Annotated in this window: 835 protein-coding genes, 5 tRNA genes, 2 other RNA genes, 10 pseudogenes, 2 riboswitches and 3 other annotated features (2 of these 857 running past the window's edge); of the genes and pseudogenes, 709 read left to right on the forward strand and 143 right to left on the reverse strand. The window is 41.1% G+C overall.

The genetic code is table 11. From position 1 onward, the window contains the following. The 8 genes from RBB56_RS12965 to RBB56_RS13000 all read left to right on the forward strand — a co-directional run. Positions 1–142, forward strand: the final stretch of a protein-coding gene (locus RBB56_RS12965; RefSeq protein ID WP_306719393.1) for an undecaprenyl-phosphate glucose phosphotransferase. The gene continues 1,268 nt to the left of window position 1, outside the view; only the last 142 of its 1,410 coding nucleotides appear in the window; its start codon lies beyond the left edge, outside the window; the stop codon is at positions 140–142. A gap of 27 nt (positions 143–169) precedes the next feature. After that, the gene (locus RBB56_RS12970; protein ID WP_306719394.1) at positions 170–1,291 is read left to right on the forward strand and encodes an LCP family protein; all 1,122 of its coding nucleotides are present in this window, start codon (positions 170–172) and stop codon (positions 1,289–1,291) included. Between the two features lie 387 nt (positions 1,292–1,678). Further along, entirely contained in the window at positions 1,679–2,632 is a 954-nt protein-coding gene (locus tag RBB56_RS12975) for a glycosyltransferase family 2 protein (protein ID WP_306719395.1), read from the forward strand. Between the two features lie 334 nt (positions 2,633–2,966). Further along, complete coding sequence (locus tag RBB56_RS12980; RefSeq protein WP_306719396.1) at positions 2,967–4,511, forward strand: S1C family serine protease; 1,545 nt, start codon at positions 2,967–2,969, stop codon at positions 4,509–4,511. Positions 4,512–4,722: 211 nt separating this feature from the next. Further along, the gene (clpX, locus tag RBB56_RS12985; protein ID WP_331525752.1) at positions 4,723–6,318 is read left to right on the forward strand and encodes an ATP-dependent Clp protease ATP-binding subunit ClpX; all 1,596 of its coding nucleotides are present in this window, start codon (positions 4,723–4,725) and stop codon (positions 6,316–6,318) included. A 27-nt stretch (positions 6,319–6,345) separates the two neighbouring features. Continuing rightward, positions 6,346–8,082 (forward strand): S8 family peptidase, encoded by a 1,737-nt coding sequence (locus tag RBB56_RS12990; RefSeq protein ID WP_306719397.1) that lies wholly within the window; start codon positions 6,346–6,348, stop codon positions 8,080–8,082. Positions 8,083–8,085: 3 nt separating this feature from the next. Further along, entirely contained in the window at positions 8,086–8,538 is a 453-nt protein-coding gene (locus RBB56_RS12995; protein WP_306719398.1) for a signal peptidase II, read from the forward strand. A 504-nt stretch (positions 8,539–9,042) separates the two neighbouring features. Then, a complete protein-coding gene (locus RBB56_RS13000) occupies positions 9,043–11,178 on the forward strand; it encodes a methyl-accepting chemotaxis protein (RefSeq protein WP_306719399.1) in 2,136 nt (711 codons plus the stop codon). 11 nt (positions 11,179–11,189) lie between these two features. On the opposite strand, the gene RBB56_RS13005 is transcribed toward RBB56_RS13000, so the two are convergent. The 9 genes from RBB56_RS13005 to RBB56_RS13045 all read right to left on the reverse strand — a co-directional run bounded on the left by RBB56_RS13005 (position 11,190) and on the right by RBB56_RS13045 (position 18,106). Next, positions 11,190–11,378 (reverse strand): Arc family DNA-binding protein, encoded by a 189-nt coding sequence (locus RBB56_RS13005; protein WP_306722152.1) that lies wholly within the window; start codon positions 11,376–11,378, stop codon positions 11,190–11,192. A 75-nt stretch (positions 11,379–11,453) separates the two neighbouring features. Further along, entirely contained in the window at positions 11,454–12,461 is a 1,008-nt protein-coding gene (locus RBB56_RS13010; RefSeq protein WP_331525757.1) for an SPFH domain-containing protein, read from the reverse strand. A gap of 148 nt (positions 12,462–12,609) precedes the next feature. After that, positions 12,610–13,179, reverse strand: a complete 570-nt coding sequence (locus RBB56_RS13015) for a TIGR03943 family putative permease subunit (protein ID WP_306719400.1) — start codon at positions 13,177–13,179, stop codon at positions 12,610–12,612. Continuing rightward, a complete protein-coding gene (locus tag RBB56_RS13020; RefSeq protein ID WP_306719401.1) occupies positions 13,176–14,003 on the reverse strand; it encodes a metal ABC transporter permease in 828 nt (275 codons plus the stop codon). Before RBB56_RS13020 ends, RBB56_RS13015 begins: the two co-directional genes overlap by 4 nt. Beyond that, positions 14,000–14,707, reverse strand: coding sequence for a metal ABC transporter ATP-binding protein (locus tag RBB56_RS13025; protein ID WP_306722154.1), 708 nt, complete (start codon positions 14,705–14,707; stop codon positions 14,000–14,002). Before RBB56_RS13025 ends, RBB56_RS13020 begins: the two co-directional genes overlap by 4 nt. After that, complete coding sequence (locus RBB56_RS13030; RefSeq protein WP_306719402.1) at positions 14,707–15,771, reverse strand: metal ABC transporter substrate-binding protein; 1,065 nt, start codon at positions 15,769–15,771, stop codon at positions 14,707–14,709. The genes RBB56_RS13025 and RBB56_RS13030 overlap by 1 nt, the downstream gene beginning before the upstream one ends. 120 nt (positions 15,772–15,891) lie before the next feature. Next, positions 15,892–16,209 carry a hypothetical protein gene (locus RBB56_RS13035; RefSeq protein WP_306719403.1) on the reverse strand — a complete coding sequence of 106 codons (318 nt, stop codon included), beginning with the start codon at positions 16,207–16,209 and terminating at the stop codon, positions 15,892–15,894. Positions 16,210–16,236: 27 nt separating this feature from the next. Then, the gene (arcC, locus tag RBB56_RS13040) at positions 16,237–17,190 is read right to left on the reverse strand and encodes a carbamate kinase (RefSeq protein WP_306719404.1); all 954 of its coding nucleotides are present in this window, start codon (positions 17,188–17,190) and stop codon (positions 16,237–16,239) included. A 121-nt stretch (positions 17,191–17,311) separates the two neighbouring features. Then, a complete protein-coding gene (locus RBB56_RS13045) occupies positions 17,312–18,106 on the reverse strand; it encodes a sugar phosphate isomerase/epimerase family protein (RefSeq protein ID WP_306719405.1) in 795 nt (264 codons plus the stop codon). Between the two features lie 203 nt (positions 18,107–18,309). Here RBB56_RS13045 and cysK point away from each other — a divergent pair, with 203 nt between their 5' ends. The 8 genes from cysK to RBB56_RS13085 all read left to right on the forward strand — a co-directional run bounded on the left by cysK (position 18,310) and on the right by RBB56_RS13085 (position 26,852). Beyond that, positions 18,310–19,248 (forward strand): cysteine synthase A, encoded by a 939-nt coding sequence (gene cysK / locus RBB56_RS13050; RefSeq protein ID WP_306719406.1) that lies wholly within the window; start codon positions 18,310–18,312, stop codon positions 19,246–19,248. Between the two features lie 136 nt (positions 19,249–19,384). Then, entirely contained in the window at positions 19,385–20,395 is a 1,011-nt protein-coding gene (locus RBB56_RS13055) for a methionine ABC transporter ATP-binding protein (protein ID WP_306719407.1), read from the forward strand. After that, positions 20,385–21,050, forward strand: a complete 666-nt coding sequence (locus RBB56_RS13060) for a methionine ABC transporter permease (protein WP_306719408.1) — start codon at positions 20,385–20,387, stop codon at positions 21,048–21,050. The genes RBB56_RS13055 and RBB56_RS13060 overlap by 11 nt, the downstream gene beginning before the upstream one ends. Positions 21,051–21,158: 108 nt before the next feature. Further along, positions 21,159–22,070, forward strand: coding sequence for a MetQ/NlpA family ABC transporter substrate-binding protein (locus tag RBB56_RS13065; protein ID WP_306719409.1), 912 nt, complete (start codon positions 21,159–21,161; stop codon positions 22,068–22,070). Between the two features lie 84 nt (positions 22,071–22,154). Next, positions 22,155–22,967, forward strand: coding sequence for a Cof-type HAD-IIB family hydrolase (locus RBB56_RS13070; RefSeq protein WP_306719410.1), 813 nt, complete (start codon positions 22,155–22,157; stop codon positions 22,965–22,967). A gap of 69 nt (positions 22,968–23,036) precedes the next feature. Next, on the forward strand, positions 23,037–23,477 hold the full coding sequence (locus RBB56_RS13075; protein WP_306719411.1) for an RrF2 family transcriptional regulator: 441 nt from the start codon (positions 23,037–23,039) through the stop codon (positions 23,475–23,477). Between the two features lie 280 nt (positions 23,478–23,757). After that, positions 23,758–25,371, forward strand: a complete 1,614-nt coding sequence (ptsP, locus tag RBB56_RS13080) for a phosphoenolpyruvate--protein phosphotransferase (RefSeq protein WP_306719412.1) — start codon at positions 23,758–23,760, stop codon at positions 25,369–25,371. 116 nt (positions 25,372–25,487) lie between these two features. After that, positions 25,488–26,852, forward strand: coding sequence for an MATE family efflux transporter (locus RBB56_RS13085; RefSeq protein WP_306719413.1), 1,365 nt, complete (start codon positions 25,488–25,490; stop codon positions 26,850–26,852). On the opposite strand, the gene RBB56_RS13090 is transcribed toward RBB56_RS13085, so the two are convergent. Then, positions 26,847–28,013, reverse strand: a complete 1,167-nt coding sequence (locus tag RBB56_RS13090; RefSeq protein WP_306719414.1) for an MFS transporter — start codon at positions 28,011–28,013, stop codon at positions 26,847–26,849. The genes RBB56_RS13085 and RBB56_RS13090 overlap by 6 nt on opposite strands. Positions 28,014–28,127: 114 nt before the next feature. Here RBB56_RS13090 and RBB56_RS13095 point away from each other — a divergent pair, with 114 nt between their 5' ends. Next, entirely contained in the window at positions 28,128–29,033 is a 906-nt protein-coding gene (locus tag RBB56_RS13095; RefSeq protein WP_306719415.1) for an AraC family transcriptional regulator, read from the forward strand. 600 nt (positions 29,034–29,633) lie between these two features. Here RBB56_RS13095 and RBB56_RS13100 read toward each other — a convergent pair. From RBB56_RS13100 to RBB56_RS13110, 3 genes are read right to left on the reverse strand one after another with little or no spacing between them, the layout of a single operon-like run. Then, entirely contained in the window at positions 29,634–29,789 is a 156-nt protein-coding gene (locus RBB56_RS13100; RefSeq protein ID WP_306719416.1) for a hypothetical protein, read from the reverse strand. Between the two features lie 14 nt (positions 29,790–29,803). After that, positions 29,804–30,943, reverse strand: coding sequence for a sodium ion-translocating decarboxylase subunit beta (locus RBB56_RS13105; RefSeq protein ID WP_306719417.1), 1,140 nt, complete (start codon positions 30,941–30,943; stop codon positions 29,804–29,806). After that, positions 30,940–32,274, reverse strand: coding sequence for a hemolysin family protein (locus tag RBB56_RS13110; RefSeq protein WP_306719418.1), 1,335 nt, complete (start codon positions 32,272–32,274; stop codon positions 30,940–30,942). The genes RBB56_RS13105 and RBB56_RS13110 overlap by 4 nt, the downstream gene beginning before the upstream one ends. A 279-nt stretch (positions 32,275–32,553) precedes the next feature. Between RBB56_RS13110 and RBB56_RS13115 the strand changes: the two genes are divergently transcribed. The 15 genes from RBB56_RS13115 to RBB56_RS13185 all read left to right on the forward strand — a co-directional run bounded on the left by RBB56_RS13115 (position 32,554) and on the right by RBB56_RS13185 (position 52,634). Beyond that, positions 32,554–34,008, forward strand: a complete 1,455-nt coding sequence (locus RBB56_RS13115) for a methyl-accepting chemotaxis protein (RefSeq protein WP_306719419.1) — start codon at positions 32,554–32,556, stop codon at positions 34,006–34,008. 288 nt (positions 34,009–34,296) lie between these two features. Next, positions 34,297–35,535, forward strand: a complete 1,239-nt coding sequence (gene pepT, locus RBB56_RS13120) for a peptidase T (protein ID WP_306719420.1) — start codon at positions 34,297–34,299, stop codon at positions 35,533–35,535. Positions 35,536–35,614: 79 nt separating this feature from the next. Beyond that, positions 35,615–36,466 (forward strand): polysaccharide deacetylase family protein, encoded by an 852-nt coding sequence (locus tag RBB56_RS13125; RefSeq protein WP_306719421.1) that lies wholly within the window; start codon positions 35,615–35,617, stop codon positions 36,464–36,466. A gap of 274 nt (positions 36,467–36,740) precedes the next feature. Next, positions 36,741–39,011: a bifunctional diguanylate cyclase/phosphodiesterase gene (locus RBB56_RS13130; RefSeq protein WP_306719422.1), complete on the forward strand. Its 2,271-nt coding sequence runs from the start codon at positions 36,741–36,743 to the stop codon at positions 39,009–39,011. A gap of 70 nt (positions 39,012–39,081) precedes the next feature. Continuing rightward, positions 39,082–41,103 (forward strand): hypothetical protein, encoded by a 2,022-nt coding sequence (locus tag RBB56_RS13135; protein ID WP_306719423.1) that lies wholly within the window; start codon positions 39,082–39,084, stop codon positions 41,101–41,103. Between the two features lie 503 nt (positions 41,104–41,606). Then, a complete protein-coding gene (locus RBB56_RS13140) occupies positions 41,607–43,934 on the forward strand; it encodes a hypothetical protein (protein WP_306719424.1) in 2,328 nt (775 codons plus the stop codon). A 117-nt stretch (positions 43,935–44,051) separates the two neighbouring features. Beyond that, on the forward strand, positions 44,052–44,915 hold the full coding sequence (locus RBB56_RS13145) for a basic amino acid ABC transporter substrate-binding protein (RefSeq protein WP_306719425.1): 864 nt from the start codon (positions 44,052–44,054) through the stop codon (positions 44,913–44,915). Between the two features lie 10 nt (positions 44,916–44,925). Next, positions 44,926–45,081, forward strand: coding sequence for a hypothetical protein (locus RBB56_RS13150; RefSeq protein ID WP_306719426.1), 156 nt, complete (start codon positions 44,926–44,928; stop codon positions 45,079–45,081). An 82-nt stretch (positions 45,082–45,163) separates the two neighbouring features. Then, on the forward strand, positions 45,164–45,862 hold the full coding sequence (locus tag RBB56_RS13155) for an amino acid ABC transporter permease (protein ID WP_306719427.1): 699 nt from the start codon (positions 45,164–45,166) through the stop codon (positions 45,860–45,862). Further along, a complete protein-coding gene (locus RBB56_RS13160; RefSeq protein WP_306719428.1) occupies positions 45,849–46,571 on the forward strand; it encodes an amino acid ABC transporter ATP-binding protein in 723 nt (240 codons plus the stop codon). The genes RBB56_RS13155 and RBB56_RS13160 overlap by 14 nt, the downstream gene beginning before the upstream one ends. A gap of 227 nt (positions 46,572–46,798) precedes the next feature. Then, positions 46,799–47,806, forward strand: a complete 1,008-nt coding sequence (locus tag RBB56_RS13165) for a glycosyltransferase family 2 protein (RefSeq protein WP_306719429.1) — start codon at positions 46,799–46,801, stop codon at positions 47,804–47,806. A 6-nt stretch (positions 47,807–47,812) separates the two neighbouring features. Beyond that, entirely contained in the window at positions 47,813–48,931 is a 1,119-nt protein-coding gene (locus tag RBB56_RS13170; protein ID WP_306719430.1) for a pyridoxal phosphate-dependent aminotransferase, read from the forward strand. 61 nt (positions 48,932–48,992) lie between these two features. Next, a complete protein-coding gene (locus RBB56_RS13175) occupies positions 48,993–49,802 on the forward strand; it encodes a class I SAM-dependent DNA methyltransferase (RefSeq protein WP_306719431.1) in 810 nt (269 codons plus the stop codon). 1 nt (position 49,803) lies between these two features. Continuing rightward, the gene (hslO, locus tag RBB56_RS13180; RefSeq protein ID WP_306722155.1) at positions 49,804–50,676 is read left to right on the forward strand and encodes an Hsp33 family molecular chaperone HslO; all 873 of its coding nucleotides are present in this window, start codon (positions 49,804–49,806) and stop codon (positions 50,674–50,676) included. Positions 50,677–50,711: 35 nt separating this feature from the next. Further along, entirely contained in the window at positions 50,712–52,634 is a 1,923-nt protein-coding gene (locus RBB56_RS13185) for an NAD(+) synthase (protein WP_306719432.1), read from the forward strand. Positions 52,635–52,744: 110 nt separating this feature from the next. Here the strand turns inward: RBB56_RS13185 and RBB56_RS13190 are convergent, their stop codons facing one another. Then, complete coding sequence (locus tag RBB56_RS13190; protein ID WP_306719433.1) at positions 52,745–53,212, reverse strand: hypothetical protein; 468 nt, start codon at positions 53,210–53,212, stop codon at positions 52,745–52,747. Positions 53,213–53,528: 316 nt separating this feature from the next. Between RBB56_RS13190 and dapF the strand changes: the two genes are divergently transcribed. Both dapF and RBB56_RS13200 read left to right on the forward strand, forming a co-directional pair. After that, positions 53,529–54,368: a diaminopimelate epimerase gene (dapF, locus tag RBB56_RS13195; RefSeq protein WP_306719434.1), complete on the forward strand. Its 840-nt coding sequence runs from the start codon at positions 53,529–53,531 to the stop codon at positions 54,366–54,368. A gap of 24 nt (positions 54,369–54,392) precedes the next feature. Continuing rightward, complete coding sequence (locus RBB56_RS13200) at positions 54,393–55,607, forward strand: LL-diaminopimelate aminotransferase (RefSeq protein WP_306719435.1); 1,215 nt, start codon at positions 54,393–54,395, stop codon at positions 55,605–55,607. A 170-nt stretch (positions 55,608–55,777) separates the two neighbouring features. Here RBB56_RS13200 and RBB56_RS13205 read toward each other — a convergent pair whose 3' ends face one another. Continuing rightward, positions 55,778–56,170 carry a DUF5684 domain-containing protein gene (locus tag RBB56_RS13205; RefSeq protein ID WP_306719436.1) on the reverse strand — a complete coding sequence of 131 codons (393 nt, stop codon included), beginning with the start codon at positions 56,168–56,170 and terminating at the stop codon, positions 55,778–55,780. 190 nt (positions 56,171–56,360) lie between these two features. Between RBB56_RS13205 and RBB56_RS13210 the strand changes: the two genes are divergently transcribed. The 13 genes and pseudogenes from RBB56_RS13210 (at position 56,361) to xylB (ending at position 69,774) form a co-directional block, all read left to right on the forward strand. Further along, positions 56,361–56,894, forward strand: a complete 534-nt coding sequence (locus tag RBB56_RS13210) for a GNAT family N-acetyltransferase (RefSeq protein WP_306719437.1) — start codon at positions 56,361–56,363, stop codon at positions 56,892–56,894. Between the two features lie 638 nt (positions 56,895–57,532). Beyond that, the gene (gene aspS / locus RBB56_RS13215; protein WP_306719438.1) at positions 57,533–59,284 is read left to right on the forward strand and encodes an aspartate--tRNA ligase; all 1,752 of its coding nucleotides are present in this window, start codon (positions 57,533–57,535) and stop codon (positions 59,282–59,284) included. 22 nt (positions 59,285–59,306) lie between these two features. Further along, the gene (gene gatC / locus RBB56_RS13220; protein ID WP_306719439.1) at positions 59,307–59,600 is read left to right on the forward strand and encodes an Asp-tRNA(Asn)/Glu-tRNA(Gln) amidotransferase subunit GatC; all 294 of its coding nucleotides are present in this window, start codon (positions 59,307–59,309) and stop codon (positions 59,598–59,600) included. 11 nt (positions 59,601–59,611) lie between these two features. Beyond that, positions 59,612–61,075: an Asp-tRNA(Asn)/Glu-tRNA(Gln) amidotransferase subunit GatA gene (gatA, locus tag RBB56_RS13225; RefSeq protein ID WP_306719440.1), complete on the forward strand. Its 1,464-nt coding sequence runs from the start codon at positions 59,612–59,614 to the stop codon at positions 61,073–61,075. Positions 61,076–61,077: 2 nt separating this feature from the next. After that, positions 61,078–62,520, forward strand: coding sequence for an Asp-tRNA(Asn)/Glu-tRNA(Gln) amidotransferase subunit GatB (gatB, locus tag RBB56_RS13230; protein WP_306719441.1), 1,443 nt, complete (start codon positions 61,078–61,080; stop codon positions 62,518–62,520). 90 nt (positions 62,521–62,610) lie between these two features. After that, the gene (locus RBB56_RS13235; RefSeq protein WP_306719442.1) at positions 62,611–62,964 is read left to right on the forward strand and encodes an acyltransferase family protein; all 354 of its coding nucleotides are present in this window, start codon (positions 62,611–62,613) and stop codon (positions 62,962–62,964) included. Continuing rightward, positions 62,915–63,568: a hypothetical protein gene (locus tag RBB56_RS13240; RefSeq protein WP_306719443.1), complete on the forward strand. Its 654-nt coding sequence runs from the start codon at positions 62,915–62,917 to the stop codon at positions 63,566–63,568. Before RBB56_RS13235 ends, RBB56_RS13240 begins: the two co-directional genes overlap by 50 nt. A gap of 89 nt (positions 63,569–63,657) precedes the next feature. Next, a pseudogene (locus RBB56_RS13245) lies at positions 63,658–63,855 on the forward strand (IS607 family transposase); the annotation flags it as partial. Next, a complete protein-coding gene (locus tag RBB56_RS13250; protein ID WP_306719444.1) occupies positions 63,785–64,960 on the forward strand; it encodes an RNA-guided endonuclease InsQ/TnpB family protein in 1,176 nt (391 codons plus the stop codon). The pseudogene RBB56_RS13245 and the gene RBB56_RS13250, both read left to right, overlap by 71 nt. Before the next feature lie 171 nt (positions 64,961–65,131). Further along, complete coding sequence (locus RBB56_RS13255; protein ID WP_306719445.1) at positions 65,132–65,983, forward strand: AraC family transcriptional regulator; 852 nt, start codon at positions 65,132–65,134, stop codon at positions 65,981–65,983. A gap of 93 nt (positions 65,984–66,076) precedes the next feature. Beyond that, positions 66,077–66,694, forward strand: coding sequence for a DUF4867 family protein (locus RBB56_RS13260; RefSeq protein WP_306719446.1), 618 nt, complete (start codon positions 66,077–66,079; stop codon positions 66,692–66,694). A gap of 63 nt (positions 66,695–66,757) precedes the next feature. After that, positions 66,758–68,245 carry an L-fucose/L-arabinose isomerase family protein gene (locus RBB56_RS13265; protein ID WP_306719447.1) on the forward strand — a complete coding sequence of 496 codons (1,488 nt, stop codon included), beginning with the start codon at positions 66,758–66,760 and terminating at the stop codon, positions 68,243–68,245. A gap of 62 nt (positions 68,246–68,307) precedes the next feature. Then, positions 68,308–69,774 (forward strand): xylulokinase, encoded by a 1,467-nt coding sequence (xylB, locus tag RBB56_RS13270; RefSeq protein WP_306719448.1) that lies wholly within the window; start codon positions 68,308–68,310, stop codon positions 69,772–69,774. Between the two features lie 65 nt (positions 69,775–69,839). On the opposite strand, the gene aroC is transcribed toward xylB, so the two are convergent. After that, a complete protein-coding gene (gene aroC / locus RBB56_RS13275; protein ID WP_306719449.1) occupies positions 69,840–70,946 on the reverse strand; it encodes a chorismate synthase in 1,107 nt (368 codons plus the stop codon). Positions 70,947–71,478: 532 nt separating this feature from the next. Here aroC and RBB56_RS13280 point away from each other — a divergent pair. The 6 genes from RBB56_RS13280 (at position 71,479) to RBB56_RS13305 (ending at position 78,926) form a co-directional block, all read left to right on the forward strand. Further along, a complete protein-coding gene (locus RBB56_RS13280; protein ID WP_306719450.1) occupies positions 71,479–72,690 on the forward strand; it encodes an FprA family A-type flavoprotein in 1,212 nt (403 codons plus the stop codon). A gap of 47 nt (positions 72,691–72,737) precedes the next feature. After that, positions 72,738–74,312 carry a ClC family H(+)/Cl(-) exchange transporter gene (locus tag RBB56_RS13285; protein WP_306719451.1) on the forward strand — a complete coding sequence of 525 codons (1,575 nt, stop codon included), beginning with the start codon at positions 72,738–72,740 and terminating at the stop codon, positions 74,310–74,312. A gap of 232 nt (positions 74,313–74,544) precedes the next feature. Beyond that, entirely contained in the window at positions 74,545–74,988 is a 444-nt protein-coding gene (locus RBB56_RS13290; RefSeq protein ID WP_306719452.1) for an ACT domain-containing protein, read from the forward strand. A gap of 33 nt (positions 74,989–75,021) precedes the next feature. Further along, positions 75,022–76,227: a homoserine dehydrogenase gene (locus tag RBB56_RS13295; RefSeq protein ID WP_306719453.1), complete on the forward strand. Its 1,206-nt coding sequence runs from the start codon at positions 75,022–75,024 to the stop codon at positions 76,225–76,227. Between the two features lie 130 nt (positions 76,228–76,357). Then, positions 76,358–77,560 (forward strand): cofactor-independent phosphoglycerate mutase, encoded by a 1,203-nt coding sequence (locus RBB56_RS13300; protein WP_306719454.1) that lies wholly within the window; start codon positions 76,358–76,360, stop codon positions 77,558–77,560. Positions 77,561–77,606: 46 nt separating this feature from the next. After that, entirely contained in the window at positions 77,607–78,926 is a 1,320-nt protein-coding gene (locus tag RBB56_RS13305) for an aspartate kinase (protein WP_306719455.1), read from the forward strand. A gap of 211 nt (positions 78,927–79,137) precedes the next feature. Here the strand turns inward: RBB56_RS13305 and RBB56_RS13310 are convergent, their stop codons facing one another. Together RBB56_RS13310 and RBB56_RS13315 are read right to left on the reverse strand one after the other, a co-directional pair. Then, positions 79,138–79,587 (reverse strand): GNAT family N-acetyltransferase, encoded by a 450-nt coding sequence (locus RBB56_RS13310; protein ID WP_306719456.1) that lies wholly within the window; start codon positions 79,585–79,587, stop codon positions 79,138–79,140. A 438-nt stretch (positions 79,588–80,025) separates the two neighbouring features. Then, positions 80,026–80,796, reverse strand: a complete 771-nt coding sequence (locus tag RBB56_RS13315; protein WP_306719457.1) for a hypothetical protein — start codon at positions 80,794–80,796, stop codon at positions 80,026–80,028. A gap of 272 nt (positions 80,797–81,068) precedes the next feature. Between RBB56_RS13315 and RBB56_RS13320 the strand changes: the two genes are divergently transcribed. The 14 genes from RBB56_RS13320 (at position 81,069) to RBB56_RS13385 (ending at position 102,120) form a co-directional block, all read left to right on the forward strand. Continuing rightward, positions 81,069–82,820, forward strand: a complete 1,752-nt coding sequence (locus RBB56_RS13320; RefSeq protein WP_306719458.1) for an LIC_10190 family membrane protein — start codon at positions 81,069–81,071, stop codon at positions 82,818–82,820. Positions 82,821–83,242: 422 nt separating this feature from the next. Continuing rightward, positions 83,243–83,740, forward strand: a complete 498-nt coding sequence (locus RBB56_RS13325) for a DUF6106 family protein (RefSeq protein ID WP_306719459.1) — start codon at positions 83,243–83,245, stop codon at positions 83,738–83,740. Between the two features lie 76 nt (positions 83,741–83,816). Then, positions 83,817–85,271: an IMP dehydrogenase gene (gene guaB / locus RBB56_RS13330; RefSeq protein WP_306719460.1), complete on the forward strand. Its 1,455-nt coding sequence runs from the start codon at positions 83,817–83,819 to the stop codon at positions 85,269–85,271. 34 nt (positions 85,272–85,305) lie between these two features. Beyond that, positions 85,306–87,945: a sensor domain-containing phosphodiesterase gene (locus RBB56_RS13335; RefSeq protein WP_306719461.1), complete on the forward strand. Its 2,640-nt coding sequence runs from the start codon at positions 85,306–85,308 to the stop codon at positions 87,943–87,945. Positions 87,946–87,956: 11 nt separating this feature from the next. After that, complete coding sequence (gene purH, locus RBB56_RS13340) at positions 87,957–89,510, forward strand: bifunctional phosphoribosylaminoimidazolecarboxamide formyltransferase/IMP cyclohydrolase (protein ID WP_306719462.1); 1,554 nt, start codon at positions 87,957–87,959, stop codon at positions 89,508–89,510. A gap of 351 nt (positions 89,511–89,861) precedes the next feature. Then, complete coding sequence (locus RBB56_RS13345) at positions 89,862–91,565, forward strand: glutamine--tRNA ligase/YqeY domain fusion protein (protein WP_306719463.1); 1,704 nt, start codon at positions 89,862–89,864, stop codon at positions 91,563–91,565. A 129-nt stretch (positions 91,566–91,694) separates the two neighbouring features. Beyond that, positions 91,695–92,549, forward strand: coding sequence for a DUF2225 domain-containing protein (locus tag RBB56_RS13350; RefSeq protein WP_306719464.1), 855 nt, complete (start codon positions 91,695–91,697; stop codon positions 92,547–92,549). 5 nt (positions 92,550–92,554) lie between these two features. After that, complete coding sequence (gene pdxR / locus RBB56_RS13355; RefSeq protein WP_306719465.1) at positions 92,555–93,985, forward strand: MocR-like pyridoxine biosynthesis transcription factor PdxR; 1,431 nt, start codon at positions 92,555–92,557, stop codon at positions 93,983–93,985. Between the two features lie 249 nt (positions 93,986–94,234). After that, entirely contained in the window at positions 94,235–95,500 is a 1,266-nt protein-coding gene (locus RBB56_RS13360) for an extracellular solute-binding protein (protein ID WP_306719466.1), read from the forward strand. A 79-nt stretch (positions 95,501–95,579) separates the two neighbouring features. Beyond that, positions 95,580–97,010, forward strand: a complete 1,431-nt coding sequence (locus RBB56_RS13365) for a carbohydrate ABC transporter permease (RefSeq protein WP_306719467.1) — start codon at positions 95,580–95,582, stop codon at positions 97,008–97,010. Next, on the forward strand, positions 97,007–97,852 hold the full coding sequence (locus RBB56_RS13370) for a sugar ABC transporter permease (protein WP_306719468.1): 846 nt from the start codon (positions 97,007–97,009) through the stop codon (positions 97,850–97,852). The genes RBB56_RS13365 and RBB56_RS13370 overlap by 4 nt, the downstream gene beginning before the upstream one ends. Before the next feature lie 17 nt (positions 97,853–97,869). Continuing rightward, entirely contained in the window at positions 97,870–99,471 is a 1,602-nt protein-coding gene (locus RBB56_RS13375; RefSeq protein WP_306719469.1) for an alpha-amylase family glycosyl hydrolase, read from the forward strand. 43 nt (positions 99,472–99,514) lie between these two features. Continuing rightward, positions 99,515–101,086 (forward strand): alpha-amylase family glycosyl hydrolase, encoded by a 1,572-nt coding sequence (locus RBB56_RS13380; protein ID WP_306719470.1) that lies wholly within the window; start codon positions 99,515–99,517, stop codon positions 101,084–101,086. 2 nt (positions 101,087–101,088) lie between these two features. Continuing rightward, a complete protein-coding gene (locus tag RBB56_RS13385; RefSeq protein WP_306719471.1) occupies positions 101,089–102,120 on the forward strand; it encodes a LacI family DNA-binding transcriptional regulator in 1,032 nt (343 codons plus the stop codon). A gap of 166 nt (positions 102,121–102,286) precedes the next feature. On the opposite strand, the gene RBB56_RS13390 is transcribed toward RBB56_RS13385, so the two are convergent. Continuing rightward, complete coding sequence (locus RBB56_RS13390; protein ID WP_306719472.1) at positions 102,287–102,685, reverse strand: hypothetical protein; 399 nt, start codon at positions 102,683–102,685, stop codon at positions 102,287–102,289. Between the two features lie 234 nt (positions 102,686–102,919). Here RBB56_RS13390 and RBB56_RS13395 point away from each other — a divergent pair, with 234 nt between their 5' ends. After that, complete coding sequence (locus RBB56_RS13395) at positions 102,920–103,525, forward strand: TetR/AcrR family transcriptional regulator (RefSeq protein ID WP_306719473.1); 606 nt, start codon at positions 102,920–102,922, stop codon at positions 103,523–103,525. A 3-nt stretch (positions 103,526–103,528) separates the two neighbouring features. On the opposite strand, the gene RBB56_RS13400 is transcribed toward RBB56_RS13395, so the two are convergent. After that, a complete protein-coding gene (locus RBB56_RS13400) occupies positions 103,529–104,290 on the reverse strand; it encodes a DUF6062 family protein (RefSeq protein ID WP_306719474.1) in 762 nt (253 codons plus the stop codon). Positions 104,291–104,782: 492 nt separating this feature from the next. Between RBB56_RS13400 and RBB56_RS13405 the strand changes: the two genes are divergently transcribed. The 32 genes from RBB56_RS13405 to RBB56_RS13560 all read left to right on the forward strand — a co-directional run bounded on the left by RBB56_RS13405 (position 104,783) and on the right by RBB56_RS13560 (position 148,082). Further along, complete coding sequence (locus RBB56_RS13405; RefSeq protein ID WP_306719475.1) at positions 104,783–105,700, forward strand: carbohydrate kinase family protein; 918 nt, start codon at positions 104,783–104,785, stop codon at positions 105,698–105,700. A gap of 9 nt (positions 105,701–105,709) precedes the next feature. Then, positions 105,710–106,726 (forward strand): dipeptidase, encoded by a 1,017-nt coding sequence (locus RBB56_RS13410; protein WP_306719476.1) that lies wholly within the window; start codon positions 105,710–105,712, stop codon positions 106,724–106,726. Between the two features lie 173 nt (positions 106,727–106,899). Further along, positions 106,900–109,290 carry a GH36-type glycosyl hydrolase domain-containing protein gene (locus RBB56_RS13415; protein WP_306719477.1) on the forward strand — a complete coding sequence of 797 codons (2,391 nt, stop codon included), beginning with the start codon at positions 106,900–106,902 and terminating at the stop codon, positions 109,288–109,290. 21 nt (positions 109,291–109,311) lie between these two features. Next, positions 109,312–110,730, forward strand: coding sequence for a phosphoglucomutase/phosphomannomutase family protein (locus RBB56_RS13420; protein WP_306719478.1), 1,419 nt, complete (start codon positions 109,312–109,314; stop codon positions 110,728–110,730). A gap of 57 nt (positions 110,731–110,787) precedes the next feature. Further along, positions 110,788–111,003: a hypothetical protein gene (locus RBB56_RS13425; RefSeq protein WP_306719479.1), complete on the forward strand. Its 216-nt coding sequence runs from the start codon at positions 110,788–110,790 to the stop codon at positions 111,001–111,003. After that, positions 110,963–112,690: a sensor histidine kinase gene (locus RBB56_RS13430; protein ID WP_306719480.1), complete on the forward strand. Its 1,728-nt coding sequence runs from the start codon at positions 110,963–110,965 to the stop codon at positions 112,688–112,690. The genes RBB56_RS13425 and RBB56_RS13430 overlap by 41 nt, the downstream gene beginning before the upstream one ends. Before the next feature lie 132 nt (positions 112,691–112,822). Continuing rightward, a complete protein-coding gene (locus RBB56_RS13435) occupies positions 112,823–114,142 on the forward strand; it encodes an ABC transporter substrate-binding protein (protein ID WP_306719481.1) in 1,320 nt (439 codons plus the stop codon). A 24-nt stretch (positions 114,143–114,166) separates the two neighbouring features. Next, positions 114,167–115,054, forward strand: coding sequence for a carbohydrate ABC transporter permease (locus RBB56_RS13440; RefSeq protein ID WP_306719482.1), 888 nt, complete (start codon positions 114,167–114,169; stop codon positions 115,052–115,054). Positions 115,055–115,087: 33 nt separating this feature from the next. Next, on the forward strand, positions 115,088–115,933 hold the full coding sequence (locus RBB56_RS13445) for a carbohydrate ABC transporter permease (protein WP_306719483.1): 846 nt from the start codon (positions 115,088–115,090) through the stop codon (positions 115,931–115,933). Between the two features lie 62 nt (positions 115,934–115,995). Further along, complete coding sequence (locus RBB56_RS13450; protein ID WP_306719484.1) at positions 115,996–116,790, forward strand: response regulator transcription factor; 795 nt, start codon at positions 115,996–115,998, stop codon at positions 116,788–116,790. A gap of 63 nt (positions 116,791–116,853) precedes the next feature. After that, positions 116,854–119,040 carry a methyl-accepting chemotaxis protein gene (locus tag RBB56_RS13455; protein ID WP_306719485.1) on the forward strand — a complete coding sequence of 729 codons (2,187 nt, stop codon included), beginning with the start codon at positions 116,854–116,856 and terminating at the stop codon, positions 119,038–119,040. A 32-nt stretch (positions 119,041–119,072) separates the two neighbouring features. Further along, positions 119,073–119,765 (forward strand): MBL fold metallo-hydrolase, encoded by a 693-nt coding sequence (locus RBB56_RS13460; protein ID WP_306719486.1) that lies wholly within the window; start codon positions 119,073–119,075, stop codon positions 119,763–119,765. Between the two features lie 315 nt (positions 119,766–120,080). After that, on the forward strand, positions 120,081–120,908 hold the full coding sequence (locus RBB56_RS13465) for an HAD-IIA family hydrolase (RefSeq protein WP_306719487.1): 828 nt from the start codon (positions 120,081–120,083) through the stop codon (positions 120,906–120,908). 652 nt (positions 120,909–121,560) lie between these two features. Beyond that, positions 121,561–124,965: a helicase-exonuclease AddAB subunit AddB gene (addB, locus tag RBB56_RS13470; RefSeq protein ID WP_306719488.1), complete on the forward strand. Its 3,405-nt coding sequence runs from the start codon at positions 121,561–121,563 to the stop codon at positions 124,963–124,965. A gap of 60 nt (positions 124,966–125,025) precedes the next feature. Next, entirely contained in the window at positions 125,026–128,787 is a 3,762-nt protein-coding gene (gene addA, locus RBB56_RS13475; protein ID WP_306719489.1) for a helicase-exonuclease AddAB subunit AddA, read from the forward strand. Between the two features lie 76 nt (positions 128,788–128,863). Continuing rightward, positions 128,864–129,415, forward strand: coding sequence for an ECF-type riboflavin transporter substrate-binding protein (locus RBB56_RS13480; RefSeq protein WP_306719490.1), 552 nt, complete (start codon positions 128,864–128,866; stop codon positions 129,413–129,415). A gap of 7 nt (positions 129,416–129,422) precedes the next feature. Beyond that, the gene (locus RBB56_RS13485) at positions 129,423–131,135 is read left to right on the forward strand and encodes an ABC transporter ATP-binding protein (protein WP_306719491.1); all 1,713 of its coding nucleotides are present in this window, start codon (positions 129,423–129,425) and stop codon (positions 131,133–131,135) included. Positions 131,136–131,137: 2 nt separating this feature from the next. Then, positions 131,138–131,971 carry an energy-coupling factor transporter transmembrane component T family protein gene (locus RBB56_RS13490; RefSeq protein WP_306719492.1) on the forward strand — a complete coding sequence of 278 codons (834 nt, stop codon included), beginning with the start codon at positions 131,138–131,140 and terminating at the stop codon, positions 131,969–131,971. Between the two features lie 84 nt (positions 131,972–132,055). Continuing rightward, positions 132,056–132,907, forward strand: a complete 852-nt coding sequence (locus RBB56_RS13495) for a patatin-like phospholipase family protein (RefSeq protein ID WP_306719493.1) — start codon at positions 132,056–132,058, stop codon at positions 132,905–132,907. A gap of 80 nt (positions 132,908–132,987) precedes the next feature. Further along, positions 132,988–133,099: riboswitch (TPP riboswitch) on the forward strand. A gap of 80 nt (positions 133,100–133,179) precedes the next feature. Next, positions 133,180–133,866 (forward strand): energy-coupled thiamine transporter ThiT, encoded by a 687-nt coding sequence (locus tag RBB56_RS13500; protein WP_306719494.1) that lies wholly within the window; start codon positions 133,180–133,182, stop codon positions 133,864–133,866. A gap of 349 nt (positions 133,867–134,215) precedes the next feature. Further along, entirely contained in the window at positions 134,216–135,940 is a 1,725-nt protein-coding gene (locus RBB56_RS13505; protein ID WP_306719495.1) for an ABC transporter ATP-binding protein, read from the forward strand. Then, positions 135,940–137,799 (forward strand): ABC transporter ATP-binding protein, encoded by a 1,860-nt coding sequence (locus tag RBB56_RS13510; RefSeq protein ID WP_306719496.1) that lies wholly within the window; start codon positions 135,940–135,942, stop codon positions 137,797–137,799. Before RBB56_RS13505 ends, RBB56_RS13510 begins: the two co-directional genes overlap by 1 nt. A 90-nt stretch (positions 137,800–137,889) precedes the next feature. Further along, positions 137,890–138,318 (forward strand): MarR family winged helix-turn-helix transcriptional regulator, encoded by a 429-nt coding sequence (locus RBB56_RS13515; RefSeq protein WP_306719497.1) that lies wholly within the window; start codon positions 137,890–137,892, stop codon positions 138,316–138,318. Between the two features lie 80 nt (positions 138,319–138,398). Continuing rightward, positions 138,399–139,769 carry an MATE family efflux transporter gene (locus RBB56_RS13520; protein ID WP_306719498.1) on the forward strand — a complete coding sequence of 457 codons (1,371 nt, stop codon included), beginning with the start codon at positions 138,399–138,401 and terminating at the stop codon, positions 139,767–139,769. Positions 139,770–139,823: 54 nt separating this feature from the next. Beyond that, a complete protein-coding gene (locus RBB56_RS13525) occupies positions 139,824–140,549 on the forward strand; it encodes an AzlC family ABC transporter permease (RefSeq protein ID WP_306719499.1) in 726 nt (241 codons plus the stop codon). Next, positions 140,539–140,850, forward strand: coding sequence for an AzlD domain-containing protein (locus tag RBB56_RS13530; protein WP_306719500.1), 312 nt, complete (start codon positions 140,539–140,541; stop codon positions 140,848–140,850). Before RBB56_RS13525 ends, RBB56_RS13530 begins: the two co-directional genes overlap by 11 nt. A gap of 261 nt (positions 140,851–141,111) precedes the next feature. Beyond that, on the forward strand, positions 141,112–141,942 hold the full coding sequence (licT, locus tag RBB56_RS13535; RefSeq protein ID WP_306719501.1) for a BglG family transcription antiterminator LicT: 831 nt from the start codon (positions 141,112–141,114) through the stop codon (positions 141,940–141,942). A 182-nt stretch (positions 141,943–142,124) separates the two neighbouring features. Beyond that, positions 142,125–144,035: a beta-glucoside-specific PTS transporter subunit IIABC gene (locus tag RBB56_RS13540; RefSeq protein ID WP_306719502.1), complete on the forward strand. Its 1,911-nt coding sequence runs from the start codon at positions 142,125–142,127 to the stop codon at positions 144,033–144,035. Positions 144,036–144,061: 26 nt separating this feature from the next. Continuing rightward, on the forward strand, positions 144,062–145,474 hold the full coding sequence (locus RBB56_RS13545; protein ID WP_306719503.1) for a glycoside hydrolase family 1 protein: 1,413 nt from the start codon (positions 144,062–144,064) through the stop codon (positions 145,472–145,474). 184 nt (positions 145,475–145,658) lie between these two features. Then, the gene (gene tnpA / locus RBB56_RS13550; protein ID WP_306719504.1) at positions 145,659–146,129 is read left to right on the forward strand and encodes an IS200/IS605 family transposase; all 471 of its coding nucleotides are present in this window, start codon (positions 145,659–145,661) and stop codon (positions 146,127–146,129) included. Positions 146,130–146,284: 155 nt separating this feature from the next. Beyond that, positions 146,285–147,190: a carbohydrate ABC transporter permease gene (locus RBB56_RS13555; RefSeq protein WP_306719505.1), complete on the forward strand. Its 906-nt coding sequence runs from the start codon at positions 146,285–146,287 to the stop codon at positions 147,188–147,190. Between the two features lie 10 nt (positions 147,191–147,200). Further along, entirely contained in the window at positions 147,201–148,082 is an 882-nt protein-coding gene (locus RBB56_RS13560) for a carbohydrate ABC transporter permease (RefSeq protein WP_306719506.1), read from the forward strand. A gap of 62 nt (positions 148,083–148,144) precedes the next feature. Here the strand turns inward: RBB56_RS13560 and RBB56_RS13565 are convergent, their stop codons facing one another. The 3 genes from RBB56_RS13565 to RBB56_RS13575 are packed head-to-tail and all read right to left on the reverse strand — an operon-like array spanning position 148,145 to position 150,532. Beyond that, a complete protein-coding gene (locus RBB56_RS13565) occupies positions 148,145–148,918 on the reverse strand; it encodes an ABC transporter permease (protein WP_306719507.1) in 774 nt (257 codons plus the stop codon). A gap of 6 nt (positions 148,919–148,924) precedes the next feature. Beyond that, positions 148,925–149,728, reverse strand: coding sequence for an ABC transporter permease (locus tag RBB56_RS13570; protein ID WP_306719508.1), 804 nt, complete (start codon positions 149,726–149,728; stop codon positions 148,925–148,927). Positions 149,729–149,743: 15 nt separating this feature from the next. Next, the gene (locus RBB56_RS13575; protein ID WP_306719509.1) at positions 149,744–150,532 is read right to left on the reverse strand and encodes an ABC transporter ATP-binding protein; all 789 of its coding nucleotides are present in this window, start codon (positions 150,530–150,532) and stop codon (positions 149,744–149,746) included. 386 nt (positions 150,533–150,918) lie between these two features. Here RBB56_RS13575 and RBB56_RS13580 point away from each other — a divergent pair, with 386 nt between their 5' ends. After that, entirely contained in the window at positions 150,919–151,623 is a 705-nt protein-coding gene (locus RBB56_RS13580; RefSeq protein WP_306719510.1) for an HAD family hydrolase, read from the forward strand. Continuing rightward, positions 151,620–152,483 carry a CPBP family intramembrane glutamic endopeptidase gene (locus RBB56_RS13585; RefSeq protein ID WP_306719511.1) on the forward strand — a complete coding sequence of 288 codons (864 nt, stop codon included), beginning with the start codon at positions 151,620–151,622 and terminating at the stop codon, positions 152,481–152,483. Before RBB56_RS13580 ends, RBB56_RS13585 begins: the two co-directional genes overlap by 4 nt. A gap of 273 nt (positions 152,484–152,756) precedes the next feature. On the opposite strand, the gene RBB56_RS13590 is transcribed toward RBB56_RS13585, so the two are convergent. Beyond that, on the reverse strand, positions 152,757–152,993 hold the full coding sequence (locus RBB56_RS13590) for a helix-turn-helix transcriptional regulator (RefSeq protein WP_306719512.1): 237 nt from the start codon (positions 152,991–152,993) through the stop codon (positions 152,757–152,759). Positions 152,994–153,079: 86 nt separating this feature from the next. Between RBB56_RS13590 and RBB56_RS13595 the strand changes: the two genes are divergently transcribed. From RBB56_RS13595 to RBB56_RS13650, 12 genes are all read left to right on the forward strand, one after another. Next, positions 153,080–153,664, forward strand: coding sequence for an extracellular solute-binding protein (locus RBB56_RS13595; protein ID WP_306719513.1), 585 nt, complete (start codon positions 153,080–153,082; stop codon positions 153,662–153,664). 109 nt (positions 153,665–153,773) lie between these two features. Further along, positions 153,774–154,658 carry a carbohydrate ABC transporter permease gene (locus RBB56_RS13600; protein WP_306719514.1) on the forward strand — a complete coding sequence of 295 codons (885 nt, stop codon included), beginning with the start codon at positions 153,774–153,776 and terminating at the stop codon, positions 154,656–154,658. Between the two features lie 17 nt (positions 154,659–154,675). Then, positions 154,676–155,518, forward strand: a complete 843-nt coding sequence (locus tag RBB56_RS13605) for a carbohydrate ABC transporter permease (protein ID WP_306719515.1) — start codon at positions 154,676–154,678, stop codon at positions 155,516–155,518. 114 nt (positions 155,519–155,632) lie between these two features. Next, positions 155,633–156,253, forward strand: coding sequence for a sulfatase-like hydrolase/transferase (locus RBB56_RS13610; protein ID WP_306719516.1), 621 nt, complete (start codon positions 155,633–155,635; stop codon positions 156,251–156,253). A 4-nt stretch (positions 156,254–156,257) separates the two neighbouring features. Beyond that, positions 156,258–157,067: a sulfatase-like hydrolase/transferase gene (locus RBB56_RS13615; protein WP_306719517.1), complete on the forward strand. Its 810-nt coding sequence runs from the start codon at positions 156,258–156,260 to the stop codon at positions 157,065–157,067. 20 nt (positions 157,068–157,087) lie between these two features. Then, the gene (gene yicI / locus RBB56_RS13620) at positions 157,088–159,388 is read left to right on the forward strand and encodes an alpha-xylosidase (RefSeq protein ID WP_306719518.1); all 2,301 of its coding nucleotides are present in this window, start codon (positions 157,088–157,090) and stop codon (positions 159,386–159,388) included. Between the two features lie 3 nt (positions 159,389–159,391). After that, positions 159,392–160,723, forward strand: a complete 1,332-nt coding sequence (locus RBB56_RS13625; protein WP_306719519.1) for a glycoside hydrolase family 5 protein — start codon at positions 159,392–159,394, stop codon at positions 160,721–160,723. A 321-nt stretch (positions 160,724–161,044) separates the two neighbouring features. Further along, positions 161,045–162,187: a ComEC/Rec2 family competence protein gene (locus tag RBB56_RS13630; protein WP_306719520.1), complete on the forward strand. Its 1,143-nt coding sequence runs from the start codon at positions 161,045–161,047 to the stop codon at positions 162,185–162,187. Between the two features lie 104 nt (positions 162,188–162,291). Next, entirely contained in the window at positions 162,292–163,647 is a 1,356-nt protein-coding gene (locus tag RBB56_RS13635; protein WP_306719521.1) for an MATE family efflux transporter, read from the forward strand. 197 nt (positions 163,648–163,844) lie between these two features. Next, positions 163,845–164,543, forward strand: a complete 699-nt coding sequence (locus RBB56_RS13640) for an N-acetylmannosamine-6-phosphate 2-epimerase (RefSeq protein WP_306719522.1) — start codon at positions 163,845–163,847, stop codon at positions 164,541–164,543. Positions 164,544–164,567: 24 nt separating this feature from the next. Continuing rightward, entirely contained in the window at positions 164,568–166,073 is a 1,506-nt protein-coding gene (locus tag RBB56_RS13645; protein ID WP_306719523.1) for a PTS transporter subunit EIIC, read from the forward strand. Between the two features lie 158 nt (positions 166,074–166,231). Further along, complete coding sequence (locus RBB56_RS13650) at positions 166,232–167,050, forward strand: MurR/RpiR family transcriptional regulator (protein WP_306719524.1); 819 nt, start codon at positions 166,232–166,234, stop codon at positions 167,048–167,050. A 34-nt stretch (positions 167,051–167,084) separates the two neighbouring features. Here the strand turns inward: RBB56_RS13650 and RBB56_RS13655 are convergent, their stop codons facing one another. Further along, on the reverse strand, positions 167,085–167,867 hold the full coding sequence (locus tag RBB56_RS13655) for a LytR/AlgR family response regulator transcription factor (protein ID WP_306719525.1): 783 nt from the start codon (positions 167,865–167,867) through the stop codon (positions 167,085–167,087). A 206-nt stretch (positions 167,868–168,073) separates the two neighbouring features. Here RBB56_RS13655 and RBB56_RS13660 point away from each other — a divergent pair, with 206 nt between their 5' ends. Then, positions 168,074–168,649 carry an accessory gene regulator ArgB-like protein gene (locus RBB56_RS13660; protein WP_306719526.1) on the forward strand — a complete coding sequence of 192 codons (576 nt, stop codon included), beginning with the start codon at positions 168,074–168,076 and terminating at the stop codon, positions 168,647–168,649. Positions 168,650–169,087: 438 nt separating this feature from the next. Here the strand turns inward: RBB56_RS13660 and asnA are convergent, their stop codons facing one another. Both asnA and RBB56_RS13670 read right to left on the reverse strand, forming a co-directional pair. Continuing rightward, entirely contained in the window at positions 169,088–170,098 is a 1,011-nt protein-coding gene (gene asnA, locus RBB56_RS13665; protein WP_306719527.1) for an aspartate--ammonia ligase, read from the reverse strand. A gap of 142 nt (positions 170,099–170,240) precedes the next feature. After that, positions 170,241–170,729, reverse strand: a complete 489-nt coding sequence (locus tag RBB56_RS13670) for a pyridoxamine 5'-phosphate oxidase family protein (protein ID WP_306719528.1) — start codon at positions 170,727–170,729, stop codon at positions 170,241–170,243. 215 nt (positions 170,730–170,944) lie between these two features. Between RBB56_RS13670 and RBB56_RS13675 the strand changes: the two genes are divergently transcribed. The 4 genes from RBB56_RS13675 (at position 170,945) to RBB56_RS13690 (ending at position 176,258) form a co-directional block, all read left to right on the forward strand. After that, positions 170,945–172,300 carry a putative DNA modification/repair radical SAM protein gene (locus RBB56_RS13675; RefSeq protein WP_306719529.1) on the forward strand — a complete coding sequence of 452 codons (1,356 nt, stop codon included), beginning with the start codon at positions 170,945–170,947 and terminating at the stop codon, positions 172,298–172,300. 50 nt (positions 172,301–172,350) lie between these two features. Next, a complete protein-coding gene (locus RBB56_RS13680) occupies positions 172,351–173,121 on the forward strand; it encodes a TIGR03915 family putative DNA repair protein (RefSeq protein WP_306719530.1) in 771 nt (256 codons plus the stop codon). Positions 173,122–173,362: 241 nt separating this feature from the next. Further along, positions 173,363–173,590, forward strand: a complete 228-nt coding sequence (locus RBB56_RS13685; RefSeq protein WP_306719531.1) for an HPr family phosphocarrier protein — start codon at positions 173,363–173,365, stop codon at positions 173,588–173,590. Positions 173,591–173,816: 226 nt separating this feature from the next. After that, positions 173,817–176,258 (forward strand): ATP-dependent DNA helicase, encoded by a 2,442-nt coding sequence (locus RBB56_RS13690; protein ID WP_306722156.1) that lies wholly within the window; start codon positions 173,817–173,819, stop codon positions 176,256–176,258. Here the strand turns inward: RBB56_RS13690 and RBB56_RS13695 are convergent. Next, positions 176,253–177,131: a deoxyribonuclease IV gene (locus tag RBB56_RS13695; protein WP_306722157.1), complete on the reverse strand. Its 879-nt coding sequence runs from the start codon at positions 177,129–177,131 to the stop codon at positions 176,253–176,255. The genes RBB56_RS13690 and RBB56_RS13695 overlap by 6 nt on opposite strands. Before the next feature lie 425 nt (positions 177,132–177,556). On the opposite strand from RBB56_RS13695, the gene RBB56_RS13700 reads away from it, so the two are divergent. Further along, positions 177,557–178,870 carry an alpha-amylase family glycosyl hydrolase gene (locus RBB56_RS13700; RefSeq protein ID WP_306719532.1) on the forward strand — a complete coding sequence of 438 codons (1,314 nt, stop codon included), beginning with the start codon at positions 177,557–177,559 and terminating at the stop codon, positions 178,868–178,870. Between the two features lie 167 nt (positions 178,871–179,037). Here RBB56_RS13700 and RBB56_RS13705 read toward each other — a convergent pair whose 3' ends face one another. Continuing rightward, a complete protein-coding gene (locus RBB56_RS13705; RefSeq protein WP_306719533.1) occupies positions 179,038–179,334 on the reverse strand; it encodes a hypothetical protein in 297 nt (98 codons plus the stop codon). A gap of 418 nt (positions 179,335–179,752) precedes the next feature. On the opposite strand from RBB56_RS13705, the gene RBB56_RS13710 reads away from it, so the two are divergent. The 3 genes from RBB56_RS13710 to RBB56_RS13720 are packed head-to-tail and all read left to right on the forward strand — an operon-like array spanning position 179,753 to position 181,676. Next, the gene (locus tag RBB56_RS13710; RefSeq protein ID WP_306722158.1) at positions 179,753–180,163 is read left to right on the forward strand and encodes a GntR family transcriptional regulator; all 411 of its coding nucleotides are present in this window, start codon (positions 179,753–179,755) and stop codon (positions 180,161–180,163) included. 8 nt (positions 180,164–180,171) lie between these two features. Then, the gene (locus tag RBB56_RS13715; protein WP_306719534.1) at positions 180,172–181,020 is read left to right on the forward strand and encodes an ABC transporter ATP-binding protein; all 849 of its coding nucleotides are present in this window, start codon (positions 180,172–180,174) and stop codon (positions 181,018–181,020) included. Continuing rightward, complete coding sequence (locus RBB56_RS13720) at positions 181,017–181,676, forward strand: ABC-2 transporter permease (protein WP_306719535.1); 660 nt, start codon at positions 181,017–181,019, stop codon at positions 181,674–181,676. Before RBB56_RS13715 ends, RBB56_RS13720 begins: the two co-directional genes overlap by 4 nt. A gap of 21 nt (positions 181,677–181,697) precedes the next feature. On the opposite strand, the gene RBB56_RS13725 is transcribed toward RBB56_RS13720, so the two are convergent. Further along, on the reverse strand, positions 181,698–182,471 hold the full coding sequence (locus RBB56_RS13725) for a copper homeostasis protein CutC (RefSeq protein WP_306719536.1): 774 nt from the start codon (positions 182,469–182,471) through the stop codon (positions 181,698–181,700). Positions 182,472–182,512: 41 nt separating this feature from the next. Then, positions 182,513–182,809 carry a hypothetical protein gene (locus tag RBB56_RS13730; RefSeq protein WP_306719537.1) on the reverse strand — a complete coding sequence of 99 codons (297 nt, stop codon included), beginning with the start codon at positions 182,807–182,809 and terminating at the stop codon, positions 182,513–182,515. Between the two features lie 314 nt (positions 182,810–183,123). Here RBB56_RS13730 and RBB56_RS13735 point away from each other — a divergent pair, with 314 nt between their 5' ends. From RBB56_RS13735 to RBB56_RS13750, 4 genes are read left to right on the forward strand one after another with little or no spacing between them, the layout of a single operon-like run. After that, positions 183,124–183,450, forward strand: a complete 327-nt coding sequence (locus tag RBB56_RS13735; protein WP_306719538.1) for a PadR family transcriptional regulator — start codon at positions 183,124–183,126, stop codon at positions 183,448–183,450. Next, positions 183,443–184,108: a DUF1700 domain-containing protein gene (locus RBB56_RS13740; protein WP_306719539.1), complete on the forward strand. Its 666-nt coding sequence runs from the start codon at positions 183,443–183,445 to the stop codon at positions 184,106–184,108. The genes RBB56_RS13735 and RBB56_RS13740 overlap by 8 nt, the downstream gene beginning before the upstream one ends. After that, positions 184,105–185,055, forward strand: coding sequence for a DUF4097 family beta strand repeat-containing protein (locus tag RBB56_RS13745; protein ID WP_306719540.1), 951 nt, complete (start codon positions 184,105–184,107; stop codon positions 185,053–185,055). Before RBB56_RS13740 ends, RBB56_RS13745 begins: the two co-directional genes overlap by 4 nt. A 33-nt stretch (positions 185,056–185,088) precedes the next feature. After that, positions 185,089–185,289: a PspC domain-containing protein gene (locus RBB56_RS13750; protein ID WP_306719541.1), complete on the forward strand. Its 201-nt coding sequence runs from the start codon at positions 185,089–185,091 to the stop codon at positions 185,287–185,289. A 50-nt stretch (positions 185,290–185,339) separates the two neighbouring features. Here RBB56_RS13750 and RBB56_RS13755 read toward each other — a convergent pair whose 3' ends face one another. Further along, the gene (locus RBB56_RS13755) at positions 185,340–185,933 is read right to left on the reverse strand and encodes an ECF transporter S component (RefSeq protein WP_306719542.1); all 594 of its coding nucleotides are present in this window, start codon (positions 185,931–185,933) and stop codon (positions 185,340–185,342) included. 12 nt (positions 185,934–185,945) lie between these two features. Next, positions 185,946–186,821 (reverse strand): pyridoxal 5'-phosphate synthase lyase subunit PdxS, encoded by an 876-nt coding sequence (gene pdxS, locus RBB56_RS13760; RefSeq protein WP_306719543.1) that lies wholly within the window; start codon positions 186,819–186,821, stop codon positions 185,946–185,948. Positions 186,822–187,104: 283 nt separating this feature from the next. On the opposite strand from pdxS, the gene RBB56_RS13765 reads away from it, so the two are divergent. From RBB56_RS13765 to RBB56_RS13805, 9 genes are all read left to right on the forward strand, one after another. Beyond that, the gene (locus RBB56_RS13765; protein ID WP_306719544.1) at positions 187,105–188,949 is read left to right on the forward strand and encodes a cache domain-containing sensor histidine kinase; all 1,845 of its coding nucleotides are present in this window, start codon (positions 187,105–187,107) and stop codon (positions 188,947–188,949) included. Beyond that, positions 188,924–190,459 (forward strand): response regulator, encoded by a 1,536-nt coding sequence (locus RBB56_RS13770; RefSeq protein ID WP_306719545.1) that lies wholly within the window; start codon positions 188,924–188,926, stop codon positions 190,457–190,459. The genes RBB56_RS13765 and RBB56_RS13770 overlap by 26 nt, the downstream gene beginning before the upstream one ends. A 123-nt stretch (positions 190,460–190,582) precedes the next feature. Continuing rightward, positions 190,583–191,863: a sugar ABC transporter substrate-binding protein gene (locus RBB56_RS13775; RefSeq protein WP_306719546.1), complete on the forward strand. Its 1,281-nt coding sequence runs from the start codon at positions 190,583–190,585 to the stop codon at positions 191,861–191,863. A 72-nt stretch (positions 191,864–191,935) separates the two neighbouring features. Further along, entirely contained in the window at positions 191,936–192,838 is a 903-nt protein-coding gene (locus tag RBB56_RS13780; RefSeq protein ID WP_306719547.1) for a carbohydrate ABC transporter permease, read from the forward strand. Beyond that, complete coding sequence (locus tag RBB56_RS13785; protein WP_306719548.1) at positions 192,838–193,686, forward strand: carbohydrate ABC transporter permease; 849 nt, start codon at positions 192,838–192,840, stop codon at positions 193,684–193,686. The genes RBB56_RS13780 and RBB56_RS13785 overlap by 1 nt, the downstream gene beginning before the upstream one ends. Before the next feature lie 84 nt (positions 193,687–193,770). Next, positions 193,771–195,747, forward strand: a complete 1,977-nt coding sequence (locus RBB56_RS13790) for a glycoside hydrolase family 31 protein (protein ID WP_306719549.1) — start codon at positions 193,771–193,773, stop codon at positions 195,745–195,747. Positions 195,748–195,937: 190 nt separating this feature from the next. Beyond that, positions 195,938–196,225 (forward strand): hypothetical protein, encoded by a 288-nt coding sequence (locus RBB56_RS13795; protein ID WP_306719550.1) that lies wholly within the window; start codon positions 195,938–195,940, stop codon positions 196,223–196,225. A 4-nt stretch (positions 196,226–196,229) separates the two neighbouring features. Next, entirely contained in the window at positions 196,230–196,610 is a 381-nt protein-coding gene (gene gloA2 / locus RBB56_RS13800) for an SMU1112c/YaeR family gloxylase I-like metalloprotein (protein WP_306719551.1), read from the forward strand. Positions 196,611–196,781: 171 nt separating this feature from the next. Then, the gene (locus RBB56_RS13805) at positions 196,782–198,446 is read left to right on the forward strand and encodes a glycoside hydrolase family 43 protein (RefSeq protein ID WP_306719552.1); all 1,665 of its coding nucleotides are present in this window, start codon (positions 196,782–196,784) and stop codon (positions 198,444–198,446) included. On the opposite strand, the gene RBB56_RS13810 is transcribed toward RBB56_RS13805, so the two are convergent. Further along, on the reverse strand, positions 198,371–199,222 hold the full coding sequence (locus RBB56_RS13810; protein ID WP_306719553.1) for a helix-turn-helix transcriptional regulator: 852 nt from the start codon (positions 199,220–199,222) through the stop codon (positions 198,371–198,373). The genes RBB56_RS13805 and RBB56_RS13810 overlap by 76 nt on opposite strands. Positions 199,223–199,436: 214 nt before the next feature. Here RBB56_RS13810 and RBB56_RS13815 point away from each other — a divergent pair, with 214 nt between their 5' ends. The 6 genes from RBB56_RS13815 to RBB56_RS13840 all read left to right on the forward strand — a co-directional run bounded on the left by RBB56_RS13815 (position 199,437) and on the right by RBB56_RS13840 (position 207,524). After that, a complete protein-coding gene (locus RBB56_RS13815) occupies positions 199,437–200,591 on the forward strand; it encodes a glycoside hydrolase family 88 protein (protein ID WP_306719554.1) in 1,155 nt (384 codons plus the stop codon). Between the two features lie 182 nt (positions 200,592–200,773). Then, positions 200,774–202,183, forward strand: a complete 1,410-nt coding sequence (locus tag RBB56_RS13820; protein ID WP_306719555.1) for an ABC transporter substrate-binding protein — start codon at positions 200,774–200,776, stop codon at positions 202,181–202,183. A 164-nt stretch (positions 202,184–202,347) separates the two neighbouring features. Further along, positions 202,348–203,238, forward strand: a complete 891-nt coding sequence (locus RBB56_RS13825) for a carbohydrate ABC transporter permease (RefSeq protein ID WP_306719556.1) — start codon at positions 202,348–202,350, stop codon at positions 203,236–203,238. Further along, positions 203,238–204,068, forward strand: a complete 831-nt coding sequence (locus RBB56_RS13830) for a carbohydrate ABC transporter permease (RefSeq protein WP_306719557.1) — start codon at positions 203,238–203,240, stop codon at positions 204,066–204,068. The genes RBB56_RS13825 and RBB56_RS13830 overlap by 1 nt, the downstream gene beginning before the upstream one ends. A 65-nt stretch (positions 204,069–204,133) precedes the next feature. After that, complete coding sequence (locus RBB56_RS13835) at positions 204,134–206,020, forward strand: sensor histidine kinase (RefSeq protein WP_306719558.1); 1,887 nt, start codon at positions 204,134–204,136, stop codon at positions 206,018–206,020. Continuing rightward, the gene (locus RBB56_RS13840; RefSeq protein ID WP_306719559.1) at positions 206,013–207,524 is read left to right on the forward strand and encodes a response regulator transcription factor; all 1,512 of its coding nucleotides are present in this window, start codon (positions 206,013–206,015) and stop codon (positions 207,522–207,524) included. The genes RBB56_RS13835 and RBB56_RS13840 overlap by 8 nt, the downstream gene beginning before the upstream one ends. A gap of 99 nt (positions 207,525–207,623) precedes the next feature. On the opposite strand, the gene RBB56_RS13845 is transcribed toward RBB56_RS13840, so the two are convergent. The 3 genes from RBB56_RS13845 to RBB56_RS13855 are packed head-to-tail and all read right to left on the reverse strand — an operon-like array spanning position 207,624 to position 211,082. Continuing rightward, positions 207,624–209,201 (reverse strand): extracellular solute-binding protein, encoded by a 1,578-nt coding sequence (locus RBB56_RS13845; protein WP_306719560.1) that lies wholly within the window; start codon positions 209,199–209,201, stop codon positions 207,624–207,626. Positions 209,202–209,246: 45 nt separating this feature from the next. Then, a complete protein-coding gene (locus tag RBB56_RS13850; RefSeq protein WP_306719561.1) occupies positions 209,247–210,134 on the reverse strand; it encodes a carbohydrate ABC transporter permease in 888 nt (295 codons plus the stop codon). 15 nt (positions 210,135–210,149) lie between these two features. Further along, positions 210,150–211,082 carry an ABC transporter permease gene (locus RBB56_RS13855; RefSeq protein ID WP_306719562.1) on the reverse strand — a complete coding sequence of 311 codons (933 nt, stop codon included), beginning with the start codon at positions 211,080–211,082 and terminating at the stop codon, positions 210,150–210,152. Between the two features lie 236 nt (positions 211,083–211,318). On the opposite strand from RBB56_RS13855, the gene RBB56_RS13860 reads away from it, so the two are divergent. From RBB56_RS13860 to RBB56_RS13940, 17 genes are all read left to right on the forward strand, one after another. Beyond that, complete coding sequence (locus RBB56_RS13860) at positions 211,319–213,562, forward strand: helix-turn-helix domain-containing protein (RefSeq protein WP_306719563.1); 2,244 nt, start codon at positions 211,319–211,321, stop codon at positions 213,560–213,562. Positions 213,563–213,585: 23 nt separating this feature from the next. After that, positions 213,586–214,683: an alpha/beta hydrolase family protein gene (locus RBB56_RS13865; RefSeq protein WP_306719564.1), complete on the forward strand. Its 1,098-nt coding sequence runs from the start codon at positions 213,586–213,588 to the stop codon at positions 214,681–214,683. 137 nt (positions 214,684–214,820) lie between these two features. After that, on the forward strand, positions 214,821–216,989 hold the full coding sequence (locus RBB56_RS13870; protein ID WP_306719565.1) for a glycoside hydrolase family 36 protein: 2,169 nt from the start codon (positions 214,821–214,823) through the stop codon (positions 216,987–216,989). Between the two features lie 15 nt (positions 216,990–217,004). Further along, positions 217,005–218,369, forward strand: coding sequence for a glycoside hydrolase family 28 protein (locus RBB56_RS13875; RefSeq protein WP_306719566.1), 1,365 nt, complete (start codon positions 217,005–217,007; stop codon positions 218,367–218,369). A gap of 82 nt (positions 218,370–218,451) precedes the next feature. Beyond that, positions 218,452–219,123, forward strand: a complete 672-nt coding sequence (locus RBB56_RS13880) for a D-lyxose/D-mannose family sugar isomerase (protein ID WP_306719567.1) — start codon at positions 218,452–218,454, stop codon at positions 219,121–219,123. 149 nt (positions 219,124–219,272) lie between these two features. Continuing rightward, positions 219,273–219,887: a putative ABC transporter permease gene (locus tag RBB56_RS13885; protein ID WP_306719568.1), complete on the forward strand. Its 615-nt coding sequence runs from the start codon at positions 219,273–219,275 to the stop codon at positions 219,885–219,887. A 54-nt stretch (positions 219,888–219,941) separates the two neighbouring features. Then, positions 219,942–220,221: a binding site (T-box leader), on the forward strand. A 73-nt stretch (positions 220,222–220,294) separates the two neighbouring features. Beyond that, on the forward strand, positions 220,295–222,958 hold the full coding sequence (locus RBB56_RS13890; protein WP_306719569.1) for a valine--tRNA ligase: 2,664 nt from the start codon (positions 220,295–220,297) through the stop codon (positions 222,956–222,958). Positions 222,959–222,972: 14 nt separating this feature from the next. Further along, positions 222,973–224,277: a bifunctional folylpolyglutamate synthase/dihydrofolate synthase gene (locus tag RBB56_RS13895; RefSeq protein ID WP_306719570.1), complete on the forward strand. Its 1,305-nt coding sequence runs from the start codon at positions 222,973–222,975 to the stop codon at positions 224,275–224,277. Continuing rightward, the gene (locus RBB56_RS13900; RefSeq protein ID WP_306719571.1) at positions 224,270–224,449 is read left to right on the forward strand and encodes a hypothetical protein; all 180 of its coding nucleotides are present in this window, start codon (positions 224,270–224,272) and stop codon (positions 224,447–224,449) included. The genes RBB56_RS13895 and RBB56_RS13900 overlap by 8 nt, the downstream gene beginning before the upstream one ends. 96 nt (positions 224,450–224,545) lie before the next feature. Beyond that, entirely contained in the window at positions 224,546–225,871 is a 1,326-nt protein-coding gene (locus RBB56_RS13905) for a tetratricopeptide repeat protein (protein ID WP_306719572.1), read from the forward strand. Between the two features lie 131 nt (positions 225,872–226,002). After that, a complete protein-coding gene (locus tag RBB56_RS13910) occupies positions 226,003–226,311 on the forward strand; it encodes an STAS domain-containing protein (RefSeq protein WP_306719573.1) in 309 nt (102 codons plus the stop codon). Between the two features lie 21 nt (positions 226,312–226,332). Next, positions 226,333–226,779, forward strand: coding sequence for an anti-sigma F factor (gene spoIIAB, locus RBB56_RS13915; protein WP_306722159.1), 447 nt, complete (start codon positions 226,333–226,335; stop codon positions 226,777–226,779). Between the two features lie 2 nt (positions 226,780–226,781). After that, positions 226,782–227,498, forward strand: a complete 717-nt coding sequence (locus RBB56_RS13920; RefSeq protein WP_306719574.1) for a SigF/SigG family RNA polymerase sporulation sigma factor — start codon at positions 226,782–226,784, stop codon at positions 227,496–227,498. Positions 227,499–227,756: 258 nt separating this feature from the next. Next, positions 227,757–227,927 carry a chorismate--pyruvate lyase gene (locus RBB56_RS13925; protein WP_306719575.1) on the forward strand — a complete coding sequence of 57 codons (171 nt, stop codon included), beginning with the start codon at positions 227,757–227,759 and terminating at the stop codon, positions 227,925–227,927. 158 nt (positions 227,928–228,085) lie between these two features. Beyond that, positions 228,086–228,715 carry a stage V sporulation protein AA gene (locus RBB56_RS13930; RefSeq protein ID WP_306719576.1) on the forward strand — a complete coding sequence of 210 codons (630 nt, stop codon included), beginning with the start codon at positions 228,086–228,088 and terminating at the stop codon, positions 228,713–228,715. Next, complete coding sequence (locus tag RBB56_RS13935; RefSeq protein ID WP_306722160.1) at positions 228,705–229,205, forward strand: stage V sporulation protein AB; 501 nt, start codon at positions 228,705–228,707, stop codon at positions 229,203–229,205. Before RBB56_RS13930 ends, RBB56_RS13935 begins: the two co-directional genes overlap by 11 nt. 129 nt (positions 229,206–229,334) lie before the next feature. After that, complete coding sequence (locus tag RBB56_RS13940) at positions 229,335–229,793, forward strand: SpoVA/SpoVAEb family sporulation membrane protein (RefSeq protein ID WP_306719577.1); 459 nt, start codon at positions 229,335–229,337, stop codon at positions 229,791–229,793. A 12-nt stretch (positions 229,794–229,805) separates the two neighbouring features. Here the strand turns inward: RBB56_RS13940 and RBB56_RS13945 are convergent, their stop codons facing one another. Further along, positions 229,806–231,167: an MATE family efflux transporter gene (locus tag RBB56_RS13945; protein ID WP_306719578.1), complete on the reverse strand. Its 1,362-nt coding sequence runs from the start codon at positions 231,165–231,167 to the stop codon at positions 229,806–229,808. A 331-nt stretch (positions 231,168–231,498) separates the two neighbouring features. Here RBB56_RS13945 and RBB56_RS13950 point away from each other — a divergent pair, with 331 nt between their 5' ends. From RBB56_RS13950 to trxA, 5 genes are all read left to right on the forward strand, one after another. Continuing rightward, on the forward strand, positions 231,499–232,848 hold the full coding sequence (locus RBB56_RS13950) for an MBOAT family O-acyltransferase (RefSeq protein WP_306722161.1): 1,350 nt from the start codon (positions 231,499–231,501) through the stop codon (positions 232,846–232,848). Positions 232,849–232,868: 20 nt separating this feature from the next. Continuing rightward, entirely contained in the window at positions 232,869–233,849 is a 981-nt protein-coding gene (locus tag RBB56_RS13955; protein ID WP_306719579.1) for a GDSL-type esterase/lipase family protein, read from the forward strand. A 59-nt stretch (positions 233,850–233,908) separates the two neighbouring features. After that, a complete protein-coding gene (locus RBB56_RS13960; protein WP_306719580.1) occupies positions 233,909–234,949 on the forward strand; it encodes a stage V sporulation protein AD in 1,041 nt (346 codons plus the stop codon). A gap of 141 nt (positions 234,950–235,090) precedes the next feature. Further along, on the forward strand, positions 235,091–237,631 hold the full coding sequence (locus tag RBB56_RS13965) for a CoA-disulfide reductase (RefSeq protein WP_334307476.1): 2,541 nt from the start codon (positions 235,091–235,093) through the stop codon (positions 237,629–237,631). A gap of 106 nt (positions 237,632–237,737) precedes the next feature. Next, positions 237,738–238,046 carry a thioredoxin gene (gene trxA, locus RBB56_RS13970; protein ID WP_306719582.1) on the forward strand — a complete coding sequence of 103 codons (309 nt, stop codon included), beginning with the start codon at positions 237,738–237,740 and terminating at the stop codon, positions 238,044–238,046. A 21-nt stretch (positions 238,047–238,067) separates the two neighbouring features. Here the strand turns inward: trxA and RBB56_RS13975 are convergent, their stop codons facing one another. Further along, a complete protein-coding gene (locus RBB56_RS13975; RefSeq protein WP_306719583.1) occupies positions 238,068–238,742 on the reverse strand; it encodes a Crp/Fnr family transcriptional regulator in 675 nt (224 codons plus the stop codon). A 98-nt stretch (positions 238,743–238,840) separates the two neighbouring features. Between RBB56_RS13975 and RBB56_RS13980 the strand changes: the two are divergent. The 4 genes and pseudogenes from RBB56_RS13980 to RBB56_RS13995 form a co-directional block, all read left to right on the forward strand. Then, positions 238,841–239,809: pseudogene (locus RBB56_RS13980) on the forward strand (glycoside hydrolase family 30 protein); the annotation flags it as partial. Between the two features lie 9 nt (positions 239,810–239,818). Beyond that, complete coding sequence (locus tag RBB56_RS13985; RefSeq protein ID WP_306722162.1) at positions 239,819–240,028, forward strand: glycoside hydrolase family 30 beta sandwich domain-containing protein; 210 nt, start codon at positions 239,819–239,821, stop codon at positions 240,026–240,028. A gap of 106 nt (positions 240,029–240,134) precedes the next feature. Further along, the gene (locus RBB56_RS13990) at positions 240,135–240,365 is read left to right on the forward strand and encodes a hypothetical protein (protein WP_306719584.1); all 231 of its coding nucleotides are present in this window, start codon (positions 240,135–240,137) and stop codon (positions 240,363–240,365) included. 62 nt (positions 240,366–240,427) lie between these two features. Further along, a complete protein-coding gene (locus RBB56_RS13995) occupies positions 240,428–240,805 on the forward strand; it encodes a RidA family protein (RefSeq protein WP_306719585.1) in 378 nt (125 codons plus the stop codon). Between the two features lie 109 nt (positions 240,806–240,914). Here RBB56_RS13995 and RBB56_RS14000 read toward each other — a convergent pair whose 3' ends face one another. Next, complete coding sequence (locus tag RBB56_RS14000; protein ID WP_306719586.1) at positions 240,915–241,844, reverse strand: AraC family transcriptional regulator; 930 nt, start codon at positions 241,842–241,844, stop codon at positions 240,915–240,917. A gap of 333 nt (positions 241,845–242,177) precedes the next feature. Between RBB56_RS14000 and RBB56_RS14005 the strand changes: the two genes are divergently transcribed. The 7 genes from RBB56_RS14005 to RBB56_RS14035 all read left to right on the forward strand — a co-directional run bounded on the left by RBB56_RS14005 (position 242,178) and on the right by RBB56_RS14035 (position 248,584). Next, positions 242,178–243,554 (forward strand): PTS transporter subunit EIIC, encoded by a 1,377-nt coding sequence (locus RBB56_RS14005; RefSeq protein ID WP_306719587.1) that lies wholly within the window; start codon positions 242,178–242,180, stop codon positions 243,552–243,554. Between the two features lie 81 nt (positions 243,555–243,635). After that, positions 243,636–244,346: a glucosamine-6-phosphate deaminase gene (locus RBB56_RS14010; protein WP_306719588.1), complete on the forward strand. Its 711-nt coding sequence runs from the start codon at positions 243,636–243,638 to the stop codon at positions 244,344–244,346. Between the two features lie 235 nt (positions 244,347–244,581). Further along, the gene (locus tag RBB56_RS14015) at positions 244,582–246,468 is read left to right on the forward strand and encodes a P-loop NTPase fold protein (protein ID WP_306719589.1); all 1,887 of its coding nucleotides are present in this window, start codon (positions 244,582–244,584) and stop codon (positions 246,466–246,468) included. A gap of 93 nt (positions 246,469–246,561) precedes the next feature. After that, entirely contained in the window at positions 246,562–246,837 is a 276-nt protein-coding gene (locus tag RBB56_RS14020) for a hypothetical protein (RefSeq protein WP_306719590.1), read from the forward strand. A gap of 12 nt (positions 246,838–246,849) precedes the next feature. Continuing rightward, the gene (locus tag RBB56_RS14025) at positions 246,850–247,077 is read left to right on the forward strand and encodes a hypothetical protein (RefSeq protein WP_306719591.1); all 228 of its coding nucleotides are present in this window, start codon (positions 246,850–246,852) and stop codon (positions 247,075–247,077) included. A gap of 23 nt (positions 247,078–247,100) precedes the next feature. Then, positions 247,101–247,994, forward strand: a complete 894-nt coding sequence (locus RBB56_RS14030; RefSeq protein WP_306719592.1) for a Fic family protein — start codon at positions 247,101–247,103, stop codon at positions 247,992–247,994. A gap of 104 nt (positions 247,995–248,098) precedes the next feature. Continuing rightward, positions 248,099–248,584 (forward strand): low molecular weight protein-tyrosine-phosphatase, encoded by a 486-nt coding sequence (locus RBB56_RS14035; protein ID WP_306719593.1) that lies wholly within the window; start codon positions 248,099–248,101, stop codon positions 248,582–248,584. A gap of 43 nt (positions 248,585–248,627) precedes the next feature. On the opposite strand, the gene RBB56_RS14040 is transcribed toward RBB56_RS14035, so the two are convergent. From RBB56_RS14040 to RBB56_RS14050, 3 genes and pseudogenes are all read right to left on the reverse strand, one after another. Beyond that, complete coding sequence (locus tag RBB56_RS14040; protein ID WP_306719594.1) at positions 248,628–249,806, reverse strand: HAMP domain-containing sensor histidine kinase; 1,179 nt, start codon at positions 249,804–249,806, stop codon at positions 248,628–248,630. Next, positions 249,794–250,467, reverse strand: a pseudogene (locus RBB56_RS14045) (response regulator transcription factor). The gene RBB56_RS14040 and the pseudogene RBB56_RS14045 overlap by 13 nt, the downstream one beginning before the upstream one ends. Positions 250,468–250,512: 45 nt before the next feature. Then, positions 250,513–250,695 (reverse strand): DNA-binding protein, encoded by a 183-nt coding sequence (locus RBB56_RS14050; protein ID WP_306719595.1) that lies wholly within the window; start codon positions 250,693–250,695, stop codon positions 250,513–250,515. A 285-nt stretch (positions 250,696–250,980) separates the two neighbouring features. Here RBB56_RS14050 and RBB56_RS14055 point away from each other — a divergent pair, with 285 nt between their 5' ends. From RBB56_RS14055 to RBB56_RS14135, 17 genes are all read left to right on the forward strand, one after another. Continuing rightward, positions 250,981–251,856, forward strand: a complete 876-nt coding sequence (locus RBB56_RS14055; RefSeq protein ID WP_306719596.1) for an ABC transporter ATP-binding protein — start codon at positions 250,981–250,983, stop codon at positions 251,854–251,856. Then, positions 251,853–252,929 (forward strand): ABC transporter permease, encoded by a 1,077-nt coding sequence (locus tag RBB56_RS14060; RefSeq protein ID WP_306719597.1) that lies wholly within the window; start codon positions 251,853–251,855, stop codon positions 252,927–252,929. The genes RBB56_RS14055 and RBB56_RS14060 overlap by 4 nt, the downstream gene beginning before the upstream one ends. Before the next feature lie 186 nt (positions 252,930–253,115). Further along, entirely contained in the window at positions 253,116–253,625 is a 510-nt protein-coding gene (locus tag RBB56_RS14065) for a shikimate kinase (protein ID WP_306719598.1), read from the forward strand. Continuing rightward, positions 253,622–254,539: a DMT family transporter gene (locus RBB56_RS14070; protein WP_306719599.1), complete on the forward strand. Its 918-nt coding sequence runs from the start codon at positions 253,622–253,624 to the stop codon at positions 254,537–254,539. Before RBB56_RS14065 ends, RBB56_RS14070 begins: the two co-directional genes overlap by 4 nt. Positions 254,540–254,915: 376 nt before the next feature. Further along, positions 254,916–256,271, forward strand: a complete 1,356-nt coding sequence (locus RBB56_RS14075) for an ABC transporter substrate-binding protein (RefSeq protein WP_306719600.1) — start codon at positions 254,916–254,918, stop codon at positions 256,269–256,271. An 18-nt stretch (positions 256,272–256,289) separates the two neighbouring features. Further along, positions 256,290–257,132 carry a carbohydrate ABC transporter permease gene (locus RBB56_RS14080; RefSeq protein ID WP_306719601.1) on the forward strand — a complete coding sequence of 281 codons (843 nt, stop codon included), beginning with the start codon at positions 256,290–256,292 and terminating at the stop codon, positions 257,130–257,132. Continuing rightward, on the forward strand, positions 257,132–258,007 hold the full coding sequence (locus RBB56_RS14085) for a carbohydrate ABC transporter permease (RefSeq protein WP_306719602.1): 876 nt from the start codon (positions 257,132–257,134) through the stop codon (positions 258,005–258,007). The genes RBB56_RS14080 and RBB56_RS14085 overlap by 1 nt, the downstream gene beginning before the upstream one ends. Positions 258,008–258,082: 75 nt before the next feature. Then, positions 258,083–259,117, forward strand: coding sequence for a LacI family DNA-binding transcriptional regulator (locus RBB56_RS14090; protein WP_306719603.1), 1,035 nt, complete (start codon positions 258,083–258,085; stop codon positions 259,115–259,117). 31 nt (positions 259,118–259,148) lie between these two features. After that, complete coding sequence (yicI, locus tag RBB56_RS14095; protein ID WP_306719604.1) at positions 259,149–261,428, forward strand: alpha-xylosidase; 2,280 nt, start codon at positions 259,149–259,151, stop codon at positions 261,426–261,428. A gap of 536 nt (positions 261,429–261,964) precedes the next feature. Next, complete coding sequence (trpE, locus tag RBB56_RS14100; RefSeq protein ID WP_306719605.1) at positions 261,965–263,428, forward strand: anthranilate synthase component I; 1,464 nt, start codon at positions 261,965–261,967, stop codon at positions 263,426–263,428. A gap of 1 nt (position 263,429) precedes the next feature. Next, complete coding sequence (locus RBB56_RS14105) at positions 263,430–263,993, forward strand: anthranilate synthase component II (RefSeq protein ID WP_306719606.1); 564 nt, start codon at positions 263,430–263,432, stop codon at positions 263,991–263,993. Positions 263,994–264,052: 59 nt separating this feature from the next. Further along, positions 264,053–265,063: an anthranilate phosphoribosyltransferase gene (trpD, locus tag RBB56_RS14110; RefSeq protein ID WP_306719607.1), complete on the forward strand. Its 1,011-nt coding sequence runs from the start codon at positions 264,053–264,055 to the stop codon at positions 265,061–265,063. A 23-nt stretch (positions 265,064–265,086) separates the two neighbouring features. Continuing rightward, complete coding sequence (trpC, locus tag RBB56_RS14115) at positions 265,087–265,872, forward strand: indole-3-glycerol phosphate synthase TrpC (protein WP_306719608.1); 786 nt, start codon at positions 265,087–265,089, stop codon at positions 265,870–265,872. Continuing rightward, the gene (locus tag RBB56_RS14120) at positions 265,869–266,504 is read left to right on the forward strand and encodes a phosphoribosylanthranilate isomerase (RefSeq protein ID WP_306719609.1); all 636 of its coding nucleotides are present in this window, start codon (positions 265,869–265,871) and stop codon (positions 266,502–266,504) included. Before trpC ends, RBB56_RS14120 begins: the two co-directional genes overlap by 4 nt. Then, positions 266,497–267,681, forward strand: a complete 1,185-nt coding sequence (gene trpB / locus RBB56_RS14125) for a tryptophan synthase subunit beta (protein ID WP_306719610.1) — start codon at positions 266,497–266,499, stop codon at positions 267,679–267,681. Before RBB56_RS14120 ends, trpB begins: the two co-directional genes overlap by 8 nt. Continuing rightward, the gene (gene trpA / locus RBB56_RS14130) at positions 267,674–268,462 is read left to right on the forward strand and encodes a tryptophan synthase subunit alpha (RefSeq protein ID WP_306719611.1); all 789 of its coding nucleotides are present in this window, start codon (positions 267,674–267,676) and stop codon (positions 268,460–268,462) included. Before trpB ends, trpA begins: the two co-directional genes overlap by 8 nt. Positions 268,463–268,624: 162 nt before the next feature. Then, on the forward strand, positions 268,625–268,981 hold the full coding sequence (locus RBB56_RS14135; protein ID WP_306719612.1) for a SpoVA/SpoVAEb family sporulation membrane protein: 357 nt from the start codon (positions 268,625–268,627) through the stop codon (positions 268,979–268,981). Positions 268,982–268,987: 6 nt separating this feature from the next. On the opposite strand, the gene RBB56_RS14140 is transcribed toward RBB56_RS14135, so the two are convergent. Further along, positions 268,988–269,491: a DUF5721 family protein gene (locus RBB56_RS14140; protein WP_306719613.1), complete on the reverse strand. Its 504-nt coding sequence runs from the start codon at positions 269,489–269,491 to the stop codon at positions 268,988–268,990. A 225-nt stretch (positions 269,492–269,716) separates the two neighbouring features. Here RBB56_RS14140 and RBB56_RS14145 point away from each other — a divergent pair, with 225 nt between their 5' ends. Next, positions 269,717–270,553 carry a DegV family protein gene (locus RBB56_RS14145; protein WP_306722163.1) on the forward strand — a complete coding sequence of 279 codons (837 nt, stop codon included), beginning with the start codon at positions 269,717–269,719 and terminating at the stop codon, positions 270,551–270,553. A 32-nt stretch (positions 270,554–270,585) separates the two neighbouring features. Here RBB56_RS14145 and RBB56_RS14150 read toward each other — a convergent pair whose 3' ends face one another. From RBB56_RS14150 to RBB56_RS14160, 3 genes are all read right to left on the reverse strand, one after another. Then, the gene (locus RBB56_RS14150) at positions 270,586–271,323 is read right to left on the reverse strand and encodes a LytR/AlgR family response regulator transcription factor (protein ID WP_306719614.1); all 738 of its coding nucleotides are present in this window, start codon (positions 271,321–271,323) and stop codon (positions 270,586–270,588) included. Positions 271,324–271,339: 16 nt separating this feature from the next. Beyond that, on the reverse strand, positions 271,340–271,633 hold the full coding sequence (locus RBB56_RS14155) for a DUF1294 domain-containing protein (protein ID WP_306719615.1): 294 nt from the start codon (positions 271,631–271,633) through the stop codon (positions 271,340–271,342). A gap of 215 nt (positions 271,634–271,848) precedes the next feature. Next, a complete protein-coding gene (locus RBB56_RS14160) occupies positions 271,849–273,069 on the reverse strand; it encodes an argininosuccinate synthase (protein ID WP_306719616.1) in 1,221 nt (406 codons plus the stop codon). A gap of 404 nt (positions 273,070–273,473) precedes the next feature. On the opposite strand from RBB56_RS14160, the gene argC reads away from it, so the two are divergent. The 19 genes from argC to RBB56_RS14255 all read left to right on the forward strand — a co-directional run bounded on the left by argC (position 273,474) and on the right by RBB56_RS14255 (position 295,578). Beyond that, positions 273,474–274,421: an N-acetyl-gamma-glutamyl-phosphate reductase gene (gene argC, locus RBB56_RS14165; RefSeq protein ID WP_306719617.1), complete on the forward strand. Its 948-nt coding sequence runs from the start codon at positions 273,474–273,476 to the stop codon at positions 274,419–274,421. A gap of 42 nt (positions 274,422–274,463) precedes the next feature. Beyond that, on the forward strand, positions 274,464–274,910 hold the full coding sequence (locus RBB56_RS14170; RefSeq protein WP_306719618.1) for a GNAT family N-acetyltransferase: 447 nt from the start codon (positions 274,464–274,466) through the stop codon (positions 274,908–274,910). 202 nt (positions 274,911–275,112) lie between these two features. Further along, on the forward strand, positions 275,113–276,336 hold the full coding sequence (gene argJ, locus RBB56_RS14175) for a bifunctional glutamate N-acetyltransferase/amino-acid acetyltransferase ArgJ (RefSeq protein WP_306719619.1): 1,224 nt from the start codon (positions 275,113–275,115) through the stop codon (positions 276,334–276,336). Positions 276,337–276,668: 332 nt separating this feature from the next. Continuing rightward, a complete protein-coding gene (gene argB, locus RBB56_RS14180; RefSeq protein WP_306719620.1) occupies positions 276,669–277,571 on the forward strand; it encodes an acetylglutamate kinase in 903 nt (300 codons plus the stop codon). 40 nt (positions 277,572–277,611) lie between these two features. Beyond that, complete coding sequence (locus tag RBB56_RS14185; RefSeq protein WP_306719621.1) at positions 277,612–278,820, forward strand: aspartate aminotransferase family protein; 1,209 nt, start codon at positions 277,612–277,614, stop codon at positions 278,818–278,820. Positions 278,821–278,977: 157 nt separating this feature from the next. Continuing rightward, positions 278,978–280,567 (forward strand): sugar ABC transporter substrate-binding protein, encoded by a 1,590-nt coding sequence (locus RBB56_RS14190; protein WP_306719622.1) that lies wholly within the window; start codon positions 278,978–278,980, stop codon positions 280,565–280,567. A 133-nt stretch (positions 280,568–280,700) separates the two neighbouring features. Continuing rightward, the gene (locus tag RBB56_RS14195; RefSeq protein ID WP_306719623.1) at positions 280,701–281,132 is read left to right on the forward strand and encodes a DMT family transporter; all 432 of its coding nucleotides are present in this window, start codon (positions 280,701–280,703) and stop codon (positions 281,130–281,132) included. 106 nt (positions 281,133–281,238) lie between these two features. Next, the gene (locus RBB56_RS14200) at positions 281,239–281,976 is read left to right on the forward strand and encodes a helix-hairpin-helix domain-containing protein (protein WP_306719624.1); all 738 of its coding nucleotides are present in this window, start codon (positions 281,239–281,241) and stop codon (positions 281,974–281,976) included. 47 nt (positions 281,977–282,023) lie between these two features. After that, positions 282,024–282,710, forward strand: a complete 687-nt coding sequence (locus RBB56_RS14205) for a response regulator transcription factor (protein WP_306719625.1) — start codon at positions 282,024–282,026, stop codon at positions 282,708–282,710. 17 nt (positions 282,711–282,727) lie between these two features. Then, positions 282,728–284,209 carry a sensor histidine kinase gene (locus tag RBB56_RS14210; protein WP_306719626.1) on the forward strand — a complete coding sequence of 494 codons (1,482 nt, stop codon included), beginning with the start codon at positions 282,728–282,730 and terminating at the stop codon, positions 284,207–284,209. A gap of 12 nt (positions 284,210–284,221) precedes the next feature. Further along, on the forward strand, positions 284,222–285,157 hold the full coding sequence (locus RBB56_RS14215; RefSeq protein ID WP_306719627.1) for a GerMN domain-containing protein: 936 nt from the start codon (positions 284,222–284,224) through the stop codon (positions 285,155–285,157). A 33-nt stretch (positions 285,158–285,190) separates the two neighbouring features. Further along, the gene (locus RBB56_RS14220; protein WP_306719628.1) at positions 285,191–287,485 is read left to right on the forward strand and encodes a DNA internalization-related competence protein ComEC/Rec2; all 2,295 of its coding nucleotides are present in this window, start codon (positions 285,191–285,193) and stop codon (positions 287,483–287,485) included. A 228-nt stretch (positions 287,486–287,713) separates the two neighbouring features. After that, positions 287,714–288,277 carry an alkyl hydroperoxide reductase subunit C gene (gene ahpC, locus RBB56_RS14225; protein ID WP_306719629.1) on the forward strand — a complete coding sequence of 188 codons (564 nt, stop codon included), beginning with the start codon at positions 287,714–287,716 and terminating at the stop codon, positions 288,275–288,277. A 12-nt stretch (positions 288,278–288,289) separates the two neighbouring features. Next, positions 288,290–289,819: an alkyl hydroperoxide reductase subunit F gene (gene ahpF / locus RBB56_RS14230; protein WP_306719630.1), complete on the forward strand. Its 1,530-nt coding sequence runs from the start codon at positions 288,290–288,292 to the stop codon at positions 289,817–289,819. Positions 289,820–290,183: 364 nt separating this feature from the next. Beyond that, positions 290,184–290,996 carry an alpha/beta hydrolase gene (locus RBB56_RS14235; RefSeq protein WP_306719631.1) on the forward strand — a complete coding sequence of 271 codons (813 nt, stop codon included), beginning with the start codon at positions 290,184–290,186 and terminating at the stop codon, positions 290,994–290,996. A gap of 25 nt (positions 290,997–291,021) precedes the next feature. Beyond that, on the forward strand, positions 291,022–292,002 hold the full coding sequence (holA, locus tag RBB56_RS14240) for a DNA polymerase III subunit delta (RefSeq protein WP_306719632.1): 981 nt from the start codon (positions 291,022–291,024) through the stop codon (positions 292,000–292,002). Positions 292,003–292,084: 82 nt separating this feature from the next. After that, positions 292,085–292,678 carry a DUF1653 domain-containing protein gene (locus RBB56_RS14245; protein WP_306719633.1) on the forward strand — a complete coding sequence of 198 codons (594 nt, stop codon included), beginning with the start codon at positions 292,085–292,087 and terminating at the stop codon, positions 292,676–292,678. Positions 292,679–292,701: 23 nt separating this feature from the next. Next, positions 292,702–294,453, forward strand: coding sequence for an A/G-specific adenine glycosylase (gene mutY, locus RBB56_RS14250; protein WP_306719634.1), 1,752 nt, complete (start codon positions 292,702–292,704; stop codon positions 294,451–294,453). Between the two features lie 99 nt (positions 294,454–294,552). Continuing rightward, on the forward strand, positions 294,553–295,578 hold the full coding sequence (locus RBB56_RS14255; RefSeq protein ID WP_306719635.1) for a glycosyltransferase family 2 protein: 1,026 nt from the start codon (positions 294,553–294,555) through the stop codon (positions 295,576–295,578). A 26-nt stretch (positions 295,579–295,604) separates the two neighbouring features. Here the strand turns inward: RBB56_RS14255 and RBB56_RS14260 are convergent, their stop codons facing one another. Both RBB56_RS14260 and RBB56_RS14265 read right to left on the reverse strand, forming a co-directional pair. Next, positions 295,605–296,282: a phosphatase PAP2 family protein gene (locus RBB56_RS14260; RefSeq protein WP_306719636.1), complete on the reverse strand. Its 678-nt coding sequence runs from the start codon at positions 296,280–296,282 to the stop codon at positions 295,605–295,607. A 37-nt stretch (positions 296,283–296,319) separates the two neighbouring features. Beyond that, positions 296,320–297,297 (reverse strand): diacylglycerol/lipid kinase family protein, encoded by a 978-nt coding sequence (locus RBB56_RS14265; RefSeq protein WP_306719637.1) that lies wholly within the window; start codon positions 297,295–297,297, stop codon positions 296,320–296,322. A 361-nt stretch (positions 297,298–297,658) separates the two neighbouring features. On the opposite strand from RBB56_RS14265, the gene glyA reads away from it, so the two are divergent. Further along, positions 297,659–298,897: a serine hydroxymethyltransferase gene (gene glyA, locus RBB56_RS14270; RefSeq protein WP_306719638.1), complete on the forward strand. Its 1,239-nt coding sequence runs from the start codon at positions 297,659–297,661 to the stop codon at positions 298,895–298,897. Between the two features lie 181 nt (positions 298,898–299,078). Here glyA and RBB56_RS14275 read toward each other — a convergent pair whose 3' ends face one another. Beyond that, a complete protein-coding gene (locus RBB56_RS14275; protein WP_306722164.1) occupies positions 299,079–299,393 on the reverse strand; it encodes a helix-turn-helix domain-containing protein in 315 nt (104 codons plus the stop codon). A 296-nt stretch (positions 299,394–299,689) separates the two neighbouring features. Between RBB56_RS14275 and RBB56_RS14280 the strand changes: the two genes are divergently transcribed. From RBB56_RS14280 to RBB56_RS14290, 3 genes are all read left to right on the forward strand, one after another. After that, positions 299,690–300,430, forward strand: a complete 741-nt coding sequence (locus tag RBB56_RS14280; RefSeq protein ID WP_306719639.1) for a LytR/AlgR family response regulator transcription factor — start codon at positions 299,690–299,692, stop codon at positions 300,428–300,430. Positions 300,431–300,444: 14 nt separating this feature from the next. Then, on the forward strand, positions 300,445–301,782 hold the full coding sequence (locus tag RBB56_RS14285; protein ID WP_306719640.1) for a sensor histidine kinase: 1,338 nt from the start codon (positions 300,445–300,447) through the stop codon (positions 301,780–301,782). Positions 301,783–302,062: 280 nt separating this feature from the next. Continuing rightward, the gene (locus RBB56_RS14290; RefSeq protein ID WP_306719641.1) at positions 302,063–304,165 is read left to right on the forward strand and encodes a methyl-accepting chemotaxis protein; all 2,103 of its coding nucleotides are present in this window, start codon (positions 302,063–302,065) and stop codon (positions 304,163–304,165) included. Positions 304,166–304,182: 17 nt separating this feature from the next. Here the strand turns inward: RBB56_RS14290 and RBB56_RS14295 are convergent, their stop codons facing one another. Together RBB56_RS14295 and RBB56_RS14300 are read right to left on the reverse strand one after the other, a co-directional pair. Then, a complete protein-coding gene (locus RBB56_RS14295; RefSeq protein ID WP_306719642.1) occupies positions 304,183–304,818 on the reverse strand; it encodes a lactate utilization protein in 636 nt (211 codons plus the stop codon). A gap of 5 nt (positions 304,819–304,823) precedes the next feature. Continuing rightward, entirely contained in the window at positions 304,824–305,897 is a 1,074-nt protein-coding gene (locus RBB56_RS14300; RefSeq protein WP_306719643.1) for a hypothetical protein, read from the reverse strand. A gap of 816 nt (positions 305,898–306,713) precedes the next feature. Between RBB56_RS14300 and RBB56_RS14305 the strand changes: the two genes are divergently transcribed. Together RBB56_RS14305 and RBB56_RS14310 are read left to right on the forward strand one after the other, a co-directional pair. Beyond that, complete coding sequence (locus tag RBB56_RS14305) at positions 306,714–308,087, forward strand: glycoside hydrolase family 3 protein (protein ID WP_306719644.1); 1,374 nt, start codon at positions 306,714–306,716, stop codon at positions 308,085–308,087. A 26-nt stretch (positions 308,088–308,113) separates the two neighbouring features. After that, on the forward strand, positions 308,114–308,275 hold the full coding sequence (locus RBB56_RS14310; protein WP_306719645.1) for a hypothetical protein: 162 nt from the start codon (positions 308,114–308,116) through the stop codon (positions 308,273–308,275). Between the two features lie 94 nt (positions 308,276–308,369). On the opposite strand, the gene RBB56_RS14315 is transcribed toward RBB56_RS14310, so the two are convergent. Further along, entirely contained in the window at positions 308,370–308,837 is a 468-nt protein-coding gene (locus RBB56_RS14315) for a cupin domain-containing protein (protein ID WP_306719646.1), read from the reverse strand. A gap of 253 nt (positions 308,838–309,090) precedes the next feature. Continuing rightward, positions 309,091–309,163: transfer RNA gene (locus tag RBB56_RS14320), tRNA-Gly, on the reverse strand. Between the two features lie 374 nt (positions 309,164–309,537). Between RBB56_RS14320 and RBB56_RS14325 the strand changes: the two genes are divergently transcribed. The 17 genes from RBB56_RS14325 (at position 309,538) to RBB56_RS14405 (ending at position 332,613) form a co-directional block, all read left to right on the forward strand. Then, positions 309,538–312,210: a cation-translocating P-type ATPase gene (locus RBB56_RS14325; RefSeq protein WP_306719647.1), complete on the forward strand. Its 2,673-nt coding sequence runs from the start codon at positions 309,538–309,540 to the stop codon at positions 312,208–312,210. A gap of 43 nt (positions 312,211–312,253) precedes the next feature. Beyond that, a complete protein-coding gene (locus RBB56_RS14330) occupies positions 312,254–314,014 on the forward strand; it encodes an ABC transporter ATP-binding protein (protein ID WP_306719648.1) in 1,761 nt (586 codons plus the stop codon). A 126-nt stretch (positions 314,015–314,140) separates the two neighbouring features. Then, positions 314,141–314,494 (forward strand): SDR family NAD(P)-dependent oxidoreductase, encoded by a 354-nt coding sequence (locus tag RBB56_RS14335; protein WP_306719649.1) that lies wholly within the window; start codon positions 314,141–314,143, stop codon positions 314,492–314,494. Between the two features lie 38 nt (positions 314,495–314,532). Then, entirely contained in the window at positions 314,533–316,131 is a 1,599-nt protein-coding gene (locus RBB56_RS14340; protein WP_306719650.1) for an MBL fold metallo-hydrolase RNA specificity domain-containing protein, read from the forward strand. A gap of 61 nt (positions 316,132–316,192) precedes the next feature. Next, on the forward strand, positions 316,193–317,041 hold the full coding sequence (thyA, locus tag RBB56_RS14345) for a thymidylate synthase (protein ID WP_306719651.1): 849 nt from the start codon (positions 316,193–316,195) through the stop codon (positions 317,039–317,041). 44 nt (positions 317,042–317,085) lie between these two features. Continuing rightward, positions 317,086–317,577: a dihydrofolate reductase gene (locus tag RBB56_RS14350; protein WP_306722165.1), complete on the forward strand. Its 492-nt coding sequence runs from the start codon at positions 317,086–317,088 to the stop codon at positions 317,575–317,577. Positions 317,578–317,776: 199 nt separating this feature from the next. Next, positions 317,777–318,838, forward strand: a complete 1,062-nt coding sequence (locus RBB56_RS14355) for a branched-chain amino acid aminotransferase (protein ID WP_306722166.1) — start codon at positions 317,777–317,779, stop codon at positions 318,836–318,838. Positions 318,839–318,850: 12 nt separating this feature from the next. Continuing rightward, positions 318,851–319,150 carry a hypothetical protein gene (locus RBB56_RS14360; protein WP_306719652.1) on the forward strand — a complete coding sequence of 100 codons (300 nt, stop codon included), beginning with the start codon at positions 318,851–318,853 and terminating at the stop codon, positions 319,148–319,150. A gap of 309 nt (positions 319,151–319,459) precedes the next feature. Further along, positions 319,460–320,254 (forward strand): PHP-associated domain-containing protein, encoded by a 795-nt coding sequence (locus tag RBB56_RS14365; RefSeq protein ID WP_306719653.1) that lies wholly within the window; start codon positions 319,460–319,462, stop codon positions 320,252–320,254. Beyond that, on the forward strand, positions 320,254–321,384 hold the full coding sequence (locus RBB56_RS14370; protein WP_306719654.1) for an exonuclease SbcCD subunit D: 1,131 nt from the start codon (positions 320,254–320,256) through the stop codon (positions 321,382–321,384). The genes RBB56_RS14365 and RBB56_RS14370 overlap by 1 nt, the downstream gene beginning before the upstream one ends. Beyond that, complete coding sequence (locus RBB56_RS14375; protein WP_306719655.1) at positions 321,381–324,002, forward strand: AAA family ATPase; 2,622 nt, start codon at positions 321,381–321,383, stop codon at positions 324,000–324,002. Before RBB56_RS14370 ends, RBB56_RS14375 begins: the two co-directional genes overlap by 4 nt. A gap of 54 nt (positions 324,003–324,056) precedes the next feature. Next, positions 324,057–325,460, forward strand: a complete 1,404-nt coding sequence (locus RBB56_RS14380) for an NAD(P)/FAD-dependent oxidoreductase (protein WP_306719656.1) — start codon at positions 324,057–324,059, stop codon at positions 325,458–325,460. Between the two features lie 3 nt (positions 325,461–325,463). Next, positions 325,464–326,573, forward strand: coding sequence for a peptidylprolyl isomerase (locus RBB56_RS14385; RefSeq protein ID WP_306719657.1), 1,110 nt, complete (start codon positions 325,464–325,466; stop codon positions 326,571–326,573). Between the two features lie 195 nt (positions 326,574–326,768). Continuing rightward, a complete protein-coding gene (htpG, locus tag RBB56_RS14390) occupies positions 326,769–328,826 on the forward strand; it encodes a molecular chaperone HtpG (protein WP_306719658.1) in 2,058 nt (685 codons plus the stop codon). Between the two features lie 538 nt (positions 328,827–329,364). Further along, complete coding sequence (locus tag RBB56_RS14395; RefSeq protein ID WP_306719659.1) at positions 329,365–329,505, forward strand: hypothetical protein; 141 nt, start codon at positions 329,365–329,367, stop codon at positions 329,503–329,505. 160 nt (positions 329,506–329,665) lie between these two features. Beyond that, positions 329,666–330,970, forward strand: a complete 1,305-nt coding sequence (locus tag RBB56_RS14400) for an MFS transporter (RefSeq protein WP_306719660.1) — start codon at positions 329,666–329,668, stop codon at positions 330,968–330,970. Positions 330,971–331,134: 164 nt separating this feature from the next. Next, positions 331,135–332,613 (forward strand): protein adenylyltransferase SelO, encoded by a 1,479-nt coding sequence (locus tag RBB56_RS14405; RefSeq protein WP_331525868.1) that lies wholly within the window; start codon positions 331,135–331,137, stop codon positions 332,611–332,613. A 63-nt stretch (positions 332,614–332,676) separates the two neighbouring features. Here the strand turns inward: RBB56_RS14405 and RBB56_RS14410 are convergent, their stop codons facing one another. After that, positions 332,677–333,420, reverse strand: coding sequence for a MerR family transcriptional regulator (locus tag RBB56_RS14410; protein WP_306719661.1), 744 nt, complete (start codon positions 333,418–333,420; stop codon positions 332,677–332,679). Positions 333,421–333,686: 266 nt separating this feature from the next. On the opposite strand from RBB56_RS14410, the gene RBB56_RS14415 reads away from it, so the two are divergent. Then, positions 333,687–333,902: a helix-turn-helix transcriptional regulator gene (locus RBB56_RS14415; RefSeq protein WP_306722168.1), complete on the forward strand. Its 216-nt coding sequence runs from the start codon at positions 333,687–333,689 to the stop codon at positions 333,900–333,902. Beyond that, positions 333,889–334,332, forward strand: coding sequence for a hypothetical protein (locus RBB56_RS14420; RefSeq protein WP_306719662.1), 444 nt, complete (start codon positions 333,889–333,891; stop codon positions 334,330–334,332). Before RBB56_RS14415 ends, RBB56_RS14420 begins: the two co-directional genes overlap by 14 nt. Positions 334,333–334,480: 148 nt before the next feature. On the opposite strand, the gene RBB56_RS14425 is transcribed toward RBB56_RS14420, so the two are convergent. Next, on the reverse strand, positions 334,481–335,746 hold the full coding sequence (locus RBB56_RS14425) for a peptidoglycan-binding protein (protein ID WP_306719663.1): 1,266 nt from the start codon (positions 335,744–335,746) through the stop codon (positions 334,481–334,483). 256 nt (positions 335,747–336,002) lie between these two features. Between RBB56_RS14425 and RBB56_RS14430 the strand changes: the two genes are divergently transcribed. Next, entirely contained in the window at positions 336,003–336,239 is a 237-nt protein-coding gene (locus tag RBB56_RS14430) for a hypothetical protein (protein WP_306719664.1), read from the forward strand. 79 nt (positions 336,240–336,318) lie between these two features. On the opposite strand, the gene RBB56_RS14435 is transcribed toward RBB56_RS14430, so the two are convergent. The 3 genes from RBB56_RS14435 to RBB56_RS14445 are packed head-to-tail and all read right to left on the reverse strand — an operon-like array spanning position 336,319 to position 338,224. Then, positions 336,319–337,161, reverse strand: a complete 843-nt coding sequence (locus RBB56_RS14435; protein WP_306719665.1) for a hypothetical protein — start codon at positions 337,159–337,161, stop codon at positions 336,319–336,321. Beyond that, entirely contained in the window at positions 337,155–337,853 is a 699-nt protein-coding gene (locus RBB56_RS14440; RefSeq protein WP_306719666.1) for an ABC transporter ATP-binding protein, read from the reverse strand. The genes RBB56_RS14435 and RBB56_RS14440 overlap by 7 nt, the downstream gene beginning before the upstream one ends. 2 nt (positions 337,854–337,855) lie before the next feature. Continuing rightward, complete coding sequence (locus RBB56_RS14445; RefSeq protein WP_306722169.1) at positions 337,856–338,224, reverse strand: GntR family transcriptional regulator; 369 nt, start codon at positions 338,222–338,224, stop codon at positions 337,856–337,858. Between the two features lie 257 nt (positions 338,225–338,481). On the opposite strand from RBB56_RS14445, the gene RBB56_RS14450 reads away from it, so the two are divergent. The 10 genes from RBB56_RS14450 to RBB56_RS14495 all read left to right on the forward strand — a co-directional run bounded on the left by RBB56_RS14450 (position 338,482) and on the right by RBB56_RS14495 (position 352,148). Then, the gene (locus RBB56_RS14450; RefSeq protein WP_306719667.1) at positions 338,482–342,081 is read left to right on the forward strand and encodes a DUF5717 family protein; all 3,600 of its coding nucleotides are present in this window, start codon (positions 338,482–338,484) and stop codon (positions 342,079–342,081) included. A gap of 27 nt (positions 342,082–342,108) precedes the next feature. Beyond that, on the forward strand, positions 342,109–343,422 hold the full coding sequence (locus tag RBB56_RS14455) for a DUF5716 family protein (RefSeq protein ID WP_306719668.1): 1,314 nt from the start codon (positions 342,109–342,111) through the stop codon (positions 343,420–343,422). A gap of 15 nt (positions 343,423–343,437) precedes the next feature. Further along, positions 343,438–344,271, forward strand: coding sequence for a hypothetical protein (locus RBB56_RS14460; protein ID WP_306719669.1), 834 nt, complete (start codon positions 343,438–343,440; stop codon positions 344,269–344,271). 47 nt (positions 344,272–344,318) lie between these two features. Continuing rightward, a complete protein-coding gene (locus RBB56_RS14465; RefSeq protein ID WP_306719670.1) occupies positions 344,319–345,533 on the forward strand; it encodes a hypothetical protein in 1,215 nt (404 codons plus the stop codon). Between the two features lie 373 nt (positions 345,534–345,906). Further along, positions 345,907–346,689, forward strand: a complete 783-nt coding sequence (locus RBB56_RS14470) for an amino acid ABC transporter substrate-binding protein (protein ID WP_306719671.1) — start codon at positions 345,907–345,909, stop codon at positions 346,687–346,689. A 113-nt stretch (positions 346,690–346,802) separates the two neighbouring features. Continuing rightward, complete coding sequence (locus RBB56_RS14475; RefSeq protein ID WP_306719672.1) at positions 346,803–347,453, forward strand: amino acid ABC transporter permease; 651 nt, start codon at positions 346,803–346,805, stop codon at positions 347,451–347,453. A 15-nt stretch (positions 347,454–347,468) separates the two neighbouring features. After that, the gene (locus RBB56_RS14480; protein ID WP_306719673.1) at positions 347,469–348,224 is read left to right on the forward strand and encodes an amino acid ABC transporter ATP-binding protein; all 756 of its coding nucleotides are present in this window, start codon (positions 347,469–347,471) and stop codon (positions 348,222–348,224) included. Positions 348,225–348,459: 235 nt separating this feature from the next. Then, the gene (gene purC, locus RBB56_RS14485; RefSeq protein ID WP_306722170.1) at positions 348,460–349,164 is read left to right on the forward strand and encodes a phosphoribosylaminoimidazolesuccinocarboxamide synthase; all 705 of its coding nucleotides are present in this window, start codon (positions 348,460–348,462) and stop codon (positions 349,162–349,164) included. 53 nt (positions 349,165–349,217) lie between these two features. After that, entirely contained in the window at positions 349,218–350,651 is a 1,434-nt protein-coding gene (gene purB, locus RBB56_RS14490; RefSeq protein WP_306719674.1) for an adenylosuccinate lyase, read from the forward strand. A 93-nt stretch (positions 350,652–350,744) separates the two neighbouring features. Next, the gene (locus tag RBB56_RS14495; protein ID WP_306719675.1) at positions 350,745–352,148 is read left to right on the forward strand and encodes an amidophosphoribosyltransferase; all 1,404 of its coding nucleotides are present in this window, start codon (positions 350,745–350,747) and stop codon (positions 352,146–352,148) included. A gap of 86 nt (positions 352,149–352,234) precedes the next feature. Here RBB56_RS14495 and uraA read toward each other — a convergent pair whose 3' ends face one another. Then, complete coding sequence (uraA, locus tag RBB56_RS14500) at positions 352,235–353,509, reverse strand: uracil permease (RefSeq protein ID WP_306719676.1); 1,275 nt, start codon at positions 353,507–353,509, stop codon at positions 352,235–352,237. 480 nt (positions 353,510–353,989) lie between these two features. Here uraA and msrB point away from each other — a divergent pair, with 480 nt between their 5' ends. Next, a complete protein-coding gene (gene msrB / locus RBB56_RS14505) occupies positions 353,990–354,943 on the forward strand; it encodes a peptide-methionine (R)-S-oxide reductase MsrB (RefSeq protein WP_306719677.1) in 954 nt (317 codons plus the stop codon). A 65-nt stretch (positions 354,944–355,008) separates the two neighbouring features. Here the strand turns inward: msrB and RBB56_RS14510 are convergent, their stop codons facing one another. The 3 genes from RBB56_RS14510 to RBB56_RS14520 form a co-directional block, all read right to left on the reverse strand. Further along, entirely contained in the window at positions 355,009–356,034 is a 1,026-nt protein-coding gene (locus RBB56_RS14510) for a zinc-dependent alcohol dehydrogenase (protein ID WP_306719678.1), read from the reverse strand. A gap of 199 nt (positions 356,035–356,233) precedes the next feature. Then, positions 356,234–357,349, reverse strand: coding sequence for an ROK family protein (locus tag RBB56_RS14515; RefSeq protein ID WP_306719679.1), 1,116 nt, complete (start codon positions 357,347–357,349; stop codon positions 356,234–356,236). 21 nt (positions 357,350–357,370) lie between these two features. Further along, complete coding sequence (locus tag RBB56_RS14520; protein ID WP_306719680.1) at positions 357,371–358,354, reverse strand: aldose 1-epimerase family protein; 984 nt, start codon at positions 358,352–358,354, stop codon at positions 357,371–357,373. 297 nt (positions 358,355–358,651) lie between these two features. On the opposite strand from RBB56_RS14520, the gene RBB56_RS14525 reads away from it, so the two are divergent. Further along, positions 358,652–359,491 carry a MurR/RpiR family transcriptional regulator gene (locus RBB56_RS14525; protein ID WP_306719681.1) on the forward strand — a complete coding sequence of 280 codons (840 nt, stop codon included), beginning with the start codon at positions 358,652–358,654 and terminating at the stop codon, positions 359,489–359,491. Between the two features lie 198 nt (positions 359,492–359,689). Here the strand turns inward: RBB56_RS14525 and RBB56_RS14530 are convergent, their stop codons facing one another. Further along, the gene (locus RBB56_RS14530) at positions 359,690–360,109 is read right to left on the reverse strand and encodes a winged helix-turn-helix transcriptional regulator (RefSeq protein WP_306719682.1); all 420 of its coding nucleotides are present in this window, start codon (positions 360,107–360,109) and stop codon (positions 359,690–359,692) included. Between the two features lie 427 nt (positions 360,110–360,536). Here RBB56_RS14530 and RBB56_RS14535 point away from each other — a divergent pair, with 427 nt between their 5' ends. From RBB56_RS14535 to RBB56_RS14580, 10 genes are all read left to right on the forward strand, one after another. Further along, on the forward strand, positions 360,537–362,654 hold the full coding sequence (locus RBB56_RS14535) for an NAD(P)/FAD-dependent oxidoreductase (RefSeq protein WP_306719683.1): 2,118 nt from the start codon (positions 360,537–360,539) through the stop codon (positions 362,652–362,654). Between the two features lie 19 nt (positions 362,655–362,673). Then, a complete protein-coding gene (locus tag RBB56_RS14540; protein WP_306719684.1) occupies positions 362,674–363,630 on the forward strand; it encodes a polyprenyl synthetase family protein in 957 nt (318 codons plus the stop codon). 29 nt (positions 363,631–363,659) lie between these two features. Further along, complete coding sequence (locus tag RBB56_RS14545) at positions 363,660–364,556, forward strand: UbiA family prenyltransferase (RefSeq protein ID WP_306719685.1); 897 nt, start codon at positions 363,660–363,662, stop codon at positions 364,554–364,556. A gap of 78 nt (positions 364,557–364,634) precedes the next feature. Beyond that, the gene (locus RBB56_RS14550) at positions 364,635–365,741 is read left to right on the forward strand and encodes a hypothetical protein (RefSeq protein WP_306719686.1); all 1,107 of its coding nucleotides are present in this window, start codon (positions 364,635–364,637) and stop codon (positions 365,739–365,741) included. Between the two features lie 85 nt (positions 365,742–365,826). Further along, positions 365,827–366,891: an FAD:protein FMN transferase gene (locus RBB56_RS14555; protein ID WP_306719687.1), complete on the forward strand. Its 1,065-nt coding sequence runs from the start codon at positions 365,827–365,829 to the stop codon at positions 366,889–366,891. A gap of 13 nt (positions 366,892–366,904) precedes the next feature. Next, the gene (locus RBB56_RS14560; protein ID WP_306719688.1) at positions 366,905–367,273 is read left to right on the forward strand and encodes a NusG domain II-containing protein; all 369 of its coding nucleotides are present in this window, start codon (positions 366,905–366,907) and stop codon (positions 367,271–367,273) included. A gap of 12 nt (positions 367,274–367,285) precedes the next feature. After that, positions 367,286–367,789, forward strand: a complete 504-nt coding sequence (locus tag RBB56_RS14565; protein ID WP_306719689.1) for a Gx transporter family protein — start codon at positions 367,286–367,288, stop codon at positions 367,787–367,789. A gap of 210 nt (positions 367,790–367,999) precedes the next feature. Next, entirely contained in the window at positions 368,000–368,335 is a 336-nt protein-coding gene (locus tag RBB56_RS14570; RefSeq protein WP_306719690.1) for an NADPH-dependent FMN reductase, read from the forward strand. A gap of 77 nt (positions 368,336–368,412) precedes the next feature. Further along, on the forward strand, positions 368,413–368,559 hold the full coding sequence (locus RBB56_RS14575) for a hypothetical protein (RefSeq protein ID WP_306719691.1): 147 nt from the start codon (positions 368,413–368,415) through the stop codon (positions 368,557–368,559). Positions 368,560–368,601: 42 nt separating this feature from the next. After that, positions 368,602–369,444, forward strand: a complete 843-nt coding sequence (locus RBB56_RS14580; protein WP_306719692.1) for a pirin family protein — start codon at positions 368,602–368,604, stop codon at positions 369,442–369,444. 1 nt (position 369,445) lies between these two features. Here RBB56_RS14580 and RBB56_RS14585 read toward each other — a convergent pair whose 3' ends face one another. Next, positions 369,446–369,988: a rubrerythrin family protein gene (locus RBB56_RS14585; protein ID WP_306719693.1), complete on the reverse strand. Its 543-nt coding sequence runs from the start codon at positions 369,986–369,988 to the stop codon at positions 369,446–369,448. A gap of 115 nt (positions 369,989–370,103) precedes the next feature. On the opposite strand from RBB56_RS14585, the gene RBB56_RS14590 reads away from it, so the two are divergent. Further along, positions 370,104–370,715 carry a DNA-3-methyladenine glycosylase gene (locus RBB56_RS14590; RefSeq protein WP_306719694.1) on the forward strand — a complete coding sequence of 204 codons (612 nt, stop codon included), beginning with the start codon at positions 370,104–370,106 and terminating at the stop codon, positions 370,713–370,715. Between the two features lie 249 nt (positions 370,716–370,964). Here RBB56_RS14590 and RBB56_RS14595 read toward each other — a convergent pair whose 3' ends face one another. Further along, positions 370,965–371,765, reverse strand: a complete 801-nt coding sequence (locus tag RBB56_RS14595) for a hypothetical protein (protein ID WP_306719695.1) — start codon at positions 371,763–371,765, stop codon at positions 370,965–370,967. 142 nt (positions 371,766–371,907) lie between these two features. On the opposite strand from RBB56_RS14595, the gene RBB56_RS14600 reads away from it, so the two are divergent. The 17 genes from RBB56_RS14600 (at position 371,908) to RBB56_RS14680 (ending at position 391,824) form a co-directional block, all read left to right on the forward strand. Further along, a complete protein-coding gene (locus RBB56_RS14600) occupies positions 371,908–372,933 on the forward strand; it encodes a glycosyltransferase family 2 protein (protein WP_306719696.1) in 1,026 nt (341 codons plus the stop codon). Positions 372,934–373,015: 82 nt separating this feature from the next. Further along, positions 373,016–374,194 (forward strand): iron-containing alcohol dehydrogenase, encoded by a 1,179-nt coding sequence (locus RBB56_RS14605; RefSeq protein WP_306719697.1) that lies wholly within the window; start codon positions 373,016–373,018, stop codon positions 374,192–374,194. Positions 374,195–374,310: 116 nt separating this feature from the next. Then, positions 374,311–376,152: a DNA helicase RecQ gene (recQ, locus tag RBB56_RS14610; RefSeq protein ID WP_306719698.1), complete on the forward strand. Its 1,842-nt coding sequence runs from the start codon at positions 374,311–374,313 to the stop codon at positions 376,150–376,152. 16 nt (positions 376,153–376,168) lie between these two features. After that, positions 376,169–376,843, forward strand: a complete 675-nt coding sequence (sdaAB, locus tag RBB56_RS14615) for an L-serine ammonia-lyase, iron-sulfur-dependent subunit beta (protein WP_306719699.1) — start codon at positions 376,169–376,171, stop codon at positions 376,841–376,843. A 34-nt stretch (positions 376,844–376,877) separates the two neighbouring features. Next, entirely contained in the window at positions 376,878–377,747 is an 870-nt protein-coding gene (gene sdaAA / locus RBB56_RS14620) for an L-serine ammonia-lyase, iron-sulfur-dependent, subunit alpha (protein ID WP_306719700.1), read from the forward strand. A gap of 277 nt (positions 377,748–378,024) precedes the next feature. Further along, on the forward strand, positions 378,025–379,740 hold the full coding sequence (locus tag RBB56_RS14625; protein WP_306719701.1) for a methyl-accepting chemotaxis protein: 1,716 nt from the start codon (positions 378,025–378,027) through the stop codon (positions 379,738–379,740). A 206-nt stretch (positions 379,741–379,946) separates the two neighbouring features. Continuing rightward, positions 379,947–380,471, forward strand: a complete 525-nt coding sequence (locus tag RBB56_RS14630; protein ID WP_306719702.1) for a helix-turn-helix domain-containing protein — start codon at positions 379,947–379,949, stop codon at positions 380,469–380,471. Positions 380,472–380,658: 187 nt separating this feature from the next. Next, positions 380,659–381,552, forward strand: coding sequence for a DUF2156 domain-containing protein (locus RBB56_RS14635; RefSeq protein WP_306722171.1), 894 nt, complete (start codon positions 380,659–380,661; stop codon positions 381,550–381,552). A 215-nt stretch (positions 381,553–381,767) separates the two neighbouring features. Next, entirely contained in the window at positions 381,768–383,063 is a 1,296-nt protein-coding gene (locus RBB56_RS14640; RefSeq protein WP_306719703.1) for a M18 family aminopeptidase, read from the forward strand. Positions 383,064–383,372: 309 nt separating this feature from the next. After that, entirely contained in the window at positions 383,373–384,299 is a 927-nt protein-coding gene (locus RBB56_RS14645) for a phosphate ABC transporter substrate-binding protein (protein ID WP_306719704.1), read from the forward strand. A 19-nt stretch (positions 384,300–384,318) separates the two neighbouring features. Beyond that, on the forward strand, positions 384,319–385,257 hold the full coding sequence (gene pstC, locus RBB56_RS14650) for a phosphate ABC transporter permease subunit PstC (RefSeq protein WP_306719705.1): 939 nt from the start codon (positions 384,319–384,321) through the stop codon (positions 385,255–385,257). Next, the gene (gene pstA, locus RBB56_RS14655; RefSeq protein WP_306719706.1) at positions 385,250–386,128 is read left to right on the forward strand and encodes a phosphate ABC transporter permease PstA; all 879 of its coding nucleotides are present in this window, start codon (positions 385,250–385,252) and stop codon (positions 386,126–386,128) included. The genes pstC and pstA overlap by 8 nt, the downstream gene beginning before the upstream one ends. Positions 386,129–386,195: 67 nt before the next feature. Continuing rightward, positions 386,196–386,954, forward strand: a complete 759-nt coding sequence (pstB, locus tag RBB56_RS14660; RefSeq protein ID WP_306722172.1) for a phosphate ABC transporter ATP-binding protein PstB — start codon at positions 386,196–386,198, stop codon at positions 386,952–386,954. A gap of 61 nt (positions 386,955–387,015) precedes the next feature. Continuing rightward, positions 387,016–387,678, forward strand: coding sequence for a phosphate signaling complex protein PhoU (gene phoU, locus RBB56_RS14665; protein ID WP_306719707.1), 663 nt, complete (start codon positions 387,016–387,018; stop codon positions 387,676–387,678). Positions 387,679–387,802: 124 nt separating this feature from the next. Next, a complete protein-coding gene (locus tag RBB56_RS14670) occupies positions 387,803–389,575 on the forward strand; it encodes a Na/Pi cotransporter family protein (protein ID WP_306719708.1) in 1,773 nt (590 codons plus the stop codon). Between the two features lie 55 nt (positions 389,576–389,630). Beyond that, complete coding sequence (locus tag RBB56_RS14675) at positions 389,631–390,302, forward strand: response regulator transcription factor (protein WP_306722173.1); 672 nt, start codon at positions 389,631–389,633, stop codon at positions 390,300–390,302. Positions 390,303–390,507: 205 nt separating this feature from the next. Then, positions 390,508–391,824 (forward strand): sensor histidine kinase, encoded by a 1,317-nt coding sequence (locus RBB56_RS14680; protein ID WP_306719709.1) that lies wholly within the window; start codon positions 390,508–390,510, stop codon positions 391,822–391,824. A 44-nt stretch (positions 391,825–391,868) separates the two neighbouring features. Here the strand turns inward: RBB56_RS14680 and RBB56_RS14685 are convergent, their stop codons facing one another. Further along, complete coding sequence (locus tag RBB56_RS14685) at positions 391,869–393,119, reverse strand: alanine/glycine:cation symporter family protein (protein WP_306719710.1); 1,251 nt, start codon at positions 393,117–393,119, stop codon at positions 391,869–391,871. Positions 393,120–393,336: 217 nt separating this feature from the next. Between RBB56_RS14685 and RBB56_RS14690 the strand changes: the two genes are divergently transcribed. Genes RBB56_RS14690 through RBB56_RS14710 form a run of 5 tightly spaced genes read left to right on the forward strand, consistent with a single transcriptional unit; the run spans position 393,337 to position 399,815 of the window. Continuing rightward, positions 393,337–394,599 (forward strand): HD domain-containing protein, encoded by a 1,263-nt coding sequence (locus RBB56_RS14690; protein WP_306719711.1) that lies wholly within the window; start codon positions 393,337–393,339, stop codon positions 394,597–394,599. A 15-nt stretch (positions 394,600–394,614) separates the two neighbouring features. After that, positions 394,615–395,976, forward strand: a complete 1,362-nt coding sequence (gene trkA / locus RBB56_RS14695) for a Trk system potassium transporter TrkA (protein ID WP_306719712.1) — start codon at positions 394,615–394,617, stop codon at positions 395,974–395,976. 30 nt (positions 395,977–396,006) lie between these two features. Continuing rightward, positions 396,007–397,443 (forward strand): TrkH family potassium uptake protein, encoded by a 1,437-nt coding sequence (locus RBB56_RS14700; RefSeq protein ID WP_306719713.1) that lies wholly within the window; start codon positions 396,007–396,009, stop codon positions 397,441–397,443. Positions 397,444–397,470: 27 nt separating this feature from the next. Beyond that, on the forward strand, positions 397,471–398,550 hold the full coding sequence (locus RBB56_RS14705; protein ID WP_306719714.1) for a nucleoid-associated protein: 1,080 nt from the start codon (positions 397,471–397,473) through the stop codon (positions 398,548–398,550). Between the two features lie 11 nt (positions 398,551–398,561). Next, positions 398,562–399,815, forward strand: coding sequence for a DUF2974 domain-containing protein (locus RBB56_RS14710; RefSeq protein ID WP_306719715.1), 1,254 nt, complete (start codon positions 398,562–398,564; stop codon positions 399,813–399,815). On the opposite strand, the gene RBB56_RS14715 is transcribed toward RBB56_RS14710, so the two are convergent. The 3 genes from RBB56_RS14715 to RBB56_RS14725 all read right to left on the reverse strand — a co-directional run bounded on the left by RBB56_RS14715 (position 399,779) and on the right by RBB56_RS14725 (position 401,657). After that, on the reverse strand, positions 399,779–400,468 hold the full coding sequence (locus RBB56_RS14715; RefSeq protein ID WP_306719716.1) for a gamma-glutamyl-gamma-aminobutyrate hydrolase family protein: 690 nt from the start codon (positions 400,466–400,468) through the stop codon (positions 399,779–399,781). The genes RBB56_RS14710 and RBB56_RS14715 overlap by 37 nt on opposite strands. A gap of 211 nt (positions 400,469–400,679) precedes the next feature. Continuing rightward, positions 400,680–400,763, reverse strand: a tRNA-Leu gene (locus RBB56_RS14720). Between the two features lie 120 nt (positions 400,764–400,883). After that, on the reverse strand, positions 400,884–401,657 hold the full coding sequence (locus tag RBB56_RS14725; protein WP_306719717.1) for a hypothetical protein: 774 nt from the start codon (positions 401,655–401,657) through the stop codon (positions 400,884–400,886). Between the two features lie 386 nt (positions 401,658–402,043). Here RBB56_RS14725 and tnpA (RBB56_RS14730) point away from each other — a divergent pair, with 386 nt between their 5' ends. Continuing rightward, positions 402,044–402,514, forward strand: a complete 471-nt coding sequence (gene tnpA, locus RBB56_RS14730) for an IS200/IS605 family transposase (protein ID WP_306719504.1) — start codon at positions 402,044–402,046, stop codon at positions 402,512–402,514. Positions 402,515–402,646: 132 nt separating this feature from the next. Here the strand turns inward: tnpA (RBB56_RS14730) and RBB56_RS14735 are convergent. Together RBB56_RS14735 and mscL are read right to left on the reverse strand one after the other, a co-directional pair. Continuing rightward, positions 402,647–402,730: transfer RNA gene (locus RBB56_RS14735), tRNA-Leu, on the reverse strand. A gap of 148 nt (positions 402,731–402,878) precedes the next feature. Further along, positions 402,879–403,286, reverse strand: coding sequence for a large conductance mechanosensitive channel protein MscL (gene mscL / locus RBB56_RS14740; RefSeq protein ID WP_306719718.1), 408 nt, complete (start codon positions 403,284–403,286; stop codon positions 402,879–402,881). A gap of 272 nt (positions 403,287–403,558) precedes the next feature. Between mscL and RBB56_RS14745 the strand changes: the two genes are divergently transcribed. From RBB56_RS14745 to RBB56_RS14755, 3 genes are all read left to right on the forward strand, one after another. Next, entirely contained in the window at positions 403,559–403,996 is a 438-nt protein-coding gene (locus RBB56_RS14745) for a GNAT family N-acetyltransferase (protein WP_306719719.1), read from the forward strand. Between the two features lie 306 nt (positions 403,997–404,302). After that, complete coding sequence (locus RBB56_RS14750; protein WP_306719720.1) at positions 404,303–405,031, forward strand: GerMN domain-containing protein; 729 nt, start codon at positions 404,303–404,305, stop codon at positions 405,029–405,031. 18 nt (positions 405,032–405,049) lie between these two features. Continuing rightward, entirely contained in the window at positions 405,050–405,682 is a 633-nt protein-coding gene (locus RBB56_RS14755) for a DUF4125 family protein (RefSeq protein ID WP_306719721.1), read from the forward strand. Between the two features lie 80 nt (positions 405,683–405,762). On the opposite strand, the gene RBB56_RS14760 is transcribed toward RBB56_RS14755, so the two are convergent. Continuing rightward, complete coding sequence (locus RBB56_RS14760; protein ID WP_306719722.1) at positions 405,763–406,467, reverse strand: DUF6320 domain-containing protein; 705 nt, start codon at positions 406,465–406,467, stop codon at positions 405,763–405,765. A gap of 11 nt (positions 406,468–406,478) precedes the next feature. Further along, a complete protein-coding gene (locus RBB56_RS14765) occupies positions 406,479–407,795 on the reverse strand; it encodes an alcohol acetyltransferase (protein ID WP_306719723.1) in 1,317 nt (438 codons plus the stop codon). Between the two features lie 133 nt (positions 407,796–407,928). On the opposite strand from RBB56_RS14765, the gene RBB56_RS14770 reads away from it, so the two are divergent. The 11 genes from RBB56_RS14770 (at position 407,929) to RBB56_RS14820 (ending at position 419,107) form a co-directional block, all read left to right on the forward strand. Further along, positions 407,929–408,825, forward strand: a complete 897-nt coding sequence (locus tag RBB56_RS14770) for an alpha/beta hydrolase (RefSeq protein ID WP_306719724.1) — start codon at positions 407,929–407,931, stop codon at positions 408,823–408,825. Positions 408,826–408,938: 113 nt separating this feature from the next. Continuing rightward, complete coding sequence (locus tag RBB56_RS14775; protein ID WP_306722174.1) at positions 408,939–409,946, forward strand: deoxyguanosinetriphosphate triphosphohydrolase; 1,008 nt, start codon at positions 408,939–408,941, stop codon at positions 409,944–409,946. A 96-nt stretch (positions 409,947–410,042) separates the two neighbouring features. Further along, the gene (gene dnaG, locus RBB56_RS14780; protein ID WP_306719725.1) at positions 410,043–411,818 is read left to right on the forward strand and encodes a DNA primase; all 1,776 of its coding nucleotides are present in this window, start codon (positions 410,043–410,045) and stop codon (positions 411,816–411,818) included. Positions 411,819–411,858: 40 nt separating this feature from the next. Further along, positions 411,859–412,971, forward strand: coding sequence for an RNA polymerase sigma factor RpoD (gene rpoD, locus RBB56_RS14785; RefSeq protein WP_306722175.1), 1,113 nt, complete (start codon positions 411,859–411,861; stop codon positions 412,969–412,971). Positions 412,972–412,985: 14 nt separating this feature from the next. Further along, positions 412,986–413,762 (forward strand): tRNA (adenine(22)-N(1))-methyltransferase, encoded by a 777-nt coding sequence (locus RBB56_RS14790; RefSeq protein WP_306719726.1) that lies wholly within the window; start codon positions 412,986–412,988, stop codon positions 413,760–413,762. Between the two features lie 16 nt (positions 413,763–413,778). After that, positions 413,779–414,561 (forward strand): Nif3-like dinuclear metal center hexameric protein, encoded by a 783-nt coding sequence (locus RBB56_RS14795; RefSeq protein WP_306719727.1) that lies wholly within the window; start codon positions 413,779–413,781, stop codon positions 414,559–414,561. Between the two features lie 87 nt (positions 414,562–414,648). After that, the gene (locus RBB56_RS14800) at positions 414,649–416,304 is read left to right on the forward strand and encodes a nucleoside kinase (protein WP_306719728.1); all 1,656 of its coding nucleotides are present in this window, start codon (positions 414,649–414,651) and stop codon (positions 416,302–416,304) included. A 63-nt stretch (positions 416,305–416,367) separates the two neighbouring features. Continuing rightward, an RNA gene (gene rnpB, locus RBB56_RS14805) (RNase P RNA component class A) lies at positions 416,368–416,716 on the forward strand. A 319-nt stretch (positions 416,717–417,035) separates the two neighbouring features. Then, on the forward strand, positions 417,036–417,827 hold the full coding sequence (locus tag RBB56_RS14810; RefSeq protein ID WP_306719729.1) for a S1 family peptidase: 792 nt from the start codon (positions 417,036–417,038) through the stop codon (positions 417,825–417,827). Between the two features lie 71 nt (positions 417,828–417,898). Beyond that, positions 417,899–418,678 (forward strand): ZIP family metal transporter, encoded by a 780-nt coding sequence (locus RBB56_RS14815; RefSeq protein WP_306719730.1) that lies wholly within the window; start codon positions 417,899–417,901, stop codon positions 418,676–418,678. Positions 418,679–418,717: 39 nt separating this feature from the next. After that, complete coding sequence (locus RBB56_RS14820; protein WP_306719731.1) at positions 418,718–419,107, forward strand: bacteriohemerythrin; 390 nt, start codon at positions 418,718–418,720, stop codon at positions 419,105–419,107. Between the two features lie 78 nt (positions 419,108–419,185). Here the strand turns inward: RBB56_RS14820 and RBB56_RS14825 are convergent, their stop codons facing one another. Further along, on the reverse strand, positions 419,186–420,364 hold the full coding sequence (locus tag RBB56_RS14825; RefSeq protein WP_306719732.1) for an alanyl-tRNA editing protein: 1,179 nt from the start codon (positions 420,362–420,364) through the stop codon (positions 419,186–419,188). 290 nt (positions 420,365–420,654) lie between these two features. Here RBB56_RS14825 and RBB56_RS14830 point away from each other — a divergent pair, with 290 nt between their 5' ends. The 5 genes from RBB56_RS14830 to RBB56_RS14850 all read left to right on the forward strand — a co-directional run bounded on the left by RBB56_RS14830 (position 420,655) and on the right by RBB56_RS14850 (position 424,834). Beyond that, the gene (locus RBB56_RS14830; RefSeq protein ID WP_306719733.1) at positions 420,655–421,836 is read left to right on the forward strand and encodes a CobW family GTP-binding protein; all 1,182 of its coding nucleotides are present in this window, start codon (positions 420,655–420,657) and stop codon (positions 421,834–421,836) included. A 57-nt stretch (positions 421,837–421,893) separates the two neighbouring features. Continuing rightward, the gene (locus RBB56_RS14835; RefSeq protein WP_306719734.1) at positions 421,894–422,823 is read left to right on the forward strand and encodes a TIGR03943 family putative permease subunit; all 930 of its coding nucleotides are present in this window, start codon (positions 421,894–421,896) and stop codon (positions 422,821–422,823) included. Then, entirely contained in the window at positions 422,816–423,583 is a 768-nt protein-coding gene (locus RBB56_RS14840) for a YlmH/Sll1252 family protein (protein ID WP_306719735.1), read from the forward strand. Before RBB56_RS14835 ends, RBB56_RS14840 begins: the two co-directional genes overlap by 8 nt. A 50-nt stretch (positions 423,584–423,633) precedes the next feature. After that, positions 423,634–424,548: a putative ABC transporter permease gene (locus RBB56_RS14845; protein WP_306719736.1), complete on the forward strand. Its 915-nt coding sequence runs from the start codon at positions 423,634–423,636 to the stop codon at positions 424,546–424,548. A 130-nt stretch (positions 424,549–424,678) separates the two neighbouring features. Next, a complete protein-coding gene (locus tag RBB56_RS14850) occupies positions 424,679–424,834 on the forward strand; it encodes a hypothetical protein (protein ID WP_306719737.1) in 156 nt (51 codons plus the stop codon). Between the two features lie 49 nt (positions 424,835–424,883). On the opposite strand, the gene RBB56_RS14855 is transcribed toward RBB56_RS14850, so the two are convergent. Together RBB56_RS14855 and RBB56_RS14860 are read right to left on the reverse strand one after the other, a co-directional pair. Then, on the reverse strand, positions 424,884–425,708 hold the full coding sequence (locus tag RBB56_RS14855) for a PHP domain-containing protein (RefSeq protein WP_306719738.1): 825 nt from the start codon (positions 425,706–425,708) through the stop codon (positions 424,884–424,886). 147 nt (positions 425,709–425,855) lie between these two features. Further along, entirely contained in the window at positions 425,856–426,638 is a 783-nt protein-coding gene (locus tag RBB56_RS14860; RefSeq protein WP_306719739.1) for an IclR family transcriptional regulator, read from the reverse strand. 230 nt (positions 426,639–426,868) lie between these two features. Between RBB56_RS14860 and RBB56_RS14865 the strand changes: the two genes are divergently transcribed. The 18 genes from RBB56_RS14865 (at position 426,869) to RBB56_RS14950 (ending at position 443,158) form a co-directional block, all read left to right on the forward strand. Further along, on the forward strand, positions 426,869–427,534 hold the full coding sequence (locus tag RBB56_RS14865; RefSeq protein WP_306719740.1) for a bifunctional 4-hydroxy-2-oxoglutarate aldolase/2-dehydro-3-deoxy-phosphogluconate aldolase: 666 nt from the start codon (positions 426,869–426,871) through the stop codon (positions 427,532–427,534). Positions 427,535–427,583: 49 nt separating this feature from the next. Next, positions 427,584–428,606: a sugar kinase gene (locus tag RBB56_RS14870; RefSeq protein WP_306719741.1), complete on the forward strand. Its 1,023-nt coding sequence runs from the start codon at positions 427,584–427,586 to the stop codon at positions 428,604–428,606. A gap of 78 nt (positions 428,607–428,684) precedes the next feature. Beyond that, on the forward strand, positions 428,685–429,317 hold the full coding sequence (locus RBB56_RS14875) for a GntR family transcriptional regulator (protein ID WP_306719742.1): 633 nt from the start codon (positions 428,685–428,687) through the stop codon (positions 429,315–429,317). 91 nt (positions 429,318–429,408) lie between these two features. Beyond that, positions 429,409–430,476, forward strand: a complete 1,068-nt coding sequence (locus tag RBB56_RS14880) for a C4-dicarboxylate TRAP transporter substrate-binding protein (RefSeq protein WP_306719743.1) — start codon at positions 429,409–429,411, stop codon at positions 430,474–430,476. 58 nt (positions 430,477–430,534) lie between these two features. Beyond that, the gene (locus RBB56_RS14885) at positions 430,535–431,038 is read left to right on the forward strand and encodes a TRAP transporter small permease (protein ID WP_306719744.1); all 504 of its coding nucleotides are present in this window, start codon (positions 430,535–430,537) and stop codon (positions 431,036–431,038) included. Next, entirely contained in the window at positions 431,038–432,327 is a 1,290-nt protein-coding gene (locus RBB56_RS14890; RefSeq protein ID WP_306719745.1) for a TRAP transporter large permease, read from the forward strand. Before RBB56_RS14885 ends, RBB56_RS14890 begins: the two co-directional genes overlap by 1 nt. Before the next feature lie 16 nt (positions 432,328–432,343). Next, positions 432,344–432,619: a UxaA family hydrolase gene (locus RBB56_RS14895; RefSeq protein WP_306719746.1), complete on the forward strand. Its 276-nt coding sequence runs from the start codon at positions 432,344–432,346 to the stop codon at positions 432,617–432,619. Positions 432,620–432,640: 21 nt separating this feature from the next. After that, complete coding sequence (locus RBB56_RS14900; RefSeq protein ID WP_306722176.1) at positions 432,641–433,801, forward strand: UxaA family hydrolase; 1,161 nt, start codon at positions 432,641–432,643, stop codon at positions 433,799–433,801. Between the two features lie 316 nt (positions 433,802–434,117). Then, positions 434,118–434,648: a MarR family winged helix-turn-helix transcriptional regulator gene (locus RBB56_RS14905; protein ID WP_306719747.1), complete on the forward strand. Its 531-nt coding sequence runs from the start codon at positions 434,118–434,120 to the stop codon at positions 434,646–434,648. Next, entirely contained in the window at positions 434,602–435,354 is a 753-nt protein-coding gene (gene sufC / locus RBB56_RS14910) for a Fe-S cluster assembly ATPase SufC (protein ID WP_306719748.1), read from the forward strand. Before RBB56_RS14905 ends, sufC begins: the two co-directional genes overlap by 47 nt. Before the next feature lie 11 nt (positions 435,355–435,365). Further along, complete coding sequence (sufB, locus tag RBB56_RS14915; protein WP_306719749.1) at positions 435,366–436,772, forward strand: Fe-S cluster assembly protein SufB; 1,407 nt, start codon at positions 435,366–435,368, stop codon at positions 436,770–436,772. A gap of 12 nt (positions 436,773–436,784) precedes the next feature. Beyond that, complete coding sequence (locus RBB56_RS14920) at positions 436,785–437,873, forward strand: SufD family Fe-S cluster assembly protein (RefSeq protein ID WP_306719750.1); 1,089 nt, start codon at positions 436,785–436,787, stop codon at positions 437,871–437,873. After that, a complete protein-coding gene (locus tag RBB56_RS14925; protein WP_306719751.1) occupies positions 437,857–439,098 on the forward strand; it encodes an aminotransferase class V-fold PLP-dependent enzyme in 1,242 nt (413 codons plus the stop codon). The genes RBB56_RS14920 and RBB56_RS14925 overlap by 17 nt, the downstream gene beginning before the upstream one ends. Then, entirely contained in the window at positions 439,088–439,516 is a 429-nt protein-coding gene (gene sufU, locus RBB56_RS14930; protein ID WP_306719752.1) for a Fe-S cluster assembly sulfur transfer protein SufU, read from the forward strand. Before RBB56_RS14925 ends, sufU begins: the two co-directional genes overlap by 11 nt. Positions 439,517–439,619: 103 nt before the next feature. Then, positions 439,620–439,874, forward strand: a binding site (T-box leader). A gap of 190 nt (positions 439,875–440,064) precedes the next feature. After that, on the forward strand, positions 440,065–441,063 hold the full coding sequence (locus tag RBB56_RS14935; RefSeq protein ID WP_306719753.1) for an ABC transporter substrate-binding protein: 999 nt from the start codon (positions 440,065–440,067) through the stop codon (positions 441,061–441,063). A 22-nt stretch (positions 441,064–441,085) separates the two neighbouring features. After that, a complete protein-coding gene (locus tag RBB56_RS14940) occupies positions 441,086–441,979 on the forward strand; it encodes an ABC transporter permease (protein WP_306722177.1) in 894 nt (297 codons plus the stop codon). Then, a complete protein-coding gene (locus RBB56_RS14945; RefSeq protein ID WP_306719754.1) occupies positions 441,963–442,736 on the forward strand; it encodes an ABC transporter ATP-binding protein in 774 nt (257 codons plus the stop codon). The genes RBB56_RS14940 and RBB56_RS14945 overlap by 17 nt, the downstream gene beginning before the upstream one ends. Continuing rightward, positions 442,733–443,158 (forward strand): HPr family phosphocarrier protein, encoded by a 426-nt coding sequence (locus RBB56_RS14950; RefSeq protein WP_306719755.1) that lies wholly within the window; start codon positions 442,733–442,735, stop codon positions 443,156–443,158. The genes RBB56_RS14945 and RBB56_RS14950 overlap by 4 nt, the downstream gene beginning before the upstream one ends. A gap of 77 nt (positions 443,159–443,235) precedes the next feature. Here the strand turns inward: RBB56_RS14950 and RBB56_RS14955 are convergent, their stop codons facing one another. Next, on the reverse strand, positions 443,236–445,167 hold the full coding sequence (locus RBB56_RS14955) for a BglG family transcription antiterminator (protein WP_306719756.1): 1,932 nt from the start codon (positions 445,165–445,167) through the stop codon (positions 443,236–443,238). A gap of 188 nt (positions 445,168–445,355) precedes the next feature. Between RBB56_RS14955 and RBB56_RS14960 the strand changes: the two genes are divergently transcribed. The 4 genes from RBB56_RS14960 (at position 445,356) to RBB56_RS14975 (ending at position 448,887) form a co-directional block, all read left to right on the forward strand. Further along, on the forward strand, positions 445,356–445,661 hold the full coding sequence (locus RBB56_RS14960) for a PTS sugar transporter subunit IIB (RefSeq protein ID WP_306719757.1): 306 nt from the start codon (positions 445,356–445,358) through the stop codon (positions 445,659–445,661). A 22-nt stretch (positions 445,662–445,683) separates the two neighbouring features. Further along, positions 445,684–446,958, forward strand: coding sequence for a PTS sugar transporter subunit IIC (locus tag RBB56_RS14965; protein WP_306719758.1), 1,275 nt, complete (start codon positions 445,684–445,686; stop codon positions 446,956–446,958). Between the two features lie 49 nt (positions 446,959–447,007). Next, positions 447,008–447,331, forward strand: a complete 324-nt coding sequence (locus RBB56_RS14970; RefSeq protein WP_306719759.1) for a PTS lactose/cellobiose transporter subunit IIA — start codon at positions 447,008–447,010, stop codon at positions 447,329–447,331. 140 nt (positions 447,332–447,471) lie between these two features. Continuing rightward, complete coding sequence (locus RBB56_RS14975; protein ID WP_306719760.1) at positions 447,472–448,887, forward strand: glycoside hydrolase family 1 protein; 1,416 nt, start codon at positions 447,472–447,474, stop codon at positions 448,885–448,887. A gap of 96 nt (positions 448,888–448,983) precedes the next feature. Here RBB56_RS14975 and RBB56_RS14980 read toward each other — a convergent pair whose 3' ends face one another. From RBB56_RS14980 to RBB56_RS14990, 3 genes are all read right to left on the reverse strand, one after another. After that, entirely contained in the window at positions 448,984–449,418 is a 435-nt protein-coding gene (locus RBB56_RS14980; protein WP_306719761.1) for an aspartate carbamoyltransferase regulatory subunit, read from the reverse strand. Positions 449,419–449,442: 24 nt separating this feature from the next. Beyond that, complete coding sequence (pyrB, locus tag RBB56_RS14985) at positions 449,443–450,360, reverse strand: aspartate carbamoyltransferase (protein ID WP_306719762.1); 918 nt, start codon at positions 450,358–450,360, stop codon at positions 449,443–449,445. Between the two features lie 300 nt (positions 450,361–450,660). Continuing rightward, on the reverse strand, positions 450,661–451,548 hold the full coding sequence (locus tag RBB56_RS14990) for a LysR family transcriptional regulator (protein ID WP_306719763.1): 888 nt from the start codon (positions 451,546–451,548) through the stop codon (positions 450,661–450,663). Positions 451,549–451,682: 134 nt separating this feature from the next. On the opposite strand from RBB56_RS14990, the gene RBB56_RS14995 reads away from it, so the two are divergent. The 3 genes from RBB56_RS14995 to RBB56_RS15005 all read left to right on the forward strand — a co-directional run bounded on the left by RBB56_RS14995 (position 451,683) and on the right by RBB56_RS15005 (position 454,753). Continuing rightward, positions 451,683–452,741 carry a YeiH family protein gene (locus RBB56_RS14995; RefSeq protein ID WP_306722178.1) on the forward strand — a complete coding sequence of 353 codons (1,059 nt, stop codon included), beginning with the start codon at positions 451,683–451,685 and terminating at the stop codon, positions 452,739–452,741. A 79-nt stretch (positions 452,742–452,820) separates the two neighbouring features. After that, the gene (locus RBB56_RS15000) at positions 452,821–453,261 is read left to right on the forward strand and encodes a PH domain-containing protein (protein ID WP_331525922.1); all 441 of its coding nucleotides are present in this window, start codon (positions 452,821–452,823) and stop codon (positions 453,259–453,261) included. A 133-nt stretch (positions 453,262–453,394) separates the two neighbouring features. Next, the gene (locus RBB56_RS15005) at positions 453,395–454,753 is read left to right on the forward strand and encodes an MATE family efflux transporter (protein ID WP_306719764.1); all 1,359 of its coding nucleotides are present in this window, start codon (positions 453,395–453,397) and stop codon (positions 454,751–454,753) included. Here RBB56_RS15005 and RBB56_RS18525 read toward each other — a convergent pair. Further along, positions 454,750–455,157, reverse strand: a complete 408-nt coding sequence (locus tag RBB56_RS18525; protein WP_306719765.1) for a putative ABC transporter permease — start codon at positions 455,155–455,157, stop codon at positions 454,750–454,752. The genes RBB56_RS15005 and RBB56_RS18525 overlap by 4 nt on opposite strands. A 94-nt stretch (positions 455,158–455,251) precedes the next feature. Here RBB56_RS18525 and RBB56_RS15015 point away from each other — a divergent pair, with 94 nt between their 5' ends. The 5 genes from RBB56_RS15015 to folK all read left to right on the forward strand — a co-directional run bounded on the left by RBB56_RS15015 (position 455,252) and on the right by folK (position 459,988). Next, the gene (locus RBB56_RS15015; protein WP_306719766.1) at positions 455,252–456,607 is read left to right on the forward strand and encodes a bifunctional folylpolyglutamate synthase/dihydrofolate synthase; all 1,356 of its coding nucleotides are present in this window, start codon (positions 455,252–455,254) and stop codon (positions 456,605–456,607) included. A 94-nt stretch (positions 456,608–456,701) separates the two neighbouring features. Continuing rightward, a complete protein-coding gene (gene folE, locus RBB56_RS15020) occupies positions 456,702–457,256 on the forward strand; it encodes a GTP cyclohydrolase I FolE (protein WP_306719767.1) in 555 nt (184 codons plus the stop codon). Between the two features lie 131 nt (positions 457,257–457,387). Beyond that, positions 457,388–457,879 (forward strand): HD domain-containing protein, encoded by a 492-nt coding sequence (locus RBB56_RS15025; protein ID WP_306719768.1) that lies wholly within the window; start codon positions 457,388–457,390, stop codon positions 457,877–457,879. 67 nt (positions 457,880–457,946) lie between these two features. Beyond that, positions 457,947–458,753 carry a dihydropteroate synthase gene (folP, locus tag RBB56_RS15030; protein ID WP_306722180.1) on the forward strand — a complete coding sequence of 269 codons (807 nt, stop codon included), beginning with the start codon at positions 457,947–457,949 and terminating at the stop codon, positions 458,751–458,753. Positions 458,754–459,136: 383 nt separating this feature from the next. Beyond that, a complete protein-coding gene (folK, locus tag RBB56_RS15035) occupies positions 459,137–459,988 on the forward strand; it encodes a 2-amino-4-hydroxy-6-hydroxymethyldihydropteridine diphosphokinase (protein ID WP_306719769.1) in 852 nt (283 codons plus the stop codon). A gap of 2 nt (positions 459,989–459,990) precedes the next feature. Here folK and RBB56_RS15040 read toward each other — a convergent pair whose 3' ends face one another. Then, the gene (locus RBB56_RS15040; RefSeq protein WP_306719770.1) at positions 459,991–461,031 is read right to left on the reverse strand and encodes a DUF5050 domain-containing protein; all 1,041 of its coding nucleotides are present in this window, start codon (positions 461,029–461,031) and stop codon (positions 459,991–459,993) included. A gap of 220 nt (positions 461,032–461,251) precedes the next feature. Between RBB56_RS15040 and pheA the strand changes: the two genes are divergently transcribed. The 7 genes from pheA (at position 461,252) to RBB56_RS15075 (ending at position 469,687) form a co-directional block, all read left to right on the forward strand. Further along, positions 461,252–462,379, forward strand: coding sequence for a prephenate dehydratase (gene pheA / locus RBB56_RS15045; RefSeq protein WP_306719771.1), 1,128 nt, complete (start codon positions 461,252–461,254; stop codon positions 462,377–462,379). 235 nt (positions 462,380–462,614) lie between these two features. Then, a complete protein-coding gene (locus RBB56_RS15050; RefSeq protein ID WP_306722181.1) occupies positions 462,615–463,907 on the forward strand; it encodes an ATP-binding protein in 1,293 nt (430 codons plus the stop codon). 58 nt (positions 463,908–463,965) lie between these two features. Continuing rightward, entirely contained in the window at positions 463,966–465,504 is a 1,539-nt protein-coding gene (locus RBB56_RS15055) for a Ppx/GppA phosphatase family protein (RefSeq protein WP_306719772.1), read from the forward strand. 197 nt (positions 465,505–465,701) lie between these two features. Beyond that, entirely contained in the window at positions 465,702–467,846 is a 2,145-nt protein-coding gene (locus RBB56_RS15060; protein WP_306719773.1) for an RNA degradosome polyphosphate kinase, read from the forward strand. Beyond that, on the forward strand, positions 467,839–468,522 hold the full coding sequence (locus RBB56_RS15065) for a Maf family protein (RefSeq protein WP_306719774.1): 684 nt from the start codon (positions 467,839–467,841) through the stop codon (positions 468,520–468,522). The genes RBB56_RS15060 and RBB56_RS15065 overlap by 8 nt, the downstream gene beginning before the upstream one ends. A 49-nt stretch (positions 468,523–468,571) precedes the next feature. After that, positions 468,572–469,369 carry an HAD family hydrolase gene (locus RBB56_RS15070; protein WP_306719775.1) on the forward strand — a complete coding sequence of 266 codons (798 nt, stop codon included), beginning with the start codon at positions 468,572–468,574 and terminating at the stop codon, positions 469,367–469,369. A 54-nt stretch (positions 469,370–469,423) separates the two neighbouring features. Then, positions 469,424–469,687, forward strand: coding sequence for a glyoxalase (locus RBB56_RS15075; RefSeq protein ID WP_306719776.1), 264 nt, complete (start codon positions 469,424–469,426; stop codon positions 469,685–469,687). Positions 469,688–469,722: 35 nt separating this feature from the next. Here RBB56_RS15075 and RBB56_RS15080 read toward each other — a convergent pair whose 3' ends face one another. The 3 genes from RBB56_RS15080 to RBB56_RS15090 all read right to left on the reverse strand — a co-directional run bounded on the left by RBB56_RS15080 (position 469,723) and on the right by RBB56_RS15090 (position 473,127). Beyond that, the gene (locus tag RBB56_RS15080) at positions 469,723–470,544 is read right to left on the reverse strand and encodes a Cof-type HAD-IIB family hydrolase (RefSeq protein ID WP_306719777.1); all 822 of its coding nucleotides are present in this window, start codon (positions 470,542–470,544) and stop codon (positions 469,723–469,725) included. A gap of 1 nt (position 470,545) precedes the next feature. Continuing rightward, positions 470,546–471,403, reverse strand: a complete 858-nt coding sequence (locus RBB56_RS15085) for a PHP domain-containing protein (RefSeq protein WP_306719778.1) — start codon at positions 471,401–471,403, stop codon at positions 470,546–470,548. An 86-nt stretch (positions 471,404–471,489) separates the two neighbouring features. Continuing rightward, on the reverse strand, positions 471,490–473,127 hold the full coding sequence (locus RBB56_RS15090; protein ID WP_306719779.1) for an ABC-F family ATP-binding cassette domain-containing protein: 1,638 nt from the start codon (positions 473,125–473,127) through the stop codon (positions 471,490–471,492). A 254-nt stretch (positions 473,128–473,381) separates the two neighbouring features. Between RBB56_RS15090 and RBB56_RS15095 the strand changes: the two genes are divergently transcribed. The 16 genes from RBB56_RS15095 to RBB56_RS15170 all read left to right on the forward strand — a co-directional run bounded on the left by RBB56_RS15095 (position 473,382) and on the right by RBB56_RS15170 (position 489,932). Further along, entirely contained in the window at positions 473,382–474,689 is a 1,308-nt protein-coding gene (locus RBB56_RS15095; protein WP_306719780.1) for an MFS transporter, read from the forward strand. A gap of 39 nt (positions 474,690–474,728) precedes the next feature. After that, positions 474,729–475,553 (forward strand): glycerophosphodiester phosphodiesterase family protein, encoded by an 825-nt coding sequence (locus tag RBB56_RS15100; protein WP_306719781.1) that lies wholly within the window; start codon positions 474,729–474,731, stop codon positions 475,551–475,553. Between the two features lie 6 nt (positions 475,554–475,559). After that, complete coding sequence (locus RBB56_RS15105) at positions 475,560–476,339, forward strand: DUF3298 and DUF4163 domain-containing protein (protein ID WP_306719782.1); 780 nt, start codon at positions 475,560–475,562, stop codon at positions 476,337–476,339. 54 nt (positions 476,340–476,393) lie between these two features. Next, positions 476,394–477,596, forward strand: a complete 1,203-nt coding sequence (locus RBB56_RS15110) for an MFS transporter (protein WP_306719783.1) — start codon at positions 476,394–476,396, stop codon at positions 477,594–477,596. Positions 477,597–477,733: 137 nt separating this feature from the next. Further along, positions 477,734–478,948, forward strand: coding sequence for an MFS transporter (locus tag RBB56_RS15115; RefSeq protein WP_306719784.1), 1,215 nt, complete (start codon positions 477,734–477,736; stop codon positions 478,946–478,948). A gap of 191 nt (positions 478,949–479,139) precedes the next feature. Then, the gene (locus RBB56_RS15120) at positions 479,140–480,087 is read left to right on the forward strand and encodes a hypothetical protein (protein WP_306719785.1); all 948 of its coding nucleotides are present in this window, start codon (positions 479,140–479,142) and stop codon (positions 480,085–480,087) included. 44 nt (positions 480,088–480,131) lie between these two features. Beyond that, entirely contained in the window at positions 480,132–480,710 is a 579-nt protein-coding gene (locus RBB56_RS15125; RefSeq protein ID WP_306719786.1) for a hypothetical protein, read from the forward strand. Positions 480,711–480,776: 66 nt separating this feature from the next. Continuing rightward, the gene (locus RBB56_RS15130) at positions 480,777–481,712 is read left to right on the forward strand and encodes a GGDEF domain-containing protein (RefSeq protein WP_306719787.1); all 936 of its coding nucleotides are present in this window, start codon (positions 480,777–480,779) and stop codon (positions 481,710–481,712) included. A gap of 267 nt (positions 481,713–481,979) precedes the next feature. Continuing rightward, positions 481,980–482,264 carry a co-chaperone GroES gene (locus tag RBB56_RS15135; protein WP_306719788.1) on the forward strand — a complete coding sequence of 95 codons (285 nt, stop codon included), beginning with the start codon at positions 481,980–481,982 and terminating at the stop codon, positions 482,262–482,264. A gap of 34 nt (positions 482,265–482,298) precedes the next feature. Then, positions 482,299–483,918, forward strand: coding sequence for a chaperonin GroEL (gene groL / locus RBB56_RS15140; RefSeq protein WP_306719789.1), 1,620 nt, complete (start codon positions 482,299–482,301; stop codon positions 483,916–483,918). Between the two features lie 184 nt (positions 483,919–484,102). Beyond that, positions 484,103–484,474, forward strand: coding sequence for a VOC family protein (locus RBB56_RS15145; RefSeq protein WP_306719790.1), 372 nt, complete (start codon positions 484,103–484,105; stop codon positions 484,472–484,474). Between the two features lie 80 nt (positions 484,475–484,554). Beyond that, a complete protein-coding gene (locus RBB56_RS15150) occupies positions 484,555–485,079 on the forward strand; it encodes an adenine phosphoribosyltransferase (RefSeq protein WP_306722182.1) in 525 nt (174 codons plus the stop codon). Positions 485,080–485,189: 110 nt separating this feature from the next. Next, entirely contained in the window at positions 485,190–487,514 is a 2,325-nt protein-coding gene (locus RBB56_RS15155) for a RelA/SpoT family protein (protein ID WP_306719791.1), read from the forward strand. Positions 487,515–487,559: 45 nt separating this feature from the next. Then, a complete protein-coding gene (locus tag RBB56_RS15160; protein ID WP_306719792.1) occupies positions 487,560–488,189 on the forward strand; it encodes an MBL fold metallo-hydrolase in 630 nt (209 codons plus the stop codon). Between the two features lie 332 nt (positions 488,190–488,521). Next, on the forward strand, positions 488,522–488,863 hold the full coding sequence (locus RBB56_RS15165; RefSeq protein ID WP_306719793.1) for a PadR family transcriptional regulator: 342 nt from the start codon (positions 488,522–488,524) through the stop codon (positions 488,861–488,863). 19 nt (positions 488,864–488,882) lie between these two features. Beyond that, positions 488,883–489,932, forward strand: a complete 1,050-nt coding sequence (locus tag RBB56_RS15170) for a permease prefix domain 1-containing protein (protein ID WP_306719794.1) — start codon at positions 488,883–488,885, stop codon at positions 489,930–489,932. 6 nt (positions 489,933–489,938) lie between these two features. Here the strand turns inward: RBB56_RS15170 and RBB56_RS15175 are convergent, their stop codons facing one another. Beyond that, the gene (locus tag RBB56_RS15175) at positions 489,939–490,841 is read right to left on the reverse strand and encodes an ECF transporter S component (RefSeq protein ID WP_306719795.1); all 903 of its coding nucleotides are present in this window, start codon (positions 490,839–490,841) and stop codon (positions 489,939–489,941) included. Positions 490,842–491,207: 366 nt separating this feature from the next. Between RBB56_RS15175 and hemZ the strand changes: the two genes are divergently transcribed. From hemZ to RBB56_RS15205, 6 genes are all read left to right on the forward strand, one after another. Then, positions 491,208–492,680: a coproporphyrinogen dehydrogenase HemZ gene (hemZ, locus tag RBB56_RS15180; protein ID WP_306719796.1), complete on the forward strand. Its 1,473-nt coding sequence runs from the start codon at positions 491,208–491,210 to the stop codon at positions 492,678–492,680. A gap of 126 nt (positions 492,681–492,806) precedes the next feature. After that, positions 492,807–494,069, forward strand: coding sequence for a histidine--tRNA ligase (hisS, locus tag RBB56_RS15185; protein WP_306719797.1), 1,263 nt, complete (start codon positions 492,807–492,809; stop codon positions 494,067–494,069). A 62-nt stretch (positions 494,070–494,131) separates the two neighbouring features. Beyond that, on the forward strand, positions 494,132–495,940 hold the full coding sequence (aspS, locus tag RBB56_RS15190) for an aspartate--tRNA ligase (RefSeq protein WP_306719798.1): 1,809 nt from the start codon (positions 494,132–494,134) through the stop codon (positions 495,938–495,940). Next, positions 495,941–496,771 carry a 4'-phosphopantetheinyl transferase family protein gene (locus tag RBB56_RS15195; RefSeq protein ID WP_306719799.1) on the forward strand — a complete coding sequence of 277 codons (831 nt, stop codon included), beginning with the start codon at positions 495,941–495,943 and terminating at the stop codon, positions 496,769–496,771. Positions 496,772–496,807: 36 nt separating this feature from the next. Continuing rightward, positions 496,808–497,197, forward strand: coding sequence for a DUF6709 family protein (locus RBB56_RS15200; protein ID WP_306719800.1), 390 nt, complete (start codon positions 496,808–496,810; stop codon positions 497,195–497,197). After that, a complete protein-coding gene (locus tag RBB56_RS15205; protein ID WP_306719801.1) occupies positions 497,194–497,901 on the forward strand; it encodes a hypothetical protein in 708 nt (235 codons plus the stop codon). Before RBB56_RS15200 ends, RBB56_RS15205 begins: the two co-directional genes overlap by 4 nt. Before the next feature lie 230 nt (positions 497,902–498,131). Here RBB56_RS15205 and RBB56_RS15210 read toward each other — a convergent pair whose 3' ends face one another. Next, positions 498,132–498,671 (reverse strand): N-acetylmuramoyl-L-alanine amidase family protein, encoded by a 540-nt coding sequence (locus tag RBB56_RS15210; protein WP_306719802.1) that lies wholly within the window; start codon positions 498,669–498,671, stop codon positions 498,132–498,134. A gap of 273 nt (positions 498,672–498,944) precedes the next feature. Next, positions 498,945–499,121 carry a hypothetical protein gene (locus tag RBB56_RS15215; RefSeq protein WP_306719803.1) on the reverse strand — a complete coding sequence of 59 codons (177 nt, stop codon included), beginning with the start codon at positions 499,119–499,121 and terminating at the stop codon, positions 498,945–498,947. 51 nt (positions 499,122–499,172) lie between these two features. On the opposite strand from RBB56_RS15215, the gene RBB56_RS15220 reads away from it, so the two are divergent. Further along, positions 499,173–499,454 carry a hypothetical protein gene (locus RBB56_RS15220; protein ID WP_306719804.1) on the forward strand — a complete coding sequence of 94 codons (282 nt, stop codon included), beginning with the start codon at positions 499,173–499,175 and terminating at the stop codon, positions 499,452–499,454. 76 nt (positions 499,455–499,530) lie between these two features. Here RBB56_RS15220 and RBB56_RS15225 read toward each other — a convergent pair whose 3' ends face one another. Next, on the reverse strand, positions 499,531–499,824 hold the full coding sequence (locus tag RBB56_RS15225; protein WP_306719805.1) for a hypothetical protein: 294 nt from the start codon (positions 499,822–499,824) through the stop codon (positions 499,531–499,533). A 616-nt stretch (positions 499,825–500,440) separates the two neighbouring features. Between RBB56_RS15225 and RBB56_RS15230 the strand changes: the two genes are divergently transcribed. The 3 genes and pseudogenes from RBB56_RS15230 to istB all read left to right on the forward strand — a co-directional run bounded on the left by RBB56_RS15230 (position 500,441) and on the right by istB (position 503,598). Then, positions 500,441–500,821 carry a hypothetical protein gene (locus tag RBB56_RS15230; protein ID WP_306719806.1) on the forward strand — a complete coding sequence of 127 codons (381 nt, stop codon included), beginning with the start codon at positions 500,441–500,443 and terminating at the stop codon, positions 500,819–500,821. Positions 500,822–501,282: 461 nt separating this feature from the next. Further along, positions 501,283–502,829: pseudogene (istA, locus tag RBB56_RS15235) on the forward strand (IS21 family transposase). Then, positions 502,822–503,598, forward strand: coding sequence for an IS21-like element helper ATPase IstB (gene istB / locus RBB56_RS15240; RefSeq protein ID WP_306719807.1), 777 nt, complete (start codon positions 502,822–502,824; stop codon positions 503,596–503,598). Before istA (RBB56_RS15235) ends, istB begins: the two are co-directional and overlap by 8 nt. Before the next feature lie 224 nt (positions 503,599–503,822). Here istB and RBB56_RS15245 read toward each other — a convergent pair whose 3' ends face one another. From RBB56_RS15245 to RBB56_RS15255, 3 genes are read right to left on the reverse strand one after another with little or no spacing between them, the layout of a single operon-like run. Then, complete coding sequence (locus RBB56_RS15245; RefSeq protein WP_306719808.1) at positions 503,823–504,068, reverse strand: hypothetical protein; 246 nt, start codon at positions 504,066–504,068, stop codon at positions 503,823–503,825. Positions 504,069–504,081: 13 nt separating this feature from the next. Beyond that, positions 504,082–505,215 carry a M56 family metallopeptidase gene (locus tag RBB56_RS15250; protein WP_306719809.1) on the reverse strand — a complete coding sequence of 378 codons (1,134 nt, stop codon included), beginning with the start codon at positions 505,213–505,215 and terminating at the stop codon, positions 504,082–504,084. 33 nt (positions 505,216–505,248) lie between these two features. Continuing rightward, a complete protein-coding gene (locus RBB56_RS15255; RefSeq protein ID WP_306719810.1) occupies positions 505,249–505,632 on the reverse strand; it encodes a BlaI/MecI/CopY family transcriptional regulator in 384 nt (127 codons plus the stop codon). A gap of 341 nt (positions 505,633–505,973) precedes the next feature. On the opposite strand from RBB56_RS15255, the gene RBB56_RS15260 reads away from it, so the two are divergent. From RBB56_RS15260 to RBB56_RS15275, 4 genes are all read left to right on the forward strand, one after another. Continuing rightward, a complete protein-coding gene (locus tag RBB56_RS15260) occupies positions 505,974–507,251 on the forward strand; it encodes an IS110 family transposase (protein WP_306719811.1) in 1,278 nt (425 codons plus the stop codon). Between the two features lie 416 nt (positions 507,252–507,667). After that, positions 507,668–508,222, forward strand: coding sequence for a hypothetical protein (locus tag RBB56_RS15265; RefSeq protein WP_306719812.1), 555 nt, complete (start codon positions 507,668–507,670; stop codon positions 508,220–508,222). Positions 508,223–508,353: 131 nt separating this feature from the next. Continuing rightward, positions 508,354–508,566, forward strand: a complete 213-nt coding sequence (locus RBB56_RS15270; RefSeq protein ID WP_306719813.1) for a putative PEP-binding protein — start codon at positions 508,354–508,356, stop codon at positions 508,564–508,566. A gap of 450 nt (positions 508,567–509,016) precedes the next feature. Continuing rightward, positions 509,017–510,663 (forward strand): methyl-accepting chemotaxis protein, encoded by a 1,647-nt coding sequence (locus tag RBB56_RS15275; RefSeq protein ID WP_306719814.1) that lies wholly within the window; start codon positions 509,017–509,019, stop codon positions 510,661–510,663. A 219-nt stretch (positions 510,664–510,882) separates the two neighbouring features. Here RBB56_RS15275 and RBB56_RS15280 read toward each other — a convergent pair whose 3' ends face one another. Together RBB56_RS15280 and RBB56_RS15285 are read right to left on the reverse strand one after the other, a co-directional pair. Beyond that, positions 510,883–512,508: a response regulator transcription factor gene (locus RBB56_RS15280; RefSeq protein WP_306719815.1), complete on the reverse strand. Its 1,626-nt coding sequence runs from the start codon at positions 512,506–512,508 to the stop codon at positions 510,883–510,885. Further along, complete coding sequence (locus RBB56_RS15285) at positions 512,505–514,265, reverse strand: sensor histidine kinase (RefSeq protein ID WP_306719816.1); 1,761 nt, start codon at positions 514,263–514,265, stop codon at positions 512,505–512,507. The genes RBB56_RS15280 and RBB56_RS15285 overlap by 4 nt, the downstream gene beginning before the upstream one ends. Positions 514,266–514,844: 579 nt before the next feature. On the opposite strand from RBB56_RS15285, the gene RBB56_RS15290 reads away from it, so the two are divergent. From RBB56_RS15290 to RBB56_RS15315, 6 genes are all read left to right on the forward strand, one after another. Beyond that, positions 514,845–516,218, forward strand: coding sequence for an ABC transporter substrate-binding protein (locus tag RBB56_RS15290; RefSeq protein ID WP_306719817.1), 1,374 nt, complete (start codon positions 514,845–514,847; stop codon positions 516,216–516,218). A gap of 174 nt (positions 516,219–516,392) precedes the next feature. Continuing rightward, positions 516,393–517,271, forward strand: coding sequence for a carbohydrate ABC transporter permease (locus RBB56_RS15295; RefSeq protein WP_306722183.1), 879 nt, complete (start codon positions 516,393–516,395; stop codon positions 517,269–517,271). Positions 517,272–517,284: 13 nt separating this feature from the next. Then, positions 517,285–518,115: a carbohydrate ABC transporter permease gene (locus tag RBB56_RS15300; protein WP_306719818.1), complete on the forward strand. Its 831-nt coding sequence runs from the start codon at positions 517,285–517,287 to the stop codon at positions 518,113–518,115. A gap of 23 nt (positions 518,116–518,138) precedes the next feature. After that, positions 518,139–519,278 (forward strand): glycoside hydrolase family 88 protein, encoded by a 1,140-nt coding sequence (locus tag RBB56_RS15305; RefSeq protein WP_306719819.1) that lies wholly within the window; start codon positions 518,139–518,141, stop codon positions 519,276–519,278. 27 nt (positions 519,279–519,305) lie between these two features. Then, positions 519,306–521,282, forward strand: a complete 1,977-nt coding sequence (locus tag RBB56_RS15310) for an alginate lyase family protein (protein WP_306719820.1) — start codon at positions 519,306–519,308, stop codon at positions 521,280–521,282. Between the two features lie 25 nt (positions 521,283–521,307). After that, positions 521,308–523,173 (forward strand): heparinase II/III domain-containing protein, encoded by a 1,866-nt coding sequence (locus tag RBB56_RS15315; protein ID WP_306719821.1) that lies wholly within the window; start codon positions 521,308–521,310, stop codon positions 523,171–523,173. A gap of 45 nt (positions 523,174–523,218) precedes the next feature. On the opposite strand, the gene RBB56_RS15320 is transcribed toward RBB56_RS15315, so the two are convergent. Beyond that, positions 523,219–523,746, reverse strand: coding sequence for a hypothetical protein (locus RBB56_RS15320; RefSeq protein ID WP_306719822.1), 528 nt, complete (start codon positions 523,744–523,746; stop codon positions 523,219–523,221). A gap of 173 nt (positions 523,747–523,919) precedes the next feature. On the opposite strand from RBB56_RS15320, the gene RBB56_RS15325 reads away from it, so the two are divergent. Further along, a complete protein-coding gene (locus RBB56_RS15325) occupies positions 523,920–524,576 on the forward strand; it encodes an HAD family hydrolase (protein ID WP_306719823.1) in 657 nt (218 codons plus the stop codon). On the opposite strand, the gene RBB56_RS15330 is transcribed toward RBB56_RS15325, so the two are convergent. Next, entirely contained in the window at positions 524,577–525,929 is a 1,353-nt protein-coding gene (locus RBB56_RS15330; protein WP_306719825.1) for an HlyC/CorC family transporter, read from the reverse strand. It abuts the gene before it with no gap. A gap of 257 nt (positions 525,930–526,186) precedes the next feature. Between RBB56_RS15330 and RBB56_RS15335 the strand changes: the two genes are divergently transcribed. The 29 genes from RBB56_RS15335 (at position 526,187) to sigE (ending at position 562,453) form a co-directional block, all read left to right on the forward strand. Continuing rightward, positions 526,187–526,636 carry a TIGR04086 family membrane protein gene (locus RBB56_RS15335; protein ID WP_306719826.1) on the forward strand — a complete coding sequence of 150 codons (450 nt, stop codon included), beginning with the start codon at positions 526,187–526,189 and terminating at the stop codon, positions 526,634–526,636. Positions 526,637–526,710: 74 nt separating this feature from the next. Continuing rightward, positions 526,711–526,854 carry a six-cysteine ranthipeptide SCIFF gene (gene scfA, locus RBB56_RS15340; protein WP_016291479.1) on the forward strand — a complete coding sequence of 48 codons (144 nt, stop codon included), beginning with the start codon at positions 526,711–526,713 and terminating at the stop codon, positions 526,852–526,854. 88 nt (positions 526,855–526,942) lie between these two features. Then, positions 526,943–528,328 carry a thioether cross-link-forming SCIFF peptide maturase gene (scfB, locus tag RBB56_RS15345; protein ID WP_306719828.1) on the forward strand — a complete coding sequence of 462 codons (1,386 nt, stop codon included), beginning with the start codon at positions 526,943–526,945 and terminating at the stop codon, positions 528,326–528,328. 17 nt (positions 528,329–528,345) lie between these two features. Further along, positions 528,346–530,496 (forward strand): protein translocase subunit SecD, encoded by a 2,151-nt coding sequence (secD, locus tag RBB56_RS15350; RefSeq protein WP_306719829.1) that lies wholly within the window; start codon positions 528,346–528,348, stop codon positions 530,494–530,496. 106 nt (positions 530,497–530,602) lie between these two features. Continuing rightward, the gene (gene recJ, locus RBB56_RS15355; RefSeq protein ID WP_306719830.1) at positions 530,603–532,384 is read left to right on the forward strand and encodes a single-stranded-DNA-specific exonuclease RecJ; all 1,782 of its coding nucleotides are present in this window, start codon (positions 530,603–530,605) and stop codon (positions 532,382–532,384) included. Between the two features lie 1,132 nt (positions 532,385–533,516). Continuing rightward, positions 533,517–535,019, forward strand: a complete 1,503-nt coding sequence (locus RBB56_RS15360; protein ID WP_306719832.1) for a UDP-N-acetylmuramoyl-L-alanyl-D-glutamate--2,6-diaminopimelate ligase — start codon at positions 533,517–533,519, stop codon at positions 535,017–535,019. Next, entirely contained in the window at positions 534,992–537,268 is a 2,277-nt protein-coding gene (gene priA, locus RBB56_RS15365) for a replication restart helicase PriA (protein ID WP_306719833.1), read from the forward strand. Before RBB56_RS15360 ends, priA begins: the two co-directional genes overlap by 28 nt. Positions 537,269–537,297: 29 nt before the next feature. Then, positions 537,298–537,777, forward strand: coding sequence for a peptide deformylase (gene def / locus RBB56_RS15370; RefSeq protein WP_306719834.1), 480 nt, complete (start codon positions 537,298–537,300; stop codon positions 537,775–537,777). Continuing rightward, the gene (gene fmt, locus RBB56_RS15375) at positions 537,774–538,733 is read left to right on the forward strand and encodes a methionyl-tRNA formyltransferase (RefSeq protein WP_306719835.1); all 960 of its coding nucleotides are present in this window, start codon (positions 537,774–537,776) and stop codon (positions 538,731–538,733) included. The genes def and fmt overlap by 4 nt, the downstream gene beginning before the upstream one ends. A gap of 4 nt (positions 538,734–538,737) precedes the next feature. Further along, positions 538,738–539,445, forward strand: coding sequence for a zinc metallopeptidase (locus RBB56_RS15380; protein ID WP_306719837.1), 708 nt, complete (start codon positions 538,738–538,740; stop codon positions 539,443–539,445). Beyond that, positions 539,438–540,748 carry a 16S rRNA (cytosine(967)-C(5))-methyltransferase RsmB gene (rsmB, locus tag RBB56_RS15385; RefSeq protein WP_306719838.1) on the forward strand — a complete coding sequence of 437 codons (1,311 nt, stop codon included), beginning with the start codon at positions 539,438–539,440 and terminating at the stop codon, positions 540,746–540,748. The genes RBB56_RS15380 and rsmB overlap by 8 nt, the downstream gene beginning before the upstream one ends. Before the next feature lie 8 nt (positions 540,749–540,756). Continuing rightward, on the forward strand, positions 540,757–541,797 hold the full coding sequence (gene rlmN, locus RBB56_RS15390) for a 23S rRNA (adenine(2503)-C(2))-methyltransferase RlmN (RefSeq protein WP_306719839.1): 1,041 nt from the start codon (positions 540,757–540,759) through the stop codon (positions 541,795–541,797). 92 nt (positions 541,798–541,889) lie between these two features. Further along, a complete protein-coding gene (locus RBB56_RS15395) occupies positions 541,890–542,642 on the forward strand; it encodes a Stp1/IreP family PP2C-type Ser/Thr phosphatase (protein ID WP_306719840.1) in 753 nt (250 codons plus the stop codon). Continuing rightward, positions 542,635–544,773, forward strand: coding sequence for a Stk1 family PASTA domain-containing Ser/Thr kinase (gene pknB / locus RBB56_RS15400; protein WP_306719841.1), 2,139 nt, complete (start codon positions 542,635–542,637; stop codon positions 544,771–544,773). Before RBB56_RS15395 ends, pknB begins: the two co-directional genes overlap by 8 nt. Positions 544,774–544,790: 17 nt before the next feature. After that, the gene (gene rsgA, locus RBB56_RS15405; protein ID WP_306719842.1) at positions 544,791–545,684 is read left to right on the forward strand and encodes a ribosome small subunit-dependent GTPase A; all 894 of its coding nucleotides are present in this window, start codon (positions 544,791–544,793) and stop codon (positions 545,682–545,684) included. Positions 545,685–545,749: 65 nt separating this feature from the next. Then, the gene (ychF, locus tag RBB56_RS15410) at positions 545,750–546,847 is read left to right on the forward strand and encodes a redox-regulated ATPase YchF (protein WP_306719844.1); all 1,098 of its coding nucleotides are present in this window, start codon (positions 545,750–545,752) and stop codon (positions 546,845–546,847) included. Positions 546,848–547,171: 324 nt separating this feature from the next. Then, positions 547,172–547,603: a division/cell wall cluster transcriptional repressor MraZ gene (gene mraZ, locus RBB56_RS15415; RefSeq protein ID WP_306719845.1), complete on the forward strand. Its 432-nt coding sequence runs from the start codon at positions 547,172–547,174 to the stop codon at positions 547,601–547,603. A gap of 64 nt (positions 547,604–547,667) precedes the next feature. Further along, the gene (gene rsmH, locus RBB56_RS15420; protein WP_306722184.1) at positions 547,668–548,603 is read left to right on the forward strand and encodes a 16S rRNA (cytosine(1402)-N(4))-methyltransferase RsmH; all 936 of its coding nucleotides are present in this window, start codon (positions 547,668–547,670) and stop codon (positions 548,601–548,603) included. 54 nt (positions 548,604–548,657) lie between these two features. Next, positions 548,658–549,158: a cell division protein FtsL gene (locus RBB56_RS15425; RefSeq protein ID WP_306719846.1), complete on the forward strand. Its 501-nt coding sequence runs from the start codon at positions 548,658–548,660 to the stop codon at positions 549,156–549,158. 58 nt (positions 549,159–549,216) lie between these two features. Beyond that, positions 549,217–551,451: a penicillin-binding transpeptidase domain-containing protein gene (locus RBB56_RS15430; protein WP_306719848.1), complete on the forward strand. Its 2,235-nt coding sequence runs from the start codon at positions 549,217–549,219 to the stop codon at positions 551,449–551,451. A gap of 88 nt (positions 551,452–551,539) precedes the next feature. Next, a complete protein-coding gene (locus tag RBB56_RS15435) occupies positions 551,540–553,279 on the forward strand; it encodes a peptidoglycan D,D-transpeptidase FtsI family protein (protein ID WP_306719850.1) in 1,740 nt (579 codons plus the stop codon). Between the two features lie 25 nt (positions 553,280–553,304). Continuing rightward, positions 553,305–554,261 (forward strand): phospho-N-acetylmuramoyl-pentapeptide-transferase, encoded by a 957-nt coding sequence (mraY, locus tag RBB56_RS15440; RefSeq protein ID WP_306719851.1) that lies wholly within the window; start codon positions 553,305–553,307, stop codon positions 554,259–554,261. A 37-nt stretch (positions 554,262–554,298) separates the two neighbouring features. Beyond that, entirely contained in the window at positions 554,299–555,669 is a 1,371-nt protein-coding gene (gene murD, locus RBB56_RS15445; RefSeq protein ID WP_306719852.1) for a UDP-N-acetylmuramoyl-L-alanine--D-glutamate ligase, read from the forward strand. Between the two features lie 29 nt (positions 555,670–555,698). Beyond that, positions 555,699–556,865, forward strand: coding sequence for an FtsW/RodA/SpoVE family cell cycle protein (locus RBB56_RS15450; protein ID WP_306719853.1), 1,167 nt, complete (start codon positions 555,699–555,701; stop codon positions 556,863–556,865). A 94-nt stretch (positions 556,866–556,959) separates the two neighbouring features. Next, positions 556,960–558,210 carry a UDP-N-acetylglucosamine 1-carboxyvinyltransferase gene (gene murA, locus RBB56_RS15455; RefSeq protein WP_306719854.1) on the forward strand — a complete coding sequence of 417 codons (1,251 nt, stop codon included), beginning with the start codon at positions 556,960–556,962 and terminating at the stop codon, positions 558,208–558,210. 5 nt (positions 558,211–558,215) lie between these two features. Further along, positions 558,216–559,256: a cell division protein FtsQ/DivIB gene (locus RBB56_RS15460; RefSeq protein WP_306719855.1), complete on the forward strand. Its 1,041-nt coding sequence runs from the start codon at positions 558,216–558,218 to the stop codon at positions 559,254–559,256. A 112-nt stretch (positions 559,257–559,368) separates the two neighbouring features. Then, positions 559,369–560,574, forward strand: a complete 1,206-nt coding sequence (gene ftsZ / locus RBB56_RS15465) for a cell division protein FtsZ (RefSeq protein ID WP_306719856.1) — start codon at positions 559,369–559,371, stop codon at positions 560,572–560,574. 256 nt (positions 560,575–560,830) lie between these two features. Continuing rightward, positions 560,831–561,712, forward strand: a complete 882-nt coding sequence (locus RBB56_RS15470) for a sigma-E processing peptidase SpoIIGA (RefSeq protein WP_306719858.1) — start codon at positions 560,831–560,833, stop codon at positions 561,710–561,712. Next, on the forward strand, positions 561,713–562,453 hold the full coding sequence (gene sigE / locus RBB56_RS15475) for an RNA polymerase sporulation sigma factor SigE (RefSeq protein WP_306719860.1): 741 nt from the start codon (positions 561,713–561,715) through the stop codon (positions 562,451–562,453). Positions 562,454–562,479: 26 nt separating this feature from the next. On the opposite strand, the gene RBB56_RS15480 is transcribed toward sigE, so the two are convergent. After that, positions 562,480–562,713 (reverse strand): PRC-barrel domain-containing protein, encoded by a 234-nt coding sequence (locus RBB56_RS15480; RefSeq protein WP_306719861.1) that lies wholly within the window; start codon positions 562,711–562,713, stop codon positions 562,480–562,482. A gap of 165 nt (positions 562,714–562,878) precedes the next feature. Between RBB56_RS15480 and sigG the strand changes: the two genes are divergently transcribed. From sigG to RBB56_RS15495, 3 genes are all read left to right on the forward strand, one after another. Further along, complete coding sequence (gene sigG, locus RBB56_RS15485) at positions 562,879–563,658, forward strand: RNA polymerase sporulation sigma factor SigG (RefSeq protein ID WP_306719862.1); 780 nt, start codon at positions 562,879–562,881, stop codon at positions 563,656–563,658. 221 nt (positions 563,659–563,879) lie between these two features. Then, positions 563,880–564,407 (forward strand): ECF transporter S component, encoded by a 528-nt coding sequence (locus tag RBB56_RS15490; protein ID WP_306719864.1) that lies wholly within the window; start codon positions 563,880–563,882, stop codon positions 564,405–564,407. Positions 564,408–564,414: 7 nt separating this feature from the next. Continuing rightward, positions 564,415–565,011 carry a uridine kinase family protein gene (locus RBB56_RS15495; RefSeq protein ID WP_306719865.1) on the forward strand — a complete coding sequence of 199 codons (597 nt, stop codon included), beginning with the start codon at positions 564,415–564,417 and terminating at the stop codon, positions 565,009–565,011. A 103-nt stretch (positions 565,012–565,114) separates the two neighbouring features. Here the strand turns inward: RBB56_RS15495 and RBB56_RS15500 are convergent, their stop codons facing one another. Next, positions 565,115–565,501: a helix-turn-helix domain-containing protein gene (locus RBB56_RS15500; protein ID WP_306719866.1), complete on the reverse strand. Its 387-nt coding sequence runs from the start codon at positions 565,499–565,501 to the stop codon at positions 565,115–565,117. 261 nt (positions 565,502–565,762) lie between these two features. Between RBB56_RS15500 and RBB56_RS15505 the strand changes: the two genes are divergently transcribed. The 11 genes from RBB56_RS15505 (at position 565,763) to RBB56_RS15555 (ending at position 576,006) form a co-directional block, all read left to right on the forward strand. Then, positions 565,763–566,512, forward strand: coding sequence for a CpsB/CapC family capsule biosynthesis tyrosine phosphatase (locus RBB56_RS15505; protein ID WP_306719867.1), 750 nt, complete (start codon positions 565,763–565,765; stop codon positions 566,510–566,512). A gap of 21 nt (positions 566,513–566,533) precedes the next feature. Further along, positions 566,534–567,262: a YveK family protein gene (locus RBB56_RS15510; RefSeq protein WP_306719868.1), complete on the forward strand. Its 729-nt coding sequence runs from the start codon at positions 566,534–566,536 to the stop codon at positions 567,260–567,262. Then, complete coding sequence (locus tag RBB56_RS15515) at positions 567,259–568,032, forward strand: polysaccharide biosynthesis tyrosine autokinase (protein ID WP_306719870.1); 774 nt, start codon at positions 567,259–567,261, stop codon at positions 568,030–568,032. Before RBB56_RS15510 ends, RBB56_RS15515 begins: the two co-directional genes overlap by 4 nt. A 38-nt stretch (positions 568,033–568,070) precedes the next feature. Next, the gene (locus RBB56_RS15520; RefSeq protein ID WP_306719871.1) at positions 568,071–568,907 is read left to right on the forward strand and encodes a hypothetical protein; all 837 of its coding nucleotides are present in this window, start codon (positions 568,071–568,073) and stop codon (positions 568,905–568,907) included. A gap of 33 nt (positions 568,908–568,940) precedes the next feature. Beyond that, complete coding sequence (locus RBB56_RS15525) at positions 568,941–570,083, forward strand: LCP family protein (RefSeq protein WP_306719872.1); 1,143 nt, start codon at positions 568,941–568,943, stop codon at positions 570,081–570,083. A gap of 64 nt (positions 570,084–570,147) precedes the next feature. Continuing rightward, positions 570,148–570,909, forward strand: coding sequence for a class B sortase (locus tag RBB56_RS15530; protein WP_306719874.1), 762 nt, complete (start codon positions 570,148–570,150; stop codon positions 570,907–570,909). A 205-nt stretch (positions 570,910–571,114) separates the two neighbouring features. Further along, positions 571,115–571,714, forward strand: coding sequence for a hypothetical protein (locus RBB56_RS15535; RefSeq protein ID WP_306719875.1), 600 nt, complete (start codon positions 571,115–571,117; stop codon positions 571,712–571,714). Between the two features lie 263 nt (positions 571,715–571,977). Next, positions 571,978–573,300 carry a beta 1-4 rhamnosyltransferase Cps2T gene (cps2T, locus tag RBB56_RS15540; protein WP_306719877.1) on the forward strand — a complete coding sequence of 441 codons (1,323 nt, stop codon included), beginning with the start codon at positions 571,978–571,980 and terminating at the stop codon, positions 573,298–573,300. A 288-nt stretch (positions 573,301–573,588) separates the two neighbouring features. After that, on the forward strand, positions 573,589–573,711 hold the full coding sequence (locus RBB56_RS15545) for a hypothetical protein (protein WP_306719878.1): 123 nt from the start codon (positions 573,589–573,591) through the stop codon (positions 573,709–573,711). Between the two features lie 409 nt (positions 573,712–574,120). Continuing rightward, positions 574,121–575,368, forward strand: a complete 1,248-nt coding sequence (locus RBB56_RS15550) for a nucleotide sugar dehydrogenase (protein WP_306722185.1) — start codon at positions 574,121–574,123, stop codon at positions 575,366–575,368. 53 nt (positions 575,369–575,421) lie between these two features. Continuing rightward, positions 575,422–576,006 carry a DUF1972 domain-containing protein gene (locus RBB56_RS15555; protein WP_306719879.1) on the forward strand — a complete coding sequence of 195 codons (585 nt, stop codon included), beginning with the start codon at positions 575,422–575,424 and terminating at the stop codon, positions 576,004–576,006. Positions 576,007–576,051: 45 nt separating this feature from the next. On the opposite strand, the pseudogene RBB56_RS18530 reads toward RBB56_RS15555, so the two are convergent. Together RBB56_RS18530 and RBB56_RS15565 are read right to left on the reverse strand one after the other, a co-directional pair. Continuing rightward, a pseudogene (locus tag RBB56_RS18530) lies at positions 576,052–576,959 on the reverse strand (IS3 family transposase). Beyond that, a complete protein-coding gene (locus RBB56_RS15565; RefSeq protein WP_236875328.1) occupies positions 576,956–577,297 on the reverse strand; it encodes a transposase in 342 nt (113 codons plus the stop codon). Before RBB56_RS15565 ends, RBB56_RS18530 begins: the two are co-directional and overlap by 4 nt. Positions 577,298–577,443: 146 nt before the next feature. Here RBB56_RS15565 and RBB56_RS15570 point away from each other — a divergent pair, with 146 nt between their 5' ends. The 19 genes from RBB56_RS15570 to RBB56_RS15660 all read left to right on the forward strand — a co-directional run bounded on the left by RBB56_RS15570 (position 577,444) and on the right by RBB56_RS15660 (position 592,760). Further along, positions 577,444–578,010: a hypothetical protein gene (locus RBB56_RS15570; RefSeq protein ID WP_331525975.1), complete on the forward strand. Its 567-nt coding sequence runs from the start codon at positions 577,444–577,446 to the stop codon at positions 578,008–578,010. Beyond that, positions 578,007–578,141, forward strand: coding sequence for a hypothetical protein (locus tag RBB56_RS15575; RefSeq protein WP_306719881.1), 135 nt, complete (start codon positions 578,007–578,009; stop codon positions 578,139–578,141). Before RBB56_RS15570 ends, RBB56_RS15575 begins: the two co-directional genes overlap by 4 nt. A gap of 19 nt (positions 578,142–578,160) precedes the next feature. Then, positions 578,161–579,030, forward strand: a complete 870-nt coding sequence (locus RBB56_RS15580) for an acyltransferase family protein (protein ID WP_306719882.1) — start codon at positions 578,161–578,163, stop codon at positions 579,028–579,030. Between the two features lie 4 nt (positions 579,031–579,034). Continuing rightward, positions 579,035–579,610, forward strand: a complete 576-nt coding sequence (gene rfbC / locus RBB56_RS15585) for a dTDP-4-dehydrorhamnose 3,5-epimerase (protein WP_306719883.1) — start codon at positions 579,035–579,037, stop codon at positions 579,608–579,610. 4 nt (positions 579,611–579,614) lie between these two features. After that, positions 579,615–580,868 (forward strand): glycosyltransferase family 4 protein, encoded by a 1,254-nt coding sequence (locus RBB56_RS15590; protein WP_306719884.1) that lies wholly within the window; start codon positions 579,615–579,617, stop codon positions 580,866–580,868. Between the two features lie 5 nt (positions 580,869–580,873). Further along, positions 580,874–581,338, forward strand: a complete 465-nt coding sequence (locus RBB56_RS15595; RefSeq protein ID WP_306719885.1) for an acyltransferase — start codon at positions 580,874–580,876, stop codon at positions 581,336–581,338. A gap of 18 nt (positions 581,339–581,356) precedes the next feature. Next, positions 581,357–582,316, forward strand: a complete 960-nt coding sequence (locus RBB56_RS15600) for a glycosyltransferase family 2 protein (protein WP_306719886.1) — start codon at positions 581,357–581,359, stop codon at positions 582,314–582,316. Between the two features lie 2 nt (positions 582,317–582,318). Further along, positions 582,319–582,861, forward strand: a complete 543-nt coding sequence (locus tag RBB56_RS15605) for a serine acetyltransferase (protein WP_306719887.1) — start codon at positions 582,319–582,321, stop codon at positions 582,859–582,861. A gap of 34 nt (positions 582,862–582,895) precedes the next feature. Then, a complete protein-coding gene (locus RBB56_RS15610; RefSeq protein WP_306719888.1) occupies positions 582,896–584,068 on the forward strand; it encodes an EpsG family protein in 1,173 nt (390 codons plus the stop codon). A gap of 1 nt (position 584,069) precedes the next feature. Next, on the forward strand, positions 584,070–585,065 hold the full coding sequence (locus RBB56_RS15615) for a glycosyltransferase family 2 protein (protein ID WP_306719889.1): 996 nt from the start codon (positions 584,070–584,072) through the stop codon (positions 585,063–585,065). Between the two features lie 5 nt (positions 585,066–585,070). Then, on the forward strand, positions 585,071–586,297 hold the full coding sequence (locus RBB56_RS15620; protein ID WP_306719890.1) for a polysaccharide pyruvyl transferase family protein: 1,227 nt from the start codon (positions 585,071–585,073) through the stop codon (positions 586,295–586,297). Beyond that, a complete protein-coding gene (locus RBB56_RS15625; protein WP_306719891.1) occupies positions 586,297–587,691 on the forward strand; it encodes a lipopolysaccharide biosynthesis protein in 1,395 nt (464 codons plus the stop codon). The genes RBB56_RS15620 and RBB56_RS15625 overlap by 1 nt, the downstream gene beginning before the upstream one ends. A 21-nt stretch (positions 587,692–587,712) precedes the next feature. Further along, entirely contained in the window at positions 587,713–588,684 is a 972-nt protein-coding gene (locus RBB56_RS15630) for a nitroreductase family protein (RefSeq protein WP_306719892.1), read from the forward strand. Positions 588,685–588,705: 21 nt separating this feature from the next. Beyond that, positions 588,706–589,788, forward strand: a complete 1,083-nt coding sequence (locus RBB56_RS15635) for an acyltransferase family protein (RefSeq protein WP_306719893.1) — start codon at positions 588,706–588,708, stop codon at positions 589,786–589,788. A 261-nt stretch (positions 589,789–590,049) separates the two neighbouring features. After that, positions 590,050–590,895, forward strand: a complete 846-nt coding sequence (locus RBB56_RS15640; protein WP_306719894.1) for a hypothetical protein — start codon at positions 590,050–590,052, stop codon at positions 590,893–590,895. 2 nt (positions 590,896–590,897) lie between these two features. Further along, the gene (locus RBB56_RS15645) at positions 590,898–591,320 is read left to right on the forward strand and encodes a hypothetical protein (protein ID WP_306719895.1); all 423 of its coding nucleotides are present in this window, start codon (positions 590,898–590,900) and stop codon (positions 591,318–591,320) included. A gap of 34 nt (positions 591,321–591,354) precedes the next feature. Then, a complete protein-coding gene (locus tag RBB56_RS15650) occupies positions 591,355–591,675 on the forward strand; it encodes a hypothetical protein (RefSeq protein ID WP_306719896.1) in 321 nt (106 codons plus the stop codon). A 52-nt stretch (positions 591,676–591,727) separates the two neighbouring features. Continuing rightward, on the forward strand, positions 591,728–592,486 hold the full coding sequence (locus RBB56_RS15655) for a hypothetical protein (RefSeq protein WP_306719898.1): 759 nt from the start codon (positions 591,728–591,730) through the stop codon (positions 592,484–592,486). A gap of 79 nt (positions 592,487–592,565) precedes the next feature. Then, the gene (locus RBB56_RS15660) at positions 592,566–592,760 is read left to right on the forward strand and encodes a hypothetical protein (RefSeq protein ID WP_306719900.1); all 195 of its coding nucleotides are present in this window, start codon (positions 592,566–592,568) and stop codon (positions 592,758–592,760) included. Positions 592,761–592,797: 37 nt separating this feature from the next. Here RBB56_RS15660 and RBB56_RS15665 read toward each other — a convergent pair whose 3' ends face one another. Both RBB56_RS15665 and RBB56_RS15670 read right to left on the reverse strand, forming a co-directional pair. Next, entirely contained in the window at positions 592,798–593,352 is a 555-nt protein-coding gene (locus RBB56_RS15665) for an ImmA/IrrE family metallo-endopeptidase (RefSeq protein WP_306719901.1), read from the reverse strand. Positions 593,353–593,397: 45 nt separating this feature from the next. Next, on the reverse strand, positions 593,398–593,799 hold the full coding sequence (locus RBB56_RS15670) for a helix-turn-helix transcriptional regulator (RefSeq protein ID WP_306719902.1): 402 nt from the start codon (positions 593,797–593,799) through the stop codon (positions 593,398–593,400). Positions 593,800–594,078: 279 nt separating this feature from the next. Between RBB56_RS15670 and RBB56_RS15675 the strand changes: the two genes are divergently transcribed. From RBB56_RS15675 to RBB56_RS15700, 6 genes are all read left to right on the forward strand, one after another. Beyond that, entirely contained in the window at positions 594,079–594,285 is a 207-nt protein-coding gene (locus RBB56_RS15675) for a hypothetical protein (RefSeq protein ID WP_306719903.1), read from the forward strand. A 295-nt stretch (positions 594,286–594,580) separates the two neighbouring features. Then, positions 594,581–595,453 (forward strand): oligosaccharide flippase family protein, encoded by an 873-nt coding sequence (locus tag RBB56_RS15680; RefSeq protein ID WP_306722186.1) that lies wholly within the window; start codon positions 594,581–594,583, stop codon positions 595,451–595,453. A 308-nt stretch (positions 595,454–595,761) separates the two neighbouring features. Beyond that, on the forward strand, positions 595,762–596,088 hold the full coding sequence (locus RBB56_RS15685) for an ATP-grasp fold amidoligase family protein (RefSeq protein ID WP_306719904.1): 327 nt from the start codon (positions 595,762–595,764) through the stop codon (positions 596,086–596,088). 305 nt (positions 596,089–596,393) lie between these two features. Then, positions 596,394–596,636, forward strand: coding sequence for an AbrB/MazE/SpoVT family DNA-binding domain-containing protein (locus RBB56_RS15690; RefSeq protein WP_306719906.1), 243 nt, complete (start codon positions 596,394–596,396; stop codon positions 596,634–596,636). Between the two features lie 3 nt (positions 596,637–596,639). Next, entirely contained in the window at positions 596,640–596,957 is a 318-nt protein-coding gene (locus RBB56_RS15695) for a type II toxin-antitoxin system PemK/MazF family toxin (protein ID WP_306719907.1), read from the forward strand. 117 nt (positions 596,958–597,074) lie between these two features. Further along, positions 597,075–597,908, forward strand: coding sequence for an Rpn family recombination-promoting nuclease/putative transposase (locus RBB56_RS15700; protein WP_306719908.1), 834 nt, complete (start codon positions 597,075–597,077; stop codon positions 597,906–597,908). A 251-nt stretch (positions 597,909–598,159) separates the two neighbouring features. On the opposite strand, the gene adhE is transcribed toward RBB56_RS15700, so the two are convergent. Both adhE and mgtA read right to left on the reverse strand, forming a co-directional pair. Then, positions 598,160–600,781 (reverse strand): bifunctional acetaldehyde-CoA/alcohol dehydrogenase, encoded by a 2,622-nt coding sequence (adhE, locus tag RBB56_RS15705; RefSeq protein ID WP_306719909.1) that lies wholly within the window; start codon positions 600,779–600,781, stop codon positions 598,160–598,162. A 388-nt stretch (positions 600,782–601,169) separates the two neighbouring features. After that, complete coding sequence (mgtA, locus tag RBB56_RS15710; RefSeq protein WP_306719911.1) at positions 601,170–603,890, reverse strand: magnesium-translocating P-type ATPase; 2,721 nt, start codon at positions 603,888–603,890, stop codon at positions 601,170–601,172. Between the two features lie 535 nt (positions 603,891–604,425). Continuing rightward, positions 604,426–604,584: riboswitch (M-box (ykoK) riboswitch) on the reverse strand. Positions 604,585–604,988: 404 nt separating this feature from the next. Between mgtA and nth the strand changes: the two genes are divergently transcribed. The 28 genes from nth to RBB56_RS15850 all read left to right on the forward strand — a co-directional run bounded on the left by nth (position 604,989) and on the right by RBB56_RS15850 (position 631,130). Further along, the gene (gene nth, locus RBB56_RS15715) at positions 604,989–605,633 is read left to right on the forward strand and encodes an endonuclease III (protein WP_306719912.1); all 645 of its coding nucleotides are present in this window, start codon (positions 604,989–604,991) and stop codon (positions 605,631–605,633) included. Between the two features lie 174 nt (positions 605,634–605,807). Further along, positions 605,808–606,260: a transcriptional regulator NrdR gene (nrdR, locus tag RBB56_RS15720; RefSeq protein ID WP_306719913.1), complete on the forward strand. Its 453-nt coding sequence runs from the start codon at positions 605,808–605,810 to the stop codon at positions 606,258–606,260. 362 nt (positions 606,261–606,622) lie between these two features. Continuing rightward, entirely contained in the window at positions 606,623–608,113 is a 1,491-nt protein-coding gene (locus tag RBB56_RS15725) for an ABC transporter substrate-binding protein (protein WP_306719914.1), read from the forward strand. 88 nt (positions 608,114–608,201) lie between these two features. Continuing rightward, positions 608,202–609,146, forward strand: coding sequence for an ABC transporter permease (locus RBB56_RS15730; RefSeq protein ID WP_306719915.1), 945 nt, complete (start codon positions 608,202–608,204; stop codon positions 609,144–609,146). A 79-nt stretch (positions 609,147–609,225) separates the two neighbouring features. Further along, positions 609,226–610,026, forward strand: a complete 801-nt coding sequence (locus tag RBB56_RS15735) for an ABC transporter permease (RefSeq protein ID WP_306719916.1) — start codon at positions 609,226–609,228, stop codon at positions 610,024–610,026. After that, positions 610,023–610,856 (forward strand): ABC transporter ATP-binding protein, encoded by an 834-nt coding sequence (locus RBB56_RS15740; protein ID WP_306719918.1) that lies wholly within the window; start codon positions 610,023–610,025, stop codon positions 610,854–610,856. Before RBB56_RS15735 ends, RBB56_RS15740 begins: the two co-directional genes overlap by 4 nt. A gap of 19 nt (positions 610,857–610,875) precedes the next feature. Next, positions 610,876–611,619: an ABC transporter ATP-binding protein gene (locus tag RBB56_RS15745; protein WP_306719919.1), complete on the forward strand. Its 744-nt coding sequence runs from the start codon at positions 610,876–610,878 to the stop codon at positions 611,617–611,619. A gap of 228 nt (positions 611,620–611,847) precedes the next feature. Further along, a complete protein-coding gene (locus RBB56_RS15750; RefSeq protein ID WP_306719920.1) occupies positions 611,848–612,246 on the forward strand; it encodes a hypothetical protein in 399 nt (132 codons plus the stop codon). 422 nt (positions 612,247–612,668) lie between these two features. Next, positions 612,669–613,166 (forward strand): YqeG family HAD IIIA-type phosphatase, encoded by a 498-nt coding sequence (locus RBB56_RS15755; protein WP_306722187.1) that lies wholly within the window; start codon positions 612,669–612,671, stop codon positions 613,164–613,166. A gap of 16 nt (positions 613,167–613,182) precedes the next feature. Further along, on the forward strand, positions 613,183–614,061 hold the full coding sequence (gene aroE, locus RBB56_RS15760; RefSeq protein WP_306719921.1) for a shikimate dehydrogenase: 879 nt from the start codon (positions 613,183–613,185) through the stop codon (positions 614,059–614,061). Continuing rightward, positions 614,058–614,594: a shikimate kinase gene (locus RBB56_RS15765; protein WP_306719922.1), complete on the forward strand. Its 537-nt coding sequence runs from the start codon at positions 614,058–614,060 to the stop codon at positions 614,592–614,594. The genes aroE and RBB56_RS15765 overlap by 4 nt, the downstream gene beginning before the upstream one ends. Continuing rightward, positions 614,575–615,018: a type II 3-dehydroquinate dehydratase gene (gene aroQ, locus RBB56_RS15770; RefSeq protein WP_306719923.1), complete on the forward strand. Its 444-nt coding sequence runs from the start codon at positions 614,575–614,577 to the stop codon at positions 615,016–615,018. The genes RBB56_RS15765 and aroQ overlap by 20 nt, the downstream gene beginning before the upstream one ends. 59 nt (positions 615,019–615,077) lie before the next feature. Continuing rightward, positions 615,078–615,635: an elongation factor P gene (gene efp / locus RBB56_RS15775; protein WP_306719924.1), complete on the forward strand. Its 558-nt coding sequence runs from the start codon at positions 615,078–615,080 to the stop codon at positions 615,633–615,635. 285 nt (positions 615,636–615,920) lie between these two features. Continuing rightward, the gene (locus tag RBB56_RS15780; protein ID WP_306719925.1) at positions 615,921–616,904 is read left to right on the forward strand and encodes a DUF5688 family protein; all 984 of its coding nucleotides are present in this window, start codon (positions 615,921–615,923) and stop codon (positions 616,902–616,904) included. Positions 616,905–617,035: 131 nt separating this feature from the next. Further along, a tRNA-Arg gene (locus RBB56_RS15785) sits at positions 617,036–617,107 on the forward strand. A 104-nt stretch (positions 617,108–617,211) separates the two neighbouring features. After that, positions 617,212–618,552: an SH3 domain-containing protein gene (locus tag RBB56_RS15790; RefSeq protein ID WP_306719926.1), complete on the forward strand. Its 1,341-nt coding sequence runs from the start codon at positions 617,212–617,214 to the stop codon at positions 618,550–618,552. A gap of 32 nt (positions 618,553–618,584) precedes the next feature. Continuing rightward, entirely contained in the window at positions 618,585–619,565 is a 981-nt protein-coding gene (locus RBB56_RS15795; RefSeq protein ID WP_442905460.1) for a Gfo/Idh/MocA family protein, read from the forward strand. 248 nt (positions 619,566–619,813) lie between these two features. After that, positions 619,814–620,245, forward strand: a complete 432-nt coding sequence (locus tag RBB56_RS15800; protein ID WP_306719927.1) for a hypothetical protein — start codon at positions 619,814–619,816, stop codon at positions 620,243–620,245. Positions 620,246–620,514: 269 nt separating this feature from the next. Beyond that, a complete protein-coding gene (gene gdhA / locus RBB56_RS15805) occupies positions 620,515–621,849 on the forward strand; it encodes an NADP-specific glutamate dehydrogenase (RefSeq protein ID WP_306719928.1) in 1,335 nt (444 codons plus the stop codon). A 274-nt stretch (positions 621,850–622,123) separates the two neighbouring features. Beyond that, positions 622,124–622,834 (forward strand): AzlC family ABC transporter permease, encoded by a 711-nt coding sequence (locus tag RBB56_RS15810; protein WP_306719929.1) that lies wholly within the window; start codon positions 622,124–622,126, stop codon positions 622,832–622,834. 1 nt (position 622,835) lies between these two features. Continuing rightward, on the forward strand, positions 622,836–623,162 hold the full coding sequence (locus RBB56_RS15815; protein WP_306719930.1) for a branched-chain amino acid transporter permease: 327 nt from the start codon (positions 622,836–622,838) through the stop codon (positions 623,160–623,162). A 435-nt stretch (positions 623,163–623,597) separates the two neighbouring features. After that, a complete protein-coding gene (locus tag RBB56_RS15820) occupies positions 623,598–625,103 on the forward strand; it encodes a methyl-accepting chemotaxis protein (protein WP_306719931.1) in 1,506 nt (501 codons plus the stop codon). 63 nt (positions 625,104–625,166) lie between these two features. Continuing rightward, entirely contained in the window at positions 625,167–625,925 is a 759-nt protein-coding gene (locus RBB56_RS15825; RefSeq protein ID WP_306719932.1) for a pseudouridine synthase, read from the forward strand. Positions 625,926–626,195: 270 nt separating this feature from the next. Beyond that, positions 626,196–628,181: an NAD-dependent DNA ligase LigA gene (gene ligA, locus RBB56_RS15830; protein ID WP_306719933.1), complete on the forward strand. Its 1,986-nt coding sequence runs from the start codon at positions 626,196–626,198 to the stop codon at positions 628,179–628,181. Next, positions 628,171–629,076 (forward strand): homoserine O-acetyltransferase MetA, encoded by a 906-nt coding sequence (metA, locus tag RBB56_RS15835; RefSeq protein ID WP_306719934.1) that lies wholly within the window; start codon positions 628,171–628,173, stop codon positions 629,074–629,076. Before ligA (RBB56_RS15830) ends, metA begins: the two co-directional genes overlap by 11 nt. Positions 629,077–629,533: 457 nt before the next feature. Then, on the forward strand, positions 629,534–629,734 hold the full coding sequence (locus RBB56_RS15840) for a hypothetical protein (RefSeq protein WP_306719935.1): 201 nt from the start codon (positions 629,534–629,536) through the stop codon (positions 629,732–629,734). Positions 629,735–629,920: 186 nt separating this feature from the next. Beyond that, the gene (locus RBB56_RS15845) at positions 629,921–630,835 is read left to right on the forward strand and encodes an IS481 family transposase (protein WP_306722087.1); all 915 of its coding nucleotides are present in this window, start codon (positions 629,921–629,923) and stop codon (positions 630,833–630,835) included. 52 nt (positions 630,836–630,887) lie between these two features. Then, entirely contained in the window at positions 630,888–631,130 is a 243-nt protein-coding gene (locus RBB56_RS15850; protein WP_306719936.1) for a hypothetical protein, read from the forward strand. 46 nt (positions 631,131–631,176) lie between these two features. Here the strand turns inward: RBB56_RS15850 and RBB56_RS15855 are convergent, their stop codons facing one another. The 8 genes from RBB56_RS15855 to RBB56_RS15890 form a co-directional block, all read right to left on the reverse strand. Beyond that, a complete protein-coding gene (locus tag RBB56_RS15855) occupies positions 631,177–631,443 on the reverse strand; it encodes a hypothetical protein (RefSeq protein ID WP_306719937.1) in 267 nt (88 codons plus the stop codon). Between the two features lie 11 nt (positions 631,444–631,454). After that, positions 631,455–631,814: a hypothetical protein gene (locus RBB56_RS15860; RefSeq protein ID WP_306719938.1), complete on the reverse strand. Its 360-nt coding sequence runs from the start codon at positions 631,812–631,814 to the stop codon at positions 631,455–631,457. Between the two features lie 17 nt (positions 631,815–631,831). Continuing rightward, on the reverse strand, positions 631,832–632,419 hold the full coding sequence (locus RBB56_RS15865; protein WP_306719939.1) for an SH3 domain-containing protein: 588 nt from the start codon (positions 632,417–632,419) through the stop codon (positions 631,832–631,834). 46 nt (positions 632,420–632,465) lie between these two features. Then, positions 632,466–632,852: a GH25 family lysozyme gene (locus RBB56_RS15870; protein ID WP_306719940.1), complete on the reverse strand. Its 387-nt coding sequence runs from the start codon at positions 632,850–632,852 to the stop codon at positions 632,466–632,468. Beyond that, a complete protein-coding gene (locus RBB56_RS15875; RefSeq protein WP_306719941.1) occupies positions 632,783–633,415 on the reverse strand; it encodes a hypothetical protein in 633 nt (210 codons plus the stop codon). The genes RBB56_RS15870 and RBB56_RS15875 overlap by 70 nt, the downstream gene beginning before the upstream one ends. A gap of 148 nt (positions 633,416–633,563) precedes the next feature. Further along, the gene (locus tag RBB56_RS15880) at positions 633,564–634,631 is read right to left on the reverse strand and encodes a hypothetical protein (protein WP_306719942.1); all 1,068 of its coding nucleotides are present in this window, start codon (positions 634,629–634,631) and stop codon (positions 633,564–633,566) included. Positions 634,632–634,641: 10 nt separating this feature from the next. Further along, positions 634,642–636,090 carry an MBOAT family O-acyltransferase gene (locus tag RBB56_RS15885; RefSeq protein WP_306719943.1) on the reverse strand — a complete coding sequence of 483 codons (1,449 nt, stop codon included), beginning with the start codon at positions 636,088–636,090 and terminating at the stop codon, positions 634,642–634,644. A gap of 90 nt (positions 636,091–636,180) precedes the next feature. Continuing rightward, the gene (locus RBB56_RS15890) at positions 636,181–636,654 is read right to left on the reverse strand and encodes a hypothetical protein (RefSeq protein ID WP_306719944.1); all 474 of its coding nucleotides are present in this window, start codon (positions 636,652–636,654) and stop codon (positions 636,181–636,183) included. Positions 636,655–636,844: 190 nt separating this feature from the next. Between RBB56_RS15890 and RBB56_RS15895 the strand changes: the two genes are divergently transcribed. The 10 genes from RBB56_RS15895 (at position 636,845) to RBB56_RS15940 (ending at position 645,490) form a co-directional block, all read left to right on the forward strand. Further along, the gene (locus RBB56_RS15895) at positions 636,845–639,217 is read left to right on the forward strand and encodes a hypothetical protein (RefSeq protein ID WP_306719945.1); all 2,373 of its coding nucleotides are present in this window, start codon (positions 636,845–636,847) and stop codon (positions 639,215–639,217) included. Further along, complete coding sequence (locus RBB56_RS15900) at positions 639,217–640,809, forward strand: AAA family ATPase (protein WP_306719946.1); 1,593 nt, start codon at positions 639,217–639,219, stop codon at positions 640,807–640,809. Before RBB56_RS15895 ends, RBB56_RS15900 begins: the two co-directional genes overlap by 1 nt. Positions 640,810–640,840: 31 nt before the next feature. Further along, positions 640,841–641,539: an ATP-binding domain-containing protein gene (locus RBB56_RS15905; protein ID WP_306719947.1), complete on the forward strand. Its 699-nt coding sequence runs from the start codon at positions 640,841–640,843 to the stop codon at positions 641,537–641,539. A 12-nt stretch (positions 641,540–641,551) separates the two neighbouring features. Beyond that, a complete protein-coding gene (locus RBB56_RS15910) occupies positions 641,552–642,076 on the forward strand; it encodes a siphovirus Gp157 family protein (RefSeq protein WP_306719948.1) in 525 nt (174 codons plus the stop codon). A gap of 11 nt (positions 642,077–642,087) precedes the next feature. Then, positions 642,088–642,399: a hypothetical protein gene (locus RBB56_RS15915; RefSeq protein ID WP_306719949.1), complete on the forward strand. Its 312-nt coding sequence runs from the start codon at positions 642,088–642,090 to the stop codon at positions 642,397–642,399. A 54-nt stretch (positions 642,400–642,453) separates the two neighbouring features. Next, the gene (locus RBB56_RS15920; protein ID WP_306719950.1) at positions 642,454–642,813 is read left to right on the forward strand and encodes a hypothetical protein; all 360 of its coding nucleotides are present in this window, start codon (positions 642,454–642,456) and stop codon (positions 642,811–642,813) included. A 382-nt stretch (positions 642,814–643,195) separates the two neighbouring features. Further along, positions 643,196–643,393 carry a hypothetical protein gene (locus RBB56_RS15925; protein ID WP_306719951.1) on the forward strand — a complete coding sequence of 66 codons (198 nt, stop codon included), beginning with the start codon at positions 643,196–643,198 and terminating at the stop codon, positions 643,391–643,393. A gap of 41 nt (positions 643,394–643,434) precedes the next feature. Beyond that, positions 643,435–643,749 carry a hypothetical protein gene (locus tag RBB56_RS15930; protein ID WP_306719952.1) on the forward strand — a complete coding sequence of 105 codons (315 nt, stop codon included), beginning with the start codon at positions 643,435–643,437 and terminating at the stop codon, positions 643,747–643,749. 35 nt (positions 643,750–643,784) lie between these two features. After that, positions 643,785–644,555 (forward strand): non-homologous end joining protein Ku, encoded by a 771-nt coding sequence (gene ku / locus RBB56_RS15935; protein WP_306719953.1) that lies wholly within the window; start codon positions 643,785–643,787, stop codon positions 644,553–644,555. Continuing rightward, on the forward strand, positions 644,555–645,490 hold the full coding sequence (locus tag RBB56_RS15940) for an ATP-dependent DNA ligase (protein WP_331525999.1): 936 nt from the start codon (positions 644,555–644,557) through the stop codon (positions 645,488–645,490). Before ku ends, RBB56_RS15940 begins: the two co-directional genes overlap by 1 nt. Before the next feature lie 573 nt (positions 645,491–646,063). On the opposite strand, the pseudogene RBB56_RS15950 reads toward RBB56_RS15940, so the two are convergent. Both RBB56_RS15950 and RBB56_RS15955 read right to left on the reverse strand, forming a co-directional pair. Then, positions 646,064–646,537: pseudogene (locus tag RBB56_RS15950) on the reverse strand (IS3 family transposase); the annotation flags it as partial. Next, positions 646,534–646,875 (reverse strand): transposase, encoded by a 342-nt coding sequence (locus RBB56_RS15955; RefSeq protein WP_236875328.1) that lies wholly within the window; start codon positions 646,873–646,875, stop codon positions 646,534–646,536. The gene RBB56_RS15955 and the pseudogene RBB56_RS15950, both read right to left, overlap by 4 nt. 131 nt (positions 646,876–647,006) lie before the next feature. On the opposite strand from RBB56_RS15955, the gene ligA (RBB56_RS15960) reads away from it, so the two are divergent. The 6 genes from ligA (RBB56_RS15960) (at position 647,007) to RBB56_RS15985 (ending at position 653,848) form a co-directional block, all read left to right on the forward strand. Further along, the gene (ligA, locus tag RBB56_RS15960) at positions 647,007–648,518 is read left to right on the forward strand and encodes an NAD-dependent DNA ligase LigA (protein WP_306722190.1); all 1,512 of its coding nucleotides are present in this window, start codon (positions 647,007–647,009) and stop codon (positions 648,516–648,518) included. A gap of 42 nt (positions 648,519–648,560) precedes the next feature. Next, positions 648,561–648,809 carry a DUF6061 family protein gene (locus tag RBB56_RS15965; protein WP_306719954.1) on the forward strand — a complete coding sequence of 83 codons (249 nt, stop codon included), beginning with the start codon at positions 648,561–648,563 and terminating at the stop codon, positions 648,807–648,809. A 917-nt stretch (positions 648,810–649,726) separates the two neighbouring features. After that, a complete protein-coding gene (locus RBB56_RS15970; protein WP_306719955.1) occupies positions 649,727–650,734 on the forward strand; it encodes a Fic family protein in 1,008 nt (335 codons plus the stop codon). Between the two features lie 239 nt (positions 650,735–650,973). Then, positions 650,974–651,465, forward strand: a complete 492-nt coding sequence (locus RBB56_RS15975) for an HD domain-containing protein (RefSeq protein WP_306719956.1) — start codon at positions 650,974–650,976, stop codon at positions 651,463–651,465. A 35-nt stretch (positions 651,466–651,500) separates the two neighbouring features. Further along, positions 651,501–652,553, forward strand: coding sequence for an ATP-binding protein (locus RBB56_RS15980; RefSeq protein WP_442905409.1), 1,053 nt, complete (start codon positions 651,501–651,503; stop codon positions 652,551–652,553). Between the two features lie 77 nt (positions 652,554–652,630). Next, positions 652,631–653,848, forward strand: a complete 1,218-nt coding sequence (locus RBB56_RS15985; protein WP_306719958.1) for a hypothetical protein — start codon at positions 652,631–652,633, stop codon at positions 653,846–653,848. A gap of 6 nt (positions 653,849–653,854) precedes the next feature. Here the strand turns inward: RBB56_RS15985 and RBB56_RS15990 are convergent, their stop codons facing one another. Beyond that, positions 653,855–654,622, reverse strand: a complete 768-nt coding sequence (locus RBB56_RS15990) for an ATP-binding protein (RefSeq protein ID WP_306719959.1) — start codon at positions 654,620–654,622, stop codon at positions 653,855–653,857. Between the two features lie 10 nt (positions 654,623–654,632). Continuing rightward, positions 654,633–656,180 (reverse strand): IS21 family transposase, encoded by a 1,548-nt coding sequence (gene istA / locus RBB56_RS15995; protein ID WP_306719960.1) that lies wholly within the window; start codon positions 656,178–656,180, stop codon positions 654,633–654,635. A 668-nt stretch (positions 656,181–656,848) separates the two neighbouring features. Between istA (RBB56_RS15995) and RBB56_RS16000 the strand changes: the two genes are divergently transcribed. From RBB56_RS16000 to RBB56_RS16060, 13 genes are all read left to right on the forward strand, one after another. Further along, the gene (locus RBB56_RS16000; protein WP_306719961.1) at positions 656,849–657,157 is read left to right on the forward strand and encodes a PadR family transcriptional regulator; all 309 of its coding nucleotides are present in this window, start codon (positions 656,849–656,851) and stop codon (positions 657,155–657,157) included. Positions 657,158–657,193: 36 nt separating this feature from the next. Then, positions 657,194–657,559 carry an ATP-binding cassette domain-containing protein gene (locus RBB56_RS16005; protein WP_306719962.1) on the forward strand — a complete coding sequence of 122 codons (366 nt, stop codon included), beginning with the start codon at positions 657,194–657,196 and terminating at the stop codon, positions 657,557–657,559. 24 nt (positions 657,560–657,583) lie between these two features. Continuing rightward, complete coding sequence (chrA, locus tag RBB56_RS16010) at positions 657,584–658,756, forward strand: chromate efflux transporter (protein WP_306719963.1); 1,173 nt, start codon at positions 657,584–657,586, stop codon at positions 658,754–658,756. A 354-nt stretch (positions 658,757–659,110) separates the two neighbouring features. After that, positions 659,111–659,431 (forward strand): multidrug transporter, encoded by a 321-nt coding sequence (locus RBB56_RS16015; protein ID WP_306719964.1) that lies wholly within the window; start codon positions 659,111–659,113, stop codon positions 659,429–659,431. Between the two features lie 95 nt (positions 659,432–659,526). Next, positions 659,527–660,594 (forward strand): HNH endonuclease signature motif containing protein, encoded by a 1,068-nt coding sequence (locus tag RBB56_RS16020; RefSeq protein ID WP_306719965.1) that lies wholly within the window; start codon positions 659,527–659,529, stop codon positions 660,592–660,594. Continuing rightward, positions 660,578–661,111: a nucleoside triphosphate pyrophosphohydrolase gene (locus RBB56_RS16025; RefSeq protein ID WP_306719966.1), complete on the forward strand. Its 534-nt coding sequence runs from the start codon at positions 660,578–660,580 to the stop codon at positions 661,109–661,111. The genes RBB56_RS16020 and RBB56_RS16025 overlap by 17 nt, the downstream gene beginning before the upstream one ends. A 164-nt stretch (positions 661,112–661,275) precedes the next feature. Beyond that, complete coding sequence (locus RBB56_RS16030) at positions 661,276–661,875, forward strand: type IV toxin-antitoxin system AbiEi family antitoxin domain-containing protein (RefSeq protein WP_306719967.1); 600 nt, start codon at positions 661,276–661,278, stop codon at positions 661,873–661,875. Positions 661,876–662,010: 135 nt separating this feature from the next. Further along, entirely contained in the window at positions 662,011–662,199 is a 189-nt protein-coding gene (locus RBB56_RS16035; RefSeq protein ID WP_306719968.1) for a helix-turn-helix domain-containing protein, read from the forward strand. A 199-nt stretch (positions 662,200–662,398) separates the two neighbouring features. After that, entirely contained in the window at positions 662,399–663,676 is a 1,278-nt protein-coding gene (locus RBB56_RS16040) for a tyrosine-type recombinase/integrase (RefSeq protein WP_306719969.1), read from the forward strand. 636 nt (positions 663,677–664,312) lie between these two features. Then, the gene (locus RBB56_RS16045; RefSeq protein WP_306719970.1) at positions 664,313–664,762 is read left to right on the forward strand and encodes a LytTR family DNA-binding domain-containing protein; all 450 of its coding nucleotides are present in this window, start codon (positions 664,313–664,315) and stop codon (positions 664,760–664,762) included. Continuing rightward, positions 664,759–665,166 carry a hypothetical protein gene (locus RBB56_RS16050; protein ID WP_306719971.1) on the forward strand — a complete coding sequence of 136 codons (408 nt, stop codon included), beginning with the start codon at positions 664,759–664,761 and terminating at the stop codon, positions 665,164–665,166. Before RBB56_RS16045 ends, RBB56_RS16050 begins: the two co-directional genes overlap by 4 nt. A 2-nt stretch (positions 665,167–665,168) precedes the next feature. Beyond that, positions 665,169–665,864 (forward strand): ABC transporter ATP-binding protein, encoded by a 696-nt coding sequence (locus tag RBB56_RS16055; protein WP_306719972.1) that lies wholly within the window; start codon positions 665,169–665,171, stop codon positions 665,862–665,864. Between the two features lie 139 nt (positions 665,865–666,003). Continuing rightward, positions 666,004–667,581, forward strand: a complete 1,578-nt coding sequence (locus RBB56_RS16060; RefSeq protein ID WP_306719973.1) for an FtsX-like permease family protein — start codon at positions 666,004–666,006, stop codon at positions 667,579–667,581. A gap of 135 nt (positions 667,582–667,716) precedes the next feature. Here RBB56_RS16060 and RBB56_RS16065 read toward each other — a convergent pair whose 3' ends face one another. Next, positions 667,717–668,682 (reverse strand): PocR ligand-binding domain-containing protein, encoded by a 966-nt coding sequence (locus tag RBB56_RS16065; protein ID WP_306719974.1) that lies wholly within the window; start codon positions 668,680–668,682, stop codon positions 667,717–667,719. 383 nt (positions 668,683–669,065) lie between these two features. On the opposite strand from RBB56_RS16065, the gene RBB56_RS16070 reads away from it, so the two are divergent. The 17 genes and pseudogenes from RBB56_RS16070 (at position 669,066) to RBB56_RS16150 (ending at position 683,812) form a co-directional block, all read left to right on the forward strand. After that, positions 669,066–670,193 (forward strand): glycerol dehydrogenase, encoded by a 1,128-nt coding sequence (locus tag RBB56_RS16070; protein ID WP_306719975.1) that lies wholly within the window; start codon positions 669,066–669,068, stop codon positions 670,191–670,193. Then, positions 670,162–671,973: a dihydroxyacetone kinase subunit DhaK gene (gene dhaK / locus RBB56_RS16075; RefSeq protein WP_331526012.1), complete on the forward strand. Its 1,812-nt coding sequence runs from the start codon at positions 670,162–670,164 to the stop codon at positions 671,971–671,973. The genes RBB56_RS16070 and dhaK overlap by 32 nt, the downstream gene beginning before the upstream one ends. A gap of 51 nt (positions 671,974–672,024) precedes the next feature. Continuing rightward, positions 672,025–672,951 carry an alpha/beta hydrolase gene (locus tag RBB56_RS16080; RefSeq protein WP_306719976.1) on the forward strand — a complete coding sequence of 309 codons (927 nt, stop codon included), beginning with the start codon at positions 672,025–672,027 and terminating at the stop codon, positions 672,949–672,951. Positions 672,952–673,058: 107 nt separating this feature from the next. Further along, on the forward strand, positions 673,059–674,117 hold the full coding sequence (locus tag RBB56_RS16085) for an endonuclease/exonuclease/phosphatase family protein (protein ID WP_306719977.1): 1,059 nt from the start codon (positions 673,059–673,061) through the stop codon (positions 674,115–674,117). A gap of 355 nt (positions 674,118–674,472) precedes the next feature. After that, the gene (locus RBB56_RS16090; RefSeq protein WP_306719978.1) at positions 674,473–674,844 is read left to right on the forward strand and encodes a DUF134 domain-containing protein; all 372 of its coding nucleotides are present in this window, start codon (positions 674,473–674,475) and stop codon (positions 674,842–674,844) included. A 69-nt stretch (positions 674,845–674,913) separates the two neighbouring features. Beyond that, a complete protein-coding gene (locus RBB56_RS16095; RefSeq protein ID WP_306719979.1) occupies positions 674,914–675,762 on the forward strand; it encodes an Mrp/NBP35 family ATP-binding protein in 849 nt (282 codons plus the stop codon). Beyond that, positions 675,759–676,226 carry a C-GCAxxG-C-C family protein gene (locus RBB56_RS16100; RefSeq protein ID WP_306719980.1) on the forward strand — a complete coding sequence of 156 codons (468 nt, stop codon included), beginning with the start codon at positions 675,759–675,761 and terminating at the stop codon, positions 676,224–676,226. The genes RBB56_RS16095 and RBB56_RS16100 overlap by 4 nt, the downstream gene beginning before the upstream one ends. After that, positions 676,223–676,582, forward strand: coding sequence for a NifB/NifX family molybdenum-iron cluster-binding protein (locus tag RBB56_RS16105; RefSeq protein WP_306719981.1), 360 nt, complete (start codon positions 676,223–676,225; stop codon positions 676,580–676,582). Before RBB56_RS16100 ends, RBB56_RS16105 begins: the two co-directional genes overlap by 4 nt. A gap of 98 nt (positions 676,583–676,680) precedes the next feature. After that, complete coding sequence (locus tag RBB56_RS16110) at positions 676,681–677,007, forward strand: ArsR/SmtB family transcription factor (RefSeq protein ID WP_306719982.1); 327 nt, start codon at positions 676,681–676,683, stop codon at positions 677,005–677,007. Continuing rightward, positions 676,994–678,043, forward strand: coding sequence for an ACR3 family arsenite efflux transporter (gene arsB, locus RBB56_RS16115; RefSeq protein WP_306719983.1), 1,050 nt, complete (start codon positions 676,994–676,996; stop codon positions 678,041–678,043). The genes RBB56_RS16110 and arsB overlap by 14 nt, the downstream gene beginning before the upstream one ends. Beyond that, a pseudogene (locus RBB56_RS16120) lies at positions 678,040–678,624 on the forward strand (C-GCAxxG-C-C family (seleno)protein); the annotation flags it as partial. The gene arsB and the pseudogene RBB56_RS16120, both read left to right, overlap by 4 nt. 48 nt (positions 678,625–678,672) lie before the next feature. Continuing rightward, positions 678,673–679,158 carry an arsenite efflux transporter metallochaperone ArsD gene (gene arsD / locus RBB56_RS16125; protein ID WP_334307477.1) on the forward strand — a complete coding sequence of 162 codons (486 nt, stop codon included), beginning with the start codon at positions 678,673–678,675 and terminating at the stop codon, positions 679,156–679,158. Further along, the gene (arsA, locus tag RBB56_RS16130; protein WP_306719984.1) at positions 679,158–680,906 is read left to right on the forward strand and encodes an arsenical pump-driving ATPase; all 1,749 of its coding nucleotides are present in this window, start codon (positions 679,158–679,160) and stop codon (positions 680,904–680,906) included. Before arsD ends, arsA begins: the two co-directional genes overlap by 1 nt. A gap of 2 nt (positions 680,907–680,908) precedes the next feature. Next, a complete protein-coding gene (locus RBB56_RS16135; RefSeq protein ID WP_306719985.1) occupies positions 680,909–681,301 on the forward strand; it encodes an arsenate reductase ArsC in 393 nt (130 codons plus the stop codon). Positions 681,302–681,942: 641 nt separating this feature from the next. Next, complete coding sequence (locus RBB56_RS16140) at positions 681,943–682,689, forward strand: Fic family protein (protein WP_306719986.1); 747 nt, start codon at positions 681,943–681,945, stop codon at positions 682,687–682,689. 51 nt (positions 682,690–682,740) lie between these two features. Continuing rightward, entirely contained in the window at positions 682,741–683,370 is a 630-nt protein-coding gene (locus tag RBB56_RS16145; protein WP_306719987.1) for a Shedu anti-phage system protein SduA domain-containing protein, read from the forward strand. Between the two features lie 94 nt (positions 683,371–683,464). Further along, positions 683,465–683,812 (forward strand): hypothetical protein, encoded by a 348-nt coding sequence (locus tag RBB56_RS16150; RefSeq protein ID WP_306719988.1) that lies wholly within the window; start codon positions 683,465–683,467, stop codon positions 683,810–683,812. A gap of 79 nt (positions 683,813–683,891) precedes the next feature. Here RBB56_RS16150 and RBB56_RS16155 read toward each other — a convergent pair whose 3' ends face one another. After that, entirely contained in the window at positions 683,892–684,536 is a 645-nt protein-coding gene (locus RBB56_RS16155; protein WP_306719989.1) for a flavodoxin family protein, read from the reverse strand. Between the two features lie 133 nt (positions 684,537–684,669). On the opposite strand from RBB56_RS16155, the gene RBB56_RS16160 reads away from it, so the two are divergent. The 19 genes from RBB56_RS16160 (at position 684,670) to RBB56_RS16250 (ending at position 707,026) form a co-directional block, all read left to right on the forward strand. Beyond that, complete coding sequence (locus RBB56_RS16160) at positions 684,670–685,023, forward strand: winged helix-turn-helix transcriptional regulator (protein ID WP_306719990.1); 354 nt, start codon at positions 684,670–684,672, stop codon at positions 685,021–685,023. Positions 685,024–685,747: 724 nt separating this feature from the next. Then, complete coding sequence (locus tag RBB56_RS16165) at positions 685,748–687,046, forward strand: alpha/beta hydrolase family protein (RefSeq protein WP_306719991.1); 1,299 nt, start codon at positions 685,748–685,750, stop codon at positions 687,044–687,046. Positions 687,047–687,048: 2 nt separating this feature from the next. Continuing rightward, the gene (locus RBB56_RS16170; protein ID WP_306719992.1) at positions 687,049–687,492 is read left to right on the forward strand and encodes a LytTR family DNA-binding domain-containing protein; all 444 of its coding nucleotides are present in this window, start codon (positions 687,049–687,051) and stop codon (positions 687,490–687,492) included. 1 nt (position 687,493) lies between these two features. Next, complete coding sequence (locus RBB56_RS16175) at positions 687,494–687,937, forward strand: hypothetical protein (RefSeq protein ID WP_306719993.1); 444 nt, start codon at positions 687,494–687,496, stop codon at positions 687,935–687,937. A 113-nt stretch (positions 687,938–688,050) separates the two neighbouring features. Further along, positions 688,051–688,233 (forward strand): hypothetical protein, encoded by a 183-nt coding sequence (locus RBB56_RS16180; protein ID WP_306719994.1) that lies wholly within the window; start codon positions 688,051–688,053, stop codon positions 688,231–688,233. Between the two features lie 27 nt (positions 688,234–688,260). Beyond that, a complete protein-coding gene (locus RBB56_RS16185) occupies positions 688,261–690,012 on the forward strand; it encodes an ATP-binding cassette domain-containing protein (protein ID WP_306719995.1) in 1,752 nt (583 codons plus the stop codon). Between the two features lie 314 nt (positions 690,013–690,326). Further along, positions 690,327–690,827 (forward strand): prolyl-tRNA synthetase associated domain-containing protein, encoded by a 501-nt coding sequence (locus RBB56_RS16190; RefSeq protein ID WP_306719996.1) that lies wholly within the window; start codon positions 690,327–690,329, stop codon positions 690,825–690,827. 320 nt (positions 690,828–691,147) lie between these two features. Then, a complete protein-coding gene (locus tag RBB56_RS16195; RefSeq protein WP_306719997.1) occupies positions 691,148–692,866 on the forward strand; it encodes a cache domain-containing sensor histidine kinase in 1,719 nt (572 codons plus the stop codon). Further along, the gene (locus RBB56_RS16200) at positions 692,835–694,436 is read left to right on the forward strand and encodes a response regulator transcription factor (protein WP_306719998.1); all 1,602 of its coding nucleotides are present in this window, start codon (positions 692,835–692,837) and stop codon (positions 694,434–694,436) included. Before RBB56_RS16195 ends, RBB56_RS16200 begins: the two co-directional genes overlap by 32 nt. A gap of 162 nt (positions 694,437–694,598) precedes the next feature. Then, positions 694,599–695,996, forward strand: coding sequence for an ABC transporter substrate-binding protein (locus RBB56_RS16205; protein WP_306719999.1), 1,398 nt, complete (start codon positions 694,599–694,601; stop codon positions 695,994–695,996). Between the two features lie 61 nt (positions 695,997–696,057). Beyond that, on the forward strand, positions 696,058–696,954 hold the full coding sequence (locus RBB56_RS16210; protein WP_306720000.1) for a carbohydrate ABC transporter permease: 897 nt from the start codon (positions 696,058–696,060) through the stop codon (positions 696,952–696,954). A gap of 9 nt (positions 696,955–696,963) precedes the next feature. After that, positions 696,964–697,821: a carbohydrate ABC transporter permease gene (locus tag RBB56_RS16215; RefSeq protein WP_306720001.1), complete on the forward strand. Its 858-nt coding sequence runs from the start codon at positions 696,964–696,966 to the stop codon at positions 697,819–697,821. Positions 697,822–697,853: 32 nt separating this feature from the next. Next, positions 697,854–699,635 (forward strand): FAD-dependent oxidoreductase, encoded by a 1,782-nt coding sequence (locus RBB56_RS16220; protein ID WP_306720002.1) that lies wholly within the window; start codon positions 697,854–697,856, stop codon positions 699,633–699,635. A 39-nt stretch (positions 699,636–699,674) separates the two neighbouring features. Next, positions 699,675–700,976 carry an FAD-dependent oxidoreductase gene (locus tag RBB56_RS16225; protein WP_306720003.1) on the forward strand — a complete coding sequence of 434 codons (1,302 nt, stop codon included), beginning with the start codon at positions 699,675–699,677 and terminating at the stop codon, positions 700,974–700,976. Between the two features lie 609 nt (positions 700,977–701,585). Continuing rightward, positions 701,586–701,939: a response regulator gene (locus RBB56_RS16230; RefSeq protein ID WP_306720004.1), complete on the forward strand. Its 354-nt coding sequence runs from the start codon at positions 701,586–701,588 to the stop codon at positions 701,937–701,939. A 144-nt stretch (positions 701,940–702,083) separates the two neighbouring features. Then, entirely contained in the window at positions 702,084–702,857 is a 774-nt protein-coding gene (locus RBB56_RS16235) for a tRNA threonylcarbamoyladenosine dehydratase (RefSeq protein WP_306722193.1), read from the forward strand. Further along, positions 702,854–704,023 (forward strand): ATP-binding protein, encoded by a 1,170-nt coding sequence (locus RBB56_RS16240; protein ID WP_306720005.1) that lies wholly within the window; start codon positions 702,854–702,856, stop codon positions 704,021–704,023. The genes RBB56_RS16235 and RBB56_RS16240 overlap by 4 nt, the downstream gene beginning before the upstream one ends. Before the next feature lie 293 nt (positions 704,024–704,316). Then, entirely contained in the window at positions 704,317–706,179 is a 1,863-nt protein-coding gene (locus tag RBB56_RS16245) for an urease accessory protein UreH domain-containing protein (protein WP_306720006.1), read from the forward strand. A gap of 235 nt (positions 706,180–706,414) precedes the next feature. Continuing rightward, positions 706,415–707,026, forward strand: a complete 612-nt coding sequence (locus tag RBB56_RS16250) for a DUF2318 domain-containing protein (protein ID WP_306720007.1) — start codon at positions 706,415–706,417, stop codon at positions 707,024–707,026. A gap of 6 nt (positions 707,027–707,032) precedes the next feature. Here RBB56_RS16250 and RBB56_RS16255 read toward each other — a convergent pair whose 3' ends face one another. After that, entirely contained in the window at positions 707,033–707,377 is a 345-nt protein-coding gene (locus RBB56_RS16255; protein ID WP_306720008.1) for a winged helix-turn-helix transcriptional regulator, read from the reverse strand. Positions 707,378–707,884: 507 nt separating this feature from the next. Here RBB56_RS16255 and RBB56_RS16260 point away from each other — a divergent pair. The 5 genes from RBB56_RS16260 to RBB56_RS16280 are packed head-to-tail and all read left to right on the forward strand — an operon-like array spanning position 707,885 to position 713,487. Continuing rightward, entirely contained in the window at positions 707,885–710,368 is a 2,484-nt protein-coding gene (locus RBB56_RS16260; RefSeq protein WP_306720009.1) for a heavy metal translocating P-type ATPase, read from the forward strand. Positions 710,369–710,370: 2 nt separating this feature from the next. Next, entirely contained in the window at positions 710,371–711,114 is a 744-nt protein-coding gene (locus tag RBB56_RS16265) for a hypothetical protein (protein ID WP_306720010.1), read from the forward strand. A 29-nt stretch (positions 711,115–711,143) separates the two neighbouring features. Then, the gene (gene copZ, locus RBB56_RS16270) at positions 711,144–711,353 is read left to right on the forward strand and encodes a copper chaperone CopZ (protein WP_306720011.1); all 210 of its coding nucleotides are present in this window, start codon (positions 711,144–711,146) and stop codon (positions 711,351–711,353) included. A 21-nt stretch (positions 711,354–711,374) separates the two neighbouring features. Then, positions 711,375–712,076, forward strand: coding sequence for a response regulator transcription factor (locus tag RBB56_RS16275; protein ID WP_306720012.1), 702 nt, complete (start codon positions 711,375–711,377; stop codon positions 712,074–712,076). 25 nt (positions 712,077–712,101) lie between these two features. After that, positions 712,102–713,487 carry a sensor histidine kinase gene (locus RBB56_RS16280; protein WP_306720013.1) on the forward strand — a complete coding sequence of 462 codons (1,386 nt, stop codon included), beginning with the start codon at positions 712,102–712,104 and terminating at the stop codon, positions 713,485–713,487. A gap of 52 nt (positions 713,488–713,539) precedes the next feature. Here RBB56_RS16280 and RBB56_RS16285 read toward each other — a convergent pair whose 3' ends face one another. Then, complete coding sequence (locus RBB56_RS16285; RefSeq protein WP_306720014.1) at positions 713,540–713,902, reverse strand: RidA family protein; 363 nt, start codon at positions 713,900–713,902, stop codon at positions 713,540–713,542. Between the two features lie 226 nt (positions 713,903–714,128). Between RBB56_RS16285 and RBB56_RS16290 the strand changes: the two genes are divergently transcribed. From RBB56_RS16290 to RBB56_RS16320, 7 genes are all read left to right on the forward strand, one after another. Further along, the gene (locus RBB56_RS16290) at positions 714,129–714,806 is read left to right on the forward strand and encodes an amino acid ABC transporter permease (protein WP_306720015.1); all 678 of its coding nucleotides are present in this window, start codon (positions 714,129–714,131) and stop codon (positions 714,804–714,806) included. Further along, the gene (locus tag RBB56_RS16295) at positions 714,769–715,446 is read left to right on the forward strand and encodes an amino acid ABC transporter permease (protein ID WP_306720016.1); all 678 of its coding nucleotides are present in this window, start codon (positions 714,769–714,771) and stop codon (positions 715,444–715,446) included. The genes RBB56_RS16290 and RBB56_RS16295 overlap by 38 nt, the downstream gene beginning before the upstream one ends. Positions 715,447–715,473: 27 nt before the next feature. Next, positions 715,474–716,226, forward strand: coding sequence for an amino acid ABC transporter ATP-binding protein (locus tag RBB56_RS16300; RefSeq protein ID WP_306720017.1), 753 nt, complete (start codon positions 715,474–715,476; stop codon positions 716,224–716,226). A 37-nt stretch (positions 716,227–716,263) separates the two neighbouring features. Then, a complete protein-coding gene (locus RBB56_RS16305) occupies positions 716,264–717,196 on the forward strand; it encodes a cysteine ABC transporter substrate-binding protein (protein ID WP_306720018.1) in 933 nt (310 codons plus the stop codon). 479 nt (positions 717,197–717,675) lie between these two features. Then, positions 717,676–718,497 carry a PRD domain-containing protein gene (locus RBB56_RS16310; RefSeq protein ID WP_306720019.1) on the forward strand — a complete coding sequence of 274 codons (822 nt, stop codon included), beginning with the start codon at positions 717,676–717,678 and terminating at the stop codon, positions 718,495–718,497. Positions 718,498–718,575: 78 nt separating this feature from the next. Next, positions 718,576–719,970 (forward strand): PTS transporter subunit EIIC, encoded by a 1,395-nt coding sequence (locus RBB56_RS16315; RefSeq protein ID WP_306720020.1) that lies wholly within the window; start codon positions 718,576–718,578, stop codon positions 719,968–719,970. Between the two features lie 13 nt (positions 719,971–719,983). Further along, positions 719,984–721,432, forward strand: coding sequence for a glycoside hydrolase family 1 protein (locus RBB56_RS16320; RefSeq protein ID WP_306720021.1), 1,449 nt, complete (start codon positions 719,984–719,986; stop codon positions 721,430–721,432). Between the two features lie 126 nt (positions 721,433–721,558). Here RBB56_RS16320 and RBB56_RS16325 read toward each other — a convergent pair whose 3' ends face one another. From RBB56_RS16325 to RBB56_RS16335, 3 genes are all read right to left on the reverse strand, one after another. After that, positions 721,559–722,554 (reverse strand): serine hydrolase domain-containing protein, encoded by a 996-nt coding sequence (locus tag RBB56_RS16325; protein ID WP_306720022.1) that lies wholly within the window; start codon positions 722,552–722,554, stop codon positions 721,559–721,561. A gap of 15 nt (positions 722,555–722,569) precedes the next feature. Beyond that, positions 722,570–723,448, reverse strand: coding sequence for a MerR family transcriptional regulator (locus RBB56_RS16330; RefSeq protein ID WP_306720023.1), 879 nt, complete (start codon positions 723,446–723,448; stop codon positions 722,570–722,572). Positions 723,449–723,763: 315 nt separating this feature from the next. Beyond that, complete coding sequence (locus tag RBB56_RS16335) at positions 723,764–727,999, reverse strand: 2-hydroxyacyl-CoA dehydratase (protein WP_306720024.1); 4,236 nt, start codon at positions 727,997–727,999, stop codon at positions 723,764–723,766. Positions 728,000–728,327: 328 nt separating this feature from the next. Between RBB56_RS16335 and RBB56_RS16340 the strand changes: the two genes are divergently transcribed. From RBB56_RS16340 to RBB56_RS16485, 30 genes are all read left to right on the forward strand, one after another. Continuing rightward, positions 728,328–729,194 carry a hypothetical protein gene (locus RBB56_RS16340; RefSeq protein ID WP_306720025.1) on the forward strand — a complete coding sequence of 289 codons (867 nt, stop codon included), beginning with the start codon at positions 728,328–728,330 and terminating at the stop codon, positions 729,192–729,194. Between the two features lie 51 nt (positions 729,195–729,245). Continuing rightward, positions 729,246–730,067, forward strand: coding sequence for a sigma-70 domain-containing protein (locus RBB56_RS16345; protein ID WP_306720026.1), 822 nt, complete (start codon positions 729,246–729,248; stop codon positions 730,065–730,067). Next, a complete protein-coding gene (locus tag RBB56_RS16350; RefSeq protein WP_306720027.1) occupies positions 730,057–730,473 on the forward strand; it encodes a hypothetical protein in 417 nt (138 codons plus the stop codon). The genes RBB56_RS16345 and RBB56_RS16350 overlap by 11 nt, the downstream gene beginning before the upstream one ends. Before the next feature lie 38 nt (positions 730,474–730,511). After that, a complete protein-coding gene (locus RBB56_RS16355) occupies positions 730,512–733,472 on the forward strand; it encodes an insulinase family protein (protein WP_306720028.1) in 2,961 nt (986 codons plus the stop codon). A gap of 67 nt (positions 733,473–733,539) precedes the next feature. Continuing rightward, entirely contained in the window at positions 733,540–734,679 is a 1,140-nt protein-coding gene (locus tag RBB56_RS16360) for a DUF4349 domain-containing protein (protein ID WP_306720029.1), read from the forward strand. 3 nt (positions 734,680–734,682) lie between these two features. Next, positions 734,683–735,597 carry a GTPase Era gene (era, locus tag RBB56_RS16365; RefSeq protein ID WP_306720030.1) on the forward strand — a complete coding sequence of 305 codons (915 nt, stop codon included), beginning with the start codon at positions 734,683–734,685 and terminating at the stop codon, positions 735,595–735,597. Positions 735,598–735,684: 87 nt separating this feature from the next. Beyond that, entirely contained in the window at positions 735,685–735,909 is a 225-nt protein-coding gene (locus tag RBB56_RS16370; RefSeq protein ID WP_306720031.1) for a hypothetical protein, read from the forward strand. Then, the gene (gene recO / locus RBB56_RS16375; protein WP_306720032.1) at positions 735,848–736,501 is read left to right on the forward strand and encodes a DNA repair protein RecO; all 654 of its coding nucleotides are present in this window, start codon (positions 735,848–735,850) and stop codon (positions 736,499–736,501) included. The genes RBB56_RS16370 and recO overlap by 62 nt, the downstream gene beginning before the upstream one ends. 78 nt (positions 736,502–736,579) lie before the next feature. Next, positions 736,580–737,224 (forward strand): hypothetical protein, encoded by a 645-nt coding sequence (locus RBB56_RS16380; protein WP_306720033.1) that lies wholly within the window; start codon positions 736,580–736,582, stop codon positions 737,222–737,224. 37 nt (positions 737,225–737,261) lie between these two features. After that, a complete protein-coding gene (locus RBB56_RS16385; protein ID WP_306720034.1) occupies positions 737,262–738,650 on the forward strand; it encodes a glycine--tRNA ligase in 1,389 nt (462 codons plus the stop codon). 44 nt (positions 738,651–738,694) lie between these two features. Continuing rightward, positions 738,695–741,346, forward strand: coding sequence for an alanine--tRNA ligase (gene alaS / locus RBB56_RS16390; protein WP_306722194.1), 2,652 nt, complete (start codon positions 738,695–738,697; stop codon positions 741,344–741,346). Positions 741,347–741,517: 171 nt separating this feature from the next. Further along, positions 741,518–741,694 carry a 30S ribosomal protein S21 gene (rpsU, locus tag RBB56_RS16395; RefSeq protein ID WP_016290398.1) on the forward strand — a complete coding sequence of 59 codons (177 nt, stop codon included), beginning with the start codon at positions 741,518–741,520 and terminating at the stop codon, positions 741,692–741,694. Positions 741,695–741,781: 87 nt separating this feature from the next. Further along, positions 741,782–742,366 (forward strand): putative ABC transporter permease, encoded by a 585-nt coding sequence (locus RBB56_RS16400; RefSeq protein ID WP_306720035.1) that lies wholly within the window; start codon positions 741,782–741,784, stop codon positions 742,364–742,366. Then, complete coding sequence (locus RBB56_RS16405; RefSeq protein WP_306720036.1) at positions 742,338–743,618, forward strand: D-alanyl-D-alanine carboxypeptidase family protein; 1,281 nt, start codon at positions 742,338–742,340, stop codon at positions 743,616–743,618. The genes RBB56_RS16400 and RBB56_RS16405 overlap by 29 nt, the downstream gene beginning before the upstream one ends. 212 nt (positions 743,619–743,830) lie before the next feature. Then, positions 743,831–744,685: a metallophosphoesterase gene (locus RBB56_RS16410; RefSeq protein ID WP_306720037.1), complete on the forward strand. Its 855-nt coding sequence runs from the start codon at positions 743,831–743,833 to the stop codon at positions 744,683–744,685. Positions 744,686–744,793: 108 nt separating this feature from the next. Then, positions 744,794–745,564: a segregation and condensation protein A gene (locus RBB56_RS16415; protein WP_306720038.1), complete on the forward strand. Its 771-nt coding sequence runs from the start codon at positions 744,794–744,796 to the stop codon at positions 745,562–745,564. A gap of 55 nt (positions 745,565–745,619) precedes the next feature. Beyond that, positions 745,620–746,189, forward strand: a complete 570-nt coding sequence (gene scpB, locus RBB56_RS16420) for an SMC-Scp complex subunit ScpB (RefSeq protein ID WP_306720039.1) — start codon at positions 745,620–745,622, stop codon at positions 746,187–746,189. Positions 746,190–746,268: 79 nt separating this feature from the next. Further along, positions 746,269–747,564, forward strand: coding sequence for a D-alanyl-D-alanine carboxypeptidase family protein (locus RBB56_RS16425; protein ID WP_306720040.1), 1,296 nt, complete (start codon positions 746,269–746,271; stop codon positions 747,562–747,564). 133 nt (positions 747,565–747,697) lie between these two features. Then, positions 747,698–749,128 (forward strand): acyl-CoA carboxylase subunit beta, encoded by a 1,431-nt coding sequence (locus RBB56_RS16430; protein ID WP_306720041.1) that lies wholly within the window; start codon positions 747,698–747,700, stop codon positions 749,126–749,128. Between the two features lie 17 nt (positions 749,129–749,145). Next, positions 749,146–749,889, forward strand: a complete 744-nt coding sequence (locus RBB56_RS16435) for an OadG family protein (RefSeq protein WP_306720042.1) — start codon at positions 749,146–749,148, stop codon at positions 749,887–749,889. A gap of 37 nt (positions 749,890–749,926) precedes the next feature. Then, a complete protein-coding gene (locus RBB56_RS16440) occupies positions 749,927–750,331 on the forward strand; it encodes a biotin/lipoyl-containing protein (RefSeq protein ID WP_306720043.1) in 405 nt (134 codons plus the stop codon). A gap of 38 nt (positions 750,332–750,369) precedes the next feature. Then, on the forward strand, positions 750,370–751,521 hold the full coding sequence (locus RBB56_RS16445; RefSeq protein ID WP_306720044.1) for a sodium ion-translocating decarboxylase subunit beta: 1,152 nt from the start codon (positions 750,370–750,372) through the stop codon (positions 751,519–751,521). A gap of 38 nt (positions 751,522–751,559) precedes the next feature. After that, a complete protein-coding gene (locus RBB56_RS16450) occupies positions 751,560–752,987 on the forward strand; it encodes an oxaloacetate decarboxylase subunit alpha (RefSeq protein ID WP_306720045.1) in 1,428 nt (475 codons plus the stop codon). Positions 752,988–753,279: 292 nt separating this feature from the next. Continuing rightward, positions 753,280–753,828, forward strand: coding sequence for a TetR/AcrR family transcriptional regulator (locus RBB56_RS16455; RefSeq protein WP_306720046.1), 549 nt, complete (start codon positions 753,280–753,282; stop codon positions 753,826–753,828). A 66-nt stretch (positions 753,829–753,894) separates the two neighbouring features. Continuing rightward, complete coding sequence (locus RBB56_RS16460) at positions 753,895–754,854, forward strand: MurR/RpiR family transcriptional regulator (protein ID WP_306720047.1); 960 nt, start codon at positions 753,895–753,897, stop codon at positions 754,852–754,854. Between the two features lie 30 nt (positions 754,855–754,884). After that, the gene (locus RBB56_RS16465) at positions 754,885–756,144 is read left to right on the forward strand and encodes an NAD(P)/FAD-dependent oxidoreductase (RefSeq protein ID WP_306720048.1); all 1,260 of its coding nucleotides are present in this window, start codon (positions 754,885–754,887) and stop codon (positions 756,142–756,144) included. A gap of 37 nt (positions 756,145–756,181) precedes the next feature. Next, a complete protein-coding gene (cmk, locus tag RBB56_RS16470) occupies positions 756,182–756,838 on the forward strand; it encodes a (d)CMP kinase (protein WP_306722195.1) in 657 nt (218 codons plus the stop codon). 23 nt (positions 756,839–756,861) lie between these two features. Continuing rightward, complete coding sequence (gene ispH, locus RBB56_RS16475) at positions 756,862–757,728, forward strand: 4-hydroxy-3-methylbut-2-enyl diphosphate reductase (RefSeq protein ID WP_306720049.1); 867 nt, start codon at positions 756,862–756,864, stop codon at positions 757,726–757,728. Continuing rightward, positions 757,709–758,860: a 30S ribosomal protein S1 gene (gene rpsA, locus RBB56_RS16480; protein ID WP_306720050.1), complete on the forward strand. Its 1,152-nt coding sequence runs from the start codon at positions 757,709–757,711 to the stop codon at positions 758,858–758,860. Before ispH ends, rpsA begins: the two co-directional genes overlap by 20 nt. Before the next feature lie 32 nt (positions 758,861–758,892). Continuing rightward, positions 758,893–759,669, forward strand: coding sequence for a CheR family methyltransferase (locus RBB56_RS16485; RefSeq protein ID WP_306720051.1), 777 nt, complete (start codon positions 758,893–758,895; stop codon positions 759,667–759,669). A 62-nt stretch (positions 759,670–759,731) separates the two neighbouring features. Here RBB56_RS16485 and RBB56_RS16490 read toward each other — a convergent pair whose 3' ends face one another. Further along, positions 759,732–760,832 (reverse strand): ribonuclease H-like domain-containing protein, encoded by a 1,101-nt coding sequence (locus RBB56_RS16490; protein WP_306720052.1) that lies wholly within the window; start codon positions 760,830–760,832, stop codon positions 759,732–759,734. 189 nt (positions 760,833–761,021) lie between these two features. Between RBB56_RS16490 and rsxC the strand changes: the two genes are divergently transcribed. The 7 genes from rsxC (at position 761,022) to RBB56_RS16525 (ending at position 767,312) form a co-directional block, all read left to right on the forward strand. Next, entirely contained in the window at positions 761,022–762,374 is a 1,353-nt protein-coding gene (gene rsxC, locus RBB56_RS16495; RefSeq protein ID WP_306720053.1) for an electron transport complex subunit RsxC, read from the forward strand. Between the two features lie 66 nt (positions 762,375–762,440). Further along, positions 762,441–763,313 (forward strand): RnfABCDGE type electron transport complex subunit D, encoded by an 873-nt coding sequence (locus RBB56_RS16500; protein ID WP_442905462.1) that lies wholly within the window; start codon positions 762,441–762,443, stop codon positions 763,311–763,313. Continuing rightward, a complete protein-coding gene (locus RBB56_RS16505; RefSeq protein ID WP_306720055.1) occupies positions 763,306–763,938 on the forward strand; it encodes an RnfABCDGE type electron transport complex subunit G in 633 nt (210 codons plus the stop codon). The genes RBB56_RS16500 and RBB56_RS16505 overlap by 8 nt, the downstream gene beginning before the upstream one ends. Further along, positions 763,931–764,650 carry an electron transport complex subunit RsxE gene (gene rsxE, locus RBB56_RS16510; protein WP_306720056.1) on the forward strand — a complete coding sequence of 240 codons (720 nt, stop codon included), beginning with the start codon at positions 763,931–763,933 and terminating at the stop codon, positions 764,648–764,650. The genes RBB56_RS16505 and rsxE overlap by 8 nt, the downstream gene beginning before the upstream one ends. Further along, on the forward strand, positions 764,646–765,221 hold the full coding sequence (gene rsxA / locus RBB56_RS16515) for an electron transport complex subunit RsxA (RefSeq protein WP_306722196.1): 576 nt from the start codon (positions 764,646–764,648) through the stop codon (positions 765,219–765,221). The genes rsxE and rsxA overlap by 5 nt, the downstream gene beginning before the upstream one ends. 10 nt (positions 765,222–765,231) lie before the next feature. Continuing rightward, positions 765,232–766,032, forward strand: coding sequence for an RnfABCDGE type electron transport complex subunit B (locus RBB56_RS16520; RefSeq protein WP_306720057.1), 801 nt, complete (start codon positions 765,232–765,234; stop codon positions 766,030–766,032). A gap of 44 nt (positions 766,033–766,076) precedes the next feature. Beyond that, complete coding sequence (locus RBB56_RS16525) at positions 766,077–767,312, forward strand: glycoside hydrolase family 25 protein (protein WP_306720058.1); 1,236 nt, start codon at positions 766,077–766,079, stop codon at positions 767,310–767,312. On the opposite strand, the gene RBB56_RS16530 is transcribed toward RBB56_RS16525, so the two are convergent. After that, positions 767,290–768,099, reverse strand: a complete 810-nt coding sequence (locus tag RBB56_RS16530) for a hypothetical protein (RefSeq protein WP_306720059.1) — start codon at positions 768,097–768,099, stop codon at positions 767,290–767,292. The two genes, RBB56_RS16525 and RBB56_RS16530, sit on opposite strands and share 23 nt — an antisense overlap. 245 nt (positions 768,100–768,344) lie before the next feature. Here RBB56_RS16530 and RBB56_RS16535 point away from each other — a divergent pair, with 245 nt between their 5' ends. The 3 genes from RBB56_RS16535 (at position 768,345) to RBB56_RS16545 (ending at position 770,970) form a co-directional block, all read left to right on the forward strand. Continuing rightward, complete coding sequence (locus tag RBB56_RS16535; RefSeq protein WP_306720060.1) at positions 768,345–768,971, forward strand: cell wall hydrolase; 627 nt, start codon at positions 768,345–768,347, stop codon at positions 768,969–768,971. Positions 768,972–769,084: 113 nt separating this feature from the next. Further along, positions 769,085–770,575, forward strand: a complete 1,491-nt coding sequence (thrC, locus tag RBB56_RS16540) for a threonine synthase (protein WP_306720061.1) — start codon at positions 769,085–769,087, stop codon at positions 770,573–770,575. 50 nt (positions 770,576–770,625) lie between these two features. After that, positions 770,626–770,970, forward strand: a complete 345-nt coding sequence (locus tag RBB56_RS16545) for a hypothetical protein (RefSeq protein WP_306720062.1) — start codon at positions 770,626–770,628, stop codon at positions 770,968–770,970. Positions 770,971–771,226: 256 nt separating this feature from the next. On the opposite strand, the gene RBB56_RS16550 is transcribed toward RBB56_RS16545, so the two are convergent. Beyond that, positions 771,227–772,600, reverse strand: coding sequence for a citrate/2-methylcitrate synthase (locus tag RBB56_RS16550; protein WP_331526044.1), 1,374 nt, complete (start codon positions 772,598–772,600; stop codon positions 771,227–771,229). Positions 772,601–772,855: 255 nt separating this feature from the next. Between RBB56_RS16550 and deoC the strand changes: the two genes are divergently transcribed. The 11 genes from deoC to RBB56_RS16605 all read left to right on the forward strand — a co-directional run bounded on the left by deoC (position 772,856) and on the right by RBB56_RS16605 (position 788,403). After that, the gene (gene deoC, locus RBB56_RS16555) at positions 772,856–773,521 is read left to right on the forward strand and encodes a deoxyribose-phosphate aldolase (RefSeq protein ID WP_306720063.1); all 666 of its coding nucleotides are present in this window, start codon (positions 772,856–772,858) and stop codon (positions 773,519–773,521) included. Next, positions 773,521–775,323, forward strand: coding sequence for an aminopeptidase P family protein (locus RBB56_RS16560; protein ID WP_306720064.1), 1,803 nt, complete (start codon positions 773,521–773,523; stop codon positions 775,321–775,323). The genes deoC and RBB56_RS16560 overlap by 1 nt, the downstream gene beginning before the upstream one ends. Positions 775,324–775,405: 82 nt before the next feature. Next, a non-coding RNA gene (gene ssrS, locus RBB56_RS16565) (6S RNA) lies at positions 775,406–775,597 on the forward strand. A 245-nt stretch (positions 775,598–775,842) separates the two neighbouring features. Beyond that, the gene (locus RBB56_RS16570) at positions 775,843–778,218 is read left to right on the forward strand and encodes a SpoIID/LytB domain-containing protein (protein ID WP_306720065.1); all 2,376 of its coding nucleotides are present in this window, start codon (positions 775,843–775,845) and stop codon (positions 778,216–778,218) included. A gap of 135 nt (positions 778,219–778,353) precedes the next feature. Further along, the gene (locus tag RBB56_RS16575; protein WP_306720066.1) at positions 778,354–779,208 is read left to right on the forward strand and encodes a YihY/virulence factor BrkB family protein; all 855 of its coding nucleotides are present in this window, start codon (positions 778,354–778,356) and stop codon (positions 779,206–779,208) included. 55 nt (positions 779,209–779,263) lie between these two features. After that, positions 779,264–779,509, forward strand: a binding site (T-box leader). Positions 779,510–779,656: 147 nt separating this feature from the next. Beyond that, complete coding sequence (pheS, locus tag RBB56_RS16580; RefSeq protein WP_306720067.1) at positions 779,657–780,676, forward strand: phenylalanine--tRNA ligase subunit alpha; 1,020 nt, start codon at positions 779,657–779,659, stop codon at positions 780,674–780,676. A 246-nt stretch (positions 780,677–780,922) separates the two neighbouring features. Further along, a complete protein-coding gene (gene pheT, locus RBB56_RS16585) occupies positions 780,923–783,343 on the forward strand; it encodes a phenylalanine--tRNA ligase subunit beta (RefSeq protein ID WP_306720068.1) in 2,421 nt (806 codons plus the stop codon). A 138-nt stretch (positions 783,344–783,481) separates the two neighbouring features. Beyond that, complete coding sequence (locus RBB56_RS16590) at positions 783,482–784,903, forward strand: aminopeptidase (RefSeq protein WP_306722198.1); 1,422 nt, start codon at positions 783,482–783,484, stop codon at positions 784,901–784,903. 27 nt (positions 784,904–784,930) lie between these two features. Then, positions 784,931–785,965, forward strand: a complete 1,035-nt coding sequence (gene queA / locus RBB56_RS16595) for a tRNA preQ1(34) S-adenosylmethionine ribosyltransferase-isomerase QueA (RefSeq protein ID WP_306720069.1) — start codon at positions 784,931–784,933, stop codon at positions 785,963–785,965. 132 nt (positions 785,966–786,097) lie between these two features. Next, positions 786,098–787,903: a GGDEF domain-containing protein gene (locus RBB56_RS16600; protein WP_306720070.1), complete on the forward strand. Its 1,806-nt coding sequence runs from the start codon at positions 786,098–786,100 to the stop codon at positions 787,901–787,903. Positions 787,904–788,043: 140 nt separating this feature from the next. After that, positions 788,044–788,403, forward strand: a complete 360-nt coding sequence (locus RBB56_RS16605) for a PilZ domain-containing protein (protein ID WP_306720071.1) — start codon at positions 788,044–788,046, stop codon at positions 788,401–788,403. Between the two features lie 92 nt (positions 788,404–788,495). Here RBB56_RS16605 and RBB56_RS16610 read toward each other — a convergent pair whose 3' ends face one another. From RBB56_RS16610 to aroF, 4 genes are all read right to left on the reverse strand, one after another. Next, positions 788,496–790,664 (reverse strand): methyl-accepting chemotaxis protein, encoded by a 2,169-nt coding sequence (locus tag RBB56_RS16610; protein ID WP_306720072.1) that lies wholly within the window; start codon positions 790,662–790,664, stop codon positions 788,496–788,498. Positions 790,665–790,853: 189 nt separating this feature from the next. Further along, complete coding sequence (gene aroA / locus RBB56_RS16615; RefSeq protein ID WP_306720073.1) at positions 790,854–792,152, reverse strand: 3-phosphoshikimate 1-carboxyvinyltransferase; 1,299 nt, start codon at positions 792,150–792,152, stop codon at positions 790,854–790,856. A 14-nt stretch (positions 792,153–792,166) separates the two neighbouring features. Continuing rightward, positions 792,167–793,267 (reverse strand): prephenate dehydrogenase, encoded by a 1,101-nt coding sequence (locus tag RBB56_RS16620; protein WP_306720074.1) that lies wholly within the window; start codon positions 793,265–793,267, stop codon positions 792,167–792,169. Beyond that, complete coding sequence (aroF, locus tag RBB56_RS16625; RefSeq protein WP_306720075.1) at positions 793,264–794,292, reverse strand: 3-deoxy-7-phosphoheptulonate synthase; 1,029 nt, start codon at positions 794,290–794,292, stop codon at positions 793,264–793,266. The genes RBB56_RS16620 and aroF overlap by 4 nt, the downstream gene beginning before the upstream one ends. Positions 794,293–794,587: 295 nt before the next feature. Between aroF and RBB56_RS16630 the strand changes: the two genes are divergently transcribed. Beyond that, positions 794,588–796,675: an elongation factor G gene (locus RBB56_RS16630; protein WP_306720076.1), complete on the forward strand. Its 2,088-nt coding sequence runs from the start codon at positions 794,588–794,590 to the stop codon at positions 796,673–796,675. A gap of 261 nt (positions 796,676–796,936) precedes the next feature. Beyond that, on the forward strand, positions 796,937–799,357 hold the full coding sequence (gene leuS, locus RBB56_RS16635) for a leucine--tRNA ligase (RefSeq protein WP_306720077.1): 2,421 nt from the start codon (positions 796,937–796,939) through the stop codon (positions 799,355–799,357). Between the two features lie 76 nt (positions 799,358–799,433). Here leuS and RBB56_RS16640 read toward each other — a convergent pair whose 3' ends face one another. The 3 genes from RBB56_RS16640 to RBB56_RS16650 form a co-directional block, all read right to left on the reverse strand. After that, the gene (locus RBB56_RS16640) at positions 799,434–799,706 is read right to left on the reverse strand and encodes a hypothetical protein (protein ID WP_306720078.1); all 273 of its coding nucleotides are present in this window, start codon (positions 799,704–799,706) and stop codon (positions 799,434–799,436) included. A gap of 22 nt (positions 799,707–799,728) precedes the next feature. Beyond that, positions 799,729–800,199: a hypothetical protein gene (locus tag RBB56_RS16645; protein ID WP_306720079.1), complete on the reverse strand. Its 471-nt coding sequence runs from the start codon at positions 800,197–800,199 to the stop codon at positions 799,729–799,731. A gap of 161 nt (positions 800,200–800,360) precedes the next feature. After that, positions 800,361–800,591 carry a chorion class high-cysteine HCB protein 13 gene (locus RBB56_RS16650; RefSeq protein ID WP_306720080.1) on the reverse strand — a complete coding sequence of 77 codons (231 nt, stop codon included), beginning with the start codon at positions 800,589–800,591 and terminating at the stop codon, positions 800,361–800,363. Positions 800,592–801,003: 412 nt separating this feature from the next. Between RBB56_RS16650 and srtB the strand changes: the two genes are divergently transcribed. From srtB to RBB56_RS16690, 8 genes are all read left to right on the forward strand, one after another. Beyond that, positions 801,004–802,185: a class B sortase gene (gene srtB / locus RBB56_RS16655; protein WP_306720081.1), complete on the forward strand. Its 1,182-nt coding sequence runs from the start codon at positions 801,004–801,006 to the stop codon at positions 802,183–802,185. A gap of 31 nt (positions 802,186–802,216) precedes the next feature. After that, positions 802,217–807,259: a leucine-rich repeat protein gene (locus tag RBB56_RS16660; protein ID WP_306720082.1), complete on the forward strand. Its 5,043-nt coding sequence runs from the start codon at positions 802,217–802,219 to the stop codon at positions 807,257–807,259. 15 nt (positions 807,260–807,274) lie between these two features. Beyond that, positions 807,275–809,866 (forward strand): leucine-rich repeat domain-containing protein, encoded by a 2,592-nt coding sequence (locus RBB56_RS16665; RefSeq protein ID WP_306720083.1) that lies wholly within the window; start codon positions 807,275–807,277, stop codon positions 809,864–809,866. A gap of 68 nt (positions 809,867–809,934) precedes the next feature. Next, positions 809,935–810,501: a DUF4256 domain-containing protein gene (locus tag RBB56_RS16670; protein WP_306720084.1), complete on the forward strand. Its 567-nt coding sequence runs from the start codon at positions 809,935–809,937 to the stop codon at positions 810,499–810,501. Positions 810,502–810,656: 155 nt separating this feature from the next. Next, positions 810,657–811,583 (forward strand): S8 family peptidase, encoded by a 927-nt coding sequence (locus RBB56_RS16675; RefSeq protein ID WP_306720085.1) that lies wholly within the window; start codon positions 810,657–810,659, stop codon positions 811,581–811,583. A 124-nt stretch (positions 811,584–811,707) separates the two neighbouring features. Beyond that, complete coding sequence (locus tag RBB56_RS16680; protein WP_306720086.1) at positions 811,708–813,120, forward strand: 2-isopropylmalate synthase; 1,413 nt, start codon at positions 811,708–811,710, stop codon at positions 813,118–813,120. A gap of 38 nt (positions 813,121–813,158) precedes the next feature. After that, complete coding sequence (locus RBB56_RS16685; protein WP_306720087.1) at positions 813,159–813,860, forward strand: GntR family transcriptional regulator; 702 nt, start codon at positions 813,159–813,161, stop codon at positions 813,858–813,860. 260 nt (positions 813,861–814,120) lie between these two features. Further along, positions 814,121–815,326 (forward strand): NADP-dependent isocitrate dehydrogenase, encoded by a 1,206-nt coding sequence (locus RBB56_RS16690; protein ID WP_306720088.1) that lies wholly within the window; start codon positions 814,121–814,123, stop codon positions 815,324–815,326. Between the two features lie 90 nt (positions 815,327–815,416). Here RBB56_RS16690 and RBB56_RS16695 read toward each other — a convergent pair whose 3' ends face one another. After that, positions 815,417–817,333, reverse strand: a complete 1,917-nt coding sequence (locus tag RBB56_RS16695; protein WP_306720089.1) for an ABC-F family ATP-binding cassette domain-containing protein — start codon at positions 817,331–817,333, stop codon at positions 815,417–815,419. Between the two features lie 223 nt (positions 817,334–817,556). On the opposite strand from RBB56_RS16695, the gene RBB56_RS16700 reads away from it, so the two are divergent. The 35 genes from RBB56_RS16700 (at position 817,557) to RBB56_RS16870 (ending at position 855,450) form a co-directional block, all read left to right on the forward strand. Further along, positions 817,557–818,213 (forward strand): redox-sensing transcriptional repressor Rex, encoded by a 657-nt coding sequence (locus tag RBB56_RS16700; RefSeq protein ID WP_306720090.1) that lies wholly within the window; start codon positions 817,557–817,559, stop codon positions 818,211–818,213. Positions 818,214–818,277: 64 nt separating this feature from the next. Further along, on the forward strand, positions 818,278–818,970 hold the full coding sequence (locus tag RBB56_RS16705) for a hypothetical protein (protein ID WP_306720091.1): 693 nt from the start codon (positions 818,278–818,280) through the stop codon (positions 818,968–818,970). Between the two features lie 80 nt (positions 818,971–819,050). After that, complete coding sequence (locus RBB56_RS16710) at positions 819,051–820,619, forward strand: NAD(P)H-hydrate dehydratase (protein ID WP_306720092.1); 1,569 nt, start codon at positions 819,051–819,053, stop codon at positions 820,617–820,619. A 22-nt stretch (positions 820,620–820,641) separates the two neighbouring features. Then, complete coding sequence (gene alr, locus RBB56_RS16715; protein ID WP_306722199.1) at positions 820,642–821,817, forward strand: alanine racemase; 1,176 nt, start codon at positions 820,642–820,644, stop codon at positions 821,815–821,817. An 84-nt stretch (positions 821,818–821,901) separates the two neighbouring features. Further along, positions 821,902–822,243 (forward strand): type II toxin-antitoxin system PemK/MazF family toxin, encoded by a 342-nt coding sequence (locus tag RBB56_RS16720; protein WP_306720093.1) that lies wholly within the window; start codon positions 821,902–821,904, stop codon positions 822,241–822,243. Between the two features lie 101 nt (positions 822,244–822,344). Beyond that, a complete protein-coding gene (locus RBB56_RS16725) occupies positions 822,345–823,661 on the forward strand; it encodes a hemolysin family protein (RefSeq protein WP_306720094.1) in 1,317 nt (438 codons plus the stop codon). Then, the gene (locus RBB56_RS16730; protein ID WP_306720095.1) at positions 823,662–824,390 is read left to right on the forward strand and encodes a YebC/PmpR family DNA-binding transcriptional regulator; all 729 of its coding nucleotides are present in this window, start codon (positions 823,662–823,664) and stop codon (positions 824,388–824,390) included. A 55-nt stretch (positions 824,391–824,445) separates the two neighbouring features. Next, positions 824,446–825,204, forward strand: coding sequence for a CFI-box-CTERM domain-containing protein (locus tag RBB56_RS16735; RefSeq protein WP_306720096.1), 759 nt, complete (start codon positions 824,446–824,448; stop codon positions 825,202–825,204). A 57-nt stretch (positions 825,205–825,261) separates the two neighbouring features. Beyond that, entirely contained in the window at positions 825,262–826,545 is a 1,284-nt protein-coding gene (locus RBB56_RS16740; RefSeq protein WP_306720097.1) for an O-acetylhomoserine aminocarboxypropyltransferase/cysteine synthase family protein, read from the forward strand. Positions 826,546–826,603: 58 nt separating this feature from the next. Continuing rightward, complete coding sequence (locus RBB56_RS16745; protein WP_306720098.1) at positions 826,604–828,322, forward strand: ArnT family glycosyltransferase; 1,719 nt, start codon at positions 826,604–826,606, stop codon at positions 828,320–828,322. A 305-nt stretch (positions 828,323–828,627) separates the two neighbouring features. Then, positions 828,628–829,470: a ClpP family protease gene (locus tag RBB56_RS16750; protein ID WP_306722200.1), complete on the forward strand. Its 843-nt coding sequence runs from the start codon at positions 828,628–828,630 to the stop codon at positions 829,468–829,470. Between the two features lie 74 nt (positions 829,471–829,544). After that, positions 829,545–832,190 (forward strand): FtsK/SpoIIIE family DNA translocase, encoded by a 2,646-nt coding sequence (locus RBB56_RS16755; RefSeq protein ID WP_306720099.1) that lies wholly within the window; start codon positions 829,545–829,547, stop codon positions 832,188–832,190. Positions 832,191–832,260: 70 nt separating this feature from the next. Beyond that, entirely contained in the window at positions 832,261–833,931 is a 1,671-nt protein-coding gene (locus tag RBB56_RS16760; RefSeq protein WP_306720100.1) for a formate--tetrahydrofolate ligase, read from the forward strand. A 23-nt stretch (positions 833,932–833,954) separates the two neighbouring features. Beyond that, a complete protein-coding gene (gene folD / locus RBB56_RS16765) occupies positions 833,955–834,803 on the forward strand; it encodes a bifunctional methylenetetrahydrofolate dehydrogenase/methenyltetrahydrofolate cyclohydrolase FolD (RefSeq protein WP_306720101.1) in 849 nt (282 codons plus the stop codon). Between the two features lie 14 nt (positions 834,804–834,817). Further along, positions 834,818–836,281: a chitobiase/beta-hexosaminidase C-terminal domain-containing protein gene (locus RBB56_RS16770; protein ID WP_306720102.1), complete on the forward strand. Its 1,464-nt coding sequence runs from the start codon at positions 834,818–834,820 to the stop codon at positions 836,279–836,281. Positions 836,282–836,363: 82 nt separating this feature from the next. Next, positions 836,364–837,245 carry a sulfide/dihydroorotate dehydrogenase-like FAD/NAD-binding protein gene (locus RBB56_RS16775; RefSeq protein WP_306720103.1) on the forward strand — a complete coding sequence of 294 codons (882 nt, stop codon included), beginning with the start codon at positions 836,364–836,366 and terminating at the stop codon, positions 837,243–837,245. A gap of 26 nt (positions 837,246–837,271) precedes the next feature. After that, entirely contained in the window at positions 837,272–838,657 is a 1,386-nt protein-coding gene (gene gltA / locus RBB56_RS16780; RefSeq protein WP_306720104.1) for an NADPH-dependent glutamate synthase, read from the forward strand. 204 nt (positions 838,658–838,861) lie between these two features. Next, positions 838,862–839,161 (forward strand): Dabb family protein, encoded by a 300-nt coding sequence (locus tag RBB56_RS16785; RefSeq protein WP_306720105.1) that lies wholly within the window; start codon positions 838,862–838,864, stop codon positions 839,159–839,161. Between the two features lie 54 nt (positions 839,162–839,215). Further along, complete coding sequence (locus RBB56_RS16790) at positions 839,216–840,295, forward strand: hypothetical protein (protein ID WP_306720106.1); 1,080 nt, start codon at positions 839,216–839,218, stop codon at positions 840,293–840,295. 35 nt (positions 840,296–840,330) lie between these two features. Next, positions 840,331–841,152: a hypothetical protein gene (locus RBB56_RS16795; protein WP_306720107.1), complete on the forward strand. Its 822-nt coding sequence runs from the start codon at positions 840,331–840,333 to the stop codon at positions 841,150–841,152. A 14-nt stretch (positions 841,153–841,166) separates the two neighbouring features. After that, positions 841,167–841,646: a 23S rRNA (pseudouridine(1915)-N(3))-methyltransferase RlmH gene (gene rlmH, locus RBB56_RS16800; RefSeq protein ID WP_306720108.1), complete on the forward strand. Its 480-nt coding sequence runs from the start codon at positions 841,167–841,169 to the stop codon at positions 841,644–841,646. 22 nt (positions 841,647–841,668) lie between these two features. Next, entirely contained in the window at positions 841,669–842,223 is a 555-nt protein-coding gene (locus RBB56_RS16805) for a phosphatase PAP2 family protein (RefSeq protein ID WP_306720109.1), read from the forward strand. Next, complete coding sequence (locus tag RBB56_RS16810; RefSeq protein WP_306720110.1) at positions 842,210–843,514, forward strand: pyrimidine-nucleoside phosphorylase; 1,305 nt, start codon at positions 842,210–842,212, stop codon at positions 843,512–843,514. Before RBB56_RS16805 ends, RBB56_RS16810 begins: the two co-directional genes overlap by 14 nt. Before the next feature lie 23 nt (positions 843,515–843,537). Next, the gene (locus RBB56_RS16815; protein ID WP_306720111.1) at positions 843,538–843,849 is read left to right on the forward strand and encodes a YabP/YqfC family sporulation protein; all 312 of its coding nucleotides are present in this window, start codon (positions 843,538–843,540) and stop codon (positions 843,847–843,849) included. 117 nt (positions 843,850–843,966) lie between these two features. After that, on the forward strand, positions 843,967–845,223 hold the full coding sequence (locus tag RBB56_RS16820) for a sporulation protein YqfD (protein WP_306720112.1): 1,257 nt from the start codon (positions 843,967–843,969) through the stop codon (positions 845,221–845,223). A gap of 55 nt (positions 845,224–845,278) precedes the next feature. Beyond that, positions 845,279–846,310, forward strand: coding sequence for a PhoH family protein (locus tag RBB56_RS16825; RefSeq protein ID WP_306720113.1), 1,032 nt, complete (start codon positions 845,279–845,281; stop codon positions 846,308–846,310). After that, positions 846,297–847,484: a hypothetical protein gene (locus RBB56_RS16830; RefSeq protein ID WP_306720114.1), complete on the forward strand. Its 1,188-nt coding sequence runs from the start codon at positions 846,297–846,299 to the stop codon at positions 847,482–847,484. Before RBB56_RS16825 ends, RBB56_RS16830 begins: the two co-directional genes overlap by 14 nt. Continuing rightward, the gene (ybeY, locus tag RBB56_RS16835) at positions 847,468–847,971 is read left to right on the forward strand and encodes an rRNA maturation RNase YbeY (RefSeq protein WP_306720115.1); all 504 of its coding nucleotides are present in this window, start codon (positions 847,468–847,470) and stop codon (positions 847,969–847,971) included. The genes RBB56_RS16830 and ybeY overlap by 17 nt, the downstream gene beginning before the upstream one ends. An 81-nt stretch (positions 847,972–848,052) precedes the next feature. Further along, entirely contained in the window at positions 848,053–849,726 is a 1,674-nt protein-coding gene (locus RBB56_RS16840) for an oligosaccharide flippase family protein (protein ID WP_306720116.1), read from the forward strand. Between the two features lie 80 nt (positions 849,727–849,806). Further along, positions 849,807–850,439, forward strand: a complete 633-nt coding sequence (locus RBB56_RS16845) for a hypothetical protein (RefSeq protein WP_306720117.1) — start codon at positions 849,807–849,809, stop codon at positions 850,437–850,439. Between the two features lie 260 nt (positions 850,440–850,699). Further along, on the forward strand, positions 850,700–851,920 hold the full coding sequence (locus RBB56_RS16850) for an NAD(P)/FAD-dependent oxidoreductase (RefSeq protein ID WP_306720118.1): 1,221 nt from the start codon (positions 850,700–850,702) through the stop codon (positions 851,918–851,920). 82 nt (positions 851,921–852,002) lie between these two features. Further along, positions 852,003–853,637: an NAD(P)/FAD-dependent oxidoreductase gene (locus RBB56_RS16855; RefSeq protein ID WP_334307478.1), complete on the forward strand. Its 1,635-nt coding sequence runs from the start codon at positions 852,003–852,005 to the stop codon at positions 853,635–853,637. An 82-nt stretch (positions 853,638–853,719) separates the two neighbouring features. Then, positions 853,720–854,643: a glutamate 5-kinase gene (proB, locus tag RBB56_RS16860; protein WP_306720120.1), complete on the forward strand. Its 924-nt coding sequence runs from the start codon at positions 853,720–853,722 to the stop codon at positions 854,641–854,643. Positions 854,644–854,666: 23 nt separating this feature from the next. Continuing rightward, the gene (locus RBB56_RS16865) at positions 854,667–854,906 is read left to right on the forward strand and encodes a DUF896 domain-containing protein (protein ID WP_331526071.1); all 240 of its coding nucleotides are present in this window, start codon (positions 854,667–854,669) and stop codon (positions 854,904–854,906) included. Continuing rightward, positions 854,884–855,450 (forward strand): 5-formyltetrahydrofolate cyclo-ligase, encoded by a 567-nt coding sequence (locus RBB56_RS16870; protein ID WP_306720121.1) that lies wholly within the window; start codon positions 854,884–854,886, stop codon positions 855,448–855,450. Before RBB56_RS16865 ends, RBB56_RS16870 begins: the two co-directional genes overlap by 23 nt. A 15-nt stretch (positions 855,451–855,465) precedes the next feature. Here the strand turns inward: RBB56_RS16870 and RBB56_RS16875 are convergent, their stop codons facing one another. After that, positions 855,466–855,858, reverse strand: a complete 393-nt coding sequence (locus RBB56_RS16875) for a helix-turn-helix domain-containing protein (protein WP_306720122.1) — start codon at positions 855,856–855,858, stop codon at positions 855,466–855,468. Between the two features lie 171 nt (positions 855,859–856,029). Here RBB56_RS16875 and RBB56_RS16880 point away from each other — a divergent pair, with 171 nt between their 5' ends. The 3 genes from RBB56_RS16880 to RBB56_RS16890 all read left to right on the forward strand — a co-directional run bounded on the left by RBB56_RS16880 (position 856,030) and on the right by RBB56_RS16890 (position 859,609). Continuing rightward, positions 856,030–857,277 (forward strand): glutamate-5-semialdehyde dehydrogenase, encoded by a 1,248-nt coding sequence (locus RBB56_RS16880; RefSeq protein WP_306720123.1) that lies wholly within the window; start codon positions 856,030–856,032, stop codon positions 857,275–857,277. Positions 857,278–857,465: 188 nt separating this feature from the next. Continuing rightward, on the forward strand, positions 857,466–858,023 hold the full coding sequence (locus RBB56_RS16885) for a PadR family transcriptional regulator (RefSeq protein ID WP_306720124.1): 558 nt from the start codon (positions 857,466–857,468) through the stop codon (positions 858,021–858,023). Beyond that, the gene (locus RBB56_RS16890) at positions 858,023–859,609 is read left to right on the forward strand and encodes an NAD(P)H-dependent oxidoreductase (RefSeq protein ID WP_306720125.1); all 1,587 of its coding nucleotides are present in this window, start codon (positions 858,023–858,025) and stop codon (positions 859,607–859,609) included. The genes RBB56_RS16885 and RBB56_RS16890 overlap by 1 nt, the downstream gene beginning before the upstream one ends. 155 nt (positions 859,610–859,764) lie before the next feature. Here RBB56_RS16890 and RBB56_RS18540 read toward each other — a convergent pair. The 4 genes and pseudogenes from RBB56_RS18540 to RBB56_RS16910 all read right to left on the reverse strand — a co-directional run bounded on the left by RBB56_RS18540 (position 859,765) and on the right by RBB56_RS16910 (position 864,115). Then, positions 859,765–861,623 (reverse strand): annotated as a pseudogene (locus tag RBB56_RS18540) (extracellular solute-binding protein). Next, complete coding sequence (locus tag RBB56_RS16900; RefSeq protein WP_306720126.1) at positions 861,620–862,447, reverse strand: ABC transporter permease; 828 nt, start codon at positions 862,445–862,447, stop codon at positions 861,620–861,622. The pseudogene RBB56_RS18540 and the gene RBB56_RS16900 overlap by 4 nt, the downstream one beginning before the upstream one ends. Further along, entirely contained in the window at positions 862,437–863,510 is a 1,074-nt protein-coding gene (locus RBB56_RS16905; RefSeq protein ID WP_306720127.1) for an ABC transporter ATP-binding protein, read from the reverse strand. Before RBB56_RS16905 ends, RBB56_RS16900 begins: the two co-directional genes overlap by 11 nt. A 62-nt stretch (positions 863,511–863,572) precedes the next feature. Next, positions 863,573–864,115 carry a helix-turn-helix domain-containing protein gene (locus RBB56_RS16910; protein ID WP_306720128.1) on the reverse strand — a complete coding sequence of 181 codons (543 nt, stop codon included), beginning with the start codon at positions 864,113–864,115 and terminating at the stop codon, positions 863,573–863,575. A gap of 244 nt (positions 864,116–864,359) precedes the next feature. Between RBB56_RS16910 and RBB56_RS16915 the strand changes: the two genes are divergently transcribed. The 10 genes from RBB56_RS16915 to RBB56_RS16960 all read left to right on the forward strand — a co-directional run bounded on the left by RBB56_RS16915 (position 864,360) and on the right by RBB56_RS16960 (position 877,000). Further along, positions 864,360–865,430: a lactonase family protein gene (locus tag RBB56_RS16915; RefSeq protein ID WP_306720129.1), complete on the forward strand. Its 1,071-nt coding sequence runs from the start codon at positions 864,360–864,362 to the stop codon at positions 865,428–865,430. A 222-nt stretch (positions 865,431–865,652) separates the two neighbouring features. After that, positions 865,653–866,651: a M15 family metallopeptidase gene (locus RBB56_RS16920; protein WP_306720130.1), complete on the forward strand. Its 999-nt coding sequence runs from the start codon at positions 865,653–865,655 to the stop codon at positions 866,649–866,651. 24 nt (positions 866,652–866,675) lie between these two features. Further along, positions 866,676–867,803 (forward strand): tRNA guanosine(34) transglycosylase Tgt, encoded by a 1,128-nt coding sequence (tgt, locus tag RBB56_RS16925; protein ID WP_306720131.1) that lies wholly within the window; start codon positions 866,676–866,678, stop codon positions 867,801–867,803. Positions 867,804–867,986: 183 nt separating this feature from the next. Next, a complete protein-coding gene (gene yajC / locus RBB56_RS16930) occupies positions 867,987–868,286 on the forward strand; it encodes a preprotein translocase subunit YajC (RefSeq protein WP_442905464.1) in 300 nt (99 codons plus the stop codon). A 265-nt stretch (positions 868,287–868,551) separates the two neighbouring features. Continuing rightward, positions 868,552–869,637, forward strand: coding sequence for a 3-isopropylmalate dehydrogenase (gene leuB, locus RBB56_RS16935; RefSeq protein WP_306720133.1), 1,086 nt, complete (start codon positions 868,552–868,554; stop codon positions 869,635–869,637). Between the two features lie 89 nt (positions 869,638–869,726). Further along, positions 869,727–871,397, forward strand: a complete 1,671-nt coding sequence (gene ilvD / locus RBB56_RS16940) for a dihydroxy-acid dehydratase (protein WP_306722202.1) — start codon at positions 869,727–869,729, stop codon at positions 871,395–871,397. 28 nt (positions 871,398–871,425) lie between these two features. Beyond that, positions 871,426–873,120, forward strand: a complete 1,695-nt coding sequence (gene ilvB / locus RBB56_RS16945) for a biosynthetic-type acetolactate synthase large subunit (protein ID WP_306720134.1) — start codon at positions 871,426–871,428, stop codon at positions 873,118–873,120. Beyond that, positions 873,117–874,523, forward strand: a complete 1,407-nt coding sequence (locus RBB56_RS16950; protein ID WP_306720135.1) for a L,D-transpeptidase family protein — start codon at positions 873,117–873,119, stop codon at positions 874,521–874,523. Before ilvB ends, RBB56_RS16950 begins: the two co-directional genes overlap by 4 nt. A gap of 130 nt (positions 874,524–874,653) precedes the next feature. After that, positions 874,654–875,736: a 3-phosphoserine/phosphohydroxythreonine transaminase gene (gene serC, locus RBB56_RS16955; RefSeq protein ID WP_306720136.1), complete on the forward strand. Its 1,083-nt coding sequence runs from the start codon at positions 874,654–874,656 to the stop codon at positions 875,734–875,736. Positions 875,737–875,836: 100 nt separating this feature from the next. Next, on the forward strand, positions 875,837–877,000 hold the full coding sequence (locus tag RBB56_RS16960) for a phosphoglycerate dehydrogenase (RefSeq protein ID WP_306722203.1): 1,164 nt from the start codon (positions 875,837–875,839) through the stop codon (positions 876,998–877,000). Between the two features lie 66 nt (positions 877,001–877,066). Here the strand turns inward: RBB56_RS16960 and RBB56_RS16965 are convergent, their stop codons facing one another. Further along, positions 877,067–877,312, reverse strand: a complete 246-nt coding sequence (locus RBB56_RS16965) for a hypothetical protein (protein WP_306720137.1) — start codon at positions 877,310–877,312, stop codon at positions 877,067–877,069. A 166-nt stretch (positions 877,313–877,478) separates the two neighbouring features. Here RBB56_RS16965 and RBB56_RS16970 point away from each other — a divergent pair, with 166 nt between their 5' ends. The 14 genes from RBB56_RS16970 to RBB56_RS17035 all read left to right on the forward strand — a co-directional run bounded on the left by RBB56_RS16970 (position 877,479) and on the right by RBB56_RS17035 (position 893,154). Continuing rightward, positions 877,479–878,711, forward strand: a complete 1,233-nt coding sequence (locus RBB56_RS16970) for a DUF1015 domain-containing protein (RefSeq protein WP_306720138.1) — start codon at positions 877,479–877,481, stop codon at positions 878,709–878,711. 75 nt (positions 878,712–878,786) lie between these two features. Beyond that, positions 878,787–881,249, forward strand: coding sequence for a 1,4-alpha-glucan branching protein GlgB (gene glgB / locus RBB56_RS16975; protein WP_306722204.1), 2,463 nt, complete (start codon positions 878,787–878,789; stop codon positions 881,247–881,249). Between the two features lie 48 nt (positions 881,250–881,297). Next, positions 881,298–882,176 (forward strand): mechanosensitive ion channel family protein, encoded by an 879-nt coding sequence (locus RBB56_RS16980; protein WP_306720139.1) that lies wholly within the window; start codon positions 881,298–881,300, stop codon positions 882,174–882,176. A 94-nt stretch (positions 882,177–882,270) separates the two neighbouring features. Beyond that, positions 882,271–882,343: transfer RNA gene (locus RBB56_RS16985), tRNA-Thr, on the forward strand. Between the two features lie 143 nt (positions 882,344–882,486). Beyond that, positions 882,487–883,251 carry a nucleoside phosphorylase gene (locus tag RBB56_RS16990; RefSeq protein ID WP_306720140.1) on the forward strand — a complete coding sequence of 255 codons (765 nt, stop codon included), beginning with the start codon at positions 882,487–882,489 and terminating at the stop codon, positions 883,249–883,251. Between the two features lie 218 nt (positions 883,252–883,469). Next, positions 883,470–884,954 (forward strand): effector binding domain-containing protein, encoded by a 1,485-nt coding sequence (locus RBB56_RS16995; protein WP_306720141.1) that lies wholly within the window; start codon positions 883,470–883,472, stop codon positions 884,952–884,954. Positions 884,955–885,034: 80 nt separating this feature from the next. Beyond that, positions 885,035–885,820: a CPBP family intramembrane glutamic endopeptidase gene (locus RBB56_RS17000; RefSeq protein WP_306720142.1), complete on the forward strand. Its 786-nt coding sequence runs from the start codon at positions 885,035–885,037 to the stop codon at positions 885,818–885,820. Positions 885,821–885,980: 160 nt separating this feature from the next. After that, on the forward strand, positions 885,981–886,472 hold the full coding sequence (locus RBB56_RS17005) for a hypothetical protein (RefSeq protein ID WP_306720143.1): 492 nt from the start codon (positions 885,981–885,983) through the stop codon (positions 886,470–886,472). Positions 886,473–886,911: 439 nt separating this feature from the next. Next, the gene (locus RBB56_RS17010; RefSeq protein ID WP_306720144.1) at positions 886,912–887,592 is read left to right on the forward strand and encodes a response regulator transcription factor; all 681 of its coding nucleotides are present in this window, start codon (positions 886,912–886,914) and stop codon (positions 887,590–887,592) included. A 2-nt stretch (positions 887,593–887,594) separates the two neighbouring features. Further along, positions 887,595–888,740 carry a HAMP domain-containing sensor histidine kinase gene (locus RBB56_RS17015; RefSeq protein WP_306720145.1) on the forward strand — a complete coding sequence of 382 codons (1,146 nt, stop codon included), beginning with the start codon at positions 887,595–887,597 and terminating at the stop codon, positions 888,738–888,740. Further along, positions 888,730–891,066 (forward strand): ABC transporter permease, encoded by a 2,337-nt coding sequence (locus RBB56_RS17020; RefSeq protein ID WP_306720146.1) that lies wholly within the window; start codon positions 888,730–888,732, stop codon positions 891,064–891,066. Before RBB56_RS17015 ends, RBB56_RS17020 begins: the two co-directional genes overlap by 11 nt. Before the next feature lie 3 nt (positions 891,067–891,069). Further along, positions 891,070–891,828 (forward strand): ABC transporter ATP-binding protein, encoded by a 759-nt coding sequence (locus RBB56_RS17025; protein WP_306720147.1) that lies wholly within the window; start codon positions 891,070–891,072, stop codon positions 891,826–891,828. A 279-nt stretch (positions 891,829–892,107) separates the two neighbouring features. Further along, positions 892,108–892,473, forward strand: a complete 366-nt coding sequence (locus RBB56_RS17030) for a hypothetical protein (protein ID WP_306720149.1) — start codon at positions 892,108–892,110, stop codon at positions 892,471–892,473. A 291-nt stretch (positions 892,474–892,764) separates the two neighbouring features. Further along, a complete protein-coding gene (locus RBB56_RS17035; RefSeq protein WP_306720150.1) occupies positions 892,765–893,154 on the forward strand; it encodes an arsenate reductase ArsC in 390 nt (129 codons plus the stop codon). A 30-nt stretch (positions 893,155–893,184) separates the two neighbouring features. Here RBB56_RS17035 and RBB56_RS17040 read toward each other — a convergent pair whose 3' ends face one another. After that, the gene (locus RBB56_RS17040; RefSeq protein ID WP_306720151.1) at positions 893,185–893,802 is read right to left on the reverse strand and encodes an HDIG domain-containing metalloprotein; all 618 of its coding nucleotides are present in this window, start codon (positions 893,800–893,802) and stop codon (positions 893,185–893,187) included. A gap of 352 nt (positions 893,803–894,154) precedes the next feature. Here RBB56_RS17040 and RBB56_RS17045 point away from each other — a divergent pair, with 352 nt between their 5' ends. The 10 genes and pseudogenes from RBB56_RS17045 (at position 894,155) to RBB56_RS17090 (ending at position 903,163) form a co-directional block, all read left to right on the forward strand. Further along, complete coding sequence (locus RBB56_RS17045) at positions 894,155–895,489, forward strand: MATE family efflux transporter (protein WP_306720152.1); 1,335 nt, start codon at positions 894,155–894,157, stop codon at positions 895,487–895,489. Between the two features lie 16 nt (positions 895,490–895,505). Next, positions 895,506–896,141: a cytidylate kinase-like family protein gene (locus RBB56_RS17050; RefSeq protein WP_306720153.1), complete on the forward strand. Its 636-nt coding sequence runs from the start codon at positions 895,506–895,508 to the stop codon at positions 896,139–896,141. Positions 896,142–896,362: 221 nt separating this feature from the next. Further along, positions 896,363–896,971: a sugar O-acetyltransferase gene (locus RBB56_RS17055; protein ID WP_306720154.1), complete on the forward strand. Its 609-nt coding sequence runs from the start codon at positions 896,363–896,365 to the stop codon at positions 896,969–896,971. 93 nt (positions 896,972–897,064) lie between these two features. After that, positions 897,065–898,558 carry a carboxypeptidase M32 gene (locus RBB56_RS17060; protein ID WP_306720155.1) on the forward strand — a complete coding sequence of 498 codons (1,494 nt, stop codon included), beginning with the start codon at positions 897,065–897,067 and terminating at the stop codon, positions 898,556–898,558. 19 nt (positions 898,559–898,577) lie between these two features. Further along, positions 898,578–898,703, forward strand: a pseudogene (locus tag RBB56_RS18630) (family 1 glycosylhydrolase); the annotation flags it as partial. 99 nt (positions 898,704–898,802) lie between these two features. Then, positions 898,803–899,423, forward strand: coding sequence for a superoxide dismutase (locus tag RBB56_RS17070; protein ID WP_306720156.1), 621 nt, complete (start codon positions 898,803–898,805; stop codon positions 899,421–899,423). 209 nt (positions 899,424–899,632) lie between these two features. Continuing rightward, the gene (locus RBB56_RS17075) at positions 899,633–900,886 is read left to right on the forward strand and encodes an ABC transporter substrate-binding protein (protein ID WP_306720157.1); all 1,254 of its coding nucleotides are present in this window, start codon (positions 899,633–899,635) and stop codon (positions 900,884–900,886) included. Beyond that, complete coding sequence (locus tag RBB56_RS17080; protein WP_306720158.1) at positions 900,883–901,584, forward strand: GTP-binding protein; 702 nt, start codon at positions 900,883–900,885, stop codon at positions 901,582–901,584. Before RBB56_RS17075 ends, RBB56_RS17080 begins: the two co-directional genes overlap by 4 nt. Beyond that, a complete protein-coding gene (locus RBB56_RS17085; RefSeq protein WP_306720159.1) occupies positions 901,581–902,585 on the forward strand; it encodes an ATP-binding cassette domain-containing protein in 1,005 nt (334 codons plus the stop codon). Before RBB56_RS17080 ends, RBB56_RS17085 begins: the two co-directional genes overlap by 4 nt. Positions 902,586–902,731: 146 nt before the next feature. After that, positions 902,732–903,163: a GNAT family N-acetyltransferase gene (locus RBB56_RS17090; protein ID WP_306720160.1), complete on the forward strand. Its 432-nt coding sequence runs from the start codon at positions 902,732–902,734 to the stop codon at positions 903,161–903,163. Positions 903,164–903,171: 8 nt separating this feature from the next. Here the strand turns inward: RBB56_RS17090 and RBB56_RS17095 are convergent, their stop codons facing one another. Continuing rightward, positions 903,172–903,681 carry a cysteine hydrolase family protein gene (locus RBB56_RS17095; RefSeq protein WP_306720161.1) on the reverse strand — a complete coding sequence of 170 codons (510 nt, stop codon included), beginning with the start codon at positions 903,679–903,681 and terminating at the stop codon, positions 903,172–903,174. Positions 903,682–903,929: 248 nt separating this feature from the next. Here RBB56_RS17095 and tnpA (RBB56_RS17100) point away from each other — a divergent pair, with 248 nt between their 5' ends. From tnpA (RBB56_RS17100) to acnA, 26 genes and pseudogenes are all read left to right on the forward strand, one after another. Beyond that, on the forward strand, positions 903,930–904,400 hold the full coding sequence (tnpA, locus tag RBB56_RS17100; protein WP_306720162.1) for an IS200/IS605 family transposase: 471 nt from the start codon (positions 903,930–903,932) through the stop codon (positions 904,398–904,400). Positions 904,401–904,567: 167 nt separating this feature from the next. Beyond that, positions 904,568–905,497 carry a helix-turn-helix transcriptional regulator gene (locus tag RBB56_RS17105; protein ID WP_306720163.1) on the forward strand — a complete coding sequence of 310 codons (930 nt, stop codon included), beginning with the start codon at positions 904,568–904,570 and terminating at the stop codon, positions 905,495–905,497. Between the two features lie 67 nt (positions 905,498–905,564). Beyond that, positions 905,565–906,530 (forward strand): alpha/beta hydrolase, encoded by a 966-nt coding sequence (locus tag RBB56_RS17110; RefSeq protein ID WP_306720164.1) that lies wholly within the window; start codon positions 905,565–905,567, stop codon positions 906,528–906,530. A 496-nt stretch (positions 906,531–907,026) separates the two neighbouring features. Beyond that, positions 907,027–907,260 (forward strand): penicillin-binding transpeptidase domain-containing protein, encoded by a 234-nt coding sequence (locus RBB56_RS17115; RefSeq protein ID WP_306720165.1) that lies wholly within the window; start codon positions 907,027–907,029, stop codon positions 907,258–907,260. A gap of 41 nt (positions 907,261–907,301) precedes the next feature. After that, complete coding sequence (locus tag RBB56_RS17120; RefSeq protein WP_306720166.1) at positions 907,302–908,126, forward strand: helix-turn-helix transcriptional regulator; 825 nt, start codon at positions 907,302–907,304, stop codon at positions 908,124–908,126. Between the two features lie 47 nt (positions 908,127–908,173). Further along, the gene (locus RBB56_RS17125; RefSeq protein ID WP_306720167.1) at positions 908,174–908,545 is read left to right on the forward strand and encodes a VOC family protein; all 372 of its coding nucleotides are present in this window, start codon (positions 908,174–908,176) and stop codon (positions 908,543–908,545) included. Between the two features lie 278 nt (positions 908,546–908,823). Next, entirely contained in the window at positions 908,824–909,291 is a 468-nt protein-coding gene (locus tag RBB56_RS17130; RefSeq protein WP_306720168.1) for a flavodoxin family protein, read from the forward strand. Continuing rightward, entirely contained in the window at positions 909,288–909,905 is a 618-nt protein-coding gene (locus tag RBB56_RS17135) for a hypothetical protein (protein WP_306720169.1), read from the forward strand. The genes RBB56_RS17130 and RBB56_RS17135 overlap by 4 nt, the downstream gene beginning before the upstream one ends. A gap of 103 nt (positions 909,906–910,008) precedes the next feature. Further along, positions 910,009–910,434 (forward strand): VOC family protein, encoded by a 426-nt coding sequence (locus RBB56_RS17140; protein ID WP_306720170.1) that lies wholly within the window; start codon positions 910,009–910,011, stop codon positions 910,432–910,434. Positions 910,435–910,495: 61 nt separating this feature from the next. After that, positions 910,496–911,074 (forward strand): hypothetical protein, encoded by a 579-nt coding sequence (locus RBB56_RS17145; protein WP_306720171.1) that lies wholly within the window; start codon positions 910,496–910,498, stop codon positions 911,072–911,074. 109 nt (positions 911,075–911,183) lie between these two features. Further along, positions 911,184–911,600: a pyridoxamine 5'-phosphate oxidase family protein gene (locus tag RBB56_RS17150; protein ID WP_306720172.1), complete on the forward strand. Its 417-nt coding sequence runs from the start codon at positions 911,184–911,186 to the stop codon at positions 911,598–911,600. Between the two features lie 76 nt (positions 911,601–911,676). Further along, positions 911,677–912,483, forward strand: a complete 807-nt coding sequence (locus RBB56_RS17155; protein ID WP_306720173.1) for a GNAT family N-acetyltransferase — start codon at positions 911,677–911,679, stop codon at positions 912,481–912,483. A 127-nt stretch (positions 912,484–912,610) separates the two neighbouring features. Then, complete coding sequence (locus tag RBB56_RS17160) at positions 912,611–913,177, forward strand: histidine phosphatase family protein (RefSeq protein ID WP_306720174.1); 567 nt, start codon at positions 912,611–912,613, stop codon at positions 913,175–913,177. A 144-nt stretch (positions 913,178–913,321) separates the two neighbouring features. Continuing rightward, entirely contained in the window at positions 913,322–913,669 is a 348-nt protein-coding gene (locus RBB56_RS17165) for a cupin domain-containing protein (protein ID WP_306720175.1), read from the forward strand. Between the two features lie 238 nt (positions 913,670–913,907). Continuing rightward, a complete protein-coding gene (locus RBB56_RS17170) occupies positions 913,908–915,359 on the forward strand; it encodes a serine hydrolase domain-containing protein (protein ID WP_306720176.1) in 1,452 nt (483 codons plus the stop codon). A gap of 108 nt (positions 915,360–915,467) precedes the next feature. After that, positions 915,468–916,103 carry a DUF998 domain-containing protein gene (locus tag RBB56_RS17175; protein WP_306720177.1) on the forward strand — a complete coding sequence of 212 codons (636 nt, stop codon included), beginning with the start codon at positions 915,468–915,470 and terminating at the stop codon, positions 916,101–916,103. Positions 916,104–916,111: 8 nt separating this feature from the next. Beyond that, positions 916,112–917,281, forward strand: a complete 1,170-nt coding sequence (locus RBB56_RS17180; protein WP_306720178.1) for a class-III pyridoxal-phosphate-dependent aminotransferase — start codon at positions 916,112–916,114, stop codon at positions 917,279–917,281. Between the two features lie 78 nt (positions 917,282–917,359). Next, the gene (locus RBB56_RS17185) at positions 917,360–917,866 is read left to right on the forward strand and encodes a GNAT family N-acetyltransferase (protein WP_306720179.1); all 507 of its coding nucleotides are present in this window, start codon (positions 917,360–917,362) and stop codon (positions 917,864–917,866) included. Positions 917,867–917,960: 94 nt separating this feature from the next. Further along, the gene (locus RBB56_RS17190) at positions 917,961–918,170 is read left to right on the forward strand and encodes a hypothetical protein (RefSeq protein WP_306720180.1); all 210 of its coding nucleotides are present in this window, start codon (positions 917,961–917,963) and stop codon (positions 918,168–918,170) included. A 31-nt stretch (positions 918,171–918,201) separates the two neighbouring features. Further along, complete coding sequence (locus RBB56_RS17195) at positions 918,202–918,888, forward strand: flavodoxin family protein (protein WP_306720181.1); 687 nt, start codon at positions 918,202–918,204, stop codon at positions 918,886–918,888. A 105-nt stretch (positions 918,889–918,993) separates the two neighbouring features. Further along, positions 918,994–919,521 (forward strand): hypothetical protein, encoded by a 528-nt coding sequence (locus RBB56_RS17200; RefSeq protein WP_306720182.1) that lies wholly within the window; start codon positions 918,994–918,996, stop codon positions 919,519–919,521. Between the two features lie 102 nt (positions 919,522–919,623). After that, the gene (locus RBB56_RS17205) at positions 919,624–920,241 is read left to right on the forward strand and encodes a class I SAM-dependent methyltransferase (RefSeq protein ID WP_306720183.1); all 618 of its coding nucleotides are present in this window, start codon (positions 919,624–919,626) and stop codon (positions 920,239–920,241) included. Positions 920,242–920,287: 46 nt separating this feature from the next. Next, positions 920,288–921,169: pseudogene (locus RBB56_RS18545) on the forward strand (NAD(P)-dependent oxidoreductase); the annotation flags it as partial. 52 nt (positions 921,170–921,221) lie between these two features. After that, a complete protein-coding gene (locus RBB56_RS17215) occupies positions 921,222–921,419 on the forward strand; it encodes a DUF4177 domain-containing protein (protein ID WP_306720184.1) in 198 nt (65 codons plus the stop codon). 51 nt (positions 921,420–921,470) lie between these two features. After that, positions 921,471–922,121, forward strand: a complete 651-nt coding sequence (locus tag RBB56_RS17220) for an HAD family hydrolase (RefSeq protein ID WP_306720185.1) — start codon at positions 921,471–921,473, stop codon at positions 922,119–922,121. Between the two features lie 53 nt (positions 922,122–922,174). Continuing rightward, positions 922,175–922,746: the start of an aconitate hydratase AcnA gene (gene acnA, locus RBB56_RS17225; RefSeq protein ID WP_306720186.1), read on the forward strand. The gene runs 2,116 nt beyond the window's last position; the window shows 572 of its 2,688 coding nt (coding positions 1–572); its start codon is at positions 922,175–922,177; its stop codon lies beyond the right edge, outside the window.

The raw sequence follows: 922,746 nt of genomic DNA on the forward strand, positions 1-922,746 counted from the left end.
TAATGGGTATAGAGGCGATACCTCTATAAGAAAACGTATTGAATATGATATATTTTATATAGAAAATTGGACGATGGGGCTGGACATTAAAATCATGTTTTTGACGATTTTCAAAGGCTTCATCAATAAGAATGCTTATTAAATTTGCAAAAAGATAAGGGAGATGGAAATGGCTACAAATTCTAAAAAAAGTGGAAGAAGCGAAGATACTAAGATGAATAGCAAAAGCAAGAAAATGTCGGCAAAAGAAAAAGAGAGGAGAAAAAGAAAAAAGATTGTTCTCTTTATTGTAGAAATTTTCATATTGCTCATTATGGTAGGTGTGTTGTACTTTGTTCTTAAAGGTGAAAAAGTAGGTAAAGTTGAGTTAAATGCAGATAAGCTCGTGATTAACGAAGAAGTAAAACAAAGAGAAGAGACAACGAATATGAAGGGCTATCGCAATATCGCTTTATTCGGTGTGGATTCCACTACAGGAGCTTTAACGAAGAACACACGAAGTGATACCATTATGATTGCTTCCATTAACTTGGACACAGGAAATTGTAAGCTCGTTTCCGTATATCGTGATACCTATTTGAATTTAAGTAATGATACTTATAATAAGTGTAATTCTGCTTATGCCAAGGGCGGTCCGGAGATGGCGATTAACATGTTGAATATGAACATGGATATGAACATCACAGACTTTATCACCGTAGGATTCGCAGGACTTACAGATACGATCGATGCGCTTGGCGGTATTATGGTAGACGTGGATAGTGCGGAGATTCATCATTTGAATAGTTATCAGTTCACGATGGCAGAGGATTTGAAGCGCCCTTATAAAGAAGTAACAGAAACAGGCTATCAGCTTTTGAGCGGTCTTCAGGCAACAGCATACTGCCGGATTCGTTACACGGCAGGAGATGACTTTAAGCGTGCAGAACGTCAGAGAGAAGTGCTGATGGCAGTAGCGGATAAGGCGAAGACGGCATCCCCGGCCACTTTGAATCAGATTGCTAACGATGTATTCAGCGAGATTTATACATCTCTCGATTTGACAGAAATCCTTGAGCTGTTAGGTGGTATCAGCAAATATAATATCGTGGATCAGGCCGGATTCCCCTACGAGCAGTATAGAACGACAGGGACGATTGGCTCTAAGGGAAGCTGCGTTATTCCGGTTGATCTGAAAGAGAATGTGGAATGGCTCCATAAGTTCTTATTCGATGAAGAATACACCGTATCTTCGGATGTACAGTCATACAGCGATAAAATAAAGAGTGACACCGCTTCCTATATCAGATAAGAACATAAGAAGAGATTGATATAAATAAAGATAAAATAAAAGGACCTTCCAAGGGTCCTTTTATTGTAACAGTTCAGCTCTTAACGCCGCGAGGTGTTTTTTGTGAGCGAAGATCACAGAAAACCCGAGTTTGGCAAGCGCGAAATACTGCTATGCAGTATTTCTGTGCATAAATTGTTGCTAGGAAGCCGTAGGCTGAATAGTAACCTTTTATTGTAACTATTCAGTAGGTCTGCGCATTTACTGCGCTGACCGTACGATAACGTTGAATAACAAGTAAAAATCCCATCACCGAAGGTGATTTGAAATGGATTTTTGCTCGTAACTGTGAAGGTACTGAACAGTTACCTTTTATTAAATAATGAGGGAAAGGGGCAGGATAAGTTGATGAAGGAAATAGATGTGATTATCCCTGTATATAAACCGGACAAGGCTTTTTTGATGTTAATAGACAGCTTGCAGAATCAGACAGTTTCCATAGGGAAGATTATTATTATCAATACGGAGCAGAAATATTTCGACCGCCTGGTATATGGGACTCCATTTTTTGAGAAGAACAAGAATGTAGTTATTACCCATATTGGGAAGAAGGAGTTCAATCATGGCGCATCCAGAAACCTGGGGGTGAGTAAGTCGCAGGCTCCTATTTTCGTTATGATGACACAGGATGCACTTCCGGGAGATGAGCATCTAATTGAGAATCTGGTGCGGCCGCTGGGGAAAGAGGAGGCCGCCGTCTCCTATGCAAGGCAGCTTCCGGCAGATGATTGTAATGAAATGGAACGATTTATGCGGGCCTTCAACTATCCTGCGAAAAGTGTGGAAAAGTCAGCGCGGGATATACAGCGGCTGGGGATAAAAACTTATTTCTGTTCCAATGTGTGTGCGGCATATAAACGAGAGGTATTCGATGCCCTCGGAGGTTTTGTGAAATGTACAATTTTCAATGAGGATATGATCTATGCGGCGGGAGCGATAAAGGCAGGATATCTGATTGCTTATGCGGCAGATGCTAAAGTGATTCATTCTCACAACTATACTTGCAGGCAGCAGTTTCATCGTAACTTTGACTTGGGGGTATCTCAGGCGGATCATCCTGAGATTTTTGAGGGGGTTCCTTCGGAGAAGGAGGGTATCGCTCTTTTGAAAAGTTTGACAAGGCATTTGTGGAAGAATAGAAAGAGAGGAAAGATTCCGGTATTTTATATAAATAGTGCTTTCCGCTACGCGGGATTTTTACTCGGAAAGAAGTATAAGAGGCTACCTATGGCTCTCGTTATGAAATGTACATCGAATAAGGACTATTGGGGACAGATACGAAGAATAAAGGTAACTATCTGATAGGTCGGCGCATTTACTGCGCTGACCGTACGATAACGTTGAATAACAAGTAAAAATCCCATCACCGAAGGTGATTTTAAATGGATTTTTGCAACTGTGAGGGTACTGAACAGTTGCGAATAAAGGTAACTATCTGATAGGTCGGCGCATTTGCGGCGCCAACCGTAAAAACACGTGGAAAACAGTTAACAAAAAACGCATATTTTTATCACAAAAAGAACACAATTCCTCGATATACTGATAGCAAATATAAGGAAAGGAAGAATGAGTGCGAACCACTCATAATGAGTAAAGAATACTCATAATGAGTAAAAAACACTCATAGGGAATTGTTATGTATGAAAATAATTATCCAAACGATTATGAAAAGAAAAATTCGTTGCCTGGTTCAGCAGAAGGAAAACCGGAAGAAACTGGATTAAATGGACAAAGTACCGGCGAATACGGTACGGGCTACTATAATACAAACACTTCCGCTTATGGCAATGGCAGTTACCGTTACGGAAATAACTATAATTATATTGAGAATGCTTATCGAGCAGGCAATGGCTATGGCACCGGAGAAAGTGCAAATAAGCCTCCTGTCAGAGAGAAAAAGGAGAAAAAATCAGGCGGATATTTTAAGAAAGCGTTAGTCGCGGTAAGCCTGGGGTTATTCTTCGGAATTTGCGCCGGAGCCGGATTCGTTGCGGTAGAATCGGCAACAGGCGCCTTCAGAAGTAATATAATGACAGCCACATCGGAGGCAACACAGAATGTGAAAGACATCTCGGACGGTGTGAAAACAACGGCGGAGACAATTGCAGAAACCGCTCAGAATATAGATGCAGTACCGGGTGGGGAGACTACAGCGGTAGTTACAGATGTTAGCAATGTAGTGACAGCAGTAATGCCGGCTATCGTTTCTATTAATAATATTTACACAGAGACAACTTCTTTCTTCGGACAGTCCATGCAAAGTGAAGGAACGGCGGCTGGTTCAGGCATTATTGTGGGGGAAAGTGATACAGAGCTTTTAATTGTATCCAATTATCACGTGGTAGAAGGAGCCGATAAATTAATGGTACAATTCGCTGATGGTTCAGAGGTGCAGGCCCAGATGAAAGGATCTGATCCTGATATGGACTTGGCAGTTATCGCGGTAGACTTGGAACAGGTGGAAGCCTCTACAAGAAATGCGATTGCAGTTGCGACCCTTGGAGACAGCGATGCTTTGACCGTAGGAGAACCTGCCATCGCCATCGGTAATTCCTTAGGATATGGGCAGTCTGTAACGGTAGGTGTTATCAGTGCGCTTGACCGAGTTATCAATTTATCCGGTGGGAATGGTAGGGTAACGGATTCCGATGCTTCTTTTATACAGACGGATGCAGCTATTAATCCGGGTAATTCAGGCGGTGCCCTTCTCAATCTGCGCGGTGAGGTAGTTGGTATTAATTCCAATAAGATTGGCGGTTCTGTAGTGGAAGGAATGGGGTATGCAATTCCCATTTCCGCAGCGAAACCAATTATTCAAGATTTGATGTTAAAAGAAACGAGAGCAAAAGTAGCACAGGAAAATAAAGGTTATCTTGGTATTTCTCCTCTTACCGTAGTGGATGAGATGGCGGAGACCTACGGAATGCCTAAGGGGGTATATGTGTCACAAGTATACGAAGGTACAGCCGCAGAGACAGCCGGAATTAAGAAAGGCAATATCATTACGGAATTCGATGGTAATAAAGTGACGAGTGCTGAGGATTTATTAAGCATGATGGAATATTATGCGGCAGGAGATACGGTTAACGTTACAATTATGCAAGGAAGTCCTAACGGTTGGGACAGCCAGGCTGTTACTGTTACTCTTGGCGGAAGAGCGGATATAGATGTCAATAATTAATGAGAATTAATAAAGATATGATAGAAACGGTTATTCGGCTATTTCTCAAGGTGGAAAGGCGGGTAACCGTTTTTCTAATAAATTTATAAATTATAAGAACAGTAATTTAGAAAATGTTAACTTGTACAACATTTGTGAATACCGTATAATAAAAATCGGTACATTGGCTTACGATAAAGAATAAATTTAATGTAAGGATAAGGAGCGGACTATGAGCGATTTTAATAATAATGGAGACAATAATAACGAAGAGAACAATAATAGGAATAAAAATAATAATGAAGATATTCAAAATAAGGATCATAAAGAATATGAGAATGATGAAGTGAAATCTGATGGAGGGGAAAAAGAAGACGATCGCGGAAGCATGAAGGATTTTAGCAATTCGGGAAAAGAAACTGATTACGAAGATGTTTGTTTTATATGCCGCAGACCGGAGAGAAGGACGGGGAAGATGTTCAAGCTTCCCAATAACATATCTGTATGTAATGACTGTATGCATAAGACGATGGATACGGTCAGCCAATTCGATTACCAAGGGATGTTGAATAATCCTAGTCTGAATGAAGAGTTGAATAAGCTAAATGGCGGTAAGGGAATGCCTAATATCAGCTTCGTGAATCTGGCAGATTTACAAGGGGACGGCGGTATCCCGAATAAGCAGAAAATAAAGAAGAAAAAACAACAAACGAGCGAAGCGCCGGTGCTGGATATTAAGAATATTCCTGCCCCTCATAAAATAAAGGCACAGCTCGATGAGTATGTGGTAGGGCAGGAGAAGGCAAAAAAGATTATTTCCGTAGCAGTTTACAATCACTATAAGCGTGTGGCTACCGGTACGATGGATGAAATCGAGATTGAAAAATCTAATATTTTGATGTTGGGGCCTACAGGAAGCGGAAAGACCTATTTGGTAAAGACTTTGGCAAGGCTGCTGGATGTTCCTCTTGCCATAACGGATGCCACTTCACTAACGGAGGCAGGTTATATCGGAGATGATATTGAAAGTGTGGTATCTAAGCTCCTTGCCGCCGCAGATAATGATGTGGAGAAAGCTGAGAAAGGAATTATTTTTATCGATGAAATCGATAAGATTGCTAAGAAGAAAAATACAACATCCAGAGATGTCAGCGGAGAGTCTGTACAGCAAGGAATGCTTAAGCTGTTGGAAGGTGCGGAAGTAGAAGTTCCTGTGGGTGCTAATAGCAAAAATGCCATGGTACCTCTTACTACGATCAATACGAAGAACATTCTTTTTATCTGCGGCGGAGCGTTTCCTGACCTGGAGGAAATTATTAAGCAGCGTCTGAATAAGAGAACCTCCATAGGCTATACTGCAGAACTGAAAGATAAATATGATAAAGATAAGAATATATTAAGCAAGGTGGCTGTGGAAGATATTAAGAAGTTCGGTATGATTCCTGAATTCATCGGACGTCTGCCGATTATCTGTACGCTGGAAGGCTTGTCGAAGGAAATGTTTATTAAGATACTGAAAGAGCCCAGAAATGCTATTTTAAAACAGTATCAGAAGCTGTTGGAGCTGGATGAGGTACAGCTTATGTTCGATGATGGCGCTTTGGAGGCGATTGCTGAGAAGGCTATGAATAAAGAAACCGGGGCAAGGGCGCTCCGCGCTATTATTGAAGAATTTATGCTGGATATTATGTACGAAATCCCTAAGGATGATAATATAGGAAGGGTAACTATTACGAGGGAATATATTGAAAATACAGGAGGGCCTGTAATTGACATTCGCAGTAATTCTGTAGAATTGCCGGAGAATCTTAACGTAATCGAGCAATAAGTCATATAGTAATAATAAAGATAAAGAGTGAATAATATTATGGCTTGCAGAGAACAAATGCTGTCAAATGATTACATGGAGATTACGCTGGATTATATTGCGCCTGTTGGCCTAGTGACAGCGCCGGGCTCTTGTTATGAAGTGATTGACGAACAATTTGTTGTGTTGTTAGTTGATAGGAATCTTGTTTCTACTATCAGCATTAGCGAACTTACTTATACTGCTGTTCCGAAGTTATATGGGTTAATGCAAGTGGAAGCTTCTCCCGGAGAAGCTGTTTTCGATCCGCTAAGTTTAATAAGATCAGGGATTCTTCAAGTGCAAAGGGCTCCTTTATCCTTAACAGGAAGAGGGGTGGTCCTGGGCTTTGTGGATACGGGCATTCGTTATGATTTGGATGTATTTAGGCGGCCGGACGGTACTTCCAGGATTCTGGCTATATGGGATCAGACCATTCAGGATGGGGAACCTCCTGAAGGATTCTCTTATGGCACTCTTTATACGAATGAACAAATTAATGAAGCGTTGCAAAGTGATGATCCTTTATCTATCGTCCCATCTACGGACACAGATGGGCATGGAACGGCCATGGCTAGCGTAGCGGCAGGGAGCACCGTAAATTTTGGTCTTTCCTTTATCGGCGCAGCACCGGATGCGGATATTGTTATGGTAAAATGCCGAGAGGCGAAGCCGTATTTACGCGACTATTATTTTATTCCGGAAGGAGTTCCGGCCTATTCCGGAACGGATATTGGAATGGCGGTCAAGTATTTGGAGAACTTTACTGAAATAGGAAGCAGGCCAGTGGTTATAAGTATCGGCATGGGGAGTAACATGGGAGATCATGCCGGGAATTCAATTTTGTCTAGATATTTGAATCGTGTAGCGGAGAAACGAAATCGTACAGTGATTATATGCGGAGGTAATGAGGGCAATGCCGGACATCATTTCAGCAGTTTGATTACAATGAGTGCCAGACTTGTAGTGGAAACGGTAGAAATGAGAGTTGATGCCGGAGAAGTTGGATTCTTAGTGGAGCTGTGGGGGGCTCCCCCTAACGTATTGAGTGTTGCTATCCGCTCCCCGGGGGGAGAAGTGATTCCTGCTATCGATTACCGAAGTAAGACAACAAGAAATTTCTCGTTTATCTATGAGAGAACGAGGGTAACCGTAGACCATCTTTTGGTGGAGGAACGAACAGGGGAACAGGTCGTTGTGTTCCGCTTCGAAGATCCGACACCGGGAGTATGGACATTTAACATAGTGGTTGAGGGGGATAGTGATTACTCTGAAATTAATATGTGGCTCCCCATCACAGATTTCTTAGTTGGTGATACTCGCTTTTTGCGTTCTACGCCCTATACCACACTGACAGAACCGTCTTTGGCTCGATTCACTATTACCCCATCCACTTACGATGACACTAACGATAGTTTTTTTATAGAATCGGGAAGGGGATTTTCCAGAGCGGCGGAAACGAAGCCGGACTTTGCGGCTCCGGGTGTTAATGTATCGACGGCGCTTGGAGATAGAACCGGTGCGAGCATATCGGCAGCCATTACAGCGGGAGCAGCAGCTCAATTCATGCAATGGGCGGTAGTGCAGAACAATGTACCGTTGGCTAATACGAATCAAGTGAAAAGTTATTTTATACGTGGTGCGAGAAGAGATGTGGAGGTAGTCTATCCGAATCGGTCCTGGGGATATGGACAACTGGATATTGAACGTACTTTCAGGATAATTGCAGGAACGATAGGAGGATAAGGATTGAGTTATATTGCGATGATAGCGGCGATTTTCGGTATGGATTTCTTTTTGAAAGATCATATGGAGAAGACGTTGGAAGAAGGGCGGGATAAGAAAAAGGCGAAGGGATGGATTATACTTCGCAAACATCACAATAAGGGAGCCTTCCTGAATACCGGAGAGAAGAAGCAGAAGGTGGTAGCGTGGATTTCCTTATTACTTACCCTCGTACTGACCGTATTTTTCGTTATAACTCTGGGAGCGAAGGGAAAAGGGGCTTTGAAGGCAGGGCTTACCCTTTTGCTGGGCGGGGCTTTCAGCAATACCTATGATCGGCTTAAGCGGGGATATGTGGTGGATTATGTAAGCTTTGGTGTGAAGTGGAAGTGGTTTGCAAATATTATTTTTAATGTTTCTGACTTTTTTATTATAATAGGCGCCTTTGTTACTGCGCTGTCCCTGGGAAATAATTAATATATCGTAACTGTTCCGTACCCTCACAGTCACATGTAAAAATCCATTAAAATCACCTTCGGTGATGGGATTTTTACTTGTTATTCGACGTTATCTTACGGTCAGCGCAGTAAATGCGCAGACCTACTGAATAGTTACAATATACCATTCTAAAAATCTCGGTAATGTGAAGAGTGATTCATCTTCGCATTACCGATTTTTTTATTCTATAAGGAAAGACCTTGGGGTGGAGTATATCTTTGTTCTATCGAGATAGAGAGTTTGCTAGACTTATAAAAAATTGAGATTTGTCAAGAAGGTACACCTTTTTAGCCTATCATTTATTAACAAAATAACTTATTTATCATATAACAATATTCGTTAAATTGCAATTAAAAATATGTTTTTTACGATACATAGAGGAAATAAACCTTATTTTTTGTGAAACATTACCCGGTCTGGAAATTTTAGGAAGGTGTACCTTCTAAACAGCCAAATAATACCGGAGATAAGGAGAATATGATTATGGATTTCAAGAAAATGAAACTATCGACGAAAGCGTCGCTGATTACGACGAGTGTATTGGTGCTTTCTTTTATCGTACTGATTGGTGTATCCGTTATGACAGTGAGTCGTGCAATGACGGCAACAATCAATGGAGAGGTGTCAGGAATATCTGCACAGAACGGACTTATTGTGCAGGGTATTATGGACGATGCGCAAACAGTTGCGGAAAGTCTGCAAGATTATTTGGGAAGTACCTATGTGAAATATGAGGATATGCTGGCGACGCAAGCAGTAGATGCACAAGGGCAGAAGATTCCCTTTCCTACGAAAAAAAGTGCTATTTATAATGTGAATTTGATGGAATTAAATTATGACGTTGAGAATTACATTTTAAACAATGCATGGTCCACAGTGAACCATAATGAGAATATCACCGGTATCGGTGCTTTTTTTGAACCTTTTGCTTATGATGATGCGATTAAAGATTATACAATTTATGTAAGTGATGATGAGGCGAAAAAGAAAACCTCACGCTCCTACGGCTCTTATGAAGAATATAGCAAAAATGATTATTATGAACGTGCGGCAACAACGCAGGAGCCGTATTTTACTAACCCTTTTGTAGATTCAGGAATTACTATGGTAACGGCTTCGTTTCCCGTTGTTTTCAATGGTGAAACACAGGGAGTAATTATGTCAGATATCAATGTGGATAACTTTGCACAGATGAAATCGACAGATGAAAAATATCCTTCCTTATTTGTAGAAATTATCACACAGGATGGTACGATTGTGTATAACACACAAGATAAAGAGCTGATTGGAGAATCATTTAGTGAGCTTCTGGGCGGGCAATACGATAAAATTAACGAAAAGATGCAGGCGGGTGCAGCGTTTTATATGGATATCAAATGGGAAGGTTCCAAGGTGGTAGAATATTATCATCCCATTAAAGCAGGTAATGAAACTTGGTGGGCCGTTACCAGTCTCGATAAAAAGGATCTTAATAAGGATACGATTAACTTAAGTCTTCTTATGGTTATCCTTTCTCTTTGTGCATTGGCCGCTATCGCAATCTCCACTACGGCACTTCTGCGGAAGATGTTATACCCCATTAACAATGTGGTAGATGCGGCAAAGAAAATTGTAGAAGGAAATCTGGACGTTCAATTGGATGTAAAAACGGAGGATGAAATTGGCCTGCTTTCAAAAGAATTCGCTGAAATGACAGGTGGATTAAAGCTGATTATTTCTGATGTGAACTATTTACTCGGAGAAATGTCCAGAGGAAACTTCCGCCTGCAGACGGAAATAGAAGAAAAGTATGTAGGGGAGTATAGGGATATTTTACTTGCAATGCGAGGAATTAACCGAAGTCTTAGCAGTACACTTTGGGATATCGATACGGCGGCGGATCAGGTATCTTTGGGATCGGAGCAAATTGCAGGCGGCGCTCAGGCACTCAGTGAAGGGGCTGCAGAACAGGCGAGCTCGGTGGAAGAACTATCAGTCACGATTTCGGATATCTCGCAGCGCATTGAGGAAAATGCGGAGAATGCGGCGACAGCAGGAAAGTTATCCATAGAGGCAGGTGCCGAAGTTGCTAACAGTAATCGGCATATGGAAGATCTGGTGGCAGCGATGGATGAGATTACGGATTTCTCCAATAAGATCGATGTAATTATCCATACTATTGGGGACATTGCTTCTCAAACTAATCTTCTTTCGTTGAATGCAGCGATTGAAGCGGCTCGTGCAGGTGAAAATGGAAAAGGTTTTTCCGTGGTTGCCAATGAAGTTCGCAACCTTGCTGAAAAGTGTGCGGAAGCGGCACAAAGTACGACCTTGCTAATTGAAAGTACAGTGAATGCGATCGGAAATGGTACAAGACACGCGAATGAGACCGCAAAATCGCTACAGGATGTGATAAAAGAGGTAGATTTGGTAAGTGAAACTGTCCAACAAATTGCCGGAGCATCTGAGGAGCAATCACAGGCCATTTCTCAGGTTGCCGCGGCAATCGAACAAATCTCAGCGGTTGTACAGAATAATTCGGCGACAGCCGAAGAAAGTGCTGCCGCCAGCCAAGAGTTGAGCAGCCAGGCACAAACGTTGAGGAATTTGGTAGGACAGTTCCTGTTACGGGAGGAATAATCCTCCCATCCTTATTTTTTTCTTTTTTTGACACAGTCCGCGAGCAGATATTCGATTTGTCCGTTAATGGATCGGAAATCATCCTCTGCCCAGGCGGCTAATTCATTCCATAGACTGGGAGAGAGTCTGAGAAGCACTTGCTTTTTCGCTTTCTCCTTTTCTTTTACCGCCTTTTCACTTTTTAAAATAGCAGCTTCCATTTCTTGAATTTTCTCGAGCCTTGCTTTAAGGGCTTCTTCTTTTTGCATTAATTTATCTTCCATAATAAATCCTTATTAATAAATAGTGCCCGTATTTACGATGGGTTGAGCATCTCTATTACCACAGAGGATTACGAGTAGGTTGCTCACCATAGCAGCCTTGCGTTCTTCGTCGAGAACCATAATCTCTTCTTCGCTAAGTTGATCGATAGCCATTTTAACCATGCTGACAGCACCTTCTACGATCTTCTGGCGAGCTGCTATAATCGCTACAGCCTGTTGTCTTTGCAGCATTGCAGCGGCAATTTCCTCAGAATAGGATAGGTGAGTAATGCGTACTTCTTTGATTTCGAGTCCCGCTTCTAATACTCGCTCCTGCAATTCACGTTTCATGGAATCCGCAATTTCCTGGCTGCTGCCTCTTAAAGTCTTCTCATCTGCATCGTCTTCCATAGTATCATAAGGATAGAGCCTTGCAATGTTACGGATGGTAGAATCGCATTGAATGGATAGGAAAGACTTGTAATTTTCTACATTGAATACCGCTTTGGTAGGATCAGTAACCTTCCAGATAACGATGGCTCCGATAATAACCGGATTGCCTAGGATATCATTTACCTTCTGTTTGTCATTATTCAAAGTCATCGTCTTCGTGGATATCTGCTTTCTGCGCGGTGCGGCAGCGGATACTTCGGTCGCTCCGGTGGCAATGATGAAATTAGCGGAAGTAGGTGTGCTTGTAGGATTGAGACCTGTAGCAAAAGGATTGGTGAAATAGAAGCCTTCCTTCTTAATAGTACCATAATATTTACCGAATAAAGTCATGACTAATGCTTCATTGGGATTTATGACGTGTAAGCCTGCCAACGAAATGCATAGAGCGAGAAGTAATATCATTCCCAAAATGAATAAAAATCCGCCAAGTATCGGCATCGGCATGGAAAGCAAAATGCATCCGGCAACGATAATAAGTACAGAGAGAGCCAATCCGCATAGTATGGATATAAGGGCAACGGCTCCATTTTTTAGAACAATTTCTTTTTCTTCGATCATGTTAATGCTGTTATTATTCTGCATACTCATAAGAAAATCCTCCAAATTAATTATTATAATGATATCGTTTTGATATCATTATAATAATTGAAAATCGGGAAAATGTCAAGACAAATTAGGATAATGCCACAGCGTGTTGCCGGTCACGGAGTGAACAGTATAAACTATTATGTGCAGATTATTGAGATACGTATTCCGCGCCTCTTGTAGGGAGAACTGTCAAGTCAGATAGCTGGAGCCGTAAGTATTCATATCCATTTTCCTCATATAATTCTAATGTTCCGACGACCTCTACCCAATCATTCTTATTAGGATAATCGCCATCCCACATGATTTCAAATCCCGCATTTCCATCCGTACCACAGCAGCCCGGGCCGTAGCGAATGACATATGCATATGTTTCGCCGGTTTCTTCCCATGTAAACTGATCGAAAATTCCTTCATATTTAATGGTTTTTCCTAAGTAGTCATCCACATTTAAGTAAATATCATTTGTCTGTGCGATGAACATCTTTTCTTTTATTTCGATAGTATCGGAGTTCTTGCTATCGATAGTAAGCGTCCCGTGTGCGGGTGCCGAGCTGCCGGAGTCCGGCTCAGGCTCAGCGGGCGGTGTACTTTCTTTTTCAACGGAAAGGACAGCTTGTGTACCTCCGTTATTGGCAGGTGGAGCCTGGGAAGTTTCTATGCGGCAGCCGGATAAGATGAGTATGCCGGCAATTAAGACTATGATTTGACGTTTTTTCATGAGCTTATCCTCCCCTTGAGTAGATTTATCAGCCAAAAAAGAAGCAAGGCAATAATATTGATAATAACAACGCTGGCTCCTGTAGGTGTTTCATATACATAGGAAGCGACCACACCGATAAAGAAACAAGTGATTGATACGATTGCCGAGCAAATAGTTACGGTCTTAAACCGCTTGCAAATGCGCATGGAAGTGAGTGCAGGAAAGATAATAAGGCTTGAAATAAGCATAGCTCCCATCATTCTCATACCGAGCACAATGGTAATTGCTGTTAGAAAAGCGATTACCATATTATAAAGGCCTGCGTTCGTTCCGGTCGCCTTAGCAAAGGTCTCATCAAAGGTTACTGCAAAGATCTTATTGTAAAAGAGAACGAATAGAATCAATACCATAATGGCCAGAATAATACTTAATTTCACATCATCCTTGCTCATAGCGAGAATGCTGCCGAATAGGTAGTTGCAAACATCGGTATTCATTCCGGTCGTCATGGAGATAACGACTGCACCTATGGCGAGTGAACCTGTTGAGATTAAAGCGATAGCAGCATCGCCTTTGATCTTACTGCTTTCGCTGATCCGCAGAAGCAGGAAGGCGGCTAAGACTACAATCGGTATGGAAACCGTCAGGGGAGCTACATTTAAAGCGGTGGCAATGGCCAATGTTCCGAAGCCTACATGAGATAATCCATCGCCGATCATGGAATACCTCTTAAGTACAAGGCTTACACCGAGCAGGGCAGCGCATAGGGCAACTAACAGTCCTACAATCACAGCACGGACGAGGAATGTATAAGAAAACATTTCAAGTAGTATATTGATCATTTTTGTGTACCTCCCAGAAAATCGACTCCCGCATTAGACTGTATATATTCTTCGGTTGTGCCGAAAAACACCTGTTCATTTTTCAAGTGTAAGATATTCCCGGCGTATTTAACGGCGCTGTGAATGTCATGAGATACCATAATGATGGTTATTCCGAGTTCTTCATTTATTTTTGCAATAAGGGTGTATAGCTCCTGTGTCACAATGGGGTCGAGCCCCGACACAGGCTCATCCAGAAGAAGAATCTTTTGTGTAGCGCAGAGCGCTCTGGCCAGAAGAGTCCGCTGCTGTTGGCCGCCGGATAGCTCCCGGTAGCATTTATTACGTAAGTTCTGTATACCGAGCCGGTTTAAATTTTCTTCGGCAGCCTCTTTATCCTTCTTTGTATAGAAGGGAAGAATACCACGCATACTGAGGCGGCCGGATAAAACCACTTCATATACACTGGCAGGAAAATCCTTCTGGGCAGCGGTCTGTTGGGGTAAATAGCCGATTTCGTTTGCCTTTAATTCCTCGTTCAAAGATAATTCTCCTTTGTAGGGCTGCTTTAATTGCAGCAGCCCCTTAATCAACGTACTTTTGCCGGAACCGTTCTCTCCGACAATACACAAATAATCTCCGCTATTCACCGTGAAATTCAATCCTTCAACGACGATATTGCCATCGTAGGCGAATGCAGCGTTTTGACATGTAATTAGTGCCATCATTGTAATGCCTCCTTCAAAGTATCCACATTGCATGTCATTAATTCCAGATAAGTAATGCCGTTTTCAAAGTCATCCTTTGTAATGTTATGGCAGGAATGTAAGAGAAGTTTTTCTGCGCCTGTGGCTTCAGAAATGGTGTTGGCCATTTTCTCATTGGAAAACTCAATATGAAATACAGCAGGGATATTTTCCTCCTTTACTTTGTCGATAAGGAAGGCAACCGTAGAAGCGCTTGCTTCGGTTTCTGTAGAACAACCGGGAAAAGCCGCAAAATAATCAAGGCCATACGCATCTGCGAAGTAACGGAATGGGAAACGATCGCCAAATACAAGAGTTTTTCGACTGCCTGCCGACACTGCTTCCTTGAATGTATTATCCAGATTTTCCAGCTCTTCAAGATAAGAAGCAGTGTTTTGCTCATATATAGAAGCATTTGCAGGATCCAGTACACAGAGCATATCGGATAAAGACTGTACGATTATCATTGCATTTCGAGGGGAAGTCCAGACGTGTTCGTCATATTCAACTTCGTGCTCGCTATCGTCATGCCCACTGTCGTCGTGCTGTTCAGCGGCTTCTTCATGTTCGCCGTCATCATCATGTTCATGGTCATCGCCATCGCTGTGCTCGCTGTCATCATCATGTTCATGACCATGTTCATCCTCCATGCCTTCGACGATTTCCTCTTCGACGATATCGACAAGATTCATGAGAGATACAATTTCCATATTACTTGTATCCATGGAGCTTAAAATATCGTCGATCCAGGAATCAGATTCACCGCCTACGTAAATGAACATATCACTGTTCTGTATTCTGATGATGTCCTGGGGTGTGGGGTCAAAGGAATGGCTTTCGGCGCCGGGAGGCAGGAGCATGGATAATTCTACGTTGTCCCCTGCGATCTGCCTGATAAAATCATATTGCGGGAAAATAGTGGCAACAACACTAATTTTTTTACTCTCATTTTCACTGATAGTGGCTGTATTGCGGCCGGAACAAGCGGTGAAAAACATTGCTGCCGCCGTAAGGATTGAAATAATTGTTAAAATGCGCTTCATGATATGAACCTCCATATATTCTTAAATTTGCACACAAAAAGAAAGGCAATAGCATATGCCGCAAAAATAGATCAAAAATGGACATAGTTATCCCTTTGCTTGAGAATCATTCGTTACTATTCAATTATCTAATCGGACTTTAAGTGAAACGAGAGTACGGAATGCCATGATATCGATGCTTCGATATACAATGGATATAATGATAAGAAATAAGCTCAATGCCGCTGCCGGGATTAAAACGACCGCAAAAATATTTTTCAGCAGATATCTGGCGCTATCGAGCTGTATACAGACGGCACAGGCATCCTCAGGACCGTTATGGTCATGCACGTGCTCAGTATGTGTAAACAGAAATGCAGCAGAAAAGGAGGTGGCAAACAAAAAAGCAACAAGCAGTAATGTAGCAAGAGCTCTTTTTTTCGTATGATGTTGAAGCATGCCTGACTCCTCCTTTTCAAGATGGTTTTATTGAGATATTGATGTAATTATAGTTCCGGCCTTCCCTTTTATTGCATCACTAACGTGTTCCAGGGATGTAATGAGAGCACTTCCTTTAGGGCATGCGCTCAGATAAGCAATAGCAGCCTCTATTTTGGGGAGCATATTTCCTTCTCCGAATTGATTTTCCTCGATGTATGTTTTTGCTTCCGCAATGGAAAGAGAAGAGATGGCCTGCTGGCGGTCTGTACCGAAATCCTTATAGATACAAGGAACGGTCGTAAGAATAATCAATTGGTCAGCATGCAAGTCTTCCGCAAGCTTTCCTGCGATAGAGTCTTTCTCAATAACTGCAGATGCGCCCTGAAGTGCGTGGTTTTGTTCGATTACGGGAATTCCGCCTCCTCCGCATGCGATTACGGTCTGTCCTGCCTGTGCAAGAAGACGGATGGCTTCGATTTCTACGATATCAATAGGCTTCGGTGCTGCTACTACGCGGCGAAAGCCTTTTCCTTCTTCCCAAGCGACATAATTGCCTTTCTCCAATTCGAGATCGGCATCCTCTTTGGACATATAGCGGCCAATACGTTTCGTAGGCTCATAGAATGCTTCATCATAAGGATCTACAGTGACCTGAGTCAAAATAGTGCTGACAGTCTGTGGAATACCACGGCTTAAAAGCTCAGCGCGCAGAGCATTCTGAATATCGAAGCCCACATATCCCTGGCTCATGGCGGAGCATACGCACATAGGAGCCGGCGTATAGTCTGTGGATACCCGGCGAAGTTCTGTCATCGCCTTATGGATCATGCTGACCTGAGGTCCATTGCTGTGTGTGATGGTGAGCTGATACCCTTCCTCCACCAAGTCAGCGAGTGCTTTTGCCGTTACCTTTACGGCATCCCACTGTTGTAACGTTGTATAACCCAGTGCTTGATGACCGAGAGATACCACAACTTTTTTCTTCATATTAATAACCATACCTTTCTCATAGCATTGTGTGAAAAATTATTTTCTCCCAATACATTTATTTCTATATTTCACTCTTTTTATTTATTGAAAGATAATAAAATTATATCAAAATGCCGGGTATTGGACAACCTTAATTTATAAGAAGAGATTTTATTATATGTATGGAGCGTTCTGCATAATCATCCATCAGGGAATCCTCTGTATCCAGGCGGACAGCAGCATAAGGGTCGGCGGTGGGAGGGAGAAATTCCATAGTTAAGCTTCCGGAGTAGTTAATTTCTTTTAAAGTATCTAGAATCTCTCGGAAATCAGTATTTCCCATTCCGGCAGCCTCTCTCGTATTATCAGCAATATGAAAATGCCAGAGATAAGGAGCGATCACCCTAAGCTTCTGCAGAAAATTTCGTTCTTCAAACCCGGCATGGAAGCAATCCGCCATAAGTCCTACGGTAGGATGGGATAAGTCTTTTACGAAGGAGTGAGCCAATGAAAGATTAGAAAGAAGGCAAGTTTCATAACGATTAATAGCTTCAATAACGAATTTGATATTTCTTTCTTGCGCGTAATCTGCAGCGGAACGTATGCTTTCAAGCGCCCTGCTTAAATCTCTTTCCTCTGTAAAGATTCCGCAAATCGATGTGCATTTTAATCCATATTTCGTAAGAAGGGGGGAAAGTTCCTCGGCGTTAATGCTATCCGGTTCTCCTGCGAGTTCAATACCATCATAGCCGAAACGGGAAAGCCTTTGCAGGCTTTGTATGATCGGTTCATTTCCAAAGATCCATTGAGTTGCGCTAAATGTATAGAATAAAAGCACTCCGTGCAGGATGCGCAGCTCGCAGAAATGAAGATTGCCGTAAACGGCACTGCTCGCGCGCGGAACAAAAGCTGTGCTGCCAAAGTTTTCAACCGTGAGAGTAGGCAAAGCACACTTTTGCTCGGTATCAGAGGCAAAAAGAATAAAAAAACTTAAAATAATGGTTGACAGAGGTAAAATGAGGTGGTATTATTCAAATCATAATAAACCTACTGAATTAGTATGAATTAACAAAAGAATAAAAAATTAAAATTGATTTGAGACTTGTGGCAGGCACAAAGTCTCCGGACGGTGAAAGGAGCGGGTATTAAATGGCGAATATTAAAAACAGCGCAACAGAATTAATCGGAGGGACGCCCTTACTGAATGTGAAGGGGTTCGCTAAGTTCGCAGGAGTAGAGAATGCGACTCTTTTAGCGAAGTTAGAATATCTTAATCCAGCAGGAAGCGTGAAGGATAGAATTGCACTTGCTATGATTGAAGATGCGGAAAAAGCAGGAACTTTAAAGGAAGGTGCAACGATCATTGAGCCTACCTCCGGCAATACAGGAATCGGCCTCGCATCCGTAGCGGCAGCAAGAGGATATAGAGCGATTCTTACACTTCCCGATACGATGAGCGTGGAGAGAAGAAACTTATTAAAAGCATACGGTGCAGAGCTCGTTCTTACAGAAGGCGCAAAAGGAATGAAAGGTGCGATTGCGAAAGCGGAAGAGTTGAGAGATTCTATTCCCGGTTCCATTATTCTCGGACAGTTCGATAATCTGGCGAATCCGGCAGTGCACGAAGCGACAACAGGACCTGAGATTTGGAATGATACGGACGGTCAGGTAGATATTTTCATCGCCGGAGTAGGAACAGGCGGAACCATTACGGGTGCAGGCAAATATTTAAAATCCAAGAAGGCTGATATACAGATTATTGCGGTAGAGCCGGAAGCATCTCCGGTACTTTCCGGAGGTAACCCTGGTCCTCATAAGATTCAAGGTATCGGAGCAGGATTCGTCCCATCTATATTAAATACAGAAATCTATGACGAAGTAATTCAGGTGAAAAATGAAGACTCTTTTGCGGCAGGCAAGGCAATCGCATTAAAAGAAGGAATCCTTGTAGGAATCTCTTCCGGTGCGGTACTTCACGCAGCGGCTCAGGTAGCAAAGAGACCGGAAAATGCTGGAAAGAATATCGTGGTATTGCTTCCGGACTCCGGAGACCGTTACCTTTCCACACCGTTATTTACGGAAGAATGAAGGAAAGTTTCCTTTGCAAGATTGTGCAAGGAACGTTAAAAAATAAAGAACCGGAAGAGTACGCACATTGAAAAAAAAGACAGCTTATGGTATGATACGGTCTGTACTATTATATTTTGGATAGATGGGAGCAATTATGGAGACTATCATACGGGTAAAAGATGTTGGTAAGACATTTGTCGGTAAAGATAATACGGTAGAAGCGCTGAAGGGTATCAATCTCGATATCAATAAAGGCGATATTTACGGAATTATCGGCATGAGCGGTGCGGGAAAAAGTACTTTAGTACGTTGTCTTAATTTTTTGGAGAAACCGACCACCGGTACGGTTATGATAGAAGATAAGGATTTGGCGTCCTTGTCGGAAAAGGATCTCCGTAAAGAGCGCACGCAGATATCTATGATTTTTCAGCATTTTAATTTGCTGATGCAAAGGACTGTGCTCGATAATATCTGCTTTCCTCTGGAAATTACAGGAAAAAAGAAAAAGGAAGCGAGAGAACGTGCGAAGGAATTGCTTGAGATTGTAGGACTTTCCCAGAAGGAAAAGGCTTACCCGGCTCAGTTATCCGGTGGTCAGAAGCAAAGAGTGGCGATTGCCAGAGCTCTTGCGACCAATCCGAAGATTCTTCTTTGCGATGAAGCGACCAGTGCTCTCGACCCGACGACGACGAAAGCGATTCTCGCACTTCTAAAAGATATTAACAAAAAGTATGGTATTACGATTGTCATTATTACCCATGAGATGGCAGTGGTACAGGAAATTTGTACACATGTAGCCATTATCGATGGCGGCGGGCTTGCGGAATCGGGAACGGTGGAGGAAGTATTCACCAGGCCGAAGACGGCAGCGGCCAAGGCGCTTGTATTCCAAAACGGCGGTAAGTACACCGAGATGAACGGCAAGCGTTGTATACGCATTGTATTCAAGGATCAGTCCTCCTTTGAGCCTGTGATTTCCAATATGGTATTGGAATGTAAAGCTCCGGCAAATATATTGCTGGCCGATACGAAAGATATCGGTGGGGTGGCACACGGACAGATGATATTACAGCTTCCAGAGGATGAAATCGTAGCAGGCAAGATGATTCATTATCTGAAGGAAAGAAAACTGGAAGTGGAGGAACTTGATAATTATGTGGGATAATGCAACAGTTATGATGCTTGTGAAAGAAACAGGAATTACCTTATATATGACGCTTACTTCGACCTTATTTGCCTATGTAATAGGACTCCCTATGGGGATATTCCTTGTTGTTACGGCAAAAGACGGACTTAGACCGAATAAACTCGTTTATAAAACTTTAGATATTATAGCTAACGTAGTACGAAGCGTTCCTTTTTTGATCTTGCTTATGCTTCTGATTCCCTTTACCAGATTCGTCGTAGGGAAGAGTTATGGGGCGACAGCGACGATTGTGCCTCTTACTGTGGCAGCAGCTCCATTTATCGCCAGACTGGTGGAATCCTCTTTATTGGAGGTGGATAAAGGAGTAGTCGAAGCAGCTCAAAGTATGGGAGCGAGTACGGCTTATATCGTATGGAAAGTACTCTTGGGGGAAGCGAGAACGTCGTTGATTGCAGGAGCGACTATCGCTCTTGGAACGATTTTAGGATATTCCGCTATGGCAGGAGCTGTCGGCGGCGGCGGTCTTGGTGATGTGGCAATTCGTTATGGATACTATCGTTACCAGGCAGATATTATGATAGTTACTGTTATTTTGCTTGTTATACTTGTTCAGATTCTGCAGTTTATCGGAACGAAACTATCCAGGAAGCTGGATAAGCGAATTAGCGGATAATTGCGGATTCATGATAAAAGTGAGTAGAATACACTCACAATAAGTAGAGTACACTCGTAAGTGGAGCATACTCATAAATGAAATGCAGTCATAAGGAGGAGAAATATTATGAAAAAGAAAGTTTTAGCGGCAGTGCTTGCAACTGTGCTTGCGGTCGGAACATTGACAGCTTGCGGTTCGGGCAGTGAGGCCACACAGGCGGCGGCAGAGCCGGCAACAGAAGAGGCGGTAGCAGAAGAAGCACCGGCTGAGGAAGCAGCAGAAGAAACTTCTGCCGAAGTAGTAGAAAAAGGTGTCATTAAGGTGGCGGCAACGGAAGTTCCTCATTCAGAAATCCTTGAAGCAGTAAAACCGATTTTGGCAGAACAGGGATGGGATCTTCAAGTTACAGTATTCAATGATTATGTACAGCCAAACGAAGTGGTGGAAGCGGGAGATTTCGATGCGAATTATTTCCAGCACACTCCTTATCTTGACAGTTTCAATGTAGAAAAAGGTACACACCTTGTAAATGTAGGCGAGATTCACTATGAACCGCTTGGAATCTATGGCGGAACAGAATCTGATCTGGCAAACATTTCAGATGGTGCAACGATTGCAGTTCCTAACGATACGACGAACGAAGCGAGAGCGCTTTTGCTATTGCAGGATAACGGTATCATCACATTAAAAGAAGGCGCTGGAATGGAAGCGACAAAGAATGATATCGCAGAAAATCCTTACAATGTGGAAATCGTAGAATTGGAAGCAGCGCAGGTAGCCAGAGTAATCGGAGAGACTTCTTTCGTTGTATTAAATGGTAACTACGCGTTACAGGCAGGCTTAAATGCACAGACAGATGCTCTTGCATATGAAACTTCCGATTCAGAAGCAGCAAAGACATATGTAAATATTATCGTAGTGAAGGAAGGCAATGAAGGAAACGAAGGAGTAGCAGCACTTGTTGACGTACTCAAGTCTGATGATATCAAAGCTTTTATCAATGAGAAATATCAAGGTTCTGTAGTACCGTTTGAATAAAAAAATAGCAGCTATGAGAGGGCGTGTATGACGCTCTCTTTTGGCATGATTGGTGGATAAAGGAAGAAAGGAACAGGAGTGGAAATGAAATATATTTTTTTGGATATTGATGGTACCTTGCTCGATCACGATACTTTTAGTATTCCGGAAAGTGCCAAACAGGCAATAACGTCTGCTAAAAGTAAAGGGAATAAAGTGTTTATTTCCACAGGACGTACTTGTTGTATGCTGGATGTGGTAGAGGATATAGAGTACGACGGAGTGATTTCGGCCTCGGGGGCACGCGTGACAGTAGGGGACGAAGTCCTCTATGAAGAGAAAATAGAAGCAGATGCTCTTAAGAACATATTGGATTGCTGCAACGACCAGGAAGTAGCATATATTCTGGAAGGACAAAATGGTGTATATATGGATGATAAGGTCAATCTATATTTCAACCAAAGAAGTGGCAAGAAAGATGAGCCGCATGAATTTTTCACACAGGCAATATTTCATAAGGCGGCAGAGTATAGAGAAGACGAGGAATTGATTTACAAATTATCGTTATATGCTTTGGAAGAAGAAAAATTGTTCAAAATAAAAGAACTGCTGGAAGAAAAATACCATGTAGTGTTTGGGCGAGTGAATGAAAAATATCCGTATGGAGCGGAGCTTACTCTGAAAACGACCAATAAGGCCAGCGGAGTGAAAAGAATATTGAGGCACTTAAAGGCGAGTATGGTAGATACTATCGCTATAGGAGATAGCTTAAACGATTTGGAAATGATTAAAGAATGTGGAGTAGGGATTGCCATGGGAAATGCCGATGAGAGATTAATGGCACATGCAGATTTCGTGACAGATAAGATCGGAAGTCATGGAATATACAAAGCCTTTGAGCAATACCGATTGATATAGTATAAAAGATTGTAACTGTGAGGGTACGGAACACTTACAAAAGCTTTAAGGGAAGGAAGGGATGTATTTATGAAGATTTCAACCAAGGGGCGCTACGCGGTTCGGGTAATGATAGATCTGGCCTTGAACAATACGGGAGAATATGTGAAGGTAAAGCAGATAGCAGAAAGGCAGGGCATATCTGAAAAGTACCTGGAGCAGATTATCGCGGTTCTAAATAAAGCGGGTTATGTGAAAAGTGCCAGAGGAGCGCAGGGCGGATATCGTATTGCGGGGGATCCCGGAAACTACACGATAGGAATGATACTTCGCCTTACAGAAGGAAGTCTCTGTCCGGTGGCTTGTCTGGAGGATGAAGTGAATGAATGTGAACGTTGTGATACTTGTGAAACATTAAGCGTATGGAAAGAATTAAATGATGCCATCGATAAAGTGGTGGATGGAGTTACCATTGCAGACCTTGTGGAACGTCAGATGATTCGGGAGGATGCTATCGACTATTCCATCTAAATAACAAACCATACTCATGTAGTTTTGTAACTTATTCATCTTCATCAGGTCTGCGCATTTACTGCGCTGACCGTAAGACAATGTGGAATGGCAAGTGAAAATCCCATCACCGCAGGTGATTTTAATGGATTTTCACATGTAACTGTGGGGGTGCGGAACAGTTACATAGTTTTATATATTTACTTATCCGTAGTTATGCTTTAAACTATAAGTACAAAATTAGATAAGCCACAGGAATAAGTGATAAGACGGAAGATGTTGGTTTGGAAAGGTAGAGGATATGATAACATTCGTAGGAAAGCCTGTTTTTTCAGGAATTGCAATTGGGAGGATTGCTATTCTTAAAAAGGACAATCAGAGTGTAAAAAGAACGCATGTAGAGGATACAGGCAAGGAACTTGAGCGCCTGAATGTCGCTAAGAAGAAGACGATTGAACAATTGAAGGAATTATATGATAAGGCTGTATTGGAGGTTGGAGAATCAGGAGCAATGATCTTCGAAGTACATCAGATGATGGTGGAGGATGAGGATTATCAAAGTTCCATCATCAATATGATTAAAGCACAGGATATCAATGCGGAATATGCAGTAGCATCTACAGGAGATAACTTCGCCCAGATGTTCGCGTCCATGGATGATGATTACATGAAAGCGAGAGCAGCGGATGTAAAGGATATCTCTGAACGGTTAATCAGCGCACTGCAGGGCAAAGCCGGTGCTTCCCTGGATGCAGATGAGCCGGTGATTGTGGTAGCGGAAGATTTGGCTCCGAGTGAGACGGTGCAGTTGGATAAGAGTAAAGTGCTGGCCTTTGTGACCAGATTCGGTTCCTCGAACTCCCATACGGCAATTTTAGCCAGAACCATGAATATTCCCGCGTTGATCAGTGTAGATTATCCCGCAGATGTCAATGGTAAAATGGCAGTTGTGGATGGATTTTCCGGTAAAATAATTGTGGACCCGGAGGAAGCTGTATTAAAGGAATATGAAGACAAGCTTCGTCGGGAGCTTGAGAAAAAGCAGCTTCTCTTAGAATTAAAAGGAAAAGAGAACGTTACGAAGAGCGGGAAGAAAATTAATATTTACGCTAATATCGGGAATGTATCCGATGTGGCGAGTGCTCTGCAGAACGATGCCTGTGGAATTGGGCTGTTTCGCAGTGAGTTCCTTTACCTGGAGAAGGATACATTCCCTACGGAAGAGGAACAGTTCCAAGTGTATAAAACAGTAGCTGAGAATATGGCGGGTAAGAAGGTAATTATCCGTACGCTTGATATTGGTGCTGACAAGCAGGTGGATTATTTTGGTTTAGAACATGAAGAAAATCCTGCGATGGGATACCGGGCTATCCGTATTTGCCTGGATCAGCCGGATATCTTCAGAACACAGCTTCGTGCGTTATTCCGCGCCAGCGTATTTGGAACGATTTCTATTATGTATCCGATGATTATTTCAGTGAGCGAAGTGAAACAAATTAAAGCGATCGTACAAGAAGTGAAGGAAGAACTTACAAGAGAGGGTATTCCTTTTGCTGAAGTTGAACAGGGAATTATGATAGAAACACCTGCAGCGGCTATTATTAGTGATTTGTTGGCAAAAGAAGTGGACTTCTTCAGCATCGGTACGAACGATTTGACACAATATACCCTTGCCATAGATAGGCAGAATGCAAAGCTGGATCCTATTTATGACTCCCATCATGAAGCACTTTTACGATTGATTAAGATGGTAGTGGATAATGCTCATAAGGAAGGCATTTGGGCAGGAATTTGCGGAGAGTTAGGGGCTGATACAACTCTTACGGAAGAGTTTGTGAATATGGGAGTAGATGAACTTTCGGTAACTCCCACCTTTGTATTACCGGTTAGAAAAGTAGTAAGAGATATGGAGTAAATCTTTTGTAACTATTATAGAAAGATACTCGGCACAAAGAATCTGCATTGCAGATTCTTTGTGCCGTAATGGGAAAGTATAGTTATAAGTTTTCTTATACTAGGAGATTACATACTATGGAAAAGAGTTCAACAAAGGATATGACAAGCGGTTCTCCGATGAAGTTGATATTAGGTTTCTCCATTCCGCTTTTATTCGGATTTTTATTTCAGCAGCTTTACAATATTGTTAATATGGTTATTGTAGGAAGGTTTCTCGGTGTGAATGCCCTGGCAGGGGTAGGAAGTACGGGCTCTGTTAACTTTCTGATTATCGGTTTTTGCATGGGCGTCTGTAACGGATTCGCAATTCCGTTGGCTCATAAGTTCGGTGCGAAGGATTTCGCCGGTATGCGTCGGTTTATCGCCAATAGCGTCTGGCTGTCAGCGTTGTTCGCGGTAGCTATGACAGCGTTGACCGCCATTTTCTGTCGTCCCCTTCTTATTCTTATGAAGACGCCGGAAAATATTTTTGCGGATGCTTATATTTATATTTTTATTATTTTCTTAGGGATTCCGGCCACTTATCTTTACAATCTGTTGTCCGGAATTATCCGTGCTATGGGGGACTCTAAGACACCTCTAGTTTTCCTTACGATATCCTCTGTATTAAATATTGTTTTGGATCTGATATTTATTCTGGTATTCGGTATGGGAGTTGCAGGAGCGGCAATAGGAACAGTTGTATCTCAGACAGTATCTGGGATTATGTGCCTGCTCTTTATTAGAAGGTTCCCGATGTTGAGAATCGAGAAGGAAGAGTGGAAAATAGACTTACATCATATGGTGACGCTGTGCAATATGGGAATCCCTATGGGGCTTCAATATTCTATTACGGCAATTGGAAGCGTTATCCTTCAGTCAGCAGTTAACAGCCTTGGTTCAGGTGTGGTAGCAACGGTTACTGCTGCCAGCAGAGTAAGCCTCTTCTTTTGCTGCCCTTTTGACGCTCTCGGTGCAGGAATGGCAACTTACAGCGGGCAGAATGTAGGAGCCAGGAAGTTAGATCGTCTCAGTGCAGGAGTGAAGGCTAGCTCTGTACTCGGAATTATTTATTCCATCCTCGCATTCTTTTTCCTGTTTTTCTTCGGTGGGCATCTATCAGCCTTATTCCTCGATGCAGGGGAGACACATTTGCTTGCGGATGCGAGATTATTTTTAATAATAAGCAGCGCGTTCTATATACCTTTAGTCTTTGTAAATATTCTACGTTTTACGATTCAGGGGATGGGATTTAGTACATTTGCCATTCTTGCCGGCGTGTGTGAGATGGCAGCAAGAACCTTAGCGGGAATCCTACTCGTTCCCGCCTTTGGCTTCGTGGCTGCGTGCTTTGCCGGTCCGTTAGCTTGGATATTTGCAGATGTCTTTTTGTTTCCTGCCTATATCCATGTGAAGAAGAAGCTGGAACGGATGATAAATAGTGAACAGATTACTTCATAAATTTTTATCATGGACTTTATTCATCCTTTCAACCATTAAGAACATAAGTACAACGAAGATGATTAAGTATATTGGGTACAGGCGGATGGTGATATGTTGTGCGATTAAGCCGAATAAAGGTGGGATAAGGGTACTGCCCACATAAGCACAGGCCATCTGCATGCCCATAATAGCCTGCGACTTGTCAGCTCCGAAGTTATCAGGAGTCTCATGCAGGAGGCTCGGATAAATGGGGGCACAGCCAAGTCCGATAAGGATTAGTCCGACAAGGGTCATAGAAGTGCCGAGAGGAAGAAGCAGAAGAAGGGTACCAATTCCTGCAATAGCCTGTCCGAGGCGTACCATGTTCCGATCCCCCAGACGATCCGTAATAAATCCGCAGACAAATCTTCCTATTGTAATTCCCAAGTAGAAAAGAGAAGCCCATTTAGCAGCAGTCTGTGTACCGATACCTTTATGGAGTACCATATAGCTGCTGGCCCATAATCCGGTAGTTGATTCCAGAGCACAGTAGCAGAAGAAAGCCACAAGAATGGCTTTTGCTCCGGGAAGTTTTATTGTATCGGTCAGACTGAGTGCTTTAGGTTCATGTACCTGCATCTCTTCTGGCTTTTTTCCATTTTTCCATAGGGGCAATGAGGCGATTAAAAGGATAACGAGTACGGATTGCACGATACCGATTACCGTATAACCGGAATTCCATTGTAAACCGTTAGTAAGACAAAGTCCCATCACATAAGGACCGGCGGTGGCTCCTACACCCCAGAAGCAGTGAAGCCAGCTCATATGGCGGGATTTATAGTGAAGCGCAACGAAATTGTTAAGGGCAGCATCGACGCTTCCTGCTCCGAGCCCATAAGGGATACCCCAGAGGCATAAGTGCCAGAAGGAACTGGAGAAAGAGAAACCAAATAATGCGATTGCTGTCATAGCGACGCTGATAAGGGTTACTGTTCCGGTACCGAAGCGTCGAATCATTTTATCGCTCAGAAGGCTGGAGATAATAGTGCCTCCTGCGATAATCATACTAATGATTCCGGCATAGGATATGGATACTCCGAATTCTTTGTATATGGCTGGCCAGGCTGAGCCTAATAAGGCATCCGGTAACCCCAGACTGATGAATGCTACATAGATAATTACTAATAAAATAGATGTCATGATAGTTCTCCCTTAGCATAGATTATACTGTAATGTAATAATACCGCCTTCTATCTCTTGAAACAATACTTATATGGACATATAATATAAGAAAAACGACTGAAAGGAGAAGCCATGGCTCTTCAACAATGTATGCTTAATTTGGATAGTACCGGAAGGGAGCTAAGCCCTCATGGAACGATAGATTTCCCTTGTGCGGCTTACTCCCATCATTGCATAAGCCCGTGGGATGAAATCCCCTGGCACTATCATGAAGAAATCGAGATTATTTATATTGCAGAAGGAACAATGAAGGTTCAGATTCCGGGGAAGGCTTTTAAGGTGAGGGAAGGAGAGGCGGCTTTTATCAATTCCGGTATATTACACCGTGCGGTGGCTGATCCCAGATGTGAATACCGATCTCTCGTTTTTTCAGATATGCTCATTACGGGAAGTAAGAACTCTATATTTGCTCAAAAATATATAGAACCTATTCTCCATTATTCTCATCTGGACGGCAGTCAACTTGTGAAAGAGGGGAATTGGCAGGAAGAACTTATTGAACACGTTACGGAAGCATTTGGGGCGATGGCGAAGGGGGAATTCGGCTATGAATTCCGGGTAAGAGAGAGATTATCCATGTTCTGTGCTTTACTTTATAGACGATACGAAGAGGAAATTAACAGAAACAATCCTGAAACGAATCAGGATGCAATCCGCATCCGCAAGATGTTAGATTTCATCCATGAACATTATGCAGAGAACTTGCAGCTCGGCCAGATTGCGCAGACAGCGGATATTGGAGAACGGGAGTGTCTGCGGTGTTTTCAACGAGTGATACAAGTTTCGCCTATACAGTATTTATTAAAATACAGAGTGAGGCAGGGAGCATCCATGTTACAGTATTCTTCTCATCTTGGGATTGCAGAGATTTCCATATTGTGTGGGTTTGACAGCCCGAGTAATTTTTCCAAGGTATTTAAGCGTTTTTTCTCATGTACACCTAAGGAGTATCGAAGTAATATGGTAGAAGAAAAATAAAACCCCGCATTTTCATGCGGGGAAAGATTAAAAGACTTATATGTAATTAAGCCGCCAGATGTCGGAATCCGATGAGCGTTGATTTTCATAAGCAAGTAATTCTAGGAAATGGTCATGAAAATGAGAGTATAAGTTCCAGTTATCGTTTGTTGAGATAATATCTGTCATGGATAGCCTCTTCGGTGTCTGTTCTTTTTGGTTATGCAATTGGCATCTACCTCCTTTTGGTAATTATAGTATATGGGATAAATATGAACGTGATGTGTTTATTTTCTTAAACAAAAATGATGTTTATTAGAAAAGAATAAGAAAATTATGAACTAAAAATAAAGAGGTATAATGAATAATATGAGTAATATGTGAGAATTGTGCGAAATATTGTGCGAAGCGGTTGAGAATCGACAATCTTCATGTTAAAATGAAACAGTAGTAAAAATAAAGTTAGTTTATTATCATATGAGTTTTTGTCGTAACTTCCTTTGTGGCAGAATCTCGTTTGTTAATAATAGGTGTTTTGTTTGGGAAAAGCGGCTCAAGAACTATTTGTTCTTGAGCCGCTTTGTCTCTTTACTGATTATATGATGTTAGTTTTTTGATATTTTAATTTTCTTCACTATTGTCTTTCTTGCCCGAAGTGAACTTAGAAAGAAGTGTAGCAATAGCAATAATCAAAATGGTAGAAATAAAAATACCTGCCATTCCCTTCCACATAATCTCCAGGGAGATAAGCACATTGTTCCAATCAACATTTAACATTTAAAACTTCCTCCTTATTTCAGATAGTTGGTTACGAGGTTAATAACGAGACCTCCGGCGATAACAGAAGCAATCTGTCCGGATACGTTAGCACCTGCTGCCTGCATGATAAGAACGTTGCCCGGGTCTTCCTTCATAGCCATCTTCTGTACGACACGAGAGGACATCGGGAATGCCGAAATACCTGCTGCACCAACCATAGGATTGATCTTGCTGCGCAAAAAGAGGTTGATGAATTTGGCAAAGAGTACACCGCCGATCGTATCGAATACGAATGCGAAGAGACCGATTAACATAACCATCAGGGTCTTCCAGTTAACGAATGCATCTGCCTGCATGCTAAAGGAGATGGTAATGCCGAGTAAGAGCGTAATTAAGTTAGCAAGTGAGGTCTGAGCCGTATCAGACATAGTTCCGAGCACACCGCATTCGCGAAGGAGGTTACCGAACATTAAGAAACCAACGAGCGAAACGGAAGAAGGTGCAATAAAGCCGACGATAAATGTAACGATAATAGGGAAGGCGATACGCATGGATTTGGATACCTGAGAAGGTCTGTAATCCATACGAATACAACGCTCCTTCTTCGTTGTAACAAGTTTGATAGCGAAAGGCTGTACGATAGGTACAAGTGCCATATAGGAGTAAGCGGCTACCGCAATCGCTCCGATATATTGGGAGCGAAGTATCTGTGATACTAAGATGGAAGTCGGGCCGTCAGCCGCACCGATAATACCGATGGAAGCTGCATCTTTTAAATCGAAGCCGAATAAGGTTGCTAATAAAATTGCGGCGAAGATACCGAACTGTGCAGCAGCACCGAATAAGAACATAACCGGTTTGGAAAGAAGAGGGCCGAAGTCAATCATAGCGCCAATACCGATAAAGAGAAGGATTGGAAGAGCTTCAGAAGCCTCGATTCCGACCTCGAACAACCATTGGATAATTCCGTGTGTTTCTCCTACACCGTCCAATACCTGATTAATTACGCCGGAGGCGGGCAGGTTGACAAGGATGGCACCGAAGCCCATCGGCAATAGCAGAGATGGCTCATATTCCTTCTTAATAGCGAGCCAGATCAGCAGGATGCCAATACCGTACATCACGATTTGCTGCCATGTGACAGACATAATACCTTCAATAATAAAACTCATGATTCGTTCTCCTTTTGTTTATTTATTATTTCTGCCGTAGCAGAAGTAATGACGCGGTCTTTTAACTGTGTAACGCTGAAAATGGCTTCCGGCGTCTTGATGGTAAGGGGGAGATGCATCTCCTCAGGAATATAGCCCAGTAATTCAATCAGATAACCGGATAACGTATCACAGTTACTTACAATGTGAAGGTGGAGTTCCTCGTTTAAGTCATATAGAAGTGTATTGCCGGGGATATGATAAGTATCGGAAGAAAGCTCCACGATTCCGGTATCGGCTTCTTCGTACTCTTCCCAGATATCTCCTACAATTTCCTCAATCAGATCCTCTAAGGTGACAAGACCTGATACTCCTCCGTATTCATCGACTAAAACGGCCATGTGTATCTTACTTTTCTGCATTTCCTGAAAAAGCTTGTCTATCTTTTGATTTTCAGGGACAAAATAAGGTTTCTGCAACAGCTCCCTTATATTGACATTAGTAAAAGACTGTTCCTTTGCTTTAATCATAAAGTCTTTTACTGAGAGTATTCCGATGATAGTATCCATATTTTTATCGTAAACAGGAATTCTGGAACGCTTACTTTGTAAAATAGTATCCAGATATTCGTCTCGGAATTTAGAAATATCGATAGCGACCATATCTTGTCTCGGCGTCATTACCTCCTTCGCCTTTTTATCATCAAAGGAGAAGATAGAAGTAATCATTTCCTTCTCAATATCGTTGAAAACACCGGTTTCCTGACCCGTTTCAAGCAAGGATTTAATCTCTTCTTCGGATACTTCCTCTTCGAGAGAGGCGGAGCTCATGCCAATCAGGTGAAGAAACCCGTTGGTGGAGAGAGATAGGAGCTTGATAAAAGGTGACATAACGATAGATACATAGTAGATGGGGGTTACACAAAAGAGACTAAAACCTTCTGCTTTCTGCAGGGCGACTCTCTTAGGAACCAATTCGCCGAAAACTAATGTAAAATAGGACAAGATAAGTGTAACAATTACCACAGCAAGCGTCCCGCTATAAGGAATTGCCATTTCAGCCATTCTGCCGGCAAGTACCTGTGAAATACCGGTTGCAGCAGATGCACTGGAAAAGAATCCTGCGAACGTAATCGCTACCTGGATGGTGGAGAGAAAGCTGGTGGAATTCTCGGAAAGATGAAGAATTAAGGCAGCCTTTTTATTACCGGCAGATGCCAGACGCTTAATCTTATTCTTGTTTACGGAGACCACCGCCATTTCCGCTCCGGCGAAAAACGCATTCACCAAGGTTAGAAAGACGAGAAATAGAAGCTGAGAAATAATTGTTCGGGCGACAGGGTCACTGTCCATAAAATAATACCTCCTTAAATATGTTGGTTATGATAAGGGATAAACTATATTTTGTTAATCCCTATCGATTTGCATATACATTATATATGAAAAAAATATATTTGTATATAAAAAAGTTGTTAAGAATTACGCACTTTTGGAAAGATAATAATGAGATAATAGGAGAAATATGACATAAAAAATAAAAAAAGGGAGAATTTGTCTTTAACTTTTTTCTATGTAGTGATATATTAATAAATAAGGATTAAAACTATGTAAGATTGGTTGGAGGATGAAGAGATGACAAGGGAACAATACGCACGAATCGATAGGAAGGTCTTGATTTTTATTATATTCATATTGATATTCAGCGCTATTTCAATGCTCAGGGAGGTAACAGGGGAGAACATACGACCAGCAACGTATATAGGATTGATAACCCCTGCTCTAATGCTTATTATCAGTATTGTGGGCTTTTTTATTTTTAATGGACGAAGAATATGCGGGTCTATATTAACGGGCTGCGGGGCTCTTACTTTTTTGGTGCTTATGTGCGTAAGCAGTGCGGAAATGTCCTATGTATATGCATTTCCGATTATGACAGCTTCCATGATGTATTTGAAGAAGCGCTTTGCGGCTGTTGGCAGTGTTTTTATTATTGTAGGTAATGTGATTTTTACGGTTAGGGAGATGTCACTTGGTACAATTAAGCTCGATTCCGCCTTGGTTCGATGGGGAATATCGATTCTTGCATGTGTGATCGCTTATGTAGCGATGAATCTCATAGAGAAGTTTAACGAAGAGAAAGTAGAAAGCATCCAGGAAGGGGCGAGACAGCAGCAGACTTCTTCCGGGAAGATGGTTCTGGTTGCGGAGAACATAGGAAAAGACTTTGAGAGAGCGAATGAGATGCTGATCCTTTTACAGGAGAGTGTAGATGCTAATAGTGCCACGATGTCAGATATTGCAGAAAGTACGGAAAGCACAGCTCATGCGATTCAAGAGCAGGCACTGATGTGTACGAACATTCAGGAAAGTGCTCATAAGGCAGGAGAGGAAACCGCTAAGATTATAGAGGTATCCATTACAGCATCTGAAAATGTAGCGGATGGAGTAGAATTTGTAAATCGTTTGATGCAGCAGGCGAGCGGTGTGGAAGAGTCCAGTAAAATGACGGTGGATGCCACCACCAGGCTGACGGAACGAGTGGATGAAGTTAGGAATATAGTAGGAGATATTATGAATATTTCTGCACAGACGAATCTGCTTGCCCTGAATGCTTCTATTGAAGCTGCCAGAGCAGGAGAGGCCGGCAGAGGATTTGCAGTGGTTGCCGAGGAAATCAGACAGCTCTCCGACCAGACGAAGGGGGCGACGGAACGAATTGGAGGAATTATTTCCGATTTAATTGAGAATGCTAAGGAGGCCGCAGAGAATCTGAACCATTCGGTAGATGTAATTGACGAACAGGCTAAGATGATCGATGTTACGAAGGAGAAATTCGAAACGATCAATGATGAGGTCATGGAACTTGCGGGCAGTATCGCAAGTTTGGAAGAGACAATAGATAATATTATGCAGGCGACCGGAGTGATATCGGAGAATATCTCTCAATTGTCAGCGACTGGTGAAGAGGTGGCCGCGGCTTCGGAAGAAGGCGTGAAATCTGCAGAAAGTTCAGTGGAGCAAATGGCAGAATGCAGAAAGATACTCGGTTCCATCCACGAGCTGGCACAGGGATTGAAAGAAGTATAATATTGCTACAATATTATAATATTTTAGCGATATTATACTGCGCCGAGCAAAGCGAGTGTGCAAAAAAATATACCGTGGCCGCTTGCGGACAAGGTATAATATTTTAGCGATATTATACTGCGCCGAGCAAAGCGAGTGTGCAAAAAAATATACCGTGGCCGCTTGCGGACAAGGTATAATATTTTAGCGATATTATACTGCGCCGAGCAAAGCGAGTGTGCAAAAAAATATACCGTGGCCGCTTGCGGACAAGGTATAAGATATCTCCGGCAGGAAAGGAAAAGGAGTATGTCGAAAGTAATAGAGAATTTCATGGAATATGTGAAGATAGATACGGAATCGCAGGATGGGAGTATATCTACTCCAAGTACGGCGAAGCAGTATGACTTGGCCAATGTTCTGGTGAGGCAGTTAGAGGAGATGGGGGCGGAGGAAATTGTTCTGGATAAGGAACATTGTTACGTGTATGCTTCCGTTCCGGCATCCAAGGGGTGTGAAAATGCACCCGTTATCGGTTTTATTGCTCATATGGATACTTCTCCGGCCGTTACAGGCAGGAATGTGAATCCCCGTATTGTGGAAAATTATGATGGAAATGATATTGTATTAAATGTTCAGGAAAATGTCGTGATGAAGACCAGGGACTTCCCGGAGATGCTTTCTTATATAGGGAAAAGCTTAATCGTAACAGATGGTACTACATTGCTCGGTGCGGATGACAAAGCAGGAATTGCTGAAATTATGGCGATGGCGGAATATCTTCTGACACATCCTGAGATTATTCATGGCAAAATAAGAATTGGATTTACTCCGGATGAGGAAATAGGAGCGGGTGCTGATTATTTCGATGTCAAGCTGTTCGGTGCGGATTATGCCTATACGGTGGACGGCGGCAGGCTGGGTGAACTGGAGTATGAGAATTTCAACGCGGCAGGAGCGAAGGTTGCGATTCGAGGTCGCAGCGTGCATCCCGGAGATGCAAAGAATAAGATGAAAAATGCCTTGCTTCTCGCTCAGGAGTTCCAATCGATGCTCCCGGTATGGGAAAATCCGATGTATACGGAGGAGTATGAGGGATTCTATCATCTGGACGCCTTGCATGGAACGGTGGAAGAAGCGACAGCCGAATATATTATAAGAGACCACGACAGGGAAAAATTTGAACAGAAAAAAGAATTGTTTCTTAGCATAGGAAGTTTCTTAAACGAGAAATATGGTGAGGGAACCTTTACCATTGATCTTAAGGATTCTTATTACAATATGCGTGAGATTATCGAGAAGGATATGCATCTTGTGGATAATGCGAAGGCAGTCATGGAGGAGCTTGGAGTTCTCCCGATCGTGATACCGATTCGAGGAGGAACAGATGGTGCGAGGTTATCCTATATGGGACTTCCTTGTCCGAATATTTGTACGGGAGGACACAATTTCCACGGAAGGTATGAGTATATCTGCGTGGAATCCATGGAGAAGATTGTGGAACTGCTCGTTCGTATTACAGAGAAATATGCTAAGAAGTGCGTTTAGTATTCTGAACAGTTACGAAACATATGACAACCTATGCCCGGCATATACTGTAACAACAGTTATGCCGGGTGTTTTGTCTATGAATCGATATATTGAAAAGGTGAGAAAGAAAATAGGTGAGATTTTTCCGAAGAGAGAAGAAGAACAATCGGAAGAGGAGTATAGAAAAGTGCTAATGATAAGAGGAGTGGAAGCTATTGTATTCTTGTTTGCCGCCTTGGCGATCGTAAGGGGAGCGATATCCGTTCTGCCGGCTTCTGTTACCGTCAGCAGTAGTGTAAATGGAAGGGCGCTTCCTATTTACTCTGTGGAAACTGAGAAAAAACAGATAGCTCTTTCCTTTGATGCGGCTTGGGGGAATGGGGACACAGCGCGTATATTAGAAATCCTCAAAAAAAATAATATTTATTCCACTTTCTTCATGACAGGTGGATGGGTGGAAGCTTATCCTGAGGATGTGAAAGCTATTTTGGCAGCAGGTCACGATTTGGGAAACCACAGCGATAACCATAAAAACATGTCTCAACTATCGGAACAGCAGTGTAAGGAAGAGATTCTGGAGGTACATAGAAAAGTACAGGAATTAACAGGGTATGAAATGTTCCTGTTCAGACCTCCATACGGTGACTATAATAATCGTGTCATAAATGCGGCATCGGAATGTGGTTATTATGCGATCCAGTGGAATTTGGATTCATTAGATTGGAAGGATTATGGTGTGAACGCTATTTTAGATAGGGTGCTGAATAGTGAACAGTTGGAAAACGGATCCATTGTGCTGTGTCATAATGGTGCTAAGTTTACAGCAGATGCACTGGAGAGCCTTATAAAAGGGCTGCAAGATAAGGGATTCGAGATTGTTCCTGTATCGGAGTTGATTTATAGAAATGCTTATCATATGGATGCTGAAGGCAGACAGATAAGGAACTGATAGAAGCTATAATAAATAAGAAAGCAATCTTCTTTTTATAAAAGGAGGGGCTTTCTTATTTTTATTATAGGAGATATAACGCTTCCATCAGTGTGCAAGCGTTATTACATTTTATAGGAAATGCCTTGTTCATTAAAGTGTAAAGGTGTTAATCCTATTGAAATATTTTGTTATTTGTTTTATTGTGTCATATTATGATATATGATAAAATTAAATCGGATATTCGCCAAAAATTGAAGAAATAAACGCAGAATCTGCGGAGGAAATATAAGCTATGTGGATAAAAAATAAAGTGTGGAAACCATTGTTGATAGTGGGCATCTTCTGCTGTGCATTGGCAGTGACTTTGGTAATTTATGTGGACAGGCTGGAGCAAGAGTTAAACGAAGAGATTGTAAGTGTATTGAAGGAGACTTCAGAGCAGAACGTCGTGATTCTAAATAAAGAAGTAGAAGGGAAATTTATCCTTTTAGAGGCGGTAGCCAACCGATTAGCCGATTGTGAAGTGTTTGAACCGGAGAGGGAGCTGAAAGAACTACAAAAGGAAGTGAAGCAGCATTCCTTGAAACGAATTGGGATTATTATGGCCGATGGAACGACTTATACGACGGATCAGAAGCAATTGGAATTAGGTGACAAAGAAAATATATTAGGAAGCATGAAAGGAAAAAGGGTGATATCGAGACGGATTAGGTCTCAAACTAATGGGGAGGACATTATCGTATTTAGTGTACCTATTTATAAAAATAATGAAGTTCATGCGGTGGTATTTAGCACTCATGGGATTGATGAAATACAACAAATGCTTTCTGTCTCTATTTTTGATGGGGCGGGATATTCATATATCGTAGAGACAAATGGAAATATAGTAATTAATACGGCTGCTCATGGCGGATTTGCTGAATATGAAAATATATATACAGCCTTGGAGAATAGTTCTGCAAGTAATTCCAAAGTTGTTCGTAATATGCGGGAGGATTTGCAATATAATAAGAGCGGATATATATATTTCCACAATAAAGTAGATAAATACATGTACTATTCCCCCCTTCCGATTAGAGACTGGTATGTCTTGAGCGTGGTTCCGGCCGACATTATGGATTCCACCAAAAATAATATTATGATACTTACCTATGTACTTTGCGGTATATTGGCTATTGCATATGGGATTCTTATCTCCTATATCATCCAAACGGAGAAGAAGAAACAAAAGGAGCTTACTGATATTTTATATGTGGATACGGTAACAGGAGGATATTCCTATGCGAGATTTTGTGCGGAAGCAGCGCAGCGGTTGAAGAAAACATCGTTAAGTGCGGCTTATATCGTGATGGATATCGATCAGTTTAAAATTGTGAATGAGCTATTTGGATATGAAGCGGGGGATGCAACGCTGCGTTATATATGGAGAATCTGGAGGATATGCAGCCGGGCAGATGAGGTTTACGCAAGACGCATCGCGGATCAATATGTGGTACTTTGGTTTTTCGATAGCAGGGAAGAGTTGCATGAGAGGGTGGAAGATTTTCTTGAAATCTTACAGAAAAGTTATTCTAATAATATCAGTGAATATATGTTGAAAGCCACACTCGGCATTTATCTTGTAAAGGATAAGAGCGAAGAGATACAAAATATGATGAATTATGCAACTATGGCTCATTCTGCTGTAAAGGGGAAAGAAGATACCACATATACATTTTATGATGATGATTTTAAGCACAAACTGCTGAATGATAAGTTATTGGCGGACCAGATGAAACGGGCACTGAGACACCGGGAATTTATTGTATATTATCAGCCTAAATATAATGTTATGACGAAGAAACTTGTAGGGGCAGAAGCGTTGGTACGCTGGAAAAGGCGCGATGGTTCCATAATGATGCCGGGGCGCTTTATTCCGCTCGCGGAAAAGAGTGGATTTATTAATTATCTGGATAAATATGTATTTGCAGAAGTATGTAGGAAGCAGAAGGAATGGCTGAAAGCGGGCGGACATACAGTACCGATATCCGTCAATCTCTCTCGAAGACATTTATATAGCGATAATTTTATGGAAGAGTATAAAGAGATGGTGGAGCAAGCCGAAGTGCCGGCAAGATACTTGCAGCTCGAATTGACAGAAAGTGCTATCTTTGAGAACAAAGAAGAATTATGCCAGATTATTGACACCCTTCATGCTATGGGATTTAGTATACAGATGGATGACTTTGGTACAGGATATTCTTCCCTTATGATGTTAAAATCCGTTCCAATCGATGTGTTGAAGCTGGATAAAAGTTTTGTGGATGATTTCGATGATCCGAAAGGGCAGAAGATTATAACCAGTGTTATCAATCTGGCACAAGAACTTCATATTGAAGTTACGGCAGAGGGAGTTGAGACAAAAGAACAATATGAATTTCTAAGAAATCTGGGATGTAATACCATACAAGGATTTTATTTTTCACGGCCAATGCCGGAGGAAGAATTTGAAAAGCTGCTATCAATGTCCGCGATAGAGCCGGATGGGAAGTTGGAAAATGAAACTGTGCCATCCTATACATAAGATATGGAATGGTCACTGTGAATTGCAACGGCATAAAATACGAATGATAAAAGGATAGGGAGAGTAAGGAATGACGCTGGGAGGAAAAAAGGTCATGCCCGTTATATGGCTAATCATAGGAGCGTTGATGGCAGAAGTATTTCTCTGTAATTTTTCTTCATGGAAAAGCCTGTATTATAGAGAGGAAATTATCTTTTCGAGTGAAGAAATGGTGGTAGAAGGAGGAGAACTGTTAGAGAAAGGAATAGGGGAATATATTGTCCGGGAAGGTGTATTACAGATGCGGCTTCCTCAGATTGACCGAGAGCTTTATAATCTGTCTATTGCGGCAGAATTTTCTGAAGATGCAGCGATTCCTTATACGTTATGGCTGACAGATGAAGGAAACCACTATTTTTATAGCTTACCTGAGAACTATTTGGTTCCCGGAATCTCTAGAACTTCTTTTACCAATTTATATCCTTCGGGGAAGGTAAGAGAGATTATTGTGCAGTTGGATGTGGTACCGGGAAGTGTAGTGAAGGTGGGGGAGATTCGGGCGAATACTTACATACCTTTTTCTTTTCACCCGGAGAGACTTTTATTTTTCTTTGGAATATCCCTTCTATTTTATTTGTTGAGGAATACTTCGATAAAAATAGAAGGAAAGGTGAAGCAAGTCGTTATGGTTTCGATCGTCGTATTGTTAATAGGTATGGCTTTTCGTCTTACCAATGTGAATCCGGTTGCCCGTATTTCTCCATGGCCGCATCACAAACAATACCAGGAATTGGCGGAGGCAATGGCAAAGGGACAGCTATTTCTGGATATAGAGCCTTCCGAAGAACTTAGGAATGTATCTAACCCTTACGATACTATCTATCTACAGGCAAATAGGATTGATTACAGAGCGGATTATGCTTATTATGAGGGAAAATATTACGTGTATTTCGGAGTAGTGCCTGAGCTTATGTTTTACCTGCCTTTTTACCTGCTGACCGGACATCATCTTCCGAATTATTTTGTTGTCTTTCTTTATTATAGTGGCTTCATTGCTTCAGTATTTGTCTTGTATGGAGAGGTGATAAAAAGATGGTTTTCGAAAATTCCTTTTGCTATCTACCTGCTTCTTAGTACAATGACAGTGATGTGCGGTACTTATTTAACGGTTATTATCCGTCCTGATTTGTATCATGCACCGATTATAGCTGCGACCATGTTTACAGTGGGTGGACTTTGGTTGTGGATCAAAGGAAAATATGCGGAAGAAAAGCGGAAGAAGATTTATTTTCTTCTCGGTTCCCTGAGTATGGCGTTGGTGGCGGGCTGCAGGCCGCAAATGCTGCTGTTTTCTATTCTGGCAGTTCCTCTTTTCTGGGAAGAGGTGATAAAGAAACGTGAACTATTTTCCAGGCGTTCGTTATGGAACACCGTATGTATCTGCATACCTTACGTGGTGATAGCAATAGGGATTATGTATTATAATGGAGCCAGGTTTTCTTCGCCGTTCGACTTCGGTGCAACTTATAGCCTGACCAGCAACGATATGACAAGAAGAAGCTTTCAGTTACAGCAGACTTTTCTCGGCCTATGGCATTATTTCCTGCAGCCGCCGTTTATAGGAAGCGATTTTCCCTACTTATTAGGTAATCAGATTACCTCTGCTTCTTATATGGGGAAACTGAATGCGGAGTATACTTATGGAGGTTTGTTAGCATGCAATGTATTCACTTGGGTACTTTTTGTTCTGTTTACAAAGAAGGGAAGAATGGAACTTAAGCGGAAGGGAATCTATGGGATTGTACTGACCAGTATAGCAATTTCTCTTATGATCGGTATTGTGGATGTGACCGGAGCGGGCATATTACAGCGATATATGGTGGATATGATATGGGGCATGTGGTTTGCGGCGGTGCTGGTGATGCTTCTTTTTATTGAGAAGGCAGAAGGCGGTGCATACTACCGTATGTTAATGGGAGTAATTGTTGTTGTATTTCTTCTTCAGGCAGCTTACGGATTCGGAGTGGTCTTCGGAGGAGGAGATTTGAGTGTAAATGTGAGAAGAACGAATCCTGAACTGTATTATCGGGTAAAAGAGTTATTTGTATTTTAATGGACAAATGGAATTATACATGTTATAGTTGATATAGAACTGTGGAGCGAAAATGAATATAAATTGTGAACCTGTCTATTGGAAAGTAAAATCCGTTAGATGGGTTTTTTGTGTTTGCCCTGGTTTTTATGGTTCCATTAAGAAGATCTGCACTGCTTTATAAAAAGAAAGTGTACTCACACAGTAGAAGACAATAGATGGTAGTATCGTGAAGAACGTAGATATGTAGGTATAATATTTTAATAGTATTATACTGCGCCGAGCAAAGCGAGTGTGCAAAAAAACATACCGTGGCCGCTTGCGGACAAGGTATAATATTTTAACTATATTATACTGCGCCGAGCAAAGCGAGTGTGCAAAAAACATACCATGGCCGCTTGCGGACAAGGTATAATATTTTAACTATATTATACTGCGCCGAGCAAAGCGAGTGTGCAAAAAACATACCATGGCCGCTTGCGGACAAGGTATATGATTGGATGAATTTGTATGGAGGGATGTTTATGAGGAATTGGAAGAATGTGAAGTTAGGGGAATTTAGAAGGATAGGGAGATGTGAAAGAACTGCCGTTATCGCATTGGTGTTGATACTTACTTTGTCAGGACAGCGTCCGGTATTGGTAAGAGCAGAAGAAGAAAGTTCCCGGAAGGTTGTAACACAGGAGATTTATCACCACCATATAGGAAGTGAGCAGGAAGGAAGCGGATGTTATCAGGAGGCGGTGCGGCATCACCACGAAGGCAGTGCCAGTGTGGAAGGTGGATGTTACCGTATGCCGATTTATCATCTTCATACGGGAAATGCTGTTGCCGGAGGAGGCTGTTTTGCCGAAAAGGTGTATCACACCCATAGCGGTTCTTCCGTATCAGGAGGTGGCTGTTATCAGACTCCGGTGAAGCATGTTCATAGGGGCTCGGCTTCGGCGGGTGGCGGCTGCTATAGCGTTCCCGTATATCATGTGCATACAGAGGTTGGAGGAGGATGCTATGAGCCGGTGTATCACACACATACGAGCGATTGTTACAAAACGGAAAGGTGCAATATGGAATACAAGGGCGCTTTGCAGGTACTGCGGACAGAGAATAATTATTGTTCCCATCACGGGAATACACAGCATGCAGAAATAAAGGGAAGTTATTGGCATACGTCCTGTGGGGCCGGAATGACAGATGCGACACATTATATGTGCTGGACATGTCAGCGTTTTAACAAGAATCATGATTATCAGAGTCTGATATGCACGAAAGGAGAGGCAACAATAGAAGAGTGGCGGCTTGTCTGTGCCAAAGGCAGCGAGGCGGTGGAAACCTGGCAGTTAGGATGCGGGAGTACGGCAGAAACGGTAGAATCTTATAAAAATAGCTGTGGAAAAACGGAAAAGACCATTGATTCTTATAAAAGAAACTGCGGGAAGAATGAACAAAGTATAGATGCTTATGCGATAAACTGCGGCAATACGGAAGAAACGATAGAGTTTTATAAGAGGAGCTGCAAAAGGGAGGAAGAAACACCTTATGCCAGAATCTCAATTATCAATCATAACAACAGTTGGACTGCGGGTGCTCAGAGATTAGAAGCGTCCTATGAGGAATTGAATTCTATAGAAACCGAAGGGAACTTTCTGAAGTTAGGAGAGCAGGACATTTACTGGGAAAAGATAGGTGAAGGTAATCGGATAGAGGTGACGGAAAACGGAACTTATACAGCGGTACTGCAAGCAACAAATGAGGATATTCATAAAGAACAATTGCATCTGTCGATAACGGTAAATACCATTGATAAAAACGCTCCTGTCATTGAAATGGTGTCTTACGATAAGAAGGAGAAAATGATAAACATAAAGGCTAAAGATCTGCAGCCGGATGGAAGCCAAGGGAGTGGGCTGGCTGAGAAGGCTTATTCCTATGATGGTGGAAAGACTTGGAGTGAAGAGAATCAAAGCAGAATAGAAGGCGTGGGAACCTTCCACATTCTTGTGAGAGATCGATGCGATAATACAGCGAAGAAGGAACTTTTCGTTGAGAAGGAGGAAGTGAAGGAAGAAGTGGAGGATGAGGTGAAGGAGGAAGTGAAGGAAGAAGAGCCACGGGAAGAAGAATCTGACGAGGAAGAGGAGGAAGAAGTACCGGATACCGATTCGGAAGAAGATAGTTCCAAGAAGGCAGGGGGAGGAAATGGAAATAAAGGCAATGGTGAAGGGAGTGGAAATAATCGAGAGTCCGATGGTGAGAATACCGAGGCAACTCCTATAATAGATGAGAAGAAAGAAGAAAAAGAGCTTCCCATATTATCGGTAAAGAAGCCGGCGGTAAAAAAGAAGAGCGGTGCAAAAGAAGTGAAGGGAAAATCCCGAAAGACGCCGGGAATGGTGCTAAGAGAAGAAGAACAGAATTATGAGGTGAAAAGGGAAACGAAGAAACAAGAGCCATTGTCGGCGCCCCCTGAAAGAGAAGAGATCCCTGTGCAAAGTATAAAGCGTGAGAATGGAAGTGCGAATATAATGAAAGCGGCTGCCTTTACCATGGGGGGTGTTGTAGGAGCAGCAGGAATTCTATGGTTGATTTACCTGCTGTTTGGAACGGTAAGAATCTATCATAACGATGGAGAGGGAAAGTATCATTATGCGGGAAGTGGTATTGTGAAAAGGAAGGGGGGAATCTTCGAATTGAATCTTCCGCTTATGATATTGGAGCAATCCGTTACCGGACAGTATTGCTTGAAACCGGGACAGTTGTTCGTAGGAAGGAATAAGGGCAAGGAGCTCGTGGTGACAGCAGGGGACAGAAGATTGTCTGTATGGATTGATGAAGAAATACCGCTCAGATTATAAGTGGATGTATAAAAATGCAATAAAATCAAAAAACATGCATATACATTATTGATTTTAAAGTATGAACATGATATGCTGACCTATATTAAAGAGAAATAGAAAGATGAGGTTATTATTATGAAAAAATTAGTGGTAGCGATGATGGCAGCGATTTTGTCCATGTCCTTGTTAACGGCATGCGGCAATACAGCAGGAGAAGCAGCTCCCGCGGATACAGCGTCAGAAGTTGAAACGACGACAGAAGATGCGGCAACGGAGGAAGAAGTTCCTGCAGGAGAAGGAGAGGTATCGGAAGATTCCTCCGCATTAGCAGATGGTGTGCTGAATGTAGGAACGAATGCAGAATTCCCTCCTTTTGAATATATGAATGACAACGGAGAGGCAGATGGCTTCGACATCGCTTTAATCCGTGCAATTGGCGAAAAACTGGGTGTTGAGGTGCAGGTAGATAATATGGAATTTGCATCCTTAGTTTCTTCTATCGGAAGTAAAATCGACGTTGCGATTGCAGGTATGACAGTAACTGACGAGAGAAAAGCGGCGGTTGATTTCTCCAATTCCTATTACAATGCTGTTCAGTATGTGATTTTGCCGGAAGGTTCTGACATTGCAACGGCAGATGACCTGAAAGGAAAAGCAATTGGTGTACAGCTTGGCACTACGGGAGATTTTATTGCAGAAGAGATTGAAGATGCGACAACTTCGCAGTATAATAAAGCAGTAGATGCAGTGAACGATTTGGTTAACGGAAGACTTGACTGCGTGATCATTGATAAAAATCCCGCCCTTGTATTCGAATCTAAATTCGAAGGTCAGGTAACAGCAGTAGATGGCGCTCAGTTTGATTTTGAGGCTGAGGAGTATGCAATTGCAATGCCGAAGGGCGATACCGTACTTGCGGATAAAATCAATACCGCGTTACAAGAGCTGATTGATGATGGCACTTTTGATTCTCTGGTGAGTGAGTACATAGAGAATTAGAATGAAATAAATGAATGAAAGTAACGGTTCAGCAGGTCTGGGCATTTACTGCGCTGACCGTAAGAGTGCTGAACAGTTACGAATTGACAGATTAGTAAGAGGATGGCAGGGAACTGCTATCCTCCTTATCCTCGTTATGGAGCAGGAAGAGAAAAGGCACTATTAAGAGATCGGTGCATTTACTACGCGGGCCGTAAGAATACGCAGAACAGCAAATGAAAATTTAGTAAGAGAGGCTGGAAAAAGATATGCAAGTAATGGATAGAGTGGAGAAGATGTTTGAAGCCGCATTTATCTCGGGGGACCGGTGGAAGTTATATTTGAATGGATTGGGAGTTACCCTGCAAGTTGCACTTTTTGCAGCGATAATCGGTATGGTGATAGGTACGCTTCTCGCTTTTATGAAGCTATCTGTAAGGAGAAATGGGAAGAAAACAATATGGGCAATAATTGCTGATATTTATATAGATGTGATTCGTGGAACGCCGGCGGTGCTCCAATTAATGATTATGTGGTTTATTATATTTGCCAATAGTAAAAATGGTATTATGGTGGCTGTTTTATCTTTCGGTATTAACAGTGGTGCCTATGTAGCGGAAATTGTACGTGCAGGTATTTTGGCAGTAGATAAAGGTCAGATGGAGGCAGGACGCTCTCTTGGCCTTTCCAAAACACAGACGATGATAAATATTATTATACCACAGGCGATAAAGAACGTACTGCCTCCTATTGGAAACGAGTTTATCGTATTGTTGAAAGAAACTGCAATTGTAGGTTATGTGAGTCTGACGGACTTGACGCGCGTTGCTAATCAAATCGCTTCCAGAACGTATGAAGCATTTATGCCTTTAATCGGTGCAGCAGTTATTTATTTCACAGTAATTAAACTATTGACCATTCTGCTTGAAAGATTCGAAAGGAGACTGCGTAAGAGTGATAATCGTTAAAGATTTGCATAAAAAATTTGAAAATAATCATGTACTTCGAGGTGTAAATTATCATGTGAAGCAGGGGGAGAAGGTTGTAGTAATCGGGCCCTCCGGTTCAGGAAAGAGTACGTTTTTGCGTTGTATGAATCTGCTTGAGATTCCGACGAGCGGAGAGATATGGTTTGATGGGGTGAATATTACAGACCCGAAGACGAATATCGATAAAGTCAGAGAGCACATGGGAATGGTATTTCAGAATTTCAATTTATTTAACAATCTGACTATTATGGATAACATCACCCTCGCGCCTGTTAAGTTGAAGCTTATGAGTAAAGAAGAGGCTTCTGAGAGTGCGATTAAGCTTTTGGAGAGGGTAGGATTACTGGAAAAAGCGGATTCTTATCCGGCCCAACTATCCGGCGGACAGAAGCAAAGAGTGGCGATTGTGCGTTCTCTGGCGATGAACCCTAAGGTTATGCTGTTCGATGAGCCTACTTCAGCACTCGACCCGGAGATGGTAGGGGAAGTTCTGGACGTTATGAAGGGACTGGCTGAGAGCGGAATGACAATGGTCGTGGTAACCCATGAAATGGGATTTGCCAGGGAAGTGGGAACCAAAGTACTGTTTATGGATGAAGGAGTTATCATGGAAGAAAATTCGCCGAAAGATTTCTTCTCCAATCCTAAAAGTCCAAGGTTGCAAGAATTCTTGTCGAAGGTTTTATAATTAGATTATTGATGGATGATAACTATTCAGCAGATTTGCGCCCGAAAGGTGGAGAAGATTTTTTCTCATCGTTCGGGCGTGAATTTTATGGATATTTATGGAAGTTTATAAAGAAAATAGGCATAAAATGAAAAAGGGGTTCTTGATTTCCGAATGATACTGCGTTAGTATAAAGTGATACTATTTAGCAGGTCTGCGCATTGGGGGTTAAAAGGTATGGGTGGAATATGATAACGATAAGCCTTTGTATGATAGTGAAGAATGAGGAAAAGATTCTGGAACGTTGTTTATCCTGCGTGGCGGACTTGATGGATGAGATTATTATCGTAGATACGGGGTCTTCGGATAGAACGAAGGAAATCGCGCGTAAGTATACGGATAAAATCTATGATTTCGAATGGGTAAATGATTTTGCGGCAGCGAGAAATTATGCGTTTTCCAAAGCGACGAAGGGATACATATATTCTGCGGATGCGGATGAGGTGCTCGATAAAGTGAACAGGGAACGATTTCATTTGTTAAAGCAGAATTTGCTGCCGGAAATCGAAATCGTGCAGATGTATTATAGCAACCAGCTTCAGTTCGGATCTGTCTATAATTATGATAGGGAGTACCGCCCGAAGCTGTTTAAGAGAATAAGAAACTTCACATGGATCGATCCGATTCATGAAACGGTGCGGACGAAAGCCTTAGTTTTTGACAGCGAGATAGAGATTATTCACGAACAAGAGGAAAGCCATGCAGCGAGGGACTTGGAAGCATTTCGCAGGGCTTGCGGAGAAGAAAGATTGTCACAGCGTCTGCATAATCTCTATGCCAGAGAACTTTTTATTGCAGGAGAGAAGGAGGATTTTCTGGAAGCAGAAGAATTCTTTGAAGCCTCTTGCAATGATACGCAGCGGTCGGCGGAGGAAGTAAAGGAGGCGGCTTGCGTGACAGCGAAGGCGGCAAGACTTAGGGGAGATAAGCTAAAGTTTCATAAGTATGCCATGAAGGTAATTGCCAGTGAAGGATGTTCTGAAATCTGTATGGAACTCGGGAATTTCTATAAGAAGGAAAAGGACTATGCAGAGGCAGCGGTATGGTTCTACAATGCGGCCTTTGAAACAGAAAGCTTGTTGGATATCCGAAGCAAAGGAGATAAACCGCTTCTTGGATTAGCGGAATGCTATCGATGTCTTGGGATGGAAGAACAGGCGAAAGAATATCAAAAAATGGCAGGAGAGTGGAGGTAATATTATATGCACAAAGAGTTGGAAAACACTCATAAAGAGTTAGAGAACACTCATAAAGAGTTAGATTCTATTCGTTGGGAAGGGAATGTCAGAAGGGTAGAGCCCTATGTGCCGGGAGAACAGCCGAAGAAACCGGGAATCATTAAGTTAAATACGAATGAGTGCCCTTATCCGCCGGCTCCGGGAGTGCGAGAGAAGTTGTCACAGATGGATGCAGATCAGTTTCGTCTATATCCGGACACTTCGGCGGGAGCATTGGCAGAAGCTCTTTGTGAATATTATCATATAAGTCAGGATCAGCTTTTTATCGGGGTGGGAAGCGATGATGTACTGGCGATGGCATTTTTAACATTTTTTAATTCGGAGAAACCAATTTATTTCCCGGATATTACTTATTCCTTCTATGATGTATGGGCGCAGCTTTATCGGATACCCTATGAGACGAAGACGCTTACGGGAGATTTTAAGATTAGAAAAGAAGATTATTTGGAAGAAAACGGTGGAATTATCATTCCTAATCCGAATGCGCCTACCGGTATCTTGGAGGAGTTAGAGGTACTTGAAGAAATTATCGGGGCTAATCCGGGAAGTGTTGTTATTATCGATGAAGCCTATGTGGACTTCGGCGGCAGAAGCTGCCTGGAGCTTATCGGGAAGTATGACAATCTCCTTGTAGTGCAGACTTTCTCTAAGTCACGTTCCATGGCAGGAATGCGCATTGGATTTGCTATGGGGAACCCTAAGTTGATTTCCTACTTAAATGATGCGAAGTTTTCCTTTAATTCTTATACGATGAATATGCCCTCGATTGTGTTAGGGGCGGAGGCAGTGAAGGATACTGCTTATTTTCAGGAGACAGTGGGGAAAATAATTGCGACGAGAGAACGGGTAAAGATGGAATTAAAGAAACTTGGATTTTCTTTTCCCGATTCCAAAGGTAATTTCATTTTTGCCTCTCATGAGAAGGTGGCTGCAAAAGAGATATTTGCTGCATTGAAGGAAAAAGGGATATTCGTCCGTTTCTGGGACAGGCAAAGAATTGATAATCATTTGCGGATTACGGTAGGTACGGAAGAAGAAATGGATATTATGCTCGCTCATTTGAAAGAAATTGTAGAGGCTTAAAGGGCGGGATGTGAATAGTAAGAGGGTACTGAACTGTTACGAATTAAGAAAGGTATGAAATATGGAAACGTATACGGACTTTGCAAGCGTATATGATACTTTTATGGATGATACGCCCTATGAAGAGTGGGCGGAATATATCGATGCCCTATTGAAAAAATACACAATGGTGCAAAAGGCGGAACATGAGGATGTCTTGGCAGCAGAACAGCGCATTGTAGTGGATCTGGGTTGCGGAACAGGAACGTTGACGGAACTTCTGGCGGATGCTGGATACGATATGATAGGAATTGATAATTCTCAGGAAATGCTGAATATTGCTTTTGCGAAAAGGGAAAAATCGGGTAAGGGAATTCTTTATCTGTTGCAGGATATGCGGGAATTCGAATTATATGGAGCGGTAGGAGCTGTCGTGAGCGTATGCGATTCCTTGAATTATCTGTTAAAAGAGGAAGATGTATATGAGACCTTCCGGTTGGTGAATAACTACCTATATCCGGGCGGGGTATTTATTTTCGATTTTAATACTGTGTATAAATACGAGATGGTAATTGGAGATGCAACGATTGCTGAGAATAGGGAAGATTGCAGTTTTATATGGCAAAACTATTATCATCCTCAGGAAGAGGTCAATGAATATGACCTTACAGTGTTTGTAAAGATGGATAAGCCGGGCGAAGATGGCAGGAGTTTCCGGCGCTTTATAGAGACGCATTATCAGAGAGGTTACCGGCTGAAAACGATGCGTGACCTGGTAGAAAAAGCAGGAATGCATTTTATTACAGCCATCGATGCGGATACTCATGGTGAAGTAAGAGAAGAGAGCGAGCGCATTTATGTGATTGCCCGCGAACATGGAAAGGGAAAATAACGTGATTGATTATATGGTAAGAGCAACGGCAGCCGACGCACAGATTCGTGCATTTGCTGCGACCACAAGAGGAATTGTGGAGGAAATGAGGCAAATACATAATACTAGCCCGGTCGTGTCGGCGGCGTTAGGACGTCTGTTAACGGCTGGTATTATGATGGGAAGTATGTTAAAGGGCGATGATGATATTCTGACGTTACAGGTAAACGGTGATGGCCCTATGAAGGGGATGACTGTGACAGCGGATGCCCAGGGAAGAGTGAAAGGTTACGCTAATGAACCGCAGGTATTTCTTCCTGCCAATGCCCGTGGTAAATTAGATGTGGGCGGAGCAGTAGGAAACGGTTATCTGAGCGTAATTAAGGATATGGGGTTAAAAGAGCCTTATATTGGACAGACAGTGCTTCAGACAGGGGAGATTGCAGAGGATTTGACTTATTATTTCGCGACCTCCGAACAAGTACCTTCTTCCGTAGGGCTTGGTGTCTTAATGGAGAAGGATAATACAGTAAAACAGGCAGGAGGATTTATTATTCAGCTTATGCCTTTTGCCTCTGATGAAACGATTCTCGCTTTGGAGGAGAACCTGTTGCAATTCAGCTCAGTAACTTCCGTTTTGGATGCGGGAAATACTCCGGAACAAATGTTGGAGCTGCTGCTTGGGAATATGGGAGTGCAGATTACGGATACGATGGAGGTTGGCTATGCCTGCAACTGCTCCAAGGAGAGAGTGGAGAAGGCAATTGTGAGTATCGGTAAAAAAGACATTCAGGAAATGATCGATGATGGAAAAGAAATAGAGGTAAATTGCCATTTTTGTAATGAATCCTATACTTTTTCTGTAGACGAGTTAAAGAAGATGGTAAAGGAATAATCTTTGATATCATTAGGTAAGAACGGAGGTGCAGCATGAAGCACGGATTTATAAAGACGGCGGCCATTACGCCAAAAGTCAGGGTGGCAGATCCTGTTTTCAATGCGGAGCAGATTTGCATGGAAGTGGATAATGCGGTGGAAAGCGGAGCAAAAATCATTGTTTTCCCGGAACTTTGCATTACCGGATATACATGCGGAGATTTATTTTTGCAGGAAGTGCTTCTGAAAGAAGCAAAGGAACAGCTTATAAAGATCACAGCTCATACGGCGGATAAGGATGCTCTTATTTTTGTAGGATTGCCGATGATGTGGAAAAATAAGCTGTATAATGTGGCAGCAGCTCTGCACTCGGGAGAAGTTATCGGGATTATTCCCAAGGTCAATATTCCCAATTATGCGGAATTCTACGAGGGACGATATTTTGTGAAAGGAAATGAAGTGCCGGTTTCTTATACGTGGAGAACGGAGGGGGGGGCCAGGAAAATCCCTTTTGGAGCCAATCTTTTGTTCGAAATTGACGCTATTGAAGGACTTGTAGTGGGCTGTGAGATCTGCGAAGATATATGGGTACCGGATACTCCGGCAGTTACACATGCTATGGCAGGAGCAACTATAGTCGTGAACTTGTCTGCTTCTAATGAAACCGCCGGTAAGGAAGATTATCGCAAGATGATTGTGAAGTCTGCCAGCGCACGTATGATTGCAGGGTATATCTATGCCAGTGCGGGCGAAGGAGAATCTACACAAGATGTTGTATTCGGCGGCCATAATATGATTGCAGAGAATGGAAGCATTCTGGCAGAAGCGAAACGATTTGCAAATGGTATTATTTATGGAGATATCGATGTCCATAAGATCATCCATGAAAGACGACGGATGAATACTTATATGGCGGAAGAAAAAGAGGAGTATACTACCGTATCTGTCAATATGACAGAGAAAGAAGTCTCACTTGCGAGAACTTTCCCAAGTACGCCCTTTATACCTGCGGATAAGAGGAAAAGGGAAAAGCGTTGTGATGAAATATTGTCTATTCAGGCGTTGGGGTTAAAGAAGCGTTATGAGCATACCGGATGTAAAAAGGCAGTAATCGGTGTTTCGGGGGGCTTAGATTCCACTCTTGCTCTTCTCGTAACCGTACGGACTTTTGACAGCTTATCTCTTCCCAGAGAAAATATATTGGCGGTGACGATGCCCTGTTTCGGGACGACAGACCGGACGTATGAAAATGCCTGCCAGCTTGCCCGTACTCTCGGCACTTCTTTGGAAGAAATTAATATTAAGGAATCGGTAACCCTTCATTTTAGAGATATCGGTCAGGATATAGGTAACCACGATGTGACTTATGAGAATAGCCAGGCAAGAGAGAGAACACAGGTGCTGATGGACATTGCCAATCGGGAGAATGCTCTTGTAATAGGAACGGGAGATATGTCGGAACTGGCGCTGGGATGGGCCACGTATAACGGCGATCATATGTCTATGTATGGTGTGAATGCGGGGGTGCCGAAGACGTTAGTCAGACATCTGGTACAATACTATGCGGATACATGTAATAGTGAAGTGTTGTATAAAATATTAGCAGATGTATTGGACACTCCGGTAAGCCCGGAACTGCTGCCGCCGGTAGATGGTGTTATCGCCCAGAAGACGGAGGACTTAGTAGGCCCTTACGAGCTTCATGACTTCTTCCTGTATTATATGCTGCGATGCGGCTTCGAGCCGGAGAAGATATACCGTATTGCCAGATGTTCTTTTGCAGGGCAGTATAACGATGAGGTGATTTTGAAGTGGCTGAAAATTTTCTATAGAAGATTTTTCTCACAGCAGTTTAAAAGATCTTGCCTGCCGGACGGACCGAAGGTGGGAAGCGTGGCAGTGTCACCCAGAGGTGATTTGCGCATGCCCTCGGATGCCTGTGCACGAATATGGCTTGAAGAACTGGAGAAAATCTAAAAGATCTAGTTTTACAAAATTAAGAAGAAGGTGTTCGAAAGGACACCTTCTTGTTGTATAATTATTGGTAACTGCGAGGGTATTGAACAGTTATGATCACTGGTAACTGTTCAGCGGGTCTGCGAGTTTGCAGCTCCGGTCGCCTCAGCTTTTTGTAAAGAAGCTTTGATGGCATCCAGTAAAACCATGGAAGTATATTTGTTATCGTCCGAATATGTAATTCCATTCAAAGACTGGTTGTCACATATCTGTGACGCCAGGTCTTCGAAAGCAGGCTCAATAAGAGGATACATAGCGGATACTGCCTCATCCAGGTTAACAATACGAATACTGTTGATGTTCGTTTCATCCACCGTAACCTCAATGTCTACCACATTATCATTCAGCACGAGAGAAGTCGTATAAACGCCGGGCATATAAGAGTTCGCCGGCTGTACGATATTGGAGTCCTTATCTTTGTTCTTGGGGAGAAACATAATGATTAAAAGGACGATAAAGAGAATCCCCAGAACGGCAAAGATGCCGGTGTATATTAGTTCTTTCAAATGGAGCACAACTATTTTTGTTTTGGAACTCATAACAATATCCCCGTTAAAATTCTTTTTACTATCTTATTATTTTTGTGCGTGTTTTATACCACTTGTTCCAATATATATATTAAAATGCGATAGAACTGCATTTTGGCGCTTGCAGCACTCGTAAAATTGTATGAGATACAATCTTGACTTCGCGGAATAGTAGCTGTGAATAGTAATGAAAAGCAGTTTTTGCATAATTTTACGCATTGATTACAATATATATGGCAAAAGATATATGTTATACTAAAAAAAGATTTTGAGCCTGAAAATATGGAAATGGAAAGCGGTGAATCTACCGGCTGGAAGGGAGCAGGAAATGGAATTTACAAAAATGCACGGATGCGGCAACGATTACATTTATGTGAATGGATTTATAGAGGAAATAGCGGCGGCTAAAAAGCCGGAGCTAGTAAGAAGATTAAGCGACAGACATTTTGGGATTGGTGCGGATGGTGTTATCTTTATTAACCGATCATCGGAAGCTGATTTTGAAATGGAGATGTATAATGCGGATGGCTCCAGAGGAGAGATGTGTGGAAACGGTATCCGTTGTGTAGCCAAATTTGTTTATGATAAAAGTATGACGGATAAGAAATCAGTAAGCGTAGTGAGTGCCGGACATATTAAATATCTGGATATGACCGTAAAGAACGGAGATGTGGATACGGTGAAGGTGAACATGGGGACACCGATATTAAAAGCCACGGACATACCTGTCATTTCTGATAATGAAGAAGTAATCGATGAGGAGATAGAAGTAGACGGCACTATTTATAAAATGACATGTGTGTCAATGGGGAATCCTCATGCCATTATTTTCATGGATGATGTTGCCTCCCTGAATATTGAAGAGATAGGTCCTCGTTTCGAGAACCATCTCCGTTTTCCGAACCGGATCAATACAGAATTCGTAAAGGTGATTGACAGGCATACGGTGGAGATGCGTGTATGGGAAAGAGGATCGGGAGAAACGCTCGCTTGCGGAACAGGAGCCTGCGGAGTCGTCGTAGCCTGTGTTCTAAATGGTTTGACGGAAGCGGAAGTTACTGTTAAACTATTAGGTGGCGAACTTCACATTGTATGGGATAGGGCAGAAAATCTCGTCTATATGACAGGACCTGCCGAGACCGTTTTCGAAGGTGAAATCCATATATAGAACATGCACGAGAGGAGAAACAGAATGTTTAAGATCAACGACAATTATTTAAAGCTGCCGGGAAGCTACCTCTTTTCCACAATAGGTAAGAAGGTAACCGCTTACACACAAGCTAATCCGGATAAAAAAATAATACGCCTCGGTATCGGAGATGTGACACAGCCCCTTGCGCCGGCAGTGATTGAGGCGATGCATCATGCGGTAGATGAGATGGGCGATGCTGCTACGTTTAGAGGATATGCTCCTGATTTGGGTTATGAGTTTTTAAGAAATGCCATCGCAGATAACGATTATAAGGCGAGAGGCTGTGAAATAGCGGCGGATGAAATCTTCGTTTCTGATGGTGCTAAATGCGATTCCGGTAATATTCAGGAAATCTTCAGTTTGGATAATAAAATTGCAGTATGCGATCCGGTTTATCCGGTTTATGTTGATACGAATGTTATGGCAGGAAGAACAGGTACTTACGATGCGGCGAAGGAAACATGGAGCGATGTCATTTACATGCCTTGTTTGGCCGAGAATAATTTCGCACCCCAACTTCCGAAAGAAACGCCGGATCTTATCTATCTTTGTTTTCCGAATAACCCTACCGGTTCCACCATTACGAAGGCACAGCTTCAGGAATGGGTAGATTATGCGAATAAAGTGGGTGCCGTTATTATCTATGATGCGGCATATGAAGCTTATATTTCTGAAGAGGATGTAGCTCATAGCATTTACGAATGCGAAGGAGCGAGAACTTGCGCCATCGAGCTTCGTTCTTTTTCCAAGAATGCAGGATTTACAGGAGTGCGCCTTGGCTTTACCGTAATTCCCAAAGACTTAAAGTGCGGCGATGTAACGCTTCATTCCCTTTGGGCAAGACGCCACGGTACGAAGTATAACGGAGCGCCTTATATTATACAACGTGCGGGTGAAGCTGTTTATTCACAGGCAGGCAAAGAGCAACTTAAGAATCAGGTGGCATATTATATGAACAATGCCAAGTACATTTTGAACGGGTTGAAGGATGCAGGCTATACCGTATCGGGCGGTGTCAATGCACCTTATATCTGGTTGAAAGCGCCGAATCAGATGACGAGCTGGGAATTCTTCGATTATCTGCTCGAAAATGCGAATGTAGTGGGAACTCCCGGATCTGGTTTTGGACCGAGCGGAGAGACTTATTTCCGACTGACTGCATTCGGAAGTTATGAGAATACAGTTGCTGCAGTGGATCGAATCAAAGCCTTATAGGCCTTGATTCTTCAAGGAGTGCTTTTATTCTATAGAATTAATACTTTTATACTTTAATGTAACAAGGTCTTTCCTATAGAATAAAAAACAGCGTATCGAGAAATCACCTCGATACGCTGCCTTATTTTATGAATAAAAATAGTTATTTGTAATAATACTTATCAGTTATTTTAAACCGGTCCTATATACTCTGAATCACCGAAACCGAGAATTAACATGAAAATAGGATTAAGGAATATCAAACCAATAGCAAAAGCGCCTCCCTGGCCGAAAGCCTTAGCCAACTTGAAATAAAGCATAAAAAAGATAACGACATTTACACAAGGAACGAAGGATAACAAGAAAAACCATCCGTTGCCAAAGGAAATCTGGAACAGGCAATATGTACTATAGAACGGGACGATTGATGCCCATCCCGGCTTACCTGCCTTAACGAATAATTTCCATGTTGCTACAATGACTAATACTGCAATTGCCATAGCGATAATGAAATAAACGCCGAAGAATGCAAGAGCCATTGCATCGCGCACATCATAAGTGCCGTAGTAAAGATCAGTGTCCATTTTTATAATCCCCTCTCAGAATATTTATACTATAATTATAGTAAGTTAATACATAAGTAAAGTCAATAAAAAGCTGGAAAATATATGAAAAGGGCTTACTGTTCAGATCGGTAAAAAATATTTGATAATTTTCTGCGGAGCGCTATAATAAAAAGGTGAAAAAGAAGAAAAACGATAGGAGCAAAAGATAATGATTCGTGGAATAAAGGAAGAAGATGCAGAGCAGTTGCTTGACATCTATGCGCCTTACGTAGCCGATACGGCAATCACCTTTGAGTACGAGGTGCCGTCTTTGGATGAATTCAAGGATAGAATGACGAAAATAATGGAAAGATATCCTTATCTCGTATTGGAACAAGAGGGAGAGATCCTTGGCTATGCTTATGCCTCGCAGTTCAAAGGGCGCCCGGCATATGACTGGGCGGTCGAAACATCTATTTATGTAAAAAACGGTGCTCACGGAAGAGGTATAGGTAAGAAATTGTATGCCGCTCTGGAGGAAATTTTAAGAAGACAGCATATTATAAATGTGAACGCCTGCATCGCTTATCCGAACCCTGAAAGCATAACCTTTCACGAGAAAAACGGATACCGGACGGTGGCCCACTTTACCAAGTGCGGATATAAACTGGGAAAATGGTATGATATGATTTGGATGGAGAAGATGCTGGGAGATCATCCGAAAGAACCAAGGACGGTTCTTCCGGCGATAGAGGTAATGTGATAAAAGTTAAATACTGAACTGAAATTTTCAAAAAGTATTGCAATTGAAAAAGAGTTGTGCTAGTATGTGGCTATTAAAAATTATAGAAATGCGTTGAAAGAGACTCTTGTTATGAAAAGCGACAGGAATACGGCGTCACCGACTGAGAGCGCTGTTTGTGGGAAGTAACAAAGGGAACACTCCGGAGCAGATTTTCCGAACCGCCCAGGCGGGCGTCAGGGAAATACGTTAACATGCGTTAAATGTAAGAGAGGACAAAGCGGTCAAACATCTTGCTAGAGGTGTCGGTTTGTCAATGCGGGTGGTACCGCGGATCATTATAAAATTAATTATCCGTCCCGGAATGCAGGAAACTGTGTTCCGGGACTTCTTTGCGCGTATAAGCAGAGTAAGGTTGACGGAAAATGGATGTACTGCTTGCAGTAGCAGACATTTTTCCGTCAATCTTACGAGCAACGCGAACTTGGAATTTCCCTGCAAGGGAAATTTCAAGTCTGCTTAGGAATCTATCAAATGCAAGAATTAGATAAAAGAAAAAGCTAAGCAAATGGAATGTTCGCATTCCAAATGCCTTTAATTGATGAGATGAGCAAATAGGAAGTCCCGGAGCCGCAAAATTAAGGAAGAAGGAGAAAGATATGATGACGAAAAACAGTTACAGAAACATCACAGTAAAAGAAATCGACGAATCCTACATCGGAAAAACAGTAAAAGCGGCGGGATGGATAGAAAATATCCGGGATCATGGCGGTGTATCCTTTATAGACCTCAGGGATATGTACGGCGTATTGCAAGTTGTAATACGCACTCCTGAGCTTTTGCAGGAGGTGACAAAGGAGGCTTCCGTATCGGTAGAAGGGATAATCGAGAAGCGTGAAGAAGAGACTTATAATCCGAAGATTCCAACAGGAACGATAGAGCTGGAAGCTCAGACTGTAAGGGTGCTCGGCAAAGTATATAAACAACTTCCCTTTGAAGTAGCTGTTTCAAAAGAAACGAGAGAAGATATCCGCTTAAAATACCGTTATTTAGATCTTAGGAATCCCAAAGTAAAAGACAATATTATTTTCCGATCCAAGGTCATCTCTTATTTGCGAGAGAAGATGACTGAGATGGGATTCTTGGAGATACAGACACCGATTTTAAGTGCTTCTTCTCCGGAAGGGGCAAGGGACTATATCGTTCCTTCCAGAAAATATAAAGGTAAGTTTTATGCGCTTCCGCAGGCGCCCCAACAATATAAACAGCTTCTCATGGTATCAGGATTTGATAAATATTTTCAAATTGCGCCGTGCTTTCGCGATGAAGATGCCAGGTCTGACCGTTCTCCCGGCGAATTTTACCAGCTCGACTTCGAAATGAGCTTTGCAGAGCAGGAAGATGTTTTCCGGGCGGGAGAAGAGATTTTAAGTGCTGTTTTTGAGAAGTTCGCGCCGGAAGGCTTCGCCGTAACGAAGGCACCATATCCGGTTATCAGCTATAAGCAAGCGATGCTCGAATTCGGAACGGATAAACCGGACTTGAGGAATCCATTGCGGATTATGGATGTGACAGAATTTTTCCAAAGATGCACCTTCAAGCCCTTCCTCGGCAAGACCGTGAGAGCCATTAAGGTACATGGAGAGATGTCCAAGGGCTTTCATGAAAAACTGCTCGGTTTCGCAACATCACTGGGCATGGGCGGCCTCGGTTATTTGGAGGTGGAAGAGGATCTGAGTTATAAAGGACCGATCGATAAATTCATTCCGGAAGATATGAAGAAAGAGTTGATGGATAAGGTCGAGTTAAAAGAAAAAGATACGATTTTCTTTATTGCGGATAAGGAAGAACGGGCGAATTATTACGCAGGTAAGCTTCGTATCGAACTTGGCAATAAGTTGGATTTATGTGAAAAAGATGCCTATCGTTTCTGTTATGTCAATGATTTCCCGATGTATGAACGAAATGCGGAGACAAAGAAAATAGAATTTACTCATAACCCATTTTCCATGCCTCAGGGAGGATTGAAGGCTCTTGAAGAGAAGAATCCGCTCGATATATTGGCTTATCAGTATGATATTGTATGTAATGGGGTGGAATTATCCTCAGGGGCAGTCAGAAATCACGACATGCAGATTATGGTGAAGGCTTTCGAAATCGCAGGCTATGAGGAAGAGACTTTGAAAAAGAAATTCGGGGCACTCTATCAGGCATTTCAATTCGGAGCACCTCCCCATGCGGGAATGGCACCCGGCATAGACCGCATGATTATGCTTCTGTGCGGTGAAGAAAATATCAGAGAGGTAATCGCCTTTCCCATGAGCGGATCGGCCCAGGATCTTATGTGCGCAGCGCCGGGAGAAGTGACAGAGCAGCAGCTTAGAGAAGTTCACATAAAAATCAGAGAGTAAGAAACAGGAGGGAGTGGTCGAAATGGCAAATAAAATCAGCGATGAGACGATGGAATATGTGGGGATTCTCGCGAAACTCGAACTTTCCGGTGAAGAGAGGGAGCAGGCGAAGAAGGATATGGAGAAGATGCTCGATTATATCGATAAGTTGCAAGAGTTGGATACAGCGGATGTAGAGCCCCTATCACATGTTTTCGCCGTACAAAATGTATTTCGTGAGGATGTGGTGACAAATGGTGATATGAGGGAAGCGATTCTGCAAAATGCACCGGGGGAAAAGGACGGTATGTTTATGGCACCCCGTACCTTCGAATAGGAGGCGTATAGATGGATATTTTAAAATGGACGGCAGTGGAACTGGCGGAGAAGATAAGAACCGGAGAGGTTACTGTGCAGGAAGCTGCACAAGCGGTACTGAAGAACATTGAAGAAAGAGACGAAGGATATAACTGCTATATTACAGTGGATAAAGAAGGTTTGCTCGAAAAGGCGGTGGATATCCAAAGAAAAATAGATGGCGGAGAACTTACCGGAAAACTGGCGGGTGTACCGATGGCGATAAAGGATAACTTATGCACGAAGGATATGCTGACAACCTGTGCTTCCCGAATGCTCGGTAATTTCATTCCGTTTTATTCGGCAGAGGCCGTTTTAAATCTGGAACGAGAGGGAGCTCTTATTATTGGCAAGACGAATATGGATGAATTTGCCATGGGTTCGACTACGGAAACTTCTGCTTATGGGATTACAAGAAATCCTTGCGATGATACGAGAGTACCCGGTGGGTCCTCCGGCGGTTCTGCGGCGGCAGTGGCAGCAGAGGAATGTTTCTTCGCCTTAGGATCGGATACCGGGGGATCTATTCGCCAGCCGGCAGCCTATTGCGGAGTAGTAGGTATGAAGCCTACCTATGGGACGGTGTCACGTTATGGGTTGATTGCCTATGGTTCTTCCCTCGATCAGATCGGGCCGATCAGCAAAGATGTAAGAGATTGTGCCACTGTTTTAGAGGTGATAGCCTCTCACGATGCTAAGGACTCCACCTCGATAGCCAGAAGCGACACGGATTTTACAACGGCACTTGTGGAAGATGTGGCAGGGATGCGAATCGGACTTCCGAGGGGTTACTTCGGGAAAGGATTGGATGCGGAGGTGAAGAAAGCAGTGTTAGCGGCAGCCAAAGTTTTGGAAGAAAAAGGGGCGGTCGTGGAGGAGTTCGATTTAAACCTTGTGGAATATGCCATTCCTGCTTATTATACGATTGCTTCCGCAGAGGCCAGTTCCAACCTGGAACGCTTCGACGGTATCAAGTATGGTTATCGCACACCGGAGTATGAAGGGCTGCACAGCATGTATAAGAAATCCCGTTCCGAAGGTTTTGGCGCCGAGGTGAAAAGACGGATTATGCTTGGATCCTTCATCTTGAGTTCCGGATATTACGATGCCTATTATCTGAAGGCACTGAAGGCGAAGGCTCTGATTAAGAAATCCTTTGATGAGGCATTCTCACGCTACGATTTGCTATTAGGGCCTGTAGCACCCACAACGGCTCCGAAGCTGGGTGAATGCCTGAAAGACCCGCTGCAAATGTATCTCGGAGATATTTATACGATAGCAGTGAACCTTGCAGGGCTTCCGGCTATGAGCCTTCCTTGCGGAAAGGATTCGAATGGGCTTCCCATAGGGCTTCAGTTGATCGGGGATTGTTTCCAGGAGAAAAAAGTTATTCGGGCGGCTTATACTTACGAAAGAACGGTCAAGTGTAGCAAAGAGGAAAGGGAAGGGTTATAAATATGGTAAAACAATATGAAACAATTATTGGGCTGGAGGTACATGTAGAGCTTGCCACTAAGACCAAGATCTTCTGCGGCTGTTCTACTGCCTTCGGTGGTGCTGCAAACACTCATACCTGTCCGGTCTGTGCAGGAATGCCCGGTTCTTTACCTGTTTTAAATAAGAAGGTATTAGAATATGCGATTGCAGTAGGGCTTGCAGCTAATTGCACCATTACCCAGCACTGCAAATTTGACAGGAAGAATTATTTCTATCCGGATAATCCGCAGAACTATCAGATTTCTCAGCTTTATCTTCCCATTTGCCGAGATGGAAGAATAGAAATTGAGGTGGAAGGGCAGAAGAAGGCAATCGGTATTCATGAAATTCATATGGAAGAGGATGCGGGCAAATTAATTCACGATGAATGGGAGGACTGTTCGCTGGTAGATTATAACCGTTCCGGCGTACCTTTGATAGAGATTGTATCGAAGCCGGATATGCGCAGTGCTGATGAGGTAATCGCTTACCTGGAAAATCTCCGCCAAATACTGCAATATCTGGGAACTTCGGATTGTAAGTTGCAGGAAGGCTCCATGCGGGCAGATGTCAACCTATCGGTTAGAGAAGCAGGGGAAGAAAGGTTCGGAACGAGAACGGAGATGAAGAACCTGAATTCATTTCGTTCGATAAGAAGAGCTATTGAGGGAGAGCGGGAAAGGCAGATAGATCTTCTGGAGTCAGGGGAAGAAGTGATCCAGGAAACGAGACGATGGGATGATAATAAAGGGGAATCTTATGCCATGAGAAGTAAAGAGGACGCCCAGGATTATCGTTACTTCCCGGACCCTGATCTGACACCAGTAATGGTGAGCGATGAATGGATTGCCCAAATAAAGGAGAGGCAGCCGGAGATGCGCGCGGATAAGATTGCCCGTTATAAAAGAGACTATGATATTCCCGACTATGACATTGAAATAATTACCGGCTCCAAACGCATGGCGGATATTTTCGAACAGACGGCATTTCTTAGCGGACAACCGAAAAAGTCGGCAAACTGGCTTATGGTAGAAACACTCCGGCTTTTAAAGGAGAAGAATAAAGAACCGGAAGATATTCTTTTCTCACCGGAGAATCTTGCAAAGCTAATTGCACTCGTGGAAGAGAAGGTAATCAACGGTTCTGTGGCAAAAGAAGTTTTTGAAGTCTTATTCGAAGAAGATATAGATCCTTGCACTTATATAGAAGAAAAGGGATTGAAAACAGTGAATGATGAAGATACTCTCAGAAAAATCGCAGAGGAAATCATCGCCGGTAATCCAAAATCTGTAGAGGATTACCGTGGGGGAAAAGAAAAAGCAATTGGGTTCTTGGTCGGTCAGACGATGAAGGCTATGAAAGGTAAAGCTGACCCGGGAAAGGTGAATGAAATACTAAAAGAGCTGTTATTTATTGTTTCTTGAATGGGAATCTAAGTTATGATAAAATTACATGTGACTGTGAGGGTACTGAACAGTTACAAAATAAGTAAGTTGAGGGAATAGGGGAGAACGATGAGACAAGCAAAAGAAAATGAGGTATTCCGCATCCTGTTAGCAATAGGAATTATTCTGGTAGTTGCGGGGCATGCAGACTTCCATGTGTTTGATTTTGGAGGTTTGTTTCCTTACTATTCTTTTCATGTGGCAATATTTTTGTTTGTATCAGGATATTTTTATAATGAAGATGATGAGGCACATATTGGCAAGTACATAAAGCGTAAAGCGCTTCACTTGCTTGTGCCTTATTTTTTGTGGAATATGTTCTATGGATTCGTCGCTTTTGTTCTTCGGTTCTTCGGCTTTTTTATAGGTGGGGATGCTCACAGTTTGGTTTGCTATCGGCGGTCATGTTTGGGGATATTATAAATTTCCCGGCAGGATACTTTTCATGTTGCCCGCATTTGAGATGAGGTATTTATATAAGAAAAAGATAGAAGAAAAGGATACTCTGCCAAATGGTATTTATTTTGGGATTTTGCTTACAATACAGCTATGCATTGTCTTAACTTGTGCAGGACTGGCTTATAGTACCGTGTGGTGCGCGAGCTTTGCCAATGGACCTGTCGTACCTTATCTGACTACTATTACGGGGATAGCCTTCTGGCTTCGTATATCTAAGATTCTATCCCCATTATTTAGCCATATGAGAATATTAAGGCAGATTGGGAAGAATACATATTCAATAATGATGCATCATATTTTAGCGTTCATGCTTGTGAAAGATATAGTTTTTATTGTTTCTGTACGAACACCGTTGTGCGCAGACTTTAATAAAGAGGCATTCTTTACGGATGTTAATTATATGTATCTCATAAATGGGTTGGATGCGAGTAAGTGGATTTATTTGGCTGCCGGGCTTATCATTCCTTTATTGATAGGCAGGGTGACGGCAAGTTACGGATGGAAGGTGATCGGAGTCGGGAAGCTGCTTTTGTCAGGGGGCAGAAGGAAAGGAGCATTAAATCATTAACAAATAAGTAGGTAAATATAGACAAGCATGATAGAATGTATATATCAAATATATGGCGGTATATACATGAATAATTACAAGCCAAACGAATTATTGTAGTAAATAATGAAACTACTTCACCGGAACAAGAATTAGTAAATGATTTAATCTCTATTATTCACGTATTTAGTTGCAGAATTTATGGATTACGGAAGTACAAGAAACAGATAAAGGAGGATGCCGATATTGCTAAAGAGTTACAAGACGGAAATAAAACCAACATTGGAACAGATGCAAATCATAAATAAAACGATTGGCACTTGTCGCTTTGTCTACAATTTCTATCTTGCTCATAATAAAGAAATATATGAAAAAGAAAAGAAGTTTGTGTCTGGCATGGATTTTTCTAAATGGCTAAACAATGTGTATCTGAAAGAAAATCCTGAATATTCCTGGATAAAAGATGTAAGCAGCAAGTCTGTAAAACAAAGTATTATGAATGCAGACAGAGCCTTTAAAAGATTTTTCAAAGGACAAAGTAAATTTCCCAATTTCAAGAAAAAGGGCAAACCGGATGTAAAAATGTATTTTGTAAAAACAGATACAAAAATAATCATTCCATGCGAAAGACACCGTATTAAAATTCCTACTCTTGGATGGGTAAGAATAAAAGAAAAAGGATATATTCCTATTAATTCAAGTACACACATAATAAAAAGCGGTACTGTTTCTTGTAAAGCCGGGAGATATTATGTATCAGTATTAATAGAAGAACAAGAAAAACCTCAATCAAAATTAAACGATTTTGGTATTGGAATAGATCTTGGAGTAAAAGATTTCGCTATTACCAGTAATAGAATAACAAAGAAAAACATAAACAAATCATCAAGATTAAAGAAGCTGGAAAAACAATTAAAAAGAGCGCAGCGCTGTCTATCGAGGAAATACGAGGACTATAAAAAGCGTAAAAAGAAAGGAGAAGCTACTAGACAAAATATCCAGAAACAAATAGTCAAAGTACAAAAACTTCATCACAGAATAGATAATATTCGTGCGGATTATATCAACAAGAGTATAAATGAGATAGTAAAAACCAAACCATCTTATATCACTATTGAAGATTTAAACGTGTTAGGAATGATGAAGAATAAGCATCTTTCTAAAGCAGTTGCTTCGCAAAAGTTCTATGAATTTAGAACAAGGTTAGAAGTAAAGTGTAAAGAAATAGGAATTGAATTAAGAGTTGTAGACAGGTGGTATCCGTCAAGTAAACTTTGTCATGAGTGCGGTTGTATTAAGAGAGATTTAAAATTATCAGACAGAGAATATATTTGTGAATGTGGTTATCATGCAGACAGAGATTTTAATGCAAGTCTTAATTTAAGAGATGCAATCACTTACAAAATTGCATAATAAAAGCAAATGTAAGTATGTACGGTTGGCTAGACCGGAATTTACGACTGTGGACTATACAAGAACTTGTGAGTAGATACTGATTTGTTAGATTGAAAGCATATAGGATGAAGCGGTAAGGTTCTCGATATGGGTATATCTGTCCATATTTTGAGTAGCAGCAGGGAAGCTATGGACTTGAAACTGGAGCTTGTATTGCCCAATGATGATCTTCCCTTTAAGATGTTCATATTTGAGGGAAGAAACGGTAATTACCGTGTGACGAAGCATTGGCATGACAGCGTGGAAATCTTCCTCGTATTTGAGGGGGAGATCGATTTCTATATTAATACTTCACACTATGGACTTTCCCGCGGAATGTTCATTATTGTGAATTCCAATGAAGTACATTCTATCGATGTACCGAAGGAGAATTTCACGGTTGTATTACAGATCCCCCAAGAGGAATTCGACAAATATAAGGATGAGGAATATTTGTTATTCCGCCATACTTCCGAAGGTTATAAGGAAGAGGATGCCCAGTTTGTGCGTTTGATCCGCCGCATGTATACCGCCTATGCGGAAAAACGATACGGTTATGAACTGGAAGTGTTAAGCGATTATTATAAAATGCTGCATGTCCTTATGACAAGATATCGCGAGAGGGATGTGGATAAGGAGCGTGTGAAACAAAGCCGGCAAATAGAGAAGCTGTTTAAGATTACCTCTTATATTCAGGAGCATTTCAGAGAAGATATGACACTGGAGCATGTGGCGGAGACATTCGGGTTCTCGCCCACGTATTTGTCGAGGATATTTAAAAAATATGCAAATGTAAATTATAAAACATATGTCTTAAATGTGCGGGTGGAGCATGGATTCAAGGAACTTTTAAATACCGATATATCGGTGAATAAAATTGCCGAAAACAATGGATTTCCTGATTCCCGAAGTTTTTCCAAAGCATTTGCTGCACGCTTTGGTATCTCGCCGGATAAATATAGGAGAGAAATGAGAAAAAGGCAAGAAAGTGATATGAAATAGACAAGTTTTTGGTAGAAGAGAGCAAAAAAAGCGCCTATAATAAGAGCCATAATCATCACATTATTTATGGAAGAATAGGAGGCGTGATAAAAGGTGAAGATTCAATCAGTAATGGACGAGGCGTATAAAGCCTACGGACGGGTTTTTGATGGATTTGATGTTACGCAGTTGGTGAAGGCCATGGAAGAAACGCAGGCCCCGGCAGATGCGGTGGTATACTATCCTTCAATTGAGGAATTGGAGAAATTACCTGTAGCTCTCGATATTAAGAATAGTCTTTTTGGAGAACTTGAGATACAGGTGGGATATTGCAATGGTACGAACAATAAGCTGAATGCGGTGGAATATCATCGGAGTTCAGAGATTGGAGTCGCGGCATCCGACCTTATTTTGTTGCTCGGAAAGCAGCAGGATATCGAAGAAGATTTCTCGTATGATTCTGCTAAAATAGAGGCATTTTTCGTTCCAAAGGGAACCGTGTATGAAATGTATGCGACGACGCTTCATTATGCACCGTGCAGTGTGGAGGGCAAGCCGTTCCGCAATGTAGTGATTCTGCCGGTAGGAACTAATACAGAGGTGGAGGCATCCTTCGATATACAGCCGGAAGATAAGCTCCTTACAGCTAAGAATAAATGGCTGATCGCTCATGAAGAAGCCGGTATTGCAGGTGCAGTCAATGGCATAAAGGGTGAAAATATAGCATTGTAATAAGGTGACACAAAAATAATTTTAAAAATAAAACATTAAATATATAACATGGAGGATAAGAATATGTTTGAAAATTTACCAAAAGCGAAAATAGGTATTGTTGCAGTAAGCCGTGATTGTTTCCCGGAAAGTCTCTCCGTTGAGAGAAGAAAAGCGCTTGTAAAAGCGTATGAAGAAAAATACGGAAAAAATGATATTTATGAATGTCCTATTTGCATCGTAGAAAGCGAAATTCATATGGTTCAGGCTTTGGAAGATGTGAAAAAAGCAGGATGTAACGCTCTTGTTGTATACCTCGGCAACTTCGGACCGGAAATCTCAGAAACCTTACTCGCAAAGCATTTCGATGGCCCTGCAATGTTCGTAGCGGCAGCAGAAGAAACAGGCGATGACTTGATTGGCGGCAGAGGTGATGCTTACTGTGGTATGTTAAATGCCAGCTATAATTTAAAGCTTCGCAATATCAAAGCTTATATCCCGGAATATCCGGTAGGAACAGCAGAAGAGTGCGCAGATATGATTCGTGAGTTCGTTCCGGTTGCCAGAGCGATTGTCGGTCTGTCTGACCTGAAGATCATTAGCTTTGGACCGAGACCGCTTAACTTCCTCGCATGTAATGCACCGATTAAGCAGCTTTATAACTTAGGCGTGGAAATCGAAGAGAACTCTGAGCTCGACTTATTCGAAGCGTTCAACAAACACGCAAATGACCCTCGTATCCCAGATGTAGTGAAAGAAATGGAAGCAGAACTCGGTGAAGGCAATCAGAAGCCCGAAATCCTGCCCAAATTGGCACAGTATGAACTTACACTTCTCGATTGGGTCACAGAACATAAAGGTTATAGAAAATACGTAGCAATTGCCGGAAAATGCTGGCCTGCATTCCAGACACAGTTTGGATTCGTTCCCTGCTATGTAAACAGCCGTTTGACAGGAATGGGTATTCCGGTATCCTGTGAAGTAGATATTTATGGTGCGCTCAGCGAATACATCGGCACATGCATCAGTGAAGATGCAGTCACCCTTCTCGATATTAATAATACAGTACCTGCAGATATGTATGAAGAAGGAATCAAGGGCAAATTCGATTATACACAGCACGATACGTTCATGGGCTTCCACTGCGGAAATACAAACTCCAAGAAGTTATCATCCTGCGCAATGAAGTATCAGATGATCATGGCAAGAAACCTGCCTGAAGAAGTAACACAAGGAACATTAGAAGGGGATATCGCTCCCGGAGAAATTACATTCTATCGTTTACAGAGTACCGCAGATTCTAAGCTTCGCGCTTATATCGCACAGGGAGAGGTTCTTCCGGTAGCTACGAGATCATTCGGTTCCATCGGTATCTTCGCAATCTCTGAAATGGGACGTTTCTACCGTCACGTATTGATCGAAGGTAATTATCCTCACCACGGTGCGGTTGCTTTCGGACACTTTGGAAAGGCATTATACGAAGTATTTAAATATATCGGTGTACCTGTAGAAGAAATTGGCTATAATCAGCCTAAGGGTGTAAGATATCCTACAGAAAATCCATTTGCGTAGGTATCAGGAGTCAAAATACTGTCCATGTACGTTTTGGAAGAAGGATTGGAGGAATAAACGGTATGCTTTATATAGGTGTAGATTTGGGAACCTCCGCGGTTAAGCTCTTGCTTATGTCAGCGGATGGGAAAATAGAAAATGTGGTATCCAAAGAATATCCTCTTTTTTTCCCTCATCCCGGTTGGTCGGAACAAAATCCGCAAGACTGGTGGTCTGCGGTTGTTGAAGGACTGAAAGAACTGACTGCTGCCTGTGATAAATCACAGATAGCCGGAATCAGCTTCGGCGGTCAGATGCACGGTCTTGTCATTTTAGATGAAGAGGATGAAGTGATTCGTCCCGCTATTCTTTGGAATGATGGAAGAACGACGAAAGAGACCGACTATTTGAATCAGGTAATCGGTAAGGATAAACTTTCTAAGTACACTGCGAATATTGCATTCGCAGGATTTACTGCTCCGAAGGTTCTCTGGGTAAAGGAAAACGAGCCGGATAACTTCGCAAGAATTCATAAAATCATGCTGCCGAAAGATTACATCGCTTATAAGCTTTCGGGGACGTTCTGTACGGATGTGTCCGATGCTTCCGGCATGCTTCTTTTCGATGTAGAGAATAAATGCTGGTCGGAAGAAATGATGGAAATCTGCGGTGTGAAAAGAGAACAGCTTGCGGGTATTTATGAAAGTGCGCAGGTTGTCGGTACTTTGACGCCGGAAGTAGCAAAGGAATTATCCCTTCCGGAGACCGTAAAAGTAATAGCCGGAGCCGGAGACAATGCGGCAGCGGCGGTAGGAACGGGAACCGTTGGAGATGGTATGTGTAACATTTCCCTTGGGACCTCGGGTACTATATTCATTTCCAGCAAACAGTTCGGTGTGGATAACAACAATGGACTGCATGCGTTTGCTCACGCGGATGGCTATTATCATCTGATGGGATGTATGCTCAGCGCGGCATCATGCAATAAATGGTGGATGGATGATATTATCGGCGATAGCGATTATGCCAAAGAACAGGCTAAAATTACAAAGCTGGGAGAAAATAATGTGTATTTCCTGCCGTATCTGATGGGTGAGCGCTCTCCGCTCAATGATCCTTATGCGAGGGGAACCTTTATTGGTCTTACGATGGATACGACAAGAGCAGATATGACGCAAGCGGTACTTGAGGGAGTTGCATTCGCGATTCGTGATTCCTTAGAGGTAGCTCGTTCTCTCGGAATTAATATCGAACGTTCGAAGATCTGCGGCGGCGGAGCAAAAAGCCCGCTCTGGCGTAAGATGATCGCTAATGTGCTCAATATTAAAATAGACCGGATAGAAAGTGAAGAAGGTCCGGGATATGGCGGAGCGATGCTGGCAGCAGTAGGCTGCGGAGAATATGCTTCCGTAGAAGAAGCGGCGGCGAAGCTTGTGAAAATTATAGATACGATCGAACCGGAACCGGAACTTGCGGCGAAGTATGAAGAGAAATATCGTAAGTTTGCCAAGATATACCCCACGGTGAAGGAATTGTTCCCGCAATTATAAGATAAATTAACAGGAGTTCGGAAAGTATTAATTTCCGAACTCCTTTCTATTCCTGCCTATTCAGGCTATTTATTGTTAAAGAATGTTTCGATATCGGCCATTTGTGCCGTCATGCTTAAGAAAAGCATATCGAGAACGGTAAGGGCTGCCATGGCTTCCACTACGACGACCGCTCTTGGAACGATAACGGGATCGTGACGCCCTTTGATATTAATGGAAATATCCTCTCCGCTTTTATTCACGGTTTGCTGGCTTGCTGCAATGGAAGGAGTCGGTTTGATAGCCGCACGGAAGATAATATCGCATCCATCGCTCATTCCGCCGGTAATTCCCCCGGAATGGTTAGTAGCCTTATGAATAGAGCCTTCCGAATCCATCAAATATCGGTCATTGTTGGTGAGTCCGGTGGCCTGCGAAACTAAGAAACCATCTCCGATTTCGAAGCCCTTTACAGCGCCGATGGAGAGAATTGCTTTTCCTAAATTAGCACTTAGCTTCTCGAAGACAGGACTGCCGATACCCGCCGGCATACCTTGGATCACACATTCGATAACTCCGCCGGAGGAATTCATCTCCTTCATGCATTGTTCCAGATAATTGCCGGCTTTCTCGGCGGCATTACTATCCGGCATATAAAAAGGATTCTGCATAATGGCATCTTTGTCGAAAGCACTTTTATCGATAGAAACAGGACCGATGGAGAGGGTATAAGCCGATAGGGTAATGCCAAGCTGCTTCAGAATCTTACCGGCGATGGCTCCGGCAGCTACGCGCCCGATTGTTTCACGTCCGGAGGAGCGTCCGCCGCCCCGATAATCACGAAAACCGTATTTGATATCATAATTTAAATCCGCGTGTCCCGGACGGTAATATTGTGCAATTTCGCTGTAATCCGCGGAGTGTTGATCTTTGTTATGAACGATAAGAGAAATCGGTGTACCTGTTGTCTTCCCTTCGAAAATACCCGATAGAATTTCTACGCTGTCGGACTCTCCGCGTTTTGTCGTGTAGCGGGATTGTCCCGGCTTTCTCCTGTCCAGGTAGAGTTGAATGTCTTCCTCTGTAAGAGACAGACCGGCAGGGCAGCCATCGATGACAACTCCAAGGCCTTTGCCGTGGGATTCTCCCCAGGTGGTGATTTTAAATATATTTCCAAACGATGAACCAGACATAACATACCTCCCGTTGTGTTTTATAACAGTCCGGTGCAGTAAATGCGCAGACCTGCTGAACTGTTACTGTGTTTCTTTCATATTATGATTCCATGATACCTACGGATTGCTACGCACTTTGTGCTCTCACAATCCCAACCCTAACTTAAGTTAGGGTACAACATTCGCAATCCGCCCTATTCGGGCTGCTTCCTCATGTTTTGCGGGTCTCAAAGTCATGTTTTTTCATGCAAGCATGAAACCCATGACCTTTTGACCCTGGTATCATATTATGTCAAAATTTAAAATCTTTCAATAAAAACATACTGAGCTTATTGGAAATGTTGTAAATTGTATATCATGGCCGCAAGCGGCCATGGTATGTTTTTTGCACACTCGCTTTGCTCGGCGCAGTATAATATAGTTAAAATATTATACCTTGTCCGCTTGCGGACAAGGTATACGAAGTTGAACTTGCACTGCGTGCGAAGAATGTTATAATAGAGAACGGAGTTACAAAATATCAGGACTTGGAAAGGAGTATGGATAGAAAATGGAAGTGATAAGAAATATTACGCCGGATATTGTTTGGGTAGGGGGCAGTGATGTTCGTCTGGCGTTATTTGAAAATATGTTCCCGCTGGACAATGGGGTGAGTTATAATTCTTTTTTGATTTCAGATGAAAAAACAGCAGTGATCGATACAGTGGATGAGGCGGTAGGAAGACGGTTTGTCGAGAATATTAAGGCATCCTTAAATGGCCGTTCTCTGGACTATCTCATTATTAATCATATGGAGCCGGATCATTGTGCGAATATTGATGAGATATGCCGCTTATTTCCGGAAGTTAAAATCGTAGGGAATAAGAAGACATTTCAGATGATCGAGCAGTTTTATGATATCGATATTTCCGGCCGTACGCTGGAAGTAAAAGATGGAGGCAGCCTTAGCCTGGGAAAACACGAGCTGCGATTTGTTTTCACGCCTATGGTTCATTGGCCGGAGGTCATGTTCACATACGATGTACATGATAAGGTATTGTTTTCAGCGGATGCATTCGGTACCTTTGGTACATATAAGGGGAATATCTTCAGTGATGAAGCTGATTATGAGGAACTTTATCTGAAGGAAACGAGAAGATATTATGCCAATATCGTAGGGAAGTACGGTATGCAAGTACAGGCGGCGATGAAGAAAGTGGCGGATATGGATATTCAGATGATTTGTCCATTGCACGGTCCGGTTCTCCGCGGGGATGATAAGGATATGCTGTTGGATAAGTATAAGCTTTGGAGTGCTTATCTGCCGGAGGAAAAGGGTGTGATGATCGCTTACGCGTCCATGTATGGTAATACGGAGAATGCAGTACAGCTTTTGTCCAACCTTCTGGCGCAGAGCGGCGTTAAGAATATAAGGATGTATGATGTATCCAAGACACATTTTTCTGAGATAGTAGCGGATTCCTTTCGTTTCAGCCATTTAGTGTTCGCATCTCCTACCTATAATCTGAAGCTCTATGGCGGTATGGAGGCAGTGATTCGCGACTTGGCAGCTTTGAATGTACAAAATAGGACATTTAGCGTGATTGGAAATGGCTCATGGTCACCGGCAGCCGGTAAGATTATGTCAGGGATGTTGGCAGAGATGAAGAATATGACTCCTATTGGAGAGACCTTGGAGATTAAATCAGCCTTGAAAAAGGAACAATATCCTGAGCTCGAGAAGTTGGCTCTGGCCATCGCGGATTCGGTATCTAACGGATAAGGCATCAGTTCAATAAAAATGTAATAGAATGTTTCGAAAATGAGTGGGTGAAGCGGTTGGAAAACAACAATAAATCTAGAATTTATAAAATACTGTCTGAATTAAATCAGATGAAGTGGCATCTTGTGCTAAAGGGTATTTTGACGGGTGTGTTTGTTGGCCTTTTGGTAGTTCTGTATCGGCTGGGAATTGAATACGGAACGGAGGAAGCGGTAAAAATATATGCTTTTCTTAAAATGAATCCGCTTATGATTTTGCCATGGGCTTTTCTGGCCGTTGGAGCAGGATTGCTTATCGCATGGTTGATTAAGCTTGAACCTATGGCATCAGGAAGCGGGATTCCACAGGTAGAAGGACAGCTAATCTATGGATTCAGAATTAAATGGTATACAGTTCTTTTCGTTAGGTTCACTGCGGGAATGATAGCATCTGTATTCGGCCTTTCTCTCGGTAGGGAGGGCCCTTCCATACAAATAGGAGCGTCGGGCGGTCAGGCTTTGGCGAAGAAGATAACCAAAAATAAGCTGGAAGAAAACTATCTTATGACAGGAGGGGCGGCAGCCGGCTTATCCGCAGCTTTTAATGCGCCGCTTTCAGGTATTGTTTTTGCGCTTGAAGAAGTACATAGAAGTTTTTCGGGATTAGTGCTCATCGCTGCTACAGTGGCGGCGTTAACAGCCGATGTCGTATCTAAATCTTTTTTTGGACTGAAACCGGTTTTTGATTTTGCAGAGGCCCCGCCGTTACCCATTGGTCATTATGCCTGGCTTTTGCCATTGGGAATTGTTTCCGGTATCATTGGCGCATTAATGAATAAAGCCTTACTCGGCTTTCAAACGGCATATAGTAAGCTTCCTTGGTTCGTACGCCCGGTTATTGCATTGGTCATTGCATTGCCATGCGGACTTTTTCTGCCTCAGATTCTGGGCGGAGGCGCCAATTTAGTGGAATTGGCAGGAACGGCAGATAGCGGTGTGTCCATATTGCTTGGTTATCTTGTAGTAAAGTTATTATTTACGTGCATATGCTTCGGCAGTGGTGCGCCCGGCGGAATATTTATGCCGATTTTGTCTGTGGGCGCATTGTCAGGTGGCTTGGTCGGGTTGATTGCCATGAGTTTTGGACTTCCGTCGGTATATATACCTGAATTTGTCATATGCGGTATGGTGGGAGTGCTGTCGGGTGCGGTAAAAGCTCCCGTGACAAGTATTCTGTTGGCGACTGAGATGACAGGAGCCCTTACGCACTTGTTGCCTGTGGCGGCTTGTTCCTTTATCGCGTTATTTTTGTCTGATAGCGTGAAGGTAACTCCGATCTATGAAGCGCTGCTTCGGCGCCTTGAAAAAGCCCATGGAGAAATCATAAAAAATGATAAAGCCGGCAGCCTTGTTGAGATTCCCGTTGAAATAGGAAGTATGGTTGCGGGAAAACACATCAATGCAGTCGAGTGGCCGCGAGGGATATTAATCGTTGGTATACATAGAGGAGATATAGACATTATACCTAATGGCAATACGGAAATTAAACCTGGCGATTATCTTGTGGTTGTATCCTCTGAATGTACTTACGATACGGTAAGTGCCGGTATGAGGGGATTGTGCTATAATAATAGCTGTGAGTGATTTTTCTGAATGAATTTGATAATTTGATATTTTTAATTTGCCGTAGGATTTGGAACCTATGGCTTTTTTATGTAATAGAAAATACCTTGTTACAGTAAAGTGAAAAAGTATTTTAAGAAAAGTTTACATTTTTTGTTGCCACGTTTTGTATATTATGCTACAATATCTTTCATCGACACACAAGTGTCCGTAGTGGGTGAACAGTTAACGACGAAGGATGAAAGGTGTTTGCATGGATACAGCGAATGGATATTTTGTTGTAAAGAAGAAGGCGATTCCAGAAGTGCTGTTAAAGGTCGTAGAAGCGAAGCGCCTTTTAGAGACTGGAAAGGTGCAGAGTGTGCATGAAGCCACGGAACGGGTAGGCATCAGCAGAAGCTCTTTTTATAAATATAAGGATGATATCTTTCAGTTTCACGATAATGCACAGGGAACGACGATTACACTTACCTTTCAGATGGATGACGAACCGGGACTTTTGTCGGATGTACTGAAGGTAATTGCAGATTTTAAGGCCAATATACTTACGATTCATCAGAGTATTCCTATCAATGGGGTGGCTTCGCTAAGCATCAGCGTACAGGTGCTCCCGACGACAGAGGATGTGTCGGAGATGCTCGAATCACTCGAGAAAAAGCAGGGAGTTCATTACGTCAAAATATTGGCGAAAGAATAAAAGTCCAAAGGCGGACGGAGCGGAGGAGATCAAATGATAAATGTAGCAGTTTTGGGATATGGTACGGTAGGCAGCGGTGTGGTGGAAGTTATTGAGAAGAATAAGGAAGAGATCAGTAAAAAGGCAGGAGAAAAGCTGAATATCAAGTATATTCTCGATTTAAGGGACTTTCCGGGAGATCCTTATGAGAATAAGGTCGTACACGATGTAGATATTATTTTAAATGATCCGGAAGTAAATGTTATTTGCGAAACGATGGGCGGAATTGAACCGGCCTATACCTTTTCCAAAAGAGCACTGACAAGCGGTAAAAGTGTCTGTACCTCGAATAAAGAACTGGTGGCTAACCATGGGCCTGAATTGATCCGTCTGGCGAAGGAGAATAATTGCAACTATTTATTTGAGGCCAGTGTGGGTGGAGGTATTCCGATTATCCGTCCTATGAATTATTCGCTGACGGCAGAGAAGATCGATGCGATTACCGGTATCTTAAATGGTACGACGAACTATATTTTATCCAAGATGGCGGCAGAGGGTGCGGACTTTGAAGATGTATTAAAAGAAGCACAGGAAAAGGGGTATGCGGAGCGCAATCCGGAAGCCGATGTAGAGGGATATGATGCATGTCGTAAGATTGCAATTTTATCGTCTCTCATGACAGGGAAGAATGTCAGATATGAGGAAATATATACAGAAGGTATCACGAAAATAACCGCTACGGATTTCATATATGCCAAGGCGATGGGGCGTTCTATTAAGCTGCTCGCTCTCAGCCGGGAAACGGAAGGCGAATTCTATGCGATGGTAGCTCCGTTTATGATTTCTGTAGATCATCCGTTATATAGTGTAAATGATGTGTTCAATGCGGTATTCGTACATGGAAATATGCTGGGAGATTCTATGTATTATGGCAGAGGCGCCGGAAAGCTTCCTACAGCCAGTGCGGTAGTATCCGATGTAGTGGATTGTGCGAGACATGTGGGCAGAACGATTATGTGCTTCTGGGATACGGAGAGCATAGAATTCACCGATATCGATCAGGTTAAGCATCGCTTCTTCGTCCGTACAAAAGCAGAGTTTGAAGGAAAAGCGCTTGAAGTGTTCTCATCCATGGAAGTGGTGGAAGCGGATGTGGCAGGGGAATATGCTTTTGTTACCGATGAAATGACAGAAGGAGAATTCAAGGAGAAAGCGCAGCAGTTAGGTTGTGTATTGAATCGAATTCGTATTGAACGTTAGAATAATTTAAGTAACTATTCAGCAGGTCTGCGCATTTACTGCGCTGATCGTAAGAATACATGGGAAAGCAATCTTTGCTTTTGTAATTGTGAAGGTACTGAACAGTTACCAAGAAAAGAGGAAGCGGGATATGAAATATATTATCGTACTAGGCGATGGTATGGCGGATGAACCGATAGAGGCATTAGGGAATGAGACACCCCTTGCTCACGCTAAGACACCTGTTATGGATAGCCTCAGCAAGCGGTCAGAAATAGGAATGGTGCATACAATACCAGAGGGAATGAGTCCGGGTTCCGATACAGCTAATCTATCTGTGTTAGGTTATGATCCGCAAGTGTATTACTCAGGACGTTCGCCGCTGGAAGCTCTTAGTATCGGCGTGCCTATGAAGGATACGGATATCGCCCTTCGCTGTAATATTGTGACGATATCGGAAGAGGATGTTCCCTTTGAAGAACGGACGATTATCGACCATAGTTCCAGTGAGATCAGTACACAAGACTGTGCGGTCTTATTGGAAGCAGTAAGAAAAGAATTGGAAACAGAACCGTATCGATTCTATGTAGGAACGAGTTATCGTCATTGCCTCATCTGGGATAAAGGAGACGTGGTGGAACTAACACCCCCTCACGATGTACTGACACAAGTTATCGGGCAATATTTGCCGAAGGATAAGGCACTGCGGGATATGATGGAGAAAAGTTATGAGGTTCTTGTCAATCATCCTATCAATATAGAGAGAAAGAAGCAAGGATTGAATCCGGCTAACTGCTGTTGGTTCTGGGGAGCCGGAACGAAACCCATGCTATCTTCTTTTGAAGAAAAGACTGGGAAAAAAGGAATGATGGTCTCAGCGGTAGACTTGTTAAAAGGAATTGCGGTAGGTGCGAAGATGGGAGTCAGCGTTGTAGAGGGAGCAAACGGAGGTTTGCATACGAACTACGAAGGGAAGACACAGGCCGCACTAAAATCCATTTTAGAGGACGGATATGATTTCGTTTATATACATATCGAAGCGCCGGACGAAATGGGACATCAGGGAAGCGTGGAGCGAAAGGTTCAAGCGATTGAATATCTGGATGAGAGAGTGTTACGGCCTCTGACGAAGACATTGGATGAAGAAGGAAGCGATTACCGACTTCTTATATTGCCGGATCATCCGACGCCGATTCGCATCAGAACCCATACATCTGAGAGCGTCCCCTATCTTCTGTATGACAGTACGGCACCGCGCAGTGAGGGATGGGGTTATAACGAAGCAGAAGCGAAAAAGAGTGGTAATTATGTTGCAAAAGGGCATGAATTGATCGATTACCTTTTTAGACGATAAGAGAAAGATACGCTTTACGAAAAACATAGAACGAGGAGACAAAGAAATGAAAAAAGTAGTGAAGTTTGGCGGAAGTTCTTTAGCGAGTGCTGAGCAGTTTATGAAGGTAGGAAAGATCATCCATTCGGATAGTGAGAGAAAGTATGTGATACCTTCAGCACCCGGCAAACGCGATTCGAAGGATACGAAGGTAACGGATATGCTCTATGCCTGCTATGCGGCATCGGAAGCAGGGGCAGATTTTAAACCTCTTATCAAAGCGATACAGGCGCGCTATGATGAAATTATCGATGGGCTTAATCTGGATTTATCCTTAGATGAAGAGTTCAAGACGATTGAGAAGAACTTCAAAGAAAAAGCAGGCGATAATTATGCAGCCTCCAGAGGTGAATATTTAAATGGTATTATTATGGCTGCTTATCTCGGTTATGAATTCGTAGACGCGGCAACGGTCATTTTCTTCAATGGCAATGGTGAGTTCGACGCGGAGAAAACGAACACAGTGCTTTCAGAGCGTTTAAGTAAGATAGAAAGAGCAGTAATTCCGGGATTTTACGGAGCTTATGAGGATGGAAGCGTTAAAACTTTCTCCAGAGGCGGTTCTGATATCACAGGATCGATTGTTGCAAGAGCGGTAAAGGCATCGGCCTATGAAAATTGGACGGACGTATCAGGATTCCTAGTAGCTGATCCGAGAATTATCGATAAACCTATGGGCATCGATACGATTACTTACCGTGAGTTGAGAGAACTTTCCTATATGGGTGCTACGGTACTACACGAGGAAGCGATCTTCCCGGTAAGAAGGGAAGGAATTCCCATTAATATTCGCAATACCAATGCGCCTGAGGATGAGGGAACCTGGATTGTGGAGAGCACCTGTCAGAAATCGAAATATGTCATTACGGGAATCGCCGGTAAGAAAGGTTTCTGCGCGGTGAATATCGAAAAAGATATGATGAATGCAGAAATTGGATTTGGGAGAAAAGTTCTTCAGGCATTTGAGGACTATGGAATTTCTTTCGAACACGTACCCTCCGGTATCGATACGATGACAGTATTCGTTCATCAGGATGAATTCATCGATAAAGAACAAAAGGTAGTATCGGCAATCCATCGCATGGCGAATCCGGACATTATCGATATCGAGTCGGATTTGGCAATGATTGCAGTAGTAGGACGTGGAATGAAGTCCACTCGCGGAACTGCGGGAAGAATCTTCTCGGCGTTGGCACATGCGAATGTAAACGTGAAGATGATCGACCAGGGATCCAGTGAGCTTAATATTATCATTGGCGTTTCCGATGATGATTTTGAGAGTGCGATTCGGGCGATTTACAATATTTTTGTGGAAGTTCAGTTGTAATAAGAGGGGGACGAAAACCAGCAGGTCCCGTGCATAAAATAATACCCCGCACACCGGAAAAAGACAAAATAAAGGGTGTCCGTATAAGTCAGACTTTGCAAGTCTGTCTTCTGTACGGACACTTTTTTATTTTGTCTTTTTAACGGTGCACTGTGGGTATTGTTTTATGCCTGTGACCTGTTGGTTTTCTGATTGTGAAAAAGGAAGAACCCTAGGTGTGGCTGGTTGGTATATATTCGTGGGACAGGAGGCTGTAGATGGAGGCGTCCACGATGCCTTGGTTACTGAAGTCGGCTTGGCGCAAGGTTCCTTCGTATGTTAGACCGCATTTTAGCATAACTTTACCGGAGTTAGGATTATTGGGGTCGTGTTGGGACTCGATGCGGTTTACTTTTATGTCGTTGAAAAGGAAAGGAATGATCCCTGTGAAGGCCTCGCTCACGATACCCTGATGCCACCATTTGCTTCCAATGCAGTAACATATCCATCCTTTTAAAATTTCTTCACTCGTCTTGACAGATTTATGCGTAGGCCATCTTAGAAATTTCGTAACTTTTTCATCGCTCGTCCAATTCCGAAAGGCGGCTTCAATATCCGCTTCTTCAAACCTACGGAGCAATAACCTATCCGTCTCAATCATAACTGTTCCCTTATGCTCCATCAACCTTCCCCCCTAATAAAAAATTATTATCCATTATATTAAAAAGCATTATAGCACACCAATCCATGAATACAAGGCAAAAATAAAAATTTCTCCGTATTCCAATCCGTTCATCATCCTCCCATACATAAACGCACCAGTGCAGTCGCGCCCTTCCTACCGCAGCCATAATACAGCCGCCCATCGAAGCAACAGAAATACCCACAGTGCACCGTTAAAAAAACAAAATAAAGAAGAGTGTCCGCAAAGAAGACAGACTTGCAAAGTCTGACTTCCGCGGACACCCTTCATTTTGTCTTTTTTCCGGTGTGCGGGGTACTTCTGTTGCTACGACGGGCAGCGTCCCATGGCGGCAACTACTTCTGTTGCTACGACGGGCAGCGTCCCATGGCGGCAACTACTTCTGTTGCTACGACGGGCAGCGTCCCATGTCCAACACTATTCCATCAAATACTCCAGGAACAAATGTCCTTTTTCCTTCTGTCCCGAGGAAAAAACAAAACCAAAAATCGGTGATTCCTCAAATCCTTCATAACAATGCCATTCCTTCAGTTTGGCGGAATCGGTAAGATAGATTCCGACAGGCATCGGGTCAGCCATAGTGGAAGGGTCGGAGTGGTCGATGCTTTCATCGACAATGACAGGCATACCTTCTTCATCGTATACAAGCTCTTTCTCAACACCTATAAGGGCGGCATCGATATAATAGAAGTAAGGCTCGTACTTTTCGTATTCTGCCGTACTTAATTCCTCTCTCAAATCGACAAACATCATGCCGGAAGAGAAGTTAGCAAAGGGAGCATTGTCACTTACCATAACATCAATACCTTCAGTTTGTGACATAGCCGTAATTTTCTGAGAGACTGCCATATCCATCTGTGACATAGATTCATAAGAAAGAGTGGAAGAAGTATCAATCACACAGTCGTAAACGTTCAAATCAATATCTGCATATTCCGCAAAGTCATTTTGGAACATTTCCTGATACTCATGGCCGTAGGAGTTAAGCATAATGGCAGAGAAGGCCTGCTCTTTGGCATTTAGAGCATCGCGGATAAAGATGCTGCCAACGATAACTACCAGAATAGTAACAATGGTATGCACTTTATAATAATCCCAGAAATAACTTAATTTTTCCCGAAAAGTCCTATCCTTCAATTTCTTCTGCTGTTCCCTGATCTCCTCATGAATATTTTCATGCTTAGACATAATACAATCCTCATTTCTTCGTATTTCAGTATTTATAAATAAATTACTGACTTTTTAATGATAGCCTTTCATAAAAGGAGTGTCAATGTGACTTAGATAATATTATTATGAAAAAAGAATAAATAATTTCTAAAAGGAAAACGGGGAGCTCAAACATACATTTTTATTGTGGCATGAATGGGGTGATGCTATAATTTGTTAAAAGAAGGAATGATACGATGTAACTATAACTTTAAGAGAGAACAAATAAAAATATGAGGGGAATAAATAATATGATTATGGTACTAATGAATTGGTTTTATATTACCTGCATCATTTATTTGGCGGGAAGCGCTTGTATGAATCTATTGATAAAGGCGTTTGGGTCGAAAAAGGAACCGAATCTGTTTTCTGTTCTGTTTACCGGAATTACAGTAACCACGCTTTATGCCCAGATTTTCAGCGTGTTCTCAGGTGTGAATATGTGGGCAAATATCCTGCCGATAATCTTTTGCCTGCTCTATCTTCTGCTTGCCAAAAGAAGTCTGGCAGAAAGAATAAGAGTGTTTGGAATTAAGACAATGGAATGTTTGGAACGGCGTGGAAAAGTATTTCTGTCGGTACTCGTCATAGGCGGGGTAATGATTGCCGCATTACTATCGGCAGGGCAGACCAAAATGTTAGACACCGGCTGGTATCATGCACAGACAATCAGATGGATTGAAGAGTATGGGAGTGTGAAAGGGGTGGCTAATCTCTTCATTCCTCTTGGGTTTAATAGTGCGCAACATTATTTCGATGCATTGTTTAGTATGAGGTTTATCTTTGGACAATCTATGCATGCGACCGGGGGCTACTTTGCTTGTCTGCTTATGCTCCATAGTCTCTGCCGGCTTGCAGGATGGAAGAAACATAGGTATCATACTGCAGATGCTCTTGCGATTGCCGAAATGGTGTATGCGATTATTATAACTGCTTTTTATGCAGATCCTTATACTGATACACTGCCAAATTGTTTAGTGCTCTTTATTTTTGCTGAATGGATTGGACTTTTGGAAGAGCAAAGAGAGCATGGTCAAAAACCCGGAAAAGAGGATATATTTTCTTATGGTTTTTTATGTTTACTAGGTGTTTATGCAACCGTAATAAAAACTTCGGTTGTATTTGTCATGTTATTGACTCTGTATCCTGCCTATCTGCTTATTAAAGAGAAAGAATGGAAGAAAATTGCGGGCTATCTTATAACAGGCATTGCAATAATAGTTCCTTTTTTTCTTACTAATATTCGAACTTCCGGTTACTTGGTCTTTTTAGCGGGTAAAATAGATTTATTTCCGGTGAAATGGAAGGTCGAAAAAGATATTCTCATACATGCGGTAGATAGTATGATCTATGATGTGCGAAATATTGATGCACCTATGGGAGAAGTAATAGGCGATGGAATCGCATGGATTCCAAGATGGTTTTTAAATGGGTCTATCAGTCATCAGATTTTATATATCGGTGTGTTAATACTTATTATGTTTGATCTGTTTTATTTGTTCATAAGATTGATAAAGAGAAGTAAAATTGATATTTGTATGCTCCTCACAAGGTTCACAGTTTATCTTGGACTAATATATTGGTTGTTCACCTTGCCGCAGGTAAGGTATTGTTGGGCTTTTTTACTGTTTGTCTTAGCGGTAATTCCGGTATGGTATGTGGAAGAAATCGGAGGAGGAAAACTAAAGAGCGCGGGGATCATGATAAAGGGAGCCGTAATTTTATCATCCGTCATTCTGGGGATGTTCACAGGGTTTTATGGTTTACGTACCTTGGGCTATCTGAAACAGAATGTTCCTTTTTATTTGATTCGGCAGGCAGATTATGAAAAATATGAAATGGTACCGGTAGAAAAAGACGGAATCACTTTTTACATACGGGAAGAAGGCGGAGCTATCGTGTGCGGATATTATGTCTTTCCTTACTTGAACGATGAAAGTATGCTGGAAGATATTGTAGTGGGTGACGAGTTGAGAGATGGCTTTTATCTATCGGATGAATAATAAGTGTGCAAATTGATGAAATATATTGATTGAGAAGTCTTATGACACCCGAAGCTTATCATTATATGAAGCTGTGGATAAAAATATGGAAATTCAAGAAGTACATCCCTTGAAACTTTATAGTTTTTGTAATATGATTAAAGTCAAAAGAATTATATTTTTCCAAATGAGGATAAGTATTACACATGAGGTATCTAAGTTCAGGAAGAAATATGGTTATAAAGGTAACAGTTCAGACAGGTCTGCGCATTTGCTGCGCTGACCGTAAGAAAACGTAAATGCTGCTGGCAAAAATCCCATCGCCGTAGGCGATTCTCATGGATTTTTGCATGTAACAGTGAAGGTATCTGAACTGTTTACTATAAATGAACAATATATGAGTTCATGAACAGCTCATAATATATGAAGAGGATGGTAATAATATGATTAGTGAAACATATGTGGAATGTCTTGTGAAGAAAAAGGCCGGTACGGCTATGATACTTCTTAAAACTGTGTCGATTATGCTTGCGGTTGTTTTTCTATTGGCAGGGCTTGTTCTTTGGCCTGCACTCATTATCGGTGCATTAGTAGGCGTGGCTGCTTACTTCATTTATTTGAATTCGGATTTGGAATATGAATATCTGTATTTGGATAAAGAAATTACCGTGGACAAGGTAATGGCTAAGACCCGTAGAAAGAGAGTTGCCAAATATGATGTACAACGCCTGGAGATTTTTGCACCTATGAATTCCTATCATCTTGGCGATTATAAGAATCGTACGGTGAAGACCTACGATTATAGTTCCGGTGAAGTGAAGCAGCCGGAACAAAGATATGTGATGTACTATGAAGGGGGACAGAAAATTATTTTAGAGCCGAGCGCAGAGATGGTAAAAGCGCTTAAAAATGTCGCACCGAGAAAAATATTTACCGATTGACATAATGATGTAAGTTTGATAAACTTTTTCAAACTTACATCATTCATTATATAGATAACGAACAGGAGGAAGAAAGATGGGTCAGATCATTGGAGAAGGAATTACGTTTGATGACGTTCTGCTTGTGCCGAGTTATTCTCAAGTAATTCCCAATCAAATCGACTTAACAACATGGCTTACAAAAAAAATTAGACTTAACATTCCGATGATGAGTGCTGGAATGGATACGGTTACTGAGCATCGCATGGCAATTGCCATGGCAAGACAGGGTGGTATCGGTATTATTCACAAAAACATGTCCATCGAAGAACAGGCAGAAGAAGTAGATAAGGTAAAGCGTTCTGAGAACGGCGTTATCACGGATCCTTTTTCATTAACTCCAGATCATACATTGGCAGATGCAGATGCATTGATGGCCAAGTTCAGAATATCGGGTGTGCCGATTACCGAAGGAAAACGGTTAGTAGGTATCATCACGAATCGTGACTTAAAATTCGAAACAGATTTCACAAAGAAAATTAAAGAATCTATGACTTCTCAAGAGTTGATCACAGCACGGGAAGGCATAACGTTAGAAGAAGCGAAGCAGATTCTTGCAAAAGCGAGAAAAGAAAAGCTTCCTATTGTAGATGATAATTATAATTTAGTCGGTCTTATTACAATAAAGGATATTGAAAAAACGATTAAATATCCACTTTCTGCCAAAGATGAGCAGGGAAGGCTCTTATGTGGTGCGGGTGTAGGAATTACTGCTAATGTGTTGGATCGTGTCGGTGCCCTTGCGGATGCAAAGGTAGACGTTATCGTTCTTGATTCCGCCCATGGACATTCCGAGAATGTACTTCATAGCTTACGAATGATCAAAGAAAAGTATCCCGAACTGCAGGTTATTGCCGGTAACGTAGCAACAGGAGAGGGTACGAGAGCACTGATTGAAGCTGGAGCGGATGGCGTGAAGGTCGGTATCGGCCCCGGTTCTATCTGTACGACCCGAGTGGTGGCAGGTATCGGCGTACCCCAGATTACAGCGATCATGGATTCCTATGCGGTGGCAAGAGAGTATGGCATTCCGATTATTGCGGATGGCGGTATCAAATACTCGGGAGATATGACAAAAGCGATTGCAGCGGGTGGTAGTGTCTGTATGATGGGAAGTATTTTTGCAGGTTGTGATGAGAGTCCCGGAACTTTTGAATTGTTCCAGGGAAGAAAATATAAGGTATATCGCGGCATGGGCTCCATTGCGGCTATGGAAAATGGAAGCAAAGACCGTTATTTCCAGGCGGATGCCAAGAAGCTTGTTCCGGAAGGAGTAGAGGGAAGGGTTGCTTATAAAGGGACAGTGGAAGATACGGTATTCCAATTGTTGGGCGGTCTTCGTTCCGGTATGGGATATTGTGGAGCTCCCGGTATAGAAGATTTGAGACAGAACGGAAGATTTATTAAAATTTCTGCGGCATCATTAAAGGAAAGCCATCCACACGATATTCACATTACGAAAGAAGCACCCAATTATAGCGTGAACGAATAGAGGAGAGAACGTATAAGGGTTTGGGAGGTAACATGTGCAGAACCTAATGGATAAGGCTGCCTTGAAAAAGTGGCAGGACAAGTTTTGCGATGCAACGAATGTATATGCTTATTGCCTTGACGCAGACGGTAAACCGCTTACAGAAATGTCCGGGAAAGATGTGGAGACGGAACAGATTAGGCAAGCAATTTCTAAAGAAATGTTCCGAAGTATTTATAAGAGGGTAACGGTGGACGGGTTGGAGGAACAGGCGGTGGAGAGGACTGCCGTTCCCAATCTGTGCCTTGCAGCTCTTTCGATTTCGCTTCGGGGTAAGGCAGTTGCAGTTTGGATAGTTTGCGGTATTTTTACGGATGCAGATGAAGAAGATGGGGAATATCAAAATCCGTCATTTGAGAACTTTTCCTATGAAGTGACGGAAAAGGAATTTTATCATGTGCTGGATTTACTAAGAGATACTGTGTATACTCTTTTGGAAAATCGCAATTTAATGCTGGATGCAGAGGCGGAATCGAGAAGAAGCCGTTATTCGGAGTATGAGATGAGCGCTTCGTTAAAGCGCAACGAGGCGATTGCTGATGTGGTGCAGCTTTTGGAAAGCGATGATGCTATTGAGACTATTATGACAGACGTACTTCGTATATTGGGAAGCTATCTCAATGTGAGCACGGCTGTCCTTTGTCGTATCCATAAGGATGGCAAGTTGATGGATATTGCAGCAGAATGGTGCAATCAAGGGGTTGTATCGAAGTTCGATAAAACGAAAGATTTACCATGTACAGAGGCGCTTAGAACGGACAAAGTAATCGTGCTTTCTTCCGATGCCATGCTGGATGAAATACAAAGGGAGAGACTGCAGATATTCGAGGCGAAGGCTTTGGTTATTATACCGTTGATCATTAATGGAGCAGTGAATCTATATGGCTGTTTTGGAGAATGTGAGAAGGACAGACAGTGGATGATTGAGGAAGTAAAGTTTCTCAACGATACGACCAAGATTCTGCAAAGTATCATCACGAAGCGTATCCAGAAGAATTCGCTGGCGAGTTCCTATGCATCACTGGAAACGATTTTGGATAATGTAGGAAGTGCCATTTATGTGAGGGATATGCAGACAGGAGAGGTACTTTTTGCGAATCGAAGCCTGCGCAATAACTTGTCAAAGGAAGTGAAGAATAAAACACTTGGTAACTTATTTGAACGAGATTTAATTGACGGGAATCGAAGAGGTAAGCAAGAGATTTACCACGAGGAGCGGGAACGCTGGTATGACCTGTACTATACTTATATCACATGGGTGGATGGAAGACCCGTTACCCTTTTTGCTATCTATGATATTACGGAGAAAAAGGTTTATCAAAAGAAGATAGAGCAGCAAGCGTACACAGATTTCCTGACAGGCCTTTACAATCGCCTTTGTTGCGAGAGGGATTTGGCAAGATATATTGATGAGGCGAAGAAGGAAGGAACGAGAGGAGCGCTGCTTTACCTCGACTTGGATGACTTTAAGCATATTAACGATGGTTTAGGGCATCAGTATGGAGATACTTTGCTTAAATCGATTTCTCATAGTTTGCAGCGTGTGGAGGAAATCGAGAATTCCTGCTACCGGGTGGGTGGGGACGAATTCATCATTATCATTCCTCCTCAGCACTATGAACGTTTCGAACAGATTATTACCGACATCAAGCAGATATTTGCTAAACCGTGGTTTCTGAAGGATGCAGACTACTATTGTACGATGAGTATGGGAATCGTGGACTTTCCCGATGAGAGGGAAAGCGTTCATGAACTCATTAAGAAAGCCGATATCTCTATGTATGAGGCTAAGAAACTGGGGAAGAATTGTACTGCTGTTTATTCTGATAAGATAGACTCATCTTCGAACAGGCGCCTCGATATGGAGAAGAGCATGCGAGATGCGGCCACATCGGGATATAAGGAGTTCGAAGTTTATTTTCAGCCGATTATCGATATTCAATTGCCGGGAACGCCATGTACGGGAGCAGAAGCGCTGATTCGATGGAACAGCGCGGAGCTGGGCTTCGTTACGCCGGCTGAGTTCATCCCTCTTGCGGAATATCTGGGGCTTATTAATCCCATTGGCAATCATGTGTTGAAAGAAGCTTGTATTTACTGCAAGCAATGGAACGATAACGGTTATCCCAATTATAAGGTGAATGTAAACTTGTCAGTGGTACAGCTTCTGCAGGCTGATATTGTGGATATTGTGTCCCACACATTGAAAAGTACCGGAATTAATCCGAGAAATTTAACGTTAGAGGTGACAGAAAGCCTTGCTATTAATGATATGGAGCGCATGAAATCGATTCTTGCTAAGATTAAGACACTCGGTGTGCGAATTGCCCTCGATGATTTTGGAACAGGTTATTCCTCCTTAAGCCATATTAGAGAGATTCCTTTCGATGTGATTAAGGTGGATCAGAGCTTTGTCAAGGATTTGGCCGGGGATGCCTATTCCCAATCATTTATTCGAATGGTGGCGGAGCTTGCAGATGCAATCGATGTGGCTATTTGTGTAGAGGGAATCGAGACGAAGGAACAGTATAAGGTATTGGAAGGAATGAAGGTACGTCTTGTACAAGGATATTATTTCGACAAGCCGATGGAAAAAGCGGAATTTGAGAAAAAGTATATAAAAGTGACTGAGTAGGAGGAGAAGTGATGAGAGCATTAATCAGTGTTTCAGACAAGACGGGGATTGTGGAATTCGCCAAGGAACTCGCAGGTATGGGGGTTCAGATTATTTCTACAGGAGGAACTTATTCCAAATTGAAGGAAGAGGGAGTGCCTGCAGTAGAGATCTCTGAAATTACCGGTTTCCCGGAATGTTTAGACGGAAGGGTGAAGACACTTCATCCGGCAGTACATGCAGGGCTTTTGGCTATGCGTTCTAATCCGGAACATATGAAGCAGCTTGAGGAGCTTAAGGTGGAGACGATCGATATTGTTGTAGTGAATCTTTATCCTTTTAAGGCGACGATATTAAAGGATGGAGTAACGAGGGCGGAAGCGGTAGAAAATATCGATATCGGTGGGCCTACTATGCTTCGGAGCGCAGCTAAGAATTATCAGGATGTAGCAGTAATCACCGATCCCGACGATTATGGAGCAGTGCTTTTAGAACTGAAGGAAAATGGACAGGTATCTCTTGATACGAAGTTCCGTTTAATGCAAAAAGTGTTTATGCATACGTCCAATTATGACACGATGATTGCCGATTATCTGAAAAAGGAGAGGAATGATCATGAATTCCCGGATACACTCACTATGACCTTTGAAAAGGTACAGGAGATGCGCTATGGAGAAAATCCTCACCAGAAAGCAGCTTTTTATCGTGAGATCGGTAAAAAGAAAGGTTCTCTTGTGGATGCAAAGCAATATAACGGGAAGGAGCTTTCCTTTAATAATATTAACGATACCAATGGGGCTCTTGAACTTTTAAAGGAATTCACAGAACCTACTGTAGTGGGCTGTAAGCATGGTAACCCTTGCGGAGTGTCAAGCCGGGACAATATTTATGATGCTTGGGTCGCTGCTTATCATTCGGATAAGACCTCCATTTACGGAGGCATTGTTGTATGTAACAGAGAAGTGACGAAGAAGATGGCAGAAGAAATGAACGGGATTTTTCTGGAGGTAGTAGTAGCTCCCTCTTACGAAAAGGAAGCGCTTGAAGTACTCTGTTCCAAGAAAAATATAAGGGTGTTGGAATTGGAAGACATCGAAGTGCCTCAGAATGCGAATGCGTACGATATGAAGAAGGTGAATGGAGGCCTTATCATTCAGACGATCGACTCCGAGCTTTACAGAGAAGAAGACTTTAAAGTTGTGACAAAGACACAGCCGACGGAAAGCCAGTTAGAAGATATGAAGTTTGGAATGAAGGTAGTGAAGTTTGTAAAATCCAATGGTATTGCAGTAGTGAAGGATAAGCAGAGCATTGGCATTGGGCCGGGTCAGGTGAATCGTATATGGCCGACTAAGCAGAGCATCGAGCATGCAGAGGAGCTGATCGGGCCGGAAGCGACGAAGGGAGCAGTTTTAGCTTCCGATGCGTTCTTTCCCTTTGATGATATTGTAGAGGCTGCCTACCAGGCTGGCATTACAGCGATCATTCAGCCGGGCGGTGCGATGAGGGATCAACTGTCCATCGACAAATGTGATGAATATGGAATTGCCATGGTATTTACGGGCATGAGACACTTCAAACATTAAATATAACTTATAAAAAGAGGAATAATAAGCCTTACAAGGCGGAGCAATTGAAGAATTGCTTTATTATTTCTCTTTTTTGTGATAATATAGGGATGTTAGAATTTTTTATATCTAAATTAAAATTTTATAATGTAGGGGCCAAAAGGTATTTTGTCCCCATGATACCTACGGATTGCTACGCACTTTGTGCTCTCACAATCCTAAAACATTCGAAATCCGCCCTATTTGGGCTACTTTCTCATGTTTTGCGGGTCCCAAAGTCATGTTTTTTCATGCAAGCATGAAACACATGACCTTTTGACCTTGGTATCATTTTATTAAAATAATATGATGATAGGCAGAGAATAGAAGATGAGTGAGACGATAAGAACTGAAAATGCGCCGGAAGAGGCTAAGGAGATTATCTCCAGAAATTTTATTGAGCAGATTATTGACAAAGATCTTGCAGAAGGGGTATATGATACGGTACACACGAGATTTCCGCCCGAACCGAACGGATATCTTCATATCGGACATGCGAAAAGTATTCTTTTGAATTATGGTCTGGCACAGCAGTACGGTGGCAAGTTCAATATGCGCTTTGACGATACGAATCCTACGAAGGAAAAGATAGAGTTCGTAGAATCCATCAAAGAGGATATCACATGGCTGGGAGCAGATTGGGAGGATCGTTTGTACTTCGCTTCCGATTATTTCGAGCATATGTATGAAGGTGCTGTGAAGCTGATTAAAAAAGGCAAGGCATATGTGTCCGATTTAACGGCAGAGGAGATGCGTGAGTACAGGGGAACCTTAACGGAGTCAGGAAAAGAAGACCCTAAAAGGGACAGAAGTGTGGAAGAGAACCTGAAACTGTTCGAAGAAATGAGAAATGGTGTATATAAAGATGGGGAAAAGGTGCTTCGTGCGAAAATCGATATGAAATCACCCAATATCAACATGAGAGACCCTATTATTTATCGTGTGGCTCATATGACCCATCATAATACCGGCGATCAGTGGTGTATTTATCCGATGTATGACTATGCGCATCCGATTGAAGATGCGATTGAGGGTATTACCCATTCCATTTGTACGCTTGAGTTCGAGGACCACAGACCTCTTTATGATTGGGTGGTGCGTGAATTGGAATATGAGAATCCACCGAAACAAATCGAATTCGCTAAGATGTATCTTACCAATGTGGTAACGGGTAAACGTTATATTAAGAAGTTAGTGGAAGATGGAATTGTAGACGGATGGGATGATCCGAGGCTTGTGTCTATTGCGGCACTTCGAAGAAGAGGATTTACACCGGAATCCATCAAGATGTTTGTAGACTTGTGCGGTGTTTCTAAGAGTAATTCCTCTGCGGATTATGCGATGCTCGAATATTGCATCAGAGAAGATTTGAAGATGAAGAGGCCGAGAATGATGGCAGCGCTCGATCCGGTGAAGCTGATTATCGATAATTATCCGGAAGATTTAGAAGAGACGATGACTATTGCAAATAATCTCGAGAATGAAGCGATGGGAACGCGTGAGGTTCCGTTTGGAAAGGAACTTTATATTGATAGAGAAGATTTCATGGAAGAACCTCCAAAGAAATACTTCCGTTTATATCCGGGCAATGAAGTACGTCTGATGAATGCTTATTTTGTAACTTGCACGGGATTCGTGAAGGATGAAAGTGGTAAAGTGACGGAGGTTCATTGTACCTATGATCCTGAGACGAGAAGTGGCCTTGGTTTTACCGGAAGGAAGGTAAAGGGAACGATTCACTGGGTACCGGCCAAGCAGGCAGTAAAGGCACAGGTTAGATTATACGAAAATATTATCGATGAAGAAAAGGGCGTATATAATGAAGACGGCAGTCTGAATCTGAATCCGAATTCATTGACGGTATTAGAGGAATGTTATTTAGAACCGGCGCTGGCGTCTGCAAAAGGGCTCGATAGTTTTCAATTTGTGCGTCAGGGGTATTTCTGCGCGGATGTGAAGGATTCGAAGCCGGATAGTCTTGTGTTTAACAGAATTGTGTCTTTAAAGAGTTCTTATACATTACCTAAAAACTAATTAACTAAGAACCAAGGAAAAAGAATACGTAGTAACAGTGAGGGGATTATACTGCACCGAGCAAAGCGAGTGTGCAAAAAACATACCGTGGCCGCTTGCGGACAAGGTATAAATAATTGGAGGTCTAGTATGTCTGGATTATTATCAGGGTTAGAACAATTTGGTCTAAGCGGCCTGGAAAATATGGATTTGTATGAAAAGCCGAAAAGGGAAGCGGCAGCGAAGACGGCAGAAGAGCAGGTTATTCAGGAACAGGACTTTTTATTCGACAAAACATTTACCTGCCCTATTTGTGATAAAGAATTCAAATCCAGAACTGTAAAGATTGGTAAAGCGAAGCTAATCGGTACGGATATGGATTTACGTCCTAAGTATGAGCATGTGGACCTGTTGAAATATGATATTATTATGTGTCCGAGCTGCGGATATGCGGCGCTCAGCAGATATTTTAAATTTATCACATCACCGCAGGCTAAGAGAATTAAGGAAATCATTTCCAGTAAATTCAAGCCGATTACGGTACAGAAGGATATATATACTTATGACGAAGCGTTGGAGCGTTATAAGCTGACACTTGCCAATGCGATTGTAAAGATGGCAAAGCCGAGCGAAAAGGCCTATATTTGTTTGAAAACTGCATGGCTTTTAAGAGGAAAGGGCGAAGCTCTGGATAAAAAGGCTCCTAATTATGAAGAAGAGAAGAAAAAGGTAAATGCTCAGGAAAAGGAATTCTTGAAAAATGCTTTGGATGGCTTCCTGGCGGCAAGACAATCGGAGAACTTCCCGATGTGCGGTATGGATGAGCCTACGGTGGATTATCTTATATCGGTGATTGCCACCAGATTCGAACAGTATGACGTGGCATCGAAGCTCATTTCCCAAGTAATCGCTTCTCCTAGTGTGAATCCGCGTATGAAAGATAAGGCGCGCGATTTAAAGGAACAGATCATCAAGGAAATCAGAGTGAAGAATGCGGCGAAATAGAGACGATGAACGATTTAACTATTGAACTGAATCAGGAGAGCACTAAGCATCTCTATGAACAGATTTATGAACATATTAAGCGTGAGATAAGGAAAGGGAAGCTTCTGAAAGGTGAGAGGCTTCCCTCTACACGTTCTTTGGCTGAATTTCTAACCGTATCGAGAAATACGGTCGACCTGGCCTATGAACAACTTGTTTCCGAAGGCTATATCGAGTCGAGACCTTATCGCGGCTATTTCGTATGTGAGATCGAAGGGCTGCTTGATCTGGAGGAAGAAAGAGACAGAAAGAAGGCAGAGGAGAAGGAGGCACAGGAAAATCATAGAAACAGATTTGAAAAAAGCCGGTTTTCTATTGATTTTTCTCCGAATGCTATCGATATGACGGCTTTTCCTTTTGCTACATGGAAAAGGATAACAAAAAATATTCTCGTGGATGCCAATAGTGAAATGTTCGCCTCCGGTTCTGTGAAGGGCGATTTGAAGCTGCGCGAAATTATCAGCCGTTACTTGCATTCCTCCAGAGGTGTGAACTGTCTGCCGGAGCAGATTATTGTAGGTGCCGGCAACGACTATCTGCTAATGCTCTTAGAGAAAATATTGGGAAGACATGTGAAAATTGCTATGGAAAACCCTACCTATAAAAGGGCTTACCGTATCTTCGATTCCTTTGCTTATCAAATTAACCCTGTGGAGTTGGATACTTATGGTATGAGTGTAGATGGATTGAAAAGAAGTGGGGCGGATGTGGCTTATGTAATGCCTTCCCATCAATATCCCACAGGAATCGTTATGCCGATAGGAAGGCGAATGGAGCTTCTCAAATGGGCAGAGGAGAAAGAAAATCGATATCTTATTGAGGATGATTACGATAGTGAGTTTCGGTTCAAAGGAAAACCGGTGCCCTCCTTACAGGCTTCGGACTGGGCCGGAAAGGTAATTTATATCGGAACCTTTTCCAAGTCCATTGCGCCAGCCATTCGTATCAGCTATATGGTACTCCCCCTGCCATTGTTAGAAATATATGAAAAGCAGTGCTATTTCTATTCCTCCACAGTATCTCGCATCGATCAGCATATACTAGGAGAATTCATTGAAAAGGGGCATTTCGAACGGCACCTGAATAAAATGAGGAAGATATACAGGGAAAAGCATGATTTGCTTTTAAATGAGTTGAGAGATATGGAAGAAGAGTTCGAACTATCGGGAGAGGGAGCGGGCCTTCACATCCTGCTTAGAAGTAAAAGAGGATGGAGTGAGAAACAGCTGTTGGAGGCAGCGGCATCCGTAAATATTAAGGTATATGGGTTATCGGAGGCTTATGTGGGATCGGGGGATGCGGAAGATAAACACAATACGGTGATTTTAGGATATGCAGCCTTAAATAAAGATCAGATTATAGATGGAATAAAAACATTAAGAACAGCCTGGAAGTGATTCCGGGCTGTTTTGATGTATAGAAAAGATCTTTCTATACTAAAATGTAAAATCGTTCATTCTATAGAATGAAAATTCAAATTATTTGTGGAAATGTACAAATATAAAATATAGAATTAGGTTAAAACATATATTGAATTAGTTAGTGTTACGTGTTACCATACAATTATTAAAAATAAAATTGTAAATGTTACCCAACACATATTGAATATAATATGAAACAGGGATAGCAGAAGGAGGAAAATGAATATGAAAAAGGTAATACCGGTAATGCTGACATTGTGTATGTGTATTACACTGTTGGCGGGATGCTCTCAGACTACACAGGAAAACAAACCGACGGCTGGGGTAAGTGAAACGCAGGGGATAGAAGGAACAGCCGATGAAGGCACACCGGCGGCAGGCGGTACGGTTAAGCTGCGTGTATGGGCAGGTCAGGATGACCAGGAGCTGATTCAGGATATGTGCCAGTCATTTGCGGCTGAACATCCTGAGACTACATATGAATTTGAATTCGGTGTGGTTGGCGAAAGCGATGCCCGCGCAAGATACAGCGAAGATCCTGCTGCGGCTGCTGACGTATTCAGCATTGCCAACGACCAATTAAGAGACTTGGTGAATTCATCGGCCTTGTATGAGATTACCAGAAATAAAGAAGAAATCATTGCCAACAATGTACCCGGATCGGTAGAGTCAGCGAGTATGGACGGTATCTTATATGCATATCCCATGACGGCAGACAATGGCTATTTTATGTACTATGATAAGAGTATATTCAGTGAAGATGATGTAAAATCGCTGAATAAGATGATGGAAGTTGCGAATGAAAAAGGCAAAAAGGTATTCATGGACGTATCGAACGGATGGTATATCGCATCGTTCTTCCTTGGAAACGGCGGTAAGCTGTGGATAGAGGATGGCAAACAAAGATGTGATTTCAACAATGCGAATGGACTTGAGGTAGCGGAAGCAATCAAAGAGTTTACGGCAAATGATGCATTTATTACAGGTGATGATTCCATTTTACAGGGTGGAATGGGAACTTCCATTGCGGCAGGAGTTTCCGGAACATGGAATGCAAGTGCAATGCAGGAAACTCTGGGAGAAAACTATGCGGCGACAAAACTGCCTGAATTCACATGCGGTGATAAACAGGTACAGATGGCGTCCTTCGGCGGATATAAGCTGATTGGCATCAACAGCCTTACCGCATATCCGGTAGAAGCGATGGATCTTGCAGAGTATCTGACAAATGAAGAAAATCAGATCAAACGTTTTGAAGTAAGAGGTCTTGGACCTTCTAATATTAAAGCAGGAGAAAGCCAGAGTATAAAAGAAGATATTGCGATTTCTGCCCTTGCACTGCAAAGCCAGTTTGCTTTTCCTCAAAACGATGTTTTAGGTGGTTTCTGGACGCCAACGGAAGCATTCGGTGCTACGATGGAGGCTAAGGATTATTCTGTATCCTTGCAGGAGCTGCTCGATAACATGGTATCACAGATAGAGATGAATTAAGGAAGGAATAAACACAGGCCCTGGAAGCTTGCCTCTCTGGCTTGCTTCTCAGGGTTTCTATTATTAGAGGAGAACTCTTATGTCAAGTACACAGCAAAAAAACAAAGGTATTACTTCCAAAGTGGCAGAAAGATTGCGCAGTTCAGGAAGAACAATAGCAGGAGGATTTTCCAATCTGCGTAATGCACTGGTAAAGGGCAGTTGGAAGACTAAGCTGACCTTTCTGATCATGGGCTTTGGAAATATTGCTCACGGACAGATTATAAAAGGACTATTGTTTTTAGCGGCACAAATAAGCTTCTTTTACTATTTTTTTGGTTTTGGATATCAATATATCCAACATATCGATACCCTTGGGGAAAATCAATTTTATAGGGTGTGGGATGAAGCCAGCCAGATTTATCGCAATACACCGGGAGATAATTCGCTGGCAATCCTGCTTTACAGTATTCTCACCATTTTTCTAGTAATCCTGCTCATTGTTCTTTACATATCCAGCATAAATTCAGCATACCAAACGGAGCAGCGTGTTAAAAGCGGAAGAGAGGCCTTGTCATTTAAAGAAGAATTAAAAAGTTTTCTGAATCAAAGACTGCACATTACCATGCTTTTTTTACCGGCGCTGGGAGTCATGGCATTTACTGTGATTCCAGTGGTATTCATGATCTGTCTTGCCTTTACCAATTTTGACCGGTTTCATCAGTCGCCAGGTAACTTATTTACCTGGATAGGGTTGGAGAACTTTAAGGACATATTCTGGCAGAGTCCGGTGAAATCCCGCACATTTTCCGGCATACTTGGCTGGACACTGATATGGGCGGTGTGTTCCACTTTTTTAAATTATATCTTTGGTATGATTGTTGCACTGATGATCAATAAAAAAGGGATTAGGTTTAAGTCTGTATTCCGTACATGTTTTGTTATTTCTATCGCTGTGCCGGGTTTTGTTACATTGTTGTTCATGCGGCAGATTTTGGCAGATCAGGGTGTGTTAAATGTTATTCTTATGGATGTCCTTAATCTGACCAACACCCCGATAAAATTCTTAAGCACGCCTACGCTTGCGAGAATCAGCGTAATTGTGGTGAACCTTTGGGTAGGAATTCCTCATACGATGTTAATCACTTCCGGCATCTTAATGAATATACCCCGGGATTTATATGAGTCTGCCGAAATCGATGGAGCAGGACCTGTAAAGCAGTTTATAAAAATAACACTGCCTTATATGTTGTTCATTACAACCCCGTATTTAATCACCCAATTTATTGGAAATATTAATAATTTTAATGCTATTTTTTTCCTGACAAGGGGAGAGCCGCTATCGCTTAATTATTATCAGGCGGGGAGTACGGATCTGCTGATTACATGGCTATATAAGCTTACAGTAGATTTTCAGGATTATAACCTGGCATCTACCATAGGAATTTTCGCATTTGCCATTTGCGCGGGGATATCACTGATTACTTTTAACATCACATCATCAGCAAAGAAGGAGGACGTTTTCCAATGAAAAGCAAACAGAAAATCAGCAATGGAATTATCTATGCTATCTTGTCCTTTTTATCCGTGGTGTGGATTCTTCCGATTTTATATCTTGTGTTGATGTCATTTCGGGGAGAAAAAGGAGCGTGGCTTGACGGATATATATTTCCGAAAGAGCTGACATTTTCTAATTACACCCGTTTATTTACAGAGACCAATCTGTTCAATTATCCACGATGGTTTAATAATACATTGCTGGTAGCGGCATGCTCCTGTTTGATCTCCACCATATTCGTGCTATTCACGGCATATGTATTTTCAAGAATGAGGTTTAAGTTAAGGCGTCCCCTGATGAATATTGTGCTAATTTTGGGTATGTTTCCCGGATTTATGAGCATGATAGCTATTTATCATCTTTTGAAGATCATAGGTTTGGATAAGAGCTTGATCGGTTTGATTCTCGTGTATTCGGGCGGGGCAGGTCTGACCTATTACATAGCCAAGGGTTTCTTTGATACGATACCCAAGGCGCTCGATGAAGCGGCAAAGCTTGACGGGGCTAGTAATTGGCAGATATTCAGGCGGATTACGCTGCCTATGTCAAGACCGATCCTGACCTATATTACGCTGACAACATTTATGGCGCCGTGGCTTGATTTCATTATGGCCAGTGTTATCATGAAGGATGATTATAAAAACTTTACCATTGCTCTTGGGCTGTTCCGGTTCCTTGAGCGGGAGAATATATACGAATATTACACCAGATTCTGTGCAGGTGCGGTGCTTGTCTCCATTCCTATAGCCATATTGTTTATCATTATGCAGAAGAATTATGTGGAAGGGGTTACGGGAGGATCGGTGAAAGGTTAAAGACAGGAGGAAAGCCATTGATAGATAAATTATCGGCAAGCCGGGGAGTGGCGGTTTTGCTTTGTGTAGTATGTTTGCTTTCGGGGTGTGGGAAGAATATTGCTTATGGGTATGAGGAGACAGCTTCCTGGAAGAATAATGTTCATGAACTTATTTCCGATACGGAGACGGTGCAGACGGTGGATGAAAACCGTACATGGTATGAAGTATTTGTCTATTCATTTTATGATTCGGACGGGGACGGTATTGGGGATATCAACGGAATAACGCAGATGCTCGATTATATATCCTATATGGGCTTTGATGGGATATGGCTGATGCCGATTCATCCGTCGCCTACCTATCACAAATATGATGTTACGGACTATTATGCTATTGATCCGGCTTATGGTACGATTGAGGATTTCGATCGATTCATGGAGGCATGCGATGAACGGGGGATAGCGGTCATGATGGATTTTGTTATCAATCACACGTCCTCAGAGCATGATTGGTTTATTCAGGCCAAGGAGGCGTTAGCTGCCGGAGAAGAAGATAATCCTTATGTTTCCTATTATCATTTCTCCAAGATGAAGGGGAACGGCAGGTGGGAGAAGGCTACGGGGGAGTGGTATTATGAATGCCAATTCTGGAGCGGTATGCCTGATCTGAATCTTGATGATCCGGAACTTAAAAAAGAACTTGAAAAGGTAATGGAATTTTGGTTAAATAAAGGAGTATCAGGACTTCGCCTGGATGCGGTCAGGGAATATGAAACGGGTAATCAGGATAAAAATATGGAGATTATGAGATGGGTCAATGAAACAGCAAAATCCATCCGCCCGGACACCTACGTTGTCGGTGAAGCATGGGATACTAGTATAGCTCTTTATCAGTTATACGACAGCGGTTTGGACAGCTTTTTTAATTTTCCTTTTGCCATGGCGGAAGGAAAGCTGGCAAAGTCTTTATTGTTAAAGTCCCAGAAGGCTTCTGATTATGCCGATGCACTAGTGGTGATGGAAGAGGAAATTCACGCCCATAATCCCAATGGGGTGGATGCTCCGTTTTTTACCAATCATGATACGGCTCGGGCGGTAGGCATTATGCGTCAGCAGCCGGAACTGATCAAAACAGCATGGGGCATGAATCTTATGCAGGCCGGGAATGTCTTTGTTTATTATGGCGAGGAGATCGGCATGAGTGGATCGGGAATTGATGAAAACAAGAGACAACCGATGAGGTGGACAGATGGACGGAGTGAAGGAACGCCTTATCCCCCGCCAAACAGCGAAAGTGTTGAACATAAATTTCCGCCGCTGAATGAGCAGATTCAGGATGATCAATCGATACTGCAATATGTAAGAAGTGCGATTCACATTAGGAAAAAATATCCTGAAATCGCAGGAGGAAGAGCATCAGTGCTTGCGATAGAAGGCGGGGATAAGGTCAGCCTGCTCATGCGCACATTGGGAGAGGAAAAGGTCTATCTTGTATATAATCTTGGAAGCGAAACAGAGCAGATTTCTCTGGATCTGGAAGCTGAGATTTGTGATGGATTATACACCGCACAAGAAGAGGCAGTATATAACGAGGGGATGCTTACACTCCCGCCGTACTCCATTGTAATTATGAGATAAAGGTAACTGAACAGTTACAGATAAAGAAAGGTAACGCAAAGGTATGTGTGAATGGCTTGAGCAAGCTTGCTTTTATGAGATATATCCCCAAAGCTTTTATGATACGGATGGGGACGGAATAGGAGATTTGAACGGGATTATAGAGAAACTGGATTATATTGCCAGGTTGGGCTGCAATGCGCTCTGGATCAATCCGTGCTTTGTTTCTCCATTTTATGATGCGGGGTATGACGTTGCGGATTACTGTAAAATAGCGCCCAGATATGGAACCAATGAGGATGCCAGGCGCCTGTTTAAGAAGGCTCATGAAAAAGGTATACGGGTACTGTTCGATCTGGTGCCCGGCCATACATCCATCGATCATGAATGGTTCATCAGGTCTATGGAAAAAAAGAAAAATGAATATTCAGGAAGATATATCTGGACAGAAAATCCATGGGAACACTTTGCCGGCATGAAGAATATTACCGGTTATTTAAATGGTATATGCGAGCGGGGAACCTGTGCGGTAAACTTTTACACCACGCAGCCTGCTCTCAATTATGGTTTTGCGGAGCCTGATCCGGATAAGCCATGGCAAATTTCCCCTGAGCATCCTGATGCTCGTGCTACCAAAGAGGCTATGTGGGATATTATGGAATTCTGGCTTTCTATGGGCTGTGATGGATTCAGAATTGATATGGCTCATTCGATGATTAAGAATGATGAGGATGGTAAAGAAACCATTAAGTTCTGGCAGGAGATCAGAAGAAGACTCGATACTAAATTTCCGGAAGCGGTAATCATCTCCGAATGGGGTGAGCCTGATCGATCGATTGAAGCAGGATTTCATATGGATTTTCTTCTGCATTTCGGCCCTTCTCATTATAATGACCTGTTCCGTGACCATCCTTATTTTGCAGGCAAGGGAGACCTGTCGGAATTTATCCCCTATTATAAGATGGTCAGCAAAAAGGCCGGGGATAGGGGACTTATCTGTATCCCGTCAAGCAATCATGATATGGCACGCATATCCAGGCATTTGAGTGAAAGAGAACTTAAGCTGGCTTTTGCATTTCTTCTATCCATGCCCGGTGCGCCATTTATTTATTATGGGGATGAGATCGGCATGCGTTATATGGAAGAACTTCCGTCCGTGGAGGGAGGATATGAACGAACAGGGTCACGTACGCCCATGCAATGGGATAGAACCTTAAATGCCGGTTTTTCCAGCGCCAGAACACAGGATTTATATCTGCCGGTAGACCCGGAGGAAGATTATCCTGATGTGGCGACTCAGATGTCAGATCCGGATTCCCTGTATCACACGGTGAAAGAGCAAATCAGACTGCGCAAAGAGTATAAGAGTCTGCACAATTATGCTTCTGTTACCTTTATTCAGGATGGGACGGACGGCAAATCGCTGGTCTACTTAAGAGAAGGCAGAAGCGGGCGAAAAGATGACTCCGTTAAGATTCTGGTGGCAATTAACCCTTCGAAGGAAGAGCGCATAATTCCTCTTGAAGGATTAAGAACGGATCAATTGATTTACCAGTGCGGACAGGTGAGCGCCGGACAGGATCGGATTGAGATGGAAGGGGAAAGTGCAGCATATTTTACGGTCAGGGAGGACTGATAATGCCTACGATAAAAGAGATTGCCGAGATTGCTGGAGTGAGCCCCAGTACAGTATCCAACGTCATCAATGGTCATACGAATAAAATGAGGCCTGATACACTTGCAAAGGTACAGAAAATCTTAAAACAGGAAAACTATGTATCCAATATGGGTGGACGGTTGCTGGCTAAAAATGGCTCAAGATTGATTGTGCTGATTATGACTTATACCAGACGGGAAGAGAAAAATGCTGTGCAGGATCCATTTTTCAGTGAGTTGATTGGTGCACTTGAACAGGAAATCCGGGAATTAGGTTATTTCATGATATTATATACCAGTTCTTCTGCGGAAGAGAGCTTGAGAATGGTGGACGCATGGAACGTTGAAGGGATAATACTGCAGGGCTGTGCGCCCTGGGATTGCTCCACCTATATGAAAAATACGCATATTCCTTTGGTATTTATCGATACTTACTTTGAAGAAGGCGGCGAAAAATTCATCAACATAGGGCTTGAGGATAAACGGGGCGGCGAGCTAGTCGCTGAACATTTGATTGAGCAGGGACACAAGCGTATTGCCTTCCTGCTCGATGAACAATATCCTTTTGGTGTAGATGCTGAAAGACTGAAAGGGTTCATGAATATCATGAAGAAACATGAAATACAATTTTCCAGTAAAGATGATTTTTATGTATTCAGCTATCGTAAAAAGGAGAGAGAAGCGTATTTCAAGGAGTTTGCCAAGACTCATCTTCATAAATATACGGCATTGTGCTTCGCATCGGATTTTTATGCGGCTGATGTTGTCAATACGTTTCGGGATATCGGTGTCGACGTACCGGAGCAGGTTTCCATCTGCGGATTTGATGATAATATTTTTGCTTCTACCTGCCGTCCCATGCTGACCACAGTCAGGCAGGATGTAACGGAGAAAGCGAAGCTTGCGGTGAACCGCCTGATGCAGATGATTAGAAATGAACCCATTGAGGAAAAGGATACGAAGCTTCCGGTGGAGCTGGTGGTGAGGGATAGCATTAAGAGGATGAAACAATGATATGTGAATCGGGAAAACGAAGAATATAGTATCGTAAGAATTTCAAAAGCGATATAAAGTATACACAAAAGCTCTATTGATGTCACATCATAAAGTGTGACTCAATAAAGCTTTTATTGTTGTATAGAACTAGAGTGTTAAATTACATAATGAAATCCTTACTACATTACAGTGCGCTATCGCTGTCATCGAAAAACTCCTCTACCTTCGATTCAGCTGTTTTGGCTGCTTCATTTACAGCCTCTACTGCCGCATGAGCAGTATCTTTTGCGGTATCCGCCGCAGTCTGTGCCGCATCACCCAGAGTATCTGCTGCAGTCTGCGCTGCTTCGCCTATAGCATCGGCGGCATCCGTAGCCTTCTCTGCTCCCAAATCTACATAATTGCGCATGCTATCCTTTATGTCGCTACCGCCGTCGAGGTCGTCACCAAAGTCATCAAAGTCATCGTCATCCAAGTCGTCACAACAGGAAGCATCCTTATTCTGAAAATAGTAATAAGCGCCGGCTGCAACAGCGCCTGCGACAGCAGTAAACATTAATAACTTACCAAATTTTTTTGCCATATATTGACTCCTTTCAATTTCGCGGTTATAGCACTATATTAATACTATTCTCTCAAAATGAAAAGAGAATATGTATAAAAAAACCATTATTTTTTTCTTAAAATAAAAAGAGGCAGTTTTATTGAAGTAAAAAGGGGAATATGCTATATTAAAGTATGACTAATAAAGTCAATGGCAAAATATTTTTTGCCCGACATCATAACATATGCATAGGAAAAGGATTTGGAAAATACGGTGAATGAGAAATTTTTCGACATAAAAAAAGAAAAACAGGATAGAATCATCAATGCAGCCCTAAAAGTGTTTGCTCGGAACGGTTATAAACATGCCAGCACCGATGATATTGTGTCGGAGGCTGGTATTAGTAAGGGGCTGTTATTCCATTATTTTATAAGTAAACTTGGGTTGTATGAGTTTCTCCATGACTATAGTGTACGTTTTATGCATTTGGAGCTCTCTACGCGTGTCAGTAAGAAGGGGAATGATTTTTTCCTCTTGAGAGAGCAGATAGAAGGGGCGAAGCTGCAAGTGATGAAGAATTATCCTTATATGCAGCAATTTATCGATAGTATTCCCTATGAGAATGTGAAAGAGGCACTGCTTGCCACAGAGGAGAAGAAGTATGTGTTAAAGGAGACGATAGAAGGTATTTTGGCACAGGCCGACCTGTCACGCTTTCGTGAGGAGGCCGACCCGGCAATGATATCGCTATCCATAGATTATACGATTCAAGGTATGATGAAGAAGAGCTTTTTAGAGGATTCCTTTCATCCAGATATGATGGCGGAAGAGATAAATGGATATTTACATATGGTAAGGAATTTGTCCTATCATCCGTAAAGCTTATTTATTCATTTTGTAGGGAGCATCGGCCGGATAACCGCCCTTTAGCTTCTGCATTCCCCTCTGGACGGCATCCTTGGAATTCTTCCAATCGGCATCCTGATTGCGATAATCGAATTTTTCGACGAGCCATGAGACGTCCTGAGCCATTCGGTTCATGTTTTCTTCCATCAGGGAGAACATTTCCGGATAGAAGGACGTCTTTTCTTTATCGCTGAGTTTGCTTTCAGCGGCCTCACATAAATCTCCAAAGTGAGAAAGGCAGAAACCTTTGCTTTTTTTAATTTTTTCCCGAAATTCACTATCTTTTTGATACATAATGAAAAAGGTATCCACATATCTTTCATAAGTATCCTGGAACTGTTTGCAAATATAACAGGAAGCCTCCTTTTCGGCAGCCCAAATGCCGATAGGATTCTGACGTCCTTCGTTCTTTTTAAGCTTGCTTCTAAAGGAAGATTTTTTATAAGTAAAAGCCTTGAATTGCTCCTCCATTTCCTGAGTCATCTGCTGATAATGAGTTTTCAGAATCCAACCGTTTCCCAAGGTGTTACCGTAATCGAACATTTTTTTGAAATGAGTTCTGCAAAAGCCTGCTTTATCCGTAGCGCTTCGTATATCGCTTTCCATATAGGAAGATCCGGATCCGAGTACGAAATCGAGCAGATCCTGTTCCACATTACGTTCCACAAGGCAAAATGGACATTCATCCCCCTCGTTTACCGCATCGTTTAAAGGGATAGTATATAATTTTTCTTTCATCGTTCAAAGCCTCCAAATCCAAGGTGTATATAATAACCAACAATTGTAACAGTTCAGATACCTTCACTGTTACATGCAAAAATCCATGAGAATCGCCTACGGCGATGGGATTTTTGCCAGCAGCATTTACGTTTTCTTACGGTCAGCGCAGCAAATGCGCAGACCTGTCTGAACTGTTACCAATAACTCCTTTATTATACATGAAAAAATCAATAATTGTCGCTTATTATAAAAAAATATGATAAAATTGTATTAACTATTATTACTGTTCACAGCCACTATTCCGCGAAGTCAAAATCGCGATGCCAAATGCTTTATCTTGGCATTTTTATGCGATTTTGCAAGTGCTTCGGGCGCCAAATTGCATGTTCTTTGTGCAATTTGTGTGATATTGTTGCTGTGAACACCATAGGTGTGAACAGTAACTAACTATTCAGTAGATTTACGCATTTACAAAACATAAAAGAAGAAGATAGGTTGGGAGGGGTATGTATGAGCAAGTTTTTAGTGGCGGGAATTGTACAGAAGGAAACGATAGTAAAGGTAGATAAAATCCCCATCGAATACTCAGGAGTAACGAATAAGCCGAATACAATCTTTATCAATACGGGAGGAGATGCATATAACGAATCCCTGGCTCTTAAGTGGCTCGGTAATTCCGTGGACTTGATGTCTATGATAGGAATTTCGGATAGTATGGAGCTTATTAATCCCAAAGACAGTGAAGTAAAGCTTGAGACCGATTACATATTGCCGAGACTCTATCATACACCTACGGCTGTTGTATTTTATGATGATAATCGGAATCAGCAGGTTTTCGAAGATATTAAGGATTTAAGAGATATAGAATATGATTTGCATTTATTCAAGGAGAGGGCGGCGCGCGCGGAGATGCTCATACTTTCCAACGCTAATTTCTGTCGTCCGCTGATTGAGATAGGGAAAGAGCTTCGCAAACCGATCGCAGTTAATATAAGAGAGTATAATGAGAATAAAATTCATTATAACGAAGATTATCTGAAAGCGGCTGATATCTTATATGTAAGTGATGATCATCTTATAGAAGAGCCATATGAATTCGTGAAGTCTCTGGCAGCGAAATATCGTCCGGAAATTATTATTTTAGGTCAGGGTGCGGAGGGACTCATATTATATGATAAGAATAAGAATATTATTGCCCACTATAATACCGTGAGAACACATGGCGTTGTGAATACGGTAGGTGCCGGTAATGCACTGTTTTCCTGTTTCCTTCATTTCTATAATAAGACGAAGGACTCCGTGTTCGCGGTGAAGAATGCCCTTCTTTTCGCCTCTTATAAGATAGGATTCATGGGGACGTCCAATGGATTCATGACGGAGGAGCAGATTGTGCAGTGGCGCAACTTGATTTGGCGGGACGGAAGGTAGGATGGAAGAGTGAAAGCTGTAGATATGCATTGTGATACAATTTCTAAGCTATATGAAATGGCCAAAGAAAAAAGAGAGGAAGATCTTCTGAGAAATCATTGTCATATCGATTTACAGAAGTTAAAAAAGGGGGATGCTTTGCTTCAGAACTTCGCTATTTTTATTGACAAGGGGAAAGTGGATAACCCCTTTGAAGAGTTTGTACGCATGGCAGATTACTATTATATGGAGCTTAAAAAAAACGGGGACATCATTGCCCCTGTTTTTTGTTGGAATGACATTGAACAAAATAAGAGAGACGGGAAGATATCGGCTCTTCTTACGGTAGAGGAAGGGGCAGTCTGTAAAGGAGATACTGCCTATGTAAGAAGTTTGTACCGTCTGGGAGTACGGATGATGACACTTACCTGGAACTATGTGAATGAAATCGGCCATCCCAATATAAATAAGAGATCCTATGAGGGAGAAAAGAAGGAGAATACGAAGATTCCCTTTTATAAAATTGCCGATATGAAAAACGGGCTTACCGAGGTGGGTAAGGAAGTTGTAGAGGAAATGGAACGGATCGGGATGATTATCGATGTCTCTCACCTGTCAGATAAAGGATTTTACGATGTACTTTCCGTTACAAATAAGCCCTTTGTAGCAAGTCATTCCAATGCGAGAACGATATGCTCCTGGGTGAGGAATCTAACGGACGATATGATAAGGAAATTGGCGCTTCGGGGAGGTGTAATAGGGCTTAATTTCTGTCCTGATTTTCTGACGGATGTGTCAGAAAGCGAAACTGACCCGGGTACCATTGCGAGTATTGTGGAACATGCGAAATATATCACGAATGTCGGCGGCATTGACTGCCTTGGTCTGGGGAGTGATTTCGATGGTATAGAGGGCCATGGAGAATTGCCGGATTATTCGTATCTTCCCATGCTTTCAGATGCCTTGATGAAAGCAGGTTTTCGGGAAAGCGATGTGGAAAAGATCTTTCATGGCAATGTACTGAGCATTTATAAAGAACTATTATAAAGTAATTTCTATATTTTACCATATGAAAGGAAACGAACAACAAAATACAAATATTAACATACTTAGCAATGTGCCCGTTTCATTTCGCGATATATAATCTAAGATATAGAAAGCTACGGGTGTATCCTCCGTCATCAGTCGGGGATATGCGATGAGACTAGGAGGATGAGTGGATGCAGTACGGACATTTTGACAACGAGAAGCGAGAATATGTAATTGATAGAGTGGATATTCCCACTTCGTGGACCAATTACCTCGGCGTACAGGATATGTGCGCAGTAGTGAACCATACCGCGGGCGGTTATATGTTCTATAAGACGCCGGAATATCACAGAGTAACTAGATTTCGGGGAAACAGTATTCCCATGGACCGGCCGGGACACTATGTGTACATAAGAGATAATGATAGTGAGGACTACTGGAGCGTTTCATGGCAGCCGGTAGCCAAGTCTTTGGACGAGGCGAAATATACATGCCGTCATGGTATGTCTTATTCGGTGTATGAATGTGATTACAGCAAGATTAAAGCGACGCAGACTTTGGTGGTTCCGCTGAATGATGCGGTAGAATTATGGGATGTGACGATTAAGAATGAGGATGATAAGCCGAGAAACTTAAGTCTCTTTTCTTATTGTGAATTCTCCTTCCATCATATTATGATCGATAATCAGAACTTCCAGATGAGTTTATATTGTGCGGGTTCTTCCTATGAAGATGGAATTATTCAGCACGACCTTTTCTATGAAGAGTTCGGTTACCAGTATTTTGCATCCAACTTCGACCCCGATGGCTATGATTGCCTGAGAGATAAGTTCATAGGGCTGTACCATACGGAAGATAATCCGATAGCAGTGGAGAAGGGACAGTGCAGCGGTTCTTATGAACTCGGTAACAATCACTGTGGTTCCTTGCAGAAAAATATAGTATTACAGCCGGGTGAGGAAGTCCGGGTTGTATTTATGCTGGGAGAGGGTACGAGAGAAGAAGGCAAAGAAATCAAAGCAAAATACAGCGACCTTTCCGTTATGGATAAAGTATATGAAGATTTGAGGGCATATTGGAATAATAAATTCGAGAAACTGCAGATTCATACACCTAACGAAGGTATGAACACATTAATCAATACATGGACCTTATATCAGGCAGAAATTAACGTAATGTTCTCACGGTTTGCTTCTTTTATCGAAGTAGGCGGACGTGTGGGGCTGGGATACCGGGATACCGCACAGGATGCGATGACAGTTCCTCATTCCAATCCGGAGAAATGCAGACAGCGTATTGTAGAGTTGTTGCGCGGTCTTGTGTCAGAAGGATATGGACTGCATCTGTTCCAGCCGGAATGGTTTGAGCCGGATGTGGAAGTGAAGCCTTTTAATTCGCCGACCGTTATTCCATCGCCGGACAAGGATAATATTGTACATGGTCTTAAGGATGCATGTTCTGACGATGCTTTATGGCTTGTTTCTTCTATTGTAGAGTTCATAAAAGAAACCGGAGAGAAGGATTTTGTGGATGAAGTCATCACTTATGCGGATGGCGGCGAAGGTACCGTATACGAGCATATGATGAAGATTCTGGATTTTTCCGCGAAACAGGTAGGAGCAACAGGCGTTTGTAAAGGGCTTCGTGCGGATTGGAATGACTGCTTGAATCTTGGAGGCGGTGAAAGTGCGATGGTCTCATTCCTTCACTACTGGGCAATCGAGAACTTTCTTGAGCTTGCTAAATATTTGGGCAGGGACGAAGAAGTTAAGAAATATACAGAAATGGCAGAAACGGTAAAGACGGTGTGCAATGATGTGTTATGGGATGGAGATTGGTTTATCCGCGGTATCACTAAAAATGGCAAAAAGATCGGCACGCATTTAGATATAGAAGGAAAGGTACATCTGGAATCTAACTCATGGGCAGTGTTGTCAGGAGCTGCGGATAGGGAAAAGGGAATTCGTGCTATGGACAGCGTGGATGAATATCTCTATACACCGTGGGGAATTATGTTAAATGCACCCTCCTATACGGTACCGGATGATGACATCGGTTTTGTAACGAGAGTATATCCGGGTGTGAAAGAAAACGGAGCGGTATTCTCTCATCCGAATCCGTGGGCATGGGCGGCTGAATGTAAATTAGGACGCGGTGACCGTGCGATGAAATTCTACGATGCATTATGTCCTTATTATCAGAATGATAAGATAGAAGTCAGGGAGGCAGAACCTTATTCCTATTGCCAGTTCATTATGGGACGCGACCATACGGCACATGGTAGGGCGAGACATCCATTTATGACAGGAACGGGCGGCTGGGCTTATTTCTCCGCAACGAGATATATCCTCGGTATGAGACCTCAGTTCGATTATCTGGAAATCGATCCTTGTGTACCGGCAGATTGGAAAGAATTCTCCATGGTGAGACAGTGGAGAGGTACCGATTATCAGATCGAAGTAGTAAATCCTGACGGTGTGATGAAGGGAGTAAAGGAGCTCTATCTGAATGGGGAAAAGGTAGAGCGCATTCCGCTTATGGATAGAGGAACGACCAATCGCGTAAAAGTAGTGATGGGCTAACAAAAGAAGGGAGAGGAAGAAATGATTAAGTTCGGAACAGGCGGATGGCGTGCTGTAATAGGGGATGAATTTACAAGGGCCAATATTCAATTGATGGCAAAGGCTCTCAGCGATAAAATGAAAGCGGAACAGGTAGCAGATAAGGGGATTGTAATAGGATACGACAGAAGGTTCCTTGCAAAAGAGGCGATGCAGTGGGCAGGACGTGTATTCGCTGCCGAAGGGATTACGGCATATTTAATCAATAAATCATCACCGACCCCCCTTATTATGTTCTACACGATGCAGCATGATTTTCCTTATGGAATGATGGTCACTGCCAGTCACAACCCGGCAATCTATAATGGAATAAAGGTATTCACGGCCGGAGGCAGGGACGCGAATGAGGAACAGACGAAGGACATCGAGGAATACATTGAAAAGATTTCCGCGGATGACGTGAAAGAAATAGAATATGAAGATGCTCTTGAAAAGGGGTTGATCAAAGAGATTTACCCTTTGAATGAATATCTGGATAATATTATTTCTGCGATCAATATGGAAGCGATAAGAGAGCGTGGTCTGAAAGTAGTGCTTGACCCGTTATACGGCGTGAGTGAGACCTCTCTTTCTACCATACTCCATACGGCGAGGTGCGAAGTAATTACCATTCACGATAGGCACGATACTCTGTTCGGTGGCAAACTCCCGTCTCCTTCGGTATCTACACTTCGCCCTTTGCAGAACGCAGTGCTCGATTACCGGGCGGATATTGGAATTGCTACGGATGGAGATGCTGACCGCATCGGTGTTATTGATGATACCGGACGTTTCTTACATCCTAACGATATCCTTGTACTTTTATATTACTACTTAGTAAAATATAAAGGCTGGGAGGGACCGGTCGTACGTAATATCGCGACTACCCACATGTTGGATAAGGTAGCTGAGCGGTTCGGGCAGAAATGCTATGAAGTTCCTGTAGGCTTCAAGCATATTTCCTCGAAAATGAATGCTACAGGTGCGATTATAGGAGGGGAGTCCTCCGGCGGTCTTACGGTGCGTGGTCATATTCATGGTAAGGATGGTATTTACGCAGCAGCACTTTTAGCGGAAATGATCGCGGTAACAGGCAAGAAGTTATCCGATATTTATAGAGAGATCGAGTTGGAATGCGGTTATATCTTTATGGATGAGAGGGATTATAAGTTCACGCAGGAGAAGAAGGAGCAGATGCATAAACTTCTCATGGAGGATAAGCAGCTTCCCGAACTTCCCTTTGAAGTGGAAAAAGTATCTTATCTGGATGGAAGCAAAGTATATTTCAAAAACGGTGGATGGGTAGTCGGACGGTTCTCAGGAACGGAACCTCTTATTCGGGTATTCTGTGAGATGCCTACATTGGAAGAGGCGAAAGCAGTTTGTGATATCTATGAGAAATTCCTGGGATTAGAACAATAGACTTATATGGAATAAAATGAGAAAGGATTGCCTGTAGGGCAGTCTTTTCTTGATTCTATGAGAATACCTTGTTACACTAGAGAAGGAAGCTATTATGGTACGGATATAGATGAAACAGGAACGAAGCAGAAGTGGGGGCTATCGGATGGATGTGTTAGCGGAGAAAATAATCGAAAAAAAAGCGAGCCGGAGAGCGAAGAGAGAAGAGAAGAAGCAGCCGCTGAAATGGAGCATGATAATTGTTCTTATTTTATGCTGGGCGCTGCCCCTTAGTATTATCGCTTATGCGATGTTGTATGTGACGACAAGTAAGATAAATAAGCAGATGGAGAGGACGATCGTCACTTCTGCGGATAACGCGGTGAAGATATGTGAAATGCAGATGAGTGCAGCTATTACTGCGTCGCGTAATGCATCCTATCTTCCGACGATTAAGGAAAGTTGGCAGCAGTATATGAAGGATGGGAACAAGACTGCTCTTTATGGAGAAGTGATTCGCTTTCTGGAACAACACTATCGTTATGATGATCACTTTTTGTATACGACTTTGCTTTTTACCGAACATCCTGACGAGCCGTATTATACCTCGCAGTCAGGAAGCGCAAATAACCTGGCATATAGGAATAATCTTTACTTTATGGCGAAGGTACATCCTCTGGTGATGGAAATCTATCCGCAGTTAGATACGGATATAAAGCTGCTGAATGTGGAGGGTCATATTTATATGATAAGAAATATGATGGATTCCTCTTACCATCCATTTGCAGTGATCGTAATGGAATTGGATCAGGAAAGTTTATTCGGAAGCCTGGAGAGCACATGGGGATATACGGACAGTCAGATTTACGTGGATGGAGAGCTTCTGGTGGAGTCGCTGGATAGTGAAATGCAGGTGAATATGGAGAACTTCAAGACAAGAAGCCGTAATGCCAGACTGATTCAAGAAGGCGGGGAGTATTATGCCTATGCCATAAGAAAGCCTGATATTCATTATATGGGGTATGTAATTAGTCTGGATAGACAATTGATTATCGACGAAACGGCGGCGATAACATATGTATTTGCTTTTTTTGTATCCTTTATGATTCCGCTTTTTGCTATCGTCTCTATTTTCTTCCACAGAAAGGTTACCAAGCCGATAGAAGGCCTGATTAAGGCATCTCATATTATTGAGGAAGGCGAGTTTGGATATCAGATAGAGGGGGCGGGTAATAGCCAGGAATTTCAATATCTTACAGATGCATTTAACAGCATGTCGGAGAAGCTGAAGCATCAGTTCGAGACAATCTACTCCGAGGAGCTGGCGCTGAAGGATGCCAGGATTATGGCGCTACAGTCACAGATCAATCCGCATTTTCTTAATAATACGTTAGAGATTATCAATTGGGAAGCACGAATTAATGAAGATTACAAGGTAAGCCAGATGATAGAGAACTTGTCCATTATGCTGGAGGCGACGATGGATAGAAGACATCGGCGCTTTGTTACGTTGGTAGAGGAGCTGTCCTATGTAGATGCGTATCTCTTCATTATTTCCCAGCGTCTGGGAGAGCGTATGAACGTGGAGCGGAATGTGGATAATAGTCTATTCAACGTGAAGATTCCACGTCTGATCATACAACCCATCATTGAAAATGCGGTGGAACATGGTATTATAGGACAGCCGCGGGCGCGGGTAACATTAAATGTGTTTGCGCAGGAAGATAAACTGATCATCGAGGTGCGCAATACGGGAACGTTGTCTAAGGAAAGCGAGGAGAAGATCGTTGCGTTGTTAGACACTGAGTCTGAGCCGAATGAAATTAGTTCTGCCAGTCTGGGAGTGCGTAACGTGAATCGAAGAATTAAGATTATTTACGGAGATGAGTGCGGACTTACTGTTAAAAATGACGAAAATAACGAAACAGTAAGTAAAATTATTGTCAAAATGGATACAACAACAATAAAAGACAATAAATAGCAAATCTGACAATTTTCCGACACCAGTATCTTTTGTAGAATATAGATGGTGGGAAAAATAGAATATTTTGAAACATATATTAGGGGAAATCGTTTTATCTATTTGTTTATGTAAAACAAGGGAGGTTTCAAAATGAAAAAAATGTTATTGGTGTTACTTGCAGGTGTGGCGGCTTTTTCGCTGGCAGCATGTAAAGGTGCTACGGCTGAGACAACACAGACGCCGGATGGCATGCCGATAGGACCGGTTACCTTGAATGTAACTACTACCTTTGCAGGTGAAGACACAAATGCTCAGCATTATCAGGAGGCGATTGCCGAATGGCAGGCAGAGACGGGTAATATCATTAATGACGCTTCCGGTACTGTGGTAGAGACTTTTAAGGCAAGAATTATCTCTGATTTTGAGATGGGTTCTGAGCCGGACATACTTTTTTATTTTAACGGCGTGGATTCCAATCCCTTTGTAGAGGGAGGGAAGGTTGTTTCTATCGATGAGATTCGATCCGTATATCCTGATTATGCGTCTAATATGCAAGATAGCATGATGGGGGCGTCGATGGTGGATGGTAAGAATTATTCGGTGCCAATGAATGGCTATTGGGAAGGTTTATTCGTAAATAAGCAAGTTTGTGAAGCGGCAGGAGTGGAAATACCCGGACCGAATACTACTTGGGATGAATTTATGGAGATTTGCCAGAAAGTAAAAGATGCGGGGTATATTCCTATTGCGGCATCTTTTGCAGAGGTTCCCCATTACTGGTTTGAATTCTGCATTTATAACTATCTGGAGTCTTCCTCGCATAAAATACTTCCGAAAGCCATTGATGATGAGCAAGGAATGGCATGGCTGAACGGAATAACAGATATGAAGATGCTATATGAAAGTGGGTATCTGCCTGAGAATACGTTGTCAGCTACTGACGGGGAGACGTTCCAGCTTTTTGTGGACAGCAAGGCAGCTTTTTTGATCGATGGTACATGGAAGGTAGGAGGTATTGAGGAATCTACCGATAATGTTGATAATTTCACCGTGACCTATGTTCCTGCTAAGGACAATCGTAAATCCACAGATATTATCGGGGGTCTGTCTTCCGGATGGTATATTACGAAGAAAGCATGGAAAGACCCGGAGAAGCAGAAAGCGTGTGTGGACTTTATCACCTATATGACGACGGACGATATGGTAACGAAGTTCGCATCCATATCGACCACTGCATTAAAGAACGGCACACAGGTGGACAGAAGTGATTTATCTTCTTTAGCTATGGCAGGACTTAAGATGGTAGAAGGGGCAACAGGGATGTCTTCCGCTGTTCAGGATCAAGTTACCCAAGGACAGAGAGTTCCGATATTCAATGCAATGCCTGATATTGTGACGGGCAAGGTGGAAGTAGTGGATGCAGTCGCTCAGTTTATCGACTTGATTTCGACAGGACAGGAGGAAGAGTAATTAGCAGTATAAGAGGATGAAGTCATGAATTCTAATATCTATCGAAATAAGAAATCCATTATTTTTTTTCTCGTTCCGGCGTTTGCCATTTTATCCGTTTTTCTTTATTACCCCTTTATTCAAAACATCATAAACAGTTTTAAAGAAATGAATCATCTCGGTGCTGTGCCAGGTGGATGGAATGATCCTTGGTATACAAATTATATAGAATTGATGCGGGATGGTAATGTAAAGGTTGCCCTAATTAATACATTGAAAATAATTATAATGACATTATTAGGGCAACTGGTCATTGCTATTTGTCTTGCATTGCTGGCAGACAATGTGAAAAGAGGGCAGAATGTTTTTGGAGCTGTGTATTTTTTCCCTATTGTGATATCTGCTACTGCATTAGGGCTGTTGTTCAATTTGATTTTTCTCTACGACAAAGGAATGTTAAATCAGTTCCTTCAAATACTCGGAGTAGAGAAGCTTATCGATTTTAAGGATGTACGGCATGCGATGCTTACAATGATGATTCCTATTACTTGGCAATATGTAGGCTTTTACTTCATTATACTGACGACGGGACTCCGCAATATTTCAACGGAGTTGTATGAGGCGGCACTTATAGATGGTGCGGACAAGCTTCAGAGAGTACGTTATATTTCCCTTCCTCTACTGCATAATGTCATCTGTACCTGCTGTGTGCTGGCAGTAACAGGGGCACTTAAGGTCTTCGATTTGCCGTGGGTGATGTTTCCCAAAGGAATGCCGGGCAACAGTACATGGTTGACTGGGACATATATGTATTATCATGCCTTTGAATCCCATAACGTAGACTATAGCTCCACTCTTTCCGTTCTCATTGTATTGTTAGGCGTACTTGCGGCTAAAGTAGTGAACATTATTTTTCGCGAAAAAGATTACTAGAAGGGAGGGATAAGAATAAGAAATAAATCATATATGTCTTTTGTCGGGAAAATAGGCAGCTATTTCGTGCTGGTTTTATGGGGAGTACCGACCGTATATCCGTTATTTTGGATTGTCATGAATTCATTCAAGGATAAAAGGACTATTCACTCAGATTCCTTTTCCCTTCCTATCGGTGAAAGTTTTACTCTCGAGAACTATATCACCGCTTTTCAGCGAATTAATCTCTTGGGGGCCTATAGAAACAGTCTTATTATTTCTACCACCGTTGCTGTTGCTGTTATTTTGTTGGCAAGTCTTGCAGCTTATGTGCTCGTACGATATGATTTCAGGCTGAAGGGGTTTTTGAATAATATGATAATTGCAGGAATGATGTTTCCTGCTTTTGCCACAATATTGCCGGTTCTACGTATGATGAATGTCATGGGTCTTACTAACACCGATCAGCTTTCTAAATCGTTACTTGCGGTCATTCTACCGCAGATTGCAGGGAATTTATCTTTTGCCATCGTAATATTGAAAGGCTATATAGGAACGTTACCTCTGGAATTGGAAGAAGCAGCTTATATGGAGGGGAGCAATATTTTTCAACTTTTTTTTCAAGTAATTATGCCCTTGAGTAAACCGTCTCTGGCAACGGTAGGAATTTTTTCTTTTGTCTGGAGTTATAATGATTTATTTACGCAATCCTTTTTCCTGAAAAGAAAGCCGGAGTATTCGGTTACAGTGCTGCTTAGCCTGCTCACTTCTCAGGAAGGAACGAATTATGGACTGATGGCATCCTCAGTGTCATTGATTATAATGCCCCTCCTTATTACCTATCTTCTGTTACAAAAATATATCATCAAAGGGATGACGGTAGGAGCATTGAAGGGATGAGTTGATGCTTTTATTACCTTACAGTTTATGGTAGAATCCATATAGGACGGAGGTATTACATAGTGTATAAAGTGGTAATTATTGATGATGAACCAATTATTGTTCGAGGCCTGGAGAAGACGGTGAAATGGGAAAGTCTTGGATGTGTGGTGGCAGGAACGGCCGGAGATGGGCTGGAAGGACTCGAAGTGATTCGCAGGGAGAAACCGGATATTTTGATATCGGATATTTCCATGCCGAATATGGATGGGCTCAGTATGATCGCTGCATTGAAATCAGAATTTCCGGACATGGAAGTAACGATTCTTACAGGATTTCGGGACTTCGATTATGCCAGGGAGGCCATTCGATTAGGGGTATGCCGCTTCTTATTGAAGCCTTCTAAGATGGAAGAGCTGGATGAGGCTCTAGCGGCAATGCTTTCGAATCTGAAAAGCAATCCTGCGGTGATAAAACATCTGTTAGAGGATGAGGCAGCAGAAAAGGAAGAAGAGAATACTGAAGAAGTATTGGACAGTGCAGCGAGCAGCTTTATTGTGAAGAATGCGCTGGCCTACATAGAAGAAAATTATAAAGAAAGATTAAAGCTTGCAGATGTGGCAGATAACGTGTATGTGAGTCAGTGGCATTTGAGCAAGTTGCTCAATAAATATACCGGTCAGAATTTCTCTGAGATACTGAATAATGTCCGGATGGAGCAGGCGAAGACACTTCTTAGGAATCCATCCTTGCGAATTGGGGATATTGCAGAAGAAGTAGGTTTTTTGGATATGGCTCATTTTTCCAGAGTGTTCAAGAAACAGGTGGGAATTTCAGCTAATGAGTACAGAAATACAGTGCTTGGCAGTGACAAATAAATAAAAACAACGTCCATAACTAGTTTTTATGGCACTCAGGATTTTAACATTGGAGGAAACGAAATGCGTAAAATTTCTACATCAATTATTGTTTCTATTGTTGCTTGTGTGATTATAGCTTCCATTGCAGTAGGTTCTATCAGTACGAGTGTGGCAGTAGATGAGATTAATAAGGAGGCGAGGGAGAAATTGAGTGCTATGTCGCTGCAGTATTCCAGCGACATCAATATGAAATATCAGAATCTGGAAAGCTTGGCAGAGAGTATTTCTTCTTATATCACAGGTACCTATGAGCCGATACGCTTAAGCGATAAGGCGTATAATAAAGCGTATATGAAGAAGCTTGGCGGATATTTGCAGCGTATTACGGAGCTTCATCCGGAGGTGGAGAGTATGTATGCCTATAGTAATCCGAAGGAACAAGCTGGAATCACCGGAACCTGGTATAGCAATGGGAAGATGGTGGAGATAGATGCAGCCGCAGAATATAACGATTACCTAAGCGGTTCTGAGAATTGGCAATGGTACTATCAGACAGAAGAAGCCGATGAGGCAATCTGGCTGGATCCTTATATGAAAGAAGCATTTGGTAAGATATGTGTGAGCCGTTGTGAACCGGTATATGCGGATAAAAAGTTCGTGGGAATTATAGGTGTAGATGTTGACTTCGCTCAAATATCCGATATGATTCATGGAATTACTATCTATGATACGGGAAGAGCCTTTTTATTAAATGGTAAGCAGCAGTTCCTCGTAGACGAAAGCTATACGGTGGCGGATACTTTGGAGAGTGTAGGCTATAACGGCTTGAAGGAAGCGATTGGAAGTGCGGATACCGGAGTGATAGAAATGAATCTCGACGGTGTGGAATCATTAATAAGCTATGTAACGTTGAATAACGGTTATACATTGGTACTGTGCGCGCCTATCGCTGAGCTGGAGAGCGGAATTGCATCCATGCAAAGAGTTGCATTCCTTGTTATATTGTGCGTGATTATTTTTGTGAGTATCTTCGCCCTTATGATAGGAAATACGATTTCCAATCCTTTGAAGAAAATGGTATTCGACTTAAAGAAGATGCAGGAGAAAGACTTTACCGGCAGAGAATATGTGAAATATCTGAATAAGAAAAATGAAATCGGTAAAATTGCCCATGCTATCGATAAAGTACAAAAGTCCATGGGACTTGTGATTAAAGCGATGGCAGAAGAGGGTGACGGTATTCAGGGGGCATCGGACAACCTAAACAGCATTATTGATGATTATAACAATATGGTGGTAAGCATATCCGCAGTAGCGGAAGAGTTATCCGCAGGAATGCAGGAAACTTCTAACATGGCAGACTACTTGGGGGATACTTCCAAACGCATGGAAGAGTATGTTGCCGTTATGGGGGAGAAGAATGAAGAAGGAATCGAGAATATCGCAGCGATTTACGATCGTGCCAAGAGGCTGAATATGGAATCTGAGAGCGCGGAGAAGGAAAATGAAGTGCTTATCGATTCGGCGAAGAAGCAGCTCGGTGAGGCGATTGAGAATTCCAATCAGGTGGAACAGATTAACGAGCTGACAAAGGCGATACTTAGTATTTCCGATTCTACTAACCTTCTTGCCCTCAACGCATCCATCGAAGCAGCAAGAGCAGGCCAAGCAGGCAAGGGATTTGCAGTAGTAGCCGAAGAAATTAGAAATCTGGCGGAAAATTCCAAGAACACAGCCGGAGAGATTCAAAAAATTACTTTTAAGGTAACAGAAAGTGTGAAGCATTTATGCGATTGTGCGACACAAGTGCTTTCTTATATGGATACGAGTGTACGAAAAACATATCAGCACCAGGTGGAAATCAGTGAGCAGTACCACAAAGATGCAGAAAATATTGATGAAATCCTGAAGCAGTTCTCCGATGTGGCAAGACAAATCAATAAGGAGAACGAAGTAATCATGGATATTATTTCAAACCTGCAGAGAGCAACTTCCGATGGCGCGGTCGGTACCGAAGAAGTAGCAAACAGCGCCGAGAGCATGATGCACGGCACACAGGGCCTTCAGGAAGCGGGAATCAAATTGCAGCAGATTGTGCATGAAATGGAAACAACGATCGCAGACTTCCATGTTCCTGAAATGGAAGCGGCAAATGCGGATTATCATGTGCCCGAAGTAGAAATGGCGGCTATAGACTCCAATGCCTCCGAAATGGAAGTGACGATTGACGAGTTCAATGCTCCTGAAACAGAGGAAAGCGGGGATTAAATTTATATTTAAGAAGGAATAGGGAAATTGAAATGCATAGGGTAATCGTTCTGGATATAACCTTTGAATTTAGTGGTGTAGAAGATGTTATCCATCCTGTTGTATTGCAGGATGAAAATGACACCGTTCTGATCGACTGTGGATATATCGGTTTTCTGCCGAAGATTGAGGCTTCTTTATTAGAAGGAGGTATAGTGCCTTCAACCCTCACCAAGGTAGTGATTACGCATCATGACCATGATCATATGGGTGCTTTGGCAGATTTAAAACAAAAATATCCTTATATACAGGTTTTGTCCGGTGAAGGAGAAGCCTCCTATATAAACGGAAGTGCGAAATCTTTAAGACTGGAGCAGGCAGAGACCATGCAAGAACTGCTAAGCGAGGAACAAAAGCCGTTCGGAGAGGCGTTTTGCGAGTTGCTTCGAAGTGTGAAAAATGTTAAAGTCGATGAGCTTGTATCTGACGGTGGCAGAATGGAGTGGTGCGGAGGGTGTGAAATAATAAGCACACCGGGCCATACGCCTGGTCATATCTCCCTGTATTTACCGAAGCATAGAACAATAATTGCAGGAGATGCCATAGTGTTGGAAGATGGAAGACCGGTTATTGCCAATCCTGAATATGCTATCAATAAGGAGCAGGCAGAGCTATCCCTTGAGAAATTGTTAGGATATGATGCAGATCGCATTATTTGCTATCATGGTGGAATATATACCCGGTAAACTCTTTAGAATGTAGAAAGGCCGCTTTGCTGATCGTTGTATCGGCAAGGCGGTTTTTATAAATGTTGTCTTTTAGGACGGGGGAACTTATAATAAGATATAATGTAATTCTATGATACCTACGGATTGTTACGCACTTTGTGCTCTCACAATCCCAACCCTAACTTAAGTTAGGGTACAACATTCGAAATCCGCCCTATTCGGGCTACTTTCTCATGTTTTGCGAGTCCCAAGGTCATGTTTTTTCATGCAAGCATGAAACCCATGACCTTTTGACCCTGGTATCATTTTATAAGCAAATAGGAGAAAATAGAAATGAATCGATTAGGAAAACTCCCTGAGATAAATAAAGATGATGAGAAAATTCTTTCACAAGTAGAATGTTTTGCGTTGGATATGGATGGGACAATCTACCTGGGGGAGCAGTGGATAGACGGAGCGAGAGAATTCCTTGCTAAGATAGAGGAATCGGGAAGAAGCTACGTATTTTTAACGAATAATTCTTCCAAAAATGCTATGGTATATGTGGAAAAACTTCGGCGCATGGGTCTTGCAGTAACAGAGGATAAGGTAGTTACATCCGGACAGGCCACCATCTACTATTTGAAAAAGAACTTCACCGGGAAGAGAGTGTTTTTGCTTGGGAATAGGATGTTAGCGGACGAGTTCCAAAGGGAAGGAATCCTGCTCGATGAAGAGAATGCCGAGGTGGTAGTGACGGCCTATGACACCACCCTTACCTATGAGAAAATGTGCAAGGTATGTGAGCTGGTAAGGCAGGGCCTTCCTTATATAGCGACACATCCGGACTACAACTGCCCTACCGAGACAGGGTTTATTCCGGATATCGGAGCGATTCATGCATTTATCCATGCCTCCGCATCCCGTTATCCTGACCGCATTATCGGTAAACCTAACGCGGATATGATGGACTATCTCATGCAGCGCATCGGAAATATTGACAGATCAAAAGTAGCTATGGTCGGTGACAGACTATATACAGATATTGCAGCAGGCAGAAACAATGGACTGCAAAGCGTTCTCGTATTAAGCGGAGAAGCGACACTGGCAGATACACAACAATCAGAAGTTAAGCCCCATCTGATTTTCGATTCAGTAGCCCATATGATCCCGTATTTATAAATGAGTAATTAAAAAATGATATTTTAGTAAGATTTGAGCTTTGTTTATTAGGGCTACGAAGGGATTTCGCGTAGCAGCTTTCATTTTACTTCCGGGCGCGCGATTGTATTTTCTAAATGAAACGGATTAAGTTTGAACTATGGCCGGATCGGAAGCAAGGTACTTCCATGTACCGTGCTTCCTAAATACCGCCTCCATGCGGTATTTACCCTGGATTAATGAGCGTTTCATTAGGAAAATAGAAATCGCTTGCTGACGGAAGTAAAACGAAACCGCCAAGCGAAATCCTGCAAAATTCTATGAAATAATATCTAAAAATACATTAAGACAGTTACATACATAACTTTCTTAATATCTGTGACTTTTAAAATCTTATAAATATTTATATATGTTGAAAAGAACAGGTATCGACGCTGCTTATTTTGATTCCTTTAAGCGAGATGTTCGCATTTTCTTAATGGAATCTAAGTAATCCAGGGCAAATGCCACAAGGATGTGGCATTTAGGCAGGCTGGTACAGGGATGTACCTGCTGCCGCCCCGGTCGTTATTTACTGTGCAGCGATTTCATTTAGAAAATGGACAGCTTGCGCCAGGAAGCAAAATAAACAGAATCGATACCGTCCCTCTCATAACAGAAAGGCAGGATTACGATGGGATTACAATTCTATTTTGGCAGCTCAGGAGCCGGTAAAAGCAGTCGGCTGCATGAAGAGATTGTCAGACGTTCGATGGAAGAGCCGGAGACGAACTTTTTCGTTATTGTGCCGGATCAGTTCAGCATGCAGACGCAGATGGACTTGGTGAAGGCACATCCGAGGAAGGGAATTATGAATATCGATGTGCTCAGCTTTGGCCGATTGTCTCATAGAATCTTGGAGGAAGTGGGAGCGGATGGGCGTATGGTTCTGGATGATACCGGTAAGAGCCTTGTTCTTAGGAAGGTGGCGGAGAATATTCAGGAGGAAATGCCTGTTATAGGAAGCAATCTGAGAAAAATAGGCTATATTCATGAAGTAAAGTCCGTGATTTCCGAATTCATGCAATATGGAATTGGAGAGAAGGAACTCGTTCAGATTGCGGAATATGCCCAAAAAAGAGGGGCTCTTTATCATAAGCTGAAAGACTTGGAGATTTTATATAAAAGCTTCCTGACCTATATTCATGAGAAATATATTACGACGGAGGAAACCCTGGATTTGCTCTGCGATGTACTTCCCAAATCGAAATTGATACGTGGAAGTGTCATCGCTTTCGACGGCTTTACAGGATTTACCCCGATACAAAACAGGCTGATTCAACGGTTGATGGCATTGTCCAAGGAAGTGATCGTTACGGTTACTATGGATGCGGCGCAGAATCCTTATGTATTGGACGGCGAGCAGAAGCTTTTTTATCTCAGTAAAAAGACGGTGGCAGATTTACGAAAACTGGCGGTGGAAGCTGAGGTGAAATTAGCGAAAGATATCTTTTTAAAAGAAGATATTTTACCGAGATTCAAAGAAAACGAAGAAATGAGACATCTGGAAAAGTATTTGTTCCGATATCCGGCGAAGGTCTATAAGAAGGAAAATACAGCGCTGCATCTTCTGGAAACTTCCTCTCCGGGGGAAGAGGTACGTCAGGTTTGTATTAAAATACGTCAGCTTATCAGGCAGCAAGGTTATTGTTATCGGGATTTTGCCATTGTAACGGGCAATTTGGAGGCCTATGCCGGTCATATGGAGACGGAAGCTTCCAAGTTCGAGATTCCTGTTTTTATGGACAAGACAAGAGGAATTTTACTCAATCCGTTTATTGAATATATCAGAAGCTCCTTGAAAATCGTAATGGAGAATTTCTCCTATCAATCCGTCTTTCATTATTTGCGCAGCGGACTTGCCGGTTTTGACAGAGAGGAAACAGACCGTTTGGAGAATTATGTGATTGCCTGTGGAATCAAGGGAAAGACCCGGTGGATGAATCTTTTTACAAGAAAGGATGAAAGAGAAGGTGCAGAGGAAGAATTGGCCCGGTTCAACGCTATGCGTGAGAAATTTATCGGACAGATAGGGCCTCTCATTGGCAAGGCGAATACTGCGGGAGAGAGGGTACGGGCACTGTATCAATTCATTACAGATAATAAGGTACAAGAGAAACTGGCCGCCTATGAAAAGATGTTCGAGCGAAGAAATGAAGCTGCAAGGGCGAAGGAATACGGGCAGATATATCGTTTGGTCATGGATTTATTGGATCAGATAGAGAGTCTTCTTTCCCAGGAAAAAATGACGATAAAGGAGTTTGCAGATATTTTGGATGCAGGCTTTGGCGAGATAGAGGTAGGTACGATTCCCCAAAATGTAGATCGCGTAGTGGTAGGAGATATCGAGAGAACTCGTTTGAAAGAGATTAAGGTGCTGTTCTTTATCGGGATTAACGATGGTAATATACCGAAGAATGCGGGTATGGGTGGAATTATCTCGGATATTGACCGGGAATTCTTACAGGAGTCGCCTTATGCTCTGGCGCCCACACCCAGACAACAGATGTATATTCAAAGGCTTTATCTGTATATGAATATGACGAAACCTTCGGAACAGCTATATCTTTCGTATTGTAAGGTAAACAGCGAAGGAAAGAGCATACGTCCTGCATATTTAATCGATACTGTGAGCAAGCTTTTTCCTTGTCTGCACATTGAGAAACCGGAACTCTCCGGTATGGAAAGAAGGATGGAAACAAGACGGGCAGGGTTGGATTATCTGACCGATATGTTGAGGGAATATGCGGCAGGCAGGCTTACGGAAGAGGAAAAGAAACAGTTTATTACGGTATATCGTACTTATCGTGAGGATGAGGCATATAGAGAGCGGATTGATACTTTGGCAGAAGCAGCCTTTACCTATTATCGAGAGAAAGTATTGGGTAAGAACATAGCCAATGCCCTATATGGGAATCTTCTCCTTAGCAGTGTGAGCCGGTTGGAAACCTATGCCGCTTGTGCTTATGCGCATTTTCTGCAATATGGGCTTTCTCTGGATGAGCGGGAAGAATATAGCTTTGAAGCGGTGGATATGGGAAATGTATTCCACGGTGTCTTGGAGTTATTTTCAGGAACCTTACAAGAAAAAGGGTATACATGGTTTGATTTCGGTGAGGAAGCGGCGGAGGAAATGCTTTTGCAGGCGATGGAAGGTTACGCAGCCTCTTATGGCAATACAGTGCTTTATAGCACGGCAAGGAATGAATATGCCATCGAGCGGATGCACCGCATCTTGAAACGTACGGTAATGACCTTACAATATCAACTGAAAAAAGGAAGCTTTTTGCCGGAAAACTTTGAAATGTCCTTTATGATGGCAGAAAATCTGGAAGCGGTTAATATTGCTTTATCGGAAAAGGAAAAGATAAAGCTGCGAGGACGAATCGACCGTATCGATACTTATGAGGATGAAGAGCATGTCTATGTGAAAGTCATCGATTATAAGTCTGGAAACAGGAAATTTAATCTGGCGGCCCTTTATTACGGTCTGCAGCTACAGCTCGTAGTCTATATGAATGCAGCGGTGGAAATGGAAAAGAAGAAGCATCCGGAGAAGGAAGTAGTTCCGGCGGCCCTTTTATACTATCATGTGGCAGACCCTATGGTGAAAGCGGAGGAGGAAGTGACTCCTGAGCAGATTAATGGTAAGCTTCTGAAAGAACTTAGGATGACCGGAGTAGTCACTGAAAATGACAAGATTGTCAGTTTGTTGGATGGTGAATTTGCGGATAAGTCGGATGTTGTGCCTGTTGAACGCAAAAAAGATGGAAGCTACAGTGCGAAATCGAGTGTCATAAAGGCGGAAGACATGAAGGAAATCTCCGATTACGTCAATAAGAAGATTAAGCAGATCGGAACCGATATTTTACGGGGAAAAATAGAAATCAATCCTTGCGAACAAAGCGGAGGGACTTCTTGTGATTATTGCGTATATAAGAATGTATGTGGATTCGAAGAAGGAATCGGCGGATATCACTACCGGAGGCTGGAGAATCTGGAGGATGAGGAAGTGATGGAAAGGATACGAGGGGAATAAGAAAAATAACGATATACGGCAACTTTTAATCACCGGATATATAGAACGGAGGAAATGTGTATGGGGATTTCTTATACGCCGGAGCAGCAGGAAGTAATAGATACACATGGATGTAATATATTGGTATCCGCCGCAGCAGGTTCGGGGAAGACGGCGGTGCTTGTAGAACGCATTGTAAAGATGATAAGCGATGAGGAGAAGCCGGTGGATATCGACCGGCTTTTGGTAGTGACCTTTACCAATGCGGCGGCGGCGGAGATGAGAGAAAGAATCGGAGCAGCCATAGAAAAAAGACTGGAGGAAATGCCGGAGAGCGAACATTTGCAAAAGCAGGCAGCCCTCGTTCATAATGCGCAAATAACCACAATCGACAGCTTCTGTATGTTTGTTATCCGGAATAACTTTAATGATATCGGCTTGGATCCGGGGTTTCGAGTGGCGGATGAAGGAGAGCTGAAGCTGCTGAAAAAAGATGTGATGGAAGAACTGCTGGAGGAGAGATTTAAAGAACGGGAAGCGAGCTTTTTACACTGTGTGGAGTATTTCAGTACGGGAAACCACGATAAGGCGATAGAAGAGCATATAACTAAGCTGTATCAATTCGCAGAAAGTTATCCATGGCCGGAGGAGTGGTTGGAAGAGCGGGCGGGCGATTACGAAATTGACTCTTTAGAAGCAATGGAAGAAACCTTCTGGGTATCCTTTTGTATGGAGCAGGCAAAGCGGGTGGCGCAGGATTGCATAAGAAAGATAGAAGAATGCATTGCGATTAGCGAACAGCCGGACGGTCCCTATATGTATGGGGAAGTGCTGGAACGGGAAAAGGAACGAATGGAAAAGATAATGGCGGTTTCTCAGTATGGAGAGGGGTATTCTCTTTTCCAGAGCATGACTTTCGATCGGCTTCCCTCCAAAAAGGATGACAGCGTATTGAAGATAAAAAGGGAAATTGTGCAGGGAATCCGAAAAGAAATTAAGGATATATGGAAAAGCTTATGCAGTAAATATTTTCCCATGCCCCCGGAAATCATGTTAGAACATATGAAGGGCAGTAACCGTGCAGTTGCTTCCCTGGTAGAACTCACCTTGGCTTATAAAGAGGCCTTGGATAAGAAAAAGCGTGAGAATAATATGATAGACTTTGGGGATATGGAGCATTTAGCCCTGTCCATATTGGTGAAGCGGACGAAAGGAGGTTGTGAGCCGACGAAAACAGCCCTTGATTACCGTGCTTTTTTCACAGAAATATTGATCGATGAGTATCAGGATAGTAATTTGGTGCAGGAATTCTTGTTAAAGAGTGTATCGGGAGAGGATCAGGGAGATTTTAACCGCTTTATGGTAGGAGACGTGAAGCAAAGTATCTATAAATTCCGTCTGGCAAGACCGGAAATATTCATGGAAAAGTATGATACTTATGTGACCGGATCCCGGACGGAGAGAAGAATCGACCTGCATAAGAACTTCAGAAGCCGCAGGGAAGTGCTGGATGGTACGAACTATATTTTTGCTCAGATAATGGGCAAGCAGTTGGGCGGCGTGGAATATGACGAGAAAGCGGCCCTATATCCGGGGGCTGTCTATCCGGAGCAGGAAGTAGAAGGTGGAATTTCGCCCAACTGCATGGAACTCTTACTGATTAAGAAGGAAGAGATAACTGATAAGGATGAAGATGGTGAAGAGCAGGAAGGAAAAGGTAAGAAGAAAAAGGATAAAAAAGAGCCGGCGGAAACAAGAAAAATGACGCCCAGACAACGGGAAGCCTACGGTGTGGCAAAGCGGATCAAGGAGCTGGTAGGTCATTTTCAGGTAACCGATAAACAAAGCGGGGCATTGCGTCCCGCCAGGTATAAAGATATTGTAATACTACTTCGTACCAATGCGGGTTGGGATGAAGATTTTAAAAGCATTTTAAAAGAGGAAGGGATTCCTTCTCATGTGGCGTCAAAGACCGGATATTTTGCTGCCAAAGAAATACAGACACTACTGCAACTTCTTCGCATTCTGGATAATCCGCAACAGGATATCCCTCTATTTGGAGTGATGAAATCGTATTTTGGCAATTTCGATGAGGAAGAGATTGCTATGATACGAGCAGCATTCGAAGATAAAAAAAAGAAGCTGTATTTCTGTTTGAAAGAATTTCAGCCCGGGGAAGAAGCACTCCGAACCGCAGAAAAAACACTGCGGGAAAAGAAAGAACGTTTTTTGATTTTCCTGAAGGAATACAGAGATAAGACAGTATATATGCCCATTCATGAGTTGATGCGGGATCTTGTGATCGAGACAGGCTATATGAACTATGTAGCAGCTTTGCCGGGAGGCGAACAGCGAAAAGCAAATGTGGAAATGTTACTGGAACGATCGGCTGCCTTTGAGAAGACGAGTTATTACGGTCTGTTTCATTTCATTCGCTATATGGAGCAGCTTGAGAAATACGATGTGGACTATGGAGAAGCCAATATTCTGGATGAAAATGCAGATGTGGTGAGGATTATGAGTATTCACAAGAGCAAGGGGCTGGAGTTTCCTATCTGCATTGTTTCCGGTCTGGCGAAGCGGTTCAACATGATGGATACGAGCGGAAAGATGATTGCGGATGTGGACATGGGAATCGGCGCGGACTTCGTGGATACTACACATAGATTGCAGACGAAGACATTGAGAAAAAATGCGATAGCGGAAAAGATGCGTCTGGATAATTTGGGAGAGGAGTTAAGGGTTCTCTATGTTGCGCTGACGCGTGCAAAGGAAAAACTGATCATGACTGGAATGGTCGATAAGTTGGAGAACAAGCTAAATGCTCTTGTTCCCATGCGTATGTCCACACAGCCTCAGCTTTTTTACAGTGATTTGACGGGAGCAGGAAGCTTTCTCGATTTCATTCTTCCGGCCCTTGCAAGGCATCCTTCCTTCGACCATATATGGGAAGCTTATGGGTATGACAAGATAACGTCTGAAACGAGTCTGTATTCGAAAGATGCTCAGATCTTGGTGAGGATAGTGGATGATGAGGAACTGGCGGCAGCAGAGATTAAGGAGCAGGTACAGGCGGAGAATGTAAGAAGGAAATTATATCTTATGGAGAAGCAGCTTCCTGTAGATGAAGGGTTAATGACATACATGTCAGAAGTGTTCGGTTATACTTATGAACATGAGAATTTAAAGGATCTATATACGAAAACAACCGTATCTGAATTGAAAAAGTCCGGCCAGCAAGAAGAAACTGATTTTTCCTTCAGGATTTATGAGGAAGAGCAGGTCATCCCCTATATTCCGAAGTTTATGCAAAAGGAAGAGGCTTTAGGAGGAGCAGGAAGAGGAAGTGCTTTCCATAAAGTAATGGAGCTTATTGACTTCAGTTCTCTTCCGGAGAAGCGGACAGATATTGGAAAGCAGATAGAGGAAATGACGGAAAGCGGATTCCTAAGCAAAGAGTATGCAGGTGCTGTATCTGTGTCATCTATTGAGGCATTTTTACATACTGATTTAGCGGAAAGAATGTGCCATGCGGCACAAAATGGGCAGTTGCATAAGGAGCAGCCTTTCGTGTTGGGAATTCCCTCCAATGAATTGAGTGAAAATTTCCCGGAGGAGGAGCTGGTATTGATTCAGGGAATTATCGACGTTTACTTCGAGGAAGAGGACGGTCTTGTGGTAGCCGACTACAAAACGGACAAGGTGAAAAGACCGGATGAACTCGTGAAAAAGTATGAAAAACAATTGGACTATTATGCACGCGCTCTGGAGCAGATGACTGGCAAAAGGGTAAAGGAAAAAATAATATATTCATTTGGACTTAAAAAAGAAATTATGATATGATTACACGTAACAGTTAAGTTCTTCACTGTTACATTTGAACGTTTTTGACTAAACAACGAATGAGGAGGAAGAGATCATGAAAGTGAAGTTCGGAGTAAGAGAAGTAGTGGCAATCGGTATTGGTGCAGCATTATTTGTGGCGTTAACACAGGTGCAGATTCCGCTCGGTATCCCCAATACTTATTTGCAGCCAAGAGCAGCGCTGTTGGCATTCTTAGCGGCCGTATTCGGACCGGTAGTAGGAGCGGCAGTGGGGCTTATCGGACATGCGGTGGGAGATATGTTCTTCTATGGAAGCGCATGGTGGAGCTGGGTATTCCCTGAAGCGGTATTCGGAATTATCTTGGGTGCATTCGCCGGAAAATATGCGATTAAAGAAGGCGGCTTCGGTAAAAAAGAAATCATCCATTTCAATGTGGTGCAGATAATCGCTAATGCAGCAGCATGGATTGTGGTAGCGCCTGTTTTGGACATTCTTATTTATAGCGAGCCGGTGAACAAAGTATTTTTACAGGGTGTGGCGGCATGGCTTGGCAATGTAGTGATCATTGCTATTCTCGGCACACTTTTGGCAATAGGATATTCTAAGGTTGGTGCGAAATCCTCCAGCTTAACGAAAGAGGACTAAAAGAAATATGACGCCGATTATCGAGTTTAAGAATTATACTTTTAAATATCGAACGCAGGTAGAACCGACGCTCCGGGATATTAATTTAAAGATATATCCCGGAGAAAAGGTTTTGATTGTGGGACCATCCGGTTCGGGCAAATCGACGATTGTCCATTGTATTAACGGCTTGGTCCCATTTTCATTTGCCGGAGAGGTGACAGGAACGCTGAGTGTCAAGGGTGAAGATCCTATGAATCTCGGCGTATTCGGCATGTCTAAAATAGCCGGAACTGTGTTACAGGATACGAATGGACAGTTTATCGGATTAACAGTGGCAGAAGATATTGCCTTCGCTATGGAGAACGACCTAATCGCCCAGGATGAAATGTTCCGGAGAGTGGAGCAGGTAGCTGAGATGGTGGACGTGGAGAATCTACTCCCCCATGCACCCTGGGAACTATCGGGCGGACAGAAACAGAGAGTATCCATGGCGGGTGTTATGGTGGACGATGTGGATATCCTTCTATTCGACGAGCCTCTCGCTAATTTGGACCCTGCAACGGGAAAACGTGCGATTGATTTAATTGATAGAATCAGTAAGGAAAAAAAGACTACCGTTTTAATTATTGAACACCGATTGGAGGATGTGCTCTATCGGGATGTGGACAGGATTATCGTAGTAGGTGAGGGGCGTATTGTAGCGGACGTAACGCCCGATGAGCTCTTAGCAAGAAATATTTTGACGGAACAGGGAATCAGGGAACCGCTTTATGTAGCGGCACTTCGGCACGCAGGATGCGTGGTGACGGAGGAAAGCCGGCCACAACATATCGAAACTATGAACTTGGACTCCTATAAGGAGCAGGTGAGGACATGGTTTCATGGGGCCGGATATGAGAAGGGAAAACAAGCGGAAGAAAGTGTGCTTGCCGTGAAGGATTTATATTTTTCCTACGTAGAAGGGAAACAAGTTCTGCAGCACATACATTTCGATATTCATAAAGGAGAAATGGTGAGCATTGTCGGCAAGAATGGAGCCGGCAAATCCACTTTGGCAGGAATTATCTGTGGTTTTATGAAGCCTTCCGGAGGAAGCATTTTTCTAAATGGCGAAGATATTGCGGGGTTGTCGGTGAAAGAGCGGGGGGAGAGAATAGGATTGGTAATGCAAAGTCCCTCCCAGATGATATCCAAGCCGATGATCTACGACGAAGTAGCTCTTGGGCTTTTGGTACGAGGTGTTCCCGAGGAGGAAATAAAAACACGGGTGTACGACACGCTGAAGATTTGCGGACTGTATCCGTTTCGTAATTGGCCAATTTCTGCTCTTAGCTATGGACAGAAAAAGAGGGTAACTATCGCTTCCATTCTCGTAATGAATCCGGAAGTGATCATTTTGGATGAGCCGACGGCAGGACAGGATTACAGGCATTATACGGAAATCATGGAATTTCTGAAGGAAATCAATAACCAATATGGAATTACCATTCTTATGATTACGCATGATATGCATTTGATGCTGGAATACACGCAGCGGGCGATTGTTATTGCGGATGGACATTTATTGGCGGATGATACACCGGCCAATGTTCTGACCAATGAAGGGATTGCGGATAAGGCGTATCTAAAGAAGACATCTTTATATGATCTTGCGGTAAAGTGCGGCATTGAAAGCCCGTCGGAGTTCGCGGAGCGTTTCATCCATTATGAGAGAACTTTGCGGGAAGGGGAGAAATAACTATGCCTAAAATGTTGACCTATGAAGAAAAAGGCACGTGGATCCATAAGCTTTCCGGCGTTACGAAACTTATTTTCTTCCTTCTTTGGACACTTGCCAGCATGCTATCCTACGATACGCGGGTGCTTCTTGCGATGGTGGCAGGCAGCTTGATTATTTATAAGGCGTCGAAGATTCAGTGGAGCCAGGTAGGAACAGTGCTTACGTTCATTCTTATATTTCTTGTAATTAACCTGATTGCTATTTTCATATTTTCACCTTATGAAGGGGTGAATATTTACGGCAGCAGAACGGATATCGTGCATTTATTCGGCAATTACTGGCTGACAAAGGAACAGCTTTTCTATGAATTTAATGTGATGATTAAATATGTAACGATTGTGCCGGCTGTATTTATGTTCATCGTTACGACCAATCCGAGCGAGTTCGCGGCTTCCTTGAACCGTATCGGAGTGAACTATAATATCGGTTATGCAGTAGCTATTACACTGCGTTATATTCCTGATGTGCAGGATGACTTTGTGAAGATTAAGCATGCCCAGGAAGCCAGAGGAATCGAGATGTCGGGAAAGGCATCCTTGTTTAGCCGTATTAAAAATATGTCTTCCATTATATTCCCGCTTATTTTTACGAGCATGGACCGCATCGATGTGGTAAGCAACGCTATGGAGCTTCGGGGATTTGGAAAATATAAAAAAAGAACGTGGTATGCAGGAAAGAAATTGAAAAGAGCGGATTATATCGTTATCGTTTTTTCCGTTCTTATAACATTGGCAGCCCTTATCATTACTTTTTATGATGGCAATCGGTTTTATAATCCATTTTTAAAAGGTTGATAGGAAGAAGTGTGTATGAGCCATAAAATTTCTGGGGTTTCGCAAATGTTTAGTAAAATGATATAAGAGACAGGAGATGAAGTTGTGGAAAATGTAGGTATTATATTGGAAGGAGGGGCCATGCGCAGTGTATTTTCTGCGGGTGTGCTGGATTTTTTCCTGGACAATGATATACAGATTCCCAATGTAATGGCAGTATCCGCCGGTGCTTATGCCGGCATGAATTATGTATCAGGGCAAAGAGGACGTGTATTGAAGGCTATTATAGAACCGATGGAAAAAGAAAAGTATTTCGGATTTTCTACGTTTTTAAGGAAGGGTACCTTTTTCGATATGGATTTGTTGTTCAATGAAATTCCAAAAACAAGGGCACCTTTCGATTTTGAAGCTTTCTCTGCCTCTGCCAAAAGATTTATAACGAGCACTGTGAATTGCATTACAGGGGAAGCAGTTTACCATCAGAGTTTTGAGGATGAAGATAACTTTCTGGAAATATGCAGAGCGGCTAATTCCCTCCCTTTTATCGGGAAAGTAACGGATATAGATGGTATTCCTATGCTGGATGGCGGGATGGCGGATGCGATTCCGATTGAAAAGGCGTTGGAAGAAGGATGGGATAAGGTAGTTGTCGTAGTAACGAGAAATGCGAAGTACAGGAAAAAGAAAAGATATCTTTATCTTACCATGATAAGACTTTTATACCATAAGTATCCGAAATTTGCCAGGCTGGTAGAAGGCAGAGCTGACAGATATAACCATTCGCTCGATTTATTGGAACGTATGGAAGAGGAAGGAAAGGCTTTTGTGCTTCGGCCTTCCGATGATGTTTATCTGGTGAATCATGAAGCGAACGTAGATACACTGCGGGATTATTACCATCGTGGATATGAGATGGCCAAAGAAAAGATGGATGAACTTAAGGAATTTTTAAAGTAACAGTTCAGTATCTTCACTGTTATGTGTGTAAAGCAAGGCTTGACAACGAAAGAAATAAAAGGTATATTGTTAAAAATTGAATAGATCGCTAGGGGAGCAATTGCTGAGACTGAAGCCGCTCTGTAAAGACGGACTCTAACCCTCATACCTGAACCGGATAATACCGGCGTAGGAAAGCATTTTTTTCGTATATAGAAATCTTACATACGTATAATTACGAAAGAAATATTTGAGCCCCTCCATGTGATTTAAATTACAAGGGAGGTTTTTTTATGTCATTTTTTGCAACAGAAGTTATTGATGAAGAGTGGGGGAATTATTTTGAACTCACAGGAGCCGGTTATGGGGCAATCATCGCCCTTATGCTCATAATCCTACTTGCAGCATGTTTTATCTCGGGAAAGGGTGAGAACAAAAGATTCAGTACGAAACAGCTTGTATTCTCATCTATGGCTATGGCTCTTGCCATGGTAACCTCGATGATTAAAGTAGTGGATATGCCTATGGGAGGTTCCGTTACATTTTTCAGTATGTTGTTTATTTGCCTGACGGGATATTGGTTCGGACTTAGGGGCGGTCTTCTGACGGCTATTGCCTATGGATTCTTACAGCTTATTGTAGATCCGTATATTATCAGCATCCCTCAGATGCTGACTGATTACATCTTTGCCTTTGGTGCATTGGGACTTTCAGGAGTCTTTTCCAATGCGAAGCACGGGTTGCTTAAGGGATATTTGCTCGGAGTATTGGGACGTTATTTCTTCGTCTTTTTGTCAGGAATGATATTCTTCGGGAGCTATGCTTCCGCCTACAATATGGCAGCTCCGGTTTACTCACTTGCATATAATGGGGCTTATCTCGGAATGGAAACATTAATTACACTTATACTTATTTCGCTTCCTCCGGTTAATAAAGGGCTTGCAAGAGTGAAGACGATGGCTGTCGGAGAGAGTGCATAAGGAGTTACTATTCACGGCTTCGCTATGAACAGTAATATAAGAAACATATAAACTTTATAGTCAATAAAGAAAAAATCTACTGTATTTTATAATGCAGTAGATTTTTTTGTGAGTTTTTCAATTACGAAGAGCTTTGTTTTTATCAGTTAGAGATCATATCTATACAATTCTATAAACACTCGTCAAAATATTCTTAAGATTTGCATTTCTAACATTCATTATATCACTCTTATCCCTACCCAATATTCCTGATTCCGCTTGACGTTCTATCCGCATAGGATTATAATAATTGCTGTTACAATTGATGTATATGCAACAATTGTGTTGACAACTATTAGGAGAGTCTACTATGAAGAAATTTTTAGTCTATGCCAAAGATTATAAGAAGGAACTGATATTGGCAATTATTTGTATTGAAACGGAGACAGTATTCGAGCTTATTATTCCGATGATTATGGCGGATATTATCGATATTGGAATTGTGAACCAGGATAGAAACTTTATTCTGTGGAAGGGCCTTCAGATGCTGATCTGCGCAGCGATTTCCCTATGGCTGGGAATCCTATGTGCCAAGTTTGTTGCGGCAGGCGGTAATGGAATAGGAGCAGCGATTCGCGCGGCAGAGTTTAAAAAGATGCAGACTTATTCTTTTCCAAATACGGATAAATTCAGTGTTCCATCTCTTGTTACAAGGCTTACCAGCGATGTTACAACGATACAGAACTCTATTACAAACGGTTTGCGTCCAGGCTTTCGTTCACCGATAATGCTGTTTGTTTCGGTTTTTCTATCTTTTAAGATCAATGCAATGTTGGCAGTCGTCTTTTTGATTGCGGCTCCTGCTCTCGGAATCAGTTTGTTCATTATTGTTAAAAATGTCCGCCCTCTGTATACGAGGATGCAGGTAGCGGTCGATTATGTAAATAGAATTGTCAGGGAGAACCTGGCAGCCGTACGGGTCGTAAAGGCTTATGTCAGAGAGGATCATGAAATCGAGAAGTTCGAGGAAGTGAATCAGAACCTCAGAAACACTTCGGAAAAGGCATTTTTGCTCGCAGTTCTCAATATGCCGGTATTTCAATTTATAATGTATACAACGATTATAAGCATTCTCTGGTTTGGGGGAAACCTGGTAGCGATTGGCGGAATGAAGGTAGGAAGTCTTACCAGTTTCCTCAGTTATGTTTTACAGGTGTTGAACTCCCTGATGATGTTTTCTAATGTATTCCTGATGTTTACCCGTTCGCTGACTTCATGGAAACGAATTGAGGAGGTGCTTGATGAAGAACCTACTATTCGGGACGACCGGGCAAAAGATATCGAGATGAAAAGTGGCAGCATTTGCTTTGACCATGTTTATTTCAAATATAAGGAATCCGCGAAGGAATATGTATTATCTGATATTTCCTTACAGATTGAATCGGGGCAGACAATCGGTATTATCGGTCCCACCGGTTCCTCCAAAAGTACGCTGGTTCAGTTAATTCCGCGTCTTTACGATGTGACTTCAGGCAATATTTTCATCGATGGACATCCGATTTATGAATTCACTCAGAGAAAGTTGCGGCATTCTATTGCTATGGTACTTCAAAAGAATATTCTGTTTTCCGGTACCGTGAGGGAGAATCTCTTATGGGGAAAAGAGGATGCTAACCCGGAGGAAATAGAGCGTGCCTGCCGTATCGCCTGTGTGGATGAATTCATCGACCGTCTGGAACATGGGTATGATACGGAGCTGGGACAGGGAGGGGTGAATGTATCGGGCGGACAGAAACAGCGCCTGTGTATTGCCCGGGCGATACTGAAAGAGCCCCAGGTGTTGATTCTCGACGATTCCACCAGTGCCGTGGATACGGTAACGGAAGCTAAGATTAAAGAAGGGCTTCAGAGGGAACTGCCCGGTATGACCAAAATCATCGTCGCTCAGCGGATTAGTTCCATTATGGATGCAGATCAAATTGTAATTTTAGAAGACGGTAAAATAAATGCGATAGGAACTCATGAAACCCTTCTGCAACACAATGAAATCTATAGGGATATTTATGATTCTCAGCAGCAAGGAGGTAATTTATAATGCCAAAAGCTACATCTCATGCAAAACCCCAAAATGCTAAAAAGGCCCTGCTGCAATTACTTCGTTATCTGGAACGGCATAAAATGTCTTTATTTTTGATTGCAATATTGGTCTGTATAAGTTCTGCTTCCGGTATTGCGGGAACCTATCTGTTAAAAACGATAGTCAATGATTATATTATGACAGGTGATATCCCGGGACTGGTAAAAATGATTGTTATTATGGGAGTGATTTATGGAGCCGGTGTTCTCACTTGTTACTTTTATAATAAGCTTATGGTCCATATTTCCCAAAGTGTGGTATCAGAAATAAGAAGTGATTTATTCGGGCATACGCAGAAGCTTCCGCTTCGCTATTTTGATTCTCATACTCATGGTGACTTGATGAGTCATTTTACCAATGATGTGGATACTATATCGGAAGCCCTGAATAATAGCTTTACACTGCTTATTCAGAGCTTTATTACCTCTGTCGGAACGGTAGCTATGCTCATCATTCTGAACTGGCGGCTGTCGATAATTGTTATTGCATTTTTAATCTTAATGCTCTTATTTATTCAATACAACGGGAAAATGAGCAAAAGATACTTCTCAGACCAACAGAAGAATCTGGGGGCAATTAACGGTTATGTGGAAGAAATGGTAGCGGGACAGAAGGTGGAGAAAATATTCAATCACGAAGCACAGGACTTCCAAAAGTTCAGCGAATTGAATGAAAAATTACGTAAGTCCTCTACAAGGGCTTTTACTTATACAGGAAAAACCATTCCCACCATTGTAGCATTATCCTATGTCAATTATGCGGTTTCGGCCTGTGCGGGAGGATTATTTACCCTGGCCGGGCTTACGGACATAGGAACGCTTGCGTCGTATCTCGTATATGTGCGTCAAAGTGCTATGCCGATGAATCAGTTTACGATGCAGGTTAACTTTCTGATGGTAGCCTTAGCCAGTGTGGAGAAGATATTTATTATGATGGAGGAAGAACCGGAAATCGATAAGGGAAAAATCACCTTAAAGAGAGTAAGGAGAGAAGAAGACGGAACAATTTGTGAAAGTGATAGCTATACAGGAGCTTTCGCATGGAAAGTTCCTGAGAAGGACGGAAGTTTTGCTTATGTGCCGTTAAAAGGAGATGTACGCTTCCACGATGTTATCTTCGGATATACGAAGGAACATACTATTTTAAACGGGATTAACCTGTATGCGAAGCCCGGGCAGAAAATAGCCTTTGTAGGATCTACCGGTGCAGGAAAAACTACCATTATCAATTTGATTAATCGTTTTTATGAGATAAATGGAGGGCAGATTACCTATGATGGAATTGACATTAGAAATATTAAAAAGGCAGATTTAAGGCGTTCCATTTCCCTTATTATACAGGATACTCATTTATTCACAGGAACGATTGCCGACAATATTCGATATGGAAGACTCCAGGCGAGCGAGGAGGATGTAGTTATGGCTGCCAAGTTAGCCAATGCACATTCCTTTATCCAAAGGCTGCCGGGAGGCTACAATACCTTATTGGAAAGCGATGGTTCAAACTTATCCCAAGGACAAAGACAGCTCCTGGCGATTGCAAGGGCTGCCATTTCCCAGCCGCCTGTACTTGTAATGGATGAAGCGACCAGTTCTATCGATACTCATACGGAGAAGTTGATTGAAAAGGGCATGGATGCCTTAATGGAGGATCGTACGGTATTCGTAATCGCCCACAGGCTTTCCACTGTGCGTAATTCCAAGGCAATCCTTGTTTTGGAAGAGGGCAAGGTCATAGAACGCGGCGACCATGAAGAGCTTCTGTCGCAACAAGGGCGTTATTATCAACTTTATACGGGACAGTTTGAATTGAGCTGACAGTAACTAAGAATACCTGAAAAAAGTAAGTGAACTGATACAGGAGTTTCATATATAATAAATGCAGTATTGGAAGGGTAAGGAGATAGGATGAGTAGTATAAGAGAACTTTTTATACGAGAAGAAAAAGCGAGGAAACAGTTAATTTCTCCGGTGCTTATAGATAATGGACTGACGCCGGGCCAAGGGCAGGCAGGAATTCTGAATAACCTTTTAAAAGAGGATCAGATAAGCCAGAAAGAACTGGCTCTGCGCTGCCATATGGATACGACCACCATGTCGAGAAATATCGATAATCTAGAAAAACTGGGGCTTTTGAGGCGGGAGGCCAATCCTGAAAGCAGACGTTCTATTCTTATTTGTTTGACGGAAATGGGAAGAGAAAAGGCCTTGCGTATCAGGACCGCTTTCGAACAATTAGAAAGTATCCTGGGAAAGGATATTCCAGAGGAGGATATGGAAGTTTTCCGGAGAGTTTTCACGAAGATTTGTGAGAATCTGGAGAAGAACAGCCTTTGATAGAGCCATTAGAGGTAACTATTCAGTAGGTCAGCACATTGGCTGCGCTGGCTGTAAGAATACGTGGGGGGAAAATATCCATGAAAAACAAAGCGAAGAAAATAATCATTAAAGATATGACGATTGGAACTCCGTGGATATTATTAGTAAAGTTTGCTTTTCCGCTGATGGTTGGAAATATATTACAACAGGTGTATACATTTATAGATACATTAGTTGTGGGGCAGGTGCTCGGTATCAATGCCCTGGCCGCTATTGGCGTGACGGAGTGGATGATATTTTTTATGTTTGCATCGATACAAGGTATTGTGCAAGGGTTTTCTATTATAATGGCTCAAGCCTTTGGGGCGAAGGATTATAAAAAATTAAACGCTGCTGTTTATAATGGTTCATATTTGATTTTTATAATGATGATAGGTTTTACTATAGCAGGTCAGCTAATGGTTAATCCTGTTTTGAGACTTCTGCATACTCCTGACGAAATTATGGGACTTGCATCCGATTATTTGCGATTGTTGTATATGGGTATACCGCTCACATTTATTTATAATTTTTTGGCCGCTATTTTCCGGTCTATTGGAAATAGTAAAATACCTTTGCAGGCGATAGCCATTTCTTCTGTTGAAAATATAGTATTAGACATACTGTTTGTATATAAATTCGGCTGGGGAATTGAAGGAGCTGCTATAGGTACCATATTAGCCATGCTCACATCGGCAATATATTGTTTCATTAAATTAAGAAAATTTGAAATATTGAACATTCGAAAAAATAAAAAGATAGAATATAGCATTATGGCAGAGCAATTGAAACTAGGGTTACTGATGGGTATGCAAAATGTCATTACATCGGTGGGAGGGCTGGTTGTTCAGTCTGTTATAAATGGTTTTGGAATAATTTTTATTGCGGGGTATACGGCAGCCAATAAACTATATGGATTGTTGGAAACCGCAGCAGGTTCCTATGGGTATGCTATGAATACTTTTGTAGGACAGAATAAAGGGGCCGGGAGAGGGGACAGACTGAAGACCGGTCTGATATCAGGAAATATATTGGGTATGATAACGGCTTATGGAATGTCTGCAATTATGCTTTTATTTGGAAGGCAGATATTAAGATGTTTTATTTCCGGCAGCCCTGACGTTGTAGATGCAGCAATTCAAAATGGGTATCAGTTTCTACAGATATTATCTGTTTTTTTCCCTTGTTTGTATGTATTATACATAGTGCGGGCTTGGGTTCAGGGGATGGGAGACTCTATTTGGCCCATGATTTCCAGTATTGTGCAGCTGGTGATGCGAGTTGGATTTGCACTGATTTTATCGAAATATATTGGGCAAGGTGCAGTTTATTGGGGAGAAATATCGGCTTGGATAGGTGCTGATATCCTTTTGTATTTTGTTTATCGTACATATATTAAAAATACAGTTTTGAAAAATAGTTCTTTATAAACAAAAGGAAACAGTTATGATTGGGGAGTATGATGGAACAGAGGAGAAATAGTGATGAATAATTCAATGGCTTTTCGAGAGGGAATGCGGGATGGGACGCCCATTGCGCTCGGTTATTTTGCGGTATCCTTTACACTTGGAATTGCTGCACGTAATGCCGGGTTAACGGCTTTTCAGGGCTTGCTCGCCAGCGTTCTCAATAATGCGTCTGCAGGAGAATACGCGGGTTTTTTATTGATTGCAGCGGGGGCAGGTTATTGGGAGATCGCTCTTGTAACATTAATTACGAATGCCAGGTATTTGTTGATGAGCTGTGCTCTCAGTCAGAAATTTGTGCCGGGGACCTCTCTTATTCCCAGACTTTTCGTAGGTTATGCCGTGACTGACGAGTTATTTGGAATTGCCGTTGCACGCCCCGGATATTTAAATCCTTTTTATTCTTACGGAGCGATAGCGGTTGCGGTTCCGGCATGGGGAATCGGTACCTTTATAGGGGTGGTTGCCGGTAATGTGCTTCCCTTTCGGGTGGTCAGTGCTCTTAGTGTGGCGCTTTATGGAATGTTTCTGGCGATTATCGTTCCTCCGGGGAGAAAGAATCCGGTAGTGGCATGGCTTGTGATCATCAGCTTTATACTCAGCTTTGCAGCCGTATATCTGCCTTTCGCATCCATGTTTTCGGATGGTACGCGCACCATCATTTTAACGGTGGTGATCGCTGCGGCAGCGGCAATTCTATTCCCTGTACCGGAGGCGGATGAGGAGGCAGTCGATGAAGAATAATGTTTATATTTATCTGGCGATTATGGCAACCGTTACTTATGCGATTCGCGTGTTACCTCTGACACTCATACGAAAGCAGATTAAGAATCGTTTCCTTCGTTCTTTTCTCTATTATGTTCCTTATGTGACGCTTGCTGTTATGACCTTTCCGGCGATTATAGAAGCCACCCAGACTCCGGCAGCGGGGGTACTTGCGTTACTTGCCGGTATTTTGCTGGCTTGGTTCGGAGCGAGTCTCTTTAGTGTATCGGTTACCTGTTGTATTATCGTATTTCTTGTAGAGCTTTTTGTCTGCAGATAAAAAAGACAGAAAAAGATTATATTTGTGAAAAGTATATAAAAATATAGTGAATTTTTTAGTAGGATAAGCCAATGGACAAAAAATAGAAAAACAAGTAACATATTATTGTACAAAGAAGTGGAAGATAGTTTGTTACTGTTAAATCAGGCAAGACTAACATGTATGTATTATATATGTGTGTCTTGTTTTTTTGTATTTGTAAAACAGTTGGATGAGCCGATGGTGGCCTAGCAAAGTATCTGAAATGTATGGAGTGCCGGAATGAAAATCATAAGGATTCTGAATAATAATTCTGTGGTTGCCACAGATGAGAAAAACAGGGAGGTCGTTTTGTTCGGTGCCGGACTTGGCTATATGAAGGCAAGGGGGCAACCGGTAGAGGATGAAAAAATTGAAAAGCGTTTTTATATGGAGGAAAAAAAGAAACTGAATCGCTTTGCGGAGTTGATTAACAGCATTCCGATGGAGTACATTCTTTTTTCTCAACAGATTATAGATGAAGCAAAGATAAAATATGGTAAGCAACTGGAAGATAATATCTACATATCTTTGCCCGATCATATCGCCAATGCCGTGGACGGTGCAAAGCAAGGAATACACACGAAAAATCCTATGCTCTGGGATATCAAGCGTTTCTATAAGGATGAGTTTGAAATAGGTGAATATGCTCTTACGGTCATTGCAGAAAAGACGGGAATTGAGCTTGAAATGGATGAAGCAGCCTATATTGCCCTTCATTTTGTGAATGCTGAAATCGGTGGAAGTAAAGATACCGCACTCGATATTACAAGAATGATGCAGGAGATATCGGAACTTGTGAAGCAGAAGTTCCAAATAGATTTCGATGAGGAATCATTGGCATATTATCGTTATATTACGCATCTTAAGTTTTTTGCGCAGAGGGTACTGAATCAGTCTTACTACACCGACGAGGACGAAGATTTGTTTCGGATGGTTATCCGAAAATATCCTGAGGAATACGGTTGTGTGAAGCAAATTTGTGAATTTTTGGAGAAGGATTTCAGTTATCGGGTAGGTATTGACGAAAAGACCTATCTGACCGTTCATATCGCGAGAGTGGTGAAACGATAATCGATGTAACTATGTAGCAAAACTAAATATAAAAAATACGAGTGTGTTATGATTCGGTTCAGCAAGACTCGGAGGTCTCAAAGCCTGTTGCTTTGGGTACCTTCGGGTCTTTTTATTTATAAATATAAGAACATACGGAATACACAAGGCAATTGAAAAGCAAAAAGAAGGGAGAAAGAAAAATGAATTACAATCAATTAGCAGCCGATATTCTGGAATTAGTCGGCGGAGAAAGAAATGTGTTAAGTGTCACCAACTGCATGACGCGCCTTCGTTTCCAATTGAGGGACACGAAGCTTGCCAACGTGGAGGCAATTAAGAATCTAAAAGGGGTTCAGGGAATTGTAACCAAAAACGGACAGTTTCAAATTATTATCGGAACCGATGTATCTAATGTTTGCGACGAATTGAAGAAAATGGGAAGTTTTCCGGAAAGCACGACCGGAAATGAAGAGGAGAAGAAAGGTATTCTGGCGGCATTCTTCGGCACGTTAACAGCAATTTTTACTCCTGTCATTCCGGCCCTTGCAGGCTCCGGTATGATAAAAGCACTGTTGGCATTGTTGGTAGCCTTCAAGGTAGTGGAGGCTGGTTCCGGCACCTATCAGCTTTTTACAGCCTTTGGCGATGCGTTATTTTACTTCTTGCCGTTTATTCTCGCAGTATCGGCAGCCAAACAGTTCAAGTGTTCCCCGTACATAGCGGCGGTATTGGCCGGTGTACTTATGCACGCCTCTGTAGGCAGCCTTGAGCCTGCTACGGCAGCTTTAAGTATCTTCAATGGAAATGTGATAAACTTCAACTATGTAACAATGTTCGGATTTCTGCCTATGCTTAAGGTTTCCTATGGCGGCAGCGTTATCCCGATTTTGTTAATCGTATGGGTGCAGTCCAAAATTGAGCCATGGGCGAATAAGATTTCCCCTAATGCACTGAAAATTTTCCTTGCACCTATGATTACTATTATTGGAACTGGAATTATCGGCCTGTTTGTAGCTGGCCCTCTGGGCAATCTGGTAGGTAATATATTGGCCATTGTATTTAACTTCTTCAATGACTATGCGGGGTGGGTGATTCCGCTTTTGATGGGAACTTTCTGCCCGTTCTTCGTTATGACGGGTATGCACTATTGCTTTGCACCCATTCAGACGATCCAATATGCAACACTGGGGTACGGAACTATCTTGGGCCCAGGTATGTTAGCATCGAATATCGCGCAGGGTACGGCGTCCCTGACGGTAGGACTTAGAACAAAAAATAAAGATATGAAGCAGATTGCGTATTCTGCCGGATTCACTGGTTTAATGGGCATTACAGAGCCGGCGTTGTACGGTGTTAACCTGAAATTGAAGCGCCCGCTCTATGCAGCTATGATTGGCGGCGGTGTGGCCGGACTTTATGCGGGAATTACGGGAATTCATACCTTTTCATCCACTACTGCGGGCTTATTGGCACTTCCGGTATATATCGGCGGGGACAGCATTATGAACGTAGTAAATGCAATAATCACAATTATAATTTCCATTGTTGTGACAGCCATAGCTACTTTGATACTCGGATTTGTGGATCCGATAGAGGAAAAAACAACGAAGGAGACCGGCGGAAACAGCGGTAAAGGAAAAGCGGACAGACTTAGTGTGAAGGAAACGATAGGATCTCCGCTAAAGGGAAAAGTAGTTTCTTTGGAGCAGATACCGGATGAAGTATTTTCCAAGGGAATCTTAGGACAGGGAATTGCGGTGATTCCTTCGGAAGGAAAAGTAACAGCGCCTTGTGATGCTACGGTAGTATCTGTTATTGATTCCAAACATGCGGTAGGTCTGCAGGATGTAAACGGAACTGAGATTCTTATTCATGTAGGATTGGATACGGTGGGTTTAAAAGGAGAGCATTTTGAATGCCTTGTAACAGAGGGTCAACAGGTGAGAAAAGGCCAAACAATTCTTATTTTCGATATGGATGAGATTAAAAAAGCAGGCTATCAGTTAATAACACCAATAATCATCAGCAACACGGATGATTACCTGGAAGTAATTGCAGCGGATACAAAACAGGTAAATTATGGGGATGGAATTATAACAATAATTCGTTAATTTGTAGGGAAAGGAGCGGTTTCGATATGAGATTTCCGGAGAACTTTTTATGGGGAGGTGCGATTGCAGCAAACCAATGCGAAGGGGCTTACGATGTGGATGGCAAGGGACTGTCGATTCAGGATGTAATGCCAAAGGGTGTTCTTGGAGAGGTGGAAGAGGAACCGACGGCAGATAATTTGAAACTAATGGGTATCGACTTTTACCATCGATACGAGGACGATATCCGTCTGTTTAGCGAGATGGGGTTTCGGATGCTTCGTCTGTCAATTGCATGGAGCCGCATCTACCCAAACGGAGATGATAAGGAGCCGAATGAAAAAGGACTTGTCTTTTACGATAAGGTGTTTGACTGTTGCTTAAAATACGGTATTGAGCCTATTGTGACCCTGTCTCACTATGAGACACCGCTTCATCTGGCAAAGGAATATGACGGATGGAGAAACCGGAGCTTAATTGAATTTTTCCTGCGCTACTGTCGAACCGTATTCGGAAGATATGGTAAGAAGGTTAAATACTGGATGACTTTTAATGAAATCAATGCAGTTCGTCATTTCCCACTGATGGGTGCGGGTATATGGACACCGAAGGAGAAGCTGACTAAGGCGGATATCTACCAGGCAGCACACCATGAGTTTGTGGCAAGTGCGCTTGCTACCAAGCTTCTTCGGGAGATGGTTCCCGGTGCAAAAATGGGCTGCATGGTGTTGGGAGCGTTAAGCTATCCGATGACTCCTCATCCTGACGATATGCTTTCTATGATGGAGAGAGACAGGGATTGTATGTTTTTTGCTGATGTGCAAGCCAGAGGCTATTACCCATCCTATATCCGCAGAGAATGGGAGCGGGAGGGAATTGAGCTTCAGATGGAGCCTGGAGATGAAGATGTCTTAAGATATACGGTAGATTATATATCCTTTAGCTATTATATGAGCAAATGTACGGCTGCCGACTGCTCTAAGTATCAGAAAGGGCGGGGTAATTTAACTACAGGTGTGGCCAATCCTTATCTGAAGGAGAGTGAATGGGGGTGGCAGATTGACCCAAAAGGTCTTAGGTACACGTTGAATTACTTTTATGACCGTTATCAAAAGCCCCTCTTCGTGGCAGAAAATGGGTTGGGAGCCAACGACGTGCTGATTATTGGTGCTGACAGAGAGCCGACGGTGGAAGATGATTACCGTATCAATTACATGAAAGAGCATCTGGCTCAGATAAAAAAAGCGATAGTACAGGACGGCGTGGAGGTAATAGGATATGCGGCATGGGGATGCATCGATCTGGTCAGTGCATCAAGTGCACAATTGAAAAAGAGATATGGCTTCATATATGTGGATCGTAACGAGGACGGAAGCGGAACATTGGAACGCTTCCGTAAGAAAAGCTTCTATTGGTACCGTGATATAATAAGTACAAATGGAGAAGCGCTGGAAGAATGAGAATATAAGCCGCAAGGGAATGTAAGAAAGTTCCCTTGCGGCTTTTCTTTGTATAGTCAACAAAAATAAACCACCTGCTATGCAGGTGTGTTCCCAGTCAGCTTTAGCTTCAAGAATAAAAACCTCCATGGTACAATAAATGCAGGTTCGCCAACCGCATAAATATAACCAAGGAGGTATCCAAATGGATAAGAACAGTTTAGCACACACAAGGTGGGAGTGTAAATATCATCTGGTTTTTGCCCCCAAATATAGAAGGCAAATAATATATGGAAGGATCAAGGCAGATGTTGCACGAATATTAAGTGAATTGTGCAAAAGAAAAGGAATCGAGATAATAGAGGCAGAATGTTGTAGAGATCATGTACACATGCTGGTAAGAATACCACCGAAGTATAGTGTAGCAGAAATCATGGGATATCTAAAAGGAAAAAGTTCCTTAATGATATTTGAAAGGCACTCGAATTTAAAGTACCGGTATGGAAACCGTCATTTCTGGTGTAGAGGTTATTATGTAGACACAGTAGGTAAAAATGCAAAGAAAATCGAAGAATATATAAAGAACCAACTACAGGAAGATCAGACATACGATCAAATGACACTAAAAGAGTATATCGACCCGTTTACGGGTGAGCCGGTACAAAAAGGCAAATAAAAAGGCTCTTTAGAGCCAGCCCGAGACCGCAGTGCGGAAGGCGAACTTTTCAGAGCCTCTTTAGAGGCAAGCGGGAGCAGCGACTTATAGTCGCAGAGCAAACTACCGGCTAAGCCGGTAGTCATGATTATCAAGATTCCAAGGAGGTAGTTGATTTGAAGAAAAGTAAGACAATGATCGTATGTTTTTTACTACCTGCGCTCATATTCTTTATTCTAATCTTTTTGTATCCCATATGCAGAACTATTTTTATGAGTTTTTTTAAGATTGAGGGAGTGACGGATGCCATATCAAAATGGTCATTTGTCGGACTTGGTAATTTTAATAAGCTGTTCCATACCAGCCTTTTTGTGAACTCACTATGGAATATTTTTCGTATATGGTTTGTGGGGGGCATGGCGGTAATGGCACTTGCCTTACTATTTGCAGTTATATTAACGAGCGGCATACGATTTAAAGGTTTTTTCAAGGCGGCGATCTATATGCCCAATGTAGTGAGTGCGGTGGCCCTCGCGACCATGTGGCTGCAATATGTTTATAACCCAAGATTCGGTTTGTTCAAGCGCTTCTTTGAGATGATCCGCATGGATAAAATAGCAGCGATTCAATGGACGGACAATGAGCATAAGTTCTGGGCGCTTTTGATTGCTTATTGTTTTGGCATGGTAGGGTATCATATGCTAATCTTTGCAAGCGGCATAGAACGTATCAGTGCGGAATATTTTGAAGCGGCAACGCTTGATGGGGCAGGGAAGATAAAGCAGTTCATACATATAACATTGCCGCTGATCAAGGGCGTATTTAAAACGAATATTACCATGTGGAGTGTAACAAGTGCGGGCTTTTTTGTCTGGTCACAGTTGTTTTCAACAGTCACTGCGGATACGCAGACTATTACTCCAATGGTATATATGTATATGCAGGTATTTGGTGCTGGTAACAGTGTAACGGAGCACAATGCAGGACTGGGTGCGGCAGTTGGTATCATTCTTAGCATATGTGTAGTTCTTGTCTTCACCCTGTGCAATAAGTTGATCAGGGATGATGATTTGGAATTTTAGGAGGCAACCTATGAGTAGAAAAGAAAATGAAGTGAGAAAGTTTAATTGGAAGCATGAATTAAGGCTTGCACCCGGTTACCTGATCTTGTCCCTTTGGATTCTGTTTACCTTTGTACTGCTAGGCTGGGTATTTGCGGCAAGCCTATCAACGACCAAGGATATATTTGCCGGTGATGCGTTAAAATTTCCTACGGGTTTCCATTTTGAAAACTATATCAAGGCCTGGACCTCTCAAAATGTATCGGTTATCTTTGGAAATTCTTTGTTTTATTCTATTATCGCTTGCGTGGCATTAATCTTCATATGTGCGCCGGCTGCTTATGTATTATCTCGCTTTAAATTTATTGCCAACCGGTTTATCCAAACGAGTTTCGTATCGGCCATGGGTGTTCCTGCGGTCATGATTGTATTGCCCTTATTCAGTATGATAGCAGGAATGAATATTCTTAACAATATAATGGCCAACCGGTTTACACTGATTTTCCTCTATATAGGTATAAACGTACCTTATACAACGATTTTTTTGCTATCCTTCTTTAGTAACCTATCCAGCGCTTATGAGCAGGCGGCGGCAATTGATGGATGTACCCCGATGAAGACTTTCTGGCTAATTATGTTCCCTATGGCACAGTCAGGGCTTATTACAGTTACCATCTTCAATTTTATTAATGTATGGAATGAGTATTTTATGTCCTTGATCTTTGCAAATTCCGACCGGCTAAGGCCGGTTGCAGTAGGGTTATACTCAATGATTAACGCAATGAGATATACAGGGGATTGGGCAGGAATGTTTGCCTCTGTGGTTATTGTGTTCCTGCCAACCTTCATATTATACCTGTTCTTATCAAGGAGAATTATCGCTGGAATCACGGGAGGCGGACTGAAAGGGTGAATGATATCCTAAAGGTAATCTGTCGAGACATATATGCCCCGACAAAAGAGATATTGGCTACGTTACGATCCACATGAAGTATAATGTTTCACCCCCATCCTCCATAGAAGATAACAGGGAATCAGGAAGAGGCAGGCCAAAAGAGGAAGTAGGCTATAGTATGGCTTTCCTCTGTCCAGCAGGTTCAACAACGGATAATATTGAACGAGAGAATAGGGAACGATAAAGGTACAGAACTGTAGCATTCTTTTCCCATAGATACTCACTGGGTATTTCCCATATTCTCTGGCACCATAGGTCAGTACATTCATGAATTCCAGTCCTTCTGTAGTGAAGAAGCATAGAGAGGCATAGATCAGAAAAATGCCGGAAAAAAGGACAGTACCTCCTACTAACATAAAAAGGACCGTAATAATCTTGCCTAGATCCCATGTGATATTGTTTGCTGCAATTCCATAGGCGAACATAATAAGGGCTTGTATTATCCTTCCTAAACGGGTAAATTCGATATAGTTGCCGAGTACCTGGAAGATTTCATTGCGCGGCCTAACCATAATTCTATCGAATTCCCCTTTTTTTATCATAATAGAGAACATGTCGAAGCCTCTGGCAAAGCATTCTGCCAGAGAAAATTCCAATAGAGTCATACCGAAACAAAGAAGCACTTCGCTGTAAGTGAATCCTTCCACAATAGGGAAACGCTGAAACATGAAGTAAATACCGAGAAAAATGTTGAAGGATATGAAAAACTGTCCAATCGTTGTAAGGAAAAAGGAAGCCTTATATTCCATCACGCTTCTGAATTGTATCGCAAAATACTTTATATATAATCTCATGCAGATTCATCCTCCTTGTATCCTAATTCGTTTCATCGCCAGAAAGTTCAAAACTTTTCCCATAAGGACCAGAATAAGCAGCCATAACAATTGAAGTAAAACAGCCTTCCACATAGCCGGGCCGGACAGATCCCCGCTGTAGATTCTCAGAGGTACATTTTGCATAGATGCAAACGGAAGAAGCTCTAAAATATGCTTGATATGCTCCGGGAAAAAGGGAAGGGGAATTACAGCGCCGGAAAAGAAGTCCACCATGGAAACCGCCACCATTCGGATGCCGGCAGGAGAGATGGTGAAAAATGATACAATATATACGAGCATACAAAAGGCTACAGTTACGGAAAGGCCGGTGACCAAAGTGAGTAAAAAGAAGAAAAATGAGATGAAGTCAACGGGTGGTATCAGTCCATAAGGTGCGGGGAGAAACGCTGCAAAAATGAGGATTGGCATGCAGCGAAGCACTGCCTTGGAAAGTCTGTTGGCAAGACTTCTGGAAAACCACATATTATAAATGTCGATGGGGCGGCAGAGCTCATAGGCAATATTGCCGTTTACGATATCATCAAAAATCTCATTTTCCATCATCCATGCCATGAACAGCGCTAAAAAGGCCTGCTGCATCCATACATAGGCGGAGACTGCCGAGAAAGTCATAGGAAAAGAGCCGGGATCGGTATGGTAAAAAGCCCGAAACAGGGCGATTTCCATGGCACCCCATGCGAATTGTGTAACGATTCCTGCCAGTGCAGCCGCACGGTATTGGAGCCCCATAGAGAAGCGCAAGCGAAAAAAAACCAAATATTTTCTCATAGTATTCCCCTATTCCTATATGCCGTTGGCGAGATAGAAGCCGGCCAGTGCCTCTTCCGTGGTTTCATAGTTTCGACGAATATCCCGTAAGCTTCCGTCCAAAAGAATACGGCCTTTTCCTATGAGTATGACCCGATTGGTCAATGCTTCGATATCGGACATATCATGAGTTGTTAAAATGACAGTGGTGTTATTTTCTTTGTTCAGTTGAAGGATGAATTCCCGAACGGCCAGCTTGGATACCGCATCCAGACCGATAGTAGGTTCATCGAGGAAAAGAATATGGGGATTGTGTAAAAGGGAAGCCGCAATTTCACAGCGCATTCTCTGACCTAAGGAAAGCTGTCTTGCAGGAGTGCGAAGAAGTTGGGAAAGATTCAGCAATTCGGTGAGCTGATTCAAGTTGCGGCGATAGGATTGGCTGTCTATTTTGTAGATTTCCTTCAATAGCTCATAGGAATCTATAACGGGCACATCCCACCAAAGTTGGGAACGCTGACCGAATACGACACCGATATCCTTCACATGTTCGATACGGTTCTTCCATGGGACGCGTCCGTTGACGAGACAAGTGCCGCTGTCCGGAGTGAGGATACCGCTTAGAATTTTAATGGTAGAGCTTTTGCCGGCACCGTTAGGACCGATGTAACCGACCATTTCTCCCTCTTCGATCGAGAAGGAGACATCATCGAGCGCATAAATATGCTCGTAATCTCTGCGAAACAGAGCTTTGCATGCGGATATAAATCCGGCATCGCGTTTAGAGACCTTATAGGTCTTGCTTACATGTTCCATCATAATCATGTTTGCTTCCTCCTGGTAGTAATATAAATTATATCTTGCCAAGTCGGTCTGCTTTCCTTGGATTTTGCCAAAGAATACCGCAGGTAAAAAATATTGAGTTGTCCGATAGCTCGGAAGGAGTTTAAGGATACCACGGGCAGGCTTGCACGTCAAGGAGAAAGCAGTTATACTTTGAAGATGGATAGTTTCGAAGTAACAGTTCAGACAGGTCTGCGCATTTGCTGCGCTGACCGTAAGAAAACGTAAATGCTGTTGGCAAAAATCCCATCGCCGTAGGTGATTCTCATGGATTTTTGCAAAGCAATCTTTGCTTTTGTAACAGTGAAGGCATCTGAACTGTTACGTTTCGAAATAAGTAGGCGATAAGAAAGGAATGGTTATATAGGATGAAATACCGATATTTGTTATTCGATTTGGATGGAACATTGACCGATCCCAAGGAAGGAATTACCACCTCAGTACAGTATGCGCTGCGGGCATTCGGTATTGATGAGCCGGATTTAGATAAGTTAGAGCCTTTTATAGGACCGCCCTTGAAAGAAAGCTTTATGGAATTCTATGGCTTCGATGAGAAGAAGGCGGAGGAAGCGGTGGCGAAATATAGGGAATGGTTTGCGCCGACGGGAATCTTCCAGAATCGGTTATTTCCGGGAATTGCGGAAATGTTACATGAATTAAAGGAAAAAGGGAAGATATTGGCGGTAGCATCCAGTAAGCCTACCGTTTTTGTGGAAAAGGTATTGCGTCATTTCGATATTGAGAAATATTTTGATGTTGTAGTGGGGAGCGAGCTAAGCGGAGAAAGAGGGACGAAGGAAGAAGTCGTGGAGGAAGCCTTATATCGCCTCTCTCAGATAAACGAGGGAGAGGACAGAAAGGGAACGACGGTTGATGAGCCGGACAAGAAGTTAGATAAACAGCACACGGTTATGATCGGCGACCGGAAGTTCGATATTATCGGAGGAAAGGAACACGGCTTACGGACGGTTGGCGTGACCTTCGGCTATGCGGGAGAAGGGGAACTGGAAGCGGCGGGCGCGGATGATATCGTAAGCTCCGTGGAGGAACTTGGGGGACTGTTGGCACAATGAGAGCAGGAGCAGAGTCTTCATTAAGAAAAATATGGGATATCTTAATGCCCTTTGTCGTTTACTTTATTGCACATGATATGGCGCAGGTGCTGCTGGCATTTCTTGTCGGCCTAAGTCTTGGTATGGGCGAAGATTATGCGGCATATGTAACGGCCCATGCACAGACAGTGAGTGGGATTATGAATGCACTTTCTCTCGTTATCGGTATGGCCTTTGTATGGCCGATGGCAAAAAGGGAGTTCTGCTATGCCGAAACAAGGAAGGAAGCGTCACCGAGCCAAAACGTAGAATATAAAAGGAAAATGATAACCGCGTATGGACTTCTTGCACTTTTTGCTATTACGCTGGCTCTTGGAAGCAATCTTCTTTTGCTGTTGACGGGAGTTACTGGAAGCTCCACCGCTTACAGCGATGTGGCCGCAAGGCAATATGGGGTAAGCTTTGTGGTGGGAGCTGTTATTTATGGAATTATATCGCCGGTTGCGGAGGAGATTGTATTCAGAGGGTTGATCTATAACCGGATGAAACGTTATTTCGGCCGTATATTATCCATTATCGTATGCGGCATTTTATTCGGCGTCTATCATGGTAATTTAGTGCAGGGAATTTATGGTACGATTCTTGGAATCGCCATCACCTTCGCCTATGAATGGTACGCCAGCTTTACCGCGCCGGTACTATTCCATGGACTTGCCAATGTAAGCGTATTTTCCATCAGCTACCGTCAGGAATGGATGAGCGCCATGGCGACAGCACCGAATTGTGCCATCCTTTTGATTATTTCCCTTATCAGCCTCTTCTTCATCATAAGAATAAGAAAGCAGGAAGGCCTTAACCCTTTTTCCCTTTATAATAATTAAGATTCGGGCGTCAAAAGCATCTCGTACAATAGGGATTCGTCCATTTGCACCCATATCCTTTCTGCCTAAGGGATACCTCATATTGTTTGATGAGCAACTGTATGAAGCCGTTGGTACTTAGATCCACGTATTCTGTGGTCTTACGTACCACTACGAGCTTCATCCAAGCGAGAGCGCGTTGCGAGCAAATTATATGAGGTATCACTTTTTGTTGACATAGATTGTGCAAATGGACGAAAGCTATTTAATAAGAAGGCTTTTGATGTCCGAATCCTATTTATGATAGTAATTATGAAGAATGGTTTCGAGAAGATTTTTATCCGATTCCGTCGTAATAATATCTGCCACATTGCGTTTTTTGAATTTCTTCAGAATGCTGTGGACTTGAGACTTTACGGTGCTCATTTCCACGCAGCGCATCTGGCAGATTTCTTTTTTCGTATGGCCGTTAATAAGAAGATGAAGGGTATCCAGCTCCCTCGGTGTCAGGGTGGACAATATATTTAACATAAATAAAAAGCTGCTTTCATAAGTTTTAACCCTTTTGAATTCATTGCGATGATGATATTTCTAATGAAAAAGTAGGTCTTGAAATATTGAACCGTCTGTTCAATGAAGACAAGTCTCACGTACCGCTTGCGGAGATAAAAGCGAATGACAGCCAGTATCTGTCCGATTTCGAAAATGGAAGAGTAGCGATGATTCCTCAGGGCGAATGGCTTTTCGATATGCTGATGAAAGATGCACAAGCCGGTAAGACAGATGTGAATTGGGATGTAGCACCTCTTCCGGTACCGGAAGGCGTGGAAGCCGGAACCACATGGGGAGCAACACAGTTTGCGGCAATTCCCGGGGACAGTAAGCACGTAGAAGAAGCTTATGAATTCTTAGAGTATCTTTGCGGAGACGGCGGAGCGTCCGTACTTCCTAAGTTCGGTATTCTCCCGTCTTATTCCAGCGAAGCCGGCGAAGATGCTTTCAAAGAAGCAATCGGAAAAGACAGCGCAGTAGAAGTAGTATTTAATGCGAAGAGATTACCGGAGGCGCCAGCATATGATAAATATAACGATTTAATTGATGCTTTTACTGAAAATGCAGAATTATATCTGTATGGCGAAAAGGGAATCGATGAAACAATGGCAAACTTTGAAGCTCAGCGTGAGCAGATTATGAGTAAATAGTGTTCATAGGTAGCAGGGAAGCGGTTCTTAGAACATAAGCTTCCCTGTTATTATGAAATAACAAGTTTCGTAATGGCTTAATAAGAAGATTTCTCGGAAAGGAAATATTATGATAAAGAATAAAAGAGTGGCCAGATATTTAAAAGGATATTTGTTCATCCTCCCCAATTTCATCGGTTTTTTTGTATTTATGGCACTCCCGATCATTATGGGATTTGTGATTTCTTTTACCGATTATAATGGATTTTCACAGTTTAACTTCGTGGGTCTTAAGAATTATATCAATATGTTTCAGGATGAATATTTCAGAGTGTCCCTTAGGAATAATGTCGTCTATACATTGGTTACCGTACCGGGTACTATTGTTTTTGCCTTGCTTCTTGCGATGGCAGTCAATCAGGGAATTAAAGGGAGTGGATTATTCAAAACGATGTTCTTTCTCCCCAATATCAGTTCGATGGTAGCGGTAGGTATTGTATGGTCGATGATATTCAATCCTACAGTAGGTCCGCTGAACCAGCTTCTGCGGGCTGTCGGAATGGAAAATCCTCCGATGTGGATTTCTTCCACAAGTACAGCACTGGGCTCTATTATGCTGGTGGCAATCTGGAAGCAGGCAGGATACTACATGATTATATTACTGGCGGGGCTGCAGTCAATTCCTTCTCAGCTCTATGAAGCTTCCGCCATCGATGGTGCAGGACCGGTACAGAAGTTCTTCAAGGTAACGCTGCCCATGCTGTCCCCTACGATGTTCATGGTGACAATTCTGTGCATTATCAACTCCTTCCAAGTGTTCGACCTTGTAAATATTATGACGGCAGGCGGACCGGGAAGGTCCACGAATGTGCTCGTATTCCGTATTTACCAGGAGGGCTTCCAGAAGCTTCAGTTCGGTTATGCATCGTCTATGGCCTATTTTCTCTTCCTGCTCGTTATGATTATTACAATCATTCAATTCAGAGGACAGAAAAAATGGGTTAACTATATGTAGAAGAGGAGGATGAAAAAATGGTAAAAAATACGAGGACTCTCAATGGGAAAATCTCTCGCAGCGCACTGTTTATCGGTATGCTCATATTAGGATGTTGCATGATCATCCCTTTTTTGTGGACGCTTTCCGCCTCCTTCAAAAACAATAATGAGATATTTTCTTACCCTATCAGATGGATACCTGAAATATTCCGCTGGTCGAATTACAAAGAAGTAGGGGAAAAGATTCCTTTTCTTACTTATTACTTCAATACGCTCAAAATCTCCGTTATCGTAACGTTGGGACAGGTCCTTACCTGTTCGCTGGCAGCGTATTCTTTTAGCAAGATGCAATATCCGGGACGGGATAAAATATTCCTTTGCTATCTGGCAACACTGATGGTACCTTGGCATGCGATTATGATTCCTCAGTTTCTGGTGATTAAAAGTCTTGGGTTAAATGATTCCCACTGGTCGTTGATATTGATTAATTTATTCAGTGCCTTCGGTGTATTTTTGCTCCGTCAGTTTATGCTCGGTATTCCGGATGAATTATCAGAAGCGGCACGTATTGATGGTTGCGGAGAATTTAAGATATATTCAACCATCGTATTTCCTATGTGCAAACCGGGCATTGCTACGCTCGTTGTGTTTACGTTCAACTTTATGTGGAATGACTACATGGCACCTATGATTTATCTTACTTCGGAGCGGCTGAGAACGATTCAAATAGGCCTTGCTTCTTTCCGTACACAGTATGGATCGGAATATGGGCTGATTATGGCAGGTACGGTATGCGCGCTTATTCCCATGCTTCTTATTTTTGCAGCCGGACAGAAATATTTGGTGGAAGGTATTGCTTTTTCCGGATTGAAAGGCTAATAATCTTATAGGGAGAAAATCCGTATTATGTTGGGAAATTGTGAAACAGATAAAATTATGGAGTTAATAAGTTCCGCAATTGTTCCCTCATTATTTTAAGAAAAGGAGAAAGTTATGGCTAGAACAATCCTCATATTAATGGATACTTTAAACAGACATTTTTTGAAAGCTTACGATGCAGCAGCGAGGGGAATTACCCCGAACATCGATGCATTTTCTAAGGATAGTGTGCAGTTTCAGCATCATTACATCGGCTCAGCCCCTTGTATGCCGGCAAGAAGAGATATCTTAACCGGAAGGCTGCAGTTTCTGGAAAAAGGGTGGGGAGGAATGGAGCCTTTCGATCGTTCCCTCCCTTCGGTACTTCGGGAAAAAGGAGTGTTCACTCATATTACGACGGATCATTCTCATTATTTTGAAATCGGCGGGGAGAATTACTGTCAGTTGTTCGATACTTGGGACTTCCACAGAGGACAGGAAGTGGACCCATGGGTATCGAGAGTCAATCGTCCTATGGTGGCCCCGGAGGTCTATGGAAGAAAACATGCTCAGGAAATTTTAAATCGCAGTGTATATGAAAAGGAGGAAGCTTCCTATCCGACGCCGTCCACATTTCGTTCGGCATGCCGATGGGCGCAAGAGAATAAGGGGGGCGATGATTTCTTCCTTATGGTGGAGAGTTTCGACCCTCATGAACCTTTCGTAACACCGGAGGAATACCTGGCCCTCTTATGAATCTGTGACAGAGCCCTCCGAGGCGGTAGAGCATTTAAGGAAGAGCTATCTTGCCACCTTGACGATGGCAGACCGTTGGCTCGGCAAATTCCTGGATTCCCTCAAGGAAAACGACATGTATGAAGACAGCCTTATAATATTGACCACCGATCATGGGCATATGCTTGGAGAACACGGGTATACCGGAAAGAATTTTATGCATGCCTATGATGAGATGGTTCGAATCCCTCTTTTCGTCAAAATGCCGGGTGGAACGTATGCCGGGGAGAAACGGGAACAGCTAACGCAGAATATCGATTTGATGCCTACGATACTGGCACATCATGGCTGTGAGGCACCGGAGAGAGTGAAGGGAAAGAATCTGTTTTCCTATGCGTTGGAAGATCCGGGAAACGAAGGCAGGAAACAGGTGATATATGGCTGGTTCGGAAGAGCGGTCAATGTCAGCGACGGAAGATATACTTATTTCAAAGCGCCGAAGGATAAGGCGAATAAGCCTTGCTATCAATATACGGCAATGCCCGCTACCTTAGGGCGCTATTATGGTGAAGAATATGCGGATGTAATGGAAATGGGCAGGTATTTATCCTATACCAATTATCCGGTCTATCGGATTCCTCCGATTCAAGAGGCCGATTATATGGGAAGGCTGGACGATATTATGGATACCGTGCTATTCGACACGAAAGAAGATCCCCGGCAGAACCATCCTGTGAAAAATAAGGAATTGGAGAAGCGGATGTGCGAGATGCTCATAGAGGGTATGAAGGAAGCAGAAGCACCGGGGGAGCAGTATGAACGACTTGGATTATAAGTAGAGAAAGGAGCCGCGGAATGCAGTTTTCGAATGGTTGTTGGTTGATGAAGAAGGGATATGGGTGTTATTCGCCGAAAGAGGTATATTTTATAAAGCGGGAAGAGGAGAAAGTTGTGCTCACGGCACCTACCGCTAAGATTATAAATAGAGGAGACACCCTTGGAGGGGTGAATCTTACCATTATGATTACGGCTCCGATGCCGGAGATCATAAGGGTACAAGTATACCATCACAAGGGAATACAGAAGAAGGGACCTGAGTTTGAATTATATATGCCGGAGCGAACGGACTTTTCCGTGGAAGAGGATGAAGAATTTCTCGCTATTTTCAGTGGTTCCTTGTTGCTTCGTATAAAAAAAGAGGACTGTACGATGGCATTTATAAGGAACGGAGAAACCGTTTCTAAAATAGGACCGAAGGATCTTGCCTATGTAAGAAGCGAGGATTTCGGGGCAGCTTATGCGGAGGAAGGACAGGAAGTGTATATGCGCCAACAGCTTTCTCTCGGTGTAGGTGAGCTGATCTATGGAATGGGAGAGCATTTCACCGCCTTTGTGAAAAATGGACAGACTCTCGACATATGGAATGAAGATGGCGGAACGTCCACCCAACAGGCGTATAAAAACATTCCCTTTTATATTTCTAATAAGGGGTATGGTGTGTTCATCAATCATCCGGAGAGAGTTTCCTTCGAAATAGCAACGGAGCACGTGGCGCGTGTGGAATTCTCAGTTCCGGGAGAGTCACTGGATTATTTCTTTATCAATGGGCCGGGGATGAAAGAAGTGCTGGAAAGATATACTTCGCTTACCGGCAAGCCGTCACTCCCACCGGCATGGAGTTTCGGGCTATGGCTCTCTACCTCGTTCACAACGAATTATGATGAAAAGACAGTGATGAGTTTTATCGATGGGATGCAGGAGAGGGAGATTCCCCTTAGAGTGTTTCATTTCGATTGTTTTTGGATGAAAGATTTCCACTGGTCGAACTTCATCTGGGATGAGCGTGTATTTCCCGATCCGGAAGGAATGCTTAGGCGCATTAAGGAAAAGGGACTGAATATCTGTGTATGGATTAATCCATATATCGCTCAGGAGTCTGAGTTATTTGATGAAGGAATGGAATATGGATATTTTGTGAAAAAGAAAAATGGGGATGTTTGGCAGTGGGATATGTGGCAGCCGGGAATGGCGCTTGTAGACTTCACCAATCCTCAGGCATGTGAATGGTTCACAGGGAAGCTGGAGATGCTTCTCGATATGGGAGTGGATTGTTTTAAAACTGATTTCGGCGAAAGAATTCCGGTGGAAGTGGAATACTATGATCGCTCGGATAGCATGAAAATGCATAATTATTATACTTATTTATATAATCAGGCAGTTTATGACCTGTTAGTAAGAAAAAGAGGGAAAAATGATGCCGTACTGTTCGCTCGCTCGGCAACCGCCGGGGGACAGAAGTTCCCGGTGCATTGGGGCGGAGACTGCTGGTCGGATTATGAGTCCATGGAGCAGAGCCTAAGAGGAGGGCTATCACTTTTGTTGTCTGGATTTGGTTATTGGAGCCACGATATCGGCGGTTTCGAGGAAACTTCCACGGCAGATGTCTATAAACGATGGGCAGCCTTTGGCCTGATGTCCACTCATAGCAGACTTCATGGAAGCAAATCTTACCGGGTACCATGGGCTTATGATGATGAGGCGACAGAAGTATTGCGTTTCTTCACCAGGTTAAAGAATGAGCTTATGCCTTATTTGTTTGCGCAGGCGGTGAACACATCGAGAACGGGTATACCGATGGTGCGTGCTATGGTATTAGAGTTTCCCCTGGATAAGAACTGTTCTTATTTGGATAAGCAATATATGATGGGTGATTCCCTGCTCATAGCGCCGGTATTTCGAGAGGATGGAATTGGTGAGTATTATTTGCCGGAGGGAAACTGGACGAACTTGCTGACCGGCGAGAGAGAAGTCGGTGGGAAGTGGTATCAAAAGGAGATGGGTTATACTCAAATGCCCCTCTTCGTGCGGGAACACACAATTTTAGTAATGGGAAGCTGCACTGCCCGTCCTGATTATTCTTATTTGGAGAATGCTGAAATTAGAATCTATGGGTTGGAAGAGAATCACCAGGTGAAGACAACGGTATATTTGCAAGAAAACCTTCATGAAGTGGAGATTACCGCTCGCCGGGATGGCGATGCAGTGACGATTAAAGCGTCGGAAACAATTCATGCCAAAGTGCGCCTGATTCATACAGGAAAGAACGAAATAGTGGATATGATACAAGGAAATTTAGTAGAAATTTCAATGAGGTAGAAAATGGATTTTGTAAAAATAAGAGGTGAAAAATTTTATTTTAGAGGTAAAGAGATTACATTTGGCGGGCTTGGTATAGGAAGCTGGCTGAATATGGAACATTTTATGTTAGGAATACCCACACCGGAAAAGCAGATAATAGAAGCTTTCGAAGAGGTATTCGGAAAAGAAAAGAGTAATCATTTTTTCGATGACTTCATTGCTTACTTCGTACAGGAGGAAGACTTCCGATTTTTAAAGGAAACAGGGGTAAATATCATACGGGTACCCTTTAATTATCATCTATTCTTTGATGATACCGATCTTACCGTTAAGAAGGAAAAGGGATTTCGCTATTTTGACAGATTACTTGCATTATGTAGAAAATATGAGATATTTCTCCTTCCCGATCTTCATGCGGTGCCGGGAGGGCAGAACCCCGACTGGCATTCCGATAACCAGACCGGTATGCCTCAGTTTTGGCATTTTGAAGTATTCCAGAATCAGATGGTGGAGCTTTGGAGAGAGATTGCCGAGCGTTATGCGCAGGAAACATGGATTCTCGGATATGATATTATAAATGAACCTTTTCTTATTCCTGCCGAGGATGGAAGGCTGCGGAAGTTCTATGATAAGGTAACGGCGGCAATCAGAGAGGTGGATGAAAATCATATTATCTTTTTGGAAGGCGATTTCTTTGCTATGGACTGTTCCGCGATCAAGGAATTAAAGGATGAGCAGTCAGCGATTACTTTCCACTTCTATCCGACAGTGTGGGAAGCGGATTTGTGCGATCCTGACTATCCGAGAGAGAAGAGAAGAGCGATATTCGAAGACCGCTTTGTGAAGATGATAGAGAAAATGAAGAAATTCGGCCGGCCTTTATTATGCGGAGAAGCGGGATATGATATTGCAGGACATAGTCTTGCTCATGTAATGGATATGGTAGAGGATACCTTGGATTTATTCAAAAAGTACGATATCTCCTATACGCTATGGTGTTATAAGGACGCGAATTTCATGGGAATTGTATATCCGAAGAAAGAGTCTCTTTGGATGGAGTTCGCGCAGGAGATGCGTACGAAGTGGACCCATTATGGAGAAATGAAGATGGGAAGGGAACTGGTGAATAAGATGTGCGGCTATTTCCCCGGGGAAGTGGAGGAAAAGATTAGATATCATCTTCAGTTCAGGCAAAGGGCCCTCCTTTATACGCTGCAAAAGGAACAAATTTTAAAACCACAGCTTACAGCTTATGGATGGGAGAAGGTATCATGGATGCCTCAGTCTTTCGCCATGGAAAATTGCGGATATTATAAAGAGTATCAGGAATTACTGCAAAGATATATGAAATAGAAAATATAAAAGCCCTTGTTACATTAAAGTATGAAAGTATCGATTCTATAGAATAAAAGCACTCCGTGCAGGATGCGCAGCTGCGCGCGCGGAACAAAAGCTGTGCTGCTAAAAGTTTAAATCGCGAGAGTGAGCGAAGCACACTTTTATTCTATGATAGGATTCGGGTGTCAAAAGACTGTGCTATCTATTATATCTGTTATATCTAAAATGGCGTTATAAAGAAGAAAAGTGAGCTGAATTTTGTTAATATATGTTGAAAATTTGTTTGGGTGATTGTAGAATGAAGAAAAAGAGATAAAGAGATTAGGAGATTGTGCGGTGAAACGATTTTTAACTATATTTTCCTCGCTTTTGATTGTGTTGGCGTTGGGCGGTTCTGTTGCTGAGGCGAACGGTAAGACAAAGGTTGCGGATACGGCAATTGATAAAATGGAAGTCCACTATATCGATGTAGGGCAAGGAGATGCGACGCTGATTAAGTGCGGCGATGCGGCGATGCTCATCGATGCGGGGGAGAATGATAAAGGCACATTAGTACAGAATTACATAAGGAAACAAGGGGTGAAGAGCCTCGATTATTTGATTGTGACTCATCCGGATTCAGATCATTGCGGCGGTGCGGATGTTATTATTACGAAATATGATATCGATACGATTATCATGCCGGATTATGCGAAAGACACGGCTTCTTACCGGGATGTCATTAAGGCAATGGATTATAAGAAATATAAGGTGACAGAGCCGGTAGTCGGAGAAAGCTATAAGCTGGGGGATGCGGAGTTCACCATTATTGCGCCTAATGCTGAGTATGAAGAAGCGAATAATTATTCCGTCAGCATTGTGCTGGAGCATGGCAGTAAGAAGTTCGTGTTCACCGGAGATGCGGAGGAAGAAGCGGAAGAGGACATTCTCGATAATGGTATCGATATATCGGCAGATGTATTGAAGGTGGGACATCATGGAAGTAAGACCTCTTCGATAGAAGATTTTGTGGATGCGGTTGACCCGGAATACGCGCTGATTAGCTGCGGAGAGAATAATGATTACGGACATCCTCATGCACAGACCATGAATACATTAAGAACACGCGGGATTAAGCTATTTCGTACCGATGAGCAAGGTTCTTTGATTGCTTCCTCCGATGGAAAGAAAATCAAATGGAATGCGGCGCCCACCGGTTCATGGAAAGCCGGTGAACCGCAGAAGGCGGCGAATAATACTACGAAGGCTGAGAGTGCTCCCGCAGCGAGTCAGCAAGAGAGTACCCCGGCAGTAGAAGAACCGAAGGTGGAGTCAGCTCAGGATACAAATGCCCTTACCTACATCTTGAATGTGAAGACGAAGAAGTTCCATCTGGCGAGTTGCAGCTATCTTCCCACGACGAATAGGAGCGACTCCAGCTTAAGCCGGGATGAAGTCATAGCACAGGGGTATGACCCATGTAAAAAATGTAATCCTTAATGGAATAGAGAGGTAACTATCCACCGGGTCTGCGTATTTATTGCGCTGACCGTAAAAATATATAGAGCGGCAATATAAAAATGAATATATGAACGAGGTTCGTTATGTCTGATAATAGAATAACAGAAGGAGTAATCTGGAAACAGTTGCTCCTCTTCTTTTTCCCCATTTTATGGGGTACTTTTTTTCAGCAGTTATACAATGCAGCGGATGCTATTATCGTAGGAAGGGTGGTTGGCAAGGAAGCCCTTTCGGCAGTAGGGGGAAGCACGAGCACGGTAATTCAGGTTATTGTCGGATTCTTCGTTGGGCTTTCCAGCGGCGCGACCGTTATTATTTCACAGTATTATGGTGCAAAGAAGAAAGAAATGGTAGAGTACGCGGTGCATACAGCGATTGCGTTTAGTTTGATTGCCGGAATTGTTATGATGGTAGTCGGTATATGGACAGCCCCGGTTATATTGAGAGCCATGGATACCCCCGAAGATGTGTTTCACCCGTCTCTTACTTACCTTCGTATTTATTATTTGGGAATGATAGGTAATCTTATTTATAACGTAGGAGCCGGTATCTTAAGGGCGGTAGGAGATTCCAAACGGCCTCTCTACTTCTTAATTGTGAGTTGTATGACCAATATTGTGTTCGATCTTTTATTCGTAGCGGGATTTGGTATGGGAGTAGCCGGCGCTGCATGGGCGACGATCCTTTCTCAGACGCTTAGCGCTATACTTGTGCTTCGGCTGTTAGCAAGGACAAATGATATGCATCACTTGGAATATAGTAGGATATATCTGGATAGGCGGATGCTCGGAAGGATTATCCGAATAGGACTTCCGGCTGGTCTGCAATCGATTATGTATAGTTCGTCCAATGTACTGATACAGGCATCCATTAATTCTTTGGGGACGGATACGGTAGCCGCTTGGACAGCTTACAGTAAGATAGATAGTCTGTTTTGGATGATAGTGAGTGCCTTTGGTATATTGATTACAACTTTTGTCGGACAAAATTACGGTGCAGGCAAGACACAACGGCTGCGAAAGGGTGTGAGAATATGTACGGGTATGACTTTTGCAACCACACTTGTCCTATCTTTTATGTTGTATTTTTGGGGCATTTACGGATATCATCTGTTTACTAACGATGCGGAGGTCATCGTGATCGGCGTGTCGATGATGCGCTATATGGTGCCGGTATATTTCACCTATGTGACAATAGAGATCCTCTCAGGAGCGCTTAGAGGAGCGGGAGACTCATGGATACCAATGGTCATTTGTCTGATCGGAATCTGTGCACTGCGCGTGTCCTGGCTTATGTTTGTCGTACCGACGCGCAAGAATATCTATACGATCATGTTTAGTTATCCGTTAACATGGGTGGTCACAACTACACTTTTTATTATTTATTATTTGTTTTTTAGTAAAATCGGTAAGGGAGAGAAGAATATAAAATTTATATGAAAATACTTTCAAAAGTATAAAAAAATAATAAAAATAAATCCTTAAATATTTCTAAAATTGTATTTTTTAGTGCAAATAGTGAAAAAGTATGAAAGTAGATTCAATTAAAAAAATATTATTGAAATTAAAATCAAAAATGCTATAGTGAAATTGTAAATCAAGTCAAGGCCTTGAGATGATACGGAGGATAATAGAATATGGATGATGCGTTAAAAAACAGGATGAAAAGTTTGCGCGGAAAACTGATAGTATCCTGTCAGGCACTGCCGGAGGAGCCGTTGCACTCGTCCTTCATTATGGGGCGCATGGCATTGGCGGCATCCCGGGGAGGAGCAAAAGGGATACGCGCGAATACTGTTGAAGATATCCGAGAAATCAAGAAGAATGTTGATCTCCCCATTATTGGAATCGTGAAAAGAAATTATCCGGAAAGCGATGTATTTATAACACCTACGATGAAGGAAGTGAGTGAACTTGCGAAGGAGGGGGTAGATATCATAGCGGTGGATGCTACGAATAGGATTCGCCCGGATGGAAAGCAGTTGGAGGAATTTTTCGAAGAAATAAAGAAGGCATACCCTACGCAGCTTTTCATGGCAGATTGCTCTACGGTGGAAGAGGCTGTTTATGCGGACCGCTTAGGATTTGATTTCATAGGGACCACATTGGTGGGATACACCAAGCAGAGCAAAGATACTCATATCGAAGATGATGATTTTAAAATTATACGCGAGATACAAAGTCAGGTGAAAAGTCCGATAATTGCAGAAGGAAATATCGATACCTGTGAAAAGGGAAGAAGGGTGATAGAATTAGGATGCTTTTGTGTTGTTGTCGGTTCTATCATTACAAGACCTCAGAAGATTACGGAGAGATTTGCTAAAGCACTTGATTAAATTTCATAGTGAGGAGGATTTTTTATGTTTAAGCAATTACAGAAAATAGGGAAAGCTTTTATGCTTCCTATAGCGATTCTTCCGGCAGCCGGTTTGCTGCTCGGTATCGGTGGTTCTTTTACAAATGCAACAACAGTAGCTACTTATCCGATATTAGACCAGGTATGGCTGCAGGCAATTTTCCAGATTATGAATGCGGCAGGAAGTATTGTTTTTGGCAATTTATACTTACTTCTTTGTATAGGTCTTTGTATTGGCCTTGCTAATAAGGAAAAAGGAACGGCAGCTCTTGCAGGCGTAGTAGGATATCTGGTTATGACAGCTACGATTGCTACTATGGTCGTTATTCGGAACCCTGAGGGAAATTCCATTGATACAGGAGCAATCGGTGCAATTGTGATTGGATGTGTTACAGTATTTTTACATAACAGATATAGAAACATTCAGTTACCTCAGGCTTTGGGATTCTTTGGCGGTTCTCGGTTTGTTCCCATTGTAACAGCATTTACATCGATATTTATAGGAATGATTTTTTCCTTTATCTGGCCTCCTTTTCAGAATCTTCTTGTGGCCAGCGGAGGTTATATAGCAAGTGCCGGAGTAGTCGGTACCTTTTTCTACGGATTTTTAATGAGACTTTGTGGTGCAGTAGGTCTGCATCATATGATTTATCCGATGTTCTGGTATACGGAACTTGGCGGTGTCGAAACCGTACTCGGAGAAACGGTAGCCGGTGCGCAGAAGATTTTCTTTGCACAGTTGGCTGATCCTACACATACCGGTTTGTTCACCTCAGGAACGAGATTCTTTGCCGGACGTTTTGCAACTATGATGTTCGGACTGCCGGGAGCAACATTAGCGATGTATCACTGCATTCCTCGTGAAAGAAGAAAAGCATTTGCCGGCCTTTTGTTCGGTGTGGCTTTGACATCATTCATTACAGGAATTACCGAACCTATTGAGTTTATGTTCTTGTTTGTATCTCCATTATTGTATGTATGGCATGCTTTCCTTGATGGAGTTTCCTTCTTTATCGCAGATATGCTTAATGTTTCCATAGGAAATACATTCTCAGGCGGTGTGATAGACTTTTTACTGTTCGGTGTTCTGCCCGGCAACAGCAAAACGAATTGGATGCTCGTTCCCATTGTAGGTATTATATGGTTTGCTCTTTATTATTTCTCCTTCCGTTTCTTCATTACGAAGTTCAACATTATGACACCGGGAAGAAATATGGATGAAACAGCGGATGATGCCAAGAGCGGAATTACTACGAAAGAATCGATTAAAGAAAATGCTGTTTTAATTATCAAGGCTCTCGGAACAGAAGAGAATATAGAAGATGTAGATGCATGTATTACGAGGCTTAGAGTATCCGTTAAGGATAAATCGAAAGTGGATAAGGCAGAGCTGAAAAGAATCGGTGCTATTGATGTATTGGAAGTAGGCGGAGGTATTCAGGCTATTTACGGAGCGAAAGCTATTCTATACAAAAATGTAATCAATGACATGATGAATGTGGATGATTGATGAAGATTTTTCTAAGTATTCTTACGGTCAGCGCATCAAATGCGCAGACCTGCTGAATAGTTGTAATATTTCATATCATAAAATAGAAGGTGCTTCGAAGCCATCAGGGTGGAGGGGCATCTTTTACCGTAACTATTACAAAGATGAGGAGATATAGTATGAAGTATGAAAGAAGTATTATACCTATCATTGAAGCTCACTATCAGAATTTTACAGCGAGTGAAAAGATAATAGCCGATTTTTTTATGAATAATAAGGAGGTTTCGGACTTTTCAGCACAAAAAGTTGCAGGGCATTTATACACCTCGGAAGCATCTTTATCCAGATTTTCTAGAAAATGTGGTTTTAAGGGGTATCGGGAATTCATATACAGATATCAGGAGGGATTCAAAGAGGAGAGAAAGGATGCTTCGGAGGATACGAGAAATATTCTTGATACCTACCAGGAGCTGTTGACCAAGGCGTATTCACTCATCGATGAGGCTCAGATTATAAGAATTGCTAACATTATTTCAAGGGCCAATCAGAGGGTATTCGTATACGGAAAGGGTTCCTCGGGAATAGCCGCTGAGGAATTTAAGAATCGGCTTATGCGTTTCGGTGTTGACATTGAGTGTATTGTAGATACACATATTATGAAGATGAATACAGCCGTAATACGCAGTCGGGATTTGCTGATTGGGATATCGGTAAGCGGACAGGCTGAAGAGGTGTTGCAGGCGCTGGAAAGCGGAAAGAGAAAAGGTGCTGTTACTGTACTGATTAGTGCGGCAAAACGGTCAGAATGGGCGCAGTGGTGTGACGAGGTCGTATTGATTGCCAGTAAAGAGAACCTGGACTTGGGCAAATTGATCTCACCGCAGTTCCCGGTGTTGGTGATCTGTGATGTTCTGTATGCCAATGTGATGAAGCATAATAGAAATGATAGGGAAGCGCTTCATCGTGAGACGTTGATTGAACTCGGAAGGATTAAATGATTGTTACTGTGAAGCTGAAGGCTGAACTGTAACCTTAAGAGAGCTGAATCGGTAACTTCGAAGCGAGAGCTTTTATAATTCGCGTAGCTACAGGGCAGACTTTGCCGTTATCCAATAAGACGAGGCAATTTTTTATATTTACTTCTTTTACATGGGTGAGGTTAATAATGCAGGATTTATGGCACTTGAAAAAAGAATCATCCAGGAGTTTTTCTATTTTCTTCAGGGAATAAAATAATTCCGTATATCCATTGCGTTTGTAGATACGGATCTTATGCGCTTCGTATGAGGTCTGAATACAATAGATATCATCGAGCTGTAGAGAAATGATACGTCCGTCAATTTTTAAGGCGATAGCCTTTTGCACGGTATTAGTAGGTAGAGTATATAGTTCCAGGGATCTTCTGATACAGCCGCGAATTCGGGAAATGAGTTCGTCCGGTTCATCCTTGAGAATATAGTCCATCGCTTCTACACGATAGTGGAAGGAGAGATAAGAAAGTTCACTATGAGTGGTAATAAAAACAATAAAACCACGAGGATCTTGTTTTCTGATTTCCTGAGCCAATAGGAAACCATCCATAGAAGTATTAAGTTTGATATCGAGAAAATATAGGGATGGAGTCGGATGCTCACATAAATAGGAAAGCAGATGATAAGGAGAAGAAACGGCACAAACAATGGAAGCATCCATATCCTCGATCATGATAGTATCGGATATCAGCTTTTTAAAATGTGTTAATTGAATTTCGTCATCTTCACAAATATATATCGGTAACATAGCCATCTCCTCAATTCTATCATATGTTGGTATCATACGATATAATAGTATATTTTTCTACTTTTTACAACAAATAGTAGTAAGGGTAGAAAATGAAAAAAAGCAAAAAAACATCAGAAAACACGGGCTTTCTGCAATAAGAAATCGTTTAGGAAAAATAATAGGGCGTTTGGGAAATTATTGGAAATATTCTGTCAGATATGGTATAAATAGTACACAAGATGAAATGAGGTGTGAAAAGCATGCAGCACATGTTGGCAAGCAAGATTACCGATTGGTGTTCCAGGCACAATGAGATGTCGGAGACGCAGGCAATAGCGGTTACTTACGGAATAGAATTGATATTCAATTCTCTATTTAAAGTAATAGGGTTGGTTTTGCTCGGCGCTATCTCTGGTCGTATGTGGGATGTGATTATTTCTCTTGTATGTTTTTCTTCCTTGCGTTATTGTGCCGGCGGACTGCATATGAAATCGAATCTGGGTTGCTTTCTTTCCATGGTATTCGTGTGTGTTTCATCAATTGCAGGAGCAGAATATATTCATTACCTGCCGGTTGGTATAATGGTAGGGTTATCGATAGGAATTATTATTGTAAATAAGTTATTCGCACCTTTTTTTACCGAGAATAATCCGATTGAAGATAAAAAGATTCTCAGGCAGAAGAATATAGGGGCGGTAGTGATTGCAGCAGTGTGGTTAATCATTATATGGGTTTTACCCGATTGGTATATGAAGATGCTGATGTTGACAGCGATTACACTGGAGACACTGTCCATATTACCATTATGGCATGAACGTAAGAAGGCAGATGCCTGATACGGATGTAAATGACAGACCTGTTTTAAGTTAGATAATAAGAATTAAGAAGTTATTTCATTTCAGAAATTAAGATAGATGCCTGATGGCACATGAAAATTGTATAATAGCAAGTATATTAAGCGCGTGGTGTAAAAGGGGAATTTTTAAAATAGCTTAGTATACTTGCTCTTATTATATCTTGTCCGCAAGCGGCCAAAGTATATTTTTGCACACTCGCTTTGCTCGGCGCAGTAAACAGAATGCACAAAAAATGCAATAAAAATGTCGAGATAAAACACTTTTATAGTAACAGTTCAGCTATCAATATCGCGAGGTGTTTTTGTGTGCAAAGCACACAGAAAACCCGAGTTTAGCAAGCACGAAATACTGCATAGCAGTATTTCTGTGCATAAAGTGTTGCTAGGAAGCCGAAGGCTGAATAGTAACCTTTTATGATTAAAGTAATTGTAATCCGTGTTTCTGTGCTTCTTCCATCGTATCATCCGGCCAGAGAGAGCATTGAACCTCACCGATATGCGCTTTTCGCAAGAAGAACATACAAATACGGGATTGACCGATACCTCCGCCAATCGTATAGGGGAGTACTTCATCAGCAATAGCCTTCTGGAACGGAAGATTCACGCGTTCCGGGCACCCTGCTTTCTCTAATTGGGAAAGGAGGGAATTCTTATCTACACGAATACCCATAGAGGACAATTCCAGCGCAATATCGAGAACCGGATAATATACGACGATATCTGCATTTAAAGCCCAATCATCGTAGTCAGGAGCTCGCCCATCGTGCTTTTCACCGGATCTTAACAAATCTCCGATTTGCATAATACATACAGCGCCCTTTTCTTTGCTGATGTAATATTCGCGCTCTTTCGGAGTATTGTCAGGATATTTATCTTCTAATTCCTGTGTTGTAATAAAGAAGATATCGTGAGGGAGTATCTCTTCTATGTAATCGTATTTAATTGCCATAAACTTTTCTGTCTTGCGCAGTACCTTATATACGGTGCGGACGATGTCCTGTAAGGTCTCTAGATTACGCTCTTCCTTAGCAATAATCTTCTCCCAGTCCCACTGATCCACATAGATGGAATGGATGTTATCCGTATCCTCATCCCTTCGGATGGCGCTCATATCGGTATAAAGTCCTTCTCCCATGGAAAATCCATATTTCTGCAAAGCAGAGCGCTTCCATTTGGCGAGAGAGTGAACAATTTCCGCTTCCGCATCGTTTTGTTCCTTGATACCGAAAGAAACAGGGCGTTCCACGCCATTTAAGTTATCGTTGAGACCGGAAGCCGGGGTAACGAACAATGGGGCAGATACGCGCAGCAGATTTAGGCGTTCCGCAAGGAGATTTTGGAAAAAGTCCTTGACTGTTTTGATGGCTACTTGTGTATCATGTAAATTAAGTGCAGATTGATAATCTTTAGGAATAACCGAATTACTCATAAGTGCATCCTCGCTTTATTCTTATTTAAAATACAACTACTATTTAACCGCTTTTTTCCCGATAATGCAAGCATATCTTGAAAAATCCCCGGAAAGTATGAATGATGTTACTGTTCACACAGTGACCGGCAATGAAAGATTCCTATGAATTTTTTGCACGGACAAGCTCAATCGCTTCCTTACCGGTCATGTAATGGATGGATAATTCTATCATACATAACTGTGGAAGGGACTTGTCTATTTCTTGTGAACATTCTTCTTCCTGGTCCGGCGAATATTTAACGGCCAAAAGCATAATTGCTTTTCTTTTTTCCTCTTCTTCTAAAATACGGGCGTTTCCAAAGGCGATAACGCTTCGAAAATAGGAGGTGAATTCCTCCGGTACGATCTGATCTTGATCGATCACACAAAATGAGGCTTTGCTGTTTTTCGCAATGGCATCGATCTTATGACCGGCTTTAGCACAGTGAAAATAGATTTTAGAATCGTTATAGACATAGCTTAAGGGAACTGCATAAGGGTAATTATCATCGCCGGAGACTGCCAAGACCCCGGAAGTTCCTTTTTGAAGAATTTCGACACACTCCTCGAAAGACAATATTTGCTTTTTACGTCTCATTTCTCGAAACATATGACACCTCTTTCCTTTTCTAAGATTTATACTAGAGTTTGAAAGAAATGTCAAATAAAAGTAATGGATTTTCACACGTAACAGTGAGGGCGCTGAACTGTTAGGAGAAAAATTCCAACAAAAAACTAAACAAATGTTCGATAATCTATTGTAAATGTGTAAATAATATGATATCATAAAACAAACAAATGTTCGTGGCGATGGAGTGTGTTGATATGCATTATAAAGTTGCAGAAGAAATGTCCATAATGGAAAAGTTGGGAGTCTTAACGGATGCGGCCAAATACGATGTAGCATGCACTTCCAGCGGTGTAGATAGAAAAGGCGATGGTAAAGGAATCGGCAATACGGTAGCGGGTGGAATCTGCCATAGTTTCAGTGCGGATGGAAGATGTATTTCCTTATTAAAGATACTTTTTACCAATGAATGTATCTATGACTGTAAGTATTGTGTTAACAGACGGTCTAACGATGTAGTGCGGACTTCTTTTACACCGGATGAGGTATGTGAACTTACTATGGGATTCTATAAGAGGAACTATATCGAAGGACTTTTTTTGAGTTCCGGGATTTTATATAATCCGAATTTTACGATGGAGCTGATCTATCAAACGCTGTATAAGCTGCGTACGGAGCATCGTTTTCAAGGTTATATTCATGTGAAGGCAATACCGGGAGCAGATCCTTTTCTCATTCAGAAGATAGGATTCCTTGCAGATCGTATGAGTGTGAATTTGGAACTTCCTACTGCGGAGGGGTTAAGCCGCTTGGCTCCCAATAAACATAGGAAGAATATTTTGGCACCCATGCGGCAGATTCAAAACGGTATTACAGAGAATAAGAATGAAATTGTACTATATAAGAATGCACCTCGTTTCGTTTCTGCAGGACAATCCACCCAGATGATTATAGGAGCGACTCCGGAGAATGACTATCAGTTAATGACGGTAGCGGAGAATCTTTATGAGAAGTTTGCTTTAAAAAGAGTTTTCTACTCCGCTTTTGTGAATGTGAATGAAGACAAAGAGCTGCCGGCCCTTCCGGGCGGACCTCCGCTTTTGCGGGAACACAGACTGTATCAGGCCGACTGGCTGCTTCGTTTCTACGGATTCAAAGCGGGGGAACTGCTAAATGAGCAGCGGCCTAACTTCAATATTCTGCTCGACCCCAAGGCTGATTGGGCGTTACGGCATCTGGAATTATTCCCGGTGGAAATCAATAGAGCGGACTATCAGATACTTCTTAGAATTCCCGGAGTGGGAGTTAAGAGCGCACAGAGAATTGTGAGAGCGAGAAGAAACGGGGCTCTTCGCTTTGATGATTTGAAGAAGATTGGAGTCGTGTTAAAGCGTGCCCTCTATTTTATTACGTGCAGCGGTAAAATGATGTATAACACTAAAATAGAAGAAGACTATATTACAAGGAATTTACTTTCCGTGAAGGAGAAGCTGCCTTTTGATAAAGACGGTATCACATATAAGCAACTGTCTCTTTTCGACGATATAGGAATAGGATTCGCAGCACAGCCGGATGCTTCCGATATCAGAAAAGCTGTACTCGGACAGTTGTAAGACGGAGTTACTGTAACGAATTACTATTCACAGCAACAAGGGGGATAGTTATGGAAGAGAAATATTTAATATGTGAAGACTCGCTGGAGGGGATTTTCACAGGAATTTATGAAGCGTATGCACTGAGAGAAGAACATGAGCGTCTGCATATACAGATAGGGGAAGAAGAGAATATACGGTTGTTTGCACAGTACATTCCGATTGTTACCGATGCGAACAAGGCAGTGAAGGTATCCCGTACCATTGGCAGAGAATTTGGCGAAGAGACATATATGGAGATATGCAGAGCCCTCGCTTCGGAGAATAAGGAAAAGGGTGAGGCTGTATATAAAACTGTGGTATGGGGACTTGCAAAGAAAGCAGGAGGACGGCTCATGGGTAATCTGGCCAATCCTTATGTGCATAAGGTATTTGAATTAAGTCGGGCCACTAATAATGAAGTGTTGCATTTACAAGGATTTCTTCGCTTTCAGGAGTTGGAAAATAATATTTTATTTTCTAAGATAGGACCTAAGAACAATATCGTGACTTTCTTAGCGCCTCATTTTGCGGATAGACTTCCTACCTATAATTTCGTTATATATGATGAAAAGCGGGGAATCTTCGCAGTACACCCGGCATCGAAACAATGGTATCTTGTAACGGATATGCAGTTTGATGAAAATATGGCATTAAATTATTCCGGTGAGGAAGAAGAATATCAGGAACTGTTTGCTTATTTTTGCCATAAGATAGCCATAAAAGAGAGGAAAAACCTGAAATTACAAAGAAATATGCTGCCGCTTAGATTCCAAGAATATATGGTAGAATTTCAAAAATAATGGATAATATGCGGTTTAGCAGAGTAAAGAACTGAAATAAAAATTGTGCAATTTTATGTTATTTTGCAATCGATGAGGTTTTTAAGTGGTTATTTATGAAAAAACATGGAAAAAACAGCTATTTTAGAGATTTTTGTTTATAAAAATTTCACTTTACATTTCGTTTATATAGGATATAATACAGGTGTAATCAAGAAAAAATATTTTTTCACGAAGAAGCGTTCTAAGAAAGGGTGATAGTATGGTACGGCGCAGAATCAGATTGAGACCCGATGAAGTGAAGGAATTCGTGGCAGCGGCATCGAAATGCGACTTTGATATTGACATTGCTTATAATAGATATGTAGTTGACGCGAAATCCATCGTCGGCGTGTTGGGCCTGGATTTCAATCAGGAATTGACAGTTTCCTATGACGGATATGATTTTGACTTTGAACAATTTATGAAACATTTTGCTGTTGCATGCTAATGCAGGAAGTGAAGGTGTTTGACTCCCTATTGGAGATAGAGTAGACTATTTCCATAGGGAGTTTTTTATATATTAGGAAATTCCTTTAGAATTTCCTAATATATAAAGCACTCCGTGCAGGATGCGCAGCTACGCGTGCCAAGCAAAAGTTGTGCGGGCAAAGGTCCTGGCTGTGAGAGTGTACCAAGCAAAATCGGTATTGCCAAAATATTTGGGGGAGTTAAAGATGGAATTGGAAGAAAAAGAAAAGGCACAAATACGTATTTCTGTTCGCAATTTAGTGGAATTTGTGATGCGTAGCGGTGATATTGACAACAGAAGGTCACAGGCGCCGGATCAGGCGATGCAGGAAGGCGGCAGGATTCATCGAATGATACAGCGGAGAATGGGGGCTGATTATCATGCGGAGGTGGCTCTTCGACATAGGTATGAGACGGAAGAATATGTAGTAATCATAGAAGGAAGGGCGGATGGAATCATAGATGGTACGGAGACATCGCCTGCGACTGTGGATGAGATAAAGGGAACATATCAAGAGCTAAAGAAGATAAAAGGGGCATATGCAGTTCATTTGGCACAGGCCAAATGCTATGCCTATATCTATGCGGCAAAGAATGAATTGAAGGAAATGAATGTCCGTATGACATACTGCAATATGGATACGGAAGAATTGAAATATTTTCATTCGGAGTATACGTTTCCAGAATTAAAGGAGTGGTTTGATGATCTGCTGATTCAATATAGAAAATGGACTGATTTCGAATTCCACTGGAAGAAGGAAAGGCAGCAGTCCATTAAGTCACTTTCTTTTCCATTTCCCTATCGGGAGGGGCAGAAAGATTTAGTAACTTATGTATACCAGAGTATCTATCACAAGAAAAAACTTTTCATAGAAGCACCCACCGGAGTCGGTAAGACGATATCCACAGTATTCCCGGCGGTAAAAGCCATGGGAGAGGGGATGGGAGATAGAATCTTCTATCTGACAGCCAAAACGATTACAAGAACGGTGGCAGATGATACATTTCAGCTCTTGCGTGAAAAAGGGTTGCAGATGAAGAGTGTAATATTAACGGCGAAAGATAAAATCTGCTTTATGGAAGAAACAGAATGCAATCCGGAATATTGTCCTTATGCAAAAGGGCATTATGACCGTATCAATGAAGCGATTTATGACTTGTTGACCAAATCGGACAATTTTGGGAGGACAGTTATTGAACAGTATGCGATGGCTCATCGTGTATGTCCTTTTGAGTTATGTCTGGATATGAGCCTGTTTTCCGATGCCGTCATTTGTGATTATAATTATGTATTCGATCCGCATGTATACTTGAAACGTTTTTTTTCGGATGGAGTGAGCGGTGAATATATCTTTCTCATAGATGAGGCCCACAATCTGGTGGAGCGAGGGCGGGAAATGTATAGCGCGGTCCTATGTAAGGAAGATTTCCTGCGATTGAAAAAGAGCGTAGCAGCTATCGATAGCAAAATAGAACATTATTTGGAAAAGTGCAATAAGGAATTACTCTTATTAAAAAGAGAATGCACAGATTACAAAATAGAAGAGTATATTTCTCCCTTTGTATTGGACCTGCAGAAATTAGGCGGAGCTATGGAGACTTATTTGGAGGAACACGATGGCCATGGTGAGGTGCATAATGGAGAGGTAAGAGAAGAAATTCTTGAATTTTATTTTGCCGTTTCCCACTTTCTGGATATTTATGAAAGAGTGGATGATAATTATGTTGTTTATTCTCAGTTATGTGAGGATGGCAGCTTTCTTTTGAAACTCTTTTGCGTAAATCCTTCGTTGAACCTTAAGGAGTGTATGAAGAAGGGAAGAAGCACTGTTTTATTTTCCGCTACCTTACTTCCGATTCAATATTATAAAAGCCTGTTAGGCGGGGATGCGGAAGATTATGAGGTATATGCGAAGTCCGTCTTCGATCCGGAGAGGAAGGCATTATTTATCGGAAGTGACGTGACGAGCAGATATGCGAGAAGGACGGAAGATGAATATTATAATATTGCGTCTTATATTTATGAAATCGTGAAGAACCGTCACGGAAATTATATGATATTTTTTCCCTCCCACGCATTTTTACAGAAAGTGTATGGGATATTCGAAGCGGAGTTCATGGATAAGGGGCCGATTGAGTGCATTCTGCAAGAAGACCGTATGGATGAGCAGGAGAGAGAGGAATTCCTTAATCGTTTTTCGTGGAATGATAACTGTGATTTCTCGGAAGCAATTCAAATGGATATTGAAATGGAGGAGGATAAAAGCCTTCTTGGTTTTTGTGTGCTTGGGGGTATTTTCAGCGAGGGAATTGATCTTAAGAATGACAGCTTAATCGGAGCAATGATTGTTGGGACAGGGCTGCCCCTCGTTTGCAACGAACGGGAGATTCTTAAAGATTACTTCGATGAAAGGGGCGGCAGCGGATTCGACTATGCTTATCGGTATCCGGGCATGAATAAAGTGCTGCAGGCAGCGGGGAGAGTCATAAGGACCGCAGAAGATGTGGGAATTGTGGCTTTACTGGATGATCGATTCCTGGGCCGTGTCTACCAGAAGATGTTCCCGAGGGAATGGGAACATTTCGAGGTAGTAACAGAAAAAAATGTCGCAAGACGGGTAGAACGATTTTGGGATGGTTGGCTATAGCGATTCGGTAAAGATTCCGCTTCTTAACATAAGAATCTCTTCCTTGTAAGGCGGCACGAGTTTTGCGGCATCTTCAGAGGAAGGGCGATATGGTGTTTCCAGAATCTTAGGAACATCCGCGAAATCGGGATGGTGGACGATGCGATGCAGGGCATCGAATCCAATATATCCATGCCCAATATTGGTATGGCGATCCTTAGAAGCGCCACAAGGATTCTTACTGTCATTAATATGGAGTACAGCTACCTTGTCCTTGCCGATCAGGCGATCCAGCTGTTCGATACAGCCATCGAAGTCATGAATAATGTCGTAACCGGCATCGTGCATGTGGCAGGTGTCCAGACAGACACTAAGTTTATCGTTATGAATAACCTTGTCGAAGATAGCGGCAAGCTCTTCGAAGGAGCGGCCGATTTCGGAACCTTTTCCGGCCATCGTCTCCAAAGCGATGGTACAATTTGTATTCTTATCTAATATTTCATTCAGCCCTTTGGCTATCTGGTCGATCCCTACATCCGCTCCTGCTCCTACATGAGCGCCGGGATGCAGGACGAGAACCTTGCTCTTAAGGGCTTCTGTACGCTGAATATCCATGGACAGGAAATCTATGGCGAGAGAAAAGGTCTCGTTATTTATGCTGTTTCCCAGATTAATAATGTAGGGGGCATGGACGATAGCTTCTAAAATATCATTCTCTTCCATATATGCCAGTCCCTGTTCAATATTCAATTCTTCTATTGGCTTGCGCTTTGTATTCTGCGGAGCGCCGGTAAATATCATAAAGGCATTAGCGCTATAGGATGCTGCCTCTTTGGCAGAACCTAAGAACATATCTTTGCCTTTCATTCCTACGTGTGAACCTATTTTCAACATATAAATAACCATACCTTTCACATAGCAAGTCAAGTTCAATTGTCTGAAAATAGTATAGCATCGTAGAAGAGAAAGGTAAATGAAAAGCGGGAAATGGGTATTGATAGAAAAATGAAGGAAGATTTTTTAATGACGTCATATTTCTAAAAAAATGAGACGTGGGTCATGATATATGACATAAGTGTCATATGTGGATAACTCTGTGGAAATTGGGGATTTCTTTTAGAAATATATCAAAAAGCATTGGAAAATGGGCACTTCCATTTTGCAAGTGAAACTTGAAAAAGAGAAAAAATACTGAGTTGGTCAAAAATATATCAGGTACAAAAAGGGCGGAAGAAATATAAAGAAGAAGTAATCTAGTATTAAAAATAAGCACTTTATGATAAAATTAGAGGATACATAAGAAAGTAGAGGATAAATATATGTGGGCTTATGAAAGTGTATTTTATCAAATATATCCGCTTGGGTTTTGCGGTGCACCATTTGAAAATGATGGAATAGTGGTATCCAGAATAGAGAAAGTGAATGAGTGGATTCCTCATATGAAGAAGTTGGGAACAGATGCGGTTTATTTTTCCCCGGTTTTTGAGTCGGATACGCATGGGTATAACACGAGAGATTTCAGAAAGGTCGATAGCAGACTCGGTACGAACGAGGATTTTAAGCATGTATGTGCATCCCTTCATGCAAATGGCATCAAGGTAGTGCTGGATGGAGTTTTCAATCATGTGGGGAGAGGATTCTATCAATTTCAGGATGTGATACGAAATAGAGAGAGCTCTCCTTATCTGCATTGGTTCCATATTAATCTGGATGGGAACTCCAATTATAACGATGGTCTTTGGTATGAAGGATGGGAAGGCCATTATGACTTGGTGAAGCTGAACCTTAGGAATGAAGAAGTAGTGGAGCATATTTTGGAAAGTGTAGGTCATTGGATCGATGAATTTGCTATCGATGGCTTGCGCTTGGATGTAGCGTATTCTTTGGATCATGACTTTGTGCGTAGACTTAGAAGCTTCACGGATAACAAGAAAGAGGAATTTTTCCTGCTGGGTGAGATGCTGCATGGAGATTATAATCAAATGGTGAATGAGAACATGCTGCATTCCGCTACGAACTATGAATGCTATAAGGGGTTATATTCTAGCTTTAACAGCATGAATATGTTTGAAATCAACCATTCTTTGCTGCGGCAGTTCGGTCCGGAAGGCTGGACCCTCTATAAAGGCAAGCACTTACTTTCCTTTGTGGACAACCATGATGTGACAAGAATTGCAAGTATTCTTGCAAATGAGAAACACCTTCCTCTCATCCATGCGCTTTGTTTTGGAATGCCTGGAATCCCTTGTATTTATTATGGAAGTGAATGGGGAGTCAGAGGGAATAAGAGTGAGGGGGATACGGCGCTGCGTGTCGGCTATGAGAAGCCGGTCTTTAATGAATTGTCAGAATTTATCGCGAAGCTCGCTGAAGCGAAGAAGAATTCAGAAGCGTTGAACTATGGAGACTTCCAATCTTTTGTGCTTACGAATAAACAATGCATATTCGAGCGGAAATCACAAAATGAAAGAGTGTTAGTGGCAATCAATGCGGATAGTGAAACGTTTACAGCCCATTTTAACGCAGGCTGTGGAAGAGCCGTGGATTTGATTACCGGTAAGGAGCATGACTTTGGAGGCGGAAGTGAGCTTCCGCCGTATAGTGCATTCTTTTGGAAAGCGGAATCTAATTAATTTTGTGAATATATTAAGAAGTAAAATAGCGGAGCTGTTGTAAAGTAGATGTATCTATGGAACAATAGCTCCGCTATAAATTTAAATCTATCGTTTCTTCTTTGCCACAAGCAAGAATCTATGAATTCTACCTTCTATGCATCCATTTTGCTCCAATGTCTTCTTTGTTATTGACAGATATTGGTTTGGAAATGGAAACTCCAAAATTTCAGGGAGAAGTAATTTAACCAATTCCCTGTCATTTTCTGCACCAACTTAATCAGTAATAAAAATTCTGCCCCTCCTGTATCGATATCCAATAATCTTTTATTAGGGGATAAGTATTGCATAATTATTTTGTAATAGTCCCACGGTAAATCATTTTCTTCTTCATATCTGCCTCGGATATGCGAGAAATCCCAGCCGTGTATGTGTGCAGCTTTTTCTTCTTCTAACCAAGTTCTTAATAAATCTTCTTTACTCATCAATAACTACTCCTTTTCGTATTTTTATATTGCTTCAACGATGCAGTGCAGTTACCTGATAACATAATATTATAAAAATCCTCGATACAATCTGTTATCAGATTTTAAAACTGCACCGAGTAGTTACCTCGAACGAGTTGCATTTCATATCATCCCTTTCAAATTGTCACCTATTGAAGTATTTTCTAACTTTTATTATAGCTTATTTGGATGTTTCTTTCACCACTTTTGAGCATTTATATATTTAAATGTGGGAATGGGATCAAGTGAACCTATAAGATATTATAAATTACTTTTTGTTTATTTGATTAATAAGAGTAGTATTGACATATAGAAATCAACTGTATATACTGAATATATACAGTATGAACGGTGAAATATGGATTGAATACAAAAAAGGTGAAATGAGGTGAAAGGACTGGATATTTTAATAAGCAGCGTAAGCACCCAGCCAATTTATGAGCAAATATATACACAGATTAAGAATCATATTATTGCAGGTGTAATAAAAGAAGGAGAGGCGCTTCCTTCCATCCGTTCCCTTGCAAAGGATTTGCGTATCAGTGTCATTACGACGAAACGTGCTTATGATGAATTGGAGAAAGACGGTTTTATATATACAATAGCCGGAAAAGGATGCTTTGTCGCAAAGACGGATATTGAGTTTATCAAAGAAGAGAATTTGAAAGAGATAAAGGAACATATGCAGAAGATTTCTGAATTGGCAGCAGTATCTCAATTAACAGGTGAAGATCTGGCGAGGATGCTTCTGCTATTTCATGAGAATAGGCAGCAAGGCAAAGAAAAACAAGAGGACAAGAGGAGGTAAGCATAAGCATGAACGCACTGGAAATAACAAACTTGACGAAAGAATATGAGGGGTTTAAGCTGGATAATATAAGCCTGACACTGCCCTCCGGTTGCATTATGGGGCTGATTGGTGAAAACGGGGCGGGGAAAAGCACTACGATTAAGCTTATTATGAATGCTATAAAGCGCGATAGCGGAGAAATTATAGTTCTTGGTAAGGATAATAGAAGTGATTTTAAGCTGACGAAAGAGGATATCGGAATTGTGCTGGATGAAACGGGATTTCCGGATACTTTTACAGTGAAGCAGATGAATACTGTTATGAAGATGAGTTATCAAAATTGGGATGAACAGATCTATAGGCAATATATCGAGAAGTTCGACCTTCCCGAGAAGAAGGCTTTTAAAAATTATTCCAAGGGAATGAAAATGAAGCTGGCAATAGCAGTAGCGATGTCGCATCACGCCAAACTCTTGATTTTGGATGAGGCAACAAGCGGGCTGGATCCGATTGCCCGAGATGAGATTCTTACTATTTTCTTTGAGTTTACAAGGAAAGAGGATCATTCTATCTTGATTTCTTCACATATTGTCAGCGATCTGGAAAAGTTATGCGACTATATTGCTTTTCTACACAAAGGGAAGATGGTGTTTTGTGAGGAAAAAGATAGGATTCTGGAAAGGTATGGAATGATTCACTGCAAAAAGTCAGCACTGGAGGTGCTGGATAAAACTGCAATAAAAGGCAAGAGGGAAACGGCGTATGGAATCGATGCACTTGTAGAACGCAGTAGAATGCCAAAGGGAACTTATGTGGAAAAAGCAACGATGGAAGATATTATTTTATTTATGGTGAAGGGAAGGGATGAATCATGAAAGGATTACTCATAAAAGACTTGTATTTGATTTGGCAGCAGGCGAAGATATTTCTATTGTTAGTTGTCGTTTACGTTGTCATGGGCGTGTTTGTCAATAATTCATTCTGGATTGTATTCGCTGTACTATTTGTCTCTATACTTCCGATAACAGCCCTGGGGCTCGATGAGAGGAGTAAGTGGGTGAGCTATGAAGCGATGCTGCCCTATTCCAGAAGGGACATTGTGATAAGTAAATATGTGTTCGGAATTATTGGGGGCGGTATTATTATTGTGATATATATTATGCTCACTGTACTGGCTCAGATTGCCAAGGGGCAAGAGATTCAATCTGCAGAAATTCTATCTATGGTGATTTCCATGATTGCCGTTTCCTGCTTCCTTGTAGGAACTAATTTACCCATTATGTTTAAGTATGGGGTGGAAAAGGGCAGGATGTGGTACCTGTTATCGATAGCGCTTATCATAGGCGGGGCAACATTCGTAACAGGGATTATAAACGGAGTATGGAAGGTAGAAAAAGACCCCCGTCTTATGCTGATAAAAGATGCGCTGGAGGGGCCTATGCAAGGAGTTATTATTTTAGTGGGAAGTATTTTATTACTCCTTTTCTCAATCATCTTATCCATAAGAATCTATGAAAAAAGAGATATATAGCAATTGAGAATACTAGTATGGTCAATATGGAGCGGCGGTCTGAGCCTGATTGAGCAGATGCTTGACCGCAGCAATTTCCTCTGCATCGGTTTGCCATATCTCATATTCACTCATACCGGGAATACCCATGGAAACATGGGGATTGCGGAATTGCATTCGACTTTCTACTATTTTCTTCCCCGACATATGGAAAGAAGAGATGGAAGTTTCTGCAAGCAAAGTACGTACCGCAGTTTCGTTAACTCCGGCGCCGGCTATGATAGAGATATTATCTCCGGCTTCTTCGCTCAATTGTCCAAGTAAGTCAATGCCTTTTGCACAGGAAGAACTTTGTCCGGAGGTGAGTATATTGTGTATCCCCAGTGCTTTAGCCTCTTCCAATGTCTTAAAAGGATCTTTACACATATCAAAAGCACGGTGGAGGGTGAGCCTCATATCACCGGCATGTTCGATCAGCATTTTCATTTCAGCAACAGCGAGATCACCGTCCTCCTTCAGGCAGCCGATAACGATGCCATCGGCCCCGGAACTACGGAATATACTGATTTCTTTTTGTATGATAGAAAGCTCATGACTACTATATAAGAAATCGCCAAAGCGAGGGCGTATTAATATATGAATGGGAATATCCACCGTTTCTCGTATTTGTTCATACAAAGCAAGGGTAGGAGTGGTACCGCCGATGATGAGATTGGAACAAAGCTCTAAGCGGTCAGCTCCTCCCTTTTTTGCCATAATGGCTGATTCCACACTGTCAACACAGCATTCTAAAAAATAAGACTTTGCGTGATTCATACGCACCCTCCCCGCGATTCTTACATATTTAAAAGCTTTATTTATTCGTCGATCGGTTTATAACGGTTGAAGAACTTGTCTTTTCCGCATACATGGCGTTCATTGTCATTTTCCGTAATAATGTAATCGCCTTCACGAATGAAGATGATTCCCCGCCTGTTCTGAATGAAAGGACATACGATAGTACCGTCCGGACGGGTAATTTGAATCAAATTCTCAGAACTGAGCCAGCCGTTAGTAATAATCTTCATATACAGCTCAAATCCATCTTCCATCCCCTTGTTCAATTCATATGGTTCTGCACTTACAATCAAAGATTCACGTTCATATTTCTTCATGCTTTGCCCTCCCTTATCTCGATTGATGTTATTGTTACTTCCCTCTAATACGCATAAATGAGCAAACCTACTGAATAGTTATATTTTAGCCTACCTTAAAAAAATTTACAATGCTTATTGACAACATAATATTATATAGTGTATAGTATGGATTAAGAAACGATAGTATATACCATATAATATTATATTTATAAATGACATTAGAGAACTATTGATCGATTATGGTAACTGTGAGTAACAGTGAAGGTATCTGAACTGTTACAACTGTAACGGTACTGAACAGTTACCAATTACGTAGGAAAGGAGCAAGGCAAATGGTATTTAATACGGGAGCAGCGCTGCTCGATGCGATTGTTTTGGCCGTTGTGTCCAAGGACCCGGAAGGAACATATGGATATAAGATTACTCAAGAGGTAAGGCAGGTAATTGAGCTATCGGAATCCACTTTATATCCGGTTCTGCGAAGGCTGCAAAAGGACGAATGTTTGGAAGTGTATGACATGGAATGTGCCGGAAGAAACCGACGATATTATAAAGTGACGGAGAAAGGCAGGGTGCAGTTAGCGCTGTATAAAAGCGAATGGAAGAAGTATTCGCACAAAATAAGCGGAATGTTCGAGGGAGGAATCATATATGAATAGGTTGGAATTTATGCAAGAATTGGAAGCGCTTCTCTCCGATATCTCGCAGAGTGAAAAAGAAGAAGCGCTGCAATATTATAATGATTATTTAAATGATGCAGGTGTTGAGAATGAAGAAGAAGTTCTTGAATCCCTCGGCACTCCGGAAAGGTTGGCAAAGGTTATTAAAGAAGGTCTGAGCGACAATGCATCCAATGGAGAATTTACCGAAACAGGATACAGGGACCATTACACACAAGAAGAAAAACAAGAGGTAGTAAAGGCGGGCGATAAGAAATCGTTATCAACGGGTATGATCGTATTGATTATTATTTTATGCATCCTGGCATCACCTTTAATTATTTCCATTGCAACCGGTGTCCTGGGAGCCGGAGCAGGAATCCTTATTGGAATTGTAGGGATATTTTTCGGGATAGCGGTGACAGGATTTGCGTTGTTTATTACAGCAATTGTATTGGTCGCAGTCGGAATCGGCAGTTTGTTCTCCATTCCGTTAGCGGGTATATGCCTCATAGGAGCAGGACTTTTGATTGGGGGACTTTCTTTAATCTTTATCTGGCTTACTGTGTGGATGTGCGGAACAGCTATTCCATGGGTTATAAGAACACTGGCAGATTTAATCGGTAAAATATTTCACGGGAAAGGAGAAAAAGCATGAAGAAATTCACGAAAGTATGCCTCTTTACATCGCTTATTCTGATTTTGTTCGGCGGTGTCATATTTGTGATAGGAGCGGCTTCCGGCGGTTGGAGGCAGGCGCAGGAAACAAGCCGGAACGACGCGTGGTGGAAGGTTCTGGATAGAGTATCCTATGCTTACGGCAGGGATTATTTTGACGACTTTGATAATTTCTACGATGATGATTTTGATGATAACGATGACGGCTATAACACGAGGAATGTATCGGATAGCGACAGGAAACAGGCAGGAGGCTCTGTTAATAAAGAGAATGTTGATAAGCTCGAGATTTCTATTGGAGCTGCAGCCCTTTATATCGAGGAATCGAAGAGCGGAAATTTCGAGATGGTAAAAGATGGAGTCGGTAAATATCAATATTATGAGTCTAGCGGAGTGTTATATTTGAAAGGAAACCAGAAAAATATCGTTCGAAACAACGAAAAAGTTTATCTCTATATACCAGCAGGTATGACATTCGAAGAGATATCGATAGAGCTGGGAGCCGGACTGATAGAAGTAGGAGAGCTGAATGCGGATGAGGTAGAAATAAGTGTGGGGGCCGGACTTCTGGAGGCAGACAAAGTAATAAGCCGTAATCTCTCAGTGGATGTTGGAGCCGGAAAAGTAACGCTCCAGGAAGTGGATACGGAGGAGTTGGATATTGAGACCGGACTCGGTTATGTTTATGCAGCAGGAAGTGTAACGAAAGAAATAGATGTGGAATGTGCTATGGGCTCTGTGGAACTTGAACTTGCAGGCTCAGAAACAGACTATAATTATGAAGTGAAAAGTGAAGTCGGAACGATTGCGATAGGAAAAAATTCCTATAGTACTTTATCTAAAAAAACCCATATCAATAACAATGCAACAGCAAAATGCTCTGTGGAATGTGCTATGGGAAATATAGAAATATCATTTTTACAATAATAAAAACAACAAAAAAGAAAGGAAATCATGAGCATGGAAGATAATTATAAGAAATTAAAAAGGACAAATCGGAGCAATAAGATGATATGCGGAGTATGCGGTGGAATCGGCCAATATCTGGGAATGGATCCCACGGTCGTAAGACTTCTATGGTTAATTTTCAGTATAGCCAGCTTCGGAACGGGGCTTTTGGTATACCTGATTGCCGCCATCATCATTCCCGAAGAAGATTAATAAAAAAGGTGCTGCACCGTGAAGGTGAAGCACCTTTTTTAGTTCGTCTTCTATTTCTTTTTCGCTCCTATGGTAAAGAACATCCCGGATTTCTTCAATGCCGGACGAAGTGCCATATATACGGATACCGATAGGATAGTGGAGGTCACAGCGTTAATAGAGGTCGCGGCGATGTTCCATGCCAGTGTGATGTCCGCAGCAGGCTTTCCGAGAATGAGCAGTTTGTAATAATAACCTACAAGGGGATCGAAGATCACATTGAAGAGCAAACCGCCTATGGCTGCAAGCAGCGTCCATTTGAAAACTTTTTTCGACTCGGTTTCTGTAGAAACATGACCTAATTTATGGGCGATGATTCCTGTGATGATACCGATGCCGAGCTTTAGAATAAAGGTCTTAGGGGCATAAACTACATAGATGGGATCGAGCAAGTCTCCGATGGTCATGCCGAGGGCTCCGCCGAGACCGCCATATACGCCGCCAAGAAGCAAGGCGCCGAGAACACATACGGCATTGCCCAGATGTATGGAAGTAGCATCCCCGCCGGGCAAGGTAATTTTAATTTGTAAAAATGTGAATACAACATAAGATAAAGCGGCTATCAGCCCTATAAATACAATTTTCTGAACTTTTTCATTTCTCATGATTTTTCTCCTTTATTTTCCTCTTTCAGCCATAAGTAATTCTATTTCACTTTCGTTTATACCGATCATAGCTTCCCCTAAATCTTCCGATAATCGTGCGATCTCATCCCAATCGTTATAATTTTTAACAGCTTTTACAATTGCTTCCGCTCTTCTTTGCGGGTTCCCGGATTTAAATATTCCTGAGCCTACAAATACGCCTTCTGCACCTAATTGCATCATTAAGGCAGCATCCGCCGGTATTGCCACTCCTCCTGCGGCAAAGTTCACGACAGGAAGTCTTTTATTATTGTATACATCTAGAATTAAGTCATAAGGAACTTGCAATTCCTTTGCGGCTTCATATAGCTCATCAAATCGCTTTGAGATGATGTCTGCGATTTGTCTATTCATTTTGCGCATATGGCGTACCGCCTGTATAATATCACCGGTACCGGGTTCGCCTTTTGTTCTGATCATGGTTGCACCCTCATTAATTCTCCTTAATGCTTCTCCTAAATCTTTGGCTCCGCAAACAAATGGAACTTTAAATTGAGTTTTGTCGATATGATATACATCATCAGCGGGAGAAAGAACTTCGCTTTCATCGATGTAATCTATCTTAATAGCCTCCAGAATCTGTGCTTCTACAAAATGTCCTATTCTGCATTTAGCCATAACAGGAATTGTGACAGCTTGTTGGATTCCTTGAATCATTTTGGGATCGCTCATACGGGAAACACCGCCGGCGGCACGAATATCTGCCGGTATTCTTTCCAGAGCCATGACGGCACAAGCTCCGGCAGCTTCAGCAATTTTAGCTTGCTCGGGAGTTGTTACATCCATAATAACGCCGCCCTTTAGTGTTTGTGTCAGCTCTTGATTTAATTCTCTTCTTTCCTTATTCATTAATGATTCCTCCTTATGAGAGTCTTTTATGTAATGATGTTAAAACATATTATACATAAAAATGGAGCTATAGAAAGTACCATTTTAAAACTTTTTGACGAGGCCAGTTTGAGTTTGATAAAAACCTACTTGCTCGGATTTCAGTATATTGATATAATAAAATCGTTGCTATTCACAGCTTCGCCATGAACGGCAACATGAAATCATCTTTTCGCTTGTTTCGGTAAACGTAACTGTTTAGAAACTTCACAGTTATCGATAAACAGTATGAAAGGACAGATTTATGAAAATCGATAAAAAATCAATTGGTAACAAGACAAGCTTACAGACGAAACTGATATGCTTGTTTCTTGTGACGTCTGTCATTCCGCTTTTTATTTTAAGCGTTTATTCTTATTACAATACTTCCAACACCTTAAAAAAGAATATGGAAGAGCTAACGCTAGGCAATCTGGAACAAACCGGTAATAGTCTGGAGATATGGCTTGAATCCTATGAAGATTTACTGTATCAAATCTATACGAACGATGATGTGGTAAAGTTAATCGATAAACTCAATAACGGAGAAGATGACTCTGTGACGAGAAATCAGCTTAGGAGAATGATAAGCGGGCTTATCAATACGAAGGATTATATTCGTGCGATTACAATCATTACATCAGAAAATAAGATTGTCACTTATAACCAGTTAACCCCATATACGAATGAAAGCTCGTGGATAAATAATTTCAGCATGGGCCAAAAAGAGTTGTACGATGAGATATCATCGGATAATAAGACGCATATTTTTTCCACAGAATATGCCGTAAGCTTTGCGAACGAGGATTACTACCTGTTTCATATTTCACATAGAATTATTGATTACAAAGATTTGGAGAAACGCAATGGAGTAGTTATTATCAGCATAGATGAAGAATTATTAAAAAGGGTCTGTTTGGCGAAAGATGAAGACAAACTGAGTTCTAACAACTTTAATTTTATCGTGGATAAAAAGGGAAATGTTATATCATATCCGGATAGTACCCGGTTGATGACAAAGATTACGGATGGTGAAAGCTCCTCTCAGGAAAAAAAGAAAGATTATCTGAATTTCATATATGACGAAAATCTATTCCCGAATAAATATACTTCTTTGTATGTATATGAAAATAAAGGTCTGGAATGGGATGTTGTTAATGTAGTAAATCAAAAGGAGACTATGATAGGGATAGCGAACCAGCAGAGAATTAATATTGCAGCATGTCTGCTATGTTTTGGAATGGTCATAATTCTAACGCTGCCGTTATCGAGACAATTGGCGGAATCGGTACAAAAAGTTGTCAGGTCTATGGAAACAGTTAGTTCGGGTAATCTGGAAACGAGAGTGACAGTGGATAAGCAGATGCCCCTTGAGGTGGAGTTCATTGCCATTCAGTTCAATGATATGTTGGAAAAGCTGGATGCGGCATTGAAGAAGGAAAAGGAAGCAGGAGAACGTCAGCGTTTAGCGGAGATTACGGCTTTGGAGGCTCAGATTAATCCTCATTTTCTATATAATACACTGGATACTATTAATTGGATGGCAATTGATAAAGATGAATTCGAGATAAGCAATGCGATCAATACCCTTGCCTCTATATTGAGATATGCTATAAAAAATAGCAATGCCACGGTGACGGTGCGGGAAGAGGTCAGTTGGCTGAAAAATTATATTTATCTGCAGCAGACAAGATTGAAAAACACTTTTCGTTGCAATATAGATATCGATAAGCAGATTGCAGACTGCAAGATACATAAGCTTTTGCTGCAACCATTTATTGAGAATTCTATCATTCATGGGTTTGAGCGGAGAACCGGTGAGAATATTTTGACCATTCGAATGGAAAAGAAAGAAGAATATTTACAAATTATGATAGGCGACAACGGCAATGGGATAGAGCCTGCATTCGTAGAAAGGTTGAATGAGAGAGCCTTTCATATGATGGAAGAGAGTGAAAATATCGGTATAGCCAACGCCTTTACGAGATTGTTCATGTATTACGGAGAAGATGTTCATGTAGAGATAAGAAGTGTATTGGAGGAAGGGACAGAAATTATAATTCTGATTCCATGGAGATTGACCTATGAAAGTGATAATAGTGGAAGATGAAATAAGGATTCGGGAAGGTATCTATAAATTATTTGGAAAGATGTTTCCTGAGTATGAGGTAGTGGGCATGGCGTTAAACGGTGAGGAAGGGCTTAAGATGATTCTTGAGAAAAACCCCGAATTAGTTGTGACTGACGTAAAGATGCCGATAATGGACGGCCTGGAGATGGTTTCCAAGATGTATGAAAATAAAGTGAAGAGCAAGGTTATCGTATTGAGTGCATATTCGGAATTCAGTTATGCACAGCAAGCCATTCGATACGGGGTTAGCGAATACTTGGTAAAGCCTCTTGTTTTTATGGATTTTGTTCAAGCGGTAAAAAATGTGGAGGCGCAGTTAAAAGAAGTGGAAAGGTCTAACCCCGAAATATTGAGAAATCTGGAACATGTATTATTCGGACTTATTTTCGGAGGCATGAGTCTGGATGAAAAGTTATCTTCTTTTCTTGAGAGTAAATATGGGATTGAAGAAAGCTGTGGATTCAGCGAAGTATCAATATACCTTGGAAGTCAATACAAAGATAAGGTGAAAAGAATTCGGCGCATTGTTGAAGACTGTTTAGGCAGAGGAGAGGCAAAATATTGCATTTTAGAAATGCCCAAGGAAAAATTGCTTCTTATTATATTTTATTGTGTTCAAAATCCGGATGCTTTGGAAAGATGGTTTCGTTATGAAGTAGTTGAGCAGCTTTTTGCCATGGGAAATACGGATATAGGTTTGGGATGGATCAATGCTGTTAATGCGGGGGCTTTGAGGGAAAGCTTTCAGAGATTACAGCAATACATGGAATGGAATATATCTTTTGGGGATAAGGTAATGATTTCATATCCTAAGATTTTACAGGTACAAACCGCGGTGTGCATATATCCGGTGGAAATAGAGAATGATTTGAAAGCCTCGATTTGTGCGTTGGATAAAGAAAGAATAAACAAAAATATCAGAAGATTCAACCTATATTTCGGAAGGGATTACATATATGAGCCGAAGGAAATAAAAGAAAGTTATGTGAGGTTCCTATGGGTGCTGATGAACGTGTCGAAAGAAATCGGAATTTTGGATCATGAGAAACTGGAACAGAAAAAGATTCTGGAGAGAATTATGGGCTCCGTCAATAAAGAGGAGTTAAAAGAAGTTTCGGAGGAGATATTTTCTTATCTTCGCAGCGATATTCAGGGACGAGACAGCAATATCGGTTTAAACGTAAAAAAGGCAGAGAGTATGTTTCTGGAATATTATCAACAGGGAATTACATTGGAAGAAATCGCTGCCAGGTTAAATTTGACACCGGAATACTTAGGTATGCTATTCCATAAGGAAAAGGGTGTGAAGTTCAGCACTTATGCGAGAGATTATCGTATTGCGAAGGCCAAGGCAGTTCTGATAAGCAGCCAGATGAAGCTTACAGAAGTGGCGGAGAGGGTAGGATACTCCGATGCGAAATATTTCAGTAAGGTATTTAAGGAATGTACAGGGCTGCTTCCGGCTGAGTACAGAAGAACACATAAATAAATAATCTTAGGAAAGTCCTCCTTTTAAAGTTTTGTTGAGTTTCGGCAATGCAGATGCCTGTTTATAATGAAGTTACCGAAACAAGTGAATAACCTCATATGAGGTAGGAGGAAAGGTGAAATTATGAAGAAGGTATTAGCAACAATTATGACGACGGTGATGACAACGGTACTTTTGGCTGGTTGTGGTTCCGCACCGGCACAGGAAACCGGAAAAGAAACGTCAGTAGAGACTACAGAAACAGTTCAGGAACAGGATGTGCAAGAGCAAGCGCAAGGGGAAGCGTCAGGCAATGTAACGATTTGGTATTATTGGGAGAACATCTCTCACCAGAAAGCGTTGAATCATTTAATCGAGGAATATAATAATTCTCAGGATGCGGTAACGGTAGAAGCGAAATATGTTCCTTTTGCAGATTTTAAAAAGCAGTTATCCATAGGAGCATCTGCAGATGTACTTCCCGATATCGTTCTTTTGGATAATCCAGACCATGCGTCCTATGCGGCAATGGGAATCTTTGCGGATATCACCGATAAGTTCGATGTTAGTACTTATTATGACGGACCGGTCAATTCCTGTACATTGGATGAAAGATTATATGGAGTTCCGTTCGGAAGCAACTGTTTACTCCTTTATTACAATGAAGATATGCTTAGTGCGGCGAATCGTGAGGTTCCGACCACATGGGATGAACTTCTGGACACGGCAAAGGCTTGCAGTAAAGATAATGTATCAGGTTTTGCACACTGTAGCTTACAGAATGAAGAGGGAACCTTCAATTTCCTTACATGGGTGTGGTCAACGGGAGCAACTTCGTATGAGATAAATTCTCCGCAAGGTATTAAGGCTTTGACTGCTGTTCAGAAAATGGTAGAAGAAGGTGCTATGACAAAAGAAGCGATTAACTGGACACAGGGAGATACGATGAATCAATTTATCTCCGGTAACCTTGCAATGATGATTAACGGAACATGGCAGGTAGAGACGATGAGAACAGAGGTACCTGACTTAAATTGGGGTGTGGCGCCCATACCGATGGATGTGCAGCAAGCCTCAGGACTTGGAGGAGAGAACTATGCTGTTATCGCCGGAGGCAATGAGGCTGCAGCGGTCGATTTCCTGAAATTTGCTACAGAAGAAGAAAACTGCTTATATATGATGAACGCTATGGGATATATTTCTTCCGACTCTAAGATTGCAGAAAAGCAATTCAAAGGAGATGAAGTATATGAAGCATTTGTAGAGGAGATGAATTATGCACATGCGAGAGGACCTATGCCTGAGTGGCCGGATGTATCAGATGCGATTTCCTTGGCATTTAATGAAGTTATGACTGGTGCGAGTACACCTGAAGATGCGGCGGCAAAAGCACAGGCAACCATTGATGGGATATTAACTCAGTAGAAGGTTGTAAGGGCAGGAAATACAGCAAAATGTAATTCCCTGCCCTTTTTTTGCCCAAATGGAGGAAATATAATGAAAAATATAAGAAATTTTTTTAAGTATGATAACGTAGGCCTTTTTTTCGTACTTCCAGCTTTAGTATATATGCTCGCTTTCGTAGGTTATCCTATTATATACAATTTTGTTCTGAGTTTTCAGGATGTAACAGCCAGAAGTCTTAAGAGTGAAATAAGAGATTTTATAGGAATTAGCAATTATATTGATCTGTTTACGCAAGATAACGTGATGAGCACATCTCTTTGGAATACGTTTATATTCACTGTTTCATGCTTAATATTCCAGTTTATTATCGGATTTGCGCTGGCGGTCTTCTTTAATAAAAATTTTGCTTTTTCCAAACCGGTACGCGGACTTTTGATGATGCCATGGATGATACCAATTACGATTACGGGTCTTATTTTCAAATTTATGTTTGGAACCGATGTAGGAATTATCAACTATTTTCTAAAAAGCTTAGGAATCATAGGAGAAAATATAGAATGGCTGACAAGTACGACGACAGCGATGCCAGCCGTAATTTTTTCTAATATCTGGATAGGAATTCCTTTCAATATGATTCTGATTGCAACGGGGCTTACTACGATTCCTACGGAATTGTATGAAAGTGCTTCGATCGATGGTGCCAATAAGCTGCAAGCATTCTGGAGGATTACCGTGCCTTTGTTGAAGCCGACAATTGAGTCCGTACTCATACTCGGATTCATTTATACCTTTAAAGTCTATGACCTTATATATGTTATGACGAGCGGCGGGCCGGTCAATTCCACACAAGTATTGTCCACCTATTCCTATAAACTTTCATTTGAGATGTTCAAATATAGTAAGGGGGCAGCGGTGGCCAACGTACTGTTCGTTATCTTATTTATAGTTAGTCTCATATATTTAAGATATGTGTATACAGAGGAGGAAGCATAATGGGAGCAGAAATGAAATTATCGAAGAGCAAAAATGTCATATATTGTATAGTATCTGTGCTTGTTTTATGTACTCTTTTATTTCCGTTGTATTGGATATTCGTTACATCCCTGAAAACCGAAAAAGAAATCTTCCAGATTCCTCCAACTTTTTGGCCTGAGATATTAAACCTGAATTCTTATATGGTACAGTTCGACAGCGGAGATTTTAATATGTTCCAATCCTTTGGAAACAGCTTAATTATTTCCTTATCGGCAATGGTGATAGCAGTGGTTCTTGCAGTCCCGGCATCTTATGGTATTGCCCGGTATGCCTTTGTAGGAAAAAAGGGGGTTATCCTCGTGTTCCTTATCACACAGATGCTCCCGGTATCGGTACTTCTTACGCCGCTGTTCATTATGTTTAAGAATTTACATTTATATAATACACTTTTTTCTACTATTTTAGCGGATGCGACAATAGGAATTCCCTTTTCGGTGTTGATTCTTAAGAATTATTTCGCATCAATTCCTAAGGAGTTAGAGGAGGCTGCATATATCGATGGCTGTAACCGATTTACGGCATTTCTCAGAGTGTTGATTCCAATCACGAAGCCAGGAGTTGTGGTGTGTGGTGTTTTTTCTTTTCTGTATGCTTGGGGAGATCTCGCTTACGGAATGACCTTCATTCTGGAACAGGAGAAACGGCCGATTACAGCAGGAATTTTTAACTTTATGGGTCAGTATGGAACGAAATGGAGTTACTTGACCGCATTTGCTGTAGTAACGATTATTCCGGTTGCTCTTATCTTTATTCTGATGCAGAAATATATTATCAGCGGTATGACAAGCGGAGCGGTCAAAGGATAAAGAGTGAAAATATGAAAAGAGAAAAACACGAGGGAAAGAAAATTATCAAGATAGAGAAAAGCACGAAAATGGAGGTATACTGCTATGATTGAAAAAAGAGATGGGAAACTGGTATTTTACTACGATGGTGAAGAAGTATGGCTGGAAGCGTGGGGAGCTAATGCCCTGAGGATTCGGGCCATCAAAAGTGACAGCATGCCTCAAGCTGATTGGGCATTGCAAAAGCCGGAAAAAACAGAATGTCAGATAGAAGTACATGATAATGTCGGGACAATTACCAATGGTGGAATCCGGGCAGAAATTACAAGGTTTGGAAAGATAAAGATATATAATGGAAATAATAAGCTTATTCTGGAGGAATACAGCAGAAATAGAAAGGATATCTGTGGAGAGAAATGCAGCGCCCTTGAAGTGGAGGCGAGAGAATTCAAAGCGATTCCCGGTGGAGATTATCATCTGACACAGCGTTTCGAGTCCTTAGATAGAAATGAGAAGTTATATGGAATGGGGCAATATCAGCAGCCATATTTGGACTTAAAGGGGCTCGATTTAGAACTTGCACATAGAAATTCGCAGGCCAGCGTTCCTTTTGTACTTTCTTCTTTGGGATACGGACTTCTTTGGAACAATCCGGGAGTAGGCAGAGCGGTACTCGGCAGAAATATTATGAGTTTTGAAGCCTTTTCTACGAAAACTTTGGATTATTGGGTAGTGGCAGGGGATACTCCGGCTCAAATAGAAGAAGCTTATGCGGATGTTACGGGAAAAGTACCTATGATGCCTGAATACGGTCTTGGGTTCTGGCAGTGTAAATTGCGCTATCAAACACAGGAAGAGCTGCTTGAAGTTGCCAGAGAGTATAAGAGAAGAAACTTGCCTATCGATGTGATTGTTGTAGATTTCTTCCATTGGCCGAAGCAGGGAGAATGGAAATTCGATCCGGTGTATTGGCCGGATCCGAAGGCAATGGTAGCAGAATTGAAAGAGATGGGAATAGAGCTTATGGTTTCCATCTGGCCGACGGTGGAAAGAGAAAGCGAGAACTATGAAGAAATGTTGGAAAAGGGTTATCTGATACGTACCGATAGGGGAGTGAGAGTAGGGCTTGATTTTCAGGCAGCTACCATCCACTATGATGCGACTAATCCGGGAGCGAGAGATTATCTATGGAACAAAGCGAAAGAGAATTATTATGAGTATGGAATAAAGATATTCTGGCTGGATGAAGCGGAGCCTGAATACTCAGTGTATGATTTCGATAACTATAGGTATCATATGGGAAGTAATTTACAGATAGGAAATATATATCCGAGAGAATATGCCAAAACATTTTATAACGGAATGGAAGCACAGGGACAGGAGAATATTGTGAATCTTCTTCGTTGTGCGTGGGCGGGAAGCCAAAAATACGGAGCTCTTGTATGGTCAGGGGATATCGCCTCCAGCTTTGACAGTATGCGTAATCAGCTTGCGGCAGGACTGAATATGGGAATTGCCGGAATCCCATGGTGGACAACCGATATTGGAGGATTCCATGGAGGAAACCCTGATGATCCTGAATTCAGGGAACTGTTTGTGCGATGGTTCCAATGGGGGGCATTTTGTCCGGTTATGAGGTTACATGGAGACAGAGAGCCGAGACAACCCCAACAAGGAACGACAGGTGGAAGCACATGCTGTTCAGGGGCTGCGAATGAAGTGTGGAGCTATGGTGAAGAGGTCTATGAAATCTGCAAGAAGTATATTGGAGTAAGGGAAGACTTGCGGGATTATGTTCGTGAACAGATGATGCAGGCCCACGAAAAAGGAACTCCTGTAATGAGGCCGCTGTTCTATGAATTCCCGGAAGATAGAATCTGTTGGGATAACGAAGAGGAGTATATGTTTGGTGAAAAGTATCTGGTAGCTCCTATTCTCGTGCCCGGACAACGCAGAAAAGAGGTATACCTGCCGAAAGGTTCTAACTGGGAGGCTATGGATGATGGAACCGTATATTCGGGCGGAGAGAATATTACAGTCGATGCGCCGATTGATTATATGCCGGTATTCAAACGAATATAAAATTAAAATAGGCAGGTTAATATAATAAAAAACAGATATCCTCTTATTAGAGCCAAAGAAATAGGTGATAATAAGAGGATTTTTGTAGTAATAATATAAGTGTTTATATGATGAAGAAAAAGAAGTACAATAGTATATAAGTTTATTTGGGGAAAAGTCTGCGGGGAGAAGAGAAAGGAAGGATTTATTTATGAAAATAAGAATTTTGTTAGGATTGAATATAATTTTATGTATGGTATGTTTATTTATATCTTGTAGAATTTTCTGGAATATGGGTATATTTGTGGATGAATATAATCTGAGCCCTAATATCATAGTGGGTGGTGATATTTGGCTTATGATGGATTGGTTAAGACTATTTCTTCTCTTCATGATACTTATATTTTCTGCAATTATATTTTTCTTTCTAAAAAGAATAGAAAAAATAGAAATAACTAAAAATAATATACAAAACAATAAAGAAAAAAGGAGTACATAACATTATGAAATTAACACAGATACACCATGTAGCTATTATCGCTTCCAATTATGAGAAATCCAGACACTTTTATGTGGACCTGCTCGGATTCGAGGTAATTCGCGAGAATTACAGAAAAGAACGTAATGATTATAAATTAGATTTGAAGTTAGGAGATGTGGAGCTTGAATTGTTCGGTATACCGGTCAGCCCTAAGCGTCTCAGCTATCCGGAAGCTTGCGGACTACGTCACTTAGCGTTCAAGGTAGATGATATTGGGGAAGTGATAGAAGAATTGCATGAGCTTGGAATTGAAACAGAGCCGGTTCGAATTGATGAGTTTACAGGAAAGAAAATGACATTTTTCGCTGATCCGGATGGACTGCCGTTGGAATTACATGAATAAAGAAAGATGTATGCCGCCGCCGCTTAAAGGTATTTTATACCTGCAATGGCGGCGGCATAGTTAATATAAAAGCAGGAAAGGTCAGTATAAAGCCGGATATTATATTGCTGAAATGCTAACAAAAATGATATAAAGGAGATAAATAAGAGTATAAAAAGAAAGGAAAATAAAATGAAAAAGATGATCGACAACCCCATTTTAAAAGGTTTTCATCCGGATCCTTCTATTATCAGGGTAGGAGAGGATTTCTATCTGGCAACCTCTACCTTTGAATGGTGGCCGGGTATAAGGCTGCATCATTCAAAAGATTTAATTCATTGGGAGTTGATTGAATATCCTTTAAACAGAGTATCTCAGCTTGACCTGAGAGGAGTAGGAGCTTCCCAGGGCATATGGGCTCCTTGTCTTACTTATGATAAAGGTGTTTTTTATTTGGTGTATACGGTTGTAAAATCTTTTTACTGTAATATGTATGATACTATGAATTATCTCGTGACGTCAGATAACATTCATGGTCCATGGTCGGAACCTGTACCTCTTAATAATTTTGGTTTTGATCCTTCTTTGTTCCATGATGAAGACGGAAGAAAATATATGGTAAGTATGGTAACAGACCACAGGGTTCCGAAGAAATATATTGGGCGATTGACTTTACAGGAGTACGACCCCATAGAACAGAAAATGATAGGTCCGGTGAAGGATATTTATACTGCGGATAAAATTTTTCTTGAGGGTCCCCATATTTTCAAGAGAAAAGATTGGTATTATCTGTTCAGTGCGGACACCGGAACGGGAGAAGGACACGGTCAGACGATTCAGCGATCGAAAGATATATGGGGACCGTATGAAATGTATCAGGCAGACTTTATGAATAGAGAATCGGAAGATGAGGCATATTCTATTTTGACCTCAAGGCATAGAGAAAGTATTGCTATTCAGAAAGCCGGACATGCGGATTTAGTGGAAACAGGCAAAGGAGAATGGTATATAGTTCACCTTTGCGCAAGGGCATCGGATAAACGAAATCCATTAGATGCTAAAAAATTCCCGGGAGAAAGAAGATATATGTTGGGTCGGGAAACGGCTATTCAAAAGGTGAAGTGGACAGAGAATGACTGGTTGGTGCTCGATTATCAGGAAGAAGCGCAAGACAATATGCCTAAGGAAAGGGTATCGGTACCGGACTTGCCGGAATGCAAATATAAAGGATTCCCGCAACGGGATGATTTTAATGAAAAAATGCTTTTAGCAGATTATCAATCATTGAGAGTACCTATGGATGAAACCTATTTGTCCTTGGAAGAAAGACCGGGATATTTGCGGATGTACGGCAGAAGCGGTTTGTCCTCCAAGTTCAGTCAGAGCCTGATTGCCAGACGTATGACAGAATATAATATGGAGGTCAGTACAAAAATAGATTTCGAGCCGGATGTGTTCAAACAGATGGCAGGATTAGTATTTTTATATGATACAGATAATTACTTCTATCTGCATATTTCTCATGATGAGGATGTGGGGAAGTGTGTTACGGTATTGAAAGCAGAAAATAAAAAATATGAATATTTAACAGATTATATTCCTATAGAAAGAAACCGAGAGATTATTCTAAAAGCGGTTCTGAAAGGAACTACTTTGCAATTCATGTATCGGATAGAAGGAGGAGAAGAACAATGGATCGGCGATGAATATGATGCCAGTTTTCTTTCGGATGAAGCTTGTGCAGAAGGTTGGTTCACGGGAGCCATGTGGGGAATCTGCTGTCAGGATTTAACAGGATTTGGTAAACCGGCAGATTTTGATTGGTTTGAGGTGAAAGATACTTCCTGCTGTTTATAATGGGCACGATACATGGTGGGCGTCATATTCATATATTTTTTAAATTGCCTCATAAAATGGAGTTCGTTTTCATAACCGCAAAAGGATGCCAGTGATTGAATAGACATATCCGTAGTACGCAGATAAAAGCAGGCATTTTTCAGCCGTGCCTGAATAACCTCTTGCATACAGGAGGTGGCGAACAGTTTCTTATATAAATGCTGGAAATAGGAAGGGCTCATGTGTATACTTTTCGCCATTTCGTCTATGGACCATTTTTTGTGAGGGGCATTGGCAATAGCAATACGAATGGAATTCATTTCATTATAATATTTGTGGGTAGTAATTTCATTGGGTGTTTCATGAATCTGGGAGGATAAGGAATATAAAAGGGCTCTCATCAATGAGTCGATGATTTGCTCTTTAAAAGGATGTGCGGTGTGCGTTTCCAAGACTACCAGTCTTGCATAGTCGGATAGCTGTCCTACATAAGAAAGCGGACAGGGAGTATCCAAGGGAATATTAAGCTCCTCAAAAAAGGATAGATCCTCTTTTGAAAAGTCAAAATGAATCCAGTCATCATTATAGTTCGGGTTATGGCAGCCATAATGAACATAGCTTTCTTTATTATATAAAATAGCGGTATTGGCAGGTATAGTTATGAATTCTTTATTTTGTTCAAAAAAGGCTTCTGTTTTAATAATCAACAGCGTATAATCGGGGGTTCCGTTGGGGCGGTACATATCCAGAACGGTGCGGTGCTTGGAATCGTAACCACAGTTAAATACGGTTATCATGAGGAAATCCTTTCGATTTTAAGTGAAATAATGTAACTATTCAGTAGGTCTGCACATTTAGGAAATAATTATAAGTAGTGCAGCCATTCAACAGGTGTGCATATCTACGCGCGCGGAACAAAGCACACTTTTGTTCTATTATAAGATTAAATAATACGGATGTAAATATCGGTTACGAAACGACGAAATGAAGCAAAGTGAAAGGAGCATAAAAATGATTAGAGAACAGGATAAAAGTTGGGTAGAGGAAACGGTAAATAAAATAGTTGAAAAAATGGATTGGGTCAGTGACAAATCGAAGGATAAGATTCCTTATACGACGGTAAACGGTGTTCATGATGACAGAAGTGATATTACAAAGACCTTTGGAATCGATGACGGAATCAATTGGTGGACTAATGGATTCTGGGGCGGTATGCTGTGGCTTATGTATCATGAAACAGGAGATGTGAAATATGCGGATATTGCCAGAGGAACGGAAGAGAAGTTGGATAAATGTTTCACCGATTATTATGGTCTGCATCATGACGTAGGCTTTATGTATCTGCCTACTGCGGTAGCGGATTACCGTTTAACAGGTAATCAGGAATCTCGTAAAAGAGGACTTCATGCTGCCAATATATTGGCAGGGCGTTTTAATCCGGTAGGGAAATTCCTTCGGGCATGGAATGACGGGGCGACAGATGACACAAGAGGATGGGCGATTATAGATTGCCTGTTTAACATTCCTTTATTATATTGGGCAAGTGAAGAAACGAATGATCCAAGATTCAAGCAGATAGCTATGATGCATGCTGATACTGTTATGGAAAACTTCGTGCGTGGGGATGGTTCGGTGTGTCACATTGTAGAGTTCGATCCCAATACGGGAGAAAGGGTAAGGGATTATGGAGGACAGGGCTATGGAGACGGTTCATCCTGGACAAGAGGGCAAACATGGGGATTATATGGATTTGTAATCAGTTATCAGCATACGGGAAAACAAGAGTATCTGGATACTGCCAAAAAAATTGCCCATTACTTCATTGCGAACATTCCGGAGGATGGTATTATTCCGGTAGACTTCAGACAGCCAAAGGAGCCTGCGTGGTGTGATGATACAGCGGCAGCCATTGCAGCCGGAGGTCTGATTGAAATCGCAAGGCAGGTGGAAGAGTTGGAAAAGGAGGTGTATCTGAACGCGGCTATTAGGCTGTTAAAGGCGTTGGATAAGAATCATTGTGATTATGGCAGGGAAAACGATTGCTTCTTACAAAAAGCAACAGCAGCTTATCATAGTCAGGAGCATGAATTTAATATTATTTACGGAGATTATTATTACATAGAAGCAATGCTTAAGCTGAAAAGGCATGATATATGTATCTGGTAACAGACGGCGAATTAATCACCGTCTATATAAAATAAAAGTATATTAAAAAAATGCACTTGAAGCTTTAAAAAGTGCATTTTTTATTGTAATAAAACTGGTATATTATAAGTATGAAAACGGAAGGCCAACCGATAGAAATGATTTCTGACATATAAAGCGAAAAAACTTGGAGGGTGAAGAAAATGAAAAAGAAAATAGTAGCAGGCTTGTTGACTTCGGCAATGATACTTACCGTGCTGGCAGGCTGTGGAAGCGGCGCAGAAGTACCGGCAGCGGATACCGGGACAGCAGTAGAAGAAACAAAGGATACAGAAGATACAGCAGGTGCTGAGGAAACAGCAGATGTAACCGCTGATACGGAGGCAATTGTTACAGAACCTACAGCACTTACTTTTATATTTGCAGACGGTGATGAAGGCGCAAAGATTTCTATGAATGAAATCGTAGATAATTTTAATGCAGCTTATCCAGATATAACAGTAACCATTGAACCGGGTAACGGTGGTGCTTACAGTGAATTTATAAAAACGAAAGACAGCGTAGGAGAATTTCCTGATGTAATGGAAATGAGAGATACCGCTCTTTACGTTCGGGCAGGGAAGCTGGAACCTTTATCCGATGAAATCGTTTCATTATTTAAGACAACAACAGACTTTGACGGTAAAGTTTATACGGCGCCGTTAGCGGGTGAGAATACCCAAGGTATTATTTATAACAAGGCATATTTCGATGAAAACGGTTGGACAGAGCCTGCGACCTACGATGAGTTTATTGAGCTTTGCCAGGCAATCAAGGACAAGGGTGATATGGCGCCGCTTGTAGTGGGCGGTCAGGATATCTGGCATATGGGATTTCTATTCCATAAGGCATATAATGACCAGGTATTAAGTAAGGATGCTGATTTTGTTAAGCATTGTTATGAAGGTACAAAGGACTTTTCAGATGATACTTTTAAGGCGACCTTTATGGAGTTACAGGAAATTATGCAGTATGCACAAGATGGATGGGTGTCTACGCCGGATGCACAGATTACCACCTTCCTTGTAAATGATATGGCGGCTATGATGTATTCAGGTACTCATATGTTCTCGCAGATATCCACAGCAGATCCGGAATTTGAAATGGGTTGGTTCGCTGTACCCAGCCCTGACGGAAAAACACGTTTAGTAGGCGGCGGTGGAATCGGCGGTCTTGCAATTTCCGCAGAAGCGGCACAGGACTCGAATAAAAAGGCAGCAGCAGAAGCGTTTATCACTTATTTCTACCAGCCGGATAATTATAAGATTTTATGTGAAAGAATGAGCGCAATTCCGTCAACAATAGAAGAGCCTCAGCTTGATGTATCGGATGTGTTCCAAGAGGTTATTGATGCCAACTCCACGGCAGATGATCTTGCACCTATGTGGAACGGCCGTTCAGGGGACAATGAATTACCTCCTGATTTCAGAAACTTTACATATAAAACCTTAATCGAAGTACTGCAGGGAACGAGAGATATTGATTCTGCCTGCGATGAATTAAACAAGACCTGGCAGGTCGGTATTCAGAGCTTTAATCCGATAACAGGTGTTGGTATAGAAGCCGCAGAATAAATCCCATCACAAATAACAGTAATATATAGACGGCAATTTTTAATCACCGGATATATAGAAACGGAATCTCTCCCTAAAAAGGAGAGATTCCTTAAATAAAAGGTGTTTGGTAACTGTGAGGGAAACGAACTGTTACATTGTTTTTATAAGAAGGGAGCTATATTATGAATACGACAAAGAAAAAGGGCTTTGATACAGTTGCATTTACCTTCATTGCTCCTGCATTTATCTTTTTTACATTATTTATCATTATACCTACCGTATCCAGTGTGTATTACAGCTTTACCTCTTGGGACGGTGTCAGCCCTGTCGTGAATTTTGTGGGGGCTGCTAATTATAAAGAAATTTTCACCAGTACGAGATTCAGTAATGCACTTAGGAATACGGTGATTCTTACTTTTTTTATTTCTATTGTGGAAAATGCTATGGCGCTTGGTCTGGCATTAATAGTTGACAACGTAAAATGGGGGAAAAACTTTTTCAGAAGTGCTTTTTATATTCCTGTTTTAATCAGCGGTATCGTTTCGGGTTTCATCTGGAAAATTATGTATAACTACAATTTTGGTATCTTTAATGCAGTGTTGGAAAATCTGAGACTTTCTAATTTGAAACAGGATTGGCTGGGAAATGCGAGCTTAACTTTGCTGATGATAGGATTGGTACTTATCTGGAAGGGCGTGGGATATTATATGATTATTTACCTGGCTTCCCTGCAAAGTGTTTCTCCTGATTTAATTGAGGCGGCACAGATTGACGGGGCAAGTCCCGTACAGAGGTTTAAAGCAATTACGATTCCTCTGATATCCGGTGCTTTTACTATCAACTTCACATTGTCTTTGATCAATGGGTTAAAGGTATTTGATCAAATTAATGTTATGACAGACGGAGGACCGGGATTTACATCCGAAACATTGGTCTATCTGCTTTATAAGGTAGGATTTAATGAAGGCAGACAGGGGTTTGGTACAGCAGTGGGAATTATGCTGTTATTTATTATCATAATCCTTAACACCGTTCAGCAGAAATTTCTGAAAAGCAGGGAGGTGCAGATGTAATGGGAAGAAAAGTAAAACCGGGAAGTATTATACTGCTTGTTGTAACAATTTTACTGGCATTTTTATTTATTTATCCTGTATTATTCGCATTAATGTCAGCCTTTAAGAGCAATGGTGATATTTTAAAAAGTCCGATAGCATTTCCCACCTCTTTGTACATACAGAATTTTAGAGATTTGTTCGCGCAGTCAGATTTTGCAAGGGCCATATTAAATTCCGTATTCCTTACGGTAGTATCGGAAATTTTGATCGTATGTATCGTTCCGATGGCAGCATATGGAATTGAAAGAAGAAAAAGCAGAACCACTGCTTTCATCTATATTTACTTTTTGGCGGGAATGATGATACCTTTTCATTTATACATGTTTCCCTTGTTTAAAGAAATGAAGATGCTTCATTTATTCGGTAATATGGCAGGACCGATCTTATGCTATATTTCCGGCTCTATCGCTTTCGGAAGTCTGCTGTATTGCAGCTTTTTAAAAGGGGTACCATTGGAAATAGAAGAAGCGGCTATGATAGATGGATGTACTCCTTTTCAAACCTTCTGGAAAGTAACCTTCCCTTTGTTAGGACCTTGTACGGGTTCCATGGTTATTCTCAATGGACTGGGGATATGGAATGATTATTTAATGCCTTATTTAGTGTTGCCAAGCGGAAAAGCAAAGACCATTACTGTTGAAATTGCAGGATTTGTAGGGCAGTATACGGCAAGGTGGGATATTGTATTTGCAGGGACTGTGATTTCCATTGTACCGGCGCTCATTATCTTTTGTATGTTCCAGAAGTATTTTGTGAAGGGAATTACAGCCGGAGCGGCGAAAGGATAGGGAACGTTTGCCTTTTCTGTTGTGGTTTGGTATGATTTTGCTAGAAATAGCAGGGTAGGGGGGAAATGATAATCGGGAAGGGACTTTTGCTTATGATTAAGGAGAAGGTAAGGGGAAAATTCAAGATCAAGAGAAACGGGTGGAATCTATATCAGAAATTTACAGTTACGATCATCCTGCTTGGGTTGGTTCCTATGATTATTATTTCGACTTTTATCGCGAATCGGATGATTAAGGATTATACCAATGCGCTGAGTACACAGTATGAGCAGGCAGCAGGATATGTGTCTTCCAGTATGGCGTCTATGCTGGATTCATACAATACGATTTCCAAAATGCCTTATTACTATAATTTCGGAACGGCGGGGGAGTGGGATAGCTACTTGTCCTTTGATAAGTTCCGCCAGATCATTTACGGAGATGGGTATGAAGCGGAAACGATTGAAGAAGAACGAAAAAAGGATATGGGGAATTTTCTTCAATATGTGCAGAGTGTAGATCCGTATATTAATGGGGTGCACATCATTGCACAGGATGAGAAGGAGAATAAATTATCCTTTCATTACAGTAACTATAATACTTTTTTTGCAGATGAAGATCTGTTCGAAGAAATGGTCAGTTATGAGGAAATCGACAGGCAATATAATAAGCTGATGCTGATACCTACTCATGCAACTTCTTATTTTTATGGAACACCCGATATGGTATTTACCGTAGCGAGGAATTATTTCGATTTGCGGGGAACTGTTGGACACACTCCTTATGTAGGCACGATTTTTATTGATGTCGATTTAAAAAAGATGGAACGGATATTCAGCAGTGTGGAGTTCACGGGTAATGAAGTATTTTATGTAATAAACGAGGAAAATGATTGTTTCTATAGTAATGAAGAGGAAAGAATAGGAAATAATATTACTTATGTGCTCGAAAACTTAAGACAATCGGACAAGCAGCTTGTAATAACAACAAAGGATAATGGTTACGGATTGCAGGTTGTTGTCGTCATGAATACAGAAATTGCTTATGGTGCGATCAAAAATATGCAGCATATGATGTATTTTTTTATCGGAGCATCTGTGATTGCCCTGTTTGCAGGTTCGGTATTTTTCTCTAAGCGATTGACAAGGCCAATGCACGAGATGATGGATCAGATGTCATTAGTGGAAACCGGTAATTTTGATATTGAGCTGCCTGTTCGCTCCGGAGATGAAATTGGCATATTGGCAGAGCGGTTCAATCAGATGAGCAGTGCCCTGAAAAAATACATCAACCAATCTTATGTGTCACAAATCAAGCAGAGTGAAGCAGAGCTGACTGCTTTGAAATCACAGATTTATCCTCACTTTTTGTATAATACTCTTGAGATTATACGGATGACCGCTTTGGAAGAAAAAGGGCATGAAAAAGTGCCTGAAATGATAGAATCTTTATCAGAGCAGATTCGCTATTTGATTGGTCCTATGCAGGATGTTGTACCGTTGGAACAGGAAATTGATATTGTGAGAAAATATGTGTATCTTTTAAATTGCAGAATCGAAGGAAAGGTACAGATTACGGTAGCGGCTCAGGGAGCGTCCAGGATACTGGTACCCAAGCTGATTTTACAGCCTATCATAGAAAATGCCTATGTTCATGGGATCAAACCTAAAAACGGAAATGGCAGTATTATGATTGAAATCGCAAAGCAGGGGAATATGCTGGAAATTTTGATTATGGACAATGGGGTAGGTATGGATGATGTTGCAATTGACAAGATAAACAGTCTTTTAGAAGGAAATGAGCCGGGAATTAAGAATGAATACAATTGGCAAAGCATCGGACTTAAAAATGTACATGACAGAATTCGCTATCTTTACGGAGACGAGTATGGTATCAGAATCACAAGTACCTTGGCAGTAGGAACGATGGTACGGCTGATTTTGCCCTTAAGGGAGGCGGATACAAATGATTAAAATGCTATTAGCGGATGATGAGCCTATTATTACAAGAGGAATTGGGAAGCTGGTGGATTGGGAGAAGCTGGGAATAGAAATTATAGGAGCATATGAAGACGGAAGAAAAGCGCTGGAAGCTATTGTGCATCAAGAACCTGATATTGCTCTTCTTGATATTTCTATGCCGGGAATGACCGGAGTAGAAGTATTAAAAGAATGTAAGGCTATGAAGGTAAGCACTCGGATAGTCTTTATCAGTGGTTTTCAGGATTTTGAATATGCGAAAGCAGCTCTTCAACATGGTGCGGTCGATTATCTGTTAAAGCCGATAATCAAGGAGGAATTGTTAAAGGCAGTAGAAAAATGTATTGTTTTAAATCAAGGGGAATATCAGGTAAAGCAGGAAAACAAGGAGCAGCCTCTGCAAGAAAATGAGATAGACTATAGACCGTTGGTGGAAGCAGAGGATACTATATATGTACCAATCTATGCAGAGGTGGTATATAAAAAAGAGGAAAGCGGTCAGATGAAAAAGCTCATACATTTTTCTTTTAAGAGCTTTTTGGAAGAATATCTGAGAGAAACACAAAAAGGAATTACTTTCTTAAAAGAAGAAAAGATCGTGATAGTATTAAAAGGTGTAAGTAAAGGGCAGACAAGGGAGATAATAGAAGGAATATGGACGGAAGCCTTGAGAGTAACAGGACATAGAACCTTCTTTGTCATAGGAGAGGAAATCCATTCTATGGGGGAAATTCCGGGAATGTTTGCCAGGTGTCTGGAAAGAGAGGGGTATCTTTTCTTTGCAGACCAGATGCAGGTACCGATTATTACATTGGGAGAAAAGGTATTTGCAGGGAAGGCAGATTCGGATATTTTAAGCGAAACCAGACAGAAACTATGGGACGCAGTTATTGCACAGAATACGGAATTGGCGGAAAGTACTTATAAACAGTATGGGAAGCAAGTTTGCCGTATGGCAGAAGGGAAAAAAGAGGATGCTTGCTTTTATTTATGTACTGCAGTACGTCTCATAGAAGAAAAATGCGTATCACTTGGTCTGGCAGGAAGAAATCCTGAAATGAAGGAGTTATTGGAAACAGGAAGAAGCTGCAATAGTTTCAATGAAATGCTCGTATATTTCGAAGGGGAGTTTAAGGAATATTTGGCTGCCGTGAAATCAGTTGCGGTCAACAATGAGAAAAGGGAAATTATAAAAGCAAAGGAATATATTGAAAATCACTACAAAGAAAATCTTTCTTTGGGTGTACTGGCAGAAGAAATGCATATGAATCCCTATTACTTCAGCAGCTTTTTTAAGAAGAATGCAGGTGAGAATTTCAAGGATTATGTGAATCGTATAAGGATTAATCATGCAGTTTCTTTATTATTATCCACAGATAGGAAGGTATATGAAATTGCGTCAGAGGTGGGGTTTGGAGATATAAGAGCTTTTAATGAAGCCTTTCAAAGAATATATAAGGAAACCCCAAGCAATTATAGAAAAAGAGTTAGTAAATAAGTATAATTTTTGCATATATTTAAAGAGTAAAGGGGCGGTTTGAGAAAACAGCCCCTTTCGTCATATTGAATTGATTGAAATAGTATGAAACGATGTATATTAATTTCCGGTATAAAGGTCGGATTGTGTTTGCATAAATGCTGTGATTTTATCGATTCCGGCTGCGGTTTGTTTATCGATGTATTTCCGGATGGCGGTATCTACATCATCACCGCCTGTAATACCTGCTAACAGCAGCTTGCCTTGTTCATCATATAATTGATCGCGCTGAGCCAGTTCTGTTTTGATTTCGCTTGTATCAGGGTTGAAGCCTGTTAAAGGAGACATTACAAAGTTATCCTTTTGTAACCATTTCAACTCATTATCTAAGGCTTCCTGTGTAATAATGCCGGAGGGTTTATTGAATTGTTCTCTTACAAAAGGCCAGTTAAACCATCCGAGATAAGTAGAAGTAGAAGCATCCTGTCCTTCAGGATATTGAATGGAACCGTCTTCGCCTTTTACATAGGTCATACCTTCTATACCATACATAAACATATCATATGCTTCTTCGTCTGTATTTAATAATTCTAAGAGCATTAAGAGTCTTTCGGGATTAGCTGCATTTTTATTGATTGCAAAAGCATTATTTAAAGGGGAATCGAGGCGGTGTTTTCCGTCAGGATAAATTTCTGCCCATCCATACTCCGCACCAGCGATGTTGAACGCAACTCCCTGTTGGGCATTCTCCATTAACCCTATCTTGGCAAAGGTTTTTCCGTTTTCGAACATTTTAGTATCTGTCTCAGATAACTCATTTTTTGAAACAATTCCTCCGTCATACCATTTTTTCATCCAGGTAACGGCTTCTTTAAACATTTCTGTTTGCTCAATGGGCTGTAAGGTAATGGATTCTGCATTGTAATCGTAGGTATACATATGGTAATTTAAAGAATCCATTTCGTATTTACAATGCAAGATAGAAAGCACATCACTATAGGTATTCCCCCTTGGAAAACCGGATTCAAAGGTAATGATATTTGAAATTTTTTCGTTTGCGTCTGTAAGGAAAGCATCCAAATCTTCAATGGTTTCTAACTTGGAGGTGTCTACACCATATTGTTCGGCGAGGTCTTTCCTATAGAAAAGGATAGGCTTTGAACTTTTTTGACGAACCCAGGGGAGCGCTACCATTTCACCTCCAATACTACAGGAAACCGTACTGCCGTTATCGAGATAGGTCTGGTATAAAGTAGGAGCATATTGCTCCATTAAGCTGTTTAAAGGAAGAAAAGCCCCTTTGTTTGCCATTTTAGTGTAAAGCATCCAGTCTGAAACATAGAATCCGTCAAAATCGTCACCGCCGGCAACAAGAGAAGTCATTTTGTCTTCATAATCGCCAAAGGAAACGAAATTATATTCAATTTTATCGATATTTAACTGGTCTTTATATTTTTCGCAAAAAGCAGCGAGTACTTCATCCTGAGCAGAATATTTATCGGAACAGGACCAGAGCGTTAATGTAACAGGTTCCAATTGAGACTGTGTGCTGTCAGTTTCTGCGGCGGGGACATTAGATGCCTCTGTTTGAGTGCTGTCTGTGGAAGTCGATGTTCCTCCGCAGCCTGCAAGCATTGTGAGCATCATTGCAGCAGCGAGGAAAGCGGTGAAGATTCGCTTGAGTAAATTTTTTTTCATAACTATTACCTCTCTTTTTTATTATATGATTTTTTGAAGTTGATGTCAGCCTTTTACCGCACCAACCATGATACCTTTTACAAAATATTTCTGAACAAACGGATAGACTAAAATAATGGGTCCGATGGTTGCCATGCAGGTCGCCATTTTGATTCCTTCAGAGGGAATGGTACTCGATGCCTGTGCAATTGCATTCACATTTCCGGCTGAACTTAAAAATTGGATATTGGAAGTAATGGTTCTTAATAAAAGCTGCAACGGCTGCATATCCACATTATCGATGAGCATGATTCCCAGCCACCAGTCATTCCAGTAATTTAAACAGATGAATAATGAAATGGTGGCAATGACCGGTTTGGCAAGTGGAAACATGATTCGGAAAAATATCCGATATTCCCCGGCACCGTCAATTTTGGCAGCCTCTACAAGTTCTATTGGTATGCCTCTGTAATAATTTCTGGTTAAGAAGATAAACCAGGCATTCGCTAAGTAAGGAAGTATTAATGCCCATATGCTGTCAGTTAAATGAAGGATATTTCGGCAGACGATGAACCAGGGAACCATTCCGCCCGTAAATAACATGGTGAACAGGACAAAGAAATTCAAAAATTTATGATATTTTACCCGCTCCTGTGATAACGGATAGGCTGCCAGCGCAATAACAAAAACACTTAAAATAGTACCTCCCACTGTTACAATAAGGGAAATTTTATATCCGCTTAAGATACGGCTCATATCGTTTGCCAAAATTTTGTAAGCAGTGAAATCCAGATTTCGTGGAAATAATCCATATCCATATGCCATAATATCTTCTTCGGCGGTTAAGGAGCCGGACAGCACCAGCCAGAAGGGAAGGATGCAAACGAGGGCAAATAATAATAGAATGGCAGCAATAGGAAGGTTTGATAAATCTTGTTTGGCTTTGTTAAACATATTGTATAGCCTCCTTTAGAATAATGAGCCGTCAGGACTGTATTTACGAGCCAGCTTATTCATAATAAGTAAAATAGCGGTAGAAATAATTGATTGATAAAATCCGGCTGCTGATGCCATACCTACATCACCGTTAAGACGCAGGTTTCGGTAAATAAATGTATCTAATACATCGGTAGTACTATAAAGCTGCGCATTATTTCCTATCATGGAATAGAACATACCGAAGTCGGCGTTCATGATTTTTCCACAGTTCAGAAGAAGTAATGTAATTGCGGTCGGTGCTACCAGAGGAAGACTGATATAACGAATTTGTTGCCATCTGCTTGCGCCGTCAATTTTAGCGGCTTCATAATAGGAAGTATCGATTCCGCCCAGAGCGGCTATATACATAATCATCCCGTAGCCGGTCATTTTCCATAATCTGAAAATTACCAGGATAATAATCCACAGCGTGGGATTCTCATACCAATTGACAGGCGTAGCACCAAAAAGTTTTAACAATGTATTTAAACTGCCGTGTTCGTAGTTAAACAGGTTGTATGAAAATAATCCGACAACAATCCAGGAAATAAAATATGGAAGGAAAATGCCAAATTGAACAACGGACTTGAACTTTTTCTTATGTAATTCCTGAAACATCAGCGCACAGCCTAATTCAAAAACCAAGCCGAACAGGATGAATAAAAGGTTTAAAAATATGGTATTAAAGGTTGCTTTCGCAGCAGAGCCGGAAGCGAATAAATATTCGAAATTCTTAGTGATAGGATGAATCCAGGGACTTCCGAAAATGCCGTCTCCAAAATTAAAATCCTTAAATGCAGTTACCAGACCGAACATAGGAAGATAATTAAATAAGATAAGTATTATGGCGGCAGGTAGGAACATGGAATAAAGAGCTTTATTTTTATTTATCTCTTTACCGAAGGACATGAATTTGTTTTTCATGGGTAATACCCCTTTCTTTTCATATGGATTGCTTTCAGTATAGAGTTGGAATGATTCTTACGAAACTGCGAGAACTTGCGAAAGAGTATAAAGTGAATGGAAATAGAAAATGAGACGGACTATAAATATTAACTATTTACTATAAAATGTATTCTGAAAAAGCTACAAACCCTGTAAAAACGCCATTTGTTAAAATGAGGTCATTTGCAGAGCAAAAACAATTACTATATAATTTTATGGAAGGCTATAAGAAAGGTATGGTTATTATTATGGGAGAAAAGAAAGGCGGTAGATATTTTTATAAAGTGACACTTTTGTTGTTTGCAACGGTGTTTATCATAGCTGCTGTGTTGACTTCTTTTTCATATAAACAGTTTTCCGATGCGCTAAAGGGAAAAACTTATGCGGATTATCAGGCCGGCTTACGGAAGAATGCCCAATCATGGGAAGACTTGGTAAGTCAGATCGGGCAGTTGAACTCAGCAATAACAATTGATTCCCAGACGGCAGCTTATTATAGCCTGAAAGAGTTCGATCCGGAACAGCATTATTACACCTATTTAAAAGTAAAAAAGATATTTAACATTCATCCCTATCTTATTTCTATAGGTATTTATAATAGTAAAATCAGTGAACCGTTGTATTGCGGAACAGATGAGATAGATATGGATACTTTTTGGGTAGAAATGCAGCAAAAAAACGGAAAGTTTATTATTGATTCGAAAACAACAGGAGCAAGTGAGGCTGACTTGCTGGTATTTGGTTATCCCATTTATACCGATTCTTTCGATGAACCTCAAAGTGCAGTTTTTATCTGTCTTGATGCGCGAAAAGTAAAGAATCATGTATTGGGAGAAGCGGATTATGGGCAGATATTGATTAATGAAAACAGACAATGTCTGACAGCCTTCGCAAGGAATGAAACAGACGATGAAATTGTTGAGTGGGTCAAGGGAAAAAAAGCAGTAGAAATAAACGAAATAGTAAGGTTGCAGGGGGGAAAATATCTTTGCTCTGCTTATAGTGAAGACGATAATTGCTTTATTAGTTATGTAAACTACAATGAGGTGATGGGGCAGTTGAACAGGCAGAAAAATATTTTCTTATTTGTCTGTCTTATAGTAATGGCAGTGAGTATGGGAATGGAATTTCTCGTTGCAAGAAAAATATATCAGCCTATTAAAAGCATGAAACAGGAATTTGAAAAATCTAAATTTGCAGACGGACAGACATTGGGAGAGTTTGAATTAATCAAATATGTGTACGAAAGTGCTTTGACAGAGATTGCGGAATTAGAAGAGCAGAATGCATTATACCTGCCTAGAATCAAAGCAGATATTCTGCGAGATTTATTGTTCGGAACAATCAGGCCGGAGGCGGCGATCGAAAAGTTAAAAGAGTATCAATGGGAAATACCCTTTCGAGGAATGTTTTTGGTCGATGTTAAAATAGATAAAAAATTAGAAAATGAACTTTTAATGAGTGTAGTGCAGGCAAAAATACAGCAGCTCTTTGTGGATGTTTTGGGGAATGACTTTTTTATAGAGAGTATATCGGTAGATAACGATGAAGTGATCGTTATGCTGAATACTCTTGCGGGGAAACCTGTCACTTTTGAAGAATTGGTAAAGGAACTGGAAGGGATAAGAGATTCCATTATAAAGGAATATCGAGTACTGCTAACGATCGGACTGGATGGGATGATCGACGAAATACAGGATTGTCATGCGGTTTATGAAAAGGTTAAGGGACTTCAGAAAAATCGGTTTGCATTAGGCGAAAATCAGGTAATATATCAGGCGAGAATTATGGAACTGTTGCCGGAAGCGTTGAATTATCCCGATAAATTGATCAATGAAATATTAGTTCATTTGGGGAATAATGAGAGAGCCAAATTCGAAGAAAAGATAGAGGACTTTTTACAAACAATCTGTCAATATGTATATCCTTCTGCTTCTATTCTTTTTGCCAGATTGTATTTGGAAATGGCAGCGAGAATTCAAAAATACGGAGTACCTGAAAAGAGTAGAATCGCAGCGGTGGATATGAAAATGAATCCGGGCACCCTAGAGGAAGCGAGAGGCTTGCTGTTAAAAGCATATGATGCTTGTGAAAGCAGAATGGATGAGGCAGAGCATGCAAAAGAAAACAAACATTATAAAAAGATTGTTGCCAGCCAGGAATTTATTATGGAAACATTTTCTGATTGTAATTTAAGTGCGGATTCTATTGCGGAAAGATTAGGATATTCAACGAATTATTTTGCCAGAATATTTAAGACCATTACTGGTTTTTATATTAATGATTATATCAGGCAGATTAGGATAATGAAGGCACAGGAATTTTTGCAGAATACAAATATGACAGTAAATGAAATAGCAAAAGAAACAGGATTTACTACTCCGAATTATTTCTATGCCATTTTTAAAAAGGAAACAGGAATGACGCCTGCAGCCTATAGGGAGGCTGTGGAGGAATAAGTTCAGGAAAGGGAAGATAAGAAATGGAGATTAATTATTCATATAAAGAATTTTTTCAACATTTATATAACAGTGAAAGACCATTTTTTGAGTTGAACGCGGAAACCGAGGAAACATATAGAGAGTGGAAAAAAGAATTTAGAGAAGTATTGCGGGATAAACTGGGGCTTAATCTGTTAGCGGATATTGTGAGGCGTCAGAATGGAGGCAGGAAGGAAATAGGACTGATTGAGGGAGAAGTAACAAAGGAAAAGGGATATATAAGAAAAAAATATATGATGGAAACATTGCCTTCTGTTTGGATGCCCTTTTATATGCTTGTGCCGGATGGAATTGACAAGGAGCATCCCGGAAAAGCGATGATTGCCATACCCGCTCATGGAGCAAATAAAAATACCATTGCGGGAGTAGGTGAAACAAAAGAAGAAAAAGAAAAAATACAAAAGTTTCCTAAAGAAGCATATGGACTTTCTTTTGTAAAGAAAGGATATGTAGTGTTTTGCCCTGATCCTCCGGGATATGGAGAACGGGTAGAGCCAATGCCCAGTGAGGATAAAACATTTTTACCAGAAAAAGAAAGAACATCATTGGATTGCTCCTGTAAGGATCTTGCACAAACGGCGGAAGCCTTTGGACTGAGTCTGACGGCATTGGAAATTTGGGATTTGATAAAATTACTGGATTTTATGTGCCGGGCGGAAGAAGTAGATAAGGAACATATCGGTTGCGGCGGTTTTTCTGGAGGAGGTCAATATACTATGTGGCTGGCTGCGTTAGATAACAGAATCAGGCTTGCAGTAGTTAGCGGATATGTTCATGGTTACTATGACAGCATATTGGAATGTCATTTATGTCCTTGTAATTATGCCCCCGGATTATGGAAGCTTGGAGATATAAGTGATATATGTGCTTTAATTGCTCCCAGACCTCTTTTTATAGAAAATGGGATATCGGATGTGGAAAATGGACCCATTGGTATTGAAGGACCGAAAAGGCAAGTAGAGAAAATACGAAAAGCATATCGGTTATTTCATGCGGAAAAGCAGCTAGAGCACGTAACGCCTCAAGGTCCGCATCAATGGTATGGGGAGTGCTATGAATTTGTGAGTAAATATTTATAAGGGGAATTCACAATACAGATAAAAAGCAGGAAAGGTAAGTAGAAGACCGTAATGTATATTGCTATCTTATAGATCGGAAGCTATAAGTAATATAAGAGAATGTAGCAGAAAGAGAAAGGTAAATACAGGAGGTGGAAATGAAGGAATTAATCGGTAAATACATATTAGGGGATACGACAATCTTTTATGTGTTGGAGTTGGGCACGCAGACAGCAGGAATTATAATGCTGCCGAATGTATTAACGGATAAATTTACATTGACAGGAATGTGGCAGGTTGACAGCCTGGTACAGATCAAAGCAATAGGGGACAATAATCCTATCGGATTTTCTCACGGGCATTCCATGCGAAACAGCGGAACGACACAGGCATTGAAATATCAACAGCAAAAGGTGGAAAAAGAAGAGGAAAGAACAAAAATTATTACGGTACTGGCAAGCGATAAATTAGAAGCAGTACATACGTTAGAATATAAAAGAGGAACAGAGTATTTTAAAATATTAACCGAAATTAGAAATATATCGAAAAAGGAGCTTACAATTGAAATGCTTTCGTCCTATTCCGTATGTGGATTTTCACCGATAGAGGAAGCGGAACGGATGGAGGATTTTAACCTTTACCGTTTACAAAGTAAATGGAGTGCAGAGGGCAGACTGCAGAAGCAGAACTTTACAGAGCTACAATTAGAACCGAGTTGGCAAAAATACGGAGTACAGTCCGTTCGTTTCGGACAGGTAGGAAGTATGCCGGTACGCAGGTATTTTCCATGGATTGGAATCGAAGATAAAAAATACGGATACTTCTTAGGGGCACAGCTATATTATGCCGGTTCCTGGCAAATGGAATTGTATACAAAAGATGACAGGGCGGCTATGTCCGGTGGACTGGCTGACAGAGAGTTCGGACATTGGATGAAAATACTGAAACCGGGAGAGGAATTAAAGGCACCTAAGGCAGTGCTGGCGTCATGTACGGGAAATGTAGATGATTTAGCCTATAGGCTTACCCGGGCACAACAGGAGGGCTTAGATGATTTGCCGGAAAGCGAGAAGGATTTACCTGTATTGTTCAATGAATTCTGTACTACGTGGGGGAATCCGACCAAGGACAATCTGTTGAAAATTGTAGAGGCAGTCAAAGGGAAAGGTTTCCGTTACTGTGTCATCGATGCAGGATGGTATTCCATTGGGGCCGATGATTGGAACGGAGATATGGGGGACTGGAAGATCAATCAGGACAGATTTCCGGGAGGCTTTACCGAAACAGTGGAAGCGATTAAGAGAGCGGGTATGATTCCGGGACTTTGGTTTGAAATGGAATGTGTAGGCTGTAATACACAGGGATTTCATAAGGAGGAATGGCAGCTGAAAAGAGACGGCTTTATCATTCAAACGGGAATGAGACGTTTTTGGGATATGAGAAATCCACAGGTAATAGAATTCCTTGCAGAAAAGGTTATTGGCATTTTGAAGCAATATCACTTCGGTTATCTGAAGGTAGATTACAATGATAATATAGGAATTGGCTGTGACGGAGCCGAGTCTATGGGAGAAGGTTTAAGGCAATATGTGGAGGGCAGTCAGATTTTCTTCCAAAAAATCAGAGAAGAATTACCTGATATTGTAATAGAAAATTGTTCTTCAGGAGGGCATAGATTAGAGCCCTCTATGATGGCACTGTCTCAAATGGCTTCTTTTTCGGATGCTCATGAATGTATCAGTATCCCTATCATCGCGGCTAACGTGCAGCGCGCCATTTTGCCGCGGCAAAGCCAGATATGGGCAGTGCTACGTGCAACTGACTCGGATAAAAGGCTGTTTTATTCCATGATAAGCACACTGCTTGGCAGAATGTGCCTGTCGGGAGATATTTATGATTTAAATAAGGAACAATGGAAAATTGTAGAGGATGGAATTGATATTTATGAGAAGAGTAAGGATATTATCAGGGAAGGAATTTCTTACCGCTTCGGAGACGATGTAGGAAACTATAATCGTCCGAAGGGATGGCAGGCGGTAATGCGACACAAGATTGCTTCACAAGACGATGAAAAAGAAGGCAGGATTTTGGTAATAATTCATAACTTTATGGGGGAAAAGAAACAGAGTGAACCATGTAAAGTAGATTTTGAAAACAGATTATCTGAAGCTGCCAGAAAGATCACAATGAAAATACCGAAAGGAAGCTGGAAGGTAGAAAACTGTTATGCAAGAAAAACTATAGATATTTCCATAGAAGGAGAGCGTTTAATTTTGGAAGGATTCGAAGATTTCGAGGCAGCAGCGGTTCTATTGACAATGGAATAAAATAGGGTGAACATTATGATTATAAAGGTTAAAGAATATGGTGCGGCAGGCAACGGAAAAAGTGATGACACTTTATCGATTCAAAAAGCTATAGACGACTGTGAAACTGCAGGCGGAGGAAGAGTCGTTTTGTCAGACGGCAATTTTATCAGTGGAACAATTATTCTGAAAAGTCATGTATATCTGGAAATTACAGAGGGAGCAGTACTTACTGCCAGTAAAGATATTGAAGACTATAAGGAGAACACTCATTACAACAGGTATCGTAACGAACCTGAATTGGACAGATGTTTTATTTATGCACAGGATGCTTGTGATATTGGAATATGCGGCAATGGTATGATTTACGGCAGTGCAGAGTCCTTTCCGAATAAAAATAGCATATATCGCCCTATGATGATACGGTTTTTACGATGCAGTGATATACATATCAGTGATATAAAACTATATCATGCAGCGGCATGGACTACTGCATTCTTGGACTGTTCCTTGATATGGGTTCGGTGCGTTGATATTTTCAATGATAAAAGATATAACGGAGACGGTCTTGATTTTGACGGATGCAGCCATGTTTATGTTTCGGATTGCCGTATACAGGGAACTGATGATAATCTGTGTCTGCAATCCAGTTCTAAGGAGTATCCTGTTTCCGATGTGCATGTAACAAATTGTACGTTTACTTCACTTTGTGCGGGAATACGAATTGGTTTAAAATCCATAGGAAAGATAAGTGATGTGGTAATTTCAAATTGTACTATGTACAATGTATGGCGGGAAGGCATTAAAATAGAATGCAGCGAAGGCGGCTATATCGGAAATATCAGTATTAATAATATCCAGATGCGCAATGTAACAAGACCCATATTTATTCTTTTAAATAATCGTTTTGAGCCGGAGGATTTAGGGTCATCCATAGAACTTACAGAAATGCCGGAAATCGGTACACTTGAAAATATCAGTATTTCCAATGTAAGCGTGGTAGATGAAGAGGAAATGAAAAATATCCATTATCGTTTTCAGAATGATATTATGGGACGGCCGCAATTTGCAGGAATCCGTATGGATGCTAATGAAAAACATCCTATTAACAACGTTCGTATGACGCATTTGTTCTATCGCTTTATAGGCGGCGTAAAAAAACATGAAATACCGAATTGCTATCCGGAAGTTGTTGACAAGCTGGAAGATAAGGATAAAAAAGGATCGGAAAATTACTACCCAGATTGGAGCAGAGCAGCATTTATGGATATCAGAAATGTGAAAAACCTTGTTTTAGATAATATTTATCTTGAAAAAAGTGAACAGGATGAGAGGCCCGATGTATTGTTAGACGGCTGTTTGATAATAAAAAAGGATATTGTAATAAGCTGTGAAAAGTAACAAAAGTAATCAAGAGTTATAGCGGGTTTATTTATAAGGCAGAAAATGAGAAAAGAAGAGAAAAGGAACGGTGTGATAAGTTATGAAAAGATCAGAAATTAATAGAGCAATTCGTAAAATGGAGGAACTGATTCAAAAACATGGAGTAGAGACTCCTCCGTTTTGTAAATGGACTCCGGAAGAATGGAAGGATAAAAACGAAGAATATCAGGAAATTCGTGATAACATGCTTGGATGGGATATCACAGATTATGGATTGGGAAGATTCGATGAAGTAGGTTTTGCGTTAATTACAATCCGTAATGGAAACATAAAAAATAACCGTTATCAAAAACCTTATGCGGAAAAACTCCTTATGGTAAAAGAGGGGCAGATGGCGCCTATGCATTTTCATTGGAATAAGATGGAAGACATAATCAATCGGGGTGGCGGAAATGTTTTAATTACAGTTTATAATTCTACAGAAGATGGAGAATTTGCAGATACGGATGTCACCGTTAATTGTGATGGAAGAGAATATAAGGTGCCTGCGGGTACGAAAGTGAAATTGGAGCCGGGAGAGAGCATTACTATCTATCCGTATATGTATCATGACTTCCATGTGGAAGAAGGCCATGGAGATGTACTTCTGGGAGAAGTGTCCATGTGTAATGACGATGAAAATGATAACCGTTTTTATGAACCGATCGGACGTTTTCCGGAGATAGAAGAGGATGAAGCTCCGTATCGTCTGTTATGCAACGAATATCTGTAACTGTTCAGTATTCTTACGGTTAGCGCAGCAAATGAGCAGACTTATTGAATAGTTATGAATATGCTTCAATTTAGGAAATACTATTAGAAAAACAGTAGATAATAATAGAGATACATTACTGATTAAAATAGACAGGCGGTATTTCCTTTATGAATGAGAATCCTACGTATGCAGATATCATTAAGCAAAAGAAAAGCCAGACTTATGGCTTTTTCTTCTATACACCTCTGTTTTTTATAATTTCCTTAGTTGGATGGATATGGGAAGTACTCATTTATTTCATACAAGACGGTGAATTTATTAATAGAGGTGTGTTGTTTGGCCCATGGCTTCCGTTGTATGGATGTGGCGGAATTTTCCTTTCCTTTATTTTGGGGAAGTATGAATATAAGCCTGTAAGGGTATTTTTTCTTTCGATGCTTATTTGCTCCTTGCTGGAGTATTTCTCCAGCTTTTTTCTGGAATGGATGTGGGGCATAAGGTGGTGGGATTATAGCGGAGATTTTCTGAATATCAATGGACGGATCTGTCTGTGGGGCAGTTTAATGTTCGGCCTTGCCGGCTGGATGTTCATCTGTTACATTATGCCATACCTGCGCTTTCTATATAGGCGGATATGGAAGGAGGAAAGGACGAGAAAGCTGCTTCAGCTTCTGTGCCTTGCCTTGATTCTTCTATTCACTGCCGATGCGGCATTCGCTGCCGATCTTCCTAATATGGGAAAAGGAATTACCTATCAGGCGGCAATATTGCTGCGGGATTAACAAGTAATTCTTGACAAAACATCCTGTATTTACTATATTTAATGTATTATAAAAATAAAGGTAATGAAAAAGAGGAGTACGCATATCCCCTTAAAAGAGAAGATGACTCATCGGCTGAAAGGTCATCGTAAGAAAGGAATGCGGAAGGTAGCTTTGGAACCGGAAGGCCAAACAGCGCCGTTGCGCTCAGTAGGTTTTCACGATTGATCCCCGTTACAGGATAGGACTTAGTGTGAAAATAAATTTTCACATGTCATGAGATAGGCATAGTTATCAAAATGAGAAGTCCATGAGAGAAAAATGAAGGTGGTACCGCGTAATTTACGCCCTTCGTCTGCTGTTTGCAGGCGAAGGGCTTTTTATGTATTCATAAAATTTATTCACAAAATTAAAATGAGGAGATAACGATGAGCAAAGAGTTAGCAAAGACCTATGATCCCAATGGAATTGAAGACAGATTATATGAGAAGTGGATGGAGAAGAAGTATTTCCATGCCGAGGTGGACAGAAGCAAGAAACCGTTTACGATAGTGATTCCACCCCCAAATATTACAGGACAGCTTCATATGGGGCATGCGCTGGATAATACGATGCAGGATATTTTGATTCGTTTTAAGAGGATGCAGGGATATAATGCACTTTGGCAGCCGGGAACGGATCATGCGTCCATTGCGACAGAAGTGAAGATTATTGAGAAGATGAAAGAAGAGGGAATCAGTAAGGAAGACCTTGGACGTGATGGCTTTTTAGAGCGTGCATGGGAGTGGAAGAAGGAGTATGGCGGAAGAATTATCGGTCAGCTCAAGAAACTCGGCTCCTCCTGTGATTGGGACAGAGAGCGTTTCACTATGGATGAAGGTTGTAATAAAGCTGTTACAGAAGTATTCTGTAAACTGCATGAAAAAGGATGGATTTATAAAGGCAGCAGAATTATTAACTGGTGTCCGGTATGTAATACGTCCATTTCCGATGCAGAAGTGGAATATGAAGAACAGGATGGCCACTTCTGGCATATTAAATATTCACTTCTAGAAGAGAATGGAGAAGTAAGCCGTACAGAATTCTTAGAATTTGCTACGACTCGTCCGGAGACGATGCTCGGAGATACAGCAGTTGCGGTGAATCCTGAGGATGATAGGTACAAACATTTAATAGGAAGAAAGGTACGCCTTCCTTTCGTAGAAAGAGAGATTCCTATTGTAGGAGACTCTTATGTAGATATGGAGTTCGGTACGGGAGTGGTGAAGATTACGCCGGCTCACGACCCCAATGACTTCGAGGTAGGAAGAAGACATGGCCTGCCGGAAGTTAACATTATGAATGACGATGCTACCATCAATGAAAACGGTGGAAAGTTCCAGGGAATGGATCGTTATGAAGCGAGAAAGGCTATTGTAAAAGAGCTGGAAGAAATGGGACTTTTGGTAAAGGTGGAGGCTCATTCTCATAATGTAGGTACTCATGACAGATGTAAAACGACAATCGAACCTATGATTAAAAAGCAGTGGTTCGTTAAGATGGATGAACTGATTAAGCCTGCGGTAGAAGCCGTTAAGTCTGGAGATATCCAGCTCGTTCCTGAGCGTATGGAGAAGACCTATTTCAATTGGACGGATAATATCCGCGATTGGTGCATCAGCCGTCAATTGTGGTGGGGACATAGAATTCCGGCTTATTACTGCGATGATTGTCAGGAGACAATCGTAGCGAAGGAAGCGCCGGGTGTATGCCCGAAATGTGGAAGTACACATCTTACGCAGGATGAGGATACGTTGGATACATGGTTTTCCTCTGCGTTATGGCCCTTCTCTACATTAGGCTGGCCGGAAAAAACGGAAGATTTGGACTATTTTTATCCAACGGATGTTCTCGTAACAGGATATGATATTATTTTCTTCTGGGTAATCCGCATGATTTTCTCTGGATTTGAGCAGATGGGTGAGAAACCGTTTAAGACGGTATTGTTCCACGGATTGATCAGGGATTCTCAGGGACGCAAGATGAGCAAGTCTCTCGGAAACGGTATTGATCCCTTGGAAATCATAGAGAAATACGGTGCGGATGCGCTGCGTTTGACCTTGGTTACGGGAAATGCGCCGGGCAATGATATGCGTTTCTATTATGAAAGAGTGGAATCCAGCCGTAACTTCGCCAATAAGGTATGGAATGCTTCCCGTTTTATTATGATGAATATGGAAGGGAAGAACATTGGAAATGTAACTGCGGATATGCTGGAACCGGTGGATAAGTGGATATTATCGAAGCTTAACCTGTTGATAAAGGAAGCCACCGATAACATGGAGCATTTCGAGTTAGGAATAGCGGTACAGAAGGTATATGATTTCATATGGGATGAGTTCTGCGATTGGTACATCGAGATGGTGAAACCGAGACTCTATAATTCGGATAACGAGTCGAGCCAGAACGCGGCACTTTGGACTTTGAAGACCGCACTTCTAAGTGCGTTGAAGTTGCTCCATCCTTATATGCCATTTTTGACAGAAGAAATCTTCTGTTCTCTGCAAACTGAAGAAGAATCGATTATGATCTCCTCTTGGCCGGCATACCGGGAAGCGTGGAATTTCGCGAAAGAAGAAAAAGACATAGAGATTATTAAGGAAGCGGTACGTGGAATAAGGAATGTCAGAACGCAGATGAATGTGGCTCCCAGCAGAAAGGCTAAGGTATATGTAGTAAGCGAGAAAGACGATATTCTCTCCGCATTTACGGAAGGAAAACTCTTTTTCTCTTCCTTAGCTTATGCTTCGGAAGTAGGAATTCAGAAGGATAAAGAGGGAATTGAAGACGATGCGGTATCCGTGATGATTCCGGGAGCGGCGTTATATATTCCTTTTGCTGAGCTGGTAGATATTAAACAGGAGATAGAGCGCCTTGAAAAAGAAGAAAAACGTCTGCAGGGAGAGCTTGCCAGAGTAAATGGAATGTTAAGCAATGAGAGATTCATTTCTAAGGCGCCTGAGGCAAAGATTCAGGAAGAAAAAGAAAAATTAGAAAAATATGCACAGATGCTGGAGCAAGTATCTCTTCGTTTACAGCAGCTTGGGAAATAGGCAAGGGTACTGAGATGAAGACCTATTTGGAAGCAGAAGAATATCTTTTGGATGTACCGAGATTTACTAAAAAGAATACACTTGAGGATACGAGTCGATTCCTGGAGTCTTTAGGCAATCCGGGAATCGGGAGAAAGGTAATTCATGTGGCAGGCACAAACGGAAAAGGTTCCGTTTGTGCTTACTTGTGCTCGATTCTTTCTAAGGCAGGTTACCGTGTAGGAATGTTTTCCTCCCCTCATCTTGTAGAAATGAGAGAGCGTTTCCGAATTGATGGAACTGTGGTGGGAGAGGAAGCGTTTGTTCATGCATTTACGAAGGTATCGGAACATATTGGCGCAATGAGAACCTCTAAGGGTGATTGTTATCATCCGACCTTTTTCGAGTTTCTATTTTTTATGGGGATGCTTCTTTTTGAGGAAGAAGAGGTGGATTATATCCTGTTGGAAACAGGGCTCGGCGGCAGGCTGGATGCCACTAATGTAGTACCAAAGCCTGTGCTGACGGTAATTACCGAGATTGGAATGGATCATATGGAATACCTGGGTGAGACGATACCCGAGATTGCCATGGAAAAGGCAGGAATTCTTAAGCCCGGTGTCCCCGTCGTTTTTTGCGATAAAAGAACGGAGGCATCGAAGGTAATCATAAAAAGGGCCAAAAGCCTTGGAATACAGGCATTCTCAGTGAGTGCGGAGGACTATCTTAATGTTAATTTAACAAATAAAAGCATTGATTTTTCCTTCCGTTCTCGTTATTATGATTATATTAGACTTATGGTAAGAACAAAAGCGCTGTATCAGGTGGAGAATGCAGCTATTGCAGCCAGGTGTATCGAAGTACTTAACAACGAAACTGTTACTTTGGAGCATCTGAGGACAGGCATTGAAAGCATGGTATGGGAAGGCAGAATGGAAGAAGTGATGCCGGGGATATTCTTAGAAGGAGCCCATAATGAGGATGGCATCTATGCTTTTTTAGAGACAGTGAAGGTCGATTCGTGTGAAGGGAAGCGATATCTTCTGTTTTCTGCGGTCTCTGATAAGGATTATGCATCCATGGTACGTATGTTATCCAAGGAGCGTCTCTTTCATTTTACGGCGGTGACGAAGCTGGGCAGCGGCCGGGCAGCACCCCTTGATAAATTATGTGAGGCGTTTGCACATAGCAGTAGTGAATATGAATTTTTCGAAAGTACAAAAGATGCATTTACTTTTTTATTAGAGAAGAAAAAAGAGCAGGATTCTATATATATAGCCGGTTCCCTGTATCTGGTAGGAGAAATCAAGGAACTGTTAAGGAGGAGAACGGATGATTAATTTTGAAGAAGAATTGAAAAAGTTTCATCTTAGTTTGGAAGTAGAAGATGTGGAGGATGCAATTTATAATCAGGATTTGACAGATATGGCAGATGTTTTTGTCAAGATGGTAAAAGATATGGAAAATGAAACGACAGTTCGCAAAGAAACAAAGCGTCATATAGAAGAATAGGGGTGCGGCATGATATGTTATAATTGTGGCGGCCGCTTATCTGAGCACGATTTTTGCACCGGTTGCGGAGCTGATGTATCAACATATAAGAAGATTATGTCTATATCCAATCGGTTTTACAACGATGGATTAGAAAAAGCAGGAGTGAGGGATCTGTCGGGCGCGATTATCAGCCTGCGTCAGAGCCTTAAGTTCAACAAACATAATATCGAAGCGAGAAATCTGTTAGGTCTTGTTTATTTCGAGATGGGTGAAGTGGTATCGGCGCTCGGTGAGTGGGTCATCAGCAAGAATCTTCGTCCTAAGAAGAATATTGCAGACGATTATATAGATATGATTCAGAGCAATCAGGCAAGACTCGATTCTATCAATCAGACGATTAAGAAGTATAATCAGGCCCTCGTATATTGCAGGCAGAATAGTTTGGATCTTGCGACTATTCAATTGAAAAAGGTACTTTCTTTGAACCCGAAGCTGGTCAAGGCACATCAGCTTTTAGCGCTTTTGTATATTAACGGCGAGGAATGGGATAAGGCTAGAAAAGAGCTGAATAAATGCATTCAAATCGATACCAATAATACGATGACATTGCGCTACTTGAAAGAAGTAGAACATATGCTCGCTCCGGAAGAGGGGGCTAAAGCCGCTTCGAAGAAGAAAAGTCAGACGAAGGATGCAGTGGTCTATCAAAGCGGTAATGAGACGATTATTCAGCCTGTGAATGTCAAGGAATCAAGAGGAGTATCTTCCCTTATCAATATGGGAATCGGAATTATTATCGGTATTGCTATTGCAGGCTTTCTTATCCTGCCTGCGCGGATACAATCAGCGAAGGCAACGGTGAACGATGAGCTGAGAGTGGTGAGCGAACAATTGGATGCCAAGACAGCAACAATCGATGAGATGGAGCAACAGGTGAGTACCTTGACAGAAGAAAATGCCAAGCTGAAAGGGGATCTGGAGGGATATATTGGAACAGACGGCGCTTTGCAGGCGACGGATCAGCTTCTTCTTGCAGCCGGCGCTTACTTGCAGGATGCTTCGGATATTATGGCAGTATCGGGTTATCTCGATGATATCGATGTGGAAAGTTTAGGAGATGCAGCTTCCGAAGCATTTACCGGGTTATATGGAACGCTTACCGGATTAATCGGGCCGGAACTCGCGAAGACCTATTATAACGACGGCTATAAAGATTATCAACAGGAGAAGTATGCCAGCGCGATTCCGAAATTGGCGAGGGCTTATCAATACGATGAAACTAACGGAGATGCTCTGTTCTACCTGGCTAACTCATATAGGAAAAATGGAAATGAAGATAAGGCGAAGGAAGCATATACCAAATTCATCGAATCCTTCCCCGGAACAGAGCGGGCGAACCGTTCAAAAGCGTATCTGGCGGAAATGAATAACGGCGATTAAGAAATGACGAGTACAGGCAAACTTACAAAAGAGGACATAAGTAATTATGTTCTCTTTTATTTTGCATAAAATCGACAAAAGCAGACATACTATAAGGGATGGAAGGGAAAAGAGAGAGGAAGGAGAAGCGCATGGAAGAGAATTTCAAAGTAATCGACAATTATCTTATGGTGAGGATGCCGGAGGAGATCGATCATCACCAATCGTCGTACATAAGCGAAAATGCAGACCGTTTTATTATGCATAATAGTGTGAGCAATGTAGTATTCGATTTTGAGGATACGAAGTTTATGGATAGTTCCGGAATAGGAATTATTATGGGAAGATATAAGAAGATTTCTTGCTTTGGCGGTAAGGTGTTTGCAGTTAATATGGACAGGCGGATCAGACATCTTTTGATGATATCAGGCTTACATAAAATAGTGGAAATCATGGACTAGGAGAAAGGCATGGGCAGTGAGATGAAAAATGAAATGAAGATGAAATTTGATGCGGTGTCGGAAAATGAATCTTTTGCAAGGATATCCGTAGCAGCTTTTATATCATTCTTAAACCCTACTCTGGAGGAAATGTCGGATGTAAAGACGGCGGTATCGGAGGCGGTGACGAATGCAATTATTCACGGATATGATGGAAAAAAAGATGGCAAGGTGGAAATTAATTGTTCCATTGAGAAAGATGTATTACATATTGAAATTATCGATAAAGGGAATGGCATCGAAAATATAGAAAAGGCCATGGAGCCATTGTTTACAACGAAGCCGGAGTTAAATAGATCCGGAATGGGTTTCCCCTTTATGGAAGCATTTATGGATGACTTAGAAGTGGTATCTGAAGTGGGAAAGGGAACGACGGTACAGATGAAGAAGAAAATAGGCTGTACCCCGTGGATAGAGGATGAGGAGTAGCTATGGAGGAAGTAACAGCCCTGATTGCCAAATCACAAGCTGGTGATAAAGAAGCAAGAGAGATACTGATAGAGAAAAATCTGGGGCTGGTTCATCATATTGTAAAGCGCTTTTTAGGAAGAGGCTATGAAGCGGAGGATTTATTCCAGATAGGGAGCATCGGATTGATCAAAGCCATCGATAAATTCGATTTATCCTTTGATGTGAAGTTCTCCACTTATGCGGTCCCTATGATCAGCGGAGAAATCAAACGTTTTCTGCGGGATGATGGAATGGTGAAGGTGAGCAGAACGTTAAAGGAGAATGGCTGGAAGGTGAAGCAGGCGGCAGAAAGAATCATAAGAGAACAAGGCAGAGAAGCGACTCTCGAAGAAATTGCGGCCCTTACAGAACTGACGGTGGAAGATATCGTAATGGCTATGGAGGCGAATGTGGAGGTGGAATCCATTTACAAATCGGTATATCAGTCCGAGGGAAATGAAATCTATCTGGTAGATAAGCTGCCTGAGAAAAAGGATGCCAACGAAAAGTTGTTAAACCATATGCTATTGGAGCAATTAATGGGTGAACTGAAAGAGGAGGAGAGGAAGCTTATTATTTTAAGATATTTTCAGGACAAGACTCAGGTAGAAGTGGCGAAAAGGCTGGGAATCAGTCAGGTACAGGTAAGCCGTATGGAAAAAAGGATTTTAGTCCGTATGAGAGAAAGTCTCATATAGTTGGTTACAGTTCAGCCTTGCTTCACAGTAACAATTAATGCACACAAAATGCTAAAAATACCAAGATAAAGCATTTGGCATGGCATTTTGGCGCTTGCAGTACTCGCAAAATTGCATAGAGAAACAATTTTGACTTCGCGGTATTGAAGGCTGAACTGTTACTATAGTTGTACTTTTTTCTGTGCAGCGCTATACTATTTGTAAGGGAACAAAATACCTTTTATATCGAAAGATGGCGATGGATAGGAGGAAGAACGAATGAATGTATTCGATTACGTGGTGGTTAATATAGAAGGGGACTATGCTAATTTAAGGCGCATAGATAATGTGGATGAGGAGCTTAAGCTTGTTGCGAGGGCTCTTTTGCCGGAGGAGATTACAGAGGGAACGAAGCTTCATTACGAATACATGGAATATACGATTATCTAGAATTATAATGATGTAACAGTTCGGTTTTCTCACTGTTACTGATATTTACCGTTTGCTTTCGTATAATTTTGAGACGATACGCAATAATAAAGAGGAATGTAACTGTGAGAGTACTGAACAGTTACGAGGAATGAATTAATGGAGGCGGCAGTGAGAAAATGGCGTCAGAAACTCTTTATTTAAAAGCGAGGCGGAACGTAGAGGTTACTACGGAAGATGTATTTTTTAAGGATGTGGCTCAGGTATATTGTGCGGATTCCCATATTACGGCGAAAGTGAAATCGATAAAGATTCACCGTTTCGGCGAAAAGGGACAGACGCGCCAAGTGTTTGGCGTGCTGAAATTAATAGAAATGATAGAACAAGCTTGTCCGAATGTGGATGTGGAGAATATCGGAGAGACGGATATTCTCGTTAAGCGTGTGAAGGCGGATAAGAAAAAAGGATTTTTAGTATTTCTTAAAATATTTTTTGTGGCGGGGATTAGTTTCTTCGGTACCGCATTTACAATTATGGCCTTCCATAACGATGTAGGGATTCACCAAGTATTCAGCAAGGTATATGAACTTGTGATGGGAGAGGCCGCGGGAGGTTATACGATTTTAGAACTGTCTTATTCTATCGGGCTTTCCGTCGGGATTATCGTATTTTTTAACCACATCGGCGGACGGAGAATTACCAAGGATCCTACGCCAATAGAGGTAGAAATGCGCATCTACGAACAAGATGTGGATAACGCCTTGGTGGAAACTGCAGACAGGGAGGGAAAGACCATTGATGTTTCTTAAACAGCTTTTGCTGGGTGCTATGGGACTGAGTTTCGGTTTTTTTGCCTCAGGCGGTGTCTTTACTGTTCTGGTATCCGTCGGTCTAATCCCCAGATTCGCAGGGAAGTTACACGTTGGCCGGAAAGTTATCCTCTTTGAAGAGGCGGTAATCGCGGGAACTATATTTGGTTGTTTTTTAAGTATTTTCAGCCGCTATGGAAGGATTGGCGACTTCGTTATTGAGAAGCATTTATTTGGAGAGGTGTATACGGAGGCGGTCTGGCATGTGGCAGGTACAGGAATTCTTATGGTATCCGGCTCGCTGGCGGGAATCTTTATAGGCTGTCTGGCTTTGGCTATTGCAGAAATGCTTAACTCCATTCCTATTTTCTCGAGAAGAATTGGTTTCCGGCACGGACTCGGCATCGCAGTGCTTGCGATGGCCTTGGGTAAGGTCGCCGGAAGCCTTATATATTTTATAAAGGCCATTTATCTACATGGGGGAATGTAAAGGGAATGTAAAAAAGAAAGATCTTGCATAAAATCATATGAAAATCCGCATACTGAGAGAAGATAAAAGTAATGTAACTGTGAGGGTAGTGAACAGTTACAAAGTAAATTTCTCAGAGAGGTTATAGCGATGGAAGAGCAGATAAAGCAGGAATATCAAGAATATGTCAAAGAGGTCACCCCGACTCATAACTTGTGGGTGCAGATGTTGAAGGCATTTCTGGTAGGAGGAATCATATGTGTCATCGGTCAGTTTATCTTGAACTACTGCACACAGACACTGGGACTAGATAAAGAGACGGCAGGCAGTTGGAATTCCCTCCTTCTTATATTGATGAGTATTTTGCTCACCGGTATCAATGTTTATCCCAGTATTGTAAAGTTTGGAGGGGCAGGGGCCCTTGTTCCGATTACAGGATTTGCCAACTCTGTGGCAGCCCCTGCCATTGAATTCAAAAAAGAGGGACAAGTATTCGGTATCGGATGCAAAATATTTACGATAGCCGGACCTGTGATTTTATATGGTATTGTTACGAGCTGGGTTCTTGGTTTATTGTATTGGCTGGGAAAAAGCTTCGGATGGTTCTAAAAGAGGATGCCTTTAGGCATCCTCAAATAAATTATCTCGTGTAATATTCTTTAACCATTTTCCGCTCTTGTAATGTTTTATGACCCATGGCCATTTGACGAACTCATCGGTGCAGAGCAAAAAGTATACCCATAGGACGGGGAGACGCAAGACAAAGGCGGCGATGAAACCTAACGGTACGGCATAGCACCACATGTCGATGGTATCGCAGATAAAGCCGAAACGACTGTCGCCACCGGCTCGGAAAACTCCGGCAATCAACGTTGTGTTGACAGCGGCTCCCATAACATAATATGTATTGATAAAGAGCATATATTTTAAATAATGAAGAGCCGTATCGGTTAGCGCTGCATATTTCAGGACAAAGGGAATAGCGATTAAAACGAGAAGTCCTCCCAACAGCCCGCTGAGAACCGTAAGTCTCATTAATTTTTTTGCATTGGTGCGGGCGTCATCCAGACGGTTCTCGCCAATTTCTTTGCCTAATAAAATACCTCCTGCACTGGCAACCCCGAAACAGAAGATCGTGCCGAAATTACGAATGACAGAAACGAAGGAGTTGGCAGCGACGGCATCTGCCCCGAGATGACCGATGATAACCGAATACATGGAAAATGCAACGCCCCAGGAAACATCGTTGGCAAGAGCCGGTAAGGATAAGCGGAAAAAATCCTTAAGCAGCAATTTATTGTGGATGAACATAAGTTTCAAGTTAAGTTTAATATCCTTGCTGTAATAGGATATGACGAAACATGCAATCAATTCCAGCACACGAGAAATAGAAGTGGAGAGTGCAACACCGATGATGCCGAGCTTAGGGGCGCCGAACAAACCGAAAATAAATACAGCATTCAGAAAGATGTCGAAGCTGATCGTAACGGAATTGAGTACCGTGCCGATAACGACCCTCCCGATACTTCTTAGGATGGAAAGGTAGATTTCAATTAAGCCCCAGCATAAATAGCTGACGCTCATATAACGCAAAAAGAGAGCTCCTAATGCGATCAATTCAACATCGTTAGTGAAAATTCTCATCATAAGGTGCGGAATGCTAAAGGCGCAAACCGCGAATAGAATGGAGATGACCAGAGAGAAGCGAAGTGCGATTCCTTCCACCGCTTCGATTGCACGCATATCTCCCTTTCCATAATATTGCGCGCACAACATAGTTGCACCCGTTCCCAGACCATAATAAACCATGAATAAAATACTGGAATATTGGGCTGCGAGAGATGCTGCTGCAATAGAGCTCTGTCCTACCGAATTAAGCATAATAACATCCGCGGAGCTTACCGCAGCACTTAGTAAGTTCTGTATAACGATGGGAATTACCAGTTTAAATGTCTGTTGATAAAATCTACTTTTAGTCTTCATTGTTGTATTATAAAACTCCATATGTTATTTTTTACGCTTGGCTCCCATCTGCATGCTTTAGCATGTATACAAATCAGGGGGTGAAAGTTTTTCACCCTGTTCATCTTACTACAAAGGGAAGACGTTTGTACATATGAAAAATTTTGCGTTACAGAGAACGGAGTGAATAGGTAACAATTGCTAAATAAAATTAAGATTATTTTAAGGGTTGTCTATTGAGATTAGAAACCTGCGGTGTTACAATATAATTATTCTTAATACGTAACTGTGAGGGTACCGAACAGTTACCTTGACACAATGTAAATTCAGAAGAATGTAAGGATTGAGAAAAATGGTATTGTTTTCCGGGATGGAATTCCTGTTTCGTTTTTTGCCGATTTTCTTAGCCATTTATTATATAACATCGCAAAAATACAGAAATACGGCGTTATTGTTCGGGAGCGTCGTATTTTATGCCGTAGGAGAGCCGTATTTCATACTGCTTCTTTTGGTATCCGTATGGATGAATTATATTCTGGCGAAAAAAATAAGCTTATATGGAAAAAAGAGAGAGTATTGGTTAGCAGCAGCCCTATTATTAGATGTAGGGCTATTAGTTATATTTAAAATGCTCGGTGCATTTGTTGGAAATGAAATACTGCCTTTAGGGCTTAGCTTTTATACGTTCAAAATGATTTCCTTTCAGATGGATATCTATAAAAGGACAATTAAGGAACTGCCAACATTTAAACGTACCGCTGTTTATTTTATGATGTTTCCTCAGATTGTATCTGGGCCGGTTATGCGTTTCTCGGAGGGCGGATTCACACTTGAGAAGCGTATTTACTCTTGGGAACAATTTGAAAAGGGGCTTTATTTCTTTATTTTGGGAATGGGAACAAAGGTGCTCCTTGCGGATCGTCTGGCGATTCTTTGGAAGGATATCCATACCATAGGTTATGAGAGCATATCCACCTTGCTCGCATGGCTGGGGGCTTTTTCTTATTCTATGCAGCTATATTTTGACTTCTGGGGATATTCTCTTATGGCGGCGGGGCTCGGTATGATGCTGGGTTTTCCTTTTATTATGAATTTCGATCATCCATACGCTTCGCGCAGCGTTAGTGAGTTCTGGCGGCGGTGGCACGTGACGCTTGGAAGATTTTTCAGGGATTATGTCTATATTCCTCTGGGAGGCAGCCGGGAAGGAATGGGTAAGACGGTGCGCAATCTGCTGATTGTATGGATTCTGACCGGATTTTGGCATGGTGTCAGCCCTAACTTTATTTTGTGGGGACTTATTCTCTTTTTGATTATTATGATGGAGAAGCTTTGGCTGGGAAAATGGCTGCAGAAATATTCGATTCTGGGCAGGTGTTATATGCTTGTTTTGCTCCCTGTCACATGGATGCTGTTTGCCATCACGGATATGGGTCAGCTTCTCGTATATTTAGGCAGGATGTTTCCATTGATCGGGGGAGAGGGAATTGCAGTTAATTCACAGGATATCGTGAAATACTTGAGTATGTATGGTCCGTATCTGGCGGCTGGCATCCTCTGGTGTATTCCATCTGTCTATCGTTTTCTAGGCAAGCATAGGAAGCATCCGATAGTGATCGCAGGTCTGGTCTGCATCTTCTGGCTCTCCGTTTATATTACGGTCAGCATGGGGAATAATCCCTTCGCATATTTGAAATTTTAGGCAGGAAATAAGGTGAGATAATGAAATGGATAAGGAAGTGTCCGTTATTTTATGGCCTTGTAATAAGCGGTATGCTTTTTACTTCGCTTGGAATAATCGGAAAAAATTCCATATATAAAGATTATGAATATCAATGGGGGAAGACTCCCTTTGCGGCTCTGGTGATGGAAGGGATCAGCAAGGGGGAATATCCATTGGAACATATGAACTTCAGCACTTCTTCCGTAATAGAGGCAGTATCCGGAGCGTTGAATCTTCCGATGGGAAATAAAGATGGGGAAGGATCTCCCGATAAGGCCGTGGATGGAACAACCGGCTCTCCTCTGAAAGTGGAAGCGATCCCTGATGAAAGTGGGAAAGAGATCCTCGTTCAGGGAGAGCATACACAAGAGGATAGAATTCGAGAGTTCCAAGTAGTAGGAGAGGATTACTTCGATGATGCCGCTTTTATAGGCGATTCCAGAACGGTAGGTCTCTTTGAATACGGAGGCTTGGGAGAACGAAGCGATTTCTTTGCCAAGACGTCGTTGACCATATACGATGTGCTGACCAAGGAAGTAATGAAAGACGAGGAAACAGGGGAAAAGATTACGATAGAAGATGCCCTGCAGAAGAAGCAGTATGGGAAAGTGTATCTTATGCTCGGTATTAACGAGCTGGGGACCGGAACGACGCAGACCTTTATGAAGGAATATGAAAAGGTAGTGGAGCGGATCAGGCAGTTACAGCCGGAGGCGGTCATCTTCGTGGAAGGCATTATGCGAGTGGCACAAGAGAAGGACGCAACCGATCCTATTTTCAATAACACGAATATTAATGAAAGAAATAATGCGATTGCGCAGCTTGCGGACAATCGACAAATATTTTATATCGATGTCAATGAAGTAGTGTGCGATAAGAATGGCAATCTGGAGAAGGATTATACGACGGATGAGATTCATTTGAAGGCACAATACTATGAAATATGGAAGCAATTTCTGATGAACAAAGGAATTGAATAAATTTCGTTTTTTTTCAAATAATACTATACATAAAATATATTGGGAAAGCGTGGTATAGTATGAGCAAGGAAAAAAGTGGATACGCCATCGGAAAACAGAGCATAGAAATGAAAGAGCCTGTCTATATCAGGGAAAGTGCCAGTGTTGTCGGTACGAAGGAGGGGCAAGGTCCCTTGGCAGAATTATTTGATATGATAGGTCAGGATGATATGTTTGGCTGTGCTTCCTGGGAGGAAGCGGAGAGTAGCCTGCAAAAAGACGCCGTGTATCTGGCGCTGGGTAAGGCAGGCATGAAGAAAGAAGAAATACGTTATATTTTTGCCGGTGATTTACTGGGGCAGTCGATAGCCAGCAGTTTCGGCTTGGCATCCTATGAGATGCCTCTTATCGGAATGTACGGTGCCTGTTCTACCTGCGGACTGACGCTTAGTATGGGAGCGATAACGGTTGCAGGGGGATTTGCAGAACATGTAGTATGTGTGACATCCAGCCATTTTGCCAGCGCGGAGAAGGAGTTTCGTTTTCCCTTAGGATATGGCAATCAACGCCCTCTTTCCGCTTCGTGGACAGTGACAGGAAGCGGCGCCTTCGTTCTAAGCGGTGATAAAGGAGCGAAGTCCAGGGCGGCGATTACCGGAATTACAACAGGGAAAATCATGGACTACGGATTAAAAGATTCCATGAATATGGGAGCCTGCATGGCACCGTCAGCCTGCGATACCATCTATCAGAACTTAATGGATTTCAATCGAAGACCTTCGGATTATGATAAGATTATTACGGGAGACTTGGGGACTGTGGGGCAGCATGCACTTATCGATTTGCTGAATAAGAAGGGAATCGATATATCCGGGCAGCATATGGACTGCGGAATTGAGATTTATGATGCGAAGGAGCAGGATACCCATGCAGGGGGAAGCGGCTGTGGATGCAGCGCGGTCACGTTGTCGGCCTACATTCTGAAAAAGTTAGAAGAAGGTGTGTGGAAACGAGTATTGTTCGTACCTACCGGAGCCCTCCTTTCGAAAACGAGTTTCAATGAAGGACAGACAGTGCCGGGCATTGCTCATGGCGTTGTGCTTGAGACCATAACAGGTTAATAAGAACTTTTATACTGTAATGTAATAAGTTCTTTCCTATAGAATAGGAGATCTTTTCCAAAAGAGTGTGATTAAGTCACGGAAGACTTCCGGCTTTTATGTTATGTTGTAACTATGAAAAGCGAAAGCCTGATAGGAGTGATGGATATGGAAAAGAAAAAGTATGGAAAAACCGTAATTATAGGAGGTGTCGCAGGAGGAGCTACTGCTGCGGCACGTCTTAGAAGAATGGATGAACATATGGAGATTATCATATTAGAGCGGGGAGATTATATTTCGTACGCTAACTGTGGTCTTCCATATTATATTGGCGGTGCGATCAAAGAGCGTGATGACCTTCTATTGCAGACGCCGCAAGCAATGAAAAGGCGATTCAATATTGAAGTTCGAGTGCGTAATGAAGTGACGGCGATTCATACGGAGGAGAAAACGGTATCGGTAAAGAATCTGCAGACGGGAGAAACTTACGATGAGAGCTACGATGCGCTCATTATTGCGACTGGTTCTTCTCCTTTGAAGCCCCCGATTCCGGGAATTGATGCTCCGAATATTTTCACGCTCTGGACCGTCCCCGATACGGATCGCATCAAGGAATATATATCTGTAAATAAGCCGAAAAGAGCGGCAGTAATCGGCGGCGGTTTTATTGGTCTGGAGATGGCGGAGAACCTCCATGAAGCCGGAGTGAATGTGAGCATTATCGAAATGCAAAATCAGGTGATGGCTCCCATAGACTATGAGATGGCGCAGCTTCTTCATGAGAATCTGGAGATGAATGGGGTGGAGCTGGTCTTGGGAGATGGTGTTGCCGCCTTTGAAAATGATGGGCAAGGAACTCAGATTCACCTTTCCAGCGGGAAAATAATAGAAGCGGATATGGTGATTCTCTCCATCGGTATTCGCCCAAACAGTACATTAGCAAAAGAGGCCGGCATCGAATTGAATGCCAGGGGCGGTATTATCGCGGATGAACATATGAGAACCTCTGTGCCGGATATTTATGCGGTGGGAGATGTAATAGAGACTGAGAATTATACGTTAAAAGATAGAACCATGGTACCCCTCGCAGGGCCGGCGAATAAACAGGCTCGTGTTCTGGCGGATGTTATGACGGGAACGGATAGAAGTTATAAAGGAGTACAGGGGACTTCCGTGGCGAAAGTATTCGATTTGACGGCGGCTGCCGTAGGTGTGAACGAGAAGACATTGAAGGCGAGAGGTCTTATAAAAGAGAAGGACTATCACTCCGTTATCATCGATCAGAAATCTCACGCTGGCTATTATCCCGGGGCAGCAATGCTCACATTGAAGCTGTTATTCGATAAAGATGGGAAAATATTAGGTGCCCAGGTAATCGGAGAAGATGGTGCGGATAAACGAATCGATATTCTCGCTACGACAATGCGTTTGAATGGAAGCGTATACGATCTGGCAGAATTGGAGTTGGCATATGCCCCTCCTTACGGATCAGCCAAGGATGCGGTAAATATGTTGGGCTTCGTGGCACAGAATGTGCTGGAAGGTTTGGTGAGTTTCACCTCCTATGATGAGATGGATCAGATGTTGGAAGAAGAAAGAAAAGACGTTACCATCTTGGATGTAACAGAGGCGGTAGAACGGGAAATATACGCGGTGAAGGATTCTTACCATATTCCTCTTGGCGAATTAAGGGAACGTATGATAGAATTACCTAAAGACCAGTTGATTATCGTTTATTGTGCAATCGGTGTTCGGGCATACAACGGTGCCAGAATATTGATGCAGAATGGATTCTCCAATGTAAAAGTTCTTTCAGGCGGAATGACTTTTTATAAATCCATGCATTACAAGGATAGGATGAGTACATTATCTCATAAAGAGCAAGATGGCAGCTCCGCCGGAACCTCGGAAGAAAGCGAGGGTGATAGGCTTGCCGGAGAGATAGCGAATAAGAAAATCAAAGTGGTGGATTGTTGTGGAATGCAGTGTCCCGGACCGATTATGAAAGTGAATGAAGCTCTGTGTGAAATGAAGGAAGGAGAAGTCCTCCAAGTCTGCTCCACCGATATGGGATTCGCAAGGGATGTGGAGGCATGGTGCAGAAGGACGGGGAATGAACTCCTTAAGTCCGAGCGCAAGGAGAGACAATACACTGTTCTTATCGAAAAGGGAAGCGATAAATGCCGGGTAAATAATATAGATACGTGTAGTACAGGAATGATCAGTCAGGATAAGCAAGGAAAGACAATGGTTGTATTCAGCGGGGATTTGGATAAGGTACTCGCATCCTTTATCATTGCCAATGGAGCGGCTGCTATGGGACGTCCGGTTACGATGTTCTTCACCTTCTGGGGATTGAATGCCCTTAGGAAACCGGAGAAGCAATTCATAGAAAAATCCCTGATCGAGAAAATGTTCGGCGCTATGATGCCCAGAGGAACGAGGAAGCTGAAGCTATCGAAGATGAATATGGCCGGTATGGGAACTGCTATGATGAAGAAGGTAATGAAAGATAAAAATGTAGATTCCCTGGAAGCGTTAATGAAGCAGGCCATGGCAAATGGTGTGAAGCTTGTAGCCTGTACGATGTCTATGGATGTTATGGGTATCACCAAGGAAGAACTAATAGAAGGTGTAGAGCTTGCCGGAGTGGCTTCCTATCTGGGAGATGCGGAAGAGGCGAATGTGAATCTATTCATATAAAAGGGTGGAATCAAATAATATGAGATATGGCCCGAAGGATAAAAACAGTAAACAGTAACATGAAATATCAAGTAAAAGCAAAAGAAGTAGAAAGTGAGGAAATGATATGAGCGCAATTAACTTAACGAAGGAAACATTTGATCAAGAGGTTTTGAATTCCGATAAGCCTGTATTAGTAGATTTTTGGGCATCCTGGTGCGGCCCTTGCCGTATGGTCCTGCCCATCGTGGAAGAATTGGCGGAAGAACTTACCGATGTGAAAGTATGCAAAGTAAACGTAGACGAAGAGGGAGATTTGGCAGCACGTTATCGTGTAATGACCATTCCTACTCTGATGGTATTCAAAGACGGTAATGCAGTGAATACAACGATCGGTGCAAAATCAAAAGCAGAAATCATGCAAATGCTGCAGTAGGTAATCAGAGAGAAGATGAAATTAAATAAGAGTCATTAATTTTTTACGGTCAGTGATAAGGATTTCGCCGCGGGAGAGCTGCACGAGTCCTTCGGATGAGAAGTATTTTAACATCCGGCTGACCACTTCTCTTGCACTTCCCATATATTTAGCAATTTCTTCATGTGTCATCTTAAGGTGATAAGAACCTGTCTTGGCTGTTTCATCTAACAGAAAAATCGCAAGTCTTTTATCAAAACTCATAAATAATATTTGCTGCATTGCCCACATGGCATCGGAGAAGCGTTCTGTCGCCATCTTGTAGGCGTAGGCTTCCACATAGACATTTTCCTGCATAAGGGTGGAGAAAGTAGAGGAGCCCACTTGAAGTAGCTCACAATCTGTGATGGCGTCTATGGATACATCGAAAGTAATTGCCTGGAGAACACAAGCAGCGGATAAAATACAGACGTTACCTTGTAAAATACGATAAAGAGTGGCTTCTCTGCCTTCCTCAGAAAGGATATATACTCGAAGAGAACCGCTTTTGGGAAGAAGCAGACCGACGCAGTCCAGGTCGGCAGTGTGAATAGAGCTGTCTTTCTTATAACAGGTGACGGTAGTATGATTGATAAACATATCTTTCTGCCTATCGGTCAGTTTATCCCAAAAGGTCAGATGTTTCTCTAATAGCCGTATCTCATTTTGATCGAGCATAGTCTTACCACCTCTCCAAGTTTCAAATAATTAATTATAAGTATATCATAAGTTTCCGTTTTTTTCATCCTGCCAAATTATAAAGAAGATTCGGCGGAGCGGTGACGGATTCTGCGGGTTATGTTTATTCCCGGATGAAGGAAGCGGATAAAGAGAAGCTGCTAGAAGCCTATTTTGGCAAAGAAGGAATGGGCTATTGCACGGTACGCGTTCCTATCGATAGCTGCGACTTTTCCACAGAGCAATTTCAGGCAATTGTGGAGGGGGATGAGAAATTCGCCACTTTTTCTCTTGAAAGGGAGAAAAAGTATATCTATCCACTCTGGCAAGATATACAAAAGATGTATGGAAAGGATATCGAAGTAATGCTTTCCCCATGGTCCCCTCCGGCTTTTATGAAAACTAACGGAAAAAGAATAGGGGGAGGCAGCCTTAAGCCTGAATACCGGAGACTGTATGCGGAATATCTCTGCCACTATATTAAGGAACTTCAAAAGGAAGGATTTCTCGTTAAGAAATTAAGCATCCAGAACGAGCCCAAAGCGGTGCAGACTTGGGATTCCTGTATCTATACGGCGGAGGAAGAGAAGATATTTTTGAGAGATTATCTGTATCCGGCTTTGATAGAGAACGGTCTGGCGGAAATAGAGATATTTATCTGGGACCATAACAAGGAGAGAGTATATGAAAGGGCTTGTACTATTATCGATGAGACTACCGATCATATAGTAGCGGGAATCGCCTTTCACTGGTATAGCGGTGACCACTTCGAGGCGGTGGAATTGGTACATAAGAGATTCCCCGATAAAAAGCTGATTCTCTCGGAGGCCTGCATCGAATATAGCAAATACGGTGCGGAAGGAGAACTCGAAAATGTGAAAAAATATGCCCATGATATTATCGGAAATCTTAACGCTGGAATGACAGGGGTCTATGATTGGAATATCCTGCTAGACGAAAAGGGAGGCCCGAACCATGCGGAGAATTTCTGTGATGCACCCTATCTTTTTCAGACAAAGGAAGGCGTGCTGACCGAACGCTTCACCAAATCGGCCATTGAGCATTTCAGCCGTTATTTGACACCTGGGTCGACGCGCATCGCTTTTTCCAGATATACGGAGGAGTTGGAGGTAACAGCCTTTAAGAACCCCGACGGCAGACTAGTATTCGTTGTCTTCAATAAGACGGAAAAGGCTCTCCCGGTAACGGTGAGGGTGGGAGATGAGACGGCTTCTTTTACGGCAGCGCATTTTTCTATTACCACGGGAATCATTGCGCAAAAATAAATAAAGAAATCAGTTGAAGAAGTTAGAAAAGCCTTGTACAATAATATATTGAATACCAAAATCGAATGATATACATTGTTTTGTTGTGAAAGGGAGGAGCATGTCTATGCGGGAAATGGAATTTAAGATGGAACGTCAGGGGCTGCTGAAAGAAGGGGATGCCATAACAGTGACGGAAGGTGTTCTGCCCAGCAACTATTATTACACGATAGATCCGTCGCTTGCCATGTCGGGGAACGTTCCCTTTTCGGAGCGGATGCTCGCCAGGGAAGGGGTAGTGACGAAGATTGTGGAAAACGATAGAGGCTTTTATGTAATGGCACGATTCGAAGAATGATTTTCGGCTTTTGATTTTGAATCCGCCGAGGCGGACATAGGATATGAAAAGGAGAAAAAAGTATGTTAAAAAAAGTAGCTACGGATAAGGCACCTGCGGCGATAGGGCCGTATTCACAAGGAATTGTTGTGGGCGATATGTTATTTTCGTCAGGACAGATTCCACTCGATCCGGCGACCGGAGAGGTTCGCGGAGAGAACATTACGGAACAGGCGAAGTTGGTAATGGAAAATGTCGGAGCGATCTTGGAAGCTGCCGGTACCGATTATGCGAAGGTAGTAAAGACAACTTGCTTCCTGGCTGATATGTCTGATTTCGCAGCCTTTAATAGTGTATATGGAGCTTATTTCACGGAGAATCCGGCGAGAAGCTGTGTGGCAGTGAAGGAACTTCCGAAGAACGTTCTTTGCGAGGTAGAAGTGATTGCTTATTTGGGATAGTCCGGGAAAGAGTGCTTTCTATGAATAATACTATTCTGACTGGTATGCCGGGGGCAGGGAAAAGTACGATAGGAGTCGTACTTTTCCCTGCCCCCGGCATATCATTTTGTTAACTCTGATTTCTTCTGGCCTTATTTCGATATTCGCTCGGAGTAATATCGAAGAGTTCCTTGAACTTCTCATAGAAAAAGGTACGGTTTTTACATCCGACTTCTTCGGAGATATCTAAGATAGGTAAATCTGTAGTCTTCAAAAGTAGCGCAGCCATGTCCATTTGCTGCTTGATTTTAAGTTGAGAAAAGCTGGAGTTTGTACTTTTTCGGATGAGTTTGTATAAGTGGCTCTGTGAAAAATGCAATTCTCTGGCAATATTTTCAAGACGGCATTCCTCTTTGGAATAGTTTTCTTCGATATATTTAAGGATTTTAATAATAGCGCTGTCATCCTTGCGGTTTTCAAAATAATTTCCCCCATCTATCGCAGCAGCATTGATCAGTAGAAGGAATATAGCGGAAAGATAGTGCTCCATTAAATCTCCTTTATATAAGGAAGGATGATAATATTCTTGAATTAAAAGATTGAAAAACCCCTTTAGTTGTGAACTGACTAGTTGGTCTTGTTCCAGGTGGTTGGTGTGGAAGATTAAATATTTATCATGCCGTTGGCTTTGATTTATAGAAGAAAGGATGAAGTCTCCAAGGATTCCTTTATCACCGATCCAATTCACAAATTTATCTTTAAAAAACTTTTTTTGAAATACAATATTAAAAACAATATCCTCTTCTCCTTTGTAAAAAGCGTTATGTATCACATCAGCATCTACAATACAGAGGTCTCCTTGTTTTAACGTAACCTCCTTACCATTGATAACAAACCGGTAGCTGCCCGAATAAACATAGTTCAATTCCATATCGGTATGATAATGAAAAGGTATATCGGTAAAACGAGTCTCTTTTAAAACACCAACAGTATATCCATTCAAAGTATTAGGAAAATTAAATCGATAACATTCTTTATCTTGGATTAATTCAGTCTTCATGTTTTCGTAAACCGGGCTCGGTTTCCCGGGGTTTTGCAAATGCCATTGTTCGCTTGAGGTTAAGCGGAAGATTTTTTCATAGATTTCTTTTACGTTCACTATTATCTCCTAGTCAGTATTGAATATGATAAAATAATAAAATAATATGTTATAGAATATTACGAAGATGATTGTTAATATATGAAGTATATTAAAACAATTTATGCATAAATACAATAATATTCTCAAGTTTTATATATAATTTATATAAAAAGTAATTTATATAAAGAAGATTTATATAAAATGAAAATAAGGAATATGTTATTTCTTACAAATTTTAAAGGAGGTATAAAAATGACAAATAAAGAATTAGCGAAGCAGATATTAGATTATGTGGGCAAGGACAATGTAAGTGCTGTAACGCATTGTATTACACGTCTGCGCTTTACTTTGCTGGATGAAACCAAGGTTGATACGGAAAAGATAAAAGCCTTGGATGGGGTGTTAGGCGTACAGAATAAAGCAGGGCAATATCAGGTTATTTTAGGAAACAAGGTAGGAAAAGTTTTCAATGATCTGCAAGAAATTCTTCCGCCAGATTTAACTGTAGCTTCGGCGGGCGAAGGTAAGCCTGCGGATAAGCAAAATAAGAATTGGTTTGCAAAACTGATGGAGACACTTTCCTCCATTTTGATTCCGAGTCTTCCGCCTATTATCGGTGGAGGTATGATTAAAGGGTTTCTTTTTACTTTCTGGTATTTTGGATGGATAGAATGGGGTAGCAACGGATTTGAGATTTTGAATTTAATCTCTGACTGTATGTTTTATTTTTATCCGTTCTTGCTGGCAGTAAGTGCAGCTAAGCGGTTCAAAACCAATGAATATATGGCTCTCGCGTTAGCGGGTGCGTTAATGTATCCTACAATTATAAATGGATTGGGAGGAGAAAGTGCCGGACTTTCCCTGTTCGGAATAATTTCTCTTCCATTCATTGATTATTCTTCTTCTGTTATTCCGATTATTTTTTCCGTATGGATATTGAGTTATGTATATCGTTTTTTTGTACAGAAGATACCCGATCTGCTCAGTACTATTTTTACACCAATGCTCACTCTTTTTATTATGGTACCGATACAGCTTGCTATTTTAGCTCCCCTGGGATTCTATGCGGGAGAATATGTGGCAGCCGGTATTAATTGGTTGTTGCAGCTTTCACCGGCGATTGCTGGCTTCATTATTGGAGCAACTCGTCCTTTCCTCGTTTTCACGGGAACACACCACGCAATGCGCGTCATTGTACAGCAGCAGATATCTAGTTTTGGAGGAACGACGATTGGCGCTATGAATTACATGAGTGTATTTGCACAGGCGACAGCTCCGCTGGCAGTATATTTTGTAAGTAGAAGCCGCAAGATGAAGGATTTATCTTTGTCAGCAGCAGTATCCGGTTATTTGGGAGTTACAGAACCTGCTTTATACAGTGTAATTTTGAAGTATAAGATCGTACTCATAGCTACAGCAGTCGGCGGAGGTGTGGGAGGTATGATTACTTCTATCTTTGGTGCTGCTGAATATGCGATGGTAATGTCTAGTATTTTGACGATTCCTGCTACCATAGGTGAAGGCTTTATAGGTATCGTAATAGGTATTCCAGTGACGATTGCTGTCACTTTCCTCATTGTATTCTTCGGAAGAAAAAGTATACAAGCACAGGATGCACAAGAGAACTAAATGAATAATAGGTAACTGTAAAGGTATGGAACAGTTATATTAGAAAAGGCGTGAAGACGCCGGAATGGAGGATTTGATTATATGAAGGTCATTATAACAGATACGTTGGAAGAGATGAGTATGATTGCGGCACAACAATTATTGGGATATATGTACAAGCCGTATCGTGTTAATTTAAGCATTACAGGAGGCACGACTCCTAGTCGTATGTATGAGATTTTAACCCCCCAGGTGAAAGGAAAGACATACTTTGGAAATGCACATTTCTATAACTTTGATGAGATTCCATATCGTGCAGAAGACAGAGAAGGAGTTACGATATCGGGTCTGAGAGATGCATTCCTTACTCCTGCCGGTATAGCCGAGGAAAATATACATAAGCTGGATCAGTACAATTATGAAACGCAAGATGAGAGAATAGCAGCCGACGGGGGACTTGACTTAATAGTACTCGGTATTGGAAGTGATGGTCATTTTTGCGGAAATCTTCCCGGAACGACCAAATTCGAAGACTGGACCGTGAAGGTGGATTGTGAGGATTGGGTAAAAGAGCGTTTGGTGGATGAATTTAACGGAGAGAGAAAACATATTCCTGATTACTACATCACTATGGGACCGCGCAGCATTATGGCAGCCAAAAATCTTTTGCTCATTGCAACAGGCAGCAAAAAGGCAGAAGCTATCAGTCGATTGGTAAACGGCAAATTAGATCCCAAATACCCGTCTACCCTTCTTTCCTTTCATCCCAGCCTTACCGTAGTGGTAGATAAGGAAGCAGCAGCTAAGCTGTGAGAAATAAATGAATAAATAACTGATATCGCGATATTCGAGATATCCTTCAAAGGTCATAAAAGTCCACCTTCCTATTGTTTAGGAAGGTGGACTTCGTTTGATTTTAACCAAACATAATTCAACAAATCCTAGTTGATTAAGATAAAATTGAGTGGTATGCTTCACTTATATTAACCTCGGCTATAGAGGCTTAGGTGTCGGCAGAAAGGCAAAGGATGATTTGAGGGGAACATATATGGAAAAAAATATTTGGATAAAAATAATTGAAGAAATTTTTCTGAAAACAAAAAGACTGATAGATTTTCTGGGTATTATTAGTGTTTTTTGCATCTTATTATATCGAATTGAAGCATTGCGAAAAATATGCAAAGCTATTTGTCAGTATTTTGTTAATTGGTATGTAGATATTGAATTGGTGACCATTAAAAATATATACTTTTGGTTTGAAAATATTTTCAGAATGATAATTGTTGCATTTTTCATATTTGCAGTTTTAATGTGGATAATTCAACTGATTTGGGATTGGCGGCTAAAAAAACAGAGAGGAAAAGATAGATTCGAAGAAAGTGTTTTCAGGTATTTGCATGATTCAAATATTCCAAGGTGTTTCCTTATTACAGGTAAATGGGGATCCGGAAAAACATATGAAGTGAGAAAATTTTTTGATAAATATTATAGACATTCTAAAGTGAAAGTATTTAGGATTTCTTGTTTTGGACTTAGTTCTCGAAAAGATTTGGTAAAAGAAATCAGCCGTACCATTGAGCAAGAAGATAATTCATTTTATGCACTTACGATAAAGGTATTGCAATTTCTGCCGGTTATCGGAGAACCAATAGCAAAGCTTCTCAAAAAATCATATGGTTACGATTCAGTTGAAAAGGAATCTATTTTCATTTTCGATGATTTCGAACGAATTACTTCAAGAACAATTACAAATGAATACTCATCACATTTATATAGAAAATCATCTTTTTTACTTAGTGATGTTACAAAGGGACGAAATGCATTAAATGAATTTAAAGAGATTAAGAAAGAATTTGACTCTGTACAAAAAGCATTTTCAAAAGTAGAGGATTTTGTAAATAAAAATTCCGAACGAGAGGATTTTGATAAATATATTGCGATTGTTGGACTGATAAATGAGATTATTGAAGTATATGGTATGAAAGTAATCATAGTATGTAATTCTGAAATATTGGGTGAAAAATTTGTTCATGATATTTTGAGGAGCAAATTAAATTGCATAGAATACAGAAAGACTATTTCTTCTGAGGCACGAATATCGATCGTACATGATATCTTAAATAATAAAACATTTGACGATAAAGAAAAACAGGCGGCGGTAACAGAATATCTGGATTCCATTAAAGATGATATAGAAGAAATTATAGTAGATACAAAGTTATATGATTTAAGGTTGTTTAGTGGTTTGTTGGAATCTTTTATTACTACGGTAGTATTATTCGATAAAAATATGCTTACAAGAGCATTTATGAATTCCTTATTTAATAGTATCGTAATTACCCATCAGGCATTCTATAGCAATTCTATAGGAGAATTGGATATGTTTGTAACGGGAGCGAATATAGAAATGTTGATGCGTCTGTTTGGCGGAAAAGATAATTATCCCAAGTTAATTCGATTAAATTACAGTGCTGAAGAAGTTAAATGGATTGATGTATCAATTTCCGGCTACTGGATTCTAAATTTATCATTACCGAATAATATTGTTGCGATAAGTGATGCTTGGAAAAGTTATAAGTATTATAAAATGGAAGAAAAAATGTGCGAAGATTATCATAGTTTTATGTCTGCGCAGGATTATGATTTATTACATATATTATTTTATCAAAAAGAATTAAATGCTAAAAGAAATGAAGCTTGGGATTGTAAATCATATATTGATAAATCATTAAATTCATATGATTTGGCCAAAATTGAAGATGTGCAAAATATTTTAGATATTGTTGGCCAAGCTTTTAGCGGAAGATTATTTCAAGAGTTTCTTGAAACTCTATTTGAAAAATTAGCAGAAGGTCATGCGGAAGGAAAAATAGTTGGACATACGTATGTGCATGAGGATTATATAGAGTTTCTTCAAAAGAAATCCCTTTTTTAGTATTTATATTGATTTATAATAAGAGGCGGCGATAATAAAGAAAAGCCTACAATCAAAAGAGTTTCTTTAGTTAGTGCTAAAGAAGCAAAGTAAATGGTAGAATCAATTAAGATAGAAGGCACTGGATACATACAAACAGCAGATGAAATACATAATGGAGCTAACATAGAAGATATTGATTATTTATCAAAAAAGAATCTTACTGAAACTATGAATGAAATATACGATACTAAAGATATAATAGATATAGTTAATGGGAATCCAAATCTACATTTCTCTATCATTTGGTCGGGAACAGAAGAAGAATATGAAAAGATGAATCGCAGTGAAATGCCACCATATATAACAGCATATATATCCGGAGAATAAAGGCATAGCAATATGGAAATTGTTATATTCAGTATTAAAAGGAATGACATGAAGGTAGAAGGACAAAGATATAATGTATTAGTATGTTATGAAAAGGCTCTCTTCATGAATGGAGAGGTGATTGTGCGCGGGTCGGTTCGGAAGGATGTAAAAATTGCTCTTAGATTTTTGTATTATTCCGATGTGGATGAAATGTTGTTCCGATGTCATTGCTATTGTTCCGATTATGGGATATACTAATTTTTGAAACGAGGTGCAGAATTATGTATATGACAGTGAAGCAGGCTGCAGGGAAATGGGGCATTTCAGATAGAAGAGTTCGAATCTTATGTTCGGAAGGTAAAATTCCGGGTGTTATCCGTGAGGGACGCAGTTGGATGATTCCAGTCGATGCAAGGAAGCCGGAGGACGGGCGGTTTAAAACTGCTGAAAGTTTGCTGAAAATCATTGATAGAAAGAAGAAGGCGTTGGATTCCAGACGTCCTTTGACGGCGGGCGAAGCAGAACGGCTGACAGAGGAGTTTGTTGTAGAATACACCTATAATTCCAATGCGATTGAAGGAAATACCTTGACCCTGCGTGAAACGGATATGGTGTTGCGAGGCTTGACAATTGACCAAAAGCCGCTGAAAGACCATATGGAAGCGGTTGGGCATAAAGAGGCGTTTGATTTTGTGCGGGAACTGGTAAAAGATCGGGTGCCTTTATCGGAGAATGTCATCAAGCAGATTCATTATCTGGTATTGGCAGATAAAAGAGATGACCGCGGTGTCTACAGAAGAGTTCCGGTAAGAATCATGGGTGCAAAGCATGAGCCGGTGCAGCCATATTTGATTCAGCCGAAGATGGAACAGTTGTTGGAAGCTTATCGAAATAGTTCGGAGCATATCATTCCCCGGCTTGCGCGGTTTCATATTGAGTTTGAGGGTATCCACCCCTTCATTGATGGTAATGGTAGGGCCGGACGACTACTTGTGAACCTGGAATTGATGAAAGCAGGGTACCCGCCGATTGATATTAAATTTGCAGATAGGATTGCTTATTATAATGCCTTTGATGAATATCATGTGAAGCATAAGTTGGATACGATGGAGAAGTTGTTTGCGGGGTATGTGAATGTGAGACTGGATAGTTATCTGGCTATGTTGGATGTGTAATAATTTAACACTTCCTTTGCGAAACAGAACAACGAATCTTTCCACGGTCTGTCTGGCCGCAGCAAAACACGGCATATTACGGTATTTAAGGAGGATTTTTATATATGATAAAGGTATTATTCGTCTGCCACGGCAATATTTGCAGAAGCCCAATGGCTGAGTTTGTTTTAAAAGAGAAAGTCAAGGGATTAGGCGTGGAGGATCAGTTCTATATTGCGTCCGCAGCCACCAGTACGGAAGAAATATGGAATGGTGTAGGCAATCCGGTTTATCCGCCGGCAAAGGCCGAACTCGCAAAGCATGGGATATCCTGTGAGGGAAAACGTGCCGTACAGCTTAAGAAATCTGATTATGACGACTATGATTATTTGATTGGAATGGATGATATGAATATTCGTAATATGGAACGTATGACGGGACACAAAGGTGGAAAAATCGCTTTGTTACTTTCATATGCCGGTAGGAATTCGAATATTAGAGATCCTTGGTATAGCTCATGCTTCGATGAGACTTATCGGGATGTGGTAGAAGGATGTGATGCATTTTTGAAATATCTCCGGGAAGAGGGGCTGCTTCAGATTGAAAAATGATTTGTAACTGTGAGGGTACCGAACAGTTATAAATCATTTTTATCTACAAAGATGGAGTTTTGAAAAAGGCAGATACCTTTGCACCAATCGAAAGATTTTCAAGTTTAAGATAACCTCCATGATGTTCGCAAAACACCTTACAGATATATAATCCCAATCCAAAGTGTTCAAGATGATTTTCTTCCTCGGTAAAATAAGGGGTTGCTGCCTTTTTCAAAATGTCTTTAGAAAAGCCTTTGCCATCATCAGATACCGACAGCAGCAATCCATTATCCTTTTCCTCAATAGTCAATGTAATAATTGAAACGGCATAACGGAGAGCATTTGAAATCAAGTTATTGATTACCTGCGAAATAAACGATTTATCAAGGACTAAGTATTTTGAGGTCGTATTGTTTTGCAGGGATAGTTTTTTGTTTCTCTGTGTGCATAGCATATCTGCACTTTCAATTAAATAAGATAAAAGTTTCTGCAACGATATTTCTGTATACTCTGGCTGTGCGTCCTCCAATCGCCGCAAGCTGCTCATGCTGTCAATATAACACTCTAGACGAAAAATATGTTTTCCCATTGTAAGGGCGATTTCCCTCGTCATATCGTCATTACTTACCTGTAACATTTCGTCATAGCCCTTTAATACGGTAAGGGGGGTACGCAAATCATGAGCAAAAGCAGCATTAAGCTGTTTGCGTTCTTCAACTTGATGCCACATTTCAGAAAAATTATTTGCAAGAGTAGAGCGCATGACCTCAAAAGAAGTACAAAGCTGTCCTAATTCGTCTTTACTGTTATAGGTGATAGAAAAATCTAAGTCGCTATTTGAAATTTTTTCCGAAGCCGCCTTTAGTTCTGCAAGCGGTTTTTTTAGCTTGTTCCTGTAAAACAATAAAGCTGCGGCAATAATACATAGTGCAGAATACAACGGTGTTGCTATAATCGGCACAATTCCATATAAAGATATAAGCTGCTCGTCTTTGGGAGATAAAGCTGCGGGGGCAGTACCAATATAACTTCCTTCGCCTAAGTGTTCCCCATTTTCATTTGTCAGATAATATTTTTCACCTGTTATTGGATATGAATTTTTAATATTTTCAGCCGCATTATTACAGAATAGGGCTGTTGCCATACTTGAAATAAGAGCAATGACGACAAACACAAAAACATAAAGTACAATGCTCTTTCTCAAAGATAAATTACGCCAAAGGTGCTTCATTTTCTCCATTTATAACCGCACCCCAAACCGTTTCAATATAGGACTTGTCTGTATATGCTGCAATTTTAGCTCGTATTCTGCGTACATGCTCTGCTATTACGCTGCAGTCACCCTCGCAGTCATATCCCCAAACTCTTTCATAAATCCGTTCCTTGTCAAAAATCTGCCCTGAATTTTGAGAGAGAAGTTCTACAATATCAAACTCCTTTTTCACAAGCATAACCCTTTCGCCTTTACAGAATAAGCTACGCTCCGAAAAATCTATTGTGAGTTCTCCGGCAAATCTTAATTGCTTTTCAAAAGTATGGCGGCTTTCCCGGCGTAAATGGGCGTGTACTCTTGCTTCCAATTCCACGAGCGAGAAGGGCTTGACAATATAATCATCACCACCGACAGAAAAGCCCTTTACTTTATCTGTATCCTCAATCCTTGCGGTAAGAAAAAGAATAGGGCATGATACATAATTACGAATACGCTCGCAAACCTCCAATCCGTCCAATCCCGGCATATTGATGTCAAGTAAAATAATATCGGGATTATATTCAACTTGCTTTAATGTTTCAAGTCCATTTGTAGCTTTGAGAACATAATAGCCCTTACTTTCAAAGAACCTGCTAAGCATTATTACAATGTCAGCTTCATCATCAGCAATTAAAATTTTGCTTTTCATTTTTCGCACCTCCTTAACCATTTAAATATATCGGATAATATTCAACTATTTATCTACTTCTATATTTTTTCTGCGTCCATCAGCGGGCTTTTCAGCGTCCTTTGGTATCAGCCACATACGGCTGAATCGTACAACGTCCGATATTCGATTTTCTTCGCAAAGTTTTTGTACTCGCCGCTCTGAAATACCCCACTTTTTCGCGGCTTCCGGGGCAGAAATATATTCCATATTTACGTCCTTTCATTAGCATTATAATTCTATATTATATACGGCTGACCGAATAATAACAAATAAATATTATGATTTATTTCAGTCATGTATATGCTATGTATAATCATATCTAAATGAAAGGGTGAGCAGTAGAATGTAGTAGGGTGATAATGTGCCGATAAATCAAGGGTTTTTTCGAGATAATCAAGAATTGTAGATAAAAAGTTGAATATTGTATTTTATACTCTCTATGTAAACACATGGGGAGTATTTTTTGCTCCCCATGATGAAAGGAGCTTTTATATGGAACTTAGAACAAACGAGCTAACAAAAAAATATGGCTCAAAGACCGCCATAGACCATTTGAATATTACTCTATCAAATGGAGTTTATGGTCTACTTGGTGCAAACGGCGCAGGAAAAACCACTCTTATGCGGCTGTTTTGTGATATTCAAAAACCCACCTCTGGAAAAATCACTTTGGACGGAAAGGACATCTTAGGATTGGGTGAGAAATACCGGGCGTTGTTGGGATATCTCCCACAGCACTTTGGATATTATCCCGATTTTACCGCAATGGATTATCTAATGTATGTTGCCGCATTAAAGGGATTGAACGAGAAGAAAGCTAAGAAAAAGGCAGCGGAATTGTTAGAGTCGGTTGATTTGACAAAGAAAAGCCGCCACAAAATCAAAACCTTTTCGGGTGGTATGAAGCAGCGTTTAGGGATTGCACAGGCAATGCTGAACAATCCTCACATTTTAATATTAGATGAACCAACTGCGGGGCTTGATCCAAAGGAGCGTGTTCGTTTTCGTAATTTAATAAGCGCATTTTCCAAAGACAGGATTGTTATCCTGTCTACTCATATCGTGTCTGATGTTGAGTTTATCGCTGAAGAAATTATTATGATGAAATCTGGACGGGTGCTTCAATTCGGAAAACCGCAGGAAATTACCGCAGAAATTGACGGTTATGTGTGGGAATGTATTGTTCCGTCCAATCGTGCTGAACGGTACACAGAAATGCTTAATATAAGCAATTTGCGAAACGTCGAAAATAATAATACGGTGCTGCGGTTGATTGCAGACCGTCAACCTATGGAAAATGCAATACAGGTGCAGCCTACATTAGAAGATTTGTACCTTTTCTATTTCAAAGGAGTGGGTAAGGAATGAAGAATTTAATTAAATTTGAACTGAAAAAAATATTGACAAAACGACTTACGATAATTTCTACTGCCGCCGTACTGTTACTGTCCTTTGTCCTTTCTTTTGCTACATTCCATAATATGTACGCTTTTGATGGCAAGAACAACGAAGGCAGCGGCAGAACTGCGGTTGAGATTGATAAATCTATTACAGAAAAATACGAGGGTATTTTGACAGATGAAAAAATGCAACAAATAATGGCTGATTTTAGGCCTACTCACGACTTGCATGGAATGAACGCTCAATATCTTTATCAAAATGCTATGCAATCTGCCGTTTTTGCTCGATTTTCGGATATGAACGGGAATTGGAATGGGTCAAGTGTTTCTGATGTGTTTGGTGGCGAAGAAATCAAAATCGGATATGTGAACGGTTGGCTTAATACAAGTCGAAATATAGCAAAGGTTTTGCTTGCTCTTTCTTTCGTCATTATTCTAATGATTGCCCCTGTTTTCTCAGGGGAATACAGCGGTGTTGATAACATCATTTTAACAAGCAAATATGGAAAAACAAAGTGTGCTACCGCAAAAATAATTGCAAGTCTTCTTTCTGCATTGTTTGTAACTATTTTGATTGTTGCCTTTCATTTGATGTTAGCAGTTACTTTATATGGCACAGAGGGCTTGGATTGCAGTATTCTATTCGCTCCTCAAGAGTTTGTAGAGGGATATATCCCATTTAATATTGCTTGTGGGACGGTGCTTAAATATCAGCTTATTTTGGCATTAAGCGGTGCAATCAGCATAACAGGTATTACTTTAATCTTATCTGCTATTTGCAAAAGTCAAATGGTTGCCTTTGCGGTTTCTGGAACTATACATGTAATGCCGATAATGCTGCCCATACCCGAAACAAGCCCACTATATCGGATTATTGTACTCATGCCCCTTTATCACTTACAGTACATTTCGATAATGTCCGTTGAGCAAATGAAAAACAGTATGCTTTATGCGATATGGGCTATTCCTACGGCAATTATTTTAATCACATTCAGCATGGTTGTTTCGCGTAGGATTTTTGCGAAACATCAAGTTTCTTAGATTTGCACAAAGCCGCCGTGTCTATTTTGTGTTTGTATAAAAGTTTATAGAAATCAGTTGAAGAAGTTTCAAAAGCCTTGTACAATAATGTATTGAATGTGGAATTAGAATGAGTAAATGTTAATCTATAATGACTTCCAAATACATGATTATTTATTTGGAATCGTTCGGGAAAGGATTGTTTGTATGAATAATATTATTTTGACCGGTATGCCGGGGGCAGGGAAAAGTACGATAGGAGTCGTACTTGCCAAGCGTCTGGGATACCATTTTATTGATTCTGATTTGGTTATCCAAGAGCGCACAGGGAAGTTGCTTCATCAGATTATAGAGGAAAATGGAATTGATGGATTTGTTGCTGTGGAAAATGAAGTAAATGCCTCCCTCAAAATGGAAAAAACCATTCTTGCCACAGGCGGAAGCGCCGTTTATGGTAAGGAGGCTATGGAGCATCTAAAATCCATAGGAACGGTAATCTACTTAAAGCTTTCCTATGAATCCATCGCTGATAGATTAGGCGATTTAAATGAAAGGGGAGTAGCCGTGCGGGATGGACAGACACTTAAGGATCTGTATGAGGAAAGAATTCCTTATTATGAAAAATATGCGGATATTGTCATTGACTGCGAAGATAAAATGATTAGGGATATTGTAAGCGAGATTGCGCTTACAATAAGAGGTGGAGAGACATTATGAAAAAAACAGCAATAGGGAGCAGTCTGCTCTTATTTTTGGCAGCCTGTATCTGGGGCTTCGCATTTGTAGCACAAAGCGTTGGGATGGACCACATGGGGCCCCTTACCTTCAATGGTGTTCGCTTTCTCATAGGCGGTATCGTACTTTTACCGGTGATAGCGATGCGGCAGAGGAAGGAGAGGATGGTGTCGAAGCCCTCCTTTCCCTTTTTTCTTAAAGGCGGGATATGCTGCGGAATAGTGATTTGTTCAGCGTCTATTTTCCAGCAGATGGGAATTCGTCACACAACTGTAGGGAAATCAGGGTTTATAACCACATTATATATTATTATAGTGCCTATTTTGGGCTTGTTTTTCCATAAGAAAGTAGCAGGAAAAGTTTGGGGCGCTGCTATCATCGCCTTGGTGGGACTCTATATGCTCTGTGCAGGCGAGAGTTTTTCAATTGGAAAAGGAGAGGCCCTCACGTTCGTATGTGCCATTTTATTTTCCGTACATATCCTGCTTATAGACTATTTTTCACCTAAAATGGACGGAATCGTATTATCCTGCATTCAATTCCTGACGGCAGGAAGTATTTGTATTATGGGTAGCTTCCTTTTGGAACAGCCTACATGGAGCCAGCTTCTTTCCGGCATCTGGCCTCTTCTCTATGCAGGTGTAATATCCTGCGGTATTGCATATACCCTTCAAGTGGTGGCCCAGAAACATGTAGAACCTGCGATTGCTTCCCTTATTCTCAGTATGGAATCCTCGGTAGCTCTTTTGGGAGGCTGGCTTATCTTGGGACAGGCGCTATCACCTAAGGAACTCTTCGGCTGTGCCCTCGTGTTCGGTGCAGTGATTCTCGTACAGTTGCCGTCAAGGGGAAAAGGCGAGGTGAGAAAATGGCTAGAGGTAAGAGGGGAAGGGTGATGTCCCGAGAATATTGGGAACAACAAAATCTAATCAACTTTACAAAAAGTAAGCTAATCCTTTAAATAAATAGAAGAATATGTCTTTTAAAGCCCGGCCTTAGGCAGGGCTTATTAAAATACGTTAATAAAATTATAAAAAGAATTGCCCTTTTGTTTTTGAATCCTAAACTTTGTAATAATCACTAAAAGTTTTCATACTAAAGAGTAAAAGCCGTATAAAATATGTTTAATTTCACGAAAAGGAAAAAAAGATTGAATTATTTTTTGCAATATGTTATCTTTTATTCATAAATGGTAACGTTAACGTTAACGTTAACATAAGCTTAAAAACAAGCAAAGATACTGTTATATTAATCAGAGAAAGGAAATTTATTATGAGAAGGATGAAGATTAGTTTGTTATTAACGTCGGCATTAACTGCGGCAATGATATTGATCGGATGTAGTAACAACAGCGAAACGGCAGCAGTAGGAAATGGTGAAGGTAAAGTATATTATCTGAATTTTAAGCCAGAAGTTTCAGAAGTTTGGGAAGAAATTGCTCAGGCTTATGAGGAGGAAACAGGAATAAGCGTTAAGGTGCAGACCGCAGCTTCAGGCACTTATGAACAGACCTTAAAATCCGAGATGGCAAAGAGTGGTGCGCCGACATTATTCCAGATTAATGGACCGATTGGATATCAGAATTGGAAAGAATATACGATGGATTTAAGTGAAATAGACCTTTATAATACACTGCTTGATAAAAGCCTGGCAATAACGGGAGTGGATGAAGAAGGTGTTTACGGACTTCCATATGTAGTAGAAGGATATGGAATAATATATAACGATGAAATTATGCAGAGATATTTTGCGCTTTCAGGAAAAGGAACGAATATTTCTTCTATGGAAGAAATTAATAGTTTCGCTGTTCTTAAAGAAGTAGTAGAAGATATGACAGCTAATAAGGAAGCCCTTGAAATTGATGGGGTCTTTGCATCCACGTCGTTAAGCCCTGGGGAAGATTGGAGATGGCAGACACATTTAATGAATGTTTCTGTTTACTATGAATATCAAAGGGATAATGTACAAGATAAGGCAGAACTTGATTTTGGATATAATCAAAATATGAAGAATATATTTGACTTATACATAAATAACTCCTGCACGGAACCTTCTATGCTTGGGGCAAAGTCGGTGGATGATTCCATGTCGGAATTTGCACTCGGCCGTGTAGCGATGGTTCAGAATGGTAATTGGGCATGGAACCAGATCAAGGGAGTAGAAGGTAATATAGTATCGGAAGAAAATATTAAGTTCTTACCCATTTATACGGGTGTAGAAGGTGAAGAAAAACAGGGACTTTGTGTTGGGACAGAAGGGTTCCTCTGTATCAACAGTAAGGCGAGCGAGGCTGATAGAGCGGCAACAATTAACTTCCTTACATGGGTATTCCAGTCTGAAAAAGGAAAAGACTATGTCACAAACCAGTTGGGATTTATTGCTCCGTTTAATACATTTGAAGAAAATGAAACACCAAGTGACCCATTAGCGCAAGAGGTAATAAGAAGTATGTCTGATGAGAATTTATATGGGGTCCCATGGGTATATACTACTTTTCCCAGTCAGACATTTAAGGATGATTTAGGGGCAGACATTTCAGAATATACTTCTGGACAGAAAGATTGGGATACATTAGTAGAGGAAACGATTTCTGAATGGAAAACTGAAAAAGCGGCATTGTCAGAGTAAAGAAAGGAACCGGGCAGTATGCAAAAGACATATAAAAAGTTTTTCCCAATATTTGTACTTCCCACTCTAGTTCTATTTATGATTTTTTTTATCCTGCCATTTGGTGAAGGGATATATTTATCATTCTGTAAGTTTACTACAGTTGCAGATGCGAGATTTATAGGTATTGAGAATTACAAAAAGGCATTTATAAATGAAGATTTTCTAAATGCACTTATTTTTACAACAAAATTTACTATTGTAACAGTATTATCAATTAATATATTAGGTTTTTCACTTGCCTATATGTTAACAAGAGGAATTAAGATAACAAATGTAAGTAGAACGGTATTTTTCATGCCGAATCTTATAGGTGGAATTGTTTTGGGATATATTTGGCAGCTAATTATTAACGGTGCACTTGCTCACTTTCAGGTGACTATTACAACAGACCCCAAATATGGTTTTTGGGGTCTGGTAATACTGATGAACTGGCAGTTAATAGGCTATATGATGATTATATACATTGCAGGCATACAGAATATTCCAGGTGAACTAATTGAAGCGGCCAAAATAGATGGAGCGACAAAGTTCCAGACACTTCGAAAGATTATTATTCCGATGGTTATGCCGTCAGTAACAATCTGCCTGTTTCTGACATTGACGAACTCGTTTAAGCTATTTGATCAGAACCTCGCACTTACTGCCGGTAACCCTGCCAGAAAGACGGCAATGCTTGCACTGGATATTTATAATACTTTTTATGGAAGAAATGGCTGGGAAGGAGTAGCACAAGCCAAAGCGGTAGTATTCTTTGTTTTAGTTGCTATGATATCTTTAACCCAATTATTTTTTACAAGGAGTAAGGAGGTGGAAAGCTAATGTTAAAAAGCAGAAAACAAAAGTTGAAGGGAGCGGAAGTAATTGAAGTATCAAAGAAAACGGAAATAGTTTTGACTATATTCCTTGTGATATTGATGTTACTTTTTTTAATACCTATATTCCTTATATTTATGAATTCTTTTAAGAGTAAGCTGTATATTAGTGATATCCCTTTTGCAATGCCTACCACGGAGACTTTTGTAGGATTGAGTAATTATATTTCAGGAATAGGAAAAACAGGTTTTATCAATGCATTTTTAAACACGGCAATTATCACTGTGTTATCAGTAAGTGCAATTATTTTATTTACATCCATGACGGCATGGTGGCTGACGAGAGTGAAAGGAATTTATTCATCTATACTATATTATTTATTTGTATTCGCTATGATAGTCCCTTTTCAAATGGTTATGTTTCCGTTAGCTAAGATAACGGATACTTTACACTTTAATACGCCTATAAAAATTATATTTGTTTATGTAGGGTTTGGAGCAGGATTGTCGGTTTTTATGTTTGCCGGTTTTGTAAAATCGATTCCTATTTCTTTGGAGGAAGCAGCATTGATTGATGGATGCAATCCGATTCAGACATTTTTTAGGATAATCTGTCCGGTACTAAAACCTACGATTATAACAGTAGCTATACTGAATGCTATGTGGGTATGGAATGACTACCTGCTCCCTGTCCTTGTTCTAAGGAGCGACTATCAGACAATCCCCATTGCTGTGCAATATCTAAGAGGAGGGTATGGATCGATTGATATGGGGGCTATGATGGCTATGCTTGTATTGGCAATAGTTCCGGTAATAGTATTTTACTTATTTTGTCAAAAATATATTATAAAAGGTGTTGCGGCAGGAGCAGTAAAAGGATGAATAAGGGTAAGTTGCAATTTATACATGTAGTTGATATACTTTTACCATAAGTCGTTACTAAAGTGAGGCAGATATATGGAGAATGTAACAATTACTGATATTGCACGTATATGTGGAGTCAGTGCGACAACCGTGTCCAGAGTAATCAATAATAGCCCCGGAATCAGCAAAGATACTAGGATAAAAATCTTAAATGTTATAAAGGAAAATAACTATGTTCCGAATAACAGTGCAAGGAATCTAAAAAGAGTGGAATCAGATGCAATTGCAATTCTGGCTAAAGGTCTGAGCAATCCTTTTGTGGCTCAAATTATTGCCATTGGCGAAAAGGAATGTGATAAGAGAAAGTATTCTTTCGTATTTCAGATAGTAGACGATGCGGAAGATGAAATGGATGTTGCTATTGAACTGATGAAAGAAAAGAGGCTGAAAGGTATCGTTTTTTTTGGCGGTTTGTTCAGTCAGGATGCGAATAAAATCAATCAGATTACAATACCTATAGTAGCGTGTACTATCGATATAAAAAATTCTCTCGGAGAGGATTGCTGTTCTTCTGTATTTGTTGATGATATTGTGGAAAGCATGAAAATAGTTGATTATCTGTGCCGATTAGGGCACGAAGATATAGCTATGATTGCTGGATTTGAGAACGATGAAAGTATTGGAAAAAGACGGTATGAGGGCTATAAAATGGCTCTTTTAAAGAATGGCATTAAGGTGAATCCGGCATTGGTGCGTAAGATGAAAAGCAATCTAAATGGCTATTCCCTGAAAAATGGGTATGAGGTAACGAAAGAACTCCTCCAGTCAGGGGAGAAAGTTACAGCAATTTTTGCTCCGAGTGATTATATGGCAATCGGAGCCTGTAAAGCTATTTTTGATAGCGGAAAAAAGGTGCCGGAAGATATCTCGGTAGCAGGATATGATGGACTGGAAATTGCAGATTATTATCAACCATCTCTTACTACCATTCGCCAACCTATTGGAGATATGATAGATAAGGCTTTAGACCTTCTCTTCGATACTATGGAAAAAGAAGCAAAGGTGAAGCATATTATTTTCGAAGGAACTCTAATCAAAGGTGCATCGACGGCGTATCGTTCTGTATAAATAGCAACTCCACGGAAAGTTGGAGGAAAAGATGAAGTTTACAAATGGTTATTGGTTAACTAGAAAAAATATAAAACCGATTTATGCGGTAGAATATGCCTATCACAAAATTATAGATGATAAGCTGATTATATATGCAGCGAGTGTGCATACACCGGGACGTGCAGAGAGTATAAACGTGGCTATGCTTACGATTACGTTAGAAAGTCCTATGGATAATATAATAAATGTGAAGGTTGAGCATTTTAGGGGACGCAAAGACAGGGGACCCCATTATCAAATTAATGATGAAAGAAACGGAAAAGTAACAATATGGGAAGATGAAGAGAAACTCTATTATTCCTCAGGTAGTCTTAAGGCAATAATTAATAAGGCCAAGAAAAACTGGAAAATAGAATTTGTTGATAGCGGCAAAATGCTAACGGAAACAAGCTACCGAAATATGGCATATATGATAGACAGTGATGCAGAAAAGGCATATATGGTAGAGCAGCTTTCTCTAGATGTAGGTGAATATATTTATGGACTTGGAGAACGTTTTACTTCGTTTGTAAAAAATGGACAAGTTATCGATATGTGGAATGAAGACGGTGGTACGGCAAGTGAACTTAGCTATAAAAACGTTCCTTTCTATCTAACAAATAAAGGCTATGGCGTTCTTGTAGATAATTCCGGAGATGTTTCCTATGAGATAGGAAGTGAAAAAGTAGAGAGAGTGCAGTTTTCTGTAGAGGGGGAATCCTTAAGTTACTATGTCATTAGTGGAGGTACACCGAAAAAGTCTCTTGAATTGTATACAGATTTAACAGGTAAAGCACCTCTGATTCCGGCATGGAGCTTTGGCTTGTGGCTAACGACATCATTTTCTACTGATTATAATGAAAATGTAGTTATGAAAATGATAGAGGGAATGAAACAACGAAATATTCCTCTGCATGTATTTCATTTTGATTGTTTTTGGATGCATGCTTATGAGTGGTGCGGATTCGAATGGGATAAGGAAATATTTCCTGAACCCGAGAATATGCTGCAGCGGTATCACGAACAGAATCTTAAGGTATGTGTTTGGATTAATCCTTATATCTCACAGAATACGGAAGCATTTGATGAATGCATGCAAAAAGGATATTTTATTCATAAGCAAAATGGAGATGCATGGCAGACTGACTTATGGCAAACAGGCATGGCGGTTATTGATTTTACTAATCCAGATGCAGTGGAATGGTACAAAAATAAGTTACGTACATTGTTAAAGATGGGCATAGACTGTTTTAAGACAGACTTTGGAGAAAGAATTCCGGTAAAGGATATCACGTATTTTGATGACTCTGATCCAGTAAAAATGCATAATTATTATTCGATTTTATATAATAAGGTTGTTTTTGAGGCAATAGAAGAAATTAAAGGACGGGGTAAAGCAGTTGTTTTTGCAAGAACTTCCAATGTAGGTGGACAGCAGTATCCGGTGCATTGGGGAGGAGACTGTAGTGCAACATATCCTTCGATGGCAGAGACTCTTCGAGGTGGATTGTCTCTGGCTTCCTGCGGATTTGCTTTTTGGAGTCATGATATTAGTGGTTTTGAGCAGACGGCAACCCCTGACATTTATAAAAGGTGGTGCGCTTTTGGATTACTATCCTCTCATAGCAGACTTCACGGAGGGGTAAGCTATCGTGTACCATGGTTATTTGATGAAGAATCCAGCGATGTATTGGCACATTTTGTGAAGTTGAAATGTACGCTTATGCCTTATATTTACAGACAAGCTGTGCTGGCACATGAAATTGGGGTTCCAATGCTTCGACCAATGTTTATGGAATTCTTTGGTGACAGAGTATGTGAAACTTTGGACAGACAATATATGTTCGGCGATTCCTTATTGATTGCGCCTATATTCAACGATGCAGGGGAAGTGGAATACTATCTTCCGGAAGGAAAGTGGGTACATTTGCTCAGCGGTGAGATTGTGCAGGGTGGAAGTTATCGCAAGGAAGTGTACAATTATTTCTCACTCCCTCTGTGGGTGAGAGAAAACAGTATACTGCCAATTGGTAAAAATAGTGAAGAGGTAGAATATGATTATGCAGAAGGGGTTACTTTGTACATCAGTGAGATGACACTGGGGGCTTCATCGTCAGCACAGATTGTAGATACCAGTGGAGAAGTTATAATGTCTGTTTCCGCAGTTTGTGAGAAGAGTCGTATTGTTGTGGAGGTAGACAGCTTCTATGATGATTATAAGGTTATAAAGATTGGTCATCCGGCTACAAGAATATATAAAGAAGAAAATGTAACCATTATAGAAATATAATTTATATCTTTTTATTTATAAAGATTTATAATTTTATTTGTATTCATCTCTTGACAGAGTTTATATTCGATGATAAGATACATAAAATTAAATAAATCCATGAAACCGTTGAAGTGGAGATAAAAACAGATGTTGCACTCACAGAGAGTCGGGAATGCTGAGAACCGACAGAAAGCAGTTTGTTAAATGGACCACTGAGGGCGCAGTGAAAAGCCTATCCTCATTATAGAAGATAAGCTGAGTATTCAGCGACGTGAAGCATACGTTAGTTGCAGGGAATATGTTAGTATTCCTCAGAGAGCAGGAGACGCTATACCTATATCTCCTGAATCAAGGTGGCACCGCGGATAAACAAAACTATTCATCCGCCCTTGACGATAAATTATTATTGTCAAGGGCGGATTTCTTTGCGTGTATAAGCAGAGCCAAAGCATCTCGAATCTGCTTATCATCGAGCAGCCGATACCCCAAAAGTTATCAAAGCCCGCATTCAGCAGGTGAAATAATCAATATCATCATAAAAAGGAGGAACCCCTATGTACACACCGAGTTTGGAAGAAGTAAAATCTTACGCCCCCGATTACAAAACAGTTCCCATCAGTCGGGTCATCTATTCCGATATGTGCACACCGATCCAGGTGCTGCAAATATTAAAGTCAGTAAGCTGTCATTGTTATATGCTGGAAAGCCTTGAGGATACGGATAAATGGGGAAGATACACCTTCCTGGGCTATGATCCGAAGTTGGAGATCACCTGTACGGATTCCGTAGTGCGCATCCGCACAGGTACGGAACTCGTTATAAAGGACGCGAGCCCTGCGCAGTATATTCGCCAAATCATAGAGGAGAATAAAAGTCCGAGAATTGAGGAACTTCCGACTTTTACCGGTGGTCTTGTGGGATATTTCTCTTACGACTACATTAAATACAGCGAACCTACCTTAAGCCTAGATGCTAAGGATGAGGAAAATTTCAAAGATGTGGACCTTATGTTGTTCGATAAAGTAATTGCCTTCGATAATTTGAAGCAGAAGATTATCCTGATAGTGAATATGAAGACGGATGCGCCGGATGAAAACTATAAGAAAGCGATACGGGAATTGGACGATATGGTATCTCTTATCACCAATGGAACGCCTGCGGATATAAAGCCGCTTCACATTAAATCGGACTTCCGTCCGCTTTTTCAGGAAAAGGAATATTGCCGGATGGTAGAGAAGGCGAAGCATTATATTCACGAAGGGGATATTTTTCAAGTAGTATTGTCGAATCGCCTGGAAGTGGATGTAGAAGGCAGCCTGTTCGATACCTACCGAGTGCTTCGAACGACGAATCCGTCCCCCTATATGTTCTATTTCAGCAGTGATGATATAGAAATTGCAGGCGCTTCGCCGGAGACTTTGGTGAAATTGGATAATGGCAATCTGTATACCTTTCCGTTGGCGGGAACAAGGCCGAGGGGGAAGACGAAACAGGAAGATGAAGCTTTTGAGAAGGAATTACTCGCGGACCCTAAGGAACTTGCGGAACATAATATGTTGGTAGACCTTGGAAGGAACGATATCGGGAAGATAAGCAAATTTGGCACCGTACAAGTGGAAAGATATATGTCTATTGAGCGCTTTTCTCATGTAATGCACATCGGTTCTACGGTAAAAGGAGAAATCAGAGATGATAAAACGGCGCTTAATGCGATAGGGGCAGTACTTCCCGCAGGAACACTTTCGGGAGCGCCGAAGATTCGTGCATGTGAAATTATCAATGAATTGGAGAACAACAAAAGAGGTATTTATGGGGGTGCCATAGGATATATCGATTTTACCGGAAATATGGATACGTGCATTGCCATACGAATTGCTTTTAAGAAAAATGGAAAGGTATTTATCCGGTCAGGAGCCGGAATTGTGGCGGATAGTGTACCGGAAAAAGAATATCAGGAATGTATCAATAAAGCAAAGGCAGTGGTGAATGCATTAAAAGCAGCGGAAGGAGGAATGTAAGATGATATTATTGATCGATAATTATGATAGTTTTTCCTATAATTTATATCAGCTCATCGGTTCCATCCATCCGGGAATTAAGGTTATCCGAAATGATGAAATGACAATTTCCGAAATAGAGATGTTGGATATCAGCCATATTATCTTATCGCCGGGGCCGGGCAGACCTGCGGATGCCGGAATCTGTGAAGAAGTAATCGGACACTTCCAAGGAAAACTTCCTATATTCGGCGTTTGCCTTGGACATCAGGCAATCTGTGAAGTATATGGTGCACAGGTATCTTATGCTAAGGAATTGATGCATGGGAAGCAATCGGAAGTACACATAGATGGAGAGTGCAGGATATTCCAAGGACTTCCGGGTAAGATCAAAGCGGCGAGATATCATTCCCTGGCGGCGGTAGAGAAGACGATGCCGGAAGAACTGGAGGTTATCGCGCGGACAGAGGATGGGGAGATTATGGCGGTAAAGCATAAGAACTTTGAAATATATGGTGTACAGTTCCACCCGGAATCTATTTTAACGCCGGATGGGGAGACGATACTTCGCAACTTTTTAAATTAATAGAGCGCACACCGTTCGATTCAAATAAATAATGCAATGAAAACAGAAGGAGAGAGGATATGATTAAAGAAGCAATTCAAAAAGTAGTGGTGAAACAGAATTTAAGCTTTCAGGAAGCGGAAGAAGTGATGGATGAAATCATGAGCGGAACGGCTTCCCAGATTCAGATGTCAGCCTATCTGACCGCACTGGCATTAAAGGGTGAGAATATCGAAGAGATTACCGCATCGGCAGCAGGTATGAGAAAGCATTGCATTCGCCTTCTGCACGATATGGATGTGCTGGAGATTGTCGGAACGGGAGGAGATAAGTCTAATTCCTTCAATATATCCACGACTTCTGCAATTGTCGTGTCGGCGTCAGGAATTCCTATTGCAAAGCACGGCAACCGTGCAGCCAGCAGTAAGAGCGGGGCCGCCGACGTATTAGAGGCATTAGGGGTGAATATCAATCTCTCTCCGGAAAAGAGTAAAGCTCTTTTAGAAGAAATCGGCATCTGCTTCTTATTCGCTCAGAACTATCATATCGCTATGAAATATGTGGCTCCCGTAAGAAAAGAGTTAGGAATCCGTACCGTATTCAATATTTTAGGGCCGCTTTCCAATCCGGCAGGTGCCAATATGCAGCTTCTTGGCGTATACGATGAAGAGTTGGTGGAGCCTATGGCGAAGGTACTTGATAATCTGGGTGTGAGAAATGCGATGGTCGTATTCGGACAGGATGGGTTGGATGAGATATCCATGAGTGCTCCCACATCTGTGTGTGAAGTGAGAAATAATGAGTTTAGAAAATATATCATAGAGCCGGAACAGTTCGGTATGGTAAGATGTAGGAAGGAAGATCTGACAGGAGGGACGCCTCAGGAGAATGCGGAGATTACTCTTTCGATTCTAAGAGGAGAGACCGGGCCGAAAAGAGATGCGGTAGTGCTTAATTCGGCAGCAGCCCTTTACGTAGCGGACTCCTCACTCACTTTGCAGGATGCAATAAATAAAGTGCAGGAAACGATAGATAGCGGAAAAGCGCTTAAGCAGCTCGAGAGATTTGTTGCTTTGTCTAATTCAAGATGATAGATAATAAAGGAGGTATAGCCATGATATTAGAGGAAATTGCAGCGCGCACTTATGTGCGGGTGGAAGAACTGAAAAAGAAGCACGATATCTATTCTCTGCGAAGAGATGCGGAAGGAATGGGAAAAGGCGGTGATTTTCCTTTTCAACAGGCGCTGGCGGCAGAAGGGATGTCATTTATCTGCGAGGTGAAGAAGGCTTCCCCATCAAAAGGAGTGATTGCAGAGGATTTTCCTTATCTGGATATTGCGAGGGAGTATGAAGAAGCCGGAGCGGCAGCAATCTCTGTATTGACGGAGCCTTATTATTTTATGGGAAGCGATGATTACCTGCGTTCCATTGCACAGACCGTAACAATTCCTACACTTCGTAAGGATTTTACGATCGACGCTTATCAAATATTCGAAGCGAAGCTTATGGGAGCCTCAGCTATTCTGCTTATCTGTGCTCTGTTGGAGAAGGAACGGATGAAGGACTATCTGGAAATAGCACATAGTCTCGGTCTATCCGCCCTTGTGGAAGCCCATACGGAGGAAGAAGCGGAAGCGGCCCTTTATGCGAATGCCGGTATTATCGGCGTGAACAATCGGAACTTGAAAACATTTGAAGTGGATATTACGACGAGCAGCCGGCTGCGGAAGATGATACCGGAAGATATCTTATTCGTATCGGAGAGCGGCATTCGTACGGCACAGGACATAGAAATCTTGAGACAGAACAAAACGGACGCCGTTTTAATCGGGGAGACTTTCATGAGGAGTACCGATAAGAAAAGGCAGCTTGCCCTATTGCGAGGAGAAGAAGTGTGAGACCGAAGATAAAGATATGCGGATTGACAAGAGAGTGTGATATCGATTACATCAATGAAGCCCAACCGGAATACATCGGCTTTGTATTTGCGAAGAGCAGGCGGCAGATTAGCGAAGAATATGCGTCAGCTTTGAAGGCGAGGACAAGGAAAGAGATAAATGTTGTCGGAGTATTCGTAGATGCGCCTCAGGAACAGATAATCCGTCTGATGGAAAATAAAATCATAGATATCGCCCAGTTTCATGGAAGTGAATCCCCTTCCTATATGGAAGGAGTGAAAAAGCGAGTAGATGGATATCTTATCAAGGCAGTGCGTATGGGAGAGGATGGATATTCGACATCCTTTTTCGAAGATTATAAAGAGGCAGGAGCCGATTACTTTCTGTTCGACAGTGCATCTGCCAGTCATCCAACAAATTACGGTGGAACGGGTATTACCTTTGATTGGAGCAAGATTCCGGCGGTTCCCCTTCCCTTTTTCCTTGCAGGAGGGCTACATGCCGATAATGCGGAGGCAGCAGCATCTATAGTAAAGCCTTATGCCATAGATTTGAGCAGCGGTGTGGAAGTAAATGGAGTAAAGGATAAGGATAAAATATTAGAAATTATAAGGAGGGTTAGAAATGTCTAAGGGAAGATATGGTTCGCACGGCGGACAATATATACCGGAAACCTTAATGAACGAGGTTCTGAAGCTGGAAGAGAGCTATGAATTTTATAAAAACGATGAGGAATTCAATAGAGAACTTAACGACTTATTGAATCACTACGCAGGAAGGCCTTCTCTCTTATATTATGCCGAGAAGATGACGAAGGATATCGGAGGGGCTAAAATCTATTTAAAGCGTGAGGACTTGAACCATACCGGTTCCCATAAAATCAATAACGTGTTGGGGCAAGTGTTGCTTGCGAAGAAAATGGGGAAAACAAGAGTGATAGCAGAAACCGGAGCAGGGCAACACGGTGTGGCAACGGCAACGGCAGCAGCTCTCCTCGGCATGGAATGTGAGATTTTCATGGGAAAAGAGGATACGGACAGACAGGCGCTTAACGTATATCGTATGGAGCTTCTGGGTGCAAAGGTGCATCCGGTCACGAGTGGGACGATGACTCTTAAGGATGCGGTAAATGAGACGATGCGTGAATGGACGAATCGGGTATATGATACCCATTATGTACTGGGCTCGGTGATGGGACCTCATCCGTTTCCGATGATTGTCAGGGATTTCCAAAGTGTAATCAGCAAGGAAGCGCGAGAGCAGATCCTCGAATGCGAAGGAAAGCTTCCGAGCGCAGTAATCGCCTGTGTGGGAGGCGGAAGCAATGCGATGGGAATGTTTTATCATTTCATTGAAGATAAAGAGGTGTCTCTTATCGGATGTGAAGCGGCGGGGCGCGGACTGGACACGGAAGAACATGCGGCAACGATTGCGAAAGGAACCTTGGGCGTATTCCACGGAATGAAATCGTATTTTTGTCAGAATGAATACGGACAGATTGCGCCGGTTTATTCTATATCGGCAGGACTGGATTATCCGGGAATCGGGCCGGAGCATGCGAATTTGTATGATAGCGGGAGGGCGAGCTATGTTCCCGTTACCGATGATGAAGCGGTGGAAGCGTTCGAATATTTGGCAAGAACGGAAGGAATTATATGTGCGATTGAAAGTGCCCATGCAGTAGCTCATGTGAGAAAGATTGCTTCATCCATGAATAAAGACGATGTTATTATCGTTTGTCTCTCCGGAAGAGGAGATAAGGACGTAGCGGCAATTGCCAGATACAAGGGGGTGAACATTAATGAGTAAGATTAAGATTAGGGATGCATTTGCTCATGGAAAGGCTTTTATCGGCTTTTTGACAGGGGGCGACCCATCCATAGAAAAAAGTGAAGAGTTCATTTTAAAAATGGTGGAAGCGGGCTGTGATTTAATTGAAATCGGAATACCGTTTTCCGATCCGGTAGCGGAAGGACCTGTGATTCAGGAAGCCAATCTGCGTGCCTTAGCGGCGGATACGACGACGGATAAAATCTTTGAGCTTGCGCAAAATGTACGAAAGAAGACGGATGTCCCACTTGTATTTCTGACCTATCTCAATCCGGTATATAAATACGGCTATGAGCGATTCTGTCAAAGGTGCGAAGAAATAGGAGTAAACGGCCTTATTATTCCCGACATGCCATATGAGGAAAAAGAAGAGCTGCTGGAAATAGGCAGGAAATATGATGTGGATATTATTTCCTTAATTGCTCCGACCTCAGAGGAGAGAGTTAGAATGATTGCCAAAGATGCGAAAGGATTTCTCTATATTGTATCTTCCATGGGAGTGACGGGAATGAGAAGCGAGATTAAGACGGACCTAGAAGCCATTCTTACTTCTGTGAAGGAAGTGACCGATACACCCGCAGCCGTAGGATTCGGTGTCAATACTCCCGAGCAGGCGAAGAAAATTGCCCGAATTGCGGATGGAGTCATCGTAGGGAGCGCTATCGTAAAAATTATTGAAAAATACGGAGAAGAAGCGGGCGAACATATTTATGATTATGTGAAAAGCATGAAAGATGCGATTCAAAAAATCGAATTATAAATTAGAGAAAAAATGTACATAATAATCCATAAATAAATAAGTAATTGCGAAACGTGCAAACTATGAAAATTTCATACACAATAAATGCAAGTTTTAAAGAAAGATTGTATGAAATCATGAAATATGATGAGTTTCGCGATCTCTTATCATTAGGAGGTTATTATGGACTATATTAATGCTTTCTGGGTAGGCGGGCTGATTTGTGCTCTCGTTCAGATTTTAATGGAAAAGACTAAGATGATGCCGGGGCGCATCATGGTGCTTCTCGTGTGCCTGGGAGCGGTCATTAGCGTGTTTGGAATATATGAACCCTTTCAGGAATATGCGGGAGCTGGAGCTTCGGTGCCCCTTCTTGGCTTCGGCAATGTACTCATGAAGGGTGTGAAGGAGGCAGTGGACTCAGATGGTTTCATCGGCATTTTCCAGGGCGGATTTAAAGCGGGGGCAGTTGGGACGAGTGCTGCTTTGATCTTCGGGTATTTGGCGAGCCTTGCGTTCAATCCGAAGATGAAGAAATAATGTAACTCAAAGCTCTTCCCAGATGATTTGCTGCTTATCCATAAATTTCTGGAAGGCCTGATCCCATAGATGCTCCGGCGTCTTATCCATCAGAAAAGTATTGGTAGAAGTGCCGGTTATGATAGTGGCAGCAGTGCCGTCATATTTTACCGTCAGGAGGAAAGACTTGACTTGATGTGCTTGTTCCTCATATCCTCCGGTGGACAATATTTTGTTCCGGTGACCGGGTAGGAGCAGAAGGACGAATTTGAAGCTGATAGGAGTCCTCTTGCCTTTGATTAATTGGAAACAAAGCGGGCGCATATCCTTCCATAGGGAGAAATCGTAAGGGCAGAGGGAAGAATCCTCCTGCTCTTCTTTTGTGTAAAAGTCTTTGCGGATATGCCCGTCTATATGAAACGTATTGTAAGTGACAATTGTGCCCTCTTCGAGCAAAAAGAAGTCGAAGCTCTCGGAAAGGAGCAGTTTATTCATAAAGTTTTTTAAATCGTTGATTTGATATGCTTTCATAAGTACCTCCACGGTTGCTGGTCACAGAGTGAACAGTGACCTTCCACGGTCTATATTATAGTTGAAAATAGAAAGTTAATCTATAGATTTATAAAAAATGTAGAAAGTCTCTTTACAAGAAAAAGTCAGGCGTGTTATTATAAGTAGTAATCAATACTACGTGGAATGGTGGGTCATGTTTTTGGCTTGGCATTCAAGACTGCGGAGAAAGGCATGGTTATTCATATGAGTTATAAAATTGTTGTGGACAGTTGCTGTGAACTGCCGGAAAAATATAAAAAGGATAGTAGATTTGAAATTATTCCTCTTGGGTTGGAAGTGGGAGATTATCAGATTATGGATGATGAGAACTTCGACCAGAAGGAATTTTTGGCGAAGGTGGCTGCATATTCAGGATGTCCCAAGTCTTCTTGTCCTTCCCCTGAGAGATATCGTGAGTCCTATCACTGCGATGCAGATAACATATATGTAGTAACTCTTTCTTCCAAACTTAGTGGGAGTCATAATAGTGCGGTGCTGGGTAAGAGTCTGTATCATGAAAAATATGGCGACAAGAATATCTATATATGTGATTCTGAATCAGCGAGCTGCGGAGAAACACAAATTGCGCTGCGTGCTATGGAACTGGAAGAGTCAGGGCATTCTTTCGATGAAATAGTGAAGATACTGGAAGTATTCCGTGATGAGATGAGTACTTATTTTGTGTTGGATAACCTAGAGACTCTTCGCAAGAATGGACGTCTTACCGGAGTAAAGGCGCTGGTTGCTTCTACATTGAGCATTAAGCCTGTTATGGGAGCGGATAAAGGAACTATCGTTCAGAGAGGGCAGGCGATCGGCATTAAGAAAGGGCTCGCTAAGCTGGCAGAGCTCGCGGCGAAAGAGGTAGTGAAGCCGGAAGAAAAGGTTCTTATGATCACTCACTGCAATTGTCCGGAACGGGCAGAGCAGATAAAAAATATGATATTGGAAAAGATTAAGGTAAAAGATGTTGTCGTTATGGATACAGCCGGAATAAGCAGTATGTATGCCAATGACGGAGGAATCATCGTTACGATTTAAGATTAAATAATAAACAAAATCAGCTCTTCGGCTTATCGTCGAAGGGCTCTTTTAATTCCCATAGAATAAATGGGAGAGGTGTGGAGAATAGTACCGTCAAGAAGAGTCAAACGGGTCAGAGAAGCCTTTTTGACATGGACAATATTTACCATGGAAGTGAGGGACGCAGAATGATAATGTGTATAGGCTTCCAGATGAGAGTAAAAGTTTTCTAATGTGCTGCGGACATTGATACAACTTCCGTCTTTGAGATAAACATCGATATAATTGCCGTTTGTCTTCGCATAGATAATATCGTCTTCTTTCACATAGCGGGTAACTGTTTCTCCGCGCAATTCTATTGCAGAGGGGATTTGAGATTTCAAAGAGGTGATATGATTGAGTAAATCGGATAATTCCGTTTTTTTGATCGGTTTATCCAAAAAAAGTATGTTATTCTTTTCATCTTCGCCGGGTAGAGAAGAGAAAACGGCTCGATAATCGATAGATGAGACACAAAGAATAATGGGCGCACTTACCCCCATTTCACGCAGACGAAGAGCTAGCTTGTCTCCGGTGATGTCGCCGGAAATCATATCGATAAAAAAAGCGTCATAAATCATCGGTGAACGAGTAGCCGCATAGATGCTGCCATAGGAATCAACATATATGACTCCTGTACTGTCCGCACGTTTATCAGATTCTCGCTGTAACAATCGTTCTAACTGTTTGCGGTCGCCTACGTTATCATCACAGATTGCTATATGGAGTGAAAAGCTTTCAGTTTTCATAACATGACCTTTCCATTTACATAATCTTAATTTGAATTGGTGAATGTAGAATCATTATAATAAGCGCTATTTGAAGAAATAAGATAGCAGGCATACCATATACGAAATACCATTTTCTTGTTTTGTGGCGGAAAGCATACATGCCGAGAATACAGCCGATGCTTCCGCCGATAATTGCCGTAATAAAAAGAGTGGATTCGGGAATCCGAAAGGCCTGCTTTTTGGCCTTGTATTTATCAAGCCCCATCATACATAAGCCTGCAATATTCACTGATATAAAATAAATAAGTAATAAGGTTATGACATCCATGGGAACTCCTTTTGTGAATTAATAATTATGATGTTGGGGTCAAAAAATATTTTGCCCCATGATACCTACGGATTGCTGCGTACTTTGTGCTCTCGCACTCCTAAAACATTCGAAATCCGCCCTATTTGGGCTACCTTCTCATGTTTTGTGGGTCCCAAAGTCATGTTTTTTTATGCAAACATAAAACACATGACCTTTTGACCCTGGTATCATAATTATTTGGATTTGTTCGCTTCCTGCATTTTCATCGCCCGAACCTTGCTGGAAAGTCCAAATAAGTTAATGAAGCCTTCCGCATCATGATGGTCATACAAATCACCGGTAGTAAAAGATGCGATGCTTTCATTGTAAAGAGAATAGGGGGAAGTTGTTCCTGCCTTTGTAATATTGCCCTTGTAAAGCTTAAGCTTCACTTCACCGGTCACGTATTGTTGTGTGGATTCGATAAAGGCCTGTACCGCCTCGCGAAGAGGTGTGAACCATTTTCCTTCGTAAACGATCTGAGCCAGCTTATTACCCATGTCTGCTTTCAATGCATAAGTATCCCGATCGAGAATTAACTCTTCCAACTGCTGATGTGCTTCATAGAGAATGGTTCCCCCCGGAGTCTCGTATACGCCGCGGGACTTCATTCCTACTACGCGGTTTTCCACGATATCGATAATGCCGACACCATGTTTGCCGCCGAGTTCGTTCAGTTCGCGGATAATATCGGATACTTTCATTTTCTTGCCGTTTACAGAGACAGGAATACCCTTTTCGAAAGTCATCGTTATATATTCCCCTTCATCGGGCGCTTTTTCCGGTGTTGTTCCAAGAACGAGCAGATGCTCGAAGTTAGGTTCGTTGGCAGGGTCTTCCAGTTCCAGACCTTCGTGGCTGATATGCCATAAGTTACGGTCGCGGCTATAGGAGGAATCCGCAGAGAAAGGAAGATCGATACCGTGTGCCTTACAGTATTCAATTTCGGATTCGCGGGAATCCATCGTCCATTTTTCATTTCTCCAAGCTGCAATAATCTTCAGGTCAGGAGCAAGGGCCTTAATACCGAGTTCAAAACGAATCTGGTCATTACCTTTGCCGGTAGCGCCGTGACAAATGGCGGTAGCACCTTCTTTGCGGGCAATTTCCACCAATCTCTTAGCAATAACAGGCCTTGCCATGGAGGTACCGAGCAGATACTTGTTCTCGTATACGGCGTGAGCCTGTACGCAAGGTACTACATACTCATCACAGAACTCGTCTGTCACATCTTCGATGTATAATTTTTCAGCGCCGCAGAGCTTCGCTCTCTCTTCCAGGCCGTCCAATTCTTCCCCTTGCCCGCAATCCACACATACGCAGATTACTTCGTAGTCAAAATTCTCCTTCAGCCAGGGAATAATAGCAGTAGTGTCAAGACCGCCGGAATAAGCCAGAATAACTTTCTCTTTCATATGATTACCTCCAAATGTAAGTTTAAATAGAATGAATATATATAACTATTCAGCAGGTCTGCGCATTTACTGCGCTGACCGTAAGAATACATGGAAAGATAAGTGAAAATCCCATCACCGAAGGTGATTTTAATGAATTTTCACAAAGCAATCTTTGCTTTTGTAATTAGTGAGGATACTGAACTGTTATGAATATATTAAGCTATGAAATTATGATTCATAGTAACGCTATGGAAACAATATACAACATTATTTTATGAAATGCAAGTGTAAATTTATGCATAAATAGTCATGTATTAATTAATAAAATGCATAAAATAAAAAATACTTGAATAATAATTAGAAAAGATGTATACTTATGCGTATCATACATGAAATGAGAAAAAACAGAAGAGGTGAAGCGGATGAAAACAAAAATTTTTATTGATGGAAGCGAAGGAACTACAGGACTGCGTATCCATGAACGTTTCGCAGGACGTGATGATATTGAATTATTGCCTATTTCCCCAGAACTTAGAAAAGATGAAAAAGAAAGAAAGAGATTGATCAACTCTTCGGACATATCGATTCTCTGCCTGCCGGATGCGGCAGCAAGGGAGTCAGTCAGTTTAATTGAAAATGAGAACGTGCGCATTATCGATACCTCCACTGCTCATCGGCTAAACGAGGGTTGGGCGTATGGATTCGCAGAGCTTTCGGATGAACATAGACAGGCGATACGGAAAGGAAAGAGAATTGCAGTACCGGGGTGTCATGCGACCGGATTCATTTCCTTATTATATCCGCTCGTAGTACAGCACATTCTTCCTGCCGATTATCCGGTTGCCAGCTTCTCCCTGACGGGATATAGCGGAGGCGGAAAGTCCATGATTGCAGAGTATGAGAAAAAAGAGCGGTCGGGTAGATTGGATGCGCCAAGAGAATATGCCCTTAGCCAACAGCACAAGCATTTAAAGGAAATGAAGAAGATAACGGGACTGTCACGAGAGCCTTTGTTTTCTCCGATTGTAGCCCCCTATTACAGCGGAATGGTAGTATCGGTGCCGATATATACGGAATTATTGCAAGATGTGAAGACGCCGGGGGCGCTGAGAGAATTCTTGAAAGAATATTATAAAGGACAACAACTAATAGAAGTGATGACGGAAGGAGCGGAAGAAGAGATGCAGGGAATGCTCTCGGGCAATGAATGCTCCGGCTGGGACGGTTTGAAAATATATGTCACAGGAAATGAGGAGAGAGTCGTACTCTCGGCCCAATTCGATAACTTGGGAAAAGGAGCTTCCGGAGCGGCGATTCAATGTCTGAACCTTATGATTGGATGCCAAGAGGGCGCGGGCCTTAGCCTGTAAGAGGAAGTAAGGTAACTATTGCGAAGTGAGAGGAAACAGGAAATGATTCGGACGATGACAATAGAGGATTATGAAGGCGTATATGCGCTCTGGAAGAGTATTAAGGGCTTTTCTCTGCGTAGTATCGATGATTCGAAGGAGAGCATAGAGCGGTTTTTAAGAAGGAATCCGTGTACCAGTGTTGTGGCGGTGGAAGATGGGGAGATAGTAGGTTCGATTCTATGCGGAAATGACGGAAGACGAGGATGCATGTATCATGTATGTGTACACCGGTTGTACCGCCGAAGAAGTATCGGAGAATCTATGGTAGCAGCCTGCATCAAGGCATTGAGAGAAGAAGGAATCAACAAAGTGTCCTTAATTGCTTTTACGAAGAATGAAGCAGGGAATGCCTTTTGGAATCGTATCGGATGGACGAAGAGAGAAGACCTGAATTACTACGATCTCGTATTGAACGAAGAGAATATAGAACAGATTGTAACTATGTAGTAGGTCTGCGCATTTACTGAGCTGACCGTAAGAATACGAAGAAGAGCAAGTGAAAATCCCATCACCAAAGGTGATTTTAACGGATTTTCACAAAGCGATCTTTGCGGTTGTAACTGTGAGGATACTGAACAGTTACAACAGATTGTAACTATGTAATTAGAGAAGGAACCGAACAGTTATAAAGAGAGGAGTGTGGATGTGTATGAAGATTATTGATGGCGGTGTGACGGCGGCAATCGGATTTGAGGCGGCCGGGGTAGAAGCGAATGTAAAATATAAAAATAGGAAGGATATGGCTCTTGTGTATAGCCAAGTGCCTTGTAAGGTGGCCGGAGTTTTTACAAGCAATGTGGTGAAGGCTGCTCCGGTGATTTGGGATAAAAATGTGGTGTCGAATGCTTCCTATGCACGAGCAGTTGTTGTCAATTCAGGCATTGCCAATGCATGTACCGGCGTAAAAGGATATGAGTATTGTAAGGAAACGGCCAAGAAGGTAGCGGATGAACTGCAAATCCCCATGGACAGCGTATTAGTGGCATCCACGGGAGTGATCGGAATGCAGCTTCCTATGGAGAAAATTACAGCGGGTATCCATAAGCTGACACAGGAAAAAGAGAGTAGTGAACAGGCGGGAACGCAGGCTGCAGAAGCGATTATGACGACGGATACGGTATCCAAACAGGCAGCGGTTACTATTGAAATTGACGGGAAGGCAGTGACGATAGGGGGTATGTGTAAAGGTTCCGGGATGATACACCCTAATATGTGTACGATGCTCGGTTTTATTACTACAGATATCGCTATTTCAAAAGAATTATTGCAGGAAGCTCTGAGTGAGGACGTACAGGATACCTTCAATATGATATCGGTAGACGGGGATACTTCCACCAACGATACACTTTTACTATTGGCTAACGGAATGGCAGGCAATACAGAAATCGTAAGCAAGGATGAGAATTATTATAAATTTATGGAAGCTCTTCATTATATCGACGAAACCTTGGCAAAGAAAATGGCGGGGGATGGAGAAGGGGCTACCGCTCTTTTCGAGACGAAGGTCATTCATGCGGCAACGAAGGAGGATGCGAAACTTCTTAGTAAGTCGGTGATTTGCTCCAGCCTGACAAAAGCAGCTATCTTCGGACATGATGCTAATTGGGGAAGAATTCTCTGTGCACTCGGCTATTCCGGCGCCAACTTCGATCCGGAGAAAATAGAACTTTACTTCGAAGGAAAATCAGGACGCATTCAAATATATAAGGATGGTGCAGCTACTGATTACAGCGAAGAAGAAGCGACTAAGATACTATCCGAGCCGGAAGTAAGGGTGCTCGTGGATATGAAGATGGGGGAAGCCGAGGCTTCCGCCTGGGGTTGCGACCTGACTTATGACTATGTGAAAATAAATGCCGACTACCGTTCATAGAAACAGTATAGCAATAAAACTTTGCAAATAGGTAATTGCGAAACAGATAAGTTGTGAAAATTTTATACACAATAAATACAGATTGTGAAGAAAGATGGTATGAAAGTTTTCCATGCTCTGGTTATGCCAAGCACTACGCTGAGCCAGAGAAAGAATCCTTTTCAGCAAGGGCTTCAAGGATTCTTATGTCTCTGCTCCGTGGCCTAAAATCGCTTGGAAAATCTTTCATGCCATTCTTTCAGATTTAAGTTATGCTAATTGTGTATGAAATTATAACAGTTGATGAGTTTCGCAATCATCTAAACTTTGCAAAAATTAAGAGGAGATAAAAGATGGATAAGGATATGACAGAAGTATTAAAGAAGGCGGAAATATTAATTGAGGCCCTTCCCTATATACAAAGGTTCAATCGGAAAATTATTGTGGTAAAATATGGCGGCAGTGCCATGAGCAATGAAGAACTTCAGAAAAATGTAATCAAGGATGTTACGTTGCTTAAGTTGGTAGGGTTCAAACCGATTATAGTACACGGTGGCGGAAAGGAAATCAGTCGCTGGGTCGGAAAGGTAGGAAAGGAAGCGGAATTTGTGAACGGCCTTCGGGTTACCGATGAAGAGACGATGGAAATTGCGGAAATGGTATTGTCCAAAGTGAATAAGAGCCTCGTCGCAATGGTTCAGGAACTCGGTGTGAAGGCGGTTGGTATCAGTGGAAAGGACGGGGGGCTCTTGTCAGTTGACAGAAAGTATGCCGATGGAAAGGATATCGGTTTCGTTGGAGATATCAAGCAGGTGAATCCGGAATTGTTATATGATTTGCTGGAGAAGGATTTTATCCCGATTGTGGCACCGATTGGGTTTGATGATAAGTTCCAGACTTATAATATTAATGCGGACGATGCGGCCTGTGCCGTTGCGAAGGCAATGGGTGCTGAGAAGTTGGCATTTCTTACGGATATAGAAGGCATTTATAAGGATATGGACGATAAGTCTTCTTTCATTTCCCGCATGAAGGCTTCTGAGGCGGATCAGTTGATTGCAGATGGAGTTATTGGAGGCGGTATGCTCCCTAAGTTATCCAATTGTACATCTGCAATTCGTGGTGGAGTGAACCGGGTGCATATTTTAGATGGGCGGATTCCTCATTGCTTGTTGCTTGAGATATTCACCTATCATGGTGTGGGAACAGCTATTTTGCATGATGATGACAGTGTGAATGACGAGCCGACGGTATAGATCATGATATCCGGGCGTAAGGGAAAGGATGGGATGACGGATGAGTCAGAGTTTGATGCAGGAATATATAGAAGAAGCGGAGAAGGCTCTTTTACATACATATAATCGATATCAGATTGTTCTCGATAAAGGAGAAGGAATACATCTATATGATATCGAGGGGAAGAAGTACTTAGATTTTGTATCAGGGATAGGTGTATTTGCGCTGGGATATCATAATACTGCGTATAACGATGCGTTAAAGGAACAGATTGAGAATGTAATACATACTTCTAATTATTTTTACAATGTACCTGCTATTGAGGCCGCTAAGAAGATAAAGAAGATATCCGGAATGGATAGGGTGTTTTTCACGAATAGCGGTGCAGAGGCAGTGGAAGGTGCGATTAAGGCAGCGCGAAAGTATGCCTTTTTAAGGGATGGAAATGCAGATCATGAAATTATAGCGATGGAACACTCTTTTCATGGAAGAACGATGGGAGCGCTGTCGGTAACGGGCAACCCTAAGTATAGAGAAGCCTTTGAGCCTATGATTGGGAATATTAAATTCGCGTACATGAATGATTTTGACAGTGTGAAGAACCTGGTGACGGAGAAAACCTGCGCAGTGATTTTTGAGACGGTGCAAGGAGAAGGTGGTATTTATCCGGCGACCGGAGAATTTATGGAACAGGTGAAAAATCTCTGTGAGGAAAAAGACATTTTGCTGATTTTGGATGAAATTCAGTGCGGAATGGGTCGTACAGGGACTATGTACACATGGCAGAAATATGGAGTGAAGCCCGATATTATGGTAACTGCGAAGGCTCTTGGCGGCGGTTTTCCGGTAGGTGCTTTCTTAATGACGGAGCATGTGGCAGCCCATTCCCTTACGAGCGGAGATCATGGTACAACCTATGGCGGCAACCCGTTAGCGGCGTCTGCTATTAATAAAGTGCTTGATTTATTTGAGGAGAACCATATAATAGAAAATGTAAATTCAGTTTCTCCTTACTTGGAAGAGAAGCTGGAAGAGTTAAAAGAAAAATACGATTTTATCAAAGAACGGCGTGGTATTGGTCTGCTTCAGGGCTTGGAATGTACGAAGCCTGTGGGAGATATTATAGGGAGAGCCTTAGAGAAAGGCTTAATCTTAATTAACGCCGGAACACATGTCATCCGTTTTGTACCTCCTCTCATTATTACGAAAGGAGATATCGATGAGATGATTTCCATTCTGGAGTCAAGCCTTTATGGAGAAGAATCGTAAGAAGTAACTATATTCAGTAGATCTGCGCACTTGCTGCGCTGATCGTGAGAACACATAGAAAGATAAGTGAAAATCTCATCACCGAAGGTGATTTTAATGGATTTTCACACGTAACGGTGAGTGTGGCGAACAGTTATCGTAAGAAAGGACTAACGGGATGAGTCTTAAGAAAAGACTTTTTGGGGCTGCAGCGCTTCTTCTGGCAGCAGCAGCTATAATTGGGATTGGTTTTTCAGGGAAAACAATAAGCAAAGAGATGGAGGAATCCATATTTACAAGGCGTAGTGAAACGCTTTATTTTTGGTATACGGATGAAGCGCTGACGGATTATTTGCATAGCGCGGCGGTTGCTTATAATAAAGAACATAACGTGCGTGTTATGCCGGTGCTCGCTTCGGGATTGGAATATTTAGAACAAATTAATAAAGAATCCATTCAGTCGGATCATATTCCGGACCTGTATATTACGAGTAATGACTCTTTGGAAAAGGCTTTCTTAGCGGGACTTGCTGCTCCTGTAGATGAGGGAAAATGGGATAAAATTAAGGAAGGCTATCCCGATGCTGCAAGGCTTGCAGTTACTTATAAGGGAAGAGTCATCGGTTATCCTTTTTACTTCGAGACAAGCTCTCTCCTATATAATAAGACATATTTAGAGGAGTTTGCTAAGTTACAGATAGAAGCGGAAAAGGATGCGTTAGAAGCCCAGGAAGCTATGGCCGATCTGGAAGAGAATGGGCCGGAAGATGAGGCGCAAGAAACGGAACTTTCCGAAGGGGATATGCCGGATCTTACGGAGGAAATATCCGGGACAGAAGAGGTGGATCAGGAAACGCAGACGAAGATCGATGAGAGAGTAAAGGAGAACCTCCCTAGAACAATCGATGATATCTTGAGCTTTGCTAATGAATACGATGCTCCTGAGCAAGTGGAGGCGGTATTTAAATGGGATGTAACAGACATTTTTTATAACTACTTTTTTGCCGGAAATTATATGATAGTAGGCGGATCGTCGGGCGATAGCGTAGAGAATATGAATATTTACAATCAGGACGCCATCGATTGTTTGAAGGTCTATCAGGATCTGAATCAGTTTTTCTCTATCGATACGCAGGAAATCAGTTATGAAGGTATTATTAATGATTTTATTGAAGGGAAAATAGTTTATACAGTGGCAACCACCGATGCGGTGGCGAAGCTGGAAGAGGCGAAGAAAAACGGCAGCTTCCAATATGATTACAGCATAGCTCCTGTACCGGATATTAATGAAAGTCTGCTAACCAGATCCCTTTCCGTAACGAACTGTGTAGTAGTGAACGGTTATTCCGATAAGCGGGAAATCGCGGCGGACTTTGCCAGGTTTCTGACCTATGAATATACCGATACCTTGTATAGCAGGACCGGAAAGGTGGCTTCGCGCTATGGTGTTGATTACGGTAATATTAACCTGCAGGAATTTGTCAACGAATACGAAGTGTCCGTTCCTATGCCTAAGATGATAGAGACGAGTAATTTCTGGGTGGAGCTTGAGATTGCATTTGCACAGATTTGGGATGGTGCAGATGTGAATGACAGGTTGCGGGAACTCTCGGAACAGATTATGACACAGGTTACCGGAAGTCCTTACTCCGAAACTATCATAGAGGAAGAGGAAGAAGAGGTAGAAGAAGTGGAGTATTTGGATGAGGAGGCGTTGAAACAGGAGGCGCAGGGCAGCAACGGCGAAAACGGGGAGAATTTAAATTAATATTATGATTAAATTATTTAGGTCATATTTTGGATAGTTTTCCAATCATATGGGGAAGAATAACATTATAAAAAACTTTTGTAACTGTGAAGGTACTGAACAGTTATAAACTTTTTAATGTTGGAGGCCCTATATGATTGGATTTTTTATTGCTCTTATTTCCGGCGCCCTAATGAGTATACAGGGCGTTTTTAATACTCAAGTGACCAAAAGCTCGGGGATTTGGGTGGCGAATGCCTTTGTGCAGTTCACTGCACTTCTCGTCTGCCTTGCGGCATGGCTCATAACAGACCGTTCCTCCTTCGCCTCGTTGCTTAAGGTAGAACCGAAGTATATGTTATTAGGTGGAGCCATTGGAGCCTTCATCACCTATACTGTTATTAAAAGTATGGATATGCTTGGACCTGCCAGAGCGGTAATGCTTATTGTCGTGGCTCAGCTTATTGTGGCATATGCAATAGAGTTGCTCGGCTGGTTCGGTGTGGATAAGCAGCCTCTTGAAATGCGCAAGGTGATAGGAATGCTTATCACAATTGCCGGAATTATTACTTTTAAGTGGAAATAGGAAGAAAAGGCACTTGTCAATGCCGGATAATTACTTTACAATGAAAATACAGTCGCATAGAGGGGTCTTCCAAATGGTGTGCAAAGCGCGAAAGGAAACTATGCGAATGGAAGATAAAGCCTTATATGTAAATAAAAAAGTGAAATCACGTAAAAAGAATAAGCTGGGGAATATCCGGACGTTTATCATTCTATCTCTATTTTTACTCAGCTTATGTTCTTGCGGCAGTACGGAAGCGGTTCTTCTCGAATCGGATGAATTGGTCTATGAGAAAGCGGATGAGAATGAGCCGGAATCGGAGCTATTACAGGAAGTGACGGAACAGACGGAAGTTATCAGTCTGTTCGTACATATATGCGGAGCGGTTCAAAGTCCTGGTGTCTATGAGCTTACGGAAGGAAGCCGTATCTTCGATGCGGTGGAAGCTGCCGGGGGCTTTCGGCAAGATGCTTATGAGAACTATGTGAATATGGCACTGCCGCTTAAGGATGGATGGAAGATTGTGATTCCTACCATAGAAGAAAGCGAAGCTTTATTAAATGAAGGGGCGGTGGGCGGTGCGGAACCAAAGCCCGTTATTACTTCGGAAAAAGAAGGGATTTATGAAGGCGAAACGGCAGCAGGTACAGTAACAGACGATGGTCGCGTCGGCCTTGTGAATATTAATACGGCTTCTAAGGAAGAGTTATGTACGCTCCCCGGAATTGGAATGAGCAGAGCTGACAGTATCTTGTCCTATAGGGAAAGTCATAACGGATTCACAAGTCTTGAAGACATTATGCAAGTGGAAGGAATCAAAGAAGGAATGTTCTCGAAGCTAAAGGATAAAATCTGCATCGAGTAAGACAGATAGGAAAGAATGTTTTAAATAGGGGATAAAAGAGGTGTGAAATGAGTAAAAGGGTATTAGTTGTAGACGATGAGAAATTAATAGTGAAGGGTATCCGGTTTAGTCTGGAACAGGACGGTATGGAGGTAGACTGCGCCTATGATGGAGAAGAAGCGCTTTCCTTTGCGAAGGGTAGGGAATATGATATTATCCTTCTGGATGTAATGCTTCCTAAGCTCACCGGTTTCGAAGTGTGCCAGCAGATTCGGGAATTTTCCAGTGTTCCTATCGTTATGCTCACGGCAAAGGGTGATGATATGGATAAGATTCTGGGGTTGGAATACGGTGCTGACGATTACATTACCAAGCCCTTTAATATTCTGGAAGTTAAGGCTAGAATCCGGGCGATTATGCGACGGACAGTGAAAAAAGAGAAGACAGCCGAGGCTTCTAAGATGATAGAGAGCAAGGATGTGAAGCTGGATTGTGAGGGAAGAAGAGTATATATCTCCGGGAAAGAAATTAACCTGACAGCAAAAGAGTTCGAGGTATTAGAGCTTCTTATGACCAATCCCAATAAGGTATACAGTAGGGAAGGACTTCTTAAAATTGTGTGGGGAGCAGATTATCCCGGTGATGTCCGTACAGTAGATGTTCATATCCGAAGACTTCGCGAAAAGATAGAGGTAAATCCGAGTGAGCCTAAATATGTGCATACCAAGTGGGGAGTAGGGTATTATTATGCGTGATTGGGCGGGGTTCTACCATGGAAATTAGAGTTGAAAATATGTTGAAGCAATTTAAAATTCTTAAGAGTCTTAAGGCACGGATCTTTATTATCGTTTTCCTGATCGGTATGATTCCGAGTATGATTATTCGGTATGCCATATTAGAGAACTATGAAGACCGTGCTGTCAATTTGCGTATGTCCGATGTGCAGAATCAGTTGAAGATTATTGCGAATCATCTGATTACATACAATTATCTGCACGATACCTCTTCTGAAGTAATTAACGCGGAGTTAGAGCAATTATCCAATCTTTACGATGGCCGTGTTATCATTATTAATTCCAATCTGAAAGTTATTAAAGATACTTATGCCATAGGTGAGGGCAAAACAATTATTACCGAGGAGGTAATAAAGTGCCTGAAAGAAGGAAAAGGTGTATCCAACTATGATAAGGAGAATGGCTATATAGAAATGACTACTCCGATTATAGAGGCTAAGGCGGATGAGCAGTCAGAGGAAGGAAATAAGAAAAAAGATACGGTAAGGGGCGTTATGTTGACGGGAGTATCCACGGATAACATTATGACGACGATAGATATTCTGAGCCGTAAGGCAATGATTATGGAAATTCTCATGTTGTTTATTATCTTCGTCATCGCTTTTATGCTTTCCAAGGTGCTTATCAGGCCCTTCGACAGGGTAACGAAGGCCATTAGCGAAGTGAAGGAAGGGTTTACGGACGAGCCGGTTTCTGTCTCTGATTACTTGGAAACAGAGCATATCGTAGATGCATTTAATCAGTTGGTCAATCGGATGAAAGTATTAGACAATTCTAGGCAAGAGTTCGTATCCAACGTCTCCCATGAGTTAAAAACACCGATTACCTCCATGAAAGTATTGGCGGACGCCCTGTTGTCGCAGGAAAATGTACCGGAGGAGCTGTATCGGGAATTCCTGGTGGATATTGCGGAAGAAATCGATAGAGAGGATAAGATCATTAACGATCTGCTCGCTCTTGTGAAAATGGATAAAAAGGTATCGGCATTAAATATAAGTGTAGTGGATATCAATGCGTTAACGGAGATTATCTTGAAGCGCTTGCGCCCGATTGCGAGAAAGCGCGATATCGAGGTTATCTTCGAAAGCAAACGCCCGGTAGTGGCGGAAGTGGATGAGGTGAAGTTGACGCTCGTTATTACCAACCTGGTGGAAAATGCGATTAAATATAATCATGAGCAAGGCTGGGTTAAGGTTATTTTAGATGCGGATTATCAATTCTTTACCTTGGAAATTATGGATTCAGGTATTGGTATTCCGGAAGATTCCCTGGAACAGATTTATGAGCGTTTCTATCGGGTGGATAAATCTCATTCGAGGGAAATCGGCGGAACCGGGCTTGGACTTTCCATTGCCAGGAATGCGGTATTGATGCATAGAGGATCGATTAAAGCATTCAGTGTGGAGGGGGAAGGTACTACTTTTACGGTGAAGCTGCCGCTTAATTACGTCACAGCTTAAAGGAGAGTGTTAATGAAGAAAAAGTTCATATTTTTGCTTATGATGTTTTGTCTGCTCTTCGTAATGACGTCCTGCGGAGGGGAAGAAGTGGTGGATAAAAGTAGGATTTATAAGCTATATGGGGTTAACAAGGATGAGACAAAGATTATTTCCAAGGAATATATTGTAAATACTACGGAGCAAAGTGGTTTGATTGAGGAGTTGTTGGCGAAACTTTCCGATACTCCGGAAAAGCTGGAATATAAGCCGCCATTGGCAGGAGAATATAAGCTGCTTAACTATTCGGTAGAAGAAGGACAGCTTATTCTTAATCTCGATGAACATTACAAAGAGTTGCCCGTTACGACAGAAGTTCTAGTACGTGCGGCAATTGTACGGACGATGACTCAGGTGAAAGGAATCGATTATGTTTCCTTTTATGTTAACGATGTTCCTCTTACGGATAATGACGGCAATGTGCTCTTAACAATGTCGGCGGATATGTTCATCGATAATGCGGGCAGCGAGATCAACTCTCATGAAAAGGCTACCCTTCGGCTTTATTTCGCGAATAAGGAGGGGAATAAACTGATCGGGGCAAGCAGAAAGCTCGTTTATAACACTAATATTTCTATGGAAAAACTCATTGTAGAGCAGTTGATTTCCGGTCCCAGTGAACAGATGAAGAATGAAATTTATCCTACTATAAATCCGGATACGAAAGTAATAAGCGCTACGATTAAAGACGGTATTTGTTATGTGAATCTAAGCGAACAATTTCTAACTACTACGAGCAATGTAACATCGGAGGTTACCATATATTCGTTAGCTAATTCTCTTGTGGAGCTGCCCAATGTCAATAAGGTACAGATTGCAGTGGATGGAGAGACGAATCTTATGTTTCGGGAAAATATAAGTCTTGTTATGCCGTTTGAACGAAATCTGGATATTGTAACGACAGCCGAGTAAGGCTAGGGAGATTATGATAAGAGGGGGAAGTAAATGAAAAGACCATTGTGTCTGCTTTGCCTGATTTTCACTGCCGTGCTCGTCTGGTGTATGCGATTAATGCCGATGCCTGTCCCTGATTATGGAAGGTGGGATGGGCAGAGGCTGACAGTGGAAGGTCAGGTGTACCAAAAAGAATATCGAAGTTTTACAAAGCGAAATAATACAATCTATCATTTTTCAAAAAATGATTCTTCGGGGGAAACTTCAGGAGAATCTTCAACAGAGGCGCTTGTCCTCTATCTGACATCAATTCATATTTCAAACGATTCTATCAATATTCCTCAAAATCAATTACAAAATATTATGTGTTATATGGAAGCCGGAACGGAGCCGCCCATTGGAAGCAGAGTACGAGTGGAGGGTGTCATTCAATGTTTTTCAGAAGCGACTAATCCGGGAGAATTCGATATGAGAAGATATCATCATATTATGAAGCTGGACTTTAAATTGAATAAGGCGAGTGTAGAAGCCAGAAGTGTGGAGTACAGCAAATGGAGAGAAGGCCTTTATCTTGTGAAGAAGAAATTCACACATACGCTGGAACGCTGCTTCTCTGAAAGAGATGCCTCAATTATGAAAGCAATGCTGCTGGGCGATACAGGAAATCTGGATAAAGAAATTAAGCAGCTTTATCAGCAGAGTGGAATCATACATATTTTATCCATATCAGGACTTCATATTTCTATGATAGGAATGGGGATATATAGGCTGTTCACCCTATGCCGGATACCCGGAAAAGTTAGTGCTGTTTTTTGTATTATTGTCATATGCGGTTATGGAATTATGACCGGGATGGGAGCCTCCGCGGTACGAGCCATTATAATGTTCGGATTGCATTTGTCGGCCAAATTAGTCGGGCGTACTTATGATATGCTCACTGCTCTTATGTTGGCAGCGGTACTTTTGCTGGTAGAGCAGCCAAGATATGTGGAGCACAGCGGCTTTCTATTCTCCTTTAGTGCGATAGCAGCTCTCGGCTTACTAGTCCCTGTTTTTCGGAGGAAAGAGAAAAGGGGGAGATGCAAGAATCTGACGAAGGTCCTTCATCAATTTTATGAAGCTCTTTTATCCGGAATTGTAGTCGCTCTTATTCAGCTCCCGGTTCATCTCTTTTTCTATTATCAGTTCCCTCTTTATTCTATCTTTCTCAATCTTCTCATCATTCCCCTTGCGACCATTGTGATGTATAACGGTATGTTCTGTATGCTGGCAGGTGGCCTGCTTCCCTGGATAGGGAAGAAGGCAGCCTACCTTAATGCGGCAATTCTCTGGATCTATGAGGAAAGCTGTATCTTATGTCAAAAGGCATCTTATGGAAACTACATTGTCGGAAAGCCACAATTATGGCAGGTGGAAGCCTACATACTCCTTATGGCGGTACTGGCTATAATCGGGAAAAAGATGTCCGGATGGTGGAAGCTGCAATGGGTACTGTTATCTCTATCTCTTCTCGTATTCCGGGGAGGGAGCGGGCTTTCCGTAACAGCGATCGATGTAGGGCAGGGAGACAGTATACATATAAGAAGCGATATGGGAAAGAATTATCTTATAGATGGAGGGAGTACGAGTAAAACTGATGTGGGAAGCTATCAGATTCTTCCTTATTTGAAATCCCAGGGAGTGGGAAGTTTGGATGCTGTATTCGTAACCCATGCGGACGAAGACCATTGTAATGGTATTGCAACTTTGATAGAGGGGGCAGGAGAAGGAGGAATTGATATACGATGCCTAATCCTTCCCGATGTGGAGGAAGGATCGAGAAATGAACGGTATCGAAGTTTGAAGGAGGAAGCGGAGGAAAAAGGGATTATTGTGAAGTATATGAGCAGGGGACAGCAGTTCACAGATGGCAGTATGAAAATACTCTGTATGCACCCTGAGGAAGATTATCATACAAAAGAGGCGAACGAATATTCTCTCGTTCTCTACCTTACCTATGGCAGCTTCCAGGCTCTTTTTACAGGAGACGTAGAAGGGGCAGGGGAAGAGAAGGTAAAAGGAAGCATAAGAGCCATAAGAGAAGAAGCGGATTGGGAAAAGGGAATTACACTTTTGAAGGTAGCCCATCATGGCTCGAAGTATTCTACCGATGAAGAGATACTTGAATTACTGCAACCGAAAATAGCACTTATCTCTTGTGGGGAGAACAATCGGTATGGGCATCCGCATGAGGAACTGTTGGAACGTTTGGAAAAGGAAGAGTGTGATATATATATGACAAAAGAGGGAGGTGCGATTACAGTATGGACCGATGGGACGAGAATGAGGGTGGAGACATTTCGCTGATGAGAAGATACAATTTAATTTTATATAAAAATTTTTATAAAATCACTTGACAATTGAAAACTCTTACTATATATTGGAATTATAATTATAGTAATGATTACTATTATTAAATAAATAATATTAATAACAATTTTTAAATAATTAAAAATCTAAAGTTATTAAAATTGTTAAACTAATTAAAAACTTTTTAACTAATCAAAAATATAAAATAACAGGAGGTAAATGATTATGTCATTAGTAGGAAAAGAGGTATTACCATTTAAGGCGCAGGCTTATCACAACGGGGAATTTGTAGAGGTATCGGATGCGAATTTTAAAGGACAGTGGAGTATTGTTTGCTTTTATCCCGCTGACTTTACGTTTGTGTGCCCGACAGAGTTAGAAGATTTACAAGATAATTATGAGGAGTTTAAGAAGCTTGGAGCTGAGGTTTATTCTGTTTCTACAGATACGCATTTTACTCACAAGGCATGGCATGACCACTCGGAAGCAATCGGCAAGCTGACTTATGTTATGATTGGAGATCCTTCCCATGAAATCAGCCGTAATTTCGATGTGTTAATCGAAGCTGACGGTTTGGCAGATAGAGGAACGTTCCTCATCGATCCGGATGGAGTAATTCAGTCAGTAGAGATTAATGCGGGAAATATTGGCCGTGATGCAAGCATTCTGATCAATAAGCTGAAGGCTGCCCAGTATGTAAGGAAGAATCCCAATGAAGTATGCCCGGCGAAATGGAAAGAGGGCGGAGCAACATTGAAACCAAGTCTTGATTTAGTAGGAAAGATCTAAGGAGCAAGTATTATGATGCTAGATGACGAAATTAGAGGACAATTAGCAGAATATTTGAAGCTTTTGGAAAATGATGTGCTGATTAAAGTCAGCGCGGGGTCCGATAATGCATCGGGGGATATGATATCCTTAATCGATGAGTTGGCTGACATGTCTCCAAGAATTAAGAAGGAGCAGACAACGCTGCCAAGAACCCCGAGCTTCAGCATTAACCGGGTAGAAGCGGATAGCGGAGTTTCTTTTGCAGGAATTCCCCTGGGCCACGAGTTTACCTCGTTGGTCCTGGCCCTTTTACAGGTGGGCGGAAGAGCGCCGAAGGTGGATGAGAAGTTAATTGACCGGGTGAAGAAACTCGAAGGTGAATACCATTTTGAAACGTATATCAGCTTAAGCTGCCATAACTGTCCGGAGGTAGTACAGGCTCTGAATGTGATGAGCGTCTTAAATCCCGGAATTAGCCATACTATGGTGGATGGTGCGATATTTAAGGAAGAGGTGGAGAGCAAGGATATTATGGCTGTACCGACCGTTTACTTAAATGGGGAAGAGTTCGGTGGCGGTCGGATGACGTTGGAAGAAATTCTGGAGAAATTAGGTAGTGCGTCTGATACTTCCGAGTTCGAGAAAAAGGAACCTTTTGATGTGCTTGTAGTCGGAAGCGGTCCGGCAGGAGCCAGCGCAGCCATTTATGCGGCGCGCAAAGGTATCCGTACAGGAATTGTTGCTGAACGCTTCGGCGGGCAGGTGAGAGAGACTTTAGGAATAGAGAACTTAATCAGCGTGGAATATACGGAAGGCCCTGAGTTCGGTGACACCTTAGAACGCCATGTGAGAAAATACGATATAGATATTATGAGTTCTAAACGCGTGAAGCGTCTGGAAAGAAAAGAACTCTTGGAAGTCGAATTGGAAAACGGTGCTGTTTTAAAAAGTAAGACGGTAATTCTTTCCACAGGTGCCCGATGGAGAAATGTAGGAGTACCGGGAGAAGAGAAATTCAAGAACAAAGGAGTTGCTTATTGTCCTCATTGCGATGGTCCTCTTTTTAAAGATAAGAGGGTAGCGGTAATCGGAGGCGGTAATTCAGGTATTGAAGCAGCCATCGATTTGGCAGGTATTGCCTCTCATGTAACGGTTCTCGAATTTATGCCGGAGCTGAAAGCAGATGCTATTCTTCAGGAACGCCTTTACAGTCTGCCCAATGTAACGGTTGTGAAAAATGTTCAGACCAAGGAAATTACGGGAGATCAGAAGGTGAATGGGATTACTTACGCAGACCGCGATACAGGGGAAAACCATCACGTGGAACTGGAAGGAGTATTCGTTCAGATTGGTCTTGTGGCTAATACAGAGTGGTTAGGTGATACGGTGGAACGGAATCGAATCGGAGAGATTGTTGTGGATAATCACAATGCTACAAGCCTCCCGGGAGTGTTTGCGGCAGGAGATTGTACTGATAGTGTGTACAAACAGATTATTATTGCTATGGGTTCCGGAGCGACTGCGGCCCTGGGCGCATTTGACTATTTAATAAGAAGTTGATTTTAGATGCTGTTTACCGCAGGATATTCTGTGGTAGGCAGCATTTTGTTCTATAAATAGGAAAGTGCTCCTATTAAAGAACCGATTGATGCGCAGCTACGCGCGCGGAACAAAAGCTGTGCTGCCAAAAGTTTAAATCGTGAGAGTGTGCGAAGCACACTTTTGTTCTTTAATAGAAAAGTGCTCCTATTAAAGAACCGATTGATGCGCAGCTACGCGCGCGGAACAAAAGCTGTGCTGCCAAAAGTTTGAATCGCGAGAGTGTGCGAAGCACACTTTTGTTCTATGGTTGAATTAATAATGCGATAGTATTAGAATAGTATTATTATTAGGAAGGGAAGGCTGCAGAGGCAGCGATGAGATTATGAGATATGGAGTTATTTCTGTAGTGACAAAAAAGCATTCGGAGGCGAAGTTATATACCTATTTTCAAGATAATTCACAGGAAATGGACAGTAATCGTAAAAGACCGGTAGTTTTAATTTGCCCGGGAGGCGGTTATGAATTCACTTCCGACAGAGAGGCAGAACCGATTGCTTTGCAATTCCTGGCAATGGGATTCCATGCTTGCGTGCTTCGTTACAGTGTAGCGCCGGTTGAGTTCCCCCAAGCATTGTGTGAATTGGCATGGAGTGTGAATTATCTGCGGGAGCATGCGGAAGAATATGGAATTCAAAGTGATAAAGTGGTGATAGCGGGTTTTTCTGCAGGAGGGCATCTTGCTGCAAGCCTGGGGACTTATTGGCAGGAAGAGTGGCTGGAAAGGGAAACGGGATTGGCGGCGGATGATATAAGGCCTAGCGGTCTGATCTTAGCTTATCCTGTAATTACATCGGGAGATTTTGCACATCGCGGTAGCTTTGAGCATTTGATGGGGAGCAAGAATACTCCAGAGTTAAATGAATATTTGAGCCTTGAAAAACGGGTGACGAAAGATATGCCGCCGGTGTTCGTATGGCATACGAATGCCGATGATGTGGTTCCGGTGGAAAATACATTGCTTTTGGCAGAAGCAATGAGAAAACAAGGTATTTCCATGGAAGTACATATCTTTCCGGAGGGGGCACACGGATTGGCACTGGCAAATGAAGAAACCATGGTGAAAAGTGATGGCTTTGGAATAGAACCTCGTTGTCAGAAATGGATTACCATGGCAGGAGAGTGGATGAGGGGATAACCTATTTGACAGTGAAGGAGAGTTTATGCAGCGTATTAATGAGGATATAAAAGAGGGTCAATTTAAGAATATATATCTTTTGTATGGAGAAGAGTCGTATCTTCGCAAACAGTATCGGGACAGGCTTAAAAATGCCCTGATGAGTGAGGAAGATACGATGAATTATAATTATTTTGAAGGGAAGGATATTTCTGCGGGATCAGTAATCGATCTTGCGGAGACGATGCCCTTTTTCGCGGACAGACGCGTTATTATTATTGAAAACAGCGGACTTTTCAAGCATGGAGGCGAGCAGATCGCGGAATATTTGAATGAGCCGGCACAGACAGCTTATATCGTTTTTGTAGAGGCAGAAGTGGATAAAAGGAGTAAACTTTTCAAGACAGTTTCCTCCAAGGGAACAGCGGTGGAGTTCCCGGCACAGACAGAAGCCACACTTCAAAAATGGATTCTCGGCATGATTAAGAAGGAAGATAAGAAGATATCCGAGCCTGCACTTCGCTATTTTATGGAGAAAACAGGGACGGATATGGAGAATATCCGTAAAGAGCTGGAGAAATTAATGTGTTACTGCATGGAGAAAGAGGCAGTGACAGAACAGGATATTGAAGATATTTGTACCCATAGAGTGAGCAATCATATCTTCGATATGGTGAATGCTATTGCGGATAAGAAGCAGAGAGAAGCGCTGAATCTGTATTACGACTTGCTCGCTTTAAAGGAGCCGCCGATGCGCATTCTCTTCTTAATAGCCAGACAGTATAATATGCTCCTTCAGGTGAAAGAAATGAAGGGAAAGGGTTATGATAATAAGAAAATCGGTGGGAAGGCAGGGCTTTTGCCTTTTATTGCCGGGAAATACGTCACACAGTCCGCAAAGTTTCGTCTTTCTGATTTGCGCAGCGCCCTTGAAGCCTGTGTAGAGGCAGAAGAAGCTGTGAAGACTGGGAAGATAAACGATATGATGAGCGTGGAACTTCTTATTGTGAAGTACAGCGCTTCATAAAAGTTTTTTTATAACGGTGAGGTTACTGAACCGTTACGCTTTGCCAATATTCATTAAACATATGAAAAAGTGAGGAAATAATATGCAGCATATACCGCAGGCACATGAAATATATAAGCACTTTAAAGGGAATCATTATCAGATCATTACCATAGCCAAGCATTCGGAGACAGGGGAAATGCTGGTTATCTATCAGGCGATGTATGGAGATTATGGGGTCTATGCGAGGCCCATGGATATGTTCTTGGAAAAGGTAGATAAGGAGAAGTATCCCCAAGCATCGCAGGAATATCGGTTCGAGGTAGTTTCTTCGGATGTGAAAGACGGAGAGTGTTTCAAGGCTGTAGATTTGGAAATTGTAGAGAAGAAAGTGGATGAGAGAGATGTTTTCGGACAGGAGATGAAAGCAAACGATGCCGGCAGCTCACAGGTTGAAGCTAATGAAGAATCGTTGAATATAGACCCTATGGTAATCGAGTTCCTCGATGCGGATAATTATGAAGAGCGATTGAATATTTTGACAGGGCTTAGGCATCGCATTACAGATGATATGATCAATGTGATGGCGATTGCTACGGATGTGGAAGTGAAGCCCGGGCCGGTGGAGGAAAGATATGAGGAGTTGAGAAATTGTCTGCTTACCTTCGAAAGATTTGAGGGAAAACGGTTAAGATAATAATAGAAAGCATGGTTATTTATATGAAATATAGGAATATTGTGGAAGGGAGATTTTTATCCCGTCCGAACCGGTTTATCGCTTATGTGGAGATAGAGGGTAAACAAGAGCGGGTCCATGTAAAGAATACAGGACGATGTAAAGAATTGCTGCGAGAGAATGCGGTAGTTTATTTGGAGAAGAGCGATAAGCAGGAGCGTTCCACTGCGTATGATTTGGTGGCGGTGAAAAAGGGGGACCGTATGATAAATATGGACTCCTCCGCACCGAATAAAGCGGTGCACGAATGGTTGACAAAGAAGAAGCTGTTTCCGAAATTAGTAGATATATACCCGGAAAAGACTTATAGAAAATCCCGGTTTGATTTTTATGTGGAGACCGAATCGGAGAAGATTTTTCTGGAAGTGAAGGGTGTAACGCTGGAGAAGGACAATGCCGTATATTTTCCCGATGCGCCGTCACAGCGCGCATTAAAGCACGTGGAAGAGCTGATGGAAGCGGTGAAAGAAGGATATGAGGCTTACATTATATTAGTAGTGCAGATGAAGGCTGTGGAATTTTTTGCTCCGAATAGGGAGACACAGCCTGAATTTGCCGAAGCACTTATAAGGGCGAGAGAGGCGGGCGTGAAGATTCTTGCCTATGACTGTGAGGTAACGCCGGAGGGAATGGAAATTGTAGATGAAGTGCCGGTAATGCTTTCTAAGATGGATGCCATCGCGAAGCCTTTGCTCGCATGGTATGACAGAGGAAGGAGAATCCTTCCGTGGAGAGAGAATCCGATACCTTATTATGTCTGGCTTTCGGAGATTATGCTGCAGCAGACGAGGGTAGAGGCAGTGAAGCCTTATTTTGATCGATTTATTCAGGAAGTGCCGGATGTCGCGAGTTTAGCGGAACTTGAGGAAGATCGGTTGGTGAAATTATGGGAAGGACTCGGTTATTATAACCGTGTCCGTAATTTAAAGCGCGCGGCGCAGATGATTATGGAGAAATACGATGGTGTGATGCCGACGGAATATGAAGAGTTGGTATCTCTTCCCGGAATTGGCAGCTATACAGCGGGTGCGGTGGCATCGATCGCTTATCAGAAGGCAGTGCCTGCAGTAGATGGGAATGTACTTCGCATCCTTTCCAGGCTGCGATTGGACGGGGAGGATATTTTATCCCAGAAGACGAAGAGCCGGGTGGAAAAGGAACTTGCTGCGGTAATCCCCTCCGATAGACCGGGCGATTTCAATCAGGCGCTTATGGAACTTGGAGCCATGGTATGTATACCCAATGGAACGCCAAAATGTGAAGAATGTCCATGGGAGTCGCTTTGTGAGGCTCACTTGCAAGAGAGGACATCGGAATTCCCCAAGAAGAAATCGAAGAAGGAAAGACTCATTGAGGAAAAGACTGTGCTCGTTATCAGGGATGAGGATAAGGCGGCATTTCAGAGAAGGCCGGATAAAGGGCTTCTTGCAGGGATGTATGGTTTCCCGATGTTGGAAGGATATCGCCACGAGGAAGAGGTGCTGGAGGCTCTGAAAGCTATGGGATTGAAGGTTCTTCGCATTCAGCCGATTGGAGAGGCGAAGCATATTTTTTCTCATAGGGAATGGCATATGAAAGGATATGCGGTACGAGTGGATGAGCTGGAAAGTTCTTCTTCTGCTGCCGGAAAGGCGGGCTGGATATTTATCGATAAAAAGGAAGCGCAGGAAAATTATCCAATTCCTGCCGCTTATGCTGTTTATGCAAAATATCTGGATATTAAGTTGGGAGTTTAGATATACTTAAGTTGTATTGTCTGTTTTAGCATTGTATAATTAAAGTGTTATTTCGAATAAAATCAATCGGCATGATGACGGTTGGTGCGGAGGAAGAATATGAAGTTATTAACGATTGCGATCCCCTGCTATAATTCTGAGGGATACATGAGAAAGTGTGTGGAATCACTGTTAACCGGTGGTGAAGATGTGGAGATCATCATTGTAAATGATGGTTCTAAGGATGGAACAGCACAAATTGCGGAGGAATATGAGAAGAGATACCCATCTATCGTACGTGCGGTACACAAGGAAAACGGCGGCCATGGCTCTGCTGTAAATACGGGTATCGAACATGCTTCCGGCCTTTTTTTCAAGGTGGTAGACAGCGATGATTGGGTGAAAGAGGATGCTTATCGGGAGATTCTGGATACTCTACGTGAACTTGCCGGAGGTGAAAAGTCGCTGGATATGCTTATCAGCAACTTTGTTTATGAAAAAGAGGGTGAGAAGAGAAATAAAGTGATGCGTTATCGCCACGCACTCCCGCACAATGAGATGTTTACATGGAGCGATATCCGATATTTCCGTAAAGGACAGTATATCCTAATGCATTCGGTCATCTTCAGGACGAAGCTGCTCAAAGACTGTGGACTGAAGCTTCCTGAACATACCTTCTATGTGGATAACCTATTTGTGTTCGAGCCTCTTCCCTTTGTGAAGAATATGTTTTATCTGGATGTAAATTTCTATCGTTATTATATAGGTAGGGATGGACAGTCAGTCAATGAGACGATTATGATATCCAGAATCGACCAACAGATTAAAGTGAATAAGATCATGGTCGATTATATGGCGGAGCATAAAGCGAAGATTAAAGCGAACCGCAAGATGAAGAATTATATGATTAACTATTTGGAAATTATAACGACTGTTTCTTCCATACTTCTTATCCGGGGCGGCAGCGAGGAACATCTATCGAAGAAAAAAGAGTTATGGGATTATATTCACCAGAAAGATAAATGGTTGTATCGTAAACTACGATATGGTATTTTAGGAAATTCTATGCATCTTCCGGGAAAAGGCGGAAGAAAGATATCGGTAGAAGGATACCGCATCTGTCAGCGTTTTTTCAAATTTAATTAGAAATCGAAATAAAAACAGCACCGGACCTAATTGGCCTGAGGTGCTGTCTTTTTTCGCGCAAGTGCTCTTTCTTTATAAGCAGTAACAATGTCATATTTATATACGACGCCGTACATGACAGCGGCGAGAATAAATGCGGTAACCACATCGAACACGGAATGCTGCTTGATAAGCATAGTGGAAAGTATAATCGAAGTACATATAACCAAGGAGCTGCGTACCACCCATTTCTTATTGGAAAGATAGGGATTCTTCGCAATGGCAAAGTGTGCGCCCAGGGAGTTATATACATGAATGCTGGGCCACAAATTGGTAGAGGTATCCGTGCTATATAGATATGCCGTTAAATGAGTGAAAATATTATCTCTGGGCATAACAGTCGGGCGCAGATGATGGCCGTTAGGAAAGAGCGCGGATATAATAAGGAAAATAGTCATACCTGTAAAGTAGAACACACATACTCTGGCGTAATCTTCTTTGTTTTTGAAAAAGAAGAGAAGTACCACGAAGGATGCATATAGGAACCAGATAAAGTAAGGGATGACAAATAATTCACAAAAAGGAATATAATCATCCAAAGACACATGAATCACCCGATAGTTCTTGGTGATCGTTCGCTCCAGATATATAAACCATGACATATAAAAAATTCCGTAAAGGAGAAGAGGTATTGCGTGTTTGTATTTTAAATAAAAGTTTTTCATAAATGATAACCAGCCTTTCGTAGAGATAGTCCCTATATTACATCATCATATTAACTTTCTGTGAGGTACAAGTAATGGTAAGGCTATCGGCTTTCGCATATACTTCGCCGTCCGTATGTACCCATAACGGGGAGGATGTGATAATCCTTGCCTTGGTTGCTCTATAGTGCTTAAGCTGCGGGAAGATATAATGTTTTCCATAATAAGCTGTAGGAAGAGCGAAGGGAATCAGCCATTTTGGAATATTGCCAATAACACATAAATCGAGCATTCCGTCGGTAGCATCGGCCGTCGGGCAGAATTTAAAACCGCCGCCCTCATACTTATGAATCATAAAGGAAGTAAATAGGAATCGGTCAAAATGAATCGGTTCCGTGGAATTGTCCAGATAGATATCACAAGGATTATACTGAGCATTAATCAGTTGTTTTAAAGCGATGCTCAAGTAGATCAGCTTTCCGAGTCCGAATTTATTTAAGGTACTTTTGAAACTGGAGGAAAGCGCATTCTCGCATACGGCAGCATCGAAACCGATACCGCTGCTTACACAGAAGTGGCGTGTATCTGCGACCGGCTCAGTGGAAAGTGCGGAACGTTCTCCCGGTCCGTTATCGTAGATAAGAGTCCCGAAGTCCATAGTGCGAACAATCTTTCCTTCTAAAATAGAAGAAAGAATGGTTTCCGGTTCCTTGGGGAGTTGTAAATCCCTGGCCAGGTCGTTGCTTGAACCGGTAGGGATATAACCGAGCCATATGCGGTCGAAATCATGTATGCCCTGCAGCGCCTCATTCATCGTACCGTCACCCCCGAGTATAATTAGCTTAATGGGGGCAGCGTCCGGATCTTCGGCAAGAGGGGCAGTCAGTTTTGACACAACTCGTTCAACATGTCCTGCTTCTTTGGAAAAAACAACTTTGTATGGGATATTGTTATCCTCAAATATCCGCTCCAACTTTATCCATATCTGACGTCCGCGTCCGGATTTGGAGGCGGGATTCACAATTACATAGTACATAGTTCACCTTTATCTTATCAATATGTAGCCATATCTTAATCAATCCCCATTTTATCAGTATTTGGTAGGGAAGTAAATAAGACATTACTCATAAAATTCTTAATTTTCCTTAAGGTAATTTTCCTTAATAGAATATTCGGTGATTGTAGTTTTCATTCTGAAAAATGTATGATATACTTCAATGTGAACTTTAGGTTAACTATTCAACAGGTCTGTGCATTTACTGCACTGACCGTAAGAATATGTGGAACAGCAAGTGAAAATCCCATCACCGAAGGTGATTTCAATGGATTTTCTAATGTAATAGTGAGGGAACCGAACTATTGCCTTTAGCGTAATAAAGAGGACGGAGGAAGAGGATATGTATTCATTGGAAGAAGTAAAAAAAGTTGATCCTGAAATCGCTCAGGCGATTGTGGACGAGCAGAACAGACAGAATACCCATATTGAGCTGATTGCATCGGAGAACTGGGTGAGCGAAGCGGTTATGGCAGCAATGGGAAGCCCCCTTACCAATAAATATGCGGAAGGATATCCGGGAAAGAGATATTACGGCGGTTGTGATTGTGTGGACGTGGTAGAGAATCTGGCGATCGAAAGAGCAAAAGAGTTGTTTGGCTGCGACTATGCCAACGTACAGCCTCACTCAGGTGCTCAGGCGAATCTTGCGGTTCAGTTTGCGATCTGTGAGCCGGGAGATACGATTATGGGTATGAACCTTGCCCATGGCGGCCACCTGACACACGGAAGCCCGGTAAATATTTCCGGTAAATATTTCAATATTGTTCCGTACGGAGTAAATGACGAAGGTTTTATCGATTATGATAAATTAAGAGAAATCGCATTGGAGGCAAAACCTAAGATGATTATAGCAGGTGCTTCCGCTTATGCGAGATCCATCGATTTTAAGAAATTCAGAGAAGTAGCGGATGAAGTGGGTGCTGTATTCATGGTAGATATGGCGCATATCGCCGGACTTGTTGCAGCGGGACTGCATCCGGACCCTATGCCCTATGCCGATGTAGTAACGACGACCACACATAAGACACTGAGAGGTCCCAGAGGCGGTTTGATTCTTGCGAATCAAGAAGCGGCCGATAAATACAATTTCAACAAAGCGATATTCCCGGGAATCCAGGGCGGACCTTTGATGCATGTGATTGCAGCTAAGGCAGTCTGCTTCAAGGAAGCGCTTACCGAAGAGTTTAAGATCTATCAGAAAGGTGTTATAGATAATGCACAAGCACTCTGCAAAGGTCTGTTGGACAGAGGAATCCAGATTGTGTCGGGCGGTACGGACAATCATTTGATGTTGGTAGATCTTACGAATTTCGATTTGACAGGAAAAGCGGTGGAGAAGTTGCTTGATGAAGCACATATTACTGCCAATAAGAACACAATTCCCAACGATCCTAAGTCTCCCTTCGTAACAAGCGGTATTAGGCTGGGAACGCCGGCGATAACATCACGCGGTATGAATGCTGACGATATGGATGAGATTGCAGAAGCGATCGCACTGGTAATTAAGGGTGGTGAGGAGAAGATTCCGGAAGCGAGAACGATTGTTCAGAAGTTGACGGAAAAATATCCTTTAATCTAGGACTGTTTTAATATGCATATCTTCAACAGCTTTTCATAGAAAAAGGCAAAAACAAAGAACTGCAAAGCAAATTTTCTGCTTTGCGGTTTTTTGTTGCCTTATTCGGCAAGTGCGCAGATATGCTGAATAGTTACCTTATTCGTCACTTCTGTGTGTGCAAGGTTCTTCATGTTTCCATATTTTATTTTTTGTTATTGATTTCATCTATAATCCCGGTGATATGCTCCAGCGCCTTATCACTCAACATTTTCGCCCGTTCCATGAGTTCGTTTAATCGTCCTGGGTAACGGTTATCCATCTCAAAAAACTCTTGTGGCGTTACCTTCAGATATTCACATATGTAAAAAAACGCTTTCATGGATGGAAAGGACTTTTTGTTTTCAATGTTGTTAATATAATTATCGGCCTGTCCCAGTGATAAAGACATATCACGTGCTGACACGCCCTTTTGTGTGCGTAGCTGTGCCAATCTTTCCGGGACAAAATCTTCGTACATCATACAAATACCCCCTTTATAATAGATTTTACATCGTATATGATTTATATCACGAATTATAAGAAGGTAATTGTATTGCCGCAATAGTTAAAAACTACTATTATTAAGAAAATGATAGTTTTGGAAGTGTTTTTTGTTTCTGCACCAAAATTTACATAATTTACATCATGGATAAGAATCAATGTGGTCCTTTTTTTATACTGGAAGATAGGAAGCTGTAGCGCATGGATACGAGGAAGAAATCATAAAAACAGAGCGTTTCATTCTCTTCCAGGCGGCGGAGGAGGTAACGATATATGCTGCAAGTTGTTTTGTGTGATGATAATCCGATGGACATAAAAGCATGTGCTGGGAAGATCAGGGCATGTGCTAAGAAAAATCAAATGGAAATTCAATTGTCCTGTTTTACCAGCGCAGAGGCGCTTCTTTGTGAAATATGCGAATTCAAGCGACATGTGGACATCCTGTATCTGGATATTATCATGGATAAAACCAACGGAATGGAGGCAGCCCAGGCTTTGCGGGACTCCGGGTCTTATGCTCAAATTGTTTTTTTAACGAATTGTCCGGATTATATGGCGCAAGCATTCGATGTACATGCTGTCCAATACCTGCTCAAAGGGAGAATAACGGATTCGCAATTTGAACAGGTATTTCTCCGGGCAGTGAAGCAGGTCAATCGACAAAAGGAGGAACTTTTTATATGCGAATTCAATAGTGTAATGACAAGCATACCTTTCCGGTGCATTACATTCTTTGAAGTAATGAACCGGGAAATTCTGCTTCATCATATGGAGAGCAAAGATCCCATTCGCTTTTACGGTATTATGGGGCAGTTGGAGGCTGATTTAGCATCCAAAGACTTTCTTCGAATTCATCGCTCTTACCTTGTTCACCTTCCTTATATTGCAAAGTTTGGAAAACGAATGCTTGTGCTGAAAAATAAAACAGAGCTGCCAATAGGCGGTATATACATGGACAAGGTAAAAAGAGCCTTTTCAGACTATATATCCCGCAACTATATTTATTATCCATAAGGAGGCATCGTTATATGAGCATCTCTGCTGCGATTTCTATTATCCTGTATTACCTGGTATTTTTATTGTACTATCGGTGGCTTTTATCAAGTGACCGCAAGCGACTCTGTATGGTTGTCCCGGCCCTGATTCTGATTGTAGGTTCTTACTATGTGGTGCAGCTGCTGGGACTTTTGTGGCTGAATCTCCCTGTTTTGATGTTGGCAATGACGGTGGGAATTCGTTTATCCTCCGACTTGTCCTTTCTTCAGGCGTTATATGGTGCGGGAGTATGCTCGTTAAGCCTGTATTGTTTTCGGGGCGTTACCACAGCCATTGGATCGTGGATTGTGCAGGATACGATACCGGGTTTTGCTCTTGACTCACAGTCCTACTATACCCTGACTACCTTTTCCGTGATTATTGCCTTAGTATTCTTTCAGATTATGAGAAGAACAATCATCCCGGATCACGACCTTCGTATGTTTATGGATAATCCTGCATCTCTGAAAAATGTGATTGTGTATGAAATAGCAGCCCTTCCGTCCTTTATCATCCTCAACCAAGGACGCTACTACGGCCCGGACGCATTGTGGTTCACAGGCATTACTTTATCCGGGAGTGCTTTTATAATCATTATGCTCATCTATTCTATCTACCACTCGATAAAAGAAACAAGGCTTTTGCAACATAAGCTGAATAGTCAGTTCTTGGCAGAACAGTTGGAAATCCAACGGCGTTATTATAATTCGTATCATAAGAGCACCGAGAAATTCCGCAGGCTACGCCATGACTATTTTTCTGTCATGCGTACACTCGGAACGTTACTGAAGGCAGGAGAAAAAGAACAAGCATTGTTGGTGGTTCAGGAAGCGTATAGAACGATGGAAGAAACAAAAACTGTAAAAAGAGAATACTCGGACAGTGCAACCCTCAATGCGGTGCTCCAGGATTTGGCCTTTAAATGTGAAGAGCACGGAATTCGACTTTCTTGCCAGATGGTGGCTCCCAGGCATACGGAATTGACTCTGCTGGAATCGCTGCGCATTATCACCAATGTTACGGCGAACGCTGTGGAAGCTTGCAAAAAAGTGCCAAAAGAAGAACGGTTTATTCAAATAACTGCACAAAATGAAAAGGGCTGGGCCATGCTGGACGTGGTGAATGCTTTTGATGGAAACATTCTTTTGGAAAAGGGCATGCTAAAAAGCACAAAAGAGCAAAAGGAAGAGCATGGGATGGGACTTTCCATTGTAAAAGAGATTGCCGAGAGTAAGGGAGGATTGGTCGTGTTTGATGTCGATCTGGGGCGAAAGACCTTTGAAGCCAGAGTCTGTGTTCCTCAATGCTTACCACAGAAAGATGGGGAATAGACCTAACAAATTAAAAGAACCCAAGGGATATTTCATGGAATCATATAGCTCCGTGAAATATCTTTTTTTGTCATTTCCGGAACTCAATTGTAGAGAATAGTTGACAAAATAAACTTGTTTACAACAAAATTCGAGCAATTTACAACAGGGGCAAGAATTGGAATATAGTTCCTTTAATATAGGAGTCATGCAATTCAGAGTAATGAATTGCTTCAGGCGAATGATTCCTTACAAGTAACCATTCAGCAGAAAACGTGTAATTACATGATGGAGGTTATTTATGAAAAACAGAAGCATTAAAACATCCATATTGGTCCCTGCGTTAGCGGTATTGGCCGCAGGAATCATGATTATGGCAGGCGTAATCGGAACTATTTCCTGGTTCTCCACACAAAACATGACATCCCGGCTGATGGAGGCCAGAGTAAACGAATACAGCAATAAGTTCGAGGCTATTTCCATGTCCTCTTACGGTACTCTTATATCAGTGGCACCCATTGTTCAAGACCTTGCCAAAACCTCGCAAACTCCTCGGGAGGACATTGTAACTGTGCTGGAGAAAGCGCTCAGCGGAAATGATATGCTGACTAGCATTTGGACATGCTGGGAGCCTAATGCCCTGGATGGGAAGGATGCTAAGTATGCGGGAACAGCGTACCATGATTCTACCGGCAGATTTATCCCGCTCCTGACCGATGACGGAAGGGGAGGTTCCAGTATTAGCGCCATGACGGATTATAACAGCTCTGATCCTGATGATAACGATTTTTATCGGGGGGCAATAAACAGCGGGAAAATACATATCTGTGACCCGTATGAAGAAATTGTCAATGGCAAAACGATGCTGATGACCAGTATTGCCATTCCAATTATGCAGAATGGGCGTGCTGTCGGGGCGGTGGGCGTTGATCTCAACATGGAGTATGTCATTGACATGATGAATGCAGGCTCCATTCTCGATGATGGCTATCTTTACACCCTGTCCCCCGGAGGGCTGATATCAACACATCCCGATGCCGGCCTTGTTTTGCAGCGATACGATACCACATGGATGGGGAATTACAAAGCAGAGATTGAACGAGTGACCCAAAATGGCGGGACCTTTGCCGTTAACGCCTATTCCGATATTACCAATACCAATATGACCTTTTTAGGCTCCGGCGTAAAAATCGGCGATACAGACAGCTACTGGATTGTCTGCGGTATTGTGCCGGAAAAAACGGTGAATGCTACGTCGAACTCCTTGTTCTTCTCTGTGATTGTCATCGGCGTCCTGCTGATCGCGGTAATCGGTGCCACGATTCTCGTCATTGTCCGCAAGCGCCTGCAAGACCTCCCTATCCTGACCAAGGTGGCAAGCGATATGGCGATTGGTAATATTGCGGTGGCGGATGGGCGGCAGATTGATAGAACAACGGATACGTCCAATGAAATTATTCTATTGATCCGTGCTTTTGCGGATATGGCCGATGGCGTGAAACAGCAGGCTGATATTTTGGAACAAATCGCCGGTGGGGATTATTCCGTAGCGATCCCAATTCGTTCGGACGCTGATGTGATGAACAAGGCCCTCAACAAAATGATTGAAAATATGAATGAAGCGATGTCGGTCATCAACAGCACCGCCGACCAGGTCGCAATGGGTTCTGATCAAGTCTCCAGCGGCGCACAGGCTCTGGCATTAGGTGCCACCGAACAGGCAGCTGCCATAGAGGAGCTGACTGCTTCCATTAACGAAATCTCCATACAAGCGGAGGAAAACATGCGGAATGTCCAAACTGCGACGGAATATGTGAAACAGGCAGGGGCCGGGGTCTCCTCTAGCAATGAGCAGATGAGGCTTCTCACCGAGTCAATGAACGACATTGGTTCCGCATCGGATCAGATTGCGGGCATCACCAAGGTCATTGAGGATATTGTGTTCCAGACCAACATTCTCTCGCTCAATGCAGCCATTGAAGCCGCCCGTGCGGGAACCGCCGGAAAAGGCTTTGCGGTGGTGGCGGATGAGGTTCGCGATCTGGCTGGAAAATCGGCCGAAGCCGCAAAACAGATTGCAGAGCTCATTGAAACTGCTATCTGCACGGTTGAAAGAGGTACAGAAATCACCTCGCAGACCGCGGAACTTCTGCAATCCGTGGAGATAAGCGCACAATCTGTGACAGAGAGCATTGAAAGGGTGGCACACGCATCTGCGCAGCAGACCAGCGCCATCGGACAGATTAATGAAGGACTGAATCAAGTTTCCGCTGTGGTGCAGACCAATGCGGCCACTGCCGAGGAAAACTCCGCCACCAGCGAGGAGATGTCCGCGCAGGCGGCCATGCTGCGTCAGGAGGTGCAGAGGTTTACACTGAGAGACGAAAGAGGTTTCCCATTATAAAATATAAAGAACTGGGCTTAAAAGCCCAGTTCTTCTGCAATCAGAAATACTTTGATACGTCCTTTAATACCGCTTCTGCGGGTGATGACGATTTGACTGCACATGCAGTCGGGAGACATACAGTCACCACAATGGCCTGTTGCATTACAAGGTGTCTTCTTATCGAGGCGTTTTGCATTGGCAGGAGCAGCGATATTGCGCGTCCGGTTAATTCCCTCATGTATATCGGTAACGAGTTTGTTCATCCCGGCAATAACGATTACATTTTCAGGACCATGAATTAAGAAGGCTACTCGATTTCCTCTTCCATCGATGTTAACTAATTCTCCTTGAAGAGTGATGGCATTGGTACTCATTAAATAATAATCAGCAAGTACAGTTTGTGCATATATTTTACGTTTTTCTTCCCCTGAAGATACGCTGTCTCTGTCGATGAGAGTGTAGTTTCCATTTCTGATTTCATCCATAAGCCCTGTTTCTATTACCGTTTCACTGCCGCCCCAGGAAATACTGCTATTGTCCGGTATAGAAGAAATAATTGCATCAACGCAGGATGCGGAGTCCTCGAAGAAATAGCCTTCCATTCCTCTGATTTCCAGATTCTTAATAATTCCTTGCGCTGCCGAAGCGAACGCAGCTTGTTTATGAGTCATATGTACTACCTCCTATTTGTTGCATTAATATAACAATTTGATTGCTTTGAAGGGAAACCGACGCCGAAGGCAGTGCCAAGAGAAAGACAAACTGCTTTTTCATAGCTGGAATAACCAGCAGCCATAGCGGTACCGTCGTGTATTAAAGTGAAGCGATAATCTTTTCTGAGAGTTTCCTTTAGATAATTAGCAAGATAATCCGCGTAGTTGGGAGCGATTAGACGCAGCTTGCCATAGCCGCCCCGGTTGGCAATAACACCGTCCTTGACATAATTAGCGATACTTAAGATAATGTGCGGATGAATGGTAAGCCCCTTGCTTTCTACCTCTCTTATCGTTTTTGAAATCGTCGCAAGAAAATGATCATTGAGTAAAAACGCTTCGTTTTTTTCGACAAGAGGGTCTTCGATGTCCCACTGCACATGCTGCGATAATGTTTTTTCCAGGATGATGATATCCTTAATATGTCCCTGTTCCATCGTAACATAGCTTCGTTTGATAAAACTTTGGCCATAATCGAAAATTATGTTCACCTGAACAGCAAGATCACTTTTCAGATAGGCGGCACATCCGCGGAGTCCGGCGTAAGTGGATGATTTTCCCAGCGAAATATCATATGGCTTTTTGCCGGAAAGGAAGAATACCTCTTCCATATAAGTTTTTAGCTTTTCTCCCAGTGGGGGGCTGGCAAGACCGCCGACTAAAATAATCTGTTCCAGATAATTCCAATAGGACCAATGGGAGTCGTTCCAGTCCGCACGGGCGGCACGATTTTCCGCAGAGCCTTCTTTTAGACAGAGTAAGATGACTGCCAGCCGTTCACCGAACAGCTTAAGGATTCGATGAGCTTCTCCGGAAACCCCGGCACATTTATCTTCAAGGCAGGTTTCCAGATATAATGGTAATGATTTTTCCTGTAAGGAATCAATATTTATTTGTAATTTACCGGCAGAATCCTTGATTTCTTTTATCAATAGGTCAGTAGAAAAGATATCTTGCGCGGTTTTACCGGTAAGATTTTGGGCAACGGAACAAATCGGCATTTTAGCGATGAATAGCTTATTGATGGAGGCATTCAAGGTAAGGACGCCTTCTGTTAAAAAAGGATTATGAATGGTATTTTCCTCCTTTTGAATTATTATTATAATTATATTATACTAGAATTTAGAGAGGTTGCAAGAGGTGTGGATAGTTTGTGGAATAAGGAGAAAATGGACAAAGATGTGAGAAATGATTGTGAAAAAATGGACAAAGTGAGATAGTATAATAAAAACGGACAAAGAGATTGTGAATTTAGACATTTATTAACTAAATTGTAATAATTTGGTGTAAAAATTCAAATAATGAAAAAATATAATATATTTTGAAATAATGTGTTGACAAATAAGAGGTTGTATCTTATAATGTAGTCATAACAAAAGAAATTCATATAGATAAAATACAAAAGAAAGCGAGGTATAGACCACCGAAAACGTTAATTTGAGAAGTACAAAAGAATGAAGAAACAAAAGAAAAAGTAGTCGAGTACATAAGAAAAGGTAACGCAGGACAAAAGATGAAGTTGTTGGATGCAGTTATCCGATAAAAATTTATCGACCGTTACAGTACGGTAGTACAAAAGAGAAATGGAAAGAGTACAAAAGATAACAAAATAAAGAATTAAGAAAATAGTAAGAAAAAATAAGCAGTAAAAAAGAAATAAACGGTAAGAAAAGGAAATAAGAAAGAAGAGGTATAGACCATTGGATAGCATAGTTTAGAAGAGGGTATTGATTGTAAAAGTCAATATCCTCTTCTACGTTATGTTTTGATTTCTATAGGGAAAACAAAAAATCTGTGGAAAAATGTGAATAAATGGGTTATGATAGCTATAAATATATAGGTTGGAGTGAACTATGGAAGATAATAGAGATTTTAATGAACGGCGTGAATATAGAAGAAAACGTAGAGTCCGCAATCAGGCGATAGCTTATATTTGTGTTATTATATTTTTGGGAGCAGCTATTACAGGAGCGACGATTGGTATTACGACTCTTATGAAAAATATATCCGAGAAGAAGCAGGCGGAAGAATTAGCGGCACAGCTTGAGGAGATTTCTAATCAGGAGGAAGTGGTGGTGGAACCGCCGGTGACCGTGGAACAAGAGCCTGTGGAAGAAGTGGACTGGCTGGAAGAAATGGTGGAGACTTGCATTGCGGAGATGCCTCTGGAGGATAAGGTAGCCGGCCTGTTCATGATTACGCCGGAAGCGCTTACCGGAGTGGATAAGGCGATTAAGGCAGGTGACGGTACGAAGGATGCTTTGAATGAATATGCCATAGGCGGACTTGTGTATTTTAGCCAGAATATTCAGAGTAAGGAGCAACTGACGGAGATGCTTTCCAATACGGCAAGTATGAGCAAATATCCTTTATTCCTCGCAGTAGATGAGGAGGGAGGCTCGGTAAGAAGAGTTGGCAGCAGTTCCATAGAAGTGGATGAAATAGGAGATATGGCAGATATCGGAGCTTCGGGCGATACAACATCAGCTTATAATACAGGTATGGCACTCGCTTCTTATCTTTATGAATTGGGATTCAATGTAAACTTCGCACCTGTGGCGGATGTGGTAACGGATGCAGAACATTCGGCGATTGGGAAACGGTCGTTTGGCGGCGATCCGGCAACAGTAGGAGATATGGTATCTTCAGTTGTAAGCGGTCTGCAGGATACGGGAGTCAGTGCTACCTTGAAACATTTCCCGGGAATAGGAGCGGCAACGGACGACACCCATGAAGGAATGTCTGTTATTGAGAAGAGTCTGGATGAACTGAAAGAGACAGATTTCCTTCCTTTTCGGGCCGGCATCGAGGCGGGAACACATTTTATTATGGTAGGTCATGTATCCCTGCCGAATGTAATAGGCGATAATACTCCGGCTTCTCTGTCCGATAAAGTAATAACGGAAGCACTGCGCGGAGAACTTGGTTATAATGGGATAGTAATAACGGATGCGATGAATATGTCCGCAGTTAAAGAATATTATGCCGCGGATGAGGCGGCAATTATGGCGATAAAAGCCGGAGCGGATATGATACTTATGCCGGAAGACTTCCCGCTGGCATACGAAGGTGTGTTGAATGCAGTAAAGGAAGGCGTTATTGCACAGGAACGAATCGATGAATCCCTTAAGAGAATTTACAGGGTAAAATATAGGGATAGAGTGGAACAGACGACAGAGATGTCGGAGGAAGCAGAAGATACATCGGAAACAGCGGAAGAACCGTAATGCTAAATATTGAATAGGTTGAAGAAATGATTACATTATCGATATTTCTAATTGTAACATTACCGTTAGGCTTCATTGGAATTATACAACAGTTCTTAGGAACAATGTTCGAAAAGAGTATTATGAGTGTGGTCACAATTATTGGATTTTGTTCCGATACAAGAATTGCCTTTGAAAAAAGATGGTAAAATATTTACGGTATATAGATTTAGAGCGGAGACAAAAAACTACTAACTATTGAGTTAGTAGTTTTTTATTTTGAGAATCCTTAAGACGCTCATGCTATTCTGGAAACCGAGCATTATGCCCCTCATAATATTCAAACCATTCTTGTGATGTTCTAAAAACAGTATTATAAGTATGCATAGCGGGTGTAAAGATGCTGAACATTTTTAAATCAATGCCACCAATATTCACGACATTGTGCCATACACCAGCCGGAATGATTATAGAATAACCTTCGAATACATGATGCTGGATGTTAATGCAGTCATAGCAAGAACCCATGAAAATAAATGCTTCTCCCTGTTCGATATAAAAAAACTGGTCCGAATTATAGTGGACATCCAAACCGGTTTCTGTATTGACGGGTACAGACATAAGAGCAAATTGCATATTCTTACTGGTCCACCTGGTCGTATAGAAAAGAGTGTTGTCAATGGTTTCCTGCCTTAAGTCGGTAATATAAGCAACGGAGCCTTGGCTTGACTCGTTTTGATTATTGGGCGATCTGCTAGTGTTGATATCCATATTGATAACTCCCCTTGAAACTTTTACAGTATTATATGGAACTTAATAAGAAAATGATTATATCTCTTAAATCTAAAAGGCTGCACTTTGGAGGACATTCCAAGCGCCGCCGTTACCACTATTAGTAAAACGAGTATGACCGTTAGATTCTGTTCAATGATTAATAACAACTTTACGAGTGCGTCTTTTATTTTGTAAATGCAACACGATATGCAACACAAAAAAGAGCCTAGTATTTACTAGACTCTTAGAGAGCGCGAGACGGGACTCGAACCCGCGACCCCGACCTTGGCAAGGTCGTGCTCCACCAACTGAGCCACTCGCGCAAATATAAAATATAGCTTATCAACATTAGTTATTTTACATATAACTGGTTCATCTGTCAACTATTAATTTGTTTTATAAGATGAATTAATTTGTTTCATTTAATGGATTGGACAAAAAGTTGGACTGTTAAGAATCTGCATAAAAAAAGATAAAAAAAAGTCAAAAAAAATTGAAAAAGGTATGGACATTTTAGAATCTGTATGTTACAATCATTTCAGAACGAAAGTTCAAATGTAAAATTCCCCTTTTACATGGAAAGGACATCCATCTTTGGTGGATGTCCTTTTTTCGTGTCTTGAGAAATCTCTCATACATATTTTCCCTCGTACAAGCATATAAAAGCATAGGACAAAGTACAAGCGGAGGCGTATTTATGTATGAGAATAAGTCGATTCGGGAAACCGAACAGATGCTGAGAAGCGATACGGAGAGGGGATTAGACAATGCGGAGGCACTAAGCCGGCTTTCGCAGTATGGAAAGAACCGATTAAAGGAAAAAAAGGAAAAAACAAAGATAGCTCTATTTCTGGAGCAGTTAAACGATCCTCTCATATTTATTTTGTTCGTTGCCACAGCAGTTTCTATGCTGCTTGGGGAAGTGGGAGATGCAGCGATTATCGTTACAGTTATCATGGTGAATGCTTTCGTTGGCGTGGTACAAGAGGGGAAGGCTATTAAGGCGATTGAGGCGCTGAAAAAGCTGACAAGTCCTCATGCTATTGTGAAGAGAAATGGCAGGCAGAAGGAAATTGCGGCAGAAGATCTGGTGCCGGGTGATATCGTATGCCTGGAGGCGGGCAGACAAGTGCCGGCCGATCTGAGGCTTCTCAAGACGATGAGCCTGAAAATCGAAGAAGCAGCGCTTACAGGAGAATCGGTACCTGTGGATAAGGATGCCGCTTATCTGGCGGGCGGAAAAATGAATATTGGAGAATGTAAGAATATGGCTTATATGTCCACTAATGTGTCCTATGGACGCGGCGAGGGCATGGTGGTCGCTACGGGTATGAGCACGCAAATAGGCCATATTGCGGATATGATCAGCGAGACGAAGGAGGAAATGACGCCGCTGCAAAAGCGTCTGGCAGATTTGGGAAAGGTATTGAGTGTAGTGGCGGTATTTATTTGCGCCTTTTTATTTCTGGTAGCAGTTCTTCAGAAAAGAGACGTAGGGGAAATGTTACTGACAGCGATTTCACTGGCAGTAGCGGCTGTTCCGGAAGGATTGGCAGCTATTGTTACGATTGTTCTCGCACTTAGTGTTTCGCGTATGGTTAAGGTGCACACGATTATCAGAAAGTTGCCTTCGGTAGAGACGCTTGGAGCAGTCAATGTGGTTTGCTCGGATAAAACAGGAACTTTGACTCAGAATAAGATGACAGTAAGAAAGTGCTATGTGGATTCGCAGGTTCTGGATGTAGAGCATTTGGAATCGGATAGATATCGGGAATTGTTATACGGTTGCGTACTTTGCAACGACGCCTATCTTATAGGAAGTGATAGAATCGGAGATCCTACGGAACTAGCGCTGTTAGACTTGGCGAAGAGATATGGAATTACCAGAGAGGAGATACAGAAGCGTTATCCCAGAATCGACGAGAAAGCCTTCGATTCCGACCGAAAGAGAATGACGACCCTTCATCAGGGAAGTGGCGGAAGGGTATCCTATACGAAGGGAAGTACGGAAGGTGTATTGGCATGCAGTAAATATATGATGTCCCATGGCAGAAAAATCGGGATAACAAGTTCGGCAAAGCAGGATATCCTGCAGGCGGCGGAACAGATGGCGGGCCAGGCTCTTCGCGTGCTGGCAGTAGCTATGCGGGAAGGGGCCCCGGATGCATCGGAGAGGGAACTTACTTTTCTGGGATTGATAGGAATGATGGATCCGGCAAGGCCGGAGGCAGCGGAAGCAGTGCGGGCTTTTCGGGGAGCCGGAGTGGATACGGTAATGATTACGGGAGATCATATCGATACGGCATTTGCTATTGCGAAGGAGCTTGGAATTGCGAGAGAACGCGGCGAATGTTTAAGCGGCAGTGAACTCGAGTCATTAATGGAAGAGGAATTCGATGAAAAATCGGAACGTATCCGGGTATATGCCCGTGTGTCGCCGGAACATAAGGTGAGAATCGTCAATGCTCTGAAAAAGAAAGGCAAGATAGTAGCGATGACGGGTGATGGAGTGAATGATGCTCCTTCGTTAAAGTCGGCGGACATTGGAATTGCCATGGGCATGTGCGGTACAGATGTGGCCAAAAATGCTTCGGATATGATATTAACGGATGATAACTTCGCTACGATTAGGAAGGCGATTGAAGAAGGACGCGGTATCTACGAAAATATAAGAAAGTCTATTCTCTTTTTGTTATCCTCCAACTTCGGAGAAATTATTACAATGATGGCTGCAATTCTTGTAGGACTTCCATCTCCGCTGAAAGCGAGCCATATTCTATGGATCAACTTAATTACGGACTCCCTTCCGGCTCTCGCCCTTGGAGTGGATGAGAACGACGGGGTAGAGCTAATGAAGCAAAAACCACGTAAAAAAGAGGAAAATTTATTCGCTCACGGCGGGCTGGCTTGTACCCTGTGTTATGGGGCAGTAATTGCATCGATCAGTATTGCTGCATTTTTGCAAGTACCCTATGGAGAACTTATGAGGCAGGGGTTACCGGTAAGTCTTGCGAATATGGATGCGGTTTTGAATCTGCCCAACCTGCTGAATAAGGCACAGACCCATGCTTTTACGGTACTGGGAATGAGTCAGTTATTCCATGCTATTGGTATGAGAGATGTAAATAAATCGATATTCAGGATGAACCATCTTTCGAACCGATATATGCTGTACGCTTGGGCGATCGGTGTAGGGCTTCAGGTGCTTGTGACGGAGATTCCTTATTTCGTAGAGCTATTCGGAACAACGAGGCTTTCCATTGTTGAGTGGGTTTGCCTGGCGGCCTTATCGGCAACTCCGCTGCTGGTGCATGAGCTGTTCGTGATCGGTGGAAGTGAGAAACAGCCGGAGCCTGAATTTGATTTATAATGTGAAGTTATGATATAATAAATGACAAATGAGGAGAGAAAAAATGAATAACAGACAGTATAAGACAAAAGAACTTTTAAATCGATTTGCACCTTATTTTAAGCCGTATAGAAAAACATTGTACATGGATTTGTTCTGTGCGGCTCTTACGACGGTGTGTGAACTGGTGCTTCCTCTGATTATGAGGTATATCACGAATGAGGGGCTTAACGACCTGGCTGCCTTATCCATTGGAACGATAGGTAAGCTGGGTCTGCTATATCTGGTGCTTAGGATTATCGATAGTATTGCAAGTTATTATATGGCGAATATGGGCCATGTGATGGGTGCGAAAATAGAGACGGATATGCGCAGGGATGCTTATTTTCATTTGCATAAGTTATCGGATACCTACTATAATAATACAAAAGTCGGACAGATTATGGGTAGGATTACTAACGACCTTTTTGATGTAACGGAATTCGCTCACCATTGTCCGGAAGAATTCTTTATTGCGGCAATTAAGATTGGTATTTCCTTTATCATCTTGTCAGGAATTAACCTTCCGCTTACACTTATTATCTTTATTGTAGTACCGATTATGATTCTGGTATGTATGTCTTTGAACTTCAGAATGCGCGGTGCATTTAGCAAGCAGAGAAACCAGATTGGTGAATTGAATGCGAGAATTGAAGACAGCCTGCTTGGACAGCGAGTGGTGAAGGCATTTACAGGGGAAGAAACAGAAAACCATAAATTCGATAAGGACAATATGGAGTTTCTGGATATTAAGAAAGAAACCTATCGTTATATGGCGGCTTTTCAGACGTCTACGAAATTATTTGATGGTATTATGTATCTTGCGGTAGTCGTTGCTGGCGGCGGTTTTATGATAAAAGGTATGATAGCTCCGGGTGATTTGGTTGCCTATATGTTATACGTAACAACGATGATAGCGACGATTCGCCGCATTATCGAATTCGCAGAGCAGTTCCAGAGAGGAATGACAGGAATTGAACGTTTTCTGCAGATTATGGATGCGGATATTGAGATATTCGATGAACCGGATGCGAAAGATATGGACTATAAGGGTGGAGATATTGTATTTGATAATGTAAGCTTCCAATATCCGGATGATCATAATGTGGTATTCGAGAATTTGAACCTTCGCATAAGACATGGAGAAAAGGTGGCGATTGTGGGACCTTCAGGAGGCGGCAAGACGACGCTGTGCAACTTGATTCCCCGATTTTATGATGTTACTTCGGGAAGAATTACGATAGATAACCAAGATGTGAAAAGCTTTACTTTAAAAAGCCTGCGTCAGAATGTAGGAATCGTACAGCAGGATGTATATCTTTTCTCAGGTACAATTTACGATAATATTATATATGGAAGGCAGGGTGCATCGAGAGAAGAAGTAATGGAGGCGGCCAAACGGGCAGGTGCTCATGAATTTATTATGGATCTCAAGGATGGATACGATACTTATGTGGGAGAAAGAGGAGTTAAGCTTTCCGGCGGACAGAAGCAGAGAATCAGTATAGCCCGCGTATTTTTGAAAAATCCTTCCATTATTATATTGGATGAGGCGACTTCGGCGCTGGATAATGAGAGTGAATTCGCGGTGGCGAAGTCCCTTGCAAGACTGTCGGAAGGAAGAACTACACTCACGATTGCGCATAGACTTTCCAGCATCCGCAGCTCGGATCGGATTCTTGTGCTGACGGATGAAGGCATTGTAGAGGAGGGAAAACACGAGGATTTACTTGAGATAAAAGGGATTTATCATCAGTTCTATACGATGGCAAATGAATTAAAATAGTGTAAAGCATCGCGCGATACTCTTTATTTCTTGATTAGGCAAGTCGATTTTTGTATAATGATAATAGTTCAAAGCGCGCTGAACGATACTAAAAGAATAATCCAACAAGCAGGGGAGAAATAAAACATGCTTCAAGGGAAAACATGTATAGTCGTGGGCGGAGCCAAAGGGACAGGCAGTCATCTGGTGGAGCAATACGCAAAAAAAGGATATACCGTTGCCTTTATGGATATTGATAAAGAATCATCATGTTCACTAAAAGATAAGGTTGAGACGGAGTACGGAGGAAATATATTTTTCTTCCATGGAGATGCAAACAGCGAGGAAGACATAGAATTGTTTGCAGGAGCTATTATAGGACAGTATAAGAAGATAGACTGTCTGTATTACCGTACAGATATTGCAGAAAGTGCGAATCTGATAGCGGAATTGCTGTACGGGTATTTGAAAAGGGACGGAATGATAATGTCCTACAGCTAAGTAATACTGGTCTGCAAAGCGGACGGAAAGGCGTTTATATGAAGCTAACATTTATCGGAGCAGCTCATGAAGTAACGGGAAGTACCCATTTCCTTGAGGTAAACGGAACTTATATGTTGATTGACTGCGGAATGGAGCAGGGAACATCCTTTTATGAGAATGCGAAACTGCCCGCGGAAGAGGCGATGATTGATTATGTGTTTCTGACGCATGCTCATGTAGACCATTCGGGAATGCTTCCCGGCTTATATGCGAAAGGCTTTCGGGGAAAGGTATTTGCAACAGAAGCAACAGCGGATTTATGCAGCATTATGCTGCGTGACTGTGCCCATATTCAGATGCAGGAGGCGGAGTGGAAGAACCGCAAGGCCAAGAGACATTCGGGGATAGAGCCGCATGAGCCTATCTATACGATGGAGGACGCAGACGGAGTGATCAAACGTCTCGTACCATGTGAATATGGACGAATTATCGATATATGTGAAGGCGTGCGCATTCGGTTCACGGATGTAGGACATCTTCTCGGTTCAGCGAGTATTGAAGTGTGGCTTACTGAGAACGGTGTTACCAAAAAGATTGTATTTTCCGGAGATTTGGGGAATAAGAATCAACCGATTATCAAGGATCCGATGAAAACGGAGGAGGCGGACTATGTAGTAGTGGAGTCCACCTATGGAGATAGAATACATTCTGATACAAGACCTGATTACGTAGCGGAACTGACGGAGGTTATGCAAAAGACTTTCGATGCCGGCGGCAATGTGGTCATCCCCTCCTTTGCAGTGGGGAGAACACAGGAAATGCTGTATTTTCTGAGACAGATTAAGGCGGAACAGCGAGTAAAGGGACATGGGAATTTCCCGGTCTATGTGGACAGTCCTTTGGCAGTAGATGCTACGGATATTTTTCAGAGAAATGTAAGCAGTTGTTTTGATGAAGAGGCTATGGGGCTCATCCGGCAGGGAATTAATCCGCTACGCTTTCCGGGGCTGCGTCTGTCGATTACGAGTAGTGAATCTAAGGCGATTAATTTCGATCATACGCCGAAGGTGATTATTTCTGCATCGGGAATGTGCGAGGCGGGAAGAATCAGACATCACTTAAAGCATAATCTCTGGCGCGCAGAATCTACGGTATTATTTGTAGGCTACCAGGCCAATGGAACTCTTGGGCGTATGCTTGTGGATGGCGCGAGGGAAGTTCGGTTATTTGGGGAAACCATCGAGGTACGCTCGAAGATTCATACATTAAAGGGAATCAGCGGACATGCGGATAAAGACGGGCTGATTGACTGGCTGCAAGGTTTCAAGAAGAAACCGGATAGAGTATTTGTGGTGCATGGAGAGAGTAGCGTATGCGACGCTTTTGCAGAATACTTACAAAAGGAGCAGGGGATGAGTACCTTTGCTCCTTATAGTGGTGCCTGTATAGATTTATTGACGGGTGAGGTAGTTTATGAGGCTTCCCCGGTACCTGTGAAAAGGAAAGTCAGGACAACGCCGGATGTATTTTCCAGGCTTATGGCAGCAGGGCAACGCCTGCTGGCAGTTATTAAGAAAAATGAGGGAGCGGCAAATAAGGATTTGGCACGTTTTGCAGATCAAATCAACTCCCTTTGTGATAAATGGGATAGATGAGGTAACTGAACTATTACCAGATGTGGTGCAGTAAACAGAAGAAAAGGAGTGAAAGGTAATTATGAGTCTGGCGGATAAGATATTTATTGATATGTGTAAGGATATATTAGAGAACGGAACGAGTACTGAGGGAGAGAAGGTCCGGCCGAGATGGGAGGATGGTACCCCTGCGTATACGATTAAAAAGTTCGGTGTGGTGAATCGGTATGATTTATCGAAAGAATTCCCTATTCTTACGCTTAGAAGAACGGCGCTTAAGAGCGCTACCGATGAACTTCTTTGGATATGGCAGAAGAAGTCTAATAATGTAAATGACTTGCATAGTCATATTTGGGATGAGTGGTCGGATAAGGATGGTTCCATAGGGAAGGCATATGGTTATCAGATGGGAATTAAACATCAGTATAAGGAAGGAATGATGGATCAGATCGATCGTGTTATTTTCGATTTGAAGAACAATCCGTTCAGCCGCCGTATTATGACGAATATCTACGTACATCAAGATTTGCATGAGATGAATCTTTATCCTTGTGCCTATAGCATGACATTCAATGTAACGCAGAAAGAAGGGGAAGAGAAGCTGACTTTGAATGCGATTCTCAATCAGCGTTCCCAAGATGTATTGGCGGCGAACAATTGGAATGTAGTGCAGTATGCGGTACTTGTTCATATGCTGGCGCAGGTATGTGATATGAAGGTGGGAGAGCTTGTACATGTCATTGCGGATGCGCATATCTATGACAGGCATATTCCGATTATTAAGGAGTTAATCAGCAGAACGCCCTATGATGCTCCCACATTTTGGCTGAATCCTGAAATCAAAGATTTCTATGAATTTACAAGGGATGATGTGAAGGTTGAGAATTATGTGACCGGAGAACAAGTGGCTGATATCCCGATTGCGATTTAGTATAGTGAATAGTTTACAGGCTATGGAAAGGTATGGTTATTGATATGAATTTGATTGTAGCGGTAGATCGTAATTGGGGAATTGGAAATGGTGGAGAACTGCTCGTTCGTATACCAAATGATCATAAGTTCTTTCGGGAAGAGACGACAGGAAAGGTAGTAGTTCTCGGGAGAAAGACGTTGGATACATTTCCGCAAGGAATGCCTTTGAAGAATAGGACAAATATTATCTTATCCTCCAACCCGGACTATAAAGTAAAAGATGCGATAGTAGTTCATAATATTGAAGAGCTTTTAGAAGAGTTGAAGAAGTATAAAAGCGAAGATGTCTATGTTATCGGAGGCGATAGTGTTTACCGCCAGATGCTCCCTTATTGCAATGTGGCACACGTGACGCGAATCGATCACGCTTATGCGGCAGATGCTTATTTCCCTAATCTGGATGAGACGGGAGATTGGAAAATGACAGCGAGCAGCGATGAACAGACCTATTTCGACATTACCTATCATTTTATTAAATACGAAAAAATTCGGTAATTATTCAGTAGGTCTGCGCATTTACTGCGCTGACCGTAAGAAAACGTGGATAGATAAGTGAAAATAGATAAATGCAGGGATGAATTATTGACTTTTATAAGAAAAAGTATAATAATGGATAGAAAATAAGTAACTATTTATCGGGTCTGCGTATTTACGAAAATAAAATGATGTTATATGGTGGATTTGAGGGTGCTGAATAGTTACGTCAGACGAGCGAAAGAGGGAGCGGAATATGGAAAAGAAAAATCTGGATTGGGCAAATATTGGCTTTGGTTATGTGGAGACAGATAAAAGATATGTCTCCAATTATAAAAATGGTGCTTGGGATGACGGTGCCCTGACAGAAGATTCCATGATAACTATGAGCGAGTGTGCAGGAGTATTACAATACGCACAGACAATCTTTGAAGGAATGAAAGCATATACAACAGAAGACGGACGTATTGTTACTTTCCGCCCTGATTTAAATGGAGAGCGTATGGAGGATTCAGCCAGAAGGCTGGAAATGCCGGTTTTCCCGAAGGAACGTTTTGTAGATGCGGTAATTCAGACTGTGGCTGCTAATAAAGCATATGTTCCTCCCTTCGGTTCCGGAGCGACTTTATATTTAAGACCTTATATGTTCGGTATTAGTCCGGTCATTGGAGTGAAGCCGGCGGATGAATATCAGTTTCGTGTATTTGCTACTCCGGTAGGTCCTTATTTCAAAGGAGGAGTGAAGCCCCTTACGATTTGTGTGAGTGATTTCGACCGTGCGGCGCCAAACGGTACGGGACATATTAAAGCGGGGCTTAACTATGCGATGAGCCTTCATCCGATTGTAAGTGCGCATAAAGCAGGATTCGATGAAAATATGTATTTGGACGCAGCAACGAAAACGAAGGTGGAAGAGACTGGCGGAGCTAATTTCTTATTTATTACGAAAGATAATAAAGTAGTGACACCTAAATCCGGCAGCATACTTCCTTCTATCACAAGGCGCTCATTGATGCACGTGGCGAAGGAATATTTGGGACTTGAAGTGGAAGAAAGAGAAGTTCACATAGATGAATTGAAGGAATTTGCAGAATGCGGTCTTTGCGGTACGGCGGCGGTTATTTCGCCGGTAGGAAAGATTGTAGACCATGGAAAAGAAATTTACCTTCCCAGTGGTATGACGGATATGGGACCTGTGACGAAGAAACTGTTCGATACATTGACAGGAATTCAGATGGGACGGATAGAAGCTCCGGAGGGATGGATTGTGGAAGTGGGTTAACGAGGACTTTCTTTGGGAAGGGGTAGTTTTCGTTCCGGGTTTGCGACTGTATTTTCTAATATGGAACGGGAGCTTGTGGAGAGCGGTCGGGTCGGCAACAAGGTACATCCCTGTACCGTGTTGCCTAAATACCGCATCCTTGCGGTATTTTCCCTGGTATTGTCGAGGTTCCATATAAGAAAATATGGCGCCGCATGCCGACGGAATGAAAACTATCCCTTTCCACGAAAGTCTGCGTTAGGCTGTGATATGGGGCGGCAAGGCGGTAGGCGGTCGATGAGTGATTGGTATAAAGAGAATTGGTCGGATTGAGGATATGATAGGAATGAGGGGGCTGTATGCTTGTGTAATATGAGCATATGGTCCTTTTTGAGATAATGTTCAGGATGGTGTAATAGGGAATATTGGTGAGAGGAATCGTGGAATAGGGTGTGCGGGAAAGGGAAAAATATGGTATGCTTATAAGGAACTGTGAGAGTACCGGACAGTTATGAACCGTGTATAAAAGCAGGGAATAAGGGATAATGAGTAGGTATATGTAATAATGGGAATGAAGTATAGAGGAGTAAAAAATAGAATGTATGCGGGATAAAAGATAGAATGGAGAAACAGGAGGAGAAAATGAAAATGAATGATAAGAAGATAGATAAGAAGATAGATAAAAAGCTAGAGCTGAAGAAGGAGTATCCCTATCTTTACGAGACGCATTTGCATACGTCTCAAAGCAGTGCTTGTGCCCGCAGTTCAGGGGCGGAGATGGCGAAGGCTTGTAAAGAGGCCGGCTATACGGGTATTATCGTGACGGATCATAACTGGGGAGGTAATTCGGCGATTGGCCGGGGTAAGCCGTGGAAGGAATGGGTAAATGAATTTGCCAAGGGATATGAGGATGCGAAGCGCGTTGGAGATCAGATAGGTCTGGATGTTTTCTTCGGATATGAGGCAGGATTTGATGGGACTGAGTTCTTAATTTACGGACTGGATAAAGAGTACATGATTGGCCATCCGCAGTTGCGTGATGCATCGGTGGAGGAGCAGTATGCTCTTGTGCAAGAGGCGAAAGGAATGGTAATTCATGCTCATCCATTTCGCGAAGAATTCTATATTCCGCAGATAAGGCTATATCCTGAATATGTGGATGCTGTGGAGGGAATTAATGCTACCCATTCCAATAAGAGAAGTATGTCGCATAGAAATCCGGCCTTCGATGAAAGCGCGATTGCCTATGCCAGGAAGCATAATCTTCCTATCAGTGCCGGTTCGGATATTCATACGACGACGTTACTTGGAGCGGGTGTGGCTTTCAAACGCCGGTTGACAGATATTTATGATTTTATAGAAGCGATGCGTTCGGGAGAGGATTATATTCTTACGAATGGGGATACATGGTTTAAGAAAAATGGGGAGCTATATTGATGAAATTTCTTCATACGGGCGATTTGCATATTGGGAAGACGGTGAATGATTTTTCCATGTTGGAGGAACAGCGGTCTATATTGCAGCAAATCATTGAGATTTGTAGTAAAGAGAAGGTGGATGCGGCGGTGCTTGCCGGGGATATTTACGATAGGGCGATTCCGCCGTCAGAGGCAGTAACACTTCTGGATGAATTTCTTACACAGATGGTAAAGCTTAAGATTCCGGTGCTTCTCATCAGTGGCAATCACGATTCTCCCGAGAGGGTGGGATTTGCAGAAGAAATCCTGCAGGAAAAAGGAATCCATATAGCGGGTGTCTATAAAGGGGAACTGAAAAAGGTAGTTTTGACCGATGAATACGGCGAAGTTACCTTTGCTTTATTACCCTTTATTAAGCCGGCACTTGTAGGAGTTAAGACGAGTGGAGAGGCAGTGGAAAGAATTTTGGAGAAAGAAAAGTATGGAGAGGACGCCAGACGTGTGCTTGTCACTCATTTTTTCGTGACGAACGGAGGCAAAGAGCCGGAGACTTCCGAGGGGGAGACGATGATACATGTGGGAGGTCTCGATAATGTAGAGGCTACCCTTTTCGACGATTTCGATTACGTAGCCCTCGGTCATATTCATAAAAGGCAGAGAATAGGAGAAAAGCAAGTCTATTATGCAGGTGCGCCTCTTGCTTACTCCTTTTCAGAGGCTGGCAAGAGTAAAAGTGTGAACTTGGTGGAATTGGGGCGAAAGGGACAGGTGACAGTGACGGAAGTTCCCCTACATCCAATACATGAAATGCGTAAGATAAAAGGGAAACTGGAAGAGCTTATGGCAAAGGAAGTTGTGGAAGCAGCGGATCGCTTTGATTATATCCAGGCTCAGCTTACCGATGAGGAAGAGTTAATCGACCCTATCGGAACATTGCGAAGCGTTTATCCGAATATTATGCAGATTGTGCTTATGAAAAATGAAGCGATAGGGAATATAGAATATGAAAGCAAGGCGGCGGAAAAAAGAAAGAGCATCCCGGAGCTTTTCACCGGATTTTATGAGGTGATTCGCGGAGAAGGGCCGGATGAGGAACGTATGGAAATCATCGAGGCTACTGCCAGGGAAGTAAGGGAGGTGGAATTGTGAAGCCCAAGATTTTGATACTTTCCGGATGGGGACCGTATAAAGATAAAGTAGAAGTAGATTTCACCCGATTGGATGAAAGAGGTCTTTTTCTTATTGCCGGCCCTACCGGTGCGGGAAAAACTACCTTATTCGACGCGATCACTTATGCGTTGTATGGTGCGATGAGCGGAGAACTAAGAGAAAAGAGCAGTGTACGCAGTGATTTTGCAGATGCGGATACGGCAACTTTCGTAGAGCTGATCATGCAGCACGGCGGTAAAGAATATCGTATCGTGCGTAATCCTGAGTATTTAAGGCCGAAGAAAAGGCAGAGCAAAACGGGGGATTATACGAAAGAGAAAGAAAATGCGGTATTGTATCTGCCGGATGGAAGTATAATCCAGGGAAGCAGTGAAGTGAACCGTAAGATACAGGATGTTCTTGTACTAGATTATAGGCAATATAAACAAATTTCCATGATAGCTCAGGGGGAATTCGCAAGGCTATTAGCGGCATCTCCTGCGGAAAAAACGAAGATTTTCAGAGAGATATTTTCCACCGCTATCTATGACAGATTTGCGGGAATTCTACGGACGCGTTCCGGAGAATTGTACAAGCAGGTGATGGAATACAAGCATCGAATGGAAGAGGATATCCATATGCTGCGTGTCGGGGAAGCCAAGGAGAATGAAGCGCTTTCCCAGCTTATAGCAGGTGAAGATTATTTCTACGAGAAGATATTGGAGCAGTTGAAGGAATCGGAGCATGAACATAAGAAATCGCTGACAGTAGCACAGAAGCAATACGGGAAGCTGGAGGAAGCCGCGGTAAAGCTGACGGAAGAGATCAGTGCTTCGGAACAAGTGAATGATAAGTTACATAGGCTCACGAGGGAAATGGAAGTCGCTCGCCTGTTAAGGGAACGGAAACCGGAAATAGAAGCGAAGAAGGTGCAGCTGAAAGGAATAAAAGCAGCAGCATCCCTTAGCGGTGATTATGTACAGAGTGAAAATGAAAAGAAGCAGCTCCGGCTTTTGGTGCAGAGGCAAAAGGAGGCGGAAGAAGAGCTAAAAGTGCTGGAAGCAAGAAGGCACGAGCTTTTACCTGTTTATAAAAGCCGTGAAAAGATAATAGCAGCTTATGAATGCCGGAAACTTTGCATTGAGAAAGAAAGGTTTCTGAAGGAAATCGGTCAACAGCGGATTCAAAAGGAAGAAGAGCTTCGCAAGCTGCAAAAAGAATACTTGGAAAAAGAAGAGTTAACTTCAAAGGCAAAGGAAGTTTACGAGATGGCAGATCTGGCTTACAAACGAGCTGCGGTGGGCATCGCTGCCAGATTATTACAGGAAGGTGAACCATGTCCTGTCTGTGGTTCTTGTGAGCATCCGAAGGTGGCACAGGTATCCGATGATGTTCCGGAAGAAGAGAAACTGAATCGACTAAGGGATAATTACCATGTGGCGAACAGAGTATTGATGGAGATACACGGAAAGGCATCCGCATGTAAAGGGGAGCTGCAAGGAAGGATCGATCGGGAAAAAGAGGCGAGAAATCAACTGGAAGATCATAACCGGGCATTACAAGCGTTCGGGGAAGAAATTCATTCTGTAATGAACCATATGGTGCAGACAGAATATGAAAATCTGGTAATGATGTATGAGAAACTGCAGACAAGAGAAGAGGAGAAGAAAGAAGTGCTGAAACGGACATCCGGAGAAATCCTCTTGCAGGAAAGCAGCAAAGAGGAAGCGGAAGCTCTGTTTGAACAGAAGTATCGGGAAGCAGGTTTCTCCGATATCGACATGTTTGAAGAAAGTCTGTCGAATAAGGGACGGATAGAACCTTTGGAAAAAGAAATAGAGGATTATGATAGAAAGATTCATGCTTCCGAGAATCTGATTGAGCATCTGAAAGAAGAAACAAAGGGACAATCGGAAATTGATATTTCAAAGCTTAAGGAACAATGGGAGTTAAAGAGACAGGAACGACAAGAAATGATTGTGATGCAGAATAAGTGGAATCACCGTCTGCATGAGGTGGAAAAGATAAGAAAATCTTTAACAGACAAATTATCACATCTGCAAAAGTTGAATAAGGAATACGGTATCGTTAAAGATCTAGATAACATGGCATCCGGCAACAATCCGAAGCGTCTCGTATTCGAGCAGTATGTGCTTGCCGGATATTTCGAAGAGATATTACGGGCCGCGAATATCAGGCTTGCCAAGATGACAAATGGGCGGTTCGAGCTTTCCCGCGTGGAGGAAGTGAGCGACGGCAGAACGAAGGATAATCTGGAAATTCAAGTCCTCGATTACTATACAGGGAAACACCGTTCGGTGAAGACCTTGTCCGGAGGTGAGTCTTTCAAAGCTTCTTTGGCTCTTGCTCTTGGTATGAGCGATGTGATTCAAAGCTATAGCGGCGGCATCCGGGTGGAAACACTGTTTATCGATGAGGGCTTCGGTTCTTTGGATAGTGAATCTTTAGATCAGGCATGTCAGACGCTTATGTCATTGGTGGAAAAGGATCGCCTGATCGGGATTATTTCTCATGTTCCGGAGCTGGCGGAGAAAATAGAAAAGCAAATAATTATCACAAAAACAAACATAGGCAGTAGCATAAAGAGTGTGGTATAATGTCAAAGGATATTTTTCAAGAATAACTGATGATAGAAAGAGAGAGGTATGCAAATGGAAAAAAACTACGATGTGATCATCATAGGGGCAGGTCCGGGGGGAATCTTCTGCGCTTATGAACTAATGGATAAAAATAAGAATTTGAAAGTATTAATGGTAGAAAAAGGACGCTCTATCGAGAAACGCAATTGTCCGAAGCGTGTTACGAAACAGTGCGTTGGCTGTAAACCCTGCTCTATTACGACGGGATTTGCAGGGGCGGGAGCATTTTCTGATGGAAAACTTTCCTTGTCTCCCGATGTAGGCGGAAATCTTCCTGCTATTTTGGGTTATGAAGAAACACTTCATCTGATTGAAGAATCGGATAAGGTGTATTTGAAGTTCGGTGCGGATGAGAACGTATATGGTGTGGATAAGGAAAAGGAAATCCGTGAAATCAGAAGAAAAGCGATCAATGCGAATTTGAAATTGGTGGAATGTCCGATTCGTCATCTGGGAACGGAGGAAGGCTATAAGATTTATGGCAAGTTGCAGCATCACCTGGAAGCCGAGGGAGTCGATTTGATGTTCAATACGATGGTAGAGCAGATATTGCTTGAAGACGGCAAGGCAGCCGGAATCGTAACGAGCAAGGGTGATACCTTCTATGCGAAGGAAATCGTCTCTGCAGTAGGCCGTGAGGGTGCGGACTGGTTCAAGGATAAATGTGATGAAATCGGAATCGAGACAACTCCTGGGACGGTAGATATCGGTGTTCGTGTAGAGGTTCGTGATGAGGTAATGCAATTTTTGAATGAAAACCTATACGAAGCCAAGCTCGTTTTATTTACACCGACCTTCGATGATAAGGTAAGAACCTTCTGTACAAATCCTTCGGGCGAAGTAGCGACAGAGTATTATGAAGGCGGACTGGCAGTAGTAAACGGCCATGCATATAAATCGAAGGAATATAAGACCAACAACACGAACTTTGCAATTCTGGTATCGAAGAATTTTACAAAGCCGTTTAAAACTCCCATTGAATATGGAAAACAGATTGCGCAGCTTTCTAACATGCTCTGCGGCGGCAGAATTATGGTACAGACCTTTGGCGATTTTAAAAGGGGCAGAAGAACGACGGAAGAAAGACTTTGCAGAAATAACTTGATTCCAACACTTAAGGATGCTGTTCCGGGCGATTTATCCCTCGTATTCCCTCACAGAATTATGGTGGATATTCAGGAGATGCTGGAAGCGCTCGATAAGGTAACGCCGGGAATTGCTTCGGATGAAACCCTGCTTTACGGCGTAGAAGTGAAGTTCTACTCCAACAAGGTCGTAGTGGACAAGGACTTTGAGACGAGCGTAAAAGGACTTCGCGCCATTGGCGACGGAGCAGGTGTAACGAGAGGTCTGCAACAGGCTTCCGCAAACGGAATTAGTGTAGCGAGAAGCATATTGAAGGGAATGGAACGATAAGGCGTGTTGAAAAGCAGTAAAAAAGATTGGAAAAGCTGTGGAAACGGCGGAACGATTGAAAAATTTAAGAGATTGGCAGCGAGCCTGCTTCTTATCGGTCTTATGGGATTTCTTGCGGCATGCGGAAATAAGGATGAGAATGGCACGAAGGTGGTGCTGACCACCGGCTTTGGGAAAGATGAAATATTCCGAATAGAGACAATATCCTGTAAGCTGCCGGAGATTATGATATATTTGACTAATTCGCAGAATCAGTACGAAGGAGTATTTGGCGAACAGATATGGGATGCTGATATCGAAGGTATTACACTGGAACAAAATGTGAAAGATACTGCCCTTGCACGCATTGCTCAGATTAAGACGATGAATTTATTGGCGCAGCAGTACGGCGTGGAGTTGTCGGAGCAGGAGATGGAACTTGCGAAGGAAGCAGCAGGTACTTATTACAATTCTTTAAATGAAGCGGAAAAGGAACAACTCGGAGTTGCCGAGGAAACGATTCTCTCCTTATATAGTGAATATAGGCTGGCAAATAAGGTGTATAGCTATATTATTAAGGATATCAATCCGGAAATCAGTGACGATGAAGCGAGGACCATTACCGTACAGCATGTTTTGATTAAGACATATACGCTGGATGGTACAGGAGCGAAGGTGGAATATAGCGAGAATGCCAGGGCGAATGCCTATGAACAGGCTCGTAAGGTTCTTTCTCTTGCCAAGGATGGAGATGATTTCGAAGAACTCATTGAAAAGTACAGCGAGGATAATAAGGGGACTTATTCCTTCGGTAAGGGAGATATGGAGAAGAATTTCGAGGATGCGGCATTTAATCTGGAAAAAGGAGAAATCAGCGGCATTGTAGAAACGGAATACGGATACCATATTATTAAATGTATTAACACCTTCAACCGGGAAGAGACCGACGCCAATAAGGTGAAAATTGTAGAAGAGCGGAAAAAAGAGGTATTCGGTCAAGAGTATGATACTTTTGTGAGTACCTTAACAAGAAATTTGAACGAAAACCTATGGGATAGTGTCACTTTTATTCACGATCCTGAAGTGAAAACCTCCGATTTCTTCGACATATACGGCCAGTATTTTAAAGAATAATTAAAAATATTCTAATTTATAAAAATTTTAGAAATGCTGAAGAACGCATAAATACGGAAGAAAAGCGAAGTTATTAGCACTCATTTTGAATGAGTGCTAATTTGCTCTTGACTTTTCTCTATAGGGGAATTAAAATTTCATTATGTGAGGGTACTGAACATATACGAACAAAATTAGAAAAGGAAGTGAATTTTTATGGCAGCAAAACACGGTAGTTTATCAATTAACAGCGATAATATTTTCCCTATTATTAAGAAGTGGCTGTATTCGGATCATGATATTTTTATAAGGGAATTGATTTCTAACGGATGTGACGCGATTACGAAGCTTAAGAAGTTGGAAATGATGGGAGAATGTACTTTACCTGCAGATTATAAGGCGAAGATACAAGTTTTGGTAAACCCGGAAGAAAAGACATTAAAATTTATTGACAACGGTATAGGAATGACAGCGGATGAAGTGGAAGAATATATTAATCAAATCGCTTTTTCCGGTGCTACGGACTTTTTTGAAAAATACAAGGATAAGACGAATGAAGATCAGATTATCGGTCATTTTGGTCTTGGTTTTTATTCCGCTTTCATGGTAGCGGATAAAGTTCATATCGATACTCTTTCCTATAAAGAGGGAGCAAAGCCTGTTCATTGGGAATGTGATGGCGGTACGGAATTCGATATGACAGAGTATGATTCCGGGGAGAGAACGAGAACAGAGGTAGGTACGGAGATTACCCTCTATATGAATGAAGACTGTCTGGAGTTTAGCAACGAATATAGGGTAAGGGAAGTTATCAAGAAATATTGTTCTTTCATGCCCACTGAAATTTACTTATCCAAGGAAAATACCACGGAAACTCAGACGATTAATGAAGATGAAAAGCTGGATACGGACACCGTTGTAGAAGAAGTTGCCAAGGAAAAAGAAGAGGATAAGCAGCAGCTTAAGATTATAAAAAGACCGGAGCTCTTAAATGAAACGAGACCTCTATGGACGAAACATCCGAATGAGTGTACGAAAGAAGAATATTTAGAGTTTTACCGAAAGGTATTCCAGGATTATAAAGAGCCTCTTTTCTGGATACATTTGAATATGGACTATCCATTTAATTTGAAGGGTATTCTTTATTTCCCTCAAATCAATACGGAATATGAGACGATGGAAGGTACTATTAAGCTATATAACAATCAGGTATTTATTGCCGATAATATCAAGGAGGTAATTCCTGAGTTCCTTCTATTGTTAAAAGGTGTAATCGATTCTCCGGATCTGCCGCTCAACGTATCCAGAAGTGCGCTGCAGAATGACGGCTTCGTTAAGAAGATTTCTGATTACATTACGAAGAAGGTTGCGGATAAGCTCTCAGGAATGTGTAAGACGGAGAAGGAAGAATACGAGAAATATTGGGATGATATTAGCCCGTTCATTAAGTTCGGCTGTCTGAAGGATGATAAGTTCTGTGAGAAAATGACCGATTATATTCTTTTCAAGGATCTGGATGGTAAATATTTGACTTTACCGGAATGCCTGGAAGTGAATAAAATTGATACAGAAAATGCTGTCGATGAGGAAGGCAATAAGGTAGAAGCTGATATCGTGGATGAATCTTCCTCAGAAGATGAATCCTCAGAGGAAGAGAAGAAAGAAAAGATTATTTATTATGTAACAAATGAAAAACAGCAAGGCCAATATATCAATATGTTCAAAGCCGCGAAAATGGATGCTGTTATTCTGACACATAATATCGATCAACCGTTTATTTCTCAATTAGAGTCCAAGAATGAAGGAATTCGTTTCCAGCGCATCGATGCGGATATTACGGATACACTTCGTGCCAAAACTTCCAAGAAGGTAGAAAAGGAAATGGAAGAGCAGGCGGAAGAAATCTCCAAGATGATGAAAAAAGCATTGAAGAAGGAATCTTTGGCTGTAAAAATTGAAAAATTAAAGAATAAAAAGGTTTCTTCTATAGTTACAATATCGGAAGAAAGCAGACGTATGCAGGATATGATGAAGATGTATTCTATGCCCGGAATGGATATGGGAATGTTCGGTCAAGAAGGAGAAACGCTTATCTTGAATGCGAACCACCCTTTGGTACAGTATGTATTGGAGAATAAAGAGGGTGATAATGTAACGATGATTTGTGAACAGCTCTATGATTTGGCGTTGCTTCAGAATGCACCGCTCGAGCCGGAAGCAATGGCGAAGTTCGTAGTAAGAAGCAATGATATTATGATGTTGCTTACAAAATAAAAAGCAGAGACAATATAATAGTAAGTACTATCTTAAAGTTTATGCAAACCTTCAAGCTGATGTAAATACATTACTCAGTTTGAAGGTTTTATTTTATGGTAAAGAGAATGGACAAGTATCTTTATATTTTGGTGTTGATTGTTTCTTGTAGTCCTTTTAAGAATTTTTTTACAACGGAGGAAACTCCGCAATCGGATACGCAGGAACAACCCACTCTTATATTACGAATTAGAATTTGTTAAAGGGACAAAGTTGCAAAGAATTGGTCACACGGTATTCTGGCGAAAAATATTATTGCTAAAAAGGATAATGTTGACAATGCTGATTATTATATCTAAACTAATAATTAGTTGAAATTAATTAAATGTTGGAATAAGAAGGACTTATGGTGGTATATTTTACAGGGAAAAGGACATTTGCAGCGGCATTCTTTCATGTGTTCGTATTATTTTTGGTAGTAAATTTGTACGACTTAATTGTCCTCGATTTAATTATTTTTTGTCATAGTAAAAAGCTAGTGATTCCAGGTGCCGAAGATATGAAAGAAGAATATCGAAATCCTATGCACCACATAATAGGCGCGTTAAAAGGCTATTCTACCGAATATATAAACTTTGCAATACATGAATTAAAGGACAGAAAAGAATTAATGTATTCATTTGAAACTGAAAGAAATTAAGTGAGCAGTGAGGGGGGTTTTTATGATTCTTGCTATTGCAGAAGCTCCATGCAAAGTCTGATATTGGACGGAAATTGTATGGAGCGGTAGTATAAAGATTGCCGTCCAAGTCAGGCTTTGCATTTTCAAACTAATAATAAAGATTTGAAGGAGCAAAGCTATGAAAAAAACAAATATATTTTCTGACCTCCGAATTTTTTTAATTCTGTGGGGTTCACAAACTGTATCCACATTGGGTACTGCTATGACTAATTTTGCACTCATTGTATGGGTGTATGGACAAAAAGAAACGGCTTCCAGTATAACATTGTTGTCCGTGTTCTCCTTTTTACCCTCGATACTATTTTGTTTTATCGCCGGTACAATTGCTGACAGATGGGATAAAAAGCGTATCATGTTGGTATGTGATTTGATTGCAGCTATTGGCACAGTAACCGTTTTGGTGCTTTATTTGACATCAACATTGCAAATATGGCATTTGTATATTATCAACTTTCTGCTTAGCTTCATGAACGCATTTCAAAGCCCTGCGTCCTATGTAGCAACAAGCTTGTTAGTGCCAAAGGAGCACTATGTGAGAGTGAGCGGACTGCATGCCCTTTCTGGTTCCATCATCACGATACTTGCTCCGGCGTTGGGGAGTGCGGTACTAGCCGTTGGTGGATTGGAAGCAGTTCTAATGATTGACCTCGCCACTTTTTCGGTTGCTTTTCTAACGCTATTATTTTTTATTAGAATCCCGGTAATCGAGAGCATGGCAAGGGAAGTAAAAGAATCATTCACCAGAAGCTGTATGGCTGGAATTAATTTTCTGCGGAACCATTCGGCTTTGCTGCGAATTATCTTGTTTTTCGCTTTTATTAATCTGATTGCAAAAATGGGCGGTTATGGTATGCTGCCTGCATTGGTGCTTGGGCGCACAGGAAACGACCAAGTTGCGCTTGGTATAGTCGAGGCTGCTGTGGGGATAGGAACGCTTGTAGGGAGTGTTTTTGTTACCTTAATGAAACCGGTGCGGAATCGGGTTCGGGTTATCTTTTTCTCCTGTGGTATATCGTTTCTTTTAGGCGATGTTGGGCAGAGCCTAACCCATACTTTACCATTGTGGATAGCGGCGGCGTTTACATCCAATGTTCCTATGGCATTTTTAAATGCTAACCTAACAGCTGTCATGCGTACCAATGTGCCAATAGAAATGCAGGGGCGCGTTTTTTCGGCAAGGGATACCATCCAGTACAGTACAATCCCAATTGGGCTGTTACTGGGCGGGATTTTAGCAGATAACATGTTTGAGCCATTTATGACAGGCGATTCACAATTGCAGCAAGTGTTATCAATCCCTTTCGGCACTGGAAAAGGCTCTGGGATAGCGGTAATCTTCTTCATCGTTGGGATGATCGGGTTTATTACAAGCTTTGTTGCTTTGAAAAATCCATTGTATCAGGGTTTAAATGAGGAATCATAAAGTGTAAGACGAGATAGCGGAACGGGCACCTTATTGTGGAGGTGTCCGTTTTCTTTAGCTGTTCTTGTCGATAATAAACTAAAAGAAATACAAATATTGAGGATAAGGTTAATTTTACCTTGATTTTTTTTGTCTTCTATGAGGATACTAAATGGAAGGATAAATTGAAAAAGGAATGGATTGAAATGAAAAAAATAAATATTGGATGGAATTTTGATAACAGTTACATTCATTTGCCGGAAAAGTTTTATTCAAAACAAGGGCCAACCCCTGTGTCCTCCCCGGAGTTGGTTATTCTGAATAAATCCCTTTCTAAATCTCTTGGATTGGACATAGATATACTGCAAAATAGCGGAATAGGGATATTAGCAGGAAATGAGGTGCCGGAAGGGACCACACCCATAGCACAAGCATATGCAGGCCATCAGTTTGGTCATTTTACGATGCTTGGAGATGGGAGAGCCTTATTGCTTGGAGAGCAGATTACATCAGATGGCAGGCGTTTTGACATCCAGCTTAAAGGGGCGGGGAGAACGCCATACTCCAGGGGAGGAGATGGAAGGGCTGCTTTAGGCCCCATGCTTCGAGAATATATTATTAGTGAAGCCCTTCATTACCTTAACATCCCCACGACCCGAAGTCTGGCAGTGATTACAACAGGGCAAAGGGTAATAAGGGAAAGGGCGCTTCCTGGTGCGATATTAACCCGTGTCGCATCCAGCCATATTCGAGTGGGCACCTTTCAATACGCTGCCGCCTATGGCAGTATGAAAGACGTGCAGCTTTTAGCCGAATATACCTTACAACGGCATTTTCCGGATATTGCATTCCATGAAAAACGATTCACCCTGTTACTAAGAGAAGTCATTAAAAAACAGGCACAATTGATTGCAAAATGGCAATTGGTTGGGTTTATTCATGGCGTAATGAATACAGATAATATGACAATAAGTGGAGAATCTATCGATTTTGGTCCCTGTGCATTTATGGATGCATATTATCCGGGAACGGTTTTTAGCTCAATTGATACGGCCGGCCGATATGCTTATGGGAATCAGCCGCAAATTGCAGCATGGAACCTCGCAAGATTTGCGGAGACCTTGTTGCCGCTTCTTCATGAGAATGAAGATAAGGCTTTAAATATAGCAAATGAGGAGATCTCGAATTTTAAAACGATTTACGCTTATCACTGGCTCAACGGTATGCGGGCAAAATTAGGATTTTTTAATGAAGAGGAAGAAGATGAGTCTATAGTAACCGAATTGCTGAATATTATGGAAAAATACAAGGCAGATTATACCAATACCTTCAGGAACTTAACCCTTGGTAAATTAGAAGGTATGGATATTTTTTCTACTGCTGAATTTTTAGATTGGAAAGAGAAGTGGGATATAAGGCGGAAGAAAGAGAACAAATCAAAAGAGGAATCCAATCAGTTGATGAGGGAAAATAATCCTGCCATAATACCACGCAATCACAGAGTTGAAGAGGCATTGGAGGCCGCTGAAAAGGGGAATTTCAGTATAATGGAAAAGCTGCTCGATGTACTTGATCATCCTTATGAGTATTCTCCACAGCAAGAAGAATTCTCCATGTTGCCCCCTGCATCTGCGTGTTCCTATAGGACGTTCTGCGGAACATAAACTAAAAACGGATTCTCATATAGAAAACCCCGCTTCTCATGAAACGGGGTTTTGAACGGTATATTATTTTTTATTCTCCGTATAGATAGCCATAGCTTCTGCCAGGAATTTAGAAAGACCTTCGCCGTATTTGTCAATATTTTTGGTAAATCGTTCGTCAGTGATGTAGAGCTGGCCTACTCCTGAGAAGGCTTCCAGAGAATATTGATAGCCAAAGTTGGCATTAAAATGATGGTACATCTCTGCTATAGCCTTTTGGGCGATAGCAGAGCCGGGCGATTCCATCCGTACCTTCGATAGGTTCATGAATAAATCGTCCATGCCTTTAGCAATAGCCTTTTGCTCCTCGTTGGATAAACCGGCTATATAGGCATTGTTTTGATCTATTTTTTCGTCACCCCACAGTCGGCGAGCCTCTTCTTCATAAGGATTGCTGGTAAAATCAAATCCGTTAAATTTTTCTTTTTCACTCATTTCAAGTTCTCCTTTCATGTTTTGAATGGACTTTTCAAGAGTTTTCAGCATGGAATCGATGCGCTTCTTTTCATGAAGCAGATATTTCTTTTGTATATCAAATGCCTTTGCTCTGTCAAAATCCGGTCTGTTCAGCAGTTCTTTGATTTTTGCAAGGGGAAAGCCGCATTCCTTGAAAAACAGTATTTGCTGCAATTTATCGATATCCTCCGCCGCATATTCGCGATAGCCGTTTTCCGGATTACGGCCCGGGCAGAGGAGCCCCATCGCATCATAATGGTGCAGTGTACGAACGCTGATTCCTGTAATTTCTGATACTTCATTGGATTTCATTGGGCATATCCCCCTTCTTGTTCAATCTATCTTTTCCTGAGGACCTCATATGTATATCATAAAGTATGACGTTGCGTAGGAGTCAATCTTTTTTTGAACTTTTTTGTAAATTTTTTTAAAAATAAAAAACTGAATTCTTTTATCGAAGAAAAAACATGGGGTGGGAAGCGGAAAAGGAAAAGGTATGTAAAGGAACCTTGACAAAAGTAAATACAATACATATAATGTATGTAAAGGTAACTTGTCAAAAGGAAGGTGATCGGATTGTGAAAAATAGAGTGGAAGAATTGAGAAAGGAACGCAAATTGAGCCAAGATGAGTTTGCAAAGGCAATAAGAGTATCAAGGCAAACTGTTAGTTCGATTGAAACGGGAAAATATAATCCGTCTTTAGAGTTAGCGTTTACCATATCTGATTTTTTTGGTAAAACAATAGAGGAGATATTTATATTTGAAAGGAGCGGGAAAAATGAAAAAAAATAATCTTTTTACTGGAATTGCCTATATGTCAATTGGTGCTTTATTCGCCATAGCCGCAGGCTTTTCGGGAACAAAATTTCAAAGTCTGCTTTGGGGATTTGCAGGGGGAGGATTTGGCGGCGGTGCTTTATTATTGTGGAAATATTTTTATTGGACTCACCCAAACAATAAAAGCAGATATAAAGAACATTTGGAGAATATATCCATTGAATTACATGATGAACGAAAAGAAAAGTTCAGGAATCAATCGGGAAGATATGCCTATATATTAGGTCTAATTACTGTCTGTATTTCAATTATGATTTTTTCAGTGTTAGATTCCTTAGGGATGGTTCAACATACGAGAGTCTTGATTTTATATTTAGGTGGATATGTGATTTTCCAATATATTGCAGGGATACTCATATTTAAGTATCTCAACAAGAAATATTAAGTCAAAGCCTATGAAAAAATTGAGCAAATCTTATCGAAATTATTTCTGTCTTTGCTCTATGGCAGCTAAGAGGGCGTAAGTAGAAAATCGCCTACGCCCTCTTAATAATTATGAGATATGGAACAGACTATAGGCACAACACACTGTTTTATGATAATTCTGCCATTCGTGTTACACCTACATAAATATTTGATATCTGATACCATGTCGGATAATCGACGATGCCCGATGGAGGTATATTGAAAATTCCCTGGAAGATTCGTACCGCATCTGCCGTCTCAGGACCATAGATTCCATCAGTAGCCACTGTTGGAAGCGCGGGATAATTTTGTGCGATGCGATTCAGTTGCTGTTGAATTTGTAGCACACTTTCACCGCTGGAGCCTACTGTCAGATTATATCCCGGCCATGAGGAGGGAACACCCGCGATGCTTTCTGCCGTATTGATATACATATCGTTGCCGAAATAGTTACGGATTATTTCAATTGCAGAATACCCTTCGTCTCCAAGATATTTGGAACCCCATTGACTCAAGCCTGCGCATTGTACTCTGGTGCCATCACAAAATGAAGTGAAAATCGGCTGTCTAACGCCAGGACGTGATAAATAATTCGCAAATACGTTGTCCACGAGATAGTCGATATTCTCGAAGATATTTCTTCCCTTCATCCATTTCTGATCGTAAGCGGTGGAAGAGGTAATCGTAAAGTTATAACCTTGATTCCGATACCATTCGGTATAAACTCTGTTAAGTGTTACCGACATAATTGCCAGAATATTCGCATAGAGCGAACTCTCAGGCCATGTGGCATAGACTTCGGAGGAAGCCACATTCTTAATATAGTCTTTGTAGCGGACATAGTAGTTAGGAGCCGAGGCATCAGAAGGCACTCCATCGTGTACGACAATGAATTCGGGGATCACCACTCTGCTAAGTACAATTTCTCCCGTTTCATCCATTGGTTTGATTTCATCTTCGGGTATTTTGGGTGGATAATCCCCGTATAAAGTATGATCAGGAATGACGATCACTTCTTCAGGTTCTCCTTCCAAAGGAACCATCTCAATTGGCTGCAGAGCCAATGTATCGGGAAGTATTTGTGTTCCTGATATTAAGATGGGTTCGTATCCTGGAGCTTCCACCTGGATATTATACTCGGAATAAGGGCGACTGCTTTCCGGCTCCAAGCTATATTCCAGTGGTGGAGCTGGTAATTCTATTTCTTCGGTTTGTCCGGACTCATTTGTATTCAATCTCTCTATAGTAGCATTTTCTGCTCCTGTATATGAAATTGAAACCGTAGCATCCCTTATCGGAACCGGACCCAGTATGGATGTCACACTGATTTTCAATCCTCCGGCATACGAACTGTCAACCCCCATCTGTGCTGAATGAAGAATATTTACAGGCATAAAAACCTCTGTACATTTGTTTATCACATTATATGCCTTTTTCTTGATTCTTGTGAATTATGGCAATGTATTTCTATCCGGCAGCCGATATTTTAATGACTCCGATACCGTGCAGCGAAGTGCATGACACAGTCTGAACAGTAACTTGACATGAAACAGTGCCCTATGGTATTGTGCCTATAGATGGATTGTTGTTCAATCCGTAGGTATCATGGGGCAAAAGTTTGCAGGCTATAGGAAAGGCATGATCATTAAGATGAAAAGAAATAAAGGAAAAGTAATGTGGATAAATAGTCTGGATAAAAGCCTAAATCAGGTGATAAAAAAGCAGCAGAAAATATGGAATGCAAAACAAAAAATCCATAAGAAAGCAGTTATAGCCCGACAAAAAAAGGTGGAGAAGAACATCGACAGGACATTAATGGCAGCTGGTACCATTGCTTGTTTTGCTGTCGTATTAATAGAAGCTATGGAAGCAAAAAAACAAAGTTAGAGTGCGGCTATGTTAAATTCTACGATAATAAAGTAAAGGATATTTAACCGATGTACCGGCTAAATATCCTTTATTTATTTTACTCCAGATTCAATTTCTTTTTCAGCATATATTCTGTGATAAAGAATAGGGCGACGCTGACAATTGCGGAGAGAACGATAGAACTGCCAAGAACAGCCTTAATGAAAGTTCCGAATGTTCCATCAGGGAAGAACACATCCACATTCGTGCTGGAGAAGACTCCGATTAGTGGGATGTTCATAATGATAGAGGTACCAAATTGTAAAATTGTATACTGTGCAATATACCAAACCACTGCGCCGGCAACCTTATGCTTGGTAAAAAGCTGTCCGAGAGAAACGGATGAATATAGCATAAGGATGGAAAGAAAGGTACCGACAATCATAGATACGATAGTCAATAACAGAAATATACCGATACTCATACCAAGCTCATTTCTGAAGAAAGGAAGAACCTGAGTACGGAAGACTTGATAGATTTCTGCCCATTCGGCAGCATCTCCAAAGCTCATAGCAGCGCAAATTAAAAGGATAATGACGCTGAAAAAAATCACAACGCTTGTAATGATAGTCCATATAGCACCCACAAACATCTTTGATAAAATAATTTCCCGCGGGGTGACAGGAAGTGTGTTGGTCAAATACCCTTCATCGCTATAGACATTCTTATAATAACGAACTGCAATATAAACAAAAATTGCAATAGAGCCTGCGAAAAGAGCGAGATAGTAAAATAAAATGGAGAGAACGAGGAGCACATTTATAAGGTCATAATCCAATTTCCATAAAGGAGATGCCATAGAAATTGCTCCGATTGCAGTTATAATAAGAAGAAAGATATTAATGGCGGCAGGAACTTTCCAGAAGGATTTCCAGTCGTATTTGAATAATTTTCCTAGCATGCAAACACCTCCCTGAAATAAGCATCTACGGAACGCCCGTATTGTTCTCTGATCTGATCTACGCTCATATGTGACAGTACCTGACCGTCTCGTATGAGGATGACTTCATCCAGAACGTTTTCGATATCCGAGATTAGATGGGTGGATAGTAAAATGCTGGCATTCTCATTGTAATTGCTTATAATTGTTTTTAAAATATAGTCTCTGGCTGCAGGGTCAACACCGGCAATCGGCTCATCCAGAATATATAGATCAGCATTTCGGCTCATAACGAGGATAAGCTGTACTTTCTCCTTTGTTCCCTTCGATAACGTTTTTAATCTTGCAGTAAATGAGATGTTCAGGGAATGCAGCATATTAAATGCGGTATCCCGATTGAAATCCGCATAGAAATCTGAGAAATACTCTACGATATCGCATACTCTCATATTCTCTTGAAGATAAGTCCTTTCCGGCAGATAGGCGATGATAGCCTTCGTTTCGATACCGGGAGCATATCCGTTAATTGATATACTTCCTGCGGTCGGTGTCAACAGTCCATTCATCATCTTAATAAGAGTAGTCTTACCGCTCCCGTTAGGTCCCAGAAGCCCTATTATCTTCCCTCTTGGTATGACGAGGCTCATATTATTCACACCGAGCGTTTTACCATAGGCCTTAGTCAAGCCTCTGATTTCAGCTAAAGTTTCCATAATTATTCCTCCCCTTGTGCTGCTTTTTCAATAAGCGTTATAATCTCTTGTCTTGAATATCCGATATCCTTCATAACTTGAAAAAAGTTCTTGATATATTCTTCGGCCAAGTAGCCCTGCGTCTGATTAATCAATTCGATATCCTCCGTTACCGTTCGTCCGCTCGTTCTCTGAGTTACGATTAAGCCATTTCGTTCTAATTCTACAAAGGCCTTCTGCATTGTATTGGGATTGACACTCGCTTCCGCCGCTAATTCTCTGACGCTTGGAAGCCTGTCGCCGGGTTGATAGCGTCCGGAGATAATCTGTGTCTGTATAATTTCGACAAGCTGTGTATAAATAGGTTTATCCGCATCTAAATTCCACGCCATGAGTTCCTTCCTTTCTTCGAGATTTGCTATATTCATTTGTACTACTGTATTACTTAATTAATACAATAGGGCAAAAGTTTCTATTTGTCAACACTTAAATTGATATTTAGTGCAGTTGCTAAAAAAGGATGCTTAATGGTATAATATTTAATCATATTATACCGCGCCGAGCAAAGCGAGTGTGCAAAAAACATACTATGGCCGCTTGTGGACAAAGTATAATTTAAAAATGGAAATACGGCATGGGGTGAAGTCATTTGAGAAAAGTAATGGATGATTTATTGGAGGGCAGGTTTAACTATGAGAAGGCGAGGGAAGCTTGGGAAATACAGGAGGGCGTCTTAGAATTTTCATCGTTAGGTCTGGAGCTTTTCTTACAAAAAGGGGAAACGCTGCAAGGGTCTTTTATCATAACGGGACCGGAAGATGGTTTTGCGGAGGGATATATCTATTCCTCCGAATTTAGAATGGAATGTTTTCAGAAAGAATTTATAGGTAAGAAAGAAGAGATTATATACCGCTTTTCCTCCGAAGGAATGGAAGAGGGAGATGTGCTGGAAGGGCAGTTCTCCATTATATCTAATTATGGTGAGTACGAGCTTCCTTACCGTGTAGAAGTTACAAGAAGCATAGTTTCTTCCAGCATGGGGGAAATTAAGAATATGTTCCATTTTGCCAACCTGGCTAAGGCGAATTGGGAAGAGGCGGTAACGGTATTTTACTCGAAGGAGTTTGAGAATATATTTATAAATGGAAATGACAGGCAGTATTACGGTGCGTATAAAGGGCTTTCGGCAGTATACGGGAACCCTCAGAATATGGAAGAATTCCTCCTTGAAATCAATAAAAAACAAGGGGTTGAATATATTCCTGAGGCGACAGAGGTCTGTATCGAGGATCCTTATGATGTGGCAGAGCACAGCTTGACGCTTGTAAGGAACGGATGGGGATATACTTCGCTTCGCATAGAGTCGGAAGGCGAATTCCTAAGAGCAGAGAAGGAGCGTATATCGGATGACGATTTCTTAGGTAATTCTTTCCGGTTGAATTATTATATCGATAGTGAGAAATTGCATGCAGGACGTAATTACGGGAGAATACATATTTTCAATTCGCATACGAGCATAGAAGTGCCGGTCACGGTAATTCACAATACAGAGCAGAAGAGAACCCTCGGACTGCGTAGAGAAAAGAAAAACATTTTACTGCAGTTGATGTACCGCTATGATGCGTTTCGCATGAAACGGATCAACTCGCGCACATGGATAAAAGAGACGGAGGACTTGGTGGACCGATTGGCATCTTTGGATGAGAAGGATTTGCAGACAAGTCTCTTTCGCATACAACTCTTGATTACTCAGGAACGCTTCAATGAAGCGGAATGGCAGTTGGAGAGAATCAAATCTATGATAGATGAAGCGGAATGTCCGCCAGAAATTTATTGTTATTATTTATATCTGACTACACTGAATGCTAAGGAGGCAGCCTATGTGGATCAGGTATCGCAGCGGGTGGAACGGATATTTTACGGCAATAGGAATAATTGGCGGATTGCATGGCTTATGCTGTATCTGTCCGAGGAATATGAGAAAAGCCCGTCCAGACGCTTTGTGATGTTGGAGGATCAATATCATAGAGGAGCAAGAAGCCCGGTATTATATGTAGAGGCCTGGCATTTGATCGAGCGCAATCCGACTCTTTTGATGAAGCTTGGGGATTTTGAGATACAGGTATTGAATTATGCGGCTAAAAGAGGAGTATTGTCGCAGGATTTAATGATACAGGTACGTTATTTAGCCCTTAAATTGAAGATATATTCGAGGACTGTCTTCTATATTCTAAGTACATGTTATGAGAAATATCCCGATAAAGAAACGCTGCAGGTCATTTGTACGCTTCTGATTAAGGGAGGTAAGACCGCACATTCCTACTTTAAATGGTATCGTCTCGGTGTGGAACAGGAACTGCGTATTACAAAGTTGTACGAGCATTACATGATGTCTTTACCGAAGGATTATGATGAGACACTCCCTAAAATAATCCTTATGTATTTCTCTTATCAAAGTGAGTTGGATTATAGGAAAAATGCTTTTTTATATGCTTATATTTATAAGCGCAGACAGGAGCAGCCGGAGCTTTATATCAGCTACTGTGAGCGGATTGAGAGATTTGTCCTCGACCAGATTCGCAATGGGCGGATCAATGAGGATTTGGCATATTTATATAAGAATACCATTTCAGCCAGAATGGTGAAAGCGGACATTGCAAAAGAGCTGGCGAAGCTTCTTTTTGTTCATCAGTTCACAATAGAGAGTAGAGATATTCGTCATGTGATTGTTCGTTATTCCATTCATAAGACGGAATACTGCTATCCGGTGAATGATAAAACCGCGTGGGTTCCCTTATATGGCAGGGATTATACTATCTTATTGGAGGACGGAGAAGGAAACCGTTATTGTAAGAGCATACCTTTTCAGATAAAGCAGATGATGTCACCCGATGGGCTGCTTCCTCTCATTACGCCCTATGTGCAGGAACACATGGGTCTTGCCATTCATATATGCGAAGGAAACGGAACCGGTATTAAAATTACGAAGGATAATGAGAAAAGGCTTCGTTATTTAGCCTCCGAGGAGAATATCGATGATCGGATGAAGAGTGAGCTCAGATTGCTATTAGTGCATCATTATTATGAAGAGGATGATATGCATATGCTGGATAGTTATTTGGAGGAACTTACGACGGATGATATGAATAAGAAGGCGCGTGGAGAAATTCTTCGGATTATGGTTGTCCGTGGGATGTATGACAGGGCATTTGCTTGGATAAGAAGCTTTGGAGTGGATGGAGTTGAGATTAAAACAATTGTCCGGCTGTGCAGCCGCCTTATCGCAAGGGATGGTCTTATGGAAGAAGAAGGGATGACATTTGCCGTTTATTATGCATTCAGTAAGGGGAAATATGATGGCAATCTACTCACTTATCTTGTGCATTTTTATAGCGATGCTATGAAACGGATGCTGGAGGTATGGAAGGCAGCTACAGCCTTTGAGGCGGAAACTTATCCGTTATGTGAGAGGATTCTTGTGCAGATGCTTTTTTCAGGTGCATATGTCGCGGACAGGATGGATATTTTCAAGGCATATGTATCCGGTGGGGCCAGAATGCCGGTGGAAAGTGCTTTTCTTTTTTACTGTGCTTACAATTATTTTGTCAGGGATAAAGAAGTGGATGAATTTATTTTTACCGATATCGTTCGTGTTTACGACAGAGGGGAAGAGTTACATAAAGTTTGTAAGCTCGCATTTTTGAAATATTATGCCGTGGACGGACGAAAGAGTAGAAATGTCTCGAAGATAAGTGCTGTTATAAAAAAATTTTTAGGCGATATGTTGGAGGAGAACATTTATTTTCCTTTTTTTCGGGAATATACGAAGGAAATGCTGATTATGCAGCAGTTTGCGGATAAGACGATGATAGAGTACAAGGTCCGGGCAGGTCATAAAGCGGTAATTCATTATATGCTGGAAAGAGGAGATCTTACGGAAAAGGAATACCGGAGAGAAGAAATGCGGGACATGTACGGTGGTATATGTGTGAAAGCTTTTGTCTTATTTTTCGGAGAAAAGCTGCAATATTATATTACAGAAGAAGGGGACGGCGAAGAGCGGCTTACGCAGCGTACTTCGATTAGTAAGAGCGATATTTTACAAGGGGAAGAGGAAGATAAGTTCGGCTTGCTTAACGATATCGTAATTGCCAGGACCCTACAGGATTATCATACTGTGGACAGTCTGTTAGAGGAGTATTATAGGAAGGAATATATGGCTTTGCAACTATTTGGTCTGCGCCGATAGAAAGGCTTTACAGGGGTTGAAACAGATATGCTTTTGGAGAAAAAAGAGGGGATTACGAAAAGAAACAGCGGGAAGATTGTGGTAGGCTATGATGTGAGCGATGATTATGCACAGATCAGTTACTGTACCTTAGATGACAGAGAACCGGAGACTCTCGCTCAGGTCACAGGAAGTGAACAGTATAATATTCCGGCACTATTATGTAAAAAACACGGAGTGAATCAGTGGTTCTATGGTAAGGAAGCTTTGAAGGCGGCCGAAGCAGGAGAAGGGATACCCGTAAGAAATCTCCTCACTCTTGCCAGAAAAGATGAGACTGTCGATGTGGGTGGAGAGAGCTTTGACGCGGTAGCATTGCTGACGTTGTTTATTAGAAGAAGCATGTCCATGCTAAATATAGTTGTATCCCCGGATTATCTGGAAGGGGTGATGTTTACCGTGGATGATTTGGATCAGCGGACGGTGGAAATCTTCCTGCAGGTGGCGGCGAATCTTTATTTGAAAACGGACAAGATTTTCTTCCAAAGTCATGCGGAAAGCTTCTATTATTATACCTTGTACCAGCCGAGGGAATTATGGACGCATGAAGTCCTTTTATGTGATTATGATAACCGTCGTATGAAGATATATGCCCTTAATAGCAATCGCAAGACTACACCGGTTGTTATGTATATGGATATCAGCGAATATCCTGAGATGGCGAGGGCGGATATAGAAAGTACAGCGGATATGGATGAGGATATGAAGGCGAGACTGGATATGCTTTTTCTGGACATTGCCAAAGAACAGTGCAGAGAGAAAGTGATTTCTTGTATCTATTTAATCGGAGATGGATACAGAGAGGAGTGGACGTTAGAATCGTTAAAGTATCTTTGTATGGGGCGCCGGGTCTTCAAAGGGAATAATCTTTATAGTAAAGGCGCTTGTTATGGCATAAAGGAGAAACTGGGGATTGGCAGCGAAGGAAAGGAATATGCCTTCCTCGGTTCCGATAAGCTGAAGGCGAACGTAGGTATGAGAGTGCTGCGAAGGGGATTGGACTCCTACTTCGCCGCTATGGATGCCGGGGTAAATTGGTTCGAGGCGAAGAAAGAATACGATGTAATATTGGAGGAAGGGAATGAGATATCCATTTTTCTTACACCTTTAAATGGAAAGGAAGCGAGAGAAATCCATATGGAGCTTCAAGGGATAGAAGACCGGCCAAGGAGGACGACAAGACTCCGTATTACGATGGGGATGACTTCGGAGAGTCAGCTTAGCATCCATGTGAAAGATATGGGATTCGGGGAACTATTCCCGGCTTCAGGGAGTGAATGGACGAAGACATTCGATATTTAATAAAGGAGAGATACATTGGGGAAAGTATTATTGTGCGTCGGAAAATATGCCAAAACGCCGTACTTTGTGGAAAAGTCATATCATAATGTATATTCTGCAGAGGAATTGTGTTACTGCCTGATGCAGAATGTTTATTTGGTAGATAGAGAAATCATGGATAGCAGACTGGCGGATTGGCTGGAACAGGAATGTGAGTTAAAGGAACTCGCGGAAGAGCTTAGAACACTGTTAAAAGAGGAATGCCGGATTAGCGATTTCGTAGGAGCTATTTTAGACTATGTCGGCTATGCCGGAAGGGAAGAGGCAGAGCAGGTTAAGTTAGGCCTGCAAAACGGTACGAACCTTAGCATATATGAGAAAAAGAAGGTAAGAGCGGATTATTTTGCAGAGAATGGGAAATATGTATTGTCTCTTAGAAGTTATGATGCGCTCTTGGAGGAGCTCCCGGAATCGGAAACGGTATTAAGAGCAAAGATATACCATAACAAAGGAACTGCGTATGCTCGCATTTTTCGGTTTGCAGAGGCGGCAGAAAGCTTTAAACTGGCTTTTGACTGTGATGGGACTGAGGAATCTTATATCGGATATCTTGCGTCAAGCCGTATGAGAATGAGCGAAACGGAATATGTGGATTTTATTGCGAGGAGCACACAAGACTATGAAATATCGTTAAAGGTGGAAAAGCAGTTTGAAGAAATAAACCGTCAGTTTGACGATACGGATGAGAGTAGGGTGTTGGCCGGGTTAAGGGTATATAAGGAAGAAAAGGATATGGTATCCTATTGCACACAGATAGAGAGCATCGTCGGTACGCTGAAGGAGCGGTACAGAGAAGATGTTTTGGAGTAACTGAGAGGGGATCGAACAGTTACGCTTTGGAATAACGAAGGAGAATCATGGGACTGATTAAAAATAACAGATTATTTCAGAAGTTTGCAGAATGGAAAGCAAAAAGGGAAGTTTTTCCGATCGATTATGAAGATGAGAACTGGATGGAAATCGAGTACGATAGAAAATCTCTTCAAGTTCATGATAGTGAACAGAGAGAAGAGTATATCAAGGGATTTTTGGGGCAAATATCGGAAGCAGCTCAAGAGCTCGAACGTCTGAATCTGGAATACAGCACGGTAACCTCCTATCTGAAGGATATGGAGGAAATTGAAGCGCTTCCGGAAGAAGAGATGCAGGAGCTTAAAGCGAGTGCGGAGAAAATAGATAAGTTGGAGAGCCAAAGAGGTTCTTATTTGCAGAAGAAAAATCGGATGAGCGATGAAAAGTTCCATCAGATGGAACGGATGGAGGAAGAAGCGGAAGATGCTTGCCGTAAGCTGAATGCTGCGGAGGCGGATCAGAACCGTATTCGTCAGGATTTGTCTCGATTAGAAGGTGAAAAGCATGCATATCAGTACCGCAAGGAAGAATTAAAGGCGGTGATTGCCGATTCCAAGGGGATGGTTATTATTTGCGGAGTTGCTTTTGTTGTATGTTTTATTACACTGCTCATCCTTCAATATGGTATGAGGATGAATACCCAGTTAGGATTCCTGGTGACGGCAGGACTTGCGGCCCTCGTGATTACGTTGCTCTATTTACGCCATACAGAAGCGCGCAGGGAGTTGAAAGGGGTGGAAGCTGGTATTAATCGGATTATTCTTCTCCAAAATAGAGTAAAGATCCGTTATGTGAATAATACCAATCTATTGGATTATCTTTATTTGAAATATCAAGTATCCAGCGCGAAGGAGATGAGTGGTCTCTGGGAAAAATATAAGGTGGAAAAAGAAGAGAGAAGAAGCTACCGGAGGGCAGAACTCGAATTGGATGAGTGCCAACAGGAGCTGCTTAGTATTTTAAAATGTTATCAGATCAAGGATCCTCTCGTCTGGCTGCATCAGACGGCAGCGATTCTGGATAATAAAGAGATGGTGGAAATCAGACATAATCTCATTATCCGCAGACAGTCCTTACGACGCCGTATTGATTATAATAGGGAAGTAATTATTACAGGGGCAAGAAATGCGATTAAAGATATGGTAGATAGCTATCCGCAGTATGCCAAGGAAATCACAGATATGGTAAGTAGATATGAGACGGAAATGCAGCAAGAGTAGCTACTTGGCAGGTCTGCGCATGAATTGTTGCCAGGAGGCCGTAGGCCGAATAGTGTTACTATTCACAGCTTCGCTGTACCCAGCAACAGAATGCACACAAAATGCAGTTCAACTGCATTTTTGCGCCTGAAGCACTCGTAAAATCGTATAAAATGCCAAGATAAAGCATTTGGCATCGCGATTTTGACTTCGCGGTATAGTGGCTGTGAACAGTAACCGAATAGTAACACTATACATGGTTTGCTCTTGACAGTGAAAGCACGGCGTGTTACGATGACAGCGTGCTAATGATTTAGCGAGATGAAGCGTGACTATGGTAAAGCAACGGAAAGACACGCACATTCTTTATAAAAAGAAAAGAGGAGAGAGCAACATGAAAAAGTTGATAGCGTTATTATGTGTAGCGGTGATGGCGGCAGGTGTGCTTACAGCATGTGGCAGCAGTGAAGAGAAAACATTTACAGTGGGATTTGATGCAGAATTTCCTCCCTACGGTTATATGGATGAAAAGGGAGAATACATAGGTTTTGATTTGGATTTGGCGAAGGAAGTATGCGAACGTAACGGTTGGACTTTCGTGGCGCAGCCGATCGATTGGGATTCCAAGGATATGGAATTATCCTCCGGTTCCATCGACTGCATTTGGAACGGCTTTACAATACAAGGCAGAGAGGACGCATATACATGGAGCGTACCTTATGTGGATAATAGTCAGGTATTCGTAGTTGCTACAGATTCCGGCATTAGCTCCTTTGCAGATCTTGCAGGGAAAGCAGTGGGCGTACAGAAAGACTCCTCCGCTCTTGCGGCTTTGATGGGAGATGCCTCTGATTTAGCCGATACATTTGCCAACTTGCAGCAGTATGGGGACTATAATGTGGCATTTATGGATTTGGAGCAGAATGCTATCGATGCTCTTGCTATCGATATCGGAGTTGCTAATTATCAGATACAATCGAGAGGGGAAGGTTTTGTACTTCTCGATGAGCGCTTGGCGTCAGAGCAGTATGGCATCGGATTTAAGTTAGGAAATGACGAATTGAAAGACCAAGTGGAAAAGACTTTGCTTGAAATGGCAGATGACGGAACTTTTATGCAGATTGCTGAGAAATATTCCGATTTCGGATTGAGCGAAAGTGTATGTATCGGAAAGTAATGAATTAAAAACTTATAACTAAGAACTGAAATACCGCTGCAAAACAATCGAATGGGCAGCGGTTTTCAGTTTTTATAGATATTATCTAATATAGGAAATGTAGGAGGCACGGTATGAGTTTAGCAACGATATTATCACAACTTTTGAAAGGGATGGGAATTACTGTAGAAATCTTTTTTCTGACGCTGTTATTCTCGCTGCCGCTCGGTCTGATACTTTCCTTTGGCCGGATGACGAAATATAAGCCGTTAAGAATTATCAGTAAATTTTACATATCAATTATGCGCGGTACTCCCTTAATGTTACAATTAATTGTTGTATATTTCGCTCCTTTTTATGTTTTTGGAATCAAGATAAGTTCCGGATATCGGTTTATGGCGGTGATCATCGCCTTCGTATTAAATTATGCGGCTTATTTCGCAGAAATTTATCGTTCCGGCATTGAATCGATGCCGGTAGGGCAATACGAGGCGGCGAAGGTACTGGGTTATACGCGAACCCAGACATTTTTCAAAATCATACTTCCGCAGGTGATGAAACGGATACTGCCTCCGGTTACGAATGAAACGATAACTCTCGTTAAGGATACGTCTCTTGCATTTGTTCTTGCAGAAACGGAGATGTTCACGATTGCGAAGCAGATTGCGGCGAAGGAAACGAGTATTATGCCGTTGATGGTGGCGGGTGTTTTCTATTACATATTTAACTTTGCCGTAGCTGGTTTTATGGAGTATTTGGAGAAAAAGATGAATTATTACAGATAAGGAGTGAGGTGAAAGATGAATCTGCTGGAAATTAATCATATGAAAAAAGGCTTCGACGGTATGGAGGTGCTGAAGGATATATCTCTGTCCGTGAAAGAAGGGGAGGTGGTCTCCATCATTGGGCCCTCGGGTTCAGGGAAATCCACCTTACTCCGATGTGCTACCATGCTTGAGAAGATGGATGGCGGCGAACTGAAATATATGGGAGAAAGTGCAGCATGGGAAGAGAGCGGAAGATGTATTTATGCGGGGAAACAGAAGTTAAAGGAAATCCATAAGAAATTTGGACTCGTATTTCAGAACTTCAACCTATTTCCCCATTATAACGTGATGAAAAATATTACGGATGCACCCATGAGTGTAGACAAGATATCTAAAAAGGAAGCGGAAGAACGTGCGGTGAAGCTGCTCAGACAATTGGGACTGGAAGAAAAGAGAGATGCTTATCCATATCAGCTTTCCGGCGGGCAGCAACAGCGTGTTTCGATTGCACGTGCACTTGCTCTGCAACCGAAAATCCTGTTTTTCGATGAGCCAACCTCCGCGCTTGATCCGGAGCTTACCGGAGAGGTGCTTAAGGTAATTAAGCAGTTGGCGAAGGAGCATATGACGATGATTATCGTTACTCATGAGATGCAATTTGCCAAGGAACTGTCCGACCGGATTATCTTCATGGAGCAAGGAGTGATACAGCAGGAGGGGACACCGGAAGAACTCTTTGGTACTCCGAACGAACGTGTTAGGGAATTTATCGGAAAATTCACTTCATAAACCTTCTTTTTTCAGCACAATGGAAAAAATTAAGGTTCGAGGGAAGGGCAGTATTGATTTATAAAATCAGGTAGTATATACTTCATGGTGTGATTTTGTATTGTGATATAATATGTTAACAATATTATACTGCGCCGAGCAAAGCGAGTGTGCAAAAAATATACCATGGCCGCTTGCGGACAAGGTATAACTACAGAGTTAATTCTTTATGCCTAAGGGCAGAACGGAGGAAAAGATGAAAAAACTGGAACAGCTTTATGAAGGAAAGGCAAAGAAAGTATATGCAACCGATGACCCGGATATCGTAATCGTAGATTATAAAGACGATGCGACCGCTTTTAACGGCGAGAAGAAGGGTACGATTGTAGGAAAAGGCGTTATCAATAACAAAATGACGAATCATGTGTTCAAGATTCTGGAACAAGAAGGCGTTCCGACACATCTTGTGGAGGAATTAAGCGATAGAGAAACAGCGGTGAAAAAGGTGGAAATCGTACCTTTAGAGGTGATTATCCGTAATGTAGCGGCAGGAAGCTTCTCTAAGAGACTTGGTGTTCCCGAAGGCACTCCGTTCAAAGAGCCTACCATTGAATTCAGCTATAAAAATGATGATTTGGGAGATCCCTTAATTAACAGCCACTTCGCTGTGGCGATGGAGCTGGCTACATGGGAAGAAATCGCGATTATAGAAAAGTACGCATTCAAAGTGAATGAGGTGCTGAAAGCATATTTCTTACAGGCAGGCATTAAATTAATCGACTTTAAGATAGAATTCGGACGTTTTCACGACCAGATTATTCTTGCAGATGAAACATCTCCGGATACATGCAGGCTTTGGGATGTTCGCACCAATGAGAAGTTGGATAAAGACCGTTTCCGCAGAGATATGGGCAATGTAGAGGAAGCCTATAACGAAGTATTCAAACGTTTGGGATTATAAGACAAAAAGAATGGAAAGCACTTGAGAAAGTGCAGGGAAAAAGGAGAAACGGTATGAGTACAGACAGGTATCAAAGCCCTCTTTCGGAGCGCTATGCGAGTAAGGAGATGCAGTACATTTTCTCTCCCGACATGAAGTTCAGGACATGGAGAAAGCTGTGGATAGCACTTGCTGAGACGGAAAAAGAGCTGGGGCTTAATATCTCTCAGGAACAAATCGATGAGCTGAAAGCTCACGCAGAGGATATCAATTATGAAGTAGCTAGAGAGAGGGAAAAAGAAGTGCGCCATGATGTTATGAGCCACGTCTATGCCTATGGTATACAGTGCCCCAAAGCAAAAGGCATTATCCACCTGGGAGCGACCTCTTGTTATGTGGGAGATAATACGGATATTATCGTTATGACACAGGCACTTAAGCTGGTAAAAAAGAAACTGATAAACGTGATGAAAGAGCTTGCGGACTTCGCAGATCAATATAAATCCCTGCCTACCCTCGCATTCACTCATTTTCAGCCGGCACAGCCGACTACTGTAGGGAAAAGAGCAAGCCTTTGGTTGCAGGAATTCTGCCTGGACTTAGAGGACTTGGAGCACGTGATTTCGCATATGAAGTTGCTTGGTTCCAAGGGAACTACAGGGACACAGGCTTCCTTTCTTGAACTATTCGACGGCAATCAAGAGACGATCGATCGGATAGACCCGATGATTGCGAAGAAAATGGGCTTTGAAGAATGTTATCCCGTATCGGGACAGACTTATTCCAGAAAAGTGGATACGAGAGTATTGAACGTGCTTTCAGGTATTGCAGCAAGTGCTCATAAGATGTCCAATGACATCCGTCTGTTACAGAACTTGAAAGAAATAGAAGAGCCTTTTGAAAAGGGACAGATTGGCTCTTCAGCCATGGCTTATAAAAGGAATCCGATGAGGAGTGAGAGAATCGCTTCTCTTGCCAGATACGTAATGATTGATGCGCTTAATCCGGCTATCACTTCTGCGACGCAATGGTTCGAACGGACGCTGGACGATTCCGCGAATAAGAGACTTTCCATACCGGAAGGCTTCCTTGCGATAGACGGAATTCTGGATCTGTGCCTGAACGTGGTAGATGGACTAGTCGTATATCCGAAGGTAATTGAGAAAAGGTTAATGAGCGAGCTTCCCTTTATGGCAACGGAAAATATTATGATGGATGCCGTGAAGGCAGGCGGAGACAGACAGGAATTGCATGAAAGAATCCGCACACTTTCCATGGAAGCGGGGAGAAACGTGAAAGAAGAGGGTAAGGACAACAATCTGCTCGAACTAATTGCGGCCGATCCGGCATTCAATATGACGATTGAGGACTTGCAAAAGACGATGGACCCGTCCAAGTATGTAGGACGTTCCGCAGAGCAGACAGAAGCCTTCTTAAAAGATGTAATCGGTCCCATTATAGAGGAGAATAAAGAGCTGCTCGGTATCACAGCTCAGATTAATGTATAATATTATACCGCAAGGCGTATTTTTAAAGCTGGAAAGTTTTAAAGATACGCTTTTCATACGGAAATATATTTAAAAATGATAGGGAGAGAGTTTATGGGTGGATTTTTTGGAGTAGCGTCGAAAAATGATTGCATGTTCGATTTATTTTTTGGAACGGATTATCATTCACATTTGGGAACAAGACGCGCCGGTATGGCGGTATATGGCAAAAAAGGATTTGATCGTTCAATCCACAACATCGAAAATGCACCATTTCGTACGAAATTCGATAAAGATGTCAATGAGATGAGCGGCTGTATCGGCATCGGCTGTATCTCTGATTATGAGCCTCAACCGTTAATCGTGCGTTCTCACCATGGAACCTATGCGATTGAGACAGTCGGGAAAATCAATAATCTGGACAGTATTGTAAATCATCTTTTTTCAAACGGACATTCCCATTTCCTGGAGATGAGTGGTGGAGATATCAATGCGACAGAATTAGTCGCTGCGATTATCAATGAGAAGGATAATCTGGTAGAGGGAATAAAATATGCGCAGGAAATCATCGATGGCTCTATGACCATACTGATTATGACACCGAAGGGAATCTATGCGGCGAGAGACCGTCTGGGAAGAACGCCGGTTTCTATCGGGAAGAAGGAAGATGCTTACTGTATCTCTTTTGAAAGTTTCGCCTATCTGAACCTCGGATATATGGAGGAAAGAGAATTAGGACCCGGTGAAATCGTTATTGTTACACCCGAGGGAATGCATACCCTGTCGGAGCCGGGTACTGATATGAAAATATGTACTTTTTTATGGGTATATTACGGTTATCCCTCCTCTTCCTATGAAGGAATCAGTGTGGAAGGGATGCGCTATAACTGCGGTGCGCTCTTAGCAAAGCGTGATGATGCCAATCCGGATATTGTAGCGGGGGTACCGGATTCCGGGACGGCTCATGCCATTGGTTACTCCAATGCGTCGGGACTGCCTTTTTCCAGACCTTTTATTAAATATACGCCCACATGGCCGCGTTCTTTCACGCCGACGATTCAGAGTCAGCGCAATTTAATTGCTAAGATGAAGCTCATCCCGGTACATGATTTGATTCAGGACAAGAGCCTTCTTCTTATCGATGATTCCATTGTTCGCGGTACTCAGCTTAGAGAGACAACGGAATTTCTCTATCAAAGCGGCGCTAAGGAAGTGCATATCCGTCCGGCATGTCCGCCTCTTTTATACGGATGTAAATATTTGAATTTCTCACGTTCTACCTCGGAAATGGATTTGATTACAAGGCGGGTTATTAAGGAATTAGAAAGAGAAGGAAAATTTACGCATCTTAGTGCCTATGCTGATCCGGAAACAGAAGAGTATAAAGAAATGATAGGACGTATCAGTAAAGAGCTTAATTTCACTTCCCTGCGGTATCATAGATTGGATGATATGATAGAGTCAGTGGGAATCGATAGATGTAAATTGTGTACCTATTGCTGGGACGGAAAAGAATAAGGATTGAAAAAGCCGCCTCATAAGATGAATTCATCTTGTGAGACGGCTTTTTTATTCTATAGGAAAGACCTTGTTACATTAAATATTTAATTCTTATCGTTTGTCCAGCCAAACTTATCGAAGATGTAGAATAAAAGGGAGAGAATCATACCAACGATAGCAGCCAGAACCATACCGGAAAGAGTCACGTTGAAGATACTGAGCGCAACTCCGGAAAGTCCGACAACGAATACCACTGAGGTAAGCGTTAAGTTACGGCTTCCGCTGTAATCCACTTTGCCGTCAACGATGATGCGAATGCCGGAGGTACCGATCATACCGTATAACAAGAAGGAGATACCGCCGATAACAGGACCGGGGATGGTCTGAATCAATGCGGCAATCGGTCCGACGAAGGAAGCGATAATGGAAAGAATGGCAGCGCCTGCAATTACCTGTATGGAATATACTTTGGTCATAGCCATAACACCGATGTTCTCGCCGTAAGTAGTGGTAGGAACGGCTCCTACAAATCCTGAAATAACGGTTGAGAAACCGTCTGCAAATAAAGAACGGTGAAGTCCGGGGTCCTTCAACAAGTCTCTTTCAACAATCTTACTCGTTACGATCTGATGACCGATATGCTCGGAAGTTACTACGAGAATAACCGGGAGAATCATAATAATGGATTCGAGATGAAAGCGGGGAAGCTGGAAATTCGGCATAACAAGGATGCTTGTACCCAATGCTTCTAAGACAGTGGACGATGATACTGCTCCGGTAATAATGGCGGTGACATACCCTGCAATAATTGCGATTAGAATAGGAATAACAGCAAAAAATTTTCTAAAGAGTACGTTACCGAACACTGCAAATCCCAAAGTAACGGCAAAAATAAGAAAGTTTCTTGGATCGACAGCTCCGTCTGCTCCGGGAAGGATTCCTGCGGTAGAAGCGGCAGTTCCGGCGAGTTCCAGACCAATAAGTGCAACAACAGGTCCCATAGCAGCAGATGGAAGAACGATGTCTATCCATTTAATGCCGAATTTATAAACGACAAAGGATATGGCACAGAGCGCCAGACCGACTACAATGAAGCCTCCCAGTGCTTCCTGATAGCCCCATTTCGACATAACAAGGCCTGCCGGCGCAAGAAAAGCAAAGCTGGAACCGAGGTATGCGGGTGCTTTGCCTTTGGTAATAAGAAAGAATAATAATGTGCCAATACCGTTCATTAACAGTACGACGGATGGATTGATTTGGAAGATAATGGGTACTAATACGGATGCTCCGAACATTGCGAACATATGTTGCAATGACAACGGTATCAATAGACTTACCGGTACCTTATCTTCCACCTGAATAATTTTTTTGCTTTCCACGAAGAGACCTCCCTCTATATTTTTCAAAAAAGTATATCACATGCTTTGCTATATTTCTACAATAAATTGACAAATTATTAAATTAAGAGCACAATGGAAGAAATATTTTTGTCTCGCAGTGGTTAAAATGGTAGGAAGGATCAGATTATTCGATAGCGTAGGAATAAATTTACAGTAGATGATTGCGAAATTCATCAACTGTTATAATTTCATACACAACTAGCATAACTTAAATCTGAAAGAATGGTATGAAAGATTTTTCAAGCGATTTTAGGCCACGGAGCGGAGACATAAGAATCCTTGAAGCCCTTGCTGAAAAGGATTCTTTCTCTGGCTCAGCGTAGTGTTTGGCATAACCAGAGCATGGAAAACTTTCATACCATCTTTCTTCACAATCTGTATTTATTGTGTATGAAATTTTCACAACCTATCTGTTTCGCAATTACCTAATAAATTTATAGATATGAAAGGAGTTCTTTTATGAGAAAAGAAATTTATCTGGCAGGAGGCTGTTTCTGGGGGACGGAGAAATATTTACAGGGTGTGAATGGAATTCTGGAAACAGAGGTGGGATATGCCAATGGAAATACGGAGAATCCGACGTATGAGGAGGTATGTCATTATAATACCGGGCATGCGGAAGCGGTAAAGGTGGTATATGAAAACACGGTAATCGGACTTCCTTTTCTGTTAGAGTTATATTATGATGTCATTAATCCGGTAAGCATTAATAAACAGGGAAATGATATAGGTTCTCAATATAGAACGGGAATCTATTTTGTGCAAGATGAGGATGAAGCTATTATTCGTGAATCCATAGATAAACTTCAATTAAAATATGAGCAAAAGATTGCAATTGAAGTAAAGCGCCTTGAAAATTATTACAGGGCGGAAGATTATCATCAGAAATACTTAGATAAGAATCCTCAGGGTTATTGTCATATCGGGGTGGATAAGTTTGAAAAAGCAAAGAAAGCTGTGGATACAAGCAAGAAATATACGAAGAAGTCCGGACAAGAACTGAGAGAGAGCCTCACAGAGCTTCAATTTGAAGTGACACAAAATAGTGCGACGGAACAGCCTTTTCATAATGAATATTTCGATGAATTCAGAGAAGGGATTTATGTGGATATTACGACTGGTGAACCTCTTTTCTTATCGGATGATAAGTTTGAGTCGGGCTGCGGATGGCCCAGCTTCTCAAGACCGATTGATGCGAGCCTTATTAAGGATGTTATGGATACGAGTTTTGGAAGGATAAGAACTGAGGTAAGAAGTAAAACGGGAGATGCGCATCTTGGACATGTATTCGAAGATGGACCGACGGAGCTTGGAGGGCTTAGATACTGTATTAACAGCGCTTCTTTAAGATTCATACCGAAAGAAAGCATGGAACAGGAAGGATATGGAGAATATTTGAAGTCATTAAAGTAAGAATGCCCCGAATCATATGAATGAATTGATTCGGGGTTTTTATATGGTATTCTTATCTGGAAAAATTATTCCTGCACGTTAATGATAACTTTCATAGTAGTTTCCTGATTGGCGTCTATGTAACGATAGGCGTCATTAAATTCCTGAAATGCAAAATGCTTGGAAATGAGGGCAGGAAGATTAACCTTTTTCTCGTTAGTCAATCGGATGGCATCTATATAATCTTCATTGCGGTACATCATTGTACTTTTAATATCGAGTTCGTGATCGTTAGCAACGGCGAGGTCGATCGTTGCCATTCCGGCAAAAACAGCGACGAGAATAATAGTGCTTCCTTTGCGGGCGTACTGAATCGCCTGACCCATTGTGACGTTGTTGCCTGCACAATCGTAAATGATATCCGCTTTATCCGGTCCGAAGGCATTCAAGATAGCTTCTCCTAAGTTAGTGTCCTTCGTATTGATACAGTGGTCAACGCCGCATTCTGCCGCCTTATTCAGACGATATTCACTAATATCTGTAATCATAACACTCTTGGCACCGAAGCCTTTGGCCGTCTGAGCGACCAGGTTGCCGATAGGACCTGCCCCTAAGACAACAATATTGAGATCTTTCACGTCTCCTGCCTGCTTTACTGCATGAACGGCAACGGCAAGGGGCTCGATCATAGCACCTTCATCGAAGGACATATCTTCAGGAAGAAGAGTGACCTTAGAAGCGTCTACAGCAAAATAATGGGAAGCAGTACCTGTAGTCTGGAAGCCCATAACCTTTAATTCTTCGCACAGATTATACTTTCCATGAGTACAAGGATAGCATTTTCCGCATACAACCTGGGGCTGGATGGTTACTTTCTGTCCGACCTGAAAAGAAGTTACATTGGCACCTAAAGCAGCCACTTCTCCGGATACTTCATGTCCTTGTGTGACCGGATAGGAGGTAAACGGGTGCTTGCCGTGATAAACGTGGATGTCGGATCCGCAGATTCCGATTTTCATAATTTTAATGAGAACATCATTATCTCCGGGCACCGGAACAGGAACTTCCTGAAATTCGATGATGCCTGGGTTTGTCATTACTTGTTGTAACATAAAACACCTCTTTCTTGGGAGAAAATACTTAATTAAAATACTTTACTAAAGTAATTTAATTATCAAACAAGAAAGAGGTTTTGTCAAGAGCATAGTGTGAGAAATAAATTTCTCACACGCAAATTTGTGCCTGAAGCCCAAAGTTTGCAGGTTATGAGAAAGGCATGGTTATGTATATGAAAAATATAAGCGATAATTATTATAATTTGGAGAAAAACTGATTGATAAAGTACATAGCAATGCCGACGCCGGCTGCATTTTGTTGGAAGCGGCATGCATGGAGAAAACAGCCGTCTTGTTCGAACAGAAGGTGTTCTTGCATATCATCCCATAGTCGGGGTATATATGGCTCGATATAACTGCCTACATAGCCTCCCAGGATAATATCACAGTCGAAAGTGAGATGAAGATTGGAAATAATAATAGTGAGATATTTCGTATAATTTTTCCATAGAGAGAGTGCTCCGGCATCTTCTTCTGAAAGTTTTTTAAAAAAGGACGCCAAGTTACCCTTTGTGTAATCCGCAAGGATTCGGGCAGAGCAATAGGCATCGGAGCAGCCGCATTTGCCGCAGTAGCATTGTTTACCTTCCGGTTCGATTATCATATGGCCGAATTCTCCGCTTCGAAAATGATTGCCGTAATAAAGCTCGTTATTTAAGAAGATAGCACCGCCCACGGAGTTGCTTAAAGACAGATACAGCGCGTTGTGGTGTAAATATTTTAATTCTGCCATGGCAGCACATACCGCATCGTTTTCAAAACGCACGGGAAAAGGAATGTGCTTAGCGAGGGAATTCAGGTCGATATCCTTTAAAGATAGCACATGGGAGATAACCAGACGATTTTCGGAGCTGATAACGATACCTGGGATGGAAATGCCCACGCCGAGAACTTTATTTTCAGGAATATGGGAATCCTGAATAAATTGCAGTAGTTTTTTCGATAAAGAAGAATAATAGTGTTCCGTATGATGGAAGGTAAGACGCAGCCGCAAGGAAGCGATAATATTCGCTTTCATATCGATCATGACAAAAGAAATATGATTCGATGTTATTTCAAGACCTACGGAATATTGTAATGTTTCGATAACAGACAGCGCCTTTGCTTTGCGTCCGCCGGTGGATTCATATTCGCCAACTTCATGTATGATACCTTGAGTCATTAAGTCTTTTACGCATTGGAGGGCGGTGGGCATACTGAGATTAAGAGCTGAGGCAATGTCGTTTTTAGAAGTAATCCCTTGTTCCAATATATATTTGGCAACGCGCACAACATTGCTTTCCATTTTATCTTTTTTGTACGACTGTTTCATAAATAGAGCCTGCTTTCCCATTTATTTTGTCCGGAATAAACGGAGTTGTGCTCCGTAGGTTTTGGATTCTCCCGGTACGAGGTATTGGAGCATTCCTTTTTCCCGGATGCTGTTTCTGCCTTCCAATGTATTGGTGCACGGTTCGATTCCGAGGACATAATCATATTCACCCATCATTTTCCATTCGGTAAATTCCGGGAAGACATTAGTGTCAAAGGAAAGTTCCAGGCCCTTTCCGATAGATTCGTTGGTAAGGCATACCCTTGCAGAAGTATCATTGAACTTATGATAATAACATTGTTCTACGAAGTTTGGGGTAGGCGGCAGTATCTGATTCCATGTTTCGAGGTCTTCAGCGGCTCTGGCATCGCGGGGGATTACTTCGGCGGAATTGGATTCTAATTTGGAATTCTCATCCAGAAGCGGATATCCCACATTTAAATGATAAAGAAGCATAACGGCCTCGTCACAAGAGCCTTCGTTTTGTACGGTGTCCTCAATGGAAATAATATTATCGGTCAATCCCACGGTAATCGTACGGTTAAGAGTGAGTTTTGCACCGAATATAATATGATCGCGTATTGTAGCGTGGAGCGAAATGGCATCATCAGAAGTTATATAATAGACATGCTCTGCAGGAGTATTGCTTATAGTACCATGGAGGCCATGAAATTTGCCTTGGTCTTCATTGGGGATAGCGATATTCTGCAATCCACAGGTCGTAAGCATCCCGCAACTAAAAGATTTCAGGAATCCGAAGCCATCCCGGCCTTCCTGATAATACTGTGGACTTACATGTCCGGTGGGAGAGATATAGTTCATACGAACGCCATCGAAATAAAGATCTGCGATATCAAAGCACCGGTCTACCGATATGGTCATATCGATTCCCTTTCCGTTCCTCACCCGGAGAAAACGCATTCCATCTCCTTTTCCTCCAAGAAGTCTATACTCCTCCACGCCCGATAATTGAAGAGGATGTCCAATATACTTATTTACAGCCATAAAAAATCTCCTTTCGCATCATTCTTTTATTTATTGTAGTATTAAATAAGGGAAAAAACAAGAAAGAAAGCATCCTTTCAATAATGAAAAATAAGAGGTAGAAGAAAGAACTTGATTCAAAGGAATAAAGGTCGTACAAAGCGTATGAAATAAAATTTCACGTTATATTGACAGAACGATAAAACGAAGGTATGCTTTTGGCAAGATAAGGAAGTCAAGATAAGGAAGTAAAGTAGAAGGTATTTCATATAGGAAGAACATTATCCGTTGTTTCAGGCATTAAAGGGGGAAATAAGAATGTTAGACAGACCGGTATTAGAAGTGGTAAGAGAAAATTATGATAAGATTTTTTCTGCGGAAAGAAAGGTGGCGGATTATATTCTGGAAAATCCGCAGGAAACAGTCAATACAACTGTTTCTGAGCTGGCGAAGGTGAGCGGAGTCAGCGATGCTACAGTCGTAAGGATGTGTTCTCACTTGGGATATAAGGGATATTACCAGTTTCGCCTGCTTCTTGCCAAGGATGTCGGTAGAGAAAATAATAGAAATGATGTGCAGTTGGAAAAGGAAGGGAATGTGCTGAGGCGAATTTTCCGGGATTATAGTTCTACCATGTTAGCTATTGGAGAAAATATCGATGAGGCCGAGATGCAAAAAGGCGTAGATTTTATAAGTAATTGTGGATATGCGCATATCGTAGCGGTGGGAAATACAGTTCCCCTTGCTCTTTACATGGGCTTTCGCCTGGGACGGCTGGGTGTGAGATGCAGCCATGGAGTTGCGCCGGAGTATTTCTTGAATCAGGTTAACCTTGCGGAGAAAAATGATATTATTATAGCCGTTTCCCAATCGGGGAGATCCAGACAGGTGATACAAAGTGTGGAAATGGCAAAGGAAAAAGGGCTTAAGGTAATAGCCATTACCGATTACAGGCAGTCTCCTATCGCTCAACTGGCAGACTGTTCGCTGATTGCCAATGGGAAGAAGGAGACCTTTGATTTCTACAAGAATTATTCGCACTTAAGGGGAATGGCGGCCATCGATGCCTTGCTTGAATGCGTGACGAACCGGGAGAGAATACAGGAAATGAATGCGGATAAGCCGGAGATCATCTTGTCAGAGTATAAGGACGGATAAAAACATACCTCGGCCGCTTGCGGACAAGGTATATTATTTTAATAATATTATACTGCGCCGAGCAAAGCGAGTGTGCAAAAACATACCTCGGCCGCTTGCGGACAAGGTATAATATTTTAATAATATTATACTGCGCCGAGCAAAGCGAGTGTGCAAAAAACATACTGTGTCCGCTTGCGGACAAGGTATATATTGCCGTTAGTGATTGCAGATATCCGGATTATCCTCCGCTTTTTTTCGTTCGTTTAGTTCATCGCGGAATGTTTCTATATAGGAAGCGCCGAACTGATGCATTAATTCCAAGAGCGGAATGATTTTTTTTCCAATTTCTGTAATTTCGTATTCCACTTTGGGTGGGACTGTAGGATATACGTGTCTGGTAATCAGATGATCGGCTTCCAGACTTCTAAGCTGTTTCGTGAGCATTTTCTGTGTAACATCGGGCATACGTTTTAAAATCTCATTAAAACGGAGCACTTTATTACTTAGAAACCATAAAATCATGACCTTGCGCTTTCCCGAAAGCAGATTATAAGCTAAGACCATAGGACATAAATCGTCTTTCAGGCAAGTTTCCCTCATATAACAGTTTTCGTGTTTTTTTTCATTTGTTTCCATCGATTTATTCATGCCTTTCTACTTTTCAGATGTCGAAATATAATGTTGAAATATGCGGTATAATAAAAAATAAAAATTCAAAAGATAAAGACGTATAATCTTTAGTTAAATAACGGTATACTAAATGACACTAAGGGACTTTAAAGTACCTACTTGTGAATCAGGTCCTCATCTATTAATATATATAAGTAATGCCTTTTTTATGCGGTGTAGTGCAATTCTATGAAGGGTAATACTAAGAATTAAGATACCAATTCTGTACGATGTATTGCAATTCCGTGAGGTGCATTGCTATGCTAATTATACAGTGAAGTAAGATGTTTTGCAAATAATTTAATTGTTAAAAATTTGACAGTAAACTCACATGGATAATGAATAAAAAGGCATACCGGACGATGATTTACGGGAAACCCAAGGAGAAGAAGCGATGAAAAAAGTAGTGATTATAGGAGCGGGCTATGCCGGTATCCTCACAGCAAAAAAGATTGCTAAGAAAGTTAAAAAACAGGGAGATGTAGAGATTACAATTATCGACAGGAATCCCTTTCACACGATGCTTACGGAACTTCATGAAGTTGCGGCAGGCAGGGTGGATGAAGATAGCATTAAGATCAGCTTAAAGAAAGTATTCGCGGGCAGAAAAGTCAACGTGAAGTTGGATACCGTGAAGGAAGTAGATTTTGAAGCCAAGATTGTAAAAGGTGAAGGGGCTTCCTATGAATATGACTATCTTGTAATTGCAGCCGGTTCAAGACCAACTTTTTATGGTGTTCCCGGAGCAGAAGAATTAACATTCAAGCTTTGGTCTTATGAAGATGCGATTAAGCTAAAAGACCATATTTTAAATACATTCCGCAAGGCAGCTCAGGAAAGAGATGCCAAAGAACGTAAAAGGCTGCTCACTTTCTATGTGATTGGTGCAGGTTTTACCGGTGTGGAAATGGTTGGCGAGCTCGCGGAATATGTTCCTATTCTTTGTGAAAAATTTGAAATCGACAGAAGCGAAGTAACCTTAGTGAACGTGGACGGTTTAAGCAGACCGATTCCTAATCTTCCTGAGAAGTTATCAGCTAAAGTTGCTAAACGATTAAATAAAATGGGCGTAGAGCTTTGCATGGAAGCGAACGTGACCCGTGTCAGCGAAACGACAATTGAACTCACCTGCAAAGGAAAAAGCGAAACAAGAAGTGTAGGAACGGTAATCTGGGGTGCAGGAATCCAGAGTTGCGAAATCACGGCAGCGGCGGCGGATGCACTTGAGAAGCAAAGAGGCGGTCGTATTCCTGTAGATAAATATCTTCGTTCCACAAAGGATGAATCCGTATATGTAGTTGGTGATAATATGTATTATGTTCCGGAAGGAGAAGAAATGCCTGTTCCCCAGATGGTGGAGAATGCGGAGCAGAGTTCTCATACAGCGGCTCATAATATTGTGAATGCATTGACAGGAAAAGGTGAAATGGAAGAATATAAGCCGTCATTCCACGGAGTAATGGTATGCGTAGGCGGACGTTACGGTACGGCGCACGTAGGCCTTCCCGGACATTTCTTCAGCCTTCCTTCTTTCTTGGCGATGTTTGCGAAGCACTTTATCAACGTTATTTATTTTATACAAGTACTTGGATGGAATAAAGTATTCAGTTATATTAAGCATGAATTTTTTACAATCCGCGACTGCAGAAGCTTTGTGGGAGGACATTTTTCTAACAGAACACCTAGCTTTTTACTGGTTCCTCTTCGTTTCTGGCTCGGTGCGGTATGGTTATTCGAAGGTATTATGAAGATTATGGAAGGTTGGCTCAATGAGCCCAAGCTTCAGGGATTCTTCGGTGGAGCGAATGCTTGGTATCAAAGTATTATCAATCCGGGTGCAGCCGGGGATGCGGTGAGCGCAGCGACAGGAGCGGCAGCTGCAGCAGCAGATACAGTGAGCGCAGCCACAGGAGCAGCAACGGCTGCGGCAGATGTAGTAAGTGCGGCGACAGGCGCGGCAACGGCAGCGGCAGACGTAGTAAGTGCGGCAACAGGAGCAGCAGTGGCAGCAGCAGATGCGGTAAGCGCAGCCACAGGAGCAGCTACAGCAGCAGTTTCTTCCGGCACAGTAATCTTTAACTTTAATATTTTAGGACTTTTCAGAACTATTTTTGTAAGTGGAACAGATCTCGCCGCTTCCAAGCTTTCTGATTTAGCTTTTAAGTTGGATGTACCGCTTATGAATTGGTTCGTGGATACTTTTATCCTTCCTTCCGATGGAATACAGCTTGCGATGCAGATATTTATTGTAGTGGCAGAGATTCTTATTGGACTCGCATTGATGGGCGGTCTCTTTACAACTCCTGCAGCGGCTGTGTCGTTAATATTACAGTTTATGTTCGTATGTACGACAGGTTTATATCTTGGAACGTTCTGGATGGTATTTGCAGGTATCGCTGTTTTGATTGGTGCAGGAAGAACAATTGGTCTCGATTACTATGTGATGCCGGCGTTAAAGAAAGCATGGAAGAAGCTTCCGATTATTCGCAAATCATATCTGTACCATGACTAGAAAAGATAAGGGTGAAATAATGGAGAAATTAACATATGAAGAAGCTTATGAGCTTGTAAAAAAAGAGATTCATAAGGCTTTGACCAAATCACCCCGCATAATTAACGAATATTTAACTCATTTATCTGCCTCTCAGGGGAAAATGATTCGGGCAGTTTCCGTGCTGATCTCTGCAGGGGACGGTGAAGGGAAGATTAATCCCGGCGCCGTACAGGCTGCAGCGGCAATTGAAATCATTCATCTGGCGTCGCTCGTTCACGATGACGTTATCGACAACGCAGACTTAAGAAGAGGACAGGAGACGCTCCAGAAGAAATATGGAAAGCGTACTGCGGTTATTTGCGGGGACTACTTGCTTAGCCTGGCGCTTAAGATGGTATCTGCAATTCCTGAAGGAAAGAAATACTTGGATATGCGTCTGTCTGACTATATAAGCAGATTGTGCCTTGGGGAGTTACTGCAGCATATCAATAATAAGAATTTGGATTTAACAGTATTTGATTATATAAAAATTATATCGGGGAAGACGGCTGCTCTTTTCGAAGCCTCTTTCTTGGCCGGTGCTCTGTTAGGAGACTATTCTCCGGAAGAAGTGAAGAAATACAAAAAGATTGGGAATTACATCGGTTTGATTTTCCAGCTTCAGGATGATTGCCTCGATTTCGATAAGACCGTTGAGACAGCAAGGAAGCCTGTTCAGTCAGATTATGAGCAAGGAGTTATTACCCTTCCTTTAATCCATGCCTTAGAGAGATTGCCGGAATTCCGAAAGAAGGCATCTAATAACGCCATTGTCAGAGACGATATCAATCAAGCGGTGGAAGAAGCCGGCGGTCTGGGATATACGAGGCAAATAATAGATAGATATTATGAGAAGGCAGAACGTTATATCAACAAGCTTGACACAACCTGGGAAAAGCGTATGCGCATCGCTTCTATCGTGCGTATGGCAGCTGGGATAAAGGAAGAAGCATAAGGAAGGAAAAGACATTGTTTGGACGATTTTTGAGCTATGTAGAAATCAGAACAAAGATTACAAGTACCCTTACCTTTTTACTGACGATAGGATTTCTTCTATATCAGGGACAAAAGATGCAGTGGGGAAAGACCTTTTTATTCTTTGCGGGGATGTTCTGTTTTGATCTGACAACTACTGCTATTAATAATTACATCGACTCAAAGGGCAATGGGCAGGCGCTTAATTTCGGAAGAAAACAGTCGCTGATTATCATTTATGTATTGTTTGGTATTAGTGTGGCGTTCGGGCTTTCTCTCGCTTTTGTGACAGATTTGGTAATTCTTTTTATTGGAGGTCTTTGCTTTTTATGCGGAGTATTCTATACCTATGGCCCCTTGCCTATCTCGAGAATGCCTTTGGGAGAAATAATGTCCGGTCTATTCTACGGAGCGATGATTCCTTTTATCTTGATGTATATTAATTCTCCGGATGGTACCTTTTTGAGTTATGCCATCAGTGTAGAGACCGTATCGTTGTCTATACAGGTCATTCCGATGCTTAAACTGTTGCTTTTCTCCATGATTCCTTTTGCAGTAACGGCTAATATTATGTTAGCCAATAATACCTGTGATTTGGAGAAGGATATAGCGGTAAAAAGGCATACTTTGCCCTATTACATCGGAAAAAAGGCAGCACTTATCCTTTTTTCAGGTCTTTATTATATGACCTATTTGGCACTTGTTTTGTTAGTAATATGTAAGATATTCTCTCCGGTGGTTCTTATTTCTCTTATAACAATAATTCCGGTACAGAGAAATATTAATAAATTTTCAGAGAAACAGGAGAAGTCCACCACCTTTAGCGTTAGTATTAAGAACTTCGTACTTATTATGGGGGCGGATATTTTGACCATGTTTCTGGCAGTGATTCTTAATAGAATCTGAAACTATGTTATTCATTCGGTCAATTAAGGCCGGGTTGAAATAAAAAAGAGCCGCGAGACGGCACAAAAGGAGGAAAATATGAAAAAAGCAATAGCATTATTATTGTGCGCAACTTTAGTAGTTGGAACACTTACCGCTTGTGGCGGCGGAACAGCACAGCCGGAAGGAACTGAAACAACAGAAGCAGTAGAGGAAACAACAGAAGAAGCAGAAGTTGTTGAAGAAGAAGTAGAAACAGAGGAAACAGCAGAAGTAGCCGGAGACGCAGCAAAGACCGGTCTTGCAGTAATTACATCCATTGGAAAGTCAGCACCGGCTGGTGAAGAAGATGGATTGGCACAGGTAGATTCCACAGTTGCAGCGGTACTCGTTGGAGCAGACGGAACAATCCTTGACTGCAGCATTGATGCAGCTCAGACTAAGATTAATTTCTCAGCAGAAGGTAAGGTGGTAACAGATCTTGCTACTACATTTGCATCCAAGCAGGATCTCGGTGCTGACTATGGTATGGCAGTAGCTTCCGCTATCGGTAAAGAGTGGAATGAGCAGGCAAATGCTTTCGCTGAATATGTAATTGGTAAGACAATTGATGAAGTAAAAGGTATCGCACTGAGCGAAGGTGTACCTACGGATGCTGACTTAACATCATCTGTAACAGTTCATGTAACTGATTTTATCGCTGTAATTGAAAAAGCAGTAGCTAATGCAAAAGAATTAGGCGCAGGCAGCACAGATAAGCTTGGTCTTGCTGTAACAACAGAGATTTCCAAATCTAAAGATGCAGCTGCTGATGCAGAAGGTCTTGCACAGGCTTATTCCACATATGCAGCAGTAACAACCGATGCTGATGGAAAAGTTACAAGCAGCTATATCGATGCTTCTCAGGGTAATGTAAACTTCGATGCAACAGGAGCAATTACATCTGACTTAGCATCAGCACCAGCTACAAAGCAGGAGCTTGGTGAAGGTTATGGTATGAAAGCAGCTTCCACTATCGGTAAAGAATGGAATGAGCAGGCAGATGCTTTCTCCGCATATGTAGTTGGAAAGACTGCATCTGAAGTGAGCGGAATCGCTATTGATGATCAGGGCCTTGCAGCAGATGCTGATTTAATCAGTTCTGTAACTGTACATGTAGGACCTTTCGTTTCAATCGTTGAAAAGGCTGCAGCAAACGCAAAATAATATTAAGTAAGTATATATTTACGGGGGGTGCATTATTTTCAAGAAATAGTGCACCCTTTATTTTTTATAATTTAAGTTTTCAGAGGTGAATAATTTGAAAAGGAAAATAACAGCATTTCTTTTGGGAATAATGGCATTGTTAACAATGTCGGCTTGTTCCATAAATAGTGAAAAGCGGTATGAGGCGAGGTTTCTGGAGTTATTTGATACGGCTAGCATAATTGTCGGTTATGCCGGAAATGAAGAGGAGTTTGGCAGATATAGCCAGATGGCCTATGATGAGTTGGAGATATACAATAATCTTTTCGATATTTACAGCGATTATGAAGGTGTCAATAATATAAAGACAATTAACGATAATGCGGGGATTGCTCCGGTTGAGGTGGACAAGAAGATTATCGAGCTTCTTTTGTTTTCGAAAGATATGTATGACTTGACAGAAGGAAAAGTGAATGTGGCTTTCGGATCCGTTCTCTCCCTCTGGCATGATCATAGAAGTGATGGCCTAGATAATCCGGAAAGGGCAACGATTCCCGATTTCGAGGAGCTGAAAGAGAGAAATCAATATGTCGATATCGATGATATGATCATAGATACAGAAGCTTCTACTGTTTATTTGAAGGACCCCAATATGCGTCTGGATGTGGGGGCTATCGCCAAAGGATATGCGGTAGAACAGGTAGCACTTTTTATGGAAGAAGCGGGCTTTGTTGACGGGATGATCTCTGTTGGAGGGAATGTAAGAACTCTGGGGAGTAAACATGATGAAAACGGGAATAAAGTTCCATGGAGTGTAGGGATCCAAAATCCCGATTTATCCAGCGAAGAAAAGAATCTTTATATTTTGAATCTGAGCGAAAGCTCTCTTGTAACGAGCGGTGTCTATGAACGCTATTATGTGGTGGATGGAAAGCCATATCATCATATTATCGATCCTGTGACGCTCATGCCGGCAGAATACTTTGCATCCGTTTCTATTATATGTCGAGATTCCGGTGAGGCGGATGCTCTTTCAACAGCGGCATTCAATATGGGATATGAAGAAGGCTCCAAGTTGATAGAAGAACTTGATGGCGTGGAAGCATTGTGGGTATATGCGGATGGTACGATGGAATATAGCAGTGGATTTCAGGAATTGGTGAAAAAGTAAGAATGGTGGTAATATGTTAAAAAAGAATGATGTAATACTCGTCGGCGGATTATTAATTATCGCTTTGGCAGCTATGTTATTCGTTTTCCTTACGAAAGAGGAGGGCGGTAAAGTAGTAGTGACGGTAGACGGGGAAATATATGAAACGTTATCGTTAAATGAAGATATTACCTTATCTATTGGTGAGGAAGATGAGCGTTATAATGTCCTTGAAATTAAAGATGGGAAAGTGTCTATGGCAGAGGCGAACTGCCCGGATAAGCTTTGCGTGCGTCATGCTCCCATTCATTACAATCACGAATCTATCATATGTCTGCCCCACAAGGTAACGATAGCAATTCAAAATGGAGAAGAACAGGATATCGATATTATAGCGCAATAGTTAGGAGAACATATGAAAACTAGGAACGTGGCGATGTACGGGATGCTTATCGCACTCGCTTTTATTTTGAGTTATATAGAGAGTATTATACCGATACCGGTGCCGATACCGGGAATTAAAATAGGGCTCGCTAATCTTGTAGTAATTACAGCTTTATATACGATGGGGGCCAAACAGGCCTTTGTGCTGTCCATGATTCGAATTATTCTGGTAGGCTTCACATTCGGAAGTCCGTCTACTATGATGTTCAGTTTTGCCGGTGGAGTATTGAGCTGGTTATTAATGGTACTCGCAAAGAGATGGAAGGCTTTTTCCATGACGGGAGTGAGCATTCTCGGTGGAATGGGACATAATATAGGACAGATTATAGTAGCAATTATTATATTAAAGACGAGTGTACTTATTTACTACCTGCCATTTCTCATTATCTCCGGTCTTGTAACAGGCGCGGCAATTGGAATGGTAGGAGCACTTATTACTTCTAAAATTGAGAAAGTTAATGTTAGGAAAGTATAATATTTTAATAAATATTGCGCCGAGCAAAGCGAGTGTGCAAAAAACATACTGTGTCCGCTTGCGGACAAAGTATAATATTTTAACAGTTCAGACAGTTCAAACTTTGTGGATATTTTGTCTGAACTTTGCTATAATAAATATAATTTAGAATGAGAACTTCAATCTAGTTCTTATTTTAATTTACAATAAAAAGATTGGAGTGAATGGAAGATGAATAAACCTAAAATTGTAGCGATCGTTGGCTCGCTAAGAAAGAACTCTTATAATTTACAGTTAGCCAAGCTGACAAAAGAAATCATTGGTGAAAGAGCAGAATTAGAGATTTTGGATTATACGGATGTTCCTTATATGAACGAAGATATTGAATATCCCGCGCCGAAGTCTGTTGCACGAGTTCGTGAAGTTATAAAAGCGGCGGATGCTGTATGGTTTTTTACCCCGGAATATAATCATTCTTACCCAGGAGTATTGAAGAATCTTATCGATTGGCTTTCAAGACCTATAAGTGATACCGGCCTCAGGTGCTCGCTGGTAAACCTGCTATAATTAGCGGTGTTGGTCTGGGAATAACAGGAACTGCGATAGCACAGGATTATCTTGTGTCTCTCCTTAGTTTCATTAATATGAGAATGATGAACCAGCCCCGTTTGACCGTTCCTAATGCATGGCAGCTTGTGGATGAGGAAGGGAAGCTGGAATTGAAAGATGGAGAAGCCTTTTTGAAGGCTCAGGTAGATGCCTTTATGGTGTTCTTAGAAGAGAAAAGATAAGTACAGACGTTTCCACTCGAATACGAAAAGGAGGAAATAAAAATGGATAATGTGAGAGCTGTAAAGAAGATATCAAAAGGAATGCGTGCCACAGATGGAGCAGGGGTGCGTTTGGTTCGGGTGTTTGGTTATCATGATACGCAGGACTACGATCCATTTCTTATGTTCGATGCCTTCGACTCCGTGGATCCGGAAGATTACATTAAAGGATTCCCATGGCACCCTCATAGGGGAATTGAGACGATTACTTACCTGATAGAGGGAGAGATGGAGCATGGAGATAGCCTTGGCAATCGAGGTGTTATTAAAGATGGAGATTGTCAGTGGATGACGGCTGGTTCAGGAATCATCCATCAGGAGATGCCTAAGGCATCCAAGCGCATGTTGGGTGCTCAGCTCTGGTTGAATCTTCCGGCGAAGGATAAGATGACCCCTCCTAAGTATGGAGATATTAAGGCGGAGAGTGTTCCGGTGATAGAAGAAGAGAACAGTAAGATACACGTCATTGCAGGCGAGTATCTTGGAACTCAGGGTGCATTTGAAGGAAGTTATGTGAAAGCTACCTATCTGGATGTGGAAGTGAAGGCAGGAGGCCGCTGGCATTATGACAGCGAGGAAACTTCCACCTTATTTATCTATATAGTGGAGGGAGAAGGAAGGTTTTCGCCGGACAGTGAGGAAACTATCACAGAAAGACAAGCGGTCTTGTTCGGTGAAGGCCGAAGATTCTTTGTAGAAGCCAAAACAAATATTAGATTTTTCCTTTTATCGGGAAGTCCGCTAAAGGAGCCGATAGCATGGGGAGGCCCGATCGTTATGAACACAAAGGAAGAACTGGACCGGGCCTTTGCTGAGTTGGAAGAAGGTACCTTTATTAAGGGTTGATTTAGTAGGGACAACTATTGAGTGGTCTGTAAAAGCCTTGAGGAAAACCGCATACAGGGCAGATTTCCGGGGCACACAGGCCGGACATAATATTTCCGCATTCCATACAGATCCAGAAGGTTTCTTCGGGCTTGCAGAATACCTGATTTGTAATTACGTTGTCGTATTGTTGTTGGAACTGTGCGCCGTGGTAATAGTCGATATTGGCTATCCCCGCAAATAAAGCAGCGATATGTTCATAGCCTTCTTCTCTTGCCACTTCTACAAATTGCTGATACTCGTTTCCGGCAATGGCATTTTCGGCATTGGCAGATTGACTGAGATTCGTAGCTGTATCGGGCAGCACTCCTTCGTTAATCTGTCGAAGCCATATACGGGCATGCTCCAAGTCCTGACCGGCTACGGTCTGATAGAGCCTTGAGATGGCGATATAACCATCGACCTGAGCTATAGCTCCATATAGATTGAATCTGGCACTAAGCATCAGTTCATCTTCATATGCTTTTAATAGATTTCTATAAGTACGACTTTCCCTGAATTCCATGTGTCCTCCGCAGATTATTTCTCGCGATGTAATTATTCAGTACTTTCACAGTCACATCGCGTTTCATTACATCATATGCGCGTTTGTATAAAAATAGAAAGGCATCGATAGTAAAATGGCAAAATTAGATAAAGAGTTTTACAATAGGGATTCGTTAGTTGTGGCTAGGGAACTTCTGGGCAAAGTGCTTGTCCATGAAGTGGAAGGAAGGCGGCTCGCTGCCAAGATCGTGGAGACAGAGGCATATATGGGAGTTATCGATAAAGCAGCACATTCTTATGGAGGAAAACGGACGAAGAGAGTGGAAGTGATGTATGGAGAGCCAGGATATTCCTATGTATATTTGATTTACGGCATGTACCACTGTTTCAATATTGTTACAAGAGAAGCGGGAGTTCCACAGGCGGTACTCATAAGAGCGTTGGAACCTGTAGAGGGACATGAGGTTATGGCTCTCAATCGGTTTCAGAAGGAATATGGGCAGCTTAGTAAAAGTCAAAATAAAGGATTAACGAACGGTCCGGGAAAGTTATGTCGTGCTTTAGCCATCGACCGCAAGCAAAACGGAGAAGACTTGCGCGGTGCAAGCCTATATGTGGAGGAAGGTGTGCAAGAAGATTTCGCCGTTGTATCCGCCAAGCGGGTAGGCATTGACTATGCCCAGGAAGCGGCAGATTACCTGTGGCGATTCTATATAGAAGGTAACCCTTATGTTTCGCGCACGTAGCTGCGCATTGTTTGCCCGAAGGGCTCTTACACCGTCAAAATGTCGCGATTACGCGACATTTTTTTACGTTCGTATGGATATCCCTTTGGAATCTTAGCGTACGTTGTATGAAAACCGGAGAAATCACGGACAATTGGCTCCTAACGCTCGAAGGAGGCAAAGTTAATAAGAAACGCGTAATATAGTAAGCTATTGTCCGGATTCCGGTTGTCATGTGGTGTTGACGATAGGTCTTAACAAAGAATAGACCTATCTCCCACATCCCGTCGCTATCTCAGTGATATTCACAAACCCTTCATCCACCTCAAGGGAACAAGGTTGGAATAAGACAAGTGAAAGTTTCGTATCTTTACATTCGTTGAGTGCAAATACCTCGATCGGGCCACCTGATATGGTAACAGGGAAGCCAACAGCAGTAATTGGCATATGGAACATAAATACAGTTTTCTTTCTCTGACCATCGTCCGACTGTAAGGCGATGGAAATCATTCCATTACATCTTTTCAGAGGGCGCACATTCAAAGTGAAGTTTACAAGGAAGTGTCCTCTTCCTTTTAAAACAATTGCTTTCCCATCTCTGGAGAGTTCGATATTACGGCAGCCTATGGGAGTATGGGTGCAGGCAAGAGATAGTGCCTGCTCCCTGCGCCAGCAGGAATCTTCTGCGGCATCGAAGGAAGCAACACATATTCCTCCGGATCTGCCGGGAGGGCCGGGTGGTCCTGCAGGACCGCGACGACAAGAACCCTTATCGGCATTTAATACTTTCTCCATTTTGTCCTTTAGAAATATTTGATTCTGCATAATACTGTCGAGAAGGCTTTTGATACTGGCATTGACTTCCAAAATATCTTCAACGGAAGGACAAGGACCATAACAGCCACCGTTTTGGTTCTCCAAGGTACCTAAGATATATTGGAGTTTTTCCCCTTCAGCATTAATGATGTGGCTAAGCCCCAGCTCTTCCATAGCGATGGAGGCTAGAATCATATTGAGAGCCTTTTCACGAGTTATTTCGGGACTGACAACTGGAAATGTTGGTTGTGACATTTTCTTTTCCCCTTTCTCCTAAATGTGTACATTTTGTTATTACCTGCTATATTTTATGTAGAAAACTGTCGAATGGTTACAACTTTCCTTCTCTTTGCATAAAATAACTATCAGAAGGCAGGGAAGAGGAGAAGGAAGAACAATGGCTTCGATTAGTTTATGTATGATTGTACGAAATGAGGAAAAGCACATAGAGGAGTGTTTACAAAGTGCGATAGAGTATGTGGATGAGATTATTGTTGTAGATACCGGGTCAGAAGATGGAACGAAGGATATCTGCAGTAAATACGAGGTAAAGATTTTTGATTTCCAGTGGGAGCAGAACTTTGCGTCAGCCCGTAATTTCTGTATTGAGCAGGCTTCCGGAGACTGGATCTTATGGATGGATGCGGATGAACGGCTTGTAGTGAATGACCATGAAGCTCTTTTGCAATGCTTAAGCAAGAAGGAGAAACAAGAAGAGAATTTTATATCCGTCGGTATGAAGCACTTCTATGGGGAAATACCCGCTGATGAAAAACGTGTACATGTAAGTCACGTATATCGTCTGTTTCGAAATGGAAAAGGCATTCATTTTGTAGGAAGGATTCACGAAAGGCCTGTTTCGGATGACCGAAAAGAGGAGCAAAAAGCGGAAGAAAATAAGTTTATAGAGATATTGCATTATGGTTATATGGACGAAGCTGTTTCATTAAAAAGCGGAAGAAATAAGAAGATGCTTCTAAGGGAATGGGAGGATAATCAGGAGGATGGCTGGATTTGTTATCATCTTGCTGTCGAATATTATCATGAGCAGAATTATACGACAGCCTATGATTTCACTAATCTGGCAATCTTGCTATTTATAAAAAAAGGGCTTTTACCGCCCTCTCTTTTCTATAAATTAAAATATGATATTTTAATCACTCTGGAAGACTATACGACTGTTGCTGAGAGTATTGAAAAAGCGATTATGTTATATCCGGATTATGTGGATCTTCATTTTTACAAAGGAATGGCAGAGTTTTCTATCGGAGAATTTCATACGGCGAGAGAGACATTTTTGTACTGCATAGTGCTTGGAGAATCGAATCCGGAGTATCTGATTCTTCGCGGTATGGGAAGTTTTATGGCCGAGGATTATATCGAGAAATGCAATAATATTTTGGAAGGAGAAGGGCCGGAATAAGTATTGTTATTTTTTTAACTTTTTGATATACTGGCATCAAGGGCTGTTCCATGGCCTAAATTGATTAAGGAGGAAATGGGAAATGAACAGATTTACGTTACCGAGAGACATCTATTACGGAAGAGACTCTTTAGAAGTATTAAAGACATTAAAGGGTAAAAAAGCAATTATTGTTGTGGGCGGAAGTTCCATGAAGCGTTTTGGTTTTCTTGATAAAGCGGTTGCTTATTTAGAAGAAGCGGGAATAGAAACTCTATTATTCGAAGGCGTTGAGCCAGACCCTTCCGTTGAAACGGTCATGAAGGGTGCAGAGGCTATGAGAGAATTCGAACCGGATTTGATTGTTTCCATGGGTGGAGGATCCCCTATTGATGCAGCCAAGGCTATGTGGGCATTTTATGAATACCCCGAGATAACGTTTGAAGAACTGATTATTCCGTTTAATTTTCCATCCTTAAGGACGAAAGCGAAGTTCGTAGCAATTCCTTCCACTTCCGGAACCGCTACGGAAGTAACTGCGTTCTCAGTTATCACAGATTATGCGAAGGGAATTAAATACCCCCTTGCAGACTTTAATATAACTCCTGATATTGCCATTGTCGACCCGGTTTTGGCGGAGACGATGCCGCCGAGCTTAGTTGCTTATACAGGAATGGATGCTTTGACACATGCAGTAGAAGCATATGTTTCGACGCTTCATACTCCCTTTACAGATCCTCTTGCGATTAAGGCGATTCAGATTGTTGACAGCGACTTAACGAAGAGCTATGATGGAGACAACGATGCGAAGGAAATGATGCATTATGGACAGTGCCTTGCAGGAATGGCATTCTCCAACGCACTTCTTGGCATTGTACATTCTATGGCACATAAAACAGGAGCAGCATTCTCCACCGGACATATTACACACGGACTTGCGAACGCGATGTATCTTCCCTATGTTATTAAATACAATGCGAAGAATGAAGAAGCAGCAAAGAGATATGTGGAAATTGCAGAATCGATTGGAATTACGGGAACCGCAGAGGAAGCGATAAACGGCTTGTGTGCGAGAATTGTGGCGTTGAACAATAGGATGCAGATACCGAATACCCTCAAGGAATTCGGTATTGTAGAAGAGGAATTCAAAGAAAAGATTGCTCAGATTGCAGCGAATGCGGTAGGTGATGCGTGTACGGGTTCTAATCCGAGATCGATTGATCCTGAGGCGATGGAGAAGCTTTTCACTTGTATTTATTATGGCAATGAAGTTAATTTCTAAATTAGAATAAGTAAGACGAAGACCTCCGAACGGATGCGTGCCGATTCGGAGGTTTTTAATGAAAAATTGATGTAACAGTGTGGTATTGGACAGTTACAAATAGATAAAGGAACAATATGGAGAAAGCGGAAAAAGTTTTAAAGCAGTATTTCGGATATGATACGTTCAGAGAGGGACAAAAAGAGCTGGTAGAAAGCATAATAGAGAGGAAAGATACCTTCGGAGTGATGCCGACAGGGGCAGGTAAGTCGATATGCTTTCAAGTGCCGGCTCTTATGCTCGAAGGGATTACCTTAGTGGTATCGCCACTGATTTCTTTAATGAAAGACCAGGTGGAAGGGCTGAATCAGGCAGGAGTCCATGCGGCATTTTTGAATAGTTCTCTTACGACAAGGCAGTATTTCAAGGCATTGGAATACGCAAAGGGTGGCAGATATAAGATTATTTATATAGCACCGGAACGCCTTTTGACCGATAGCTTTTTGGACTTCGCTTTCTCCGTGAAGATATCTATGGTAGTTGTGGACGAGGCTCATTGCGTATCTCAGTGGGGGCAGGACTTCAGACCCAGTTATTTAAAAGTGACAGAGTTTGTCGATAAGCTTAAGTATCGTCCGGTTATCAGCGCCTTTACGGCTACGGCGACGAAGGAAGTACGGGAGGATATTGTAAAGCTTCTCTGTCTGGAGGCACCAACTGTGGTATCTACCGGTTTCGATCGCCCGAACCTTTATTTTGCAGTACAGTCTCCGAGAGATAAATACGCGACCATGAAGAATTATCTGGAGATGCATCCGGGGCAGAGCGGCATTATTTATTGCCTTACGAGGAAATGCGTAGAAGAAATTGCAGAAAGGCTAGATGTGGAAGGCTTTCCGGTGACCAAATATCATGCAGGGCTTTCGGATGTAGAAAGAAGGGGAAACCAGGAGGATTTTATCTACGGCAGAAAAGAAATTATGGTGGCGACTAACGCCTTTGGCATGGGAATTGATAAATCGGACGTGCGCTATGTGGTACATTATAATATGCCCAAGAATATGGAGAGCTATTATCAGGAGGCCGGAAGGGCTGGCAGGGACGGAGAACCGGCGGAGTGTATCTTGCTATATGGCGGACAGGATGTAGTGACGAATCAGTTTTTCATCGATAACAATCAGGATAACGAGTCACTGGATGAAGAGGCCCGCAAGATTGTAATGGAGAGGGACAGGCAGAGATTGAAGAAAATGACATTCTATTGCTTTAGCAATGAATGTCTGAGAGATTATATTTTACGTTATTTTGGGGAGTATAGAAGTAATTACTGTGGGAACTGTGTGAACTGTCTGAGCCAGTTCGAAGAGACAGATGTGACAATAGTTGCCAAAGGTATTATCGGCTGCGTGGAAAGTAGCGGACAAAGATATGGCACCAATGTAATTCTGGATACTGTCCATGGAGCTAATACGGCGAAGATACGAAATTATTGGATGGATAGAAATCCATATTACGGAGATTTGGCGAAGGTACAGACTTATAAACTTCGTCAGGTTATGAACTATCTTCTGTTGCATGAATATCTGGTGGTAACGGATGATGAGTATGCTGTGGTGAAATTGACAGAAAAGTCCGAATTCGTATTATATGATGGTGAGACCCTTGTAATGAAGATGGCTAAGGAAGCGGAACATCCGGCGAAGGACAAAGATACAAGGAGAACGAAGCGAAAAGTAGAAGCGGGAATGGGAATGAGCGGCGCTAATGTATCCTTGTTCGAACGTCTTCGCTCGCTTCGTTCAGAAATTGCCAGGGAGGAAAAAGTTCCTCCTTATGTGGTATTTTCGGATAAGACGCTCAGCCATATGTGTGTGGTGCGGCCTTTGACGGAAGCAGAAATGCTGACAGTATCCGGAGTCGGTGAGTTTAAATATAAAAAGTATGGGCAACGTTTTCTGGAGGTAATCCGGAATGCATAAGGTAAGGAGCAGGTAGATGACAGGAATTAGTTTGTTCGAGGTGATAGGGCCGAATATGGTAGGGCCTTCCAGTTCTCATACGGCAGGAGCGGTATCTATGGCACTTTTGGCAAGAAGAATGTTTCAAGGAACGATAGAGAAGGTAGATTTTACCTTGTATGGTTCCTTTGCGAAGACATATCGGGGTCATGGAACCGATAAGGCGCTGCTGGGAGGAATTCTTGGTTATGAGACCGATGATTTAAGGATAAGGGACTCTTTTACTCATGCGGAGGAAGCAGGAATTGCTTATTCATATACTGTTTCCGATCTGGATACCAATGATGCGCATCCGAATACGGCGGATATCAATATTATAGGAACCGATGGAAGAACGCTATTCGTCAGAGGGGTTTCCATCGGAGGCGGAAAGGTAAAAATTGTGCGCCTGAATCGTGTGGAAGTGGAGTTTACAGGGGAATACAGCACCCTTATCGTAAGTCAGACAGACAGGCAAGGCGTTGCCGCTCACATTACGAAATGTCTAAGCGACCAAGATGTGAATATTGCATTTATGAGACTGTTCCGTGAAGAGAAAGGTGCCAATGCTTATACGGTGGTGGAATCTGACGGAGAGATACCCCAAGAGGTACTCGTACGTATCCGGGAGAACTCGTATGTGACAGATGTGATGCTTGTGCAAGGATTGTAAAAACAGTGTTTTATAAGAAGTGTAAGGAGTAAGGATGGATTTTCGAAGTGGACAAGAGTTATTGGAAGTATGTAAGAAGACAGGTTATCCTATTTCCAAGGTGATGAAGCTGAGAGAAATGGAGCTTATGGAAGTGAGTGAAAAGGAAGTGGAGCGCAGGATAGAGAAAGCGCTTACCATTATGCGGGATGCCGCTTATGGGCCGGTGAATCATGAAGTGAAATCTATGGGTGGCCTTATAGGCGGTGAAGCGAAGAAGCTGAAAACTTTTCGGGAGATGGGGAAATCTCTCTGTGGTGCGACCGTGTCGAGAGCGATATCTTATGCCATGGCAGTACTTGAGGTGAATGCTTCCATGGGGGTTATTGTGGCAGCTCCGACTGCCGGAGCTTCCGGTGTTCTGCCCGGGGTTGTGCTGGCACTTGAGAAGGAACAAGAGTTATCGAAGGAGCGAGTGCTGGACGGGCTCTATACAGCAGGTGCGATCGGATACTTGTTGATGAGGAATGCTTCTGTATCGGGTGCACAGGCAGGATGTCAGGCAGAAGTGGGCTCAGCGGCGGCGATGGCAGCGGCCGCAGCGGTAGAAATGATGGGCGGTACGCCGGAGCAGGCACTGAGTGCGGCTACAGGGGCCATTTCGAATCTTCTGGGGCTGGTCTGTGACCCGGTAGGCGGACTGGTTGAGAATCCATGTCAGAACCGTAATGCAGTAGGAGCTGCTAATGCCTTGGTCAATGCAGAACAGGCACTGGCAGGAATCAGACAGCTCATTCCTTTCGATGAGATGGTTCAGGCGATGTATCATGTGGGAAGAAGTCTTCCCTTTGAATTGAGAGAAAGTGCCCTGGGAGGTTGTGCGGCAACGCCTACAGCATGTAAAACCTGCGTACCTTGTTCGTAACTTCGGCAGCCGTGAAGTCTGTTCTGCATAAATAGTATACCTTAGCCGCAAGCGGCCATGGTATGTTGTTTGCACACTCGCTTTGCTCGGCGCGGTATAATATCGTTAAAATATTATACCATGGCCGCTTGCGGACAAGATATAATTCCGTAGATTACTTACGATAATTTCCTCAATAGTTATAGACAGAAAAAGGAAATTGATGGTATAATTATAGCTTCTAATGCCTTAGGCATAACACAATTGACAGAAAAGATAGAGGACAAAGGAGAGCAGTATGGTAAAGTTACTAAGGAGTGTTTCTATTAAGGTGAAGCTCGGAGGTGGATTTCTATTTATCGCTTTATTTGCTGTAGTAATCGGCGTATTCGGTTCTACGAATATGGAGGAAATTGCCCATAGAGGCGAAGCGATGTACAGCTCCAACTTGGAGAGCATTAATGAACTTCATATGATTAAGGAAAATTTATTAGAGAGTGGCGAAGAACTGCAGACAGCGGTGTTAAGCGGGTATCCGGCGGATACGAGAGACAGCGTAGGGAAGATACAAGAACTGGAAGAAGCGAATTCAGCTGTTATTGAAGACTATGGAAACAGCAATCTTACAGAAGATGAAAGAGAGACATGGAATGCTTTTCTGACAGATAGGGATATTTACCGGACACAGAGGCAGGAAGCGATCGATCTCGCTCTATCAGGGGCATATAGCACGGCAAGAACCAGTATGAATCAAGTTATGCTAACAAGGAAGGCTATGTTCAGCAAACTGAACACCTTAATTGAAGATAATCAGAAAACGGCAGCGCAGGTGAATGCTGATAATCAGGCACTGGCAAACACGAGTACAACGATGATGTATACTTTGCTGATCGCCGGCGTTATTTTTTCCATACTCATTGGCTTATGGCTTGCCATTGATATATCGAGAGCAGTACATAAAGGACTTATATTTGCCAGAGCCCTTGGAGAAGGCGATTTAACGGTTCAGCTCAATCATAAGGGGAGAGATGAGATTGGCAAATTGATTCAGGCATTGAATCAGGCTAGGGAAAATATGAAGGAAATTGTTTCCGGCATCATTGAACAGACGGGAGAGGTGGCAGCCTCCAGCGAGGAGCTGTCAGCGACTATAGAAGAATTAGCAGGAAGATTCGAAGCAATTAATGGAAGTACAACGGTTATCGCTGATGGAACAGTAGAAATCAGGTCTGCTACAGAGGAAATGACTGCCACAGTAGAGCAGGTGAATGACGGTGTGGCAAGATTGGCGGAGAATTCCTCCGAAGGCAGTGACCAATCTGCTCAGATTAAGAGCCGTGCTACTGCAATTAAAGAGCAAGGTAATGCTTCTAAGCGGTTGGCGGATAAACTTTATGAGGAAAAACAGAAAAATATATTGGCAGCTATTGAAATGGGTAAGGTAGTGGAGGAGATTTCCAATATTGCCAGCTTGATTCATGGCATTGCAGATCAGACCAATCTGCTTGCACTTAACGCTTCCATTGAAGCGGCAAGAGCGGGTGAACATGGCCGTGGTTTCGCAGTGGTTGCAAGCGAAATCGGTACCCTTGCGAATCAGTCTACGGAATATGTAGGGGATATTACAGCGGTCGTTAATAATGTAAGAAGCGCCTTTGATAATCTGGCGGATAATTCGAGAGAAGTGCTGAGTTTTATCGACGGACAGGTAAGAAAAGATTATAATCTGCTCGTAGATACTGGTGTAAATTATGAGAAGGATGCGGTTTATGTGAGTGAGTTGTCGGAGGAGACGGCTGCAATGGCACAGGAGTTGAGCGCATCCACAGAAGAAATTAGTGCGGTAATATATAATATCTCTGCTAATATCGGAGAAACAGCTAACAGCTTTGACGAAATACGGGATAATATGCAAGAGACTTCCGGAGCAATGGAATCTATTACAAGGATGGCTGAGGGTGCAGCTTCTATTGCAGAAACATTGAATGCTTTAACTTCTAAATTTAAGATTTAATACGATAAATAATTAAATAGGAAAACTGCCCGCATGAGAAATCTGTGGGCAGTTTTTTTGTCCGACTCACTTTGCTTCCTCTTGACAAATGGAAGAATGGGAAGTAATATGTTAGGGAAACATTATCAATAGTGATAATAATATTAAATATGCTAATAATATTAAATATGGTAATAAATAATAAATAAAGGAGTGTGGCAGCAAACATGGATCAAGAAATAACTAAAATCGTTATGAATCCAATTAGACTCAGAATTATTCAGTATTTGCTTCTTCACGGAGTAGGAACTTCTTCTCAGATAAAAGAAGAGTTAAGCGATATTCCGCCGGCAAGCTTGTATCGCCACATTAAGATGCTATATGAAGCCAATTGTATTATGGTGGTAGAAGAGAAGAAGATACGGGGAACGGTGGAACGAACTTATGCCCTTAGAGGGAATAAACCTTGTGCGTTCAGTAAGGTCAGTGTGGAGCAGTTAATCAATTCCTCTCTTATGTCGTTAATGACTTCGTTCGGAAAATATTTCTCCAGAGAAGATGCGGATCCGATGAAAGATTTGCTCTCGCTTTCCACTTCTACCCTCTTGTTAACGGATGAGGAGTTTACGGAGGTAATGGAGAAAATAGGGGAAGCAATAACCCCTTATCTTGGAAATCAGGAGAAGGAAGGGCGGAATATAAGGAAACTTACCTTTATTTCATCGCCCGGTGAAGAGGAGGAGAAAGAGTGAGTATATTCCTTTCCCCTTTATTGGTACGTGCGCAGATAGGAGCTAAGAATAGTGTGAGAAAGGCATGGTTATTAAGATGATTCAGAAATCTAATATTAAATATGAAAATATTAACGGTATCGGTATACGGTCAGGAAAAAATGCAAAGATAATTACAATGGATAAAGAGCTAGTGAAAGAGGATAACATGGTAGAAATTAATTGGAAGAAGATAGAAAAGGAAGATGAGGAAATTATTCAGCATTATTACGATATGGAGCCTGTAAGAGTCTGTGAGTTTACTTTCGCTAACAACATCTTATGGTCGCCCTTCTATAAAATACGTTATGCAGTAGTGGAGGATATGCTCGTATTCCTTTCGAACGCAGAGGAAACATCGATAAGTTTTCCTCTTGGCAATGGAGATTTGGAAAAAGCCATCGATACGATTACAGAATATTTTAAGGGTGCAGGGAAGAAATTTAAAATGCACCTTGTATCCCCTTCACAGTTCGATCGCCTGCAGGAGTTTTATCCTGGAAGATTTCAGGTGGAATATAATAGGGATTCTGCAGATTATGTCTATGAATCCGAGCGCCTGATCAGCCTTGCAGGGAAGAAGCTCCACGGGAAACGCAATCATATTAACCGCTTCAAAGAGGCACATCCTGATTGGACTTATGAGAAAATTACAGATGAAAATACACAGGAATGCCTGGATATGGCAGAGGAGTGGAGAATTCAAAACGGCTGTGAAGAAAAAGGACCGAAACACGATGAGTTTTGTGTAACCCTGCATGCATTAAAAGAAAGAGAAGCACTTAAGTTAACGGGCGGATTGATCCGCGCAGACGGCCGTGTGGTAGCGTTTACATTAGGGGAGCCTCTGGGAGAAGATATGTTCGTAGTTCATATTGAAAAAGCATTTGCTGATATTCAGGGAGCCTATCCGATGATCAATCAGCAGTTTATAACGAACGAGGCATCTGGATATCGTTATATTAACAGAGAAGAAGATACCGGAGAAGAAGGTTTAAGGAAGGCGAAGTTATCCTATGATCCTGCGTTCCTAATGGAGAAGGGAATTGTTACAGAAATATAATATGATACCAGGGTCAAAAGGTCATGCGTTTCATGCCAGCATGAAAAAACATGGCTTTGGGACCCGCAAAACATGAGAAAGTAGCCCAAATAGGGCGGATTTCGAATGTTTTAGGATTGTGAAAGCACAAAGTGCGTAGCAATCCGTAGGTATCATGGGGCAAAAGACCTTTTAACCCGCAACATCATAATAAAAAATTAAAAGGAAAGTCTAATATGTCTGAAAATAATAGGAATTCAAATATTGTCCGAAATATGCTCACATTTATTGAAGATAGTCCAAGTTGTTATCATGCGGTAGAAAATATAGAGCATGCGTGTAAGGACAAAGGCTATGTATCTTTGAAGGAGAATGAAGAGTGGCATCTTGTGCCCGGTGGGAAGTATTATGTCAATAGAAATGGATCTTCTGTCATTGCTTTTCATATTCCGGATATAGAAAAAGAGCGGTTAAAAGGCTTTCATATGGTTGCTTCTCATAGTGATTCTCCCGGATTCAAGATAAAGGAAGAACCGGAAATGATAGTGGAAGACCAATATGTGAAGCTGAATGTGGAGCCTTACGGCGGAATGATTATGTCCACCTGGCTGGATCGTCCGCTTTCCGTTGCGGGAAGAGTTATAATATCGGAGAATGGTAAGCTGCGTTGTAAGGCAGTGGCACTTAAAGAAGATATTCTAATAATTCCTAATGTGGCGATTCATATGAACCGGGATGTGAATAAGGGGATGGAATATAATGCTCAGATAGACATGCTTCCTCTTTATGGAGGTAAGGAAAGCAAAGGCTCTTTTTCTCACTTGATTGCTGAGGCAGCCGGAGTGGATAAGGAACAGGTGATAAGCAGCGATTTATTCTTATGTAATAGGGCACCCGGGCATCTGCTGGGAGCAAAGGGTGAATTCGTCTGTGCGCCAAGATTAGATGATCTGGAGTGTGCATATGCATCCATGGAGGCGATGCTACGGACGCAGCCGAAAGAGTATGTGAATCTTATGGTTGTCTTCGATAACGAAGAAGTGGGAAGTATGACGAAGCAAGGCGCAGCTTCTACCTTTTTACAGGATACTCTATATCGGATCTGCGAGTCTTACTCTTTATCGAGAGGTGATTATCTGCGTCTGATTGCGGATAGCTTTATGATATCGGCGGATAACGCTCACGCTGTCCATCCCAATCATCCGGAGAAAGCAGACCCTACGAATCGGCCTTATGTCAATGGAGGAATTGTCATCAAATATCATGGAGGCCAAAAGTATACGACAGATGCTGTTTCAGCAGCGATAATGAAGGATATTTGCAAGCGTTCAGGTGTTACTTTCCAAACCTATGCGAACCGTTCCGATATTGCAGGAGGTTCCACTCTCGGTAATGTTTCTACCGCGCAGGTGTCCGTGAACACGGTAGATATCGGTTTACCACAACTTGCGATGCATTCTTCCTACGAGACGGCTGGCTGTAAAGATATGGAAGATATGGTAAAAGTAATAAGCTGTTTTTACGAGGAATAATTTCTTATAAGGTAAGAAGTTCAATATAAAAAATTAAGCATTAAGTATGAGGAAAACTCCTTTCGCAAACAAAAGTTTTTATGAAAATTTTTGTTTGCGAAAGGAGTTTTTCTTAATTTTTATAGATCTTTTCATAAAAATTGATGGATGAAGGAAGAGATAATTTTACAAAAAACTTACATACAAATTACTAAAACATGATATTTGATATTTTTTTTATATGTTAAACTCTGTTACAGAGATGAGGAAATAGGGATAAACATCCTGAAAGTGTCTCAAACTAATAGTGACAAAGAGGAGAATAAGAAAATGAAAAAAAGGACATTAAAGGCTTTTGCGCTTATCGGCGCAGTAGTATTAACGGTAGGATCCCTCACTGCATGTGGAAATAAGGAAGTGGAGTCCACTGCACCTGAGACAGAAGTACAAGAGGACGCAGCGCAGGCGGAAGAAGCAACAACGACAGAAGACGCGGCAGTAACGGAAGAAACAGTAGATGTAAGCGGTACGATTTCTATGTCAGGAAGCACTTCTATGGAAAAGCTTGCCAATGCAATAGCGGAAAGCTTTATGGAGAAGTATCCCAAAGTAACAGTAACCCCTGAATTCACGGGATCTTCTGCGGGAATTGAAGCAGTAACAGCAGGAAGCGTAGATATCGGTAATTCCTCCAGAGCATTGAAGGATAGCGAGAAGGAAGCCGGAGCGGTAGAAAATATTGTTGCTATCGATGGTATCGCGGTAGTTGTGGATCCCGCGAATGCGACGGCAGGCCTTACAAAAGATCAGCTCATAGGTATTTATAAGGGTGAGGTAAGAAATTGGAGTGAAGTCGGAGGAAATGATTCCCCGATCGTTGTAATCGGACGTGAAGCCGGTTCCGGTACAAGAGGAGCTTTTGAAGAAATTCTTGAGGTTGTAGATGAGTGTGTATATGCGAGTGAGCTTGACAGCACAGGAGCGGTTATGGCGAAAGTAGCATCGACGCCGGGTGCGATTGGATATGTTTCTCTCGACGTAATAAATGATACCGTAGTAGCGCTGGCACTCGATAGTGTAGAAGCTACAGCAGAAAATATTAAGGCGGGCAGCTATTTCTTAAGCAGACCTTTTGTAATGGCTACGAAAGGTGAGATTGCTGAACAAAATGAAACAGTAAAAGCATTATTTGATTTCTTAGGCTCCGATGAGGGTAGAGAAGTGATTTCAGGTGTAGGACTTATTTTACCTAACTAATGATAAATAGGGAGAAGTTATGAGCAATCAGCAAGCTTTCACAATTGTAGGCAATAATAAGAATAAATCAGCAGTAGAGAAGATGGCACAGGCGATTTTCACAATAAGTGCATTCATGGCGGTAATGGCAGTTTTGTCCATTACCGCATACATGATTTTTAACGGAACCCCTGCCTTATTTAAAGTAGGAGCTATCGATATTTTATTTGGGAGTGTTTGGAAGCCTACGGCAGCGAACCCTTCTTTTGGAATCTTATATATTATCCTTACCTCTATTCTCGGTACGGCGATGGCAGTAGTTATCGGTGTACCAATAGGAGTATTCACGGCAATCTTTCTGGCGGAAATAGCGCCTAAAAGTCTGGTAGCAGTCGTAAAGCCGGCAGTAGAGCTTTTGGCAGGTATTCCTTCAGTGATTTACGGACTTTTAGGTTTAATGATATTAAATCCTTTTATGTATCAGTTGGAATTGAAGATATTCGCAGGTTCGCAGACTCATCAGTTCACCGGGGGATCCAATATGATTTCGGCAGTCATCGTACTTGCTATTATGATTCTGCCGACAGTTATCAATATTAGTGAATCGGCAATTAAGGCGGTGCCAAGTTACTTGAAAGCGGCATCCCTTGCGGTAGGAGCTTCCCAGATACAGACGATTTTTAAAGTGATACTGCCGGCGGCGAAATCAGGCATTATCACGGCGGTTGTCCTCGGCGTAGGCAGGGCAATCGGCGAAGCGATGGCAATCAGCCTCGTATCGGGAAGTGCAGTGAACCTGCCTTTACCGTTTAACTCAGTACGTTTTCTTACTACGGCAATCGTAAGTGAGATGGGATATGCAGCAGATTTACACAGACAGGTTCTATTTACTATAGGGCTCGTACTCTTCCTGTTTATTATGCTGATTAATGTAACCCTGACAAGAATCTTGAAAAAAGGGGATAAAAATAATGAATAGTCCTATTACTCTTACAATAAAAAGAAAAAGAATATCGGATATGGTCCTTCGTGTACTTATTTATATTTCCGCACTGTTCGCGGTACTTCTTCTTGCCATAATTATCGGATATGTTTTTTTCAAAGGTATTAAAATAGTCAATCTGGAATTTCTAACTACGGTAACCAGCAGTTTGAAAGGGACGGTTGGAATTGCAGGAAACATTGTAAATACGTTATATATTATTGTCATTACCCTTCTTATTGCAACGCCCATAGGAATTGGTTCTGCAATTTATCTGAATGAATATGCAAAACCGGGCAGACTTGTAAGAATGATAGAATTTACAACTGAGACTCTTGCCGGTATTCCTTCTATTATATTTGGTCTGTTCGGTATGGTTTTCTTCGGTAACGCGTTGGGACTTGGTTATTCTATTTTAACGGGTGCTCTTACGCTCACAATTATGATACTTCCGTTGATTACGAGAAATACACAGGAAGCTTTGAAGACGGTGCCTGATAGTTATCGAAGCGGTGCTCTTGCGATGGGAGCAGCCAAATGGTATATGATAAGGACGATCTTACTGCCATCTGCCATGCCCGGAATTATCACCGGCATTATATTGGCAATCGGAAGAATTGTAGGAGAGTCTGCTGCTTTGCTCTTTACGGCGGGAAGCGGATATTTGCTGCCCAAGACCGGCATGGGATTGCTGGAGAAAGTTCTGCAATCCGGCGGGACATTAACGATCCAGTTGTATTTAAGTATGTCCAAAGCGGAGTACAATGTGGCTTTTGGAATCGCGGCAGTGCTTCTGATTATTGTGCTCGGCATCAATCTCCTTACCAAATATCTGGCGAAGAAACTCGATGTAAATGCCGCGCGTTAGCATAAAAAGCAGTAAAGTCTTAAAGGTAAGAGGAGAGAAAGGTATGGTTATTAGAGTGGAAAAAGAAATGGGAAATAGTAAAATCAGTACGAGAGGCCTGAACTTATATTATGGAGATAATCACGCGCTCCAAGATGTAGATATGGATATTAGGGCAAATGCAGTAACTGCATTTATCGGTCCTTCCGGCTGTGGTAAATCTACGTTTTTAAAAAGCCTCAACCGAATGAACGATTTGGTGGAAGGCGTCCGCATAGAGGGAATGGTTACTTTAGATGGAGAGAATATCTATGATTCTAAGGTAGACACGACGCTGCTTCGCAAGAAGATAGGTATGGTATTCCAACAGCCTAATCCTTTTCCCATGAGTATTTATGATAATATAGCTTATGGGCCTAGAGTACACGGCATTAAAAGCAAGGCGAAACTGGATGATATCGTGGAAAGAAGTTTGCGCGGTGCGGCCATTTTCGATGAAGTGAAGGATCGGCTGAAAAAGTCGGCACTCGGACTTTCCGGAGGGCAGCAGCAGAGACTTTGCATCGCAAGGGCACTTGCGGTGGAGCCGGAAGTGCTTCTGATGGATGAACCGACTTCCGCTTTAGACCCTATTTCCACCTTGAAAGTGGAAGAGCTTATGGTAGAGCTTAAAGAGAAATATACGGTGGTAGTAGTGACGCACAATATGCAGCAGGCAGCGAGAGTGTCGGATTATACCGCATTCTTTCTTGTGGGAAAGGTTGTGGAATTCGATACTACGGATAATATTTTCTCACGTCCGGCCGATAAAAGGACAGAAGATTATATTACAGGAAGATTTGGGTGAGATGCGGAAAGCGGTATAAATGGTATAATGGTCAAAAGGTTTGGAAAGAGAGGAAGTTTGTATGTCGCCTAGGACAATATTTGAACATGAATTAAAGAAATTAAAGGATGATGTGGCTGCCATGGGACTTCGGGTGGAGGAAACCTATGAGGAACTGTTTCTCGCCCTGGAGAACAGAAATAAGGAAGAAATCGTCGAAATTCTGGAAAGCGACCGAATCGTCAATGAGATGCAGAGGAATATTGAATCGAGATGCTTGTCCCTTATAGCGAAGCAGCAGCCGGTGGCACGTGACCTTCGAATGATTACGGCGAGCCTTAAAGTAGTAACGGATATTGAGAGAGTAGGGGATCATGTATCGGATATGGCGGAATTAATGCTGCGCCTTGATTTAAGTCCTCTTTCCTCCTATTCGAATCATTTGGAACCGATGATGAGGGCAGCGAAAGAGATGCTTCGCTCGGCAGTAAATGTATTCGTGGAGAGAAATGAAGAAGCGGCCAAGTCGGTAATTGAAAGTGATGATGTGGTGGATGAGCTTTTCAATAAGGTGAAGCAAGATTTAATTGAGTACTTGAAGAAAGAGACAAAGAATGCAGATGAATGTATCGATGTGCTTATGATGGCTAAGTATTTGGAGAAAATCGGAGACCATGCAGTGAATATCGCGGAATGGGAGCTGTTCCAGGAGACCGGGGAGATTGGAGATATAAGACTCTTATAATGTCAAAATCGATTGTAAAAGAAAAATTTACATAGATTTTACTCGAAATTCTTTTCTATTTTACATGGGTATTGTAAAATACAGATATGTAAAAACTAAAGAATAGGAAATTAGAGGGTGGACTATGGATTTTTTTGGAATATTGACAATGATAGGAGGGCTTGCTCTTTTTCTGTATGGAATGCAGGTTATGGGAGAAGGGCTGTCGAAGGTTTCAGGAGGAAAGCTGGAGCAGTTATTGGAGAAATTAACTTCCAGCAAGCTAAAGGCAGTTTTACTTGGAATGGGTGTTACTGTGGTGATTCAGTCTTCATCAGCAACTACCGTTATGGTGGTGGGCTTTGTTAACTCGGGTATTATGAAGCTCTCTCAGGCTATCGGAATCATCATGGGTGCTAATATCGGAACGACAGTTACGTCATGGATTCTCAGCTTGTCAGGGATAGAAAGCAGCAGCTTTTTCATACAATTGCTGAAGCCAACTTCATTTTCACCGGTGCTTGCGATTGTGGGTGTGACATTTTTAATGTTTTCCAAAAGGGATATGCTTAAGGATGTGGCGGCCATTTTAATAGGCTTTGCCGTGCTGATGTTCGGGATGGATACTATGTCGGCGGCGGTGAAGCCGCTCGCTGACGTTCCGGAATTCACCGGTATTTTAACTGCGTTTTCCAATCCTCTGCTGGGGCTTGTTGCAGGCTTAATACTGACAGCCGTGATTCAAAGCTCTTCGGCATCGGTCGGTATCCTGCAGGCACTTTGCATGACGGGCTCCGTTACGTATGGGGCGGTAATACCCATCATTATGGGACAGAATATAGGAACCTGTGTAACAGCCATGTTATCGGGAATCGGAGCGAGTAAGAACGCGAGACGGGCGGCTCTTGTCCACCTTTATTTTAATATTATAGGTACCATTATTTTTATGATACTATTTTATACAATACATGTATTCGTGCCGTTTTTATTTATGGATGATTCTGCAACAGCGGCAGGAGTTGCGGTTGTCCACACCATATTTAATATGTTTGCAACGATAATCCTTCTTCCGTTTTCCAAGGGACTCGAGAAGCTGGCTTATCTTACCATTAGGGATGATGAAAATGAACAGGCAGGACAGCCGCTGCAAAAGGAAGCTATTCAGATTCTCGATTCAAGATTTCTTAATACCCCCGGTTTTGCTCTGGAACAATGCAGAACTGCAGCTATCGATATGGCATCTTATGCGAAGGAAGCGCTGTTTCTATCTATGGGCTTAATCAAGGAATATGATAAAAAAGCAGCGAAGCGAGTAATGGAACTGGAAAATAGAGTGGACAGGTATGAGGATGAGTTGGGTTCCTATCTTGTTAAACTAAGCAGTAAAAAGCTGTCTGAAAAAGATAGCTATACAGTCTCCTTCTTATTGCATAATATCGGTGATTTTGAGCGTATTTCGGATCATGCGGTGAATATAAAGGAAGCTGCCGAGGAGATGAAAGACAAGAGCTTGAGCTTTTCGAACAAGGCTTCCGAAGAATTGGAAGTGTTTGCAGAAGCAGTGAAGGATATCGTGAACACCTCCTTCCTCGTATTCCAGGAAGAGGATATGAATCTGGTAAAGATGATCGAACCCCTTGAGGAAGTGATCGATTATCTGAATGCGGAATTGAAGAAGCGTCATATCAAGCGCCTCAGAAAAGGAAAGTGTACGATAGAAATGGGATTTATTCTGTCTGATATAATCACCAGTTATGAACGAGTTTCAGACCACTGCTCGAATATAGGGTTAAGCTTGTTAGAAATCAGCGAAGACGGCTTTGAAGCGCATAGATATATAGATGAGATAAGGGAAAAGAATGATCCGGAATTTAAAGATAATATAAAGCGTTTTCAAAAGAGATATGAATTGCCGTAGAATATAGAGACGGGAGAAGGGTATTACATTAAAAGAGGTAGAGCAGGTGGATAAGATGGCACTTATTTATGTGGTGGAGGATGACAAAAATATAAGGGAAATCGAAGTGTTCGCACTGAAAAATGCAGGATATGAAATCAAAGATTTCGAGTATGCAAGAGATTTCTACGAAGAAATGGAATGTAAGAAGCCGGATATTGTCCTTCTGGACATTATGCTTCCGGATGAAGATGGCTTGGAAATCGTTAGAAAGCTGCGCTCTAACAAAGAGACGAAGGATATTTCTATTATTCTTGTGACAGCTAAGACCTCGGAAATCGATAAGGTAAGAGGGTTGGATATAGGTGCGGACGATTATATGGTGAAGCCTTTTGGTGTGATGGAGCTGATTTCCAGAGTAAAGGCACTTCTTAGAAGAAGTAATAAAAATGAGGAAAAAGTTCTGCGTATAGGAGCCGTCTGTCTGGACGAAGAAAGACATATGGTAACCGTAGATGACGTTCCTTGTGAATTGACCTATAAGGAGTACGAACTTCTTAAGCTGCTGATGAGTAATGCAGGAATTGTTACCCCCAGAGATATGATACTCGATAAGATATGGGGGACGGATTTCGAAGGAGAATCCAGAACGCTGGATATGCATATTAAGACATTGCGCCAGAAGTTAAGAGATAGCAGCAGCATGATAAAGACAGTACGGAATGTGGGATATATATTTGCCAATTAAGTATAATATTTAACGATATTATACTGCACCGAGCAAAGCGAGTGTGCAAAAAACATACTGTGTCCGCTTGCGGACAAAGTATAATATTTAACGATATTATACTGCGCCGAGCAAAGCGAGTGTGCAAAAAGCATACCGCGGCTGCTTGCGGCTAAGGTATACCTGAGTCAGGCCTGTACAGGCAATAGGAAAGATATGGTTCAATATGAAAAAGAAGATAAAGTTTCAGTTGCTGCTGCTCGCCTTAATTGGAATTTTCACTACGATGTTTCTCGTGCTCGGTATCTGCTATGATTTATTTCGCAAACAGGTTATCGAAGATTTGAAGACATATGCACATTTGCTGGAGGACACAAATGCCTTGTCCGACCTGATGGAGAGAAGGTATGATTCGAAAAAGGATAAAGTACGAATCACAGTGGTGGATGAGAGCGGTGATGTCTTGTATGAAAGTGATGCCGATGCGGATAAAATGGGTAACCATGGGGATCGGCCTGAGATTATACAGACTTTTGCCACCGGAGAAGGTTATGCGGTGAGGAAATCTTCCACCATGGGAAAAAATACGTTCTATTATGCCATCCGGATCGAGGAAGGGAATGTAATACGCGTGGCAAAGGATGCGGACAGCATATGGAGTATCTTCGCGGGGGCGTTGCCGGCGATAGGAGGAGTTACTGCGTTTATTATTCTTCTTTGTACGGTAGTGGCTCATGTGTTGACGAAGGCTCTCATTGCGCCGATAGAAAAGGTTGCCAATAACGCAGACCGTCTGGAGGAATTAGAGATATATGAAGAATTGGCTCCTTTTGTGGCAACGATAAATGAACAGCATGAAAATATCTTGAAAAATGCCGGAATGCGGCAGGAATTTACAGCCAATGTATCCCATGAATTAAAGACGCCTCTTACTTCTATCTCCGGTTATTCAGAGCTGATAGAGAGCGGCATGGCATCGGATAAGGATGTTGTGAGGTTCGCCAGGGAGATTCACCGTAATTCCGACAGGCTTCTGATCTTAATTAACGATGTTATACGCTTGTCCGAATTGGATGTGGTGGATATGGAGGAGCATTTTGAGTGGCTGAATCTGTCGGAAATTGCAGAAACATGTGTCGATATGTTACAAATTAACGCAGAGAACCATGGAGTGGCTTTGACCTTCCGAGGGGAAACCTGCATGGTGCGCTCCGAGAAGCAGATGTTGGAGGAACTGGTCTATAATCTATGCGACAACGCAATTCGTTACAATAATAAAGGCGGCCTAGTGGCAGTTCTTGTGAAAAAGGCAGAGGATAAAACTGTGCTTATTGTGGAAGATACAGGAATCGGAATCCCCAAGGCACATCAGGAAAGAATCTTTGAACGATTCTACCGGGTGGATAAGAGCAGATCTAAGTCTACCGGGGGCACAGGTCTGGGACTCGCCATTGTAAAACATATTGTCGCTAAAAACGAGGCAAAGATTGAACTGGAGAGTGAGGAAGGAAAAGGAACTAAGATATCAGTATTTTTTTCCTGAGAAATTATCTCTTTGCTCATATCCGATCGCTATTTATCCGATCGCTATTTATCCGATATTCTATCCTTTAGAAGGAAAAGTGCCAGTACATTTGGAAAAATCATAAGGGCATTAATCAAATCGGTACATTCCCACACTACATTAAGCGGGATGACTGCGCCGATATAAATCATAACAATATAGATAATCTTATAGAATGAAATGCTTTTCATTCCCCATAGATATTCCGTAGCTTTTTCACCGAAGTAGGACCAACCGATTAAGGTCGTAACGGCGAAAGCGGCAAGGGATAGGGAAAGAAAGGCATTTCCGCCCATTGGGAGATAAGAAAATGCAGCATCTGCAAGCCCTGCCTCATTAACACCTGCCAGGGAATGCGGATATTTTATCATATTGGCAACAATAACGAGCCCGGTCAGAAGACACATAACGACGGTGTCCCAGAAAACAGCAGTCATGGATACATATGCCTGTCTGGAAGGATCTGTTAGTGAGGAGGAAGAGGCAGCGATAGCAGAGGTGCCGATACCAGCCTCATTGGTGAACAGACCTCGTGCGATTCCATACCTGGCCGCTTGTTTGAGCGAGTATCCGGCGATACCGCCCATCATGGCATTTGGTTTGAACGCATAGGTGATAATAAGTGTCAGAGCATCTCCCAAAGCATCGCGATTAAGAAAGAGCAGGATAAAACAACTTCCGATATAGAGAAGCCCTAAGGTAGGGACGAGTTTTATACAAAGGTTCCCGATGGATTTGATTCCGCCGATAATGACAAAGCCGACAACGATCGCTGCTGTGATACCGGTAATATGAGGAGAAACTCCAAAGGTAGAGGAAAGGGTCTGAGTCAGGGAATTAGCTTGGGTAGTACAGCCAATGCCGAAAGCGGCGCATATAGTACATAGAGCATAGAATTTGGCCAGAAATTTATTGTTAAGGCCATTTTTTAATATGTACATCGGACCGCCCACATAAGCCTGGAGTACATTTTTTTCGCGGAAAAGCATGCTCAGATAACATTCGGCATACGAAGTCGCCATGCCGAGAAGGCCGGTCAGCCAGCACCAGAAAACGGCGCCGGGACCGCCCAGAGCAACGGCGGTGGAAACTCCTATAATATTGCCGGTGCCGAGAGTGGCTGCCAGTGTTGTGGCGAGGGCCCCGAAGGCAGAGAGATTATGGGTAGATTTTTCTTCATGGGTATCCACGGAAGATATGGAAAACTTCAAAGCTTTTATGATATGACGCTGAGGAAAACGAAGCTTTATTGTAAAGAATAAATGTGTTCCCATAAGGAGGAAAAGGAGAGGAAAGCTCCATAGGAAAGTGTTGATAGTCGATATTATTTTCAAGAGAGGGTACCTGGTTCATATACTTAATTCTAATATATAAGTGTATCTTGTAATATATGTTGCCTTTTGTTATTATGTAAAGATAATGATATCATCAATTGATGGTAAAATAGGCGTAAGCATAGAAAGCGGGCGAGAAGCCTTGAGGGACAATGTAATGAATATTATAAGTGGGCAGAATGTTATAGCGATTATCCGTAAGACATTGAGCATTCTGAATCCCAATATTATGAAGCATAGCGAAATTGTGGGATATATTTTCTATAAGATGTTGGAATATGAACAGGAATATTCCGAACAAGAAATGCTTGAATATACTTGGATTGCCATATTACATGATATCGGATTATATCGGGTGGATGGCTTGGATAATGTAGCGGATTTTGAAGTAAATAATACCGAGTCTCATTCTATTTATGGATTTTTATTTTTAAAATATCTATCTCCACTTGCAGAAAAGGCAGAAATCGTGCTATACCATCATTTAGACTATGAGCGGTATGGATTGGTCAAGAATAAATATGAACGTATCACGGAGTGTCTGGCATTTGCAGACAAAATGGATACTTTTATGCGCCGGGATAAGATACAGATGGAGGCTGATTATTTTACGAGATATGTGGATATTAAATTTTCAGCGAGAGCCAGAAATTTATTTTTGGAGGCAGAGAAGAAGTTTGGGATTACCGCCAAGCTCGTAAGCGGCGAATATAGGGAAGAATTAAATGAACTGTTCTCACACATTGAAATGTCGGAAATGGATAAGAAGAGTTTTCTTGGAATGCTCGTATACACCATCGATTTCAGAAGTGAATATACAGTAATTCATACGATGGCTACCGTGAATTTCGCCCAGCAGTTGGGAGTGTTGATGAATCTTGGTGCAGCAGAATTAAGACAGTTGTACTATGGGGCACTGTTGCATGACTTGGGCAAGATTGCTATTCCGATCAATATTCTGGAGTCTCCCGGAAAGCTTTCAGCAGAGGAGATGCGCATAATGAAGGCTCATGTGCGGATTACAGAGATGATTTTGTCGGGGCTGGTAGCACCGGAAGTGATTGATATTGCAGCAAGGCATCATGAGAAACTGGATGGATCGGGATACCATAACGGATTAAGCGATAAAGATTTGACGCTTCCCCAGAAGATTGTGGCAGTAGCTGATATGTTAAGTGCCTTATACGGACAAAGAAGCTATAAAAAGTCATTTGAAAGCAATATCATTAAGACGATATTGAGCGAAGAGGCTGCCGATTATAAAATAAGTAAGCCGGTAGTGGATTGTTTGCTTGAAAATTATGATAATATCATTCGAGGATTTGAGGATGAGCAGGAAGGTCATACGATAGGTCTATATCTGACGATTAAAGAACAGTACGAAGAAATATGGAAGAAATTCGAAGGAATTATGAGATAACATCAGGAGGAAGTTATGCAGATTATCGTTGTAGGATGTGGGAATGTAGGAACCACATTGGCGGAGCAGCTTAGCAGGGAAGGACACGATATCACGGTAATTGATGTGAAAAGTGAAGCCGTAAGCAATGTCTATAATAATTTTGATATTATGGGGATGGTAGGAAATGGCGCCAGCCATTCCATACAAAAAGAGGCCGGAATTGAAGAGGCGGATCTGTTAATTGCCGTCACGGGGTCGGATGAACTCAATTTATTATGTTGTCTGATCGCAAAGAAAGCAGGTGACTGTCATACGATAGCAAGAGTGCGCAATCCGGTATATAGCAGGGAAATAGGCTTTATTAAGGAAGAACTCGGTTTATCCATGGTTATTAATCCTGAAGATGCAGCAGCCATGGAAATGGTGCGGGTTCTTAAGTTCCCTTCTGCTATCAAGATTGACACTTTCTCTAAGGGAAAAGTGGAAATGGTAAAATATAAAATAGAGGATGGCTCAGATTTATGCAATCACTCTTTGAAGAGTATATCGGAAAAGATGAAATGCAATGTCCTTATATGTGTGGTGGAGCGGGGAGATGAGGTATTCATCCCTGATGGTAATTTTATTCTGCGCGCAAAAGATGAGATTTCGGTCGTGGGCTCTACCAAGAATACAATGTTATTTTTTAAAAAGCTGGGAGTGCCTACAACAAGAGCAAAAGATGTTTTTATTGTGGGAGGGGGAGAGACCTCTTATTATTTGATGAGCCAGCTTATCGCTATGGGAATCGATGTAAAAATTGTGGAAAAAGACAAACAGAGGTGCGCTATGCTGAGCGAGTTATTCCCTCAGGCAATGATTATATGGGGAGATGGTACAGATCGCGACCTTTTGTTAGAGGAGGGGATGCCTCAGGCAGGGGCATTTGTAGCTCTTACTAATTTCGATGAAGAGAATATTATGCTTTCGCTATTTGCAAGAAGTGTATCAAAAGCGAAGTTAATTACGCGAGTGCATAGGATTAAATACGATGAAATTATAGAAGAATTAAACCTTGGAACAGTAATTTATCCCAAATATATTACATCGGAGATGATTATTCAATATGTAAGGGGAATGCAGAATTCTATCGGAAGTAATGTTGAGACTTTATACAGATTAGATAATAATCAGGTGGAGGTGCTGGAATTCAAGGTGAGAGAAATATCTCCGGTGGTGGGAACAACATTGCATGACTTGAAGCTGAAACCCAATATACTGTTATGCTGTATTAATCATATGGGAAATATTATAACACCCAGCGGGCAGACTCGTATTATGGTAGGCGACACAGTAATACTCGCTACAACAATAACGGGACTCCAGGATATTAAAGATATATTAGCAATGCATTAGTAATGCATTAAGAAAGGCAAAATGATTCAAATGAATTATTCAATGATACGTTATATACTATGCAGAGTGCTTGAGTTTGAAGCACTGTTTATGTCATTGCCTTGTTTGGTGGGCATCATTTATCGTGAAAAAAGCACTATTTTTTTTGCGCCTATCATGGCAGTGTGCTTTGTTATCAGCTTGATAGGAAGACACTTCAAACCGAAGAATAAGGTTTTTTATGCAAAAGAAGGATTTGTAAGTGTATCTCTTAGTTGGATCATATTAAGTTTAGTAGGAGCTCTCCCTTTTTATTTAAGTGGGGAGATTCCTTCGTATACGGATGCTTTATTTGAAACGGTATCAGGATTTACAACAACGGGTGCAACTATTCTAACAGATGTGGAAGCATTATCGAGGAGTATGCAGTTCTGGCGATGCTTTACCCATTGGATAGGAGGGATGGGAGTTCTCGTATTGATTTTAGCGGTTTTACCCTTATCGGGTAGCTATAATATGCATCTTATGCGAGCGGAAAGTCCGGGCCCCAGCGTCGGGAAGCTGGTGCCGCGCGTGAAGACAACGGCGATGATACTTTATGGTATTTATATTGCTATTACAGTGCTGGGAACCATAGCGTTGCTGATAGCCGGACTTCCTCTTTACGATGCACTCACATTGACCTTTTCGGCAGTGGGGACAGGAGGGTTTGGCCTTTTGAATTCCAGTCTGGGGAGTTATTCGTTTGCGGTACGGAATATTCTTACTGCATTAATGTTTATGTGCGGAATTAACTTTCAGATTTTTTATCTGTTGCTTATCAGGAAACCGAAGGAAGCGCTTGCGAGCGAGGAGCTTCGTTATTATGTCGGTATTGTAATAATTGCCACCTTATTGATCATGTATGACACGAGGGGATTCTTCGAAAGTATTTCCCAGAGTTTTCATCATTCGCTGCTTCAAGTTACCTCAATCATAACTACGACAGGTTTTGCATCGGTGAACTATGATGCATGGCCGGAGTTTTCCAAGACAATTTTAATTATGTTATCTCTGCTCGGAGCTTGTGCGGGCAGTACGAGCGGAGGCTTTAAAGTTTCCCGCCTCATTATTATGTTCCGGTCGATTAAAAATGAAATTTCTTACGTGATACATCCGAGAGGTATCAGAAAGGTACATATGGACGGACACGTATTGGAAAACAGTGTAACGAAGTCGGTACAGGTGTATGCAATGCTCTATGTTCTAATTTTCATAGGATCAATACTGCTGATTTCCCTGAATGAATTTGATTTCATGACGAATGTAACAGCTGTAGCAGCTTGCTTCAATAACGTGGGTGCAGGATTTAGCAAAGTAGGGCCTTCGGGAAGTTTTTCAGTTCTTTCAGCGCTTTCCAAATATGTGCTGATATTTGATATGCTTGTAGGAAGATTGGAACTGCTTCCAATTATTGTATTACTGTCTCCGAGAACATGGAAGAAGTAGGAATGTATATGAACTGTATGATAGAGAATGATATTACCGCATAATGGGATGATAGGTGCAAGTGGAAGGAAAGTACAAAAGATGATGGTGAAAGAAGATATACGCATAAAGAAAGTGATTTTACATATTTTAGATTCTACGATAGGCATGCCGGTCTTATCGGATGAGGAGATAGAATTCGGGTCCGAATTTGCGGACTTTTTGAAGGAGCATATCGCGAAGATCTCTTCGGGAGATGATAGTAAGAAGTCTCAGTTTTATAAAGCCGAGTCGGAAGTCTATAAGATGCTCCAGCAGTATTCGGATGATTTCTTTGTGGATATAAGCAAGGATGCGGCAGAGCTTTTGTATAGTATTATGAATAGCAATATTGATATTCCTCCTGCTGATTTGCTCGTGGTAAGATTCCGGTACGGGGAAGGGGAATATTTGAGCTTTCTTAAGATGAATTATAAATCTCTATATACGCACCGGACATTAGCATCCGGGGAAGGCGGAAATACGAATGAGATTATCAGGCATAAATCGATATTGCCTTCGGAGTCTCAAAGATTGAGCGAGGCGGCGATTATCGGATTGACTGATCTTTCAGTACAGGTCATAGAGAAGAAATATGATGTGAACGGTGAGAAGACGAATTATTTCTCTTATTTGTTCTTAAAGTGCAGCAGCCATATGTCGGATAAGTCCAAGTTATCCATTGTGACGAAAGCGGTGGAAGCGGTGCAGAAGGATGCCTATGATGAACTGTCCCAATATGAAGTACATATGAAGGCGAAGAGCATTATACAGGAGGAACTTCAAGAAAAAGGCGGATTCGTGGTAGAGGAGATCGCAGATAAAATATTTGAAGAAAAACCGGAATTAAAAGTTGCATTTCAGGACAAAATGGAAAAATATGATTTGGTGAAAGAGGAGATATTGCCGCAGAGTGAATCGACTACAAGAAAATACCAAAAACAGCACCTGTATACGGATACGGGAATCGAAATAAAGATTCCGATGGATCAATACAAAAATCCCGGCAGTGTGGAATTTATTACGAATCCGGATGGAACAGTATCGGTGCTTATTAAAAATATAGGACATTTGGAGGCGCGTTTTTAGAGGGGATTGCCATGGGAACGATTATTGACTATTTGAAAGAATATGGAGATTATACGTTTATAGAAAGGCCGATGAATGAGGTGGACAGTTTAGTTTTATGTCAGTTCAGTTATTTGAAATTTGATGGCATTGTCCCCGAACTTTCATCGGACCGGCCCTTTGTCACAATCGAATATTTAGCAGGGCATCAGGAGAAAGATAAGCTTTTCGCGGATGAAAGATACCTGGAGAGTAATATGGCGCTGTTTGACGGAATGTTGAACAGCGTTCGTTATCGTGGACTGAAAATGAATTATTATATTAACAGAATTGAGCCTGAGAAAGAAATGCAGTTTTCGGCCATTACCTACCTTCTGGAGGATGGGGTGATCTATTTGGCGTATCGTGGGACGGATGAAACGATTATCGGTTGGAAAGAAGACTTCAACTTGGCCTTCTCCGAGCCAATTCCGGGGCAGCTCTATAGTGTGGAATATATGAATGGGGTGGCGGGCAGATGTAAGGGAAGTTTTTATACGGGTGGCCATTCCAAAGGCGGTAACTTTGCCGTATACGCATCGATGAACTGTGAGCCCCAGGTGCAGGAACGGATTGTAAAAATATTTTCTCATGATGGACCGGGATTTCGCCCGGAGATAAGAGAGCAGGGACACTATGAGAGAATTGCGGATAGGATAGTGAAAATTATTCCTCATTCCTCGCTCGTTGGTATGTTGTTCAAATCTCATGGGGATGATTATATCGTAGTGGAGAGCAATACGTTCGGTCTCCTACAACACGATCCGTATACATGGCTGGTTAAGGAAGATGGATTTCAGAAGGCGAAGGATATCTACAAAGGCAGAAAATTTATGGATGATTCGTTGAATGAGTGGATTCTTTCCCTGGATCAAGAGCATATCCGGGCTTTTGTGGATGCCTTGTACGAGATAGTTTCCGCTTCGGAAGCGGCTACACTGATAGATTTCACCTCCGATTGGAAAAAGAACATGACGGCGGTGGCAGCGGCAGCGAAAGAGCTGGACTCAGAGACGGCGGAAATGATAAAAAGAATAGTTGCTTCCTTATTTGAGGTAATCGGTGAACGGGCAAAGGAAGAACTTCAGGCACGTGCCGGAGAAGGTATGAGAAAGCTGGAGGAGAATAAAAAGAGGCTGGAAGAGGGCATCAAAAAGCTGGAAGGAAATAAAAAGGGACAAGAAGAAAAAAGCCGGAGAAAGAGAGGAACTCAAACTCCGGCATCACCGCACAATGATAAAAAGTAAGAAAAGAGTAGGCGCCCATCTACGGCCTGCGGGGAGACAGAACGATCGAAAAGCCTTTCGGGGTGCCATTGGACGCCGATAAGAGGAACGACATAGTGTACAATGCCTTCAACAACATCATCCTCTGAGGTTTGAATGATACGCAATCCATGGCCCAGATTTCCAAGACCTTGATGATGGGCGCTGTTTACGATACATTGATCACCATAAAGGCGTGATAATATAGAGCCGGGAACACAAGAGGTGGAATGGAATTTATCGCCATCGTCCCATGCGTGAATAGGGGCCTGCGGTAAATCTTGAATGACGGTTCCTTGGAAGTAGACATTGATAATCTGCAGCCCTTTGCAGATACCGAGTACCGGACGGCCTTGCCTTACAAAAAGATCCAGAGCTTGAAGTTGTATAATATCCAGTTCGGTATCTATATTTCTTGAGCCTTGATTTTTTTGACCGAAAAAAGCAGGGGTGATATCCCCTCCTCCCGGAAGAACTAAAGCATCGTATCCTAGAAGCGGCCCCAAATCCATAATAGTTTGTGATGTAATCCCCATATCTGTCAGAGCCTTTTCGTAATTAACCGTATCTTTTACCCGACCTACTATAGCAACCCTTAAATCATGGCGATAAGGCAGTAAATTACTTTGAGTCATATCTTATCCTTTTGGATGTTATATCCCTTTTATTCTTTTTAATGTATGTTTGCCGGGGGAAAAGTATACGAAATTCCTAAGGAGGAATATTGAGAAATGTAAACACTTGCCCGAAGGGCTTTTATTCTATAGGCGCAGTGCCTTTACACTTTAGTGTAGGAAGATCTTTCCTATAGAATAAAAAAAACCCGATAAAATGGGCATAAGTAAGTGCAGGAAAAGGGACTTGAACCCTCATGATATTGCTATCACACGGACCTGAACCGTGCGCGTCTGCCAATTCCGCCATTCCTGCATCGAAGACTATTTTATCCTTTTTTAGACAATCTGTCAACTACTAAATTTAATAATAATGGACCGGCAGTATTTGCCGGCCCGCTATTATTCGATTGAACTATAATATTTATTCAGTTGTCTAGAACAGGCTGTTTATTAAATTGCCTGTGGAATAATTGTTTCCATAAGAACCCGTCTGATTATATGTATTTGCCTTCAGAGCTTCGCGTCCTGCCGCATAGTCGATATAAGAGGACTGTGTAGAAATACTGTGCGTAAAGGAAGGGGAAGTGTTAAATACGGACTTCAAAGTGGAGATATCAGCTGCTTCCAATGCATTCTTATCGAGGGAGAGTTTGCCCTCTTCTCCGCCGGTAATGCCAACCTTTTCCAATGTCTTGGAATACAAACTTGTAATATTCGTCATATTGGCAGTAGCTTTTGTGATAGAGGAAAAATCCGACTTTGCAGCCGCACCGACTAACGAATTATAATTAGTAACGAATTCGGATACCGCTTTATAAATGGCTTCCGTATCGTATTCTTTTGTAGTAGTGGTAGTTCCGTCTTCATTTTTTATTTTTACTTCTTTTTCCTGAAATAAGGAATCCTTACCTTTATTAAGTAAAGAATCGGCAGATTTTTTCAGCTTATCGGCAGCGCTGTCGATGGCAGTCAAAGTCTTGGCAGAATCCGGCGATAAAGAAGAAGGCTTCGGAAGTTTGCTCGTAGAAGAATCCGAAACGTCATTATCCTCCTTAGCATAGTATGCTTTTAAAAGCTTCCCGTAACTTCCATTCTTAATACTGGCATAATCGGATAAAAAATTAAGATTACCCATACTTGAATTCGAACGGGAAGAAGACATGTTGGAAAACAAATAAGAAACATCTGGTTTCATATTAATATTCATTAAAATCACTCCTTTGAAAAATAGAATGAGCCCTCCGTGCCCGCATTGTTTATGTGAAAATTGTTTGTTTAAAGTAAGTAAATGGGTATGATACCCCTATGATTGTTTTCATTATAACAGGGAGCGTGTAGGAATTCAATGGAAAATGGGAATTTTTGCACATTCTTATCGACTTGGAACCAGTGATATCAAAATATATAAAATAAAAAAGTGAAAGAACATTGATTTTATCATGTTCTTTCACCTTTTATTGTATAGTCAACAAAAATAAACCACCTGCTATGCAGGTGTGTTCCCAGTCAGCTTTAGCTTCAAGAATAAAAACCTCCATGGTACAATAAATGCAGGTTCGCCAACCGCATAAATATAACCAAGGAGGTATCCAAATGGATAAGAACAGTTTAGCACACACAAGGTGGGAGTGTAAATATCATCTGGTTTTTGCCCCCAAATATAGAAGGCAAATAATATATGGAAGGATCAAGGCAGATGTTGCACGAATATTAAGTGAATTGTGCAAAAGAAAAGGAATCGAGATAATAGAGGCAGAATGTTGTAGAGATCATGTACACATGCTGGTAAGAATACCACCGAAGTATAGTGTAGCAGAAATCATGGGATATCTAAAAGGAAAAAGTTCCTTAATGATATTTGAAAGGCACTCGAATTTAAAGTACCGGTATGGAAACCGTCATTTCTGGTGTAGAGGTTATTATGTAGACACAGTAGGTAAAAATGCAAAGAAAATCGAAGAATATATAAAGAACCAACTACAGGAAGATCAGACATACGATCAAATGACACTAAAAGAGTATATCGACCCGTTTACGGGTGAGCCGGTACAAAAAGGCAAATAAAAAGGCTCTTTAGAGCCAGCCCGAGACCGCAGTGCGGAAGGCGAACTTTTCAGAGCCTCTTTAGAGGCAAGCGGGAGCAGCGACTTATAGTCGCAGAGCAAACTACCGGCTAAGCCGGTAGTCATGATTTACTGCGGAAGAAGGGACTTGAACCCTCACGATGTAACCATCACAAGATCCTTAGTCTTGCTCGTCTGCCAATTCCGACACTTCCGCATAGCGTAATTACTCACGCCGCAAGTAGGATAATATCATTTTGAAATACAAAAGTCAATATATTTTTACAAATTTACTTTAATATTTTTTTGTAATCTTTTTGTCGATATATCTGCTTATGAATTTTTCCATACTTATACGCCTCCCCTCATTCGGAAAGTTGGGAAGTACAATGAGGACATCTCGTTGCCTCTATAGAGATAGCACTGCAGCAATAGGGGCATTTTTTTGTTGTAGGTACCTCTCCTGCCGGTGCTTTACCTGATATGAGAACCTTATTCATCAGCTTCACAATAAGGAATATTACAAAGGCCATTATGACAAAATTCACTATGCTTGTTAAGAATGCGCCATAAGCAATCGTAACGCCGAAGATGTCCAGCTTCAACGAATCAAAATTCTGCCCGGCAAAAAGGCCGATAATAGGTGAAAGTATATTGTCGGTCAAGGAGGATACTACTCCTTGGAAAGCAGCGCCGATAATAACGCCGACCGCCAAGTCCATAACATTTCCTTTGGAAATAAAACTTTTAAATTCATTTAGAAATTTTTTCATCGCTGATAATTTCTCCCTTCGATTTTCTCTTTTTCATTTGCTTTAGTTGATTGAGTATAACATAATTCATGATTTTTAAACACTATAACTTTGTGCCAAAGATGTACAAGTACATCCGGCTCAAAGTTCACAGGCTGTGAGAAAGGCATGGTTACTAAAATGAGAGGAAGAAAAAGTTGTTCGAGAGAGAACGGATGTGATATTATGGATGAAGAATTTTACAAAATACAGATAAAAAAATACAGATAAAATAAGAAACTGGAGATAAATATATGGACTTGGTCATAAAAAGATTTGAAGAACTATCCGTTATGGAACTATATGAAATATTGGGAGTTAGGGTTGCGGTATTTGTTGTGGAGCAGAATTGTGCATATCCGGAAATCGATGGAAAAGATCAGCATTCATACCATGTATTCTTAAAAGATAATAAAGGAATTAAGGCTTATCTAAGAGTTGTAGATAAAGGCGTATCTTTCGAAGAGGTATCCATTGGAAGAGTACTGACGGTTGAAAGAGGCTGTGGATTAGGAGATAGGATTCTCGCTGAGGGAATAAAGGTTGCCAAGGAGAGAGTGCAGGCGGATAGGGTAAGAATAGGGGCTCAATGCTATGCCAAAAAATTCTATGAAAGAGCCGGATTTAAACAGGTGTCAGAGGAATTTTTGGAAGATGGAATTCCACATATCCAGATGCTTTTAGAGTTTTAGAAAGAGTGAGGAACTCCTGATATCATATTATTTCATCAGAAAGTTGTAATAGTTACTGTTCACAGGTAATATTCCGCGAAGTCAAAATCGCTCTCTATGCGATTTTGCGCGATATTGTTGCTGTGAACACCATAGGTGTGAACAGTAACTTGTAATATTTAGGGTAACCAATTTGTCGAATAGTATTTTTGCGTTTTCAGCTATCCTATGTTAAAATAAATCAAGAAAATGGCTGTGTAATTGCTATACGGCCCGGGAGGAGAGCTTGCGGGAGGCAATGCTCAAATATAAGGAGTGGAGTGAATTATGAAAAAGAGAAATTGGACGATACTTGCTATGCTGCTTATCGTTGTAGTAATGGCAGCATGTGGAAGTTCCGGTAATTTGGCGGCTAATGAATTGACAGCGATACCCGTAAAGGATTCTTCTATGGTAGAGACAGAAACAGTAGGGGCTGTTAATGGGATGGACGAAATTGTGGATGAAGTTATAAATAATCGACAGGGGGATACGATAGAGGGCGAAGATGCTATAAGAGATGAGATACCGGAAGAGGAAGTGGCGGAAACGCAGAGCATACAGAAGCCGGAAGAAGAGCTTGTTGTGAAGGAAGAAATGGAAGAGCTGACTGTATATTTTAGCAATAAAAGAGCGGATGGTCTGGAAACTGAGGTCATATCCGTAGAGAAGATTACGCCTGAAATAATTATCGATCATCTGGCGATACATAATATCGTTTCTATCGATACGAAGGTGAATGAATTCGAAGAGACTGCGGAGGAAGGCCGGAATCTCCTTAAACTGGATCTTTCTAAGGCATTTGGAGAATATTTAAAGACGATGGGAACCAGCGGAGAAATTATGATTATGGCGGCGTTGACGGATACCTTTCTACAGGCATATGAGGCAGACGCACTGCAGCTTACGGTAGAAGGTGCTGTGATTGAGACCGGTCATGAAATATATGAGGAGCCACTCACTTTTACAGATATGGAGACTACTGTGGATTCGCAAGAAGAAGTGGATAGAGGATAGGAAACTGAGGAGAAAGCCATGGAAGAGATTACAGTAAGGGAACAATTGATTTTCGATATCGTACGAATAGAATGGGATATGTTCCAGCACGTTTATAATACAGGAGGCAGGGCATCCTGTCAGGAGGATCCGGATACCTTTTTCCGTATGAGAATGAGCCAATGGATGGCCTATGGAGATCAAATTCTTACGAGTTACATGGAAGACTTAAAACAGGCTCATGAAGAGGGAAGGAATCTTCTGTTTGAGAAATATGGACGGATGATGGAAGTTACTTATCCTGACGAATATGAGCGAATTCGGGAATATCTTCCGGAAGTATCGCCGGCTAAGATCGAGATAGTGGAGAAAATAGTTGCCATGCATTTAGAATGGGATAACTATATGATATCTCATTATCCTAATATCAGGCAGATGGGAAGAGTGGTCAAAACCGAGGAAGACTCTGCGGCAAATGGCTCTTCTATGGAAAGTTATCTTCGCGGAGAGCTTTTGACTTATTCCGAGCGTACAATTGAACTTATGTTGTTACAGACTGTAGATGCTTACGAAAGAGGAGAGAATATCGTAAAACAAATTATTGAAAACGAAACGAAATTCTACGGATATCACAGTCTGGAAGAGGCGGAGAAAAAGCATGGAAGCATCTAGATTCCAGAACCACATAAAAAATACCCCGGCAGTAGGAGGAGAAGATCCATCCATACTTGCCGGGGTATTTGATTATAAACTTAGAAATGTAATCGGCGTCTTACCTCATCCCGTAGTCTTCTTTTAGACAGCAGGGTGATAAGGGCGATAACGATAACGCCGCAGGCAGTCAGTACGACTGCGGACCAAGACAGACCGAGGGATCTGTAAAGAAAGCGATCGATCAGAAGCTCAATTCCCACGCATAAGACGGCGGTTTCTGCAAAGATATAAAGGGCTGTCGTAACAAAGGAAACGGGAAAGGCACGTATTAACAGCGTGAAAAGTTCCACGAGTAGTGTAATAAGGGCGATAATCGGCAGGGCGAGCCGCCAAAACCATTCATCGGAGGGAGTGAGGTAAGCGATCATATATAGATAGACACCTACTGCAATACCATCAAAGAGAAGGGACAGGTAAATCGGGAGCTTCGTGTAGATGACGGCCGGAATGGCAAGGACGAATAGAATGATACATATACCGATAATAAGCAAAGACCACATGCTATGGTTGAAAACAAGAAGATTAAGAAGCGCACAGCTTGCAGCGGTAGCACCGAGAACTACCGATAAGAAGATACCGAGATCCTTTCTTTTTACGACTTCGACCTGGCCCTTTTCCTTAGGGTAGGAAGAAGCGCGCTCCATTTGAACGAGTTCATTCGGATTAATAACAGGTGTATGGCAGAGCGGGCACTTTTCCGAACTGGATTCGAGTTCCACGCCGCAATTAACGCAATATGACATATATATACCTCCTATCGGTTGCTTTCTATTTTCACATGGATGCCATCCTGAACCAGCTTGCGGAAGAAGTATCTCTCCACGTCTGCTTCCACAATGCTGCTTGCAAAGTTGATGGTGAGTGTATCCTCGAAACTTGAGATAGCGCAGTTGGTGCGGGACGAAAAGGGTTGTCCCATATAAATATCGAATCTTTCAATATGGGGCTTCATATCCTCAGGTACTTTCAGAGCCCCCATATTAGTCAATCCTGCGGAAGAATTCCTGTCCTGTATTTTCGTATAGAAGAGCCGTACGATGAAATCCTTAATAAAAAGAGGGACAACGCGGATTGCCGGGTTTCTTTGTGTGGCGGCATTGGTGGTAATATCACCTCTTAGATATTTCTCGTTGATATAATAGCGCATGTAATTGTGTACATGGACAACGATCTCCTCAAAAGTATACTCTCCAAGCCTGGGATCGATGGAAGGATAAATCATGGTAATGAAGTTGCGCAGCGTTTTAGAGGGGAAGAAACGCCGCAGATTGACAGGCATGGCTATTTTAACGGGACGAAGCCTGACATGCCGTTCACCTGCCTGTTTTTGTAAAAGAGCATAGAGAAGAACTGAATTTAAATATTCCGTAATTGTAGCATTGTATTTGGATGCGACGGCAATTACTTCTTTCACGGAGAGAATGCCGTCAATGATATTAAGTGTATAAAAAGGTTCTTTCGTACCTCGAACCCGATAAGCCTTTTCACCGAGCCGTGGCGGGCGTACCTGGGCGTTGGCATAGCGCATATAGGCATCCTCCAGTTCCTCGGGATGCGGTTCCTTTTCCACATCAAGAACAAAACCGCCATTTGAAATCGTATGGCCGAGAAGCCGGAGATAGACGGCAGTAATTGTCTGGAGTACACACATGCCGCCACTGCCGTCCCCCAGGCTATGATGAGCCTCTAAGGCAATCCGGCATTCATGATAATAAATCCGGATAAGATAACGGTTATTGGCTCTAAAGGGCATGGGCATACATGGATTTTTGATGTCGGGCTGAACGAAAGGTCCCGGCCTGTTATTTGGCTCCATGTACCTCCAGAACAGACCTGTTCGAATAGAGACCTTATAGGTAGGAAAACGGTTAAGGGCGATATCCACTGCCTGCTGTAATATCTCTGGCCGAATGTTCTCCTTCAACACGACAGAGAGCCGATAAACAGAGGAAAAGTCCTTGCGCTGCAGGGTGGGATAGACGATAGCGGATAGGTCCAGCTTGTACCATGTTTTCCGTTCGTTTCGTTTATTTACAGTTTTTCTATTGGCAATTCTTTTGTTTGCGGCCATAAATAATCCTCGGAATAAAAAGATTTTGGAAAGATTTTATCTTATTGATAGAGTATACCACAAAATGCAAATTATGTGATAAAATTGACTTAAAAATGATGTTATTGTTATTGAGAAAGGCAAAGGTACTGCAATGGCATTGTCCGATAAAAGAAATCAGAATCTTATGAACCTTATTAAGAGAGTACATAATGTAGTGGAAAATTCAGATATTGAAAAGCACAGGCAGTCTCAGGACTATTTCGGTGCATTGCTCGGAAACAGTAAGGAGACGACAGTTAGGGCGGTCTCAATAGGAGATATGTACGGAGAATGGATATCTGTGAACCGCGCTCACATGAAGAAACATGTGATACTTTATTGCCACGGAGGAGGATATACGACAGGAAGCAGCCAGTATGCGAGAACACTGACAACTAAGCTGGCGATGTCCACCTCTATGGATGTGTTGAGCTTCGATTATAGGCTGGCACCTGAACATCCTTATCCTGCAGCGTTAGAAGATGCGATGGAAGCGTGGAATTATCTTATGCTTCTCGGATATGGAGCGAGGGATGTTGTCATAGCAGGGGATTCTGCCGGAGGGAATCTGGCCCTTGTCCTCACCCATAAATTAAAGGAAGAGGGAAGGCTTCTTCCCAAAGGTCTTGTGTTGATGTCGCCGTGGACGGACCTTACCTTATCGGGCAAATCCCATGAGACGAAACAGGACGTGGATCCTGTTCTTAGTGAAGAATATATCGGTCAGATGATCGATAATTATGCGAAAGGGCAGGAGCTTCAAGAACCGCTCATTTCTCCGTTATTCGGCGATTTCGAAGGATTCCCTGCTACTTATATTCAGGTGGGAGACAACGAAGTGCTGTTAAATGATGCGACTATGCTTCATAAAAAGATGCAAAAGGCGAATGTGGCCGTTCAGATAGAAGTGTTTAAGGGAATGTGGCATGTATTTCAGATGTCCCCTTTCAAGACGGCTTATGAAGCAATGGAGAAAAATGCGGAATTTATTTATCATATTTATCGTTAAAATAAAGGAATTTTGAAATCTTCCTAGAATATTTAATAAAGGGAATGTCTATTAATCCTAATAGCCCGTTCCCTTTGTGATAATAAATAGTGACGGGAGCAGTCAAGGTGAGTATGTTGATTCGAAAGAAACTGGAACAGTGGGAAAAAGAATATTTAAGCCCTTATGCTTCCCTTAGTATGAACTCCAAAGGAAGGCTTAGAGAAGAGGAACAATGCGATATTCGCCCGGTTTATCAAAGGGATAGAGACCGTATATTGCATAGCAAGGCATTCAGGCGTTTGAAGGATAAAACGCAGGTTTTCCTGACACCGGAAGGAGATCATTACCGGACAAGGTTGACGCATACGCTTGAGGTATCTCAGAATGCACGTACTATTGCTAAGGCACTTAGGCTGAATGAAGATTTGGTAGAAGCGATTGCTCTTGGTCATGATTTGGGGCATACGCCGTTTGGTCATGCGGGAGAACGCGCTCTCAACAGAGTATGCCCTTATGGTTTCTGCCATAGTGACCAAAGTGTCCGGACCGTGGATATTCTGGAGAAGAGTGGACAAGGGCTGAATCTGACGGAAGAAGTCAGAGATGGGATACGGAATCATCAGACGAAAGGAATGCCCTCCACGCTGGAAGGGAAGATTGTTCGATTTTCGGATAAAATCGCCTATATTCATCACGATATGGATGATGCCGTCAGAGGAGGTATCTTGCAGGAAGCCGATGTGCCAAAGGAGATTACGGAGGTAATCGGAGTGACAACGGGTGAGCGGTTAGATCATTTCATTCATGATCTGGTGACAACAAGCTATGAAAGAGACGATATTATGATGTCTCCCCCGGTAGCGGAAGCTATGGGAAAACTGAGAAAGTTCATGTTCGAACGAGTATATCAGAATGATGAAGCTAAGAGCGAGGAGCGAAAGGCAGAAACGTTAATGGAATCTCTGTATGAATATTATCTGCGGCATCTGGAACTGCTGCCTCAGTATCTGCTGGTTCGCATGGAGCAGGAAGAGGAAGCAGCGGAGATTATCGTATGTGATTTTATAGGAGCGATGACGGACCGGTTCGCAATCGCAAAATATGAAGAATTATTTATTCCTAAATCATGGCACTATTAAGATGTGACAATAATGAAAAGACTATATTAGTGAGGGAACCGAACTATTATATTTGTAACTGTGAGAGAAGCGAACTGTTGCAGAAGGGAAATAAGCGTGTACTATCCGGACGAGTTAGTAGAAGAAGTACGATTGAAAAATGATATAATAGATGTGATTTCTGGTTATGTACGTTTACAGAAGAAGGGAAGCAGCCATTTTGGTTTATGTCCCTTCCACAATGAAAAGTCTCCTTCCTTTTCCGTATCAGGCGGTAAGCAGATGTATTACTGCTTTGGTTGCGGTGCAGGGGGCAATGTATTCACCTTTGTTATGGAATATGAGAATTACACCTTTCCGGAGGCGATTAAGATGCTTGCGGATAGAGCGAAGGTGGATTTGCCCGAGATAGAATACTCGGAGGAAGTGAAGAAGAAGGAAAGCAAAAGAAATAAGCTCCTGGAAGTGAATAAGGAAGCCGCTAAATATTTTTATTATCAGCTTCGTTCACAGAGAGGGAATCTCGGCTATCGTTACTTGGCAGAGAGACAGCTTACCGATGAGACAATGAAAAAGTTTGGTCTTGGTTTTGCCAGCGTATCCAGCGGTGATCTTGTACAGTATCTGCGTTCCAAAGGCTATGCAGATGGATTGATACAGGAGGCGGGGCTTGCCAGCTTCGATGAAAAGTACGGATTGCATGATAAATTCTGGAATCGCGTCATGTTTCCGATTCAGGATATCAATCATCGGGTGGTTGGCTTCGGAGGCCGCGTTATGGGCGATGCCAAACCGAAATATTTGAATTCACCAGAAACGATGATCTTTGATAAAAGCCGTAATTTATATGGTTTGAACTTCGCAAGAACTTCGCGCCAGAATAATGTGATTCTATGCGAAGGGTATATGGATGTTATTGCCATGCATCAGGCTGGTTTTACGCAGGCAGTGGCCTCCTTGGGAACAGCATTTACTGCAGGACAGGCGAATCTTCTGCGCCGTTATACACAAGAGGTATTTCTCGCATATGACGGGGACGCAGCAGGGACAGGTGCGGCCCTTCGGGCGATTTCCATATTAAAAGAGGTGGAACTGAGCGGTAAAGTAATTAACTTAGAGCCTTATAAGGACCCGGATGACTTTATTAAGAATCTGGGAACAGATGCTTTCACCGAGAGGATGGAGGAGGCGGAGAACAGCTTTTTCTTCGAGCTGCGCATTATGGAAAAGGATTATAATTTGAAAGATCCGGAGTCGAAAACGAAATTTCACAGAGAGATAGCGAGAAAACTCTGTGGATTTCGGGAAGAAGTGGAGCGGGAAAACTACATAGAGGCAGTAGCCGATAAGTACGGAATAGGTTTTGATAATCTGCGTAAATTGGTAGTCGCTTATGCGGCACAGACCGGTCTGGTAAGTCCGGTGGTTCGGCCGAAATCGGGCATTGCTGAGAAAAAGAATACGCCGGAGGAGAACATCAAGAAGGCACAGCGCCTTCTAATTACATGGATTACTGAGGAACCGAAAGTATTTCCCCAAATTATCAAATATATTACGCCTCAGGACTTTACAGAAGAGTTGTATCAGAAGGTGGCGGACAAGTTATTTGAGGAGATGAAAGAGGGAAAGTTGAATCCTGCTTATATTGTCAGCATGTTTACAGATGAAGAGGATCAGCGAGAGGTAGCGTCCTTGTTTAATACGAAGTTAGAGGAACTTGAAACGAAACAGGAACGGGAGAAGGCGCTGCATGATATCTTATATACAGTGAAAAAGAATAGCTATGAATATTATTCCGCCCGCCTTGGCGCGGATGTGAATAGCTTATCACAGGTAATTGCAGGAAAAAAAGCGTTGGAAGAACTTAACAAAACGCATATTTCTTTGGATTAACGATAATACTATGACTACATGAGGAAGGATGGAACCCAAAATGGATGAAAACACACAAGCAAAGTTTGAGGAGCATTTGAAGGAGCTTCTAAGCGCTGCTAAAAAGAAAAAGAATGTTCTGGAATATCAGGAGATTAATGACTTCTTCGCCGGCATGGCACTTGAAGAGGAGCACTTCGATAAAATAATGGAAACTTTGGAGCAGAATAATGTGGATGTACTTCGCATCACCGAAGAAGATGAGGTGGACGATGAGGAAATTATCCTCACGGAAGAAGATGAGGTCGATGTAGAGAATATCGATCTTTCTGTTCCGGACGGCATCAGCATCGAGGACCCTGTCAGAATGTATTTGAAAGAGATTGGTAAGGTACCTCTTCTTACTGCAGAGGAAGAGATAGAACTTGCCAAGAAACTCGAGTTGGGGGAAGAGGAAGCGAAGAAACGTCTTGCAGAAGCGAACTTACGTCTCGTTGTCAGCATTGCGAAGCGATATGTGGGCCGCGGTATGCTTTTCCTTGATTTAATTCAGGAAGGTAACCTTGGTCTTATTAAAGCTGTGGAAAAATTCGACTATAGAAAAGGCTTTAAATTCTCCACCTATGCTACATGGTGGATTCGTCAGGCGATTACAAGAGCGATTGCCGATCAGGCGAGAACAATTCGTATTCCTGTTCATATGGTAGAGACTATCAATAAGCTGATTCGCGTGAGCAGACAGCTTTTACAGGAGTTGGGACGTGAGCCTTCTCCGGAAGAGATTGCAGAAGAAATGAATATGCCGGTAGACCGGGTACGGGAAATCCTTAAGATTTCTCAGGAGCCGGTTTCTTTGGAAACCCCAATTGGTGAAGAGGAAGATAGCCACTTAGGTGACTTTATACAAGATGATAATGTGCCTGTTCCGGCAGATGCTGCGGCCTTTACTTTGTTAAAAGAGCAGTTAGTAGAGGTACTTGGTACTTTGACGGAGAGAGAGCAGAAGGTTCTTCGTTTGCGTTTTGGACTGGATGACGGGCGTGCGAGAACTTTGGAAGAGGTAGGAAAGGAGTTCAATGTAACTCGCGAACGTATCCGCCAGATTGAAGCGAAAGCACTTCGTAAACTGCGCCATCCCAGCAGAAGCCGTAAGTTAAAAGATTACCTGGACTAATCGGATGAAATAAAATGAGCGTAGAGAGGAAAGAAGATAAAAAGCAAGAAATCCCATTGTCCAATAGAATGCTCCGCGTAGCAAATATGGTGACAAAGGGAAATGTAGCGTGCGATGTAGGCTGTGACCATGGTTTTGTATCCATTTATCTTGTGAAAACAGGAATCAGTCCGAAGGCGATTGCCATGGATGTAAGAAAAGGCCCGTTAGCATCGGCGAGAGCGAATATTGAAGAATATGAACTGACGCAGTACATAGAGACTAGGTTATCCGATGGAGTGACATCGTTGTTGCCCGGAGAGGCAGATACGCTGATTTGTGCGGGTATGGGCGGCAAACTGATGAAGAGAATTCTGGAAGACGGCAAAGAAAAGGTTCGTCGTATGAAGGAATTGATTCTACAGCCCCAATCGGAATTACAAGGATTAAGAGAATACTTAAGACAGCAGGAATATTTGATTGTGAAGGAAGATATGCTAAAGGAGGACGGCAAATACTATCCCATTATAAAAGCAGTTCCTTCTGAAAAAAAGGAGTTTGAGAAAGAAATTTCCAAGATGCCTTTAAAGATACAGGATAGATACGGACCTCTTTTATTAGAGGAAAGGAATCCTGTTTTAAAGGAATTCCTGCTGAAAGAACGCCAGGTGTACGAAGATATTCTTATACATCTGGAAAAGGTTCCGAATGATTCCTCAGCCCTTAATACCAGACAGAAATGCCGCAGGGAAGAAATTATCGAGAAAATTGATATGATTACAGCCGCACTTTCTGGTTTTAGCGAAGAATAAGGAAAGGAGACCGCACATGACATGTGATGAGATCATAAAGAGTTTGGAGCAGCTTTCACCCCCTTCTTATGCGGAAGAATGGGATAATGTAGGACTTCTTGCCGGCCGTAGAGATAAGGAAGTGAACCGGCTCTATATTGCTCTGGATGCTACGGATGAAGTTGTTGAAGAAGCCGTGCGGGTAGGGGCAGATATGCTTCTGACCCATCATCCACTCATTTTTTCACCTATGAAGCGGATCACTGAGGATGATTTTATCGGCCGTAGGGTTCTGAAGCTTTTGCAAAATGATATTAGTTATTATGCTATGCATACGAATTTCGATGTGATGGGTATGGCAGATGCGGCAGCGGATGAGCTTAGGTTAAAGGATAGGGAAGTTCTTTTCATTACTTATGAAGACGAAATTGCCAAAGAAGGGATCGGCAGATACGGAAGGCTCGTTCAGGTCATGACACTGGAAGAGTGCGCCTTGTTTGTCAAGGAAGTTTTTCATTTGGAACATGTGAGAATATATGGTGAGCCGGATACGCCGATCGAATGGGCGGCAGTATCGCCGGGTTCCGGAAAGTCTATGATAAAGCCTGCGGTGGCAGCAGGAGCAGAGGTGCTTATTACCGGAGATATTGAGCATCATGAAGGTCTGGATGCCTTGGCACAGGGACTTACGATTATCGATGCGGGACATTATGGCCTGGAGAAGATATTTATTCCCTATATGAAGGAATATATTAAGAGAGAGCTGCCGCAGCTTAGCGTATTCGCAGCCAAAGACAAGAATCCGTTTCGGATATTATAGCCAAACAATTTTTGGTAAGGAAACAATTTGTGTGCATTCTGTTGCTGGGTGCAGCGGAGCTGTGAACAGTAACGATAGGAGGGTATCGTGGTTACAGTTACTATAGACGGTGAAACGAGACAGTATGAAGAGGGAACGAGATATGAGGAAATAGCCAAAGAATATCAAAGCAGGTATCCGTATAGGATAGGATTGATAACCGCCGATGGTAAGATTAGGGAGTTAATGAAGCGTGTTAAGAAAGACTGCGAACTGACTTTTATTACTCTGGATGATCCGGTAGGGCATAAGACCTATATGCGTACGGCAGTTATGCTGCTGATTAAGGCTCTTCATGATGTGGCAGGCGATAAGCTTTTGCGGAAGGTAAAAGTAGAATTTGCCATTGGCCCGGGATATTATTGTAGTATTGACGGTGACTTTAAACTGGATTCTGAATTCATCGACAGGCTTAATAAGAGGATGAGGGAGATCGCGGAGGCGGATGTGCCGATTACTAAGAAGGCATATCCTATCAATGAAGCGATGGAAATCTTCCGCAGACAGAATATGAAGGATAAGGAGAAGCTCTTTCGTTATAGGAGGAGTTCTTATGTGAATGTGTACTGTCTGGATGGTTATTATGATTATTACTATGGATATATGCTTCCGAGTACCGGCTATGTGAAATATTTTGAGGTATTTTCTTATGAAGATGGGCTAATGCTTCTTATCCCGGATAGAGAAATGCCGGATAAACTTCCCATGATGGAGCCGCGAGAAAAATTATTTGAGACCTTGAAAAAATCCGACGAATGGGGTAATATGGTTGGAGTTGATACAGTAGGTGACTTGAATGACCATATTTGCAGCGGAGACATTAATGATCTGATTCTTGTTCAGGAAGCATTACAGGAGCGTAGAATCGGTGAGATTGCCCAGGATATCGTACAACGTGGGGGCGTCAAGTTCGTAATGATCGCAGGTCCTTCCTCGTCGGGGAAGACCACGTTCTCACATAGATTATCTATTCAACTCCGGACGTATGGTCTCACCCCGCATCCGATTGCTCTCGATAATTATTTCGTTAACCGGGATAAAACTCCTTTGGATGAAAATGGCGATTATAATTTCGAATGTCTGGAAGCCATCGACGTGGAACAATTTAATCAGGATATGACCGATCTTCTTAATGGGAAGACTGTGGATCTGCCGAGCTTTAATTTCAAGTCGGGTCTTCGGGAATACAGTGGTAATTATAAGACCTTAGGGGAAGAAGATATTCTTGTTATAGAAGGAATCCATGGGCTAAATGATGCGACTTCCTATTCCCTGCCGAATGAAAGTAAGTATAAGATATATATCAGCGCATTGACGAGCATCAATATCGATGAACACAATAGAATTCCGACAACGGATGGAAGGCTGTTGCGACGTATGGTAAGAGATGCCAGAACGAGAGGCGCATCGGCGAAGCGCACCATTGAGATGTGGAATTCTGTCAGAAAGGGCGAAGAAGAATATATTTTCCCTTTTCAGGAAAGTGCAGATGCTATGTTCAATTCCGCATTGATTTATGAACTTGCAATCTTAAAGCAGTATGCGGAGCCTCTTTTATTCGGCATAGAAAAAGGAGAGCCGGAGTATTATGAAGCGAAGCGGCTGTTAAAATTTCTGGAATATTTCATCGGAATAAGTGGTGATAATCTTCCTAAGAACTCCATCTGCCGTGAATTTGTAGGTGGGAGTTGTTTCCATGTATAGTATAGGAAGAATAATAGTAACTGAAAAGGTACTGAACAGTTACGAATAATAAGTAAATCATGCTAAGTAGAATAAATGATCGCGGCTGCAATTCCGAAAGGAAGCAGGTGAGGAAAGTCCGGGCTTCGTAGGGCAGGATGCCGGATAACGTCCGGTGGAGGTGACTCCAAGGATAGTGCAACAGAAATGAACCGCCCCGCATTGCGGGGTAAGGGTGGAAGGGCAGTGTAAGAGACTACCGTCCGTCTGGTAACAGACGGAGCCATGTAAACCCCATCCGAAGCAAGACCGAATAGAAAGCAATAGGCCGGCCCGGCCTGCTTTCAGGTGGGTCGCTCGAGGTTATCGGCAACGATAATCCTAGATAGATGATCATTCACGACATAACCCGGCTTATCGTTCTGCTTAGCAAGAACATATAACAAAGACTTTATAATATAATATATAAGGTCTTTTTCTTTTGGATTATTATTGTGTAGTTGAGAGTAACTATTCAGTAGGTCTGCGCATCTGCTGCGCTGACCGTAAAATACGTGGAAAAGCAAGTGAAAATCCCATCATCGCAGATGATTTTAATGGATTTTCACATGTGACTGTGAGGGAACTGAACAGTTATAGTTGAGATTATGAAAGAGGGGAGAAGGTATAATATTTTAACAATATTATACTGCGCCGAGCAAAGCGAGTGTGCAAAAAACATACCGTGGACGCTTGCGGCTAAGGTATAACTTATGAAGCTTCATCTGAAAATTTTTGCAGGGATTGTGTTCTGCCTTATTTTGTACGGTATTACCCCTCTTGTTATGGTTTCGGCAAGGCAGGATAATATTCGCCGTCCTCTCATTCAGACGACGACCTTCAGGGATGAATATGAAGGGATGGTATCTTATGGCGGAACTTATATACGTGCTCTGGACTATGCAGATATTGAAGAGGCATATGAAAGAGTAAAGTCAGGAATTGTCAAAATAAATACAAGTAGATTACATGGAAGCGGTGTGATATGGGAGCTGAATGAGGCGGAGATCGTAATCGCATCGAGTGCTCATCTTCTGACAGATTGGGATACTGACAGTTACATAATGTTTGGAAACGGGACAATAGTGAGCGGGGAGATTATTTTGCTTTCTGAGAGCTATGATCTGGGATTTTTGAAAATTGGAATCGATGAATTGACTTATGAAGAATTGGTAGGCTGCAGACAGGTAGGAAGAGAAGTGATAGCTTATGAGACGTTGCAGGATGGTGATGCTGTTTTTTCTGTGGGGTCATCGGACGGTGTTGCTTTGGATAGATACGAAGCGACAGTAGCTTCCGCTCACTGGTATATTCAAGAGTTTGACTCGTATATGCTATACTGCTTCGGTTATGCGAAACCCGGAATGTCCGGGGGAGGTACCTTCGATACTTATGGGAACTTTCTCGGAATGTTGAGCGGAGGGACAGGGGGAGGCGAGACAGTCAGCCTGCCGGTTACGGTGATGAAGAAAGAATATGAAGATATGAAGAAAAATGATATGTAAGTTGGCGCGAAGAATAAGTTATGATATAATTACATTGGTATAAAGTATAAATAAATGAGGAGCTTAGAGAAATGAACTATATAGTATTAATAGCGATATTAATCCCCTTTCTGGGGACTTCGCTCGGTGCGGCATGTGTATTTCTGCTGAAGAAGGAAATGAATATAACAGTGCAGAAGACAATGCTCGGATTTGCTGCCGGTGTGATGGTCGCAGCATCGGTATGGTCGCTTTTGATTCCCGCTATGAATATGTCGGAAGGTATGGGGAAATTTGCTTTCTTCCCGGCAGCTACGGGATTTTTACTCGGTATTATGTTTCTTCTTATTCTGGATAAGGTAGTACCCCATCTCCATATAGATAGCGGAGAACAGGAAGGCCCTAAGAGCAATTGGAAGAAGTCTACAATGCTGATGCTGGCAGTAACGATACATAATATACCCGAGGGTGCTTCAGTCGGGATTGTACTGGCCGGAGCCATGACCGGAAACAATATGATTACGATGGCTGGGGCGATTGCCCTTTCGATAGGAATTGCGATTCAGAACTTTCCGGAAGGAGCCATTATCTCTCTTCCGTTGAAGGAGGAGGTGGGAAAAAGAAAGGCCTTTTACATGGGAGTGCTTTCAGGTGTTGTAGAGCCGATAGCGGCGGTGATTGCATTGCTTTTGGCGACTTATATTACACCATTCATTCCTTATACGCTTGCTTTTGCGGCGGGTGCCATGATTTATGTAGTAGTGGAGGAGTTGATTCCTGAATCGGCAGAGGGAGAACACTCCAACATGGGAACGATTGGGTTTGCGCTTGGATTCGTCGTTATGATGATACTTGACGTAGCCCTTGGATAAGACACAACAATAGAATGCGAAAGGTGAAGGTGAGAGATTATGTACGAAATGAAAGATGAATATCTGACGGGAATCCAGCAGATAGACGAGGAACATAAGGTGCTTTTTGAGATCGCAGAAGAAATATATCAGTTATGCGTGAATGATTTTGTGCCGGATAAGTATGATCATATTACTGAATTAATTCGGCGGTTAAGAGATTATGCAGCATTTCATTTCAAGAGTGAAGAAGACTATATGGAAAGCATTCAATATAAAAAGATGTTTACCCAGAAAGTTCAGCATGATTCATTTATACGTAAGCTGGATAGCATGGATCTGGATATTGTGGATGCAAATCAAACGGAAACAATAGAAAGTCTGTTGAAATTCATTACCGATTGGTTGATAGAACATATCTTAGAGACCGATAAACAAATTGCAGAATAATACAATATATCCCCTGACAGTATCGAAAGTAGGATGCGGGCAGGGGATAATTTTTATTATGGAATAGGAAAGATTCTATTATAATTGGAACCGAGAGAGGATTTCATTCTTTGTACTGTTTACAGAGCCTTGCACCATTTCTTTGCTCCCGCCGCCTTTGGCTTGTAGTTGTTGTCTCAACATTTCATTTACAGGACGTACATCCTCCGTTTTAGAAGCAATAATATAGCGGTAGCCGGAAGCATCATCGCCGGAAAAAATACTGCAGATCCCGGAACATTTTTCAATGAGTAAGTTCACATATTTCCTATGGGTGGATGCCTCCATATCCGATTCAAACAAGCAGATATCTTTCGTATCTTCCGTAATCTGAGCTACTTTTAATTCGGTAAGGGTATCTTGTAAATCCATTATCTGCCCCCTTAGCGAGAAGTTTTCCTCTTTTAAGCGTTCTACTGCCTGTGCGATCAGTTCCGGTTTGGCGGATAGAAGTGCAGAGATGGTATCAGTCTGCTTCTGCTTATTTCTATAGTCCATAAGCGCACGGCTGCCGCAAAGAATGCTGATGCGGATGCCTCCCCGATGTCTGAAGGAATCAATTATCTTGATAATACCTATTTCTCCTGTTCTTTTTATATGAGGAGCACAGCATGCACATACGTCATATCCCGGAAATGTAACGATGCGAACCGGTTCATTGAGTTCGATTTTACTGCGATAGTTCAGGGCGGATAATACTTCTGTGGAAGGATATTCGGCTATCGTCTCTATGTTACGGTAGATTACATCGTTGGCAAGAATCTCTATCATATCGAGCTGTTCTTTTTCCAGAAATCCATTGAAGTCCAGGGTAACTGCCTGGGAACCAAGGTGAAAACCCACATTATCATAACCGAAATGGGAATGAATCAGCCCAGACATAATATGTTCGCCGGAGTGCTGTTGCATATTGGAATAACGAGAGGCCCAATCGATCTTTCCTAAAACGGATAGACCCGGATGAAAAGGGGAATCGGTAATATGCGTAATAATACCGTCTTTAATCTGTACATCTATTACCTTGGCCTCATTCAATATTCCGGTATCCGCATCTTGTCCCCCTTCTTCAGGGAAAAATAATGTCCGATCTAAAATAACCTTATAAAGAACTTCTGATGAACTCTTATCCTCACCTGAAACGGGATGGCAAGAGAGTACCGTGGCTGTAAATTCTGTCTGATAAGCATCTGTATCATAAAGTTTGATTGTTTTTTCCATAATAAAAGTAACTCTGCCTTTCTTTATTAAAATTATAAACAAGGTTATCATACCTTGTTATACTTTGGTATGCAAGATATAAAATGAGATTAGAAGAGACTGTGGGTGAAGAACTTGACATTATTGCAAAATAAGAGCAAAATACAAAGGTATACCATGGCCGCTTGCGGACAAGGTATAATATTTAAACAGTATTATACTGCGCCGAGCAAAGCGAGTGTGCAAAAGGCATACCGCAGCCGCTTGCGGCTAAGGTATATGATAAGAGAGAAGAAGGAGAATATTTGATAATGACTAAAATAGATATTGTATCCGGTTTTCTTGGTGCCGGTAAGACAACGTTGATAAAGAAGCTGTTAAAAGAGGCTTTGGCGAATACAAAGGTAGTACTGATTGAAAATGAGTTCGGAGAGATTGGCATTGATGGCGGTTTCTTAAAAGAAGCGGGAATTGAAATTAAAGAAATGAACTCCGGCTGTATCTGCTGTTCTTTGGTCGGTGACTTTGGAACTTCTTTAAAAGAGGTATTAAAGACTTATGAACCGGAACGGATTCTTATCGAACCGTCAGGCGTTGGTAAGCTTTCCGATGTTATGAAGGCGGTACAGGAGGTAGTGGCAGAAAATGAAGTGGAATTAAACAGTGCAGTAGCTGTAGTGGATGCCACGAAATGCAGAATGTATATTAAGAATTTCGGTGAATTCTTCGTTAATCAAATAGAACATGCGGGAACAATAATCTTGAGCCGTACGGGGAAACTCAGTGAAGAGAAGCTGGCGGCTAATGTAGCCCTTATCAGAGAATATAATGAGAAGGCAGTGATTGTGACGACTCCCTGGGAGGAGCTCGAAGGTGCGGATATTCTTGCGACAATAGAAGGTGCGAAGAATCTTGAAGCAGAATTGATGGAAGAAGTGCGGAGAGGATATGAGAGCCATAATCATCATGAGCATGATGAGAACTGTGGCTGCCATGAACATCATGGACACTCCCATAATCATGAGGAGCATCATCATGAGCATGATAAGAACTGTGGTTGTCATGAACATCATGAACACTCTCATAATCAAGAGGGAAGCTGCGGTTGTCACGGTGACCATCACGACCATCATCATCATGACCACGGTGAAAATTGTGGTTGCGGCTGTCATGATCATGAACATGCCCATAGCCACGAAGGGCATCATCATGCTGATGATGTCTTCGTAAGCTGGGGAATGGAAACAGCAGCGGCATATGATAAAGCTAAGATAGAAGGGGTACTTGAAAGCTTGGAAGAGGAAGAGCAATATGGAATCGTTCTTCGTGCCAAAGGTATGGTGCCTGCCGGAGATGGAACATGGATTTATTTTGATTATGTGCCCGGTGAGTTCGATATACGGACAGGCCGTCCTGATGTGACCGGTAAAATTTGTGTGATCGGATCAGGGCTGAATGAGGATAATTTAAAAAGGCTGTTTGAGAAGGCTTAGAAATAACTGTGAGGGTAGTGAACAGTTACAATAATAGAAAAGATGGAGACATATGAAATGAAACCAGTCTATATCATAAATGGATTTTTGGAAAGCGGCAAGACAGAATTTATTATTTATACACTGGAGCAGCCGTACTTTCAGGCGAAGGGCAGAACGTTACTTCTTTTGTGTGAAGAGGGAGAAAATGAATACGATGAGCTTCTGCTTAAGATGAGCAGAACAGACTTGGAATTGATAGAGAATGAAGAAGATTTCAATCCCTCATATTTGCTCGAGCTGGAAAAAAGATATAAGCCGGAGCGTATTATTGTGGAATATAATGGTATGTGGAATTATAAAGATATGAAACTGCCGTGGCATTGGTCTATTGAACAGCAGGTAACAACTATCGATGCATCTACTTTTCCTATGTATTTCAACAATATGAAATCGCTGTTAGCGGAGATGGTACGGAAATCAGAACTGATTATTTTCAACCGCTGTGATGATGTGGAAGATTTAAACAGCTACAAGAGAAATATTAAGGCGATCAATCAGAAGGCGGAAATTGTATTCGAAGATTCCGAGGGTGAGATTGATGAAATTATGGAAGACGATTTGCCCTATAATCTAAATGATGAAATTATCGAACTGGATAACAACGGTTATGGTATCTGGTATCTGGACTCTTTGGATCATTTAGAACGTTACATTGGGAAAAAAGTGCGGTTTACGGCTATGGTACTGAAACCGGAGCAATTCCCCAAGGGATATTTTGTGCCCGGACGCATGGCGATGACTTGCTGTGCGGACGATATGGCTTTTCTCGGCTTTGCTTGCGAATATGATAAAGTAGGCAGCCTGACGGATAAACAGTGGGTCAAGGTGACGGCACTCGTTAAGAAAGAGTATTTTGCAGATTATAAAGGAGAAGGGCCGGTGCTTTCTGCTCTTAGAGTGGAGTTGACGAAGGCGCCGAAAGAAGAAGTGATTAGTTTTGTGTAACGATAATAAAGAATTACAGCAATTTAAAAAGAGAGTATTAGAGCTTGCAAGAAAATCCTATGAACACAATGTTTATATGTACATAGGATTTTTAAGCATGGCCGAGCAGGATGTCCTTTATGAAATGCAGCAAGAACTGAAAGGTATCCCTTATACGCTGTTTGGCGGTATGGAAGACTGCGAGCGGCGTATTTTACGTTTCGGCAGTGAAGAAAGCCTGGGGTATGCGGAAGAATTCCCTATCATCTGTTTGTTGGTTAAGCCTATGATTGAGAAGTTCGCAGATGATCTAACTCATAGGGATTTTCTTGGAGCGCTTATGAATCTTGGAATCGATAGAAGCACGATCGGAGATATCCTTATTCAAGGGAAAAATGCCTATATATTCTGTATGGATAAAATTGCGCCCTTCCTTATGGAGAACCTGGATAAGGTCAAGCATACTAATGTAAGATGTGAATCGGTAGAGGCGCAGACGAGCTTCCCGATGAAAGAACCGGAGTCCATTTCCTTTACGGTTTCATCGGAGAGGGCAGACGGTATTGTTGCGAAGGTATATAAATTATCGAGAAATCAGAGCTTATTGCTTTTTCGGGAGAAAAAGATATTTATAAACGGAAGAATAAATGAAAACAATAGCCATATACTGAAAAGCACAGATATGATTTCTGTACGTGGATATGGAAGGTTCGTTTATTACGGATGTGATTATGAAACAAAAAAAGGGAAATTGAGTGTATCGGCAGGGGTATATCGATAAAAGAGTTACATAATTACCTATAAACTTTACTTAGGAAGGGAGGAGTGACTATGTTTTCATATACTATGGCACAGTGGCTATTTTTCTTTTATTTTTATTGCTTTTTCGGATGGTGTTTCGAGTCAACGGTCGTTTCGGTTAAGGCGAAGCGGCTGGTAAATAGAGGATTCATGCGAGGGCCTTTTTTGCCCTTGTATGGCAGTGGTGCCATTATGATGCTTGTTGTATCCATGCCCTTTTCCCATAATCTGGGACTTACTTATGTGGCAGGGTGTATCGGTGCTACGGTACTGGAATATATTACAGGAATTATAATGGAGGCTCTGTTTAAAGTACGGTATTGGGACTATTCGGTCAAAAGGTTTAATTTTCGAGGATATATTTGCTTAACCTCCACGCTGGCATGGGGGGGATTAACTATTTTGATGACAAGGGTAGTACATAAGCCGATTGAGCAGTTAGTTCTTGATATTCCACATAATGTTCTTCTGCCTATAGTCTTCTTGCTAACGATATATATTGTAGCAGATTTCACCCTGTCCTTTAAAGCGGCAATCGATCTTCGCGAGATTCTTGTTAAATTGGATGCGGTTAAGGAAGAGTTGGAGCGAGTACAGAGACGTCTGGATATTATTATTGCTCTCGCCAGTGAAGGGCGTGAAGATAAGAAGCAGGAAAGAGGCAGTCGGCTGGATGAACTCATATCCAATATTGAAGAGCGCCTGAGCGGGCTTAGAGAGAGAGTTAAGAGCGGCGTTGTCGTATATCCTGAAAGTATGAGGGAAGAGATTATAGAATTATGGACGAAATATAAGGTCAGCCTGGAGAATAGCAGACAGATTAAAAACTTAATGGACATTTATAAAAGAGGTATCATTCGGGGCAATCCGACAATGGCTTCGAATAAGTTCAAGCATACGCTTCAGGAAATAAAAGAAGCAGTCAATGATAAATTGAAGAAATAAAATAGATATGAAAATACAAAAATTAATTATCTAGTACTAAAGTAATGGAATAATGAGACCGATATATAATTTGTAGTACCAAGGTACTATCGTAACATATGAAACGCATATCTCGAGAGGAGGTAATAGCATGAATTATGAAACATGGACGGTACAATCGGTAGTTGTTATTCCTCGGCCCAGGGATTATAAATCCGGGAAAGCAGTAAACGAAGGAAAAAAGGAAAAAAAGGTAACCGAAGAAAATAAAAGTTTCAGCGCGATACTGAAACAAGTAATGAGATAAAAATACACCTCCAATGTTAGTTATTTTCCAGCATTGGAGGTGTGTCTTATTATGCGCCTTTTCTATAAGTTCTTTCCATATTGTCTGAAGTATACTCATATAAATGATTTTTCAAAAGTTCCACATTACGTTTATGTCTCCTGAAAAGAGCAAGGAACTTATTATAGAACCAGAATGAATAAACTAAGACATGATTCATTTTACCGATTTTTTGTTTGGTAGTGAACATATACTGCTCTCCGCCGGCGGTGATGGTAACATCGCTTAAAAGGGCGTGTATTAAATCAGTTTCATTAGTTATCTGGGCATCGATCATGGCATAGCCCATACCTACGCTTTCTTCCCTATGGGAATCGCTGCCGCCTATGCCCGGCTTTCCGAATCGTTTGGCAAGTTCCTGCGCTGCTTTATTCGACAGGGGAGATTCACAAGCATTGTATGTTTCTACGAAATCGAATTTTGTCATAAGGTCACGGGACTTTTTGCCTCGTCTCGTATTCATCAGACTTAAATATTTCTCGCCGCAAGGATGAGCAGGGCCGAGAATTCCGCCGAAATGGTGGACGATATCGATGAGAAGATTCACGGGGAGGCCCCGAAGTTCCAAGAGAGGGAGATTGACTCCGGTTGGCATAATGATAATAATATGTCCGGCATCAATTGTATCGTATTCAATACCCTTCAATACAACGAAATCGTTGAAAGCGCTGTCTTTGCTGTGCTTTTTATAATAGCGGTATGCCTTATAGGAGTTGTGATCGGTAATGAGCATACCGTGATATCCTTTTTCACGAAGCTTACAGGCCGCATCGCGTAAGGGGATTTTACCATCCAAAGAACCTTCTTTTGTATGGCAGTGCATATCTAATTTCAAAAATGTACCTTCCTTCCATAACCGAAAAAATAGATTTTAACAGTAAAATAAATAGTAAGTCTTTAACACCTACCTTCACATTGTACCCTAAATTAACGATATGTAAATATGTTTTTGAATTTTTATTTTTTATTTCAAAAGGTCTTATTAGATTAAATAAGAATTATCGTTAATATTCAATTGTTGCATAGAATGCTCGACCACTTCCTTATATTCATCGAGTAAAAGCTTAATTTCCTGAAGTTTCTCAGGTGTTGCCCGGTAGATAGGGAGAGCAATACTAGTTGATGCAATGATAGAATCTCCATTACAAAGAGGTACAGCTACACATTGGATTCCCTCAGTCAGTTCAGAATATTCGTAGGCATAGCCGCTTCGTTTCACTTCTTCCAATTCCTTACATAAACAGTCGAAGGAGGTTATGGTAGTAGGAGTATAGGCAGTCAGTCCATTGGGATATAGCTGTTGTAGTTCATTCTTACTGAGCGGATAAATGAGAGCTTTTCCAATGCCGGTACAGTATGCAGGAAGACGCTGACCGATATGGGAACGAAGCATGATAGCATTTTCGGATGCTATTTTGGCAATATAGAGTACGCTGTCGCCGGAAAGAATGCCGAGGTGGCACGTTTCATGGCAGGAATCCACGAGTTTTTGCATATTGCTTTTAATAATATCATAAATCGGACGGTCGCTTTTATAAGCACTCCCGGTCAGATATGCCTGGGGACCTATCCGGTATTTGCCAGAAGTTGTTTCCAATTGAATGAAACCTCTGTTTTGCATGGTATGTATAATAGGAAAGAGGCTGCTTTTGGGAGCAGTCAGTAAGGTGGATATTTCCGTAAGGGAGTATCCGCTGCTGTTTTGTGATAACAATTTAAGTATATCTAGTACCCGCTCGGTTGAACGGTGTCCGTTATTGCTCATTTGAAAGTCCTCCATATGTGTTTCTGTATTATAGCAAAAGATAATAGTTTGTACAATAAGTAATATATGCGTTCATTATAAAATGAAATTAAAAATTAGGTAAAAATCACTAAAAAAAATAGAAGGATATTATTGACTTTATATGTTTTGCGTGATATAAATAAAATATGGTTCGGTAATATAAACTAGTCCTTATATACGAACGGAAAGTGGGTGGATGGAAAAGTAAAATGGAAAGAGAAGAAGTAAGACAAATCAAGCAAAATGTAATGGAGAAGAAAATTATTGCTATTGTAAGAGGACTGAAGAGAGAAGATTGTATGAAGCTTGCAGAAGCATTGTATGAAGGCGGTATTAATATGATAGAAGTGACTTTTGATCAGACTTGTCAAGATAACAACTATCAGAATACTGTGGAATCCATTCATGCGATTGCGCAGGAATACGAAGGGCGGATCTATGTAGGAGCAGGTACTGTGTTGAATCGAAGTCAAGTAGATTTGGCTAAGAGTGCCGGTGCAAAGTACATTATCACGCCATCTACAGATGTAGATGTGATTCGATATGCAAAGGAGCAAGGGCTGGTAGCTATGCCCGGTGCGATGACCCCCTCGGAGGTAGTGACGGCTTATGCTGCGGGTGCGGATTTCGTGAAGATATTCCCTTCGGATAATTTAGGCGCATCGTATATTAAGGCGTTGAAAGCACCTTTGAAGCATATACCGATGCTTGCGGTAGGTGGAGTAAATGAAAAGAATGTAGCAGAATTTATGAAAGCAGGGGCAGTAGGAGCAGGAGTCGGCGGCAACCTGGTAAATGCGGAATGGATAAAGCACGGTGAATTTTCAAAGATCACTGAGCTTGCAAAGGAAATGATGAAAAATGCATGTCAGTAGCTGCTAACATATGAAGCAACTATCAATATCGTTAAAAAGGAGTAAAAAAATGGCAAGAGTTGTATGTTTCGGAGAAGTTATGCTTAGATTGAATCCGCAGGGATATTTGCGTTTTGTGCAGGCGGATAAATTCGAAGCATCCTATGCAGGAGGAGAAGCCAATGTTGCTGTCTCTTTAGCTAATTATGGGCATGAAGCATCTTTTGTATCCAAGTTTCCAGCTAATGAAATTGGACAGAGTGGGATCAATGAGCTTAGAAGATACGGAGTGGATACTAAAGATATTGTAATAGGAGGACCTCGCCTGGGAATCTATTTTGTAGAAAAAGGGGCTTCCCAAAGACCATCAAAAGTAATTTATGACCGTGCCGGATCTTCCATTGCACTTGCGCGGAAAGAGGACTTTGATTGGGATAAAATATTCGAAGGAGCACAGTGGCTTCATTTTACAGGAATCACACCTGCTCTGGGCGGTGAAAATCCTGAAATCTGTCTGGAAGCATGTAAGGCAGCAAAGGCAAAAGGATTAAAGGTGAGCTGTGATTTGAACTATAGAAAGAAGCTTTGGACCAATGAGAAGGCCGGAGAAGTAATGGCTAAGCTGATGGAATATGTAGATGTCTGCATCGCAAATGAAGAAGATGCTGCGGATGTATTTGGAATACACGCAGAAGGTACGGACATCAATACCGGAAAGATTTCTAAAGAGGGATATATCAGTGTAGCAAAGAAACTTCAGGAGAAGTTCGGTCTCGAATATGTAGCGATTACACTTAGGGGAAGTCTGTCAGCAACAGACAATAAGTGGGCGGCTATGCTTTACCATGAAGATAAAGCTTACTTCTCTAAAGAATATTTGGTACATATTGTTGACAGGGTAGGGGGAGGAGATTCCTTTGGCGGAGGTTTGATTCACTCACTGCTGAAAGGGAAAGAGTCTCAGGAAGCAATTGAATTCGCAGTTGCAGCTTCGTGTCTGAAACATTCGATCGAACACGACTTCAATTTGGTGGCAGAGGCGGAGGTTGAATCCCTCGCAAAAGGAAATGCATCCGGTAGAGTACAAAGATAAAATTTCATAATCCCCTTGTAATTTGAGCGTCAATATGATTTAATAACGATGCATTGACAAAAAATATAGGGGGACTTTATGAGAGATAAAGCACAAATTGCTTATAACATAATAAAAGACAAGATTCTGAAAGGAGAACTTCCTCCGCTGAGCGATATATCGGAAGAAAGTCTTCAGGATGAATTGGATATCAGCAGAACTCCTGTGAGAGAAGCGATCCAAAAGCTGAAAAAAGAAGGTTTTGTATATATATATTCAAGAAAGGGGACTATCGTATCAGATATTACGGTAGACCTGACAAAATCTATTTATGAAGTACGTGCCTTAAATGAACCTTATGCGGCGAGGGGTGCATGCGGTAAGATACCGAGAGAAAGATTGCTTCGTATGAGGGAAGCCTGGATGGTACCACCGGCGGATTCGGTCATGGAGGAGCAGAGGGACTATTTTATTAACTTGGATCGGGATCTGCACAATATGATTCTTGAATATACGGATAATAAATTTCTAAAGGATATGCTGCAAGTGGTGAATGACCATAGTCATAGAATCCGGTTAAGGATATCTAAAAGAAATAGACAGTACGGCAGTTCCATAAAGGATCATATCGAAATTATAGAAGCTTTTTTGGAGGAGGATGCCGACAGGATAGAGCAAAGGGTCAGACATCATATAGAACATGCAATTAATGAGGCATTTGAATATTTGTAATGGATTAAAAATTTTTAGCATCACTGATATATCAGAAGTACACAACAAGAATATATAGGAAATTAATATAACAAAATAAAGGAGAGATAGAATGAAAAAGAAAATACTTGCATTAACATTATCATTGACAATGCTCGCAGCAGTTATGACAGGATGCGGTCAGTCAGCAGCCGGTGGAACAACAGCGGCAAATGAGGAGCAGAAAACAGAGACAGAAGCAGCGGATATGGCAGCAGAGGTAGAAGTTGTTATTCAATTCGGACATGATAATAACGAGGGAGATCCGGTTCAGGAAGCCGCAAAATATTGGGCGGAAAGATTGAGTGAAGTATCCGGTGGAACGATGAAGTTGGAAGTATTCCCTTCCGGTCAGCTCGGATCCAAGAGCGATTTGATCGATCAGATTCTCGCAGGCGATTCTGTAGTTTGTATCGGCAATGGCCCGTTCCTGGCGGACAGAGGAGCTCCGGATCTTGGAATTATGCAGGCGCCTTACCTGTTTGAGACATGGGAAGAACTGGATACATTAGTTGCCAGCGACTGGTGGGCAGAGCAGATGACACAGTTGGAAGGTGCCGGCTTAAAAGTAATCGCAGGAAACTGGAGATATGGGGTAAGACATACGATCACCACTAAGCCCGTAACAAGCCCGGAAGATATAAAAGGTATGAAGATACGTACGCAGGGATCTACGGTACACGTAAAAGGATTTGAAGTATTAGGCGCAGCACCCACACCCATGCCGTTAACAGAGGTATATACATCCTTATCTCAGGGAACCATAGATGGATTAGAGAATCCCTTGTCCGTAATCTACAGCGGCAAGTTCCAGGAAGTAGCTAAGAACCTGATGTTAGACGGACATATCAGAGATTTATCCCAGATTGTTATTTCCAATGATTTCTTCAATTCTTTGACAGAAGAGCAGCAGGGATGGTTGTTGCAGACAGCACAGGAAGCCGGAGAGCGTCAGAATGAACTGGCAGCGATAGCGGACGAAGAGAGCTTGCAGAAATTAAAAGACGAAGGCGTTACCGTGACAGAAGTTGATTTCGGTGCGTTTAGAACAGCGGCAGAACCTTTTTATGAAGATACTACACTTACTGGTGCATGGTCAGATGGATTGGTTGACAGAGTAAAAGAAATTATCGGTCAGTAAGCAGGAGGGCTCCGTAAGGAAGCGGGTTACGGAGCCCTATTCGAAAGGATGTGAAACTATGGGGCAAAATAAGAAATTAGACAGGATATTGGGAATTGATTATTGTATTTCGGGTGTCTGCCTTATTTTATTAGTTTGTGTTACCTTTTTTGGCGTAATATGGCGCTACTTTTTAAATTCTCCCTTTATATGGCAGGAGGAAGTACAGCTCGGTTTAATTACATGGGTTATTTATTTCGGAGCGAGCGCAGCATTTAGAAACGGAAGTCATATTGCTATCGATATGATAGTGGATATGTTCCCGGAAAAGATGCAGAAAGTAATGGATGTTATTATCTATATCGTTTCTATGGGCGTGCTTGGATTTATATTTATCAATGGAATATCTTTGGTGCAACAGTTTATCAGAACCTCCCGGGTGACTAATATCTTAAGAATACCCACGCAGTATATTTATATGGCTATTCCGATCGGTTGTGTGCTGATGGCGGTAAGCTATACGATTTATCTTATAAGAGATTTTAAAGGATTAAATATCGAAGAGGAAGAGGAGGACAAGTGATGGAATTGAATGTTGTAGTATTAGCGGTCATCGTATTATTAGTATGCTTGTTCCTGAAGGTTCCGGTGTTCGTATCTATTCTGGCAGGCTGCGTTACTTATTTTGCCATTGCCTCGAATGTTTCCAGTCTCATTATCGTTCAGAGAATTGTTGCGGGTACGGAAAGTATTCCTCTTTTAGCAGTCCCCTTCTTCGTTTGTGCGGGTGTGCTGATGAATTACTCCGGGGTGACGTCGAGAATTATGGACTTTTGTTCTGTAATAACAGGACGTATGACAGGAGGACTGGCACAAGTAAACGTACTCCTTTCCACATTGATGGGAGGGTTGTCCGGCTCTAATCTTGCCGATGCGGCTATGCAATCGAAAATGCTCGTGCCGGAAATGGAGAAAAAAGGATTTTCCAAGGAATTTTCTTCTGTAGTAACAGCGACTTCTTCCATGATTACCCCCCTGATTCCGCCCGGAATCGGAATGATCATTTACGCTTCCGTAACCAATTTATCGGTCGGAAAGCTGTTTATATCCGGTATCGGAGTGGGAGCTACCTTATGTATTTCATTAATGATATTGGTACGTTTCATTTCGAAAAAGAGAGGATATGTGCCGATTCGTACAGAGAGAGCATCTTTTCAGGAACTTTGGAAAGCATTAAAAGGAGCTTTTTTACCGCTTTGCTTACCTATCGTCATTATCGGCGGTATCAGAATCGGCGTGTTCACCCCTACGGAGGCAGGAGCGGTTGCTATCGTGTACTCCATGGTACTAGGTTTCGTATATAAAAATCTGAATGTGAAGAATCTCGTTTCAGCGGTAAAAGAAACGGTATTAACAACGGCTTCTATTATGCTTATTGTAGGTGCTGCATCTGCGTTGAGCTGGATATTTACAAAAGAAATGATTCCTCAAACACTGACCAATTATATCGTAAATAGTATTTCTAATAAATATGTATTTATGATTATCGTGAACTTCTTCCTTATTATTGTAGGAATGTTTATCGAAGGTAATGCGATCAATATTATACTCGGTCCTTTGCTTGCACCGATAGCGGCAGCCTATGGAATTGACCCGATTCAGTTCGCAATGGTATTTATTTTCAATATTTCCATAGGTTCTCTTTCTCCTCCGATGGGTACCTTGATGTTCGTTACTTGCGGTATCACAAAATGTAAGATTAAGAACTTTATTAAAGAGGCAGTGCCTTTCTATTTGCTTCTTTTACTCGTTTTGTTACTGTTAACCTTTATCCCGGTCCTTACAACGGGACTCGTTACTCTGTTCTATTAAGATGGGAGGCAGTATATTGATTAAAGGATTGATGATTCATGAGAAGGATAATGTAATTGTTGCCATTGAACCGATAAAAGCCGGAGAAGAAATCCAATATAAAAGAAAAGATAATAGTGTGGGAGCTTTAAAGGTAAATGAAGATATTACTATTTATCATAAGCTTGCCCTTACGGATATTCCCGAAGGAGCCAGGCTGATTAAATACGGTCAGGTAATTGGGGTAGCCACACAGCCAATAGGAAGTGGCATGCATGTACATACCCATAACGTGAAAAGTGAAAAAGATTGATGGAAGGAGGGTGATGTGAAAATGAATTTTTATGGATACGAAAGAAGTGATGGTAAAGTAGGAGTGAGAAACCATGTTTTGATTCTGCCTGCGAGCGTTTGCGCTTCCGATACGGCAGAAATGATTGCCAGACAGGTGAGCGGAGCGGTATCCTTCCACAATCAAAATGGATGTTCCCAGGTGCCGTCTGACCAAATCCATACCATGAATATGATGGCAGGATATGCGGCGAACCCTAATGTATATGGAACCGTAGTTATATCTCTTGGCTGTGAGAACTGCCAGATGGATCTTGTGGTGGCGGAGATTAAGAAGCTGACCGATAAGCCGATAAAGACCCTGATTATTCAGGAAGAAGGCGGTACGATCAGAACCATGGAAAAGGGAGTGCGTTATGCAATGGAGATGGTGCAGGAAGCTTCTCTTTTACAAAAGAAGGAATTCCCTATCAGTAAGCTGATTGTAGGAACCGAATGCGGAGGCTCCGATCCCACCTCAGGGCTGGCAGCCAATCCGATGGTAGGTGAGATGTGCGACTTGCTCGTAGGAGAAGGCGGAACAGCAGTATTAAGCGAAACCACCGAATTCATCGGGGCGGAACATATCCTGGCTAAAAGAGCGGCGAATCCTGAGTTGGAAAAAGAAATATACCATATTATTAGCAGATATGAAGAAAGCTTGGAAATGGCGGGAGAAAAGGTACGTGCAGGCAATCCTTCCCCGGGGAATAAGGCGGGTGGAATTACTACGCTGGAAGAAAAATCCTTAGGCTGTATCCATAAGGGAGGCAGCACGCCGGTACAAGATGTGGTGGATTATGCGATGCCTATCGAGAGCAAAGGGCTTGTCATTATGGATACGCCGGGCAACGATCCTTCTTCCATCGCAGGCATGATAGCAGGGGGAGCACAGATTGTCGTATTCACCTCAGGACGGGGAACGCCTACGGGCAATCCGCTGGCACCTGTAATAAAAGTAACGGGTAACAGAGAGACCTATGCTATGATGCAGGATAATATTGATGTAGATGCCAGCCATGTGATTTATGGTCCGGAAAGCTTGGAAGAGCTTGGAGCCATGTTATTAGAAGAAGTAGTAGAAGTAGCGAAGGGAAAACTGACGAAAGCAGAAGTTCTCGGCTTTGTAGAAACATCGGTGCAAAGAGTTTGCAATTATGCGTAAGCGATAGATATTTATAGTGTGGATAAAATATCAGGATAATGGAATGTCTCAGATTATAATTTAGTCTGAGACATTTTTTATTCTATAGGAAACACATTGTTACATTAAAATATAAAAATATTGTTTAACTACTAAACAATATTGACTTATTAAAATATTTGTCCTATACTAAGTTAAGGAAACGTAGAAAAGCAAGTGAAAATCTCATCACCAAAAGTGATTTTAATAGATTTTCATAAAGCAATCTTTGCTTTTGTAACAGTGAGGGTACTGAACTGTTATAGTGGATTTATGAAAGGAATATGAGGCATAGATCATGAATTGTAGAGTAACAGAGAAAATATTTGAGGTCATGAGTATGATTACGGAAGAGCAAAAGAAACCGAGGGAATATGGCGGACAGCTTCTATATCATTCGGAAGTTGCTTTTCTGGACGTAGTTCAGCGTTTTCCTGAATTGAACGTCAGCGATATGTCGGATCTTCTGCGGATTACAAAAGGAGCCGTTACACAGGTTTCTGTCAAGCTATCCAAGAAAGGATTGCTGGAGATATACACGAAGGTTGGAAATAAGAAAGAAAAGTACTTTCGGCTGACGAGAGAGGGAGAGGAAGTCAGAAAGGAACATTTGAGCTTTCATGAAGAGTCCAATAGAAACCTGTGCGGCTATTTAAAGACCTTAAGTGAGGGTGAGATAGAGACAATCTTTGAATTTTTGAATCATTTAAAAAGTTGTGTTCCGTTTTGCGAATTTGATTGTATACACAAGCAACAAGATGAAAAAGAAGGAGAAAATGAACATGAGTCAGACATTGCTACACATAGACAATTTACATGCGACGCTTGAATCGGAGAAAGTAATTATTAATGGATTAGAGCTGAAGATAGATAAGGGAGAAATCCATGTGATTATGGGACCTAACGGTGCCGGGAAGTCCACACTTGCTAATGTGATTATGGGACATCCCGATTATTTAGTAAAAGGTGGAAGTATCTGCTGGAAAGGTGAAGATATTACGGATTTAGCGACCAACGAACGGGCGAAGAGGGGAGTCTTTTTATCTTTTCAGACACCGGAGGAAATCGATGGAATCACGATGAGAGATTTCCTGAAGTCTGCGAAAGCGGCTGTAGAAGGTAAACCCACATCTTTGTTCGCTTTCAGGAGACAGTTGGATGAGACACTGGATTTGCTTAAGATGGATAAGGCCTATGCGGACAGGTATGTAAACTTTGGGTTTTCAGGAGGGGAAAAGAAAAAAAGCGAGATTCTTCAACTTCTGATGATGAATCCTGAACTGGCTATTTTGGATGAAACCGATTCCGGTCTGGATGTGGATGCAGTGAAAACAGTGAGAGAGGGTATTGCCCATTATAAGAATCTGGATGAGGAACACTCTCTTTTGATTATTTCCCACAGTACGAAACTGTTGAAGGATTTGCCGGTGGATTATGTTCATGTTTTGGTAAACGGAAAAATAGTTTTTACCGGTGGAAAAGAGTTGATACAGAAAATTGACCGGGAAGGATTTGCAAGTTTCCTTTCGGAGTGAGGTGAATGTAAGTGGAAAAGAAAAGGACACAAATAGATGAGTTCGAGCGAAACATTTATGATATTTATGACACGGATAATATAGAATATCAGGTGAAGCACGGACTTACTGAAGATATCGTGACTGAGATTTCGATGAATAAGAACGATCCGCTATGGATGCGGGAACGTCGTTTGGAGTCGTTAAAAATATATAATGAAAAGGAACTTCCTAAGTGGGGGCCGTCTCTGCATGAACTCAATATGGATGAAATTGTAACCTATGTGAGGCCTAAGGCAGCGATGACGGATGATTGGAAAGAATTGCCGGATGATATTAGAGAGACCTTCGAACGTCTCGGTATTCCCGAGGCAGAATGGAAAGCGCTGGATGGTGTCGGTGCTCAGTATGATTCCGAAGTGGTTTATCACAGTATGCGGGAGGAACTGCTGAAACAAGGTGTTATTTATACGGATATGGAAACGGCGCTGCAGGAATATGGAGATATTGTAAAAGAGTATTTTATGAAGCTTCTGCCGGCAACGGAGCATAAGTTCCTGGCTCTTCATGGAGCAGTTTGGTCGGGCGGTTCCTTCGTGTATGTGCCCGAAGGAGTGAAAGTAAGTATGCCGCTGCAATCCTATTTTCGTTTGAATGCGCCGGGAGCAGGACAGTTTGAACATACATTGATCATTTGTGAGAAGAATTCCAGCCTTCATTTTATCGAAGGATGTTCTGCGCCGAAACACAACACAATAAACCTGCATGCAGGAGCGGTGGAACTATATGTGAAAGAAGGGGCCTCTCTTCGGTATTCCACAATAGAAAACTGGTCCAAGAATATGCTCAATTTGAATACCAAGAGAGCAGTCGTTGAGAAAAACGGGAAAATTGAATGGGTTTCAGGAACATTTGGCTCCCATATTACGATGTTGTATCCTATGAGTATATTGAAGGGTGAAAATGCCAAGAGCGAATTCACCGGAATCACTTTTGCGGGGGAAAATCAGGATCTCGATACGGGATCTAAAGTAGTACACGCAGCTCCTAACACCTCCTCTACGGTCGCTTCCAAGTCCATTTCCAAAAACGGAGGAAAGGCCACGTACCGCAGTTCGGTGGTTATCATGCCGCAGGCGGTAAACAGTAAATGCAGCGTTGTTTGTGAATCGCTTATGTTAGACAGCGAATCGCGGTCGGATACCGTTCCGGTCATGGATGTGCGAAATGATAAGGCGGATATCGGTCACGAAGCGAAAATTGGAAGAATCAGTGAGAAGTCCATTTATTATCTTATGACTCGCGGACTGAGCGAGGAAGAGGCGAAAGCGTTGATTGTAAGGGGATTTGTGGAGCCGGTAACGAAAGAACTGCCGTTGGAATATGCGGTTGAAATGAACCGTCTCATCGGCCTTGAATTAGAAGGAAGTATTGGATAAGGAGGAAGGACGTTGGCAATTACATTAGAAAATATGAATCCATTGCAGGTTCCTACATGGAGCTGGTTAAGAATAAACAGCCTTTCTCTTGAGTTTATGGAGGATGGCCCTTCCGCTTACCGGAAGGAAGCAAAAATAACTTTGCCGGAAGGAGTGCAGATTGACAACATTTTTATCGGAGCAGAGACAAAGGCAATTCCCGACTCTGTGAAAAGAAACTATGAATTTATTTCGGATAATTATAATAGCGCATTGGCCCTTACCATTCCGGAAGGCGCTTTGCCGGATACTCCGATTATTATAGAATATTCTTTGGATGAAGAGAACCGCTTACTAAAGGATTATATTCACATCAAGGCGGAAAAGGACAGCGATGCGACAGTAATTATAAAATACAGCGGAAATACAAAAGAAGAAGCATTTCACTTCGGCTTTACACTTTTGGAAGCAGAGAAAAACGCAAAAATTAAAATAATCAAATTACAGATGTTGCCGGAAACAGCCACTCACGTGGATGCAGTAGCGGTGCAGGCCCGGGAAAAGGCTTTTGTAAATATTCTTTTGAATGAGTTGGGAAGCGGTAAAACAGCAGGCGCTTGCGATGTTCTTTTAAATAGTGAACAAAGCAGCGCGCATTTGGATGGAATCTATATAGGAAAAAACAAAAAAGAAATGGATTTAAATTATCGGATTGCATTTGGCGCAAAGGAAACCGAAGGTAAAATTACCGTACGCGGTGCTTTGGCAGATTCTTCGAAGAAAACGCTGAAAAGTACTTTGGATTTCATTACGGGAGCTACGGGAGCCAAAGGAAGTGAAGAGGAAACAGTACTTGCCTTGAGCGATAAAGCGGTTAATCTTTCCGCACCGCTTTTACTTTGCGGAGAAGATAATGTGGAAGGACAGCACGCTACCTCTACGGGCCGACCGGATTCGGATAAGTTGCATTATCTTATGTGCAGAGGTTTTGGCAGAAGAGAAGCCGAACAGTTATTGGTGGAAGCATCTTTCACACCTCTTCTTAACAAAATCGAGATACCGGAAATCAGAGAGGAAATCACACAATATATTGGAGCGAGTATTTATGGAAAATCAATTTAAAAACCAATTTAAGAAAGATTTTCCCCTGTTGCTCACACGTAAAGAAATAGGGAAAACACTTGTCTATTTGGACAGTGCGGCTACGAGTCAAAAGCCGTTTTCCGTTGTGAAAGCAATAGAGGATTATTATAAAAACTATGCGGCAAATCCCCATAGGGGAGCCTATGCTTTGAGTGAGGATGCCACTGCACTCTATGAAAAAGTGAGAAAAAGGACTGCTGATTTTATCGGGTGTGATAATCCGGAGGAAATCGTATTTACGGCAGGAACAACGGAGGCAATCAACATGGTTGCGTTATCTTATGGCAGAGCGAATATAGAAGCGGGCGATGAGATACTGATTACCGTTGCCGAGCATCACAGCAATCTCCTGCCGTGGCAGCGGCTCGCAAAAGAAAAAGGTGCTGTTTTACGGTATGTGTACGGAGATGAAGAGGGACAGATCACGCTTCAGGAATGGGAAGAGAAAATAAGCAGCCGGACCAAAATAGTGGCTCTTAATTATGTATCGAATGTGCTGGGAGGAATTGCTCCGGTAAAGGAGATCGCCGGTATGGCCCATAAGCATGGAGCAGTTGTTGTTCTCGACGGAGCTCAGAGTGTTCCCCATATTAAAACCGATGTGAAGGAATTGGATGTGGATTTTCTGGCTTTCTCCGGTCATAAGATGATGGCACCTGCGGGAATAGGGGTGCTGTATGGACGAAAAAGTATTTTGGATACGATGGAGCCACTCATGTTGGGCGGAGGAATTGTAGAAGAGGTATCGGAACAATCGGCAGCTTATATGGATGCTCCATGGAGACTGGAAGCCGGGACGCCTAATGTAGAAGGTGCAGTAGGTCTTATGGCGGCTATGGATTATTTAAGCGATGCAGGCTGGGAGAATATCCATCATATAGAAACTACACTGCTTCAATATGCGCTTTATAAGCTTAGCAAGTTGGAAGAGGTAGAAATCTACGGTTCGAAAAGTCCTGAAAACAGAGCGGGGATACTTTCTTTCAATGTAAAGGATGTGCATCCTCATGATGTTGCCAGCATTTTGAATAGTTACGGAGTAGCTATCCGTGCGGGCCATCATTGTGCGCAGCCCTTGATGAAGCATCTTGGTGCTTCTTCCACCTGCAGAGCGAGCTTTTATCTTTATAACACATTGGAGGATGTGGATATCTTTGTAGATGCGTTATCAAATGTCAGGAAGGTGCTTGGATATGAATCTTAATGAATTATATTCTGAAGTAATAAAAGAACACAGTATTTCCGGTCATAATAAAAAGCATTTGCGGCTTCCTACGGCCGTGATGCCCGGCAGGAATCCGAGCTGCGGAGATGAAATAGAACTGGAGCTGCAGGTAGAGAATGGTGTGATCGCGGACGGTTCTTTTACCGGAGTGGGATGCGCCATATCTCAGGCTTCTGTTTCAATTATGATTGATTTGGTGCGGGAGAAGACAGTAGAAGAGGGCAGGCGGCTGGCGGAAATATTTTTGAAAATGGCGACCAGACAGCCGCTTTCCGACGATGAGTTAGATGAGTTAGAGGATGCTGCAGCTTTGAAGAATATTTCGGATATGCCGGCACGTGTGAAATGTGCAACGATGCCATGGCATACCTTGGTAAAGGTATTGGACAATCTATGATTTGTGCATGGAAATGCTTTAAAAATAAGAGACATATGTTTGTTGAAAATTAGAACTTGACAATTATAAAAAATTAGATTAAGGTATATTAAAAGAAATAGACAATAAACCTGTGAGAAAGAGTAGTAAGTATCAGGAACTGTTACAGAGAGCTGTCGGTGGTGGAAGGCAGTACAGGAAATTTTACTGAATGGACTTTCGAGGCCGGACTGAACTTATAGTAGGTTCCGGCGGGATTCGGCCCCGTTATCCTCCCGACATGTATGACAGTACATGGTAGAGTGGTCATGTTTTAGGCATGGCAATTTGAGTGGTACCGCGATAATAATACTATTTTAAGATTATTACCGTCTCAAGCGATTATTAGCTTGAGGCGGTTTTTATGTTATAGGAAATTGCGTCTTATAACATAAAAAGCACTACGTGCAGGATGTGCACCTCGCGGAGAGGAGGTATATTGCTTCGCAATCCGCTAGGGTGCCAAGAATGTACCAAGGCACATTCTTTGTTCGTTCCATAGGTATAAAATAATAAAGGAGAAGAAAATTATGAAAAAGAAAATTTTAGCAATGGTGTTATCGATGACAGTTATAGCAGCGGCGTTTGCGGGCTGCGGACAGAAAGGTACGGGGAGCTATGTCGTAGGTATTTCTCAGTTTGCCGAGCACGGTTCCTTGGATAACTGTAAGAATGGTTTTCTTGCAGGTCTTGAGGAAGAGGGAATAAAGGAAGGGGAGAATCTGATGGTTCTTTTCGATAATGCACAGGCGGATACGGGTACGGCGAGCACAATAGTTGATAATTATGTATCTCAGAAGGTAGATATGATTTGCGCCATTGCAACACCGAGTGCTATGAGTGCTTATAACTCTACTATGAATACAGAGATTCCTGTTATCTATACGGCGGTTTCCGATCCTGTGGAGGCTGGTCTTGCGGATGATGATGGTTTACCTACCGGCAATATTACGGGAACTTCAGATGCACTTGCAGTATCGGCACAGCTTGAGATGATTCGCAGCGTCTTACCGGGGGCGAAAACAATAGGTATTCTTTATACGACCAGTGAGGTGAATTCTATCAGTGCGATAGAAGAATATAAGAAATATGCAGGCGATTATGGATTTGAAATTGTGGAAAGCGGAATCAACACTATCGCCGATGTGGGAATTGCGGCAGCAGATATTGTAACAAAGGTTGACTGTCTTACGAATTTGACGGATAATACAGTAGTATCCGCTCTTCAAACAGTAATTGATTCGGCGAATACTGCAGGTATTCCTGTATTCGGTTCGGAAGTGGAGCAGGTAAAAGCAGGTTGTGTAGCTTCCATGGGACTTGAATATTTCGAACTCGGCAAACAGACCGGAAGAATGGCAGCTAAGGTTTTAAAAGGGGAAGCAAAGGCTTCCGATATGAAGTTTGAAGTAATTTCGGAACCCAGTTTATATGTGAACACAGCAGCGGCGGAGAAAATCAATCTTGCCCTTGACAGTGCATTTGTAGACAGTGCTTATGAGAAATTCGAGGAAATTATAGTAGAATAAGTTTTTAAGTGGAGGAATGACAGTGACTTTATTGCTCAGCGTGTTGGAACAAGGTATGATATATGCGATTATGGCTCTTGGAGTGTATATTACCTATAAAATATTGGATTTTCCCGATTTGACGGTGGACGGAAGCTTCCCGATGGGAGCAGCCGCGACTTGTATGTTAATCGCTTCGGGAGTAAATCCTCTTATAACGCTCCCTATTACCTTTATAGGGGGAGCTTTCATAGGAGTATGTACCGGGCTGATTCATGTGAAATTAAAGGTAAGGGATTTATTGTCGGGAATTATTATGATGACGGCACTCTATACGGTTAATCTCCGGATTGCAGGAAGGGCCAACCTGCCTATTTATAACATGGACACCATCTTTGATAACGGTTTTGTTAACACCTTGTTCCCTGCGGGCATGACAGCGTATAAAAAGGTAATTATTATCTTAATTATTACATTTCTTACGAAATATTTATTGGATGCCTATATGAGTACGAAGTCAGGATTCTTACTTCGTGCGGTAGGAGATAACGATACGATTGTTACATCCTTAGGTGTGGATAAAGGCTTTGTAAAAATTGTCGGTCTTGCTATCGCCAATGGGTTGGTAGCGCTCAGCGGTTGTATTTTTGCACAGCAGCAAAGATATTTCGATATTTCCATGGGAACCGGAACGGTAGTTATCGGTCTTGCCAGTGTTATTATCGGAACGAGTTTTTTTAAAAAAATTACATTTTTCAATATTACTTCCAGCGTGGTTCTGGGTTCAGTGTTGTATAAGGGCTGTGTGGCTCTTGCAATCAGAATCGGGCTTCCGTCAACGGATCTTAAGTTGATTACCGCAGTGCTGTTCCTTATCATACTCGTGATCGGTATGGATCGGAAGAAGACAGGAGGAAAACATGCTAGAACTAATTAATATCAATAAAAATTATAATCCCGGTTCTATCAATGAACTTTGTCTTTTCCAGGATTTTAATCTTACGATACAGGATGGACAGTTCGTGTCTGTAGTGGGAAGTAATGGTTCCGGTAAAACTTCTATGTTAAACATTATCTGCGGAAGTATCGATATCGACAGCGGTAAGATTGTGGTAAACGGAGAGGATATATCCGGAAAGAAGGATTTCTTAAGACAGCGCAAAATCGGCCGCGTTTATCAGGACCCGTCAAAAGGGACGTGTCCGAGCATGAATATTCTCGAAAACATGTCCATTGCGGATAATAAAGGAAAAAGGTACGGCTTAGGACGTGGAGTGAATAAGGCGAGAACAGAGTATTACAGAGACTTATTAAGACCCTTGAATCTGGGGCTGGAAGATAAGCTGCATACTCAGGTAGGTTCTTTATCCGGCGGTCAGCGTCAGGCATTGGCTCTTCTTATGTCTACGATGTCTCCTATTGAGTTCCTCATATTGGATGAGCATACAGCGGCACTCGACCCGAAAACGGCAGAAATCATTATGGAATTGACCGATAAAATTGTCAGAGAGAAAAAAGTGACGACAATTATGGTGACTCATAATCTCCGATATGCGGTGGAATATGGGGATAGAATTCTAATGATGCACGAAGGAAATGCCATTCTGGATAAGGCCGGAGAAGAAAAAGGTAGTCTGGAAACAGAGGAAATCATGGGAATCTTCAATCGTATTAGCGTCGAATGCGGTAATTGAGAATTGTACAAAGAAAAAGAGATATTTTATTTGGAATAGTAGAAGGTAAGAAAACTTTTCATAGAATATATAGTAGAAAAGCGGGAATTATAGAAATAGGAACGGTTGAAAATTATGTAAAAGAAGCCGTTACCAAATCTATAAGGAAGGCGGAACTTAAAAAAATGAAAAGTTTCCGATATAAGATAACTGATTATCCTGAGAAATTCGAGCATCCGGCCGGGCAGCTTGTAAGAAAAGCTCTAAAGTATGCGTCAGCAATTTCTGTCAGTGTGAATGACAGCTTGGGAGATGCGAAACGGATTCTCAGCATTATGTCTCTTAGGCTTATGGAAGGAGACGAGGTTCTTGTGGAAGCGGAAGGGCCGGACGAAGCGAAGGCCGTGGTAGAATTGGCAGAGTTTTTTAAAGATAATTTATAGAGCGTCCTTGTTTATGAAAGATTAAAGTCCATAAATAAGGGCGTTTTTATGTATTAAGATATATTTATGAAATAAATTTAGAAATGCTCTTTATACATATCCTCTAATATAATTTTTATTGTATCGATAACTTCATCGTATATTTTGCATTTGCTGACGGAAAGTACATGAGCTTCATTGGTAAAAATATGAATGAGCTGATTGAAAACAGAGCGGAACATTTTGCGCTCATGATAAGCAATCCCGATTAAAATTACAAGCTTTACTGTTTCGTCATTCCATGTTTGACCTTTGTCATAACAGGTGAAAGAAATAAAACTCTTCTTAATTTGATGGCTGATAGAATGCGGAATAGCGATACCGTTATGAAAGCAAGTGGAAGAAAGCCTTTCGCGTTTAATTACATCATCGGGAAAAGAAGGCATAAAATAGTCCAGAGGCTCCATTTTATTTAGAATCTTATTAATAACCTGGAACTCGTCGTTACCTGTAATATTTGTGAAAAATAATTTCTCACTGAACATATATTTGAAGGCAGATTCGAATTGATCGTATTTCTGCTTGTGAATGAGCGCGTTGGTGTGTGATCGGATTATGGCAATTTCTCCTTCCGTAATGAAAGGCGAAATGACAATAATATCTTTATTTCGAATCCCCACTTCACTGATAACAATATCTTCTTTAATATCTGAAGATGCATAATTATCAGCAGAAATACTGAATTTGATATTCAGACGGTCGTTAAATAATTTTTGAATCTTTTCAATATTATAACGATAAAATTCATGATAATTAGAATAAACATAAATTGCAGCGAGCTTATCCTTATTCATTTGGTTGCTTTCAAAAAAGCTGCCGATATGCAGGGCGATAAAAGAAATTTCATCCTGATTTATCATGTGCTTTGTTTCGGTATAAATGATATCCGCTACAAAAACTGCAATATCATATATCAAAGGATAGGTTGACATAATCTCTTTTGAAAGAGGAGAATGAACGGAAAAGTTTGTATTGATCCGTTTAAGCAGGTTGTCCATATGCAACATAAACCTTGTTACAAATATCTCATCAAAATCATCTAAAGCATAATATTCTTTGATTTTCAACAGTATAAGCTGTGTTAAATATTCGCTTTCATCAGTGATGTAATTGCTTATATTTTTTGCATTAGCAAAATTGTAGTCAACGGTGACAAGATTGCAGGATAAAAACATCGTTAAATTCTGCTTTTCTGATGCAGAAAAAACGATATCATAACTTTTTTCTAGAAAAGAAATAATATTTTCGGCGACTTCTTTTTCCGTATTTGTTATAGAGATAGACGGCAAAAAATCGGTAATTTCGCATTGCTGTCTCAATCTGTCAATTGTGATAACGAGATGAAGTGCAATATTATTAAGAGAATAGTCATTAAAAAAGATATGAGACTCATTGAACATCTTCTTCAGATTTTGCTTAAGAAAATCTATCTGATAGCTTTCATTCAAATACTTTGTTTTATCGCTGCTTATAAAATTTGCATAATAATCAGAGGTAATCAAAGTGCTTGTAAGTCGGCGCTTATCTTTCTCTGTTCCAACAAGTGAAACTTGATCATCCCTAATTAATAATTTTAAATTGAAGGCAGAAATATTTCGCCTGACTCTTATAAGGTCGCGGTCAATAGTAGGTCTGCTGACATAGAGTTCATCTGCCAAATCAAAAATATCCAAAGGTTCGGCAGATAAAAGTAACTTTGACAAAATGCTGGACCTTCTGTCTTTGGGCAGATAATCCGTATCTTCGAATAGATGCATATATGAGTTATAATTATCACATAGCCGATATTCGTTAGAATTCATTTGAATAATAATTGTATTAGGAGAAGTAGTTTCGTTAAGCTGCTTTATATAATTCTTTATTTGTTTTTGAGAAATTCCAAATTTGTCAGAAATCCTTTTTAGAGAGAGATTTATTGACGAATGTTTGATGAAATAATCTAAAATATCTCTCGATTTATTTTGACGCATACACTCCTCCTTTACTACTTTATATTTACTCTTATAATAATACCTCATACTTTAAAAAGCAAAAAATATTAGCATCTTTTAAATACCTGAAAGCGGTAATTAAAAAATTTGAAAAGCTAAGAGAATAACTATAAAATTTAAGAAAATAGTAACGTTGCAGAAAATAAAACAATAAGGAGAAAGTATATATGGAAATTCTTTTCGTATGCGGCGGAGGTGCCTCTAGCAGCTTTATAGCTCAAAACGTAAGAAAAGCAGGAAAAAGTACAGGGGTAGATGTTAATGTGGAGGCTATCGGTGAGACAGAATTAGAGGATTATATAGAAGGCAAAGATATTATTTTAATCGGGCCGCATCTTAAATATCTGGAAGATGACCTTGCTGAAATTATTAACGAATATAATGTCCCATATGCATTTATAAGCGAGCAGGATTACGCCAAAATGAATGGGGAATCGATCTTGGAGCAAGCATTTAAACTAACAGAAGAATAAAGAGGAAAGAAGGGATAACATTATGAATAAGTTTATTGATTGGATGACAAATTCATTCGGACCGAAAGCGGGAAAAGTTGCAAAGAACCCTTGGGTAGCATCGGTACAGGAAACAATGGTTGCTATTATGCCCGTTATGTTGATTAGTTCATTCATAACGATTTTATCGATTCTAAATGAATATATTGAGAATTTTCCTGATTTCTCCTATATCAGTACTTTTACGTTTGGATTGAGCAGTATTTTTGTTGCATTCTTAATACCGACCTTTGTTTTGGAAAAATATAAATTACCGAAGTATAAAAGACAAGCAGGGCTTATGGGCGTTGCACTTATGCTTATGATGAGCCAGAGTGTTTTTGATGCAGATGGAAATTTTGTAGTAGCGGCAGATCGGATCGGTTCAGGCGGAGTGTTCGTGGCAATTGTTGCCGGAATCTTTACAGCCTTAGTAATGAAGTTTTTCAGTAAAAGGAGTCTGTTTAAGAAAGATACACAGCTTCCTAAGTTTTTGGTAGATAGCTTCGATAGTATTGCCCCTATTGTTGTCATTATGGTAGTCTCATTTATATTGTGTAATATTCTGGGATTAGACCTTTATGCTTATGTAAATGTTGCGGTATCACCATTAATTAACATTGCACAGAGTTTTGGCGGATTCGTTCTCATCATGTTTTTAATGTGCTTCTTCTATTCCTTTGGTTTAAGTCCTTGGATTTTAACACCTGTTTATTATACGGTTGGTGTGCAGGCCATAGCAGAGAATGCTAAAATGGTAGCAGAAGGCGGCGCGGCTACATTAATCACAACTAATGAAGTGTTTGGCGGCTGGGTATGGTTAGGCGGAACCGGATGTACATTGATGTTATGTGTGATCTTTGCCTTCTTTACCAAATCGGGAAGATTGAAAGGTTTGGGCAGGACGTGCCTTATCCCGGGAATCTTTAATATCAATGAACCGGTAGTTTATGGCTCGATCGTATTTAATCCATTATTGATGATCCCTATGTGGATATGCGGAATTATAGTGCCGGCACTGACATACATCACATTTAAGCTGGGGATGGTAACAGTTCCTTCTGATAGTTTCCTCCTTTGGTATATGCCGGTAGGCTTGCAGACATATATGACAAATCATGATTTTAGAGGTCTGATTTTATTAGCGGTATTGCTTGCATTGACATTTATCATTTATTACCCATTTGTAAAGGTATATGATAAACAGTGTTTAAAGGAAGAAATGGAAGAAAGAGCTAAGAAAGAGGAAGCAGAAGCTAGAAAAGCAAAAGCGCTGTAACTGCTAAGCAATAGATTAAATAAGATAAGAATTGAAAGTGAGGATAAAGATGACAACGGAAGAGATGAATGAGCAGGCAATGGAAATTATAGTGAATGCGGGGAACGGGAGAACATTGTTAAATAAAGCATTGGAGGCTTTGTATGAAGGAGATGAAGAGCTTTATAGTTCCCATATGGAGGACGCCAGAAAAGAAATGGTAGCGGCCCATGCAGCACAGACTAAAGTTCTCCAAAGTACGATTGAAGACGAAGAAGTAAGACCTAATATTTTATTTACACATGCACAAGATACATTAATGACAATTATGAGTGAGATGAATATTGCAAAACACTTGGAAAAAATAGTAAGAATGATTGTAACTATTCAGTAGGTCTGCGCATTTACTGCGCTGACCGTACGATAACATCGAATAACAAGTAAAAATCCTATCACCGAAGGTGATTTGAAATGGATTTTTGCTCGTAACTGGGCAAGTACTGAACAGTTACGAATGATTAAGGAGAGCAAATAATGGCCATAAGCAAAAAGATGCTTTGGGGCGGAAGTATCGCGGCGCATCAATGCGAAGGTGCTTACAAAACAGACGGAAAAGGCCTTGGAATAATGGATGTCGTTACTGCGGGAAGTGCATCTGCCCCGAGAATTTTCCATGGGGAAGTGGAAGAAGGTCAAGTATATCCATCACATTATGGAATTGATTTTTACCATAGATATAAAGAAGATATAGCATTATTTGCAGAGGCTGGCTTTACAGCCCTACGCATCTCCATAGATTGGGCAAGAATATATCCGAATGGTGATGATGCGGCACCTAATCAGGCAGGAATCGAGCATTACAGAGATGTCATTATGGAACTGAGAAGAAGAGATATTGAGCCGATTGTAACCTTATTCCATTTTGAGATGCCGTTAAACCTCGTAAAGAAATATGGTTCATGGGCAAACAGGGAGACGATTCAGTTATACCTTCGTTACTGTGAAACGATGTTTACAGAATTCAAGGACATAGTGACTTATTGGTCAACATTTAATGAAATGAACCATTTGGATGCAGACCTGTTGCTTTCTGATTTCTTTACCTATATGAATACAGGGTTGTGTTATTCAAAAGTCGAAAATCCGGCTAAGGTAATGGCTGAATGCGCTTACAATATGACATTGGCAAGTGTGAAGGCGATAAATTGCGGACACAGAATAAATCCGGATTTTCAGATAGGATGTGTATTTGGCATAACCCCCTCTTATGCGAAGACCTGTAATCCGGATGACTCGATTCTGGCCTATAAAAATATGGAAAGAGATTGGTATCAGATCGATGCTATGTGCAAGGGTGCTTTTCCCGAATATAAGTTAAATGAATACAGAAAACGAGGAATTGAAACAAAGATTTCGGAAGAAGATAAAAAAGAGTATGCAGATTCTAAGCTTGATTTTATAGGAGTGAACTATTATGCAAGTTCTGTGAGTTCAGCTCAGGAATCTGATGATGACGGAGAAAATTTCTTCGGTGCTTCCAATAATCCGTATCTGAGGCAAAGCGACTGGGGATGGACGATTGATCCGCAAGGGCTTAGATACTTATTAATGATGCTGGACAGAAGATATAATATTCCAATGATTATTACAGAAAACGGGCTGGGTGCTTTTGACCAAAAAGAGCAAGACGGTTCTGTACACGACCAGTATAGAATTGATTACTTAAAGAATCATCTCGATGAATTGAAAAAGAGTATAAATGAAGATTGTGTTAACTGTTTCGGATATCTGATGTGGGGGCCTATCGACTTAATAAGCGCTACAACAGGAGAAATGAAGAAACGATACGGATTTATATATGTAGATCAGGATGATGAAGGAAACGGAACCCTTGAAAGAAGTAAAAAGGATTCATTTTATTGGTTCAGAGATTATACGAAAAATTGGTAAGTAAGCAAATATCGGTTATAGGCTGTGGTTCTACTTACAAAATATGTTTTTATAAAGAAAGGGCTGTTACAGCCCTTTCTGAAATTATATACGGAATCATTTCCCGGTATCTTCGTATTTCTCTTCACAATATTTGCAGCGGTATATTTCCTTTTTTTCATCGGTAAGGATAAATACATGAGGAAGACCTTGTTCGATAGATGTAATACAGCGAGGATTCTTGCATTTGATAATATTCTTGATTTCTTTTGGGAGTACCAGTTCTTTTTTATCGACGATTTCTCCGTCTTTAATTACATTCACCGTAATGCAGTGGTCAATAAAAGCGAGGACATCCAGATCCAGCGTATCGATATCACATTCCACTTTAAGGATATCTTTTTTACCCATTTTATTGCTTTTTGCATTTTTAATAATAGCGACGGGACAGTCCAATTTATCTAATTGCAGATGATGATAGAGGGAAAGGCTTTTTCCCGCCTCGATATGATCGAGAACGAAACCTTCTTCAATTCTTCCGACATTTAACATAATATATTCTCCTTCCTTTTGCGATTAAACAACTTCAATTTCCAATAAGGTAAGAATAAGGGCCATTCTGACATAAACTCCGTATTGTACCTGTTTAAAATAAGCGGCGCGGGGATCGTCGTCGACTTCTACCGAGATTTCGTTGACACGCGGGAGTGGATGGAGTACGAGCATATCGCTTTTAGCTAGATACATCTTTGTCTTATCTAAGATGTAGAAATCCTTTAACCTAACATAATCTTCCTCGTTAAAGAAACGCTCCTTCTGTACGCGGGTCATGTATAGGAAGTCGAGTCTGGGCATGATTTCTTCCAGGCGGATGACCTCCTCATAGGGTATGTTATTTTCCTTGAGTAAATCAGTGAGATAGTCCGGCACTTTAAGCTCTTCCGGGGATATGAAAATAAAATGGATATTAGGATAACGCATTAAGGCATGGATGAGGGAATGAACGGTTCGGCCGAATTTCAAGTCTCCGCATAAGCCGACGGTGAAGTTCTTCAAATGACCTTTCAATGAGCGTATGGTAAGTAAATCGGTAAGCGTTTGAGTCGGATGCTGATGTCCGCCGTCCCCGGCATTGATAACCGGAATGGAGGATTTGCTCGCAGCTACCATAGGGGCTCCTTCTTTTGGATGACGCATGGCACAAATGTCCGCAAAACAGGAAATAACGCGTATGGTATCGGATACGCTTTCGCCCTTAGAAGCGGAAGAAGAACCGGCATCGGAGAAACCGATAACGCTTCCGCCAAGATTCAACATAGCTGCTTCAAAGCTAAGTCTTGTACGGGTACTCGGTTCGTAGAAGCAGGTTGCTAATTTTTTACCGTCACAGGCATGTGCATATTTTGGCAGGTTGTGTTCGATGTCGGTTGCAAGGTTGAAGAGCTTGTCGAGTTCTTCAACGGTGAAGTCAAGAGGACCCATTAAATGTCTCATATTACATCCTTCCTTTCATGTCATTGGTTTAACGAGTGTACATACAAAATCGAAGAGAAAAGGCTTCTCTTCGATTCATTAAATAGGAATAATTCAATTAAAAATAAAAATAGAGGTGATAGCTGGCAATGGAAAAAGCATCTGCAAAAAACATGAGAAGTATGGAAATGTTTGCTGTACTTTCTGATTGCCATGAAAAGACCTCCTAAATGGTATAACACGTCGGTATTCAGAAACCGCCGTAAAATTTATTTAATGATACCATAACAGCGGACGGCTTTCAATAACAAAACAAAGTAACTACATCAAATATTTTTTAAACTCATAAAGCCATGCCAGGAAAGCGGAAGCATGTTGGCTGTTTCTGGGAAAGACGAAATTGAGCTCATGATAAGTATCCGGATTTATGATATTCAATTGATTCATTTCACCCTGCATCAGCTCATTTTTCACGGCTGCCTTGTATAAAAAGGTAATGCCCAAACCGGCTTTCACTAACTGCTTGATCACCTCCATATTGCCTACTTCCGTGACTTTTGAGAAGCTGGTCACGGATAAATTGTGTTTTGCAAAGAGATGCTCGAAAATCTCGCGAGTGCCTGAGCCTTGTTCCCTTATAATCAGATTATTTTGAGTGAGTTCCCGAAAGGAGAGGGGACGATTCACAAGCGGTGAATTGCCGGAACATACTGCAATAAATGGTTCTGTAGCAAATAATTCAGAATGGTATGCAGTCTTATCGAAAAGTCCTTCAATCAGTGCGAATTGAATCTCTCCCCGATTCAGTTTATCCAGCAAATGATGGGTATTTTCTACCAGCATGGAAACCTGTGTGTCAGGTCTGTGCAGCAGAATCTGTTCCAAAATATGTGGCATAATGTATTGACCGATGCTCAGAGTCGCTCCGAATCGTAAAGGTGGATTTGATAAGGTTTTTCTTCGCAGTAATTCTGTCATAGTGTCGCTATCCGAAGCGACGGTAGAGGCAAATCGATATAAAAGTTCTCCATGCTTTGTAAGCGTAAGCTTTTTGTCAGCGTACGTAAATAAGCGATTGCCATAATGTGCTTCTAATGCTTTGATATGCTGTGTCACTGCGGGCTGAGTCAGATGCAGTGCTTCTGCAGTCTTGGTGTAGCTTCCGATTCGACAGAGAGCCAGAAATGTTTCATGCCTAAAGTCAAGCATAATAACCTCCTTATAAAATTAAATAATACAAACATAAAGAATTATAATTTGATTTTATATCGGGTTGTAACTATAATCAAGTGTGATTCTAATAGAATAAATAAGAAGCTTATGAGAAAGGCATGGTTATCAAGATGAATTTTTTTAAGAAGAATGGGAAAGGCCTTCTATTATGTTCTGCAATAGCGGCCCCGGCATGGATTGCTGTAAAATCTATTCACAGCCTGGAGATAATTGGAGCGCCCATTATAGCTATTTTAATCGGTATGATACTCGGAGGCATGATAAAGGACAAGTCTGCCTTTCGAGACGGCATTGCCTTTACATCGAAGAAAATACTCCAATCTGCGGTTATATTATTAGGATTTGGATTGAATCTGAGAACAGTTGGGAGTGTTGGAATTGCCTCCTTACCAATTATATTATCAACGATTACAACCTCTCTGGCAGTGGCTTTTATTCTATATAGAATATTAAGAGTACCGCCAAAGACGTCCATACTGATCGGTGTAGGTTCTTCTATCTGCGGTGGTTCTGCAATAGCAGCCACAGCTCCCATCATTTATGCGGACGATGAAGAAATTGCCAGCTCCATCTCAGTGATATTTCTTTTCAATGTAATAGCAGCTCTCACTTTTCCGACGTTGGGTGCAGCCCTTGGCTTATCGAATGAAGGATTTGGCTTGTTCGCAGGAACAGCGGTCAATGATATGTCTTCAGTTACCTCTGCGGCTTCCACATGGGATACGATTCATGGCACCGAGGGAGCCGTGTTGGCCTATGCGACAATCGTAAAATTAACAAGAACCTTAGCCATTATACCGATTACACTAGGGATATCTTTTCTTCAATTCAGGAAGTACCGGCGTGAAAGTTCCGAGATAAAAGGAACAGTTTCTGTTAAAAAAGTCTTTCCGATGTTTTTGTTATATTTTGTTCTGGCCTCCATTCTTACCACACTTATCACCGGCTTGTGTTCCGGCAATGTACAAGGTATTGCAATGACTGCATTTTATTATCTTAATCAATTGAGCAAATTCTTTATTGTGATGTCGATGAGTGCGATTGGGTTCAATACGGATATTATAAAGCTTGTAAAAAGCGGAGGGAAGCCTATTATCATGGGATTTTGCTGTTGGGTATCCATTTTATCGGTAAGCCTTCTCTTACAAAATCTGCTGCATCTTTTTTGATCCTTATAAGTCTCCGCATATTAGTGTTGCAATTTGATGGAAAATAATCTAAAATAAAAACAATATTATACATTTTTATATGGAGCCAAAGCCAGAGAAATCGAGATATAAAATTTGTAGTGAAGAGAAAGGTTCGGTCATTATTATGGAATATGTAGAAAGAAAAAGATTATTATTTTTTGGACTTCCATGGACGTTTACAAAATATACGATTGGAGAAGAATATATTGTAGTGAATACCGGTCTTTTTAAAACCTATGAGAATGATTGCTACATGTATAAGATACAGGATGTAGAACTTCAGGTTTCTTTATGGGAGCGGATACTCGGCCTTGGAACGGTAGTATGCCATACCGGAGATACGACCCATCCTACGTTACAGTTAATACATATTAAACGGGCGAAAGAGATTAAGGACTATATTTTACGCAATTCGGAGGAAGAAAGAAGGAAAAGAAGAACCCTTAACACCCTCGATATAGGATCCGGAACGTACGGCAGTGCAGACTTAGATATTTAATGGTAAAAGCATTACTTGCACGTGAAATCTGATCTTTGTTGTAACGAGATATTTTTATAGAAGAAACGGCGGCGGTATGGAGTGAATTTCCTACCGCCTTTTAAAGACGTATGACAGAAAGGTTTGAAGGCATATGGAATTAGATATGACAAAGGGGAGCCCGTTGAAATTAATCGGAAAATTTATTATTCCTGTTATTTTGGGGAATATTTTTCAACAGCTATATAATATGGCCGACACGATTATCGTTGGCCGTTTTCTAGGCGTAAAGGCGCTCGCGGCAGTAGGTGCCACAGGGACAATTATGTTTCTGATTTTAGGATTTATGATGGGAATCACAACAGGATTTACCGTATTGACGGCACAAAGATTCGGTGCAGGGGATATAGAAGGAGTTAAGAAGAGTGTAGGGAATGGTGCAATGTTAGCTATTGTTATTACTGCGATATTGACCGTTGTGAGTGTTTGGGGAATGGATATGATTCTATCCATTATGAATACACCGGATGATATTTTCGTAATGTCGAAGCAATATATCGTTATTATCTGCCTTGGAATGCCGTGTACTATTTTCTATAATTTGCTGGCAAGCTATCTTCGTGCGGTAGGAAATAGTAAGTCACCGCTTTATTTTCTTATTATAGCGGCTGTACTTAATATAGTTTTGGATTTGTTCCTCATTCTCGTCATACCGATGGGAGTGGCAGGGGCTGCGGCTGCGACTGTTATTTCCCAAGGAGTAGCAGGAGTGTGCTGTCTTATTTATATTATCAAGAAGGTGCCTCTGTTATGTATTAGGAAAGAGCATTGGAAATTAGACTATCATTGTTGTATGAATCAATTAAGCATAGGTATTCCCATGGCATTTCAATTCTCAATTACAGCGGTGGGAACTATGTTGATTCAGGCGGCTCTTAATATGTTCGGTTCTACTGTTGTGGCAGCCTATACGGCGGCCGGCAAGGTGGAACAAATCGTAACACAACCTCTGGCGGCCATGGGTATTACAATGGCGACCTATTGTGCACAAAATAGGGGAGTCAATGATATTGGAAGAATTCGAAAAGGAGTCCGGATTGCCAATGTGATGAATGCTATATATTCTGTAGCAGTGTTTGCCATCGTAATAAATATTCTGCCTCATGCGATTCGCTTGTTTGTCAGCGGTGACATTACGCAAGTATTGGAATATGCAGAAACTTATATAAAAATATGCGGAATCTTCTTCACGCCGCTGGGCATGATCTTCATCTTCCGAAATGTACTGCAAGGTTGTGGTTTTTCCTTTATGCCAATGATGGGGGGCGTTGTGGAGCTGGCATGCCGGGTGGTGGCGGCGTTTATTGCTGTCCACTATTATAGTTATGTGGGGGTATGCCTCGGTAATGCCAGTGCTTGGTTGATAACGGGTACTTTTCTGGGAGTTGCTTACCTGTTTGTTATGCGTAAGTTGACGAGAAGGTTGGGTGAGGAAGAGACGGCGGCTGCTTAGTCTTCATTTTCTCTTATGAGCCGCTCGAAGAGAAGGCCGGCGAAAACCCAGCATGGAAGGTAATCGAGCCTTACCACCTTTTGTATGTTCCATTTGGAACGATGATAATTCCAAGGGCATAAGTCCTTTCGCATTAGAAAGGAGCCGGTGGCAAATTCGCCCGCGAAGATAAGAAGGGCATAAATAATCCCCCGGATAAGGAAATGCTGTTTTTTTATGAGTCTATATATGGGAGCCAGAAATGCGGCCATGCCATATATGGGGAACATCCATATGGAAGTATTCCCCGTTAGAGTAAATTCTCTGCGTCTAAAGGAGCTTAGCGCGGTAAATGTAATTTCCAGGCACCAGCCAAGGATGCCGCAATGAATGAAGTTGTGAATTAGTTTTTTCATAAGATGCATTATTACCGAATGTAGGAATATTATTCGGGCAGTATAAGATTTTATAAGAAAACAGAGTGAAGTTATTGTTTTATTAATGAATGGAGTGAAGCCTATGAAATATCAGGAAGCCATGGAATACATGAAGGATGTGGGGCAATATGGAAGCGTGCTCGGACTCGATAATATGAAAGAGCTCTGCGCACGGTTAGGGAATCCTCAGGATGAACTTACATTTATCCATATTGCAGGCACTAATGGGAAGGGTTCTGTGCTCGCCTATCTTTCCACAATTTTTAAAACCGCCGGATATCGAACAGGGCGATACATATCACCTGTTATTTTTGAGTATAGAGAACATATTCAGGTGAATAACAGACCGATTACGAAGGTTGCTTTCTGTGATTGCCTCGAAGAAATCGCGGATGCGATTGAAGGGATAAAGAGGGATAGTCTGCCTCATCCGACACCCTTTGAAATCGAAACAGCGATGGCTTTTTTATATTTTAAAAAGGTGAAGTGTGATATTGTCATACTGGAAACCGGGCTTGGAGGGCTGACGGATGCGACTAATATCATATCTACAGCAGCCGCATGTGTCTTTACGTCAATCAGTATGGATCACATGCAATACCTTGGCGGTACGCTAGAAGAAATTGCAGAAAAAAAGGCAGGAATTATAAAAAACGACTGTTATGTAATTAGTGTGCCACAAGAACCGATTGTCTTGGATGTGATAAGAAAAAGGGCAGAGGAGAAAAACAATCCCTTTTTCCCGGTGGACGAGGAAAAGATATCCCGTGTAAAGTACGGTGTGGAGAAACAGAGATTTTCTTATGGACAATATAGAGACTTGGAGATTACTCTGGCAGGAAAGCATCAGATTTCTAATGCGGCACTTGCGGTGGAAGTGGTAGAGAGATTAAAAAAACGTTATCCAATAGAAGAAAAGGTGCTGAGGAAAGGGCTGTTGCATACTTTGTGGAGGGGACGTTTTAGTGTCATAGGGAAGAAACCGCTATTTATCGTGGATGGAGCTCATAATGAGGATGCGGCGAAGAAGCTTGCGGAATCTATCCGCTTTTATTTTACAAATAAAAAGATTATCTATATAATGGGGGTTCTAAGAGATAAGGAATATGATAAGATTATTCGGGAAACTTATGAGCTTGCACAGGATATCATTACAATAACGCCTCCGAAGAATGAAAGGGCTTTACACGCCTATGATTTGGCGAAGGAGGTACAAGAATACCATCCGCGGGTGACGGTGGCGGATAGTTTGGAGGAAGCGGTTGAACTTAGTTACTTGCTTTCGGATAAGAATAGCGTTATTATTGCTTTCGGCTCGTTATCGTACCTGGGAGACTTGATTCATATTGTAGAAAACAGAGATAAAATCGCAACAGTTCAGCCATCAACATCGCGAGGTGTTCTTTGTGAGCGAGGATCACAGAAAACCCGAGTTTAGCAAGCGCGAAATACTGCGTAGCAGTATTTCTGTGCATGAATTGTTGATGGGAAGCCGTAGGCTGAATAGTAATATAAAATCAGGAGAGATATACATGGTAAATCGAGAGAAAATTGAGCAGGGTGTCAAGCTGATTCTGGAAGGAATTGGTGAGGATGTGACACGCGAGGGTTTGATAGAGACTCCGGATAGAATTGTAAGAATGTATGAGGAAATCTTCGGTGGCATGGCAGAGAATGCGGATGCACATTTGACAAGAACTTTTACGGCAGAGAATAACGAAATGGTTCTGGAGAAAGATATCGTTTTCTATTCTACTTGCGAGCACCATATGATGCCTTTCTACGGAAAGGTGCATGTTGCTTATATTCCTGATGGAAAGGTAGTCGGTATCTCTAAGCTTGCAAGGACAGTAGAAGTATATGCCAGACGCTTACAAATACAGGAACAGATGACAGCACAGATTGCGGATGCAATTATGAATCATCTGCAGCCGAAGGGTGTTATGGTTATGATTGAGGCGGAGCATATGTGCATGACGATGCGGGGGGTGAAAAAGCCCGGGAGCCAGACTGTTACCTTTGTGACAAAAGGAATCTTTGAGGAAAATGAAAAGCTGCAGGATAAGTTTTTTCATTTGGTAAAGTAGTACGGCATTGCGATGTGATACATCACTTTAGATAGAAGGAGTATATGTGCAAATTGATGAAAGCAAGTTGTGTGAGAGGCTTTTGGCACTCTAATCCGATATAACGGAGCATCGGTCGAAGGGGAGGATATATGGAAAGGTTTCTTAGGGTAAATAGGATACGGCAGCACGATTCTTATAAAGAATACTTGTATTTGAATGAGGAAGCAGAAAAAGAGCGGGAATTTTGTCGTCATGATATGGCACATTTCCTTGATGTAGCAAGAATTGCTCAAATACTGAACTTGAAAGAAGGACAGCAAGTGGAAGAGGAACTCATCTATGCATCAGCGCTTCTCCACGATATTGGCAGGCATATGCAGTACGCGGACGGAACACCTCATGAAAAGGCCAGTGCTATGCTAGCGCCTTCCATACTTAAAGACTGTGGATTTCACGAAGAAGAGATTACTGCTATCATAGGCGCAATTGAAAGTCACAGAAGGAAAGAATCGGCAGAGGTTCCGGGTCTTGCTGGGCTGTTGTATCGTGCCGATAAGCAGAGCAGGGCTTGTTTTGCTTGCAAGGCAGAGGCGAAATGTGATTGGAAAGCGGATAAGAAGAATACTTACATTACATGGTAAACAGATAGGCAGAAAATACTTCGGAGAGAAAGGCAAGGTTATCAGTATGAGGGAAGAAACGAAAGCAATGAAAATAGGAAGTCAAAATTTCGAGATAAATAAGCATACCTATGTCATGGGAATCCTGAATGTAACGCCGGATTCCTTTTCTGATGGAGGAAAATTCAACCGGATTGACCATGCGCTTCGCCGTGTGGAAGAGATGATTGCAGAGGGAGCGTCTATTATAGATGTAGGCGGTGAATCCACAAGACCCGGCTATACTATGCTTTCTGAGGAAGAAGAAATACAGAGGGTGATTCCTGTAATAGAAGCGATAAAAGACCGTTTTGATATTCCGGTTTCTTTGGATACTTATAAAAGCAAGGTGGCTGCTGCGGGGATTGATGCAGGAGCAGATTTAATCAATGATATCTGGGGACTGAAATACGATAAGGGTATGGCCTCCTTGATTGCCAAAAGCGGATTGCCTTGCTGTCTGATGCATAACAGAGAGACGGCTGATTACAGTAACTATATGCAGGATGTGGCTGCTGATCTTGCAGAGACGATTCATATCGCAGCGAAGGCAGGGATTGCAGATGAGAAGATTATTCTGGATCCAGGCGTAGGGTTCGGCAAGACTTATGAGAATAATTTGGAGATTATCCGTTGTCTGGAAGAACTGAAAATTTTCAATTATCCCCTCCTCCTCGGTGCCAGCAGAAAGTCTGTAGTGGGGCTCACCTTGGGACTGCCTGCGGACCAGAGAGTAGAGGGAACCCTTGTGACCACTGTTTTTGCTGTTATGAAAGGATGTTCCTTTGTAAGAGTGCATGATATTAAGGAAAATGTAAGAGCTATCCGCATGGCAGAGGCCATACTTTCCCAATAAAGCAGGGATAATTGTGACGCTATAATATGTCAGGCTTGTGAAGGATTTCCCTTGGCAGTTTCTCTTCCGGGCGCGCGATTGTATTTTCCTGGATGAAACGGGGAGATTTGGAATACGACCGGGTCGGAAGCAAGGTACTTCCTTGTACCGTGCTTCCTAAACACCGCCTCCATGCGTTGTTTGCCCCGGAAACAATCCGTGACATATTGATTCCATTTAGAAAATACAGCCAATCGCGCCAGAAAGCAAAACCATTAGGAACAACCCCAGGCCTGCCAACACCCCAATAAACAATTCGAAAATAAATCAACTGCTAACTCAAAAGCGGAACACCATAAACACATATAAGAAATAAATACAAGAAAGGATAAGGTAAGAGAATCATGACCAACCCATCTTTGGATGAAATCAGGATAGAGAATCTGGAGGTATATGCCCACCACGGAGTGTATCCGGAAGAGACAGCAGCAGGGCAAAACTTCTATATTAATGCAGTGCTGCACGTGAATACCATGGAGGCAGGATGGACGGATGATTTAACAAAATCAGTGCATTATGGGGAAGTCTGCCATTTTATGAGCAGCTATATGAAGAACCATACATTCAAGCTTATCGAAGCGGTGACAGAACATTTGGCACAAGAGGTACTTCTTGCCTTTCCTCTCATAGAACGTATAGCTTTGGAGGTCCGTAAACCACATGCCCCTATAGGGCTGCCTTTTGAGTCGGTATCTGTGAAAGTGATAAGGGGGTGGCACACGGCATATATAGCCTTCGGCTCCAGTATGGGAGACAGACAGGAATATATAGACGGGGCAATAGAAGCGATGAGAAAAGAACAGAAAGTGCGCGTAGAGAAGGTATCGGATATTATTCGCACAGCTCCATATGGGGATGCGGCAAAGGAAGAATTTCTCAATGGTGCGCTAAAGATAAAAACCTTATTTATGCCTATGGAATTACTTTCCTATTTACATTCTCTGGAACAAGCGGCCGGAAGAACCCGTGAGATTCGGTGGGGAGACCGTACCCTGGATCTGGATATCATTTTTTATGACGACTGGATTGTGGCGACGGAAGAACTTACCATACCGCACCGGGATATGGAGAATCGGGACTTTGTGCTTGCACCTCTTGCACAGATAGAACCTTATCTTATTCACCCGGTACGGCATATAACAGTAAATGAACTACTTCATAAATTGACAAAAGAAAAGACGATTTTTTCTTCCTGACTTTATTTGTTCTCTTCAACGGCAGCGCGCATAGCACTGTCGAAGGTGGAGACGAGAATCGCACCCGTAGTCGGCGTACGATACATAGGAATATCGGACTCGAAAGAAGAAAAGTATACATAATTCGAGGTGATATTAATGTTCTTATATACGCCCTCAGCGATTATTTCCACATTGCTTCCATCCGTAAGCATTCGTTTTAAGGAAGGCTCCGTTTGGGAGCTTTTCTGGTAGTAGATATAGTTGCCATATACGTTGAAGAAATCGATGCGATCCTCGGTTAGGACCTCTGAAGTACCTTCTGACAAAGAATAACGGCAGAGACGGTAGTTATTCGATACATCCATGTAGTATATGTAGCCGTTCTCATAAACCGGATTCCATAGATTTCCCTCCCATAAAAGGGAAATGGAATCATCGGCGGTGTTGAGGGTATATAGATGATGGTCGTTCTTCGTGCCGTTAAAATAAATCAGACCATCGATACAGCTCGCGGGGTTGATATTATAATCTGCAATTCTCATATCTTCTGACTTGTCTATCTTTAGTTTATAAAGTTCTGTTCCATTCGTATTATTATTATCGAAGTTTTGATAATACAGATAATTTCCGCTTAATTGTATCGTAATTGCATAATTTCTTTTCAGGCATTCGGAGTCGTTACCATTATGCTTGCTGCGGTAGATACCGTGAAATCCCTGCATGTAGCCAAGACCAACGCCGCTTTGGGAACTGTCCATATAATAATAGAGATAGTTTTCGTCCGCGTTAATAGAGGATGCCTTACCGGAACTAAGCCGCTTTATTTCCGTTTCGTCTGCATTCATGGAATACAGACGGCCGCCGTCATAGGGATTAGAAAAATATACAACACCGTTCAATTCACAGAAGAGACCGCCGTTGTTTAAATTACCGGCAGTATTTCCTGTTACATTTCCGCTGTTCATTTTTACTCGCTGTGATAGTAAAGCGATGGTGCTTCCGCCGATAAAAATTAAGAAGATCACCATAATAATAATGACATTTCTATTCCTTATATTCATAGACATCACCCCGTATATTTGCTTTCTTTTAATAAAATTATAGCCCTTAATCTACTTGCTATCAAGTAGGATTTGTTATAAGATTAAATTCAATGATGTATAATATTGTACTGCGCCGAGCAAAGCGAGTGTGCAAAAAACATACTGTGTCCGCTTGCGGACAAAGTATAATTTGCGGTTTTATAAACAAAAGGGAAAATGAGTCAGGAAGGAAAACCTTATGGATTTAATGGAATTAAGAGAGCAGATAGACGATATCGACAAACAAATAGTGGAACTCTACGAGCGGAGAATGGATATATCGAAGCGGGTAGCGGAGTATAAGATAGAAAATGGAAAAAAGGTATTCGACAAAGAACGGGAAAAGCAGAAGCTTCAGAGTGTGAAATCTATGACCCATAATGAATTCAATCGTTATGGTATTGAAGAACTATTCGAACAGATTATGGCCATGAGCCGTAAGCTGCAATATCAGATGCTGACTGAGAAAGGGAGCTTGGGAAGGCTGCCTTTTATTGGAGTGGACAGTCTGGAAAAAAAGGATGCGCGCATAGTATTTCCCGGAGCTGAAGGTGCCTATACACAGGAAGCGATGCGGCAATATTTCGGTAAGGATGTTAATAACTTCCATGTGGAGACTTTTCGGGATGCGATGATAGCCATTGATGAAGGCAGCGCGGATTATGCGGTACTGCCCATTGAGAACTCCACGGCGGGTATCGTAAGTGAGATTTATGATATGTTGGTAGAGTTCGAGAATTATATTGTAGGTGAGCAGATCATTAAGATCGAACATTGTCTGATGGCAGCTCCGGGAACGGAAATTGAAGATATCAAGACGATATATTCTCATCCCCAGTCACTGATGCAAAGTGCGAAATACTTACAGGAGCATGTGTCCTGGAAACAGATTAGTATGAATAATAATGCATTCGCAGCTAAGAAGGTGGCAGAGGATAACGATAAGACACAGGCAGCCATTGCCAGCGCTTATGCGGCAGAGGCTTACGGACTCGAGATTCTGGAGCGGGGGGTGAACCACTCCAACAGCAATTCTACGCGATTTATTATTGTTGCTAATCAGAAAATATTTTTACAGAATGCGAAAAAAGTCAGTATTTGTTTTGAAGTCCCTCATGAGAGTGGCTCCCTTTACCAGATGCTATCGCATTTTATTTATAACAATCTCAATATGAATAAGATAGAAAGCCGTCCGATTGTAGGCAGGAATTGGGAGTACCGTTTTTTCATTGACTTTGATGGGAACCTGGCAGACAGTGCGGTGAAGAACGCGCTGCGAGGCCTTAGAGATGAAGCTAGGAACATGAAGGTATTAGGGAACTATTGAGTAGGTCTGAGCACTTGCTGCGCAGACCGTAAGAATACATGAAAATAGCAGTGAAAATCTCATCACCGAAGGTGATTACAATGGATTTTCACAAAGCAATCTTTGCTTTTGTAACGGTGAGGGTACCGAACAGTTACGGTATTAGGGAACTATTGAGTAGGTCTGAGCACTTGCTGTGCAGACCGTAAGAATACATAGAAAAAAAGATGCCGGGAAGTTATTAGAGGTGGAAACAATGCGGGAAAATGAATTCATTGTATACAAAGAGTTTGGTGATGAAACGCTTTTATATGATATGGCGTGGTTAATGACCAATTATAATGATGAATATTATAATCAAGAGGACAAACGGTCTTTGCTGTTTGACAGTATGCATCGCCTTTTGGAGATAGCAGGGAACCATGGGTTTTACGGAAACCTCTGGCACTGCTATCTTGCCAATTTACTCGTAAACAACGAGAATAGTTACAGTATGGCTTGTGAGATTAAAGGAGAGGTGCAAGGGACGATTAATCAAGTCGCTCTTAATGATATTGTAATTTTCAAAGAGTTTTTCGATTATGATTTTACAGCGATGATGAAGGCACTCGATACAGATGTGTTTTCTCTTGTGCTCTCCTATGACAGCAGTGAGCGGGAGAGTAAGGTATATAACGCACGTATATGCAAAAGAATTTGCGATCTGGCAGTGAGGCTTGCAAAGAGTCATTCGCCGGAGGAGATGAAAAGTACGCTGACTGAATTCTATAAAGAATACGGCGTTGGAAAGTTCGGTTTACATAAGTCTTTCCGCGTAGTTCGCGATGAGGACGGGGTACATATCGTTCCTATTCTGAATATTGCCCATGTACATTTAGACGACCTGGTCGGATATGAGATGGCCAAGAAGAAACTGATAGATAATACGGAGGCTTTTGTAGGGGGAAGAAAGGCGAATAACTGTCTGTTGTTCGGAGATGCAGGTACCGGGAAATCTTCCAGCATCAAAGCTATTGCTAATGAATATTATGGCAAGGGACTTCGTATTATTGAAGTGTATAAGCATCAGTTTCAGGATCTGCATGATGTGATTGCTCAAGTGAAAAACCGCAATTACAAGTTTATTATCTATATGGATGATCTAAGTTTTGAGGAATTCGAAATTGAATATAAATATTTGAAAGCGGTCATCGAAGGAGGGTTGGAGAAGAAGCCTGAGAATGTACTCATTTACGCAACCTCCAATAGAAGGCACTTGATTAAGGAGACCTTTGCCGATAAAGAAGGGCGCAGGGATCAGCTTCATGCCAGCGATACAGTGCAGGAGAAGCTTTCACTCGTATACCGCTTCGGTGTGACTATTTTCTTCTGTTCTCCGGATAAAAAGGAATTTCAGGAAATTGTCCGCACTTTGGCAAAGCGCCATAAGATCGAGATGCCGGAAGAGGAATTGTTGTTAGAGGCCAATAGATGGGAACTGTCTCATGGAGGACTTTCAGGGCGTACGGCGCAGCAGTTTGTTGATTATTTGCTCGGCAAGGCAATGTAATCAAGGGTGTAACGTTGATGGTTACCATTCACAGTTATAAGAAAGGTATGATGAAGGAATGAAGACGTTTGCAGCAATCGATGTGGGTTCCTTTGAACTTTCCATGAAGATATTTGAAATATCGACGCAGAAAGGTATGCGCGAAATCGACCATATCAGACACCGCATCGATCTTGGGACACAAACTTATGCCGTGGGAAAGATTTCCTATGATAAAGTAGACGAGCTGTGTCATTATCTGAATGAATATACAGAAATTATGAAATCCTATAAAGTATCGGAATATAAAGCTTATGGCACAAGCGCGATTCGGGAAACCGATAATACGATGATTATTTTAGATCGAATTCGTCAAAGAACCGGTATTGAGATAGAAGTGTTAAGCAATTCGGAACAAAGATTTCTGGATTATAAATCAATTGCCTTTATGGGGGAGGACTTTAATAAATTTATTGAGAAAGGAACCGCCATCGCGGATATCGGCGGCGGCAGTATCCAGATTTCCCTTTTTGACAAGGATGTCCTTGTCGCGACTCAGAACCTCAGACTCGGTGTGCTGAGGCTGCGGGATAATATGAACCAGTTGGAAACCGGCGGCGGACGCCAAGAAGCCTTAATTGAGGAAATGGTGAATGCGCAGCTTGCAGTCTTCAAGAAATTATATCTAAAAGATCGGGAAATCCATAATATGATTGTTGTGGATGATTATCTGTCCTCTTTGGTACAAAAGAGGATTGTCGCAGAAAATGTAGGAAAGTATATAGATGTGAAAACCTTCGAACGGTTTTTAGTTGTGTTTCGCGAGAAGAATGCACAGGAGTTGACAAAGCTTTTCGATATGCCTGAGGAGAATATAGAACTGCTTCATATTTCATGTATTTTGTTGAAACGAATGATAGAAGTGATGAACGTACAGCTTCTTTGGGTGCCGGGAGTGACTCTGTGCGATGGTATTGCTTATGAATATGCACAAAGTAACAAGCTTGTTCTTCCGAAGCATGATTTTGAGCACGATATTATCGCCTGTGCGAGAAATATCAGTAAGCGGTATATGGGAAGTAAGAAACGAGGGGAAACGTTAGAAAAGATAGCGCTTACCATCTTCGATAGTATGAAAAAGGTTCATGGGCTGGGAAAGAGAGAACGGCTGCTTCTAAGGCTGGCCACACTTTTACATGACTGCGGAAAATATATTAGTATGGTAAATCTGGGGGAATGCTCCTATAGTATTATTATGGCAACGGAGATTATTGGACTTTCTCATATGGAGAGAGAAATTGTAGCCAATGTAGTGAAATATAATCATATGGAATTCTCTTATTATGATGAAATGCATGGGGAGGCTACGCTAAGCAGAGCGGCATATTTGAAAACGGCCAAGCTGACAGCGATACTTCGCGTGGCTAACGGATTGGATAGGAGCCATAAGCAGAAGTTTAAGGATGTGAAAACCATTCTTAAGGAAAATGAGCTTCTGATTACCGTGGATACGAATGAAGATATTACTTTGGAAAAAGGAATGTTCGGACACGGTGCAGAATTTTTCGAAGAGGTATACAGTGTCAAACCCATTATCAGGCAAAGAAAAAGCTTGTAAATAGAAAGACTTAGTAACTATTCAGCAGGTCTGCGCATTTATTGCGCTGACCGTAAGAAAACGTGGAATGGCAAGTAAAAATCCCATCACCGAAGGTGATTTTAATGGATTTTTACAAAGCAATCTTGCAAAGATTGCTTTTGTAACAGTAAGGGTACTGAACAGTTACAAGACTTGGCAGTAAAGCGGAGGAATTTATGGACGAAAAAGAGAGCGGGAAGAGAAATAATACACGTTATACGAACAGAGAGTTAAGCTGGCTGCTTTTTAACAAACGAGTGCTCGGTGAAGCGAGAGATAAACAGATACCGCTGTTTGAACGGCTGAAGTTTTTAAGCATTACGGCTTCTAATATGGATGAATTCTTTATGGTAAGGGTCGCTTCACTTAAGGATATTGTCAATGCCGGGTATACGAAACCTGATATTTCAGGGATGAAGCCACAGGAGCAGTTAAGGCGTGTAAATGAAGCTACGCATGAGCTTGTGAATCTTCAATATTCTACATACAAGCGCTCATTGGTACCGCTGCTGTTACAAAATGGGCTGCGTATCGTAGAGAATCATGAAGATTTGACGGCGAAAGAGGCGGCTTACGTGGACCGGTATTTTATGGAGAATGTATACCCGGTACTTACACCTATGGCGGTAGATTCTTCAAGACCTTTTCCTCTTATTAGGAATAAATCTCTGAATTTGGGAGCTCTCGTTAGGAAGAAGGAAGGCGAAGATGAAGAGGATGAGTTGGAATTCGCTACCGTTCAGGTGCCTAGCGTGCTTCCGCGAATTGTTCCGCTTAAAGTAGAAAATGTAACAGAACGATCGGTCATTTTATTAGAAGAGATTATCGAAAGAAATATTAGAAAATTATTTTTAAATTATAATATTGTATGTGTTCATCCATTTCGAATTATGAGAAACGCGGATTTGACGATAGATGAGGATGAAGCGGAAGATTTACTAAAAGAAATTGAAAAGCAGTTAAAGAAAAGACAATGGGGGCAGGCCATTCGTTTGGAAGTGGAAAGCGGTATCGATAAGAGGTTGTTATCGTTGCTTAGCGAAGAGCTTTCCATCGAGGCGGAAGATATCTATCATATTGACGGCCCTTTGGATTTGACGTTTTTAATGAAAATGTATGGGATGGATGGATTCGATCATTTAAAGGAGTCCGGTTATGCTTCCCCTCAGCCGATACCGGAACTTGCGGCAGACTGTGATATCTTTGAGAAAATAAGAGAAGGTGATATTCTGCTTCACCATCCTTATCACACCTTTTTGCCGGTAATCGATTTTATCAAGCAGTCGGCAAAGGATCCGGCAGTGCTTGCTATCAAGCAGACTCTCTACCGGGTCAGCGGCAATTCGCCGATTATCGCAGCATTGGCACAGGCAGCGGAGAATGGGAAGCAAGTGTCTGTGTTAGTGGAATTAAAGGCACGCTTTGATGAGGAGAATAATATCGTATGGGCGAAAATGCTGGAAAAAGCCGGATGCCATGTCATCTATGGATTAGTGGGGCTAAAGACTCATAGCAAGATAACACTTGTTGTAAGGCAGGAAGAGGACGGGATTCGCCGATATGTACATCTTGGAACCGGTAATTATAACGATGCTACAGCCAAGCTTTATACGGATATAGGTCTATTCACTTGCCGTGAGAAAATCGGTGAGGATGCGACCGCGGTATTTAATATGTTATCCGGATATTCTGAACCAAGGACATGGAATAAACTGTCATTGGCGCCCCTATGGCTAAAGGACCGATTCTTATATTTGATTGCCAGAGAGATGAGATATGCTAAGGAAGGGCGTCCGGCCCGGATCATGGCGAAGATGAACTCTCTGTGTGACAAAGATATTATCGATGCGTTATATGAAGCAGGCGAGGCGGGCGTGCAGATAGAATTGCTGATTCGCGGAATCTGCAGCCTGAAGGCAAGGGTTCCCGGTATGAGTGAAAATATCGGTGTGCGCTCCATCGTAGGTAACTTTCTGGAGCATAGTCGTATCTTCTACTTTGAAAACGGCGGAGATTATGAAGTTTACTGCGGAAGCGCAGATTGGATGCCGCGTAATCTGGAGCGCAGGGTGGAGATACTTTTCCCGGTGGAGAGACCGCAGCTTAAAGAAAGACTGCTTCATATCCTGGAGGGAGGATTCAAGGACACGGTCAAGGCTCATGTAATGCAAGCCGATGGAAGCTATGAGAAAGTGGATAAAAGGGGGAAAATAATATATAATTCCCAAATGGAGTTCACGCTGGAAGCGGTACGGGACTTGGAAGAAGTAAAAAAAGCGGCGGATGACCGCGTATTTATACCGGAGACACATCATGAATAAAATTATATTAGCATCGGCATCGCCGAGAAGAAGAGAGTTACTTTCCCAAATAGGAGTGACGTATGAAGTGATTCCCAGTACAAAAGAGGAAAAAACGACGAAAGTGCTGCCTCAGGAAATTGTACAGGAGCTGTCTTTGCAAAAGGCGGAGGATATCGCCGGGCAGTTATTGGATAAAGAGAACGAAGACTTTATTGTAATTGGTGCGGATACCGTCGTGGCTTTTCAGAATGTGATTATGGGTAAGCCCAAAAGCGAAGAGGACGCAAAAGATATGCTCAGACAACTTCAAGGCAACGTTCATCAAGTATATACCGGAGTTACCATCGCTGAGCGAAACCAAGGTGAGCAGCCTGCATTTTATACCTTGTCCGTAAGCGGCCGCGGTATGTTTTCTGCACACTCGCTTTGCTCGGCGCAGTATAATATTGTTAAATATTATACCTTTTTTGAACGGACGGATGTTACCATGTATCCGATGACTGAAGATGAAATCTCCGCTTATGTGGCGACGGGAGAGCCGATGGATAAAGCAGGAAGTTATGGTATTCAAGGCATCTGTGCTGCATATATTCAAAGTATATGCGGAGATTATAATAATGTGGTAGGATTGCCGGTTGGCAGGTTATATCAAGAGATGAAGCAAAGAAATATAGTAACTATTCATCAGGTCTGAACATTTACCTGCGCTGACAGTAAGAATACGGAAAAGGTAGGATACATCAATGATAAAATTAGTAGCAACAGATATAGACGGAACGTTAATTAAAGATTCGACCCCGGATCTATACCCGGAGATGGTAAAAATCGTAAGGGAATTAATCGCTCAGGGAATCGTGTTCTGTGCAGCCAGCGGCAGACAGTATGACAGCATTAAGAATGTCTTTCGCGCGATAGAAGAGGATATTGTCGTTATTGCAGAAAATGGGGCACAGATTCGTTATCAGGGCAAGGATATCAGCGTAACGCCTATGAAGAGAGAATATGTGGAAGCTATTATAAAACAGCTTCGGGAATATAATAGAAACTGCGATATCGTAGTTTCCACTCCCAATGGCTGTCTGCTTGAAAGTACGAACAAAGAGTTTATCGATTTGATGGCTTTCGGGTACCGGAATCGATTTACCCTTGTGGAGGATGTGCTTGCTGAGGATGCGCAGATCATTAAGGTTTCTATTTATCAGAAGGAAAGTATAAGGGAATTGGGAGAGAATGTATTGATTCCTGCCTGGGAAGATAAGGTGAAGGCTTGTATGGCAGGGGATGAATGGGTGGATTTCATGGATTCTTCTGTGGATAAGGGACATGCGCTCGCTTTTGTACAGGAGTACTTCGGGATAAAGAAGGAGGAAACCATGGCATTTGGCGACAATCATAACGACATAGGAATGATGCATCAGGCAGGAGAAAGTTATGCAGTTGAGAACGCCAGAAAAGAGGTAAAGCAGGCTGCAAAATATATTTGCCCTTCTTACTTAGAAAAAGGTGTATATCAAGTTGTAAAAAGCTTGATAAATTCATAATGACAGTATATATTGATAATGTAGAATTTATTGCAAGAAGTAGGAGGATGTTAAATGCACGAATATGATGATGCGGTATTAGCAAGTTTTTTGAGAAATCAAAGGCAGCTATTTCCTGAAAAGGTGGCAGAAACCCCGGAAGAGGCGGAAGCATTTCTGGAAGACTGTATGGCGGTTGTCGTGGATTCCGTAAGAGCAGTGTGGGAATATTTCGATGAAGAAGGCGTTGACATGGAAGGCGCGAGTGAAGAAGAGATACTAAGTGCAGGGGAAGTATTCGATGTAGGCGATGGAAGATATTTAATTGTGGAGGGATAACCCCTCCACTTTTTTATTCTATAGGAAAGACCTTATTACATATGTGATAAAAGAATAGGGGCGAGGCCATCGTGATCGTTGTCGGTCTCAGTGATAATATTAGCGACCGCTTTCACTTCATCCCGGGCATTTAACATAGCGATACCGACGCCTGCTGCCTTTATCATAGCAGTATCATTCAGTTCATCGCCGGCCGCCAAGGTATCTTGTATGGGAATGGATAATAGCTCACATAGTTTATGTACAGCAACTTCTTTGCCTGAGGACGCAGGGAAAATTTCCAGATATCGGTCGTTGGAAAATAACACATTCAGCTCCCCGTTAACGAGAGAAAGTAAAGTTTGGCGAAATTCCTCCAGACGTTCTCTGCCATGAAGATCGATCAGAAGACATTTACAAGGAGGCTGCTCCAAAGGTGTCAGGATATCTTCGCTAATAAGGAAGGGTGTGTGAATTGCTCTGCAATAGAACCGCAATTCTGCATTGTCCGCAGGACTGATAATATGGGTATCTGTATAAGTTTGACAATGAAGACCATGCTCTTTAGCGATTTTAGCTACAAGAGCAGTTTGCTCCATAGTAAGAGAAATGCGAAATATTGTTTCATCCTTCTCACAATCATAGATTTCGCCTCCGTTATAACCAATTAAATACATACCGGGAAAGGTAAGTCCCAGTGCTCCTTTCACATCTTTTACACTGTCTATGGCTCTGCCTGAGGAAAGCACCAGCTTATGGCCGGCATCGGTCCATTGTTTTAAGGCAGCCATGGTAGCTTGGGAGATTTTCTTCTCTTTTGTAAGCAAGGTACCGTCCAAGTCAGTGAAAAATATCTTTTGTTTCTGATGATTCATCATTTTATATCCCTTTTCTTTTTTTCAAGTTTATTAATATATCTTCTGGAATTACCAGCTTTCCGTAACCGGTGGCAAGCTCTAATGAAGGTTTGGCAGCACCATGGAAATCGGAGCCTCCGCTTAGACACAGATTGTATTTATCGGCTAATTTACGTATCTTCCATTCTTCCACGTTGCTATAAGTGCTGTAAATGGCTTCAAGTCCTATAAGTCCTGCCTCAGCAAGCTTCGCTGTCAAAGCATCCAATCTTTCATCGCTCATATGGTATAGAATCGGATGAGCAAGAATCGGAATGCCATTTGCCTTAAGGATAAACGCTACCGCCTGTTGCGGCGTGAGCTTTTCCCGTGGAACGAAGTATTCGGAATGGTCTCCCAGATAGCGCTCGAAGGCTTCTTGCATACTTTTGACATAGCCATGATTCAGCAGGTATCTGGCATAATGTGCTCTGGTAATTACTGATTCGGGAAAGGCTTCTATCAGTTTCTCATAGGAGATATCGATACCGGCTCTTTGCAAATTGGCACACATTTTCCTGTTCCTATTAAGGCGTGAATCTGTAAAAGACTTAATCTGCTCCTTAAAATAAGGGGTATCGTATTGGATATATAATCCCAGAATGTGAATATCCTTTCCTTCATATTCTGTGGAAAGTTCGATGCCCGGAATCACTTCCAGATGGATATCCTCGGGTAGGTTTTTCGCGGCATCCACTGCTTCAGCAATACCATCCGTAGTGTCGTGGTCGGTCAAAGCGAAGGCTGATAAGCCTTTTTCTACAGCAAGATGTACCAATTGGGAAGGTGTCAGGCTGCCATCTGATTTATTGGAATGAACATGTAAATCTACGATATTCATGAAAAAGCTCCTTTATTATAATAGGTGGATAAAGACAAAGGAGCTGAAACCAGCCCCTTGCCATATCGAAATATAAATTTCCGAAATTAATTGTCATCCTCTTCGTTCTTATTCGTATATACAGTACGTTTTCTTGCCATTTCATCGCTCGCAAGATATTCATCATAAGTAGTAATTTTATCGATAAGCTGTCCGCCCGGAAGGATTTCCATAATACGGTTTGCTGTCGTTTGTACGAATTGATGATCGTGACAAGCGAATAATTCCACGCCGGGGAATTTAATCAGGCCGTTGTTTAATGCGGTGATAGATTCCATATCCAAGTGGTTGGTAGGCTCATCCAGAATGAGGCAGTTGGCTCCGCTGATCATCATTTTGGAGAGAAGACACCTTACCTTTTCACCTCCGGAGAGGATTTTGACCTTTTTCACACCGTCTTCACCGGCGAAGAGCATACGTCCCAGGAAACCGCGCACGTAAGTAACATCTTTAATGGGAGAGTAGCCCGTGAGCCAATCTACAATTGTATAATCATTGTCGAATTCTTTCGTGCTATCTTTAGGGAAGTATGCCTGCGAAGTGGTAACACCCCAGCGATAGGAACCTTCATCCGGTTCAAGTTCGCCCATAAGGATTTGGAACAATATAGTCTTAGCTAATTCATTGCCGCCTACAAAGGCAATTTTATCGTTATGTCCTACGATAAAGGAAATATTATCGAGAACCTTCACTCCGTCGATTGTCTTGGAAATACCTTCCACGGAGAGCACCTCGTTACCGATTTCACGTTCCGGGCGGAAGTCTATATAAGGATATTTTCTGCTGGAAGGTTTGATATCATCCAACTCAATTTTTTCCAATGCACGTTTTCTACTCGTTGCCTGTTTGGATTTGGAAGCATTTGCGGAGAAACGAGAGATAAAGTCCTGAAGCTCTTTGATCTTTTCTTCCTTTTTCTTGTTGGCTTCCTTCATTTGCTTCATAAGAAGTTGGCTGGATTCATACCAGAAATCATAGTTACCGGCATAAAGCTGAATCTTACAGTAATCGATATCCGCCGTATGAGTACATACCTTGTTCAGGAAGTAACGGTCATGGGATACTACGATAACTGTATTTTCAAAATCGATAAGGAAATCCTCAAGCCACGCGATAGCATCCAAATCCAAGTGGTTGGTAGGCTCGTCGAGAAGAAGGATATCCGGATTACCGAACAGTGCTTTTGCAAGAAGTATTTTCACCTTTTCGCTACCGTTTAAAGTTCCCATAATGGAATAATGAAGGCTTGTGTCGATACCTAGTCCGTTAAGAAGCATAGCCGCATTTGACTCGGCTTCCCAACCGTCCATTTCAGCGAATTCGCCCTCCAGCTCGCTGGCGCGGATTCCGTCCTCATCGGAGAAGTCTTCCTTGGCATAAATCGCATCCTTCTCTTTCATAATCTGATAGAGACGTTCATTACCCATAATCACTACATCCATAACAGAATATTCATCATATTTAAAGTGATCCTGTTCCAGCACGGAGAGACGTTGTCCGGGAGTGATGACAATATCTCCATTGGTAGTCTCTAACTTGCCGGATAATATTTTGAGAAAAGTGGATTTGCCGGCACCATTGGCTCCGATTAATCCATAGCAGTTCCCTTCTGTAAATTTAATATTAACATCTTCGAATAACGCTTTTTTTCCGATACGCAATGTTACATTATTTGCACTAATCATTATTATAATAACCTCTCTTTTACAATACTATTTCTTAAAATTCCATCCTTCCTTATTGTACAGAAAATTAGGGATTTTGCAAGGGTTTCTTGGGAAACGGAGTATTTCTGTGTTACAGTTCAGTCGGATTTCACATAAATTTTACGTGGATTTATGGATAAGTGCGTGTTATGATATGAGGAGTTGTAATTACTGTCCACAGCCATCATTTTGCGAGTGCTGCATAGCGACAGGAAGAAGGGGGTATTCTTCATATGAAATTAAGTTATAAGAGAACGGTGCTTATTGGGCTTGCATTTTTATCCATCGCAGGATTCTGGCAGATTTATGATAGTATTATCCCATTGATGCTTCAAAACAGCTTCCATCTGGGAGAAACGGCAACAGGAGCTTTGATGGCTATGGACAATGTGCTGGCAATTTTTCTGTTGCCTTTGTTCGGTCTCTTGTCCGATAAGATGGATACGAGAATTGGAAAAAGAATGCCGTTTATTCTGGGCGGGACGTTTCTGGCAGTGATATTTTTAATGATTCTTCCGGCGGCGGACAAGGCTCAGAATCTGCTGTTATTTATTATTATCCTATTCGCCCTTTTATTAGCGATGGGGCTCTATCGCTCCCCTGCGGTAGCTCTGATGCCGGATCTGACACCGAATCACTTAAGGAGCAAAGCTAATGCAGTGATTAACTTGATGGGTGCGGTAGGTGGTGTCTATGCGCTTATTATGATAAAGTTCCTGGTCGGCCCCGGGGAACGTCCCGATTACTTTCCGTTATTTGCAAGCGTAGGCGGATTGATGGTGGTGGCCGTTCTTGTGCTTTTTCTGACAATTAAAGAGAGGAAAGTATCCGTGCAGGTGGAAGCGGAAGTGAAAGCCTATGAGTCAGTGAGCGGAGAGAAGGTAAAGGCAGCAGTTATTGAGACGGTAGAGAGAGGAAAGGCAGAACCTCTTCCCGGGGATGTGAAAAAGAGCATGATATTCTTGCTTCTTTCCATCTTTTTGTGGTTTGCGGCTTACAATGCGGTGACAACTGCATTTTCCAGATATACGAGAGTGGTGTGGCATATGGAAGGCGGAGGGTTTGCAGACAGCCTGATGGTGGCGACGATAGCTGCTATTATAAGCTATATCCCGATAGGAAGCCTTGCCAGCAAGATTGGACGCAAGAAAACGATTATGGCTGGAATAGTGCTGATGAGCATCTGTTATTTTGCGGCAATATTCGCGGGAACGTATCATTCTCTCATTAATGTGGCATTCGCATTGATCGGTATTGGATGGGCGGCTATCAATGTGAACTCTTATCCCATGATTGTAGAGATGGCCAAAGGAAGTGATATCGGTAAATTCACAGGAACTTACTATACCTTTTCTATGGCGGCTCAAATAGTGACACCTATTTTATCGGGATTCTTATTGGAGAAGGTTTCTTATCGGACACTATTTCCTTATGCGTTCGCATTTTCGGCGGCGGCTTTTCTTACGATGCTGAACGTAAGGCATGGGGATTCCAGACCGGAAAAGAAAGAAGGGCTTGAGAATTTTGATATAGAAGATTAAGATTAAAAGAATAGTAATTAAGTACAAAGGTGAAGTGAAATGGTAGTGATAATAGTAGCAATAGTAATTGCTTTCGTAATATTATATTTGTTGGCAGTGATGCCTCGCATGGTGAATCGGCCGGACCGATCCCCTTTTATGGGAGTCTTATATGCGCATAGAGGACTGCATGATAATGAAGGGGATGCACCGGAGAATTCGATCAAAGCGTTGGAAAACGCAGTAGAGGCTGGATATGGAGTAGAGCTGGATGTGCAGCTTAGTAAGGATAAGATCCCTGTTGTATTTCATGATTTTACCTTGAAAAGGGTATGCGGAGTGGAAGGCAAGGTATCCGATTACACCTATGATCAATTACAGCAGTTTCGGTTATTTCATTCCAAGGAGAGAATTCCCAGCCTGGAAGAGTTCCTTAAGTTGGTAGACGGCAAGGTCCCTCTCATTGTAGAATTGAAAATTGAGTGGACGGATGCATCGGTCTGTGAGAGGGTAGATGAGCTGTTAAGAAGATATCATGGTGTCTATTGTATCGAGTCTTTTAATCCCTTAGGTCTTATATGGTATCGGAAACACCGCAACGACGTGATGCGGGGACAGCTCTCCGATGTTTTCTGGAGAGAGGAAGGACTAAAAGGATCTCTTTATTTTGCACTGGAACATTTGCTGTTAAACTTTGTGACAAAACCTGACTTTATCGCATATAATCATAAATATCACCGTATGCTGTCCAGACAGATATGTAAGAAGCTGTACCGGAGTATGGCGGTAGCATGGACGATTAAGACACAGCAGCAATTGGATGCCAGAAGGAATGATTTCGACCTGTTCATCTTCGACAGCTTTATACCGGAAAATGAGGAATAAGAAGAAATGAATGACAGAAATAAGGCAGTGCTAAGTGTAGTGATTTTGTGCGCGTTGTGTCTTGCAGGATGCGGGAAAAAGGAAGATCAAAAGGGGGAAATTATCACGGAAAATCAAGCGGTGCAGGTAGACTTTGAGACATACTCCAAGGATTATTATGCAGAGGATAAAACGCTTCTCCTTACCGTTAAGAAGACGATACCGATCGTTCGTATTGCTGAAAATAGTGAAGCATCGGCAGAAGTGAACAGGCAGGTGAAGGATTTCGATATACAGGGCATGTCCGTAGATGAGGCCGTGAAATGGGCTCAAGAGGATTATCTTAGAAGAGGGAAGGATAATTGGTACGGTTACTCGATGGAAACGACCTATTCCGCACAACGGGAAGATAATGTAGTAATCAGCTTCGTGACGGATGCGTATTCTTATATGGGCGGTGCTCATGGTAATATGATGGAGGCGGCCCTTAACTTCGATACTCAGACTGGAAAGCGCCTGATGCTGACGGATGTGACGATAGATGAAAGGAAGGCAACGGAGGAAATCGTTGCGGATATATTGGCACAGACAAAACAGGAAAAATATAAAGATATGTTTTTTGAAGGCTATGAAAGCAGCGTCGGAGATTTGCTGAGTGAGGATACATGGTATTTGGGGAAGGACGGTTTTCATGTGATAGGGAACGAGTATATCATCTCCCCACATGTGGTTGGGATTCTGGATTTTGTGATTCCATATGAGACGGCAGATTTTTTGAAGGAAGAATACAGAACTATTACAAAATAAAAATATTGATATAACTGTGAGAGTACTGAACAGTTACAAATGAGGAACTACTTTATGAAAAATGGATATAAGAAAACAGTAAATGCCTGCTTTATCGCATATATTGTACAGGCGATTGTCAATAATTTTGTTCCGCTTTTATTTTTGACATTTCATGATAGCTATCGGATACCTTTATCACAAATCACTATGTTGATTACGATTAATTTTGCAGTTCAGCTTCTGGTAGATATGCTGGCCTTGGGATTTGTAGATAAAATAGGCTACCGGGCATCTATGGTGATTGCACATATCTGTGCGGCGATAGGATTGATTTCTCTGACGATACTTCCGGATCTATTAGCTGATCCTTTTATCGGGTTGCTCGCCGCGGTTACCATATATGCAATAGGAGGAGGTATTCTCGAGGTGCTGGTAAGCCCTGTGATGGAGGCCTGTCCCACGGATAATAAAGAAAAGGCGATGAGCCTTCTTCATTCTTTCTACTGTTGGGGACATGTAGGGGTCGTACTGTTTACCACCGCCTTTTTCGGAATATTCGGTATCTCCAATTGGAAGGTATTAGCGATAATTTGGGCGATAATTCCTATTATAAATACTTTCATATTTGCGAAGGTGCCCATCGCTTCTTTAATAGAAGAAGGAGAGACAGGGCTTACGCTTAAGGAACTGTTTACTAAGAAGATATTCTGGGTTCTCATGTTGATGATGGTATGTGCCGGTGCCAGTGAACAGGCAGTCAGCCAATGGGCATCTACCTTCGCGGAGTTAGGGCTTGGCGTGAGTAAGGCCGTAGGAGATTTGGCAGGTCCGATGTCCTTTGCTATTATGATGGGAATTTCGAGGGTATTTTATGGAAAATACGGAGATAAGATAAATCTGGATCGATTTATGGCATATAGTATTCTCTTATGTATCGTATCCTATTTGTGCATTGTCTTCGTACCGGTGCCGGCACTCGGCCTGGTAGGCTGTGCCCTTTGTGGTCTTTCGGTGGGAATCTTATGGCCGGGAACTTTCAGTAAGGCAGCGGTTGCGATAAAAGGCGGAGGAACCGCGATGTTCGCTCTTCTTGCATTGGCAGGAGATTTAGGCTGTTCCGGCGGCCCGACCGTAGTGGGTATTATTTCCGGCTATTTCGGCGATAATTTAAAGATAGGTATTTTAGCTGCAATTATCTTCCCGATTCTCCTTTTGCTCGGGATTGCGGGTACTAAGAAGCTAAGAGGAACCGATGTGAGCCCACAAGAGATGTAGGAGAAAAATATGTAACAGTGAGGAATGTTGAATTGTTACAAATACATTGATATTTCATACACATTTACTTGATTTCCCATAGCGTTAACTGGTATGATATATCTTAAGAACGAAGGAAATGTTAAGGGAGAATACCTATGTCAATGGATAAAAAATATACGATAAAATACGGAGCTGTCCAAGTGTTCTATTGGGCAGCTTTTTGCTCTTTACTTGGCTTTGTTGCCGTCTTTTTGTTGGACAAGGGATATACCAACTCGGAGATAGGGATTATTATTGCTCTTTCCAATGTACTGGCTGTTTTTTTGCAGCCGCTTATTGCGAGTCTGGCAGATAAATATGAGAATGTGACAATAAAGACAATTATCTGGATATGGACGGCTGTTATCTTCATTACTGCCCTGGGACTTACTCTGTTAAAAGAAGCCTCTTTTTTGGTAAGTACTTGTATTACTTTGGCTATTGTGGGCGTTATGGTACTTCAGCCCTTTATCAACACGATATCGGTACAGTTGGAAGAAAGGGGAATCTTCGTTAATTTTGGCGTATGCAGGGCATGCGGCTCTTTTTCCTATGCTGTAATATCCACTGTGATAGGTGTTTTATTAAGGTATTATACGGTATCTTTGATTCCCTTTTCCACGGTTATTCTCGCTGTAGGAATATTTGGCAGTGTAAGTATTTTGCTGAGGCAAAAGAAGGACTTAAAAGAAGGAGAACAGTGGGAGAAAAAAGGTCATGACTCTGTGGACAAGAAGAGAAAGGAAGAGACGAAAGAGGCGCAAGATTTAGTTACATTTCTCAGATTACATATGAAGTTTTTTATCTTTTTGGTAGGAGTTACTTTCATTTTCTATTATCATGTATTAAGCTGTAATTATCTGTTTCAGATTATCGAAAGCGTAGGCGGTGACAGTGCCAGCATGGGGGTGGCAAGTGCCATTTCTGCGGTGGTGGAGCTGCCGGCGATGATACTGTTCATTAAAATCGTGCAGAAAGTGGGATGCAGAAAATTGCTTCGCATTTCAGGTTTTTTCTTCGTAGTGAAAAGCATTCTCTTTTTTATGGCAACCTCGGTGGAAATGATTTATGTGGCTCAACTTTTCCAGTCAGGCGGCTATGCACTGTTTATACCGGCTTCTGTCTATTATGTAGGAAAACTTCTCAATCGGGCGGATATGGTTAAAGGACAGTCGTTGGTTACGACGGCAATTACCTTAGGCGGCGTATTCGCCAGCGTAGTTGGTGGACGTATGTTGGATAACTATGGTGCAAGTACCACTCTACTCGTGGGAGCCATTGTGGCTGTGATCGGCGTAATTAGCATGAGCCTTTCTGTGGAAGAGGTCTGAGGAGGAGAACCAGGCAGAAGGAAATAAACGTTCGCCCTATCTCTTCTTAACTATTTTTCGTTACGTACCGATATATAATAATAGAATATGCATTGTGGAATCAATAAGGAATACATAGGGGAAGAAAGCTGAAAGAAAAGCATTTTCAGCTTTTGATTTTGAATCCGCCGGGGCGGACGCGAGGTATAAAAATGAAAGCGGTAAGAATCAATTCGCTAACAGAACTGAATATGAGCACATCTAAAATCGGTCGGAAAGAAGAAAGGAAAGGACAGATTAGTAACGGTGCCATTTTTGCCGGGAATATAGACGGTATGATGACGGACCGTGCGGAAAGTAAGCGGTTACAGGCAAGAAAGCAGGTCGCAAAGATGATGAGAGACCAATTTGCCAGTGATCAGAAGATTACGGACAGACTAAACGAAATGCGCGACGGCCTGGAAGAGTTGAGAGAGAAGAGAAATAGCCTTGTTAACAATAGCCGTTACAGAAATGACGGGATAGAAGAGATGAGGCGCTTACAAGAAACGTATGGCGTCTTGGATGATAGCCGGGAACAGAAGGATTTGGAGTTGATCCGGAAGGCATATGCAGCCATAAAAGATGGTACATTGGACGGCTTGAATGAGGAGGAGATAGAAAAGCTTGCAGAAATGGGGCCTTTGACCGAATATCAAAGAGAAGCGTTAGCGCTTGATCGTGCTGTTTCCGCATTCAATGAATCCGTTTCACAATTGGATAATGCGATTGAAAGCGGTGTCCGTGCTCTTGCTCAGGCTAATATTGATCTTGCCAAAAACACCGGGATGATTAAAGTGACTAAGGCTGTAGAAGAGCTCTTGAAAATAACTTCGGATTCTATTATTAATATGTTGCGTACAGAAGCGAAGTCGCATCTGGATGAGGACATGCAGGAACTTGTGGATGCGGCGAAGGAAGCAGCGAAGAAAAAGAAAGAAGAACAAGAACGCCTGCAGGAAGTAAAGGATGAGAAGAAAGAGCAGGAGGAATTGGTAGAGGAAATTAGTAAAAATGCCTTGGATCAGAAGGAGCTGCAGCAGCAGATTGATAAGATATTGCGGGACGCAGAGTTGCTGGGAGAGGATATCAAGGGGCTTATGGTAGATGGACAGTTATAGAGATATAAGAAAATAGGGAAGGGGACAAAGATCAATAAATGATAATGAATTGGAAGCTAAGCGGGAATGCTGAAATAAATATGGCTGCTGAATCAGGGAATGCAAGAGCAGCATTCGGACAGCAGGTTTTAGATTATGTATTTTGTAAGGAGACAGGTAAAAGCGAAGAGGATAAAGCGAAGTATGCACAGAGAATTTATGCGAAGATACGGGCAGGGAAGAAGCTTACGCCTGCGGAATTGGACTTTTTATCCAGAACTGATCCAATCATGTATGCCAAAGCGTTACGAGCTCAAATGATGCGTCAGGCACTGGAGAACAGACTGAAAGCGTGCCGTTCGAAGCAGGAAGCGGAAGCGGCCTATCAGTTGGCGATGAGCAGTATCAGTGAAAAAGACCCCGATAGAGAAATGCTGACAGCCGCACTTACCGATGCTTATAAAGAATTCAAAGAAAGCGGTGAATATGAACGTCTTCCGGAAAAGACAGAAAAAGAAGAAAATAGAAATAGTAACGGAATAGAAATGCCTATAGGTGAAGTACAATATATCGTTAATGGAAATGGTTATCAAGAGACTTACAAAGAGACGGAAAAAGAAAGTTCCTTTTTCGCCCAGACATAGAAAATAGAAGCGTGGGAATGAAAAAGAGAATATAAACTTTGAATAAAGAAAAGAGAGGTAGGGATTATGGGTTATCATGTGGTTTCTTTTGAAGAGAGAATCAAAGAAAATATCAGAAGTTATGCTATTAAGAATCTGTATTCCATAAAAGATCTGGAGAAATATCTTGGAGCGATTGTGGATGAGTATGGTGTGGAACTGCTTTTGACCGATCGCCATGGAGAAAGAGCAATTACCCTTGGTAACTTTGATGGTTTTGTGCCGGATGTGGTGAATCAGCCGGGAGAGAAGTTAAGAATCTGTAATCGTACGGTAGGACATTTGTATGTGAAATACGATAAGGTTTTGGAGGAAAGAAAAGAGAACGCCCAAAAGTTCGTAGATTTATCTCTTTCCTTACTTGCCCGCCTTGGCAATGAAGTCTACATGCATAGGGAATCCATCTCTTATATGGAAGAGCTGGAGCTGAAACTGAACAAGGAACATTACCAAAATAAATATGGTGAAAAGGAAGATATTCTCACAGGAGTATATAGTAAGAACTATATGGAGATCCGGATGAATGTGTTGGATCGTGCAGAGATGGTCCCGGTTGCCGTTTTGAATATCAATATTAACGATTGGAAGTTCGTCTATGATAAGTTCGGTGTGGATGAAAGCGATAGCCTTATACAGCTTGTTGCTTCCATTGTAATGAACGAAGCGAAGTCGGAATACATAATAGGCAGAATTGATGGGGATGTTTTCCTTGTACTTATTCCGATGGCAGAGGAGAATGAGGCAGAGGATTATGCCGAGAGAATACAAAAGGCTTGCCTTGCCTATAATGAGAATACTGTGTTAGCACCATCGGTTGCTATAGGAATTGTTTATAAAACGAATGTGGAGGAACCGCTTAAGGATAAAATATCGGATGCAGAATATGAAATGTTCAATAATAAGCTGGAAATTAAAAGCGCGCCCGGATACAAGGAACGCCTTGAACGCGGTCTGCAGAAGTAAAATCCTGCGGATTGTTCCGCACTTTGTGCCTCACGATCCTAAATATAAAATAATTATTAAATAGTAAAATATAAAAGAAAGTAAGAAAACAAAAGAAAAAAAGAGATAACGTAAGATAAGTGAAGATAACGGGCATTTGTTTTCTGTGATTACAGTTGCAAATACTTGCATATAAATCTAATATATGTTTTAGCAATTAGCACTCGATGAAAAAGAGTGCTAGCAATTTAAAAAGAAAATTGAATTTGATATAAGGAGGTTTCGAAAATGAAGTTAGTACCATTAGGTGACAGAGTAGTATTAAAGCAACTGGTAGCAGAAGAAACGACCAAGTCAGGAATTGTACTTCCCGGACAGAATAAGGAAAAACCGCAGCAGGCGGAAGTTATCGCAGTAGGTCCCGGTGGAATGGTGGACGGCAAAGAAGTGAAAATGGAAGTAAAAGTAGGAGATAATGTTATTTATTCTAAATATGCCGGTACAGATGTTAAAGTTGATGAAGAAGAGTTCATCATCGTGAAACAAAGCGATATCTTAGCAGTAATTCAGTAAATGATAGAAACAATTATTCAGGAGGTTTAATGACATGGCAAAGGAATTAAAAAATGGCGCAGAAGCCCGCGCAGCATTAGAGGCAGGCGTTAATCAGTTAGCGGATACGGTAAGAGTAACTTTGGGACCTAAGGGAAGAAACGTAGTGCTGGATAAATCTTTCGGCGCACCCCTTATTACCAATGATGGTGTTACGATTGCAAAAGAAATCGAACTCGAAGATGCCTTTGAAAATATGGGAGCACAGCTTGTAAAAGAAGTGGCGACGAAGACAAATGACGTGGCTGGTGATGGTACAACAACCGCTACCGTACTCGCACAGGCGATGATTAACGAAGGAATTAAGAATCTTGCAGCAGGAGCTAACCCGATCATCTTAAGAAAAGGTATGAAGAAGGCTACGGAATGTGCAGTGGAAGCGATCGAGAAGATGAGCTCTAAGGTAAATGGAAAAGAACAGTTTGCCAGAGTAGCAGCAGTTTCTTCCGGCGATGATGAAGTAGGCCAGATGGTAGCCGACGCTATGGAGAAGGTATCCGGCGATGGCGTTATCACAATTGAAGAATCTAAGACAATGCAGACAGAACTTGACCTCGTAGAAGGTATGCAGTTCGATAGAGGATATATTTCCGCATACATGGCAACAGATATGGATAAGATGGAAGCAGTTCTTGATAATCCTTATATCCTGATTACAGATAAAAAGCTTTCCAGCATTCAGGAGATCTTGCCTCTTTTAGAGCAGATCGTACAGTCCGGTGCGAAGTTACTTATCGTAGCTGAAGACGTAGAGGGAGAGGCTCTCACTACATTAATCGTAAATAAACTTCGTGGAACATTCAACGTAGTTGCAGTAAAGGCTCCGGGCTATGGCGACAGAAGAAAAGCTATGCTCGAAGATATCGCAATTCTCACAGGTGGTCAGGTTATTAGTGAAGAACTCGGCCTTGATCTGAAAGAAGCTACGATGGAACAGCTCGGCCGTGCGAAATCCGTGAAAGTACAGAAGGAAAACACGGTAATCGTTGACGGAGAAGGCGATAAAGAAGCGATTCAGGCAAGAATTGCACAGATTAAGAAACAAATTGAAGAGACTACTTCAGATTTCGATAAAGAAAAACTCCAGGAGCGTCTTGCAAAATTGGCAGGAGGAGTTGCAGTTATTCGTGTAGGTGCTGCTACAGAGACCGAGATGAAAGAAGCGAAGCTTCGTATGGAAGATGCTTTGAATGCAACAAGAGCAGCAGCGGAAGAAGGAATTATCGCAGGTGGTGGTTCCGCGTATATCCATGCGTCCAAGGAAGTTGCGAAATTAGCAGAGGTATTGGAAGGCGATGAGAAGACAGGAGCGAAGATTGTTCTGAAGGCATTAGAATCTCCGCTGTATCATATCGCGGCTAATGCAGGTCTTGAAGGTTCTGTAATTATCAATAATGTAAAAGAAGCTGAGGTAGGCATAGGATTCGATGCATTAAAAGAAGAATATGTAGACATGGTTGCAGAAGGTATTCTTGATCCCGCCAAGGTAACAAGAAGTGCTCTTCAGAATGCAACGAGTGTAGCTTCTACACTTCTTACAACGGAATCCGTTGTAGCGAACATCAAAGAAGATGCCCCGGCAATGCCTGCCGGAGGAATGGGCGGAATGATGTAATTTCTGTCACCATTTGTAAAATATCGGAATATAGTGAAAAGTATGAGGCTGCAAGACCGGAAGGGTTGCAGCCTCAATCTATTAGATTGACTTAATAAATAATTAATAATATAATGGGATTCGATAGACTTATCGCAGAAAAGAGCAGCGAGCTGCTGACTATGAGGAAGGTGAGATTATTCATATGAAATTTACATTTGCGCATAATAATTTTAATGTAGTTGATTTAGAGAAGTCTGTGAGCTTTTATAAGGAAGCGCTGGGGCTTAAAGAGATTAGAAGACATAAGGCTTCGGACGGCAGCTTTGAGCTCGCTTTTTTAGGTGATGAAAGGACAAATCATCAATTAGAGTTGACATGGCTACGCGATTGGGAAAAGGATTCCTACAATTTAGGCGATAATGAATTTCATCTTGCCTTTGTGGTAGATGATATGGAAGCTGCTTATAATAAACATAAGGAAATGGGATGTATTTGTTTTGAAAATAAAGAGATGGGTATTTATTTCATCAATGACCCTGATAATTACTGGATAGAGATTGTGCCTAATAAGTAGGTATAAGTGAGGGTAGTGAACTGTTACAGAGATTGTGCCGGCGAAATGAGAATGGATAAATGGAAATGGAGAAGCAGACGATGAAGAAATTGGAAGAATATGTAAGGAGTATTCCGGATTTTCCAGAGGAAGGTATTATTTTTAGAGATGTGACGAGTGTGTTGCAGGATGCGGATGGTTTACAGCTCGCGGTGGATACCATGCAGGAGTTGGTGAAGGATTTGGAATTCGATGTAGTGGCAGGCCCTGAGTCAAGAGGATTTATTTTCGGGACACCTATTGCATATAATTTGAAGAAGCCTTTTGTGCTCATTCGTAAAAAGGGAAAGCTTCCCTGTGAAACGGTAGCCATCGATTATGATCTGGAGTATGGTAAGGCGACGATTGAAATGCATAAGGATTCCATCAAGCCGGGGCAAAAGGTACTAATTGTAGATGATTTAGTCGCGACAGGCGGAACGACGCAAGCTATGATACGCCTTATAGAAACTCTTGGCGGAGAGGTGGTAGGTATTGTTGTATTGATCGAGTTGGCAGGTTTGAAGGGACGCGATAAATTAGAGGACTATAGACTGGAATCAGCGATTTGTTATGAGGGGAAATAGGGTAACTGTGAGGGCACTGAACAGTTATGAAATAGGAGATAGGGGAATTAGATAAGACTATTATATAAGCTATTAATAAAATCAATAAGAATATATGGCCGGTGATAAGTATGACAGAAGAAAAGAAAGAGAAAAAAACAGAAATGAAAGAAGTGGTCTTCGATGACGGAAAAATTGAAGACATTCAGGAATTCCAGAGTCCGGAACAATTGTTTCAGGACCTTATTTCCCGTGTGCGGAAATATCACCCGTCAGATGATATCTCATTGATTGAAAAAGCGTATAAGATAGCCTATGAAGCTCACAAGGATCAAGTGAGAAAGTCGGGAGAGCCGTATATCATTCATCCTTTATATGTAGCGATTGTTCTGGCGGATTTAGAGTTGGATAAAGAGACTATCGCTGCGGGACTAATGCACGATGTGGTAGAAGATACCATTATGACGGAAGAAGAAATTGAGAAAGAATTCGGTTCGGATGTGGCGTTGCTGGTGGATGGCGTTACGAAGCTCCAACAGTTGCAGCTTTCCGGCGATAACGAAGGAAAGACTTCCGATAAGCTGGAATTGCAGGCGGAGAATCTTCGTAAAATGTTTCTTGCCATGGCCAAGGACATTCGGGTCATCTTAATTAAGCTTGCGGACAGATTGCATAATATGCGTACGTTAAAGCATATGCCTCCCGAGAAGCAGCAAAGGATTGCGAGGGAGACCTTGGATATTTATGCGCCTATTGCGCAGCGGCTCGGTATTTCTAAGATTAAAGTAGAGCTCGATGACCTATCATTAAAATATTTGGAGCCGGAGATTTATTATGATCTGGTGAATAAAATTGCGATTCGCAGAAGTGAGCGTGAAGATTATATTCAGGGAATTGTAAATGAATTGAGCACACATATTGAGAATGCGGATATTAAAGCGCAGATCGATGGCCGTATTAAGCACTTTTTCAGTATCTATAAGAAGATGGTGAATCAGGATAAGAGTATCGATCAGATTTATGACTTGTTCGCTGTTCGAATTATTGTGGACTCGGTTAAGGATTGCTATGCGGCACTCGGTGTGATACACGAGATGTATAAGCCAATTCCGGGTCGTTTTAAGGATTATATCGCTATGCCAAAGCCCAATATGTATCGTTCGCTTCATACGACGCTTATCGGTACGAATGGGCAGCCCTTTGAAATTCAAATCCGAACCTATGAGATGCATAAGGCGGCGGAATATGGTATTGCGGCCCATTGGAAATATAAAGAAGCCTCTGACGGAAAGAAAGCGCAGGAGCAGGAGGAAGAAAAACTCGTCTGGCTGCGTCAGATTCTGGAATGGCAGAGGGATATGTCCGATAATAAGGAATTCCTGAATCTGTTGAAGAGCGATCTGGATCTGTTCTCAGACAGCGTATACTGTTTTACTCCTACGGGGGATGTGAAGAATCTTCCGGCCGGTTCTACACCGATTGATTTCGCCTACAGTATCCATAGTGCAGTAGGTAACAAGATGATCGGTGCCAGGGTAAATGGCAGACTGGTAACTATCGATTATGAGATTAAAAACGGTGACCGTATTGAGATTATGACTTCTCAAAACTCCAAGGGTCCCAGCCGTGATTGGCTGAGCGTGGTGAAAAGTACCCAGGCTAAGAGTAAAATTAATCAGTGGTTTAAGAATGAGTTAAAAGAAGATAATATTATTAAAGGCAAGGAACTTCTTGCAGCTTATTGCAAAGCAAAAGCAATCAATACTCTCGATATTATGAAGCCGGAGTATATGAATGCGATTATGCAAAAATACGGCTTTAAGGATTGGGATTCTGTTCATGCGGCAGTGGGGCATGGCGGCTTAAAAGAAGGCCAGATCATCAACAAGATGCAGGAATTGTATGATAAGGCTCATAAAAAGGAGATGACGGATGAGGAGGTTCTCGCCTCTGTAGCCGAAGGAGCCAGCCACAGAAAGGTAGTCGCCAAGTCAAAGGGCGGTATTACGGTGAAGGGGATTCACGATGTAGCGGTACGTTTCTCCAAATGTTGCAGTCCGGTTCCGGGAGATGAGATCGTCGGCTTCGTAACGAGGGGAAGAGGAGTATCTATCCATCGGACAGATTGTATCAATGTAATAAATATGCCGGAAATGGAACGGATAAGGCTTATCGATGCAGAATGGCAGCAGTCGTCGGAGGAAATGGCGAGTGAGAAATATATTGCCGAAATCATGATATATGCCAATAACCGCAGTGGTCTTCTGGCAGATATATCGCGTAGTCTGACGGAGAAAAATGTGGATATTTTATCGATGAATACGAGAACGAGTAAACAGGGACTGGTAACGATGTCCATGTCATTCGAAATTAGAAGCCGGGAAGAATTAAATAGAATTATTGATAAGATTCGTTCGGTGGAAAGTATTATCGATATTGAGAGAACGACGGGATAAGAATGGGTACGCAATAGCGAAGATGTAATGAAGAAAGAGGTAAGCATGGCAAAGTTGAAAATCGGACGCATGGTGCTTGGAATTTGTCAAACAAACTGCTATTTTCTCTATCGAGAGGGAAGCAGCGATGCAATAGTGATCGATCCGGCAGATTCCGGAGATTATATTTATGAAACTTTAAATGAGAATGGTCTTGTAGTCAAAGGAATTCTTTTAACGCATGGACATTTCGATCACATATGGGGAAGCGAAGATCTTCGCCGGTTAAGCGGTGCGAAGATATATGCTTCTAAAGAAGAAAAGGTGCTGTGCGAGGATGCAGAGAATAATGTGTCAAGGCAGGCGGGCCGGGCTTACACGGTAGTGCCGGACGTATATTTGGAAGATGGGGAAGAAGTAACGATCGCAGGAATTACATGTAAGCTGATCGCTACCCCCGGACATACGATCGGAAGCTGTTGCTTTTATATTGAAGAAGAGGGCATTCTTATAAGCGGCGATACACTGTTCCAGGAATCGGTGGGAAGAACTGATTTCCCAACGGGAAGTATGAGTGCACTTACAAGAGCAATTAAGGAAAAGTTGTTCGTTCTTCCCGATGGAGTAAAGGTATATCCGGGGCATGGAGATGCGACGGAAATCGGATGGGAGAAGCAGCACAATCCCTTTTTGTAGGAGTGGCGGACAGAATATAAAGAGCGTAGTAGTATAGAAGGGACATCGGCAGCTTTTACTACGTTATAGTGAATAAATAAAAGTACCGGGAAACAATACCATGTGTTGTTTTCCGGTACTTTTATTTATATTTATCAGATTGATTATAAAAGCAAAAATATAAATGATAAAAATGTTTTATTAATATGCCTTTCAGTATATCTGCTGTAATGATTTTCGCGATGTTTTTATACATTTAAAATCCATATATTTTGTTATTGACAATAGTGTGTGGTATACACTATAATGTAACACACAGGGAAAGAAAAAATGGAAAGGGGCATAGTTATCAAATGGAAGAACTGAACGAAATATTATCATCTCTAACTTTGGAACTTCGAAGAGGGACTATTGTCCTCAGCGTTCTTAGCCAGTTAAGCAAACCGCAGTACGGATATACCTTAGTCAAGGCTATGGAAGATAAAGGAGTCCCTATAGATACCAATACTCTCTATCCGCTGCTTCGCCGATTGGAGAAACAGGGACTTCTTATCAGTGAATGGGAGACGGATGGAAGTAAACCAAGAAAATATTATAGGAGAACTATTCTGGGTGATGCGGTTTATGACAGGTTGGTAAAGCAATGGCGGGAAATGACAGAAAGTATGAATCACCTGCTGGAACAAGGTGTATAAGAGGAGGGAGCAGCTCAATATGAAAAATCATACATCTCACGAATTTGTAGAACGATATTTATATGATGTAGTAAGACATCTGCCTGAGAAACAAAGAGAAGATATAAAAAGGGAACTGCGTACTTTGATAGAGGATATGATAGAGGAGCGGGAAGAAAGTGGTGAGTATAGCCGTGAAGAATGTGAGAAGCTAGTACTGAACGAATTAGGGAATCCTTCCAGGATGGCAAGAAGCTATCGGGGAGACCATGATGCTTTAATCAGTGGAGAGTATTATGACAGCTACCGCTATTTATTGAAAATTATTCTTATTTGCGTTGGAGCAGGTCTCCTTATCTCCAACATTATTTCAGCGATGGTAACGGTAATAGATGCTGAATCGATTACGAGCGGATTGTGGATGGAGTTATTAGGTATAGGAGTTACAATTCCTTCCGCCTTGCTTGAAGTGTTTGGAGTTATTACTCTGATTTTTGCACTGTTACAAAGATACCATGTGAAGCTCGACACGGAATCCGAAGCTTGGTCCGTAGAAAAGTTACCGCCCATTCCTTATAAAAAAGCGCTCATTAGCAGAGGGGAAAGTATAGTGGGTATTGTGTTTGGTATCCTGATCCTCGTTCTTTTTGCTTATAAGCCGCAATTGATGGGCGTATGGGTCACATTGGGAGAATCGATAGTATCCATTCCTATATTTGACTTCTCCGCTTGGAATAGAGCATTCCCATTTATCGCTATTAGCATCATGACGGGAATTATCAGTGACCTTGTGAAGCTTATTGCCGGACGTTATAATTATCAGGTAATGATAACAACTATTGTAATGGATGTTATAGGATTTGTTATGGCTGCTATTTTCTTAAAAGGATTTCCCCTGTGGAACGCAGACTTTGTGACGAAGCTGCGGGAAGTAACAGGGAAGGCGATCACAGGGAAAAACGATATACTGACCTATTTTAATACGGATGTTTTCACAAATGGATTATTAACATTAATTTTATTTTGCTTTTTGATAGACGCAGGAGTTTCTGTTTATTATACCCTAAGGTATGGAAATAATAAGGACTGAGCGGATTCAGTATCCCTTGGTAGATGTGGGCGTCGTAATTAGTTCCTGAAGCCCCCGTTGCCTTCTGAGGACACCGAGGAGCATAGCCATAAAATATGTATAAATCGTGTTGCTCGAGATTTCTTCAATAAGCCGGGGAATCCATATCACGCTGAATGGAAGGAGTTTCCATGAAGAGAAAACTTCTCGCAGCACAAAAGTATTGAGAGTAGTGACAATCAGGCCGGAAACCAGCAGAACAATAAGAAGCTGGGGAACTTGGCCTTTTTGTGTATCTTTCAGAAACTTCTTGGATATAAAGAAATCGGCAAAAAGGAGAACTATTCCAAGAATGGCACTGCCCATCACTCCTGTTGTCATAAAGAGAATATACGTGGCAAGATTCCCGGAAGGATCCTTGGTGTCAATCGTTCTGGAAATCAGCATCTTACTGACAAGGTGCATATTCTCCGTATTAATTTCTTCTTTCGGTACTGTTTCGTAGAAACCGGCGTGAATGCCATCCGAAGATAGGAAGGTAATATTAGAGATACCGACTAACAATAAGAGTATAGAACAGGTTATTACGATAACTCTCATTTTCTTGCTGCTTCTATGACCTAAGAGAGACCACAAAGCACCTCTGATAAAGCCGCCGCAGACAGCAGTTATGGTCATAAGCGGAATAAACGGACCGGTGGGTTTGATGATAAAGCCCAGAATATCATAAATTCCCGAGACAATCATTCCATATATGGGACCGAATAAAATGGCAGGCATAAAAGAAAAGATATCCGCAATCCCGATACGCATACCATTTTGCCCGAACAGAGGGACTTCAAAGGTAAACATCGTTCTAAGAACGATGGCAATACTAAGAAATGCCGCAGAGATTGTAATGCGGCGGACATATAAAGATGATTTTTTCAATATAATATCTCCCTTCACGATTATCTATATTTATGTAAGAAACCTTTTCAGATTACAGAAGCTGTATCTGCTTGGATATCGCCTTATACATAAAATACTGGAAAATGAAGATTCTGGCAAGATAAATTATTACAGTGCATATCCTACAGGTGTGCACTGTAACAACATCCTGCCCATTTAAGTCGCCTGCGGCGAGGGGCTGGATGTGCTGAAGCGCCGATATTTAATGACTCCGATGCCGTGCAGCGAAGTGCACGACACGGTCTTAACAGTAACTAAATTCATTCCTAAATAAAAAGTCTTTGTTTAAAGTGCAGTAAATGATATAATGTAATAATTATTCAACGCATAGAGGAGAAATAATAAATGCTTGTAATTTACATTAATAAACCGCAATTCGAATACGATATCCATTCTCTCGTGAAAGCTTTTTATCCGGAAGAGGAAATAAAGGTATCGTGTGAAGAAGAGCTGAAAGAAGCACATAATATATCGATTCAATTTGAAGAAACTCATATACAGATGACCCTCATAACAGTACAAGGGCCTCGGAGCACATTTGGAATTAAGGAAGTATCTCACAGTAAGGATGCTGACCGCCAGACGGTGAGAGATCTGTTAAAACAATTGATTTACAAAGGGCTATCGGAACATCTCGGAAAAGAGCTGCCCTGGGGAACGTTGACGGGAATAAGGCCTACGAAAATTCCTATGGCTATGCTGGAGGAAGGGAAAGGTGAGGGAGAGATCCTTCGCCATATGAAAGAGACATACTTAATCAGTGAGGAAAAAGGTACCCTTAGTATTGATATTGCGAGACGTGAGAAAGAGCTTCTTTCTACCTTGCATTATCAGGATGGATACAGCTTATATATCGGAATTCCTTTTTGTCCTACTACTTGCCTTTATTGTTCTTTCACCTCCTATCCGATTGGGGCATGGAGGAAGAGGGTATCGGATTATCTGGAAGCACTGGAGAAGGAGATGGTCTTCGTTGCAGAAGCGTTCCGGGATAAAATATTGGATACGGTTTATATTGGCGGCGGCACACCCACAACGCTGGAGCCGGAGGAGCTGGACAGGCTGCTTACCGCATTGAAGACCCATTTTGATCTGAGCCGCTTGCAGGAATTCACGGTGGAGGCCGGACGGGCTGACAGCATTACGAGAGAGAAGCTAAAGGTGTTGAAAAGGCACGGTATTACCCGTATTTCGGTAAACCCGCAGACGATGAAAGAAGAGACTTTGAAGCTAATCGGAAGACAACATAGTGTTTCACAGGTAAAAGAAGCATTCGAGGCAGCCAGGGAAGAAGGCTTTGATAATATTAATATGGATATTATCCTGGGGCTCCCTGAGGAGTCGAAGGAAGATGTAATTCATACGATGGAAGCTATTAAAGAGCTGTATCCTGACAGTCTGACCGTTCATTCTCTGGCAATTAAGCGGGCTTCGAAGATGAACGAATGGATTGAAGAGAAGGGAATTGCTACGCTTCATAATACGGATGTTACTATGCAAATAGCAGCAGATGCAGCCCTGGATATGGGAATGGATGCGTACTATTTATACCGTCAGAAGAACATGTCCGGCAATTTCGAGAATGTAGGATATGCGACTCCCGGTAAATACGGAATCTATAATATCCTCATTATGGAAGAGAAGCAGACGATAGCAGCCCTCGGAGCTGGGAGCATATCCAAGGCAGTATTTCCGGACGGGAGAATTGAACGGACGGACAATGTAAAGGATGTAGCCTTATATATCGAACGGATCGATGAGATGATCGAACGGAAGCGGAAGTTGTTTGCCTGGGATTTTTCTGTTGAAAAACAGTAAGAAACAGTGTAAAATCGACTAAGTGACAGATGTAATAGAGAAAGTAGCTATTCAGCAGGTCTGCACATTTACTGCGAAGGTACTGAACAGCTACTGGAGAAATGTAATTGGAATAGGAGCAAAATTATGGCACTGAGTAAGAAGCCGGTTACCGGCATGAAGGATATTATGCCTGCAGAGATGCAGCTTCGGGATTATGTGATTGGCGTAATTAAAGAGACCTACGGAAAGTTCGGCTTTTCTTCCATCGAGACTCCCTGTGTGGAAAATATCGCTAATTTGAGCAATAAACAGGGTGGAGAGAATGAAAAGCTGATCTTTAAGATTCTAAAAAGAGGAGAGAAGTTGAATCTCGATACAGCGCAGAGTGAGGAAGACTTGGTAGACGGAGGGCTCCGTTATGATTTGACCGTTCCCCTTGTGCGGTATTATTCGAATCATGCGAATGAACTACCTTCTCCTTTTAAAGCGTTGCAGATGGGGAATGTATGGAGAGCGGACAGGCCTCAGAAGGGACGTTACCGCCAGTTTATGCAGTGCGATATCGATATTCTCGGTGAACCATCTAATTTAGCGGAAATAGAATTGATACTTGCGACGACGACGACCCTCGGTAAGCTGGGATTTCGGAACTTTCAGATTCGGATTAATGAGAGACGTATCTTAAAGGCTATGGCAGCTTATAGTGGATTCGAGGAAGCTTCTTACGATACCGTATTTATTATTTTGGATAAAATGGATAAAATAGGGAGAGATGGTGTATCTCGTGAACTGAAAGAAAGTGGTTTTTCAGAGGAAAGTATCACGAAATATCTGGAACTATTCCGCGGGATGGAAGATGCGGAGGATGGTCTTTCCTATTTAGCCCGGAAACTGCAGGGTGTTATGGAACCTGAAGTAGAAGAAAGCCTGCAGGAGATTATTGCGAGCGTGAAGGCGACAAAGGCTTCGGAGTTTGAAATCGTCTTCGATCCTACTCTTGTTCGGGGAATGTCTTACTATACAGGTACTATCTTTGAAGTTGCAATGCCGGAATTCGGCGGAAGCTGCGGTGGCGGCGGCCGTTATGATAAGATGATCGGTAAGTTCACAGGAAACGATGTTCCGGCTTGTGGGTTTTCCATAGGTTTTGAGCGTATCATTCTTATTATGATGGAAAAAGGATTCGAAATCCCGGGAGAAAGCAAAAAAGTAGCATACTTGATAGAAAAGGGCATCGGGACGAAGGAACTGTGCGATATTATTGCAAAAGCGCAGGAAGAGCGCCAGAAAGGCATGCAGGTTCTTGTGGCGCGTATGAATAAGAATAAGAAGTTCCAAAAAGAGCAGTTAAATGCGGAAGGCTATATGGAATTTGAAGAGTTCTATAAAGATCCGTTGCAGAAATAATAAAGTAACTGTGAAGGTAGTGAACAGTTACGAGATAAAATAGAATGTGAGGAAATGGCAGAATGGCAGAATCGATGAAAGGTTTAAAAAGAACGCATCGCTGCGGCGAGTTGTCTGGGAGTAATGTAGGCGAAACAGTAACCGTTATGGGTTGGGTTCAGAAGCAGAGAAATAAAGGCGGTATTATTTTTGTAGATTTACGAGATCGTTCGGGTCTTCTCCAAATGATATTTGAAGAGAGCGATTGTGGTGCGGATAATTTTGCGAAAGCGGAAAAAATAAGAAGTGAATTCGTAGTGGCAGTTGTAGGAACCGTGGAAAAAAGAGCCGGTGCTGTTAATGAGAACCTGGCAACCGGCGATATCGAAATCCGTGCAAAGGAAATTCGTATTTTATCGGAAGCGGATACACCGCCCTTTCCAATTGAAGCGGATTCTAAGACGAAGGAAGAGCTTCGGTTGAAATATCGTTATTTGGATTTGCGCAGGCCGGATCTGCAAGGAAACTTGATTTTAAGAAGTAATATTACCGCTTCGATTCGTAGATTTCTGACGGAAGAAGGATTCCTGGAAATTGAAACTCCGATTCTCGGAAAGTCCACACCGGAAGGTGCGAGGGATTATCTTGTGCCGAGCCGTGTACATCCGGGCAACTTCTATGGTCTTCCTCAGTCTCCTCAGCTCTTTAAGCAGCTTTTGATGTGCTCCGGTTATGATCGTTACTTTCAGATTGCGAAATGTTTCCGCGACGAAGACTTACGTGCCGACAGACAGCCGGAATTCACTCAGGTGGATATGGAATTATCCTTCGTGGATGTGGAGGATGTAATCGATGTCAACGAAAGATTGCTCAAATTTGTTTGCAAGGAAGCGATTGGCTTGGAAGTAAGCCTTCCTATCCCTCGTATTAAATGGATAGATGCTATGAATCGTTATGGCTCGGATAAACCGGATACCCGTTTTGAAATGGAGCTTACCGATGTATCGGATGTTGTTTCAGATTGCGGATTTGGTGTATTCACTTCGGCTTTGGAGAATGAAGGTTCTGTCAGAGGTATCAATGCCAAGGGACAGGGCGCGATGCCGCGTAAGAAAATCGATGCCTTGATTGATTATGCCAAAGGATATGGCGCTAAAGGATTGGCATATCTTTGTATCGAAGAGGATGGCAGTTATAAGTCTTCTTTTGCTAAGTTTATGACGGAGGAACAGCTCGACACATTGGTAAAGGCGATGGGTGGAGAAAAAGGAGATCTTCTTTTATTCGCTGCGGATAAAAATAATATCGTTTGGAGTGTACTCGGTGCGCTTCGTATAGAACTTGCTAAGCAGATGGGCTTGATTGATGAGAATCAGTTTAACTTCGTATGGGTAACAGAGTTCCCTCTCCTTGAATGGGATGAAGAGGATAAGCGTTTTGCGGCTGTACATCATCCTTTCACTATGCCTATGGACGAAGACCTGTCATATTTGGACAGCGACCCGGGAAGAGTGCGTGCTAAAGCTTATGATATTGTATTAAACGGTGTGGAACTGGGTGGCGGCTCAGTCCGTATTTTCCAAAATGACATTCAGGAGAAGATGTTCGAGGTGTTAGGCTTTGAGAAAGAGGATGCGTATAATCGGTTCGGATTTTTATTGAATGCTTTTAAATATGGAGTACCTCCTCATGCCGGACTTGCTTATGGTCTTGACCGCCTCGTTATGCTATTGGTGAAAGCGGACAGTATTCGTGATGTAATGGCATTCCCGAAGGTGAAGGACGCTTCTTGTCTGCTTACGAATGCACCGGATGTGGTGGATGAAGTACAGCTAGAGGAACTTGGAATCGCAATTAGCCAAAAGGAAGAACCTGTAGATGTAGAAGCGTAAATGCCGGAGAAATGGTTGAAAGAAAAAATCTTTCAACTCCCTGATTTGAGTGTCCGCAGAAGCGGGCAGATGGGAGCAAAAGTGATTGATTTATATATTGCAAATATTAAGGCATTGTCAGATCCGAAACTTTTTCTGAAGTACTATAAGAAAATTGATGTAGTAAGACAGGAAAAGGTAAGGCAGTGTAAGCAGGAAATGGATAAAAAAAGAAGCATTCTTGCAGGATATTTGATTCAAGAGGGAGTGCGGGAAATACAATTCCGGGAAAGCGGTTTGCAGGCGGATGCAAAGCCGCTTTCTTTAACATATACATTTGGTGACAATGGTAAGCCTTATTTGAAGGAATATCCTAAAATCCATTTTAATCTCTCTCATTCAGGAGAATATGTGCTCTGTGCTTTGTCGGGAGAAGAGGTCGGAACCGATATTCAAAAGTACAAGCCGGGAATGAGAAAGGTGGCGGAACGTTTCTTTGCGGAAGAGGAGAAGCGAATGATCGATTTGGCGGCTAAGAGGGGAGCCAGGAACGTAGATGAGTTATTTTGCCGGATGTGGTCCATTAAAGAAGCTTATGTAAAGCTGACAGGAAGTGGGCTTAGTCAGGGAATGGATGGCTTTCATTTGCAGTTCGAAGAAAATAGTCCTGAGGGAGACCACTTAGAGGGAGGTCATTATGGACAGGGAATTATCTTTGATATGGAAAAGCAGGGGAAGAGTTCCTATTTCCGAAGCAGCAGCTTTTCATATGGGGAAGAAAAATACAGTATTGCAGTATGCAGTTATGGGGAAATAGCCGATATAAAGATAAAGGAAGTGATCTTGGCTTGATGTAAGGATTGCGGGAGTGAATAGGGGTATAAAAAGATGAAGGAACGAGTAAGGTTTGCAGTAGTATCCGGGCCGGAGTACGATGAGCGTATGGTGCGGATGGATTACAATACTGCGAAGACAGAGGGGAATGTCCGCTATGGGAGATACTTTATTTTTTATGAGGGAGTCTACCAGTGGTTATATGTATATTATAAAGATATTGTATGGGCTTATCACCGGCTGGAAGATGCAGGCGGAAGGCTTAGCCGAGAGTTGGCGGGGAATGGAACTCATAGCATGATGCTTGTTACAAAGGAACGGAAAAGAATCGGAATACCGGTAGGAAGTGATGAGGATGCTGTGAAAGGGCTAAACATCATTCAAAGACATAATAGATTTGTAGATATTGGTTTCACAAGAGAAAAAGAGGGGAAATATTTATGATTGAAAGAAGCAGCAATGTAAATAGGGCATATCAAAGCCAATCTTACCAAAATCAATCTCGTCAAAACCAACCTTATCAGATGCAGTCTTACGATAACGGAGGTCGTGAGGCAACTGATAATAAGCATGAGGAATTAGCCAAAGATGTGATCTGGGAACGAGAAGAAAATCTGTCTTTTCCTACTTTGGAAACGACAAAAGAGGAAGTGACAAAAGAACAGGTTTCTTTTTCTTTTAAGAATATCTTTACGAGTGGGTTAAGGGGTGTAATTGCGAAGGCAGTAGGATTCTGGAATGATGATGGCGGTAATGATAAAAATAACCTGCATGAAAAGGAGCAAGCGAGCGAAGCATCGTCGGCAATCTCAACGGCATTGTTAGAACAGGAAAAGACAAACGTCGAAGAGAATTTACCGGAAGAGCATGTGGAAAAGGTAAGTGATGTCGAAGGCATCGTAAGCGGAGAGCTGAAAACGGAACCGGGCAACGGTAAGCGGTTGCTCCAACGTTTGGGTGAACTTATTTATAGTGTTACCAGTAATTGGAGAGAACCGGAGAAACCGAGGACTTCTTTGCCTGCAAATGTGAAAGGTACTGAGCGGGGAACCCGCAACTATCTTCTCGATTCTTATAATAAGTCGGGACAGTACAGCACCCTTGCGAAAGATAGCAGTGCAGAAGGAAAGTTTAAGGCGAAGGTATAATATTGTTAAATATTATAGTATTCATCATATATGAAAGGAAAGCGAAGGCTATCTCATTTGGGAAAGAGTCCTTCGCTTTTATAATGGGTGTATTTAATTGTATAATATTTTAACAGTATTATACTGCGCCGAGCAAAGCGAGTGTGCAAAAAGCATACCGCAGCCGCTTGCGGCTAAGGTATAATATTTTAACAATATTATAAGCTCTTGGTTATCACAAAGGCAGATTGTCAACCCTGTGTATTTAATGTATCGATAATTCCATCCGCAATAGCCTGAGCAATTTCCTGGAAACGGCTATCGAAGAGAGCATTATCCCTGTCGTTGTTAATAAATCCGACCTCTACTAAAAGAGAGGGCATCTGGGTCTGATTCAAAACGATAAGATTCGTACGCTCGTTCACTCCGTGATTGACGAAGCCGAGAGCTTGCAAATTCTCATTGATATTCTCTGCCATAATGGCGGCAGGCCCATAGAGACTATAAACGAGTGTCTCAATACCTGTATATTGGTTCGGATACACGCTGGAATTGCGGTGGATTGAGACAAAATAGTCCGCGCCCGCTTGGTTTGCCTCAGCAGCCTTCTGGGATGGACTTTCATAAACATCAGTAGTACGCGTATAAACAACATTGATGCCTGCGTTTTCCAAAAGCTGGCCGACAGCGAGTGTAAGGCGCAGTACATCGTCCTTTTCCTGCCTTCCATTATAGGTCGCACCGGGATTGGCACCACCATGGCCTGCATCAAGCACAACTGTATATGCCATATAATCACCATAAAATCATTTTATTTACTATATGTTAGGCGATGGAAAATGGTACCCTTCCCGGTATCTGTAATTATGTAGAGGGGAGTTGTTGCTATTCAGACCGTGCCGTGCACTTCGCTGCACGGCACCGGAGTCATTAAGGTATCGGCCTCAGGGGAGATTAATTGTTATTGTTTACATCTCCCGGCCAACGCGAAGTCAAAATTGCGTTTCTATGCAATTTGTGTGCATCGTCCAACGTGTTGTTGGTCACAGCGTGAACAGCAACGTTTAATCCCCTCCAGGTCCATCTTTGCGCGGTCTTGACGATTCAGGAAGCGGTTCTACGGTATAGTCAGACTCGGTAGAACTCTTATGCTGCGGTAAATCGATACTAGGAATATTATCGTCATCATAAGCGTTAGAAGATTTTGTATTACAATTTGTATGATTATTTTTAGGTTTCATATCGCACCATCCTTTCAGGAATAGGGTGCGTAGGATGGGAAATGTTTATGTATGAAAAATGTAAATATTTTATTTTATAAGAATAAGGTGCTGTATCGATTTCTTTCAACAGCTTATGGATCAAGAGATGGAAAAATAAGTATTGGAATGTGTAAGGAAGAAGCAGAAAGATATTTAGGAGAACCAGTAGAAGAGGAAGCAAGTACTGAGAATAATGTATATGTAAATGCGATTTATCAAAGAGGAAATTCTATTTTTGAGATTGGATATGAGCATGTGAGAATATTACATATATATGAAGAAAAATTTGAACAGATAGCATCCAATATTTAATAAGTGTTGTTATATAGTTCCTGTAAGTGTTCCCTCGAAAGTCGCATACAAAGTTGTCCCTAGTCTTTCTGTTTTTTCAAAAAAGAGTTCCTTTCATCCAGGTGTTGTAGGTACTGTTAAATTCTTCATAAGATATTGAAGAAGGAACAGAATCGAAGTTCGGGTATGTTTTAGTAACTTGCTTTGATACGGAAACGACAATATGTGGAGAAACTGAGCCGTTTGTTGTCGTTTGAGAAATACCAGCTTCAGAATAAACCGCTTGATAAACATCACCAACTTTTTCTAAAGATTCAAGATACATAGTGAGATCTGTTTCTGACTGAACAGTTTCAGGTATGTCCGAGTAGTTTTGATATTCGCGTGTCATACTTGAACTTTCGATTTTCTCACCTGCATGTACTTCGGAATTAAAGCTATTACTAAATACAAAAGAGATATATAAAGCAGAAGCGAAATTAAAATTTTTTATGACGCATTTTTTCTCCTTTCAAAGATATATTATGTAATTAAATTATATTTCATAATAAAAAAATTTAAAACATTATTATGTGATTTATGTGGAATGCAGAAAAGCCTTTGACTGCGGCTGAGGTCGTTAGGGCTCAGGAGGATTTAAATATTCATACGGTTCAGGTCTCATTAAAAAAATTACTGAATATGAAACAAGAAAATATATTCATGCAATTAAAAACATTGGCGATGAAGATTTATCAGTATCTCAGTTTGTTACCACTTTTTTAGAACACGAAGATGAAAAAAAGACTTTGGAAGAATTGGAAAAACTTGAATAACTCATACAAGAACGAAAACAGCAGATTATTAATGCTATAAAAAATGAAAACAAATGATTAAAGAATGGATCTAATCAGTCTATGGAACACCCATATAATATTTATGCTTTATACTTGACTACGTACTGATGATATACTATTATAGAGTATAACTTAATACATTGTATAAAATATAAAATGGAGGGATTGTAAATGAAAAAAGTTATTGTTTCAGGTATAGTAGCATTACTATTGATTTGTATACTGTGTATACTGTTTTTTTATGATAATTCGAAATCTATGATACAAAGAGTAACTAATACAAATAAAGTCCAAAGCGAGTATATTGAAAAGATACTTGCTGATCAACTTTCATTTGAATGTAAATATATTGAAGAATTTGATTTAAATAATTCTTTATTAGAAAATAGTGGTGACGATTTTGAGTTCTATAAAATTTCAGACAAAAATGAAAGAGATTATATGTTAATCTTAAGAAAAGATAATAAAGATGTTATTGGTGTGTTAGATGAAAATAATAAATTAGTTTTTGGACTGATTGATAATGTTGTTCTACCTAAGTATTTTAATTGAAAAAACTAAACCACCACTTTATATTAGGGGAATAGAGTAAGTGGAAAGGGCAAGGATATTAATAAAATCAGCCTATTTTATATTGAGAAGAGGGCGCAAGCCAAACTCAAACATATACAAGGCGGCCCTAGTGGGCAACAAAAGCATATCACATACTCGATAGAAATGCCAAAAACATATCGTATTTATTCTGAAACTTAAAATACTTGTGTTACCGCTTTTGGGGCGAGTAGCAACACAGCCCTTTGGAGGGCATGAGTATTCCGGCTCCTTTTGAGCCATCTGTCCGGACTTAGGGAGCCACCCTTCCGGTGTAACAGAGCCACTATTCCGGTCATTAGGAAACCATCATTCCGGTCGTGGAAATCACAATACCGGATTCATAGCAACCATTACATAGATTCCTTTATACTGTAGATATGCACCCGTTGGTGTAAATACAGATGAAGGAGGTCATAATCATGACCAAATACCGCGAAATCATCAGACTAAAAAGTCTGAACTTCAGTGAACGAAACATTGCTCTTAGCTGCAGTGTTTCCAGAAATACTGTGTCAAAGATTCTTAAAAGGGCTGATGAGTTGAACATCTCATGGCCGCTTGGTGAACCAATGACAGATGAATCCTTAGAGGATTTGATGTTTCCCAAGGACAAATCAGTTATGAACAAACGCATGCCTGACTATGCCTATATCCGAAAAGAGTTATTGCGCAATGGCGTAAGCAAAAAACTCTTGTGGAGTGAATACTGTGAGGATTGCCGTATGGCAGGTGAAGAGCCTCTTATGTATTCTCAGTTCTGCTATTACATCCAGCTGGATGAGCAAAAACGCCGGGCTACCATGCATATTCCACGAAATCCTGGTGAACAGGTTGAAGTTGACTGGGCAGGTGATCCTGCTCACATCATTGATCCTGACACTGGTGAAATCACAGATGTATGGATTTTTGTAGGTGTCATGACTTACAGCATGTACGCCTACGTGGAAGCATTCATCAATCAAAAACAGAAAGCATGGATTACTGCTCATGTCCATATGTATGAATACTTCGGTGGTGTTGCGAAGATTCTTGTGCCAGATAATTGTACCACGGCTGTAAATCATCAACGAAGTGACTGGTACACACAAGCACTGAACACTACATATCATGAGATGGCGGAATACTATGGAACTGCCATTATACCAGCAAGGGTTCGTAAACCCAAAGATAAACCGACTGCGGAAGGAACGGTTAATAATGTATCCACATGGATAACAGCCGCTCTGCGCAATGAACAGTTCTTCTCACTGACAGAATTAAATGCTGCAATAAAGGAGAAGCTTGAACAGTTCAACACGAATGCCTTCCAGAAAAAGAAGGTAGCAGACGTAGTTTATTTCTTGGGGAAGAAATGCCATTACTGGCGCCATTGCCTGCTACCCGCTTTGAACTGTGTGACTGGAAAACAGCCACCGTTCAGTTCAATTATCACATCGCAGTAGACAAGATGTACTACTCTGTGCCCTTTCAGTATATCAGAAACAAGGTCGATGTGCGTATAACAGAAACAACGGTAGAAATATTTATAAAGCACCATCGAATTGCCTCACACAGACATCTTTATGGACGTCCTGGACAATACTCAACGGTTGCAGAACACATGCCAGAAGAACATCAGAAGTATCTGGAGTGGAATGGCGACCGCTTCCGTAAATGGTCTGATCAGATTGGACCATACACAAATAAAGTTGTAAATAGCCTACTTACCTCGGGTAGAGTGGAACAACAATCCTACAGAAGCTGTATGGGATTGTTGAAACTGGCTGAAAAATATTCAACAGTTAAGTTAGAGACCGCATGCAAAAAGGCTCTCAGCTATTCCAGTTCACCCAGTTACAAAAGTATCAAAAATCTATTGGTCACGCTGAAGGATGAAGGACTTCAAAAACCAGAAGCCGAAGGGGAAAATAATCCATACGGCATCACCCGCGGAGCCAGATACTATGGAGGTAAGCACAATGATTAATCAAAGTACAACCGATAAACTGATCGAAATGCGTCTTACTGCAATGGCAGATGCATTTCGGATCCAGATGGATGACAAATCAATGAAGGATGTCCCATTTGAAGATCGATTTGGCATGCTGGTGGATGTCGAATACACAAACCGAAAAAATAATCGATTAAAACGCCTTATTCATCATGCTGAGCTAGAACAATCTGATGTCTGTATTTCTGGAATTGACTACACATCAGGACGAAAGCTGAACAAATCACTTATCAACCGTCTGGCCACTTGTGAATATATCGCCGAATACCGGAACATTTTCATTACCGGTGCAACCGGAAGCGGCAAGACCTACATGGCCTGTGCTTTTGGTATGGAAGCCTGTAAACAGTATTTTACCGTTAAGTATGTGAGGCTTCCTGATTTACTGCTTGAACTTGAAACGGCCAGAAACGAAGGTTGCTTTGCAAAGGTGCTTAGCAAATATATAAAGCCGCTTCTTCTCATCATAGATGAATGGCTTTTGTTGAAACTAAACGAATCAGAATCAAAAAATCTATTTGAGTTGATTCATAAACGCAGGAAAAAAGCCTCTACCATCTTTTGTTCCCAATTCCGAGAAGAAGGTTGGTACGAACGCCTTGGAGGTAATGATAACCCTCTGGCAGATGCAATCATGGACAGAATTGTCTATGATGCATACAAAATCAATATCGAAAGCGTTGACCCGTCAAAAGATATCTCGATGAGAGAGGTCTTTGGCATGGATATGGATCAAGCACAGTAACTCTTAATATTAAGTGGCTCCGTTAGTCCGGATTGGTGGCTCTCGCCACACCGGACAGGCGGCTCCGCCGCAACGTAATATTCAGGGCAAACATCAAACCACCATTTGGAATGGTGGTTTGTGACTTAGCTAAAATCAAATCCTCTATTCCGTGCCATTATATTAATTTAAGATTAATGTACAGAGCAGAGAATTTATTTTGTCATTTATTTTTAAAATATCTTTTAGGCAACGGTCCAATAAGGCTCCTCCCACCGGGAGTAGGTATAAGACCATAAGCGTTTATATTTTATCCCGTCTATTTCCATGTACTTATATCCAGTTACATTCGCATAGGGGGAGATTTCACTATTTGCAGAATAGGATATAGGAGAAGCAGTAAAATAAGTATTATTAACATATACTAGGTTAAATGAAAAAGCAATTTGTGCAATAAAACTAAAAACAAATAATAATTTTTTTTTCCTCATAATTTACCTCTTTCTATGGATTTTCTAGTATTTTTAAATTAGAAAATGATTCGTTCATTGTTTCTAAATAAATATAAGGTTCATTGTTGTAATAGACAATGAAATGTGATCCCTCCTTTATTATATAAGAGTTATCGATTGTAAATTCAGGTACTTGCACTTCAGAACTAGGTACTTCGCAATATGGCAACGGCATAAAAAAGAAAGATAGAAAAAATAAACTCAATGTTGATAAAACACAAAATAAAGATAGTATCATAGATCTGTCAGATTTTGAAGTGATAAATTTAAAACGATTTGCCAATGTTCTGCCATTAATATGTGAAAACGGAATTGCTACATCTAGTTTTTGGCTTTGTTGATACTTAGTTTCATTTATGAGACAACTTAAATATTTGGCTTTTAATCTATTGTCAAATTTCTTTATTATATGCTCATCACAATTTATTTCCATAATAGTAATCATAGAAGTATTCATAAAAGGAGTAAGTGGATGCCACCATAAAATACTGGCTAAAATATTATTTAAAAGTTTAAACCAATTAGACATATTCTTAAAATGATAAATTTCATGGGATAAAATAAAATAGAGTTCCTCTTCTGTGTAATTCTTGCTTGGTAAACATATTGTCTGTTCGAAAAAACCAAATTCGAATGGAGCATCAATAAGATTACATTTTACAACTTTTATTTTAAATTTAAAATGAATTTGGCTTCTTAAAATATCTATAATATGAAGTATTTTTTCATCTTGAGAAGGTAAAAAATACTCCATACACTTATGTAATTTATAATATGTCATTCCCAGCTTAAAGCATTTTTGCATAGATATTAAAAAAATACATAAGATGGTCAAATCAAAAATGGTAAAAGAAATAGAATAAGCTTTTAGTTCAATGTTAAATAATAAAGTATTAAAGAAACGAACAATAATAGGAAGTAAATAATCAAATTGAATATAGTGAGTATTATTAATTATTTCCAAGGGAAATAATAGTCTTAAAATGATTAATGAAAAAATAAAAAAGAAAATTTTATTAGATATTTTCCCTTTTATTATAAGTTTTTCTAATAATAAACAACATGTAATAAAAAAGGAAGAAGCAATTAAACTATTAATTACAGAAAAGATATTTATTTCAAACATTTAATATTCTCCATAGAAAATCTAAAAAATATATCAATTATTTTTTATCCATTCTTCAATTTCTTTAATTAATTCATCTGAATTATCATAGGTATTACTGAAATAAGACAAGAAATTGCCTATATCCATTCTTTTATTTTGATTACCAAAAACTGATTGTATTTGCATATTCGAATAATCCAATATAGTAATTTTCGATTTAAATATTCGAGCAGGAGCTTTAGTGCTACGAATATTACCAATGACTTCGATAAACTGTTTTTTTAACAATTTATTAAGGAGTGGATACAATGAATTAAGAGACCAAGTTTTTGTACTTGATAAAGTAATAATTTCTGACGCAGTGAGTGGTTTATCATATTGCCAAAAAATTTTCATTATTTCAAATTCTTTAGAAGTTAAGTTCGAATATTTCATAAGTACCTCCATAAATAAATTATATATTATATAATAATATAAATCTTTAAAACTGTCAATATAACAGGAAAACATTGTATTTATTAACAAAAGATATAGCATTAATTTATTGACAAAAAATGTAATTGATAATAATATACATTATATAAAAATACAATGTATAAAATAAATGATAAGGAGGGCACAAAAACTAATTAACTTAAAAATTCAAAGTTTAATAGTAAAAGGAGCATTCCTGTTAAGTAACAAATGACGGGTTTGCAAAAAATGAGTGTCACCCATAGAATAATGATTGTTAACTGGCCGGTTAAATAATCATCGTTCAAAGGAGACACCCACAAATGAATTGTAAACAAAATCAAAAAATCAATCAAGTAAAAGAATCAACTTTGGTAGTTGGAATTGATATCGGAAGTACGACACAGTACGCCAGGGCGTTTGACTGGAGAGGCATCGAACTTGGGAAGGTCTTTAAATTTAGCAACAGCAGAGAAGGTTTTGACAACCTTAAAAACTGGATGCAGTGGATACAGGACAAGAACAAAAAGTCTGATGTTATCGTAGGTATCGAACCAACAGGTCATTACTGGTTTGATCTTGGCGCTTATCTTGAGGATGAGGGCATCCTTCTGGTTATGGTTAACCCCTATGCGGTAAAGCAGACCAAGGAACTGGATGACAACAGCCAGAGCAAGAATGATAACAAGGATCCTAAAGTAATTGCAAAACTTGTTATCGAGGGAAGATATTCCGTACCATATACACCGGACGGTGTGTATGCAGATTTAAGGATTATGGCAGCCAATCGGAAGAGACTTGTGAAGGAACTTACCCAGATCAAAAACAGACTTGCCAGATGGTTTACCATATACTTTCCTGAATACAGCGATGTATTTGGAGATTATGAAGCACAAAGCAGTATGCTGCTGTTAAAGGCAGCGTGCACTCCGGAAGCAATCATAGAACTCGGAGCTGAGAAGATAAATCAAATCTGGCGAAATGCAAAGCTGCGAGCGGTTGGAATGAAAAGGGCAACGACCCTGTGTGAAACAGCAAAGCGAAGCATAGGCTTAAAGAAAGGATCTTCGGCTGCTGAGTATGAAATGAAACTATTGCTTCAGGATTATGACTATAAAAAGGCACAGCTTGAATCGGTTATGGAAGAAATAGAAAGCTTGTGTAAAAAGATACCCGAAAGCGAGCAGATGCTTGCCATCAAAGGTATCGGTTTAATTACTGTTGCCGGATTTCTGGCTGAGGTAGGTGATGCGAGACGTTTCGAATCACCAAGACAGATACAAAAGTTAGCAGGACTCTCATTAAGGGAAAATAGTTCGGGAAAACATAAGGGACAGACGACCATCAGTAAAAGAGGTCGAAGTAAGCTGCGAGCTGTACTGTTCAATGCGGCAATCCCGCTGATAGCTAAGAACCCGGAGTTCCATGCCCTGCATGAGTATTACACGACCAGAGCGAATAATCCGCTTAAAAAGAAACAGTCAGTGATAGCCATCAGCTGTAAGCTGATCAGAATCTTCTACGCTATTTTAACCAAGGGTGTAGCCTATGATGCTCAGAAAATGATGTCTGACATACACAGGCATCCAGCGGTAGCGTAAGAAAAACTTTGAAGTTCAGGAAGACGTCCACCATAAGGTGCTGAATGAAAAAAGGGAATAGAAATAACATAGAGAGCCAAAGTCAGATTTTTACCATCAGAGCACAGACTCAGTCTAGGAGCATCATGACGCCCCTTTATGGATAAGCAGAACGAAGGAATTAAGGACCCTGAAGAAAAGGTGATCCCGTATGACATGGGAGGTTAGGCTGCCGTAAGGAGTTGGGGAAAAGAAAGGCCGATCATAGCGGAAATAAGACGATGTCTTATTGAGTGTACCCAAAACATCCATATATCCATGATTTTAGGCCATGGGGAATGCCATAGACTATGAAAGCTTAGCTATGAAAAAAGAAAGAATAAGAAAAACCGAGTTAACAAGAGAAAAACAAAGATTAATATGGGAGGAAATAATTTATGAAGTTAAAAGCTTTTTCAGTATTATTAAGTGGAGTTTTATTATTATCAAGTAGCATATGTGCATTTGCCCAAACGGAAACATCTGAAGATGTAAATGGAAAGGTAATAGAAAGTGTTGTAGAAAGTACGACTGAATCAGTAATCGAAGAGACTGGAGAAAAACCGGCAGGTATGGGGAATATTGGTCTTACACCAGTATTAGCAAGAGGTACCAGTGCACCGACTAGTGCATACGATTGGTCAAAAGGAAGTTATCCAATATCCGGTGATACCTCTATGGACACTTGGCTGTATACAAACTATTATTTTACCAATTTTACCGATGCAACACTAAAAATTACTGCATACTCGTATTCTGGCTCAAATCCGAGAGGCGATGTTAATGTATATATATATCGAAAAGAACTTTTGGGCGATACAGTAGTTCATGCGAGTACCGTATCAGCAGGCACAACTAAAACATTTACTATGAGTAATTATGATAGTAGCAAAAAGTATTACATAAAATTTAGTGGCGTTATGAACATTAGCGGTTCCTTAACCAAAAATTAAAAGTCCGAATGCAAAGGGCTAATATAATTTATAATAAGGGAACCAGTTGGTTCATTTAGATATAATGTTTAAAAACAGCTCTCGGAATCATGAAATTGATTCCAGGGCTGTTTTTTAATGGTATATCTATTATGATAGAAACACCAGCGGTAGATATGATAAGCGATCTTCTAGCGAAAGAAGAGGACTTTTTCAGTATTGGTATCAATGATCTGACACAATATACATTTGCCTTTGATAGGAAAAATGCAAAGGATATGACCCTTACAGAGGAATTTGTAGGAATGGGGATGAATGAGCTTTCTGCAACTCCTACCTTTGTGCTTCCGATAGAAAAATCGTGAGAGAAATGGACTAAGTAAGATTCACATATTATTTAACTATTTATGTGGAGATTTTTTGAGCATTAACAGACTATCTGTCTGTGGATAAGTTTGATTTTGCCTTACAAATTGGATACCTATTTACTTAAAATAAACTACAATTGGAATATAGAAGAACGAATTAAAATTTATGAGTCATATTAGTAAAAAAATGATGGAATTGTTACTCGCTATAGATTATAATTAGAAAAATCTGTTGAATGTAAAAGGGAGATTATTCATTTAATATAGTACATAAGGAATAGTCGATGTAATGCGCACAAGAATACTGGTGGACTGTATAGTGTTTACGACACCCTATTACTTGTGTCGGCAAATAAATCGATAGAGAAGGAGTTGAGGAACACATTTTTAGTAAGACACGACAAGTTGTAAGGGGATAAACTGTTTTAGAGAGGTGGTTGAGTTAATATGAAGATAAAAAATAAGTTAATATTATCTTTTGGAATTATGATAATTTTATCGTTTACTATCGTAGGCATCAATTTTGTGACATATCAGGCGATGGCCAGCGATGCAAATTTTGTAAATCATGCCGGAAAGCTGCGTGCTTCAAGTTATCGAATGGCGCAACTGGCAAATATAATTTCTGTTAATGGGGATGCAGAGGCATCAAAGGGGCTGGAAGAAGCAGTTGTGCTGTTCGATCAGATTTTGAAGGATATTTCGGAAGGTAATTCGGAAATGGGACTTTCCAAGCTGACGCATACGGAGACAGAATCAAAACTGAAGGCAATTAATGACAAATGGAATGGAGAATATAGAAATGCCTATCTTGCGATTCTTGAGTCGGGAGACGTAGCTTCTCTGGCGATTATCAATGCGGAAGTGGCAGACTATGTGAATTCCATAAATGATATGGTTACAGGTTACTCGACGTATTCGAGTTCGAAGGTGGTTAAGGCAAAGGCTACCAATGGTATTTTAGTTGTAATCGCTTTTGTTGCGGCGCTCGTTTCTTTTATCCTCTTAAATCAAGGAATAAGAAAACCGATTTATTCTCTCACAAGAGATTTAAAAGCCTTTTCTGAAGGAAATGGAGACCTGACAAAAAGAATAGAAGTGAAAAGCAAGGATGAAGTTGGTGATATGACTCATTATTTTAATAATTTTGTCAGCAACATCCATGAAATAGTAAAAGAAATATCGAAAATATCCAATGTATTATCAAGTAATATGAACGCCATTGCAAATACCACAGAGGAACTTACGAAATCTACGGAAATGATAGCGGCTTCTTCTATGGATGTTGCGGAAGGATCGGTACTCCAAAATAATAAATTAGATAAATTAAATGATTTGGTAGATAAGATTAACGAAGGTATAGCACAGGTATCCGATAAAGCTCTTCAAACTCTTCAGGCATCGGAGAAATCTCAAGATTCAGTTTTGAATGGAGATAAGCAGGTTACCGTGCAGTCGAATGAACTTACGGAATTTGTCCATTCTATAAAAACAGCTTCCCATACAGTAGAGGATCTCAATCAGTCGTCGGAAGAAATTAAAGCAATTGTAGATATTATTCACAGTATTTCTTCCCAAACTAACCTGTTAGCGTTGAATGCCTCTATTGAAGCGGCAAGGGCAGGAGAAGCCGGTCGCGGCTTTGCGGTAGTAGCAGAAGAGATAAGGAAATTAGCGGAAGAAACATCGGCTTCTGCGAAGGAAATCAGCGATATTGTATTAAGTATCGGTGATAAAACAATTCATGTTAAGGAATCGATGGATGAGCTTGTTGGTAAGACAAAGGTTCAAGAGCAGTCTATGGAAACTTTGAAGGTTGAGTTAAAAGAAATTCTTGACCGTACATCAATGACGTTAAAAGAGTCTCAAGAAATTATGGGTATATCGAAGAGTGTAACGAACGGATTTAGCGATATCACTCTTTCGGCAAAAGAGATTCAAGGCGTTGCCGTTCAGAATTCAGCCAACACACAGGAAGTTGCATCTGCTGTGGAGGAACAGACGGCATCCTTTGAAGAGGTTTCTGCCAATATAAGTTCTATCAGCGAGATGGCAGAGAACCTTACAGGAATAGTGGGAAGGTTTAGAATTTAGCCTGCTACAGCTAAGAATAGGAAGAGGCTCCGAATTACGGATTAATTTCGTGATTCGGAGCTTTTTATTCTATAGGAAAGACCTTATTACGTTAAAGTGAAAAGGCGTTAATCCTATAGAATAAAAGCACTCCGTGCGGGATGCGCAGTACGCGCGCGGAACAAAAACTGTGCTGATAAAAGTTTAAATCACGAGTGTGTGTGAAGCACACTTTTGTTCCTAATCATGAGCTGCGGGGCGAACTTTACGCTGATATTCGGTGGGAGTGAGTCCCGTATACTTTTTAAAGACTTTAGTAAAATAATAGGCGTTGTCAAAGCCCAGCATATAAGAAATCTCATACATACGGTATTTATCTTCGCGAATCAGGGTACATGCCCATTCCATTTTAGTCTCGTTAATAAATTCTATAAAGCTCTGATGATACTCCTTTTTAAATAATGCAGATAGGTAGTTGGGAGACAGGCCTACATAATCAGCCACATCCTGAAGCATAATGCGTTTTCCTACATTTTTAATTACATAATTACGTGCCTTTTCTGCTAAATCAGATTTACTGTCATTTAGCTGCTCCAACTGCTTTTGCACTTGTACGCTAAATTGAGATAGCCATGCCTTAACGGCGTTTCTCGAAGAAAGGCAGGATATCTGATGGATTATGGCGGTATTGTTCGTAAAGTAATCGTTTGTTTGGTGCTTGGGAAGCATAGGCACTAGAATGGAAGAGACTGTAGTATAAAGGGAGGTACATTCTTTGATTACAGTTTCCCTTCGATGGTGTAGATTCGATACTATACAGGAAGCACGTTCAATTAAGTCATGACATTGTTCCACATTCTTAACTCTAAGGGAAGGAATCAGTTTATTTATAATTTCAGTGAAAGTCAAATCTACCAGTTCTAAGTCCGGCAATTGGGAAAAGAGAGTATAGTCATGCTGAAAATTATAATAGTACTCGGATAGCTTGTGAAATTGAGCAATGGCACTTGCAATATGCTCTGGTCCGTTAAATTGTTCTGTGGCCGTTAAGGAAAGATGTACCTGGGTAATATTTCCGGAAGCATTGCAAAGCTTTGAATAGAACTGCTCGATAAGCATGCTCGCATTGTCAGGAAGTCCGAAGCAAAACAATAACAGGCTTTGTTTATTTCCCTCCAAGTCAAAAACCGCATAATGAGGGAAAACATTCCCGGCTAATTTCTCCACCACTTCCTGCTGCCAAGCAAAAAGTTGCGCGGCTTCCTTTTCTGATAGGGAAGCGGAGGAAGGAAGAGTGGTGAAATCCATAAGGATATGTATAAAACAGTAATTATCGAAAGTATTTTCCTCTTCTAAAAGCTTAATATAATGTTCGGACAAAGAGCTTTTTGTGTTTATCAATTGTGTTAGGTTCTGAGCGATAATTTGGGATTTGTTAATATGGATATAGGCGTTGGCGATATTTACCTTTTCCAGTCCGCCGCGATTTTCATATTCTTGTTTGGCGAGGGTTAAGCTTTTTTCCAAGGCTTCAGCCTCTAGCTGTGACTTGAGAAGATAATCCACTGCCCGATAGCGCAGCGCTTCTCTTGCCAGGTCGAATTCTCCATAGTTAGTCAACATAATAAATACGGGAAGAGAAGATTTATTTGAGGTTTCCCGTAGAATATCGATGCCGGACATAACAGGCATATTAATATCGCATATTACAATATGGGGTTTTAGTGTTTCGATAGCTTCGATTGCCTGTTGCCCATTGCGGGCTGTTCCGATAATATTACAGTTATTTTTTTCCCAGTCGATAAGGAATTTTATTCCGGAAAGGATGATGGGTTCATCATCCACCAGAAGTATTTGATATATCATAAGGTGTTCCCCTCTTTCTTGATACGTACACTAATGCAAGTGCCAATATCTTGTGCGCTTTCGATAGTCAGCCCGCATGGATGTCCATATACGAGCTGCAGACGTTTGTGTACATTACCGATACCTATTCCATTCATGGAATTCCTTGTTTTACTTGTTGAAGTATCGAGTATGCGCTCCAACTCCTCGGAAGTCATTCCTACCCCGGTATCTGTGACTGAAATAATCAGGTAATCTTCTTCCTCTCTCGCATCCAATGTAATAGTACCATAGACTCCGGAAGGTTCTATCCCATGAAAAATAGCATTTTCTACAAGAGGCTGCAAGGTGAGTTTGATAATACGGTAATGATAGAACTTTTTATCAATATGATTAATGAGCTCGAAGGTCTCCATATATCGGATGGATTGAATGGTAATGTAGTCCTCCAATAGGCTCAATTCTTCCTCTAATGTAATTTTCTGTGAGAATCCCTTGGACATATTCTTCAATAAGTTGGAAAGAGATCTTGTAATATTGGAAATTCCCGTATTCTTCTGTATTACGGCCATCCAGTGAATAGAATCTAATGTATTATAAAGAAAATGCGGATTCACCTGGGATTGCAGCAAATCGATTTCTATATTTTTCTTTTGTTCGTTTTGTTCTACATTTTCTTTAATAAGCCGGTCTATGGATGAGCTCATTTCGTTTACTATTTTGAATACCTGACCGATTTCATCGTTGCTCGTTTCTGATTTGGGATCGATGGAAAAGTCGCCCTCTGATATCCTTTTTATTCTGGCAATCATTTTCTGCAGAGGTTTTGTAATATGATTTGAGATAATTGCTGTGATACCAAAGGAGGTAAGGAGAACACTTATGATAACCACAGTAACGGCATAAGTCTTTCGCCTGCTGTCGATGGAGATTGAGGATAGATCGGTGCAGCTATAAATAGAAAGGCCGCTCTTGCTTAAAGGCCGGATATCCACGCGATACGTTTTCCCATCGGCGATAAACGTATCTCCGGTCGTGATCTCATGAAGATTGACCCCTTCCGGATTCATGAATATAAAGGCGGACGGAAGGATAGGAGAACCTGAGGCTGGGACGACAAAAATAGGATTCAGTGACGTATAGGGAGCCAGAACATCAGTGATAAGGGAAGGGTCCACTTCCATATATAAATATCCGTTGCCGGAAGGAGAAATATAATTGGAAATAGGAAAAAGGGCTACAATTCCCTCTCCTTTGTAAAAGGAGGAAACGGATTCCATTACCGTGCCAAAAGGTGCATCTCCGGCCTGATAGTTCCGGTAGAAGTCGGATGCCAGCAGGTTGGACAGGTCATCCATAGTCGCATATGTCGTTTTAGCACTGGCTTGTACCGTGAGGTTTTTTTCATTGAATATGAAAAGCTTATTAATATAGGAACTTATCGTGGATGAATGCAGGTAATCGTTTAAAAGGGTCTGAGCGGCAAAAATCTCTTTTTTCGCAATAGAGGTATTTAAAGAACTATGGCGCATAGCGGTAGAAACCTCGTAACTGCTGGAGCAGAGGATTCCGAGATTGATAATTTCTGCGAAATAAGTGTCCAGATGCTTCTGGATGCCGTCAAGGTAAAGAACATCGATGTCATGTGCCTTTTCGAAGATGATATTATTCATATAGGTATAGAGATATAGATTGCTGACAATACCGATAATAGCGATGCATGAGGTGGAGAAAAATACAATTTTAGATTTTATGTTCTTTATATTATGAAAATACATAATTTTTCCCTTCGTATTTAGCCTGCTTCGTAATATATTATGAAAGCCTATATTAATAAGAAATTATAGTAACAGTTCAGACAGGTCTGCGCATTTGCTGCGCTGACCGTAGGAAAACGTAAATGCTGCTGGCAAAAATCCCATCGCCGTAGGCGATTCTCATTGATTTTTGCATGTAACAGTGAAGGTATCTGAACTGTTACAAATTATAACATAAAAGGCGGTGTTGTGTTACCGTTCAGACCGTGTCGTGAACCCTGCGGTACGGCATTATATAATGAGCACAAACGATATGGATAAAATAATAGTTACATATATATATTGCACGAATAAAATAATTTCACTATTCTGTTGATAATATAAATTGTAATAAAAATAATAGAAATATTCAATGAAATCATAGATAATTAGTAAAATATAACAAGATAATAAAAAAGTAATATATTTTTAAAGGTGAGTGGTAAAATAGTATTATTCTTTGAGAAAAAACTACATTTTCATATGCAGGCTTCAAATGTAAAATAAAATCAACAAAAACTTATATAAGACGTTGCAAACGCGACGGAAATGGAGGGAATTATGAAACTGAAAAAATTGTTGGCACTTACTTTGGCAACAACAATGTCTATCACCGCTTTGGCGGCATGCGGAAGCAAACCGGCAGCACCTGAGGTGAAAGAAGAAGCAGTAGCGGAAACGACGACGGAGGTAGCAGAGACAGAAGAACCTGTTGCTGAGGGCGAAGAAGCAGGAGATTCTATAGCAGATCTTGGGGAAGTGACCCTTAAAGTTGCGATATGGGATTTGGACTCCGCTCCTTATATCAATCCGATCGTAGAGGCTTTTGAGGCGAAATATCCGAATATAACGGTTGAAATCAGCGATACGCCTTCTGCAGATTATACGAATAAGCTTAGCATTATGTTAAACGGCGGCAGTGATGTGGATGCTTTCTGGGTTAAAGATGCAGATACGATCAAGGCATTGAATGACAAAGGACAGCTTGCGGATTTGACAGAGTACATAAACAGGGATGGCGTAGACCTTTCCGCATATAACGGACTGGCAGAGAACTTTATTTTCGATAATAAAGTAGTTGGATTACCTGCTCGTACAGATTATTATGTACTTTACTATAATAAAGATATTTTCGATGCAGCAGGGGTGGAATATCCTTCTAATGATATGACATGGGAAGAATTTGAAGCGACAGCGAAACAGATTACTTCCGGCAGCGATGCCAGCAAAACTTATGGCGCATTGATTCATACATGGCAGGCATGTGTTGAAAACTGGGGCGTACAGGATGGAAAGCACACAATCATGGATACCGATTACAGCTTCTTCAAACCTTACTATGAAATGGCGCTTCGCATGCAGAATGATGATAAATCTATTCAGGATTATGCAACATTGAAGAGCAATAACATTCACTACTCCAGCCCGTTCCTCTTAGGGCAGGTAGGTATGATGCCTATGGGAACATGGTTTATGAGTACGATTATCAGCAAGATCAATGATGGTGAAAGTACAATAAATTGGGGAGTGGCAACGATTCCTCACGCAGCAGATATAGAAGCCGGCTATACGGTTGGTTCGACAACACCTATGTGTGTAAATAATGCTTCTGAGAATAAAGAAGCGGCATGGGAATTCGCAAAATTCGTAAGCGGTTCTGAAGGCGCTTCTCACTACGCGGCAACCGGAGCGATTCCGGCTATGACAAACGATGAAATGCTCGCGCAGATCGCGGTTGCACCCGGCATGCCCGAAGGCGTTTTGGAAGCATTGGCAGTAAAGAATATTACTCTTGACCGCCCTATCGTAGATAAGGTTGGAGAGGTTAACCAGATGCTTGCTGAAGAACATGATCTGATTATGCTCGGTGAACTTACGGTTGATGAAGGTCTGGCAGAAATGGGAGAACGTTCTGCAGAAATTCAGGGACAATAATGTTACTGTTCACATATGGTGCTCACAGTAACATACAATTAGCACGAAACGAAAGATAGCTTTGAAAGGCGGGCTTTAAAAAGCCTGCCTTTTTAAAAGAAATGATTATAATAGGAGGTAGAAATCATGGCAAAGCAGATGTCCGTTTATAAGCCTTTGCATAAGAAGAGGGGAATGTCATTAAATACGAGAAATACATTGATCGGCCTATCCTTCATATTGCCAAACTTTATCGGATTCTTTTTATTCATCATGCTTCCGGTAGCCTTTTCCTTTGTACTAAGCTTTGCAAAGTGGGATGGTTATAATGAAATGGAATTTGCCGGTTTATCTAATTTCACGGCGATATTTGGAGACAGGGTGTTTAAAGCGGCTCTGTCACAGACTTTTATCTATGTAATATTTACTGTTTTATTCAGTTTTGTATTCGCTCTCGGAATAGCGGTAGCTCTTAATAAAAAGCTAAGAGGCGTTAATTTTTTCAGAAGTGCAGTATTCTTTCCCTATGTGGCATCGGTAGTTGCGGTAGCAGCGGTATGGAATGCTATGTTCATGCCGATAGGCGGTCCGGTGAATACATTTCTGGGTGCGATCGGTGTGCAGAACCTTCCGGGTTGGTTCACATCTACGGATTGGGCGCTTGTAGGAGTTATCATTGTAAGTATTTGGAAGAACATCGGTTATTTCATGATTATCTATCTGGCTGCTTTACAGGATATTCCCTTGTCCTTGTACGAAGCATCTACAGTAGACGGAGCGTCAGGGATACAGAAATTCCGTTACATTACATTTCCTATGTTGACACCCGCACACTTTTTCGTTGTGATGATGCTTACGATTAACAGCTTTAAAGTATTCGACTTAATCTTTGCCCTCACTAACGGAGGGCCAGGAACATCGACTAAGGTAATTGCTAATTATATCTATGATCAATCTTTCATTTCATGGAACTATGGGAAATCCAGTGCTGCATCTATGATTTTATTTATAATCGTATGTGTGATAACTGTGGTTCAGTTCCGATTTGAAAAGAAATTCAACGATTTTATGTAGAGGAGGACAAATAATGATAGAACGTAAAAATCCATTCAGCCGGGCTGCGCTGTATGTTTTTCTTATCATAGTGGTAATCGTAATGCTTGTACCTTTGGCATGGATGTTCTCCGCTTCCCTGAAAACTGCAGATACCGTATTTAGTACAACGATTAAATGGATACCGGATGCCCCACAGTGGGGAAATTATGTAATGATATGGAAGAAGATACCGTTTGCATTATTTACTTATAACAGCGCCAAGCTTACGGTAGTTATTACGGTGATTCAGCTTATTACAAGTTCGTTCGCAGCATATGGCTTTGCAAAATGTAAATTTAAAGGGCGTGATTTTCTTTTCCTTTGCTATGTTGCCACCATTGCGATTCCCTGGCAGGTATACATGCTGCCTCAGTACATTATGATGCAGAAAATGAATTTGGTAAACACGCACTTATCTATTATTTTATTACAAAGTTTTACTGCTTTCGGTGTATTTTTGCTGCGTCAGTTCTACCTATCCATACCTGATGAACTCTTGGAAGCGGCGAGAATCGATGGACTCTCAGAATATGGCATTTATGCACGTATTGTTTTACCTCTTTCCAAGCCGTCCATGGCAACGCTGACAATATTCAGTTTTGTAACGGTGTGGAACGATTTCATGGGGCCGATGATTTATTTTGACTCTACGAAATTAAAGACGATTCAGCTCGGTATCCGTTTATTTGTAGGGCAATATTCGGCACATTATGAATATATTATGGCAGCTTCGGTGATAGCCCTTGTCCCTGTGTTCGTATTATATCTGGCATTCCAGAGATTCTTTGTACAAGGGATAGCGACCAGCGGTCTTAAGGGGTAGTATGAAAGGATAAGGTTATCGGTATGAAAGAAAAAGCGAGCAGAGCGATGGAAGCCGCGTTGTCCGTACTTAGGGAAAATAGCGGGATATTCAAGGATAAGTTTCAGGCATCCAATAGCGAACATAATTTTTACCCGGTAAGTGAAAATGTAGAGTGGACCACAGGCTTTTGCACAGGGCAGTATTGGCTGGCATATGAAATGACAGGGGAAGACGTGTTTAGGAAGACTGCCCTTTTACATGTGGATAGCTTTTTAGAAAGAATTGATAAGAAGATCGATGTGAATCATCACGATATGGGTTTCCTGTATACTCCCTCCTGTGTAGCGGCATACAAGCTGATAGGAAGTGAAAAGGGGAAGGAAGCCGCATTAAAGGCAGCGGATCATCTGATGTCCCGCTTTCAGGAAAAAGGTCAGTTCCTTCAGGCGTGGGGAGAACTGGGAGCCGTAGAAAACTACAGGCTGATTATAGACTGCCTATTGAACTTGCCTCTATTATATTGGGCGGGTGAAGTGACGGGAGACGATAGATATGGGGACGTTGCCTTAAGACATACGCGAACGAGCCTTAAGAATCTGATTAGAGAGGACAATTCCACTTATCATACTTTTTTCTTCGATAAGGAGACGGGTGAACCCACATATGGAGTTACTCATCAAGGGTATAGAGACGGGTCGGCATGGGCGAGAGGTCAGGCATGGGGAATCTACGGAACGGCATTATCTTATCGGTATACAACGGATAAGGAGTGTATAGATTTGTTTTGCAAGGTGACGGATTTCTTTATCGACAAGCTTCCTCAGGATATGATTCCTTATTGGGATTTGGAATTTACAGAGAAAGATAACGAACCGAAAGACTCTTCTGCAGCGGCGATTGCAGTATGCGGTATGTTGGAGATGTGTTATTATATGGAAGAAGACAAAGCGGCTTATTATCGCTCGGTGGCAGAGAAGATATTGGTGTCTCTAATAGAAAATTATAGTGTAAAGGATACGAAAATATCCAACGGATTGCTGCTTCACGGAGTATATGCAAAGAATTCTCCTTACAATCCGATACCGGAGGACAGAGGAGTGGATGAGTGTAATACATGGGGAGATTACTTTTATATAGAAGCACTGGTGAGAGTGCTGAAAGATTGGAACATTTATTGGTAAAGCGTAACTATTCGGCAGAGGAAAGGCATGGTTATTGAGATGAGATTTTGGTGTGATGATCCGAGCAAGGCAGCGAGGCTGTGCAAAAAAATGTTTCCTGAAGATATGAAGCGGGCGGTTTCGCAGGCAGAGGCTGTCTGCGATAACCGCTTCTTATTTTCTGATCATTGGGAAATGGAAAGAACTCATGAGGCAGTTTCCTTTATAGGTGAAATAGACTGGTCTCATATTCCCGGAGACGACCCGGAATGGCTTTACGCTATGAACAGGCACACCTCTTTCTTGAATCTTGCCAAAGCATGGCAATATACAGGAGATGGGAGATTTGCGAAGAAGGCAGCAGTCCTCATATCCGATTGGATAGATAGAGTGAAGCTCACGGAAGAAAGTAAGGGAAATACATGGAGAAGCTTAGAAGCTGGCCTGCGGTGTGAAAATTGGATACGCAGTATACAATTGTTAAAAGACAGCAATGTGCTGACGGAATCCGTTTTGGATAAATTGGAAAAAAGTATGGAGGAGCATGGGGAATATTTGCAGGAAACCTCTTTTGACTTTCATAGATTGAGTAATTGGGGAGTTCTTCAGGATCATGGATTGTTTCTGCTAGGGCTTTATCTGGGCAGGGAAGATTACGTGCAGATTGCGGCAAAGAGACTCGATAAAGGAATTCAAATGCAGATTATGGGGGATGGAACTCAGTGGGAGCAAAGTCCGATGTATCACTGTGAGGTGCTGCACGGTGTTCTGGATACTATACATATAGCGAAGCGAAATGGGATTCTCCTTCCGGAAAGACTGCTGGTAAATGGTCATAAAATGTGTAAGGCATTGGCAGCTTGGGTAAAGCCGGATGGGAAGTTGTTCTGCCAATCGGATAGCGATGATACACTGGCACGGGATTTATTGGCGCAAGGGGCTCTGTTGTTTGCTGATGGAGAGCTAAAGGCAGCGGCAAGAGGAGAGCTTTTGGAAGAAAATATATGGGATTTCGGAGAGGAAGTTCTTATGCTGTACGATGAGATCGCTGAGATTATACCTGGAGAGGCCAGTACAGTTCTTGCCGATAGCGGCAATTATATACTTCGAGGAGATCATTCCGAAGATGCGGCTTACCTGCATATGCACTGTGGATGTTTGGGAAGCGGGCATGGACATGGCGACTTACTCCATATCGATGCCGGAATGTATGGAGAAGATATCTTGATCGATTCCGGACGTTATACTTATGTTAATACGGAGCTGAGACGGAAGTTGAAGGAGCCGGGGGCGCATAATACCACAAGGGTGGATGGGCAGGACTTCAGCGTCTGCCTGGATAGCTGGGGATATGGTAAGCTTGCAGTTCCTATAAAGGGAGAGTATCGATTAACGAATAGGGCGGACTATATAAGCGGTCTTCATATGGGGTATTTTTATTTACCTGATAATGTGCTCACAGAGCGCAGAATCATCTTTATTAAGCCCGACATTTTCCTGATTTTTGACCAATTTTATGCCAAGGGGGAGCATGCCTATGAGCAGAATTTCCATTTTGGCGATGGGAAGCTTGCCAAAGAGGATGGCAATAGCTATCTATGGCAAGGAGAGAAGGCTTCGGCAAGGCTTATGGTGATGACAGAAGGAAGCGCCAGCTCTTTAAGCAGATATCCTTATTCCAGAGAATATAATCTATTGGCGGAAGGGGATAGAGTAAGTGTTACCAAGAGCGGATCTGGTTTCCAAAGTATGGTTACTCTGCTGGCAATGGGAAAAGCGAAGGAAATTCCTTCGGTAAGTGCGAGGCTTGTGCCGGTAGAAATGGTAAGAAGCGGCAAAGTTCTATCCCCGGCAGAAGCTCAGGGCGTAGAGGTGATAAAAGACGGAGAAAAATATACGGCTATGGTCGTATTTGAAGAGATTGTTTCTGAAGTAGACTTTTTCCGTGTAGGAAGCTATGAAGCTTATGGGAAGGTGGCAGTATTTGTACCTGAAGAAGAGGAAGGAATTGTCCTTTCATGGTAAGAAGCCGGGCAGATAGGAGTTTATTATGTTTCATAAAATTATGAGTGGATTACATATTGATTTATCGAAATTCGCTCCTTATGCGGATATTACGGATACTAAGGCATGGGATGCATTGGATGCGGAATGGAAAGAAAAGATGTTACGCTTGGGCGAAGGCTATCTCGGATATGAATATCCATCCTTGCCGGCTGTCCTTTATATGGAGTTTTGCCGTACAGGGAACAGGAGAAATTATGAAAAGGTCGTTTTCGAAAGGCGGACTGTTCTAAATACGCTGGTACTTGCGGAATGTGTAGAAAGGCAGGGGCGCTTTCTGGACGATATTATCAATGGAATTATCGCTACCTGTGAAGAAAGTGCATGGTGGCTGCCGGCACATAATATGTATAACAGAGATGTGCAGCAATTTATATTGCCGGATACATCAGCACCTGTTTTAGACTTGTTTGCTTGTGAGACGGCAGCTACGCTGGCAGTAATTTATTATCTTCTTAAATCAGTATTGGATGATGTTTCACCGTTTCTTGCAAAAAGAATCAGAGCGGAGCTGGATACAAGAATTTTTAAGCCTTATTTGAATACCCATTTTTGGTGGATGGGAGATGGCAAGGAGAGGATGAACAACTGGACGATATGGTGTACCCAGAATATACTCCTTAGTGTATTTCTGACCGATCAGGAAGAAGAGATGAAGAAGAAAATCATGGATAAAGCTTGTATTAGTGCTGATTACTTTCTTGCAGAATACGGAGAGGATGGCTGCTGTGAAGAAGGGGCGCAATATTACCGGCATTCCGGGTTATGTCTGTTCAATACGATAGAAGTGTTGAATGCAGTTACAGGCAATGCCTTTCTTCCGCTTTATGAATCAGACAAGATTAAAAATATGGCTGCTTATATTTTCAGAGTTCATATCGATGATAAATATTATATTAATTTTGCAGATTGCGCGGCTATTGCAGGACGTGCAGGTGTCCGGGAATTCCTCTTTGGAAAGAGGACGTGCAACGAGCAACTGATGTTGTTTGCAGCGAAGGATTTCAAGACGGCGATCACAGAGGCTGAAGGGTTCGAGGAACTTGTAAAATTTCTTTTGCTAAGCGAGGAACATAGTCTTTATTACCGGCTGCAGAATGCCTTTACTATTGCGGAAATTAAGGAATATGGGGAAAAAGAATTATCTTTTGATTCGAAAAAGAAGGGTGATATACATCCGGATACATATTATCCGAGTACAGGATTATTGATTGTAAGAGATAAACGCAGAACTCTTGCAGTGAAAGCAGGAGGAAACGGAGACAGCCACAACCACAACGATGTAGGAAGCTTTACTGTCTACAAGGATGGAAAACCGATGTTTATCGATATAGGAGTAGAAACTTATACCCGAAAGACCTTTTCTTCCAGGCGTTACGAGATATGGACAATGCAATCCGCATATCACAATCTTCCGACCATCCGTCAAGTGATGCAAAGGGATGGGGAAGAATTCGCGGCATCGGCTGTCTCTTGGTATATAAAAGACAACGAGGGCGGTATAACGATGGATATCGCCGGAGCCTATCCGAAGGAAGCGGCAATCGAATCTTATAAACGTCATGCCGTATTGAAGAAAGAAAAAGAAATTATAATTACCGATGAATTTTCCACATTGCCGGAGCATGTGGTGCTTAGCCTGATGACCCATGAAAAGCCGAACCCGACAGGAGACGAGCCCACAACTATGGAAATAGGAACTTTAGGAAATATAGTCATAATAGGCGGCTATATTAAAGAAATAGAAGAAATACAAGTTAAGGATGAACGCTTACAGCTCGTTTGGGGGGATATGCTATACCGTATCCTGATTCAGGCTAAGGAGCAGAAAGTAGAATTTAAGATAGAATAAATGTAATGATATCCCCAAGCTTTGTCCTTTATAACGATTAAGTAATTATGGATTGCAGTTCGTACAAGGGGCATACCCTGCATTCAATACTTGGGCCCGGGTAGTAGTCATTTCCGAACGGTCACCCTCCGCCAGATTCTCTGCATAAGGACAATCCTTTGTATGGAATATGTTGGAATCCATGTCCATAATATAAACGCGTTCTATATTATCATCTGCATTAGGCTCAGAGGTCTCCCCGGATAACGGTGTGGGATCTTGTGAGCCTTCGTTATTTTCCCCATCGGAAGGTAGCCCGTTCATACCATCACTTGTATCGGAAGAGGAAGAAACCTCAGATTCAAAAGATGGAGCGGTGCTTTCAGAAGAAGTGTTGGGAAGCTCTCCAACATTGCCATCTTCGTCATAAACAAGACGTGAGTCTTCCGGGTCTAATCCGGCCATCTTTTGTATGGAACCGGGAGAGAAACGTCTGCCGCTGTATTCAGCAAATAAAATGACGCCGACAAGAACGACTGCGCTCGCTAACATTAATCCGAGCAATGTATAAATGATTCTTTTCATTAGTTTCATAGTTTTTTATCCTCAGTGTTTATTTTGCTTTTTATTTTATCATTATAAAGAATATTTTTCAATCAATAAAACGCGTTCCTTTACAAAAATGTACATATATCATATAATTCGGTTGTGCAGTCTATAGGAAAGGTGTGTTTATTAAAATGATGAGAACAGAAAATATAAATACTATGAATAAGGAAAAGAAATATACTACAGTTATTTTCGATTTGGATGGTACTTTGCTCAATACATTGGAGGATTTGCATGATAGTGTGAACTTCGCATTGGAAGAAGCAGATATGCCGCTCCGGACTTTGGAGGAAGTAAGGCGTTTCGTTGGAAATGGTGTTATGCGTCTTATGGAGCTTGCGATACCGGAAGGTAGGGATAATCCCCGGTTTGAGGAAGTGTTCGAAGCATTTAAGAAGCATTATTCCCTCCACTGCAATGATAAGACAGGGCTTTATCCCCATGTGAAGGAGTTGTTGCAGGGGTTGAAGGAGAGAGGGTATCGGATGGCGATCGTCTCCAACAAATATTATGATGCAGTACAAGACTTAAAAGATCAGTACTTCGCAGAATATATCCGGACAGCAATTGGTGAGAGGGAGAATCTTGCCAGAAAACCTGCGCCGGATACGGTAATTGAAGCGCTGCGTCTCTTAGGAAGTATGAAAGAAGAATCTGTCTATGTTGGCGATTCAGAAGTGGATATCGCTACGGCGCGTAATGTGGGAATGGATTGTATTGCGGTGACTTGGGGATTTCGTACGAAGAAGGAACAAGAAGAGGCCGGCGGCAAAGTGTTTGCCGACGACCCGCTTGAGATTCTCGATTTAGTATAATTATAGTGAATTGTTATCCTCATTTTCGATGGAGGTAATATCTTCGGAGACATTATCTTCATGGCTGCATGCTTCAGTTTCTGTTTCAGGCTCATTTACTTTTTCAGGCAATGTCATTAGTACCTTCCGAATACGGTTCTGACCGATTCCTTTAACTTGCAGGCGAATGCCGGAGTCGGTCATAATGGACTCTTCATCGATAGGAAGCCGGTCGAGTGACTCGATAATCAGGCCGCCGATGGAATCATAATCTTCCGATTCCAAGGAAGTGTCCAACGCATTATTAATATCATCCAGCTTCATTCCCCCCATAACCAGATAGGAATTTTCATCTATCTGCTGAATGAATTCTTCTTCGTCTTCATCATATTCGTCTCTGATTTCACCCACGATTTCCTCCAGAAGATCCTCTAAAGTAATCATACCTATAGTAGCACCGTATTCGTTTAAAACAAAGGCGGCATTGACAGCAAGATCTTTCATTTCCACAAGCAAATCGGCTGTTTTTTTATATTCGTAAGTATAATAACCTTCTCTTATCATATTTTTTATATGGAAGTTTTCTTTATCAGTCAGAAGAATGAAATCCTTAATATTAATAAGGCCGATAATGTTGTCTTTCTGTTCGGCGTAGACAGGAAGCCTTGTATACATATACTCTTTGAAAATAGCCAGCACTTCATCATAGTTCATATTTATATCGACGCTTACCATATCGATGCGGGGAATCATTACGTCTCTTACTACCGTATCGCTGAAATCAAATATGTTATAAATGATTTCGCGTTCTTCCGACTCGATAATGCCGTCTTCATGACTGACATCTACATAAGTCTTTAATTCGTTTTCTGTCATCAATGTATTCTGCTTACTGATATCGATATGAAAAAGCATGGAAACACCGAAAGATATCTTATCTACGATGTACACCACAGGTGTAAAAAGATACATTAAGCAGAAAATAGGACCGGCATATAATAAGGAAAGTTTTTCTGAGTAAATCATCGCAGTATTTTTGGGAACGATTTCTCCGAAGAGGAGAATAACGAAAGTCAAGACACCGGTAGCAATTCCCACCGCATAGCTGCCTAAAGTGGCCAGAGCTAGCGTTGTGGCCAGAGAAGATGCGGTCAGATTGACAATATTGTTTCCGATAAGAATGGTACTTAGCATTTTGCTGTAATGATCCAAAATGTTCAAAACAGTAGCAGCACTTTTGCTGCCTTCATCGGCTAATGCTTTCATGCGTACTCGATTCAGGGTTGTGAAGGCTGTTTCGGCAGAAGAAAAGAAGGCAGATAAGCCGACTAAGATAAAAATAGTAATTAATCGTATGACACCTGGGGTATCCAAAATATTTTCACTCCTTATATAGTTATGTAGCTCCTAAAAGGGAAGCTTATGGTAACTGAATTGTTACAATTTATGGCAGTTATTATGTATGAAATATTACATGATAGCATATCATGTGTCAAGCCGGAATAACCTTAAGTAATAAGTAACGAATCTGGGTAACAGCTCGGTTATCAACATCGCGAGGTGTTTTTGTGAGCGAAGATCACAGAAAACCCGAGTTTAGCAAGCGCGAAATACTGCATAGCAGTATTTCTGTGCACAAATTGTTGCTGGGAAGCCGTAGGCTGAATAGCAACGAATCTGGGGAAGGGGATTGCATGAAGAATCTGGGATTGAGAAATGGAAAAAGTACATATGATAATATCTTTCTATTAAAGTGTTTGCTGTTTTCCTATGTCTTGACCGCTGGTCTGTTGCTTTTGCTAGCCTTTATGCTGTATCGATTCAGCTTGCAGGAGAAGGTAGTGAATATCTGTATCATTTTAATTTACATAGCAGTGACCTTTTTGGCGGGCTTTATAGCGGGGAAACGGATGGGCAGCAGAAAATTTTTATGGGGACTTTTAATAGGAGTTCTCTATTTTGTCGTGCTGGCGCTTGTTTCTCTAATTGTTAACAGAAGTCTTCAAGATGTAGGTGCGAATGCGGTGACTGTATTGCTTCTATGTGCGGGCGGAGGAATGTTGGGCGGCATGGTAAGTTAGTAAAAAAATGCTTTTACTTAAAGATAATCTATGTTATACTACAAGAAGTTTATGAAACATAAGGAGGCTTTGTGATGAAACATATCAAAACATTAAGCACGAGAGATTATAAAGAGTCTATGAAAAAAGGCGGATGCGGAGAATGCCAGACATCTTGCCAATCAGCTTGTAAGACATCTTGTACTGTAGGCAATCAGAGTTGTGAAAAGGTGAAATAAGCGAAAAAACGGTCTTGTAAGCAGCGATTCATTTCGCTGCTTATTATACGTTCATGTGAGATACCGGAGTAGAAAGGAAGTAGTAGCATTGATACATCAATATAGAAACAATGGGTATAATATTGTGCTGGACGTAAATAGCGGTGTGGTGCATGTGGTGGATGACATTGTTTATGATTTAATGAAAAAAGTAGAGGGGCTGTTGGAAAGTGGCGTGGCAGCAGAAAGCAGTGCTCTGTTAGCAGCTCTTTCACATATGAATAAACCGAATGCTGCGGATGAAGAGATCGCAGAGGCTTTGGAGGAAATCCTTTATTTAAAAGAAAATGAACTTCTATATGTTCCCGATATTTATGAGCAGTATATTGGGGATTTCAAAAAGAGGGAGACGGTAGTAAAGGCACTTTGTCTACATATTGCTCATGACTGTAATCTGGCATGTAAGTATTGCTTTGCAGAAGAGGGCGAATATCATGGCAGAAGGGCTTTGATGAGCTTTGAGACAGGAAAAAAGGCACTCGATTTTCTTGTGGCAAATTCAGGGAACCGCATCAATTTGGAGGTTGACTTTTTCGGTGGAGAGCCTCTTATGAACTGGAAAGTGGTAAAAGAATTGGTTGCGTATGGAAGAAGCCTGGAGGAACCGAATCATAAGAAGTTCCGGTTTACCTTAACGACCAATGGGGTTCTGCTAAATGATGAAATTATGGAATTCGCGAATAAAGAAATGAGTAATGTGGTGCTTAGTATCGATGGAAGAAAGAGTACAAACGATAAGATGCGCCCCCATAGAGGCGGACAAGGAAGCTATGAGGAGATTGTTCCGAAGTTCAAGAAACTGGCGGAAAGCCGCGAGCAGATGAATTATTATGTGCGCGGTACCTTTACAAGACATAATCAGGACTTCGCAGCAGATGTAGCACATTTGGCGGATTTAGGATTCGAACAGATATCGGTGGAACCGGTAGTGGCAAAGCCGGAGGAAGACTATGCGCTAAGAGAAGAGGATTTGGAGAAGCTTTGTGCGGAATATGATAAGCTGGCACTTGAACTGCTGGAAAGAAGAAAGAAGGGAAAGCCGGTGAATTTCTTCCACTTTATGGTAGACTTAGAAGGCGGCCCCTGCGTGGCAAAGCGTTTATCCGGATGCGGGTCCGGAACAGAGTATCTGGCTGTGACCCCGTGGGGGGACCTTTATCCTTGTCATCAATTCGTTGGACAGGAAGAGTTCCTAATGGGAAATGTGGACGAGGGTGTTCTTCGTACAGACATTAGAGATGAATTTAAGACATGCAGTGTGTATTCCAAGGATAAATGTAAGGAATGTTTTGCTAAGTTCTATTGTAGCGGTGGATGTGCGGCAAATTCCTATAATTTTAAAGGTGATATCAATGACGTTTATGATTTAGGCTGTGAACTGCAGAGAAAGCGCGTGGAATGCGCTATTATGATAAAAGCAGCATTAGCTGAATAAAAGGAGATAATGGGAAGATGAAGAAGAACAGAGCGATTATTGTCTTACTTGTAATGGTATTGGCACTAGGCGGACTTGTGTTCACCGCGACAGTGGGAATTGGAACGGAAAAAGCGGGATCTGCTTCGGGCATTAAGCTTGGGCTTGATCTTGCAGGCGGTGTGAGTATTACCTATCAGGCAGTGGGTGAGGAAGATCCGACAGATGAAGACATGGCGGATACCATTTACAAGCTGCAAAAACGTGTGGAGAACTACAGTACAGAGGCGCAGGTGTATAAGGAAGGAAGCAACAGAATTAACATTGAGATTCCGGGTGTTTCCGATGAAAATGAAGTTCTTCAAGAGTTAGGTAAACCGGGTTCGTTGGTATTTATGAATTCTTCCAATGAAGAAGTGCTTACCGGTACGGATGTTGCTAACGCACAAGCAGGCACTCAGCAGGATAGTATGGGCAATAGCCAGTTCGTAGTACAACTTACAATGACCGATGAAGGTCGAGTTAAGTTCGCAGAGGCGACGAGGGCGGCTTATCCTACCAACGATATTATTTATATTATTTATGATAATGCAGTTATCAGCGCACCGGCTGTACAAGCTGAGATTACAGATGGACAGGCAGTTATCACCGGAATGGCTTCTTATGAAGAAGCGGAAGCCTTAGCTTCCACTATTCGCATCGGTGGTTTGAAACTTCAATTGGAGGAGCTTCGTTCGAATGTGGTAGGGGCACAGCTTGGATCTGAAGCAATCAGTACGAGTTTGAAAGCAGGAGCGGCAGGCTTTGTTCTGGTCGTTATATTTATGCTTGTAACGTACTATGTTATGGGAGCAGCAGCCAGCTTAGCACTCGCCATTTATACGGCACTTATCATTGTACTTCTGAATGCGTTTGAAATTACATTAACACTGCCCGGAATTGCAGGTATTATCCTGTCTATCGGTATGGCAGTGGATGCGAATGTTATTATCTTCGCCAGAGTCAGAGAAGAGTTGGCAACCGGTAAAACGATACCCTCAGCAGTGAAGATTGGATTTGAAAAGGCTATGTCAGCAATTATCGATAGTAATATTACTACATTGATTGCGGCTCTCGTTCTCGGGCTGAAAGGTTCCGGCACGGTAAAAGGCTTTGCACAGACCTTGGCGCTCGGTATTATTTTATCCATGTTCACCGCACTTTTTGTTACCAGGATGATTATGAAGGCATTCTATGCGGTAGGGCTTAAGAACATGAAACTTTACGGTATAGGAAAAGAGAGAAAGACCATCGATTTTCTCGCTAAAAGAAAGATTTTCTTTGCAGTGTCCTTAGTATTAATTATTGCAGGATTTATTGTGATGGGGATCAACGCAAATACAAAGGGAAGTATATTGAATTACAGCCTTGAGTTCGTAGGCGGAACATCTACTAAGGTTGTGTTTAATGAGGACTTATCCATTGCAGATATCGATAGCAAGGTAGTACCTGAAATTGAAGCGATTACAGGAAGCGGAGATGTTCAGACGCAGAAGGTGGCGGGGACGAATGAGGTTATCTTCAAGACGAGAACTTTAACTGTTTCAGAACGAGAAGAGATGAAAGAAGCTCTTGTAGAAAGCTTCACTGTAGATGAGGAAAAGATTACCTCGGAAACTATCAGCTCGGCGATCAGTAAAGAAATGCAGTCCGATGCTGCAATTGCTGTGATTATTGCAGTTGTATGCATGCTCATTTATATATGGTTCCGTTTCAAGGATATCCGGTTCGGTACGAGCTCTGTAATCGCATTGATCAATGATGTTGCGATTGTATTCGTATTCTATGGCATATCTAGAATATCGGTGGGAGGCACTTTTATCGCGTGTATGCTGACGATTGTCGGTTACTCTATTAACTCGACCATTGTTATCTTCGATAGAATCAGGGAGAAGGTTGCAGCGGCGGCTAAGAATGTAGATTTGAAGGAACTTGTGAACGAAAGTATCACTCAGACATTGTCAAGAAGTATCTTTACATCCTTGACAACCTTCCTGATGGTTCTTGCATTATATATTTTCGGAGTGACGAGCATACGTGAATTCGCGCTTCCGCTCATGGTCGGTATTATATGTGGAACCTATTCCTCTATTTGCCTGTCCGGAGCATTATGGTATGTGTTCCGCACTAAAATTGTAAAGAAGAACTAATCTAATAAAGTAAATATCAGGGCGGTATAACTTTTGGGTTATGCCGCCTATCGTATTTTTTATACAATAGGGAAGAGCTTCTATTACTATAGATTGTGAGAAAGGTATGGTTGTTGGTATGGCGAAGTGGTTTGTTGCGGCAAAAAAAGCCGATTTTAATAGAATAGCGAAGGAGTATGGAATTGATCCGGTACTTGCAAGGATAATACGTAATAGAGATGTAATAGAAGAAGATGAGATTCGCAGATATTTAAAGGGCGGCAGAGAGGATTTCTATGCTCCTGAGTTATTGAAAGATATGGATAAGGCTGTATCCCTTTTATGCAGAAAGATTAAAGAAGGCTCGAAGATACGGGTAATAGGAGATTACGATGCGGATGGGATTTGTTCTTCTTATATACTCTTAAAAGGGCTGAGCACCTGTTTGGCTAATGTGGATACCGTTATTCCACATAGGGTCAGGGATGGGTATGGATTAAATGATTCTTTAATTGAAGAAGCCCACGGCGAGGGTGTGGATACGATCGTTACGTGTGACAACGGTATCGCTGCAGCATCCCAGATTTCTCATGCGAAGGAACTTGGAATGACTGTTATCGTTACCGACCATCATGAAATTCCTTATGAAGAAGATACACAGGGCAGACGTGCTTATCTAATTCCTGGAGCGGATGCCGTAGTGAATCCTAAGCAGGAGGAATGTACTTATCCTTATAAAAACATATGCGGCGGCGTAGTTGCCTATAAGGTAATCCAGGAACTATTCTCCCGTTTATCTCCCGAAAATGGAGAAGAAGTACAGGAGGAGTTGTTGGAAATAGCTGCATTTGCCACTGTGTGCGATGTTATGGAGCTTCGGGATGAGAATCGTATTCTCGTGAAATGTGGGTTGGAAAATATGAGGCATACGAGGAATGAAGGCTTGAGGGCATTGATAGATGTATGTGGCCTGACCGGGAAGCCTCTGTCCTCTTATCATATTGGTTTTATGCTGGGGCCTTGCATGAATGCGACAGGGCGCCTGGATACGGCCAAAAGAGCTCTTCTTTTGCTTAGCAGTAAGGAGAGGAGTGAGGCGGTGAAGATTGCCGAGGAGTTGAAGAATTTAAATGACAGCAGAAAAGAATTGACGTTGGAAGGAACGGAGCAGGCAATTGCCTATATCGAGTCCGAAAACAGGAAAGAGGATAAGGTACTTGTTATCTATTTGCCGGAATGCCACGAGAGTCTTGCCGGAATTATCGCCGGAAGAATTCGTGAAAAATATGGAAAACCTGCCTTCGTATTGACTAAGGGGGAAGAAGGGGTAAAAGGCTCGGGCCGTTCCATAGAGAGTTATCATATGTATGAACAGATGAGCGTTTGTAAAGAGTATTTCACCAGATATGGCGGCCATAAAATGGCAGCGGGACTTTCGATGGAAGAAAGTGATATTGAAAGCTTCCGTAAGAAGATAAATGAATCCTGCCTTTTAACAGAGGAAGATTTCGAAGAAAAAGTACATATCGATGTCGCCATGCCCTTTTCCTATTTGACAAAAGAATTCATTAAGGAACTGGACCTGCTGGAGCCCTTCGGTGTGGGCAATCCAAAACCTGTATTTGCCCAGAAAAATGTTCGAATCATAAGTGAACGTATTATGGGAAAGAATAAAAACGTAGGGAAATATAGTGTATGCGACGAGGCCGGACAATCCTATGAGATGATATATTTCGGAGACCTGGAAAAGTTCCATGACTTCCTGATGCAGCGCGTGGAAGGCGAAACGTTCTCGCGCCTGCAAAGAGGACAGACGGTGAACATCCCGATTCATATTACCTACTACCCATCTCTGAATACCTATGCCGGTAAAGAGACGATACAAATCGTAATGCAGAATTATATGTAGGTTTAGATGATTGTAAGGGTTTTGCACATAATTTAGTTGGTCGCAAGGGATTTTGTATGGCAATTATAGTTTTATTTCCGGTGCTCGCGGCTGCATTTTCTAAATGGAACGGCGAATTTGTTGGAAGTGGACGGGGCGTAAGCAAGGCACATCCGTGTGCCGTGCTTCCTAAACACCGCATCCGTGCGGTGTTTTCCCTGGGCTTGGTATCGTTCCCTTAAGAAAATGTGAGCCGCATGCTCCAAGGAAATAAAACTATAATTGCCGTACAAAATCCTATTCCATGTCCTGAATTTGTAAGAAAAATAGCCTTGTAATCCTCTCACTACATGTAGGAAAGTAGGAGAGTAAGTACAAAGCCAGGCGATTATCTTGAGGTTCTAATATGATTGAGTGTTGTGGAGGGATGGGGGCGGCTGTGTTAGTTTTAATTTCATTAAGCAAAGGGCTAGCATTTTCTTAATGGAATATAGGACACCCAGGGCAAATGCCACAAGGATGTGGCATTTAGGCAGGCCGGTACAGGGATGTACCTGCTGCCGGCCCGGACGCATTCACAATATCATCCATTCCATTTAGAAAATACAGCCGTTTGCGCCTGGAACCCAAACTAATACAGACGCCCACATCCCCTTTAATAACTCCCCTTTAATAACTCACAATCAAAAGGAACTGGAATATCCTACAGCGCATAAACTAACAGGGATAAAGGGTATTCGGGTCTGAAGGGTAGAAATGCAAAAAAGCCCGGGAATACCGGACCTTTTCACATTTTCTTATGAGGGGGGAGATAGTGAGTTCTTCAACTATCTTATGTATACTATAAAACTTAGATGTGAAGAAAGTGTGTTCAAATTATTTAAAAAGAATAAAGAATATATAAACCTTTTTAAAAGTGTATAAAATAAAAATTACTATTCAGCCTTAGGCCCGCGAGGTGTTTTTGTGAACGAAGGTCACATAAAACCCGAGTTTAGCAAGCGCGAAATACTGCATCGCAGTATTTCTGTGCATAAATTGTTGCTAGGCAGCCGTAGGCTGAATAGTATAAAATAAGAAAGTGACAAAAGGGTAAACGTTGAAAAAAGTAAATATCCGTGCTATTCTTTTAAAAGAAAAGAGGTAAGAAATAATGAGGAAACTAAGCGATTTGCTGGAAAAGCTGGAATATGAATGCGTGATGGGAACGACCGATATACATGTGGATGCGGTAATATATGATTCGCGTAAGGTGATGGAAAATAGCCTTTTTATTTGTATTACAGGTGCAAAATCGGATGGCCATGATTTCGCAGAGGATGTTGTGGAAAAAGGTGCAAAAGTACTTGTTGTAGAAAAGGATATCGTTTTGTCGAAAGAGGCACAGGAAAAAGGTGTGACAGTGATCAAAGTAGCGGATACCCGTTATGCGATGGCGTTTATTTCAGCAGCATGGTTCGATCATCCGGCAAGACAGATGAAAATTATCGGTATCACAGGAACGAAAGGCAAATCCACTACTTCTTATTTTGTGAAGTCGATTCTGGAACATGCAGGACATAAAGTAGGACTTATCGGAACGATTGAGGTAATAATCGGAGGGAAAAGCAGCCATGTAGTCAATACAACGCCTGAATCTTACCTATTACAGGAATATTTCAGGCAGATGGCGGATGTGGGATGTGATACGGTGGTGATGGAAGTATCGTCACAAGGATTGAAGCTCCATAGGACCCAGGGATTTATATTCGATATTGGAATTTTCACAAATATTCAGCCCGACCATATCGGTCCCGATGAACATGCTGATTTTGAAGAATATATGGCTTGTAAGAGCCTTCTTTTCAGGCAATGTAAAATTGGTATTGTAAATAGAGATGATGAGCATTGGGAAACTGTGACAAAGGAACATACCTGTGAGCTGGAAACCTATGGATTCCGTGAGGGAGCGGACCTTCGTGCACAAAACGTACAGTTGATTAAAAAGCCCGGAGAACTGGGTGTTGTGTTTGATGTGACAGGGTTAATGAATTTCACAACAGAAGTAACCACACCGGGACGTTTCAGCGTATATAATGCGCTTGCGGCTATTGCGATTTGCAGACATTTCGATGTAGAGATAGAGAAGATAAAAGAGGCCTTTATGGAAGTGAAGGTAAAGGGTCGAATTGAAATGGTGAAAGTATCCGATGAATTCACTTTGATGATAGACTATGCTCACAATGCAATGAGTCTGGAAAGTCTTCTTAGCACGTTGAAAGAGTATGAACCGGAGAGGCTTGTTTGTTTGTTCGGTTGCGGAGGCAACCGGTCTAAGTATCGTAGATATGAGATGGGAGAGGTCAGCGGAAGGCTGGCGGACCTGACTATTATTACTTCGGATAATCCGAGATTTGAAAAGCCTCAGGATATTATTGAGGATATTAAGATAGGAATCGGTAAAACGGACGGAACCTATGTGGAGATATGTGACAGGAAAGAAGCAATCGCCTATGCGATAGACCATGGAAGACCGGGGGACATTATTGTGCTTGCGGGAAAAGGACACGAGGACTATCAGGAGATTGAAGGGATAAAGTATCCGATGGACGAAAGAGATATTATTCGGGATATCCTGAAGGAGCGTGAATGGAAGGAAACTATGCAAACGTCATAATCGACATTTCCCATGAAAAGGTGGATCGCCCTTTTCAATATAAGATACCCGATGAGCTGAGAGGAATTCTTAGAGTAGGCGCTTGTGTGACGGTACCTTTTGGGGCGGGCAACCATTTAAGAAAAGGATATGTGATTGAGATAACAGACCGGGCAGAATTTGCGCCGGATAAACTAAAATATATTGCTTTCGTACAGGAGAAGGACTTAACGGCAGAGGACTATTATATCCGCCTTGCGGCGTGGATGAAGGAACAATATGGTTCGACCATGATAGCTGCTCTTAAAACAGTGCTTCCGGTCAAGCAAAAAATTAAAAAGCTGGAAAAGAAAAGCTGTAAGCTCCTACTCTCCCCCGAGGAGGCGAAAGTGCTGTATGAAGACTGCCTGAAAAAGCATCAGGTAGCGAAAGCAAGGGTGCTGGCAAGCCTTATGGAGGAGGAAGAACTTCCGGTATCTCTTCTTACCGGGAAGCTCCATGTATCGATGCCCACACTAAATAGTCTGGAAAAGCAAGGTGCTATTCAGATCATGACAGAAAATAACTACCGTAACCCTATGGAATTCGTGGAGGATAGCAAGGATGCCCGAAGTGAGAGTTATGGTGAGAAAAAGTGTTTAAGTGATGAGCAAAGCGTTATATTGAACGATATCATATCCGGATATGATGAAGGAGAACGAAGAACCTGTCTGATTCACGGTATCACAGGAAGCGGTAAGACGGAAGTATACCTTTCTCTTATTGAAGAAATTGTAAAAAGGGGAAAGCAAGCGATTGTGCTTATTCCTGAAATTGCACTTACTTATCAGACGGTGCTTCGATTTTATCGGTGCTTCGGCAGCCGTGTATCGGTAATCAATTCGACGCTTTCCAAAGGAGAGAAGTACGACCAGTGCGAGCGGGCCAAAAAGGGAGATATCGATGTTATTATCGGTCCCAGATCCGCCCTTTTCACTCCTTTTCCTAATCTGGGATTGATTATTATAGATGAAGAGCATGAGAATACATACAAAAGTGAATCCATGCCGAAATACCATGCCAGAGAGACTGCGATTGAGATCGCTTCCATGCATGATGGATTCGTAGTGCTGGGTTCGGCGACGCCCTCGTTGGAGTCCTATAGCCGGGCTAAGAGCGGCGAGTATCGGTTATATGAGTTGACAAAACGTCAGGCAGGTGGTGAGCTTCCTACTGTTTATACGGTGGATTTGCGGGAAGAATTAAAGGAAGGGAACCGTTCCATCTTCAGCAGACAGCTCTATGGATTGATGGAAAAGCGTTTGCGCGCGGGAGAGCAGATTATTCTCTTTTTAAATAGAAGGGGCTATGCCGGTTTCATTTCCTGTCGTGCTTGCGGACATGTGATGAAATGTCCCCACTGCGATGTTTCCCTATCGGAGCATAAAAACGGCAAGCTGGTATGTCATTATTGCGGACATGAAGAAATATCTGTAAAAAGCTGTCCCACGTGCGGTTCTAAGTATATGCTCGGATTCCGTGCGGGAACCCAACAGATAGAAGAAGCGCTCCATAAGGAATTCCCGGAAGCAAAAGTACTTCGGATGGATGCCGATACGACGCGGACGAAAGACAGTTATGAAGAGATATTGAATCACTTTGCCAATGGAGAAGCCGACATCTTAGTCGGGACCCAGATGATTGTAAAAGGGCATGATTTTCCCAATGTGACCTTAGTGGGGATTCTGGCGGCGGACTTATCCCTTCATATTAATGATTATCGTGCGGGGGAGCGGACGTTCCAGTTACTGACACAAGCGGCAGGAAGGGCAGGAAGAAGTAATAAACCCGGAGAAGTGGTCATTCAAACCTATGATCCGGAGCATTATAGCATCGTACATGCCTCGAAGCAAGACTACCAAGCTTTCTATGAGGAAGAAATGCTTTACAGAGAACTCCTTCTCTATCCGCCAGCTGCCCATATGCTGGCCATCTTAGTTGCTTCTCCACAGGAGGAAGCAGGAAGTGAACTCGCTCATATCATAGGAAATCTTATAAAAGAAAACGCAAATGATGTAGGACATGGTACTTACCTCATCGGTCCGGCGCCTGCCAGCGTAAGCCGGGTGAATGACATTTACCGTTTTATGTTATATATTAAAAACAAAGAATATAGTAAACTCGTAGATATAAAGAATATACTGGAATTGTATATCGAAGAAAGAAGACAGCAGGAAGAATGGAGGAAAGAAGTGGTGCAATTCGACTTCGATCCGATGAATTCTTATTAAGACAGGACTCAATGAAAGGATGATTGAAAATGGCAATTAGAAACATAAGAGAAATTGGGGATGAGGTATTACTGAAAAAATGTAAAGAAGTAAAAGAAATGACCCCCCGTATCAGGGAGTTGATTGACGATATGATCGACACAATGTATGATGCCTATGGTGTAGGACTTGCGGCTCCTCAGGTCGGCATTTTGAAACGTATTGTAGTGATTGATGTGACGGGTGATGATCCCCACGTTCTGATTAATCCCAGGATAGTAGAAACGAGCGGGGAACAGACAGGAAACGAAGCTTGTCTTAGCGTTCCCGGTAAATCAGGAATTGTAACAAGGCCAAACTATGCAAAAGTAGCAGCATTAAATGAAAATATGGAGCCTTATGAATTAGAAGGAACTGAGCTTCTGGCCAGAGCTATCTGCCATGAACTCGATCATCTGGACGGTCAGCTCTATGTGGATCGAGTGGAAGGGGAACTGACGGACGTATCCGATTGGGAGGAAGAAGAATGAAATTAGTTTTCATGGGAACCCCTGATTTTGCGGTAGGCGCGTTGGAAGCTATCGTAGAAGCAGGGCATCAGGTAAGCGCAGTTGTGACTCAGCCTGATAAACCAAAAGGAAGAGGTAAGGAAGTACAGATGCCTCCGGTAAAGCAATGTGCCTTAAAATATGGTATTCCTGTATTACAACCGATAAAAATCAAAGCCCCGGAGGCGGTGGAGGAGCTTCGGAAATATGAGGCAGATGTCTTCGTAGTAGCAGCTTTTGGGCAGTTATTATCCGAAGAGATCCTTACGATGCCCCCATATGGATGTATTAATATCCATGCATCGCTGCTTCCGAAGTACCGGGGAGCTGCTCCCATTCAATGGGTCATTTTGAATGGAGAGAAGGAAACCGGCATTACGATCATGCAGATGGATAAAGGGATCGATACAGGCGATATGCTGATGAAATGCGTTGTGCCTATCGGGGAGAAAGAAACAGGAGAATCCCTGCATGATAAATTAGGAGAAGCAGGTGCGAAGCTTATTGTGGAAGCCCTTCCCCTGATTGAGAAAAGAGAGCTTATTCCTGAGAAGCAAAAGGAGGAAGAAGCTACTCATATAACGATGTTGAAAAAATCTCTGGGACATATCAATTGGACGAAAAGTGCGGCGGAAATCGACTGTCTGATCAGAGGACTGAATTCATGGCCCAGCGCGTATACTTATTATGAGAAGAAAACACTGAAGATCTGGGAGGCTAAGCCGATGCCTTCGACAGAGGAAGGTGAATGTGAAGCAGGAACGGTGACGAAGGTGGAAAAGGATGCCTTTTATGTATGTACAGGCGACGGAGTTCTGCAAGTTACAGAGGTACAGCTTGAAGGAAAGAAGAGAATGAGGGTGAGGGACTTTCTGCTCGGATATGAAGTTGCGCCGGGTATGACACTGGATAAACAAATAGAATCTTACGGAGGTTAAATCGATGTTTGGATATTATGGTTATTATATGGATCCCACTTATATTCTTGTTTTTATCGGAGCGATAATATGCATTGCTGCCAGCAGCAAGCTAAATAGTACTTATAGTAAATATGAAAAAGTAAGAAGTGCAAGGGGAATCACAGGAGCCGAGGCTGCTGCGAAAATTCTGACTTACTCGGGTATTCATGATGTAAGAATTGAGCGCGTGCAGGGGAACCTGACCGATCACTATGATCCGAGAAATAAAGTGCTGAGACTTTCAGATCGTACCTATCAATCCACCTCTATTGCAGCCATTGGTGTGGCAGCCCATGAGTGCGGACATGCAGTGCAGCATCAGGAAGAATACCTACCGTTGAAGTTCCGGGGTGTACTTGCTCCCATCGCGAGCATTAGTTCCACCATCAGTGTTCCTCTGATTATATTAGGTGTTGTTCTCGGCATGTATTCCAGTCTTGTGCAAATAGGAATTTGGGTGTTCGCTCTGGCGGTGTTATTTCAGATTGTGACGCTTCCTGTAGAATATAACGCATCATCAAGAGCGCTTGCGATGCTTACCGATTATGGTATTACTGCAGGAGAAGAAGTAGAGGGATGCAAGAGGGTGCTGAATGCGGCAGCACTTACTTATGTGGCAGCAGTTGCTTCGTCGATTCTGCAGCTTCTGCGTCTGCTGCTTCTGTTCGGAGGAAGAAGGCGCGATGACTAAAGCGAAGGTCGATATAAGAGAACTGATTCTGGATATGTTGCTTGAGATAGAAAAGGAGAAGACATACAGCCATATTTTAATGCGTAATGTGTTGGATAAGTACGATTATCTGACTGCACAGGAAAAGGCATTTATGAAAAGGGTGACAGAGGGGACATTGGAACGAAAAATTCAGATAGATTATATTCTGGATAGCTATTCAAAGACCCCTGTTAAAAAGATGAAGCCCTTAATTCGTAACCTTCTTCGCATGAGCGTATACCAAATCTTTTTCATGGATGGGGTTCCGGATTCGGCGGTGTGCAATGAGGCGGTAAAGTTAGCGGCGAAACGCAGCTTTCAGTCGCTAAAAGGATTTATCAATGGCGTTCTACGGACGATTGTAAGACAGAAGGGACAGATTGCCTATCCGGATAAAGAGAAAGATTCCGTAAAGTACTTATCCGTTTTTTATTCCATGCCGGAACATCTGATTGTTATGTGGAAAGAGGTTTATGGTAAGGAGCGGACAGAAGCGATGTTAAAAGCTATGCTGGAGATACGGCCCGTTACCATTCGCTTAAAGGAAGAAATCGGTGCGAAAGCAAGGAAAGAGCTTTTTGATAAGCTGGATGCGTTGGGAGTGGCGGTGAAAAAACACCCTCTTCTTTCTTATGCTTATGAATTGGAGCATGTGGATGGAGTGCGTGCTCTTCCGGGCTTTGCGGAAGGGTTGTTCACCGTACAGGATGTAAGCTCCATGCTGTGTGTAGAGTGGGCGGGCATTAAGGAAGGCGATTTTGTTATCGATGTCTGTGCTGCTCCCGGCGGAAAGGCAACCCATGCGGCGGAGAAGTTAAATGGCAGCGGCAAGGTTCTTGCCAGGGATTTAACTGAGGATAAAGTAGCTCTGATTGAAGAGAATATTTTGCGTCAGAGGCTTTCTAATATAGAAGCAGAAGCTTACGACGCTTCTTTCTTCGATGATTCTTTAAAAGAAATGGCAGATGTAGTGATTGCCGATTTGCCCTGCTCAGGACTTGGAATTATAGGGAAGAAGCGAGATATCAAATATAATATAACGAAAGAAGCGCTTGTAGAGCTTCCGCTCCTGCAAAAGAAGATACTAAGCACTATATGGCAGTATGTGAAGCCGGGTGGCACCTTGATGTATAGTACTTGTACGATTCATCAGGAAGAAAATGAGAAGATAGTGAATTGGTTTTCGAAAGAATACCCCTTTGAATTGATAAGAATGCAGCAGCTTTTACCGGGTGAAGATGCGACCGATGGCTTTTTTATTGCCGAGTTTAAGAGGAGATAGAACGTAGGATGCAAAGGTTGAAAAAAGATATTAAATCGATGACGCTTGCTCAGTTAAAGGAAGATATGGAAGGCATCGGAGAGAAGTCCTTTCGTGCGAGTCAGATTTATGAATGGCTGCATGTGAAGTTGGCACGAAGCTTTGATGAGATGACGAATATATCGGGAGATTTGAAAGAAAGATGTAAGGAACGCTACTTTCTTACGGCACTTCAGGCGATAGAGGTACAAGAGTCAGCCATCGACGGTACGAAGAAATTTCTCTTTGCATTGGAAGATGGCAATATGGTAGAAAGTGTCTGGATGAAATATAAACATGGCAATTCTGTTTGCATTTCCTCACAGGTGGGCTGTCGGATGGGATGTCTCTTCTGTGCTTCTACTTTGGACGGGCTGGAGCGTTCCCTTCTGCCTTCGGAGATGCTGGATCAAATATATGCCATCACTCGTTTGACAGGAGAGAAGGTGTCTAACGTAGTCGTTATGGGAACAGGGGAGCCTATGGATAATTATGACAATGTGCTGCGCTTCCTGCATCTTTTAACGAATGAGAATGGCCTTCATATCAGCCAGAGAAATATTACGGTTTCCACCTGTGGAATTGTTCCTAAGATGCGCCAATTGGCGCAGGAGAAGCTGCAGATCACGTTGGCCCTTTCTCTTCATGCGACCACAGATGAAAAGCGCAGAAAACTTATGCCTATCGCCAATCGGTACGGATTGGATGAACTGATAGAGGCTTGTGCATACTATTTTAAGGAGACGGGACGAAGAATTACTTTTGAATATAGCTTAGTAGGAGGAGTCAACGACACACCGGAGGATGCGGCAGAGCTTTCTAAGCTTGTAAAATCGTTAAATTGCCATGTCAATCTCATTCCGGTCAATCCGATTAAAGAGCGGGATTTCGTAGCCAGTACTCATGAGAAGGCGCTTGCGTTTAAAAATAAACTTGAAAAAAGTGGAATAAATGTTACTATAAGAAGGGAAATGGGAAGAGATATTGATGGGGCTTGCGGGCAGCTTCGCCGTAAAGTGATTCACCAATAGAAAGATGTATAGCTATAAAGAGTGATAAATAGTAACTGTGAGGGTACTGAACAGTTACGATAAATAACAGTAACAGATGTGGAGGTTTTAGTGTGTTAAAGACATTTTCCGTTACGGATATTGGAAAAAAGAGAAAATTGAATCAGGATTATGTATTTGTATCGGACAAACCTGTAGGAAATCTCCCGAATATATTCATAGTTGCAGATGGAATGGGAGGGCATAATGCAGGTGACTATGCCTCCAAGTATACCGTGGAAACGATGCGGGGAGAAATCGAGCAATCTTTCGAGAAGAGTCCCGTGAAAATACTAAAGAAGGCAATCGAAGCTGCCAATGCCCATATTAGAAAAAAAGCCGAGGAGGATGAGAACCTTGCGGGTATGGGTACTACGGTAGTGGCTGCCACGTGCTTAAACGGCAAATATTTAGAGGTTGCCAATGTAGGAGACAGCAGGCTGTATGTAGTAAACGATAGAAGAATTGAACAAATTACAAGGGATCACTCATTGGTTGAAGAGATGGTCCGCATGGGCGGCATCGACAGAGAATCTGCAAGATGTCATCCGGATAAAAATATTATCACCAGAGCGATTGGTGCCAAAGATACGGTAGATGTAGACTTTTTCAATGTAGAGCTTGTTCCCGGCGATATTGTGCTTATGTGTTCAGATGGCCTGACCAATATGCTGGAGGACGGTGAGATACGCAGGATTCTGGGCTCCCGGAAAGATGTGGAGGAAAAGGCGGAGGAATTGGTTGAGGCAGCCAATAATAACGGCGGAAAAGATAATATTGCAGTAATTATTATCGAACCGTTTGCAGACGAGGTGGAAAATGATTAAAATTGGAATGATAATCGGAGACCGGTATGAAATATTAGAGAAAATAGGCACTGGCGGAATGTCGGATGTATATAAGGCGAAATGCCATAAACTGAACCGTTATGTAGCGGTGAAGGTGCTGAAGCAGGAATTCTCGGAAAATGCGAACTTTGTTTCCAAGTTCCGGGTGGAAGCCCAGGCGGCAGCAGGTCTTATGCATCCTAATATAGTAAATGTATATGATGTAGGTGAAGAAAACGGCATTTACTATATTGTGATGGAGTTAGTGGAAGGTATTACGCTGAAGCAGTACATTGAAAAGAAGGCACGTCTTTCCGTAAAGGAAGCTGTCAGCATTGCCATACAGATTTCCATGGGAATTGAAGCCGCACATAATAATCATATTATTCATAGGGATATTAAGCCCCAGAATATTATTATTTCGAAAGAAGGCAAGGTAAAGGTAACGGACTTTGGTATCGCGAAGGCGGCCACGAGTAATACCATTACCTCTAATGTGATGGGATCTGTCCATTATACATCGCCGGAACAGGCAAGGGGTGGATACAGCGATGAAAAAAGTGATATTTATTCGCTCGGTATCACTCTGTTTGAGATGTTGACCGGACGGGTGCCTTTTAACGGAGAGACAACGGTGGCAATAGCCATTAAGCATATTCAGGAGCCGATTTCCTCTCCCAGAGAATATATTTCCGAGATACCTGTCAGCGTGGAACAGATTGTGTTCAAATGTTGTCAGAAGAGTCCTGATCGCAGATATCAGTCTATGGGAAAACTGATTGCAGATTTGAAACAGTCCTTAATCAGTCCCGATGAAGACTTTGTGAAAATTGTGAATCCCAGCGAAGAAGCGTCTACACGTATGATTACGGATAAGGATATGGTTCAGATTAAGAAACAGTCCGACCGAAGAGATTCCATGGAAGAGGAACTTCGGCTGAATAAAAAGTCCCACCGTGTTTACAAAGAGGAAGAAGACGAAGAAGTAGAAGAAGAGGAAGATATCGATGATGTGGAAGAAGACGATGAAGAAGAGGATGGGGATGAAGATTCTAAGGTAGAGCGTATCACTACGATACTCGCTGTCGTTGCCGCTGTTCTTATAGGGTGTATCGTTCTGTTCCTGGTAGGAAAGACTCTCGGCATCTTGCCTTTTGGAGGTTCTGATAAGCAAGGGGAGACTGTGGATGCAGGCAAAGTAGAAATGCCTAAGGTAGTAGGCAGACAGATTGAAGAGGTGAAAACAGAACTATTAGGGCTCGGTCTATCCCCCGAAATTACTTACAAAGAAGCAACGGAATACGATGCAGGCCTTGTGCTCGAATGTAATATAGGTGTGGGCCAGATGGTGGATACATCAACAGAGATTATCCTGACAGTCAATTCAGGAACAAGTGGTGTGGAAGTTCCTAATATTGTAGGAAAGTCCACCGCAGAGGCAGTTGCGAATCTGGAAGGGAAAGGCTTTAGTGTTAACAGGACAGAGAGCTATGATGCGCAGGTGCCCAAGGGAAATATTATTTCTCAGACACCGGAAGGCGGAACGAAGGCGCCCAGCGGTTCAGCAGTAACGATACGCATCAGCCAGGGTGCTGAGGATAATAAAATCAGGGTACCTAATTTAATCGGTGTATCGGAAATGGATGCTATGGCAACGTTGACAGAGGCAGGATTAAAGGTTGGAAGCGTATCCGAGGTAAATAATGAAGATGCTGCTTTAACCGGACTCGTGTGCTATCAAAGCTATTCGGTAGGTTCCTATGTGGATAGCCAAACGGCAATCGATCTGCGGGTAAGCATTGGACCGAAGCTGGCAACTTACAGCTATAACGGAAGTATACAAGCTCCCACACCGGAAGAGGATCCTCAGTATAAGGATGGATTAAATGTAACAGTTACCGTGGATACGGCAGACGGTATCCAGCTTTTGAATACAAATACGGCTTCTTTTCCTATTTCAGTGAACTATACAGGAATTAAGGCAGCTACAGGTACGATTACTTTCACCTATACCGTGACTACCGATGCACAGACGGTGACGGATCCGGATACAGGGGAGACAACGACGATAGAAGGTGTTTCTGAACAGAGGACGATATCGAGAGAAATACAGTTTACACCGGAATCTTAATCCGGGGGAAGAGGAGCATGAAGGGAAAGATTATCAAAGGCATTGCCGGGTTTTATTACATCTATGCAGGAGAAGCGGAGAATACTCATGGCAGAATCTATGAATGTAAGGCCAAGGGAATATTCCGTAAGGATAATATAAAACCGCTTGTAGGTGATGATGTGATGATGGAAGTATTGGATGAAGAGAAACTGCTTGGAAATATTACGGCTATCTTACCTCGTGAAAATGAGTTGATACGCCCTGCTGTAGCTAACATCGATCAGGCACTTGTGATTTTCGCCATTGTGAAGCCGGAACCTAACTTTAATCTGTTGGACCGTTTCCTTATTATGATGGAAAGGCAGGGGCTTTCCAGTATTATTTGTTTCAATAAACAGGATATCGCAACGCGGGAAGAAAAGGAAGAATTAAAGCAAGCATATGAAAGCTGTGGATATCGGGTGCTATTTGTCAGTGCGAAGGAAAACGAAGGTATGGAAGAACTTCACCGATTACTCCTCGGAAAGACAACAGCGGTAGCCGGGCCAAGCGGGGTGGGAAAGTCTTCGATTATCAACCGGCTGAATCCGGAAGCTAATATGGAAATCGGAGATATCAGTAGAAAGATTGAGAGAGGCAAGCATACCACCAGACATTCAGAAATTATTGCCCTTTCCGGAAATACCTATATTATGGATACGCCCGGATTCACCTCACTTCGCCTTTTTGATATGGAAAAAGAGGAATTGCGGGAATACTATCCGGAGTTTGCCGCCTATGAAAAATATTGCAGGTTTGCAGGCTGTGCTCATATGAGTGAGCCGGGCTGCGGTGTGAAGGAAGCGTTGGCAGATGGAAAAGTCAGCTCTGTCAGATACCGCAATTATATACTTTTATATGGTGAACTTCGCGAGCAGAAGAAATATTAAGGGTAACTGAACCGTTACTATTAAGAATAAAACAGAGGATAAGTTGAAAGGAGCAAAATAACAATATGAAGCTAGGAATTGTAGGTCTGCCTAATGTAGGAAAAAGTACCTTATTTAATTCGTTAACGAAGGCGGGGGCAGAGTCAGCCAACTATCCTTTTTGTACGATTGACCCTAATGTAGGGATTGTGCCGGTGCCGGATGAAAGGCTTAAGCAGTTGGGTGATATGTATCATTCCAAGAAAGTAACTCCGGCAGTCATAGAGTTTGTAGATATTGCAGGGCTGGTGAAGGGAGCTTCCAAGGGAGAAGGACTCGGAAACCAATTCTTAAGCAATATTAGGGAAGTGGATGCTATTGTACATGTGGTGAGATGCTTTGAAGATTCCAATGTTGTGCATGTAGACGGAACTGTGGACCCTCTCAGGGATATCGAGACCATTAACCTGGAGCTTATCTTCTCTGATTTGGAGATTCTGGAGCGAAGAATTGCCAAGACGAGCAAAGGTGCAAAGATGGACAAGGTTCTTGCAAAAGAACTTGCCCTACTGGAAAAAGTTAAAATTCATTTGGAAGATGGTAATCTGGCTTCCACTTTCGAAGCACAAGATGACGAGGAGCTTGCACTTCTGTCTTCCTATAATCTTCTCACCTATAAGCCTGTGATTTTTGCGACCAATGTAGCAGAGGAAGATCTGGCAAATGACGGTGCGGATAATGCGGGTGTTAAGGCCGTTCGTGAATTTGCAGCAGGCAGTGGCAGTGAAGTTTTCGTTATCTGTGCGCAGATCGAACAGGAAATAGCGGAGTTGGACGAGGAAGAGAAATCTATGTTCTTAGAGGACTTAGGATTATCGGAATCGGGACTTGAGAAGTTGATTAGGGCGAGTTATCATATTCTTGGACTTCATAGCTTCCTGACCGCAGGAGAGGACGAGACGAGAGCCTGGACGATTAAGCTTGGAACAAAGGCGCCTCAGGCTGCCGGTAAGATTCATACAGACTTTGAAAGAGGATTTATTAAGGCAGAAGTTGTAAATTATAAGGACCTTTTGACATATGGCTCCCTTGCGGCAGCAAGAGAAAAGGGGCTGGTCGGAATGGAAGGCAAGGAATATGTAGTAAAAGACGGAGATGTAATTGTGTTCCGTTTCAACGTATAAGCGGAATAGCAAGAAAACTAAAAAACTATATGTAGTATTAAAAACATATGTTCGCACAACATGTTGGAAATGCTGAAAAAACGCACTTTTTGGGAAACCAGAAAGTGCGTTTTTTATAAAGAAAATGTTAAATTTGGCTTGTCAAATAAGGCCAATTAGTATAAAATCAGATTAAAAGTGGTAGAAAGTGGTGTGAAGTGGAACGAAGTGGTAGAAATCGTTTATATTTTAAATCTATCCTTCCTTCTGTGGCAGACTCACACACGATAAGAAGTGGCAGACCACTTTTTATAAGTTCTTAAGGTGAAGTGGCGGGTGAGCTTTATGTTTATGGGAGAATACAACCATTCGATCGACGCGAAGAACCGGCTTATCGTTCCCTCCAAATTCCGTGAAGCTCTCGGCGAAGAGTTTGTGATTACGAAGGGGCTGGATGGCTGTTTGTTTGTGTACGATAACAAAGAATGGGCAGTATTCGAAGCAAAGTTAAGGAGCTTACCGTTATCGAACAAAGAAGCTAGAACATTTGCCCGTTTTTTTCTTGCAGGCGCAGCTAGTGTAGAAGTGGATAAGCAAGGAAGAATTCTTGTTCCATCGGTACTCAAGGAGTTCGCTGAACTTACGAAGGATGTTGTTTTGATCGGAGTGGCGAGCCGTATCGAGATATGGAGCAAAGAAAGATGGGAAGATGAGTCTGCATATGAAGATATGGAGAGTATTGCAGAACATATGTCAGAGCTTGGACTCGGCATTTAAGAGTGAAAAAACAGAGAGGGTCTGAACTGTTACAAAACAGACGAAGAAAGGTATGGTTGATAAGATGGAATTTAAGCATGCCTCCGTATTATTACAAGAAACTATTGATAACTTAAATATAAAAGGTACAGGAATCTATGTGGATGGGACGCTGGGCGGAGGCGGGCATTCCCTGGAGATAGCCAAAAGACTGGCAGAAGGTGGAAGACTTATCGGCATTGACCAGGATGAGGCAGCGATTGCCGCAGCAGGAGAACGGCTTGCTCCTTATAAGGATAAGGTTACTATCATAAGAAGTAACTATTGCAATGCACCGGAGGTCCTTAAGGAGCTTGAAATAGAAAAGGTAGATGGCATACTGCTCGACTTGGGTGTTTCATCTCATCAGCTCGATGAGTTGGAAAGAGGGTTTTCCTATAAGTACGACACGGCATTGGATATGAGAATGGATAGGCGGCAAATGCTGAGCGCAAAGGATATCGTCAATAACTATTCTGAAATGGAATTATTCCGTATGATTAGGGATTACGGCGAAGACAAGTTCGCGAAGAATATAGCCAAGCATATCGTAAGGGCGAGGCAGGACAAGCCCATTGAGACGACGGGAGAGCTGAATGAAATTATAAAAGCAGCAATTCCGGCCAAGATGAGGCAGACAGGAGGCCATCCGTCGAAGAAAACATTCCAGGCAATTCGCATTGCATGTAATAGGGAATTGGAGGTCTTACAGGATTCGATAGACGCATTTATCGAACTTTTGAACCCGGGAGGAAGGCTCTGTATTATTACCTTCCATTCGTTGGAGGATAGAATTGTAAAGTCTTTCTTTAAAAGAAATGAGAATCCATGTACATGTCCACCGGACTTTCCGGTATGTGTATGCGGGAACAAGCCAAAAGGAAAAGCAGTGACGAGGAAGCCAATCTTACCTGGGGAGGATGAATTGGCGGAAAATAAACGTTCGAAAAGTGCAAAGCTTCGTGTATTTGAAAGAAGCTGAATGCTTATAACGAAAAAGTTACAAATAAAATCAAGAGGGTAAGGGTAAACTGCTATGGCACAATATAAGGGTAGAACGCAGGCGACGGATAGAAGGCGGCAAACTACACAGGGGAGAAATGTATATGTACAGGGCAGCGTAGTAAGAAAGCTGGATGAAAGGATACCGGATAGGCGGCCGGGGGAACCGAGAAAGGACATTAGCCATACCGCGCGCAAGAATCGGGACAAGGCTTATCATATGAGTCTGGGGTATGTATTTTTCTTGGCATGTGCAATTGTAGCCGTTGGATTCATTCTGACGGGTTATCTGGGTTTGCAATCGGATATTACGAATAGTATAAAAAATGTTTCCAGACTGGAAAGAGAATTAAATAACTTAAAGCTCGCAAATGACGAAGAATATAATCGAATTACGAGTAGCATTGATATAGAGGAAGTAAAGAGGATCGCCATTCAGGAATTGGGGATGAGATACGCCGAGGAGGGGCAAATTATAGTGTTTTCTGGTGAGGGGAGCGATTTCGTAAGACAAATCGCGGATATTCCAGAATAAGAGGTGTATAAGATTGAGTAGAGACGGACGAATAAGGGCAAATAAATTTACAACAAAGATGCAAAAAAAGCTAGTGGTACTATTTACGATAGTATTACTGGCTTTTGTAGGATTGACAGCGAGATTGATTCTAATTAATGAGGAAAGCGGTGAGCAATATAAAAAGCAAGTATTATCACAGCAGGCTTACGACAGTAAGACAATTCCGTTCAGGCGGGGAGATATTTTAGACAGCAAAGGAACGAAGCTGGCAGTAAGTGAGAAGGTGTATAATGTTATTTTAGATGCGAAGATTATGCTTTCTGATGAAAAGGCTGTAGAGCCTACGATTGCGGCAGTACAGTCAGAACTCGGCATTGATGGATCTGCAATACGTTCCCGTATTGCTTCTCATCCGGAATCTTCCTATTATGTTTTGAAGAAACAGATGACCTATGAAGAAATCAGCGGATTCAAAGAGCTTCAAGCGGATAAGGAACAGGGTACGAATATCAAAGGAATCTGGTTCGAAGAAGAATATAAAAGAAGATATCCTAACTCTACGATGGCCGCTGATGTAATAGGATTCACAAGAAGCGATAATCAAGGCTTATACGGTCTGGAGGAATATTACAACGATGTACTTAGCGGAACGCCGGGAAGAGAATACGGTTACCTGAACGGGGATGCTGCCTTAGAGCGTACGACCATTGCGGCAGTGGACGGCAACTCCATCGTAACGACAATCGATGTTAATATTCAGAGCATCGTAGAAAAGTATTTGAAGAAATTCAACGATGAATATAAGGATAATTTCGAGGAAAGAAACGGAAGTAATAATACAGGAGCCATTATTATGGATGTCAATACCGGGGAGATTCTGGCGATGGCCAGTTATCCGGGCTTTGATTTAAATAAGACGAAGGATCCTGAGAGCCTAATTGGTATGCCCATGGTGGACGAATTGGGAAATAAAACAGGGGAATATATAACGGCAGAGAATCTTGCAGCTATGGAGGGAACGGACAAGCTGGAGCAGAATTTCAATGCTCTTTGGAGAAACTTTACCATTCATGATACGTATGAACCCGGATCGGTTGCCAAGCCTTTCACCGTGGCAGCAGGCATTGATTCCGGCAAGATTACGGGCAATGAATTCTATACATGTAACGGCTTTCTTGAAGTAGGTGACCACAAAATAAAATGCCATAATATATATGGTGATGGTACCATTAATGTGGCGGAAGGCATCGAGCGGTCTTGTAACGTAGTAATGATGCACGTGAATATGGCGACGGGAAAGAATACTTTTATCGATTATCAGCATATCTTTAATTTTGGGTTAAAAACAAATATAGATTTAGTCGGAGAATCGAGAACAGCAAGTCTTATTTACAATGAAAACACGATGGGGCCTACAGACCTTGCAACTAACTCTTTCGGTCAGGGATTTAACGTGACGATGATACAGATGATTGCAGGATTCAGTTCTTTGATTAACGGCGGTAACTATTATGAACCCCATGTGGTGAAGAAAATTATAAGTCCCAGTGGTGCGACTGTGCAGAATATCGAGCCGCGTATCCTGAAACAGACCATATCGCCGACTACATCTGAAATTATAAAAGAAGATTGTAATCTTGTTGTATCCGGGGAGAAGGGGACCGGTAAGACAGCCCGCCCTGCCGGATATATGATTGGCGGAAAGACGGGAACTGCGGAGACTCTTCCTCGTGGAAATAATGAATATGTAGTATCTTTTATGGGATATGCGCCGGCAGATAATCCGCAGATTGCTATTTATGTCGTAGTAGACAGACCGAACGTACGCTATCAGGATGATGCGAAATTCGCCACAAGAATCGTAAGGAATATTTTAACGGAAGTGCTTCCTTATAAAGGCATCTTTATGACCGAAGAATTGACCGATGCGGAAAGAAAGGAATTAGAAGAATTACAGATAGAAATTATGACACCGATCGCTCCGGAAGAGACCCAAGGAGATACGGAAGAAGGGATCGAAGGGGAATCCTCTGAAAATGGTCAGAATAGCATTGATAATACCGAAAACGAAGGAAATACGGAAGGAACCGGGGGAGATGGGGAGAACCAGACAGATACTACTCCGGAAGTGTGGAAGACATTTCCTATCGATCCTGAGACGGGATATGCGGTAGATCCTAATACCGGTGAGTTGGTAGATCCTGAGACGGGACACAGCGTATCAGGAGAAGCGGCCTCGCCTTCGGGGATTGGCGGTGCACTCGGAGTTCCTCAAGGTGACAGTACACAAGATGACAACAGTCCTTTTTAAATATGGATGAAGAATACGAAAAGTAGAATAACCTCATAAAAGGGATAATAGATTGTAGTAACACCTTTTTATGAGGTTATTGATACATATGCTATTAAAGAATAAGACCTATATACGCAAAAAGATCGTGGTTACTTTTTTCCTTTGTGCGGCAATATTCTTTCTTCTGGGAGGGCGTCTTGTATATCTGATGGTTTTTCAGTCGGAATACTATACGGAACAGGCAAAGGACCTTCATGAGAGAGAAAGAAAGATTAAAGCAGCCAGAGGAAGAATTATCGAATCTACCGGAACCGTGCTGGCAGATAACCGCACAGTGTGTACTATCTCCGTAATTCACAATCAGATTACTTCACCCGATAAGGTAGTGGAAATGCTGGTAAAAGAGTTAGGACTTACGGAAAGCTATGTGAGAAAACGGGTGGAAAAGTATTCTGCTATCGAGAAAATAAAAAGCAACGTGGATAAGGAAACAGGAGATCGGATAAGAGAGTACGATTTGGACGGTGTAAAGGTGGATGAAGACTATAAGCGCTATTATCCTTATGATTCGCTTGCTTCCAAGGTACTGGGGTTCACGGGTGGGGATAATCAGGGAATTATCGGCCTGGAGGTTATTTATGAAGAATATTTAAAGGGGAAAGAGGGAACGATTCTAACCGTGACGGATGCTAAAGGTGTGGAGATTGCAGAGGCCGGGGAAGAAAGAGTGGAGCCGGTTAATGGAAACGATCTACATGTAAGTCTGGATGTGAATATTCAAAGCTATGCTACCCAGCTAGCCTATCAGGCGATGGAAACGAAGGAAGCGGATAGTGTCTCCATTCTTGTTATGAATCCGCAAAATGGGGAAATTATGGCGATGGTCAATGTACCGGAATTCAACCTGAATGACCCTTATACTTTACCAGAGGGAAGTATAGAACCGATAGGAGAGAAGGAAAAGCAAAATGCCTTGAATGGAATGTGGAGAAATGGTTGTATTAACGATACTTACGAGCCTGGCTCCACATTTAAAATCGTTACCGCGGCAGCAGGATTGGAATCAGGAGCAGTAACGGTGAATGACCGATTCAGTTGTCCCGGATTTGTAGTGGTAGAGGACAGAAAGATAAGATGTCATAAGGTGACAGGACATGGAGCGGAGGATTTTGTGCAGGGAACGATGAATTCTTGCAACCCTGTATTTGTTACGGTAGGCCTTCGGGTTGGTGTGGATAAATTTTATGACTATTTCAAGAAATTCGGGTTGCTTTCAAAGACCGGTGTGGATTTGCCGGGAGAAGCAGCGACCATTATGCACAAAAAAGAAAATATCGGTGAAGTAGAACTAGCTACGATGTCATTTGGCCAATCCTTTCAGATTACACCGATACAGCTTGCGGTCACCGCATCTTCCATTGTAAATGGAGGCAAGAGAGTTACACCGCATTTTGGTGTAAAAGTAGTGAATCCGCAAGGGGAAGCAGTGGAAGAATTAAGTTATCCTGTAAAGCAAAATATCGTATCGGCAGAGACCTCTGAGACTATGCGTTATATTTTAGAGCAAGTGGTTGAGAATGGAAGCGGAAAGAATGGATATGTAGAAGGATATCGGGTAGGCGGTAAAACAGCTACCAGTCAGACGCTTCCCAGAGGAACAGGAAGGTATATTTCCTCCTTCTTAGGATTTGCTCCGGCGGATAATCCGCAGGTGATGGCAGTAGCGATTATTAATAATCCGAAGGGCGTTTATTATGGCGGACAGATTGCAGCGCCGATCGTCCGGCAGCTTTTTGAAAATATTCTTCCTTATTTAGAAAGAATAGATTATAATGACAAAGGATGACTTCAGGAAAGGATAGGAAACAGCAATGAATCATACAGTGATTATATCGGTAGTAATTTCTTTTATTATCAGTGTGATATTAGGCCCCTTTATCATACCTTTTTTAAGGAAGTTGAAGGCTGGGCAGACAGTCAGAGACGATGGACCGAAATCCCACCTGAAAAAAACAGGGACGCCTACCATGGGAGGTATTCTCATTTTACTTAGCGTAACGCTGACCTCCGTGATATATATGAAAGATTATCCGAAGATTATGCCGATTCTTTTTTCTACCCTTGGATTTGGTCTGATCGGTTTTCTGGACGATTATATTAAGGTTGTCCTAAAGCGCTCCATGGGACTTCGCCCATGGCAGAAAATGTTGGGACAGCTTCTTGTGACAGGCATATTTGCTTACTATCTTACCCAATATGCAGGGGTTTCGCTCGTGATGAAGATTCCTTTTGTATCGGGGAAATTTCTGGATATGGGAATTTTAAATATACCGCTTTTGTTCTTTATTGTAATTGCTACGGTAAACGGTGCGAACTTTACCGATGGCCTGGACGGCTTGGCGAGTAGCGTGACTGTGATGATTGCCACCTTTTTTACTGTGATAGCGGTAGGAACTGCCAGCGGCATTGAACCTATTACCTGCGCGGTAGTAGGCGCGTTGCTTGGATTTTTGCTGTTCAATGTATACCCTGCCAGTGTATTTATGGGAGATATGGGTTCCCTTGCCCTCGGAGGCTTTGTAGCCGCAGCGGCCTATATGTTACAGATGCCTTTGTTCATACCGATAGTAGCCCTTGTCTATGCGGTAGAAGTAACTTCCGTTATTATCCAAGTGGGTTATTTTAAGATGACCGGTGGTAAGCGTTTCTTCAAGATGGCACCCATTCATCATCATTTTGAACTGTGTGGATGGTCGGAGACAAGAGTGGTTGCAGTATTTACGATAATAACTGCGGTTTTATGCTTGATTGCTTTGCTTGGAGTGTAAAGATTTAATTAGTAGTTGTGGAAAGAGGAAAATTTGGATGGACTTACGAAATAGAAAAGTTCTGATAATCGGAACGGGACTCAGTGGTATTGGAGCAGCGAAGTTGCTGATACGTCTTGGGGCAGTTCCGGTCTTATATGATGAGAACCTGGAGGTTAAGAAGACGGCAGTGCTTTCAAAGCTGCCAAAGGATAGCAAAGGTGAAGTCGTAATCGGTAGCCTGCCGGAGGATTTAGTCGGAGAAATCGCACTTGTAGTTCCTAGTCCGGGAGTTTCGGTAGAGGCGGAGATTATTAAGAGATTCCAGCAAAAAGAAGTTCCTGTATGGGGAGAAATTGAATTGGCTTACCGTTATGCCAAAGGCAGGCTGATTGGAATCACAGGGACAAACGGGAAGACAACAACGACTTCCTTGATCGGGCAGATTATGGAGGAGTATTACAGGTCCGTATATGTGGTGGGGAATATTGGAAATCCTTATACAGAGATAGCATTAGAAACGAAAGACGATACGGTTGTAGTAGCAGAAATCAGCAGTTTTCAGTTGGAGACAACGGAGAACTTCCGCCCTCAAGTATCCGCGATTCTGAATATCACTCCGGATCATTTAGACAGACATCACAGCATGGAAAATTATGCGGCTGTGAAAGAGCGGATAGCTGAGAACCAGACGGATAAAGAGGTATGTGTACTCAACTATGAAAATGAGTATACGAAAGCATTTGCCGAGAGATGTTCGGCAGATGTTCTATTCTTTTCTTCGGTGAGGAGACTGGGGCGTGGTATCTATCTAGAGGGAGAAGATATCTATCTGGCAGGTATCGGACCGGCGGCAGGCAGCGATAGAAAGAAAATTATGACCATTCACGATATGAATCTGGTAGGAATCTGCAACGTGGAAAATGTAATGGCTGCCATCGCTGTTGCACTTAGTGCAGAAGTTCCGCTGGCACATATTTTGGATACGATAAAGCGCTTTCAGGCAGTGGAACATAGGATTGAATTCGTCGCCACGAAAAGCGGGGTGGATTATTATAATGATTCTAAAGGGACGAATCCGGATGCCGCCATCCACGGAATCCGGGCGATGTCAAAGCCTACCGTATTAATTGGCGGGGGATATGATAAGCAAAGTGAGTATGATGAATGGATTGAGGCCTTTGACGGGAAGGTGAAGGCCTTCGTGTTAATAGGTCAGACGGCAGATAAGATAGAAAATTGTGCCAGAAGGCACGGTATTGAGAATATTTTCCGTGCGGATAGCTTTGAAGAAGCTCTGAAGATTTGTACACGAGAAGCAGTATCCGGGGATGCGGTACTCTTATCTCCTGCTTGTGCGAGTTGGGGAATGTTCCCTAATTATGAGGTGAGAGGGAAGGTATTCAAGGATTATGTGAATGCCTTGTAAAGAGTAACAAGGGAAGGAGTATGGTATTTGTGGCGCAAGGAAGAACAATAAGACAACGGAAGAAACAATCGGAAAATTTTTTCGACTATAGCCTCTTATTTATCGTACTGTTTTTGCTTGGCTTTGGTCTGGTTATGATTTATTCGACTAGCTCTTACGAGTCGAATCTTCATTTTGATGATTCGACCTTTTATTTGAAGAAACAAGTAGTTGCAACAATAATCGGGCTAGCGGCAATGATTGTTATAGCCAATATTCCTTATCACTTCTGGGAACGGTTCGCTACCCTCGGTTACATAGGTTCTGCAGTATTGATCATGCTCGTTCTTGTACCCGGTATTCAATATTCGGCCAACGGTGCTACCAGATGGATTCGAATTGCCGGATTTACCTTGCAGCCTGCGGAGGTTGCGAAGGTAGGTATGATTCTATTTCTGGCAAGTCTCGTTTGCCGCATGGGAAGAGGGATACGAACTACAAAGGGATTTTTCACTATTCTGGCAGTGCCTTTGCCGATTTGTCTGATGATCTGGCAGATTACCAATAACCTGAGTTCAGCCATTATTATCTTTGGAATTGCGGCGCTCATGCTGTTTGTGGCCAGCCCGGAATATAAGAAGTTCATTCTAATCGGCATTGGCGGTGCTGTGGCAGTTGCGCTTCTTATCTTCGCAATTGTCAATTCCGCATCTTCCGAAGGACTTAATTTCCGTGGTGAGCGTATCTTGGCTTGGCTGGATCCGGAGGCTTATGCCAGCGGAAAAGGATTTCAGACCTTGCAGGCCTTATATGCAATCGGCTCCGGAGGGATTCTTGGAAAAGGATTGGGGCAGAGTATGCAGAAGCTTGGCTTTTTGCCGGAGGCTCAAAATGATATGATATTCTCCATTATTTGTGAGGAATTAGGATTGTTTGGAGCTATCGCCATCATTATTATGTTCCTCCTTCTTATTTGGAGATTCATGGTGATTGCAAATAATGCACCGGACTTATTCGGAGCGCTCCTTGTAGTGGGAGTTCTTGGGCATATCGCGATACAGGTAATTCTGAATATCGCGGTTGTAACGAATACAATACCCAATACGGGTATTTCCCTGCCGTTTATCAGTTATGGAGGTTCCTCCGTATTGTTCTTGATGACGGAAATTGGTTTGGTCCTAAGTGTCGCCAAAGGAATTAGGCTGAAAGATTTATAAAAAGAGTTAGAAACGTACAAGATACATTTTTGCAGAAGTACCATATATATAGAATAGGTCTTATTTTATAAAATTTGGTTTGGAAGGTGAATCATTGGATTCTATTCATATGTATGGCGGAAACTTTTTACGAGGAGAGACGAAGATACAAGGCTCTAAGAATGCGGTTCTTCCAATCTTGGCCGCTTCGCTTTTAATTAAGGGAACTTGTGTTATTGAAAATTGTCCGCGAATTGCGGATGTATACCATATGCAGAATTTGCTGCAGGAGCTCGGCTGTACGGTAACCTGGTCAGGGAATCAGATTACTGTGGATGCCTCTTATGTGAATGAGAATTCCATGGGAGGAGAATCCGTAAGGAGGATGCGCTCATCGGTTATGCTCCTTGGCGCGTTGCTGGGCAGGATTGGAGAAGTGGCTATGACTTATCCGGGAGGATGTGTCATAGGAAAACGCCCCATCGATCTTCATCTCACTTCCTTGTCTCAAATGGGCGTGGAGATAGTGGAAGAGGAATATCATTTCACTGCAAAAGTAAAAAAGCTTAAGGGTGTTGATTATACGATGCCTTTTCCCAGTGTAGGAGCTACGGAGAATATGATTCTGGCTGCCGCTTTGGCAGAGGGGACAACAGTAATCCGTAATGCGGCGAAGGAACCTGAGATAACGGCACTTTGCGAGTTCTTAAAGGCGGCAGGGGCGAATATAGAAGGGGTGGAAACCAAGGTCCTTACCATAACGGGAGTAAAGGAACTTCATGAAGTAAAATATAAAGTTCCCAATGACCGCATCGTTGCGGGTACTTATCTAATTGCTGCACTCGCCTGTTCGGGCAGCATCTTTCTGGAACAGGCGCCGATAGAGCATCTGCATGCCCTCATTGAGACGGCGAAGCATATGGGTGGTAATATTACCGTAAATGGGGATGGACTCGGTATCGACGTAATTCGAAGAATAAAGGCTATTCCCTGTTTGAAGACGGAAGTCTATGATGGATTCCCTACGGATCTGCAATCGCAGATCATGGCGGCAATGGCAGTGGCAAAAGGGGAAAGTATAATAGAAGAAACTATTTTCGAAAACCGTTTCCGTATCGTAGATGAGTTAAGGAAGATGGGTGCGGATATCCGTACAGAGAAAAATAGAGCTTATATCATAGGCAGAAAGCGGCTGGAGGGAGCAGTGGTGGAAGCTGAGGAACTAAGGGGGGGAGCAGCACTCGTAGTAGCAGGGCTCAGTGCGAAAGGAAAGACAGTTGTTAATAACAGACACTTCATTGAAAGAGGGTATGAAGATATCTGCAGAGACTTCAGGAATCTGGGAGCGGATATAAATATTGGGTAGAGATAATGGGTCAGGATAAGAAAAGCAATAAAAAAAATGAAACGGTTAAAAAGAAAATAAAATCAGGCAGCGGAGGAGGAAAGATAAAGAAGGGCGAAAGCCACAAATCCTCCTCTAAGAAAAATGCTGCCGGGAATATGAAATCTAAAAAAGGAAGCCCTAAAAAGAGCAATCCTAACCTTCGTTTGATTAAAAATGGGGATATTATTACAGAGGAAAAAAATAAGAAAGCCTCTCCTGCGAAAAGTTCAGCCGTTAAAAAGGCACCGATGCCAAAATCCTATGATTTCTATGAGGACAAGCCGGCATTGGGAGAATGGTTCATTCAACATAAGAGCTTGGTAATTATTGGGATTAGCTTGTTTGTTGTGATTGCTTTTCTGGCGGCGGGATATTATTATATCACCACTACATATACGGTGACGACCGCTTATGTGGACGGCAACATACATTATACGAATGAAGAAGTAATGGAAATGGTAATGGAAGGAAGGTATGGCAATAATTCCCTCTACCTTGCAATGAAATATAAGGACAAAGGGGTAGAGAATGTTCCTTTTGTAGAAAAGATGGATGTTAACATCCTGTCCCCGGACACAATAAGAATCAATGTATATGAAAAGGCACTCGCAGGGTATGTAGAATACCTCGGGCAGTACATGTACTTCGATAAAGATGGGATCGTAGTGGAATCATCAGGGATAAGAACTGCGGGAGTATCTCAGGTAACGGGGCTGAGTTTCGGGTATGTAGTGCTAAATGAGCCCCTCCCTGTGGAAAATAATACAATATTTAAACAGATACTTACGATTACTCAGTTGCTGGAGAAATACCAGCTGGCGGCGGACAAGATATTCTTCGATTCTGCTTATCATCTTACACTGTATTTTGGCGGTGTGAAGGTTACTCTCGGTTCCGGTGAGGACCTGGATGAGAAAATTATGAAGCTTCAGTATATTCTGCCTAAGCTGGAAGGGAAAAGCGGCACGCTTCCTATGGAAAACTATACGGAGGACACAAAGAATATAAGTTTCAATCCAGATTAGAGTAATGAGACCATGAAAAGTAAAAAAAACGAAAAATAGGTTGATAATTTAGTGAAATAATTATATGATAACATGTAGGAGTTTAATAGGTAATGATGAAGGAGGAACCACCTTGCTTGAGATTAAGACAAACGATGCTGAGGCTGCAGCAAAGATTATAGTAGTAGGGGTCGGCGGTGCAGGCAATAATGCTGTAAATAGAATGATTGATGAGAATATTGACGGTGTAGAATTCATAGGAGTGAATACGGACAAGCAGGCTTTACAATTATGTAAGGCGCCGAAGCTTCTTCAAATCGGTGAGAAGCTGACAAAGGGGTTGGGAGCAGGAGCGAAGCCTGAAATCGGTGAAAAAGCGGCACAGGAGAGTGAAGAGGAAGTGACGGCGGCATTAAAAGGTGCCGACATGGTCTTTGTTACCTGTGGTATGGGAGGCGGTACCGGAACAGGGGCAGCGCCTGTTGTTGCTAAGATTGCGAAGGATATGGGTATCCTTACTGTCGGAGTAGTAACGAAGCCTTTCCGCTTTGAAGCGAAGGCCCGTATGGTGAACGCACTTAACGGCATCGAGAAGATTAAAGACAATGTGGACACGCTTATCGTTATCCCTAATGATAAATTATTAGAAATCGTGGACAGACGGACAACCATGCCGGATGCCCTTAGGAAAGCGGATGAAGTATTGCAACAGGCAGTACAGGGAATTACGGATCTTATTAATGTTCCGGCAGTAATTAATTTGGATTTCGCAGACGTACAGACGGTTATGAAGGAGAAAGGAATTGCTCATATCGGTATCGGTTATGGAAAAGGAGATGACAAAGCCAGCGAAGCAGTTAAGATGGCAGTGGAAAGTCCCCTTCTTGAAACGACGATTTCAGGAGCGACTCATGTTATTATCAACGTTTCCGGCGACATCACGCTTGCGGATGCTTCTGATGCGGCGAGCTATGTACAAGAACTTGCGGGCGACGAGGTTAACATTATCTTCGGTGCGATGTATGATGCAGACAAGGGGGATTCCTGCACGATTACTGTAATTGCGACCGGTCTTGAGGATGCGGGAACGAAGGCAGCAGCAGCTTTTGGTAATGCTTATAAGCCGGGATATATCACCCCTTCTTCTTTACAGCCTAAAAATACACATAATGCAGGAGTAATGAACACTGGCGGGATGAATCAAGGAGTGAGTATACCTAATGTTACAACACAGGCTGCTACCTTGAAGCCAATTTCCGGCATTAATAAGCCTGCGGATATTAGAAGTTCGGTAGAAGAAAAGACGCTTAAGATTCCGGATTTTCTTCAGAGAAAATAAGAATAACAAATGTAAGCATCACGAGAAAATCGTGGTGCTTTTTTTATTATGGGTCGTGCCCCATAAATAAAAGCACTTCGTGCAGGATGCGTAGCTGCGCGCCCCAAGCAAAGGCTGTGCTGGAGCCTAAAATGTCGGTATGCGCGGTAAATACGATGAATAAAAGGTGTGCTTTTGACAAAAAAAGTACAGGATACTTTATATAATGATGACAGCCGAGAGGACAAAGAACGGCTTTTATTTTTTGTAAAGGGAGGTGGCGCGATCCGTTAAGGATATGTATGTGTATGAGATAAATATTGACAGCTTATTTCTTATAAACTTTGTGATGAATCTCTATCTTTACTCGCTTATATCCAGAACCTTGGGACGTACTGCCACGCGTACCAGGATATGGGGTATAAGTATTGGAGGAACTGCAGTTTTTTGTTTGATGCTCCTTTTGCCGGGAATTCCGGTGTTTATCAAAAGATTTATAGGACCTGTTCTGATCAATATGATAATGACTGCAGTAATCTTTAAGGTAAGGCAGATTGGGGAAGTAGTCCGCTGCACCGGTTATCTATTTGTATATGCCTTTTTCCTGGGCGGCCTTATGAAGTTCCTATTTGCGAATGTTACATTTTTACATAATAAAACAGAAAGTATCTGGTATATCTTAGGGGCCGGTTGGTTCGGATATGCGATACTGTCTTGGTGGAATGAGCAGATAAGGAAAAGAAAGGCTTGCCACGTTTACCCGGTCACATTAAGCGGATATGGGAAAACAGTTACATTAAAGGCGCTTTCTGATACAGGTAACAGCTTAAGGGAGCCGATTAGCGGCAAGCCGGTGTCCGTCATAGAAGAGGGGGCGCTTGGGGAACTCGCCCTCATCAAGATGCCGGAAAAGCTGAAAATAATACCATATCATAGCGTAGGAAAGGAAAATGGCATTCTGGAAGGATATGAAGTACCGGAACTGATGATAGAAAGAGAGGAAGGAACGATACGATGGCAGAAAGTAATTGTGGGTATCAGCACAAATAAAATATCCGCAAATGGAGCATATCAAATGATATTGCATCCGGATTTATGCAGCGAAGCACCTGATAAAGCAAAGGGGCATCGGTTAATCAGAAGACTAGGAGGAGAATAAATGATTTTTAAAGTGGCAATACCAGGGAAGGTTCAATTTAAGATTGTTAAGAAGGAACCTAACTTCTTCATGACAAAGCAGGGGGATATTCATTACATAGGTGGGACAGAGGTACTGCCGCCGCCCCTCGAGGTAGAGAAGGAAAATGAGATTATAGGCGATTTGGGAACGGAATATGAAGATGAGGCGAAATCGATTCTTATAGAGCACAATTTAAGGCTCGTAGTGTATATTGCAAAGAAATTTGATAATACAGGTGTCGGTGTAGAAGACTTGATTTCCATAGGAACAATAGGCTTAATAAAATCCATTAATACCTTTAATCCGGAAAAGAATATTAAGCTGGCAACCTATGCCTCAAGATGTATTGAAAATGAAATTTTAATGTATTTGAGAAGGAATAATAAGACGAAGCTTGAAGTGTCCATCGATGAACCTCTCAATGTGGATTGGGACGGGAATGAGCTGCTGTTATCGGATATTTTGGGCACAGATGAGGATGTCATATATCGTGACATTGAGAATGAAGTGGAAAGAAAGCTTTTGATGAAAGCTATCAATAAATTATCGGACAGGGAAAGAACGATTATTAATCTCAGGTTCGGGCTGGGAACGCCGGACGGTCAGGAAATGACACAGAAAGAAGTGGCCGTATTGCTCGGCATATCCCAGTCGTATATATCAAGGCTCGAAAAAAAGATAATGAAGCGCCTAAAAAAGGAGTTGATAAGAGAAGAGTAGTGAGGGTACTGAACTGTTACAAATTATCAGCGGCCAATATCTACAATAATAATATCGGGGCCAATTTTCTTAATATCTTTAAAGCAGATAATATATTCAGGTTCATTATTAAACCAGCAAGCGAATCGGTTGCCGTTTGAGACGATAATTTTGCATATTTGTCCGCTGCATTCGTCGAATTCCAGGTCGTTTACCCGTCCAAGACATTTGCAGTCTTTAAGGTTGATAACTTGTTTGCATCTTAATTCGGAAAAGAGCATAGAAACACATCCTGTTTATACTTACTCTATTATATGCAGATTAAAAAGACCGGTTCCTGTAAAACGACTTTGATACAATTTTTTGGATTCCTGTTTTTCCCATGTATATTTTTACCTCTTTTTGTAAATCATCTAAGTAAAATGATCAATGCAGGAGGCGTAAAAATGGTACAGGGAAAAGTGGAAATATGCGGAGTAAATACGTCGAAGCTGCCGCTTCTTAAAAATGCGGAAAAAGAAGCTCTATTTTCCAGAATTGAAGAGGGGGATAAAGAGGCTAGGCAACAATACATCGAGGGAAATCTACGGCTTGTGCTTAGCGTTATTAAAAGGTTTTCTTCCAGCAATGAGAATGTGGATGATTTATTTCAAATCGGCTGCATCGGACTTATTAAGGCAATCGATAACTTCGACTCTTCGTTGAATGTGAAGTTTTCCACTTATGCGGTGCCCATGATTATCGGAGAAATCAGGCGTTTTCTTCGGGATAATAATGCTATTCGGGTGAGCCGTTCCTTAAAGGATACTGCATATAAGGCGATTTATGCCAAGGAAAATCTGATGAAACGGAATCTAAAGGAGCCTACCATCAATGAAATTGCTACAGAAATAGGGATCGCAAAAGAGGATATCGTGTATGCATTAGATGCCATACAAAATCCTATGAGTCTGTACGACCCTGTTTTCACGGATGGAGGAGATACGCTTTATGTGATGGATCAAATCAGTGATAAGAAGAATAAGGAAGAGACATGGGTGGAGCATCTTTCGCTCAGTGAAGCTATGAAGCGATTGGGAGAGAGAGAACATGAGATTATCAGCTTGCGATTCTTCGAAGGAAAAACGCAAATGGAAGTTGCTGATATGATAGGAATCTCTCAGGCACAGGTATCCAGATTGGAGAAGAATGCACTGCGCGTTATGAAAAACTATTTGACGGCTTAGAGAGAGCTTGTTATACTATTGATTAATTGAGTAGCAGAAGCTGCTCTTCGTACAGAAGTACGAATGTTTGAACGTATCACTATATATTTAGTGATTAAAAATCACTGAATATATAATATTTAATTTATGTAGAAAGCGAAGTACCAGAAGGTATGGACAATCGAAGGGTTGTCATCTTTTGGTACTTTTTTGTTCTTTTTACAAGAAAACGAGGAAAACAAATGAACAGATCAAAAACGTATAAACTTGTGTGGTCGGGATTACTTATTGCGCTCGGAGTGGTACTTCCCTTTTTGACGGGTCAGATTCAAAGTATAGGAAATATGCTGCTCCCCATGCATTTACCGGTACTCATTGGAGGATTTATTTGCGGCGGACCATATGGGGCAGCAATCGGCTTTATCGTTCCGCTCCTTCGAAGCATGATGTTCGGTATGCCTCCGATGTTCCCCGTAGCGGTATCCATGGCATGTGAGCTGGCAGTATATGGCTTCGTAACCGGCTTCTTATATCGCAGACTGCCGAAGAAGAACAGTATGATTTATGTCGCTCTGATTGCGGCGATGATTGCCGGACGCATTGTGGCGGGTGCTGCCAACGTAGTATTGTATGGAATCGGAGGAAATGGATATTCCATGCAGATGTTCATGGCAGGGATGTTCCTTAATGCAATACCGGGAATTATTTTGCAGCTTGTACTTATCCCGGTTCTGATAATGATCTTCAAAAAATCTAAGGTTATGGAATAGAAAGTCGATGTTAACAGAAATTAAAGAGAAAATTATTCGGATTAAAGAAGAGAAAAGTAAGAAGCCGAATCAGCCAATCTTGATTGCGATCGATGGAAAGAGCGGAAGTGGTAAGAGTACGCTCGGCGAGCGGCTTAAAGAAGAGCTTGGCGGCAATCTCTTTCATATGGATGATTTCTTCCTAAGACCCTCTCAGAGAACAGAGGAAAGGCTGGAAGAGATAGGCGGTAATGTGGATTATGAACGCTTTTATCCGATTCTTCGGCAGATACAGCAAGGAGAAACTGCAATTTACCAGCCTTATAGCTGTAAACTGCAGGTCCTTGAAGAGGAGATGACAATTACCCCGCAAGTAATCAACATTGTAGAAGGTTCCTATAGCATGCATCCCTACTTCGGAGAAATTTATGATTTGACAGTTGCTCTTAATATCGGAAAAGAGGAGCAACGGGAGCGGATCTTAAAAAGGAACGGTGAGGAAATGTTCCAGCGATTCGAAACGGAATGGATTCCGAAAGAAAATGCATATCTGGAGAAGTTTAGAATCTATGAAAAGAGTCATCTGGTATTCAATGTAAGTCAATATAAAAGTTTTTACAGTTAGTAGTAGGGGAATTAGAGGGAAGTATGTGCTAAGGTCTGCGAAACGATGGGGGTCGTTTCGTGGGCTTTTTTGATTGCTTTTGATCAGAGGAAAAGAGATGTTATCATATGTTAGTGTTACTATCGAATCCGGTGTCCTGTTCGCTATTACTACAAGCAATCAGAAAAATCTTTAGCATTCTCAATGCATAGCGGCGCGTTCTTTCGTCACAATTGTTTAGCAGGCTAATGACGGCCAGACTTTCGTCTGTGTGATTTGCACTGTCAGTGTTGTTTGTGCCTAGAATAATATAGTCCAAAGACATATTTAGTGTTTCTGACAGGGCTAGGAGAGTTTCAATTGACATCCCACAATTTCCGCGTTCGATATCCGCATAATATTTAGTAGCACGTCCTATTTTCTCCGCCATTTCATCCTGAGTCATCTCAAGAAGGGTACGCTTGAGGCGTAGCCTGTCCCCGGCCGCGAGCCGGTCATAAGTTTTCTTCATAAACAAATCCTCCATAATAAGTTTACTATTAGTTGTAAAATGTCAATTCATTGGAAATTTTGTTAATTTAGTGAAAAAAATAACGATTTCAAGAAATAAACAAATAATTTTCGGCATAATTACCAAATAGTTCCAAATCACTATCTATTATCTTGTTATAGTGAGGTTGACAATACCAGTTTTAAACATATATAATAATGATGTTTAAAACTGGTATTCTATATGCGTTTAAAACGTAGAAATAAAAAAAGATGATGTGGTGTGGATGAAGATATGAGAGAAATGATAGGGGAATTTGTGGACATCCATTCTCATATTCTCCCCGGTATAGATGATGGGGCACAGGATATAGAGATGAGTATGAGGATGCTGCAAATTGCATGTGATAACGGAATTAAGCATATTGTTTTGACTCCGCATTATAAACCGATGCATCATAATGCGGACAAGGAAAAGATACGGATGCTTACGGATAAACTCCGTGGGAAGGTTGAAGAGGAAGGTCTGGAGATAAAACTTTATGATGGTAATGAAGTGTATTATCACAGTGAAGCACTAATGGGACTGGAGAATGATAAAGTATTTCGCATGGCAGATTCCTCCTATGTATTGGTGGAATTTGGTCCAATGGACGAGTTCGACTATATACGAAACGGGTTATACCAATTATTGTCCGGAGGATATCGCCCGATAGTGGCTCATGCAGAACGATATGAAAAATTATTTTCAAGGCAAGAAGGTATCGAAGATATTATTGAGATGGGTTGTTATATACAAGTAAATGCAGGAAGTATCATGGGAGGAATGGGGTATCGGACAAAAAGCTATACCAAATATCTTCTCAAAAATGAATTAGTACATTTTGTGGCAACGGATGCCCATAACACAGATAAGAGAGGTCCCTTCTTAAAGGACTGCGCCAAATATATAAGCAGGAAGTATGGAAAAGATTATATGAGGAGACTTTTGTGTGAAAACCCGGCAAAAGTACTCGGTAATGAATATATATAAGTTACCCTAGGAGAACGTGAAATGGAAAATCAAAAAGATAACGATATGATAGAGATAGATTTGCTGGAGATGTGGGGCGTTTTATGGAGACATCTTGGAATGATAATGAGTGTAGGACTTTTTACGGCCCTGCTTTGTTTTCTATTCAGCAGATTTATTATGGATCCTACTTATGAATCTATGACAAAGATATATATTCTTAATAAATCTGAAAGTGCGTCAGTCACGTATAGCGATGTACAATTAGGAACTCAGCTCACAAAAGATTATGCAGAGTTGATTACTAGCAGATATGTATTAGAAGAAGTGATACAAAAGCTATCCTTGGATGTAAGCTATGACGGTATGCTGAATATGGTAACTGTTACAACGCCTAGTGATACGCGTATTGTAGCTATTACGGTAAAAAACATTGATCCGATTGTGGCGATGAATATAGCTAACTGTATTCGGGAAGTTGCTAGCGAGCATATACAAAATGTAATGGATATTGAGGCGGTAAATATAGTGGAAACAGCTAATATGCCAACCGAAAAAGCAGGTCCTAACAGTATTAAGTGGACTTTGGTCGGTGGAGTCATTGGCTTTTTTATTATGTGTGCGATTATTCTTATTAAATATTTGATGGATGATACTGTTAAATCTTCTGAGGATGTGGAAAGATACCTGGGGCTTAGTACTTTGGCATTAATTCCTCTTACTACGGATGGAGCAGGGAAAAAGAAAAAACAGAAAAGGAAAATACAATGATGCAAGAGGTAAGGTTACAATTCAGTCAGACTGATAATTACAGAAAAAGAGAAGCATTCAAGACACTGCGCAGCAATATAGAGTTTTGTGGCGAAGATATGAAAGTAATAACCGTAACTAGTTGTACTCCCAATGAAGGTAAGTCCAGTGTGGCGATGGAAATAGCAAAAGCCTTTGCAGAGGCAGGAAATAAAACAATGTTAATCGATGCAGATATGCGAAAGTCCGTGTTAGTAGGAAGATATAAGACGGGAGCAATAAAAATGGGTCTAACCCATTGTTTGATAGGAAAAGCCACCTATCTCGATGTGGCTTGTAATACCAACATACCCAATTTATTCATTACTTTTTCAGGACCTGTTCCGCCCAATCCAAGCGAGTTGCTGGGCGGTTCGAGATTTGCTTCTATTTTAAGCGGTCTTAGGAAGACGTTTGATTATGTAATTATAGATACACCGCCTCTTGGAAGTGTCATTGATGCCGCAGTGTGCGCTAAGCAATGCGATGGTACTGTTCTGGTCGTGGAAAGCAACGCGGTAAGCTATAAGTTCGTACAAAAAGTCAAGGAACAATTGGATATGGCTGGCAGTAGAATACTTGGCGTAGTACTGAACAAGGTAGATATGGACGGAAAGGGCCATTATGGGCAGTATGGAAAATACTATGGCAAGTATTATGGTAAATATGGGGAAGAAAATGGGGGAATTATGAATTCTGTAATAGATAAAGAGGAAATAGACAAAATTGATGATATTGAAGAGATAGAGTAGTAATGGAAAACGAAGAGAAAAGTCGAAAGAGGTAGGGGATGAAACATAGTAAATGGATTGCCATTATTTTTACTATTTTTAATTTAATTTTAGTAATTATATGCGGGGTTGTTTGGTTTCGAACGGATAGAATAAGTCCGGAGTTCAAGTTTCGTCTTAGTGAATTAGTATATGAAGAGGATACAACGGAGTATGAGCTTTTGGAAGGAATTACTGCAATAGATAATAGAGATGGAGACATAACAGATCGTATTGTAATTGAAAAGGTCATTAAAAGCGAGAAAGAAAACTCTGTTGTTGTATTTTATGCGGTAAGCGATGCGGCAGGAAATGTGGTAAAGACTTCGAGGATATTTCCGGCAGTCTTTGTTAATGAAGAGAAAGAAGAACAGATACTCTCAGAACTGAATGATGCGGAGACAGAAGCTGCACCGGAAATAGAGACAGAAAATATGGATGAGATTCCTGTTGAAGAAAATGAGGACATAGAAGACCAACAAGAAGATGAAGTAGAGCAGGAAGAGGATATTCTGGAGGAACAGGATAGTGATGCGGAAACAGAAGTGACGAATCAGGGAGATTCTGTTTCTCAGTCGGTGGAAAATGAGAATGCCGAACAGACGAGGATAGGAGCTGCACCTGTTATAACGTTAAAGGCATCAGAAGTAACAACGAAACAAGGGATACCGCCGGCATGGGTCGATGTAATTGGCTCTTTGACGGATGATATCGATGATTACGAGACTTTGTTTAGCAACTTGAATGTCAGCAAGTATGATATCAATACGGTGGGCGATTATAAAGTGTCCTTGACTGTAATGGATTCAAATAAGAACACATCAAAACCAGTGACATTAACAGTACATGTTAAATAATTCCAGAATAATATGGGGGCTGAGAGTGCGCCAATGAATAAGAAAAAAATAAGGGATAAAGAGGCTAATCTTGAAAAGGAGATGCTTTTAAATCCTGAAAATATAGTAAAGCGTAAGAGGGACCAAAGAAAAAGAGTACTTATTGCTGTAGGGATTGGTTTCATTATTTTTATAGGAGTAATACTTATTTCTTTTCAAATGGTAAAAGCAATAGGTAAAGCCAATTTACAGGGGAAGGCCATAACAGAAGTACCTGAGCTGCTGACGGAAGAACTGGAATCTGCAATGGAAGAGCAGCAATGGCAGGAAGGTTGGGTCAGATATAAGGATACAACATATGCTTACAATACGGATATCATGACCTTTCTTGTTATGGGTATCGACAAAAATGATGATGTGGAAGAAGTGGCAGGAGGAACAAACGGAGGACAGGCTGATGCTTTGTTTCTATTGGTACTTAACCCTCATGATAAATCTATCAAGGTAATCGGTATCAACCGCAATACGATGACCGATGTAAATTTGTACACTGAAGATGGTGCTTATATGACTACGGTCACGGCGCAAATTGCAGTACAGCATGGATTTGGCAATGGAATGGAGGAAAGCTGTGAATATCAGTTGGATGCAGTAAAAAAGTTGTTCTATAACTTGCCGATACATGGATATTGCGCAATAAATATGAGCGCAGTAATACCTTTAACAGATATGGTGGGCGGAATCGAACTGACGGCTCTTGAGGATGTAAAGTCATCTTTTAAGGAAGAAAAGGGAGCTTATGTAGTAAAGTCAGGAGAAACAATTCTTCTTGATGGCAGGAGCGGATATTCCTATGTACGCTATCGCGATATCAACATAGCAGGCTCCTCGGATATGAGGCTTAAGAGACAGAAACAGTATTTGGAGGAAGCCATAAGTAGTATAAAAACGGAAACGAAGAAAGATATTTCACTTCCTATTAAGCTATATAATGCCGTTGAATCACAGATGGTAACTAATATTACAGTAGATGAGGTGACTTATCTGGTATCCACTGCTATAGACTATAATTTTGATTCAAAGCAGTTTTATTTTCTGAAGGGAGAGACTGTACAGGGAGAAAAATTTGAAGAATATTACATCGATGAGGATGCTCTATATGAGATGATATTGCATATTTTCTATGAGCCTATCTAAGGAGGCTGGTATAGAAAATGATGGAAGATATATTCTCGGGAGATTTAGGAAGGGGAAGATGAAAATGAGAAAATATACATATGCGTTAATAGGAGTCCTTTTGATATGCTTATCCGGTTGTGGTAAGCAAGGGACACAAATAAATGAGCCGGAGTCCAAAGAAACAGAGGCTGTGATAGAAGAAGGTGTCGGTCTTTCAGGAGAATCAGCAAAGGATGGTCATATTAATTTCGAAGTGCTCCAAAAAGAGAATCCTGAAATTTTCGCATGGCTGTATGTGCCGGGAACGGATATTGATTATCCGGTTTTACAAAGTGCTGTGTCTGATGAGTATTATAAGACCCATACACAGGAAGGGAAAGAGGGGCAGGCAGGTGCGCTTTATACAGAGATGCCCAATATGATGAATATGTGTGACTTCAATACAATCATACATGGTAAAGATATGGAGGATGATAGCCTATTTGCAAGCTTGCATCAATTTGAAGATAGCGAATTTTTTGATAAAAATGATAAGTTCTATATTTATCTCCCGGGTAATGTACTTACCTACGAAATCTTCGCAGCTTATTATGATGAAGGCAGCGATATTTTAAGAAGATATGATTATACCACTTATGAAGGCTGTATAGATTATTTGCAGCAGATATATGGTTTGAGAGAAATGGGAAAGAACCTAAGAGAAGGATGGGAGGATTTGACACCATATCATTTTCTTGTGACGCTTAACGGTGATATCCGGGAGGAAGCAAAGCAGTACGTTGTGCTGGGAGTGCTGATAGAGGATGCCGCAGGCAATATAGACAGAGTAATTCTGGAAGATTAGGTATTACAGTTCAGCCAAAGGCTGAACTGTAATGAAGGATGTACACAAAATGCAATATAATTGCATTTTGGCGCTTGCAACCCTCGCGAAATTGCATAGGGACGCAATTTTGGCTTCGCGATCCCGATGGCTGAACTGTTTCGATTAGGTATTAACATTAAGGTGTTAATATAGACCACACTTAGGAATTAAGAAAGGAGGATATATGCCAATGAAAAAGATTATTGCTTTATTATGTGCTACAACACTTCTTATCTCTATGCCAGTGTTGGCAGCACCGAGCCCAGACGCAGGAAGTGTATCAGGTAATTCAACATCCGCATCTCAGGCTTCCGCTTCTACAGCAGTAGTAGCAGGATTTGCTAAGGCACTCGATGCTCAGTTCGCTGCAGCACGTGGAATGAGCGCTGTTGAGTATTATAACAATACAGTTATCTCGACGCCGGGAGTAGAAAATGCTATGCCTGTTGGTCAGGGCGGTAAAATCATAATCAATGGTGTTGTTACTAATTTAACAGCAACATTGTCCAAAGTAACAAGTACTGTAGCTGCCGATGCGAAAGCTCAAGCTACAACTCTTGGAGGAAGCCTTTTAAACGCAGTAAAAGTAGATTTCCCTGGAGCAAATTACAACGTAGCTACCATTAATTTCTATTTGAAAGGCCTTGAAGCCGGAACAAATGTTGTTGTGAAACAATATGTAGACGGTGCATGGATCGATGTAGAAATCGTAGAAGTAAGAGCTGATCATGTAGTTCTTAATCTTACAAAATCAGGAGCGGTAGCATTTATTACACTGCCCTAATAGGTAAAACAGAATATGTTTTGTAAATGACCGAGTGTGGGGAATGGCTGCTGCCGCAGGTTTGCGGCAGCGGTTCAAAAATAATTATTAAGTGAATGCAAATTTTAAAAGGGGAAGCTTCAAAGAAATAGGACACATGTATTGTCTACACAGCTTTGCGTTTCGTAGTATAAATTATGCTATTTACTTATTTTGAAAAGGGAATAAGAGGAATGAGGGAAATATCATATTGAAATACTTTTATAAAAAGGTGAGTGGTAAACATGTTAAATAAGGAAACAACGGAAATCAATGGTAAAGAAGTAAAGCTGTTAGAAACGCATAAAACTAATGTAAATTATACAACTGAAAAGCAGCAAGTATTTATTATTGGAAGTAAAGGAATACCTTCTAATTATGGTGGATTTGAATCCTTTGTTGAGAAACTGACAGAATACCGGACGAATGACAAGATTCGCTATCATGTTGCTCGAATTAGTCATGATAATCTACGTTATGAATATAATGGGGCTAAATGTTTTAATGTAAATGTTCCGAACATCGGACCTGCGAAGGCAATTTACTATGATATGGCGGCTTTGCACTATTGTATTCAATATTGTAAAGAAAGACCAGCTATTAAAGTTCCGATTTTCTACGTATTGGCTTGTAGAATTGGACCCTTTATTAAATATTTCAAGAGAGAGATAAGGAAATTAGGCGGGGTCTTATATGTTAATCCTGATGGACATGAGTGGAAACGCAGGAAGTGGAGTGCTCCTGTTCGTATGTATTGGAAAGTATCTGAAAGACTGATGGTAAAGCACGCGGACCTTTTGATCTGCGATAGTAAAAATATTGAGAAATACATAAAAGAGGATTATAAAAAATATCATCCCACCACGAAATATATCGCATATGGATCGGATACTAAACCCTCCATATTAGCGAGTTCTGATAAAACATATATACAATGGATGAAAGATAGGAGTTTGGAGTTAAAAGATTATTACCTGATGGTTGGCCGTTTTGTACCGGAGAATAATTATGAGACAATAATTCGCGAATTCATGAACTCTGATACAGAGAAATTTCTAGTGATAATAACCACTATTAATAATAAATTTTTCGAAGAATTGAAGATAAGAACCTATTTTGACAAAGATCCCCGCATCAAATTTGTAGGAACGGTTTATGATCAAAATCTGCTTAGAAAAATAAGGGAAAATGCTTATGGATATATTCATGGACATGAAGTCGGGGGAACGAATCCAAGTCTGCTGGAAGCATTAAGTAGTACAAGTTTAAACTTATTGTTAAGCGTGGAGTTTAATCGTGAAGTCGGTAAAGACGCTGCAATATATTGGGATAAAGAAGAAGGGAACCTTGCTGATCTGATTAATAAGTGTGATGAATTGCCGTCAAGTGAAATTGCACAGCTGGCGACAAAAGCAAAAAATCGCATTGTTGAGGCTTATAGTTGGGAAAGTATTGTAAATAGTTATGAAACAACCTTTTTAACACAACCTAGCGTAGTAGTAGAAGCCTTTCCTCAGCTGGAAAGGGCAAATAAAAAGATTCATGCAACAATAATGTATAGGGAATAGATGTTTTTTATGGCTGGAGAGCAGATTATACTTCAAAAGTATTCCAGAATCAAATTTGTTAGAACCGCATACCATTAGGAACTGCTGAGGAATTTGAGAGAACGTATGTGGTTTTTTCATAGGCATGCGGTTGGTAGGGTGAATTTTTCATTATTAGAGGTGCTGTACTCGATAGGTCTCAATTTAATGCTGAATGTTGGATTTAATAGTGAAGTTGCCGAGGATAATGCACTATATAGGACGAAAAAGGAAGGCGGTCTGGTAAAACTGATATAAAAGGCTGATAAGATGAAGAAATCCGAGATTTCTGAGTATGACATAAAAGTGAAAAAGAGAATTACAGGGGCTTATATTGGGGGATTAATTGCTGAAAGATATGAAAATGTGTTTCTTCTGCGTGACATGAAGTAAAGGGGCGTGAGAGCCATTGAAAAATATGCAAATGAAACGGTTATAACATAATGAAGCAACAAATATAAGAATTGAGTGATAAAGAAAATGTACAAATACAAAAATACCATTGTCGGGACTGGGGCTAGAGATATAATAGGGTCAACCAAGAAATACCACGATAACTAAAGGGTTTTGACGGCTCGACTCGTTCAACAAAAGTGTTTATTTGCTGATAGGCAGCGGAGAAGCTGGAATCCAGAGGCTATATGTGGGAGGTTTTGTCGCAGCTCTGTTTTGACCCACAAAGTGAGCAGCAAGTAAAAAATAAGGAGAACGAATCGAGCCTACGGTGGATTGCCATGAGTAATCCGCCGTGGGCTTGTTTGCTGTTTTGTCAAATAAAAAATTAGTGAGGGAGAACAGAACTATGAAAAATTATAAAATCGCTGTGGCTGGCACGGGATACGTCGGGCTTTCGCTGGGAGTGCTGTTCGCGCAGCACCATCAGGTGGTTGCAGTCGATATTGTGCAGGCTAAGGTCGATATGATCAACAATAAGAAATCTCCGATTCAGGATGATTATATCGAAAAATACTTGGCAGAAAAGAACTTGAATTTGACCGCAACGCTGGATGCAAGGGCAGCATATAGCGATGCGGATTTTGTTGTAATCGCGGCCCCGACCAACTACGATAGCCACACGCAACACTTTGACACGTCTGCGGTTGAGGCTGTAATCAAGTTGGTCATGGAGTATAACCCTAATGCCATTATGGTTATCAAGTCTACGATTCCTGTGGGCTATACGGCAAGTGTAAGAGAAAAGTTCAACAGCAAGAATATCATTTTCAGCCCGGAATTCTTGCGTGAATCGAAGGCTCTTTATGATAACCTGTATCCTTCCCGCATTATCGTCGGAACGGACCTAAACGATGAGCGTTTGGTAGAGGCAGCACATGAGTTTGCTGGTCTGCTTCAGGAAGGCGCAATCAAGGAGAACATTGACACGTTGTTCATGGGCTTTACGGAGGCTGAGGCGGTCAAGCTGTTCGCCAATACCTATCTGGCACTGCGCGTTGCTTACTTCAATGAACTGGACACCTATGCAGAAAGCAAGGGACTGAACACCCAGCAGATCATTGATGGTGTCTGCCTTGATCCTCGTATTGGTAGCCATTACAACAATCCGTCCTTCGGCTACGGTGGATATTGCCTACCGAAAGACACCAAGCAACTTTTGGCAAACTATGCCGATGTGCCGGAAAACCTGATTGAAGCAATCGTGGAATCCAATCGTACCCGTAAAGACTTTATCGCAGACCGCGTTTTGAAGTTGGCTGGTTATTATGGCTACGATGCAGAGAATGAGTTCGATGAGGATAAGGAGAAAGCCGTTACAATCGGAGTTTATCGTCTGACAATGAAGTCTAACTCCGACAACTTTCGCCAGAGTTCTATTCAGGGCGTTATGAAGCGTGTAAAGGCAAAAGGTGCAACTGTCATTATTTATGAGCCGACCTTGAAGGATGGAGAAACTTTCTTCGGTTCTGTGGTGGTAAATGACTTGGCTAAGTTTAAGGAAATGAGCCATGCCATCATCGCAAACCGTTACGACAAGTGTCTGGATGATGTGAAAGAGAAAGTTTACACGAGAGATTTGTTCGGAAGAGACTAAAGAGTTGCGGGGAAAGCAAATGAAAGAGAAGACAGAAATTCAGCATATACCTTGTGGGTGCAAAATCATTGGGAGCATATGGTGGCTATGAGACCTTTGTATATAAGCTCACGGAGCATCACCAGAACAAGGAAAACATTAAATATCACGTTGCCTGCAAAGCCAACGGTGACGGCTGCATGGATGAAACCAAATTTAATGGTGTGACAAAAATCAACGATCATGAATTTGAGCTTCACAATGCACACTGCTTTAAAATTGAGGTTCCACAGATTGGTCCCGCTCAAGCGATTTACTATGATGTGGCTGCACTGAAGGCTTGCTGTGAGCATATCAAGAAGAATCACATTCCTCACCCAATTGTTTATATAATGGCTTGCCGCATTGGACCATTTGCAGGTCATTTCTATCAGGAAGTCCATAAACTTGGCGGCACGGTTTACTTGAATCCAGATGGTCATGAATGGATGAGAGCCAAGTGGTCGGCTCCGATTCGTAAATACTGGAAGATTTCTGAGCAGATGATGGTCAAATATTGTGATCTTGCTATCTGCGATTCTGTGAATATCGAAAAGTATATCCACGAGTGTTATAACGGGAAAGGGATCAAGGGCAGAAATCCCAAAACAACATTCTGATATTGTCAATATTGGTTTACACTTTTTTCTCAAGAATGTTCGACCTTATGCTGCCTCCTGCAATGAATCATAGTACTGCTGTCGCTTAACCATCGGAGGTAAGCCACCGTTAGCTGAACAGATTCGCCGGTTATTCCAATAGCCGATGAAGTATCTCCAAATAAGAGTTTTTAACTGTTCTACTGTCATTGAGCTGGTATCGTAACGTCCATAAAGTAATTCCTCTTTGAATCTTGCCCACATACTTTCACATCTGGCATTGTCATGGCATCTGCCACCGGCACTGTTCATGCTTTGAAGAATGCCATATTTGTTGATTGCCTTACGATATAACCCGCTGGTATACTGCGTACCTCTGTCACTGTGAAGAATAGCTCCCCTAAGCATAGGATAGGCTCTATAAGCGTTATCTAAGGTTTGTTCACAAAGGGGAGCTTTCATATTTGTATCCATGGCAAGACCCAATACCGCTAAATCGTAGCAGTCAAAGATGGCTGAAACATACAGTTTTCCATCAGAAGCTTTTATTTCAGTCATATCAGTAATACATTTTTTAGAGGTTTTTCAGCAGTGAAGTCACGTTTTATTAAATCATCTGATTTCCGGGCTTCTTTGTCAGCTTTAGTAATACCATTAGGCTTGCGTTTTGGTTTGTGATTAAGACCAATTTCGTCCATGACACGATAAACAGTTCTCTCGCCGGGAATGTGTATACCCTCCGGCTGTTTGAGTTGTAATGCCTGATACATACGGATTCTTCCATAAGTGTCATTACATTCATCCTCACTACAAATATCAAGCATTGCATCTGCCAATTCCTGATATTTCCATGGAGCATCCTTTGCTTTTAGGTATTTATTGAATGCTTGTCTGGAAACATGAAGCACTCTGCAATAAAAAGAAATTTTGCCCTTAATCTCGCCGTCATCAGTTTTGGTTGCAATAAACATCAGTCTCTGTTTTTTGCTGACTTCCGACGGCTGGCTGCGAAAAAAGCACTGGCTTCTTCGAGAAATTCATTTTCTTCTTTTAAACGACGGATTTCCTTATCCTGCTCTTTAATGCGCTTTTTGAGTTCGATAAGCTCATCGTTAAGAGATAAGGCATTCTTAGGCGTATGAACCGCGTCATTTGCGCTGAGACGACCTTCTTTGAAGGCTTTTATCCAGGTGTACATAGTACCCTTGGGAATCCCTAATTCGTTAGCTGCTTTATGCCCACCAATTTCCTGAGCAAGTTTTACAGCTTGTGCTTTAAATTCATTGTCATAAGATTTTTGATTTTGTGCCATAGGTTGTTTCTCCTGTTCTCGTATTGATTATGATTATATATCAAAGTCCTTGAGAATAGGGTGTCAACTTTTATGATACAACATCATTCATTGCTTATGGTGCAGATTTGACACTCAGCAAGCTGGCTGATGATGACGAAAAGTTGGTGAATTGGTATAAGGAAAAAGGTCTGACAAAAAAAGATTATTACCTTGTTGTTGGCCGCTTTGTGCCGGAGAACTCGTTTGAGGTTATGATTCGTGAGTTCATGAAGAGCGGAAGCAAAAAAGATTTTGCGCTTATCACGTATGTAAACGATAAATTTCTGAATGAATTGGAAGAAAAACTTCATTTCAAAAGCGACAAGAGAATCAAGTTCGTTGGTACAGTGTATGACCAAGAACTCTTGAAAAAGATTCGGGAAAATGCCTACGCATATTTCCATGGTCACACCGTTGGAGGCACAAATCCGTCACTGATTGAGGCTCTTGGTAGCACAGACCTAAACTTACTGGTTGATGTTGGCTTTAACAAAGAAGTTGCAGAGGATTGCGCTTTGTACTGGAGCCGCAAACCGGGTAGCCTTGCAAGATTGATTGATCGAGCAGACAAGATGAGCACCGAAGAAATCGCGGAAATGGGTCGAAGAGCCAAGAAACGTGTTGCTGAAGAGTATACATGGGATAAAATCTGTGGACAGTATGAAGAAGTATTTGTGAGAAAACAACTATGAATGAAGTAAAGAAATATCGGAATATTGATGCACTCAGAACATTTGGATGTTTGGCAATTATTGCGTGGCATGTTGAGGCTAACATGAATTTTAATGGGGGGGGTACTGCAAAAGATAATACCTTCTTTTGACTACTTGGTATATCTCTTTATGATAATTAGCGGATTTGGAATGTGCAATGGATATTATCACAAACTCAAAAATGGAACGTATGATTTGAACACGTTTTATGCGAATAGATATAAACGTACAGTCCCTTTTTTTGCGATATTAATATTCCTGGATTGTGTGATTGAATTCAGCCCAGAAGCATTATATGAAGGGCTAATGGAAGTAACGATGTTGTTTGGCTTTTTACCAAATAACTCGTTAAAAGTAATTGGAGTAGCATGGACGCTTGGAGCTATTTTTGCATTTTATATTATTTTTCCGTTTACTGTGTTTTTACTCTATAGTAGAAGAAGAGCGATAATGTCCTTCGCGGTGTCTATACTGATTACGTTTATGTGTCAAAACTATTTTATGACAAAGAAATTTGTTTCGGATAGCTTTGTTATGAGACATTCATTCTTATATTGTTTGCCTTTTTTCCTTATGGGAGGATTGATATTTTTATATAAAAATGAAATTTCATCAGTGGTAAATAAATTCAAATGGATATGTCTTTTCGTCTTGCTGGCTCTAACCGTAGGCTATTATATTACGCCGAACATATGGGCATCAGTAGATATTGTTGCAATAAAAACTTTAATGCTTTATGCTGGATGGCTATGCATTGCGCTAGGCGATGAAAATATACTATTAAGTAATAGAGTCACAAAACATATCAGTAATATAAGCATGGAAATGTATTTGTCTCATATGGTAGTGTTTAGAATTATTGAGAAGACTGGCGTAGCAGATAAAATTTCCAATTCGTTTTTGAGGTATTTGATAGTATATATAGTACTTGTGATTTTACTAGTGACAGTATTAACACTTTATAAAAAAATAACAAGCGGGTTGTTTAAATTGAGGTGAGAACATGGATGAACATTTGTCGATTGAGAAAACAGATATAGAGGGTTTGTATATTATAAATCCACCGACATATAAACAAAGCGATGATTTTGTTTTTGAGGTGTATAATCGCCGAGAAATGCTGAGAAATGGCCTGAACATGACTTTTGTTCAAGAAAATCAATCGATGAGTGTTAATGGTGTTCTTAGAGGCTTGCACGTTCAAAAGAACTTTCCACAAGGAAAACTGGTTAGAGTCATAAAGGGAACGATATACGACGTTGCCGTTGATACGCGAATTAATTCCTCTACATATGGAAGTTGGTATGGTGTAGAGCTTTCAGCAGAAAATAGAAAACAGTTTTATATACCAGAGGGATTTGCTCATGGATTTTATGTGATCTCTGATGTGGCAGAGGTATGCTTTAAGGTATCAAATTACTGGCATCCCAATGATGAAATAGGCATTCCGTGGAACGACCCGGATTTAAAGATAGATTGGCCTATAGAGAAATTCGGAAATCCAACGATTGCAGAAAAAGATTTGCATTATGATCCGTTTTCGCTGCTAAAAGACAAACTAATCCAAAGAGGAGAATAATGACATGAAAATTTTATTAATACATAAATTCCACTATATGTTAGGTGGCACAGAAACATTTCACTATAATTTGGCAGAGGCATTAACGGCAGCGGGTCATGAAGTTGTTTTTTTCTCTATGTATGATGAAAGAAATATACCGTGCGCTCAAGATAAGTATTTCGTTTCAAATGTAAATTATAATGATCCCAATTTAAGCGTATTTAAAAAGGTTAAAATAGGAATTAAGTTGATTTATTCTTTTGAATCGAAGCATAATATTGAAAAATTGATTCAAGAGGAAAAACCTGATATTGCCCATATCGGATTATTGCATCGCCAAATTACATTTTCGGTGGTTGATGTGTTAAAAAAATACAATATTCCTGTTGTCATGCATCTGCATGAATTGACAGCAGTGTGCCCTTGTTATACAATGCTGCGACAGGATGGAACCATATGTAGTGACTGTGCAACGAAAGGCTATTGGAATTGTGTGAAAAATAAGTGCATGAAGGGATCACTTTCTAAGAGTCTCTTAGCGTATGCAGAAGCGCAATTCCTCAAGCATGGGCACTATTATGATAAGATTGATCTGTACATTGCCGAGTGTGATTTCTACAAAAATTTGGTAGAAAAAGCGCATTTTACCAACTCGCCTATAGTAAAAATGAATAATTTCTTGCCAATAAATCAAGAATACAAAGCTTATTATGAACATGATAATTATATCCTGTATTTTGGAAGATATGCGAGAGAAAAAGGTGTTCTTACGATTTTAAAGGCTTATGCAGAGATGAACTGCGCTGAAAAACTGGTGTTAGTTGGAAAAGGGTCGGAAGAAGAGAAAATAAAAGAATATGTAACAGAACATAACCTGCAAGATAGAGTTCAGGTTAATGGGGCAATCTTTGGCACGGAGATGGATCGAATAATTGAACGTGCAAAGGTAGTTCTTGTTCCGTCGGAGTGGTACGAAAATGGAGCATTTGTTGCATTACAAGCATTAGCAAAGGGGAAAATTGTTGTTGCAAGTAATATTGCGGGATTGGCAGAAATAATTCAAGATGGGGATACAGGCTTTTTGGCAGAAGCAGGAAATCCAGATAGTTTTGCAGCAGCAATTCAGAAGGTGCTGGATATGCCGGATGAACAATACAAAAAAATGAGTGAGCACATTGTTGAATATGCAAAGATGAGATGTGATGCTAAGAAGTATGTAGACAAATTGATTTCAATGTACTCAGAATTGATTTCAGTGAAGAAAGGATACAAATAAGTGCCATGAAGAAAATAATTGCGAAGCTGGGCTGCTTCTTTATACATAATGGATTTGATAAAGCTAAGTTTCTTAAGAAAGCTAGTATATTCGGGAGCTTCGGAGAAAACTGCTTTTGGCATCCTAGAATTCTCCCCAGTGAAGCGGAAAAAGTTTTTATTGGAAATAATGTTGCAGTGGCGACAGATGTGTACTTCTGTACACACGACATTAACCATATTGTACTTAATAATTGTGATTTCCTTAAAATGAGCGGGGGGGGGTACAAGTGGAAAACAGGAGATATTATTATCAAAGATAACGTCTTTATTGGCGCTCATACACAAATTAAATATGGCGTGACAATTGGGCCAAATGCGATAGTGGCGATGGGAAGTGTGGTTGTAAAGGATGTTCCAGAAGGAACAATTGTTGGAGGAAATCCGGCTAGAGTAATCGGTAGCTTTGAAGATTATGCCAATAAAGCTTAAAATTGTGGGAGAAAGTAAATGGATGAATTGATTAGTGTCATTGTACCAATATATAATGTAGAAAAATATCTTGATAACTGCGTGAGCTCAATTCGCAAGCAAACGTATTCAAATTTAGAAATTATTCTTGTCGATGATGGATCACCAGATAAATGCCCCGAAATGTGTGATGCATATGAGAGAAAAGATTCAAGAATTCGTGTAATTCACAAAGATAATGGCGGCTTGTCAGATGCAAGAAACTGCGGAATTAGAGAAGCAAAAGGAACATTAATTACTTGCATCGATAGCGATGATTATATAGCTGATGATTTTATTGAGTATCTGTACAATCTGCTGACAAACGCGAAGGCGGACATATCAATTTGTAATTTTGTTAAAACGCAAAGCCTAAATGAAAATAAAATTGATAGCAGTGATGATAGAATTGAGTTCACATCTGAACAGGCAATCCAGGAGATGCTTTACGCCAGAACGTTCACCACTTCAGCATGGGGAAAATTATATAGAAAGTTTTTGTTTGATAAAGTAGAGTATCCGATTGGAAAGTATTCGGAGGATATGTTTACTACATATCGGTTAATTGAGAAAGCAAACAAAGTGGTATACGGAAATAAAGTATGCTATTATTATGTACATCGACCCAACAGCATATTAACGGGGTTTTTTTCAGATAAACACTTGGATGTTTTTGAAGCACTGCATATAATGATGGATTCAGGAATATTAAAATCCAAGGAAGCAAATAAAGCGTATAAAAGCCAGATGGTTTCATCAATGGCAGAACTAATTGAAAAAAAACCTCCTAAAAATGAAAAAGTGCAAGAACTCTGGGAAGAAACAAAAAAATATCGTTTTGAAGTTTTATGCGATTCAAAAGCATCAAAGAGAGTTAGAGCTCAGGCGTGCCTTATGCTGCTGGGCTATAAGTTTACTGAAAAAATAATTGTGGCTTACTACAAGAACAAGTGGAGATAAAAATGATAACGAACAAGCAAGAACTGAAAGAATGGCTTGAATATGAAAGAGGAGTGTATATTTGTGGTGGAGCATTAACTGAGATTAAGCTGTGGCTCTTGCATGACTCAGAATATTTATTGTGGCATTATGTAAAAATGCTTCGTATGACAGAATATCATTGCAATTCAAATCATCGCTTTAGATATTTTTTATATCAACGAAGAAAAAATATAGAAGGTGCAAAGCTCGGTATATCAATTTTTCATAATACAATTGATAAGGGACTCAGAATTTATCATTATGGAACGATAATTGTAAATTCACATGCAAAAATAGGGAAAGACTGTAAATTGCATGGAAATAATTGCATAGGAAATAAAGGGGAGCACGATCGTTATGAGGCTCCTATACTTGGAGATAATGTGGATATTGGTATCGGAGCAAAGATTATTGGTGGAATAGAAATTGCAAGCAATGTGAAAATTGGCGCAAATGCCGTTGTGGTAAAAAATGAATTAAGAGAGGGCAAAACGCTTGTCGGAATTCCAGCACATATGGTTTGATTTCTGACAAAAAGCAAGGAGGAAATCAATCAAAATGGAATTATATATATTGCTTTATTTGGTAAGTGCAGTGGGCGGATTTTTAGTGATCAACAAGGCGCAGATAAAAGAGCTAGGCAATAGTACTGGAAAGTATGAGTATCATATGCGCGCAGGCAGTCATCTTGGCTACATTGTTTTTTGCGGGATACTTGTTTTCTTATCGTGTAGTCGTTATGGGATAGGAACCGACTATTTCCTATATAAAAAAGGATATGACGGAACAGCAGGTTGGTGGGAAATAGTCGATATGAGAGGTGTGTTCGGCTGGCTTGTAAAAGTTTTTACTGGTTTGAACCTGCCGTACCAAGTTTTCATTGCTTTTTTTTCTGTCGTTTCATTAGGAATAATATTTAAAATTATTTTAAGGTGCAGTTGGAATCCGTGGCTATCAATAACTGCTTTTTTAGGACTAAGTTATTATAGCTTTAGTCTGAGTGGATTTAGACAGTTTTGCGCCATGATGTTACTAGTGCTTGCAATATACATAAATACAGAAAATAAAAAAATTAAGCACTTGAAGTTATCGACAGTTTTGGTTTTAATCATCGCGGCAGCTATACATGAGACATCCGTAGTGGCATCAATTATTATAATAGCAATATTCTATTGGAAGCCTCAGAAAAAAACAATTTATCGATTCAGCATAATCGGAGTAGGCGTGTTTGCGCTTACTAGAATATCATTGACCTATATTAACAAACTGATTGCATTAATTGTTTCGTATTCTGGTTATTATTCAAATTATTTGAATTATACAGGAAGCCAATATTATCGTTTGTATTCGCAAGGAACATCGCTGTATGCAACTGTTTTGCTGATTCCTAGCATGTACTTGGTTTATAAAATAATTGAATCATATAACGCAGGCAAATTTCAACTGACAGATTTTTCTTATATGATGCTCAAGATATATTTCTTCTATGAAATGTTCTTGTGCCTTAATATGAGTTCTGAAATGATTGATCGATTTGCTTTCTATTTTGCCATTTCGGTTGTTTTCATTTACCCAATGTTCACAAAGTATGTTCAGTGGAAATCCGGGAAGAAAGCGGCGATGCAAGTCTTTCTGTTTTTGATTGCCGCGATGCTATATATGTTTACTCGATACCTTGGGACAAATGCCTATGGCATTGTACCCTATAGTTGGATTTTTAGTGGAGTGTAAAATGAGTGAGATAGTTAGTGTTATAATTACAACATATAAAGGCACGAATAAACTGCGAAGAGCGATTTTAAGTGCATTGAAGCAAACTTATGAAAATGTTGAAGTGATTGTTGTAGATGATAATAATCCGGAAACAAAAGATCGCGCAAACACAGAAAAAATCATGTCGGAATTCGAGAATATTAATAATGTTCGTTATATAAAACATGACCACAATAGAAATGGTGCGGTTGCGAGAAATACAGGGATCAAGGCATCAAAAGGCCAATATGTTGCTTTTCTAGACGATGATGATTTCTTTTTGCCGAATCGTATACAAATTTGTGTGGATGCAATAGAGAATACAGAGTATATTGCTTGTTACACGAAATCGGTTCTGATAACAAACGGAAAAATCAAACGTGTTAACGATGTCAAAATCGATCCATCCTATAAGGACGTTTTACTAAATCAGAATTTGCTAGGAACTGGGAGCAATATCTTCGTAAGTAAGAAATGTCTCAGAGCCCTACAGGGATTTGATGAACGGTTCCTAAGGTATCAAGATGTGGAATTTATTCTGAGAGTGCTTGAATATGGAAAAATGAAAGCAGTTGATACAATAACTGTAGTAAAAGATGTCGAAGACATTCGGTTTATGCCAAAGTTTATGCGTCTAAAGGATATGCAACTACTTTTTCAATCAACATTTGGACAGCAAATTGAAGAATTAAACAACGATGAAAAATGGGCATACTACTCTGTGAAATATTACGACTTGCTTTTATCAGCATTTGAATCAAAGCGAGTTGGTAATATTTGTGCGGCCTTTTCTATGTTTCATAAGCATTGTGGTGTGCATATTGGATTTGAAATTAAAATTGTTATTAAGGGAATTATTTTATGCGTTTTTCCAGAATGGTACAAGGATAAATTTGTACAGAAGGATTCTGATGAAGCAATCGTTTTGCCAAGTGACCAAGAACGCATGATAGAGTCTATGTATAAAGAGGAATAGTGGTAATGGAAAATTTTAGAGTGCTTGTTGTAGGGGCTAATTTTAATAATAAGGGAGCCCAATCAATGCTGTTTATAACGACAGATGAGATAAAGAAAAGAAATCCAAAGAGTGAAATTTATTATGCAGGCTGCGAGGTCTTTGATGAAAATAAATACGCCTTTCATGAGGTGTTTTATTCTGAGCCAGCAAAGAGTATTGCATTAGGCAATAATGCAATGATGCTGGAAACAAAATGCTTCATTAAAGACTGCGTTAAGTTTGTTGTTCGAAAGCAAAATAATTTGTTTCGATTCAATGAGATTAAGAACCTGATTAAAGAAATCAATCTTATTATAGATGTCAGTGGATTTAATATTGGAAAAAAGTGGAGTGTAGAGATTCAAGAATCCTATTTGAATAATATTAGATTGGCCCGGAAATATAATATCCCGATTATTATGATGCCTCAATCTTTTGGAAGTTTTGATTATCCAGAAGATAAAAAATTCTTGCTTAAAGAGATTAGCGAATTGCTAAAATATCCTAAAATTATTTTTGCAAGAGAAAGAGAAGGCTATCAAATGCTCACCGAACAGTTCGGGTTAAAGAATGTACAACATTCAACGGACTTGGTATTGCAAAACGATGGTGTGGATGTTTCCAATATTTATAAAAAACCATTAAAGAATATGAGCCTTCCTCATGTGGGAAAAAATTCTGTTGCATTGATTCCTAATACACAGTGCTTTAACCATGGAGACAAAGATAGGAATATACAAATGTATAAGGAAATCATATCTTATCTCCTTAAAGCTGGAAAAACGGTGTACATATTTAGACATTCAAGAGAAGATTTTCCGATTTGCAAATTGGTTGCAGAGCAATTTCAAGGAAATAAGAATGTTGTACTTTTGGACAATGAGTTCTCTTGCCTTGAATATGATGAGTTCGTGAAAAAATTTGATTTCGTTATATGCTCTCGTTTCCATGGAGTGGTTCATGCGTACCGCAATTACATTCCATGTATTCTCCTTGGTTGGGCAATTAAGTATAAGGAACTGGCTGCAAATGTAGGTCAAGAGCAGTTTGCGTTCGATATAACAGAACCAAATTTCAATTCTGATCAGGTTAAAAATGTGATTGATCAGCTTTTAATTAATAAGGATAAGGAATCTGCAATTATTAAAGCACATGTGACTGAGATCAGAAAAAATAATTGCTTTGATCAGATTGCGGGGTATTTGCAGTAATGAATAGAGAAAAAGCTCTTGCAAAAAACACATTCATAATAGCAATCGGAACTTTCTTGCCTAAGTTTTCAAGCATTATTACGCTTCCAATTATTACTGGTGGTCTTACTAAGGCAGAAATGGGTACGTATGACCTTATCAGTACCCTTGTTTCTCTGTTTTTACCGGTTGCAACATTGCAGATCCAGTCGGCTGCATTTCGTTTCTTGATTGATGTCAGAGAAGATGAAAAAGAGACGAAGAAAATTATAACGAACATTATTTCCTTTATTTTACCAACATCGCTTATTGCCCTTACAATTCTTTATTTGTGCTTGGGGAATGTAAGTCCGGTAATCCGTTGGTTGATTTGTCTTTATTTCTTTTCGGATATTTTAATGCTTTCAACGCAGCAAATTGTTCGTGGATTATCTAATAATAAATTATATTCGGCCAGTTCAGTTACAATCTCTTTTTCCAATATGCTTTTGATTGTACTGACTATTTCTGTTGGAAAACAGGGTCTAGTAGGCGTTTTGGCTTCTATTACTATTGCAACAACGATTGGCTTAATCTTACTGTTAGCAAAAGGACACATCTTATCTAGAATTGATTTGTCACTGCTTTCTAAGAAAACTCTATTGGAAATGTTAAGCTATTCGTGGCCGATGATTCCGAATAGTTTGTCCAATTGGGTTCTTAGTTTCTCGGATCGAGCTGTATTAACGGCATTTATGGGACTGGAAGCTAATGCGATATACTCTGTTGCCAATAAGATTCCAGCGCTGTTTACGACTGTGCAGGGAACATTTGTCTTTGCTTGGCAAGAGAATGCATCTTTGGCATCTAAGGATTCAGATGCAGATACTTACTATGCGGAAATGTTTGACAGCATTTTCGGTATTCTTGTTGGAATAATGGCATTGCTTATTGCAGCAACACCAATTCTGTTTTGGCTCCTTATTAGAGGAGACTATAAAGAAGCGTACTATCAGATGCCTATTTTGTTTATGGGTATGCTTTTTTCGTCGATGGCTTCCTTTATAGGTGGAATTTATGTTGCACACAAGAAAACACGAAGTGTGGGAGTCACAACTATTCTCGCAGCGGCTTGCAACCTTGTGATTGATCTGGTCTTTGTTCATAAAATTGGAATTTTTGCGGCATCCATTTCAACATTAGTCAGCTATGTTTTTCTGACAATTTACAGAATGGTTGATGTGCAGAAATTTCAAAAGGTTAAATTCAACACAGGACGTTTTTGCTTGCTGATTGCGCTGCTTGTCTTAATGTGTGCTATTTGCTGGATTGATACGGTGGCGTTGAATGTACTCAATATTATTTTGGGATGTATAATTGCGGTTGTGGTTAACAGGAAAATAATGAAAAGCATCCTTTTGACCTTAAAAAAATGAAAAAGTAAAGAGGGCAGAATGATGAGCATTGTAAAAAAAGCAAAGAATAAAATAAAAAAGTTATTGGGAAAAACGCCAGAAAAAACGCTGTATGAGAATTATTACAACAAATACCAGAGATTTTCTTTTGTTGATGGTTCCTGCACAGATGAAAAGCAATTTGAAGCAAGTATAACGCGCCTCTACCATACCGTAGAAAAAGGTTTGTCTTACCTGAATTATAGACCGGGTTTTGGAAAAGAAAACGTAGAAGCTTTGGTAAGATCATTGGAGCGGTATTCAAAGCAGTACAGCGTGGATAAGTTCTTCTACCAAACAGCTCTCTCAGTTTTAGATGAATATGTAAGAAAAAATGCGGAACATGGCGTTGAAAATAAAGACCTTTCTAAACGTATCTCTGCATTGCCTGGTAAGAAAAATGAAGCTGGTGGAGCAATCAAGTTTGTTCCATTATCATCAGAAGAACTTAGTAAGGCCAATTACAAAGAGCTTGTGGAAACACGGCATAGTATTCGCCATTTCTCTGATAAGCCGGTTGAGTTGGAAAGAGTTGAAAATGCAGTAAAACTTGCGCAGTATACTCCGTCCGCTTGCAATAGGCAGGGATGGAAAACTTATATTGTAAATGACAAGGCCGTATTAAGGGAAGTGTTGAAAAATCAAAATGGAAATCGAGGATTTGGACAGGAATTTGATAAACTTCTTGTTGTTGTCGGAGATTTGAGATGTTTCAATAGAGACAGGGAAGTATTCCAAGTATATATTGACAGCGGTATGTATGCAATGCGTGTACTGGATAGTTTGTACTATGAAAGAATTGCAAGCGTACCGTTGAGTGCATCTTTAACGAAAGAACAGGAAGAAAATGTCAGAGAACTCTTAAAACTTGATCCGGCAGAAGTTCTTATCATGTTTATTGGTATTGGAAACTACCCGGATGAGTGCCAGACAACACGTTCCGAAAGGAAGCCGGCGGAATATACGGTTATATGATTAAAGCTAAAGGATACTTAAATGGAAGCAAGGGCAAAAAGAAATTCAAACATTGAGATTATTAAACTTGTTGCAGTATTTTTGATTATACTGTCTTCTGCGCTTCCCTATGGCGCTACATACCGGGGGGGGGTACACGATACCGTCTATGTGAATTTAAATAATACAGGGTGGTCTATTGACCATATTATTTTTACGCTATTTAGATGGTGTGGTCAAATAGGAGATACATTATTCATTGCAGTGTCGGCGTGGTTCTTATGTGATAGCAAACAGATAAAAGCGAATAAGCCGATTAGGATGATCTTGGATTCATGGATTCTTTCGATTATCGGGTTAATTGCGGCTTTTTGCTGTATGAAGCCACTGTTTTCTGAAATAGTAAAAGCGTTCTTCCCGGTTAGATTCAATCTAAACTGGTTTGTTGGCTGCTATATTATATATTATCTTATACACCCCCTCTTAAATAAAGCGATTGAGGGAATGAATAAGAAAGAAACAAAGAAACTCGTCAAGATTTTATTTTTTGTGTATTCCGTTGCAGGGATTTTAGGACAAGCCTATTACTACACGAATCTGGTTGGCTTCATCTGCATTCATTATTTTGTTTTATATTACAAAAGATATATGAATGCCAAGGCAAATAGGAGCAGAGATATAAGAATCATAGTAGCCGCATTCATTGGAATTATCATTTGGATTTGTGGAATAAATATTTTAAGCACGGTTACTGGGAAATTCTCAGGAATGAACTTGTTTGGATGTACTTTTATGAATCCATTGATAATACTTATGGGAATGGCAATACTGAATCTTGCAGTTACGAGTAGTCCAAGAAACAACAATCAGATTAATGAATTGTCAAAATTTTCGCTACTAATTTATCTTTTTCATGCGAATTACTTTTGGCTTACATACGGAAAGTATGCTTGGATTGAATTCCTGTGCAATAATGGTTTGTCGCTGCTTGCAGCAGTGGGAGTTACCGTTGTGTGCTATATTTTGATTACGCCGTGTTTATCGTGGATATACAGTAAGATGCTTGATAGAGTCCTTAATTTGACCACTGAGCGATTAAATGGACTTATTGAAAGAATCTTATAAGAATTATATGGGGACTTGTTGCGGAGCAACGACGCCTGGTATGGTATGACCTACCATGAGGATGTCGCAGCAGTAAAGGACAGCTTCAAGAAAATGTTAGAAAAAGGTCTGTACAAGGCTGACTTATTCTCTGATCTGTGATATACTGGGGCAAACGGGCCCTGATTCTGGGGCCACGGGAGACTGTGGCTCTTGCTACTCTAATAGTCACACACCTCTACGCGGTGAGCAGCAGGCAACAATCTTATGATTGGCTGAGATGTGAAGAAAGAGCAACATATAAAGGTTGAATTATTGCATTTATGGAAGGGGAAAATTGAGATGTTTGCAACATTCAAAATGAATTTGCCTGAGTTTTCTGGGAGTGTGGCTGAAGACTATTATTCAAAAGGCATACAGATATATAAAAATTACAAAAAGAATATAGAGACATCCTTAGACAAATATCTTTCCCCAAATGGAGAATTAAGAGCAACAGAAATTGAAAAAGATTGGTTTCCGGAGTTTAGAGCGAACATATTCCTGTCACATTCACATAAAGACGAAAGAAAAGCGATTACCCTTGCGGGTTTTTTGAGCGATTTGGGGTTGGCTACATTCATTGATTCATGCGTTTGGGGATATGCTGATAATTTGTTAAAACAAATTGATAATGAATACTGCGTTTCAAAGAGAAAAGATGATGGATCAATTGACTCATACAGTTATGAAAAACGTAATCAATCTACGGCGCATGTTCATATGTTGCTAAATGGTGCCTTAATGAAAATGATGGACAAAACAGAATGTTTGATTTTTCTTGATACACCGAATTCATTAAAAGCAAATGACATTCCAAATGGTACAACTGATTCTGGTTGGATTTATAGTGAATTACTGATGTCAAAATGCCTTCAAAGAAATTCTCCCGTCAGAAAAAGCATGAACTTCGCGTTAAATGAATCATTTGAACATAGTGCTCTTTCGGTAGAGTATGATGCAGATATTTCGCATTTGATTCTCATATCAAAAGAGGATATTATTAATGCTGCAAAAGCGAGCTGTCATGCAGGAGTGGAGGTACTAGATCAACTCTACGTATTGAAAAAAATATATAAAGGAAAATGAGTATGCCAGAAAAGAAAATCAAGCATCTTGAAATGATTGAAGCCATTATTGAACGAATGGCTAAAAATTCATTTCAGTTAAAAGGATGGTCGATGACATTGATTGCCCTTGTTGGAGCGATTTCATCACAAGGGTCTGATAAAAGGTTCATTTTGCTTGCGTTTATTCCGATTTTGGGATTTTGGGCATTAGATTCTTTTTATTTGCAGCAGGAACGAAAATATAAGCAATTGTATAAAAATGTTGCAGAGAAGGATGAGCCTCAAATAGATTTCAATTTGGATACAAGTAAAGCGACTGGAACGACAGAAGAAATGAAACGTCTTTGTATATGTAGTTGTTTTTTCTCAATAACAGAATTGTGCTTTTATCCAATAATTGCTGCGGCACTTATTATTCTAGTGATTGTGCTAAAGGTATTTTAACATTCGAAAGCTAAAGAAAAGAGGTCTACATATTTTGCCCAGAACCAAAGGAAGCAAGAACCGTCCCAAATCTGATATCGTATCTCAGATTGCAGAGAAGCAGACCCTCGTCACAACCCTGACCACCGAAATTGAAACCATCCAAAAAGAAATCAACGACCTAAAAGCCAACCTAAAAACCAAGAAATCCGAACTGAAGTCCGCCGAGAAAGAAGTAGGCAAGCTCGAAGCAAAAAAAGCTAAAGCGGATCAGAAAGCCGCGGAAGAAGCGAAAAAGTCGGAAGCCGAGGCTGTGGTCAAGAAACTGCTGGCCGGTGGCATGAGTGCTGATGAGATTCTTGAGAAGCTGAAGTAATATAAGCAGGGAAAAACAATTCTGAGGGAATGAGCTGTGTGAGGAGAAACGGATGTCAGAAGAAATCCCAAAAGCGAAGCGCGGCCGACCAAGGAAAAAGCCTGACTACGACAGAAATGAACAAATCGATGTCCTGTTGGAGAATGCGGTAGATCTGTTTGGCGAACCGTTTGATGACAGGAAAGAATGTTCAAAAGATGCTCCAAGTATCCGAGATGTGGCGAATGCTATGGATACGACACTGCTAAAGATTCGGAAGATTTTAATCACCACAGGGCATTATAGTACTAACCTCAGCCGGAAAGTACAATCCTTACGGGAACAGGGATGCAGTATCCAGCAGATTATGAAACAGACAGGTCTAAAGAGGGCATCTGTTCATGCGTACTTGCCTTATTCCAGAGGAAGTTACAATCTGTCTGAATCGTCATTGAATGCGGAACGCAAGAGAATTTGCCGAAAAAGGAAAATCGTTTGTGAAAGGCTTTGTCAGAATATAAATTCGACAGACGTAGAAGAACACCTTTGGGATGTAATCGTAGCGTTTGCAGACTATCCGTTTAAGACGGAAACTGGACTGCCCATGAAGTACACAGTGGAAGGTGGAGAAGTATTCTTCAACCGGAAAGAGAAAAGTGTAACGCGGGCAACAGTGATGAGAGCGTTTATGAAAGCACGACAAATTCAGAAGGCAGAGGGCTATGTAAGTGGCCCAAAGAGGCGGGGAACGTTTGGTGCAAGCTATCTGTATCCGATTTTTCTTTGGATTGGCGTGTGCTCAAGCACGCCATCGTCTAAAGGCGAAAATTAAGAGCCGTGTGAACTCCAAAAGTTCACATAGTTATTTTTAGGGGTAAAGGTTAGCTGGAACTAATCAAAGAGCATAATAATTGCCCCATCGTGAAGTGGGGCAGTCGATTAGTCATTATCCTCGGCTCGTATTCGGAGTAGCTCTATTTTCTCGTTTTCCGTTGCTGGCCGGACAGCCGGTCTATCGTTGTGTTCCACCGCCCCGCAGTCCGGGCAGCGGTCGGAAAGGGACTGCTTTCAAAGCGGTAATGGCAGGCATCGCAGAAATAGTATGATATTGACAATGAAATAGTATGATATTGACAATATCATTCATCCGGCGGCAACATCAAACTGAAAATGTGCCGGTAGATTGAACTGCTTGATAAACGCATGGTGCTGGGCGTGATAGTGCCGTAGATCGTATCCCAGATGATGCAGCTCAAGAAGTTTTACCATCACCAGATTGAGGTGAATCCGCTTCGTTGCAGAAATCTGCGCAGCGTCCAGCCCACGCTTCGTCATTTGATAGACTTCATCACTGTCCAGCATCAGGTGGGATGTAAAAGCGTTATGCTCGTATAGAAGGATGTGTTTGTCCTTAATGGTCAGAAACTTGTTTAGGGTATGCAAGTCCATAAGAAGCTGATGCTCAAGATAATGTCCGAGGGCATAACCGCACACCATCTGCTTTGTCTGTTTGTCCAGCTGGCGATTGATAAGAATCAAAGGCTTATCAAAATAGAGCGAAAGTAAACCTAACATATCTTTAATGCGAGAAGTTTCACTGATATCCAGACTGCAACTGCGCGCGATCTCTTTGATGTTGCGAGTTCCGACATTTTGGACAAGTTCATTAGCAACTTGGTGAATAAATGCAGAATCCATAATGTAATCTCCTTCCGGGGATGGCATAGTGAATGGAACAGTGGTTTACAGGTTCATTATTCGTTCCTTTTCTCGTTTTTGTTCTCGGTACTTAAAATAGGCTTTGTGCATTTCATACATGATGCCGTCCATATCCTGCGGGGTCAAATCTCCACTGGCAAATAGCTCAGTAAGCTCAAATGCGAGATGCTGGGCTTCTATTTTGCCCTTTTTTCCGTAGGCTTCGGCGGCACGTTCGATAAATAAAGACTGATCCGGCTGTAAATAGGTCAAAGGTACATGGAATATATCGGCCATCTTTTCGAGCATTTCAACACTGCGAGGGTAGCGACCATCCCGCTCCCACCCGATGATCGTTCTCTTGCTGACTCCGAGGCATTTTGCTAATTCGTCTTGTGTTAGATTGTTCTTTTTGCGCAGATCACGAACTTTTGCTCCAAATTTCATGTTTACAACCTTTCTATGGAGTAGTTATCGTGCGTTACTAATGTGAAACAAGATTTGTAATTATTCATTTTGAAATATGCAACAAACTTTCACAATTCCTACTTGACACAGCGACGCTCTGTGTATATAATAGTGCCATATTCTTTCAACTTTTGGATTATTATACTTGAAAATGAGTAAATATGCAAGTGGAAAAAAGTGAAAAGTGAACGAAAGTTCAAAGGTTGAGGGCAATAGAAACCGAAATAACCGAAACCAACACAAAGGAGGCCGTGAAAGATGAACAATGGAGATCATGAAATCCGCACTCCGAAAGGGCTGCGGATCGGAAATCGTAGTGTCGTAGATGGAAAGAATATGCTTCAGATAAAGCGTGGTGGCTGTGAAGATTATATCTCTGCTGAATCTCTGGTGGAGTACATTCACGGTCTGCCTGTAAAGAGTATTGAATTTGTCACCCCGGAAGATCGCCGGAAAGATGCCTGACGGAAGAAAGGCTTCATCGGACACTGAAAGGAAAGAGATGGAATCTTAGGCGGCACCTGGTTAAAGCAAATATTATATGAAAATTGTGTTAGTACACAATGTATTTTAATAGTTAAGAAGGCTTTCAATAAAATTAGATTTGACAGTTCAGTAAAGAAATATCAAGATTGGGATTTCGCAATTAGAGCATCGTATTCACTGAAGATGGGGTACTTAAAAAGGCCTTTAGTTATTGCTGAAGTACAGGAAAACAGTATTTCCCGAAGGACATCAAGATATACCTCTTAAGAAATACGTGACCATTGTATGTCCTTCCCTATCAGAAGTAAAATTGCATTTGAAGCCACTGCTTATACTGTTTATTCCAACTATTGCGGTAAGTCTTTATAAATATATGGACAAGATTATGATAGGGGCTTTGTTCAATAAAGCAGAATTAGGAATCTATGAGAATGCGGAGAAAGTTATTAACATTCCGCTAACGGTAATTACATCGTTCGGCGTTGTGATGCTTCCTAAAATGTCAAACCTTGCTATTTCGAATAACAAGAATAAAACATTAAGATATATAGATATTTCGATGGAATTTATAATGTATCTTGCATTTGGCCTGGCGTTCGGTCTCGCTGCTTTAGGTGATACATTTGCTCCAGTTTTTTGGGGGGAAGAATTTTCCAGATCAGGTGGGATTATAATGGGATTAGCTTCTACCATCCCTTTTATAGCTTTTGCTAATATTATTAGAACACAATATTTAATACCGAATTTCAGAGACCATGAATTTATAATTTCAATTATTATTGGAGCGGTTATAAATTTAATTGTAAACGGACTTCTTATTCCACAACTTGGAGCAATAGGAGCTATGGTTGGAACCATTGTTGCAGAAGTTACTGTTTGCCTAATTCAATCCATAACTGTGAAAAATCAACTTAATATATTTTCTTATTTTAAATGGTGTTTGATTTATTTGATGATGGGTGGTGTGACCTTTTTACCCGTATTTTGGATTGGGAAAATACTTGGAAACCATGTATTTACAATTTTAATACAAGTTATTATAGGCGCTGTTGTATACATAGATATGGGCATTTTGTTTTTTGTTTTCACAAGAAATCGGATTGTACTAAATTTGTTAAGGAACCTATTTGGTAGAATGAAATTATAGTAAATTTAAATATAAGATGACAAACTATAAATATTCAATAGTTTTGTGATACTTTAATCATTAAAAAGGTAACTTTAATAAACCGCTTGAAAATATCGTATTTCAGATAGGGGTAGAATCTTCTGAAAAGAAAATAGTTAGCTAAACTTTTACTCCGACAAGTTCGCTATATGTGTTATAGTTGCTTGGTGAGATTCGCTTTTCTCTGTTTCTTGGTATAATAGGTGGAAATGTCATATTAGAACGAATCAAAGGGAAGAGATTTACTTGATTACAAGTTTCTATGTTTTGATGGAATACCTCGTTTTGTGTGGGTAGATGTAGATCGTTTTAATAAACATAAGAGAAATGTATACAACATGAACTGGGAATTGCAAAATTGGAATCAGAGAGGTTATGGAAATACTAAATTTACAATAAAGCGTCCTGAAAACTTTGAACAGATGATAGATATTGCTAGAAGATTAGCAGGAGGTTTTTCGCATGTAAGGGTTGATTTATACAATGTTGAAGGAAAAATCTATTTTGGTGAAATGACATTTACAAATGGAAGTGGATTTGAGGAGATTGTACCTGCTTCTGCAGATTTAATGCTTGGACATCTTTGGAAGTTAAATATGACACTGTCAAATTAGAATAGTTATAAGTTTTGCATAAAATGAGGTTGCTATAACGATTTTTTGTTACATACTAGCCCGGTAATGTTTTTCTTTTTTAGAAATTGCCCACTCTTGTAACCCCTTCATCTTACACCACAGTCGTTGATGTGATGTATTTGAGTTATAATTTAAATGACTTTATATGGATAAGGATTATTTGAAGACTAAATATAATAATATATTCTAAGGTAAATTGGAATTGTGTGTACAAAGATCTGTAAATTAATTGATATTTCGCCCCCTTTCGTATATACTATGTATATACGGAAGGAGGCGAAATTATGATAACACAGGTAAAAGCTTGGGGAAATGGGCAAGGTGTGAGATTTTCAAAAGAATTGCTAGATACAATAGGAGTTCGTGTCGATGAGTTTCTTGATGTTCAGATTAAGGATGGAAGTATAATTCTATCTAAGACATTCAAGCATAAGACATTAGAGGAGAGAACTGCAGAATTCCAGGGGAAAATAGGTTCTTATGAAGAATTTTCATGGGGAGAGCTGGAAGGAAGGGAACAATGGTAAAATATGACGACTGAGATTGCACAAGGGGATATTCTTTCAGTTGAAAGAATCAATACTCCGATATTGGTTGTGAGTAAAACATTTTTTAATCGAACAGAGCAGGTTATTGCATGCCCCGTTTTGAGAAGTGCATCTGAAGATCCATTACACATACCGATTATTGCAATGGATATGCAAGGGATTGCTTTATGTGAACAGATGAAATTACTGGATTTACGGATTCGAGGATATAAAAAGTTAACCGAATTGAAAATGGAAGACGTTATGAATATAACAGATGCTATACAGGGTATTTTTGATTATTATCCATTCGGAAAATAATGTGTATATATGGAATAACGTTAATAATAGAGAAGCTATTGTTATTTCTTAATAGTCTGATTATAATGAGTTTATAGGCAAAATGGATGCAACGTCATACATCTCGAAGGAGGATATATGACGAAGAATTTTCAGGAACTAGATTTGAGCAATGCCTTTTTATTTGCAGTGACGATGCAGGATGCGGAGACCTGCCGCATGATATTGGAGATTATTTTACAACAGCCTATTTCTAAGGTTAAGGTTCAGGTAGAACATAGTATTTTATATAGTACAGACTTTCGGAGTGTACGTTTGGATGTGTATGCCAGTGATGAGGTACAAGTGGACTATAACTTAGAGATGCAGAATGAAAAGGAAGACAACCTCGTCAAGAGAAGCCGGTATTATCAGGCGCAGATGGATGTTGCTTCTTTGAAGCCGGGTGAGCGTATTGATGACTTAAAACCCAATTACATTATTTTTATCTGCGCATTCGATCCGTTCAACAAAGGACTTTATCGTTATACCTTTGAGAATCGTTGTAGAGAACGTGACTTTCCGTTGGAGGATGGTGCCATTAAGATTTTCCTTAATACGAAGGGGAAAAATGTGGAGGAGGTTCCAGAGGTATTAAAGAACTTCCTGCAATATCTGGAAAATAGTACGGATAAATGCGCAGCAGATTTGCAGGACCAAACAATCGATCAACTGCATGCTAAGGTTACCGCGATTAAAAGGAATAGAGAATGGGAGGGACGTTATATGACATTTGAAGAGTTACTCCAAAAGAGAGAAAAGACAGGCCGTGAAGAAGGCCGAACAGAGGGATTTGAACAAAAGCAGGAGGAAATGCTGCGATTGATCCGCTGTATGACGGATGATGGAAAGTCAGATCAGATATCCAGACTCGCAAGTGATCCCGCTTTCTTCCAGAAAATGTACGAAAAATATATTACTTTAAAATCTTAAATAATTCTAATTATTCTATGATTGGCTGCATAATTGCAGCCAATATCATTCATTCAAACTTACCCAATTGATTAAATAATGTATGATGTTTTCATTTTGCCTATGCATAAGGAACAAACAGTCTATGTTCTATGAAGGGACTGGGAGAAGAAGGTATACCGTGGCCGCTTGCGAACAAGGAAAAGAAAGCGCATAGTTATGGAAAGCGCTCTCTTTGTTTGTTTTATGCTATTATATAGATAAGGCGTATCTTATTTATCTTTTTCCGGAATATTGCCTTTGCCATAGTATGCCAAGAGGTAAATATCCTCTAATTCAGACACAAGAGGAAGCCTGGGGTTCGCTGTTGTGCATTGGTCACCGAAGGCCAGATCGGCAAGTCCCGGGAGTTTGAAGAGGAAGTCTTTTTCATCGATGCCGTATTCCTTTAAGTTATTAGGAATTTCCAAATGCTTATTGAGATCTTCCACTTCTTTTGCCAGCATTTCTACGGCTTCAGCATTATTTTTCGGATTCCTTCCTAATTTCTTCATCAATTCAAAAATCTTATCACCTACAATATAACTTTCATATTTCGGGAAGGATGTAACCTTAGTGGGACAATCAACACCATTGTATCGTATTACATGGGGCAATAGAATTGCATTTGCACAACCGTGAGGAATATGATATTCGCCGCCCAGTTTATGAGCCAGGGAATGGTTAATTCCGAGGAAAGCATTGGTAAATGCCATACCTGCAATCGTTGAAGCATTATGCATCTTCTCGCGTGCGATAGGACTCTGTGCACCCTTGTCATAAGACTCTTTTAAATACTTGAAGACTAAATCAATTGCATGAATGGCCAGTGCATCGGTATAATCGGATGCTACCACTGAGATATATGCCTCAATTGCATGAGTCAGAACATCCATACCGGTCCAAGCGGTTGATTTCTTGGGAACTGTCATAACAAAATCAGGATCTATAATTGCAATGTCAGGTGTCAATTCGTAATCCGCCAGAGGATATTTCTTATTTTCTTGTTTATCAGAAATAACGGCAAAGGAGGTGACCTCCGAGCCTGTTCCGGAAGTAGTTGGAATTGCTACGAACTGTGCCTTTTTACCCAAGGTAGGGAATTTATAGGTACGCTTACGGATATCCAAAAACTTCAAGGACATATTCTTGAAATCTGCAGTCGGATTTTCATAGAATAACCACATACCCTTAGCTGCATCAATAGCGGAACCTCCGCCCAATGCAATAATTACGTCGGGTTTGAACTTATTCATTTCTTCTACGCCCTTTAGGATAGTTTCAAGGCTCGGGTCAGGCTCAACTTGATCGAAAATCTCACTGTGTACATAATCAGGACGCTTTCTTAATTGATATAATACCTTGCTGACATAGCCTAATTGTGTCATAGATGGGTCAGTTACAATAAATGCCTTTGTGATGTTAGGCATTTTTGATAAATATGCGGTTGAACCGGACTCAAAATAAATCTTACTGGGTACCTTGAACCATTGCATATTATTCCTCCTCTTTGCTACACGCTTATAGTTTACCAGATCGACAGCGGATACGTTATGGGTAGTAGAATTACCGCCGTAAGAGCCGCAGCCTAAGGTAAGAGAGGGCATGTTTGTATTATATAAATCACCGATTGCACCATGCGTGGAAGGTGAGTTTACAAGGATACGGCCGGTTCTCATTCGAGCCGAGAAGGTCTTAATGACATCATCATCATTGGAATGGATGACAGAGGAATGGCCCAGACCGCCAAGCTCAATCATCTTCTCGCAAAGCTGGAGACCCTTCTCCAGATTTTGAGCCTTAAGAACTGCGAGTACGGGGGAAAGCTTCTCTTTGGACAGAGGGTACTGCGGACCAACTCCATCTAACTCCGTACATAAAATCTTGGTGTTTACAGGAATACTAATTCCGGCCAGTGCCGCAATATCGAACGGTGACTTTCCAACGACGGCAGGATTAACAGCACCGGTTTCTTTATTAATTACCACAGGCTCCAGGAGCTTAATCTCTTCTTTGGTTGCGAAGTAGCAGCCATCCTTCTTCATCAGCTCCACAACTTCAGCATATACGGGAGCCTCGATAATTACGGCCTGCTCGGAAGCACAGATCATACCGTGATCAAAGGATTTGGATAATATCAGATCATTTACGGCACGCTTTAAGTTTGAGGTTTTTTCAATAAAGCAGGGAACATTACCGGGTCCTACACCAAGGGCAGGCTTTCCGCAGGAATAGGCCTGCTTAACCATTCCTGATCCGCCGGTAGCCAGAATCATAGATACATCGGGATGATTCATTAGTTCTCGGGTAGCATCGATGGAAGGATATTCAATCCATTGTATACAGTTTTTGGGAGCACCGGCCTTGATAGCTGCCTCATATAAGGTTTTTGCAGCTTCCTTGGAGCATTGCTGGGAACTGGGATGGAAACCAAAAATAATCGGGTTTCTGGTCTTTATACAAGTTAAGCATTTGAACATGGTAGTGGAGGTGGGATTTGTAACAGGAGTAACACCGGCAACGATACCTACTGGCTCAGCCACGATCATGTAATCTTCTTCTTCATTATCTTCAATAATACCAACTGTTTTCTGATATTTGATGGAATGCCATACATATTCTGTTGCAAAAATATTTTTTGTAATCTTATCTTCGTAGATTCCTTTTCCGGTTTCTTCTATTGCCATTTTAGCAAGTACTTGCTGCTTTGCGAGTCCTGCAAGGACCATCTCATGAACTATATTATTAACTGTCTCTTGATCCAGGGATAAAAAGTCATTTAGTGCACCTAGTGCGTTTTTCACTAATTGATCAACATGTTCCTTTGGTGTGGGTTGTTGTAATTTATTAGACATAGATATCCTCCTTTTTAATTGTTAAAAAATTAACATAATGGTTATGTGATGAATATAACAGAAAAAAAAGTATTTGTAAATACATTTGTTAAAAAAATAACAATTAAAATTCTATAAATTTTTTGATTTATAGAATATATAATAACCTTCATCATATAAAAAATTTATGTTAGTCGTTAAAATCTGATTTCAACGGTGTCAGTGATTGTGGCAAAGACAAAGGGAAAATCAGATTAAAAGTGTAAACAATTCTTATTATTCTTACCATTGGCTGCAATTATGCAGCCAATGTCATTCATTCAAACTCACCCAATTGATGAAATAGTGTATGAGGTTTTCCATTTTGCCTTTCTCGGTAACTTTATTCATATTCAAGTTGTCTTTTTATTTACAATAATTCTCCATACTTATGGACAAATATTTTTTTAAATATGGTAGCAAGGGCCATATATAGGAATATGGTCAATACGAGCCATGCAAAGTAAACAGCAGGCAAGGGAGACAGACCGATTGCGGTTCCGAATCCGGTGAAAGGGATAATGCTTAATATAGCAATACCGGCGAAGGTAAGCAGTGTTACAGGAGCAGAAGCGCGGCTCTGAATAAAAGGGATTTGAGGTGTGCGAAGCATGTGAATAACAAGTGTCTGTGTCCACATAGATTCCACGAACCATCCGGCCTGAAATACTGCAATAAATAGTGCTTTTGTGGATGGATCAGTAATTTGATGGAAATATAGCCCGCCGCATACTGCGGGACAAATAATAAAATACATGAGTAAATAGGTGGTGATATCAAATACAGAGCTTGTAGGGCCGATCCAAAGCATAAATTTTCCGATGTTAGATGCGTCCCATTTGCGGGGTATTTTTAGATAATCTGCATCCACATTGTCCCATGGGATTGCGGTACAGGATAAATCATAAATAAGGTTGAGTAGAATCAGGTGAATACTCATCATGGGCATAAATGGCAGGAATATGCTGGCAATGAGTATGCTGAATATATTGCCGAAGTTGGAACTGGCGGTCATTTTAATATACTTAATCATATTGGCGTAGGTTTTACGTCCGTTAATAATACCTTTTTCTAATACCATCAGATCTTTTTCTAATAAAACGATATCAGCACTTTCTTTAGCAATATCAACGGCTGTATCTACGCTGATACCTACATCAGATGCTTTCATTGCAGCCGCATCATTGATACCGTCACCCATGTAACCAACACTGTGACCATTTTCCCGAAGAGAAGTAATTACACGAGCTTTTTGTTGCGGGGACAGCTTAGCGAATACATTGATTGTTTCGGCTTCTTCACGCAATCTAGTATCGCTCATATTATCCAAGTCTGAACCGAGCAAAATGCGGTCAACAGGGATACCTACTTGGCGGCAGATACACTTGGTTACTTTTTCATTATCACCGGTGAGAATTTTCACTTCCACACCGTGTTCATTGAGCGCCTGAATTGCAGCGGAGGCTGTTTTTTTCGGCGGATCAAGGAAGGCGAGATAGCCTATCAGAACCATATCGGATTCATCCGCTACACTAAAGGTGCCTACAGGAGAGGGATTGGACTTTTTGGCTACGGCGATAACGCGCATTCCATCTTCGTTCAAAGCATCCACTTTTTGTAGAATATATTTCTTAATACTATCGGTTAATGGATGGATAGTTCTATTATCTTCGATATAGGAGCAAATAGATAATATTTCTTCAACGGCTCCTTTGGTAATCATGAGTAGTTCGCCGTTTTGAACGACAACGCTCATACGGCGGCGCTCGAAGTCAAAAGGGATTTCATCCACCTTGATAAACTTATCAGTAAGGCCTTTTAATTCCTCAACCGTTTCCTGTTCTGCCTGTGCCCGTTCGATAATGGCAATGTCCATAAGATTCTTCAACCCCGTCTGATAATAGCTGTTGAGGAATGCATAACGAAGTACACGCTTATCCTCCCTGGCATGGATATCGAGATGGTATTGTAATACGACTTTATCCATAGTCAGTGTTCCGGTTTTGTCGGTACACAGGATATCCATAGAACCAAGGTTTTGGATGGAGTTTAAGTTCTTAATTATAGTCTTTTCCTTCGACATGGCAACAGCGCCTTTAGCAAGGCAGGTGGTAATAATCATAGGCAGCATTTCTGGGGTCAGTCCTACAGCGATGGAAATAGCGAATAGAACAGCTTCCATCCAATTGCCCTTCGTGAAACCATTAATGAATAGAACGATTGGAACCATCACCAGCATGAATCGGATGAGAAGCCACGAAATGGAGTTCACTCCTTTCTCGAATCCGGTCTGTATCGGTTTTTCGCTCACATTTTTTGTCATATCTCCGAATAAAGTATCATCACCTGTAGCAACGATAACGCCTTTGGCAGTACCGCTGATAACGTTACTTCCCATGAAGGCAAGGTTAGGGGATTCGGTTATTGTGTCATAGTTTTCGGTATATGCATCGTAAGTTTTCTCTATGGCGGTGCTTTCACCGGTTAAGGCTGATTGGCTGATGAATAAGTCTTTGGCATAAAGAATACGCATATCGGCAGGAATGATATCACCCGCAGCAAGATGCACGATATCGCCCACCACAATATCCTCGAGAGGAATTTCGGCGGTGCCGGTTTCCGGGCGTTCTACGTTAGTTGTAGTTTTTATCATTTTCAGTAGCTTTTCAGTGGCATTACCACTTTTGGTTTCCTGTATGAAGCGTAGAAAGCCTGAACTTATTACCATCGTCATAATGATAATAACTGTTGTAGGTGTTTCGGCCCCGGATTCAGCTAAGATGATATCAGTGAAAAGTGATACCAGAGCCAGTATGAATAGGATAGCGGTAAACGGATTGATAAAAGCTTCTCCAAGTCTTCGAATAAGAGATGCCTTTTTTCCATGGCTAATATTGTTATCACCATATTTGATACGAGATTCCTCTACAAGGGTTTGGTTTAATCCGTTCATCGTAGTTCCCAGCTTTTGAAGTAAAGCATCGCTGTCTTTCGTGACTGCAAGATGTAATCTATGATTGATTTCATTACGATATGCGGTATCGACAGTCGTCTTACGGTTTGTTACTTTATTGTTTTTCATTTTCTGCATTGGTTTGTACCTCCATTTTGATATTTTTAATTACTTAGAAGTACAGCCCATGTCATAACGGGGTATTATATTGCCTTCATAAGACAGAATGGGACCGACGGCCATTCTGCTTCTTTATTTGGTGCCACCCGTTAGGATCAGGGCTGCATTTACCTTCAGGTTCCATTCTGTCCTCACCTCCTTTATTAGGAAAATTTTACTTATGCTCTGTACGCGTAGTTGCGCATCCACTTTTATGTAATAGGAGCACTTTCCTATTACATAAAAAAAGCCACCGTATGGAAAGAACAATCCAAACGATGGCATAAAAATGCATACAATGACTTTATATCAACAGTTTATACGCATGTTGCGGTGGGAATGAATGCATAGCAACAGCACACCTGATGATATAGGCGCATTTTTACAATATCCATCATTTGATCGATATTTTTGACTATGACTACTATCCATTTCCTCACCTCCCTATAGAATAAAAAAAAGCCAACGCATAAACGATGGCAAAGAATAAAGTTCCAAATATATAGGAAACAGTTCTATACGTCATCGTTCAAGCTTTAACTTCGCAGGGCAATGTTATTGCACTATTCTATGCCTTAAGTTCGACATAGACTGTTGGCCTTCTCATGGTGTCTCCACCACTTCGCGGCAGCAATCCGTATCCCTGCGGTAGCCTCACCTACCGAAACGGTTATGTATTAAGCATATACATATATTTTCTGATTGTCAAGTGTGCAGCATTTTTGTATGTATATTTCAGAACAGTGCCGTTTACTGCAATTTTCATTTTAGCGAACTGTGCATCCTGCACGGAGTGCTTTTATTCTATAGGAGCAATACTTTTATATTTTAATGTAGCAAGGTCTTTCCTAATAAAACGAGACAGTGACTGAAGCCTAAGCACTCAGTCACTGTCTCTTCCCCTTTTACAAGAATTATTATATCTCGACACAATATTGCTGTAAAGTGTAAGGCATCGCGTGAAATTATTAAAAATTATGATTTTATCCCGATCCGGTTTCATTTTTCTTATTGCAATGCTATAATCAATGATATTCTTGATAGTTTTATTTATAAGGAAGAGGTATGGGAACTTAGATGACCAAACAAAAGACAAAGCAAATATTAGAAGTATTGGATAAAGAATATGGAGTAACCAAAGACGGGTTTTTTCATGAGAAGGATTGGCAGCTTCTGATTGCAATTATGCTTAGCGCACAAAGTACGGATAAGCAGGTAGAGGAAACGCTTCCGGAGTTGTGGAGAACATTTCCGGGAATAGAGGCGATAGCTGAGGCACCGTTAGAAATGATTGAGCAGTCAATCAAAAGTGTCGGACTTTATAAAGTAAAGGCGAAAAATATGCAGAAGTGTTGTCGTCAGTTGATAGAGCAGCATGGGGGCAAGGTACCTGTAACGATAGAAGAATTGACTCATTTAGCAGGAGTGGGGAGGAAGACTGCCACTCTGTTTCTGGCAGATTTCTATGAGATACCGGGAGTGACGGTGGATACACATGTATTTCGCATTGCGAAACGTCTGGGATGGGCGGTAGGAAAGAATCCGCTGGAAGTGGAGAAGGAGTTGATGAAAGCTCTGCCCAAGGAGCATTGGAATCGTATTAACTTCCAGCTAATCTACCTCGGAAGAAGTATATGTACGGCGCGAAAAAGCCATTGTGAAGATTGTATCTTGGAGCAATGGTGTGAGATGCATATAGAATCTCCAAGCAAGAGGAAATAGGTATTAAGTATGTTACTGTTCAGACCGCGTCGTGTACCCTTTTTCACGGCATCGGACTCATAAGTATTGCTCAGTTGACATAAATTGTTATTTTGAATATAATGATATCATTGATGTTGGGGTCAAAAGGTATTTTGTCCCCATGATATAGATAGAAAGCGGAGGGGTTTATTTATGAAATGTCCTTTTTGTGGTCATGAAAATACGCGGGTTATCGACTCAAGACCGGCGGAAGATAATAATTCCATAAGACGCCGTCGTGTATGCGATGAGTGTGGCAAGCGTTTTACCACTTATGAGAAGATTGAGACGATTCCGCTTATTATTATTAAGAAAGATAACAACAGAGAGACCTATGATCGTTCTAAGATAGAAGCTGGTGTGCTTCGGGCATGTCATAAGCGTCCTGTTAGTGCGAATGAAATCAACCAATTGGTAGATGGAGTCGAGACGGATATTTTCAATATGGAAGAGAAGGAAATTCCCAGCCAGGTTGTCGGAGAGCTGGTTATGAATAAGCTGAAAAATCTGGATGCAGTTGCTTATGTGAGATTTGCCTCGGTGTACAGAGAATTTAAGGATATTAATACTTTTATGGATGAACTGAAAAAGGTTCTTGATAAATAACAGTGGTTTTGATGATGAGATGAAAATTATCTGCATTGGAATGATATTCTGATGCAGATATTTTTTATTCTATAGGAAAAGTCTTGTTACATTAAAGTATAAAAGTGTTAATCCTATAGAATAAAAGCACTCTGTGCAGGATGCGCAGCTACGCGCGCGGAACAAAAGCTGTGCGGCCAAAGCTTTCAGCTGCGGGAGTGGGTAAGCACACTTTTGTTCTTTTATAGGATTGTACGATATTTAATACTTGCATTTTGAAAAAAAATTTTATACAATAAAACGACAATTAAATATAGACGAAGAAAAGGAAGGAACCGAAACACATGAAAAGTAAAGGAATAACAAAGTTTTTTTCAGTGTTTATGTTAACAACACTGACTATTGCACTGAGCGGATGTTCAGGTGATAAGGCAGGCGAGAATTCTTCTAAGATTACGATTGGAATACTTCAGGACATTGAGGATAGTCTTGACCCCCATAAGGCAGTGGCGGCAGGAACTAAAGAGGTATTTTTCAATATGTTTGAAGGTCTGGTGAAACCAGATGAGAACGGTAATATTATTCCCGCTGTAGCTAGTGATTATCACCCCTCGGATGATGGTAAAGTGTACACATTTACTCTGAGAAAAGGAATTAAATTTCACGATGGAAGCCCGGTTACGGTGGAGGATATTAAGTATTCGATTGATAAATGCGCCGATACCAGTAACGGAGAACCACTGATAGCGGCGTTTTCTAATATAGAGAGCGTGAACATTCTGGATGAAGAAACGGTAGAAATCGTATTGAAGGAAGCTGATACAGAGTTTGCGGTATTTTTGGCAAATGTGACGGCAGCAATTATTCCGGCATCCAATGAAAGTCCCGATACGAATCCAATAGGAACGGGGCCATACAAATACGTTTCCAGATCTCCTCAAGAGAACTTTATTATGGAACAATATGATGAGTATTGGGGTGAAGGTGCACATATTAAGAATGTAATTTTAAAAGTACGTTCTAGTGCGGATTCTTATGTTATGGATTTGGAGGGGGGATCTGTAGATATGATTGCCCGCATAACAGCGACGCAGGCGGCAGAACTGTCGGATGAGTTCAATGTATTAGAAGGAACGATGAACCTGGTACAAGCTCTGTATTTGAATAATGCAGCGGAACCTTTTCAAGATGTGAGGGTAAGACAGGCTCTTTGTTATGCTGTTGATCCGCAGGAAATTATGGACTTTGTATCGGATGGAAAAGGAACAGAAATCGGAAGCAGTATGTTTCCGACTTTTGAGAAGTATTATGTGGAAGAATTGAAGGATACTTATTCTAAAGATGTTGAAAAGGCGAAAGCACTTCTTGCCGAAGCAGGATATCCGGATGGTTTTTCCTTTACGATTACAGTACCATCCAATTATCAGCAGCATGTGGACACAGCCCAGGTTCTTGTGGAAGAATTCAAGGCGATTGGAGTCAATGCAGAGATTCAGTTAATCGAGTGGGATAGCTGGTTAAGCGATGTATATGCAGGAAGAAATTACGAATCAACAGTGATAGGTGTAGATGCCTCCAGCTTAACGGCACGAGCGCTATTAGAGCGTTTCGACTCCTCTGCGTCCAATAACTTTATCAACTTCGGCAATGCGGAATATGATGCTGCTTTGCAGGCAGCGATGGACAGCGTTGATGATGAGGAAAAGACACAGTATTATAAAGAGTGCCAACGTATACTGGCGCAAGAGGCGGCGAATGTTTATATTCAGGATTTGCCGGAGTTTGTAGCCATTAATAAGAAGTTCGCAGGCTACACCTTCTATCCGCTTTATGTGCAGGATTTCTCTAAGCTATATATTGTGGAAGATAAGTAATGTTACTGCTCACAGATGATATTCCGCCAGGTGTTCCCGGCACGATGCGCCGGGAATCCCGAGTTTGAAGGATAGGAGGAAGAAAGGAATGAAATATATCGGGAAAAAGCTCATTATGATGGCAGCTACCTTGATTGCCGTTTCCTTTTTTGTTTTCCTATCCTTTTTTATTATGTCGGGTGACCCGGTTACTTCCATGCTTGGAACGGAAGCCACCCCTGAAAAGGTGGAGGCGCTTCGGGAAGAGTTGGGATTAAATGCTCCGTTTTTTACCCAATATTTCAGATGGGCGACTTCATTCTTAAAAGGAGATATGGGAATTTCCTATAGTTATCATATACCTGTGACTGCCATGGTTGCAGATAAGATACCGGTCACACTCGCTTTGAGCGGATTGGCATTTCTTATGATGTTATTGCTTGCAGTACCGCTTGGGATATACACGGCGAAGCATGAAGGCGGTTTGGCAGATAGGGTTATTTATATATTGAACCAAGTGATGATGGCGATTCCTCCTTTTTTTGCCGGAATCCTTATTACTTTTTTATTTGGACGAGTTTTCAGATGGTTTACCCCGGGCGGTTATGTGTCCTATAAGGATGACTTTGGACAATTTATCGGCTATATGTTCTTCCCCGCACTTGCGATTGCCCTGCCGAAGATGGCGATGGCAGTTAAGCTTCTTAGAAGCTCTGTAATCGGAGAAGTGAAAAAGGATTATGTAAGAACAGCTTTCAGCAGGGGAAACAGGAGTAATCAAGTATTCTATAGCCATATTTTAAAAAATGCAGTTATTCCGGTTATTACATTTTTAGGGATGGCGCTTGCGGATATGGTGGCAGGAAGTATTATTATCGAGCAGGTATTCAGTATTCCCGGCTTAGGAAGGATTCTGCTGACGTCTATTTCCAATCGGGATTATCCGGTGGTGGAAGCGATTATTATCTGTATTGCATTTATTGTAGTTGTCATCAATCTACTGGTAGATATTGTTTATCGATTGATAGATCCGAGAATATCTGCGGAGGAATAAGAGTAACAGTTCAATCATCAACACCGCGAAGCAGAAGGCTGAGCGGTAACGGATAGGATAAAGGTTCGAAACGACAATTATGAGGAGAAAAAAGAAGAATTACAACTTGATAGCCGGAAGTACTCTGACTGGAATGATGCTTTTTTTTATTGTCATCGGCTTTTTTTATACACCTTATGATCCCAACGCTATGGATGCAACGGCAAAGTTTGCAGGGATTTCGTGGAAACATTGGATGGGGGCGGATAATTTCGGAAGAGATGTATTTAGCCGCGTGCTGCAAGGCAGTGCCACTACATTTTTCGTCGCATTATGGACTGTTCTTATCGGTACGGTCTGCGGCGTGCTTTTAGGGACTGTTACAGGATATTATGGGGGTATTTTGGATGATATCCTTATGAGGATCAACGATGCTATTTTCGCTTTTCCCAGCTTATTGCTTGCTCTTGTCTTCATCAGTATTCTGGGACCGGGGAAAAATAATGTGATTGCAGCACTTGGCATTGCGTTTATTCCCAGCTTCGCCCGTATTGTGCGGGGAGAGTTCCTGAAGCACCGGAATATGGATTATGTGAAAAGTGCGAAGCTGCAAGGAGCAGGGGATTTGCGGATTATGTTCGTGCATATCTTGCCTAATGTTATGCCGGTATTGCTTTCGGCCGTTATGATTGGATTTAACAATGCGGTGCTTGCAGAGGCGGGTATGAGTTATCTGGGAATCGGCGTGCAGCCCCCGGAAGCGAGTCTTGGGCGTATGTTGTCGGAGGCTCAGTCCTACTTATTTACAGCGCCTGCATATGCGGTATTTCCCGGGCTTGTGATTATACTTATGGTGCTTGGTTTTAGCTTGCTTGGCGAAGGAATCGGAGAGAAGGAATGACGGAAAGAAGAGCTCCACTACTGGAAGTAAAAGATTTGCATATAGAATTTCACGACCATCTCATTCCCGAGACTGTTGTATATGACTTCAACTTGACCGTAGAGGAAGGGGAGATTGTCGGTATTGTAGGAGAGTCCGGCTCCGGGAAGTCTATGACCGCCCTGGCGATTGCCGGACTTTTAAGCCGCCATGATATGGAGAAGCGAGGGCAAATTTTATATGGAGGCATCGATTTACTTCACTGTCCGCGAGTGCAGCTTCGCAGACTTCAGGGCAATGAGATTGGTATGGTATTTCAAGAGCCTATGACCTCTTTGAATCCTGTAAAGAGAATTGGCTGGCAAGTAGAGGAAAGTCTGCATATTCATACGAAACTTACAAAAGAGGAACGAAGGAAAGCAGCCATAGATATTCTTACACAGGTGGAAATTGCTGAGCCGGAGAAAGTATATCGTATGTATCCTCACGAACTTTCAGGGGGAATGCGGCAAAGAGTAATGCTTGCCTGCGCAGTTATCTGTGAGCCGAGCTTGTTAGTAGCGGATGAACCGACTACGGCTTTGGATGTAACGATACAGGCACAGATCGTAAAGCTGCTCAAAAAGATAAATAAAGAGAAAAAGATGGCAATCTTATTTATTTCGCATGATTTAAGTTTGGTGAGTCAACTGTGTGAAAGAGTAGTGGTAATGCAAGGCGGGTATATTGTGGAGATGGGAAGTGCGGAAGAAATTTTTCATAATCCCAAAGAAGAATATACGAGAAGACTGATAGCGGCAATCCCAAAATGTGAGAAGAAACATAACAGTGATGGTGCTGAACTGTTATGAAGAAACAGGAGTAAAGAAGATGCAGACTGAAAATATTCTTGCCGTTAGCGATGTAAACGTATCTTATAAAAAGAAGGCAGAGGTACTAAAAAATATTTCCTTTGAAATGAAACGGGGAGAGATTCTGGGTCTCGTAGGCGAGAGCGGTTGCGGGAAATCCACATTAGCCAAAGCAATTCTTAATATTTTAAAGCCTGAGAGTGGGGAAATTGTATATCACTCTGTTTATCCCGAACGGATATTCCGTCCTCAGATGGTATTTCAGGACCCTTATAGTTCCTTGAATCCGGCTAAAAAGGTTGGATGGATACTAGAGGAGCCTCTGCGGCTAAAAGGTGGGATTCCTAAGGAGAAACGCCGGCAAATGGTATACGAAATGTTGAGAAAAACAGGACTTGATGAAAGTTTTGCTGAGCGTTATCCGAGTCAGTTATCCGGAGGGCAGAGACAACGAATTGCTATTGCGGGAGCGCTTATGCTAGAGCCGGAACTTCTGATTGCGGACGAGCCCGTATCGGCACTTGATGTGACCATACAGGCACAGGTGGTAGAACTCTTAATGAAGCTTCACCGAGATATGAATCTATCTGTACTTTTTATTTCTCATGATTTACGCATTGTTTATCAGATATGTGATCGTGTAATTATTATGAACCACGGAGAAATTGTGGAGAGTGGAACCGTGGACGAAGTATACTTCTCACCACAGCACGAATATACGAAAACACTGCTATATGCGGCGGGAATTCGACAAGAATCTTAGATTTTACTTAATTTGCTATTGAAAAAATGTAAAAATAATAGTAAAATAGTACTACGAAGACTAAAGGAAATTAGTATTATGTACGATAATTATAGTAAGAATATATGCGGAAACATGATACATCAGATAGTAACTGTTCGCAGGTCTACGCATTTGCTGCGCTCACCGTAAGAACGCATATAACTGCGGGGGGTACTGAACAGTTGCATAAGATATAGAAAAGGAAAGGTGGTGAGAGTTGTGAGGATGACAGAAATTGTCGGAATGCCAAGATCCTATGATGTAGGAACGATGCAGCCGAAGAAAGTTATAGAAGATATTAGCGTACAGCCCGATAATAAAACTCCTGATTCCCCCGACTACTCTCCGAATGAACTTACACTTGATAAGTCCAGGGATTTAAGACGTACGATTACTGATTTCGATAACATATCGCTTACCTTTAATAAAGAAGAAACCTTTGATTATATAGGAAGTGAAAGCAGTTTGGCTAATTTGGATATGCAGAAGGCGATATCGGATATGCGCAGAGATAAGATATTTGAAGAATACCAATATTTCGTGGGCAGTAAGCCCGATTTAGAAATTGGCGGCGAAGTGGACGGAACGGTTGTTTTGAAAAAGTAAAGATATTGGCTACCATGTTGATTTTATTCAGCATGGTAGCCTTTTTTCTTTAATAGAAAAGTGCTTCTATTAAAGAACCGATTAATGCGCAGCTACGCGCGCGGAACAAAAGCTGTGCTGTAAAATGTTTAAACCGCGAGAGTGGGCGCAGCACACTTTTGTTCTTGATTCGGGCGGATTCCTTTGTTAAGATAGAAGAGACAATAAAGGGTTACCATGAAGCTGACAGGCTGAAGCAGTAATCGATAAAAAAAGAAAGGGTAACTATTCAGCAGGTCTGCGCATTTACTGCGCTGACCGTAAGAATACTTGGGAAAGCAAGTGAAAAACCCATCACCAAAGGTGATTTAATGGATTTTCACAAAGCAATCTTTGCTTTTGTAAATGTGAGGGTACTGAACAGTTACGAGGACGGAACAAATATGTTAAAGAGATTCTACCCTGATGAGTATGTGGCGTCTGCCTATGAGATTGATTTTAAGAAACTATACGATAACGGCTGTCGGGGAATTATCTTTGATATTGATAATACGCTCGTACCTCACGGGGCTCCTGCAGATGAAAAAAGCAAGGAGTTCATTGCGTATCTGAGAGCAATTGGTTATCGTGTGATGCTTTTATCCAATAATAAGGAACCCAGAGTAAAATCATTTAATGATGTAGTGGGTGCAGAATATATTTATAAGGCGGGCAAGCCGTCCGTGGGTAATTACAAAAAAGCGATGGAGCGGATGAATACGAAGAAAGAGAATACACTTTTTGTAGGAGATCAGATTTTCACGGATATCTGGGGGGCAAATAGAGTGGGACTAAGAACTTATCTGGTAAAGCCGATTCATCCGAAAGAGGAGATACAAATTGTTTTAAAACGTTATTTGGAGAAGATTGTTTTATTTTTCTATAACAGATATAGGAAGTAAGGAGAAAGTAACGGCGATGAGACAAATAGATGGATATACAAAGACTTGCGGATTGATCGGTAATCCGGTGGAACATACGATGTCACCCGTGATTCATAATACCTTAGCGCAGAGGGAAGGGAGGAATCTGGTATATGTCCCTTTGCGTGTGGAAAAAGGAGGTTTAAAGGCCGCGGTGGAAGGAGCCTATGCACTTAATATGTTCGGATTGAATGTGACGGTGCCTTATAAGAGTGAGGTAATTGATTCTCTTACCGGCATAGATGAGATGGCACAGAAGATTGGTGCAGTGAATACTTTGGTGCGGACGGAGACAGGATTCCGGGGTTATAATACTGATATGATGGGGCTTTACCGGGCCATGTGCAGTGAAAATATTGTGATAGAAGGAGAAGATATCATAATTCTCGGAGCAGGTGGGGCTGCTCGGGCTGTGGCATATATGTGTGCCATAAAGGGAGCAGGAAGTGTTTACTTATTGAACCGTACACTTCATAAGGCAGAGCTTGTGGCCTCGGAAGTGAATCAGGTGCTTGGAGTCGATATTATAAAGCCCATGAAAATAGCAGATTATGATAAACTGCCAGGTGAAAAGAAGTATCTTGCTATTCAGGCGACCAGTGTGGGGTTGTATCCTGATGTGGAAGATGCAGTAATTACGGATAAGGATTTTTATGAAAAAATACATACCGGCTTTGATTTGATTTATAAGCCGGCCAATACAAAGTTCATGATGCTTGTAAAAGAAGCTGGCGGACAGGCTTTTCATGGACTGAAAATGTTGTTGTATCAGGGTGTAATTGCATATGAACTGTGGAATAATATTACGGTGGAAGAAGAGGATGCATTGTTAGTGTACGGGAAGATGAAAGAGGCAATGGGAATTGAAGAATGAGAAATAATATAATTTTAATTGGTTTTATGGGTTGTGGTAAGACGAGCGTAGGTGTCCGCCTATCCTATCTTTTGAAAAAGGCGATGACAGACACGGATAAGATGATTGAACGCCTGAATGAGCAAACAGTGGCGGAGATATTTGAAAGATATGGAGAGGGAACCTTTCGTCAGATGGAGACTGAATGTCTGCAGAAACTTCTACAGGAGCCGGAGGGGCAGATTATATCGGTAGGAGGTGGCCTTCCGATAAGGAGTGAGAATCAGGAACTTCTTAAACAATTGGGCTTGGTCATTTATCTTAGGGTAACAGCTAAGACCGTATGTGAGAGGCTGTCCGGAGATATGAGCCGCCCTCTTTTGCAAGGGGAGAATCCTGAACAAAGGGTACAAGAGCTTCTGGAAAAGAGAACACCGATATATGAAAGCATTGCGGATATTGTTATCGATGTGGATGAGAAGAGCTTTGATGTTATTTTATCGGAAGTTGTGGAGAAAATGGAGGAAAGAAGCGATGAACCTGCTTGTAATTAATGGGCCGAATATTAATTTTCTCGGTATCAGGGAAAAAAGTGTTTATGGAACGAAGGACTATAATGGTCTTTTGGAGATGATTGCGAAGAAGGGGGAAGAGACCGGATGTAGGATAGAAGTATTCCAAAGCAATCATGAAGGGGCGATTATTGACCGTATTCAAGACTCTTATTTCGATGAAACGGAGGGAATTATTATTAATCCCGGTGCCTATACTCACTATAGTTATGCGATAAGAGATGCCTTGGCAAGTATAACTGTACCAAAAGTGGAAATACATATTTCTGATATTACAAAAAGAGAAGAGTTTCGGAAAGTATCCGTAACAGCTCCTGTTTGTGACAAACAGATATATGGACATGGGTTGGACGGTTATTTGGAGGCGATTGATTTCTGTCTTTTGGAAAAAACAGTTGAAAAATGATGGCTTTTAGTATAAACTGTTATAGAATTATAACGTGAAAATTTTAGGAGGAATATTTTATGATTTCTGCAGGTGATTTCAGAAATGGTATTACTATTGAGTTAGATAATAATATTTACCAGATTATTGAGTTCCAGCATGTAAAACCGGGTAAAGGAGCGGCGTTCGTAAGAACTAAGCTGAGAAATATTAGAAGTGGAGGTGTAATCGAAAAGACCTTCAGACCTACAGAGAAATTCCCGCAGGCACGTATCGATAGAAAAGATATGCAGTATTTATATTCAGATGGAGATTTATTCCACTTTATGGACGTTGCAACCTATGAGCAGATTGCCCTCAATGAGGAGGCGATTGGAGACGCTCTTAAGTTCGTAAAAGAGAATGAAATGGTAAAAGTATGTTCCCACAATGGAAACGTATTTGATGTGGAACCCCCTCTGTTTGTAGAACTGGAGATTACAGAAACTGAACCCGGATTCAAGGGAGATACCGCAACGGGAGCAACGAAACCAGCTATCGTGGAGACCGGAGCAACCGTATACGTTCCTCTATTCGTAGAACAGAACGATGTAATCAAAATCGATACCAGAACAGGAGATTACCTCTCCAGAGTATAGGTATTGCTATCATTTAAGCTTATAAGACAATGAGAAGATGAATTCTCGTTGTCTTTTTTTATTCTATAGGAAAGACCTTGGTACATTAAGGTGCAGAGGTGCTAATCCCATAGAATAAAAGCACTCCGTGCAGTATGCGCAGCTCATAAAAATGAAAATTGCCGTGAATGACACTGCTCGCACGAAATACGAAATAAGAGTAAAAAATAGTAGTTGACGATACCGGGTAAAATTAGTGTCCGGTTAAAAGCACAATCTAAAAATTGGGAAGAAAGAGGGTTACATATGGAAATGATAGAATTTTGTAAAGGTGTGAAAAAGGAATTAGAGGTTTCTCTGGGAGAGGCAGCAGCTATTAGTATCAACCAGATTACTAAGAATAATGGAGTCGTTTTAAATAGTGTAGTAATAGCGAGAGAAGATAGGAATATTTCTCCGAATATTTATCTGGATGAATTCTATAAAGATTATAAGGAGGGAAGAGAATTTAAAGACATTATAGAAGAAATTCATCTCATTTATAAAGAAAGCCGGTTTCAAGGTAATCTGGATATGAGCTTTTTTCTGGACTATGGAAAGATGAAAAGCATGGTAGCATATAAAGTAATAGGATATGAAAGAAATAGGAAGATTTTAGAAGAAGTTCCGCATATTCGATTTCTTGATATGGCAATTGTATTTTATTGTAATATATCGGAGAAAGAACTGAATAATGCAACAATTTTAATTTATAATAATCATCTTGGAATATGGGGAATAACGCAAGAAGTATTATATAAGGATGCAAAGAGAAATACTAAAAAACTACTTCCTCCTCGTATTATTCCTATAGAACGAATGATGAGGGAAATCTTTTCAGAGGATTTAAAAAAAGAGTTTTCTACGGGTAAGATTGTGGAAGAGAACCTTATGCCGGATGAAGAATGGTTCGAAAATGCGGCGGAACAATTATTTTCTTCAGTAACGGAATACGATAGCAGTGGCAAAATGTTCGTTATGGGTAATGAGAGTAAGCTTTTTGGAGCAATTGCTATGATATATGATAGTACGCTGAAAGACTTTTCCGCACAGATTTCCAGCGATTTATTCATTCTGCCGAGTTCTATTCATGAAGTGATCTTAATACCGGATGACGGGAAACAGATAGCATACGAGCTGTGGCGGATGGTTTGTGAGATTAATGATACGCAGGTAGAACCGGAAGATGTGTTGACCGATGCCTTATATTATTACTCAAGAAAGAACAATAATATAAAAAAATTATATTAAAATCCAATTTTTTCCTATTCAATGTGTTCATAAAAAGTACACTAGACAATACGAAGCTGTTATGATATTATATCAGAGTGATGTAACAAATTTGTAATATATTATCAGTTTCATACGTAATCTCACTTTATGCACCCGTAGTCTAATGGATAGAACGGAGGCCTCCGACGCCTTTAATGCAGGTTCGATTCCTGCCGGGTGCATTACATCACTCTGAAATAATTGATAAAATTATATAACAAATGATAAAGTGATAGAGAGGAAAGAAAAACGGGGAAAAGAAAAGGCAGAAAGGATCATTTATTTTATGAGTAGGCATAGAAAGTCATCTATGAACAACAGCATAAAAGACAAATTGGAAGATATAAAAGATTGGATATCGGAGAATAACAAGATTGTAATGCCGGTTATTCTATTAGTATGTGTGTTATTTACGGTTGCAATTGCAATCAATGCCAATAGAAAGGCAGCCGCTGAAGAGGAAGCTCAGCTTACAGAGAGCACAGAGGTGGCGAATACGGTAGGAATAGCTGAGGAAAGTGAAGAGACGATTCCGGAACTTCTATTGGAGGAAAATGCATATCCGGCGGTAAATGAGCTTATAAGCCGTTATTATGGGGCATTGGCAGAAGGAGATACTGACACGATTTCTTCTATCAATTCATTTGTGGATGATACAGAGAAAATAAGAATTCAAGAAATGAGTAAATATATTGATTCTTATCCGGAGCTCGATGTATATACGAAGCTTGGCCCTGTGGAGGGTTCTTATTTGGCATATGTATATTCGAAGGTAAAGTTCACCGAATATGACCAACTCGTGCCGGGGATGCAGGCATTCTATATCTGTACCGATGAGAATGGCAATAGCTATGTGAATGCAGGAGAAGATAATTCTGTTATTACCAATTATATACGTGACATTTCTTTGCAAGATGATGTGGTGGATCTGAACAACAAGGTAGCTGTTGAATACAATGAACTTTTGGAAAGCGATGAAGAATTGAATGCTTTTCTTGCTGATTTAGCAAAGAGAATCGATGTTTCTGTAGGAGAAGCTTTGGCAAGGGCGGAAGCGGCTGCAGCAGAAAGTGAAGCAGCAGAAGAAAGTGAAGCGGCAGGAGAAGGCGGAGAATCTGAGGCGGCAGAGGAAACGGAACAAGTGCAGGCAGAGGAAACAGAATCGAACGTGGTCAAGAAGGTACGTGCCAAGGAAGTGGTTAATGTTCGTAGTTCCGACAGTGAGACTGCGGATAAGCTTGGAAAGGCAGAATCCGGAGAAGAATTTACTTTGCTTGAAGAAAGAGGAAATGGTTGGAGCAAGATAACCTTCGAGGGAAAAGATGCTTTCATTAAGAGTGAATATCTTGAGACGGTGTCGGAGGAAGTGGTAGAAGATACGACTGATTCCGAGGCGGAAACGAGCAATGAAGAGACTCCTTCCCAGACAACTCCGGCTGGTGACGGCAAAACAGTAACAGTAATTGAGAATGTTAATGTCAGAAAATCGGCCAGTGAGACCGGTGAGAAGTTGGGACTTGTATATGTTGGTGAAAAGTTGGAGCTCATTATGAAGCAGGCCGACGGTTGGACTAAGGTGAAATATAAGGATCAGACAGCTTATGTGAAATCCGATTATGTAGAATAGACATATTGAGGGAAAGGGTGGTGCTGAAAATGATGAACAGTAAGATAAATGTAGCGATTATGGGTGCTGGTAACATCGGTGGAGTGATGGCAAATACGCTGAATAAAATGAAAGGCGTGAAATGCTATGCAGTTGCCTCCAGAAATAAAGAAAAGGCGGATGAATTCGCCAAAAAATATGGATGTAAGAAGGCTTACGGCTCCTATGAAGAACTGGTTCAGGATAAGAAGGTAGATTTAATCTATATTGCAACACCTCATTCCGAGCATTATGAAAATGCCAGATTATGTATTGAGAACGGAAAAGCGGTACTTTGTGAGAAGGCATTCACTGCCAATGCAGCACAGGCAGAAGCGTTGATTTCTTTTGCAAGGGAAAAGAATGTTCTGATTGCAGAGGCTATGTGGACAAGATATATGCCGATGCTTCAGACGATAAAGGATGTATTAAGCAGTGGAGTTATCGGAGTGCCGACCATGCTGACTGCTAATCTTGGTTATGTGATTAACGGGGTATCCCGTCTTACCGATCCTGCTCTTGCAGGCGGTGCACTATTGGATGTTGGCGTATATACCATTAATTTTGCATCTATGATATTCGGAACGGAAGTTAAGAAAGTATCTTCTGTCTGCACCTACACGAAAAGCGGTGTGGATGAACAAAATAGCATTACGATGCTGTTTGAAGACGGAAAAATGGCAGTACTGAACAGTTCTATGTTATCCTTAAGCGATAGAAAAGGTATTATTCATGGAACAAAAGGCTTCTTGGTTGTTGAGAATATTAATAATTTTGAGAGTGTAACTGTCTATAATACTAATTATGAGAAAGTGGAAAAATATAATCGTCCGAAACAAATATCGGGTTATGAATATGAAGTGGAAGCATGCATAAAGGCATTACAAAATGGGGAGATTGAGTGTCTTCAGATGCCTCACGAAGAAACGATTCGTATTATGAAACTAATGGATAACCTTAGATATGAATGGGGCATTAAATTTCCATTTGAGTAAAAGTCAAATTATGAATCAAGTTCGATTGATGAATAAAATGTGAGAAAAAGTAAATACTTTCTATGAAGAGAAAGATAAGGTGTGAGTATAGAAAACTATGCTTACACCTTTTTATGTAATAGAAAAGTGCTTCTATTACATGAAATAGATGCGCAGCTGCGCGCGCCAAGCAAAAGCTGTGCAGCTAAAGTTTAGGTTGCGAGAGTGGGCGAAGCACACTTTTGTTTTATTAGAGGAGGTGGATCACAATGAAAAAGGATGATGCGGAAATTTTACGGGGAGTGCAGAAGAATACGGAAATGGCGATAAAAGCCATTGACACGATGAGCAGCAAGGTGACAGATGATGATCTTGCCCTGCAACTATCCAAACAAGCTCTCAAGTACTCTGAAATTCATAATAAAGCATTGGATAAAATTCTGGAAGGAAAAGCGGAACCTTACCGTACGAACAATATTAGTCAGATGATGCTCGTAGGCGGAATTCATTCCAATACATTGCTTAATACGAGCACCAGCCATATTGCAGAAATGATGATTCAGGGAAGTAATAGAGGGATTACGGATATGTATAAACATTTGAACCATCATGAGCATGCGGAGAATGTTTCCTTGGAAATTGCGAAGGAATTAATGGATTTTGAAGAGAAGAATATCGAGAGATTAAAGAAGTATTTATAATGTATACAAGTATTATTGTACAAAGTGTATAAAAAAAGATGTATCAAACTCTAAAAACTTTTACAGTTTAATTCTCTAAAGTGGGTTGTGAAATCAGAAATGACATTATATAATAATACGTGGACAAAGGTGTCTCAGCACATAAGATTGTTCTTATGTGCTTTTTATGTATTAGGAAATTACTAATACATAAAGCCCTACGGACAAAGGATGCGCAGTTACGTGCGCGGAACAAAAGCTATACATTCAAACTAAAGGAGGACATGGATATGTCATATGTTGATGAGGTATTTGACTTGGTGGTTGCGAAGAACCCGGCACAACCGGAGTTCATTCAGGCAGTAAAAGAGGTGTTGGAATCTCTTCGTGTAGTGATCGAAGCGAATGAAGAGGTATATAAGAAGAACGCGTTATTGGAGCGTCTCGTTACTCCTGAAAGAATTGTGATGTTCCGTATTCCATGGGTAGATGACAAAGGACAGGTTCAGGTGAATAATGGCTTCCGTGTACAGTTTAACAGCTCTATCGGCCCATATAAGGGTGGTCTTCGCTTTCATCCTTCTGTAAATCTTGGTATTATTAAATTTTTGGGATTCGAACAAATATTTAAGAACTCTTTGACAGGACTTCCAATTGGCGGCGGTAAAGGCGGTACGGATTTCGACCCCAAAGGAAAATCAGACAGAGAAGTTATGGCATTTTGCCAAAGCTTCATGACAGAACTTTATAGACACATCGGTGCAGATACGGACGTACCGGCAGGTGATATCGGTGTAGGCGCAAGAGAAATCGGCTATATGTATGGACAATATAAGCGAATTCGTAATGTTTATGAAGGAGTTCTTACCGGAAAAGGTCTTACTTATGGAGGTTCCCTAGGAAGAATGCAGGCAACTGGGTACGGTTTATTATATTTAACAGAAGAAATGTTAAAATGCAACGGTAAAGATATCAAAGATAAAATAATTGCAGTCTCAGGTGCGGGTAACGTAGCTATTTATGCTATTGAAAAAGCACAGCAGCTTGGCGGCAAGCCTGTGACCTGTTCCGACTCCAACGGTTGGATCTATGATTCAGAAGGAATCGACATTGCGCTCTTAAAAGAGATAAAGGAAGTAAAACGCGCCAGACTTACAGAATATGCGGCAGCAAGACCTAGTGCTCAGTACCATGAAGGAACAGGAGTATGGAGTGTAAAATGCGATATTGCCCTTCCTTGTGCAACACAAAACGAGCTTGATCTCGATGATGCGAAAGCACTTGTGGCTAATGGCTGCTTTGCAGTAGCAGAAGGTGCTAATATGCCTACTACTTTGGAAGCGACTGAATATCTTCAAGAGAATAAGGTGTTGTTCTGCCCGGGTAAGGCATCTAACGCAGGCGGTGTAGCGACTTCGGCACTTGAAATGAGCCAGAACAGCGAAAGACTTAGCTGGACTTTCGAAGAGGTGGATGAAAGGTTAAAGCGCATTATGGTAAATATCTTCCATAACCTAGATACAGCATCCAAGAAATATGGAATGGAAGGCAACTATGTTGCAGGTGCGAACATTGCAGGTTTCTTGAAAGTTGCAGAGGCAATGACTGCGCAAGGCATTGTTTAATAATATAAAATGAGAGCCTTGCAAATAAGTGGAAATCCGCTTATTTGCAAGGTTTTTAAACAGATTAAGAAAAAAGGAAAATAAATAAAGTTTTCAAACTACACCCCAAGTGTTGGACATGGCAGGAAATTCATGTATAATATTTGGGGTGTAGTTTAACCGGATTTTCCTCAATACAGCTCAATATAAGAGGTTGTAATATAAAAATAAGTCTGATGTAATACAAATTATAGATGAGGCAGCACGGACTGATAAGAAAGGTGTAATAATTAAAATGACACGAGAAAATAAGATAAGGCAAGCATTTATAGTAGCTTTTCCTTATACGGTACCTATTTTGGCAGGATTTGTTTTCCTCGGTATAGCCTATGGAATTTATATGAATGCGTCGGGATTCCCTGCAATATATCCTATTCTTATGGGAGCTACGATTTTTGCAGGTTCTATGGAATTTGTGACGGTTAATTTATTACTTGGTATGTTTGACCCTCTCGGAGCTTTCCTTTTAACATTAATGGTGAATGCGCGCCATTTATTCTATGGTATTTCTATGCTGGACAAGTATAACGGGACAGGACGCAAAAAGTATTACTTAATCTTTGGTATGTGTGATGAGTCATTTTCCATTAATTGCACGACCAATATACCGGAAGGTGTGGATAAGGGATGGTTTATGTTCTTTGTGACGCTGTTAAATCATATTTATTGGGTTTGCGGAGCTGCGTTGGGCGCTTTCTTAGGGCCGTTCGTACGGTTTAGTACTGAGGGGATCAGTTTTGTGATGACAGCTCTTTTTGTTGTGATATTCCTGGAACAATGGATGAAAGAAACCGTTCATTACAGTGCGCTTATCGGCCTTGGTATTACAGTGCTGAGCCTTGTGATATTTGGCAGGGAGAATTTTATTATTCCGGCAATGCTTATGATTTTGTTCTGCCTTACCATTATGAGAAAACCCTTGGAGAGAATGGGAGGTGGCGAATAGTATGACGTTAACACAGCAGATAATTACAATAGGAGCGGTTATTTTAGGAACAGTGATAACACGTTTTCTTCCATTTATATTATTTCCGGCAGATAAGCCGACTCCGGCATATATTAAATATTTGGGTAAGATGCTTCCCTCAGCAGCACTAGGACTTCTGGTTATTTACTGTTTCAAAGATACTAGCTTTTTAACAGGAAGCAGGGGAATTCCGGAGTTAATCAGTACGGCCCTTGTTATTATTCTACATATATGGAAGCGCCAGATGCTGCTTTCGATTGCAGGAGGGACGATTGCCTATATGTTGTTGATACAGTTCGTATTTTGAAAGATATGAGGAAACTGAGCGGGAATTGACGAATATTGATTATGTTGGGTATTTACTATTATGTGGATATTATGGTAATATGTTAATTATAAAAAATAGATATATAGACGGCGATTAATTCGCCGTCTGCACCGAGCACGGTCGCTTTGCGGCAAAATACCACTTCGTGTGAGTGTGCATCCGCCGGAGGCATCTATATTCGGTGATTTTTAATCATCGAATATAGAGATAAGAAAATAAAGACAGGGACAAAACAAAGAAGTTTGGATGAGGTATGATATCTCACCCAAACTTTTTTTATTCTATAGGAGAGACCTTGCTGCATTAAGGTATAAAAGTATTGATCCTATAGAATAAAAGCGCTCCGCGCAGGAGGCGCAGCTACGCGCGCGGAACAAAGAAAACTATTCTTAAATGTAGAAAAGGAGAAAAGTCATGATGGGCAGAAAAAGTATGTACAGGCAATTGGAGAAAGATTGTGAGACGATCAGGAAACAAACGAATCGCCTTGTAAAAGGGAATCTGGATATCGATAAGATCGAAGCAGGAGAAGAGCATCTCCAAAGAATAAGCGAAGATATTAATGAAATTGCCAATGTTCTAAACGAATACATAGCGGAAATATCAGGAGTTCTTTCCCATTTATCAGTAGGGGATTTGCTTGTTCGTGTGTCGGGTGAGACAAAGTTTTATGGAGACTTTATTCCAATAAAAACGGCACTTACAAAAATAACTGTATCTTTATCCGAGACGTTTATTCAAATTAATGATATAATGAATCAAATTAATAATATAGGAAAGAAGGCCAATCATACCGCCGGACTTTTTGCAGAAAACGAAGCGCAGATAGCGGGAGAAATGAAGTTGGTAACAATAAAGGCGGACAGTGTATATGAAGAAACTGAAAGAAATCATAACAATATAAATAAAATAAGCTACGGTATGATGGAACTGATGGAACACGCCAGGGAGGGCTATGAAGATGCTATATTGATGGTGGATGCGATGGAGGAGGTGAATATCGCTTCCGGTAATATATCAAAGATAGCGGATATGATATATTCTATTTCATCTCAGACAAAGCTTCTGTCTTTGAATGCTTCTATCGAGGCAGCGCGTGCCGGTGAGCACGGAAAGGGATTTGCTGTGGTAGCGCAGGAAATAGGAGAACTGGCTCATCAAACGACAAAAGCGGTGGAACAGACTGGAAAACTCTTGAAAGAAAGCGTATCGAAGGTGGGAGAATGTCAGACAGTCGTAAATCTAACGGCAGAACGATTTGAACAAATGAAAGATTCTCTTGGAGAGATAAATGAGGATAGCCGCAAGATTGTAGATAATACGGCATTACAAAAGGAAAACATTAAAGAAATGGTCGATACGATTGCGAGAATATCTTCTACGATTCAAAATAATGTTACATTGGCCCAGGAGAATGCGAAAATGAATGCCTGCCTCTATGAAGAGACGGCTAAGCTGAAGAAAATTTTGGATACCTTTATCGTAGACCCTTCTAAAAGGCTTGTATTAGAAAAAAAGCTTATTGATGGAGAGGCAAGGAACTTTATGCAGAGAACCTTGAAGGTGCTCGAAAGTTGTATAGAAGATAGAATGGATGAGATGCTGAAGGGGTGTCTGAAAGGGGAAGAACATATTGAATGTGTTTATGTGATAGGAAGCGATGGAAAGCAGGTAAGCCATACAGTAATGGGGGGATCTGTTGAAGTAAGAACGGTAAGCGGTTTTAAGCCGGCAGAACCGGGAGATGATCATAGGTCGAAACGATATTTTAGTCAGGCTGCGAATCAGATGGATGAAATATATGTATCTCATGAATATATATCAGGAGCTACGGGAAACTTATGCTCCACCTACTCCAAGGCATATAAGACGAGCTGGGGAAAAATGTATGTATTATGTGTAGATATGAAATATATGTGACAAAATAAAAGTTATGGAGTATCAGAATCTCAGAAAAATAGAAGAAAATGAAGGCTGATAAAGATGGATAAAAGTAAAAAGGAACGTTTGAATAAATATTTGGCGGCGTGTGGTATCTGTTCCAGACGGGATGCTGATAAGCTGATTGAGGAAGGGCGCGTAACAATAAACGGGATGCCAGCCGCCATTGGAAGCGTAGTAAGTGATATGGATACGATCACTGTGAATGGAAAAACGATAGAAGGAAAGAATAAAAAGGTAATTCTGGCTTATTATAAGCAGATAGGAGTCACTTGTACGGAACGAGACAGGCATGCGGAGAAGAAGATAAGTGATCAATTACAGTTTCCCGTCAGGTTGACTTATGCAGGTAGACTGGATAAAGATTCAGAGGGCCTGTTGGTAATGACAAATGATGGGATGCTGATTAATGCTATGATGAAGGCGGCTAATAGGCATGAAAAAGAATATGTGGTAAAAGTAGATAAAGAAATTACACAGGGATTTCTGAAGGCTATGGCAGGCGGCGTATATCTGGAGGAGTTGAATATCACGACGAGACCATGCCACATTGAGAAACAAGGAAAGTATACCTTCCGCATAATCTTGACTCAAGGAGTCAATAGACAAATACGCAGAATGGCAAAAACCTTAGGATACGAGGTGAAGGGAATAAAGAGAACACGCGTTGTGAATATTGAACTTGCAAATTTAAAACCAGGGGAATACCGTATAATTCAAGGAGAAGAATTACAACAGTTATACGAAGCTTGTGGGATACATGATGAAGAAGTAGGAAAATTAGGATTTGAAAGTATCTGAGTAGAATGATAATATTATAAGAAGTGACGTAACTATTCAGCAGGTCTGCGCATTTACTGCGCTGACCGTAAGAAAACGTGGAATGGCAAGTAAAAATCCCATCACCGAAGGTGATTTTAATGGATTTTTACAAAGCAATCTTGCAAAGATGCTTTGTAACTGTGAGGGTACTGAACAGTTACGAAGTAACTATTAAATAGGTCTGCGCACCTGCTGCGTTGACCGAACAGTTACAGTAAGAAACAGATTGAGGGAAGAGTAGAGTTAGATATGGATATAAGAGCTGATAAAACGACTAGAATAAGAGAACTGACAGAATTGTTAAACCGGGCTTCGAAAGCGTATTATGCGGAAGATACGGAAATTATAAGTAATTTTGAATATGATAAACTCTACGATGAATTGGTAGCGCTGGAAGAAGAGACCGGTCTTGTTCTTGCAGGAAGCCCCACTATGAATGTGGGTTATGAGGCGGTAGAAGAGCTGCCGAAGGAACGTCATGAAGGACAGATGTTATCATTAGGAAAAACAAAGAGCCGGGAAGATATTAGGGATTGGGTGCAAGACCAGGTCGCGTTATTATCTTGGAAATTAGATGGTTTAACCATTGTTTTGACATATTCTGAAGGAAAACTTGCAAAAGCTGTCACTCGAGGAAACGGAGAAATTGGCGAAGTCGTTACGAATAATGCCAGAACTTTTCGTAATCTGCCTCTGTCTATCTCTTATAAAGGAGAATTGATTCTAAGAGGAGAGGCCGTTATCACATATTCGGATTTTGAGAAGATCAATATGGGAATTGAGGATGTGGCCGCAAAGTATAAAAACCCAAGGAATCTTTGCAGCGGTTCGGTCCGGCAGTTGAATAATGGAATTACAGCGAGACGGAATGTTAACTTTTTTGCTTTTTCCCTTATGAAAGCGGAGGGAGTGGAATTTCATAATTCCAGAGAAGAGCAGATATTATTCTTGCAGGAACAGGGATTTCAAACGGTCGAATACGAAAAGGTAGATAAGAATACAGTAGTCGATGCTATCGATGCCTTCGAGCAGAAGGTTGAAAACTATGATATTCCCTCAGATGGTCTTGTGCTTATATATAACGATATAGCCTATGGAAGGTCGCTTGGAATGACTGCGAAATTTCCGAGGGATTCCATCGCTTTTAAATGGGAAGATGAAGTGCGGGAGACTGTTTTAAGAGAAATCGAATGGAGCCCCAGCAGAACCGGTCTTATCAATCCGGTGGCCATTTTTGAACCGGTGGAGTTAGAGGGAACGACAGTCAGTCGTGCATCGGTGCATAATATCAGTATTCTGCGAGGATTAAAGCTGGGAATCGGAGATCACATCACGGTATATAAGGCCAATATGATTATTCCGCAGATTGCAGAGAATCTTACCGGCAGTGATAATATGGAGATTCCGGAAGCCTGCCCTGTATGCGGTGGAGAGACCGAGATACGGAAGGTAAATGAAGTACAGTCTTTGTATTGTACGAACGCCTCCTGCGATGCCAAAAAAATTAAATCCTTTACTTTATTTGTGAGCCGGGATGGTATGAATATCGATGGCCTTTCGGAGGCGACGTTGGAAAAGTTCATTGCCAAAGGATATATTCACGAATATGCCGATATTTTTCATTTGGACAGGTACAAAGAAGAAATTGTTCAGATGGAAGGTTTGGGAGAAAAGTCATATCGCAATCTGATGGCCAGCATTGAGACTGCAAGAAAGACGACGCTGCCTCGTTTAATATATAGCTTTGGAATCTCCGGAATAGGGTTGGCGAACGCTAAAGTCTTGTGTCGGAAGTATCGTTACCGTTTGGAAGATATGTTGGCAGCGGATGTGGAAAGTTTAAGTATGGTAGATGGGATCGGTGAAGTGATTGCCACGGCCTTTTTTCAATATTTTCAAAAAGAAGATAATAAAAAGAATTTGGAGAATCTTTTGAAAGAAATTGAAATTGAGGCAGAAGAGATAGAAGAAGGCAGTGAAACGTTGGAAGGAAAAGTATTTGTAGTGACCGGAAGTTTGAACCATTACCCCAGCCGGAATGAACTCAAGGAAGAGATTGAGAAAAAAGGCGGCAAGGTAACGGGCAGCGTAACGAAGAAAACGAATTGCCTGATTAATAATGACAGCACATCTTCGTCTTCGAAAAACAAAAAGGCGAAGGAACTTGGAGTACCGATTCTTACGGAGGAGCAGTTTATAAAACACTTTTTAGGAGGAGAAAATAATGCCGATTAAGACACAGAATGATTTGCCTGCAAAAGGAATATTGGAAAACGAAAACATATTCGTAGTGGATGAAAACAGAGCGTTACATCAAGATATTCGACCTCTGCAAATTTGTATTCTGAATCTGATGCCGGTCAAACAAGACACCGAACTTCAATTGCTGCGGGCATTATCCAATACGCCATTGCAGGTCGATGTGACATTTATGAAAATGAATGGCCATAAATCGTTAAATACTTCGATGAATCACCTGAATAAGTTTTATAATACCTTCGATGAATTGAAGATGAATAAATACGATGGTCTGATTATCACCGGAGCTCCGGTAGAACAAATCTCCTTCGACGAAGTGGATTATTGGGACGAACTATGCGAAATTATGGCTTGGTCTAAGCAAAATGTGACATCTACCTTACATATTTGCTGGGGAGCACAAGCCGGTCTGTATTATCATTTTGGATTAAATAAGGAGCTTCTGCCGGAAAAATTGTTCGGTATTTACAATCATAAGGTGATGAATCGTAAAGTTCCCCTTGTGAGAGGATTCGATGACTCTTTCCTAATACCACATAGCCGCTATACCACAGTAGCTGCAGAGGCAATTCATGATTGCAAGGAGCTGATAGTGTTGGCAGAGTCGCCGGAGGCTGGTGTAACGCTTTGTATTGCCGAAGAAGGAAAACAAATATACGTGATGGGGCATCCTGAATATGACCGTATGACCCTCCATAATGAATACGTACGCGATAGGGAAAAGGGCATCTCCATAGAAGTACCCTGCAATTATTATCCTGATAATAATCCCATGGAAAAACCGGGACTGCAATGGCGCGCGCATTGTAATAACTTGTATGCGAATTGGTTGAATTATTATGTATATCAGGTGACCCCTTACGAATTGTAGGAAACATGATAAATACGGCATATTTACAATATATTCAATAATAGTGAAATAGTAATAAAGTGTTATAAATTCTTATTAATTATTAGCCAATTGGCGTAAATTGGCGTAAAGTAAATGGGTTTGTGGCGTAAAAAGATTTCTATATTGATATTTAAAAATGAATATATTTATAATGAAAAACTGTATTAATTTTTAAGGATGAATGTATAAATGAAACTAACGATAATTAGAATTGAAAACAGAATAATAACATGCTCTATAGACGATGATACGGGTTCTTTAATAGACATTGCCCGCAGATGGTTTACAGATGATATCCAAGTCGGAGATGTGATAGAATTCGAATACAAAGCTAAATAATTAAATAACAATTTATCTTCGTTTTCCTATTTACAAACAGAACAAATGTTTGTATAATTATATATTATATGATTAAAGGAGAAATGGAGAAAAAAATATGATAATATATAAAGAACTTTATTTTGAAAATAAGAAGACTTATTTAATTTTCAAACAGCTATCGGAGAACAATAAAAATATCCATTTACATTTAGCGAATGAAAAATTAATCAAAGAATCAGATGTAATGGAGCTATGGAATTTAATTAATAAAGATAAAATTCTACTACCTGTATACAATATAAAAATGCTTGATTAGAATATTTTCTTATTCTTGTCCATATACTATACCATTAAATATTTTTGGAGGTTGTAGGATTACAATACATGTGTTACAAAACTAAATAATTAAAAGCGAGAATACCTTTTTGTGTTATATTTAAGTCACCACAACAAAAACCTACACAAAGGAGAGTACTCTCGCATGGCTAGTATAACACAGGATATGAGGTATCGTCTATCGCTCATTCATTACGCCGATAAGTATGGCGTCTCCAAGGCTGCTGTCAGATATAAGACCAACAGACAGTATATTTACCGTTGGAAACGTCGTTTTGATGGTTCCCTGGAATCCCTTAGGGATCGTTCCAGAAAACCTCACCATCACCCCAACCAGCATACCGATGCCGAAAGGAAGCTCATCTCGGATATGCGTAAACGCAATCCAGATGCCGGACTGGTTGTCTTCTGGGTCAAGCTCATGCAGCGGGGATACTCCCGCTCCATCCCCGGACTCTATCGCTTCCTGAGAAAACAGGGCATTCTGGCACAAAGACCTCAGAATCCCAAGTATATCCCTAAGCCTTACGAAGCCATGAGCTATCCCGGACAGCGCATCCAGATCGACGTCAAATTTGTCCCTTCTGTCTGCCTGACAGGTGATGCCAAAGGGAAGCGTTTTTATCAATACACAGCCATCGATGAATTCTCCCGATGGCGTTTCGTGGAGGCCTTTGAGGAACACAGTTCTTATTCTTCTTCACAGTTTTTGGAACACCTGATCAAAGCGTTTCCCTTACCCATCGAGTGTGTGCAGACCGATAATGGACAGGAATTCACCAAGCGGTTCGCTTCCTATGGTGGTTCCGATAAACCGACTCTTTTTCAGGTAAATCTCCAGCAGCATGGCATCCGTCATAAGTTGATCCGTCCCTTCACTCCAAGACATAATGGAAAGGTAGAGCGCAGCCACAGAAAAGACAATGAACGCTTTTATGCCACCCATCGGTTCTACTCATTGGAGGACTTTGGCAGACAGTTAAAGATCTATAACACAAGGGATTATAACCGCTTTCCCATGAGACCCCTTGGATGGAAATCTCCAGCAGAGGTATTAAAGAATTATTTACGGTCACTGTAACATATGTTTGACAAACCTACACTATACCATTAAATATTTTTGGAGGTAAAATATGGCAGGGAGAAAACCGAAAAAGTCTATTGAAGACAGAATTGTTGAGAAGGAAGATTTGATTTCAAAATTGCAAACCAGAATCAAATCGGAGCAGAACGAGCTAGAAGCCTTATACAGTGAGAAGAAAATAAAAGACCTAGAATGTGTTAACGACATAATTGTAACGTCTGGATTAAGTCCAAACGAGGTCACAGAGGCATTAGAATCTTATGCTAGAATGAAAGAACAAAGAGTATCGTAAAAAATAGCCAGAAAGGATTATTAAGTCCTATCTGGCTATAATTATTTCAAGGTTCTATTTCTTCAGTTTCATTATCATTTGGTAGTGAAAATAACACATCTACTTCATATGTTTTATCTGCAACAACGCTAAAGTCATTAATAGAACGCGTCAGTAATAATTCTCTCACTCTATCTCTTAGAGTATCTTCATTTTCAAATTCTTCTACCACTTCCATAGTATTATTTGTTTCCGTATTTATTACTAATTTTGTAGAATATTCATATAAACTTTTTACCCCACGTTCAGAACGTTTCAAAAGAATTTTATACATATCAGCACCCCCTACCACTTCATGTTAGGAAGTATTTGTGTTAGTAAATATGCAGTAACCCCTCCAATGAGTATCCAAGACACCTTATCTTTAATAACATCAACTTTCTTGTATGTATCATTAGCAGGTTTGTTTTCGAGTATATTAACTTTTTCTTTTACACCGCCAATATCTTTTTTTACATCTGTTATATCTGTTTTCATTAATCCCATGGTCTGTGTCATGAGTTGAATATTTGTATTAATGTCGTATATTGCTTTTTGTTCAGACCTTATATCTGAAATGTCATTTTTCAGCTCATCTATTTGATGCGTGTTTGATTTACATCTAGCATCTAGCTCGGCTATCTTTACTTTATCATCATCTGCCATAGCATCCTCCAATCCATTTATAATATCCTTATGTATTTCTTTGATACCCAACCAATCGTACCGTCATTCAGCTTTGCGTTATACCACCCGTTTTCTTCCTTTAAAAGCATCATTTCGTCCGCTGGCTTCATAGTTTTAATCACAGTAGCACCGGGATCTGGCGATGTTCTAAAGTTCAATCCACCACAGTTATAAACTTGTCCTGTTACGGTACTAACATAACTACCAGAAATGTACCCCCTATCAGTACGATACCAACCATTCGATGTTTTCGCTGTTAGTTGAACAATAGAAGCTTTAGTGTAATAACCTAAGCTTGAAGATGTTGTATTTGGTTGTGAACGAATAGTTAAATTGGATGAAGTAGTGGTGATTTTACCAAGAAGTGTAATAGAGGTTTCTGTAAAGGAGCTAGATGTGGAAGAGTTTGTGTTTGGAATATCACTGTTTGTATTGGAGCTTGAAACGTTGTAGAGTATATTGATATCTACATTTCCAATGATTCCGGGAACCTGTCCGCTAGAAGTATATTGCCAGGCATAGATTTCTCTTGCAATAGTATTTTTGGGATTATACTGCTCATTGGGATTAATCGACAGATCCATTTTATTATAGCTGTTGTAATACCTGGCAATCCACCAATCATTACATTTAATTTGACTTATATATAATATATGAAGTGTAAAAACTCATTCCCGTATATACTCCGAAATCGTATCCGGCAGACTCAATTACCTCCTGATAAGCGTTGATGATGTCTTTTAAGGTAGCGCCAAGCCCTTGTTGACACTTATCCTCTACATCTAACCATACTTTTATTTTTCTGCCATTTAATACGGCCAGGACTTTCTGAGCATCTATTTTTGCTTTTGCAGCAGTAGTCGCATAGCTATAATTGTAAACACCAATAACGTCAATATTAGTTTCTTTACAGCCCAGATAATATTCTTCGAATTTTTTATCAGGAGTTAAGTTAAGTCTTTGCGAATAATTTTTAAGATAGCCTTGTTCATGCCTGCTGATTTGACTTTTTTCCAATCGACATTTCCCTGGTATGAGCTGACATCGATACATTTGGAGGTAGGAGCAGTTAAAGAGGAAGAAGTATTAGAAATACCAGTAGAAGAGTAGTCGATCCATGTGGGAATACCGTACCATTTCCATCCATTTCCATCCAATGTAGCCTTCACACAATTGTCTTTACTGGATTTCATTTCGATGACATGTCCATTTCCACAATAAAATCCCACATGATTAATTGCAGAAGTTGAAGAACCTTTGAATACCAGACATGCTTTATTGCGCGGTAAAGATGAGATAATCCCTTTCTCATAGCATTTGCTGTAATAATTTTGTGCCGTTGTATCAAAGCCGCTTACCGGGAACAAGGCCCCGGAACAATCAGCACCGATTCTCCCGAGACCTTCCTTTAATTTATTATCGTAATAGGTTTTATTGTATGTAGAATTACCGTAGGTTTTGTAAAGCTTATCGCAAAGTGAGGGGGTGATGATTTCAGCGTTTGCACCCCATAGGTAGATTGCTTTATTTTTATATAGTGATTCAAAATAGGCAAGTATTTCTGTGACTGATTTAGACATACATATTTCCTTTCAAAAAGTTTGTAAGAGTTTGAATTCCTAGCTATATTTAGCTATAGAAAAACCGACCTCCAATCGTTAGCTTTTAGTCTAACTTTTGGGTGCCGGTTTATGTGTAAACGGTTTTATTTAATAATCGCTGTCATTTTTATTCAAATAAGCTATCATAATTATAATTACTGTAAAACTCCGTAATATCAGACAGATAATTTAAATAATTATCTTTTGTTAATTCATATTTTCCGTTCTGCAACCAAGAAAGAATTTTACTATTAACTTCTTCTTTATAGTGTATCTCATCAATATAATTATTCATATTGCACGTGAGTTCATAATTATTAGAGAATGAAAATAAGCGTACATTATTATATTTTAATAGTTCCTCAATCACATACTTTTCCATACTTATTCTACGTTCTAAAACGGATACGCCATACTGATTAATGCTATCCCACCAACATATACTGTACGGTGGAATAAAAATATAAAAGGTAATATCTGGGTTTGCTTCAATTGTAGAGAAAACATTTTCGCCCATATTCTGCTTTAGCAGGCGAAAAAATTCATCCGTTTCAGATTGCTCAATTATTTTTTCTTCTTTAGGAGGTCGAGTATAACGCTGTAAAGCATCTCCTTCATTATCATCAGAGGTATAAATTACTGTCATATTTTTTTTATTCGACGTATCGTCTTTTAAGCTTAATGTCCTACATACCACAGATATTACATCATTTATTAAGATATCCTTATTAAAAATGTAATTTACATCGTTCCAAAGTACATTGTCATATAAATAATCGGGGTATTCCGAGTATCCTGTATAGTTTGTATCTGTTACGAACCATATGGGATCTACTCCGCGAATTACAAAACTCAGTTCATTATTATAAGCTATCGCTTTTTGTAGTGCTAGATTGATGCGTTTAAATCCTTCCCCCAAATAAGTAATTCTTACAAATTCTTTACCAAATAACTTACCGGCTTCTTCTGCATTAAAACCAAAAGTTGTAGAAGTCCCAATAATCATAGCATTATAATCAAAGTTTTTTATAACTCCATCATTCTGGTACATGGTATTGTTTAATTCATGTGACAGTCCCCTTATGGGTGCATGATAATGAAAATAGGGGTCTACTACAAACACCAGTACTCCAATCCCTATCATTATAAATAAGTATGTAAATAAAACAGCAATACACCATTTCTTTGCCTTCATAATAACCTCCTTAGAAACGAGAATATACAAATGTACTTATACCAGAAAAAGAAAGTATACTTATTAGTGCCACAACAATTGTCCAAAGTATCGAAACCGTTGAATACTTTAACATAGTAGCTTTTTCCATCACATTTTTACATCTAAATATTATAATAAATACTGCTACAAAAGCTAGAATTGCCCATATCCAATATGGTACTTCTATATTAATTAGGTTTTCAAACAAAACTGGCTGGAAATAACCACACATTGTTTCATTCAAACGACCCCATTGATTTTGCAAAATTGCTCTTATCATTTGCTTAAAGATATTGAATGATTCTGAACGAAACAGTATCCATGTGAAATTTACAAACAACAATGTTGCTAATTTATTGATAATTTTAGGCACCTTATTGATAAAACTTGTAAAGCGTTTAGTAAATATCATGAAACAACCATGCAGGATTCCCCATATAATGAATGTCCAACTAGCTCCATGCCACAGTCCACTACATAAAAAAACAATGAAAATATTAAGATATGTTCGTAAACTCCCTTTACGATTTCCTCCGATAGGGATATAGAGATATTTGGTCAAAAATCTGGTCAAGGTTATGTGCCATCTATCCCAAAAATCCAATATAGTATTTGCTTTATAAGGAGAATTAAAATTGACAGGTAAATCAATCTGCAACATTCTGCTAATTCCTATCGCCATATCACTATAGCCACTAAAATCAAAGTAAATTTGTATGCTGTATGCGATACTAATAAATAAAGCACTTGGAGTATTTAACTCCCCTATATTAGAATATCCCCAATTTACCGATTTAGCAAACATATCAGCGATAATGACCTTTTTCCCAAGCCCCATAACGAACAAGTATAGTCCTGATGCAAAAAAATCCCAATTCATTTTTCTTTTATTTTCAGATAGTTGAGAAAAAAAATCATTGTGTAGTATAATTGGGCCCGAAATAACACGAGGGAAATAAGAGATAAAAAGGGTATAGTCTAATAAATTATAGTCTGGCACTTCTTTATGATAGGTATCAACAAGAAAAGCAATTTGCTGAAAAGTTATAAAGCTAATTCCCAAAGGTAGCAAAATACTTCGAAATGATAATCTTGTTTCAAACATCATATTTACATTGTCTATAAAAAAGTTGTAATATTTAAAATATAAAAGCATTCCGATATTTGAAACAATTCCAATTACTAGAAATATCGGTGTTAATCTTATTAAATTTTTACTGTAACATGTCTTTATGCTTTTATAAAAAAGATAATTAACTAAAATACTAAGAAATAATAAAACAAGTGATAGTGGGTTCTTATATCCATAAAAAAAGAGTGAGGTAACAATCAAATAAAAAGTTACCATTTGATATTTTTTTAAATAAATAAAAAAATAATATCCTATAATTACTATTGGAAAAAATAATAAAACAAAAATATATGAATTGAATATCATAATTTTTCCTTCTTTCAAGTTTTGTTAATATTATACACTAAAATTATAAGATATAAAACTCACATTTTTAAAGTTGATTTTTTACTTTTTTTATATACGATATAAGGCAATTCTATATGCTTTAGCAGTGCTGCCGAGAATAATATATAACTTTCCTGTTGAAGGAACATATCTTGCAAAGGTATCGCGCCACTGATATTCTGTACCACTAGGCATCCAAACTTCAATATCTCTAATGCCATTAAAATCTGTAATTTTAACAGAGTTATAGTTAAATTCATTTATATTAAATTGGTCTTCTTTGGAAATCCATGTATTATATGATAAAATTTGTGAACTGTTTAACATTGAAATTTCAACGATTAAATTTTCTCCCAATTTTAACGACTGATAGTTTGGTAATCTAGTCAAATCAAATTCTGATACATGTCCATAATAATTAGTACCGTTTTCGTTTACTCCAATATTTTTATATCTAGTTAATCTGCCGCAGTAAGACCATCTACGGTATAACCGCCTCTGTATCCTTCCAGTAGCACACACTCTGTCCTGCAAACATCCCAAGGTTCACTAGGTAATTTTCTTTTCTATATAATCCCCTTCTTCTCAGATAAAACCAAGATTTCCTAGTCTTTTCTATCATTTACCAACCACATCATAAAGTTATATAACGATTCCCTTTTACGAAGCTCACAAAAAAGCTATTTATGTTGGATATAACAGTAGGTATTATGATCAGTTTATTTTTAAAGGTTTGTTAGATGGGATGAATCCATCATATATAAATGACCAATTAATATTATATGACAAAAAAGGTTTTCAAGTCGTTACTAATTCAAAACAATACCATTTGAATAATTATGATGTAATACTAAAAGATAAATCATTAAAGCAGTTAGAAGCTTTTATGGGAGATGTAATTAAAGAAACAGAAGTACCATTTGATATAGAAAGACTACTTGCCGAAGAGGAAGAAAAAGAAATTATCTCTTATAACATTCATGACGTAAGAGAAACTTTAAAGGTTTTAGATGCTACGATGGGTGATTTTGAAGCTCAGTTGGATATGATTTCAATGTTTGATTTAGATATGGAGATGTTTAATAAAACTAAAGCACAGTTAGCATCAACAATTCTTGGAGCAGTGCAACAGCATACATTAGATGATGAGTTTGACATTACAATACCGGCTAATTTGAGAATGCCTGAAAAGTACCAATATATAGTTGATTGGTATAAAAAACCTGAGAATAAGAGTTATAAACTACCTTTAAAAACTGACGTGAATAGTAATAGCACACGACAGTTAGTAACAACAGTTGGTGGAGTCCCTTGTGTGTACGGATATGGTGGACTTCATGGTAGTAAAGATAATGAAATATTTGAAGGAATTTTAGTTGCAGCCGACGTTGCGAGTCTGTATCCCTCATTAATGATAAACGAAGGCTTTGCTAGTAGAAAATTAAAGAATTCAAAAGACTTTGAAAATATGAGAGATAGGCGTTTAGAACTGAAGAAGATTAAAGATAAGCGTCAACAACCTTTAAAAATCGTTATAAATAGTGCTTATGGAATACTTAAAGATAGAAATTCGGCTTGTTTTGATCCAGTTCAAAGTAACAACGTGTGTATTGCTGGACAATTATATCTGACAGAGTTAGCTGCAAAACTTGAAGACATATGTGAACTTTTACAGTTGAATACTGATGGTATTTATCTAAGAGTAAAAGAATTAGCAGACGTTGATAAAGTCAAAGCAATTGCAAAAGAGTGGGAAATTAGAACAAATCTTGAATTAGAATTTGATGTATATGAACACGGACGCTTAGTACAGAAAGATGTAAACAATTATCTCCTAATTGATTTAGATTCAGGACATTATAAGTGCAAAGGAGCATATGTAAAAAAATTATCAACAATAGATTATGACTTACCAATTTTGAATAAAGCATTAGTAAATTATTTCGTTCATGATATTCCAGTGGAGAATACTATTAATGAAGCAAAAGAACTAATTGAGTTTCAAAAAGTAATCAAGTTGACCACATTATTTAAAGGTGTTGTGTATGGAACTGGTAAAAACGTAAAGGTTGATGGAAAAGACAAAACGATTGTAGAAGATGGTATTCCTTTGAAAGAGAAGGTGCATAGAGTATTCGCATCAACCAGGCCTGAGGATAAAGGTATTTATAAAATTAAAGTTGAAAAGGGACAACAGAGTTATGAAAAAATTGCTTTAACACCTGATAGATGTTTTATAAATAACGATGATATTAATGGTGTGTTAGTTCCGGAATACTTAGATAGACAATATTATATTGATGCGGCTAATGAAAGAATCAAGCAATTTACAGAAAAAACAGAAGAAAAAGTGGATGAAACTCCAAATATACTGTTTGATTGTATGTGTAAAAGTGAAACGTTCTACGATTTCCTAGAGAAATGCCAAGAAAATCATATTACAAATAAGGTATTGGAGGGATATTTAATTGCAGATTGTTGTAGTAATTACGGCAAAACAAATAAATTATTGACATTCAGAGATTACTTCAATCAGTTGTATGGGAAAAATAAAATGACTGTATCAACATTGGACAAAAAGATTACAAATGAAAAAGTAAAAAGCATTGTAATTAATAACAGTGTTCTATCTAAGACTGGTAAAACTTATGGTGAACTGGATAGTAAAAAATCCTTACAAGAGATTTTTGATTATCTTGAAAATGATGATATAGAACCATATAAAATAATGGAAATGCAAGTTTCTAAATTCAATACTGTCAGATACAAAAATGAAGAATTAAATGATAATAGATGGTTTGTATTAAACACGAGAGATATTATATCACCAAATATTATTATATATAATATGAAAACTGGTGAAACAAGATATTCAAAGGTTAATAAACATGTCTATAAAATTCTTCCATTACAAGATGGAGATATTATTGATGTAATAAGAACAGAAAAGGAATTCGGTAAAAAGATTATTGGTAAGAATGATGATGGTATTAACATCGTAGCTGCTGATATTAATAACGAATATGATGTAATTACTCAGTATGATCTCGTGTATAGAAACTATGGAAAAGGAAAATCGCTTCTAACTGATTGTGAGGTGTGTTAGTGGAAGAGGAAAAAATAATTAAAGTAGAAGTGATTTTGGATAGGATTTTTTATCCAAAATATGTGAAAAAAGTAGAATCTGGGGAATATGCTATTTTTAGCACTATCGTAACAAAAGGACTAGAAAATTGTGATATTGATATTCAAAGTCTAAAACTAAAGGGAAATGTTTGTACGTTAGAATATGGAACAACATATAAAGTGTTCTGCAAGTTGGCTGAAACTCATGAGATATATGGTAATACATATGAATTGGTTTATATAAGCAAATGTGTGGATATATCAAGTAAAGATAAACAAAAAGAGTTTTTAAAGAACGTCCTTAATGAAAATTTAGTGGATAAATTATTTGATGAATACGATGATGTAATCAAATTATTGGAAGACAGAGATGTTAAATCTCTTATGAAAATTAAAGGTATTGGTAATCAAGTGGCACTGAAAATGATTGATGAATATGAAGAGTCAAAAGATTACAGTTCTATCTATATGGAATTAGGACAACTTGGATTGACACATACTTTCATCAAAAAGTTAGTGGACTTTTATCATTCACCAGATACGGTTATTGATATTGTCAGAAATAATCCATATGACTTAGTAAGAGTAGATGGAGTTGGATTCAAAAAAGCTGACGAGGTTGCTTGTAAAGTAGGTGTGGGGCAATACGATATTAGAAGAATTAAAGGATTTTTATTACATCATTTGAATGAGCAAGGTGAGGCTGGTAAGAGTTATCTGAATTATCAAGAATTAATGAAATCCCTATATGATACTCTTGGTTTTGTTCCAGAGGAGGTAGTGAATGCAACGGCTAAGTTAATGATTAAAAATGATGATGTTGTTGTATTAGAAAATGGAAGTAAAATTGCATTAAAAAGGTTTTACGATTTAGAGAATAATATAATGACAGAACTTTTGAGATTACAAATTGGACTAATCAAGGTATATGAAAAAGAGGAAGACTTAGAATTAGAACTACATAAAGATTATGTTCCTAAATCATTCAATATTAGCAATTGGGAAAGCATTATATCAAGAGTAGAAGAACAACAAGGTTTCTCGTTTACAGATGAACAGAAATCAGCAATTAAGTTGAGTCTTGATAATCATGTTATGACACTCACAGGTTTAGCCGGTGCAGGTAAGACAAGTACAGCTAACGGTATTTGTTCATTATATGATAATTACAATATTCTTGCGTGTGCATTGTCAGGTAAAGCAAGTGTACGAATCACCGAAGCAACGGGACTACCAGCAAGTACAATTCATAGAGCGTTAGGATATCAAAATGGACGGTTTATGTTCAATAAGGAGAATAAATTAGCAGTAGATATCGTTCTCATTGATGAAGCTACTATGATAAACGGAACATTATTTTTATCACTGTTAGAGGCAATCCCGACTGGTGCAAAAGTAATCATCATGGGAGATGTTCAACAATTAACCCCTATTGGTAATTGTCAGGTGTTCGCAGATATTTTAGATAGTAATGTGTTGCCAGTAGTGAAACTTACCAAACCGCACAGACAAGCTCTTATGAGTGGTATCATTCCAACATCAATTAAGGTGGCAAATCAAGAACAGCTTTGAAGGAAATGACATTCTTGGTGACTTAAAGGATATGGAATTAGATATTACAAACTCTAAGGAGTCCATGACTTCAAATATAATGAATCATTTTCAGACTGAGATGCAGAAATATAATGACATTATGGAAGTGCAAGTTTGTGTACCTATGAGGTTAAGAGGTGAATTATCTTGCTACAATATCAATTCAAAAATACAAGAAATTTACAACCCGAAATTTAACGATGGTAATGAGATTGAAATATTACTTGAAAAGAAAAGTGAAGATAGTAAAAGATATATGATTCGTATTGGTGATAAGGTTCTTAATACAAAAAATAACTATAAATGTACTAACACTGAAGGTGATACAACACCAGTATTCAATGGAAACATTGGTATTGTAAAGGAAATAGAAAGTGACGGTTATTGTACGATTGATTTTGTGGGTATAGGAGAAGTAGTATTTAGTAAGACAGATTCTAAGAATCTTGAATTGGCGTATGCTTGTACAGTCCATAAGATGCAAGGTAGTGGTTTTACATCAACAATAGTTGGCATGGACACAGGAAGTTTTATTATGAATAACTCTGAATTACTGTATACAGCTATTACAAGAGCAAAGAAGTACTGTGTTTTAGTTGGTAATAATTACGCTATTTCTAAAGCAATACAGACAAAAGAAGTAAAGACGAAACAGACATTTTTAAGAGAAATGTTATTAGAAAATAGACACAGATTAAAAGTAGCATAGGAGGATTTTTATTTGAGTAAGCTATATGAATTAACTGGAGAATTTTTAGAATTGATGAATATGTTGGAAGATGAAGAGTGTGATGAACAAACTATCATGGATACACTCGAAGGAATTGATTATGAGATAGAAATGAAAGCTGATGGTTATGCAAAGATTATTAAATCAATAGAATCTAATATTGATGGTTTGGAAAAAGAAACGAATAGGTTATCTAGTAGGAAGAAAACGTTTGAGAATAGAATTAAATGGTTGAAACAGAATCTTGAAATGTGCATGAGAGTGACTGGTAAAAAGAAATTTACAACGGATTTGTTCTCATTCAACATTCAGAAAAATGGTGGTAAAAGAAAATTAATAATTGACGTAGATGTGGAAAAAGTTCCCAAAGAATATAGGATTGCACAGCCCGATGCAATTGACGGAGATTCTATTAGAGAATATTTAAAAGAGAATGGGCTTGAAGGACAGGACGGTTCTATTAATTGCGAATTTGCTCACTTAGATCCACAGGGTGAAAGCTTACGAATTAGATAGGAGAGTGTAAAATGAAATCTAATTTTTTAGAAACTTTAGAACAGTATTATTTTGATAGAGATGATTTTGTTCAAGCGTTTAAGAAGGTATTTACTACTGATGAAATAATTGATATTGAAGTAGAATGTGGTTGTAATAAAAATTATGATAATTTTCTTCTTCATCGTTATGATGATGAATTTTATATAATTCATCGAGATAGTGGAACTGTAATTAATTGGTATAAACATTTGGGGCGTACTAACACTTGTAACAAAAATGGATTAACTTTAGTTGATTTACATGAGTTCCTTAGTCTTCTAAAAGATGATATGACAGAATGATTTTACAATGAATCTTATTTTTCATTAGATATTAATGCGAGGGAAGGTGAATAAATGTATCAAAACTGCTGTAAAAAGTGCGAAAGTATATCGTTGCATACAGAAGTAAAAGGAAATAATACTGGTTTATATTGTGATGATTGTGGCTCGTGGATCACATGGTTAGGCAAAGATGAGTTAAGAGCATTCGAGTATAGTAGAAAAGATAAAGAGAAGAGCGGGGCTGGGTTATGTGGTAATGATATTCTAAATAAAGAAAATATTGATTATTCTATTAAGTTCATAAAACAGAGAATAAAGCTTGTAGATAGCGAAGAAAGAAAACTAATGCATGGGGAACGACAAGCATTAAATATTGCTTTAATTGCTTTAGAGAATGTTAATATAAGTAGAGAAAATGATAATTATAATTAAAAAAGAGACGGTTACTTCCCGTCTCTATATGTATCGTGTTTGGTTATTTCTATATCAAAAAACTTTGTTTTTATTTTTATGTCATGTGTCTTGTCCTTGATACATATATACAATATGGCTTTAATGCCATATATGATTATAGTCAAAATAAAAACAACTCCTAAAATAGTCTCCATAGGAACCACCTTTCCAGAAATAGACAAATTAATAGTTTCAAAAAATAAATAACTTTCATTAACTATTAAATTTTCTGGTTAAAGATTTTATTTTAGTAAGTTGGTCATCAAATTAATAGATATTTAATTAATTTAAATTATATACAAAGAGAGAAAGTTTGTCAAGCAAAATGACGATTTTAAAGGAGTTGTAGAAAGGTAATAAAATGAAAGAAAAGAAAGTAAATGTTGTTACGGTTAGATGGAATGATGGCTATAAGGAAGATTTTAATGCAACTGAGGTGAGGTTTGGCAGTGATTTATTATGGATGCGTTTGGAAGATGGGAATAACAGACACATACCTTTAAGGCAGGTTCGATGGTTTGGCGCATCTATTGAAAGTCATCAAATTACGGGGATGTAAACGATTGAAAGAGAGGATTCCTAAGGGGAGTGTTTAAACCAATGAATGCTAGGGATTTTGATAAGATGATTGATGAACTAAAGGAGTCATGTGTTGAGATTTGCACAGGAAATTATTATTGCGACAAGTGCTTAGAGTTTGATGATGTATTAGAAATACTACGGAGATATATCATACCGGATAAAGATGAGGAATTAACAACGAATCCATCTTATAAAGAATGGTCGCAAGAAGATTTTCTAAAACAAAGAGACAAGTATAAGAAGGACTATCAAGACTTTTGTGAAAGATACGAAAAAGAGAGAAATGAGATACGATTTAGAACATTAGATAGGGATACTGATAATTTCTCATAATCTACACATACTAATCAAAAAACGAGGTGGCTAGTATGGCAGTTGCTCATAAAAGTGCTATAAGTGTTGGGATGTTGTATATACCGGTAAGTTTGTATAAAACTACAAGAGATATATCCGTATCTTTTAATCAGCTTTGCAAGGATACCCATGAACGAGTTAGATATAAAAAGATATGTCCATCATGTAACAAAGAGGTAACAAGTGACGGCATAATTAAAGGTTATGAGTTTGAAAAGGATAACTATGTCACATTTACTGAGGATGAGTTAGAAAAAATAAAGACAAATAAAGACAAAACTATTCATATTATGCATTTCACGAAGTTATCTGATGTAGATCATATATTTTATGAGAAGAATTATTATGTTGTCCCAAACGCTGGAGCCGAGAAAGCTTGTGAGTTATTAAGGCAAGCTATGTTATCTAAAAAAGAGGTTGCCATTGCAAAGACAGTAATAGGAACAACTGAAAATTTGATTGTGTTGTATCCGACTAAGGATAATATAATTGCTAAAACACTCTATTATCAAGCAGAGATACAAGCAATCCCAGTTTCTACGGTGAAACCAACTATTGATAAAGCTGAATTAGATATGGCAAAAACCATGATAGATGCAATGACATCTGTTTTTGAACCGGAGAAGTATCATGATGAATACCAGGAGAGATTGCGGACAGCAATTGAAACCAAGATAGCTGGAAGGGAAATCCAGACGGCAGATACTGCAAGACCTGATAATATTATTGACCTAATGGAAGCCATGAAAAAGACTGTGGAAATGTCGAAGAAGGGTACTGCATAGTGGATATATTTGATGAAAAAAATGTTAAACCTATGCTTATAAGTGAAATGAAGGATGCTTTCAACTCTCCTGAATATATTTATGAAATAAAATGGGACGGGATTAGGTGTATCTCATTTCTTGATAATAAAAGTGTCGATATGCGGAATAAAAGAAATAAAATAATGATTCCTTTCTTCCCGGAACTGACAGACTTAAATAAGCAAGCAAAGATAAAATGTATTTTAGATCATGAGTTGGTTGTTCTTAAAAACGGTGTACCCGATTTTTATGAAGTTCAATCAAGAGCATTAAAAAGTAATCCATTTAAAATTGAATTGGCTGCAAAAAAGTATCCGGCAAGCATTATTGCATATGATATATTGTATTACAAAGATAAGGACATTACTTCACTACCACTGATAGAAAGAAAAAAGTATCTTAGTGAAGCCGTAGTCGAGAATAATCTTTTGGCAGTGTCAAGGTATGTTGAAGATAATGGCATTGAATTGTTCGAAGCTGTAAAAGTAAAGGAACTAGAGGGAATCGTAGCAAAAAGAAAGTCTAGTTTATATTGGCAAGGCAAAAGAACTAAGGACTGGATAAAGTGCAAAGTTATGGCGAATGACGATTGTGTTGTATGTGGATATATTCAGAAAGCAAATAATATGACAAGCCTTATCTTGGGACAGTACGACAATGATGTGCTGGTATATAGAGGACATGTAACGCTCGGTGTGAGTCTAAGGATTATGAATCAGTATAAGTATCAAATTATTGATTATTCACCGTTTGGATATATACCTCCCGGCAACGATGAAGCTATATGGGTTAGACCTGAATTAGTGTGCATAGTGGAGTCTATGCCGACTGAAAAGGATTCATTTCGGCAGCCTGTTTTTAAGGGCTTTAGGGACGATAAATTAGCAAGAGAGTGTGTAGTCAAGGCAGAGTGATTTCTGCCTTACATAAAAACCAATAAGTTAATATAACCGAAACAAAGGAATGGTATTAAAGAGTTTCCATTCAGAAATCAAATAGTTAACCGTAGTATTTATACCAACTAATTGATATACATTATCGATGCTCTTAAAAATATGTATAACACCCATACTATCATTAGTAGTCTTTTGGTAGCATGAGTTAACAAAATTAAAATAAATACACTTGAAAATATATAACTGTAAAAGGTGGTTTAGCCATTTGTTATTGATTGTAGTAAGTGAGATATTCATTCGCTTGTCCTCCATTAAATACTATGTATAGATCAAAAGATTTATTACAAATGGAGAATTATTATATAAGCAATACAAGAAACGGGGATTTCAAAGGAGGATGTTATTGAATAAAGTAGATAGAATTAAAGAATTAGTAGAAGAACTAAACAAAGCCGCAAATGCCTATTATAAGTACGATAATCTAACCATGACAGATAAGCAGTACGACGACTTGTACGATGAGTTGTTCGCTCTTGAAAATGAAACAGGATACATATTAACTGGATCTCCTACACAGAAAGTTCAGGGAGAGCAGTCAAAGATGGCTGAAACATACAGTTTTCCATCAGAAGCTTTTATTTCAGTCATATCAGTAATACATTTTTTTAGAGGTTTTTCAGCAGTGAAGTCACGTTTTATTAAATCATCTGATTTCCGGGCTTCTTTGTCAGCTTTAGTAATACCATTAGGCTTGCGTTTTGGTTTGTGATTAAGACCAATTTCGTCCATGACACGATAAACAGTTCTCTCGCCGGGAATGTGTATACCCTCCGGCTGTTTGAGTTGTAATGCCTGATACATACGGATTCTTCCATAAGTGTCATTACATTCATCCTCACTACAAATATCAAGCATTGCATCTGCCAATTCCTGATATTTCCATGGAGCATCCTTTGCTTTTAGGTATTTATTGAATGCTTGTCTGGAAACATGAAGCACTCTGCAATAAAAAGAAATTTTGCCCTTAATCTCGCCGTCATCAGTTTTGGTTGCAATAAACATCAGTCTCTGTTTTTTGCTGACTTCCGACGGCTGGCTGCGAAAAAAGCACTGGCTTCTTCGAGAAATTCATTTTCTTCTTTTAAACGACGGATTTCCTTATCCTGCTCTTTAATGCGCTTTTTGAGTTCGATAAGCTCATCGTTAAGAGATAAGGCATTCTTAGGCGTATGAACCGCGTCATTTGCGCTGAGACGACCTTCTTTGAAGGCTTTTATCCAGGTGTACATAGTACCCTTGGGAATCCCTAATTCGTTAGCTGCTTTATGCCCACCAATTTCCTGAGCAAGTTTTACAGCTTGTGCTTTAAATTCATTGTCATAAGATTTTTGATTTTGTGCCATAGGTTGTTTCTCCTGTTCTCGTATTGATTATGATTATATATCAAAGTCCTTGAGAATAGGGTGTCAACTTTTATGATACAACATCAAACGGTATAGTCGGAGAGGATGTTACTCATACATTTAGGCACTGCATTAATCTTCCAGTTAAACTAAGAGAGCCAGCAAACATTACGTTTAGAGGAGAATGTGTAATACCGTGGGACACATTTGAGGAAATTAATTCCGAGTTAGAAGAAACGTATTCTCACCCACGTAATCTTGCAGCTGGGACGCTGAGACAGTTAGACGCTAATATCGCTATTGAACGAAAGTTAGAATACTACGTGTTTGATATAGTAGATGGATTTGAATCTGGAAATCTAATAGGGAATTATGCCTATGTAGCAGATTTGGACATGCCGGTTGTGGAACATTGTATGGTTAGAGGAAATTTAAAAGAGTGTTTTAGTAAATTTAATCCAGAGAATTTTAGATTACCTGTTGACGGACTTATTTACCGCTATGATGATACAGGGTATGGGAAATCCCTTGGAGCCACTTCACATCACCCTCTTGATATGTTGGCTTTAAAATGGCAGGATCAATTATATGAGACGAAGTTAACAGATATTGAATGGAACACATCTAAGACAGGCTTAATAAATCCGGTAGCAATTTTTGAACCAGTAGATCTTGATGGAGCTATTACTACAAGAGCCACACTACACAATGTATCTTATATAGAAGATTTAGAATTAGGAATTGGCGACACGATACAAATTTACAGAAGCAACATGGTAATACCTAAGGTACATGCAAATCTTACAAAGAGTAATACATGGATGATTCCGGATAAATGTCCGTGCTGTGGAGGTATGGTAGAAATCCATAACGAGAATGGTAGTAAGACACTTCACTGCTGTAATAATGGTTGTGGTGCAAAGTTGTTATCGAGGATAGTACATTTCTGTTCAAAAAACGCCATTAATATAGAAGAAATGAGCGAAGCTACAGTTGAGTTTCTTATAAATAAAGGATGGGTTTCTAATTTTAAGGACATCTATGATTTAAAACAGTACACCGGTGAGTGGATTAGATGTAGCGGATTCGGTAAGAAGTCTGTATATAAATTGCTTGATAATATAGAGAAGAGTAAAAATACGACTCTTGATAGATTTATTTATTCACTTTCAGTACCTCTTATTGGAAGAACTGCAAGCAAAACTATATCAAAGTATTTAAGTGGTGATTTTGAAGACTTTTATGATAAGTGGATAAATAATTACAACTGGGCATTGCTTGATGATTTCGGTGCGATTATGAATGATAGTATGAATAATTTTGTCCGGCACAATTTCTTGTGGGTAAAGGAATTGGCAGACGAGTTCACGTTTGAAAGGCAAAAGGAGAATAATAAAAATAGTAATGTTGATTTATCGGGGAAAACATTTGTAATTACTGGTTCATTAAATACTTTTGGTAATAGAGATGAATTAAAAGAGCTTATTGAGAGTTTTAGTGGAAAAGTGTCTGGAAGTGTAAGTGCTAAGACCAATTATCTTATTAATAATGATAATTTAAGCAGCTCATCAAAAAACAAAAAGGCAAATGAACTGAAAGTCACTATTATCAGTGAAGAAGAATTTCTGCATATGATTAAATAACCTATTTTGATATTGGCGTGTCGAAGTAGAGAATAATAATATATGGCAATTGCATATAACATAAATTCAAAAATCACAAATTATAATTACTGTGGACGCGCAGTGAAAGAGGCTGGATATATATTACGGCTAGATTGTGGGAAGTGGGAAGATGGAATTAAGACCACTATGAATTCACAGGGCAGATTGGATGCATTGGCAATTGATGATCCACTGGAATATGTGATGTTAGCAATGGATAAGGAAATGCAGGTGTGGGTGGATGCTATGGATGATGATAGTGTTTGGTAGTTAGAAGCTTATAAAATTGATGTTGTATTAGAATGTTCCCATGGAATTTCCATGGGGAAACGAACTTTTGATGGGAAATTTCCAATGAAAAACTTAAATCTATGGGGAATTTCCGGGGGGATAAAAAATAGAGATTTTAAGTGTATATTTTACCGGATTTTTTCCATGAGGAAAATCCATAGGGTAATGAACTTTCCATGGGGGATTTCCAATGAGAAATGCTAATTCATGGGGAATTTCCATGGGGAATATAAAATATTAGGGGTTTTAGGGGAGTTACTCCACTAACAGGTGGTAAAAAGCCAGAGATGGCTTAGTTGCGTATCCTGCCATGTCGGTGGGGAGTGTTTTGTTTGCAAGGCAATGAGACATGGATAAAAAAATGACGGATACAGATAATAAAAAGTGTATATTGGAAATGTATTAGGCAATGAGATGAGTGTTGTTATTGGAACTAATTTTGCAGTTAGTATTAAACAAAGTCCTTGGGGGTCTGTTGCTAGATACGCATAAGAGACGGCTCCGGTCTCTTATGCATCTAGTTAGGGAAAATCCCCTAAAACCCCTGAAATATTGTAGTGATAGCACTATTTGCTATCATTTTAGAAAGTGAGTTCACAAAATGATATCATAGGCAAAATTTGAGTGCATAAAATGCTATCACTTTTTTGAGGGAATTATACCGGTCTGGTTAATGCAGTTGAAGTGAGTGCACTTTTTGCTATCATTTTGAAAAGTGAGTACATAATTTGCTATCACAGAGTGATTTTGATGGCATTTTATGCTATCACATATTTTGCAAATTATTTGTAAAAGTAGTAGTATTATGAAAGCTTGTACGGTATAATATTGTACAAGTAATAAAACAATGAAGTTTAATCATGCAAGTGTAAATTCGAGCACGCAGAGAGGTAAATATGAGCGAAAAAGGTTATGTTCCACCATATACAATAACAGATAAAACAGTAAATTTAATTTCTGCTATTACTGAAATAATAACCAAAATCACAATAAATGATGATATGAGTAATAATCCAAGACTTAGACGAGATAATCGTATTCGTACTATTCATGCTTCGTTAGCAATTGAAAATAATTCCTTATCTTTGGATCAGGTAACTGATATTATCAATGGAAAAAGAATTCTTGGTGCACCAGATGAAATATGCGAAGTAAAGAATGCTTTTGAAGCATACAATAGGCTGTTGGAAATGAATCCATATTCCATTAAGGATATGCTTCAAGCACATAAAGTGTTGATGAATGAATTGACAAAAGAGGCAGGAACATTTCGTAGTGGTGGTGTAGGAGTTTTTGCTGGAGAACAGTTAGTCCATATGGCTCCACCAGCAAATCAAGTTCCACATCTGATTAAAGAATTGGTAGATTGGGCAAAAAAAGCAGAAGTGCATCCACTCATAAAAAGTTGTGTATTTCATTATGAATTTGAATTTATTCATCCTTTTGCAGATGGCAATGGACGAATGGGACGGATGTGGCAGACATTATTGCTGTATAAATGGAAATCGTTGTTTGGTTGGCTTCCAATAGAAACATTGATCAGAGAGCGGCAAGATGAATATTACAAAGTGCTTGGCGAATGTGACCAAAGTGCTGATTCAGGAAAATTTGTAGAGTTTCTATTAAAAACCATCTATGATGCATTATGTGAAATTGCAGATACCGAACAAGTAGGAGAACAAGTAACCGAACAAGTTGAAAGATTATTAGAGGTTATTGACGATAAAGAATATTCAACGAAAGAACTTATAGAATTGCTGGGGTTAAAACATAGACCAACTTTTAGAGATAACTATTTGTTGCCAGCTTTGGAACTTGGGTTGATTGAAATGACGGTGCCTGATAAGCCAAATAGTAGTAAGCAGAAATATAGAAAAGCTAAAATATTTTTAAATAATGGATAAAATATGGATTTTGTTTTTAAGATAGTTCAAGTAGATGGAGAAGCTTAAATAAGATTGAACGCAAATATTCGAAAAAAAAGCTATAGTTTAGACTGTAGCAGACAAATAAAAGGGAATATATAACAAAGAAATATTGAAACGTGTTTTTAATTAAGGTACTAAGGATTTAGAGTACTTTGTCTAATATTTTAAAACATATGATTAAATTATTTTTATTTACACATATAGGAGGGTATATTTTGAATACACTAGAAAATTGTGAGTTGTTTAAGTTGTTGACGGAAAAAAGTAGTGAGAATAAAGAACAATATATTTCTATACTTAGATTGATTGAGAAACCTGTTGGAGATTTGTTAGAGTTTACAAAAACAAATTTTCCAAATTATACTGACCACACGATTCAACACTCATATAGAATACTACGGTATTTATCTAAAATACTTAGTAGAAAAATGAAAGATAACTTGAATGCAACAGAAATTTTTAGTTTGATTCTCGCTGCAATGCTTCATGATATAGGTATGAGTAATTCAACTGAAAAAGATATTGAGAAGTTGCGTAATGAGCATGGCAGATTTGCCGAGGAACCTATAAATAAGTTATTAGAACAATTAAAAATAGTAAGTAATATAAAAAGAATTTCAAACTGCGTAATATATGTTTGTGAATCGCATACTAAAGAATTACAGAAATTATACGCTGAACCAAAACTAAAAAAACTGATACTATAAATGGAGAGAAAGTAAGATATGGATATCTGACGATTTTGCTTCGAGTAGGGGATTTATTAGATATGGAAGAGGATAGAACCTCATATATAGTTAATGTGATTTTTCCAAACTACTATTTAAAGGACGATTCTTTGAAACATCATAGGCGTTGTGAAGAATTAGTTCAGTTTGACTATTCTTATGAAAAAATTGTGGCAGTCGTAGAAACCGTTGATAGAGAAAATTATAAATTATGGACAGGCTGGTTTATGTATCTAAAGGATGAAATTGTTCAGGCTAATACATATTATTTTCGTGAATTTGTTGAAGGTGAGAGTATACCACAATTTGAATATGAAATAAAACCCGCGGAAGGTGCAAATTTTTGTACTGAAGAGATTAGGTTTGAAATAGATGATAAGGGAGCACTTTGGGAAATAATATCAAATTCTGTATATACCGCAGAGTTTGATTTTATTCGAGAGTTGGTACAAAATGCAGTAGATGCATGCTTAATGGAGTGTTTCTTGAATAAAGATAATAAATTGGAATGTGCTTTTCAAAGGACATGGCCTACAAAAGATTACTGTGTGGAAATAATGTATTCTGAAATACGAAATGAGTTAGTAATACATGATAATGGTGTTGGAATGGCGATGGAAACACTAAAGAGATATTTATTTAAGACCGCTGATTCGGGTTATAGACATTTGGATGTAGACAGGGATTTTTCATTTCCAGCGATAGCTCGATTTGGTATAGGATTTGTAGCATGCTTAACAAAGGCTAAAACAATTAAATTATATACCCAAGAAGTTAATGCGAAAGAGGAAATCGGTGTTGAAATAGAAGAAAAAAGTAATTTGGCTTTTATTGAGCGCCGTGAAAAAACAGAATTTCATGGTACAATAATAACTTTAAAACTTAAAGAGCACTATTCACATGCACGTATCGAGAAATATCTTAAATCATATTTTCGAGAAACAGCTGTTAGAATAGAGCTACTTAATTTAGATATCTTAAATAAGATTATTGGGGATAGTGAATTTTTGATGCCAGAGAATTTAAACGATTTTACTAGTGTTTTGAAAAAAAGAGAGCGTTTATAAATGAATCAAAAATATATCATGAAAAAAATAATCAAATTAGGGAGACTATTAATCAATGTGATACACTACGGCAAATTATGATAAATATTAGTAGTGATGATATTTTTCCCTTAAAGAAAATAGTACCAGAGCATGCTAAATTAATAGAATTGCTGAATTCACAAAAAACGATTATCGACAAAGAAATAATAAGCAAAATAGGGAAGTATACGGAGACTTCTATAGACACTGATCATAATGAATATGAAAGATTGTTAACGGAAATTATTAAAATATTGAATAATCATCAAAATGATAATTTAAATAAAACAATCAACGATTATGATGGTTTGATGACTGAAATTAGCATTAACCGATGTGATCATATCTTTGATAAAGATGTTTGTATTATATACCTGAATAATAATTTTTACATAGAGGATGTAAGTTACAAAATTGAATTAGAAAAAATCAAGAGTGGCAGGGGAATTATTATTATAAGAACTGAATGTGAAATCTCAAAATATGGAATAGAATTTGAAATAGCAAATGCATTTCTATTTCAAGAAGGTGTGTTAACAAATAGCTTGTTAAAAGTTCGAAGTAATAATTATCAAATTACAGATGATGGTGGAGATGCGTTTGTTGCACTTGATGAAATTTATGATATTCAATACCAATTAGAATTGGAATTTCAAGAGGAGGAAGAGGTTGATAAATACAATAAAATGGTTAAGGATTTACAAGAAGAGAAATACTCATATAGAGTGGATATTTTATATGGGGATAGAGACATTAAGTTATTAAGAGATATAAGTGCAGAGAAAATAAATGAACAGAAATTAAGTGAAGGAGTGAAATTTCTAGATACTGACATTTATAGTAGTATAGAAAAAATTGGTATGGTACCACATTTTGAGAATTCTTTATTTTGTCAAGATGGAATAAAAATTAATATTGATATAAGTGGATTAATACCATTTAAAACAGGCAATTATAAATGCAATTTATTTGGAGAGTCTAGATTTGAGTTAAACATCACAAGGCATGACATAAATAGGGATAGTACTTTACTTAACAAATGGATGGAGAAGTATGGAGTAGAAATACAGAAGAAAGTAATTAAAAATGTTAAGAAGATATTAAAGAATTGTGGAATGGAAAATGTAAATCTTAATGAATATATTAAGAACAAAAACGATGATATTTTTGATAAATCTGCTTTTGAACAATTTTCGAAATTGCATATTCCAGCCAAACAGCATAACCGTCCCGAAGGGACGGCATGCTATTCCGCTTCAAACTGCACGTTGTAGATTTTGTTACTTTCTCATGTCTCTTCCATTGCACTCAAGGCGGTACGCCTTAGATGTCATCCTGCTTAAGCAGGCATCCGCATAGGTGTTATCTTTGAAGAGGTCCCACCACTTGATGACGGGAAGCTGAGATACAATCATTGTTGCCTTTTTACAATCTCTTGTTTCAATGATTTCAAAGAGGTCACGGCACTTATCCATGCTTAGTTCCATAAGACCGAAATCATCAATTACCAGCAAGTCATAAGCTGCCATCTGATTTGTATAATCGTAGGCATGACCAAGTTGACGTGCCTTTTCACTTTCTAGAAGAAGTGCATTGGCTCTGATATATTTTACTGTTCGTAGCTGTTGTAAAGCGGTAATGCATAGTGCATTCGCGATATAAGTTTTGCCTGCCCCAGCGCTACCAGTAATCAATAGATTTTTAGGTTCGTCAATCCATTCACATTTTTGTAGTAACTCAATGGTGTGAGTATCCAGCATACGATCTGATTCGTAAAGACCAGAATCAAAGTCTGCAGTCGGATATTTCAAGGACGCTTTCTTAAGTAGCTTGTTGAACTTTGTGTTCTGACGCTGATCCCATTCATAGTGAATAATCTCAGATATACGGGTATGAAAGTCCTCGAGTGCCGTGTTGGGGTTAAGGAACTGCTTCTCCAATGCCTCCGACATGTGGGACAGGCGGAGTTTAAATAGTTTGTTCAATAACAGATTTTCATCAGTGCTTAGCTTGTCATTGTATGTATAGTTTTTTTGTGTATAAGCCATAATTCTCACCTTACTTATAGAAGCCCTTTCCTCGGATGTTTTCGTGTTCAGGAAGATCTCCTGGACTAATCGGATTGCTTTGCATTCGACTTAATACCTGCTTAAATGTTTTGTAACGGCAGGAGTTCATTTGAATACACTGACGTGCTGTTTCTTCTACGATTCCATGCGGCATTTCTTTTACCGTATGAAGAAGCCCAGCACACGCATTATAGGCTTGTTCCTCGTGTTTAGAAGCTTTCAGTAGCCTATCAATGCATTCTTCCATGTTAGGTCCGAATACTGAAGCCCAGCGCCTATAGTAAGCACCATCCTTTTCATTGACTTCCTTGTAGTAAAGGTGTTCCGGTCTCATATGACTATCTTCTGTGATGTATTTGGGAAAGTCCTTGTAAGACCGTTTGTGTTTGCAGATCAATCTGTTGTATCCATCGCAGATACGGATTTCTGATGCTGTTGCCTTTATAATTGCAGGTTTTCCACAATGGGTATACACTACTGAATAGTAGTGATCGTCATACTCGATGTGGTAATTATCAGGAATTCTTGTGACTGTTTTGTAATCGCATACCGTGAAGCATCCGCCTGGCAGTGGTTTCATACACGGTTTGTCGTACTTTACAAATGCGTCGGCTCTTGAGTAATTCTTGTTTTGAAATTTCCTAGAGTTGAGGGTCGCTACTATTTTTTGTATGTCAGCGTTCAACTCTTCCAAAGAGATATAAATGTTCTCTTTGAGTTTTTCTACAAGATGGGTTTCAAGATAGCGCACGTGATTCTCCACGGTAGGTTTCCCTTTCGGTTTTCGAGGCGGTGGAGGGAGTACGATCGTATCGTAGAAATCTTCCAGATCAGAATAAGCAGACTGTAAAATCAGCTCATCCTTGGTATGCTTTGTAACAGCAGCTTTTAAATTGTCAGGAACAAGATACTTAGGTATCCCTTCATAGAATTGAAGTGCATGAACCGTTCCTGTCGAGAAGCTTTGCAACTTTTCATCTAAGAATGCTTCCGCATAGATATAGCTGCTAAGTCCCATCGTGGTTACGAATAAATGTACCTTCCGTATTTCGCCGGTTTCTGGATCCATTAATAGCTCTGGTTGGTCACCGACCCAATCGATGTACATTTTTTCTCCGGGAACGCGTTCCACTGCCATCTTGACATCACGCTTTCCAAAGTTTTGTTCTACGAAGCGGTTATAAAGTTCGTAGAACTGGGATTGTTCGTATCCATCAGGATGTTCCTGTTTGTATTCCATCCAACAGTAAGATACATTCACCTTACTTCCTTTGGAATGAATACGATTGAAATAGTGCTGGAATTCTGGTAGTTGGATGTCTTTGCGTTGTAGGTTCTCGGGTGGATAAAACAGCATCTCAACCTCAGGTGGTTCCATGGATTTTAGTTGCTCCAGGGCGAAACCCGAAGCATTGTAACGTTTTAGAATAAGCTGCACCGTTCCGGAGCCGATATGATATCGGTCTTGGATCACACTGATTGAGCACTTATTCTGGCGCATTTGAATCACGCCAATAATAGTGTTGTAGTCTTGCATTTGCATGCCTCCTTTCGTAGTTTGTTTTATGACTACGAAAGAACTATAACACGTTGAAAATATTTATGCAGTTAAAGCGGAAAGGCGTGCAGAACCGGTCGGAAGTGCCATGCAGTTGCTATCGGAATCGGCATGCAGATTGACCGGAAAATGCAATTTTCGAAATTATTAGAGTTAATGTAAAATTCATTCAAAAATAAATAACATTGTATTGATTTGCTGTTCTTTCTTGATTCTAAAAATCATTTACGTTACAAGAAAGATTAAATAGTACACGAAACTCAGAACCATAAAAATATTAAACAGAAACAAATGCATCTATATAAGACTCTAGGTGCCGTGTTTGATTGTAAATATTATCTACATGTGTGGATTTGTTCCTACACTCCCCACACGTTGAGTGCGTGACATTGATGTTGAGGGCTGAAATATAAACCCTGTTGGTGCGTGTTGAGATAAATGCATAAATATATATAATGACCAGAAAGTCAATTAAGGGTCGCGCTATTGAGTGGATATTGTCTTGTTATAAATGTACAAATGATTTTATCAAATATCTAAGGTATTGCATCCAGTAAGAAGGCGTGCTATATTATAATCGAATCACGATAACGAATCACGATAACGAATAACAAAATCGAAATCATGTATCAATAAGGAGAATATCTATGTCTGAAAAAGTATTAAGAAAGTTGTTTTTAGGATTTATCAGCATACACATTCTACATCATGCAAAAAAAGAACCAATTTATGGGCTTTGGATGATCGAGGAGCTTAAACATCATGGATACAATATTAGCGCAGGTACACTTTATCCGATTCTAAACGGTATGGAGAGGGATGGACTTCTTGTTTCTTCAGAAGAAAATGTTGAAGGAAAGATAAGGAAATACTATAGGACATCTGTTCATGGAGATGATGTTTTAGAAGAAGCAAGAGCAAAAGCCTATGAATTGTTCAAGGAAATGAAAGAGTAGGTGAGGATATGAGCAAATTTGGTCCTCCTTCAGGGAATGGAATACGGGATTGATACTGTCATCGGTGAGGGAGAATCGCAGCTATCTTTTGGCCAAATGCAGCTATTATCATTACCTAGAGCCATAGTAACCAATCCTCCAATATTATTGTTAGATGAATTAACTTCAGGTCTAGATGGGGTAACTGAGAGAACGTTACTAAGTGCCATTCGTCAAGTCAGTTCAAATCGGACAATTATTACTATCAGTCATAGAATATTCGGCATTATTGATGCGGATACAGTAAACATCATGGATGCAGGTAAAATTGTAGAAAGTGGTTCGCCAGAAGAACTTTCAAGTAAAGAAGGCTGGTTTGCTATTTATAAACGTCTTGAAGAGCATGGTCGGAAAGTCGGTTAAAATAATAAATAAGGAGAAAATAAAATGAAAAATATTAAATGGAGTACTTTTCTTAAAGATGTATTCATTTGTTCTTTGGGGTCATATGGAGGACCTGAGGCACATTATGGTGTGTTTTCATCGATTTTGGTAGAAAAAAGGAAATATTTAACTGAAGAAGAACTCACAGAGATGATAGGGCTTTTCGCACTAGTACCAGGTCCAGCTAGTACACAAACGATTACTGCCATCGGTTACTATGCTGGTGGTCCGATATTGGCTTTATTAACATTTTTAGTTTGGGTATTACCAGCGATTGTTACTATGGGTTTGATTGGTGTGTTTTTTACTCAAATCGATTCGAATGATAGTTGGAAACCAATCATTACTTATTTACCAGCTGTTGCTGTAGCCTTCATAATATACGCAGCTTTAACACTTTCTAAAAAAGTTCTTAAGGAAACTAAAGATTGGATTCTGTTCACCATCATGTTAATCCTTAGTCTACTCTTAGTTGGCTACTCAATGTGGGTGGTACCGATTTTATTGGTGCTCGGTGGGTTAGTCATTTTGATACCACATTTGAAAGAAAAAAGTGAAAACAGAGTTACTTATAAGCCAAGATGGTTAATCTTAGTGGTTGTGATTGGCTTAGCCGTTTTGAATGAAGGTTTAAGAACGTGGATTACAGCCCCATGGGTAACCTTATACACCTCATTTTATCGTTATGGCTATTCGGTCATTGGTGGGGGCCAAATTGTCATCCCTTTGATGATACAAGATCTTGTACAGTCACAATCCCTTATTTCACTCAGGGATTTCCTCTCAGGTTATGCTATAGACCAGGCCATTCCTGGACCACTGTTTAGTTTTGCAGCATTCGTATCTTCAAGATCCTTTGCTGGTACTGGATTTTCATTTTTAGCAGGCTTAATAGGTGGTTTTAGCATATTCATGCCAGGTACACTTTTAGTGTTTTTTATATTCCCATTATGGAGGTCTATGCGTAAAATTATACATATTAAATATTTTTTAAATGGTGTTACTGTTACAGCTGCAAGTTTAATCACAATGACAGCAATAACACAATCCTTTGAATTACCAGTTGATATCTCAGTTTATGGAGTTGTAATAGTTAGTACATTATTGTTATTATCAAAGAAAGTACCAGCACCATTAATCGTTGTTATTGCAGCGGTATTAGGTTTTCTTATTTAGTTAGTCGATATATTCCCGCATACCATGAAAGCGCAAAAAACGATTGACCTGTTCCCCCATACCACGACATCAATAATAGCAACTCAGGCCAGAGGGCTAAGCAATGAACACTTTGATTGATATATTCCCACAAACGAGAGTCAATATTGGATATGTTCCCATCTTCGAGTGTGGATATAATCCCCATAACCATAGGGGTTGAAAAAGCAGTATTGATAGCTATCAATTCAACTCAAGGCACGTGGAGAGTGTGGTTTTGGAGAAAGGATAAAGATTTTTGATGCAATAATGTGTGGGAGTTAAGGGGAACTTGATAAACAATTTTTATGATGAGCACTAAGAAAGGTAAAATTGATGATGGAGCCTACGAAAAAAGACTGGAAGCTTTTTAAAGATAAGATTGGTATTTGGCAGGAAACTTATATAGAGAAAATTAATAAGGAATACATATTACTTTTAAGTGGGGAATTACCTGAGTCAACCAAATTCTGGGAGTTGGAAAAAAGACTTAAGATTGATAAGAAAAGACCAGGTGTTTGTATTGAGTTAACTAAGTCCAATATGATATTTGACATAGTTTCGCTAATGAATGATGGCGTGATTAGTTTAGAAAATCTTGATGAGTTTAGTGATGAACTGAAAGAATTCGTAAAGTTTTTGTTGGAAAGGCTATAAATGTTGTTTAGGTTGTAAGGTGAGTTGTATTTTATAGTAAGTAATAGGCACTAGTGCTAGATGCTTCGAAGGCAGATACAAAACAGATTTTTGATATGATAAATAATTGGTTAGATACATTTATAGACGTTGAAAGGAACCCACTTATGGCCGGTTATGATTTAAAAGAAGAATCCTACATACAAAAGCAACTTACCGAAGATGACCTTTGGTCTATTTTCAGTGGAATGTTTTCAAGCAAAGTTTCTCACGATACAAGTTATAAGTACGGTTTCTTCAAATCAATATTAGATAGTCTTTACAATGCAGATGAAAATCTTGTCCTTACTTTTGATCAGCTATTTTACAAATTTACAGAGATTTATTGGAATCTGGTTTTAAAATATAATCTTAGGCAAAAAGCAAAAACTAAGGATGGAAGAGAAACTTCGCTGGAACGTGTATTAAAAGAAGCTTTAAACAAACAGGAGATTATCGCTGATGTTAGTTTTGAAGCAATTTCCGATGAAATGAAAATCAAGATTTCCCATAAAGTGAAGATGAAGTGTAAGGAAAATGTAGTGGGTGCTTTGTTCGGGGATTCAAAACATACTTTATATTCATTTTCTAAGAAAAGCGAATACATACAGTTAAATCCACTTGTTTATGCGTTTATGACAAAGCATAAGATAATTCTGGAGAAAATGAATTACTTTGAATGGGCTAAATATTTGGAGAAAGTCAATGAAAAATCCTCAACCAGAAACTTGCTTAACAATTTGGATACCATTACGTTCCGAAGTGATTTGTCTGTTTATCGGAGAATATTGTTTGAAGAATTTGAAGAGCGTTCCTGCTTCTATTGTGGTAAGGAATTAAAGTATGGTGATATTCATGTAGACCACTTTATTCCATGGTCATTTATCAAAGATGACAGTCTATGGAATTTGGTGCTTTCCTGCCCACAATGTAATAGAAAGAAGTCAGATAAGTTGACGCCAGAACTATTTGTGAATCATTTAATCAAAAGAAACCATATCATTCTAGAAAAAGATGCTGACCAGATTTCAAAGTCATATCAAGACCAAAAGCTTCGATTAATTTATTATTGGGCAAAATGCAATGGATATCATGAAATCTGGACACCAGGAAGGAAGGTACGTACACTTGAAAAAATACAATAAACTTATTAGAGATAGAATTCCTGAAGTAATTGAAAAAGATGGACACAAGGCAAAATTTAAAACACTTTCAGAGAAAGCGTACCTCGGAGCTTTGGATAAAAAGCTTATGGAAGAAGTGAAAGAATATCAAGCAGATAAGAGTATCGAAGAAATGGCAGATGTACTGGAAGTCTTATATGCTATTTGTAAGGCTCGTGGATATACACTAGACGAGTTGGAAGCAAAACGTAAGGAGAAACATATAGAACGAGGTGGCTTTGAGAAAAGGTTATTCTTAGAATATGTGGAAGATGATGAACAGAGTCAGACCGGTACTATTTCCGATATGATTGCTTTAAAAAAGTGGAGTAGCTTTCCAGATGATTTAAAAGAGGCACTTTTAAACAATGTGTTTTGCGCCAATTGTGGAGTAAGCTCAATTGTTGATTATGCAATTGTTCGTGACAAATATGGAATTGTACTTCAAGGGAAATGTGCCAAGTGTGGTGATTCTGTTGCTAGATATGTAGAGGATTAAGTTATTAAATTTCGATGAGCCCTGAACTTTTGAGCTCGTTTTTGGTTTTTATACATTTTTATGGATAGTGAGAATATAGAATTGTATTTACAATCGTACTTTAAATTTATATAATAAAAAGTATAACATGAACAATTAATAGTAGGAAGGAGATTGAATAAACTGTGAATCTAGAAGTTCAAACCATTCGACAGATAGCAGAAAATTCAGATGGCATTATTACCACAAAACAAGTGGAAGAAGCCGGGTTAAGTAGAACTATTCTTAAATCATTAGTCGAAGAAGGCATTCTTGATAAAGAATCAAAAGGTATTTATTTCTTAGCTGATTATTTTGTAGATGAATATAAAGTAATACAAATTAGAAGTCAGAAAGCTATATTTTCTTACGGTACAGCTCTTTATTTGCTTGGATTATCGGATAGAACGCCACATTTTTTTGATGTTTCAGTTCCACAGGGATGCAATGTATCCAGGATTAAGAAGGACAATCCCACTCTTCATTTTCATTATGTAAAAAAGGAGTGGTGGAATATTGGAATCACCAGTATCCGAACACCCTTTGGAGGAATTGTGAACATATACAATAAAGAGCGATGTATTTGTGATCTTATCCGTAATAAGAATGATGTTGATATTCAACTATTTACACAAGCACTGAAAGATTATTTTAAGCAGAAATGTGATATCAGACTTTTAAGTGAATATGGAAAAGTATTTGGAATAAACAATAAAGTTCGAACCTATGTTGAGGTTCTGTATTAGAGTGTAGAATTGCCAGTCACTGACTGGTAAATTAGAAATTTCAATAGAAATAGCATTTAGGCTAAGCCTGGATGCTTTTTTTGCGAGTAAAAGAATAATTTATGTATAGAACAAAATCATAAAAGGAGGTCACACATGAACCAACAACCCGAAAAAGCCCTACTCAACCTAGAAGAGTTCTGCTCATATCTAGGAATCGGTAAAACCAAAGCAAGAGAATTACTGAAAGACCCATCAAGCACATTTACTTTCAAGATTGGCAATCGCTATTACGCCAACAAGAAGAAGTTGGATCAATGGCTTGACCGGAACAGCGGGAACTAGCCTATGATGAACATAGAGAGAATACCTGAAATGATAATACAACAGACAGTGTCTGTTAAATTAAGCAAGCACATCACAATTACAAAATTAAATAATATAATCCAAATAGCCTGTTTTATAGTATAATAAGTCCATACATTGCTATGTACTTACGATTCCTGTAATGCAGGTTGTTTTCGTTTATGAAAGGAGCCTGTATATGGGAAAAGATTTAAACGGAAAAGAGCTGGGCACAGGAATTATGCAGAGAAAAGATGGAAGATACGTTGGTCGGTTTACCAATCGTTTTGGACAGCGGCAGGAAGTAAAAAGCCGTGATCTAAAGGAATTAAAGACGTTATTAAATACAGCAATCTATGAAGATACCAATCATATGAATTTGTGTAAAACGTCAATTACCTTAGATAAATGGTTCAAGACATGGATGGAGCACTACAAAGAAAATACCATTTGTGCGAATACCAAGCGACGTTATATGGAAATCTATCGGATGCATATTTCACCAGTTCTGGGAAAAATGAAACTGCTGGACATTACACAATTACAGATTTTGCAGCTTTTAAAGAAAATGGATGCAAAGGGCTTACAGTTTGAGAGCCGAAACAAAGTTCGGATTTTGCTTCAGGATATGTTTGATAAAGCAATGATTAATGACATGCTTTACAAGAATCCGGCAAAAGGAATCAAATTGGGCGCACACGATAAGAAAGAGCCTAGGGTACTTAACCCCGAAGAACAGGCAAGTTTTTTCGAGTGTTCCAAGGGCACATTTTATGACAATCTTTTTGTGGTTGCCGTATCTACAGGTCTAAGACCTGGTGAAGTATGTGCGTTAACACTAAAGGATGTTGATTTCAAAGATTCTCTTGTCCGTGTGAACAAAACCCTTGTCTATCAGACCTTTGAAGGGGATGAGAAAAAGACCTTTCATTTTGATGATCCTAAGACCAAATCAAGCAAAAGAGAAATTCCTATGAATCATCAGTGTGCACTGGCACTAAAAAAACAGTTCATGCAGCGAAATGTTGTTATGGGAAGAGCTACCGCCAAACCCATTGCAGGATTTGAGGAACTTATCTTTACCACCAAATTTGGAACACCAATCAATACCCAGACTTATTCGGATGCAATTAAGGCAGTATTAGAAAACGTAAACCTATGCAGGGATGAACTGGAGAAAATTGAATATTTCAGTCCCCATTGTTTTCGACATACCTTTGCAACCAGATGCTTTGAGGCAGGCATCAAAACAAAGACTGTACAACAGTATTTGGGACATGCCACCTTACAGATGACCATGGACTTATACACTCATGTGCTAAAGGAACATTCACAGGAAGAAATGACAAAACTGGAAAAAGTTCTGGACAATACATTGGATGTTTCAGATGCCACAATTCATGAAAGATTTAATAAATTCCAAGAGTCAGATAAAGAGAAAGATAACATCGTTTATCTGAGTTCCGTAGGTACCTGAGAGAGCCAAAAACTCTTAAAGAAATGCTCAAAATTCTTCAGGTGCCAAAAATGGTGTCATATTCCATGAAATTGGTGTTGGTGCCTAAGAAACCAATATTCTATACGACTTCGCAAATCAAAACAAACACACGTTTGCACGTCTTATTATGTATATCAAGTCCCACCTTATGAATTATAAGGTGGGAGTTGGAAGTTATCAGAGTGACGCCGTACGAGTTATAAAAAATGCCTTGAAAACCTTAGAGTTTAAGTGGATTGCGGCGATTTGGAAGTGGTTTTCCATCGTAAGGTATCAATTGCATAAATTTGGTGAAAAAATATAATGGGATAATTTTAAGGCAAAAAGTGAGCTGAAGAAGCTATTTTTTGCCTTTTAAAATAGGAAAAAATATAGATGACATAGTAAACAATTTTTGTGGTGTATCAGAAATTAGTGGTATTATTTTAAATAGAAACCTGTAAAATTTGGCAGTACAAAAAGAATATTTTGTCGAAAATATCAAAGGGGAAGGTAGCTCATATACCTTTGCCTATATTTGGAGTAAATTGCATTTCAGTATATCGTTTCTGTATCTTAGTAGTAATCCCATTGAGATACAGAATATTTTTCTATACAATAAAAGCAGGTGATGTGATGATTATAAAATTGGAACAGGATTTATCAAGAAATGACATTGAAATACTAATTAAGTATGCAACAATGAATAAAGATGTAGAACGGATTGCTGCTATATTGCAATCCGCAGATACCCGGATAAAGTGTAAGTTGGACGATAGGGACAAACTTGTAAACGCTTCCGATATTTATTACTTTGAAAGTGTGGATAAAAGGACATTTGTTTATTGTGAGCAAAGCGTTTATAGGACAGAATCCCGCCTTTATCAATTGGCCGAAGATTTGGCTCATTTAGGGTTTGTTCAAATAAACAAAGCCTGTATCTTGAACATAAATGTGCTTGATTCCATTAAACCGCTGCTAAACAGTCGGATGGAAGCAACACTAAGAAATGGCGAACGGCTTTATATAACGCGTAAATACCTTGATAACATAAAACAGGCATTACAGGAGGGGGCACGGTTATGAGAAGAATAATCTTAAATATAACGTCAACAACAGGTATTACGCTTGTCATACTTGCAATTATCGGAACGCTTTCCGGTGCAAAATTTATTTTTATCAATAGTGTTTTCCAATCTCTTGCTGCAAATATCATAATCCATTTGGGGTATTTGCTGACCGGCCAATTTGAAAGTGAATACGTCATATTAGAAGCCACCCTTGATCTTGGATATACTATAATCGTTCTTATTACTTTTGGATATACTTTTCATTGGTTTACCAGTACGCCAATATGGATGCTCGTTATCATGGCCATGGTGATTTATTTTGTAGGATTGCTTTTGAACATATTCCGCATTCAGGAAGAAATTGACATAATCAATGGATTATTGCAAAGCCGCAATAAAAATCAAAATAAGGGGATATGACAATGAAAGTGATTTTAAAATCGAAAAATATTACTAAAAAATATGGAAAAGAAAGTATTATCGATGGTATTTCACTTGATATTTACGAAAATACATTTACGACAATTCTAGGACCAAGTGGTTCTGGAAAATCTACTTTGTTAAATATCCTTTCGGGACTGACACGGCCCACTTCTGGAGATGTATGGTATGGGGAGAATGTTATTTCTGATTATTCAGAGCCTCAGCTTGCAGACTGGAAACGTTGGGAGGTAGGTAATGTGTTTCAAAACTATATGCTTTTAAACAACCTTACAGCAGAAGAAAATATTAAAATCGGTATTGCTCCCGGCAAAACACCGCTTGCATTTGACAGATTGATCCGTATGCTTGAAATCGATGATATTTTAGAGAAGTTTCCTGCACAGCTTTCCGGCGGCCAGCAACAGCGGGTTGCCATAGCACGAGCGGTCATCAAAGCACCACGCCTGCTGTTCTGCGATGAAGCAACGGGGGCATTGGATGAAACGAACAGTAAAAAAGTGGTTGAACTTCTTCATAGCCTAAAGTCTGCTTTTGGGGTGACAATTCTTTTTACCACGCATAACGCCCAAATTGCCGAAACGGCTGATCGTGTAGTTACGATTAAAAACGGTGTGCTCCATAAAGATGTAACGAACAAAAATCCAATATCAGCCAAAGATATGGCATGGGGTTAAAAATATGGTGCTTGTGTATAAACAACTAGCAAAACAGATGATACATAATAAAATTTTTATGCTCCTTTTACTTTTTCTGACAGTGCTTACGTCACTTTCATTCCACTTTGTTATTTTTTCTATTGATGGTAACATAGCTATGTTAAATGCACTGGCCACTCTTACAGAAAATCAGCAGTTATATAAAAATGCGTTGAGTGCCAATACTTCACTTGCTTATACATTTTTTATCTCTACCGTTGGGCTCACTTCTTTTGTGGTTGTGATGTATTTTTACAGATTCTATCGTGCAAATAAAAAACAGATAGGTTGTATAAAGTCATTGGGATTTAAGGACCGTAGTTTGTGTGCTTGCTTTGTTATTTTTATTGCTGTACTTTCTGAAGTCGGAGCGATATTGGGGTTAATCGCCGGCTATTTTCTATCTGATATTCTGATTCGTGCGAACGCAAATACATATGCAGTAACGGGACTTGTGAAGAATATAAGCTTATCAAGCCTTTTTGTTGGTCTTGCAGTTTCAACTGCTGTTTTTTGCTTAGTCACTTTTTTGTGCTACTTCTTTGTAAGAGGGAAGGAGCCTGCTGCTTTAATTGCAGGAAATGAGAGCCATGTCAGGTTTTCATTTTCGCTGAGGGCTGCCAATTGTATTAGTAACATGTTTCCTGTAAAGAATAAATTGGCCATTCGCATTGCTTTACGCAAGCCGCTGTCCATATTTTTAATTATAGTGGGGGTAATGTCTTTCAGCGTTTGTATGATTTTAGGGAGGTCACTGAATATCAGCAGCCAAAAAGTCTTTGACTCCCAAAAGATAGGACATAATTACGACTATGATACAAGATATTCTGAATATCAGACAGCCCCTACACCGGAAAATGTAATTTTATATCTTGACGATACAGTACAGTTTTCAATCAACGGCCGCGAGATAGAACAGGTTGTGACCGGATTGTACACCTTGAACAACGTATACGAATTGCAAAATTTCAAAGGAGATGTTTTACCTGTACCAAAAGCAGGAACAGTTTATATCAATCCCGGCCTTCATCAAACTTATGGCGTAAATATTGGAGATAGGTTTGTTGTGGACGTTGCAGGAGTTAACCTTGAAGTTACCGTTGCTGATATTGCCGCTAATGCAAAATCAGCGAACATCTATGTAAATGCCGATGAATTGTCCGAAACTTTGAGTATTCCGGTCGGTGCTTACAATGGCGTGTTGAGTAAGGAAAAAATGAATAATGGCGTTGCAACTACAAAAGAGCAGAGAATAGATACTCTGAACAGGGAAGCCGTCTCTAGTAATATCAGTGCCGTTATAAATCAATCCATAGGCGGTCTTATCGGGATGATACTGATTTTTCTCGCATTGTATGCAAGCTTTGGGGACAATACCCGTGATATGCTGATATTGCATATGATGGGGTATCGGACAAAGTATATCCGCAAAATGTTGATAGATGTTTATATGCCGATTGTATGGACAGCATTTTTTCTGACACTTGCGCCGAGCATTTTGTTGGCGAGGTCAATTCAAAAATCGTTATCTGTTTCGACAAACGACTATATGCCTTTTGGAACAAATATTTTGGTTATTATTCTTGTGTTTGCCGGTTTGAATCTTATTTACTGGTCAGTACAAACGTTGTTCGGTCTTGGAATTAAACGAATTATTATAAAAGAGGAAATTTCAGAGTTTATATATGCTGAATAGAGATTTATAAAGGTTTGGCTTTTTAAATGAAATAGAAATCAATGTTAAAAATCCCCCGTAAGAACTAAGATAAATGTACCGACCCTCAAAATTACCGGTTCTTAAAGGGGGATTTTTATTCTAGTATCTAAGTTATCAGATGGAGTTTTCTTTGTCGTTACGGTATTCAAGCGGTGTTTTATTCGTAAGTTTCTTGAATATTTTAATGAAATATCCGCTGTCATCGTAGCCTATATGTGCTGCAATAGTCCGTATGTTCCAGTCGGAATTAAGAAGCAGTTCTTTTGCAAGTTCTACTCTGATTTTATTGACATAATCAGATAGATTTCCCATATTTTCTTTTGCGAATAATTTGCTGAAATAACTTGGGGAAATATTACATAAGGCGGCCATTTTTTCAAGGGTGATTTTTTCTTCCGGGTGCTTTTTTATATAAACCAAAGCGGGATGAATCAATTGACTAGTTTCTTTTTTGGGATGCCTTCTAATAGTATTGAGCTTTAAGCAGCCATCCTTTCCGGATTCAGCGTAGGTACGGTTCAAAGATTCTTCCGAGTGGGCGATCAAAGCTTTTAATTCAGCCTCTTCAACGCAATAATTAACGATATGAAGCAGCATATTGGCCAGAGCGGTAATTTTATCAAGGGGCATAACAGGTAAGGCATCAAAATCTTCTTTCAGGTCATCTCCAATAGATTCCCATTTACTTTGAACACCCGGGAGAATAGGTTCCGGTGCATCTTTCAGGTCTTGCGGAGACAATAATACCTGACCAGCCATAAAAGCTCCTATGTACAGATCATTTACTATGATGGGAATTGCCAGATCAATCAGACCGAAATGACAGATATAGATATGGGGCTTTCTAAGCCTTGCAGCTTCTAACCCACCGTGTGAATCGCATTTTTCACAGTAAATCCCATAACTTGAGGAACGGACCTTTTGACAAAAATCACTGCAGTTACTGTGCCTTGTTAAGGGTGTTCCCTTATAATCAACTGTAATCAAAGCAAGATCCGTAGCAGAGGCTATGTCATCCTGGATTTTTTGAAACTTAATGGGATCGACAATTTGATCAATTTTACTAAAATTTGCCCGCATAGAAGCCCTCCGTTTTGGATTTTTTGTGAATGGGTATGATGGAAAAATATTGCACTAAATGCTGCATAACACCATTATATATTGCCTGAAGATAACAGTCAACAGTATTAAAAGCCTTAATAATAGGAGGTTCTTTTAATGAAGTATAATAGTTAAATTAATAACAGCTTAGAAAAATCATATGAAAAACCGGATATTTCTATCTTTTATTCTTATAGTTGTATTATATAGTTTAATGCTATTTCGAGAGGCCTTTATTATAATAATTGATGAAAGCATAATTAATTCACATGTGAAAATGAAAACAGTATTTCGAATGAGTATGGGATATGTATAGAACTTAAAAGCTGAAGTCGATAGTCAAGGTATGAAAGGAGTTATTTATGAGAAAAGCATTTATTTGTCCGTCAAAATATGTACAGGGAGAAGATGAGTTATTAAATCTTGGTTACTTTGTTAAAGAATTCGGAAAGTCGGCTCTTTTGATTGCACATCCGGAGGATGTTTTAAGAGTGAAGAGTAAACTGGAAGCTACGGCAGAAAAATTTGAGATTACTTTTGTAGAGAGCGGATTTTGTGGGGAATGCTCCAGTGTGGAAGTAGAGCGCTTGCAAATGTTGGCAAAAGACAACGGCTGTGCATGTACGGTCGGCTTAGGTGGTGGTAAAGCTATCGATACGGCAAAATGTGTAGCAAAAGGAGATAACCTTATTATCGTCCCCACCATTGCGGCAACGGATGCACCGACCAGCCACTCTGCGGTACTTTACACCCTGGACGGTTCCTTTGATGATTATGCTTACTTCAAGCAGAGTCCCAATGTAGTACTCATTGATACGGCGGTAATTGCAAAAGCCCCGGTTCGTTTTCTGGTATCCGGCATGGGAGATGCGCTTTCGACCTATTTTGAGGCGAGAGCAACTGCAAAAGCCTATGCGAATGTGAATGCCGGCTTGCCTTGCGGTTTCCGGGAGGGAGCGTGCAAAGAAGCCAAGGGAACGAATACCGCATTGGCTCTGGCAACCCTATGTTATCAAAGCTTGTTGGCAGATGGTTACAAAGCAAAGATTGCCTGTGACAATAACATGGTAACGGATGCGTTGGAAAATATTATTGAAACCAATATACTTTTGTCCGGCTTGGGATTCGAAAGCGGCGGCCTTGCTGCAGCGCATGCAATTCACAATGGATTAACAATCTTGGAAGGCACTCATAAGTATTTTCATGGTGAAAAAGTTGCGTTTGGTACCATTGCACAGTTAGTTTTGGAAAATGCACCGGAAGAAGAATTGAATGAAGTAATGGATTTTTGTGAGAAGGTAGGACTGCCGATCTGCCTGGCGGATATCGGTGTTGATTCCATTTCCCGGGAAGAACTGCTGCTGGTGGCAAAAAAATCCTGTGCGGAGGGTGAGTCTATCTATTCCATGCCTTTCCCTGTTACGGAAGAAGCGGTAGCTGCAGCTATTATTACGACTGATGCTTTGGGTAAGGCTTATAGAAGGCGATAGGGGTGATCATATGAAGAAGATTATCAACAGACCGGAAACCTTTGTAAAGGAAATGTGTAATGGTATTGTATCTGCACATCCGGAATTCGAATTTATTGAAAAATATAAAATTATCAAAAAGAAAAATATAGATAAAAATAAAGTTAGTCTCATCAGCGGCGGCGGCAGCGGGCATGAACCTGCCCATGCAGGTTTTGTCGGAAGAGGTATGCTGGATGCCGCAGTATGCGGAGATGTATTCGCGTCTCCTTCGCAGATCCAAGTATATCAGGCGATAAAGGAAACGGCAACGGATAAGGGGACTCTGCTGATTATTAAAAATTACAGCGGCGATATGATGAACTTTAAAAATGCGGCATATCTGGCCGGTGAAGACGGTATTTTGGTAGATTATATCAAGGTTGATGATGATATTGCGGTTCAGGATAGCTTATATACGGTAGGCCGCCGGGGTGTTGCAGGTACGGTGCTGGTACATAAAATAGCAGGTGCCTGTGCGGAGCAGGGTAAGAGCCTTGATGAAGTAAAAAAGACGGCTTTAAAAGCAGCACAGAATGTGAGAAGCATTGGTTTTGCCTTCAGCTCCTGTACGGTTCCGGCAAAAGGAACCCCAACCTTTGATATAGGTGAAGTGGAGATGGAATATGGAGTGGGAATCCACGGAGAACCCGGCATCAAACGGGAACCTATTGCAACTGCTGATGAATTGGCTTTACGAATGGTATCTGCTTTATTGGAGGATTTGAAAGTGGATGATTCCTCTGAGGAAGAGGTCGCATTATTAGTGAACGGATTCGGAAGCACTCCGTTGCAGGAATTATATTTACTTAACAATGCGGTAACCCGGGAGTTAACGAAAAAAAGCGTAAAGATTAATAGAACCTTCGTGGGAAATTACATGACCAGTATTGATATGCTGGGAGCTTCGGTTTCTATTATGAGGCTGGATGAGGAACTTGCGGATTTACTTTCGCAAAAAAGTGACGCCCCCGGTTTTAAAGTAGATGGCCCCGTTAAAAAAGCAGTATATTCAGATATGGTTGCAGCCGGTGACGCGGCAAAGGATGTTTCTTACCAATGTGAAACGGATGATTCCTATTCCGTTATACGGGATGGCAGACTATCCATACAAAATTTCATCTATATTCTCGATAAAATGAGCGAATGTATTATAAAAAATGAAGTGCCTTTTTGTGAACTGGATTCTCATGCCGGAGATGGCGATTTTGGCATGAGTGTGGCAAAGGGCTTCAAGCAGTTGAAAAAAGAATGGAAGGAAATCCTTCATACAAAAGCGGATACCATCGGAAGCTTCTTAGATGCTTGTTCTATGGTCATTATGGAACATTGCGGCGGTGCTTCGGGACCCATTTGGGGTTCTGCTTTCCGGGGGGCCGGAAAAAGTGCAGGAGAGAAGACAGATCTGTCAATTATTGATTTTGCTGAAATAATGCAGGCAGCTGTGAAGGGAATTCAAAATACGGGAGAGCGTTCTTTTGGCAGAGGTGCAGTTGTTGGTGACAAAACATTAATTGATGCGTTGGCTCCCTGTGCCGATTCCTGGATAGAAAGTGCCATGCAGAGTCTTGATTTTAAAGCTGCCTTTGAAAGGTCTGCAAAAGCTGCCGTAGCAGGAGCAAAAGCAACAGAGAATATCGTGGCGAGAATGGGACGTGCGGGAACTGTCGGAGAAAGAAGTTTAGGGTATCCTGACGCCGGCGCTCATGCCCTTGGCATAATATTTACAGAAATAGCAGAGTGTGTGAGCATAATAAAATAGTTTGTCCTACTCTTAGGGATTACTATAGTAAATATAAGGAGAGGGTATCATATGTTATCAGAAAATTTTAGTTTTCAATCCGGTGACGGAACAAATGTTTTTGTCTATAAGTGGAGTCCTGATTCCGGTACGGAAATCAAGGGTGCTGTTCAAATCGCCCATGGAATGGCTGAGACTGCATTTAGATACGAACGGTTCGCTGATCTGTTGACGCAGAATGGATATGCTGTCTATGCCAATGATCACCGGGGACATGGAAGGACAGCAGGAAGTCTTGAAAACGTTGGATATCTGGCGGAAGCAGATGGCTTTGATTGGTTAGTGGAAGACATGCATCAGTTAACGACCATAATAAAAAAGGAACATTCTAATTTACCGATATTTTTATTCGGTCATAGCATGGGTTCCTTCGCTACTCAGAGATATATTATGTTATTTGGCAAGGAATTAAAAGGGGTAATTCTTTCCGGGTCTAGTGGAAGAGCGGTATTTTTACATAACTTTGGATTTCTTGCTGCCAGCAGAGAAGTGAAAAAGAACGGCAGAAGAGAAAAAAGTGAGAATATGAACCGGCTTTCCTTCGGAAGTTTTAACAATGCCTTTAAACCGAATCGTACTGAATTCGATTGGTTAAGCGCAGATAAGGACGAAGTTGATAAATATATAAAGGATCCATACTGTGGAGGAGTCTTTTCAGCGGGATTTTTCTATGATTTTATGAAAGGCCTAAGAGAAACTGATAGGGCAAAAGATATTGTCTTGATACCTAAAAAGCTGCCCATCTATATATTTTCAGGAGATAAGGACCCTGTCGGCGATGCCGGAAAAGGTGTCAGGAAGCTTTATAATACCTATAAGAAAGCAGGTATACGAGACGTTACTTTGAAGTTATATCCTGGCGGCAGGCATGAGATGCTGAACGAAATTAACAAAGATGAAGTTATGAAGGATGTAATAGAGTGGCTTAAGTCAAAATAAAGGAAGTATAAGGATTCACCACAATCCATCTGATGATGTTCAATACCGCATAATTATTGTAGATTCCACAGCATTTTCAGATTAATGACAATAAGGAGAAACAGATTATGAAAAGAATCAAGCAAATTGCAAAATGTTGTGCTGTAATCATTGTTATACTTTTGGGGATATTCTCAGGCGGTATTGCATTTCTTACGATACGTGAATATCGTCCTTCTGCCGTGGAGGTGCTTCCAGCATCAAAAGGAGATAAAAAAGTAAATCGAGATACGGAATTGACGGTTATTACATATAATATAGGTTACTCTGCTTTAGGCAGCACAGAGGACTTTTTCATGGATGGAGGGACAAAAGTAAGGCCGGACAATAAGGCGGTAGTAGAAGCAAATTTATTAGGAAATGCGAATGTCATGGAGAGTAATCCTGCGGATATTTATTTCCTTCAAGAAGTTGATATAGATTCCAAGCGATCTTATCATATAGATCAAATGCGACATTTGGAAGAAACCTTACAAATGCCGGGCATGTTTTCTTATAACTTTAAGTGTGATTATATACCGTATCCTATTCCGACAATGGGACATGTAGAAGCGGGATTAGTTACTTTAACAGATTTAGAAGTAAATTCAGCTTCACGAATTGCGCTTCCTGAATCTTTCCGCTGGCCGCTTAAGATATGTAATCTAAAACGTGCTCTTCTTGAGACTAGAATTCCAATAGAGGGTACTAAGAAAGAGCTTGTATTATTTAATTTACATCTGGAAGCTTATGACAGCGGAGAGGGAAAGATTGCACAAAGTAAAATGCTGGCGGATATCCTTGAAAATGAATATGAAAAAGGCAATTATGTTATTGCAGGCGGAGATTTTAATCAGATGTTTGAAGGATATAAGCAATATCCAATATTAGAGCAGGGAAATTGGATGCCAGGAATTATTGGAAAGAAAGATATACCGGATACTTTTTCATTTGTAGTAGATGATAGTATTCCTACCTGCCGTCTGTTAAATGAACCATATACGGGCGCTTATGAAAATTCACAGATGTATATCATTGATGGATTTATTGTATCTGATAATATACAAATACAAAGTGTAAATGTCATACCTACAGAATTTCAATATTCAGATCATCAGCCGGTAAAGTTGACCTTTACATTCAATTAAAATATTGTAAAAAGAAATCTTTTGAGGGCAGGATTTAAAGAGATAGAAAACATGAATCTTAAAGTATAGAACGGAAAATAGGAAGGAAAGGGATAACCCTACCTTCCTATTTTTTAAGCGTGCCAGGCATGGCACTAAAGTAAAAGCTTAAGTAATATCTAAAGAGGGATAAAGCAGCCGCAAGGCCATTCGCAGTTACCATGAAACGAGTAAATAAAATCATAAGAGGTTGAATAATACAAGCTATTATTTCTCTGCTCTATTAATAACAAAAAGATTATTGACATATGTCATAATTGGACTATAATAAAAATGAAAGCGACATATGTCATAAACTATAAGGAGGTGATAGATTATGCCAAGGCCAATGAAATGGAGGAAAGTGTGCTGCCTACCAGAAAGTAATAAATTTGGCCCTCTTGATTTAACGTTGGACGATCAGGATTATGTAAATATGACAGTTGATGAATATGAAACGATAAGACTTATCGATTTAGAGGGATTTACTCAAGAAGAGTGTGCAAAACAAATGAATATTGCCCGTACTACCGTTCAGGGAATATATATAGAAGCCAGAAGAAAGTTAGCTGGATCGTTAGTGAATGGTAAAGCACTGATAATTGAAGGCGGCGAATATCGACTTTGTGACGGTTTAGGAAAAGGATGTGGTCGCGGCTGTCATAGATATGGCAGACGCTTCGCAGATAATGAGAATAGAGGTGGCTGATTATGAACATGGCCTTAGCCTATATCTAATGTATTGAAATTAAAATCTAAATATAAGGAGTTAATATTTATGAGTGAAAATTGTAACCAAAGCTGCAGCAGTTGCTCGGAGGACTGTGCAGAAAGAAAAGAACAAAAAACTGATTTCTCGGAGAATCCTCATGAGATGAGCAGCATTAAAAGGGTCATAGGCGTTGTCAGTGGCAAAGGGGGAGTGGGCAAGTCACTTGTTACCTCAATGCTTGCAGTTACTATGAATAGAATGGGTTATCACACTGCAATCCTTGACGCTGATGTAACCGGTCCTTCTATTCCAAAAGCATTCGGTATTCGGGAACGAGCCAAAAGCAATGATTTTGGACTGTTGCCTGTTAAAAGCAAGACAGGTATTGATATCATATCTGTTAATCTGCTTTTAGAAAATGATACCGATCCGGTCGTTTGGCGGGGACCAATTATTGCCGGAACTGTCAAGCGGTTCTGGACGGATGTTATCTGGAGCGATGTGGATTTCATGTTTATTGATATGCCTCCGGGCACTGGTGATGTTCCTCTTACCGTATTTCAATCTATAGCCGTTGATGGGATTATAATAGTAACATCTCCGCAGGAACTTGTATCGATGATTGTATCTAAAGCGGTCAAGATGGCTGAGATGATGAATATTCCTGTTATTGGCTTGGTGGAAAATATGTCATATTTTAAATGTCCTGATAATGGCAAGGATTATCGGATATTCGGAGAAAGTCACATAGAAAAGATTGCCGATAAACATGACTTAAAGGTTCTTGCAAAATTACCGATTGATCCGGAGATTTCAGCGGCTTGTGATAAGGGTATGATAGAAGTTTTCGACGGCAATTGGCTTGATGGTGTATCCAAAATACTAGAAGAAAGGCTTGGGGAGAATAAAAAGTGAGCGAGCATTCAGTATTAGCAAAAGAGCTATTTAAAAAGGGGTACAGTTGTTCGCAATCTATAGTCCTGGCTTTTAATGATGAGACGGGACTGGATTCAGAAACAGCATTGAAAGTTTCTTCATCTTTTGGAGGAGGAATGGGGAGACTGCGAGAGGTATGTGGAGCTGTTAGCGGAATGTTCGTAGTTGTAGGTATATTATATGGATATTCTGATCCTTCAGATAGAATTGCCAAAGCGAAACATTATAAGCTGGTTCAGGCTCTGGCAATGAAATTTAAGGATAAAAACAATTCGATCATTTGCAGAGAGCTTTTAGGTCTCTCTACAGAAAAAGAAAGTCCCATACCTGAGAAAAGAAATGAAGGTTATTATAAAAAACGTCCGTGCACAGAACTTGTCGAGCATGCAGCTGAAATACTGGATACATATATTCAAAATAAGAAAGCGGAGGAAAAGAAATGATCAAAATTGCGGTAGCAAGTGAAAATGAAATGGTAACGGAGCATTTTGGGCATTGTGTTAACTTCAATATATTTGAAGCCGAAAACAATCAAATTATTAAGAGTGAGTCTATACCGAATCCCGGGCATAAACCGGGCTTCCTTCCAAACTTCCTGAATGACATGGGGGTAAATGTGATTATTTCAGGTGGAATGGGAAGCGGGGCTATTGAAATCTTTAGTGAAAAGAATATTGAGGTTATTGTTGGAGCAAGCGGTAGTGCAAAAATAGTGGTAAAAGAGTATTTGCAAGGAACTTTGAAATCAACCGGTTCTGTTTGCCATGAGCATCAGCATCATGATGAATGCGGAGAATAGTTGAGGATTTTCAAAATAAATCCAAAATACATTGACGCTTATCTATATAATGGCATATAATAACATATAGATAAATATCTATGTGAGGTGATTTTAAGATGAATGACAAGTATACTGAAAAGGTAGGATTGTTCAAAGCCCTTGCGGACGCAAACCGATTGATGATTGTGGATATGCTGTCCTGTGGGGAGCTTTGTGCCTGCAAGATTTTAGAAAAATTCCATATTACACAGCCGACCTTATCCCACCACATGAAAATCCTCAGCGATTGCGGTCTGGTGAATGGACGGAAAGAGGGCAAGTGGATGTATTATTCGCTGAACAATGAAAAGGTGCTGGAGTTCAAAAACTTCTTATGTGCCATCACGATTGACAAAAAAGAGTGCATTTGCAAAGAGGGAGAGTGTAACTGTGGAAAAAAATAAGCAAAACCAAGGGATTGGTTTCTTTGAAAAGTATTTGACGGTGTGGGTATTACTCTGTATGGCGGCAGGTATTTTAATCGGTAAATTCCTTCCTGCTGTTCCCGATTTTTTGGGACGCTTTGAGTATGCACAAATATCCATACCCATTGCCGTGTTGATATGGATTATGATTTATCCTATGATGATGAAGGTGGATTTTCAATCTATCAAAAATGTACGAAAAAATCCTCAGGGCTTACTTATCTCAAGTGGAACGAGCTGGCTGATTAAACCATTTTTGATGTTCGGGTTGGCAACTTTCTTTTTTTATGTGGTATTCAAGAATTTAATTCCCGCAGATATCGCTAAGAACTATGTTGCGGGAGCAGTTTTGCTGGGAGCAGCTCCCTGTACGGCAATGGTATTTGTTTGGAGCAACCTCACAAAGGGAGACCCGGCACATACGCTTGTGCAAGTAGCGGTCAATGACCTCATTATCCTTGTAGCATTTGTACCCATTGTATCCTTTTTACTTGGTGTAAATGATATGTTTGTGCCTTGGGATACGTTGTTTTTATCCATTGTATTGTTTGTTGTAATTCCCCTCATCGGTGGTGCTTTGACGAGAAATATTGTGATAAAGAAAAAAGGCATTCAACACTTTAATGAAAACTTTGTTTCTAAGTTTGACGGGATTACCACTTTAGGGTTACTTCTTACCCTGATTATTATCTTTACCTTTCAAGGTGATGCTATTTTAAGCAATCCGATTCATGTACTGCTTATAGCAGTGCCGTTAATCCTGCAAAATGTTATCACAGCCGCTTTTGCTTATGTCATGTGCAAAGTGTGTAAGCAACCGCACAGCATAGCAGCTCCCGCCGCTTTGATTGGTGCGTCGGACTTTTTTGAATTGTCGGTAGCGGTAGCGATTGCCCTATATGGACCGACCTCGCCCGTTGTGCTTGTCTGTACCGTCGGTGTACTGACCGAAGTACCTGTTATGCTGATTCTTGTCAATATCGTGAACCGTACAAAAGGATGGTTTGATAAATGAAAAGTAAAGTAGAGGAAGCGTTAGCGTGCTTTAACAGTGGATTTGATTGCTCCCAGGCAATCCTGTCTACTTATTGTGAAGAATTTGGATTGGAGAAAGAAACAGCATTGAAACTATCCTGTGGTTTTGCGGCAGGAATGAGAAGGCTGGGTGAGACCTGTGGTGCTGCAACAGCAGCATATATGCTAATCGGATTGAAATACGGGAAGTATCTGCCGAATGATAATCCATCCAAAGAAAGAACATTTGAATTGGTGCAGGAGTTTGAACGCCGATTTGCCGCGCAAAATCAATCCACAAACTGCCGTGAGCTTTTGGGATTTGATTTGAAAAACTGTGAACGCTGTATGGCAACCGATGATACATTGGAGGAAGCCCTAAGTGCTTTATCTCCTGTATTTCAGGCATTGGATAGTGAGGTAACAGTCAATAAGGTCAACATTACAACAAGAGAATTGGCCGAGCAGCATCATTTTATTAGTTCCCCCACCATTCGGATAAACGGCGTAGATATATGAACGGAACTGAAAGAAAGCGGCTGTAAGGACTGCGGAGACTTATGCGGTGACAGCGTAGACTGCCGTCTATTTGTCTATGACGGCAAAGAATATGAACAACCGCCTGTGGCTATGATTATAAACGGTATTCTACATGTTCTCTATGGTCAGCCGCAAGACGTGAAGATGCCTTATGTGTTACCCGAAAACCTAAATAATTATTTTTTAAGGAGAGAAGCTATGATGAAAACTCTATGTATCTATGAACCAGCTATGTGTTGTGAAACTGGTATTTGCGGCGTTGGTGTTGACCCCGAACTGCTCCATATTTCTACTGTGTTCAATAACTTACAAAAAAACGGTGTTACTGCTGTTCGCTTTAATCTCAACAGCGCGCCGCAAGCATTTGTCAATAATACGGATATCAATAAGCTGATTAACAGTGAGGGGGTGGAAGCACTTCCGGCTACTGTCATTGATGGTAAAATTGTAAAGACAAAGGCATATCCTACCAATGGAGAGATTGCAGAATGGCTTGAAATTCCTGTTTCTTATCTTGAAGGGACTGAAACCAAAAAGACGGAGGGCGGGTGCTGCTGTTCAGAGGGGTGTTGCTGATGAAAGATTTTGATTTGCAAGGTATTCACCTTACGAAATACTTATTTTTTACCGGCAAGGGTGGTGTTGGGAAAACTTCTATTGCCTGTGCGACTGCTGTGACCCTTGCTGACAATGGAAAAAAAGTGCTGCTCGTCAGCACCGATCCCGCATCCAATTTGCAGGATGTTTTTAATATGGAGCTTACAAACAAGGGAACGCCCATTGCCGATGTATCGGGGCTTATAGTAGCGAACCTCGACCCCATACAGGCGGCGGCAGAATACAGGGAAAGTGTTGTCGCAGCTTATCGCGGCAAGCTACCCGAATCGGTCATCACGAATATGGAGGAACAGCTTTCCGGCTCCTGTACGGTAGAAATTGCTGCATTCAATGAGTTCTCCACTTTTATCACTGACGAAAAGGCACAAGCAGAATATGACCATATCATTTTTGACACTGCCCCTACCGGTCATACGCTGCGGATGCTTCAACTGCCGAGTGCATGGAGCAATTTTATCAGCGAAAATACACATGGAGCTTCCTGCTTAGGTCAGCTTTCCGGCTTAGAGGATAAAAAGGAAATCTATAAAAATGCGGTCAAGACATTATCGGATGGGAGTATGACAACGCTTGTCCTTGTGTCCCGCCCGGAGCATTCCCCGCTCAAAGAAGCGGAGAGAGCTTCAAAAGAACTTGCCGACTTAGGGGTACACAACCAGCTTTTGATTATCAATGGTGTGCTTTCTTCCTTTGACGATGACATATCCGAAAGTCTGTATGTCAAACAGCAAAAGGCACTTACCGATATGCCAACCGGATTAAAAGACATCACCACTTATTTTATACCGCTCCGTTCCTACAATATCACAGGTTTGAACAATGTCCGCAATCTACTTGTGAAAGACAGCCTTTCCATGAGCAGCGAAGAATTGTATACCGCAGACATTCCGGCACTCCGTAAGGTGATTGACGATTTGGATGTAAGCGGTAAAAAGGTCATTTTTACGATGGGCAAGGGTGGTGTTGGGAAAACAACAATCGCTGCCGCTATTGCATTGGGACTATCGGAGAAAGGAAAAAAGGTACATTTGACCACCACCGACCCCGCCGCCCATCTAAAGTTTGTGATGAACGAAACAAGTAGCATTACTATAAGTCATATCGATGAAAAAGAAGAACTCCAGCGTTATCAGAAAGAAGTATTGAAAAAAGCAAGGGAAACCATGTCGGAAGAAGATGTTGCCTATGTGGAAGAAGATTTACGCTCTCCCTGTACACAGGAAATTGCTGTATTCCGCGCTTTTGCCGAGATTGTGGAACGAGCGGAAAACGAGGTGGTTGTGATTGATACCGCCCCTACCGGTCATACGTTACTGTTACTCGATTCTACACAGAGCTATCATCGTGAGGTAAAACGCACACAGGGAGATGTCCCGGAATCGGTCAAAAAACTGTTGCCCCGGCTTCGGAATACCGAAGAAACGGCAGTTATCATTGTGACACTTGCCGAAACCACACCGGTCTTTGAAGCCATGCGATTAGAAGAGGATTTAGAACGTGCCGGAATTGCGACAAAATGGTGGGTCATCAATTCATCCCTGTATGCTGCCGAGACAACGAACCAGCTTCTAATGGCGAAAGCAAACCATGAAATTGGATGGATTCATAAAGTTGACGAACTGTCTTACGGCAATTTTGCCGTTATCAAATGGAGTGCGGAAGATGTCAAGGGCGGTCGTTTACTTTCACTTTTAGGAGGAAAATAGATATGAAGAAAGTTGCATTTATTTGTGTGCATAATTCCTGCCGCTCACAGATTGCAGAAGCCCTTTGTAAGCATCTTGCAGGGGATGTGTTGGAAAGCTATTCAGCAGGAACGGAAACAAAGCCGCAAATCAATCAAGATGCTGTGAGGCTTATGAAAGAACTCTATGAGATTGATATGGAAAAGACTCAGTATTCTAAGCTGTTGTCTGACATCCCGCCCGTAGATATTGTTGTTACAATGGGCTGCAATGTGGAATGTCCTTTCCTGCCTTGCAAGCACCGTGAGGATTGGGGGCTTGATGACCCGACAGGCAAGAGTGACGAGGAATTTATTCGGGTCATAAAGACGATTGAGGCAAAGGTAAAAGAATTGGAAAGGATTACTTTACATTAGTTACCGATTTAAAAGTAGAATTGATAAAAGCGAAAGATTTATGCGGTCAGAACGTTTTTCCAGCCTTTTAAACGAAGGAAAGCTACTTAGTTTATCTGTTTGGGAAAGAGAGAAAACGGTAAGTAAAAATGGTGCAATCAAACATAATATCTATTAGTTAGTAACAAGGACGTGACTTGATATTTGATACTTATACCATTATGATTATTTAAAAATCCGTAGTTACAGTAATAGAAAGAACAGAAGCACCGAAAGACTCTAACCATATCTTTTTCTTGTAAATATGGGACAGTGCTATTTGATAATGAATAAATTTAGAAAAGAATATAATTACAAAATGAGCAGATACGGAATGTTGTACACCGCATATCTGCTTTTTTGTATGTATTAGTTATATATTTAGAGAATTGCAGAGAATTTATTAATCATTATAAGAGAGGTATCACATACAAAATCGTAATGTTGTGAAGATTAAATTATATAGGAAGGATCGATTTACAAACCACTCATAAGTCATCCGATAATATTTAATACAAATAAAGTTAACTCCAAAATATGATACGAAATAGTATATGGTATTACTACACAAATACAATAATCTCGGTTATAATATAAATACTAGTATGATAGGGAGGAATTCGATGAAAGAAAGATTACTGCATTTACTACTGGAAGAAAAACAGATGCATTTAAAAGGTGGATTATATCATAAAACACAGGTGAATCTGGCATATAATTCTAACCGGATCGAAGGAAGCCGACTGTCAGAAGAACAGACCAGATATATTTATGAAACCAACACGATTTTAAGTGAGGGAGAAGAACCGCTTAAGGTAGACGATATATTGGAAACAATCAATCACTTCCATTGTTTTGACTATATGTTAGAGCATGCGGAGGAAGACTTGTCGGAAGATATGATAAAGGAATTCCACCGTTTGCTTAAGACAAATACTTCCGATGCGAAACGGGAGTGGTTCCGGGTAGGGGATTACAAGCTGCGGCCAAATGAGGTGGGAGATATGGCAACAACCCTTCCGACCAATGTACCACAGGAAATGAAAAAATTGCTTGCTGAGTACCTGAGTAAACAAGAAATTGAATTTGAGGATATCATAGATTTTCATCAGTGGTTTGAATCCATCCACCCCTTTCAGGACGGCAATGGCCGGGTAGGACGTATTATTATGTTTAAAGAATGCCTGAAGCATAATATCACCCCCTTCATTATTGATGAGTTGCACAAGTGGTATTACTACAGAGGATTGAAAGAGTATAAGGCAGAGAAAGGATATCTACTGGAAACTTGCAATTCGGCACAGGATACCTATGAAAAAATGATAGAATATTTCTTTCCAGAGCAGGAAAATGGACAAGCATTGACTTGAGAAACTGCCAGGAAAGGACAATTGACAAATAGAAGCTTTAGAGGTGCGCTAATGGATTATATTGTACCAGATAATTTTTATAAATTTAAGTCAGACTGGTATCAAAATATTGATTTTGATTATGAATCTGAGTTATTGCTTGATGTTCTTAATCAAGCGAGTAAGGAAAATGATATTCAAAGTTATATAAAGGAAAACGAAAAATGGTTTATTCCGGCTTCTATATTTGAAGATTATGATCTTGGACATCACGAAGCCTGCATTATACCGGAACAACGTCTTGGGGCAGAATATCGTGCTGATTATATGTTACTTGGAAGAAATTCGATTGGACATCATATTGTGCTTATAGAATTTGAGAATGTCAATGTCGATTATAAGGTTCGTACATCGAATATGGAATCGGAATCAGTCAGAAAAGGAATTGTACAGATAAAAGACTGGAAGCGCTGGATGGACGATAATCGAAAATATTTTATGGAAAGTTGTGGTCTTACAAATATCAGCGGGAATATTCCCATATGGGGAATCCACTATTGCTTGGTCGTAAGTCGTAGAGACAGGATGGATAATACTGCAAATCAAATGCGAGGACAAACTCAGTATGAAACACCAGCCTTACATATTGTTACTTATGACCGACTTGTTGATAATGTAAAGAAGTTGTCGAATGGTTTTTAAATTATAAACGGAGGAAGTACAGGATTATAAATTTGAATTTGTCGAGCAGTTTTGAACCAAAAGCTATTTATGTTTTATGATGGAGGTAAAATTAATGTTTAATGAAATTTGCATATATGAGGCAAAAATTGAAAAACAAGATGAAATCGAGCAACTTATGAAGGAGGTCGCCGACTTTTATATGGAACAGGACGGCGTGATGGAGGTTCGATATATTAAACGTACTCATCGACAAAAAGATTTTAATGCTGTGAAAGAAGGCGATTTACCTGCTCGTCTAACTCGTCATATAGGTAAAATAACCTATGTTTTACACTGGACAGTTAGAGATGAGGAAACTCATGCTCGTGTTTCTAAACTTGGTCTGGAGCATTTTTATAAACGCTGGAATCGTTGTTTGACTACTATGCCTAAAATTATTTTAGGAGAAAATATCGTTTAGATAATAAGTATAACAAGTAGGTGTCTTATGAGAGCACTGTCAAAAGCGTGAGATTACCTCACGCTTTTGTTTATCTACATTATACTTTTGCCATAGATTTTCCCAAGTCATAGGCTTTTTGACAGTCCGTTGGAAAAACTTTTTCCCTACGCTCTTTCCGTTCTGCTTCATTAAAACTAGCCATATGATATTTGCTATAATCATTTACCTGTAGAGTTTCGGTTGATACAATGGTTTGCTCGTATCCAAAATGGCTTAACATCATTTTATATTTTTCAAACAAGGCATTGTACCCGATCTGTTCAGTCATACTCTCCGGGACATTCATTGTATAAATAAATGCGGATTTCTTTATGTTTCCATCAAAAAAGGTCTGAGAATAATCATCATAGGAGAGGTATTGGAACAGGAAGCGTTCCAAGAACCCCTTTGTCATGGCGTTCACATCACTAAAATATATCGGTGAACCGAGAATCAGACCATCACAACTATGTATTGTTTCAAGTACCGGTTTCAGCCCATCGTTTACGGCACAACGCCCCAGACTTTTGCCATTTTTGACCTTACAGGACATGCAGCTAATACAGCCTTGATAGGTTAAATCATAAAGATTAACAAGTTCCGTCTGTGCGCCTTCACTTTGTGCGCCTTCCAGCGCTTTGTTCAATAGGGTATGCGTATTCCAGTTTTTGCGAGGACTTCCGTTTACAGCTATAATTTTCATTGAATAACCACCTTTACGAGAGATTTTACAGTAAAAACAGATTGCTTTTCTGCATGGGCTTATTATATAATACAAAGAAACAAAACAACAAGTACGCACATTTTTGTTCCTTGAAATGTGTAATGGAGGACTTATGAAAAATATAACATGCTCAGAGGGATTGGCCAAAGAAAAGAGTGGAGAATGCCCCATTATTTATGCGATAAAGTTGATCGGTCAAAAGTGGAAGCTCCCGATTTTATGGGAGCTTGTGAATTATGATGTACTGCACTACAATGAACTGAAGCGTCATATTCCTGAGATTACAAATACGGCGTTGACAAGATGCTTGCGAGAACTTGAAGAATATGGTCTGGTCAATCGGTTTGAATATAGTACCATTCCTCCATCTGTAGAATATAGCTTAACAGAACGAGGAAAAGCGTTGCTACCAACATTAATTGAGTTATATCGCTGGAGCGAGGAGCAAATGAAATTTAATACTTAGTTAGTTGTGTCCCGGAATTCTTGATTTATAGGTATATTTAATTGATATGAGGAGCGAAAAATCGTATATCTAGCTAAATCAACAAATTTCAATTTGTAAGGAATGTCTCAATATATAATGTGATTTGAGAATTGCAGAACTGAAAAATTAGGTGAGTAGATTAAAACCTCTAAATCATTTATAAAGGAAACTTATATCATAATTTATGGGTCTATGGTAGAATAATCAAGATGAAGTTTTACCATAGAGAAATGAGTAGAAAGCAAATCTATTGGAATAGTCAATGTTCCATCTTTCAAACGAATCTTATTTTTCTATGCCAGTAATGTGCCATCTACAAGCTGCACTTTAGAGCGGTTTGCATCATTTTTTAGTCCCGATTTACGACGTGTAGTCAGAAGCGTGCATCTAAATAGCACACACAAGGCACGTTGAAGGTAAAATATAGATGACATAGGGTAATTTAAGTTATGACAAGGGAAAAATGGAGTTGATAAATTGGTGGATAAATTTTATTATATATTGTAGAAAAGTAGAGTATTGAAACATGAATTATTTATAAGCAATTAGACAAACAGGAATTTATCTGAAAGTTATATAATATGTAATTTAATGCGGATTTACACAACTTATCCTCCCAAAACGCATCTTATCCAGAATCGCTTGTTCCCAAGGTAAATTGCATTTATACTTGGGGCACAAATTGAATTCGGAGGATGTAATTATGGGAATTATTATACTGGCTTCTTTACTCACGCTGGAAACGTTTTTTCTTGTTTGGTCAATTATGACGAAGAACAATCACAGAGAAGAAAAAGGAATTATCAGCATTGCTTTACTGGTGATTTTCGGACTGTTGCTTGTCACCGGTGATTTTGAATGGAGTTTCCGTTATATGGTGATTTTGCCCGTGCTAGTTATACAGGCTCTTGCCAGCACGGTTATGCTCATCAGAAAAAAGGGGAAAGAATATAGAATAAGAAATAATATCCTTCGTTTCGTAAGAAACTGCTTTATTTTTACCTTTGCGCTGTCTCCAGCCATTCTTTTTCCGCAGTATGAACAGCCGGAACCAACAGGTGGGTATGAAGTGGCAACAGCAAAATATACCTGGACGGATAACAGCAGGGCGGATGAATTTTCTGAGTCTGGTGGAAACAGGGCCTTGACGGTAGAATTCTGGTATCCGGAAAATGCTGATAAGACATATCCGCTTGTTGTTTTTTCGCATGGTGCATTTGGTTTCAGCGGAAGCAATTATTCCACGTTTTTAGAGCTTGCCTCAAACGGGTATATCGTCGCAAGCATCGGACATACCTATCACGCATTTTATACGATGGATACAACCGGAAAGATTACAACCGTAGATACCGGTTTTATCAATAAGGTGTCTGAAATCAACGCTGTTCATGATACACAGCATGAAGAAGAGATTTACAATACGACAAGCGGGTGGCTGAAGCTTCGTACGGATGATGAAAATTTTGTTATTGATACAATACTTAGACAGTGTAAAAACAATAATACCGATACGCTCTTTTCTATTATCAATACGGAAAGAATCGGTCTAATGGGACATTCTCTCGGGGGAGCGTCATCCGCACAAATTGGTAGAGAACATGACGATATCGATGCCGTAATCATCCTTGACGGAACGATGTTAGGCGAAGAAGTGGCGTTCGAAAACAATGCAGTTGTTCTCAACGACACGCCTTATCCCATTCCTCTCTTAAATATTTATGCTGAGGATCATTACACAAATTCAAAGGAACTCGTTGGAGATGCTTACAATAATTTTTATACAACGAAAAACGCTGTTTGTGCATATGAAACAGTATTTAAAAATGCGGGACATCTGAACTTTACCGATCTGCCGCTGTTTTCCCCCACGCTTGCCGGAATGCTCGGTGTGGGAACGATTGATGAACGATATTGTATTGAAACCATGAACAAGGTTGTTTTGGAGTTTTTAAATAGTTATTTAAAGGATGCGGGAGTACCAAAAATCGAAAAGGAATATTAATCATGAAAGTACGAATTAGGCAAATCAGTGACAAAGCCGACGAATGCCTTATTATAGAATGTGTTGAGGTTACGCCCGATATTGAGAGCATAAGATCGTATGCACTCGCCAAAGGCATGACCTTAATAGGAAGCATAGACGAACGCATTTATCAGTTTAATCTCTCCGATGTTTTCTATTTTGAGGCAGTTGATGAGCGTGTATTTGCTTATACAAAAGGCAAGTCGTATGAACTTAAAATTCGACTTTATGAGCTTGAAAACGCCTATGCGGATAAACATTTTATTCGTTGTTCCAAATCTTTTATTATCAATCTTATGAAGCTGGAAAGTATAAGTCCGGCACTAAACGGGCGATTTATGGCTCATATGAAGAATGGCGAAAAAATAATCATCTCAAGGCAATATGTACCCCAAATAAAACACGCTGTGTTGGGAGGGAAGTAAAATGGATTATAAAACTTTCTTTGTAAAAAAGATTATGATGAGCTTTTTTGTATCAGTAACCTGCATTTGTGCAGTTATGGCTTTGATCGGAATGATATTTGAAAGCGATATTCGTTTTGGTTATGAAGCATTTTTATCGCCGCTTATTTTTGGCGCGATTGCGTCACTTCCGTTGCTTGTAAAATATTCAAGGAGCGAGTTATCCCTAAAACAAACGGTTGTCAGAAATGTGATTCATTTTGTTTTGCTTGAAGCGGTTATATTGTCGGTTCTCTATTTTGGTGAAATACTCACAAGTATGTCTATGGCAATATCGCTTGGGATCTCCATATTCGTGGTCGATTTAACCGTAAATTTGGTGCTGTGGATAAATGATAAAAGGATTGCAAATGAATTCAATAGCGCATTGAAAATACTGCAAAACGATTGCAGTGCCAGCAAATAGCTCTATTCGTCATTACAATAAATATTTTAACAATTAGAAACAGAGATCAAATAGCTAATTCCAATTTATAGAGGAGATGGTACATCTTAAATAGTTGCCATACGGGAGGATTTATGAAACCTTTGATTATTTATTATTTACACACAGGCAACAATGAGAGATTAGGTATTGAATTAAAAGACCGTATAGGGTGCCGAATTATAAAGCTCAATGAAAAGAAGAAAAAAACAACAGCTACAAGGTGTATGGAAACTGTTGTGTTACTAGAGAGTATATTTTTCTATATTAAATTATAATGGAAGTAAAAACCATAGGAGGTAATTATGATCAGGGTCCAAAATTTGTCCTATTCGTATCCGCAAAAGGACTTATATAAAAAGGTTTCATTTACGATAGAAGATGATGTGCATTGCGCATTGATCGGTACCAATGGTACAGGGAAAAGTACGTTGCTCGAGTTGTTGAAGCATCCCGAAGAGTATTTATATGATGGGAAAATTGTAATTGACAATATAGGAAGAATCGGATATGTCAGTCAATTTTCACAATTAGATTCAAAAGAAGATATGACTGTATTTCAGTATATCAGCGGTGAGTTTGTGAAGCATGAGCAGAAGTTATCTGATTTCTATAAGAAAATGGAGACTACCGTAGACCTGGATGAGATATTCGAGGAGTATCAAAAAGAATTAGATGAATGGAATGCGATCGATGGAGAGTCCTACGAAGTCAATATTAAGAAGCGATTAAAACTGGCTAATCTGCAAAAGTTAGAGGGACAGAAAATCAGTAATCTGAGCGGTGGAGAATTTAAGCTGGTGCAAGTAATCAGGGAGATGATGTTGAGTCCGAAGTTTCTTATTATGGATGAACCTGATGTGTTTTTGGATTTTGAATATCTGAATGCGTTAAGAAATCTGATCAATGCCCACAAGGGGACGCTTCTTGTTATCACGCATAATCGATACTTGTTAAACCATTGCTTTAACAAGATACTCCATATGGAAAATATGGATGTTCAGGAATTTGACGGAACTTATATAGAATATAATTATGAACTTCTTGCTACGAAGATTGATTTAGAAGAAGCCGCTGCAGCAGATCAGGAAGAGATCGATCGTCAGAGTAAGATATTAGAAAAAGCCAGAGCGAAAGCGACAGCGATGGACAACGCATCCCTTGGAAGAGCAGTGCATGCAAGGCAGACTTTGGTGGATCGGCTGAAAGCCAGAAAGACAAAAGCTCCTTTTGTAGATATCAAACAGCCGGAGATTTATTTTGATTTGGATACCCCAGTAACAGATGGAAATATTCTGGAATTGACGGATTACAGCGTTGCATTTGATGAACAGCTTTTAGAACATGTGAACTTCGAAATGAAATCTACAGAGCATGTAGCAATTGTAGGGGGCAATGGAACCGGAAAGACGACAATGCTGCGTGAAATCTTTGAAAATAAGAAGGATACAATCAGGATGAGTGAAGATGCGAAGGTTAGCATGTTTTCTCAGATTACGGGCTCCTTATATGATGATACGAAAACATTACTTGAAATTTTCGAAGAAAAAGGGGTTGGTACAAGCAGTGATATAGGGATTTATCTGAAAAAATATGGTTTTGAAGGAGAGACGCTCAGTCAGAAAGTGAGAGAATTATCCGGCGGAGAAAAAGACTTATTTCAATTAGCGGTGCTCTCATTAGAAAAAGCCAACTTCCTGCTTTTGGATGAACCGACGGGGCATTTGGATGTTTATGCGCAGATTGCATTAGAGCAGGCGATTTCTGAGTATAAAGGTGCAATTCTTATGGTGTCTCATGATTATTATACGGTGGCCAATTGCATGGACTATGTATTTTTGGTAGAAAATAACACGGTGCGCAGAATGAGCAGCCGTAAATTCCGACAGATGATTTACGCCAATCATTTCGCCAAAGATTATCTGCTGCTAGAGCAAAAGAAAAAAGAGATAGAAACGAGAATTCAACAGTTGCTCCGAACGAATGAATTTGAAAAGGCAAAGGTACTGATGGAGTCATTAGAAGAAACTATTAAAAAGATGGAGTTGCTTCGATAAAACAAGCTGCCTAATTACCCTGATCTTTCTTTGAAATGGTGTCCATGCGAACTGAACCCACAGTTAGAACCAAGGGTATCAGGATGGAAGGAACCTGCTGATTGGCTTGTTGAGTTGATGCCACGTTTAGAAAAGACGATTGGAATCAAATAAATACGGATGGGAAGAAAATGCCTTAGATTCGGTGCCTTCTTTCCGGTTAGGTGATGCACGACTGGATGCTGTATACGGCGTTGGTGTTTTGCTGCAGCAGATCATAGAGTTTTTAGAAAAATATATATAAAGAAATGGAAATCGAAGAGAGGTATTAAGATATGTGTAAGAAACAATTAGTATATGATAAGTTAACTGCTTTGGATATTCCCTTCCAAACGATGGAGCATCCGGCCGTCTTTACAATAGAAGAAATGCATGCATTGGAATTTCCTCCAAACGCAAGGATAGCAAAAAATTTATTCCTGCGCGATGCGAAAGGAAAGCGCCATTTTCTTCTCGTCGTTGACTCCGAACAAAGCGTAAACTTGAAGCAGTTGGAAAATGTATTGAATTGTACAAAACTTTCTTTTGCCTCAGAGGAACGTCTTCAAAAGTATTTAGGGCTTACGAAAGGTTCCGTTACCCCCTTTGGTTTATTAAACGATACCGATAACCATGTGGAGGTATTTTTTGATAAAAAACTACAGGAAAGTGATTCAGTTGGAGTCCACCCTAATGATAACACGGCTACTGTACTTATCACTTTTGATTATTTATTAAAATTTATTGAGACAAGCGGGCATCAGGTACAAATTATTGATTTAGCATGTCTGGCTTAATAGAAGCAAGGAGAAAAGGCAATGTGTACCTAAATTAATTATCGAAGGCTGAATCCTGTATGAATCAGGATTTAGCCTTTTTACGTTATGGCTTAAGTTGCTTTTCTTTGCATATGGAATTTCATTATGCTATTCTATAAAGGGTTATGCAAATGTATTTTACACCAATGACACTGATAAAAGAAATAATTAAAAAGGAATAGAAAGCTATGAATAATAGATCAATATATCTAAATAGTTTTTCTGTACGTATTTTTCTAGTCGTTTTATTATTTACAGTTATTCCGCTTTTTACAATGAATATAATAACGAAATATAGAATGGAAAGATTACTTCAAGAGGAATTGAGCAGCCAGACAATACAGAACATTTCCAAGAATGAGAGTTATATTTATGAGAAACTTCAAAGTATGGCATATTATTCGTCTCTATTCGTAAATGATGAAAAGTTGAGGGAGCGTTTGACAAACGAGAGCTATTCAGAATATGAAAATATGAATTATTTTAATAATCTCATAGATAAAAATAGTATTTTAGATTTGAAATCGACTTTTCCGATGACTAAAGTTGTATTATTCGATAATTTTGGAAGAGTTTATTCAAATTGGAGCATGAATTATCGAAACTATGATTTTCTCTTGGAAGAGGAATGGGTGAAGAAGAGCAGGGAAGAAAAAGGACATGTTACATGGTCGTTGTTTCAGCCCAGTTATATCGAAGGGGAAGATGATGAAATCCATATTTCTTTGGCCCGAACTATTTTAAGTGAAGGAACAGCAGGTTCGCCGATAGGAACTATCATTGTCAGTATTAATAAAAAGGAATTCAGTGAAGCTCTTATGGAGTATTCTAATGAAGGCGATTTTGTATATATCTGCATCGATAAAGGCGAAGTGTTAATGGATAATGATATAGAAAACTTTTTGGATAAGGATGAAATTTTGCGTATTTATGAGGAAACGGAAAGGAATAAGAAAGGGAAAATACAAATAAAAGAAGGTGGAAATGAATATTTAATTAGCTATTATTCACTTCCAAAACCATGGGAATTCAATGGTCAAATAATGAAAGTATTTCATTTTACCGATTATAATAAAATCAAGGATAGTATATCGTCTATTACAAGAAGTATTAATATGATAACCGTAATAATCTTAATTATTATCGTTTTTGTTCTATTTATTACCAGCAGATATTTAGTGCGTCCAATCAAAGTATTAACGAGTAAGATGGATCAATTCTCTCTTAAGACTCCGATTGAAGGAATCGATTTGAATAGAAAAGATGAGATAGGTAAGATAAATCGCTCATTCATTCATATGGGAGAAAATATAAATACACTTTTCGAACAGTTAGAAGAAGAGCATAAAATAAGAGAGCAGTATCAATATGAATCGTTACGAGCGCAGTTTAATCCTCATTTTATCTTTAATACGTTGTTAAATATAAGATGGATGGCTCAGATAAGAGGTGCTAATAATATTGTGGAATGTATTGAAGCTCTCGGAAATTTATTATCATACAGTATGATGCGGGAAAAAGAGGTAGTAACGCTCGATGATGAGATAAAAAATATTCAAAGTTTTATTTATATCCATAATTGTCGATATCCGGAATTTGTAACATTAACTACTCATATTGACGAAGAATTATTAAATTTGAAAACAGTGAAATTTATACTGCAGCCAATTGTTGAAAATGCGGTAATTCACGGATATAACAACAAGGAAGGGGAAATTAATGTTACGATAAGGGCTAAAGCTGATGATGAGAAATTATATATATATGTAGAAGACGATGGGGTTGGGATATCAGCCCGGGCAACCAGAGAGTTCGAGAGAACCAAAGAACAGGTAACGTTGACTAAGATGACCGGCATTGGGTTAGCGAATGTAGATGCTTTTATAAGAATGAAATTCGGAAAAGAGTATGGATTAGTGATTGAGAGAGGGGAAATACAAGGAACTGTTGTTAAATACATATTACCTATAATAAGCGGAGGCAATGATGAAGTTAAAGAAGGTATTGATAGTAGATGATGAACAGCTAATCCGAATCGGCTTATTGTCATTATTGGAGTGGGAGAGTTATGGTTATGTAATTATTGGAGACGCTTCTAACGGAGAAGAGGCGCTTGATAAGATTGAAAAACTAAAACCGGACATCGTTCTTGTGGATTTAAAGATGGATCCAATTGACGGTTTCGAGGTAATAAAAAGAGGGATAGAAAGGAATAGTAATACTAAGTTTATTGCTTTGAGTAACTATAATGATTTTGACAGCGCAAGGAAAGCTATGAAATTAGGCGCATCTGACTATATATTTAAATTCACATTGAAAGCGGAAGATCTTATAAAAGTATTAAATGAAGTATCGGCAGAAATTATAGTGTCCGAAGAACAAGGGACTTATCAGGCAGAATGTGAACAAATATGGAGCGTAAAAGAAAATATATTGAAACACATTTTAGATTATGGTGAGGAAGCCTCTAAAGTTTTATCGGATATTCCCTTAGAAATTTCTCTTGAGAAAGAATATAGAGTTCTATTTTTGAAAATCAATGATTTTATTGCTCTTAGAAAAGCCGGAAATTATCCTAATTTATTGTTAGTAAAAAATACTTTGGAGAAAGTAATATTAGAATTGCTGGAAAGACAGTTCTTTGTCGATACATTCAGATACCGGGATTCTGAATTTGTAGTAGTACTAAACAGTAGATTTCAGGATAGCTTTGATCATATAAAAAGAGCTTTTATAATGCTTAATAATTATTCCAAGCAGTACTATGGGTTTACTTTATGCGGAGGTGTGAGCAATATTTGTAAGGGAAAAGAAAGTTTTAATAGGGCATTGCAGGAATCCCGTCAATTTATGCAGCGATGTTTTTTGTCTGACGAGCAATTAATACAGGAAAATGATATGGAAGAAAAATTGGCGGAAGAAATAGAAGAGACATATAGAATACATAAATTTGAAGAATTTATAAAAATGGGTGATTTGTCTATGGCATTTAAAAACCTCCTTCAGTTTATGGATGATATGGATGAAAACAAAAAATGTAGAGGAATTATAATTAAGCAGCACATGATTAAGATAATTCAGGTAATTCTTTTTGGGATGATTAAATATCGAATAGAAATCGGCAGAGTAGTGGATAAGAATGGGGTTTGCTTAGACCATGTGATGAGTGAATATGATACGTTTGAGTCAGCGAGACAGTCGATTGTTGATATTTCTGCAGTTATAAAATCAGAATTTTCACAGGTGGGAGAGACGAGAAAGAGAAAAGAAATAGCAGCAGCAGAGATTTACATGGAAGAGTATTTAAATGAGGATATCACAGTTTCGAAAATGGCCAAGTTAGTAAGTATGAGTGAAAGCCGTTTTGCCCACGTTTTTAAAGAAGAGGTGGGTGTGAGTTTCATAGAATATGTAAATCAGCTAAGAATCGATAAAGCAATCGGTTACTTACTTCATAGTGATATGCAGATTAATGAGATTGCAATTGCAGTTGGCATTAACAATTCTAATTATTTCAGCACTTTATTCCGGAAAAGAACAGGAAAGACCCCTTTGGAGTTTAGAAAAAGTAAAATAGCAGAAAAGTGAAGAAATCGTAGCAGGATTTTAATGGTTCAATTATAAATTTAATATGAGATATAAGTTGTTTGAATTACGACAGAAATGAAAACATATAAGACAGGTTAGAAGATTTACACTTCTGGCCTGTTTTCATATAATCGAGATATAAAAATACAGGAGGAAAGTAAAATGAAAAAGAAGGTTTTATCAGTAATACTGGCGACAGTCATTATGACATCAACGTTGGCGGCCTGTGGATCAGATGTGAATACAAATACTGTTCCAAAGGCAGACAGTGAAGAAGCAAAAGAAAACACACCTGACCCGGAGATATCAGAGGATGGAAACGGAAATGTAGAAACAGTGACTTTGAGACTATGGGGAGGAGTTCCTCCGGAAGCGGGACCGCAAGCTTCCTGTGATTTATTTAATGAACAATATAAGGATAAAGGTATTCAAGTAGAATATGAGAGATTTGTAAATGATGATACAGGCAATATGAAATTAGAAACGAATTTATTGTCAGGGACAGGTGTTGATCTCTATATGTCTTATACTCCCGACCACTTGGCTAAAAGAGCATCCGGAGATATGGCATTAGATTTGACTGAACTAATGGAAAAGGATGGGTTTGATTTAGAATCTTACGTGGGAGATATGGCAGAAGCGTATTATGTGGATGGAAAGCCTTATTCCCTCCCTACAAAATCAGATAAGTATGGAATCGTAATTAATAAAGATATGTTCGATGAAGCCGGCATCGCAATACCTACAGAGTGGACATATGAAGAGTTCAGAGAAATTGCCAGACAGTTGACACATGGAGAAGGCCAGGATAGGGTATATGGAATGTTTTGGAATTCACAGCAAGATTTAACCTATGCGTTACAGTATTTGTCAACACAGACATTAGGTGGAGATCCTATGTATAAGACTGAAAATGAAACAAGATTTTCCGATCCTGTAAATATAGCGAGTGTAGGGTTGATAAGGGATATGATGCTGGAGGATAAGACATCCCCTACTCATACGGATTCTGTAACACAGAAGCTTTCCCAGGAAGGAATGTTCTTAACGGGAAAAGCGGCTATGACGATAGGACCTTGGATGGTGCGCAGTATTAAAGATATGGAAAATTATCCTCATGATTTTGTCACAGCATTTGCACCTTATCCTGTTGTTGAAAAAGGGCAGAGAAATTATACACAAGGAGGATATGGAGACCATCTGTGTATTAACCCTAAATCACAGAATGTTGAAGCGGCTTGGGAATTCGCTAAATGGTATGCCACACAAGGGATGCTGCCTGTAGCAGAAGGGGGAAGAGTACCATCGTTTAAGACCTATGATCCACAAGAAGTAACAAATGCTTTTTTAAAGGGCGGAGAAGAACTTTTGGATGCGGAAACTACAAAGAAAGTATTAATTGAGCCGGCCAATAATTATGCGGTTCCGACTATTACGAATCATATACCGGAAATCAAGAAGATATTCACAGAAGAAATGGAAAAGCTGCTCCTTGGAAATGTGACAGTGGAGGAAGCGATGGGAAATGCGGACGAAAGAAGTCATGAAATATTAAATTAGGATAGAAAGGGTAGGGGAAGCACCCTACCCTTTTCATCTTTATGATAGAGAGGATGAATCTGTGAAGAAATTAGAGTTATCAAAAACGACAAAAGAAAATCTGACAGGATATGCATTTATTTTACCTAATGTAGTCGGAGTTTGTGCATTCACTCTGCTCCCCATGATCTTCTCATTGGTTACAAGTTTTACAGATTGGGATTATACAAGGGGCTTTGGAAAATGGAATTTTATAGGAGTAAAAAACTATTTAGATATGTGGAAGGACGGTTGGTTTACCAGCGCATTGACAAACACTATATTTTTTGCCTTTATAGTGGTGCCTGCGACCATTGTTATTTCCTTAATTTTATCAGTGATAATCGATAAATATTGCTATGGGAAGGTAGCTCTTCGATTAGCTATGTTCATGCCATACATTTCCAATATAGTAGCCGTTTCAATTGTATGGGTCATGATGTATTCTCCATGGGGGCCGTTTACACAATTAATGGAGACCCTCGGTATAGAAAATCCCCCTCAATGGCTCGGTAACGAACGTTGGGCATTGCCGGCTATTATGATTATGACCGTGTGGGGTGGTGTCGGATATGCCATTATGATATATACCTCGTCAATTCAGGGATTACCGGCAGACGTCTATGAAGCGGCAGATATTGATGGTGCAAATGAAGTACAGAAATTTTTTAAACTTACCATTCACTTTTTGTCGCCAACCACCTTCTTTTTAGTAATTACCACATTTATTACCTGTTTTCAGGTGTTTGCGCAAGTACAGATCATGACAAAAGGCGGGCCGGGAAGCTCTTCGAATGTATTAGTTTATTATATTTATACGTCCGCCTTCAGTTTTTATAAAATGGGATACGCATCTGCCATGTCTTGGATTCTATTTATAATCCTGTTTATTATAACAATTATCCAATGGCGCGGACAAAAGAAATGGGTGAATTATTAAGGAGGAAATATGCGGAAAGCAAAAGTAAAAAAATTAGTTTTTAATATGGTTTTAACGATTCTCGTCGGAGCGTTTGCCCTAACGATGATAACTCCTTTCTTATGGATGCTGTCGGCATCTATGAAATTACCTTTAGATGTAATGGAGTTGCCCATTAAATGGATTCCTGAGTATTTTTATCCAAATAATTATAAAAAAGTATGGAATATAGGTAATTCGGCGGTACGTGATTATCACTTTTCATTGGCTTATTTTAATTCAATTAAAATTGCCGGTATCAATCTGGTCGGTTCTGTTATTACGAGTACATTAGCAGGATATGCTTTTGCAAAGTTGAAATTTAAGGGTAGGGACGCACTATTTCTAATATACCTTTCTACAATGATGATACCTAGCCAGGTAACATTAATCCCTAAGTTTGCAATTTTTAGCAAGTTGGGAATGATTAATACACATTTACCATTAATCTTACCGGGATTGATTACGATAACCGGAACTTTCTTAATGCGCCAATATTTTATGATGATTCCCGATGAATTAAGAGAATCTGCAAGGATCGATGGTGCAGGCGAGTTTACGACCTGGGCACGCATCATGGTTCCGATAGCGAAGCCCAGTATGGCGTCTCTGGGGATGGTCGTATTCTTATGGAATTGGAATGCATATTTGGAGCCGTTGGTTTTTCTGAATGATTGGAGATTGTACACGATTCCATTGGCGCTGACTAACTTTATAGAAGAGAGTGTGACAGAATATAATTTAATTATGGCAGCAGCTTCTTCGGCGTTGATTCCTGCTTTTATCGTATTTTTATGCGGGCAGAAGTTTTTGGTAAAAGGATTGACGGCCGGAGCGGTGAAAGGATAATTTCAAGTTTTATCTAATTGGAGAGGAAGGCTATGGAGAAAAATATAATAAATAAATCATTCGATTTCGTAGTGGTAGGCGGTGGGATGTCCGGTGTCTGTGCTGCTATTGCTGCGGCGCGTAAAGGTGTAAGAACTGCACTTATTCACGACCGTCCGGTTCTGGGAGGAAATGCGAGCTCTGAAATAAGAATGCATATATGCGGCGCTGATAATCATATGGAAAGAGAAGATGCAAGAGAGACAGGGATATTAGAAGAAATTTTGTTGGAGAATAAAAGAAGAAATCCCAATATGGTTTATCCGATTTTTGACATGGTAATGTGGGAAAAGGTAAACTTCCAAGAAAATCTGACTGCTTTTCTGAATTGCCATATGCTCGATGTATACTGTAAAGAAAATAAAATCACATCGATTAAAGCCGTGCAAATGACTACGGAAAAGGAATTCCTCATAGAAGCGGAAATATTTATGGATGCTACAGGGGACGGAACTTTAGGGGCTAAGGCCGGAGCAGATTTTGTGATAGGACGTGAGGCGGAAAGAGAATACGGGGAAACGTTAGCCCCTGCCGAGGGGGATACTAAGGTGATGGGAAGCTCATTGATGTTCTCGGCAAGAGATATAGGGAGAGAGGTACTTTTTCATAGACCTGAGTGGGCACAAAGATACACAGAGGAAGATTTGAAGTATCGCGATCATGAAGAGATTTCTTCCGGATATTGGTGGAATGAGTTGGGCGGAGTTGAGTTCGATACAATATCTGATGCCGAATTAATCAAAGATGAGCTGTTAAAATCATTAGTCGGTATATGGGACCATATTAAAAACGGGGGAACTCATAATGCGGAATGTATGGAGCTCGATTGGATGGGATTTCTCCCGGCAAAAAGAGAAAGCCGCAGGTTGATTGGCGATTATATGCTATGCCAAAAAGATATAGAGGAAGGAAGAATCTTCTCGGATGCGGTAGCTTATGGTGGTTGGTCTATGGATTTACATACTTCGGACGGAATCCGTAATTCGGAAGAAGTCCCGACTGTATGGAATAAAGTTGAAAATATATATACGATTCCTTATCGTTCATTATATTCCCGTAATATAAATAATTTATTTTTGGGAGGCCGAGCCATTAGCTGCACGCATGTGGCCTTTTCTTCCACTCGTGTTATGGGAACATGTGCAGTGGCGGGGCAGGCAATAGGAACGGCGGCAGCATATGCTGTTAAGTATCATTTGCCGCTGAGAGAAGTAGGGGAATCGATACATGTGATACAACAGCAATTAATAAAAGATGATTGCTATATTCCGGGATTTGTGAATGAAGATAGTGAGGATTTGGCGAAGCGTGCAACGGTATTTGCCAATAGCAGTGAAGAAAAGTACATACCTGAGAATATTATCAATGGATATACAAGGAAAATAGGAGAAGAAAAAAATTGCTGGAGAGCTAAAGTTTGCCGGGAAGAAAAACCGATTATCACTTTAAAATTAGAAGAGAAAGTGAATATCGGAGAAATAAGATTGATTTTTGATTCAAATCTATCTAGAGAAATTACGCCTTCCATTAATACAAAGGTGCTAGAGAGACAAGTGGTGGGAGCTCCCCCGGAATTAGTAAAGGAGTTCGAAATAACTTTATTCAGTGACAATGAAGTATGTGACAGAACAAAATATAGTACAAAAGGACAGAGATTAAATATAGTAAAATATGATAATGAGAATATTTATGCAGATTCTGTTGCTATAAAAATAATTGATACCTTTGGAAGTGAATATGCGAATGTATTTGAGGTCCGCATTTATAATAAGTGACCTGAAAATGATTTATAGTTGAAGAAGGAGAAAAGTGAGATGTTTGTCGAAAAATCGAGAGAAATACCAATAGCCGATTATGTGGATGTACTTGTCCTTGGAGCAGGACCTGCGGGAGTTGCCGCAGCGATAACGGCAGGGAGACAAGGCGCTAAAACAATGCTTGTAGAGCAATTAGGGAATGTGGGTGGAATGTCTACCACAGGATTAATGAGCCATTGGACAGGGAATACGGAAGGTGGAATCTATGAAGAGATCTTAACCAAATCGGCTGATTTATCAGAAGATATCAAGGATGGAATCAATGGCTCGAAAAGACAGATTATCAATCCGGAGCGTTTGAAAACAGTATATCTGGAAATGTTAACAGAAGCGAATGTATTACTGCGCTTATACACTCTTGCCAGCGATGTAATTAAAGAAGAGGATCAAGTGAAAGGAGTAATTCTAGAGAGTAAATCGGGACGAGAAGCGGTATTTGCTAAAGTAGTCATTGACTGTACCGGCGATGGCGATATCGCGGAAAAATCAGGGGCAGAGTTTATAAAAGGAAGAGAATCCGATGGGCTCATGCAACCGGTGACAATTATGTTTAAAATCGGAGGTGTGGATTACGAAAGAGCGGTTTTTCCGGGGTGTTTTGAAGATAATATTGAAATCCCAAAAGGTGAGATTCAAGAGCTGGGAAAAAGCAATTTGCCTTATCCGAGCGGACATGTACTTTTGTATAAGACATCTTTGCCGGGAATAGTGACGTGTAATATGACAAACGTTATAGGGATCGATGGAACGGATGTGAGGGATTTGACAAGGGCGACTGTGATTTGCCGAAACCAGATGACATCTATTGTAGAATTTTTAAGAGAATTTGTACCCGGATATGAAAAGAGCTATATTATTTCTTCGGCGGATCTAATTGGAGTACGTGAAACGAGACATTTTAAAGGGGTGAGTACTATAACAGAAAACGATATAGAAAATGGGCGGATATTTGATGATTGGGTAGTGACAAGGGCTCATTTTAATTTTGACGTACATAATATTTCAGGAAGCGGGCTTGATGCCACGGGTGCCCAGAACGAATTTAAACAGACAAAAGGGTATACAATACCATATGGTTGCTTTGTTCCTAAGGCTGTTGACGGATTATTGTTAGCGGGAAGAAATATATCAGGAACTCATATGGCACATTCTAATTTTAGAGCAATGCCAATTTGTGCTAATATGGGGCAGGCAGTAGGAGTGGCAGCAGTCCTGGCTGTAAATAAGGAAATTCAGGTAAGAGATGTAGATGTAAAGGAAATACAGCAGATTTTAATAGAACAGGGGGTAGAGGTTTAATATATCACTTGTCAGTGAGTGGCAGTACTAAGTTTGTATAGAGACTTGGTACTGCCTTTTTAATAAACAATTTTTAATGATAAATTTGGAAGAGCGAAAAACTATAAAATGGGAAACAATATTTTTGATGAATCAATTTATCATTTACAGAAAAGGAGAACTTTAGGGGGCGATTATAGCGAAAATAGCGAAGGAAGCATTCACTGATACTTTATTAGTTTTACTCTTTAGTATTCTTTGGAGCATATGCCTTATAATGGGAGAAGTTTGTGTTATAAAGAATAGGATTTGTGTGAATAAGAAAGTGTATTAATAAAAATAATATCAAATTAAAATGAAGCAATTGTAAGAGGATAACAAAAAGAATGTTAAAAAATTTAACAAAAGAATGTTAAATTATTAATTTAATTGATTTATGGAATTAATTGAATTATAATTATTATATAAATAAAAAATATTTTTTCATACAAATCTATAAAACGAGGGTCGGTGAAATATTTATTTCCCGACTTTTACATATATTTGTGCGAAGGATGCCTTTGTTGTATTTTGCACTCATGTGCAAAGCAGTAGAGAAGATTGAGTGAATACCACGAAAGGAGGGCACGGATGAAACGAGTATTAATAGCAGATGATACTATGTTTATGAGATATATATTGAAAGACATGTTAGTGGAAAATGGTTTTGAAGTAGTGGGAGAAGCAGTAGATGGAGAAGATGCTATATTTAAATATAAGGAATTAAAGCCGGATATTGTTACTATGGATATTACAATGCCGAATGTGAGCGGGATTAAGGCATTACAGGAAATTGTGAATTTTGATAATAGGGCGAAAGTTGTTATGATATCATCGATGGGACAGAAGGAGTTAGTAAGTCAGGCAATTATAAGCGGAGCGAAGTCATTTATCATTAAGCCCTTTAAGGTAGAGCATGTTGTAAAAATATTGAATCAGTTGTAATAATAAGTATAAATACAATAAAAGTCTTATAATTCGACATTAGTTTGTTTTATGAGGAACTACCCACTTGACAAAACAAGTGGGTTTGTTTTAATCTTAAAGCCGACTAAGAATATCGTAATAATAGAGAAAGTAGAAAGTACAATGTTAAATCAATTTTCAAGAACACAATTATTGATGGGCGAAGAAGCGATGAACAGGCTGCAGGCGGCCAGGGTCGCAGTGTTTGGAATCGGCGGAGTAGGCGGCAATGCAGTGGAAGCATTAGTTAGAAGCGGAGTAAAGCGCTTTGACCTGATAGATGATGATAAAGTATGCCTTACCAATTTGAACAGGCAGTTGATCGCAACGTATAAAACAATAGGAAAATATAAAGTGGATGTAATGAAGGAGAGAATATTGGAGATTAATCCGAAAGCAGAGGTCAACGTACACCCATGCTTTTACCTCCCCTCAAATGCATCCGATTTTGACTTTTCATCCTATTCTTATGTTATCGATGCTATCGATACGGTAACGGCTAAGCTGGACTTGGTAGAACGAGCCAGAGAAGCAGGTGTACCGATTATTAGTGCTATGGGAGCCGGTAATAAACTGGACCCGACTAAATTCGAAGTGGATGATATTTACCATACATCAATATGCCCTCTCGCCAGAGTGATGCGAAGAGAGTTGAAAAAGAGAGGAATCGATCGGTTAAAAGTGGTATACTCGAAAGAAAAACCGATAAGGCCGATAGAGGATATGTCTATTAGTTGTAGGACACAATGTATCTGCCCTCCCGGAGCTACACATAAGTGTACGGAGAGAAGGGACATTCCGGGAAGTGTTGCCTTTGTGCCGTCGGTGGTCGGACTGATTATTGCCGGAGAGGTAATTAAAGATATAGGGATGCCTATGGAGAACAAAGAAGCATGAAACAGAGTATAGATATTGCAATAGAAGAATTAGAAGAGTTAAATCCTCAGGATTATGTGCTTGTAGACGTCAGGGATGAGGTAGCCTTCGGACATGGATACATTCCCGGAGCACTTAATATTATTATGAGTAGAATTGAGGCAGGGGATTATGAACTGCCAAAGGATAGAAAAATTATTCTTTATTGTGCTAAAGGTCTGATTAGCGCGGATGCTGCGGGTCTGTTAAATGCCAGAGGATTCGAGGCATATAATCTGAAAAGTGGTTATGGTGCGTGGCTTCTATCTGCCTTCGAGAAAGAGGAAGGCGGGGAGGCTTCGAAAATATCCCGATGTGAAGAGATTGAAAAAAGTATTCGGAAGAAATTTCACAAAGCATTATTTTCCCGTTTTGCCAAAGCGATTACGACTTATGAGCTCGTGCAGGAAGGTGATAAAATTGCAGTCTGTATATCCGGCGGAAAAGATTCCATCTTGATGGCGAAGCTTTTTCAAGAATTACAACGCCATAATAAGTTTCCTTTTGAACTCGTATTTTTGGTTATGGATCCGGGATACAACGAAACAAATCGCAAGGTAATTGAGAATAACGCGAAGCTTTTGAATATACCGATAACAGTTTTCGAGTCGAATATTTTTGAGGCTGTCTATGAAGTTGAGAAATCTCCTTGCTACCTTTGCGCCAGAATGCGCAGAGGGTATTTGTATAGCAAAGCGAAGGAGCTTGGCTGTAATAAAATCGCATTGGGGCATCACTATGATGATGTGATAGAGACGATACTTATGGGAATGCTGTATGGCGCTCAGGTACAGACAATGATGCCTAAGCTTCACAGCACTAATTTCGAAGGGATGGAACTGATACGTCCGATGTATTTGATTCGGGAAGATGATATCAAGCATTGGCGCGATTATAATCAGCTGCATTTTATCCAGTGTGCATGCCGTTTTACGGACGATTGCACAACGTGCCGAAGCGATGGAAGTATGGTTTCCAAGCGAATGGAGATTAAGGAGTTGATCAGCCAGCTTAAAAAGGTGAATCCTTATGTGGAAGGAAATATTTTCAAAAGTGTGGAGAATGTGAATTTAAGCACAGTAATTGCGTACAAAGAAAATGGTGTTGTGCATAATTTTCTGGAAAATTACAATGAGATAAAAGAATAAGAACTTAAAAATAGAAAATTGATATAGTGATATAAAGGTAACCATTCAGTAGTGAACAGTTACGATATAAGAAGGTCGGTTCAGGTGTTTGAGCTGTTTCCTAAAGGTTAGATTTTGGTCTGACTTTAGGGGACGGGTTTGCCTGAACCGATCTTTTTTAAAATAATTTTTTTATCTACACAACTTCTACAAATTTATTCTTTATACTCGCCTCATGAGAACAAAAGCAGGATGTTATGTGAGGTCTGCAGCTTGAGACCGCAAACAGTCGTTTGCAGGTTAATAAGAAAGGAATGGTTATTAAGATGAAATCAGGTACAAGATCCAAAGTGCTGCGGATTGGCGGCATGACTTGTGTGAGTTGCCAGAACAAAATTGAAAAAAAATTACGAAATACTGCCGGTGTACAGTCTGCGTCCGTAAGTTATAACGCGGGAACTGCCGATGTCACATACGACACGGATATTATTTCTTTAAGAGACATTATTTCGGTTATTGAAAGGCTTGATTATGATGTATTGCCGGAGGTAGAGAAGAAATCATCAGGCCATAGCCGGACGGTAGGGCTTATTCTCGTTATTTTTTCCCTTTATATTTTCCTACAGCAATTCGGTCTGTTGAACCTACTCGTTCCCAGTCAGTTGGCGGAGGCAAATATGGGATATGGGATGATTTTTGTTATAGGTCTTATCACATCGGTACATTGTGTGGCAATGTGCGGCGGCATCAATCTGTCCCAATGTATTCCGCAGAGAGAGGAAGAGGAAGAAGGCGGTCGTTTTGCATTCTTAAGGCCGGCGTTTTTATATAATTTCGGACGCGTACTTTCTTATACTGTGGTAGGTTTTATCGTTGGAGCCTTAGGCTCGGTATTTACTTTTTCCAATACGATGCAAGGTGCTTTGAAATTGGCAGCGGGTGTTTTCATGGTAATTATGGGAATAAACATGCTCGGTATATTTCCATGGCTTCGCAGATTCAATCCTCGTATGCCCAAGGTATTCGCCGGTAAGATCAATGCGAAAAAGGGAAAAAGCAATAGTCCTCTTATTGTAGGTCTTTTGAACGGTTTAATGCCTTGCGGCCCCTTACAGGCTATGCAGATTTACGCACTTTCCACAGGGAATGCCTTCGCAGGAGCGATGTCTATGTTCCTGTTCAGTATGGGTACTGTACCTTTAATGTTCGGTTTAGGCGCAGTGGGAACAGCACTTGGTAAAAAGTTTACGAATAAAATCATGACTGCAGGAGCGGTATTGGTAGTAGTGCTCGGTCTATCTATGTTTTCACAGGGTGTGAGTCTGGCGGGACTTTATCAACCTCTATCCTTTGCAGGGGGAATTCGCGCAGGAGCATCAGATGTGGTAAGTGAGACGACGGCAGATGGAATCCAGACAGTAAACAGCACGCTTGCGCCCGGCAGATATCCCGATATTACGGTACAGGTAGGAATGCCGGTAAAATGGACGATCGATGCGCCGCAAGGCAGTATCAATGGATGTAATAATGAGATATTTATTAGAGAATACGATATTAACCATAAATTTACAGACGGAGAAAACATAATAGAATTCACCCCTGAAAAAACAGGAACCTTCCAATATAGCTGTTGGATGGGTATGATTCGAGGTTCTATTACTGTAGTGGAAGGCGATGCTTCGTCTTCAGAGCCAATTGCTGCCGACACGACGCCTCCGGCGCCTGAGCCAATCCCCTCGGGTTATATAATTCCTGTGGAAAATATAGAGATAGCAGAATTGGTGACGGATGAGTACGGCAATGAGGTGCAGGAGATTAATATTACCTTAACGGATGAAGGATTCACTCCGGCAGTTGCTGTTATTCAGTCAGGTATGAATGTGAAATGGAACATCGATAATCAGTTGACAGATGAGCTAGGGACAGATGGAGTTATCGTTCCCACATATTATGCGCAGCTTGCTTTAGAAAAGGGGGAGAATTCCCTATATTTTGCTCCATTGTCAGATTTCCAATTTTATGATGGAAGCGATCGTTTCTTCGGATATATGAAAGTGGTAGATAGTTTGGAAACGATAGACTTGGAGGCAGTAAAGACAGAAGTTTCCTCTCATGAGACGTTAATATATCCGCCGGAATACTTTACACAGACGGCGGGAGGCTCTTGTTGCCAGTAAGATAGGTAGTGCATATAAGAGGACGAGAAGCGGTAAGTAGATTTGACTTATCTGCAGGAAGGAGTTGACGATATGAATTTGCTATTGAGTCATTGGCATTGTATTTTACCGGCAGCGGCAATTATCGTTGGGATAGTTCTTATGGGCCGTAATAAAGGAAAAACAGAAGATAAGATGGATTAATAGTTAAGAGAAAATAGAAAGAGCATAAGGTAAAGAGCAGAAGGAGATAAAGATGGTTTGGTTAAATAGAAAAATAGATATGGATTCTGGTGTAAGAGGTGAAAATAGCAATAATGGGAATAAGAAAGCAGGAAATAGACGAAGGAAAGGTGTAGCGGGAATAGTTTTTGTTCTGTTGACTACACTTATGTTAACAGCATGTGGACAGAAAAATGCAGAGTCTTCTGCACCTGAAGGGGATGCCAAACAGTTGGAAACAGATGAAGGTTCATTACAAGGTACAGCAAATGCTGCAGCTTCCGGAGAGGATCTCGTTATTCCACTGGCAGAGGTTACAGAGGATGCTTCCTTTTACCCGATTGAAGTGGATGGAATCAGCATGGAAGTCATTGCAGTGAAGACACAGGACGGAAATATTCGTACGGCGTTCAATACTTGTCAGATATGTTACAGCTCCGGCAGAGGATATTATGAGCAGGATGGCGATAACTTAGTATGCCAGAACTGCGGCAATCGTTTCTCTATGGATCGTGTCGAAGTTGAAGCAGGCGGATGTAATCCATGGCCGATCTTCGCCGAAAATAAATCGGTAACGGAAGAATCTATTACAATCCCCTATAGCTTCTTACAGGAATCCGAGCAGATATTCGCTAATTGGAAATAATAAGAATTATTGTTTGATGTGCATGGAGCAATTTACCTCTACGCCATTGTTAGTGAGGTAATCTGAGCCCCAGCCATACATGGCCGTTAAAATAGGGCGAATGCTTTTTCCGAGTTCGGTGAGGGAATATTCAACCTTCGGCGGCACTACAGGATATACCATTCGCGCGATTAGATTATCCTCCTCCAACTCCCTAAGCTGTTGGGTAAGCATCTTGGGAGTTGCTTGGGGGATAAGCTTTCGCAGCTCCCCGAAACGGAGAGTGGAGTCGATCAAGTGCCATAGAATAAGAGATTTATATTTACCGCCAATCATTTTAAGAGTGATTTCTACGGGACAATTATAAGTCATAAATAGCCTCCTTACAGATAATAATCAGTTTAAGTAATTGCGAAACAGGTAGATTGTAAAAATTTTATACACAATAAAAGCAGTGTTTCATAAGAAAGATTGTATAAAAGTTTTCCATGCTCCGGTTATGCAGAACACTATGCTGAGCCAAAGCAGAAATCCTTTTCAGCAAAGGCTTCAAGGATTCCTATATCTCAGCGCCGTAGCAAAAAATCGCTTGAAAAATCTTTTATACAATTCTTTCTGATTCCAATTTCGTGAATCGTGTATAAAATTATAAAATTTAACGAGTTTCTCAATTACCTAAATAATTAATTAGATGCTCGCATAAGACTATGGTCTTGTAAGCGGTTGCAGATTCTATGATAGTATGGGAATGTGGCAGGGTCAAGGGGGAAATGCATAACAGTACCTTTTTAGGTACTATTGCACAAAAAAGTGCATAGTTGCAAAAAGAATTATTTTGGTTAAAATGGAATTATGGTAAGGAAAGGAGTTGTATAATAGATGAAAAGTCAAGTATTGAGTATACAAGGTATGACTTGCGCGGCTTGTGCGCAACGAATTGAGAAGAGTGTACGGAAGCTTGAAGGTATTGGCCAGGCGAATGTGAATCTGGCTAGTGAAAAGCTATTCGTAGAATATGATGATGCGACGGTAGGACTCGATGTTATTAAGGAAAGAATAACAAAGATCGGTTATCAGGTAGAGGAGAAGTCGGATAGCCAGAATGTGACTATCCCTATTGGCGGCATGACCTGTGCAGCTTGTGCTAATAGGGTGCAGAAGGCGATCGGGAAGTTGGAAGGAGTGGAGGAGGTTTCGGTGAACTTCGCTACTGAGAAGGCTACCGTATCTTATCTTCCGCAAAGTGTAAGGCTTTCAACGATTAAAGCGACAATAGAGAAGGCAGGATATCAAGCTCTTGAGGTAAACAAAGAGGATGCAGCAGACGAGGATAGAATTCGCAAACAGAAGGAAGTCCGTACTCTTTGGACTAAGTTTATCATTTCAGCTATTTTTTCCGTTCCGCTATTATATATAGCGATGGCTCCTATGATTCAGATAATACGGCTGCCGTTCCCGGAAGGATTAGATCCTATGCAGTTTCCTCTTCGTTTTGCGGTAACACAGATTTTATTGGTAGCCCCTGTTGTCGGAGTCGGATATAAGTTCTATACGATCGGTTTTAAGGCTCTTTGGCAAAGAAGTCCCAATATGGATTCATTGATTGCAATTGGAACGACGGCGGCGGGAATCTATAGTGCCTATAATGTGTTCCTGATCGCAAAAGGAAATTTCCATGCGGGAGAAGCACTGTATTTTGAGACTGCCGGCGTTATTATTACGTTAATCCTTTTAGGAAAGTCTCTGGAAGCAGTTTCCAAGGGACGTACCAGCGAAGCGATTAAAAAATTGATGGGGCTCGCACCCAAAACAGCGATTGTCATTCAAAATGGGGAAGAGAAGGAAATTCCTATTGGAGAAGTGGAAGTTGGCGATATTATTGTAGTGAGGCCGGGGGCTAAGATTCCGGTAGACGGTACGGTGGTAGAAGGGAATACATCCATTGATGAATCTATGTTGACCGGGGAGAGTATGCCGGTAGATAAGAAGTCTGGCGATGCTGTCTATGCTGCTTCCATCAATACAACGGGAACTGTTCGTTTCCGGGCGGAAAAAGTTGGCGGTAATACTGTACTTGCACAGATTATCAAATTGGTGGAGGATGCACAGGGATCCAAAGCACCCATTGCTCAGATGGCAGACATCGTATCCGGTTACTTCGTGCCTGTAGTTTGTGTGATTGCATTATTGGCCGGTATTGCATGGTTTATTGGAACTGGAGGAGATTTGAAGTTTGCACTGACTATCTTCATATCGGTCCTTGTTATTGCCTGTCCTTGTGCTCTTGGTCTGGCAACTCCTACAGCGATTATGGTAGGTACGGGTAAGGGCGCCGAGAATGGAATCCTTATTAAAGGCGGCGAAGCTTTAGAAGTTACGCATAAGATCAATACGATTGTTTTCGATAAAACAGGTACCATTACAGAAGGAAAGCCAACGGTAACGGATGTGCTTGCCGTGGGAGGAATTGATGCCGATAAACTTCTGCAGATTACAGCTTCAGCGGAAAACGGCTCGGAACATCCTCTTGGTCAGGCAATTGTTGTAGGTGCGAAAGAGAAGGGAATGGATCTTCTTAAAGTGGATGATTTTATTTCTATCACAGGACGAGGAATCGAAGCACAGATCAATGGTCAGACAGTGCTGGCAGGTAATCGGAAGTTGATGGAAGAAAGAAAGATAGGAATGGAAGAGTTGGAAGAGGCTTCAGATCGTCTGGCAGAAGAAGGAAAGACCCCTATGTATATTGCTATAGATGGTGGATTGTCCGGTATTATCGCGGTGGCAGACGTGGTGAAGCAAAGCAGTAAAATGGCCATCGAAAGCCTTCATAAAATGGGTATCGAGGTGGCGATGATCACAGGTGATAACAAGAAGACAGCATCAGCTATTGCCCGTCAAGTGGGTATTGACCGCGTACTTGCCGAGGTACTCCCGCAGGATAAATCTAATGAGGTAAAGAAACTTCAGGATATGGGAAAGAAAGTAGCTATGGTAGGAGACGGTATCAATGATGCACCTGCCTTGGCACAGGCAGATATCGGTATTGCGATTGGATCGGGTACGGATGTGGCGATGGAGAGTGCGGATATTGTTCTGATGCGCTCCGACTTGATGGATGTTCCTACGGCGATTCATTTGAGCAAGAAGACGATATTGAATATTAAAGAGAATCTCTTCTGGGCTTTTGGTTACAATGTAATCGGGATTCCTATAGCAGCAGGCTTGCTTTATCTGTTCGATGGGCCACTGCTTAACCCGATGTTTGCGGCAGCGGCAATGAGCTTAAGCTCCGTATCCGTACTGACGAATGCGCTTCGTTTGAAGCGGTTTAAGCCTGTTACAGTGAAAACGGAGGTATAGTTATGAATGAAAAAATAAAAGAAACCTTGAAAGAAGATAAAAAAGTTATAATAGGAGCAGGTGTGGCAACGCTTGTCGTTGTCGTGTTCCTCCTTATTCTGTTACAAATGACAGGCGGCAATCTGGATGTAATAGGAACGGGCTCGATCACTTCCTTTGATACCATTTTACAAACAGCTTCCGAGCATGTTACTATGGACGAAGAAAATGCCGGATGGAGCCTGGAAGCGCCGGATGGTACTGTGGACTTCGTATGGAGTAGTCTGGAAGGGGAAGCTCCTGTCTATGATATGATGCTTGCATTTGATGCGCGACCTTTTATCGATGCGGGCATGGATATAGGGATGCTGCCTGACGATTACATTGTAAAAGATGGAAAAATATTGATTGGTACCGCATTTGAGAAAGGGACAGCTGGAAAAAACGCTTTGACTCCGCGCTCATCTTATGAATGGATTGTGGAAAATCATAGAAGTGTTGTTAATTATCATTCCTCCCTCGATCACTACGGTGTGAAGCTGGGACATGGTAATATGTTCGAATGGGCAAAGGATATGGAAAAAAATACGGTGAACGGAGAAGCTCAGGATAAGGATATCGTCTTTGTTTTGAATCCTGAACCGCTCATAGAAGCCGGTGTTTCGCCCGAAAGCATAGAAGGATGGCTGTATGCGCCTGTGTTGATGGAAGGACACGGAAAAACGGTGGAAGAATACAAGCTGCTGAAGCCGTTCAATATCAATTAATTATATAAAGAATAAAGGAGAAGAAAAAGATGGAAAAAGTGGTATTAAATGTAGAAGGTATGTCATGTGAACATTGTGTGAAGGCTGTAAATAATTCAGTGGGTATTCTTCCCGGTGTAGCTAATGTAGCTGTGGATTTGGCTGGTAAGACAGTAACAGTGGAATTTGATTCTGCCAAGGTGTCTGTGGATAAGATCAAGGAAGAGATAGAAGACCAGGGATATGACGTAGTTGCATAATAACGCATTGGAGTAAAGAACATGCCTAACGTAAGTAAAAATATATTGGCAGTGGACGATGAACCTAAGATTCAGGAGGTAGTTTCTGCCCTTTTGGAAAGCAAAGGTTTCCGTGTGTTCACTGCCGAGAGCGGGCAAAAGGCACTCGAAATATTTCGGGTGGAGAATATTTCTTTGGTGATACTGGACTTAATGCTCCCGGATATTTCAGGAGAAGAAGTCTGCAGAGAAATTCGTAAAAAATCCAGAGTGCCGATTCTGATGCTCACAGCCAAATCAGAAGAAAATGATTTGCTCTATGGGCTTGGAATCGGTGCAGATGATTATATTATTAAGCCCTTCAGTTTAAAAGAGTTATATGCCCGCATAGAAGCGATTCTTCGCAGAACACAAAATGATCTTGTTCCCCTCAATGTTCGTAATTCTTTTGGGGGCGGGGATCTTGTTGTGGATTTTGAGCAGAATTTTTTCCAGAAGACAGGTCAGCCGGTTAGTTTGACCCCTAATGAGATTAAGATTTTATCCGCTCTTATTAAATATCCGGGAAAAGTGTTTACAAGGGAAGAATTGATAACAATTGCTCTTGGAAGTGAATTTGAGGGCTATGACCGGGCTATCGACAGTCATGTGAAGAATCTGCGGCAGAAGATAGAAGATGACCCGAAGAAGCCGGTATACATTCTGACGGTTCATGGAATCGGTTATAAATTCAATGGCAAATAGGTCTATAAGAAAGGTATGGTTGTGCATGAGGCGAAGCTTAAGAACGCAGTTGACTTTGTCCATACTTTTGATAGTGTTCGTTACGGTGGCGTTAAGCAGTATTCTCTCTAATTGGTTCATCAATCGCGGGTTTGAGGATTATGTGGAACGGCAGGAACAGATACGGAGTGAGAAGATTGTAGATGATTTGAGCGAACAGTACAATTCGTTCACAAGAAGCTGGAATCAGGATTTCCTCCATACCATCGGAATGTATGCTTTGTATGACAGTTATATTTTAAAAGTATACGATGTGGATGGTGTTATGATATGGGATGCTGAGAACCATGATATGACCAAATGTTGGCAGGTTATGGATGAGATTTCAGCCCGTATGGAAAAACTGAAACGAGATGGTGGTTTTGTATCTCATGTCTATGATATCGAACAGTCAGGAGTAAAGGTGGGAAGTGTATCCATCACATATTATGGGCCTTATTTTTTCAATGAAAATGACTTTCGTTTTATCAAAACATTGAATACGGTACTTTTGGTAGTCGGCGCGGCTGCGGGTGGGATATCCGTTGTTGTAGGCGGCTTATTGGCGCGCAGAATAGCAAGACCGGTGACGAAGACTGCTTACATTGCCAAGCAAATATCAGAGGGAAATTATAATATTCGTTTTGAAAGCGAGACCAATACAAGGGAATTAAATGATTTGGTTTCCGCTATCAATGATTTGGCAGGTGCGTTAAGTGAGCAAGAGAATCTCCGTAAGCAATTGACAACCAATATGGCTCATGAATTGCGGACGCCATTGACTGCAGTCAGTTCTCATCTGGAAGCGATGATTGAAGGTGTGTGGGAGATTACGCCTGAACGTATTGCAAGCTGTCATGAAGAGGTGCTGCGCCTAGGGAATTTAGTGGCAGATTTGGAACGCCTTGCAAAAGTGGAAGCTGATAATCTGAATCTTAATTTGGCGGAAAATGATTTGATGGAAGTTGCCCGCATAGCTTATGATTCTTTGGAAGCGGAAGCGGTCAAAAAGAACCTGTCGATGCAGATAACAGGAGAACATTCTTATTTAAAGATCGATAGAGAACGGATGATACAAGTAGCTATTAATCTGGTGTCTAACGCTGTTAAATATACGCCGGAAGGCGGAATTATTCATATAGAAGTAAAGGATGATGATAAGCGCAGCCTTCTTCTTATAAAAGATAGCGGAATCGGAATTCCGGAGAAGGAACTTCCCCTTATCTTCGAACGTTTTTACAGAACGGATAAATCCAGGAACCGCAAGACCGGTGGTGCCGGAATCGGTCTTACCATTGTAAAGTCCATTGTTTCTGCCCATAGTGGAAATATAGAGGTAGAGAGTGAAACGGACAAGGGAAGCCTTTTCACAGTATCTATTCCTAAAAGCTAATTGAAGACCTGTCCGCAGAATTCGCGGGCAGGTCTTTCATATATTAGAAATTTCAAATACAATTAGGCTTATATGCAATTCCGTCCATTTGGCACAGGCAAGTTTCCCCGATGAATTCGGTCACCACTGTCATTCTGGCAGGCGCACCATTTTTAAAGTATTCCCTGAAGACATCAGCCCCCTTACGAAAATCAGCAACATTTTTGATATAGAAATTTAATTGAACAACATCGTCAAGCGTGGCTCCTGCTGTCTCCAATGTATGGGCCATACTTTCTATGGTGGATCTCGTCTGATATACGATATCATCGACCTCTTGTCCGCCGCCGTGATGTGCCAGAAAAATATAATCCCCTGCAATAACGCAAGATGAACAGGTGTCGTCGCCACAGTGCGTTGGCATTTTGATTGTCATTATCCTTCCCCCCTTAAAATATAAATCAGTATATATCTAACGTCTATTTATGATAAAAATCTTTTAATAAGAAAATTGTAACATACACGTAAAGATGTTTCTATGAAAATTGTAAATTTTTTAGAATAAGATTAATAGAATTAAAAAAATGATTGACAATATAAAATATCAATATTATACTATTCCTATAGAATTGATAGGAAATAAAACAAAAGGAGAACACTTAATGGATTGGGAATTTATAAACACCCATTTGCCCTTTTATGTGGAGGCTGCTTGGCTGACGATAAGAATTGCGGCAGTGGGTATTGTTTTGTCCTTTCTAATCGGACTTATCGTAAGCATTATAAAATATCTGAAGCTTCCGATACTGATACAGATTGCTGATTTTTATGTGGAGCTGTCCAGAAATACCCCTTTGCTTGTGCAACTCTTTTTCCTATATTTTGGCTTACCGAAAATAGGAATCGTCTTAAGTTCGGAAAGCTGTGCGATTATTGGTCTGGCGTTCTTAGGAGGCAGTTATATGGCAGAAGCCTTTCGCTCAGGACTTGAAAATGTGGAAAAAATACAAACGTTATCCGGCTTAAGCCTTGGATTTACGAAAAGTCAGATATTTCGCCATATCGTGCTTCCTCAGGCAGTGTCCACATCAGTTCCGCTATTTCTGGCTAATGTGATTTTCTTAATAAAAGAAACTTCGGTATTCAGTGTAGTAGCATTGGCGGATTTAATGTTCGTTGCAAAAGATTTAATCGGTATTTATTATAAAACGGATGAAGCTCTGTTGATGTTGGTATTGGCTTACCTTGTAATTTTACTTCCAATATCCATTGTCGCTTCTTATCTGGAAAGGAGAGTACGTTATGCAGGATTTGGGGATACAGGTACTATTTCAGGGTAGGAATTTCATTCGCCTTTGGGAGGGACTGTGGGTAACACTTCAAATTGCATTAATCGCGATGGTGTTTTCCGTACTGCTTGGACTTTTACTGGGAATCCTTATGACGACTCCAAGCAGAGTAATTCGTTTCGTAACGAGAACTTACTTAGAGATTGTTAGAATCATGCCGCAGCTCGTCTTACTCTTTCTCGCTTATTTCGGTGCGGCAAAGCATCTTGGAATTAATATATCAGGGGAAACTGCAGCCATTATCGTATTTACTTTTTGGGGAACTGCGGAAATGGGGGATTTGGTGCGTGGCGCCCTTTTAGCAACGCCGAAGCATCAATACGAGAGTTCCGGTGCTTTGGGGATGAATAAACGACAGATTTATCGGCATGTCATTCTGCCCCAGACGGTAAGACGCTTGCTTCCGCCGGCAGTAAATCTTTTGACCAGAATGATAAAGACAACATCTCTTGTAGTGCTTATCGGTGTGGTAGAGGTAGTAAAGGTTGGAAAGCAGATTATCGATGCTTCCCGATATGAAAGACCCGATGCGGCACTTTGGATTTATGGAGTCATATTCATTATGTACTTTATTGTTTGCTTCCCTTTTTCAAAACTGTCCTTATGGCTTGAGAAAAAATATAATAACTAATGGGAAGAAGAAAGGTATCGTAAAAATATGAATGAAGTTTTACAAGTAACACATTTAAAAAAATCATATGAAAAAAATGAGCCGGTATTAAAGGATATTAACTTCAAACTGCATAAGGGGGAAGTGGTTGTTATCGTAGGGCCTTCCGGCTGCGGAAAAAGTACCTTTTTAAGGTGTCTTAATTTATTAGAACCGATTGAAGAGGGCAGTATTGTATTGAACGGGATGCCGATTGACCGAAAGGATAAAAACGTTCATGAACATAGACAGAAAATAGGCATGGTATTTCAAAGCTACGAGTTATTCCCGCATTTAAGCATTATGGATAATATATTACTGGCTCCTACAAAAGTACAGAAAAGAGATCGAAAAGAGTCGCAAAAGGAGGCGGAAGAGCTGTTGGAACGAGTTGGGCTTTTGGATAAGAAGGACGCTTATCCAAGACAATTATCCGGCGGACAGAAACAGCGTGTTGCTATCGTACGCGCTCTCATTATGCATCCGGAGGTGCTCTTGCTGGATGAGATTACGGCAGCACTGGATCCGGAGATGGTCAGAGAAGTGCTTCAAGTTGTACTTAAGTTAGCCAAAGACGGAATGACGATGGCGATTGTCACTCATGAAATGGAATTTGCTAAAGCAGTAGCAGACCGAGTTATCTTTATGGATGAAGGAGTTATCGTGGAAGAAGAAACCACGAAGGAGTTTTTCTCCTATCCGAAATCGGAGCGAGCAAAACAGTTTCTAAATACGTTTCATTATGAAGCATTGGAAATCTAATGAACGTTGGAAATATAAAAAAATGGAGGAGAGAATTATGAAGAAAAAATTATTAACAGCATTACTGGCAACCGGTTTACTTGTAGGAGTTTTAGCTGGCTGCGGACAAAAACAGGTAGAATCTACAGTCGCAGAGACGGAAACTACACAGGAAGCAGAGACGACAGATACCGCAGCAGAGGATGAAAAAGCAGCATCTGCGACAGCACAGGCAAGGACTCTCGAGGACATTAAAGCGGATGGAAAATTGGTAATCGGTGTATTCAGCGATAAGAACCCCTTCGGCTATGTAGATGCTAACGGAGATGTACAGGGCTATGACGTATATTTCGCAAAACGTCTGGCACAAGACTTATTGGGAAGTGAAGATGCGGTAGAATTCGTATTTGTGGAAGCTGCCAGCCGCGTGGAATACTTAAAGTCCGCAAAGGTGGATATTATTCTGGCTAACTTTACAGTGACTGAGGAACGCAGTGAGCAGGTAGATTTCGCACTGCCTTATATGAAGGTAGCTCTTGGTGTTGTTTCTCCTGAAAGTGCCCTGATTACTGATGTGGAAGGGTTAAATGGAAAGACTCTTATCGTGGTAAAGGGAACGACGGCAGAAACTTATTTCCAGGATAATCATCCGGAAGTTACATTGCTTAAGTTCGACGAATACCAGGAAGCATATGATGCGTTGGCAGATGGAAGAGGAGATGCATTCTCTACGGATAATACAGAAGTATTGGCTTGGGCAATACAGAACAAAGGATTTGCAGTAGGTATTGAGTCCATCGGTAACCTGGACACAATTGCGCCAGCAGTACAAAAAGGAAATACAGAACTTCTCGATTGGATTAATGAGGAAATTAAGGCTCTGGGAGAAGAACAGTTCTTCCATGCTAATTTTGAAGAGACATTAAAACCTGTTTACGGGGATAATGTGGAGGCGGATAACCTTGTAGTAGAAGGCGGAATTGTAGAGTAGTTAAAGGAATTGTATAGTGTCCTTTTAGGTTAGTGGTGTTTATCACGTTGTAAGTTGTGAAGAAATAGTAGGTGATTATAATTCTAACAGCAGCATGTGTTAGGTATAAATTGAAACTATTGACTCTTTGTATATATTTATTGTTTTTCTGAATAAAAAGTTGTGCAATTTTAATTTGTTTTATATTTTCCTATCATATTTTATTTATAAAATGCTTTTTATAATGATGGATTTTCAATATTTTTGATATTTTTCTACAAAAACTATTGACAATTGTAAGATCAATCATTATTATGAATGTAAATTAGGTTTGTTACTCAAGGTTCTTCGAGGCTTGTCCTAAAACGATTGCAGTTTTGCAATGTTTTGGCTTGCTTTGGAGGACTTTTTTTATTTGAAAATATTATATTTAACTTTTTAATGATGTTAGGCGGAATGGTTTTGCGATAAAGATTTATATAAGAAAGGGTCATTACTATATGAAGATAATTAAAAATATAAATAATAATATCTCTCTATGTCTAGATAGTAATGGCAGAGAGGTCATCGCATTCGGAAAAGGGATTGGATTCATTAAGCCTCCATGTGAAGTACCATTGAACAAAATTGAGAGAACCTTTTATAACATTAAAGAATTTGGTTATGATGCTATAAAAGATATTCCATCCTCCGTTATTAAAGCTGCAATGCGTATTGTAGACGGGGTAGAAAGGGAACTGAATGTAACCTTAATGTCAACAGCAACTCTAGCTCTGGCTGATCACATTAATTTCGCGATTCAGAGAATGAATGAGCATATTGTATTGGATTTACCTATACAAGAAGACATTAAGCAAATCTATCCCGATGAAATGAAACAAGCCTATAAAGCATTGACAATTATTGAAGAGGAAACCGGAGTCACTCTTGACAGAAACGAAGTAGGAACCATAGCACTCCATTTTATTAACAATCAAATTGATGGTAAGGAAAATAACAAGGTTATTAGTAAAGACATTCTTAAAGAAAGCATTGCCCTCATTGAAAAGGAATTTGATATCTCAATTAATGTGGAAAGTTTTAATTACTCTCGCTTTGCGACACATGTGGATTATTTATTAACAAGACTCTTAAAGAATAATCAAATTAAAAGTGTAAATATAAGTATGTATGAAACACTTAAACTACAGTATCCTAACACGTATTGCTGTGTAGCAGACATAAACACTTTATTTAAAGAGAAATTAAATATAGCGTTAAGTGATGAAGAAAAATTATATCTTATCTTACATATAAATCGTCTGTGCTCGAGAGAGAAATAGTACCAAAGTCAGGGAATTCAGTGTAATAGGTGGCCAATATTATGCTATCCAAATAAAAATCTATAGAGGGAGAAATCGATGAAAAAAAATTATGAGATTCTTGCAAGCCAAATATTAGAAAGAATCGGTGGAAGTGATAACGTCGTGAATGTGATGCACTGTTATACTCGATTAAGAATTAATTTTAAGGATAGCGGACTTGCGAAATTAGAAGAGTTAAAAAAACTGGACGTAATTGGAGCACAATTTGCCGGTGAACAATTACAAATCATCATTGGTAACGATGTTAAAGAGTTATATGATGAGTTTATCAAAATATCGGGAATAAAAGGAGAAAGCATTATTGAAGAAAGATTAGATAAGAATCCTTCAAAGAAAAAGTATACCGTTAAAAGTGTGTTAGCCGCTGTTGTAGATGGTATTGTCAGTTGTATGGTTCCTATTTTACCAATGCTTATTGCTTCAGGTATTCTCAAAGCAATTGTCCTACTCATGCAACAATTTGGTTTAATAGGCATTGATTCACCAACAGCCATTACATTATCTTTTGTTGCTGATGCGGCATTCTACTTTATGCCTGTTATTATTGGTATTTTTGCAGCACGAAAATTTGGGGCTAATATGGCACTCGGAGGTATGATGGGGGCTGCATTAATTTCCCCGACATTTGTCTCATTAGTAGGTGAAGGAACTGAACTCAGTATCTTTGGTTTGCCGATTTACTCTACAGGTTATAGCAGTTCAGTAGTTCCAATTATCTTATCGGTCTGGGTGATGAGTTATGTAGAAAAATTCATTTCAAAGCACTCACCTAAATCTTTACGTACATTACTTGAACCGGTATTGACAGTTTTAATTATGACACCATTGACATTGGTATTGCTAGCTCCGCTAGGTGCCATGTTCTCGGTCGGATTTGCAAATGTATTATCTTGGTTCTATGCTACCTTTGGTGTTATTGCAATCGCGGTATTCTGTGCTATTATTCCTTGGGTTGTTATGTTTGGGATGCACGTGGCTACTGTTCCAATTTCAATTGCTTCAATTGCCGCCACAGGTACGGATAAATTAATGATGCCGGCATTCTTGATTTCTAACTTTACTCAAGGTGCTGCTTGTTTAGCGGTAGGCATTAAAACGAAAACTGTTGATTTGAAATCATTGGCCTTCTCTAGTGCTTTCTCCAATATTGTTCCTGGTATTTCTGAGCCGGGCATGTATGGAGTTACGCTAAGGTACAAGACTCCAATGTGGGGTGCTATGATTGGAGCAGCCGCCGGTGGTTTATATTTTGGAATTACGGGTGTGAGTGCGTTCGCATTTTTGCCGCCCAATATCTTTGCTTTGGCAGGTTATGTTGGGACAGGAGCACAATCTAACAACTTACTCAATACTATTATTGGTATCTTAATAGGAATGGTTGTAGCTTTTATAGCGACAATGATTTTATACAAACCAAATGATAATGAATAGAAGGGAGAATATTATGTCAGAATTTCAAAAAGATTTTTTGTGGGGTGGAGCAACTTCATCTTCTCAATTCGAAGGCGGATATAATGAAGGGGGGCGTGGATTATCCCATATGGATTATATTCGGCGTGTCGAGAAATCCGATAAAGAAAAAGTCTTTCCCATCAATGTGACTCCGGAAATGTTTGAAGAACACAAACAAAAAGAAGATGAGTATAACTTTGCATTTAGGAGAGGCAGCGATTTCTATCATCACTACAAGGAAGATATTGCTCTATTGGGAGAAATGGGATTTAAAACATTTCGAATGAGTATTGCATGGAGCCGGTTATTCCCAACAGGGTTAGAAGAGGAACCATGTGAGGACGGTGTTAAGTTCTATCACAATGTATTTAAAGAATGTCATAAGTACGGAATTGAACCACTTGTAACAATGATTCACTACGATATTCCGGTTTACTTGACTGAAACGCTTAATGGATGGGAAAGTCCAAAAGTAATCGACTATTTTGTTCATTATACTAAATTCCTGATTGATGAGTATAAAGATGAAGTTAAATACTGGATCACATTCAATGAAATTAATATGATTATGAACTCTTCATATTTAGGAGGAGGCTTATTCGTTGAGAAATCTGATAAACCAGAAGAAACGTGTATTCATCAAGCATTGCATCATCAACTGATTGCCAGTGCTTTAACGGTAAATTACTTCCGTGAGAAAGCACCAAAATGTCAAGTTGGAAATATGATTGCGAGATTACAAAACTATCCATATACATGTAAACCTGCAGATGTCTTGGCTACCCAGCAGCAGAACCAATTTAATTATTTTCCGACGGATATTCAAGTAAAGGGCTATTATCCTAATTCAATTCTAAATTACTATCGTAAAAAAGGAATTGAGATTGAATGGTATACAAATTATGAAGAGATTTTGAAAGAAGGAACGGTTGACTTTGCAGCTATTAGTTACTATCATACCGCCGCTATTAGTGCAGATCCTGACAAAGCCGAACCAATTGGAGCCTTTATCCGTAACTTAGAAAATCCATATATTGACATTACCGGTTGGGGATGGGGAATTGATCCTACGGGATTGAGAATTTCATTAAACGATATGAATGATCGTTATGGTATTCCGATTTTTATCGTAGAGAATGGCTTAGCTGCCCGCGATATCTTAACTGAAAACTTGGAAGTTCATGATACTTATCGAATAGACTATATGCGTGCTCACCTACAAGCAATCAAAGAAGCAATTGGTGATGGGTGTAGTGTTATGGGTTATACCTCTTGGGGATGCATTGATTTGGTAAGCTGTGGTGATTGTCAGATGACTAAACGTTATGGATTTATTTATGTTGATGCTGATGACGAAGGAAACGGTACATATAAACGTTATCGTAAAGATAGCTTCCATTGGTATAAGAAAGTTATCGAAACTAATGGACAAGAACTGTAAATAAGTGAAATATCTATAATCGATAAAGCCATGTAAGGGAATAAAGAATCTCTTACATGGCTTATATCATCTTATATCATAAACTAATGTTAATTTCTCATTGAGCTGAAGTTCTCCCATATATTATTAGGAATCACAATTATCGAATATCGGCTCAATATATTCTTTAATAAAGTCTATCCTATCCGTGACCCGTGGTGCAAAAAGTGAGGTGATAGAAACTACCATTTTTTTCTTTGTATTAAAATAAATTACATTTCCCCCATCTCCCATAGCAGCACAGGCATGTTCTTTATCATCAATAATCCACCATAAGTAACCAAATGAAAGATTGGCTTCTTCCCATCGGCTATGTACCATTGTACTCTCATCGATCCATTGAGTTGACACAAGTTGTTTTCCATTCCACATTCCGCCATCTAAGTATAATTGACCGATCTTTGCCATATCGGTAGGAGAAAGGGTAAGCCCCCAACCGCCTGCATTTACTCCTTTTGGATCAACGACCCAGCCGCTGATATTTTTAGCTTTATTAAATTCACGCTGTTCCTTCGCACTATGAAGAACCACATTACTTTCCACAGTAATTCCCAACGGTGAAAATAAGTTCTCTGTTGCGAAATCAAGTACGGATTGCCCGGTTGCTTTTATGAGAATACCGGACAAAATATCCGGTCCTATGAGAGGAGTGTACCTAAAATCCCCTATCTTCCCGTTACCGCCCAATAAATTGAGTGTAAAATTTACCCAATCATTATTCGTGAAATACTTTATGTAAGCGTAGGGTGCAAACTTATATTTATACGGAGCTGTCATTGTCAGCAAATCTTTAAGTGTGATATTCTGTATTGTTTTTTCCTTTCTTTTCACTTTGTAAGTAGGAAAAAAGTCCAACACTTTCTGATTAATATTTTTGATGTACCCTTTGTCTATAGCGATTCCGATCAATATAGAAAGGATACTTTTTGATACGGAGTAAACGTGGATATGGCTAGTAGAAGAGCATTCATTAAAATAATTTTCATATAACTCTTTACCGTCCTTTAGGATCATGATACCTGCAATATTGCTGTAATCATTTTGTATTTTCTTTTCTAATTCCGCTATTTTTTCTTTATTCATATATTTCTCTCCACATCATTTATTGTTTTTCGGATAAACATTTGACAATTTCTTTTTAACAGGATAATAAATTTCGGTTATAAGTTCACTTTCTTTTGAAACTTGAGAAGGATCGGTTACATATACTTCATAAAGGGCATTATTACTTTCATAGCCCTCCTTTTCCGCCCACTCACGCTGTTTCGTGTAGACGGAAGATAGGGCAGAATAAGAACCGTATAGAATTGTTTTTAAGCATAAACCCGGATGAAAATCTCTTGTACCTTTGGCATATTCCATTATCGGAATCGCGAATTCAGTATCTAAACCAAACGGACTAAATTCTGCGCTGTGGAAAAGTACCATCGGCGGAGCGAGCATAGTTAATTTATCATCTGTAATTTTCCTGAATAATTTATGAAAGCAGTTACTGTACTCGTCAGCAAAATCGCATTCATGAACCATCTTCCGGATAGATAGAATACACATCGCCGGTACGTCCGCAAGTCGAACGTCGATGCTTTCCATATATGACATAATTGTCTTGCCTCGCTTTAAATTAGATATATCATTACTTAGCTGCTCTAAGGTTTTTTCAAATTCCTGTACTTGTTGTTCCATCTCCCTTTTCTTCTTGATAAGAGATAAATAAAGTTTTTCATCCTGTGAATCTTTTAAATCAAGTATTGCTTTAATTTCTTCCAAAGAGAAACTGTAAGCTTTTAGCCGGTTGATAAATAACATCGTCTCCAATTGCTGGATAGAATAATATCTATAACCACTTTCCGGGTTGACTTCACTAGGAAATATCAATCCGATTTCCTCATAATATCTAAGTGTTTTTGTGGATACGGCACATATTTTTGAAAACTCTCCAATAGATAACAAAAGAGCACCTCCGTTCTTTCTTTTCATTATGTATAATTCGTAACTGTTCGGTACCTTCACAATTACTTTAACTCTACTATACACTTTACCCTAAGGGCAAAGTCAACGACAATATGCTCATTTACAATGAAAATGAACTACTGTCGAAAAAGATAATAAAACAGATACCTTTAAAGGAAAAGTCAAAAGATGGATTTGTATTTATGGAAATATAAGCCGGGTAAGGAAATTTACTAGACTTCCCTGCCCGGCTTACATTATTTTTATAAAATACGGCCCTTTGCGCCCGGAATAAAAACTAATTCAGACACCACCAGCCCCCCTCAATGCAGTCTCACACTTTTATACTTCCACAGTAAGGTTCTTCTGTGCAGTAGATAACATCAACTTAATTCGATTCAACTGATTCACCTCGCTGGCTCCCGGATCGTAGTCGATGGCAACGATGTTAGAAAGAGGATATTGCTTTCTGAGTTCTTTAATAACACCTTTACCTACTACGTGGTTAGGGAGGCAGCCGAAGGGCTGTGTACATACGATGTTATTCACGCCGCTTTGAATCAGTTCTACCATTTCACCGGTCAGGAACCAACCTTCACCGGTCTGATTGCCGATGGATACGATTGGTTTCGCATAGTCCACAAGTTTGTAGATGCTGACCGGAGGATGGAAATGTTTACTCTTTTGCAGAGCGTGTCTTGCGGCAGAGCGCAGAAGCTCAATGCCGTCAATGCCGAGCCGTGAGACAAAAGCCGTTTTCTTGCTCATGCCGAGTTCTTGTGCCTTATATATCTGGTTGTAGAAACAGTAGAGCATGAAGTCCATCAAATCAGGAACTACAGCCTCGGCACCTTCGGATTCCAGAAGTTCGACGAGATGATTGTTAGCTGCCGGAGCGAATTTAACGAGAATCTCACCGACAATGCCAACCTTAGGTTTTGTCTCTTCTGTGATTGGAATTGCGTCGAAATCAGCCACGATCAGGCGGCACATTTTTCGGAACTTGAAATAGCTTAAATGTTTAGCGGATACGAACTCCTGACATTTTTTTAACCATTTACTATGTACCTCTTCTACAGAGCCGGGTGTCTTCTCATAAGGTCTCATACGGTAGATACAGCGCATGAAGATATCGCCGAAGATGGCACCATAGGCAGCACGCATAAGTAAATTCGCATTTAGCCGGAAGCCCGGATTGTGTTCGATTCCTCCCATGTTAAGAGAGATGACCGGGATTTGCTGCATGCCGGCTTTCTCCAAAGCGCGTCGGATGAAGCCCACATAGTTAGTGGCACGGCAACCGCCGCCGGTTTGGGACATTACGACTGCGACTTTGTTTAAATCGTATTTACCGGACTGGAGGGCATCCATAATCTGTCCCACTACGAGAAGCGAAGGGTAGCAGGCGTCGTTATTTACATATTTCAGACCTACATCGACTGCACGTTTATTATCGTTCGCTAATACTTCAAAGCGATAACCACAGGCGTTAAATGCAGATTCCAGGATTTCAAAATGAATCGGTGACATCTGTGGACAAAGAATGGTATAATCTTTGCGCATTTCTTCTGTGAATTCCACTTTATGTATCGCGGAGGACTGCACCTTTCGCGTTTGATTTTTGTTTTCTCTGACACGGATGGCGGAAAGCAGGGAGCGGATACGAATCCTGGCTGCTCCTAAGTTGTTAACCTCATCGATCTTTAAACAAGTATATATTTTTCCGGAGCCTGTCAGAATGTCATTTACCTGATCGGTAGTAACGGCATCCAGACCACAGCCGAAAGAATTAAGCTGAATTAAATCCAAATCATCCCTTGTTTTCACATAGCTTGCAGCAGCGTACAATCTGGAATGATACATCCACTGATCGGAAACGATAAGAGGGCGTTCAGGACTTTTCAAATGGGAAATGGAGTCCTCGGTAAGAACAGCAATACCATAAGAGGTAATCAGTTCCGGAATACCGTGATTAATTTCCGGGTCGATATGGTAAGGGCGCCCAGCCAAAACAATTCCATGTGTTCCGGTTTCCTCCAGATACTGAAGGGTTTCCTCTCCCTTTTTCATCATATCCAGCCTTGCCTGATCAAGTTCTTCCCATGCCTCTTGTGCAGCGATCAGAATTTCCTCTGCGGGAATTTCGGTGAATTCTTTAATTAATGACTCGGATATCGTCTTAATATCGCGGAAGGACATGAAAGGGTTACGCAAAATAGCTTCTTCGCGTCCGATTTCTTCCATATTATTTTTTATATTCTCCGGATAAGAGGTGACGATCGGACAGTTGTAATGATTGTTTGCCTCTTCGAATTCGTTGCGTTCATAAAACAGGGAAGGATAGAAGATAAAGTCCACACCCTTTTGAATGAGCCAGCTCACATGACCGTGTACGAGCTTGGCGGGATAGCATTCGGATTCGCTCGGAATGGATTCGATACCGAGAGAGTAAATATTATGGTTGGACAGGGGAGATAATACCACCTGATACCCAAGCTTTGTAAAAAAGGTGTGCCAGAACGGATAGTTCTCATACATGTTGAGTACGCGGGGAATTCCTACCCGGCCTCTTTTCGCTTCATCGGCAGGAAGAGGTTCATATCCGAAGATTCTTTTCAACTTATAATCGAAAAGATTTGGGATTCCATTTTCATTTTTTGCTTTTCCCAGTCCCCGTTCACATCGGTTGCCGGAAATATATTGTCTGCCTCCGCTGAATTTATTAACGGTGAGGCGGCAGTTATTCGTACAGCCCTTGCATTTTGCCATATTAGTCTGGAATTGAAGCGCATTGATCTGATCGATGGAGAGCATTGTGGAGTCATACTCCTCGCTGTAACGTTCGCGCGCGATAAGAGCAGCTCCGAATGCCCCCATAATTCCGGCAATATCCGGACGAATGGCTTCGCAGTCCGCAATTTTCTCAAAGCTTCTTAAGACAGCATCGTTATAGAAAGTACCGCCTTGTACGACAATATGCTTACCGAGCTCAGAGGCGTCGGATACTTTGATTACTTTAAACAGAGCATTTTTCACAACGGAATAAGCAAGGCCGGCAGAGATATCGGAGACCTTCGCTCCTTCCTTCTGGGCCTGTTTTACCTTGGAATTCATAAATACCGTACAGCGGGTACCCAAGTCGATCGGATGCTCAGCGAATAAGGCGGCCTTGGCGAAATCCTCCACGCTATAATTTAGAGATTTGGCGAAGGTCTCAATAAAGGAGCCGCAACCTGCTGAACAAGCTTCATTTAACTGTACGCTGTCAACGGTTTGATTTTTGATCTTAATGCATTTCATATCCTGCCCGCCGATATCGAGGATACAATCCACGGAAGGATCGAAGAAGGCGGCGGCATAATAGTGAGCCACTGTCTCCACCTCACCGTCATCCAGTAAAAAGGCAGCTTTCATTAAGGCTTCTCCGTAACCTGTGGAACAGGAACGAACGATATGTACATCTTCCGGGAGAAGAGAATAAATTTCCTTAATGGAACGTATGGCTGTATTTAGAGGGCTTCCATCGTTGCTGCTATAGAAAGAATAAAGCAGGGAGCCGTCTTCAGCCACCAAAGCGACTTTTGTAGTGGTACTTCCGGCATCGACACCAAGGAAGCAGTTGCCGCGATAGGAAGCCAGATCCGCAGTACCCACATGGTGTGTGGAGTGACGTTTGCTGAATGCGGCATAATCCTCTTCATCGGTAAATAATGGTTCCATACGTTCCACTTCAAAATCCATCTTAATATCGGAAGAGAGTTTTTCCACCATGACTGCCATGGAATAGGATACGTCTTGCTTCGCATTTAAAGCGGAGCCTATCGCTGCGAAAAGATGAGAATGTTCCGTATCGATAATATGTTCATCATCCAGCTTTAAAGTGCGGATAAAAGCCTCTTTTAATTCGGATAGGAAGTACAGCGGACCGCCCAGAAAGGCCACGTGCCCACGAATCGGCTTGCCGCAGGCAAGACCGGAAATTGTCTGATTTACCACCGCCTGGAAGATGGAGGCGGAAAGGTCTTCCTTCGTTGCCCCTTCATTGATAAGTGGCTGAATGTCGGACTTGGCGAAGACACCGCATCTTGCTGCAATCGTATATAGGGAGTTGTAATTCTTTGCATATTCGTTAAGACCGGAGGCGTCTGTCTGAAGGAGGGAGGCCATCTGATCGATAAAGGAGCCAGTTCCCCCGGCGCAGATACCGTTCATGCGCTGTTCTACGTTACCGCCTTCAAAATAAATAATTTTCGCGTCCTCACCGCCAAGTTCTATGGCAACATCCGTCCTGGGAGCCAGTTCCTGTAATGTGGTGGAGACTGCGATAACTTCCTGGACGAAGGGGACTTTCAAATGGTTAGCAAGAGTGAGTCCGCCTGAGCCTGTAATCATTGGATGAAGCTCTATATTGCCGAGTTTATCGTAAGCTTTCTGTAAAAGGCCTGCTAAAGATTCTTTAATATTAGCAAAATGCCGTTCATAGTCAGAAAATAAAATTTCATGTGTATCGTTCAAGATGGCAATTTTGACCGTAGTGGAACCGATGTCTATGCCAAGCGTATATTGTAATTTGCTCATAATATCGCCCTTTCTATGACTTGTATTACTGGTTCATAATTTATACTGCATATAAAATTTATACTGCATATTAATAGGAAATAACTCCCGAATACGTCAAACCATTATACGACAGACAATCATAAAATGCAATTAGCATGAACTAACATTTTGCTAAGAAAGTATTTTTGCTTAAAAAGTTAATAATGAATATAGAAATGTAAAATTTTTATTAATACAATGAAACCTTCCGTACTTTATTTACTTTTAAATGAGGGAATGTTAGAATGTATTCGTATGTTTGATAATATAATCTTTAAATCTGGGAAAACAAAGGAGTCTTTGAAACATGAGTAATTTTGAGAAAAAATTTGGAAAATATGCGATTAGAAATATATCTCTGATGCTGATTATGTGCTATGCGGTAGGGTATTTGATCAATCTGGTCAACCCTATGTTTTTATCCTATTTAACGCTTAATCCGTATGAAATTTTACACGGACAGATATGGCGTGTGATCACATGGATTATTGTTCCGCCGGATACTTCCAATTTCTTCTTTGTATTGATTATGCTTTATTTTTATTATTCTATCGGTACAACACTTGAGAGAACATGGGGAACTTACCGATATAATATTTACTTATTGTCAGGAATGCTCTTTACAGTCATCGGCAGCTTTTTATTGATGACTTATTGCTATATATTCAATGGTGATATGATAGCGGCATATGGTGCCCGGGATTTTTTTAGAATTATTTCCATGTTTTTTAGCACTTATTTTGTTAATATGTCTATTTTCCTCGCTTTTGCAGCTACTTTTCCCGATGCTCAGGTACTTCTTATGTTCATCATCCCGGTTCGCATTAAATGGCTGGGGATTATATATGGGGTTATATTAGGTATTCAATTTTTATCGGGGAACGTTTATACCCGGTTTGCGATGGGAGCTTCCTTACTAAACTTCTTCTTATTCTGGTTCACATCGAGAAATCGCATCCATATGTCGCCCAGACAGATGAAGCGGCGCCAGGAGTTTAAGAAAGAAGTGAAAAGAACTACAGCAATTACTAAGCATAAATGCGCGATTTGCGGCAGAACAGAGATGGACAGCCCGGAGCTGGAATTCCGATTTTGCTCGAAATGCGATGGGAATTATGAATATTGTCAGGAGCATTTATTTACCCATGAGCATGTGAAGATTTATGATAATTAGAATAGATAAGTAATGATAACTGTTAGTTATAGGAAATGTGAGGGCTTGAATTTGGATAGAAATTTTGAAGAAGATTTTAATAAATCAGATCGATCAGAGCAGACGGAGGAAGCGGATAGGAATAAAGAAATTTTATTTGCACGGGCTCTGGAGGATGTGAAGAGAATCGGGAAGGAGCAAGGAAATTATATTTCGAAAGAGCAGTTAGATGAGGCGTTTGGAGATCTGGATTTGTCTTCAGAGCACATGGAGCTTGTAACCGATTATTTGAAGAAGCAAAAAATTGGAATTGGTGAACCGATAGACGTTGATGACTATTTGACGAGGGAAGAAGCCGATTATCTAAGGGAGTATTTAGAAGAATTAACTCTTTTGGGCGAGGTATCACGGGGAGAGCGCGAAGCGATTATTCTTTCGGCGATGGCTGGTGATGCGACGGCGCAGATGAGGTTGACGGAGATTTTTTTATTGGAAGTTGTGGAAATTGCTAAGCTTTACAGCGGCCAGGGTGTATATTTGGAGGATTTAATCGGGGAAGGTAATCTGGCGATCGCCTCAGGAGTGTCTATGCTCGGCTGTGTGGAACATGTGACAGAAGCCGAAGGTTTTCTGGGTAAGATGATTATGGATGCCATGGAAGAGTATATCGCGGACAGCTTAAGGGATAGGCAGACCGACGAGAAGATGGCAGAACAGGTGAACAAGGTGGCTGAGCAGGCGAAGCAGCTTGCAGAAGCTTTACAAAAGAAGGTAACACCGCAAGAGCTCGCACAGGAGACGAAGTTGTCGGTAGACGATATACTGGAAGCGGTGCGTATAAGCGGAGATAATATCGAATATATCGAAAAAGGACGAGATGAGGATGCAGAATAAAGACTTTAAATATATTCTACAGGATACAGGATCCATCTATATAGGAGCACGCTATAGCTACGAGGAACTGATGCATCAGGAACTGCTCCCATTCAAATTGAAAACGATTTTAATGCAGTATATCTTAAAGGAAGCAGATGCATCGATTATTTTGGAGGATCATTTTACATCTATGACATCGGATAGTTTCGCATATGGTGTCTATAAGGAGTTAAAAGTGAAGATAAAGGTGAGTATGCCGGAGGAAAAAAAGAGCTTTACCGGAAAAATAAAATACCGTTATGTGGATAAAATATATCCTTTAGAGGGATTTGCACAGATAGATTCTAAGGAGAAGGCAGAAATGGGAATGATCGTAAGAGAAATCATATATTCCAAGATCGGCCTCCTGTCGTTTGCCGTATAAATAAGAAAAAAATATAAAGTAAAGGAAGAGGATGCAGAATGGAAAGTAAAGAAGCGTTGAAAACAAGTATAGAAGGTTTGAAAAATTATGAAGTAATAGAAGCCAGAAAGGTAAATGATTTAAATTCCGTCGGTATGATTCTGCGTCATAGGAAGACGGGAGCGAAAATCACACTTTTATCCAATGATGATGATAACAAAGTGTTTTACATTGGATTTCGCACCCCGCCCGCAGACAGCACCGGAGTGGCGCATATTATCGAGCATAGTGTTCTGTGCGGTTCGAAAAACTTCCCGGCAAAAGACCCCTTCGTAGAACTGGTAAAAGGGTCGCTTAATACCTTCTTAAATGCGATGACTTATCCTGATAAGACAGTGTATCCGGTAGCGAGTTGTAATGATAAGGATTTCCAGAATCTGATTCATGTGTATTTGGATGCAGTATTTTATCCGAATATTTACAAAGAAGAGAAGATATTCAGGCAGGAAGGCTGGCATTACGAACTTCAAAATGCAGAGGATGAGCTTACTTTAAATGGTGTTGTTTATAATGAGATGAAAGGTGCATTTTCTTCTCCGGATGATGTGCTGGATAGAGAAGTATTGAATTCCCTTTTTCCGGATACGGCTTATGGCACGGAATCAGGCGGTGACCCGGATGTAATCCCGAGCCTTACTTATGAAGAGTTTCTTGATTTCCACAGAAGATATTATCATCCTTCCAATAGCTATATTTATTTATATGGCAATATGAATATGGCGGAAAAATTACAATTTATCGATGAACAATATCTTTCTTCTTTTGATGCCCTTTCTATTAATTCGGAGGTTGAGAAGCAGGAAGCTTTCGATGCCCCCAAGGAGATTTATAGGGAATATTCCATTATGGAAGGGGAGGCGGAGGAAGAGAATACCTACCTCACTTATAATACAGCAATCGGGGATAATCTTGACCGTAAGCTTTATGTGGCTTTTCAGGTGCTCGACTATGCGCTATGTTCTGCACCGGGCGCCCCCCTTAAGCAAGCGCTGACGGATAAGGGAATTGGAAAAGAGATTTACAGCAGCTATGATAATGGTATTATGCAGCCTTATTTCTCCATTGTTTCGAAAAGTACGGATATTTCCAAAAAGGAAGAGTTCGTTCGCACGATAGAGGAAGTGCTTGCAAGACAGGCGGAAGAAGGAATCGATAAAAAGGCTCTGGCAGCCGGACTCAATTATTTTGAGTTCAAATATCGGGAATCCGATTTCGGTTCCTATCCGAAGGGCCTGATCCTCGGTCTGCAGGTACTCGATAGCTGGCTCTACGATGAAGGGAAACCATTTATTCATGTGGAAGCAAACGATACCTTTGCAGCACTGAAAAAAGATGCGGAAGGAAGATATTATGAAGAATTGATTAAAAAATATCTGTTAAGCAATTCTCATAAGAGTATCGTTGTACTTTCTCCGGCAAAAGGCTTAACGTCACAGAAGGATGCTGCATTGCATAAAGAATTGCAGGAATATAAGGCTACCTTAACCGAGGAAGAAATTGAAGCCATCGTTCGGGAAACGAAGGAGCTAGAGCTTTATCAAGAGGAAGCCAGCTCCAAAGAGGATTTGGAGAAGATTCCGCTTTTAACGAGAGAGGATATGAAGAAAGAGGCGGAGAATTTCGTGAACGAAGAGCGTCATGTGGATCATACATTAGTCCTGTTCCACGATATTTTCACTAATGGTATTGGATATACGAGGTTTGTTTTTGATATTAGCACAGTACCCTCTGAACTCTTCCCATATATTGGTATCTTAAAGCAAGTGCTCGGTATGGTGGATACTGAGAGTTATGGATATGGGGATCTATACCATGAGACGAATATAAAGACAGGCGGCATCGATATGGTAGTGAACACCTATATGAATGCACTGAATATGGAGGAGTATAAAGCAACTTTTGAAATTAAAGTAAAAGTATTATACGAGAATTTGAAGGAAGCCTTCCGTTTGGTGGAGGAAATTGCTCTTCATTCGAAATTTGAAGATACGAAACGTTTGTACGAAATTGTTGCTGAAATGAAGTCCAGGATGCAGGCTACTATGACATCTTCCGGTCATTCGCTGGCAGCGGTGAGAGCATTGTCCTATATTTCTAAAACAGCAGCGATAGCCGAGCAGATAAGCGGTATTCCCCAATATCGCCTGTTAGAAAGACTGGAGGCCGATTTTGAAGGTGAGAAGGATGATTTAGTAAAGAAACTGCAAAAGTTGACCACCTATATTTTCCGGCCGGAGAATCTTATGGTAGATTATACCGCATCCGAGAAGGAATACCCGGGTCTGGAAGATATGGTGAGGGAATTTAGAGATCATTTGTATACGTCACCTGTGGATATGCCGATATCCGGCGCGGTGAAATACGAGCCGGAGCTAAGAAAGAAGAATGAAGGATATCAGACTTCTTCTCAGATACAGTATGTATGCCGTGCCGGGAACTTTATTCACAAAGGGCTTCCGTATACCGGTTCCTTAAAGGTGCTTAAGGTAATGATGGGATATGATTACCTCTGGAATAGAGTTCGGGTTAAGGGTGGTGCTTATGGATGTATGTGTAACTTTGGCAAATCGGGGGACAGCTATTTCGTATCCTACCGTGATCCCAATCTGGAGAAGACTATTGAGATATATGAGAAAGCGGCAGATTATCTGAGTGCTTTTGATGCTGATGAAAGAACCATTACACAGTTTATTATAGGAGCTATCAGCGACCTGGATGTGCCTATGACTCCGGCCACAAAGGGAGCTTATTCCTTAAGCGGATACATGACTAACTTATCGTTTGAAAAAGTGCAGCAGGAAAGAGATGAACTGCTCGCAACGACGGTTGAGACGATCAGAGAACTGGCAGGTCATGTTAGGGCATTTATGGAGGAAGATTGCCTCTGCGTCGTCGGCAATGAAGAGAAGATAAAAGAGAACGAAGCGATGTTCATGAGCATTGAGCCGCTTTTTCATTAATAGGAAAACCCTTCTATTAATGAATCGTGGATGCGCAGCTACGCGCGCCAAGCAAAGGAGGATGCGTATGATAACCTTTAAAAAGAAAAAATGGAAACATAAGTTAGGGATGGCTCTCGTTGGAGTAGCTTTGCTCGGTTTTGCGGGCTGCGGGGGATCAAAGTCCATGACGGAAGGGGCGGTGGCACCTCAGGAGATGGCTTCGAGCTCTTATGGGGGTTATGCTTCGGATGATCTCTATATGCAGGGGCAGGAGAGCTACCAGGTGGAAGCGGAGGTAACGGCGGAAGAAGCGGGAACGGTAGAAGAGGCAGTAGTTCCATCAGGCCGCAAGCTGATTAAGACGGTAAATCTGGGTGTGGAGACCGAGGTCTTCGATGAACTGCTTCCCAAGGTGGAAAATAAGGTCACTGAGCTCGGCGGTTATGTGGAGAATCTTAATGTATATAACGGAAGCCTTAGATATGGACAAAATAGTAGAAGTGCAAGCCTTACGATTCGGATTCCGAAGGAAAAATTGGATAGTTTTGTGACGGCAGTTTCGGATATTTCCAATGTGATCAGCCGCTCGGAAAATGTTCAGGATATCACTCTGCAGTATGTGGATGTGGAGAGCCATAAAAAAGCCCTTGAAGTAGAACAGGAGCGATTGTTGGAATTGCTCGGAAGAGCTGAGACTATGGAAGATATTGTAGCCCTGGAAGCGAGACTTTCCGAAGTGCGTTATCAGCTTCAAAGTATGGAATCTCAGCTTCGTACCTATGATAATCAGATCGATTATTCCACAGTCTATTTAAATATTGAAGAGGTAGAGGTGCTGACACCGCCGCTTGCGGTATCTACATGGGAAAAAATATCTACGGGATTCATTAACTCTATAAGTAATGTGGGAAGCGGTATTAAGAATTTCTTCATCTACTTCATTATCTGGCTGCCCTATCTTATTGTTTGGGCGATTGTTATACTTCTGATTATTGTACTTATTCGATTTCTTATCAAGAAGACGAAGAAAAAGAATACATCTGTTATACAAGGGAACAAAGGCAGACCGGGATACCAAGGCGGGCCGGTACATCAAGTCAGATCAGAATATCCGGGACACCAGGAACATCGGCAAGGATATAAAGGTGAAGATAAAAGAGAAATGAAAAAGGAAACGAATGGGGAAAGCAAGGAAACTAACAGCGAAAACAAAAGTGAGGAATAAAATGTGAATGAACATTATAAGTCAGGGTTTGTTACTTTAATAGGGCGGCCCAATGTAGGTAAATCAACTCTTATGAATCATCTGATTGGGCAGAAAATAGCAATTACAAGTAATAAACCCCAGACGACAAGGAATCGGATACAGACTGTCTATACTTCTGAGGAGGGGCAGATTGTCTTCGTGGATACGCCGGGAATTCATAAGGCCAAGAATAAGCTGGGCGATTATATGGTAAAAGTGGCGGAGCGAACTATGTCGGAGGTGGATGTGATTCTCTGGCTGGTAGAACCCACAGATTACATCGGAGCAGGAGAAAAGCATATTATCGAGCAGTTGCGAAACACATGCACGCCGGTTATTCTCGTTATCAATAAGACAGATACGGTAAAAAAACCTGAAATATTGACATTTATCGATGTTTATAGGAAAGAGATGGAGTTTGCGGAAATCGTTCCGGTATCGGCATTAAAGGGAGACAATACGGATGCACTCATAAAATGCATTATGAAATACTTGCCCTATGGACCGGCATTCTACGATGAGGATACGGTGACGGATCAGCCGGAGCGCCAGATTGTGGCTGAACTTATTAGGGAGAAGGCGCTTCGGAGTCTGGAAGATGAGATTCCTCATGGAGTCGCAGTATCTATAGAAAGTATTAAATATCGTAAAAGCAAGAAGGAAACGATTGCCGATATTGAGGCAACTATCGTCTGTGAAAGGGATTCCCACAAAGGCATTATTATAGGAAAACAAGGTGCTATGCTTAAGAAAATAGGAAGCAAAGCGAGGCCGGAAATAGAAGATATGCTGGAGTGCAAAGTGAATCTGCAGCTTTGGGTCAAGGTGAAAAAGGATTGGCGCGATAGTGATTTCTTAATGAAAAATTTTGGTTACAATCCGAAAGAACCCGAATAGGAAATGAGAAAAAAGTAAACCCTAATATCAATACCTGAGTATTACAAATGTATTACTCTTCAAGTATCGTACATTAGGGGGAGCAAGATGAAAGAACGAAATTACTGGCAACAATTTATAAGTACAGGAAGAATTGAGGATTACTTAAGCTTTAAGAATGCACAGGAGAATACATCTGCTTTCAGGCAAAGCGGCCGGGAAAGAACAGGAAGTGAGCCGGATAAAAGCAGGGTCATGGGAGACAATCCATATGCAGGAATTCGTGAAACTAACAGGAATGGTTTTGAAGACGGTGCCTATCGGGGAATATGATAGGCGCGTCGTTATTTTAACGAAAGAGAGAGGGAAGGTACCGGCATTTGCCAAAGGGGCGAGAAAGCCCAACAGCAGACTGGTAGCCGCTGCCGCTCCTTTTTCTTTTGGAGAATTCAAGATGTATGAAGGCCGCTCGTCTTATAATATTATGGAAGCTGATATATCCAATTATTTTGAATCCTTGCGGGAAGACTTTGAAGCGGCATGCTATGGAATGTATTTTCTGGAAGTGATGGATTATTATACGAGAGAAAATAACGATGAAAAGGAAATGCTGAAGCTACTGTATCAGTCCCTTCGTGCACTGCAGCTTCCTTCTTTGCATAAGAATCTGGTCAGATATATCTTCGAGATAAAAGCCCTTATATTAAGCGGAGAATATCCGGGAATTCCGGGAAAGGAAAACCTGAAGGAATCCACGGTATATACAATGAGTTACATAGAACATAGTTCGGTGGAGAAGCTGTATACTTTTACCGTGACCGAGGAGGTTTTAAAGGAACTTAGGAGCATTGCGGATAACTTTCGAAGAAAATATATGGATAAAGAGTTTAAAAGTCTGACAATACTTGCAGATATGAGTTTGTGAAATAGTTGTTGAAAAACAAACTTAGGTCAGATATAATATTGTGAATGTAATGAATGGAAGAAAAGCCGGAGGGCGGGAATGCGTAAACGTAAAATAGGAATGATAGCAGGAGTACTTTTAAGCGGCTTGCTTTTAAGTGGATGTATAGGCAGTGATGCCGAAAGTAAGGCAGAAGCGGCGGAATCATCCCATACAATAATTGAAGTTCAGAAAGATGGAAATATCATAGAGACAATTACGGAGGATTTTTCTGCTGATTATTATGAAGAAGAAGACTTAAGGAATATGATACTTTCAGAGGTAGCGGAATTCAACAGAGATGCCGAAGGAGATATATCGGTGGACAAATTGGAAGCGAAAAGCGGAACAATTACAGTGCGTATGAAATATCCGTCAGCGGATGCTTATACGCAGTATAATTCGACACCATTCGATAACAGAAGTCTTTTTTGCGGAACCGTAGCACAAGCTTATGATGCAGGGTATTCTCTGGATGTGGCGTTAAAGAAGGTAGGAGATGAAGAAGAGACCATTGGAAAGGAAGAGATTCTCGGTATGGGCGAGCGCCATATGCTCATCAGCGAAGTTCCTTTTCGGGTGAATACCTTTGATAAGATACTGTATGTCAGCGATAATGTAACGCTTCTTGGAAAAAGTCAGGCGGATATGATGGCGGACGAAAACGGTGAAAGTTTAGGAAAGTATTATATAATTTTCAAATAAAATATTCGTCCGCGAGAGCGGACAGGAGGGTGTAATCATGGAAAAGACAATGGAAAAAATCGTAGCACTGGCCAAAGCGAGGGGATTTGTATATCCCGGATCTGAGATTTACGGCGGGCTTGCCAATACATGGGACTATGGTAACCTTGGTGTGGAATTGAAGAACAATGTAAAAAGAGCATGGTGGCAGAAATTCATTATGGAGAACCCCTATAACGTAGGTGTGGACTGTGCTATTTTGATGAATCCCCAGACATGGGTAGCTTCCGGTCACTTAGGCGGATTCTCAGATCCTCTCATGGACTGCAGAGAGTGCCATGAACGTTTCCGTGCGGACAAAATTGTTGAGGATTATGCGGCAGAACATGCTGTTGAATTAGACGGTTCTGTAGATGGCTGGTCACAGGAGAAGATGAAGCAGTTTATCGAAGATAATAATATTCCCTGTCCTACTTGCGGTAAACATAATTTCACCGATATCCGTCAATTTAACCTAATGTTCAAAACTTTTCAGGGTGTTACGGACGATGCGAAGAATACAGTATACTTAAGACCTGAGACCGCACAGGGTATTTTTGTTAACTTCAAGAATGTACAGAGAACTTCCAGAAAGAAGATTCCTTTCGGCATCGGACAGGTTGGAAAGTCCTTCCGTAATGAAATTACACCGGGTAACTTCACCTTCCGTACAAGAGAGTTCGAACAGATGGAATTAGAATTCTTCTGTGAACCGGATACGGACTTAGAATGGTTCGCTTATTGGAAGCAGTTTTGTATCGATTGGCTTCAGACTCTTGGCATCAAGGAAGAAGAGATGCGCGTCAGGGACCATGATAAAGAAGAGCTTTCCTTCTATTCGAAGGCAACAACAGATATAGAATTCCTCTTCCCCTTCGGTTGGGGTGAATTATGGGGAATTGCCGATAGAACCGATTACGATTTAACACAGCACCAGAATGTATCCGGTCAGGATATGACATATTTCGATGATCAGAAGAATATCAGATATGTTCCCTATGTAGTTGAACCTTCCCTCGGTGCCGATCGTGTCGTATTAGCTTTCCTTTGTGCAGCTTACGATGAAGAAGAAATCGGAGAAGGAGATGTGCGTACTGTGCTTCATTTCCATCCGGCTCTTGCACCGGTGAAAATTGGCGTACTTCCGTTATCCAAGAAGTTAAACGAAGGTGCAGAGAAGATATTTGGAGAATTATCTAAGAAATATAACTGTGAATTCGATGATAGAGGAAATATTGGCAAGAGATACCGCAGACAGGATGAAATCGGAACGCCGTTTTGCATTACCTATGATTTCGATTCAGAGACCGATCAGTGCGTAACCGTGCGTTTTCGTGATTCCATGGAACAGGAACGCGTTGCAATTGCCGATTTAGATGCATATTTTGCGGATAAATTTACGTTTTAGTACGAAAGAGGTAGGAAGCTACATAACAGGAAAGGATAATGAAAATGAAACAATATGGAGTAAACGAGCTTAGAAGGATGTTCCTCGAATTTTTCGAAGGAAAGGATCATCTGGCAATGAAGAGTTTTTCTCTGGTGCCTCATAATGACAACAGCTTATTGTTAATTAACTCCGGCATGGCACCGTTAAAACCGTATTTTACGGGACAGGAGATTCCTCCGAGGAAACGAGTGACTACCTGTCAGAAATGTATCCGTACAGGTGATATCGAGAATATAGGAAAGACGGCACGCCACGGAACATTTTTTGAAATGCTTGGGAACTTCTCTTTTGGAGATTACTTTAAGCACGAGGCGATTGCATGGAGCTGGGAATTTCTGACCGAGGTAGTAGGTCTGGAGGCGGATAGATTATATCCTTCCGTATATGAAGATGATGACGAAGCTTTTGATATTTGGAATAAAGAAATCGGAATTGCACCGGAATCTATTTTCCGTTTTGGTAAAGAGGATAATTTCTGGGAGCATGGCTCAGGTCCTTGCGGCCCCTGTTCAGAAATCTATTATGACAGAGGGGAAAAATATGGCTGCGGTAAGCCTGAGTGTACAGTAGGTTGTGAGTGTGACCGTTATATCGAGGTATGGAATAATGTGTTCACACAGTTTGAAAGTGACGGAAAGGGAAACTATACAGAGCTGGAGCAGAAGAATATCGATACGGGAATGGGACTGGAACGCCTGGCGACGGTCGTTCAGGATGTGGACTCCATTTTCGATGTGGATACGATTCGTGAACTTAGAAGCAAGGTGTGTGAGATTTCAGGCAAGGAGTATAAGGAAAAATACGAATGGGATGTATCAATTCGTATTGTGACCGATCATATCCGCTCTGCTACTTTCATGATTTCTGATGGTATTATGCCCACCAACGAAGGAAGAGGCTATGTGCTTCGGCGTATTATCCGCCGTGCGGCAAGACATGGAAGACTGCTTGGAATCGAAGGACAGTTCCTTACAGATTTGAGCAATACAGTAATTAAAGGCAGCAAAGATGGTTATCCGGAGTTGGAAGAGAAGAAAGACTTTATTTTCAATGTACTCACTCAGGAAGAAAGTAAATTCAATAAGACAATCGATCAGGGACTCGGTATTCTGGCTGAGATGGAAGCGGCGATGGAGCAGAATGGACAAAAAGAGCTCGCTGGTGAGGATGCCTTTAAATTATATGATACTTACGGATTTCCTCTCGATTTAACGAAGGAGATTCTCGAGGAGAAAGGCTTTAGCGTAGATGAAAAAAGCTTTGCGGATTCCATGCAGGAGCAGAAAGTAAAGGCTCGTGCAGCGCGTAAGGTGACGAACTATATGGGAGCTGATGTTACCGTATACGAATCTATTGATCCGAGTGTTACGACAGAGTTTGTCGGTTATGATAAGCTGGAGCATAATTCTTCTATTACTGTCCTTACGACAGAAACAGAACTTGTAGAAGCTTTGACGGATGATGAGATGGGGACCATCTTTGTGGAGGAGACTCCTTTCTATGCGACAATGGGCGGTCAGAGCGCAGATATTGGAACGATTGTTACAAAGGATGCGGAATTTGAAGTAATTGATACCGTGAAGCTGCTTGGCGGCAAGGTAGGGCATATCGGTAAAGTGAAAAAAGGCATGTTCAAAGTAGGCGACCGCGTTACCTTATTGGTGGATGAAAAGAGACGTATCGATACTTGTAAGAACCACAGTGCTACTCACCTATTGCATAAAGCATTAAGAGCCGTGCTCGGTACACACGTAGAACAGGCAGGTTCTTTTGTGGATGGAGACAGACTTCGTTTCGATTTCAGTCATTTCTCCGCGATGACCGCAGAAGAAATTGCCGAGGTGGAACAAATGGTAAATGAACAAATCGCTCAATCTCTTCCGGTTGTAACGAGTGTTATGACGATCGATGAAGCGAAAAAGGCCGGAGCGATGGCGTTATTCGGTGAGAAGTATGGAGATACCGTACGTGTGGTGAAGATGGGAGATTTCTCTACGGAGCTGTGCGGTGGTACCCATGTTGGAAATACCGGTGTGATAGCTGCTTTTAAGATTCTCTCTGAGAACGGTGTGGCAGCAGGTGTAAGAAGAATAGAGGCTCTCACCGGGAATGGAGTATTCAGCTATTATGCCCAGTTGGAGCGAAGTCTTGAAGATGCTGCTAAAACGGTGAAAGCGACACCCCAGAACTTGATAGAGCGTCTGGAACATCTGATGGCAGAAGTGAAAGCGCTGCAGAGTGAGAATGAATCTTTAAAGAGTAAGGCAGCGAAGGAAGCGCTCGGCGATGTTATGGATAAAGTACAGGAAGTAGAAGGCGTGAAGCTTCTTGCAGCTAAGCTTGCAGGCGTGGACATGAACGGATTGAGAGATCTGGGAGACCAGTTGAAAGCGAAGCTCGGTGAAGGTGTGATCGTTCTGATTGCGGAAGAAGCGGGTAAGGTAAATCTAGTCGTTATGGCGACCGATGAGGCAATTGAGAAGGGAGCTCATGCGGGCAACTTGATCAAGGGAATCGCTTCCCTCGTAGGCGGTGGCGGCGGCGGACGTCCGAATATGGCTCAGGCAGGCGGAAAGAACCCTCAAGGCATCGATGCTGCGATTCAAGAGGCGGCAAAAGTCCTGGAATTACAAATAATAAATTATAAAAAATAGATCATATATAATAAATTATAAATAATTATAAAAATAGGTTGACTGGCAGGGAAAATATGATATAATCATTATTGTGCATAACGATACTTAGCTTATACGTCTATGCGTAAATAGAATAAACCCAATCAGTCGTGTTGCTAGGAAGGGACTGAAGGGAGGTCGGGTGTAGGAATGTCAAACGTAATCGTAAAAGAGAACGAGACTTTGGATAGCGCTTTACGTCGTTTTAAAAGAAGTTGCGCGAAGGCTGGAATTCAGCAGGAGATTCGCAAAAGAGAGCACTACGAAAAACCAAGCGTAAAACGTAAAAAGAAATCTGAAGCAGCAAGAAAACGTAAATATAATTAATTATGTGAGTGGCAGGTCCTTGATTCTACAATCAGGGACTTTGTTATATAATAGGAAAGTGTTCCTATTGCATAATGGAGGGCTAATATGTGGACGAAGGAGTTTTTTGGAACGGATGTGTATCATCTTGTTTCTGCATTTGTCATCTATAGTATGCTGGGATGGCTGGTAGAATCTATCTATATGTCATTTTGCAATAGAAGGCTCACAAACAGGGGATTTGCCAAAAGCCCTTTTTGCCCGATCTATGGATTTGGTGCTATAATAGGATATTTAATTCTCCATCCGCTTGACGGGCATTTCTTTAAGCTATATTTACTTGGCGCTTTAATGGCTACAGTGTTCGAATTCCTTGTAGGGAATCTGATGCTTAAATTATTCGGCGAGATATGGTGGGATTACAAGGACAAGCCTTGCAATTATAAGGGAATTATATGCTTGGAGAGTACCATTGCATGGGGGTTTTATGCGGTGATCATCATTGTATTCCTTCATTCTAAGATAATAGGTTTTATCGATAGTTGGAGTTTCTCTATGGGCAGCAGGGTGTGCAGCCTTATACTCGCAATTGTTACAATAGATTACATAATTCAATTGTCAAAAGCTTTTGGTATTGATATCCGTGAACGGTGTGCGGATAAATATGAAAGTTTTAAGGCAAGATGGTACTAAACCAAAGGAAGTAAGAGGAGAAAGCGGTTCTAAAAAGAATCGCTTTTTTATATTTATAGTAGTAGAACACATGACGGGAGTGTGTATTGTGAAGAAATGGATGAAAGCTACTATTTGTTACGGGTTTAGTATTTGCCTGTTTTTCTCCTCCGTCCTTTATGTAAGGGCGGTGCCGGAAGTATCCGCCCCTTCCTACATAGTGATTGAAGCGTCTACGGGGCAGATGATCTGCGAGCACGAGGCAGATGTGAAAAGAAGCCCTGCGAGCATAACAAAGATTATGACGCTGTTGGTTATTTTCGACCATCTGAAGACGGGAAGAATTCATCTGGAAGATCAGATTATGACGAGCGCCTACGCGAAGTCCATGGGTGGCTCCCAGGTCTTCTTGGAGGAGGGAGAGATACAGACATTAGAGACGTTGATAAAGTGTATTGCGGTGGCATCGGGAAATGACGCCTGTGTGGCAGTGGCGGAATACATTGCGGGAAGCGAGCAGGAATTCGTGAAACTAATGAACCAACGGGCTGAAGAGTTACGTATGGATAATACCAATTTTGAAGATTGCTCCGGGTTGTCTGATTCCGACGGTCACTATACGACAGCAAGGGATGTGGCTACTATGTCGAGGGCGTTAATTACTCAATATCCTGAGGTGCTTAAGTATACACAGATATGGATGGAAGATATCTCGCATGTGACGAGGCAGGGAACTTCTACCTTTACGCTATCCAGCACGAATAAGCTGTTAAAACAATACGAATGGGCGACCGGGCTGAAGACGGGTTCCACGAGCAAGGCGAAATACTGTCTATCAGCGACGGCAAATAAAGATGGTATTGAGTTGATTGCAGTAATTATGGCAGCTCCGGATAATAAAGTAAGGTTTCAGGAAGCGATGACGCTGCTTAATTATGGGTACAGTGTGAGCAATATTTATGTGGATGAAAATAAAGAAGCCTTACCTGCGCAAGTAGTAAAGGGCGGTGTGGATGATACCGTTAATTTAAGTTATGCGGGAGCGTTCCGGTATTTGGATACGAAAGGAAATAATTTAACAGAGATAGAAAAGACGATTAGTCTGCCTGCCGTTGTGGAAGCGCCGATTGAAGAAGGGCAGGCGATCGGAGAGGCCGTGTATCAACTGGGTGGACAGAGAATCGGAAGCGTGTCAATTATAGCGGCTAAGGATATGAAGAAAGCGAATTATGGAGACTATGTGGGGAAAGTAATACGTTACTTACTTCTATAACAGAATAAAATCATGCAGGACTTCCCGGCAGCGCATATTGTTCCAATGCTGCTTGGAAGTCTTCGTTGTAACAATTCAGTTATCAACATCGTAGAAATTGGTGGATTTATGAATTGTTAGAATAGGATAAGATGTGGTACACTAATACAATGTTTGGAAATATTTAGATAAGAAGCTTAGGAGAAAGGCGTGGTGTAAGTATGGACTTGACTATGAGTGATATATGGAAGATAGGAATTTTGGCAGTATTGATTACATCGATCGCTTATGACAGTACGCGATTTGTAAGGAGAGAGTATACGATACGGTCTTTAAAGATAAAGAAAAACTGTAAGGTTATCGTGTTGTCAGATCTTCATAATAAAAGATATGGCAGAGACAATGAGAAGCTGATACGCGCGATCGATGAGGTGAATCCAGATATGATTGTGGTGGCGGGGGATATGGTGACGGCACAAGAGAAGCGGACAAGTTACGAAGTACCCATAGCGTTACTGTACAGGCTGGCGCAGAAGTATCCTGTTTATTATGGAAACGGCAATCACGAATATCGAATGAAGATATATAAGAAGGGATATGGCGACATCTATCAGAATTATAAGAAGGAATTGAAGCAATGTGGTGTCCGTATGCTGGAGAATGAACGGGTGTATCTTCCCGATACGAATATAGAGCTGTGTGGGCTGGAGATTGAGAAATACTATTACAAGAGATTTAAGAAGATAGAGATGGCAAAAGACTATGTGCAAAGCTTGATCGGTAAAGCGGAGGAGTCCAGATTTACTTTCCTGATCGCTCATAATCCTGACTATTTTAAAGAATATGTGGGATGGGGGGCAGATTTGAGCGTGTCAGGTCATTTGCACGGCGGTGTTATGCGGCTGCCGTGGCTTGGCGGTGTTATCTCGCCTATGGTGAAATTTTTCCCCCGATATGATGGAGGCCTATTTGAAGAAGAGGATAAGAGAATGATTGTGAGCCGGGGACTTGGCATGCATACGATACCGCTTAGAATCTTCAATCCGGCAGAACTTGTTGTAGTTCATCTTGAGTCAGAAGCTGAATAGTAATGAATCTACTTGAAATTCCAGAAATTTCTATGTAGAATAGTAACTGCGCTGACCGTAAGAATACGTAGAGAAGCGAATAAGACAAATAAAAAGATGGGGTGTATCATGGCAATTCCGGTAAAACTGCAGGTGTTCGAAGGCCCTTTGGACCTTCTGCTACATCTGATTGATAAGAATAAAGTGGATATCTACGATATTCCTATTGTGGAGATTACCGCGCAGTATTTGGATTACATTAAAAATATGGAGACTGAGGATATGAACGTCATGAGTGAGTTTCTTGTAATGGCGGCAACCTTAATCGATATTAAATGCAGAATGCTTTTGCCAAAAGAAGTGAATGAAGAAGGCGAAGAGGAGGACCCGAGGGAAGAACTTGTCCAGAAACTGTTGGAATATAAAATGTATAAATATATGTCCTTTGAATTGAAGGATAGGCAGATGGATGCGCTTCGGACTCTTTACCGCAGGCAGAGTCTTCCCAAGGAAGTGGAGAATTACAGGCAGCCCGTAGATTATGAAGCGTTGCTTGCGGATGTGAACTTGAATAAACTTCATGAAATATTTCAGTTTATGATAAAAAGGCAGGAAGATAAAATTGACCCTGTCAGAAGCACCTTTGGGAAAATTGAAAAAGATGAAGTCGATATGGATTTAAAGACTGCTTATGTAGAAAAGTATGTGAAGACGCATCAGCGGTTCAGTTTCCGTATGCTGTTAGAAAAGCAGCATAGCAAGATGGAGATGATTGTTACATTTCTTGTTGTTTTGGAAATGATGAAGCTGGGGCAGATCGATATTGAGCAGCAGGATATTTGTGATGATATTTTAATTACGTCTAATATCTATGTAAAAGCGATAGCAACTATTCAGTAGGTCTGCGCATTTACAAGCGATATAAAATCTAAGAACAAGAGGGTAGGGATAGAAAGTGGATAGAAAGAAAGCGGAAGCAGTTTTGGAAGCAATCCTTTTTACCATGGGGGATTCGGTTGAGGTAGTGAGACTTGCCGGGACAATAGAAGAAGATGTAAAGGTGACGAAGGAAATTCTTGCGGACATGAAAGTTCGGTATGAGAAGGAAGATCGCGGAATTATGCTGATTGAGTTGGAGGATGCCGTGCAGCTTTGTACAAAGCCTGATATGTATGAATATCTAATTAAGGTGGCTAAGACACCGAGGAAATTCGTGCTGACGGATATGCTGCTTGAGACTTTATCCATTATTGCATACAAACAGCCGGTTACCAAGCTTGAAATTGAGAAGATCAGAGGAGTGAATTGCGACTATGCGGTAAGCCGCCTTGTGGAATTCAACTTAGTAACAGAAGTTGGAAGGCTGGATGCTCCGGGGAAGCCGTTGCTTTTTGGTACTACGGAGGAATTCTTAAGAAGTTTTGGTGTGAAGTCATTAGGGGAACTGCCGGAACTTAACTCCGTGCAGATGGAGGAGTTCAAACAACAGGCGGAAGCAGAAGTACAGTTACAGTTGGATATTTGATAGTGACAATTGATGTTTTTATCTCTATTTACATACTCTCTTGCATATATTGAAAAGATGAATAATGCTGGGTTATTTTATGGAGAAAGCAAAGAGAAAAGAAAGAAAGAGTCCGCAGGAGATCTTTTGTGCCGCTAGAGTACTGCGCTTATGTGCTCTGATTCTATCAATATTTTTATGTATCGGTACAGTGAGTGAGGCTGCTGCAAGAGTGCTGCCTGTATCCGAGGCAGAGGAAAATAGTACAAACATAAAGTTATACGCCCGTTCTGCGGTCCTTATGGATGCGGATTCAGGGCGTGTTTTATTCGGGAAAAATGAAATGGAAGCGATGCCCATGGCAAGCACTACAAAAATTATGACTTGTATTATTGCCTTGGAAAATGGTAATTTGCAGGATGTTGTTACCGTATCTGGACTGGCAGCCAGACAGCCGAAGGTACATCTTGGTATGAGAGACGGACAGCAATTCGTATTAAATGACTTGCTTTATTCCCTTATGCTGGAATCGCACAATGATTCGGCCGTTGCTATTGCCGAGCATATTGCGGGAAGTGTGGAAGCATTTGCGGATTTAATGAATCAAAAAGCAAGGGATATTGGGTGCTATGATACCTTTTTCATTACGCCGAATGGATTGGATGCTTCTGTGACCGACCAAAACGGCAATATGAAAGTACATTCCACCACGGCAAAGGATCTGGCACGGATTATGAGATATTGCATCGAAGATTCGCCGGAGAAAGAAGGTTTTTTGACAATAACGAGGGAAAGAAGCTATTCCTTTGCAGATGTGGAGGGAAATAGAAGCTACTCCTGTACGAATCACAACAGCTTTCTTACGATGATGGATGGAGCTCTTTCGGGTAAAACGGGTTTTACCAATAATGCAGGTTATTGCTATGTGGGAGCGCTGACGCGGGAAGGGAAGTCTTTCATTGTCGCCCTCTTAGCTTGTGGATGGCCCAACAACAGAAGCTATAAATGGAGCGATACGAAGGCGCTTATGAGCTATGGGTTAACTAATTATGAATATAGAGATGTATATGAGATACAGGAGCTGTCTTCTATCTATGTTGAAGGTGGGGTTCCTGAGAATCAGAAGCCTTACGGAAATGCCTATGTGGAGGTGACATTGGAAGAGGGGGAAAAAGAACTAAGCATTCTTTTGCGTCAGGATGAAGAAGTCAGCATTCAAAGACAAATTCCTAAAAAGTTGGCAGCACCTGTGGAAGAGGGCAGTGCCGTGGGCAGTGTGAAATACTATTTGGGTAATGAGTTAATAAAAGAATATCCCGTTTTTACTAAATATGGGGTTGATTCAATGAGTTTTATATGGATAGTGCAATACATATGGAATAGGTATGCAATATAAAATCAGTGAAAAATTCAAAAATCTCCTAGGATATTTTGGGATTTTATGTTATACTGCTGTAGTGTGAGTATGGGGAGCTTGCTCCCCGTTAGTTAGTTTTTATTTATTTAATATAAAATGGAGGACTGAAAAGATGGGTACTACTTCACAAGCGAGTCAAAGAATAACAGCTTTACTCGACGAAAACAGTTTCGTTGAAATCGGGGCACTTGTAACGGCAAGGGCGACAGACTTCAATTTGAAACAGACAGAAACTCCTTCTGACGGTGTGATCACCGGTTATGGAGTAATTGACGGTAATCTTGTGTATGTTTACAGCCAGGATGTTTCTGTTTTGAACGGTTCTGTGGGCGAGATGCATGCCAAAAAGATTACGAATCTCTATGATCTGGCATTAAAGACAGGCGCTCCTGTTATCGGATTAATTCATTCGGCCGGACTTAGGCTACAAGAAGCAACGGATGCGTTAAATGCTTTCGGCGAGATTTATTTTAAACAAACGAATGCCTCAGGAGTTATTCCTCAAATTACTGCTATTTTCGGTAGCTGCGGAGGTGGACTTGCCCTGATTCCGACGCTTACGGACTTTACACTGATGGAAGAGAAGAATGCAAAGCTTTTTGTTAATTCTCCTAATGCAATTGACGGCAATGAGATTTCTAAATGCGATACTTCTTCCGCAACATTTCAAAGTGAAGAGGCGGGTATCGTAGATGTAGTTTCTGACGAGGCGGGCGTTCTTGCCCAGATTAGACAACTCGTTTCCCTTCTCCCGGCAAATAACGAAGATAATGATTCTTTTGATGAATGTACGGATGATTTAAATAGAGAATGTGAAAATCTTATCAATTGTGCTGGTGATACTTCCATTGCACTTTCCCAGATTTCCGATCATGGTATTTTCTTTGAGACGAAGAGAAACTATGCGAAAGACATGGTGACAGGTTTCATCAAATTAAATGGTGCTACGGTAGGTGCAATTGCAAACCGTACAGAGATTTATGATGCAGAAGGTAATGTTACTGAGAAATTCGATGCAGTATTGTCTGCAAAAGGTTGTGAAAAGGCGGCAGATTTCGTTAATTTCTGTGATGCTTTCGATATTCCGGTACTTACTTTTACCAATGTAAAAGGATTTGCCTCCAGCAAATGCTCGGAGAAAAAGATTGCGAAAGCTGCAGCTCGCCTTACCTATGCTTTTGCGAATGCAACAGTACCGAAGGTGAATGTAATAACGAAGAAAGCATATGGAAGTGCATATGTTGCGATGAATTCCAAAGCAATCGGCGCGGATATTACTATGACATGGCCAGATGCTGAGATCGGCACGATGGAAGCTAAGCTTGCAGCTAAGATTATTTGCTCCGGACAGGGTGCAGATGCTATCGATGCTTGTGCTAAAGAATATGGAGAGCTTCAGACGAGTGCATTAAGTGCGGCGAGAAGAGGCTATGTGGATCAGATTGTTGCTCCTTCCGAGACGAGAAAATATGTGATTGGCGCTTTTGAGATGTTGTATACCAAGCATGAAGAACGTCCGGCGAAAAAACATGGTACAGTTTAGAAAGGATGATACTTAATATGAAAAAATGGTTATTAGTATTAGGTATGATTACCTGTGTCCTTGGAGTGAGTGCATTTGGAATGACTGCGCAGGCAGCTTCCGGAAGTGCCCTTATGACAGAAGAAGATGCGCTTGGCATGGGCGATCAGTTAGTAGAAGCTATTGCCATGATTTGTGCACAGGGCCAACAAGCACAGTATGCTTCAGATGCAGTCATAACGGCAGCCTTTGACAGTTGGATGGGCGCACAAGAGGAAATGGGTAGTTATGTTGAGATAACAGGACATACCGCTGAGATAGATGAAAAAGGCGTTGTCGTGGATGTTGCGGTGAAAGGTTCGACGCGCAATGCGGTAGTAGAGGTCGTTTTAGATAAGGATCTATCTCTATCAAGCGTTACGACTAATGTCGAGTATACTTTCGCAGAGAAGATGGAAAAGGCGGCGCTCAATACTTTGCTCGGTATGGGAACGGTATTTGTAGTTCTAATTCTCATTTCGTTCCTTATTTCCGGATTCACCTTTATTCCGAAGATTCAAGCAGCCTTCGAAGGTAAAGGGGCAGTAAAAGAAGAGAAGATAAAAGAACCTGTTGCAGTGGATAATACAATAGCACAAATTATTGAAAAGGAAGAATTGGCTGATGTATCCGGTGACTTTGAACTTGTAGCGGTCATTGCGGCAGCTATTGCAGCAAGTGAGGGTAAGACCCGCACAGACGGATTTGTGGTTAGGTCTATTAGGAAAAGAAGAGCATTTTAATTTGATTTTAATTTAAATAATCAGGAGGAATATTGAAATGAAAAATTACACCATTACTGTAAATGGAAATGTATATGATGTTGTAGTAGAAGAAGGCGTATCCACAGGAGCACCCGTAGCGGCACCCAAGGCAGCTCCTGCACCGGTAGCGGCGCCTGCACCTGTAGCTCCGGCTCCGGCAGCAGCACCCGCAGCAGCACCGGCGGCTCCGGCAGCAGGAACAGCCGGCGGCGTTAGAGTAGAGGCTGGTGCAGCAGGTAAAGTGTTCTCGATTGAAGCGAAGGTTGGACAGACGGTGAAGGCCGGTGACGCAATCGTAGTAATCGAAGCTATGAAGATGGAAATTCCGGTTGTTTCTCCCCAGGATGGCACGGTAGCAAGCATTGATGTAACAGTAGGCGATGCGATAGAGGCAGGAACATTACTTGCAACATTGAACTAATTGCCGAACAATTAGAGAACAACAGGAGGTCACAGTAAATGGATTACATTGTAAATACATTGGATAATCTAGTGCATCAGACGGCTTTCTTCAATCTTACTTGGGGAAATTACCTGATGATTGTAGTAGCTTGTGTATTTCTTTATCTTGCTATCGCGAAAGGTTTTGAACCCTTATTATTGCTTCCGATAGCATTCGGTATGCTACTCGTTAACATTTATCCCGATATCATGCGCAGCATCGAGGATTCGGGACATGGAGCGGCTGGTATGCTGTATTATTTCTATCTTTTAGATGAATGGGCGATTTTACCTTCCCTCATCTTTCTCGGAGTAGGAGCCATGACGGACTTCGGTCCGTTAATCGCCAATCCCAAGAGCTTCCTCTTGGGCGCAGCGGCGCAGTTCGGTATTTTTGCTGCTTACTTCGGAGCGATTGCTCTGGGATTCAACGACAAAGCGGCAGCTGCTATCTCAATTATCGGAGGTGCGGATGGACCTACTTCTATCTTCCTCGCAGGCAAGCTGCAGCAGACAGCTTTGCTCGGACCGATTGCAGTAGCGGCATATTCTTATATGTCATTAGTACCCATTATTCAGCCGCCGATCATGAAGCTTCTTACGACAGAAAAGGAGAGAAAAATAAAAATGGAGCAGCTTCGTCCGGTTTCCAAGCTGGAGAAGATTCTTTTCCCAATTGTCGTTACTATTGTTGTATGTCTGATTCTTCCTACCACAGCTCCTTTAGTAGGTATGCTGATGCTCGGCAACCTGTTCAGAGAGTCGGGAGTAGTAAGACAGTTAACGGATACGGCAGCGAATGCTCTTATGTATATCGTTGTTATCTTGCTCGGAACCTCTGTTGGTGCCACGACGAGTGCAGAAGCATTTTTGAATCTCGACACTTTGAAAATCGTTGCCCTCGGTCTGATTGCGTTCTGCTTTGGTACGGCGGCCGGCGTATTATTCGGTAAGTTGATGTGTGTTGTTACCGGAGGTAAGGTGAATCCCTTAATCGGATCGGCAGGCGTATCTGCAGTGCCTATGGCAGCCAGAGTATCGCAGAAAGTCGGCGCAGAATCGGATCCGACCAACTTCCTTTTGATGCACGCGATGGGCCCCAATGTGGCAGGCGTTATCGGTACGGCGGTTGCAGCCGGTACCTTTATGGCAGTGTTCGGAGTATTCTAATACGACTCGAAATAATGAAAATATAGGAGGAATAGAAAATGTCAGAACAGGTTAAAAAACCGATTGGAATTGTGGAAACTGTTCTTCGTGATGCGCATCAGTCTCTGATTGCTACGAGAATGCCCACCGAAATGATGCTTCCAATCATTGATAAGATGGATAAAGTTGGCTACCATGCAGTAGAATGCTGGGGTGGAGCTACTTTCGATGCTTCCCTTCGTTTCTTAAAAGAAGATCCGTGGGAAAGATTGAGGAAATTAAAAGATGGATTTAAGAATACGAAGTTGCAGATGTTATTCCGTGGACAGAACATTTTGGGATATCGTCCTTATGCGGATGACGTGGTAGATTATTTTGTAGAAAAGTCCATTGCAAATGGAATTGATATCATCAGAATTTTTGACTGCCTTAATGATCTTAGAAACTTAGAGGCAGCAGTTAACTCTACCTCTAAGATAAAGGGAAGAGAAGGCAGAGGCCATGCTCAGGTTGCATTATCCTATACATTAGGAGATGCTTATACTTTAGATTATTGGGTAGATATGGCGAAAAAGGTAGAAGAAATGGGAGCGGATTCTATCTGTATCAAAGATATGGCGGGATTACTTCTTCCTTATGAAGCGACGAATATGATCTCAGCTATGAAAGGAGCAACTTCTCTTCCGATAGAGCTTCATACTCATTACACTTCAGGTGTTGCGAGTATGACCTATTTGAAAGCAGTAGAAGCGGGTGCAGATATTATTGACTGTGCAATCTCTCCAATGGCTATGGGAACTTCACAGCCTGCGACAGAGGTTATGGTAGAAACTTTCAAAGGAACTCCTTATGATACAGGATATGATCAGAATATTCTTGCAGATATTGCAGATTATTTCAGACCGTACAGAGATGAATGGTTATCCAGCGGTCTCCTTAATCCGAAGGTTATGGGCGTTGATATTAAAACTCTGTTATATCAGGTTCCGGGTGGTATGTTATCCAACATGGTAAGCCAGTTGAAAGAGCAGAACGCAGAGGATAAATATTATGATGTACTTCGTGAGATTCCTGAGGTGCGTAAAGACCTCGGTGAACCGCCTTTGGTAACACCTTCTTCTCAGATTGTCGGCACACAGGCAGTATTCAACGTGCTTATGGGAGAACGTTATAAGATGGCGACGAAGGAAACAAAGGCTGTACTTCGTGGTGAATACGGTCAGACCGTAAAACCGATGAGCCAGGAAGTTATCGATAAAGTTATTCCGGGTGAAGAAAGAATCACATGCCGTCCGGCTGACTTAATCGAGAATGAGCTCGATAAGCTTGAAGCGGAGATGAGAGAATGGAAACAGCAGGATGAAGACGTATTATCTTATGCACTCTTCCCTCAGGTTGCTGTTGAATTCTTCAAATATCGTCAGGCACAGCAGGAGAAAGTGGATATGGCTCAGGCTGATACAAAGAATGCAGCTTATCCTGTATAAAGATTCATTGTGTAATAGAATAATAAATAAAGTAAAAAGGGATTGTTGCGTATGCAGCAATCCTTTTTCATTCTATAGGAAAGACCTAGTTACATTAAAGTATAAAAATATTGACCCTATAGAATAAAAGTACTCTGTGCAGGATGCGCAGCTACGCGCGCGGAACAAAAGCTGTGCTGCTAAAAGTTTAAATCGCGAGAGTGAGCGAAGCACACTTTTGTTCTTTCGTTGACAGAGGAAATAATTCATAGTAAAATAATAACGGTTGTTATTCACAAGTGGAGGATGCATTATGGCGAGGAAAGAGACAATTACACAAAGTGATATCTTACAGGCAGCATTTGAAATGGTGAAAGAAGAGGGATATGAGAATGTAACTGCCAGAAAGCTGGCGGCCAGAGCAGGATGCTCCACACAGCCAATTTTTCGTGTGTACCGTAATATGGAAGAACTTTTAAAAGAGCTTTTCTTTATAGCCGTCGATTATTTTGAGACCTATTATGAGAATTTTCCGAAATATAATGATATTCCGTTTGTGGACCTGGGGCTTACCTACATACGTTTTGCTGAAGAGAATAAGAATCTGTTCCGCCTTCTTTTTCTTTCGAAGAGGAGATATGAAAAGAGTCTTTATGACTTATTGAACGGAAAAAAGGGTGCCGTGGTGAGAGAGATTAATTATGCGAAGGAATACGGCTGTATGTCACCGGAAGATATGTTTACTAAAATGTGGATATTTATTCATGGTGCGGCTTGTATGACATTAACAGGTGATTATGATTTAGAGGAAATTGAGACGGTCAAATTGTTGGAAGATTCCTTCCGGTCATTTCTGAAGTAAAAGTAACTATGAGGGTACTGAACAGCTACACTAAAAGTAAAATCGTAAAGTATAAGGTAAGAGTAGATGGAGAATCACGCAGAAAATCAGATAGTAAATAAAAATGAGAATGAAATCAGCATCATTGCAAGAATCGATGCGAGATATAAGAAGATGAGCAAAAGCCATAAGGCGATTGCTTCGTATATTACGGATCATTATGAACAGGCAGTCTTTATGACGGCAGCCAAATTAGGAGAAACGGTAGGCGTGAGCGAATCTACAGTGGTGCGCTTCGCTTCAGGTATCGGCTATGATGGCTATCCGGAGTTCCAGAAAGCGTTAGAAGATTGGGTAAAGAGCAAAATAAGCTCCGTACAGAAAATAGGCGCGAAATATGGAAAAAGCACACAGTCGGAAATATTAACTTCCGTTCTCCGGGCAGATATGGACAAGCTGCAGGATACTTTAGAGAATTTGGATGGTGCATCTTTTGAAATGGCGGTCGACACCATCTTGGCGGCGGAGACTGTATATATCCTCGGAATGAGAAGTTGTGAACCGCTTGCGGACTTTTTGCATTTTTATTTGAATATGATAAGGGGAAATGTAATTCTGCTCAGAAGTACGAGCGTGAGTGAAATTTTTGAACAGATGATTCGAATCGGTGAGAAGGACGCCATTGTAGGAATTAGTTTTCCCAGATATTCTATGCGTACCTTAAAGGCGATGGAATTCGCTAATGATAGGAATGCCAAAGTGATTGCCATTACCGATAGCGTACATTCTCCTATGAACCTGTATTCCGCCTGCAATTTATTTGCCAGAAGCGATATGGTTTCCATTGTGGACTCTTTGGTAGCGCCCTTAAGTGTGATCAATGCGCTTGTGGTGGCTCTTTGTTTAAAGAGGCCCGAAGACGTAAAGAGCAACTTGGAGCAGTTGGAAGAAGCGTGGAATAATTATCAAGTATATTTGAATGATGAAATTAATTTTATTGACGAAGAGTCAATGTTAAATTATCCTTTGATAAAAGAGAATAAGTAATTCGCAGGAAAGACGGAAAGGCAAAGAAGCATGATCAGAAATAGAATTATTGTAATCGGAGGGGGAGCAGCGGGCATGATGGCGGCTATCGCCGCGGCAGAAGAAGGCAGTAAGGTGCTTTTGCTGGAACAAAATGAGAAACTCGGTAAAAAAGTATATATTACGGGCAAAGGAAGATGTAACATAACGAATGCCTGTGATATGGAGGAGTTATTTGCTAATGTAATAACGAACTCTAAATTTTTATATAGTGCTTTTTATGGATTTGATAATAAAACAACCATTCGTTTTTTTGAAGAGAATGGCTGTAAGACGAAGATAGAAAGAGGGGAGAGGGTATTCCCCGTTACGGATCATTCCTCCGATGTGATCGGAGCTCTTCATAGAAGAATGAAGCAGCTTTCGGTAGACATCAGATTGAACACTTCTGTGAAGGAGTTGCTGATAGAAGAAGGAATAATTGCGGGGGTTCGAATGAAGGATGGAAGCAAGGAGGAGGCTCAGGCAGTGATCCTCGCTACCGGAGGCATATCTTATCCGATAACAGGTTCCACAGGGGATGGACATCGGATGGCAGTTGAGCAGGGACATACGTTAAAGCCCACAAGCCCATCTCTGGTCCCCCTTATCGTCAAGGAAGAATGGTGTAAGCAGTTGCAAGGACTTTCCTTGAAAAATGTGAAAGTGACACTTAGAACGAAAGGAAAGAAATTGTTTTATGAGGGTTTTGGGGAAATGCTTTTTACTCATTTTGGTATAAGCGGGCCTCTAATTTTGAGTGCGAGTAGTTATTATACGGGGAAAAGACGTGAAGAAGAGGCGTTACTTAGTCTGGATTTAAAGCCGGCGCTTAGTGAAGAGCAGTTGGACAAGCGAGTATTGAGGGACTTCGAAGAAAATAAAAATAAGCAGTTTAAGAATTCCCTTGGAGCACTGTTTCCCACTAAAATGATTCCTGTTATTATTACTTTATCGGGAATTGACGGAGAGAAGAAGGTGAACGAGATTACAAAAGAAGAGAGGCATTACTTCGTGAATCTCATAAAAAATATAGAATTGACGATAACCGGAACTAGATCGTTTCAGGAAGCTATTATTACAAAAGGCGGAATTGCTGTAAAGGAAGTGAACCCTTCCACTATGGAATCCAAACTGGTAAGGGGACTTTATTTCGCGGGCGAAGTTCTCGATTTGGATGCTTTAACGGGTGGATTTAATTTGCAAATCGCCTGGTCTACAGGACATCTGGCAGGCAGTAGTGCGGCGATAGAGCATTCGGTTCAAAATTAACAGGTTATAAGATTATAAGAAAGGCATGGTTATTAATATGGGCTATAGTATAGCGATAGATGGGCCGGCAGGAGCCGGCAAGAGCACGATCGCGAAAATGGTGGCGAAACAAAAGCAATTTATTTATATAGATACAGGGGCGATGTACCGTGCTATGGCACTTTACCTGCTGAGGAATAAGATAGATCCGAAGGAGCAGGACAAAATAAGTGACAAATGCAAAGATGCGGATATTACCATTGAGTATGCGAATGGTGAGCAGGTTGTCTTTCTGAATGGTGAAAATGTCAACGCTTTGATTCGTACAGAGGAAGTGGGAAATATGGCGTCAACCAGCAGTGTGAATGCGGATGTACGAAAGCAACTGGTAGAACTCCAGCAAAAGCTGGCCAAAAGTGCGGATGTAGTTATGGATGGAAGGGATATCGGCACCTGTGTGTTACCCGGAGCTGATGTAAAGGTTTATTTGACTGCTGATAGCAGAGTGAGAGCGAAGAGACGTTTCGAAGAGCTTACGAAGAAAGGTGAGCCCTGCGATTTGGATAAAATAGAACAAGATATTATTGAAAGGGATGAGCGTGATATGAATCGTGAGATTTCCCCTCTTCGACAGGCTGAAGATGCGGTGCTCATCGATTCTTCTGCTATGACGATCGAAGAGGTGGCACAGACTATTTTAAATCTGTGCGATTAGGATGGAAAGGAGTATATAGATAAATGGAAGTGAAAATGGCAAAGAGCGCCGGCTTTTGCTTTGGTGTAAAACGAGCGGTGGACAGCGTATATGAGCAGATTGAACAGGGAAAGAAAATATACACATTCGGACCTATTATCCATAATGAAGAAGTGGTAAAGGACCTGGAGCAAAAAGGGATACAGGTGATAAAAGATATAGAGGAATTAAAAAAGATAGAAGAGGGAACCGTAATCATACGGTCTCATGGTGTATCCAGAGATGTTTATGAGCTGATCGAAAGGCAAGGGCTCGAATGTGTAGATGCTACCTGTCCTTTTGTAAAGCGTATTCATAGGACTGTAGAGAAAGAAAGTGCGGCGGGCAGGAAGATTATTATCATAGGGAATCCGGGGCATCCTGAGGTAGAAGGGATTCGCGGCTGGGCATCGACAGAGGCTATAGTTATAGAGTCCGAAGAGGAAGTTTTTCAATTCATAAATAACGAAAACAACGATGTGTTTAAAACCGAAGAAATATGTATTGTTTCCCAAACGACATTTAACTACAACAAATTTAAAGATTTAGTTGAAATTTTATCAAAAAGAGGTTACAATGTTAATGTTGTTAACACTATATGCAACGCGACGGAAGAACGGCAGACTGAGGCGAAAGAGATTGCGTCTCAGGTTGAAACCATGATTGTAATAGGGGGGACTCACAGTTCTAATACAAGAAAGTTATATGAGATTTGTAAAGAGGAATGTGAAAACACTTATTTTATACAGACACTGGATGACCTGCATTTAGAATTCTCTAAAGCTGCTTCACCGGTCGGTATTACTGCCGGGGCATCGACCCCAAATAATATAATTGAGGAGGTTCAAAATTATGTCAGAATTAACTTTTGAACAAATGTTAGAGGAATCGTTTAAAACAATACATGCAGGAGAGGTAGTAGAGGGTACAGTGATCGATGTAAAGCCTGAAGAGATTATTCTCAATATCGGTTATAAATCAGACGGTATTTTGACGAGAAATGAATATACCAACGAACCCCATGTGGATTTGACTTCTGTTGCAAAGACAGGCGATACCATGGAGGTAAAGATTTTAAAGGTAAATGACGGAGAAGGACAAGTTCTTTTAACTTACAAGAGACTTGCGGCTGACAGAGGAAATAAAAGAATTGAAGAAGCATTCAATAACAAAGAAGTGCTTACGGCGAAGGTTGCACAGGTATTGGATGGTGGTTTAAGCGTAGTTGTAGAAGAAGTAAGAATCTTTATTCCGGCGAGTCTTGTATCGGATGTCTATGAAAAAGATTTATCCAAATATGCAGGTCAGGAGATTCAGTTCGTTATTAGCGAATACAATCCTAAGAGAAGAAGATATATCGGTGATCGCAAACAGTTAATCGTTGCAGAAAGAGCAGAGCTTCAGAAGAAACTCTTTGAGACGATTAAAGAAGGCGATGTAATAGATGGCGTTGTTAAGAACGTAACAGATTTCGGTGCGTTTATCGACCTCGGCGGTGCAGACGGACTGCTCCATATTTCAGAAATGTCTTGGGGAAGAGTAGAAAACCCGAAGAAAGTATTCAAGGTTGGCGATGAGTTAACTGTATTGATCAAAGAGATCAGCGGAAATAAAATTGCACTCAGCCTTAAATTTGATGATGCTAACCCTTGGAAAGCAGCGGCTGATAAATATGCAGCAGGCAATATAGTGACGGGTAGAGTAGCAAGAATGACGGATTTCGGTGCGTTTATCGAATTAGAGCCTGGTGTGGATGCACTTCTTCATGTATCTCAGATTTCCAAGGATCATATCGAGAAGCCTTCAGATGTATTGAAGACAGGCGAAGAAGTAACTGCGAAAGTAGTTGATTTCAATGATGAAGATAAGAAAATCAGCCTAAGTATTAAAGCGATGTTCGCTCCTGAACCGAAGGAAGAAGAGGAAGAATCAGATGCAGATGTAGTATCTGTTGATATCGATGCAGTAATTGCAAATGAGCAGGAAGAAGGCTCTGAAGAATAATAAACAATAAGATAAAATGGTAGGTATGGGCTATGGTTTATGATTATGAATGGTTTAAAACTGCGGTTTATAACCTAACCAAAATTGACTTGAGTGCGTACAAAGAAAAACAAATGAAGCGTCGCATCGACACGTTGATTGCGAAGAATAATGTGGTCGGATACGATAAGTATATCACTTTTATCAAGGAGAACGGCGCTAAGTTCGAAGAATTTGTCAATTACCTTACGATTAATGTATCCGAGTTTTACCGTAATCTCGACCAGTGGAAGGTGCTGGAGAATGAGATTATTCCGGAACTCATCTCCAAGTTCGGCAAGAACCTTAAGATATGGAGTGCGGCATGTTCTACAGGGGATGAACCGTATTCTCTCGTTATGGCTTTATCAAGGCATATACCCCTTGAGCAGATTAAAATATATGCTACGGACTTGGACAAACAGGTAATTGCAAAGGCAAAGGTAGGGTTATATTCCGATAAGAGTATCGTTAATGTACCTGAGGATTTAAAGCGGAAGTTTTTTACCAAAATAGGACCATCTTATCAAATATCGGAGGAAGTGAAGAAGCGTGTGGAATTTAGCAACCACAATTTGTTGAAGGACTCCTACCGTGATGGCTGGCATATGATTGTTTGTCGAAATGTATTGATTTATTTTACGGAAGAGGCAAAGGACGAGGTATTTGTCAATTTCCAGAAGGCGCTTGCTAATAAGGGCATTTTGTTTATCGGAAGTACGGAACAGATTATCAATTATAAAGATATTGGATATGCGAGGAAGAATTCCTTCTTCTATGAGAAAGCGTAATAAATAAAACCGGAACAGATGAAGTGCTGTTCCGGTTTTTTCAATGCTCTGTATTAATGGGATTAAGAATTCGCGAGCATAGTGAGAACGTGGGCAGCATATTGTGAAAATGCTGTACGTTCTTTTTTCATCTCTTCCGTTAGCTCGAAGAAGATTTCCTTTTCCTTATAATCCCGTTTGAAAAAGGGCGCGAATAAAATATCCCACTGAGGGAGATAGGAGGACAGCTTGCGGGTATAGCAGGTGGCAGCAGTTGCCTGTATGCGGTATTCTTTATCCACGAAAGAGGCGACAGACTTATGGATGGCTGTATCCTCGTTAGGAAGATAATAATAATTTTTATAATTCGAGTAGAAATATTTCATCTCTTCCTCATAAAGAGGAACCCGTAGATTGCCTTCCATGCCTTCTCCTCTGAAATAACAGCCATTCGCATTGCCGGAAATGGGAACGGGAAGAGAAGGGCTGAGAGAAAGTTTCATAATAAGTTCCTGACGCTGTTTGCCGTTTATATCATAGTAATAGTTCGCCTGTACTTTTTTCGGAGTCGGATTCGAGTGAAAAAGGTCGTAATAGGATAAAACCGGTAAAATACGGAGCATCCCTTTCATATCATCAGCGTTATGTAATGTGAGTGCCTGCAGGGCGAAATCTGTCGGTTTTTTGACGTAGGTGTGATAGACACTAATTAATTCTCCCCCATGAAATCGATCCTCCCTCTCGATTCCCAGAAATTGTTCTATTGTTTTCTGCTTGCAGTTTGGAAGTCTTAGGAATTCTTTATAAGGTGAAATTCTGCGATAAATATCGATCCCCTCAAGAAAGTCGAAGTGATAGGGAAGATGATACTGCTTGCACTTTTGCAGAAGATAAGGCAGATCGAAATTATTTCCATTAAAGTGAATCAAATGTGTGAAGTCTTTGGCGAAGTGAAAAAAGGCAGATAAGATATCCGCTTCCTCTTCGTAGGTATTGGAGAACCATTGCTTAATATGCCATTTTTCTTCCTCATAGTAAGCTGCCCCAATTAAATAAAGGGAAGAGTTCTTTGCGGTGAAGCCTGTAGTTTCTATATCGAGAAAGAGAATTTTTTCAAGAGGAGCAATTTTTTCAAGAGGATAATCTAAGGTGAAAAAATGAATCGTTTGTCGTAAAGTTCTCATAAGTCTCCTTTTGTCCGAAAAGGACATGTTTTTTAATCATGTTTGTCGTTATGAATAGTTATTATAATACCATGTTTTTGCATTTTACAGTAGTATTTTTTGTAGAAAAATAGTATATTTATTATATGTGGGATTGCTTCTGGCAAGAAGAAGCACCGCAAGCTAATACGAGAGAAAGAAGGGTGACAAATGGCAAGATTAACATTTGCAGGTGGTATACATCCTTATGACGGAAAAGATATGTCGAAGGACAAACCTGTCAAGAGAGTGCTGCCTAAGGGGGAGTTAGTTTATCCGCTATCACAGCACATCGGAGCACCGGCGGTGCCCATCGTAAAAAAAGGGGATCGTGTGCTTACCGGGCAGAAAATTGCGGAAGCAGCAGGCTTTGTATCTGCACCTATTTATGCGACGGTGTCGGGTACTGTTAAGGCACTCGAACCCAGACGGGTTGTGACCGGAGACAGTGTTATGAGCATCATAGTGGAGAATGACGGACAGTATGAGGAAGTGGAATATTCGCCGATTTCCTCCATAGAAGAACTGTCAAAAGAAGAGATTATAGGTAGAATTAAAGAGGCCGGCGTAGTGGGCATGGGAGGAGCAGGTTTCCCTACCTTTGTGAAGCTTTCCCCGAAAGAGCCGGATAAAATAGAATATGTGATTGCTAATTGTGCGGAATGTGAGCCATATCTTACTTCCGATTACCGCAGAATGATCGAAGAGCCGGAGAAATTGGTGGAAGGCTTGAAGATTATACTTAGCTTATTCGACAATGCCAGAGGTATTTTAGCAGTAGAAGAGAATAAGCCGGATTGTATTGAAATACTTAAGAAGCTGACGAGGAATGAGAAGAGAATCAGTGTAAAGGCGTTGAAGACGAAATATCCTCAGGGAGCAGAGCGCCAGATGATCTATGCGACCACAGGAAGGAGCATTCATTCAGGGATGCTGCCTGCAGATGTGGGTTGTATCGTTGATAATGTGGATACTATTGTGGCTGTTTATCACGCAGTTATGTTAGGAATGCCCCTGATGCACCGCATTGTTACGGTGACAGGAGATGCGATTGCAGATCCACGTAATTTCATGGTGAAAATAGGAACGAATTATCACGAGTTAATCGATGAGGCGGGTGGATTTAAGGAAAATCCGGTTAAAATTGTTTCCGGCGGTCCGATGATGGGATTTGCTCTTTTTAATTTGGATGTTCCTACCACCAAGACGGCATCGGCTCTTCTTTGCCTGACACAGGACGAAGCGTCCAAATTGGAGCCCAGTGCATGTATTAATTGCGGAAAATGTGTGGATGTATGTCCGGGCAGAATTGTGCCCAAGCTATTGTCAGATTATGCGGAGAATTACAATGAAGAAGCCTTCCTTAAGAACAGTGGAATGGAATGCTGTGAATGCGGATGTTGTAGCTATGTATGCCCGGCGAAGAAGCCTTTGACGCAGACGATAAAGTCCATGCGTAAGATACAATTGGCGAAAAGGGCGGCAAAGCAGGCGGAACAAAAGAAAAAGCAGGAGGTGCGCTAAGTGAGTGATTTGATAAAAGTGTCATCCAATCCGCATGTCCGGTCTAAGGTTACTACAGGCAGTGTCATGCTTGCCGTAGTTATCGCTTTGCTTCCGGCAGCAGGATTTGGTATTTATAATTTTGGAATCGATGCGTTGATTTTGATTGTGGTAACGGTGGCATCAACGGTTATTACAGAATATGCCTACGAGAAATGGATGAAGAAGAAAATAACAATTGGGGATTATTCCGCTGTTGTTACCGGACTATTATTGGCACTGAACCTTCCTTCTTCCGCTCCCTGGTGGATTGGAGTAATCGGTGGTGTATTCGCTATTTTAGTAGTAAAGATGCTTTTTGGCGGTCTGGGCCAGAACTTTATGAACCCGGCTTTGGCAGCCAGATGTTTTTTAATTATTTCCTTCACTTCCATTATGACGAATTTCGAAGTGGATGCTTACAGCGGAGCGACACCGCTTGCGGCGATTAAAAATGGAGAAAGCGTTAATATCCTCGATATGATTATCGGAAAGACGGCAGGAACGATTGGCGAGACGTCCATGATAGCCATCGTTATCGGGGCATGTTTCCTTTTGTTACTCGGAGTTATCGACCTTAGAGTACCGGGAAGCTACATCGTGAGCTTTGTTATTTTTATTTGCTTGTTTGGCGGTCATGGAGCCGATCCGGCGTATATAAGTGCCCAGCTTGCGGGCGGCGGTCTGATGTTAGGTGCCTTTTTTATGGCAACGGATTACGTGACCCGTCCCATTACCAAGAATGGGCAGTATGTTTACGGCATTTTTCTGGGCGTTTTAACAGGAATTTTCCGTGTATTCGGCCCGTCGGCAGAAGGTGTTTCCTATGCAATTATTATCGGGAACCTTTTGGTGCCTCTGATGGAGAAAATGACCCTTCCCAAAGGATTCGGTATCAAAGGAGGGAAAGTTCATGAATAGTCATATAAAAGGTATGGTGAAAGATGCTCTCATTTTATTTGTTATCACGGTGATTGCAGGTTTACTCTTAGGAGTAGGTTATGAAGTGACGAAGGAACCGATTGCAGCGCAGGTAGAAAAGGCGAAGCAGGAAGCTTGCAGGGAAGTATTTACGGATGCGGTCAGCTTTGAAGAGATAGAAATTGGCGAACCTGGCGATGCCTTAAGCCAGCAGTGGAGCGAACTTGGATTTGACGGTGCGGATATCGATGAAGCGATGAGTGCACTGGATACGAACGGTAATCTTATCGGATATGTAGTTACGGTGACGGATCACGAAGGATATAGCGGAGATATCCGTTTTATGATGGGAGTTCAGACGGATGGAACTTTGAATGGAATATCTATATTGGCGATTTCTGAAACTGCCGGACTGGGTATGCGTGCAGAGGAAGTATTGAAACCGCAGTTTGCGGGTAAAAAGGTGGAGAGTTTCGAATACGTGAAATCGGGAGCGGCCATGGAGAATCAGATCGATGCCATCAGCGGGGCGACGATCACGACGCACGCGGTGACGAACGGTGTGAATGCCGGACTTTATTATGCCCGTACAATTCTGATAGAAGGAGGCAGCGTCAATGAATAGCATAAAAGAAAGAGTTTTTAACGGGTTGATCAAAGAAAATCCCACCTTCGTGCTGATGCTCGGTATGTGTCCCACCTTGGCGGTAACGACCTCGGCAATGAATGGACTCGGTATGGGACTGACGACGATGGTTGTACTCGCACTCAGTAATGCCATGATTTCGGCGCTTCGCAATATTATTCCGGATAAGGTAAGAATTCCTGCATTTATCGTTGTTATCGCTTCTTTTGTTACGATGATGGAACTACTGTTGGAAGGGTTTATTCCGGCTTTATATGATGCACTGGGAATCTATATTCCTTTGATTGTAGTGAACTGTATTATTTTGGGAAGAGCGGAAGCATATGCCTCCAAGAACCCGGTGATTCCCTCTTTGTTCGACGGCATCGGTATGGGCCTCGGTTTCGCCTTCGCTCTTACTTGTATCGGTGCGGTAAGGGAGATTCTCGGTGCCGGCGAGCTGTTCGGTCTGCGCGTTATGCCTGAGTCTTATATACCCGCCACCATTTTCATTATGGCTCCGGGAGCCTTCTTCGTTCTGGCAGTGCTTACGGCTATTCAGAATAAGATCAAGGCGAACGGGCAGAAGAAGGGGAAAGATATGTCGAAAATTCAGTCAGGATGTAATGAGGATTGCATGAGTTGTTCCGATGGGGGCTGCAGTCATAAATTCTACGATACCTCAGAAAAGGAGAGTGTAACAAATGATTAAAGACTTGTTGATAATTATGATCGGTTCTTCTTTGGTGAGCAACGTTGTACTCAGCCAGTTCTTAGGCTTGTGTCCTTTTCTCGGAGTTTCTAAGAAGACCAATACAGCTGCAGGAATGGGCATCGCCGTTGTTTTCGTTATCACCCTTGCTTCTGCGGTAACAGGAGTGATTTATAAGTATGTACTAGAGGTGTTCGATATTACTTATCTGCAAACAATCGTGTTTATCTTAGTCATCGCAGCACTCGTTCAGTTTGTAGAAATGTTTTTAAAGAAATTTATGCCATCCCTTTATCAGTCTCTGGGCGTATATTTACCGCTCATTACGACAAACTGTGCGGTGCTTGGTGTAGCGCTTGTAAACGTTCAGAAGAAATACGATATTCTGACAGGAATTGTCAATGGATTTGCCACTGCGGTAGGATTCACCATCGCTATTTTAATTCTGGCAGGAATCCGTGAAAAGATGGAATATAACGATATACCGGAATCCTTTAAGGGAATGCCTATTGTGCTCGTAACAGCCGGACTTATGGCAATCGCTTTCTGCGGATTTTCAGGCTTATTGTAGGAGGTGTGGTATGAGTATAACTGGTGTTGTGATTGCAGTGGCGATGATAGGAGCCATAGGACTTTTTGTCGGCGTGTTTCTCGGTGTCGCTGCCATTAAGTTTCATGTGGAAGTGGATGAAAGAGAGGAGGCCGTATTGGCGGCTCTGCCCGGCAATAACTGCGGTGGATGTGGATTTCCGGGATGTTCCGGCCTGGCGGCGGCTATCGTAAAAGGAGAAGCAGCGGTGAATGCCTGCCCGGTAGGCGGGGAAGCGGTAGGGAAGGCGGTCGCACAGATCATGGGTGTGGAAGCGGAGGCTGCCACGAGAATGGTAGCGTTTGTTGAATGCCAGGGTGACTGCGATAAAACTACAAGAGACTACGAATATTCAGGGGTAGAGGACTGCCGGATGATGGCATATGTGCCTGGTGGCGGACCGAAAACGTGTAATTATGGCTGTCATGGATATGGTAATTGTGTGAGGGTATGCCCCTTCGATGCCATTCATGTGGTAAATGGAGTTGCAGTGGTAGACAGGGATGCTTGTAAGGCTTGTGGTAAATGTGTGGAGGAGTGCCCGAAGGAATTGATTAAGATGATTCCTTACGATGCGATGTATGTAGTGGCATGTAACTCCAAAGATAAAGGACCGGTTACGACAAAAGCCTGCAGTGTAGGATGTATCGGATGTCAGCTATGCAAGAAGAATTGTCCTTCGGAAGCGGTGGATGTTGTGGAGTTTAACGCTACTATCGACTATGAGAAGTGTATTGAATGTGGTGTCTGCATGGAGAAATGTCCGAAGAAGACTATTTTAAAAAGAGCATAGGAATATAAAGATTAAGCAATAAGAAATGGAAAAGAAGTGAAGCGATGAGATTACCGGGTGAAAATGATGATATGGGAGCTAGGCTCTCGATGAAATACATGGTGATAGGCGTTAGTTTAAGCCTATTGCTAATTCTGGGCGTTGTAATGCTTACCAATAATGCGAATAAGCCAAGGAAAGGAAATAGTACACAACAGGTAAATTCCGTGGTAGCTGTGGAGCATGAAGCGGATGGTGAAGAAGGCGATAATATATCAGGAGAAACGTCCGTAGAATTGGCAGAGCAGTACAATCTTACATCTCATGGAAGCAGTAGAATGAAGGATATCGAGAGGCTGTACAGGGAAAATAAACTGACAGCTTCCGATTTGGATTTCTGGGATATGTATCCGAAAAATGACCCTGAGTTAATCAGTGCGGAGAAAGCGGATGAGGAGAAAGATTCCAAGGAAGAAAGCTCCAAGAAGGAAGGGAATAAGTATTCCGATTATGAAGAAGAGCAGGAGCAGGATCCGGCCAATGATGGGAAGCATACTCTCCTCACTTATACTGATGGCTCAGAGGAGTGGGTATTGATCAATCCCTATCTCGAGAAGAACACTTATGATTTTACGAAGCTTACAATGAAGTCGGACAAAATGGCCTATTATCAGGATGGAAAGAAGAATTCTTACTTGGGAGCGGACATTTCCAAATATAATGGGGAGGTGGACTTCGTAAGTTTGAAGGAATCCGGAATTGATTTCGTTATGCTGCGTCTGGGGGCCAGAGGTTATGGAAGTGGTCAGATTATGTTGGATGAGAAGTTCGCAGATAACATTACGAAAGCGACAGAAGCCGGACTGGACATCGGTATTTATTTCTTTTCACAGGCTATAACGACAGATGAAGCGGTGGAGGAAGCTAACTTCATCATGCAGAATTTAAGCAATTATAAGATAACCTATCCGGTTGCTTTCGATATGGAATATGTGCAGAATGATACGGCGAGGATAGAGACTCTTTCCAGAGAACAGAAGACATCCATTACCAAGGAATTTCTGGATACGGTGAAAAATGGCGGATATAAACCTATGATTTATGGAACAAAAGAATGGCTTATCAAGCAAATCGATTTGACGAAGCTAACGGGCTATGATATATGGTTATCCCAGCAGGAGGATGTGCCGGATTATCCGTATCAGTTCCAGATATGGCAATATACCTTAGATGGCCAAGTGGGAGGCGTAAACGGCGAGGTAGATCTAAACATTAGTTTTATTGATTATTCGGAGAAGTGAGTTCCATAATTTTCGGAGAAATTTTAAGTTTGGTATAAATATCGGCATAGGCAGCAGGAGAAAGCCCTTCTAAGTAATTGAGGGAATAATTGCGGTCTATGCCATTTCTTTTTAAGATATCGACAGCCTTGTTATAAGCGATAGCAGCCTCTGTTTCCGTGGAGTAAGTACCTACCACATAATTACTTTTCACATGGATACGCACCTTATATTTTATTCGGTTATCAGGAGAGGTCACGTGAGTGATTCCATGAAAATGATTTAAAATCTCAATATTTTCATAGCGAAAGTCTGTACTGTCTCCATTGATAAACCTGTAATCTTTTCCTTCGACGGCGTAATTTTTAATACCGTAGCGATTTAGGATATTCACCTGCATTCCGTAATCAGCAACGAAAAGGTGACCTCCTCTACGCATGATTTTATGGGAAGAATAGTAAAATAAATCATCGACATCGAACTTCAGCACATAAGAAGGGGAAAGATAATATAAGAAAAACTTTTGCTTTATATAAATGGGCGTGGAGAAGTAGAATCTGTTATCTCTAAAATTTATAAGGCAAACCCATTTTTCAAAGGATAAGAAAGAGGATTCCGTATAATCATCTATAGACAAAGCGGCTGTATTTATTAATTTTTGAGCTTCTTTGTAAGCGAGATGAGCATTTTGAGCGATATCATAGCTTCCCAGGCTAATATGCTTATCCCGAAAGGTAATAGATGCACGATAGTAGATGGAATGATCTTTTCTCTTTGCGGTATATACGCCGGGCAATTTCTGTTCCATTGAATTAACCCTTCCTTTCTCATAACCTGCAAAATTTACTTTAATATTGTCTATTTTATGACAATAAATGCTAAAATTTTATCCTAAGTATAACATTTTAGAAAAAAGAATACAAATTTAGAAATATTTTCACACCTCTTTGTATAAAATATTAAAGAACTGTTACATTTGTGTGACAAAAATATAAGGCATGGATACATCAAATAATAAAATATTCATGGAGAGTAAAAGAGGAATAGGAAGATATGAGAACGTACAAAAAAAATATAACAATACTTTTGTTATGTAATGTGATACTTGCAGTGGCATGGTTCAATGTGAAAGAGTTGCAGATTAATAGAATCGCAGCTACTCCGGCATTTCAGATTCGATTTATGGAAGAATACGCAAGTCTTGATGCGGTCAGCTTCATCCGAATGGTATCACGTGCTTCATCGGGACAAAGAGTCGTAGACTATAGCGTTATCGAGAGAAAAGCAAAGTATACGCTATCCAAGGAAGATTATGAAGTACTTCTGCGTATTGTAGAGGCGGAGGCCGGAGGCGAAGATATCACAGGAAAGATGCTTGTGGCCGGAGTAGTAATGAACCGGGTGGATTGTGATAAGTTTCCCGATACGGTAAAAGAGGTAGTATTCCAAAAGGAGAATGGTGTGTCACAGTTCTCCCCTGTTTCTGACGGAAGATATGATAAGATTTGTGTGAGCGAAGAGACGAAAGAGGCGGTAGAGAAAGTGCTTTACGGTGAGGATATTACGAGGGGGGCGCTTTATTTTGCCTCGAGGAAGCATGCGAATCCCGAACGAATGAAATGGTTCGATAATAGCCTGACGCTTTTGTTTTCTTATGGAGGACATGAATTCTTTTCCTGACATTGCGCGGAAAGTAAATATATGATATACTTATGAACCGATAACAAGTGTTTGCTTTAATTGGTGAATTCGTTAAAGGGACTCTAAGATAAAACAGGCGGAGAGGTAGTTCAATGGAAGTATTATATAGCAGTACGAGAAATAATGAGATTCAGGTAACAGCATCGAAAGCCATTTTGCAAGGAATATCTAAGGATGGCGGATTGTTCGTTCCAAGCAGTATTCCGACCCTCGAAAAGAGTATGAAGGAATTATCGGGTATGACATATCAGGAAGTAGCTTATGAGGTTATGAAACTGTATCTGACCGATTTTACGGAAGAAGAATTGAAACAGTGTATTGAACGCGCATATGATTCGAAGTTTGATACTGAAATTATCGCACCTCTTGTTAGTGCGGATGGTGCTTATTATCTCGAATTATTTCACGGTGCTACCATCGCTTTTAAAGATATGGCACTTTCTATCCTTCCTCATCTGATGACGACCGCGGCGAAGAAGAATAATGTAACAAATGAAATCGTAATCCTTACAGCTACCTCGGGAGATACCGGGAAAGCAGCCCTTGCGGGATTTGCTGGCGTAGAAGGAACGAAAATCATCGTGTTTTATCCTAAGAACGGAGTAAGCCCCATCCAGGAGAAACAGATGGTGACGCAGAAGGGTGATAATACATATGTGGTAGGTATTCACGGCAATTTCGATGATGCCCAGACCGGAGTGAAGAATATTTTTGCGGACAAGGTACTGGAAGAGAGAATGGGAGAACAGGGATATCAGTTTTCTTCCGCTAACTCGATTAATATCGGACGGCTCGTTCCTCAGATTGTATATTATATATATGCTTATGCGAGACTTCTGGCAGAAGAAGAAATAACAGAAGGTGAGAAGATTAATGTAGTCGTTCCTACCGGTAATTTCGGCAATATTCTGGCTGCTTTTTATGCTAAGAATATGGGGCTTCCCATCGATAAGCTGATTTGTGCTTCTAACGATAATAAGGTACTGTATGATTTCTTCCAGACCGGTGTTTATGATAGAAACAGGGAATTTATGTTAACCAGTTCACCTTCTATGGATATTTTAATTTCCAGTAATCTGGAACGTCTGATTTACCGAGTTGCCGGAAACGATTCGGGTCGGACTGCTCAGTTGATGAAAGCATTAGGCGGCGAAGGTAAATATGAGGTCACAGCCGATATGAAGGAACTTTTGGCAGACTTCTATGGCGGTTATGCTTCGGAAAAAGAGACTGCGGATATGATTAAGGCCTTGTATGAAAAGACAGGCTATGTGATCGATACACATACGGCAGTAGCAGCGTGTGTTTATGAGAAATATAAAGAAGACAAAAAGGATGAAACGAAGACGGTAATCGCCTCCACAGCGAGCCCGTTTAAATTCACAAGAAGTGTAATGGATGCTATCGATGAGAAGTATGATAGTATGTCCGATTTTGAATTAGTGGATGAATTATCCGCTTTGGCGAATGTAGCTGTGCCGGAAGCGATTGAAGAGATTAAATCAGCGCCGGTACTGCATGATCATGTCTGCGGAAATGACGAAATGCAAAAGACGGTAGAGGCATTCTTAAAGCTTAAGTAAGGGACAAAAAAAGATTACTGAACTGTAACAGAGAAAGGCATGGACTCAACGTGGATACGAATATATTTGATTTTCTAATTATAATCAGTGGTGTTTATCTGATTTATACGGCAATCGTTATGAAGACTACCGGAAAGATTACGGGTGGAGCCATCGTTAGTAAGGATGTGGACGTAGATAATATTCGCGATAAGGAAGGCTTTATCCGGTATATGTTCCCCAAATCACTTTTTATGGGAATCCTTACATGTATTATCGGGTTGTTCGGAATTGTGTCAACGAGATTTAATGGGCCATCCTATTTATCCCTCGTTGCTGTCGGATGTTTTATGGTAATATTAATTTTATTCGCGATATCTTCGAGCAGAGCGCGTAAAATGTTTATCGATGAGTAACTGTGCGGGTGCTTGATAGTTGCATAATATAATGATACCTACGGATTGCTATGCACTTCGTACTCTCGCAATCCTAAAGCATTCGAAATCCGCCCTATTCGGGCTACTTTCTCATGCTTTGCGGGTCCCAAAGTCATGTTTTTTCATGCAAGCATGAAACGCATGACTTTGGGACCCTGGTATCATAATATAAAAGCCATGTATGGAAGGAAAAGTTGTTCCTTTTATACATGGCTTTTTGATTTTAGTTTTTATTTTACCTTTTCGATATATCGGTATAGCAGCGATCCTCCCCGATTGCTTTGTAAGCCGGGCGGATGATTTTGCCGTTGTTGGCAAGTTCTTCCATGCGGTGTGCGCACCAGCCGGATATTCTGGCAATAGCGAAAATAGGAGTATAAAGTTCTAATGGTAAATCCAGCATATGGTAAACAAAGCCAGAGTAAAAGTCTACGTTAATACTTACGCCTTTATATATTTGCCGTTCCCTTTCGATGATTTCCGGTGCCAGCCGTTCAACGAGAGAATAAAGAGCGAATTCCTTCTGCAGTCCCTTTTCCTCAGATAACTTTTCGACAAAGGATTTGAAGATAACAGCACGCGGGTCTGATTTGGAATAAACGGCATGGCCAACACCGTAGATGAGACCGGCATGGTCGAAGGCTTCCTTGTGAAGCAGCCTGGTGAGATAATCGGATATTTGTTCTTCGTCTTCCCAATCGGAAATATTGTTTTTCATGTCTTCAAACATTTGTACCACTTTAATATTAGCACCGCCGTGTCTTGGTCCCTTTAAGGAGCCGATAGCAGCCGCGATAACGGAATAGGTATCGGTCAAAGAAGAGGTGACTACATGGGTGGTAAAGGTGGAGTTGTTGCCTCCGCCATGTTCCATATGTAATACGAGAGCAATATCCAGAATCCGTGCCTCAAGAGGTGTGTAGGAGCTGTCCGGTCTAAGGATATGCAATATATTCTCTGCGGTGGATAATTCCGGCCTGTGGGGATGAATATACAGGCTCTTACCATCATGATAGTGGCTATATGCTTGATAGCCATAAATAGAAAGCAGAGGAAAGAGGCTGATGAGTTGGAGACTCTGTCGCAGCACGTTAGGAAGAGAGGTATCATCTGCCCTGTCATCATAGGAATATAAGGTGAGAACGCTTCTTGCTAAGGTATTCATCATATCACGGCTGGGCGCCTTCATAATAATATCACGAACAAAGCTGGTAGGAAGGCTGCGGTAATAGGAAAGCAGGGAAGAAAAGTCTTCCAATTCCTTATCGGTGGGCAGCTTATCGAATAGTAGAAGGTAGGTGGTTTCTTCGAAACCGAAACGGTTATCTTTTGTAAAACCGGTTACCAGGTCTTTGACGTTGTAACCGCGGTAGAATAAATCGCCGTGAATGGGAGTCTGTATGCCATCCACCATTTTATTGGCACGTACATCGGAGATATGTGTAAGCCCGGCAAGTACGCCCCTGCCGCTTACATCTCGCAGTCCCCGCTTAACATCATATTGTGTAAATAGTTCTGATTCGATGATGTCAGCCTGTTCACTTAATTTGGCGAGCTGAACGATCTCTGGAGTAACTTGGGAGTAAACATTATGGTCTATAGAAATCACCTTCCCTTTCTTGCAGCTTGCACCCCCCAGTAACAAGCATAATGATCATTTTTGTTTATATAAACTGTCAACAGATAAATAATAGCATAAAAATACTTATAAAAATAGATATAGTTGAATGTTTTTTGTGAAATAGAGCAAAAAGATATCTGTTAACAGTATATTGTATGGCTAAAAAACAAATGCCTCTTTCTTTTTTTATCATTTCATATTAGAATAATCACAGGATGAAAAAAGAAAACGGAGGAAGAGATTATGACGAACGAACAAATTTTACAGTATATAGACCACACGCAGTTAAAGGCATTTACCACATGGGAGGATATACAGGTATTGTGTGAAGAAGCGATGGAGTATCATACTGCTTCTGTATGTGTTCCTCCATCTTATATCAAACGCATTCACGATACTTATGGAGAGAAGGTCAATATATGTACAGTAGTCGGTTTCCCATTAGGCTACAGTGTAACGCAGGCGAAAGTAGCTGAGGTGAATCAGGCGATAGAAGATGGCGCTTCCGAAATCGATATGGTGGTGAATATCGGCGATGTGAAAAATGGCGATTTCAGAAAAGTGGAAAATGAGATAAGAACGTTAAAGCAAGCTTGTGGTTCTCATATTCTAAAAGTCATTGTGGAGACTTGCTATTTAACGGAGGAAGAGAAAATTGCTCTGTGTAAAGCGGTAACTGCGGCAGGTGCTGATTATATTAAGACTTCTACGGGATTTGGGACAAACGGTGCTACATTAGAAGATGTGAAGTTGTTCAAAGAAAATATCGGCCCTAATGTGAAAATAAAAGCAGCAGGCGGAGTGAAGACGAAAGAAGACTTGGAAGTTTTCTTAGGAGAAGGCTGCAGCCGCATTGGCACGTCATCCGCAGTAAGCATACTAGGCGGCGGAAAGGCAGAAGGATATTGATGGCTCAGGGAATTCAGAGACGTCTTGCCGCTTTACGCAGTAAGATGGCAGAAAAGAAGATTGATTATTATATGATCCCCACTTCGGATTTTCATGGTTCCGAAAGTGTGGATGACCATTTTAAAGTGAGAGAATATTTTTCTAACTTCACAGGTTCGAACGGAACCCTCGTTATAGGAGCTGAAACGGCAGGGCTTTGGACGGACGGCAGATATTTCATTCAGGCAGAGAAAGAGCTGGCAGGAACAGGAATCACACTTTTTCGCATGTTCGAAGAAGGTGTACCGGATATTCCGGAGTTCTTGCAATCGAATATGGGAGATGGGCAGACGCTTGGATTCGATGGAAGGGTCGTAAGTACTAAAGAAGGAAAGTCGCTGGAAGAAAAACTAAAGGATAGGAATATTCGTTTCGCTTATGCGGAGGACGTGGCGGATGGATTATGGGAAGAAAGACCGGACTTACCGAAACATGAAGTGATGGTACTTTCGGAGGAAATCAGCGGACAGAGCATGCAGGAAAAGCTTCGCGCAGTACGGGCGGCTATGAAGGCAGCAGGTACAGAATACCTAATGTTAAGTAAACTGGATGATTTGATGTGGCTCATAAATATCAGAGGAAAAGATGTGGCTTGCAATCCGGTGGCGTTATCCTATGGTTTTATTACACTTCATGAGTTTTACTTATTTATACAACAAGAGGAAGTGACAGAAGAGTTCGCGCGTTATGCGAAGGACAATCTGATTGAAATCAGAGATTATGAAGAAGTAACAGATTTCCTGCAAAGATATGATTATAAAGGCAGGGTATTTGTGGATGAAGGCAATTTAAATTATGCCTTATATAAGATTCTGACGCAGCGGGCCGAGTGCCAGGCTGGTGATAACCCTACAGAAAGCTTGAAAGCGGTAAAAAATCAGACAGAGCTTTCCCATATGGAAAAGGTGTACCTTAAGGATAGCGCTGCGGTTATTAAATTTATTTATTGGCTGAAGAAGAATGTGGGAAGAGAAGAGATAACTGAGCTTTCGGCAGCGGAATATATGGATGGTCTGCGAAGAGAAATCGATGGATTTCTCGATTTATCCTTTCCGACGATTAGCGCATATAAGGAAAATGCGGCAATGATGCACTACGATGCTTCGCCTGAGAGTGCGAAAAAAATCGAAGCGCTGGGAATGCTGCTGCTGGATTCCGGCGGACAATATATGGGTGGAACGACCGATGTAACAAGAACCATAGTTCTCGGTGAAATCGATCCGGAGATAAAGAAACATTTTACGAAGGTGGCAGTAGGAATGCTGCAGCTTACGGCAGCTAAGTTCTTATATGGTTGTACAGGAAGAAATCTGGATATCCTGGCAAGGCAGCCCCTGTGGGATATAGGCATTGATTACAAATGCGGAACCGGACATGGCATCGGTTATATCTTGAATGTTCATGAAGGACCTCAAGGCATACGATGGAGGTATGCACCGGGAATGAAGGATGCAGTGCTCGAAGAGGGAATGGTGATTTCTAATGAACCGGGGGTTTATATCGAGGGCAGTCATGGTATCCGTACGGAAAATATAATCGTAGTGAGAAAGGGAGAGAAAAATACAGATGGGCAATTCATGTATTTCGATACCCTTACCTTCGTTCCTATCGATAGGGATGCTATTGATACGGCATATATGCAGCCGGCGGATATAGAAAGGCTGAACAGATACCATGAAGAAGTATATACAAGAACAAAGGAGTATCTGACAGAGGAAGAAAAGGAATGGTTAAAGGAAGTGACAAAGCCTTTAAAAATATAGAAAAATCCATGCTTTCCATTATTTAGAAAAGTAAAATGGAAAATTAGCTGTTGTATTTTATGATTGGGTTGGATATAATATTATTAACCTGAAATGTTCGACAACTCTTGTTATTTTGAACCTACAGATACTTTAAACGGGATTCCTACATCATCTTATAGCTGTCAAGCCCCCACTCGCAAGAGGATTGGAGGGGAAGGCAAAAGTAAGGTTGCGGTCACCCACCTAGCATTGCTAGGAGTCAAAGTACAAGAATCGGCATTTTGGGGATAAATGTAGGATTCTACGAATGAAAAAAGCAGCCGTATTGGCTGCTTTTTTCCAATGCAGAATGTAACTGTTCAGTACCCTCACAGCTACAAAAGCAAAGATTGCTTTGTGAAAATCCATTAAAATCACCTCCGGTGATGGGATTTTCATTTGCTATTCCGCGTTTTCTTACGGTCCGCGCAGTAAATGCGCAGACCTGCTGAATAGTTACTGCAGAATACATAATGGGTACTGGCCGGGAGATTTTTAATGAATAAAAAGTTTTTAATGGATAAAAATAACAAGTTATTTCTAAAAACGCTGTTTTGTATTATAGGCATACTTATTGTCGGATACATATTAGTCGTTAGTTTATGCATCGGCATTGTCAGACAGCCTGAGGGAGAATATATAAGGTTGCAAGATGCCAGGATATTAGCTGAGGCACTATGGGAGGAAAATGCGGATTCGATAGATGAGAGGAATGCGGCAGGAGATGCCCTTTTAACATACGGACAGTTTTTAACGTTAGTTCAGGAAATATCCGTTAAGAAAGGGAGCGGTGAATGGAAAGATGAACAGGGAAATGTGATTGGGGATCTTACCAAATGGTGTGAAAAAGAATATAAAGGGAAGTATAAAGAGGAGATGTATGTTCTGAAAGAGGACTGGTATTCCTTTTATGAGCGACTTCTCATTGCCTATGAGATGAATTCTGAGATTATGCTTGTAACTTCAGTTGTGCTTGGGAGCGGCGAGGAAGTGACGGATCAGGATGGAAATACTTTTGGCAGCAGAGAAATGCTGACGGAAGAAGGGGCGTTTTCTTTTCGCTCCGATTCCTTTTTGCAGTATAAATATCAGACAGTGAAGGCTTATCGAAAAGACGATGTTTTTCTGACGGTTTATGAACCGGTGAGCCGGGGATATCAGTTGGTAAATGCGTGGATTATGGAGGCCAGGGAGAAGCAGTTAAGAGTATTTCTAAAAGGATATGAAGTTAAGATTGCCTATGAACGGGCAGAAGAATCTGCCAGAGAGCAGGTTGCGGATTTAGAATTTGCGGATGGCAAGCTGCAGTCGGTGACGGTAAAAGAAGAGAAGCTAAGCGGAAAGCTATTAAGTGTTTCGGAAGAGGGAATTGAAATAGAAGGATACGGCAAGTATCCGGTTAGAGATGGGATGAAAATCTATAAGCTTTATGGAAAGCTCGAAGAATGGGAACAAAAGGATTTAAGCATTGGCTATAATTTTACGGATTTTGTTTTGGAAGATGGCTCCATTTGTGCAGGGCTTGTCACGAGACAGGAAGCCATGGAGAATATTCGTATTGTCATAAAGAATACCTCCTTTACCAATGCATATCATCAAAAGGTGGAGTTGACGGCGGATACGGATTTTGTAATTACCTATGGCGATTACAAGGAACCGAAAAAGCAGGAGTATAAGGCAGGAGAAAAAGTACTTATCGAAGAAGGAAGCGAATACCTTGGAGGAGAGCGCATTTACGTAGAACCTCTGGCACTTACGGGCAGAATCCGCTTGTTGTCCGTGGAACGGTCACAAGGAACGCCTTCCTATCGTGGGAAAATGGAAATAACAAAAGCGCCGGATGGGTTTGTTATCGTGAATGAAGTGCTGTTGGAGGAATACTTATATTCGGTCGTTCCCAGCGAGATGCCGGCCTCTTACCCGATAGAGGCATTAAAGGCTCAGGCAGTATGTGCCAGAACATATGCCTATCGACATATGTTAAGTTCCGGTATCGCCAGATTCGGTGCTCATGTGGACGATAGCGCCGGATACCAGGTATACAATAATATTTCGGAACATGCGGATACGACAAAAGCAGTAAAAGAGACCACAGGTCAGCTATTATATTATGGAGAAAGTTTATGTGGTTCTTATTATTATTCCACCTCCTGTGGCTTTGGTGCGGATAGCAATATATGGAAATCGGACACACCGGAAGACTTGTCTTATCTCGTACCCGTGCGAATAGGAAGGGAAGAGGGAACGTATACTGGAGAAGCGATGATGGATGAGGATACCTTTTCTTCTTTCATCGGTCAGACCTTCGATTCCGATTATGAAAGAGAAGAGGCTTGGTATCGATGGAATTATGAAGTGACGAAGATCGATACAGAGAAGATTCTGTCTATCCTCCAAAAACGTTATGAGGCCAATGAGAAACTTATTCTGACGAAGGAAAAGAGCGGGAGCTTTGTGGCACAGCCTGTAAAAAAACTGGGCGATATCAAAAATATATATATTGAGAAGAGAACATCGGGAGGTGCTGCCGATGAACTTATTATTGAGGGTACGAAAAATACATATAAAGTCATCTCGGAGCATAATATCCGTTATGTGCTCAATGATGGAGAGAGTATGGTGGTAAGACAGGATGGCAGCCAGATAGCATCGCCGACCCTGCTTCCCAGCGCTTACATGGTTCTTACTATTGGCAAAGAGGACGGTATTGTGGTAGGATATAGCTTAATCGGTGGCGGCTATGGGCATGGAGTGGGTATGTCTCAGAATGGTGCCAAGGCCATGGCGAATGCAGGATTGGATGCGAAAGAAATTCTTTCCTTTTTCTATCAATCGTGCGAGATTCAGAATGCTTACGATATATCCGGTGATTAAAAAACACCGGATATATCGATGCCTCCGGCGGATGCACACTCGCACGAAGTAGTGTTTTGTCGCAAAGCGACCGGGCTCGGTGCAGACGGCGATTAAATCGCCGTCTATATAATAAGATTGGCGGTAAATAAAAAGATGTTAAGAAGAGTTATTTATATTTGTAGAGATTTCAATCGACAGACGAATAGGAAAAATATTAGTGCATTTGCATCCAGCACTGCATTTTTCTTATTTCTATCTTTAATTCCCATGCTGGTTTTGCTCTGTGCCATCATTCCGTATACTTCGATTACGGAGGCTGCTCTTATGAGATTTATTACGGAGATGACACCGGATATGGTGGATTCCCTCGTTGTATCGATTATTGGAGATGTATATGACCAGTCGGCAGGTGTAATTTCGATTGCGGCAATCGCTACGCTTTGGTCGGCGGCAAAAGGAATGCTGGCCCTCATTAGGGGATTGAATGAAATTAACGATGTGGATGAGAATAGAAGTTATGTGGTGCTCCGTGGAATTGCTTCTTTTTATACGATATTGATGCTTCTTGTTGTTCTATTGTCGCTTGTTGTGATGGTATTTGGTAACGCATTAGTAGCCGGTGTGATAAGAAGTATTCCCCAGAGCAAAAAGGTATTTGACTTTTTAATGCATTTTCGACTGCTGTTTTCCTTCTCCGTTATGATTTTAGGATTTACGATGATTTATGCTTATATACCGAATAAAAAGCTGCGTTTTACCTGGCAGATTCCCGGTGCTGTATTTTCTGCGGTCGTGTGGAATGTCTTTTCCTGGGCTTTTTCTATATATGTGACAAGAGTTAATGACTTCAATACCTATGGGAATCTGGCGACCATCGTTATTATTATGCTTTGGATGTATATGTGTATGTATATCATTATGATAGGGGCCTTTATCAATCGGTATTTTGGCCCGGCTTATCAGTTCTTGTTTGGCCCTTTGAAAAAGAAGGGACTTGACAATCGCTGAAAGATTCCATACAATAAAAGGCAGTTAATTAGAGTGGTTGTAATAAAATAACAGTAGAAATGCTATGAAGGTGTTAGTAGAGTTACATTTTCTGTCAGAGAGAGGAAGTCATCGGCTGAAAGCTTCCCCCAGTTCAAATGTCACTTGAGATTCCCACCGGAGCAGCCTCATGAACAGCTATCTGTGATTGCCGTAGCAATCGAGATGGAAGTAGTGAAGGACGTTAATCACGCGTTATGTGAGAAGAGAGTCTGTGTTAACAGGAATTCGGGTGGTACCGCGGAATAATTTCGTCCCTGACATTACATTTAGTAGTGTTTGGGGACGTTTTTTATGTAATGGGAAAGTGCTCCTATTACATAAGAATGCGCAGCTACGCGCATGGAACAAAAGGATCAGGGCTAGGGTGCGCGACCACGCGGTAAATTGAATAGAGAAAGGAAAAATCATGAGAGAGAGATTAGAACAAATTAAGGCAGAAGCCCTTAAACAAATTGAGTCAAGTGATGCACTGGAAAAGTTAAATGAGATTCGAGTGAGCTACCTTGGAAAGAAAGGTGAGCTTACCGCAGTTTTAAAAAGCCTAAAGGACGTAGCCCCGGAAGAGAGGCCTAAGGTTGGACAGTTCGTCAATGAGGCAAGAGAAGAGATTGAAAAAGTATTAGAAGAATACAAAGTAAAAATGGAACGTATGATTCGTGAATCTAAAATGAAAGAAGAAGTGATCGATGTGACGCTTCCTGCGAAGAAACAAAATGTGGGACATCGCCATCCGAATACGATCGCACTCGAGGAAGTGGAGCGAATCTTTGTGGGGATGGGTTATGAAGTGGTGGAAGGCCCTGAAATAGAAAGGGACTACTATAACTTCGAGGCTCTTAACATTCCTGATGGACATCCGGCGAAGGATGAGCAGGATACCTTCTATATTACCGGAGATATTCTTTTAAGATCGCAGACTTCTCCTACGCAGGTACATGAAATGGAAAAAGGATACCTGCCTATTCGTATGTTGGCGCCGGGAAGAGTATTCCGTTCCGATGAGGTGGATGCTACCCATTCTCCTTCCTTCCATCAGATAGAGGGATTGGTTATTGATAGAAATATTACGTTCTCAGACTTAAAAGGAACCCTTGCAGAATTCGCAAAAGAGTTATTCGGAGAAAGCACAAAGGTGAAATTCAGACCCCACCATTTCCCGTTTACAGAGCCCAGTGCGGAGATGGATGTTTCTTGTTATAAATGCGGAGGAAACGGATGCCGTTTCTGTAAAGGCTCCGGCTGGATTGAAATCTTGGGCTGCGGCATGGTACATCCGCATGTTCTCGAAATGAGCGGTATTAATCCGGAAGAATATACAGGATTTGCATTCGGTGTAGGTCTGGAACGTATTGCGTTGCTGAAATATGAGATCGATGATATGCGTCTGCTTTACGAGAACGACATCCGTTTCTTGAGGCAGTTCTAGTGTTACCTGGTACCCATAAAATAATAGGGCGTCAAAAGGCATTTGGCCTCATGATACCTACGGATTGCTACGCACTTTGTGCTCTCGCAATCCCAACCCTAACTCAAGTTAGGGTACAACATTCGAAATCTGCCCTATTCGGGCTACTTTCTCATGTTTTGCGGGTCACAAAGTCATGTTTTCTCATGCAAGCATGAGACATATGATCTTTTGACCCTAGTATCATAAAATGAAGGAGAATAGAAGATGAATACAGCATTATCATGGATTAAAGCATATGTACCGGAATTAGAATGCACCGATCAGGAATATTGTGATGCGATGACATTGTCCGGAACAAAGGTAGAAGGCTATCAGCGGTTAGATAAGAACTTGGAAAAGATAATAGTGGGACAAATCGATAAGATTGAGAAGCATCCCGATGCGGATAAATTGATCGTATGTCAGGTAAATGTAGGAAATGAAGTTGTTCAAATTGTTACCGGTGCGCCCAACGTGAAGGAAGGCGATAAGGTACCGGTAGTTCTTGACGGAGGCAAGGTAGCAGGAGGACATGATGGAGGAGCTCTTCCGGCAGGTGGAATTGAAATTAAGGCGGGAAAGCTGCGTGGAATTCCTTCCTTCGGTATGATGTGTTCGATTGAAGAACTCGGAGCGACCAGGGAAATGTATCCGGAAGCGCCGGAATACGGTATTTATATATTCGAAGATGATGTGATTGTCGGGGCGGATGCTATCGAAGTCTTAGGCCTTAGAGATACCGTATTTGAATATGAGATTACATCCAATCGTGTAGATTGTTATAGTGTACTCGGTATTGCAAGAGAAGCGGCGGCTACCTACAGAAAGCCTTTCCTTATACCTGAAATCGTAGTGCAGGAGAATGGCGAAAAAGTAGAAGACTATATATCCGTTGAGGTGCAGGATCCTGACTTGTGTTCCCGCTATGTGGCGAGAGTCTGTACTAATATTAAAATAGGTCCCTCACCGAAATGGATGCAAAGACGTTTGGCAGCGAGCGGCATTCGTCCCATTAATAATCTTGTGGATATTACGAACTATGTAATGGAAGAATACGGTCAGCCGATGCATGCTTTTGATCTGGATACCATTGCGGGACATAAAATTATTGTCCGCCGTGCGAAGGATGGAGATGAGTTCCAGACGTTGGACGGTCAAGTGAGAAAATTGGATAAAGAAGTGCTGATGATTTGTGACGCGGAGAAAGAAATAGGTATTGCCGGAATTATGGGAGGCGAGAACTCTAAAATTACGGATGAAGTGAAAACAGTTTTATTCGAGGCAGCTACTTTTAACGGCACCAATATTCGTAAATCAGCCAAAAGGATCGGACTTCGCACCGATGCTTCCAGCAAATTTGAAAAAGGGCTTGACCCGAACAATGCAGAGGCTGCGATTAACAGGGCTTGTCAATTGATACAGGAGCTGGGCTGCGGAGAAGTGGTGAGCGGACTTGTGGACGTATGTGCGCCTGTCAAGGAAAAAGTACAGATTAAGTTTGAGCCGGAGAAAATTAACAAATTATTAGGCACTGATATTTCGAGGGAGGAAATGCTCCAGATTTTCGGGATGATTGAGCTTACCTACGTAGAAGAAACAGGAATGCTTATAATTCCTTCCTTCCGTCAGGATATTTTAGGATTTGCAGATATCGCGGAAGAAGTGGCAAGGTTTTATGGATATGATAAGATTCCTGTATCTCTTCCCCGCGGTGAGGCTACAACCGGAAAGCTCCCCTTTAAATTACGCATTGAACAAAAAGCGAGAGATATTGCAGAATTCTGTGGTTTTTCGCAGGGAATGTGCTATTCCTTTGAAAGTCCGAAAGTATTCGATAAGTTATTAATTACACAGGACAGTGAGTTGAGAAGAGCAATTACCATAGCAAATCCTCTCGGTGAGGACTTCTCGATTATGAGGACTGTTTCCTTAAATGGAATGCTGACCAGTCTTGCTACGAATTATAATAGAAGAAATAAAGATGTAAAATTATATGAGCTTGGTAATATTTATGTAGCGAAATCCCTTCCTCTGACGGAGCTTCCTGATGAGAGAATGCAATTTACACTCGGTATGTATGGCGAGGGTGATTTCTTTACGATGAAGGGTGTTGTAGAAGAGTTCTTTGACAGTATCGGCATGAATAAGAAGGTAGCTTATAATCCGGAAGCAGGAAAGTCCTTCCTTCATCCCGGACGTCAGGCAGAGATTGTCTATGAAGGAAAGATTGTGGGTTATCTGGGAGAGATACATCCGGAGGTATGCGATAACTACGATATTGGAACGAAGGTGTATGTGGCAGTGCTGGATATGCCCGAGGTAGTTCCCTTCGCAACATTTGATAGAAAATACGAAGGTATTGCGAAATATCCTGCCGTATCCCGCGATATCAGTATGGTAGTTCCGAAGAATATCCTGGTAGGACAGATTGAAGAAATGATTGAACAACGAGGCGGCAAGCTTCTGGAGTCATATCAGTTATTTGATATTTATGAAGGGGCACAGATTAAAGAAGGCTTCAAGTCAGTGGCTTATTCCATTACGTTCCGTGCAAAGGACAGAACCTTAGAAGAGGGAGATGTGAGTGCGGCTATGAAGAAGATATTGAATGGACTTGAGGGCATGGGAATTGAGCTTCGTCAATAAATAAGATGGATGATAAAAATAGGTAATTACGAAACAGATAAGCTGCAAAAGTTTCACATATAATAAGTATAAGTTTCGTAATTACCTAAAACAATACAAGAAAGAGAGGTATGGCAGCAATCGATGCCATTACAGAATATGGAAAATAAGAATATTTGGGATACTTATAGTAAAGAGCAGTTAGAGGAATTAGAAGTTCATGCCAAAGAGTATATGGAATTTTTGGATAATGGAAAGACAGAGAGAGAATGTATCGATACTATTGTAAATACCATTGAAAAGGATGGTTATCAAGAATTACAGTCTCTTATGAAGCAGAACAAAGAATTAAAGGCAGGAGATAAGGTTTACTCAGTGTGGATGAATAAGTCGATCGTTATGTTCCGTCTGGGAAATAAGCCGATGGCCGAGGGAATGAATATTCTCGGTGCACATCTGGATTCTCCGAGATTGGATATTAAGCAGAATCCGCTTTATGAAGAAGGTGGTTTCGCTTATCTCGATACCCATTATTATGGTGGTGTTAAGAAGTATCAGTGGGTGACGATTCCCCTTTCCATCCATGGAGTTGTTGTGAAAAAGGATGGAACAACGGTGGAAATCAATGTGGGCGAAAATGAAGACGATCCTGTATTCTTCGTCTCCGACCTTTTAATTCATCTTGCGGCAGAGCAGCTTGAGAAAAAGGCATCCAGAGTAATTGAAGGAGAAGCTCTCGATATTATCATAGGAAATAAACCTCTTATTATTGATAAGAACCAGGTGGAAAACGGCAAAGAGGAATCACGGCCGAAGGATGCGGTGAAACAGGGAATCTTGGCTATCTTGAAAGAAAATTATGATATGGAAGAAGAGGATTTCATTTCTGCAGAACTTGAAGTGGTTCCTGCGGGTAAGGCAAGAGAAGCGGGCTTCGATAGAAGTATGATCTTAGCCTATGGTCAAGATGATAGAGTCTGCGCATTCTCTTCCCTTAAGGCAATGATGGAGGTGACGCAGTCAGATAGAACTGCTTGCTGTATTCTCGTGGACAAAGAAGAAATCGGCAGTGTAGGTGCTACCGGCATGCAGTCTCGGTTTTTTGAAAACGCAGTAGCAGAGGTGATGAACCTTGCGGGAGAATACAGTGAGCTGAATGTGAGAAGATGCCTGGCATCCTCTTGTATGCTTTCCTCCGATGTGAGCAGTGCCTTCGATCCTTCCTTTGCTTCCAGTTTCGATAAGAAGAATGTGGCATATTTAGGAAATGGTATGGTATTCAATAAATTTACAGGTTCTCGTGGCAAGTCCGGATCCAACGATGCCAATGCGGAATATCTGGGACATATTAGAGCAATCTTCGACAAAGAAAAGGTGAACTTCCAGACTGCGGAGCTTGGACGTGTAGACCTTGGCGGCGGTGGAACCATCGCTTACATACTCGCATTATATGGTATGAATGTTATCGATAGCGGCGTAGCTGTACTGAATATGCATGCGCCTTGGGAAGCTACGAGCAAGGCGGACGTATATGAAGCGAAACGAGGATATATAGCATTTCTTAACAATGCTTCCTTGTAAACCTTTTAGAAAGAAATGTGAAAGTTTATGAAAGATTTCAAGAAGTCTGATTTTCATTTTGAATTGCCGGAGGAACTGATTGCTCAGGATCCTCTGGAGGATCGTTCCGGCTCGAGACTCCTTTTACTGGATAAGAATACTGGAGAGATAAAGCATCAAATATTCCGGGAAGTTATTGACTGCCTGGAGCAGGGAGACTGTCTGGTGCTCAATGATACGAAGGTGATACCGGCCAGATTGCTCGGCGTAAAAGCGGATACCGGTGCAGCAATAGAAGTTCTGCTTCTAAAAAGGCAGGAAAATGATATATGGGAAGCCTTGGTAAAGCCGGGCAAAAAGGCGAAGCCGGGAGCGATTATCAGCTTCGGTGATGGCATCCTGACCGGAGAAATCATGGATGTGGTAGAGGAAGGCAATCGCCTCATTCAATTTCATTATGAAGGTATCTTTGAAGAGGTGTTGGACCGACTGGGGGAAATGCCTCTGCCCCCTTATATCACGCATAAGCTTCAGGATAAGAGCCGCTACCAGACCGTCTATGCCAAATACGAAGGTTCTGCAGCGGCCCCCACAGCAGGACTTCATTTCACCAAGGAACTTCTTAGTCTCATAGAGGGAAAAGGCGTAGATATCGCCTATGTGACCTTACATGTAGGACTTGGGACCTTCCGTCCTGTAAAAGCGGATAATATATTGGAGCATCATATGCATTCGGAATATTATCAGGTGACAAAGGAAGCCGCGGATAAAGTAAACGGGGCAAAGAAGAAGGGAAAACGAGTAATCTGCGTGGGCACAACGAGTTGCCGCACGCTGGAGAGCGCTACCGATGAGAACGGAATACTCCGTGAAGGCTGTGGAAATACCGAAATATTCATTTATCCCGGTTATCGTTTCCGCATATTGGATGGACTCATTACCAATTTCCATCTCCCGGAATCCACTCTCGTGATGCTTGTATCCGCCCTCGCGGGCAGAGAAAATGTCCTTCATGCTTATGAAGAAGCGATACGTGAAAGATATCGGTTTTTCAGCTTTGGAGATGCGATGTTTATCGGGTAATAAGCTAAATATTAATTTGTTGTATGAGAGGTTGTGCCTAAAGCACAGCCTTTTTACGTATATTTTACACAATATTAAGATAGGAGAGATAGTCGCGAAGAAAAATATACTTTACCATAAAAATAATATTGTATGTTGGGAAGAATATGGGAGATAGGTAACCCTTATGCTGATAGTACCGGATGGAGAGGCAGGACAGAAATGGCAAATATGGAGAAAGAACTTAGAGATATTATCGCGGAGGAAAGAATACGGCCGGTATTTCAGCCGATTGTTTCTCTCAGGGATGGCAATATTCTGGGATTTGAAGCATTGAGTCAGATAGAAGGAAGAACGGATATTATCAGCGTAGCGGAATTGTTTGAACAGGCAGTCCTACAGGGGAGGATATGGGATCTGGAGCAGCTTTGCAGGACGAAAACTTTGAATATGTTTTTTGAAAACGGATGTTATAATAAAAAGCTTTTTTTAAACGTTAATCCGCTTGTGATGCATGATGCAAAGTTTAGACAGGGGTTTACGAAAGAGCATCTGGAGGTTTATCATGTTTCTCCTGATCAGGTGGCGATAGAAATAACGGAACAAAGTGCTGTTAAGGAAAGCGAAACATTTCAGGCGACGGTTACGCATTATAAGGAACAGGGATATGAGATTGCGCTGGATGATGTGGGCTCTTGTTATTCCGGATTGAATTTAATCTGTGATATTAAGCCGCATTACATAAAGATGGATATGAAGTTGGTTAGGAATATTCATAATGATAGTATGAAACGTGCTCTAGCTAAAAGCTTAGTAGGGCTTACCGATAGTTTGGGAATGTTTTTGATTGCAGAGGGGATTGAAGAAATAGAGGAATTAAACACTCTTATAGAGATTGGAGCCCATTATGGACAAGGATATCTGCTTGGGCGGCCTGGAGAAATAATAGGAAAGGTTGATGAGAGTGTTCTTTCGATTATAAAAAAATGTAATATGAAGAAAAATAGCGGAATCAGTCTCGGGGTTGAAAAGTATTACATAGATAATATTAGTACGAGAGGGAAGACAATTCCGGCACAGATGGTGGTAGTGGATGCTGCCATATTATTTGATAAAAATCCTGATATACAGGGAGTAACGGTACTTGATGGTAACAAGGTAGTAGGAATAGTGACAAAGGATAAGTTGAATCAGTGTTTGGGAGGCAGATATGGTTTCAGCCTCCATCAAAGAAAGAAAATAGGTTCCATCATGGAAAGAAGATTTCTGGAGGTGGATTATATGACGTCTATAAGTGTTGTTGCGAACACAGCTATGGAGAGAGAGAACGAGTGCCTCTATGACTTTATAGTGGTAACTAACAAAGGGGAATATTCAGGAATTGTAACGGTGAAGGATCTTTTGCAGAAGACAATAGATATTGCGGTGACGGCAGCAAAGCTGCAAAATCCGCTGACAGAACTACCGGGCAATATTTTGATAAAAGATGAAATCGAGAGGGTAATGCGTAACGAAGAAGAGTATACAGTTATATATTTTGACCTAGATAACTTTAAGGCTTTTAATGATGTCTATGGTTTTGGAAAGGGAGACTTAGTAATTAAAGAGTTTGCCAACATATTGAAGCTGAATACATCCGAGGAAGACTTCGTGGGTCACATTGGCGGAGATGATTTCGTGGCTATATTCAAACATTATAATTGTGAGTATCTTTGCACGAAGATTGTAAGAGACTATGAAGCAAGGGTACATAACTATTACGCTTCGGAAGATAGAAGAAATGGCTACATTGAGGCAATGAATAGGCAGGGGGCAATGGAACGCTTTCCTTTATTATCAGTAACGGCAGCAATGGCGGATAACAGGGAAAAAGAGTATTTTTCAGCAGATGAGATAACAGAAGTATTGGCGGCCAGAAAGAAATATAAGAAAAATCAAAAAGGAAAATTAGTAATGTAAGTATCAAAACATCCATATCAGCATAATCCTTTACAAAATTCAAATAATGATTTATTATAATATAGATTATACTTTAAGGACCTATTTATTCTACGAAGGGGAAAATGTACCGGTATTTTGGGACAGAAGGATGGAAAGACATGGATGTTGAAAAGATGAGAAAGTATAGAAGACTGAATCTTAACTCCGAGCTTGTAGTGCAAAGAATCGATAATGCGCAGAATCAGATGATTTCTATTAATATCTTCGATATTTCTAAGGCGGGGATGGGATTTCATTGTGAGGAAGAGTTAGAAATGGATTCTGTGTATGAATCTAATATTATGATTTGGACCAAAGAAGTGATTCATGTTCTTCTTAAAATTGTCCGGATTGAAGAGTTGGAAGATTGTTACGAATACGGTGCTACTTTTATGGGGCTTTCAGATGTTGATGCATTTCGAATTGAAGTATGGGATGCGATGGAACAAGCAGGAAGTCAGAGGAACGAAGAGGTCTGATAGCAATCTGCCCTTACATATTTAATGCATAGAATAAATCCCCCTATATGTCGATATCGTCCGACGTATAGGGGGATTTTAAAGCTTTGGTTTTACTCAGTATGTTTGTCCAGAGTGAAGTTATTCACCATCTCATTTAATTTCTCAGACTGAGCGAGTGTTGCTTCCACCATATGGTAAGTTTCGGTGGTGAGAGCAGCAGTTTGTGCATTGTTAGAAGCGACAATACTGACACCCTGGCTAGTTTCGCTGATTGCAATATTGATTTGATGAATGGAGTCTGCAATCTTAATCATTGTGCTATTCAGTCCATCGATGGATAGATCGATGTCGGACATAGTCTTGTTGATAAAGCCGGCATCTTCGGAATATTGTTCGCTGACAGTAACAAAACTTTCATAATCGGCAAGCACTGTCCGATTGAGAAAGTCCAAAGCCGCGGTTAAGCTGGATGTCATTTTGCCAATTGCGGTATTTACTTCGGCGACAATAGTAGTAATATTAGTCACTGTCTTGGAAGACTGGTCCGCAAGTTTACCTATCTCGCTTGCTACTACAGAGAAGCCCTTGCCTGCCTCGCCTGCCCTCGCTGCTTCGATAGAAGCATTCAAGGAAAGAAGGCTAGTCTGGCTGGAGATTTCCATAATTGTTTCCGTCAACTCGTTGATTTTAGAAACAGATTTTGAACTGGCAATAGCAGATTCTGTCTCCGTCTTGACTGTTTCATACATTAACCTTGTCTTCTCGGTTGCAGCCAATGTACTTTTCTTAAGAGTAAGAGCACGTTTCATAATCTCATCTGAGAATCCTACTCCCTGTGTTGCCTTTTCATTGATGGCAGAGGTATTCTCTCCCATAGACTGAATTTGTGTGCTAATGGCCTCCGTATTTTCAGCGGTGGATTCCATACTGGAAGAAAGCTGTTCCGCTGCGCTGGAAGTTGTATTGGCATTGTCATTCATTGTATTGGCTATTTCCAGCAGCCTTGAAGAGTTATTGTTAATCACATCAGATGTTCCGGAGATATCATGCATCATACTGCTGAAAGCCTGGCGCATTTTGGATACTGCGCGTCCCATGGAACCTGTTTCATCTCTTTTCTTCAGAAGATAATGATAAGAATCATCTTGTGAAATATCGAGATCGGCAGTTTTGTTGACAATTCGGGTGATGACCTTAAGAGGCGTTGTGATGGTAGTGGCAAATATATATCCGAATGTTGATAGGATAATAACAATAATAATACTAATATTTACCGAGCTTTTACGCATCTCGTCGATAGGAGTCAGTACGGAATCCTGATGGATGGCAATGCAAAGAATCCAATGGTTAAGGCTTGAAATCTTGTAAGCAATGTATTGACTTGTCTCGGAATCGGCAATTACCGTAGCTTCCGGAGTATTCTCTGACTTGATATCGGATACCAGACGATGAATGAAATCAGAGTCCGCACGTTTGCCAATGAGCTCTTTATCGGGATGATAAATATATACCCCGTTGGCATCGAGCAGATAAGCATAGCTGGTATCAGAATTAAATACTCTGATATCGGATAAGGTATCCGATAGGAGAGAGGCTTTCACATTGGTAAACATCACCCCGGATAAAGTTCCTTCATCGATATGGCTGGATTGAGGAACTCCGATGGAAATCAGAGGCTCTCCCGTTATATCATCAGAAAAGACGTTGCTTTGGGCAGGTTCATGGTATTTCATTATGTAATTGATAAATTCCTTATCGGAGTAATCAGTTCCTTCCATATCAGCATCGGTACTTCCCAGAAGTGTTAATGTTTCTGCATCTACGAAGCTTATACTTTCATGGGTAGGATTCTGGTCGAGATACTTATTGAGGGTTGCATGGACTTCTTTATAATATTTTGTACCGTGATTGATATTATAGGCATAGAAGTTTTCAGAGCCGTTCAAATAAGTAAGTGTGGAGTTGTATTTTTCGATGGATTGTTCAATATAATTATTCTGTGCTTCCACAATCTCCAATAAGGTAGCTTCCGTATAGCTCGTTAGCGTATCTTTCGACAATCTGCTAAGGTAATTGTAATTAATAAAGACGGCCAAAAGGATAAAGATAACGAGAACGAAAGTAATTTTGGTTCTTATAGAGAGTAAAAAATCTCGTTTGCTTTTCTTGCTATTTAGTAGTTTTCCTTCCTTTGCTTGTTTTAGTTGTTTTGTTTGTTTGGATTGTTTTGCCTTTGAACTGTGTTTCCTTTCCTTATTTGCCTTTGTTTTGAGCTGCATTTTTGTAGTACCCCCTGTTCTAAAATATGATCAAGTTGCCTACACCTATTATTGCGATTATTGTAGCATTTTCTGCAAAAAAATACAACCGGCCGGTATAAAATAGGCCAGTTGTATATGATAGTAAAAGAGCCTATGTGCAAATTGACGAAGCCAAGTTGCGTATGAGGCTTTTGACGCTCTAATCCTTTAATATAATTTCTGCAAATCGGAGTAAAAAGAAGGATAACTAATAGAAACACAATCACTGTTTTTAATCTCGCTTTCCCCATGTGCGATAAGGGCGGCGATAGCAAAGCTCATGGCGATACGGTGATCGTCATAAGAGTCGATAACGCTTCCGTTCAGGGGATTTCCGCCTTCAATTCTCATGCCGTCCTCAGTTCCTTCTATGGAGCACCCCATAGCGGATAGATTCTCTACCATAACGTCAATACGGTTGGATTCTTTCACCTTAAGTTCTGCGGCATCCTTGATAAGGGTGGTTCCGCTGGCTGCAGCAGCCATCACGGCGATAATGGGAAGCTCGTCAATAAGAGTAGGAATAATATCTCCTTCAATCGTAATACCATGTAATTCACTGTAAGCAACATGGATATCTGCCCTGGGTTCTCCTTCGTAGTCTTCATTTAGTAAGGTAATCTTTCCCCCCATCGCTTTTGCTACTTTTAAGATACCGTCGCGGGTCGGATTGATGCCTACATTTTTAATAAGAATATCGGAACCGGGCACGATAAGTCCTGCGGCTATGAAGTAAGCGGCAGAGGAGATATCTCCCGGTACGTTAATCTTTTGCCCTTCCAGAGAGGGGTGCGGTTCCAAAATAGCGGTAGTGCCTTCGGTCCATACCTTTGCACCGAAGGTACGAAGCATAAGCTCTGAATGATTTCTACTGATGATAGGTTCTGTTACCTTTGTGATTCCATCGGAATAAAGACCGGCAAGGAGAATTGCAGATTTCACTTGGGCAGAGGCAACTTTAGAGTGATAATGAATGCTGTGCAGCGGTTGTCCCATAATCCTAAGCGGTGCACAGTCGTTGCCTGATAAGCTTTTGACATCGGCACCCATCTCAGAGAGCGGTTCCATAATGCGTTTCATAGGGCGCTTTTGTATGGAAGCATCGCCGGTAAGCACACTTTCAAAGGGTTGTGCAGCAAGAATACCGGAGATTAAACGGATCGTCGTGCCACTGTTTCCCACATCCAGAACATCAGAAGAGACGGATAGGCCATTCAAGCCTTTTCCATGAATTATGATCCTCTCGGGTTCGTTCTCGTTTCCGGTGAGATTATCAATTGTAATTCCTAGCTTTTGGAAGCAGGAGATAGTGGACAGGCAATCGGCCCCTTGTAGGAAATTAGTAATTTCTGTTGTTCCAAGGGCAAGAGAGCCGAACATCACCGCTCGGTGGGAAATGGATTTATCGCCGGGAATTGCAACTTCGCCCCGTAGCCCGGCCGCTTTATCAATTTGATGGAATCTCATAGATGAAATCCTCCTTATTTTTTCTCGTAGATGGTGTATCCTCGATTAGTCAATAGAGGTATTGCTGTATTAACGGCTGATTCCCCATAGAATTCGATGCGAAGGACACCTTCTGCAAGTTCCCTGTTGTGTACGATACCGATGTTCTTAATGCTGATATTGTTAAGGGCAAGCATCGTCGCAATAGAAGCGAGTGCACCAGCTTCATCCGCAATATCGATCGTAATGGAATAGGACTTCTTAATCGGGCCGCTGGAAGTCTCGATAAAGGAATCCCGGTAAACTCTTGCACTGTCAAAAAACTCGTAGAGAAAGTCTGCATCTTCTCGTATAAGCTGTTCTTTGATACAGGAGAGCGCTTTAATATAATCATCCAAAAGAGACACGATATTCTCGGTGTTCGTCAGACAGATTTGCTGCCACATATCAGGAGAAGAGGACGCGATACGCGTAATATCTTTGAAGCCGCCGGCAGCAATCATTTTCATAATACCATCTTCTGAGTCAGAATCCCTGACGAGATTGACGAGAGAAGAGGCAGTAATATGAGGGAGATGGCTGATGGCAGCGGTTACGTAATCATGTTTTTTAGCATCAAGAACAAGAGGGATCGCACCCATAGAGAGAACGAGACTTCGATATTCCTCCACCCTTTCATTGGATACACAGCCTGAGGGAGTAAGAATATAATATGCATTTTCTAATAAAATGGGTTTGGAATTGCTGTAGCCGAATCGTTCGCTTCCCGTCATAGGATGACCGCCGATAAATTGAGCAGTCAGACCGAGTTCCTCTACATGACGGTGAATGCCGCTTTTTACGCTTCCGACATCTGTGAGAGTGCAGGACGGTGACAGGAACTGTTTTAGCATTGTTAGATTTTCGTCATTTTTGGAGACCGGCGCGCATAAAAAGATATAGTCACACTTCGAAAAAGAAGCATCAATAAAAGAACAGGTGACATCCACAACCCCATCCGCTTGTGCCTGGGTCAGGGAGTCACCGTTTAAATCGTATGCGATAATAGTGGTATTAAGGCCGGAAGCCTTGAGCGCCTTAGCGATGGAGCCGCCAATTAGTCCAAGGCCGATAAAGCCCAGTGTTAAATGCTTCATAAAGAAATCTCCGCGAGTTTACGTCCCATTAAGTCACAAAGAGGTTTTAATTCCTTGGTCAGCTTATCGAAATTTCCAAAGGTTAAAGACTGAGGACCATCCGAAAGCGCGCAGGAAGGGTTATCATGTACTTCTATCATTAAGCCGTCTGCACCGCAGGCTACAGCCGCTTTTGCCATAGGAGGGACATACTTGTAAGCACCTGTGGAATGGGAAGGATCTGCAATTACCGGAAGATGGGTCTTTTCTTTTAAAACGGGAATAGCACTTAAATCCAGTGTATTCCTTGTAGCAGTCTCAAAGGTACGGATACCGCGCTCACACAGCACTACGTTAGGATTACCCTCTGCAATAATGTATTCGGCAGCGTTCAGCCATTCATCGATGGTAGCGCAAAGGCCTCTTTTTAAAAGTACAGGCAGGCCGGAGCGTCCGGCTTCTTTCAGCAGAATAAAGTTCTGCATATTTCTGGCACCGATTTGAATCATATCGACGTATTTTACGGCAGCTTCGATAGCTTCCTGGCTCACGACTTCGCAAATAGTGGAAAGGCCGGTTTCCGCCTTGGCAGTCTGCATGTAGCGAAGACCATCCTCTTCAAGTCCCTGGAAGGAATAGGGGGAAGTTCTCGGCTTGTAAGCTCCTCCGCGGAGGATTGAGGCACCTGACTGCTTCACGGCACGAGCGATACACATAAGCTGTTCTTCAGATTCCACGGCACAGGGACCAGCCATAATGGTCATGGTATCCGGACCGATATGAGTATTACCTACTTTGACAATGCTTGGATCGGGATGAAATTTCTTATTGGCGAGCTTGTAACTTTCCGTTACGGAAACAATATGGTCCACATCTTTGAAGCTCATCAGATTTTCAGTGGGCAGTTTGGATTTATTACCAACGATACCGATAATAGTAACTTCTTCTCCTTGGGAGAGATGAGTCTGTAAGCCGTTCTTTTCAATATAGGAAATGACCGACCCGATACTTTTTTGAGCGGCATTTGGTTTCATTACAATAATCATAGTTTATACCTCTTTCTGCTAGCTATCGCATTTTTATAGAGAATTTGTCATAAGAAAATCACACTAATAATATAGCAATTTAACGTGCGAAAGTCAACGTGGTATGAAAAGATAATAGGAGAAAGAAAAGAGGTGGTATATGAAGAGAATAAAAAACATGTGCAAAATGTTTAAATTGACTTGTAAAATATAGTTTGTTTTAGTAAAATGTATGCATGGGAGTGAATGGGCAGTGAATACATAAAATACAGCCTAGATGAAATGCCCAAAAACTGCGAAAATTGGAGGAATTTATATGAATGTTTACACAACTGACAAAATTAGAAATGTAGTATTGCTCGGACATGGGGGATGCGGTAAGACAAGTTTAGTTGAAGCAATGGCATATTTATCCGGTATTACCTCGAGAATGGGGAAAGTAACCGATGGCAATACTGTAAGCGATTTTGGCAAGGAAGAACAGAAAAGACAGATATCTATCTCTACATCAGTTGTTCCAATTGAGTGGGATGGGATTAAGATAAATATATTGGATTCACCGGGATTCTTTGATTTTGTAGGAGAAGTAGAAGAAGCAGTCAGTGCGGCGGATGCTGCCATTATTGTAGTATCCGGTAAGGCCGGTATGGAAGTCGGAACAGAGAAGGCATGGGAGATATGCGATAGATATAAATTGCCCCGCTTCGTGTTCGTAACAGATATGGATGTGGATAACGCTTCTTTCCGTCAGGTTGTGGAAGATATGACGAATACCTACGGCAAGAAGATGGCACCGTTCCATCTGCCTATTCGTGAGAACGAGAAATTTGTCGGATATGTTAACGTAATTACGGAAGCTGGTTACAGATGGCAGGGTAAGGACGTGGTGGATTGTGAGGTACCGGAATATAGTAAGGCTAATTTACAACTTTATAAGGATACGCTGATGGAGACAGTAGCGGAGACGAGTGAAGAATTCATGGAACGCTACTTCGGAGGCGAGACTTTCTCTGAGGCGGAGATAAGAGCCGCTCTTCGTACGAACATCATCGATGGAACGATAGTACCTATGACGATGGGCTCCAGTGTTTTATGCCAAGGTATTTATACACTGCTCGATGATATTGTAAAATATATGCCAAACCCGGAGAGTAAAGAAATTGCGGGAATTAATTTGAAAACAAACGAAATTTTCCAGGCGAATTATGATTTCTCCAAGGCGAAATCAGCTTATATATTTAAAACGATTGTGGATCCTTTTATAGGAAAATATTCACTGGTAAAGATATGTTCCGGCGTATTTAAAACCGATGATCTCATCTATAACAGCGATAAAGATATCGAGGAGAAAATAGGCAAATTATATGTTCTTCAAGGAAATAAGCCGATAGAAGTGAGCGAACTTCATGCGGGAGATATCGGTGCAATTGCTAAGTTGACAGCGGCGCGCACGGGTAACACCCTCTCCACGAAGACAAGTCCGATCAAATACGGTAAAGCTGAGATATCCACTCCTTACACATATTTGAGATATCATGCGAAGAACAAGGGAGATATCGATAAGATATCCCAGTCCTTACAGAAAATGATGCATGAGGATCCGACCCTAAAGGTGGTGAACGATGCGGAAAATAGACAAATGCTGCTTTATGGTATGGGAGACTTGCATTTGGAAGTGGTGACGAGCAGGCTTCGCAATGAATATAAAGTGGAAATAGACTTAACACAGCCTAAAGTGGCGTTTCGGGAGACGATTAAGAAGACTTCCGATGTGGAATATAAATATAAGAAACAGTCGGGCGGACATGGACAATACGGTCACGTAAAGATGAGATTCCTGCCTTCCGGAGATTTGGAGAAACCTTATGAATTCGCACAAGAAGTAGTAGGAGGTGCGGTACCCAAGAACTTCTTCCCTGCGGTAGAAAAGGGCTTACAGGAATCTGTATTAAAGGGGCCTCTCGCTGCTTATCCTGTTGTAGGAGTTAAGGGCGTGCTGTACGATGGTTCTTATCATGCGGTAGATTCCTCGGAAATGGCTTTCAAGATGGCAACGATTCAGGCGTTTAAAAAAGGATTTATGGAGGCAGGTCCTATCTTGCTCGAGCCGATCGCATCTTTGAAAGTAACAATACCGGATGCTTATACCGGAGATGTTATGGGTGATTTGAATAAGAGAAGAGGACGTGTACTCGGTATGAATCCGTTAAATGGCAAGCAGGTAATCGAAGCTGATATTCCGATGACAGGATTATTCGGATACTGTACGGATCTTCGGTCCATGACTGGCGGAAGAGGTACTTATTCTTATGAATTCTCAAGATATGAGCAGGCACCAAGCGATATTCAGGAAAAAGAAGTGGCAGCGAGAGCAGCTAGTGTATCGGAGGGTGGTGAAGAATAAGCGGAGATACCGATTGGCGGACGTAAATAGTGTATTGCCGGATGTAATGTAATAAATGCAACTAGGGTAAAATTTAAGAAAAGAGTGAGATAAGAATGGGATGTCTGAGTGCGTATGCATAAGACATCCTGTTTTGTATCATAGAAAAAGGATAGAAAACAAGGCAAAACCTTGACAGAGTATGAGAAAAAGTATAGAATTATCGGTGTTTTATAACGTAAAATATTGATGAAGTATTCTGAAAAATGTGAGGAAGAAAAGATGGCACAACCGTATAACCACAAAGAGATTGAAGAAAAATGGCGTAAAGAATGGGCGAAAAATCCTGTTAATGTAGATGATGGAAAAAAGCCGAAATATTATTGCCTCGATATGTTTCCCTATCCTTCAGGAAATGGGCTTCATGTAGGACATTGGAGAGGATATGTTATTTCTGATGTATGGAGCCGTTATAAGATGTTGAATGGAGGTCATTATATCATTCATCCGATGGGATGGGATGCGTTCGGTCTTCCGGCAGAGAACTATGCGATTAAGATGGGTGTACATCCTGCCAAGTCCACACAGCAGAATGTAGATAATATTAAGGAGCAGATCGACCAGATTGCGGCTCTTTACGATTGGGATATGGAAGTAAATACAACAGATCCTGATTTCTATAAATGGACACAGTGGATATTTGTGAAAATGTTCAAAGAAGGACTTGCTTATCAGAAGGAAATGCCGATTAACTGGTGCCCTTCCTGTAAGACAGGACTCGCGAACGAAGAAGTTGTGAATGGACAGTGCGAGCGCTGCAGTTCAGAGGTGACGAAGAAGAATTTGAAGCAGTGGATGCTTCGCATTACGAAATATGCGGACCGTCTTTTAGAAGATCTCGATAAGTTGGATTGGCCGGAAAAAGTGAAGAAAATGCAAGGTGAGTGGATTGGGCGTTCTTACGGTGCGGAAGTCGATTTCAAAGTGGATGGAAGTGATGATGCAATTACTGTCTACACTACAAGGCCGGATACTCTTTACGGAGCGACTTTCATGGTTCTTGCGCCGGAGCATGCTCTTGCAGCTAAGCTGGCAACGCCGGAGAATAAGGCCGCCGTGGATAAATATATTCAGGATGCATCCAACAAATCGAATGTAGATAGATTGCAGGATAAGGAAAAGACCGGCGTATTTACCGGTTCCTACGCGATTAACCCGTTAAGCGGAGAAAAGACACCGATCTGGCTGTCCGACTATGTTCTTGCTGATTATGGTACAGGAGCGATTATGTGCGTACCGGCACATGATGACCGTGACTTTGAATTTGCCACGAAGTTCCAGATACCTATCGTGCAAGTAATTGCCAAAGATGGCAAGGAAATAGAAAATATGACAGAAGCCTATACCGAAGCTGCGGGAACGATGATTAATTCCGGCGACTGGAACGGTATGGAATCATCGGTGCTTAAGCAAGAAGCACCTGCTTTTATTGAGAAGTTAGGATTTGGCCATAAGACGACGAATTACAAGCTTCGTGACTGGGTATTTTCCCGTCAGCGTTACTGGGGAGAACCGATTCCTATTATACACTGTCCGAAATGTGGTTGTGTGCCGGTACCGGAAGAGCAGCTTCCTTTACTGCTTCCGGAAGTGGAATCTTATCAGCCCACAGGTACAGGAGAGTCTCCTTTGGCAGGTATTGATGAATGGGTGAATACTACCTGTCCGGTCTGTGGAGAAGCTTCTAAGAGAGAGACCAACACCATGCCTCAATGGGCAGGCTCTTCTTGGTATTTCCTGCGTTATGTAGACAGCAAGAATAAGGAGGAATTGGTGAGCAAAGAAAAGGCGGAGAAATATCTGCCGGTGGATATGTATATTGGCGGTGTAGAGCATGCGGTACTTCACCTGCTCTATTCCAGATTCTATACGAAATTCCTCTGCGATATCGGGGTGATTGATTTCGATGAGCCTTTTATCAAGCTGTTTAACCAGGGAATGATCACAGGTAAGAATGGTATTAAGATGAGTAAGTCGAAAGGAAACGTGGTATCCCCAGATGGTTTGGTAAATGATTATGGCTGCGATTCATTACGTCTTTACGAGCTATTCGTAGGCCCTCCGGAGCTCGATTCGGAATGGGATGACAGAGGAATCGACGGAGTATATCGCTTTATGACACGTTTCTGGAACCTTGTAACGAATAATAAGGATAAGAATGTGGAAGCCACGAAGGAAATGCTGAAGGTACGCAATAAAATGATTGCTGATATTTCACATCGCCTGGAGAACTTTAGCTTGAATACGGTAGTGTCCGGATTCATGGAATACAATAACAAGATGTTGGATATAGCGAAAAAGGACGGTATCGATAAAGATACGTTGAAAACGGCCGTTATACTTTTGGCTCCCTTCGCACCGCATATCAGTGAAGAGTTGTGGCGTCAATTAGGAGAGAATGGTTCTGTCTTCCATCAAGTATGGCCGATAGCGGATGCAAGTGCCATGGTAGAAGAGGAGAAGGAAATTGCCGTACAGGTAAATGGTAAAACGAAGCTGGTAATTAGCGTTGCTACAGATATTACTAAGGATGCGGCGATTGCAGCCGGAAAAGAAGCGCTTGGAGCAAAGCTTGAGGGTGAAATTGTAAAAGAGATCTATGTCCCCGGAAAAATCGTGAATCTTGTAGTAAAAAATAAGTAACTGTGAGGAAACTGGACAGTTACGGTAAAACAATAAATAATAAAAGAGCGTATGCGAAAATGCATACGCTCTTCGATTATCGTTTCCGCTTCAGTGCCATCAGCCGATTAATTTTCTCCGCTTCTTCAGGAGAGGAATATTTACGCAGTGCCGCAGCAATTGTGGCAATTTCACTATCATCAAAGGAAATATTGCTCGCTTTTCCTTTTTGCGAGACGGACATAAGAAAAGGAATCATCTGTTCGCGGGAAAGATTCTTGCTTTCAAATACGAGCATTTGTAAAAATTGAAGCTTATCTCTATCGATATGTGCAACGAGGGGATCGTTCATCCATTCATTCTGACTCATAATCATCCTACCTTTCTTTACGTTAAATTCCGCTAAACATTTCAAACATAGTCTTTTGTTCCGGGGAAAGCATATTCATAAGCATATCGGTATTTCCAAAACCTTCCCCGGAACCTTCTCCGAAGCCTTCCGGGAAAAAATCTTTCATCAGTTCAATCGTTTTACTCATCTCTTTATATTTTTCAATTGTATCGAATAAATTTATAATTTGTTCCGCTTTTTTCTTCTCTTCTTTTGTAAAGTAAGGAAGAAGAGAGTGATATATTTTAAAGATATCAAATTCTTCTTTTTGTATGGAACAGCCCGATAACTCGAAGGAATGAGTCTTGTAATAGGAGATGGTATGCTGCAGTTCCAGATATTTTATGTAAATAGCTAACTGCTTTTGCATTTGGAAATCGAAGTAAGGGATCATGATTTTTAACATTTGGATATGGTTATTTGTAAACAGAACATCAAAGGCTGTTATGTTATTTTGTTCTTTTTCATCCATAGGAATCCCTTACCCTTCCATGTTATTATAAAATCTTATGTATAGAAAAGTTAAAATATGCGCATCCGTTTGTTCTGTAATAGGAACACTTTCCTGTTACACAAGAGAAGATAGGCTCATATGAGCCTATCTCCAGCTATTTGTCTGTTCTGATGTAAGTGCTAGAAGAAGGAATTTCCTCCACAGCAGCAAAGAATAAGCAGGATAAAGATGATGCTATCGCAGCCACCATTAGAGCCGCCACCGAGAAGTCCATTACCGCCACAGCCGCTGTTGTTGTTGCCACCACAGATGCAAAGCAGAAGGATTATCCAGATGATAGAGTTACATCCGGAGTTTTCGTTACTTACTCCACCGCCACAGCCACATCCTGTTGCTGTTAAATCACTCATAAATTTGCCTCCAAAAAAGTTTTTTTATTTATGGTTTATATTATGACGTATGGCTTGGTCTTGTTTCCACAATATGGGAAAAGAAATATAAAAAAAATAACACAATAAATCGACAAAATACTTGAATTAATTACAAGATATAGTAAAATATTAGTGTATGTTGTTTAATATAGGGTAAATATACCATCATCGACAAGGTATAATATTTTAACAATATTGTACTGCGCCGAGCAAAGCGAGTGTGCAAAAAACATACCGTGGCCGCTTGCGGACAAGGTATAATATTTTAACAGTATTATACTGCGCCGAGCAAAGCGAGTGTGCAAAAACATACCGTGGCCGCTTGCGGCTAAGGTATAAGACCCAGCATTAATGGCGGCATAATTTAAAAAGATAACGAGGGAGAAAATAGATGGCAGCACAGCAGCATATAGTTGCGGGCAGGCAATTCCGTACGAAAGCAGATTATGAGGCTGCAGTAAGAGATAAGAAGAAGATCGATATTATCAAATCGAAGATAAATATGAATCAACCAAAAGAAGTAATACAGCTTTATGAACAGATGCAGCAAGGAGCCTATCACTTCGAGACGATGGTTGGTAATGATTTCGATGATGAGATATATGAATTGGTAGAATCATACAAAGAGCAGGGGAAGGGTGAAAAGGGGAGAAGGCAAAAAAATAAAACTGCCAATGAGAAAAAGAAGAGAAGTAAAAGCCATAAGGCGATAAAAGGTGGAAAGATAAGTTCCGTGGAAGATTTCGATGAAGATATGAAAAGGGAGATAGAAGCCCAGCTACGAGCCGCGGAAAGGCGCAGGAAATGGATTGTAGTCCTGTGTTCGTTATGTGCTATGGTGAGCTTCGGATACTTCTTCGTATATTATTTCTATGCCGAACGAACGAATACGGATTATGAGAAGCTGGCCGGGCTGAAAGACAGCCAGATGCTGGCAGACGTGGGAGAAAGAATAATCGTCGTTCGCGGAGAAGAGGAAGAAATCGTACTGCCCGATATACTGGATGAGTACAAAACTTTATATAATAAGAACAAAAAGCTAATCGGATGGCTGAAAATTGACGATACAATAATAGATTATCCAGTTATGCAGACATCCAATAATGAATATTACCTTACATATAACTTCCATCAGGAGTATGACAAAAACGGTAGTATTTTTATGGATTTCCAGTGTAAAGCATATCCGCGTTCGCAGAATCTTATTTTATACGGACACCATATGAAGTCCGGTCAGATGTTCGGCGACCTGGAGAAGTACACTAAGAAGTCTTATTATGAATCTCATAGTGTCATACAATTCGACACGATATATGAGAAGGGTACTTATCAAGTAATGTATGTATTTAGAGCAAAGGTTTTGAAGGAAAACGAGATTGCTTTTAAATATTATCAATTTATAAATGCGAACTCACCAGAGGAGTTCAATTCAAATATGAAGGAAATGGCGGCAATGTCACTGTACGATACCGGGGTGACGGCAGAATACGGAGACGAACTGTTGACTTTATCGACCTGTGATAACTCACAGACGGACGGAAGATTCGCAGTAGTTGCCAAAAGGATTCAATAAAATTCGTTTTACAGCGGAGGAGAGTAGCAATATGGCTAAGGGTAAAGATACAAAAAAGAAAAATTGGAAGCTGCGCAGGCAACTGAGGAAGACACTTGGATGTTTGTTCATGATTTCAGCGATAATCGTGACGACGATACCGGTGCAGCCTGTAGAGGCGGCAAATAAATGGGATACAACAGTGTGGGCTACTTCACGGAGTGGCACAAGTAAAGGTGGGCTAATCCCTGATTTGGATAAAAATACTCCTATTTATCAGTCGGAAGATGGTACCTTCCAGTTTGCTTATGTGGATCAAAATGGCGATAGCAATAGTGCAAACTCTAATAAGTTTGCAGTTATTGTCGGTTATTTAAAGGAGCAGTCCTTGCCGGGTGGAAATCTAACTATCCGGGAAAAGATGGATGCTTATGTAAAATATACCGATACTCTGGGTACTACAGGAGGATATGCAGCAGCTAGTAGGAATGGAAAGCCCTTATACTATAAAAGTACCAAAATAGTATATGAAGACAAGTCGACCGGTGATATCTATCAGACAGATGGTACATGGGCCCCCGGTGTCGTAACGGTGAAAAAAACTGTATTCGATAAACTCAATCCGTGTAATCTCGATTCTAAAGGGATATGGTGTCCGGATGGAAAGAATGATATCGATTTGTTCTATCATACTGCTTCAACTAATGGTATTCCGACAAATCCGGACGATTTAAAGGATGAAAGTAAATGGACACCTGCGTTGGGAAATGATTCGGGAAGAATTAAAGATGCCAAGGTATCTTATATTGGCAATCAATATGCAAAATATGATAGTACTGCAAAAAATTGGAAGATTGCAGGCGATTCCACTAAACAGGAAAGTATATTTGGTGGTAGCGGAGTGGATGAAAGCGGAAAAGGAAGTGTAGCTGCAGCCAATATTATTAACTTAACGATTAGTAGCAGCCTGTTAGGAATCGGTGATTATGCCTTTTATAATTGCTTTAATATTCAGTCAGTTGTTTTTGCTGATGGTTTGAATACATTAGGAAATTGGTCGTTTGCTAATTGCGGAAACTTGACAATGGTTGAGATGCCGTTTAACGCAATGATCGATACGATAGGGGATCATGCGTTCTATAATTGCGGAAAATTGCAGGCTTTTGCGATGCCTACGGTTACAAGAGTGATAGGTGACTCTGCTTTTGAGAATTGTACAAGTTTAAGAACTATAGATTTGATAAGGACAGAAGCAGGAGCGGATAAAAGCTCTAACTTGAAACAAATTGGCTATAAGGCCTTTAAAAACTGTTCTTCTTTGCAATATTTACGCCTTCCCAGTAGCTATGATGGTGCAGATGACAGTAATAAAAAAGTATTTCATTTATCAACTGTTCAAGGGTGCAGAAGTCTTCAATATATATCAACACAAAGTGAGGTCTTAGATTTTGTGACGGATAAATATGATTCTTCGGTAACTACTGATAACAAGGTAGATGGTACTTATGGATTCAGAGAGTTTAAGGCAGATGTTGGTGAGGCTTTTTATATCGAAGCTCCGGGATATGTAGCGGGAACAAATAATACGATAAAGACACCTGCTCATAAAACAGCAAATACCACGAAAACTGAAAAGGATACAGAAGATAAAGATATTAAAGTAAAACCGATAGCTTTTAAATATTATGGTGAAGATAAGTATGAAATTGTAGAACCTTCTACGGGAAAAAAGATTTCAGGTGGGGGGGAGCAAGCGATAGGGCTTGTTTATGCAGTGGACTCAGGCGGAAACCTCATTGTATTCCGAGTAGAGAATGAGAGTGGTGTGCCAATTTCAGGAGTAGCAGTTCCGGAACTTACTATGCCGGAACAAATTGGACCTTATGGAATTCAAACGATTGCATATGGTAGTTTTAATGATAATTGTTGGATAGAGAAAGTAACGATACCTGCATCAGTAAAAAGAATTAATAATGATGCATTTAAAGGTTCTCATAATCTAAAGCATGTTATCTTTACAAATGCAGCCAACATAGAAAGTATTGGAACGAATGCATTTGCAACACAGAAGATAAAGACTACTGCGCCTTCGCATGCGACAGGCGGTCAGGATGGTTTTGCATGTGGAGATGAGACATTTTTGGATGGGGCGCCTTTCCTCAGCTTCTCAGGAACTATTGAAAATGAAAAGGGAATAAATACAGAGCCTTTTAAATATGCAATGAAAGCTAGTGCAAGAATTAACGAGGGAAGACAGCCGATAACCTATATCACTTATTATAGTGGCTTCCCATCTAACTTAACGGTTCGGTATAATCATGACGAAAAAGTGCAGGCAGCGGAATTGATTGCGTTCCCTACAAAAGCAGAAGTAGAAAACGGATATGAGGTTGTTTTAGCAGGGACACCGACAGATCCAGATGACCCGACAGATCCAGATGATCCAGTAGATCCAATAACCCCTTCGACGACGGATAAATATCTATATCCTTATATTACCGATTCCATAAGTGCAGAAGCGAAGGCGGCTTTTACTAGTGGCAATCCGACGGAAAATCAGGTTAATATAAAAAACTCCGTATATCACATTGTAATACCGAAGGGTGTTACTGCGATTAAGGAAGGATTGTTCTCGGGCTTAGATACGAATGGGTATGTTTTAGGTGAAGGAAAAACACCTGAAGAATATGATAAAACTGCTGTTGATACTGAAAAATTTGCATCTCCTTCGGTGGACATTCAAAGTATCACAGTAAAAAGTGTGAATAATATCCCTTCTTATGCCTTTGCAAGGATGCCGGAATTATTAAGAGCTTCTGTCGGTGGGGCATCGACTATTGGTAGTTATGCATTCGACAAGAGTACGAAGTTGGCGGCAGCCGATATAGGACCGGATACTTCAGCACTCGGGTTACGTCCATTCAGCGATTGTACCGGTTTAACCGATGTGACTTTTACGGATAGTCCGTACTTTGCCTATGATAATGGTGTTATTTATGGGTTGACGAATGGTACGAAAACAAAGATTATGCAAGTATTGCCGAGCAGAGGAAACTTGGTTGGATCTGGTATGGTGGGACCTGATGAATTCATAGGAATAAAAGAAATTGAAAAAGAAGCATTTATGAATTGTGATGATATTGGTGAAGTAGATTTGAGTAAATCTTCAGTTGGTGAAATTCCTGAGAAGAGCTTTGCAGAATCCGATCGACTATATAAGGTTATTTTACCCGATAGTGCAAGAGCGATTAGAAATGGTGCATTCTGGAATACCCCTACGCTGAAGTTTGTGCAAATACCTAATAGTGTACAGCAGATAGCTCAAAACGCATTTGCTTATACACCACTTAAGGATGAACTCGGAAATTATAAAGGAGTTTATGGAGAGGACTTTGAGAAGGATCGCTCCAAGCTTGAATTCATTTGTCTTCCTGACAGTAATGCGGCATTATATGCGGAAGATTACTCTTACATAGGTTGGACAACGAGTAATGATTTAAAAGTTAAATGGTCGGTAATGTTCTTTGATGCATCGGATGAAAAGAATATTAAACTGATAAAGGAAGAAAGAGTTGTTCATGGAGAGAATGCTGAACTTCCTACACCACCTGATCATACCGAGGCTGGATTGATATTTGAACGTTGGTCACCGAGTGAGACTATTTTCAATCCGGTTACACAGGATAGAGAAGTCCTCGCTCTTTATAAGCCGAAGGATGTGACTACTCATACGGTAAGATTTTTCGACTATGCTAAAAAAGAGATGGCGGATTTCACGCAACAAGTCGTAGATGGCAAGGATGCAGTCCCGCCTTCTGCGGATAAGATGGTGCTAGATGGTTTGGTATTTACCGGATGGGATAGATCATATGAAAAAATCAAGGCACCAATCGATATCTATGCTACCTATACGGCGAAGGAGGCTGATAAATTCACAGTAACCTTCTGGACGGATACGGATATGACTAAGATGATAGGAAATCCTCAGCAAGTGGAGCCCGGAAAGAGTGCGGTAGAGCCTGCTCACCCTAAGAAGGAAGGCCATACATTTAGTGGCTGGTATCCGGCGACCTCATGGCAGAATGTAACGAAGGACTTGGATGTGGTCGCGATGTATACAGTAGGCGGTGGGGATGACAATAACAACGGCAATAACAATGGTAACAACAATAATGGTAATAATAACGGTAACAATGGTGGAAATAATAACAATGGCAGCGACAGCAACAAGGATTCCGTATCTTCCAATAGTACAAAATATAAAGTTACAGTAAGCGGAGGAAGCGGAAGCGGAGATTATACGCCGGGTACGATTGTGAATATTAATGCGTATGCGACCGCGGATGGTAAAGTATTCGATAAGTGGACCAGTTCCTCTGCAGGAGTTGGGTTCGTGAATGCCAGCGCTATCTCGACGACCTTTACGATGCCATCGAATAATGTAGATATTACGGCGAACTTAAAGGATGGCGGAGGTTCCTCCACGGTTACAGGTAATTCGAGGAATCCGCTTCGCAACTCGACAACGACAGTGGATATTACCAAGGGTGGTATCTCCAATTCGGACATAGCGTCAGCGAATGTAAACGGTTCTTCCGATGATTATGTGATTAAGATTACCGAAGATGCACAGGCTACAGCGGCTGTGATTGCAGCTCTGGAAGCGAAATATGGGGATTTGAGCAATATCGCCTATCTGCCGATGGATATCAGTCTGTATGACTCCACAGGACAGACGAAGATAACGGATGTAAGTGGAATTAGCGTGGATATTACGTTGCCTCTGCCGGATGAACTCATTCAATATGCGGGAAATAATAGAGCGGCAAGTGTGCTTAACGGGGAATTAGAAGAGTTAGGTGCTAAATTTACAACCATCGATGGTATTCCATGTATTCAGTTTACGGCAACTCATTTCTCTCCGTATACAATCTATGTAGATAAAGGGAATCTTACGGAGGGCTTGCTGGATGCAACACCTAAGACCGGCGATCCCATACATCCGAAGTGGTTCCTGGCAATGGGACTTGCATGTATCTCTATCATTTTATTTGCGAAAAAAGATAAAGGAATGCCAAGAGTAAAATCGGCTTAAGCTTAGGGGGAGTCTATGGATAATAGGAAAATTATGATTCTTGCGGGAATGCTGCTATGTATTGCGGCTGCAGCATTCCAGCTTTCGCCGTCGCAGGTGAAAGCGGAATCGGCGTCAGCCTCCGATTTTCAGATGAAGGGCGATACATTGGTAAAATATACGGGCACAGCTAGCGCTGTGTCCATTCCGGTATTTGTGAAGAATATCGGAAAAGAAGCATTTCAGGGACATACGGAACTTATTAAGGTGGAGATACCGGGATATGTGGAAAGTATTGGTGCTAATGCATTCGAAGGTTGTACTTCTCTTGAGAAGATAGCAATTCCCGATACAGTGACGGAGCTTGGTGCGGGCGTATTCAGCAGTTGCAGTTCACTGAAAACAGTAACTCTGGGAAAGAAGCTTTCCAAGCTTGGAGATGGTGCTTTTGCGGACTGTACCTCTCTCGGTCAATTGAAAGTAAGTGCGGATAATACAGATTTTTCTTATGAATCCGGAGCAATTTATAACAAAGATAAGACAATCTTATATGGCCTTCTGCCGGGATACAGCCAGGAAGTATATAAGATGCCTGCCACAGTAAAGACAATAAGAAATAACGCTTTTTGGGGATGTGAGAATCTGACAAAGGTAGAAATAGGAAGCAATGTGAAAGCAATACCTGATTATGCATTTGCTAATTGTAGAAACTTAGAGAAGGTTAGGTTTTCCTATTCCGTATCCGGTATTGGTTTAAAAGCATTTATGGATTGTATCAATTTGGGAGAGATTGAAATACCCGAATCAGTATCCAAGATACATGAAACGGCCTTTGATGGCTGCCCGAATCTTGTGATTTTGGCAAAGGAAGGTTCTTATGCGGCGAAGTATGAGGCGTCCCGTGATAAATCCCAGGTGTCCAGAAATGAATATGAGGATGTATTACATGATTCCGGAGAAGAGAGCATCGGACAAGGTGATGAGGATAGTTCAGAAGATTCTGCGAACTCAGCGAATACAGGTTCTCTTCTTGGACAAAGTAAGATTGTGGGTGGTAATGCAATAGTATTTATAGACAATAACCGTTCCAAAGTGCTATCGGGAAATGAGCAGGGAGAAAGCGAAACGCAAAGCAGTACGAATTCCCCTGAGATTATAGGAGGGGAGACGGCGAGTAATAGCATTGCTAAATATACGATAGTTAATGATAAAATTGCAGATCAGGCGTATTATGGCAATGCAGGCTTGACATCATATGACATACCTCAGACTGTGAAAGCAATTGGCAGCTTTTCCTTTGCCCGCTCAGGATTGACTTCTATCGAGGTACCGGACGGAGTGGAATCAATCGGTTATGGTGCATTTTATCATTGCGATAATCTGGCATCTATTACGATTCCTGATTCAGTGACAACGATAGAACCTTCTGCATTGAATAAGACGAAATGGATGGAAGAGCGTCTGACAGATAAGAAGAATCCGTTTGTCATTGTGGGAGATGGTATTCTGATTGCTTATACGGGCAGTTTGGAGAGTGTTGCAATACCGGAAGGCGTGAAGCAGATCGGTGCGGAAGCATTTATGGATAATCGAAAGATAACTGCGGTTACACTTCCCAGTACTTGTAAAGTGATCGGTGAAGATGCTTTTGCCGGATGCAGCAATCTAGTGAGTGTGGCTGGCGGCAGTTATGTGGAAGAAATTAGGGATAGAGCCTTTGTCGGATGTCCAATCAGTACGATTAAAATTCCTGCATCTGTGAAGTCGATAGGTTTACGGGCTTATGACATTACAGGGACCGGTAAAGACGATGGAAGCAAGATCGCTGTTTTTCTGGGAGGAAGCCTTCCTAAGATATCCTATGAGAAAACGGCTACCCGATTGCCGAATGAAATACAAAGAGATGCGGTATTTAAAGATGTAAGAATCGCTATTGTCAGTGATGATATTACACCTGAAGATGTGGTGGATACGGTATTAGACTATGATAAAGGTGGATTCCGCGGATTTGTCTGTACGGTGGAACAGACGGCGGAACAGGATACTCAGGGAAGACTTCGTATCAAGTTCTGTATTATGAAGGAAGAAGATGTGGAAGTGACAACGGTTCCGAGACATGTGACAGTGTACGGTAAGACCTATAAGATATCTAATCCCAATGAAGCGGTAGTATATGCTTCCAACGAGGAAGATGCCGGCGAAGAGAAAGATATAACAGTAGAGATAAATAGTCAGACCTTACCAACAGTTCCTTCGGTTCAAGCGAAACTATCCGGAGCAGAAAATAACTATATTTTACAAATAAATGATAACCCTGATGCAGGTAAGGATATTGCTGCCGCGTATAAAAAAGCAGTGGCCGGCGGACGGATAGCGAGCATGCAAGCTTATGATATTGCGTTATATGATGGGAAAACTATGACTCCGATCAGCAAGGCGGGTAAGCAACAAATGACCATAACGATTCCGAAGCCGAATGGCGTCATAGCCGAGGGACTTAAGGTGCTTTGTCTGGATGAAGATGGGCAATTGGAAAAAGTGAATGCACGGTTAATTGTAGTAAATGGAATTACATGCGTCCAGTTCGATGCAGAACGTTTTACTACTTATGTATTTTATAATAATTAAAGATGATTATGAAAGAACCACCCGGTGGTATAATAATATTATTATTTATTGGAAAAGAGGGGATGGTTATGAAGAGTAAAGAGGATAAGATACGGCCGGAAGACCGCGAAGAACTGTTTAAAGTATGGAAATCCCGATTTGAGAAAAATAAGCACCGCCATAGGGACATATTATGGGAAGATGTGCAAAAGAAATTGGAAAACAACGAAGGAAAGCTATGGTCGCTGGAACAAATGGAGGTGACCGGAGGTGAACCCGACGTTGTTGGATACGATGAGAAAACAGATGAGTATATCTTCTATGATTGTGCGGCAGAAAGCCCTAAGGAACGCAGAAGTCTTTGTTATGACCGCAGAGCATTGGACTCCCGCAAACAGGCGAAGCCGGCAAGCAGCGTTATGGATATGGCGCAGACCATGGGCATTGAACTGCTAACGGAAGAAGAATACCGGGAACTGCAAAAGCTTGGTAAATTCGATCAAAAGACATCCAGCTGGGTAAAGACGCCGGATAATATTCGAGAACTGGGCGGTGCGATTTTCTGTGATTATCGCTATGGTACTGTCTTCGTTTATCATAACGGAGCTGAAAGCTACTACTCATCTAGAGGATTTCGAGGCGTATTGAAAGTATAATATTTTAATAATATATACTGCGCCGAGCAAAGCGAGTGTGCAAAAAGCATACCGCAGCCGCTTGCGGCTAAGGTATAAAAGAAAAACAACCATCTGACAAAAAGTAACGAATAACGACTCCCGGCATAAATTAATTAAAAAGCCGGGAGCGTTTTATGTTTCGGGTAAGACAACAGGTAGGTTGTACGGATGAATTAGTCGCCTCCTGCAACTGCAGAAATAGTGAAGATAATATCAGGGTGGCGGTACTTGATACAGGAATTGGGAATCATCCCGATTTTGAAGGTAGAGTGGACGCCTTTTATGATTTTCTGCATGGGGGAAGGAACGCCTACGATGATAGCGGCCATGGAACCCATGTGATTGGATGTATCGGAGGAAGCGGGAAGGCTTCCGGTGGGATGTACAAGGGAATTGCTCCCCATTGCCGCCTGGTAGTAGGAAAAGTTCTGGATGAGAACGGTGATGGCAATATAGATCATATGAAACAGGGGATTGAGTGGGTTCTGGATATTAAGGATAGATATAAGATAAGAGTGCTGAATATCTCCATTGGTATCGGATATATAGACAATAAAAATAGGATGGAGGAATTGGTGCGCGCAGTGGATGAAGCGTGGGACAGCGGCATTGTAGTGGTGTGTGCTGCGGGCAATATGGGGCCTAAGCCTATGACGATATCCCCGCTTGGGGCAAGTAAGAAGGTCATTACAGTAGGATGTCATGAAGGTGGTTATTTTGGAAAAAGGAGTTCTCTGTGCGAAGAATATTCAGGGAGAGGACCGTCGCCTTATGCGGTGAAGAAACCGGATGTGGTAGCTCCCGGAACAGATATTATTTCCTGTAATGTAGCTTGTCGCCAGTCATTTCGCGGTTACCGGAATGCTTATACGAAGAAGAGCGGTACATCGATGGCGACGCCGATTGTTTCGGGTGCAGTAGCCTTGCTCTTACAAAAGTATCCGTATCTTACGAATGAACAGGTAAAACGGAAACTCAGTTATAGTGCAACGGACTTGCAGGAGCCGTGGACGAAGCAAGGATGGGGCATGATAAATGTAAGAAGAATGCTTGCTCCCTGAGAAATAAAATATGTATTGACACAAATAGTATGATTGTATACAATAATACTTAAAAATATGAGGAAAATATAAAATACCGATAAGAGACGCTATAAAATGTCCCGAAGGTAAAATGGGAGGTACCATGAAAGATAATAACAGCGCATTTGAAAATCGTCCGGTGACGATGAATGAGAAGAACAATCTTCTTGCAATTGAGGAGCATATGTACATCTTAGACGATGTGGAGAAACCTAACGTGTTCCGTAATATGTTTCCATATTCGGAAGTGCCTAAGATTCCCTTCAATGACAGAATTGTTCCCCACAATATGCCAAAGGAAATATGGATTACAGATACAACATTTCGGGATGGACAGCAATCTAGAGCCCCTTACAGCACAGAACAGATAGTTACTATTTATGACTACCTGCATAAGCTGGGCGGCCCTAATGGTTTAATCCGTGCCAGCGAATTCTTCCTCTATAGCAAAAAAGACAGAGATGCGGTATATAAATGTATGGAGCGCGGCTATCAGTTTCCGGAGGTAACGAGCTGGATCCGTGCCAGCAAAGAAGACTTTAAGCTAGTGAAGGAAATTGGAATGAAAGAGACGGGTATTCTCGTAAGCTGTTCCGATTATCATATTTTCCTGAAGCTTAAGATGACAAGAAGACAGGCGATGGAGCACTACTTAAGTGTGATTCGCGAATGTCTGGAAGAAGGAATTAGTCCCAGATGTCATTTGGAAGATATTACAAGAGCTGATATTTATGGTTTCGTGGTACCATTTTGTGCAGAGCTTATGAAATTGATGGAGGAATATAATATTCCGGTTAAAATCCGTGCTTGCGATACGATGGGATATGGTGTAAACTATGCGGGGGCAGTAATTCCCCGAAGTGTACAGGGTATCATTTATGCGATACACACACATGCAGGTGTGCCTCATGGATTGATTGAATGGCACGGACATAATGATTTTTATAAAGCGGTATCCAACTCCACAACAGCATGGCTATACGGATGTGCGGGTGTGAATACTTCCCTCTTTGGAATTGGTGAACGTACAGGCAATACGCCTTTGGAAGCGATGGTATTTGAATATGCCCAGTTAAAAGGCAGTCTGGATGGTATGGATACGACAGTGATTACAGAGCTGGCTGAGTATTTTGAAAAAGAGATAGGATATGAAATCCCTCCGAGAACTCCTTTTGTAGGTAAGAATTTTAATGTGACAAGGGCAGGAATTCATGCGGATGGATTACTAAAGAATGAGGAAATTTATAATATTTTCGATACGGAGAAGTTTTTAAACAGACCGGTACTTTGCTCAGTAAGCGATACTTCCGGTCTGGCAGGAATCGCTCATTGGATGAACACTTATTTCAAGCTGCGCGATGAGAAACAAGTGGACAAGAATTCTGAATTGGTAAAAGAAGTGAAAAAATGGGTGGATGAAGAATATGCGGATGGACGCATTACGGTGCTGACAGATGAGGAATTGGTTGCTCAGATCGATGCAGTATGTGAACGACTTCAGACAACTCTTGTATAATAAAAGCTTTTTTCCCGGGAAAGGTATGGTTGGATGCGATGGGAAGTTATGATGTAAAGCAAGAAGTGACGGATAAATATTCTCTGCGTGGACGAGTATTTCATAAGATAAGAGAGGATATATTAAGCGGAAAATATAAGGATCATGAAGAACTTAAGGAAATTGCTATCGGCGAAGAATTAGGCGTAAGCAGAACTCCTGTAAGGGAGGCCTTTCGCCAGCTCGAGCTTGAGGGATTAATTCAGATAGTGCCTAATAAGGGTGCTTATGTAACAGGTATTACTGCTAAGGACGTCCAGGATATCTACATGATACGCTCCTTGCTGGAGGGGCTCTGCGCGCAATGGGCTACCGATCATATCACGAGGGAGCAACTGGAAGAGTTGGAGGAGAACGTATACCTGGCGGATTTCCACGCTTCCAAAGGCCATATGGACCAAATAGCAGAGTTGGATAATCGTTTTCATCATATTCTGTATGAAGCCTGCCACAGCAAACAATTAGAACGGTTGCTGGTTGATTTCCATGAATATGTACTCCGTGTGAGGAAAAAGACTCTTGCTAATGGAGGAAGAGGACAGACTTCCAATGATGAACACAGGCAGATTATGGAGGCCATTAAAGATAAGGATAAGGCGAAAGCACAGGAGCTTGCCAATCAACACATGATCAATGCTTATGATAATATGGTGAAGAACGGTCTATATGATATCTACGGACCGGCACAGGAGCAAGAATAGGGCTGGCTACACTTCAGCCTCAAATCAACGCGAAGTTAAAATTGTATCTCTATGCAATTTTGCGAGTGCTATAAGCGCCAAAATGCATTCTTCGGCAGTTTGTGTGCATTTTTGTTGCTGTTCACGGTATAGCCGTGAATAGTAACTAGGGGTGTACAAAGAAGCGCCGGGATAGTAAGATAGTGGGTGTACAGTTACTGTTCGCGGCGGAATTGTAAACGGTAACTGTGTACAATAAGTGGAAGGAGTATAGATATAAAATGGATAAGATTAAGATGGTAACTCCCTTAGTGGAGATGGACGGAGATGAGATGACAAGGATTCTCTGGCAGATAATTAAAGAAGAATTACTGTTGCCGTTCATTGATTTGAAGACAGAATACTACGACCTCGGTTTGGAACACCGGAATGAAACGGATGATAAGGTGACTGCGGATTCTGCAGAGGCGACGAAGAAATACGGAGTGGCGGTGAAGTGTGCAACGATTACTCCTAATGCTGACCGTATGACAGAGTATAGCTTGAAGGAAATGTGGAAAAGCCCCAACGGAACGATTCGTTCTATTTTGGATGGAACTGTATTTCGCGCACCTATTGTAGTAAAGGGAATAGAACCTTGCGTAAGAAATTGGGAGAAGCCAATTACGATAGCGCGTCATGCTTACGGAGATATTTATAAAAATGTAGAGATTAAGGTGCCGGGCGCAGGCAAGGCAGAGCTTGTATACACGGCAGCAGATGGTACCGTTACAAAAGAAACAATCCATGAATTCAAGGGAGAGGGTATCCTCCAAGGTGTACATAATACAGATGCTTCTATTGCAAGCTTTGCAAGAGCATGCTTTAATTATGCGTTGGATACGAAGCAAGACCTGTGGTTTGGAGCAAAGGATACGATTTCGAAGAAATACGACCATAATTTTAAGGATATTTTCCAGGCAATATACGATGCGGAATATAAAGAGAAGTTTGAAACAGCAGGAATTGAGTATTTCTATAGTCTGATCGATGATATTGTAGCCCGCGTTATGAAAGCAAAAGGCGGCTTTATCTGGGCATGTAAGAACTATGATGGAGATGTGATGAGCGACATGGTATCATCAGCTTTTGGTTCTCTCGCTATGATGACTTCTGTACTCGTATCGCCTACCGGAGTTTATGAATACGAAGCGGCTCATGGAACGGTACAGCGTCACTATTATAAACATTTAAAAGGTGAGGAAACATCGACGAACTCTGTGGCTACTATTTTCGCATGGACAGGCGCTCTTCGTAAGCGCGGAGAGTTAGATGAGAGCAAGGAACTGGTTGAATTTGCCGATAAATTAGAAAAAGCAACCCTTTCTACCATCGAAGCTGGGAAAATGACGAAGGATCTTGCCCTTATTACCTCGCTAAAGGATGTAACGGTGCTTAATAGTGCAGATTTTATCCGTGAGATTCGCAAGACATATGAAGCGATGTAAATAGTTATATGAAAACATAGAAAAACCGCTGCGAACAAATATCAGGCACATTGTGCCATGGTTTGCAGCGGTTTTTCTTTTTTGATACTCTTATTGTTCTTGTTCAGAACTTAGTTCTTCCCAACGGTTCATTAACTGCTCCAGTTCTTTTACAATGCTTTCTTTTTCCTTGGAGAGTTCCTGTAATTTGGGAACATTGGTACAGACATCAGAAGAAGCCATAAGCTCATCGAGCTCGATATCGCGGTTCTCCAGAACTTCGATACGATCTTCCATTCGTTTTAGTTCGTTTTCTCTTTTTCGAAGTTTCGCTTGCTGTTCCTTTTTATCCTTCCAGTCTTGTTTGGAGGCGGAAGCAGTTCCTGAAACAGCTTCGGAGGAAGACTCTAAAGGAGCATTAAGCTGTGGTTTCTTTTCCAGATAATAGTCATAGTTACCGAGGTAATTGATTAAGTTACCGCCGGATAGTTCCAGAATACGAGTGGCAGTACGATTAATGAAATAACGGTCATGGGAGACATAAATAACCGTACCTGTGTAGCTGTTAAGCGCATCTTCCAATATTTCTTTTGAAGCGATATCCAAATGGTTCGTCGGTTCGTCGAGGATGAGTAGATTGGATTCCGATAGCATAAGCTTAGCAAGGGATACACGTCCCCTTTCACCGCCGCTTAAGTCTCCGATTCGTTTGAACACATCTTCACCGGTAAAGAGAAAAGCAGCGAGAGTATTTCGTATTTCTGTGTTATTTAAGGTCGGATAGTCATCGGAGATTTCCTCGAATAAAGTTTTATCTTTATGCAGTACATTATGTTCTTGATCGTAGTAACCGATGTGCACATTGGTTCCTGTTTTTAAGGTGCCGGTATCGGCTGGAAGCAGGCCATTGATAATCTTTAGGATCGTGGTTTTCCCGGTGCCATTATCCCCTATAATTGCGATATGTTCTCCTCGCTTGATATCGAAGTTTATATTTTCAAACAGAGTGAGATCCCCGAAGGATTTGGACAGGTTCTCGCAATGGAGAACATCGTTACCGCTTACATATTTTGGTTCCAGGTGAATATGCATATCAGCAGGTGTTTCTGTAGGCTTTTCGATTACCTCTATTTTATCCAGCATTTTTTCGCGGCTTTCGGCGCGGCGGATGGATTTTTCCCGGTTGAAGGCTTTTAACTTGGCAATAACTTCTTCCTGATGCTTGATTTCCTGCTGTTGATTCAGATAAGCCTTTAAAGCTGCCGTGCGAAGCTGTTCCTTTTTGACAGCATATTCACTGTAGTTACCGGAAAACACAGTGGATTTTGTTTGATCGAGTTCTATGATCTTATTAGAGATACGGTCTAGGAAATAACGGTCATGAGATACAATAATGACCGCACCCTTATAATTTAAAAGATAGGTTTCCAACCAAGCGATGGAGGACATATCCAGGTGGTTGGTCGGCTCGTCCAGCATAATTAAGTCTGGTTTAAGAAGAAGCAGCTTGCCGAGAGCTACACGAGTCTTTTGCCCGCCGGAAAGGGTGGAAATGGATTTATCAAATTCACTCTCCGCGAAGCCAAGTCCTTTTAATACACCGATAAGCTCGCTCCGGTAAGCATATCCTCCTCCCAGTTCAAATTGATGGGTGAGAAGGGAATAGGATTCCATTAGCTTTTCAAGGGCATCTCCCGTGGCAGATTTCATCGCCGCTTCGGTCTTTCGCAACTGTGTCTCCAGATGAATCAGATCCTGCTTAACAGAAAGTAGCTCGTCATAGATCGTATTGGCACTGTTAACAGCCTGATGCTGGGATAGATAGCCGAAAGTTTTATCTTTGGAGAAGGCAATTACGCCCTCGTCAGCGGAGAGTTCTCCTACAATAATCCTGAGCAGCGTGGTTTTACCTGCACCATTAATGCCGACAATTGCTGCCTTATCGTAATCTTCTATGTGAAAAGATATATTTTTCAATATGCTTTTTTCATTGAATGCTTTACTGATATTTTGACAAGATAACACCATAATTAAGACTCCTTGTATGTAAACTGCCTAAAATGTGAACGGCAATCCCTATTTTACATAGGATAAAAGAGTCTGTCAATTCATTGACAGACTTTTAACAGTTTTATATAATAGGATAATATAAGATGATTTTAATGGATTTTCACAAAGCAATCTTTGCTTCTGTAACAGTGAGGATGCCAAACTGTTATGATATAGGAAATGCTGGAATAGGGGGAGCACTATGGAAGAAAAAGAAATTTCCCAGGCGGTAATAAGCCGCCTGCCAAGATATTTTAGATATTTGGGTGAACTCAAGGATGGAGGAACTGAGAGAGTTTCTTCTCAGGAGTTAAGCGACATTATGAAAGTGACCGCATCTCAGATCCGGCAGGATTTCAATAATTTCGGCGGATTCGGTCAGCAGGGATATGGGTATAACGTAGAATTTCTCTATTATGAAATTGGGAAAATACTTGGTTTGAATAAGACTCACAATTTAATTATTATCGGTGCGGGTAATCTGGGACAAGCGCTTGCTAATTATGTGAACTTTGAGAGGCGGGGATTCTTGTTTAAGGGTATCTTTGATAGTAATCCGGCTCTTTATGGGAATAAGATACGGGATATCGAAGTACAGCCGATGGAGAATATGGAGATTTTTGTTAAGGACAACGATATCGATATGGCAGTTCTTACGATACCGAAGGGAGAAGCGACTAAGGTGGCTGAATTGCTGGTGGAGTATGGAATCAAAGGAATCTGGAATTTTGCGCATGTAGACTTAAGTGTGCCCGAAGATGTACAGGTGGAGAATGTCCATTTATCGGATAGCTTGATGAAGCTGTCTTATAATATTAATCGATTTGAAATGGATAATAAGGGTCAGCAGGATATTTAAATGTAACTGCGAGGGTATGGAACAGTTACCATTTAATTACGAATGAGAAACAGGGGTGAAGGGTATGGCACGTTCGGAAGATATATTTAAATCGGCGCTTGCCGGCAAGGAGATACCGCTTCTGACGTTGGATAATAAATGGCATCAGCTGTTTACACAGGCGCAGACGGAAGTATCCGGGGATATTAGGTATAATGAAGAGAAACTCAATGAATTAATTAAGCGTCAGGGAAAGTTGAATACGGAGTCAAAGGATATCAGGCGGTTAAAAAAGAAGCTAATGGGAGAGATTATGGATATGGCGGAAGATCTGAGAGATAATCCCGATAGCAAGACGCAGAAGAAGATGGAGGAGAATAAACGCCTGATTAACGAATGCAATGAGAAGCTGGATATTTATCAAGAGGAACTTAAGTTGTTGCCGGAAGAAATAAACCGTGTGAACCATAAGTTAATGCTGGATACAATGGAGATTTGTTATAGGAGGATTGCGCAGAATACGAAGGATATCGATACGATTAACGAGTGGGTGAAGAATGTCCGCATTGAAATTAAGAAGAATCTCGTCCATAAAGAAGAGAGCGAGAAAGCGAATTTCGATTTGTATTCTTATATGCATGATATCTTTGGCGCAGAGGTCATTGAAATCTTCGATATGAAATATAATCCGGAGGAACGTAAGAAGGCAAGAGAGGAACGAGCAGCCAAAAAAAATGTGGATTCTTCAAAAACGGTGATTGTGGATAAAGAAGAATAATAACTATTACGAAGAATAATAAAAATGCGTCAGAACAGCTTTGTTTTTGGCGCATTTCTTAATAAAGGGAGAGGGGCGGTATGGAAAAAAGATATTTTGTGTCCTCGAAGGAAATGAAGCAATATGATATGGTGACCATCGAATATTTTCAGGTTCCATCCATGGTACTTATGGAGCGTGCCGCACTTGCCGTAGTGGAGGAAGTGGAGAAACGATTCCTCTCCGGCAGCAAGGTGCTTATCGTAGCCGGTAGTGGAAATAATGGGGGGGATGGTATTGCAATTGGAAGGATTCTTATGCAGCGGGGATATGAAGTGGACTTTACATTGATCGGTGACCGAGACAGATGCAGTGAGCAGACGAGCGTCCAACTTACAATTATTGAAAAATATGAATGTCCTCTGCAAGCCAAAATAGGAGATGGGGAATATGATATTATCATAGATGCATTGTTTGGTATCGGATTGTCGAAAGATGTGTCGGGTATTTATGCCGAGAGTATAGAAAAAGTGAATTCTCTTGGCGGTTTCGTATTCGCGGTCGATATTCCCTCCGGTATCAGTGCGGATACGGGAGAGGTGAAAGAAACGGCGGTAAAGGCAGATGTTACCGTCACCTTTGCATATGAAAAAATAGGGCATATTTTCTATCCGGGGTGTGAATACTGCGGAGAAGTAGTTTGTAAGGATATTGGTATTACGAAGGAAAGTTTCCGGGGAAAGGAACCTCTCGTTTATTCCTATGCTATAGATTATGAGAAAAAGGCAAGGCTCATGACTCATCTTTTACCGGAACGTAAAAAGTCCGGAAATAAAGGTACCTTCGGCAAAGTACTTACGATTGCAGGGAGCAGGAATATGAGCGGAGCCTGCGAGCTTTGTGTAAGGAGTGCATACCGCAGCGGAGCAGGAATGGTGAAAGCGGTGACTCCGGAGGAGAATAGGGAAATCATACAGAGGAATGTGCCGGAGGCGTTGCTTACGACTTACGAAACAGAAGGAAGGGAAGAAATGCTATTGGAGCAGCTTCGTGGGGATATAGAGTGGGCAGATAGCATAGTAATCGGTCCGGGAATGGGCAAAAGCCAGATGGCATATCGAATACTTTCTTATGTTATCGGGGAATCGGGGAAACCTCTGATTATCGATGCGGATGGATTGAACCTTATTGCAGAGTCGGAAGAGCTGAAGGCGGAACTGAAACAGTCCGGATATGAACGAAACAGGCAGGTGATTTTAACACCTCACGTAGCCGAGTTTGCCAGACTTTATGGATGTACACCGATTCAGGTGAAACGAGATATGTTTGGTAAGACGAAGGAACTTGCCAGGGAGCTTGGTTGTGTTGTCTTATGTAAGGATGCGCGGACGATAGTGGCTTCCTTTAAAGAAGAAGACCTGTTTCTGAATACAACAGGCAATGACGGTATGGCAACGGCTGGTTCCGGAGATGTGCTTGCCGGTATTTTGGGAGGGCTTGCAGCACAAGGACTGGAGGCGTTCGAAGCGGCAAAGCGAGGAGTGTTTCTTCATGGAATGCTTGGAGATATGGCAGCTGAGAGGATGGGGCGCCATGCCTTAATGGCAGGAGATATGATCGAGCAGTTAAAATATATAACGAGCGAAGGAAGAGAAAGCTATGTATGTTAAAGCACGCAGATGGGAGCCGAAGATGGAAGAATACAGCAGAGTTTATGCATCTGTGAATCTGGATGCCATCCGTTCTAACGTGGAGCATATAAGAGAAAATATTGCGCCGCAGACGAAAATTATCAGTGTGATTAAGGCGGATGGATACGGACACGGAGCGATACCTATTGCAAGAGAATTAGAATCCCTGGATTGTCTATCCGGTTTCGCGGTAGCGACGGCAGAGGAAGCCATGATACTGCGCCGGAGCGGAATCAGAAAATCAATTTTGGTCTTGGGTTATACTTTTCCGTATTGTTATGAAGATTTAGTAAAAGAGGAAATTACTCCTGCTGTATTTCGCTATGATGTTTTGGAACTTTTAGCAGCCTGTGTGAACGATGGTCAGAGGCTTAAGGTTCATATCAAGGTGGATACCGGAATGTCCAGGATCGGAATAACGCCCGATGAAGAAGGGCTCGCTTTTGTCAGAAAGGTATTAGAGATACCTCAATTGGAGTTGGAAGGTATTTTTACTCATTTCGCCAGAGCTGATGAAGCGGATAAGACAGCGGTCAGACTTCAACTGAAGATATTTAAAGATTTTATAGAGACCATTAAGCAGGAGACGGGATATGATATTCCTATATGCCATAGTTCCAACAGTGCCGGAATCATTGGTTTGCAGGAAGCGAATATGGATGTAGTCCGTGCCGGAATTATTTTATATGGTTTATGGCCTTCTAACGAAGTCGCTCAGGATATTGTTACGTTAACACCGGCTTTGGAGTTGAAAAGCCATATTGTATATATAAAAGAAGTGGAGTCAGGGCGCGCAGTCAGTTACGGGGGAACCTTCTTAGCCAAAAGACTGACTAAAGTAGCGACCATACCGGTAGGGTATGGAGATGGATATCCCAGAGGTCTTTCCAATCAGGGATATGTTTTGGTCAGAGGAAAGAGGGCTCCGATTCTAGGCAGGATCTGTATGGATCAATTCATGGTGGATGTAACGGATATTTCGGGCGTTCAGGAGGGGGATGAAGTAATCCTAATCGGGCGTGACGGTAATGAATGTATTACGATGGAGCTGCTTGGAGAGCTATCCGGTCGGTTTAATTATGAACTCGCCTGCCTGATTGGGCAGAGAGTTCCCAGAGTTTATCTGAAGGCCGGGAAGGTGATTGGGTTGAAGGATAATTTTCGCGATTTCGAGTAGCAATTGAATACCCTTAGATAAACTGGCAATAATGTAGACTATAAGAGGTTTGCCATAGAGAAGTTTAAATGAAGGGTGAGAACGATGAAACGTGGAGACATATATTATGCGGACCTAAGACCGGTAATCGGTTCCGAACAGGGCGGTGTAAGACCAGTACTTATTATACAAAATGATATCGGGAACAAATATAGCCCCACCGTGATTTGTGCGGCTATTACATCCAAGATGAATAAGGCGAAGCTGCCTACACATATCGAACTGAATGCGAAAACCTGCGATATGATGAAAGATTCCGTTATTTTACTCGAACAGCTTAGAACGATAGATAAGAAACGCCTTAAGGACAAAGTAGGACACTTGGATGATGAGATTATGGATAAAGTAAATCAGGGCCTTCTTATTAGTCTTGAGTTAAACGTATAAGACCGGAAGAATACATAAGGAAGGGCTTAATCTTGACGGTAAGAAGGTAAAATGATATAGTTTATTTTGAGATTTTATGAAGTACAAAAGGAGATGGAAATATGGACGATGCTGGGCCTACTGCCAGTATAATTTTCTTTGTCGCATTATTATTGATTGATGTATTTTTTTATGGGTTTGGTTCGGCAATTGGTAACCTTAACATAAAAGAGGTAGAAAAGAAGGCAAAAGAAAACAATGATGCAAAGGCAGCACGATTAAGTGCGATTATGAACAATCCTTCCAAATATGTGAACACGGTACAATTATTTTCTATTTTGATTCACTTATTAATGGGAGGTTTTTACCTTGGAATATGGCAACAGGAAATAAGCCAATTCATGAATAACTATATCCTTTCTCTTATCATTACGACGGTGGCTTTGCTTTACATATTATTAACCTTCGGCATATTGCTTCCCAAGAGACTGGCAGCGAGATATCCCGAGAAATGGGCTTACTTATTCATTTATCCGGTTCACTATGTAACTCTTGTCTTAACCCCTTTTACGGAAATTGCCGCTCAGACTTCCAAAGCTCTTCTTCGGTTGTTCGGTATTAAAGAGGACAAGGATATTGCGGATGTGACAGAGGAAGAAATCATTTCCATGGTGAACGAAGGACAAGAACTCGGTGTTCTTCAACCGGCAGAAGCGGAGATGATTACGAACATTTTTGAATTCGGAGATAAAGAAGCACAGGATATTATGACACACCGCAAAAATATAGTGGCGGTGGATGGCAGCATGACGTTAAAGGAAGCGTTTCGCTTCATGATGGAAGCCAATAACAGCCGTTTTCCTGTATATGAGGAGAATATCGATAATATTATCGGAATCGTCCATATGAGGGATGTTATAAGGATGCACAATAGGGGCGGACGGATGGGGCTCCCTGTGAAGGATGTTGCCGGACTGCTGCGGGCACCGGTATTTATTCCGGAGACGAAGAATATTGATGTATTGTTCCAGATGATGCAGTCTACAAAGACCCAGATGGTCATTGTCGTAGATGAATATGGACAGACAGCGGGACTTCTGGCGATGGAAGATATTCTGGAAGAAATTGTCGGCAATATTCTGGATGAATACGATGTAGATGAAGAATACATAGAGGCCACAGACAATGAAGACGAGTATATTATAGATGGAAAGACACCTCTGGAAGAATTGGAGGAAAGATTTGATATTTCCTTTGAAGAAGAGGAATTCGAGACGCTCAACGGATTCCTGATATCGAAGCTGGATCATATCCCCGAGGAGAGAGAACAGTTCGATATCGATGTGGATGGATATAATTTCAGGATATTATCCGTGGAGAGTAAGATGATACTGAGAGTTTTGGTAACGAAGATTAAAGAACCGGAAGGAGAAAAATAAATGTCAGGACATTCTAAGTTTGCTAACATTAAGCATAAAAAAGAAAAAAATGATGCAGCGAAGGGTAAAGTTTTCACCATCATAGGAAGAGAAATTGCAGTAGCAGTAAAAGAGGGGGGACCGGATCCATCCAATAACTTTAGGCTGGCACAGGTTATCACTAAGGCAAAAGCGAACAACATGCCGAATGATACGATCGAACGAGGAATTAAAAAGGCGGCAGGGGATGTTGGAAATGTAAACTATAAATATATTACTTATGAAGGATATGGCCCCAATGGTATTGCCATTATTGTGGATGCTCTTACCGATAATCAGAACCGTACAGCGGCGAACATAAGAAATGCCTTTACGAAGGGGCAGGGAAGTATTGGAACGCCGGGGTGTGTTTCTTTTATGTTCGATAAGAAGGGCCAGATTATTATCGATAAAGAAGAGTGTGAAATGGAAGCGGACGATTTGATGATGACAGCTCTGGATGCAGGAGCAGAGGATTTTGCAGAAGAAGCGGATAGTTATGAGGTTGTAACGGATCCGGACAGCTTCGATGCAGTGAATCAGGCATTACAGGCTGCGCATATTCCTATGGTATCGGCGGAGGTGACAATGATTCCCCAGAATTATGTGGAACTTACGGATGAGACAGCCCTTAAGAATTTGCAGAAGACGTTAGATTTGTTGGATGAGGATGATGACGTACAAGCTGTTTATCATAACTGGAGTGAATAAAAGTTTGTACCAGGCACAAAGTCTCCGGACTTTGAAAGGAGCATGGTTATAAAGGATGAATGAAACGCTTAAGAATGTAGCCCCTTTATTGGAGAATATGGAAGCACGGCTTCATGGATTTAAAAAAGATACTTATGCGGACTTTTTAAATTCCTATCTGGAAGGAAATCGCAATTTTTTTGATGAACTGAATCAACAGCTCGCAGTACAGGAAGAGGAATTCCTGAATGAATTCTCCGATTATTTTGTAGAATATGCAGCATCGCTGTTGGAACAAGAAACGAATAAGATTAAAAGGAATAATTTACAGCTTAATATGAATATGTTTATGGCGATTTATGTTATGCCTGCTATTTTGGAAGGGAAACAGGAAAAGTCCAAAGAACTTACAGACTTCATCTGTGAGAAATGGGCGAAGAGGTTCAAAGGAAGTAATATTAAGAGTGCGGATGCTGCGAGCATTCAATCAGGATTTAAAACGAAGCTATGTTATGTAACAACGGCTGTTTGTAAGAGTCTGAATAAACCTGAAGACTGCTATGAGCTGAATCTTCTAAGAGATTATAGAGATAATTATCTGGCGGCGACGGAAGGCGGAGAAGAATTAGTAAAAAAATATTATGATATTGCTCCTACTATTGTAAAAAGAATTGATAAATCCGATTGTCCGAAGGAAAAGTATAAGTATATATGGGAGCAGTATTTAAAACCATGCATCGCTTATATTGAGAATGGACAAAACGAGCTCTGCGGAGCAAAATATATTGAGATGATGGAAGAGTTACAATCTCAGTATCTTATAACGGCAAAATAAGGGGAAAGAAAATAATCAGATAAAAAGAACGAACGGCACATCAGTGGGAGGAGAAAGATGAGCGGAGAATACGCGAAGGACACAATATGTATTCAGTCTGGCTGGAAGCCGAGGAACGGGGAACCGAGGGTACTTCCGATCTACCAGAGCACAACCTATAAATACGAGACCTCGGAGCAGATGGGCAGATTGTTCGACTTGGAGGAAAGCGGCTTTTTCTATACGAGACTGCAAAATCCGACCAATGAATATGTGGCGCAGAAAATCTGTGAGCTCGAGGGCGGAGTAGCGGCGATGTTAACGGCATCCGGCCAAGCGGCGAATTATTACGCGGTGTTTAACATATGTGAGGTCGGTTCCCATGTAGTTCTTTCTTCTACAGTATATGGGGGAACCTTTAATTTATTGACAGTCACTATGAAAAAGATGGGAATAGAATGCACCATTGTGGATCCCGATGCGCCGGAAGAGGAGTTAAACAAAGCCTTTCAGGAGAATACTCGATGTGTATTGGCAGAGACGATCGCCAATCCTGCTCTGGTTGTCTTGGATATTGAGAAATTTGCCCGTATTGCCCATAATCATCAGGTACCTTTGATTGTGGATAATACTTTTGCTACTCCGATTAATTGTAATCCATTTGTATGGGGAGCGGATATTGTGACACATTCCACCAGCAAATATATGGATGGACATGCGATGTGTGTCGGGGGAGCAATTGTAGATTCCGGCAATTTCGATTGGAGTCAATATCCGGATAAATATCCTGGTCTTTGTGAGCCGGATGAATCTTACCATGGAATTCGTTACACGGAGAGATTCGGGAAGCTTGCTTATATTACGAAGGCAACAACGCAGTTAATGAGAGATTTAGGCTCCATACAGTCTCCTCAAAATGCCTTTTTGTTAAATGTAGGACTTGAGACCTTGCATCTTCGGGTGCCGAGACATTGTGAGAACGCACAGAAGGTAGCGGAATACTTGGAAAGTCATGAGAAAGTGGCATGGGTAAATTATCCGGGACTTAAGAGCAGCAAATATTATAATCTGGCACAGAAATATATGCCGGCCGGAACTTGCGGTGTCATATCCTTTGGACTAAAGGCCGGAAGAGCTGCAGCCGGTGGAATGATGGATCATTTGAGGCTGGCAGCCATCGTGACTCACGTTGCGGATGCGAGAACTTGTGTGTTGCATCCGGCCAGTCATACACACAGACAGATGTCGGATGAACAGTTATTATCCGCGGGAGTTGCTCCGGATTTAATCCGTTTCTCCGTAGGTATCGAGAATGTGGATGATATTATCGCGGATTTGGAACAGGCACTTTTGAAAATATAAAGAATACCTGTTGGATAAAACGTATAGAATAGTAGAAACCGTAAGGGAATGAAAGAACATGAAGATGAAGAAAACATGGTTTAGCTACTTGCTATGGCTGTCCTATATGGTGATAACAGGTGTTTTACTTGCGACTTGTGCGATTACCATAAGCATGTGTACATGGGAAATGGGCATCTACGGTGCGATAGTAGCAGTATGTATAACCTTTGCTTGCGTGGCCGGAGTATGGCTGGCGGGTGAAAGGGTGATACCGTATGTGCAAAACCGGTTTCCAAAGGATAAGCATTTTGCCGATATGTGGGAGTGCTTTCTTGGTATGTGTATTTTTGCAGCGGCTATCTTATACCGTATTTATTATTTGCGGCATTTGGATGGTATTGCCGGCGCAGAAAATGAGTTTTATCATTTGGCACAAGTTACGGGAGAGTCGATTCCGGGGATGGCACACGGTGCTTCTTATGTTTATACGGCACTTTTATCTACGGTATTTTCTTTCTTTGGGAATAAAGTGATGGTGGGAATTGTACTTCAGTTTTTCCTCCAGATGGGTGCGATGCTTTTTCTTTATTTCTCACTTCGGCTTCTGGCAGGAAGAGTAACCGCCTTGCTTACAGCAATATTTATGGCAGTTTCGCCGGTATTTATAACAGGAATAAGCAGTTTAACTCCGCAAGTGATGTATTTACTTTTGTATGCGGTGGGACTTTGGCTTGTGAGTTTGTATCTTAAGGGACTTACCGCCGGATATCGAAAAGGCAGCAGCTATCTTGCTTTTTTATTACTGGGTCTCTATGCAGGCGTGATTTCTTATCTGGATGTACTCGGTCTTACCCTTCTCTTTTTTGCTGCGCTGGGATTCGTAGTGATAGATACAAAGGCAGTAAAGAATAAGAAAATCCCTGTAGGAATTCAGTTTGTAGTGATTATAGCAGCAGCCTTGTTAGGTGCCATAGCTCTATGCAGCGCAGCCTCGGCATATGCGGGACAAAGTTTTGTCGATATGTTATCCTTATGGACACGGCAATGGGGAGAGAGTGCTGACATTAGATATCTTCTACCATCGCCGGATGCCCGACCTATAATAAGCCTGATTATTTACTTTTTCGCAGCTTTGAACGCAGTAAGTTTTCTTATGCGGAGACGGCAGCGAACGGATGCGTGGGTATTGTTGCTCCTTTTCCTAAGTACAATCTGTGTTATAGGAATCGAGAGAATGGATTATGGTATTTACATCACTTTTCTCTGGGGGACATTAGCCTCTCTCGGCATTGCATCAATAGGTACCGGGAAAGATATGGCGGAAGCAACTGTAACAGTAACTGCAATAGAGAAGGGGCCATCTAAACAAGCGATAAAAGAAGAAGTTGTAATCGAAGAGCCTATAATGGGAGAATCTATCATAGAAGAATCGATATCTGATATGGAAGGGACTGGGATAGAAGACCTTGGAATCGAAGAAATTAAGGTAGAAGAAGCGCCTGCAATAGAGGGAACTAAGATAGAAGAGATTAAACTAGAAGAAGTGCCTGTGATAGCGGAAATTAAGATAGAAGGGACCATAATAGAAGAAATAAATAAACCGGCAGAACCGGGGCATGAAGAAGTCTCGTTAGAGCTGAAGGAAGAAAAAAAGGAAATTAAATACATAGAAAATCCACTTCCCCTTCCGAAGAAGCATGTAAGAAAAGAAATGGATTATGGAATCGATGTTCCCGAGGCGGAGATGAATTATGACATAACTTCCGGCGAACAGGATGATTTCGATCTTAAATAAAACTAAGATATTGGAAAATGGCTGTTTGGTGCAACGCATGGATGTTGTACCTGACAGCTTTTTGATTTTGTAAGTAGGAAAGTGCTCCTATTACATAAAAATGAATGCACAGTTACACGGCAGCACACTTTTGTTCTTTAATAGGAAAGCGCTCCTATTAAAGAACCGATTAATGCGCAGCTACGCGCGCGGAACAAAAGTTGTGCTACTAAATAGTTTAAATCGTGAGAGTGGGCGAAGCACACTTTTGTTCTCTCATGTATAAAAAGAACAATTCCATGCAAACTAAGATAAAAAGCGTGAAAATGGAGGAAAACATGGGAAATCAGAAGGAAAAGGATAGCGATAATAAGAATGAAAGGGAAAATGAGGATAAGAAAAAATCTGCGAATAAACATGATAAAGAAAAAGAAGTGGATGAAAAAGTAGAAGGGGAAAAGCACCGTGACGAGAGAATTGAGAAGACCGGTCAGATGACACTCGATAAAAATAATAAGAAACATAGAATTCATCTTATAACGATTATCGGAGAAATCGAAGGACATGATAATTTGAATGGAACTTCCAAAACGACAAAATATGAACACATTCTGCCGGAACTGGCGGCTATCGAGGATAGCAATGAAATCGATGGAGTTTTAGTCTTGCTGAATACTATGGGGGGAGACGTGGAAGCAGGACTTGCTATCGCAGAGATGATCGCATCTTTAAGTAAGCCCAGTGTATCGTTAGTATTGGGAGGAAGCCATTCCATCGGTGTGCCAATTTCTGTCAGTACGGATTATTCTTATATTGTGCCGACAGGAACGATGGTGATTCATCCGGTCAGGATGAACGGTATGGTGATCGGTGTTCCGCAGACCTTTGATTACTTCAAACAGATTCAGAATCGGATTACCGGATTCGTTTGCAATCACTGCAGAATAAGTAAGGCAAGGTTCGAAGAATTAATGATGGAGACGGGAATTCTTACGAAAGATGTGGGAACTATTCTGGTAGGACAGGGAGCAGTGAATGAGGGAATTATCAATGATGTAGGTGGAATTAGAGAAGCCATGGAGTATCTTCACAATATGATAGATAAAGAACGAAACAAAAATGGTGAAGTGCACGAGCAAGGAGATGAGAATAAAAAAAGAAAGGTATGAGGATGACAACTTTCACTTTAGATGCTATACTATATGGGTTCAATAAATCTACATTTGCTTAGGGGGCATATAGTATGGCATCCGGAAAGGGAAGCAGAAAGGGTACGAGTAAAAACAACTCATCCCGTAATACGTCTTCAGGAAGGCGAAAAACGACGAACTCAAGATCGTCGAGACAAAGCGAACCTATGGATCGCGAAATTAAAAATGAAGTAATACTGATTGGTGTATTCGCACTGGCAGTTTTTTTATTCTTATGTAATTTTGGTGTTGTCGGTGTGTTCGGCGATGCGATAAGTAGCATTATGTTTGGACTTTTCGGACTGACGACATATATTGCGCCTGTATTATTATTTCTTGCAGTTGCTTTTGGCATTTCTAATAAAGGCAACTATATCGCCAAGAGAAAGCTCGTGGCAGCAGTAGTGCTTTTTATCCTTATCGGTATGTTCTGTGACCTGATGGCAGGTGAATGGAGCCAAGATTCAGCTTATAATATCGGAGAAATTTACAAAAGATGCAGCGAATATAAAAACGGCGGCGGAGTTATCGCAGGCTCTCTTACCTTCTTAAGCTATCATTTCTTATCCTTGGTCGGTACGGTACTTATGATTATTGTACTGGCAGTAATTTGTCTCGTTATACTTACGGAGAAGTCATTAGTGAGTAGTGTGAGAAACGGTGGACAGAGGGTTTACGAAAAGACAAGAGAAGATTCCTATGTGAGAAAAGAACGCATGCAGAGGCGGCGGGCGGAGCAAGAAGAACTTCGTAAAAAGAAAGAAGAAGAGCTTCGTGTAAGACAGGAAGAAAGCGAGAATGAGAAGATTCTTCGTATGGATAAAAAGGTGTCCGGCGTTATGCTGGATACAGCGATTACCTCTAAGGGAGAGGAAGCGGAAAGCTCTCTAAGTGATGATATCCATGAAATTGTATGGAATGACTTTGATATGAATGATATCAAAGAAGTGGACGTCACTTTGAAAAATTCAGGGGAGAATATCCATGCTATTGATTTCGACAGCATACATATCACATCAGCAAGCCAAATAGAAATGGAACCGGAGATAGAAAACAAAGAAGATATTGGTGTATGGGAGATGCCGGAGGAAGAAATAATTCCGGCACCTGTGGGAACTCCTGTAAATCGTCCGGTAGCAAAGAGTACGCAGACAAGTAAGGGTGAGGTACAAACGCCCACAGAACATAATATAAAAATCGGAGAAAAGCTGGCTTCAGGTAAGTATGTGTTTCCTCCGCTTACTTTGTTGCAAAAGAGTTCGGCAAAGGGAGCGGCGGATTCGACGCAGCAATTAAAAGAAACAGCTATTCACCTACAGAAGACATTGGCGACCTTCGGTGTAAAAGTAACGATTACGGATATCAGTCAAGGTCCTTCTGTGACCAGATATGAGATGCAGCCGGAACAAGGCGTGAAGGTGAGCAAGATTGTAGGGCTTGCAGATGACATTAAATTGAATTTGGCAGCTACAGATATTCGTATTGAGGCACCGATTCCGGGAAAAGCGGCGGTAGGAATTGAGGTACCCAATAAGGAAAATGCTATGGTAATGCTGCGGGATCTATTGGAATCTAAGGAATTCAAGGAATTCCCATCTAAGCTGGCCTTTTCCGTAGGAAAGGATATCGGCGGCAAGACGGTAGTAACGGATATTGCTAGAATGCCTCATATGCTCATTGCGGGTTCCACAGGATCTGGTAAATCGGTATGTATTAATACATTGATTATGAGTATTTTATATAAAGCTCATCCGGATGAGGTTAAGTTGATTATGATTGACCCCAAGGTGGTGGAGCTCAGTGTTTATAATGGGATTCCCCATTTGCTCATTCCTGTGGTGACTGATCCGAAGAAAGCTGCGGCGGCACTTCATTGGGGAGTAGCTGAGATGACGGAAAGATATAAGCAGTTCGCAGATTATAATGTAAGAGATTTAAAAGGATTTAATAGAGTAGCACAAGAGAAGAAGGACCGGGGGGAAGCAGATGCTCCGGCTCTTATGCCGCAGATTGTTATTATTGTGGACGAGCTTGCGGATTTGATGATGGTAGCACCGGGAGAAGTGGAAGAGTCTATCTGCCGTCTGGCACAGCTTGCCAGAGCTGCAGGCATTCATTTGATTATCGCTACTCAAAGACCTTCTGTTGATGTTATTACAGGATTGATTAAGGCTAATATGCCGAGCCGTGTCGCTTTTGCTGTATCCAGCGGTGTGGATTCCCGTACTATTCTGGATATGAATGGGGCAGAAAAGCTGCTCGGTAAGGGAGATATGTTATTCTATCCTCAAGGTTATCCGAAGCCGGCCAGGGTACAGGGCGCCTTTGTATCCGATAAAGAGGTATCCGATGTTGTAGATTATCTGAAGAATCAGGCAATCGGCAATGTATATAGTGAGGTCGTAGAGGAGAAGATTCAGAGCATAGGTACGGGAAGTGCATCGATGTCCGGCCCCGGTGAAGATGGTGCAGGCAGTAGAGATCAATATTTCGTGGATGCAGGAAAGTTCATTATCGATAAGGATAAGGCATCTATTGGAATGCTGCAGAGAGTTTTCAAGATTGGTTTTAACCGTGCTGCGCGTATTATGGATCAACTAAGCGAAGCCGGCGTGGTAGGAGAAGAAGAAGGTACCAAGCCGAGAAAGGTCCTGATGAGCATGGAACAATTTGAGCAGCTTATCGAGGAAGTTCTGTAATAGGAAAGTCCTCCTATTACAGAACAATGGATGCACAGGTTAAATTACAGGAAAGGATAGGTCATTCAGGATGAAAACAGACATTCAAATTGCGCAGGAGGCTTTAATGCAACCCATTGATACGGTAGCGAGGGCGCTTCACATCGATGTGGAAGAACTGGAATTCTATGGCAGATATAAGGCGAAAATATCAGAGGAATACTTAAGGAAAATAGAAGATAATCCGGAAGGAAAGCTAATTCTTGTAACGGCGATTAATCCTACACCGGCGGGAGAAGGCAAGACAACAACGAGCGTAGGATTGGGACAGGCTTTTGGGAAACTGGGAAAAAAGGCAATCATTGCTCTTCGTGAGCCGTCTCTTGGCCCATGTTTTGGTGTGAAAGGGGGAGCAGCCGGAGGGGGTTATGCGCAGGTTGTTCCTATGGAGGATCTTAATTTACACTTTACCGGCGATTTTCATGCGATTACTTCTGCGAATAACCTTTTAGCGGCTATGCTGGACAATCATGTACAGCAGGGGAATGTGCTCGGTATCGATACGAGGCAGATCGTATGGAAGCGATGCCTGGATATGAATGACAGGGTACTTAGAAATATAGTGGTAGGGCTTGGAAGTAAGAACGATGGAACCGTAAGGGAGGATCATTTCGTAATTACTGTAGCTTCAGAGATTATGGCGGTACTTTGTCTTGCTCTTGATATGGAAGATTTGAAGGTAAGGCTTGGAAGAATCGTAGTTGCTTATAATTTCCAGGGAGAACCGGTAACAGCAAAGGAATTGGGTGCAGTAGGAGCTATGGCAGCTTTGCTGAAGGATGCGATCAAGCCGAATTTAATTCAGACATTAGAGCATACGCCTGCCCTGATACATGGAGGCCCTTTTGCTAATATCGCTCATGGCTGTAACTCGATCAGGGCTACGAAAGCAGCACTGAAAATAGCGGATTATGTTATTACGGAAGCAGGATTCGGTGCGGATCTGGGAGCGGAGAAGTTCTTCGACATCAAATGCCGGATAGGAGACTTGAAGCCGGATGCAGTCGTGTTGGTAGCGACCATAAGAGCGCTTAAGTACAACGGAGGAATTCCTAAGGCGGATTTAAGCGAAGAAAATATAGATGCACTCAAAAAAGGTATTGTAAACCTTGAGAAACATATAGAAAATTTACAGAAATACGGAGTACCCGTAGTAGTTACGCTCAACTCTTTTCTTACCGATACTCAGGCGGAGATTTCCTATGTGAAAGAATTTTGTGAGGAAAGAAACTGTGAGTTTGCCATTTCTGAAGTGTGGGAGAAGGGCGGAGAAGGCGGGATTGCCCTTGCCGGAAAAGTTCTGGATACCTTGGAGACGAAAGAGAGCCGTTTCAAAGTATTATATGAAGATGAACACTCTCTCTCAGAGAAAGTGGAAACCGTAGCAAAGGAAATTTACGGCGCAAAGGGAGTAAGCTACTCTCAGGCAGCGCTCAGGCAACTTGCACAACTTGAGAAACTCGGCTTTGGTAATTTGCCGGTATGCATGGCTAAGACACCGTATTCTCTATCGGATGATCCTCAGCTTTTAGGAAGACCGGAGGATTTCACGCTGCAGGTGAGAGAAGCATACGTGTCAGCGGGAGCAGGTTTCGTAGTTATTTTAACAGGATCGGTCATGACAATGCCCGGTCTCCCTAAGGAGCCGGCGGCTTGCCGTATCGATGTGACGGAAGAGGGAATAATTACAGGTTTGTTTTAAAAAAAGGAAAGGTAGGGTGCACAATGCCGCAAATAATTGACGGGAAGATAATTTCTACTCAGATAAAAGAAGAAGTAAGAGAAAAAGTAGTGAAATTGAAGGCAGAAGGAATTGAAGTGACATTAGCGGTTATTCAAGTAGGTAATGACCCTGCCTCCAGCGTTTATGTAGGAAATAAAAAGAAAGCATGTGAATATGTAGGTATTCGCTCTTTGTCATACGAACTGCCGGAGACAACGAGCGAGGAAGAGTTGCTTGCCCTTATCGGGGAGTTGAATGATAAAGTGGATGTGAATGGTATTCTCGTTCAGCTTCCATTACCTGGACATATTGACGAAGATAAAGTGATTGCGGCTATTTCACCGCAAAAAGATGTGGATGGTTTTCATCCTATGAACGTAGGTGCCTTTTGCATTGGACAGCCGGGCTTTCTTCCTTGCACGCCGGCTGGTATTATCCAGCTTCTGAAACGTTCAGGAATTGAGACGGTCGGTAAGGAATGTGTGGTTATCGGCAGGAGCAATATTGTAGGTAAACCTATGGCACTTTTAATGCTGGGAGAAAATGCGACAGTGACGGTAGCACATTCGAGAACGAAGGATCTGCAGGAAGTGACAAAACGGGCTGACATTTTAATTGCGGCAGTAGGCAGACCGAAGATGATTACGAAAGAATATGTAAAAGACGGAGCCGTAGTTATCGATGTAGGCATTCACAGAGATGAGAATAACAAATTGTGCGGCGATGTGGACTACGATGATGTAGTGGCAGTTTGCAGCGCAATTACCCCTGTTCCGGGAGGTGTGGGACCGATGACGATAGCGATGCTGATGAATAATTGTGTGGAATCGGTAAGACTCGCATCGAAGTAGAAAGGTATTTATTTATGAAATGTCCTAAATGTGGATATGAGCTGGCAGAAGATCATTTGTATTGTGATAGCTGCGGGGAAGAAATCAGGATTGTTCCTGATTTTGAGCCTGAAATAGAACAAGAAATGAATGAAACTTTGTCCACGCTTTTTGTCGAGTTGGCGAAAGAGGAAGTAATTGAAGTACCGATAGATATGAATACAGCCGCAATAGAGGAGTCGGAAAAAAATGCGAAAAGAGTAAAAGCAGCGCAGCAAAGAAGATTAGTGGCCGTTCTTATGGGAATCACTTTTCTGTTTATTGCAGTGCTTTTTGCGGGTTATTCCACGTATCGCAATTATTCGGTGCCTTATCAAATTGCGAAGGCAAAGGAATTCGCAGGACAGGAAAAATATAGTGAAGCAATTTCTCATCTGGAAAAAGTATATGAATTGGATGAGACGAATGTGGATGTTCTATTTTTAATTGCAGATTATTATTACATACAAGAAAATTATGATTTTGCAATCTATACATTACAGAAAATTGTCGATTCCGAGAAGCTGTATGAGGAAGCTGACGTAGAAAATGCCTACGATAAAATTATTTCTATTTATAAGAAGCAAGGAAACTATCAGGAAATCAACGAGTTTCTCTTGTCCAGTGCTGATGAGAAGATTATTACTATGTTTCAGCAGTATATTGCAAAACCTCCGGAATTCAGTTATGTGAATGGAAATTATGAAGAAGTCATCCCTTTGAAGTTAAGTGCCAACACTTCCGGCAAGATTTATTATACTTTGGATGGAAATACACCTGATGAAGACAGTGAAGTCTACACGGCTCCCATTTTCTTAGAGACGGGGACTTATGTGATAAAAGCTTATTTTGTCAACGATTATGGCATTAAAAGCGAGATAGTGAGCAATACCTACCATATCGATCTGGCAGTACCGTCAGCTCCGGAAGTATCGGTATACAGCGGTGATTATTATGAACCTTATATGATAGAAGTGAGTGCGCCGGAGGATTGCCGCATTTACTATACGACAGATAGCACTGACCCTACGGAAGACAGTGCCTTATATATGTCTCCGATTCCAATGCCTCTTGGTAAGTCAGTTTATAAATTCATGGCGGTAAGCCCGGAAGGGGTAGCCAGTGATATTACGATACGTACCTATAAGCTGACGCTGAATACGGAAATCACTACCGATATGGCTATTTTGAATGTAGTACACGCGTTGATGCGGGCGGATGTTCTATTAGATGAACAAGGGAATCTGCGCGGCATGAGCGGCCATAATATTTATAAATACGGTGCAGTGACCCGGATTGAAGGAAATGGCGATTATTATATTATCTATGAATACTATGAAGATGGAACAGGTCTTCAGACGAGAACCGAGCGGATTTATGGGGTCAATATAGCGGATGGAAGCGTCAGCCGGGTGACCTATGATAACGATGGGAAAATTATACTAATACCTTTGGAATAAAAAAAGTTGCACTTTTACTGGTTATCCGCTATCATAATAAGGATAGCTTTCATACAGTAAAGTGCTATACAGGAGGGATAAGATGTACAAGATTTTAGAATCAAGGGAGCTGACAACTAATATTTATCTCATGGAAGTTGAGGCGAAACGTGTAGCAAAGAGATGTCAGCCAGGGCAGTTTATTATTGTCAGGATGGATGAAAACGGAGAGAGAATTCCACTCACTATCTGCGATTATGATAGGAAAAAGGGGACAGTGTCTATTGTTTTCCAGAGTGTGGGAGCAGGTACGAAGAAGATGGGAGAGTTAAAAGCCGGAGATAGTTTCCATGATTTCGTGGGACCCCTTGGATGCCCGTCTGAGTTTGTAGATGAACCGATAGAAGAATTGAAAGAAAAAAGTATTCTGTTTGTTGCCGGTGGTGTAGGAACCGCACCTGTATATCCACAGGTGAAGTGGTTGAAGAAACGTGATGTAAAAGTGGACGTTATCGTAGGCGCTAAGACGAAAGATTTACTTATTTTAGAAAAAGAGATGGAAGCAGTAGCGGAGAATCTCTATATAACAACAGATGATGGTTCTTATGGAAGAAGCGGTATGGTTACGCAGACCATTAAGGATCTGGTGGAAAAAGAAGGAAAACACTACGATATATGTGTGGCAATCGGGCCGATGATCATGATGAAATTCGTATGCAAGATGACGGAAGAACTCGGTATTCCGACGGTTGTAAGCTTGAATCCTATTATGGTGGATGGTACCGGGATGTGCGGCGCATGTCGTGTGACAGTAGATGGGCAAGTGAAATTCGCCTGTGTGGATGGTCCGGAATTCGACGGTCATAAGGTGGATTTTGATCAGGCGATGAAACGTCAGCAGCTATACCGTACGGTAGAAGGAAAGGCTCTTCTGAAGGAACAAGAAGGCGATACTCATCATGGCGGATGCGGTAACTGCGATTAAGATGTAACAATAGATGGGAGGATATCATGGACGTATTGAAGAAAGTTCCTGTTCGCGAACAGGATGCGAAGGTGCGCGCGACTAACTTTGAAGAAGTGTGTTATGGATATAATGAAGAAGAAGCGAGAGCGGAATCGGAAAGATGTATTAACTGCAAGAATGCGAAATGTATAGTAGGATGCCCGGTATCCATTAATATTCCGGCTTTTATCCAGCAGGTAAAGGCAGGAGATATAGAGGCGGCATATCAGACGATTAGCGAATCTTCAGCACTGCCGGCAGTATGCGGACGCGTATGCCCTCAGGAGAGTCAGTGTGAAGGTGTGTGTATCAGAGGAATTAAAGGTGAGCCGGTATCTATCGGTAAACTGGAACGTTTTGTTGCTGATTGGGCGATGGAAAAAGGCATTAAACCCGAAGGGGCAACGGAGAAAAAAGGAAAAAAAGTAGCTGTTATCGGTTCTGGTCCGGCGGGTCTTACTTGTGCGGGAGATTTGGCGAAGGCCGGGTACGATGTCACTATCTTTGAGGCGCTGCATGAGCCGGGCGGCGTATTGGTATATGGTATTCCTGAATTCCGTCTTCCCAAAGAAGATGTAGTCGCTAAGGAAATTGACAATGTAAGATCCCTCGGTGTAAAAATAGAAACAAATGTAGTAGTAGGTAAGGCGGTTACCATCGATGAGTTAATAGAGGAAGAGGGCTTTGAGGCTGTGTTTATCGGTTCCGGAGCAGGACTTCCTAAGTTCATGGGCATTCCGGGCGAACAGGCAAACGGTGTATTCTCCGCGAATGAGTACTTAACGAGAAGTAACTTGATGAAAGCTTTCCAGGCAGATTCTCCTACTCCGATTATGGATAGTAAGAAGGTCGCCGTAGTTGGCGGTGGAAACGTAGCTATGGATGCGGCAAGGACAGCGCTCAGACTTGGGGCAGAGGTACATATTGTGTACAGAAGAAGTGAAGAAGAACTTCCTGCCAGAGTGGAAGAAGTGCATCATGCGAAGGAAGAAGGAATTATCTTCGACCTTTTAAGTAATCCTGTAGAAATCCTGACTGACGAAAATGGTTGGGTAAGCGGCATCAAATGTGTGAAAATGGAGCTTGGAGAACCCGATGAGTCCGGAAGAAGAAGGCCGGTAGTAAAGCCGGATTCTGAATTTATTATCGAAGTGGATACCGTTATTATGTCTCTTGGGACCTCTCCGAACCCGCTGATTTCATCCACGACGGACGGATTGGAAGTCAATAAGTGGCAATGTATTGTTGCGGATGAAAATACCGGCAAGACAACGAAAGAAGGCGTATATGCCGGCGGAGATGCGGTAACCGGAGCTGCCACAGTTATTTTGGCTATGGGAGCCGGAAAAGCTGCGGCAAAAGGCATTGATGAGTATTTAAGCAATAAATAAATAGAAGTGGCGAAGAGAAAAGATTCTTGAAAGTAAGTTTTAGGAATCTTTTTTCTTTTCCTAATTTTTTATTAAGATAAATTAAGTTTTCACAATCCTCCAAATTCTCCCTTTTCATTTGTTATTACTGTGGTATAATTGCATATAAGACATATAAGATAGGCTATAAATTGTTATGGTAAAGTAGGATAGAGGAGGAAGTAAATGGTACATCATATTGTATTATGGGATTTGAAGGAAGAACTGTCAGGAAGCGAGAAGGAACTTGCTGCAAGAACTATAAAGGAGAAGTTGGAAGCGGTAAAGGACAAGATAGAAGGCGTTGTTTCTCTGGAGGTTGTAATCGATGGACTTTCTTCCAGCAATAAGGATCTTGGATTGATCTCCGTTCTTGAATCGGAAGAAGCATTGAATGCTTATCAGGTACACCCTGCACACATAGAGGCAGCTACTTATGTAAGAAGCATGACATGCAACAGAATATGTTTTGATTACAAAGTGTAGTGTAAATATTTAGTAGGGGTAAGGAACCGTTACGTGTAGTAAGAGAGGTAGATTGTGAGAGATAACAGTGATAAAATGAAATTATTAACAGTAGGAATTGCCGTTGTTCTCATTGTGATAATTTGTGGTATTAGTTTTGTCATACATGGGATAAATAAAAGAGCAAATCAGAATGTGGATAATAAACTGCAGGATGATATTATAGAATATGTGAACAGTACACAGAATCAAGGATCTCAAAATATCGAAAGCTCCGATGTGAAGAAAAAGGGACAGGAAGACGTTGCAGACGAAGTAAAGGATGAGAGGGAAACGGGAGAGCCTGCAGTTGTAGTGGAAAAAGAAGAAAATAAGGAAGAAGAAAGCATTATAGAAGAAGAGAAGGTTGCGGCCGAACAAAATAGTCAGACTACAACAGCGAAGTGGCAAAAGGAAGTCTCTGAGGACTTATCTAAGGTAGAGATCGATCTGTCAAGGCAGATGTCCGAAATGAGCGGCTATTGGGAAGCTGGCAATATGAAGGCGGTAGAAGACCTGGCTTATTTGCCTAGATATCGGGCAGCATCAGGAAATCTTACCGGAACGGCAAAGTATTATTACTTCGGTGATACCGATGGGAATAACCGCCCTAATGGTAAAGGACTTGCAATGTATGCCGATAATCAGTATTATTATGGTGAGTGGAAAAATGGTGTCAGAAGCGAAAGCGGCATGTGGATTCGGTATTTTGTATATGATAAAAACGAAAAAGCAAAGGATAGCCTGTATCTACAGCACAGTTATTCCGGCAACTGGGCAGGGGATCTGCCAAATGGAAGCGGTGCGGAACATTATGATTTTATCGAAGAGAATTTGGAAGAAAAAGTAGGATACAATCGTAATTTTATCGGTAATTTTAAAAATGGGTTTTATGACGGGGAAATTTATATTACCGATTATTATAAAGGCGGTAATTCCAAGGAATGGAGCGGCACGGCGAAACATGGCGTGTGGCAGCCATTAGGAGAGAAGGATAAAAAAGGACAGTATCCGGTGATTGTGGAAATCAAAAATGCAGATAATTATCAGTGGATGCCCGAAAAAGAGAATATGAATCAAGGGGTGAACGGATTAATATCCGCTGCAAAGCAATAAACATTTAAGGAAAAGGAAAGTAGGGGGAAATAACGATGCCTTGGTGTCCGAAATGCAAAAACGAATATAGAGAAGGTGTAACACTCTGTGCCGATTGCGGAGTGGAGCTGGAGGGATCTCTGAATACAAGAAAGGACGAGCCTTTAATCTTCGGTGAGGAAGAGCAGATGGAACGGTTGAAGGAATTCCTTCATTTTAATAAGGTAAAATCTGCCTTTGTTTCTTATGATGAGAAGGATCAGACCTATGAGCTGTTCGTAAGCGGAGAAGAAAAACGAAAGGCAGCTCTTGCCGTCAATGTATTCCTTCAAGAGGAAAAAAAGGAAAAGGAGACGGAAGAAGGAGCGGAGGAAAGCAGCAAGGGCCTTTCTATGGCAGTCGGTGGAGGTGTCTATCAAAACAGTCAGACAAGGGCAGAAGAGAACCGTTCTTCTGCATATATGCTATTGTTGATCGGTGGCCTGGGGCTTGTGGCTATCGCCCTGATTTTTACAGGGATTATACCTATTTCCGTTAATATCATGAACCGTTATATGATATGCGGTGTTATGGGCGGTCTGTTTGTCTTATTTGTCGTAATGGGAGCTGTTTCCATGAAGTCATCGAAGATACTTGCACAGAAAGCAGAATCAGAGAATAATCTGACAAGCGAGATTAAGAAGTGGTGTGAGGAGAACCTTACGGCAGAAGTGGTGGATGAAGGTCTTTTTGAGTTGGAAGATGACGACAGCGAAGAGAGCCGGTATTTTAAACGGATAGAGAAGATGAAAAAGCAGATTTCTCATCAGTTTATGAATTTAGATGAGGGATTTCTGGATTCCTTTACCGATGACTATTATCCCCATATTTTTGAATAGGATTGTAACGATTTATGAAAATAGCGATAATAGCAGTAGGTAAGGTAAAAGAGAAGTATTACCGCGATGCGCTCCTTGAATATGCGAAGCGTCTTAGTAAATATTGCCGCTTGGAAATTATAGAAGTGGAGGATGAAAAGACACCGGATAAAGCCAGTGCCTCTTATGAGGAACAGATTAAGGAAAAGGAAGCGGAGCGAATTCTTAAATACATAAAAGATGATGCACACGTCATCACCTTGGAGATTCAAGGAAAGAAACTCGATTCAGAGGACTTTGCAGATAGGCTGGATAAGCTGGCTATCTATGGGAAAAGTCATATACAGTTTATAATCGGCGGGTCGCTTGGACTTCATAAGAAGGTATCCGAACGTGCCAATGAGAAACTGAGCTTTTCGGATATGACCTTTCCTCATCAGCTTATGAGGGTTATTTTATCAGAGCAAATATATAGGGCTTATCGCATTATAAGCGGAGAACCATATCACAAATAGCAGGAGGAAGCGAGTAGCCTTTATGGAAATCAATATATTAATGACAATTCAGGAATTACGTACGGCGTTTCTGGATTTTCTTTTCTCTCATGTTACGTTGCTGGGGGATAATGGAATCTTGTGGATCGTAGTAGGCGTTATTCTTATTTGTACGAAGAAACACAGGAAAGTCGGCTTTCTTGTTCTTTTTTCCTTATTGGGGTCGTTCCTCTTAGGGAATATTTTCTTAAAGAATTTTTTTGAAAGAGAGAGACCGTGTTGGATGTACCCGGAGATGGAACTTTTGATCAAAAATCCACACGATTATTCCTTTCCCTCGGGCCATTCCATGGCGAGCTTTGCTGCCGCAACCTCTCTATGGCTGATGAATAAGAAATGGGGTGCGGCAGCCTTAATACTTGCGGGTATGATTGCATTTTCCAGATTGTATTTATTCGTACATTGGCCTACGGATGTATTGGTAGGAAGCGTGGTGGGAATCCTGATAGCAGTTTTTGTATTTAGGATAGTTGGCCTTACGATAATGGAAAGATGGGAATATAGAAAAGGAGAAGAAAGCAGCCATGAGAATGTATGATCTTATTATGAAGAAAAGAAACGGAGGGACGCTTACCAAAGAGGAAATCGAATATATGGTAAGCGGATTTACCAGTGGACAGATTCCAGATTATCAGATGTCCGCAATGATGATGGCAATCTATTTCGTAGGAATGGATAGAGAAGAGACATTATATCTTACTATGGCTATGGCCCATAGTGGAGATATGTTGGATTTGTCTAAGATTGACGGAATTAAGGTGGATAAGCACAGCACAGGCGGAGTGGGAGATAAGACTTCCCTTACCTTAACGCCCATGGTAGCGGCATGCGGAATTAAAGTGGCGAAAATGAGTGGGCGAGGACTCGGGCATACAGGCGGAACGATCGATAAGCTGGAAAGTTTTGAAGGATTTTCTACAGAGATTTCTGAAGAACAGTTCACGGCTAATGTAAATAAAATAGGAATTGCCATTATGGGACAGACTGCGGATTTGGCTCCTGCGGATAAAAAGCTTTACGGGCTGCGAGACGTTACGGCAACAGTGGATAATATGTCATTAATTGCCAGTTCCATTATGAGTAAGAAGCTCGCTTCAGGAGCGGATGCAATAGTGCTGGATGTAAAGACCGGAAGCGGTGCCTTTATGAAGGAAGAAGCGGATGCCTTTGATTTGGCAAAGGAAATGGTGGAACTTGGAAAAAATGCAGGAAGAAAAGCCGTCGCTGTCATATCCGATATGGACCAGCCCTTAGGATATGCGGTGGGCAATGCCCTGGAAGTAAAGGAAGCGATTGAGACTTTAAAGGGAAATGGCCCGGATGATTTTCTCGAATTGTGTCTGACCTTAGGTTCTTATATGGTGGAACTCGGAGGAATGGCAAAAGATGAAAAAGAAGCGAGAAAAATGCTGGAACAGACGATTGCAGATGGTTCAGCGCTGAATAAGTTGGCAGAATTCATAGAGGCGCAGGGCGGAAGTAAAGAAGCGGTATTTAATACAGACCTACTTCCCCAGGCCGGATTTATCGATAAGATTCCGGCTCCTAGGGCCGGATATGTAGAGAAAATCGCATGTGATGAAATTGGAATCTGCTCCCTTATGCTTGGAGGAGGAAGAGAGACGAAGGAAAGTGAGATCGACTTAGCCGTTGGACTCGTTCTTGAGAAAAAGGTCGGTGATTATGTAGAAGAAGGAGAAACCCTCGCATTTTTGCACGGGAATGACAAGCAGAAAATGGAGGCAGCCGGAGAACGTTTTATAAAGGCTTATTCCTTTACAGATGCACCGGTGGAAAAAGGCCCTTTCATCAAAGGAATTATTCGGTAAAAACGAACATATATTATTCTATGATGGGAAAGCATAAACAAAGTGGAAAACAAAGATTAGAAAGAAAAAAAGAGATGGTTGTGGAGTCGTTAAAGCTTCCGAAGGATTCGGTTCTGGGAGCCTCCATTGTGACGATAACGGGAAACAAGGATGCCTTTGTAGAGAATTATAGAGGGATTCTTGAGTATTCCGAAGAACTGATATTGCTTCAGGGCAAGACTTGTCAGATAAGCATTGTAGGGAGAAAGTTGTCTATCGATTATTATACCAATGAAGATATGAAGATAAGCGGATACATTGAATGTGTCCGCTATCATAATTCCTATGAAGGATAAGCGTAATGGTCGGTATCCTCACTGTTACAAAAGCAAAGATTGCTTTGTGAAAATCCATTAAAATCACCTTTAGTGTATGAACTATAATGAAAAAGAATTGAAAACAGGAGTTGCCATATGCTTCAATTGATACAATATATCAAAGGGTATGTCCTTATTAGAGTATGGGGATATTCGCCTGAACGATTTATGAATTTATGTAGTAATCGTGATATATTTCTCTGGAATATTGAAAATCATGGGGAATATTATACGATGTGCATTACGGTAAAAGGGTTTCGCAAGTTAAAACCTATTGTGAAGAAAACAGGGACGAAGGTAGCCATACAGAAGCGTTGTGGACTACCTTTTTTTGTACCGAAAATGAAGCGCAGAAAGATCTTTCTTATCGGACTTTTAGGGAGTTTGTTCTTCTGGGTATGGATGTCTACTTTTATATGGGCGGTAGATATCACGGGGAATTATAGTATTACTGAGGATGTATTTTTTGATTTTCTGCGGGGGAACCATATTTATGTAGGGATGCAGCGCAAAGATGTAGATATTGAAACCTTGGAGAAGAGGATAAGGCAGGATTTTCCTATTGTAACATGGACCTCGGCGAAGATAGAGGGTACCAGACTGTCCATACAGATTAAAGAAAATGAAGTGGATACCAATACGGCAGGTAAGGAAGAAACGGTGGTGAATAATGCTTTTGGCTCTGATTTAGTGGCAGAAAACGATGGTGTAATCATAAGTATGGTGACCCGTAAAGGTATTCCGCAAGTGGCCTTGCAAAGTGAGGTGAAGAAAGGGGATGTTCTCGTCTGTGGCAGTGTCCCTGTTTACAACGAAGATGCCACAGTAAAAAAATATCAATATTACGATGCGGATGCGGATATATACATAAAAAGAAATTTGAAAAAGCAGGAGAAATTACCTCTTACCTATAAGCAGAAGGTATATTCAGGGGAAACGAAAAATGAATATTTTCTTTCTTTTTCCGGTAAAGAGCTTGTTTTTCGTATAGGAAAGGTAGCATATGCAGATTATGATAGAGTAACGGATAAAAAGCAGGTGAAGCTTCTGGAGAATTTCTATTTGCCTATCTATTATGGGAAAACAGTTAACAGGGAATATGTGATCGAAGACAATATTTATGCAACGGAGGAGATAAAAAGTATATTTTCTGAAAAATCGACAAAATTTATCGAAAGTTTAGAAGAAAAAGGGGTTCAAATAATTAAAAAAAATGTTACAATAAGTAAGAAAAACAAAACATGGCAGATGGATATGGATCTGCAGATTGTAGAAAAGACAGGAAAGAATATTCCTATTGTCCCCGCGCCTGTAGATGAAAGCGAAGAAGCGGATCAGGCGGCGGAAGAATAAAAGTCACTAGGCTACTGAACAGTTACGAATAAAATAAAGAGTAGGGGTTATGTGCATGGGGCACTATGAAAGCAGAATGGAAGTTCCGGCAGAGCATATGCGCAATATCTTTGGACAATACGATCATTATGTTAAGAAGATAGAAGACGATTTTCATGTGACGATAGTTGACAGAGACGGAGTTGTGAAGATATCCGGCGTTGAGCAGGATGTGAAGCGGGCACAAAGTATTGTAAGACAGTTAATAGAATTATCTAAGAGAGGAAATATCATTCAGGAACAGAATGTGGATTACGCGATAACTATGGAAATGGAAAACAAAGAAGATGTACTCATTGAGATAGATGGCGATTGTATCTGCCATACGATAAGCGGGAAACCGATTAAGCCAAAGACTTTAGGGCAGAAACAGTATGTGGACGCCATTCGAAATAATATGGTCGTATTTGGATTGGGGCCGGCAGGAACGGGTAAGACGTATCTGGCGATGGCGATGGCAATCACTGCCTTTAAGAATGAGGAGGTGAGCCGTATTATATTGACGAGACCGGCCATCGAAGCGGGCGAGAAGTTAGGATTCCTTCCGGGAGACTTGCAGAGTAAAGTGGATCCTTATTTAAGACCTTTATACGATGCGCTGCATCAGATCATGGGAGCGGAGAACTTTGCCAAGAATATGGAAAAAGGGTTGATTGAAGTAGCACCGCTCGCATATATGAGAGGGCGTACGTTAGATAATGCTTATATTATTTTGGATGAAGCACAGAATACTACGCCGGCGCAGATGAAAATGTTCTTAACGAGAATCGGATTCGGTTCTAAAGTCATTATAACGGGTGACGCGACACAAAAGGATCTGGCTCCCGGCGATAAATCGGGACTCGATGTAGCGGTACGCGTACTTTCGAAAATAAAGGATATCGCTTTTTGTAATTTGACGAGTAAGGACGTGGTGCGCCACCCTCTGGTACAGAAAATTGTAAAGGCATATGAAGATTATGAGAGGGTATCGGAACGCAATAAGACTAGGGATAACAATGCACGCGATAAGCGCGGAAGCAGGAATACGGGATATGGAAAAAAATAAAAATACAGTAATTGCAGCTATTTCTTTCGCTCTGGTGGGGGTGATAACGGCAGCCGCGGGATACTTTTACCGCATACAGACAGTAGAAATTGCCCGCAATGTGATAATCTCTTTATTAGGGATGGGGACTATCCTTTATTTGCTGGCGCATGATGTACAGAAGGGATTTCTCTCTTACGATAATGCGGAACATAGAAGCAGATTTCTTTTTCTGTTTCTTATCAGCCTTCTATGCGCGGTGGGGTTTCCTATTATTCCGGCAGCGGGTTGGCCTTATCCTGTGATTTTTCTCACTCTTAGTCTGTTTTCCGGTTCTTTTATCGGTCTTGTGGCAGGAGCATTACTTTTGCTACTTACAGTGCTTCATGGGGGTAATGCGGGAGCGGCAGATTTTTTTCTGTATTTTGTGACTGGTACGGTAGTGATTGCTTTATTTCGGGAGTTGGATGAGAAGTATGAAGTGGGCGTAAGGACATTTGCGGCACAGTTGCTTTTCTTTGTAGCGATGAGCGCGGTATATGTTTTACCTGTCAATGAGGTTTTCTCGTTGGAACTATTTTTGATACCTATCATCAATGTATCCGTTACCTGGCTTCTTATGATGGCAGTATTCCGGTATTTCAGTGTTTCTGTTATGCATAAGTATAGCGAAGAATATAGGAAGCTGAGTTTTCAAGGAAATCCATTGCTTATTGAGCTGAAGGAAAAGGATAAAGAAGAATATTTTCATGCGATACATACGGCACATTTATGTGCGAAAGTCGCAAAAAATCTTTCTATGGATGTCACTCTTTTGCAGGTAGGCGGTTATTATCACCGCATTGGTATGCTAAAAGGGGAAAACACGTGGGAGAATGTAGAGGAAGTCGGACGGGCAAACGATTTTCCGCCGGCTTTGATGAACCTTCTGAAGGAATATTGGAAAAAGCCAGAGGGAACACAATCCAAAGAAGCGGCAGTATTAAAGCTTTCAGATGCAGTTATTACGGTAGTGAAAGGTATGTTTAAAAAGGATGCGAACGTAATTTTAAACTATCCGCTTTTGATGGATGCTATCTTTCGAAAGAGAATAGAGAGCGGAACATTAGATGAAAGCCTTATCAGCATAAGTGAACTAAATACGATAAAAAAGGTGTTCTTGGAGGAAAAACTATATTATGACTTCTTACGTTGAGAATGAAACGGGGGTAGAATTCCCTTTTTCTATAGAAGATATTGTGAATCAGATTATGACGGAAGTATTGGATCGTGAAGGTTGTCCGTATGAGGCAACGGTTAGTGTTCTTCTTACGGATAATGAAGGTATTCGTACTTTTAATAAAGAATACCGCGGTTTCGATAAGGAGACGGACGTGCTTTCTTTTCCGAATGTAGACTATGAGACTCCCTCTGATTTTGCAATATTGGAGGAGACAGCGGATTGTTTTGATCCGGATAGCGGAGAGCTGGTACTTGGAGATATTATTATCTCAGTGGAAAAAGTAAAAGAACAGGCGGAAAGTTACGGCCACAGCCAGCGCAGAGAATTTGCTTTTCTCGTGGCACATAGCATGTTCCATTTATGCGGTTATGACCACATGGAGGCGGAGGAAGCGGCTGTTATGGAAAAGAAGCAGGAAGAGATACTCGATCGGCTTCATATTACGAGGGATGAAAGTTAAAAGTAAAAGTTTAAAGATAAAAATCAAAAATAGAGAGATTAAAAATAAATTCAGACAAAATTGATTATTGTAACCAATGGGATGAAAAATAAAGGAACAACAGACATGAAACATTTACCGAGAAGAAAAGGCACCGAGAGGAAAAAGAAAAAAGATATTATCATGGCAACAGGGTTAATTGCTTATTTAATTGTACTTTTAATTCGCATTCCTCTCGGGCGAATGATAGGAGATAAAGGAATCGGCTTTTTTGCAGCCGGTATGGAACTGTTTTTGGTGAGTACCGCAGTAATATCTTACGGGATATCCAGAGCAGTGGCAGTTCTTATCAAATATCGGATGAAAAGAGAACAATACAAAAATGCCGGTAAGGTGTTTCGCAGTGCCTTGCTTTTTTCTATTATATCAGGAGGACTGTTTGCTTGTATTCTTTTTGTGCTATCCCAGCCAATCGCAGAGATTCTCTTGTTAGAGAAGCTGAGCTATCTCACAATTGCGGCAGCAGCGCCTGCTGTTATGCTTTCTTTTATAATAGGAGTGCTTCGGGGATACTTTCAAGGAATGGGTTCTGCAATGCCTACCGTACATTCACAGCTTCTGGAGAGAGTAATTATGTTTGTCTCCAGTCTGATTCTTGCGTCTATAGCCTATGCCTATGGACTTAAAGTGGCAGCACTTTTGAAAAACGAAGAATATGCGGCGGCTTATGGTGCCATGGGCGCAATCTTAGGTCTTACGGCAGCCTGCATATTCGGAGCACTGCACCTTCTGTTTATTTATATTCTCTATGCGAGACAATGGAAGAAGCAAGTGGGAAAAGATAGCAGCAGAGCGACAGAGTCGGGCCTTCAGATAGTATCTATGCTTTTTACGACCGCATTGCCCTATAGCATATGTGCCTTGTTGTATCATATGAATTATTTGGTGGATCAACGGATATTTAATTATGCCATGAATATAGCCGGAAAAGACTCCTTAAGGGTGGCTCATTGGGGTGTCTATTATGGCAAATATAGCGTGGTCATAGGAGCAGCAGTTGTTCTATGTACACTTCCGCTCACCGGGGCTGTTCTGAAAATCGGACAACTTTATGATAGACAGGATCAAGGAGGGGTAAGGGAAGAATTGAGAAGGAGCATTCATCAGCTCTCTATTTTTTCTATTCCGTGTGCTTTTTTAATTGCTGTTTTAGCGGAGCCGATTGCGAGCATATTGTTCAAGGGTGATATAAAGACAGCGGTTTTATTGATACAATCGGGAAGCGCAGTGATCGTACTGGCTTCGTTCACTTATTTTTTGACGGCTATTTTACAGCGTATCCGTAAGTTGCAGATAGTGATGCTCGGCGGTTTTATCGCCTTTTTATCACATTTAATCCTTATTATTTTATTGTTGAATAATACACAGCTCGGAATTACAGCAGTCGTATGCGGAAGCATTCTCTTTTACCTTGCCTCTTGTGTTGTATGCTTCTTCGGTGTGATGAGGCATATGAAATATTCACAAGAGTGGGTTCGTACGTTCGCAGTGACATTGATTGCGGCGGGTACTTCTGCTTTGATAGGAATGCTGCTTAATAAGTTGCTTTTATCCTTTGCAGGCAATGTGATAACATTGCTTCTATGTATAGTCGTATATCTTATTACTTATCATGTATTTCTTATTGTGCTGCGAGGTGTTCGCAAAGAAGAGTTAGAAGAAATGACCGGAGGGAATATTATTACATCGATTGCAGTGCGTTTGCATTTGATATAGAAGATGTGGAATAAAATTTATAAATTTGACTGATACTATTTACAAATGAGTTGAGGTACACTCATAAGGAGAGTTGTAAAATGAAATTTGTAAAACGTATCAGTCTTTTTTTTATTATACCCATGGGAATGTATACCTTTGGGTTTTATTCGCATATGAAGCTGCAGGAAGAATTCTATCCGGGCAAATACAGGGAAGAATCGGTAAAACAAAAAAGTGCACTCGTACAGGAACAGCCCCAAGTCATCCCCACGTCCTTCGAGGAAGAACAAGTTATCAATGCGGATACACAATATGTTATCGAGGAAGTGGACCTGAAAAAGGAGACCTCTGTGGAAACGAAGTGGAAAGTACCGGAGAAATATATTGGTATGAACAGGGATCGTTTCGTCAGGGAGATGGAGTTGTATCAACAGTCGCCATCGCTGGCGGACCAGGAGCTTGGTTTCGTAAGTGTGGAGGTCGTTTCTTTCTCCCGGGATAAAGTGAGGATTCGTAAGAGTTATATTTTCAGAGAATTAAGCACGAGCTTTTATTTGGTTAATGAGAAGAACTTTGTGGTCGTCTATTGTGATGATTTGAAGACCATTTATATGGGTACGAATATTTCCATCGATACACTTCCTGATGGATTGAAACAAGAGGTCATACAAAGAAAGTATATAGCATCGGAAGAGGAGTTGTATAACTTTTTGGAATCTTATTCGAGTTGACGGCAATGACGCTTGTACAATACGTTAATTAGTAGTAAAATAAAGTAATTATTCAACAGGTCTGCGCATTTACTGCGCTGACCGTAAGAATACGTGGAAGAGTAAATGAAAATCCCATCACCGAAGGTGATTTTAATGGATTTTCAATGTAGCTGCGGAGGCACTGAGCAGCTACAGTAAAATAAAGTAATTATTCAACAGGTCTGCGCATTTACTGCGCTGACCGTAAGAATACATGGAAAAGGTACGAGGACAGGTAAGTGAAGAAAATAGCAGTTATCGGCGGCGGTGCTTCCGGTATGATGGCAGCCATTACTGCGGCAAACAGTGGTGGACAGGTGACAATTTATGAAAAAAATGACCGCATAGGGAAGAAAATACTCGCTACTGGCAATGGAAAATGCAATTATTCCAACAGGGATTTTAACACAGCATATTATTATGGACAGAATACGGATAAGCTGGAGCATTTGTTCGAACAGTTTTCTGTAACAGATACTATTTCCTTTTTCCTGGAAGGGGGTATGCTTAGCAAGGAAAGAAATGGTTATTTATATCCTCTTTCAGAGCAAGCTTCTACCGTTCTCGATATTTTGCGGTTAAAAATTAATAAGCTTAGTGTAAGGGTAGAATTGCAGTCCGAAGTGACTGCTATAGAAGTACTCGGTAAAGGAAATGAGTTTCTCGTGAAAGTAGGGGGAAAAGGAGAGTGCTATGACCGTGTAGTGCTAACTTGCGGCGGATGTGCAGCACCTAAGACCGGCTCGGATGGAAGCGGCTATCGTTTGGCAAGAGGACTCGGCCATCGTTTGGTAGATACGGTACCGGCATTGGTGCAACTAAGATGCAGAGAGGATTTCTTTAAGATAGCAGCGGGGGTTCGATGCGAGGCATCTTTAAGTCTTGGGGAAAAGAATTCGCCGATACAGGTAGAGAGAGGAGAGGTGCAGTTTACGGATTATGGAATTTCCGGTATCCCTGTATTTCAATTCAGTCGGACAGCGGCTTATTTACTGAAAGAGAGAAAAGAAGTACCTGTTTACATAGATTTCTTCCCCGATTGGGAGGAGGCAGAATATGAGGAAATGTGCCGAAGAAGAACGGAAGATTTAAGCGGCAAAAATGCAGAAGAATTTCTTATCGGTATGGCAAATAAGAAGATTAATATGGTTATGTTGAGACAAGCGGGCATTAAGCCCTCCGAGGAGGCTCATAAGATTGGAAAAGAACGGCTAAAGAAGCTCCTTTTCTCCTATCGGAAGCTATGTACTCATGTAGTAGCGGCGAATTCCTTTGATCACGCACAGGTCAGTGCCGGTGGTGTGAATATGAAAGAAGTGACATCTTCCCTCGAGTCCCTATTAGTTCCGGGACTCTATTTCGCAGGTGAACTTCTGGATATCGATGGGCGATGCGGTGGTTATAACTTGCAGTGGGCGTGGACAAGCGGTTTCGTTGCCGGGAAGAATGCGGCAGTATAACGAGAATAATAGTAGCTGTTCAGCAGGTCTGTGCATTTACTGCGCTGACCGTAAGAATACATGGAAAGATACGGTTGTTAAAATGATTCGAATTAATCAATTGAAGTTATTGCCCGGGCATAAGGGCGATGAGATGGAAGCAAAGATAAGAAAGCTGCTGAAGCTTTCGAAAAAAGATAGTTTTACCTATGAAATTGTGAAACGTTCTATCGATGCCAGGAAGAAACCGGATGTTTATTATAGTTATACGGTAGATGTAGCAGTCAATGCTGAACAGGACGTAGTGAAAAGATGTAACAATAATCAAATAAGCATAGTTACGCCTGTACAGTACCGTTTTCCTGATTATGGGACAAAAGAATTAACTAACAGACCCATTATCATAGGAACAGGTCCGGCCGGCTTATTTTGCGGTTATATGTTGGCACTTCATGGTTATCGTCCCCTTCTTTTGGAGCGGGGAAAGGATGTGGATGCACGTAAGGCAGAGGTAGACCGGTTCTGGGCAGGCGGGCAATTGAATGTAGATTGCAATGTACAATTTGGTGAAGGCGGCGCCGGAACTTTTTCAGATGGAAAATTAAATACTCTTGTAAAAGATAAAGATGGGCTGAATAAAGAGGTTCTGTCTATTTTTGTGCAGGCAGGGGCGCAAGAATCTATTTTATACGATGGAAAGCCCCATATAGGAACCGATGTCTTAATGGATGTGGTCAGAAATATGAGGCAGACCATTATCGAACATGGAGGGGAGATACGGTTCGATACGAAGGTGTCGGATATTATATTTGAAGGCGGTAAAGTACAGGCGGTCATTACTGAGAATGCAAAAAGAGGCCAGGAAAGGCTAGAGGCTGAAGTGACAGTGCTGGCGATTGGACACAGCGCCAGAGATACTTTCGAGATGCTGTATCAAAGAGAAGTCCCTATGGAGGCTAAGGCTTTTGCGGTGGGTATGAGGGTGGAGCATCCCCAGAGTATGGTCGATGATTCGCAGTATGGCAGACAAGAGCAAGGGCTTCTTCCACCGGCCGCGTACAAGCTGGCAGCGAAAACAAAAGAAGGAAGGGGAGTTTATTCCTTCTGCATGTGCCCGGGCGGCTATGTAGTTAACGCTTCTTCCGAAGAGGGAAAGCTTGCGGTAAACGGCATGAGTTATAGCAAGCGGGATGGAAGAAATGCCAACAGTGCGATTATCGTCTCTGTGACACCGCAAGATTATGGAAGCGACCATCCTCTTGCAGGAATTACATTTCAACGCAGTCTGGAAGAGAAAGCTTATAACTTGTGCAAGGGAAAAGTACCTGTGGAATACTATGGAGATTTCAAAATGGCAGTAATAAATGAAAAAGCTGCTGTATCCGGCGATACCTATGCTCCTCAAATAAAGGGATTGTGGGAATTTGCCGATGTGCATGAGATTATGCCGGAAGTTATCAATCGGGCATTTATTGAAGGGATAGAACAGTTTGGGAGAATGATTCCCGGATTTGCATCGGAGCAAATGCTGATTTCAGGGGTTGAGAGCCGAACATCTTCACCTGTGCGAATTCATAGGGATACATCCGGACAATCCAGATTGCGAGGACTCTATCCTTGCGGAGAAGGGGTCGGATATGCCGGTGGTATCATGTCGGCCGCAATGGATGGAATAAAGATCGCACAGTGGATTGCGGAAGAATATAAGCCTTTTATAGAAGGCCGTCCATATAGATAGTGATCTGGTACGAAAGCGAGAGGTAACTGTGAAGGAACCTAACAGTTACGAGAGAAAACAGGATGGAGGATAAGAAAGTCCGATGGAAACGATAAAACTGGAGAAGCAAAAAAGTCAGGATGAGACTGCCGCAAGGAGAAACTATTTAAGAGAAAGAATAAAAGATAAAAAACGAATTGTTGTAAAGATAGGTTCCTCCTCCTTGCAACACCCTGAGACAGGAGATTTGGATTATACGAAGCTAGATGTTCTCGTCAGAGAGCTTTGTGATATGAGAAATAGGGGAAAAGATGTGGTGCTTGTGACTTCCGGTGCAATTGCAGTAGGGAAAAAGGCAGTACATATTAAAGATATCAATCATTTGGATGAGGATAATCCGATTGCGGTCAAACAGGCTTGTGCGGCGATAGGACAAGCAAGGCTGATGATGACCTATCAGAAAATATTCGCGGAATATAATCAGGTAGCAGCGCAAATACTTATGACAAAGAACACGATTGTGGATAATTTGAACCGTTACAATGCCCACAACACTTTCTCCGAGCTTTTTAAATTGGGAGCTATTCCCATCGTAAATGAAAACGATACGGTAGCGACCTATGAAATTGAAATAGGGGATAATGATACGTTGTCAGCTATTGTAGCAGCTTTGGTCGGTGCGGATCTTTTGATTCTCCTCTCGGATATCGATGGACTATATACGGATGATCCAAGGACGAATACAGAAGCGAAATTCATCGAAGTGGTAGAAGAGCTTACCGATGAACTCATGGATATGGGAAAGGCTACTACAGGGAGTAGCGTAGGGACTGGCGGTATGAATACGAAGCTTATCGCAGCTCAGATCGCTACAAGTTCCAATATCGATATGATTATCGCAAACAGCAAAGATATTAAGGTCTTACACCGTATATTGGATGGTAATAACATAGGGACGTTATTTGCAGGTACTGAGAAGAAGTATTTTGATTTACCTGAATTCGTGGAAAAGATGAATAATTATTAAAATTTACAGATTATGAGAAAGGCATGGCTATTGAAATGGAAAGCATGGATAAAAAGATTGAGAGAATCAATGAATTATATCGTAAGTCAAAGGCGGAAGGATTGAACGAAGAGGAGAAGAAAGAGCAGGCGGCTCTTCGAAGCGAGTATATCGCCAATATTAGAGCGAACCTGAGGGGACAGCTTAACAATGTAAATATCCAGGAGGAGGATGGGTCCATAACTAATCTGGGAGAAAAGTATGGAGATAAAAAGACGCATTAGAAAGAGTATACTGAAGAAGAGAGACGAAATGCCGAAAGGGGAACGAGCCGAGAAAAGTCGGAATATAATGGATAAGATAACTCGGATGGATATTTATCAAGAAGCGGAGTCTATTCTTTGTTATGTAAATTATAAAAGTGAAGTGGAAACAGAAGAGTTTATTAAAGAAACGTTAAGCAGAGGGAAAAAAGTATACTGTCCTAGAATTGATCGAGAGGAAATGGAATTTTATCGGATAGCAGGAATGGAAGATCTGTCCATGGGATATATGGGAATCAGAGAACCGATGCCAAGTGGGCAAAGACTCCTTTGCGGAAGGGATATCAGCATGGAAAGATGCTTGATGATAATGCCGGGCAGTGTCTTTGACAGGGAGCATAATCGAATGGGCTATGGTAAAGGCTATTACGACAGGTACTTAGAGAGATATCCGCAGCTCCCCACAGTGGCGGTATGCTTTGAATGCCAATTAGCGCAGAAGGTACCGACGGAGGAGCATGATAGGAAGCCGAATATGGTGATAACGGAAGAAAACATATATTAAATAACTTATTATTACTTATTCATTTTTGGAAGCGGTGGAAGGTTTCGGAACTTGCGTCTGCTTGGATTGTGTGTTATTCAGATACGCGAGATATTTGACTGCTTCCTGACGGTTCACTTTATTTAGCTTTTTAAGATTCCAAAGCATGTCCTTCAACGAGATATCTTGTATATATTTGGAGGTCAAATCATACGAACCCGCAAAGTCAGGTTCTATACCTAGAATATAGTCGGTACTTACATTATAAAGTTTCGCTAAATTGACTACATGACGAGCCGGGAGTTCTCTTTTATCCAGTTCATAATAAGAATAGGCCTGTTGTGAGATTCCGAGATAATCGGCAACTTCCCTTTGCTTCAGGCGATTGTTCTCCCTTAAGCCTTTGACAATATCGGATATTTCTGACATAATGGTGCCCTACCTTTCTTATAGCTTATGAGTTATACTTCGATGTGTTGTGGGAATCATATCATACAACAAAAATAAGTATGTATAATAATCACAAACTAATGTGAGAAATATTAGATTTACAACTAAATATTGTGAAAATTTTAATAAAATCTAAAAGGAGGATGACCTATGATAAGTTTGGAAATGATGGGACAAAAAGCAGAAGCAGCGAGCTTCGAGTTGCAGGGGCTCTCTAAGGAAAAAAAGAATGAAGTGCTGCAAAAAACAGGAGAGACGTTAATTGCAGATACAGAGTCGATTCTGAAAGAAAATGAAAAAGATATAGCGAATGGTGAGTCCAACGGCATGCATCCGGGAATGGTGGATAGACTGAGGCTGACAGCCGATAGAATCAAGTCCATGGCCGAGGGGCTATATCAGATAGTAGAGTTAGAAGATCCCATCGGTGAGGTGCTGGAAACGTATGACCGTCCGAACGGACTGCACATTCAAAAGAGAAGAGTTCCCCTTGGCGTAGTAGGAATTATCTATGAATCCAGACCGAATGTAACAGCAGACGCCTTCGGACTTTGCTTTAAATCCGGAAATGCCGTGATTTTAAAAGGAGGAAGCGATGCCGTATGTTCCAATATCGCAATTGCCGCCTCCATCCGAAAAGCACTTCGTTCTTGCGGAGTGTGCGAGGATGCTATTCAGTTGATCGAAAGCACAGACAGAGAAGTGACGAAACAGTTTATGAAGTTGAACCGTTATGTAAATGTATTAATTCCGAGAGGAAGCGCAGGGCTGATCCGAAGTGTTGTGGAGAATAGTACGATTCCGGTCATAGAAACGGGAACGGGAAATTGCCATATTTATGTGGATGAGAGTGCAGACCTGGAAAAGGCGGTTCCGATTATTGTTAATGCTAAGACCCAGCGTATCGGTGTATGTAATGCGTGTGAATCATTGCTCGTACATGAGGCGGTGAGAGAAAGATTCTTGCCAATGATAGCGGAAGCGTTCCGGGAATATAAGGTGGAAATGCGTGGTGATGAGAGAACGAGAGAAGTCATTGCAGATGCCATACCGGCAACAGAAGAAGATTACGAAAGAGAATATTTAGATTATATCATTGCCATAAAGACTGTTTCATCCATAGAAGAAGCGATTGCCCATATTAACAGATACAATACGAAGCATTCCGAAGCAATTCTGACGCAAAATAAGGAAAATGCCGATAAGTTCTTGCGGGAAGTAGATGCGGCTTGCGTCTACGCCAATGCTTCTACGAGATTCAGCGATGGATTTGAATTCGGTTTCGGCGCAGAAATCGGAATCAGTACTCAGAAGCTTCATGCGAGAGGGCCGATGGGATTAAAGGAATTAACATCTTATAAATATACGATAGAGGGCGATTGGCACGTACGTCCTTAGAAGTGATAAGAATGTTTTCGACTTTTGGGATTTGCCGTAGGATTTTGACGTCCTGCGGCTTTTTCTTGCCATAAATCTGTAACTTATTTGGGAGGCCGGAAAAGGGGAATATAGCGTCTTAACCTTGACAGTATATTTATCTTATTTTATAATCAACTTATTGAGTATTAAACAAAGGGGGTATTGATATGTCACTTAAGCATGGTCTGTTAGGTCTACTAAATTACGGCTCAATGACGGGATATGAATTGGATAAGGCTTTTAAGGCTTCTCTATCGTTTTTCTGGCAGGCAAAAACCAGTCAGATTTATCGTGAGTTGGATTCTATGGAACGGAGCGGCTGGCTGACAAGTGAACGCATTATGCAAACGGAAAAGCCAAACAAGCGGGTATATACTATAACGGACAGCGGAAAAGAAGAACTTGAGAATTGGCTGTTACTGCCGGAGTCGGATACTGCTGATGCAATGCGTGTTAAGAGTGCATTTCTTATGCGTGTTTTCTTTGCAGGTGAAACAAGTATTGAGCAATCAATCGATATGATTCGGAAATATCGGGACAAATGTATTGAAAGCAGAAATTCATTGAGTGCCGCCCATATCGCAACTACGGAATACAGGGCGATGATAGAGGATGAGAAGAAGACTAAATTTTGGGAACTTTCCATCCTTTACGGTGAGTTATACTATGATGCCAGCCTTGATTGGGCTAATAAAGCAATCGCTATTCTAGAGGGGGAGAAGTGATGAACGTTTTGGTCTTAAACGGTTCGCCGAAAGGGGAGCGAAGCAATACTATGCGTTTGACCCACTCCTTTTTAGATGGAGCAGGGTGGTCGGATGCAGAAGTAATTGATGTGGCAAAAACAGATGTAAAGGGGTGTTTGGGGTGCTTCTCTTGTTGGGATAAAACGCCGGGAAAATGTGTTATAAAGGATGGAATGGACCAAATTCTCACCAAAATGATTGATGCCGATGTGATTATTTGGTCTTTCCCGCTGTATTATTATAGCGTTCCCGGCAGCTTGAAAAATCTAATCGATCGTCAGTTACCATTAAATTTACCGTTTATGGCAGAGGGCACAGAGAGCGGCGGTCATCCGGCACGGCACGATTTGAGCCATCAAAGGCACCTTGTGATTTCGACCTGCGGTTTTTGGACGCCGGAAGGCAATTATGAAGCAGTTATCTCTATGTTTGACCACTTTTTTGGAAAGAGTAACTATACGACAATTTTCTGCGGCCAGGGAGAATTGTTCCGTATACCGGAAGTGAAAGCCCGCACAGATGCATATTTGGAAGTCATATGCCGTGCAGGGACAGAGTATGCCGACGGAGGGATTCATGTCGGAACACAGGAGGAGCTTATGGAACCCCTGTATCCCCGCAATGTGTTTGAGAAAATGGCAGATGCTTCGTGGGGAATTGCCAAAGATGGGGATTCGACAGCTCCTATAGACGATAGTCTGAACTTTACAACGCAGATGGCAGCTTTATATAGGCCGGACAGTGTGGAGCGTATCGTGGAGTTTTATTACACTGATATCGAGAAAACCTATCAAATTCTGCTGACGAAGCATGGTTCAGAGGTCATAGCAGACAATTTTAAGCCGTACACGACGAGGATTGAAACGCCATACTCGGTTTGGCGTTCTATTGCCCGTGGGGAGATTACCGGACAGGAAGCATTATTTCAACGTCTTTATAAGGTTATTGGTGATTTTAACCTTATGCTAAAATGGGATGAATTGTTCGGTGTGCAAATGCCGCCAAAGAGGACGGAACATCAGACATTGCGAACGACCAATATGCTTCTTTTGCTTGCACCGTGGATTATCATCTGGGCTGCAATCGCAATAGATCCTATTGTCGGCAGCGCGACAGGCATAGTTGCCGCTGCACTCATTCCTCTGTTATGGATTGTATTCCGTCCTGTTATCTACGAGCAAGTCAGCATTCCTATTGTAGCGGGACTTTCGCTGGCAGTTTTACTTGGAATGGATGCAAGGGTTATTGTTTCCGGCAGTTATTTGATATTTGGGCTGATGTGGCTTATCGGTGCGTTTCCTAAGATTCCCCTGACCGCTCATTACAGTGCAAAGGGCTACGGCGGGGAAAAAGCCTTTGCAAATCCGCTTTTTATCAGTACGAACCGTATACTGACTGCCGCCTGGGGTGTTCTATATCTTGTTATACCGGTTTGGACTTATATTCTGATGGGAACGAGATTTTCTCCCTATGTAGGGCTAATCAATTCAGCCCTTCCTATGCTGATGGGTGTGTTCACGGCATGGTTTCAAAAATGGTATCCGGCACAATATGCTAGAGGATAAGTGCAGATGCATCAGATAAGAATAATTCGTAAACAGTAATAAACAAGAAGCGCCAGATACCGTTTAGATATCTGGCGCTTAAGTTTTGATTAAATACAGATAAACTCAGCTATACAATCTCATCCGCAGCCATCTGGCCGGGCAGGATTTTCTTATTAATTTGACTTCACTACTTTCCAAAGCTCATTATACATATAGTCACCGTCTTCCCCCAGATATTGGAATGTCTCCAGATTGGAATATTGTGATAAATCCGGGAAAGCAATGGTAGAGTTCTTAATATCCTCATCCTCAATCAGTTCTCTGGCAGCATCGTTTGGTGTGGAATAAGTGATATATTCGAAGTTTTGCAGAGCGATATCAGGACGGCACATGAAATCGATGAACTTTTCTGCATTCTCTTTATTCTTGGAGTTTTTAGTGATTACCCAGGAATCAATCCATACGTTCGTTCCTTCCTTCGGAATAACGTATTCCAGATCGGGATTCTCTCTTTGTGTGAAGATAGCCTCTCCCGAATAAATAACACCGATAGCAGCCTCTCCGCCAATCATTTTATCGCGGACCTGATCGATAACGTAAGCTTGAACGAGAGGTTTTTGCTCTATCAAAGAGTTCTTTGCCGCTTCGAGCTCGGCAGTATCTGTGGAGTTCATGGAATAGCCGTTTAATTTCAAAGAGACCATAAAGGCATCGCGAACGGAATCCTGCATTAAAATATTATCTTTATATTCTTCGTCCCATAATATGCTCCAACTGTCAACGGGCTTATCTACCATCGTCTTATTGTAGAGAATTCCTACGGTTCCCCAGCAGTAAGGTACGGAATACTTGTTTTCGGAGTCAAATTCCTGTGCCTGCTCCCAATACTGTGCTCCGATATTGGCTTTTGCATTAGGAATATTGTCGAAATTAAGTTCGGCAAGCAAATCATTGTCGATCATCTTTTGAATCATGTAATCGGAAGGGCAGATAACATCGTATTCGGAAGCCCCGGCTTCAATCTTGGGATACATGATTTCGTTCGTTTCAAATTCGTCATAAATAACTTTGATTCCTGTTTCCTCTTCGAAAAGGCCGATAACATCGGGATCCATATACTCGCCCCAATTATATACGATAACCTCTCCGTTTGTTCCGGAAGAGGAAGATGCGCAGCCTGCAAAAGACAGAAGAACCACGCCAGATACACATAGCATAGATAATAATTTTTTCATAGTGGTAATATCCTCCTAACTTATTTTCATGATTTTTCTTTCGGTGCTTTATTTACAAGGAATAGAAGTAATAGCACTGTAACGAAGATAATAGTGGACAGCGCGTACATTTCGGGTTTGATTCCTTTTTTTACTTCGGTATAAATCTTCGTGGAAAGCGTATCAACACCGGCACCCTTCGTGAAGTGAGTGATGATAAAGTCGTCCAAAGACATGGTAAAAGCCATCAGAAATCCTGATAATACACCCGGCAGTATGTCGGGAAAGACTACTTTGAAAAATGCGAGAACAGGAGAAGCACCGAGATCTAAAGCGGCCTCATAAGTACTGGGACTTAACTGTTTCATTCGCGGCATAACACATAAGATAACATAAGGAATGTTAAAGGTAATATGTGCTAAGAGAATCGTTCCCAAACCAAATTTAAGTCCTAAGCTGATGAAAAGGAGCATAAGGGAAATGCCCGTTACGATATCCGCATTCAGCATAGGGATGTTCGTTACACCCATTATAATGCTGCGTCCTCGTTTATTCATACTGTTAATAGCGATACAAGCGACGGTTCCGATAATGACGGCTACCAGAGAGGAGATGAACGCGATGAGAAGCGTATTCCAGAGGGCTTGCATGATTTCTCTATTTTCAAAAAGAGAGAAATACCATTTGACAGTAAAACCTCCCCACTTTGCTCTTGTCCGGCTGGCATTGAAGGATAATACCATAAGAGTGGCGATAGGGGCATAGAGGAAAATAAAAATAAGGGCTATATATATTTTTTTAGCAGTTGTTCGTATCATAATGCGGATCCCTCCCCATCTTTATCGAAGATAGCGGAGGCGATCATATTAATGAGAATGAAAATCATAAGTACGATAGAAAGTCCGCTTCCCAAGTGCCAATTGCCCGCCTGTGTGAATTCCTCTTCAATAACATTACCGATTAAAAGAATCTTGCTTCCACCGAGGAGTTTACTGATAACGAAGGTGGTAAGCGCCGGAATGAATACCATGGTAATACCGCTAATCACTCCGGGAAGGGAGAGGGGGAACGTGATCTTGAAAAAGGTCTGTATATTGTTCGCACCTAAATCCTTAGCAGCATTGATGACATTCGAGTCAATCTTTACAAGTGAGTTGTAAAGGGGCAGCACCATAAATGGTAAAAAGTTGTAAACCATGCCGAGAATAATGGCATAAGGTGTATTGATAATATTCAAGGCAGGCAGATGAAGGAAGGAGAGTATATTATTAATAACTCCTGTTTTCTCCAAAAGAGTCTGCCATGCAAGCGTACGGAGCAAAAAGTTCATCCACATGGGAAGGATGAAGATAAGTACGATAAAACTATGCTGATTTACGTTCATATTTGCCAGAATCATCGCAAGGGGATAAGCGAGGAAAAAGCAAATGATCGTACTGATTAGGGACAAACCGAGAGAAAGCCAGAGCGCTTTAGCATGTTCTGCTGACATCATAGCAACTACATTTTCAGCGGTAAAAGTACCGCTTTTATCGGTTAATCCATAGTAAAATACCATACATAGAGGAACGACAATGAAAATAATCGCCCATGTAATATACGGAGAGGATAAAAGCCACTGAGATGATTTCTTATTCTTCAACACCTACCGCCTCCTCGTCTTCTGATGCCGGTTTATTCATAATTTGGATGTTAAAAGGATCGACCTTAATACCTACCGGTGTTCCTACGGGGAACATGCCGGTGGAATGGACGAGCCATTCAAAGCCGCCCGCAGTAACCTCCATTTCATAGTGAACGCCCTTGAAGATTAAATGGGTAACAACGCCTTGAATGTTTCCAGCTTCCGGCTTTGTAAGTTCGATATCTTCAGGGCGGATTACCACGTCTACCGGTTTGTTATGTCCAAAGCCTGTATCCACGCAAGTAAATTTCGCACCGAGGATGGATACCAGCTTATCTTCAAGCATCATGGCATCAATAATATTGCTGTCTCCGATAAAGTCAGCGACAAAGGCATTCTCGGGTTCGTTATATATGATTTCAGGAGTTCCGATCTGCTGAATATAGCCCTGATTCATAACCACAATAGTATCGGACATGGTGAGAGCTTCTTCCTGATCATGGGTCACATAGATAAAGGTAATTCCGAGTTCATTCTTCAGACGAATCAGCTCATATTGCATATCCTGACGAAGTTTCAAGTCAAGAGCGCCTAAGGGTTCATCCAGAAGAAGTACCTTAGGCTCGTTAACAATAGCCCTGGCAATAGCGATACGCTGTTGCTGGCCGCCGCTTAATGAGTCGGGCATACGTTTTTCATATCCATCCAGATTAACTAACTTTAAGGCATATTTAATCTTATCGTCGATATAGCTTTTACTTTTATTCTTAATCTTCAATCCAAAAGCGATGTTTTCTGCAATATTCATATGAGTGAACAGAGCATATTTCTGGAATACAGTATTAAGCAGGCGTTTGTTGGGCGGTGTGGAGGTAATATCCTTACCGTCAAAAACAACCCGGCCATGGTCCGGGTTGACAAAGCCGCCGAGAATACGCAGCGTAGTTGTTTTTCCACATCCACTTGGACCTAATAGTGTAAGAAATTCATTTTCATGGATGCTCAGATTCAGTTCATCGAGCACCATTTCTCCATCAAAAGATTTCGATATATCAATTAGATTAATTAATTCTTTGTTCATATAAACAATCCTCCGGTAGGTAAAATAATCTTAAGTATAATCCAAAGTCAGGCTAAGGACTATTAAAAACTTGGCGGAGAGCTAACCCAAAGGATGACTGCTCCGGTTTTCTTATTTGCTGTAATATAATGAGTGGTATTGGAGGTGAAGTAAAACGTCTCCCCCTTTTTAGCACGGATTGTTTTCTTACCCAATGTAATAATAATACTGCCGGCGAGTACATATCCGAATTCCTCCCCCTCATGGGGATTGTCGGGATATGTGGAACCACCGGGTTCCAGAGTGAGCCGGATCGGTTCCATAATGTTTTTCTGCGCATTAGGAATAATCCACTCAATCTTATTGCCAAGTTCATCATCTATTTTTTCAAAGTAATCTGTTTCATGAAAGACGATTTGCTCCTCCTGAGGATTTTCAGAGAAAAACTCTTGTAAATCAGTTCCTAGGCATTGCAAAATATCCATTAACGTGGCGATGGAAGGAGATGTCAGATCGCGTTCCAACTGAGAAATAAAGCCTTTTGATAATTCGCATCGGGAAGCGAGTTCCTCCTGCGTCAGCCCTTTTTGTATTCTTAATTCTTTTAATTTATTTCCAATTTTCATAAGTTACCACTTTTCTAAAAGGGAAGTGTCATATCCTTTTGTCAAGAAAAGGTAAACACAAAGTTTACTGGTACTAAACAAACACTGATATCAATTATACTAGGACTTAATACAATGTCAATAGAAAAAATAGGAAAAATAAAGAATTTAAGATCCAGAAAATTCAGAATGTCAGTTAACAAAAAAATCCCTTTATGGTATACTGTCTAAAAAGGTCAGAAATCTAAAAAAGGAGAATAATCCTATGGGAAATGAAAAATATGTAGCATATGTTTCTACCTATACAACAGGGGTGGGGGACAAGCGCGGAATAAAAATTTATGATGTAGATGTAAAGAAAGGAAGAATGACGGAAAAAAATCATGTGGAAATTACGAACTCTTCCTATATAACAATATCTCACAACCAGAAATATCTTTATTCGATTACGGACTTCGGTGTGGAAGCTTATGAAATCTTGGAAAATGGTGATCTTAAAATGATTAACTTCGCCTCGATCAATGGAATGAGAGGCTGTTATCTATCTACGGATTACCACGATGAGTATCTCTTTGTAGCGGGGTATCATGACGGTAAGATAACGGTGCTGCGGTTGACGGATAATGGTGCTATCAGCCATATTACGGATGAAATCTTTCATAAAGGTCTTGGAAGTATGGCGGAGAGGCATTCCCGCCCTCATGTGAATTGTGTGAAAATGACGAGGGATAATAGATATCTATGTGCGGCTGATTTGGGAATGGATCATGTAAAGGTATATTCGGTTGACAGGGAAAAAGGGACCTTGAAGTTAGCGGACGTTATCAGAAGTGAGCAGGAGTCCGCACCGAGACATCTCAAGTTCTCAAAGGATGGCAGATTTCTTTATATTGTGCATGAACTGAAAAACTATATCGATGTTTACAAATATGAAAATAAGAACAATAATCCGGAATTTGAGAAAATACAAAATATTTCTACGCTGAATGAATATCATTCCAGCAATGCGGCAGCCAGCGCGCTTAATTTTTCTTTTGATTTCAATTACCTGCTTAGTTCTAATTCGGGAGATAACAGCGTCATTATTTATAGGATAGATCAAGAAACAGGGATGCTTACCAAGCTGTTTTGTCTGCCTGTAAGCGGAGACTATCCGAAAGATGCTTCCCTTTTCCCGGATAATAAGCATTTGGTCTCCTTAAATCATGAATCTAATAGTATGACCTTTTTTAATGTGGATACACAGAAGGGACTGCTGGTGATGAATGGGCCAGAAGTGAAGGTGGAGCAGCCGAACTGTATTATTTTTCATAAACTTACGAATGTAAAGAATTAAAAAGGTGATACTTATTTACTAGGAAAAAATAGTGTACAAATGCGATAAATATGATATCATATATTGTAGAAAATTGTGTTTATTTGCAAGGAATACGAATATTGTGTAACTCTTCAAATAAGTGCGGCGGAGATGTGGTATCGTATGGATAAAGAGTTTAGAGAAAATGTACGGAATGTTTTTTTGAAAATAGTGAAAAAAAACAAACATTTAAAAGAGCCAATGCTATTTTTTTTGACAGTTGTGTTGACAGGATATTATTCGCTGCGGCATTTTAAAGATAACGGGAAGAGATATGCCGGTGTAGGTTTCGTTGTCTTATTTTTTATGTTAAATAGTAGTTTCGCATTTTCTTTTCCGATGGAAGATGAGAGCGCTTCAATTTCGGATTCAACTGAATCCATAGGGAAGTTTGACGAAGCCTCCGTTATGGAGGATGCAGAGCCGGTCCTAATAAATAATCAGGAGGCTCCGGTTGCTACGGAAGTAATAGAAGAGACAGAAGAGGTGGATTTCTACAGAATGTCAGAGCATCATGGATTGGAGGATGAGGATCAGTATACTCTGGAAGATATTCTGGAAGAAAATGAGGAATATGGAGATAGTATAAATAACGAAAGTAAGAGGGAAGAGGGAACGGAGACTGAATTCAATTCGGATGACTGGCGACTTGTTCTTATTAATAAGCAACATCCGATTCCCGATGATTATACGTTTGAGCTTGTAACGATCAAAGGCAGTATGCAATGTGACGGGCGTATCAGAGAGGAATTGTTCGCTATGCTTCAAGGGGCGAAGGATAATGACATCAACCTGGTAATTCGTTCTCCTTATCGCGATATGAGCAGGCAGGAATATTTATTTAACCGTAAGATTAAATCATATATGCAGAAGAAAATGTCGTATATGGATGCTTATAAGATAGCGTCACAGACGGTAACGGTACCGGGGGCGAGCGAACATCAGATAGGACTTGCTATAGATATTACGAGTGACGGGTATGCGGCACTGGATCGAGGATTCGGTGATACCGAGGCAGGAAAGTGGCTGGCTGAGCATAGCTGTGAATATGGTTTTATCTTGCGTTATCCCGCGGGGAAGGAAAACATCACCGGTATAGAATATGAACCGTGGCATTTTCGTTATGTAGGAAAAGAAGCAGCGACAATTATTATGGAAGAAGGAATTACGCTGGAAGAATTTACAGAAAGTTACCTATAACAATACAGGCAGGAAAGTGAAAATATGTATCGATTAATCAAGCAGGAGGGCAGAGCCAAAAGAGGCGAGCTGCATACCGTGCACGGCGTTATTCAGACACCGGTATTTATGAATGTGGGAACGGTAGCGGCTATTAAAGGTGCCGTTTCTACAGAAGATTTAGAGCAGATCAAGACACAGGTGGAGTTATCTAATACCTATCATCTCCATGTAAGGACAGGCGATGAAGTGATAAAGAAACTGGGAGGACTTCATAAGTTCATGTCCTGGGAGAAGCCTATTTTGACCGATTCGGGAGGATTTCAGGTGTTTTCATTATCCTCTCTTAGGAAGATTAAAGAAGAAGGCGTTTATTTCCAATCACATATCGATGGGCGCAAGATTTTCATGGGACCGGAAGAGAGTATGAAGATTCAGTCGAATCTGGCATCGACCATAGCGATGGCATTCGATGAATGTCCTTCCAGCAAGGCGGAACGCGGCTATGTGCAGGCGTCTGTGGATCGAACGGTCAGATGGTTGGAACGCTGCAAGAAAGAGATGAGCCGTTTGAATGGTTTGGAAGATACCATTAATAAAAAGCAGATGCTCTTCGCTATCAATCAGGGAGCGATTTTTTCGGATATCCGCATAGAACACGCTAAGATTATTTCAGAAATGGAACTGGATGGCTATGCAGTGGGCGGACTTGCTGTAGGGGAGAGCCACGAAGAAATGTACTATATTCTGGAAGAAACTGTTCCTCACCTTCCGGTGGACAAACCTACTTATTTAATGGGAGTAGGCACGCCGGCCAATATTTTAGAAGGCGTGGAGCGCGGTATTGACTTCTTCGATTGTGTGTATCCGACCAGGAACGGACGCCACGGACATTTATATACGAATCGGGGAAAAATCAATTTATTTAATGCGAAGTTTGAACTGGATGAACGTCCCATTGAAGAAGGATGCGGATGTCCGGCATGCCGCAGATATTCCCGGGCATATATAAGACATCTGTTAAAAGCGAAAGAAATGCTGGGAATGCGGCTTTGCGTTCTTCATAACCTCTATTTTTATAATACAATGATGGAAGAGATCAGAGAAGCTCTCGATGAAGGTAACTTCGCCGCTTATAAAAAGCGGAAATTAGAAGGCATGACGGAAGGCTGATTGATATGCAGCCCCCGCCGTAGATGGCTTAAATGGGCTGAGTATGGTTGCGGTACGCACCCGCAGGGTGTGAATCATAACATAAAAAGTGAATAAACTACTTGTTTTATACATTGAAGTTGTGTATGATATTTTTTAGAATAAGGAAAGAAGAGACATTAGGAGGAATTACGAATGGGTATTATGTTAACAGAGGCGGCAGGCGGCGCCGGGGCTGGAATGATTATGGTTCTTTATATCGTGCTTATAGTTGGTTTCATCTATTTCTTTATGCTTCGTCCTCAGAAGAAGGAGCAGAAGAAAATGTCCGCAATGCTGTCTTCCCTTGAAATAGGAGATAGCATTCTGACAAGCAGTGGCTTTTACGGTATTGTAATCGATATTACAGATGATACTGTTATTGTGGAATTCGGTAATAACAAGAATTGCCGTATACCTATGCAGAAAACTGCAATTGCTGCAGTAGAGAAGCCGGAAGCATAAAAGTGATACGAGGAGAAAAGACGATAGGGGTTGTCCCATCGTCTTTTTGTTTAATTAGGAAAGTGCTCCTATTAAAGAAGCGATTGATGCGCAGCTACGCGCGCGGAACAAAAGCTGTGCTGCTAAAAGTTTAAATCGTGAGAGTGGGCACAGCACACTTTTGTTTCATCAGGGTTGAAATTTCATATATTTTAATATATTATGATAGGAACAGGCTTTTGTACTGTACTACATCAAAGAATGAAATTAAGGGAGTGGATAACGTATGGAATTAAAGATTACATGTATTCCCGGCGATGGTATTGGGCCGGAAATCGTCGCAGAAGCGAAGAAGATATTGAATAAGACGGCAGAATGTTACGGCCACCAGATTATATATACAGACATCCTGATGGGAGGTGCTTCCATCGATGTACATGGCGTTCCTCTGACAGAGGAGGCGATAGCGGCAGCAAAGGCGGCAGATGCTGTCCTCATGGGATCTATCGGCGGAGATACCACTACCTCTCCCTGGTATAAGCTTCCTCCTAACTTAAGACCGGAAGCGGGACTTTTGGGAATTAGAAAAGCATTGAATTTGTTTGCTAATTTAAGACCGGCTATCTTATATAAAGAATTGGCGCAGGCTTGCCCTTTAAAGGAGGAAATTAGCGAACAAGGTTTTGATATGATGATTATGCGAGAGCTTACCGGAGGACTTTACTTCGGTGAGAGGAAAACAGTAGAAGAAAACGGCATTCGAAAAGCGACAGACACTCTTGTCTATGATGAGAATGAAATACGCCGTATTGCGATAAAGGGCTTTGATATTGCAAAGAAAAGACGCGGTAAGGTGACTAGCGTGGACAAAGCCAATGTTTTAGATTCCTCCAGACTATGGAGAACTGTAGTGGAGGAAGTTGCCAAAGACTATCCGGAGGTTACGTTGGAACATATGCTGGTGGATAATTGTGCGATGCAGCTTGTAAAAGACCCTGCACAGTTCGATGTTATTTTGACAGAGAATATGTTCGGAGACATATTGTCCGATGAAGCGAGCATGGTAACCGGTTCTATCGGTATGTTGGCTTCTGCATCCTTAAACGATACGAAATTCGGACTGTATGAACCGAGCCACGGTTCTGCACCGGATATTGCAGGCAAGGATATAGCGAATCCTATTGCTACTATCTTATCGGCAGCTATGATGCTTCGTTATTCTTTTGATTTGGATCAGGAAGCGGATGCGATTGAGCAAGCGGTGAAAGACGTGCTAAAGGAAGGTTTCCGTACAGCCGATATTATGTCAAAGGGTTGTGAGCAAGTATCCTGTTCGCGGATGGGAGAGTTGCTGGCAGAAAAGATTAAATAAGTAGTTGTACAAAAGAAATGATGCTATAATAGAAAGAATATAACTGTGAGGGCACTGAACAGTTACTAATAAAGATAGGAGAGATGAATATGAGAAGTGATTCCGTAATGACAGGCACCCAACAGGCGCCTCATAGAAGTTTATTTAATGCTCTTGGCTATACAGAAGAAGAAAGAAAACGCCCGATGATCGGTATTGTCAGTTCCTATAATGAAATTGTTCCGGGACATATGAACCTGGATAAAATAGTAGATGCGGTAAAATTGGGAGTGGCGATGGCAGGAGGTATGCCCGTCGTATTCCCGGCAATTGCAGTATGTGACGGGATTGCTATGGGACATATCGGTATGAAATATTCCCTCGTTACGAGGGATTTAATCGCCGATAGTACAGAAGCGGTTGCGATGGCTCACGGTTTCGACGGACTCGTGATGGTGCCTAATTGTGATAAGAATGTACCCGGTCTGTTAATGGCGGCAGCTAGAATCAATATCCCGACGATATTCGTATCCGGCGGACCTATGCTTGCAGGACGTGTAAAAGGAGAGAAAAAGAGTCTTTCTGCTATGTTCGAAGCAGTAGGAAGTGTGGCGGCAGGTACGATGAGTATAGAAGAGTTAGAGGAATTCGAAGAGAAGGTATGCCCGACTTGCGGTTCCTGCTCCGGTATGTATACGGCTAACTCTATGAACTGTCTGACCGAAGTGCTCGGTATGGGTCTGAAGGGAAATGGTACGATTCCAGCAGTATATTCTGAGAGAATCCGACTGGCGAAACATGCCGGTATGAAGATTATGGAATTGCTGGAAAGAGATATTAAACCCCGCGATATTATGACAGAGAAGGCATTTATCAATGCTCTTCGTATGGATATGGCACTTGGCTGCTCCACCAACTCTATGCTTCATCTTCCGGCGATTGCACATGAAGCAGGCATTGATTTGAATCTGGATATTGCCAATAAACTATCGGCAGAAACACCGAATCTTTGTCACTTGGCTCCGGCCGGCCCTACTTATATGGAGGATCTCAATGAAGCGGGCGGTGTCTATGCAGTAATGAATGAATTAAATAAAAAAGATTTATTATACACTGATCTTATTACAGCGACAGGAAAGACCGTAGGCGAAAATATTGCAGGCTGTGTGAATTGGAATCCTGAAGTAATAAGACCTTTGGATAATCCCTATAGTGAAAATGGCGGAATTGCTGTATTAAAAGGAAATTTGGCACCGGATTCCTGCGTAGTAAAACGTTCAGCAGTCCTTCCGGAAATGATGGTACATGAAGGTCCTGCACGAGTATTTGATTGCGAAGAGGATGCCATCGATGCCATCAAAGGCGGTAAAATCGTTTCAGGGGATGTGGTAGTTATCCGCTATGAAGGTCCTAAAGGGGGACCGGGTATGCGTGAAATGTTAAATCCGACCTCCGCAATCGCCGGTATGGGATTGGATGATAGTGTGGCGCTTATTACAGACGGACGATTTTCAGGAGCATCCAGAGGTGCTTCTATCGGTCATGTTTCTCCGGAAGCGGCAGTAGGCGGTCCGATTGCCCTTGTAGAGGAAGGCGATATTATCAGCATTAACATTCCTGAGAATACAATTAATATGAAAGTTTCCGAAGAAGAGCTGGAAGAAAGAAGAAAGAACTGGCAGCCGAGAGAGCCTAAGATAGTAACGGGTTATCTTGCCCGTTACCGTGAGATGGTAACAAGCGGAAACAGAGGAGCTATTCTGGAAATACCGAAGAAATAAGAAACGCGGAGATAGGGAGGCGAAATAAATGCAGATAACAGGTGCGGAAATCGTAGTACAATGTTTAAAAGAGCAAGGCGTAGATACTGTTTTCGGTTATCCGGGCGGAACGATTTTAAATGTATATGACGCATTATATAAACATAGTAAAGAAATCAGGCATATTTTAACAGCCCACGAACAGGGAGCAGCTCATGCGGCGGATGGCTATGCAAGAGCTACAGGAAAGACGGGGGTATGCTTGGCTACCAGTGGTCCGGGAGCTACTAATCTGGTAACAGGAATCGCTACAGCACAGATGGATTCCGTACCGATGGTAGCGATTACATGTAATGTCAACCTCCCTCTTCTTGGAAAAGATTCTTTCCAAGAGGTAGATATTGCCGGGGTTACTATGCCCATTACAAAGCATGGGTATATTGTTAAAGATGTAAGTATTCTGGCAGATACCCTGCGCAAGGCATTCCAAATTGCGAAGAGTGGAAGACCGGGACCGGTACTTGTGGATATTACGAAAGATGTGACGGCAGCTTTATGTGAATTTGAACCGTTAACGGGAGATTCCGAGGAAGATACGGCGGAACAGAATCCATCCACTTACACCGAAGAGGATATTGAGAAAGTTCTTTCATTAATTGCAGCATCGAAAAAGCCTTATTTGTATGTAGGCGGCGGGACGATCATTTCCGATGCTTTCGATGAATTGAAGGAATTCGTGAAGAAGTTGGATGCTCCGGTCTGCGATACTCTGATGGGAAAAGGTGCCTTCGACGGGCATGATGCTCTTTATACAGGAATGATTGGAATGCATGGAACGAAGACATCTAACTTAGGGGTGAGCAAGTGCGACCTTCTTATCGCATTAGGAGCCAGATTCTCTGACCGTGTAGTAGGCAATCCCCAGAAGTTCGCAAGTCATGCCAAAGTGCTACAAATCGATATTGACGCGGCGGAAATCAATAAAAATATTAAAACAGAAGCGTCCATCGTGGGTGATTTAAAAGAGGTTCTTTCTATTATTAATAAGAAAATGCCTCAAATGGAACATAAAGAATGGATTGCACATATACAAGAATTAAAAGAAAAACATCCCTTGAATTATAATAGAAGCGAATTGTCTTGTCCTTTTGTTATGGAGGAATTAGATAGAATAACAAAGGGGGAGGCAATTATCAGTACGGATGTAGGGCAGCACCAGATGTGGGCAGCTCAATATTACAAATATACCAAGCCGAGAACTTTCATTACTTCAGGTGGCCTTGGGACGATGGGATATGGACTCGGCGCATGTATCGGGGCAAAGACGGGAAGGCCTGATAAGATTTGTGTGAATATTGCAGGCGACGGATGTTTCCGTATGAATATGAATGAATTAGCTACGGCGAGCAGGTACGATATTCCTATTATTCAAATCGTTATGAACAATCATGTTCTTGGAATGGTACGTCAGTGGCAGAGTCTATTCTATGAAGGCAGGTATTCGCAGACCGTATTAAATGATAAGGTAGATTTTTGTATGGTAGCCAGAGGACTTGGGTGTGAAGCCATTCGTGTCACGACTAAGGAAGAAGTGGCGCCGGCCTTAGAGAGAGCGATTGCTTTGGGAAAACCGGTTCTTATCGAATGTATTATCCAAGAGGATGATAAGGTATTCCCTATGGTGCCTGCCGGTTCGGCGATTGAGGAAGCCTTTGATGAGAGGGATTTGGCAAAGGTAAAATGAAAAAAGCGGATACAAACAGGAAAATAGTAGGAGGCCTCATTATTACCTTCTTTATCGTTGCGATGTTGCTTTTGGGAGCTTATGTCGGGCTTGCAAGATATTACGAAGGGGGATTTTCCTACGGTACATGGATTAACGGAATCTATTGTACCGGCAAGACCGTGGAGGAAGTGAACGAAGAACTATTAAAGGAATGCAATTACTCGGGGCTGAGAGTTTTGGATAAGGAAGGATATTCATATAAGATAAAAGGAGACGATATAGGATTCTCCTTTGATTTTACAGAGGCTTTACACATTTACCTAAACAAACAGAATCCTTATCTATGGGTGATATCTTCCAAAGAACAGACGTTGGTTCCTGTTGTTTCCTATGAAGAAGAACGTCTTGAGGAAATTTTGGCGAATCTTTCTCTCTTTGCCGATACACTAAGTGACGGAGAGCGGGAAGTATACCTGCTTAGAACGCCGCGTGGCTATGAACTGGCTAACGAACGTATCGATGTGTTGAATCAGGATAGTGCAGAAGAAGCAATTAAAGGGGCTCTGAATCACTTTGAAGATGAAGTAGATCTTAGAACAGAAGGCTGCTATGAGGATCTGCCGCTCGATGAAGAGATGAAAGAGACTATTTCTCTTTGGGAAAAAATAGAGGAGTTTCAAGATTGCCGGATTATCTATCAATTCGGTGAAGAGCAGGTCCCGATTGATGGAGCGGTAGTTTGTAATTGGATCGCGAGAGGAGAGGACGGAAGCTTTCTTTACGATGAAGAGGGTAATCTGGCTGTCGATGATTCTAAGATCGAAGAATTTATAGAAAAGCTTGCGGATGAATATGATACGGTAGGCGGAATCAGGCATTTTGAAGCTACGCGGGGAGAGATGGTAGCCGTTGAGGGTGGTATCTATGGAAACAAGCTGAACCGTAAGGCAGAAAAGGTCTATTTAAAGAAGGCTTTTCGAGAAAAGGAAAAAGGGATACACACGCCTGAATACATGCAAAAAGGCTGGAAACAGGGCAAGGATGATATCGGTAGTACTTACATTGAAATCGATATGAAAGAGCAGGAAATGTATTATTATAAGAACGGCCGTCTGGAACTTCAGACTCAAGTAGTTACCGGTAATACGGGAAGACGTATGGGGACACCGGAGGGAGTCAATTATGTATACGGAAAACAGGAAAATCGTATTTTAAGAGGTCCGGGTTATGCCTCTCATGTGAATTTCTGGATGCCGGTAAAAGGAAACATCGGAATTCACGATGCCTCGTGGAGGAGTGAATACGGTGGAGAAATCTATCAGACGAATGGTTCCCATGGATGTATTAATACGCCTTATGAGGAAATGAGCAGATTCTATGAAATGGTAGAGGTAGGAACACCGGTTGTTATGTTTTACTGATAGAATACATAGTGAAGAAAAGGCATAATCATCAGATTGCATAAATATGCAAAATGATGTAACTTACAGTTGACGAATACTAGCAATAATTGTAAAATGATTTTTATGTATAAGGCAGGAGGATAAAAAAGTGTCCAGAGTTTATAATTTTTCGGCGGGTCCGGCAGTTTTACCTGAAGAAGTGCTAAAAGAAGCTGCAGATGAAATGTTAGATTATAGGGGAACCGGCATGTCCGTAATGGAGATGAGCCACCGCTCCAAGGCGTATGATACAATCATCAAGGAGGCGGAAGCGGATTTGAGGGAGCTTATGAATATTCCGGATAATTACCGCGTATTATTTCTTCAAGGCGGAGCCAGCCAGCAGTTTGCGATGATACCGATGAATCTGATGAAGAATAAAAAAGCAGCATACATACTGACGGGACAATGGGCCAAAAAAGCTTATCAGGAAGGGAAGATATACGGAGAAGCGATTGAAGTTGCATCTTCTGCTGATAAGACATTTTCCTACATACCTGATTGCTCCGATTTGGATATACCGGAAGATGTTGACTATATATATATATGTGAGAATAATACGATCTACGGAACGAAGTTTAAAACATTGCCGAATACAAAAGGGCATACGCTTGTAGCGGATGTATCCTCTTGTTTCTTGTCCGAGCCTGTGGACGTAGAGAAATATGGAGTTATATATGGCGGTGTACAGAAGAATATAGGACCGGCAGGAGTGGTTATCGTAATTATCAGAGAAGATTTGATTACGGAAGAGTGCCTTCCGGGAACGCCGACCATGTTAAAATATAAGATACATGCGGATGAGGGTTCTCTTTACAATACGCCGCCGGCTTATGGCATCTATATTTGCGGAAAGGTATTCAAATGGCTGAAAAAGCAGGGCGGCCTTGAATCGATGAAAGAATATAATGAGAAAAAGGCGAAGGTTCTTTATGATTTTCTCGATGAGAGCAAGCTGTTTAGCGGAACGGTAAGAAAAGAAGACCGTTCTTTGATGAACGTACCTTTCATTACAGGAAATGAAGAATTGGATGCGAAATTCATAAAAGAGGCGAAAGCGGCCGGTTTTGAAAACTTGAAGGGCCACAGAAGTGTGGGCGGTATGCGTGCGAGTATCTATAATGCGATGCCGATCGAAGGTGTAGAGAAATTGGTTGAGTTCATGAGGTCTTTTGAGGCAGAGAATGCCTAAAAATCGAAGATAGTAAAAGCAGCGTGACTGTGAAGATAATGAACAGTTGCAAAGTAGTAATATAAAATTAAAACAGCGAAATGAGAGGATGGGAATAGAGATGTTTAAATATCATTGTTTAAATCCGATTGCAGAAATCGGTTTAAATAAATTCACAGGAAAGTATGAAATGACAGAGGATGTTAATGCGGCTGACGGAATTCTGGTTCGCAGTGCTTCTATGCATGATATGGAATTTCCCGATAAGCTATTAGCAGTAGCGAGAGCGGGTGCCGGAGTAAATAATATTCCGTTGGAAAAATGTGCGGAAAAAGGTATTGTTGTATTCAACACTCCCGGAGCCAATGCTAATGGTGTAAAAGAACTCGTAATTGCTGGTATGCTTCTTGCTTCCCGTGATATCATAGGCGGTGTGAACTGGGTAAAAGAAAATAAAGAAGATAAAAATATTGCAAAAAGTGCTGAAAAAGAAAAGAAGAACTTCGCAGGTACGGAGATTCAGGATAAGAAGCTTGGTTTAATCGGCCTTGGAGCAATCGGTATTAAGGTGGCTAACGTAGCAAGACATTTAGGTATGGAAGTCTATGGTTATGATCCGTACTTATCCGTGGATGCGGCGTGGAATTTAAGCCGTGATGTAAAACATGTGCTGAATGTGGATGAAATATATGAAAACTGTGATTTCATCACTGTTCATGTACCGCTTCTGGAAAGCACAAGAGGAATGATTAACAAAGATGCCATTGCGAAAATGAAAGAAGGCGTGATTATTCTTAATTTTGCAAGGGATCTGTTGGCAAATGAAGCCGATGTGATTGAAGGAATTAAAGCAGGTAAGATCGGTAAATATGTAACTGACTTCCCGAACACGATTACAGCGGGTCAGGAAGGCTGTATTGTTATCCCTCATCTGGGAGCTTCTACTGAAGAGTCAGAGGATAACTGCGCGAAGATGGCAGTAGAAGAGATGATGAATTACTTGGAACATGGCGACATCGTAAATAGTGTGAATTACCCTGACTGTAGTATGGGGCCTTGCACACAGGCAGGGCGCGTAGCCATCTTCCACAAAAATAAGGCGAATATGATTACGAGATTTGCGGCATGCTTCGGCGATGAAGGCGTCAATATTACCGATATGGTAAATAAGTCTAAGGGAGAAGTTGCTTATACGATGATAGATTTGGAAAGCAGCCCCACACAAGAGATGGTGGAAAAGCTTCAGGCTATCGATGGTGTATTCCGTGTAAGAGTAGTAAAATAATATGATACAAAAAAAAGAGCATCCCCGGTCATTTGCAAACCGGAGACGTTCTTTTTTTGTATCATTCTATAAATCGACCAAATCTTTTTTTAATTGTGCTTCGGCCTGAACCCCGGCCTCGCTGGCAAGATCCATATATAAAATGAATACATCCTCCAGAGACATGTTTTTCTCCGCAGCAATTTCCTCCATAATAGGCTTGAGCGCTTCCAACTGTGTGGAAACAGGCGTCTTCTGAGGATCGATATCGCCAAGTACCTCTTCGGCATATTTACTGATTCTCTCCCATATCTGAATGTTTTCAACTGTCATGACTTACCTCCATAGTATATTATCGTTATTCGTAACAGTTCAGTACTTTCCCTGTTACTAGTTAATTTATAATTTTTATCCCCTTCATTTTACCACTTGATGCTTGTACTGTATAGGTTAATTTGCTAAAATAATTATATCACATAAGACTTGCGAGGGAGAAAAAATGGCGAATGTAAAACCTTTTAAGGCGATTCGTCCGGCAAACGGATTGGAAAAACGGATAGCGGCACTTCCCTATGATGTATATAACAGGGAAGAAGCAAAAAGAGAGGTAGAAAAAGAACCTCTTTCTTTTTTAAGGATTGATAGGGCTGAGACACAGTTTGGAGCTGATGTGGATACCTATGCAGACTGTGTTTATGAAAAGGCACATGAGCTATTATGGAATATGGTAGCGAATAAGGAATTAATCGAAGATACGAAGGATTGCTATTACGTGTATGAGTTATTAATGGAGGGGCGGACTCAGATTGGGATTGTTGCTTGCGCTTCTGTGGATGATTATATTCATCAGGTGATTAAGAAGCATGAGAATACGAGAGAGGATAAGGAGATAGACCGTATTCGTCATGTGGATGCATGCCAGGCTCAGACTGGCCCCATTTTCCTGGCATACCGTTCTCATCCTGTCATTCGCGAAGAAATCGAAAGAGCGAGAAAGACAGATGCTCTTTATCGTTTCACCGCTGAGGATGGAGTAACACATAGTGCATGGAAGGTGGAAGAAAAAGAAACGGTAGAAAGAATAAAAAACGCATTTGCAGAGATAGACAATATATACATAGCGGATGGGCATCATAGATGTGCTTCCGCGGTAAAGGTATCCTTGAAAAAAAGGCAGGAGAATCCGAACTATACGGGGGAAGAGGAGTTCAACTATTTCCTTTCCGTCCTGTTTTCTGATGATCAGTTGATGATTATGGACTATAACCGCGTTGTTATGGACTTAAACGGACTCGATAAAGAGAAATATTTGCAGAAAGTTGAAGAGCAGTTTCAACTTACGAAATGGGGAGAAGCTCCGTATCAGCCGGAGAAAAAGGGGAGTTTCGGTATGTATCTCGATGATTTCTGGTATAAGCTCGAGGCAAAGGAACCCTATGATGATGATCCGGTGGAAGCCCTTGATGTGACGGTTATTCAAGAGAGGTTGTTGGCACCTGTACTTGGTATTTATGATCCGAAGACGGAGAAGCGGATTGATTTTGTCGGAGGAATTCGGGGATTAAGGGAGCTGGAACGCCGGGTACGCACCGATGCGAAAGTAGCATTTGCCTTATATCCGACTTCTATTAAGGAATTATTTGCAGTATCCGATGCCGGCAAGCTGATGCCGCCGAAATCCACGTGGTTCGAGCCTAAGTTAAGAAGTGGTCTATTCATTCATAGAATATAAGTAACTATGAGGGTACTGAACAGTTAGGTAAATGCGGCAAATAAGGAGATACATAGCGGAAGGGAAGGGATTATGATGAATCATAAATTGTATAAGCTAATGGATTGGCCGGAAATAGAGGCAATTATTTATTCGGAATCGGATAATCCCCATAAAATATTAGGGGCTCATGCGGTAGGAGGCAATACGCTGCTTCAGGCATTTTTTCCTGGAGCTAAAAGTGTTCTCGTGCAAAATAAGAAAGAGAAAAAAAGCTACGAAATGGAAATGGCCGATGAAGAAGGCTTCTTTGCAGTATTGATTCAGGGAAAATGGGCTGGGCAGTATGAATACATCGTAGAAGGGGAAGATGGAACATTAAGAAAGATACAGGATGCTTATCGGTTTGCACCGCAAATAGAGGAAAAAGATATCGATAAGTTTACAGCAGGAATTCACTACACTATCTATGAGAAGCTGGGTGCGCATCCGATGAAGATCGATGGGATAAAGGGTGTTTATTTCGCTGTATGGGCACCAAATGCACTTCGTGTGAGTACTGTGGGAGATTTCAACAACTGGGATGGAAGAATGCACCAGATGCGCAGACTCGCGGATTCCGGCATTTTCGAGATCTTTATTCCCGATGCGGAAGTAGGGCAAAATTATAAGTTCGAAGTTAAGACAAAGAGTGGGATGACTTATCTGAAAGCAGATCCCTATGCCTTTGGACAGCAACTTCGTCCGGATACGGCTTCCGTTATTAGAGATGGTTTGGGAGTCGGAGAAGACATATTCATGTGGGAGGATGAGGCTTGGATTACAAAAAGAGGGGAGAAACAAGGACAGGGGAAACCGATTAGTATCTATGAACTATATTTGGGCTCTTTTAAAGCAGGAGAAGACGGCGGATATTTAAATTATAGAGAGTTGGCACCTCTTATTATCGAATATGTGAAAGAGATGGGGTATACTCATATTGAGTTAATGCCCATTATGGAGCATCCTCTCGATGGATCATGGGGCTATCAGGTAATCGGTTATTATGCTCCTACGTCCAGATATGGAACACATGAAGATTTCATGTATTTTATGAATGAGATGCACAAGGCAGATATCGGTGTGATTTTGGATTGGGTACCGGCACATTTTCCAAGGGATACTCATGGACTTTCGAATTTCGATGGTACCTGTTTATACGAGCATCAGGATCCGAGAAAGGGATTCCATCCCCACTGGGGAACCCTTATCTACAATTATGGAAGGCCGCAGGTGTCCAATTATTTGATTGCTAATGCCCTATATTGGATCGAGAAATACCATGTGGATGGAATTCGCATGGATGCAGTCGCTTCTATGCTGTATCTAGATTATGGGAAAAATGACGGGGAATGGGTAGCCAACATCTATGGCGGTCATGAGAATCTGGAAGCTATTGAATTCTTAAAGCATTTGAATTCTATCGTGAAGAAACGAAATGAAGGTGTGCTTATGATTGCGGAGGAATCCACTGCATGGCCGAAAGTTACGACAGATGTGGAGGATAATGGACTTGGCTTCGACATAAAATGGAATATGGGATGGATGAATGACTATTTGGGATATATTGCCTATGATCCATATTTCCGTTCTCATCACCATAATGAACTTACGTTCAGCATGATTTATGCTTATAGCGAGAACTTTATGCTTGTATTTTCCCATGATGAAGTTGTCCATGGAAAGGCAACAATGATCGGGAAGATGCCCGGTGAGATGAAAGAAAAGTTCTCCAACTTAAAGCTGACTTATGCTTATATGATGACACATCCCGGGAAAAAGTTGTTATTCATGGGGCAGGATATTGCGGAATTCCATGAATGGAACGAAGAAAGGGAAGTGGAATGGGGACTATTGCAATATGACAGCCATAAAGGTGTGCAGAATCTGGTAAAAGCTCTAAATAATATTTATACAGAATATCCGGCACTTTATAAGTATGATACTTCATGGAATGGTTTCGAATGGATTAACTGCATTTCTTCCAACGACTGCATGCTTGTATTCATGAGAAAAGCAGATGAGCCGGAAGAAACATTAGTTGTAATTTTGAACTTTGCAAATATAGAAAAAGCTTTCACCGTAGGGGTGCCTTATGAAGGAAAATATAAGGAAATCTTAAATACGGACGATAAGAACTTCGGTGGAGAAGGAAGGGTGAATGAGGGCTTTTTGATGACACAAGAGGAAGAATTCGATGGAAGGCGTTATTCCATAGAAGTGACGAGTGCGCCGTTATCTGCAGTGCTTCTTACTTATATTCCTTATACTCCTGAAGAAAAAAAGGAAGCGGATAAAAGAAGAGAAGAGAAAATTCGCAGAGAAAAGGCAGAGGCACTGGAGCGGCAGCGTAAGGATCGAATAGCTTTACTTGAAAAGCAGCGTATGGAGAAGGAAGCAGAGGCTGAAAGAATGCTGAAAGAAGCGAAGAAAGCGCAGGAGTGTGCGAAAAAGATATTAAAAGAAGCAGAAGCTGTTCGAAGAGAAGAGGAAAAGATTCGTAAGGAGAGAGAGAAGTAAAGGTTGAAAGAATCTCCTTCTTTCAGCCTCTGAAAGGATCGGGAATATATGGAATATCTTGAGGTTTTGGCAGCGCTTACGACAGAGGAAAGGATCAGTATAGGAGTGATTGAGAAATTTTTACAGGAGCTTCCTGAAAAAGCATGGCATTTAGGAACAAGAGTATTACTGTCCGTTATTGTATTCATGGTGGGCGTACAGCTTATTAAAGTGATACGCAAGATAGTTAAGAAGTCTTTGGTGAGAGGGCATGCGGATAAAGGCGTTATACAGTTTATCGATTCCTTTTTAAAAGCGGCATTATATGCAGTGCTTATTATTACAATTGCCTCCGGATTTGGACTGGATGCTGCGAGTATTCTAGCCTTGCTCGGTTCTGCCGGTGTGGCAATCGGCCTTGCAATCCAAGGAAGTTTGTCCAATTTCGTGGGAGGGGTTCTTATCTTGCTTATTAAGCCCTTTAAAGTAGGAGATTATATTAAGGAAGATACGAACGGCAACGAAGGCAGTGTGAAAGAAATTGAGTTATTTTATACGAAGCTCATTACACCGGACAATAAAATAATTGTACTCCCTAACGGTACCCTCGCTAATTCCAGCTTAACGAATGTAACCGCATGTGATAAACGGCGAATGGATATTACGGTTAGAATTCCTTATACCGCAGATATTAAGTTAGCGAAAGAAGTTCTGGAGCAAGTGTTGAAAAATGAGGAAGCAGTATTGAAAGACCAAGAGCATTTTGCCTATGCCAATGAATTGGGAGATGCTTTTGTAAGCATCGGTGTAAGATGCTGGTTCACTATGGAAGATTTCTGGCAAGGGAAGTGGCGGGTTACAGAGAATATTAAATACGCACTCGATGAAGCCGGGGTTAGTATCTTCGCCCCTCAGATGGAAATAACGCTTAAGGAAAAGTGCGAATAAAGCAAAAAAATATGAAAAAAAGACTAAATTATGCTTGCCAAAAGAACGAATAGACATTATAATAGCATTTGGTATCTGATGTAGATACCAAATTGCTTCCGTGGCTCAGCTGGTAGAGCGACGCATTCGTAATGCGTAGGTCAGGGGTTCGAATCCCCTCGGGAGCTTCCAAAAGACATAGCTTACCGTCAAGGGTAAGTTATGTCTTTTTATATTTATATGTGATATTATAGGTTTAAGTTTCTTATATTGCTTAGCTAAATAGGAATTCTGAAATATACAAACAGGAATTTATGGAGGTGATGAAGCTATGTTACTTGAAGAATTTGATTCCAATAGAAATGCGGTTATCAACGCATTTGATATAATTCAACCGATAAAAAATATTCCCCCAATTGCTGTTTCATGTTTTTCGCGAATAACATTCGATAGATTGCTCAAAGAACTGAATGGTGTTCCAATTGCTTCGACAGGAACGGCAAATATGGATATTCCCATATATAAAGTTATCTATAATGGAATCGAAATGGCATTGTTTATGTCATATGTCGGAGCGCCTGGTTGTATAGCTATTTTAGTAGATGTATTTGCTATGGGCATAGAAAAGATAGTGCTTTTTGGCACTTGTGGGGTATTGGATGCTGGAATAAAAGATTGCTCAATTATTATACCAAATGCTGCTGTGAGAGACGAGGGAACTAGCTTTCATTATGCTCCCGCATCGGATGAAATTAAAGTTAATATAAAGTATCAGGATGAATTTATTGAAATTTTAAACAGACATAAATGTTCATATACTGTGGGAAAAGTTTGGACTACGGATGGTTGTTATAGAGAGACCCGTGAAAAAGTAAATAAACGAAAAGAAAACGGTTGTATCTGTGTAGATATGGAATGTTCAGCGGTTGCTGCTTTGGCAGGTTTTAGAGAAAAAGAAGTATTCCATTTCTTTTATGCGGCAGATAACCTGGATAATGACGAATGGGATGCACGAAGTCTGGCAAATTCAGCAAATGTTTTGGATAAAGATAGAATTGCACTGTTAGCTATGGAGTTAGCCACCAAACTTATGTAGGTGATAAAACCTCATTTCTAACTTATAAAAATTTGTGCCTAAAGGCAAAAATTTTTTCCACCATTATCACAGGGAAAGATATAGCTTTTCTATTTTAAAGCTTGACTTGAACATGATGTCGTAGTCTATATTCCTTATATAAGGTTAAGAAAGGAGGGCGTGAACATGGATTACAAACGGTCAGCACTGTTTCAAGGGAATATGGCATATCCACGAGAATGCTCCGTTATTATGAACAAAATGGTCTTATTAAAAGCATGAGGAAAGAGGGATACTCGTATAGGGTTTATGACGAAGCAAACCTCAAACGCTTACAGCAGGTTATTGTTCTGCGTAAACTGCAAATTCCGATAAAACAGATTTGTATTATCCTGAACAATCCTAATGCCAGCGAGGTAGTTGACGTTTTCAAGAAAAATATACAGGAATTGGATAGCGAGATTACCGCTTTATCGACCATAAAAATAATCTTGGATAAATTTGTAATTGAGATTGAGGAAATAGCTAACCTTAATTTGGACCTGGACTTCATCAGTGCTGATTCTGTATTGGAAATGACTCGCTCCCTCTCCTTAGTCCAAAAAAATGTTAAGGAGAGTATTACTATGAGCCATTTATTAAAAGCGGCAGATGTTTTGAACAAATTGGAAAATGTACGGGTTGTATATCTTCCGCCAATGACCGTTGCGTCTTTCTATTTCTCGGGAGAAAATTCCGAAGAAAAGGCGTGGCAAGCAATGACTGACTTTGTTAAGCAAAACAATTTAATAGACGCAAAGCCTGATTTAAGGGTTTTTAAGATTGCACATCAAAACGCAACAGGTAATAATTTTGGAGATGAGGTGTGGGTTTCGATTCCTGATACATTAGCTGTTCCATCTGCCTTTCATAAAAAACGATTCCTTGGTGGACAGTATGCAGCTCATGTTTTGGATAACAACGGCTTTGAAGTTGCGTTAGGGTTGCAAGACTGGATCAACGAAAGTGAAAAGTATCAATATGACTTTGACGGAAATTTAATTCGTGTTGACCCACCAATGAATGAAATTGACAGCTTTGGGGGCATGCATCTTGATTTGTACGAGGTTCTAAATTTCAATAATTTTCAAAAGTCCGATTTTGAAAATCAAATTGACTATCTGACACCGATAAAAGATTATATTATATCGGAAGAAATATTAGAGGAGATACCTGGAAGTAAGGAAAAGTGTGGATTTAAGGCAAGCATCATTTCAAAAAACAAATTTAGAATTCTGGGATTTACAAAAATCATAAGGGGGGATGAGAGTGTTGAAGGATTTATTGAAGAGGTAAGGCGTGACGGCCGCTTGGACATCCTAAACAATTTCAGAAAGCCCGGTTCACCTATACTGGGCTTTGGCTCACATGACTTAGATTCCCAAATGCAGGGTGGGTGGCGTTATACTATTTGCCTTGCAGAATCGGATATTATCGATTTAAAAGCCTTCATGCAGCATAATTTATATATTGAAAAAATAGATGCTTCAAGATGGTTGATATTTGAGTACACAAAGGCAGATATCTTTGATGACCATGCCGTCTGCCCAAAGCTGGGATATACTTGGAACGGTATTATTTCGGGGTCATTTACAGCAACCCCTGACGGTAGGATATGGAAACCTAACCCAAGAGATGAGGCAGAAATGACAAGTGTCGTTTATGGTTGGTATCCAATTAAATGAATGATAAAACGTTTTTTCTTGGCATGGAAAACTTTTGAATGAAATATGTATTATTATACTGATGGGAAAGAGGTGAATCCTTGAAAACTGAAAAGGCGAAGTCAATCGGAAAGATTATACTTGTTTTTGTCTTGTCGGTTGTAATATGGCGATTAACATTCATACTTTTCGATACTCAGAAATTTGCATATAATGTATTTCGGCACATTGCCGCAGGTCTCTTTCTTTCGTTTTTAATCTGTGTGCTTATGATTGTTATGCTTCACGCTGAGAGGAGAACAAACTCTTTTTCAGAGAAAAAGGCAGTTTCCAGTCATTTGAAAGACCTTAGTTTCGGTTTTCTGTGCTGGATAATTCCTGCTGTAATAAGCATATATGCTTTTGTATCGGCAGGGCAGGTTGTAATAGTTTTACAGACCGAATCAACCACTTTGATTTTGGGATTACTTGCCCTGCTCGTTGCAGTATTTTTCATAGAGGCTTTTCCTGAGGAAATTACAAGAGGTTATCTTTATTCTCGCCTGGAAGCTGTTTTTTCGCCTTGGGCAGCACTTCTGGCACAAACCTTCTTATTCACTTTGTTTGCTTTTTTGATAGGCTCACTATATTCAATAGACCAATGGCTCTTCATCCCTGGATTTGGATTTTTATTGGGATATTTTCGGATGTTGAGCGGAAGCATCTGGTTTTCAATGGGATTTCATGTTGCAATGATGACAGTTACCCAATCAATAGGCCCCATGCAGAAACTTATTGAGGTAGATGGGAATTTTTTTGTTGTAAGGTTTCTGTCTTTTGTGCTTATCCCTGCAATCAGCGGTTCCATTATTCTGAATTTGAAAAAGAACCATATTCCGGCATCCTGAAAAATCTTTTTTGTAATGTGTTTGCAAAAATTTGGTACTATAAATGCAAATAAGAATTTGTCGGATAGTAAATTGCGGGTTACTTATGTAGTTTCAATTCAACCAACAGTCAGTTGTCACGCTTATAGCCTTAGATTAGGATGATTTCGAGGTAATAATTATGAATGGTGTAAAGACTGGTCAGTTAATTGCGTCAATTCGCAAGCACAAGAGTATGACACAGCAGGATATGGCAGAAAAATCAAGTGAAATTTCTATACAGGTTCTAAAAAAAGAAAAAAGAACACGAAAAGTACTGGCTGTTGTGTGCACAGCGGCCATGTTAATAATAACCTCCATACTATCCATATGGGGACCAATCATTTTTCAGAGAGGAAATCCACTTCCATATTTGATTGCTGTGACAAAAATCAGTGATGTACAGCCATATGTACAAGTGGGGAACAAGGAAGGCGTTTTTATATCAAAACGCGGTGAATGCCCAGAGTTATTTGAATATGTTGAAGCCAATAGAAATGTAGAGTTTGTCGAACAAGCGGGGAGTGGATATATATTTTCAAACGGTGTAGCGCATCTCATTGTCGGTTCAGAAATCTATTGGGGTAATTACACAGTTTGGATCGTACCACATCATACCTTGGAAGCACCATAGTGATAGTAAAGGAACTGCTTTTATTAAAATCAAAAATTGTTCCGGTAAATAAAGAAACGAGATATACCAATTGGCGGGTGCATTTAATATTGTTCGAAGTGGAGCCGTAGCAATAGAAATTTTTAATAGCCAGTCAGAAACATTTCAAATGAAAACGTCAACTTAGATACAATGTTGATGAGCCGAAAAGTCCAGTGATACTGGGCTTTTTATTTTTCTCCGTTGTGGGGATAGAAAGTTCACGTACATATCAGTTTGATATTGTCCATTTTATCAAATATAATAAATGGTAAGGATTCATGTTAAGTTTTATAAAGTTTAAGGTAACTGAAAGGTAATGTTAAATCAATATTAAGGTTCGATTGGATAAACTGAAAGGTTCGGCTGTTATGATAGATTTACAGCCGGGAGATGCGAGATAAATAAGGAGGGATACATCGTGAACCAAACCATTCTGATTGTGGATGACGAAAAAGAAATCCGTGAGCTTCTGCGGCTGTATATAGAAAAGGACGGGTATTCTGTGATGCAGGCCGAAAACGGATTAGAGGCGCTTAAACAGGCCGACTCAGCGCAAATTGATCTGGCAATCATCGACATTATGATGCCGGAGCTTGACGGCTACCAGCTTATCAAAGCCTTGCGGGAACGTGGGAATCTTCCCATTATCGTCGTGAGCGCTAAAACAGAAAACCATGAAAAAATCTTGGGTCTCGACCTCGGGGCGGATGATTATGTAACAAAACCTTTTGACCCTCTGGAGGTGCTTGCCCGAATTAGAGCCAGACTGCGCCGCCATGGCGAGCAGACGGCGGATTTCGCCGCGGCTTTGTTGAAAGTGGGTGGTTTGATGCTCGATACTTCTGCTTGTACTTTGCGATCCGACAACGAAAGCATACAGCTTACAGCAACAGAATTTAACATGATGAAGCTATTTATGCAAAGTCCCGGCCGTGTGTTTACCAAACAGCAGATTTATGATGCCGCATGGCAGGAAACGGTCACCGTTGATGACAATACGGTGATGGTCGCCATCAGCAAGCTGCGAGGCAAGCTTCCCGGCGATTGTGCGGTGTCCATCGGGACAGTCCGAGGGCTGGGGTATAGGTTGGAGGCGTAAAGATGAAGCGAAAACACAGTATATTAAGAACCGTTGTGCTTAGGTTCATCGGCTATTTTCTCGGAATTGAGATTGTCATATCTGTATTAGAAGACATATTCAGTGCGCTTGTGTATGGCGCTGAAAGAGATTTCCCTTATGACGGAATCCCCGGTATAGCGGTGGGGATGGAGCCGTACCAAGTTGCACTTATCATTTTATGGGGGCTGGTGCAGTTGGCAGTATACTGTGTGGGAATTGCCCTTTTTGCGCGCAGTATAAGCCGCAAAGTTTCTTATCCGGCCGGGCGCATGGCAGAAGGATTTAGGGAGGTTTCAAGCGGCAATTTGAACATTTCGCTGGATTTTGAAACGGAGACCGAGTTCAAAGAAATGCGAGATGCCTTCAACCACATGACACGTAAGCTCAAAGACTACGAAGAAAAACGTATGACTATGGAAAACGAACGAATGCGTCTTTTCTCGCATATCGCCCATGATCTGAAAACTCCGATGACGACGATTACGGGATATGCCGGCGCTCTGGCAAGCGGCATGGTGGATGATGCGGATAAACAGCGGGAGTACCATATGGCAATTAAAGCAAAATCAGACCAAATGAACGCATTGGTTGACCAACTGCTTTCTTATTCCAAACTTGGCGCACCGCAATATCGAATGAATTTAGTTCCAGCCGATATAGCGGAACTGCTTCGTGTAGCTTGTGCCTCCCTCTTCGGCGAGATTGAGAGTAAGCAGATGGAACTTACCCTGCGGCTGCCGGAAGAACCTGTATATTACAAAATGGATTCGCTGGAAATGAGCCGCGCCATCGGCAATCTTCTTACAAACGCGATTCGCCATAATCCCGCGGGCAGTCTGTTGGCTGTGAGCCTGACGGAAGAATCGGAGCATATCATAATTCAGATTGCGGACAGCGGTGCGACTATTCCTAAAGCAATCGCTGGGAATTTGTTCGAACCCTTTATTTCCGGCAATGATTCAAGAAGTTCAGGCAGCGGAACCGGACTGGGGCTTGCCATTGTGAAAAAGATTGTGGAACAGCATTCCGGCCAGGTCTTTGTGTCGGACACACTTGCGCCCTACACAAAGATGTTTGTTTTGCGCTTGCCTAGAAATAAAAATGGAGGAGGTAGATATGTACAGTAATCTCATTAAAAATGACATACGCAAAAGCAAGCTGATTACCGCAACAATCACAGCATTTATCCTGATTGCGGCTATGCTCACCGCCTTGGCAGTTTCTCTAAGCGTGAATTTAGTAGGTGCTATTGATCATATACTGCTTTCGGCAAAGGCGATTCATTTTATACAGATGCACACCGGCGATGTGGATATGGAACAACTTCGGAACTTCGCCGAAGACCAAGAGGCTGTGGAGGATTATCAGGTACTGCCGTTTCTCAACATCGACGGCGCCGAAATTGTAATAGGAGACAATACCCTTGCCGATAGTGTACAGGACAACGGTTTTTCCATACAGAGTGAAAGATTTGATTTCCTGCTCGACTTAAACAACGAAATCATCCGTCCCACAAACGGCGAAATCTATTTCCCCATTTACTATATGCAGGAGGGTAACGCGAAGCCCGGCGACAAGGTTACTATTCATGGCGTGGATTTTACCTTGGCGGGATTCTTACGGGATTCCACAATGAACGCGGCGCTCGTATCCTCCAAACGATTCCTTGTGAGTGAAGCTGACCTTGAAAAAATCCGAGAGTTCGGGCAATTGGAACAGCTCATAGAGTTCCGGTTAAGGGACGGCGTTTCTTACGCGAATTTTGAGACTGCCTATTTCGATGCGGGACTTCCGGCAAACGGTCCGCCAGCTATCATACACACGCAAATAAGGCTGATGAACGGTCTTACGGACGGCATCATGATAGGCGTACTGGCGCTGATTGTCATACTGGTAATTATCGTTACATTTTTGTGCATCCGCTTTACGCTACTGGCGAAAATCGAGGAGGATTACAGGGAAATTGGCGTGTTAAAGGCCGTTGGGATGCGGCTGAGCGACATCAAAAAACTCTACCTCTCAAAATATGGTGTCATCGCCGGAATAGCCTGTGTACTCGGATTCCTGCTTTCTGTTCCGATTTCGGGCCCATTCATGCAAAACATTCGCCTATACATGGGAGAAAGCGACCGTCAGACACTTCTATTGGGCTTGCTTTGTGGATTTGTCGGTACGGCGGCAATTTACGGCGTAGTTTTGCTGTATGTAAACGGAGTGTTGCGGCGCTTTCGGAAAATATCGGCGGCGCAGGCGGTTAGGTTCGGCGCGCCCCGGGAAAAATCAAAATCGGTGAGAGGCTTCCGGCTGAGTAACAACCGGCTCTTTCCTCGGAATGTATTTCTCGGAGTCAAGGATATTCTTACCCGTAAAAAACTCTATGTGACCATGTTGACGGTGCTGATTATCTCGTCTTTCGTTATGATTGTACCACAAAACATCTATAATACGATTTCGGCAAAGAGCTTTATCACCTACATGGGCATGGGGATATGCGACGCCACTTTATATATCAAGCCAACACAGGCAAAGGACGTCACCCAAAAGGGCGCGGAAGCAGCAAATTTATTGGCAACAGACGCGAACGTGGAAAAATACGCAATGATAACTACCAAAATGTTCGATATGAAAGCAAATGACGGCTCCATGCAGAAGCTGAGAGTGAGCTTGGGCGACCATACAACCTATCCCATTACCTATTCTCAGGGAACGGTTCCACGGACAGAATCGGAAATCGCGATTTCCACCTTGTACGCAGACGACCTCGCAAAAACCATTGGTGATGAAATTGTTCTAACGGTTGACGGCGCTGAGAAACGACTGACGGTCAGCGGGGTTTACTCTGACATTACCAACGGCGGTAGGACGGCGCAAGCTATTTTTGCAACTAATTCCGGGGATATTTTATCGATCAGTATTCCAGTTACCTTCCGTGCGGGTGCGGACGCTGAAGAAATCATAGCGCAGTATAACAAGCAATTACCTTTCGCTAAAGCCTACGGTGTTGAGGAAAATATCGATCAGATGTTAGGCCCTATGATAAACTCAATTAAGATGGCTTCCTACGCCGCAATAGGGGTAACAGTTCTGCTCACCGTACTGGTCACAATGTTGTTTATGAAGATGTTGGTAGCCAAAGACCGCTATTCCATCGCGATTCTGAAATCAATGGGCTTTACAAGCGAGGGTATTCGCGGGCAATATATGACACGCTCTGTCATTGTGCTGGTGCTGGGAGTTATCATCGGAACGATAATGGCCAACACGCTCGGCGAGTACGTTGGCGTTGCGATCGTATCCGCATTCGGCGCAACTACTTTCAATTTCGTGGTCAACCCTTTCTTCGCCTACATGGTTTCCCCGCTGTTGATTGCGACGTGTGTGTGTATCGCCACATTGCTGGGAGTATCAGATATTCGCTCACTCAAGGTTTTCGAACACATTAAGGAGGCATAGGCCATGGAAAATATAATTACCGGAAGAAATATTGTAAAAACCTTTGGAAGGGGCGTTGAACAAGCAAAGGTGCTTGATAGAGTAAATGTTGAAATCACAAAAGGTGAATTTGTCGCCGTCATGGGACCGTCAGGCTCCGGGAAATCCACCCTGTTGTTCGCGCTTTCCGGTATGGATGATATATCGGACGGGTCGGTGAAGTTCGGCGATACTGAGCTCTCTAAGCTCCGGGAAGATGAGCTTGCGGATGTACGCCGGATGAAAATGGGCTTTATCTTTCAGCAGCCTACTATGTTGAAAAATCTGAACCTCTTGGATAACATCATCCTCCCAGCCGCTCGGGACGGCAAGAAGGATGCTGTGGTGCCCACGCAAAGGGCAAAGGCGCTGATGAAGAAAACAGGAATTGACGGGCTTGAGAACAGGGATACCACCGAGGTCTCGGGCGGGCAACTCCAGCGGGCCGGTATCTGCCGCGCACTGATAAACGCGCCGGAGATCCTCTTTGCCGACGAGCCGACAGGCGCGCTTAACGCCAAATCGGCCGAGGAAATCATGGGATTGCTGGTGGACATCAACAGGGAAGGCACCGCGATTCTGCTTGTGACCCACGATGCGAAAATTGCCGCCCGCGCCGATAGAATTTTGTTCACGAAAGACGGGAGTATCGTCTCCGAGCTTTCGCTGCAAAAGTTCAGCGGAAAGGATATGAGGTCAAGAACCGAAAAGGTACTCACACAGATGGCGGCTGTAGGGATTTAGATTAATGTGCTATTATGGATATAACGGTATTTGTATTTGTCGATAAATAAAATTTTTTTCGAAGTGCAATAGTGGAAATAGATGATAAGAATTTAATTGAGAGAATTTATCTATTCGGTTGTATAGGACAAATAGTTATTGTAAGCGGAATAGTATACTTTGTCCGCAAACGGCCAAAGTATGTTTTTTGCACACTCGCTTTGCTCGGCGCAGTATAATACTGTTAAAATATTATACCTTTTACGAAGATTGGGATACATAATTGATTATTCTACATCGATGGGAATTGTTTGTATTATTGTGGCTGGATGCTCATCAGCGCTATGGGGAAGCTTTATTTCAATAAGATATTTGCATATTTCAATCTCAAAATTGATAACAGATTTTTTCGATTTTAAGAAATCATATGAATATTATCCTGTAATCGCCTTATTTATAATAATTGAATTTAGTTACTTGCTTTTGGATGGCAGTTTGATTGTTGGTGCTTCAGAGTGGTATCTTCCGATTCTTATTTTTTTTAAATCCATTATATTTGGAGGAATAGAAGAAATAGGATGGCGATATACTTTTCAACCACTTTTAGAGAAAAAGATAGGTTTTATAGCTACTACAATTTCTATATTTTTTATGTGGGGAATATGACATTATTTATATTTCTATATTGATGGGGCATTAAATAAAATAAATGCATTCGGATTTTTTACCGGACTTTTAACGAATTGTTTTTTGCTTGGAATGATATATAAGAAAAGTTGTAGCTTATGGTTGTGCGTATTTACACATTCGTTGATAAATACGTTCTCTCAGATTTCCACGGGTGGGAATGAGTATATTAACTATATATCAAAAATAATAATTATAGTAGCATCAAGTATTATTTGTTTGAAAACGAATAAAGAATAAATTCCAATTTACTTTGAGGAGGAAACAAATATGAAAAAAATTGCTTTTATCTGTGTACATAATTCCTGTCGCTCGCAAATTGCAGAAGCCCTTTGCAGGCATTTTTCAGGAGATGTGTTTGATTGCTATTCAGCAGGAACAGAAACAAAGCCGCAGATCAATCAAGATGCTGTACGTCTTATGAAAGAACTTTATGGAATCGACATGGAAAGGACGCAGTACTCTAAGATTTTATCTGATATTCCGTCTGTAGATATTGTTATTACAATGGGCTGCAACGTAGAATGTCCCTTCCTACCCTGCGAACATCGTGAAGATTGGGGGCTTGATGATCCTACAGGAAAGAGTGACGAGGAATTTATTAAGATCATAAAGGTTATTGAGGCAAAGGTAAAGGGATTATCCGGATTCGACTTGTGAGTGTTCCATGAATTCTAATTATTTTCTATATTATTTCGCCATAGTTTCCAGTATCGAATAAAATCTTCGATATTCCTTCATAACCTCATTGCGGTTAACGGCCTTCCGTCCTAATCGGTCACAATACCCTAATAAGGCTATATCATTAATATCAACACTTGAAATCAATCCCTCTTTATCACTAAACGGGAGATCTTTTAAAATATAAAGCATATGCATGTGATATTTAACCAACAGACATACCTTTATAATGAAATCTTGTTCAGATGTAACTGCCTCCAGAAATTGTTTTGATAAATCAGCACCTACATTATCGTGATTGTAGGCAGTAATCTTTTCCCCTTTTATTCTGGTGGTATCCGGTTTCCCTATATCATGCAGTAAAACTGCCCACATGAATGCTTTTGGATCACTGCTGTTTTCTCTCACCGCGGCAGCCTCATCCAATACCAGCATTGTATGATTCCAGACATTTCCCTCGGGGTGGTGGATTTTTGATTGCTCTGTGTCCCTTAACCTCCTCAACATGGAAAAAGGCCACTGCTTAAAATCCTCTGAATCGAATAACTGATTTAGATAATCAGAAGGTTTCTCGTTAAACATCAAGTGTTCCGTTATTGTATTAAATAATTCATTTTCTATTTTCATAGTCACTCGTCCTTATTTTTTATTTTAATGCGTTCTTCTATATAAATAGTGCCTCAATATCGTATTCTTGCTTATTAATTTAGAATTTTCGATATTTCAATTCAGTAAGTACTTTGATGATTCTACTGAACTTGATAGTATAGTTAATATAATGTTTTAATGTACCCTATGAAATCCTGAAAAATGCACAAGTTGACATTAAAAACCCCATGTGCTAGAATGTGGTTGAAAATTGAATAGGTCATTGACTTATCCTTTACCGCCGGGTAAAGAGATTGAGCATCAGACTTCATATCATTAGGCCATGGAAGATATGAAAGACTGGTGTTTTTATTTTTGTGGAGTGAATTTCATGAGAAAAACAAGTTGTCTTAGGGATTTTACAAAGTACGCATCCTTAAATGTTCTTGGAATGTTAGGGTTATCCTGTTACATATTAGCAGATACTTTTTTCGTTTCAAAAGGGCTTGGGGCAAATGGATTAACCGCCCTTAATCTTGCAATCCCAATTTATAGCTTTATTCACGGAAGCGGATTAATGTTCGGTATGGGTGGAGCTACAAAATATTCCATTGCCAAAAGTCAGAAGGACACTAATAACGCTAATCGAATTTTTACAAATACTGTTGTTCTTGCTCTTAGTTTTGCGGCTGTTTTCTTTATTCTTGGAATGTTTTTTTCCGGAGCTATCATTCAGCTGTTAGGTGCAGATGAAGTAGTTTTTGAAATGAGCAAAATATATCTTCAAGTGATACTGCTATTTGCACCTATGTTCATATTGAATAATGTTCTTTTGTGTTTTGTACGAAATGATGGTGCTCCCCAACTCTCCATGTTAGCTATGTTGGGAGGGAGCTTTTCCAATATCATTTTAGACTATGTTTTTATGTTTCCTCTTGGCATGGGGATATTTGGTGCTGTTCTTGCTACCGGGCTTGCTCCAATAATCAGTATGATAATTCTTTCACCATTCTTTTTCCAAAGGAAGAACCATTTTCATTTGAAGAGATGTACAATTTCAGCAAAGATCAGTACCGGAGTTTTTTCAAGCGGTGCACCATCTCTCATTACAGAAATGTCTTCCGGTATTGTAATGATTGTGTTTAATGCAATCATACTTCGCCTGCAAGGGAATGTTGGTGTTGCAGCTTATGGTGTTATTGCTAATCTTTCTTTAGTCGTTATTTCGATTTATACAGGTATTGCTCAAGGTGTTCAACCACTTTTGAGCAGTTATCATGGCAAAGGTGATTATGCAACAGTGCAAACATTACTGCGATATGCCTTGACAACAATGCTGTTTGTATCGGGTATCATTTATTCCCTGGTATTTTTCCAGGCACCGCGAATTACAAGTATTTTCAATAGTGAACAAAACGCTATTTTGCAGAATATTGCTGTTGTTGGTTTGAAGATTTACTTTGTAGCTTGCATTTTTACTGGATTCAATATTATCATGTCCATTTATTTCACATCTACGGAATATGCCCGGCCAGCGCATATCATTTCTATCTTGCGCGGATTTATTCTTATCATTCCGATGGCTTTCTTGCTTTCTTCTATCGGTGGTATGACAGGCGTTTGGTGTGTGTTCCCGGCAACCGAACTGATTGTTGCCGGGATTGGGTGCATTTTATATTTCAGATTCCGAAAAGGAATGAAAGTAGAAACAGAAAACCATAAGTGAAAGAGCGGGGATGTATATGAATAGAGTTATTACAATTAGCCGGGAGTTTGGAAGTGGTGGAAGGGAAATTGGCAGACGGCTTGCAGAGGAGTTACAGATTGCTTATTACGATAATGAAGTTGTCGAGGAGCTTGCTAAAAAAACGAATTTTACAGAGGAATATATTAAGCGTATCGAGGAGCAGAAACCCTATCCCTTGTTCCCCATTACCATAGGCCGTACATTTTCGCCAATGACCAATTCGGCGTTTGAACAGCGTACATTGGTATTTTCTGAACAGAGCAGTATCATTACCCAAATGGCCCAAACTTCTGATTGTGTGATTGTAGGGCGTTGTGCTGACTATATTTTACATGAATACAATCCCTTGCGCTTATTTGTATATGCGGATATGGATTTTAAGATGGCACGTTGTCGGGAGAAAGGGGAAACCCAAAAAGATTTAACAGACAAGGCGCTACGGCGGAAGATACTTTCTGTTGATAAGGAGCGGTCGAAGTATTATCAGTTCTATACCGGGCAATCATGGGGAGAAAAAACGAACTATGATTTGTGCCTAAATACCACAACTATAGAAATTAAAAAAGCTGCTATCTTGTTAGCCGGCCTCATAAGAAGCAATACTCCTAACGAAAAATTCTTTTTTCCATAGTAAGCGCAAAAAGACATAGCTTTCATTTCAAAATATTGTATAATATATCTAGATTTAGATAGTGTGAAAGCCACAAAAAGTATGCACCGTCGTTACAAGCTCTGAAGTTAGTTCCCGGTGCGCTGTCGAAGATAAACGAAAGAGAAAACATTTTATGAAATTAATAAAATGAAAAAATATCAAAATAAGATAGAAAAAATAACAGAGTAAAGGGACAAATTATGAATCAAAGAGAAAGAATGTTAGCAGGATTACCATATAAAGCATGGTTGGATGGTTTAACGGAGGAACGTACGGCATGTAGACAGAAAATATATGATTTTAATATGTTGCCACCTAAGGAAAGAAAAAAAATTCCAGAGATGTTAAAATATATTATAGGAAAGACAGGAGAAAACATTTGGATTGAAGCTCCGTTTCAGTGTGATTATGGATGGAACATTGAAGTGGGAGAGAACTTCTTTGCAAATTATAATTTTACAGTCTTAGATATTGGTAAAGTGACGATTGGTGCAAATGTACAGATTGCGCCAAATGTTTCTCTCTATACGGCAGGTCACCCGATTCACCCGGAAAGCCGCAATACAGGATATGAATATGGAATTCCAATCACAATCGGAGACAATGTATGGATAGGCGGAAATAGTGTGATTCTACCGGGAGTGACCATCGGAAATAACGTGATTATAGGAGCCGGAAGTGTTGTTTCTAAAAATATCCCGGATAATATGATCGCAGTGGGGAATCCGTGTAGGGTTATACGGGAGATTACGGAAGAAGATAGAAAATATTATTATAAAAATCGGGAATTTGATGTTCCAATCGAATAAAATGACAAATAGAGCTTAGTAATCAACTGGGATGAATGGTTATAGTAGTGATTCAAGAAGAAAGGTGAGGTTATTGAATTGGATAATAAAACGATGGAAAAAATGGAAGAACTGAAGGAATATCTCAAAAAAATAGAGTATCTGGCAAGTTCTATTGCATTATTGCACTGGGATAGCGCGATAAATATGCCAAAAGATGCGGTTAAATACAGAAGTGAGATGATCGGATATTTAACAGGCGAGAGCTACAAGCTCACTACATCGGAAAAGATGAAAGCGTTCATCGATTATTTTAGTGAAATTGATGGTTTGGATCGTTTAAATAAAGCCATAATAGAAAATATAACGAGAGAATATAATAAAGTAACGAAGATACCTGAGGCTGAATACGTTCAATATGAAATTGATAAAACACTCGCACAAAATGCGTGGGAAGAAGCGAAAAAGAAGAAGGACTTCTCGGTTTTTAAACCGTATCTTGCTAAGATTATCGATTATAATAAAAGGTTTTCTGAATATTGGGGTTTTAGAGACAACAAGTATGACGGTCTTTTAGATATTTATGAACCGGGAATGACAACAGAAAGGCTAGACGCAGTATTTGGGGAATTGAAAGAAGCACTTGTCGATTTGTTACAAAGAATCAAGCGTTCAAATATTAAAACGGATGATGCTTTTTTAAAAGGAAATTATTCTGCTGAAAGCCAGAGGAAGCTGGGGGAGATTATTTTAGGGCAGATGGGATATGACTATGAAAAAAGAGGAAGAATCGATGTGTCTGAGCATCCGTTTACGATAAACTTCGGGAATAAGGATGTTAGGATAACTACAAAATATGATACCTCAGATTTCAGACCTGCAATTTTCTCGATGATTCATGAAGGAGGTCATGGAATTTATGAACAAAATATTTCGGATGAACTCGAGGGAACTTCTTTGAGTGTGGCTGCATCACTGGGCATGCACGAATCACAATCCCGATTTTATGAGAATATCCTTGGAAAAAGTATGGAATTTTGGAACTATTTTTATCCGAAGTTTCAGGAAACCTACAAAGAACTCGAAGGAGTGGACCTCACATCGTTTTATAGAGCGATTAACTGCGTAGAGCCATCTTTGATTCGGATCGATGCCGATGAATTGACTTACAGTCTTCATATAATTATTCGCTATGAAATGGAAAAGCTTCTGATAAACAGTGACATTAATATAGATGATATTCCAAAACTTTGGAATGAAAAGTATAAGGAATATTTGGGTGTGGAACCTGAACACGATGCTGAGGGAGTATTGCAAGATATTCATTGGTCCTGCGGCGATTTCGGATATTTTCCGACCTATGCGCTTGGTAACTTATACGGAGCACAATTTTTCAATAAGATGAAAGATGAGATTCCGGATTGGAGACAGCAAATAACCTGTGGAGACTTCGCTCCTATCACTAAATGGCTGAATGAAAATGTCCATCAGCATGGTGCAACATTAAAGCCGGCTGAATTAATCAAGAAAATTACGGGTGAAGAGCCAAGTGCAAAATACTTTATCGCGTATCTCAATGATAAATTTGGCAAGTTATATGATATATAAGCCCAATTTTGTATAGAGTTATCTGTCCAGACATATCGAGCAGATGAAATTGGCAATTGAAGATGGTGTCGATTCAATGGGCTACACCCCTTGGGGATGTATTGATCTTGTTTCAGCATCAACGGGAGAAATGGCGAAAAGATATGTTATTACTGGGGCTTGCTTTTCGGGAGTAAAACTGATACAATATCATCAAGCAAGTTAGCTATAACTAACTGATATATTTATTAAGGAGGTTTGAATTATGTATACACAATATAAATTACCCTATTCTTATAACGATCTTGAGCCGCACATTGATGCACTGACCATGGAGACACATTATTCCAAGCACCATGCCGCATATACGAAAAATCTTAATGATGCGGTGGCAAAGGCCGGTGTGGACAAGGAAATCGAGGAGTTGTTGTCCTCGTTAGATGAAATCGCAGATCCTGCGCTGCGTCAAGCGATTCGCAACAACGGAGGTGGTTATTACAATCACAATCTCTATTTCTCCACTATCGGACCAAATGGCGGTAAAGAGCCAACCGGAGCCTTTGAGAAGCTACTGGAACAGGAATTTGGAAGTATTTCCGCTTTTCAGGAGAAGCTGAGCGGGCTGGCTGTGGGACAGTTTGGATCGGGATGGGCTTGGTTGTCTGCGAGTCGTAACGGCAGTCTGTTGCTATCCTCCAGTTCGAATCAGGATAATCCTCTCATGGAGAAGGCGGGATATACCCCGATCTTAGGTATTGATGTTTGGGAACATGCGTATTACCTTAAGTATAAGAATCTTCGTGCCGATTATGTGAAAGCATTTTATAATGTCATCCTTTGGGACACGGTGGCAGACAACTATGAGAGAGTGAAGAATGGAAGTTAACTTCGCCCTGTTGCGCAAGGGCAGTCGCCTAATGCAGTATCAAAAGCTGCCTTTGGATGCTCTGGCTCTATGGAATAGTTGGAGCTTTCCCGGACGAGGGATAAGGTGCAGGAAACAGTACAACGATTATAGTTGTACTGTTTTTGTGTCATCAGGTTTACGGACAAACTGAAAGTAAGAAACAAGAAACACTTGAAAGGAAACTTTTTATGGAAAACTATTTTAAGTTAACAGATACTATTTATGATATTACAGAAAAATATCCCGAGATGATTGCTCTTTTGGCGGCCAACGGTTTTGAACCATTGAAAAATGATGCCATGAGAAAAACTATGGGAAAAACCATTTCCTTGGAAACAGCTTTACGTAGTAAAAAAATCAATGTAGAACTGTTTGTGAAGAAGATGGAAGATGCGATCGAACAGAGTCAATATAGCGTTTCGACGGGACTCACCGATATGAAGAAGGATACCGGAGCCGATATTCGCATCGAAGGTGTTCTGCCTTGCCCAATTCGAATTCCTTTATTGGAGAAGTTCGAAAGCTGGTTTAATGAGAAAAAGGATAGTTTTGGTTATGAGGTAGACTATAATCTGCAGGCGGCAAGTATGGGATTAGACCATATCAAAGAGCGAGTATTGGCAAGTGGCGGAAATCCCGACGGTTTGTCCGATTTGTATCTGTCGGCAGGTTTTGACTTGTTTTTTGACCAAAAACTGATGGGACAGTATCGTGATATCGGTGTATTCGAGGAAATTTCCGGAGTGGAACACTTGAATTCAGATTTTGAAAACGAAAGCCTGAACATGAAAGATCCTCGCGGACAGTACGCCATCATCGGTGTGGTTCCCGCTATCTTTATGGTGAACACCGCCGTGTTGGGTGATCGTCCATTCCCCGAAAGTTGGACGGACTTATTTCGTCCTGAATTTGAAAACAGTATTTCGTTGCCTACTCGCGATTTGGATATGTTCAATGCCTTGTTGTTACACATTCATCGTTATTACGGCGAAGAGGGAGTCACCAAGTTGGGACGTGCTATGTTGCGCAGTATGCACCCCGCACAGATGGTGAAATCACATATCAAAAAAGGAGAGGACGTTGTTCCCGCTGTGACTATCACCCCTTATTTCTTTACGCATATGATTGATGCTAAAAGTCCGTTGGTTCCTGTATGGCCCAAAGACGGAGCTGTTGTAAGTCCCATTTTCTTGTTGGCGAAGTCAAAATCCAAAGATAAAGCAAAACCCTTTGTAGATTTCTTGTTCTCAAAAGAGGTTGGAGAAGTGTTTACTTCCAATGGTAAATTTCCATCTACTAATCCGTTAGTAGACAACCGCTTGCAGCCGGAGCAGAACTTTATGTGGTTGGGATGGGACTATATTTACGAGAATGATATCAGTCAGCTGATTGAAACAACAGAGCAGTTATTCTTCGAAGCCTATGGGAAGGAGCAACTATGAATTTAACGATTTTCTCGGGGCCGCCCTCATCGGGTAAAACATCGGTCATTTTGAAAACTATTGCTGCTTTTCAACATCGGGGCATTAAGGTAGGAGTTGTCAAATTTGATTGTTTGTATACCGACGATGACATCGCATATGAAAAGGCTGGTATCCCTGTAAAAAAGGGCCTTTCAGGTGCACTGTGTCCTGACCATTTTTTCGCATCTAACATCGAAGAGATTGTTCGATGGGGTAACCATATCGGACTGGATTTGTTAATTAGTGAATCAGCCGGGCTGTGTAACCGTTGTTCCCCTTATATCAAAGAGATTAAGGGCGTGTGTGTTATCGACAATCTATCGGGTATCAATACTCCGAAAAAAATTGGCCCCATGCTGAAATCCGCTGATTTGGTGGTCATCACTAAGGGTGATATTGTATCACAGGCGGAACGTGAGGTATTTGCATCACGTGTCAGTTCAGTAAACCCCAAAGCTATTACCATGCACGTAAACGGTCTGACGGGTCAGGGTGCGTATGAATTGGGAACACTCCTTTACGATAAAGGCCAGAAGGTGGATTCGGTGCAGGGGATGAAGCTGCGTTTTCCCATGCCGGCTGCACTTTGCTCTTATTGTTTGGGTGAAACCCGCATTGGGGAAGCCTTTCAGATGGGAAATATTAAAAAAATGGATTTGGGGGTGGATGATAAATGATGGACTTGAGCATAGCACGCTTGCTGGAAGAGCATCCTTACGCAATATCTTACTTTGAGCAAAACAAGTTGGATGTTTCCGGCTATGAGGAACTGACTTTTTCTCAGTTTTTGGATCATTTCACCTTGGAAGAGCTGGAAGATCAGGCGATAGACAGAGAAAAACTGTCGTCTGACCTTACGGTATTCATCAACCAAATGCAGGAGTTTTTGGGGTTGGGAGAGTCGAACATGGTAAGCTCGTTGACTATTCTCCCCGGACGTGACAAATCCGGTATACCCGAAGGCTTTGAAAGTCTGACCGTCCATACGTCTGAAATCATTTCTATTGTCGGCCCGACCGGATCGGGAAAAAGCCGTCTGTTGGCGGATATTGAATGGGCGGCACAAGCTGACACCCCAACAGGGCGCAGCATTTTGATCAACGAAGCAGTTCCTGATAATAAGTGGAGGTTTTCCTCTAATAATAAATTGGTTGCCCAACTGTCACAAAATATGAACTTTGTTATGGATTTGACGGTACAGGAGTTCTTGCAGTTACATGCCGGGAGCCGTCTGTGTGAAGATCCTGATACGGTGATTGCCCGTATTATTGAAGAAGCCAACAATTTGGCGGGTGAACAATTCCGCATGGACACTCCCGTGACCAGCCTTTCAGGTGGTCAGTCTCGTGCATTGATGATTGCAGACACTGCGATTTTGAGTTCTTCGCCCATCGTATTGATCGATGAGATTGAAAACGCAGGTATTGACCGTAAAAAAGCGTTAAAGCTTCTGGTAGCTGAAGATAAAATTGTATTGATGGCAACCCATGATCCGCTATTGGCGTTGATTGCTGATAAACGCATTGTTATCAAAAATGGCGGTATCAGCAAGGTAATCACGACCAGTTCTGAGGAAAAAGAACTATTGGAGGAATTTGAGAAAATGGATGCCATTATTCAGGGAGCACGGCACAAATTACGCGGTGGACACCTGCTTTCTTTTGAAGACTTGGAGTAAGCATATGGCAAAATAGTTGTTACAAAAACAAAAGGACTTTGCAACAGCAGGGTCCTTTTTTATATAGAAAAGCGTGTTATAATAGATTTAAGATTTATTCAATCACACGAATAAACAGGAATTTATAAAGGTGAGGTATAATTGTAATGATTGAAACGGAAAGATTAACAATGCGATCATTTAATGAAGATGATTTTGATATTATGATGAGTCTTTATTCCAATGAAGAAATAATGAAATATATGCCAAATGATGTCATGAGTGCAGAGACAGCTCAAAAGCATTTAAATAAAGTCATATGTGATTGGGGAGAGAAGCCTCGAGTGAATTTTGAAATGGCAGTAATTTTAAAATATAATCAAGAGAAAATTGGTCGTTCCAGAATTCATTTAGATTATGAAACTGATACAGCAATCATTGGTTGGTTGCTATTAAAAAAGATTGGGTCATGGAGAGTGCTAGAAAAATGCAATATGCGTAGGGAAGTACATTTTATACAAAATTGTAAATATATTAAGAATAGCAATGTAATATGGGAAGATGAATTGGAATATGCCATCTTAGAATCAGAAAGATAAATTTCAATTTATGTTTCAAAGATATGATTAAGTAACAACTCATCTAAACGAATGATTTTACTGCCTTTACTTTCATAATAGTGCAGCATTTCGTCAATTTTCCTTTTATCATAACTTGTAATGCAATCTGATAATACATTAACGCTATAATTTGCTTTGCGTAAGTTGTAACAGGTTGATTTAACACAAGCGACAGCATCTGCTCCTGTTATGTATAAATCACATATCTCATTTTTACTGATAAAGTCTGTAAATTCTTCACTGCTTAATGCATTTCCTTTGTATTTTGTAAAAATATTTTTTGATACTATTTCCAAGTCCGAAGCTAATTCAGCTCCATATGTATTGGGTTTAAAGGTCCTCGTGCCAGCTGATAAATTTTCATGTCTTATATAAATAACATGAATATTATTGTTGACTGCCCAATCAATGGCTTTATTGATATTGTCAATAATATCCTTATAATTCTTTGTTATATCATTTTGTATATCAATTATTATTAAGGCTTTTTTCTGCATAGTGTTTCCTCCTGATAGGTAGATTAATGTTACTGTATGAACAGTAACAGATTGATTTGTTTACTTTTTTATAGTACCATACAATTGTTGACATCAGTATGGCAACAATATATATTGTATAGCAGTCTTTTAATAAACCACCTGCTATGCAGGTGTGATAAGAACTGCTTTAGCTTACAGTAAAAAACCTCCAATGTTATAATAGGTACAGGTTCGCCAACCGCACCAAAACAAAGGAGGTATCCAAAATGGATGTAAATAGTTTATCACATACGAAATGGAATTGTAAGTATCATATAGTATTTGCGCCGAAGTTCCGGAGAAAAATAGTATATGGGCAGTTAAAACAGGACGTAGCGAATATATTAAGTACGCTATGCAAGAGAAAAGGGGTAAAAATAGTAGAAGCAGAAATCTGTCCGGATCATGTGCACATGCTGGTGGAGATACCACCGAGTATGTCAGTGGCAAGCTTTATCGGATACCTGAAAGGAAAGAGCACGTTGATGATATTTGAAAGACATGCAAATCTGAAATATAAATTTGGGAACCGCCACTTCTGGTGTAGAGGATATTATGTAGATACGGTAGGAAAAAATGCAAAGAAGATCAAAGAGTATATCCAGAACCAGTTAAAAGAAGATTTGGAATATGATCAAATGACATTAAAAGAGTATATAGACCCGTTTACGGGTGAGCCAGTAAAGCAAAGCAAGTAAAAAGAGCCCATAAGGGCTCAGCAGACAAATGATGTTGCGGCTGGCGAGCCTTATCGAAGAGTCTTTAGACTCAGAGCCGGTAATACGCCCTTATAGGGCTTGAGCAAACCACCGGCTAAGCCGGTGGTTCTGATTGATAAAAAGAAATTTTGAAAGGCGGATATCGGATGAAAGTTGACAGGCTTGTTAGCATTATTATGATACTCCTTGATAAAGAGCGTATAGGCGCACAGGAGTTAGCAGATATGTTTGAAGTTTCACCCCGCACAATCTACCGTGACATAGACACTATCAATATGGCGGGCATTCCTGTTTGTTCTGCACCGGGAGTTGGCGGTGGCTTTGAAATCATGCAGAAATACAAGATAGATAGAAAGGTTTTTTCGACTGCAGACCTTTCCGCTATCTTGATGGGGCTTTCCAATCTTTCCAACATGATACGAGGGGATGAACTGGTAAACGCCCTTGCGAAAGTCAAGAGTTTTATCCCTGCCGACAGAGCGAAAGACATTGAGATAAAAGCAAATCAAATATATATAGATTTAAGTCCATGGATGGGAAACAGGAACATACAACCATATTTAGAAATTATTAAAACGGCTTTACAGGAAAGCAGGCTGCTGACCTTTGAATATGCAGACCGCTACGGAAATAAAACCGAACGGACAGCCGAGCCGTATCAGCTTGTATTGAAAAGTAGTCATTGGTATTGGCACGGGTATTGCCATAAAAGAAATGATTTTCGCTTATTCAAACTATCCCGTACATCAAACCTACAGATACAAGAAAATTTTTTTACGCCACGAGATCATCAGAAACCGCAGTTAGATTTTACTGATATTTTGGCAGCTATGCAAATAAAAATCAAAATTCGTATTCATAAATCTGTTATGGACAGGGTACTTGATTATTGCACTTATGAACATTTTTCGCCAGACGGTGATGAGCATTACCTTGTTAGTTTTCCTTTCATAGAGAACGAATACTACTACAATATTCTTTTCAGCTTTGGGGATAAATGCGAGTGTTTAGAGCCGTTACATATCCGTACAGAAATGAAGCGTAGAATATATGATATAGCTACTTTATATAACTGATTGACTTTGAAAAGAAATAAGGAGATAATAAAATTTAATTCAAATTCATTATAAGGAGATATTTTTCATGAGTTCAAATTCAGTTAAAACAGAACGTAAAAAGCCAAAGACAAAAAAGATACTTATCATTATTGCTATTGTTCTTACTGTGCTTTTTGTGGGGGCACTTATAGCTACTCCTTTTATGGTAATGCCTATGTTCCTTGGTCAGCGGCTTGAACAAGAACAGTACATATCTACAGATTATGGAATTGATTCTGAACGAATAACGCTGAAAACAGACGATTCTTTATCGATTGCTGCATGGCGAACCCGGGCAGATAGTCCCAAAGGTACTGTCATTCTTTTATCGGGAATTGAAAATCCCTCGGTTACAGCTTTTTTTGGATATGCCAAGATGCTAGCTGATAATGGCTGGGATTCCTTGCTGATTGAAATGCGTGCCCGCAGTGAAAGCGAGGGTGATGAAATCGGTTTGGGAATGACCGAATGGCTTGATGTCAAGGCCGGAGTCGATTTTCTTATTGGTGATGATGAAAGCAAGGATTTACCCATTGTGACAATGGGTACCTCAATGGGGGCAGGTACCGTTATTATTGCGGCCGGAGAGATTCCCGAAATTGATGCGGTTATTTCAATTTCCGCGTTTTCTTCATGGTCAGATATGTTCGTGGAGTATATGTCTATGGGGGGCATCCCTAAAGTAATTAGTGTTTTAGACAAACCTTTCGTAAACATGTACTTGGGCTTGCATTTTGGCTTTGATGCTTTAAGATATTCACCATTTAACGGCATCTCAAAATTGGGAGAGCGGCCTATTCTGCTGATGCATTCGACGGAAGATTCCCAAGTTCCCTATTCACAATTTGAAAAACTGCTAGCGGAAGCAAATAAGAATCAAATTGACGTAACGACCTTCATCCGTGAAGGTGATGAACATTTTATATGCTATGAAGAATATTTTTATGTGCCGGCGCAAGACTTGGAATTTAGCAAAACCATTCTCGATTTCCTCAACACCAATTTTCCTTGATGTGTCTTTTTCGAATACAACATATGATAAGAACAGAGCTATAAAAATATAATATTTTAGCAATATTATACTGCGCCGAGCAAAGCGAGTGTGCAAAAAACATACCATGGCCGCTTGCGGACAAGGTGTAAATGACACATTTACCATATCAAAGGAGGTGCGGGAAAGCAGACCATGGAACCCGGCCAAAGCATAAAAGAGAGTGAAGAATCTCTTCCTTTACTTTCACCGGCTCCTCAATATAAAATCTTGGATCTCAAAACCTATTTTGATGGAATCAATGGCGGTGCAGTTTTTTTTCGTCCCACGGGCAATGAGTATTTTCTTTATAATGAGATTTTGTGCGACCAGCCATCTTCCCCGTGTTCTACGTTTAAAATCGTATCTTCACTAATCGGCTTACATGAAGGAGAAATAGTTCCTAGATGTATTGGCACGGATTTTTCAGGATGAGAGCTTTTTCGCGGAGGAACATACGAAAACCGTGAAGGATGTAATGAAGATTGAAACGGATAATACAAACATTGCTTTGTATGGCAAAACGGGAATGGGCAAGAAAGATGGAAAATGTGTAGATGCTTGGTTTGTCGGTTTTTTTGAAAGCGAAGGAGAAACCATTTATTTCGCTGTTCGCCTCGATGATCCGGAAAATACAACAGTCACAAGCACTGCAGCTAAGGAGATTGCTATGGATGTTATATTTAATGAGCAAATAACTCTAAATTTCTGAGTATTTATATCTTGGACAGTTTATTAAAAGGATGACTGAAAATGATCTCTAAGAAAAATATAGAATCTTATCAAGGAATATCTTTAAGCCGTGGAGATGACTTTTTGTATATACCGCCCAATGTTTTATTACAGCCTTATATTTCATGCTATACAATTACATTCCCAACAAATATGCCGGATAAATATACAATATTACCCTCGGCAAGTTCTACAATGGTAATATCTGTAAGCGATCAAACAATTATCAGCACATTACGAGGTGTAAATACAAAGATTTGTAATGTTGGAGAACATGCAAATAAAATGAAGTTCTTATTGCTGATTGAATTTCATTCCGGTTGTTTGTTCCCACTTATACGAGCAGACCAATCTGAATTTGTGGATTTATCATTTGAACTAAGTGCCATCGATAGACCGCTTATGGAGGCAATTGAAAACGAGTTGCTTAAATCTGAAAGCATCGAAGCCTTAGTCGTGTCACTTGATAAAATATTTCTTGACCGTCTGACAGATTGTTGTGAAAGGAAGACAGTCACCGCAATAAAAAAGAAAATATTAACTCATAATGGAAATATAGGCGTTCGAGAACTATCCACGGAGTTCTTTTACAGCGAAAAACATATACGGCGTTTATTTTTGCAGCATATCGGAACAAGTCCTAAAACATTTGCACGTATTGTTCGTGTAAATTACGCCTTGCAATTACTACAAAATACAAATATGCGATTTGCGGAGATAGCGGCACACACAGGTTTTTTTGACCAGTCACATTTTATTCATGATTTCACATTGATATGCGGTTTGACTCCGCAGCAGTACATGCAAGGTATGTCCGTTTTTTACAATGATAATTATAAATTTTAAGGTATAATGGAAGAAATAAAGGTAGAAAGGACTTAAAACATATGATTATGCCCTATTTACGGTTTAACGGCAATTGCGAAGAGGCCTTCAATTTCTATGCGAATGCATTTGGAGGGAGAATCACTGCCTTATCACGCCTGAATGATGACCCCGATAATCCGGTGATGCACGCCATGGTTACACTGACAGAATCAGGTGGTGGTATCAGTGGCGGCGATACGGATGAGGCTGTTCTGATTTCAGGGATGTCCATCCTTGTTCTCTTTCCATCGCGTGAAAAAATTGAAGAAATAATCCCCAAGCTTGCCGAAGGAGGTACGCTAGTTCACGGATTTATGCCTCACCCGCCCCCGGACGATAACGGCGGGGGAGCGGAGGTACTTGACAAGTATGGATATACATGGTTTTTGTGTTCGTAAAGTCATCAATATACTGTTCGGAATTAGTAAAAGATATATCTCTCCATAAGAAAAAAGTGGACTCCCATAAGTTAGATTTTAGGTCTGACTTATGGGAGTCATGTTATTACCGAGAGAAGATGTATCTTTTTTTGTGGAAATAAATATGATATTATGGATATAACAACGCCTGCAGTGTGTGGGAAATTGAACGGAGAGGCACTGATTTATAAGAAAAACTTAAAGTAAAATGGAGGACATATGGCAAAAAACTAATTTTGCATGATCTTTCGCCCAAAATGGCGGAGGAATTATATCCATACGATAAGGATACAACAGTATTTTGTTCACAGCCCGCAGTACGGCACTGTGTGGGCTGCTTCGGATGTTGGATCAAGACGCCCGGGCAATGTGTAATAAATGACCGCGCGAGGGAGTTTTGCCATGCGATTCCGCGGCATGATGAACTTATTATCATCAGTAAGCTGACGTTTGGCGGTTTGTCGGCAGATATAAAAGCGGTTCTGGATCGCAGCATTGGCTATATGCTCCCCTTTTTTCGCATTGTAGAGGGTGAAATGCACCATGTACAGCGATTTCCATCGTCTCCGTCATTTACTTATCATTTCTATCAAGCCGCGGGCAAGACGGAACAGAAGCAAACGGCGCAAAAACTGGCGGCAGCGAATGCATTAAACTTTGGTGCGCCCGAGGTAAGAGTACATTTTCATGACGATAATCTACCCGGCAAAGAGGTATTTATATGAATATAACGCTGATAAATGCAAGTCCCAAACGTGGAGATAGTACGAGCAAGACCGTTTTACAGGCGCTGGAAAAGCGTATGGCTGATGCTACGATTAGATGGCATGATAGTGCATCCGGGGATGCATCCGCATTACTCGATGCTGTGCGAGGGTGTGATGCCCTCATATTTGCCTTTCCCTTGTATGTAGATGGCATTCCGGCAAACCTATTGCGTCAGTTGGAGCAAATTTGTCCATCGATCGTACAGGCAGCCCCTCAGACGAAGGTATATGCGCTTGTGAACAACGGATTTTATGATGGCTGCCAAAACGCCCTGGCTATGGAGATGATGCAGCATTTTACCAAGGAAGCCGGTCTGACTTGGGGACAGGGGATCGGTATTGGCGCGGGAGGTATGATGCACAGTGTGCCAATCGGGACAGGACCGTTGACGCGGCTGGGGGAGACACTGAATGCACTGGCAGATACCATTTTACAAGGGCGCTCAGCGGAGAACATTACCTTTGATCCCAACTTCTCACGCTTCTTATATCTTCTGGCCGCTCATATGGGCTGGCGGGATCAAGCTAAGAAAAACGGGTTAAAGAGAAGAGCGTTGTATAAACGGCATTGACCAAACATCGATTGTAGTAGCAAAATTGTAAAATAATGTGATACGATAGGTGCAATGGCACTTGTGTTTACCGATAAATATTAGTATAGGAGGTATTTATGTTATGAATGATGAACTGAAAATCAAAATGTATTCCTTTACAATGGATTGTAAAGATCCGTATGAATTAGCAAAATTCTACGCTGAGTTGCTCAAATGGGAAATACCATTTCATAATGAGGAATGGGCGTGCGTAGGTGCTCCGGGAAGGAGCCAGGGTGCTTATCCTGGTATATTGTTTCAACAGAATTCAGCGTATGAACCGCCTGTGTGGCCGGAAGTACCTGAGGCGCAACAGCAAATGGCACATATGGACTTTGCAGTTAATGATTTAGAAAAAGCAGTTCAATATGCAATTCGTTGTGGGGCAACAATGGCAGATGAGCAGTTTTCTGATGATTGGAGAGTTATGTTTGACCCCGCCGGACACCCGTTTTGTTTATGTCAAATGGAATCGGTCATAGAGAGTCCTCATTTTGCATTATTATAAGTGAGTAGTATAATACGGTATGAAGCTTATTGCGGTTGTGTGAGAGGTTGGAGTTTAATAAGTGAGTAATAACAGAAACTGGACAGTCTTATTTATTGGTGGACCTTCGGGAACGGGGAAATCAAGTATAGCTTATGAAATTGCTCGATTCTATGGTGTGAATGTCTTGGAAGTAGATGATATACACCTATCCATAGAAACAGTTACAACAAAGGAAAGCTTTCCTGCAATACATTATTGGAATACCGGTGTAGATTGGAAAGATATCGGAGTTGATGGCAATGTAAACTGGTTGATTGATGTAAGCAAAGAAATGATTCCTGTATTGAAAGAGCTTGTAAATAGACATATTGAAGATAAATTACCTATCATTATTGAGGGCGATTTTATTTATCCCGAATTTACAATGTCTTTCGAGAATCCGGAAGTAAAATCAATTTTTGTGAATGAATCGGATATAAATCAAATATTGCAGAATTATTTATCGAGAGAAGGCGGCGATTTACAAAATTACAGGGCCGAAATAAGCGTTGCATACGGGAAGTGGATAGCAGATACTTGTAATCAGAACAGTATTAGATTGATGGAGTCAAGGCCTTGGGATACTGCTTTAACGAGAGCCATAAAAAGTTTGTTGTGATGCAAATTTAAATGAAGGATTATTTATTTTCCCGAACTATAGCCATTGGGTGATATGGAGTATTTTGGTACAGAATAAAAAATAGCTAAAATCTAAGAGGGAGGGATTTATGAAAACAGCAGATCAGATTTTTGATTTTATTGGGAGGCAGAAAGTGGCCTTTATTGCTTCAGTAGATGATGATGGGTTTCCCAATATGAAAGCTATGCTGATGCCGCGTAAGATTGACGGTAATTGCTTCTATTTTTCTACTAATACATCTTCTATGCGCGTAGAGCAGTATAGAAAGAATGAGAAGGCTAGCGTTTATTTCTTTAACAAGGGACGTTTTCGTTACGAAGGTGTCATGCTTATTGGTACAATGGAGGTGTTAGAAGACCCCCAGATAAAAGAGGAAATTTGGCGGACAGGTGACACAATGTTTTATAGAAAAGGAATAAACGATCCTGATTATTGTGTTCTAAAGTTTACGGCCAGTAAAGGAAGGCATTACTGCAATCTGAAAACGGAAAGCTTTGAGTTATAAATATTAAAATTTACATGGAAAAACAGACGGTGGACTAATTTATATTTATTATTGGTCAATGATAGGGGGATTTCTGATGAATATAAGGCAAGCGACTATAGACGATTTCAGTATGGTCAAATGCATTACTTGTGAAACAATAAAAGCAATATATCCCCATTACTATCCTGAAGGAGCAGTAGATTTCTTTCTGGATCATCATAGCGATAAAAATATCTTGGATGATATTGAGTCGAACAGAATTTATATGCTTGAAAAAGGAAATACGATGGTCGGCACGACTACTATAAAAGGTAATGAGATATGCCGCCTATTTGTACTACCGGAATATCAAGGTAAAGGATACGGAAAGGCATTGCTCAACTTTTCAGAGCAAATAATTTTCGGACAAAATGCGACTGTTCGCTTGGATGCTTCCTTGCCTGCAAAAGAAATGTACATGAAATGCGGATACAGGTACCGCTCATCTCATTCGTTGCGCACTGACAGAGATGATTTTTTATGTTATGACGTTTTGGAAAAAACAGGCGGTGCATCTATGGTAAAAATCAACCTCAATGGCAAGCGGTTTGTTCCTAAAGTAAATAGCGCAAATGGTGAGGTTAACGAACAGACAGTTTTCAATTATTTTCAGCAAGAAAATGTGATTTGGGCTGACTATACCGGCGGTGGTATTTTTCGTGGGTACTTAATCGGTACTATGGCAGATAATGGAGAGTTGGATTTTTACTATCAACATATAAACAGCAGTGGCCAACTTAGAATCGGGAAATGCCATAGCATTCCCAACATGTTAGACAATGGTAAATTGGAACTTGAGGAACAATGGCAGTGGCTTGACGGTAATAATTCAACTGGCTCATCAACCATCATTGAGTTGTGAAGACATAATAAACAAAATGGGTAGAACATAAAGTTATAGATATATGGCGGTATTATTTTGTTGTACTGGGGAATGGATTTTGAGAAAATAATAAAATAAATGCAGATAATATCCGGTGAGGTGAAAAATGACTGGGGTTTATTTCGTAAGGCATGCGGAACCAAATTATATGAATCATAACGATGAGCTGCGGGAACTTACAGAGAAAGGCTTGTCAGACAGGAAGCTTGTTACGGATTTTCTGAAAGACAAAAGTATCGATGTAGTTTTATCCAGTCCATATAAACGTTCTATTGATACTGTAAAAGATTTTGCAGACAAATATGGTCATCAAGTAGTAACTGTTTCTGATTTCAGAGAAAGAAAAATTGACAGTGTTTGGATTGATGACTTTACTGCATTCTGCCAACGACAATGGATAGATTTCGATTACAAACTTACCGATGGGGAGACATTGAGAGAGGTACAAGCCAGGAATATCAATGCGCTGAAATGGGTTCTGAAAGAATATAGAAATAAAAATATCGTTGTCGGCAGCCATGGTACTGCGCTGAGTACAATTATTAATTACTATGATGCTTCTTTCGGGTATTCCTCTTTTAATAATATTAAAGGACTTATGCCTTGGATTGTAAAATTTACATTTGAGGAGGATTCCTTGCAAAGCATTGAGATACTTGATGTTTTTGCATAGATAGTCTGTATAATTTTGGGTAAAAATATTCTGCTTGAATGAGCTATAACGATATGTTATTCTGGTGGTGATAAAGTGGACAGTTATTATATATCCAAATCGGGGTATATTAAAGTTAAACTAAAATTAAAGGAGGATTTATCTATGAACAAATACGTTTTTAATGATTATTTTCATGAGCCTCAGGGCAAAATCGCTAAGCGGATGATATTTAAGAGCGATAATGTAATCGCCTTTGTTCTAAACATTGCAAAAGGGGAAATACTGCCGGGACACACGCATTTGGAGTCAACTCTTTTCCTGCAGGTTATGGAGGGTAATGCCAAGGTTGTCACGGATGGCAATGAAACCTTATTGCAGGTAGGCGAGTTAATGCAGGTTGATGGTCAGGAAAGCTTGCAGGTTATAAATATCGGTGAAGATGTCCTGCGCCTTTACGTAACAATTTCACCAATGGGTTCAGAGGCCTTTGCAACGGATGCAAATGTATAATATTGATAAAATATTATAATGAGTTATCTTTATACTTGCCATGTGAAGAACTTTGTTCACCATTTACAGAGAAAAACAGACAGATTTCGATAGTAAATTTGTCTGTTTTCTTTTTCTGTCGTTATTCGTTTTCACGGATTTGAAGGAATAATTTGTCGAAAGGCCGTGGGATATTAGGAATAAGGAGAAACTGATGGAGCAGTTTTGATCCAAGAGTTATTATATAATGGAGGTCCCATTGAAAAAGATTATCGTTACCATAGTAACATCATTTATCCTGTTCATAGGATTCGCAACACCAGTTTATGCGTTATCGGACGCACAATCTGTGGCAATACAAAAGTTGCTGGATGATGCCTGTCGTATATCAGGCGTACCGGGCATGTCAATTTCTATAATTTCTGGAGATAAAACGTTGTACTTTTCCTCTGGCTACGCAGATCGTGAGAAAGGGTTGCCTGCGAATGAAAATACTCTGTATGAACTGGCTTCGGTTAGCAAGGCTTTTACCGGTGCAGGTATTTTACTGTTAGAGGAGCAGGGATTATTGTCCATGAACGACCCTGTTAATAAATATTTACCTTGGCTTACTGTGGAGTATAAGGGGATGCCCGTTAATATGCAGAGCCTTACACTTAATCATTTTTTGCATCATACCAGCGGCTTGACAAATCGAAAGCATATCCAAAGTATCCCGCAGGGCAGTACGCCGGACATGTTGCACAAAACTGTGGAAACATTGGTGGATACGGAACTGGAATTTCTTCCCGGTGAACAATATAAGTATGGAACTATTAACTATGATGTATTAGGGTTGGTTATTGAAGTGGTGTCAGGTCAAAGTTATGAAAGTTTTATGACGGAGCAGGTATTTCGCCCCTTGGGCTTATATCATACTTACGCTTATAAAGAAGAGGCACTGGCAACCGGGCAACTGGCACAAGGCTATCGATCTTCTTTTTTTATAACAAGCCCGTATGATGCTCCGAATTATGCCGGTAACAAACCTGCGGGATATATCATGTCCTGTACAAAGGATATGGCACGTTGGATGAACATACAGATGGGTGTTGTACAGGATATCCCCGAGGTGTTTAAAGCAGTTATCCAAAAATCACATAACGGAAACATATCTGTTCCGGATATTGACGGAATGTATTATGGGGCAGGATGGTCGGTAAATGCTGATAAAACAATTATTGAGCATTCGGGTAATAATCCAAATTTTTCAACCGAAGTGGTGATACTGCCAAGTGAGCATACAGCCCTTTGCTTATTGACCAATGGTGCTAATACTAATATAGCTTTGGTTAAAAGCATTAAAGATATATTGGATGGCAATCTAACGCAGTCATATAAGATAAGCATTATACAGCTTTGGGACATCATTCTTTCGTCCGCGACAATTATTATTAGTTTGCTGGCTATCATATTCTTTCTTTTGGGATTACGCAGAAAGAAGTTAAGTAAGCAGCAGGCAGTTTCTAAAAAGAGAGTATTCAGTACCGTTGTTTGGCTAACAGCTACTGTTGTCATGTGTATTATGTGTTTTGTGCTTCCGATGTTCATCGGATATGATTGGCCAACATTACTTGTTTGGCAAACATACAGTCTTCTTACAGGTATGATAACATTGGCGCTATTAACTGCATCTATTACATACTTTTCTTACTGTCTAAAAAGAAAGTGATGATTATTGCCGGAATGCATGATATTATGAATTCAAAGTTTATTGCATCAATCAGCTAATAATTTGTCGAATGCTCATAATAGGGATATAAGGAGAATAGTTAATACAATGGATTCAATTATCAAATACGGTTGGTACGCCTTGTTGGTTGTTGTCGTCGGAGAAATGCTTGTACCAATTATCCTTGCGCCATTTTATAAAGGATATAGCCATACTACTATGGCAATCAGTACATTGGGGAATCGAAACAGCCCTGTCAGGTTACCGTTCAATTTGTGGATGCTGCTTGCAGGTATATTGTTTTTTGCAGCTATCCCTGCGATATATAACGCTTATTATCAGGTGTCGAAATCTCTAACCTTGGGATCTGTTTTATGTATTGGGATCTTCGCCGTGGGGGCGTGTATATTTACCTGTTTTTTCAGTGTTAACGAAACAAAGGATGTGGTTACTGTCGCCTCAAAGATACATGGTGCCGGCTCGGCCGTTGGCTTTATGTTGTTTTTGTTTGTACCGTTATTTTTGGCTATACTCTCGTTTAAGGCCAATGATAAAGTAGCCGGAATAATAGCTGCTATTTCCTTCGTGCTTGGCCTGTTGTTCTTTGTATTATTTATCATGGCAGATAAACCGGAATTCCAACGGACAATAGTAGCTAAAGAAGGTCTGTGGCAACGAATGAATTTGTTGTTTATGTACCTGCCGCTGGGATATATTGCGGTAAGAAATATTTTTGGGAGGTAAGATATGAGGTGAAAAAGGTGAAAACTCTAAGGTGTAATTATGAAATGTTGAATCCCACTATTGTTTCCGGTGACAATTGTTATGTAATTGATGAGAAAGGCAGAAAATATCTGGATTTCGAATCCGGGGTCTGGTGTACCGCATTAGGCCATAATAATGCACAGGTAAATGAAGCCATAATAAATCAGTTGAAGGATATTAGCCATACTGGTTATAGATATACAACAAAAGTTGTTGATGAGGCAGCGGAAAAAGTTCTTGAATTGCTTCATTTTAATGAAGGAAAATGTGTTTTTCTCAGTTCAGGCAGCGAAGCTGTGGAGTTTGGGGTTCAATTAGCTAAAAGAATTATGGGAAAGCCCTGTTTTCTTTGCCTGAATAATTATTTTTTATCCTCCTATGGTATTTCTGCAATGCGAAGCGGGGAAGAATGGATTTCTCTTGATTTATCAGAATATAATGGCAATATAGATGATTTGTTAAAAGATATCCCCTTTGACAGAATAGGGGCATTTGTCTTTGAACCGGGTAATGCTTCGGGTACGGTTAAACTGCCTCCAAAAGAAGTGGTTAAGAAGATTGCGGATAAAGTACAATCAAATGGAGGAATTATTGTTGTTGACGAGGTAACTACGGGAACCGGAAGAACGGGGAAATGGTTTGGATTTGAACATTATGATATCTGTCCTGATATTATTTCAATGGGAAAAGGCATTGGGAATGGGTATCCTGTCAGTGTTATTGCGTTATCAAAGCAGGTAGCGGATGCCGCTGAAAAATCTGGCTTTAAGTATGCCCAATCACACCAAAACGATCCTTTGGGCTGTGCTGTCGTCAAAGCAGTTGTTTCCATTATCCAGAATAACAATCTTATACAAAGAGCTTCGGAAATGGGGGCTGTTCTTAGCTCTGAACTTAGATCTTTGTCAAAAAGGCATGAATGCATTCAGGAAGTTCGTGGAATTGGACTGATGATGGCAATTGAGTTTAATAAGGATAATAATTTCCCGTTGGAAAAAATACATAGAGATTTATTTGACGCAGGTTATATTACAGGTTTCCATGCTGTTGCCAATTTATTAAGATTTTATCCGCCGCTTACCATTGAAGAAGTACAAATTAAAAGTATGGTAAGTGCTCTTGATGAAATATTGCTTAGATATGAAAAATGGGGATAAATGAATAGAGAAATCTAGCATTATGAATTTAGCGCTTACTATATCAAACAGACAAATAGGAATCATGGAGGTGCGAAAATGGAATGTAGTACCCGTTCTTGGAAAGTAGAAGATGCCGGCGATCTTGCGGTAGCTTTAAATAACAAAAAAATACTGGATAACTTAAGAGATGGTTTGCCATATCCATACACTGTAGAGGATGGAAGAGCCTTTATTGAAGCGATGCTCGGCGACGACGAAAATAAGACATACCCTTTTGCGATAACGGTTAATGATAAGGCGGTAGGGAGTATTGGAGTATTTCGTAAAGACAATATTCACTGCAAAACGGCCGAAATGGGTTATTATATTGCAGAACCATATTGGGGACAAGGAATCGGGACGAGTGCCGTTAAACAAGTCTGTAATTATATTTTTGAAAAGACCGATATTATAAGGATTTTTGCGGAGCCTTTTGCCCATAACGTTGCATCTTGCCGTGTCCTGGAAAAAGCAGGATTTGCTTATGAAGGGACTTTAAGGAAAAACGCGGTGAAAAACGGGAACGTTCTCGATATGAAGATATATTCAATAATCAAAGTATAATATTTTAGCAATATTATACTGCGCCGAGCAGAGCGAGTGTGCAAAAAACATACTTTGGCCGCTTGCGGACAAGGTATCCTTTGGCGGATTATCTTTGCAACAAGAGTTTGATTGGTTGTTAAATATTCCGAAAGAAAGGGTATTGAAAGAACCGCATAATATGGAACTGTATTTCGAAGAAGATGAATTTGACGACTTTACTGTGAGATTGGAGCAGCGCAACGACATTAGATATGTGGGAGATGGAGTTACGGAAGCGAGTTGGGGGCAACGTTCCGTGCGTTTCTACGATTTGGACAATTAATCCAAATACAGATAGCGAAGAGGATGTATATATGAAAATCGTCATGATACATGGACAAAACCATAAAGGCAGTACTTTCCATATCGGAAGATTGCTTGCGAAAAAATTGAACATGGAAAGTACAGAGTTTTTCTTGCCGCGTGATATGAATCACTTCTGCATCGGTTGTTATTCTTGTATCGAGGATGAAACAAAATGTCCTTTCTGGAGTGAAAAGAAGATTATTTTGGACGCGATGGAGCAGGCAGATATATTTATCTTTACCTCGCCCAATTACTGTCTGGCCCCGTCAGGCGCTATGAAATCATTTCTTGACTTGATGTTTGACTACTGGATGGTACATCGGCCAAAGGAGTGGATGTTCTCAAAGCGCGCGGTAGTTATATCCACTTCGGCAGGAGCATCAAATAACAGTGCTATCAAAGTCGTCAAGAATTCCCTGTTTGGTTGGGGTGTTCCGTTCGTAAAGTCCTATGGCATAGCGGTGCAGGCGATGAACTGGGGGATGGTGAAAGATGAGAAGAAGATCAAAATTGAAAAAGATATGACTAAGCTGGCGAAAAAGCTGAGCTGTGATAAAAAGCCGCGTGTCGGAATCAAAACTAGGTTCATGTTCCGCATGATGGGTATGATGCACTCTGCCGGATGGGATTCCTCACCGGTGGAAAAGCAATATTGGGAAGAAAAAGGCTGGATATCTGGCAAGCGTCCGTGGTAGGTTGGAATATAGCATTTCAATGTCAAATGTAATGGATAATTATGGGGTGTCATCGGTTAAATATCTTAGCCGGCGGACAGCCCCTTTTATGAAAGGTCATGTATAATGGAACAAAATTTATTTGTCAGCATCATAGCTGATCAAACACAAAGGGTATTATGGGAAATGCAAAATGTGATCGATTGCGTGCCCGATACATGTTGGAACAAGGAATACTGTGATATGCCGGTGTGGAAGCATATATATCATGCACTTCATTCATTAGATTTGTGGTTTATTAATCCCGGGGACAGCAACTTTACTGAACCGCTCATACATGAGAAGGATTTGAACAATCTCGATATCGTTACGCAAAAGCAGCTTTCGCGCGATGAGATAAACACTTATTTTAATCAGGTACGCAAGAAAATAGTCCATTATATAAGTGTTGAACTCGATGATAACGATTTGCTGCTAAAGCCGGAGAATTGTCAATATACCCGGTTTACACTGATACTGGCACAGCACAGACATCTACATACACATATGGGTATGATCATGGGATTTATTATCAATGATACAGGTATCTGGCCGCATATTATCGGTCTGGAAGGAGAAATCCCCGGCGCAGCGGAGATACTAAAAGAACATTAGTTTCTGCCAAGGGAATGCTATATCTTTCTTTATGGAATAAGATATGTTACAGTTGAGACAAGCATATTATGCGGAAAAACAGGAGTTTGAAGGAACGAAATTATGAATAATCCTTGGAATAATATAAAACTAGATGATTATGAAAACCATATGAAATTAGATTCGGTACAGCAGTTACAGACGCTGCATGATATCATGTACCGACAGTTTTACTGCTATCCGGCTTCAACAATTATGATTCTAGGTATTGCAGGCGGTAATGGTTTAGATCATATAGACCGGGATAAAATTCAAACCGTATACGGCATCGATATTAACCGTGGTTATTTAGAAGAATGTATCAAAAGATATCCTGCATTAAGCCGGACATTTGTTCCGATACATGCAGATCTGCGGGCTGAAGATATAACTCTTCCCGAGGCAGATATTGTCGTTGCAAATTTGTTGGTTGAATATATCGGTTATGATCATTTTCAACGTGTCATTCAGAAGGTAAATCCTCTTTATGTGACTTGTGTTATTCAAATGAATATCGACAGCAGTTTTGTTTCTTATTCTCCATACCTGCATCTGCTTAAGGGTTTGGAAAAAGATCATCATCAGGTATGCGAACATGAGCTGTTCCAAGTTATGAGTGAAATTGGTTATAAATTTATTTATGGCGATGAATATACCTTACCGAATGGGAAAAAGTTAAAGCGTTTGGACTATCAGCGTTAGAGGAAATTCAATTTTGTGGGAGCTCAGTCCATATTAGTCAAGGGAAAAGAAAGGTAGGAGGAATCATAGGATGAAGATAGGATTTATCGGAGTAGGTATTATGGGAAAATCCATGGTAAGAAATTTAATGAAATCTGGATTTGATGTTTCTGTTTATACAAGAACCAAGTCTAAGGTTTTAGATGTTTTAGAAGAGGGAGCTGTTTGGACGGATTCCATCAAAGAATGCGTTGCTAATAAAGATGTGGTCATAACTATGATCGGATATCCGAAGGATGTAGAAGAGGTATACTTTGGAGAAGATGGAATTATGGAGTGTGCAAAACAGGGAGCATACCTAATCGATATGACGACAAACAGCCCGGAATTAGCTATTCAAATATATGATAGAGCGAAGGAGAAAGGCTTCTTTGCCCTTGATGCACCGGTTACCGGAGGTGATGTTGGAGCGAAAGAAGGCACTCTGACTATAATGGTTGGCGGAGATGAAGAGACATATCATACATGTAAAAGCGTATTTGAGGCAATGGGTAATCATATTGTCTATGAAGGGAAGGCAGGTAACGGACAGCACACTAAGATGGCGAATCAAATTGCAATTGCGGGTACTATTTCCGCTGTATGTGAAGCGATGACTTATGGGAAAGCAGTTGGTTTAGATGCTGAGACGATGATAAATAGCATACAAAAAGGTGCTGCATCAAGCACTCAGCTTAGCAGTGCTGCACCTAAGATATTAAAAGAGGATTATGCCCCCGGATTTTTTATTAAACATTTTATAAAGGATATGAGAATTGCAGTTTCCGAGGCAAAGGTGAGAGGTGTGGAGCTTTCTGTTTTGGATGAGGTGCTCAAGATGTATGAAAGCTTGGAAGAAAAAGGTGCAGGGGACTTGGGTACGCAGGCTTTAATCAAATATTACGAATAAATAAGGTCTGCTTACTGTGGGCATACTTTATTCAATTGTAGGAGTGAGAACTATGGAAAAATTCGAATATAAAACGCTGCTTACCGACGCAAAAGGCGTATTTGGAGGTAGGGTTGATCAATATGCATACCAAAATGAATTGAATGAACTGGGTTCACAAGGATGGGAGTTAGTCAGTACAGTTGCTGCTGCACAAAGCTATGGCAGCACGAGATGGATTATCTCAGTATTTAAACGTAAGATATCATAAATCAATGGTATCAGTATCATATAACTATAAATTATAAAGGAGATGATATACATGATAAAAGCAGTTATTTTTGATTTAGATGGATTGCTGATTGACAGCGAAATAATCTCTTATAAGCTATATCAGGAGTTACTGAAACCATATGGTTATGAATTTTCTATAAATGATTATGCTGAGAATTACAGTGGTAAGCCAGCGGTTGTAAATATGAATGCAATTATCAAAAGGTTTAACTTGTCTTTAAATATAGAAACCGGTTTGAATAAAGTGAAACTTATGGAAAAAGAGTTTTTGGCGGATGGTGTTAATTTAAAAGCAGGTGCCAAGGAGTTGCTTGAATATTTGAAGACAAATCAGTATAAAATTGCGATGGCTTCCTCTAGTTTAAAGGAAAGAGCATTGGATATTCTGGACAAACATCATATTCAAGATTATTTTGATATGTTTGTTTTTGGTTATGAAGTAGAAAAAGGAAAACCGAATCCGGATATATTTTTAAAGGCATGTGAGAAATTAGGTGAGAGCCCCGAAGACTGTTTAGTTTTAGAAGATAGTGAAGCGGGAATACAAGCGGCATATTCTGCAAATGTTCCGGTTATCTGTATTCCGGATATGAAAAAACCCAATCAGACATATGAAGAAATGTTAGTTCTAAGCTTAGATTCTTTATATGATGTAATTTCTTATCTTGAAAAGAAGTAATATCTTGAAAAACTAATCGGGAGATAATAATTGCGAGAAGGAGGGAAAATAAAATGCGTCATTTTTTCAACTCAAAGCTTCAGGTAAAGAACCGGGAGTATGAATATTGTGATTTAGAAAAGGCAGCAAAAGAGTTTGGTGCCGACTTGAAGAAAATTCCGTATTCGATTCGTGTTGTACTCGAGAATGTCATAAGAAATTGTAAGTCAGAGGAAGAATTACGGGTCAACGCTTCCAATGCCTTAAACTGGAAAGAAAATATTGATTCTGAAATAGAGTTCTATCCGTCCAGAATTTTGCTGCAGGATTATACCGGAGTCCCTTGTATTGTCGATCTTGCCTCTATGCGCGATGCTGCTGTTAAGCTGGGGTTAAAAGAAAGTGAGATTAATCCTGAAATCCCCGTAGATCTTATTATTGACCACTCTGTTCAAATTGATATGGCAGGTACTGACCTTGCGGCGATTGGCAATACAAGGCTGGAGTTTGAACGAAATATGGAACGCTATCAGATGTTAAAGTGGGCTCAGAAAGAGTTTTCAAATCTGCGCGTTGTTCCGCCGGATACCGGTATTGTTCACCAAATCAATATTGAATATCTTTCCCCCGTGGTGATTGAAAAGAA

It is taken from the genome of Kineothrix sp. MB12-C1, assembly GCF_030863805.1.
In the GTDB taxonomy this organism is placed as follows: domain Bacteria; phylum Bacillota; class Clostridia; order Lachnospirales; family Lachnospiraceae; genus Kineothrix.

Bases quoted from the DNA above. Each gene is read 5' to 3' on its own strand.
- RBB56_RS12970 (WP_306719394.1), top strand. From the start codon at position 170: ATGGCTACAAATTCTAAAAAAAGTGGAAGAAGCGAAGATACTAAGATG.
- RBB56_RS12975 (WP_306719395.1), top strand. From the start codon at position 1,679: ATGAAGGAAATAGATGTGATTATCCCTGTATATAAACCGGACAAGGCT.
- RBB56_RS12980 (WP_306719396.1), top strand. From the start codon at position 2,967: ATGTATGAAAATAATTATCCAAACGATTATGAAAAGAAAAATTCGTTG.
- clpX (WP_331525752.1), top strand. From the start codon at position 4,723: ATGAGCGATTTTAATAATAATGGAGACAATAATAACGAAGAGAACAAT.
- RBB56_RS13000 (WP_306719399.1), top strand. From the start codon at position 9,043: ATGGATTTCAAGAAAATGAAACTATCGACGAAAGCGTCGCTGATTACG.
- RBB56_RS13005 (WP_306722152.1), bottom strand. From the start codon at position 11,378: ATGGAAGCTGCTATTTTAAAAAGTGAAAAGGCGGTAAAAGAAAAGGAG.
- RBB56_RS13010 (WP_331525757.1), bottom strand. From the start codon at position 12,461: ATGAGTATGCAGAATAATAACAGCATTAACATGATCGAAGAAAAAGAA.
- RBB56_RS13015 (WP_306719400.1), bottom strand. From the start codon at position 13,179: ATGAAAAAACGTCAAATCATAGTCTTAATTGCCGGCATACTCATCTTA.
- RBB56_RS13020 (WP_306719401.1), bottom strand. From the start codon at position 14,003: ATGATCAATATACTACTTGAAATGTTTTCTTATACATTCCTCGTCCGT.
- RBB56_RS13025 (WP_306722154.1), bottom strand. From the start codon at position 14,707: ATGGCACTAATTACATGTCAAAACGCTGCATTCGCCTACGATGGCAAT.
- RBB56_RS13030 (WP_306719402.1), bottom strand. From the start codon at position 15,771: ATGAAGCGCATTTTAACAATTATTTCAATCCTTACGGCGGCAGCAATG.
- RBB56_RS13035 (WP_306719403.1), bottom strand. From the start codon at position 16,209: ATGCTTCAACATCATACGAAAAAAAGAGCTCTTGCTACATTACTGCTT.
- arcC (WP_306719404.1), bottom strand. From the start codon at position 17,190: ATGGTTATTAATATGAAGAAAAAAGTTGTGGTATCTCTCGGTCATCAA.
- cysK (WP_306719406.1), top strand. From the start codon at position 18,310: ATGGCGAATATTAAAAACAGCGCAACAGAATTAATCGGAGGGACGCCC.
- RBB56_RS13055 (WP_306719407.1), top strand. From the start codon at position 19,385: ATGGAGACTATCATACGGGTAAAAGATGTTGGTAAGACATTTGTCGGT.
- RBB56_RS13060 (WP_306719408.1), top strand. From the start codon at position 20,385: ATGTGGGATAATGCAACAGTTATGATGCTTGTGAAAGAAACAGGAATT.
- RBB56_RS13065 (WP_306719409.1), top strand. From the start codon at position 21,159: ATGAAAAAGAAAGTTTTAGCGGCAGTGCTTGCAACTGTGCTTGCGGTC.
- RBB56_RS13070 (WP_306719410.1), top strand. From the start codon at position 22,155: ATGAAATATATTTTTTTGGATATTGATGGTACCTTGCTCGATCACGAT.
- RBB56_RS13075 (WP_306719411.1), top strand. From the start codon at position 23,037: ATGAAGATTTCAACCAAGGGGCGCTACGCGGTTCGGGTAATGATAGAT.
- ptsP (WP_306719412.1), top strand. From the start codon at position 23,758: ATGATAACATTCGTAGGAAAGCCTGTTTTTTCAGGAATTGCAATTGGG.
- RBB56_RS13085 (WP_306719413.1), top strand. From the start codon at position 25,488: ATGGAAAAGAGTTCAACAAAGGATATGACAAGCGGTTCTCCGATGAAG.
- RBB56_RS13090 (WP_306719414.1), bottom strand. From the start codon at position 28,013: ATGACATCTATTTTATTAGTAATTATCTATGTAGCATTCATCAGTCTG.
- RBB56_RS13095 (WP_306719415.1), top strand. From the start codon at position 28,128: ATGGCTCTTCAACAATGTATGCTTAATTTGGATAGTACCGGAAGGGAG.
- RBB56_RS13100 (WP_306719416.1), bottom strand. From the start codon at position 29,789: ATGTTAAATGTTGATTGGAACAATGTGCTTATCTCCCTGGAGATTATG.
- RBB56_RS13105 (WP_306719417.1), bottom strand. From the start codon at position 30,943: ATGAGTTTTATTATTGAAGGTATTATGTCTGTCACATGGCAGCAAATC.
- RBB56_RS13110 (WP_306719418.1), bottom strand. From the start codon at position 32,274: ATGGACAGTGACCCTGTCGCCCGAACAATTATTTCTCAGCTTCTATTT.
- RBB56_RS13115 (WP_306719419.1), top strand. From the start codon at position 32,554: ATGACAAGGGAACAATACGCACGAATCGATAGGAAGGTCTTGATTTTT.
- pepT (WP_306719420.1), top strand. From the start codon at position 34,297: ATGTCGAAAGTAATAGAGAATTTCATGGAATATGTGAAGATAGATACG.
- RBB56_RS13125 (WP_306719421.1), top strand. From the start codon at position 35,615: ATGAATCGATATATTGAAAAGGTGAGAAAGAAAATAGGTGAGATTTTT.
- RBB56_RS13130 (WP_306719422.1), top strand. From the start codon at position 36,741: ATGTGGATAAAAAATAAAGTGTGGAAACCATTGTTGATAGTGGGCATC.
- RBB56_RS13135 (WP_306719423.1), top strand. From the start codon at position 39,082: ATGACGCTGGGAGGAAAAAAGGTCATGCCCGTTATATGGCTAATCATA.
- RBB56_RS13140 (WP_306719424.1), top strand. From the start codon at position 41,607: ATGAGGAATTGGAAGAATGTGAAGTTAGGGGAATTTAGAAGGATAGGG.
- RBB56_RS13145 (WP_306719425.1), top strand. From the start codon at position 44,052: ATGAAAAAATTAGTGGTAGCGATGATGGCAGCGATTTTGTCCATGTCC.
- RBB56_RS13150 (WP_306719426.1), top strand. From the start codon at position 44,926: ATGAATGAAAGTAACGGTTCAGCAGGTCTGGGCATTTACTGCGCTGAC.
- RBB56_RS13155 (WP_306719427.1), top strand. From the start codon at position 45,164: ATGCAAGTAATGGATAGAGTGGAGAAGATGTTTGAAGCCGCATTTATC.
- RBB56_RS13165 (WP_306719429.1), top strand. From the start codon at position 46,799: ATGATAACGATAAGCCTTTGTATGATAGTGAAGAATGAGGAAAAGATT.
- RBB56_RS13170 (WP_306719430.1), top strand. From the start codon at position 47,813: ATGCACAAAGAGTTGGAAAACACTCATAAAGAGTTAGAGAACACTCAT.
- RBB56_RS13175 (WP_306719431.1), top strand. From the start codon at position 48,993: ATGGAAACGTATACGGACTTTGCAAGCGTATATGATACTTTTATGGAT.
- RBB56_RS13185 (WP_306719432.1), top strand. From the start codon at position 50,712: ATGAAGCACGGATTTATAAAGACGGCGGCCATTACGCCAAAAGTCAGG.
- RBB56_RS13190 (WP_306719433.1), bottom strand. From the start codon at position 53,212: ATGAGTTCCAAAACAAAAATAGTTGTGCTCCATTTGAAAGAACTAATA.
- dapF (WP_306719434.1), top strand. From the start codon at position 53,529: ATGGAATTTACAAAAATGCACGGATGCGGCAACGATTACATTTATGTG.
- RBB56_RS13200 (WP_306719435.1), top strand. From the start codon at position 54,393: ATGTTTAAGATCAACGACAATTATTTAAAGCTGCCGGGAAGCTACCTC.
- RBB56_RS13205 (WP_306719436.1), bottom strand. From the start codon at position 56,170: ATGGACACTGATCTTTACTACGGCACTTATGATGTGCGCGATGCAATG.
- RBB56_RS13210 (WP_306719437.1), top strand. From the start codon at position 56,361: ATGATTCGTGGAATAAAGGAAGAAGATGCAGAGCAGTTGCTTGACATC.
- aspS (WP_306719438.1), top strand. From the start codon at position 57,533: ATGATGACGAAAAACAGTTACAGAAACATCACAGTAAAAGAAATCGAC.
- gatC (WP_306719439.1), top strand. From the start codon at position 59,307: ATGGCAAATAAAATCAGCGATGAGACGATGGAATATGTGGGGATTCTC.
- gatA (WP_306719440.1), top strand. From the start codon at position 59,612: ATGGATATTTTAAAATGGACGGCAGTGGAACTGGCGGAGAAGATAAGA.
- gatB (WP_306719441.1), top strand. From the start codon at position 61,078: ATGGTAAAACAATATGAAACAATTATTGGGCTGGAGGTACATGTAGAG.
- RBB56_RS13235 (WP_306719442.1), top strand. From the start codon at position 62,611: ATGAGACAAGCAAAAGAAAATGAGGTATTCCGCATCCTGTTAGCAATA.
- RBB56_RS13240 (WP_306719443.1), top strand. From the start codon at position 62,915: ATGCTCACAGTTTGGTTTGCTATCGGCGGTCATGTTTGGGGATATTAT.
- RBB56_RS13250 (WP_306719444.1), top strand. From the start codon at position 63,785: ATGCCGATATTGCTAAAGAGTTACAAGACGGAAATAAAACCAACATTG.
- RBB56_RS13255 (WP_306719445.1), top strand. From the start codon at position 65,132: ATGGACTTGAAACTGGAGCTTGTATTGCCCAATGATGATCTTCCCTTT.
- RBB56_RS13265 (WP_306719447.1), top strand. From the start codon at position 66,758: ATGTTTGAAAATTTACCAAAAGCGAAAATAGGTATTGTTGCAGTAAGC.
- xylB (WP_306719448.1), top strand. From the start codon at position 68,308: ATGCTTTATATAGGTGTAGATTTGGGAACCTCCGCGGTTAAGCTCTTG.
- aroC (WP_306719449.1), bottom strand. From the start codon at position 70,946: ATGTCTGGTTCATCGTTTGGAAATATATTTAAAATCACCACCTGGGGA.
- RBB56_RS13280 (WP_306719450.1), top strand. From the start codon at position 71,479: ATGGAAGTGATAAGAAATATTACGCCGGATATTGTTTGGGTAGGGGGC.
- RBB56_RS13290 (WP_306719452.1), top strand. From the start codon at position 74,545: ATGGATACAGCGAATGGATATTTTGTTGTAAAGAAGAAGGCGATTCCA.
- RBB56_RS13295 (WP_306719453.1), top strand. From the start codon at position 75,022: ATGATAAATGTAGCAGTTTTGGGATATGGTACGGTAGGCAGCGGTGTG.
- RBB56_RS13300 (WP_306719454.1), top strand. From the start codon at position 76,358: ATGAAATATATTATCGTACTAGGCGATGGTATGGCGGATGAACCGATA.
- RBB56_RS13305 (WP_306719455.1), top strand. From the start codon at position 77,607: ATGAAAAAAGTAGTGAAGTTTGGCGGAAGTTCTTTAGCGAGTGCTGAG.
- RBB56_RS13310 (WP_306719456.1), bottom strand. From the start codon at position 79,587: ATGGAGCATAAGGGAACAGTTATGATTGAGACGGATAGGTTATTGCTC.
- RBB56_RS13315 (WP_306719457.1), bottom strand. From the start codon at position 80,796: ATGTCTAAGCATGAAAATATTCATGAGGAGATCAGGGAACAGCAGAAG.
- RBB56_RS13320 (WP_306719458.1), top strand. From the start codon at position 81,069: ATGATTATGGTACTAATGAATTGGTTTTATATTACCTGCATCATTTAT.
- RBB56_RS13325 (WP_306719459.1), top strand. From the start codon at position 83,243: ATGATTAGTGAAACATATGTGGAATGTCTTGTGAAGAAAAAGGCCGGT.
- guaB (WP_306719460.1), top strand. From the start codon at position 83,817: ATGGGTCAGATCATTGGAGAAGGAATTACGTTTGATGACGTTCTGCTT.
- purH (WP_306719462.1), top strand. From the start codon at position 87,957: ATGAGAGCATTAATCAGTGTTTCAGACAAGACGGGGATTGTGGAATTC.
- RBB56_RS13345 (WP_306719463.1), top strand. From the start codon at position 89,862: ATGAGTGAGACGATAAGAACTGAAAATGCGCCGGAAGAGGCTAAGGAG.
- RBB56_RS13350 (WP_306719464.1), top strand. From the start codon at position 91,695: ATGTCTGGATTATTATCAGGGTTAGAACAATTTGGTCTAAGCGGCCTG.
- pdxR (WP_306719465.1), top strand. From the start codon at position 92,555: ATGAACGATTTAACTATTGAACTGAATCAGGAGAGCACTAAGCATCTC.
- RBB56_RS13360 (WP_306719466.1), top strand. From the start codon at position 94,235: ATGAAAAAGGTAATACCGGTAATGCTGACATTGTGTATGTGTATTACA.
- RBB56_RS13365 (WP_306719467.1), top strand. From the start codon at position 95,580: ATGTCAAGTACACAGCAAAAAAACAAAGGTATTACTTCCAAAGTGGCA.
- RBB56_RS13370 (WP_306719468.1), top strand. From the start codon at position 97,007: ATGAAAAGCAAACAGAAAATCAGCAATGGAATTATCTATGCTATCTTG.
- RBB56_RS13380 (WP_306719470.1), top strand. From the start codon at position 99,515: ATGTGTGAATGGCTTGAGCAAGCTTGCTTTTATGAGATATATCCCCAA.
- RBB56_RS13385 (WP_306719471.1), top strand. From the start codon at position 101,089: ATGCCTACGATAAAAGAGATTGCCGAGATTGCTGGAGTGAGCCCCAGT.
- RBB56_RS13390 (WP_306719472.1), bottom strand. From the start codon at position 102,685: ATGGCAAAAAAATTTGGTAAGTTATTAATGTTTACTGCTGTCGCAGGC.
- RBB56_RS13400 (WP_306719474.1), bottom strand. From the start codon at position 104,290: ATGAAAGAAAAATTATATACTATCCCTTTAAACGATGCGGTAAACGAG.
- RBB56_RS13405 (WP_306719475.1), top strand. From the start codon at position 104,783: ATGAGCAAGTTTTTAGTGGCGGGAATTGTACAGAAGGAAACGATAGTA.
- RBB56_RS13415 (WP_306719477.1), top strand. From the start codon at position 106,900: ATGCAGTACGGACATTTTGACAACGAGAAGCGAGAATATGTAATTGAT.
- RBB56_RS13420 (WP_306719478.1), top strand. From the start codon at position 109,312: ATGATTAAGTTCGGAACAGGCGGATGGCGTGCTGTAATAGGGGATGAA.
- RBB56_RS13425 (WP_306719479.1), top strand. From the start codon at position 110,788: ATGAGAATACCTTGTTACACTAGAGAAGGAAGCTATTATGGTACGGAT.
- RBB56_RS13430 (WP_306719480.1), top strand. From the start codon at position 110,963: ATGATAATTGTTCTTATTTTATGCTGGGCGCTGCCCCTTAGTATTATC.
- RBB56_RS13435 (WP_306719481.1), top strand. From the start codon at position 112,823: ATGAAAAAAATGTTATTGGTGTTACTTGCAGGTGTGGCGGCTTTTTCG.
- RBB56_RS13440 (WP_306719482.1), top strand. From the start codon at position 114,167: ATGAATTCTAATATCTATCGAAATAAGAAATCCATTATTTTTTTTCTC.
- RBB56_RS13445 (WP_306719483.1), top strand. From the start codon at position 115,088: ATGTCTTTTGTCGGGAAAATAGGCAGCTATTTCGTGCTGGTTTTATGG.
- RBB56_RS13455 (WP_306719485.1), top strand. From the start codon at position 116,854: ATGCGTAAAATTTCTACATCAATTATTGTTTCTATTGTTGCTTGTGTG.
- RBB56_RS13460 (WP_306719486.1), top strand. From the start codon at position 119,073: ATGCATAGGGTAATCGTTCTGGATATAACCTTTGAATTTAGTGGTGTA.
- RBB56_RS13465 (WP_306719487.1), top strand. From the start codon at position 120,081: ATGAATCGATTAGGAAAACTCCCTGAGATAAATAAAGATGATGAGAAA.
- addB (WP_306719488.1), top strand. From the start codon at position 121,561: ATGGGATTACAATTCTATTTTGGCAGCTCAGGAGCCGGTAAAAGCAGT.
- addA (WP_306719489.1), top strand. From the start codon at position 125,026: ATGGGGATTTCTTATACGCCGGAGCAGCAGGAAGTAATAGATACACAT.
- RBB56_RS13480 (WP_306719490.1), top strand. From the start codon at position 128,864: ATGAAAGTGAAGTTCGGAGTAAGAGAAGTAGTGGCAATCGGTATTGGT.
- RBB56_RS13485 (WP_306719491.1), top strand. From the start codon at position 129,423: ATGACGCCGATTATCGAGTTTAAGAATTATACTTTTAAATATCGAACG.
- RBB56_RS13490 (WP_306719492.1), top strand. From the start codon at position 131,138: ATGCCTAAAATGTTGACCTATGAAGAAAAAGGCACGTGGATCCATAAG.
- RBB56_RS13500 (WP_306719494.1), top strand. From the start codon at position 133,180: ATGTCATTTTTTGCAACAGAAGTTATTGATGAAGAGTGGGGGAATTAT.
- RBB56_RS13505 (WP_306719495.1), top strand. From the start codon at position 134,216: ATGAAGAAATTTTTAGTCTATGCCAAAGATTATAAGAAGGAACTGATA.
- RBB56_RS13510 (WP_306719496.1), top strand. From the start codon at position 135,940: ATGCCAAAAGCTACATCTCATGCAAAACCCCAAAATGCTAAAAAGGCC.
- RBB56_RS13515 (WP_306719497.1), top strand. From the start codon at position 137,890: ATGAGTAGTATAAGAGAACTTTTTATACGAGAAGAAAAAGCGAGGAAA.
- RBB56_RS13520 (WP_306719498.1), top strand. From the start codon at position 138,399: ATGAAAAACAAAGCGAAGAAAATAATCATTAAAGATATGACGATTGGA.
- RBB56_RS13525 (WP_306719499.1), top strand. From the start codon at position 139,824: ATGAATAATTCAATGGCTTTTCGAGAGGGAATGCGGGATGGGACGCCC.
- RBB56_RS13530 (WP_306719500.1), top strand. From the start codon at position 140,539: ATGAAGAATAATGTTTATATTTATCTGGCGATTATGGCAACCGTTACT.
- licT (WP_306719501.1), top strand. From the start codon at position 141,112: ATGAAAATCATAAGGATTCTGAATAATAATTCTGTGGTTGCCACAGAT.
- RBB56_RS13540 (WP_306719502.1), top strand. From the start codon at position 142,125: ATGAATTACAATCAATTAGCAGCCGATATTCTGGAATTAGTCGGCGGA.
- RBB56_RS13545 (WP_306719503.1), top strand. From the start codon at position 144,062: ATGAGATTTCCGGAGAACTTTTTATGGGGAGGTGCGATTGCAGCAAAC.
- tnpA (WP_306719504.1), top strand. From the start codon at position 145,659: ATGGATAAGAACAGTTTAGCACACACAAGGTGGGAGTGTAAATATCAT.
- RBB56_RS13560 (WP_306719506.1), top strand. From the start codon at position 147,201: ATGAGTAGAAAAGAAAATGAAGTGAGAAAGTTTAATTGGAAGCATGAA.
- RBB56_RS13565 (WP_306719507.1), bottom strand. From the start codon at position 148,918: ATGAGATTATATATAAAGTATTTTGCGATACAATTCAGAAGCGTGATG.
- RBB56_RS13570 (WP_306719508.1), bottom strand. From the start codon at position 149,728: ATGAGAAAATATTTGGTTTTTTTTCGCTTGCGCTTCTCTATGGGGCTC.
- RBB56_RS13575 (WP_306719509.1), bottom strand. From the start codon at position 150,532: ATGATTATGATGGAACATGTAAGCAAGACCTATAAGGTCTCTAAACGC.
- RBB56_RS13580 (WP_306719510.1), top strand. From the start codon at position 150,919: ATGAAATACCGATATTTGTTATTCGATTTGGATGGAACATTGACCGAT.
- RBB56_RS13585 (WP_306719511.1), top strand. From the start codon at position 151,620: ATGAGAGCAGGAGCAGAGTCTTCATTAAGAAAAATATGGGATATCTTA.
- RBB56_RS13590 (WP_306719512.1), bottom strand. From the start codon at position 152,993: ATGTTAAATATATTGTCCACCCTGACACCGAGGGAGCTGGATACCCTT.
- RBB56_RS13600 (WP_306719514.1), top strand. From the start codon at position 153,774: ATGATAAAGAATAAAAGAGTGGCCAGATATTTAAAAGGATATTTGTTC.
- RBB56_RS13605 (WP_306719515.1), top strand. From the start codon at position 154,676: ATGGTAAAAAATACGAGGACTCTCAATGGGAAAATCTCTCGCAGCGCA.
- RBB56_RS13610 (WP_306719516.1), top strand. From the start codon at position 155,633: ATGGCTAGAACAATCCTCATATTAATGGATACTTTAAACAGACATTTT.
- yicI (WP_306719518.1), top strand. From the start codon at position 157,088: ATGCAGTTTTCGAATGGTTGTTGGTTGATGAAGAAGGGATATGGGTGT.
- RBB56_RS13625 (WP_306719519.1), top strand. From the start codon at position 159,392: ATGGATTTTGTAAAAATAAGAGGTGAAAAATTTTATTTTAGAGGTAAA.
- RBB56_RS13635 (WP_306719521.1), top strand. From the start codon at position 162,292: ATGTCTGATAATAGAATAACAGAAGGAGTAATCTGGAAACAGTTGCTC.
- RBB56_RS13640 (WP_306719522.1), top strand. From the start codon at position 163,845: ATGGATGATGCGTTAAAAAACAGGATGAAAAGTTTGCGCGGAAAACTG.
- RBB56_RS13645 (WP_306719523.1), top strand. From the start codon at position 164,568: ATGTTTAAGCAATTACAGAAAATAGGGAAAGCTTTTATGCTTCCTATA.
- RBB56_RS13650 (WP_306719524.1), top strand. From the start codon at position 166,232: ATGAAGTATGAAAGAAGTATTATACCTATCATTGAAGCTCACTATCAG.
- RBB56_RS13655 (WP_306719525.1), bottom strand. From the start codon at position 167,867: ATGATACCAACATATGATAGAATTGAGGAGATGGCTATGTTACCGATA.
- RBB56_RS13660 (WP_306719526.1), top strand. From the start codon at position 168,074: ATGCAGCACATGTTGGCAAGCAAGATTACCGATTGGTGTTCCAGGCAC.
- asnA (WP_306719527.1), bottom strand. From the start codon at position 170,098: ATGAGTAATTCGGTTATTCCTAAAGATTATCAATCTGCACTTAATTTA.
- RBB56_RS13670 (WP_306719528.1), bottom strand. From the start codon at position 170,729: ATGTTTCGAGAAATGAGACGTAAAAAGCAAATATTGTCTTTCGAGGAG.
- RBB56_RS13675 (WP_306719529.1), top strand. From the start codon at position 170,945: ATGCATTATAAAGTTGCAGAAGAAATGTCCATAATGGAAAAGTTGGGA.
- RBB56_RS13680 (WP_306719530.1), top strand. From the start codon at position 172,351: ATGGAAGAGAAATATTTAATATGTGAAGACTCGCTGGAGGGGATTTTC.
- RBB56_RS13685 (WP_306719531.1), top strand. From the start codon at position 173,363: ATGGTACGGCGCAGAATCAGATTGAGACCCGATGAAGTGAAGGAATTC.
- RBB56_RS13690 (WP_306722156.1), top strand. From the start codon at position 173,817: ATGGAATTGGAAGAAAAAGAAAAGGCACAAATACGTATTTCTGTTCGC.
- RBB56_RS13695 (WP_306722157.1), bottom strand. From the start codon at position 177,131: ATGTTGAAAATAGGTTCACACGTAGGAATGAAAGGCAAAGATATGTTC.
- RBB56_RS13700 (WP_306719532.1), top strand. From the start codon at position 177,557: ATGTGGGCTTATGAAAGTGTATTTTATCAAATATATCCGCTTGGGTTT.
- RBB56_RS13705 (WP_306719533.1), bottom strand. From the start codon at position 179,334: ATGAGTAAAGAAGATTTATTAAGAACTTGGTTAGAAGAAGAAAAAGCT.
- RBB56_RS13715 (WP_306719534.1), top strand. From the start codon at position 180,172: ATGAACGCACTGGAAATAACAAACTTGACGAAAGAATATGAGGGGTTT.
- RBB56_RS13720 (WP_306719535.1), top strand. From the start codon at position 181,017: ATGAAAGGATTACTCATAAAAGACTTGTATTTGATTTGGCAGCAGGCG.
- RBB56_RS13725 (WP_306719536.1), bottom strand. From the start codon at position 182,471: ATGAATCACGCAAAGTCTTATTTTTTAGAATGCTGTGTTGACAGTGTG.
- RBB56_RS13730 (WP_306719537.1), bottom strand. From the start codon at position 182,809: ATGAAGAAATATGAACGTGAATCTTTGATTGTAAGTGCAGAACCATAT.
- RBB56_RS13735 (WP_306719538.1), top strand. From the start codon at position 183,124: ATGGTATTTAATACGGGAGCAGCGCTGCTCGATGCGATTGTTTTGGCC.
- RBB56_RS13740 (WP_306719539.1), top strand. From the start codon at position 183,443: ATGAATAGGTTGGAATTTATGCAAGAATTGGAAGCGCTTCTCTCCGAT.
- RBB56_RS13745 (WP_306719540.1), top strand. From the start codon at position 184,105: ATGAAGAAATTCACGAAAGTATGCCTCTTTACATCGCTTATTCTGATT.
- RBB56_RS13750 (WP_306719541.1), top strand. From the start codon at position 185,089: ATGGAAGATAATTATAAGAAATTAAAAAGGACAAATCGGAGCAATAAG.
- RBB56_RS13755 (WP_306719542.1), bottom strand. From the start codon at position 185,933: ATGAGAAATGAAAAAGTTCAGAAAATTGTATTTATAGGGCTGATAGCC.
- pdxS (WP_306719543.1), bottom strand. From the start codon at position 186,821: ATGAATAAGGAAAGAAGAGAATTAAATCAAGAGCTGACACAAACACTA.
- RBB56_RS13765 (WP_306719544.1), top strand. From the start codon at position 187,105: ATGAAAATCGATAAAAAATCAATTGGTAACAAGACAAGCTTACAGACG.
- RBB56_RS13770 (WP_306719545.1), top strand. From the start codon at position 188,924: ATGAAAGTGATAATAGTGGAAGATGAAATAAGGATTCGGGAAGGTATC.
- RBB56_RS13775 (WP_306719546.1), top strand. From the start codon at position 190,583: ATGAAGAAGGTATTAGCAACAATTATGACGACGGTGATGACAACGGTA.
- RBB56_RS13780 (WP_306719547.1), top strand. From the start codon at position 191,936: ATGAAAAATATAAGAAATTTTTTTAAGTATGATAACGTAGGCCTTTTT.
- RBB56_RS13785 (WP_306719548.1), top strand. From the start codon at position 192,838: ATGGGAGCAGAAATGAAATTATCGAAGAGCAAAAATGTCATATATTGT.
- RBB56_RS13790 (WP_306719549.1), top strand. From the start codon at position 193,771: ATGATTGAAAAAAGAGATGGGAAACTGGTATTTTACTACGATGGTGAA.
- RBB56_RS13795 (WP_306719550.1), top strand. From the start codon at position 195,938: ATGAAAATAAGAATTTTGTTAGGATTGAATATAATTTTATGTATGGTA.
- gloA2 (WP_306719551.1), top strand. From the start codon at position 196,230: ATGAAATTAACACAGATACACCATGTAGCTATTATCGCTTCCAATTAT.
- RBB56_RS13805 (WP_306719552.1), top strand. From the start codon at position 196,782: ATGAAAAAGATGATCGACAACCCCATTTTAAAAGGTTTTCATCCGGAT.
- RBB56_RS13810 (WP_306719553.1), bottom strand. From the start codon at position 199,222: ATGATAACCGTATTTAACTGTGGTTACGATTCCAAGCACCGCACCGTT.
- RBB56_RS13815 (WP_306719554.1), top strand. From the start codon at position 199,437: ATGATTAGAGAACAGGATAAAAGTTGGGTAGAGGAAACGGTAAATAAA.
- RBB56_RS13820 (WP_306719555.1), top strand. From the start codon at position 200,774: ATGAAAAAGAAAATAGTAGCAGGCTTGTTGACTTCGGCAATGATACTT.
- RBB56_RS13825 (WP_306719556.1), top strand. From the start codon at position 202,348: ATGAATACGACAAAGAAAAAGGGCTTTGATACAGTTGCATTTACCTTC.
- RBB56_RS13830 (WP_306719557.1), top strand. From the start codon at position 203,238: ATGGGAAGAAAAGTAAAACCGGGAAGTATTATACTGCTTGTTGTAACA.
- RBB56_RS13835 (WP_306719558.1), top strand. From the start codon at position 204,134: ATGATAATCGGGAAGGGACTTTTGCTTATGATTAAGGAGAAGGTAAGG.
- RBB56_RS13840 (WP_306719559.1), top strand. From the start codon at position 206,013: ATGATTAAAATGCTATTAGCGGATGATGAGCCTATTATTACAAGAGGA.
- RBB56_RS13845 (WP_306719560.1), bottom strand. From the start codon at position 209,201: ATGAAAAAAAATTTACTCAAGCGAATCTTCACCGCTTTCCTCGCTGCT.
- RBB56_RS13850 (WP_306719561.1), bottom strand. From the start codon at position 210,134: ATGTTTAACAAAGCCAAACAAGATTTATCAAACCTTCCTATTGCTGCC.
- RBB56_RS13855 (WP_306719562.1), bottom strand. From the start codon at position 211,082: ATGAAAAACAAATTCATGTCCTTCGGTAAAGAGATAAATAAAAATAAA.
- RBB56_RS13860 (WP_306719563.1), top strand. From the start codon at position 211,319: ATGGAAGGCTATAAGAAAGGTATGGTTATTATTATGGGAGAAAAGAAA.
- RBB56_RS13865 (WP_306719564.1), top strand. From the start codon at position 213,586: ATGGAGATTAATTATTCATATAAAGAATTTTTTCAACATTTATATAAC.
- RBB56_RS13870 (WP_306719565.1), top strand. From the start codon at position 214,821: ATGAAGGAATTAATCGGTAAATACATATTAGGGGATACGACAATCTTT.
- RBB56_RS13875 (WP_306719566.1), top strand. From the start codon at position 217,005: ATGATTATAAAGGTTAAAGAATATGGTGCGGCAGGCAACGGAAAAAGT.
- RBB56_RS13880 (WP_306719567.1), top strand. From the start codon at position 218,452: ATGAAAAGATCAGAAATTAATAGAGCAATTCGTAAAATGGAGGAACTG.
- RBB56_RS13885 (WP_306719568.1), top strand. From the start codon at position 219,273: ATGAATGAGAATCCTACGTATGCAGATATCATTAAGCAAAAGAAAAGC.
- RBB56_RS13890 (WP_306719569.1), top strand. From the start codon at position 220,295: ATGAGCAAAGAGTTAGCAAAGACCTATGATCCCAATGGAATTGAAGAC.
- RBB56_RS13895 (WP_306719570.1), top strand. From the start codon at position 222,973: ATGAAGACCTATTTGGAAGCAGAAGAATATCTTTTGGATGTACCGAGA.
- RBB56_RS13900 (WP_306719571.1), top strand. From the start codon at position 224,270: ATGATTAATTTTGAAGAAGAATTGAAAAAGTTTCATCTTAGTTTGGAA.
- RBB56_RS13905 (WP_306719572.1), top strand. From the start codon at position 224,546: ATGTCTATATCCAATCGGTTTTACAACGATGGATTAGAAAAAGCAGGA.
- RBB56_RS13910 (WP_306719573.1), top strand. From the start codon at position 226,003: ATGGAAGAGAATTTCAAAGTAATCGACAATTATCTTATGGTGAGGATG.
- spoIIAB (WP_306722159.1), top strand. From the start codon at position 226,333: ATGAAAAATGAAATGAAGATGAAATTTGATGCGGTGTCGGAAAATGAA.
- RBB56_RS13920 (WP_306719574.1), top strand. From the start codon at position 226,782: ATGGAGGAAGTAACAGCCCTGATTGCCAAATCACAAGCTGGTGATAAA.
- RBB56_RS13925 (WP_306719575.1), top strand. From the start codon at position 227,757: ATGAATGTATTCGATTACGTGGTGGTTAATATAGAAGGGGACTATGCT.
- RBB56_RS13930 (WP_306719576.1), top strand. From the start codon at position 228,086: ATGGCGTCAGAAACTCTTTATTTAAAAGCGAGGCGGAACGTAGAGGTT.
- RBB56_RS13935 (WP_306722160.1), top strand. From the start codon at position 228,705: ATGTTTCTTAAACAGCTTTTGCTGGGTGCTATGGGACTGAGTTTCGGT.
- RBB56_RS13940 (WP_306719577.1), top strand. From the start codon at position 229,335: ATGGAAGAGCAGATAAAGCAGGAATATCAAGAATATGTCAAAGAGGTC.
- RBB56_RS13945 (WP_306719578.1), bottom strand. From the start codon at position 231,167: ATGAAGACTAAAAGTAGATTTTATCAACAGACATTTAAACTGGTAATT.
- RBB56_RS13950 (WP_306722161.1), top strand. From the start codon at position 231,499: ATGGTATTGTTTTCCGGGATGGAATTCCTGTTTCGTTTTTTGCCGATT.
- RBB56_RS13955 (WP_306719579.1), top strand. From the start codon at position 232,869: ATGAAATGGATAAGGAAGTGTCCGTTATTTTATGGCCTTGTAATAAGC.
- RBB56_RS13960 (WP_306719580.1), top strand. From the start codon at position 233,909: ATGAGCAAGGAAAAAAGTGGATACGCCATCGGAAAACAGAGCATAGAA.
- RBB56_RS13965 (WP_334307476.1), top strand. From the start codon at position 235,091: ATGGATATGGAAAAGAAAAAGTATGGAAAAACCGTAATTATAGGAGGT.
- trxA (WP_306719582.1), top strand. From the start codon at position 237,738: ATGAGCGCAATTAACTTAACGAAGGAAACATTTGATCAAGAGGTTTTG.
- RBB56_RS13975 (WP_306719583.1), bottom strand. From the start codon at position 238,742: ATGCTCGATCAAAATGAGATACGGCTATTAGAGAAACATCTGACCTTT.
- RBB56_RS13990 (WP_306719584.1), top strand. From the start codon at position 240,135: ATGCGGGAAATGGAATTTAAGATGGAACGTCAGGGGCTGCTGAAAGAA.
- RBB56_RS13995 (WP_306719585.1), top strand. From the start codon at position 240,428: ATGTTAAAAAAAGTAGCTACGGATAAGGCACCTGCGGCGATAGGGCCG.
- RBB56_RS14000 (WP_306719586.1), bottom strand. From the start codon at position 241,844: ATGAAGACTGAATTAATCCAAGATAAAGAATGTTATCGATTTAATTTT.
- RBB56_RS14005 (WP_306719587.1), top strand. From the start codon at position 242,178: ATGACAAATAAAGAATTAGCGAAGCAGATATTAGATTATGTGGGCAAG.
- RBB56_RS14010 (WP_306719588.1), top strand. From the start codon at position 243,636: ATGAAGGTCATTATAACAGATACGTTGGAAGAGATGAGTATGATTGCG.
- RBB56_RS14015 (WP_306719589.1), top strand. From the start codon at position 244,582: ATGGAAAAAAATATTTGGATAAAAATAATTGAAGAAATTTTTCTGAAA.
- RBB56_RS14020 (WP_306719590.1), top strand. From the start codon at position 246,562: ATGGTAGAATCAATTAAGATAGAAGGCACTGGATACATACAAACAGCA.
- RBB56_RS14025 (WP_306719591.1), top strand. From the start codon at position 246,850: ATGGAAATTGTTATATTCAGTATTAAAAGGAATGACATGAAGGTAGAA.
- RBB56_RS14030 (WP_306719592.1), top strand. From the start codon at position 247,101: ATGTATATGACAGTGAAGCAGGCTGCAGGGAAATGGGGCATTTCAGAT.
- RBB56_RS14035 (WP_306719593.1), top strand. From the start codon at position 248,099: ATGATAAAGGTATTATTCGTCTGCCACGGCAATATTTGCAGAAGCCCA.
- RBB56_RS14040 (WP_306719594.1), bottom strand. From the start codon at position 249,806: ATGGAGAAAATGAAGCACCTTTGGCGTAATTTATCTTTGAGAAAGAGC.
- RBB56_RS14050 (WP_306719595.1), bottom strand. From the start codon at position 250,695: ATGGAATATATTTCTGCCCCGGAAGCCGCGAAAAAGTGGGGTATTTCA.
- RBB56_RS14055 (WP_306719596.1), top strand. From the start codon at position 250,981: ATGGAACTTAGAACAAACGAGCTAACAAAAAAATATGGCTCAAAGACC.
- RBB56_RS14060 (WP_306719597.1), top strand. From the start codon at position 251,853: ATGAAGAATTTAATTAAATTTGAACTGAAAAAAATATTGACAAAACGA.
- RBB56_RS14065 (WP_306719598.1), top strand. From the start codon at position 253,116: ATGAATAATATTATTTTGACCGGTATGCCGGGGGCAGGGAAAAGTACG.
- RBB56_RS14070 (WP_306719599.1), top strand. From the start codon at position 253,622: ATGAAAAAAACAGCAATAGGGAGCAGTCTGCTCTTATTTTTGGCAGCC.
- RBB56_RS14075 (WP_306719600.1), top strand. From the start codon at position 254,916: ATGAGAAGGATGAAGATTAGTTTGTTATTAACGTCGGCATTAACTGCG.
- RBB56_RS14080 (WP_306719601.1), top strand. From the start codon at position 256,290: ATGCAAAAGACATATAAAAAGTTTTTCCCAATATTTGTACTTCCCACT.
- RBB56_RS14085 (WP_306719602.1), top strand. From the start codon at position 257,132: ATGTTAAAAAGCAGAAAACAAAAGTTGAAGGGAGCGGAAGTAATTGAA.
- RBB56_RS14090 (WP_306719603.1), top strand. From the start codon at position 258,083: ATGGAGAATGTAACAATTACTGATATTGCACGTATATGTGGAGTCAGT.
- yicI (WP_306719604.1), top strand. From the start codon at position 259,149: ATGAAGTTTACAAATGGTTATTGGTTAACTAGAAAAAATATAAAACCG.
- trpE (WP_306719605.1), top strand. From the start codon at position 261,965: ATGTACACACCGAGTTTGGAAGAAGTAAAATCTTACGCCCCCGATTAC.
- RBB56_RS14105 (WP_306719606.1), top strand. From the start codon at position 263,430: ATGATATTATTGATCGATAATTATGATAGTTTTTCCTATAATTTATAT.
- trpD (WP_306719607.1), top strand. From the start codon at position 264,053: ATGATTAAAGAAGCAATTCAAAAAGTAGTGGTGAAACAGAATTTAAGC.
- trpC (WP_306719608.1), top strand. From the start codon at position 265,087: ATGATATTAGAGGAAATTGCAGCGCGCACTTATGTGCGGGTGGAAGAA.
- trpB (WP_306719610.1), top strand. From the start codon at position 266,497: ATGTCTAAGGGAAGATATGGTTCGCACGGCGGACAATATATACCGGAA.
- trpA (WP_306719611.1), top strand. From the start codon at position 267,674: ATGAGTAAGATTAAGATTAGGGATGCATTTGCTCATGGAAAGGCTTTT.
- RBB56_RS14135 (WP_306719612.1), top strand. From the start codon at position 268,625: ATGGACTATATTAATGCTTTCTGGGTAGGCGGGCTGATTTGTGCTCTC.
- RBB56_RS14140 (WP_306719613.1), bottom strand. From the start codon at position 269,491: ATGAAAGCATATCAAATCAACGATTTAAAAAACTTTATGAATAAACTG.
- RBB56_RS14145 (WP_306722163.1), top strand. From the start codon at position 269,717: ATGAGTTATAAAATTGTTGTGGACAGTTGCTGTGAACTGCCGGAAAAA.
- RBB56_RS14150 (WP_306719614.1), bottom strand. From the start codon at position 271,323: ATGAAAACTGAAAGCTTTTCACTCCATATAGCAATCTGTGATGATAAC.
- RBB56_RS14155 (WP_306719615.1), bottom strand. From the start codon at position 271,633: ATGGATGTCATAACCTTATTACTTATTTATTTTATATCAGTGAATATT.
- RBB56_RS14160 (WP_306719616.1), bottom strand. From the start codon at position 273,069: ATGAAAGAGAAAGTTATTCTGGCTTATTCCGGCGGTCTTGACACTACT.
- argC (WP_306719617.1), top strand. From the start codon at position 273,474: ATGAAAACAAAAATTTTTATTGATGGAAGCGAAGGAACTACAGGACTG.
- RBB56_RS14170 (WP_306719618.1), top strand. From the start codon at position 274,464: ATGATTCGGACGATGACAATAGAGGATTATGAAGGCGTATATGCGCTC.
- argJ (WP_306719619.1), top strand. From the start codon at position 275,113: ATGAAGATTATTGATGGCGGTGTGACGGCGGCAATCGGATTTGAGGCG.
- argB (WP_306719620.1), top strand. From the start codon at position 276,669: ATGGATAAGGATATGACAGAAGTATTAAAGAAGGCGGAAATATTAATT.
- RBB56_RS14185 (WP_306719621.1), top strand. From the start codon at position 277,612: ATGAGTCAGAGTTTGATGCAGGAATATATAGAAGAAGCGGAGAAGGCT.
- RBB56_RS14190 (WP_306719622.1), top strand. From the start codon at position 278,978: ATGAGTCTTAAGAAAAGACTTTTTGGGGCTGCAGCGCTTCTTCTGGCA.
- RBB56_RS14195 (WP_306719623.1), top strand. From the start codon at position 280,701: ATGATTGGATTTTTTATTGCTCTTATTTCCGGCGCCCTAATGAGTATA.
- RBB56_RS14200 (WP_306719624.1), top strand. From the start codon at position 281,239: ATGGAAGATAAAGCCTTATATGTAAATAAAAAAGTGAAATCACGTAAA.
- RBB56_RS14205 (WP_306719625.1), top strand. From the start codon at position 282,024: ATGAGTAAAAGGGTATTAGTTGTAGACGATGAGAAATTAATAGTGAAG.
- RBB56_RS14210 (WP_306719626.1), top strand. From the start codon at position 282,728: ATGGAAATTAGAGTTGAAAATATGTTGAAGCAATTTAAAATTCTTAAG.
- RBB56_RS14215 (WP_306719627.1), top strand. From the start codon at position 284,222: ATGAAGAAAAAGTTCATATTTTTGCTTATGATGTTTTGTCTGCTCTTC.
- RBB56_RS14220 (WP_306719628.1), top strand. From the start codon at position 285,191: ATGAAAAGACCATTGTGTCTGCTTTGCCTGATTTTCACTGCCGTGCTC.
- ahpC (WP_306719629.1), top strand. From the start codon at position 287,714: ATGTCATTAGTAGGAAAAGAGGTATTACCATTTAAGGCGCAGGCTTAT.
- ahpF (WP_306719630.1), top strand. From the start codon at position 288,290: ATGATGCTAGATGACGAAATTAGAGGACAATTAGCAGAATATTTGAAG.
- RBB56_RS14235 (WP_306719631.1), top strand. From the start codon at position 290,184: ATGAGATATGGAGTTATTTCTGTAGTGACAAAAAAGCATTCGGAGGCG.
- holA (WP_306719632.1), top strand. From the start codon at position 291,022: ATGCAGCGTATTAATGAGGATATAAAAGAGGGTCAATTTAAGAATATA.
- RBB56_RS14245 (WP_306719633.1), top strand. From the start codon at position 292,085: ATGCAGCATATACCGCAGGCACATGAAATATATAAGCACTTTAAAGGG.
- mutY (WP_306719634.1), top strand. From the start codon at position 292,702: ATGAAATATAGGAATATTGTGGAAGGGAGATTTTTATCCCGTCCGAAC.
- RBB56_RS14255 (WP_306719635.1), top strand. From the start codon at position 294,553: ATGAAGTTATTAACGATTGCGATCCCCTGCTATAATTCTGAGGGATAC.
- RBB56_RS14260 (WP_306719636.1), bottom strand. From the start codon at position 296,282: ATGAAAAACTTTTATTTAAAATACAAACACGCAATACCTCTTCTCCTT.
- RBB56_RS14265 (WP_306719637.1), bottom strand. From the start codon at position 297,297: ATGTACTATGTAATTGTGAATCCCGCCTCCAAATCCGGACGCGGACGT.
- glyA (WP_306719638.1), top strand. From the start codon at position 297,659: ATGTATTCATTGGAAGAAGTAAAAAAAGTTGATCCTGAAATCGCTCAG.
- RBB56_RS14275 (WP_306722164.1), bottom strand. From the start codon at position 299,393: ATGTACGAAGATTTTGTCCCGGAAAGATTGGCACAGCTACGCACACAA.
- RBB56_RS14280 (WP_306719639.1), top strand. From the start codon at position 299,690: ATGCTGCAAGTTGTTTTGTGTGATGATAATCCGATGGACATAAAAGCA.
- RBB56_RS14285 (WP_306719640.1), top strand. From the start codon at position 300,445: ATGAGCATCTCTGCTGCGATTTCTATTATCCTGTATTACCTGGTATTT.
- RBB56_RS14290 (WP_306719641.1), top strand. From the start codon at position 302,063: ATGAAAAACAGAAGCATTAAAACATCCATATTGGTCCCTGCGTTAGCG.
- RBB56_RS14295 (WP_306719642.1), bottom strand. From the start codon at position 304,818: ATGACTCATAAACAAGCTGCGTTCGCTTCGGCAGCGCAAGGAATTATT.
- RBB56_RS14305 (WP_306719644.1), top strand. From the start codon at position 306,714: ATGGAAGATAATAGAGATTTTAATGAACGGCGTGAATATAGAAGAAAA.
- RBB56_RS14310 (WP_306719645.1), top strand. From the start codon at position 308,114: ATGATTACATTATCGATATTTCTAATTGTAACATTACCGTTAGGCTTC.
- RBB56_RS14315 (WP_306719646.1), bottom strand. From the start codon at position 308,837: ATGGATATCAACACTAGCAGATCGCCCAATAATCAAAACGAGTCAAGC.
- RBB56_RS14325 (WP_306719647.1), top strand. From the start codon at position 309,538: ATGTATGAGAATAAGTCGATTCGGGAAACCGAACAGATGCTGAGAAGC.
- RBB56_RS14330 (WP_306719648.1), top strand. From the start codon at position 312,254: ATGAATAACAGACAGTATAAGACAAAAGAACTTTTAAATCGATTTGCA.
- RBB56_RS14335 (WP_306719649.1), top strand. From the start codon at position 314,141: ATGCTTCAAGGGAAAACATGTATAGTCGTGGGCGGAGCCAAAGGGACA.
- RBB56_RS14340 (WP_306719650.1), top strand. From the start codon at position 314,533: ATGAAGCTAACATTTATCGGAGCAGCTCATGAAGTAACGGGAAGTACC.
- thyA (WP_306719651.1), top strand. From the start codon at position 316,193: ATGAGTCTGGCGGATAAGATATTTATTGATATGTGTAAGGATATATTA.
- RBB56_RS14350 (WP_306722165.1), top strand. From the start codon at position 317,086: ATGAATTTGATTGTAGCGGTAGATCGTAATTGGGGAATTGGAAATGGT.
- RBB56_RS14365 (WP_306719653.1), top strand. From the start codon at position 319,460: ATGAAAATGAATGATAAGAAGATAGATAAGAAGATAGATAAAAAGCTA.
- RBB56_RS14370 (WP_306719654.1), top strand. From the start codon at position 320,254: ATGAAATTTCTTCATACGGGCGATTTGCATATTGGGAAGACGGTGAAT.
- RBB56_RS14380 (WP_306719656.1), top strand. From the start codon at position 324,057: ATGGAAAAAAACTACGATGTGATCATCATAGGGGCAGGTCCGGGGGGA.
- htpG (WP_306719658.1), top strand. From the start codon at position 326,769: ATGGCAGCAAAACACGGTAGTTTATCAATTAACAGCGATAATATTTTC.
- RBB56_RS14395 (WP_306719659.1), top strand. From the start codon at position 329,365: ATGAAAGAAGAATATCGAAATCCTATGCACCACATAATAGGCGCGTTA.
- RBB56_RS14400 (WP_306719660.1), top strand. From the start codon at position 329,666: ATGAAAAAAACAAATATATTTTCTGACCTCCGAATTTTTTTAATTCTG.
- RBB56_RS14410 (WP_306719661.1), bottom strand. From the start codon at position 333,420: ATGAAATCCAATGAAGTATCAGAAATTACAGGAATCAGCGTTCGTACA.
- RBB56_RS14420 (WP_306719662.1), top strand. From the start codon at position 333,889: ATGAAAAAAAATAATCTTTTTACTGGAATTGCCTATATGTCAATTGGT.
- RBB56_RS14425 (WP_306719663.1), bottom strand. From the start codon at position 335,746: ATGCCTGTAAATATTCTTCATTCAGCACAGATGGGGGTTGACAGTTCG.
- RBB56_RS14430 (WP_306719664.1), top strand. From the start codon at position 336,003: ATGAAAAGAAATAAAGGAAAAGTAATGTGGATAAATAGTCTGGATAAA.
- RBB56_RS14435 (WP_306719665.1), bottom strand. From the start codon at position 337,161: ATGCTAGGAAAATTATTCAAATACGACTGGAAATCCTTCTGGAAAGTT.
- RBB56_RS14440 (WP_306719666.1), bottom strand. From the start codon at position 337,853: ATGGAAACTTTAGCTGAAATCAGAGGCTTGACTAAGGCCTATGGTAAA.
- RBB56_RS14445 (WP_306722169.1), bottom strand. From the start codon at position 338,224: ATGGCGTGGAATTTAGATGCGGATAAACCTATTTATACACAGCTTGTC.
- RBB56_RS14455 (WP_306719668.1), top strand. From the start codon at position 342,109: ATGCTTTTGGAGAAAAAAGAGGGGATTACGAAAAGAAACAGCGGGAAG.
- RBB56_RS14465 (WP_306719670.1), top strand. From the start codon at position 344,319: ATGGGACTGATTAAAAATAACAGATTATTTCAGAAGTTTGCAGAATGG.
- RBB56_RS14470 (WP_306719671.1), top strand. From the start codon at position 345,907: ATGAAAAAGTTGATAGCGTTATTATGTGTAGCGGTGATGGCGGCAGGT.
- RBB56_RS14475 (WP_306719672.1), top strand. From the start codon at position 346,803: ATGAGTTTAGCAACGATATTATCACAACTTTTGAAAGGGATGGGAATT.
- RBB56_RS14480 (WP_306719673.1), top strand. From the start codon at position 347,469: ATGAATCTGCTGGAAATTAATCATATGAAAAAAGGCTTCGACGGTATG.
- purC (WP_306722170.1), top strand. From the start codon at position 348,460: ATGAAAAAACTGGAACAGCTTTATGAAGGAAAGGCAAAGAAAGTATAT.
- purB (WP_306719674.1), top strand. From the start codon at position 349,218: ATGAGTACAGACAGGTATCAAAGCCCTCTTTCGGAGCGCTATGCGAGT.
- RBB56_RS14495 (WP_306719675.1), top strand. From the start codon at position 350,745: ATGGGTGGATTTTTTGGAGTAGCGTCGAAAAATGATTGCATGTTCGAT.
- msrB (WP_306719677.1), top strand. From the start codon at position 353,990: ATGAGAAAAGAAATTTATCTGGCAGGAGGCTGTTTCTGGGGGACGGAG.
- RBB56_RS14510 (WP_306719678.1), bottom strand. From the start codon at position 356,034: ATGTTACAACAAGTAATGACAAACCCAGGCATCATCGAATTTCAGGAA.
- RBB56_RS14515 (WP_306719679.1), bottom strand. From the start codon at position 357,349: ATGAAACAGTCGTACAAAAAAGATAAAATGGAAAGCAATGTTGTGCGC.
- RBB56_RS14520 (WP_306719680.1), bottom strand. From the start codon at position 358,354: ATGGCTGTAAATAAGTATATTGGACATCCTCTTCAATTATCGGGCGTG.
- RBB56_RS14525 (WP_306719681.1), top strand. From the start codon at position 358,652: ATGTTAGACAGACCGGTATTAGAAGTGGTAAGAGAAAATTATGATAAG.
- RBB56_RS14530 (WP_306719682.1), bottom strand. From the start codon at position 360,109: ATGGAAACAAATGAAAAAAAACACGAAAACTGTTATATGAGGGAAACT.
- RBB56_RS14535 (WP_306719683.1), top strand. From the start codon at position 360,537: ATGAAAAAAGTAGTGATTATAGGAGCGGGCTATGCCGGTATCCTCACA.
- RBB56_RS14540 (WP_306719684.1), top strand. From the start codon at position 362,674: ATGGAGAAATTAACATATGAAGAAGCTTATGAGCTTGTAAAAAAAGAG.
- RBB56_RS14550 (WP_306719686.1), top strand. From the start codon at position 364,635: ATGAAAAAAGCAATAGCATTATTATTGTGCGCAACTTTAGTAGTTGGA.
- RBB56_RS14560 (WP_306719688.1), top strand. From the start codon at position 366,905: ATGTTAAAAAAGAATGATGTAATACTCGTCGGCGGATTATTAATTATC.
- RBB56_RS14565 (WP_306719689.1), top strand. From the start codon at position 367,286: ATGAAAACTAGGAACGTGGCGATGTACGGGATGCTTATCGCACTCGCT.
- RBB56_RS14570 (WP_306719690.1), top strand. From the start codon at position 368,000: ATGAATAAACCTAAAATTGTAGCGATCGTTGGCTCGCTAAGAAAGAAC.
- RBB56_RS14575 (WP_306719691.1), top strand. From the start codon at position 368,413: ATGAGAATGATGAACCAGCCCCGTTTGACCGTTCCTAATGCATGGCAG.
- RBB56_RS14580 (WP_306719692.1), top strand. From the start codon at position 368,602: ATGGATAATGTGAGAGCTGTAAAGAAGATATCAAAAGGAATGCGTGCC.
- RBB56_RS14585 (WP_306719693.1), bottom strand. From the start codon at position 369,988: ATGGAATTCAGGGAAAGTCGTACTTATAGAAATCTATTAAAAGCATAT.
- RBB56_RS14590 (WP_306719694.1), top strand. From the start codon at position 370,104: ATGGCAAAATTAGATAAAGAGTTTTACAATAGGGATTCGTTAGTTGTG.
- RBB56_RS14595 (WP_306719695.1), bottom strand. From the start codon at position 371,765: ATGTCACAACCAACATTTCCAGTTGTCAGTCCCGAAATAACTCGTGAA.
- RBB56_RS14600 (WP_306719696.1), top strand. From the start codon at position 371,908: ATGGCTTCGATTAGTTTATGTATGATTGTACGAAATGAGGAAAAGCAC.
- RBB56_RS14605 (WP_306719697.1), top strand. From the start codon at position 373,016: ATGAACAGATTTACGTTACCGAGAGACATCTATTACGGAAGAGACTCT.
- recQ (WP_306719698.1), top strand. From the start codon at position 374,311: ATGGAGAAAGCGGAAAAAGTTTTAAAGCAGTATTTCGGATATGATACG.
- sdaAB (WP_306719699.1), top strand. From the start codon at position 376,169: ATGACAGGAATTAGTTTGTTCGAGGTGATAGGGCCGAATATGGTAGGG.
- sdaAA (WP_306719700.1), top strand. From the start codon at position 376,878: ATGGATTTTCGAAGTGGACAAGAGTTATTGGAAGTATGTAAGAAGACA.
- RBB56_RS14625 (WP_306719701.1), top strand. From the start codon at position 378,025: ATGGTAAAGTTACTAAGGAGTGTTTCTATTAAGGTGAAGCTCGGAGGT.
- RBB56_RS14630 (WP_306719702.1), top strand. From the start codon at position 379,947: ATGGATCAAGAAATAACTAAAATCGTTATGAATCCAATTAGACTCAGA.
- RBB56_RS14635 (WP_306722171.1), top strand. From the start codon at position 380,659: ATGGTAGAAATTAATTGGAAGAAGATAGAAAAGGAAGATGAGGAAATT.
- RBB56_RS14640 (WP_306719703.1), top strand. From the start codon at position 381,768: ATGTCTGAAAATAATAGGAATTCAAATATTGTCCGAAATATGCTCACA.
- RBB56_RS14645 (WP_306719704.1), top strand. From the start codon at position 383,373: ATGAAAAAAAGGACATTAAAGGCTTTTGCGCTTATCGGCGCAGTAGTA.
- pstC (WP_306719705.1), top strand. From the start codon at position 384,319: ATGAGCAATCAGCAAGCTTTCACAATTGTAGGCAATAATAAGAATAAA.
- pstA (WP_306719706.1), top strand. From the start codon at position 385,250: ATGAATAGTCCTATTACTCTTACAATAAAAAGAAAAAGAATATCGGAT.
- pstB (WP_306722172.1), top strand. From the start codon at position 386,196: ATGGGAAATAGTAAAATCAGTACGAGAGGCCTGAACTTATATTATGGA.
- phoU (WP_306719707.1), top strand. From the start codon at position 387,016: ATGTCGCCTAGGACAATATTTGAACATGAATTAAAGAAATTAAAGGAT.
- RBB56_RS14670 (WP_306719708.1), top strand. From the start codon at position 387,803: ATGGATTTTTTTGGAATATTGACAATGATAGGAGGGCTTGCTCTTTTT.
- RBB56_RS14675 (WP_306722173.1), top strand. From the start codon at position 389,631: ATGGCACTTATTTATGTGGTGGAGGATGACAAAAATATAAGGGAAATC.
- RBB56_RS14680 (WP_306719709.1), top strand. From the start codon at position 390,508: ATGAAAAAGAAGATAAAGTTTCAGTTGCTGCTGCTCGCCTTAATTGGA.
- RBB56_RS14685 (WP_306719710.1), bottom strand. From the start codon at position 393,119: ATGGGAACACATTTATTCTTTACAATAAAGCTTCGTTTTCCTCAGCGT.
- RBB56_RS14690 (WP_306719711.1), top strand. From the start codon at position 393,337: ATGAATATTATAAGTGGGCAGAATGTTATAGCGATTATCCGTAAGACA.
- trkA (WP_306719712.1), top strand. From the start codon at position 394,615: ATGCAGATTATCGTTGTAGGATGTGGGAATGTAGGAACCACATTGGCG.
- RBB56_RS14700 (WP_306719713.1), top strand. From the start codon at position 396,007: ATGAATTATTCAATGATACGTTATATACTATGCAGAGTGCTTGAGTTT.
- RBB56_RS14705 (WP_306719714.1), top strand. From the start codon at position 397,471: ATGATATTACCGCATAATGGGATGATAGGTGCAAGTGGAAGGAAAGTA.
- RBB56_RS14710 (WP_306719715.1), top strand. From the start codon at position 398,562: ATGGGAACGATTATTGACTATTTGAAAGAATATGGAGATTATACGTTT.
- RBB56_RS14715 (WP_306719716.1), bottom strand. From the start codon at position 400,468: ATGACTCAAAGTAATTTACTGCCTTATCGCCATGATTTAAGGGTTGCT.
- RBB56_RS14725 (WP_306719717.1), bottom strand. From the start codon at position 401,657: ATGAATATTAATATGAAACCAGATGTTTCTTATTTGTTTTCCAACATG.
- tnpA (WP_306719504.1), top strand. From the start codon at position 402,044: ATGGATAAGAACAGTTTAGCACACACAAGGTGGGAGTGTAAATATCAT.
- mscL (WP_306719718.1), bottom strand. From the start codon at position 403,286: ATGAAAAAATTTCTAAATGAATTTAAAAGTTTTATTTCCAAAGGAAAT.
- RBB56_RS14745 (WP_306719719.1), top strand. From the start codon at position 403,559: ATGGACTTGGTCATAAAAAGATTTGAAGAACTATCCGTTATGGAACTA.
- RBB56_RS14750 (WP_306719720.1), top strand. From the start codon at position 404,303: ATGAAAAAGAGAAATTGGACGATACTTGCTATGCTGCTTATCGTTGTA.
- RBB56_RS14755 (WP_306719721.1), top strand. From the start codon at position 405,050: ATGGAAGAGATTACAGTAAGGGAACAATTGATTTTCGATATCGTACGA.
- RBB56_RS14760 (WP_306719722.1), bottom strand. From the start codon at position 406,467: ATGTCATATTGCGTTAATTGCGGCGTGGAACTCGAATCCAGTTCGGAA.
- RBB56_RS14765 (WP_306719723.1), bottom strand. From the start codon at position 407,795: ATGGCCGCAAACAAAAGAATTGCCAATAGAAAAACTGTAAATAAACGA.
- RBB56_RS14770 (WP_306719724.1), top strand. From the start codon at position 407,929: ATGGCATTGTCCGATAAAAGAAATCAGAATCTTATGAACCTTATTAAG.
- RBB56_RS14775 (WP_306722174.1), top strand. From the start codon at position 408,939: ATGTTGATTCGAAAGAAACTGGAACAGTGGGAAAAAGAATATTTAAGC.
- rpoD (WP_306722175.1), top strand. From the start codon at position 411,859: ATGGATGAAAACACACAAGCAAAGTTTGAGGAGCATTTGAAGGAGCTT.
- RBB56_RS14790 (WP_306719726.1), top strand. From the start codon at position 412,986: ATGAGCGTAGAGAGGAAAGAAGATAAAAAGCAAGAAATCCCATTGTCC.
- RBB56_RS14795 (WP_306719727.1), top strand. From the start codon at position 413,779: ATGACATGTGATGAGATCATAAAGAGTTTGGAGCAGCTTTCACCCCCT.
- RBB56_RS14810 (WP_306719729.1), top strand. From the start codon at position 417,036: ATGAAGCTTCATCTGAAAATTTTTGCAGGGATTGTGTTCTGCCTTATT.
- RBB56_RS14815 (WP_306719730.1), top strand. From the start codon at position 417,899: ATGAACTATATAGTATTAATAGCGATATTAATCCCCTTTCTGGGGACT.
- RBB56_RS14820 (WP_306719731.1), top strand. From the start codon at position 418,718: ATGTACGAAATGAAAGATGAATATCTGACGGGAATCCAGCAGATAGAC.
- RBB56_RS14825 (WP_306719732.1), bottom strand. From the start codon at position 420,364: ATGGAAAAAACAATCAAACTTTATGATACAGATGCTTATCAGACAGAA.
- RBB56_RS14830 (WP_306719733.1), top strand. From the start codon at position 420,655: ATGACTAAAATAGATATTGTATCCGGTTTTCTTGGTGCCGGTAAGACA.
- RBB56_RS14835 (WP_306719734.1), top strand. From the start codon at position 421,894: ATGAAACCAGTCTATATCATAAATGGATTTTTGGAAAGCGGCAAGACA.
- RBB56_RS14845 (WP_306719736.1), top strand. From the start codon at position 423,634: ATGTTTTCATATACTATGGCACAGTGGCTATTTTTCTTTTATTTTTAT.
- RBB56_RS14850 (WP_306719737.1), top strand. From the start codon at position 424,679: ATGAATTATGAAACATGGACGGTACAATCGGTAGTTGTTATTCCTCGG.
- RBB56_RS14860 (WP_306719739.1), bottom strand. From the start codon at position 426,638: ATGAGCAATAACGGACACCGTTCAACCGAGCGGGTACTAGATATACTT.
- RBB56_RS14865 (WP_306719740.1), top strand. From the start codon at position 426,869: ATGGAAAGAGAAGAAGTAAGACAAATCAAGCAAAATGTAATGGAGAAG.
- RBB56_RS14870 (WP_306719741.1), top strand. From the start codon at position 427,584: ATGGCAAGAGTTGTATGTTTCGGAGAAGTTATGCTTAGATTGAATCCG.
- RBB56_RS14875 (WP_306719742.1), top strand. From the start codon at position 428,685: ATGAGAGATAAAGCACAAATTGCTTATAACATAATAAAAGACAAGATT.
- RBB56_RS14880 (WP_306719743.1), top strand. From the start codon at position 429,409: ATGAAAAAGAAAATACTTGCATTAACATTATCATTGACAATGCTCGCA.
- RBB56_RS14885 (WP_306719744.1), top strand. From the start codon at position 430,535: ATGGGGCAAAATAAGAAATTAGACAGGATATTGGGAATTGATTATTGT.
- RBB56_RS14890 (WP_306719745.1), top strand. From the start codon at position 431,038: ATGGAATTGAATGTTGTAGTATTAGCGGTCATCGTATTATTAGTATGC.
- RBB56_RS14900 (WP_306722176.1), top strand. From the start codon at position 432,641: ATGAATTTTTATGGATACGAAAGAAGTGATGGTAAAGTAGGAGTGAGA.
- RBB56_RS14905 (WP_306719747.1), top strand. From the start codon at position 434,118: ATGAATTGTAGAGTAACAGAGAAAATATTTGAGGTCATGAGTATGATT.
- sufC (WP_306719748.1), top strand. From the start codon at position 434,602: ATGAGTCAGACATTGCTACACATAGACAATTTACATGCGACGCTTGAA.
- RBB56_RS14925 (WP_306719751.1), top strand. From the start codon at position 437,857: ATGGAAAATCAATTTAAAAACCAATTTAAGAAAGATTTTCCCCTGTTG.
- sufU (WP_306719752.1), top strand. From the start codon at position 439,088: ATGAATCTTAATGAATTATATTCTGAAGTAATAAAAGAACACAGTATT.
- RBB56_RS14935 (WP_306719753.1), top strand. From the start codon at position 440,065: ATGAAAAAGAAAATTTTAGCAATGGTGTTATCGATGACAGTTATAGCA.
- RBB56_RS14945 (WP_306719754.1), top strand. From the start codon at position 441,963: ATGCTAGAACTAATTAATATCAATAAAAATTATAATCCCGGTTCTATC.
- RBB56_RS14955 (WP_306719756.1), bottom strand. From the start codon at position 445,167: ATGCGTCAAAATAAATCGAGAGATATTTTAGATTATTTCATCAAACAT.
- RBB56_RS14960 (WP_306719757.1), top strand. From the start codon at position 445,356: ATGGAAATTCTTTTCGTATGCGGCGGAGGTGCCTCTAGCAGCTTTATA.
- RBB56_RS14965 (WP_306719758.1), top strand. From the start codon at position 445,684: ATGAATAAGTTTATTGATTGGATGACAAATTCATTCGGACCGAAAGCG.
- RBB56_RS14970 (WP_306719759.1), top strand. From the start codon at position 447,008: ATGACAACGGAAGAGATGAATGAGCAGGCAATGGAAATTATAGTGAAT.
- RBB56_RS14975 (WP_306719760.1), top strand. From the start codon at position 447,472: ATGGCCATAAGCAAAAAGATGCTTTGGGGCGGAAGTATCGCGGCGCAT.
- RBB56_RS14980 (WP_306719761.1), bottom strand. From the start codon at position 449,418: ATGTTAAATGTCGGAAGAATTGAAGAAGGTTTCGTTCTCGATCATATC.
- pyrB (WP_306719762.1), bottom strand. From the start codon at position 450,360: ATGAGACATTTAATGGGTCCTCTTGACTTCACCGTTGAAGAACTCGAC.
- RBB56_RS14990 (WP_306719763.1), bottom strand. From the start codon at position 451,548: ATGCTTGACTTTAGGCATGAAACATTTCTGGCTCTCTGTCGAATCGGA.
- RBB56_RS14995 (WP_306722178.1), top strand. From the start codon at position 451,683: ATGAATTTTTTTAAGAAGAATGGGAAAGGCCTTCTATTATGTTCTGCA.
- RBB56_RS15000 (WP_331525922.1), top strand. From the start codon at position 452,821: ATGGAGCCAAAGCCAGAGAAATCGAGATATAAAATTTGTAGTGAAGAG.
- RBB56_RS15005 (WP_306719764.1), top strand. From the start codon at position 453,395: ATGGAATTAGATATGACAAAGGGGAGCCCGTTGAAATTAATCGGAAAA.
- RBB56_RS18525 (WP_306719765.1), bottom strand. From the start codon at position 455,157: ATGCATCTTATGAAAAAACTAATTCACAACTTCATTCATTGCGGCATC.
- RBB56_RS15015 (WP_306719766.1), top strand. From the start codon at position 455,252: ATGAAATATCAGGAAGCCATGGAATACATGAAGGATGTGGGGCAATAT.
- folE (WP_306719767.1), top strand. From the start codon at position 456,702: ATGGTAAATCGAGAGAAAATTGAGCAGGGTGTCAAGCTGATTCTGGAA.
- RBB56_RS15025 (WP_306719768.1), top strand. From the start codon at position 457,388: ATGGAAAGGTTTCTTAGGGTAAATAGGATACGGCAGCACGATTCTTAT.
- folP (WP_306722180.1), top strand. From the start codon at position 457,947: ATGAAAATAGGAAGTCAAAATTTCGAGATAAATAAGCATACCTATGTC.
- folK (WP_306719769.1), top strand. From the start codon at position 459,137: ATGACCAACCCATCTTTGGATGAAATCAGGATAGAGAATCTGGAGGTA.
- RBB56_RS15040 (WP_306719770.1), bottom strand. From the start codon at position 461,031: ATGAATATAAGGAATAGAAATGTCATTATTATTATGGTGATCTTCTTA.
- pheA (WP_306719771.1), top strand. From the start codon at position 461,252: ATGGATTTAATGGAATTAAGAGAGCAGATAGACGATATCGACAAACAA.
- RBB56_RS15050 (WP_306722181.1), top strand. From the start codon at position 462,615: ATGCGGGAAAATGAATTCATTGTATACAAAGAGTTTGGTGATGAAACG.
- RBB56_RS15055 (WP_306719772.1), top strand. From the start codon at position 463,966: ATGAAGACGTTTGCAGCAATCGATGTGGGTTCCTTTGAACTTTCCATG.
- RBB56_RS15060 (WP_306719773.1), top strand. From the start codon at position 465,702: ATGGACGAAAAAGAGAGCGGGAAGAGAAATAATACACGTTATACGAAC.
- RBB56_RS15065 (WP_306719774.1), top strand. From the start codon at position 467,839: ATGAATAAAATTATATTAGCATCGGCATCGCCGAGAAGAAGAGAGTTA.
- RBB56_RS15070 (WP_306719775.1), top strand. From the start codon at position 468,572: ATGATAAAATTAGTAGCAACAGATATAGACGGAACGTTAATTAAAGAT.
- RBB56_RS15075 (WP_306719776.1), top strand. From the start codon at position 469,424: ATGCACGAATATGATGATGCGGTATTAGCAAGTTTTTTGAGAAATCAA.
- RBB56_RS15080 (WP_306719777.1), bottom strand. From the start codon at position 470,544: ATGATGAATCATCAGAAACAAAAGATATTTTTCACTGACTTGGACGGT.
- RBB56_RS15085 (WP_306719778.1), bottom strand. From the start codon at position 471,403: ATGAATATCGTAGATTTACATGTTCATTCCAATAAATCAGATGGCAGC.
- RBB56_RS15090 (WP_306719779.1), bottom strand. From the start codon at position 473,127: ATGATTAGTGCAAATAATGTAACATTGCGTATCGGAAAAAAAGCGTTA.
- RBB56_RS15095 (WP_306719780.1), top strand. From the start codon at position 473,382: ATGAAATTAAGTTATAAGAGAACGGTGCTTATTGGGCTTGCATTTTTA.
- RBB56_RS15100 (WP_306719781.1), top strand. From the start codon at position 474,729: ATGGTAGTGATAATAGTAGCAATAGTAATTGCTTTCGTAATATTATAT.
- RBB56_RS15105 (WP_306719782.1), top strand. From the start codon at position 475,560: ATGAATGACAGAAATAAGGCAGTGCTAAGTGTAGTGATTTTGTGCGCG.
- RBB56_RS15110 (WP_306719783.1), top strand. From the start codon at position 476,394: ATGAAAAATGGATATAAGAAAACAGTAAATGCCTGCTTTATCGCATAT.
- RBB56_RS15115 (WP_306719784.1), top strand. From the start codon at position 477,734: ATGTCAATGGATAAAAAATATACGATAAAATACGGAGCTGTCCAAGTG.
- RBB56_RS15120 (WP_306719785.1), top strand. From the start codon at position 479,140: ATGAAAGCGGTAAGAATCAATTCGCTAACAGAACTGAATATGAGCACA.
- RBB56_RS15125 (WP_306719786.1), top strand. From the start codon at position 480,132: ATGAATTGGAAGCTAAGCGGGAATGCTGAAATAAATATGGCTGCTGAA.
- RBB56_RS15130 (WP_306719787.1), top strand. From the start codon at position 480,777: ATGGGTTATCATGTGGTTTCTTTTGAAGAGAGAATCAAAGAAAATATC.
- RBB56_RS15135 (WP_306719788.1), top strand. From the start codon at position 481,980: ATGAAGTTAGTACCATTAGGTGACAGAGTAGTATTAAAGCAACTGGTA.
- groL (WP_306719789.1), top strand. From the start codon at position 482,299: ATGGCAAAGGAATTAAAAAATGGCGCAGAAGCCCGCGCAGCATTAGAG.
- RBB56_RS15145 (WP_306719790.1), top strand. From the start codon at position 484,103: ATGAAATTTACATTTGCGCATAATAATTTTAATGTAGTTGATTTAGAG.
- RBB56_RS15150 (WP_306722182.1), top strand. From the start codon at position 484,555: ATGAAGAAATTGGAAGAATATGTAAGGAGTATTCCGGATTTTCCAGAG.
- RBB56_RS15155 (WP_306719791.1), top strand. From the start codon at position 485,190: ATGACAGAAGAAAAGAAAGAGAAAAAAACAGAAATGAAAGAAGTGGTC.
- RBB56_RS15160 (WP_306719792.1), top strand. From the start codon at position 487,560: ATGGCAAAGTTGAAAATCGGACGCATGGTGCTTGGAATTTGTCAAACA.
- RBB56_RS15165 (WP_306719793.1), top strand. From the start codon at position 488,522: ATGGAAGAACTGAACGAAATATTATCATCTCTAACTTTGGAACTTCGA.
- RBB56_RS15170 (WP_306719794.1), top strand. From the start codon at position 488,883: ATGAAAAATCATACATCTCACGAATTTGTAGAACGATATTTATATGAT.
- hemZ (WP_306719796.1), top strand. From the start codon at position 491,208: ATGCTTGTAATTTACATTAATAAACCGCAATTCGAATACGATATCCAT.
- hisS (WP_306719797.1), top strand. From the start codon at position 492,807: ATGGCACTGAGTAAGAAGCCGGTTACCGGCATGAAGGATATTATGCCT.
- aspS (WP_306719798.1), top strand. From the start codon at position 494,132: ATGGCAGAATCGATGAAAGGTTTAAAAAGAACGCATCGCTGCGGCGAG.
- RBB56_RS15195 (WP_306719799.1), top strand. From the start codon at position 495,941: ATGCCGGAGAAATGGTTGAAAGAAAAAATCTTTCAACTCCCTGATTTG.
- RBB56_RS15200 (WP_306719800.1), top strand. From the start codon at position 496,808: ATGAAGGAACGAGTAAGGTTTGCAGTAGTATCCGGGCCGGAGTACGAT.
- RBB56_RS15205 (WP_306719801.1), top strand. From the start codon at position 497,194: ATGATTGAAAGAAGCAGCAATGTAAATAGGGCATATCAAAGCCAATCT.
- RBB56_RS15210 (WP_306719802.1), bottom strand. From the start codon at position 498,671: ATGGCATATACAGTTGTGCTTGATGCAGGCCATGGTGGTGCCAATCCC.
- RBB56_RS15215 (WP_306719803.1), bottom strand. From the start codon at position 499,121: ATGAAACCTAAAAATAATCATACAAATTGTAATACAAAATCTTCTAAC.
- RBB56_RS15220 (WP_306719804.1), top strand. From the start codon at position 499,173: ATGAAAAATGTAAATATTTTATTTTATAAGAATAAGGTGCTGTATCGA.
- RBB56_RS15225 (WP_306719805.1), bottom strand. From the start codon at position 499,824: ATGACACGCGAATATCAAAACTACTCGGACATACCTGAAACTGTTCAG.
- RBB56_RS15230 (WP_306719806.1), top strand. From the start codon at position 500,441: ATGAAAAAAGTTATTGTTTCAGGTATAGTAGCATTACTATTGATTTGT.
- istB (WP_306719807.1), top strand. From the start codon at position 502,822: ATGATTAATCAAAGTACAACCGATAAACTGATCGAAATGCGTCTTACT.
- RBB56_RS15245 (WP_306719808.1), bottom strand. From the start codon at position 504,068: ATGAGGAAAAAAAAATTATTATTTGTTTTTAGTTTTATTGCACAAATT.
- RBB56_RS15250 (WP_306719809.1), bottom strand. From the start codon at position 505,215: ATGTTTGAAATAAATATCTTTTCTGTAATTAATAGTTTAATTGCTTCT.
- RBB56_RS15255 (WP_306719810.1), bottom strand. From the start codon at position 505,632: ATGAAATATTCGAACTTAACTTCTAAAGAATTTGAAATAATGAAAATT.
- RBB56_RS15260 (WP_306719811.1), top strand. From the start codon at position 505,974: ATGAATTGTAAACAAAATCAAAAAATCAATCAAGTAAAAGAATCAACT.
- RBB56_RS15265 (WP_306719812.1), top strand. From the start codon at position 507,668: ATGAAGTTAAAAGCTTTTTCAGTATTATTAAGTGGAGTTTTATTATTA.
- RBB56_RS15270 (WP_306719813.1), top strand. From the start codon at position 508,354: ATGATAGAAACACCAGCGGTAGATATGATAAGCGATCTTCTAGCGAAA.
- RBB56_RS15275 (WP_306719814.1), top strand. From the start codon at position 509,017: ATGAAGATAAAAAATAAGTTAATATTATCTTTTGGAATTATGATAATT.
- RBB56_RS15280 (WP_306719815.1), bottom strand. From the start codon at position 512,508: ATGATATATCAAATACTTCTGGTGGATGATGAACCCATCATCCTTTCC.
- RBB56_RS15285 (WP_306719816.1), bottom strand. From the start codon at position 514,265: ATGTATTTTCATAATATAAAGAACATAAAATCTAAAATTGTATTTTTC.
- RBB56_RS15290 (WP_306719817.1), top strand. From the start codon at position 514,845: ATGAAACTGAAAAAATTGTTGGCACTTACTTTGGCAACAACAATGTCT.
- RBB56_RS15295 (WP_306722183.1), top strand. From the start codon at position 516,393: ATGTCATTAAATACGAGAAATACATTGATCGGCCTATCCTTCATATTG.
- RBB56_RS15300 (WP_306719818.1), top strand. From the start codon at position 517,285: ATGATAGAACGTAAAAATCCATTCAGCCGGGCTGCGCTGTATGTTTTT.
- RBB56_RS15305 (WP_306719819.1), top strand. From the start codon at position 518,139: ATGAAAGAAAAAGCGAGCAGAGCGATGGAAGCCGCGTTGTCCGTACTT.
- RBB56_RS15310 (WP_306719820.1), top strand. From the start codon at position 519,306: ATGGTTATTGAGATGAGATTTTGGTGTGATGATCCGAGCAAGGCAGCG.
- RBB56_RS15315 (WP_306719821.1), top strand. From the start codon at position 521,308: ATGTTTCATAAAATTATGAGTGGATTACATATTGATTTATCGAAATTC.
- RBB56_RS15320 (WP_306719822.1), bottom strand. From the start codon at position 523,746: ATGAAACTAATGAAAAGAATCATTTATACATTGCTCGGATTAATGTTA.
- RBB56_RS15325 (WP_306719823.1), top strand. From the start codon at position 523,920: ATGAATAAGGAAAAGAAATATACTACAGTTATTTTCGATTTGGATGGT.
- scfA (WP_016291479.1), top strand. From the start codon at position 526,711: ATGAAACATATCAAAACATTAAGCACGAGAGATTATAAAGAGTCTATG.
- secD (WP_306719829.1), top strand. From the start codon at position 528,346: ATGAAGAAGAACAGAGCGATTATTGTCTTACTTGTAATGGTATTGGCA.
- recJ (WP_306719830.1), top strand. From the start codon at position 530,603: ATGGTTGTTGGTATGGCGAAGTGGTTTGTTGCGGCAAAAAAAGCCGAT.
- RBB56_RS15360 (WP_306719832.1), top strand. From the start codon at position 533,517: ATGAGGAAACTAAGCGATTTGCTGGAAAAGCTGGAATATGAATGCGTG.
- priA (WP_306719833.1), top strand. From the start codon at position 534,992: ATGGAAGGAAACTATGCAAACGTCATAATCGACATTTCCCATGAAAAG.
- def (WP_306719834.1), top strand. From the start codon at position 537,298: ATGGCAATTAGAAACATAAGAGAAATTGGGGATGAGGTATTACTGAAA.
- fmt (WP_306719835.1), top strand. From the start codon at position 537,774: ATGAAATTAGTTTTCATGGGAACCCCTGATTTTGCGGTAGGCGCGTTG.
- RBB56_RS15380 (WP_306719837.1), top strand. From the start codon at position 538,738: ATGTTTGGATATTATGGTTATTATATGGATCCCACTTATATTCTTGTT.
- rsmB (WP_306719838.1), top strand. From the start codon at position 539,438: ATGACTAAAGCGAAGGTCGATATAAGAGAACTGATTCTGGATATGTTG.
- rlmN (WP_306719839.1), top strand. From the start codon at position 540,757: ATGCAAAGGTTGAAAAAAGATATTAAATCGATGACGCTTGCTCAGTTA.
- pknB (WP_306719841.1), top strand. From the start codon at position 542,635: ATGATTAAAATTGGAATGATAATCGGAGACCGGTATGAAATATTAGAG.
- rsgA (WP_306719842.1), top strand. From the start codon at position 544,791: ATGAAGGGAAAGATTATCAAAGGCATTGCCGGGTTTTATTACATCTAT.
- ychF (WP_306719844.1), top strand. From the start codon at position 545,750: ATGAAGCTAGGAATTGTAGGTCTGCCTAATGTAGGAAAAAGTACCTTA.
- mraZ (WP_306719845.1), top strand. From the start codon at position 547,172: ATGTTTATGGGAGAATACAACCATTCGATCGACGCGAAGAACCGGCTT.
- rsmH (WP_306722184.1), top strand. From the start codon at position 547,668: ATGGAATTTAAGCATGCCTCCGTATTATTACAAGAAACTATTGATAAC.
- RBB56_RS15425 (WP_306719846.1), top strand. From the start codon at position 548,658: ATGGCACAATATAAGGGTAGAACGCAGGCGACGGATAGAAGGCGGCAA.
- RBB56_RS15430 (WP_306719848.1), top strand. From the start codon at position 549,217: ATGCAAAAAAAGCTAGTGGTACTATTTACGATAGTATTACTGGCTTTT.
- RBB56_RS15435 (WP_306719850.1), top strand. From the start codon at position 551,540: ATGCTATTAAAGAATAAGACCTATATACGCAAAAAGATCGTGGTTACT.
- mraY (WP_306719851.1), top strand. From the start codon at position 553,305: ATGAATCATACAGTGATTATATCGGTAGTAATTTCTTTTATTATCAGT.
- murD (WP_306719852.1), top strand. From the start codon at position 554,299: ATGGACTTACGAAATAGAAAAGTTCTGATAATCGGAACGGGACTCAGT.
- RBB56_RS15460 (WP_306719855.1), top strand. From the start codon at position 558,216: ATGGGTCAGGATAAGAAAAGCAATAAAAAAAATGAAACGGTTAAAAAG.
- sigE (WP_306719860.1), top strand. From the start codon at position 561,713: ATGATTTTTAAAGTGGCAATACCAGGGAAGGTTCAATTTAAGATTGTT.
- RBB56_RS15480 (WP_306719861.1), bottom strand. From the start codon at position 562,713: ATGCTCTTTTCCGAATTAAGATGCAAACAAGTTATCAACCTTAAAGAC.
- sigG (WP_306719862.1), top strand. From the start codon at position 562,879: ATGGTACAGGGAAAAGTGGAAATATGCGGAGTAAATACGTCGAAGCTG.
- RBB56_RS15490 (WP_306719864.1), top strand. From the start codon at position 563,880: ATGAACAGATCAAAAACGTATAAACTTGTGTGGTCGGGATTACTTATT.
- RBB56_RS15495 (WP_306719865.1), top strand. From the start codon at position 564,415: ATGTTAACAGAAATTAAAGAGAAAATTATTCGGATTAAAGAAGAGAAA.
- RBB56_RS15500 (WP_306719866.1), bottom strand. From the start codon at position 565,501: ATGAAGAAAACTTATGACCGGCTCGCGGCCGGGGACAGGCTACGCCTC.
- RBB56_RS15510 (WP_306719868.1), top strand. From the start codon at position 566,534: ATGGAAAATCAAAAAGATAACGATATGATAGAGATAGATTTGCTGGAG.
- RBB56_RS15515 (WP_306719870.1), top strand. From the start codon at position 567,259: ATGATGCAAGAGGTAAGGTTACAATTCAGTCAGACTGATAATTACAGA.
- RBB56_RS15520 (WP_306719871.1), top strand. From the start codon at position 568,071: ATGAAACATAGTAAATGGATTGCCATTATTTTTACTATTTTTAATTTA.
- RBB56_RS15525 (WP_306719872.1), top strand. From the start codon at position 568,941: ATGAATAAGAAAAAAATAAGGGATAAAGAGGCTAATCTTGAAAAGGAG.
- RBB56_RS15530 (WP_306719874.1), top strand. From the start codon at position 570,148: ATGAGAAAATATACATATGCGTTAATAGGAGTCCTTTTGATATGCTTA.
- RBB56_RS15535 (WP_306719875.1), top strand. From the start codon at position 571,115: ATGCCAATGAAAAAGATTATTGCTTTATTATGTGCTACAACACTTCTT.
- cps2T (WP_306719877.1), top strand. From the start codon at position 571,978: ATGTTAAATAAGGAAACAACGGAAATCAATGGTAAAGAAGTAAAGCTG.
- RBB56_RS15545 (WP_306719878.1), top strand. From the start codon at position 573,589: ATGAAGAAATCCGAGATTTCTGAGTATGACATAAAAGTGAAAAAGAGA.
- RBB56_RS15550 (WP_306722185.1), top strand. From the start codon at position 574,121: ATGAAAAATTATAAAATCGCTGTGGCTGGCACGGGATACGTCGGGCTT.
- RBB56_RS15565 (WP_236875328.1), bottom strand. From the start codon at position 577,297: ATGGCACAAAATCAAAAATCTTATGACAATGAATTTAAAGCACAAGCT.
- RBB56_RS15575 (WP_306719881.1), top strand. From the start codon at position 578,007: ATGAATGAAGTAAAGAAATATCGGAATATTGATGCACTCAGAACATTT.
- RBB56_RS15580 (WP_306719882.1), top strand. From the start codon at position 578,161: ATGATAATTAGCGGATTTGGAATGTGCAATGGATATTATCACAAACTC.
- rfbC (WP_306719883.1), top strand. From the start codon at position 579,035: ATGGATGAACATTTGTCGATTGAGAAAACAGATATAGAGGGTTTGTAT.
- RBB56_RS15590 (WP_306719884.1), top strand. From the start codon at position 579,615: ATGAAAATTTTATTAATACATAAATTCCACTATATGTTAGGTGGCACA.
- RBB56_RS15595 (WP_306719885.1), top strand. From the start codon at position 580,874: ATGAAGAAAATAATTGCGAAGCTGGGCTGCTTCTTTATACATAATGGA.
- RBB56_RS15600 (WP_306719886.1), top strand. From the start codon at position 581,357: ATGGATGAATTGATTAGTGTCATTGTACCAATATATAATGTAGAAAAA.
- RBB56_RS15605 (WP_306719887.1), top strand. From the start codon at position 582,319: ATGATAACGAACAAGCAAGAACTGAAAGAATGGCTTGAATATGAAAGA.
- RBB56_RS15610 (WP_306719888.1), top strand. From the start codon at position 582,896: ATGGAATTATATATATTGCTTTATTTGGTAAGTGCAGTGGGCGGATTT.
- RBB56_RS15615 (WP_306719889.1), top strand. From the start codon at position 584,070: ATGAGTGAGATAGTTAGTGTTATAATTACAACATATAAAGGCACGAAT.
- RBB56_RS15620 (WP_306719890.1), top strand. From the start codon at position 585,071: ATGGAAAATTTTAGAGTGCTTGTTGTAGGGGCTAATTTTAATAATAAG.
- RBB56_RS15625 (WP_306719891.1), top strand. From the start codon at position 586,297: ATGAATAGAGAAAAAGCTCTTGCAAAAAACACATTCATAATAGCAATC.
- RBB56_RS15630 (WP_306719892.1), top strand. From the start codon at position 587,713: ATGAGCATTGTAAAAAAAGCAAAGAATAAAATAAAAAAGTTATTGGGA.
- RBB56_RS15635 (WP_306719893.1), top strand. From the start codon at position 588,706: ATGGAAGCAAGGGCAAAAAGAAATTCAAACATTGAGATTATTAAACTT.
- RBB56_RS15645 (WP_306719895.1), top strand. From the start codon at position 590,898: ATGCCAGAAAAGAAAATCAAGCATCTTGAAATGATTGAAGCCATTATT.
- RBB56_RS15655 (WP_306719898.1), top strand. From the start codon at position 591,728: ATGTCAGAAGAAATCCCAAAAGCGAAGCGCGGCCGACCAAGGAAAAAG.
- RBB56_RS15665 (WP_306719901.1), bottom strand. From the start codon at position 593,352: ATGGATTCTGCATTTATTCACCAAGTTGCTAATGAACTTGTCCAAAAT.
- RBB56_RS15670 (WP_306719902.1), bottom strand. From the start codon at position 593,799: ATGAAATTTGGAGCAAAAGTTCGTGATCTGCGCAAAAAGAACAATCTA.
- RBB56_RS15675 (WP_306719903.1), top strand. From the start codon at position 594,079: ATGAACAATGGAGATCATGAAATCCGCACTCCGAAAGGGCTGCGGATC.
- RBB56_RS15690 (WP_306719906.1), top strand. From the start codon at position 596,394: ATGATAACACAGGTAAAAGCTTGGGGAAATGGGCAAGGTGTGAGATTT.
- RBB56_RS15695 (WP_306719907.1), top strand. From the start codon at position 596,640: ATGACGACTGAGATTGCACAAGGGGATATTCTTTCAGTTGAAAGAATC.
- RBB56_RS15700 (WP_306719908.1), top strand. From the start codon at position 597,075: ATGACGAAGAATTTTCAGGAACTAGATTTGAGCAATGCCTTTTTATTT.
- adhE (WP_306719909.1), bottom strand. From the start codon at position 600,781: ATGTCTAATAAATTACAACAACCCACACCAAAGGAACATGTTGATCAA.
- mgtA (WP_306719911.1), bottom strand. From the start codon at position 603,890: ATGCAGAAAATGAAAAACAATAAAGTAACAAACCGTAAGACGACTGTC.
- nth (WP_306719912.1), top strand. From the start codon at position 604,989: ATGACCAAACAAAAGACAAAGCAAATATTAGAAGTATTGGATAAAGAA.
- nrdR (WP_306719913.1), top strand. From the start codon at position 605,808: ATGAAATGTCCTTTTTGTGGTCATGAAAATACGCGGGTTATCGACTCA.
- RBB56_RS15725 (WP_306719914.1), top strand. From the start codon at position 606,623: ATGTTAACAACACTGACTATTGCACTGAGCGGATGTTCAGGTGATAAG.
- RBB56_RS15730 (WP_306719915.1), top strand. From the start codon at position 608,202: ATGAAATATATCGGGAAAAAGCTCATTATGATGGCAGCTACCTTGATT.
- RBB56_RS15735 (WP_306719916.1), top strand. From the start codon at position 609,226: ATGAGGAGAAAAAAGAAGAATTACAACTTGATAGCCGGAAGTACTCTG.
- RBB56_RS15740 (WP_306719918.1), top strand. From the start codon at position 610,023: ATGACGGAAAGAAGAGCTCCACTACTGGAAGTAAAAGATTTGCATATA.
- RBB56_RS15745 (WP_306719919.1), top strand. From the start codon at position 610,876: ATGCAGACTGAAAATATTCTTGCCGTTAGCGATGTAAACGTATCTTAT.
- RBB56_RS15755 (WP_306722187.1), top strand. From the start codon at position 612,669: ATGTTAAAGAGATTCTACCCTGATGAGTATGTGGCGTCTGCCTATGAG.
- aroE (WP_306719921.1), top strand. From the start codon at position 613,183: ATGAGACAAATAGATGGATATACAAAGACTTGCGGATTGATCGGTAAT.
- RBB56_RS15765 (WP_306719922.1), top strand. From the start codon at position 614,058: ATGAGAAATAATATAATTTTAATTGGTTTTATGGGTTGTGGTAAGACG.
- aroQ (WP_306719923.1), top strand. From the start codon at position 614,575: ATGAACCTGCTTGTAATTAATGGGCCGAATATTAATTTTCTCGGTATC.
- efp (WP_306719924.1), top strand. From the start codon at position 615,078: ATGATTTCTGCAGGTGATTTCAGAAATGGTATTACTATTGAGTTAGAT.
- RBB56_RS15780 (WP_306719925.1), top strand. From the start codon at position 615,921: ATGGAAATGATAGAATTTTGTAAAGGTGTGAAAAAGGAATTAGAGGTT.
- RBB56_RS15790 (WP_306719926.1), top strand. From the start codon at position 617,212: ATGAGTAGGCATAGAAAGTCATCTATGAACAACAGCATAAAAGACAAA.
- RBB56_RS15795 (WP_442905460.1), top strand. From the start codon at position 618,585: ATGAACAGTAAGATAAATGTAGCGATTATGGGTGCTGGTAACATCGGT.
- RBB56_RS15800 (WP_306719927.1), top strand. From the start codon at position 619,814: ATGAAAAAGGATGATGCGGAAATTTTACGGGGAGTGCAGAAGAATACG.
- gdhA (WP_306719928.1), top strand. From the start codon at position 620,515: ATGTCATATGTTGATGAGGTATTTGACTTGGTGGTTGCGAAGAACCCG.
- RBB56_RS15810 (WP_306719929.1), top strand. From the start codon at position 622,124: ATGACACGAGAAAATAAGATAAGGCAAGCATTTATAGTAGCTTTTCCT.
- RBB56_RS15815 (WP_306719930.1), top strand. From the start codon at position 622,836: ATGACGTTAACACAGCAGATAATTACAATAGGAGCGGTTATTTTAGGA.
- RBB56_RS15820 (WP_306719931.1), top strand. From the start codon at position 623,598: ATGATGGGCAGAAAAAGTATGTACAGGCAATTGGAGAAAGATTGTGAG.
- RBB56_RS15825 (WP_306719932.1), top strand. From the start codon at position 625,167: ATGGATAAAAGTAAAAAGGAACGTTTGAATAAATATTTGGCGGCGTGT.
- ligA (WP_306719933.1), top strand. From the start codon at position 626,196: ATGGATATAAGAGCTGATAAAACGACTAGAATAAGAGAACTGACAGAA.
- metA (WP_306719934.1), top strand. From the start codon at position 628,171: ATGCCGATTAAGACACAGAATGATTTGCCTGCAAAAGGAATATTGGAA.
- RBB56_RS15840 (WP_306719935.1), top strand. From the start codon at position 629,534: ATGATAATATATAAAGAACTTTATTTTGAAAATAAGAAGACTTATTTA.
- RBB56_RS15845 (WP_306722087.1), top strand. From the start codon at position 629,921: ATGAGGTATCGTCTATCGCTCATTCATTACGCCGATAAGTATGGCGTC.
- RBB56_RS15850 (WP_306719936.1), top strand. From the start codon at position 630,888: ATGGCAGGGAGAAAACCGAAAAAGTCTATTGAAGACAGAATTGTTGAG.
- RBB56_RS15855 (WP_306719937.1), bottom strand. From the start codon at position 631,443: ATGTATAAAATTCTTTTGAAACGTTCTGAACGTGGGGTAAAAAGTTTA.
- RBB56_RS15860 (WP_306719938.1), bottom strand. From the start codon at position 631,814: ATGGCAGATGATGATAAAGTAAAGATAGCCGAGCTAGATGCTAGATGT.
- RBB56_RS15865 (WP_306719939.1), bottom strand. From the start codon at position 632,419: ATGGATCTGTCGATTAATCCCAATGAGCAGTATAATCCCAAAAATACT.
- RBB56_RS15875 (WP_306719941.1), bottom strand. From the start codon at position 633,415: ATGTCTAAATCAGTCACAGAAATACTTGCCTATTTTGAATCACTATAT.
- RBB56_RS15880 (WP_306719942.1), bottom strand. From the start codon at position 634,631: ATGAAGGCAAAGAAATGGTGTATTGCTGTTTTATTTACATACTTATTT.
- RBB56_RS15885 (WP_306719943.1), bottom strand. From the start codon at position 636,090: ATGATATTCAATTCATATATTTTTGTTTTATTATTTTTTCCAATAGTA.
- RBB56_RS15905 (WP_306719947.1), top strand. From the start codon at position 640,841: ATGGAATTAGATATTACAAACTCTAAGGAGTCCATGACTTCAAATATA.
- RBB56_RS15915 (WP_306719949.1), top strand. From the start codon at position 642,088: ATGAAATCTAATTTTTTAGAAACTTTAGAACAGTATTATTTTGATAGA.
- RBB56_RS15920 (WP_306719950.1), top strand. From the start codon at position 642,454: ATGTATCAAAACTGCTGTAAAAAGTGCGAAAGTATATCGTTGCATACA.
- RBB56_RS15925 (WP_306719951.1), top strand. From the start codon at position 643,196: ATGAAAGAAAAGAAAGTAAATGTTGTTACGGTTAGATGGAATGATGGC.
- RBB56_RS15930 (WP_306719952.1), top strand. From the start codon at position 643,435: ATGAATGCTAGGGATTTTGATAAGATGATTGATGAACTAAAGGAGTCA.
- ku (WP_306719953.1), top strand. From the start codon at position 643,785: ATGGCAGTTGCTCATAAAAGTGCTATAAGTGTTGGGATGTTGTATATA.
- RBB56_RS15955 (WP_236875328.1), bottom strand. From the start codon at position 646,875: ATGGCACAAAATCAAAAATCTTATGACAATGAATTTAAAGCACAAGCT.
- RBB56_RS15965 (WP_306719954.1), top strand. From the start codon at position 648,561: ATGGCAATTGCATATAACATAAATTCAAAAATCACAAATTATAATTAC.
- RBB56_RS15970 (WP_306719955.1), top strand. From the start codon at position 649,727: ATGAGCGAAAAAGGTTATGTTCCACCATATACAATAACAGATAAAACA.
- RBB56_RS15985 (WP_306719958.1), top strand. From the start codon at position 652,631: ATGATAAATATTAGTAGTGATGATATTTTTCCCTTAAAGAAAATAGTA.
- RBB56_RS15990 (WP_306719959.1), bottom strand. From the start codon at position 654,622: ATGGCTTATACACAAAAAAACTATACATACAATGACAAGCTAAGCACT.
- istA (WP_306719960.1), bottom strand. From the start codon at position 656,180: ATGCAAGACTACAACACTATTATTGGCGTGATTCAAATGCGCCAGAAT.
- RBB56_RS16000 (WP_306719961.1), top strand. From the start codon at position 656,849: ATGTCTGAAAAAGTATTAAGAAAGTTGTTTTTAGGATTTATCAGCATA.
- RBB56_RS16005 (WP_306719962.1), top strand. From the start codon at position 657,194: ATGGAATACGGGATTGATACTGTCATCGGTGAGGGAGAATCGCAGCTA.
- chrA (WP_306719963.1), top strand. From the start codon at position 657,584: ATGAAAAATATTAAATGGAGTACTTTTCTTAAAGATGTATTCATTTGT.
- RBB56_RS16015 (WP_306719964.1), top strand. From the start codon at position 659,111: ATGATGGAGCCTACGAAAAAAGACTGGAAGCTTTTTAAAGATAAGATT.
- RBB56_RS16020 (WP_306719965.1), top strand. From the start codon at position 659,527: ATGATAAATAATTGGTTAGATACATTTATAGACGTTGAAAGGAACCCA.
- RBB56_RS16035 (WP_306719968.1), top strand. From the start codon at position 662,011: ATGAACCAACAACCCGAAAAAGCCCTACTCAACCTAGAAGAGTTCTGC.
- RBB56_RS16040 (WP_306719969.1), top strand. From the start codon at position 662,399: ATGGGAAAAGATTTAAACGGAAAAGAGCTGGGCACAGGAATTATGCAG.
- RBB56_RS16045 (WP_306719970.1), top strand. From the start codon at position 664,313: ATGATTATAAAATTGGAACAGGATTTATCAAGAAATGACATTGAAATA.
- RBB56_RS16050 (WP_306719971.1), top strand. From the start codon at position 664,759: ATGAGAAGAATAATCTTAAATATAACGTCAACAACAGGTATTACGCTT.
- RBB56_RS16055 (WP_306719972.1), top strand. From the start codon at position 665,169: ATGAAAGTGATTTTAAAATCGAAAAATATTACTAAAAAATATGGAAAA.
- RBB56_RS16060 (WP_306719973.1), top strand. From the start codon at position 666,004: ATGTTAAATGCACTGGCCACTCTTACAGAAAATCAGCAGTTATATAAA.
- RBB56_RS16065 (WP_306719974.1), bottom strand. From the start codon at position 668,682: ATGCGGGCAAATTTTAGTAAAATTGATCAAATTGTCGATCCCATTAAG.
- RBB56_RS16070 (WP_306719975.1), top strand. From the start codon at position 669,066: ATGAGAAAAGCATTTATTTGTCCGTCAAAATATGTACAGGGAGAAGAT.
- dhaK (WP_331526012.1), top strand. From the start codon at position 670,162: ATGCTTTGGGTAAGGCTTATAGAAGGCGATAGGGGTGATCATATGAAG.
- RBB56_RS16080 (WP_306719976.1), top strand. From the start codon at position 672,025: ATGTTATCAGAAAATTTTAGTTTTCAATCCGGTGACGGAACAAATGTT.
- RBB56_RS16085 (WP_306719977.1), top strand. From the start codon at position 673,059: ATGAAAAGAATCAAGCAAATTGCAAAATGTTGTGCTGTAATCATTGTT.
- RBB56_RS16090 (WP_306719978.1), top strand. From the start codon at position 674,473: ATGCCAAGGCCAATGAAATGGAGGAAAGTGTGCTGCCTACCAGAAAGT.
- RBB56_RS16095 (WP_306719979.1), top strand. From the start codon at position 674,914: ATGAGTGAAAATTGTAACCAAAGCTGCAGCAGTTGCTCGGAGGACTGT.
- RBB56_RS16105 (WP_306719981.1), top strand. From the start codon at position 676,223: ATGATCAAAATTGCGGTAGCAAGTGAAAATGAAATGGTAACGGAGCAT.
- RBB56_RS16110 (WP_306719982.1), top strand. From the start codon at position 676,681: ATGAATGACAAGTATACTGAAAAGGTAGGATTGTTCAAAGCCCTTGCG.
- arsD (WP_334307477.1), top strand. From the start codon at position 678,673: ATGATTATAAACGGTATTCTACATGTTCTCTATGGTCAGCCGCAAGAC.
- arsA (WP_306719984.1), top strand. From the start codon at position 679,158: ATGAAAGATTTTGATTTGCAAGGTATTCACCTTACGAAATACTTATTT.
- RBB56_RS16135 (WP_306719985.1), top strand. From the start codon at position 680,909: ATGAAGAAAGTTGCATTTATTTGTGTGCATAATTCCTGCCGCTCACAG.
- RBB56_RS16140 (WP_306719986.1), top strand. From the start codon at position 681,943: ATGAAAGAAAGATTACTGCATTTACTACTGGAAGAAAAACAGATGCAT.
- RBB56_RS16145 (WP_306719987.1), top strand. From the start codon at position 682,741: ATGGATTATATTGTACCAGATAATTTTTATAAATTTAAGTCAGACTGG.
- RBB56_RS16150 (WP_306719988.1), top strand. From the start codon at position 683,465: ATGTTTAATGAAATTTGCATATATGAGGCAAAAATTGAAAAACAAGAT.
- RBB56_RS16155 (WP_306719989.1), bottom strand. From the start codon at position 684,536: ATGAAAATTATAGCTGTAAACGGAAGTCCTCGCAAAAACTGGAATACG.
- RBB56_RS16160 (WP_306719990.1), top strand. From the start codon at position 684,670: ATGAAAAATATAACATGCTCAGAGGGATTGGCCAAAGAAAAGAGTGGA.
- RBB56_RS16165 (WP_306719991.1), top strand. From the start codon at position 685,748: ATGGGAATTATTATACTGGCTTCTTTACTCACGCTGGAAACGTTTTTT.
- RBB56_RS16170 (WP_306719992.1), top strand. From the start codon at position 687,049: ATGAAAGTACGAATTAGGCAAATCAGTGACAAAGCCGACGAATGCCTT.
- RBB56_RS16175 (WP_306719993.1), top strand. From the start codon at position 687,494: ATGGATTATAAAACTTTCTTTGTAAAAAAGATTATGATGAGCTTTTTT.
- RBB56_RS16180 (WP_306719994.1), top strand. From the start codon at position 688,051: ATGAAACCTTTGATTATTTATTATTTACACACAGGCAACAATGAGAGA.
- RBB56_RS16185 (WP_306719995.1), top strand. From the start codon at position 688,261: ATGATCAGGGTCCAAAATTTGTCCTATTCGTATCCGCAAAAGGACTTA.
- RBB56_RS16190 (WP_306719996.1), top strand. From the start codon at position 690,327: ATGTGTAAGAAACAATTAGTATATGATAAGTTAACTGCTTTGGATATT.
- RBB56_RS16195 (WP_306719997.1), top strand. From the start codon at position 691,148: ATGGAAAGATTACTTCAAGAGGAATTGAGCAGCCAGACAATACAGAAC.
- RBB56_RS16200 (WP_306719998.1), top strand. From the start codon at position 692,835: ATGAAGTTAAAGAAGGTATTGATAGTAGATGATGAACAGCTAATCCGA.
- RBB56_RS16205 (WP_306719999.1), top strand. From the start codon at position 694,599: ATGAAAAAGAAGGTTTTATCAGTAATACTGGCGACAGTCATTATGACA.
- RBB56_RS16215 (WP_306720001.1), top strand. From the start codon at position 696,964: ATGCGGAAAGCAAAAGTAAAAAAATTAGTTTTTAATATGGTTTTAACG.
- RBB56_RS16220 (WP_306720002.1), top strand. From the start codon at position 697,854: ATGGAGAAAAATATAATAAATAAATCATTCGATTTCGTAGTGGTAGGC.
- RBB56_RS16225 (WP_306720003.1), top strand. From the start codon at position 699,675: ATGTTTGTCGAAAAATCGAGAGAAATACCAATAGCCGATTATGTGGAT.
- RBB56_RS16230 (WP_306720004.1), top strand. From the start codon at position 701,586: ATGAAACGAGTATTAATAGCAGATGATACTATGTTTATGAGATATATA.
- RBB56_RS16235 (WP_306722193.1), top strand. From the start codon at position 702,084: ATGTTAAATCAATTTTCAAGAACACAATTATTGATGGGCGAAGAAGCG.
- RBB56_RS16240 (WP_306720005.1), top strand. From the start codon at position 702,854: ATGAAACAGAGTATAGATATTGCAATAGAAGAATTAGAAGAGTTAAAT.
- RBB56_RS16245 (WP_306720006.1), top strand. From the start codon at position 704,317: ATGGTTATTAAGATGAAATCAGGTACAAGATCCAAAGTGCTGCGGATT.
- RBB56_RS16250 (WP_306720007.1), top strand. From the start codon at position 706,415: ATGGTTTGGTTAAATAGAAAAATAGATATGGATTCTGGTGTAAGAGGT.
- RBB56_RS16255 (WP_306720008.1), bottom strand. From the start codon at position 707,377: ATGACTTATAATTGTCCCGTAGAAATCACTCTTAAAATGATTGGCGGT.
- RBB56_RS16260 (WP_306720009.1), top strand. From the start codon at position 707,885: ATGAAAAGTCAAGTATTGAGTATACAAGGTATGACTTGCGCGGCTTGT.
- RBB56_RS16265 (WP_306720010.1), top strand. From the start codon at position 710,371: ATGAATGAAAAAATAAAAGAAACCTTGAAAGAAGATAAAAAAGTTATA.
- copZ (WP_306720011.1), top strand. From the start codon at position 711,144: ATGGAAAAAGTGGTATTAAATGTAGAAGGTATGTCATGTGAACATTGT.
- RBB56_RS16275 (WP_306720012.1), top strand. From the start codon at position 711,375: ATGCCTAACGTAAGTAAAAATATATTGGCAGTGGACGATGAACCTAAG.
- RBB56_RS16280 (WP_306720013.1), top strand. From the start codon at position 712,102: ATGAGGCGAAGCTTAAGAACGCAGTTGACTTTGTCCATACTTTTGATA.
- RBB56_RS16285 (WP_306720014.1), bottom strand. From the start codon at position 713,902: ATGACAATCAAAATGCCAACGCACTGTGGCGACGACACCTGTTCATCT.
- RBB56_RS16290 (WP_306720015.1), top strand. From the start codon at position 714,129: ATGGATTGGGAATTTATAAACACCCATTTGCCCTTTTATGTGGAGGCT.
- RBB56_RS16295 (WP_306720016.1), top strand. From the start codon at position 714,769: ATGCAGGATTTGGGGATACAGGTACTATTTCAGGGTAGGAATTTCATT.
- RBB56_RS16300 (WP_306720017.1), top strand. From the start codon at position 715,474: ATGAATGAAGTTTTACAAGTAACACATTTAAAAAAATCATATGAAAAA.
- RBB56_RS16305 (WP_306720018.1), top strand. From the start codon at position 716,264: ATGAAGAAAAAATTATTAACAGCATTACTGGCAACCGGTTTACTTGTA.
- RBB56_RS16310 (WP_306720019.1), top strand. From the start codon at position 717,676: ATGAAGATAATTAAAAATATAAATAATAATATCTCTCTATGTCTAGAT.
- RBB56_RS16315 (WP_306720020.1), top strand. From the start codon at position 718,576: ATGAAAAAAAATTATGAGATTCTTGCAAGCCAAATATTAGAAAGAATC.
- RBB56_RS16320 (WP_306720021.1), top strand. From the start codon at position 719,984: ATGTCAGAATTTCAAAAAGATTTTTTGTGGGGTGGAGCAACTTCATCT.
- RBB56_RS16325 (WP_306720022.1), bottom strand. From the start codon at position 722,554: ATGAATAAAGAAAAAATAGCGGAATTAGAAAAGAAAATACAAAATGAT.
- RBB56_RS16330 (WP_306720023.1), bottom strand. From the start codon at position 723,448: ATGAAAAGAAAGAACGGAGGTGCTCTTTTGTTATCTATTGGAGAGTTT.
- RBB56_RS16335 (WP_306720024.1), bottom strand. From the start codon at position 727,999: ATGAGCAAATTACAATATACGCTTGGCATAGACATCGGTTCCACTACG.
- RBB56_RS16340 (WP_306720025.1), top strand. From the start codon at position 728,328: ATGAGTAATTTTGAGAAAAAATTTGGAAAATATGCGATTAGAAATATA.
- RBB56_RS16350 (WP_306720027.1), top strand. From the start codon at position 730,057: ATGCAGAATAAAGACTTTAAATATATTCTACAGGATACAGGATCCATC.
- RBB56_RS16355 (WP_306720028.1), top strand. From the start codon at position 730,512: ATGGAAAGTAAAGAAGCGTTGAAAACAAGTATAGAAGGTTTGAAAAAT.
- RBB56_RS16360 (WP_306720029.1), top strand. From the start codon at position 733,540: ATGATAACCTTTAAAAAGAAAAAATGGAAACATAAGTTAGGGATGGCT.
- RBB56_RS16370 (WP_306720031.1), top strand. From the start codon at position 735,685: ATGAAAGAACGAAATTACTGGCAACAATTTATAAGTACAGGAAGAATT.
- recO (WP_306720032.1), top strand. From the start codon at position 735,848: ATGCAGGAATTCGTGAAACTAACAGGAATGGTTTTGAAGACGGTGCCT.
- RBB56_RS16380 (WP_306720033.1), top strand. From the start codon at position 736,580: ATGCGTAAACGTAAAATAGGAATGATAGCAGGAGTACTTTTAAGCGGC.
- RBB56_RS16385 (WP_306720034.1), top strand. From the start codon at position 737,262: ATGGAAAAGACAATGGAAAAAATCGTAGCACTGGCCAAAGCGAGGGGA.
- alaS (WP_306722194.1), top strand. From the start codon at position 738,695: ATGAAACAATATGGAGTAAACGAGCTTAGAAGGATGTTCCTCGAATTT.
- rpsU (WP_016290398.1), top strand. From the start codon at position 741,518: ATGTCAAACGTAATCGTAAAAGAGAACGAGACTTTGGATAGCGCTTTA.
- RBB56_RS16400 (WP_306720035.1), top strand. From the start codon at position 741,782: ATGTGGACGAAGGAGTTTTTTGGAACGGATGTGTATCATCTTGTTTCT.
- RBB56_RS16405 (WP_306720036.1), top strand. From the start codon at position 742,338: ATGAAAGTTTTAAGGCAAGATGGTACTAAACCAAAGGAAGTAAGAGGA.
- RBB56_RS16410 (WP_306720037.1), top strand. From the start codon at position 743,831: ATGAGTGATATATGGAAGATAGGAATTTTGGCAGTATTGATTACATCG.
- RBB56_RS16415 (WP_306720038.1), top strand. From the start codon at position 744,794: ATGGCAATTCCGGTAAAACTGCAGGTGTTCGAAGGCCCTTTGGACCTT.
- RBB56_RS16425 (WP_306720040.1), top strand. From the start codon at position 746,269: ATGGAGAAAGCAAAGAGAAAAGAAAGAAAGAGTCCGCAGGAGATCTTT.
- RBB56_RS16430 (WP_306720041.1), top strand. From the start codon at position 747,698: ATGGGTACTACTTCACAAGCGAGTCAAAGAATAACAGCTTTACTCGAC.
- RBB56_RS16435 (WP_306720042.1), top strand. From the start codon at position 749,146: ATGAAAAAATGGTTATTAGTATTAGGTATGATTACCTGTGTCCTTGGA.
- RBB56_RS16440 (WP_306720043.1), top strand. From the start codon at position 749,927: ATGAAAAATTACACCATTACTGTAAATGGAAATGTATATGATGTTGTA.
- RBB56_RS16445 (WP_306720044.1), top strand. From the start codon at position 750,370: ATGGATTACATTGTAAATACATTGGATAATCTAGTGCATCAGACGGCT.
- RBB56_RS16450 (WP_306720045.1), top strand. From the start codon at position 751,560: ATGTCAGAACAGGTTAAAAAACCGATTGGAATTGTGGAAACTGTTCTT.
- RBB56_RS16455 (WP_306720046.1), top strand. From the start codon at position 753,280: ATGGCGAGGAAAGAGACAATTACACAAAGTGATATCTTACAGGCAGCA.
- RBB56_RS16460 (WP_306720047.1), top strand. From the start codon at position 753,895: ATGGAGAATCACGCAGAAAATCAGATAGTAAATAAAAATGAGAATGAA.
- RBB56_RS16465 (WP_306720048.1), top strand. From the start codon at position 754,885: ATGATCAGAAATAGAATTATTGTAATCGGAGGGGGAGCAGCGGGCATG.
- cmk (WP_306722195.1), top strand. From the start codon at position 756,182: ATGGGCTATAGTATAGCGATAGATGGGCCGGCAGGAGCCGGCAAGAGC.
- ispH (WP_306720049.1), top strand. From the start codon at position 756,862: ATGGAAGTGAAAATGGCAAAGAGCGCCGGCTTTTGCTTTGGTGTAAAA.
- rpsA (WP_306720050.1), top strand. From the start codon at position 757,709: ATGTCAGAATTAACTTTTGAACAAATGTTAGAGGAATCGTTTAAAACA.
- RBB56_RS16485 (WP_306720051.1), top strand. From the start codon at position 758,893: ATGGTTTATGATTATGAATGGTTTAAAACTGCGGTTTATAACCTAACC.
- RBB56_RS16490 (WP_306720052.1), bottom strand. From the start codon at position 760,832: ATGAGAACTTTACGACAAACGATTCATTTTTTCACCTTAGATTATCCT.
- rsxC (WP_306720053.1), top strand. From the start codon at position 761,022: ATGGCAAGATTAACATTTGCAGGTGGTATACATCCTTATGACGGAAAA.
- RBB56_RS16500 (WP_442905462.1), top strand. From the start codon at position 762,441: ATGCTTGCCGTAGTTATCGCTTTGCTTCCGGCAGCAGGATTTGGTATT.
- RBB56_RS16505 (WP_306720055.1), top strand. From the start codon at position 763,306: ATGAATAGTCATATAAAAGGTATGGTGAAAGATGCTCTCATTTTATTT.
- rsxE (WP_306720056.1), top strand. From the start codon at position 763,931: ATGAATAGCATAAAAGAAAGAGTTTTTAACGGGTTGATCAAAGAAAAT.
- RBB56_RS16520 (WP_306720057.1), top strand. From the start codon at position 765,232: ATGAGTATAACTGGTGTTGTGATTGCAGTGGCGATGATAGGAGCCATA.
- RBB56_RS16525 (WP_306720058.1), top strand. From the start codon at position 766,077: ATGAGATTACCGGGTGAAAATGATGATATGGGAGCTAGGCTCTCGATG.
- RBB56_RS16530 (WP_306720059.1), bottom strand. From the start codon at position 768,099: ATGGAACAGAAATTGCCCGGCGTATATACCGCAAAGAGAAAAGATCAT.
- RBB56_RS16535 (WP_306720060.1), top strand. From the start codon at position 768,345: ATGAGAACGTACAAAAAAAATATAACAATACTTTTGTTATGTAATGTG.
- thrC (WP_306720061.1), top strand. From the start codon at position 769,085: ATGGAAGTATTATATAGCAGTACGAGAAATAATGAGATTCAGGTAACA.
- deoC (WP_306720063.1), top strand. From the start codon at position 772,856: ATGACGAACGAACAAATTTTACAGTATATAGACCACACGCAGTTAAAG.
- RBB56_RS16560 (WP_306720064.1), top strand. From the start codon at position 773,521: ATGGCTCAGGGAATTCAGAGACGTCTTGCCGCTTTACGCAGTAAGATG.
- RBB56_RS16570 (WP_306720065.1), top strand. From the start codon at position 775,843: ATGAATAAAAAGTTTTTAATGGATAAAAATAACAAGTTATTTCTAAAA.
- RBB56_RS16575 (WP_306720066.1), top strand. From the start codon at position 778,354: ATGTTAAGAAGAGTTATTTATATTTGTAGAGATTTCAATCGACAGACG.
- pheS (WP_306720067.1), top strand. From the start codon at position 779,657: ATGAGAGAGAGATTAGAACAAATTAAGGCAGAAGCCCTTAAACAAATT.
- pheT (WP_306720068.1), top strand. From the start codon at position 780,923: ATGAATACAGCATTATCATGGATTAAAGCATATGTACCGGAATTAGAA.
- RBB56_RS16590 (WP_306722198.1), top strand. From the start codon at position 783,482: ATGGAAAATAAGAATATTTGGGATACTTATAGTAAAGAGCAGTTAGAG.
- queA (WP_306720069.1), top strand. From the start codon at position 784,931: ATGAAAGATTTCAAGAAGTCTGATTTTCATTTTGAATTGCCGGAGGAA.
- RBB56_RS16600 (WP_306720070.1), top strand. From the start codon at position 786,098: ATGTTGGGAAGAATATGGGAGATAGGTAACCCTTATGCTGATAGTACC.
- RBB56_RS16605 (WP_306720071.1), top strand. From the start codon at position 788,044: ATGGATGTTGAAAAGATGAGAAAGTATAGAAGACTGAATCTTAACTCC.
- RBB56_RS16610 (WP_306720072.1), bottom strand. From the start codon at position 790,664: ATGCAGCTCAAAACAAAGGCAAATAAGGAAAGGAAACACAGTTCAAAG.
- aroA (WP_306720073.1), bottom strand. From the start codon at position 792,152: ATGAGATTCCATCAAATTGATAAAGCGGCCGGGCTACGGGGCGAAGTT.
- RBB56_RS16620 (WP_306720074.1), bottom strand. From the start codon at position 793,267: ATGAAGCATTTAACACTGGGCTTTATCGGCCTTGGACTAATTGGCGGC.
- aroF (WP_306720075.1), bottom strand. From the start codon at position 794,292: ATGATTATTGTAATGAAACCAAATGCCGCTCAAAAAAGTATCGGGTCG.
- RBB56_RS16630 (WP_306720076.1), top strand. From the start codon at position 794,588: ATGAATGTTTACACAACTGACAAAATTAGAAATGTAGTATTGCTCGGA.
- leuS (WP_306720077.1), top strand. From the start codon at position 796,937: ATGGCACAACCGTATAACCACAAAGAGATTGAAGAAAAATGGCGTAAA.
- RBB56_RS16640 (WP_306720078.1), bottom strand. From the start codon at position 799,706: ATGAGTCAGAATGAATGGATGAACGATCCCCTCGTTGCACATATCGAT.
- RBB56_RS16645 (WP_306720079.1), bottom strand. From the start codon at position 800,199: ATGGATGAAAAAGAACAAAATAACATAACAGCCTTTGATGTTCTGTTT.
- RBB56_RS16650 (WP_306720080.1), bottom strand. From the start codon at position 800,591: ATGAGTGATTTAACAGCAACAGGATGTGGCTGTGGCGGTGGAGTAAGT.
- srtB (WP_306720081.1), top strand. From the start codon at position 801,004: ATGGCAGCACAGCAGCATATAGTTGCGGGCAGGCAATTCCGTACGAAA.
- RBB56_RS16660 (WP_306720082.1), top strand. From the start codon at position 802,217: ATGGCTAAGGGTAAAGATACAAAAAAGAAAAATTGGAAGCTGCGCAGG.
- RBB56_RS16665 (WP_306720083.1), top strand. From the start codon at position 807,275: ATGGATAATAGGAAAATTATGATTCTTGCGGGAATGCTGCTATGTATT.
- RBB56_RS16670 (WP_306720084.1), top strand. From the start codon at position 809,935: ATGAAGAGTAAAGAGGATAAGATACGGCCGGAAGACCGCGAAGAACTG.
- RBB56_RS16675 (WP_306720085.1), top strand. From the start codon at position 810,657: ATGTTTCGGGTAAGACAACAGGTAGGTTGTACGGATGAATTAGTCGCC.
- RBB56_RS16680 (WP_306720086.1), top strand. From the start codon at position 811,708: ATGAAAGATAATAACAGCGCATTTGAAAATCGTCCGGTGACGATGAAT.
- RBB56_RS16685 (WP_306720087.1), top strand. From the start codon at position 813,159: ATGGGAAGTTATGATGTAAAGCAAGAAGTGACGGATAAATATTCTCTG.
- RBB56_RS16690 (WP_306720088.1), top strand. From the start codon at position 814,121: ATGGATAAGATTAAGATGGTAACTCCCTTAGTGGAGATGGACGGAGAT.
- RBB56_RS16695 (WP_306720089.1), bottom strand. From the start codon at position 817,333: ATGGTGTTATCTTGTCAAAATATCAGTAAAGCATTCAATGAAAAAAGC.
- RBB56_RS16700 (WP_306720090.1), top strand. From the start codon at position 817,557: ATGGAAGAAAAAGAAATTTCCCAGGCGGTAATAAGCCGCCTGCCAAGA.
- RBB56_RS16705 (WP_306720091.1), top strand. From the start codon at position 818,278: ATGGCACGTTCGGAAGATATATTTAAATCGGCGCTTGCCGGCAAGGAG.
- RBB56_RS16710 (WP_306720092.1), top strand. From the start codon at position 819,051: ATGGAAAAAAGATATTTTGTGTCCTCGAAGGAAATGAAGCAATATGAT.
- alr (WP_306722199.1), top strand. From the start codon at position 820,642: ATGGAAGAATACAGCAGAGTTTATGCATCTGTGAATCTGGATGCCATC.
- RBB56_RS16720 (WP_306720093.1), top strand. From the start codon at position 821,902: ATGAAACGTGGAGACATATATTATGCGGACCTAAGACCGGTAATCGGT.
- RBB56_RS16725 (WP_306720094.1), top strand. From the start codon at position 822,345: ATGGACGATGCTGGGCCTACTGCCAGTATAATTTTCTTTGTCGCATTA.
- RBB56_RS16730 (WP_306720095.1), top strand. From the start codon at position 823,662: ATGTCAGGACATTCTAAGTTTGCTAACATTAAGCATAAAAAAGAAAAA.
- RBB56_RS16735 (WP_306720096.1), top strand. From the start codon at position 824,446: ATGAATGAAACGCTTAAGAATGTAGCCCCTTTATTGGAGAATATGGAA.
- RBB56_RS16740 (WP_306720097.1), top strand. From the start codon at position 825,262: ATGAGCGGAGAATACGCGAAGGACACAATATGTATTCAGTCTGGCTGG.
- RBB56_RS16745 (WP_306720098.1), top strand. From the start codon at position 826,604: ATGAAGATGAAGAAAACATGGTTTAGCTACTTGCTATGGCTGTCCTAT.
- RBB56_RS16750 (WP_306722200.1), top strand. From the start codon at position 828,628: ATGGAGGAAAACATGGGAAATCAGAAGGAAAAGGATAGCGATAATAAG.
- RBB56_RS16755 (WP_306720099.1), top strand. From the start codon at position 829,545: ATGGCATCCGGAAAGGGAAGCAGAAAGGGTACGAGTAAAAACAACTCA.
- RBB56_RS16760 (WP_306720100.1), top strand. From the start codon at position 832,261: ATGAAAACAGACATTCAAATTGCGCAGGAGGCTTTAATGCAACCCATT.
- folD (WP_306720101.1), top strand. From the start codon at position 833,955: ATGCCGCAAATAATTGACGGGAAGATAATTTCTACTCAGATAAAAGAA.
- RBB56_RS16770 (WP_306720102.1), top strand. From the start codon at position 834,818: ATGAAATGTCCTAAATGTGGATATGAGCTGGCAGAAGATCATTTGTAT.
- RBB56_RS16775 (WP_306720103.1), top strand. From the start codon at position 836,364: ATGTACAAGATTTTAGAATCAAGGGAGCTGACAACTAATATTTATCTC.
- gltA (WP_306720104.1), top strand. From the start codon at position 837,272: ATGGACGTATTGAAGAAAGTTCCTGTTCGCGAACAGGATGCGAAGGTG.
- RBB56_RS16785 (WP_306720105.1), top strand. From the start codon at position 838,862: ATGGTACATCATATTGTATTATGGGATTTGAAGGAAGAACTGTCAGGA.
- RBB56_RS16795 (WP_306720107.1), top strand. From the start codon at position 840,331: ATGCCTTGGTGTCCGAAATGCAAAAACGAATATAGAGAAGGTGTAACA.
- rlmH (WP_306720108.1), top strand. From the start codon at position 841,167: ATGAAAATAGCGATAATAGCAGTAGGTAAGGTAAAAGAGAAGTATTAC.
- RBB56_RS16805 (WP_306720109.1), top strand. From the start codon at position 841,669: ATGGAAATCAATATATTAATGACAATTCAGGAATTACGTACGGCGTTT.
- RBB56_RS16810 (WP_306720110.1), top strand. From the start codon at position 842,210: ATGAGAATGTATGATCTTATTATGAAGAAAAGAAACGGAGGGACGCTT.
- RBB56_RS16815 (WP_306720111.1), top strand. From the start codon at position 843,538: ATGGGAAAGCATAAACAAAGTGGAAAACAAAGATTAGAAAGAAAAAAA.
- RBB56_RS16820 (WP_306720112.1), top strand. From the start codon at position 843,967: ATGCTTCAATTGATACAATATATCAAAGGGTATGTCCTTATTAGAGTA.
- RBB56_RS16825 (WP_306720113.1), top strand. From the start codon at position 845,279: ATGGGGCACTATGAAAGCAGAATGGAAGTTCCGGCAGAGCATATGCGC.
- RBB56_RS16830 (WP_306720114.1), top strand. From the start codon at position 846,297: ATGGAAAAAAATAAAAATACAGTAATTGCAGCTATTTCTTTCGCTCTG.
- ybeY (WP_306720115.1), top strand. From the start codon at position 847,468: ATGACTTCTTACGTTGAGAATGAAACGGGGGTAGAATTCCCTTTTTCT.
- RBB56_RS16840 (WP_306720116.1), top strand. From the start codon at position 848,053: ATGAAAAATAAAGGAACAACAGACATGAAACATTTACCGAGAAGAAAA.
- RBB56_RS16845 (WP_306720117.1), top strand. From the start codon at position 849,807: ATGAAATTTGTAAAACGTATCAGTCTTTTTTTTATTATACCCATGGGA.
- RBB56_RS16855 (WP_334307478.1), top strand. From the start codon at position 852,003: ATGATTCGAATTAATCAATTGAAGTTATTGCCCGGGCATAAGGGCGAT.
- proB (WP_306720120.1), top strand. From the start codon at position 853,720: ATGGAAACGATAAAACTGGAGAAGCAAAAAAGTCAGGATGAGACTGCC.
- RBB56_RS16865 (WP_331526071.1), top strand. From the start codon at position 854,667: ATGGCTATTGAAATGGAAAGCATGGATAAAAAGATTGAGAGAATCAAT.
- RBB56_RS16870 (WP_306720121.1), top strand. From the start codon at position 854,884: ATGGAGATAAAAAGACGCATTAGAAAGAGTATACTGAAGAAGAGAGAC.
- RBB56_RS16875 (WP_306720122.1), bottom strand. From the start codon at position 855,858: ATGTCAGAAATATCCGATATTGTCAAAGGCTTAAGGGAGAACAATCGC.
- RBB56_RS16880 (WP_306720123.1), top strand. From the start codon at position 856,030: ATGATAAGTTTGGAAATGATGGGACAAAAAGCAGAAGCAGCGAGCTTC.
- RBB56_RS16885 (WP_306720124.1), top strand. From the start codon at position 857,466: ATGTCACTTAAGCATGGTCTGTTAGGTCTACTAAATTACGGCTCAATG.
- RBB56_RS16890 (WP_306720125.1), top strand. From the start codon at position 858,023: ATGAACGTTTTGGTCTTAAACGGTTCGCCGAAAGGGGAGCGAAGCAAT.
- RBB56_RS16905 (WP_306720127.1), bottom strand. From the start codon at position 863,510: ATGAACAAAGAATTAATTAATCTAATTGATATATCGAAATCTTTTGAT.
- RBB56_RS16910 (WP_306720128.1), bottom strand. From the start codon at position 864,115: ATGAAAATTGGAAATAAATTAAAAGAATTAAGAATACAAAAAGGGCTG.
- RBB56_RS16915 (WP_306720129.1), top strand. From the start codon at position 864,360: ATGGGAAATGAAAAATATGTAGCATATGTTTCTACCTATACAACAGGG.
- RBB56_RS16920 (WP_306720130.1), top strand. From the start codon at position 865,653: ATGCTATTTTTTTTGACAGTTGTGTTGACAGGATATTATTCGCTGCGG.
- tgt (WP_306720131.1), top strand. From the start codon at position 866,676: ATGTATCGATTAATCAAGCAGGAGGGCAGAGCCAAAAGAGGCGAGCTG.
- yajC (WP_442905464.1), top strand. From the start codon at position 867,987: ATGTTAACAGAGGCGGCAGGCGGCGCCGGGGCTGGAATGATTATGGTT.
- leuB (WP_306720133.1), top strand. From the start codon at position 868,552: ATGGAATTAAAGATTACATGTATTCCCGGCGATGGTATTGGGCCGGAA.
- ilvD (WP_306722202.1), top strand. From the start codon at position 869,727: ATGAGAAGTGATTCCGTAATGACAGGCACCCAACAGGCGCCTCATAGA.
- ilvB (WP_306720134.1), top strand. From the start codon at position 871,426: ATGCAGATAACAGGTGCGGAAATCGTAGTACAATGTTTAAAAGAGCAA.
- RBB56_RS16950 (WP_306720135.1), top strand. From the start codon at position 873,117: ATGAAAAAAGCGGATACAAACAGGAAAATAGTAGGAGGCCTCATTATT.
- RBB56_RS16960 (WP_306722203.1), top strand. From the start codon at position 875,837: ATGTTTAAATATCATTGTTTAAATCCGATTGCAGAAATCGGTTTAAAT.
- RBB56_RS16965 (WP_306720137.1), bottom strand. From the start codon at position 877,312: ATGACAGTTGAAAACATTCAGATATGGGAGAGAATCAGTAAATATGCC.
- RBB56_RS16970 (WP_306720138.1), top strand. From the start codon at position 877,479: ATGGCGAATGTAAAACCTTTTAAGGCGATTCGTCCGGCAAACGGATTG.
- glgB (WP_306722204.1), top strand. From the start codon at position 878,787: ATGAATCATAAATTGTATAAGCTAATGGATTGGCCGGAAATAGAGGCA.
- RBB56_RS16980 (WP_306720139.1), top strand. From the start codon at position 881,298: ATGGAATATCTTGAGGTTTTGGCAGCGCTTACGACAGAGGAAAGGATC.
- RBB56_RS16990 (WP_306720140.1), top strand. From the start codon at position 882,487: ATGTTACTTGAAGAATTTGATTCCAATAGAAATGCGGTTATCAACGCA.
- RBB56_RS16995 (WP_306720141.1), top strand. From the start codon at position 883,470: ATGCTCCGTTATTATGAACAAAATGGTCTTATTAAAAGCATGAGGAAA.
- RBB56_RS17005 (WP_306720143.1), top strand. From the start codon at position 885,981: ATGAATGGTGTAAAGACTGGTCAGTTAATTGCGTCAATTCGCAAGCAC.
- RBB56_RS17015 (WP_306720145.1), top strand. From the start codon at position 887,595: ATGAAGCGAAAACACAGTATATTAAGAACCGTTGTGCTTAGGTTCATC.
- RBB56_RS17020 (WP_306720146.1), top strand. From the start codon at position 888,730: ATGTACAGTAATCTCATTAAAAATGACATACGCAAAAGCAAGCTGATT.
- RBB56_RS17025 (WP_306720147.1), top strand. From the start codon at position 891,070: ATGGAAAATATAATTACCGGAAGAAATATTGTAAAAACCTTTGGAAGG.
- RBB56_RS17030 (WP_306720149.1), top strand. From the start codon at position 892,108: ATGGGAATTGTTTGTATTATTGTGGCTGGATGCTCATCAGCGCTATGG.
- RBB56_RS17035 (WP_306720150.1), top strand. From the start codon at position 892,765: ATGAAAAAAATTGCTTTTATCTGTGTACATAATTCCTGTCGCTCGCAA.
- RBB56_RS17040 (WP_306720151.1), bottom strand. From the start codon at position 893,802: ATGAAAATAGAAAATGAATTATTTAATACAATAACGGAACACTTGATG.
- RBB56_RS17045 (WP_306720152.1), top strand. From the start codon at position 894,155: ATGAGAAAAACAAGTTGTCTTAGGGATTTTACAAAGTACGCATCCTTA.
- RBB56_RS17050 (WP_306720153.1), top strand. From the start codon at position 895,506: ATGAATAGAGTTATTACAATTAGCCGGGAGTTTGGAAGTGGTGGAAGG.
- RBB56_RS17055 (WP_306720154.1), top strand. From the start codon at position 896,363: ATGAATCAAAGAGAAAGAATGTTAGCAGGATTACCATATAAAGCATGG.
- RBB56_RS17060 (WP_306720155.1), top strand. From the start codon at position 897,065: ATGGAAAAAATGGAAGAACTGAAGGAATATCTCAAAAAAATAGAGTAT.
- RBB56_RS17070 (WP_306720156.1), top strand. From the start codon at position 898,803: ATGTATACACAATATAAATTACCCTATTCTTATAACGATCTTGAGCCG.
- RBB56_RS17075 (WP_306720157.1), top strand. From the start codon at position 899,633: ATGGAAAACTATTTTAAGTTAACAGATACTATTTATGATATTACAGAA.
- RBB56_RS17080 (WP_306720158.1), top strand. From the start codon at position 900,883: ATGAATTTAACGATTTTCTCGGGGCCGCCCTCATCGGGTAAAACATCG.
- RBB56_RS17085 (WP_306720159.1), top strand. From the start codon at position 901,581: ATGATGGACTTGAGCATAGCACGCTTGCTGGAAGAGCATCCTTACGCA.
- RBB56_RS17090 (WP_306720160.1), top strand. From the start codon at position 902,732: ATGATTGAAACGGAAAGATTAACAATGCGATCATTTAATGAAGATGAT.
- RBB56_RS17095 (WP_306720161.1), bottom strand. From the start codon at position 903,681: ATGCAGAAAAAAGCCTTAATAATAATTGATATACAAAATGATATAACA.
- tnpA (WP_306720162.1), top strand. From the start codon at position 903,930: ATGGATGTAAATAGTTTATCACATACGAAATGGAATTGTAAGTATCAT.
- RBB56_RS17105 (WP_306720163.1), top strand. From the start codon at position 904,568: ATGAAAGTTGACAGGCTTGTTAGCATTATTATGATACTCCTTGATAAA.
- RBB56_RS17110 (WP_306720164.1), top strand. From the start codon at position 905,565: ATGAGTTCAAATTCAGTTAAAACAGAACGTAAAAAGCCAAAGACAAAA.
- RBB56_RS17115 (WP_306720165.1), top strand. From the start codon at position 907,027: ATGAAGATTGAAACGGATAATACAAACATTGCTTTGTATGGCAAAACG.
- RBB56_RS17120 (WP_306720166.1), top strand. From the start codon at position 907,302: ATGATCTCTAAGAAAAATATAGAATCTTATCAAGGAATATCTTTAAGC.
- RBB56_RS17125 (WP_306720167.1), top strand. From the start codon at position 908,174: ATGCCCTATTTACGGTTTAACGGCAATTGCGAAGAGGCCTTCAATTTC.
- RBB56_RS17130 (WP_306720168.1), top strand. From the start codon at position 908,824: ATGGCGGAGGAATTATATCCATACGATAAGGATACAACAGTATTTTGT.
- RBB56_RS17135 (WP_306720169.1), top strand. From the start codon at position 909,288: ATGAATATAACGCTGATAAATGCAAGTCCCAAACGTGGAGATAGTACG.
- RBB56_RS17140 (WP_306720170.1), top strand. From the start codon at position 910,009: ATGAATGATGAACTGAAAATCAAAATGTATTCCTTTACAATGGATTGT.
- RBB56_RS17150 (WP_306720172.1), top strand. From the start codon at position 911,184: ATGAAAACAGCAGATCAGATTTTTGATTTTATTGGGAGGCAGAAAGTG.
- RBB56_RS17155 (WP_306720173.1), top strand. From the start codon at position 911,677: ATGAATATAAGGCAAGCGACTATAGACGATTTCAGTATGGTCAAATGC.
- RBB56_RS17160 (WP_306720174.1), top strand. From the start codon at position 912,611: ATGACTGGGGTTTATTTCGTAAGGCATGCGGAACCAAATTATATGAAT.
- RBB56_RS17165 (WP_306720175.1), top strand. From the start codon at position 913,322: ATGAACAAATACGTTTTTAATGATTATTTTCATGAGCCTCAGGGCAAA.
- RBB56_RS17175 (WP_306720177.1), top strand. From the start codon at position 915,468: ATGGATTCAATTATCAAATACGGTTGGTACGCCTTGTTGGTTGTTGTC.
- RBB56_RS17185 (WP_306720179.1), top strand. From the start codon at position 917,360: ATGGAATGTAGTACCCGTTCTTGGAAAGTAGAAGATGCCGGCGATCTT.
- RBB56_RS17195 (WP_306720181.1), top strand. From the start codon at position 918,202: ATGAAAATCGTCATGATACATGGACAAAACCATAAAGGCAGTACTTTC.
- RBB56_RS17200 (WP_306720182.1), top strand. From the start codon at position 918,994: ATGGAACAAAATTTATTTGTCAGCATCATAGCTGATCAAACACAAAGG.
- RBB56_RS17205 (WP_306720183.1), top strand. From the start codon at position 919,624: ATGAATAATCCTTGGAATAATATAAAACTAGATGATTATGAAAACCAT.
- RBB56_RS17215 (WP_306720184.1), top strand. From the start codon at position 921,222: ATGGAAAAATTCGAATATAAAACGCTGCTTACCGACGCAAAAGGCGTA.
- RBB56_RS17220 (WP_306720185.1), top strand. From the start codon at position 921,471: ATGATAAAAGCAGTTATTTTTGATTTAGATGGATTGCTGATTGACAGC.